Annotated in this window: 762 protein-coding genes, 5 tRNA genes, 3 other RNA genes, 10 pseudogenes and 2 other annotated features (1 of these 782 cut by a window edge); of the genes and pseudogenes, 387 read left to right on the top strand and 393 right to left on the bottom strand. The window is 51.2% G+C overall.

The features are described 5' to 3' along the window. Together OGY09_RS25500 and argS are read right to left on the bottom strand one after the other, a co-directional pair. On the bottom strand, positions 1-125 hold a 125-nt coding region (locus OGY09_RS25500), incomplete at its 3' end, for a hypothetical protein (protein ID WP_502873210.1). A 163-nt stretch (positions 126-288) separates the two neighbouring features. Next, on the bottom strand, positions 289-2022 hold the full coding sequence (gene argS, locus OGY09_RS22325; protein WP_008785061.1) for an arginine--tRNA ligase: 1734 nt from the start codon (positions 2020-2022) through the stop codon (positions 289-291). A 238-nt stretch (positions 2023-2260) separates the two neighbouring features. Between argS and OGY09_RS22320 the strand changes: the two genes are divergently transcribed. Then, positions 2261-2827, top strand: a complete 567-nt coding sequence (locus OGY09_RS22320; protein ID WP_003833855.1) for a VOC family protein — start codon at positions 2261-2263, stop codon at positions 2825-2827. 2 nt (positions 2828-2829) lie between these two features. Then, positions 2830-3576, top strand: a complete 747-nt coding sequence (gene cutC / locus OGY09_RS22315) for a copper homeostasis protein CutC (protein ID WP_032943791.1) — start codon at positions 2830-2832, stop codon at positions 3574-3576. Positions 3577-3810: 234 nt separating this feature from the next. Here cutC and cmoB read toward each other — a convergent pair whose 3' ends face one another. From cmoB to OGY09_RS22290, 5 genes are all read right to left on the bottom strand, one after another. Further along, positions 3811-4779, bottom strand: coding sequence for a tRNA 5-methoxyuridine(34)/uridine 5-oxyacetic acid(34) synthase CmoB (cmoB, locus tag OGY09_RS22310; RefSeq protein WP_003833851.1), 969 nt, complete (start codon positions 4777-4779; stop codon positions 3811-3813). Beyond that, positions 4776-5519 carry a carboxy-S-adenosyl-L-methionine synthase CmoA gene (cmoA, locus tag OGY09_RS22305; RefSeq protein ID WP_003034686.1) on the bottom strand — a complete coding sequence of 248 codons (744 nt, stop codon included), beginning with the start codon at positions 5517-5519 and terminating at the stop codon, positions 4776-4778. The genes cmoB and cmoA overlap by 4 nt, the downstream gene beginning before the upstream one ends. 40 nt (positions 5520-5559) lie before the next feature. Continuing rightward, positions 5560-5955, bottom strand: a complete 396-nt coding sequence (locus tag OGY09_RS22300; RefSeq protein ID WP_003833847.1) for an MAPEG family protein — start codon at positions 5953-5955, stop codon at positions 5560-5562. A 174-nt stretch (positions 5956-6129) separates the two neighbouring features. Then, complete coding sequence (locus OGY09_RS22295) at positions 6130-6948, bottom strand: DUF72 domain-containing protein (protein WP_032943789.1); 819 nt, start codon at positions 6946-6948, stop codon at positions 6130-6132. After that, positions 6945-7511, bottom strand: a complete 567-nt coding sequence (locus OGY09_RS22290) for a hydrolase (protein ID WP_032943788.1) — start codon at positions 7509-7511, stop codon at positions 6945-6947. The genes OGY09_RS22295 and OGY09_RS22290 overlap by 4 nt, the downstream gene beginning before the upstream one ends. A gap of 264 nt (positions 7512-7775) precedes the next feature. On the opposite strand from OGY09_RS22290, the gene aspS reads away from it, so the two are divergent. From aspS to ruvB, 6 genes are all read left to right on the top strand, one after another. After that, entirely contained in the window at positions 7776-9548 is a 1773-nt protein-coding gene (aspS, locus tag OGY09_RS22285; protein ID WP_003833841.1) for an aspartate--tRNA ligase, read from the top strand. A gap of 1 nt (position 9549) precedes the next feature. Beyond that, positions 9550-9993, top strand: coding sequence for a dihydroneopterin triphosphate diphosphatase (nudB, locus tag OGY09_RS22280; RefSeq protein WP_003034863.1), 444 nt, complete (start codon positions 9550-9552; stop codon positions 9991-9993). A gap of 28 nt (positions 9994-10021) precedes the next feature. Then, on the top strand, positions 10022-10765 hold the full coding sequence (locus OGY09_RS22275; RefSeq protein WP_003833836.1) for a YebC/PmpR family DNA-binding transcriptional regulator: 744 nt from the start codon (positions 10022-10024) through the stop codon (positions 10763-10765). A 34-nt stretch (positions 10766-10799) separates the two neighbouring features. Further along, the gene (ruvC, locus tag OGY09_RS22270) at positions 10800-11321 is read left to right on the top strand and encodes a crossover junction endodeoxyribonuclease RuvC (RefSeq protein WP_003034867.1); all 522 of its coding nucleotides are present in this window, start codon (positions 10800-10802) and stop codon (positions 11319-11321) included. Between the two features lie 80 nt (positions 11322-11401). Further along, positions 11402-12013, top strand: coding sequence for a Holliday junction branch migration protein RuvA (gene ruvA / locus OGY09_RS22265; RefSeq protein WP_003034869.1), 612 nt, complete (start codon positions 11402-11404; stop codon positions 12011-12013). A gap of 8 nt (positions 12014-12021) precedes the next feature. Then, on the top strand, positions 12022-13032 hold the full coding sequence (gene ruvB, locus OGY09_RS22260) for a Holliday junction branch migration DNA helicase RuvB (RefSeq protein WP_003034872.1): 1011 nt from the start codon (positions 12022-12024) through the stop codon (positions 13030-13032). 78 nt (positions 13033-13110) lie between these two features. Here ruvB and znuB read toward each other — a convergent pair whose 3' ends face one another. Together znuB and znuC are read right to left on the bottom strand one after the other, a co-directional pair. Next, entirely contained in the window at positions 13111-13896 is a 786-nt protein-coding gene (gene znuB / locus OGY09_RS22255; RefSeq protein WP_032943787.1) for a zinc ABC transporter permease subunit ZnuB, read from the bottom strand. Continuing rightward, the gene (gene znuC / locus OGY09_RS22250; protein WP_032943785.1) at positions 13893-14648 is read right to left on the bottom strand and encodes a zinc ABC transporter ATP-binding protein ZnuC; all 756 of its coding nucleotides are present in this window, start codon (positions 14646-14648) and stop codon (positions 13893-13895) included. Before znuC ends, znuB begins: the two co-directional genes overlap by 4 nt. A 78-nt stretch (positions 14649-14726) precedes the next feature. Between znuC and znuA the strand changes: the two genes are divergently transcribed. The 3 genes from znuA (at position 14727) to lpxM (ending at position 18097) form a co-directional block, all read left to right on the top strand. Then, the gene (gene znuA / locus OGY09_RS22245) at positions 14727-15671 is read left to right on the top strand and encodes a zinc ABC transporter substrate-binding protein ZnuA (RefSeq protein WP_003844151.1); all 945 of its coding nucleotides are present in this window, start codon (positions 14727-14729) and stop codon (positions 15669-15671) included. Positions 15672-15686: 15 nt separating this feature from the next. After that, a complete protein-coding gene (gene mepM / locus OGY09_RS22240) occupies positions 15687-17006 on the top strand; it encodes a murein DD-endopeptidase MepM (protein ID WP_032943784.1) in 1320 nt (439 codons plus the stop codon). Between the two features lie 119 nt (positions 17007-17125). Then, positions 17126-18097 (top strand): lauroyl-Kdo(2)-lipid IV(A) myristoyltransferase, encoded by a 972-nt coding sequence (gene lpxM / locus OGY09_RS22235; protein WP_020996628.1) that lies wholly within the window; start codon positions 17126-17128, stop codon positions 18095-18097. A 46-nt stretch (positions 18098-18143) separates the two neighbouring features. On the opposite strand, the gene pyk is transcribed toward lpxM, so the two are convergent. Both pyk and OGY09_RS22225 read right to left on the bottom strand, forming a co-directional pair. Further along, positions 18144-19586, bottom strand: a complete 1443-nt coding sequence (pyk, locus tag OGY09_RS22230) for a pyruvate kinase (RefSeq protein WP_003034890.1) — start codon at positions 19584-19586, stop codon at positions 18144-18146. A gap of 119 nt (positions 19587-19705) precedes the next feature. Then, a complete protein-coding gene (locus tag OGY09_RS22225; protein WP_032943783.1) occupies positions 19706-20575 on the bottom strand; it encodes a MurR/RpiR family transcriptional regulator in 870 nt (289 codons plus the stop codon). A 364-nt stretch (positions 20576-20939) separates the two neighbouring features. Here OGY09_RS22225 and zwf point away from each other — a divergent pair, with 364 nt between their 5' ends. The 3 genes from zwf (at position 20940) to kdgA (ending at position 25136) form a co-directional block, all read left to right on the top strand. Next, positions 20940-22415, top strand: a complete 1476-nt coding sequence (zwf, locus tag OGY09_RS22220; RefSeq protein ID WP_003833817.1) for a glucose-6-phosphate dehydrogenase — start codon at positions 20940-20942, stop codon at positions 22413-22415. A gap of 233 nt (positions 22416-22648) precedes the next feature. Further along, complete coding sequence (gene edd, locus OGY09_RS22215; protein WP_032943782.1) at positions 22649-24460, top strand: phosphogluconate dehydratase; 1812 nt, start codon at positions 22649-22651, stop codon at positions 24458-24460. 34 nt (positions 24461-24494) lie between these two features. Further along, on the top strand, positions 24495-25136 hold the full coding sequence (gene kdgA / locus OGY09_RS22210; protein ID WP_003034901.1) for a bifunctional 4-hydroxy-2-oxoglutarate aldolase/2-dehydro-3-deoxy-phosphogluconate aldolase: 642 nt from the start codon (positions 24495-24497) through the stop codon (positions 25134-25136). A gap of 67 nt (positions 25137-25203) precedes the next feature. On the opposite strand, the gene purT is transcribed toward kdgA, so the two are convergent. After that, positions 25204-26382 carry a formate-dependent phosphoribosylglycinamide formyltransferase gene (gene purT / locus OGY09_RS22205; RefSeq protein ID WP_032943781.1) on the bottom strand — a complete coding sequence of 393 codons (1179 nt, stop codon included), beginning with the start codon at positions 26380-26382 and terminating at the stop codon, positions 25204-25206. A 132-nt stretch (positions 26383-26514) separates the two neighbouring features. On the opposite strand from purT, the gene yebG reads away from it, so the two are divergent. The 4 genes from yebG (at position 26515) to ptrB (ending at position 30175) form a co-directional block, all read left to right on the top strand. After that, positions 26515-26805: a DNA damage-inducible protein YebG gene (gene yebG / locus OGY09_RS22200; RefSeq protein ID WP_032943780.1), complete on the top strand. Its 291-nt coding sequence runs from the start codon at positions 26515-26517 to the stop codon at positions 26803-26805. A 121-nt stretch (positions 26806-26926) separates the two neighbouring features. Then, the gene (yebF, locus tag OGY09_RS22195) at positions 26927-27280 is read left to right on the top strand and encodes a protein YebF (protein ID WP_020996626.1); all 354 of its coding nucleotides are present in this window, start codon (positions 26927-26929) and stop codon (positions 27278-27280) included. A 94-nt stretch (positions 27281-27374) separates the two neighbouring features. Beyond that, positions 27375-28034 carry a tellurite resistance TerB family protein gene (locus tag OGY09_RS22190; protein ID WP_032943779.1) on the top strand — a complete coding sequence of 220 codons (660 nt, stop codon included), beginning with the start codon at positions 27375-27377 and terminating at the stop codon, positions 28032-28034. 86 nt (positions 28035-28120) lie between these two features. After that, the gene (gene ptrB, locus OGY09_RS22185) at positions 28121-30175 is read left to right on the top strand and encodes an oligopeptidase B (protein WP_122973793.1); all 2055 of its coding nucleotides are present in this window, start codon (positions 28121-28123) and stop codon (positions 30173-30175) included. Here ptrB and exoX read toward each other — a convergent pair. From exoX to OGY09_RS22170, 3 genes are all read right to left on the bottom strand, one after another. Next, entirely contained in the window at positions 30166-30828 is a 663-nt protein-coding gene (exoX, locus tag OGY09_RS22180; protein WP_032943776.1) for an exodeoxyribonuclease X, read from the bottom strand. The two genes, ptrB and exoX, sit on opposite strands and share 10 nt — an antisense overlap. Positions 30829-30851: 23 nt before the next feature. After that, positions 30852-31508: a carbon-nitrogen hydrolase family protein gene (locus OGY09_RS22175; RefSeq protein WP_275399173.1), complete on the bottom strand. Its 657-nt coding sequence runs from the start codon at positions 31506-31508 to the stop codon at positions 30852-30854. Positions 31509-31614: 106 nt separating this feature from the next. Beyond that, positions 31615-31845, bottom strand: coding sequence for a DNA polymerase III subunit theta (locus OGY09_RS22170; RefSeq protein WP_003034925.1), 231 nt, complete (start codon positions 31843-31845; stop codon positions 31615-31617). 143 nt (positions 31846-31988) lie between these two features. On the opposite strand from OGY09_RS22170, the gene yobA reads away from it, so the two are divergent. The 4 genes from yobA to pphA all read left to right on the top strand — a co-directional run bounded on the left by yobA (position 31989) and on the right by pphA (position 34652). Beyond that, positions 31989-32363 (top strand): CopC domain-containing protein YobA, encoded by a 375-nt coding sequence (gene yobA / locus OGY09_RS22165; RefSeq protein ID WP_032943775.1) that lies wholly within the window; start codon positions 31989-31991, stop codon positions 32361-32363. 3 nt (positions 32364-32366) lie between these two features. After that, on the top strand, positions 32367-33239 hold the full coding sequence (copD, locus tag OGY09_RS22160) for a copper homeostasis membrane protein CopD (protein ID WP_032943772.1): 873 nt from the start codon (positions 32367-32369) through the stop codon (positions 33237-33239). Between the two features lie 20 nt (positions 33240-33259). After that, the gene (locus OGY09_RS22155) at positions 33260-33598 is read left to right on the top strand and encodes a YebY family protein (protein WP_032943770.1); all 339 of its coding nucleotides are present in this window, start codon (positions 33260-33262) and stop codon (positions 33596-33598) included. 412 nt (positions 33599-34010) lie between these two features. Then, positions 34011-34652, top strand: a complete 642-nt coding sequence (gene pphA, locus OGY09_RS22150; RefSeq protein WP_032943768.1) for a protein-serine/threonine phosphatase — start codon at positions 34011-34013, stop codon at positions 34650-34652. Here pphA and OGY09_RS22145 read toward each other — a convergent pair whose 3' ends face one another. From OGY09_RS22145 to yebS, 5 genes are all read right to left on the bottom strand, one after another. Further along, on the bottom strand, positions 34653-34844 hold the full coding sequence (locus OGY09_RS22145; protein ID WP_003034941.1) for a YdfD/YebW family protein: 192 nt from the start codon (positions 34842-34844) through the stop codon (positions 34653-34655). 102 nt (positions 34845-34946) lie between these two features. Next, positions 34947-35183 carry a YebV family protein gene (locus OGY09_RS22140; RefSeq protein WP_029139506.1) on the bottom strand — a complete coding sequence of 79 codons (237 nt, stop codon included), beginning with the start codon at positions 35181-35183 and terminating at the stop codon, positions 34947-34949. A gap of 100 nt (positions 35184-35283) precedes the next feature. After that, positions 35284-36705 carry a 16S rRNA (cytosine(1407)-C(5))-methyltransferase RsmF gene (gene rsmF / locus OGY09_RS22135; protein ID WP_071992550.1) on the bottom strand — a complete coding sequence of 474 codons (1422 nt, stop codon included), beginning with the start codon at positions 36703-36705 and terminating at the stop codon, positions 35284-35286. Positions 36706-36787: 82 nt separating this feature from the next. Beyond that, the gene (locus OGY09_RS22130) at positions 36788-39421 is read right to left on the bottom strand and encodes a PqiB family protein (RefSeq protein WP_032943766.1); all 2634 of its coding nucleotides are present in this window, start codon (positions 39419-39421) and stop codon (positions 36788-36790) included. Next, positions 39390-40673 carry a membrane integrity lipid transport subunit YebS gene (gene yebS, locus OGY09_RS22125; protein WP_032943765.1) on the bottom strand — a complete coding sequence of 428 codons (1284 nt, stop codon included), beginning with the start codon at positions 40671-40673 and terminating at the stop codon, positions 39390-39392. Before yebS ends, OGY09_RS22130 begins: the two co-directional genes overlap by 32 nt. Before the next feature lie 128 nt (positions 40674-40801). Between yebS and msrC the strand changes: the two genes are divergently transcribed. The 4 genes from msrC (at position 40802) to htpX (ending at position 45224) form a co-directional block, all read left to right on the top strand. Next, positions 40802-41299: a free L-methionine (R)-S-oxide reductase MsrC gene (gene msrC / locus OGY09_RS22120; RefSeq protein ID WP_003833782.1), complete on the top strand. Its 498-nt coding sequence runs from the start codon at positions 40802-40804 to the stop codon at positions 41297-41299. 96 nt (positions 41300-41395) lie between these two features. Beyond that, positions 41396-42082 (top strand): RNA chaperone ProQ, encoded by a 687-nt coding sequence (gene proQ, locus OGY09_RS22115; RefSeq protein ID WP_003833781.1) that lies wholly within the window; start codon positions 41396-41398, stop codon positions 42080-42082. A gap of 19 nt (positions 42083-42101) precedes the next feature. Continuing rightward, positions 42102-44150: a carboxy terminal-processing peptidase gene (gene prc / locus OGY09_RS22110; protein ID WP_032943764.1), complete on the top strand. Its 2049-nt coding sequence runs from the start codon at positions 42102-42104 to the stop codon at positions 44148-44150. Between the two features lie 192 nt (positions 44151-44342). Further along, positions 44343-45224, top strand: coding sequence for a protease HtpX (gene htpX, locus OGY09_RS22105; protein WP_003034964.1), 882 nt, complete (start codon positions 44343-44345; stop codon positions 45222-45224). A gap of 48 nt (positions 45225-45272) precedes the next feature. Here htpX and OGY09_RS22100 read toward each other — a convergent pair whose 3' ends face one another. Beyond that, entirely contained in the window at positions 45273-46646 is a 1374-nt protein-coding gene (locus OGY09_RS22100; protein ID WP_032943763.1) for an MFS transporter, read from the bottom strand. A gap of 174 nt (positions 46647-46820) precedes the next feature. Here OGY09_RS22100 and kdgR point away from each other — a divergent pair, with 174 nt between their 5' ends. Further along, positions 46821-47612, top strand: a complete 792-nt coding sequence (kdgR, locus tag OGY09_RS22095) for a DNA-binding transcriptional regulator KdgR (RefSeq protein ID WP_003833778.1) — start codon at positions 46821-46823, stop codon at positions 47610-47612. A gap of 114 nt (positions 47613-47726) precedes the next feature. Here the strand turns inward: kdgR and OGY09_RS22090 are convergent, their stop codons facing one another. Then, the gene (locus tag OGY09_RS22090; RefSeq protein ID WP_003034975.1) at positions 47727-47966 is read right to left on the bottom strand and encodes a YobH family protein; all 240 of its coding nucleotides are present in this window, start codon (positions 47964-47966) and stop codon (positions 47727-47729) included. Between the two features lie 164 nt (positions 47967-48130). On the opposite strand from OGY09_RS22090, the gene mgrB reads away from it, so the two are divergent. From mgrB to rlmA, 6 genes are all read left to right on the top strand, one after another. Beyond that, positions 48131-48274 (top strand): PhoP/PhoQ regulatory lipoprotein MgrB, encoded by a 144-nt coding sequence (gene mgrB / locus OGY09_RS22085; RefSeq protein ID WP_003034977.1) that lies wholly within the window; start codon positions 48131-48133, stop codon positions 48272-48274. Between the two features lie 74 nt (positions 48275-48348). Next, complete coding sequence (locus OGY09_RS22080) at positions 48349-48633, top strand: YebO family protein (RefSeq protein WP_003833774.1); 285 nt, start codon at positions 48349-48351, stop codon at positions 48631-48633. Between the two features lie 636 nt (positions 48634-49269). Next, positions 49270-49413 (top strand): DUF2627 domain-containing protein, encoded by a 144-nt coding sequence (locus OGY09_RS22075; RefSeq protein WP_003034983.1) that lies wholly within the window; start codon positions 49270-49272, stop codon positions 49411-49413. Positions 49414-49425: 12 nt separating this feature from the next. Further along, complete coding sequence (gene cspE, locus OGY09_RS22070; RefSeq protein ID WP_001062678.1) at positions 49426-49635, top strand: transcription antiterminator/RNA stability regulator CspE; 210 nt, start codon at positions 49426-49428, stop codon at positions 49633-49635. A 219-nt stretch (positions 49636-49854) separates the two neighbouring features. Continuing rightward, positions 49855-51600 (top strand): peptidoglycan DD-transpeptidase FtsI2/PBP3(PARA), encoded by a 1746-nt coding sequence (gene ftsI2, locus OGY09_RS22065; protein WP_003833773.1) that lies wholly within the window; start codon positions 49855-49857, stop codon positions 51598-51600. Positions 51601-51663: 63 nt separating this feature from the next. Further along, positions 51664-52473, top strand: coding sequence for a 23S rRNA (guanine(745)-N(1))-methyltransferase (gene rlmA, locus OGY09_RS22060; protein ID WP_008785031.1), 810 nt, complete (start codon positions 51664-51666; stop codon positions 52471-52473). Here the strand turns inward: rlmA and mntP are convergent. The 5 genes from mntP to manX form a co-directional block, all read right to left on the bottom strand. Then, on the bottom strand, positions 52470-53036 hold the full coding sequence (gene mntP / locus OGY09_RS22055) for a manganese efflux pump MntP (protein ID WP_020996621.1): 567 nt from the start codon (positions 53034-53036) through the stop codon (positions 52470-52472). The genes rlmA and mntP overlap by 4 nt on opposite strands. A 432-nt stretch (positions 53037-53468) precedes the next feature. After that, positions 53469-53927 carry a DUF986 family protein gene (locus OGY09_RS22050; RefSeq protein ID WP_032943762.1) on the bottom strand — a complete coding sequence of 153 codons (459 nt, stop codon included), beginning with the start codon at positions 53925-53927 and terminating at the stop codon, positions 53469-53471. Between the two features lie 60 nt (positions 53928-53987). Beyond that, complete coding sequence (locus OGY09_RS22045; protein ID WP_003833769.1) at positions 53988-54839, bottom strand: PTS mannose transporter subunit IID; 852 nt, start codon at positions 54837-54839, stop codon at positions 53988-53990. 12 nt (positions 54840-54851) lie between these two features. Further along, positions 54852-55652: a PTS mannose/fructose/sorbose transporter subunit IIC gene (locus tag OGY09_RS22040; protein ID WP_003021004.1), complete on the bottom strand. Its 801-nt coding sequence runs from the start codon at positions 55650-55652 to the stop codon at positions 54852-54854. A gap of 58 nt (positions 55653-55710) precedes the next feature. Further along, positions 55711-56673 carry a PTS mannose transporter subunit IIAB gene (gene manX, locus OGY09_RS22035; protein ID WP_003833768.1) on the bottom strand — a complete coding sequence of 321 codons (963 nt, stop codon included), beginning with the start codon at positions 56671-56673 and terminating at the stop codon, positions 55711-55713. 262 nt (positions 56674-56935) lie between these two features. Here manX and OGY09_RS25495 point away from each other — a divergent pair, with 262 nt between their 5' ends. Together OGY09_RS25495 and yoaE are read left to right on the top strand one after the other, a co-directional pair. Continuing rightward, on the top strand, positions 56936-57145 hold the full coding sequence (locus OGY09_RS25495) for a protein YoaL (RefSeq protein ID WP_008785027.1): 210 nt from the start codon (positions 56936-56938) through the stop codon (positions 57143-57145). Next, positions 57133-58692 carry a CNNM family cation transport protein YoaE gene (gene yoaE, locus OGY09_RS22030; protein WP_008785026.1) on the top strand — a complete coding sequence of 520 codons (1560 nt, stop codon included), beginning with the start codon at positions 57133-57135 and terminating at the stop codon, positions 58690-58692. Before OGY09_RS25495 ends, yoaE begins: the two co-directional genes overlap by 13 nt. A gap of 6 nt (positions 58693-58698) precedes the next feature. Here yoaE and pdeD read toward each other — a convergent pair whose 3' ends face one another. The 4 genes from pdeD to pabB all read right to left on the bottom strand — a co-directional run bounded on the left by pdeD (position 58699) and on the right by pabB (position 63922). Further along, a complete protein-coding gene (gene pdeD, locus OGY09_RS22025) occupies positions 58699-60300 on the bottom strand; it encodes a cyclic di-3',5'-guanosine monophosphate phosphodiesterase PdeD (RefSeq protein ID WP_032943760.1) in 1602 nt (533 codons plus the stop codon). Positions 60301-60430: 130 nt separating this feature from the next. Further along, on the bottom strand, positions 60431-61795 hold the full coding sequence (gene sdaA, locus OGY09_RS22020; protein WP_003833765.1) for an L-serine ammonia-lyase: 1365 nt from the start codon (positions 61793-61795) through the stop codon (positions 60431-60433). 183 nt (positions 61796-61978) lie between these two features. Continuing rightward, entirely contained in the window at positions 61979-62557 is a 579-nt protein-coding gene (locus OGY09_RS22015) for a CoA pyrophosphatase (protein ID WP_003020991.1), read from the bottom strand. Positions 62558-62560: 3 nt separating this feature from the next. After that, on the bottom strand, positions 62561-63922 hold the full coding sequence (gene pabB / locus OGY09_RS22010) for an aminodeoxychorismate synthase component 1 (protein ID WP_032943759.1): 1362 nt from the start codon (positions 63920-63922) through the stop codon (positions 62561-62563). 83 nt (positions 63923-64005) lie between these two features. Here pabB and OGY09_RS22005 point away from each other — a divergent pair, with 83 nt between their 5' ends. After that, positions 64006-64185: a YoaH family protein gene (locus tag OGY09_RS22005; RefSeq protein WP_003020986.1), complete on the top strand. Its 180-nt coding sequence runs from the start codon at positions 64006-64008 to the stop codon at positions 64183-64185. Between the two features lie 6 nt (positions 64186-64191). Here OGY09_RS22005 and OGY09_RS22000 read toward each other — a convergent pair whose 3' ends face one another. Further along, positions 64192-64536 (bottom strand): RidA family protein, encoded by a 345-nt coding sequence (locus tag OGY09_RS22000; protein ID WP_032943758.1) that lies wholly within the window; start codon positions 64534-64536, stop codon positions 64192-64194. Between the two features lie 141 nt (positions 64537-64677). Here OGY09_RS22000 and yoaA point away from each other — a divergent pair, with 141 nt between their 5' ends. The 5 genes from yoaA to rnd all read left to right on the top strand — a co-directional run bounded on the left by yoaA (position 64678) and on the right by rnd (position 71111). Further along, entirely contained in the window at positions 64678-66588 is a 1911-nt protein-coding gene (gene yoaA / locus OGY09_RS21995) for a DNA repair helicase YoaA (RefSeq protein ID WP_032943757.1), read from the top strand. A gap of 58 nt (positions 66589-66646) precedes the next feature. Then, positions 66647-67342 carry a tRNA (adenosine(37)-N6)-threonylcarbamoyltransferase complex dimerization subunit type 1 TsaB gene (tsaB, locus tag OGY09_RS21990; protein ID WP_032943756.1) on the top strand — a complete coding sequence of 232 codons (696 nt, stop codon included), beginning with the start codon at positions 66647-66649 and terminating at the stop codon, positions 67340-67342. A 94-nt stretch (positions 67343-67436) separates the two neighbouring features. Beyond that, complete coding sequence (locus OGY09_RS21985) at positions 67437-68021, top strand: Slp family lipoprotein (RefSeq protein ID WP_003020975.1); 585 nt, start codon at positions 67437-67439, stop codon at positions 68019-68021. A gap of 204 nt (positions 68022-68225) precedes the next feature. Further along, positions 68226-69911, top strand: coding sequence for a long-chain-fatty-acid--CoA ligase FadD (gene fadD, locus OGY09_RS21980; protein WP_122973804.1), 1686 nt, complete (start codon positions 68226-68228; stop codon positions 69909-69911). Between the two features lie 84 nt (positions 69912-69995). After that, positions 69996-71111, top strand: coding sequence for a ribonuclease D (gene rnd, locus OGY09_RS21975; RefSeq protein ID WP_032943754.1), 1116 nt, complete (start codon positions 69996-69998; stop codon positions 71109-71111). Positions 71112-71160: 49 nt separating this feature from the next. Here the strand turns inward: rnd and OGY09_RS21970 are convergent, their stop codons facing one another. The 4 genes from OGY09_RS21970 to OGY09_RS21955 form a co-directional block, all read right to left on the bottom strand. Continuing rightward, positions 71161-72126, bottom strand: a complete 966-nt coding sequence (locus OGY09_RS21970) for a PDR/VanB family oxidoreductase (RefSeq protein ID WP_032943752.1) — start codon at positions 72124-72126, stop codon at positions 71161-71163. Between the two features lie 71 nt (positions 72127-72197). Then, complete coding sequence (gene yeaW, locus OGY09_RS21965) at positions 72198-73322, bottom strand: carnitine monooxygenase, oxygenase subunit YeaW (protein ID WP_003833746.1); 1125 nt, start codon at positions 73320-73322, stop codon at positions 72198-72200. A 44-nt stretch (positions 73323-73366) separates the two neighbouring features. Further along, positions 73367-74968, bottom strand: a complete 1602-nt coding sequence (locus OGY09_RS21960) for a BCCT family transporter (RefSeq protein WP_032943751.1) — start codon at positions 74966-74968, stop codon at positions 73367-73369. A gap of 251 nt (positions 74969-75219) precedes the next feature. After that, positions 75220-76302: a tartrate dehydrogenase gene (locus OGY09_RS21955; RefSeq protein ID WP_032943750.1), complete on the bottom strand. Its 1083-nt coding sequence runs from the start codon at positions 76300-76302 to the stop codon at positions 75220-75222. Between the two features lie 103 nt (positions 76303-76405). Between OGY09_RS21955 and OGY09_RS21950 the strand changes: the two genes are divergently transcribed. Then, a complete protein-coding gene (locus OGY09_RS21950; protein WP_003833741.1) occupies positions 76406-77323 on the top strand; it encodes a LysR family transcriptional regulator in 918 nt (305 codons plus the stop codon). A gap of 86 nt (positions 77324-77409) precedes the next feature. Here OGY09_RS21950 and minE read toward each other — a convergent pair whose 3' ends face one another. The 3 genes from minE to minC are packed head-to-tail and all read right to left on the bottom strand — an operon-like array spanning position 77410 to position 79223. Next, positions 77410-77676 (bottom strand): cell division topological specificity factor MinE, encoded by a 267-nt coding sequence (gene minE, locus OGY09_RS21945; protein ID WP_003833739.1) that lies wholly within the window; start codon positions 77674-77676, stop codon positions 77410-77412. 3 nt (positions 77677-77679) lie between these two features. Continuing rightward, on the bottom strand, positions 77680-78492 hold the full coding sequence (gene minD / locus OGY09_RS21940) for a septum site-determining protein MinD (RefSeq protein WP_003020956.1): 813 nt from the start codon (positions 78490-78492) through the stop codon (positions 77680-77682). A gap of 23 nt (positions 78493-78515) precedes the next feature. After that, positions 78516-79223, bottom strand: coding sequence for a septum site-determining protein MinC (minC, locus tag OGY09_RS21935; RefSeq protein WP_003833736.1), 708 nt, complete (start codon positions 79221-79223; stop codon positions 78516-78518). 126 nt (positions 79224-79349) lie between these two features. On the opposite strand from minC, the gene OGY09_RS21930 reads away from it, so the two are divergent. The 3 genes from OGY09_RS21930 (at position 79350) to ycgN (ending at position 80911) form a co-directional block, all read left to right on the top strand. Further along, positions 79350-79643 carry a YcgL domain-containing protein gene (locus OGY09_RS21930; protein ID WP_003833735.1) on the top strand — a complete coding sequence of 98 codons (294 nt, stop codon included), beginning with the start codon at positions 79350-79352 and terminating at the stop codon, positions 79641-79643. A gap of 69 nt (positions 79644-79712) precedes the next feature. After that, entirely contained in the window at positions 79713-80372 is a 660-nt protein-coding gene (locus OGY09_RS21925) for a fumarylacetoacetate hydrolase family protein (protein WP_003833734.1), read from the top strand. A 92-nt stretch (positions 80373-80464) separates the two neighbouring features. Further along, a complete protein-coding gene (gene ycgN, locus OGY09_RS21920) occupies positions 80465-80911 on the top strand; it encodes a cysteine cluster protein YcgN (protein WP_003020944.1) in 447 nt (148 codons plus the stop codon). A 29-nt stretch (positions 80912-80940) separates the two neighbouring features. Here ycgN and OGY09_RS21915 read toward each other — a convergent pair whose 3' ends face one another. The 3 genes from OGY09_RS21915 to nhaB all read right to left on the bottom strand — a co-directional run bounded on the left by OGY09_RS21915 (position 80941) and on the right by nhaB (position 83609). Further along, positions 80941-81282: a TehB family protein gene (locus OGY09_RS21915; protein WP_003020940.1), complete on the bottom strand. Its 342-nt coding sequence runs from the start codon at positions 81280-81282 to the stop codon at positions 80941-80943. Between the two features lie 110 nt (positions 81283-81392). After that, the gene (gene dsbB / locus OGY09_RS21910) at positions 81393-81923 is read right to left on the bottom strand and encodes a disulfide bond formation protein DsbB (RefSeq protein ID WP_003844060.1); all 531 of its coding nucleotides are present in this window, start codon (positions 81921-81923) and stop codon (positions 81393-81395) included. A 141-nt stretch (positions 81924-82064) separates the two neighbouring features. Continuing rightward, on the bottom strand, positions 82065-83609 hold the full coding sequence (gene nhaB / locus OGY09_RS21905; protein WP_008785014.1) for a Na(+)/H(+) antiporter NhaB: 1545 nt from the start codon (positions 83607-83609) through the stop codon (positions 82065-82067). 236 nt (positions 83610-83845) lie between these two features. On the opposite strand from nhaB, the gene fadR reads away from it, so the two are divergent. Further along, on the top strand, positions 83846-84565 hold the full coding sequence (gene fadR, locus OGY09_RS21900; RefSeq protein WP_003833559.1) for a fatty acid metabolism transcriptional regulator FadR: 720 nt from the start codon (positions 83846-83848) through the stop codon (positions 84563-84565). Positions 84566-84667: 102 nt separating this feature from the next. Here fadR and OGY09_RS21895 read toward each other — a convergent pair whose 3' ends face one another. Then, on the bottom strand, positions 84668-86200 hold the full coding sequence (locus OGY09_RS21895) for a SpoVR family protein (RefSeq protein WP_003833557.1): 1533 nt from the start codon (positions 86198-86200) through the stop codon (positions 84668-84670). Positions 86201-86522: 322 nt separating this feature from the next. Between OGY09_RS21895 and OGY09_RS21890 the strand changes: the two genes are divergently transcribed. From OGY09_RS21890 to OGY09_RS25490, 3 genes and pseudogenes are all read left to right on the top strand, one after another. Further along, entirely contained in the window at positions 86523-87821 is a 1299-nt protein-coding gene (locus tag OGY09_RS21890) for a D-amino acid dehydrogenase (protein ID WP_003833553.1), read from the top strand. Between the two features lie 12 nt (positions 87822-87833). After that, positions 87834-88904, top strand: coding sequence for a catabolic alanine racemase DadX (gene dadX, locus OGY09_RS21885; RefSeq protein WP_003833552.1), 1071 nt, complete (start codon positions 87834-87836; stop codon positions 88902-88904). Next, a pseudogene (locus OGY09_RS25490) lies at positions 88865-89026 on the top strand (hypothetical protein); the annotation flags it as partial. The gene dadX and the pseudogene OGY09_RS25490, both read left to right, overlap by 40 nt. On the opposite strand, the gene OGY09_RS21880 reads toward OGY09_RS25490, so the two are convergent. Beyond that, the gene (locus OGY09_RS21880) at positions 88967-90700 is read right to left on the bottom strand and encodes a potassium/proton antiporter (protein ID WP_032943744.1); all 1734 of its coding nucleotides are present in this window, start codon (positions 90698-90700) and stop codon (positions 88967-88969) included. The pseudogene OGY09_RS25490 and the gene OGY09_RS21880 overlap by 60 nt on opposite strands. A gap of 97 nt (positions 90701-90797) precedes the next feature. Then, positions 90798-91712 carry a muramoyltetrapeptide carboxypeptidase gene (gene ldcA / locus OGY09_RS21875; RefSeq protein ID WP_150388544.1) on the bottom strand — a complete coding sequence of 305 codons (915 nt, stop codon included), beginning with the start codon at positions 91710-91712 and terminating at the stop codon, positions 90798-90800. Between the two features lie 98 nt (positions 91713-91810). Between ldcA and emtA the strand changes: the two genes are divergently transcribed. Beyond that, complete coding sequence (emtA, locus tag OGY09_RS21870) at positions 91811-92422, top strand: membrane-bound lytic murein transglycosylase EmtA (protein WP_016153365.1); 612 nt, start codon at positions 91811-91813, stop codon at positions 92420-92422. Between the two features lie 11 nt (positions 92423-92433). Here the strand turns inward: emtA and ycgR are convergent, their stop codons facing one another. Beyond that, positions 92434-93168 carry a flagellar brake protein YcgR gene (ycgR, locus tag OGY09_RS21865; protein ID WP_008785008.1) on the bottom strand — a complete coding sequence of 245 codons (735 nt, stop codon included), beginning with the start codon at positions 93166-93168 and terminating at the stop codon, positions 92434-92436. A 201-nt stretch (positions 93169-93369) separates the two neighbouring features. On the opposite strand from ycgR, the gene OGY09_RS21860 reads away from it, so the two are divergent. Beyond that, positions 93370-93624, top strand: a complete 255-nt coding sequence (locus tag OGY09_RS21860) for a GlsB/YeaQ/YmgE family stress response membrane protein (protein WP_003020908.1) — start codon at positions 93370-93372, stop codon at positions 93622-93624. Between the two features lie 375 nt (positions 93625-93999). Here OGY09_RS21860 and OGY09_RS21855 read toward each other — a convergent pair whose 3' ends face one another. The 17 genes from OGY09_RS21855 to OGY09_RS21775 form a co-directional block, all read right to left on the bottom strand. Next, positions 94000-95970, bottom strand: a complete 1971-nt coding sequence (locus tag OGY09_RS21855) for a TonB-dependent receptor plug domain-containing protein (protein WP_150388545.1) — start codon at positions 95968-95970, stop codon at positions 94000-94002. A gap of 23 nt (positions 95971-95993) precedes the next feature. Next, a complete protein-coding gene (modD, locus tag OGY09_RS21850) occupies positions 95994-96851 on the bottom strand; it encodes a ModD protein (RefSeq protein WP_032943740.1) in 858 nt (285 codons plus the stop codon). Beyond that, positions 96848-97660, bottom strand: coding sequence for a class I SAM-dependent methyltransferase (locus OGY09_RS21845; RefSeq protein ID WP_032943738.1), 813 nt, complete (start codon positions 97658-97660; stop codon positions 96848-96850). The genes modD and OGY09_RS21845 overlap by 4 nt, the downstream gene beginning before the upstream one ends. A 9-nt stretch (positions 97661-97669) precedes the next feature. Further along, a complete protein-coding gene (locus tag OGY09_RS21840) occupies positions 97670-98431 on the bottom strand; it encodes an ABC transporter ATP-binding protein (RefSeq protein WP_032943736.1) in 762 nt (253 codons plus the stop codon). Further along, positions 98428-99387 carry a FecCD family ABC transporter permease gene (locus OGY09_RS21835; RefSeq protein ID WP_395994441.1) on the bottom strand — a complete coding sequence of 320 codons (960 nt, stop codon included), beginning with the start codon at positions 99385-99387 and terminating at the stop codon, positions 98428-98430. The genes OGY09_RS21840 and OGY09_RS21835 overlap by 4 nt, the downstream gene beginning before the upstream one ends. Positions 99388-99413: 26 nt before the next feature. Next, the gene (locus OGY09_RS21830) at positions 99414-100436 is read right to left on the bottom strand and encodes an ABC transporter substrate-binding protein (RefSeq protein ID WP_032943734.1); all 1023 of its coding nucleotides are present in this window, start codon (positions 100434-100436) and stop codon (positions 99414-99416) included. A gap of 207 nt (positions 100437-100643) precedes the next feature. Continuing rightward, the gene (locus OGY09_RS21825; protein ID WP_032943733.1) at positions 100644-102356 is read right to left on the bottom strand and encodes an alpha,alpha-trehalase; all 1713 of its coding nucleotides are present in this window, start codon (positions 102354-102356) and stop codon (positions 100644-100646) included. A gap of 170 nt (positions 102357-102526) precedes the next feature. Then, positions 102527-103957 carry a dihydroxyacetone kinase phosphoryl donor subunit DhaM gene (gene dhaM / locus OGY09_RS21820; protein ID WP_032943732.1) on the bottom strand — a complete coding sequence of 477 codons (1431 nt, stop codon included), beginning with the start codon at positions 103955-103957 and terminating at the stop codon, positions 102527-102529. 10 nt (positions 103958-103967) lie between these two features. After that, positions 103968-104600, bottom strand: a complete 633-nt coding sequence (gene dhaL / locus OGY09_RS21815) for a dihydroxyacetone kinase subunit DhaL (protein WP_020996617.1) — start codon at positions 104598-104600, stop codon at positions 103968-103970. An 11-nt stretch (positions 104601-104611) separates the two neighbouring features. Then, positions 104612-105682 (bottom strand): dihydroxyacetone kinase subunit DhaK, encoded by a 1071-nt coding sequence (gene dhaK / locus OGY09_RS21810; protein WP_032943731.1) that lies wholly within the window; start codon positions 105680-105682, stop codon positions 104612-104614. A gap of 325 nt (positions 105683-106007) precedes the next feature. Next, positions 106008-107282: a Glu/Leu/Phe/Val family dehydrogenase gene (locus OGY09_RS21805; protein WP_032943729.1), complete on the bottom strand. Its 1275-nt coding sequence runs from the start codon at positions 107280-107282 to the stop codon at positions 106008-106010. Positions 107283-107604: 322 nt separating this feature from the next. Then, a complete protein-coding gene (locus tag OGY09_RS21800; protein ID WP_032943727.1) occupies positions 107605-108573 on the bottom strand; it encodes a Csu type fimbrial protein in 969 nt (322 codons plus the stop codon). A gap of 13 nt (positions 108574-108586) precedes the next feature. Continuing rightward, on the bottom strand, positions 108587-110872 hold the full coding sequence (locus tag OGY09_RS21795; protein WP_032943726.1) for a fimbria/pilus outer membrane usher protein: 2286 nt from the start codon (positions 110870-110872) through the stop codon (positions 108587-108589). Positions 110873-110927: 55 nt separating this feature from the next. Next, the gene (locus OGY09_RS21790) at positions 110928-111650 is read right to left on the bottom strand and encodes a fimbrial biogenesis chaperone (protein ID WP_003833508.1); all 723 of its coding nucleotides are present in this window, start codon (positions 111648-111650) and stop codon (positions 110928-110930) included. 14 nt (positions 111651-111664) lie between these two features. Continuing rightward, on the bottom strand, positions 111665-112195 hold the full coding sequence (locus OGY09_RS21785; protein WP_003833507.1) for a Csu type fimbrial protein: 531 nt from the start codon (positions 112193-112195) through the stop codon (positions 111665-111667). A 309-nt stretch (positions 112196-112504) separates the two neighbouring features. Further along, positions 112505-113236 (bottom strand): MerR family transcriptional regulator, encoded by a 732-nt coding sequence (locus OGY09_RS21780; protein WP_032943724.1) that lies wholly within the window; start codon positions 113234-113236, stop codon positions 112505-112507. Positions 113237-113439: 203 nt separating this feature from the next. Further along, positions 113440-114669 carry a diguanylate phosphodiesterase gene (locus OGY09_RS21775; protein WP_032943723.1) on the bottom strand — a complete coding sequence of 410 codons (1230 nt, stop codon included), beginning with the start codon at positions 114667-114669 and terminating at the stop codon, positions 113440-113442. Positions 114670-114987: 318 nt separating this feature from the next. Between OGY09_RS21775 and ycgZ the strand changes: the two genes are divergently transcribed. The 4 genes from ycgZ (at position 114988) to OGY09_RS21755 (ending at position 116523) form a co-directional block, all read left to right on the top strand. Next, positions 114988-115224 (top strand): regulatory protein YcgZ, encoded by a 237-nt coding sequence (gene ycgZ / locus OGY09_RS21770; protein ID WP_003833500.1) that lies wholly within the window; start codon positions 114988-114990, stop codon positions 115222-115224. 40 nt (positions 115225-115264) lie between these two features. Beyond that, the gene (locus OGY09_RS21765) at positions 115265-115537 is read left to right on the top strand and encodes a hypothetical protein (protein WP_008784991.1); all 273 of its coding nucleotides are present in this window, start codon (positions 115265-115267) and stop codon (positions 115535-115537) included. 34 nt (positions 115538-115571) lie between these two features. Then, positions 115572-115838, top strand: coding sequence for a biofilm development regulator YmgB/AriR family protein (locus OGY09_RS21760; RefSeq protein ID WP_008784990.1), 267 nt, complete (start codon positions 115572-115574; stop codon positions 115836-115838). A 133-nt stretch (positions 115839-115971) separates the two neighbouring features. Further along, positions 115972-116523 carry a LuxR C-terminal-related transcriptional regulator gene (locus OGY09_RS21755; RefSeq protein ID WP_032943721.1) on the top strand — a complete coding sequence of 184 codons (552 nt, stop codon included), beginning with the start codon at positions 115972-115974 and terminating at the stop codon, positions 116521-116523. Between the two features lie 76 nt (positions 116524-116599). Here OGY09_RS21755 and OGY09_RS21750 read toward each other — a convergent pair whose 3' ends face one another. From OGY09_RS21750 to OGY09_RS21740, 3 genes are all read right to left on the bottom strand, one after another. Beyond that, positions 116600-117859 (bottom strand): MFS transporter, encoded by a 1260-nt coding sequence (locus OGY09_RS21750; RefSeq protein ID WP_032943720.1) that lies wholly within the window; start codon positions 117857-117859, stop codon positions 116600-116602. A 62-nt stretch (positions 117860-117921) separates the two neighbouring features. Beyond that, the gene (locus tag OGY09_RS21745; RefSeq protein ID WP_032943719.1) at positions 117922-118872 is read right to left on the bottom strand and encodes a PfkB family carbohydrate kinase; all 951 of its coding nucleotides are present in this window, start codon (positions 118870-118872) and stop codon (positions 117922-117924) included. Between the two features lie 30 nt (positions 118873-118902). Then, positions 118903-120339, bottom strand: coding sequence for a glycoside hydrolase family 32 protein (locus OGY09_RS21740; RefSeq protein ID WP_032943718.1), 1437 nt, complete (start codon positions 120337-120339; stop codon positions 118903-118905). Positions 120340-120513: 174 nt separating this feature from the next. Here OGY09_RS21740 and OGY09_RS21735 point away from each other — a divergent pair, with 174 nt between their 5' ends. After that, the gene (locus OGY09_RS21735) at positions 120514-121509 is read left to right on the top strand and encodes a LacI family DNA-binding transcriptional regulator (RefSeq protein WP_032943717.1); all 996 of its coding nucleotides are present in this window, start codon (positions 120514-120516) and stop codon (positions 121507-121509) included. A 200-nt stretch (positions 121510-121709) separates the two neighbouring features. Here the strand turns inward: OGY09_RS21735 and ychF are convergent, their stop codons facing one another. Next, positions 121710-122804 (bottom strand): redox-regulated ATPase YchF, encoded by a 1095-nt coding sequence (gene ychF / locus OGY09_RS21730; RefSeq protein ID WP_003020818.1) that lies wholly within the window; start codon positions 122802-122804, stop codon positions 121710-121712. Positions 122805-122919: 115 nt separating this feature from the next. Next, positions 122920-123504, bottom strand: coding sequence for an aminoacyl-tRNA hydrolase (pth, locus tag OGY09_RS21725; protein WP_032943716.1), 585 nt, complete (start codon positions 123502-123504; stop codon positions 122920-122922). A gap of 274 nt (positions 123505-123778) precedes the next feature. Here pth and ychH point away from each other — a divergent pair, with 274 nt between their 5' ends. Then, positions 123779-124060: a stress-induced protein YchH gene (ychH, locus tag OGY09_RS21720; RefSeq protein WP_003833480.1), complete on the top strand. Its 282-nt coding sequence runs from the start codon at positions 123779-123781 to the stop codon at positions 124058-124060. Between the two features lie 126 nt (positions 124061-124186). Here ychH and lysC read toward each other — a convergent pair whose 3' ends face one another. Further along, positions 124187-125548 carry a lysine-sensitive aspartokinase 3 gene (gene lysC / locus OGY09_RS21715; RefSeq protein ID WP_032943715.1) on the bottom strand — a complete coding sequence of 454 codons (1362 nt, stop codon included), beginning with the start codon at positions 125546-125548 and terminating at the stop codon, positions 124187-124189. 608 nt (positions 125549-126156) lie between these two features. Between lysC and OGY09_RS21710 the strand changes: the two genes are divergently transcribed. Continuing rightward, positions 126157-127542 carry a diaminobutyrate--2-oxoglutarate transaminase gene (locus tag OGY09_RS21710; protein WP_008784983.1) on the top strand — a complete coding sequence of 462 codons (1386 nt, stop codon included), beginning with the start codon at positions 126157-126159 and terminating at the stop codon, positions 127540-127542. Between the two features lie 15 nt (positions 127543-127557). Next, a complete protein-coding gene (locus OGY09_RS21705) occupies positions 127558-129021 on the top strand; it encodes a pyridoxal phosphate-dependent decarboxylase family protein (RefSeq protein ID WP_032943714.1) in 1464 nt (487 codons plus the stop codon). A gap of 97 nt (positions 129022-129118) precedes the next feature. Here the strand turns inward: OGY09_RS21705 and dauA are convergent, their stop codons facing one another. The 4 genes from dauA to lolB all read right to left on the bottom strand — a co-directional run bounded on the left by dauA (position 129119) and on the right by lolB (position 133614). Beyond that, positions 129119-130801, bottom strand: a complete 1683-nt coding sequence (gene dauA, locus OGY09_RS21700; protein ID WP_071692414.1) for a C4-dicarboxylic acid transporter DauA — start codon at positions 130799-130801, stop codon at positions 129119-129121. Positions 130802-130925: 124 nt separating this feature from the next. Continuing rightward, complete coding sequence (prs, locus tag OGY09_RS21695) at positions 130926-131873, bottom strand: ribose-phosphate diphosphokinase (RefSeq protein ID WP_001518537.1); 948 nt, start codon at positions 131871-131873, stop codon at positions 130926-130928. A gap of 269 nt (positions 131874-132142) precedes the next feature. Continuing rightward, complete coding sequence (gene ispE / locus OGY09_RS21690) at positions 132143-132994, bottom strand: 4-(cytidine 5'-diphospho)-2-C-methyl-D-erythritol kinase (RefSeq protein ID WP_032943712.1); 852 nt, start codon at positions 132992-132994, stop codon at positions 132143-132145. Then, positions 132991-133614 (bottom strand): lipoprotein insertase outer membrane protein LolB, encoded by a 624-nt coding sequence (gene lolB / locus OGY09_RS21685; protein WP_003833422.1) that lies wholly within the window; start codon positions 133612-133614, stop codon positions 132991-132993. The genes ispE and lolB overlap by 4 nt, the downstream gene beginning before the upstream one ends. 211 nt (positions 133615-133825) lie before the next feature. On the opposite strand from lolB, the gene hemA reads away from it, so the two are divergent. The 6 genes from hemA to kdsA are packed head-to-tail and all read left to right on the top strand — an operon-like array spanning position 133826 to position 139129. Beyond that, complete coding sequence (hemA, locus tag OGY09_RS21680; RefSeq protein WP_003833420.1) at positions 133826-135082, top strand: glutamyl-tRNA reductase; 1257 nt, start codon at positions 133826-133828, stop codon at positions 135080-135082. Positions 135083-135122: 40 nt separating this feature from the next. Further along, the gene (gene prfA / locus OGY09_RS21675) at positions 135123-136205 is read left to right on the top strand and encodes a peptide chain release factor 1 (RefSeq protein WP_003020786.1); all 1083 of its coding nucleotides are present in this window, start codon (positions 135123-135125) and stop codon (positions 136203-136205) included. After that, positions 136205-137038, top strand: coding sequence for a peptide chain release factor N(5)-glutamine methyltransferase (gene prmC, locus OGY09_RS21670; protein WP_032943710.1), 834 nt, complete (start codon positions 136205-136207; stop codon positions 137036-137038). The genes prfA and prmC overlap by 1 nt, the downstream gene beginning before the upstream one ends. Beyond that, on the top strand, positions 137035-137427 hold the full coding sequence (sirB2, locus tag OGY09_RS21665; protein ID WP_032943708.1) for an invasion regulator SirB2: 393 nt from the start codon (positions 137035-137037) through the stop codon (positions 137425-137427). Before prmC ends, sirB2 begins: the two co-directional genes overlap by 4 nt. Before the next feature lie 2 nt (positions 137428-137429). Beyond that, entirely contained in the window at positions 137430-138239 is an 810-nt protein-coding gene (gene sirB1, locus OGY09_RS21660; protein ID WP_003020775.1) for an invasion regulator SirB1, read from the top strand. A gap of 35 nt (positions 138240-138274) precedes the next feature. After that, on the top strand, positions 138275-139129 hold the full coding sequence (kdsA, locus tag OGY09_RS21655; protein WP_003020772.1) for a 3-deoxy-8-phosphooctulonate synthase: 855 nt from the start codon (positions 138275-138277) through the stop codon (positions 139127-139129). A gap of 67 nt (positions 139130-139196) precedes the next feature. Here the strand turns inward: kdsA and bdcA are convergent, their stop codons facing one another. Then, positions 139197-139910 (bottom strand): SDR family oxidoreductase, encoded by a 714-nt coding sequence (gene bdcA, locus OGY09_RS21650; protein ID WP_286590956.1) that lies wholly within the window; start codon positions 139908-139910, stop codon positions 139197-139199. 72 nt (positions 139911-139982) lie between these two features. Between bdcA and OGY09_RS21645 the strand changes: the two genes are divergently transcribed. Both OGY09_RS21645 and OGY09_RS21640 read left to right on the top strand, forming a co-directional pair. Beyond that, entirely contained in the window at positions 139983-140576 is a 594-nt protein-coding gene (locus tag OGY09_RS21645) for a TetR/AcrR family transcriptional regulator (RefSeq protein WP_032943704.1), read from the top strand. A 91-nt stretch (positions 140577-140667) separates the two neighbouring features. After that, positions 140668-140955, top strand: coding sequence for an amidohydrolase family protein (locus OGY09_RS21640; protein ID WP_125362637.1), 288 nt, complete (start codon positions 140668-140670; stop codon positions 140953-140955). 92 nt (positions 140956-141047) lie between these two features. On the opposite strand, the gene chaA is transcribed toward OGY09_RS21640, so the two are convergent. After that, on the bottom strand, positions 141048-142148 hold the full coding sequence (chaA, locus tag OGY09_RS21635) for a sodium-potassium/proton antiporter ChaA (protein ID WP_003833407.1): 1101 nt from the start codon (positions 142146-142148) through the stop codon (positions 141048-141050). A gap of 400 nt (positions 142149-142548) precedes the next feature. Between chaA and chaB the strand changes: the two genes are divergently transcribed. Both chaB and OGY09_RS21625 read left to right on the top strand, forming a co-directional pair. Then, complete coding sequence (gene chaB / locus OGY09_RS21630) at positions 142549-142779, top strand: putative cation transport regulator ChaB (protein WP_008784971.1); 231 nt, start codon at positions 142549-142551, stop codon at positions 142777-142779. A gap of 196 nt (positions 142780-142975) precedes the next feature. Further along, positions 142976-143671, top strand: a complete 696-nt coding sequence (locus tag OGY09_RS21625) for a gamma-glutamylcyclotransferase (protein ID WP_016156738.1) — start codon at positions 142976-142978, stop codon at positions 143669-143671. 54 nt (positions 143672-143725) lie between these two features. On the opposite strand, the gene OGY09_RS21620 is transcribed toward OGY09_RS21625, so the two are convergent. Next, a complete protein-coding gene (locus OGY09_RS21620) occupies positions 143726-143971 on the bottom strand; it encodes a DUF1883 domain-containing protein (protein ID WP_003020763.1) in 246 nt (81 codons plus the stop codon). Between the two features lie 262 nt (positions 143972-144233). Continuing rightward, entirely contained in the window at positions 144234-144587 is a 354-nt protein-coding gene (locus OGY09_RS21615) for a DsrE/DsrF/TusD sulfur relay family protein (RefSeq protein ID WP_003833402.1), read from the bottom strand. Between the two features lie 73 nt (positions 144588-144660). On the opposite strand from OGY09_RS21615, the gene nasR reads away from it, so the two are divergent. The 7 genes from nasR to OGY09_RS21580 all read left to right on the top strand — a co-directional run bounded on the left by nasR (position 144661) and on the right by OGY09_RS21580 (position 157159). Beyond that, entirely contained in the window at positions 144661-145842 is a 1182-nt protein-coding gene (nasR, locus tag OGY09_RS21610; protein ID WP_080685923.1) for a nitrate regulatory protein NasR, read from the top strand. 222 nt (positions 145843-146064) lie between these two features. Further along, the gene (locus OGY09_RS21605) at positions 146065-147324 is read left to right on the top strand and encodes a CmpA/NrtA family ABC transporter substrate-binding protein (protein WP_008784967.1); all 1260 of its coding nucleotides are present in this window, start codon (positions 146065-146067) and stop codon (positions 147322-147324) included. 1 nt (position 147325) lies between these two features. Next, entirely contained in the window at positions 147326-148201 is an 876-nt protein-coding gene (ntrB, locus tag OGY09_RS21600) for a nitrate ABC transporter permease (protein ID WP_032943702.1), read from the top strand. A 9-nt stretch (positions 148202-148210) separates the two neighbouring features. Beyond that, entirely contained in the window at positions 148211-148999 is a 789-nt protein-coding gene (locus OGY09_RS21595) for an ABC transporter ATP-binding protein (RefSeq protein ID WP_032943701.1), read from the top strand. Between the two features lie 10 nt (positions 149000-149009). Continuing rightward, complete coding sequence (nirB, locus tag OGY09_RS21590) at positions 149010-153074, top strand: nitrite reductase large subunit NirB (RefSeq protein ID WP_080685922.1); 4065 nt, start codon at positions 149010-149012, stop codon at positions 153072-153074. After that, positions 153071-155671 (top strand): nitrate reductase, encoded by a 2601-nt coding sequence (locus tag OGY09_RS21585; RefSeq protein ID WP_032943699.1) that lies wholly within the window; start codon positions 153071-153073, stop codon positions 155669-155671. The genes nirB and OGY09_RS21585 overlap by 4 nt, the downstream gene beginning before the upstream one ends. A 102-nt stretch (positions 155672-155773) precedes the next feature. Beyond that, complete coding sequence (locus OGY09_RS21580) at positions 155774-157159, top strand: YchO/YchP family invasin (protein ID WP_050592539.1); 1386 nt, start codon at positions 155774-155776, stop codon at positions 157157-157159. A 21-nt stretch (positions 157160-157180) separates the two neighbouring features. Here the strand turns inward: OGY09_RS21580 and narL are convergent, their stop codons facing one another. Both narL and narX read right to left on the bottom strand, forming a co-directional pair. Next, a complete protein-coding gene (narL, locus tag OGY09_RS21575; protein WP_003833392.1) occupies positions 157181-157831 on the bottom strand; it encodes a two-component system response regulator NarL in 651 nt (216 codons plus the stop codon). Then, on the bottom strand, positions 157824-159620 hold the full coding sequence (gene narX / locus OGY09_RS21570; protein ID WP_032943698.1) for a nitrate/nitrite two-component system sensor histidine kinase NarX: 1797 nt from the start codon (positions 159618-159620) through the stop codon (positions 157824-157826). Before narX ends, narL begins: the two co-directional genes overlap by 8 nt. Positions 159621-159960: 340 nt before the next feature. Here narX and OGY09_RS21565 point away from each other — a divergent pair, with 340 nt between their 5' ends. The 5 genes from OGY09_RS21565 (at position 159961) to narI (OGY09_RS21545) (ending at position 168410) form a co-directional block, all read left to right on the top strand. After that, a complete protein-coding gene (locus OGY09_RS21565; RefSeq protein WP_003833390.1) occupies positions 159961-161352 on the top strand; it encodes a NarK family nitrate/nitrite MFS transporter in 1392 nt (463 codons plus the stop codon). Between the two features lie 395 nt (positions 161353-161747). Then, positions 161748-165491, top strand: coding sequence for a nitrate reductase subunit alpha (locus tag OGY09_RS21560; protein ID WP_032943696.1), 3744 nt, complete (start codon positions 161748-161750; stop codon positions 165489-165491). Beyond that, positions 165488-167026 (top strand): nitrate reductase subunit beta, encoded by a 1539-nt coding sequence (narH, locus tag OGY09_RS21555; protein WP_032943692.1) that lies wholly within the window; start codon positions 165488-165490, stop codon positions 167024-167026. The genes OGY09_RS21560 and narH (OGY09_RS21555) overlap by 4 nt, the downstream gene beginning before the upstream one ends. Beyond that, positions 167023-167733, top strand: a complete 711-nt coding sequence (narJ, locus tag OGY09_RS21550; RefSeq protein ID WP_008784959.1) for a nitrate reductase molybdenum cofactor assembly chaperone — start codon at positions 167023-167025, stop codon at positions 167731-167733. Before narH (OGY09_RS21555) ends, narJ begins: the two co-directional genes overlap by 4 nt. After that, a complete protein-coding gene (narI, locus tag OGY09_RS21545; RefSeq protein WP_003833386.1) occupies positions 167733-168410 on the top strand; it encodes a respiratory nitrate reductase subunit gamma in 678 nt (225 codons plus the stop codon). The genes narJ and narI (OGY09_RS21545) overlap by 1 nt, the downstream gene beginning before the upstream one ends. Before the next feature lie 452 nt (positions 168411-168862). Here the strand turns inward: narI (OGY09_RS21545) and OGY09_RS21540 are convergent. The 7 genes from OGY09_RS21540 to OGY09_RS21510 form a co-directional block, all read right to left on the bottom strand. Beyond that, positions 168863-168947: transfer RNA gene (locus OGY09_RS21540), tRNA-Tyr, on the bottom strand. Positions 168948-168981: 34 nt separating this feature from the next. Then, positions 168982-169113, bottom strand: a non-coding RNA gene (locus tag OGY09_RS21535) — RtT sRNA. Between the two features lie 44 nt (positions 169114-169157). Continuing rightward, positions 169158-169242: transfer RNA gene (locus tag OGY09_RS21530), tRNA-Tyr, on the bottom strand. 34 nt (positions 169243-169276) lie between these two features. Next, positions 169277-169408: non-coding RNA, RtT sRNA (locus tag OGY09_RS21525), on the bottom strand. A 44-nt stretch (positions 169409-169452) separates the two neighbouring features. Then, a tRNA-Tyr gene (locus OGY09_RS21520) sits at positions 169453-169537 on the bottom strand. A 156-nt stretch (positions 169538-169693) separates the two neighbouring features. Next, on the bottom strand, positions 169694-170536 hold the full coding sequence (gene purU, locus OGY09_RS21515; RefSeq protein WP_032943691.1) for a formyltetrahydrofolate deformylase: 843 nt from the start codon (positions 170534-170536) through the stop codon (positions 169694-169696). Between the two features lie 55 nt (positions 170537-170591). Further along, a complete protein-coding gene (locus OGY09_RS21510; RefSeq protein ID WP_032943690.1) occupies positions 170592-171047 on the bottom strand; it encodes a YchJ family protein in 456 nt (151 codons plus the stop codon). Positions 171048-171158: 111 nt separating this feature from the next. Between OGY09_RS21510 and rssA the strand changes: the two genes are divergently transcribed. The 3 genes from rssA (at position 171159) to galU (ending at position 174287) form a co-directional block, all read left to right on the top strand. Continuing rightward, positions 171159-172070 carry a patatin-like phospholipase RssA gene (rssA, locus tag OGY09_RS21505; RefSeq protein ID WP_008784956.1) on the top strand — a complete coding sequence of 304 codons (912 nt, stop codon included), beginning with the start codon at positions 171159-171161 and terminating at the stop codon, positions 172068-172070. Positions 172071-172160: 90 nt separating this feature from the next. Further along, entirely contained in the window at positions 172161-173174 is a 1014-nt protein-coding gene (gene rssB, locus OGY09_RS21500) for a two-component system response regulator RssB (RefSeq protein WP_032943688.1), read from the top strand. Between the two features lie 204 nt (positions 173175-173378). After that, positions 173379-174287, top strand: a complete 909-nt coding sequence (gene galU / locus OGY09_RS21495) for a UTP--glucose-1-phosphate uridylyltransferase GalU (protein WP_003020727.1) — start codon at positions 173379-173381, stop codon at positions 174285-174287. Between the two features lie 137 nt (positions 174288-174424). On the opposite strand, the gene hns is transcribed toward galU, so the two are convergent. Further along, positions 174425-174838: a histone-like nucleoid-structuring protein H-NS gene (hns, locus tag OGY09_RS21490; RefSeq protein ID WP_003020723.1), complete on the bottom strand. Its 414-nt coding sequence runs from the start codon at positions 174836-174838 to the stop codon at positions 174425-174427. 610 nt (positions 174839-175448) lie between these two features. On the opposite strand from hns, the gene tdk reads away from it, so the two are divergent. Next, positions 175449-176066 carry a thymidine kinase gene (gene tdk / locus OGY09_RS21485; RefSeq protein WP_008784954.1) on the top strand — a complete coding sequence of 206 codons (618 nt, stop codon included), beginning with the start codon at positions 175449-175451 and terminating at the stop codon, positions 176064-176066. Between the two features lie 236 nt (positions 176067-176302). Here the strand turns inward: tdk and adhE are convergent, their stop codons facing one another. Beyond that, entirely contained in the window at positions 176303-178981 is a 2679-nt protein-coding gene (gene adhE / locus OGY09_RS21480; protein WP_008784953.1) for a bifunctional acetaldehyde-CoA/alcohol dehydrogenase, read from the bottom strand. A gap of 487 nt (positions 178982-179468) precedes the next feature. Here adhE and ychE point away from each other — a divergent pair, with 487 nt between their 5' ends. The 7 genes from ychE (at position 179469) to OGY09_RS21445 (ending at position 187503) form a co-directional block, all read left to right on the top strand. Continuing rightward, on the top strand, positions 179469-180116 hold the full coding sequence (gene ychE / locus OGY09_RS21475) for an NAAT family transporter YchE (RefSeq protein ID WP_003020714.1): 648 nt from the start codon (positions 179469-179471) through the stop codon (positions 180114-180116). A 771-nt stretch (positions 180117-180887) separates the two neighbouring features. Beyond that, a complete protein-coding gene (gene oppA / locus OGY09_RS21470; RefSeq protein WP_048216252.1) occupies positions 180888-182519 on the top strand; it encodes an oligopeptide ABC transporter substrate-binding protein OppA in 1632 nt (543 codons plus the stop codon). A 232-nt stretch (positions 182520-182751) separates the two neighbouring features. Next, positions 182752-183672, top strand: coding sequence for an oligopeptide ABC transporter permease OppB (gene oppB / locus OGY09_RS21465; protein ID WP_003020708.1), 921 nt, complete (start codon positions 182752-182754; stop codon positions 183670-183672). 14 nt (positions 183673-183686) lie between these two features. Continuing rightward, positions 183687-184595, top strand: coding sequence for an oligopeptide ABC transporter permease OppC (oppC, locus tag OGY09_RS21460; RefSeq protein WP_008784950.1), 909 nt, complete (start codon positions 183687-183689; stop codon positions 184593-184595). 11 nt (positions 184596-184606) lie between these two features. Further along, entirely contained in the window at positions 184607-185620 is a 1014-nt protein-coding gene (gene oppD, locus OGY09_RS21455) for a murein tripeptide/oligopeptide ABC transporter ATP-binding protein OppD (protein WP_003833364.1), read from the top strand. Continuing rightward, entirely contained in the window at positions 185617-186621 is a 1005-nt protein-coding gene (oppF, locus tag OGY09_RS21450; RefSeq protein ID WP_008784949.1) for a murein tripeptide/oligopeptide ABC transporter ATP-binding protein OppF, read from the top strand. The genes oppD and oppF overlap by 4 nt, the downstream gene beginning before the upstream one ends. A gap of 45 nt (positions 186622-186666) precedes the next feature. Next, positions 186667-187503 carry an ion transporter gene (locus OGY09_RS21445; protein WP_008784948.1) on the top strand — a complete coding sequence of 279 codons (837 nt, stop codon included), beginning with the start codon at positions 186667-186669 and terminating at the stop codon, positions 187501-187503. A gap of 37 nt (positions 187504-187540) precedes the next feature. On the opposite strand, the gene OGY09_RS21440 is transcribed toward OGY09_RS21445, so the two are convergent. Together OGY09_RS21440 and cls are read right to left on the bottom strand one after the other, a co-directional pair. After that, positions 187541-187870 (bottom strand): HI1450 family dsDNA-mimic protein, encoded by a 330-nt coding sequence (locus OGY09_RS21440; RefSeq protein ID WP_003020691.1) that lies wholly within the window; start codon positions 187868-187870, stop codon positions 187541-187543. Between the two features lie 34 nt (positions 187871-187904). Beyond that, the gene (gene cls, locus OGY09_RS21435) at positions 187905-189365 is read right to left on the bottom strand and encodes a cardiolipin synthase (protein WP_003020687.1); all 1461 of its coding nucleotides are present in this window, start codon (positions 189363-189365) and stop codon (positions 187905-187907) included. Between the two features lie 142 nt (positions 189366-189507). Between cls and OGY09_RS21430 the strand changes: the two genes are divergently transcribed. Further along, a complete protein-coding gene (locus OGY09_RS21430) occupies positions 189508-189681 on the top strand; it encodes a YciY family protein (protein WP_122973790.1) in 174 nt (57 codons plus the stop codon). Positions 189682-189731: 50 nt separating this feature from the next. Here the strand turns inward: OGY09_RS21430 and OGY09_RS21425 are convergent, their stop codons facing one another. Then, on the bottom strand, positions 189732-190028 hold the full coding sequence (locus OGY09_RS21425; RefSeq protein ID WP_032943618.1) for a YciI family protein: 297 nt from the start codon (positions 190026-190028) through the stop codon (positions 189732-189734). 215 nt (positions 190029-190243) lie between these two features. On the opposite strand from OGY09_RS21425, the gene tonB reads away from it, so the two are divergent. Further along, positions 190244-190972, top strand: coding sequence for a TonB system transport protein TonB (tonB, locus tag OGY09_RS21420; protein WP_168150127.1), 729 nt, complete (start codon positions 190244-190246; stop codon positions 190970-190972). 64 nt (positions 190973-191036) lie between these two features. Here the strand turns inward: tonB and yciA are convergent, their stop codons facing one another. The 4 genes and pseudogenes from yciA to OGY09_RS21400 all read right to left on the bottom strand — a co-directional run. Continuing rightward, positions 191037-191438 carry an acyl-CoA thioester hydrolase YciA gene (gene yciA / locus OGY09_RS21415; protein ID WP_008784945.1) on the bottom strand — a complete coding sequence of 134 codons (402 nt, stop codon included), beginning with the start codon at positions 191436-191438 and terminating at the stop codon, positions 191037-191039. A gap of 165 nt (positions 191439-191603) precedes the next feature. Further along, positions 191604-192143, bottom strand: coding sequence for a septation protein A (locus OGY09_RS21410; RefSeq protein WP_003020667.1), 540 nt, complete (start codon positions 192141-192143; stop codon positions 191604-191606). 54 nt (positions 192144-192197) lie between these two features. Continuing rightward, complete coding sequence (locus OGY09_RS21405; protein ID WP_003020663.1) at positions 192198-192941, bottom strand: YciC family protein; 744 nt, start codon at positions 192939-192941, stop codon at positions 192198-192200. A gap of 28 nt (positions 192942-192969) precedes the next feature. After that, positions 192970-193047: pseudogene (locus OGY09_RS21400) on the bottom strand (YkgJ family cysteine cluster protein); the annotation flags it as partial. Positions 193048-193339: 292 nt separating this feature from the next. On the opposite strand from OGY09_RS21400, the gene ompW reads away from it, so the two are divergent. The 4 genes from ompW to OGY09_RS21380 all read left to right on the top strand — a co-directional run bounded on the left by ompW (position 193340) and on the right by OGY09_RS21380 (position 197651). Then, the gene (ompW, locus tag OGY09_RS21395; protein WP_003833354.1) at positions 193340-193978 is read left to right on the top strand and encodes an outer membrane protein OmpW; all 639 of its coding nucleotides are present in this window, start codon (positions 193340-193342) and stop codon (positions 193976-193978) included. 421 nt (positions 193979-194399) lie between these two features. Then, positions 194400-195116 (top strand): YebC/PmpR family DNA-binding transcriptional regulator, encoded by a 717-nt coding sequence (locus tag OGY09_RS21390; RefSeq protein WP_003020658.1) that lies wholly within the window; start codon positions 194400-194402, stop codon positions 195114-195116. Between the two features lie 600 nt (positions 195117-195716). Next, complete coding sequence (locus OGY09_RS21385) at positions 195717-195992, top strand: hypothetical protein (RefSeq protein ID WP_032943616.1); 276 nt, start codon at positions 195717-195719, stop codon at positions 195990-195992. A gap of 186 nt (positions 195993-196178) precedes the next feature. After that, complete coding sequence (locus OGY09_RS21380; protein ID WP_032943615.1) at positions 196179-197651, top strand: GGDEF domain-containing protein; 1473 nt, start codon at positions 196179-196181, stop codon at positions 197649-197651. 32 nt (positions 197652-197683) lie between these two features. Here the strand turns inward: OGY09_RS21380 and trpA are convergent, their stop codons facing one another. The 6 genes from trpA to trpL form a co-directional block, all read right to left on the bottom strand. Further along, positions 197684-198490 (bottom strand): tryptophan synthase subunit alpha, encoded by an 807-nt coding sequence (gene trpA, locus OGY09_RS21375; RefSeq protein ID WP_032943613.1) that lies wholly within the window; start codon positions 198488-198490, stop codon positions 197684-197686. Then, entirely contained in the window at positions 198490-199683 is a 1194-nt protein-coding gene (gene trpB / locus OGY09_RS21370; RefSeq protein ID WP_003020645.1) for a tryptophan synthase subunit beta, read from the bottom strand. The genes trpA and trpB overlap by 1 nt, the downstream gene beginning before the upstream one ends. Positions 199684-199693: 10 nt before the next feature. After that, positions 199694-201052, bottom strand: coding sequence for a bifunctional indole-3-glycerol-phosphate synthase TrpC/phosphoribosylanthranilate isomerase TrpF (trpCF, locus tag OGY09_RS21365; RefSeq protein WP_032944436.1), 1359 nt, complete (start codon positions 201050-201052; stop codon positions 199694-199696). Positions 201053-201055: 3 nt separating this feature from the next. Beyond that, complete coding sequence (gene trpD, locus OGY09_RS21360; protein WP_003020639.1) at positions 201056-202651, bottom strand: bifunctional anthranilate synthase glutamate amidotransferase component TrpG/anthranilate phosphoribosyltransferase TrpD; 1596 nt, start codon at positions 202649-202651, stop codon at positions 201056-201058. After that, the gene (locus OGY09_RS21355; protein ID WP_032943611.1) at positions 202651-204213 is read right to left on the bottom strand and encodes an anthranilate synthase component 1; all 1563 of its coding nucleotides are present in this window, start codon (positions 204211-204213) and stop codon (positions 202651-202653) included. The genes trpD and OGY09_RS21355 overlap by 1 nt, the downstream gene beginning before the upstream one ends. 23 nt (positions 204214-204236) lie before the next feature. Then, positions 204237-204331: a sequence feature (Trp leader region), on the bottom strand. Next, on the bottom strand, positions 204308-204352 hold the full coding sequence (gene trpL / locus OGY09_RS21350) for a trp operon leader peptide (RefSeq protein ID WP_012905981.1): 45 nt from the start codon (positions 204350-204352) through the stop codon (positions 204308-204310). (Overlaps the previous feature by 24 nt.) A gap of 135 nt (positions 204353-204487) precedes the next feature. On the opposite strand from trpL, the gene rnm reads away from it, so the two are divergent. The 3 genes from rnm to rluB all read left to right on the top strand — a co-directional run bounded on the left by rnm (position 204488) and on the right by rluB (position 206959). Further along, positions 204488-205366 (top strand): RNase RNM, encoded by an 879-nt coding sequence (gene rnm / locus OGY09_RS21345; protein ID WP_032943610.1) that lies wholly within the window; start codon positions 204488-204490, stop codon positions 205364-205366. Next, complete coding sequence (locus tag OGY09_RS21340; RefSeq protein WP_003833336.1) at positions 205363-205983, top strand: L-threonylcarbamoyladenylate synthase; 621 nt, start codon at positions 205363-205365, stop codon at positions 205981-205983. The genes rnm and OGY09_RS21340 overlap by 4 nt, the downstream gene beginning before the upstream one ends. A gap of 100 nt (positions 205984-206083) precedes the next feature. Further along, positions 206084-206959: a 23S rRNA pseudouridine(2605) synthase RluB gene (rluB, locus tag OGY09_RS21335; RefSeq protein WP_003020625.1), complete on the top strand. Its 876-nt coding sequence runs from the start codon at positions 206084-206086 to the stop codon at positions 206957-206959. A gap of 83 nt (positions 206960-207042) precedes the next feature. On the opposite strand, the gene cobO is transcribed toward rluB, so the two are convergent. After that, a complete protein-coding gene (gene cobO / locus OGY09_RS21330) occupies positions 207043-207633 on the bottom strand; it encodes a cob(I)yrinic acid a,c-diamide adenosyltransferase (RefSeq protein WP_032943609.1) in 591 nt (196 codons plus the stop codon). Continuing rightward, a complete protein-coding gene (locus OGY09_RS21325; protein WP_032943608.1) occupies positions 207630-208391 on the bottom strand; it encodes a YciK family oxidoreductase in 762 nt (253 codons plus the stop codon). The genes cobO and OGY09_RS21325 overlap by 4 nt, the downstream gene beginning before the upstream one ends. A 221-nt stretch (positions 208392-208612) precedes the next feature. Between OGY09_RS21325 and sohB the strand changes: the two genes are divergently transcribed. Then, positions 208613-209659 (top strand): protease SohB, encoded by a 1047-nt coding sequence (sohB, locus tag OGY09_RS21320; protein ID WP_032943607.1) that lies wholly within the window; start codon positions 208613-208615, stop codon positions 209657-209659. Between the two features lie 108 nt (positions 209660-209767). Here sohB and OGY09_RS21315 read toward each other — a convergent pair whose 3' ends face one another. After that, positions 209768-210019, bottom strand: a complete 252-nt coding sequence (locus OGY09_RS21315) for a YciN family protein (protein WP_003020616.1) — start codon at positions 210017-210019, stop codon at positions 209768-209770. 398 nt (positions 210020-210417) lie between these two features. Here OGY09_RS21315 and topA point away from each other — a divergent pair, with 398 nt between their 5' ends. From topA to acnA, 5 genes are all read left to right on the top strand, one after another. Then, complete coding sequence (gene topA, locus OGY09_RS21310) at positions 210418-213015, top strand: type I DNA topoisomerase (RefSeq protein WP_003833325.1); 2598 nt, start codon at positions 210418-210420, stop codon at positions 213013-213015. Between the two features lie 208 nt (positions 213016-213223). Then, positions 213224-214198: an HTH-type transcriptional regulator CysB gene (gene cysB, locus OGY09_RS21305; RefSeq protein ID WP_003020610.1), complete on the top strand. Its 975-nt coding sequence runs from the start codon at positions 213224-213226 to the stop codon at positions 214196-214198. A gap of 311 nt (positions 214199-214509) precedes the next feature. Further along, positions 214510-214650, top strand: coding sequence for a YmiA family putative membrane protein (locus OGY09_RS21300; protein ID WP_213732144.1), 141 nt, complete (start codon positions 214510-214512; stop codon positions 214648-214650). A 2-nt stretch (positions 214651-214652) separates the two neighbouring features. Further along, positions 214653-214823, top strand: a complete 171-nt coding sequence (locus OGY09_RS21295) for a YciX family protein (protein ID WP_164079415.1) — start codon at positions 214653-214655, stop codon at positions 214821-214823. Positions 214824-215131: 308 nt separating this feature from the next. Then, positions 215132-217807 carry an aconitate hydratase AcnA gene (gene acnA, locus OGY09_RS21290; RefSeq protein WP_150388548.1) on the top strand — a complete coding sequence of 892 codons (2676 nt, stop codon included), beginning with the start codon at positions 215132-215134 and terminating at the stop codon, positions 217805-217807. A gap of 49 nt (positions 217808-217856) precedes the next feature. On the opposite strand, the gene ribA is transcribed toward acnA, so the two are convergent. Then, entirely contained in the window at positions 217857-218447 is a 591-nt protein-coding gene (gene ribA / locus OGY09_RS21285) for a GTP cyclohydrolase II (protein ID WP_003020601.1), read from the bottom strand. A 201-nt stretch (positions 218448-218648) separates the two neighbouring features. On the opposite strand from ribA, the gene pgpB reads away from it, so the two are divergent. The 5 genes from pgpB to yciH all read left to right on the top strand — a co-directional run bounded on the left by pgpB (position 218649) and on the right by yciH (position 222302). Next, entirely contained in the window at positions 218649-219413 is a 765-nt protein-coding gene (pgpB, locus tag OGY09_RS21280; RefSeq protein WP_032943604.1) for a phosphatidylglycerophosphatase B, read from the top strand. A gap of 149 nt (positions 219414-219562) precedes the next feature. Further along, on the top strand, positions 219563-219871 hold the full coding sequence (locus OGY09_RS21275) for a LapA family protein (RefSeq protein WP_003020595.1): 309 nt from the start codon (positions 219563-219565) through the stop codon (positions 219869-219871). Between the two features lie 6 nt (positions 219872-219877). Continuing rightward, the gene (gene lapB, locus OGY09_RS21270; protein WP_008784929.1) at positions 219878-221047 is read left to right on the top strand and encodes a lipopolysaccharide assembly protein LapB; all 1170 of its coding nucleotides are present in this window, start codon (positions 219878-219880) and stop codon (positions 221045-221047) included. 190 nt (positions 221048-221237) lie between these two features. After that, the gene (pyrF, locus tag OGY09_RS21265; RefSeq protein WP_020996371.1) at positions 221238-221975 is read left to right on the top strand and encodes an orotidine-5'-phosphate decarboxylase; all 738 of its coding nucleotides are present in this window, start codon (positions 221238-221240) and stop codon (positions 221973-221975) included. Continuing rightward, entirely contained in the window at positions 221976-222302 is a 327-nt protein-coding gene (yciH, locus tag OGY09_RS21260; protein ID WP_003833315.1) for a stress response translation initiation inhibitor YciH, read from the top strand. It begins immediately after the preceding gene. 91 nt (positions 222303-222393) lie between these two features. On the opposite strand, the gene osmB is transcribed toward yciH, so the two are convergent. The 7 genes from osmB to fabI all read right to left on the bottom strand — a co-directional run bounded on the left by osmB (position 222394) and on the right by fabI (position 230524). Next, positions 222394-222612 (bottom strand): osmotically-inducible lipoprotein OsmB, encoded by a 219-nt coding sequence (gene osmB / locus OGY09_RS21255; RefSeq protein WP_003020583.1) that lies wholly within the window; start codon positions 222610-222612, stop codon positions 222394-222396. A gap of 268 nt (positions 222613-222880) precedes the next feature. Next, complete coding sequence (gene yciT, locus OGY09_RS21250; protein WP_032943602.1) at positions 222881-223633, bottom strand: DNA-binding transcriptional regulator YciT; 753 nt, start codon at positions 223631-223633, stop codon at positions 222881-222883. Between the two features lie 95 nt (positions 223634-223728). Beyond that, entirely contained in the window at positions 223729-223911 is a 183-nt protein-coding gene (locus OGY09_RS21245) for a YciZ family protein (RefSeq protein ID WP_003833313.1), read from the bottom strand. A 183-nt stretch (positions 223912-224094) separates the two neighbouring features. After that, positions 224095-226086: a cyclic di-GMP phosphodiesterase gene (pdeR, locus tag OGY09_RS21240; RefSeq protein WP_008784927.1), complete on the bottom strand. Its 1992-nt coding sequence runs from the start codon at positions 226084-226086 to the stop codon at positions 224095-224097. A gap of 265 nt (positions 226087-226351) precedes the next feature. Further along, positions 226352-228286 (bottom strand): exoribonuclease II, encoded by a 1935-nt coding sequence (locus OGY09_RS21235; RefSeq protein WP_275399004.1) that lies wholly within the window; start codon positions 228284-228286, stop codon positions 226352-226354. 89 nt (positions 228287-228375) lie between these two features. Then, positions 228376-229521 (bottom strand): CMD domain-containing protein, encoded by a 1146-nt coding sequence (locus OGY09_RS21230; RefSeq protein WP_032943598.1) that lies wholly within the window; start codon positions 229519-229521, stop codon positions 228376-228378. A gap of 214 nt (positions 229522-229735) precedes the next feature. Beyond that, positions 229736-230524 (bottom strand): enoyl-ACP reductase FabI, encoded by a 789-nt coding sequence (gene fabI, locus OGY09_RS21225; RefSeq protein WP_032943597.1) that lies wholly within the window; start codon positions 230522-230524, stop codon positions 229736-229738. Between the two features lie 442 nt (positions 230525-230966). Between fabI and OGY09_RS21220 the strand changes: the two genes are divergently transcribed. Next, positions 230967-231659, top strand: a complete 693-nt coding sequence (locus OGY09_RS21220) for an EAL domain-containing protein (protein ID WP_032943595.1) — start codon at positions 230967-230969, stop codon at positions 231657-231659. Positions 231660-231697: 38 nt separating this feature from the next. Here the strand turns inward: OGY09_RS21220 and sapF are convergent, their stop codons facing one another. The 6 genes from sapF to OGY09_RS21190 form a co-directional block, all read right to left on the bottom strand. Next, complete coding sequence (sapF, locus tag OGY09_RS21215; protein WP_003020558.1) at positions 231698-232504, bottom strand: peptide ABC transporter ATP-binding protein SapF; 807 nt, start codon at positions 232502-232504, stop codon at positions 231698-231700. Between the two features lies 1 nt (position 232505). After that, positions 232506-233498, bottom strand: a complete 993-nt coding sequence (gene sapD / locus OGY09_RS21210; protein WP_003020556.1) for a peptide ABC transporter ATP-binding protein SapD — start codon at positions 233496-233498, stop codon at positions 232506-232508. Then, positions 233498-234388, bottom strand: a complete 891-nt coding sequence (gene sapC / locus OGY09_RS21205) for a peptide ABC transporter permease SapC (RefSeq protein ID WP_003833291.1) — start codon at positions 234386-234388, stop codon at positions 233498-233500. The genes sapD and sapC overlap by 1 nt, the downstream gene beginning before the upstream one ends. Next, positions 234375-235340: a peptide ABC transporter permease SapB gene (sapB, locus tag OGY09_RS21200; RefSeq protein WP_003020545.1), complete on the bottom strand. Its 966-nt coding sequence runs from the start codon at positions 235338-235340 to the stop codon at positions 234375-234377. The genes sapC and sapB overlap by 14 nt, the downstream gene beginning before the upstream one ends. Further along, on the bottom strand, positions 235337-236980 hold the full coding sequence (sapA, locus tag OGY09_RS21195; protein WP_032943594.1) for an ABC transporter substrate-binding protein SapA: 1644 nt from the start codon (positions 236978-236980) through the stop codon (positions 235337-235339). Before sapA ends, sapB begins: the two co-directional genes overlap by 4 nt. A gap of 338 nt (positions 236981-237318) precedes the next feature. After that, positions 237319-237711 carry a YdeI family stress tolerance OB fold protein gene (locus OGY09_RS21190; RefSeq protein WP_032943593.1) on the bottom strand — a complete coding sequence of 131 codons (393 nt, stop codon included), beginning with the start codon at positions 237709-237711 and terminating at the stop codon, positions 237319-237321. A 248-nt stretch (positions 237712-237959) separates the two neighbouring features. Here OGY09_RS21190 and OGY09_RS21185 point away from each other — a divergent pair, with 248 nt between their 5' ends. Then, positions 237960-238868: an SDR family oxidoreductase gene (locus tag OGY09_RS21185; RefSeq protein ID WP_008784919.1), complete on the top strand. Its 909-nt coding sequence runs from the start codon at positions 237960-237962 to the stop codon at positions 238866-238868. A 90-nt stretch (positions 238869-238958) separates the two neighbouring features. Here the strand turns inward: OGY09_RS21185 and OGY09_RS21180 are convergent, their stop codons facing one another. Together OGY09_RS21180 and pspF are read right to left on the bottom strand one after the other, a co-directional pair. Then, the gene (locus tag OGY09_RS21180; RefSeq protein WP_032944434.1) at positions 238959-239603 is read right to left on the bottom strand and encodes a quinolone resistance pentapeptide repeat protein QnrB30; all 645 of its coding nucleotides are present in this window, start codon (positions 239601-239603) and stop codon (positions 238959-238961) included. A 94-nt stretch (positions 239604-239697) separates the two neighbouring features. After that, positions 239698-240687, bottom strand: a complete 990-nt coding sequence (pspF, locus tag OGY09_RS21175; RefSeq protein ID WP_162623429.1) for a phage shock protein operon transcriptional activator — start codon at positions 240685-240687, stop codon at positions 239698-239700. Positions 240688-240842: 155 nt separating this feature from the next. Here pspF and pspA point away from each other — a divergent pair, with 155 nt between their 5' ends. Genes pspA through pspD form a run of 4 tightly spaced genes read left to right on the top strand, consistent with a single transcriptional unit; the run spans position 240843 to position 242388 of the window. Next, entirely contained in the window at positions 240843-241511 is a 669-nt protein-coding gene (pspA, locus tag OGY09_RS21170; protein WP_003020532.1) for a phage shock protein PspA, read from the top strand. 54 nt (positions 241512-241565) lie between these two features. After that, positions 241566-241790, top strand: a complete 225-nt coding sequence (pspB, locus tag OGY09_RS21165; protein WP_003020509.1) for an envelope stress response membrane protein PspB — start codon at positions 241566-241568, stop codon at positions 241788-241790. Next, positions 241790-242149, top strand: coding sequence for an envelope stress response membrane protein PspC (pspC, locus tag OGY09_RS21160; protein WP_003020497.1), 360 nt, complete (start codon positions 241790-241792; stop codon positions 242147-242149). Before pspB ends, pspC begins: the two co-directional genes overlap by 1 nt. Positions 242150-242157: 8 nt before the next feature. Then, a complete protein-coding gene (pspD, locus tag OGY09_RS21155) occupies positions 242158-242388 on the top strand; it encodes a phage shock protein PspD (RefSeq protein WP_003833267.1) in 231 nt (76 codons plus the stop codon). A gap of 165 nt (positions 242389-242553) precedes the next feature. Here pspD and OGY09_RS21150 read toward each other — a convergent pair. Beyond that, positions 242554-242679, bottom strand: a pseudogene (locus OGY09_RS21150) (LacI family DNA-binding transcriptional regulator); the annotation flags it as partial. Positions 242680-242834: 155 nt separating this feature from the next. On the opposite strand from OGY09_RS21150, the gene pspE reads away from it, so the two are divergent. The 4 genes from pspE (at position 242835) to tyrR (ending at position 247442) form a co-directional block, all read left to right on the top strand. After that, positions 242835-243152, top strand: a complete 318-nt coding sequence (gene pspE / locus OGY09_RS21145; protein WP_008784913.1) for a thiosulfate sulfurtransferase PspE — start codon at positions 242835-242837, stop codon at positions 243150-243152. 142 nt (positions 243153-243294) lie between these two features. Then, the gene (locus tag OGY09_RS21140) at positions 243295-244692 is read left to right on the top strand and encodes a YcjX family GTP-binding protein (protein WP_032944430.1); all 1398 of its coding nucleotides are present in this window, start codon (positions 243295-243297) and stop codon (positions 244690-244692) included. Then, entirely contained in the window at positions 244689-245750 is a 1062-nt protein-coding gene (locus OGY09_RS21135) for a YcjF family protein (protein WP_032943592.1), read from the top strand. Before OGY09_RS21140 ends, OGY09_RS21135 begins: the two co-directional genes overlap by 4 nt. Positions 245751-245897: 147 nt before the next feature. Beyond that, positions 245898-247442 carry a transcriptional regulator TyrR gene (gene tyrR / locus OGY09_RS21130; RefSeq protein WP_008784910.1) on the top strand — a complete coding sequence of 515 codons (1545 nt, stop codon included), beginning with the start codon at positions 245898-245900 and terminating at the stop codon, positions 247440-247442. Positions 247443-247495: 53 nt separating this feature from the next. On the opposite strand, the gene tpx is transcribed toward tyrR, so the two are convergent. Next, the gene (gene tpx, locus OGY09_RS21125) at positions 247496-248002 is read right to left on the bottom strand and encodes a thiol peroxidase (protein ID WP_003020437.1); all 507 of its coding nucleotides are present in this window, start codon (positions 248000-248002) and stop codon (positions 247496-247498) included. Between the two features lie 115 nt (positions 248003-248117). On the opposite strand from tpx, the gene ycjG reads away from it, so the two are divergent. After that, positions 248118-249083: an L-Ala-D/L-Glu epimerase gene (gene ycjG, locus OGY09_RS21120; RefSeq protein WP_008784909.1), complete on the top strand. Its 966-nt coding sequence runs from the start codon at positions 248118-248120 to the stop codon at positions 249081-249083. Here ycjG and mpaA read toward each other — a convergent pair. Continuing rightward, positions 249058-249786 carry a murein tripeptide amidase MpaA gene (mpaA, locus tag OGY09_RS21115; protein WP_032943589.1) on the bottom strand — a complete coding sequence of 243 codons (729 nt, stop codon included), beginning with the start codon at positions 249784-249786 and terminating at the stop codon, positions 249058-249060. The two genes, ycjG and mpaA, sit on opposite strands and share 26 nt — an antisense overlap. A 184-nt stretch (positions 249787-249970) precedes the next feature. On the opposite strand from mpaA, the gene mppA reads away from it, so the two are divergent. Both mppA and OGY09_RS21105 read left to right on the top strand, forming a co-directional pair. Then, entirely contained in the window at positions 249971-251584 is a 1614-nt protein-coding gene (gene mppA / locus OGY09_RS21110; protein ID WP_150388549.1) for a murein tripeptide ABC transporter substrate-binding protein MppA, read from the top strand. Between the two features lie 194 nt (positions 251585-251778). After that, positions 251779-252354, top strand: coding sequence for a hypothetical protein (locus OGY09_RS21105; protein ID WP_032943587.1), 576 nt, complete (start codon positions 251779-251781; stop codon positions 252352-252354). 530 nt (positions 252355-252884) lie between these two features. Here the strand turns inward: OGY09_RS21105 and OGY09_RS21100 are convergent. Next, positions 252885-253049 (bottom strand): hypothetical protein, encoded by a 165-nt coding sequence (locus OGY09_RS21100; protein ID WP_156183241.1) that lies wholly within the window; start codon positions 253047-253049, stop codon positions 252885-252887. Positions 253050-253129: 80 nt separating this feature from the next. Then, positions 253130-253693, bottom strand: coding sequence for a MarR family winged helix-turn-helix transcriptional regulator (locus OGY09_RS21095; protein WP_032943585.1), 564 nt, complete (start codon positions 253691-253693; stop codon positions 253130-253132). A 114-nt stretch (positions 253694-253807) separates the two neighbouring features. Here OGY09_RS21095 and OGY09_RS21090 point away from each other — a divergent pair, with 114 nt between their 5' ends. Together OGY09_RS21090 and OGY09_RS21085 are read left to right on the top strand one after the other, a co-directional pair. Further along, the gene (locus OGY09_RS21090) at positions 253808-254038 is read left to right on the top strand and encodes a glutaredoxin family protein (protein ID WP_008784905.1); all 231 of its coding nucleotides are present in this window, start codon (positions 253808-253810) and stop codon (positions 254036-254038) included. A 66-nt stretch (positions 254039-254104) separates the two neighbouring features. Continuing rightward, complete coding sequence (locus tag OGY09_RS21085) at positions 254105-254389, top strand: Rho-binding antiterminator (RefSeq protein WP_032943584.1); 285 nt, start codon at positions 254105-254107, stop codon at positions 254387-254389. Here OGY09_RS21085 and OGY09_RS21080 read toward each other — a convergent pair. After that, the gene (locus OGY09_RS21080; protein WP_008784903.1) at positions 254386-255156 is read right to left on the bottom strand and encodes a DeoR/GlpR family DNA-binding transcription regulator; all 771 of its coding nucleotides are present in this window, start codon (positions 255154-255156) and stop codon (positions 254386-254388) included. The genes OGY09_RS21085 and OGY09_RS21080 overlap by 4 nt on opposite strands. Positions 255157-255276: 120 nt before the next feature. Between OGY09_RS21080 and OGY09_RS21075 the strand changes: the two genes are divergently transcribed. The 4 genes and pseudogenes from OGY09_RS21075 (at position 255277) to OGY09_RS21060 (ending at position 257998) form a co-directional block, all read left to right on the top strand. Beyond that, entirely contained in the window at positions 255277-255660 is a 384-nt protein-coding gene (locus OGY09_RS21075; protein WP_032943582.1) for a glyoxalase/bleomycin resistance/extradiol dioxygenase family protein, read from the top strand. Positions 255661-255832: 172 nt separating this feature from the next. Continuing rightward, positions 255833-256462, top strand: coding sequence for a carboxymuconolactone decarboxylase family protein (locus tag OGY09_RS21070; protein ID WP_032943581.1), 630 nt, complete (start codon positions 255833-255835; stop codon positions 256460-256462). Between the two features lie 32 nt (positions 256463-256494). Beyond that, a pseudogene (locus tag OGY09_RS21065) lies at positions 256495-256902 on the top strand (cupin domain-containing protein). A 43-nt stretch (positions 256903-256945) separates the two neighbouring features. Then, a complete protein-coding gene (locus OGY09_RS21060; protein ID WP_032943579.1) occupies positions 256946-257998 on the top strand; it encodes an NAD(P)-dependent alcohol dehydrogenase in 1053 nt (350 codons plus the stop codon). Positions 257999-258036: 38 nt separating this feature from the next. Here OGY09_RS21060 and OGY09_RS21055 read toward each other — a convergent pair whose 3' ends face one another. Continuing rightward, complete coding sequence (locus OGY09_RS21055; RefSeq protein ID WP_032943577.1) at positions 258037-259068, bottom strand: mechanosensitive ion channel family protein; 1032 nt, start codon at positions 259066-259068, stop codon at positions 258037-258039. Positions 259069-259313: 245 nt separating this feature from the next. Between OGY09_RS21055 and OGY09_RS21050 the strand changes: the two genes are divergently transcribed. Continuing rightward, positions 259314-259574 (top strand): DUF2534 family protein, encoded by a 261-nt coding sequence (locus OGY09_RS21050; RefSeq protein WP_003020403.1) that lies wholly within the window; start codon positions 259314-259316, stop codon positions 259572-259574. A 48-nt stretch (positions 259575-259622) separates the two neighbouring features. On the opposite strand, the gene uspE is transcribed toward OGY09_RS21050, so the two are convergent. The 3 genes from uspE to ogt form a co-directional block, all read right to left on the bottom strand. Then, positions 259623-260573, bottom strand: coding sequence for a universal stress protein UspE (gene uspE, locus OGY09_RS21045; RefSeq protein ID WP_003833229.1), 951 nt, complete (start codon positions 260571-260573; stop codon positions 259623-259625). Positions 260574-260724: 151 nt separating this feature from the next. Next, a complete protein-coding gene (gene fnr, locus OGY09_RS21040; RefSeq protein ID WP_003020397.1) occupies positions 260725-261477 on the bottom strand; it encodes a fumarate/nitrate reduction transcriptional regulator Fnr in 753 nt (250 codons plus the stop codon). A gap of 194 nt (positions 261478-261671) precedes the next feature. Then, on the bottom strand, positions 261672-262187 hold the full coding sequence (gene ogt, locus OGY09_RS21035; RefSeq protein ID WP_008784895.1) for a methylated-DNA--[protein]-cysteine S-methyltransferase: 516 nt from the start codon (positions 262185-262187) through the stop codon (positions 261672-261674). Positions 262188-262412: 225 nt separating this feature from the next. Between ogt and smrA the strand changes: the two genes are divergently transcribed. Next, entirely contained in the window at positions 262413-262976 is a 564-nt protein-coding gene (gene smrA / locus OGY09_RS21030; protein ID WP_032943576.1) for a DNA endonuclease SmrA, read from the top strand. 12 nt (positions 262977-262988) lie between these two features. Here smrA and OGY09_RS21025 read toward each other — a convergent pair whose 3' ends face one another. Together OGY09_RS21025 and OGY09_RS21020 are read right to left on the bottom strand one after the other, a co-directional pair. Next, positions 262989-264221: a GGDEF domain-containing protein gene (locus tag OGY09_RS21025; RefSeq protein WP_286590943.1), complete on the bottom strand. Its 1233-nt coding sequence runs from the start codon at positions 264219-264221 to the stop codon at positions 262989-262991. A 67-nt stretch (positions 264222-264288) separates the two neighbouring features. Next, entirely contained in the window at positions 264289-266403 is a 2115-nt protein-coding gene (locus OGY09_RS21020) for a putative bifunctional diguanylate cyclase/phosphodiesterase (protein ID WP_032943574.1), read from the bottom strand. 411 nt (positions 266404-266814) lie between these two features. Between OGY09_RS21020 and OGY09_RS21015 the strand changes: the two genes are divergently transcribed. From OGY09_RS21015 to dbpA, 4 genes are all read left to right on the top strand, one after another. After that, complete coding sequence (locus OGY09_RS21015; RefSeq protein ID WP_032943572.1) at positions 266815-267924, top strand: methyl-accepting chemotaxis protein; 1110 nt, start codon at positions 266815-266817, stop codon at positions 267922-267924. A gap of 154 nt (positions 267925-268078) precedes the next feature. Beyond that, positions 268079-269062 carry a zinc transporter ZntB gene (zntB, locus tag OGY09_RS21010; RefSeq protein ID WP_032943570.1) on the top strand — a complete coding sequence of 328 codons (984 nt, stop codon included), beginning with the start codon at positions 268079-268081 and terminating at the stop codon, positions 269060-269062. Positions 269063-269337: 275 nt separating this feature from the next. Beyond that, positions 269338-269505, top strand: coding sequence for a proline-rich small protein YnaL (gene ynaL / locus OGY09_RS21005; protein WP_095533097.1), 168 nt, complete (start codon positions 269338-269340; stop codon positions 269503-269505). Between the two features lie 28 nt (positions 269506-269533). Then, positions 269534-270907, top strand: coding sequence for an ATP-dependent RNA helicase DbpA (gene dbpA, locus OGY09_RS21000; protein ID WP_032943568.1), 1374 nt, complete (start codon positions 269534-269536; stop codon positions 270905-270907). A gap of 78 nt (positions 270908-270985) precedes the next feature. Here the strand turns inward: dbpA and ttcA are convergent, their stop codons facing one another. The 7 genes and pseudogenes from ttcA to nifJ form a co-directional block, all read right to left on the bottom strand. Then, positions 270986-271921 carry a tRNA 2-thiocytidine(32) synthetase TtcA gene (gene ttcA / locus OGY09_RS20995; RefSeq protein ID WP_032943567.1) on the bottom strand — a complete coding sequence of 312 codons (936 nt, stop codon included), beginning with the start codon at positions 271919-271921 and terminating at the stop codon, positions 270986-270988. Positions 271922-271970: 49 nt separating this feature from the next. Further along, positions 271971-272234 (bottom strand): annotated as a pseudogene (locus tag OGY09_RS20990) (tyrosine-type recombinase/integrase); the annotation flags it as partial. Between the two features lie 319 nt (positions 272235-272553). Next, positions 272554-272796: a DinI family protein gene (locus tag OGY09_RS20985; RefSeq protein ID WP_032943565.1), complete on the bottom strand. Its 243-nt coding sequence runs from the start codon at positions 272794-272796 to the stop codon at positions 272554-272556. A 185-nt stretch (positions 272797-272981) separates the two neighbouring features. Next, positions 272982-273416, bottom strand: coding sequence for a universal stress protein UspF (gene uspF / locus OGY09_RS20980; protein WP_003833207.1), 435 nt, complete (start codon positions 273414-273416; stop codon positions 272982-272984). An 81-nt stretch (positions 273417-273497) separates the two neighbouring features. Next, complete coding sequence (locus OGY09_RS20975; protein WP_003833205.1) at positions 273498-273710, bottom strand: KTSC domain-containing protein; 213 nt, start codon at positions 273708-273710, stop codon at positions 273498-273500. Between the two features lie 147 nt (positions 273711-273857). Then, positions 273858-275012 (bottom strand): porin OmpC, encoded by a 1155-nt coding sequence (ompC, locus tag OGY09_RS20970; RefSeq protein ID WP_032943564.1) that lies wholly within the window; start codon positions 275010-275012, stop codon positions 273858-273860. A 367-nt stretch (positions 275013-275379) separates the two neighbouring features. Beyond that, positions 275380-278904: a pyruvate:ferredoxin (flavodoxin) oxidoreductase gene (nifJ, locus tag OGY09_RS20965; protein WP_032943563.1), complete on the bottom strand. Its 3525-nt coding sequence runs from the start codon at positions 278902-278904 to the stop codon at positions 275380-275382. Positions 278905-279178: 274 nt separating this feature from the next. Here nifJ and OGY09_RS20960 point away from each other — a divergent pair, with 274 nt between their 5' ends. Beyond that, positions 279179-279445, top strand: coding sequence for a putative hemolysin (locus tag OGY09_RS20960; protein WP_008784885.1), 267 nt, complete (start codon positions 279179-279181; stop codon positions 279443-279445). A 13-nt stretch (positions 279446-279458) separates the two neighbouring features. Here OGY09_RS20960 and hslJ read toward each other — a convergent pair whose 3' ends face one another. Together hslJ and OGY09_RS20950 are read right to left on the bottom strand one after the other, a co-directional pair. Continuing rightward, on the bottom strand, positions 279459-279875 hold the full coding sequence (gene hslJ / locus OGY09_RS20955) for a heat shock protein HslJ (RefSeq protein WP_008784884.1): 417 nt from the start codon (positions 279873-279875) through the stop codon (positions 279459-279461). Between the two features lie 112 nt (positions 279876-279987). Continuing rightward, positions 279988-280977 (bottom strand): 2-hydroxyacid dehydrogenase, encoded by a 990-nt coding sequence (locus OGY09_RS20950; protein ID WP_003833196.1) that lies wholly within the window; start codon positions 280975-280977, stop codon positions 279988-279990. Positions 280978-281593: 616 nt separating this feature from the next. On the opposite strand from OGY09_RS20950, the gene OGY09_RS20945 reads away from it, so the two are divergent. The 4 genes from OGY09_RS20945 (at position 281594) to OGY09_RS20930 (ending at position 285071) form a co-directional block, all read left to right on the top strand. Then, positions 281594-284233: a YdbH family protein gene (locus tag OGY09_RS20945; RefSeq protein ID WP_008784883.1), complete on the top strand. Its 2640-nt coding sequence runs from the start codon at positions 281594-281596 to the stop codon at positions 284231-284233. After that, positions 284230-284421, top strand: coding sequence for a YnbE family lipoprotein (locus tag OGY09_RS20940; protein ID WP_008784882.1), 192 nt, complete (start codon positions 284230-284232; stop codon positions 284419-284421). Before OGY09_RS20945 ends, OGY09_RS20940 begins: the two co-directional genes overlap by 4 nt. A 7-nt stretch (positions 284422-284428) precedes the next feature. After that, positions 284429-284755, top strand: coding sequence for a YdbL family probable chaperone protein (locus OGY09_RS20935; RefSeq protein ID WP_032943562.1), 327 nt, complete (start codon positions 284429-284431; stop codon positions 284753-284755). 124 nt (positions 284756-284879) lie between these two features. After that, positions 284880-285071 carry a hypothetical protein gene (locus tag OGY09_RS20930; RefSeq protein ID WP_032943560.1) on the top strand — a complete coding sequence of 64 codons (192 nt, stop codon included), beginning with the start codon at positions 284880-284882 and terminating at the stop codon, positions 285069-285071. Positions 285072-285115: 44 nt separating this feature from the next. Here the strand turns inward: OGY09_RS20930 and azoR are convergent, their stop codons facing one another. Continuing rightward, positions 285116-285721 (bottom strand): FMN-dependent NADH-azoreductase, encoded by a 606-nt coding sequence (gene azoR / locus OGY09_RS20925; protein ID WP_003020341.1) that lies wholly within the window; start codon positions 285719-285721, stop codon positions 285116-285118. A gap of 201 nt (positions 285722-285922) precedes the next feature. Between azoR and hrpA the strand changes: the two genes are divergently transcribed. The 5 genes from hrpA to OGY09_RS20900 all read left to right on the top strand — a co-directional run bounded on the left by hrpA (position 285923) and on the right by OGY09_RS20900 (position 297563). Further along, positions 285923-289825 (top strand): ATP-dependent RNA helicase HrpA, encoded by a 3903-nt coding sequence (hrpA, locus tag OGY09_RS20920; protein ID WP_032943558.1) that lies wholly within the window; start codon positions 285923-285925, stop codon positions 289823-289825. 476 nt (positions 289826-290301) lie between these two features. Continuing rightward, on the top strand, positions 290302-292284 hold the full coding sequence (locus OGY09_RS20915; protein WP_122973787.1) for a type VI secretion system Vgr family protein: 1983 nt from the start codon (positions 290302-290304) through the stop codon (positions 292282-292284). Continuing rightward, positions 292281-292709: a DcrB-related protein gene (locus tag OGY09_RS20910; RefSeq protein WP_032943557.1), complete on the top strand. Its 429-nt coding sequence runs from the start codon at positions 292281-292283 to the stop codon at positions 292707-292709. The genes OGY09_RS20915 and OGY09_RS20910 overlap by 4 nt, the downstream gene beginning before the upstream one ends. A 23-nt stretch (positions 292710-292732) precedes the next feature. Next, entirely contained in the window at positions 292733-297238 is a 4506-nt protein-coding gene (locus OGY09_RS20905) for an RHS repeat-associated core domain-containing protein (RefSeq protein ID WP_050592526.1), read from the top strand. After that, entirely contained in the window at positions 297231-297563 is a 333-nt protein-coding gene (locus OGY09_RS20900; protein ID WP_032943556.1) for a hypothetical protein, read from the top strand. Before OGY09_RS20905 ends, OGY09_RS20900 begins: the two co-directional genes overlap by 8 nt. Before the next feature lie 6 nt (positions 297564-297569). Here OGY09_RS20900 and OGY09_RS20895 read toward each other — a convergent pair whose 3' ends face one another. Further along, entirely contained in the window at positions 297570-297842 is a 273-nt protein-coding gene (locus tag OGY09_RS20895; protein ID WP_080685920.1) for a SymE family type I addiction module toxin, read from the bottom strand. Between OGY09_RS20895 and OGY09_RS20890 the strand changes: the two are divergent. The 3 genes and pseudogenes from OGY09_RS20890 to aldA all read left to right on the top strand — a co-directional run. Then, a pseudogene (locus OGY09_RS20890) lies at positions 297841-297945 on the top strand (hypothetical protein); the annotation flags it as partial. The gene OGY09_RS20895 and the pseudogene OGY09_RS20890 sit on opposite strands and share 2 nt — an antisense overlap. A gap of 140 nt (positions 297946-298085) precedes the next feature. Then, positions 298086-298877 carry a YdcF family protein gene (locus tag OGY09_RS20885; RefSeq protein WP_032943555.1) on the top strand — a complete coding sequence of 264 codons (792 nt, stop codon included), beginning with the start codon at positions 298086-298088 and terminating at the stop codon, positions 298875-298877. Between the two features lie 199 nt (positions 298878-299076). Beyond that, on the top strand, positions 299077-300516 hold the full coding sequence (gene aldA, locus OGY09_RS20880) for an aldehyde dehydrogenase (protein WP_032943553.1): 1440 nt from the start codon (positions 299077-299079) through the stop codon (positions 300514-300516). 41 nt (positions 300517-300557) lie between these two features. On the opposite strand, the gene OGY09_RS20875 is transcribed toward aldA, so the two are convergent. Together OGY09_RS20875 and gap are read right to left on the bottom strand one after the other, a co-directional pair. After that, a complete protein-coding gene (locus OGY09_RS20875; protein WP_032943551.1) occupies positions 300558-301484 on the bottom strand; it encodes an alpha/beta hydrolase in 927 nt (308 codons plus the stop codon). 126 nt (positions 301485-301610) lie between these two features. Beyond that, complete coding sequence (gap, locus tag OGY09_RS20870) at positions 301611-302612, bottom strand: type I glyceraldehyde-3-phosphate dehydrogenase (RefSeq protein ID WP_286590937.1); 1002 nt, start codon at positions 302610-302612, stop codon at positions 301611-301613. A 189-nt stretch (positions 302613-302801) separates the two neighbouring features. Here gap and cybB point away from each other — a divergent pair, with 189 nt between their 5' ends. Continuing rightward, complete coding sequence (gene cybB / locus OGY09_RS20865; RefSeq protein ID WP_008784870.1) at positions 302802-303332, top strand: cytochrome b561; 531 nt, start codon at positions 302802-302804, stop codon at positions 303330-303332. Positions 303333-303370: 38 nt separating this feature from the next. Here cybB and OGY09_RS20860 read toward each other — a convergent pair whose 3' ends face one another. Beyond that, positions 303371-304297 carry a DMT family transporter gene (locus OGY09_RS20860; RefSeq protein WP_032943549.1) on the bottom strand — a complete coding sequence of 309 codons (927 nt, stop codon included), beginning with the start codon at positions 304295-304297 and terminating at the stop codon, positions 303371-303373. A gap of 260 nt (positions 304298-304557) precedes the next feature. Between OGY09_RS20860 and OGY09_RS20855 the strand changes: the two genes are divergently transcribed. The 4 genes from OGY09_RS20855 to OGY09_RS20840 all read left to right on the top strand — a co-directional run bounded on the left by OGY09_RS20855 (position 304558) and on the right by OGY09_RS20840 (position 308419). After that, complete coding sequence (locus tag OGY09_RS20855; protein ID WP_032943548.1) at positions 304558-304977, top strand: translesion error-prone DNA polymerase V autoproteolytic subunit; 420 nt, start codon at positions 304558-304560, stop codon at positions 304975-304977. Between the two features lie 2 nt (positions 304978-304979). Continuing rightward, entirely contained in the window at positions 304980-306248 is a 1269-nt protein-coding gene (locus tag OGY09_RS20850; RefSeq protein WP_150388551.1) for a Y-family DNA polymerase, read from the top strand. 150 nt (positions 306249-306398) lie between these two features. Further along, positions 306399-307445: a porin OmpA gene (gene ompA / locus OGY09_RS20845; RefSeq protein ID WP_032943541.1), complete on the top strand. Its 1047-nt coding sequence runs from the start codon at positions 306399-306401 to the stop codon at positions 307443-307445. Positions 307446-307630: 185 nt separating this feature from the next. Continuing rightward, positions 307631-308419: a hypothetical protein gene (locus OGY09_RS20840; RefSeq protein WP_050592520.1), complete on the top strand. Its 789-nt coding sequence runs from the start codon at positions 307631-307633 to the stop codon at positions 308417-308419. 113 nt (positions 308420-308532) lie between these two features. On the opposite strand, the gene OGY09_RS20835 is transcribed toward OGY09_RS20840, so the two are convergent. After that, positions 308533-308934: an ion channel gene (locus OGY09_RS20835; protein WP_032944417.1), complete on the bottom strand. Its 402-nt coding sequence runs from the start codon at positions 308932-308934 to the stop codon at positions 308533-308535. Between the two features lie 455 nt (positions 308935-309389). On the opposite strand from OGY09_RS20835, the gene OGY09_RS20830 reads away from it, so the two are divergent. The 3 genes from OGY09_RS20830 to OGY09_RS20820 all read left to right on the top strand — a co-directional run bounded on the left by OGY09_RS20830 (position 309390) and on the right by OGY09_RS20820 (position 312674). After that, positions 309390-309665: a metal/formaldehyde-sensitive transcriptional repressor gene (locus OGY09_RS20830; RefSeq protein WP_003833178.1), complete on the top strand. Its 276-nt coding sequence runs from the start codon at positions 309390-309392 to the stop codon at positions 309663-309665. Between the two features lie 32 nt (positions 309666-309697). Next, the gene (locus tag OGY09_RS20825; protein WP_008784862.1) at positions 309698-310816 is read left to right on the top strand and encodes an S-(hydroxymethyl)glutathione dehydrogenase/class III alcohol dehydrogenase; all 1119 of its coding nucleotides are present in this window, start codon (positions 309698-309700) and stop codon (positions 310814-310816) included. A 169-nt stretch (positions 310817-310985) separates the two neighbouring features. After that, the gene (locus tag OGY09_RS20820) at positions 310986-312674 is read left to right on the top strand and encodes a methyl-accepting chemotaxis protein (protein ID WP_032943540.1); all 1689 of its coding nucleotides are present in this window, start codon (positions 310986-310988) and stop codon (positions 312672-312674) included. A gap of 40 nt (positions 312675-312714) precedes the next feature. On the opposite strand, the gene pcaQ is transcribed toward OGY09_RS20820, so the two are convergent. Beyond that, the gene (pcaQ, locus tag OGY09_RS20815) at positions 312715-313638 is read right to left on the bottom strand and encodes a pca operon transcription factor PcaQ (protein ID WP_003020288.1); all 924 of its coding nucleotides are present in this window, start codon (positions 313636-313638) and stop codon (positions 312715-312717) included. 231 nt (positions 313639-313869) lie between these two features. Between pcaQ and OGY09_RS20810 the strand changes: the two genes are divergently transcribed. The 4 genes from OGY09_RS20810 to OGY09_RS20795 all read left to right on the top strand — a co-directional run bounded on the left by OGY09_RS20810 (position 313870) and on the right by OGY09_RS20795 (position 318477). After that, positions 313870-314772 (top strand): manganese-dependent inorganic pyrophosphatase, encoded by a 903-nt coding sequence (locus OGY09_RS20810; RefSeq protein ID WP_008784860.1) that lies wholly within the window; start codon positions 313870-313872, stop codon positions 314770-314772. A 120-nt stretch (positions 314773-314892) separates the two neighbouring features. Beyond that, on the top strand, positions 314893-316236 hold the full coding sequence (hglS, locus tag OGY09_RS20805; RefSeq protein ID WP_003020282.1) for a 2-oxoadipate dioxygenase/decarboxylase HglS: 1344 nt from the start codon (positions 314893-314895) through the stop codon (positions 316234-316236). A 193-nt stretch (positions 316237-316429) separates the two neighbouring features. Then, on the top strand, positions 316430-318085 hold the full coding sequence (locus OGY09_RS20800; protein WP_008784858.1) for a glucan biosynthesis protein D: 1656 nt from the start codon (positions 316430-316432) through the stop codon (positions 318083-318085). Between the two features lie 167 nt (positions 318086-318252). After that, positions 318253-318477: an HP1242/YdcH family protein gene (locus tag OGY09_RS20795; RefSeq protein WP_003833168.1), complete on the top strand. Its 225-nt coding sequence runs from the start codon at positions 318253-318255 to the stop codon at positions 318475-318477. Positions 318478-318543: 66 nt separating this feature from the next. Here the strand turns inward: OGY09_RS20795 and alr are convergent, their stop codons facing one another. Continuing rightward, positions 318544-319770 (bottom strand): alanine racemase, encoded by a 1227-nt coding sequence (alr, locus tag OGY09_RS20790; RefSeq protein WP_003833167.1) that lies wholly within the window; start codon positions 319768-319770, stop codon positions 318544-318546. Between the two features lie 218 nt (positions 319771-319988). Between alr and rimL the strand changes: the two genes are divergently transcribed. Beyond that, the gene (rimL, locus tag OGY09_RS20785) at positions 319989-320534 is read left to right on the top strand and encodes a 50S ribosomal protein L7/L12-serine acetyltransferase (protein WP_032943538.1); all 546 of its coding nucleotides are present in this window, start codon (positions 319989-319991) and stop codon (positions 320532-320534) included. On the opposite strand, the gene ydcK is transcribed toward rimL, so the two are convergent. Beyond that, positions 320526-321506 carry a YdcK family protein gene (ydcK, locus tag OGY09_RS20780; protein ID WP_032943537.1) on the bottom strand — a complete coding sequence of 327 codons (981 nt, stop codon included), beginning with the start codon at positions 321504-321506 and terminating at the stop codon, positions 320526-320528. The genes rimL and ydcK overlap by 9 nt on opposite strands. Positions 321507-321619: 113 nt before the next feature. Here ydcK and tehA point away from each other — a divergent pair, with 113 nt between their 5' ends. From tehA to OGY09_RS20765, 3 genes are all read left to right on the top strand, one after another. Continuing rightward, positions 321620-322621 (top strand): dicarboxylate transporter/tellurite-resistance protein TehA, encoded by a 1002-nt coding sequence (gene tehA, locus OGY09_RS20775; protein ID WP_032943536.1) that lies wholly within the window; start codon positions 321620-321622, stop codon positions 322619-322621. After that, the gene (gene tehB / locus OGY09_RS20770) at positions 322621-323217 is read left to right on the top strand and encodes a tellurite resistance methyltransferase TehB (protein ID WP_032943535.1); all 597 of its coding nucleotides are present in this window, start codon (positions 322621-322623) and stop codon (positions 323215-323217) included. The genes tehA and tehB overlap by 1 nt, the downstream gene beginning before the upstream one ends. A 175-nt stretch (positions 323218-323392) precedes the next feature. Then, a complete protein-coding gene (locus OGY09_RS20765; RefSeq protein WP_003833157.1) occupies positions 323393-324067 on the top strand; it encodes a DUF3313 domain-containing protein in 675 nt (224 codons plus the stop codon). Positions 324068-324104: 37 nt separating this feature from the next. Here OGY09_RS20765 and OGY09_RS20760 read toward each other — a convergent pair whose 3' ends face one another. After that, positions 324105-325013, bottom strand: a complete 909-nt coding sequence (locus OGY09_RS20760) for a DMT family transporter (RefSeq protein ID WP_032943534.1) — start codon at positions 325011-325013, stop codon at positions 324105-324107. 184 nt (positions 325014-325197) lie between these two features. Here OGY09_RS20760 and OGY09_RS20755 point away from each other — a divergent pair, with 184 nt between their 5' ends. Then, entirely contained in the window at positions 325198-326067 is an 870-nt protein-coding gene (locus tag OGY09_RS20755; protein ID WP_032943533.1) for an AraC family transcriptional regulator, read from the top strand. Here the strand turns inward: OGY09_RS20755 and OGY09_RS20750 are convergent. Then, positions 326050-327216, bottom strand: a complete 1167-nt coding sequence (locus OGY09_RS20750) for a benzoate/H(+) symporter BenE family transporter (RefSeq protein WP_032943532.1) — start codon at positions 327214-327216, stop codon at positions 326050-326052. The two genes, OGY09_RS20755 and OGY09_RS20750, sit on opposite strands and share 18 nt — an antisense overlap. Positions 327217-327321: 105 nt before the next feature. Between OGY09_RS20750 and OGY09_RS20745 the strand changes: the two genes are divergently transcribed. Then, positions 327322-327858 carry a helix-turn-helix domain-containing protein gene (locus OGY09_RS20745; RefSeq protein ID WP_032943531.1) on the top strand — a complete coding sequence of 179 codons (537 nt, stop codon included), beginning with the start codon at positions 327322-327324 and terminating at the stop codon, positions 327856-327858. A 79-nt stretch (positions 327859-327937) separates the two neighbouring features. After that, positions 327938-329899 (top strand): 23S rRNA 5-hydroxycytidine C2501 synthase, encoded by a 1962-nt coding sequence (gene rlhA, locus OGY09_RS20740; RefSeq protein ID WP_032943529.1) that lies wholly within the window; start codon positions 327938-327940, stop codon positions 329897-329899. Between the two features lie 3 nt (positions 329900-329902). Here the strand turns inward: rlhA and OGY09_RS20735 are convergent, their stop codons facing one another. From OGY09_RS20735 to OGY09_RS20720, 4 genes are all read right to left on the bottom strand, one after another. Beyond that, a complete protein-coding gene (locus tag OGY09_RS20735) occupies positions 329903-330133 on the bottom strand; it encodes a DUF2554 family protein (RefSeq protein ID WP_003020233.1) in 231 nt (76 codons plus the stop codon). 189 nt (positions 330134-330322) lie between these two features. After that, on the bottom strand, positions 330323-330448 hold the full coding sequence (locus tag OGY09_RS20730; protein ID WP_003020230.1) for a DUF2474 domain-containing protein: 126 nt from the start codon (positions 330446-330448) through the stop codon (positions 330323-330325). Further along, positions 330448-331458, bottom strand: coding sequence for a cytochrome d ubiquinol oxidase subunit II (gene cydB, locus OGY09_RS20725; RefSeq protein ID WP_032943527.1), 1011 nt, complete (start codon positions 331456-331458; stop codon positions 330448-330450). The genes OGY09_RS20730 and cydB overlap by 1 nt, the downstream gene beginning before the upstream one ends. Beyond that, positions 331458-332861 (bottom strand): cytochrome ubiquinol oxidase subunit I, encoded by a 1404-nt coding sequence (locus OGY09_RS20720; protein WP_032943526.1) that lies wholly within the window; start codon positions 332859-332861, stop codon positions 331458-331460. The genes cydB and OGY09_RS20720 overlap by 1 nt, the downstream gene beginning before the upstream one ends. A gap of 310 nt (positions 332862-333171) precedes the next feature. On the opposite strand from OGY09_RS20720, the gene OGY09_RS20715 reads away from it, so the two are divergent. The 6 genes from OGY09_RS20715 (at position 333172) to patD (ending at position 340277) form a co-directional block, all read left to right on the top strand. Continuing rightward, on the top strand, positions 333172-334581 hold the full coding sequence (locus tag OGY09_RS20715) for an aminotransferase-like domain-containing protein (protein ID WP_032943525.1): 1410 nt from the start codon (positions 333172-333174) through the stop codon (positions 334579-334581). A gap of 327 nt (positions 334582-334908) precedes the next feature. Then, entirely contained in the window at positions 334909-336054 is a 1146-nt protein-coding gene (ydcS, locus tag OGY09_RS20710) for a putative ABC transporter substrate-binding protein YdcS (RefSeq protein WP_008784842.1), read from the top strand. Between the two features lie 16 nt (positions 336055-336070). After that, entirely contained in the window at positions 336071-337087 is a 1017-nt protein-coding gene (locus OGY09_RS20705) for an ABC transporter ATP-binding protein (RefSeq protein ID WP_032943523.1), read from the top strand. Continuing rightward, entirely contained in the window at positions 337088-338032 is a 945-nt protein-coding gene (locus tag OGY09_RS20700) for an ABC transporter permease (protein ID WP_008784840.1), read from the top strand. After that, positions 338022-338828: an ABC transporter permease gene (locus OGY09_RS20695; protein ID WP_003020204.1), complete on the top strand. Its 807-nt coding sequence runs from the start codon at positions 338022-338024 to the stop codon at positions 338826-338828. The genes OGY09_RS20700 and OGY09_RS20695 overlap by 11 nt, the downstream gene beginning before the upstream one ends. 21 nt (positions 338829-338849) lie before the next feature. Next, positions 338850-340277, top strand: coding sequence for an aminobutyraldehyde dehydrogenase (gene patD, locus OGY09_RS20690; RefSeq protein WP_003833127.1), 1428 nt, complete (start codon positions 338850-338852; stop codon positions 340275-340277). Positions 340278-340470: 193 nt separating this feature from the next. Here the strand turns inward: patD and OGY09_RS20685 are convergent, their stop codons facing one another. Next, a complete protein-coding gene (locus OGY09_RS20685; protein WP_032943519.1) occupies positions 340471-341598 on the bottom strand; it encodes a multidrug effflux MFS transporter in 1128 nt (375 codons plus the stop codon). Positions 341599-341699: 101 nt separating this feature from the next. Between OGY09_RS20685 and OGY09_RS20680 the strand changes: the two genes are divergently transcribed. Further along, positions 341700-342479: an AraC family transcriptional regulator gene (locus OGY09_RS20680; RefSeq protein ID WP_032943518.1), complete on the top strand. Its 780-nt coding sequence runs from the start codon at positions 341700-341702 to the stop codon at positions 342477-342479. Between the two features lie 119 nt (positions 342480-342598). Here the strand turns inward: OGY09_RS20680 and yncL are convergent, their stop codons facing one another. Beyond that, positions 342599-342694, bottom strand: a complete 96-nt coding sequence (gene yncL, locus OGY09_RS20675) for a stress response membrane protein YncL (RefSeq protein WP_071524268.1) — start codon at positions 342692-342694, stop codon at positions 342599-342601. A gap of 192 nt (positions 342695-342886) precedes the next feature. On the opposite strand from yncL, the gene OGY09_RS20670 reads away from it, so the two are divergent. Further along, complete coding sequence (locus OGY09_RS20670) at positions 342887-343060, top strand: GhoT/OrtT family toxin (RefSeq protein ID WP_003020198.1); 174 nt, start codon at positions 342887-342889, stop codon at positions 343058-343060. Between the two features lie 19 nt (positions 343061-343079). Here the strand turns inward: OGY09_RS20670 and OGY09_RS20665 are convergent, their stop codons facing one another. From OGY09_RS20665 to OGY09_RS20655, 3 genes are read right to left on the bottom strand one after another with little or no spacing between them, the layout of a single operon-like run. Then, complete coding sequence (locus OGY09_RS20665; protein ID WP_032943516.1) at positions 343080-345242, bottom strand: virulence factor SrfC family protein; 2163 nt, start codon at positions 345240-345242, stop codon at positions 343080-343082. Next, positions 345239-348220 (bottom strand): virulence factor SrfB, encoded by a 2982-nt coding sequence (locus OGY09_RS20660; protein WP_032944414.1) that lies wholly within the window; start codon positions 348218-348220, stop codon positions 345239-345241. The genes OGY09_RS20665 and OGY09_RS20660 overlap by 4 nt, the downstream gene beginning before the upstream one ends. Positions 348221-348224: 4 nt before the next feature. Next, a complete protein-coding gene (locus OGY09_RS20655; protein WP_032943515.1) occupies positions 348225-349532 on the bottom strand; it encodes an SrfA family protein in 1308 nt (435 codons plus the stop codon). Positions 349533-349814: 282 nt separating this feature from the next. On the opposite strand from OGY09_RS20655, the gene OGY09_RS20650 reads away from it, so the two are divergent. Together OGY09_RS20650 and OGY09_RS20645 are read left to right on the top strand one after the other, a co-directional pair. After that, positions 349815-351413, top strand: a complete 1599-nt coding sequence (locus OGY09_RS20650; protein ID WP_032943514.1) for an ABC transporter substrate-binding protein — start codon at positions 349815-349817, stop codon at positions 351411-351413. Positions 351414-351430: 17 nt separating this feature from the next. Then, positions 351431-351664: a YdcY family protein gene (locus tag OGY09_RS20645; protein WP_003020183.1), complete on the top strand. Its 234-nt coding sequence runs from the start codon at positions 351431-351433 to the stop codon at positions 351662-351664. 64 nt (positions 351665-351728) lie between these two features. Here OGY09_RS20645 and OGY09_RS20640 read toward each other — a convergent pair whose 3' ends face one another. Both OGY09_RS20640 and OGY09_RS20635 read right to left on the bottom strand, forming a co-directional pair. Next, positions 351729-352178, bottom strand: a complete 450-nt coding sequence (locus OGY09_RS20640; RefSeq protein ID WP_008784831.1) for a DMT family transporter — start codon at positions 352176-352178, stop codon at positions 351729-351731. After that, complete coding sequence (locus tag OGY09_RS20635) at positions 352175-352693, bottom strand: GNAT family N-acetyltransferase (protein ID WP_032943513.1); 519 nt, start codon at positions 352691-352693, stop codon at positions 352175-352177. Before OGY09_RS20635 ends, OGY09_RS20640 begins: the two co-directional genes overlap by 4 nt. 37 nt (positions 352694-352730) lie before the next feature. Between OGY09_RS20635 and OGY09_RS20630 the strand changes: the two genes are divergently transcribed. Both OGY09_RS20630 and curA read left to right on the top strand, forming a co-directional pair. Then, entirely contained in the window at positions 352731-353306 is a 576-nt protein-coding gene (locus OGY09_RS20630; protein ID WP_003833097.1) for a helix-turn-helix domain-containing protein, read from the top strand. A 58-nt stretch (positions 353307-353364) separates the two neighbouring features. Then, the gene (gene curA, locus OGY09_RS20625) at positions 353365-354399 is read left to right on the top strand and encodes an NADPH-dependent curcumin/dihydrocurcumin reductase (RefSeq protein ID WP_032943511.1); all 1035 of its coding nucleotides are present in this window, start codon (positions 353365-353367) and stop codon (positions 354397-354399) included. A gap of 38 nt (positions 354400-354437) precedes the next feature. Here curA and pqqU read toward each other — a convergent pair whose 3' ends face one another. Continuing rightward, entirely contained in the window at positions 354438-356558 is a 2121-nt protein-coding gene (gene pqqU, locus OGY09_RS20620) for a TonB-dependent receptor PqqU (RefSeq protein WP_032943510.1), read from the bottom strand. Between the two features lie 259 nt (positions 356559-356817). Here pqqU and yncE point away from each other — a divergent pair, with 259 nt between their 5' ends. Both yncE and OGY09_RS20610 read left to right on the top strand, forming a co-directional pair. Then, positions 356818-357879: a 7-bladed beta-propeller protein YncE gene (gene yncE, locus OGY09_RS20615; protein WP_032943509.1), complete on the top strand. Its 1062-nt coding sequence runs from the start codon at positions 356818-356820 to the stop codon at positions 357877-357879. 137 nt (positions 357880-358016) lie between these two features. Then, on the top strand, positions 358017-358238 hold the full coding sequence (locus OGY09_RS20610) for a YgdI/YgdR family lipoprotein (protein WP_006684490.1): 222 nt from the start codon (positions 358017-358019) through the stop codon (positions 358236-358238). A gap of 41 nt (positions 358239-358279) precedes the next feature. Here OGY09_RS20610 and ansP read toward each other — a convergent pair whose 3' ends face one another. Together ansP and OGY09_RS20600 are read right to left on the bottom strand one after the other, a co-directional pair. Further along, complete coding sequence (gene ansP / locus OGY09_RS20605; RefSeq protein ID WP_032943507.1) at positions 358280-359722, bottom strand: L-asparagine permease; 1443 nt, start codon at positions 359720-359722, stop codon at positions 358280-358282. A gap of 280 nt (positions 359723-360002) precedes the next feature. Beyond that, positions 360003-361544, bottom strand: coding sequence for a methyl-accepting chemotaxis protein (locus OGY09_RS20600; RefSeq protein WP_008784825.1), 1542 nt, complete (start codon positions 361542-361544; stop codon positions 360003-360005). Between the two features lie 514 nt (positions 361545-362058). Here OGY09_RS20600 and OGY09_RS20595 point away from each other — a divergent pair. Genes OGY09_RS20595 through OGY09_RS20570 form a run of 7 tightly spaced genes read left to right on the top strand, consistent with a single transcriptional unit; the run spans position 362059 to position 368675 of the window. Further along, positions 362059-363057, top strand: a complete 999-nt coding sequence (locus OGY09_RS20595; RefSeq protein WP_032943505.1) for an MsnO8 family LLM class oxidoreductase — start codon at positions 362059-362061, stop codon at positions 363055-363057. Then, positions 363057-364178 (top strand): amidohydrolase, encoded by a 1122-nt coding sequence (locus OGY09_RS20590; protein ID WP_032943504.1) that lies wholly within the window; start codon positions 363057-363059, stop codon positions 364176-364178. Before OGY09_RS20595 ends, OGY09_RS20590 begins: the two co-directional genes overlap by 1 nt. A 25-nt stretch (positions 364179-364203) precedes the next feature. Continuing rightward, a complete protein-coding gene (locus tag OGY09_RS25485; RefSeq protein WP_032943503.1) occupies positions 364204-365517 on the top strand; it encodes an LLM class flavin-dependent oxidoreductase in 1314 nt (437 codons plus the stop codon). Between the two features lie 12 nt (positions 365518-365529). Next, positions 365530-366462, top strand: a complete 933-nt coding sequence (locus OGY09_RS25480) for an ABC transporter substrate-binding protein (RefSeq protein WP_032943502.1) — start codon at positions 365530-365532, stop codon at positions 366460-366462. A 10-nt stretch (positions 366463-366472) separates the two neighbouring features. Further along, positions 366473-366982, top strand: a complete 510-nt coding sequence (locus tag OGY09_RS20580) for a GNAT family N-acetyltransferase (RefSeq protein ID WP_032943501.1) — start codon at positions 366473-366475, stop codon at positions 366980-366982. 9 nt (positions 366983-366991) lie between these two features. Further along, positions 366992-367918 (top strand): amino acid ABC transporter permease, encoded by a 927-nt coding sequence (locus OGY09_RS20575; RefSeq protein WP_008784820.1) that lies wholly within the window; start codon positions 366992-366994, stop codon positions 367916-367918. Then, positions 367902-368675, top strand: coding sequence for an amino acid ABC transporter ATP-binding protein (locus tag OGY09_RS20570; RefSeq protein ID WP_032943499.1), 774 nt, complete (start codon positions 367902-367904; stop codon positions 368673-368675). Before OGY09_RS20575 ends, OGY09_RS20570 begins: the two co-directional genes overlap by 17 nt. 35 nt (positions 368676-368710) lie before the next feature. Here OGY09_RS20570 and OGY09_RS20565 read toward each other — a convergent pair whose 3' ends face one another. Next, on the bottom strand, positions 368711-369700 hold the full coding sequence (locus tag OGY09_RS20565) for a zinc-dependent alcohol dehydrogenase family protein (protein ID WP_032943497.1): 990 nt from the start codon (positions 369698-369700) through the stop codon (positions 368711-368713). 89 nt (positions 369701-369789) lie between these two features. Continuing rightward, positions 369790-370719, bottom strand: a complete 930-nt coding sequence (locus OGY09_RS20560) for a LysR family transcriptional regulator (RefSeq protein ID WP_020996394.1) — start codon at positions 370717-370719, stop codon at positions 369790-369792. A 112-nt stretch (positions 370720-370831) separates the two neighbouring features. Between OGY09_RS20560 and OGY09_RS20555 the strand changes: the two genes are divergently transcribed. Beyond that, on the top strand, positions 370832-371449 hold the full coding sequence (locus tag OGY09_RS20555; RefSeq protein WP_032943495.1) for a glutathione S-transferase family protein: 618 nt from the start codon (positions 370832-370834) through the stop codon (positions 371447-371449). 69 nt (positions 371450-371518) lie between these two features. Here OGY09_RS20555 and OGY09_RS20550 read toward each other — a convergent pair whose 3' ends face one another. After that, entirely contained in the window at positions 371519-372829 is a 1311-nt protein-coding gene (locus tag OGY09_RS20550) for an MFS transporter (RefSeq protein WP_032943494.1), read from the bottom strand. A gap of 73 nt (positions 372830-372902) precedes the next feature. Further along, positions 372903-374099 (bottom strand): L-talarate/galactarate dehydratase, encoded by a 1197-nt coding sequence (locus OGY09_RS20545; RefSeq protein ID WP_032943493.1) that lies wholly within the window; start codon positions 374097-374099, stop codon positions 372903-372905. 319 nt (positions 374100-374418) lie between these two features. On the opposite strand from OGY09_RS20545, the gene OGY09_RS20540 reads away from it, so the two are divergent. Both OGY09_RS20540 and pptA read left to right on the top strand, forming a co-directional pair. Next, the gene (locus OGY09_RS20540; protein WP_164079414.1) at positions 374419-375423 is read left to right on the top strand and encodes a LacI family DNA-binding transcriptional regulator; all 1005 of its coding nucleotides are present in this window, start codon (positions 374419-374421) and stop codon (positions 375421-375423) included. Between the two features lie 34 nt (positions 375424-375457). Further along, complete coding sequence (gene pptA, locus OGY09_RS20535; RefSeq protein WP_032943490.1) at positions 375458-375685, top strand: tautomerase PptA; 228 nt, start codon at positions 375458-375460, stop codon at positions 375683-375685. A gap of 37 nt (positions 375686-375722) precedes the next feature. Here pptA and OGY09_RS20530 read toward each other — a convergent pair whose 3' ends face one another. Together OGY09_RS20530 and OGY09_RS20525 are read right to left on the bottom strand one after the other, a co-directional pair. Then, entirely contained in the window at positions 375723-377699 is a 1977-nt protein-coding gene (locus OGY09_RS20530; RefSeq protein WP_032943483.1) for an alkyl/aryl-sulfatase, read from the bottom strand. Positions 377700-377911: 212 nt separating this feature from the next. Beyond that, positions 377912-378484 (bottom strand): flavin reductase family protein, encoded by a 573-nt coding sequence (locus OGY09_RS20525; protein WP_008784810.1) that lies wholly within the window; start codon positions 378482-378484, stop codon positions 377912-377914. A 157-nt stretch (positions 378485-378641) separates the two neighbouring features. Here OGY09_RS20525 and nhoA point away from each other — a divergent pair, with 157 nt between their 5' ends. After that, positions 378642-379487, top strand: a complete 846-nt coding sequence (gene nhoA, locus OGY09_RS20520; protein ID WP_008784809.1) for an N-hydroxyarylamine O-acetyltransferase — start codon at positions 378642-378644, stop codon at positions 379485-379487. A 58-nt stretch (positions 379488-379545) separates the two neighbouring features. Here the strand turns inward: nhoA and OGY09_RS20515 are convergent, their stop codons facing one another. The 7 genes from OGY09_RS20515 to OGY09_RS20485 form a co-directional block, all read right to left on the bottom strand. Continuing rightward, positions 379546-380439 (bottom strand): PhzF family isomerase, encoded by an 894-nt coding sequence (locus tag OGY09_RS20515; RefSeq protein ID WP_008784808.1) that lies wholly within the window; start codon positions 380437-380439, stop codon positions 379546-379548. A 99-nt stretch (positions 380440-380538) separates the two neighbouring features. Next, positions 380539-381219 carry a respiratory nitrate reductase subunit gamma gene (narI, locus tag OGY09_RS20510; protein WP_003833047.1) on the bottom strand — a complete coding sequence of 227 codons (681 nt, stop codon included), beginning with the start codon at positions 381217-381219 and terminating at the stop codon, positions 380539-380541. After that, positions 381216-381911, bottom strand: a complete 696-nt coding sequence (narW, locus tag OGY09_RS20505; RefSeq protein ID WP_003833045.1) for a nitrate reductase molybdenum cofactor assembly chaperone — start codon at positions 381909-381911, stop codon at positions 381216-381218. Before narW ends, narI (OGY09_RS20510) begins: the two co-directional genes overlap by 4 nt. Beyond that, complete coding sequence (narH, locus tag OGY09_RS20500; protein ID WP_008784807.1) at positions 381911-383455, bottom strand: nitrate reductase subunit beta; 1545 nt, start codon at positions 383453-383455, stop codon at positions 381911-381913. Before narH (OGY09_RS20500) ends, narW begins: the two co-directional genes overlap by 1 nt. Further along, positions 383452-387192: a nitrate reductase subunit alpha gene (locus OGY09_RS20495; RefSeq protein ID WP_032943481.1), complete on the bottom strand. Its 3741-nt coding sequence runs from the start codon at positions 387190-387192 to the stop codon at positions 383452-383454. The genes narH (OGY09_RS20500) and OGY09_RS20495 overlap by 4 nt, the downstream gene beginning before the upstream one ends. 96 nt (positions 387193-387288) lie before the next feature. Further along, complete coding sequence (locus OGY09_RS20490) at positions 387289-388674, bottom strand: NarK family nitrate/nitrite MFS transporter (protein ID WP_008784805.1); 1386 nt, start codon at positions 388672-388674, stop codon at positions 387289-387291. A gap of 212 nt (positions 388675-388886) precedes the next feature. Then, positions 388887-389465 (bottom strand): TetR family transcriptional regulator, encoded by a 579-nt coding sequence (locus tag OGY09_RS20485; protein ID WP_032943480.1) that lies wholly within the window; start codon positions 389463-389465, stop codon positions 388887-388889. Between the two features lie 117 nt (positions 389466-389582). Between OGY09_RS20485 and OGY09_RS20480 the strand changes: the two genes are divergently transcribed. Next, positions 389583-391067: an MFS transporter gene (locus tag OGY09_RS20480; protein ID WP_032943479.1), complete on the top strand. Its 1485-nt coding sequence runs from the start codon at positions 389583-389585 to the stop codon at positions 391065-391067. Between the two features lie 3 nt (positions 391068-391070). Here OGY09_RS20480 and OGY09_RS20475 read toward each other — a convergent pair whose 3' ends face one another. From OGY09_RS20475 to yddG, 3 genes are all read right to left on the bottom strand, one after another. After that, positions 391071-391511, bottom strand: coding sequence for a GFA family protein (locus OGY09_RS20475; RefSeq protein ID WP_008784802.1), 441 nt, complete (start codon positions 391509-391511; stop codon positions 391071-391073). A gap of 83 nt (positions 391512-391594) precedes the next feature. Continuing rightward, positions 391595-392677 carry a porin OmpD gene (ompD, locus tag OGY09_RS20470; RefSeq protein ID WP_008784801.1) on the bottom strand — a complete coding sequence of 361 codons (1083 nt, stop codon included), beginning with the start codon at positions 392675-392677 and terminating at the stop codon, positions 391595-391597. Positions 392678-393137: 460 nt separating this feature from the next. Continuing rightward, positions 393138-394019, bottom strand: a complete 882-nt coding sequence (gene yddG, locus OGY09_RS20465; protein ID WP_008784800.1) for an aromatic amino acid efflux DMT transporter YddG — start codon at positions 394017-394019, stop codon at positions 393138-393140. 288 nt (positions 394020-394307) lie between these two features. Between yddG and fdnG the strand changes: the two genes are divergently transcribed. The 4 genes and pseudogenes from fdnG to OGY09_RS20445 all read left to right on the top strand — a co-directional run. Then, positions 394308-397355 (top strand): formate dehydrogenase-N subunit alpha, encoded by a 3048-nt coding sequence (gene fdnG / locus OGY09_RS20460; protein WP_122973786.1) that lies wholly within the window; start codon positions 394308-394310, stop codon positions 397353-397355. Between the two features lie 13 nt (positions 397356-397368). Beyond that, positions 397369-398253, top strand: a complete 885-nt coding sequence (gene fdnH / locus OGY09_RS20455) for a formate dehydrogenase N subunit beta (protein ID WP_003833024.1) — start codon at positions 397369-397371, stop codon at positions 398251-398253. After that, entirely contained in the window at positions 398246-398902 is a 657-nt protein-coding gene (gene fdnI / locus OGY09_RS20450) for a formate dehydrogenase-N subunit gamma (RefSeq protein ID WP_003020054.1), read from the top strand. Before fdnH ends, fdnI begins: the two co-directional genes overlap by 8 nt. Before the next feature lie 129 nt (positions 398903-399031). Continuing rightward, positions 399032-399632, top strand: a pseudogene (locus OGY09_RS20445) (inorganic diphosphatase); the annotation flags it as partial. Positions 399633-399673: 41 nt separating this feature from the next. Here the strand turns inward: OGY09_RS20445 and OGY09_RS20440 are convergent. The 5 genes from OGY09_RS20440 to sra all read right to left on the bottom strand — a co-directional run bounded on the left by OGY09_RS20440 (position 399674) and on the right by sra (position 404499). Next, a complete protein-coding gene (locus OGY09_RS20440) occupies positions 399674-399958 on the bottom strand; it encodes a HigA family addiction module antitoxin (RefSeq protein ID WP_003833018.1) in 285 nt (94 codons plus the stop codon). Then, a complete protein-coding gene (locus tag OGY09_RS20435) occupies positions 399958-400236 on the bottom strand; it encodes a type II toxin-antitoxin system RelE/ParE family toxin (RefSeq protein ID WP_003833016.1) in 279 nt (92 codons plus the stop codon). The genes OGY09_RS20440 and OGY09_RS20435 overlap by 1 nt, the downstream gene beginning before the upstream one ends. A 220-nt stretch (positions 400237-400456) precedes the next feature. Next, positions 400457-402172 carry an ABC-F family ATP-binding cassette domain-containing protein gene (locus tag OGY09_RS20430; RefSeq protein WP_032943475.1) on the bottom strand — a complete coding sequence of 572 codons (1716 nt, stop codon included), beginning with the start codon at positions 402170-402172 and terminating at the stop codon, positions 400457-400459. Positions 402173-402481: 309 nt separating this feature from the next. Next, complete coding sequence (gene maeA / locus OGY09_RS20425) at positions 402482-404179, bottom strand: malate dehydrogenase (RefSeq protein ID WP_003833011.1); 1698 nt, start codon at positions 404177-404179, stop codon at positions 402482-402484. A gap of 179 nt (positions 404180-404358) precedes the next feature. Next, positions 404359-404499: a stationary-phase-induced ribosome-associated protein gene (gene sra / locus OGY09_RS20420; RefSeq protein WP_003833009.1), complete on the bottom strand. Its 141-nt coding sequence runs from the start codon at positions 404497-404499 to the stop codon at positions 404359-404361. A gap of 227 nt (positions 404500-404726) precedes the next feature. Between sra and OGY09_RS20415 the strand changes: the two genes are divergently transcribed. Next, a complete protein-coding gene (locus OGY09_RS20415; protein ID WP_005126807.1) occupies positions 404727-405158 on the top strand; it encodes an OsmC family protein in 432 nt (143 codons plus the stop codon). 84 nt (positions 405159-405242) lie between these two features. Here the strand turns inward: OGY09_RS20415 and OGY09_RS20410 are convergent, their stop codons facing one another. Genes OGY09_RS20410 through OGY09_RS20385 form a run of 6 tightly spaced genes read right to left on the bottom strand, consistent with a single transcriptional unit; the run spans position 405243 to position 410957 of the window. Continuing rightward, positions 405243-406013 (bottom strand): 3-hydroxybutyrate dehydrogenase, encoded by a 771-nt coding sequence (locus tag OGY09_RS20410; RefSeq protein WP_032943474.1) that lies wholly within the window; start codon positions 406011-406013, stop codon positions 405243-405245. Between the two features lie 11 nt (positions 406014-406024). Then, complete coding sequence (locus OGY09_RS20405) at positions 406025-407419, bottom strand: GntP family permease (protein WP_196776256.1); 1395 nt, start codon at positions 407417-407419, stop codon at positions 406025-406027. A gap of 43 nt (positions 407420-407462) precedes the next feature. Next, on the bottom strand, positions 407463-408386 hold the full coding sequence (locus tag OGY09_RS20400; protein WP_032943473.1) for a 3-hydroxyacyl-CoA dehydrogenase family protein: 924 nt from the start codon (positions 408384-408386) through the stop codon (positions 407463-407465). After that, the gene (locus OGY09_RS20395; protein WP_032943471.1) at positions 408376-409581 is read right to left on the bottom strand and encodes an acetyl-CoA C-acetyltransferase; all 1206 of its coding nucleotides are present in this window, start codon (positions 409579-409581) and stop codon (positions 408376-408378) included. Before OGY09_RS20395 ends, OGY09_RS20400 begins: the two co-directional genes overlap by 11 nt. A gap of 10 nt (positions 409582-409591) precedes the next feature. Continuing rightward, positions 409592-410248 carry a CoA transferase subunit B gene (locus tag OGY09_RS20390; RefSeq protein WP_032943469.1) on the bottom strand — a complete coding sequence of 219 codons (657 nt, stop codon included), beginning with the start codon at positions 410246-410248 and terminating at the stop codon, positions 409592-409594. A gap of 1 nt (position 410249) precedes the next feature. Then, complete coding sequence (locus tag OGY09_RS20385; RefSeq protein WP_003020020.1) at positions 410250-410957, bottom strand: CoA transferase subunit A; 708 nt, start codon at positions 410955-410957, stop codon at positions 410250-410252. A gap of 142 nt (positions 410958-411099) precedes the next feature. Here OGY09_RS20385 and OGY09_RS20380 point away from each other — a divergent pair, with 142 nt between their 5' ends. Further along, complete coding sequence (locus OGY09_RS20380) at positions 411100-411990, top strand: LysR family transcriptional regulator (RefSeq protein WP_003020016.1); 891 nt, start codon at positions 411100-411102, stop codon at positions 411988-411990. 19 nt (positions 411991-412009) lie between these two features. On the opposite strand, the gene OGY09_RS20375 is transcribed toward OGY09_RS20380, so the two are convergent. Genes OGY09_RS20375 through OGY09_RS20345 form a run of 7 tightly spaced genes read right to left on the bottom strand, consistent with a single transcriptional unit; the run spans position 412010 to position 418927 of the window. After that, entirely contained in the window at positions 412010-412945 is a 936-nt protein-coding gene (locus OGY09_RS20375; protein WP_032943466.1) for an ABC transporter ATP-binding protein, read from the bottom strand. Further along, positions 412938-413924, bottom strand: coding sequence for an ABC transporter ATP-binding protein (locus OGY09_RS20370; protein ID WP_032943464.1), 987 nt, complete (start codon positions 413922-413924; stop codon positions 412938-412940). Before OGY09_RS20370 ends, OGY09_RS20375 begins: the two co-directional genes overlap by 8 nt. Then, positions 413921-414817, bottom strand: coding sequence for a D,D-dipeptide ABC transporter permease (ddpC, locus tag OGY09_RS20365; protein ID WP_275399007.1), 897 nt, complete (start codon positions 414815-414817; stop codon positions 413921-413923). Before ddpC ends, OGY09_RS20370 begins: the two co-directional genes overlap by 4 nt. Next, positions 414814-415836, bottom strand: coding sequence for an ABC transporter permease (locus tag OGY09_RS20360; protein WP_032943461.1), 1023 nt, complete (start codon positions 415834-415836; stop codon positions 414814-414816). Before OGY09_RS20360 ends, ddpC begins: the two co-directional genes overlap by 4 nt. A 44-nt stretch (positions 415837-415880) precedes the next feature. After that, entirely contained in the window at positions 415881-417443 is a 1563-nt protein-coding gene (locus OGY09_RS20355; RefSeq protein WP_003832992.1) for an ABC transporter substrate-binding protein, read from the bottom strand. A gap of 15 nt (positions 417444-417458) precedes the next feature. Beyond that, positions 417459-418046, bottom strand: a complete 588-nt coding sequence (ddpX, locus tag OGY09_RS20350) for a D-alanyl-D-alanine dipeptidase (protein ID WP_003832991.1) — start codon at positions 418044-418046, stop codon at positions 417459-417461. A 14-nt stretch (positions 418047-418060) separates the two neighbouring features. Then, complete coding sequence (locus tag OGY09_RS20345; protein ID WP_003832990.1) at positions 418061-418927, bottom strand: MurR/RpiR family transcriptional regulator; 867 nt, start codon at positions 418925-418927, stop codon at positions 418061-418063. Between the two features lie 401 nt (positions 418928-419328). On the opposite strand from OGY09_RS20345, the gene hdeB reads away from it, so the two are divergent. The 4 genes from hdeB (at position 419329) to OGY09_RS20325 (ending at position 423515) form a co-directional block, all read left to right on the top strand. After that, positions 419329-419658 carry an acid-activated periplasmic chaperone HdeB gene (gene hdeB, locus OGY09_RS20340; protein ID WP_003019999.1) on the top strand — a complete coding sequence of 110 codons (330 nt, stop codon included), beginning with the start codon at positions 419329-419331 and terminating at the stop codon, positions 419656-419658. Between the two features lie 155 nt (positions 419659-419813). Continuing rightward, positions 419814-421757 (top strand): methyl-accepting chemotaxis protein, encoded by a 1944-nt coding sequence (locus OGY09_RS20335; RefSeq protein ID WP_032943460.1) that lies wholly within the window; start codon positions 419814-419816, stop codon positions 421755-421757. A gap of 179 nt (positions 421758-421936) precedes the next feature. Further along, on the top strand, positions 421937-422251 hold the full coding sequence (locus tag OGY09_RS20330; protein ID WP_032943458.1) for a helix-turn-helix domain-containing protein: 315 nt from the start codon (positions 421937-421939) through the stop codon (positions 422249-422251). After that, a complete protein-coding gene (locus OGY09_RS20325) occupies positions 422244-423515 on the top strand; it encodes a type II toxin-antitoxin system HipA family toxin (RefSeq protein WP_032943456.1) in 1272 nt (423 codons plus the stop codon). Before OGY09_RS20330 ends, OGY09_RS20325 begins: the two co-directional genes overlap by 8 nt. A 96-nt stretch (positions 423516-423611) precedes the next feature. On the opposite strand, the gene OGY09_RS20320 is transcribed toward OGY09_RS20325, so the two are convergent. The 5 genes from OGY09_RS20320 to OGY09_RS20300 form a co-directional block, all read right to left on the bottom strand. After that, positions 423612-424979: a glycoside hydrolase family 10-like protein gene (locus OGY09_RS20320; RefSeq protein WP_032943455.1), complete on the bottom strand. Its 1368-nt coding sequence runs from the start codon at positions 424977-424979 to the stop codon at positions 423612-423614. A gap of 12 nt (positions 424980-424991) precedes the next feature. Further along, complete coding sequence (locus tag OGY09_RS20315) at positions 424992-425279, bottom strand: VF530 family protein (RefSeq protein WP_032943454.1); 288 nt, start codon at positions 425277-425279, stop codon at positions 424992-424994. Positions 425280-425413: 134 nt separating this feature from the next. Next, positions 425414-426742, bottom strand: a complete 1329-nt coding sequence (locus OGY09_RS20310) for an HlyD family type I secretion periplasmic adaptor subunit (protein ID WP_182424622.1) — start codon at positions 426740-426742, stop codon at positions 425414-425416. Then, positions 426742-428481, bottom strand: a complete 1740-nt coding sequence (locus OGY09_RS20305; protein WP_032943453.1) for a type I secretion system permease/ATPase — start codon at positions 428479-428481, stop codon at positions 426742-426744. Before OGY09_RS20305 ends, OGY09_RS20310 begins: the two co-directional genes overlap by 1 nt. 10 nt (positions 428482-428491) lie before the next feature. Next, positions 428492-433825: a peroxidase family protein gene (locus OGY09_RS20300; protein ID WP_032943452.1), complete on the bottom strand. Its 5334-nt coding sequence runs from the start codon at positions 433823-433825 to the stop codon at positions 428492-428494. Between the two features lie 632 nt (positions 433826-434457). On the opposite strand from OGY09_RS20300, the gene OGY09_RS20295 reads away from it, so the two are divergent. Further along, positions 434458-435645, top strand: a complete 1188-nt coding sequence (locus OGY09_RS20295) for an OmpP1/FadL family transporter (protein ID WP_032943450.1) — start codon at positions 434458-434460, stop codon at positions 435643-435645. A gap of 239 nt (positions 435646-435884) precedes the next feature. Then, a complete protein-coding gene (locus OGY09_RS20290; RefSeq protein WP_008784772.1) occupies positions 435885-436514 on the top strand; it encodes a winged helix-turn-helix transcriptional regulator in 630 nt (209 codons plus the stop codon). 116 nt (positions 436515-436630) lie between these two features. Here OGY09_RS20290 and OGY09_RS20285 read toward each other — a convergent pair whose 3' ends face one another. Continuing rightward, positions 436631-437017, bottom strand: coding sequence for a KPN_03583 family lipoprotein (locus OGY09_RS20285; RefSeq protein ID WP_008784771.1), 387 nt, complete (start codon positions 437015-437017; stop codon positions 436631-436633). 243 nt (positions 437018-437260) lie between these two features. On the opposite strand from OGY09_RS20285, the gene OGY09_RS20280 reads away from it, so the two are divergent. The 3 genes from OGY09_RS20280 (at position 437261) to OGY09_RS20270 (ending at position 440133) form a co-directional block, all read left to right on the top strand. After that, positions 437261-439243 carry an alkyl/aryl-sulfatase gene (locus OGY09_RS20280; protein WP_032943448.1) on the top strand — a complete coding sequence of 661 codons (1983 nt, stop codon included), beginning with the start codon at positions 437261-437263 and terminating at the stop codon, positions 439241-439243. 153 nt (positions 439244-439396) lie between these two features. After that, positions 439397-439663, top strand: coding sequence for a type II toxin-antitoxin system TacA family antitoxin (locus OGY09_RS20275; RefSeq protein ID WP_008784769.1), 267 nt, complete (start codon positions 439397-439399; stop codon positions 439661-439663). Continuing rightward, the gene (locus OGY09_RS20270) at positions 439651-440133 is read left to right on the top strand and encodes a GNAT family N-acetyltransferase (protein ID WP_032943446.1); all 483 of its coding nucleotides are present in this window, start codon (positions 439651-439653) and stop codon (positions 440131-440133) included. The genes OGY09_RS20275 and OGY09_RS20270 overlap by 13 nt, the downstream gene beginning before the upstream one ends. Before the next feature lie 387 nt (positions 440134-440520). Here the strand turns inward: OGY09_RS20270 and OGY09_RS20265 are convergent. The 4 genes and pseudogenes from OGY09_RS20265 to OGY09_RS20250 form a co-directional block, all read right to left on the bottom strand. Then, positions 440521-440631 (bottom strand): annotated as a pseudogene (locus tag OGY09_RS20265) (arsenical resistance protein ArsH); the annotation flags it as partial. Between the two features lie 52 nt (positions 440632-440683). Then, positions 440684-441088, bottom strand: coding sequence for an H-NS family histone-like protein (locus OGY09_RS20260; RefSeq protein ID WP_023303013.1), 405 nt, complete (start codon positions 441086-441088; stop codon positions 440684-440686). A gap of 563 nt (positions 441089-441651) precedes the next feature. Next, the gene (locus OGY09_RS20255; protein WP_042714788.1) at positions 441652-441879 is read right to left on the bottom strand and encodes a hypothetical protein; all 228 of its coding nucleotides are present in this window, start codon (positions 441877-441879) and stop codon (positions 441652-441654) included. Positions 441880-442147: 268 nt separating this feature from the next. Beyond that, on the bottom strand, positions 442148-442366 hold the full coding sequence (locus OGY09_RS20250) for a cold shock domain-containing protein (protein WP_000203924.1): 219 nt from the start codon (positions 442364-442366) through the stop codon (positions 442148-442150). Positions 442367-442644: 278 nt separating this feature from the next. Here OGY09_RS20250 and cspF point away from each other — a divergent pair, with 278 nt between their 5' ends. From cspF to OGY09_RS20235, 3 genes are all read left to right on the top strand, one after another. Then, positions 442645-442857, top strand: a complete 213-nt coding sequence (gene cspF, locus OGY09_RS20245; protein WP_001446195.1) for a cold shock-like protein CspF — start codon at positions 442645-442647, stop codon at positions 442855-442857. Between the two features lie 75 nt (positions 442858-442932). Next, complete coding sequence (locus tag OGY09_RS20240) at positions 442933-443103, top strand: YnfU family zinc-binding protein (RefSeq protein WP_305955329.1); 171 nt, start codon at positions 442933-442935, stop codon at positions 443101-443103. 155 nt (positions 443104-443258) lie between these two features. Next, entirely contained in the window at positions 443259-451841 is an 8583-nt protein-coding gene (locus OGY09_RS20235) for a GH36-type glycosyl hydrolase domain-containing protein (protein ID WP_233003291.1), read from the top strand. A gap of 19 nt (positions 451842-451860) precedes the next feature. On the opposite strand, the gene OGY09_RS20230 is transcribed toward OGY09_RS20235, so the two are convergent. Continuing rightward, entirely contained in the window at positions 451861-452094 is a 234-nt protein-coding gene (locus OGY09_RS20230) for a YnaE/YdfK family cold shock protein (protein ID WP_004132711.1), read from the bottom strand. A gap of 93 nt (positions 452095-452187) precedes the next feature. On the opposite strand from OGY09_RS20230, the gene OGY09_RS25320 reads away from it, so the two are divergent. From OGY09_RS25320 to lpxP, 3 genes are all read left to right on the top strand, one after another. Beyond that, positions 452188-452424, top strand: coding sequence for a YnfU family zinc-binding protein (locus tag OGY09_RS25320; protein WP_350309020.1), 237 nt, complete (start codon positions 452188-452190; stop codon positions 452422-452424). A gap of 79 nt (positions 452425-452503) precedes the next feature. Further along, positions 452504-452776 carry a hypothetical protein gene (locus tag OGY09_RS20225; RefSeq protein WP_016239704.1) on the top strand — a complete coding sequence of 91 codons (273 nt, stop codon included), beginning with the start codon at positions 452504-452506 and terminating at the stop codon, positions 452774-452776. A gap of 202 nt (positions 452777-452978) precedes the next feature. After that, on the top strand, positions 452979-453887 hold the full coding sequence (gene lpxP, locus OGY09_RS20220; RefSeq protein ID WP_023329314.1) for a kdo(2)-lipid IV(A) palmitoleoyltransferase: 909 nt from the start codon (positions 452979-452981) through the stop codon (positions 453885-453887). Between the two features lie 397 nt (positions 453888-454284). Here the strand turns inward: lpxP and OGY09_RS20215 are convergent, their stop codons facing one another. Next, positions 454285-454503 (bottom strand): hypothetical protein, encoded by a 219-nt coding sequence (locus tag OGY09_RS20215; protein ID WP_042718081.1) that lies wholly within the window; start codon positions 454501-454503, stop codon positions 454285-454287. A 435-nt stretch (positions 454504-454938) separates the two neighbouring features. On the opposite strand from OGY09_RS20215, the gene OGY09_RS20210 reads away from it, so the two are divergent. The 5 genes from OGY09_RS20210 (at position 454939) to OGY09_RS20190 (ending at position 458690) form a co-directional block, all read left to right on the top strand. After that, on the top strand, positions 454939-455373 hold the full coding sequence (locus OGY09_RS20210; protein ID WP_174592426.1) for a MarR family winged helix-turn-helix transcriptional regulator: 435 nt from the start codon (positions 454939-454941) through the stop codon (positions 455371-455373). Positions 455374-455403: 30 nt separating this feature from the next. Continuing rightward, on the top strand, positions 455404-456138 hold the full coding sequence (locus OGY09_RS20205; protein WP_049137951.1) for an NADPH-dependent F420 reductase: 735 nt from the start codon (positions 455404-455406) through the stop codon (positions 456136-456138). Between the two features lie 17 nt (positions 456139-456155). Then, on the top strand, positions 456156-456920 hold the full coding sequence (locus OGY09_RS20200; protein ID WP_042718056.1) for an NADPH-dependent F420 reductase: 765 nt from the start codon (positions 456156-456158) through the stop codon (positions 456918-456920). Positions 456921-457030: 110 nt separating this feature from the next. After that, positions 457031-457633: a site-specific integrase gene (locus tag OGY09_RS20195; protein WP_275399008.1), complete on the top strand. Its 603-nt coding sequence runs from the start codon at positions 457031-457033 to the stop codon at positions 457631-457633. 277 nt (positions 457634-457910) lie between these two features. Continuing rightward, positions 457911-458690, top strand: a complete 780-nt coding sequence (locus tag OGY09_RS20190; protein ID WP_202760561.1) for a sugar phosphate isomerase/epimerase family protein — start codon at positions 457911-457913, stop codon at positions 458688-458690. Between the two features lie 106 nt (positions 458691-458796). Here the strand turns inward: OGY09_RS20190 and OGY09_RS20185 are convergent, their stop codons facing one another. Then, positions 458797-459780, bottom strand: a complete 984-nt coding sequence (locus OGY09_RS20185) for a LysR family transcriptional regulator (protein WP_127353584.1) — start codon at positions 459778-459780, stop codon at positions 458797-458799. Between the two features lie 107 nt (positions 459781-459887). On the opposite strand from OGY09_RS20185, the gene OGY09_RS20180 reads away from it, so the two are divergent. From OGY09_RS20180 to OGY09_RS20170, 3 genes are all read left to right on the top strand, one after another. After that, the gene (locus OGY09_RS20180) at positions 459888-461024 is read left to right on the top strand and encodes a metallophosphoesterase (RefSeq protein WP_042718060.1); all 1137 of its coding nucleotides are present in this window, start codon (positions 459888-459890) and stop codon (positions 461022-461024) included. 204 nt (positions 461025-461228) lie between these two features. Further along, the gene (locus OGY09_RS20175) at positions 461229-462437 is read left to right on the top strand and encodes an MFS transporter (protein ID WP_049137808.1); all 1209 of its coding nucleotides are present in this window, start codon (positions 461229-461231) and stop codon (positions 462435-462437) included. Continuing rightward, positions 462427-463266, top strand: coding sequence for an SDR family NAD(P)-dependent oxidoreductase (locus OGY09_RS20170; RefSeq protein ID WP_042718063.1), 840 nt, complete (start codon positions 462427-462429; stop codon positions 463264-463266). Before OGY09_RS20175 ends, OGY09_RS20170 begins: the two co-directional genes overlap by 11 nt. 130 nt (positions 463267-463396) lie before the next feature. Here OGY09_RS20170 and OGY09_RS20165 read toward each other — a convergent pair whose 3' ends face one another. The 4 genes from OGY09_RS20165 to OGY09_RS20150 all read right to left on the bottom strand — a co-directional run bounded on the left by OGY09_RS20165 (position 463397) and on the right by OGY09_RS20150 (position 466653). Beyond that, positions 463397-464200 (bottom strand): SDR family NAD(P)-dependent oxidoreductase, encoded by an 804-nt coding sequence (locus OGY09_RS20165; protein WP_042718064.1) that lies wholly within the window; start codon positions 464198-464200, stop codon positions 463397-463399. Between the two features lie 67 nt (positions 464201-464267). Further along, positions 464268-465152 carry an NAD-dependent epimerase/dehydratase family protein gene (locus OGY09_RS20160; protein ID WP_042718065.1) on the bottom strand — a complete coding sequence of 295 codons (885 nt, stop codon included), beginning with the start codon at positions 465150-465152 and terminating at the stop codon, positions 464268-464270. Between the two features lie 337 nt (positions 465153-465489). Then, complete coding sequence (locus OGY09_RS20155; RefSeq protein ID WP_047668715.1) at positions 465490-465786, bottom strand: helix-turn-helix domain-containing protein; 297 nt, start codon at positions 465784-465786, stop codon at positions 465490-465492. Positions 465787-466092: 306 nt separating this feature from the next. After that, positions 466093-466653: a hypothetical protein gene (locus tag OGY09_RS20150; protein WP_042718066.1), complete on the bottom strand. Its 561-nt coding sequence runs from the start codon at positions 466651-466653 to the stop codon at positions 466093-466095. A 97-nt stretch (positions 466654-466750) separates the two neighbouring features. On the opposite strand from OGY09_RS20150, the gene OGY09_RS20145 reads away from it, so the two are divergent. Next, entirely contained in the window at positions 466751-467083 is a 333-nt protein-coding gene (locus tag OGY09_RS20145) for a helix-turn-helix domain-containing protein (protein WP_042718067.1), read from the top strand. 195 nt (positions 467084-467278) lie between these two features. On the opposite strand, the gene OGY09_RS20140 is transcribed toward OGY09_RS20145, so the two are convergent. From OGY09_RS20140 to OGY09_RS20095, 10 genes are all read right to left on the bottom strand, one after another. Then, on the bottom strand, positions 467279-467722 hold the full coding sequence (locus OGY09_RS20140) for a hypothetical protein (protein ID WP_042718069.1): 444 nt from the start codon (positions 467720-467722) through the stop codon (positions 467279-467281). After that, positions 467722-470085, bottom strand: a complete 2364-nt coding sequence (locus tag OGY09_RS20135; protein WP_042718071.1) for a hypothetical protein — start codon at positions 470083-470085, stop codon at positions 467722-467724. Before OGY09_RS20135 ends, OGY09_RS20140 begins: the two co-directional genes overlap by 1 nt. Beyond that, the gene (locus tag OGY09_RS20130; protein ID WP_042718072.1) at positions 470082-471632 is read right to left on the bottom strand and encodes a site-specific integrase; all 1551 of its coding nucleotides are present in this window, start codon (positions 471630-471632) and stop codon (positions 470082-470084) included. The genes OGY09_RS20135 and OGY09_RS20130 overlap by 4 nt, the downstream gene beginning before the upstream one ends. Continuing rightward, positions 471629-472990 (bottom strand): tyrosine-type recombinase/integrase, encoded by a 1362-nt coding sequence (locus tag OGY09_RS20125; protein WP_059341990.1) that lies wholly within the window; start codon positions 472988-472990, stop codon positions 471629-471631. The genes OGY09_RS20130 and OGY09_RS20125 overlap by 4 nt, the downstream gene beginning before the upstream one ends. 367 nt (positions 472991-473357) lie before the next feature. Beyond that, positions 473358-474545: an OmpP1/FadL family transporter gene (locus OGY09_RS20120; RefSeq protein ID WP_032943443.1), complete on the bottom strand. Its 1188-nt coding sequence runs from the start codon at positions 474543-474545 to the stop codon at positions 473358-473360. A 92-nt stretch (positions 474546-474637) separates the two neighbouring features. After that, positions 474638-475753: a DUF4056 domain-containing protein gene (locus tag OGY09_RS20115; protein WP_032943441.1), complete on the bottom strand. Its 1116-nt coding sequence runs from the start codon at positions 475751-475753 to the stop codon at positions 474638-474640. Then, on the bottom strand, positions 475754-476866 hold the full coding sequence (locus tag OGY09_RS20110) for a BamA/TamA family outer membrane protein (protein WP_223849063.1): 1113 nt from the start codon (positions 476864-476866) through the stop codon (positions 475754-475756). Positions 476867-476883: 17 nt separating this feature from the next. Beyond that, on the bottom strand, positions 476884-477822 hold the full coding sequence (locus OGY09_RS20105) for a hypothetical protein (RefSeq protein ID WP_032943437.1): 939 nt from the start codon (positions 477820-477822) through the stop codon (positions 476884-476886). A 28-nt stretch (positions 477823-477850) separates the two neighbouring features. Beyond that, positions 477851-478966, bottom strand: coding sequence for a BamA/TamA family outer membrane protein (locus OGY09_RS20100; protein ID WP_032943435.1), 1116 nt, complete (start codon positions 478964-478966; stop codon positions 477851-477853). Further along, positions 478966-480579 carry a mechanosensitive ion channel family protein gene (locus OGY09_RS20095; RefSeq protein WP_032943434.1) on the bottom strand — a complete coding sequence of 538 codons (1614 nt, stop codon included), beginning with the start codon at positions 480577-480579 and terminating at the stop codon, positions 478966-478968. The genes OGY09_RS20100 and OGY09_RS20095 overlap by 1 nt, the downstream gene beginning before the upstream one ends. 369 nt (positions 480580-480948) lie before the next feature. Here OGY09_RS20095 and OGY09_RS20090 point away from each other — a divergent pair, with 369 nt between their 5' ends. Both OGY09_RS20090 and OGY09_RS20085 read left to right on the top strand, forming a co-directional pair. After that, positions 480949-481326: a hypothetical protein gene (locus OGY09_RS20090; protein ID WP_032943432.1), complete on the top strand. Its 378-nt coding sequence runs from the start codon at positions 480949-480951 to the stop codon at positions 481324-481326. Positions 481327-481378: 52 nt separating this feature from the next. Further along, positions 481379-482215 (top strand): DMT family transporter, encoded by an 837-nt coding sequence (locus tag OGY09_RS20085; protein WP_032943431.1) that lies wholly within the window; start codon positions 481379-481381, stop codon positions 482213-482215. 9 nt (positions 482216-482224) lie between these two features. On the opposite strand, the gene OGY09_RS20080 is transcribed toward OGY09_RS20085, so the two are convergent. Next, positions 482225-482746 (bottom strand): GNAT family N-acetyltransferase, encoded by a 522-nt coding sequence (locus tag OGY09_RS20080; RefSeq protein ID WP_032943430.1) that lies wholly within the window; start codon positions 482744-482746, stop codon positions 482225-482227. 110 nt (positions 482747-482856) lie between these two features. Here OGY09_RS20080 and tam point away from each other — a divergent pair, with 110 nt between their 5' ends. Together tam and OGY09_RS20070 are read left to right on the top strand one after the other, a co-directional pair. Then, entirely contained in the window at positions 482857-483615 is a 759-nt protein-coding gene (tam, locus tag OGY09_RS20075) for a trans-aconitate 2-methyltransferase (protein ID WP_032943429.1), read from the top strand. Positions 483616-483746: 131 nt separating this feature from the next. Next, positions 483747-484124 carry a GFA family protein gene (locus OGY09_RS20070; protein WP_003832953.1) on the top strand — a complete coding sequence of 126 codons (378 nt, stop codon included), beginning with the start codon at positions 483747-483749 and terminating at the stop codon, positions 484122-484124. On the opposite strand, the gene OGY09_RS20065 is transcribed toward OGY09_RS20070, so the two are convergent. The 7 genes from OGY09_RS20065 to sad all read right to left on the bottom strand — a co-directional run bounded on the left by OGY09_RS20065 (position 484121) and on the right by sad (position 491834). Next, positions 484121-485035 (bottom strand): bestrophin family protein, encoded by a 915-nt coding sequence (locus tag OGY09_RS20065; RefSeq protein WP_032943428.1) that lies wholly within the window; start codon positions 485033-485035, stop codon positions 484121-484123. The genes OGY09_RS20070 and OGY09_RS20065 overlap by 4 nt on opposite strands. 215 nt (positions 485036-485250) lie before the next feature. Next, a complete protein-coding gene (locus tag OGY09_RS20060) occupies positions 485251-486702 on the bottom strand; it encodes a tagaturonate reductase (RefSeq protein ID WP_032943427.1) in 1452 nt (483 codons plus the stop codon). Positions 486703-486808: 106 nt separating this feature from the next. Next, positions 486809-487336 (bottom strand): GNAT family N-acetyltransferase, encoded by a 528-nt coding sequence (locus OGY09_RS20055; protein WP_032943426.1) that lies wholly within the window; start codon positions 487334-487336, stop codon positions 486809-486811. A gap of 80 nt (positions 487337-487416) precedes the next feature. Continuing rightward, positions 487417-487776, bottom strand: a complete 360-nt coding sequence (locus OGY09_RS20050) for a DUF4186 domain-containing protein (protein WP_008784753.1) — start codon at positions 487774-487776, stop codon at positions 487417-487419. Next, entirely contained in the window at positions 487776-488702 is a 927-nt protein-coding gene (glsB, locus tag OGY09_RS20045) for a glutaminase B (protein WP_003832944.1), read from the bottom strand. The genes OGY09_RS20050 and glsB overlap by 1 nt, the downstream gene beginning before the upstream one ends. Before the next feature lie 62 nt (positions 488703-488764). Further along, positions 488765-490342 (bottom strand): methyl-accepting chemotaxis protein, encoded by a 1578-nt coding sequence (locus OGY09_RS20040; protein WP_032943425.1) that lies wholly within the window; start codon positions 490340-490342, stop codon positions 488765-488767. Between the two features lie 103 nt (positions 490343-490445). Beyond that, positions 490446-491834, bottom strand: coding sequence for a succinate-semialdehyde dehydrogenase (gene sad, locus OGY09_RS20035; RefSeq protein ID WP_286590874.1), 1389 nt, complete (start codon positions 491832-491834; stop codon positions 490446-490448). A gap of 102 nt (positions 491835-491936) precedes the next feature. Between sad and ptrR the strand changes: the two genes are divergently transcribed. Then, a complete protein-coding gene (ptrR, locus tag OGY09_RS20030) occupies positions 491937-492812 on the top strand; it encodes a putrescine utilization regulator PtrR (protein WP_008784750.1) in 876 nt (291 codons plus the stop codon). A 222-nt stretch (positions 492813-493034) separates the two neighbouring features. After that, entirely contained in the window at positions 493035-494231 is a 1197-nt protein-coding gene (locus OGY09_RS20025; RefSeq protein WP_032943422.1) for a sugar transporter, read from the top strand. Between the two features lie 43 nt (positions 494232-494274). On the opposite strand, the gene OGY09_RS20020 is transcribed toward OGY09_RS20025, so the two are convergent. Further along, positions 494275-494940, bottom strand: coding sequence for a MarC family NAAT transporter (locus OGY09_RS20020; RefSeq protein WP_003832936.1), 666 nt, complete (start codon positions 494938-494940; stop codon positions 494275-494277). Between the two features lie 257 nt (positions 494941-495197). On the opposite strand from OGY09_RS20020, the gene marR reads away from it, so the two are divergent. From marR to marB, 3 genes are read left to right on the top strand one after another with little or no spacing between them, the layout of a single operon-like run. Further along, a complete protein-coding gene (gene marR / locus OGY09_RS20015; protein WP_003832935.1) occupies positions 495198-495632 on the top strand; it encodes a multiple antibiotic resistance transcriptional regulator MarR in 435 nt (144 codons plus the stop codon). Between the two features lie 18 nt (positions 495633-495650). Continuing rightward, entirely contained in the window at positions 495651-496034 is a 384-nt protein-coding gene (gene marA, locus OGY09_RS20010) for an MDR efflux pump AcrAB transcriptional activator MarA (protein ID WP_003032424.1), read from the top strand. Between the two features lie 30 nt (positions 496035-496064). Continuing rightward, positions 496065-496283 carry a multiple antibiotic resistance protein MarB gene (marB, locus tag OGY09_RS20005; RefSeq protein WP_032943420.1) on the top strand — a complete coding sequence of 73 codons (219 nt, stop codon included), beginning with the start codon at positions 496065-496067 and terminating at the stop codon, positions 496281-496283. Positions 496284-497052: 769 nt separating this feature from the next. Here marB and eamA read toward each other — a convergent pair. Next, a complete protein-coding gene (gene eamA / locus OGY09_RS20000) occupies positions 497053-497952 on the bottom strand; it encodes an O-acetylserine/cysteine exporter (RefSeq protein ID WP_032943417.1) in 900 nt (299 codons plus the stop codon). Between the two features lie 198 nt (positions 497953-498150). Between eamA and ydeE the strand changes: the two genes are divergently transcribed. Beyond that, positions 498151-499338: an efflux MFS transporter YdeE gene (ydeE, locus tag OGY09_RS19995; protein WP_032943415.1), complete on the top strand. Its 1188-nt coding sequence runs from the start codon at positions 498151-498153 to the stop codon at positions 499336-499338. Positions 499339-499378: 40 nt separating this feature from the next. On the opposite strand, the gene urtE is transcribed toward ydeE, so the two are convergent. Genes urtE through urtA form a run of 5 tightly spaced genes read right to left on the bottom strand, consistent with a single transcriptional unit; the run spans position 499379 to position 504846 of the window. Further along, positions 499379-500077, bottom strand: coding sequence for an urea ABC transporter ATP-binding subunit UrtE (gene urtE / locus OGY09_RS19990; protein ID WP_032943410.1), 699 nt, complete (start codon positions 500075-500077; stop codon positions 499379-499381). A 9-nt stretch (positions 500078-500086) separates the two neighbouring features. After that, complete coding sequence (gene urtD / locus OGY09_RS19985) at positions 500087-500884, bottom strand: urea ABC transporter ATP-binding protein UrtD (protein ID WP_032943409.1); 798 nt, start codon at positions 500882-500884, stop codon at positions 500087-500089. After that, the gene (urtC, locus tag OGY09_RS19980) at positions 500884-501957 is read right to left on the bottom strand and encodes an urea ABC transporter permease subunit UrtC (protein ID WP_032943407.1); all 1074 of its coding nucleotides are present in this window, start codon (positions 501955-501957) and stop codon (positions 500884-500886) included. Before urtC ends, urtD begins: the two co-directional genes overlap by 1 nt. Next, positions 501957-503531 carry an urea ABC transporter permease subunit UrtB gene (gene urtB / locus OGY09_RS19975; RefSeq protein ID WP_150388286.1) on the bottom strand — a complete coding sequence of 525 codons (1575 nt, stop codon included), beginning with the start codon at positions 503529-503531 and terminating at the stop codon, positions 501957-501959. The genes urtC and urtB overlap by 1 nt, the downstream gene beginning before the upstream one ends. Before the next feature lie 43 nt (positions 503532-503574). Continuing rightward, on the bottom strand, positions 503575-504846 hold the full coding sequence (gene urtA / locus OGY09_RS19970; protein WP_032943405.1) for an urea ABC transporter substrate-binding protein: 1272 nt from the start codon (positions 504844-504846) through the stop codon (positions 503575-503577). A gap of 486 nt (positions 504847-505332) precedes the next feature. Here urtA and mgtS point away from each other — a divergent pair, with 486 nt between their 5' ends. Next, positions 505333-505428 (top strand): protein MgtS, encoded by a 96-nt coding sequence (gene mgtS / locus OGY09_RS19965; protein WP_003032406.1) that lies wholly within the window; start codon positions 505333-505335, stop codon positions 505426-505428. 285 nt (positions 505429-505713) lie between these two features. On the opposite strand, the gene OGY09_RS19960 is transcribed toward mgtS, so the two are convergent. Together OGY09_RS19960 and dcp are read right to left on the bottom strand one after the other, a co-directional pair. Next, positions 505714-506640 (bottom strand): diguanylate cyclase, encoded by a 927-nt coding sequence (locus OGY09_RS19960; RefSeq protein ID WP_032943404.1) that lies wholly within the window; start codon positions 506638-506640, stop codon positions 505714-505716. Positions 506641-507170: 530 nt separating this feature from the next. Then, a complete protein-coding gene (gene dcp / locus OGY09_RS19955) occupies positions 507171-509216 on the bottom strand; it encodes a peptidyl-dipeptidase Dcp (protein WP_032943403.1) in 2046 nt (681 codons plus the stop codon). 137 nt (positions 509217-509353) lie between these two features. Here dcp and ydfG point away from each other — a divergent pair, with 137 nt between their 5' ends. The 3 genes from ydfG (at position 509354) to ydfZ (ending at position 511268) form a co-directional block, all read left to right on the top strand. After that, a complete protein-coding gene (gene ydfG / locus OGY09_RS19950; RefSeq protein ID WP_032943401.1) occupies positions 509354-510100 on the top strand; it encodes a bifunctional NADP-dependent 3-hydroxy acid dehydrogenase/3-hydroxypropionate dehydrogenase YdfG in 747 nt (248 codons plus the stop codon). An 86-nt stretch (positions 510101-510186) separates the two neighbouring features. Next, positions 510187-510873 (top strand): GntR family transcriptional regulator, encoded by a 687-nt coding sequence (locus OGY09_RS19945; RefSeq protein WP_003032396.1) that lies wholly within the window; start codon positions 510187-510189, stop codon positions 510871-510873. Between the two features lie 191 nt (positions 510874-511064). Next, complete coding sequence (gene ydfZ / locus OGY09_RS19940; protein ID WP_003032393.1) at positions 511065-511268, top strand: putative selenium delivery protein YdfZ; 204 nt, start codon at positions 511065-511067, stop codon at positions 511266-511268. Between the two features lie 74 nt (positions 511269-511342). Here ydfZ and OGY09_RS19935 read toward each other — a convergent pair whose 3' ends face one another. The 4 genes from OGY09_RS19935 to OGY09_RS19920 all read right to left on the bottom strand — a co-directional run bounded on the left by OGY09_RS19935 (position 511343) and on the right by OGY09_RS19920 (position 516013). Next, a complete protein-coding gene (locus OGY09_RS19935) occupies positions 511343-512809 on the bottom strand; it encodes a mannitol dehydrogenase family protein (RefSeq protein ID WP_032943399.1) in 1467 nt (488 codons plus the stop codon). A 160-nt stretch (positions 512810-512969) separates the two neighbouring features. Continuing rightward, positions 512970-514304: an MFS transporter gene (locus OGY09_RS19930; protein ID WP_050592516.1), complete on the bottom strand. Its 1335-nt coding sequence runs from the start codon at positions 514302-514304 to the stop codon at positions 512970-512972. Between the two features lie 60 nt (positions 514305-514364). Further along, positions 514365-515579, bottom strand: a complete 1215-nt coding sequence (rspA, locus tag OGY09_RS19925; protein WP_003832907.1) for a starvation-sensing protein RspA — start codon at positions 515577-515579, stop codon at positions 514365-514367. Between the two features lie 107 nt (positions 515580-515686). Beyond that, complete coding sequence (locus tag OGY09_RS19920) at positions 515687-516013, bottom strand: YnfA family protein (RefSeq protein ID WP_008784733.1); 327 nt, start codon at positions 516011-516013, stop codon at positions 515687-515689. 153 nt (positions 516014-516166) lie between these two features. Between OGY09_RS19920 and OGY09_RS19915 the strand changes: the two genes are divergently transcribed. Further along, a complete protein-coding gene (locus tag OGY09_RS19915; RefSeq protein ID WP_003032382.1) occupies positions 516167-516508 on the top strand; it encodes a DUF1283 family protein in 342 nt (113 codons plus the stop codon). Between the two features lie 35 nt (positions 516509-516543). Beyond that, positions 516544-517104 carry a spermidine N1-acetyltransferase gene (speG, locus tag OGY09_RS19910; protein ID WP_008784731.1) on the top strand — a complete coding sequence of 187 codons (561 nt, stop codon included), beginning with the start codon at positions 516544-516546 and terminating at the stop codon, positions 517102-517104. A 6-nt stretch (positions 517105-517110) separates the two neighbouring features. On the opposite strand, the gene OGY09_RS19905 is transcribed toward speG, so the two are convergent. After that, positions 517111-517821, bottom strand: coding sequence for a YnfC family lipoprotein (locus OGY09_RS19905; protein WP_080685929.1), 711 nt, complete (start codon positions 517819-517821; stop codon positions 517111-517113). 102 nt (positions 517822-517923) lie between these two features. Between OGY09_RS19905 and OGY09_RS19900 the strand changes: the two genes are divergently transcribed. The 6 genes from OGY09_RS19900 to clcB all read left to right on the top strand — a co-directional run bounded on the left by OGY09_RS19900 (position 517924) and on the right by clcB (position 524369). After that, positions 517924-518232 carry a DUF1161 domain-containing protein gene (locus tag OGY09_RS19900; protein ID WP_008784729.1) on the top strand — a complete coding sequence of 103 codons (309 nt, stop codon included), beginning with the start codon at positions 517924-517926 and terminating at the stop codon, positions 518230-518232. A 148-nt stretch (positions 518233-518380) separates the two neighbouring features. Continuing rightward, a complete protein-coding gene (gene ynfE, locus OGY09_RS19895; protein ID WP_032943394.1) occupies positions 518381-520819 on the top strand; it encodes a selenate/tellurate reductase subunit YnfE in 2439 nt (812 codons plus the stop codon). A 10-nt stretch (positions 520820-520829) separates the two neighbouring features. Further along, the gene (dmsB, locus tag OGY09_RS19890) at positions 520830-521447 is read left to right on the top strand and encodes a dimethylsulfoxide reductase iron-sulfur subunit DmsB (RefSeq protein WP_032943391.1); all 618 of its coding nucleotides are present in this window, start codon (positions 520830-520832) and stop codon (positions 521445-521447) included. 1 nt (position 521448) lies between these two features. Then, complete coding sequence (locus tag OGY09_RS19885; protein WP_032943389.1) at positions 521449-522303, top strand: dimethyl sulfoxide reductase anchor subunit family protein; 855 nt, start codon at positions 521449-521451, stop codon at positions 522301-522303. Positions 522304-522345: 42 nt separating this feature from the next. Next, on the top strand, positions 522346-522960 hold the full coding sequence (dmsD, locus tag OGY09_RS19880) for a Tat proofreading chaperone DmsD (protein WP_032943388.1): 615 nt from the start codon (positions 522346-522348) through the stop codon (positions 522958-522960). 119 nt (positions 522961-523079) lie between these two features. Continuing rightward, positions 523080-524369: a voltage-gated ClC-type chloride channel ClcB gene (gene clcB / locus OGY09_RS19875; RefSeq protein ID WP_032944412.1), complete on the top strand. Its 1290-nt coding sequence runs from the start codon at positions 523080-523082 to the stop codon at positions 524367-524369. Here clcB and bioD read toward each other — a convergent pair. The 3 genes from bioD to ynfL all read right to left on the bottom strand — a co-directional run bounded on the left by bioD (position 524325) and on the right by ynfL (position 527394). Then, entirely contained in the window at positions 524325-525020 is a 696-nt protein-coding gene (gene bioD, locus OGY09_RS19870) for a dethiobiotin synthase (RefSeq protein ID WP_020996409.1), read from the bottom strand. The two genes, clcB and bioD, sit on opposite strands and share 45 nt — an antisense overlap. Positions 525021-525145: 125 nt before the next feature. Continuing rightward, the gene (mlc, locus tag OGY09_RS19865) at positions 525146-526366 is read right to left on the bottom strand and encodes a sugar metabolism global transcriptional regulator Mlc (RefSeq protein ID WP_003832888.1); all 1221 of its coding nucleotides are present in this window, start codon (positions 526364-526366) and stop codon (positions 525146-525148) included. Between the two features lie 128 nt (positions 526367-526494). Then, positions 526495-527394, bottom strand: coding sequence for a multidrug efflux transcriptional activator YnfL/SxtR(Kp) (ynfL, locus tag OGY09_RS19860; RefSeq protein WP_032943386.1), 900 nt, complete (start codon positions 527392-527394; stop codon positions 526495-526497). A 107-nt stretch (positions 527395-527501) separates the two neighbouring features. Between ynfL and ynfM the strand changes: the two genes are divergently transcribed. After that, the gene (ynfM, locus tag OGY09_RS19855) at positions 527502-528755 is read left to right on the top strand and encodes a multidrug efflux MFS transporter YnfM/SxtP(Kp) (protein ID WP_032943384.1); all 1254 of its coding nucleotides are present in this window, start codon (positions 527502-527504) and stop codon (positions 528753-528755) included. A gap of 30 nt (positions 528756-528785) precedes the next feature. Here the strand turns inward: ynfM and OGY09_RS19850 are convergent, their stop codons facing one another. The 3 genes from OGY09_RS19850 to OGY09_RS19840 all read right to left on the bottom strand — a co-directional run bounded on the left by OGY09_RS19850 (position 528786) and on the right by OGY09_RS19840 (position 531828). Continuing rightward, positions 528786-529475: a CPBP family intramembrane glutamic endopeptidase gene (locus OGY09_RS19850; protein WP_032943382.1), complete on the bottom strand. Its 690-nt coding sequence runs from the start codon at positions 529473-529475 to the stop codon at positions 528786-528788. Positions 529476-529618: 143 nt separating this feature from the next. After that, complete coding sequence (locus tag OGY09_RS19845; RefSeq protein ID WP_032943380.1) at positions 529619-531109, bottom strand: sensor histidine kinase; 1491 nt, start codon at positions 531107-531109, stop codon at positions 529619-529621. Continuing rightward, positions 531106-531828, bottom strand: a complete 723-nt coding sequence (locus tag OGY09_RS19840) for a winged helix-turn-helix domain-containing protein (protein ID WP_008784719.1) — start codon at positions 531826-531828, stop codon at positions 531106-531108. Before OGY09_RS19840 ends, OGY09_RS19845 begins: the two co-directional genes overlap by 4 nt. 189 nt (positions 531829-532017) lie before the next feature. On the opposite strand from OGY09_RS19840, the gene msrP reads away from it, so the two are divergent. From msrP to OGY09_RS19815, 6 genes are all read left to right on the top strand, one after another. After that, the gene (gene msrP / locus OGY09_RS19835) at positions 532018-533022 is read left to right on the top strand and encodes a protein-methionine-sulfoxide reductase catalytic subunit MsrP (RefSeq protein ID WP_032943379.1); all 1005 of its coding nucleotides are present in this window, start codon (positions 532018-532020) and stop codon (positions 533020-533022) included. After that, on the top strand, positions 533023-533649 hold the full coding sequence (gene msrQ / locus OGY09_RS19830) for a protein-methionine-sulfoxide reductase heme-binding subunit MsrQ (RefSeq protein WP_032943378.1): 627 nt from the start codon (positions 533023-533025) through the stop codon (positions 533647-533649). Positions 533650-533696: 47 nt separating this feature from the next. Beyond that, positions 533697-535184 (top strand): carboxypeptidase M32, encoded by a 1488-nt coding sequence (locus OGY09_RS19825; protein WP_032943377.1) that lies wholly within the window; start codon positions 533697-533699, stop codon positions 535182-535184. A 137-nt stretch (positions 535185-535321) separates the two neighbouring features. Next, complete coding sequence (gene asr / locus OGY09_RS19820) at positions 535322-535738, top strand: acid resistance repetitive basic protein Asr (protein WP_032943374.1); 417 nt, start codon at positions 535322-535324, stop codon at positions 535736-535738. Between the two features lie 86 nt (positions 535739-535824). Then, a complete protein-coding gene (gene ydgU, locus OGY09_RS25475; protein WP_049259791.1) occupies positions 535825-535908 on the top strand; it encodes a small membrane protein YdgU in 84 nt (27 codons plus the stop codon). A gap of 100 nt (positions 535909-536008) precedes the next feature. Continuing rightward, complete coding sequence (locus tag OGY09_RS19815) at positions 536009-536830, top strand: trypsin-like serine peptidase (protein WP_008784714.1); 822 nt, start codon at positions 536009-536011, stop codon at positions 536828-536830. A 34-nt stretch (positions 536831-536864) separates the two neighbouring features. Here OGY09_RS19815 and mdtI read toward each other — a convergent pair whose 3' ends face one another. The 3 genes from mdtI to OGY09_RS25470 all read right to left on the bottom strand — a co-directional run bounded on the left by mdtI (position 536865) and on the right by OGY09_RS25470 (position 537824). Next, positions 536865-537194, bottom strand: coding sequence for a multidrug/spermidine efflux SMR transporter subunit MdtI (gene mdtI, locus OGY09_RS19810; protein WP_008784713.1), 330 nt, complete (start codon positions 537192-537194; stop codon positions 536865-536867). Beyond that, positions 537181-537546 carry a multidrug/spermidine efflux SMR transporter subunit MdtJ gene (mdtJ, locus tag OGY09_RS19805; RefSeq protein ID WP_162623449.1) on the bottom strand — a complete coding sequence of 122 codons (366 nt, stop codon included), beginning with the start codon at positions 537544-537546 and terminating at the stop codon, positions 537181-537183. Before mdtJ ends, mdtI begins: the two co-directional genes overlap by 14 nt. Before the next feature lie 107 nt (positions 537547-537653). Continuing rightward, positions 537654-537824, bottom strand: coding sequence for a protein YdgV (locus tag OGY09_RS25470; RefSeq protein WP_087050578.1), 171 nt, complete (start codon positions 537822-537824; stop codon positions 537654-537656). A 138-nt stretch (positions 537825-537962) separates the two neighbouring features. Here OGY09_RS25470 and OGY09_RS19800 point away from each other — a divergent pair, with 138 nt between their 5' ends. Further along, a complete protein-coding gene (locus OGY09_RS19800) occupies positions 537963-538997 on the top strand; it encodes an AI-2E family transporter (protein WP_003832866.1) in 1035 nt (344 codons plus the stop codon). Between the two features lie 31 nt (positions 538998-539028). Here OGY09_RS19800 and OGY09_RS19795 read toward each other — a convergent pair whose 3' ends face one another. Next, complete coding sequence (locus OGY09_RS19795; RefSeq protein WP_008784710.1) at positions 539029-540225, bottom strand: multidrug effflux MFS transporter; 1197 nt, start codon at positions 540223-540225, stop codon at positions 539029-539031. A gap of 262 nt (positions 540226-540487) precedes the next feature. Here OGY09_RS19795 and OGY09_RS19790 point away from each other — a divergent pair, with 262 nt between their 5' ends. Continuing rightward, a complete protein-coding gene (locus OGY09_RS19790; protein ID WP_032943372.1) occupies positions 540488-541339 on the top strand; it encodes an aldo/keto reductase in 852 nt (283 codons plus the stop codon). Between the two features lie 41 nt (positions 541340-541380). Here the strand turns inward: OGY09_RS19790 and pntB are convergent, their stop codons facing one another. Together pntB and pntA are read right to left on the bottom strand one after the other, a co-directional pair. Next, complete coding sequence (pntB, locus tag OGY09_RS19785; RefSeq protein ID WP_003832859.1) at positions 541381-542769, bottom strand: Re/Si-specific NAD(P)(+) transhydrogenase subunit beta; 1389 nt, start codon at positions 542767-542769, stop codon at positions 541381-541383. A 10-nt stretch (positions 542770-542779) separates the two neighbouring features. After that, entirely contained in the window at positions 542780-544309 is a 1530-nt protein-coding gene (gene pntA / locus OGY09_RS19780) for a Re/Si-specific NAD(P)(+) transhydrogenase subunit alpha (RefSeq protein WP_020996412.1), read from the bottom strand. A 525-nt stretch (positions 544310-544834) separates the two neighbouring features. On the opposite strand from pntA, the gene ydgH reads away from it, so the two are divergent. The 3 genes from ydgH (at position 544835) to folM (ending at position 548166) form a co-directional block, all read left to right on the top strand. Then, the gene (gene ydgH / locus OGY09_RS19775) at positions 544835-545779 is read left to right on the top strand and encodes a DUF1471 family protein YdgH (RefSeq protein ID WP_003832856.1); all 945 of its coding nucleotides are present in this window, start codon (positions 544835-544837) and stop codon (positions 545777-545779) included. Between the two features lie 245 nt (positions 545780-546024). Continuing rightward, positions 546025-547407: an amino acid permease gene (locus tag OGY09_RS19770; protein ID WP_032943370.1), complete on the top strand. Its 1383-nt coding sequence runs from the start codon at positions 546025-546027 to the stop codon at positions 547405-547407. A gap of 36 nt (positions 547408-547443) precedes the next feature. After that, on the top strand, positions 547444-548166 hold the full coding sequence (folM, locus tag OGY09_RS19765) for a dihydromonapterin reductase (RefSeq protein ID WP_020996413.1): 723 nt from the start codon (positions 547444-547446) through the stop codon (positions 548164-548166). Here folM and OGY09_RS19760 read toward each other — a convergent pair. Next, a complete protein-coding gene (locus OGY09_RS19760) occupies positions 548163-548498 on the bottom strand; it encodes a GlpM family protein (protein WP_008784705.1) in 336 nt (111 codons plus the stop codon). The genes folM and OGY09_RS19760 overlap by 4 nt on opposite strands. A gap of 117 nt (positions 548499-548615) precedes the next feature. Between OGY09_RS19760 and rstA the strand changes: the two genes are divergently transcribed. Beyond that, complete coding sequence (rstA, locus tag OGY09_RS19755) at positions 548616-549359, top strand: two-component system response regulator RstA (protein ID WP_032943368.1); 744 nt, start codon at positions 548616-548618, stop codon at positions 549357-549359. A gap of 66 nt (positions 549360-549425) precedes the next feature. Here rstA and OGY09_RS19750 read toward each other — a convergent pair whose 3' ends face one another. Both OGY09_RS19750 and OGY09_RS19745 read right to left on the bottom strand, forming a co-directional pair. Next, a complete protein-coding gene (locus tag OGY09_RS19750; RefSeq protein WP_032943366.1) occupies positions 549426-550454 on the bottom strand; it encodes a HoxN/HupN/NixA family nickel/cobalt transporter in 1029 nt (342 codons plus the stop codon). 120 nt (positions 550455-550574) lie between these two features. Continuing rightward, on the bottom strand, positions 550575-551414 hold the full coding sequence (locus OGY09_RS19745) for an aminoglycoside phosphotransferase family protein (protein ID WP_032943365.1): 840 nt from the start codon (positions 551412-551414) through the stop codon (positions 550575-550577). A 188-nt stretch (positions 551415-551602) separates the two neighbouring features. On the opposite strand from OGY09_RS19745, the gene OGY09_RS19740 reads away from it, so the two are divergent. Beyond that, complete coding sequence (locus OGY09_RS19740; protein WP_032943363.1) at positions 551603-552394, top strand: MBL fold metallo-hydrolase; 792 nt, start codon at positions 551603-551605, stop codon at positions 552392-552394. Positions 552395-552419: 25 nt separating this feature from the next. On the opposite strand, the gene OGY09_RS19735 is transcribed toward OGY09_RS19740, so the two are convergent. After that, positions 552420-552764: a DUF1294 domain-containing protein gene (locus tag OGY09_RS19735; protein ID WP_032944411.1), complete on the bottom strand. Its 345-nt coding sequence runs from the start codon at positions 552762-552764 to the stop codon at positions 552420-552422. Between the two features lie 234 nt (positions 552765-552998). Between OGY09_RS19735 and OGY09_RS25315 the strand changes: the two genes are divergently transcribed. From OGY09_RS25315 to tus, 3 genes are all read left to right on the top strand, one after another. After that, positions 552999-553517: a hypothetical protein gene (locus tag OGY09_RS25315; protein ID WP_032943361.1), complete on the top strand. Its 519-nt coding sequence runs from the start codon at positions 552999-553001 to the stop codon at positions 553515-553517. A 230-nt stretch (positions 553518-553747) separates the two neighbouring features. Next, a complete protein-coding gene (rstB, locus tag OGY09_RS19725; RefSeq protein WP_032943359.1) occupies positions 553748-555049 on the top strand; it encodes a two-component system sensor histidine kinase RstB in 1302 nt (433 codons plus the stop codon). Positions 555050-555122: 73 nt separating this feature from the next. Beyond that, on the top strand, positions 555123-556052 hold the full coding sequence (gene tus / locus OGY09_RS19720; protein ID WP_032943357.1) for a DNA replication terminus site-binding protein: 930 nt from the start codon (positions 555123-555125) through the stop codon (positions 556050-556052). Here the strand turns inward: tus and fumC are convergent. Further along, entirely contained in the window at positions 556049-557452 is a 1404-nt protein-coding gene (gene fumC / locus OGY09_RS19715) for a class II fumarate hydratase (protein WP_032943356.1), read from the bottom strand. The two genes, tus and fumC, sit on opposite strands and share 4 nt — an antisense overlap. A 141-nt stretch (positions 557453-557593) precedes the next feature. Next, positions 557594-559240, bottom strand: a complete 1647-nt coding sequence (fumB, locus tag OGY09_RS19710; RefSeq protein WP_003832822.1) for a class I fumarate hydratase — start codon at positions 559238-559240, stop codon at positions 557594-557596. Between the two features lie 262 nt (positions 559241-559502). Here fumB and manA point away from each other — a divergent pair, with 262 nt between their 5' ends. Both manA and OGY09_RS19700 read left to right on the top strand, forming a co-directional pair. Further along, positions 559503-560678 (top strand): mannose-6-phosphate isomerase, encoded by a 1176-nt coding sequence (gene manA / locus OGY09_RS19705; protein ID WP_032943354.1) that lies wholly within the window; start codon positions 559503-559505, stop codon positions 560676-560678. Positions 560679-560784: 106 nt separating this feature from the next. After that, a complete protein-coding gene (locus tag OGY09_RS19700) occupies positions 560785-562293 on the top strand; it encodes a YdgA family protein (protein WP_032944410.1) in 1509 nt (502 codons plus the stop codon). Positions 562294-562340: 47 nt separating this feature from the next. Here OGY09_RS19700 and OGY09_RS19695 read toward each other — a convergent pair whose 3' ends face one another. Further along, positions 562341-563369 (bottom strand): Mal regulon transcriptional regulator MalI, encoded by a 1029-nt coding sequence (locus tag OGY09_RS19695; RefSeq protein ID WP_032943350.1) that lies wholly within the window; start codon positions 563367-563369, stop codon positions 562341-562343. A gap of 169 nt (positions 563370-563538) precedes the next feature. Between OGY09_RS19695 and malX the strand changes: the two genes are divergently transcribed. The 3 genes from malX to OGY09_RS19680 all read left to right on the top strand — a co-directional run bounded on the left by malX (position 563539) and on the right by OGY09_RS19680 (position 567861). After that, the gene (gene malX / locus OGY09_RS19690) at positions 563539-565131 is read left to right on the top strand and encodes a maltose/glucose-specific PTS transporter subunit IIBC (RefSeq protein WP_032943348.1); all 1593 of its coding nucleotides are present in this window, start codon (positions 563539-563541) and stop codon (positions 565129-565131) included. 10 nt (positions 565132-565141) lie between these two features. After that, positions 565142-566314 (top strand): MalY/PatB family protein, encoded by a 1173-nt coding sequence (locus OGY09_RS19685; protein ID WP_032943345.1) that lies wholly within the window; start codon positions 565142-565144, stop codon positions 566312-566314. A gap of 197 nt (positions 566315-566511) precedes the next feature. Continuing rightward, a complete protein-coding gene (locus OGY09_RS19680) occupies positions 566512-567861 on the top strand; it encodes a sensor domain-containing diguanylate cyclase (RefSeq protein ID WP_150388289.1) in 1350 nt (449 codons plus the stop codon). Positions 567862-567905: 44 nt separating this feature from the next. Here OGY09_RS19680 and OGY09_RS19675 read toward each other — a convergent pair whose 3' ends face one another. Then, the gene (locus tag OGY09_RS19675; RefSeq protein ID WP_048214259.1) at positions 567906-568322 is read right to left on the bottom strand and encodes a hypothetical protein; all 417 of its coding nucleotides are present in this window, start codon (positions 568320-568322) and stop codon (positions 567906-567908) included. Positions 568323-568766: 444 nt separating this feature from the next. Between OGY09_RS19675 and add the strand changes: the two genes are divergently transcribed. Continuing rightward, positions 568767-569768: an adenosine deaminase gene (gene add, locus OGY09_RS19670; protein ID WP_008784687.1), complete on the top strand. Its 1002-nt coding sequence runs from the start codon at positions 568767-568769 to the stop codon at positions 569766-569768. A gap of 104 nt (positions 569769-569872) precedes the next feature. On the opposite strand, the gene OGY09_RS19665 is transcribed toward add, so the two are convergent. Beyond that, positions 569873-570913, bottom strand: coding sequence for an oxidoreductase (locus OGY09_RS19665; protein ID WP_032943343.1), 1041 nt, complete (start codon positions 570911-570913; stop codon positions 569873-569875). Between the two features lie 241 nt (positions 570914-571154). Between OGY09_RS19665 and blr the strand changes: the two genes are divergently transcribed. From blr to gstA, 12 genes are all read left to right on the top strand, one after another. Next, the gene (blr, locus tag OGY09_RS19660) at positions 571155-571280 is read left to right on the top strand and encodes a division septum protein Blr (RefSeq protein WP_003029134.1); all 126 of its coding nucleotides are present in this window, start codon (positions 571155-571157) and stop codon (positions 571278-571280) included. A gap of 291 nt (positions 571281-571571) precedes the next feature. Then, entirely contained in the window at positions 571572-571787 is a 216-nt protein-coding gene (ydgT, locus tag OGY09_RS19655) for a transcription modulator YdgT (protein ID WP_008784684.1), read from the top strand. Between the two features lie 91 nt (positions 571788-571878). Beyond that, entirely contained in the window at positions 571879-572319 is a 441-nt protein-coding gene (locus tag OGY09_RS19650; protein ID WP_003832803.1) for a DUF2569 domain-containing protein, read from the top strand. A 75-nt stretch (positions 572320-572394) separates the two neighbouring features. Then, complete coding sequence (rsxA, locus tag OGY09_RS19645) at positions 572395-572976, top strand: electron transport complex subunit RsxA (RefSeq protein ID WP_003029144.1); 582 nt, start codon at positions 572395-572397, stop codon at positions 572974-572976. Then, a complete protein-coding gene (rsxB, locus tag OGY09_RS19640; protein WP_032943340.1) occupies positions 572976-573554 on the top strand; it encodes an electron transport complex subunit RsxB in 579 nt (192 codons plus the stop codon). The genes rsxA and rsxB overlap by 1 nt, the downstream gene beginning before the upstream one ends. Next, the gene (rsxC, locus tag OGY09_RS19635; RefSeq protein WP_150388290.1) at positions 573547-575664 is read left to right on the top strand and encodes an electron transport complex subunit RsxC; all 2118 of its coding nucleotides are present in this window, start codon (positions 573547-573549) and stop codon (positions 575662-575664) included. The genes rsxB and rsxC overlap by 8 nt, the downstream gene beginning before the upstream one ends. Then, positions 575665-576717 carry an electron transport complex subunit RsxD gene (gene rsxD / locus OGY09_RS19630; protein WP_008784680.1) on the top strand — a complete coding sequence of 351 codons (1053 nt, stop codon included), beginning with the start codon at positions 575665-575667 and terminating at the stop codon, positions 576715-576717. It begins immediately after the preceding gene. 9 nt (positions 576718-576726) lie between these two features. Further along, on the top strand, positions 576727-577347 hold the full coding sequence (gene rsxG, locus OGY09_RS19625) for an electron transport complex subunit RsxG (protein ID WP_032943336.1): 621 nt from the start codon (positions 576727-576729) through the stop codon (positions 577345-577347). A gap of 2 nt (positions 577348-577349) precedes the next feature. Continuing rightward, entirely contained in the window at positions 577350-578042 is a 693-nt protein-coding gene (locus OGY09_RS19620) for an electron transport complex subunit E (protein ID WP_032943332.1), read from the top strand. Then, complete coding sequence (gene nth / locus OGY09_RS19615) at positions 578042-578677, top strand: endonuclease III (RefSeq protein WP_003029161.1); 636 nt, start codon at positions 578042-578044, stop codon at positions 578675-578677. Before OGY09_RS19620 ends, nth begins: the two co-directional genes overlap by 1 nt. A gap of 613 nt (positions 578678-579290) precedes the next feature. Further along, positions 579291-580796, top strand: a complete 1506-nt coding sequence (gene dtpA, locus OGY09_RS19610; RefSeq protein WP_020996425.1) for a dipeptide/tripeptide permease DtpA — start codon at positions 579291-579293, stop codon at positions 580794-580796. A 104-nt stretch (positions 580797-580900) separates the two neighbouring features. Beyond that, positions 580901-581506: a glutathione transferase GstA gene (gene gstA / locus OGY09_RS19605; RefSeq protein ID WP_003832787.1), complete on the top strand. Its 606-nt coding sequence runs from the start codon at positions 580901-580903 to the stop codon at positions 581504-581506. 83 nt (positions 581507-581589) lie between these two features. Here gstA and pdxY read toward each other — a convergent pair whose 3' ends face one another. The 5 genes from pdxY to anmK form a co-directional block, all read right to left on the bottom strand. Then, positions 581590-582450, bottom strand: a complete 861-nt coding sequence (gene pdxY / locus OGY09_RS19600) for a pyridoxal kinase PdxY (RefSeq protein WP_008784675.1) — start codon at positions 582448-582450, stop codon at positions 581590-581592. Between the two features lie 64 nt (positions 582451-582514). Next, complete coding sequence (tyrS, locus tag OGY09_RS19595) at positions 582515-583789, bottom strand: tyrosine--tRNA ligase (RefSeq protein WP_020996426.1); 1275 nt, start codon at positions 583787-583789, stop codon at positions 582515-582517. 126 nt (positions 583790-583915) lie between these two features. Beyond that, positions 583916-584572: a pyridoxamine 5'-phosphate oxidase gene (gene pdxH / locus OGY09_RS19590; RefSeq protein WP_003029169.1), complete on the bottom strand. Its 657-nt coding sequence runs from the start codon at positions 584570-584572 to the stop codon at positions 583916-583918. A 59-nt stretch (positions 584573-584631) separates the two neighbouring features. Then, positions 584632-584961 (bottom strand): C-type lysozyme inhibitor, encoded by a 330-nt coding sequence (gene mliC, locus OGY09_RS19585; protein ID WP_003029170.1) that lies wholly within the window; start codon positions 584959-584961, stop codon positions 584632-584634. Positions 584962-585048: 87 nt separating this feature from the next. Beyond that, a complete protein-coding gene (gene anmK / locus OGY09_RS19580; RefSeq protein ID WP_032943330.1) occupies positions 585049-586170 on the bottom strand; it encodes an anhydro-N-acetylmuramic acid kinase in 1122 nt (373 codons plus the stop codon). Positions 586171-586444: 274 nt separating this feature from the next. Here anmK and slyB point away from each other — a divergent pair, with 274 nt between their 5' ends. Beyond that, positions 586445-586912 carry an outer membrane lipoprotein SlyB gene (slyB, locus tag OGY09_RS19575; protein WP_003029175.1) on the top strand — a complete coding sequence of 156 codons (468 nt, stop codon included), beginning with the start codon at positions 586445-586447 and terminating at the stop codon, positions 586910-586912. 46 nt (positions 586913-586958) lie between these two features. Here the strand turns inward: slyB and slyA are convergent, their stop codons facing one another. Then, positions 586959-587399, bottom strand: a complete 441-nt coding sequence (gene slyA / locus OGY09_RS19570) for a transcriptional regulator SlyA (RefSeq protein ID WP_008784672.1) — start codon at positions 587397-587399, stop codon at positions 586959-586961. Positions 587400-587591: 192 nt separating this feature from the next. Here slyA and OGY09_RS19565 point away from each other — a divergent pair, with 192 nt between their 5' ends. From OGY09_RS19565 to OGY09_RS19555, 3 genes and pseudogenes are all read left to right on the top strand, one after another. Next, positions 587592-587828 carry a DUF1656 domain-containing protein gene (locus tag OGY09_RS19565; protein ID WP_003029180.1) on the top strand — a complete coding sequence of 79 codons (237 nt, stop codon included), beginning with the start codon at positions 587592-587594 and terminating at the stop codon, positions 587826-587828. A 2-nt stretch (positions 587829-587830) separates the two neighbouring features. After that, positions 587831-588694 carry an efflux RND transporter periplasmic adaptor subunit gene (locus OGY09_RS19560; protein ID WP_032943329.1) on the top strand — a complete coding sequence of 288 codons (864 nt, stop codon included), beginning with the start codon at positions 587831-587833 and terminating at the stop codon, positions 588692-588694. Then, positions 588691-590731 (top strand): annotated as a pseudogene (locus OGY09_RS19555) (FUSC family protein). The gene OGY09_RS19560 and the pseudogene OGY09_RS19555 overlap by 4 nt, the downstream one beginning before the upstream one ends. Here OGY09_RS19555 and sodC read toward each other — a convergent pair. From sodC to OGY09_RS19540, 3 genes are all read right to left on the bottom strand, one after another. Further along, positions 590707-591231 (bottom strand): superoxide dismutase [Cu-Zn] SodC, encoded by a 525-nt coding sequence (sodC, locus tag OGY09_RS19550; RefSeq protein WP_032943327.1) that lies wholly within the window; start codon positions 591229-591231, stop codon positions 590707-590709. The pseudogene OGY09_RS19555 and the gene sodC overlap by 25 nt on opposite strands. Positions 591232-591312: 81 nt before the next feature. Then, positions 591313-592209, bottom strand: a complete 897-nt coding sequence (locus tag OGY09_RS19545; protein WP_032943324.1) for an aldo/keto reductase — start codon at positions 592207-592209, stop codon at positions 591313-591315. A 49-nt stretch (positions 592210-592258) separates the two neighbouring features. After that, positions 592259-592498: a DUF1289 domain-containing protein gene (locus OGY09_RS19540; RefSeq protein WP_275399011.1), complete on the bottom strand. Its 240-nt coding sequence runs from the start codon at positions 592496-592498 to the stop codon at positions 592259-592261. A 101-nt stretch (positions 592499-592599) separates the two neighbouring features. On the opposite strand from OGY09_RS19540, the gene OGY09_RS19535 reads away from it, so the two are divergent. The 4 genes from OGY09_RS19535 to rnt all read left to right on the top strand — a co-directional run bounded on the left by OGY09_RS19535 (position 592600) and on the right by rnt (position 595599). Further along, entirely contained in the window at positions 592600-593199 is a 600-nt protein-coding gene (locus OGY09_RS19535; protein WP_032943322.1) for a TetR/AcrR family transcriptional regulator, read from the top strand. A 54-nt stretch (positions 593200-593253) separates the two neighbouring features. After that, positions 593254-594351, top strand: coding sequence for an alkene reductase (locus tag OGY09_RS19530; protein WP_032943320.1), 1098 nt, complete (start codon positions 593254-593256; stop codon positions 594349-594351). Positions 594352-594448: 97 nt separating this feature from the next. Then, positions 594449-594856 carry a lactoylglutathione lyase gene (gloA, locus tag OGY09_RS19525; RefSeq protein ID WP_003832762.1) on the top strand — a complete coding sequence of 136 codons (408 nt, stop codon included), beginning with the start codon at positions 594449-594451 and terminating at the stop codon, positions 594854-594856. A gap of 95 nt (positions 594857-594951) precedes the next feature. Next, positions 594952-595599 (top strand): ribonuclease T, encoded by a 648-nt coding sequence (rnt, locus tag OGY09_RS19520; RefSeq protein WP_032943318.1) that lies wholly within the window; start codon positions 594952-594954, stop codon positions 595597-595599. Between the two features lie 53 nt (positions 595600-595652). Here rnt and grxD read toward each other — a convergent pair whose 3' ends face one another. After that, complete coding sequence (gene grxD / locus OGY09_RS19515; RefSeq protein WP_003832760.1) at positions 595653-596000, bottom strand: monothiol glutaredoxin 4; 348 nt, start codon at positions 595998-596000, stop codon at positions 595653-595655. A gap of 334 nt (positions 596001-596334) precedes the next feature. Between grxD and OGY09_RS19510 the strand changes: the two genes are divergently transcribed. Continuing rightward, positions 596335-597165, top strand: coding sequence for a C40 family peptidase (locus tag OGY09_RS19510; protein WP_003832759.1), 831 nt, complete (start codon positions 596335-596337; stop codon positions 597163-597165). A gap of 127 nt (positions 597166-597292) precedes the next feature. Next, positions 597293-597874: a superoxide dismutase [Fe] gene (gene sodB, locus OGY09_RS19505; protein WP_003029205.1), complete on the top strand. Its 582-nt coding sequence runs from the start codon at positions 597293-597295 to the stop codon at positions 597872-597874. Between the two features lie 39 nt (positions 597875-597913). Here the strand turns inward: sodB and OGY09_RS19500 are convergent, their stop codons facing one another. Both OGY09_RS19500 and cydH read right to left on the bottom strand, forming a co-directional pair. Next, positions 597914-599083, bottom strand: coding sequence for an MFS transporter (locus OGY09_RS19500; protein ID WP_032943316.1), 1170 nt, complete (start codon positions 599081-599083; stop codon positions 597914-597916). 175 nt (positions 599084-599258) lie between these two features. Continuing rightward, positions 599259-599348 carry a cytochrome bd-I accessory subunit CydH gene (gene cydH / locus OGY09_RS19495; protein ID WP_003029209.1) on the bottom strand — a complete coding sequence of 30 codons (90 nt, stop codon included), beginning with the start codon at positions 599346-599348 and terminating at the stop codon, positions 599259-599261. Positions 599349-599645: 297 nt separating this feature from the next. On the opposite strand from cydH, the gene purR reads away from it, so the two are divergent. After that, positions 599646-600671, top strand: a complete 1026-nt coding sequence (gene purR / locus OGY09_RS19490) for an HTH-type transcriptional repressor PurR (protein ID WP_003832757.1) — start codon at positions 599646-599648, stop codon at positions 600669-600671. Here purR and punR read toward each other — a convergent pair. Continuing rightward, entirely contained in the window at positions 600668-601600 is a 933-nt protein-coding gene (gene punR, locus OGY09_RS19485; protein WP_032943315.1) for a DNA-binding transcriptional activator PunR, read from the bottom strand. The genes purR and punR overlap by 4 nt on opposite strands. A gap of 112 nt (positions 601601-601712) precedes the next feature. On the opposite strand from punR, the gene punC reads away from it, so the two are divergent. Continuing rightward, positions 601713-602918, top strand: a complete 1206-nt coding sequence (gene punC / locus OGY09_RS19480; RefSeq protein ID WP_032943314.1) for a purine nucleoside transporter PunC — start codon at positions 601713-601715, stop codon at positions 602916-602918. Between the two features lie 290 nt (positions 602919-603208). After that, on the top strand, positions 603209-604357 hold the full coding sequence (gene cfa, locus OGY09_RS19475) for a cyclopropane fatty acyl phospholipid synthase (protein ID WP_032943312.1): 1149 nt from the start codon (positions 603209-603211) through the stop codon (positions 604355-604357). A 41-nt stretch (positions 604358-604398) separates the two neighbouring features. Here the strand turns inward: cfa and OGY09_RS19470 are convergent, their stop codons facing one another. Further along, positions 604399-605046: a riboflavin synthase gene (locus tag OGY09_RS19470; protein WP_003832752.1), complete on the bottom strand. Its 648-nt coding sequence runs from the start codon at positions 605044-605046 to the stop codon at positions 604399-604401. Between the two features lie 217 nt (positions 605047-605263). Here OGY09_RS19470 and mdtK point away from each other — a divergent pair, with 217 nt between their 5' ends. Beyond that, positions 605264-606637: a multidrug efflux MATE transporter MdtK gene (gene mdtK, locus OGY09_RS19465; RefSeq protein ID WP_032943310.1), complete on the top strand. Its 1374-nt coding sequence runs from the start codon at positions 605264-605266 to the stop codon at positions 606635-606637. A 37-nt stretch (positions 606638-606674) separates the two neighbouring features. On the opposite strand, the gene OGY09_RS19460 is transcribed toward mdtK, so the two are convergent. Continuing rightward, positions 606675-607373, bottom strand: coding sequence for an RluA family pseudouridine synthase (locus OGY09_RS19460; protein WP_032943309.1), 699 nt, complete (start codon positions 607371-607373; stop codon positions 606675-606677). Between the two features lie 129 nt (positions 607374-607502). Between OGY09_RS19460 and OGY09_RS19455 the strand changes: the two genes are divergently transcribed. The 7 genes from OGY09_RS19455 to OGY09_RS19425 all read left to right on the top strand — a co-directional run bounded on the left by OGY09_RS19455 (position 607503) and on the right by OGY09_RS19425 (position 613896). Further along, a complete protein-coding gene (locus tag OGY09_RS19455; protein WP_048235441.1) occupies positions 607503-608294 on the top strand; it encodes a PhzF family phenazine biosynthesis protein in 792 nt (263 codons plus the stop codon). A gap of 36 nt (positions 608295-608330) precedes the next feature. Continuing rightward, entirely contained in the window at positions 608331-608639 is a 309-nt protein-coding gene (locus OGY09_RS19450) for a monooxygenase (protein ID WP_008784658.1), read from the top strand. 245 nt (positions 608640-608884) lie between these two features. Then, entirely contained in the window at positions 608885-609280 is a 396-nt protein-coding gene (locus OGY09_RS19445; protein ID WP_032943308.1) for a RidA family protein, read from the top strand. A 27-nt stretch (positions 609281-609307) separates the two neighbouring features. Further along, positions 609308-610276, top strand: a complete 969-nt coding sequence (locus OGY09_RS19440) for a threo-3-hydroxy-L-aspartate ammonia-lyase (protein ID WP_032943307.1) — start codon at positions 609308-609310, stop codon at positions 610274-610276. A 127-nt stretch (positions 610277-610403) separates the two neighbouring features. Next, positions 610404-611045: a helix-turn-helix transcriptional regulator gene (locus OGY09_RS19435; RefSeq protein WP_286590842.1), complete on the top strand. Its 642-nt coding sequence runs from the start codon at positions 610404-610406 to the stop codon at positions 611043-611045. 410 nt (positions 611046-611455) lie between these two features. Then, the gene (locus OGY09_RS19430; RefSeq protein ID WP_032943305.1) at positions 611456-611950 is read left to right on the top strand and encodes a putative pterin-binding protein; all 495 of its coding nucleotides are present in this window, start codon (positions 611456-611458) and stop codon (positions 611948-611950) included. Between the two features lie 17 nt (positions 611951-611967). Further along, entirely contained in the window at positions 611968-613896 is a 1929-nt protein-coding gene (locus tag OGY09_RS19425; RefSeq protein WP_275399012.1) for a putative bifunctional diguanylate cyclase/phosphodiesterase, read from the top strand. A 12-nt stretch (positions 613897-613908) separates the two neighbouring features. Here OGY09_RS19425 and OGY09_RS19420 read toward each other — a convergent pair whose 3' ends face one another. Beyond that, a complete protein-coding gene (locus tag OGY09_RS19420; RefSeq protein ID WP_048226636.1) occupies positions 613909-614868 on the bottom strand; it encodes a YbgA family protein in 960 nt (319 codons plus the stop codon). Positions 614869-615188: 320 nt separating this feature from the next. On the opposite strand from OGY09_RS19420, the gene OGY09_RS19415 reads away from it, so the two are divergent. From OGY09_RS19415 to trpS, 4 genes are all read left to right on the top strand, one after another. Further along, on the top strand, positions 615189-615554 hold the full coding sequence (locus tag OGY09_RS19415) for a VOC family protein (RefSeq protein ID WP_032943289.1): 366 nt from the start codon (positions 615189-615191) through the stop codon (positions 615552-615554). A gap of 299 nt (positions 615555-615853) precedes the next feature. Beyond that, positions 615854-616963 (top strand): AI-2E family transporter, encoded by a 1110-nt coding sequence (locus OGY09_RS19410; protein ID WP_003832733.1) that lies wholly within the window; start codon positions 615854-615856, stop codon positions 616961-616963. A gap of 119 nt (positions 616964-617082) precedes the next feature. Further along, positions 617083-618867: a diguanylate cyclase gene (locus OGY09_RS19405; RefSeq protein ID WP_032943287.1), complete on the top strand. Its 1785-nt coding sequence runs from the start codon at positions 617083-617085 to the stop codon at positions 618865-618867. Between the two features lie 215 nt (positions 618868-619082). Beyond that, on the top strand, positions 619083-620087 hold the full coding sequence (gene trpS, locus OGY09_RS19400) for a tryptophan--tRNA ligase (protein WP_032943285.1): 1005 nt from the start codon (positions 619083-619085) through the stop codon (positions 620085-620087). Positions 620088-620196: 109 nt separating this feature from the next. On the opposite strand, the gene OGY09_RS19395 is transcribed toward trpS, so the two are convergent. The 4 genes from OGY09_RS19395 to OGY09_RS19380 form a co-directional block, all read right to left on the bottom strand. Further along, on the bottom strand, positions 620197-621240 hold the full coding sequence (locus tag OGY09_RS19395; protein ID WP_032943284.1) for a ParB/Srx family N-terminal domain-containing protein: 1044 nt from the start codon (positions 621238-621240) through the stop codon (positions 620197-620199). Positions 621241-621395: 155 nt separating this feature from the next. Next, positions 621396-623090 carry an NAD-dependent malic enzyme gene (locus OGY09_RS19390; RefSeq protein ID WP_032943283.1) on the bottom strand — a complete coding sequence of 565 codons (1695 nt, stop codon included), beginning with the start codon at positions 623088-623090 and terminating at the stop codon, positions 621396-621398. Positions 623091-623130: 40 nt separating this feature from the next. Beyond that, entirely contained in the window at positions 623131-624513 is a 1383-nt protein-coding gene (gene dcuC / locus OGY09_RS19385) for a C4-dicarboxylate transporter DcuC (protein WP_032943282.1), read from the bottom strand. A gap of 108 nt (positions 624514-624621) precedes the next feature. Continuing rightward, positions 624622-625770: a M20 family metallopeptidase gene (locus OGY09_RS19380; protein ID WP_032943281.1), complete on the bottom strand. Its 1149-nt coding sequence runs from the start codon at positions 625768-625770 to the stop codon at positions 624622-624624. Between the two features lie 114 nt (positions 625771-625884). Between OGY09_RS19380 and OGY09_RS19375 the strand changes: the two genes are divergently transcribed. Further along, the gene (locus tag OGY09_RS19375) at positions 625885-626799 is read left to right on the top strand and encodes a LysR family transcriptional regulator (RefSeq protein ID WP_032943279.1); all 915 of its coding nucleotides are present in this window, start codon (positions 625885-625887) and stop codon (positions 626797-626799) included. A 407-nt stretch (positions 626800-627206) separates the two neighbouring features. Here the strand turns inward: OGY09_RS19375 and OGY09_RS19370 are convergent, their stop codons facing one another. After that, positions 627207-627797, bottom strand: coding sequence for a GNAT family N-acetyltransferase (locus OGY09_RS19370; protein ID WP_275399013.1), 591 nt, complete (start codon positions 627795-627797; stop codon positions 627207-627209). A 213-nt stretch (positions 627798-628010) separates the two neighbouring features. On the opposite strand from OGY09_RS19370, the gene OGY09_RS25310 reads away from it, so the two are divergent. The 9 genes from OGY09_RS25310 to arsA (OGY09_RS19330) all read left to right on the top strand — a co-directional run bounded on the left by OGY09_RS25310 (position 628011) and on the right by arsA (OGY09_RS19330) (position 634114). Next, positions 628011-628193, top strand: a complete 183-nt coding sequence (locus OGY09_RS25310; RefSeq protein ID WP_111465699.1) for a GNAT family N-acetyltransferase — start codon at positions 628011-628013, stop codon at positions 628191-628193. Positions 628194-628354: 161 nt separating this feature from the next. Beyond that, positions 628355-628687 (top strand): EmrE family multidrug efflux SMR transporter, encoded by a 333-nt coding sequence (locus OGY09_RS19365; RefSeq protein WP_071992543.1) that lies wholly within the window; start codon positions 628355-628357, stop codon positions 628685-628687. 32 nt (positions 628688-628719) lie between these two features. After that, a complete protein-coding gene (locus tag OGY09_RS19360) occupies positions 628720-629268 on the top strand; it encodes a GNAT family N-acetyltransferase (protein ID WP_032943276.1) in 549 nt (182 codons plus the stop codon). A 168-nt stretch (positions 629269-629436) separates the two neighbouring features. Next, complete coding sequence (locus OGY09_RS19355) at positions 629437-629919, top strand: glutathione peroxidase (protein WP_032943274.1); 483 nt, start codon at positions 629437-629439, stop codon at positions 629917-629919. A gap of 386 nt (positions 629920-630305) precedes the next feature. Next, positions 630306-630629, top strand: a complete 324-nt coding sequence (locus tag OGY09_RS19350; protein WP_032944406.1) for an ArsR/SmtB family transcription factor — start codon at positions 630306-630308, stop codon at positions 630627-630629. A 1-nt stretch (position 630630) separates the two neighbouring features. Further along, positions 630631-631344 carry an arsenical resistance protein ArsH gene (gene arsH / locus OGY09_RS19345; RefSeq protein WP_032943273.1) on the top strand — a complete coding sequence of 238 codons (714 nt, stop codon included), beginning with the start codon at positions 630631-630633 and terminating at the stop codon, positions 631342-631344. A gap of 8 nt (positions 631345-631352) precedes the next feature. Next, positions 631353-631898 carry a sigma-70 family RNA polymerase sigma factor gene (locus OGY09_RS19340; protein ID WP_032943272.1) on the top strand — a complete coding sequence of 182 codons (546 nt, stop codon included), beginning with the start codon at positions 631353-631355 and terminating at the stop codon, positions 631896-631898. 75 nt (positions 631899-631973) lie between these two features. Beyond that, positions 631974-632336: an arsenic metallochaperone ArsD family protein gene (locus OGY09_RS19335; RefSeq protein ID WP_032943271.1), complete on the top strand. Its 363-nt coding sequence runs from the start codon at positions 631974-631976 to the stop codon at positions 632334-632336. A 20-nt stretch (positions 632337-632356) separates the two neighbouring features. Then, a complete protein-coding gene (arsA, locus tag OGY09_RS19330) occupies positions 632357-634114 on the top strand; it encodes an arsenical pump-driving ATPase (protein ID WP_032943270.1) in 1758 nt (585 codons plus the stop codon). Between the two features lie 30 nt (positions 634115-634144). Here the strand turns inward: arsA (OGY09_RS19330) and arsC are convergent, their stop codons facing one another. The 5 genes from arsC to arsR are packed head-to-tail and all read right to left on the bottom strand — an operon-like array spanning position 634145 to position 638448. Further along, positions 634145-634570 (bottom strand): glutaredoxin-dependent arsenate reductase, encoded by a 426-nt coding sequence (gene arsC / locus OGY09_RS19325; RefSeq protein WP_032943268.1) that lies wholly within the window; start codon positions 634568-634570, stop codon positions 634145-634147. Positions 634571-634582: 12 nt separating this feature from the next. Next, positions 634583-635872: an arsenite efflux transporter membrane subunit ArsB gene (gene arsB / locus OGY09_RS19320; protein ID WP_032943267.1), complete on the bottom strand. Its 1290-nt coding sequence runs from the start codon at positions 635870-635872 to the stop codon at positions 634583-634585. A 46-nt stretch (positions 635873-635918) separates the two neighbouring features. After that, positions 635919-637670, bottom strand: coding sequence for an arsenite efflux transporter ATPase subunit ArsA (arsA, locus tag OGY09_RS19315; protein ID WP_150388291.1), 1752 nt, complete (start codon positions 637668-637670; stop codon positions 635919-635921). Between the two features lie 17 nt (positions 637671-637687). Further along, positions 637688-638050, bottom strand: a complete 363-nt coding sequence (gene arsD / locus OGY09_RS19310) for an arsenite efflux transporter metallochaperone ArsD (protein ID WP_032943264.1) — start codon at positions 638048-638050, stop codon at positions 637688-637690. A gap of 47 nt (positions 638051-638097) precedes the next feature. Further along, complete coding sequence (gene arsR, locus OGY09_RS19305) at positions 638098-638448, bottom strand: As(III)-sensing metalloregulatory transcriptional repressor ArsR (RefSeq protein WP_032943263.1); 351 nt, start codon at positions 638446-638448, stop codon at positions 638098-638100. A 611-nt stretch (positions 638449-639059) separates the two neighbouring features. Here arsR and OGY09_RS19300 point away from each other — a divergent pair. The 3 genes from OGY09_RS19300 (at position 639060) to OGY09_RS19290 (ending at position 640127) form a co-directional block, all read left to right on the top strand. Next, positions 639060-639136: transfer RNA gene (locus tag OGY09_RS19300), tRNA-Val, on the top strand. 4 nt (positions 639137-639140) lie between these two features. Then, positions 639141-639217: transfer RNA gene (locus OGY09_RS19295), tRNA-Val, on the top strand. Positions 639218-639404: 187 nt separating this feature from the next. Next, positions 639405-640127: a substrate-binding domain-containing protein gene (locus OGY09_RS19290; RefSeq protein WP_032943262.1), complete on the top strand. Its 723-nt coding sequence runs from the start codon at positions 639405-639407 to the stop codon at positions 640125-640127. Here the strand turns inward: OGY09_RS19290 and OGY09_RS19285 are convergent. From OGY09_RS19285 to puuE, 6 genes are all read right to left on the bottom strand, one after another. Then, a complete protein-coding gene (locus tag OGY09_RS19285; protein ID WP_032943260.1) occupies positions 640114-640866 on the bottom strand; it encodes an ABC transporter ATP-binding protein in 753 nt (250 codons plus the stop codon). The two genes, OGY09_RS19290 and OGY09_RS19285, sit on opposite strands and share 14 nt — an antisense overlap. Beyond that, entirely contained in the window at positions 640863-641867 is a 1005-nt protein-coding gene (locus OGY09_RS19280) for a FecCD family ABC transporter permease (RefSeq protein WP_003832715.1), read from the bottom strand. The genes OGY09_RS19285 and OGY09_RS19280 overlap by 4 nt, the downstream gene beginning before the upstream one ends. After that, the gene (locus tag OGY09_RS19275) at positions 641854-642909 is read right to left on the bottom strand and encodes an ABC transporter substrate-binding protein (protein WP_032943258.1); all 1056 of its coding nucleotides are present in this window, start codon (positions 642907-642909) and stop codon (positions 641854-641856) included. Before OGY09_RS19275 ends, OGY09_RS19280 begins: the two co-directional genes overlap by 14 nt. A 157-nt stretch (positions 642910-643066) precedes the next feature. Beyond that, complete coding sequence (locus OGY09_RS19270) at positions 643067-644077, bottom strand: ABC transporter substrate-binding protein (RefSeq protein ID WP_150388293.1); 1011 nt, start codon at positions 644075-644077, stop codon at positions 643067-643069. A 9-nt stretch (positions 644078-644086) separates the two neighbouring features. After that, a complete protein-coding gene (locus OGY09_RS19265) occupies positions 644087-646219 on the bottom strand; it encodes a TonB-dependent receptor (protein WP_032943254.1) in 2133 nt (710 codons plus the stop codon). A gap of 213 nt (positions 646220-646432) precedes the next feature. Beyond that, positions 646433-647695, bottom strand: a complete 1263-nt coding sequence (gene puuE, locus OGY09_RS19260) for a 4-aminobutyrate transaminase (RefSeq protein ID WP_003832711.1) — start codon at positions 647693-647695, stop codon at positions 646433-646435. A 106-nt stretch (positions 647696-647801) separates the two neighbouring features. Between puuE and pdxR the strand changes: the two genes are divergently transcribed. Then, positions 647802-649277, top strand: a complete 1476-nt coding sequence (gene pdxR, locus OGY09_RS19255) for a MocR-like pyridoxine biosynthesis transcription factor PdxR (RefSeq protein WP_032943253.1) — start codon at positions 647802-647804, stop codon at positions 649275-649277. Between the two features lie 43 nt (positions 649278-649320). Here pdxR and OGY09_RS19250 read toward each other — a convergent pair whose 3' ends face one another. The 4 genes from OGY09_RS19250 to OGY09_RS19235 all read right to left on the bottom strand — a co-directional run bounded on the left by OGY09_RS19250 (position 649321) and on the right by OGY09_RS19235 (position 654426). Next, positions 649321-650529, bottom strand: coding sequence for a c-type cytochrome (locus OGY09_RS19250; protein WP_008784634.1), 1209 nt, complete (start codon positions 650527-650529; stop codon positions 649321-649323). Positions 650530-650532: 3 nt separating this feature from the next. After that, the gene (locus tag OGY09_RS19245) at positions 650533-652425 is read right to left on the bottom strand and encodes an NAD(P)-binding protein (RefSeq protein WP_032943251.1); all 1893 of its coding nucleotides are present in this window, start codon (positions 652423-652425) and stop codon (positions 650533-650535) included. Positions 652426-652513: 88 nt separating this feature from the next. Further along, a complete protein-coding gene (locus OGY09_RS19240; protein ID WP_032943249.1) occupies positions 652514-652987 on the bottom strand; it encodes an ester cyclase in 474 nt (157 codons plus the stop codon). 11 nt (positions 652988-652998) lie between these two features. After that, the gene (locus OGY09_RS19235) at positions 652999-654426 is read right to left on the bottom strand and encodes a gamma-aminobutyraldehyde dehydrogenase (protein ID WP_032943248.1); all 1428 of its coding nucleotides are present in this window, start codon (positions 654424-654426) and stop codon (positions 652999-653001) included. Between the two features lie 315 nt (positions 654427-654741). On the opposite strand from OGY09_RS19235, the gene OGY09_RS19230 reads away from it, so the two are divergent. Together OGY09_RS19230 and OGY09_RS19225 are read left to right on the top strand one after the other, a co-directional pair. Continuing rightward, positions 654742-655467, top strand: coding sequence for a FadR/GntR family transcriptional regulator (locus OGY09_RS19230; protein ID WP_032943243.1), 726 nt, complete (start codon positions 654742-654744; stop codon positions 655465-655467). A gap of 24 nt (positions 655468-655491) precedes the next feature. Next, a complete protein-coding gene (locus OGY09_RS19225) occupies positions 655492-656190 on the top strand; it encodes a cache domain-containing protein (protein ID WP_032943241.1) in 699 nt (232 codons plus the stop codon). A 21-nt stretch (positions 656191-656211) separates the two neighbouring features. Here the strand turns inward: OGY09_RS19225 and OGY09_RS19220 are convergent, their stop codons facing one another. Beyond that, positions 656212-657693 (bottom strand): APC family permease, encoded by a 1482-nt coding sequence (locus tag OGY09_RS19220; protein WP_286590821.1) that lies wholly within the window; start codon positions 657691-657693, stop codon positions 656212-656214. A gap of 332 nt (positions 657694-658025) precedes the next feature. Here OGY09_RS19220 and OGY09_RS19215 point away from each other — a divergent pair, with 332 nt between their 5' ends. Beyond that, positions 658026-658166, top strand: coding sequence for a hypothetical protein (locus OGY09_RS19215; RefSeq protein ID WP_003832695.1), 141 nt, complete (start codon positions 658026-658028; stop codon positions 658164-658166). Positions 658167-658218: 52 nt separating this feature from the next. Here OGY09_RS19215 and OGY09_RS19210 read toward each other — a convergent pair whose 3' ends face one another. After that, a complete protein-coding gene (locus tag OGY09_RS19210) occupies positions 658219-659112 on the bottom strand; it encodes a LysR family transcriptional regulator (protein ID WP_032943239.1) in 894 nt (297 codons plus the stop codon). Between the two features lie 305 nt (positions 659113-659417). Between OGY09_RS19210 and OGY09_RS19205 the strand changes: the two genes are divergently transcribed. The 4 genes from OGY09_RS19205 to OGY09_RS19190 are packed head-to-tail and all read left to right on the top strand — an operon-like array spanning position 659418 to position 662523. Beyond that, positions 659418-660251 (top strand): ABC transporter substrate-binding protein, encoded by an 834-nt coding sequence (locus OGY09_RS19205; RefSeq protein ID WP_032943237.1) that lies wholly within the window; start codon positions 659418-659420, stop codon positions 660249-660251. Position 660252: 1 nt separating this feature from the next. After that, positions 660253-661071 (top strand): amino acid ABC transporter ATP-binding protein, encoded by an 819-nt coding sequence (locus tag OGY09_RS19200; RefSeq protein WP_032943235.1) that lies wholly within the window; start codon positions 660253-660255, stop codon positions 661069-661071. Then, positions 661071-661856: an amino acid ABC transporter permease gene (locus tag OGY09_RS19195; protein ID WP_032943233.1), complete on the top strand. Its 786-nt coding sequence runs from the start codon at positions 661071-661073 to the stop codon at positions 661854-661856. Before OGY09_RS19200 ends, OGY09_RS19195 begins: the two co-directional genes overlap by 1 nt. Then, entirely contained in the window at positions 661846-662523 is a 678-nt protein-coding gene (locus OGY09_RS19190) for an amino acid ABC transporter permease (RefSeq protein WP_003832686.1), read from the top strand. Before OGY09_RS19195 ends, OGY09_RS19190 begins: the two co-directional genes overlap by 11 nt. Positions 662524-662532: 9 nt before the next feature. Here the strand turns inward: OGY09_RS19190 and ydhT are convergent, their stop codons facing one another. The 9 genes from ydhT to ttrS all read right to left on the bottom strand — a co-directional run bounded on the left by ydhT (position 662533) and on the right by ttrS (position 671477). After that, positions 662533-663297, bottom strand: coding sequence for a protein YdhT (ydhT, locus tag OGY09_RS19185; RefSeq protein WP_420911692.1), 765 nt, complete (start codon positions 663295-663297; stop codon positions 662533-662535). A 51-nt stretch (positions 663298-663348) separates the two neighbouring features. Continuing rightward, on the bottom strand, positions 663349-664134 hold the full coding sequence (gene phsC, locus OGY09_RS19180; RefSeq protein ID WP_032943228.1) for a thiosulfate reductase cytochrome B subunit: 786 nt from the start codon (positions 664132-664134) through the stop codon (positions 663349-663351). Then, positions 664131-664799 (bottom strand): 4Fe-4S dicluster domain-containing protein, encoded by a 669-nt coding sequence (locus OGY09_RS19175; protein WP_020996435.1) that lies wholly within the window; start codon positions 664797-664799, stop codon positions 664131-664133. Before OGY09_RS19175 ends, phsC begins: the two co-directional genes overlap by 4 nt. Before the next feature lie 64 nt (positions 664800-664863). Next, on the bottom strand, positions 664864-665529 hold the full coding sequence (locus OGY09_RS19170; RefSeq protein WP_032943226.1) for a YdhW family putative oxidoreductase system protein: 666 nt from the start codon (positions 665527-665529) through the stop codon (positions 664864-664866). A 10-nt stretch (positions 665530-665539) separates the two neighbouring features. Beyond that, complete coding sequence (locus OGY09_RS19165) at positions 665540-667642, bottom strand: aldehyde ferredoxin oxidoreductase (protein WP_003832676.1); 2103 nt, start codon at positions 667640-667642, stop codon at positions 665540-665542. 119 nt (positions 667643-667761) lie between these two features. After that, positions 667762-668388, bottom strand: a complete 627-nt coding sequence (locus OGY09_RS19160; RefSeq protein ID WP_003029338.1) for a ferredoxin-like protein — start codon at positions 668386-668388, stop codon at positions 667762-667764. 494 nt (positions 668389-668882) lie between these two features. Further along, positions 668883-669092 (bottom strand): fumarate hydratase FumD, encoded by a 210-nt coding sequence (gene fumD, locus OGY09_RS19155; RefSeq protein ID WP_003029345.1) that lies wholly within the window; start codon positions 669090-669092, stop codon positions 668883-668885. Positions 669093-669184: 92 nt separating this feature from the next. Then, positions 669185-669769 carry a tetrathionate respiration response regulator TtrR gene (gene ttrR / locus OGY09_RS19150; protein WP_000974596.1) on the bottom strand — a complete coding sequence of 195 codons (585 nt, stop codon included), beginning with the start codon at positions 669767-669769 and terminating at the stop codon, positions 669185-669187. Next, positions 669744-671477 carry a tetrathionate respiration histidine kinase TtrS gene (gene ttrS / locus OGY09_RS19145; RefSeq protein ID WP_122973803.1) on the bottom strand — a complete coding sequence of 578 codons (1734 nt, stop codon included), beginning with the start codon at positions 671475-671477 and terminating at the stop codon, positions 669744-669746. The genes ttrR and ttrS overlap by 26 nt, the downstream gene beginning before the upstream one ends. Positions 671478-671704: 227 nt before the next feature. Between ttrS and ttrB the strand changes: the two genes are divergently transcribed. Genes ttrB through ttrA form a run of 3 tightly spaced genes read left to right on the top strand, consistent with a single transcriptional unit; the run spans position 671705 to position 676520 of the window. Next, positions 671705-672439 carry a tetrathionate reductase subunit TtrB gene (gene ttrB / locus OGY09_RS19140; protein WP_032943223.1) on the top strand — a complete coding sequence of 245 codons (735 nt, stop codon included), beginning with the start codon at positions 671705-671707 and terminating at the stop codon, positions 672437-672439. Next, a complete protein-coding gene (gene ttrC / locus OGY09_RS19135) occupies positions 672440-673462 on the top strand; it encodes a tetrathionate reductase subunit TtrC (RefSeq protein ID WP_032943219.1) in 1023 nt (340 codons plus the stop codon). Continuing rightward, complete coding sequence (gene ttrA / locus OGY09_RS19130) at positions 673455-676520, top strand: tetrathionate reductase subunit TtrA (RefSeq protein ID WP_032943214.1); 3066 nt, start codon at positions 673455-673457, stop codon at positions 676518-676520. The genes ttrC and ttrA overlap by 8 nt, the downstream gene beginning before the upstream one ends. A gap of 94 nt (positions 676521-676614) precedes the next feature. Here the strand turns inward: ttrA and OGY09_RS19125 are convergent, their stop codons facing one another. The 3 genes from OGY09_RS19125 to OGY09_RS19115 are packed head-to-tail and all read right to left on the bottom strand — an operon-like array spanning position 676615 to position 679132. Further along, entirely contained in the window at positions 676615-677427 is an 813-nt protein-coding gene (locus OGY09_RS19125; protein ID WP_003029358.1) for a MetQ/NlpA family ABC transporter substrate-binding protein, read from the bottom strand. Positions 677428-677448: 21 nt separating this feature from the next. Beyond that, the gene (locus OGY09_RS19120) at positions 677449-678117 is read right to left on the bottom strand and encodes a methionine ABC transporter permease (protein ID WP_003029361.1); all 669 of its coding nucleotides are present in this window, start codon (positions 678115-678117) and stop codon (positions 677449-677451) included. Continuing rightward, positions 678110-679132: a methionine ABC transporter ATP-binding protein gene (locus OGY09_RS19115; RefSeq protein ID WP_032943213.1), complete on the bottom strand. Its 1023-nt coding sequence runs from the start codon at positions 679130-679132 to the stop codon at positions 678110-678112. The genes OGY09_RS19120 and OGY09_RS19115 overlap by 8 nt, the downstream gene beginning before the upstream one ends. Positions 679133-679507: 375 nt before the next feature. Here OGY09_RS19115 and ynhH point away from each other — a divergent pair, with 375 nt between their 5' ends. From ynhH to lpp, 3 genes are all read left to right on the top strand, one after another. Further along, a complete protein-coding gene (gene ynhH / locus OGY09_RS19110; protein ID WP_244293978.1) occupies positions 679508-679702 on the top strand; it encodes a protein YnhH in 195 nt (64 codons plus the stop codon). 7 nt (positions 679703-679709) lie between these two features. Beyond that, positions 679710-681122: a pyruvate kinase PykF gene (gene pykF / locus OGY09_RS19105; RefSeq protein ID WP_003029366.1), complete on the top strand. Its 1413-nt coding sequence runs from the start codon at positions 679710-679712 to the stop codon at positions 681120-681122. Between the two features lie 309 nt (positions 681123-681431). Continuing rightward, positions 681432-681668, top strand: a complete 237-nt coding sequence (lpp, locus tag OGY09_RS19100; protein WP_003029373.1) for a murein lipoprotein Lpp — start codon at positions 681432-681434, stop codon at positions 681666-681668. A 67-nt stretch (positions 681669-681735) separates the two neighbouring features. Here the strand turns inward: lpp and ldtE are convergent, their stop codons facing one another. The 8 genes from ldtE to OGY09_RS19060 all read right to left on the bottom strand — a co-directional run bounded on the left by ldtE (position 681736) and on the right by OGY09_RS19060 (position 689747). Beyond that, the gene (ldtE, locus tag OGY09_RS19095) at positions 681736-682740 is read right to left on the bottom strand and encodes a L,D-transpeptidase LdtE (protein ID WP_032943210.1); all 1005 of its coding nucleotides are present in this window, start codon (positions 682738-682740) and stop codon (positions 681736-681738) included. Between the two features lie 123 nt (positions 682741-682863). Then, positions 682864-683280: a cysteine desulfuration protein SufE gene (gene sufE, locus OGY09_RS19090; protein WP_003832654.1), complete on the bottom strand. Its 417-nt coding sequence runs from the start codon at positions 683278-683280 to the stop codon at positions 682864-682866. A 12-nt stretch (positions 683281-683292) separates the two neighbouring features. Next, positions 683293-684513, bottom strand: a complete 1221-nt coding sequence (sufS, locus tag OGY09_RS19085) for a cysteine desulfurase SufS (RefSeq protein WP_008784609.1) — start codon at positions 684511-684513, stop codon at positions 683293-683295. After that, a complete protein-coding gene (sufD, locus tag OGY09_RS19080; protein WP_032943209.1) occupies positions 684510-685781 on the bottom strand; it encodes a Fe-S cluster assembly protein SufD in 1272 nt (423 codons plus the stop codon). Before sufD ends, sufS begins: the two co-directional genes overlap by 4 nt. After that, the gene (gene sufC / locus OGY09_RS19075; RefSeq protein ID WP_003832649.1) at positions 685756-686502 is read right to left on the bottom strand and encodes a Fe-S cluster assembly ATPase SufC; all 747 of its coding nucleotides are present in this window, start codon (positions 686500-686502) and stop codon (positions 685756-685758) included. The genes sufD and sufC overlap by 26 nt, the downstream gene beginning before the upstream one ends. 16 nt (positions 686503-686518) lie before the next feature. Beyond that, entirely contained in the window at positions 686519-688006 is a 1488-nt protein-coding gene (gene sufB / locus OGY09_RS19070) for a Fe-S cluster assembly protein SufB (RefSeq protein ID WP_020996440.1), read from the bottom strand. Between the two features lie 8 nt (positions 688007-688014). Further along, positions 688015-688383 (bottom strand): Fe-S cluster assembly scaffold SufA, encoded by a 369-nt coding sequence (sufA, locus tag OGY09_RS19065; protein WP_032943201.1) that lies wholly within the window; start codon positions 688381-688383, stop codon positions 688015-688017. Between the two features lie 488 nt (positions 688384-688871). Beyond that, entirely contained in the window at positions 688872-689747 is an 876-nt protein-coding gene (locus tag OGY09_RS19060) for a LysR family transcriptional regulator (RefSeq protein ID WP_020996441.1), read from the bottom strand. A gap of 121 nt (positions 689748-689868) precedes the next feature. Here OGY09_RS19060 and OGY09_RS19055 point away from each other — a divergent pair, with 121 nt between their 5' ends. Next, positions 689869-690720 carry a Vmh family MBL fold metallo-hydrolase gene (locus OGY09_RS19055; protein ID WP_032943195.1) on the top strand — a complete coding sequence of 284 codons (852 nt, stop codon included), beginning with the start codon at positions 689869-689871 and terminating at the stop codon, positions 690718-690720. A gap of 66 nt (positions 690721-690786) precedes the next feature. On the opposite strand, the gene OGY09_RS19050 is transcribed toward OGY09_RS19055, so the two are convergent. The 3 genes from OGY09_RS19050 to ydiJ all read right to left on the bottom strand — a co-directional run bounded on the left by OGY09_RS19050 (position 690787) and on the right by ydiJ (position 694516). Beyond that, positions 690787-690975: a YdiH family protein gene (locus OGY09_RS19050; protein WP_003030540.1), complete on the bottom strand. Its 189-nt coding sequence runs from the start codon at positions 690973-690975 to the stop codon at positions 690787-690789. A 77-nt stretch (positions 690976-691052) separates the two neighbouring features. Next, positions 691053-691463, bottom strand: a complete 411-nt coding sequence (menI, locus tag OGY09_RS19045) for a 1,4-dihydroxy-2-naphthoyl-CoA hydrolase (RefSeq protein WP_008784603.1) — start codon at positions 691461-691463, stop codon at positions 691053-691055. Next, positions 691460-694516: a D-2-hydroxyglutarate dehydrogenase YdiJ gene (gene ydiJ, locus OGY09_RS19040; protein ID WP_032943193.1), complete on the bottom strand. Its 3057-nt coding sequence runs from the start codon at positions 694514-694516 to the stop codon at positions 691460-691462. Before ydiJ ends, menI begins: the two co-directional genes overlap by 4 nt. A gap of 213 nt (positions 694517-694729) precedes the next feature. Here ydiJ and ydiK point away from each other — a divergent pair, with 213 nt between their 5' ends. The 3 genes and pseudogenes from ydiK (at position 694730) to OGY09_RS19025 (ending at position 697517) form a co-directional block, all read left to right on the top strand. Beyond that, positions 694730-695839 (top strand): AI-2E family transporter YdiK, encoded by a 1110-nt coding sequence (gene ydiK / locus OGY09_RS19035; protein ID WP_003832632.1) that lies wholly within the window; start codon positions 694730-694732, stop codon positions 695837-695839. A 183-nt stretch (positions 695840-696022) separates the two neighbouring features. Then, positions 696023-696130: antisense sRNA RprA (gene rprA / locus OGY09_RS19030), an RNA gene on the top strand. Positions 696131-696415: 285 nt separating this feature from the next. Beyond that, a pseudogene (locus tag OGY09_RS19025) lies at positions 696416-697517 on the top strand (IS3 family transposase). 46 nt (positions 697518-697563) lie between these two features. On the opposite strand, the gene OGY09_RS19020 reads toward OGY09_RS19025, so the two are convergent. From OGY09_RS19020 to OGY09_RS18990, 7 genes are all read right to left on the bottom strand, one after another. Beyond that, positions 697564-697956: a hypothetical protein gene (locus tag OGY09_RS19020; protein ID WP_032943190.1), complete on the bottom strand. Its 393-nt coding sequence runs from the start codon at positions 697954-697956 to the stop codon at positions 697564-697566. A gap of 144 nt (positions 697957-698100) precedes the next feature. Further along, positions 698101-698295: a hypothetical protein gene (locus OGY09_RS19015; RefSeq protein ID WP_286590809.1), complete on the bottom strand. Its 195-nt coding sequence runs from the start codon at positions 698293-698295 to the stop codon at positions 698101-698103. Then, entirely contained in the window at positions 698285-698605 is a 321-nt protein-coding gene (locus OGY09_RS19010; protein WP_286590808.1) for a hypothetical protein, read from the bottom strand. The genes OGY09_RS19015 and OGY09_RS19010 overlap by 11 nt, the downstream gene beginning before the upstream one ends. A 124-nt stretch (positions 698606-698729) precedes the next feature. Further along, positions 698730-698921 (bottom strand): putative periplasmic lipoprotein, encoded by a 192-nt coding sequence (locus tag OGY09_RS19005; RefSeq protein ID WP_048226717.1) that lies wholly within the window; start codon positions 698919-698921, stop codon positions 698730-698732. Then, the gene (locus OGY09_RS19000) at positions 698918-699331 is read right to left on the bottom strand and encodes a hypothetical protein (protein WP_032943187.1); all 414 of its coding nucleotides are present in this window, start codon (positions 699329-699331) and stop codon (positions 698918-698920) included. The genes OGY09_RS19005 and OGY09_RS19000 overlap by 4 nt, the downstream gene beginning before the upstream one ends. A gap of 6 nt (positions 699332-699337) precedes the next feature. Then, entirely contained in the window at positions 699338-699667 is a 330-nt protein-coding gene (locus OGY09_RS18995) for a hypothetical protein (RefSeq protein ID WP_032943185.1), read from the bottom strand. A 45-nt stretch (positions 699668-699712) separates the two neighbouring features. Then, positions 699713-700327, bottom strand: coding sequence for a hypothetical protein (locus OGY09_RS18990; protein ID WP_032943183.1), 615 nt, complete (start codon positions 700325-700327; stop codon positions 699713-699715). Positions 700328-701708: 1381 nt separating this feature from the next. On the opposite strand from OGY09_RS18990, the gene OGY09_RS18985 reads away from it, so the two are divergent. The 7 genes from OGY09_RS18985 to OGY09_RS18955 all read left to right on the top strand — a co-directional run bounded on the left by OGY09_RS18985 (position 701709) and on the right by OGY09_RS18955 (position 709409). Beyond that, positions 701709-702065 (top strand): YdiL family protein, encoded by a 357-nt coding sequence (locus OGY09_RS18985; RefSeq protein ID WP_008784601.1) that lies wholly within the window; start codon positions 701709-701711, stop codon positions 702063-702065. Between the two features lie 48 nt (positions 702066-702113). Next, on the top strand, positions 702114-703334 hold the full coding sequence (locus OGY09_RS18980) for an MFS transporter (RefSeq protein ID WP_032943181.1): 1221 nt from the start codon (positions 702114-702116) through the stop codon (positions 703332-703334). A 240-nt stretch (positions 703335-703574) separates the two neighbouring features. Then, the gene (locus OGY09_RS18975; protein ID WP_032943180.1) at positions 703575-704810 is read left to right on the top strand and encodes an MFS transporter; all 1236 of its coding nucleotides are present in this window, start codon (positions 703575-703577) and stop codon (positions 704808-704810) included. Between the two features lie 21 nt (positions 704811-704831). Further along, entirely contained in the window at positions 704832-705698 is an 867-nt protein-coding gene (ydiB, locus tag OGY09_RS18970; RefSeq protein ID WP_003836604.1) for a quinate/shikimate dehydrogenase, read from the top strand. A 36-nt stretch (positions 705699-705734) separates the two neighbouring features. Beyond that, complete coding sequence (gene aroD / locus OGY09_RS18965) at positions 705735-706493, top strand: type I 3-dehydroquinate dehydratase (RefSeq protein WP_032943179.1); 759 nt, start codon at positions 705735-705737, stop codon at positions 706491-706493. A 155-nt stretch (positions 706494-706648) separates the two neighbouring features. Then, positions 706649-708244, top strand: coding sequence for an acyl CoA:acetate/3-ketoacid CoA transferase (locus OGY09_RS18960; RefSeq protein WP_032943178.1), 1596 nt, complete (start codon positions 706649-706651; stop codon positions 708242-708244). Positions 708245-708257: 13 nt separating this feature from the next. Continuing rightward, on the top strand, positions 708258-709409 hold the full coding sequence (locus OGY09_RS18955) for an acyl-CoA dehydrogenase (protein ID WP_032943177.1): 1152 nt from the start codon (positions 708258-708260) through the stop codon (positions 709407-709409). 54 nt (positions 709410-709463) lie between these two features. On the opposite strand, the gene OGY09_RS18950 is transcribed toward OGY09_RS18955, so the two are convergent. Continuing rightward, complete coding sequence (locus OGY09_RS18950; protein WP_032943176.1) at positions 709464-710354, bottom strand: AraC family transcriptional regulator; 891 nt, start codon at positions 710352-710354, stop codon at positions 709464-709466. Between the two features lie 506 nt (positions 710355-710860). On the opposite strand from OGY09_RS18950, the gene OGY09_RS18945 reads away from it, so the two are divergent. From OGY09_RS18945 to fadK, 5 genes are all read left to right on the top strand, one after another. After that, on the top strand, positions 710861-711625 hold the full coding sequence (locus OGY09_RS18945; protein ID WP_020996442.1) for an electron transfer flavoprotein: 765 nt from the start codon (positions 710861-710863) through the stop codon (positions 711623-711625). Positions 711626-711646: 21 nt separating this feature from the next. Beyond that, positions 711647-712582, top strand: coding sequence for an electron transfer flavoprotein subunit alpha (locus OGY09_RS18940; protein ID WP_032943175.1), 936 nt, complete (start codon positions 711647-711649; stop codon positions 712580-712582). Positions 712583-712639: 57 nt separating this feature from the next. Further along, positions 712640-713929, top strand: coding sequence for an FAD-dependent oxidoreductase (locus OGY09_RS18935; protein WP_032943174.1), 1290 nt, complete (start codon positions 712640-712642; stop codon positions 713927-713929). Next, positions 713926-714219 (top strand): ferredoxin family protein, encoded by a 294-nt coding sequence (locus OGY09_RS18930; protein ID WP_003832609.1) that lies wholly within the window; start codon positions 713926-713928, stop codon positions 714217-714219. Before OGY09_RS18935 ends, OGY09_RS18930 begins: the two co-directional genes overlap by 4 nt. Before the next feature lie 82 nt (positions 714220-714301). After that, positions 714302-715939, top strand: a complete 1638-nt coding sequence (gene fadK / locus OGY09_RS18925; protein ID WP_032943173.1) for a medium-chain fatty-acid--CoA ligase — start codon at positions 714302-714304, stop codon at positions 715937-715939. Between the two features lie 67 nt (positions 715940-716006). Here the strand turns inward: fadK and ppsA are convergent, their stop codons facing one another. After that, positions 716007-718385 carry a phosphoenolpyruvate synthase gene (ppsA, locus tag OGY09_RS18920; protein WP_003832604.1) on the bottom strand — a complete coding sequence of 793 codons (2379 nt, stop codon included), beginning with the start codon at positions 718383-718385 and terminating at the stop codon, positions 716007-716009. 328 nt (positions 718386-718713) lie between these two features. Here ppsA and ppsR point away from each other — a divergent pair, with 328 nt between their 5' ends. The 8 genes from ppsR (at position 718714) to OGY09_RS18880 (ending at position 726797) form a co-directional block, all read left to right on the top strand. Continuing rightward, on the top strand, positions 718714-719547 hold the full coding sequence (ppsR, locus tag OGY09_RS18915) for a posphoenolpyruvate synthetase regulatory kinase/phosphorylase PpsR (protein ID WP_003832602.1): 834 nt from the start codon (positions 718714-718716) through the stop codon (positions 719545-719547). Positions 719548-719673: 126 nt separating this feature from the next. Next, complete coding sequence (gene aroH, locus OGY09_RS18910) at positions 719674-720720, top strand: 3-deoxy-7-phosphoheptulonate synthase AroH (protein ID WP_032943172.1); 1047 nt, start codon at positions 719674-719676, stop codon at positions 720718-720720. Positions 720721-720890: 170 nt separating this feature from the next. After that, on the top strand, positions 720891-721079 hold the full coding sequence (gene hemP, locus OGY09_RS18905; protein WP_032943171.1) for a hemin uptake protein HemP: 189 nt from the start codon (positions 720891-720893) through the stop codon (positions 721077-721079). 74 nt (positions 721080-721153) lie between these two features. After that, a complete protein-coding gene (locus OGY09_RS18900; protein ID WP_150388298.1) occupies positions 721154-723136 on the top strand; it encodes a TonB-dependent hemoglobin/transferrin/lactoferrin family receptor in 1983 nt (660 codons plus the stop codon). Between the two features lie 47 nt (positions 723137-723183). After that, positions 723184-724215: a hematinate-forming heme oxygenase ChuS gene (chuS, locus tag OGY09_RS18895; protein WP_032943169.1), complete on the top strand. Its 1032-nt coding sequence runs from the start codon at positions 723184-723186 to the stop codon at positions 724213-724215. Then, the gene (locus tag OGY09_RS18890; RefSeq protein WP_032943168.1) at positions 724212-725033 is read left to right on the top strand and encodes a heme/hemin ABC transporter substrate-binding protein; all 822 of its coding nucleotides are present in this window, start codon (positions 724212-724214) and stop codon (positions 725031-725033) included. The genes chuS and OGY09_RS18890 overlap by 4 nt, the downstream gene beginning before the upstream one ends. Continuing rightward, positions 725033-726025 carry a FecCD family ABC transporter permease gene (locus OGY09_RS18885; RefSeq protein ID WP_003832595.1) on the top strand — a complete coding sequence of 331 codons (993 nt, stop codon included), beginning with the start codon at positions 725033-725035 and terminating at the stop codon, positions 726023-726025. Before OGY09_RS18890 ends, OGY09_RS18885 begins: the two co-directional genes overlap by 1 nt. Beyond that, the gene (locus OGY09_RS18880; protein WP_032943167.1) at positions 726018-726797 is read left to right on the top strand and encodes a heme ABC transporter ATP-binding protein; all 780 of its coding nucleotides are present in this window, start codon (positions 726018-726020) and stop codon (positions 726795-726797) included. Before OGY09_RS18885 ends, OGY09_RS18880 begins: the two co-directional genes overlap by 8 nt. Here OGY09_RS18880 and selO read toward each other — a convergent pair. From selO to thrS, 14 genes are all read right to left on the bottom strand, one after another. Continuing rightward, a complete protein-coding gene (gene selO, locus OGY09_RS18875) occupies positions 726794-728236 on the bottom strand; it encodes a protein adenylyltransferase SelO (protein WP_032943166.1) in 1443 nt (480 codons plus the stop codon). The two genes, OGY09_RS18880 and selO, sit on opposite strands and share 4 nt — an antisense overlap. Before the next feature lie 61 nt (positions 728237-728297). After that, positions 728298-729011: an EAL domain-containing protein gene (locus tag OGY09_RS18870; RefSeq protein WP_032943165.1), complete on the bottom strand. Its 714-nt coding sequence runs from the start codon at positions 729009-729011 to the stop codon at positions 728298-728300. 318 nt (positions 729012-729329) lie between these two features. After that, entirely contained in the window at positions 729330-729794 is a 465-nt protein-coding gene (locus tag OGY09_RS18865) for an NlpC/P60 family protein (protein ID WP_003832591.1), read from the bottom strand. Between the two features lie 77 nt (positions 729795-729871). Then, positions 729872-730621, bottom strand: a complete 750-nt coding sequence (gene btuD, locus OGY09_RS18860; RefSeq protein WP_032943164.1) for a vitamin B12 ABC transporter ATP-binding protein BtuD — start codon at positions 730619-730621, stop codon at positions 729872-729874. Next, entirely contained in the window at positions 730621-731172 is a 552-nt protein-coding gene (locus OGY09_RS18855; RefSeq protein WP_032943163.1) for a glutathione peroxidase, read from the bottom strand. The genes btuD and OGY09_RS18855 overlap by 1 nt, the downstream gene beginning before the upstream one ends. A gap of 60 nt (positions 731173-731232) precedes the next feature. After that, on the bottom strand, positions 731233-732213 hold the full coding sequence (gene btuC / locus OGY09_RS18850; protein WP_003832584.1) for a vitamin B12 ABC transporter permease BtuC: 981 nt from the start codon (positions 732211-732213) through the stop codon (positions 731233-731235). Positions 732214-732334: 121 nt separating this feature from the next. Then, entirely contained in the window at positions 732335-732634 is a 300-nt protein-coding gene (gene ihfA, locus OGY09_RS18845; RefSeq protein WP_003030571.1) for an integration host factor subunit alpha, read from the bottom strand. A 4-nt stretch (positions 732635-732638) separates the two neighbouring features. Continuing rightward, positions 732639-735026: a phenylalanine--tRNA ligase subunit beta gene (gene pheT, locus OGY09_RS18840; protein WP_032943162.1), complete on the bottom strand. Its 2388-nt coding sequence runs from the start codon at positions 735024-735026 to the stop codon at positions 732639-732641. Between the two features lie 15 nt (positions 735027-735041). Further along, positions 735042-736025 (bottom strand): phenylalanine--tRNA ligase subunit alpha, encoded by a 984-nt coding sequence (gene pheS, locus OGY09_RS18835; protein ID WP_003832580.1) that lies wholly within the window; start codon positions 736023-736025, stop codon positions 735042-735044. A gap of 124 nt (positions 736026-736149) precedes the next feature. Next, positions 736150-736274: a sequence feature (Phe leader region), on the bottom strand. Beyond that, positions 736225-736269, bottom strand: coding sequence for a pheST operon leader peptide PheM (gene pheM, locus OGY09_RS18830; RefSeq protein ID WP_001386830.1), 45 nt, complete (start codon positions 736267-736269; stop codon positions 736225-736227). It overlaps the preceding feature by 45 nt. Positions 736275-736394: 120 nt before the next feature. Further along, the gene (gene rplT / locus OGY09_RS18825; RefSeq protein ID WP_003030578.1) at positions 736395-736751 is read right to left on the bottom strand and encodes a 50S ribosomal protein L20; all 357 of its coding nucleotides are present in this window, start codon (positions 736749-736751) and stop codon (positions 736395-736397) included. Positions 736752-736806: 55 nt separating this feature from the next. After that, the gene (gene rpmI, locus OGY09_RS18820) at positions 736807-737004 is read right to left on the bottom strand and encodes a 50S ribosomal protein L35 (RefSeq protein WP_003030583.1); all 198 of its coding nucleotides are present in this window, start codon (positions 737002-737004) and stop codon (positions 736807-736809) included. Between the two features lie 96 nt (positions 737005-737100). Next, a complete protein-coding gene (infC, locus tag OGY09_RS18815; RefSeq protein WP_048997935.1) occupies positions 737101-737643 on the bottom strand; it encodes a translation initiation factor IF-3 in 543 nt (180 codons plus the stop codon). Between the two features lie 3 nt (positions 737644-737646). Further along, positions 737647-739575 (bottom strand): threonine--tRNA ligase, encoded by a 1929-nt coding sequence (gene thrS, locus OGY09_RS18810; protein WP_286590788.1) that lies wholly within the window; start codon positions 739573-739575, stop codon positions 737647-737649. A gap of 304 nt (positions 739576-739879) precedes the next feature. Here thrS and yniD point away from each other — a divergent pair, with 304 nt between their 5' ends. Continuing rightward, on the top strand, positions 739880-739987 hold the full coding sequence (gene yniD / locus OGY09_RS18805) for a small membrane protein YniD (protein ID WP_003030590.1): 108 nt from the start codon (positions 739880-739882) through the stop codon (positions 739985-739987). Positions 739988-740144: 157 nt separating this feature from the next. Here yniD and OGY09_RS18800 read toward each other — a convergent pair whose 3' ends face one another. Beyond that, positions 740145-740903, bottom strand: a complete 759-nt coding sequence (locus OGY09_RS18800; protein WP_003832568.1) for a DUF481 domain-containing protein — start codon at positions 740901-740903, stop codon at positions 740145-740147. Between the two features lie 287 nt (positions 740904-741190). On the opposite strand from OGY09_RS18800, the gene pfkB reads away from it, so the two are divergent. Both pfkB and OGY09_RS18790 read left to right on the top strand, forming a co-directional pair. Then, complete coding sequence (pfkB, locus tag OGY09_RS18795) at positions 741191-742120, top strand: 6-phosphofructokinase II (protein ID WP_032943161.1); 930 nt, start codon at positions 741191-741193, stop codon at positions 742118-742120. A gap of 270 nt (positions 742121-742390) precedes the next feature. Beyond that, the gene (locus tag OGY09_RS18790) at positions 742391-743251 is read left to right on the top strand and encodes a fructosamine kinase family protein (RefSeq protein ID WP_003030598.1); all 861 of its coding nucleotides are present in this window, start codon (positions 742391-742393) and stop codon (positions 743249-743251) included. A gap of 64 nt (positions 743252-743315) precedes the next feature. Here the strand turns inward: OGY09_RS18790 and OGY09_RS18785 are convergent, their stop codons facing one another. Next, a complete protein-coding gene (locus OGY09_RS18785) occupies positions 743316-743852 on the bottom strand; it encodes a YniB family protein (RefSeq protein WP_008784573.1) in 537 nt (178 codons plus the stop codon). 166 nt (positions 743853-744018) lie between these two features. Between OGY09_RS18785 and hxpB the strand changes: the two genes are divergently transcribed. The 4 genes from hxpB to tcyP all read left to right on the top strand — a co-directional run bounded on the left by hxpB (position 744019) and on the right by tcyP (position 747812). Next, on the top strand, positions 744019-744687 hold the full coding sequence (gene hxpB / locus OGY09_RS18780) for a hexitol phosphatase HxpB (RefSeq protein ID WP_032943160.1): 669 nt from the start codon (positions 744019-744021) through the stop codon (positions 744685-744687). 153 nt (positions 744688-744840) lie between these two features. Further along, positions 744841-745602 (top strand): 2-dehydro-3-deoxy-D-gluconate 5-dehydrogenase KduD, encoded by a 762-nt coding sequence (gene kduD / locus OGY09_RS18775; protein ID WP_032943158.1) that lies wholly within the window; start codon positions 744841-744843, stop codon positions 745600-745602. Between the two features lie 83 nt (positions 745603-745685). Beyond that, the gene (locus OGY09_RS18770) at positions 745686-746285 is read left to right on the top strand and encodes a metal-dependent hydrolase (RefSeq protein WP_008784570.1); all 600 of its coding nucleotides are present in this window, start codon (positions 745686-745688) and stop codon (positions 746283-746285) included. A 135-nt stretch (positions 746286-746420) separates the two neighbouring features. Further along, a complete protein-coding gene (tcyP, locus tag OGY09_RS18765) occupies positions 746421-747812 on the top strand; it encodes a cystine/sulfocysteine:cation symporter (protein ID WP_006684833.1) in 1392 nt (463 codons plus the stop codon). Between the two features lie 63 nt (positions 747813-747875). Here the strand turns inward: tcyP and cedA are convergent, their stop codons facing one another. After that, on the bottom strand, positions 747876-748139 hold the full coding sequence (gene cedA / locus OGY09_RS18760) for a cell division activator CedA (protein WP_071992542.1): 264 nt from the start codon (positions 748137-748139) through the stop codon (positions 747876-747878). A 192-nt stretch (positions 748140-748331) separates the two neighbouring features. On the opposite strand from cedA, the gene katE reads away from it, so the two are divergent. Next, the gene (gene katE, locus OGY09_RS18755) at positions 748332-750590 is read left to right on the top strand and encodes a catalase HPII (RefSeq protein ID WP_032943155.1); all 2259 of its coding nucleotides are present in this window, start codon (positions 748332-748334) and stop codon (positions 750588-750590) included. A 38-nt stretch (positions 750591-750628) separates the two neighbouring features. Here katE and chbG read toward each other — a convergent pair whose 3' ends face one another. The 7 genes from chbG to osmE all read right to left on the bottom strand — a co-directional run bounded on the left by chbG (position 750629) and on the right by osmE (position 756541). After that, a complete protein-coding gene (gene chbG, locus OGY09_RS18750; protein WP_032943153.1) occupies positions 750629-751387 on the bottom strand; it encodes a chitin disaccharide deacetylase in 759 nt (252 codons plus the stop codon). A gap of 12 nt (positions 751388-751399) precedes the next feature. Beyond that, on the bottom strand, positions 751400-752755 hold the full coding sequence (locus OGY09_RS18745; protein ID WP_032943151.1) for a 6-phospho-beta-glucosidase: 1356 nt from the start codon (positions 752753-752755) through the stop codon (positions 751400-751402). Positions 752756-752879: 124 nt separating this feature from the next. Then, positions 752880-753722 carry a transcriptional regulator ChbR gene (gene chbR / locus OGY09_RS18740; protein ID WP_085951046.1) on the bottom strand — a complete coding sequence of 281 codons (843 nt, stop codon included), beginning with the start codon at positions 753720-753722 and terminating at the stop codon, positions 752880-752882. Between the two features lie 10 nt (positions 753723-753732). Further along, positions 753733-754080 carry a PTS N,N'-diacetylchitobiose transporter subunit IIA gene (gene chbA / locus OGY09_RS18735; protein WP_003832549.1) on the bottom strand — a complete coding sequence of 116 codons (348 nt, stop codon included), beginning with the start codon at positions 754078-754080 and terminating at the stop codon, positions 753733-753735. A 54-nt stretch (positions 754081-754134) separates the two neighbouring features. Next, positions 754135-755493, bottom strand: coding sequence for a PTS N,N'-diacetylchitobiose transporter subunit IIC (chbC, locus tag OGY09_RS18730; protein ID WP_003030619.1), 1359 nt, complete (start codon positions 755491-755493; stop codon positions 754135-754137). An 87-nt stretch (positions 755494-755580) separates the two neighbouring features. Then, positions 755581-755901 (bottom strand): PTS N,N'-diacetylchitobiose transporter subunit IIB, encoded by a 321-nt coding sequence (gene chbB / locus OGY09_RS18725; RefSeq protein ID WP_003832547.1) that lies wholly within the window; start codon positions 755899-755901, stop codon positions 755581-755583. Between the two features lie 298 nt (positions 755902-756199). After that, a complete protein-coding gene (gene osmE / locus OGY09_RS18720; protein ID WP_003030621.1) occupies positions 756200-756541 on the bottom strand; it encodes an osmotically-inducible lipoprotein OsmE in 342 nt (113 codons plus the stop codon). A 210-nt stretch (positions 756542-756751) separates the two neighbouring features. Here osmE and nadE point away from each other — a divergent pair, with 210 nt between their 5' ends. Both nadE and cho read left to right on the top strand, forming a co-directional pair. Next, the gene (gene nadE, locus OGY09_RS18715; protein ID WP_032943150.1) at positions 756752-757582 is read left to right on the top strand and encodes an NAD(+) synthase; all 831 of its coding nucleotides are present in this window, start codon (positions 756752-756754) and stop codon (positions 757580-757582) included. 131 nt (positions 757583-757713) lie between these two features. Continuing rightward, positions 757714-758601, top strand: a complete 888-nt coding sequence (cho, locus tag OGY09_RS18710) for an excinuclease Cho (protein ID WP_032943148.1) — start codon at positions 757714-757716, stop codon at positions 758599-758601. On the opposite strand, the gene ves is transcribed toward cho, so the two are convergent. From ves to astC, 7 genes are all read right to left on the bottom strand, one after another. Then, a complete protein-coding gene (gene ves / locus OGY09_RS18705; RefSeq protein ID WP_032943147.1) occupies positions 758561-759136 on the bottom strand; it encodes an environmental stress-induced protein Ves in 576 nt (191 codons plus the stop codon). The two genes, cho and ves, sit on opposite strands and share 41 nt — an antisense overlap. Positions 759137-759489: 353 nt before the next feature. Continuing rightward, positions 759490-759975: an ATP-independent periplasmic protein-refolding chaperone Spy gene (spy, locus tag OGY09_RS18700; protein ID WP_032943145.1), complete on the bottom strand. Its 486-nt coding sequence runs from the start codon at positions 759973-759975 to the stop codon at positions 759490-759492. Positions 759976-760324: 349 nt separating this feature from the next. Further along, on the bottom strand, positions 760325-761290 hold the full coding sequence (astE, locus tag OGY09_RS18695) for a succinylglutamate desuccinylase (RefSeq protein WP_032943143.1): 966 nt from the start codon (positions 761288-761290) through the stop codon (positions 760325-760327). Further along, positions 761283-762626, bottom strand: a complete 1344-nt coding sequence (gene astB, locus OGY09_RS18690) for an N-succinylarginine dihydrolase (RefSeq protein ID WP_032943141.1) — start codon at positions 762624-762626, stop codon at positions 761283-761285. Before astB ends, astE begins: the two co-directional genes overlap by 8 nt. Continuing rightward, positions 762623-764101 (bottom strand): succinylglutamate-semialdehyde dehydrogenase, encoded by a 1479-nt coding sequence (gene astD, locus OGY09_RS18685; protein ID WP_032943139.1) that lies wholly within the window; start codon positions 764099-764101, stop codon positions 762623-762625. The genes astB and astD overlap by 4 nt, the downstream gene beginning before the upstream one ends. Further along, positions 764098-765132, bottom strand: coding sequence for an arginine N-succinyltransferase (astA, locus tag OGY09_RS18680; protein ID WP_275399017.1), 1035 nt, complete (start codon positions 765130-765132; stop codon positions 764098-764100). The genes astD and astA overlap by 4 nt, the downstream gene beginning before the upstream one ends. Then, a complete protein-coding gene (astC, locus tag OGY09_RS18675) occupies positions 765129-766349 on the bottom strand; it encodes a succinylornithine/acetylornithine transaminase (protein ID WP_048214345.1) in 1221 nt (406 codons plus the stop codon). The genes astA and astC overlap by 4 nt, the downstream gene beginning before the upstream one ends. 444 nt (positions 766350-766793) lie before the next feature. Between astC and xthA the strand changes: the two genes are divergently transcribed. From xthA to OGY09_RS18640, 7 genes are all read left to right on the top strand, one after another. Beyond that, positions 766794-767600 carry an exodeoxyribonuclease III gene (xthA, locus tag OGY09_RS18670; RefSeq protein WP_003030642.1) on the top strand — a complete coding sequence of 269 codons (807 nt, stop codon included), beginning with the start codon at positions 766794-766796 and terminating at the stop codon, positions 767598-767600. A 223-nt stretch (positions 767601-767823) separates the two neighbouring features. After that, positions 767824-768480 (top strand): TVP38/TMEM64 family protein, encoded by a 657-nt coding sequence (locus tag OGY09_RS18665; RefSeq protein WP_170974252.1) that lies wholly within the window; start codon positions 767824-767826, stop codon positions 768478-768480. Further along, positions 768477-769187 (top strand): TVP38/TMEM64 family protein, encoded by a 711-nt coding sequence (locus tag OGY09_RS18660; RefSeq protein WP_286590781.1) that lies wholly within the window; start codon positions 768477-768479, stop codon positions 769185-769187. The genes OGY09_RS18665 and OGY09_RS18660 overlap by 4 nt, the downstream gene beginning before the upstream one ends. A 32-nt stretch (positions 769188-769219) precedes the next feature. Beyond that, positions 769220-770389 (top strand): ABC transporter substrate-binding protein, encoded by a 1170-nt coding sequence (locus OGY09_RS18655; RefSeq protein WP_186413478.1) that lies wholly within the window; start codon positions 769220-769222, stop codon positions 770387-770389. Continuing rightward, complete coding sequence (locus OGY09_RS18650; RefSeq protein WP_275399019.1) at positions 770362-771897, top strand: ABC transporter permease family protein; 1536 nt, start codon at positions 770362-770364, stop codon at positions 771895-771897. Before OGY09_RS18655 ends, OGY09_RS18650 begins: the two co-directional genes overlap by 28 nt. Further along, positions 771897-772529 (top strand): ATP-binding cassette domain-containing protein, encoded by a 633-nt coding sequence (locus OGY09_RS18645; RefSeq protein ID WP_020996449.1) that lies wholly within the window; start codon positions 771897-771899, stop codon positions 772527-772529. Before OGY09_RS18650 ends, OGY09_RS18645 begins: the two co-directional genes overlap by 1 nt. Before the next feature lie 88 nt (positions 772530-772617). After that, positions 772618-773925: a sulfurtransferase gene (locus tag OGY09_RS18640; protein ID WP_168978345.1), complete on the top strand. Its 1308-nt coding sequence runs from the start codon at positions 772618-772620 to the stop codon at positions 773923-773925. 99 nt (positions 773926-774024) lie between these two features. Here the strand turns inward: OGY09_RS18640 and OGY09_RS18635 are convergent, their stop codons facing one another. Then, the gene (locus OGY09_RS18635) at positions 774025-774648 is read right to left on the bottom strand and encodes a CDP-alcohol phosphatidyltransferase family protein (RefSeq protein ID WP_032943127.1); all 624 of its coding nucleotides are present in this window, start codon (positions 774646-774648) and stop codon (positions 774025-774027) included. Continuing rightward, positions 774641-775210: a carboxymuconolactone decarboxylase family protein gene (locus OGY09_RS18630; RefSeq protein ID WP_275399020.1), complete on the bottom strand. Its 570-nt coding sequence runs from the start codon at positions 775208-775210 to the stop codon at positions 774641-774643. The genes OGY09_RS18635 and OGY09_RS18630 overlap by 8 nt, the downstream gene beginning before the upstream one ends. A 79-nt stretch (positions 775211-775289) precedes the next feature. Here OGY09_RS18630 and OGY09_RS18625 point away from each other — a divergent pair, with 79 nt between their 5' ends. Further along, complete coding sequence (locus OGY09_RS18625) at positions 775290-775703, top strand: pyrimidine (deoxy)nucleoside triphosphate diphosphatase (RefSeq protein ID WP_126956334.1); 414 nt, start codon at positions 775290-775292, stop codon at positions 775701-775703. On the opposite strand, the gene OGY09_RS18620 is transcribed toward OGY09_RS18625, so the two are convergent. After that, a complete protein-coding gene (locus tag OGY09_RS18620) occupies positions 775663-775923 on the bottom strand; it encodes a YnjH family protein (RefSeq protein WP_171846094.1) in 261 nt (86 codons plus the stop codon). The genes OGY09_RS18625 and OGY09_RS18620 overlap by 41 nt on opposite strands. A 252-nt stretch (positions 775924-776175) precedes the next feature. Here OGY09_RS18620 and gdhA point away from each other — a divergent pair, with 252 nt between their 5' ends. Beyond that, positions 776176-777519 carry an NADP-specific glutamate dehydrogenase gene (gene gdhA / locus OGY09_RS18615; protein ID WP_003832501.1) on the top strand — a complete coding sequence of 448 codons (1344 nt, stop codon included), beginning with the start codon at positions 776176-776178 and terminating at the stop codon, positions 777517-777519. A gap of 88 nt (positions 777520-777607) precedes the next feature. Here the strand turns inward: gdhA and topB are convergent, their stop codons facing one another. The 3 genes from topB to OGY09_RS18600 all read right to left on the bottom strand — a co-directional run bounded on the left by topB (position 777608) and on the right by OGY09_RS18600 (position 781270). After that, positions 777608-779554, bottom strand: a complete 1947-nt coding sequence (topB, locus tag OGY09_RS18610; RefSeq protein ID WP_032934436.1) for a DNA topoisomerase III — start codon at positions 779552-779554, stop codon at positions 777608-777610. Positions 779555-779558: 4 nt separating this feature from the next. Continuing rightward, complete coding sequence (selD, locus tag OGY09_RS18605; protein ID WP_275399021.1) at positions 779559-780602, bottom strand: selenide, water dikinase SelD; 1044 nt, start codon at positions 780600-780602, stop codon at positions 779559-779561. A 116-nt stretch (positions 780603-780718) separates the two neighbouring features. After that, on the bottom strand, positions 780719-781270 hold the full coding sequence (locus OGY09_RS18600; RefSeq protein ID WP_275399022.1) for an NAD(P)H nitroreductase: 552 nt from the start codon (positions 781268-781270) through the stop codon (positions 780719-780721). A 175-nt stretch (positions 781271-781445) separates the two neighbouring features. Here OGY09_RS18600 and sppA point away from each other — a divergent pair, with 175 nt between their 5' ends. Continuing rightward, positions 781446-783302 (top strand): signal peptide peptidase SppA, encoded by a 1857-nt coding sequence (sppA, locus tag OGY09_RS18595; RefSeq protein ID WP_008784539.1) that lies wholly within the window; start codon positions 781446-781448, stop codon positions 783300-783302. Positions 783303-783338: 36 nt separating this feature from the next. Here the strand turns inward: sppA and OGY09_RS18590 are convergent, their stop codons facing one another. After that, a complete protein-coding gene (locus tag OGY09_RS18590) occupies positions 783339-784406 on the bottom strand; it encodes a GlxA family transcriptional regulator (protein ID WP_267441576.1) in 1068 nt (355 codons plus the stop codon). A 237-nt stretch (positions 784407-784643) separates the two neighbouring features. Here OGY09_RS18590 and ansA point away from each other — a divergent pair, with 237 nt between their 5' ends. Further along, positions 784644-785660 (top strand): asparaginase, encoded by a 1017-nt coding sequence (gene ansA / locus OGY09_RS18585; protein ID WP_191214787.1) that lies wholly within the window; start codon positions 784644-784646, stop codon positions 785658-785660. Positions 785661-785674: 14 nt separating this feature from the next. Next, positions 785675-786313: a bifunctional nicotinamidase/pyrazinamidase gene (gene pncA / locus OGY09_RS18580; protein ID WP_020996452.1), complete on the top strand. Its 639-nt coding sequence runs from the start codon at positions 785675-785677 to the stop codon at positions 786311-786313. Between the two features lie 37 nt (positions 786314-786350). On the opposite strand, the gene OGY09_RS18575 is transcribed toward pncA, so the two are convergent. The 8 genes from OGY09_RS18575 to OGY09_RS18540 all read right to left on the bottom strand — a co-directional run bounded on the left by OGY09_RS18575 (position 786351) and on the right by OGY09_RS18540 (position 795094). Beyond that, positions 786351-787709 carry an MFS transporter gene (locus tag OGY09_RS18575; protein WP_057068371.1) on the bottom strand — a complete coding sequence of 453 codons (1359 nt, stop codon included), beginning with the start codon at positions 787707-787709 and terminating at the stop codon, positions 786351-786353. A 140-nt stretch (positions 787710-787849) separates the two neighbouring features. Beyond that, entirely contained in the window at positions 787850-788608 is a 759-nt protein-coding gene (locus OGY09_RS18570) for a DeoR/GlpR family DNA-binding transcription regulator (RefSeq protein ID WP_032943120.1), read from the bottom strand. A gap of 136 nt (positions 788609-788744) precedes the next feature. Next, the gene (ydjG, locus tag OGY09_RS18565) at positions 788745-789728 is read right to left on the bottom strand and encodes an NADH-dependent methylglyoxal reductase (RefSeq protein ID WP_275399023.1); all 984 of its coding nucleotides are present in this window, start codon (positions 789726-789728) and stop codon (positions 788745-788747) included. 9 nt (positions 789729-789737) lie between these two features. Then, positions 789738-790685: a sugar kinase gene (locus OGY09_RS18560; protein ID WP_057068373.1), complete on the bottom strand. Its 948-nt coding sequence runs from the start codon at positions 790683-790685 to the stop codon at positions 789738-789740. 4 nt (positions 790686-790689) lie between these two features. After that, positions 790690-791526 (bottom strand): ketose-bisphosphate aldolase, encoded by an 837-nt coding sequence (locus OGY09_RS18555; RefSeq protein ID WP_275399024.1) that lies wholly within the window; start codon positions 791524-791526, stop codon positions 790690-790692. 24 nt (positions 791527-791550) lie between these two features. Then, entirely contained in the window at positions 791551-792594 is a 1044-nt protein-coding gene (locus OGY09_RS18550) for an NAD(P)-dependent alcohol dehydrogenase (RefSeq protein WP_003832485.1), read from the bottom strand. 17 nt (positions 792595-792611) lie between these two features. Further along, positions 792612-793991, bottom strand: a complete 1380-nt coding sequence (locus OGY09_RS18545) for an MFS transporter (RefSeq protein ID WP_032943114.1) — start codon at positions 793989-793991, stop codon at positions 792612-792614. Between the two features lie 26 nt (positions 793992-794017). Then, positions 794018-795094: a zinc-binding dehydrogenase gene (locus tag OGY09_RS18540; protein ID WP_003832481.1), complete on the bottom strand. Its 1077-nt coding sequence runs from the start codon at positions 795092-795094 to the stop codon at positions 794018-794020. A gap of 296 nt (positions 795095-795390) precedes the next feature. Between OGY09_RS18540 and chiD the strand changes: the two genes are divergently transcribed. Together chiD and yajD are read left to right on the top strand one after the other, a co-directional pair. Further along, positions 795391-796644 (top strand): chitinase ChiD, encoded by a 1254-nt coding sequence (gene chiD / locus OGY09_RS18535; RefSeq protein ID WP_020996455.1) that lies wholly within the window; start codon positions 795391-795393, stop codon positions 796642-796644. A gap of 93 nt (positions 796645-796737) precedes the next feature. Next, positions 796738-797082 carry an HNH nuclease YajD gene (yajD, locus tag OGY09_RS18530; protein WP_003832478.1) on the top strand — a complete coding sequence of 115 codons (345 nt, stop codon included), beginning with the start codon at positions 796738-796740 and terminating at the stop codon, positions 797080-797082. Between the two features lie 44 nt (positions 797083-797126). On the opposite strand, the gene OGY09_RS18525 is transcribed toward yajD, so the two are convergent. Continuing rightward, positions 797127-797402, bottom strand: a complete 276-nt coding sequence (locus tag OGY09_RS18525) for a YeaC family protein (RefSeq protein ID WP_003030693.1) — start codon at positions 797400-797402, stop codon at positions 797127-797129. 42 nt (positions 797403-797444) lie between these two features. Further along, positions 797445-797858 carry a peptide-methionine (R)-S-oxide reductase MsrB gene (gene msrB / locus OGY09_RS18520; protein ID WP_032943113.1) on the bottom strand — a complete coding sequence of 138 codons (414 nt, stop codon included), beginning with the start codon at positions 797856-797858 and terminating at the stop codon, positions 797445-797447. A gap of 341 nt (positions 797859-798199) precedes the next feature. On the opposite strand from msrB, the gene gapA reads away from it, so the two are divergent. Both gapA and OGY09_RS18510 read left to right on the top strand, forming a co-directional pair. Beyond that, positions 798200-799195: a glyceraldehyde-3-phosphate dehydrogenase gene (gene gapA / locus OGY09_RS18515; RefSeq protein WP_003030697.1), complete on the top strand. Its 996-nt coding sequence runs from the start codon at positions 798200-798202 to the stop codon at positions 799193-799195. A gap of 72 nt (positions 799196-799267) precedes the next feature. Next, complete coding sequence (locus OGY09_RS18510) at positions 799268-800152, top strand: D-hexose-6-phosphate mutarotase (protein WP_150388301.1); 885 nt, start codon at positions 799268-799270, stop codon at positions 800150-800152. Between the two features lie 474 nt (positions 800153-800626). On the opposite strand, the gene OGY09_RS18505 is transcribed toward OGY09_RS18510, so the two are convergent. The 4 genes from OGY09_RS18505 to OGY09_RS18490 form a co-directional block, all read right to left on the bottom strand. After that, entirely contained in the window at positions 800627-801481 is an 855-nt protein-coding gene (locus tag OGY09_RS18505; protein ID WP_032943111.1) for an aldo/keto reductase, read from the bottom strand. Positions 801482-801660: 179 nt separating this feature from the next. Further along, a complete protein-coding gene (locus OGY09_RS18500; protein ID WP_032943110.1) occupies positions 801661-802011 on the bottom strand; it encodes a hypothetical protein in 351 nt (116 codons plus the stop codon). A gap of 10 nt (positions 802012-802021) precedes the next feature. Continuing rightward, positions 802022-802264, bottom strand: a complete 243-nt coding sequence (locus OGY09_RS18495; RefSeq protein WP_032943109.1) for a hypothetical protein — start codon at positions 802262-802264, stop codon at positions 802022-802024. Between the two features lie 581 nt (positions 802265-802845). Further along, positions 802846-803592 (bottom strand): MipA/OmpV family protein, encoded by a 747-nt coding sequence (locus OGY09_RS18490; RefSeq protein WP_032943108.1) that lies wholly within the window; start codon positions 803590-803592, stop codon positions 802846-802848. Positions 803593-804025: 433 nt separating this feature from the next. Between OGY09_RS18490 and yeaG the strand changes: the two genes are divergently transcribed. Next, positions 804026-805960, top strand: coding sequence for a protein kinase YeaG (gene yeaG / locus OGY09_RS18485; RefSeq protein ID WP_003030707.1), 1935 nt, complete (start codon positions 804026-804028; stop codon positions 805958-805960). A gap of 121 nt (positions 805961-806081) precedes the next feature. After that, positions 806082-807365: a YeaH/YhbH family protein gene (locus tag OGY09_RS18480; protein WP_003832459.1), complete on the top strand. Its 1284-nt coding sequence runs from the start codon at positions 806082-806084 to the stop codon at positions 807363-807365. A gap of 94 nt (positions 807366-807459) precedes the next feature. Here the strand turns inward: OGY09_RS18480 and OGY09_RS18475 are convergent, their stop codons facing one another. Continuing rightward, positions 807460-808230 (bottom strand): class I SAM-dependent methyltransferase, encoded by a 771-nt coding sequence (locus OGY09_RS18475; RefSeq protein ID WP_008784518.1) that lies wholly within the window; start codon positions 808228-808230, stop codon positions 807460-807462. Between the two features lie 164 nt (positions 808231-808394). Here OGY09_RS18475 and dgcJ point away from each other — a divergent pair, with 164 nt between their 5' ends. Further along, on the top strand, positions 808395-808604 hold the beginning of the coding sequence (dgcJ, locus tag OGY09_RS18470) for a diguanylate cyclase DgcJ (protein ID WP_032943106.1). It continues 1281 nt past the right edge of the window; the window shows 210 of its 1491 coding nt (coding positions 1-210); its start codon is at positions 808395-808397; its stop codon lies beyond the right edge, outside the window.

The raw sequence follows: 808604 nt of genomic DNA, 5'->3' as shown, positions 1-808604 counted from the left end.
CCGGGACAGACCGAGCAGGCGATGCCGGTAGGGGCACCAATCATCACGCCCATGGAGCCCTGGACAATCGGGCCGCCGAAGTTCGTCATGTCGCCCATTCGGGCTGCCGGTTTACCACCGCTCATCGCCAAATCCTTTTGTAAAACATCAGGATTTGTACCTTACACCTGTTTGAGAATGTGTTTCAGTGGTATCTGGGGAATAGGGAGAATATTCAGAAATCGTTTAGATCAGAAATTAAAAAGACCTGAGTCCTGATTACAGACTCAGGTCTTATTGTTAGCTAACTTACATACGTTCTACGGTTTCGATACCCAGAGTATCCAGACCCAGCTTCAGGGTTTTCGCCGTCAGCTGTGCCAGTTTCAGTCGGCTGTTACGAATCTCTTCGTTTTCAGCGCTGAGAATAGGGCAGTGCTCGTAGAAGCCGGAGAACAGACCAGCAACGTCGTACAGGTAAGCACACATCACGTGTGGCGTACCTTCACGCGCAACGACGGTCAGCGTTTCTTCAAACTGCAGCAGACGCGCCGCCAGTTGAGCCTCGCGATCTTCGCTGATAACGACCTGCGCATTTGCCAGCGCGCTTTCGTCGATATCTGCTTTACGGAACACGGACAGTACGCGGGTATAAGCGTACTGCATATATGGCGCGGTGTTACCTTCGAACGCCAGCATGTTGTCCCAGTCGAAGATGTAGTCGGTGGTACGGTTTTTGGACAGATCCGCGTATTTCACTGCGCCGATACCGACCGCATTTGCCAGTTTTTCCAGTTCGTCGGCAGGCATGTCCGGGTTCTTCTCCGCGACCAGACGACGTGCGCGCTCCAGCGCTTCATCCAGCAGATCGGCCAGTTTAACCGTGCCGCCCGCACGGGTTTTGAACGGTTTACCGTCTTTGCCCAGCATCATACCGAACATGTGGTGTTCCAGCGGCACTGAATCCGGCACATAACCAGCTTTACGTACGATGGTCCAGGCCTGCATTAAGTGCTGATGCTGGCGAGAGTCGATGTAATAAAGTACGCGATCGGCATGCAGGGTTTCGTAACGATACTTGGCGCAGGCGATGTCGGTTGTGGTGTAGAGATAGCCGCCATCTTTCTTCTGAATGATAACGCCCATCGGTTCGCCTTCCTTGTTCTTATACTCATCAAGGAATACGACGGTAGCGCCTTCGCTTTCAACAGCCAGGCCTTTCGCCTTCAGATCGGCGACGATGCCAGGCAGCATCGGGTTGTACAGGCTCTCGCCCATGACGTCGTCACGGGTCAGGGTAACGTTGAGGCGATCGTAGGTTAACTGGTTCTGCGACATGGTAATGTCGACCAGTTTGCGCCACATCTCGCGGAAGTATTCGTCACCGCCTTGCAGTTTCACGACATAACTACGGGCGCGTTCAGCGAAGGCTTCATCTTCGTCGTAATGTTTTTTCGCATCACGGTAGAAACCTTCCAGGTCAGCCAGCGCCATCTCTCCGGCATTTTCCTGCTGCTGTTTTTCCAGCCATGCGATGAGCATACCGAACTGAGTACCCCAGTCGCCGACGTGGTTAGCGCGAATAACGTTGTGACCGAGGAACTCCAGCGTACGCACCGCCGCGTCACCGATGATGGTGGAACGCAGGTGACCAACGTGCATCTCTTTCGCTACGTTAGGCGCAGAGTAGTCAACCACGACGGTTTGTTTAGCCGGTTGAGTGACGCCCAGACGATCGGAAGCCAGCGCCTGCTGAACGTGCTGCGCCAGAAATACCGGATCGAGAAAAATATTGATAAAGCCCGGGCCTGCAATTTCAACTTTGCTGGCAATCCCGTTGAGATCCAGATGAGTCAGCACCTGCTCAGCCAGTTGTCGCGGCGCCATACCCAGTTTTTTAGCGACAGCCATCATGCCGTTAGCTTGATAGTCGCCGAACTGTACTTTTGCTGACTGACGAACCTGCGGTTCGCAATCTGCAGGCGCGCCTGCAGCAATCATGGCCTGACTGACTTTTTCTGAGAGAAGAGCCTGAATATTCACCGGAATACCTTACATTTATGAAGCGGCCTAAAATTCACCGCACCAGTTTAAGAATTAAGGGCGGGAGTATACTGCAAATGCCCGTTGCCGTCAGCATTGTGTGTACCGCCAGTAGCCTGAAATATAAACAATGCAATGGCGTAAATTTATTCATGATGTGTTCGGAGAAAACAGCGGTTGGATGGCGCAGCGCAACAGAGTAAATTAGCGACTTTGAACATGGATATGAGCTTTTAATATGGCGAACTGGCAAACCGTTGCAGAACTACAGGATATTTCTGCAGATTTACCGCATTTCACGCAGGCATTAACGGAACTTTCTACCCGTCTTGGGCTGGATATCACAGGCCTGGAAGCCGATCACATTTCCTTGCGTTGCCATCAAAATACCACCGCAGAGCGCTGGCGTCGTGGGTTTGAACAGTGCGGTGAATTGTTGTCAGAAAACATCATTAACGGCAGACCTATTTGTCTTTTTAAACTGCATGAGCCGGTTTGTGTGCAACATTGGCAATTTTCCATCGTCGAACTGCCGTGGCCGGGCGAAAAACGCTACCCTCATGAAGGCTGGGAACATATTGAAATTGTTCTGCCGGGAGAGGCGGAAACGCTGAATGCGCGAGCGCTGGCGCTGCTTTCCGATCACGGTCTGAGTCAACCGGGCATTTTTGTGAAAACCAGCTCGCCAAAAGGAGAGCGTGAGCGTTTACCGAATCCGACGCTGGCGGTTAGCGATGGTAGCGTGACGATAAAATTCCATCCGTGGTCGATTGAAACCATTGTGGCAAGCGAACGTCAGGAGTGAGCATGGCTATACTGGAAATCTGCTGTTACAGCATGGAGTGCGCGCGCACGGCGCAGCAAAACGGCGCGGATCGTATTGAACTATGCTCAGCACCCAAAGAAGGGGGCTTAACGCCGTCACTGGGCGTCTTGCGTTCCGTTCGCCAGCACATTTCGACTCCCGTCAATCCCATTATTCGCCCACGTGGAGGCGACTTTTGCTACACCGAAGGTGAATTTGCTGCAATGCTGGATGATATTGCGATGGTCAGGGAACTGGGATTCTCAGGGCTGGTGACCGGCATTTTAGATGTGGATGGCAATGTCGATATGCCGCGCATGGAGAAAATAATGATTGCCGCCGGTTCGCTGCAAGTCACTTTTCATCGGGCCTTTGATATGTGTGCTAACCCACTCAATGCGCTTAAAAAATTAGCTGATTTGGGCATTGCCAGAGTACTTACTTCAGGGCAAAAATCAGATGCGGCGCAAGGTTTAACAAAAATAATGGAACTTATTGCGCAGCCCGGTGCTCCAATCATTATGGCCGGAGCGGGGGTTCGCGCCTCGAATTTGTCCCTGTTCCTTGATGCTGGAGTGCAGGAAGTCCACAGTTCTGCCGGAGTATGGCTGGCTTCACCAATGCGTTATCGCAATTCGGGGTTGTCGATGTCTTCGGATGCGCAGGCGAATGAGTATTCGCGCTATGCGGTAGACGGGACGGCGGTTGCTGAAATGAAAGCAATCATTGCACACCATCAGGCCAGCTGATTTTACCGTTGCATCATGTCGCCCAATATGATGCTTGCTCGTACCAGGCCCCTGCAATTTCAACAGGGGCCTTTTTTTCTCCTTCATATTTCAAGCCCCAGCAGCGTTGGCCGCCTCGCGCACCCCGGTCACGTAGTTATCTACGCTCCCGGGGATTTGCTGCGTTGCCGCCTTGCTGCAACTTGAACTATTTTGGAGAAACGGTGCTATACGTAACGGTCATTCGGCAATCTATTACGGCTTACGCGCAATCAATACTGCACGTAATGGGGCGGGGTAGCCTTCCACCGTTTTGCTGTGGTCGTTCGGGTCGAGGAAGTCGGCCAGCGACTCGGTTACCATCCACTCGGTGCGGCGTTGCTCTTCGGTGGTGGTGACGCAGACATCGGCGATGCGCACATCAACAAAACCGCATTTTTCCAGCCAGTTTTTTAAAGCCAACGCAGATGGAATAAAGTAGACGTTACGCATTTGCGCGTAGCGATCGCCCGGCACCAGAACGGTATTTTCATCACCTTCGACGACCAGCGTTTCCAGCACCAGCTCGCCATCTTTAACCAACTGATCCTTCAACTGCCACAGATGTTCCAGCGGCGATCGGCGGTGATAAAGCACGCCCATGGAGAACACGGTGTCAAAGGCGTTTAGCGCTGGAAGTTGCTCAATACCCAGCGGCAGCAGGTGAGCACGCTGGTCATTGCCCAGCAGTTTACGTACCGCCTCAAACTGGCACAGAAACAGTTGCGTAGGATCGATCCCAACCGCCAGATGCGCTCCAGCGCCAATCATGCGCCACATGTGATAACCACTGCCACAGCCAACATCAAGAATGGTACGGCCGGTGAGATCAGACAAGTGCGGCAGAACGCGATCCCACTTCCAGTCGGAACGCCATTCGGTATCGATGTTGACGCCGTACAGCGAGTACGGTCCTTTACGCCATGGCATCAGGTTACGCATCAGGGTGTCGATACGTTTAAGCTGGCCTTCGCTGAGCGGTTCTTTACTTTCTGCGGTAACGCTGTGCAGTAAGTCCAGACGATGCGGCGTCAGCTCGGGCAGAAACTCGACGGCGTTTGACCATTGTTTAAATAAACCATGCTGATCGCGCTGCCAGGCAGCGATTTGCGCCGGAAGCGTTTCCAGCCAATGGGACAGATGATTTTTGGCAATCAACTGATAAAAGTTACCAAAATCGATCATGCGCTAACCTCAGCTTTCAACGCCACCAGAGAGCCAAAGTTGAAGCACTGGAACCACAATTCGCTGTGCTCAAAGCCGGCCTGATGCAGTCGCGCTTTGTGCGTTTCTACCGAGTCGGTCAGCATCACGTTTTCCAGCATGCTGCGTTTCTGACTAATTTCCAGTTCGCTGTAGCCATTGGCCCGTTTGAAGTCGTGGTGCATGTTGAACAGCAGCTCGCCAACGTTAGCGTCTTCGAAACTGAATTTTTCAGACAGCACCAGCGCGCCGCCGGGATTCAACCCTTGATAAATCTTATCCAACAATGCCTGGCGCTCAGGTGGCTCAAGGAATTGCAGGGTAAAATTCAGCACCACCATCGAGGCGTTTTCGATAGTAATGTTGCGAATATCGCCTTCGACAACCTCAACCGGAGTCGGTGCCTTATAGGCATCAATATGACGACGGCAGCGCTCAACCATCGCCGGGGAGTTATCGACGGCAATAATTTTGCAATTCTCGTGATGAATATTGCGACGCACCGAGAGCGTCGCCGCGCCCAGAGAACAGCCCAGATCGTAGACCTGCGTGTTGGGTTGTACGAAACGTTCGGCCAGCATGCCAATCATAGAAATGATATTGGAATAGCCAGGAACGGAACGCTGGATCATATCCGGGAAGACTTCAGCTACCCGTTCATCAAAGGTCCAGTCACCCAGACTGGCGATAGGCGCAGAAAAAAGCGTGTCGCGGTGAGACATAACGTAAAAATCCGGGAAAAATAAAGTGGCGTATTGTGCGCTAATGCAGGGAGAAAACCAACTCCCAGGGCATATACCAAAGATTCGCCAGCACCATTAGCAACAGCGAACACCAGGTTGCGCTCATGCCTGAACGGCGCCAGCGGAAGAGCCGGTGGTGGAATCCGTAATAATGCATCAGTCGTCCAGCAATCAACATCAGCCCGCAAATATGCACCATCCACGTCTCTGCGCCGTTCATTTCCATAAATAACAGCAGCACTAACGCGACGGGAATATATTCCACCGCATTACCGTGAATACGGATAGCGCTTTGCAGTTCACTAAAACCTCCATCGCCATAGGCAACGCGATATTGCATGCGCAGGCGAACGACGTCAAAGGAGAACTTTATTAACAATAACGCACCCAATACGGCATAAAGCGCGCTTACCATACAAACTCCCTTTACTCGTCATACTTCAAGTTGCATGCGCGGTGGCTGTACTCGCTCCCCTCAGTCACTTACTAATGTAAGCTCCTGAGGATTCTCTCCCTTGCCATCTTCCTGCAACTCGAATTATTTAGAGTACGGTTGGGTTGATGGCACTGACTATGATAGGTGGCATTTTCAGAAAAGAGAAGATTGCTGTGGAATCGAGGGTGCTGATCCGATCTCTGGCAGGGCGCTGCGTAAATCTGCCCATAGCGTATCAACAAGCTCCGGGGCCTGCGCGATGTCCGGCGTATGCAAAAACAGATACGGCGTCGTGGTGCGTTGCCATAGCGACAGCTTGGTCAGCCAGACGGCAAAAAGCTCGCTGTTTTGTGCCATATTATCGCTACCGATAAAGCGTACCATCGGATGGTTTGCCGTCACTACTGCATGCACCGGAACCTTCGGTTTCCTGCGCTGGGCGTCGCGTATTGCTTCAGTATGCGGAATTGCGGCATGTACCGGGCGGCTGTCCAGAATCACCCGGTTTACGCCACGCTCGTGTAAACCGCGATTAAATAGCTGCTCGGCTTCGCCTTTGGCAAAGAAGTCTGGATGGCGAACTTCCACACCGTAGGTAAAGGAATTCGGGAGCTCATCGAGAAACTGCCACAGGGCAGGCAGATCGCGTGGGCCAAAAGTCGCGGGTAATTGCAGCCAGTATTGCCCAATGCGCGCTTCCAGCGGCGACATGCGTGTAAAAAATTCCTGTACCAGGTCATCACAATTACGCAGCGCAGCCTGATGCGAAATGGTCGCCGGAAATTTAAAACAAAATCGAAACGCATCGGTGGTCTGTGCCTGCCAGCGGGCAACAATATCGGATTTAGGCAGCGCATACAGCGTGGTATTGCCCTCCACGCAGTTAAAGTGGCGGGCATACTCTTCAAGGCTGGTGATCCCCAGACGCACCCATTTTGGATGCGACCACTGGGGTAAACCGATATAAATCATAGCGCTTGCAGAATCTCCTCCACGCTGCGAACGCGCGCAATGCGCGGGAAAATGTGGGTCATGCTGGCCTGGTGTTGCTCAGCACTGGCGGCGCTACAGGCATCCTCTGCAATGATAAGACTGAAACCCAGCTCCCACGCATTTCGCGCCGTCGACTCAACGCCAATGTTTGTGGAAATGCCGCACAGGACGATGGTATCAATACCCCGGCGACGCAGCTGCAATTCCACATCGGTACCGTAGAAGGCTCCCCACTGGCGTTTAGTCACTTCGATATCGCTGGCGCATTTCCCCAGAGAAGCCGGGTAATGCCACCAGTTTTCAGGTAACGCTTTTGCCGGAGTCTGAGCATCTACGGGTTGTTTCAGCGCTTCGGCGTAATCGTCAGACCAGCCGACGCGCACCATTACCACCGGGGAACCGTGGGCACGGAATTTTTCCGCCAACTGCGCGGCGCGGGTAACCACATCATGTGCCGTATGAGGGCCGCCAGCGAAAGGCAGGATCCCTTCCTGTAAATCAATTACGACAAGGGCGGTTGTTTTAGCGTTCAATTCCAGCATGGTCACTCCAGTAATAAAAGAATTCCGTTACACCTTAATCGCGAATCAGTGTGAAAGGGGCGACAATTTTTGTTATTTTTTGTGAGATTACGCAATGCCCGTCCAGGAAACAGGCGTACAGTCAGTACCGGACTTATCGTGCGGCAGAATTTCCAGTATAATAGCCGCCTTTTTTCATTCAGTTGTGACATTCAGCTAAAGCTGCGACTTCGTCATCTGCGAGGCAGGTGACAATCCGCCTGCGGCAAAGTTAAGGGATATCTCATGCGTACAGAATATTGCGGACAGCTACGTCTGTCCCACGAGGGGCAGCAGGTGACTCTGTGTGGTTGGGTCAACCGTCGTCGTGATCTTGGTAGCCTGATCTTTATCGATATGCGCGACCGCGAAGGTATCGTGCAGGTATTTTTCGATCCGGACCGTGCGGACGCGTTAAAGCTGGCCTCCGAACTGCGTAATGAGTTCTGCATCCAGGTTACGGGCACCGTGCGTGCGCGTGACGCGAAAAACGTCAACGCCGATATGGCGACGGGCGAAATTGAAGTGCTGGCTTCCGATCTGACTATCATCAACCGTTCAGACTCGCTGCCGTTGGACTCTAACCACGTCAACACCGAAGAAGCGCGACTGAAGTATCGCTATTTAGATCTGCGTCGCCCTGAAATGGCGCAGCGCCTGAAAACGCGTGCCAAAATCACCAGCCTGGTGCGTCGTTTTATGGACGACCACGGCTTCCTCGACATCGAAACACCGATGCTGACCAAAGCGACGCCGGAAGGCGCGCGCGATTACCTGGTACCTTCTCGCGTACATAAAGGTAAATTCTACGCGCTGCCGCAATCACCTCAGTTGTTTAAACAGCTGCTGATGATGTCTGGCTTTGACCGCTACTATCAGATCGTTAAATGCTTCCGTGATGAAGACTTACGTGCTGACCGTCAGCCTGAATTTACCCAGATCGACGTTGAGACTTCCTTCATGACCGCACCGCAGGTGCGTGAAGTGATGGAAGCGCTGGTGCGTAATCTGTGGCTGGAAGTGAAAGGTGTCGATCTGGGTGATTTCCCGATCATGACCTTTGCCGAAGCTGAGCGTCGTTACGGTTCCGATAAACCAGACCTGCGTAACCCGATGGAGCTGGTTGACGTTGCCGATCTGGTGAAAGACGTTGAGTTCGCAGTGTTCTCTGGTCCGGCAAACGATGCGAAAGGCCGCGTAGCTGCTCTGCGTGTACCGGGTGGTGCTGCACTGAGCCGTAAGCAGATCGACGATTACGGTAACTTTATCAAGATTTACGGCGCGAAAGGCCTGGCTTACATCAAAGTCACCGAACGTGCGAAAGGTCTGGAAGGTATTACCAGCCCAGTTGCTAAGTTCCTGAACGCAGAAATTGTGGAAGCGATTCTGGCACGTACCGGTGCGCAAGACGGCGACATGATTTTCTTCGGTGCCGACAACAAGAAAGTGGTTGCCGACGCGATGGGCGCGCTGCGTCTGAAACTGGGTAAAGACCTGAACATCACCGACGAAGCCAAATGGGCACCGCTGTGGGTTATCGACTTCCCAATGTTCGAAGACGATGGTGAAGGCGGCCTGACCGCAATGCACCACCCGTTCACCGCGCCGAAAGATATGACGGCCGCTGAGCTGAAAGCAGCGCCGGAAGACGCGGTTGCCAACGCGTACGATATGGTCATCAACGGCTACGAAGTAGGCGGCGGTTCCGTGCGTATTCACAACGGCGACATGCAGCAAACCGTATTCGGTATTCTGGGCATTAATGAGCAAGAACAGCGTGAGAAATTCGGCTTCCTGCTGGATGCGCTAAAATATGGTACACCGCCGCATGCGGGCCTGGCGTTTGGTCTGGACCGTCTGACTATGCTGTTGACCGGTACTGACAACATTCGTGACGTTATTGCTTTCCCGAAAACCACGGCTGCAGCGTGTCTGATGACTGAAGCGCCAAGCTTTGCCAACGCAGCTGCGCTGGCGGAACTGAGCATTCAGGTTGTTAAGAAGGCCGAGAATAACTGATATGACATATAAACAGCCTGTCTCGGTGTTAGTCGTGATTTATGCAAAGGACACCGGGAGAGTGCTGATGTTACAGCGACGCGACGATCCTGATTTCTGGCAGTCGGTCACCGGCAGCCTTGAAGAAGGTGAAACCGCGTCGCAAGCCGCTATGCGCGAAGTAAAGGAAGAGGTCGCCATTGATGTTGCATCTGAGCAACTGACCTTAATTGACTGTCAGCGCACGGTGGAGTTTGAGATTTTTAGCCATTTACGTCATCGCTATGCACCGGGAATTGAACGTAATACTGAATCCTGGTTTTGCCTGGCACTTCCCTCAGAACGAGAGATCGTGTTCACCGAACATCTGACCTATCGTTGGGTTAATGCGGTTGAAGCCGCCCAATTAACCAAGTCGTGGAGTAACCGGCAGGCGATTGAAGAGTTTGTAATTAACGTCGCCTGAAAAGGCGCGCTTTTTGGAGATATTATTTATGGCAGGTCATAGTAAATGGGCCAACACCAGACACCGTAAAGCAGCGCAGGATGCTAAACGCGGTAAAATTTTCACCAAAATAATTCGTGAGCTGGTGACGGCGGCTAAACTGGGCGGCGGCGATCCGGATGCTAACCCGCGTCTGCGTGCAGCGGTTGATAAGGCGCTGGCTAATAACATGACCCGTGACACCCTGAACCGTGCAATCGCGCGCGGTGTGGGTGGTGATGAAGATTCCAACATGGAAACCATCATCTATGAAGGTTACGGTCCTGGCGGTACAGCCGTTATGATTGAATGTCTGTCTGACAACCGTAACCGTACCGTTGCGGAAGTGCGTCATGCGTTCACGAAAACGGGTGGTAACCTCGGTACCGACGGTTCCGTGGCTTATCTGTTCAGCAAAAAAGGCGTTATCTCCTTTGAACAGGGCGACGAAGACGCCATCATGGAAGCGGCGCTGGAAGCAGGTGCTGAAGACGTTGTGACCTTCGACGACGGCGCAATTGACGTTTACACCGCGTGGGAAGAGATGGGCAAAGTGCGTGACGCGCTGGAAGCGGCTGGTCTGAAAGCGGACGCAGCTGAAGTGTCTATGATCCCATCCACCAAAGCGGATATGGATGCAGAAACGGCGCCGAAGCTGATGCGTCTGATCGATATGCTGGAAGACTGCGACGACGTGCAGGAAGTTTACCACAACGGTGAAATCTCCGATGAGGTTGCTGCCACCTTAGAATGATGTGGTTAAGCCATAAAATAACAGGAGATGCGTGATGTCTATTATTCTCGGCATTGACCCGGGGTCTCGCATCACCGGTTATGGCGTTATTCGTCAGGTCGGCAGGCAGCTGACCTACCTCGGCAGCGGCTGCATTCGCACCAAAGTCGACGATCTCCCGTCACGTCTGAAGTTGATTTACGCGGGCGTGACGGAAATAATCACCCAGTTTCAGCCGGACTATTTTGCCATTGAGCAGGTTTTTATGGCGAAGAACGCCGACTCGGCGCTAAAGCTGGGACAGGCTCGCGGCGTGGCAATCGTTGCGGCGACCAATCAGGATCTACCGGTCTTTGAATACGCGGCCCGCCAGGTAAAACAGACCGTGGTGGGGATCGGTAGCGCGGAAAAAAGCCAGGTCCAGCATATGGTACGCACGCTGCTAAAACTCCCGGCGAATCCGCAAGCAGATGCCGCGGATGCACTAGCGATTGCCATTACCCACTGCCATGTCAGTCAGAACGCCATGCAAATGAGCGAGTCGAGGCTGAATTTGGCGCGAGGTCGGTTACGTTAGTGACAAATGAGGCTGGATATCTATCCAGCCTTTTTTTATGATAGCGCATTACCTTTTAGCCCTTAACGCAGGAGCGTCACGTGATAGGCAGACTCAGAGGCATCATTATTGAAAAACAACCCCCGTTGGTCCTTCTGGAAACGGGCGGGGTAGGCTATGAAGTGCATATGCCGATGACCTGTTTCTACGAGTTGCCGGAAGCCGGGCAAGAAGCGATTATTTTCACCCATTTTGTGGTGCGAGAAGATGCTCAGCTATTGTATGGCTTTAACAACAAGCAAGAGCGCACGCTGTTTAAAGAGTTAATCAAAACCAATGGCGTGGGGCCGAAGCTGGCGCTGGCGATCCTCTCCGGTATGTCTGCTCAGCAGTTCGTTAATGCCGTAGAGCGCGAAGAGCTGGGCGCGCTGGTGAAATTACCGGGTATTGGTAAGAAAACCGCAGAACGCCTGATTGTAGAAATGAAAGACCGCTTTAAAGGTTTGCATGGTGATCTCTTTACACCAGCAGCGGATCTGGTCCTGACGTCTCCGGCAAGCCCGACAACGGACGACGCCGAGCAGGAAGCGGTTGCTGCGCTGGTGGCGTTGGGCTATAAACCACAGGAAGCCAGCCGCATGGTGAGCAAAATTGCCCGCCCTGATGCCAGCAGTGAAACCCTGATTCGTGAAGCGCTTCGCGCGGCATTGTGAGGTAACGGATGATTGAAGCAGATCGCCTGATTTCGGCTGTCAGCACTACCCCTGAAGATCTGGTGGATCGTGCGATTCGCCCAAAATTGCTGGAAGAGTATATTGGCCAGCCTCAGGTTCGTTCGCAAATGGAGATTTTTATCCAGGCGGCGAAGCTGCGCGGTGATGCTCTCGATCACCTGCTGATTTTCGGTCCTCCTGGTCTTGGTAAAACTACGCTTGCTAATATTGTCGCCAATGAAATGGGCGTTAATCTGCGCACCACGTCTGGTCCGGTACTGGAAAAAGCGGGTGATCTGGCGGCAATGCTTACCAACCTTGAACCCCACGATGTGCTGTTTATCGATGAAATTCATCGTCTGTCACCGGTGGTGGAAGAGGTGCTGTATCCGGCGATGGAAGATTATCAGCTGGATATCATGATTGGTGAAGGACCGGCTGCCCGTTCGATTAAGATCGATCTGCCGCCGTTCACGCTAATCGGGGCGACGACACGCGCCGGGTCGTTAACCTCTCCGCTGCGTGACCGTTTTGGTATTGTGCAGCGCCTGGAGTTCTATCAGGTGGCAGACCTGCAGCACATTGTTGGGCGTAGCGCACGCTTTATGGGCCTGGAAATGAGCGATGAAGGCGCGCTGGAAGTGGCACGCCGCGCCCGCGGTACGCCGCGTATCGCCAACCGTTTATTACGCCGGGTACGCGATTTCGCTGAAGTGAAGCATGACGGCACGATTTCGGCTGATATTGCCGCCCAGGCGCTGGATATGCTCAATGTGGATGCGGAAGGATTCGATTATATGGACCGTAAGCTGCTACTGGCGGTTATCGATAAATTCTTTGGCGGGCCGGTAGGACTGGATAACCTGGCAGCAGCGATTGGGGAAGAGCGTGAAACCATTGAGGACGTGCTGGAGCCGTATCTGATTCAGCAAGGTTTTCTACAACGTACGCCGCGTGGACGTATGGCAACCGTGCGCGCCTGGAACCATTTTGGCATTACACCGCCACAGATGCCTTAATGCCTGATGTCGCGACGCTCATCAGGCCTGGGCGATTTTGTAGGCCCGGTAAGCGCAGCGCCACCGGGCAACGCATGCTTAGCTCGCTTGCTTTTTCATCATGCTGAAAATAAACAGCAGCGCGGCGCACAGCACCACGGAAGGACCTGCCGGGGTGTCATAGAAGGCCGAGAAGGTCAGCCCGCCTGTAACAGCTATTATTCCCACTCCAACGGCAACCCCTGCCATCTGCTCCGGCGTACGGGCAAAGCGACGGGCGGTCGCCGCAGGGATGATAAGCAGTGAGGTGATAATCAGCGCCCCGACAAACTTCATCGCCACGCCAATCGTTAACGCCGTAACCAGCATCAGCAGCAGCTTCACGCGTTGCAGCTTCACGCCATCGACAAATGCCAGATCCGGACTGATGGTCATCGACAGCAGGTTACGCCACTGCCAGAACAGAATCGCCAGAACAATAACCACGCCAATGGCGATAGTGATAAGATCTTCTGGCGTCACGGCGAGCAAATCACCAAACAGGTAAGCCATCAGATCCACACGGATGTTGGACATCAGGCTGACAACAACCAGCCCCAATGACAATGCGCTGTGCGCCATAATACCCAGCAAGGTATCGATCGCAAGGTGAGGGCGCTTCTCCAGCCATACCAGACCGCCAGCCAGCAACAGGGTGACGGCGATAACCGCATAGAAAGGGTTTACATCCAGCAGCAGGCCAAAGGCGACCCCCAGCAGCGAAGCGTGGGCCAGCGTATCACCGAAATAAGACATTCGACGCCAGACTACAAACGAGCCGAGTGGGCCAGCGGCACAGGCCAGCATGATCCCGGCTAACCAACCGGGTAATAACAATTCAATCATGGGTGACCATTTCCCCGGCGTAAGACGATACGACCCTGTAAATCGTGGCGGTGATTGTGATTATGACGGTAAATTCCGAGTTGTTCGGCGCCGCGTTGCCCGAACATTGAGATGAATTCCGGGTGCATAGAAACCACTTCCGGCGCACCGGAACAGCAAATATGATGGTTCAGGCACAGTACCTCATCGGTTTTGGCCATCACCAGATGCAGGTCATGGGAAACCATCAGTACGGCGCAATCCAGTTCACGTCGCAACTGGTCGATAAGGTCGTACAGTGCGACCTGCCCATTGACATCCACGCCCTGGGTTGGTTCATCGAGCACCAGTAGCTGAGGTTTATTCAATAAAGCACGGGCCAACAGGACGCGTTGCGTTTCCCCGCCAGAGAGCTTTTGCATCGGCGCATCCATCAGATGCCCGGCCTGAACGCGCTTCAGTGCCGGAAGGATATCCTCTTTTTTGGTGCCGGGACGTAAGCGCATAAACCGACTTACCGTCAGTGGCAGCGTAGTATCGAGGTAAAGTTTTTGCGGTACATAGCCAATCCGCAATTGACCATTACGCTTGATTACTCCCTCATCAGCCGCTACCAGCCCTAATACAACGCGCACCAGCGTAGACTTCCCGGCGCCATTTGGGCCGAGAAGCGTTAAAATTTTACCGGGTCGAAGTTCAAGCGATACGTCAGACAGGACGCGGCGTTGACCATAAGAGACCGAGACATTTTCCAGTGAAACCAAAGTCGTCATATCAATTTTAGTCTTGCAGAAGTTATAGAATGTTATAATATCACATTTCTTACATTCATTACGATGATTGGTCGCATTATGTTACATAAAAATACGCTTCTTTTCGCAGCATTATCCGCTGCTCTTTGGGGTAGTGCAACACAGGCAGCAAATGCCGCTGTGGTGGCCTCGCTCAAGCCGCTGGGGTTTATTGCTTCAGCCATTGCAGACGGGGTAACAGACACTGAGGTTCTCCTGCCTGACGGGGCTTCCGAACACGATTACTCATTGCGTCCATCAGACGTAAAACGCTTACAGGGCGCGGACTTAGTCGTTTGGATCGGACCTGAGATGGAAGCGTTTATGGAAAAGTCAGTCAAGAATATTCCTAACGCGAAACAGGTAACGATTGCGCAGCTCAATGACGTGAAACCGTTACTCATGAAAGGTGCTGATGACGACGATGACGATCATGGACACAATGATGCTGGCAGTGAAAAAAGTGACGAGCATCACCATCATGGCGATTACAACATGCATCTTTGGCTTTCCCCAGAGATAGCGCGGGCCTCAGCGGTTGCAATCCATGAAAAATTAGTGGAACTTATGCCGCAAAGTCGAGCCAAACTTGACGCCAACCTGAAGGATTTTGAGGCACAATTAGCCGCAACCGATAAGCAGGTAGGTAACGAGCTCGCACCGCTCAAGGGAAAAGGTTATTTCGTTTTTCATGACGCCTATGGCTACTACGAAAAACACTACGGACTAACACCGCTTGGTCACTTTACCGTGAACCCTGAGATTCAACCTGGTGCGCAGCGTTTACATGAAATAAGAACACAGTTGGTTGAGCAAAAAGCAACCTGCGTTTTTGCTGAGCCACAGTTCAGGCCAGCGGTCGTTGAAGCCGTCGCGAGAGGGACATCCGTTCGAATGGGAACGTTGGATCCGCTCGGAACGAATATCAAACTGGGTAAAACAAGCTATTCAGCGTTTTTGAACCAATTAGCCAACCAGTATGCGAGCTGCCTGAAAGGAGATTAATGAGGAAGTGAATACGTGCAACAGATAGCCCGCTCTGTCGCTCTGGCATTTAATAATCTGCCGCGACCCCATCGCGTTATGCTGGGGTCGCTTACCGTACTGACATTGGCCGTCGCCGTCTGGCGGCCTTATGTTTACCATCCCGATTCCGCACCTATCGTTAAAACTATCGAGCTGGAAAAAAGCGAGATTCGTTCACTGTTGCCTGAGGCCAGTGAACCTATCGATCAGGCCGCGCAGGAAGACGAAGCCATTCCACAGGATGAACTGGATGACAAAACGTCTGGTGAAGCCGGCGTGCATGAGTATGTCGTCTCTACAGGCGATACGCTGAGCAGTATTCTTAATCAGTACGGCATCGATATGGGTGACATCAGTCAGCTCGCTGCTTCCGATAAAGAACTGCGCAATCTGAAAATTGGTCAGCAGTTATCATGGACCTTAAGCGCGGAAGGTGACCTGCAGCGCCTGACCTGGGAAGTGTCCCGCCGTGAAACCCGCACTTACGATCGTACTGCGACAGGTTTCAAAATGAGCAGCGAAATGCAGCAGGGCGATTGGGTTAACAGCCGTATCAAAGGCACTGTGGGCGGAAGCTTCGTCGGCAGCGCCAAAGAGGCCGGACTGACCAGCTCTGAAATCAGCGCAGTGATTAAGGCCATGCAGTGGCAGATGGATTTCCGCAAACTGAAAAAAGGCGATGAGTTCTCTGTGCTGATGTCTCGCGAAATGCTGGACGGTAAGCGCGAGCAAAGCCAGCTGCTGGGCGTGCGTTTACGTTCTGAAGGCAAAGACTATTACGCCATCCGTGCTGAAGACGGTAAGTTCTATGACCGTAACGGTACCGGGCTGGCGAAAGGCTTCATGCGTTTCCCGACGGCGAAACAGTTCCGCATCTCCTCGAACTTTAACCCGCGTCGCCTGAATCCGGTGACTGGACGCGTAGCGCCGCACAAAGGTGTCGACTTTGCGATGCCGCAGGGGACGCCAGTACTGTCGGTAGGCGATGGTGAAGTGGTCGTAGCGAAGCGTAGCGGCGCTGCCGGATACTATGTTGCGGTTCGTCATGGTCGTACCTACACCACCCGTTATATGCACCTGCGTAAGCTGTTGGTGAAACCAGGTCAAAAAGTGAAACGTGGCGATCGTATCGCGCTGTCAGGTAACACCGGGCGTTCAACAGGTCCGCATCTGCACTACGAAGTGTGGATCAACCAGCAGGCCGTGAACCCTCTGACGGCGAAACTGCCGCGTACAGAAGGTCTGACCGGCTCGGATCGCACCGATTATCTGGCGCAGGTGAAAGAAGTTATGCCTCAGCTACGTTTTGATTAATTAGCACACTGATAAAGCCGGTACGCGATGCGTGCCGGCTTTTTTATTTTGTACGGCGCATCGTGCGCCGCTACACTATCAGCAGATCTACTTTTTGCCGCACCAGACACTGGAAGAGCATGGAAACGAAAAAAAAGAATATTGAGTATATCCCTGAGTTTGATAAATCATTTCGCTATCCGCGCTACTGGGGCGCCTGGCTGGGTGTAGCGGCGATAGCTGGGATTGCGTTAACGCCGGCGTCATTTCGCGATCCTATTCTGGCAAAGCTCGGACGGATGGTTGGACGCTTGGGAAAAAGCTCACGTCGCAGAGCGCTGATCAATTTATCCCTTTGTTTTCCTGAACGCAGCGAAGCTGAGCGCGAAGCCATTGTTGATGAGATGTTCGCGACCGCCCCTCAGGCGATGGTCATGATGGCGGAACTCGCCCTGCGAGGGCCGGAGAAAATTCAGAATCGGGTTGACTGGCAGGGCCTTGAAATCATCGAAGAGATGCGCCGCAACGATGAAAAAGTGATTTTTCTCGTTCCTCATGGCTGGGGCGTAGATATCCCGGCGATGCTGATGGCTTCCCAGGGACAGAAAATGGCAGCAATGTTCCACAATCAGGGAAACCCGGTATTTGATTACGTCTGGAACACGGTACGCCGTCGTTTCGGAGGTCGATTACATGCGCGTAATGATGGCATCAAACCGTTTATTCAGTCTGTACGTCAGGGATATTGGGGATATTACTTGCCGGATCAGGACCATGGGCCTGAGCACAGTGAGTTTGTCGATTTTTTTGCTACCTATAAAGCAACGTTACCGGCAATTGGTCGCTTGATGAAGGTTTGCCACGCGCGTGTAGTGCCGCTGTTTCCGGTGTATGACGGTAAAACTCACCGCCTGACGATTAAGGTCCGTCCTCCGATGGATGACATCCTGACAGCGGATGACCACACCATTGCCAGACGAATGAACGAAGAGGTGGAAATTTTTGTCACGCCTCATGTCGAACAATATACCTGGATACTGAAACTGCTTAAGACGCGTAAACCCGGCGAGATTGAGCCCTATAAGCGCAAAGATCTTTATCCGAAGAAATAAAAAAAAGCCTCTCAAACGAGAGGCTTTTTTACATCAAACGCTGGCGTTACTCGACGGTCAGGATACGCGTGGTGTTAGTTGAGCCAATAGTGCTCATCACATCGCCCTGTGTCACGATCACCAGATCGCCGGAAACCAGATAGCCTTTATCACGCAGCAGGTTCACTGCTTCATTGGCGGCAACGACGCCATCTGTTTCGCTGTCAAAGTGAACCGGGGTGACACCGCGATACAGAGAGGTCAGATTCAGCGTACGTTCATGACGAGACATCGCGAAAATTGGCAGACCGGAACTGATACGAGAAGTCATCAGCGCAGTACGACCGGACTCCGTCATAGCAATGATAGCAGTGACCCCTTTAAGGTGGTTAGCAGCGTACATCGCTGACATCGCAATCGCTTCTTCAACGTTATCAAACTGCACGTCCAGGCGGTGTTTAGAGACGTTGATGCTTGGGATCTTCTCTGCACCCAGGCAAACGCGCGCCATTGCCGCGACGGTTTCCGCCGGGTACTGACCTGCTGCTGTTTCGGCAGAGAGCATCACGGCATCGGTGCCGTCGAGGACGGCGTTAGCCACGTCCATCACTTCCGCACGAGTCGGCATTGGGTTGGTGATCATCGACTCCATCATCTGTGTGGCGGTGATGACCGCACGGTTCAGCTGACGCGCACGACGAATCAACGCTTTCTGAATACCTACCAGCTCAGGGTCACCGATTTCAACACCCAGGTCGCCACGGGCTACCATCACTACGTCAGAAGCGAGGATGATGTCATCCATCGCATTCTGGTCGCAGACGGCTTCTGCACGTTCTACCTTGGCGACAATTTTCGCATCGCAACCGGCGTCGCGCGCCAGACGGCGGGCATAGTTTAGATCTTCGCCGCAACGCGGGAAGGAGACAGCCAAATAGTCAACGCTGATTTGCGCTGCGGTAATGATGTCGGCTTTGTCTTTTTCGGTCAGGGCTTCAGCAGAGAGACCGCCGCCCAGTTTGTTGATGCCCTTGTTATTGGACAGCGGGCCACCGACAGTGACTTCGGTGAAGACTTTCATGCCCTGAACTTCCAGCACTTTAAGCTGTACGCGCCCGTCGTCGAGCAGCAGGATATCGCCAGGCACGACGTCTGCAGGAAGTCCCTTATAATCAATGCCGACTTTTTCTTTGTCGCCTTCGCCTTTACCGAGGTTGGCGTCTAACAGGAACTTGTCGCCAACATTAAGAAAAACTTTACCTTCTTTAAAGGTAGATACGCGGATTTTAGGTCCCTGCAGGTCACCCAAAATAGCTACATGACGTCCCAGTTTTGCGGCAATTTCACGGACCTTATCCGCCCGCAGTTTGTGATCTTCTGGAGAGCCGTGGGAAAAGTTCATACGTACGACGTTCGCACCCGCGGCGATAATCTTCTCAAGGTTGTTATCGCGGTCAGTTGCCGGGCCTAACGTGGTAACGATTTTGGTTCTGCGAAGCCTTCTGGACATGTAATACTCCGTTGACTGAAACAACTAGGTGTTGCGTGAACATTAATCCGGCCGTTCTCAAACATTAACGGTAAAATGAACGACCCGGATGATAAAAGGGTAGAACATTGTTATTGCTTTTAGCTGTCATCACTCTTGATGAGTAATTCTTTATCAAAACGCGATTCCTTGAGCGCTTCCTTGACACGCTTCAAGTTATCTCTAAATTTTGCCCCTCGGCGCAAAGTAAATCCTGTAGCCAGCACATCTATCACGGTCAGTTGAGCAAGTCGAGAGACCATGGGCATATAAATGTCAGTATCTTCCGGTACATCGAGGGTAATAGCCAGCGTGGCTTCACGCGCCAGTGGCGTGCCGGGAGAGGTGAGGGCGATAACCATAGCGTCGTTTTCCCTTGCTAACTGCGCCAGTTCAACCAGACTTTTGGTTCTTCCGGTATGAGAAATAAGCACAATGACGTCGTCGTCGCTACAATTCATACAACTCATCCGTTGCAGGACAATGTCGTCGGAATAGATTACCGGTACGTTAAAGCGGAAAAATTTGTTCATCGCGTCGTGTGCGACCGCGGCGGAAGAACCTAAACCAAAGAAGGCGATTTTCTTCGCCTGGGTTAACAAATCTACCGCCCGGTTTACCGCCGCGTTATCCAGCGACTGACGAACGTGGTCAAGGCTTGCCATCGCCGATTCGAAGATTTTCCCCGTATAAGATTCTACGCTGTCATCCTCATCCACATTGCGATTAACATAAGGGGTACCATTTGCCAGACTTTGTGCCAGATGCAGTTTAAAATCAGGGAAGCCGCGCGTATCCATGCTACGACAGAAACGGTTCACCGTCGGTTCGCTGACGCTGGCTTCTACAGCAAGCGCAGCGATGCTTGAGTGAATTGACTGCTCGGGAGAGGCAAGAATAATGTCGGCGACTTTACGCTCTGACTTGCTCAAATGTTCCAGTTTTAACTGGATTTTTTCCAGCATATTCATGATGTAGGTAGACTCATGGGTCATGGGCAAAAACGATTTCAACGATAAGGGGAAATCGAGTGGTAACTCTGGTAGATAGTACCCCTGCTAGTGCAGCAACGGGGCAAAATGGACAAAATAGTTGTTGTTTTTTTTCATTACATGATCGGAGTCGGATTTTCATACTTCTTCATGGGTACGAAAAAGACGACTTTTTTATCCATTTTGATGGGTTATACGCCAATAAAGCGGCTGTTCGCGGTAACAGCACGGCTGGATAAGCGTTTACGGTTTCCGGATTCACGTAAAAGCAGTACAGTGCACTGTAATAAAATTACAACCAGTGTCTGGCAAAAGCACCAGGCACTTAATTGAGGAGAATGACATGGCGGTAACGCAAACAGCCCAGGCATGTGATCTGGTCATTTTCGGCGCGAAGGGCGACCTGGCGCGGCGGAAATTGCTGCCTTCCCTGTATCAACTGGAAAAGGCCGGCCAGATTAACCCGGATACCCGCATCATTGGGGTTGGGCGTGCCGACTGGGACAAAGCAGCCTATACCAAGGTTGTGCGCGAAGCGCTCGAAACCTTCATGAAAGAAAAAATTGATGAAAGTTTGTGGGAAACCCTCAGCGGTCGTCTTGAGTTTTGTAACCTGGACGTCAACGACACCGCCGCGTTTAAGCGTCTGGGCAAAATGCTGGATCAAAAATCGCGTACCACCATCAACTATTTCGCAATGCCGCCGAGCACCTTTGGCGCGATCTGCAAAGGTCTGGGTGAAGCAAAGCTGAATGCTAAGCCTGCCCGCGTGGTGATGGAAAAACCGCTGGGTACATCACTGGCAACATCCCGTGAAATCAACGATCAGGTTGGCGAGTATTTCGAAGAGTGCCAGGTTTACCGCATCGACCACTATCTCGGCAAAGAGACGGTACTGAACCTGTTGGCACTGCGTTTTGCCAACTCCCTGTTTGTGAATAACTGGGATAACCGCACTATCGACCACGTAGAAATTACCGTGGCGGAAGAAGTGGGCATTGAAGGGCGCTGGGGCTACTTTGACCAGGCCGGTCAAATGCGCGACATGATCCAGAACCACCTGCTGCAGATCCTGTGCATGATCGCGATGTCTCCGCCGTCCGATCTGAGCGCAGACAGCATCCGTGATGAAAAAGTGAAAGTACTGAAATCACTGCGTCGTATCGATCGTTCGAACGTACGTGAAAAGACAGTTCGTGGTCAGTACACCGCCGGTTTTGCCCAGGGCAAAAAAGTTCCGGGATACCTGGAAGAAGAAGGCGCGAACAAGAGCAGCAACACGGAAACGTTTGTGGCGATCCGTGTGGATATCGATAACTGGCGCTGGGCGGGCGTACCGTTCTACCTGCGTACCGGTAAGCGTTTACCGACCAAGTGCTCTGAAGTGGTGGTTTACTTCAAAACGCCTGAGCTGAATCTGTTCAGAGAGTCCTGGCAGGATCTACCGCAGAACAAGCTGACCATCCGTTTGCAGCCTGATGAAGGTGTCGATATCCAGGTACTGAACAAAGTGCCGGGTCTGGATCACAAGCATAATCTGCAAATTACCAAGCTTGATCTGAGCTATTCAGAAACCTTCAACCAGACGCACCTTGCCGACGCCTACGAGCGCCTGCTGCTTGAAACGATGCGCGGCATTCAGGCGCTGTTTGTGCGCCGTGATGAAGTTGAAGAAGCATGGAAGTGGGTCGACTCCATTACCGAAGCCTGGGCAATGGACAACGACGCGCCGAAGCCGTATCAGGCAGGCACCTGGGGACCGGTTGCTTCTGTGGCCATGATCACCCGTGATGGTCGTTCCTGGAACGAATTCGAGTAAAATATCATCTAGCCCATAGGTGTTATTTTACCGGTAACATGATCTAACACAGATTGTAGAATAATTTTTGCACTTTTAAGCTCCGCGTGGATTCACCCGCGGGGCTTTTTTTATTACACTGCCTGAAACGATTTTGCCCCTGAGCTACGGCTAACAAGCGATTCAGCTGCTTTTAACCCAACTGAAACACATTGTTGATCCAACGCTCTGACAGATAAATTTTAGGAGCCTCTATGAATCCGAATTTGTTACGCGTAACAAAGCGTATTGTCGAACGTTCTCGCGACACGCGTTCCGCCTACCTTGCCCGTATTGAACAAGCGAAATCGACTACCGTTCATCGTTCACAGCTGGCGTGCGGTAACCTGGCGCATGGTTTTGCTGCCTGCCAGCCGGATGACAAGGCCTCGCTGAAAAGCATGCTGCGTAACAATATCGCGATCATTACCTCCTATAACGACATGCTTTCCGCGCATCAGCCGTACGAACATTATCCGGACATCATTCGTAAAGCGCTGCATGAAGCCAATGCGGTAGGCCAGGTCGCTGGCGGTGTTCCTGCGATGTGCGACGGTGTGACCCAGGGACAGGATGGGATGGAGCTTTCGTTGCTGAGTCGCGAAGTGATTGCGATGTCGGCTGCTGTCGGCCTCTCACACAATATGTTCGACGGCGCGTTATTCCTTGGCGTGTGCGACAAAATTGTCCCGGGTCTGGTGATGGCGGCACTGTCATTTGGTCATCTGCCTTCGATCTTTATTCCCTCCGGCCCGATGGCGAGCGGTCTGGCGAACAAAGAAAAAGTGCGTATCCGTCAGCTGTATGCTGAAGGCAAAGTCGATCGCATGGCGCTGCTTGAATCCGAAGCGGCGTCTTATCACGCACCGGGGACCTGTACGTTCTATGGCACCGCAAACACCAACCAGATGGTGGTGGAGTTTATGGGGATGCAACTGCCAGGGTCCTCATTCGTACACCCGGATGCCCCGCTGCGCGAAGCGTTGACCGCCGCGGCTGCTCGTCAGGTAACGCGTCTGACCGGCAACGGCAATGAATGGATGCCGATCGGTAAAATGATCGATGAAAAAGTAGTGGTGAACGGTATTGTCGCGCTGCTGGCGACCGGGGGGTCAACCAACCATACAATGCACCTGGTTGCGATGGCGCGTGCAGCCGGGATTCTGATTAACTGGGACGACTTCTCCGATCTGTCCGATATCGTGCCGTTGATGGCGCGTCTGTATCCGAATGGTCCGGCAGATATTAACCACTTCCAGGCAGCGGGTGGCGTGCCGGTGTTAATGCGCGAACTGCTGAACGCGGGTCTGCTGCATGAAGATGTGAACACCGTTGCCGGGTTTGGTTTGTCGCGTTACACCATGGAACCCTGGCTCAACGATGGTGAGCTGGACTGGCGCGAAGGGGCAGCGAAGTCTCTGGACAGCAATGTGATTGCTACCATCGATAAGCCATTCTCCCACCACGGCGGTACCAAAGTGCTGAGCGGTAACCTCGGGCGTGCTGTGATGAAAACGTCGGCGGTTCCGGTAGAAAATCAGGTAATTGAAGCGCCCGCGGTTGTTTTTGAAAGTCAGCATGATGTATTGCCGGCCTTCGATGCGGGACTGCTCGACCGTGATTGCGTAGTCGTTGTGCGCCATCAGGGACCAAAAGCAAACGGAATGCCAGAATTACATAAACTCATGCCGCCACTTGGTGTATTATTGGACCGTTGTTTCAAAATTGCGTTAGTTACCGATGGACGACTTTCAGGTGCTTCAGGTAAAGTGCCTTCAGCAATCCATGTAACCCCAGAAGCCTACGATGGCGGGCTGCTGGCAAAAGTACGCGATGGCGACATCATTCGTGTGAATGGACAGACAGGTGAATTGACGCTGCTGGTTGATGAAGAGGAACTTGCTTCTCGTCAGCCTCACATTCCTGACCTCAGCGCATCGCGCGTGGGCACAGGCCGTGAAATGTTCAGCGCGTTGCGTGAAAAGCTGTCCGGTGCGGAACAGGGCGCAACCTGTATCACTTTTTAAGACTTATTTTGTAATCAGGCGAGAGAAAACTCTGATGAAAAACTGGAAGACAAGTGCAGAAGCAATCCTGACCACTGGCCCGGTTGTACCGGTTATCGTGGTTAATAAACTGGAACACGCAGTGCCGATGGCAAAAGCGCTGGTTGCAGGCGGCGTGCGCGTTCTGGAAGTGACCTTACGTACCGCATGTGCGATGGATGCCATTCGCGCGATCGCAAAAGAAGTTCCGGACGCTATCGTTGGTGCAGGTACTGTACTGAATCCACAACAGCTGGCTGAAGTGACCGAAGCCGGTGCACAGTTTGCTATCAGCCCGGGTCTGACCGAGCCGCTGCTGAAAGCCGCAACGGAAGGCACTATTCCGCTGATCCCTGGTATCAGCACCGTGTCTGAACTGATGCTGGGTATGGACTACGGTTTGAAAGAGTTCAAATTCTTCCCTGCTGAAGCAAATGGTGGTACCAAAGCGCTGCAGGCAATTGCGGGTCCGTTCTCTCAGGTGCGTTTCTGCCCAACCGGCGGTATCTCTCCGGCGAACTACCGTGACTACCTGGCACTGAAAAGCGTGCTGTGCATCGGTGGTTCCTGGCTGGTTCCGGCGGATGCGCTGGAAGCGGGGGATTACGATCGCATTACTAAGCTGGCTCGTGAAGCAGTAGAAGGCGCGAAGCAGTAATCCGTTAATGCGTAAACCGTAGGTCGGATACGGCATCAATGCTTTATCCGGCCTACGGGTCTGGTTTTTATCCTGCGACTTTCACCTGTGCGGCTGCGTCTTTCGCGCGTATCACCGCATCTTCAATGCTCTGTGCTGTGGCCAGCACAACGCCCAGACGACGGCTCCCGTCGATTTCCGGCTTGCCAAAAAAACGCACTTGCATACCCGCACCTACAGCGGCTTGCACGTTTTCAAACGTGATATTCTGGCTGGTAAGATGCGGCAGAATAACGGCGGAAGCAGAAGGTCCATACTGGCGGATTTCGCCAACGGGCAGACCGAGAAATGCACGTACGTGCAGGGCAAACTCAGACAGATCCTGCGAAATTAAGGTCACCATACCCGTGTCGTGAGGGCGAGGGGAGACTTCGCTGAAAATCACCTCATCACCACAGACAAACAGCTCCACGCCAAACAGTCCGTGACCGCCCAGCGCCAGTACCACCTTGCGGGCAATCTCCTGCGCGCGCGCCAGCGCCAGGTCACTCATCTGCTGCGGTTGCCAGGACTCGCGATAATCGCCATCTTCCTGGCGATGACCTACCGGCGCGCAGAAATGCACACCATCAACGGCGCTGACGGTTAGCAGGGTGATTTCAAAATCAAAATTCACTACGCCTTCGACGATAACGCGTCCGGCGCCTGCCCGGCCTCCCTGTTGAGCATAGTTCCACGCCTCGGTGAGCTGATCGGCTGAACGGATAAAGCTCTGCCCCTTGCCGGAAGAACTCATTACCGGCTTCACAATGCAGGGATAGCCGATTTCGGCAACGGCCTCACGAAATCGTGTTTCGGTGTCTGCAAAACGGAAAGATGATGTGGGTAAAGACAATTCTTCGGCGGCGAGGCGACGGATTCCTTCCCGGTTCATGGTCAGTTGGGTCGCTCGTGCGCAAGGCACAACGTGTTGACCTTCCTGTTCCAGTTTGATCAGCATATCCGTGGCAATCGCCTCTATTTCCGGCACGATGTAATGTGGTTTTTCACGCTCGACAAGCTGGCGTAATGCCTCGCCATCCAGCATGTTAATTACGTAGGAGCGATGGGCAACGTGCATGGCTGGCGCGTCGGGGTAACGATCCACGGCAATGACTTCCACACCCAGGCGTTGGCATTCAATCGCCACTTCTTTACCCAGTTCACCTGAACCTAATAACATCACTCGCGTTGCTGCGGGACGCAGCGCTGTGCCTAATAACGTCATAAATTAATCCCCTGTTTTATCTGGGCGCAGTATATACGAAAACGTTTGCGTCTGTCTTTATTACCAGGTTGATTTCAGGGCTTAAAAAGAATATACTGTACATAAATACAGGTAATTTAAGAGGCTGCAAAAATGGCGGTTGAAGTTAAATACGTAGTCATTCGGGAAGGTGAGGAAAAAATGTCGTTTACCAGCAAAAAGGAAGCCGATGCGTATGACAAAATGCTGGATACAGCAGATCTGCTCGACACATGGCTGGAGCAATCGCCGGTAGCGCTCGAAGACGAGCAGCGTGAAGCTCTTTCCCTGTGGCTGGCTGAGCAAAAAGATGTGCTGAGCGCCATTCTGAAAAACGGCAAGCTGCCTTCGCCACAGGCTGTCGAAAACGATGCACACACTGAGGATGATACTCAGGCTGCCTGAAACGACTTGCGCTCCTGACGTTTTGTACCATGCTTTTCCCTGAATCATTGTGCAATCTCTGACGTTATTTCACGTTGCCGCAGGCAACCTGAAGGACGAAGGGGAGATTAAGGAGAAAAGAATGTATAAAAAAAGAGCGTTATTGAGCCTGCTGTTATTGTCTGCCAGCGTATCGGTATTTGCGGCAAATATGGAAAGCAAGAATGTTCAGTTCCCCAAGTGCGAAGGACTGGATGCTGACGGTATTGCGGCAAGCGTGAAACGTGACTATCAGCAAAATCGCATCGCGCGCTGGGCTGACGATCAAAAACTCGTCGGGCAAGCCGACCCTGTCGCCTGGGTCAACACGCCCGATATTACGGGCAAAGACGGGAAATGGTCAGTTCCCCTGACGGTTCGCGGTAAAAGCGCGGATATTCACTATCAGGTAAAAGTCGACTGCAAAGCCGGAACAGCGGAGTATCAGCCGCAGTAACGCAGGTATTTGCACATCTTTTGATGACCTGAACACTTCCTGACATCCCCTCGGGTACGCTTTGATGATTATTCGTCTGTACTTGAGGGGCAAAATGGCTAATTGGCTGAATCAACTACAATCTCTTCTTGGGCAAAAAGGATCCTCCACGTCATCTTCTGGCGAGCAAGGGCTGAGTAAACTTCTGGTTCCAGGCGCGTTAGGCGGTCTGGCAGGATTACTGGTTGCCAACAAATCTTCACGTAAATTACTGAGTAAATACGGCACCAGCGCGCTTCTGGTGGGCGGCGGCGCGGTTGCCGGTACCGTGTTATGGAACAAATACAAAGATAAAGTTCGCGCTGCGCATCAGGATGAGCCGCAGTTTGGCGCACAAAGCTCACCGCTGGATGAGCGAACTGAACGTCTGATCCTGGCGCTGGTTTTTGCGGCGAAAAGCGACGGTCATATTGATGCTAAAGAACGAGCGGCCATTGAGCAGCAGCTTCGTGAAGCGGGCGTGGAAGAGCAGGGCCGCGTTCTGATTGAACGAGCCATTGAACAACCGTTAGATCCCCAGCGCCTGGCGCAAGGGATCCGCAACGAAGAAGAAGCGCTAGAAATTTACTTCCTGAGCTGTGCGGCGATTGATATCGACCACTTTATGGAGCGTAGCTATCTCAATGCGCTGGGCGATGCGTTGAAGATCCCGCAGGATGTTCGTGAAGGTATTGAACAGGATCTCAAAGAACAAAAACAGGCTTTACCGGGTTAATTACTTACCGCTAAGGTGCATGTTTCGCTTGCATCATTGCTGTCTTTTGCCACCCTTATAGGATGTTTAAGCAAAAGAACAATGACATGCTACCAAAAGCTTCTCGTATTCCCCACGCCATGACGCAGCATGGCGATACTCGTGTTGATAATTATTACTGGCTGCGAGATGACACTCGCTCGCAGCCAGAAGTGCTGGATTATCTGCAACAAGAAAATGCGTATGGCCGTCAGGTTATGGCCTCGCAGCAGGCTTTGCAGGATCGCGTCCTGAAAGAAATTATCGACCGTATCCCGCCTCAGGATGCTTCCGCCCCCTATGTGAAGAATGGTTATCGCTACCGGCATATTTATGAACCGGGGTGCGAATATGCTATTTATCAGCGTCAGTCTGCCCTCAGTGAAGAGTGGGATGATTGGGATACTCTGTTGGATGGGAACCAGCGCGCGGCACACAGCGAGTTTTATACGCTGGGAGGACTGGCGATATCTCCGGATAACACCATCATGGCGCTGGCGGAAGATTATCTCTCTCGCCGGCAATATGGCGTGCGTTTTCGCAACCTGCAAAGCGGCAACTGGTATCCGGAAGTGCTGGAAAACGTCGAAGCGGATCTGGTCTGGGCGAATGATTCTCAGACTTTCTATTACGTGCGCAAGCACGAAACAACGTTATTGCCGTATCAGGTGTGGCGACATACGGTCGGCTCGCCATCGTCACTGGATGAGCTGGTGTATGAAGAAGCCGATGATATGTTTTATGTCAGCCTGCATAAAACCACCTCGCTACACTATGTGGTTATTCATATCGCCAGCGCGACCACCAGTGAGGTTTTACTGCTTGACGCAGAACTGGCGGATGCCGAACCGTTGGTCTTTTTAGCGCGACGCAAAGACCATGAATACAGTCTCGATCACTATCAACACAATTTTTATCTGCGATCCAACCGTCAGGGGAAAAATTTCGGCCTGTATCGTACCCGCGTTCGTGATGAGCAAGCCTGGGAGACGCTGATCCCTGCGCGCGACAACGTGATGCTGGAGGGCTTTACGCTATTCACTGACTGGCTGGTGGTAGAAGAGCGTCAGCGCGGCTTAACCAGCCTACGACAGATTAATCGTAAAACGCGCGAAGTGGTCGGGATCGCCTTTGACGATCCGGCTTATGTGACCTGGCTTGCCTATAATCCAGAGCCGGAGACATCGCGCCTGCGCTATGGTTATTCCTCCATGACCACCCCGGACACGCTGTTTGAACTGGATATGGACACCGGGGAACGTCGTGTGCTTAAGCAGACGGAGGTCACCGGATTTGATGCGGCGAATTACCGTAGCGAACACCTATGGATAACTGCGCGTGATGGCACCGAGGTTCCGGTTTCGCTGGTTTATCATCAAAAGTATTTTCTGAAAGGAAAAAATCCGTTACTGGTTTATGGCTATGGATCATATGGCGCCAGCATGGATGCCGATTTCAGCAGCAGCCGTTTGAGCTTACTGGATCGTGGCTTTGTTTATGCTATTGCCCATGTGCGTGGTGGTGGTGAATTAGGACAACAGTGGTACGAGGACGGTAAGTTTCTGCACAAGAAAAATACTTTTAATGATTACCTCGACGTCTGTGATGCGTTGCTAAAAATGGGCTATGGCGCGCCTGAGTTATGTTATGGCATGGGCGGAAGCGCCGGAGGCATGTTAATGGGCGTCGCCATTAATGAGCGCCCGGAACGCTTCCATGGTGTTATTGCTCAGGTGCCGTTTGTCGATGTGGTAACCACAATGCTCGATGAATCAATTCCCCTGACGACCGGTGAGTTTGAAGAGTGGGGTAATCCGCAGGACGAAGAGTATTACACCTATATGAAAAGCTACAGCCCGTATGACAATGTAACCGCGCAGGCATACCCACATCTGCTGGTCACGACGGGATTACACGATTCCCAGGTGCAATACTGGGAGCCAGCAAAATGGGTGGCAAAACTGCGTGAGCTGAAAACGGACGATCGTTTGCTGCTACTTTGCACGGATATGGATTCCGGACACGGCGGTAAATCCGGGCGTTTTAAATCTTACGAAGGCGTGGCCCTTGAGTACGCTTTTTTGATTGGACTGGCGCAGGGAACGCTGCCTACTCAGGGGTGATCCAAATAGTGTTTTAGCGTTAATCGCAGTTCCGGGCTCATATTGTCAAGGTTATTAAATAACCAGCGCAGATAGCCCGGATCGCGTTCAGCTACTTCTGATACCGGTTTTCCGCGGTACTTACCAAAAGTGAAAGTAGTGAGTAACGCGGGACGGCCGGTAATATCGACCATTTGATCGGCTGTCCAGCCTGACGTCTGCATGATGTCGATCAGCAGTGCCGCAGTAATGTAGCAATCGTACAGGGCGCGGTGATGGTGGAGACCTGCTGGCGTCTGGACGCTCAGCTTGCGCGATTTATACAGCGCCATGTTGCTGTATTTGATCCCCGGCCACAACCGACGGGAGAGCTTCATGGTGCAAATCCATTCCCCGGGCATATCGGGCAATACGCGGCGGTCAAAGCTGGCATTGTGCGCAACGTACCATTCGCTGCCGTAATACTGCGGGATGACGTCTTCAATCCATGGCTTATCGGCCACCATTGCTTCAGTAATGCGATGGATAGCCATCGCCTGTGGGCTGATGGGGCGGTCGGGGCGTACCAGGTGGCTCATGGGGTTGACTATTTTTCCATCAACCACGTCGACAGAAGCAATTTCAACAATGCCTCCCTGTAGACCACAGGTTTCTGTATCTATTATGCGCAACATGCCATGCTCCTGACCCAAAACGACTAGCGTAATGGAATGATATCACCTTGCCAACCCCGTGGCGTGCGTTGGCCGGTTAACAGCAACGAACCGCTGTCTGCGCGAACAATCAATCGACCTCGTTCATCCCATAACGCACTGCTACCCCGCGCATTGGCCATTAATACCGCGATGGCGAATTTATGTGAGAAACTTTGTAGGAGAGATGTAGAGGAGAGCAGTTCCGGTTCACTGACTGACTGGCAGCTGGTGAACAGCGAATAGGCCGGGTCGATATCAATGCCTTCCGGTTGGCTATCTACAACGCTGATGGCATTTCGCTGTCTGGCAATACAGGCCCCGTGGCTCTGATGGAAGGTTAGTGGCGAAGTCATCCAGGGAGAGAAAAGTGCAATGCCTTTCACGAACCGGTTGTTATGTTCTACCGGTAGTCCCGCAATTATCGTCATACGATAAGTCGCGGCGGCATGTGCGAGAGGTTCTAACAGCGCTTCATCGGGTGGGGCAGGAAGCGCGTCATTCTCATCAACACAACCCAGCAATGAGAGGGAAGGGAAGACCAGCAATTCACATTGGCATTGAGCTGCCGCATGAATGAATTGCAGGTGATGCGCGACATGTTCGGTAACTGAGGTGTGAAGAGGTTCGTATTGTGCTGCTGCGATTTTCCAGTATGACATAATGATTTCCTTTTCATAGTGTCTACAACCATCCTTAATGTGTGGATTAAGAATATGCTTATACTGTAGCAGGCGTCATGTAAGGAATCGTAACGTAATATAAGTTTTATTTAACTTTAGGCTCGTATGGTAAACGTGAAAGCGAAACGGATGCCAGGCGGTGCGCGATGAGTCTTTCGCGGAACCAGTCGCGTAAATGCTCTGGCTGTTCGCGTTCAACAACTTCTGCAACAACGGGCATATTGTATCGCTCCTTAAATGCCACTCCAGCCGCAGCCAGATCGACATTGACCTTATCCATTTCCGCTTGCTCAAGTTTGGCCAGATTGATGTTCATGGGCTTCTCCTTTTCTCTGTCTTTCGGCGCGCAAAGTTACTAAGAGTGTGCGTTAATGGCAAGACAGAAATGATGATTCTCGACTCGACCATTGTAGAAGGTTATTCTCTACAGGTTAGACATAACAAAAAGGAATAGTTGAAATGGCTTCATCTGCATCTATGCTTCGCAACGCGCTCATCGTACTCGCCAGCGTCCTGGCAACACCTGCGGCATTCGCGCATGCCCACCTCACAAAACAAAGTCCGGCGGCTAACGCTGAAGTTGCGGCATCTCCTCAGGCGTTGACGCTGAATTTTTCTGAAGGCGTAGAGCCGGGATTCAGCGGTGCAACGCTGACCGGTCCTAACAAAGAACAGATCAAAACGGGCAAGGCATCGCGCAGTGAGCAGGACAAAACGCAGCTGATTGTTCCGCTTGATCAAACGCTTGAAGCAGGAAAATATACGGTCGACTGGCACGTTGTCTCCGTGGATGGTCACAAGACGAAGGGGCAATATACCTTTAGCGTGAAATAACCAATGCTGGCATTTACCTGGGTTGCACTACGGTTTATCCATTTTACCGCTTTGATGCTGGTGTTTGGCTGTGCGCTTTACGGCGCATGGCTGGCCCCCGTTTCGGTTCGTCGTTTAATGATGCGTCGTTTTTTACGTCTGCAACGGCATGCTGCAACGTGGAGCTTTATCAGCGCGACGCTGATGCTGGCGATTCAGGGTGGGTTAATGGGCTCAGGCTGGAGGGATGTTGTCTCTCCAGATGTTTGGCTCGCCGTGTTGCAAACGCAATTTGGCGGCGTCTGGTTATGGCAGATTATCCTCGCGTTGGTCACACTGGTGGTGACCATCATGGTGCCGCGCAGTATGCCGCGACTGCTGTTAATGCTGACAATTGCGCAGTTTATTTTGCTGGCTGGCGTCGGACATGCGACGCTGCACAGCGGTATCCCTGGCGCAATCCAGCAGGTTAACCACGCCTTACATTTGGTATGCGCTGCCGCCTGGTTCGGCGGTTTGCTGCCCGTACTTTACTGTATGCGAATGGCGCAAGGTCGCTGGCGGGAACAGGCCATCAGTACCATGATGCGCTTCTCACGCTATGGGCATCTTTTCGTTATCGGTGTTTTACTAACCGGTATTATGAATGCGCTGTTTATTGTCGGTTTTTCTGTTCCCTGGCACATGGCTTACGGGCGACTGCTTTTGTTAAAAGGTGCCCTGGTCATGTTAATGGTGGCGATTGCGCTGGTGAATCGGTATGTTCTGGTACCACGCATGCGGCAGGATAACCGCGGCATGACTCTCTATTTTATTTGGATGACCAAGCTGGAATGGGGTATAGGAGCCGTTGTGCTGGCGATTGTCAGCCTGTTTGCAACCCTTGAACCTTTCTGATTGATGGACTGGCGAAACGCATGAAAAAAATCATTATCTCTTTATTACTCCTGGCAAGCTCCGGAGCCGCGCTGGCTGCGCCGCAGGTCATTACCGTCAGCCGTTTTGAGGTTGGCAAAGATAAGTGGGCGTTTAATCGGGAAGAGGTGATGCTGACCTGCCGTCCAGGTAACGCGCTGTATGTCATCAATCCCAGTACGCTGGTGCAATACCCGTTGAATGATGTCGCCAGACAGCAGGTGGAGAGCGGAAAAGTCACGGCAAAGCCGATCGAGATTATCCAGATCGATGATCCTGCGAAACCGGGCGAAAAAATGAGCCTGGCACCGTTTGTAGAGCGTGCAGAAAAGCTCTGCTAATTGCCAGATGTAGCGCTCTGATTTCCAATAAAAAACCGCAAGGATCTCGCAGGAGAACTTGCGGTTTTCGCGTTTGGATGCGTAACAGACGTCCTTTTTTTCCGGCCACTTTAGTCGCGGACTGGAAAACCTGGCGCTGTCATCTATTCTTAAATGGCAGGGTAACTTAGCCTGCATTAATGCCAACTTTTAGCGCACGGCTCTCTCCCAAGAGCCATTTCCCTGGACCGAATACAGGAATCGTATTCGGTCTCTTTTTATGTGGCGAATGCGATGCCATCCAGGGCAAAACACGGCGTATCGCATGCTGCATTCTCCATAAACCATACCATACTCCTGCCCACGATCGTCCAGGCTTTTTTGCCATCATTGCTAAAATTATAACCAGGTACCCTTGTACTCTGGAGGCGACATGGGACGACTTGGCAATATCTATCAACGAATCGACGGTACGCAGTGGCGCCACGTTTGGGTGGTTGGGGATATCCACGGATGCTTCTCGATGCTGATGGCTAAACTTCGCCAGTACCGTTTTGATCCCTGGCAGGATTTGCTGGTTTCAATGGGGGATGTTATCGACCGTGGACCAGACAGTTTGCGTTGTCTGAAACTACTGCGTAAACGCTGGATTGTCGCGGTCAGGGGGAACCATGAACAGATGGCGCTGGACGCGCTGGCGACGGGGGATCAATTCATGTGGTTTATGAATGGAGGCTCGTGGTTCGAGCAGGCGGAGCAACCGGCAGCGAAATTTGCTCTTGAAGCGTGTTGGCAGTTACCCTGGATTCTGGAGCTGCATTGTCAGAACGGTATACACGTTATTGCTCATGCCGATTACCCGGATGATGATTATCAGTGGCTAAAAGAGATCGATTTACAGCGCGTGCTGTGGGACCGCTCGAGGCTGATGCGCAATGGTTGTGGGATTCACGGCGCGGATCACTTCTGGTTTGGCCACACGCCGTTGCGCCATCGGCTGGATCGCGAGAATCTACACTATATTGATACCGGTGCTGTATTCGGCGGCGAGTTAACGCTGGTACAACTGCAATAATCAAAAATCGCTGTATTCCTGGGCCGGATGCCAGAAACTGTCGATGTAGTCGTCCGCAGGTAAACATCCGCCGTTACGAATACGTTGATCGTCCATCGATATCAGGCACTGCTGCTCAGTTTTGTAGACATCAACCACGATATCTTCACAACCGCCATCCAGATAGCACACAAAAAGAACCAGCGTGAACATTCCATCCTCAAATGGTAAAGCCATACCTGTAGTGTAGAAGATGTTGATAGATGAGGGAAATTAACCAAGAAATAACCCGTCTGGCGACGGGTTCTTTTTGAATCAGGCAAGGCGCATGATCCAGGCATCTGACTTACGATCGTAGTGTTCGCGAAATAGTACTGAATGTTCTCCGTTCAACAGGGCCGGGACGCTGGTGTCGGCATCCCAGGCATCCAGTTGCATACATAAATCCGGATCGGATTTACACGGAATGGTTAACGTTCGGTCCCCCGGCGATTCGCCATGTAACTCGGCGTCGTCGATTTCAAAAGCGCCAATGCGCACACTGGTTTTCATCATCGTGCTCTCCGTTAATTTGCTGGTTGTGGTACGACCAGTTAGGCCGTCCATTTTTCAGCGTAGTCAACGTTAGCAAAAGCGCCAGTAAAAACGTGCGTTATCCCGTAAAGAGTTTGCCATCCCGGACAAGATCGCGCGGGTAACTATTCTTCAGTCGCGATCCAATGCGTTTTGCCAGACCGATCGGCTGATGCTGGAACGTAACCAGTACGTCGTCACTCGTCGGTGCGGTTTGCGGGTAAACATCTCTACCGCGATACCACTCTTCCGCTTCGGCAAGGGTCAGTTCGAATGCATGGCTGTGGTTCGGGTCGGCGAGGGCGATAACGGCCTCATGCTGCCAGCGATACCCTTTATTGTGGGTTTCAGCCAGTTTGATCCCGAGTCGAGAAAAGCGAACCTTGCCAATCAGAGGTTCAATTTCAGTCGGGAACAGCCAGATCTCTTTATCGCGCTGCCACAGGCGCAAATTATCTTCCCACTGCAGTCCACAAGCGCTCGCGGCTTGCGTGACAAGCGCAGATTCGCGTCCTTTAAGCGGGCTAAACGGGAAGTTACCGACTTTATACTTCGGCGCAGGTAGTGCAGGGATTGCAGCTGTTTTGCGTAAACGCGCAACGAAGAAACCTTCGCAATCGTAAATCTGCGGGAATACATGCAGGAATCCTTCCGGCGTCAGGGCGCGTTCGGCCTGCGGAAATAAATCGCCCAGAGGTAAAAACTCGACGGCATCAGGGTAGGTCTCAATCAACCACTGCATGATATTTTCATTTTCGTCACGATTAAGCGTACAGGTCGAGTAAACCAATGTGCCACCGGGACGCAGGGCGTGGAAGGCGCTGTCGAGCAGTTCGCGCTGGGTTGCGGCAATTTCCAGATTACTTTCTACAGACCAGTTTTTTAGCGCATCGGGGTCTTTACGCACCACGCCTTCACCGGAACACGGTGCGTCGAGCAATATGGCATCAAATGATTCCGGCAACGCAGCGCCAAATACGCGTCCGTCAAAATGGGTCAGGGCGACGTTGGCTATCCCGCAACGGCTGATATTGGCATGCAGGACTTTGACGCGACTGGCAGAAAACTCATTCGCCAGAATGGCGCCTCGATTATTCATTTTTGCGGCAATTTGCGTGGTTTTGGAGCCGGGGGCTGCCGCAACATCCATTACGCGTTCCGGGGTATTGCCTTCGGCGAACAGTGCTGCGACTGGCAGCATTGAACTGGCTTCCTGAATATAAAACAGGCCGCTTAAATGTTCTGCGGTGCTGCCGAGCGGCACTGACTCTTCATCATCGCGCTCGATCCAAAAGCCTTCAGCACACCAGGGAACCGGAGTGAGAGACCAGTTGTAAGGTGCTGTCAGCGCGAGGAAATCGGCAACGGAGATTTTCAGCGTATTGACGCGAATGCTGCGGCGCAACGGGCGCTGACAGGCAGCGAGAAATTCATCGAATGAGAGCGTGGAAGGCATTGCTTCACGCATTTGAGTCAGAAAGGCGTCGGGAAAATAAGCCACTTGGTACCACCGGCAAAAAAACAGGTGCGCAGTGTAGCATAACTGCTCCGGCGTACGTACTCGCGCCGGAGCAGTGGATACATTAACGTGGCAGGGCGGTTCCCCATTCACGCCACTCTTTTGGTTCGCTTTCCAGCAACAGGAAGTGTTTACCGGCCTGTGCTTTCGGAGCCAGCGGTGTACCTGGTGGAGTCGCGAAGGCGATGCCGCCGCGGATGAACTGATTGAAGGTACCGGTCTTCACGACACCGCCGGTCAGGCCGAAGTCGAGATTGTAGCCGGATGCCAGCCAGAACACGGAGTTGTTGCGTACCAGATGCTGATAGCGTTGGCTAATGCGCATGGCAACCATCACACGATCGGAAAGCGAGCCCAGCGTCAGCCCGGTGACGGTCCCCACTTCAATACCTCTGAACAACACCGGGGTTCCGATATTCAGCGAACCTGCTTCTGGTGCTTCAACCACAATACTCAGACCATCGAGGTAACGAGAGTCGGTAATGGTGGCTTCCTGCAGCTCAAAATCACGGCGCGGATTACCGCGTCCTGGTTCAACGTTGATATACGGCTGCAGGATTGTATCCAGATGCTCCACGCCCGCCGCCGAAATTTGCGGGGTGATTACGGAGAAACGGGTACCGCTTCGCGCAAAGGTTTGTACGTATTCCGGGTACAGAACCGCTTTTGCCTGAACTTCGTTACGGGCGGTGATCAGCTCAAGCGTCTGGATCTGTCCGATATCGATTCCCAGGTAGCGAATTGGCATGCCAGCAGCGAGTTTACCGGCATCGAACGCATGCAGCGTTATCTGGCCGCCGACCGCACGCGCGGCGGTTTCCGAAGCATACAGAATACGCTTGTCGCCTTTACGTTGACTGGCGCTGGCACCGCTTAAATTATCGAAGCTAATCGCCCCTTTAAGCGCGCGTGAAAGGGGAGATGCCTGTACGGTTAATCCGCTGCCGTTAAGCTGAACTTTTGCTCCGCCTTCGGCCCAGAACACGCTGTTGCTGGTCAACAGGTTGCGATATTCCGGTTTGATATGCAGATCGATATCAAATGCATCGGCGCGAGGACGAACGCTAATCACTTCACCGACCTCGAATTTGCGGTAAAGCACCACCGAGCCGGCCTGCACATCAGGCAGCGTTTCGGCGCTCAGGCTGACCGTGGTGGTTGGCAGATCGCTCAGACTGTTTTCAATCGCTTTCTCCAGGTTAGCGTAAAGCGGGTAGCTTTTTTTCATTTCACCCTTAGTACCGGGCAAAATACGAATGCCGCCGCTGAGCCACTCACTGGCGCTTGCGCCAAGGAACTCCACGCCATCAAGTCCGACTTTGACATCCACGCGGCTGTTCACCACGAACTTACTGTCACCCTGCACCAGGTCACGATGCTGTGGTTCAACAGCAACGGTAAATGAGACGCCTTTGCTGGAAAGCGTACGCTCAATCACCTGACCGACCTGTACGCCGTGAAGAATTAGCGGCTGGCCAGCATCAATACCGTAACTCTCCGGCGCGGTCAGCGTAAACGTCATGACGCCTGGGTCGTGTAACAACGACTTCTCAGCGGGGATAACGACAAACTGGTTACGCGGCTCGCCTTCGCCAGGTACCAGCTCGAAAGTTTTACCTGTCAGCAGCGAACTGAGATTCACATCGCTTAACGATAATTTAGGGCTGTGTAACTCAATGCGTGTGTTGTCACGCAGCAGCGTTACGACGCTGGGATCGACCGTCATTTCGCCGGTGACTTTACCGCCTGGGTTTAAATCCAGTTTTGTGAGCTGACCGACTTCTAATCCTTGATACATCAGCGATGTTGAGCCTGCTTTGAGTCCATCTCCGCTGGGTAAATCAAGCTTGACGATTACTCCACGCTGGCTGTGCGCGAGATCCTGATATAGACCAAACGTGTCGTCTGCCGCAGCAGGTTTTGAGTCTTCGGGTGAATCAAAAGCAATGGCACCGTTGACCAGCGCCGCCAGACTCTCCAGTTTTACCTTCGCACCGCTAAGGCTGACATCCGCATTTACACCGGAGACGTTCCAGAAGCGGCTGCCTTTTTTCACCAGATTGGTGAAGCGACGTTCAATCAATACATCGATGGTTACGCCCTGATGGTTCGGGTTGATGGTGTAGTCATAGACCCTGCCCACCGGAATCTTACGGAAATAAACCAGTGAACCGCTATTAAGCGATCCGAGATCAGGGGCGCGCAGATGCAACATTAAATCGCCATTATCCAGACGATACTTGGGCTGGGTGTCGAGGGCGACGAAATGATCCTCGGCCTCGCCAGTACCGGGCATCATGCCGATATAGTTGCCGCCAACCAACGCATCCAGACCAGAAACCCCAGCCAGCGACGCCTTCGGCGTGACCAGCCAGAACTGGGTATCTTTGCGCAGAGCATCTTTCATGCTCGATTTGATGCTGACGCGGACTTCAATTTTGCGTAGATCTTCGCTGAGGTTGATATCCTGTACCGTGCCCACTTCAACGCCCTGATAGCGAACGGGAGTACGGCCTGGCACAATGCCGTCCGCAGACATAAAGTCAATGGTCACGGTATTGCCGCGATCTTCATAGCTTCCCCAGATAAGCCATCCTGCGATCATCAGCGCGATGAACGGCAGCAGCCAGAACGGGGAGATACGGCGTTTTGTTTTAATCTGCGCTTCAGTCTGCGAAGCGGGCGTTTCCTGACTCATGTGCATCCCAAAGTAAGCGGCTGTCCAGCCATTCCACAGCAAGAATAGTCAATATTACCGCTGCGCCGAAATAAAACGCAGCCGGTCCCATAGTAAAAGCAAGTATCTGATCGCGATTTATCAGCGACATGGTTAACGCGATAACAAAGAGATCGAGCATTGACCAGCGGCCAATCCAGGTCACCATACGCAGTAGTTTTATACGGGTGCGCAACCCTTGTTCACAATTAAAGTGGATGCTGAATAGCAACGTAAACATCACAATCACTTTGGTGAATGGCACTAATATACTGGCGATAAACACGATCGCCGCTACGCCGACATTACTGTTTGCCAAAGAGATTATGCCTGACAGAATTGTGTCTTCCTGTCGGCCGCCGTTGACATAAATTATCGAGATGGGCAGCAGGTTAGCGGGCAAAAGCAGGACAATCGAGGCCAGCAGTGCCGCCCAACACTTTTGGATACTTTGATTTCTGCGCCAGCGCAACGGGATATGGCAGCGAGGGCAGCGACCGCGGGCATCCGGATAACCTGTAAAATGGCAGCCGAGGCAGACGCGGAGCTTTTCATCGGGCCGACGAGCCGGTCTTTGCGGGTAGAAACGGTCCCAAAGCTGCTCAACGTTAAGATGTGACAGCGTCAAAATACTGAGGATCACCAGCGCAATAAAAGCAAACAGCCCCACGCCAGGCTGCAAAAAAGCATAGTCCTGAACCTTGATTGATGCGACGCCGATACCCACCAGGTAAATATCGAGCATCACCCACTCTTTGAGCCTTTCCAGCATCAGCAGCACCGGGCGCAGGTTCATCCCGAGAATATTACCAAACCACAGATAAGCGATTGAGGTCACGAGAATTAGTGGCGCACCAGCGACGCAAAAAAGCACGAAGGAGGCGGTGAGGGGATCACCTTGTCGGGTCATTTGCCAGATGCCTTGCATCACATTGGCATCAATGCGCACACCTAATAAATAGATGTGCAGGAGTGGCTCTCCCCAGGCAAAGGGCATCAGCAGCAACATGGTGAAAGCCATTGCCGCCAGTCGCGTTAACGACCAGTCGCGTCCGTCACGAATTTTTGCCTGGCAGCGTGGGCAAAAGGCACTTTGGTGCGAACGCATTTTAGGCAAGCTAAATATCAGGTCACATTCAGGGCAGCGATGATAATGTGCACGAGGTAGTGCCTCACCGATGGACCTGATGGCTATTTTTTTAGTTGGCGTGATGCGTGGTGTCGTTAAGGCCATGTATCGCGAATCAAATTGTTGAAGTAATGTTATCTTAACTCATGACGGGAATGATCTTGAGCATTAACGCATTTAATGTTTATTTTAGTAGGCTGCAGTTTTAAGTAAGACAACTAAGTGATTATATAATGAACAAAATAGAGCTATACACGGATCTGAACCGTGATTTTCAGGCATTGATGGCAGGTGAAACCAGTTTTCTGGCAACGCTGGCGAATACCAGCGCATTGTTGTACGAGCGTCTTGCAGAAGTGAATTGGGCCGGTTTTTACCTGCTTGAGGACGATACGCTGGTGCTTGGTCCCTTCCAGGGCAAAATTGCCTGCGTGCGGATCCCGGTAGGGCGCGGTGTGTGCGGTACCGCAGTGGCGCAGAACCAGGTTCAGCGTATTGAGGACGTACATGCTTTTGATGGGCACATCGCCTGTGATGCCGCCAGCAACGCTGAAATCGTCCTGCCGATCGCGGTCGACAATCAGATAATCGGCGTGCTGGATATTGATAGCACGGCATTTGGCCGCTTTACTGAAGAAGATGAACAAGGTCTGCGTACGCTTGTGGCACAGCTTGAAACCGTGCTTGCAACGACGGATTACAAAAAATTCTTTGCGCGCGTCGCAGGATAATCAACGGATAACGTAGCAATTACTGATGACGTCATTATAATGTCGCCTGTTCATGCCTGCGCTTGTTGGCTACGTCCGTTGTAATCAGGAAATTTCATGGAAAATCAACCTAAGTTGAATAGCAGTAAAGAAGTCATCGCGTTTCTGGCCGAACGCTTCCCGCAGTGTTTTAGTGCGGAAGGCGAAGCGCGCCCACTGAAAATTGGCATTTTTCAGGATCTGGTAGAGCGTGTTGAGGGTGAAATGAACCTCAGCAAGACGCAGCTCCGTTCTGCCTTACGTCTCTATACTTCAAGCTGGCGCTATCTGTATGGCGTTAAATTGGGCGCAACGCGTGTTGATCTCGACGGCAACCCTTGTGGTGAGCTGGATGAACAACATGTTGAACATGCTCGCAAACAGCTGGAAGAAGCTAAAGCCCGTGTTCAGGCGCAACGCGCAGAGCAACAGGCGAAAAAACGCGAAGCGGCCGCTGCCGCCGGTGAAAAAGAAGACGCCCCGCGTCGCGAGCGTAAGCCGCGTCCTGCACCGCGTCGTAAAGAAGGTGCTGAGCGTAAACCTCGCGCTGAAAAACCAGCAGCAAAAGCACCGCGTGCTCCTCGCGAAGAACAGCATACCCCGGTATCTGATATTTCAGTACTGACGGTAGGGCAGTCTCTGAAGGTGAAAGCAGGAAATAATGCGATGGATGCCACCGTATTAGAAATCACCAAAGATGGCGTCCGTGTACAGCTGAATTCGGGTATGTCTTTGATTGTACGCGCAGAACACCTGGTGTTCTGAAACGGAGGCCAGGCCTGGCATGAACACTTTTTTTAGGCTTACTGCGTTAGCTGGTCTGCTTGCATTAGCAGGCCAGGCACTTGCTGTGGAAGACATCACGCGTGCCGATCAAATCCCCGTTTTAAAGGAAGAAACCCAGCATGCGACGGTAAGCGAACGTGTGACGTCGCGTTTTACGCGATCACACTATCGCCAGTTCGATCTGGATCAGGCGTTTTCGGCAAAAATTTTTGACCGCTATTTGAATTTGCTCGACTACAGCCACAACGTGCTGCTGGCGAGCGATATCGAACAGTATGCAAAAAAGAAAACGGTCCTCGGCGATGAACTGCGCACCGGCAAGCTGGATGTCTTTTACGATCTCTATAATCTGGCGCAAAAACGCCGATTTGAACGTTATCAGTACGCATTAAGCGTACTGGCACGTCCAATGGATTTCACCGGTAACGATACCTTTAACCTCGACCGAAGCAAAGCGCCGTGGCCGAAGAGCGAAGCAGAGCTTAATGCGCTGTGGGACGGCAAGGTTAAATTTGACGAACTCAGCCTGAAGCTGACCGGTAAAACCGATGCGGAAATCCGCGAAACGCTGACGCGCCGCTACAAATTTGCGATTCGCCGTCTGGCGCAGACCAACAGCGAAGATGTGTTCTCACTGGCGATGACAGCGTTCGCCCGTGAAATCGACCCGCATACTAACTATCTCTCTCCGCGCAATACCGAGCAGTTCAATACTGAAATGAGCTTGTCTTTGGAAGGTATTGGCGCGGTTCTGCAGATGGATGATGACTACACCGTCATTAACTCCATGGTGGCAGGTGGTCCGGCAGCCAAGAGCAAAGCGATCAGCGTTGGCGATCGTATTGTCGGCGTCGGGCAGACGGGCAAGGGCATGGTCGATGTGATTGGCTGGCGTCTGGATGATGTCGTAGCACTGATCAAAGGACCTAAAGGCAGCAAGGTGCGCCTTGAAATTCTGCCTGCCGGTAAAGGTACCAAGACGCGCACCGTGACGCTAACGCGTGAACGTATCCGTCTCGAAGACCGAGCCGTTAAAATGTCCGTGAAAACCGTTGGCAAAGAAAAAGTCGGCGTACTGGATATTCCTGGTTTCTATGTTGGCCTGACTGATGATGTCAAAGTCCAGTTGCAGAAACTGGAAAAACAGAACGTCAGCAGCATCATCATCGATCTGCGTACCAACGGCGGTGGAGCACTGACTGAAGCGGTTTCGCTTTCCGGTCTGTTCATTCCATCCGGCCCGGTGGTTCAGGTTCGTGACAATAACGGTAAAGTGCGTGAAGACAGCGATACCGACGGCGTTGTGTACTACAAAGGCCCGCTGGTGGTATTGGTCGATCGCTTCAGCGCCTCAGCATCAGAGATTTTCGCTGCGGCAATGCAGGATTATGGCCGAGCGCTGATCGTTGGTGAACCAACCTTCGGTAAAGGCACCGTTCAGCAGTATCGCTCCCTGAACCGTATTTACGATCAAATGCTGCGTCCGGAATGGCCAGCGCTGGGTTCTGTTCAGTACACGATCCAGAAATTCTACCGCGTAAACGGTGGCAGCACGCAGCGTAAGGGTGTTACGCCAGATATCATCATGCCGACAGGTAATGAAGAAACTGAAACCGGCGAGAAGTTTGAAGATAACGCGCTGCCGTGGGACAGCATTGATGCGGCGACCTACACCAAGTCAGATAATCTGACGCCGTTCGGACCTGAATTGCTGAAAGAGCACAATGCACGTATTGCGAACGATCCTGAGTTCCAGTACATCATGAAGGACATTGCGCGTTTCAATGCGATGAAGGATAAGCGCAACATCGCTTCTCTGAATTACGCTCAGCGTGAAAAAGAGAATAACGAAGATGACGCAATGCGTCTGGCGCGTATTAACGATCGGTTCAAGCGAGAAGGCAAACCGTTGCTGAAGAAACTGGACGATCTGCCGAAGGATTACCAGGAGCCGGATCCGTATCTGGATGAAACGGTAAAAATCGCGCTCGACCTGGCGCATCTTGAAAAAGAAAAGCCAGCGGAACAGCCCGCGAACAGTCAATAACCTCAAACAGGCACAAGAAATTGTGCCTGTTTTTTTAACAAGCGCATGAAGACGTCAGTCTGATACGATAAAATGTAAAGTTGTGTCTTTCTGGTGACTTAGCACCCATGGATGCTTGAAAATAGCCATAAGACCCATACGATATGGGTAATCGCATAGTGCGTTTTGTTAAATTGAGGTTAAAAGAAAATTATGATGCGAATCGCGCTCTTCCTGCTGACGAACCTGGCTGTGATGGTCGTTTTCGGGCTGGTATTGAGCCTGACAGGGATTCAGTCAAGCAGCGTTCAAGGCTTGTTGATCATGGCACTGCTGTTTGGTTTTGGTGGTTCCTTCATTTCGCTGCTGATGTCCAAATGGATGGCGTTAAAGTCCGTTGGCGGGGAAGTGATCGAACAGCCTCGCAATGAAAGAGAACGCTGGCTGATGAATACAGTCGCGAACCAGGCCCGCCAGGCCGGGATCGCTATGCCGCAGGTTGCAATCTACCATGCGCCAGATATTAACGCGTTTGCTACCGGTGCACGCCGGGATGCTTCGCTGGTGGCTGTAAGTACTGGCCTGTTGCAAAACATGAGTCCGGATGAAGCCGAAGCGGTTATCGCGCATGAGATCAGCCACATTGCTAATGGCGATATGGTTACCATGACGTTAATTCAGGGTGTGGTGAACACTTTCGTTATCTTTATCTCACGTATTCTGGCGCAGATTGCCGCTGGGTTTATGGGCGGCAACCGCGATGAGGGAGAGGGTAGCAACGGTAACCCATTAATCTACTTTGCGGTAGCGACGGTACTGGAGCTGGTATTTGGTATTCTGGCGAGCATTATTACGATGTGGTTCTCACGTCATCGTGAATTCCATGCGGATGCAGGCTCAGCGAAACTGGTGGGTCGTGAAAAAATGATCGCCGCGCTACAGCGCCTGAAAACCAGCTATGAGCCGCAGGAAGCGACCAGCATGATGGCGTTCTGCATCAACGGTAAATCCAAATCGTTGAGTGAGCTGTTTATGACTCACCCGCCGTTGGACAAACGTATTGAAGCGCTGCGCAGCGGTGAATACCTGAAATAATTGGCAGCAGACTTAAAATAAAAAGCGCGTCGACAGACACGCTTTTTTTTATGCCTGAACTCGCGGTTGTGTGATACGTAAGCCACTCACGATTGCGGCTAGCGAAGCCAGAATACCCGCTGTTATCAGCGAAACGTGTGTTCCGCTGTCGCCAAACTGATTTAGCATCAGCGCAACCAGTGCGGCCCCGGTACTCTGGCCCAGTAAACGCGCCGTTCCAAGCATACCGCTCGCGCCTCCGCTACGATCACGCGGTGCGGAGGTGATGATGGTGTGATTATTCGGTGACTGGAACAAGCCAAAACCCGCACCGCACAAAATCATTGGCCAGATGATATTAAAATCAGAAGGTGATGCGGGCAGCAACACCAGAGAAAACAGCCCACACGCCATTACTGCCATGCCCAGCGCGCCCAGCAGACCCGCATGAACACGTTCAATCAAATATCCCGCCAGTGGGGCCATCACCATGGTTGCCAGCGGCCACGGCGTCAGCAGCAGGCCCGTTTCAACCTCGCTGCGCCCGAGAACCGTTTGCATGAAAAAGGGCAGGGAAACCATTGCCAGCATTTGCGCGCTGAATGAACAGATTGAGGTACAAATAGAGAGTGAAAACAGCGGAATGCGTAGCAGATCAACCGGTAATAACGGCACTGGCAATGCGAGTTGGCGGCGGATAAAGAAAAACCCTACCACAAGAAGACCCACAAGTTCAGCACCAATCAGTTTTAGCGACTGTCCCTGTGCAAATCCGCTGAGTGCCGTGATTAACAAACCGAATGTTAAGGCGTTCATCACTGCGCTGGGCAGATCGAAGCGCGGTTTATTGCCACGTGATGAATTGGGTGGCAAAAAACGCATAGCCAGTAGCAGGGCGATGATCCCCAGTGGAACGTTAATCAGGAATAGCCATTTCCACGAGGCAATAGAAAGAATAGCCGCCGCAATAGTCGGACCCGCTGCCGAGGATACAGCCACGATAAAGGAGTTAATACCCATTCCGCGGCCAAGCTGGCGCTGAGGATAAATGAGTCGGATCAATGCCGTATTAACGCTCATCAGCGCCGCGCCGCCAAACCCCTGAGCCACGCGCGCTAACGTCAGCATATGCAGCGAGTCTGACAAGGCACATAATAGCGACGCCAACAGAAACACGACCAGACCACACTTATAAATGCGTCGGTAGCCAAACATATCACCTAAAAAAGAGAGCGATAACAGCGAAACAACGATCGCAATTTGGTAGGCGTTCACAATCCAGATTGAGCTGGCGGGTGAGGCCTGAAGATCGGTGGCGATAGTCGGGAGGGCAACGTTCGCTATTGCGCCGTCGAGTACTGCCATAGAGATGCCAATAACAATGGTTAAAATTGCGCCATATCGCTGGGGCAATGGCAGACCATCGGTCTGAGTTTTTTCCATAGGAAGTCAATATTGTCGGAATTTATGATGAGAATAATAATTTTAGCATTGATATTCAGGCGTTAGGTCGCAGATTTGTAACTAAGTAAGCAAAGAGCGATTGCGAGGGCTGATACGTGAAATTATAATAAAAACCGGTTCTGATTTTTATAAAACACTCGAAAGGGGTGATAAATGGCAATCGCAGATCTGGATAAACAACCCGATTCTGTATCTTCCGTGCTGAAGGTTTTTGGCATCCTGCAGGCGCTGGGTGAAGAGCGCGAAATTGGTATTACCGAGTTGTCGCAACGCGTCATGATGTCGAAAAGCACCGTTTATCGCTTTTTGCAGACCATGAAAACGCTGGGCTATGTGGCACAAGAAGGGGAGTCTGAGAAATACTCACTGACCCTGAAACTATTCGAGCTGGGTGCTCGCGCGTTACAAAACGTCGATCTTATCCGTAGCGCTGATATTCAGATGCGCGAACTTTCGCGCCTGACCAAAGAGACAGTACACCTTGGCGCATTGGATGAAGACAGCATCGTCTACATTCATAAAATCGACTCCATGTACAATCTGCGCATGTATTCTCGCGTAGGTCGCCGTAATCCACTGTACAGCACGGCTATCGGTAAAGTTCTGCTGGCATGGCGTGACCGCGATGAAGTGAAGCAAATTCTGGATGGTATTGAGTACAAACGCAGTACCGACCGTACTATTACCAATACTGATGAATTGCTGGTACTGCTGGATAAAGTCCGTGAGCAGGGCTACGGTGAAGACAACGAAGAACAGGAAGAAGGTCTGCGCTGCATCGGTGTGCCGGTGTTTGACCGTTTCGGTGTGGTGATTGCAGGCTTGAGTATTTCATTCCCGACGCTGCGTTTCTCAGAGGAACGTTTGCACGAGTATGTGGCGATGCTGCATACGGCTGCGCGTAAAATATCAGAACAAATGGGTTATAACGATTATCCGTTCTAATCTGGCGTAATAGCGTCAACTTAAAAACCCCAGATATTTTTGTATCTGGGGTTTTTTATGAACAGTCATAACGTTAGTTGGTGCAAATAACGTAGCGTATGTATTGTTGCTATATTAACCGTTATCAATAATGACCGTACTTTTTCTTAACAAAGGGCAATCCGACAGGCCAATGATACCGCTGTTTGTGTGGACGTATTGTGCGGTGCTGGTTCCGCGGGCGGTCAGATATTGGCATTGCAAGCCCAGACCCGCTGCATTCTCCTTACTTCCAATCAAAATTCCGTAGCCGCTCAGTAATAAACCGATCCAAACCAGAGCTAACAACACAATAGCGCGGATTATCAGACGCATTACAACCTCTTATCTTTTCTCGTTATTATTAGATTAGCCTGTACATGGGATGAAACAAGTGAATCATTCCTAAAAAGATTGAATGCCGATACAGTTAACGCTGGGTTTAGGTAACGCATGATAATTTATAGACATAAGATGTAGATTCGAAGAGTGGAGCTGGAGTGAAAAAAATTCGCTGGGTAGTGCTGATAGTTGTCGTGCTGGTATGCATACTGATGTGGGCGCAAGTGTTCAACATCATGTGCGATCAGGATGTACAATTTTTCAGCGGTATTTGTGCCATCAATAAATTTATTCCCTGGTAAGCGCATTTTTGCCACAGTTGATTACCTTCTTGTGCGGCAGTGGTAAACTACGCTGTCTACATTGAGGTGGTGAAATGAACGAAGTTTTGAATTCTGGCGCGTTGAGTTTGGCGTCTTTGGCTGTATCGGTGGTGATTCTGGTTGTCGGGCTTGTACTGTGGTTTTTCGTCAATCGGGCAAGTTCGCGTACTAATGAGCAGATTGAGCTGCTTGAAGCATTGTTAGATCAGCAAAAAAGACAGAACGCATTGCTCCGTCGCCTTTGCGAAGCTAACGAACCTGAAAAAGCAGCAGAGCCTGCTGCGGTCACAGCGAAGGATGAAGATGATGACATCATCCGCCTGGTAGCTGAGCGGTAAAAACGGTATGACAGGGTGAGGATCTGTTGCTTTTGTTCTCAGATGTTTCATCCTGTCACCAACGTGCCAGATTATTTTCTTCTGTATATGTCGTGTAATTAGCACTCTGATACGCGTGTAAACTCAGTATTTTCAGATGCTCCAACCAATTAATATCTTATCCCCAGTCTGATATAAATATAATTTCCCATACGATAAAAATATGATTATGTCATTTTTGTGATAGCGATCGTTTTATTAACAGCGAAACGTTTCTCTTACTTTTTTTGTGCATTGTCATCATTCTTTCATTATTTTGGTGCAAAAGCAGAAGGCGGATCTCATTTTTACGCTTGTGACATTTTATGCATTACTAAGCATAAAAAATGATATCCGGCACACCCTGTAACAGCTAATCTGGAACAACCGAAGCTATTGAGCTATGGTAGAAATGTCCCGGCTATGGTGCAAGCCAGGCGGGGGATGGGGCGAGCGGCGGGAATGTAACACTACTCGGTGTGGCGCATAACTGTGCAGTTGCTGTTTGATGAACGACGGGATTTGTGCGACCGATCGAGACACGTTTAAAAATGGCTTGCCATTATTAACGTTGTATGTGATAACACGTTTTGGGTTAAACGAGGTACAGTTCTGTTTATGTGTGGCATTTTCAGTAAAGAAGTCCTGAGTAAACACGTTGACGTTGAATACCGCTTCTCTGCCGAACCTTATATTAGTGCCTCAAGCAGTAATGTCTCAGTTTTATCTATGTTATGCCTGCGGGCGAAGAAAATACTCTAAGGAATTTTGCAAATGGCAAAGATTAAAGGTCAAGTTAAGTGGTTCAACGAGTCTAAAGGTTTTGGTTTCATTACTCCGGCTGATGGCAGCAAAGACGTGTTCGTACACTTCTCCGCTATCCAGGGTAACGGCTTCAAAACTCTGGCTGAAGGCCAGAACGTTGAGTTCGAAATTCAGGACGGCCAGAAAGGTCCGGCTGCTGTTAACGTAACAGCTATCTGATCGACACCACTGATTTGAAGCGCATATGCGCAACCATCTCAGATATAAAGCCTCGCCTATGCGGGGCTTTTTAATTCAAAATACGTCTAAATATTTCTAAATGCCCTTCCATTAGCGCTTTGTTGCAAAGGCGTGATGTTCGTAGCATAGTTTTCCCCGCTTTCTTACGACATTTCTCGTTAAATCAGACACCTGAAAAACTATCTTGCTGGAGACCAGGTGAAAAAGAAAAACGACGGCGACGCGCGCAATTTTACTCCCGTACGTTTTGCCCTGCTTTGTGTGGCAATATTATTGAGTCTGGGATTGCTGCTGGGTCGGGTTGCGTGGCTGCAAATTGTCACGCCGACGAGTCTGGTGAAACAGGAAGACATGCGTTCGTTACGTGAGGTAACTATTGCCTCGCCGCGCGGGATGATTACCGACAGAGAAGGGCGACCGCTGGCGGTAAGTGTTCCGGTTAACGCCGTATGGGCCGATCCTAAGACCATCATCAGCAAGGGAGGCGTGGGTTACAACGAACGCTGGCAGGCTCTGGCAAGGACTCTGCATTTGTCACTGAGTACGCTGGCGGAACGCGTTAACAGTAATCCTGGCGGACGTTTTATTTATCTGGCACGACAAATTTCCCCTCAGCAGGCTGAGTGGGTCGATGATCTTAATCTCCCGGGCATCAACCTGCGCGAGGAATCCCGCCGGTTCTATCCCGCAGGCCACGTAGCGGCGAATCTCATTGGTTTTACCAACATTGATGGACAAGGCATTGAAGGGCTGGAAAAGAGCTTTAATAACCAACTGATGGGTAAACCTGGCTCCCGTCTGGTACGTAAAGACAAATTTGGCCATGTCATCGAAAATATCACCGAAGTTACGCCTGTACCTGCACACGAATTACAGCTCAGCATCGACGAGCGTCTGCAGACAGTCACCGAAGATGCGTTGGACAATGCCGTTACGTGGAATAAAGCAGAATCAGGAGCCGCAGTGCTGGTCAACATTGCTACCGGTGAAATACTGTCCATGGCGAGCTTTCCTGACTTCAACCCCAATAATCGTGATGGCGCGGTACTGGATGATTTTCGTAACCGTGCAATTAGCGATACGTTTGAACCCGGTTCAACCGTTAAACCGCTGGTGATTATGACTGCACTCCAGCAGGGGATAGTACAACCCGACAGCGTGATTGATACCCATCCTTTTTACCTTGATGGACATCGCATTCGCGACGTCGGATTTTACCCGGAACTGTCGCTGACCGGGATTTTACAGAAATCGAGCGATACCGGCGTGTCGCACCTTTCATTGGCTATGCCTGTCCAAAAATTGCTGGATACCTATAAAAGCTTTGGTTTTGGCGATCCAACCGGACTGGGATTAACCGGTGAAAGCAGCGGTTTGATGCCTCAGCGCCGCTACTGGAGCGATTTGGATCGCGCGACCTTTGCATTTGGTTATGGGTTAATGGTAACGCCGCTGCAGTTGGCGCACGTATATGCAACCATTGGTAGTTTTGGTATCTATCGGCCCCTTTCGATTACCCGTATTGACCCGCCGGTAATCGGTACCAGAGTGATGCCGGAGGCGCTGGTTCACCAGGTTGAACATATGATGGAAAGCGTTGCGTTACCCGGTGGTGGGGGAACTAAAGCCGCGGTCAGGGATTATCGCGTGGCGGTTAAAACAGGAACGGCAAAGAAAATTGGTGATGACGGTAAGTATGTCGATAAATACGTGGCCTACACGGCAGGCGTTGCACCAGCGAGCGACCCGAAATTTGCACTGGTGGTCGTCATCAATAATCCGCAAAACGGTGCTTATTATGGTGGGGCTGTCTCTGCGCCTGTCTTCAGCCAGATAATGGGTGATGTCCTGCGTCTGGAGAACGTTAAACCGGATGGTATGCCTGCTGACTCCGATCATCTGCTGGTGATGCACGGCAGCAACGTATCCTCGCCGTCGTTGTAAGTTATTTTCCCAGGGCGCAATTCGCGTTACACTTGCGCCCTTAAGTCACCTGCCGGAGTTGTCATGTCGTTTTCCTGTCCTCTTTGCCACCAGCCTCTTACTCAAGCGAATAACAGTTTTGTCTGCCCCGGGCGGCACCAGTTTGACGTGGCGAAAGAAGGGTATGTCAACTTACTGCCGGTTCAGCATAAACGATCGCGCGATCCGGGTGACAGCGCTGAGATGATGCAGGCGCGACGGGCATTTCTTGATGCCGGGCACTATCAACCGTTGCGTGATGCGATTGTGAATGTGCTGAAAGAGAAGTCGACTTCAGAAGATGCAGCGATCCTGGATATTGGCTGTGGGGAAGGGTATTACACCCATGCGTTTGCCGACGCGCTGACGGGTTGTACAACCTTTGGTCTTGACGTCTCCAAAGTGGCAATTAAAGCTGCAGCCAGACGCTATCCGCAGGTGACCTTTTGCGTTGCCTCCAGCCATCGTCTGCCGTTCGCAGATGAGTCAATGGATGCCATCATCAGGATCTACGCGCCCTGTAAAGCGCAAGAGCTGGCACGCGTGGTTAAACCGGGGGGATGGGTTATCACCGCCACGCCGGGACCGCGTCATTTAATGGAACTGAAAGGGCTTATTTATGATGAGGTGCGTTTGCATGCGCCGCACACAGAGCAACTGGACGGTTTTGTTCTGCAACAGAGTATTGCGCTGGGGTATCAGATGCAGCTTCAGGGCAGCGAGGCCGTTGCGTTACTGCAAATGACGCCGTTCGCCTGGCGGGCAAAGCCGGAGGTGTGGGAAACGTTAGCGGAGAAAAAGACGTTTGACTGCCAGACCGACTTTAGTATTCATGTCTGGCAGCGTCTGAATTAACCGTGGAAGTGTGCCCAGAGGATCTGGGCACCGATACCAATCAGCACCACTCCACCCAAAATTTCTGCTCGTTTGCCCAGCATCGGGCCAATGAAACGACCAATCATCATGCCGAGCGTGGACATAATCAATGTGGCGCAGCCGATGGCCAGCGCAGTGGCAATAATATTGACCTGCAGGAAAGCCAGACCTACCCCGACGGCCATTGCGTCGAGACTGGTGGCAATGGCGGTGGTAACCAGCAGCCAGAAACCATGACGGCGCTGCGGTTCTTCATCCTCATCACCGTTATCGCGAAAACCTTCGATTATCATTCGCCCGCCTAAAAAGATCAGCAGAATGAAGGCGATCCAGTGGTTCCACTCCAGCACGAATTTGCTGGCCAACATACCCATGCCCCAACCAATCAGCGGCGTAAGCGTTTCAACTGCGCCGAATATCAGACCTGTGCGCAATGCTTCAGAAAATTTGGGTTTATGCAGGGTGGCACCTTTGCCAATTGATGCAGCGAAAGCATCCATCGACATGCCAAAAGCGAGAAGAACGGTAGCGGTGAGATTCATAACAGCGTCCTGACCGGGGTATCCATAAAACACATCACTGCCCCCAGTAACCATGCATACAGGCCGGAATCACTGTAAATACAGCGCCATTCAGATATGCATTGCAGTTGATGTGCCTATGGTCTCGCCTGACTGAACCTGTAAATTCAGTCCGTACGCGCCACGTTTTTCAACGAGTATGTTGACACGTACATTTCCGGAGTCTGGAAATCGGCTACTCCCCAACGACGGGCGCAACCTTAACATATTTTGAGAATATAAAACAAGAAACGCAGAAATAATATTTGACTTCTAATTGAAAACGATTTTCATTTAGATTTATTTATAAATAAAACGTTAAAATAAATAACATTGTGGACAGTTAAATATAGCCTTGGCTATGTTGGTTTTATACTGATATATAAAAAACATAGTTCAGGCTATATTTATAAACTATTGATTTGAAATTAAAAGTTTATATATCTTCTCAAGATCGTCTATATTTCGTACGCGGATCAACAATCTTCGATGTTCTAATTGCATCACTAATACACCGTCTTCAGATAAATTCATCTCTTTAATGCGGTTATATTCAATCCAGACGTTGGCGAAGAAAAAACCTTTCTGCTTGAAGATGATTTTTGGCGTACGGATCCAGAACAGATACAACCCCATCAATACCAGTGCACATAATAACCATGTGGTAAATTGCGCGCCGTGGCTGGTGATGTTGTTGTAGATAAGAATAGCTACCAAGCCAAGGAAGATAACGCTGTCAACTCTGCTGCGGGGAAGCAGGGAGACAGTAAGCAGAGTAGGGCCATTACGGCGGGGCATGATGAACTGATCGTAAATGGCATACGCCAGCAGCGAAAAGATAAATAGAACCAGCACCAGGTCCGTGATAGTCATGAATCCTCAACCCTCTAAATAGAAAAACCGGGGGCAAGCCCCCGGTGATGTACAACAGTCTTACAGGCCGAGCAGTCCGACAGCGTAGCCCGCGATACCGATGACGAAGAAGCCAACGATGATCCACAGCGGGTTCACTTTCTTACGCAGCAGCCACATACAGGCGAATGTCAGCAGCAGAGGAACCAGACCCGGCATCAGCTGGTCAAGGATAGTCTGCACGGTGGTAACACGAGTCTGGCCATCCTGACCGGTGATAGTGGAAACCACCAGCGGGATGTTTACGTGCGTCCACTTGTTAACCAATGCCCCCATGACAAACAGGCCGAGGATTGACGCCCCCTCGGTCAGTTTCTGCAGGAAGCCGCCGCCCATATCTTTAACGATATCGACACCTTTACGGTAGCCATATGCCACACCGTAATAACGGGTTGCCAGACGAACCAGGTTAAACAGGATGAAGAACAGCAGTGGCCCCAGCAGGCTGCCGCTCATCGCGATACCTGCGCCGAGTGCGGCGAAGACCGGACGTACGGTACCCCAGAAGATCGGGTCACCGACGCCTGCCAGCGGACCCATCAGACCAACTTTGATACCGTTGATGGCACCATCGTCAATCTCTGCGCCGTTTGCACGCTGTTCTTCCATTGCCAGCGTAACGCCCAGTACTGGAGCCGCTACGTACGGATGGGTGTTAAAGAATTCCAGGTGACGCTTAATCGCTTGCTTACGTGCATCGTTGTTTTCCGGGTACAAGCGGCGGATAGCCGGTACCATGGAGAAACAGAAACCCAGCGCCTGCATACGTTCGAAGTTCCATGAACCCTGAAACAGGTTAGAACGAATGAACACGCCACGAATGTCACTCGGAGTGAGTTTTTTCTCGGTGGTAGTTTTAGTCATATCAACCATTTCGCTCACCTGCTAGTCCAGTTCGTTATCGAGATCGTTATTGCCAGCCGCCGCAGCAGGTGCACCGGCTACGCGGTTATATTTCGGGCTCAGCTGAATGTAGAGGATGGCCATGACTGCGCCAATCACACCCAGAGCAACCAGGTTGAAGTTAGTAAATGCCGCGGTGACGAAGCCGAGGTAGAAGAATGGCATCAGATAGCCTGCGCGCATCATGTTGATGACCATCGCATAACCAACCACTACGATCATACCGCCTGCGATGTTCAGACCACCGGTTACGACTTCCGGAATGGCGTTAAGCATGCTCTGAACTTCACTGGTACCAACAGAAATCGCTACGATTACCGCCGGGATAGCGATACGCATAGCCTGCAGGAACAGCGAGGATACGTGCAGCCAGGAGAGCGCAGTCAGGTTACCGTTTTCGGCTGCCTTATCCGCTGCGTGCTGGAATGCTACGGTGATTGTACGAACGATAATGGTCAGTACCTGGCCTGCTGCTGCCAGTGGGATAGCCAGCGCGATACCGGCACCAATGCTTTGATGACCCGCGATAACCAGAACGGTAGAGATAATTGAGGCCAGTGCGGCATCTGGTGCAACCGCAGCACCGATGTTCATCCAGCCCAGGGCGATCATTTCCAGGGTACCACCGATGATAATACCGGTTTTCATATCCCCAAGAACGGCACCAATCAGCGTACAGGCCACCAACGGACGGTGGAACTGAAATTCATCGAGTACCGACTCCATACCCGCGATACATGCGACGATGAACACCAGCACAATCTGAAGAGTGGTAATCTCCATTGTACTTCTCCTATTGCTATACAGACTTAAGTGTGAAAACTAAGTAAATGCCAGGGAATTATTTCACCTTGGCAATCAAATCCATCATTTTCAGTTTCTGATCGGTAGAAACCTTACGGGCCTCAAGCTCAATACCGCGTTCGTTGAGTTTCTTGAAGGCTTCGATGTCTTTGTCATCGACAGAAATTGCGTTGTTTACCTGCGTTTTACCCTGACGGAAAGCCATACCGCCAATGTTCACGGAGGTAATTTTCACACCACCTTCAACGATACGTTCTACGTCGGTTGGGTTGGTGAACAACAGCATCACACGCTCACCTGCATATTTCGGGTTGTTGTAGACGCGGATCATTTTCGCGACATCAACCACATGCGCCGTCACACCCGGAGGTGCTACCTGAGTCAGCAGCGTTTTACGCACGGTATCGGCGGCAACTTCATCACTGACGACGATAATGCGCGTTACGTTGGTTTCTTTGGTCCAGCGAGTTGCCACCTGACCATGGATTAAGCGGTCATCAATACGCGCCAGGCCGATCTGCATATAATCGTTCGGACCCATCGGTTTCGCGGGGGTTGCTGCTTTCGGTGCCGCGACGGGGGCAGGAGCGGCTTTTTCCACCGGTTTTGCTTTCAGCGCTTTCACGCCTTCGCTACCGGTTTCAACGGCCAGTGCCACTAACTCATCAAAGCTTGGGTTGTCATCACGCGCCATGAAGGTCTCAACCAGCATGGGAATGTTCACACCGGCGATTACTTCGTAATGCTCTTTATCGACGACAATGCGGCTCGCAGCGTTAAACGGGCTGCCTCCCCATGTGTCAACGAGAAACAGCACGCCTTTACTGGTATCGAGTTTTGCCAACTGAGCGTTGTACTTTTCGATCAGCGTTTCAGCATTTTCGCCTGGAACGAAATCGATCCAGCCGACGTTTTCCTGCTCGCCTAACAGCATCTCTGCCGTCTTAAGTAACTGCTCTGCAGCCCAACCATGTGTGCCTATTACAATAGCAATGGTCACTTGCTACCTCCTTTATTATCGTTAACACATCAACGTGAAGATGTATTTGAATCGTCGTCCGCAATCGAATCGATTCAGATAAGGGTTACAAAGAAAAACCTATGATTTTCGTGAATTATTTTAGATATCGAAAAAAATATTTTATGTGATGAAGATCCGTAATTTAACTTCCGATAAAAAGAAATTTCGAAGGGTAAAATATCTCCGAAACAACTTATTGCAAAGGAAGGTAAATCTTTGCTAAAAACAGCTTCTCTCTGTTATGTTTAGCATCTGTTTAATTACTCAGGAGTATAGGGCAGTAGCCCACCATATGGATCGTCACCGACGTCATTTCACCTTCAGGCCGTATCAAGCCTGTCAGATTGGCACTTTTTGCCACAAATTTTCTCTGCATATCGCTTTAACGCCTGAGATCCTCAGCGCGCAGTTTGGTCATTCCTTAAGCAGGAGCTTGTCATGGAATTATTAATGGACCCGCAGATTTGGGTGGGTTTGCTCACGCTTGTCGTTCTCGAAATTGTTCTGGGTATTGATAACCTGGTCTTCATTGCGATCCTGGCTGATAAGCTGCCGCCGAAACAGCGTGATAAAGCGCGTTTAATCGGTTTGTCACTGGCACTGATTATGCGTCTGGGCTTGTTGTCCGTGATTTCGTGGATGGTGACGCTGACAAAGCCGCTGTTCACGGTAATGGACTATGCGTTCTCGGGGCGCGATCTGATTATGCTGCTGGGGGGTATCTTCCTCTTGTTCAAGGCTACGACAGAGCTGCATGAGCGACTGGAAAACCGTGAACATGATACCGGGCAGACGAAAGGGTATGCGAGCTTTTGGGTTGTCGTAACGCAGATTGTCATCCTCGATGCGGTGTTCTCGCTGGATGCCGTGATTACGGCGGTCGGCATGGTCAACCATCTGCCTGTGATGATGGCGGCAGTAGTGATTGCCATGGCCGTGATGCTGCTGGCCTCTAAGCCGCTGACACGATTTGTGAACCAACACCCGACGGTGGTGGTGCTGTGTTTGAGCTTCCTGTTGATGATTGGTCTGAGCCTGGTTGCCGAAGGGTTTGGCTTCCATATTCCGAAAGGTTATCTGTATGCGGCGATTGGTTTCTCGATCATCATCGAGTTGTTTAACCAGATTGCCCGTCGTAACTTTATTCGTCACCAGTCGACGCTGCCGCTGCGTGCACGTACTGCCGATGCAATCCTGCGTCTGATGGGCGGTAAACGTCAGGCCAGCGTGCAGATGGAATCCGATAACCCGGTGCCGGTTCCTGTCCCGGAAGGCGCGTTTGTGGAAGAAGAACGCTATATGATCAACGGCGTCCTCTCCCTGGCGTCGCGTTCGTTACGTGGCATTATGACGCCTCGTGGTGAAATCAGCTGGGTTGATGCCGACCTGAGCGTGGCAGAAATTCGCGAGCAGTTGCTCTCATCACCTCACAGCCTGTTCCCGGTGTGTCGTGGGGAACTGGATGAAATCATCGGTATCGTGCGTGCTAAAGAGCTGCTGGTGGCGCTGGAAGACGGTGTGGATGTGGCGGCGATTGCCTCTGCTTCTCCGGCTATTGTTGTTCCGGAGACGCTGGACCCGATCAATCTGTTAGGCGTACTGCGTCGTGCCCGCGGTAGCTTCGTTATCGTCACTAACGAGTTTGGCGTAGTACAGGGTCTGGTCACGCCGCTGGACGTATTAGAAGCCATTGCCGGTGAATTCCCGGATGCCGATGAAACACCTGAAATTATTGCTGATGCAGGTGGTTGGTTGGTCAAAGGCGGTACCGATCTGCATGCGTTGCAACAGGCGCTGGACGTGGATACGTTAGTGAATGAAGACGAAGATATCGCCACGGTGGCAGGTTTAGTCATTGCGGCTAACGGCCATATTCCACGCGTAGGTGATGTTATCGAGGTTGCACCGCTGAGCATTACGATTGTCGAAGCGAATGACTATCGTGTGGATTTAGTTCGCATTGTTAAAGAACAACCCGCTCACGACGAAGACGAGTAATCGGGTTTAGCGAAACGGCATGACGGGCATACTGTGTCGCCCGTTATGTCGGGTGGGCGGCGGTGTGCTGCCCGCCAGCCATTTTGGGAAATCACGCAGCGGCATTGGCTTTGCGTACAAAAAACCTTGCAACAAATGTACGCCGTGTCGGCGCAAATGCTGAGCCTGCGCCTGGGTTTCAACGCCTTCCGCCACCAGTTCTATATTCAATTTTTTCCCCAAAGCGATAATGATGTCTGTGACGGTTGAGTTCACGGCGTCTGTTCCTATTGCCGAAGTAAATGATTTATCGATCTTCAGCACATCCGGGCGGAGTTTTTCCAGCCAGGAGAGCGAGCTGTTACCGGTACCGAAATCATCAATTGCCAGTTTTACGCCAAGACGATTTAATTCGCGTACGACCCGATAATCCACATCCAGTAACGCATCGCGTTCGGTCAGTTCGATAACCAACTGCTGGATTGGGTGCTGGCTGAACCAGTACTGATTAAGATCTTTTAGCAGCGTGCCGTTACGAAAATGGCTGGCGGCGACATTAATCCCAATATGAAACTGACTGCTCATCGGGAAAACGTGTCTTTGCTGAATGGTTTCTGCGATGACATGACGGGTTAGCGGCACAATCAGGTTGTGCTCCTCAGCGATGGGAATAAACACTTCCGGAGAGATCCAACCCTGGCGTGGGTTATTCCAGCGTAGAAGAATCTCCACGCCCATGCATTGCTGGGTTTGCGAATTAAGCAGCGGCTGGCAAAACAGCTCGAATTCCCGAGCAGCAAGGGCCAGATTAATCTCCCAGGAAAAACTCATTCTGCTGGCAGTCGCCAGCCATGCCAGGTAACCCACTAATAAACTTAGGATCACCGCCAGCGGCAGCTGTGTTGGCAGATGTTTAATCGCCAGTTCACTGGGACCGGGGCCGGTGACGCTAATGGTAAACGGGAAATGTTGAGATGACAGCTGGTAGCGTTTTTCATCATTTAGCTTAGGCAGAGTATCGACCACACCTTGATCATACAGTAGATGCCGATTACCAACGGTTAAGCTGGCATCGGTGATCTGCGGCGGCTGGGGTTCAAGCAACATAGACGACAATAAATCGATATTGACGATTTCCAGCACGCCATCTTCACCATCGGCAGAGGATGGATACCATTGCGTCAGAATCGGGCTGCCTTTTATCAGCGAATGGTCAGTAGACAGCAGCAGTTGCGGTTCCCGGCTGGGTAATTCGGACTGTAGTTGACGAATGGGGACATTGCGATACCCAAAAATGCTGGAGCAGTAGAGGATCCCGCGTTGAATCAGATTAATAGAACGCACCGTTTGCAGTCTTGCGGCATGTTTGCTTAAGGGTAAACGCGCTACTGAGCAGGGGAGGCCAATTAACGGCAGCAATACATCACGTCCGGTCTGCAAGGGTAAAAGCACGTCATCCAGTTCTTCAACAGCATGGTTGGCAAAGGTGACGATATTTCGGTGATTTAAATTACGCTCCGAAATAAATCGGACAGTTAATGTGAGGATGAGCGTCAGTAGTGCACATACTGTGCAGACGATTAAGCGATTCCGGCGATAATTTTTAATGATCCGTTGTGCTGTTTGCATGCGGGCCGCCCGATAAGCCGTTGGTCACAGAAGCCAACAGCAACAGAGCAAGTGTAGTGGGGAAAATTACAGTAGACGAGGGAGAGGGGGCAAATTCGCCCATCCGTCGCAGATGGGCGAAAATTAAGTATTAGTCACATTGAACTTTGATTGCCAGGCCACCGCGTGACGTTTCGCGGTATTTGGCGTTCATGTCTTTACCTGTTTCGTACATGGTCTCAATGACTTTATCCAGCGAGACGCGCGGCGCGCTGGTACGGCGCATTGCCATACGCGCAGCGTTGATCGCCTTCACTGAAGCAATGGCGTTACGCTCAATGCACGGAACCTGTACCTGACCGGCAACCGGATCGCAGGTTAAGCCGAGGTTATGTTCCATGCCGATTTCGGCAGCAACACACACCTGCTCAGGGCTCGCGCCCAACAGTTCAGCCAGACCCGCGGCAGCCATGGAGCAGGCTACGCCCACTTCACCCTGACAACCTACTTCTGCACCAGAGATTGAGGCGTTCATTTTGTACAACGCGCCAATCGCACCAGCCGCCAGGAAATAGCGGGTATAGATATCCGGGCTGACGGACTCGATGAAATGATCGTAATAGGCCAGTACCGCAGGCACGATACCGCAGGCACCGTTGGTTGGCGCTGTCACTACGCGACCGCCCGCGGCGTTTTCTTCGTTAACGGCCAGCGCGAACATGTTCACCCAGTCGATCACGTTCATCGGATCGTTGGACAGCTTATCGCTGGAAACCAGCATACGACGCAGAGCTGAAGCACGACGAGGAACGCGCAGCGGACCCGGCAACACACCTTCGGTGTTCATGCCACGATCGATACAGGCCTGCATGGTTTGCCAGACGTGGCCAAAGTACTCTTCAATCTCTTTTTTGCTGTGCAGAGCAAGTTCGTTCTGCATCGCCATGCCAGAGAGAGACAGGCCGGTGCTGTTGCAGTACTCCAGCATTTCAGTCGCGGATTTGAACGGATAAGGCACGCTGACCTCGCCCGCGGCATCCTGACCAAAATGTTCTTCATCAACGATGAATCCACCGCCGATTGAGTAGTAGGTTTTGCTATAAATGACGGTTTCGCCATTGTACGCATGGATCTGCATTCCGTTTTCATGCAGCGGCAGGTTGCCGTTGTGAAAACGCATCCCGTCATTCTGCGGGAAATCCACTTCGTGCTGACCTTGCGCAAGCAGCAGGCGTCCACGCGTTTCTACGTCGCGGATAAATCCGGGGATGCTATCAATATCCACGGTAGCAGGCTCATTGCCCGCCAGACCCATAATAATGGCGATATCGGTGTGGTGACCTTTACCCGTGAGCGACAGTGAACCATACACGTCGACGGCGACACGAGTAACGCTGTCCAGTAATCCTTTTTCGACCAGGTCATCGACGAACTGTTTACCCGCCTTCATAGGCCCTACGGTATGGGAAGATGAGGGACCAATCCCCACCTTAAACATGTCGAATAGACTAATCACGATAATACTCCTACAGGGCGACTGGGCTTTCCAGTAACGATGTTATAACTGCGCATAGTGTAAGAGGGAACGCGGCGATCGGCTTAACTATTCACATGAATTAAACTAATAGATAACCGCGGTTTTACTAATGTTGTGACCTGAGTTTCAAGTTGTCTATGGCGCGCGTAAAGATAAGTATAGTCAGGGCTTGACGCCAATTTGCAGCGCCAGCTCACGAATTATTCCGGCAGTCATTCCCCAGACGAAATATTGCTCATACCAGGAAAGCCATACGCGATGTGAATCGCCACGACGGTAAATATCCAACGGGTGGTAACGACCTAAATGCAGGGCCTGGGCCAGCGGCATTTCGAACACGGCTGAAACTTCATCTTCACTGGCACGATACGGCAGATTAGGCGGGATAATGCCTACCACTGGGGTGACCTGGAAACCGGTCACGCTGTCGACTGGCGGCAGAACGCCGATCACTTCTACGCATGAAGGTGGGATCGCCACCTCCTCCTGTGCCTCGCGAAGGGCGGCGGCAATTAACGAGGCATCACTGCTATCCACCGCCCCACCGGGAAAGGCGACCTGTCCGGCGTGCTTGCGCAGATGAACGGATCGCTGGGTTAACAACAATCCCGGCTGTGGACGACGCACGACGGGGATCAGTACGGCGGCCTGGCGCTGGTTTAACGCGGCATGATTGACCTGCGGGCGCAGGAGTTGAAAGCGCGATAAAAAATCATCAAGCGTCAGGCTGCTGTATTCCACGTCTCAGTTCTCCAGTTGGTGCAAAATACGATTCACTTTATCAAATGTTTCCTGATACTCAGCGTCTTCCTGACTGTCCGCCACTATGCCGCCGCCAGCGGAACAATAAATTTGTCCGTTTGTGGCTGTCAGCGTGCGAATGGTGATGCTGGTATCCATATTGCCGCAGAAACTCAGATAACCGATGCTGCCACACCAGGCATTACGTCTTTGTGGCTCCAGTTCGTCAATAATTTCCATCGCCCGCACTTTCGGCGCACCGGTAATAGAGCCGCCGGGGAAGGCTGCGCGTAGCAGATCGGTGGCGTGTAATGACTCTGGCAGACGTGCGGTAATGGTGCTGACCAAATGATGAACGGCAGGGAACGGTTCGACGACAAACAGCTCCGGAACCTGTACTGACCCCGGTACGGCAACGCGGCCAATATCATTACGCATCAAATCGACGATCATCAGGTTCTCCGCACGATCCTTCGGCGAATTCGCCAGCCGCCGGGCCTGCTCACGATCGGCATCGGCATCTTCAAGCCTGGGCAACGTACCTTTAATAGGACGCGTCTGGATATGCTGGTTCTCCAGCAGAATAAAACGTTCCGGCGAAAGACTGAGGATAACGCCTTCCTCAAGACGAATAAACGCGCTGAACGGGGCGCGGTTAGCGTGATTGAGTTTGACAAATGCCTGCCACTCATCCCCCTCGTAATGCGCTTGAAAACGCTGCGCGAGGTTGACCTGGTAACAATCGCCGCTGTGCAGATAGCCCTGTACCTGGCGGAATTTTTCGCCATACCGGGCGCGGCTCATATTGGACTGCCACGCCGAGGTCAATGTAAACGGCTCACGCGTTGGCGGTTGTTGCGCGTCGAGCCATTTCAGGCGAGCCTCGACATCGGTATGGCTGAGCAGCGATACGGTCTGCAACTTGTGGTCAACAATCAGCGCCCAGTCGTAAATGCCAACGGCCATATCCGGTAGCGTAATATCGCGCTCAGCAATAGTGGGCAGAGATTCAAAGCGTCGGCCAAGGTCGTAGCCAAACAGACCTAACGCGCCGCCCTGAAACGGCAGATCCGGGTGATACTCGGGGTGAATCTTGTGTGCAGCTAGCGCGGAATGTAATACCGTCATTGGATCATCAAGCGAGCGCGTGATTGCGTGCCCGTCCTGCACTACGGTCTCTTCAGCACGTGTAACCAACGTGGTGACGGGATCCGCCACCAGAATATCAAAGCGGTTATGCGGATGGTCGGCTTGACCCGAATGCAGCAGCATCGCCCAGGGCAGATGGCTTAATGTCGAAAAATAGCGTTCAGCGGCGTCCTGACGCCAGGGTAATGTGATTACTGCGGGAGATAACGTCTTCATCAGTCCTGACTCGTTGCTACTCTACTGGCTAACTGCCCGGTAGCATGAAATAATTAGCGCAGACAATTTAGCAGGAGTTAACAATGTTTGCAGGTTTACCTTCACTCAGTCATGAGCAGCAGCAAAAAGCGGTAGAGCGTATTCAGGAGCTGATGTCGCAGGGGATGAGCAGCGGACAAGCCATTGCTCTGGTTGCTGAAGAGTTACGCGCCAGTCATACCGGCGAGCGGATCGTGGCGCGTTTTGAAGATGAAGACGAATAACGCCGCTTAAACTGCAGCGATTATCTTAATCTCAACTTTGTATTTCGTGTTCATCAATCCGGCCTGAACGGTACAACGTACCGGCGCGTGGCCAGCAACGACCCACGCGTCCCAGGCTTTGTTCATGGCGGCAAAATCGTTTTTGTCTGCCAAAAATAGGGTGGCATCAAGAATACGTGACTTGTTGCTGCCTTGTTTTTCCAGCACCGCATCAATTTGCGCCAGCGTATTTGCCGTCTGCTCAAAGGCGTCTGCATCCAGATTTTCCGGCACGCCGGTGTAATACAGCGTGTTGTTGTGGATTACCACGTCGGACCAACGCGCTTCGGCATCAATGCGCACAATCGTCATAAATCATTCCTCGTTTACGTTTTTTCATAATAGCTTTGGGTTGCGCCAAGACTGCCATAATGTTGTGCCCACGTCACCTCTTCAACTGGCGAAAGACCCGCTGGCCTGACATAATCCCTGTTCAAATGAACAGGGGGCAGTGTGACGGACGATTTTGCAGCAGACGGTCAGTTGGCTAAAGCGATACCGGGTTTTAAACCGCGAGAACCACAGCGGCAGATGGCCATCGCCGTCAGTCATGCCATCGAAAAATCACAACCGCTGGTGGTAGAAGCCGGAACCGGAACGGGTAAAACCTACGCTTATCTTGCCCCAGCGCTGCGTGCCGGAAAGAAGGTCATTGTCTCCACTGGCTCGAAGGCGTTACAGGATCAGCTATACAGCCGCGACCTCCCGACCGTCGCTAAGGCACTGAAGTTCACCGGTAAACTGGCGCTGCTGAAAGGGCGTTCAAACTATCTGTGCCTTGAGCGTCTTGAACAGCAGGCGCTGGCGGGTGGCGACTTGCCGGTACAAACGTTAAGCGACGTCATTCTGCTGCGCTCCTGGTCAAATCAAACCCTTGATGGGGACATCAGCACCTGCGTCAGCGTGGCGGAAGACTCTCAGGCCTGGCCGCTGGTGACCAGCACTAATGACAACTGTCTGGGCAGCGACTGCCCGCTGTATAAAGAGTGTTTTGTCGTTAAAGCGCGTAAAAAAGCGATGGATGCGGATGTCGTCGTGGTTAACCATCATCTGTTTCTCGCCGATATGGTGGTAAAAGAGAGCGGGTTTGGCGAACTGATCCCGGAAGCTGATGTGATGATCTTCGATGAAGCGCATCAGTTACCGGATATCGCCAGCCAGTACTTTGGTCAATCGCTCTCCAGTCGCCAGCTGTTAGACCTGGCGAAAGACATCACCATTGCCTATCGGACCGAGCTGAAAGACACTCAGCAGCTGCAAAAGTGCGCCGATCGCCTTGCACAAAGCGCTCAGGACTTCCGCTTGCAGCTTGGTGAGCCGGGCTATCGCGGAAACCTGCGGGAACTGCTGGTCGACCAGCGCGTACAGCGCGCGTTTTTGCTGCTCGATGACACGCTGGAGCTGTGTTATGACGTGGCGAAGCTGTCTCTTGGGCGTTCGGCATTGCTGGATGCCGCGTTTGAGCGCGCCACGCTTTATCGTGCGCGTCTGAAGCGCCTGAAAGAGATCAACCAGCCAGGCTTCAGCTACTGGTATGAATGCACCTCCCGCCATTTCACCCTCGCGCTGACGCCGCTTACGGTGGCGGATAAATTCAAAGAAGTGATGGAACAAAAGCCGGGCTGCTGGATTTTTACTTCCGCGACGCTGTCGGTAAACGATGACCTTCATCATTTCACTGCACGACTGGGTATTGAAGATGCCGAGTCGATGCTGCTGCCAAGCCCATTTGATTACACGCGCCAGGCGCTGCTGTGCGTGCCGCGTAATCTCCCGCAAACCAATCAGCCGGGGGCTGCACGCCAGTTAGCATCCATGCTGCGACCTATTATCGAGGCGAACAACGGTCGCTGTTTTATGCTGTGCACTTCGCACGCGATGATGCGCGATCTGGCGGAACAATTCCGCGCTACTATGACACTTCCCGTACTGCTGCAGGGCGAAACCAGCAAAGGACAACTGCTACAGCAGTTTGTCAGCGCAGGTAATGCGCTACTGGTTGCCACCAGCAGCTTCTGGGAGGGCGTGGACGTGCGCGGCGATACGCTGTCGCTGGTGATAATCGATAAACTGCCGTTTACCTCGCCGGACGACCCGTTGTTAAAAGCCCGAATGGAGGATTGTCGACTGCGCGGCGGCGATCCGTTTGAAGACGTCCAGTTGCCGGATGCGGTAATCACCCTGAAGCAGGGTGTAGGGCGTCTGATACGTGATGCTGACGATCGCGGCGTGCTGGTGATTTGCGACAATCGTCTGGTTATGCGGCCATACGGCGCCACCTTCCTGGCGAGTCTTCCTCCTGCGCCGCGGACGCGTGACATCGCTCGCGCGGTTCGCTTTCTTGCCATACCAACGACTGAGTAATTTGTTACGGAGTGTGGTAAGATGCGCGCCAAATTTATTGATCTGATCACAAACACCCATGCGAATTCTGGCTATCGATACCGCCACAGAGGCGTGCTCTGTTGCCCTGTGGAATGACGGTACTATCAAGGCTCACTTTGAGCTTTGCCCACGAGAACACACCCAACGAATTTTACCGATGGTTCAGGAAATCCTGGCCGCTGGCGATCTCACGTTAACCGATATCGACGCCCTGGCGTTTGGTCGCGGTCCCGGCAGTTTCACCGGCGTGCGTATCGGTATTGGCATTGCTCAGGGGCTGGCGTTAGGCGCAAACTTACCGATGATCGGCGTCTCCACCCTGGCGACCATGGCGCAGGGCGCCTGGCGTAAGTCGGGCGCGACTCGCGTGCTGGCGGCGATTGACGCGCGAATGGGCGAAGTCTACTGGGCCGAATACCAGCGTGATGACAACGGTAACTGGCACGGTGAAGAAACCGAAGCGGTGTTAACCCCCGAGCAGGTACATGAGCGTTTATTGCAGCTGTCTGGCGACTGGGTGACGGTCGGGACGGGCTGGCCGGCATGGCCTGAGCTTGGTAAAGACAGCGGGCTGACGCTCAGCGATGGTGACGTGCTGCTTCCAGCGGCTGAAGACATGCTGCCCGTCGCCACGCAAATGCTGGCTGCGGGTGAGACCGTAGCGGTCGAACACGCTGAACCGGTTTATTTACGTAACACCGTGGCGTGGAAGAAACTTCCCGGTAAAGAATGAATCTTAGTAGTAGAACCCCGGCTAAGACGTACAGTCGTCAGTGCACGGCATTGTGAACAGGCTGGGGCAGAAGCTAAGAAAAGGGAGTCACAATATGGCGGTGCAAAAGCAGTTATTGAAAGGTGTGTTGGCGGGGGCCTTAGCGTTAATGCTTAGCGGCTGCGTCACCATCCCGGATGCGATTAAAGGTTCGAGCCCGATGCCGCAGCAGGATCTGGTGCGGGTGATGAATGCGCCGCAGCTGTATGTCGGACAGGAAGCGCGTTTCGGCGGCAAAGTGGTGGATATTCAGAACCAGCAGGGAAAATCCCGTCTGGAAATTGCCACCGTTCCGCTCGATAGCGGTGCACGCCCCGTGCTGGGTGAAGCCTCTCGTGGGCGGATATATGCTGATGTAAATGGCTTCCTTGACCCGGTGGACTTTCGCGGGCAACTGGTCACCGTCGTCGGCCCGATAAGCGGTACAGTGGACGGAAAAATCGGTAATACGCCGTATAAATTCATGCTGATGCAGGTAACTGGTTATAAACGCTGGCATATTACTCAGCAGATTGTCATGCCGCCTCAGCCTATCGACCCCTGGTTCTACGGTGCGCGTGGCTGGCCTTACGGTGGCTACGGCGGATGGGGCTGGTACAATCCCGGCCCGGCACAGGTTCAGACCATAGTAACAGAGTAACTCTTTGTTTTATTGGTAAAAGAAACAGCGGCTCGTCCGCTGTTTCTGCATTAACGTGGATATAAGAAAAATAAATAGTGACGTGCTTCGCAACCTTGTCGTTGTGTAATAAACAAACTGGTACGCTGAGTTAATATTATGTTAACAGTTTGTTTATTGCCTGGGGTTGTGATGACGACGAATACGCATTTTAGAGGTGATGTATTGAAAAAGGTTTGGCTTAACCGTTATCCCGCTGGTGTTCCTGCGGAGATCAATCCTGACCGTTATCAATCCCTGGTGGAACTCTTTGAACACTCAGTAAGACGGTATGCCGATCAGCCCGCGTTTGTAAACATGGGGGAGGTGATGACCTTCCGCAAGCTTGAAGAGCGTAGCCGTGCGTTTGCCGCATATTTGCAACAGGGGCTCGGGCTGAAAAAGGGCGATCGCGTCGCGCTGATGATGCCGAATCTGCTGCAATATCCGGTCGCACTGTTTGGGATTTTACGTGCCGGCATGATCGTCGTGAACGTGAACCCGTTGTATACGCCTCGCGAGCTGGAACATCAGCTCAACGATAGCGGCGCGTCGGCGATTGTCATCGTGTCCAACTTTGCCCATACGCTGGAAAAAGTGGTCGACAAAACGTCGGTGCAACACGTGATCCTGACGCGTATGGGCGATCAGCTGTCGACCGCCAAAGGAACGCTGGTTAACTTCGTCGTCAAGTATATCAAGCGCCTGGTGCCGAAATATCACCTGCCGGATGCCATCTCGTTTCGCAGTGCGCTGCAAAACGGCTATCGCATGCAGTATGTGAAACCCGAAGTGGTGTCGGAAGATCTGGCGTTCCTGCAATATACCGGCGGGACAACCGGTGTGGCGAAAGGCGCGATGCTCACGCACCGCAACATGCTGGCTAACCTGGAGCAGGTTAACGCCACCTACGGCCCGTTGCTGCATCCGGGCAAAGAACTGGTGGTAACGGCTCTACCGCTGTATCACATTTTTGCGCTGACGATGAACTGCCTGCTGTTTATTGAGCTGGGTGGTCAAAACCTGCTGATTACTAACCCGCGTGATATCCCAGGACTGGTCAAAGAACTGGCGAAGTATCCGTTTACCGCGATGACCGGCGTAAATACGCTGTTTAACGCACTGCTGAATAACAAAGAGTTTCAGCAACTGGACTTCTCGTCACTGCACCTTTCAGCAGGTGGCGGAATGCCGGTTCAACAGGCAGTGGCTGAGCGCTGGGTGAAGCTGACAGGGCAGTATCTTCTGGAAGGTTATGGCCTGACGGAGTGTGCGCCGCTGGTGAGTGTTAACCCTCACGATATTGACTACCACAGCGGAAGTATCGGTTTACCGGTTCCCTCCACTGAGGTCAAGCTGGTGGACGACGACGACAACGAAGTGCCGCCGGGAGAACCGGGTGAGCTGTGTGTGAAAGGTCCACAGGTGATGCTGGGCTACTGGCAGCGACCAGACGCCACTGACGAAATCATCAAAGACGGCTGGCTGCACACCGGCGATATTGCGGTGATGGATGATGAAGGCTTCCTGCGTATTGTCGATCGTAAGAAAGATATGATCCTGGTGTCCGGCTTTAACGTCTACCCTAATGAAATTGAAGACGTGGTTATGCAACACCCTGGCGTGCAGGAAGTGGCTGCGGTTGGGGTTCCGTCCGGCAGCAGCGGTGAAGCGGTGAAAATTTTCGTAGTGAAGAAAGATGCCTCGTTAACCGATGAAGCGCTGGTCACTTTCTGTCGTCGTCACCTGACGGGCTATAAAGTACCAAAGCTGGTGGAGTTTCGCGATGAGTTGCCGAAATCTAACGTTGGTAAAATTTTGCGACGAGAATTACGTGACGAAGCGCGTGCCAAAGTGGACAATAAAGGCTGAGCGTTAAGTCAGCCAGTAGAAAACGCCGGGAAATCCGGCGTTTTTTTTGGCGCAAACCTAAGAGAGCACGATTTGAATTATCAAATGATCACCACGGACGACGCGTTGGCCACGCTGTGCGAAGCCGTCCGTGAATTTCCGGCGATAGCCCTGGATACAGAATTTGTTCGCACGCGTACCTATTATCCGCAGTTGGGGCTGATCCAGCTGTTTGATGGCAAACACGTTGCTCTGATTGATCCGCAGGGGATCACCGACTGGTCGCCGCTGCGCGATATTCTGCGTGATACTGCCATCACCAAATTCCTGCATGCAGGTAGCGAAGATCTGGAAGTGTTTCTCAACGCTTTTGGCGAACTGCCGCAGCCGTTGATTGATACACAAATTCTGGCTGCTTTTTGCGGTCGTCCGATGTCGTGGGGGTTTGCCGCGATGGTGGAAGAGTTTACGGGGGTGGCACTGGACAAAAGCGAATCCCGCACCGACTGGCTGGCCAGACCGCTGACCGAGCGTCAGTGTGAGTACGCGGCGGCTGATGTCTGGTATCTATTACCGATCACCACAAAACTGATGGTTGAAACTGAAGCCAGCGGCTGGCTGCCAGCCGCACTGGACGAATGTCGCTTAATGCAGCAGCGTCGCCAGGAGGTTCTGGCGCCTGAAGACGCATGGCGCGATATCACTAACGCCTGGCAGTTGCGTACTCGTCAGTTGGCCTGCCTGCAACTGCTTGCCGACTGGCGACTGCGTAAAGCGCGTGAGCGCGATCTGGCGGTGAACTTTGTGGTGCGTGAAGAACACCTGTGGGCGGTCGCTCGTTATATGCCAGGGAGTCTGGGTGAACTGGACAGCCTCGGCCTTTCCGGTAGTGAAATTCGCTTCCACGGCAAAACGCTGATTTCTCTGGTAGAAAAAGCGCAGGCTTTACCGGAAGAATCACTGCCACAGCCGCTGCTGAATTTGATGGATATGCCTGGATACCGCAAAGCGTTTAAAGCTATTAAGGCGCTGGTTGCCGAGGTAAGTACTGAGCATAATCTTAGCGTCGAACTGCTGGCTTCACGCCGTCAAATCAACCAGCTACTCAACTGGCACTGGAAATTAAAGCCGCAGCAGACCCTGCCGGAGTTGGTTTCCGGTTGGCGTGGCGAACTGATGTCCGATCGTCTCAACGCGCTGCTGCAGGAATATCCGCAGTAAGTCACCAGGCTCGCCGGGTTGCGCCATTGCTAACCCGGCCTGCGCAACGCTACAAATCAAGCACCAGGCGCTTACCTTTGGCGCGTGAGCAGCAAATAAGCATGCTTTGCTGGCTGGCTTTTTCGTCGTCGCTGAAATACTGATCGCGGTGATCCGCTTCCCCTTCAAGAATCGTCGTTTCACAGGTGCCGCAAACACCTTCCCGGCACAGGCACTCAACGCGCGCGGCTTTGTTATTTTCGATAACCTGCAAAATGGTCATCTCTTCCGGGACCACAAACTCGCGTCCGGAACGCGCCAGAATCAGGGTAAAGGCATCACCGCTTTTATCTTCCAGCGCAAATTGTTCGAAATGTAGCGTATTGCTGTCCAGTCTATGGAGGGAAGCCGCTTCTCTGACGGCATCGTTGAGCACTGCTGGACCGCAGGTGTAAATATGTGTTCCGGGTTCGACATCGGCCAGCAGGCGAGATAAATCAAGGCGGGTCCCTGCGCTTGACAGATGCAGATGAATACGATCGACGCTGGGGTGTTGCAGAAGTTCGTCATAAAACGCGCAGTTGTCCTGACTGGGAGAGCAATAATGCAGTTGCCATTGCGCCTTAGAGTGTTCCAGTTCCGGGATATGCGATAAAAACGGTGTGATGCCGATACCTCCGGCAATCAACAGATGTTGTTGTGCCTGAGGGGCGAGGGCGAACAGATTGTTTGGTGTGGAGATCGTGAGCGTGTCGCCGGGTTTCACGTTTTGATGCAGATATCGTGAGCCGCCTTTGGATGCTTCCTCTAGTCGTACGGCGATTTGCCAGGCGCTCGTATCAAAGGGGGAACTCATCAGCGAGTAAGCATTGCTGTACAGATTCTCGCCATCGCGCATCTGCACGATAATATGGCTGCCACCCTGAAACGCGGGCAACGGCTCGCCTGATGTCGCCGTTAAAGTAAAGCGTTTTACCTGCGCGGTAATCGTCTCAATCCGGCTGACCCGGACTTCTTGCATTTGATAATCAGACATTGCGGCACTCCCTAAAAAATCTGTCCGGCGCGGCTTAACGATGCGCCGGAACCTGTCGTTACAGCCTCTGGTTATTCCTGAAACACCTGCGCGACCAGATTATGGAAATGGGCAATGCCATGTTCGGAGATACCGCTGCCGCTGGTGTCGGCCATAATGCGGCCCTGACCGCGATACCCGCGCGATTTCAACCCTTTTTGGACGCTTTCAACCAGTCGTAAATCTTCAGGGCGGAAGACGTTGCGATACCATTCGATCAGTTGTTTCTGCTCTTCGGTCAGTTCTTCGTTGGTGAAGTAGATGTCATAGTTTTGCAGCGTAGTTTCTGCATCCACTGGAAATTCGTAGATAACGGTCATCATGCCTTTGATTGGCGTAACGTTGAGCATGGTGCACGGCCACAGCCAGAAACCGTGGAAGGCGGCATCAACACCCTCTTCGAACTTAAATGACTGCTCTGACGGTTTGGCGAAACCGTATTGTAGCGTCCAGTTGCCGTGCATAGTATGCCAGTAACGATCAACCTGAACCGAGTCGGAAAAACCAGGGTGAGCCGGGCCGCAGTGGTAGCACTCCAGATAGTTATCGACAATATTCTTCCAGTTGGCTGGAGTTCGGGTCGTAAAGCGCGCCGCCAGCTTCAGGTCATGCACATCAGGGCAGGCTTCGATAACTTTGTCTGCAAGACCTGGGAGTTGTTCTTCTACGCTGCCCGCGTTCGGATCCATGTTGATAAACACGAATCCGGCATATTCTTCCAGCCGTACCGGGGTGAGATGTGCTTTCTCACTGTCGAAGTTGGCAACGTTTTCGCAGTTACGTGCATGCGCCAGGTTACCGTCAAGCTTGAATGCCCAGGCGTGGTAAGGGCAGGTAATCACATTTTTCGCTTTCCCTTCGCCGCTCAACAGTTGATGACCACGATGCGGGCAAACGTTGTAGAACGCGCGCAACACGTTATCGCGACCACGTACCAGCACGATGTTCTCGCCAATCACTTCCCGGGTTACATAATCATTGGGTTTCGCCAGTTCGCTACTGTGGGCTACACAAATCCAGCTCTTAGCGAACACTTTCTCCTGCTCGTGCTCGAAGGCCTGATGGTCGGTATAGAACCGGGCAGGAATAGTCCAGGCGTCCTGCGGGTTGGCACAGAAATTTTGCGGCAGAATAAACTCAGGGCTCAGATTGCTCATTGGAATACCTTTAATTTGTGAGTAAGAGGATTTTTTACTGGCGCTTAATTGTCGCCTTTGAGTAATGTCCCGGCCGGTGGTGCGACGGGGACGTCCACTGGCGTTTCGGGGAGATGACCTTCAATTTGATGTGCAGGAACGTGGGCATAGTCCTGCCGTACCCAGCGAAGAAAACCGCCAACCTTCACCAACAGAATGGCGAGGAAGGGAAGTGCGGTCAGAACCACCGTGGTCTTCATGGTTTCCAGGGACGCGCCGGTGAACAAAATCGATAATGGGATCAGGGTGATGACCACGCACCAGAACAGACGTAAGCTACGCTGCGGATCTTCCCCTTCCTGCAGGTTACGCATGCTGGTGGCCGCCATGGTGTAGGCGACGGCATCCATATGCGAGGCGAGAAAAATAATCATGATCGCCAGATACGCCACCAGGAACAGTTTCCCGGCAGGCAACGACATCAACACTTGCTGTACGGCTGTTTCGCCGCCTAACGTGGCCATAACCTGCGGTACGTCGATCACACCGTTCACAAATTGGTGAATGGAGTAGCTTTCCATCACGCCAAAGAAGAACCAGCAGCCAACGGTACTACCCAGGATTAACGCCCAGATAACCTCTTTGATTTTGCGACCACGGGATACGCGAGTGACAAACATTGCCACGCCAGGGGTGTAGGAGATCCACCACAGCCAATAGAACACCGTCCAGTTGCGGGTGAACTCACCGTTGCCGAGCGGGTCGGTGAACAGACTCATCTGCAAAAAGTTTTGTGTCGTCAGACCGATGGCGTTAATGATGTTGTTGGTGATGAACTCGGTCGGGCCGACAATCAGCACCAGCAGCGGCAGTAAAAACGCCCCCCAGCCGACCATTTTGCTCAGACGTTGCAAGCCGTTGTTGATGCCAATCCAGGAGCTCAGACAGAAAATGCCGCCAGAGAACAGGATAACAAACGCCTGTACTGTGAAGTTATCCGGTAAACCCGTGAGAGCAGATAAACCACGGGTAAAGGTGGCGGCGGTGACAACCAGAGAGATGGTTAACGCGCCAACTGTGGCGATCAGGAACATCAAATCAACCAGCCGGCCCCAGACGCCCTGCGGATGCACGCCGGTGATAGCGGCGATTATTCCGGACAGGCTCAGCCCTTTGTTTTTCCGCACATGAAAGTGGTAGGCCATGGTTAATGAAGCCAGCGTATAGGTCGCCCAGGCGCTGATTCCCCAATGGAAAAAAGAGTAGGGTAAGCTGTATTCCAGCGCTTTTTGCGAGTGCGGAGCGATATTCAGACCTGGGGTCTGGTAATAATAGGCCCACTCAGCAACGCCCCAATAGAGCGTGGAGGAACCTAGTCCGGCACAAATAAACATAAACAGCCAGGACAGCGTGCTGTATTCCGCTTTTCCTTCTCCCAGACGAATGTTGCCGTATTTGCTGGTGGCCAGCCAGACGACCAGACCCATCGCCATCAGAACGAGGATCTGCACGGCGGAACCCAGCATCCGGGTAACGCCGTTAAAAAGGGTATTTGCGACTTGTGCAGACTGCTGAGGGAAGAGACTAAGTGTGGCGGCGATGAAAAGAATAGCCACCAGACTGATGGCTATCAGCGGCATGTCTTTTTTCTTAACGTTGCTCAACATGGGATCTCCTGGGCACAGTTGCCCGCGTATGGCATTAGCCTGTCGTTGTTATCATGCTGTAGGGAATCAGTGATCTTGTATTTAACAATTTTATTATTTGTTCTTTACATGAATTAAACAATTGCTCGATGCGTGAAGCAATAAAACACAGAACGGAAATAATAAAAGGTGAATTGGCGCAGGTTATTGGTGCCATAAAAAGCATAAAAAAGCCGCGTCAGTGACGCGGCTCATATTCCGTGGTTTGACCTCTAACGCAATGCCCGAGAGATGGCCTCACCAACCTGTTGCGTGGTGGCAGTGCCTTTCATATCCGGTGTTTTCGGGCCGCTGGCAATAACCTGCTCAATTGCCGCCAGAATACCGTCGTGGGCGGCTTTATAGTTAGCATCACCGTTGCCAAGGAAATCGAGCATCATGGCGCCAGCCCAGATAGTCGCTATAGGGTTGGCGATGTTCTTGCCGTAGATATCGGGGGCCGAACCGTGTACTGGCTCGAACAGAGACGGGAAGGTGCGTTCCGGGTTTAAGTTGGCTGAAGGCGCAATGCCAATCGTTCCGGTACAGGCTGGACCGAGATCGGAAAGGATGTCGCCAAACAGGTTGGAGGCAACCACCACGTCAAAACGCTCCGGCTGCATCACAAAGCGGGCGCAGAGTATATCAATATGCTGTTTATCCCAACGGATCTCGGGATAGTGAGCCGCCATTGCTTCCACGCGCTCGTCCCAGTACGGCATGCTGATGGCAAGTCCATTGGATTTGGTCGCCGAGGTCAGGGTTTTGCGCGGGCGGTTTTGCGCCAGCTCGAAAGCGTAACGCAAAATTCGATCCACACCGCGACGGGTGAAGACCGACTCCTGGATAACCACTTCGTGTTCTGTACCTTCGCTTACGCGTCCGCCGAGTGAAGAGTATTCTCCCTCGGTGTTCTCGCGCACCACGTAGAAATCGATGTCACCTGGCTGCTTGCCTGCCAGCGGGCAAGGTACGCCTGGAAACAGGCGTACCGGGCGCAGGTTGACATACTGGTCGAATTCGCGGCGAAACTTAAGCAGTGAACCCCATAATGAGATGTGGTCCGGTACGGTTTCCGGCCAGCCAACGGCACCAAAATAGATAGCATCGAAGGATTGTAACTGCTTATGCCAGTCATCCGGCATCATCTTTCCGTGATGGGCGTAGTACTCGCAGCTGGCCCATTCCATTTGCTCAAAGCTGAGTGACAACCCCCAACGCTCGGCGGCTGCCTGCAACACCTGAATGCCTTCAGGCAGGACTTCTTTACCAATGCCATCTCCGGGGATAGCGGCAATACGACAGGTTTTCTTCATAGCAGCTCTCACTTGTACGCCATCAAAATTGACTTTCCCCGTATCCTATAATTGACTGATTAATAGTTAATCCCCCTAACTGGTGAAACATAAAACACAGATCATGAATAATCTGCCGCTGCTAAATGATTTACGCGTCTTTATGCTGGTTGCCCGTCGTGCGGGATTTGCCGCCGTTGCCGAAGAGCTGGGCGTATCTCCGGCTTTTATCAGTAAGCGCGTTGCCCTGTTGGAGCAAACGCTGAACGTGGTGCTGTTGCACCGAACAACGCGGCGCGTAACCATCACGGAAGAGGGGGAGCGGATCTACGAATGGGCACAGCGGATCCTGCAGGATGTCGATCAGATGATGGACGAGCTGTCCGATGCCAGGCAGATCCCGCAGGGGATGCTACGAATTATCAGTAGCTTTGGTTTTGGCCGCCGGGTGGTCGCTCCGGCGCTGTCTGCGCTGGCAAAAGAGTACCCGCAGTTAGAACTGAGGTTCGATGTTGAAGACCGTCTGGTAGATATGGTCAATGAGGGCGTCGATCTCGATATTCGTATCGGGGATGATATCGCGCCGAACCTGATTGCCCGCAAGCTGGCGACTAACTATCGTATTCTGTGCGCCTCGCCGGAGTTTGTGGCGCAGCATGGAGTGCCGAAACAACTGAACGATCTTTCTACTTTTCCCTGCCTGGTTATTAAAGAACGCGACCATCCGTTTGGTATCTGGCAAATGCGTAATAAAGAGGGCGCACACTCAATAAAGGTTACGGGGCCGCTGTCGTCTAACCATGGCGAAGTGGTACATCAATGGTGTCTGGATGGGCAGGGAATTGCTTTGCGTTCGTGGTGGGACGTTTGCGACAACATTGCCAGCGGACATCTGGTGCATATATTGCCTGAGTATTATCAACCCGCCAATATATGGGCTGTTTATGTCTCCCGGCTGGCGACGTCGGCAAAAATCCGTATTACGGTTGAGTATTTGCGCCGCTATTTTGCCGAAAACTACCCAAAGTTTACTTTGGAATAAATGCTCGATAGGTTAGTCAGAGACAGAAAATAAAAAAGGCAGAATAATCTGCCTTTTTCGTAACCATGATTTAGCGACAAAAGAGCTTATTTAGACTCTTCTGCTTCAGGTAATGTCACGTTAAGTTCGAGGATCGAAATATCGCCGTCTTTTTGTTCAAGTTGTACCGTGACCATTTCGGGATCAATTTGTACATACTTACAGATAACGTCGAGAATATCCTTACGCAGCTGCGGTAAATAATGTGGCTCGGCGTCACTACGACGACGTTCCGCAACAATAATCTGCAGTCGCTCTTTAGCGATGTTCGCTGTGCTCTTTTTCCGCGAGAGAAAAAAATCCAGTAATGCCATAACTTATCCTCCGAACAGGCGTTTGAGGAAACCTTTCTTCTCTTCTTCAATGAAGCGGAAAGGACGTTCTTCTCCCAACAGACGGTCTACGGTATCAGCATAGGCTTTACCGGCATCAGCATTGATGTCGAGAATAACCGGCTCACCCTGGTTAGACGCGCGTAGGACTGACTGATCTTCAGGAATCACGCCAACCAGCTTGATTCGCAGAATTTCCAGTACGTCTTCCATGCTCAGCATGTCACCTTTATTAACGCGGCCAGGGTTGTAGCGCGTCAGCAACAAATGCTCTTTAATTGGATCTTCACCGTTTTCCGCGCGACGAGATTTCGACGCCAGAATACCCAGTATACGGTCAGAGTCACGTACAGAGGAGACTTCCGGGTTGGTGGTAATAATCGCTTCATCGGCAAAATACAGGGCCATCAGCGCACCGGTTTCAATACCCGCCGGAGAGTCGCAGACGATGAAGTCGAATTCCATCGTTTTCAGATCGTCCAGAACTTTCGCGACGCCTTCACGCGTCAGCGCGTCTTTATCGCGAGTTTGTGAGGCCGGAAGAATAAAGAGATTTTCGGTACGCTTATCTTTGATTAGCGCCTGATTTAACGACGCATCGCCCTGAATAACGTTGACGAAGTCGTAAACGACGCGGCGTTCACAACCCATAATCAGATCGAGATTACGCAGGCCGATATCAAAATCAATAACGACAGTTTTCTTTCCCTTCTGGGCCAAACCTGTAGCGATGGCCGCGCTGGAGGTGGTTTTGCCAACGCCCCCTTTACCCGAAGTAACAACAATAATGCGTGCCATAGAAATTCCTTGTTAAAAAGGGATCAATTCAACGGTTGAACTGTCAAAGCGTTCTCTGCTAATTGCAGACGTGCCGCTTTGCCATAAAATTCTGCTGGGATTTTATCACTCAGCCAATAAACACCTGCGATAGACACCAGTTCTGCCGTCAGATGGGTACAAAAAATTTGCGCTTCCCGGTCACCGCTTGCGCCTGCCAACGCACGGCCTCTCATCATTCCATAAACATGAATATTGCCATCAGCGATAAGCTCTGCGCCTGCACTGACGTGGCTTGTAACAATCAGATCACATTGTGGTGCATAAATGCGCTGACCGGAACGAACCGGCACATTTATTAATCGTGTTTTTGTGATGGGAGTAACGTTTTGTGGCGGAGCGACGGGAGCCGGGGCCTCAACGGGCGCAGGACGAATAGCTTTTTCTTTACCTTCAGTCAGTAAAGGAAGACCCATTTCGTCGATTTCTGCCTTGAGTCTGGCATCTTTGCATCCGCTAACGCCGATAATGCGCAATCCGGTAGACGCGACAACCTTCTGCAGCGCTGACCAGTTTACCGGGCTTTCAAGACCACTCACGTTAACCACTACGGGAGCATGTTTTAAAAAAGCAGGTGCCTGCGCGATTTTGTCTTCCAACGCCTGACGAATAACCTCGGGTTCTGCTTCATGTAAATGAACCACTGATAAGGTGAAGCTACTGCCTTTAAGCTCGATTGGCGTGTTTGACATCCTGGCCTTACTCAATTTGCTATTTATCATCCCCAGCGCGGGGTGATATTCCGAAGACTATAAGGCATGTTATAGTCAGTATTATATTGAGGCAAGCCACCATTCCGTGAATTCAGAGTAAAAGATATGTTTTGTGTGATCTACCGAAGCAGTAAACGTGACCAGACCTATTTATATGTCGAAAAAAAAGACGATTTCTCGCGAGTTCCTGAAGAACTGATGAAAGGATTTGGTCAGCCGACGCTGGCAATGATGTTGCCGCTTGATGGCCGTAAAAAGCTGGTTAATGCCGATCTGGAAAAAGTAAAACAGGCACTCACCGAGCAGGGCTATTATTTACAAATACCACCGCCGCCAGAAGATTTACTTAAACAGCATCTGGCCGCGACGAAACAAAATACACCAGACGATAAACGTTAAACTGCATCCGGCAGCAGCACGCCCCATCGATGCAGTACCTGAAATTGATAACTACGTTAGGGGAAAGTAATGTATCAACATCATAACTGGCATGGTGCTCTGCTGGATTATCCGGTGAGTAAGGTGGTTTGCGTAGGGAGTAACTATGCCAACCATATTAAAGAGATGGGTGGAACGCCTCCGGAAGAACCGGTGCTGTTTATTAAACCGGAAACCGCGCTGTGCGATTTACGCCAGCCGCTGGTGATCCCATCTGATATGGGTTCGGTTCACCATGAAGTTGAGCTGGCTGTTTTGATTGGCGCGACCCTACGTCAGGCGACGGAAGAACATGTGCGCAAAGCCATTGCGGGCTATGGCGTCGCGTTGGATCTGACCCTGCGTGATATTCAGGGCAAAATGAAGAAGGCGGGGCAACCGTGGGAAAAAGCGAAGGGCTTTGATAACTCTTGCCCGCTGTCAGGGTTTATTCCGGTGGCGGAATTTAATGGTGATCCTCAGGATACGATGCTCGGGTTAACGGTTAACGGTGAGCAGCGCCAGCACGGCACCACGGCGGATATGATCCATCAAATCGTGCCTTTGATTGCCTATATGAGTCGTTTCTTTACCCTCAAAGCGGGCGATGTTGTGTTGACGGGGACGCCAGCAGGAGTTGGGCCGTTAAACAGCGGTGATGAACTGGCTATCAGTTTTCATGGTCAAACGCTGACGACACGCGTGCTGTAATCTCTTCTTGCCGCCTTTTCGGGCGGCAAAACTTGCATCAGCGTGCCAGACTGGTTATAAGGTGCAGCTTTATTGCAATAGCGGATACCCTGATGAGCGACATACCTTTCTGGCAAAGTAAAACCCTGGATGAAATGACCGATGCCGAGTGGGAGTCATTATGTGACGGGTGTGGTCAATGCTGCCTGCATAAGCTGATGGATGAAGACACCGACGAAATCTATTTTACTAACGTCGCGTGTAAGCAGCTCAATATCAAAACCTGTCAGTGCCGTAATTACGAACGCCGATTCGAGTACGAGCCTGACTGTATCAAACTGACGCGCGATAATCTGCCCACCTTTGAATGGCTGCCGATGACCTGTGCGTATCGTCTGCTAGCGGAAGGTAAAGGGCTGCCGGAGTGGCATCCACTGCTGACGGGATCAAAAGCGGCGATGCACGGTGAACGTATTTCAGTACGTCATATTGCAGTGAAAGAATCGGAAGTGCGTGACTGGCAGGATCATATTTTGAACAAACCTTCATGGGCGGACTAAGCCGCCCATCGATTAGCAGGCGTTAAGGCTTAAGACTTTTTCGCCTGATACATCTCATCGCCATGGTTGTCATCTTCAACCCAGAAATTGATGTTGAATTGGGCGTCGTCGCTTAATTCAACGCGATGCCAGTACTGCGGCGGACTGGTCGCAAACTGACCGGCATTAATCACCACTTTTACTTCAGGCTCTTTTGCGTCTTCATTGGCAAAGCCGTAATACGTTACCGTACCTTCCATCACGCAAAGCTGGCCAAAAACGCCTGCTGCAGTGTTATGGTGAGAAAGCAGTGCTGCCGGGACGTTGTCTTTCGTGAAGAAGGGAGTAGAGCGTTTAACTTTCCAGTTTGCCGGGATGCGTAAATGGGACATAAGACATCTCCTTGGTGTGGCATCTATAAGATGTATTTAATATACATCTTATAGATGCCAGCAGGCAATGAATTTAAGGCAAAAAAAACGCTCCCGAAGGAGCGTCTCTGTTAGCGACCGAAGAGGTCACGTTTTTTCGGTTTGAACGGCTGTGCTATCACTACCAGCACGGCGACCACCAGGTAGGCGGCGAAGATCCCCAACAGCCACTGCGGCATTTCCAGGGTTAAAAAAGACCACTGGCGCTCAGCACAGTCACCGGACGCTAAAAACACCTGCGGCAGCCATTTGTCCAGTGGCAGCCAGCTTGGGAAGCGTGCGGCAAAATCACAGGTCATAAACGGGGATGGGTGCAGCTGAATCATGGTGTGCTCATACGCTAACTGAAGTCCGCGCCAGGCACTGTAAATCCAGATTATCATCGCCACATAGCGCAGTGGTGTTTTTGGCGCGATAGCACCCACCAGCCCTGCACCCATCACGCCAAATAATGCGCTACGTTCGTAAATACACAACACGCAAGGTTTTAGCAGCATGACGTGCTGGAACCACAGCGCGACGAGCTCCAGCGCAAAGGCGGTTAACGCCAACAATAACCATGCTCCACGACCTCGGGAGCACTGGTTTAAAAATCGCAACATAATCATTTCCCTGCAACATGCGTAGAGACCGCAGTTTAAACCAATTCACTTTATGCGCCACTAGCGGGAATTGAAAATTTGCGTAATCGGATATTTATCATGCAAAAAGTCAAACCGGGCAGTGATTTGCCCGGTTAATTGTTATGAAAGTGTAGCTAACCAGCCCGTTTGGGTCATCCACTCGGTCACCGGAACTAGCGTGAACTCGACGCAAAGCAGGCCGACGAGCGTCAGGACGAGAGTATAAGGCAGGGCCATCCACACCATGCGACCATAAGAGAGGCGAATCAACGGCGCCAGTGCAGAGGTCAGCAGGAACAGGAATGCAGCCTGGCCGTTTGGCGTGGCCACCGAAGGCAGGTTGGTCCCGGTATTGATCGCCACCGCCAACAGCTCAAATTGGTTAAGGCTGATGGTCCCATGTTCCATCGCGGCTTTGGCTTCATTGATATAAATCGTACCAACAAAAACGTTATCAGAGATCGAAGACAGCAGGCCGTTGAAGAGATAAAACAGCGTCAGTTGTGCATGTTCAGACGACTGCAACACAAACTGAATAATCGGTGAAAAGAGTTGTTGATCGATAATCACCGCGACAATAGAGAAGAACACGGTCAGCAGCGCGGTGAAGGGTAGCGACTCGGTAAAGGCCTTACCTATCGCATGTTCGTCGGTTACGCCGGTCAACGAGGTTGCCAGAATGATGACCGACAAACCGATCAATCCGACTTCTGCCAGATGCAGGGCCAAAGCAACGACCAGCCAGACGCCAATAATCGCCTGGACAATCAGTTTGATTTTGTCCTGGCGGGTACGTTGTTGGCGGCTCTGATCGTCAAACTGTTGCAGGACATCACGGACGGTCTCCGGCAGCGTTTCGCCATAGCCAAACCAGCGCAATTTCTCGACCAGTACACAGGTTAACAGGCCGCAAATCAGTACCGGGACGGTAACTGGCGACATGCGCAGGAAGAAGTCGCCAAAATGCCAGCCAGCCGCTTTGGCAATAATCAGGTTTTGTGGCTCGCCCACCATGGTCATCACGCCGCCTAACGCCGTACCGACACCCGCGTGCATCATCAGGCTACGCAGAAAACCGCGGAACTGCTCAAGTACGACTTTATTGTGCTGATCGATATGGCTGTCATCAAGCATGTTGTTGTCTTCCGCGCGAGAAGAAGCAACGCGATGGTAGATACCATAAAACCCGACCGCAACGCTGATTACCACGGCAACGACGGTCAACGCATCGAGGAACGCAGAGAGGAAAGCGGCTGCAACACAAAAAGACAGTGACAGCAGCGTCTTGGAGCGAATAGTGAGCAGCAGACGCGTGAAAATAAACAGTAGTAACTGCTTCATAAAGTAGATGCCTGCCACCATAAACATCAGCAGCAATAACACCTCAAGGTTTGCGGCAACCTCTTCACGCACATGCGTGGCGCTGGTCATACCAATAATGACAGCTTCGATAGCCAACAGCCCGCCTGGCAGCAGTGGGTAGCATTTTAACGCCATCGCCAGCGTGAAAATGAACTCGGCCACCAGCAACCAGCCGGCGATAAAAGGGTTGATGAAAAAAATAATCGGGTTAACGACTAAGAAGACAAGCAGTGCAAGTTTGTACCAGTCTGGTGATTGACCTAAAAAATTGCGCCACATAGCGCGGCCCCATGATAGCTCCATGGTGATTTCCCTACCTTTAAAAATGAAATCATGTTTTTATGTTTGACCGCAAAGCTTAGCGGGAGGAGGGAGTACAGGCAAGCTATTCACGAGACTGGCAAGGTTGGCTGTGCTGTAGCGTTATTTGGAAAATGAAGCCTTGATCCACTTTTTCTTCATTGCGTCAGCTATCAGCTAAGATACCCATCTGGTATGATGTGTGTAACTATGTTTTGCTGTGTAATGGAATTTTTACTATGGTCATTAAGGCGCAAAGCCCGGCTGGGTTCGCGGAAGAGTACATCATTGAAAGTATCTGGAATAACCGCTTCCCACCTGGCACTATTTTGCCCGCTGAACGTGAACTCTCCGAACTTATTGGGGTGACACGTACCACGCTACGCGAAGTATTGCAGCGGTTGGCGCGAGATGGCTGGTTGACCATTCAACACGGCAAACCGACGAAGGTGAATAACTTCTGGGAAACCTCCGGGCTGAATATTCTTGAAACGCTGGCGCGTCTCGATCACGAGAGTGTCCCGCAGTTGATTGATAATCTGCTGTCCGTGCGTACCAATATTTCGACGATCTTTGTTCGCACTGCGTTTCGCCAGCATCCTGATAAAGCACAGGAGGTTTTGGCGACGGCAAATCAGGTGGCCGACCACGCTGACGCATTTGCCGATCTGGACTATAACATTTTCCGCGGCCTGGCATTTGCCTCCGGCAATCCGATTTACGGTTTGATCCTCAACGGTATGAAAGGATTATATACCCGCATTGGTCGTCATTATTTTGCCAATCCGGAAGCGCGCGCGCTGGCGCTGAGCTTCTACCGTAAACTGTCAGAACTCTGCGAGCAGGGCGCTCATGAGCAGGTGTATGAAACGGTGCGCCGCTATGGTCACGACAGCGGCGAAATTTGGCATCGTATGCAGAAGAGCCTGCCGGGCGACTTAGCTATTCAGGGCCGTTAATCGCTCCATGCCGGATGGCGACGCCAAAGCGTCTTATCCGGCCTACAATACGTGCACTTCGTAGGCCGGATATGGTGTTTACACCGCCTCCGGTAATAAGATTTACAGACCGTTCATCCTTGGCGGGCAACGCTCCAACAGCTCCACGCTGCCATCTTCATTCTGTTGCTCCAGCATCACGTCAAAACCCCAAAGCCGGTGTACGTGCTTGAGCACTTCTTTGCGTCCTTTATCTAGCGGCGCGCGGTTATGCGGAATGTAGCGTAAGGTGAGCGAACGGTCGCCACGCAGATCGACGTTCCAGATTTGAATATTCGGCTCCAGGTTGCTGAGGTTGTATTGCGACGACAACCTGTTGCGGATCTCACGATATCCTTCCTCATTATGAATCGCAGATATCTCCAGGTAGTTGTGACGATCGTCATCCAGCACGGTGAACAGACGGAAATCACGCATCACCTTTGGTGACAGGAACTGGCTGATAAAGCTCTCATCTTTGAAATCGCGCATCGCGAAATGCAGGGTTTCCAGCCAGTCAGAACCCGCTATGTCCGGGAACCAGTATTTGTCCTCCTCGGTCGGCGACTGACAAATACGTTTGATATCCTGGAACATGGCAAACCCCAGGGCATAAGGGTTTATCCCGCTATACCACGGGCTGTTGTAGGGCGGCTGAAATACCACATTGGTATGGCTATGCAGAAACTCCAGCATAAACCGTTCGGTGACTTTACCCTCATCATAAAGGTGGTTCAGGATGGTGTAATGCCAGAAAGTGGCCCAGCCTTCGTTCATCACCTGCGTCTGTTTCTGCGGATAAAAATACTGGCTGACCTTGCGTACAATGCGCAACACCTCGCGTTGCCAGGACTCCAGCAGCGGGGCATTCTTCTCCATGAAGTACAGCAGGTTCTCCTGTGGCTCAGAGGGATAACGGCGGGCTTCCGCCACGGTTTTCTCTTCCTCTTTCTTCGGCAGTGTGCGCCACAACATATTCACCTGGCTTTGCAGATACTCTTCACGGCTTTTCTGACGGGCTTTCTCTTCCTGTAGGGAGATTTTTTGCGGGCGTTTGTAACGGTCAACGCCGTAGTTCATCAGCGCATGGCAGGAGTCGAGCAGCTTTTCGACTTCATCCACGCCGTAACGCTCTTCACACTGGGTTATATAGTTTCGCGCGAAGATCAGGTAATCGACAATGGAACTGGCATCCGTCCAGCTTCGGAACAGGTAGTTGTTTTTGAAGAAGGAGTTGTGTCCGTAGCAGGCATGCGCCATCACCAGCGCCTGCATGGTGATGGTGTTCTCCTCCATCAGATACGCGATACACGGATTGGAGTTGATAACAATCTCATAGGCCAGTCCCTGCTGACCATGCTTATACAAGCGCTCGGTTTCAATAAACTTTTTACCAAACGACCAGTGAGGATAGTTGATCGGCATCCCGACGCTGGAGTAAGCGTCCATCATCTGTTCGGAAGTGATCACCTCGATTTGGTGCGGGTAGGTGTCCAGTCTGTAGAGTTTCGCCACGCGGTCTATCTCTGCCAGATAGACATCCAGCAGATCAAACGTCCAGTCGGGTCCATCGCTTAACCGTGTGCTGTCCTTGTTCATGGAATCAATCGTAGCCATTCGCGCACCCTCATTGTTGGCGGCACTCTCTGTCTGGAGTACCTCATGTCAAGCATAGATCATGGTGTTAAAAAACGTGCTGCGGCAGAAATTTTTTCTTTGCGATTTCACGTTAGCGAGGCGTCGAAAAATGGCATGGCCGCAAAATTTTATGCTGGATAAAAATAACGCACAGCAGGAGATGCCAAAGCGGAGAGTCCCCAGCCATCACCGTTATATGTGAGGTAAGTCACCATAAAAAAGCCATATGTTGAATAATATTTTCAACTGAGTTATCAAGATGTAATTAGATGATTGTTCTTTTACTGTTAACGGAGTGGCTATGCGAGTTGTCATACTGGGAAGTGGTGTCGTTGGCGTGACCAGCGCCTGGTACTTAAGTCAGGCTGGACACGATGTCACCGTCATTGATCGTGAGCCCGGTCCGGCACTGGAAACCAGTGCGGCGAACGCGGGGCAAATCTCTCCAGGTTATGCAGCACCATGGGCGGCACCAGGCGTACCGCTAAAAGCAATTAAGTGGATGTTTCAGCGCCACGCTCCGCTGGCCGTCCGTCTTGACGGAACCCAGTTCCAGTTGAAATGGATGTGGCAGATGCTGCGCAACTGCGACACCAGCCACTATATGGAAAATAAAGGACGCATGGTGCGGCTGGCGGAATACAGCCGTGATTGCCTGAAAGCGCTGCGCGCCTCTACCGGTATCGAGTACGAAGGACGTCAGGGCGGAACCCTGCAACTTTTCCGTACTGCCCAACAGTATGAGAACGCCACTCGCGACATCGCCGTGCTCGAAGACGCTGGCGTGCCATATCAACTGCTGGAAGCAAACCGTCTGGCGGAAGTCGAACCCGCACTGGCAGAAGTGGCGCACAAACTGACCGGTGGTCTGCGCTTACCGAATGATGAAACCGGCGACTGCCAGCTGTTTACCCAGCGTCTGGCGCAGATGGCGGAGCAGGCAGGCGTTAAGTTTCGCTTTAATACCCCGGTCGATAAGCTGCTGAGCGATGGTGAGCAGATTTATGGCGTCCAGTGCGGCGAAGAGATAGTTAAAGCCGATGCCTATGTGATGGCGTTTGGTTCGTACTCCACGGCAATGCTGAAAGGGATCGTTGATATCCCGGTCTATCCGCTCAAAGGCTATTCGTTGACCATTCCGGTGGCGCAAGATGACGGTGCGCCGGTTTCTACTATCCTTGATGAAACCTACAAAATCGCTATTACCCGCTTTGACAATCGTATTCGCGTAGGCGGTATGGCGGAGATTGTCGGCTTTAATACAGAACTGCTACAACCTCGTCGTGAAACGCTGGAAATGGTCGTACGCGATCTCTTCCCGCGCGGCGGTCATGTGGAGCAGGCAACCTTCTGGACCGGACTGCGTCCGATGACGCCGGACGGAACGCCGGTGGTGGGGCGCACCCGCTTTAAGAATCTGCTGCTCAATACCGGCCACGGCACGCTGGGTTGGACCATGGCCTGCGGCTCCGGTCAGCTGCTGAGCGATATCCTTTCTGGCCGCACGCCAGCCATACCTTATGACGATCTGAGCGTGGCGCGTTACAGTCCGGGGTTTACCCCCTCTCGTCCACGGCATTTACATGGCGCACATAACTGATAAGGACGTGAGATGACCCGCCCGATACTGGCCAGCATTGACCTGCAGGCGTTGAAACAAAATCTGACCATTACCCGCCAGGCCGCGCCGGACGCCCGCGTCTGGTCGGTGGTAAAAGCCAATGCGTATGGACACGGTATTGAACGCGTCTGGAATGCGTTGGGCACAACCGATGGTTTTGCCATGCTCAATCTTGAAGAGGCGATAACCCTACGCGAGCGTGGATGGAAAGGCCCGATACTCATGCTGGAGGGTTTTTTCCACGCTGAAGACCTGACTGTATATGACAATTATCGACTAACCACCTGTGTACACAGTAACTGGCAGCTAAAAGCATTGCAGAATGCGCGCCTGAAGGCGCCGCTCGATGTTTACCTGAAGGTGAACAGTGGTATGAACCGGCTTGGGTTTTTACCGGAAAGAGTTCCCACGGTCTGGCAACAGCTGCGGGCGATGCCCAACGTCGGTGAAATGACGCTGATGTCGCATTTTGCCGATGCAGAGCACCCGGAAGGTATTCAGGAAGCTATGGCGCGTATTGCGCAGGCAACTGAAGGGCTGGAGTGCAGACGATCGCTGTCGAATTCGGCCGCCACGCTGTGGCACCCTGAAGCGCATTATGACTGGGTTCGTCCGGGCATTATTTTGTATGGCGCATCGCCTTCGGGACAATGGCGAGACATCGCTAACACCGGCCTGAAGCCAGTGATGACTTTGAGCAGCGAGATAATCGGCATACAAACGCTGAAAGCTGGCGATCGGGTGGGCTACGGTGGACGTTACACTGCCAGCGGCGAGCAGCGCATTGGCATTGTAGCGACCGGCTATGCAGACGGTTATCCACGCCATGCGCCAAGCGGAACGCCTGTGCTGGTGGATGGTGTACGTACCGGGACGGTGGGGACAGTCTCAATGGATATGTTGGCGGTAGATCTGACACCGTGCCCGCAGGCAGGGATCGGGACGCCGGTAGAGCTGTGGGGCAAAGAGATTAAAATTGACGATGTGGCCACCGCCGCAGGTACAGTAGGCTACGAGTTAATGTGTTCTCTGGCGCTGCGCGTGCCAGTTGTGACGGTGTAACTTTATTTAGTGCATTTTGTAGGCCGGGTAAGGCGCAGCCGCCACCCGGCAAAACATCCGCTTTACTCATCCTCATCTTCAGCAACGCGAACACCGACCTTCAGCACCGCATTATCTTCCTTCTCGGCTACGGTCCAGATCATGCCAGCGAATTCCACCTGGTCACCGACGACCGGCGCGGCACCAAGCAGATGCTGGACAATTTCGCCCAACGTTTGCTGCTTATCACGATACTCGGTGCCATCTTCCAGGCCATAAATCAGCGCCACATCGGCATATTTTGCGCTGGCTTCAAGAATAAAATCACCGAAGAAGCGCTGGTCTAACGACACAGGTGGCGACTGGCTGAACAGCTTGCCAAGAGCCGGGAGATCGCGCTCGCGGCCAATAACACACAATACGTCGCCTTCGCGCAGACGTGTGCTGCCGGAGGGGTGAAACAGCACGTTGTCACGAAACAGGGCGGCTATTCGCGTTTCTTCCGGCATATGCAGGTCGCGCAGTGCGGCGCCCACACACCACTTATCCGCGCTGAGCTGATAAACAAACTGCTCCCACGGGTTATCCGGATGAATATCCAGACCAATGCGCGACACGGGCCAGCCGACGGGAGGGACCACCACTTTGGCTTTTTTAGCAGCCCATGAAAGCGACGTTCCCTGAAACAGCAACGAGATAAGTACCACGAAGAAGGCGACGTTAAAGAACAGGCGCGCGTTCTCCAGACCCGCCATCATTGGGAAGACGGCGAGGATGATGGGTACCGCACCGCGCAGACCCACCCAACTGATGAAAATGCGCTCGCGCAGATTAAAGCCACGAAACGGCAGCAGTCCCGCGAAGACCGAAAGCGGGCGGGCAATGAATATCATCCACGCAGACAAAATCAGTGCCGGGATTGCGATAGGCAGCAGGTCGGATGGCGTAACCAGCAGTCCGAGCACCAGGAACATGGCGATTTGCGCCAGCCAGGCCAGACCGTCGAAGTTTTGCAGAATGCCAAACCGGTTGCGAATAGGGCGATTACCCAGCAGGAAGCCACACAGATAAACCGCCAGAATACCGCTGCCTTCCAGCGCAGTGGTCAGGGCAAAAATCAGGATCCCACCGCTTAACGCCAATAGCGGATACAGTCCGGCAGGCAGCGAAATGCGGTTAATCATCTGCTGGAGCATATATCCACCGCCAAGACCGATAATGATGCCTAAGCCAAACTGCTGGATAATGTGCACCGCGAACATCCAGCTTAAACCGGTCTCGTGGTTTTGGATCATGGCGATGAGCGTGATGGTCAAAAACACGGCCATCGGGTCATTACTGCCGGATTCAATTTCCAGCGTAGAGCCAACGCGTTCGTTAAGCCCCTTACCGCCAAGCAGGGAAAAGACCGCCGCGGCGTCGGTTGAACCAACAATCGCGCCAATCAGGAGTCCTTCGATAAGATCCAGATGAAACAGCCACGCGGCCATCATGCCGGTGAGTCCGGAAGTAATCAGCACACCGACCGTCGCCAACGATAGCGCCGGGCCTAACGCAACGCGAAAAGAGCTGGCCTGGGTGCGCATCCCGCCGTCGAGCAGGATAACCGCCAGTGCCAGGTTACTCACCATGTAGGCGAATGGATAGTTATCGAAAGGTATGCCGCCTATACCATCCACGCCCGCTAACATACCGATAGCGAGAAATATCACCAGAATTGGGATACCGAGACGTGATGAGAATGAACTGAGTAAGATACTGCAGGTGACGAGAACGGAACCCAAAATAAAAAGGCTAATAATTGCTGCGGCATCCAACGTTCGGTTACTCCTGAATTACGCTGTTTCGTATTAATAAACCCTACCATAATAACGACAGAAACAGCGTTTTACTTAGCCCTATTAGCCGCTTTTTTTACGATTTTAGTACCGGATGCCCACTTAAGGTGAGCTGAGTGCCGTTTTTATCATTTTTCAGCACCGCATTGGCTCCCAAAGGCAAGGTGACAGTGCGTTGTTCATGGCCAAAATCGAGGCCGCAGATCAACGGTACTGATAATCTGGCGCGCAGAAAATCACAAACTGAATCAAGATTGTAACCGGCATCGTAATCATTGGGTGCGCTACCGCTAAAACTGCCAAGAATAATGGCGTTTTGCTGGGCCAGTATTCCGGCGTGGTACAGCTGCAGCAGCATACGCTCGACACGGAATGGATGCTCGTTAATGTCTTCCAGCACCAAAATGCCGTTTTTGATAGCCGGCATCCACGGTGTACCCATCAGCGAAATGATCATCGCCAGATTTCCGCCCCACAGTGTACCTTCAGTTGCGCACTGCGGACCCTCACCCTGCCATTCGAGGGTAAATTGGGCATTACGCAAAGCCTGCCAGAAATGGTGCTCGGTGAATGCGTTCATTTCTTCGGCGCCGAAGTTCGCCGCCAGCATCGGGCCGCTGAAGCTAATCACATTCCCCTGTGCCAGCAGACCACACTGGATCGCCGTAAAATCGCTGTGTCCGCACAGCAGCAGCGGATCTTGTTGCTGGCGGGCTGCCAGCCCCTGCCAGTCAATTTCTTCCAGTAAACGGCTCGCGCCATAGCCGCCGCGTACCGCCATCACAATGGTATCGGGGGTTTTCAGATTAACGAGCGAGTTCACATCAGCAAGCCTTTCTGCCTCTGTCCCCGCAAAACGCTGGCAGCGGCGTGCAATGACCGCTGAATTGTCGACCTGATGACCGGCCTCAGTAAGACGCGCAAGCCCACGTAAGGCAGCCTGCTGATTGATACAGTAGCCCGATGGGGCAATTAAGTGAAACCGGGACATGGCATTTCCTTGCTACAACTAAAACCAAATGTATATCATGCCGCGTAGGTATGTCGTTGTCACCTCAGCGACAGGTTCCGGCTATAAGGATAGATGACGTGAAATTGAGATGGTTTGCTTTTTTGGTTGTATTACTTGCGGGCTGTAGTTCAAAACAGGATTACAAAAACCCGCCGTGGAATGCTGAAGTTCCGGTTAAACGCGCAATGCAATGGATGCCGATCAGTGAAAAAGCCGGTGCGGCCTGGGGTGTCAGTCCACAATTGATTACCGCTATTATCGCCATTGAATCAGGCGGAAATCCGAATGCGGTCAGTAAGTCCAATGCGATTGGTCTGATGCAGTTGAAAGCCTCAACTTCAGGACGCGATGTTTATCGCCGCATGGGCTGGAGCGGAGAGCCGTCGACCAGTGAGTTGAAAAACCCCGAGCGCAATATCTCGATGGGGGCCGCATACCTGAGTATTCTCGAAACCGGACCGCTGGCCGGGATTGAAGATCCGCAGGTGATGCAGTACGCGCTGGTAGTATCGTACGCCAACGGTGCGGGCGCACTGTTACGCACGTTCTCATCCGACAGGAAAAAAGCGATCAATAAAATCAACGACCTCAGCCCGGATGAATTTATTGAACATGTTGCGGACAATCATCCGGCGCCGCAGGCCCCGCGCTATATCTGGAAGCTTCAACAAGCGCTGGATGTGATGTAGTTCGTGTGAGTTTACTCGCGCACCTTATTCGATTTTTCCCGGGCCTCGCGTTCAAGGGAAAAAATAATCCGCTGTAAGTTCCGCTCCACCGCCGGGCCGACGTTGAGAAAACGAAAGCTCAGGCGGGGAGTGGTAATCGTTTCGTTTTTCCCATCGATAACCTTGCGCTCACTAATGGAAATAAGCTGGGCGTCAACGTGATACACCCCCCATTGCTCCATATTTAGTTCAACCTGCGAGAAGCGCATACCTTCTGCCAACCCCTCTGGTTTTGCCACTTCTAACAGCCCGCCCATGCCACCGAGAGACAGATCGAATAAGCGAAAATGCAGAATGCTGTTGTCTGGCATTTTTGCCGTGCAGCGATAGGGAGGATGCAGCGGAGCGCCGATGCGGAAATATTCCCGACGCTGCACAAACCACAGAGAAGGCGGCAAGGATGAAATAAAGGCCGGCAGTTGCTGATACTCGCCTTTTTTCAGCTGTGGCAGGGTGAATTCTACTTTGGCTCCCTGCGTTTCGGCGATAATTGAGATCTGGCTGGCCCGCTGTACGGCCTGGTTTTCATATTCCTGGCTGCCAAAATCCATGATCAGTTCATCGGGACTGACGGTCAGAATTTTGCTGATGAACTGGCCGCCTGACCAGGAGATACGCAGTGGAACCTGCTGCGACTTCAAGTCCCGAAGTACACCTAACACCGCTAACGGATTTTGCTTCAGGAACTGCTCATTGTAGTTACTCACACCTAATGACTCCTGGATGCCTGGTTTGTCGTTGGGTTATCGGCATTAATCTACGGAACTTAATACAAATGGATGAAATTTTTTACCAAACCCAATGAATTAAGTCTGAGTGATAAAAGCATGTCGCGATGGCTTGCCTATACTTTAAGTGCTGGCGCAGGAATGTCTTGCGCGTGCGTTCACTGGAAAGAGGGCCTGAAAATGGGAATTATTGCCTGGATTATTTTTGGTCTGATTGCGGGGGTTATCGCCAAACTGATTATGCCGGGGCGCGATGGCGGGGGATTTATCCTGACCTGTATTCTGGGTGTCGTCGGTGCTGTGGTCGGTGGATGGCTGGCAACGATGTTTGGTATTGGCGGCGATGTCAGCGGATTTAATCTCCATAGCTTCCTGGTGGCCGTGGTCGGCGCGATTGTTGTGCTGGGTGTCTTCCGGCTTGTACGACGAGATTAATCGAACGGCCCCTGTGCGGTAATGCCGTTCAGTTAAGCATGTAAGGTGAACATGTGATTCTTGTTCAGGGTTCCGTTCACCTCAACGGTGTCATTTCTCTGAAGCGCAGATACCCGTGAACGTGCAAGGGAGGCTTGCCGCCGCCTCCCTTGCAACCCAGGCTCCCGGCGGGATTGTAAAGGGCGTGGCGAAGAACGCCCTTTACACGTTCACAGGAATCGGCGTTTCAGAGAAACTATGAACATGAGGTAAACGGAACCCTTTTTCTGAGAGTGCATATTCAAAACTTCTACCCACACCGGCGATACTTTCTGAAACTAAGGCGTTAACTGAAGAGCATTACTCCGAGTGGGGCCGTTTCTTTGCATCGTTAAATCAGAACTGATACTCAATCCCAGCCCAGTAATTACGGCCTTCTTCGATAAATCCTTCGCTGTACACGTATCGTGTATCGAACAGGTTATTGACCGAAGCGTTGACGCTGAACCCGTGACCGATGGCGTAGTCTGCGCGTAAATGGGTAATGGCGAAACCTGCGGCTTTCTGCGAGCCGTCGCTATTGCTATAGCTCGATGAGCGGGCCTCTTCAGACAGCGTAATGCTCAGCGGATCCCACGGTTTCAGCGTCATCCATGCGGTGAGGGTTTGCGTCGGCAAATCGGTTATTTTGCCGATGTCGCTGCGTTTGACGTCCGCATGAATCAGGCCATAGCTCAGCCCAACATCCAGCATATCAAAGACTTTACCTTTAACGCCTGCATCCAGACCGGTGTAATCCACCCGGCCGCTGTTCTGATTCTGGATGGTATCGGCATCAATATTGTGTGAAAGAATGGCATCGCTGATGCGGTTGTAATAGACGCTGGCTTCGAATCCCCAGTCTTTGCCAAGTGAACCATTCCAGGTCAGATCCACGCTGCGGGCGCGTTCCGGTTTAAGCTGCGGATTGACCAGCGCCACCTGGTTATAGGCCGGTTTCGAGGTGGTGTAGCGCTCTTTCAACGTCGGGAAACGTGTTCTGTCAGAGTAGGACAGCGCTAATGTGTCTGAATTTTCAAAGTGATATTTGGTCATCATCTGCCAGTTGAAAGCTGACTGATTGTTGTCATCATAGTGGGTGACGCTGCCATTTTTCTCGTGCTTCATGCCTTCCAGACTGTCGCGCCAGTCATAGCTTATTCCCGCCACGACATCGACGTTATCCGCCGCTGCCCACTGGTATTCGCTGGCAACGGACCAGGTGCGGTCTTCGTAGCGATCGTAAGCCGCATTCGGAGCGCCTTTCTCGCGGTGAACATCATCTTTCCAGTTCACGGCGAAAGAGAGCAAGTCGTTTTCACGCATATCCGCAGCGAGCTGTAGACCAGCGCCATCGCTATAGTCTGAATAATGACTGTAGTTGCCTTTCTTGTTTTTCAGATCGGCAAGTGAGTTGTACATCATCAGCGTATTTTCAAAGGTATCGCGATACAGACGGCTTTTCAGGGTGAAACGATCGCCCAGATGGGTGGTGCCCTGATAGTAATAGCTCTCTTTATCGTACTGTGGCCATTGCCAGTAGCGTGATTTCTGACTGCTGGTTCCAGCGTACGGCGGGTTATCTTTTTCACCGTCCTGATTAATATAGGTCAGCACATATTCGTCATTTCCACGTGGGGTAAAGCCCAGCTTCACGATGCCGCGTTTGTCATCAGCGGAGGAGTTAATCATCTTGCCGTTGCTGCCCGCAATAGGGTTGTCCACGCCGTGCGGTAAGCCAAGGAAATCCTGCTTCAACTGACTGCCGCTGAGCTGGATGTAGCCGAGATCGTTGCTGGCGCCAAATGAAGCGTGCATATCGTGGGCATTGTCTTTGCTACGACTCCAGCCCTGGCGATAGCCAATGCTGCCTTCAATCGGTTTGGTGGGCTTTTGGGTGGTGATATTGATGGCGCCGCCCATCTGGTTCGGCCCTTGTAACAGCGACGAGTAGCCTTTGGAGACTTCAACCGAAGCGATATCGGAGGTCAGAAAACGGCCTAAATCGAGGTTGCCATCATAGGGGATGTATACCGGCACGCCGTCAAAATAGACGGGAACCTGACGGCTGTCAAAACCGCGGACTTTCACCTGCTGTTCATTGCGGTTGCCTGACTTTTGCAGCACGACGCCGGGGACAACGCTCAGTGCCTGCGCCACGTTTTGCTTATCCAGTTGCTGCATCGTTTCCTGGCCGAGAACCGTAGTGGTTGCGGCGGAGGCCGGACTTGACCAGACGGTCATGGTTTCGCTTTCCTGCCCAGCAAAAGCACTGTGCGCGAAAGCAAACGACAGGGCTGTGTAAAGACAACTTTTGTTGAAATTCATTATTTTTAGTCCATTTATTAATGTTATATGCCACGTGCGTCCGGGCTCAGGCTAACTTTGATATCCGCGGGCGGAGCGTAGTAAGGCGCGGAAGTGATGAAAAGTCTGATGCCACAGTCGAGATAACTCGCCAGCGAGGCGAGGGTAATGCCGCCAGTCAGCGCCAGCGTGCAATGGGGGGCCAGAGAAGGGGCCTGGCGGACAATATCTGTTGCTTGCTTAGGGGTAAATTTGTCGAGTTGCAGGACATCGGGCGCGGCGCGTAGCGCGGCTAATGCTTCATCTGGCGTATCTGCTTCAACCACGATCTTTTTTTCTGGCGCATGGCTGCGTAAGCGCGCAATCGCACCTGACCAGTCGTTTGGATTGGTAAGAAAATGGCGGTGATTAGCAAACAGCAGTACCGTTTCGGCGCATCCTCCGCGATGGATAATGCCTCCCGCGGCGAGTATTGCCTGAGTCGCCAACAAACGCGTGCCAGGAATGGCTTTGCGGGTACAGGCAATCTGCCCATCAGGATAGCGTTGGCGCAGTTGGCTCAACATGATCTCAAGATAGCCCGAAACCCCGCAGCTCCATTCCAGGACATTTTGTACCGCTTTCCAGCCCTGGTGCAGCGCCGCCGCATTCCCATGTGCGCAAATCAATCGCTGTCCTGCACTTACCTGTTCACCATCGGCCACCATGTCGCTGACGGTCAGCCCTAATGAGGTGAGCATTTGTCTGGCAACGGCGGTGCCACTAACGCATCCGCCCTGGCGATGGTAAAACGCCATAACGCCCGGCTGTGCGCCGATCCCCAACGCGCGGGTAGTCAGATCGCCGCCCTGAATATCTTCCAGCAGCAGCGCGTCGGTTTGCGCCTGCGAAAAGTAGATCATCGCAGCGCCTCCCGCGGCACGCTGTCCCACCAGATAAGTGCCCAGTCACGGCTGGCGGGGGCAATCGTGCGTGGATCCTGCTGTTGATACCAGGTTTCCAGACGTTCGACCTCGTCGGCGCTCAGTTCACCCATACTCCAGCGCACGTTTTCCAGAAAACGCGTCCAGGTGCTGTTGTCCTGCTGGCAGTTGGGTCCGCGGATAAAATCAACATGCGCGTGGATCCCCATCTGATACAGGACATTAAGCGCATAGATATAGTTGGGAAGTTCAATCACTTCGCGGCCCAGTGCACGCTGAATGGTGGGGGAAACGAAAGATGAACTGACGAGATGAGTGGTGTAAACCCGCAGTCGGGCCTGATTATTCAGTTTGGTCATCGCCTGGCGCATATCGGCAACCAGCGTAGAGCGCGAGGCGACGGCGATATCGCACTGGGGTAAATCATCCCAGTGTTCCTCCCAGGCCCGCTGCACCCACTGCACGTGACGGGCGTTCATTTGCGCAGCGCGGCGGGCAGCTACGCTAAGCATGCCCTGGCTGTAATCTACGCCGTAAATTATTGGCATCTTTTTAGCCAGCGCCAGCGAGACGGTACCGGGACCGCAACCCATGTCAAACAGCGACTCCGCCCCTTTCAGGTCGATTTTCCCCAGCAGTTGCAGCAGATAGCTGTCGGTTAATGAGGCGCAATTTTCCGCCATTTTTTCCGCACGTTTATCCCAGTGCTCCGGCTTTTTCTCGGTTCTGTTCGCCAGCTGTAACTGTTTACGGTAAAGATCGGCAAAATCAATGTCGTCAATGAGCATTATTATTCCTTAGTTGTGTGTGCCAAAGAGATGGTGAGTGATTTGTGACGGTGTAACGCGATACAGCGCTGCCAGACGATCGGTGGCGAGCTGCTGTTCAGGAAGCCCCTGCGACACTGCACCGTTCGGTTCAACGCGTACCACGCTGTCGGCGATTGCCCGGGCGTGCAACGGATGATGCGTCGACATTAGCAGGGCCATACCTGAATTTTTCAGCGTCACCAGCGTATCGAGCAGACGGATCTGATGCCCAAAATCCAGACTGGAAGCGGGTTCATCCAGCAACAAAAGGCGTGGACGCTGCGCCAGCGCGCGGGCAATTAACACCAGTTGCCGCTCTCCGCCGCTCAGAGTGTTCCAGCGCCGGGGCGCCAGGTGAGAGATTCTCAGCATCGCCAGCTGTTGATGGGCAATTTCGCGCTCTTTTGCGCCGGGAACCGCAAATGCCGCCAGTTGCGGGGCCAGCCCCATCATCACCATGTCCAGCGCAGTGAAGGCAAACGCGCCGTCATGTGCCTGAGGAACCCAGGCGATAGCGGCGGCGCGTTGCCGATCGCTGAGATGATTTATAGCGACGCCATCAAGCAGAATGTCACCGTGAAGCGGCGAAAGAACGCCGAGAATGGTGCGCATCAGGGTGGTTTTTCCACTGCCGTTGGCCCCAATCAGACAACAGACGGAGCCGGGCGAAACCTGAAATGAGACATCGCGTAACACGGGCTGGTGACTGTGGTATCCCAACGACGCATGGCGAACGGTCAGAAGCGTCATGGGCGATTTCCCCGTAGCAAAAGCAGCAAAAAGAACGGTGCGCCAATAAATGCCGTCAGGATCCCCAGCGGGATTTCTGTGCTGCTCAGCGTGCGGGCAAGAGTATCGGTGAGCAGCAGCAAAATGGCGCCGATCCCCATGGAAACTGGCAGCAACTGCTGGTGGTTATTGCCACTGAGGAGTCTGCCGATGTGCGGTACAACCAGCCCAATCCAGCCGATAATGCCCGCGATGGCAACGGTACAGGCGGTGATTAACGTTGCGCAGACGATCAGTCCCAGTCGCAATCGGGAGACGTTGATCCCAAGCGATCGTGCTTCATCATCCGACAGGGTGAGCAGGTTCATGCGCCAGCGCAGCAGCAATAGCGGGACCAGTCCTGCGAAGATCAGCGGTGCCGAGAACCACAGATCGTGCGGCGTGATCGTCGATAAACCGCCAAGCAGCCAGAAAGTGATAGAGGGGAGTTGGGTATACGGGTCGGCCAGCGTTTTGATGAGTGAAATTCCCGCGCCGCATACCGTGCCCAGCGCAATCCCGACCAGCACCAGCGTTAACACCGGGTCGTGACGCTTGACTCGCCGGGTAATCAACCAGACACCGGCGACCACGAATAAACCGCCCATGAACGCATACAGCTGAATGAACAGGATCGGTAAACCTAACAGGATTGCTAAACAGGCACCTAAACCCGCACCCGCCGCCACGCCGAGAATATCCGGCGAGACCAGCGGGTTGCGGAACATGCCCTGATAGGTGGTTCCTGCGCCCGCCAGCGCCGCGCCGAGCAGCAATGCAGCCAGTATGCGTGGCAGGCGGATTTGCCAGAAGACGATTTTGTCCTGCATTGGAACGCCATCTGCACCGGCCACGAGATTCAAAACCTGTTGTGCATCCAGGCGATACGCGCCTGATACCGCGGCGACGCTCGCGCAAAGCACCACCGCAGCAATCATCAGAAAACCGAGGGTTGATGTTTTCATCAGACTGCCACCAACCTTTGATACTGTGCGTCGCTTAGCGTGGTGTGCCAGAACAATTCACTGTAGTTCTGCATATCGGTTTTAAAGCTCGCTTCAACCTGTGGATCAAGCCAGGCATGAAGGCGGCGTAACCCCAGTAAACGGTTGATGCCAGGAGGTGCATCCAGCCAGCCAAACGGCAGACCGCTGAGAAACAGAATGCGCCGGTCAGCAACCGCTTTGACTCCTTGCCAGACCGGATCTTCTCGTAGGAACTGCGCTGTCACCGCATCCTGCACCAGGATAATATCCGGCTGCCAGCTGAGCAGATTTTCCATTGAGACCTGTGTGAGCCCCTGTCGTCCGGGGATGTGCGCCACATTGTGCAACCCCAGTAGTTCTGCTGCTTCGGTATGCAGAGAACCTTGTAAACCAGTCTCCAGTCCTCTGGCACCGCGCGCGGCATAAAAACGCAGATTCGCCGCGGGTGAATGCGAGAAAGCTATTGCATCATCGATAAATCGACGGGCCAGCGCGGCCTGCATTGCGGTTCGCGAGACGACGCCCAATACTTCACCGACTGCGCGCAGCTGTTCTGGGGTATGGCGCAATTCGCCGTTAATCAGCAGCCAGGGAATCTGTGTTTGTGTGCTCACTTGTCTGGCCTGAGAAAGCCAGGTTTCATCGGCATTACCGCAGTCAATAACCAGGTCAGGTTTAAGCGCCAGGAGTGCTTCAAGCGACAGTGTGCTGGCGCGCCCCGCCAGCCTGCCGAGTTTCGGCAAAGTCCGAATGTTATCGTTAAACGGGATGGCGGTCTGGCGAGAGAAATCAAAGGAGGAAAGTCCCACCAGTTTTTCCGGTGCGACGGCCAGCAGCAGCATGTCAGCAGGCGCGCCAGCACTGACCACACGTTGGGTCGTTGCTGGCTTCGGAGAGTCTCCAATGGCCACAGTCAGCGAGGTTTGAGCAAACGCGGGAAGATGGCGTAGCAGCAGTGCAGATGCCACGAGTTGGGCAAACATCCGTCTTGTCAGTGGCATTATCGGTATCCTGAAGGTTACAAAATCGCTATATATTTACATATACAGCGAATAAAAACATGTTCAGAATCAATTTCTCACGGATGAAAACCCCGGATACCCCATAAGGGCTAGAGGCCATAGAGACAGCTGGAAGGGGGAAATATAAGAAAGAAAAATCCGCGACGAAGCGCGGATTCAGGAAGTAAAACGGCTCGGGCTATGATGTTATGGCGTCGGTTGAGTCTGTTTTTTAGACTCGACTGGCGCTGTACTTGCCGGGGTAGGTCGTGATGCGGGTACGTTGTCACAGGGCTTTTCTTTGGCGCAAATCAGGTCGAGCATTTTCAGCGTTACGCCGTTGGTCCAGCCGAAACCATCCTGCAACGGATACTCACCGCCGCCACCGCCGGTTCCAGTGGTGCTCACGTCATACTTCTCAACCAGCTTTTTCTCGCGATCGTAGGTGTGTTGAACATTGGTGAGGAATCGCCAGGTCACGTCCATGGCGACAGTATCCTGACCGTAATTCTGTAACCCGGATGCTGCTACCCACTGGAGCGGGGCCCAGCCATTGGGGGCATCCCATTGCTGGCCGCTTTTCACCGACGTGGTAGCAAGGCCGCCCGGTTGCAGCAGATGTGCCTGGGTGGCCGTGGCGACTTTAATGGCGCGATCTTTTGCCGCAGCATTGACATACAGCGGGAACAGGGCGGCAGCCGTGAGCTGGTTGCGTACTTTGTGGCTTTTCAGATCGTAGTCGGCATACCAGCCTTCTTTGTCGTTCCACAGGTACTTCTCGATCCCTTTTTGTCGGGCATTAGCGAAGCCATCGTACTGCGCCGCTTTGGCATCATCACCAGCAGCCTTGCTGGCGAGGGCGATCATTTTTTCCATTTTGTACATCAGCGCATTGAGATCGACCGGAACGATGCTGGTGGTGCGCAGAGTGCCCAGCTGATTAGGATTGTCCATCCAGCGGGAACTAAAATCCCAGCCGGACGCGGCAGCTGAACGCAGGTCGCGGTAGATTTCTGTGGCCGGGCGGTTTGGGTTGCTTTTAGCGGTGGCGATATCCTCTACCCACGACTCTGGCCGAGGCGAATCGCGCTCATCCCAGTAGCGGTTCAAAATGGTGCCGTCGTCCAGTTTAACTACGCGCTTATTTTGCTGACCGGGCTGGAGTGTTTCGACGCCCTCCATCCAGTAGCTGTACTCTTTGAGCATCTGCGGGAGGTATTTTTTCAGCGCGTCATTTCCGTCGTGCTGCGCCAGCAGTTCAACCATAAAGGCAAAGAACGGCGGTTGCGAACGGCTCAGGTAGTAGGTCCGGTTGCCGTTAGGAATGTGTCCCCAGGAATCAATCTCGTAAGCGAAGTTTGCCACCATGTCCGAGACCTTATCCCAGTGATTACTCTCGGCAAGCCCCAGCATGGTGAAATAGCTGTCCCAATAATATATTTCGCGAAAACGCCCGCCAGGTACCACATACGGTTCCGGGAGCGGCAGCAGCGAATCCCATTTTTCAGCGTCGGTTGTCGAACGGGTGAGTACCGGCCACAGGCCATCGATATGTTCGCGTAATGATTGCCCGGCCGGGGGCACGTATTTTTCGCCGTCTTTCGGCAAGGTGAAATTCACTTGCACAAAATGGCGTAAGTCGAATCCGGACTGGTTTTTCTGCATCCGATAATCGGCAAGGATCATTAATGGATCGCTGTTTGGCACCGCGTCCGCAAAGGTTTTCTGGTCAGGAAACAGTTTGGCTGTTTGTACATCGTTAAACAGGGGGCCAAGCAGAATATCAGGCGGCGCAGGCGTAGCGGCTGGTGCGTCCTCGGCGTTGACGGTAAAAGAGGAAAGGGCAAAAAAGGTGCTTGCGAGCGTCAGTTTTATTGCAACAGAGAGCAGGCCAGGATGGCGAGTTGCTGGCGTTATCATCGGTTAATCTCCTTAGCGGCGTGCCGAAGTAGCGGCATTTACCATGAGAAAACCTTAGTTCAGGAATGACCGTTGCGCGTGATCGGCTCCCCATTTTGCGAATAAACAGACATTTCCCGGCGTGAATAGAGAAGAAGCACACCCTTTGTTGGAAAGGGTGTGCTTCGGAATCAGTTTGCGCGGGTTATCCGCTGTGTGACACAGTCAATGGTCAGAGTATCGCCCATCTTGATGCTATCGAGAGCCGCGCCTTGCTGACACATCCAGCACAGACCCATTTCACGAGCGATAATCGCCGGATGCGAGGCTTTGCTGCCGTCCCGCAGGCAGATACCTTTGATGGTCTTCGGATCGAGTTGCAGTACCGTAGACGGATAAATGACATCAGCGACCAGGATAGTGGGGCGCAAGAACGCGGGAATTTGTGCGCTCTCTCCCGTCAAATGCTGCAGTGAACGGGACAGCAAATCTTCAATATCAATGTATCGCGCCTGCAGATAAGGATCATCGAGCTGTAAATACTGCTGGCTGAGATCGCTCAGCACCTGATGCCAGGCCCAGGCGGCGCTGCACTGCTTTTCGCGCATTACATCGCAGGCCATTTCAAACAGTTCAGGATCGTCCAACAGCGTATGGTGACCGGAGAAGATGGCGGCGATATCTGCGGAATATCGTTCTTCAGCAAGTGCGGTGAGTTCGCTCAGATCGTTCAGCGTACTTTGGATGGCGGTCTGTAATCGCTGCTGCTCAGCCTGGAGTGATGTGGCTGGCTGCGGGTTTACCTCGGGTGAGAATGGCGTGTAACAGAATGCCGTCCCCGTGACTTTTGAGGGAGCCTGAGTTGCCTTGTTATCAGCATTAGCGGACTCGAGCGATTCACCAAAATTCTCTGCTGCCAGCTGTTTAAATGCGGCCAGCGCATCCTCTGCCTGTTCGCCTTTGGCAATCAGGCGCAGCGTGTCATTACAGCGTACCTGCAGCAGAGCTATCTGATTCAGGCTATCAGGAACCACACACTTGCCGTTTTTCTCCAGCCACATGTCGGCGTTAAAACCAGACAACGCGGAAACAAGCTGCGAAGCCGGGCGAACGTGGATGCCGTTAGGGTTTTTCACCACAATGGCAACAGAACGGGCATCTGCATCGGGAGACTGTACAGCAGATGCGGGTTTCGCTGCGGATGGCGAAGGTAAACCCAGTTGCTCACATTTGGCGTCGAGGGCGTTCATGGCATCACGGATGACCCGATCGATATCAGCACCCGCGGCGGCGCTAACCGTCGCGGCCAGTGTGCCTTCAACCAGTGGTGCTGCGCACAAACGCACTTTGGCGGCAATGCCAGGGTCGAGCAGTTCCAGCGCGGTTTCCGCACTCAGTAATGCACTACCGATATCCATCATCACCAGCACGTGGTCCGTATCGGCCACGGACTCGATGGCTTCCATCACCTTGATCGGATCGGTGCCAATCGGATTCTCAGGATCATCAATGCCTGCGGCAATGGCGATTTTGCAATCACCGCCCATTAACATCTGCCGGGCCAGCGCACCGACGCCTTCGCCCAGTTGGGCGCTGTGAGAAACAATAACCAGGTTTACCATCGCTTTATCCTTACTCTCTGGACGCCTGAGCTAGCATTTGCATCATAAACATGACCGACGTTGCGCCGGGATCCTGATGCCCAATACTGCGCTCACCAAGATAGCTGGCACGGCCTTTGCGAGCCTGCATGGTGATGGTGCTTTGTGCTGCGGCTTCCGCTTGCTGGCTTGCCGCTTCCAGCGCTGCCTGTACGCTTAACTTTTGCTCGCAGGACTGACGTAAGGATTCGACAACCGGTAGCCAGACGTCGCACATGGTTTTGTCGCCAGGTTCAGCCTTACCGCGGCTAATCACACCTTCTGCGCCATCACGCATCATTTGATACAACTCTTCAAGCGTCAGGCTTTGATGAGCCTGAGTCACCTGGGCGGCGCGAATAAAAAAGGTGCCAAACAGCGGTCCACTGGCCCCGCCGACGCTTGAGAGCAGCACCATACCGGTGTTTTTCAAAATAAAGCCGATGTCTTTGTCTGCGATGGACGGCAGCTTTTCAACGACTTTGCTGAAACCACGATGCATGTTCAGACCGTGGTCGGCATCGCCGATCTCCCGGTCAAGTCCGGTGAGAAAATCACTTTCTGTGGTGAAGATCTCGCCGCAACGATAGAGCCAGTTAACAATTTGCGTTCTGTTGAGGGACATCATGAATCTCCTTATTTACCCCAGTTGAGGGCAGGGGTGTGAACCGGTGCATCCCATAAGCTCAGCGTTTCGTCATCTACATGTAACAGGGTGATCGAGAAACCGGTCATATCCAGAGAGGTACAGTAAGAACCGATCAGGTTGCGCTCAATGACGATGCCTGCATCCTGACAACGGCTTTCCAGGCGGTTATACACGCCGAAGAGTTCAGACAACGGCGTCGCGCCGAGATTATTGACCAGCGCAATAACGCGATCGCCACTTTGTAACGCACGCTTGCTTTCTTTACCTTCCTGCCACTCGCCCTGGACGTTGTCCCAGTGGCGGAGTGTACGGCTGTAGTTACCGTTTTCCAGCAGGGTATCGAACATTTCATCAACGGTCTGATCGAGAGAGGTGAAGGGGCGACGGTCAATGCCGGGTTCCCCGTGGATACCTACGCCAAACTCCATTTCGTTATCCTGCAGCGTGAACGACGGTTGTCCGGCGGCTGGAACGGTACAGGCGCCAATGGCTATGCCAATGGAGTGGCCCTGGTTATTCAGCTTACGGCCCAACGCCGCACAGGCTTCCAGCGAATCACCGCGTTCGGCGGCCGCACCGACCAGTTTTTCGATCAATACGGTATTCGCCACGCCACGTCGACCGGCGGTATACAAACTGTCTTTCACCGCCACGTCGTCATCCACCACCATGGTGGTGACTTTGACACCGCTTTCATGCAGCAGCTCGGTGGCGGTTTCGAAATTAAGAATGTCGCCGGTGTAATTTTTGATTATCAGCAGCACGCCTTCGCCACCGTCAATTTGCATGGCGCATTCGAACATTTTATCCGGCGTGGGTGAGGTAAAAATCTCACCTGGACAGGCGCCAGAGAGCATGCCCTGACCAATGTAGCCGCAGTGCATAGGTTCGTGTCCGCTGCCGCCACCGGAAAGCAGAGCCACTTTGCCCATCACCGGCGCATCTGCGCGGGTGACATATACCGGATCCTGATGCAGTGCCAGGGAAGGATACGCTTTCGCCAGTCCGGCGAGTTGTTCATTCAGTACGTCTTCAACACGGTTGATCAATTTTTTCATTATTTATGCTCCGCAGACAGTCCTGGATGGCTGCCAAATTCGGGCAGGCATCTGATGTAGGGTATCGGTTGGTTCAACGTCACGGCGACCGCTCGCTGCCGATAAGGTAATTTTGCACACGGGTACGCAAAAGAAAATTGCTGTGAAGGGCGTTTCAATACGGAACGCCATCATTTTATAACGTTCCATATTGAAACGTAGTGGTGCATAAAACAGCGAAAATGAGAGATCGGGCAGTATTTAATGGGGAAAGACTACGTGCAGGATTTTGCTAAAAAAAACCACCTGCCAGGCAGGTGGTTTATGCGAGGGAAAATTATCGGTATTAGCCCGGATAAATTCCGCGATCTTTACGTGCCAGCAGAATGCGTTCGCAGGCAACAATGTAGGCTGCTGTACGCAGGGAGCAGGATTTCTCAGCTGCTTTTTCCCATACGTGCACCATCGCATCAGTCATGATTTTGTCCATGCGATTGTTGATCTCTTCTTCACTCCAGAAGAAGCTTGCCATGTCCTGGACCCATTCGAAGTAGCTGACGGTTACGCCGCCTGCGTTACATACGACGTCAGGTACCACGATGATACCGCGGCTTGCCAGCATATCATCGGCATCCGGGTAAGTCGGGCCGTTAGCGCCCTCAAGTACCAGTTTGCAGGTCAGTATTTCTGCACGCTGACGGGTAATCTGTCCTTCCAGCGCGGCAGGGATCAGGATATCCATCTCCACGCTCCAGAAGGCTTCGCTGGCGATGGTTTCAGCGCCTGGGAAACCGGCAATCTGTTTGTGCTCCAACTGCCAGGCAGACAGCGCGGTCATGTCGATACCCGTGGAGTTAAACAGCGTTGCGGTGTGATCCTGAATAGCGACGACACGCGCACCCGCTGCGGCGAACAGGCGGGCGGCTTCGCTGCCGACGTTACCGAAACCTTGTACCGCCACGCGAGCGCCTTCAACTTCAATGTTCGCACGACGCGCGACTTCCAGACCACTGACGAAAACGCCGCGACCGGTGGCTTTATCACGGCCTAACGAGCCGCCGAGGTGAATAGGTTTACCGGTGACCACACTGGTCACGGTGGTGCCGTGGTTCATGGAGTAGGTATCCATCATCCAGGCCATGACTTTTCCGTTCGTACCTACATCCGGCGCAGGAATGTCTTTCTGCGGCCCAATGATAATGCCGATTTCGCTGGTATAACGGCGGGTTAAACGCTCCAGTTCACCTTCAGAAAGTGAGAACGGATCGACGCGCACACCGCCTTTGGCTCCGCCGTACGGCAGGTTCAACGCTGCGCATTTGATGGTCATCCATGCAGACAGGGCCATCACTTCATTAAGATCAACATCAGGATGATAACGCACACCGCCTTTGCCCGGACCGCGGGAGAGGTTATGTTGCACGCGATACCCTTCAAAATGACGGATAGTGCCGTCATCCATCTGCACCGGGATATCGACAATCAGCGCGCGTTTTGGGTGGCGCAGGGTATCCACCCAATGGGAAAGTTCGCCCAGGTAAGGGGCCACACGCTCGATTTGTTGCAGGTAGGTATTCCAGGCAGATGTGCTGCTATCTGAAGCGTAAGATAACTTATCCATGATAAACCTTAGTTATAAAAGTAATATGTTCTTAATTTGGCCGTGGTATACAGTGAATCTCACCATATAAACCTAAATTTAACATTTTTTTCATAGAACAGCCTGCCTGGCTAACACGGATTATCGGTATGAGTAGTGTGGGTTTTGGCTTGGTAGTGAATAGTTATTCTTTATTTTGGCTGTCATCGCGGTTGTTTTGCGGTTTATGTAGTTTAATATGCATAACTTGTAAAAATCGCAATTTGTCAGATTTATGACGCACCTCTAAAAGTAAATAATATGATAATAAAATGTGTTTGCTTTATTGCTGTTAAGCTGGGCGTCAGTAGGTCACGGCGATGGTGACAGTATCGGCATAGTTGTCTGGCGTGTAGTTCGCGCTGGGAACGGTGGCGTAAACCGGGTAGGTAGTCGTTGTCCCCGTGCCGTTGCCTGCAACGGTATTAAGCGCAGTATTGCCCCAGATCGTACCGGAAGGACCTGGCGTCGAACTAAGCTGGTAGGGGACTTTATCCGTATTTGACCCCGTGCCTGCCATCACGCCGCTGCCTGCCGTATTGCCGTTGGAGGGTTGAAGTCCGATGGTGTAAGGGGTGTTATTAGAGCATGCTACGCCAACGGTGTTTGACGCCGTGAGATTACGACCCGTTCCGCTGGTGGGGGCAAAGCTGATGTTAGTCGCGGAGGTGATATTACACTGTTTGCTGACAGCAGCTGTGACGGTGAAAGGAAACCTGGCGGCAACGGTATCACCACAGGTGGTCGGCGGGAAAAGCAATCCAGGATTAAGGGTGACAAGGGCTGTTGCCGTCGTATAGCTATCCTGATAATTTCCGGGGACGGCTGCCGTTTGTGGCGTGACGATCTGCGCCGATACCGTGAGTGAACCGGTCACTGGCGTCAGATTCAGCAGGTTAAGCTGTACCATCGGAAAAGTGGTTCCCGACTGATACTGGCTGCCCCAGACTTTGGTGCGCCCGCTATCCTGGTAAAGCTGGTATGCCAGCGTTCTGGCGGGGTTTCCGCTTAACGACATATTTCGCGGTGTCACCTGGCCACTGACGGCCGAGGCGCCAATATTAAAACAGAGATTGATCCCTGCCAGCACGTCACCAAGCTCTTTGGTGCAAGTGTAACTGAACGTCATTGATGACGTTGCGCCTGTCGCAGACAGTGGATTGACCGAACCTAAATTTATGGCTTGCACATTGCTCACCGAACAGGTTACCGCATGGCTAATTGCCGGACAAAAAAGTACGGCAGCGATGAGTAGCAGATGTCTTAACCTCATGAGCGCACTCCTGTTAGTGTGGGCGACAAACCAGTGGGCCTATTTGCACAATCCCCTTTGCTGACGCGGGATAGTCAAATTGCACGCGACAACTACCGGTGTCCGTCTCAACGCGCAGCGTGTTGTGCTGCTCCAGGGTGTCGAACCATGTCATTCCATCAAAGCCAACGACAGACGATTGTCCTTTTCCGTTGATGGCGTAAGCCATGCTGCCTTCAGGAATTGGCTTACCCTGATTATCGACGAGGATAATCTGCGCAGCGCGGACGGGGGTGATGCCAAAGCTAACCAAAGTACCGGAACGATCGGCTGGCGTGGCATTCGTCTCAACGCGTGCGATCCGCATATTGGCAGGGAGATCCATCGGGTCAATACTGATCAGGTTTTTTTGATAACTGTTAAGCGGTGTGACCAGCAGTAGTCCCTGGTCATCGCTGCGACCAATCAGGTTATTTTGCAATTTGACCGGAACATCAGGCACGCCGTCAGTTGAGACGACGGCAAAACCATTATTGATTTCTCTTGCTGCAAACAGGCCGCCTCCCATAGTCACCAGCGATCCGGTTGCGCCTGCATAACCGTAATGATTATCCGGTAAACGGCTGAATCCCGCGTACGCTTTACCATAACGTCCCAGATATCCCACTTCTCCCTGGCCACTTTGCCGGGAAGCCTGCTGACTGGCAGCCAGATTCCAGCCCCAGCCGCCGTCAGCAGGGGGCGTCAGGCTGGCGTTGAGCTGGTAACCGGTTTCGTCGTTGGTACGTTGTAGGGTGCTGCTGGCGCTCAGATTGTTGTCGGTCGTGATGGTTACCATCAGATAGAGGCTACGATCGCGGTTGTCGTCAATGTTCTGGTTGAATCCGGCATTCAGTGAGATGTTGTCGGTGAGAGATTTAAACCAACTGGCATTGGCGTAGCGCACCGCATTTTCGTGTGGATATCGAAACTGCAAATAGCTCAGGCTGACATTTCCAGCTGCTTCCAGCGAATAACCAATAACCGTGTTGCTGTTAAGCGTGGGGGGCGGCTCACCGTAATGGGTGGCGACATCGCGATAATCGCCGGAAGTTGCCGTGGTACTGGTACTGAAATTAAACCGTTCGCCGGACCAACGGTAACCAAAACTGTACAAAAAACCGTTCTTTCCTGAGTCGGTACTTGCGGCAAGTGAGGTCGAAAACGTGCCGCTGCGGGTTCCTGGGATCCAGTCGTTACTGAAGCCCGCGTTAATCAGTCCATCGCTGGTTTCCGCGTGAGTCCCGGCGGTGAACGTATTGCTAAACCCGCGACGCCACGTAGCGCTCAATACTGGTGCGCTGGCATAATCAAAAGAGGAGTAACCATAATTTTCGCGTACCGTGCCTAATTCTGCCGACCAGGCGGTTAATCCTTCCCGCAGGAGTTGCTGATCGTTGTAGAACGAGAAATTTTGTACGCTCGTTCTGCCCAACGCATCTGTCATCATCACCTGACCCGTTCCCGCGCCGCTGATGTTAGGCATTGTGTTGATCTGAAAGCTACCTGCGGGGACTTCTCCGTTGTAGTACCTGACGCCGTCGACGTACAGCTCAACGTTTGACGGTAACGTCGCGGATCCCAGATATGCTGGAAGCGGGGTGGTTGGCATATAGGGCTGTAACCCAAAATCGGTGCCTATCTGAATGCCGCCGATTCGCGTCGGTCGGGACCAGATGAGTGAACTAGTCAGGGTATCGCCCACGGTTAACGCCAACATCGAATCAGGAAATGACGTACGCCAGCTGGTGTCGAGGCGCTCAACGCTGTTATCGGCATATTCCTCGGTAGAGTACTGCGTCAACTGAGTGGTGCTGAGCACGCCGGTCGCATTGAAGGCGCGAATTTCGCTGAAGGTATTGATTGCGCTTTCATCCCCCTGTTGCGTATAGATATCATAATTGAGCAGCGCCCCGCGTGATGTTGTTGCCGTTGGCGCGGTTTCGGTGGGCGAGTTAAGCTGCGTGGTCGCAAGATCGAGTGAACTGAGCGGCGCAGTAAGCGAGAGCGTTTGCAACTGAACGTTGTAGTCAATGGTTAGCTGGGGGATATCGTTCAGGCAGACGGCGTTAGTGGCGTCTGGAGCAAAGCGAAAGCCCATTTTACGCAGAGTATCTGCTCCTGCATAAAGCTTTCCATTATCGTAGCCAAAATGTACCAGCCCAACGGGATTCCCATTTAAGGTGACGTCGAGATACAAATCGACTCCCGTAATCTGTGAGGCGCTATTAATAACATTATTTTCGTTCTGGTTATTATTCAGCGTTTGTGCGCAAACCATTCCCGATATTAATACTCCATTGAGAAAGCAATATTTCACCAGAAGCCAGGATCTGTTACAGATCTTGTACTGTTTTTTGGCCATTGATTGTGACTTCAACTTTCCCGCCGTAATGATTATTCCTGGCTGACGGGGAAACTATCCAGCGCATTGTTGATCCGGGTAAAACGTAGCCTAATAGTCCGGGTGTAATGACTTTTTTAGTACCGTCAGGGCTTATAAATGTTGCAGCAGATAACTGTGCATGCCCATTTCCCTGATTACTGACTTCAATAAATTTTTTGCCATCCAGCTGCTGTAATTTCCATTGCAGTTTTGCCTGCGTTTGTGCCGCTGATGTTGGTTGAATGAAAACGGGAACAGAATAATGCAGCACAAACTGAAGCTTGTTTTTTTCTACTTTTGCAGGCGGTAACTCATCTATCGACAAACGATAAGCGTCTTCGGCATGTGCCGAGGGAGGGCTTGTACGAATAACGCGTATCAGCTGTCGTTCTCCAGGGGCCAATGCCAACATCGGCGGGCTAATCACCAGCCCCTGAGAGGGGGAGAGTTTGTCGTCATAAGCGCTTTGACTCCAGCGAAAAACCCGAACCTGGGCATTGAGCACATTTTCACCCGCGTTACTCAGCCAGATACCATCGGCATTTTGCGTCGCTTGCAACGTTAACGTGACCGGGGCTATTTGCAGTCCGCTGGCGGTGGCAAGATTGACGCTCGCAACCATCCCTAGCAGGCATGCGCAGGCACACTGCTTTACAGGCAGTTTTACTCTCATATGGCTTCCTGAAGTTAGTAGTTAACGTTAACCGTTACCGTGTCGGCATAGTCGTCAGGAGTGAAGTTGGCGCTCGGTGCGGTGGCATAAACAGTATACGTTTGCGCCAGACCTGTACCCGTCGCCGCTACCCCATTTCCAGGTGCGGTGTCGGTGGCGGTATTCCCCCACACCGGACCTGTTGCTGATGTACGATTTAGCTGATAGGGCACTTTGTCGGTATTGGTGGCAGCGTTAGCTACGGAGGACATGGCGCCAGATCCTGTTGTCGTCCCTCCATTGGCAGCCGACGGTGCCAGACCGATAAAATAGGGCGTGGTTTTTGAGCAATTAATTGAAATAGTGTTGCTTGCACTGGTATTTGTCGCCGTGGTATTCACCGGACCAAGTGTAATATTTGAAGCCGAACCGGCAGTTACGGTACAGGCCTTTTGAATCGTCATCAGCACCTGAAATGTTCCGTTAACGGTTGCTGCATTTGCCACAGAAATAATGGAAAAGGCGCAGCAACAAAGAATTAAGCGTTTGTCTAAGACTAGAGCCATATCCTTTACCTTTTTCAAATAACCACATTTATTACTTTAGAAAAACAATAATGTGGCACAAGAAGACATAATTTAACCCTAGAATAAGTATTAGACGTACGCCAGTTGATCTAATGAATTTTACTTAGGAAAAAGGTGATGTCGTCTGCAAAAAAATAATACCAATGGGTTAGTATATTGTTTTATTTTTATGCTATGACCGGGGTTAAGTCAGGAGGATAGAGGGCAACATATTCCTTGGGGGGTACTCATAATAACCAGCCAAAAAATGAGAGTTGTATGATTTATCTTACACGTATTACGTGTAGGTTACGGGCTGTGGAAAATGACCTTATAACCTTGTTCATTCCAGTGTTGGAGCAGTTCATTTTGTCTGCGGGTTGGCGTAATACCGGTCCAGACAAAAAGGGTTTGCCCAGGGAAAAGTTCAGGTCTTGGCGATTCAATGGGTTCAGCCAGAACGGCAATATGCCAACCAGATAGCGATAAGCGCCAGGCTTCGAGCCACAGACGGGTTCTGTCTTCAACATCCCAGGCCATCAGGAGGGCATCCTTTCCTGACTTGCGCCGCGTTTCAGACAGCAGTGTGGCAACATATTCAATCAATGCGCCATCAAGCATGCTGTTCATTATGCGGGATGTATTATGGTCAAGTATCAGCCGTTGACGTACGGGAAGATAAACGTGATCGATCAGCGCATCTACGGGGTGAACGCGACCGAGTGCGGTAATTTTGGCTCGCAGCTTCGGTGGATGCGCCATGCGAAGAATGCTCATCATCTCTTCTTGTAATTGATTCCAGTCGTCGTCAGCTTGACGGGTACTGGTTTCCAGCAATGCCTTAACTTTCCCAACAGGTATGCCATTGCTAATCCAACGTTTTATTTCTTCAATACGCTGAATATCTTCTTCATCAAAGAGTCGGTGGCCACCTTCACTGCGTTGAGGTTTGAGTAAACCGTAACGTCGTTGCCATGCCCGAAGGGTAACAGGATTTATCCCGCAACGTTCTGCGACATCCCCAATGCTGTAATAAGCCATAGTTCCCCCGGACACTCCTGATTCTCCGTCACCGATATGCGGTTCCTGTTACTTTGTACAACATGCATCAAATTGTACAAAACATACAGAGGATTCTAGCAAAATTAAGATTTACTTTACTATCACGCAGGGAGTAAATGCTGAATTTTTATGTTCAGCATGAGGGCGGTTGTGGTGATTGTTTATTTATAACAATGCGTTAGTTATTTTGACGCTGAGAAATCATTTTTCTCTGGCCATGCAACAGACGGAATACCATTCAGGCAGGCTTGTGCAAAAAGGTTACCCTGGAAGATTTCAATACCTGCGGACTCAAGCCACATCCACTCTTCAGGTTTTTCAACGCCGACTGCGGAAATCATGATTTCCAGAGAAGCGCAGCATTTGATAATTGCCTGAATGATGGCCTGTCTTGGTCCACTTTTATGCACATCCGTGATCAGCTCGCGGCTTATCTTAATTCGGTCGGGTTGAAAACGAGACAGAAGCTGAAGCCCGGCAAAACCTGCCCCAAAATGATCTATCGCCACACAGATCCCCGCAGCCTTGAGTGACTTTACGGCCTGCGCGAACGTATCAAAGCGCGATATAACTTCGCTTTCGGTAAACTCTACAATGATTTGTTCAGGCACCAGTCCGTGCGCCGCGATTTCGTTTATCAGAAAGCTGACTGCATCGGGTTTGTTTACCAGGGTCATGGGGAGCAGATTGACTGACAGCATTTTGTCGTTAAGTCCCAGCGCGCTTGCCATTGCAAAAGCAGTCTTTTTGCTCTGCAGATCCGCGGTATACAGTTCTTCAGGATTTAAGTTGCCAAAATAAGTTGCGGGCGTTTCACCGTCTCTACCACGAATAAGTGCTTCCAGAGCAATGACGCGCTGCGACATAGGATCGATAATGGGTTGAAAAGCAAAGCTGAAATCGATATTGGACGGGAGTGTGCTTTCATCCAGGAGATTACAAGAGTTGTCGGCAATAAAGCTCCAGTAATCAGGCGCAGGTATTTCAAAATAACTCGATTTTTCCGTCGCAAGGACAAATGTGCGGAAAAACTGTAATGCCCGGTCATCATAGGTGAGCTGAAATTTTGATGTTCCCTTGTTAAGTACCGCTTGCAGGACGTCATTGCGTTCATGTTTTTGTAAATCAAATAACTCCATTCCCACCTTTCCGAATCTTCTCGCAGGCGCGTAATCACACATCAGCTCAACGATATTGTGGTGCCGTGGGTCGTTACATATACAACGATAAATCTCTTTTACCTGCTCCTCAGGTCCTTCAAGCAGTTGGAAAAAGTGGCGGCCATTAAAGAGTAAAATCCCCGTAACATCGGATCGCCGGTTTTTTAGATTTGCGGCTGTCACCATATCCTCAAGCGCTCTGAGGGGGGCGTCATCACGTAGATGGCTACGGTAAATAATGGTCGTGAGCATGGACAGTCCGGGATCAAGGGAAGGGAAGAGATATGGACAATATCAAACAAACCAGCTTATGTCCTGATTTTAATACATTATTATAACTTTATTTTTACAAACAAAGGCCCTTAAAAAGATCGAATTCATTCGTTAAACGAAGTGGATTGTACAACTGAATTTGATTTTATGTAGTTTGATATTTATCTAAATTACTGGTTGTATTGATTTAGCACTTTTTGATAAAAATTGATGGTTCGCTTTGTACACATTTTTGGTACAACTTTGCTACTGTTATAAAACTTAATATTCACCAGCATTTTGTTACAGGAGCATGACATGCAGCAGCATACCGTTCGCACTGATACTGCAAGCGCGATTTCTCGTTACTTTGCGAAGGCGCATCTGCCAACTCAACAGGAAACATTGGGAGAAATCGTCACTGAGATACTCAAGGATGGACGAAATCTGAACCGCAAATCACTTTGCACCAAGCTTCTGTGTCGTCTTGAAAAAGCATCCGGGGAGAAAGAACAGAAACATTACAATGCGTTAATTGGCCTGCTTTTTGAATAAAATAAACCCCTTACTTATAGGGGTAAGTAGTGAAGGAGTTATGAAGAAAACTGATAGTGAACGCCTGAAACATGAAATTACAGGTTTGGCTGTGCTAGAAATTTTGCGAATGCATACAGACGTTTCGTTAGCTGCAGTGATTAAGCAATTGCGACTTATGCAGGCCAGTGAAATAGATGGCACACGCAAGCAATTAATTGACAGCGTTATCAATGATTTTACAAACATTAATCCGGGGAAGATAAGTAGAAAACCGGATAAAACCAGAGATGAGAGTGCTTTCAGTGCCAGCAAAAACCCTAAATTACATTAAAGATAATCTTCCAGACTATACAAGCGAGGTTACCATGCTTCATGAAATTAATGTCCACAGTGTAATGACGGATAAAGCTTTATCAAGTTACTTCCATAATGCAGGTGAGCTATTAGCAGATGAGTCTGTGGTATTGGGTCAGGCGGTAACCAATGTAATTCTGGCAGGTGATAATGTTAATAATAAAAACATCATTTTAAGCCTGATTAGTTCTCTGGAATCAACAGTTGACGTTGTCCAGGCAGATGTTATCAGAAAAACCCTGGAAATAGTGCTGCGCTACACAGCTGACGACGTCTAAAAAGTCTTCATGTTAATATAATATGTACAGTACCTTTGTTATATGCTGAAAGCACTCATGCTGAGCATTTTTTTGATTAAGACTATACATAGCACCCTCTCTAGAACAATTGTGATTTTTCATTGAGGCCATAATGATGAACATCGTTCAGGAACACACTGGAAACGCAGAGTTATGGATTGATGATATTTTTATCAGGCAAGGGCTAAAGAATATTCTTGCAGATATTGTTTTCGAAGATGATAAGACGCATCTGGTTTTTTTCACCGCCAATCACTTTGAGGCGGTAAAAAGGCAAAATTACGATCTGAAAACGCATCGTCTGGTACTGCTGATTGATGGTCATCTGTACAGATATCTCAATGATTTATCACTTTACAGACTGCCAATAGATGTTAGCGTTGCCACATTCAAACAATTTATTATTGATATTACTCATTCTGGCGGTATACACGACAATCAGTCGGAACTAAATATTTCTCTGACTGCGCGAGATAAATATATTTTAACGCAGTTAGGGGAGGGGCGAACTATTTTTGAGATATCCGCCTTGTTAAATCTACATTTAAAAACGATTTACCAGGCCAGGCAGAATCTGATCAAGAAACTTGGTTGTTCTGGGCTGATTGATTTTCAGGGAATACTGCGAGCGAAAATATTCCGCAACTGGCTGGAACATGCCTGAGTAAATCGACAGTTCGTACTTACTGTTGGGGGATACGACAGGGCCAATGGCCCTGTCCGATATATTTTAAACTTCGCTACTCTGTCACCAGTTCATTTCCCATCTTCTGCTGATGATGCTTTTTGCTCAACGAGAAATAGCCAAATATTAGTGTTATTATCACAATGCTGGCCATAATCAGGAAGATTTCCTGATAGCCCACTTTATCAAACAACTTACCGACAGGCAGTGACAGCACGATAATGCCAATGGAACTGGCGATATTGAAGCCAATGAGATATATCGTTGATGACAGGCGTTTATCAAAATTCGCTACGCTGAATTTAAACACTGAAATAACAAACAGTGGAACTTCCAGCGCATGAAGCATTTTAATCAAGGAGATAATATAGATATCGGTGAACAGTGCTGAACCCAGGATTCGACAGGTCATGATTGTGCCACCCAGCAGCAATGCGGATTTAGGCCCGATGCGGTTAATCAGGAATGGAACCAGCGCCATACCGACGGCTTCCATAAAGACCTGTACCGAGTTGAGATAGCCGTATACGCGTGGTGCCAGTTCGGGATCGTCAAATAAGCTGGCGTAAAACACCGGGAACATCTGCTGATCGTAGATGCTATAGAACGACCAGGTGCCGACGACAAAGATAACGAAAAACCAGAACTGCGTATCTTTAAAGATAGTGAGAAAATCCTTTCGGGTCAGCGCGTCAGGTTCAGGAGAACGCGTTTTTACAGAAGATGGGGCGGGTGAGTTGGTTTTGAACAACACGTTAATCAACAGGAATAACACCCCCATTACCGATACGCACCAGAAGTTAATGTGTGGGTTGATGCTGAAGAAGATACCGCCAACAAATGTCCCTGCGGCGTAGCCAAGCGATCCCCACAAGCGGGCGGTGCCGAATTCAAAGTTGAATTTGCGGCTCACTTTTTCGACGAAGCTTTCTACCAGACCACAACCAGCGAGGTAGCCAAGGCCAAAGAAAATGGCTCCCAGCGCCATACCAAGTTTGAAGTTGGAGGTCAGCAGCGGTTCGTAAACATAAATCAGGAACGGGCCGCTGAGCGTGATGACTATCCCCATCAGCCAGATAAGGTGTTTACGGGTGCCGAGCTTATCCTGCAGAAAACCGTAGACCAGCATAAACAGCATGCTAAAGAACTGGTTTACGGCATACAGCATTCCCAGCTCCGTTCCGGACAGGCCAAGTTTATTTTTTAGCCATATCGCATAAAAAGACCACCACAACGACCAGGCGGCAAAGAAAAAAAGCAGATACCCGGACGAGTACCGATATTTGTCATTACTGAACGGCATATTTATCTTCATGATTTTTCCAATCCAGATCAGGTCATTGTAAGGTCTTTCTGATACGACGTAACGAGTGCGCTTTATTTCGGGGTAATCGTTCTCCGTAGCGACGGTTGTGACTGAATAAAGCTGCTCAGGTGTTGGCTGTCGGGAAACGCGCTTAGCGCGCCACGCCGGGTGGTCGCCAGAGCACCACAAGCGCTGGCCTGCTCGATAAGTGGAAGTAGCGTTGACGTCGATTTGGGCCAGCCTTCCTCGGCGAGTGCCGCCAGCAGCCCGGCCATAAAGGCGTCACCGGCGCCGGTGGTATCGATACTTTCGACGTTATAGCCGCTTAAAGTTAGCCTGCTGTTTTGCCAGAAAGCGATAGCGCCGTCGGCACCGCGGGTGACGATTTTCAGGCGTGCAGGAAAATCAACCAGACGTTCGCAGGCGCTACTGAGACAGTTGGTCTGCGTTAGCCACAGCAGTTCTTCTTCCGACATCTTCAGAATGTCGCTCTGCCGGGCAAACTCGTTGACAAGGTCAAACATCTGCATCTCGTTGCTCCACATCTGCGGACGCAGATTGATGTCAAAGCTCAGAGTGCCGCCGGTCTGTCGCAATGAGGCCATAGCCTGGGTGAGGGTGGCGCGGCAGTCAGGGGCAACCAGCGCCAGCGAGCAGAAGTGCAGAATATCGGCGCCAAAGTCGGGCAGGCTCGCCGGGCTGAGAAATTGATCGGCAGATGGATTGACCAAAAACTCAAACTGCCGCTCGCCGTTGGGAGCCAGTGAAACCAGTACGGTACTGGTGTGCTGATGTGCATCAAACTCCAGACTTCCTGTATCCACCTGCGCTGTTTCCAGCGTCTGATGCAGAAATCGACCAAAAGTGTCATTGCCCACACGGCCAATAAAACCGCTGGCGCGGCCAAGGCGAGCCACGCCGATTGCCACATTGAAGGGAGCGCCTCCCGCGCAGGCTTCAAACTGCATATTGTCGCGCGGCAATAAATCCACCACAGCGTCTCCGAGCGTCCAGATAGTCATTATTTTTCTCCAAAGCAGTAGGACGGGTGTTTATTTGGCGCTGAGCGGCCAGGCATGCCCTTGATTAAAAATGGCGTGTCCGTTCAGGCTGAATAAGGTCAGTTGGCGATCGTCCGGTTCAGGATAAATACGACTGCTAAGGGTATATTCACCGTGATTGACAAATACCTCTACCGAGGAGCTGTCGATAAATAAGCGCAGATCCAGCCGGTCACCAACTGGCAGCGGCACGCTGCGATAACCAGAGAGACCATGCTGCGGGTAGCGACGATCCAGCACCAGACGCTGTGCCTGAGCATCGACGTAGACCCGTAGTCCGCCACCCAGCGCGATACCATATTCTTCAGCACTGCTGCGGGCGATATCGATGCTCAGTTCGACTTCAATAGCGTGCGCCTGCTCCTCTACCATCAGGGTGCGATTGTGCAGTTCGCTGACCGGCCAGACATGAAGCTCACCGCGTAATAATTCCAGCTCTTTCACCGGGTTCATACGCAGCCGCTGATCGGTATCGAGCGTCACCTCGCGGGGGAGGGTAAGCATGCCCGCCCAGCCGTCGGCTTGTTCTGGCATTGGCGATTCCCACATCGACAGCCAGCCAATCACGATGCGGCGCCCATCCGGGGTGGTAAATGACTGGGGGGCGTAAAAATCATGCCCGTGATCCATCTCCTGGAAGGCGTGGGTGACGTGAAAATGGAGATTATCCTGCCATTCGCCGACCATATAGCCGCTCTGGAACAGGTTACGGCAATCGTATCCGTCTGCGGCGATGCCCTGAGGCGAGAACATGAAGACGAGCTTATCGTTGAGTGGGAAGAGGTCTGGGCACTCCCACATGTAGCCCATGCCGTCATCGGCCCTGCCGAGCGTGCTGGCAAACTGCCAGTGCTGTAGATCTTGCGAGCGATAGAGCTGCACTTCGCCCACGTCATCGACCCGGGCGCCCACCACCATGTACCAGTTGTCTCCCTCTTGCCAGACTTTCGGATCGCGAAAATGGTGTACGCCTCGCGGGGTATCCAGAATCATGCCCTGGCGTTCAAAGTGAATCCCGTCGGTGCTGGTGGCCAGGCACTGTACCTGATACAGGTTTTCCTCTTTCGCCTCGCCGTCAAACTTGTGTCCGGTGTAGATCAGGGCCAGCTTATTACCTTCAACCACCGCTGAACCGGAAAAACAGCCGTCTTTATCTTCCGGCCCTTCTGGTGCCAGTGCGATGGGTAAGTGCTCCCAGTTCACCATATCGCGGCTGCGCGCATGGCCCCAGTGCATTGGTCCCCAGACCGGCTGCCACGGATAGTGCTGATAGAACGCATGGTAGTAACCATCGAACCAGGACAGACCGTTGGGATCATTCATCCAACCCGCCGGTGGCGCCAGGTGATAGCGTGGATACCAGCGCGGGTTTATAAGGTCTTTCTGCTGGCTTAAGGCTTCGTTGGCTTTGGAAAGTAGTGACGTCATTTGCTTGTCCCTGTAAGTGAATTGTCCAAAAGATAACGTTAACATTCTCGGTTTTCTCGCAGATTTGATGGTAATATCGATGTTAATCACAAAAGTTAACGTTAACATTTTGCAGGTGTTATCGAGATCGCATTTTTAGACCCCGGCAAAGTGAACACCGGCGAAGGAGAGGGTATGGCATCTTTAAAGGATGTGGCGCAGCGGGCTAACGTCTCGTTAATGACCGTATCGCGGGCGATTAACGAGCCCGAACGGCTACGGCCTGAAACCTATAAAAAGGTGATGGAAGCGGTAGATGCGCTGGGGTATGTCTCCGATCTCTCCGCTAAAAAAATTCGTGGTGCGAAAACCACAGCTAACACGATTGGGGTGCTGGCGTTGGACACCATGACTACGCCATTTTCCGTGGAGATAACGCTCTCTATCGAGGAGACCGCGCGGGCACACGGTTGGAATAGCTTTGTGGTGAATATGTTCAGCAATGACAAGCCAGAGAAAATGGTTGATCTGCTGTTGGCGCATCGCCCGGACGGTATTATCTACACCGCGATGGGACTGCGCCAGGTACCGGTACCGGAAAAGCTGCATAAGTATCGCTGCGTGCTGGCGAACTGTGAAAGCACAAGCGGCCCTTTTCCCACCTATATTCCGGATGATGAACAAGGGCAATATCTTGGTGTGAAAGCGCTGTTGGCCGCAGGCTATCGCCGACTGCTGTGCATCCACCTGCCGAAAGGAATTGTGGCGACCGATCGCCGTCGGGCGGGAATGGAAAGGGCTTGTCGTGAAGCTGGTGTCGACCCTGATGCAATGTTCCACCACTATCTTCCGCCGGGCGAGCGCCACCATATTGATGCGGCGGAGATTGCAGGGCATTACCTGAGCGCCGCGCGCCCGATGTTCGATGCGGTGGTGTGTGGTAACGACCGCGTGGCTTTTGTTATCTACCAGCTCTTGCTGGGGCGAGGGCTGCGCATTCCGCAGGACGTCGCTGTGCTGGGCTATGACAATATGGTGGGCACCGGCGAGCTTTTTTTGCCGCCGCTATCAACGGTACAGCTGCCGCACTATGAAATCGGTCGTCTTAGCGCGCTGCATCTTATCCAGGGGCTCGATCACCGGGATACCGTGCGGGTAGACAGCCCCTGGCTTCCGCGCGCCTCAATATGAGTACGCTCACGTGGCTACTGCTGCTTTGCCAAAATAGCTCAGCCTTTTTGGTCATCGTGTTTGTTGCCAACTTTCAGATGCGCAGCAGCGGGATCCTCTGAGATGCTACGAAATGAAAAATCCACGCAATTGCGTGGATTTTATAGGGTTTATTCATTGTTATGAGATTCAATGAAACCTCATAAGACAACAAATTTTATTTAGACGTTGAACAGGAAGTTCATGATATCGCCATCTTTGACGATATAGTCCTTACCTTCGGCACGCATTTTCCCAGCTTCTTTCGCACCTTGCTCACCTTTATAGGTGATGAAATCTTCAAACGCGATGGTTTGTGCGCGGATAAAGCCTTTCTCGAAGTCGGTATGGATTTTACCGGCTGCCTGCGGAGCCGTGGCACCGACAGGAATGGTCCATGCACGGACTTCTTTCACGCCAGCAGTGAAGTAGGTCTGCAGGTTCAGCAATTCGTAGCCAGCACGGATAACGCGGTTCAGGCCCGGCTCTTCCAGACCCATTTCAGCCATGAATTCTTCACGGTCAGCATCATCGAGTTCTGCGATGTCAGCTTCAACGGCTGCGCAAACGGCAACCACAACAGAACCTTCGGCAGCCGCGATTTCGCGCACTTTATCGAGGTACGGGTTATTTTCAAAACCGTCTTCGTTGACATTGGCGATGTACATTGTTGGCTTCAGCGTCAGGAAACTCAGGTATTTGATAGCCGCTTTGTCTTCGTCAGTCAGCGTTTTCAGCGCGCGCAGCATGCCAGCGTTTTCCAGCTGTGGCAGGCATTTTTCCAGCGCAGCCAGTTCTGCTTTAGCGTCTTTGTCGCCGCCTTTGGCCTTCTTCTGCACGCGATGGATAGCGCGCTCACAGGTGTCGAGGTCGGACAACGCCAGCTCGGTATTGATAACTTCAATGTCATCAGCCGGATCCACTTTGTTATTAACGTGGATGATGTTGTCGTTTTCAAAGCAACGCACCACGTGGCCGATAGCTTCGGTTTCACGGATGTTGGTCAGGAACTGGTTACCCAGGCCTTCACCTTTGGACGCACCTTTTACCAGACCGGCGATGTCGACGAATTCCATCGTTGTTGGCAGGATACGCTGCGGTTTGACGATTTCGGCCAGCTGATCCAGACGCGGATCGGGCATCGGGACAACACCGGTGTTCGGCTCGATAGTACAGAACGGGAAGTTTGCCGCTTCAATACCCGCTTTTGTGAGCGCGTTGAACAGGGTGGATTTGCCTACGTTTGGCAAACCGACGATACCGCATTTGAATCCCATGTTTAAATCACCTTAATCTTTTGATATTCAACCTGTTATGGAAAACAGATTGTAGAAATGTAAATAACTTTGCCTATTATACACAGCACGCGAGAAAAATGCCGCACATCGCTGCTTATTGCGCTTTAAAGGTGTGTAACCGGCTCGTCGCTTTGGTCAGGCCGTCTTTGAACAAAATCTCGGTACAACGTGCCGCTTCGTCAATTGCTTCATCAATTAACTTCTGTTCTGAAACAGGCGGTTTGCCTAAAACAAATCCGACAACTTTGTTTTTATCGCCCGGATGGCCAATTCCAACGCGTAAACGATGAAAGTTGGGGTTATTACCTAACTTACTAATGATGTCTTTCAGGCCATTATGTCCGCCATGACCGCCGCCAAGCTTAAATTTGGCCACGCCAGGGGGCAGGTCTAACTCATCGTGTGCGACCAAAATTTCATCGGGGTTAATACGATAAAAACTGGCCATCGCACCGACAGCCTTGCCGCTCAGATTCATAAATGTGGTTGGCACCAGCAGACGGACGTCTTCACCTTCAAGCGTAACTCTGGAGGAGTAGCCGAAGAATTTCGGCTCATCGCGCAGGGGAGCGCGTAATCTTTCTGCCAGCAGATCGACATACCATGCGCCTGCATTGTGTCGCGTTGCCGCATACTCTGCGCCGGGGTTCGCCAGGCCGACAATCAATTTAATCGCCACGTGTTTTGTCCTGAGTGTTTCGATAAACGACGTGTAGTTTACTGTCTGACGCTGCTGTTGACAAAAAACTGCGTGCTTATCGCCAAAAGCTGAATAATTGCACAAATGGACTATTAGAAAATGAGTATGTTCAGTAGCTTATTTGTAAAGTTTTGTTGCATGAGTGTTTGTAATTGTGATCGCTCCCGCACTTGCGAACGGCAGTGTTGTCTATACTTTACACATAAGGATTAGGGGTATTCCCTGTAACAACCCAAAGTTCCGGAGGTGACACATGAAACGCAAAAACGCTTCGTTACTCGGTAACGTGCTCATGGCTTTAGGGTTGGTGGTGATGGTGGGTGGTGTTGGTTACTCTATTTTAAACCAACTGCCGCAATTTAATCTGCCACAGTTTTTCGCACATGGTGCCGTGCTCAGTATTTTTGTTGGTGGTGTCCTCTGGTTGGCGGGTGCCAGAGTGGGGGGGCACGAACAAATCAGCGATCGTTACTGGTGGGTGCGCCACTATGACAAACGCTGCCGTCGCGGTGATACCAATCACCGGCATAACTAAATAGCTCTCCCAACTCGGAGTGCAGTTGTTTGAACACAAAGTCCTGGTTTAAAAACCAGGGCTCTGCTTGTTCGTCAGTACTGGATTAAACGACTTCTACCCTTGGTGGCATACTACAAAGAAGCGTTATTCGAATAACTGATAATGTAACGCTTTGATCGCGCTGTCTGCATTGTCAGCCGGCAACAGGATACTCAGGTTGTCGTTTGACGCCCCATGGCAAATCATTCGTACCGTATGTTCTTCAAGCCAGGCAAAAACGTCTTTGCAAACTCCCGCAGCCTGTGTGAGTTGATTCCCCACCAAAGTGACCAGCGCCAGCCCGGTTTCCACTTCCACACGACAGTGGGAGGACAAGGCGGTAAACAATGCGGTGGTCAACACATGGTCTTCACCTGAGGTTGCATGAGTGGCGTCCAGCGCCAGCGCAATACTATTCTCTGAGGTTGTAACCAAATCCACCGTGACCGCATGGCGAGCTAAAATGGCGAAGGACTGCGCCAGGAAAGAACAGGAAGGTTGCGCCTCCAGGCTGTGTAACCGCAACAGCGTCTGTTTACGACGCACGGCGAGCGCGCGATAGCGAGGTGGATTATCGGTGGTGTTGTGCACCAGCGTACCTCCGGCGGCAGTATCCTTACTTGAGCCAACAAAGACCGGAATGCTTTTACGCATTGCCGGGAGCAGTGTCGCCGGGTGGAGGACCTTCGCACCGTAGGCGGCCATATCGCTGGCCTCGGAAAATGAGATATGGTCGATTCGTTTGGCCCGCGGCGCAATGCGTGGGTCGGTGGTGTAGATCCCTGCGACGTCGGTCCAGATGTCAACGCGTGTGGCGTGAAGCGCCTCACCGAGAAGCGTAGCCGTGTAATCACTACCGCCGCGTCCAAGCGTTGTGGTGTGCCCTGCGGCATCACGCCCGATAAATCCCTGAGTCACCATAATCGCTTGCTCAAGACGAGGGCGCAGGTGAGTCTCCACCTGGTGGTGCAGTGTGCCAAGCTCGGGTTCGGCACAGCCGAAGTTCGAGTTAGTACGCATCACGCTACGGGCGTCAAACCACCCGGCCTCAGCATGCCGTTCACGTAAGACTTCAGTAAACAGTAGCGAGGACATCAGCTCGCCATGGCTGACTAATTCATCGCTTAACGCATCAGACGGCGAAACCATCGCCGTTTGTGCAAGACGACGGATATTGTTTAGAAGATTATCGATTTCCGTGCTGATAACGGACGGCTGCTTCAGGCGGGAAATAATGTTGTATTGGATGGCGCGTAAAGTCTCAATCTTATCTAATTGTTGATGTGTTTCCAGACCTTCAGAAAGCTCAACCAGTAAGTTTGTCACGCCTGCTGAAGCAGACAAAACGACTAAACGGACATCTTGATCAGCAAGGACAATGCTGGCGCTGCGGTTCATCGCATCAAAATCAGCGACGCTGGTGCCGCCAAATTTGGCAACGACGGATGGTGGATAAATGCGAGTCATAACAATCTCATATCAGGGCGCCATAAAAGTATGGCTAGAAAATTTTCATTCTCGGCATAAGGGAACGAAGTTCGCCTTACGAAATGTCCGCCCGCGAACATTTCTGCTGACAACCCAGGGAATACCTGTTGTCGATAACGCGTGTCGCCTGTACGCGTTATCGGGTGCTGCGCATTAATTTTATCTACATAGCCTGCAAATAAGCGCGCCATACTAAGTGATTTATATTTAGGGATCGACTTTTTTATTCGATTTATCGACAAATAAGTGAAAAATCATGGCATCACAAGATATCGCGAGCATCATTAATGGTAAAAACGTGTAAAAAAATAATAAAAACACGAAAATTCCATGGTTTTTATTAGATTGTCTGCGTTGCAATTAGCTACAACATTGTTAATTAAATAGATATATTTCTTTAGGATTTAGTAATGGTAAATAGTTGTTACGCTTTGAATTTAAAGGGAAAAGTTGTTATTTTCAATGCCGAAAAATAAATGATTGAGTCCTAAGCTAAAACAACATATATTAGCCGCGCTTTTTTACAGGTAATCCTTATAACCATTTATTCAATCAGGCGTTAATCTACACCTGGTTGTAGGAGTGATATGATGACGGATAAAGTCCGTATTGATACTTTAAGTGCTAATTCATTACCACAGAGCAATGATACCTTTTTAGCAAGACAGGCTGAGTTTGAATCTAATGTCCGCAGCTATCCACGTAAACTGCCATTAGCGATCGCTAAAGCGCAGGGCGTCTGGATTACTGATGTAGAAAATAATCAATATCTTGATTGCCTGGCAGGTGCCGGAACCCTGGCGCTTGGTCATAACCATCCTGAAGTGCTGCAGAGCATTCAAAGTGTCATCACAAGCGGCTTACCGTTACATACGCTTGACCTTACCACGCCGTTAAAAGATGAATTCTCATCATATTTACTTTCTTTATTACCGGGTCAGGGCAAAGAATATTGCCTGCAGTTCACCGGTCCGTCCGGCGCTGATGCTGTTGAAGCGGCGCTGAAGCTGGCGAAGAAAGTCACCGGCCGTTCCAGCATCATCAGTTTCTCCGGTGGCTACCACGGGATGACCCACGGTGCGCTGTCCGTGACCGGCAACCTGTCGCCGAAAGAAGCGGTCAGCAACATGATGGCGGAAGTGCAGTTTATGCCGTATCCGCATCAATACCGTTGTCCGCTGGGTATCGGCGGCGACGCTGGCGTTAAAGCATTAACCTACTACTTCGAAAACCTGATCAACGACGTTGAAAGCGGCGTGCGTAAACCGGCTGCCGTGATCCTCGAAGCGGTGCAGGGTGAAGGTGGCGTGAATCCGGCTCCGGTCGAGTGGCTGCAACGCATTCGTAAAGTGACGCAGGAACATGGCATTCTGCTGATCATCGATGAAGTTCAGGCGGGCTTTGCACGTACCGGTAAACTGTTCGCCTTCGAACATGCCGGTATTGAGCCAGATATCATCGTGATGTCCAAAGCGGTTGGCGGCGGTCTGCCACTGGCGGTGCTGGGCATTAAAAAGCAGTTCGATGCGTGGGCTCCGGGCCACCACACTGGTACTTTCCGCGGCAACCAGTTGGCGATGGCGACCGGTCTGACAACGCTGAAGATCCTCAAAGATGACAAGATTGCCGATAAAGTTGCTGCCCAGGGCGAGTGGCTGAAAGGCAAACTGGCTGACCTGCAGAAACGCTACCCGGTTATTGGCCAGGTGCGCGGTCTGGGTCTGATGATCGGCCTGGAAATCGTGAAGCCGAACGAAGCACAGGATCACATGGGCTGCTACCCGGCCGATGGCGAGCTGTCCGCGTTGCTGCAGAAAAAATGCTTCGAAAATGGGCTGATTCTGGAGCGTGGTGGCCGCAACGGGTGCGTGCTGCGCCTGCTGCCGTCACTGCTGATCACCAACGCTGAGCTGGAAATCTTCCTCGATAAATTCGAAAACGCCCTGCTGGGCGCTGGCGTGAAGCCGGTTTAAACGGAGTTGGATCGAATGTCAGACGTAAACCCGATTCTGTCCGGCTCGGCGCAAAGCATTGCAGCTTATCAGGACGCTATCGAGCAGAGTACGCAAGCGGTCGTTGAATGGTTGAAGCAGCCTGAGATGTATCAGGGTAAAACCGTTGAGCAACTGCGTGAACGTATCAACCTGAATTTTACGTCTCAGGGCCTGGGCAACCAGGCCGCTATTGAGCGTGCGGTTGAATACTTTCTCAAAGACAGCTTGTTGGTTCACCATGCGCAGTGCGTGGCGCATCTGCACTGCCCGAGCCTGGTAATTAGCCAGGCGGCGGAAGTGCTGATCAACGCCACCAACCAGAGTATGGACTCCTGGGACCAGAGCCCGTCGGCCACCATCATTGAGATCAAGCTGATCGAGTGGTTGCGTGAGCAGGTTGGATACCCGACAGGCGATGCGGGCGTATTCACCAGCGGCGGTACGCAGAGTAACCTGATGGGCCTGATGCTGGCGCGTGATGCTTTCTTCGCTCGCCAGGGGCACTCCATTCAGCAGGATGGTCTGACCGGTGATCTGAGTAAAATCAAAGTGTTCTGCTCTGAAAGCGCGCACTTCTCCGTGCAGAAGAACATGGCGCTGATGGGGCTGGGCTACCGTTCCGTCACCCAGGTGAAGACCGATGCGTTTTCACGCATGGATCTGGCTGACCTGAAAGACAAGCTGGCCCAGGCGAAAGCCAACGGTGAGCAGGTGATGGCAATCGTCGCCACTGCCGGTACTACCGATGCGGGCGCAATCGATCCGTTAGCGGATATTGCAGCGCTGGCTGCAGAACATCAGATCTGGATGCACGTGGATGCGGCATGGGGCGGGGCGTTACTGCTTTCTGATAAGTACCGTGACTTCCTGAACGGCCTTGAACTGGCAGATTCCGTGACGCTGGATTTCCACAAGCAGTTCTTCCAGACCATCAGTTGCGGTGCGTTCCTGTTAAAAGATGCGCGCCACTACGAGCTGATGCGTTACCAGGCGGCGTACCTGAACTCTGATTTCGATGAAGAGGCTGGCGTACCAAACCTGGTATCGAAGTCGCTGCAGACCACGCGTCGTTTCGATGCGCTGAAGCTGTGGATGGGCCTCGAAGCGCTGGGCAAAAAGCAGTATGCCGAGATCATTGATAACGGTGTGACGCTGGCGCGTGATGTTGCTGAGTTTGTCAAAACCCAGCCGCATCTTGAACTGGTGATGGAGCCGCAGCTGGCAAGCGTGCTGTTCCGCTTCCGCCCACAAAGTGACGACGTGGCATTTGTCGCGCTGCTGAACCAGCGTATTGGTGACGTTCTGCTGGCTTCTGGTAGCGCCAACGTCGGCGTGACCGAAGCAGATGGAGTCACCTGCCTGAAGCTAACGCTGCTCAATCCGACGGTATGTCTGGAGGATGTTAAAGTCCTGCTGGCAAGCGTGAAGGCAACGGCTGAGCAACTGCTGAACGCGTAAGCAATAAGCTTGTTATAAAAATGGCTCCCAGGTAAGGGAGCCATTTTTTTGTCTGTCATTTGCAATCCGGCGGCGTTTCGCCTGGCCGGGCTACACGTCAGCGGATATCTGCTAGCGCAGCATCTTTATTCGGGAAGAACGTCAGGCGCCCGGCAATCGGCTGAATACCCGCGCGCGCCATGGTTCGTAGCGGCTGGAATTCCAGATTACTGATGCGTAATTCACAACCTTCCGGCAGACGTTTTACAAAGCGCTGGAAAGCGTCCAGACCACCGGCATCCAGTACCGGGACCGCGTCCCACTTCAAGACTACGATGCGTTTACCTTCAATACGCGACTCAAGATCGGTAAATAATCCTTCCGCCGCGGCAAAGAACAGCGGACCAATAACGCGCAGCACCAGCACATCGTCCGGTACGTCTACGTTGACCGGCGCCAGGCGAGTCATGCGCGCAATACGGCGCATAAACAGCAGAGAGGCGAGAACGATACCGACGCTGATGGCAATAACCATGTCGAACAGTACCGTCAGCGACATACACATCAGCATGACAATGATGTCGTCTTTCGGTGCATGGCGCAGCAAATCCACCACTTTATGCGCTTCACTCATGTTCCATGCCACCATCAGCAGCAGGGCGGCCATGGCGGAAAGCGGTAACCAGGAAAGCAGCGGTGCAAGTACCAGCAGGGCAAGGATCACCAGAATCGCGTGGATAACCGCAGAGATTGGCGAGGTCGCCCCGGCGCGGACGTTTGCCGCAGAGCGGGCAATTGCCGCTGTGGCGGTGATACCGCCAAAGAATGGTGCCACGATGTTACCCAGCCCCTGGCCAATCAACTCGCTGTTAGCTTTATGCTTGGTGCCGGTCATCCCATCGAGTACGACGGCGCACAGCAGAGATTCAATCGCCCCCAGCATCGCCATCGAGAAGGCTGCCGGTAACAGCGCCTGTAACGAGCTCCAGCTTAGGGTAAAGTTTGATTCCGGCATATTCCACGGCAGGACCAGCTGCGGCAGCAACTGCGGGATACCATTACCCTGTGAGCCGTCAGCCAGAATGTAGTGGAACTGAGAACCAATGGTGGCGACATGGCCGCCGGTCAGGTTCACGATACCCATTACCGCACAGCCTGCCAGCAGTGCGGGAAGGTGACCCGGCAGTCGGATCCCCAGGCGCGGCCAGAAAATCAGGATCCCCAGCGTCACTACGCCAATGGCGGCATCGCCGAAATTGATGGTCGGCAAGGCCATAAACAGCGCGCCAACCTTCTGCAGATAGTGCTCCGGGACATGGGCCATCTGCAGGCCAAGAAAATCTTTAATCTGCATGGTACCGATGGTGATACCAATACCCGATGTAAAACCTAACGTTACCGACACGGGGATATATTCGATCAGGCGGCCAAAACGAGCGAGGCCGAAAAGGATCAGGAATATCCCGGACATGAGCGTGGCAACCAGCAGGCCTGCCAGCCCAAACTGTTGCGACACCGGATACAGAATCACCACGAAGGCGGCGGTTGGGCCAGATACGCTAAAGCGCGATCCCCCGGTAAGGGCGATAACAATCCCAGCGACGGCTGAGGTATACAGGCCGTACTGCGGCGCAACGCCACTGCCTATTGCCAGGGCCATTGCCAGCGGAATGGCGATGATCCCAACGGTTATCCCGGCGATCAGGTCACGGGTAAAGCGAGAGGCAGTATATTTTTCTTTCCAACAAGCGTCGATGAGGGCGCGGAAAGGCATCACATGTGAGGAAAATAATCTGTTCACAATAATGTTTCATCCATGAGCGCATCATCTGTCAACTAAATGGCAGGTGAAGGAGGCATAAGTCATACAAATAAGTATTGCAGATAAAAAAACCCGCCGCAGCGGGTTTTTGAGCCGGGCTCGATTAATGCTCGAACATAGCAGAGATGGATTCTTCGTTGCTGATACGACGAATCGCTTCGGCCAGCATACCCGACAGGGTCAATGTACGCACGTTTGGCAGCGCTTTGATTTCGTCAGTCAGTGGAATAGTGTCACAGACAACGACTTCATCAATCACTGAGTTGCGCAGGTTGTTTGCCGCATTACCTGAGAAGATCGGGTGAGTGGCGTAAGCAAATACGCGTTTAGCACCACGTTCTTTCAGTGCTTCTGCTGCTTTGCACAGCGTACCGCCGGTATCGATCATGTCATCAACCAGAACACAGTCACGACCTGCAACGTCACCAATAATGTGCATCACCTGAGAAACGTTCGCACGCGGGCGACGTTTGTCGATGATAGCCATGTCGGTATCGTTCAGCAGTTTAGCGATAGCGCGGGCACGCACGACGCCACCGATATCCGGAGAAACCACAATCGGGTTGTCCAGGTTCAGCTGCAGCATGTCTTCTAACAGGATCGGGCTACCGAATACGTTATCAACCGGTACGTCAAAGAAGCCCTGGATCTGTTCAGCATGCAGGTCAACGGTGAGGACGCGGTCAACGCCAACGCTGGACAGGAAATCAGCGACGACTTTAGCGGTAATCGGTACACGAGCGGAACGTACGCGACGATCCTGACGTGCATAGCCGAAGTAAGGAATAACGGCGGTGATACGGCCTGCGGAAGCACGGCGCAGCGCATCAACCATAACGACCAATTCCATCAGGTTGTCGTTAGTAGGGGCACAAGTGGACTGGATGATGAAAATATCACCACCGCGTACATTTTCATTAATTTGTACGCTGACTTCGCCGTCGCTAAAGCGACCTACAGCGGCGTCGCCGAGTGAAGTGTACAGGCGGTTGGCAATACGTTGTGCTAGTTCCGGGGTGGCGTTACCAGCAAAAAGCTTCATATCAGGCACGAGAAGAACCTCAGGCATGCGTCCATTGGTGGAAAGAATCTGCCGAAAACTGTGCGGGCCAGGCAGTATCCTCTCCATGCGGTGTATTAAAGAGCGCGATGCAACGTCTGGAACAGGGTGACGTTGTCACCGCAACTCAGCTTGCCCGGCTTACTCGTTGTCCTTCGCGTTTCATTTGCGCTGGCATCAATTCCTCACACCAGTTACATACTGAAGTTGTATGCACCTGGCGATTCGTCATTTCGCCATCTTCCTGAAATCCGAAGGATTTAGAGTAACGCTCTGTGCAATGGGGAGAGGTTGACGCCTTTCGCCACAAAGCCTTTGAGCCATTCCGGGGCTTGCTCAAGCACCTGGCGAGCACGAGACTCAGTGTCAAATTCAGCAAAGACACAAGCCCCTGTACCAGTCAGGCGCGACGGCGCGTATTCTAACAGCCAGGAAAGCGCCGCATCAACCTCGCGAAAACGTTTTCTTGCGATAACCTCGCAATCATTGCCGAATTCACATTTTAGTAACGTTTTTATTGACCTTTTTGGCGTGTTGCGCGGGAGGTCGGGATCGTTAAAAATCACCGGTGTCGGAATACTGACTCCCGGATGAGCAACCAGATACCACTTTTCCTCAGGCTCGACCGGCGTCAGAATTTCGCCTACGCCTTCGGCAAAAGCCGCATGGCCGCGCACGAATACGGGAACATCCGCCCCCAGCGTTAAGCCGAGTGCCGCCAGTTCATCAACTGAAAGTCCGCACTGCCAGAGATGGTTCAGCGCCACCAGAACGGTTGCCGCATTAGACGAACCTCCGCCAAGACCGCCGCCCATCGGCAGGCGTTTGTCGATACTGATGTCCGCACCGCTCCCTTTGGGAAGGCGATTGCTTTCAGATGCCGCTTTCATCAGCAAACGTGCCGCACGGACGATCAGATTGTCTTCATGCGCAACGCCTTCCACTGGGGTTAACAGGTGAATTTCGCCGTCGCTACGCGGTGCAATATCTATCGTGTCGCCATAATCAAGAAACTGAAATAAGGTCTGCAGCGTGTGGTAACCGTCCGCACGCTGTCCGGTGATGTATAAAAACAAATTCAGTTTTGCCGGAGAGGGCCAATGGGTCATCATTTCACAATCCAGTTATCCATTTTCAGCTTAATACGCTGGGAGCCGTCGGACAGCTCCATGTTTGCTGGCATCGCTGGCTGGGTTTTGCTGTCGTAGGCGCTATAGACCACTTTCCAGTTTTTACCGTCTTTGCTGTAGTTCACTTCACTCAGACGATATTGGTCGTCGAGCTTATAATCGGTGGCGTCACCTGGCAGTCCAAGGATCCACTGGCGCAGGCTGTTTAATGGGATAGGCATGCCGGTCAGTTTGCCGATCATCTCTTCAGCGTCGTCGGCGGTGTAATGTTTGCCTTTGTTATCGACCAGTTCGACGTTGCCAGGCTGCGCATTAAGTTCCAGTTCCGTGCTGCCCAGTGGGTTGGTCAGCAGGAGACGATAGCGATCCTGACCGGTTTGCTGCCAGAAAAAGCGGGCATACACTTTCTGTTGATCGGAAATATAGGCAAACGCACCACGCGTCTGATACTGGTTCAGGGCGCGAACTTCCTGTTGGTGCTGGCGCCACTGCGGAGAATCGGGGCTTTTACCGGGACCTTTAGGCGCGTTGAGCGTACAGGCAGTAAGAACCAGGGCCGCCAGCGGCAGCAGGCGAATCAGGCGAAAATCAGGCAGGGTCATAATGATGACAAATCCTTGAGATACGTTGCAGTTATAACTCTTAATGCTAGCGCCGCCATCAGACATCGTCTACGTTCAAGTTATCTTAAATCGCTTAAATTTGTGCACTAAGCTATTACTCCAAAAGGGGTCAGTCTCTTTTATTGACCGCACGCATCCTGTATGATGCACCCAGTCTAACCTTATCAACGCTGGTACTATTCCCGCACACATGACCCTTTTAGCGCTTGGTATTAACCATAAAACGGCACCTGTATCGCTGCGAGAACGCGTAACGTTTTCGCCGGATACGCTCGATCAGGCGCTGGACAGCCTGCTCGCGCAGCCGATGGTGCAGGGCGGGGTAGTGCTGTCGACGTGTAACCGCACGGAGCTGTATCTCAGCGTTGAAGAGCAGGATAACCTGCAAGAAGCGCTGGTTCGCTGGCTGTGTGAATACCATAACCTCAATGAAGAAGATCTGCGCAACAGCTTGTACTGGCACCAGGACAACGACGCGGTCAGCCATTTGATGCGTGTTGCCAGCGGTCTGGATTCACTGGTGCTCGGTGAACCGCAAATTCTGGGGCAGGTGAAAAAAGCGTTTGCGGATTCGCAAAAAGGTCACCTGAACGCCAGTGCGCTGGAACGCATGTTCCAGAAATCATTTTCTGTCGCAAAACGTGTACGTACAGAAACTGACATCGGCGCCAGCGCCGTGTCGGTGGCGTTTGCCGCCTGTACCCTGGCGCGGCAGATATTTGAATCGCTCTCCACGGTAACCGTGCTGTTAGTCGGTGCGGGCGAAACCATTGAGCTGGTAGCGCGACATCTGCGCGAGCACAAAGTGAAGAAAATGATCATCGCCAACCGCACTCGCGAGCGTGCGCAGGTGCTGGCGGATGAAGTCGGCGCCGAGGTGATTTCACTGAGTGATATAGACGCGCGTTTACAGGATGCCGATATCATTATCAGTTCTACCGCCAGTCCGCTGCCGATTATCGGCAAAGGAATGGTGGAACGTGCGCTTAAAAACCGCCGCAATCAGCCTATGTTGCTGGTGGATATCGCCGTACCGCGCGATGTCGAGCCGGAAGTGGGTAAATTGTCTAACGCCTATCTGTACAGCGTTGATGACCTGCAAAGCATCATTTCGCATAACCTGGCCCAGCGCAAAGCGGCGGCGGTGGAAGCCGAAACGATAGTGGAGCAGGAAGCCAGCGAGTTTATGGCCTGGCTACGCGCCCAGGGCGCAAGCGACACTATCCGCGAGTATCGCAGTCAGTCAGAACAGATCCGTGATGAACTGACCGCCAAAGCGTTGGCCGCTCTTCAACAGGGCGGTGATGCGCAAGCCATTATGCAGGATCTGGCCTGGAAACTGACCAATCGCCTGATTCATGCACCAACCAAATCACTTCAACAGGCCGCCCGTGACGGGGATAGTGAACGCCTGAATATTCTGCGCGACAGCCTCGGGCTGGAGTAGCAGCACACCAATCTTATTTTTACAGGGTGCATTTACGCCTATGAAGCCTTCTATCGTTGCCAAACTGGAAGCCCTGCATGAACGCCATGAAGAAGTTCAGGCGCTGCTCGGTGATGCGGGTACTATCGCAGACCAGGATCGCTTTCGTGCGCTGTCGCGCGAATATGCGCAATTAAGCGATGTATCTCGCTGTTTTACGGACTGGCAACAGGTTCAGGAAGATATCGAGACGGCTCAGATGATGCTCGACGATCCTGAAATGCGTGAAATGGCGCAGGATGAACTGCGCGAAGCAAAAGAGAAATGTGAGCAGCTGGAACAGCATCTGCAGGTCCTGCTATTACCTAAAGATCCCGATGACGAACGTAACGCCTTCCTCGAAGTGCGCGCGGGAACTGGTGGTGATGAAGCGGCGCTGTTTGCCGGCGATCTGTTCCGCATGTACAGCCGTTACGCTGAATCGCGTCGCTGGCGGGTTGAGATCATGAGCGCCAGCGAAGGCGAGCATGGCGGGTTTAAAGAAGTCATTGCCAAGATTAGCGGCGAAGGCGTTTACGGGCGACTGAAGTTTGAGTCTGGCGGCCATCGCGTGCAGCGCGTACCTGCGACGGAATCGCAGGGGCGTATTCATACCTCTGCCTGTACGGTCGCGGTTATGCCGGAACTGCCGGATGCCGAACTGCCGGACATCAACCCGGCCGATCTGCGTATTGACACCTTCCGTTCATCAGGCGCGGGCGGTCAGCACGTTAACACCACCGACTCCGCAATCCGTATTACCCACTTACCGACCGGTATCGTAGTGGAATGCCAGGACGAACGTTCACAGCATAAAAACAAAGCCAAAGCGATGTCGGTGCTGGGGGCGCGAATTCGTGCGGCCGAAGTGGCAAGACGTCAACAGGCGGAAGCCTCTGAGCGTCGCAACCTGTTGGGCAGTGGCGATCGCAGCGATCGTAACCGTACCTATAACTTCCCGCAGGGTCGTGTGACCGATCACCGCATTAACCTGACGCTCTACCGTCTGGATGAAGCGATGGAAGGCAAACTGGATATGCTCATTGAGCCGATTGTCCAGGAATACCAGGCCGACCAACTGGCGGCGTTGTCCGAGCAGGATTAATGGATTATCAGCACTGGCTGCGTGAGGCGATTAGCCAATTACAGGCAAGCGAAAGCCCGCGCCGTGACGCCGAGATTTTACTCGAGTTCGTTACTGGCAAAGGGCGCACCTTTATTCTGGCTTTCGGCGAAACGGAGTTAACCGAGGCGCAGCGTCAACAGCTTGATACGCTACTGGAGCGGCGTCAGCGGGGAGAGCCGGTGGCACACTTAACCGGTGTGCGCGAGTTCTGGTCGTTGCCGCTGTTTGTGTCTCCAGCTACGCTTATTCCGCGTCCGGATACCGAGTGTCTGGTGGAGCAGGCGCTGGCTCGCCTGCCGGCCTCAGCGTGTCGTATTCTTGATTTAGGAACCGGCACGGGTGCCATTGCGCTGGCGCTGGCGACCGAGCGTCCGGATTGTGCGGTGACTGCCGTAGACCGCATGCCCGATGCCGTGGCACTGGCCATTCGCAACAAGCAGCAACTGGGCATCGACAATGTTTGTGTGCTGCAAAGTAACTGGTTCAGTGCATTGCAGGGACAGCAGTTTGACATGATTGTCAGCAATCCGCCGTATATCGACGAACAGGATCCGCACCTGGCGCAAGGCGACGTTCGCTTTGAACCGCTGTCGGCGCTGGTGGCGGGCGATCAGGGGCTGGCGGATATCGTGCATATCATCGACCAGTCTCAGCGCATGTTAACGCCCGGCGGCTATCTGTTGCTGGAACATGGTTGGCAGCAGGGCGAGGTCGTCCGTGATGCCTTTACTCGTGCGGGTTACGTGGCAGTTGAAACCTGTCGTGACTATGGCGGCAACGAGCGAATTACGCTTGGACGCATCCCATCATGAGTACCTTCGGTGTGTTACTCAACGTCCATCTCATCAGCATTGCGCTTTCGGTTGGTTTGCTGACGCTGCGATTTTGGTGGCGTTACACCGACTCGCGCCTTGCCTGCGCGCGCTGGACGCGCATCGTGCCGCCGGTTGTCGATACCGTTTTATTACTCAGCGGCGTAGCGTTAATGGTTAAAGCGCACATCCTGCCATTCACTGAGCACGGGACATGGCTGACTGAAAAGCTGTTTGGGGTTATCATTTACATCGTTTTGGGTTTTATTGCGCTCGATTATCGTCGGGCGCGCAGTCAGCAGGCGCGATTAATCGCTTTTCCGCTGGCGTTGGTGGTGCTGTACATCATCATTAAACTCGCCACCACAAAAATACCGTTACTGGGGTAAGCATGAGGTCGTTAGCTGATTTCGAATTTAATAAAGCGCCATTGTGTGATGGGATGATCCTGGCGTCGGAGTCTATCCGTCTGGATTTTCCAACACAAACTGTCTATGACGAACTGGAACGTCTGGTCAGTCTGGCGCAAGAAGAAATTAGCCAGCTCCTGTCTCAGGATGAGCAACTGGAAAAACTGCTGGCACTTTTTTACGGCGAATGGGGGTTTACGGATACCCACGGCGTCTATCGTCTTTCTGATGCACTATGGCTTGATCAGGTACTGAAAAATCGTCAGGGCAGCGCCGTATCCCTGGGTGCGATCTTATTGTGGATTGCCAACCGACTGGAGCTGCCACTGGTGCCGGTGATTTTCCCGACACAACTCATCCTGCGTATTGAATCGCTCGATGGCGAAATGTGGCTAATCAATCCGTTCAATGGCGAAACGTTAAATGAGCACACGCTGGAAGTGTGGCTGAAGGGGAATATCAGCCCGGTCGCGGAGCTGTTTAATGAAGACCTGGATGAGGCGGATAATGCAGAAGTAATTCGTAAGCTGCTCGACACGCTGAAATCATCGCTGATGGAAGAGCGGCAAATGGAGCTGGCGCTGCGTGCCAGCGAAGCATTATTACAGTTTAATCCTGAAGATCCGTATGAAATACGCGATCGTGGATTAATTTACGCGCAACTGGAGTGTGAACATGTTGCGCTGACCGATTTAAGTTATTTCGTTGAACAGTGTCCGGAAGACCCGATCAGCGAAATGATTCGTGCGCAGATTAATACTATTTCGCACAAGCAAATTGTATTGCATTGATTAATGACACTTTACCTACCGTTTAAGGCGATCCTATGAAACAAAAAGTGGTTAGCATTGGCGACATCAACGTGGCAAATGACCTGCCGTTCGTGCTGTTTGGCGGAATGAACGTGCTGGAATCCCGCGATCTGGCGATGCGCATTTGTGAGCACTACGTAACCGTTACTCAAAAGCTGGGTATCCCTTACGTGTTCAAAGCCTCCTTTGATAAAGCCAACCGTTCTTCCATCCACTCTTACCGTGGACCGGGCCTTGAAGAAGGGATGAAAATCTTCCAGGAACTGAAGCAGACTTTTGGCGTAAAAGTGATCACCGACGTTCACGAAGCCAGCCAGGCTCAGCCTGTTGCTGACGTGGTGGATGTGATTCAGCTGCCGGCCTTCCTCGCTCGTCAGACCGATCTGGTGGAAGCGATGGCGAAAACCGGTGCCGTTATCAACGTGAAAAAACCGCAGTTCGTAAGCCCGGGCCAGATGGGCAATATCGTGGATAAATTCCATGAAGGCGGCAACGACAAAGTAATTCTGTGCGACCGTGGCGCGAACTTTGGTTATGACAACCTGGTTGTGGATATGCTGGGCTTCAGCGTGATGAAGAAAGTTTCTGGCAACTCGCCGGTGATTTTTGACGTTACCCATGCGCTGCAATGCCGTGACCCGTTTGGCGCAGCAAGCGGCGGTCGTCGTGCGCAGGTTACCGAACTGGCGCGCGCAGGTATGGCGGTAGGTCTGGCCGGTCTGTTTATTGAAGCGCATCCGGATCCAGCCAATGCGAAATGCGACGGTCCATCCGCGCTGCCGCTAGCGAAACTGGAACAGTTCCTGACTCAGATTAAAGCGATTGATGACCTGGTTAAAAGCTTCGACGAGCTGGATACCGAGAACTAAGAAAGTATTGCAGTCCGGAGAGATATCTCTTCGGACTGCTGTTTGAGAAAAGTGTTAAGGGTGGCCGTCAGGCGCCAAACGCACCGTCAATTGTATGCATTGCCCCCGTCACAAACCCAGCCTCAGGGCCTGCAAGCCAGGCAACCATTCCCGCAACTTCCTCTGGACGGCCATGTCGTTTTAGCGCCATAAAACTGTGCATCACCTCTTTCAGTGGGCCATTTTCCGGGTTGGCATCGGTATCAATAGGACCCGGTTGAACCACGTTTACCGTAATGCCCCGCGATCCAAGATCACGTGCCAGCCCCCGGGCCAGCCCTTGCAGTGCTGATTTGCTCACCGCATAAGAGGCCAGGCCAGCAAGAGGCATACGGTCGCCATTCACAGAACCAATAATGATAATGCGTCCGCCGTCAGGCATCTGTCGTGCCGCTTCCACGGCCGCATAGTATGGGGAGTGAATGTTAATCCGGAACAGGCGCTCCACGTCATCCGGATCCTGCTCCAGCGCATCACCAAACAGAATAATGCCTGCATTAACTACCAGCACGTCCAGCGGGCCGCTTTCGCGTACCCGGTTGATGACGGCGTTACGATCGGCGCTATCGGTTTGCGCTGTCTGGGTACCCGTCTCATCAGCAAGCGCTTTGGCAGCGTCAGGGGAGCCTGAATAGGTAAAGGTAACCGATGCGCCATCCGCGGCAAAACGGCGCACGATAGCCGCGCCAATCCCACGACTGCCGCCAAGAACCAGAACTGACTTGCCGTTAAAAGAAGACATGAGGTACTCCTTGAACAATTATGTAGTGATCGATATATAATAGGTGCACAGTTTTCTGTCAATGGATTTGTAATGAGCACTACAAAATGCACTCGTGCACCTGGACGCCCACGTAATTTTGATCCAGAAATGGCCGTTGCCAAAGTACAACCCTTGTTTCACGCACATGGCTATGACGCGGTTAGCGTGGCGGATGTCACCGCGGCGTTGTCGATCAAGCCCCCCAGTTTCTATGCTGCTTTTGGGAACAAAATCGGTCTTTATAAACGTGTTCTTGACCGCTACGTACAAACTGAGGCGATCCCTTTTGATGACATTCTTCGCCCCGACAAACCCGTTTCTGCATGTCTTACCGATCTGCTTGAAGAGGCGGCGCGACGTTATGCCGCAGATCCGCATACGCCGGGATGTTTGGTCCTGGAGGGCACGCACAGTAACGATTCGCAGGCGCGGAAGGTCGCGCGGAATTTCTACTCGGCTGCCGAACATAAAATTCACGACTTTATTGCACAGCGGCATCCTAAAGAGGCTGACAGCCTGACTGATTACGTCAGTACCACAATGCTTGGCCTGTCGGGAAAAGCGCGTTGCGGGCATTCGTTCGAACGTCTGCTAGCCAGCGCGCGAATCGCCAGCGTAGCGGTGCGGCATCAGCTTTCCAGATGATCATCACAAGATTAGGTAGATAAATATGATGGGGAAAATGGGAACTTAATCAGGCGGTGCCTCATATCAACCCGCATTAGAGCAGGGGGTTATCGTTGTAGGTGGTACGGATGCGACGCGGATTGGTGTTGCAGGAGTATGGCATGCCATTGAATATCATGTAACAGGTAAAGCACTCGACGGCACGGTACGCCATGATGCGCGCCAGTTAAGCCGAGAAGATGCTTTAAAAATGTATACCCTCAATGCCGCCTGGATAGCTTTTGCAGAACAGCAGAGGGGAAGTTTGCAGGCAGGTAAGCTTGCCGTTTTGCGGTGCTTAATCAGGATATTATGGCTATTCCGGCAGACAAATTGCACCAAACGGAGTCGTTATTAACGTTTGTCGATGGTCAACAGGTTTATCCGGAGCTGTGAGCGGTAAAAGAAAACGGCCCTGAGAAGGGCCGTGGGTTCTATCAGAAAGACTAATCAGGCAAATATCGTCATCAGATAGGCGATAAACAGCGCCAGATGCGCCGCACCGTTAAGCACGTTGGTGCGTCCGGTGGAGAAAGAGATGTGACACAGTACCAGTGATGAAACCATCACAATCATCTCTGGTGCGCCCAGCGCAAAGACCAAATCATTCCCGGTTGCCCATGCGATCAGGGTCACTACCGGAACGGTCAGTGAAATGGTGGCTAATACTGAACCGAAGAACAAATTCATCGCCCGCTGTACCTGATTACTCAGAACCGCTTTCAGCGCACCTAGCCCTTCAGGGGAGAGGATCAGCAATGCGACCAGGAAACCGGTAAAGGCGACCGGCGCATTCAGTTCAGTCAGCAATGTTTCCAGCGGGCTGGCGTTCATTTTGGTCACGGCAATAACAGCGATCAGATGAATGATAAGCCAAGCGGCATGCCACATATTGCTGTGGGCTGACGGTTTACCGTGATGCGGATCGTCGTCGTCACCCTCGTCTTCATGCTCATAAATGAACAGGCTCTGATGCGTTTTAGTTTGTATCAGCAAAAATACGCCGTACATCGCCGCAGAAATTAATGCCACTAATAGCGCCTGGGCGGTAGTGAAATTTGCACCCGGTAAAGCCATCGGGAACACCAGTACAATAATGGCCAGCGGAAACAGGGCGATTAAATACTGCTTAATACCAAACAGATTCATATACTGAGTGGCAAATTTACGGCCACCTAACAGTAATGAAAAACCGACCAGGCCGCCGGTTACGATCATGATGATTGAATATAGCGTATCGCGCATGAGCGTAGGCGCTGCATCGCCGGTCGCCATTAATGCGGAGATTAAACTGACTTCAAGAATAACAACGGACAGGCTGAGGATCAGCGACCCGTAGGGTTCGCCAAGTCGATGTGCTAATACATCAGCATGACGGACAACGCTGAATGCGCTGCTTAATATACCAATAAGGGCCAGCGCATTAATACCGATGACCACTGGTAGTGACTGACTGCTCCCCCAGAAGAACAGTACTACCAGCGCCAAAATCGGGAAGACGAGAGAGGTCTCCTTGTGGCGGGTTTTTACCGCCTCATGTACGTGTGTCATTGAATTAATTCTCCGTCTCTGCAGGTATTTATACCCGTCATACTTCAAGTTGCTTATGCGTTGGCTACGTTCGCTCACTCCAGTCACATAGTTATCTATGCTCCTGGGGATTCACTCCCTTGCCGCCTTTAAGCAACTCGAATTATTTAGGGTATATAATTATAAAAAGTATTAAAGAATGTAAAAAATAACAGAAAACCTGGTTTTGTAGGTGACATTTTACGAAATTTTACTACATCGCTTATTTTTCCTCTCAAAGCGGTCAAAAACAAAATTATTGTTTATAGACTGTTTAATTAACAGAAGGTTAGATGAAGAAATTTTCTATAAATGTCCATTATTGGCGCATCGCCGCATTGTTAACCACACTTAAGGTTTAGCCTAAAAAGAGGAGTTCACAATGCCATATAAATCCAAAAGCGATCTGCCTGAAAGCGTGCAGCATGTTCTGCCAGCCCATGCTCAGGACATCTACAAAGAAGCTTTCAACAGCGCCTGGGAACAGTATAAAGATAAATCTGACCGTCGTGATGATGCTACCCGTGAAGAGACAGCACACAAGGTGGCGTGGGCCGCGGTCAAAAATGATTATCAAAAAGGTGATGATGATAAATGGCATAAAAAGGCGTAACAGTATCAATTATAATGCCTTTATGAACTAGCCAGCATCAGGCGTTAGCGAATCGTGCTACGCCGCGCCGTTGCTGGCTTGCAAGCGAGCGGTGAATTGCCTATTGTCCAGCTATTGGTTTCAAAATGAGCAGCAAAAAAGCCCGGAAGGCGTCAAAAAAGTTGTCGCAGGGAAGCAGCAGTGGCGGAGGTGTAAGGTGTTAACGCGTGATTTTTTATTGAATGCCGACTGTAAGACGGCATTTGGTGCTATTGAAGAATCACTACTCTGGTCAGCGGAACAACGTGCAGCCTCACTGGCTGCCACGCTTGCATGCCGACCAGATGATGGACCGGTGTGGATCTTCGGTTATGGATCATTGATGTGGAACCCGGCCTTAGAATTTGAAGAGTCCTGTACCGGGACGTTAGTCGGCTGGCACCGTGCCTTTTGCCTGCGTCTGACGGCGGGGCGAGGAACGGCGTGTCAGCCAGGACGTATGCTGGCCCTGAAAGAGGGCGGACGCACCACCGGTGTGGCCTACCGTTTGCCGGACGCGTCCTTGGAACAAGAGCTTTCACTGCTGTGGAAGCGAGAAATGATCACCGGCTGTTATCTGCCGACCTGGTGTCAGTTGGCGCTTGATGACGGCAGGACGGTGAACGCACTGGTCTTTATTATGGATCCGCGTCATCCGCTGTTTGAGTCAGACACGCGCGCGCAGGTGATTGCGCCGCTTATCGCCGCGGCGAGCGGACCTTTAGGTACCAACGCCCAGTATCTGTTCTCACTGGAACAAGAGCTGGTCAAGTTGGGGATGCAGGATGATTGTCTTAACGATCTGGTGATCACGGTTAAACGATTGTTGGGAGAGAACCTGCCGGAAGGCGTTATGCGGCCTGGGTTTGCCTGAACCCAGCCTGGAACTGAATGCCCGAAAGCCAGGCGCTTTTCGGGCAATTAACGCTTAGGCTGCAATATAACTTATTGAATGCTCTAGCGACTGGCTGTGGCTGTCAATCAGCACATTCCAGATGCCGGTATAGGGCACGGTCAACCATGCGTTATCACGATCCTGCACGCTTAAGATGTCGGACTGCGTGTCTTTGACGTGATTTTTCTCGCTCATCAGATGGATGTGACAACGCTCGGAACAGCGCACAACCACCGTATCGCCACCAAATAACTTTAAACTCGCCTTCACTAATGCCATTTTTCACCCCGTTCTTGAAAACAACGTACTTTCTGTCGAAAGTGCTGCGTGATGTTGTTCACATTTCACTCATTGCATAACACCAAAGGGGGAGCAACGGGATGCTGATTTTGATCAAAAAATGGCATAACGATTAAACAAAAGTGACAAAATTCCTTAAAAGGGTTGAAAGGGCGTGCTAACGTTCAACGAAACCGCGCCCATCTACGATTAAATCCGGAAATTATCGACACTTTCAGTGTGCTTGCCTGAAAACGGTGTATCAGAAGGTCAGCACTTTATCTGCAGCCAGCGTCCATTGAGCCAGTTCAACCAGCGTGCCGACGGCCACTCCGTCAATTAACGGCAGCGTCGTGATCCCACGGCCATCGGTGCAGGTTTTGCACAGTTTGACCGGCACATTTTGCGCCGTCAGGATCTCCAGCATTTGCTGAATATTGTATCCTTCTGCAGGTTTCTGACCTCGTAATCCCGCGGTTACCGCGTCCGACATTAAAAACAGACGCAGGTCGAGATCCGCTTCCTGTTCGCGCAGGGCGATTGCCAGACGCAGGCTGTTAAATAACGATTCGCTTCCATAGGCCGCACCGTTCGCGACGATCACTATCTTTTGCATTTTTACTCCTGTTGTCAGGGGGGCATGGATATTGCTTATCCTCAGGGATAACCCGTTATCGGTGAGGGCAGAGATGATGACAAATGCACAAAATTCCGGCGCGACGCAATGGTTTCGCCATGCCCGCCAGCTTGAGAACACCCAGCTTCGCCAACTGGCACAGTCCGGTAAGTTGGTAATGCGTATTAGCCATCTGGTGCATATGCTACAGTGCGAACGCGGTGCATCCAATATCTGGTTGTGTTCTCAAGGTACGCTTTATGAGCGGGATGTCCGTGCCAGTCGGGCGCTGGTGGATGAAGAGTGTCGTCAACTGCATATCCTTTTCCAGCACATTATGCCGGTGGCGGGCAGTGCGTTGTGCCACCGCATTGCTGGCACCGTCTGGTGCCTCGATCAGTTAACGACGCTGCGTGAGTCTGTCAGCGGGCAGACTATCGATGCTCAGCAGGCGATGGAGCAGTACAGCCGGACGTTACGCCATCTGCTGGGTATTGTGCCGCAGCTTAACGACAGCATCGATTATCCCCATGTCGCAGGTGGGCTGGTGGCGCTATACAGTTTTATGCAGGGTAAAGAGCTGGTAGGACAAGAGCGGGCGTTAGGGGCCATTGGCTTTACCCAGGGCGAGTTTAACCCTCAAATGCGCCAGGAGCTGGTGGACAGAATAGACGGGCAGCAGCCGTGCTTTGATACCTTTATCTCCCTGGCTTCGCCTGTACTGGTGCAGCATTTTCGTCAGCAATGCGAGGCATCGGGCGCCATCGAACAACTGCGGCGCCAGGCCTGTACGAGACAACCTCAACTCGATAACGGTGAACACGCGCTACGCTGGTTTACCCTACAGACGCAGCGCCTTGAACAATTACGCCATCTCGAAGAGATGTTGATTACCGAATTGCTGAACGCCGTGGCGCGTCGGCTGGCGGAAGAAACCTACGCCTTGCCGCTCGACAACTGGCTTGACGACCGTGCTGACGAACCCCTCTCACTGCGCCGGGATAAACAATTATTGTGGGTTGTTCGCCAGCAGGCTCGCCAGCTGGAGCAAATGAGCGCCCAACTTGCCTCATTGCAGGATGCCTTAGAGGAGCGCAAGGTGATTGATAAAGCAAAAAGCATCCTGATGAATTACCAGCAGGTCAGCGAAGAACAGGCGTGGCAGCTATTGCGAAAAATGGCGATGGATAAAAACCAACGGATGGTCGATATCGCCCGGGCATTGCTTACCGTTAAATCCCTGATGCAGGGATAGCGACTGCACAACAGGCGGGCAGTGTCTGCCATATTTGGGTGCACCGCGGCGTCTGGTACGCGTCGAACCCGCTAAAACCGCCAGTGTAATTCTGGCATCTGAATTGCATTAACTCATACAGACAATTTAGCAGCAGGCCAACGGCGGTCTGACTGTTTTGAGGATAAAGGCGTCCCGCAATGCTTCGGCATTGTTGGACGCCTTTTTTTATGGGGAGCATGTATGGGTGACAGAACAGTTTCGTTAACGCGGCGGCGGTTTTTACAGGCAAGTGCCGTGATGGGGGTCAGCTCGCTGATTCCAGGACTGATGTCTTCGGTCTGGGCGGCGGGGTCTGATGCGCCGGAGATGACTACCGTTCGGGTCGGTTTTATTCCGCTAACCGACTGCGCGCCGCTGGTTATCGCCACGTTGAAAGGTTTTGATAAAAAATACGGCATTACGCTGGTGCCGACCAAAGAGGCCAGTTGGGCTGCAGTGCGTGACAAACTGGTCTCTGGAGAGCTGGATGCGGCTCATGTTCTGTACGGCCTGTTGTATGGCCTGGAACTGGGTATTGCCAGTAAAGCGCAGCCCATGGCCAATCTGATGACGCTCAATCAGAACGGGCAAGCGATCACGCTCTCCGCAACGCTGCTGGAGCAGGGGATTACCGATGCGTCTGCGCTGAAGAAACTGATCGTCTCGCAGGCGCCTGGAACCTATACCTTCGCGCACACCTTTCCCACTGGCACACATGCCATGTGGCTCTATTACTGGCTGGCCAGCGCTGACATCAATCCTTTCACCGATGTTCGCACCGTTGTGGTACCGCCTCCGCAAATGGTGATGAACATGCGCATTGGCAATATGAGTGGCTTCTGCGTCGGCGAACCGTGGAATGCGCGGGCGATCAATGACCGCATCGGTTTTACCGCGGCGACGTCCCAGGATATCTGGCCCGACCATCCGGAAAAAGTACTCGGTACGCGCCGGGAGTGGGTAGAAAAATATCCACATACTGCCCGGGCACTGGTTAGCGCGCTGCTTGAGGCATCGCGCTGGATAGACGCCAGTGAAGCCAATAAACGCGAAACAGCACAAATTCTGGCGCGCCGGGCCTGGCTCAATACCAAAGAAGGCTATCTGACGGCGAGAATGCTGGGCGAGTACGACAACGGTGCCGGTCGTCGCTGGCAGGATCCGCATGCCATCCGCTTTTTTCGCGACGGCGAGGTGAGTTTCCCCTGGCATTCCGATGGCATGTGGTTTCTGACCCAGTTCCGCCGTTGGGGATTGTTGAAGCAGCAACCGGATTATGCAGCCATTGCCGCGCGCATCAACCGGACCGACATCTGGCGCGATGCGGCAGCGGCGGTTGGAGGGATAACACCTCCTGCGAAATTGCTACGAACCAGTACGCTGATGGACGGTTCCGTATGGGATGGCCGCAATCCAGAAGCCTATGCCAACAGTTTTACCCTCCACCGTACAGGAGCCTGAGATGAAACAAAATACGCAGCTTAAATCCCCTGAGCCGGTAGTCGGTGAGGTCATCACGCTATCAACGATGAAGGTCAGAAAGCGCAAAATGCCATGGTCAATGAGGCTTAGTACATGGCTAAGACGCGCCGTACCCGCTCTGTTGGGGATTGCCTTGCTGGTGGTGTGCTGGCAACTGGCCGCCATCAACAGCAAAGGCTTTCCGACGCCGCTGAGCACCCTGGATTCAGCCCTGACGTTGTTTGCCGATCCGTTCTATAACGGCGGGCCGAATGATATGGGTATCGGCTGGAACGTGCTGGCGTCGTTGCAACGGGTCGCGATCGGTTTCGGATTAGCGGCGCTGGTGGGGATCCCGCTGGGCTTTCTGATTGGGCGTTTCACCTTCTTTTCGCACATGTTTTCGCCGCTGATTGCGCTGTTGCGCCCGGTCAGTCCGCTGGCCTGGCTGCCGATTGGACTGCTGTTGTTTCAAAAAGCGGAACCCGCATCGAGCTGGACCATCTTTATCTGCTCTATATGGCCGATGGTGATCAACACCGCCGAAGGGGTGCGGAGAATCCCTGACGATTACCTCAACGTTGCTCGCGTACTGCAACTCTCTGAGTGGACGGTGATGCGGCGGATACTTTTCCCCGCCGTGCTGCCGGCGATCCTCACTGGCGTACGCCTGTCGATCGGCATCGCCTGGTTGGTGATTGTGGCAGCAGAAATGCTCACCGGCGGGTTGGGGATTGGTTTTTGGATCTGGAATGAGTGGAACAACCTTAATGTCGAAAACATTCTCATCGCTATCGTCATCATCGGCGTTGTCGGTCTGCTGCTTGAGCAGGGGCTAATGCTGGTGGCGCGTCGTTATAGCTGGCAGGAAAAATAAGGAGACAACATGAAACCCATTATTCAGGTCCAGGCGGTCAGCCAACGTTTTTCGACCGCCAGCGGTGAGTTCCTCGCGCTACACAATGTTTCTTTTGATATCCATGAAGGGGAGACCGTGAGTTTGATTGGTCACTCCGGTTGCGGAAAGTCGACGCTTTTGAATCTGATTGCCGGCATTACGCTGCCTACTGAAGGTGGCCTGATTTGCGATAACCGCGAAATCGCCGGGCCGGGGCCTGAGCGGGCGGTCGTTTTCCAAAACCATTCGCTGCTGCCGTGGCTGACCTGTTTCGACAACGTAGCCCTGGCCGTCGATCAGGTCTTTCGCCACACCATGAGTAAAGCCGAGCGACGTGAGTGGATCGAACACAACCTGCACCGCGTCCAGATGGGCCACGCGATGCACAAACACCCCGGTGAAGTCTCTGGTGGGATGAAGCAACGCGTGGGCATTGCCCGGGCGCTGGCGATGAAACCCAAAGTCCTGCTTATGGATGAACCGTTTGGCGCACTGGATGCGCTCACCAGGGCGCATTTGCAGGATACGGTGATGCACATCCAGCAGTCGCTGAATACCACCATTGTGCTGATCACTCACGACGTTGATGAAGCGGTGCTGCTTTCCGACCGGGTTCTGATGATGACCAACGGGCCAGCGGCGACGGTGGGCGAGATCATGACGGTTGATTTACCGCGCCCACGCAATCGGGTCCAGCTTGCCGATGACAGCCGATACCACCACCTGCGACAACGCATTCTCCATTTTCTGTATGAGAAACAGCCGAAGGCGGCGTAAGGAGGGGAAGATGACGCGACTGGTCATTGTGGGTCATGGCATGGCGGCAACTCGTCTGATTGAGGCGCTTGTTATGTACAAAAACGGCGGCATTTCCGTCACCGTTATTGGTGAAGAGCCGCAGCTTGCCTACAACCGGATCCAACTTTCCCCGGTGCTGGGGGGAGAAAAGCCCTTTGCGCAAACTTTGCTTCATCCGGCGCAGTGGTATCTCGATCACGGCGTGACGGTTCTGAGCGATGAAGCTGTGTTGGCCGTTGATGCCACCAGCCGCAGCCTGACCACCACAAAACGGCTTTTGTTCTGGGATGAGCTGGTATTTGCCACCGGATCGTATCCGTTTATTCCGCCCATTCCCGGCGTCCAACAACCGCATGTTCATGCTTTTCGCACGATGCAGGATGTCGAGGCGATTCTCCAACGGTCTGGGCCAAAGGTGGTGTTGGGTGGTGGCGTTCTCGGCGTGGAGGCCGCGGCAGCCTTACGTCTTCACGGTGACGATGTCACGTTGATTCATCGCGCGGGAAGGCTGATGGAACAACAGCTTGATCAACAGGCCAGCGATCTGTTGCAGGCACAACTAACAGGACGCGGTATTCGCTGCGAGCTTAGTTCCGGGCTCGTCAGTATCGAAGCCGACTGCGTAACGTTGCTCGATGGCCAGCGTATTGCGGCGAATGGCGTGGTGATTGCCACGGGGGTCAAACCCAATATCACCCTGGCGCAGGCGTGCGGTGTTGTTTGTCAGCAGGGGATCGTGGTGGATGAACAGCTTCGCACCTCAATGCCCGGCATTAGCGCCGTTGGGGAATGCTGCGAGATTAACGGCCAGACGTGGGGACTGGTTGCGCCGTGCCTGAAACAGGCTGAGGTGTTGGCTGCGCGACTGGCGGGTTTTACCGGTGCCGGATTTGGCTGGCAGGCGAGCGGAACGCGCCTCAAGGTGACGGGAATTGATCTGTTTAGTGCAGGCGTAACGGACACGACGGCGACGGATGCCACCCTGAGCACATACGATCCGCTCAGCGGGCACTATCGCCGCTTGCTGACGCGTGATGGAAAACTCCATGGTGTGCTGCTGATGGGCGATTGCCATAGCGCAGCGCCATTAACCGATTTGCTGGCCCAGGGGGCGACAGCCCACTCCGACTGGCTCTTCGACCGCTTTGATACGCAGCCATCGGCTGCAGGACAGATGACGATGACAAAACCGACGCTGGCTGTTGTGGGACACGGTATGGTTGGCCACCATTTTCTTGAGCAATGCGTAAGCCGTAATCTGCATTTGCATTATCACATTGTGGTGTTTGGCGAAGAACGTTATGCCGCCTATGACCGGGTGCATCTGTCAGAGTATTTCGCCGGGCGCAGCGCGCAATCACTTTCGCTTGTCGCTGATGATTTCTTTGCCCGTAGTGGCATAGAGCTACGTTTGGGGCAATGCGTGACCGAGATCGATCGTGAGATGCGCGTCATCCGCAACGCCGACGGACATGAAACCCACTGGGATTCGCTGGTGCTTGCCACCGGATCGTATCCGTTTGTCCCCCCTGTGAAAGGTGGGGACTCACCCGCCTGCTTTGTTTATCGTACGTTGGACGATTTGGATGCCATTGCAGCGAAAGCGAAAAGTGCGCGCCGCGGGGTGGTGATCGGCGGTGGCCTGCTTGGTCTGGAGGCTGCGAACGCGCTGCGTCAGCTTGGGCTGGAAACGCATGTTGTTGAGTTTGCCGCTAATCTGATGGCGGTGCAGCTGGATAACGCCGGTGCCGCGATGTTACGAGAAAAGATAGAGGCGCTCGGCGTTGGCGTCCACACCGCAAAATCGACCACGGAAATTGAAAGCACCACTGACGGACTGGTACTGCACTTTGCCGACGGCGAAAAGCTGGAAACCGAAATGGTGGTTTTTTCTGCGGGTATTCGTCCGCAGGATGCGCTGGCGCGTCGCAGTGGTTTAGATATTGGCGAACGCGGTGGGATTTGTATCGATAGCCACTGTCGCACGTCAGATGACGCCATTTTTGCGATCGGCGAATGTGCGCTGTGGGAAGGGCGAGTCTTTGGCCTTGTCGCGCCGGGATATCAAATGGCGCGGGTAGTCGCCGCACAGCTGGCCGGAGAAGATGTCAGTTTTAGCGGTGCGGATATGAGCACCAAGCTCAAGCTGCTGGGCGTTGATGTCGCTTCTTTTGGCGATGCGCATGCCCGTACGCCGGGCGCGAAAAGCTATCAATGGACGCATGGTCCCGAGCAGATCTACAAAAAGATCGTCGTCAGCGCAGAGGGCAAAACGCTGTTGGGCGGAGTGCTGGTTGGCGATGCTGGCGATTACGCCACGCTATTGCAAATGATGTTGAATGGGATGCCGCTTCCTGGTCAGCCGGAATCGCTGATCCTGCCCGCGCTGGCGGGCGGTGCGCCAAAAGCGCTTGGGGTTGCGGCATTGCCCGATACAGCGCAAATCTGCTCTTGTCATAACGTCAGTAAGGCCGATATATGCCGGGCGGTAAGTGCTGGTGCGACGGACATTGGCGCCATCAAACAGTGCACTAAAGCGGCGACCGGTTGTGGCGGATGCAGCGCGCTGGTGAAACAGGTGATGGAGCACCAACTTGCGGCCCAGGGCGTTGAGGTCAAAAAGGATATCTGTGAACATTTTCCCTGGTCGCGCCAGGAGATTTATCACCTTGTACGGGTGAACCATATCCATACTTTCGAACAGTTGATTAGCCGTTACGGCCAGGGTCACGGCTGCGAAATCTGTAAACCTCTGGTGGGGTCAGTGCTGGCGTCCTGCTGGAATGAGTATCTGCTTAAACCAGCGCACTTACCGCTGCAGGACACGAACGATCGCTATTTTGCCAATATTCAAAAAGACGGTTCCTATTCTGTGGTCCCGCGTATGCCTGCGGGAGAGGTCACACCGGACGGCCTGATCGCCATAGGACAGATTGCGAAACGTTATCAGCTGTACAGCAAAATCACCGGCGGGCAACGGGTGGATCTTTTCGGCGCGCGTCTGGAACAGTTACCCGATATCTGGCGCGAACTGGTGGCTGCGGGATTTGAAACAGGACATGCGTACGGGAAGTCGTTGCGAACGGTGAAGTCCTGCGTTGGATCGACCTGGTGTCGCTACGGCGTACAGGATTCAACGGCAATGGCGGTGATGCTTGAAAATCGCTACAAAGGGTTGCGTGCACCACACAAAATTAAAATGGCGGTGTCCGGTTGTACCCGGGAATGTGCCGAGGCACAGAGTAAGGATGTGGGCGTCATTGCGACGGATAAAGGCTGGAATCTCTATCTGTGCGGCAATGGAGGAATGAAACCACGCCATGCCGATTTGTTTGCCAGTGATTTAGATGATACCGCGCTGATGCGCACTATCGACCGTTTCCTGATGTTCTACATTCGCACCGCGGATCGTCTGCAACGTACCAGCACCTGGATGGATAACCTGGAAGGGGGCATTGCGTATTTGCGTGAAGTGATCCTCGACGACAGTTTAGGGATTGCCAGTGAACTGGAACAAGAGATGGCGCGGGTTGTGGAAAGCTACCAGTGCGAATGGCAAACCACGCTCAGTAGCCCGCAGCGTCTGGCGCTGTTTCGTTCATATATCAATAGTGATGAGGCGGATGAGACGGTTGCCCGTGCGCCTTTACGCGGGCAACCGCAGTTGGCTAAACCTGCATCCAGGGGCCGTGAGTCATTACCGACAAAACCCTGGCAGGAGATATGCGCCCTTGATGCTATCCCTGAGCAGGCGGGTATTGGCGCACGTCTGGGAGATGTGCAAATTGCATTATTCCGCTTTGGGCAGACGATTTATGCCCTTGATAACCTTGAACCCGGTAGCGCTGCGCAGGTGTTATCGCGCGGTATTCTGGGGGATGTGCAGGGTGAGCCGATTGTTATCTCGCCGCTGTATAAACAACGTATTCGTCTGCGCGATGGCCGCCAGTATGACAGCGGAGAACAGGCGGTACGCGCCTGGCCGGTGAAAGTGGAGGCGGGCAAAGTGTGGGTGGGAACTCAGGCGTTGATCCTGCGGGCGGAGGCATCATGAGTGAGACTCGTACAACGTGCCCGTACTGTGGCGTTGGCTGCGGCGTGATTGCGCAGGTAGACGATAATGGCGTCACCGTCAGAGGCGACCCCGAACATCCGGCAAACTTTGGCCGCTTGTGCGTCAAAGGCGCGGCGCTGGCTGAAACCACAGGACTTAGCGGCAGGTTGTTGCAACCGATGGTGGATGGCGAAACGGCGAGTTGGTCGCAGGCGCTGGACACCGCCGGTGAACGTCTGCGCGCTATCATCGCTCAGCATGGACCGCATGCCGTGGCCTTTTATGCCTCTGGGCAACTGCTGACGGAGGATTACTATGCGGCGAATAAGCTGATGAAAGGCTTCATTGGCGCGGCCAATATTGATACCAATTCGCGGCTTTGTATGTCGTCTGCGGTGACCGGATACAAGCGGGCGCTGGGAGCGGATGTCGTGCCCTGCAGTTATGAGGACATCGAACGCAGTGATTTGGTGGTATTGGTGGGATCGAATGCAGCATGGACGCATCCGGTGCTGTATCAGCGTCTGGTGCAGGCGCGTAATGCTAATCCGTCGATGAAAGTCGTGGTTATCGATCCTCGTCGCACCGCAACCTGTGATATCGCCGATCTGCATCTTTCCCTGCTGCCCGGTAGCGATGCTGGGCTGTTTGTCGGCTTACTGAACACGATTGTGGCTGAGGGGAATGCGCAAAGTGAATTTGATGACGCTGTAGAAACGTTTGCTATCGCGCACGACTGGAGCCTCGCGCGTGTGGCGCAGTTTTGCGGGCTGGATGTTGCCGATGTTGTCACCTTCTATGACTGGTTTATGCGCGCGCCAACAGCCATCACGTTATACACCATGGGCATTAACCAGTCTGCCAGCGGTAGCGATAAGTGTAATGCGATTATTAACGTGCATTTGGCCAGCGGTAAGTTTGGTCGACAGGGGTGCGGTCCATTTTCGCTGACCGGGCAACCCAATGCGATGGGCGGCCGGGAAGTTGGCGGGTTGGCGACGCAGCTGGCGGCGCATATGAATTTTGAACCCCAGGATCTTGCCCGCCTTTCCCGCTTCTGGGGGACTGAAAGGTTGGCGCAGACGCCTGGTTTGATGGCCGTGGATTTGTTTGAGGCGATCGGTAAAGGCGACGTTAAAGCGGTATGGATCATGGGGACAAACCCGGCGGTGTCATTACCGGACAGCCATGCCGTGTGCCAGGCGTTGGCAGCCTGTCCACTGGTGATCGTCTCTGAAGTCGTGGCAGACACGGATACCAGCCGCTACGCGCATATTCGGTTTCCGGCGCAGGCCTGGGGCGAAAAAAACGGTACGGTGACGAACTCAGAACGACGGATCTCGCGCCAGCGTGCATTTTTACCTGCGCCGGGTGAGACGAGGGCGGACTGGTGGATCGTTGCGCAAATGGCGAAACAGTTGGGTTTTGCCCATGCGTTTGGCTGGCAAAGCGCATGGGAGGTATTTTGTGAACATGCGGCGCTTTCCGGTTATGAAAACAGGGGGGAACGTGCATTTGATATCGGCGCGTTAGCGGAGCTGACGCATCAACAGTGGGATGAGATGACGCCGGTTCGCTGGCCAGTGAGTACCGGCTCATCAACGCTAAATTTTTGGCAGGGGTGGCGTGGTAACCAACGTTTACGCCTGGTATCTGTTACACCACAGGGGATGAAAACGGCCTGTGATGCCCTCTATCCATTGGTGCTAAACAGTGGTCGCATTCGCGATCAGTGGCACACTATGACGCGGACGGGGACGATTTCACGCCTGATGCAGCACATCAATGAACCGCTGGTAGAAATTGCACCAGAGGATGCCTATCGCTTCAAGCTGAATGAAGGTGCGCTATGCCGGGTTAACTCCCCGCTCGGCGTAATGGTTGGTAGGGTGACCATTTACCGTGGACAGCGGCCAGGGAGCGTCTTCACTTCAATGCATTGGAATAATCATTTTGCCCGTCAAGGGCGGGTAAATGCATTGGTGGCGCCGATTTGTGATCCTGACTCTGGACAGCCGGAAAGCAAACAGACAGCGGTGCGCATTATGGCATGGCAGCCCCGGTGGCTGGGAGAGCTGTTTTGTCGCTCCGCGCTGACGTTTCCGGGGTTCGTTCACTGGTGGCGCAAAAGTGCTGACAATGCCTTGCGTTATACGCTGGCGGGCGACAGCGATATTTCTACGTGGCTGCAACAATATTGTGTGACGCAAAGCTGGCAACTTCAGCAGGCGAAATGGGAGCAGGGACTGAATCTGTTGGCCTGGCATGAAGGAAAGCTGATGCTTGGGCTCTGGTCAGCGGCAACGCTGCCGCAGATTGATGATGCGGCGATCCTCAGCGCATTCGTGCAAACGCCGGAAAATGCTCAGACTCGTCACGCACTGTTGGGCGGGAAACCCGGTGGTATTACGGCTGATAAGGGCGCGACTATTTGTAGTTGTTTTAACGTAGGAGAAAAAGCCATTACCCAGGCTATCGCTAACGGTTGTGATACGGTTCAGGCATTGGGAAAAGCGTTACGTTGCGGGAGTAATTGCGGATCGTGTATTCCGGAACTGAAGACATTACTGGCACAAAAAATCACACTCAATGATTAAGGATATTCCTGAAAATTTGAGAAAAAGCTGCAAAGGGGACGTCGGACAGGTAGGATTTACGCTGTGGTCCCCAAATTCAATGATATAAAAGCCAGTAACGATTTGAGCCGTTTTGTTTGCTGCAGATTTTCTCTTCTCCTACTCTTGCCGCTGGCAGGCGGTATTGCCAGCGCGCAGCCATCTTTTGTGCACCAGGCTGAAAACCCTTTCGATAACAATAGTGATGGCTTGCCCGATCTCGGTATGGCGCCGGAGTCGCGGGCAGGCGAAAAGCACTTTGCCGAAATGGTCAAAGCGTTTGGTGAAGCCAGCATGACCGATAACGGGCTTGATACGGGTGAACAGGCGAGGCAGTTCGCGTTTGGTCAGGTGCGTGACACGGTCAGCGAACAGGTTAATCAGCAACTGGAATCCTGGCTCTCTCCCTGGGGAAACGCCAGCGTTGGATTGCAGGTGGATAACGAAGGCAGCTTTACCGGAAGTCGGGGAAGTTGGTTTATCCCATGGCAGGACAATCAACGATATTTAACCTGGAGCCAGTTGGGGCTGACGCAACAAGACGAAGGTTTAGTCAGCAATGCGGGGATTGGGCAGCGCTGGGTACGCGACGGCTGGTTTCTGGGTTACAACACCTTTTATGACAACCTGTTGGATGAAAATCTGCCCCGGGGAGGCCTTGGCGCCGAGGCGTGGGGCGAATACTTGCGCTTATCCGCTAACTATTACCAACCGTTGTCCTCCTGGCAGGAGCGTTCCGCAACCCAGGAACAACGGATGGCCCGCGGCTACGACCTGACTGCGCAAATGCGCATGCCGTTCTATCAACACCTCAATACCAGCGTCAGCGTGGAACAGTATTTTGGCGACCGGGTGGATTTGTTTCATTCCGGAACCGGGTACCACAATCCTGTGGCGGTGAATCTGGGATTGAGCTATACGCCGGTGCCATTGATTACCGTGACGGCACAACATAAGCAGGGCGAAAGCGGAGTCAGCCAGAATAACCTTGGCTTAACGCTGAATTACCGCTTTGGCGTGCCGCTAAAAAAACAACTGATGGTCAGCGAGGTGGCAAACAGCCGATCGCTGCGCGGCAGTCGTTATGACGATCCGCAGCGTAACAATCTGCCGACGCTGGAATATCGCCAGCGTAAAACATTGTCGGTATTTTTGGCCACGCCGCCCTGGGATCTCAAGTCTGGTGAGACGGTGGCGCTGAAGCTGCAGGTGCGTAGTTTGCATGGGATCCGCCATTTGACCTGGCAGGGTGATACCCAGGCGTTGAGTTTAACGGCGGGTAGCGATAACCGAAGCGCGCAAGGCTGGACGATTATTATGCCGAAGTGGGACAGCAGCGAAGGCGCGACAAACCGCTGGCGGTTGTCTGTGGTGGTAGAAGATGAGCAGGGTCAGCGTGTCTCTTCCAATGAGATCACGCTATCACTGACCGAACCGTTTATTACCGTTTCGGAAAATGATCCTCGTTAGCAATGAAGCATCAACGCGTTATCAGAAAATGCGTTCCTGATGTACCCATACCGCGGCTTCGACGCGTGATTTGAGCTTCATTTTCTTCAACATATGCTTCACATGGACTTTTACCGTACTTTCAGTGATGTCCAGACGACGGGCGATCATCTTGTTCGGCAGTCCCTGGGCAATGAGCTTGAGAATGTCGCGCTCACGCGGTGTCAGTTGGGTGACATCACGGTCCGACGTTGCACGATTAGCACGCAGGCTGGCGGCCAGAACCGGCGTTAAGGCTTCACTCAGCACCATTTCACCGGCCGCTGACTGTTGTAAGGCTTTGAGTAAATCTTCAGGCTCCATATCTTTCAGCAGATAACCGTCAGCGCCGCGTTTCAGTGCGGTAACTACGTCTTCTTCATGATTGGATACGCTAAACACAACGATACGGCCCGACAGTGACTTTTCACGCAGTTTATCGAGAGTTTCCAGACCGTTCATGCCGGGCATGTTGAGATCAAGCAGGATCAGATCGGGATCAAGGGATTCAGCCAGCTCGATACCCTGCTCACCATTGCTGGCTTCGCCGACAACGGTAATATCGGGCGCCATGCTGACAAGCTGTTTTACACCGGTTCGCAGCATCGGATGATCGTCGATCAACAGGATGGTTGCCGGTTCCAGATTACTCATGGGTATCTCCTTGGACTTCTGTGAAGTTTGTTTCGGGAATAAAAGTGACAGCAACTTCAGTACCGCCCGTCTCGCGACGGCGTACGCGGCAATCGCCGCGCAAGCTCTGCGCACGATCGCGCATTATAATCATGCCGTAGTGGTTACTGCGTTCGGCGTTTTCCGGTACGCCGCAGCCGTTATCTTGCACTGTTAGTTTGACCTGCTTGCCATTTTGCACCACCGTCACGACCACTTCATTGGCCTGAGAGTGTTTAAGTGCATTACTCAGGGCTTCGCGCGCAATTTGTAGCAGGTGAATCGCCTGATGCGAAGGGACCAGGCGTGGCGGTAGCTGATAATCCAGCTTAACCGTAAATCCAAAACGGGCGCTGTACTCCTGACAGCTGGCTTCCAGCGCCGGCCGTAATCCAGGTTCCGTGAGCTGTAAACGGAAGGTGGTTAACAGCTCACGCAGTTGTGCCCATGAAGCATTCAGCTCGTTACGAATCTGGCTGAGCAACTCGCGACAGTTATCTGAAAGCGCATCGCCCTGCATCTGCAAACAGCTAACCTGCATCTTCATACAAGAGAGCGATTGTGCAATAGAATCATGAAGTTCGCGTGCAATGGTGGCACGCTCTTCCATCACGATCAACTGCTGCTGACGCTCCTGATGTCTGTCGAGCGCGAGCGTTGCGGTCAGTTGCTCAACCAGGGTATCAACCAGCTGTTGCTGATCGTGGCTGAGATGGCGTCCGTTCGGCAAGGTAGCGAGCAGAATACCATACTGGGTATGCGCATCGGTCAGCCGCCATTTCAATGTGATCCCGCCGTCAATCGCGGGCAGCGTTCCGCGAGGACACAGATGGCAACCTTTTTCATCACAGCTGGCATTGGACTGACAGGTAAATTCCTGATGATTGTCTTCATCTTCCAGGTCGTAAACCCGGAGTTCAATATCATGTAGCAAGGTCAAATTTTGCAGACCGTTCAGCACCGGAGAGAGGCGTTCGCACAACGGCACCTGAGAGTGCAGGCGGCGGTTGGCTTGCCACAGAAAAGAAAGGATCTGATTTTTGTGCTCCAGTCCCGCCGTTTTTTCCTGCACCCGCTGTTCCAGCACGGCATAACTTTCGGCCAGTTCTTCCGACATATTATTCAGTGCCGAGCCCAGAGCGGCCATCTCATTACGCCCGCTGATACGCGCGCGTTGGGTAAAATCACGTTGGCTGACGGCTCGCGCCATCGCCAGCAGCTGCTTCCACGGCTCTAACAGGCGCACGCGCAGCCAGATAATGGTGAAAACCAGCAGCAATGCCATAAATATGGCCATCAGGCGATGCAGCAGGACGACGCGTTCAATGCGTAATTCGGTGGTATGGTCAAAGGCGGTAACCAGCTTATCCAGACCGCCTACAAAGCGCGTCACATCCTGCGCTACCGCATCAGGCGTTTGCGCATGCGCAAGCCCCGGCGCCAGTTCAGTGTGCCAGTAATCCTGTAGTGCTTTTAACTGCGCCTGTTGTCCGTCTCGCTTTGCGGCACGCGTCAACTCCGGGCTAAATGCCGTTTTATCCAATTCATCCAGAAGCGGTTGATCGCTAGTGTCCAGCGGTACGGCTGCCAGCAGGCGATAACTCTGCATGCGCAGCGATCCCGCTTTGTTGATTGCATGGGCGCTACCCTGAACGCCCTGAACCAGCCAGCCGGAGACAGCCATACCCGCCACGCCGATGGCTGTGGACAATAAAACAATCAGCGCCACCTGGTTGACCAGCGTAAGCGGGGAGAGACAACGTTTAAACATGGTGACTTGTTCCTTCGGGTTTTCGTCGAACAGAAAACCTTATTGAATGACGATTCTGCTGCAGGCAGTGGCGTTATTCTCGGCGATACACTGGAGTATACCCATACCTCAAACGGGCTACCTCTTAATTGCCAGTGGAGGGAGAGATCCTGGGCGAGGGGGAGTAGGGGGCGACAGAAGCGTGAAAAACCACATCTTTTTTACCGAAGTTATGTACTCATTTAGGGTAATGATAAATTTTAGGCATGAATAATGACACCTTTTCCTTTGATTTATATCAACTTACCTCCAGCTGTAAACCCTAATGTTGCAGGCATCGAAACAAGTATCAGAGGTGTCTATGAGTCACTCATCTGCCCCGGAAAGGGCATCTGGAGCTGTAATTACCGAATGGCGGCCGGAAGATCCCGCCTTCTGGCAGCAGCGTGGTCAACGAATCGCCAGCCGTAACCTGTGGATTTCCGTCCCTTGCTTGCTGCTGGCGTTTTGCGTGTGGATGTTATTTAGCGCCGTGGCGGTGAACTTACCGAAAGTCGGATTTGATTTCACCACTGAACAGCTGTTCATGCTGACGGCATTACCTTCGGTGTCCGGCGCGCTGCTGCGTGTACCGTACTCCTTTATGGTTCCCCTGTTTGGTGGACGTCGCTGGACAGCGTTTAGCACCGGTATCCTGATCATTCCTTGCGTATGGTTAGGTTTTGCGGTGCAGGATACCTCCACGCCGTTTAGTACCTTTATTATTATCTCTCTGTTGTGCGGTTTCGCCGGTGCGAACTTTGCGTCCAGCATGGCAAACATCAGTTTCTTCTTTCCAAAACAGAAACAGGGTGGTGCGCTGGGTCTGAACGGTGGCCTGGGCAACATGGGCGTCAGCGTGATGCAGTTGGTTGCGCCGCTGGTGGTTTCACTGTCAATCTTTGCCGCATTTGGTAGCCACGGGGTTGAACAACCGGATGGTACGCAGCTGTATCTGGCAAACGCCGCATGGATTTGGGTACCGTTCCTTGCGGTGTTAACGCTGGCTGCATGGTTTGGTATGAATGAACTGGCAACCTCAAAAGCGTCGCTGAAAGAGCAATTGCCGGTGCTGAAACGTGGGCATCTGTGGATTATGAGCCTGCTGTATCTGGCAACCTTCGGTTCATTCATCGGTTTCTCTGCCGGTTTTGCCATGTTGTCAAAAACGCAGTTTCCTGAGGTACAGATCCTGCATTACGCCTTCTTTGGACCGTTGATTGGCGCGCTGGCTCGTTCAGCGGGTGGCGCAATCTCTGACCGTCTGGGTGGAACCCGTGTAACGCTGGTGAACTTTGTGCTGATGGCTATTTTCAGTGCCTTACTGTTCCTGACGCTGCCATCAAACGGCGTTGGCGGCAACTTTATCGCCTTCTTCGCGGTGTTCCTGGCATTGTTCCTGACGGCTGGTCTGGGGAGTGGTTCAACCTTCCAGATGATCTCCGTTATCTTCCGCAAGCTGACGATGGACAGAGTGAAAGCTGAAGGTGGTTCAGAAGAGAAAGCAATGCGCGAAGCAGCAACCGACACCGCGGCAGCGTTGGGCTTTATCTCAGCCATTGGTGCGATTGGCGGCTTCTTTATCCCGAAAGCATTTGGTACCTCCCTGGCGTTAACCGGTTCGCCGGTCGATGCGATGAAAGTCTTTCTGATCTTCTATGTCGCTTGTGTGGTCATCACCTGGGCGGTATACGGACGGCATTCTAAAAAGTAAAAAAGTAGTAGCAGTTGATTATCCATTGCGCGGTGTTAGACCGCGCTTTTTTTTGCTCTAAATTAGTTACAACATACTTATATGTGAGCTCATGACGAAAGTCTGCAAAAACGGTGCTGGTAATATGCCTGCCAGGGGGGATACCCCTTAATACCCACTTATAAAGAATTTAACATTTGTATGATAAGTGAATTATTTAAAATCCTTTAAATTCAGAATATTACGTTAAAAAACAATATCCCACTTTGGGGGTATGTAAAAACCAACCTTCATTTTTCATCCCTGCATGCCTTGATCGTTATCAATTCTCACGCCCTTTCAGAGCGTTACCTTCGCTCTCAATCAAGCAATGTCGATTTATCAGAGAGCCGTCAGGCTCCTACAGGAGAAAACCGATGAGTAAATTCCTGGACCGGTTTCGCTACTTCAAGCAGAAGGGTGAAACCTTTGCCGATGGGCATGGCCAGCTTCTCAATACCAACAGGGACTGGGAGGACGGATACCGCCAGCGTTGGCAGCATGACAAAATCGTGCGTTCAACCCACGGGGTAAACTGCACGGGCTCATGCAGCTGGAAAATCTATGTGAAAAATGGTCTGGTGACCTGGGAGACCCAGCAAACTGACTACCCACGCACGCGTCCAGATATGCCTAACCACGAGCCTCGCGGCTGCCCACGTGGTGCAAGCTATTCCTGGTATCTCTACAGCGCTAACCGTCTGAAATACCCGCTGATGCGCAAACGTCTGATGAAGATGTGGCGTGAAGCAAAAAGACTGCACAGCGATCCGGTAGACGCATGGGCATCCATCATCGAAGACGCCGACAAAGCAAAAAGCTTCAAACAAGCGCGTGGTCGTGGTGGGTTTGTTCGTTCTTCCTGGCAGGAAGTGAATGAACTGATTGCTGCATCTAACGTTTACACCATCAAAACCTATGGCCCTGACCGCGTTGCAGGCTTCTCTCCGATCCCGGCGATGTCGATGGTTTCTTATGCTTCCGGTGCACGCTATATGTCGCTGATTGGCGGTACCTGCCTGAGCTTCTACGACTGGTACTGTGACCTACCGCCGGCTTCCCCGCAAACCTGGGGCGAGCAAACCGACGTACCGGAATCTGCCGACTGGTATAACTCCAGCTACATTCTTGCATGGGGCTCTAACGTACCGCAGACCCGTACTCCGGATGCACACTTCTTTACTGAGGTTCGTTATAAAGGCACCAAAACGGTAGCGATTACTCCGGACTACGCAGAAATTGCCAAACTTTGCGACCTGTGGCTGGCACCGAAGCAGGGAACCGATGCGGCGATGGCAATGGCGATGGGCCATGTCATGTTGCGCGAGTTCCACCTCGATAACCCGAGCCAGTACTTCACCGACTACGTTCGTCGTTATACCGACATGCCAATGCTGGTGATGCTCGAAGAGCGTGACGGCTACTATGCTGCTGGTCGTATGCTGCGTGCGGCGGACCTGGTCGACTCTCTGGGCCAGGAAAATAACCCGGAATGGAAAACCGTCGCTATCAACAACAACGGCGAAATGGTTGCGCCAAACGGTTCAATTGGTTTCCGTTGGGGCGAAAAGGGCAAATGGAACCTTGAGCAACGCGACGGTACGTCCGGTGATGAAACCGAACTGCAACTCAGCCTGCTGGGTAGCCAGGACGATATCGCTGAAGTGGGCTTCCCGTACTTTGGCGGCGAAGGTACCGAGCACTTCAGTAAAGTAGAGCTGGAAAATATTCTGCTGCACAAACTGCCGGTTAAACGCCTGCAGTTGGCCGATGGCTCTACCGCGCTGGTGACCACCGTTTACGACCTGACCATGGCTAACTATGGCCTGGAACGTGGTCTGAACGACGAAAACTGCGCGACCAGCTACGATGACGTGAAAGCGTACACGCCGGCATGGGCAGAAAAAATCACTGGCGTATCACGTTCTCAGATCGTGCGCATTGCCCGTGAATTTGCGGATAACGCCGATAAAACACACGGTCGTTCGATGATCATCGTCGGTGCGGGCCTGAACCACTGGTACCACCTCGATATGAACTATCGTGGCCTGATCAATATGCTGGTGTTCTGCGGTTGTATCGGTCAGAGCGGCGGCGGTTGGGCCCACTACGTCGGCCAGGAAAAACTGCGTCCGCAAACCGGCTGGCAGCCGCTGGCGTTTGCTCTTGACTGGCAGCGTCCGCCTCGTCATATGAACAGCACTTCCTACTTCTATAACCACTCCAGCCAATGGCGCTATGAGACGGTTACTGCGCAGGAACTGCTTTCCCCGATGGCAGACAAATCCCGCTACAGCGGTCATTTGATTGATTTTAACGTTCGCGCTGAACGTATGGGCTGGTTGCCATCTGCGCCGCAGTTAGGGACTAACCCACTGCGTATCGCCGAAGAAGCGCAGAAAGCAGGTATGACGCCGGTGGATTACACCGTTAAATCCCTGAAAGAAGGTTCTATTCGTTTTGCGGCAGAGCAGCCGGAAAACGGTAAAAACCATCCGCGCAACCTGTTTATCTGGCGTTCTAACCTGCTCGGTTCTTCCGGTAAAGGCCACGAGTACATGCTGAAGTATCTGCTGGGTACTGAACATGGTATTCAGGGCAAAGATCTCGGCCAGCAGAGCGGCGTGAAGCCTGAAGAAGTGGAATGGCAGGATAACGGCCTGGACGGCAAACTGGATCTGGTTGTCACGCTGGACTTCCGTCTGTCGAGCACCTGTCTGTATTCCGACATCGTGCTGCCGACCGCAACCTGGTATGAAAAAGACGATATGAATACCTCGGACATGCATCCGTTTATTCATCCTCTGTCTGCGGCGGTTGACCCGGCCTGGGAATCGAAGAGTGACTGGGAAATCTACAAAGCCATCGCCAAGAAATTCTCTGAAGTTTGCGTGGGTCATCTCGGTAAAGAAACCGACGTCGTTACGCTGCCAATTCAGCACGACTCTGCCGCAGAACTGGCACAACCGCTGGACGTGAAGGACTGGAAAAAAGGTGAATGTGACCTGATTCCTGGTGTTACCGCACCGCACATCATGACCGTTGAGCGTGATTATCCGGCAACCTACGAGCGTTTCACCTCCATCGGCCCGCTGATGGAAAAAATCGGTAACGGTGGTAAAGGGATTGCCTGGAATACCCAGAGCGAAATGGATCTGCTGCGTAAGCTCAATTACACCAAGGCTGAAGGTCCGGCAAAAGGCCAGCCTTGGCTTAATACCGCAATTGATGCAGCCGAGATGATCCTGACGCTGGCACCGGAAACTAACGGTCAGGTAGCCGTTAAAGCCTGGGCTGCGCTGAGTGAATTTACCGGCCGTGACCATACGCATCTGGCGCTGAATAAAGAAGACGAAAAAATTCGCTTCCGCGATATTCAGGCGCAGCCGCGCAAAATTATCTCCAGCCCGACCTGGTCAGGACTGGAAGATGAACACGTGTCTTATAACGCCGGCTATACCAACGTTCACGAGCTGATCCCATGGCGTACGCTGTCTGGTCGCCAGCAGTTGTATCAGGATCATCAGTGGATGCGTGACTTTGGTGAAAGCCTGCTGGTTTACCGTCCGCCAATCGACACCCGTTCGGTGAAAGCGGTGATCGGCGAGAAATCTAACGGTAACCCGGAAAAAGCGCTCAACTTCCTGACGCCGCACCAGAAATGGGGTATCCACTCCACTTACAGCGACAACTTGCTGATGCTGACGCTGTCACGCGGTGGCCCGATTGTGTGGATGAGCGAAGTCGATGCGAAGGATCTGGGAATCGAAGATAACGACTGGATCGAAGTCTTCAACAGTAACGGTGCGCTGACGGCACGTGCAGTTGTCAGCCAGCGTGTACCGGCCGGGATGACCATGATGTACCACGCGCAGGAACGTATCGTTAACCTGCCGGGTTCAGAAATCACCCAGCAGCGCGGTGGGATCCACAACTCGGTGACCCGTATTACACCGAAACCGACCCATATGATCGGCGGCTATGCGCAGTTGGCCTACGGCTTTAACTACTACGGCACCGTCGGTTCAAACCGTGATGAGTTCGTAGTTGTACGTAAGATGAAGAACATTAACTGGTTGGATGGCGAAGGCAATGACCAGGTACAGGAGAGCGTAAAATGAAAATTCGTTCACAAGTCGGCATGGTGCTGAATCTCGATAAGTGCATCGGCTGCCACACCTGTTCAGTGACCTGTAAAAACGTCTGGACCAGCCGTGAAGGTATGGAGTACGCCTGGTTCAACAACGTCGAAAGTAAGCCTGGCGTTGGCTTCCCGAACGACTGGGAAAACCAGGAAAAATGGAAGGGCGGTTGGATCCGTAAAATCAACGGCAAACTGCAGCCGCGCATGGGTAACAAAGCGCTGCTGTTGGGTAAAATCTTTGCTAACCCGCATCTGCCGGGCATGGATGATTACTACGAGCCGTTTGATTTTGACTACCAGACGTTGCATAACGCCCCGGCAGACAGCAAAGCGCAGCCGATTGCTCGTCCACGCTCGCTCATCACCGGTCAGCGAATGGACAAAATCACCAGCGGTCCGAACTGGGAAGAAATTCTCGGCGGCGAGTTTGAAAAACGCGCCAAAGACCAGAACTTCGAAAGCATGCAGAAGGCGATGTACGGTCAGTTCGAAAACACCTTCATGATGTACCTGCCGCGTCTGTGTGAGCACTGCCTTAATCCGGCGTGTGTGGCGACCTGTCCGAGCGGCGCTATCTACAAGCGTGAAGAAGATGGCATCGTGCTGATCGACCAGGACAAGTGCCGCGGCTGGCGTATGTGTATCACCGGCTGCCCGTACAAGAAGATCTACTTCAACTGGAAGAGCGGGAAATCTGAGAAGTGCATTTTCTGCTACCCGCGTATCGAAGCTGGTCAGCCGACCGTTTGCTCCGAAACCTGTGTAGGTCGTATCCGTTACCTCGGCGTACTGCTGTATGACGCAGATGCGATCGAAAGTGCAGCAAGCACCGAGCACGAGAAAGATCTGTACCAACGTCAGCTGGACGTGTTCCTCGATCCTAACGATCCGGCTGTTATTGAACAGGCGCTGAAAGATGGTATTCCGCTGAGCGTCATTGATGCCGCACAGCAGTCTCCGGTTTACAAAATGGCGATGGACTGGAAGCTGGCGCTGCCGCTGCATCCGGAATACCGCACACTGCCGATGGTCTGGTACGTGCCGCCATTGTCACCGATTCAGTCAGCTGCTGATGCGGGCGAGCTGGGCAGCAACGGTATTCTGCCGGATGTTGACAGCCTGCGTATTCCGGTTCAGTACCTGGCGAACCTGCTGACTGCAGGTGACACCCAGCCGGTACTGTTGGCGCTGAAACGTATGCTGGCGATGCGTCACTACAAACGTGCGGAAACTGTTGACGGCAAAGTTGATACCCGTGCGCTGGAAGAGGTGGGCTTAAGCGAAGCGCAGGCACAGGAAATGTATCGTTACCTGGCGATCGCAAACTACGAAGATCGTTTCGTGGTACCGAGCAGCCATCGTGAACTGGCACGTGACGCGTTCCCGGAGAAAAGCGGTTGTGGCTTTACCTTCGGCGACGGTTGCCACGGTTCTGATACTAAATTCAATCTGTTCAACAGCCGCCGCATCGACGCTGTCGATGTGACCAGCAAAACGGAGCCGCACCAATGATTGAACTCGTCATTGTTTCGCGTCTGCTCGAGTACCCGGATGCTGCCTTGTGGCAGCATCAGCAGGAACTTTTCGATGCACTCGCGTCATCTGAGAACCTGGATAAAGAGGATGCCCAGACTCTGGGCGTTTTCCTGCGCGATCTAACTGCGCAGGACATGCTGGATGTGCAGGCCGCCTACAGCGAACTGTTTGACCGTGGCCGCGCGACATCGCTGCTGCTGTTTGAACATGTTCACGGTGAATCCCGCGATCGCGGTCAGGCTATGGTTGACCTGATGGCACAGTATGAGCAGCACGGTTTACAGCTCGACAGCCGCGAACTTCCCGATCATCTGCCGCTGTATCTGGAATACCTTGCGCAACTGCCGAAAAGCGAAGCGCTAGGTGGCTTACAGGATATTGCGCCGATTCTGGCACTGCTTAGCGCTCGTTTGCAACAGCGTGAAAGCCGTTATGCGGTGCTGTTCGATCTGCTGTTAAAACTGGCGAATACCGTTATCGACAGCGATAAAGTGGCTGAAAAAATTGCGGATGAAGCCCGTGACGATACTCCACAAGCGCTGGATGCGGTCTGGGAAGAAGAGCAGGTGAAATTCTTCGCCGATCAGGGGTGTGGCGAGTCGGAAATCTCCGCTCACCAGCGTCGTTTTGCCGGGGCCGTTGCGCCGCAGTATCTGAATATCACCACCGGAGGACAGCAATAATGCACTTCCTGAATACGTTCTTCTTTGACATCTATCCGTACATCGCGGGTTCTGTCTTTCTGATCGGCAGCTGGCTGCGTTATGACTATGGGCAATATACATGGCGTGCGGCTTCCAGTCAGATGCTGGATCGCAAAGGGATGAACCTGGCGTCAAACCTGTTTCACATCGGGATCCTGGGTATCTTTGCTGGGCACTTCCTTGGCATGTTGACGCCGCACTGGATGTATGAAGCCTGGCTACCGCTTGAAGTGAAACAAAAGATGGCAATGTTTGCGGGCGGTGCCAGTGGCCTGATGTGTCTGATTGGTGGTGTACTGCTGCTGAAACGTCGTCTGTTCAGCCCGCGCGTGCGGGCCACCACCACCGGGGCGGATATTCTGATCCTCTCACTGCTGGTGATCCAGTGTGCGCTGGGCCTGCTGACCATTCCGTTTTCCGCCCAGCATATGGACGGTAGCGAGATGATGAAGCTGGTGAACTGGGCGCAGACAGTGGTGACCTTCCAGGGCGGAGCGTCTCAATATCTCGATGGTGTTGCGTTCATTTTCCGTATGCACCTGGTGCTGGGTATGACGCTATTCCTGTTGTTCCCATTCTCTCGTCTGGTACACATCTGGAGCGTCCCGGTCGAATATCTGACACGCAAATACCAGATTGTTCGCGCGCGTCACTAATCGTATATTTGAGAATGACAAAACCCTGCTTCGGCGGGGTTTTTTTATGCCTGTTTGCCGGATGGCGGCGCAAGCGCCTTATCCGGCCTACGAAGGTATCAGCGAGCGCTGTAGGCCTGATAAGTGCAGCGCATCAGACAAATAGCGGGCACGTATCGAGTTCGTAGGCCAGATAAGTGCAGCGCATCAGACGAATAGCGGGCACGTATCGAGTTCGTAGGCCTGATAAGCGCAGCGCATCAGGCAAATTGCGGGCACGTGACGAGTTCGTAGGCCTGATAAGCGCAGCGCAGCAGACAAATTGCGGGCACATGTCGAGTTTGTAGGCCTGATAAGCGCAGCGCAGCAGACAAATTACGGGCACATGTCGAGTTAGTAGGCCTGATAAGCATAGCGCATCAGGCAAATAAAAGGCATTGCTGAGGAATTGAGTGTGTTGCTTTATGAAGTGATGGTGGTGGGGGAAGGATTCGAACCTTCGAAGTCGATGACGGCAGATTTACAGTCTGCTCCCTTTGGCCGCTCGGGAACCCCACCAGGGGTAATTCAAATTGTAGGCAGTGCTAGAAGATGGTGGTGGGGGAAGGATTATTCGTCGCTTCGCTCCTCACCCTTCGGGTCGTTGCCGTTGGCAACGTTCTCTCGCTTTCGCTCGAGTCGAACCTTAATCGAAGGCTCTCACCCTTCCCCGACAAGTGCAAACTTCTGTATTGCTCACCGGGATAACTACATCGCTGTAGTGAATAATGGTGGTGGGGGAAGGATTCGAACCTTCGAAGTCGATGACGGCAGATTTACAGTCTGCTCCCTTTGGCCGCTCGGGAACCCCACCAGGGGTAATTCAAATTGTAGGCAGTGCTAGAAGATGGTGGTGGGGGAAGGATTATTCGTCGCTTCGCTCCTCACCCTTCGGGTCGTTGCCGTTGGCAACGTTCTCTCGCTTTCGCTCGAGTCGAACCTTAATCGAAGGCTCTCACCCTTCCCCGACAAGTGCAAACTTCTGTATTGCTCACCGGGATAACTACATCGCTGTAGTGAATAATGGTGGTGGGGGAAGGATTCGAACCTTCGAAGTCGATGACGGCAGATTTACAGTCTGCTCCCTTTGGCCGCTCGGGAACCCCACCACGGGGTAATGCTAATTACTGGCCTGCTTCCGTTGGAAGCGGGGCGCATCATATCAAATGATGCGCCCCTGTAAAGCATTCCGTTGATAAAAAAGAACTGGTTGCCTGATTTTTACACGTAAAGATGTAAAGGTAACCAATTAACTTATCAATCGATTACAGAATAATCGTTCGGTTACCGTAAACAAAGACGCGTTGAGCCAGAACCTGATACAGCGCACGGCTTAATACATTTTTTTCAACGTCGCGACCCGCGCGCATCATATCTTCGGCGGTGTAGGTGTGATCAACATGGATCACGTCCTGCATAATGATTGGGCCTTCATCGAGGTTATCATTCACGTAGTGGGCCGTCGCACCGATGATCTTCACGCCGCGTTCATAAGCTTGATGGTACGGACGAGCACCAATGAATGCTGGCAGGAATGAATGGTGAATATTGATAATCTTATTCGGGAAGCGTGAAACAAATGTCGGGGTCAGAACGCGCATGTATTTAGCCAGCACGACATAATCCGGCTGGTGGGCGTCGATAGCATCAGCCATTTTCTGATCATGTTCTTCACGTGTTAAACCTTCATGGCTCACCAGCTCAAACGGAATATAAAACCGTTCAACCAGAGGACGCAAGGTCTCGTGATTGCCGATCACCGCGGCGATTTCAACATCCAGCCCGCCATAATTGGCCTTCATTAATAAATCGCCCAGGCAATGCGCTTCCTTGGTGACCAAAATGACGATGCGGCGGCGGCCTGCTGGGGTTAATTCACGAATCGAGCCTTCAGGTAAGGCGCTGTCCAGATCGGCAAGCAGCGTGATGTCGTTAAATATGCCCTCCAGTTCGGTACGCATAAAAAAGCGTCCGGTACGGTGGTCCACAAACTCATTGTTCTGCACGATGTTCAGTTCATGCTTGTAACAGATATTTGTAATGCGCGCGATCAGACCTTTTTGGTCCGGGCAAATAGTACGCAGCACTTTTCGTTGTAATGAATGCATTTGCAGCGGTGATCCTGTTGAGAATGTTTGCAAAATTGATACTGTCGGGCGTTGATTAGCCGCAGCACTTTTTAAATTTTTTACCTGAGCCACAAGGGCAGGTATCGTTTCGTCCAATTTGAGGGCGTGTACCGTCTATATAGTACCACTGACCGTTTTCTTTTAAAAAACGAGAGCGCTCGATAATTGCACCTGTTTTACCTTGTTCAGAAAACCGTGCGACAAAACTGACATAGCCGATATTTTCTGTGTCTGCCGTCTCTTGTTCAAAAACGGTCAGCCCGAGCCATTCGGTGTGCGCAAATCCTGCGATAATGTCGTCGCGAAACGCGGCGGCATGACAGTCCGGATGCCAGGTTCTGATAAGGTAATCTGCGTCTTTCATCACAAAAGCACAGTAACGAGAACGCATGAGATGTGACGGCGTAGGTGCTACTTGCGCGCCGGACACATAACGGTAGCAACATAGGCTATACTCGACAGCGCTACCACAGGGACAAAGCTGAGACACAAAGTACTCCCTGGAATATAAAAACGGCGTAAAAACGCCAGAGTGGCACTATGTTAACTGAGCGGTAGCGATGTTGCTACGTCTGCAAGCCAGGGGAAGTTTGTACGTATAATGAGAAAAATAAAAATTGGGCTGGCGCTAGGTTCCGGCGCGGCGCGAGGTTGGTCGCATATTGGCGTTATTAAAGCCCTTAAGCATATGGGCATTGATGTTGATATCGTGGCAGGGTGCTCCATCGGTTCGTTGGTTGGCGCTGCCTACGCCTGCAATAAGCTGCCTGCTCTCGAAAAGTGGGTCTGTTCTTTCAGCTATTGGGATGTTTTACGGTTGATGGATCTCTCGTGGCGCAGGGGAGGTTTACTGCGCGGTGAACGGGTATTCAATCAGTACCGTAATGTGATGCCGGTAGAAGCAATTGAGCAATGTACTCGCCGTTTCGCAACAGTGGCTACCAATCTGAGTACGGGTCGGGAACTTTGGTTCACCGAAGGTGATTTACATCTGGCTGTCCGGGCCTCCTGCAGTATTCCTGGCTTGATGTCACCTGTGGCGCACAATGGTTACTGGCTGGTCGATGGTGCGGTGGTGAATCCTGTCCCTGTCTCCCTGACTCGCGCGTTGGGGGCCGATATTGTTATAGCGGTCGACCTGCAACACGATGCGCATCTCATGCAACAAGATTTACTCTCCTTCAACGTCAATAGCGATGCCGAATCGGGTGATGATGCTGACGAACTCTCATGGCATGCCCGTCTGAAAGAACGCTTGAGCAACATTACGGCCAGGCGTGCAGTAACTGCGCCCACGGCGATGGAGATCATGACGACGTCTATTCAGGTTCTGGAAAACCGACTGAAACGTAACCGCATGGCCGGTGACCCTCCAGACATTCTGATTCAGCCGTTTTGTCCACAAATATCCACGCTGGATTTTCACCGCGCCAGTGCGGCAATTGCTGCCGGGCAGTTAGCGGTCGAGAAGAAAATGGATGAGCTTCTACCCCTGGTGAAAACCAACGTCTAACGCATTTTTTATCAACACTTAAGCTAATTCTGACAGGCGTGAGTGGCAATAGCATGCCACTATTTATTAAAGCCAGTCAGGGGGGAGAATATGACGCAGCCATTGGTCGGAAAACAGATTCTTATCGTTGAGGATGAGCCGGTATTTCGCTCACTCATGGACTCATGGTTTTCCTCTTTGGGAGCGACAACGGCGGTAGCTGGTGACGGACTTGAAGCACTGGACTTGCTTGGGCATTTTAAACCCGACCTGATGATCTGCGACCTGGCTATGCCAAGAATGAACGGTCTCAAACTGGTTGAGTATTTACGTAATCGTGGCGATCAGACCCCGATACTGGTGATTTCTGCGACGGAAAACATGTCCGACATAGCCAAAGCGTTACGACTCGGTGTGGATGACGTCCTGTTGAAGCCGGTGAAAGACCTTAATCGCTTGCGAGAAACCGTCTTTGCATGTCTTTATCCCAACATGTTTAATTCACGCGTGGAAGAAGAAGAGCGGCTATTTCGCGACTGGGATGCGATGGTGGACGATCCTGCCGCCGCCGCGAAGCTGCTAAAAGAATTACAGCCTCCAGTGTCGCAAGTGATTTCGCACTGTCGCATTAACTATCGACAATTGGTGGCAGCCGACCAACCGGGTCTGGTGCTGGATATTGCGCCGCTGTCGGATCATGACCTTGCATTCTATTGCCTTGATGTGACGCGTGCAGGGGATAATGGCGTGCTGGCTGCATTATTACTGCGGGCGCTATTTAATGGTTTACTGCAGGAGCAACTGACACAACAAAATCAACGGTTGCCGGAGTTGGGTACGTTATTGAAACAGGTAAATCATTTGTTGCGGCAAGCCAATTTACCAGGGCAGTTTCCCTTGCTGGTGGGGTATTACCACAGCGGATTAAAAAATCTGATTCTGGTATCGGCAGGGCTGAATGCGACATTAAATACAGGTTCCCACCAAGTGCAAATCAGCAATGGCGTTCCGCTGGGTACCTTAGGTAATACGTATCTTAATCAGCTGAGCCAACATTGTGAGTCATGGCAATGCCAAATTTGGGGGGCGGGAGGTCGCCTGCGCTTGATGTTGTCTGCGGAATGAACAATTGAGTGGCGTGCAAATGAAATTGGTTCACCCTCCCCATGTTGCGAGTGCTACTATCGGCGCCAGTTTTATTCGTATTTATCTTAATTATACCGACGCGCGTCCTTTTCAGACCAGAAGCTTGTCGCTGTACTGATATACTCGGATGCGATACAGAATGATGAACACGTTCAATACATGAACAGTCCAGGAGAGTTTTAAATGGCTGCCCTTAATTCAAAAGTCAAAAAAGCCGTTATCCCGGTTGCGGGATTAGGAACCAGGATGTTACCGGCTACGAAAGCAATCCCGAAAGAGATGCTACCGTTGGTTGATAAGCCATTAATTCAGTACGTCGTAAACGAATGTATTGCTGCGGGCATCACTGAAATTGTACTTGTAACTCACTCGTCTAAAAATTCCATTGAAAACCACTTTGATACCAGCTTTGAACTTGAAGCGATGCTGGAAAAACGTGTAAAACGTCAGCTTCTGGAAGAAGTGCAATCTATTTGCCCGCCACATGTGACTATTATGCAGGTGCGTCAGGGGCTGGCTAAAGGTCTGGGCCACGCGGTATTGTGCGCGCACCCTGTGGTTGGCGATGAACCGGTAGCTGTAATCCTGCCGGACGTAATTCTTGATGAATACGAATCTGATTTATCCCGCGACAACCTTGCCGAAATGATTCATCGTTTTGATGAAACAGGTAGCAGCCAGATTATGGTTGAACCGGTAGAAGATGTTACGGCTTATGGCGTTGTGGATTGTAAAGGCGTTGAATTATCCCCGGGCGAAAGCGTCCCGATGGTTGGCGTGGTTGAAAAACCAAAAGCTGATGTTGCGCCTTCTAATCTGGCCGTTGTGGGTCGTTACGTTCTTAGTGCCGATATCTGGCCTCTGCTGGCTAAAACCCCTCCGGGAGCGGGTGATGAAATTCAGCTGACAGATGCTATCGATATGCTGATTGAAAAAGAGACGGTTGAAGCTTATCACATGAAGGGCAAAAGCCATGACTGTGGTAATAAACTGGGCTATATGCAGGCGTTCGTTGAATATGGTATTCGCCATAATACTCTCGGCGCCGAATTTAAAGCCTGGCTGGAAGACGAGATGGGTATTAAGAAGTAACCTTCTGGTATTATCTGGTCAGAACGGCGCTGTATTAACAGCGCCGTTTTTTTTATACCTAATCCGGGTAGGGTTGAGCGAAGTACCGGTAAAAAAAATCCCGCCAGTGGCGGGATTTTAAGCAAACTATTTCTGAATTATTCCTTGATCAGGAAATCGTCCAGTTGTTTACCTTGTTCTTCCATCGCTTTTTTGATCACTGCCGGTGTACGGCCCTGGCCAGTCCAGGTTTTAGTTTCACCGTTTTCGTCAACATAGCTATATTTAGCCGGACGTGCAGCGCGTTTAGCTTTGGTGCCAGATTTAACAGCAGCCATGCTATTCAGCAATTCGTTCGGATCAATGCCGTCAGCGATCAGCATTTCACGATATTGTTGCAGTTTACGAGTACGTTCTTCAACTTCAGCAGCAGCAGCGCTTTCTTCTTCGCGACGCTCGCTAACTACAACTTCTAATTTTTCCAGCATTTCTTCAAGCGTTTCCAGAGTGCATTCTCTTGCCTGCGCACGAAGAGTACGGATGTTGTTCAGAATTTTAAGTGCTTCGCTCATTGTAGTAATCTCAAACTTATATTGGGGTGGTTTGTTGAGCTAATAATAGAGCGATAAATTCAGTTGTGCAATAGCCAGGAATGTAAGGAATTCAAAATTGCGCTTTATTTAGTATCAGAATTAATTCTCCTGTCTTAAATTTCCCATGATGTTGGGCATAAAAAAGGCTTATTGACGAGGGGGCTTCTCAGCGGCTGAGAGTAAAAATTCAAGATTCAGGTCACATTTTATGGTGTACAAATAGTATCTCTTTGCAGTGATTTCAACCTTTTGTATTAGTTTTGCTTACGTGAATTCGCTAATACACGGCGACAGTGGGTAGATTCAATAACAATATGGGAAGGGTTTCTTTATTGCCGTATGATGATAAGTGACATTGATAAATTTCATGAGCACTATTTGTGAAAGAGTGTGTATATACGCGTCCGAGTTCAGGCTGTTTGGTCGATGGTTGTATGCTCTCTCACTATCCGTTACTTAAATTCAGGCGGCACTGTGCGAGCTTGCCCGCTCATTTATACGCCTTTGTGGCCAACGCTACACCGACATGTTCGTGAAATATGATACAATCCAGCCCATATTTATTTCCCCTGGTGAGGGCCTTCGGTCAATGGCACAACTATATTTTTACTATTCTGCAATGAACGCAGGTAAGTCGACTGCATTGTTGCAATCTTCGTACAATTATCAGGAACGTGGGATGCGTGCCGTTGTATATACAGCGGAAATTGATGACCGTTTTGGTGCTGGAAAAGTAAGTTCACGTATAGGTCTGTCGTCACCTGCAAAATTGTTTAACCAAAATTCATCATTGTTCGAAGAGATTCGCGCCGAGAATGCGCAGCAAAGAATTCACTGTGTACTGGTCGATGAGTCTCAGTTTCTGACCCGACAACAGGTTTATGAATTATCTGAAGTTGTCGATCAACTGGATATTCCTGTTTTGTGTTACGGCTTACGCACTGATTTTCGTGGTGAGTTATTTGGTGGCAGCGAATACCTGCTTGCCTGGTCAGATAAACTGGTTGAATTAAAGACCATTTGTTTCTGTGGCCGTAAGGCCAGCATGGTATTACGCCTTGATCAGGCTGGAAGACCTTATAACGAGGGCGAGCAGGTGGTTATCGGCGGGAATGAACGCTATGTGTCGGTATGTCGTAAACACTACAAACAAGCGCAGTCTGAGGGCTCTCTGACGGCGATACAAGAACGACACAGCCACGATTAACCCTGTACGCTTCTGAGCGCTTATAAACACAGGGTAGGCCGGAACCTTCGTCAATGTTCTCTACCCTGTCAGACTCTTTTCTGACGGCTGGTCTCACATCTTCCTGAATACATCTCTTACACTGCCATTCTATTCACATGGTTAAATTGTGTATTCCCCGATTTTCATAACACAAGACGAAAAAAACGGCCCCAATTGGGACCGTTTATGATGAAGCTAAAACTTATCTGAGCAAATTAAGCGGATTTCTTCGCTTTCTTTTCTGCTTTCGGTGCAGCTACTGCTTCAGTCTTAGCGGCGGTCTGACCTTCGCTATACTCACGACCGTAGTAGGTATCCAGCAGGATCTGTTTCAGTTCAGAAATCAGCGGGTAACGTGGGTTAGCACCAGTACACTGGTCGTCAAACGCATCTTCAGACAGTTTGTCCACGTGTGCCAGGAAGTCAGCTTCCTGAACGCCAGCTTCACGGATAGACTTAGGAATACCCAGTTCAGCCTTGATTTCTTCCAGCCAGCCCAGCAGTTTCTGGATTTTCGCGGCAGTACGGTCACCCGGTGCGCTCAGACCCAGATGGTCTGCGATTTCAGCGTAGCGACGGCGTGCCTGCGGACGGTCGTACTGGCTGAATGCAGTCTGTTTAGTCGGGTTGTCGTTCGCGTTATAACGAATAACGTTGCTGATCAGCAGGGCGTTCGCCAGACCGTGAGGAATGTGGAACTGAGAACCCAGTTTGTGCGCCATTGAGTGACATACACCCAGGAAGGCGTTAGCAAACGCGATACCGGCGATAGTTGCTGCACTGTGTACACGCTCACGCGCTACCGGGTTCTTAGAACCTTCATGGTAAGACGCTGGCAGGTTTTCTTTCAGCAATTTCAACGCTTGCAGAGCCTGACCGTCAGAGAACTCAGAAGCCAGTACTGAAACGTAAGCTTCCAGAGCGTGGGTGACGGCATCCAGACCACCGAACGCACACAGTGACTTCGGCATATCCATAACCAGGTTGGCGTCAACAATCGCCATATCCGGAGTCAGCGCATAGTCTGCCAGCGGGTATTTCTGCCCAGTTGCATCGTCGGTAACGACCGCAAACGGAGTCACTTCAGAACCGGTACCGGAAGTGGTGGTAACTGCAACCATCTTCGCTTTTACGCCCATTTTCGGGAACTTGTAGATACGTTTACGGATGTCCATAAAGCGCAGTGCCAGTTCTTCGAAGTGAGTTTCCGGGTGCTCGTACATAACCCACATGATTTTCGCGGCGTCCATCGGGGAACCACCACCCAGTGCGATGATTACGTCTGGTTTGAAGGAGTTAGCCAGCTCAGCACCTTTGCGAACAACGGTCAGAGTCGGGTCAGCTTCAACTTCAAAGAACACTTCGGTTTCAACGCCAGCAGCTTTCAGAACGGAGGTGATCTGGTCTGCATAACCGTTGTTGAACAGGAAGCGGTCGGTCACGATCAGCGCACGTTTGTGACCATCGGTAATCACTTCATCCAGTGCGATTGGCAGAGAGCCACGACGGAAGTAGATAGATTTCGGAAGTTTGTGCCACAACATGTTTTCAGCTCGCTTAGCAACGGTTTTCTTGTTGATCAGGTGCTTAGGACCAACGTTTTCAGAGATGGAGTTACCACCCCAGGAACCACAACCCAGTGTCAGGGAAGGTGCGAGTTTGAAGTTGTACAGGTCACCGATACCACCCTGAGAAGCCGGGGTGTTGATCAGGATACGTGCGGTTTTCATCATCTGGCCGAAGTAGGCAACACGCTCTGGCTGGTTGTCCTGGTCAGTGTACAGGCAAGAGGTATGACCGATACCGCCCATCGCAACCAGTTTTTCAGCTTTGATGACTGCGTCTTCGAAGTCCTTCGCACGGTACATTGCCAGCGTCGGAGACAGTTTCTCGTGAGCAAACGGTTCGCTTTCGTCAACAACCTTCACTTCACCGATCAGAATCTTAGTGGTTTCTGGTACGGAGAAGCCTGCCAGTTCAGCAATCTTGTATGCCGGCTGACCAACGATAGCTGCGTTCAGCGCGCCATTTTTCAGGATAACGTCCTGGACTGCTTTCAGCTCTTTGCCCTGCAGCATGTAGCCGCCGTGAGTCGCAAAACGCTCACGTACTGCATCATATACGGAGTCAACCACGACGACAGACTGCTCAGAAGCACAGATTACGCCGTTATCAAAGGTTTTAGACATCAGAACAGATGCAACAGCACGTTTGATATCAGCGGTTTCGTCGATAACCACAGGGGTGTTACCTGCGCCTACGCCGATAGCCGGTTTACCGGAGCTGTATGCCGCTTTAACCATGCCTGGACCACCGGTCGCAAGGATCAGGTTGATGTCCGGGTGGTGCATCAGCGCGTTAGACAGTTCAACGGAAGGTTGATCGATCCAGCCGATCAGATCTTTCGGTGCGCCAGCAGCGATTGCTGCTTGCAGAACGATGTCAGCTGCTTTGTTAGTTGCATCTTTTGCGCGCGGATGCGGAGAGAAGATGATGGCGTTACGGGTCTTCAGGCTGATCAGTGATTTGAAGATTGCAGTAGAAGTCGGGTTAGTGGTTGGAACGATACCGCAGATAATACCAATCGGTTCAGCAATGGTAATGGTACCAAAAGTGTCGTCTTCAGACAGCACACCACAGGTTTTTTCATCTTTGTAAGCGTTGTAAATGTATTCAGAAGCGAAGTGGTTTTTAATCACTTTATCTTCGACAATACCCATGCCGGATTCGGCAACGGCCATTTTCGCGAGAGGAATTCGAGCGTCTGCGGCAGCCAGAGCGGCGGCACGGAAGATTTTGTCAACCTGTTCTTGAGTGAAACTGGCATATTCACGCTGGGCTTTTTTTACGCGCTCTACAAGTGCGTTAAGTTCAGCGACATTAGTAACAGCCATGATGCTCTCCTGATAATGTTAAACTTTTTTAGTAAATCATCTGCTCGATACGAGAGTATAGACAGACCGACGAAAATTTGTGTAATGGTTTGAAAATCAAACGGTTAATTAACGTCCACTTTACTTTGATTTACTAAAAGAGCTTATACGCTAGCGTCTGTTAACTCTAACGCGTTACCTCCAGGTGGCGTAAGCAAGATTACTCACTTCTGAGTAGTAATTGCGTGATCTGGATCAAAAATTCGCAAAGCTGACACCTTTCAGCAGGCCCTTTTAGCGTTTCTCGTTAAGTGTTAATAAATTGGCGTAATGAATGCTAATAACATTAGCATATTTAATACATATTAATAACACTGAGTATTGGTAGCGTATTTACATTGATATACGCAGATAGAAGGTGAAGTATGCTGACAAAAGGCGTATCTTCAGCGCGGATTTTATCAATTTTTATGACTCATTTTATCCGGCTAACGCTTCGGAGCTAACCGTGATCCAAACGCTATTTGATTTTCCTGTCTATTTTAAATTTTTCATTGGGTTATTTGCGTTGGTCAACCCGGTAGGGATCATCCCCGTCTTTATCAGTATGACCAGCTATCAAACTGCCGCAGCACGAAACAAAACCAACCTCACGGCAAACCTATCGGTCGCAATTATCCTGTGGACTTCGCTGTTTCTTGGTGATGGTATTCTGCAACTCTTCGGCATCTCAATTGACTCGTTCAGGATCGCTGGCGGCATTCTGGTTGTGACTATCGCGATGTCAATGATTAGTGGAAAACTAGGGGAAGATAAACAAAACAAACAGGAAAAATCAGAAACCGCAATCCGTGAAAGTATCGGCGTTGTGCCGTTGGCATTGCCGTTGATGGCGGGGCCGGGGGCGATAAGCTCAACTATTGTTTGGGGTACGCGATATCATAGCGCGATTAACCTGTTTGGCTTTTTTGTAGCGATTGCGTTGTTTGCCCTGTGCTGCTGGGGGCTGTTCCGCATGGCACCATGGTTAGTGCGCCTGTTGGGCCAAACCGGTATCAACGTCATTACGCGTATTATGGGGCTGCTGTTAATGGCTTTGGGTATCGAATTTATCGTTACAGGCATCAAATCCATTTTCCCTGGTTTGCTGGCCTGAAACCTCTCTTCTGTGCAAACGGAGTCGTGTCCGGCTCCGTTTCCTTTCATTATCAGTAAAACTTCTCACTAAAGTTGAAAATCAGCAGAGCAATAATAAAAAATGCTGATGATTAACTCTCCTGTTAGCCATTGATTATAAAGATATAACACGTCCCAGTACGCCCGGCGAAGACCGATACTGCTGTTATTTTATTAACATCATACTCTGGGGCTTGCTGAAGGATTATCGAAATGTTATTAGTTATTTCAGCCTTTATTTCAGATGAATGTGCTAATTAATAACCAATTGTTAAATTTATGTGCATTTTGACATGGCGTTGACTTCGGACAGGATGGTTAACACCATAGTCGACATAATGCATTGATTTTTGTGAGCTTTCCATAATAAATCTTCATTCGTAAGACTTTTTAAGTGAGATTTATTTCCAATAAAAGAGAATTGGTTAACAAATTTGTAAAATGTATTGGCGGTTAAGAAACGCATTTGATACTTTCCGGCCAAGTATTATGCGGAAGAATTCACGTTGATGAGAATCATTTGCAGTTATTTTCTCTCAACAGGGTAATAGCGTGTTTCCGGCAGGGGAGGCACGTAGAGAATCGACGCAAGGCGGTCATACGAATCGCCAGAATAAATAAAGTCGGTGATAGCAAGCAGTAAAACAATAAACCACCTGACGGCAGAAAATCTCCGGTGCCGTACAGGGATCCTGACAGGATTAACAGTCTGGTTAAAAAACCAGCCATAATAATGAGGGAGTACAACACAATGACTAACATCACTAAAAAAAGTTTAGTAGCTGCGGGGATCTTAACTGCGCTAGTCGCTGGAAATGTTGCCACGGCGGCAGTAGTGCCAGCGGGTGTGCAGCTTGCTGAAAAGCAGACTCTGGTGCGTAATAACGGTTCGGAAGTGCAATCACTCGATCCCCACAAAATCGAAGGTGTACCTGAATCCAACATTAACCGTGACCTGTTTGAAGGTTTATTAATCAGTGATGTCGATGGCAAACCATCGCCTGGCGTGGCTGAAAAATGGGAAAATAAAGATTTTAAAGTCTGGACATTCCATCTGCGTAAAGATGCTAAGTGGTCTGACGGCACGCCTGTTACCGCGCAAGATTTCGTGTATAGCTGGCAACGTTTGGCTAATCCAAATACTGCATCACCGTATGCCAGTTATTTGCAGTACGGTCATATTGTCAACATTGATGATATTATCGCCGGTAAAAAGCCGGTCACCGATCTGGGCGTAAAAGCTCTCGACGATCATACTTTTGAAGTTACCCTCAGCGAACCAGTTCCTTATTTCTACAAACTGCTAGTGCACTCTTCCGTTTCACCGGTTCCCAGAGCGGCTGTTGAAAAATTCGGCGAGAAGTGGACCCAGCCCGCTAACATCGTTACTAACGGTGCGTATAAACTGAAAGACTGGGTTGTGAACGAGCGCATTGTGCTTGAGCGTAATACCAACTATTGGGACAACGCCAAAACGGTTATTAACCAGGTAACTTACCTGCCTATTTCTTCTGAAGTGACTGACGTTAACCGCTATCGCAGCGGTGAAATTGACATGACCTATAACAACATGCCGATTGAGTTATTCCAGAAACTGAAAAAAGAGATCCCGAACGAAGTCCACGTTGACCCGTATCTGTGCACCTATTATTACGAAATCAACAACCAGAAAGCACCATTCAACGATGTTCGTGTTCGTACCGCCCTGAAGCTGGCGTTGGATCGTGACATAATCGTCAATAAAGTGAAAAACCAGGGTGACCTGCCAGCATATAGCTTTACTCCTCCATACACCGATGGTGCGAAACTGGTTGAGCCAGAGTGGTTCAAGTGGTCTCAGGAAAAACGTAATGAAGAAGCGAAGAAACTGCTGGCTGAGGCCGGATATACCGCTGAGAAACCGCTGACCTTTGATCTGCTGTATAACACCTCAGACCTGCATAAGAAGCTGGCTATTGCCGCGGCATCTATCTGGAAGAAAAATCTGGGTGCTAATGTGAAGCTGGAAAATCAGGAATGGAAAACGTTCCTCGATACGCGCCATCAGGGCAACTATGATGTTTCACGTGCGGGCTGGTGTGCGGACTATAACGAACCTACCTCCTTCCTGAATATGGTGCTGTCCGACAGCTCCAATAATACCGTCCACTATAAGAGCCCGGCATTTGATAAGCTGATTGCGGATACGCTGAAAGTGACGGATGAAGCGCAGCGCAGCGAACTGTATTCGAAAGCGGAACAGCAGCTGGATAAAGATTCTGCGATTGTACCGGTTTATTACTACGTTAACGCCCGCCTGGTGAAACCATGGGTTGGCGGATACTCCGGTAAAGACCCGATGGATAATATCCACGTTAAAGACTTGTATATTATCAAGCATTAATGGCAAGACGTGGGGCAATCATGTTGCCCCACAGTGTCTTTTTCTTCGAACTATAAATACCTCTTTAGACAAAGAGAGGTATACCCTAAATAATTCACGTTGCAGGAAGGCGGCAACGCAGCGAATCGCCAGGAGCTTACTTAAGTAAGTGACTGGCGTGAGCGAGCAAAGCCAACGCACTTGCAGCTTGAAGTATGACGGGTATAAAGGCACACGCCAGAAGGTACGGGCAATGTTAAAATTTATATTACGTCGCTGTCTGGAAGCGATTCCGACGCTGTTTATTCTTATTACGATTTCATTCTTTATGATGCGCCTTGCGCCCGGAAGCCCATTCACCGGGGAACGCGCGTTACCGCCAGAGGTGCTGGCGAATATTGAAGCGAAATATCACCTTAACGATCCCATCTCGACACAGTATTTCAGCTATCTGAAACAGCTGGCGCACGGCGATTTTGGACCATCCTTTAAATATAAAGACTACACGGTTAACGACCTCGTTGCCTCGAGCTTCCCGGTTTCTGCGAAGCTGGGTGCGGCAGCCTTTATTCTGGCGGTGCTCGTCGGTGTTAGCGCCGGAGTGATAGCCGCGTTGAAGCAAAATACACGTTGGGACTATACGGTGATGGGGGTGGCAATGACCGGGGTGGTTATCCCCAGTTTCGTGGTCGCTCCCTTATTGGTCATGATATTTGCCATAACCTTGAAATGGCTACCCGGCGGGGGCTGGAACGGCGGGGCGCTGAAATTTATGATCCTGCCGATGGTGGCCTTGTCACTGGCCTACATCGCCAGTATCGCCCGTATTACTCGCGGTTCGATGATTGAAGTACTGCACTCTAACTTTATTCGTACCGCGCGCGCTAAAGGGCTGCCGATGCGGCGGATTATTTTCCGCCATGCGTTGAAACCTGCGCTGTTGCCAGTGTTGTCCTATATGGGACCGGCATTTGTCGGCATTATCACCGGTTCGATGGTTATTGAAACCATTTATGGTTTGCCGGGTATTGGCCAGTTGTTCGTCAATGGGGCGTTAAACCGCGACTATTCGCTGGTTCTTAGCCTGACCATACTGGTGGGTACGCTGACCATCGTGTTTAACGCGATTGTCGATGTGCTGTATGCCGTTATCGACCCGAAAATTCGTTACTGATACTGGAGCTCGCTATGATGTTAAGTAAGAAAAACAGCGAGGCACTGGAGAATTTCAGTGAAAAGCTGGAGGTCGAAGGCCGCAGCCTGTGGCAGGACGCGCGTCGACGCTTTATGCATAACCGCGCGGCGGTAGCAAGCCTGGTGGTGCTGGTAATTATTGCGCTGTTCGTGACGCTGGCACCGATGCTGTCGCAGTTTACCTACTTTGATACCGACTGGGGAATGATGTCCAGCGCGCCGGATATGGAGTCCGGGCACTATTTCGGTACTGACTCGTCGGGACGCGACCTGTTGGTGCGCGTGGCGATTGGCGGGCGCATTTCGCTGATGGTCGGCATTGCGGCGGCGCTGGTGGCGGTAGTTGTCGGTACGCTGTACGGTTCTCTGTCGGGCTACCTTGGCGGAAAAATTGACTCGGTGATGATGCGTCTGCTGGAAATCCTCAACTCCTTCCCGTTCATGTTCTTCGTGATCCTGCTGGTCACCTTCTTTGGGCAAAATATCCTGCTGATTTTTGTCGCTATCGGAATGGTCTCCTGGCTCGATATGGCGCGTATCGTGCGTGGACAAACGCTGAGTCTCAAGCGCAAAGAGTTCATTGAAGCAGCACAAGTGGGTGGGGTATCTACCGTACGTATCGTTATCCGTCATATCGTGCCGAACGTGCTGGGCGTAGTGGTGGTATACGCTTCATTGCTGGTGCCGAGCATGATTCTGTTTGAATCCTTCCTGAGCTTTTTGGGATTAGGTACGCAAGAACCGTTAAGTAGTTGGGGTGCGCTGCTCAGTGATGGTGCCAACTCGATGGAAGTCTCACCATGGCTGCTGCTGTTCCCGGCAGGTTTCCTGGTGGTCACTTTGTTCTGTTTTAACTTTATTGGCGATGGCCTGCGTGATGCCCTCGACCCGAAAGACCGTTAAGGAGTGCAGCCATGAGCGTAATTGAAACCTCAACCGCGCCGCTCGCGCAACAACAGGCTAACGCACTGCTAAACGTAAAAGATTTGCGTGTGACGTTTGCGACCCCTGACGGCGATGTAACTGCGGTCAACGATTTAAACTTTTCTCTGCGAGCCGGAGAAACGTTGGGTATTGTCGGTGAATCCGGTTCGGGTAAATCGCAAACGGCCTTTGCCCTGATGGGGCTGCTGGCGGCGAATGGTCGTATCGGGGGCTCCGCAACGTTCAACGGGCGTGAAATTCTGAATTTACCGGAACGTGAACTGAACAAACTGCGCGCCGAGCAAATCTCGATGATTTTCCAGGACCCGATGACGTCCCTCAATCCATACATGCGGGTCGGGGAGCAGTTGATGGAAGTTCTGATGCTGCATAAAGGCATGAGCAAAGCGGAAGCTTTTGAAGAGTCGGTCAGAATGCTGGATGCGGTGAAGATGCCGGAAGCGCGTAAGCGTATGAAAATGTATCCGCATGAATTCTCCGGTGGTATGCGTCAGCGCGTAATGATCGCCATGGCGCTGCTGTGCAGGCCCAAATTACTGATTGCCGATGAACCAACCACTGCGCTCGATGTGACGGTACAGGCGCAAATTATGACGCTGCTGAATGAACTGAAAAGTGAATTCAACACCGCGATTATCATGATCACCCACGATCTGGGGGTTGTTGCCGGTATTTGCGATAAAGTCCTGGTGATGTACGCCGGACGTACTATGGAATACGGCAGTGCGCGGGATGTTTTTTATAAACCCGTTCATCCGTATTCGATTGGTTTGCTAAATGCCGTACCTCGTCTGGATGCCGAAGGGGAAGAGATGCTCACTATCCCTGGCAACCCACCGAACTTACTGCGTCTACCAAAAGGTTGTCCATTCCAGCCGCGTTGCCCGCATGCGATGGAAATCTGTAGCAGTGCTCCGCCACTGGAGGAATTTAGCCCAGGCCGTCTGCGTGCCTGCTTTAAGCCGGTGGAGGAACTGGTATGAATACGGTGACCGAACAACGTAAAGTGCTCCTTGAGATTGCCGACCTTAAAGTCCATTTCGATATTAAAGATGGCAAACAGTGGTTCTGGCAACCGTCTAAAACCCTGAAGGCGGTTGATGGCGTAACCCTGCGACTGTATGAGGGCGAAACTCTGGGCGTGGTCGGTGAATCAGGCTGCGGGAAATCGACCTTTGCCCGTGCGATTATCGGCCTGGTGAAGGCCACCGATGGAAAGGTTGCCTGGCTGGGTAAAGATTTACTGGGTATGAAACCCGATGAGTGGCGGGAAGTGCGCAGCGATATCCAGATGATTTTCCAGGATCCGCTGGCATCGTTAAACCCGCGCATGACCATTGGTGAAATCATTGCCGAACCGCTGCGAACTTATCATCCGAATCTTCCTGGTCAGGAAGTCCGCGATCGTGTGAAGGCGATGATGATGAAGGTTGGATTACTGCCCAACCTGATTAACCGCTACCCACATGAGTTTTCCGGTGGCCAGTGTCAGCGTATCGGTATTGCCCGCGCGCTGATCCTTGAACCAAAGTTGATTATCTGCGATGAACCGGTTTCGGCGCTGGATGTATCAATCCAGGCCCAGGTAGTTAATCTGCTGCAACAGCTTCAGCGCGAAATGGGATTATCGTTAATCTTCATTGCTCACGACCTCGCGGTGGTTAAACACATCTCCGACCGTGTGCTGGTTATGTATCTCGGACATGCGGTGGAATTAGGGACTTATGACGAGGTGTACCATAACCCGCTGCATCCTTATACCAAAGCGCTGATGTCTGCGGTGCCGATCCCCGATCCGGATCAGGAAAGGAACAAGGTTATCCAGTTGCTGGAAGGCGAGTTACCGTCCCCGATTAATCCTCCTTCCGGTTGCGTGTTCCGTACGCGCTGTCCGATTGCTGGACCGGAATGCGCAAAAACGCGCCCGGTTCTGGAAGGAAGTTTCCGACATGCAGTTTCCTGCCTGAAAGTAGACCCGCTATAATCCTGAGGGCTGACAAAGGTCAGCCCTTTTTTTGGTGAGGTATCTGTGCCTGGTTTAGTCTCTTCTGTCCGCCGCGCGCTCTATCGCAAATTATTTGATTTAAATACCCGTTCAGGGCGTCGCTTTGAAGGTATGTGTGCGCTATTTGCCTTGCTCAGCGTTATCGTTATCTTCATTGAGTCCGGAGTAGGGACGCAATACCATTTAACCTTTGAGGAATGGCGCGTTTTTGTCTGGCTGGAGATCTTTATTACTCTGGTCTTCACCCTCGAATATCTTCTGCGCTTATGTTGCTGGGCCAACCCCGCTAAATATGTGTTCAGCTTCTGGGGGATAATTGACCTTGCCACCATTCTGCCGCTGTATGTGATGTGGCTATGGCCGGAAATCAGTCTGAGCTATGTTTTCGCCTGGCGAGCGATGCGTGTCCTGCGCGTCCTGCGTATCCTCAAGCTGCTGCGCTTTATGCCTTCTCTGCGGGTGTTCTGGAATGCGTTAAAAAGCGCCCGACATCAGCTGATGCTGTTCTATTCCTTTATTGCCATTCTGATGGTGGTTTTTGGCGCGATGATGTATCTGATTGAAGGGCCAAAATATGGGTTTACTACGCTGAATGCGTCGGTGTATTGGGCGATTGTTACTGTAACCACCGTCGGCTATGGCGATATCACGCCACACACACCATTGGGGCGCATGGTGGCGTCTGTGCTTATCCTGATTGGTTACTCGGTGATTGCGATACCGACGGGATTGATTACCACGCACATGAGCAGTGCGTTCCAGCAGCGCGGGCACCAACGAAAATGTCCCCAGTGCCAGCAGGCGCAGCACGAAAATAGTGCGCAATTTTGTAACCGCTGTGGAAGTAAACTGCCGGGTTAAAAATGAAAAAAGCTGCGAGAGCAGCTTTTTTGTTTGATTATTCGCGCCAGAGAATATGGCAGAGCTTATGATCTTTTTCGCGACATAATAAAACGCGCGCGAAAATATCGTTAATCTCGCCGTCTTCTGTATCTGCCAGACCAATCACCACCTCGGCAAAGAAGTCAGGGTTCAGGTCAAAATCAACATGCTCCTGCCAGTCTTCCGCCGGATCGAACAACTCGGCACCGCCACGCTCTTCAAACTGCAAATTGAACAGAATGATGTCGGCTGGATCCAGATTGTCCGCAGCCAGTTCGAGAAAAATGTCATAAGCCTGCTCAAGCGTTTCGTCTTCGGTCAGGCGATTGTTCAAATCCATATCCATAATGACTACCTGTTTACTGTCTGATGGGCACGTTTTACAGCAATGGACTAAAGAAGTAAAACAGTCGCTCTGCTATCCGCTGCCAGAGTGGTCGTTTTACCCACAAACGGGCATCAAGCAGGCGGGAACGCGAAATATAATCATCCTGCACTGCCGCGAGATCGCCACCGAATCCGGCATCATCAATGACCAGCGTGATTTCAAAATTGAGCCACAGACTGCGCATATCCAGGTTAACCGTACCGACCAGGCTCAGCTCGCCATCGACCAGTACGCTCTTGGTGTGCAGCAAGCCACCTTCGAACTGATAAATTTTAACGCCAGCCGCCAGCAGCTCGGTGAAAAAGGCCCGGCTTGCCCAGCCAACCAGCAGGGAGTCATTTTTACGTGGAAGAATGATACTGACGTCAACCCCACGCTGCGCTGCCGTGCAGATCGCGTGCAACAGGTCGTCGCTGGGGACGAAGTAGGGGGTGGTCATAATTAAATATTCACGCGCTGAATAAGCAGCGGTTAGCAGCGCCTGATGAATCAAATCTTCAGGGAAACCAGGACCCGAGGCGATAGTGTGAATGGTGTGGCCGCTGGCCTGCTCAAACGGCATGATATTGACGTCTGGTGGCGGGGGCAAAATACGCTTTCCGGTCTCAATTTCCCAGTCGCAGGAATAGACAATGCCCATAGCAGTGGCGACAGGACCTTCCATTCTCGCCATTAAATCAACCCATTGCCCGACACCCGCATCTTGTTTGAAGAAACGCGGGTCGACCATGTTCATGCTGCCGGTATAAGCAATGTAGTTATCGATCATGATCATTTTGCGGTGCTGACGCAGGTCCATACGGCGTAAAAATACACGCATCAGGTTCACCTTCAGCGCTTCTACAACCTCGATACCTGCGTTACGCATCATCGCCGCCCAAGGACTGCGGAAGAACGCTACGCTGCCGGCGGAGTCCAGCATCAGGCGACAGTGAATGCCACGTCTCGCAGCAGCCATTAACGACTCGGCTACCTGATCGGCCATACCGCCTGGCTGCCATATGTAGAACACCATTTCGATGTTGTGGCGCGCCAGCTGAATATCACGGATCAGCGCCTGCATCACGTCATCTGAACTGGTGAGCAACTGCAGCTGGTTTCCCTTTACGCCGGCTATTCCCTGACGACGCTCGCACAGTTTAAATAACGAAGAGGCGACGCTGCTATTTTCCTGGGCAAAAATATGCTTGCAGGCCTTGAGGTCGTTCAGCCATTTGGCGGTTGAAGGCCACATCGCCCGGGCGCGTTCGGCACGTCGCTTGCCCAGGTGAAGTTCACCAAAAGACAGATAAGCAATGATTCCTACCAATGGCAGAATGTAGATGATCAACAGCCAGGCCATTGCGGAGGGCACTGCGCGTCGCTTCATCAGAATGCGTAACGTTACGCCAGCAATGAGTACCCAGTAACCCAGAATGACCAGCCAACTCACCACGGTGTAGAAGGTTGTCATAAATTTAAAAATCCTTTTGAAAGCGTATTGTTAAGAGTTTACGCATCAGGATTAATCTGGCAAATAAAAACACGGGAAAACCACTGGCCTGCATTCGGTCTGGCGTTATAATGGCCGCTCAGTGACTGGAAGAGTAGTTAACATGAAGCGTAGTAGAACGGAAGTGGGACGCTGGCGGATGCAGCGTCAGGCTAGCCGCCGTAAATCACGTTGGCTTGAAGGACAATCGCGTCGTAATATGCGTATCCACACTATCAGAAAGTGCATTCTCAACCATCAACGCAACTCGTTGCTGTTTGCAATCCACAGTATCTGATCTAAAAGGGCACCGCTGGCGGTGCCCAATGTCTGCGTTTGTTCTGTTTTTTAAAATACTTTCTTGTAAGGTTTTACTGAAACCTGCGCATAAACGCCCGCCGCAGCATACGGATCGGCATCTGCCCACGCCTGTGCCGCCTCCAAAGATTCAAATTCGGCAATCACCGTCGAGCCGGTAAAACCCGCCGCACCGGGATCGTTACTGTCGACCGCTGGCATGGGGCCCGCCGTGAGCAAACGACCTTCGTCATGAAGGAGTTGCAGGCGAGCCAGATGAGCAGGGCGCACGGAAAGACGTTTTTCGAGAGAGTCTGCGATATCTTGAGCGTAAATAACATACAGCACGGGTAGAGCTCCTTGAACGGTAAAAGTCGTTAATAACGTTATTGGAAAGGCCTAACAACTGCAACGGAAAGATAACTGATATGTTAAGGCCATACTCTGAAAGTGGTTTTTTATCATAAAATCGCGTTTTAAATGTCAGTTAGCACCACGGGCTTATTGAATATGATTGCTATTTGCATTTAAAATCAGGGCCTGGTTTTTTTACTGAAACGATTATGACTTCAATGACCCTTGATTTACCTCGTCGCTTTCCCTGGCCAACGTTACTGTCTGTCGGCATTCATGGTGCCGTAGTGGCTGGTTTGCTGTATACCTCGGTACATCAGGTTATTGAACTACCTGCGCCAGCGCAGCCGATCTCTGTCACGATGGTCGCGCCTGCCGATCTCGAACCGCCTCAGGCCGTTCAGCCGCCGCCGGAACCCGTTGTCGAGCCTGAACCGGAACCTGAACCGATTCCAGAGCCACCAAAAGAGGCGCCGGTGGTGATTGAAAAACCGAAGCCCAAGCCTAAACCGAAGCCAAAACCGGTGAAAAAGGTGGAAGAGCAACCGAAACGCGATGTTAAACCAGCAGAACCGCGCCCGGCCTCCCCACTGGAAAATACGGCACCTACTCGCACAATGACCAATACCGCGCCGGCAACTACCAGCAAACCGGTGGTCAGTGCGCCATCGGGTCCACGTGCTTTAAGCCGTAATCAGCCTCAGTATCCGGCGCGAGCTCAGGCGCTGCGCATTGAAGGCCGGGTAAAGGTCAAATTTAACGTAACGCCGGATGGCCGGGTTGAAAATGTGGAGATCCTGTCGGCACAGCCTGCCAATATGTTTGAACGTGAAGTGAAAAACGCGATGCGTAGATGGCGTTATGAAGCAGGTAAACCCGGTTCCGGACTTGTGGTGAATATTGTTTTCAAATTAAACGGCACAACGCAGATCGAGTAAGCATCAGGCCGTCCGGCAATGATCAAGAGTGATGATTGCCGGATAGCAGTACTGACGTGTGCTATCAGACCAACGTGGGAATTGGACGTGGTTTCCCGTCTTTATCAACAGCAACGTAGATAAACAGAGCTTCGGTAGCCTTATAGCGCTGTCCAATTGGTTCAGAAGCAACTTTCTTCACCCAAACTTCAATATTGATGCTGATCGAGGTTGTCCCGCGTTTCACACAGCGCGCATAGCAACACACTACATCACCTACGGCGACCGGGCGCAAAAAGCTCATTCCTTCTACCCGCACCGTTACCACACGACCATGTGCGATCTCTTTGGCCTGAATCGCGCCACCTATATCCATTTGTGACATCAGCCAGCCGCCAAAAATATCACCGTTTGCGTTGGTATCGGCAGGCATGGCCAGAGTGCGTAAAACCAGTTCGCCCTGGGGAGTGTTATTCGTTGTTGTCATTGTAGAACCGACTATAGAGAAAGATTACAGGCGCGATGCTACTAGAATTTATGCGTTGAGAACAGAGGGGATGCGGCGTGCGGAGCAGATGTAAGTCAGGTTGTCAGCTCTATGGAACTCGAAGGGATAAAAATTCGCCAGATCCGGGGATCTGGCGAGCATGTATTACGATTTATCTTCTTGCGGCAGATGACGGTAAATATAGACCCCACTAAGCAGCGTAAAGAATAAAGTCAGGGCGGTCAGGCCGAACACCTTGAAGTTGACCCAAATGTTCTGCGGTAGCCAAAATGCAATATAGATATTCGCCAGACCACACAGGATGAAAAAGACGGCCCAGGCTAAATTAAGTTTCGACCACACCGGCTGCGGTAGGGTCAGCTCTTTACCTAACATGCGTTGAATCAGCGGCTTTTTCATCACCCACTGGCTAACCAGCAGAGCCCCAGCAAACAGCCCGTAAATCACCGTTACTTTCCACTTAATGAATTCATCGTTGTGGAAAAAAATAGTCAAACCACCAAATACGGCCACCAGGACAAAGGTGATTAACGCCATCTTCTCGACCTTGCGATAGCGAACCCAACTGTAAATCAACACTACAGCCGTCGCGACAATCAGCGCCGAGGTCGCCGCATAGATGTCGTAAAGCTTATAAAAAGCAAAAAAGACAACCAGCGGTAAAAAATCAAGAAACTGCTTCATTCTTCGATTCCGTCATCAAAAGCACCGGGAACAAGCCCGGAATGCGTTCAGGGTTTATTGGCGAATCAGCATATACAGGCGGAACAAATAGATCAGCAACACGGCGGAGATCATATTGCTCAGCGTATTCGCCAATACCGCGCCTACATTCGGCGTAAGTACTGCAAAACTTGGCGCAAAAAGCAACAGCAGCGTTTTTGCCAGCAACCAACCGATCACTGCCGGCGCAACCAGTCGCATATTCGACCACGCCAGACGCATACTGTTGCGCATCGCGGCAAAGACACCCATTTTGTCCTGTACCAACATCACCGGTGCGAGTGCCAGCAGGATCGCCAGCAGAATACCGGGAACAACAACCAGCATAATACCGATTTGCACTAGCAGAGTAGTCAAAAAAATCAGAATAAACAGCTTCGGCAACACTGGCGCACTGGCGCCGATAGCACGTAACGCACTGACCCGATGACCTGCTGAAATCAGCTGAATCATCAGGATGACCCCCCCGGCGAGGATGGCATTACCAATCAGACCGGAAAACGTCGACGCTGCGGATGCGCGTAGCAAAATTTGCTGTTGCTCCGGGGTCATGTTTTGCACCAGATCGAACAGCCCCACGCTGCTGGTTAACTGATCGCCTTCACTGAGTTGCGCAATTTGTGCGTCAGTGGGGGAAAAGGCATGCCCTAACACCACTGTGATAAACGCGCACAACAACGATACCAGCAAGATGGTAATGAATTGATTACGGAAAAAGTTTCCCGTGTCACGGTAAACGGATTTCGCCGTGATAGACATGCACTCTCCTTGAGTTTTGCAGGTGTTCATTTGCGGGCAATTGTACCCTGGATAACTCTACAGTGGCAGCATCGCGCGATGTATGGAAAAGCATATCTTTGTAAAGCTGCAGTAATTTTTGGCTATGACTTCAGCGTCGTGCATGAACGCTGTTTGTTATCTGCGCATCACGCGCAGATATCCATCACCCATCAGCAATGAGCTGGAGGTACTTGCACATTGAAAATATATCAAAATTGATCTGAATTAATTTAACCAGGATTTTGAATGCAAGTTCTAACTTAATCTGGATCAATAAATGTTAAATTATCAAAGTCAATGTGATCCATGTTAGATCACTTATTACTCCAATGTGGGTATATTCGTTCCGCTTTTATAACCATAACGATGGAGCGGACATGAAAAAATTAACAGTTGCAGCATTGGCTTTAACAACTCTTCTCTCTGGTAACGCATTTGCGCATGAAGCTGGAGAGTTCTTTATTCGTGCAGGTTCAGCCACCGTCAGGCCGACGGAAGGTGCAGGTGGTACGCTGGGCAGCTTAGGTGGCTTTGATGTCAGCAATAACACGCAGCTGGGTCTGACATTTACCTACATGGCAACCGACAATATCGGTGTTGAATTACTGGCAGCTACGCCGTTCCGCCATAAAATCGGCACTGCTGCAACGGGGGATATTGCCACCGTACATCATTTACCGCCGACGTTAATGGCGCAGTGGTACTTCGGTGACTCCAGCAGTAAACTGCGTCCGTACGTAGGTGTTGGGGTGAACTACACGACCTTCTTCGATGAAGGCTTTAACGATAACGGTAAAGAAACAGGGTTATCGGACCTGAGTCTGAAAGATTCCTGGGGGGCAGCAGGGCAAGTCGGTATGGACTATCTGATTAACCGCGACTGGCTGATTAACATGTCGGTCTGGTACATGGATATCGATACCACCGCAAGCTATAAAATGGGTGGCGTCCAGCAGCGAGACAGTGTACGCCTCGATCCGTGGGTGTTTATGTTCTCTGCGGGTTATCGTTTTTAAGTTCTTCTGCAAAACCCCTGCAAAACTGGTCATCAAGTGACCAGTTTTTTTTCATTCTTTTCCACGCGTGTCGTTGTCTTGAACGGCCATTATTTTGCTCCTCTGGCCTGACAAAATTTGTGTGTCGAAACCTCGCTATAAGCAGTGCAGCAGCAACTTTAATAGTAGAAGTGTTTGTCTGGAATATCACTTTTGTTTCTCTTCACTTATGCATTATTGCTGCGGACCATTTATTAAGAACAAAAAAGAACCAGAGGATAATTTATCAATAATGTTAACTATTGATAAAATTAAAGTAACATGTCGTAAAATTATAATATTTTTATTTTTAATAGACGAGGATTTATACGTCATGATATAATGTAATGCTAGGTTATTTACCTGTCGGCTATGTAAATGAATTTTTGAGGAGATCATTCCAGTGGGACGTAAGTGGGCAAATATTGTTGCTAAAAAAACAGCTAAAGACGGTGCAACGTCTAATGTATATGCAAAATTTGGTGTCGAAATTTATGCTGCTGCTAAACAAGGCGAACCAGACCCAGAATTAAATACATCTTTAAAATTCGTTATTGAACGTGCTAAACAAGCGCAGGTTCCAAAACACGTTATTGATAAAGCCATTGATAAAGCCAAAGGCGGCAGCGATGAAACGTTCGTGCAAGGGCGTTATGAAGGTTTTGGTCCCAGTGGCTCACTGATTATCGCTGAAACATTGACTTCAAATGTTAACCGTACGATTGCTAATGTCCGCTCAATTTTTAATAAAAAAGGCGGGAATATAGGAGCGGCTGGTTCTGTCAGCTATATGTTTGATAATACCGGAGTGATTGTATTTGAAGGGACAGATCCTGACCACATTTTTGAAATTTTGCTTAATGCTGAAGTAGATGTTCGTGATGTAACCGAAGAAGAAGGAAACATCGTTATTTATACAGAATCTACAGATCTTCACAAAGGCATTGCAGCTTTAAAAGCCGCAGGGATTACTGAATTCTCTACCACAGAATTAGAGATGATTGCTCAATCAGAAATTGAACTTTCACCAGAAGATTTAGAAGTCTTTGCAGGGCTTGTTGATGCCCTTGAAGATGACGATGATGTTCAAAAAGTATATCATAACGTTGCTAATCTCTAATGATAGATTAAAAGAATCTGTCATTATGGCAGATTTTTTTAACTCATAAAGTTGTTATGAATAAGAATGTCTAGCCAGGTATGGCAATTCTAAAAAACAGATAAAAACCACTATCTTAAAAATGTAATAATTAAAACCTATGGTCTTAGCTTCTTAGGTACGCGATAAACGTTATACGTCCAATATGCCCCGCGATATCCTGCATCCACTCAGCGCCGCTATGAACAATTGAGATGTTAACTCCATCATTCCAGATAATCCTGGTGTAAGTACAACGTGAGTTTCTCACTCATCACTGTCCCGACATTATCAGTGAAGCATTACATCAGATATTATGGTCCGCTTCACGCTCAGATTAGTCTAACGATTGACAGGCTCAGGCAGTATGGAAACAATGAGTGTACTATTATTACAAACTCGGATATTTTCCATCGTCACCAACTAAATTATCTGATCTTCGCCAGAGATTAGCACGGAGTGTCTGTTACCGTTTTCAGACAATATCCTTACCTCGACCCATCGTTTAAACAATCCCATCCTACCTTTCTCCCTTTGATGTAGTGCTACTCTTTAAGCAAAACAACTTTGAGGGTATTGCTGATGATGTTGACCCGCCATCTGCTACAGCAAAAAATCACACTTCTGGAACCGTTCTCCGAAGATCAAACGGCAGCGTTTGCCGTGAGTGCTGCACGTGAGTTATTGCTTTGCATGGATAAAATTGAGGCGCTGGAGAAACTTATTGCGACTCCGGTTACACTACCTTATTGCAGCGCCAGTCCGGTTTGTGAGATTGAGGCGGGCTATGCCGCAGGCGTAAACGACTGCCGCGAGGCCATTCGACGGGCAGGGTATCCTATTGAAGGTGATGATTAGTTTGCGCTTATGTTAACAAATATGTGCTTTTGTTGTATAAAACTGTAACCTAAGCGCGCGACTGCGGGCTGCATCAACTTACCTGCTTCGGGGTGGCGAACATTCTCTATCAACGTACAACGCTGTTATGCAACAACATAAACGGGTAACCGATTTGGCAATACTGTTAACTATCAGGGTGGACTCGTGAAGATTGTGCAGGATAAGCTCAGAAACAGGCAGGCACTGCTGGTATCAGGGCTCATTACGTTGGTATTTACGTCGTTGTTTCTGTTTATTATTTATGAACAGCGAATGGCCGCTGCCAGCGAAGGTGTCAACCGCCTGCAAGCGCGCATGATGGACATTTTTAACGATAATGAGCTGATCGCTGATGCGATTGGTGAGCGCTATCACCACATCAAAAATGGCGAGCAATGTGGCGATATGTCTCGATTTGTTCCTCGGAATGATCAGGAATGGGGAATTAACGCCGACCCAAAGCGGCTGCATTCGGCGACCGGGACAATGGTTGCCCAGCAAACCAGCCACAATGCGCTGTGTATGTATACAGCGGCTGAATTTATTCGTGGTATGGTCAATGAGCTAAACCCGGGCAGTTTTGATGCACATCGTTATATTATCGCCAAAAACTCAGATTATTTTTACTGGTTTATGGCTTCCGATTCCCGCAATTTCAGTTTCTCTAATTCTGAAATGGCACGGGATATCACCAACTTTTTCTATCCTCCGGTCGATTTCTATACTCGATTACTGCAAAAAAACGTCAAAAACAAAGCCCTTAGTTCGACGAATTTTTATACCGATAAAATTACCGGTGAAAAAGCTTATAGCGTGGTGAGTTATATCTACGATCTGTCTGGCAAAGAGATATCAGACCAAATCGTAGCCTATCTGGTCTATGACCATTCAAAGCCCGAATTGCAGGAAGCGTTAGCCCAGGCATTTGACAACCAAATTCCACCGGAGCTGAATGTGGAGTTGGTGAATTTAACAAACCATGAGAGTCTCTGTTTATCCGGTAAATGTACCGGTCAATCCCGCTTTATGGTGCGCAATTTTTCAGAGAAATATGCGCTGCACTATTCGTTATCATTAGGTCGTTTTATGACGCGCGACACGCATGCAGGTATCGTGATTCTGCTGGCGCCGTTTTTCTTCATCATGATCAGCTTCTCGTTAAAATCATGGCTGAACGAAAGTGACCTCAAGGTTTATATTGATACCCTGACCGGTTGTTTTAACCGCCGAATTCTCGACATCATCAAGCGTCGGGATTTATCACACTGCTCGGTGGTGCTACTTGACTGTAATAAGTTCAAGGCCGTCAATGACACCTGGGGCCACGCGGCAGGCGATCGTGCGCTGCAAATTATCGCCAACAGAATGCTGTCAAACACCCGCACCAGTCACGATATTGTGATTCGTACCGGCGGGGATGAATTTATGATCCTGCTGTTTCGATCGCAGGCAACTGACGCTATAGCAATCGCGCAACGTATTAGTGGGCAGGTGACCAGCCATGTGTTTGTGGTGGATGGCCATACCGTGCCATTGTCAGTATCGTGGGGGATTGCAGAGGTGAATGGTGAACTTGATGTGGCCATTCAGAATGCGGATAGCGCTATGTATAGAATGAAGCACACGAAAGAAGGATAAAACCGCCAGAAATTTCTGGCGGTTGATTTAGCTTATTGGTGGGTGGCGGCTTTCATCGCGCTGACAAACGCTTTCAGCTCAGCCAGCATCTGTTCCGGTGCCGCAACATTTTTCTCAATGATTTTCACAATTGCCGAGCCGGAAATTGCACCGGAAGCACCGGCTTCAATAGCACCGGCTACCTGTTCAGGCGCAGAAATACCAAAGCCCTGTAAAGAAGGTGGAGCATCATATTGTTTCAGCTTTTCAACCAGATGATGCAGCGGTAATGCCGCACGATTTTCGGCACCGGTCACGCCTGCACGTGAAAGCAGATAAGTGTAGCCACGACCATAAGAGGCAATCTGGCGTAGCAGTTCTTCATCAGCGTTCGGCGGGCAGATGAAAATTGGTGCAATATTGTGACGGAGCGCTGCAGTTCTGAATGGTGCAGACTCTTCAACGGGAACATCGGCCACTAATACAGAATCCACACCCACTTTTTCGCACTGGGCGTAAAACTCGTCAATGCCCTTGCTGAAGACCAGGTTGGCATACATCAGCAACCCAATGGGAATCGTCGGATGCTTCTGGCGAATCAGCGCCAGCATTTCAAAGCATTGCGACGGTGTAACGCCGGCGGCAAACGCACGCAGGGTGGCTTCCTGAATAGTTGGGCCATCTGCCAGCGGATCGGAGAACGGAATGCCGAGCTCAAGCGCGTCGGCACCGGCTTCAATCAGCGTATCAATGATTTTCAGTGACTGTTCAACAGACGGATCGCCCAGGGTTACGAAGGGGACAAAAGCGCCTTCTTTGCGGTCCTTCAACTGTGCAAACAGGTTTTCGTAACGTTCCATCAGATTTCCCCTCGCGCTTTCAAAATATCGTGTACGGTGAAAATGTCTTTGTCGCCGCGACCGGAGAGATTAACCACCAGCAACTGCTCTTTTTCTGGATTCTCACGCATCATTTTCAACGCGTGCGCCAGGGCATGGGAGGACTCCAGTGCCGGGATAATTCCCTCGTGCAGACACAGCGTTTTGAAGGCTTCCAGTGCTTCATCATCGGTGATTGAAACATAATCGGCGCGACCAATGCTGTTCAGGTATGCATGCTGTGGCCCGACCGATGGGAAGTCCAGCCCTGCAGAAATAGAGTAAGACTCTTCAATCTGTCCTTCTTCAGTCTGCATCATTGGGGACTTCATGCCGAAGTATATCCCGACACGACCATGCTTCAACGGCGCGCCGTGTTCTCCAGACTCAATCCCGTGACCGCCTGGCTCTACGCCAATCAGACCTACGCTGGTTTCATTAATAAAATCGGCGAACATCCCGATGGCGTTAGAACCGCCGCCCACGCAGGCGATAACGGCGTCCGGCAGACGGCCTTCTTTTTCCAGAATCTGCGCCTTGGTTTCTTCACCGATCATGCGCTGGAACTCACGCACAATGGTCGGGAAGGGGTGCGGACCAGCCGCCGTACCGAGCATGTAGTGCGCGGTATCGTAGCTGCCAGACCAGTCGCGAAGCGCTTCGTTACAGGCATCTTTCAGCGTTGCGGAACCGCTGTGAACGGGGATAACTTCAGCGCCCATCAAACGCATACGGAAAACGTTAGGCGACTGACGTTCAACATCTTTCGCGCCCATATAAATACGGCATTTCAACCCCAGCAGCGCGCTGGCGAGAGCAGATGCAACACCGTGCTGACCCGCGCCTGTTTCGGCGATGATTTCCGTTTTACCCATGCGCTTCGCCAGTAACGCCTGACCCAGCACCTGGTTGGTTTTGTGCGCGCCGCCGTGCAGTAAGTCTTCACGCTTGAGATACAGCGTCGTGTTGGTGCCTTGAGTAATGTTCTGGCACTTGGTCAGTGCGGTTGGGCGACCCGCATAGTTTTTCAGCAGATCTGTAAACTGCGCCTGAAATTCAGGATCCTTTTGTGCGCTGACAAAAGCTTCTTCCAGCTGGCGCAGGGCAGGCATCAGAATCTGTGGCACATACATACCGCCAAATTCACCAAAGTACGGATTGAGTAATGTTGTCATGTCCTTTTCCTTAATATGCGCGCAGCGTCTGAAAGACCGAAGCCAGAAGACGTGCATCTTTGATGCCCGGCTGTGACTCTACGCCAGAATTGAAATCGAGACCGGCACAGCCGGTTTTTGCCGCGTCAACGCAGTTATCTGCGCCGAGTCCGCCAGCCAGTAAAACGTTATCCAGCGATTGTCCGCCTAAAAGTGACCAGTCGAAGCGTTGACCGCTGCCGCCCTGGCCGTTGTCGAAGACGTATTTATCGACATGCTGATAATCACGGGCTGGCAACGTCTCGCTGACGCTGAGTGCCTTCCAGATTTGCACCTGTGCGGGCAGTAAGTCGCGCAGGGCGTCAACATAGGACTGGTCTTCGTTACCGTGCAGTTGCACGGCAGTTAGTCCCAGCTCCGCCGCTGTTGCGCTCACGTCGGTAATATCTGAGTTGCGAAACACCCCGACGTATTGCAGCGGCGCGCCGGTCATGACCTCTCGCGCTTGTTCAACGTTGACCGCGCGCGGTGATGTGGGGACAAAAATCAAGCCGCCGTAAATGGCACCCGCTTCGTATGCCGCATTTGCATCCTGAGCCCGGGTTAAACCGCAGACTTTATTCTCGCCGAGCAGTACGCGACGCACGGCGACGTGCAGATCAGCATGCGACATCAGCGCGGAGCCAATCAGAAAACCGTTGGCGAAGTGGCTGAGCTCGCGCACCTGACCGTAAGTATTGATGCCGGACTCACTGATGACGGTCACACCGTGCCCTAGTCGCGGCGCCAGTTGACGGGTGCGATTCAGATCAATCGACAGATCGCGTAAGTCACGGTTGTTGATACCAACGACTTTGGCGCCCAGTGCGATAGCACGCTCCAGCTCTTCTTCGTTACTGACTTCGGTCAGTACGCCCATTTTCAGGCTGTGGGCGACGGCGGCGAGTTGACGATATTGCTCATCATCGAGCACCGACAGCATCAGCAAACAGGCGTCCGCCTGGTAGAAACGCGCCAGGTAAATCTGGTAAGGATCGATAATAAAGTCCTTACACAGAATCGGCTGCGGTGCGATGCGGCTGACAATAGGCAGGAAATCAAAGCTCCCCTGGAAATACTTCTCATCGGTCAGTACGGAGATCGCGGAAGCATAATGTTTATAGATGCTCGCAATCTGTGCCGGGTCGAAGTCATCACGGATCACGCCTTTTGATGGAGATGCTTTTTTGCATTCCAGAATAAAGGCGGTGCGTGCACCTTGCAGCGCATCGTAGAAATCACGTGAGCCAGGCTGAACATCATTTTGAAAGCTGGCCAGCGGTTGTTGCTGTTTGCGGGCTTCTACCCAAATCGCCTTGTCTGCGACAATTTTCGCTAAAACGGTTTGCATCATTTACCCTCTTGCTGCCAGTGCAGTGACGCGGTCATAGGCCGCACCGCTACGCAGTACATTAATCACGGTTTGCGCATTGGCTTTTAAATCTTCTTCACCGTGCAGGCGCATTAACATGGCGACATTCGCGGCAACAGCAGCTTCATGAGCGGCTTCACCTTTACCTTGTAACAAGCGACTAAGAATGTCACGGTTTTCTTCCGGCGTGCCGCCAGCCAGCTGTTCCTGGTGGTAAGGCGTCAAACCAAAGTCTTCTGCCGTCAGTTGATAACTCTTGATTTCCCCATCGTGCAGCTCTGCCACAATGGTCGGCGCATGCAGCGAAACTTCGTCCATGCCACCACTGTGCACCACGGCTGCTCGTTGATATCCCAGCACGCGCAGCGTTTCAGCAATCGGTAGCACCAGTTCCGGGCTGTAAACGCCGATCAGCGCCAGCGGCGGATGCGCCGGGTTAATCAACGGGCCGAGCACGTTAAACAGCGTGCGGGTTTTCAACTGCTGGCGTACCGGCATGGCATGGCGAAAACCGGTGTGATATTTCGGCGCAAACAGGAAGCACACCCCGAGGTCGTCTAGAGCCTGACGGGATTTATCAGCGTTCATATCCAGATTGATGCCAAATGCCGCTAACAGATCCGAAGAGCCAGACTTGCTGGAGACACTGCGGTTGCCGTGTTTGGCAACTTTCAGTCCGCAAGCCGCCGCAACAAAGGCGCTGGCGGTAGAAATATTGATGCTGTTGCTGCCGTCGCCGCCGGTACCGACAATATCGGCAAACAGATAATCAGGGCGCGGGAACGGTGCGGCGTTTTCCAGCAGCGCGGTTGCCGCACCGGCAATTTCATTCGGGTGTTCGCCACGAATTTTCATGCTCACCAGCGCCGCAGCCAGTTGTTCCGGCTTCAGTTCACCGCGAACGACTGCGGAAAACAGCTGGTGACTTTCCTGCTGGGACAGCGTCTGGGCCTGATACAGTTTCTCCAGAATGGGTTGCAGCGTATTGGTTTGTTCAAGCTTCTGTTGCGCCCAGGCCAGCGTTTGTTCCAGCAAACGCGCGCCCTGGGTGGTCAGAATTGATTCTGGATGGAACTGGAAGCCGCAGACGCGATCGGTATCGTGACGTACCGCCATCACCATGCCGTTAAAGTGGGCGTTAATGGTCAACCCAGCAGGTACGTTGCTGCCAACCAGTGAATGATAGCGTGCCACCGGCAGCGGATTCGCCAGACCAGCAAACATCGCCTGACCGTCGTGTTCAATGCTGGACGCTTTGCCGTGCAGGATCTCTCCGGCCTGACCCACATATCCACCATAGGCTTCAACAATGGCCTGGTGTCCCAGACAAATACCGATGATTGGCAGCTTGCCGCGCAAACGGGTTAACAGCTCCGGCATGCAACCTGCCTCGCTTGGCGCGCCTGGTCCTGGTGAGAGCATCAGCACCGGATTTTTCATGGTTGCTAAGCGGTCAATCAACGTCTGGGCCGGAATATGGTTGCGGTAAATCACCACGTTGTGACCATTAGTACGCAGCTGATCCGCCAGGTTATAGGTAAAAGAATCGATGTTATCAAGCAGCAGAATGTCAGCCATTAGAAGGTCTCCTGTGCGTGGTGCGCGGTAGCGATAGCACGCAGAACCGCGCGCGCTTTATTACGGGTTTCATCGGCTTCAGACTGCGGTACAGAATCCAGAACAATCCCGGCACCGGCTTGTACGGTGGCAATACCGTCTTCCACGAGGGCGGAGCGAATGACAATACAGGTATCCAGATCGCCATGCGCCGTGAAGTAACCTACCGCACCGCCGTAGCTGCCACGGCGACGACCCTCGGCCTCGGCGATAAGCTGCATGGCGCGAACTTTTGGCGCTCCGCTTAACGTGCCCATATTCATACAGGCGCGGTAAGCGTGCAGCACATCCAGATCGCTACGCAGCTCGCCGACCACGCGCGAAACCAGGTGCATAACGAAGGAGTAGCGATCGACTTTTGTGAGGTCAGCAACATAGCGGCTGCCAGGCGTACAGATGCGCGCCAGGTCGTTACGCGCAAGGTCAACCAGCATCAGGTGCTCAGAAAGCTCTTTATGGTCGGTACGCATCTCCAGCTCGATACGGCTGTCGAGATCGCGATCAAGCGAACCGTCCGCACGACGACCGCGCGGGCGAGTACCAGCAATCGGGTAGATCTCTATCTGGCGGCTGGTGGCATCATATTTCAGCGAGCTTTCCGGGGAGGCGCCAAACAGCGTGAAATCGTTGTCCTGCATGAAAAACATGTATGGGCTGGGGTTACTTTTCTTCAGCACATAGTAGGCCGCCAGCGGAGATGGGCAGGGCAGCGAGAAACGGCGGGATGGCACCACCTGGAAAATTTCGCCCGCGCGAATCGCTTTTTGCATGCCACGAACTACGGCGCCAAACTCTTCATCGCTCTGATTGCACTCGCAGCGCATCTGCGGGACTTCAGTGACCGGCAACGGCGGCGCAGGCTCGGTAAGCTGCTGGCTCAATTGCGCCAGACGAGCATTAAGACGCTGTTTTTCCGCATCATTGGGGGTAAAAATACTGGCCTGAATACGGGTGCTTTTTGTCTGGTGGTCGATAACCATCAGCGTTTCTGCCAGATAGAAGCAGTAGTCAGGGCAACGGTTGCCCGCTTCAAGCTGAGGTAAATCTTCAAAACCGGCAACCAGATCGTAAGAAAACAGACCGCCGAAGAACATCGCTTCACGTTCTTGCGCTGGAACATTAACCAGCTCCTGCAATAAACGGAATGCATCAAATACGGACAGGGAGCATAAGCGGGCGTCTTCATCGAGCAGAGGGCTGACGGCAGGGAATCGCAGATGACGACCATTCGGCTGTTGTTCGTTCTCAACGCCAGCGGGCAGGGCAACATCCAGCAGCGACAGCAGCGATGCGCCGTTTGCGGACAATGCCTGAATAGTGACAGTGTCACCGAGAGCGGTAATGCGTAATGCGCTGTCGACCAGCAGCAGGCTCTTCAGATCGTCTTTGCTGTCGATATCTGCAGATTCCAGCAGCAGTGTTGCTGGACGTGCGCCACACACTTGATGAAACAGCGCCGTCGGATTCTCACGGTAGGCGGCATCGCAGGCAAGCAGTTCGAGTGTCGGTTTTTGAGTTTGCATCGTTATTCTCATTAATTTTGTTCAAAAAAAAGCCCGCTCATTTGGCGGGCCGGGTATCTGGTTGCATATTGCAGACGTAAGACACTGCCCGAAATCAGGAAGTGCGCCACCAACCGTGCAGAACAAATGTTGCTTTCATCTCAGATACCTTCTTCATGTGAACTTGCGTACTAGTTAACTAGTTCGATGGAATAAAGTCAACACCTGATTTCAGTATATTTGTCGAAACCGCTATGATGGGCGTGATACGACATTTATTGAAACGGGAGCCGCCTTGAGCGACACGAATTACGCAGTGATTTATGACCTGCACAGTCATACTACAGCCTCCGATGGGCGATTAACGCCAGAAGCCTTAGTACACCGTGCGGTAGAGATGCGAGTCGGTACACTGGCGATCACCGATCATGACACCACGGCCGGCATTGCGGCGGCAAGAGAAGAAATTTCACGTTCAGGTTTAGCCTTAAATTTGATCCCTGGCGTCGAGATATCAACGGTCTGGGAAAACCATGAGATCCATATAGTGGGTCTGAACATTGATATCGCCCATCCCATGATGTGTGAGTTTCTGGCGCAACAAACGGAACGTCGTCAGCAGCGTGCACGCCTGATTGCCGAACGACTCGACAAAGCGCATATCCCCGGCGCTTGGGAAGGGGCGTTACGCCTGGCCGATGGCGGGGCGGTTACGCGGGGCCATTTTGCGCGTTTCCTGATGGAATGTGGAAAAGCCACAACCATGGCGGATGTCTTTAAAAAATATCTTGCCCGTGGGAAAACCGGTTACGTTCCGCCACAGTGGTGTACAATAGAACAAGCTATTGATGTCATTCATCATTCTGGCGGTAAGGCTGTTCTGGCTCATCCTGGGCGGTACGATCTTAGCGCTAAGTGGCTGAAAAGACTGGTTGCATATTTTGCTGAACATCGCGGCGACGCGATGGAAGTAGCACAGTGCCAGCAGTCTCCCAATGAACGCACCCATCTGGCGACGCTTGCGCGTTCGCATCAACTGTGGGCATCGCAAGGGTCTGATTTTCATCTACCCTGCCCATGGATTGAGTTGGGCCGTAAACTTTGGTTGCCCGCAGGCGTAGAAGGCGTCTGGCAACTTTGGGAGCAGCCCGCGATCACAGAGAGGAAAGTATGAGTCAGTTTTTTTATATTCATCCCGAAAACCCGCAGCAGCGACTGATCAATCAGGCCGTTGAAATCGTGCGTAAAGGTGGGGTGATCGTCTATCCAACCGATTCCGGCTATGCGTTGGGCTGCAAAATTGAAGATAAAGGCGCCATGGAGCGCATTTGCCGCATCCGTCATCTGCCGGACGGGCACAACTTTACGCTGATGTGTCGTGACCTGTCCGAACTGTCGACCTATTCTTTTGTCGACAACGTGGCATTCCGTTTAATTAAAAACAACACGCCGGGTAACTACACCTTCATCCTGAAAGGGACGAAAGAAGTTCCGCGCCGTTTGTTGCAGGAAAAACGTAAGACCATCGGCCTGCGTGTGCCATCGAATCCGATTGCGCTGGCGCTGCTGGAAGCACTGGGCGAGCCGATGCTCTCTACATCGCTGATGCTGCCGGGCAGTGAATTTACTGAGTCAGACCCGGAAGAGATTAAAGACCGTCTGGAAAAACTGGTGGATTTGATTATCCACGGTGGCTATCTCGGTCAGCAGCCGACCACGGTCATCGATTTAACCGACGATTCCCCGGTGGTGTTGCGTGAAGGCGTCGGCGACGTTAAACCTTTCTTATAAGGGCGCGAACCGCTATACTACGCGGCCTTAAAATGGCGCTGACTGGCGCCGTTGATTCTCCTGTTCGACGCCTGTGAAGGCGACATCTAAAGGAAGCTCTATGAGCGAAAAGTTACAAAAAGTGCTGGCGCGCGCTGGCCACGGTTCTCGCCGTGAAATCGAATCTATTATTGCCGCGGGTCGCGTGAGCGTTGATGGCAAAATTGCCACGCTCGGCGATCGCGTTGAAGTCACTCCGGGTCTGAAAATCCGTATCGACGGTCATCTGATTTCGGTTAAAGAGTCTGCAGAGCAAATCTGCCGCGTTCTGGCCTATTACAAGCCAGAAGGTGAACTGTGTACCCGCAACGACCCGGAAGGTCGTCCGACCGTGTTCGATCGTTTGCCAAAACTGCGTGATGCGCGCTGGATTGCCGTAGGGCGTCTGGACGTGAATACCTGCGGTTTACTGCTGTTTACCACCGATGGTGAACTGGCTAACCGTCTGATGCACCCAAGCCGTGAAGTCGAACGTGAATATGCGGTACGTGTGTTTGGTCAGGTTGATGATGCAAAACTGCGCGATCTGAGTCGTGGCGTACAGCTGGAAGATGGTCCGGCGGCATTTAAAACGATCAAGTTTAGCGGTGGTGAAGGGATCAACCAGTGGTATAACGTCACGCTGACCGAAGGGCGTAACCGTGAAGTCCGTCGCCTGTGGGAAGCTGTAGGTGTACAGGTAAGCCGTCTTATTCGTGTTCGTTACGGTGATATCCCGCTGCCGAAAGGCCTGCCGCGTGGTGGCTGGACAGAGCTTGACCTCGCGCAAACCAACTATCTGCGTGAACTGGTGGAACTGAAGCCGGAAACGACATCTAAAGTTGCCGTCGAGAAAGATCGTCGTCGCATGAAGGCAAATCAGATCCGTCGTGCGGTGAAGCGGCACTCACAGGTCGGTAGCAGCCGTCGTCCGGGTGGTCGTAGCAACAACGGTTAATTATGAGTGGGCCTGATAAGCAAAGCGCCATCAGGCCTTAGCGTGGAGCCGGATGCGGCGCAAGCGCCTTATCCGGCCTACTGTCAGTAATCAATCCCTATCTGGGCCTTCACGCCCGCTTCAAACGCATGCTTGACCGGGCGCAACTCGCTGACCGTATCCGCTAACTCCAGAATATCGCGATGACATCCACGGCCGGTGATAATCACCGTTTGATGGGCAGGGCGCGCGTTTAGGGCAGTGATGACCTCTTCAAGCGGCAGATAGTCGTATGCCACCATATAGGTCAGCTCGTCCAGCACCACCATATCCAGTTTATCGTCGGCCAGCATCCGCTTACCGTGTTCCCACACGGCCATACAGGCCGCGGTGTCGGACTCACGGTTTTGCGTTTCCCAGGTAAATCCTGTCGCCATAACCTGAAACTCTACGCCGTGGGGTTCAAGTAAGTTACGTTCTCCGTTTGGCCACGTACCTTTAATAAATTGTACGACGCCGACTTTTTTACCGTGGCCCACCGCGCGCGTGGCGGTACCGAATGCGGCGGTGGTTTTACCCTTACCATTTCCAGTGAATACGATGATGATCCCGCGCTCGTCCGTAGCGGCGGCAACGCGTGCGTCAACCCGATCTTTTACGCGCTGTTGACGTTGTTGATAGCGTTCTTCACTCATTGGGCAATTCCTGGTTTACGGCCCGGCTGGGCGTCAAAAGTCATACCGGTTTTACGGCGGCTGTCATCGCCCATCAGCCACAGGTAGAGCGGCATAATATCGGCGGGAGTTTTCAATTTTTGTGGATCTTCCGTGGGGAATGCGCTGGCTCGCATGCCAGTTCGTGTTCCACCAGGATTGATACAGTTTACGCGCAGATGACGGTTTTGATACTCATCAGCCAGAACCTGCATCATCCCTTCGGTAGCAAATTTTGAGGTGGCATATGCTCCCCAATTGGCGCGTCCCTGGCGGCCGACGCTGGAAGAGGTAAAGACCAGCGATCCGGCATCGGATTTGAGTAACAACGGCAGCAATGCCTGAGTCAGCATAAAAGTGGCATTCACATTTACCTGCATCACATCCTGCCAGACCTGCGGGTTTTGTTCACTCATTGGGCAAATATCGCCGAGTAATCCGGCGTTATGCAGTACGCCATCCAGACGTGAGAAATGTGCGGCAATGCGCTGTGCAAGCTGGTGACATTCTTCAGAGGTACAGGTCAGTAAATCCAGTGTAAACCACTGTGGTTGTGTTCCGTTTTCATCGGCGATAGTGCGGGCAACCCGACGCAGTTTTTCTTCGTTACGCCCAAGCAGGATAACGGTCGCGCCATAGCGTGCATAGGTCTGCGCGGCTTCGCGTCCGATACCATCGCTGGCACCGGTGACAAGAATAATGCGGCCCTGTAAAAGGTCTTGTTTAGGTTGGTAATGCACGGCTACTCCTCGGCGACGCCCTGGCCATCTCGTTCGCAATAACTTTTGGGCTTTATGCCTTAAACCCTGTTCTTTTTCAATCAGCCAAAGGCAATAACACCGCAAAATGAACGTTTTGTCATGCTTTTTACTGATTCAGCACTGGATGTATGAAGCAAGACGAGGTGACACGCCTGTTGTACACTGAGCGGAAGTCGCGTTGTTTAACCAAGGTGGGTCTCGTGGAATTGTTGTCTGAATATGGGCTGTTTTTGGCAAAAATTGTCACTGTCGTGGTGGCTATTGCAGTGGTGGTGATGCTGATCGTAAACGCGACACAACGCAAACGTCAGCGTGGGGAATTGCGGGTTATTAACCTCAGCGATCAATATAAAGAGATGAAGGAAGACCTGTCGCTGGCCTTATTGGATGGGCATCAGCAAAAATTCTGGCATAAGGCGCAGAAAAAGAAACAGAAGCTGGAGGCGAAGGCCGCCAAGGCAAAAGCGAAACTGGGTGACAGTACGTCATCAGATAAACCCCGTGTATGGGTGCTTGATTTTAAAGGCAGTATGGATGCCCACGAAGTCAGCGCATTACGCGAAGAGGTGACGGCGGTGCTGGCGGTTGTTAAACCTCAGGATCAGGTGGTGGTTCGTCTGGAAAGCCCGGGCGGTGTGGTACATGGTTATGGCCTGGCTGCGTCCCAGTTACAACGCCTGCGCGATAAGCAGATCCCACTGACCGTCACGGTAGATAAAGTCGCTGCGAGCGGCGGATATATGATGGCCTGCGTGGCAGATAAAATTGTTTCGGCGCCGTTTGCTATCGTCGGCTCAATTGGCGTGGTGGCGCAGATCCCGAACTTTAACCGCTTCCTGAAAGGGAAAGATATTGATATCGAACTGCACACCGCCGGACAGTACAAGCGTACGCTGACGCTGCTTGGCGAGAACACGGAAGAAGGGCGGCAGAAATTCCGTGAAGATCTGAACGAAACACATCATTTGTTTAAAGATTTTGTCCATCGTATGCGCCCGACTCTGGACATTGAGCAGGTTGCCACGGGTGAACACTGGTTTGGTCAACAGGCGCTGGCAAATGGGCTGGTGGATGAGATCAACACCAGCGATGAGGTGATCCTCGGGCTGATGGAAGGTCGTGAAGTGTTGAACGTTCGCTATCTGCAGCGTAAAAAGCTGATGGATCGTTTTACCGGTAGTGCGGCTGAGAGCGCCGATCGTTTGCTGATGCGCTGGTGGCTGCGGGGGCAGAAGCCACTGATGTAAAATTGTCATTGCCGGATAGCGATGCTCACACATCCTATCCGGCCTACAAATAGGCATCAATGTAGGCTGGATAAGGTGTTGCCGCCATCCGGCAAATTATTTCTCGAGTTAATCGATCAAGTGATACTTTTCAGAAAGTACGTGCGCCAGGTGTTTAAACATATTAAACACAGCCGTACTTTTGGGCGTTGGTAGCCCTTGCTCGTCTAAAAAGTAATCTCCGCTGAAAACCAGCACGCCGTTTCGCTGCGTAACGCCGGTGGCGACAATCCCCGCCAGCGTGTCCTCATGCTCACGAATGATTTTGTTGGCTTCAATCAGCAGTGTTTCGCGATCGATGGGTTGAGTGTCTTTATGCATGATTTACTCCTTAAACAAGGACATTAGTCTACGCTGAGCCCGCCTTATGGGCAAATATTCCCTGACATAAATGAAGGTTTTACGACAGTGTTACAACTGGCGAGATTTGTTTTTGCATGCTAATAAAGTTGCGTAACGCATTTTATCAGGTACAGTGTGACGCTTTCGTCAATCTGGCAACAGATTTGCTTGACATTCGACCAATACTTCGTCGTGCTAGAGCGTTTGTGAGAAAAAAAGCCTGTTAACTCAGTTACATGAGAGTTACATTACAAGCGCGAAACAGTTTAAGGGGTTGATATCCGCCGACGCAGAGACCATATCGATGTCTCGTCGCCAGTGGAAGGTGAATCAACGTGCGACGCATTCTGGAAGAATCAAATTAGGTAAAGGTGAATATGGGTAAAGCTCTTGTCATCGTTGAGTCCCCGGCAAAAGCCAAAACGATCAACAAGTATCTGGGTAATGACTACGTGGTGAAATCCAGCGTCGGTCATATCCGTGATTTGCCGACCAGTGGCTCAGCAACTAAAAAGAGCGCCGACTCAACCTCCACCAAAACGGCTAAAAAGCCCAAAAAGGATGAACGTGGCGCTCTCGTCAACCGTATGGGTGTTGACCCGTGGCACAACTGGGATGCGCGCTATGAAGTGCTGCCTGGTAAAGAGAAAGTTGTTTCTGAACTGAAGCAACTGGCTGAAAAAGCCGACCACATCTATCTCGCAACCGACCTTGACCGCGAAGGGGAAGCCATTGCATGGCACCTGCGGGAAGTCATCGGTGGCGACGATACCCGCTACAGCCGCGTGGTGTTTAACGAAATTACCAAAAATGCTATTCGCCAGGCGTTTGAAAAACCGGGCGAGTTGAACATCGATCGTGTTAATGCGCAACAGGCGCGCCGCTTTATGGACCGTGTTGTGGGCTATATGGTGTCGCCACTGCTGTGGAAAAAAATTGCGCGTGGTCTGTCTGCCGGTCGCGTACAGTCTGTGGCTGTGCGTTTGGTGGTTGAGCGTGAACGCGAAATCAAAGCATTTGTTCCAGAAGAGTTCTGGGAAATTGATGCTAATACGACCACGCCGGGCGGCGACGCGTTGCCGCTTGAGGTGACGCATCAAAATGATAAACCGTTCCGTCCCGTAAATCGGGAACAAACGCTTGCCGCGGTTAGCCTGTTGGAAAAAGCGCGCTATAGCGTCCTGGAACGTGAAGATAAACCGACCAGCAGCAAGCCGAGCGCACCGTTCATTACCTCCACGCTACAGCAGGCTGCGAGCACGCGTCTGGGCTTTGGTGTGAAGAAAACCATGATGATGGCGCAGCGCTTGTATGAAGCGGGTTACATCACTTACATGCGTACTGACTCAACCAATCTGAGCCAGGATGCTGTCACCATGGTTCGCGATTACATCAGTGATAATTTTGGCAAAAAATATTTGCCGGAGAGCGCGAACCAGTACGCCAGCAAAGAGAACTCGCAGGAAGCACACGAAGCTATCCGTCCTTCCGATGTCGCCGTACTGGCGGAGTCGCTGAAAGATATGGAAGCCGATGCGCAAAAACTGTATCAGCTGATCTGGCGCCAGTTTGTTGCTTGTCAGATGACGCCAGCGAAATATGACTCTACCACCCTGACCGTGGGTGCGGGTGATTTCCGTCTGAAAGCGCGTGGTCGTATTCTGCGCTTCGATGGTTGGACCAAAGTGATGCCAGCGCTGCGTAAGGGCGATGAAGATCGCATCTTACCGGCGGTGGACAAAGGCGATACCTTGACGCTTATCGAGCTGACACCTGCGCAGCATTTCACCAAGCCGCCTGCGCGCTTCAGTGAAGCTTCGCTGGTTAAAGAGCTTGAAAAGCGTGGCATTGGTCGTCCATCCACCTATGCGTCGATCATCTCTACGATTCAGGATCGCGGTTATGTTCGCGTTGAAAACCGTCGCTTCTACGCTGAAAAAATGGGTGAAATCGTCACCGATCGTCTGGAAGAAAACTTCCGCGAGCTGATGAACTACGATTTTACCGCGCAGATGGAAGACAGCCTCGACCAGGTGGCGAATCACGAAGCCGAATGGAAGGGCGTACTCGACAACTTCTTCACTGATTTTACTCAGCAGTTAGATAAAGCTGAGAAAGATCCTGAAGAAGGCGGTATGCGTCCGAACCAGATGGTGCTGACCAGCATTGATTGCCCGACCTGCGGACGCAAGATGGGTATTCGTACCGCCAGTACCGGCGTTTTCCTTGGTTGCTCCGGCTACGCACTTTCCCCGAAAGAGCGTTGCAAAACCACCATTAACCTGGTGCCGGAAAACGAAGTATTGAACGTGCTGGAAGGCGATGACGCGGAAACTAACGCATTGCGTGCCAAACGCCGCTGCCAGAAATGCGGTACAGCAATGGACAGTTATCTCATCGATCCTAAGCGTAAATTGCATGTGTGTGGTAATAACCCAACCTGCGACGGCTACGAGATCGAAGAGGGTGAATTCCGTATCAAGGGTTATGACGGTCCTATCGTAGAGTGCGAAAAATGTGGTTCTGAAATGCACCTGAAAATGGGACGTTTCGGCAAGTACATGGCGTGTACTAACGACGAGTGTAAAAACACCCGTAAGATCCTGCGTAACGGTGAGGTTGCTCCGCCGAAAGAAGATCCGGTTCCGCTGCCGGAACTGCCGTGTGAAAAATCTGACGCGTATTTCGTGTTACGTGATGGTGCTGCAGGTATCTTCCTGGCGGCCAATACGTTCCCGAAATCACGTGAGACTCGTGCGCCGTTGGTGGAAGAGTTGTACCGCTTCCGCGATCGCCTGCCGGAAAAACTGCGTTATCTGGCAGATGCGCCGCAAACAGACCCGGATGGTAACAAGTCTATGGTTCGTTTCAGCCGTAAAACCAAGCAGCAATACGTTGCCGCTGAGAAAGACGGTAAGGCGACAGGCTGGTCCGCGTTCTTCGTTGACGGTAAATGGGTAGAAGGGAAGAAATAACAGCGTTTCGGCTGAATTTCTCCTCAAAGGGTCGCGAAAGCGGCCCTTTTTGTTTCTGGCATATTATTTTTTGTCATACCTATACAGCGGACATATAAATGATATAGTGGTTATAGTTAACAGTCTTTTTATTATTAAATCGTATTAGCAGCGCCCACGAGCCTGCACTGAAACGATGATTTGATGGCGCGAATCGGGATGGCATAACATGAAATTACAGCAGCTTCGCTACATTGTTGAGGTGGTGAACCACAACCTTAATGTCTCCTCAACGGCGGAAGGGCTTTATACCTCACAGCCCGGTATCAGTAAGCAAGTTCGTATGCTGGAAGATGAACTTGGCATCCAGATTTTCGCCCGTAGTGGTAAGCATCTGACCCAGGTTACGCCAGCGGGGCAGGAAGTCATCCGTATTGCGCGCGAAGTACTGTCTAAGGTAGATGCTATTAAGTCCGTTGCTGGCGAACATACCTGGCCGGATAAAGGCTCGCTATATATCGCCACCACGCACACCCAGGCACGTTACGCTTTGCCGAACGTGATTAAGGGTTTTATTGAGCGATATCCTCGTGTTTCATTGCATATGCATCAGGGATCGCCGACGCAAATTGCCGAAGCCGTCTCGAAAGGGAATGCGGATTTTGCCATCGCGACGGAAGCCCTGCATCTGTATGACGATCTGGTGATGTTACCTTGCTACCACTGGAACCGTTCGATTGTCGTCACGCCGGATCATCCGCTGGCGGGAAAATCCTCGGTTTCTATTGAGGAACTGGCACAGTATCCACTGGTGACCTACACCTTTGGATTTACCGGGCGTTCGGAGCTGGACACCGCGTTTAACCGTGCGGGTCTGGAGCCGCGTATTGTTTTTACCGCGACCGATGCCGATGTTATTAAAACCTATGTCCGTCTGGGTCTCGGCGTGGGTGTAATTGCCAGTATGGCGGTTGATCCTGTTTCCGATCCTGACCTGGTACGTGTGGATGCGCACGATATCTTCAGCCATAGCACCACCAAAATTGGTTTTCGTCGCAGCACCTTCTTACGTAGTTACATGTATGATTTCATTCAACGTTTCGCGCCGCATCTGACGCGTGATGTGGTGGACACGGCGGTGGCGCTGCGTTCCAACGATGATATTGAAGCCATGTTTAAAGATATTAAATTGCCTGAGAAATAATAACGGTTGTTACCTCGTCGGTATCTGTAAGCATAAAGTGATACCGACGGGGGAGTCTGAATTCATTATTTCTCCTCCTATATATTAACCATATATTATTTATGGAAAAAGTTCTCTAAAGTAGTTTCAAATTAGTCAGCTTGCCAAAAATCACTCTCAAATATTCATAATTGATCAAACAATTGATTTATTTATCAGATCGAATCCGAAAATTAACTGGCTTTTTTTCGCCTTTTTTATTAGGATTCCTCCTATCTGATGATTAATTGTACCAATTGTTTGGTGCCTAAATGATAAGTGATTTCGATAGTATGAGGTTAGCGATGCCTTCAGGAAACCAGCCTGCACGCCGGGATCCCGCGATGAAACGTAAAGCCTGGTTCGCCGTGTTTCTTGGCTCTGCGATATTCTGGATTATTGTCGCACTCGTGGCCTGGAACGTGTGGGGGTAATTATGTCCGCACCGGAGCAGCACTCTACCGTGACGCCAGCGTCTCATGACCATGAGCAAGAGAGCAAAACCGCAGCCGAGAAAGATCCAAAGATACCCGAATCCTGGAATCTTTCTCCTGAACAACGGGCGTTTATTGATCTGTTAACCGATGATGATAAACAGAAACAATAATTCGTACGTATTTTATAATAATAACGATTACCTCGTGGCCTTAAATATCGAATCGTTTATCCCATGTATTCACCATCAGCCACCTAATCAACGTATTATCGATTGCGCTATTGCCTGCTGAATATTCATCCTATTCATCTACACGGCTAGACCTTACTCCCTACCATTGACCTCACTTCGCGCTTTTGTATCGCGCGCTACTTTTATCAATTTGAGTTGTTATCAAAGCGTTACATTTTGTTTGTGTTATCTTTAATACTAACCCTGAGGAAATCAGGGGATCCAACCCTGTCATTTAAGGAGGAGCTATGTCGTCGACCCTACGAGAAGCCAGTAAGGACACATTGCAGGTTAAAGATAAAACCTACCGCTACTACAGTTTACCTCTGGCCGCTAAATCACTGGGTGATATCACCCGACTACCCAAATCGCTGAAAGTGTTACTGGAAAACCTGCTTCGTTGGCAGGATGGTAATTCCGTAACCGAAGATGATATTCATGCGCTCGCGCATTGGCTGAAGACTGCCCATGCCGATCGTGAAATTGCCTATCGACCCGCTCGTGTTCTGATGCAGGATTTTACCGGCGTGCCGGCGGTGGTCGATCTGGCCGCTATGCGCGAAGCGGTGAAACGTCTGGGTGGGGATACGGCAAAAGTGAATCCGCTTTCGCCAGTGGACCTTGTCATTGACCACTCGGTAACGGTGGACCGTTTTGGTGATGATGATGCTTTCGAAGAAAACGTTCGCCTGGAAATGGAACGTAACCATGAGCGTTACGTGTTCCTGAAATGGGGACAGCAGGCATTTAGTCGCTTCAGCGTTGTACCACCAGGAACGGGGATTTGCCACCAGGTTAACCTTGAATACCTCGGCAAAGCCGTCTGGAGCGAGTTACAGGACGGTGAGTGGGTGGCTTACCCTGACACGTTGGTCGGCACCGATTCCCATACGACAATGATTAATGGTCTCGGTGTGCTGGGATGGGGCGTTGGAGGCATTGAGGCCGAAGCAGCAATGCTGGGTCAACCGGTCTCTATGCTTATCCCGGATGTTGTGGGCTTCAAACTGGTGGGCAAACTGCGGGAAGGCATCACCGCTACTGACCTGGTTTTAACCGTCACCCAGATGTTGCGTAAGCACGGCGTGGTCGGTAAATTCGTTGAATTCTACGGCGATGGGCTGGACACCTTACCGCTGGCCGATCGGGCAACCATTGCGAACATGTCACCGGAATACGGCGCAACCTGCGGTTTCTTCCCGATAGATAGCATCACTCTTGAATATATGCGTCTGAGTGGGCGCAGTGAGGAGCAGGTTGAGCTGGTCAGCGCCTATGCCAAAGCGCAGGGAATGTGGCGTAATCCTGGGGATGAACCCGTATTTACCAGTTCACTGGAGCTGGATATGGGCAGTGTAGAAGCTAGCCTTGCCGGACCGAAGCGTCCGCAGGATCGGGTGGCACTGGCTGATGTCCCGAAAGCGTTTTCGGCGAGTAATGAACTCGAAGTGAACAGCTCGCTGAAAGATCGCCAGCCAGTGGACTATACAATGAACGGTCACCAGTACCAGCTGCCGGATGGTGCTGTGGTTATTGCAGCGATCACTTCCTGTACCAACACCTCTAACCCAAGCGTATTGATGGCGGCGGGGCTGCTGGCGAAAAAAGCTGTGACGCTTGGTCTGAAACGTCAGCCGTGGGTGAAAGCCTCGCTGGCTCCAGGATCGAAGGTGGTGTCTGATTATCTGGCGCAGGCAGGGTTCACGCCATACCTTGATGAGCTGGGATTTAACCTTGTAGGTTATGGCTGTACCACCTGTATCGGTAACTCGGGTCCGTTACCCGATCCTATCGAGACAGCTATCAAAAAAGGCGACCTCACCGTTGGTGCTGTGCTTTCCGGCAACCGAAACTTTGAGGGGCGTATCCATCCGCTCGTGAAGACCAACTGGTTGGCGTCTCCGCCGCTGGTGGTGGCCTATGCGCTGGCGGGGAATATGAATATCAATCTGACGAAAGATCCGTTAGGGCATGACAGAAAGGGCGATCCCGTATATCTGAAAGATATCTGGCCGACGGCTCAGGAAATTGCCCGTGCCGTGGAGCAGGTCTCTACCGCCATGTTCCATAAAGAGTATGCTGAAGTGTTTGAAGGCACGCCGGAATGGAAAGCAATCCAGGTAGATCGGGCTGATACCTATGGCTGGCAGTCTGACTCAACCTATATCCGCTTGTCGCCGTTCTTCGATGGTATGCAGGCGACGCCGGATCCGGTCCAGGACATTCACGGCGCGCGTATCCTTGCAATGCTTGGAGATTCCGTCACCACTGACCATATTTCTCCTGCAGGTAGTATTAAGCCGGACAGCCCGGCGGGGCGTTATCTGCAAAGCCACGGCGTAGAGCGTAAAGATTTTAACTCCTACGGTTCGCGGCGCGGGAATCATGAAGTCATGATGCGCGGTACCTTTGCCAATATTCGTATTCGCAATGAGATGGTACCTGGCGTGGAAGGTGGGATGACGCGTCATTTGCCGGGAACTGAGGTAGTGGCTATCTATGATGCGGCTATGCAATATCAACAGGAGAATATTCCCCTGGCGGTTATTGCCGGGAAAGAGTATGGCTCTGGCTCCAGTCGCGACTGGGCGGCAAAAGGCCCGCGCTTGCTGGGGGTTCGCGTGGTTATCGCTGAATCCTTTGAGCGAATTCACCGTTCTAACCTGATTGGTATGGGGATTTTGCCGCTGGAATTCCCACAGGGCGTCACGCGTAAAACGCTGGGACTAACCGGTGAGGAAACGATCGATATTACGGATCTGCAAAACATCAAACCGGGTGCAACAGTGCCGGTGAGTATGGTTCGCTCAGATGGACGTAAAGAAGTTGTTTTATGCCGCTGCCGTATCGATACCGCGACGGAGCTAACGTACTACCAAAACGATGGCATTCTGCACTACGTGATTCGTAATATGTTGAGCTAGAATGTAAAAAGCCTGCGAGAGCAGGCTTTTTTATCGACGGTAACAACTATTACTTGCCCAGCAAATGTCCCATCTTGGCGGCTTTGGTGTCCAGGTAATGTTCATTGTTCGGGTTACGACCCACAATCAGCGGCACGCGTTCAACAATGTTGATTCCCGCTTCGGTCAGAATTTCCACTTTTTTCGGGTTATTGGTCAGCAAACGAACTTCGTCCACACCAAGCAGCTTGAACATATCCGCACACAGCGTGAAATCACGCTCATCTGCCGCAAAGCCCAACTGATGGTTAGCTTCAACGGTATCATAACCCTGGTCCTGCAACGCGTAGGCGCGGATTTTATTGAGCAGGCCGATATTGCGTCCTTCCTGACGATGATAAAGCAGGATACCGCGCCCTTCTTCAGCAATATGGGTGAGAGCCGCTTCGAGCTGGAAACCGCAATCGCAACGCAGGCTAAACAATGCATCGCCAGTCAGACATTCTGAGTGGACACGGGCCAGGACAGGCGTTTGGCCTGTGATATCGCCAAAAACCAGTGCGACGTGATCGTGTCCGGTTGCCAGTTCTTCAAATCCCACCATCAGGAAATCACCCCAGGGGGTTGGCAGTTTGGCTTCTGCCACACGTTTAAGCTGCATGTAATTCTCCAGATTATGCTGGCACTGTCGTGCCGTCGCCTGTTGGCTTCTGTTCTATATTGCACTATTTTGCCATAAGGCAACGATGTTCACCTAATCGCGACAACGGATTCGCTTTTGGAATGGCACAAAATTGTCAATTTCCCCGGCATGCGCTTTTTTCAGTTATGATTGTGAGACTTATCGACGAAAGGAGAGGCAATGCTGTCAATTGCAAAGCGCACTGCGGTCGGGGCCGGGCTGCTACTTATTATGCCGGTTGCCGTATGGGTATCGGGCTGGAGCTGGCAGCCGGGACATAACGTTTGGTGGCTAAAATCTCTGTACTGGATAACGGAAACGGTGACGCAGCCGTGGGGCATTATCACTCACGTTGTTCTCTGTGCATGGTTTCTGTGGTGTCTGCGTTTTCGTCTGAAAGCTGCGGTAATGCTGTTTGCGATCCTGGCTGCGGCCATTTTAGTCGGTCAGGGCGTGAAGTCCTGGGTTAAAGACAGGGTGCAGGAACCTCGGCCCTTTGTCGTGTGGCTGGAAAAAACGCACCATATTCCGGTTGATGAGTTCTACACTTTAAAACGTAAAGAACGTGGTCACTTAGTTAAAGAGCAATTGGCCGAACAACAGGATATTCCGACGTTTCTACGTAAGCACTGGCAAAAAGAAACAGGGTTTGCCTTTCCGTCAGGGCATACGATGTTTGCCGCCAGTTGGGCTTTACTGGCAGTAGGGCTGTTATGGCCACGCCGACGTACGCTGACAATTGTGTTTTTACTTATCTGGGCTACGGGCGTTATGGGCAGTCGCTTGCTATTAGGCATGCACTGGCCCCGTGATTTGGTTGTTGCAACGCTGATTTCATGGTTGCTGGTAACGCTGGCGACATGGCTTGCGCAGCGGGTATGCGGACCCTTAACGCCGCCAGTGCAGGAGGAAAAAGAAATCGCTCAGCGTGAACAAGAAAGTTAGCCATGATTGATTTTTCGAATTTTGCCCTTAAATCAGAAAGGGGAAAGCGCTTTTCCGTTTCGCACTCGTTGTGAAAATGGTAATTTAAAGGGCTCAACGCGGTAAGTTGTACACGATTTATTCGCTCAAACCACATAACGGGAAGTAATGTGAAATATTTACTCATTTTCTTACTGGTGTTGGCGATTTTTGTTATTTCGGTGACATTAGGTGCGCAAAACGATCAACAGGTTACGTTTAATTACCTGCTGGCTCAGGGTGAGTATCGTATCTCTACGCTGCTTGCTGTATTGTTTGCCGCAGGTTTTGCGATTGGTTGGTTAATTTGCGGCCTTTTCTGGCTGAAGGTTCGTGTGTCTCTTGCGCGTGCCGAACGTAAAATCAAACGACTGGAAAACCAGCTTACGCCTGCGACCGACGTTGCGGTTTCTGCCGATTCGTCGGTTGTGAAGGAATAATTATTTATGTTGGAGTTGTTGTTTCTGCTTTTGCCTGTAGCCGCTGCCTATGGGTGGTATATGGGTCGCAGAAGTGCGCAACAAACCAAGCAGGATGAAGCTAACCGTCTTTCCCGTGACTATGTCGCCGGGGTTAACTTCCTCCTGAGCAACCAACAAGACAAAGCGGTGGATCTGTTCCTCGATATGCTAAAAGAGGATACGGGCACCGTTGAGGCTCATCTCACCCTCGGAAACCTGTTTCGCTCGCGCGGTGAAGTCGACCGTGCAATCCGCATCCATCAAACGTTAATGGAAAGTGCTTCGCTAACCTACGAGCAGCGTTTGTTGGCCGTACAACAGCTGGGGCGCGACTACATGGCCGCAGGTCTGTACGACCGCGCGGAAGACATGTTTAATCAGCTTACCGATGAAACAGATTTTCGCGTCGGTGCATTACAGCAACTGCTGCAAATTTATCAGGCGACCAGCGAATGGCAGAAAGCGATTGATGTTGCAGAACGCCTGGTGAAGCTCGGTAAAGATAAACAACGTATCGAGATAGCTCACTTTTACTGCGAACTGGCCTTACAGCAGATGGGCAGCGACGATATGGATCGCGCCATGACGCTGTTGAAAAAAGGGGCTGCGGCAGACAAAAACAGTGCACGTGTTTCCATCATGATGGGCCGTGTGTACATGGTAAAAGGTGATTACGCGAAGGCCGTTGAAAGTCTGCAACGCGTGATTTCTCAGGATAAAGAACTGGTCAGCGAAACGCTGGAAATGCTGCAAAGCTGCTACCAGCATCTGGGGAAAAACGATGAGTGGGCCGAGTTTTTACGTCGGGCCGTTGAGGAGAATACTGGCGCCGCCGCAGAGCTGATGCTGGCCGATATTCTTGAAGCGCGTGAGGGGACTGATACCGCTCAGGTTTATATTACCCGCCAGCTACAACGCCATCCTACGATGCGCGTGTTCCACAAGTTGATGGATTACCATCTTAACGAAGCAGAAGAAGGGCGCGCGAAAGAGAGCCTGATGGTTCTGCGCGATATGGTTGGGGAGCAGGTGCGCAGCAAGCCGCGCTATCGTTGCCAGAAGTGCGGATTTACCGCATATACACTGTACTGGCACTGCCCATCCTGTCGCTCATGGTCAACCATTAAGCCTATTCGCGGACTTGATGGGCTGTAATTTTTAAAAAAACTTTACTTTAGTTACAACATACTAATGATGTGTAACCAATCCATCCTCAACCTCCGTTGCCAAATTCGCCTGGTAGAAATGTAATCGCGCCTGTTAATTTTCTATTGCCGCAGGTAGAATGCACGCCGTTTACCCATTTTGCGCCGCCGATGGCGCCCATCCTCAGGAAGGTCTGGTCATGACGTTTACTGCTTCATCTTCTTCTCGTGCTGTTACTGATTCTCCTGTCGTTGTCGCTCTCGATTATTCCAATCGTGATAAAGCATTAGCTTTTGTCGACAGAATTGATCCTCGTGATTGCCGTTTAAAAGTGGGCAAAGAGATGTTCACGCTTTTTGGACCTCAGTTGGTTCGCGATTTACAACAGCGTGGCTTTGACGTTTTTCTTGATTTGAAATTTCATGATATTCCCAACACTACCGCACATGCCGTTGCGGCAGCTGCCGAGCTTGGCGTGTGGATGGTTAACGTTCATGCTTCAGGTGGGGCGCGTATGATGACCGCCGCACGTGAAGCCCTGGCGCCTTTTGGCAAGGATGCGCCGCTGCTGATTGCAGTAACAGTTCTGACCAGTATGGAAGCCAGCGATCTTGCCGACCTAGGCGTGACGTTGTCACCTGCGGAGCATGCGGAAAGGCTGGCGCGCTTAACCCAACATTGTGGTTTGGATGGCGTCGTATGCTCCGCGCAGGAAGCAGTGCGATTCAAGCAGGCATTTGGCCAGGCATTTAAACTGGTTACGCCGGGTATTCGCCCTGAAGGTAGCGAGGCAGGCGACCAGCGTCGCATTATGACGCCGGAACAGGCACAGTCAGCTGGCGTGGATTATATGGTTATTGGTCGTCCGGTCACACAGTCGGCAGATCCGGCTCAGACGCTGAAGATGATCAATGCCTCCCTGAAACGAGGTGCGTAAATGAACGACTCAAATTCTCGTCTGGTCTACTCAACTGACACCGGGCGTATTGATGAACCGAAAGCCGTCCCAGAGCGTCCCAAAGGCGACGGCATTGTCCGTATCCAGCGACAGACCAGTGGCCGCAAAGGTAAGGGCGTGTGCCTGATTACTGGAATAGATCAGGACGATGCTGAACTGACCAAATTAGCTGCGGAACTGAAGAAAAAATGTGGTTGCGGCGGGGCAGTGAAGGATGGCGTGATTGAGATACAGGGTGATAAACGCGACCTGATTAAATCGCTGCTGGAAGCCAAAGGAATGAAAGTTAAATTGGCTGGCGGTTAATAAAAAAAGCCACGGAATTTTTCCGTGGCTTTTTAATAATACAGACCTGAAAAAGTAAACGTATTATTATATCGAGCCGTTTAACCGTAAATTATTTACCCACCTGGTGGCCAATAATACCACCTACTGCAGCACCACCCAGCGTGCCTAGCGTGCTGCCGTCAGTCAGGACTGCACCACCGATTGCACCAGCACCAGCACCAATTGCGGTGTTACGGTCACGTTTGGACCAGTTAGAGCAGGCACTCAGCGACATTGCCAGAGTAATCGCCAAAATGGCAGCGGTCATTTTTTTGCTCGTTACTAACATAATACTTTCTCCTGAATTATTGATTCACGGAATCCAGTGTTCTTTAAGAATAGCGCTAAATTTAGGCTAACGAAGATATTTCCGTGAAACCGTTTAGCGAAGGCATGACAAACACTATCCTGAGATTGGAGGTTCGTTCCTGTTATATCGCTAACATTAATTTTACGACTTAATCCTGTTAACGACAGGTAAAAAGTCTTAATTGGACTGTCAGATAACTCTCAGAGAGGAGATGATTTGCCGACTGACAAATCATCTGCTGAAGATTTTATGCGTTCGCATCAATGATATTGACGGTTAATCCTGAATGCTCAAGCTGCATTTGTACGCTGGCGCTGAGTCTGGAATCCGTGACTACGCGGCTGAATCGCTCTAATGGACCTAGTGTGTAAGGGTGAATGGCTTCGAATTTTGAGCTGTCAGTAAGCACAATAACTTCTGCACCTTTTTCCAGCACCGCGTTAACCACATCAGAACGCATCATGTCGCGTCCGGTGAAGCCGGTGTCAGCCTGCCAGCCATCAATGCCGATAAAGGCCTTGCTGAAGTGTACCTGCTGGATAAACTGGCGAGTTAAGGGCCCCACCATGCTTTCGCTTTTTTTCTGATAGATGCCGCCAAGGAGAATCACTTCGCAGGGGGTTTCTTTCAGCAGATGGGCTATATAACTGCTGACGGTAATGATGGTGACATCTTTTTGCTCCGCCAGCGTTCTGGCCAAGAGCGCATTGCTGCTGCCGTTTTCAATGAATACGGACTCGCCAGGGCTTACCAAAGATGCGGCAAATTCGGCCAGTTCACGCTTCAGCGTAAAATTAGTCATCATGCGCGTTTCCACATCATCACTGTTCAATGAAACGGCAAAACCGTGCGCACGGCGTAAATAACTCTGTTTTTCCAGTGTGTTCAGATCCTGTCGAATCGTCACTTCTGAGACACCGGTGATTTTTGCCAGTTCGGCAACGCTCATCTGACCTTTATCAGTCACCATCTGCAAAATAGATTGTTGTCGGGAATTCATAATATTAATTTTATTGCGATATCGTATCGGAAATTAAACGGAAACTGCTTCATATGCAGTTTGCTTATAGCAGCGACATTAAAGGGTTAATGTCATCAGATCTCCCAGGGAGCCTTGTGCTTTTTGGGCAAAGACTCGGCATCTTCTTTGGCCGTGTCTAGCAGCTCAGCCTTCAGAATTTCGAGATTGTGGATGGCTGAGTGGTAATCACCTGCAACGAGGATATCCAGCACGGTATCAATGCGTTCGGCCAGACGCTGAGCGTCGATATCAGACATGGTTATCATCCTAATGGCAATCGAGTTTGAATTTCATGATGCAGAATTTCATGGCAAAAGAGAAGGGAAAAATAGTATTAACTATCAATGATAGAAGAATATTATATATTCCGTGATTACATGCAGATAGGATCGTTACGTTATGTCCATTTATGGCTATTAACGACGTTTGATCCCACTGCGTTAGCGCGTTTTTTTATTCAGATGTCGTCGATACCAACGTTCAAATGCAGCCGCTGGCATTGGTTTGGCAAACAAAAAACCCTGACGTTCGTTGACGCCATTTTTGGTTAAAAAGGCATCCTCTTTCGCGCTTTCAACACCTTCGGCGATGACCTGCAGATTGAGTGCTTGTGCGACCGCAACAATGGCACGTACCAGCGACTGCGAAATAGGTTGTTTGTGTACATCCCTGACAAAGGTTTGATCCAATTTAATTGCATCAAGCGGGAAGCGGGCCAGTTGAGACAGTGACGAATATCCAGTACCAAAATCATCCAAATGGATTTGCGCCCCCAACTGGCTAAACTGCTGAATGACGGACAGTGCCAACTGCTCATTTTCAATCAAACTGCTTTCCGTTAACTCGACATCAATGGGGCAATATTCAAAGTCGAGTTCATGAAGCACCTGTTTGAGATCGGTAAATAGCGTCTGATCGGCGAGCTGGCGGGCAGAAACGTTTACCGCCACGCGCAGATTGATTCCCTTGGCGCGCCATTTTGCGACCTGACGCACAACGTCCAGAATAACCCAGCGACCCAGCGGAACAATAAGCCCTGATTCTTCGGCGTAGGAGATAAATTCCAGTGGTGGAATGAGGCCGCGTTCCGGAGACTGCCAGCGTACCAGCGCCTCCAGGCTGCGCACTTCGCCTCGCCAGGTTATCTTTGGCTGATAATGGATAACCAGTTGATCGTTTTCCAGCGCCTTGCGCAGGTTAGTATCCAGCCACAGGTATTCAAATACCCGCTGATTCATTTCCGGAGAGAAAACACAAAACTGTCCGCGGCCGCCTTCTTTCGCGGTGTACATGGCCGTATCGGCGTTACGAATGACGCTCTCGCAGTCCTGACCATGCTGTGGAGCGAGGGAAATACCAATAGAGCAGCCGGTATAGACTTCAATCAGGCCAATGCGAAAGGGTTGACGCAGGCGTGTCAGAATGCGCGATGCGGTAGCTTCCAGAGTGCTCTGGGACGTTTCGGTGGCAAGGACGATAAATTCATCACCGCCAAACCGAGCCAATAGCTGGTTGTCGTCAAGACAACTGAGAATTGCCAGCGACACGCTCTGCAACAGCTGATCGCCAAACATGTGCCCGTAGGCATCGTTCACCTTTTTGAAGTTATCCAGATCGAGATATACAATCCCAACCTGAGTATCACCTGCGTTCTCAATCGCGTCGCTTATCAGCTCATGAATGGCGTTACGGTTCGGTAATCCGGTGATGGAGTCGGTATTAGCCAACATACGCAGGCGTTCCTGCGCGCGGCGTTCTTCAGTGATATCGGTGCCGGAACAGATCAGAAATATTTCGTTCTTGCCGCTACCGTTATGTACAAACTTATTGCGAAAAAGAAACAGGCGCTGACCTTTGCAGGTCTTCACCCAACGTTCGACTTCATATGAGTTGCCTTCGCGAAAAAAGACCTCGATGTTGCGTCTGGAGGCTGCGGCTTCACGTCGACTCATAAACAGTGTGAATACGCTTTGGCCAATGACTTCACGTTCTCTGAGTCCGGTGTACTCTTCGCACAGACGGTTAAAACGCTGAATGTTGCCCATGCGGTCAAGAATGACAATAACGGAATTGGCTTCTGAAACCACCTGTTCGGCAAAAGAGAGACCTTGAGCCAGATCGCGTGCGACGGAAGGGGTGTCATCCCAGGCTGATGCGCTGCCGGCCCATTCGCGCTTATTGATTTTCCGCCCGACCAAATGTACCGGAATATCGTCATCTTCAATGGGTAACGTCATCAACAGGCTTGACGTAATTACCGTCATCTCGCGAATGCGGTCGGCCTGCTCGGGTGATAATTCGATGGTCTGCTCAGCGTCTGCTGTTTCGTCAATAGAGAAATGCAGGATGTTGCAATCCTCTGACAAACGCCAGTAGGGGTTATGAGTGCCCACATAGCTATACAACGTAACCAGCTCCCGGACGTCTTTCATGATGTGTACTATCCCGTTTAAAGCGCATAAAGCCTCAAAAGTAAGGGTAGCCATGATTCATTCAGGGTGATTATGGCTGAACGTATTGTTTTATTTATATATTTATATGTAATCCAGAATCCATAAAAAGCAAAGCCAGCGGAACTGAAAAATAGTAAAAAAAAATTTTGACTGGATAAGAGAAGTGTAGTGTGTGGTTGAAATTTGGCCGCTAAAAAAAGAAAACGACCTTTCAAAAAAGAGAAAGGTCGTTGGATTTGTCAGTTTACGCTGCTGGACGCGCGATAACGCTACGGGTTTCCATGCGAACTTCGGCGATAGTTACGTCAATCACATCAGTGACTTTGTAAACTACTTCACCTTTGATTTGTACGGTCCCACTTTCCTGGCTGCAGACCAGTTCATCACGCACGGCGTGCAGGAAGGGGGCAGGAATAAAGGCAACAGCGCCATTATCAACCAAACGTACGCGCATGCCGCCGCGGCTGACGTCGATGATCTCGGCCGCAAAGCGGGTGTCGGTTCCGGCTTTATCACTCAGGAAACGGGCGTATAGCCAGTCACCCACGTCACGCTCAGCCATCCGGTTCAGGCGACGACGTTCTGCCATTTGCACGGTGGTATCATCCTGAGGTCGAGCGACGGTTTCGCCTTTGATGACCGTCTTAAGCAGACGGTGGTTGATCATATCGCCGTACTTACGGATTGGGGAAGTCCAGGTGGCATATGCCTCCAGACCCAGCCCAAAGTGTGGACCTGGCTCAATACTAATTTCAGCGTAAGACTGGAAGCGGCGAATTCGGCTGTCGAGGAAACCGGATGGCTGTGCATCCAGTTCGCGGCGCAGTTTGCAGAAACCTTCCAGTGTTAGAACTTCTTCGGCATCGACGTGCATACCGTGGGTTTTCAGCAGCGAGGCCAGAGCGTCGGCGTTGGCAGGGTCGAATCCCATATGGACGTTATAAATACCGAAGCCCAGCTTGTCGCGAAGCACACGGGCGGCGCAAATATTTGCCGCAATCATGGATTCTTCCACGATACGGTTTGCGATGCGGCGTGGCTCAGCGACGATGTCCAGTACTTCACCTTTTTCACCGAGAACGAAACGGTAATCCGGGCGATCTTTAAAGACCAGCGCGTGGTTATGACGCCACTCTCCTCGGCTCAGGCAAATACGATGCAGCAGACGGATTTGTTCCGCAATCGCGTCGTTTTCTGGTTGCCACTCGCCAGTACCTTCCAGCCAGTCGGAAACATTGTCATAGGCCAGCTTCGCTTTAGACTCGATGGTTGCGGCGAAGAAGGTGATGTTGTCTTCAATCGTGCCATCGGCGGTAATGCTCATACGACAAGCTAAAACCGGGCGCACTTCGTTCGCGCGCAGAGAGCAGAGATCGTCAGACAATTCACGTGGTAACATCGGGATATTGAACCCCGGTAAATAATTGGTGAACGCGCGAATTTTAGCCGTTTTATCCAGCTTGCTGCCTTCTGCAATCCAGGCTGTTGGGTCGGCAATGGCGACGGTTAATTGTAGCGTGCCGTCAGCTTGTTCTTCAGCATACAGCGCATCGTCCATATCTTCGGTGCTGGCGCTGTCGATGGTGACGAAATTGAGGGCGGTTAAATCTTCACGAACCAGGCCTTCGTCCAGCATTTCGGTTGCTACACCGTCTGGTGCTTCTTTTTCCAGATTATGGCGTGCCAGTGTGACCCACCACGGGACAAAGTGGTCATCAGCAAAAGTGATAAATTGGGTTAACTCGGCGTAGAAGGTGCGATCGCCTTTCAGCGGATGGCGGCGCATTTCTGCAACAGCCCAGTCGCCTTCTTTAAATTCATGTTCAACGCCGCGGGCTGCACGACAAGGAATAGCATCTTTCAGTAACGGATGATCCGGCACAATGGACAGACGGTCATTTTTGCCCTGAACTTTACCCACGAAGCGCGTCAGGAAGGGTTCGATCAGTTCTTCCGGCTCAGCAGACTCACGGTCTTTTTCTGTATGGATAACCGCAACAATACGGTCGCCATGCATCACTTTTTTCATCTGCGGCGGTGGAATGAAATAGCTTTTTTGTGCATCGACTTCCAGGAAGCCAAAGCCTTTTTCCGTGGCTTTTACCACCCCTTCAGCACGTGGCGTCTGGGAATGTAGTTGCTGTTTAAGCTGCGCTAGCAGCGGGTTGTCCTGAAGCATAATTGTCTATTTTCGTGGCTAAAAGAGCGGCTGACAGTTTTACGCGATTCTGCCAGTTGCAGCAAGCGCTCTTTCAGTAAGTGGATCGGTTAATCAGTGTCGCCCAGCGCGATTTTCAAGCGATTCAACCATCCGCACAATCCACTCCAGGCTAGCAGGTTAATGGCCTGCTCTGAAGAGATTCCCTGATCGAACAAAGGCGTTAACAGTGCGGTGCTAAAGCGGTCGGGCGCCCGGGTCAGCCATTGTACCGCCTGTAGGGTGACGCGCTCAACCGGATGTCGTTGTTCCCACCGTTGTAATTCACGTTCATCCTGACGAAGAACGGTAATGGCCTCGGTTAATTCATGAGCTGAATACGCATGTTCATTAAAACAGGCCACGCTGCCATTAATCCGCGAAGTCATCAGCGCCGCCAATGAAAATGCCCGTACCGGTATCCCGCTACGTTGCGTGCTGGAAATGAGCGACCCGAGTAAATCCAAAATGACGGGGGAATGTATCAGTAATGGCAGTAACGCTTGCAGTTCCTCGGGATAACGTCTGTCTATCGACTCATCATGATTAAGATGTTTTTCAATCGGAAATGGCGAAGCGTGCCAGGTAGCGTTTGCTGCACTAAATGGTGAAGCGTGAGCGAATTGTTGTATATCGAGACCCGGAATTCGGCGCACCGGATGTCCACACCAGGCCTGAAACAGGGCCACGATACGGGCCTGAAAACCGACGAATCCGATAATTTGATTCATCAGAATGCTATCGCTGGTGGTCAGCCCGACTGCATCCAGATGATGGCGATCGCGCGCGCCTATCACGGCAGGAGAGCTGGCAAGTTGACGAGCATATTGGGTGATTTGCGCCAGTCGATGGTTACTTTCCCGCGAGGAGTCCGGCCCAGGAAGCGGTGTTAGACGCGCGGCATAGTGATTACATAATCGCTGGACGCCATATACCTGAGCGACGGTTAACGCCGTACTCATCCGTTCATAGGCGCTGAATGTGTGCATCTGACTCAGGTTTACGTGGGTCGGGAAGAGGATCTGTGCAAGTTTACGGGCAGGGATTAACCAGGATTGAAAAGGTAAAAGGGCGTCATCAGATATCGCCAGATCCAGTAAAAAGCAGTCGTCGACATGAGCGGCTTCCGGCACCAGCGGCAGAACATCTTGTGGATACATGCTGGATTGCGTCTCATGATACCAGTGGCTTTTGCCTTCAATTCGGCGTTGTTCCATGGGCGGTCCTTGGTCTAAAAAGTGGCGACCCGGACACGTCGTCACACCACTACGCCGGATCGTTTGCGCTGCAATATCCTGACGTAAGCAGAAGAGGGGATGAAAGATTGTTACGTGATAATAAATATCAGAAAAGCATATATGGGACTGGGTAGAGGGGAATTAAAAACGAGCATCACGGGCGACGGTGGGCCGCCCGGAGAAGAGTGGAAGATTATTTCAGCTCCAGTTCGTTCATTGCAGCGATGCTGAAACCACCGTCAACGTGTACAACTTCACCTGAGATACCGGCAGAAAGATCGGAACACAGGAATGCCGCAGAGTTGCCCACATCTTCAATGGTAACAGTGCGACGAATCGGCGTAACGGCTTCGCAATGGGCCAGCATTTTACGGAAATCTTTGATACCGGAAGCAGCGAGGGTGCGGATTGGACCTGCGGAAATTGCGTTTACGCGTACGCCTTCAGGCCCCATTGCGTTAGCCATATAACGGACGTTTGCTTCCAATGAGGCTTTCGCCAGGCCCATCACGTTATAGTTAGGGATTGCACGCTCTGCGCCCAGATAGGACAACGTCAGTAGCGCAGAGCCAGGGTTTAGCATGGAACGACATGCTTTTGCCATCGCAACAAAGCTATAAGCGCTAATGTCATGCGCAATTTTAAATCCTTCGCGGGTAACTGCGTTCACATAATCGCCTTCCAGTTGGTCAGCAGGTGCGAAGCCGATGGAGTGTACGAAACCGTCGAATTTCGGCCAGGCTTTGCTCAGTTCAGCAAACATGGCGTCAATGCTGGCATCTTCAGCTACATCACACTGCAAAACAATGTTGGAGCCTAATTGCGCTGCAAATTCTTCCACACGACCTTTCAGCTTGTCGTTCTGGTAGGTGAACGCCAGTTCGGCACCTTCGCGATGCATCGCCTGAGCGATTCCCCATGCGATAGACAATTTACTGGCAAGGCCTGTCACCAGAATGCGCTTACCTGATAAAAAACCCATGGCTTTAATCCTTTTGGTTAACACTTATCTTTTATCAATCAATGAGTTATGATTGACGCATCAAACACACTCGAAATTGGCCTGAAATTATATCCCACGCTTTTTCCCTTGAGAATGGTTATCCGCCTCACGTGACCTGTCACGTTATTACATGTGAGGAGTATATCATCCCCCTCCGCTTATGCTTCGTTCAGGCATCTAACGTCGGTGAATCAGAGAAAATACGAGGTTTCAAAGGCATTGAAATGGTATTATTTCATTGCTAGCTGATGTTAATAAACATAGCAAGGTAGGAACTTTCTTAAAACATAAAACATGACAATATTCAGCTTGTTATTATATATTGTTTTTATCGATCAATATCGATTCATTGATCGATATTATTGATTGATTGTGATTAGAAGTGCATTATCAGGATGTTATGATCAATTGGAGTGGTCTTATGCACTATCATTTCATCGCGGAACCGATGAGAGACACAACAGATAAATTACTGGGTGTAGAGATTAACGCCCGGTTTACTTCAGATACGGTTCACCCGTTGCATCCAGATTTCATCATTTCAGCGTGGGATAGCGAACAAAAGCGTAATTTCATGCTCGAGCAAATTCGACTAATTGCCGAAAAGCGTGACTGGTTTGAGCGCAACAGCCTTATTTGCACCCTGAACCTCATTGACGAAATGGCACTGCTGGCGATTGGTGATCCAGCCATCAAGTCGGCCTTACATGCTCTACCATTTATTGCACTGGAACTTTCAGAACGTTTTCTGTCGAATACCGTGTGCCTGAATAATCTGCTGATTAATTCACTTCGCGACGGCCCAAACGCATTGTGGTTGGGCGATCTTGGCTCCGGCAGCGTAGGGGCCAGTCCGCTGGTTTGCGGTCATTTTGACGTTGTGAAACTGGATCGCGGTTTCTTCCTGGAACAGGTAGAAAAACCGATGTTCCCGGTGCTGATCAAAAATATCAGGGAATATTGCGACCGTGTTGTGGTGAAGGGAGTAGAAACAGTACGACTTATCGACGAGGCCAGTACCGCAGGTGTCTGGGCAATGCAGGGTGGTGCCCTTTACCCGTCAGTCGCGTTTACTGAAGTTGATACGCTGCTCTTACCCACGTTGTGTCACTGATGACAGATTGCCCCCCGGTTGAGGAGGGCAGCCGTTTGCTAACGATCTTTTCGCCAGGCATCAGCGGTAAGCGCTTCGCCGAAATGACCTGCAATCAGGCGGCGGGTAAGCTCATGAAGCGGGGACGCCAGAACATCCGCTGTACTGCCGCGTTCTACCACTTCGCCCTGGTGCATGACTAATACCTGATCGCTGATGTGCTTCATCATGCCAATATGTTGGGTCACATAGATATACGAAATCCCCTGTTTTTCCTGCAATTCCAGCATCAGATTGATGAGCTGCGAACGCATCGACATGTCCAGAGAGGCCAGGGCTTCGTCGGCGATAATGACTTTGGGGCGTAAAATGAGCGCACGGGCAAGGCCCAGACGCTGTTTTTGCCCTGGGGCCAACATATGTGGGTAATAGCTTACGTGATCGGGCAGCAGCCCGACCATGCGCATGGTCTCCACGATCTGTTTACGACGCTGCTCAGGCTCGAGGTCGGTATTCAGACGTAGCGGAAAATCGAGGATTTGCGAGATACGTTGCCGCGGATTAAGCGATGTTGACGGATCCTGGAAAATCATACGGATCCGCTGACTACGAAATGAATAATCGCCATATTTTAACGGATGATCGTCAATCAGCAGTTCACCGCTGGTGGGTTCAATCATACCCGCCAACATTTTTGCCAGCGTAGATTTCCCCGAACCGTTTTCACCAATGACGGCGAGCGTCTGACGTTCACGCAGGGTGAAACTCAGGGGCTTGACGGCCTCAACGGTCTGGCGGCGAAATAAACCTGTCCGGTAGCGAAAGGTTTTGCTCAGATTACGAACTTCGAGCAGGGTTTCTACCATCTCACTCTCTCTCCATGTTCAGCGGGAAATGACAGGCGTAGAGATGATTCTTTGCTCCGGTCAGTCTTGGGGTTTCAATACATTCGCGTTGTGCATAAGGGCAGCGTGGCCCCAGACGACAGCCGATGGGTAATTGTTCCAGCAATGGAATAGCTCCTGGCATGGTATTCAGGCGGCTTTTGTGCGGCATTGCGCTACCAAAATCAGGAATAGCGCGAATCAACGCTTGAGTATAAGGATGATGAGGAATGGTCACCAAATCTTTACTTGGCGCGGTTTCGACCGTTTGCCCGCAGTACATCACGTTGATTTTGTCAGCCCACTGGCTGAGCATTTGCAGGTCATGGCTTATCAACAAAATGGTGGTATTGCTGTTTTGATTCAGACGGGTTAGCAGACGGAAAATTTGCGCCTGGGTGGTTGGCTCCATCGCGTTCGTCGGTTCATCGGCAATCAGCAAACGCGGCTGATTCGCTAATGCGATAGCGATCATGACCTTCTGACATTCACCGTCGGTTAGTTCATATGGGAAGCTGCGCATGGCGTCTTTATGGTCTTTTATCCCGACGCGGTGCAAGAGTTCAATCGCACGGCGCTTGCGCCAACCGATGCGCTGCCACCAGCGACCTTTGTAGGTCCATGCCGGAATATTTTGCATCAGTTGACGTCCGATACGCTCGGACGGATCGAGACATGACTGCGGCTCCTGAAAGATCATGGAGACGTTATGACCGACCAGTTTGCGTCGTTCACGCGCGGAAAGGCGTAGCAGATCGATATCATCAAAACGCATACGGTCTGCGGTTACGCGCCAGTTATCTTTAGCGACGCCGCAAATGGCCTTAGCGATCAGACTTTTGCCGGAGCCAGATTCGCCGACCAGCCCGCGGATTTCACCCTCATTCAAGGTCATGCTGACACGATCAACAGCCTTTACCCAGTCGTCACCGGTCCTGAATTCAATGGTCAGGTTGCGGATATCCAGTAATGGCATTACTCCACCCCCGCAATAATTGCGCGGCGCACGCCGTCACCCAATAGGTTAACCAGCAACACGCTTATCATAATTGCCGCGCCTGGCAGCATCACCGTCCACGGTGCGACATAAATCAGCTCCAGCGCGTCGCCGAGCATGGCTCCCCATTCCGGGGACGGCAGCTGTGCGCCAAGATCGAGAAAACCCAGCGCGGCGATATCCAGAATCGCCATCGACAGTGCGCGGGTGATTTCAGTAATAAGGCCAGCGGTAATATTGGGCAGAACGGCGAACCACAGAATATTCAGTGTGGTTGCACCGTCCAGGCGAGCAGCAATGACGTACTCTTTCTCCAGCTCGTCATGCACCATGCTGTAAACGGAGCGCACCATGCGCGGCAGCAGTGCCAGCCAGACGGCAAACATGGCGTGTGTCAGATGAGGCCCGGCAAAGGCCACCACAATAATCGCCAGCAGCAGAGAAGGGATCGACAGCAGGGTGTCCAGAATGTGGTTCAGCACCGCAGAGCGCAAGCCGTGCGTCGCACCGGCAACTACGCCCAATACCAGGCCACACAGCGTGGCGGCAAGAGTGACGACAAACGCGCCGCCAACGGTCGGGGCCGCGCCGCTGAGCAGACGGCTTAAAACGTCACGTCCCAGATCGTCAGTCCCGAGGAAGAATGAGACTTCGCCATAGCGCGACCATGACGGCGGTAAAAGCTGATAGCCGAGAAATTGCTGATCGATGCCGTAAGGGGCAAACCAACCACCAAAAATACACAGAATAGCCAGTCCCGCACAGCCGTACAGGCCGATCATCGCAGTCGCATCGCCATAGAAATTGCGCCATGCGGTGCGCAACGTACCTGGCGGGCGTTTTTCGCTGTAGACGCTATCGTAAGGCATACCATTCCTTATGTTTCAGAGGGTTAGCCATAGCACCCAAAATATCAGAGATGACGTTAACGATAATAACCAGTGAGCCAATCACCATCACGCCCGCTGAAATCGCCGCGTAATCCTGCTGGCGAATCGCGTTAATCAGCCAACGACCAAGACCGGGCCAGCTAAAGACCATCTCGGTGATCATCGCCAGCGTCAGCATGGTGGAAAACTGTAATCCCAGACGCGGGATCACTGGCGGAAGGGCATTGTGCAGGACGTGACGACGCAGAATCGTTAATCGTGACAGACCGCGCGTGGCCGCCGCTTTGACGTAGTTCTGGTCAAAGACCTCAATGGTGCTGATACGCATCAGGCGGATAACTTCTGTGGTGGGCGCAACGGAGAGCGTCAGCACCGGGAGCACCATATGACGGATAGCGCTGACCAGCATTTCATCGCGCCAGGGCGAGTCGGAGATCCACGCATCAATAATGGCAAAACCGGTAACAGGTTTCACCTCGTAGAGAAGATCAAAACGCCCGGAAACGGGTAACCAGCCGAGGGTCAGCGAGAAGAGCAATGTCAGCAGCAGCGCCAGCCAAAAAACGGGGATAGAAAACCCCATCAGAGCCAATGCGCTGATGCAGCGATCCTGCCATTTGTTCCGCGTGATACCGGCCAGCATACCAACGGGGATCCCAACCATTAGTGCAAAACCAAAGGCAAGAATGCACAGCTCCATTGTGGCCGGGAACACCTCTTTCAGCTGCTCTGAGATCAACTGGCCGTTGATACTGGATACGCCGAAATCCCAGTGAATGAGACCATTGAACCAGAATACCCATGCGTTCCACAGCGATGCACCCTGTAACGGCGCATGAGGCGTGAAGTAGCTCAGGCTGAAGCCAATAAAGGTCAGGAAGAACAGGGTTACCAGTAGCAATAAAAATCGACGCAAGGTGAAGATAATCATGGTTTTTTCACCTCATCTTTCTTTTCCCTGGACACGCCGGCAAAAGAGGCATTACCGAATGGACTGAGCACCAACCCTTTGATGTCGTAGCGGTAAGCCTGTAGACGCAGTGAAGAGGCCAGTGGCAGGATCGGTAACTCTTGGGCAAGAATATTTTGCGCTTCGTCATAGGCATCAATTCGCGATGAAAGCTGCTGCGAAGAGAGAGCCTTGCGCAGAATGCTGTCAAACTGCGGATTACACCAGTGGGCAAAGTTGGTCTGTGAATTGATGGCGGCACAGCTGAGCAACGGCCGGAAAAAACTGTCAGGATCGTTACTGTCCGTCGCCCAGCCAGATAACGTCAGATCATGGTTCATATCCATTAATCTCGCCTCCTGAAAACGACCTTCTACCGGGATGATCTTCACTTTTACACCCACCTGAGCCATATCTGCCTGAATCAGCTCGGCGGTTTTCAGCGGACTGGGGTTCCAGGCCTGAGAGCTGGTAGGGACCCAAAGTTGTAACGTCAGATTCTCCAGCCCCAGCGCTTTTAGCTGCTCGCGCGATTTTGCCGGGTTGTATTCTGTAATTTTAGCTTCGTTATCATAAGCCCACGAGGCGCGAGGCAAAATAGATGCCGCGGTTTCTGCCGTCCCGTAGTAGATAGACTGCATTAAGCGCTGGTTGTTGATCGCTAGCGCCAGCGCATGCCGCACGGCAGGGTTATTCAACGGCGGTTTATTGGTGTTGAACGCCAGATAGGCAATGTTCATTCCCGGGCGCAGCGTCAAACGCAGGCGAGGGTCATCACGCAATATGCTGAGCTGGCTGGCGGCAGGCCAGGCCAGGACGTCGCACTCGCCAGTGAGTAATTTCGATAAGCGTCCGGTTCCACCAGAGCCGAGATCCACTACGACCTGCGGCATCAGAGGAGTGCCACGCCAGAATTTTTCATGTCGCTGCAACCGAATATATTGGCCGGCACGATTCTCCGAAAGCTGGTACGGGCCTGTGCCGACGGGTTGTCTGTCGAGCAACTCCTGGCGATCCTGTTTTGCCAGATTAGCGGCATATTCCGCCGACATTACGGAGGCATAGTGTGTGGCAAGGTGCCACATAAAGGAGGCATCCGGTTGCGTTAAGCGGAATTCAACGGTGTTGTTGTCCAGTTTGCGCACGCTTTGGACGTTATCGGCAAACTGCAGGCTGTCGAAGTAGGGGAAACTGCTGCCGTTCACATTGTGCCACGGATGGTGGCGATCAAAGATGCGCTGGAAGGTAAACACCACATCGTCTGCATTTAGTTTGCGGGTGGGGGTGAACCAGGCAGTCTTCTGAAACTGAACGTCACGACGCAGATGGAAGCGGTAGGTTGCGCCGTTATCCAGCACCTCCCAGCTTTCAGCCAGCTCAGGCACCAGCCGATAGGTGTAGGGATCTACATCAAGCAGTCGGTCATACAATTGGGCCGCTAACGTGTCGACGATGAGACCGCTGCTCGTTTTTTGTGGGTTGAACGTATTGACTTGCCCGCTGACGCAATAGACAAACCCACTGTCACGGATATCAGCGTGCGGAGCTTGCTCAGGCGCAGCAGCAGCCTGACCACTCAGAAATCCAGCCATCACGATCAGAGATGATAAAACCAGGCGCATAATTTTAATGGATTATATAAAGAGGCTATCTTACTAATACTTAATGACATTTGCCATTACCGTTTGTTTTTGGGAGTAACAGGCTCGATAAGCTCGAGTTCAACACCGCGACATGGTCAAAATTCATACCTGCTATCCACTTTGAATCTACTCTGTTAACTATCTTAGCATTTTCATGGCCCATCTGACTTGCTATAAACGCGTGATTCGCGGGTAGAAAGAAAAATGTGAGGGGAAAGAGGGAGGAAATGACCATGACGGGCAGAAGAGAGCATTCGCAAAATCGTGGGAATAAAGAAAATCGACCGGGAAGAGCGGCTTTCTTCCCGGTTATTGCGTTACTTCTGGATCTTATTTACGCGTACTACTGGTGGTTGCATTTTAGCGTTGAGGCTACCGTTAATACTGATCATTTGATCGGGTTTAACCGTTCGACCATCGAAAACCGCGTGTGGAATTAAAGTCAGGATACTGCCGGTTTTATCACGAAAGACAAATTTGTCTCCGTCTTGATCCTCGATGAGATTACCTCGCAGAGAAATGGTCGCACCGTCATGCATCGTTTTGGCCTGTTCGACAGTCATGATTCTTGCATCTTCAGTCCCACGATAACCTTCATCCAGAGCGTGGGCTGGCGGTGGAGCTGTATCATTTTTCAACCCGCCGTTATCATCAGCAAGCGCTGGCGACAATAAAAAACAACATAATAATGGCGTTATGGATAATTTCATACGTTCTCCTTTTGCCAAGGTTGAAATGTTAAGTGTGGTTGCTATTTATTAACACTGCGAACTGGATAAGTCTCAAATAATATTGTTTAAATTAAATCTAACGTTGGTGGGGATATAAGCGCAACGGTAGAGGAAAGTAGGGGGGGTAATATTCCGAGAAAATTAAGTGTAGCTGGATAATATAGGTCATGCCATTCATTTTGGTCTACGCTTATTAGTCTTTGTGATAAATAATGAGAGGTAATTGAATGGCTGGCTTAAACAAGGAAAAAAAGACCATCAATAAAACCAATTCTGCGCGTTTTCCGGCGCCGCCTTTTCAACAGCAGCAGCAGCCCTTTCCCGGGCTGGCGGGGAAAATGCAACCGCGCCCCGATCATGGAGAAGACAGCTATCAGGGAAGCGGTCGCCTGAATGGGCGCAAGGTATTAATTACCGGTGGGGATTCAGGGATTGGTCGTGCTGTTGCTATTGCCTATGCTCGTGAAGGCGCTGATGTTGCGATTAACTATTTACCTGAAGAAGAAGATGATGCGCGTGAAGTGGTCGACCTGATAAAAAAAGCAGGCAGAAATGTTTTGGCCATCCCCGGAGATATCCGTGATGAAACTTTTTGCGGCCATCTGGTAAAACAGGCGGTAAAAGGGCTGGGAGGGTTGGATATCCTCGTCAATAATGCAGGTCGTCAGCAATTTTGTGAGTCAATTGAGGAACTCACCACAGAAGATTTCGACGCAACATTCAAAACCAATGTTTACGCTATGTTTTGGATCACCAAAGCGGCCATACCCCATCTTTCACCAGACAGCGTGATAATTAATACCTCCTCCGTACAGGCTTATGAGCCAAGTGAAATCTTGCTTGATTATGCTCAGACTAAAGCAGCTATCGTGGCATTTACTAAATCGCTGGCGAAACAGCTGGCCCCGAAAGGGATCCGTGTCAATGCCGTCGCGCCGGGTCCATACTGGACTGTACTGCAGTGCTGTGGTGGTCAACCGCAGGAAAAGGTGGAGAAATTTGGGGCAAATGCGCCGCTGGGACGCCCTGGTCAACCGGTGGAAATCGCGCCGCTTTATGTCACCCTGGCCGCTGGGGAGAACAGCTATACGTCTGGTCAGGTTTGGTGTTCTGATGGGGGGACCGGAACCCTCTAACGTTTATGCTCTGTGCGTCGAAAGTGACTTTAAGGCAAGAGCGGACACTATTGTATAAGGGCGGGAGCGGTACTTACCGCTCCGTGAATGCTAACCAATCACCGCGATGCCAAGACGTTCCATGAGCAACGATGCCTGGTAGTTGTCCAACTTAACGCCTTGTAAATCAACGCCCCGAATATCTAAGTCCCCCAACTCCGAATTGGTCAGATCGCAATGTGTGAAGTTTGCTGCTCGCCAGTCGAAAGTCGAAAACTCGCCGCCGGAGAGATCTGAACCACTGAACGTCGCGCCCAGTACCTGGGCACCCATCCAACGGTTTTCCCACAGCTCACACTTTTCCAGCACGACTTTCGAAAAATTGGCGTAGCTTAGATTTGTGTTAGTGATATATGCACTACAAAACCAGGTGCGAGTAGTGATCATATTCATAAAACTTGCGCCGCGGAAATCTGCGCCTTGTGCGCGGCAGTGGCGAATTTCAATGCCCAGCGCACTGGCATTGCGAAAATCCGCCATGGATAAATCACTGCTTTTAAAAATGGCATCTTTCAGCATCGCACGACTAAAATTGCACCCTTTCTGGCTTTCACGATCATAGAACTGACAGCCGATAAATTCAGTGCCGCTCAGGTCGGCACCTGAAAAATCACAGTTAAAAAATGTACTATTTTCAATTTTCTCACCGGTGAAGCGGTTTCTGTCAATTTTTTCGCCAACGAGTGCCAGTGCCATATTTGTACCTGTTTTTTTATACAGTAATGGCGTCATGGTAAACCCTGATGAGGTTATGCGTCAAATCCGCCAATATGACATCTGCAAATGTGCGTTAAATCTGGTGTTTTTTCAGCAAAGCGCGAAGCTGATGGTAAGTCAGACCCAATAATTCAGCGGCTTTTTTCTGGTTAAATTTTGCCTGCTGTAAGCTGGTTTGTAGAAAGTCTTTCTCTTGCTGCTGCTGGAATTCACGCAGATCCAGCGGTAAACCTACAGACATCGGTTTAGTTTCCGGCGCCTGCGGCTGAGTAGTGTGGCGGAGGAAGGGGTCAATGATTATCTCATCCAGCGGGTAATCACTGGTTCCATGCCGGTAAACGGATCGCTCCACGACGTTTTTCAGTTCACGAATATTGCCCGGCCAACGGTAGTGGAGGAGCGTTTCTCTGGCCTCGGCACTAAAACCCGGAAACAGAGGTAATCCGATCTCGCGGCACATCTGAATGGCAAAATGTTCGGCCATTAACATAATGTCACTTTGACGCTCGCGTAACGGTGGGAGTTGCACCACGTCAAAGGCCAGGCGATCCAGCAGGTCAGCGCGGAAAGTGCCTTCGCTGACCATGCGAGGTAAGTCGGCATTGGTCGCACAAACAAGTCGTACGTTAACCTGCAACGGCTGGCTGCCGCCAACGCGCTCCAGCTCGCCATATTCAATAACCCGCAGTAATTTTTCCTGTACCAACATCGGGGCGGTTGCCAGTTCATCGAGAAACAGCGTACCGCCGTCGGCGCGTTCGAAACGTCCCGGATGGCGTTTTTGCGCGCCGGTAAAGGCACCCGCTTCGTGACCAAACAGTTCGGAATCAAGCAAATTTTCGTTTAGAGCCGCGCAGTTAAGCGAAATAAACGGGCCTTGCCAGCGGGTGGAGAGGTAGTGCAGGCGGTTGGCAATAAGTTCTTTCCCGGTCCCGCGCTCACCTATAACCAGTACAGGTTTATCCAGCGGTGCCAGATGAGAAACCTGCTCCAGCACTTCAATAAAGCTGTTCGCTTCACCCAGAAGATTATCTTTGTATCCAGCCATGATGAAATTCACCATTTGTTAGTGTTATTCACCAATTTACGCTAATTAGCCTGGCAGGTAAAATTATATAATTACATTAAAATCAATTATATAAAAAGTTGGCACGCCAAGTGCATAACGAAAACAGCAGGGCATAGCCCGATATCAGAACAGTAAGTGAGGATTACATTATGGGTATTTTTTCTCGTTTTGCCGACATCGTGAACGCCAACATTAATGCGTTGCTGGAAAAGGCTGAAGATCCGCAGAAACTGGTGCGGTTGATGATCCAGGAAATGGAAGACACGCTGGTTGAGGTACGTTCTAACTCAGCGCGTGCGCTGGCAGAAAAGAAACAATTATCTCGCCGTATCGAACAGGCCAGTGCCCAACAGGCAGAGTGGCAAGAAAAAGCAGAACTTGCGCTGCGTAAAGAGAAAGAAGATTTGGCGCGTTCTGCGTTAATTGAAAAGCAGAAACTGACCGATTTAATTGCCTCTCTGGAGCATGAGGTGACGCTGGTTGACGATACGCTGGCGCGTATGAAAAAAGAGATCGGTGAGCTGGAAAATAAACTCAGTGAAACCCGTGCTCGTCAGCAGGCGTTGATGCTGCGTCATCAGGCAGCGAGTTCTTCGCGTGATGTTCGTCGTCAACTGGACAGCGGTAAACTTGATGAAGCGATGGCGCGCTTTGAATCTTTCGAGCGTCGTATCGATCAGATGGAAGCCGAGGCTGAAAGCCATAACTTCGGTAAACAGAAGTCTCTGGATCAGCAATTTGCTGACCTGAAAGCAGATGATGAAATCAGCGAGCAGCTGGCGCAACTTAAAGCCAAAATGCAGCAAGACAAGCAATAATAACATCTGGCGGCGCCCGAACGCGCCGCCGCTCATCACCTGTAAGGAGTACTCATGAGCGCGCTATTTCTGGCCATCCCGTTAACCATCTTTGTGTTGTTCGTTTTACCGATTTGGCTCTGGCTGCATTACAGCAACCGTTCCAGCCGTGGCGAACTGTCGCAAAGTGAACAGCAACGCCTGGTTGAACTCAACGATGACGCACAGCGGATGCGCGAGCGCATTCAGGCGCTGGAAGACATTCTTGATGCTGAACATCCAAACTGGAGGGACCGCTAATGGGAGGCGTTAATCTGAACAAAAAACTGTGGCGTATTCCGCAGCAGGGCATGGTGAAGGGGGTTTGCGCTGGGATTGCGCATTATCTCGATGTGCCTGTGAAGCTGGTACGGATCCTGGTGGTGTTGTCAGTCTTTTTTGGCCTGGCCTTTTTCACCTTCGTCGCCTACATCGTGCTGACCTTTGTGTTGGATCCGATGCCGGATAATGTGGTTTCCGGCGAGCAGCAGCCATCAAGCGGTGAGCTGTTGGATGCCGTCGATCGCGAGCTGGCGGCTAGTGAAAAGCGTTTACGTGAAATGGAGCGTTATGTGACGTCCGATACTTTTTCCTTACGTAGTCGCTTCCGTCAATTGTGAGGGCAGAAATGAACAATCGCTGGCAACGTGCCGGGCAAAGGGTTAAGCCGGGCTTTAAAATAGCAGGTAAGCTGGTGCTTCTGACCGCGCTGCGCTACGGCCCGGCGGGTGTAGCAGGGTGGGCGGTGAAGTCCGTCGCCCGACGCCCGCTAAAAATGCTGCTGGCGTTGGTTCTGGAACCGGTGTTGAGTCGGGCTGCGGCAAAATTGTCGAAACGCTATTCAGGTAATCAACCCTGATATTTGAATCAGCAAAAGCAAGCAACAATTAATCAACATTCCCTCAGTTAATTTGCGGCAGCTTACAAATATAATTTGGGGGCTGTCAAAATTCTTTTGGGTTGTTACCACGGGTATTGAAGGTGAACTAAAAAATCTATTTCGCAGGGCATTAATACCCAGGTTTTATATCAGGAAGTCGGTCAGCAATATTTGTGTTCCTATCGTGATATTCTGTAATCCTTTCTCACCTGCAATCAGATTAAATAATAAATTACAGCTTTGCTCACCTAATTGTTGGGTAGGAACATCAAATGCGGGTAGAAAAATCAACAGGCTAACTGCAGCATGGGTAATCTGAGGAACAATCGTCCGCGCCTGCAGACGGTGATAATGCGGTCGCAATATTTTCTTAAGAACTGGCGTATAGTGTAGAGGTAAATCCAACTATCAGTCAGGAAGATATTATGTTGAAAAAAGGTGTATTAGCATTGGCTCTGGTCATCGGCATGCCGGTTTACGCAGCCGAACACTGGATCGATGTTCGCGTTCCTGAACAGTACCAACAGCAGCATATTCAGGGGGCCGTCAATATTCCGTTAAAAGAAATGAAGGCACGTATTGCAGCTGAAGTTCCTGATAAGAACGACACTGTGAAGCTGTACTGCAACTCCGGGCGTCAATCGGGACAAGCGAAGGATATGTTGACTGAAATGGGCTATACGCAGGTGACGAATGAAGGTGGCATCAACCAGATCTCGCTTCCTAAAGTAGAGAATAAATAAGCCGTACGCAGTTCTTCTGCTCCTGGCGGTAAGAATAATGCCGCCAGGTACCGCCCAGGTAGTTGATAAGTAAGAATTGACCCCTATCTTTACTTCCTGTTTGTTATAATTTCTTCGGTTCCTTCAGCAAAACGGGATGGCGATGAAGCGACTTAAAAATGAACTCAATTCGCTGGTTAATCGCGGGGTAGACCGGCATTTACGCCTGGCTGTTACCGGACTTAGCCGCAGCGGTAAGACGGCGTTTATCACCGCGATGGTAAACCAGTTACTCAATATTCATGCCGGTGCGCGTCTGCCGTTGCTCAGCTGCGTGCGCGAAGAGCGTTTGCTCGGCGTGAAACGGGTTCCTCAACGCGATTTTGGCATTCCGCGCTTTACCTATGATGAGGGACTGGCGCAACTGTACGGCTCTCCGCCAACCTGGCCGACCCCTACGCGCGGCGTGAGTGAAATACGTCTGGCGTTGCGCTATAAATCCAATGACTCTTTACTGCGCCACTTTAAAGACACCTCCACGCTGTACCTGGAGATCGTCGATTATCCGGGGGAGTGGCTGCTCGATTTACCGATGCTTGCCCAGGATTATCTGAGCTGGTCGCGGCAAATGACCGGATTATTGCAGGGGCAGCGGGGCGAATGGTCGGCAAAATGGCGGCAGTTATGCCAGGGGCTGGATCCGTTGGCGCCTGCTGATGAAAACCGTCTGGCGGAAATTGCTGCCGCCTGGACGGAGTATCTGCATCAGTGTAAACAGCAGGGCCTGCATTTTATTCAACCGGGCCGTTTTGTCCTGCCCGGAGATATGGCGGGCGCGCCTGCGCTGCAATTCTTCCCGTGGCCGGATGTCGATGCCTGGGGGGAATCAAAGCTGGCGCAGGCAGACAAACACACCAACGCGGGCATGTTGCGCGAAAGATTCAATTATTACTGCGAAAAGGTCGTCAAAGGGTTTTATAAGAATCACTTCCTGCGCTTTGACCGCCAGATTGTGCTGGTCGATTGCCTGCAGCCGCTCAACAGCGGGCCACAGGCGTTCAACGACATGCGCCTGGCGCTTACCCAGTTGATGCAAAGCTTCCATTACGGGCAGCGTACGCTGTTTCGTCGGCTATTTTCTCCAGTGATCGACAAGCTGCTGTTTGCCGCCACCAAAGCCGACCACGTCACGGTCGATCAGCACGCCAATATGGTGTCGTTATTGCAGCAGCTGATCCAGGACGCATGGCAAAACGCGGCGTTCGAAGGTATCAGCATGGATTGTCTGGGGCTGGCATCGGTGCAGGCAACCACCAGCGGCTTGATCGATGTGAAAGGTGAAAAGATCCCGGCGCTGCGAGGTAATCGTCTGAGCGATGGCGAACCGCTGACAGTTTATCCGGGCGAGGTTCCCGCGCGACTGCCCGGACAGGCATTTTGGGACCGCCAGGGCTTTCAGTTTGAGGCGTTTCGCCCGCAGGTTATGGATGTCGATAAACCCTTACCGCATATCCGCCTTGATGCCGCGCTGGAGTTTTTAATAGGAGATAAATTGCGATGAGCGAGCCGTTAAAACCGCGTATCGATTTCTCAGGTCCGCTGGACGTGGAACAAAACACGGCGTTTAAAGCGCAGCAAATGTTCAACGAAACGGAGGCGCAGACTTTTTCTCCGGCGAAAGTGGATGAACCCCTGGAAGACGAAGGTCAGGCGGAGGCCGTCATTGATGCGGCCTTACGCCCCAAACGCAGTCTGTGGCGCAAGATGGTGATGGGCGGGCTGGCGCTGTTTGGCGTAAGCGTTGTTGCTCAGGGTGTGCAGTGGACCATGAACGCCTGGCAGACTCAGGACTGGGTCGCGCTGGGAGGATGTGCCGCAGGCGCATTGATTATCGGCGCAGGTGTCGGATCGGTGGCGACCGAGTGGCGCAGATTGTGGCGATTGCGTCAGCGCGCGCACGAACGTGATGAAGCGCGAGACTTGCTCCACAGCCATGGAACCGGAAAAGGTCGTGCATTTTGTGAAAAACTGGCGCAGCAGGCGGGTATCGATCAGTCTCATCCAGCATTGCAGCGTTGGTATGCCTCAATTCATGAAACACAGAACGATCGCGAAGTGGTCAGCCTGTATGCCCATCTGGTGCAGCCGGTGCTGGATGCGCAAGCCCGGCGTGAGATCAGTCGTTCAGCAGCAGAGTCCACGCTGATGATTGCCGTCAGTCCGTTGGCGCTGGTGGATATGGCGTTTATCGCCTGGCGAAATCTGCGGCTGATTAATCGCATTGCATCGCTGTATGGCATTGAACTTGGTTATTACAGCCGTCTGCGCCTGTTCCGCCTGGTGTTGTTGAATATCGCTTTTGCCGGGGCCAGTGAGCTGGTGCGGGAAGTAGGGATGGACTGGATGTCGCAGGATTTAGCCGCCCGCTTATCAACGCGTGCCGCACAGGGCATTGGCGCGGGGTTATTAACGGCGCGTCTGGGCATTAAAGCTATGGAGCTTTGCCGACCGCTGCCGTGGATCGATGATGATAAGCCACGACTGGGCGATTTTCGCCGTCAACTGATTGGTCAGGTGAAAGAGACCTTACAAAAGAACAAATCTCCGCGCGAAAGTTAGCTAAAAAACAGGCGCCGATCGTATAACTTTACGCCCCGGCGCCCAATTTTCCAGCGCGCTGTCAATATTTGTTGACAGAGTTCTTCCTGCGAACCAAATACTGTCTTATCATTTACTACATAATCCCTTGTCCTGATGAAGGTTCCTATGCGTTTGGAAGTCTTTTGTGAAGACCGTCTTGGTCTGACCCGCGAATTACTCGATTTACTGGTGCTGAGAAGCATTGATTTACGCGGTATCGAGATTGACCCCATCGGGCGGATTTACCTTAATTTTGCGGAGCTGGAGTTCACCAACTTCAGCAGCCTGATGGCTGAAATTCGCCGTATTTCAGGGGTTACGGATGTGCGCACCGTGCCCTGGATGCCTTCTGAACGTGAACATCTGGCGCTAAGTGCGCTTCTTGAAGCGTTGCCTGAGCCGGTCCTTTCTCTTGATATGAAAAGCAAAGTTGAGATGGCGAACCCTGCGAGCTGTCAACTTTTTGCGCACACCCAGGAACGGATGCGCAACCATACCGCAGCCCAGTTAATCAATGGGTTTAACTTCCAGCGCTGGCTGGAAAGCAATCCGCAGGATTCCCATAGCGAACATGTCGTGATTAACGGGCAGAATTTCCTGATGGAAATTACGCCTGTCCATTTGCAGGGCGAAAATCAGGAGCAGATGCTGACCGGCGCGGTGGTGATGTTGCGCTCCACCATCCGAATGGGACGTCAGCTGCAAAATATGACAACGCAGGATCTCAGCGCGTTTAGCCAGATTATTGCCGTCAGCGCCAAAATGAAACACGTCGTAGAACAAGCGCGCAAGCTGGCGACGCTGAGCGCACCGCTGCTGATTACTGGTAATACCGGCACCGGCAAAGATCTTTTTGCTCATGCATGTCATCTGGCAAGCCCGCGTGCGTCGAAACCGTATCTGGCGCTGAACTGTGCGTCAATCCCTGAAGATGCGGTTGAAAGCGAGCTGTTTGGCCATGCGCCGGAAGGCAAAAAAGGGTTCTTTGAGCAGGCGAATGGCGGTTCGGTTCTGTTAGATGAAATTGGCGAAATGTCGCCGCGTATGCAGACCAAATTGCTGCGTTTTCTCAATGACGGTACGTTCCGTCGCGTGGGAGAAGATCACGAAGTTCATGTTGATGTCCGTGTGATTTGCGCGACGCAAAAGAACCTTGTGGAGCTGGTGCAGAAAGGACTTTTCCGTGAAGACCTCTATTATCGTCTGAATGTACTGACGTTAAACCTGCCGCCGCTGCGCGATTGCCCACAAGATATTATGCCGCTTACCGAACTGTTTGTGGCGCGTTTTGCCGATGAGCAGGGCGTGCCGCGTCCGAAGCTGTCCGCCGATCTCAGCACGGTGTTAACCCGTTACGGTTGGCCAGGCAACGTGCGTCAGCTTAAAAACGCTATCTACCGGGCGCTGACCCAGCTTGAAGGCTATGAGCTGCGGCCACAGGATATTTTGCTGCCGGATTATGATGCGGCAACGGTTGCGGTCGGAGAAGAGGTGATGGAAGGGTCGCTGGATGAAATTACCAGCCGCTTTGAACGCTCCGTGCTGACGCAGCTGTATATGAATTATCCCAGCACGCGCAAGCTGGCCAAGCGCCTCGGCGTTTCGCATACCGCGATTGCCAATAAATTGCGCGAGTACGGCCTGAGCCAACAGAAAAAAAGCGAAGAGTAATGCCGTAAATGAAAATGCCTCCATCCGGAGGCATTTTTGTATGCAAACGCAGCTTACGCTTTCAGAACGTCCAGCGCCGCTGTGTAGTCTGGTTCGTTGGTGATTTCATTGACCAGTTGGCTGAAAACAACATTGTCATTTTCATCGATAACAACTACGGCACGTGCGGCCAGACCTTTCAGCGGGCCTTCAGCGATTTCAACACCGTAGTTTTTCAGGAATTCTGCGTTGCGCAGGGTGGACAGCGTGATAACGTTGCTCAGACCTTCCGCGCCGCAAAAACGAGAGTGGGCGAATGGCAGGTCGGCCGAAATACACAGTACGACGGTATTGTCGATTTCTGTCGCCAGTTGGTTAAACTTACGTACCGATGCCGCGCAAACGCCAGTATCGATGCTTGGGAAAATATTCAGCACTTTGCGCTTGCCTGCAAACTGGCCCAGCGTAACGTCAGACAGGTCTTTAGCCACAAGGGTAAAAGCCTGAGCTTTGCTTCCAGCCTGAGGAATGGAGCCGGCAACTGCAACCGGGTTGCCCTGGAAATGAACGGTTTGTGACATGGTTATCTTCCTGTTTACATATAGTTAACGTCGAGGCTAGTTTATGCCATCAACAGTTAACACGGCAAACGCTATTTGCGGATATCCGCTTCAGGGACTGCATTAAGGAAAACAAATGAGAACAGTTAAGGTATATGAGGAAGCCTGGCCGCTGCACACTCCCTTTGTCATAGCCCGTGGGAGCAGGACCGAAGCGCATGTGGTTGTCGTCGAATTGACAGAAAATGGCGTCACAGGTATTGGCGAGTGCACACCGTACCCACGCTACGGTGAAAGCGATGCCTCTGTTCTGGCGCAAATTATGAGCATTGCGCCACAGCTGGAAAACGGACTTACGCGTGAAGAGCTGCAAAAGCTGCTGCCAGCAGGGGCTGCGCGAAATGCCGTAGACTGCGCGTTGTGGGATCTAAGTGCGCGTCAACAGCAGAAGTCGCTGGCGGAATTGGTGGGAAGTGAACTGGCGGAAGTGGTGACGACGGCGCAAACAGTGGTGATTGGCTCGCCGGAACAAATGGCTGCGAGCGCGGCTGCGCTGTGGGGAAATGGCGCAAAACTGCTGAAAGTTAAACTGGATGCTCGCTTGATTAGTGAGCGGATGGTTGCCATTCGTGCGGCTGTTCCTGACGCTACGATTATTGTCGACGCCAATGAATCCTGGCGGGCAGAAGGCCTTGCGGCACGCTGTCAGCTGTTGGCTGATTTAGGGGTGGCAATGCTGGAGCAGCCGCTGCCGGCTCAGGATGATGCCGCGCTGGAGAATTTTGTGCATCCGCTGCCCATCTGCGCAGATGAAAGTTGCCACACTCGCAGCAGCCTGAAAGCGCTGCACGGACGCTATGAAATGGTCAATATCAAACTGGACAAAACAGGCGGTCTGACGGAAGCACTGGCGCTGGCAACGGAAGCCCGCGAGCAGGGATTTGCGCTGATGCTGGGCTGCATGCTGTGTACCTCCCGGGCTATCGGTGCGGCGTTACCGCTTACGCCGCAGGTTAACTTTGCCGATCTTGATGGCCCTACCTGGCTTGCCAGCGATGCGGAGCCAGCCCTGCATTTTACGACCGGGCAGCTCCATCTCTAGGGTGCCAGCGCAGCAGATTGGACATGGCCAGCAGGTATTTTTCGCTCGCTTCATCCGATGAAATGGGCGGAAATTCGGCGGTTATGCAGTGTAAATTCAGGTCTGCGCACCAGCTCCCAAAAGAGCCGGGCGTTTCATAACCTACGCTGGTGACCAGAGGCAATTCAAACGACTGTGCCAGCCACGCACCCAGCTCGCTGCTTCTGGGATCTTCAATACAGGCCAGTGGATCGTGAAAAGAGACTACCCAGGCGGGATGAATTCGGTGAATAAGCTGACACAACGCCTGGGTTTCTGGTTCCGAACCCGGACTTTCTCCGGTCAACAACACCACATCACGCTCTTCTGCGCTACTGTTCCAGCGATACACCGTTTCGCCCGCTCTCCAGTTTGCGGCGGGAAAATTACGGTTCAGATCGACGCCGTTCGCATTTGCGCGCAGCCCAAGCTGGCAACCGTCAGGGTTTACGGCCAGCACCACATGGTGGCGACGCAGGGAAGGGTTAAGCGTACGCAATGCGCAGGAAAGGGTAACGATCGAGGAGTTTTCGTCGCCGTGCGTTCCCGCCAGTATCAGGCCGCTTTCACGATCGGCTGCCAGTGCAGGAAACCAGATTAGCGGTGCGCCTAACAATGAACGTCCGTAATGTTCGGTTCCAGGTGGGAATGCGCCGCGCTCGGCACGGGGACGGGTAACGGTCATAGTCATCTCTGAATGCTTGGATTGTTACTCGCAGTGTTGTGCAAAATGTATGGATAATCAAATCGTTTTCACACACTTATCTTTTCAGGTGTAATATCACTTTCTTGTCGGAAGTTAATTGCATTTCCTGCTGGCGATACAAATAATTACACATTCACTTAGTAGCCGGAATTGAGGGTATCTTATGCAGCATTCTGTTTCAGTAACCTGTTGTGCGTTGTTGGTTAGCAGCATTTCTTTATCCTGGGCTGCTGATGTTCCCAGCGGAACGGTACTGGCAGAGAAACAAGAACTGGTGCGTCATATAAAAGACGAACCGGCGTCGCTTGATCCGGCAAAAGCTGTAGGGCTGCCTGAAATACAGGTTATTCGTGATCTATTTGAAGGGCTGGTCAACCAGAATGAGAAGGGTGAGATCGTGCCTGGCGTCGCTACCCAGTGGAAGAGTAACGATAACCGCATCTGGACGTTTACGCTGCGTGACAATGCGCAATGGGCCGATGGTACGCCGGTAACGGCGCAGGATTTTGTCTATAGCTGGCAGCGTCTGGTTGATCCAAAAACGCTGTCGCCGTTTGCCTGGTTTGCGGCGCTGGCGGGAATTAATAATGCTCAGGCTATTATCGATGGCAAAGTCACGCCTGATAAACTTGGCGTTAGTGCTGTCGATGCACGGACATTGAAAGTTCAACTGGATAAACCGCTGCCCTGGTTTGCCAATCTGACAGCGAGTTTTGCATTCTATCCGGTACAAAAAGCTAACGTTGAGAGCGGCAAAGAGTGGACCAAACCAGGCAATCTTATTGGTAACGGCGCCTATGTGCTCAAAGATCGCGTCGTGAACGAAAAACTGGAAGTGGTGCCGAACACGCATTATTGGGACAACGCCAAAACGGTGTTGCAAAAAGTCACCTTCCTGCCGATCAACCAGGAGTCAGCTGCCACCAAGCGCTATCTTGCGGGTGATATTGATATCACGGAATCCTTCCCGAAAAATATGTACCAGAAACTGTTGAAGGATATCCCGGGTCAGGTTTACACCCCGCCGCAACTTGGTACTTATTATTATGCTTTCAATACCCAGAAGGGACCGACCGCCGATTCGCGCGTGCGTCTGGCGCTCAGCATGACTATCGATCGTCGTCTGATGGCAGAGAAAGTTTTGGGTACCGGTGAGAAACCGGCATGGCATTTTACGCCGGATGTAACGGCAGGATTTGTGCCGGAACCTTCACCGTTTGAGCAAATGAGTCAGGAAGAATTAAATGCGCAGGCAAAAACGCTGCTGCGTGCGGCGGGCTATGGCCCACAGAAACCGCTTAAACTGACGCTGCTGTACAACACCTCAGAAAATCATCAGAAGATTGCTATCGCAGTGGCTTCTATGTGGAAGAAGAACCTCGGTGTTGACGTAAAACTGCAGAATCAGGAATGGAAAACGTATATCGACAGCCGTAATACCGGTAATTTTGATGTGATCCGCGCCTCATGGGTGGGTGACTACAATGAGCCTTCTACGTTCTTGTCGCTATTAACATCGACCCATACGGGCAATATCTCCCGATTTAATGATCCGGCGTACGACAAAGTGTTGACCCAGGCAACTCTGGAGAATACAGAGAAAGCGCGCAATGCCGATTATAACGCCGCGGAGAAAATTCTGATGGAACAGGCACCTATTGCACCGATTTATCAGTATACCAACGGGCGTTTAATTAAACCGTGGCTGAAAGGGTATCCGATTACTAACCCTGAAGATGTGGCCTATAGCCGCACAATGTATATCGTTAAGCACTAGTTGAATACACTCTCCTGATAACCTTCGTTAACCTCATCTAAAACCAGAGCTGGCGCGGATTTCAGCGCCAGCACCTCTCGTATAATCGTAGTGGATGATGGCTTCTTTGAAACAGAGCGACGGGAAGAGGGTCATTGGATGCCACTACCAGCAGCACCGCAACTGGACTGGGATAATCAGGTGAAGATTACTCTATGGGCGTATTCGCAAGGAAGATGAGAAAAATATTAATGATAATAAGGTTGCCAACAAAGATAGAGCTGATTTCATTCTGCTGTGCGGTCATTTGGGTTATTTGGTGTGCATGGGCAGACAAAATCACTCACGACACGTACCTTTTTGATGAGGGGCTTTATAAGTCAGTAATTGTTGGGACTTCCTTCCTAATAGGAATGTTCATTGCTTGGCGTGTGTACTTAAAGAATAAGTTCGCTGCAGGTATGGTTAAGAGACTTTTTGGCGTTTGCCTCACCGTTATGATGTACCTGACTTTTATCTTTTGGAACGTTCCAGAGTTAATAATGATCTCATCAGCTAATAAGCATGTGAGTGACAATTACCGATTCAAGATGAGATACCCAACACAATCTGGAGGAAAAACCAGGTCATGTAAGGCTCATGTTATCTACTATGACACATATCTGAAGCGTGAAATCGCACTCTGTCACTGGGATGATGCTCCATCTTTTTTCTATACGGATTATATTCGCGTAGATAAGTTGATTTCAGGTATGGGCGGACAGATTATTTATCACGAAGCAGTTCATTGAGAAAATCCTATTCAAAGTTTAGCCGTCGCCATATGTCGGTCTTTTCTACTTCAGACTCACGGGAATCAACCACTATGTGCTTTGTTGATAAATCCAGCCGGTGAAGCCTGATCCTCTACACACAGAATAACTATGTCTGAGCCAATCATAATTGCCAGTGGGGTGACCTCCGCTACGGTAGGGATCACTTTCGCCACTATGTTCTTGGATTTAAGGGATTGATCCTTAATCTGATTGCAATGTAACTCAGACTCGAAGTCTGTATCTCGCAGGACCAGTATGTCGTAGCTATCAGCGTAAGCCCCCCATTTAAAACGGGTTAAATGTTTAGACTCACCATTAGGGTCGGTTAAATATAGGACACCATCCACCATCCCTGCGTCGTACTTGTATAGCGTTTTTAACGCCAGCACGGGTGATCATCAGGGGCATATCCTGACCACGTTCATCATAGCTCGCACAGCCAGTATTGATTCACCACTCCCGTTGGCGTTAGTACAATTCCAGGCATTCAGTACAGAATTGAAGCCTTATGCGATGATGTTATGTTGTTCTTTAGCCGCTTGAGTTTGAGCACTGCGGGCCAGCGCTTTCTCTTCATCGTAGTGAGAGCCATAGCCAGCAAGAATAGTCGTCGCGGCAAACAACAACATTAATTGACGATATTGGTTGTCTGTATTCGTAATTTTATCCATTTAGAACAATGAAATACCATGTTCATTTATAATCAAACACTAACAGAGATAATGGCTGGTGTGATTTTGCACCAACCATTTTATGTTTCCGGCGGCTGATGCTCCCGGCAAATCAGCAATGAATCTTCTTCACTCAATCTCTCTTTCGTCAGATTACAAAATCCCTGACCATCAATTTTTTGGTGGAACCGACAGCTATGGCAAAGACCAAAGCCAGGCACATTGTTGGTCCTCTGGATCCCGCGTAACAGTTCTAACAGCAGCTCTCTGAGCACGATCGCCCGTTCACCCATTGCCGATTCACTCTCCACTAAAAACGTGGGGGGCAGCAGGGCTTCCAGTAAGTTATTGGCCGACTCACTTAAGTGTAGATGGACGCTACGTTTATCACGGTGATCCGGCTTACGAACAATCAACCCTTTGTTTTCCAAAAGCTTCAGCGATTGTGACACGGTACCTTTGGTGAGACCGAGGTAGTCTGTCACGCCAAGCGGCGTATTGGAATAACGGTTGCAACGGGCCAGATACATTAACGCGCTAAGTTGCACTGGCTGGAGATCCGCCAGTAAAGGATGCTGGCGAAACCACATCCTTGTCAGGCTGGAAAGCCGGTCAAGTACGTCGAAAAGTGACATGTCGGGCATAACAAATCCTCCTCGGCATATAGTATCGATTAAAAACTATATTGACAAAGGATAAAAGCAGCGTAGCATGAATTATAGTATCGAATCGATACTATAATTTAAAGGAGATGTATCATGACTAAAGCTCGTTTCTATCATGCAGGTTGCCCGGTTTGTGTTTCCGCAGAACAGACACTTCTGCAGCATTTGTCTGCAGATGTTGAAATCGATGTGGTTCATCTGGGAGAGCAACCTGATCGGGTTGCTGAGGCTGAAGTGGCTGGCGTGAAATCTGTTCCGGCGCTGGTGATTGACGGCAATGTGCTGCATATTAATTTCGGCGCTCCCATTGAAGCGTTGAAATAGCTAGATAGTTCGGGAAGTTGCGTTGGCGATTTCCCGAATATACAAGACGTTGGGGAAGGTAGCATGATGAAAACGACCGAAGAGTATCACCCGATAGATTGCGATCTTCATGATTATCTGGAAATCGCCTGCATGTACCACTATTGGTTGCGCATTGAACTAACGGATGGCACATGTTTTGATGCTAAAGCGCTGACGACGTGTACCACCGTGGAAAAAGAAGAATTTCTGGTCGTGGGGCAATCTGAAAACCAGCAAAAAATCCGTCTGGATTATCTGTCAGCGATCACCGCGCTGACGCCAGGAGCGACGTTTAGCACAGTAAATTTTCAGCGAGTCTACCGCGGTTAGACGGTATAAATTCGAATGTCGTGCGCCTGGAACGCTGTGGCGTACTCTTTGCTGATGTTGTCCTCTACAACAATCACATCGATATTGCTGCTTTCGGTAACGACATATCGGGCGACGGCTGGGATTTTTTCAGCCGTTAGCGCGACGATAGTTTCATTACATTGTTTAATCACCGCTTTTTTGAACTCACAATCCGCATAATCAAATCCCGTTAAGCCGGATTCAGGCGACATCGCGCAGCCGCCAATAAATCCCTGATCGAATAAAATGTCCTGCACTTGTGCGATGGCGGAAGCTCCCACGCACCCACCTGAAGATCTCTGCACCACGCCACCCAGCATAATGACTTCAAACAGCGGTTTTTTTAGCAAAACGGCGGCAATCTCCGGTGAATTTGTCACCACGGTTAACGCCAGTTCGGCGGGCAGAGCTTCTGCCATCGCCAGATTGGTGCTACCCGTGTCGATAAAAATACAGCTTCCAGATTTGACCAGTCGGGCACATCTCTGCGCGATGTTGCTCTTTTTGGCTACATTAATACTCTTGCGCACGTCGATGTCTTCGGATTCAGGGAGTGTAATGACCGCGCCACCATAGACTTTTTTACACACGCCATCTTTGCTCAATTCATGCAAATCACGACGAATTGTGTGTTCAGAAACACCTAATCGGTTAGCAAGTTCAGAACAAATGACTCTGCCGTTTTCTTGCAGGATCTGAAAGATAAGCGCCTGGCGCTGTTCCGGGAATGCGGCGTAATCGAGCATAGATACTCCAGGTGAAATAAACATCGAGCAATAGAGTGCATGATCGTGCATTATGATTAACGATGTCAACATCCCTTACAGGGGCCGTACTATTCTGGATACAACGGGAAGAGGTTCGCTATGAAGATTGCGCATATGGCGTTATGGACACAGGATCTCGAGCAGCAAGCTCGCTTCTGGGTCTCGTTTTTTGACAGCAAGATCAACGAGAAATACCGCAGTAAAACCAATCCTGGGTTTGAATCTTATTTTGTCAAAATTGGCGAGGAAATTGCGATTGAGTTAATGACCAAACCGGGTCTTATCGGGCAGCAACCTGACAATAATCGTTGCGGATGGGTACACCTCGCCATTGCTGTTGGCGGCAATGAAAATGTTGATGCCATTGCAATGCAAGCGCAGGAACAGGGGATATTAGTCTCAGGTCCGCGCACTACTGGCGATGGTTATTACGAAGCGGTGATAAAAGATCCTGACGGCAATTTAATCGAGATTGTGGCGTAAGTCTTCAATCAGTTACCTGCAAATAAAGAGTACCTGCTGCTCATTATTGATGAGCACAGCTCATAAGTTTGTCCTTCTTTTCCTCTCTAATCACCGACACGTCGAGTCTCTATAATTTTACTGTTTTCAGCCCCCGGTGGTGCAATGTTGCCACCGTTTTGGAGAGTCGAATATGCAATACCAACTGGATGCCAGACAACAGGCAATCATCCCCATTGCGGCATTCACTGCCACAGGACAGATGGAAAAGCTGGACGTCGCGCTCAACGCCGGACTGGATGCAGGACTCACGCTCAGTGAAGTAAAAGAGATCCTGCTACAGCTCTACGCATACTGCGGTTTCCCTCGCAGCCTGAACGGTCTGTCCTGCTTTATGTCGGTGGTGAAAAGTCGAAGCGAGAAAGGGCTTTCAGACGACGAAGGTAGAACGACCACGCCGCCACCTGCAGACTGGAACAGTGTTCAGGCTGGGAGCCTAACTCAGACGCAACTGGTTGGACAGCCTGTAAGCGGTCCGCTGTTTGACTTTGCACCCGCTATTGATGTCTGGCTTAAAGCACATCTGTTTGGCGATATTTTTCAGCGAGATGTACTTGACTGGCAGGACCGTGAATGGGTGACCGTTTCGGCGCTGGCCGTTCTGGGCGGCGTTAACAGCCAGTTGAAAAGCCATTTTGCGATATGCCTTAACATCGGGATCCTCCCTGAGCAACTCAGTGAGTTTATTACGATACTCGAACAGCACTGTGGAGCCGGGATTGGGGAAAATGCCCGTACGGTTCTTGATGAATGTCTGGTATGAACACCGCGGACATTATCCATACTGGAGTCACTATGAACGAACAATTTGATGGTAACAGCGTCTTTCCACGTGGATAGAAAAATGAAGCGTATGCGAAGTATTTCACTGGCGACAGCTATCTGACCATGCTCTCCATGGAAGGCGTGGTAATTGGCAATGTCGCATTTGAACCGGGTTGTCGTAACTTCTGGCATGTTCATCATGAGGGTGGACAAATATTGCTGGTGACCGGTGGCAGAGGCTGGTATCAGGAGTGGAATAAACCGGCACGTGAGCTGAAAACCGGCGATGTCGTGCACATTCCGGCGGGAATGAAACACTGGCACGGTGCCGCGCGTGATAGTTGGTTTGCCCATATCGCCGTGGAAATCCCGGCCCCTGGCGCGTCGAACGAATGGCTGGAACCGGTTAGCGACGCTGAGTACAACCTGCTGCCCTGAACTATGCTGGTTCTGGTAACACCTAATCCCTGAGGAGATCTCAATGGTCATGAATGTGAAGGGTTATGCTGCTCTGGCGGTGAAAGAAGATTTAGTCCCCCATAATTTTGTTCGTCGCGATCCGCGTGAAGATGATGTGGTTATCGATATTTTATACAGCGGTGTATGCCACTCGGATATTCACAACGCCTACAACGATTGGGGCGGTGCTAAATATCCGATGGTACCAGGGCATGAGATCATTGGCCGCGTGGTGCATGTTGGTAAGTCGGTAACAAAATTCAAAGTGGGCGATCTCGCAGGGGTCGGCTGCATGGTTGATTCGTGTCAACACTGTAGCGCCTGCGAGCAGGGGCTAGAGCAGTATTGCGAAGAAGGTAACACGCTAACGTATAACGATATCGACCGTCATGACGGCCTGCCTACTTTCGGCGGCTATTCTGACAAAATTGTCGTTACCGAAAAGTTTGTGGTGAAGGTCCCTGAAGGGATCGATTTACGCGGTGCGGCGCCGCTGCTTTGCGCCGGGATCACAACATGGTCGCCTCTGCGCCACTGGCAGGTAGGCGAGGGCAGTAAAGTCGCGGTTGTCGGTCTGGGTGGACTAGGGCATATGGCAATCAAACTTGCTAATGCGCTGGGCGCGGAAGTTACGCTGTTTACGCGTTCACCGGGCAAAGAAGCTGATGCCAGACGTTTGGGTGCCAGTCACGTTGTGCTTTCCACTGACAGTGAACAGATGAAAGCGACAGCGAATCAGTTTGATCTGATTATCGATACTGTGCCCTACGTTCATGACCTGAACCCTTATATCCCAACCCTGGCGCTAAGCGGTACGCTGGTGCTGGTCGGTTATCTTGGTGCGTTGGATCCGTTTCTGAATACGGTTCCCCTGATCCTTGGGCGTAGGTCTGTGGCGGGTTCAGTTATCGGCGGCATTGCTGAAACGCAGGAGATGATGGATTTTTGCGGTCAGCATGGTATTACCGCCGATGTCGAAGTGATCGATATTCAGGATATTAATCGTGCCTGGCAGCGGATGTTGAAAAGCGATGTGAAATACCGCTTTGTAATTGATATTTCCTCATTGAAATAAGTACAAAAAAGACGCGGATTTCCGCGTCTTTTCTTTTGTTAGTGTGTCAATGGCGATGCTTCAGGATTATCCATATACAGCGTCTGGCTGGGGAATGCAAAGTCGGCGCCGTTTGCCTGGACTATCGTGATAATCTTTAAATAAACGTCTTGCTGTACCGCGAGCCATTCCTTCCAGACGGTGGTTTTCGTGAAGCAATACACCATGATATTCAACGATGAATCGGCAAATTCATTAAAATAGACCAACAGAGTTTGTTTCTGGTCTATTCCAGGATGGTTTTGCAGCATTTCTCTGACCGACTCGACAACGGCACCGACTTTATCGGCATCCTCATATCGTAACCCGATCACCGTTTTAATTCGCCGGTTGGTCATGCGCCCTGGGTTTTCTACGCTGATGGAGGAGAAAATCGAGTTTGGCACATACAATGGACGATGGTCGAAGGTGTTTATTTTAGTCATTCGCCAGCCAATTTCTGCCACCGTGCCTTCAATATTGCGGTCCGGGGAGCGGATCCAATCGCCTATGCTAAACGGTCTGTCGAAATAGAGCATAATGCCTGAGAAAAAGTTGCTCAGAATATCTTTCCCCGCCATACCCACTGCTATACCGCCAATACCGCCAAAGGTTAACAGGCCGGATAAGCTCATACCGAAGTGTTCGCCATAAAGTAAAATGATGGCAACCACGATGGTAATCTTGATGATACGCGACAGGATCCTCGCGCTGGTGATATCTCTGCCTTTATTAATCTGCGTCTTTTCAAACTGATTAATCACCAGAAAAAGTTTGATGGTCAGGATCAACGCAATCAACGAGGTGCAGATAAAGTCGACCACGCTGGGGGAGATAAATTTCAGGCTGTAACTTTCGATAACGTTATTAGCAATGCTGCCAAACGTCCCAATGATAATGGCATAGACAAAAAATTGTGCGGCATGAAATATGAATCCTTTGCAGCGACGCTCTCCACGATGATACCAGATACTCATCAGGACCAGCGCGGCACAGCAGCTAAGAATTACCGTCAAATTAAACGCATTATTCATAAACAGTTCAGCGATCATGATTCTTCCTGGCAACTCCGTGTTAGCTAAATATCATCTGACATCCTAATCCCCAGATATTTTACTCAGTTAAGGCGGTCAGATCATTAATCAAAAGGAGAGATAAATAATGCAATCAGCGCTATTTTCAGCGAAATAACGTTGACGTCAACCCTGTATGCGGTTTATGTAGCAGACAGTCAGTTGATGTCATGGTATTGTTGGCGCAAAGTAACAAGGTTTTTCATTTGCAAAAGGATAGTACTATGATCATGGCTAAGCTGAAAACAGCGAAGGGACGGAAGTTTCTGTTGTGCCTGCTTGGAGTGTTTATTATCGCAGCCTCGGTCGTGACGCGAGCGACGATCGGTGGCGTTATTGAACAATATGACATTCCGCTATCCGACTGGACCGCTTCAATGTACGCCATTCAATCTGCAATGATTTGTGTCTACAGCATGGTGTTTACGATTCTGTTGGCTATCCCGCTTGGTATCTATTTCCTCGGCGGTGAGGAGCAACACTAGGCGTTTAAAATGCCGGATGATATCGCCATCCGGCATTTCATTGTGTGGTTAATCGTCTTCTTCGTCGTCCAGTTCAACTGGCGTCTGATATTCATCCGGCTTGATGACCAGCAGGTCACAGCGTAGATGATCGATAACCTGTTCCGCGGTATTACCAAGAAACGCAGCAGAAATACCGGTACGTCCGACGGTCCCCAATACCACAATACCCGCCTGCAAGTGCTCGGCTAAATCAGGAATGACCTCTTCAGGTAAGCCTTTTTCAACGTGCGTCACTTTCTCATCAATGCTGAATTTCTGGCGTAGCGCCTTCATGGCCAGCAGATGCTGTCCACGGATTGCGTCGTTATAAACGCTGGGATCAAATTCAGGCAGTTCAATCGCGATGTTGATTGGTGTGACAGGGTAGGCGCCTACCAGATGCACTTCGGTATGGTTAACCTGTTCTGCAAGCTGTAGCGTCTCTTTGACCAGTTTTTCATTGAGCGCGTTGTGATAAGCCTCTTCACTGGCGAGGTTTACGGCAACCAGTGCTTTACCCCCTTCAGGCCATGGCTGGTCTTTCACCATCCATACCGGACTTGGACATTTACGCAATAAATGCCAGTCGGTTGGCGTAAATATTACGGCTTCGAGGCGGTCGTGTTGGTGCGCCATCTTGAGGACCAGGTCATGCCTGGCGCTGATGACTTCCTGGATGATGGCTTCAAAGGGTCGGTTATGCCAGACCACTTTAATCTCCAGAGGGATCCCTGCTTCGATATAGTATTTCGCTTGTTCACGTATCCATGCAGTTCGCTGGCTGATGACTCCCTGACGCATTGCCGTACGCTCATCAGGCGACAGCAGGGTAGTCATCTCATAGGAAAAGTCATAGATCGGCAAAAAGGCTTTAATTTTGCCACCAATCCGTTGATGCAAATAAACAGCTCGCCGTAATGCTGGTTGATCGTCCTGGTTAGGGTCGATGACGACCAGCATATTTTTATACATAGCCATACAGGGTCTCCTTACAACTGTCATCGCAGTTTGTAACTAAAAGAGTAACCCAATAATGTAGATTGAAACAGGGAATAACCTCCTGCCAGATCAATAAATCGGGAAAATTTAGCGATTTGACAGAAGGATAACAGAGAGGCTTGCGGAAAGATTACGCAACGTTACGCGTGTGGCCGGCAAGAACTGCCAGCGCGTCGCTGTTCTCAATAGTGATATATTTGCCTTTCACCGCCAGCATGCCGCTTTTCTGGAAACGACCCAGCAGGCGGCTGATGGTTTCAACCGTCAGACCGAGGTAGTTACCAATGTCGCCACGGGTCATGGTCAGGCGGAATTCACGAGGCGAGAACCCACGCTGGGCGAAGCGACGAGACAGATTGTAGATAAAGGCCGCCAGGCGCTCTTCAGCGTTTTTCTTCGACAGCAACAGGATCATATCCTGGTCGCCTTTGATTTCGCCACTCATCAGACGCATCATCTGCTGACGCAGGTTCGGCATCTTACCGGACAGGTCATCAAGGGTTTCGAAAGGAATTTCGCATACCATTGAGGTTTCCAACGCCTGAGCAAAGCTCGGGTGATGGCCGCTGCCTATGGCGTCAAAACCTACCAGGTCACCCGCCAGATGGAAACCGGTAATTTGCTCATCGCCTTGTTCGGTAATGGTATAGCTTTTTATCGTTCCGGAGCGGATAGCGTAGAGCGATTTAAGCTCATCACCTGCTTTAAAGAGCGTCTGCCCTTTTTGGATAGGCTTTTTGCGCTCGATGATGTTATCGAGCTGGTCAAGCTCATGCTCGTTAAGTGTGAACGGGATGCAAAGCTGGCTGATGCTGCAATCCTGGCAATGGATAGCACAACCGCCAGACTGAATGCGCCGTATAATTCGCTTTTCCGGGATCATAGGTCTGCTCAAGCCGTAATTGATATTTGTCAATTTTAACATCTTTTTGGTGAGCACGTAAGCCTGAGCTACTCCCAATAGAGAATAATTCAGGCATAACTGGAGCGAATGTTTGTATCTACTTGATTAACCACACTTAATTTGGGGTCGCATTATGCGGAAGTGTGATGAATAAGGCATTAATTGCCTGGAATCTAGAGTAGCAAATAACCTTCGTGGCGCAATAACCACTCTTTTCGTTGTACACCGCCGGCATATCCGGTCATGGTGCCGTTACGTCCAATGACGCGATGACAGGGAACCACAATGCTTACTGGATTGGAGCCATTAGCTGCGCCGACCGCTCTTGCAGCGCCGGGGCGCCCCAACTGTTCGGCCAACTGACCATAATGCATGACCTGCCCGCAGGGGATAGTGCGTAATGCTTGCCAGACTTCACGCTGGAAAGGCGTCCCAGCGGTTGCCGTTTCCAGCGTGTCAATGATGCTGAGGTTTCCGGCAAAATACTCAGAGAGTTTGTCGCTTAATCCACCAGGATTTTTGGCGGTAATGCGCTGATAACCTTCTGTACGGTAATGAATATCAAGCAATTGTTCCATGCGATCGCTGTGCTGATCCCATTCCACTGCGCGCAGGCGAAATTGCTCATCACAAATAACCCACAGCGGGCCCAGCGGCGTGTCGATGGTGTCTTCCAGTAAGTTAAGCATCCGTTTCTCTCATTACAGCATTCAGGCGAGCCTACACATTATCACGCCAGTGACCGTCGCAGCTATACCCCTAAAAACGGATATCAACTTGTCGTGAGTAGATCGGTTCAGCGCGGAGGATCCGGTTAATTATTGGAAATAATCGTAAACCGTTACCAGTACAGTTGTCGGTATAATAGTGCGCGGTTATGATAATGCCTGTCGCAATACGCTGGAGGATGAAACATGAACCTTGATGATGCATCGCTGTTTCTTGACGCAATGGGGGATGTTCAACCGCTGAAAAACCATGCCGATGTGCACTGGCAGCCCATGCGTAATCTTCGCACTCCGGCGCGTATCGATACGCTACAACTGGATAATTTTCTCTCGACGGGATTTCTCGATATTGTCCCGTTGAATGTGCCGCTCGAGTTTCGTCGCGAAGGTTTACAGAACGGCGTGACCGACAAGCTGCGAAACGGAAAATACCCGCAGCAGGCGAGCCTTAATCTTATTCGCCAACCTGTTGAAACATGTCGCCAGATGCTCTTTAGCTTTATTCTGCAGGCGCAGCAGGAAGGGTTGCGTAACGTGCTGGTGATACACGGCAAGGGACGTGACGATAACTCCCATGCCAATATTGTTCGCAGCTACGTGGCGCGCTGGTTGACGGAATTTGACGACGTGCAAGCATACTGCGCCGCACTGCCGCATCATGGCGGCAGCGGGGCATGTTATGTGGCATTGCGTAAAACCGCACAGGCAAAACAGGACAACTGGGAGCGTCACGCTAAACGCAGTCGCTGAACGACGTAAACATCAGGCGGCCAGCACTCTGTTCCTGCCTTCGTTCTTGGCTTTGTACAACGCGTCGTCAACGCGTTTGAATAACTCATCGATGCTTTCATTTGTTTCGTGCCGAGCTACGCCAATGCTGACGGTAAAGCGGGGAAGGCCAGGGAGAGTCACTTTGGCCACCGTCGCCCGTATCACTTCTGCGAGATTGAGGGCAATATCTAACGAGGTTCGCGGCAGCAGCAGCACAAATTCTTCACCTCCCCAGCGAAAAATCAGATCATCCTTTCTTGCACAGGATTCAAGTGTGCGGGCCAGAGCGCAAAGTACCTCATCACCTTTTAAATGACCAAAAAGTTCGTTAATGCTTTTAAAGCGATCGGTGTCGATCAACATCAGGCTGTAATCCTGTGTCAATGACATCGCGTGGGTCTGTTCCGGCTCGGTTACCTGATAAAAATGTCGGCGGTTAAGCAATCCCGTTAAGGCGTCACGCAGGGCCGCACGCTCAAGCTCCTGTTCCAGCCGTTTTTGCTCGGTAATATCATGAATAATGCACAGCATGAGCTTATTACCGTAGATTTCAATTGGCCCGGCGTAGGTTTGTACGTGACGGGATGTGCCGTCTGCCAGTTTATGCACAAAATGCAAAGGTTTATGGCCACCGGGAAGATGGGCGATTTCATGCATCACCGGGAGTATATGACGGCCCAGCGTATTGATTTCCCATGTATGTTTCTGGCACATCGTATCATGGCTATAGCCATAAAAATTTAGCGCACTGAGATTTGCATCAACGATAAGCCCATCACGGGACGGATCGATAAGCAACATTGGGGCCGAGTTAGTCTGGAAAAAACGCGCGTAAAATCCCTGTTTTTTTCGCTGATAATTCACTGAACGGCTCGCTTTCAGACCTTGTGAAGTCGGTGTTTCAATGCCTTCGAAAAGAATAACGTCACCTGATTCCGGCAGAGAGCGGATGGACAGGCGGCTGGCCATCGCGACGTCTTCACCTTCGCGGCAAACCGTTAGGATTTCTACAATGTTGTGATGATTTCTCAAATCGCTGAGATACATGGTTAAATCATTTTGGGCATGAGTTGAAAATATGCCCTTGCGGAGTAGAGAAAAGCAGGGGGCCTGCATCAGTTCCCGTGCAACGGTATTAGCGAACACCAGTTCTTCGGTATGCGGCGAAACAATCCACACCGGCAGGGTTAATAAATCCAGTGAATGCAGCTCGGTTGTGCTCATCGATAATCCCGTTATCTTTATCTGCTGTGTTGCCCGTTTAATGGCATCTGTTTTTTATATTACAGTCTCATAATGTTATTGATTGTTGAGGAGACAAAGACTGTACGATTCGCTGCTGCTTAATGTTACTTTCCGTTGGAATCAATTCATGGATCTGATGCGCAGGCAACGGTTTTGCAAACAAGAAACCTTGCAGCACGCCACATCCCATCTGGGTCAGGAGCATTTCCTGCTCCTGGGTCTCTATTCCTTCAGCCACTACTTGCATATTCATGGAGTGGGCTATGTCAATAATAGTAGACACAATCTTTGTATTTTTGCTGTTCTCGCTGATGTCTTTGACAAATACTCTGTCAATTTTTAATTCCTGTGCCGGAAGAGACTTCAACATCAATATATTTGAATAACCGGTACCGAAATCATCAATTGAAACGGTGATCCCTAAAGCTGAAAATGCATTTAAGACTTCAGCGCTACGTTTTAAATTTTTAAGTGCTGCACTTTCAGTCAATTCCAGCGTGAGATATGCAGGTGATAGTTGATATTGTGCAAGGGCGCTGCAAACCACATCAACGATGTCATGTTGTTCAAACTGGCAAAGGGAAAGATTAACGGCGAGGGTCCATTCCGCATGGCCCTGTAACTTCCATTGATGTAACTGCTGGCATGCCTGCTGGATAACCCATTTCCCGACCGGAATGATAAGGCCTGTTTCTTCCAGCGCAGGCAGAAACTCTGTGGGTAACAGCATGCCGCGTTCCGGGTGATGCCAGCGTAATAACGCTTCAAAACCGGTCAGGGAATGATCCCCGGCGGTGTATTTGGGTTGGTACCAAAGCTCAAATTGATCGTGTTCCAGTGCTTGTGACAGTTCCTGTAAAAATGTCGGCGGTGTATCGGCGATAGCTTCCATTTCCGGGCTATAAATAGCCCAACCGTTTCTGCCAGCCTGTTTGACATGATACATCGCCATATCAGCCTTTACTTTTAACTCATGCAACGTGGAACCATGTTCAGGATAAATACTGCTTCCCGCACTTAACGAAACCCGAATGGTGTACCCAAACAGCGTGAAAGGATCACCAATCGCAGCCGCAATCCGGGTCAGCAGAGCGGTGATATCCTCTTTATTACAGTCAGGAACCAGAAGAATAAACTCATCTCCCCCCAGCCTCGCCAGCGTCATGGTGTCATCAAGGCAGCTGTAGATTCGCTGCGTACTGGCGATCAGCAACTGATCGCCGATGTGATGTCCCCAGGTATCGTTAACGACTTTGAAGCGATCGAGGTCGATGAATACCAGAGCAAATTGATGCTGATGCAGTTTGGAATGCTGCAGACAGGCCTGTAAGCAGGCATCTATCTGTGTGCGATTGGCAAGTCCGGTCAGTGCGTCGAAGTGGACCTGATGCTCAAGCTGGCAATTAAGTTGATGTAAGTTGTCTGCCAGCCGGGAGGTACGCAGTTGCGAATCCACCATCGACACCACCAGCATGATACCCAAAATAACCAGCGTGACGGCGCAGACCCAGACAGAGAGTTCCAGTGTGCTGAGCCCATTGTGTACAGTGTGTCCAAAATGGGTGAATGTTGCCGCTCCCATCCCGGTGTAATGCATAGAGGCAATCGCCAGCGCCATAATAAGGGCGGCGACAAGCCGATTGATCAGGGCTCGACGGGTATTTTGGCGCAAATGAAACGCCAGCCACAAACCTACACCAGATGCAACGATGGCAATCATCACTGAGAGCAGTATCAGCGAATGACTCCATAGGATGGCAACATGCTCAATGATGGCATACATGCCAACGTAGTGCATGGTGACGACACCGGCGCTTAATATTCCAGTGGCTACGACTAATCGTTTTGTTGAAAGCGTATTACCGGAAATGGCGATATTAATGGCGAGAGTTGCAGAAATGAGCGCAATAAAGAAAGAAAATGCCGTGAGCGAAAAATGGTAATTGATCGGCATACTCATTTTCATGGCCAGCATACCGATAAAATGCATTGACCATATCCCCATCCCTAGCGTAGCCCCGCCAGACAGGCGCCAGAAGGTTGATTCACGTCGATTGGAGATTGCCACCTTGCCCGCACTATCGAGAGCAATAAAAGAGGCAATAAACGCGACAACAAAGGAAATCCCAATCAATACAGGGTCCCACGACACGTTCAACATCATACTACCTATCGAAAAAAAACCGTGGTAATAAATCTAGCAGGTTTTGTCCAGTTAACATGATAAAACCGGGAATGTTCTTATGTTTTTACACTGGTATTAGATGAAACAGGGAGATAGCGACAATAACGAGCCATTACTTATATAAACATTCACCAAATTTATAGTTCTGTATGTTTTGTGCTCTCCATGTGCTTGTCATCACAATAACCTGATGACTGGCGCCATCACAGCCATTTGATGGAATAAAACACTGAACTAACGGGAATAAAAGGTGTAATTTCTTGCCTTAAGTAAAAGGATTGCAGGCTCTCATTGAAAGTTCAGCTTTCGTCGCAGAGCAATGGCATTCTGCATTGCAGGTGCTATAAAAAATAATATCTACATAATTTCTTAGTGCACAGGACTAAAATGTTAAATGATATTAGCGTCAGAACCTTTATTATTTTATTTCTGCTCATTTCGGCAGTTGCTCTCAATATTGTTGAGATGATTTTCTCGGCCGCGCCGGAAATTATAATTGGTACAAATGTGGTAAGCGTTATTTCTATATTATGCTTATGGTGGTATATGACGAAATACCTGGTCATGCCGATCAATACGGTAAAAAGGAGCATTGAGGAAGTGACGTCTGGGAATCTGGCGATCAGTATCCCTGAGTTTGGTAATAATTGTGCGGGTAGACTAATACCGGGCATCAATAGTTTATCGAGTAATATTTCAACACTCGTTAATGAGATCAGAACATCCTCACAAACGGCGATGGCGCTCTCTGAACAGCTTGCGGAACGCAGCGCCGAGCTTTCAGTGAAAACGGAACAACAATCCGGAGCATTGATGCAGACGGCTGCTAATATGGATGAAATAGCCGTTAATACGCGAAATAATGCTGACAACACGCAGATCGCCAGCGTCCAGGCAACAGTTGCCACGCAATGTGCCATTCAGGGTGGCGAATTAATGGTGCAGGTTGCGACAAATATGCGTTCAATCACCGAATGTGCACAGCAGATGACGGAAATTATTACGCTAATTGATGGTATCGCATTCCAGACAAATATTCTGGCATTGAATGCTGCCGTGGAAGCGGCGAGGGCCGGTGAACATGGCAAAGGTTTTTCCGTGGTGGCCGGTGAGGTCAGAATGCTTGCACACCGAAGTGCGGATGCTGCTAAGAATATTAAGCAGCTGATTGCGCAAACCCATCAAAATGTTCAGCAAGGTGCAGCTATTGTGCGTGAAGCAGAAAAAAATATGCATGATATTGTCGGTGGTGCCGGTCAATTAAACCAACTGATGGGCGAGATATTAACCACTACACAGGAGCAGGAGAAAGGAATTATCAGAATTACTCATGCACTGGCCGAACTGGAGAATGTAACCCAAAGTAATGCCATTATGGTTGATGAGCTTTCTGATTCCTCAGGTATCCTGAAAAACCAGGTGATTGATCTCCAGTCGCGAACACATAAATTTCGCTTAAGTAACGCTCTTGAGTCAGCGAGATGGCAGCGGGCTTAACCGGACATCTCGATGCAAGCGTCGCAATCGTCGGCGCTTTTTGTATTATCAGATATTTTTATGAATCATTTCAGCACAATGGGACAATGAGATATTGCTTAACATATTCTGACAGCTAGACTAACGAAAAAAGCTGAATGTTTGTGGAGGCGCTGTGGAAGCCATTAAGGGAACGGATGTTAATGTGCCGGATGCCGTGTTTGCCTGGCTGTTGGATGGCCGGGGTGGGGTGAAACCCTTGGAAGATAACGATGTTATCGATAGTCAGCATCCCTGCTGGCTACATCTTAATTATACCCATCCTGAAAGCGCCCAATGGTTGGCGACAACACCTCTTCTTCCCAACAATGTGCGTGATGCGCTGGCAGGCGAAAGTACACGCCCACGCGTCAGTAGAGTCGGGGAAGGTACGCTGATTACACTGCGCTGTATTAACGGCAGCACCGACGAGCGTCCTGACCAACTTGTAGCGATGCGTTTATATATGGATGAACGTCTGATTGTCTCAACCCGCCAGCGCAAAGTGCTGGCGCTGGATGATGTGGTCAGCGATCTCCAGGAAGGGACGGGACCGGCTGATTGTGGCAGTTGGCTGGTGGATGTTTGTGATGCGCTAACCGACCATGCCAGCGAATTTATCGAACAGCTGCACGACAAGATTATCGATCTGGAAGATAACCTGCTCGATCAGCAGATCCCACCGCGTGGTTTTTTGGCTTTACTGCGTAAGCAGCTAATTGTGATGCGACGTTATATGGCTCCTCAGAGAGATGTTTATGCGCGTCTGGCGAGTGAACGTTTACCCTGGATGACCGACGACCATCGGAGACGGATGCAGGATATCGCTGACAGGCTGGGGAGAGGGCTGGATGAAATAGACGCCTGTATTGCCCGGACCGGTATTATGGCGGATGAAATTGCGCAGGTGATGCAGGAGTCTCTGGCTCGCCGAACGTATACAATGTCATTGATGGCAATGGTTTTTCTTCCCAGCACATTTTTAACCGGGCTTTTCGGCGTTAACCTCGGCGGTATCCCCGGCGGTGGTTGGCAGTTTGGTTTCTCACTTTTTTGTATTCTGTTAGTGGTCCTGATTGGTGGTGTTACTTTATGGTTGCATCGTAGTAAATGGTTGTAACAACAACGTTTTTTAGTGGCTTTTGCGCATGAAAACGTCCTGATTTTTGAGCGAAGTCAATAAACCATCTACCTATTCGGGGCAATATCTCTCTCGCAGGTGAATGCAACGTCAAGCGATGGGCGTTGCGCTCCATATTGTCTTACTTCCTTTTTTGAATTACTGCATAGCACAATTGATTCGTACGACGCCGACTTAGATTAGTCGGCTTTTTTTTGCCTGCAGGAAATCAGCGTCTACCCTAAAAGAGTCAACCTGAATGACTGGAGGGGTATATGACCTGTCTGATTGCAACGTCGAACACTGATTCGCTACCGACCGATCCGGTTCCCATTCCCGATCCCATACCTCGTCCGCAGCCCATGCCGGATCCGCCGCCGGATGAAGAACCGATTAAATTGTCGCATCACGGGCACAGATCTGCGAGGATACGCGCCTGCTGAATGTGAGTTTTTATCGCGAGATTAAATTGTGACCGCTTTTTCAACCCTGAATGTTTTACCTGCTGCTCAACTCGAGAATCTTAACGAGCTGGGCTATCTTGAAATGACGCCTGTTCAGGCTGCTGCGTTACCGGCAATCCTGGCGGGTAAAGATGTTCGCGTGCAGGCTAAAACCGGCAGTGGCAAAACGGCTGCTTTTGGTCTTGGGCTATTACAGCATATTGATGCCGCGCTGTTTCAGACGCAGTCTCTGGTACTGTGCCCAACGCGCGAGCTTGCCGACCAGGTGGCGGGTGAGCTGCGTCGTTTAGCGCGCTTCCTGCCAAACACCAAGATCTTAGCGCTGTGCGGTGGGCAACCTTTTGGCGCACAGCGTGACTCCCTGCAACATGCACCACATATTATTGTTGCCACACCGGGTCGTTTACTTGACCACCTGCAAAAAGGCACCGTTTCTCTGGATGCCCTGAATACGCTGGTTATGGATGAAGCCGACCGCATGCTGGATATGGGCTTTAGCGATGCGATTGATGATGTCATTCGCTTTGCGCCTGCGTCACGTCAGACTTTGCTGTTTTCCGCAACCTGGCCGGAAGCCATTGCTGCTATCAGTGGCCGGGTACAGCAAAATCCATTAACGATTGAAATTGATACGGTCGATGCGTTACCGGCGATTGAACAGCAGTTTTTCGAAACCTCCAGCCACGGAAAAATTCCGCTGCTGCAAAAGCTACTCAGCCAGCATCAACCCGCATCGTGCGTGGTTTTTTGTAACACCAAAAAAGATTGTCAGGCCGTTTGCGATGCACTGAATGCGGCAGGGCAAAGCGCACTGTCATTACATGGCGACCTGGAACAGCGCGATCGCGATCAGACGCTGGTTCGTTTTGCCAACGGTAGCGCGCGCGTCCTGGTCGCAACCGATGTGGCCGCACGTGGCCTGGATATCAAATCACTTGAGCTGGTAGTTAACTTCGAACTGGCGTGGGATCCGGAAGTCCACGTCCATCGTATCGGACGTACCGCGCGTGCCGGCAACAGCGGTCTGGCGATTAGCTTCTGTGCGCCGGAAGAAGCGCAGCGTGCCAACATTCTTTCTGAAATGCTGCAACTGAAGCTGAACTGGCTAACTGCGCCAGCTAACGGCTCAATCCTGCCGCTGGAAGCAGAGATGGCGACGTTATGCATTGATGGTGGTAAAAAAGCGAAAATGCGTCCTGGTGATGTTCTGGGGGCTCTGACCGGTGATATTGGTCTGGATGGCGCTGATATTGGCAAAATTGCCGTTCATCCGGCACACGTCTATGTCGCCGTTCGCCAGAACATAGCGCACAAGGCGTGGAAACAATTGCAAAACGGTAAGATCAAAGGCAAGACTTGCCGGGTCCGGTTATTGAAATAACTACCCGTTGGGGCGCCTGATGGCGCTCCGCTTATCAGGCCTACAGGCGCTTATGCACGTTGTAGGCCTGACAGACGCTTACTTCACTTCCACCACGTTCAGGCGTAACTCATCCAGTTGAGCATCATCTTCTTCTGGCTGCCAGCCCGCAGGCTGCAGCGGGATCTCTTCACGATCGAACGCTAAATCCCCGCCGTCCACAACCTCTGAACCGTGCTTAATGCCTTTAAAATCGAACAGATTGATATCGCTCAGATGTGAAGGTACAACGTTTTGCATCGCACTGAACATGGTTTCAATGCGGCCTGGATAGCGTTTGTCCCAGTCACGCAACATATCAGCAATGACCTGACGCTGCAGGTTAGGCTGTGAGCCGCACAGATTGCACGGAATAATCGGGAAACCTTTCGCTTCGGAGAAACGCTCGATATCTTTCTCACGGCAGTAAGCCAGCGGGCGGATCACGATGTGCTTACCGTCATCACTCATCAGCTTCGGCGGCATGCCTTTCATTTTCCCGCCGTAGAACATGTTTAAAAACAGCGTTTGCAGGATGTCGTCGCGATGGTGGCCGAGCGCAATCTTGGTGGCACCTAACTCGGTTGCCGTACGGTACAGAATGCCGCGACGCAGGCGAGAGCAGAGCGAGCAGGTCGTTTTGCCTTCTGGGATTTTGTCTTTGACGATCCCGTAAGTGTTTTCTTCGACAATCTTGTACTCAACGCCCAGCTGTTCCAGATACTCTGGCAGAATGTGCTCCGGGAAACCGGGTTGTTTTTGATCGAGGTTAACCGCAACTAAGGAAAAACTGATCGGGGCGCTTTGCTGCAAATTACGCAGGATCTCCAGCATGGTATAGCTGTCTTTCCCGCCGGAAAGGCACACCATAATGCGATCGCCGTCTTCGATCATATTGAAATCGGCAATGGCTTCGCCCACGTTACGACGCAGACGTTTTTGCAGTTTGTTCAGGTTGTATTGTTCTTTCTTTGTAACTTGTTGATTATCTTGCATTCTTACCGTTCTCAAAAACCAAAAGGGGCATATAATGGGCAAACTTCAATCACAGGGCTAGTTGGCTATTCAACATTGCAACCCGATCGTCATTCATTTCTTCAATCCATGTACTGTAGACGTCGTATACCATTTGCGCGTTTTCATGCCCCATCTGATCAGCTATAAATGATGGATTCGCTCCAGCCGATAACAGCCAGCAGGCAAAAGTATGCCGCGTATGGTACGGATTACGGCGACGAATACCAGCACGTTTTACAGCTGAGTTCTATCTGGCACCGATGCTACTCATAGAGTAGTAAGATTTTTGCTCTTCGTGACCAGACCAGAATAAACTGTGAACCGAACGATTGAATAAAGGTACATGGTCCTGGACAGGAAGAAATTAATCAGCTGAAAGCAGATATTGAAGCGCTGAAGAAAATTGTGGAGCAGTTCACCGCCAGATAATTCAGTTCTGAACTATCAACGAGCAATGTCAGGGAGCGAAACGCAGGGTGTGGCAAACTGCCGCAACCATGCCGTATGCAAGAGCATGGCTGCGGCCGACCGGCAAACGTCCGATAGTGCGAGTATAGAATGATTGCCAGTCACAGCGGATGGTACTTAAGCAATATGACGATTCAAGGTGCTTAATCTGAAACCAGCCACATATCAGCCTCTTCAAACATTTCTTGAACCGTTCGGCTTATCTGTTCTTTTTCATGCTTGCTGGCGTCAGTGTTGATCGCCGGAAGTGTCATCATCGGTTTAACCCGAACTTCAGCATCGGGGAAGATCCGATGAACCCTCTTGGTCAATTCGCCGAGAATAATATCTTTTGCGCCGGGCAGACCATCAAAATTCCTTTTGTCATAAACGAGTTCCACGAACATTGCTTATCGCTCTTTTGCTGGATGTATATACAGTATTTATACTCTGTTTTTATCCGGGTTTCAAGAGAGGGCGTAATGATGTCACGACATAGCGATACTGAAATGGCCTTGTATGCTTCGATCAGGAATCGTGGGGAAAATGAGGGAGAAACAAAAAGCCCGCAGCGATGTGCGGGCCAGACAGCTTAGCGGACTACCAGTACCGAACACTCCGCGTGACGCACTACAGCCGCGGCGTTAGAGCCCAGCAGGTAGGTGGTGATGTCAGGTCGGTGTGAGGCAATAATGACCATATCGGCCGGTAATTTTTTGGCGATCTCCAGAATCTTATCTTTCGGCGCACCTTCTGCGACATGAACGTGCACTCTGTCCGTTGGGATATTGAACTTCTTGATAATCTCTTCCAGTTGAGATTTCGCTTCGGCTTTCAGATCGTCCATGGCCGGTAACTCTGCCGAGTAGGCCAGTCCCAGGGAAGCGTAATAGGGCAAGGACGGAATAACGGTCAAAAAATGAACCTGCGCATCGTCGATCTTTGCTTCTGCTTCAACATGGGCAATAACGCGTTGAGTTAATTCTGAGTCTGAAATATCGATGGGTACAAGAATCGTTCTGTTCATAAAACCTCCTGTTTAAGTATCCACGTAAAGCTTACCGCGTAATGGCACTTTATGTACAATGACAACGATCACATTTTGGCATCACTTTATTTTGATTTCAGGAAATTTTCCTTTTATTACCCCATCGTAAAATCGGCCTTTAGAGACCACGATCAGGAAATCACGAAAAATACGGGCAGGGACCTGCTGATATTGCAGGGTAGCCAACTGGTGAAAGCGAATTTCTAGCGTACAAGAGGATTCGTCATAGCCGACGGATGCAATACGGGATGATTTTACAGGATGATGATTCAATGCAGGTATCCTCTACTACAGACCTTAATGCAAGATATCATCTATCAGAGATGTGTTTTAACGCAACAGATATAATGTTTCGAATGAGATAAAACAGAGTTACACAGAAAATAAGGATAGCCCGCCGTTGCCAGCGGGCTTACGAATTTAGAACTGGTAAACCATACCCAGTGCTACAGTGTCATCGGTAGAGATGTCATTGCGAGTGTAGAAGCTGTCGTCTTCGTCCAGCAGGTTGATTTTGTAATCAACATAGGTGGAGAAGTTTTTGTTGAAGTAGTAAGTAGCGCCTACGGAAGCATATTTAACCAGATCTTTGTCGCCGCTTGTTCCTGCTGGGCTTGCAGCAGTACCAGGCATAGTCAAATCCTTACCTTTAGACATCAGGAAAGAAACTTCCGGACGCAGACCGAAGTCGAACTGGTATTGTGCAGTCACTTCAAAGTTCTGCGTTTTGTTGGCAATAGTATTATCGCTACCGTCTGAACCACCATACGGGGTCATATTGCGGGTTTCGGAGTACATGGTTGCCAGGTAGATATTGTTGGCGTCGTATTTCAGGCCGGCAGTCCATGCGTCAGCCTTATCGCCACCAGCGGTAGAATCGTTAACCTGCTCATTAGTACGGTCAGAAGAGGTGTACGCTGCACCGAAGCTTACGCCCATACCCAAATCATAGGTAGAGGAGATACCGAAGCCGTCACCGTTGGAGTTCTTCATGTTACGATCGGCGCCACCGTTATTGGTGCCTTCCTGCTCTGGTGACTGATTTTCGTTCGCGCCCTGGTACTGCAGCGCAACGTTCAGACCGTCAACCAAACCAAAGAAGTCAGTATTACGGTAGGTTGCAACACCGTTTGCACGACCGGTCATGAAGTTGTCAGCTTTGGTGTAAGAGTCGCCACCGAATTCTGGCAGCATATCGGTCCAGCCTTCAACGTCGTACATTACGCCGTAGTTACGGCCGTAGTCGAATGAACCGTAGTCGCCGACTTTAATACCTGCGAATGCCAGACGAGTCCAGGAGTCGCCTTTATCACCTTCGGTGCCGTTGGCCTGAACCTGATATTCCCACTGGCCATAACCGGTGATCATATCATTAACCTGTGTTTCGCCTTTGAAGCCCATACGCATATAAGTCTGATCGCCATCGCTGTTAGCGTCGTCAGAGAAATAATGCAGGCCGTCTACTTTGCCATAGAGATCTAATTTGTTGCCGTCTTTATTATAAACTTCAGCAGCGTGAGCTGCGCCTGCAGCCAGCAGGGCAGGAATTACGAGAGCCAGTACTTTTCTGTTCATTGAAATAATCCTTTAGTTTTTTTATTAACCTGTGACCACCCATGTAGGGAGTAAAAGCATGCTAAAGGAGAAGTTCCGTAAAGAGATAAATATGAATTGTTACGTCTTAAGTAAAACCTTAAACAAATAATTCTACGGAAATAGTGATAGTTGACATGAATGAGTTAATGAAAATATATATAAAATAAAAATTATACAATTGAATTTTGTTGGGCTATTCTGCGCGTGTTATATGCCTTTATTGTCACGTTTTATTTTTTGTTGGTATATTGATGTCACTTATTAATTAGCCAGCGAATAAATTGACAAGCCCGAACAACTGTTCGGGCTTTTTTTTTGGTTCCGGGCTAATACTGAGAAAAACGTATTATTCGGTACCGCTCTTTTCCGCTTTGCCTGCCAGTTGGGCCAGGAAGTCGTAGCGTTTTTGCAAATCAGCCGTCGCATCCTTCCACAGCTGTTCTGCAACTTCTGGCTGCTGGGCGTTCAGGCGGCGGAAACGCTGCTCGTTAAGCAATGTTTCGGCCAGCGCATCTGACGGTGGGCGCGAGTCGAGCGCCAGCGGCAGCTTACCTTCGTCTGCTCGGCGTGGGTCAAAGCGGTACAGCGGCCAGAATCCGGTAGCCGTGAGTTGACGCATCTGATCGTGGCTTAGCGCGAGGTCATAGCCATGCTCCTCACATGGGCTATACGCGATAATCAGCGACGGGCCGGGGTAGGATTCAGCTTCCTGGATAGCTTTGACCGTCTGATTCAACTGGGCGCCCAGAGAAATCTGTGCGACATAAACATGTCCGTACATCATCATGCTGACGCCAAGATCTTTGCGAGCCTTGCGCTTGCCATGCTCACCAAACTTGGTAACCGCCCCAAGCGGCGTGGCTTTCGACGCTTGTCCACCCGTGTTGGAGTAACACTGGGTATCCAGTACCAGAATATTGACGTTCTCGGTGAGACTCAGGACGTGATCCAACCCGCCAAAACCAATATCGTAAGCCCAGCCGTCGCCGCCAATCAGCCAGATGGACTTCTCGACCAGCGCGTCGGCATCGGTTAACAGTTGCTGTGCACCTTCGACATCTTTCAGATGCTGGCGCAGCACAGCAACTTGCTCACGGCGTACTTCTGGCGTCGCTTCAGCATGCAGGGCGTCATTCAGTTCAGCCGGAATATTATCCGCAAACTGCTCCAGCAAACGCATGACGCGCACACGGTGTTGATCCACCGTCAGGCGGAAGCCCAGACCAAACTCAGCGTTATCTTCGAACAGAGAGTTTGCCCACGCAGGTCCACGACCATTGGCATCGGTCGTATACGGCGTTGAGGGGAGGTTACCGCCATAAATCGATGAACAGCCGGTCGCGTTAGCGATCAGCATGCGGTCGCCATACAGCTGCGTAAGCAGTTTGATATACGGCGTTTCACCACAACCAGAACAGGCGCCGGAATATTCAAACAGCGGAGTGATTAACTGCGAGGTACGGATATCAATGCGTTCAAGCTTGCTGCGGTCGATCTCCGGCAGATTGAGGAAGAAGTCATAGTTAACTTTTTCTTCTTCAACATGCTCAAGGCGCGACATCATATTGATGGCCTTGATTTCCGGGTTTTGGCGATCTTTTGCCGGGCAAACTTCGACACACAGATTACAGCCAGTGCAATCCTCTGGTGCAACCTGCAGGACATACTTCTGACCGCGCATATCGCGTGATTTCACATCCAAAGAATGCAGACTGGCAGGGGCGTTTTCCATCGCTTCAGGTGAAACCACTTTGGCGCGGATTGCCGAGTGCGGGCACGCGGCAACGCAGTGGTTACACTGGGTACACAATTCTTCCTTCCAGATGGGGATCTCTTCGGCGATATTACGTTTTTCCCAACGCGTGGTGCCCATTGGCCAGGTGCCGTCTGGCGGCAACGCTGATACGGGGAGGGCATCACCCAGCCCGGCGAGCATTGCCGCGGTGACGGTTTTCACGAAATCAGGTGCGGCATCAGAAACCACCGGTGGTCGGTTTGCGCTGTGCGGATCAACCGGCTGGAGTGCTACTTCGGCGACGGATTCGCGCGCCAGGGCCAGAGCCTGCCAGTTACGTTCAACAAGGTCCTGTCCTTTACTGCTGTAACTTTTCGCAATCGCCCCCTGCAATTCAGCCAATGCGCTGTCGCCGGGTAAGATTTGCGTCAAATGGAAGAAGGCCATTTGCATAACGGTGTTAATTCGCGCTGCCAGACCGCATTCGCGGGCGATTTTGGCCGCATTAATCACGTAGAAACGGGCTTTCTTCTGATTCAGTACCGCCTGAACTTCCTGTGGCAGACGACCCCAGACTTCATCCACACTGTATGGCGTATTAAGCAGGAAGATACCGCCTGGTTTCAGGCGCTCGGCCATCTGATACTTATCGATAAATTGCAGCTGGTGACAGCCAACAAAATCGGCTTGTGAAACCAGATACGCTGATCGAATAGGCTGCTCGCTAACGCGCAGGTGGGAAACCGTCAGACCGCCTGCTTTTTTCGAGTCGTAGACGAAATAACCCTGCGCATACCATGGCGTCGAGTTACCAATAATTTTGATATTGTTTTTGGTGGCTGACACGCTACCGTCGCTGCCCAGCCCGTAAAACAGCGCTTCGAGCTTAGCCGTACCGGGCAGGGTGTTTTCCGGTAACGGTAGCGACAAGTTGGTGACATCATCATAGATACCGACCGTAAAGCGAGGTTTCGGCTTCGCGCTGCTCAGCTCATTAAAGACAGCCATCACGCAGTCTGGACCAAACTCTTTGGAAGAAAGGCCATAACGTCCGCCAATCACGCGCGGCAGCGTTTCTCGCTCGCCACAGTTGAAGGCTTCTGCTAACGCGGTCATCACGTCCAGATACAACGGTTCTGCCTGTGCGCCAGGCTCTTTGGTGCGATCCAGGACGGCGATGCTGCGTACGGTTTCCGGCAGCGCGCGCAGTAAATGTCTGGCAGAGAATGGACGGAACAGACGCACTTTCAGAACGCCGACTTTCTCGCCATGCGCCAGCAGTTCTTCAACGACTTCTTCGCAGGTTCCAATCGCCGAGCCCATTAAGATAATGACGCGCTCAGCCTGAGGATGGCCGTAATATTCAAATGGCTGGTACTGGCGACCTGTCGCTGCGGCGAAATCGTTCATCGCCTGCTCTACATGATCGTAAACCGCGTTGTACCACGGGTTTGTTGCCTCGCGTGACTGGAAATAGGTGTCCGGATTCGCAGACGTACCGCGAATAACCGGATGCTCAGGATTAAGCGCCCGAGCGCGATGAGCATCGATTTCCGCCTGCGGCATCAGTCCGAGGATCGTGTCGTCGGCCAGTGGCACAATTTTATTGATTTCATGGGATGTACGGAAACCATCAAAGAAATGAATAAACGGAACCCGGCTTTTCAGGGTGGCTATTTGCGAAATCAGCGCAAAGTCCTGTGCCTCCTGAACGCTGCTGGCACACAGCATTGCACATCCTGTCTGGCGCACCGCCATCACGTCGGAATGATCGCCAAAGATTGATAATGCGTGAGTAGCAATTGTGCGAGCCGCAACGTGCAGTACAAACGGGGTCAACTGACCGGCCAGTTTGTACAGCGTTGGGATCATCAGCAACAGGCCCTGCGATGAGGTAAACGACGTAGAGAGCGCACCGGTCTGCAACGCGCCATGAACGGTTGCGATCGCGCCGCCTTCTGACTGCATTTCTACGACGCGAGGGGTATCCCCCCACACGTTCTTAAGCCCGTTCCCGGCCCAGGCATCTGCCTGTTCAGCCATCGTCGAACTGGGCGTAATCGGGTAGATGGCGATAACCTCGCTGGTACGAAATGCGACTGAAGCAACCGCACCATTACCGTCAATTGTGATCATACTGACACCCTTACATTGCGCAAAAAGAGGGACACGCGTAACAGCGGCGAGTCCTGTAGTTATCTTTCTATTTTAGCAAAAGCGCTAAAGACAGATTTTCGCTTTTGTGTCCCTGGAATAAACAGAATGAATGGTTTGATCAAAGGAGCAGGCAAAAAATTGCCAGAAAATGTAAACAGTACGCATAAATGCGTATTTTGCCTCTCGACGGCGGTGTTTCCGCTGCCTATTATTTATGGCTGTGTCGTTTGGTTAATATTCAGAGGGGAGTAAGATGCGCGCAGCGTTTTGGGTAGGATGTGTCGCGTTATTATTATCGGCTTGTAGCAGCGAACCTGTTCAGCAGGCAACCGCCGCGCATGTCGCACCGGGCATGAAGGCAGCAATGTCCAGTTCAGGAGAAGCTAATTGCGCCATGATTGGCGGTTCGCTCTCTGTTGCTCGTCAACTGGATGGTTCTGCTATCGGGATGTGTGCGCTACCCAACGGCAAACGCTGTAGTGAGCAGTCGCTTGCCGCCGGAAGTTGTGGGAGCTATTAAGCCACCACGTTTCCTACATTAAATCCGCGAGTTTATACGTCAGCGTTTGTTCTGCTGTCGCCAGCGTTAACTGGTCAGCAGTCAGATCGACCTGTGCGCCTTGCTTAAACATTTCGCTGACGATCCCGTCGAGCGCGTTAAGCTGTGGATCGGCGCACATCATACGTGTCATCGCCATATCTTTTACCTTCAACTCACCGTCGGACAGCTTGCCCTGACCGTGGAATTGATTACACATCTTTCCTGATACCGTCATGTTTTCGCCAAAACTTAACTCAGGTGGGTTGGTGGCGGTGACGGCTTTACCATTCACGCTTTGCAAAACGAAGCGGTGATGCTGCAACTGTTCGCGATTGACGGAAACTTTTCCATTGCTCACACAGCCAGCCATCAGCATGCTGAGCGCAATCAACGTGACAACGTTCTTCATTAAATTTCTCTACGTTTGTGACGGGAATACATTCAATATAATAATGATACTGAATGATTTATCATCGGTGATTGTCTGAAAATGCTCCCCTGACGCCAGGGGAGCACAGGAATTAGAAGAGGGCGTTTGGACAGGTCTCGCCTTTGGAGATTTGGGCCAGATTCTGTAGCGTAGTCTCAGAAATACTGGTCAACGCCTCAGCTGTCAGGAATGCCTGATGTCCGGTGAACAACACGTTATGACAGGCTGAGAGACGACGGAATACATCATCCTGAATGACGTCATTAGATTTATCTTCAAAGAACAGGTCGCGTTCGTTCTCATACACGTCCATACCCAGAGAACCAATTTTCTGGTTTTTCAGCGCATCGATAGCGGCTTGTGAGTCGATCAATGCACCACGACTGGTATTAATGACCATCACGCCGTTTTTCATTTGCTCAAAGGCTTCGTGATTGAGCAGATGATAATTCTCCGGTGTTAACGGGCAGTGCAGAGAGATGACATCTGACTCGGCAAACAGCGTTTTAAGATCGACATATTCAACGCCTAGCTCCAGCGCAGCAGCGCTCGGGTAAGGATCGAACGCCAGCAGACGCATACCAAAACCTTTCAGGATCCGCAGTGCAGCAATACCGATTTTACCGGTACCGATCACCCCAGCGGTTTTGCCATACATAGTAAAACCGGTCAGCCCCTCAAGAGAGAAATTGGCATCACGGGTACGCTGGTAGGCGCGGTGAATTCGGCGATTCAGCGTCATCATCATGCCAATCGCATGCTCAGCGACGGCCTCTGGTGAATAAGCTGGAACACGAACCACCTGCAGACCCAGCTCTTTTGCTGCGTCGAGATCGACGTTATTGAACCCGGCACAACGCAGCGCAATGTATTTCACGCCATGCTTTTTCAGTTCTTCCAGAACGGGGCGGCTGCCATCGTCGTTGACGAAAATGCACACAGCTTCACAGCCATGGGCGGTTTTCGCTGTTTTTTCCGTCAACAGAAAGTCAAAGAATTCAAGTTCAAAACCAAAAGCCTCGTTAACCTGCTGCAGATACTTCTTGTCGTACTGTTTTGTACTATAGATGGCGAGTTTCATAAGACTTTCTCCAGTGATTTTGACGTCACATTAATCCAATTCAAATTATTTTACAAAATCTAAAAAGTTATTGATAGTCATAGGCGTAATGAATAATTTCAGCGTATCTGTTGTTAGTGTGGGCAGGTTACACAATTTCAACAACTGGATATTTTTCTATCCAACTCAACACCCGAATATCGCGGCAGGTAAAAAGCCAGCCGAATCACATCCGGACAGCTACGCTTATACAGGTAGCAATTATCGGGAGGGGTTATGCTGACTCACTCTGAAGCAAAACGATGGGCCACCCTAATGCTCAAGGCGGCATTATGCGATGGTATGAAACCTGATGAGATTTCCCGGCAGGTACATCTGGTCTGCGATCATCATGGTAGGGAGTGCCTCGAAGAACTCATTGAGGAAATTCTGATAGAAGCAGGTCGTATCGGACCTAAACATAGCGATGGACAACTGAGGCCTCATTGAGTCTGAATCTTAATATCCCCGACGGCACGTGTAACAGCGTGCCTATAAATCGGTTATCTATCCTTAATGTGGGCATATCCAGTTAAACATGCCACAATACAGGCCTAAACCGGCTTAAATTTTTGCTAAATCAGGATATTAACTACCCATGAAGGGTAAATATAAAGCCGCTCTGGCACTCCTCTTATTATTGATTCTCGTGCCGCTGACGCTAGTGATGACGCTTGGCCTGTGGGTGCCTACGTTGGTGGGTATCTGGTTACCCGTTGGAACACGCATCGCGCTGGATGAGAGCCCGCGGCTGACACGGCATGGGTTGCATATACCTGAACTCCGCTATCTGGTTGAAGATTGCCCGCTAGCACGCATCACTCAGGCGGATCTGTCTCACCCCAGCCGCTGGGCGCTGAATGTCGGGACCATTGAGTTGGATTCAGCTTGCCTGGCCAAATTGCCGCAGGCAGAGCCGTCGCCAGCAGCGCCTAAAACGCTGGCTGAATGGCAGTCAATGCTGCCCAATACCTGGATTAACATCGACAAACTTATTCTTTCTCCATGGCAGGAATGGCAGGGAAAACTGTCACTCTCGCTCACTCCCACCACTCAACAACTGCGTTACCAGGGTGAAAAAGTTAAATTCCAGGGGCGTTTGCACGGGCAAAACCTCACGGTAACTGAGCTGGATGTTGCGGCATTTGAAGGCCAGCCGCCGGTAAAATTGGTCGGTGAATTTACTATGCCACTGGTGCCCGATGGACTACCGGTAAGCGGTCATGCGGTTGCGACGTTAAGTCTGCCGCAAGAGCCCACGCTTGTGGACGCCGAACTGGAGTGGCAAGAAAACAGCGGACAACTGATCGTCATGGCGCGTGATAATGCCGATCCGCTGCTTGACCTTCCGTGGGAAATAACACGCCAGCAACTGACCATCAGCGACGGACGCTGGAACTGGCCTTATCAGGGATTCCCCTTAAGCGGGCGGTTGGGCATAAAAGTTGAAAACTGGCAGGCCGGACTGGAAAACGCGGTGGTGAGCGGGCGTCTGAACGTTCTGACGCATGGCGACGCCGGTAAAGGAAATGCCGTATTAACGCTGGGGCCGGGTAAGCTTGGCATGGATAGTAGCGAGATGCCGCTACAGTTGACCGGTGAAGCGAAACAGGGCGATCTGATCTTCTACGCGAAATTGCCCGCCAGACTTAGCGGAAGTCTGAACGATCCACAATTGGCTTTTGAGCCAGGAGCGCTGCTGCGCTCACGTGGGAGGGTGATTGATTCGCTGGATATTGACGAGATTCGCTGGCCGCTGGCAGGCGTAAAAGTCACGCAACGTGGTGTGGATGGGCGTCTGCAGGCTATTTTACGTGCGCATGAAAACCAGATGGGGGGCTTTGAACTGCATCTGGATGGCCTGGCAAATGATTTTCTTCCTGATGCCGGTCGTTGGCAGTGGCGATATTGGGGGGAAGGCAGCTTTACGCCGATGCATGCCCGTTGGGACGTAGCGGGTAAGGGAGAATGGCATGACAACACCCTGAAGCTATTTGATCTTTCTACCGGATTTGATCATCTGCAATACGGCACGATGAAGGTGGAAAATCCGCGTCTGGTGATGGACGAACCGATAGTTTGGGTGCGGGATGCAACCAAACCGAGATTTAGCGGCGCGCTGTCGCTGGACGCAGGGAACACCACCTTCACCGGGGGAAGCGTGTTACCACCATCGACGCTGAAGTTCAGCGTGGAAGGTAGCGATCCGACAATTTTCCAGTTCAAAGGCCAGCTTCACGCGGGGGCGATTGGGCCCGTACAGCTGAATGGTCGTTGGGACGGTATCCGTCTGCGCGGACAGGCATGGTGGCCAAAACAATCGCTCACCGTATTCCAACCTCTGGTTCCACCTGACTGGAAAATGAAGCTACGTGAAGGTGATCTGTATGCGCAGGTCGCATTTTCGGCAGCCCCGGAGCAGGGCTTTGAAGCAGGCGGTCATGGGGTGTTAAAAGGCGGTAGCGCCTGGATGCCCGATAACCAAATCAACGGTGTCGATTTTGTATTGCCTTTCCGGTTCAGTGAAGGCGCTTGGCAACTGGGTACGCGTGGACCTATTTCACTGCGTATTGCGGAAGTGGTGAATCAGGTGACGGTGAAGAATATCGCCGCCGATTTGCAGGGGGCGTACCCCTGGAGTGAAAACAACCCGTTACTGTTGAGCGATGTCAGTGCCGACCTGCTGGGTGGCAAAATCATCATGCAGCAACTGCGGATGCCGCAGCACGACCCGGCCTTATTGCGGGTGCAGAATATCTCTTCCAGCGAGCTTATCAGTGCGGTTAACCCCAAACAGTTCGCCATGTCTGGCCCGGTCAGTGGCGCGTTGCCATTATGGCTGGATAACGAAAAATGGATCATAAAAGACGGCTGGTTGACTAATCCAGGGCCGATGACGTTGCGTATTGATAAGGACACAGCGGATGCGGTCGTCAAAGATAACATGGCGGCGGGGGCGGCCATTAACTGGCTGCGTTATATGGAAATAAGCCATTCGTGGACGAAAATAAATCTGGATAACCTCGGTGTTTTAACCATGCAGTCAACCGTGACTGGCAATAGTCGGGTAGATGGCAAAGTAGGTACGGTTAATTTGAATTATACCCACGAGGAAAACGTCTTTACGCTATGGCGCAGTTTGCGTTTTGGCGACAATTTACAGGCATGGCTTGAACAAAATGCAGCGCTGCCGGAAACCCATTGCCCGGAAGGCAAGGAATGTGAGGAACAACAATGAAAACGATAGCTGCCATGCTGGGTCTGCTGACTTCATCTCTGCTGGTAGGGTGTACTCCCAGAATCGAAGTGGCTGCGCCAAAAGAGCCCATCACCATTAATATGAACGTCAAAATCGAGCATGAGATCCATATCAAAGTTGATAAAGACGTCGAAAGTTTATTGAAATCGCGCAGCGATTTGTTCTGAGGTCATGATGAGAAAACAGTTTGCAGTGGCGCTGGTCGTCCTAAGTTTACTCAGCAGCAATACGTGGGCATTGACCCTGAATGAAGCCAGAACTCAGGGGCGAGTAGGGGAAACGCTCAATGGCTATCTGGTCGCATTGCAAACCGATGCCGAAACGCAGGCGCTGGTGAGTGAGATTAATAAAGCGCGCAACGCCAGCTATCAGCAACTGGCAGAGAGCAATAATATTCCGCCAGATGAAGTGGCAAAAATGGCCGGGCAAAAGCTGGTTGCTCGCGCTAAACCGGGAGAGTATGTGCAGGGTATAAATGGTAAGTGGTTGAGAAAAGAGTAAATCGCTTTTTCACCCTGCCAGAGGGACACGACGCTGGATTATTCATCGACATCGCAATAGTTGCCACACGGCATAAAATGGATGCTGGTATAGTCCAACACCGGTCGCGTCGTAGGGTGAAATCATGTGGCTTCTCAAGTGGTACGTCTGGAATCGTTGGGTATTCAAGCTGTTAAGCCGGGATGTCGCGGAGCCTGAACAGTTTTTGCTTCATTGTTGGGAAGAGAATCTGGCGAAATGCAGGGATTATGCACCTATCTGGCGTGATATTAATCGCATTCACGGCAAACAGATACAGATGCAGGGAAAGAAGTAAGTGTCGGAGAAACCCTCCCACCGGATGGTGAGAGGGGGGAATTATCAGGCAGCTACCACGCTGTCGATAGCGGCTTTCGCGTCGGACTGTGCTTTAGACGCCACTTCCGGGCCGTAAGCAATACCTTCAGCAAAGACAACATTCACGTCGGTGATGCCGATAAAGCCCAGGAATACGTTCAGGTACGGCGTGATCAGGTCGGTTGGTGTGTCTTTATGAATACCACCACGGCTGGTCAGCACCACCGCGCGTTTACCTGTCACCAGACCTTCCGGGCCTTTCTCGGTATAACGGAAAGTCACACCTGCACGGGCAATCAGGTCAAAGTAGTTTTTCAGCTGCGTTGGGATGTTGAAGTTGTACATCGGCGCGGCGATAACAATCACATCATGCGCTTTCAGCTCAGCAATCAGCTCATCGGACAGCGCCAACGCTTCTTGCTGACGCGGCGTCAGCGGTGTATCGCTCGGGCGCATCGCACCCACCAGTTCGCCATCCAGTACCGGTACAGGATTTGCAGCCAGGTCACGGACAGTGATTTCATCAGCAGAGTGCTTTTCACGCCACTGTTCAACAAAATAATCAGACAACTGACCAGACTGAGAGTACCCTGCCAGAATACTGGATTTAAGAACTAATACCTTGCTCATGGGTGTTTCCTTTTATGTGTTTGAAGGGGTAGTGCCCCGTTGCTTGTTGACACTTTATTCACAATCCTGTCGCAGTGATAGCGCAATATATCGAATCCTATGTTCGAAATTATTGAACAACACATGAAAAGCGCCGATGTGGTACTCTATACCCATCATCTAAAAGAGATTTAACCCGGCAGAGCACTGCCTTTTAACGCTATGACAGAACAACAAAAATTAACCTTCAACATGTTGCAGCAACAGCTGGACTCACTGATGCTGCGTGACAGACAGCGTTTTGCCCGCCGCCTGCACGGTGTGAAGAAGGTTAAAAATCCTGATGCACAACAGGCCATTTACCAGGAGATGGCGAAAGAGATTGAGCTGGCAGCCGGTAAAGTTGTGCTGCGTGAAGCTGCGCGTCCGGAAATCCGCTACCCGGAAAACCTGCCCGTCAGCCAGAAAAAACAGGATATTCTGGAGGCTATTCGCGACCATCAGGTGGTGATTGTCGCCGGTGAGACCGGTTCGGGGAAAACCACCCAGTTACCCAAAATATGTATGGAACTGGGGCGCGGGGTAAAAGGGCTGATAGGCCATACCCAGCCGCGTCGTCTGGCGGCGCGCACCGTGGCGAACCGTATTGCGGAAGAGCTGCAGACCGAGCCGGGCGGCTGTATCGGTTATAAGGTACGTTTCAGCGATCATGTCAGTGATAACACCATGGTCAAGCTGATGACGGACGGTATCCTGCTGGCAGAAATCCAACAGGATCGGCTGCTAATGCAGTACGACACCATCATCATCGATGAAGCGCATGAACGCAGTCTGAATATCGATTTTCTGCTCGGCTATCTGAAAGAACTTCTGCCGCGTCGTCCGGATCTAAAGATTATCATCACTTCGGCGACCATTGACCCGGAACGCTTTTCTAAGCATTTCAACAATGCGCCGATTATCGAAGTCTCCGGCCGAACGTATCCGGTGGAAGTGCGCTATCGTCCAATTGTTGAAGATGCAGATGACACTGAGCGTGACCAGCTGCAGGCAATTTTTGATGCCGTAGATGAACTGGGGCGTGAAGGGCCAGGCGACATTCTGATCTTCATGAGCGGCGAACGTGAAATTCGCGATACCGCCGATGCGCTGAATAAGCTGGATTTGCGCCATACCGAAGTGCTACCGCTGTATGCGCGTCTTTCAAACAGCGAACAGAACCGCGTGTTCCAGTCGCACAGCGGTCGCCGTATCGTGCTGGCGACCAACGTGGCGGAAACGTCGCTGACCGTTCCGGGAATCAAATACGTAATTGACCCGGGCACCGCGCGTATCAGCCGTTACAGTTACCGCACCAAAGTTCAGCGCTTGCCGATTGAACCGGTGTCGCAGGCCTCTGCTAACCAGCGTAAAGGTCGCTGCGGTCGTGTTTCAGAGGGGATCTGTATTCGTCTGTATTCTGAGGACGATTTCCTGTCGCGCCCGGAGTTTACCGATCCGGAGATCCTGCGTACCAACCTGGCATCCGTTATTTTGCAGATGACCGCGCTGGGGTTGGGGGATATCGCGGCGTTCCCGTTTGTTGAAGCGCCGGATAAACGCAATATTCAGGACGGGGTGCGCCTGCTCGAAGAGCTGGGGGCGATAACCACCGACGAACAGGCAACCGCTTATAAGTTAACGCCGTTGGGCCGTCAGCTGTCGCAACTTCCGGTGGACCCACGGCTGGCGCGAATGGTGCTGGAAGCACAAAAACATGGTTGTGTGCGCGAAGCGATGATCATTACCTCAGCGCTGTCCATTCAGGATCCGCGCGAGCGTCCAATGGACAAGCAGCAGGCATCCGATGAGAAGCATCGCCGTTTCCACGACAAAGAGTCTGATTTTCTTGCATTTGTGAACCTGTGGAACTATCTCGGCGAGCAGCAAAAAGCGCTGTCGTCAAACCAGTTCCGTCGCCAGTGCAAACTTGATTTTCTGAACTACCTGCGCGTGCGTGAGTGGCAGGATATCTACACGCAACTGCGCCAGGTGGTGAAAGAGTTGGGTATTCCGGTCAACAGCGAACCCGCTGAATATCGGGAGATCCACGTCGCGTTGCTGACCGGTTTACTGTCGCACATCGGGATGAAAGATACCGATAAACAGGAGTTTACCGGGGCGCGTAACGCTCGCTTCTCGATCTTCCCGGGTTCAGGTTTATTCAAAAAACCGCCGAAGTGGACGATGGTCGCCGAGCTGGTGGAAACCAGCCGCCTGTGGGGACGTATTGCCGCGCGTATCGATCCCGAATGGGTGGAACCGGTAGCCCAGCATCTGATCAAACGTTCATACAGTGAACCGCACTGGGAACGCGCGCAGGGTGCTGTGATGGCGACAGAAAAAGTCACTGTCTACGGCTTACCGATTGTTGCGGCCCGTAAGGTAAATTACAGCCAGATCGATCCCGCGTTGTCGCGTGAACTGTTCATTCGTCATGCGCTGGTGGAAGGTGACTGGCAAACGCGCCATGCGTTTTTCCGTGACAATCTGAAGTTACGGGCTGAAGTGGAAGAGTTAGAGCACAAATCACGCCGTCGCGACATTCTGGTCGATGATGAGACGCTGTTTGAGTTTTACGACCAACGCATCAGCCATGACGTGGTTTCTGCTCGTCACTTTGATAGCTGGTGGAAAAAGGTCAGCCGTGAAACACCGGATCTGCTCAACTTTGAAAAGAGCATGCTCATCAAAGAGGGTGCGGAGAAAATCAGTAAGCTGGATTATCCGAACTTCTGGCATCAGGGTAACCTTAAGCTGCGCCTGAGCTACCAGTTCGAACCTGGAGCCGATGCGGACGGTGTGACCGTACATATTCCACTCCCGCTGCTTAATCAGATCGAAGAGAGCGGTTTTGAATGGCAAATCCCGGGGCTGCGCCGCGAATTGGTGATCGCCCTGATTAAGTCGTTGCCAAAACCGGTACGACGCAACTTTGTGCCCGCGCCGAACTATGCGGAAGCGTTTTTAGGCCGCGTCACACCGCTGGAACTGCCGCTGCTGGACTCGCTGGAGCGTGAACTGCGCCGCATGACCGGCGTTACCGTTGACCGTGAAGACTGGCACTGGGATCAGGTGCCCGATCACCTAAAAATCACCTTCCGGGTGGTGGATGATAAAAATAAGAAGCTACAGGAAGGGCGTTCGCTGCAAGATTTGAAGGATGCGCTGAAGGGTAAAGTTCAGGAAACATTGTCTGCGGTGGCCGATGACGGCATCGAACAGAGTGGGTTGCACATTTGGAGCTTCGGTCAACTTCCGGAAAGTTACGAACAAAAACGCGGTAACTATAAGGTGAAAGCGTGGCCGGCGCTGGTCGATGAGCGTGACAGCGTTGCCATCAAACTGTTTGATAATCCGTTGGAACAACAGCAGGCGATGTGGTGCGGTTTACGCCGCCTGTTGCTGCTGAATATTCCTTCGCCAATCAAATATTTGCACGAGAAGCTGCCCAATAAAGCCAAGCTGGGGCTGTACTTTAACCCATACGGTAAAGTTCTGGATTTGATTGACGACTGTATCTCCTGCGGTGTGGATCAGTTAATTGACGCCAACGGTGGCCCGGTGTGGACTGAAGAAGGCTTTACCGCGCTGCATGAAAAAGTGCGGGCTGAACTGAACGATACGGTGGTGGAGATTGCGAAGCAGGTCGAACAGATCCTGACCGCAGTGTTTAATATCAATAAACGTCTGAAAGGGCGCGTGGATATGACCATGGCGCTGGGTCTCGCGGATATCAAATCGCAAATGGGCGGACTGGTGTATCGCGGGTTTGTTACCGGCAATGGTTTCAAACGCTTGGGCGATACGTTGCGTTATTTGCAGGCTATTGAAAAACGTCTGGAAAAACTGGCTATCGACCCGCACCGTGACCGTGCACAGATGCTGAAAGTGGACAGTGTGCAGCAGGCCTGGCAGCAGTGGTTCAATAAACTGCCTCCCGCACGCCGTCAAGATGCCGATGTCAAAGAGATCCGCTGGATGATAGAAGAGCTGCGCGTCAGCTATTTTGCCCAGCAGCTTGGTACGCCGTATCCGATCTCCGATAAACGTATTCTGCAGGCGATGGAGCAGATTAGCGGCTGACTACGTTATACATTTTCTTGCTCTTTAATAAACCCGGTTAGCATAAGCGCCGGGTTTATTTATGAATTCTGAAAATAATACGAAGTATGTTGAATAAAATATAATAAGAGTATGCTGCCAGGGTGCAGATAGATAATCATGGTGTGGCGGTAGCATTGTATATATAGATGGCATTTATTCATATACTTAATATTGTTTCCTTTTGTTCTGTGAATCCGATTTTTAAAAGTCTGTATTGCAATGATTCCATTGATTTAGTGAATGAAAAGATTGTGTTTTTATAATTATGCTCAACGTCATTATATAACGTAATCTATATGTTTTTTAATGATTCATTAAGTTGTTTTTTAAATATTCTCATGATGAATTTATTCGGCTTGCATATAAAAAGGTTAACACTCGAAATAGTAAATAAAAATCACTCACAATAGCTTTCGATATGAGTGTGTTTACTGCTTTATCCCAGGAGTTTTTTTATGTCAACAGGATTACGTTTCACACTGGAGGTGGACGGCCTGCCACCGGATGCGCTGGCCGTGACATCCTTTCACCTGGAGCAGTCCCTTTCCTCGTTGTTCACCCTCAATATTTCGCTGGTCAGCCAGCAGTTTCTCAGCATTGATTTCTCTCAGGTTCTGGAAAAAACAGCCCATCTTAAAATCTGGCTGGGCACGGAGATACAGCGCCGGGTGAACGGTATTGTGACCTGGTTTGAGCAGGGGGAAAACGATGGACATCAGATGCTGTACAGCATGATTGTCCGGCCACCGGTGTGGCGTGCCTCCCTGCGGCAGAACTCCCGTATTTTTCAGAATGAGGACATTAAAAGCATTCTGGGGACGATATTGCAGGAAAACGGGGTGACGGACTGGAGTCCGCTGTTCAGTGAGGCGCATCCGGCGCGGGAATTCTGCGTGCAGTACGGTGAAACGGATTATGACTTTCTGGCGCGGATGGCGGCGGAGGAAGGACTGTTCTTCTACGAAGAGCACTCGCCTGACAGCGACGACCAGAGTCTGGTGCTGTGTGACACGGTGCGCTTTCTGCCGGAGGCGTTTGACATCCCGTGGAACCCGAATACCCGGACCGAAGTGAGCACGCCGTGCATCAGCCAGTTCCGCCACAGCGCACAGATACGCCCCTCTTCTGTCATTGGCAAGGACTACACCTTCAAACGTCCTGGCTGGGCGGGCCGCTTTGAGCAGCAGGGGCAGAACCAGGATTATCAGCGTACACAGTATGAAGTGTTTGATTATCCGGGGCGCTTCAAGGACGGCCACGGGCAGAACTTCGCCCGCTGGCAGGTGGAGGGCTGGCGCAATAATGCCGAAGAGGCGCAGGGGAAAAGTCGTTCTCCGGCAATATGGCCGGGGCGGCGTATTCAACTGACGGAACATCCGCAGGCGGGCCTGAACCGGGAATGGCAGGTGGTGAGCAGCGATTTGCAGGGGAAACAGCCGCAGGCGGTGGCGGGGCGTTCCGGTTCAGGGACCACCCTTGAGAATGATTTTACGGTGATACCGGCGGACAGGACGTGGCGGCCCCGGCCAATGGAAAAGCCGTCAGTGGACGGCCCGCAGTCAGCCACTGTTACCGGCCCGGAGGGGGAGGAAATCTTCTGTGACGAACATGGCCGGGTGCGGGTGAAGTTTAACTGGGACCGGTATAACCCGGCGAACCAGGACAGCTCGTGCTGGATACGGGTGGTGCAGGCGTGGGCGGGACCGGGGTTCGGCAACCTGGCGATACCGCGGGTGGGCCAGGAGGTGATAGTGGACTTCCTGAACGGGGACCCTGACCAGCCGATAATCATGGGGCGGACGTACCATGCGGATAACCCGCCGCCTGGCGGTCTGCCGGGGACGAAGACGCAGATGACGATACGGTCGAAGACGTACAAGGGCAGCGGGTATAACGAGCTGATGTTCGAGGATAAAACAGGTCAGGAACTGTTGTCGATGCATGCGCAGAAGGACATGAAGACGACGGTACTCAACGATCAGGGTACGGCGATCATTCGTAACCAGAGTCTGGTAGTGGGCAATAACCGGCTGAAAGTCGTGACCGCCAACGAAGATGTCAAAATTGACGGGCACCAGCTGCTCAATATTCGGCAGTTTCAGGAAGTGAATGTCAAAACCGATGTGACCTGTTTTAACGGCGGCGACAGGATAATGCAAAGCGCGGGAAATGTGGTCATCGGCTCAGGTTCCATGATCCGGCTGGAATGTGGGGAGAGTGCACTGGAGTTGCATGCCGGGGGCGTGATTAACCTTAAGGGCAAGGCGTTTAACATCGTGGCTGAGGGTAACAGTCTCATTACGACAGGCACAGCTATGCTGGGCCTGAATCCGGAAGAGCCTGCCCCGGCTATTGGCGTTGTCGGTGACAGCCATAAAAAAGACTTAACCAGCATTATACAGGGATTATTCCCCGAAGAGACGGGGGACGGAAAATGAACGCCATTTACCGCATGAATGAAGGACATCTGGCGCTGAGCGGAGAAGACTGGCTTGACTGCACGATGCAGGTTATCCGCAATACCCGCACCCACACCTCACTGGTGATCACCCGCGCAGTTATTGCCGGGGACAGGTCGTTTGATGACGAACTGGTATTCCAGTGGGCACAGGTGGCTGCACAGATCGATAACTATCAACAGACGCCACCCGTCACATTAACGTTGCCTTTATTGCCTGACTGTCCCGCCCGGGAAACGACGGCTACATATCTTCGTGAACCTTATTTTTGTTGCCAGCGCCAGCTGGCCGTACTGATGCCAGAACGGTGGCTGCTGATGCTGACCTGCACCGCACTGAATACCTTTAGCGAAGAGGACGAACGGTTCTGGCTGCAGGTTAAAAATACGCTGGACAGGGACTGAGATCAGACAGAGGACGTTTTGCCATGAGCAATCCGAACGCCGCCCGTCTGGGCGACGACATCATTCATACCAGTATTCTGGCCGATATACTGGGGGGAGCTTTTGAAGCGGCTATTTGCGTTGCTGTTGGGGTCGTCGTGGTTGCTGCTGCAGCCCCTCTTGCCGCCGCGGCGGCAACTGCTGCAGGCGTGTCAGCTGCGACGGTTGCGGCAGCGTCAGCCGCCGCAACAACCTGTACAGCCGCGGGCATTGTCGGAGGGCTGACAGTTTCGTTATCGGGCGCTGCTGAGGTTGTCGGCGATATTGCTCAGGGCGCGGCAAACTTTATCTCCCCCCCGTCACCGCAGGGGAAAATTGCGACAGGCTCTTTAAATGTGCAGACCAATGGTCTGCCTGCCGCCAGAGCTGCGGGGCGTCTGATGACCGCAGCCGAAAATGCCGCGCGGGAAAAAATGGAGGCGGAAGAGAAGACGCGGCGGGAAGAAGAGGACGCCCGGATGTCCACAGGGATAAAAGTGCTGAACGGGGTGTCTGCGCTGTTCAGCTATGGCAGCGAACTGCTGGGAGAGTTGATTAACCCTGTCGTGGCCGGGCCGTCAGGCGGAGTAGTGGAAGCTGAGCACGATGTGGTGCTATGCGAAAAACACCCACCGAATCCCATACAGTTTATGGCCGAAGGCTCTTCTCAGGTCAGTATCAATGGTCTGCCTGCTGTCCGCACCGGAGACCGGACAACCTGCGGCGGCACCGTTTCTACGGTGGTCTCTCCCAACGTCATCATCGGGGGGAAACCGGTTGTGGTTCGCCCTATTCATAGCGGCAAATCACCCGGCGTGGAAACCGCGCTGCTCGCGCTTTCCGTCCTGACGTGCCGCCCCACTAAGCTACTGAAACAGCTTCCCTGCATGATAATGGGGATGGCGGCGGCAATGCTTGCCAGTAAGATTGGCGAATCTGTGCGGGCACTGTGGAATCCGGTACATGCCGCGACGGGCGCGAAGGTTCTGAGCGGGGAAGAGGACTGTGATTTTGAGCTCCCGGCCCGTTTCCCTCTCATCTGGCAGCGCATCTACAACAGCCGTAACCCGCATGAAGGGCTCTTTGGTCGCGGCTGGCGCACCGCATTTGAAACCCGCGTGGTCAGGGAGGAGGAATACACCTGCTTCCATGATGAAGGGGGGCGCGAACTCCGTTTTGTCTGTCCCCCGCCGGGTGAGGCAGGATTCAGTCCCGATGAAGGACTGTTATTTGCGCAGAGCGAACAGGGCATGGTGGTGATTGGTGATCTGGACGGCGCCACCTGGCGGCTCTATCTTCCGCACCCGCTAGCGCCCTCGCAGCTGCGCCTGCACCTGCTGTCGGATAATTATGGCAATGGCTTGCGGCTCCATTATGACGAACAGGATCGCCTGCAGGCGATTACCGATACCCAGGAAAGCCTGCGGGTGGTGCTGCATTATCAGGACTTACACTCCCCGCAGCGTCCGACCCGGATCACTGAGCACATGCTCACCCCGGCCCCCCCCGGTGGCGAGCCGGTTCATCGGCTACTGATGTCCTACGACTACACCCCGCAGGGGGAACTGTACCGTGTGACCGATGCGGATGATGTCTGCCTGCGTGAATTTGATTACACCCCGGACGCCCTGATGGCAGGGCACCGGATGCCCGGCGGGGCCCGTCACCGCTATCAGTGGAAAAAGTTCAGCGACGGCTGGCGGGTGGTGGCCTATGAGTCCAGCGGAGGTGACAGCGCCACGATTGGTTATGACCTGACACAGGGCGTGACCATCGTCACCCATGGCGGTGGCGAAACGCACCGGCATGAATGGGATCGTCGCTATCTGGTGGAGAAGTACACCGATGAATCCGGGCAGGTATGGGGCTATGAGTGGAACGAGGACGGGCAGCTTTCGCGTACCGTCGACCCGTTGGGTGCCAGCAGAGCATATCACTATGATAATGCGGGAAACATGATTCTGGAGACCGACCCGCTGGGCCGGGCCGTTTGTACACGCTGGCTTGAAGACCGGGCGCTGCCTGTTCAGGCCTGCGGGCCGGAGGGAAGCGTACACCAGTATTTTTATGATGCGAACTTTGGTCTGCGTGCAGAAATCAATGCACTCGGGCTGTGCTGTTATTACCGTCGTGATGAATGGGGCCAGGTCGTCGAATTCACAGATGAAAAGGGCGGCGTACAACGCTTTAGCTGTAATGAGCGTGGGCAGCTTATCAGCGTTCAGGACTGTTCCGGGAAAACAACGCAGTACCGGTACGATGCGGCTTACCGGCTGGCCGAAGAGGTGGATGCGGCCGGGGAGAGTACCCGCTATGTTTACAGCCCGGCAGGCAGGCTAAAAACGGTTTCCGGTGCCGAGGACTGGACGGCCAGCCTGTCCTGGACGGCACAGGGGCTGCCGGAAAGCTACCGGGTGGGACACAATAATCCGGTGCGCTGGCAGTATGATGCCTGTGGTCGGGTGAGCGTGGTGACTGACCCGCTGGGCCATACCGTGCGGCGTGAATATGACGCGCGCAACCGGCTGACGCGTTTGTATAACGAAAGTGGTGAGCTGTACCGGTTTATCCACGGCATAAATGGGCATCTGACGGAAGAGCGGGGTCTGGATGGTGTTATCACCCGCTACGAATACGATGTCTGTGACCGGGTGGTCAGTAAAACCTGGGCGGCCGGCACGCCGGATGCGCTGACGCACCGCTGGCAGTATAACGCAGCCGGGGAAGTGACCGATAAGCAAACGCCGGACGGGCACACGGTCTACCGGTACACGACGGGAGGGACTCTGCAGGCGGCGCTGTTTTATCCGCCGGGAGCAGAGAGTCCTGCACAGCGCGTGCTGCTGGAGCATGACCGGCTCGGCCGGCTGACGGCGGAGGAGAACGACTCTGGCCGGGTGAGCTACAGCCTGGATGAACTGGGTAACCGGACATCCGTTCAGCTGCCGGATGGTCGCAGCCTGAAGACGCTGTATTACGGCAGCGGTCATGCGCTGAGTATCAGCCTGGATGAGCGGCTGATTACGGAATTTACCCGTGACAACCTGCACCGGGAAATCAGTCGAACGCAGGGCGGCCTGACGACACGTACGCGTTATGATCGACTGGGGCGGCAGGCGCGCCGGGAAATCTACCGCACAGAGAACGGGATGCGGCCGGTGGAGGCGTGGCACTGGCAGTACGACAGCCGTCACAACCTGCTGAGTGAAACGCAAATCAGCGACTACCGCTATCAGGGCTACCATTACGATGACGGTGACCACGTCTGTCGCCACGACACCAGTTTTCGTGGGGTGACGCATCATACGTACGATGTGGCGGGTAACCTGCTGACGGCGTCGCAGGCAGGGCTGTCGCTGAAGTATAACCGGCAGCCTCAGTGCGGGAATAACGCGTGCAGGTATGATGTTTACGGCCGGATGGTGCAGAAACCGGGCCCGGGAGGGATGTGGCGCTACGGTTATGACAGTGAACACCGGATGACGGAAGCGGTGCTGGACACGCCGGACGCAACCGGGGCCGGAAATACGCGACACCGGGTGATGTTTACCTACGACCCGTTTGGGCGGCGAACAGAAAAGCGCAGCGAGGTGACGGTATCTGCGCCGGATGGCGGGCGTGTCACCGGGGCGCAGGAGGTGACAACCTTTGTGTGGGAAGGGTTCCGGCTACTGGCGGAGACCCGCAACGGACAGTCGCTGGTGTACGTGTACGAAGGGGCGGGGAGTTACACGCCGCTGGCGAGGATTTACGGTACCGGCGACAAACAGCGTGTGGACTACTACCGCTGCAGCCATAACGGTATGCCGCAGGCGCTGACGGATGAGGACGGGAAACTGCACTGGCGTCAGGATGTGGATACGTGGGGAGAAACGCGGTCGGAATACGCGGATGAAGAGGGAAGCAGGTGGCGGAAGATATGGGGTGGTGCGCCGGAAGAAAACCTGCGGTTCGCGGGTCAGTATCTGGACAGGGAAACGGGGCTTCACTACAATACGTTCAGGTATTATGCGCCGGATATGGGGCGGTTTATTACGCCGGACCCGATAGGGCTAAGAGGCGGGTTAAACCTGTATGCTTATGCGCCTAATCCGTTAAGTTGGATCGATCCGTTAGGGTTAAGTGGCGAAGATATCTTTATCCATTATACGGATAAGGCCGGTTTTGACCGTATAATGAATACTGGCGTCATTGAAGCGAACTCAAAAGGAAAAGTTTATATTACGGATATATTGATGTCGCCTCAGGATGCGATGAGAGATATTTTTATAAATGATCCTATACATACAGGACGTGGAGATTATTCTATCATATTTAAGGCTGACTCAACGCAAATGGGTAATATATTTCAAAGTTCCGAATTGGAATATATTCACTCAGGACGATTAAAGCCAGGAGAAATACTTCACGCTGGTAAGAACCCGTATGATGTTGTATCTCATTTATCATATGAGCAACGGCTGAATATGACTCAGGAACAAATAAAGTCAAGAGGGGGTAAATGTGGTTGATAAAAAAGATAAATCATTGGTTTTGAATCAAGGTGAGATAGCTGCTTTGAAAAAAGCGATTATGTATCTGAAATTTTCTTGTGAGGAAACGGAGTCTTTATTATATGCAGGAAGCCCTCTGATTAACTCCATTTTTTCTAAATTAGCAGCTATTGATGATTTGGAGCAGCAGTCTATAGAGTTTTATAACAAAAGACATGTTGAGAATGAGCGGTTTATTTTATCGAAATTAGATAAGATGGAACTTGAAAATGGTCGAGCACTTGATGAAAAAATAAAGGAGAGTTCTTTCAGAGAGTGTCTTTATCCATTTTCAAGCGAATAAAAATTTTCATAAAAAGCCGGGAAAGAAATTAACTCTTCCCGGCTTTTTTATTATATAACCTTCGTTCAGCCCACTAAACAAGCACATCTTTAATCCCCCTAACCACCTAGCCTGATAAAGCTGCTCGCGCAGCTCCTGCACCTCGTTACAGTCTGCCATCAGCACAATACACCCGTCCGAGATCTTCACCGTCACGCCGCGCCCGGTCTCAAATCCCGCCTCTTTCAGCCAGTCGCCCTTAAGGTGCAGGCTGGGGTGTTGTGAGTAATATGTGGTCATATTTTCTGGTATAAGACATATTGCGGTAAATATTTTGACAGAAAATAAGGAATTCAAAGCAGGGCTGAGAAGAAAGATGAGAAGAGCGACGATGGACAGATAGTACCTCGCGTCAGTCCTTGCGGGGCGCGGGGTTTCGTAATCTTGCCCTACTTGGCTCCCTTTTCGTCTTTCAGCGCTCTCACCTGGCCATTGTGATAGAGTGCCGTATTCTGCGACGAATAAACACCAGGAGTCATCAATATGAGTCAGTTTCTGACACTTTCCGCAACCACCCTTGCGGCTATCAATACCGTAGGGCGATGGCTGGCGCAGAATGATTTTACGGGGAATATCACCGTTCAGTCAGATTGCGTGATTCTGGCAGGAAACGCGGTTATTCCTACCATCGACGCCGCCTGTCGGATCGCGAAAGAGCAACAGGTTCCCTTGCTGATTAGCGGTGGTATCGGTCATTCCACGCGCTTTCTGTATGATGCGATTGCCCAGCATCCGCGTTATAGCATCATTCGTACTACCGGACGCGCGGAAGCGGCGATCCTTGCCGATATTGCTCACCAGTTCTGGCAAATTCCGGGTGAGAAAATTTGGGTGGAAGATCAGTCGACAAACTGCGGTGAGAATGCCCGGTTTAGCTGTGCATTACTGAATCAGGCGGCAGAAAGTATTCATACCGTCATTGTGGTGCAGGATCCCACTATGCAACGCCGCACAATGGCCACGTTTCAGCGCGTCACCCGCGATGAACCGCATGCGCCGCGCTGGTTGAGTTTCCCTGGTTTCATCCCTGAACTGGCCCAACAGCACAACGGCGTGGATTTTGTGCCCGCCGCAGAAGGTCTGTGGTCGGTAGAACGCTATCTTTCTCTCATTACCGGTGAACTTCCGCGCCTGCGTGATGATGCAACCGGCTACGGGCCCTGTGGACACGATTTTATCGTACATGTCGATATTTCTCAGGACGTCGAGCAAGCCTGGCAGCAGCTAAAAAATGATACCGCGCTGACCGACTTACTGGAGAGCCGTTCTCTGTAATTCTTGCTGCCCGTTTGTCGGCGTTTTACGGCAAACGGGCAGAAAGTCCACCCGTTTTTTCTCTTCATCATCACTTTTCCAGACGCTTTTATGAAGCAGTTCACAGAACCGCCACTCCAGCGATAATGCGTCATGCATGATTGATATTAATTAACAATAGTTTTACTTGTTAAAAACAAATCAATCACAGGAGAGCCGCATGTCAGTACCCGTACAACATCCTATGTATATCGATGGGCAGTTTGTGACCTGGCACGATGACGCCTGGATTGATGTTGTCAATCCGGCCACGGAAGAGATTATCTCGCGTATTCCCGATGGGCGTGCCGAAGATGCGCGTAAAGCGATCGATGCCGCGGATCGCGCTCAGCCGCAATGGGAAGCGTTGCCTGCCATTGAACGGGCAAACTGGTTACGCAAAATTTCTGCAGGTATCCGCCAGCGAGCCGATGAAATCAGCGCGTTGATTGTGGCGGAAGGTGGAAAAATTCAACAACTGGCTGACGTTGAAGTCGCGTTTACCGCCGACTATATCGATTACATGGCGGAGTGGGCGCGTCGCTATGAAGGCGAGATCCTGCAAAGCGATCGCCCTGGTGAGAATATCCTGCTGTTTAAGCGTGCACTGGGCGTGACGACGGGCATTCTGCCGTGGAACTTCCCGTTTTTCCTGATTGCCCGCAAACTGGCTCCCGCCTTGCTGACGGGCAATTCCATCGTCGTTAAGCCGAGTGAATTCACACCGAATAACGCCATCGCCTTTGCCAAAATTGTTGATGACATTGGTTTACCGCGCGGAGTCTTTAACCTGGTGCTGGGACGCGGTGAAACGGTCGGGCAGGAGCTGGCCGGAAACCCGAAGGTCGCCATGGTGAGCATGACCGGTAGCGTCGGTGCGGGTGAGAAAATTATGGCCGCAGCGGCCAAAAACATCACCAAAGTTTGTCTGGAGTTGGGTGGCAAGGCCCCGGCTATCGTGATGGACGATGCTGACCTTGAGCTGGCGGTGAAGGCTATTGTTGACTCGCGGGTGATCAATACCGGACAGGTATGCAACTGTGCCGAGCGCGTATACGTTCAGAAAGGTATCTATGACCAGTTCGTTAATCGTCTGGGTGAGGCGATGAAAGCCGTGCAGTTTGGCAATCCGGCCGAACGCAATGACATTGCGATGGGGCCGCTGATTAATGCCGCTGCGCTGGCGCGTGTAGAGCAAAAAGTCGAGCGAGCGGTTCAGGAAGGCGCCCGTGTGGTGCTGGGTGGTAAAGCCGTTGCCGGTAAAGGTTATTACTATCCGCCGACGTTACTGTTAGACGTGCGCCAGGATATGGCGATTATGCACGAGGAGACGTTTGGTCCGGTGCTGCCGGTGGTGGCATTTGATACGCTGGAACAGGCGCTGACGATGGCCAATGACAGCGACTACGGACTGACCTCATCGATCTATACGCAGAATCTGAATACGGCAATGAAGGCGATTAAGGGGCTGAAGTTTGGCGAAACCTATATTAATCGCGAAAACTTCGAGGCGATGCAGGGCTTCCACGCTGGCTGGCGCAAGTCCGGGATTGGCGGGGCAGATGGTAAACACGGTCTGAATGAATACCTGCAAACACAGGTAGTGTATTTGCAGTCTTAAGTTTTTCGCCGGGTGAACCTGTACGCCACCCGGCGCAATTCTCACACTTTGGTGGCGATCCAGTTCATCATCATTTCCGGCCAGATGGCCAGCGGTAACCCTTGCGCATCGCGAATACCAAACCCGTGCTTACCGCGTTCAAACAGATGCATTTCGACCGGAACGCCCAGCCCACGTAGCGCATTAAAGAAAACCAGGCTGTTTTCTACTTTCACCGCCGGATCGTCGATGGCGTGTAGCAGGAATGTCGGCGGTGTCGTGTTATCCACTCGCTCTTCCAGAGAATAGTGGCGCAGATCTTCCTTTTCTGGCGTAGCGCCAACCAGCTCAAGACGAGATCCCGGGTGACCGATGTCTTCGCGCAGAGTAATCACCGGGTAGACCAACGCCATGAACGCAGGACGCGCAGGTTGCTCGTCTATGCTATCAATCGGTGTATAAACCGGTTCGGCAAACCGGGTTCCCAGACTGGCGGCTACGTGACCACCGGAAGAGAAGCCCAACACACCGATACGATCAGGGTTAATTTTCCATTCATGGGCGTTGGCGCGAATGTAGCGCATGGCGCGCTGGGCATCGGCCAGCGGCGCGTTTGCACCTTCCTCATGGCCATCACCCGGCATGCGGTAGGTCATCACAAACAGGGTATAACCGCGGGCGTTAAAGAATGGTGCCAGTACGCTGCCTTCTTTATCCATCACCACGCGACGGTAAGAACCTCCCGGTGTAACAAGGATCCCTACGCCGTTAGGTTTTTCGGGGGCATAAACGGTAATTTCCGGGGCACGAATACCGGTGACCGCACGATCATACTGAGATGTTCCTGTATGTCGGGGTTCAGGCGTAAACACCGCATCGCTGTTTTTTGCTCCGGGGGCTTCACTCTGCGGCCAGAATGAGACGGTGGTTGCGTGGGCAACGGCTTGCTCCATCATGTTTTCTAACGTTTCACGACTCAGTGCTTCCATTACTATGCTCCCTCAGTGGCAAAGGTTAGCTATAGCACAGTCAGTGAATCGAAAACGGGGAGAGACTCACAACGTATTGAATTCGCGGGAAATGAAAGAGGGCGGAGGCAGGCCTCCGCCAGAACATTAGAGCTTGATAAATTTATCCAGCGTACGAATAAGCTGGGTGACAAAACCGTATTCGTTATCGTACCAGGCGACGGTTTTTACCAGCTGCAGATCGCCAACTTCGGTAATCTCGGTTTGTGTTGAATCAAATACCGAACCGAAATGCGAGCCAATGACATCGGACGAGACAATTTCCTCGTCGGTATAACCAAACGACTCATTATTTTGCGTGGCTTTTTTCAGCGCGTTGTTGACCTCTTCAGCAGTGACTTTTTTCCCCAATATCGATACCAGTTCCGTGACAGATCCTGTTTTCACCGGAACACGCTGGGCATGGCCTTTTAATTTTCCGCTCAACGCCGGAATAACCAGACCAATGGCCTTGGCGGCACCAGTGGTATGGGGAATGATGTTCTCTGCTGCTGCCCGCGAGGCGCGCAGATCTTTCCCGCATGGACCATCAACCAGCGACTGCGTTCCCGTGTAGGCGTGGATGGTGGTCATAGTGCCAAGCTGAATACCGAAGCTATCGTGCAGCGCTTTCGCCATCGGTGCCAGGCAGTTGGTGGTGCACGATGCGACCGAGATAATCCGATCGTTCGCATCCATTGTGTCGTCGTTGACGTTAAAGACAATGGTCTTCATGTCGCCAGCCGGGGCGGATATCAGCACTTTTTTGGCCCCTGCATCCAGGTGTGCGTTGGCTTTTTCTGTCGAGGTATAAAAACCGGTGCATTCGATGATTATCTCAGCGCCAGTGGTTTTCCACGGGATATTTTTGGCCTCTTTTTCTGCGTAGACTGCGATTTTTTTACCGTCGACAATCAGCGCGTCTTCGGTAAAGTCGATGCTCCAGGGAAACGGGCCGTAGTTTGAATCGTGCTTTAACAGATAGGCGAGAATTTTGGGCGAGGTGAGGTCATTAATGGCCACAACCTCCACGTTGCTTTTGACTTCCAGTAGCCGACGCAATACCAGACGACCGATACGACCAAAACCGTTAATGCCAATTTTACTCATGGTTTTCTCCTGTCAGGATGAGGCGGTACGACATATTTTCCTTACCAGGCTTAGTCCAGACAGGCATCCTCGGCAATAGCGGTTCTTGCTGTTAAGCGTAAGCGACTGAAAATGGGTGAACAAAAGTTAATGAATTTTTAACAAAAGCCCGTTATGTTGACGCATTATTGTTTTTATTCAGGAAGTGTTATGGGGAATAAGTATTCTGGCCTGCAAATCGGTATTCACTGGCTGGTCTTTTTGTTAGTTATTGTGGCCTATAGCGCCATGGAGTTTCGCGGATTTTTCCCGCGCAGCTATCGTCCCTTATTCAACATGGTGCACGTATCCTGTGGTATCACGATATTAACGCTGATGGTGGCGCGTCTGCTGGTCAGGCTGAAATATCCGGCACCGCCGATTGTGCCAAAACCAAAGCCAATGATGACCGGCATGGCGCATCTGGGGCATCTGGTTATCTATCTGTTGTTTATTGTGCTGCCTATTATTGGGCTGGTGATGATGTACAACCGGGGTAATCCGTGGATTGCATTCGGCATCGTTATGCCGCATGCGGCAGAGGCTAACTTTGATTTAGTGGATATGCTGAAGTCCTGGCACGTGACGCTGGCAAACCTGGGTTATTTTGTTATTGGTCTGCATGCCGTTGCCGCCCTGATGCATCACTATTTCTGGAAGGATAATACGCTGTTGCGCATGATGCCGCGTAAACGCTCCTGAGGTAACGCCCCGCAAATGCGGGGCATTTTTTTAGCCGATTAATTTTCGCAGGGTGGTGCTTTTCGTACGCTTTGAACCTGGGAGACGCGTTTTTTCAGGCTGACGATAGCCAGCGCAACAACAATCAGCACAATACCGCAACCTTCAACAACGCCAGGCTCTTCACCCAGCAACCACCAGGAAAACAGAACGCCACAGACAGGTACCGCCAGCGTACTTAAGCTGGCAATACTGGCTGGTAAGTTACGCAACACAAACAGCCATAAACTCCATGCCAGCGCCGTCGCCAGCACGGCGCTATAAGCTAATGCCCAGAAAACGACAGGTTGCCAGTCTGGAGCTCGCTGTGGAACCAGCCAGGCCACCAGGCTCATCACCAGCGCGGCATACAGCATCTGCCATGCGGTCAACGCTAACAGATCGATATTCGGATGGCGGGTATACATTCGCTTGGCGACAATCGCGCTGGCCCCCCAACTGATCCCAGAAAGGATCGCCAGTAGCGCGCTCTGCATTGAGGCAAAGTTCAGTTGCCATGGCTGTAAAACCAGCAATAATCCCGCAGCTGCCACGGCAATGGCGAAATACTGTAAACGCCGCATGCGTTCACCGAGGAAAATGGCGGCCATAATCACCACCCAGAATGGCATGGTATAACTCAGTATGGCTACTTTACCTGCGCCGCCGCTGACTAGCGCCCATTGTGATAATCCAACCATGCCGCATGTTTGTAGTAAGGCGATCGCTAACGTATAGCCGAAAGGTGTCGGGCGCATTCCTCGGCCACGCAGTAACAGAACGATGAATAACAATAATGCGCCAAAAGAACAGCGTAGTGCGGTGAAGTCGAACGCGCCGATGTAGTGCGTGACCTGTTTCATCGCGATCCAGCTGTAGCTCCAGATGAGCGTTAAGGTGATGAGGCCGCCAATGGCCAGCGGATGACTTTTCCCTGCGGTGGTCATAATGTGTCCGTTTTAATGATTTTAGTACGCCACTATACGCGCTTTCAGGGCGCCGTAGTCGTTATCATTCCGGCTGAGTACATGTCGCGAAAATTTGTACTTTCTTCTGTGGAATAAAACCGAAAATTATTTTTCCAGATAGCATAAACGCTTACCGGCAAGATGATTAAACAACGCTCAGTTCGCCACGTCTGTCACTTGATCACTGTCCTCATTAAAACTACTGTATATAAATACAGTTATATGAGAGGCAGATTATTATGTTGTTTTTCCAGCCAGTAGAACATCGCGAAATCAAACAATTCCCGCTATTTAGCGATCTCGTGCCCTGCGGTTTTCCTTCTCCGGCGCAGGATTACGTTGAGAAACGTATCGATCTTAACGACCTGTTGGTGCAGCATCCCAGCGCAACCTATTTTGTTAAATCGTCTGGCGACTCCATGATGGGGGCAGGGATCGGTGCTGGCGACTTGCTGGTAGTCGACAGTGCCAGAAAAGCGGCCCACGGAGACATTGTGATTGCTGCTATTGAAGGCGAATTCACCGTTAAGCGCCTGCAATTGCATCCGGTGGTGATGCTGAAGCCAGAGAACAGCGCCTACGCGCCGATCATGATCGGCAGCGAGGACACACTGGATATATTTGGTGTGGTGACATTTATCATTAAATCCGCGGGCTGATTATGTTTGCGCTGGTGGATGTTAATTCGTTTTATGCCAGTTGTGAATCGGCATTCCGACCGGACCTGAAAGGTAAACCCGTTGTTGTTCTTTCAAATAATGATGGTTGTGTCATTGCCAGCAGCGCGGAAGCGAAGGCGCTTGGCATCAATATGGGAGCACCATACTTCAAACAGAAAGATCTGTTCAGGCGCTGCGGCGTGTTCTGCTTTAGTTCGAACTACGAGCTGTATGCGGATATGAGCAGCAGGGTAATGTCGATTCTGGAGGAGCTGTCTCCGCGCGTGGAAATGTACAGTATCGATGAAGCCTTTTGTGATTTAACCGGCGTGCGAAACTGCAGGGATCTTACAGATTTTGGTCGTGAAATCAGAGAAACCATTTTACAGAAAACACGCCTCACGGCTGGGGTCGGTATCGCCCAGACCAAAACCCTGGCCAAGCTGGCGAACCATGCTGCCAAAAAGTGGCAGGAACAGACTGGCGGGGTGGTGGATCTCTCGAATATTGAGCGTCAGCGTAAGCTGATGGCTGCGCTCCCGGTTGATGAAGTCTGGGGTGTCGGACGCCGTATCAGTAAAAAACTGGACGCCATGGGTATTAAAACGGTCTGCGACCTGGCGGATACCGATATTCGCTTTATCCGCAAACATTTCAACGTTGTGCTTGAGCGCACTGTGCGGGAATTGCGCGGTGAACCGTGCCTGGCGTTGGAAGAGTTTGCGCCAGTTAAGCAGGAGATCATTTGTTCAAGATCGTTTGGTGAAAAACTCACGGATTACAATGCGATGAGAGAGGCTATTTGTACCTATGCTGCACGTGCTGCGGAAAAATTACGCAGAGAGCACCAGTTCTGCCGGTTTATCTCTACGTTTATCAAAACCAGCCCATTTTCCCTGAATGAACCGTATTACGGTAACAGCGCATCGATAAAACTGCTGACACCAACCCAGGATAGTCGGGAAATTATAAGGGCGGCCACACGTAGCCTGGACGCAATATGGCGGGAGGGGCTGCGTTATCAAAAAGCAGGGGTCATGCTGGGCGATTTTTTTAGTTCTGGCGTTGCGCAGTTGAATCTGTTTGATGACAACGCCCCACGGCATAACAGCGATAAGCTGATGGCCGTTCTGGATACACTCAATGCTGAAAAGGGTAAAGGAACACTCTATTTTGCCGGACAAGGTATACAACAACCGTGGGCAATGAAGCGAGATATGCTTTCACCGCGTTATACAACGAGATATAGCGATTTACTGCGGGTGGGATAGCCATTGTTATCGTAAATAAGCGTCCAGAGCGACTCTAAAACTGTCCAGAAATAAATAAAAAAACGATTATCAGCCTTCATTAAAAATCTTATTGTAGCGCCGACTAACAGATAACTAACTGACAAACGGCAAGTCTATAATAGGAAATTTATGAAAAAGACGCTTATTACACTCATTATTGCAAATGCGCTGACCGCGACTACGGCATTTGCCGCAGCGGATGCGGGAACCTGGTATGCTGGTGGGAAATTTGGTTGGTCACATTACTTTGATACCAGCGCAAGCCAGCAAACGGGGGCCAATGGTAATAAATATGGTGATGTTGGTTTTGATAGCGATAACGTCGGTGGCGGGGTATTTACAGGCTACCAGATTACTCCATGGCTGGCAGTTGAAGGCGGCTATGATTATTTAGGTAATATGCAATTCAACGGTAAAAATGGTTCTTCTGGTTCTCAAATGAAAAGCCAGGGTCTGCAATTATCGCTGAAAGCAAGTTATGGTTTGACTGATGATTGGGATCTCTACGGTCGTGCAGGGGCAATGGGATATCGCGCGGAGTCAGATATTAAAGGCAATAACCGCTTTGATACTGGTGTGCGTCCGGTTGTGGCTGTTGGTACGGAATATGCCTTTAACAAGAACTGGGCTGGTCGCGTGGAATATCAATGGGTGAGCAATGTGGGTAATGAAAACCAGATTGGCGTATCAAGTGATGTTAGTTCCGTTACCGCTGGGTTGTCATATCGTTTTGGCCAGCATGACGACGCGGAGGTTACGCCTGCACCGGCAGTTGCCGCAACTCCTGCGCCTGAACCTCAGCGTTTTAACTTAAAATCTGATGTGATGTTTGGTTATGATTCAGCAGCATTAACCCCAGAAGGGAAAGCGGCGATTGCGCAGTTATACCGAAATCCCGGTCTGCAACCGGCCAAAGACAAAGCGACCGTTGTTATTGGCTATAGCGATCGCACCGGAGCCGCAGATTATAACCAGCAACTGTCAGCCCAGCGCGCGCAGGCTGTTGCCGATGAATTAGTCGCGTTAGGCATGCCAGCTGCAAATATTACTGCACAAGGACATGGTTCGAGTGATTCTGTCACGGGATCCAGTTGTGATGGGCAGACCGGACAGCAGCTGATTAATTGCCTTGCTCCAGATCGCCATGTCGTTGTTGAGATCACTGATAAGTACTAAATCGGTGTACAAAAGCCCTCCACATTATCGAATGGGGAGGGCTTTTTTATTCGCACAGTGGACTATCATTAACTGTGACAAATTAAAGATGTTAGAGCGTAATTATGTTCATAGAATCCTTAGTTTCGAGAGCTAAAGGTAGATTATGGCGTTATTTTCTGCCACGGTTTACTCTGAAAAATCATGTGGATGATCAAGTATATAATTACTATGGTGTTTATTTTTCGGATGTAAAACAAGAAAAATATCAGCTTGTGAGCCTAAGAGGCAAAAATGTTGTGCTTGAAAAATGGCATGCTGATCAGCACGCCTATATGGAGAAAATAAACCTTCCACTCAATGATATTGAAAAAATGAATGTTGAGATTATTCATTGGAGAAAGCAAGGTCCATTAAGGTTTGATTCGATTTTTCTTTTTGCAATAAATTATTTTACACGTATTGCTTATGCAAAAAATGCTCTGACGAGAGCAAAAAGCAATCTCTTTTCTTCATTCGCCAGTAACAAGGCGTTGAGTGGACTTGATCGTATAATGTTGCTACAGATGCTGGTGAACGAATATGTACATCAATCGCCAGAGAAAACTCACACTGGAGTAACATGTGATGAGGTTATTGATCTATTGTACGGGACGCTTTGGTATAAACATATCAAGAATGAAGATTTCAGGAGGAAGGTCTTTCTGCTGCTCCAGTCACTTGTAATTACAGAAGATGTCAGATTTAGTGATAAAAAATATTATATACAAGGCAAGGCTATTTCAACAATTGTCACATGGGAATCTGAGGAGAGAAGGGACAAGCAACATTTCAGGATCCAACGAAACATTAACCGCTTAATGCTTGTAATTACTGCATCCACATTGATGATCACGATAGCAATATTAGCTCAGGCAGGTCTTATTAATTTACATAATCTTTGGGAGCATCTTACACAATTAAAACCTATCCGTGTGTTGTTCAAACTAATATGATAATAATCATCAATAGTCGTTTTGTTTCTGGCGATCCGACAGGGGCTTCACGAGATGCTACGCCACCGTGTTTCTGTCAGATCGCCGAACCGCACATTCAAATTGTCACTTTATTATTTTTTAAACATGAATTTTAATTGCTGAAGAAATACTACCAGTACGGCTACGGACCAGCCTACCATGAGGGCACCGACAAGCCCTTCAGCTGCGCCAATCAATCGCCATTCTGCCGGTAATGTCACATCACCATAGCCAAGAGTTGCATAGCTTACGAGAGAGAAGTAACTGGCCGACTCCCAGTTTTCCAGCGCACCAGAAATTATGTAAAAAATTGCAAAAACGCCTGCTTCTGCGAGGTGTGCCATAAGAGCAGTTGCAACAACAATTACATTTCTGAATATGAAGTGAAATGTTGACGTTTTGTTTATACGTAGTTTTTCCATTACCCATAACATCCAAAACGTATGAATTATAACGGTAATAGTTAATAGTGCGAAAACAAATAAAATTATCATGCTGGCTCTTTGGGCGGTTAAGGGTATAGGGTTGAGCTGGTATTTCTGGAATGTACACGGAAGGAAATATAAAGCCAAATACTATTCATGCAGACAATTATTAATGAATATTGTTATTTAATTATTTAATGTATAAAAAATTAAATTGGCTAGTTAAACATGTTAAGAATCTGATGGTGATACTTTCATTGCAGAAAAAATAAAGCAATGCCATTTTTAAATCCTGTCTCGTCTTGCACATAAGTTGGTATCGGCTTTGAAAATGCTGGAATAAAAAGAGCATTGTATTCATCGAGCAGCACCCTTGAGGGCACGTATGGGGCACCGAAAGGCTGCATATGTTCACACATGGCTGAAAGTGACTTAACCTAATCTACTGATATTAAATAAGTCTTCTATTTTACAATGAAATAACAAATCTGATAGTATACCCCCCTATAGTATCTGGAGGGCGTATGCCGCATTCACCTGAAGACAAGAAACGCATTCTTACCCGTGTACGCCGTATTCGCGGTCAAGTTGATGCGCTTGAGCGTGCACTGGAATCTGGCGAACCGTGTCTGGCAATCCTGCAGCAAATTGCCGCCGTGCGCGGTGCATCCAATGGCCTGATGGGCGAAATGGTTGAGATCCATCTGAAAGACGAGCTGGTCAGCGGAGAAACAACGCCAGACCAGCGTGCCGTGCGCATGGCTGAAATCGGCCATCTTCTGCGTGCTTATCTAAAATAACATCATCACCTCGCAATAATGGGAAGAGACAAATGAAATCACGTGCAGCAGTTGCATTCGGCCCCGGCCAACCGTTAAAAATTGTCGAAATCGACGTCGCACCGCCAAAGAAAGGTGAAGTGCTGGTTAAAATTACCCATACCGGCGTGTGCCACACCGACGCCTTTACGCTCTCTGGCGACGATCCGGAAGGCGTATTCCCGGCGGTACTTGGCCATGAAGGTGGCGGCATTGTGGTTGAAGTAGGCGAAGGCGTCACCAGTCTGAAGCCGGGCGATCATGTGATCCCGCTGTACACCGCAGAGTGCGGCGAGTGTAAGTTCTGTAAATCGGGTAAAACCAACTTGTGTCAGGCCGTACGTGCGACCCAGGGCAAAGGTCTGATGCCGGATGGCACAACGCGCTTCTCGTATAACGGTGAGCCGATTTATCACTATATGGGCACCAGCACCTTCAGCGAATACACCGTTTGCGCGGAGATCTCTCTGGCGAAGGTTAACCCGCAGGCCCCGCTGGACAAAGTGTGTCTGCTGGGTTGTGGCGTGACCACCGGTATCGGAGCAGTCCATAACACCGCAAAAGTGAAAGAAGGCGACACCGTCGCCGTATTTGGTCTGGGCGGTATTGGTCTGGCGGTAATTCAGGGCGCGGTGCAGGCGAAAGCCGGGCGTATTCTGGCCGTTGATACCAATCCGGAAAAATTTAAGCTGGCAGGTGAAATGGGCGCGACTGATTTCATCAACCCGAAGGATTACGACAAACCGATTCAGGATGTGATCGTTGAACTGACCGACGGCGGCGTGGATTTTAGCTTTGAATGTATCGGCAACGTTAACGTGATGCGCGCGGCACTGGAATGTTGCCATAAAGGATGGGGCGAAAGCATCATCATTGGCGTGGCAGGAGCAGGGCAAGAGATCAAAACGCGTCCGTTCCAGCTGGTTACCGGGCGCGTCTGGCGCGGTTCCGCGTTTGGCGGCGTGAAAGGGCGTACTCAACTTCCTGGCATGGTTGAAGAAGCAATGAGTGGGAAAATTCAGTTGGATCCCTTTATTACCCACCGTTTACCGCTGGAGCAGATTAACGAAGCGTTCGATTTAATGCATCAGGGTAAGTCCATCCGTACCGTTATCCACTTTGGCGATAACTGATTCATTGGCCAGCGGATTTAACCGCTGGCACTTTCCTGAATTTTTTAGAATTATGTTGTGAAAGTGTGACGAATCCGGCGCTTTTCACGGTAAGTAAACTTCCCGGATTGCCGATGACTATCTAACGGGCGTGTTTTCACGCATAAACCCTACAAGAGAGTCGACGGTCATGGACAACACTACATCGATGCAAGCCCAGCATAAACTGGGCTTTCTGCATCAAATCCGGCTGGTTCCGCTGTTTTCCTCCATTCTCGGTGGCATCCTTCTGCTGTTCGCCTTAAGTTCCGGACTGGCAAGCTATTTTCTTATGCAGGCCGATCGCGATCAGCGCGACGTGACCGATGAGATTCAGGTCAGGATGGGGTTATCTAACAGCTCTAACCACTTACGCACCGCGCGTATCAATATGATCCACGCCGGCGCGGCGAGCCGTATTGCCGAAATGGATGACATGAAGGCCAATATTGCCGAGGCAGAAAAACGCATCAAGCAGTCGCAGGACGGTTTTAACGCTTATATGTCGCGTGCGGTAAAAACGTCTGCTGATGAAGCGCTAGATGCTGAACTGAGCGCCAGCTTCAAAGCCTATACCGACGGTTTACAGCCCATGCTGAAGTACGCTAAAAACGGCATGTTTGAAGCGATCATCAACCATGAAAATGAACAGGCCCGACCGCTGGACTCTGCTTACAATAAGGTATTGTTAAAAGCGATCGACATTCGTACCGCAAGGGCGAACCAGTTAAGCGAACAGGCGCATCAGCGTACACAACTCGGCATGGCTTTTATGCTGGGTGCATTCGTTCTTGCGCTGGTGCTAACCGTGATGACGTTCATTGTTCTGCGTCGTACCGTCATTCACCCTCTGCTACGCGCGGCCCAGCGTATTGAGCGAATTTCATCAGGCGATCTGACGATGCACGATGAACCGACCGGGCGTAGCGAAATTGGCCGTCTGAGCCGTCACCTACAGACAATGCAACGATCGTTGGGGAAAACGGTGGGCACGGTACGTCAGGGCGCGGAAGAAATCTACCGCGGTACCAGCGAGATTTCGGCGGGTAATACCGATCTGTCTTCACGTACTGAACAACAGGCCGCAGCGATTGAACAAACGGCAGCCAGCATGGAAGAGCTGACCGCCACGGTGAAGCAAAACGCCGACAATGCGCATCACGCAAGCAAACTGGCGGAAGATGCGTCCGGTAAGGCCAGTCGGGGCGGTCAGATGGTTTCTGGCGTGGTGAAAACCATGGGTAATATCTCAACGAGTTCGAAGAAAATCTCCGAAATCACAGCCGTGATTAATAGCATTGCTTTCCAGACCAATATCCTGGCACTGAACGCTGCGGTTGAGGCGGCGCGGGCAGGAGAGCAGGGGCGTGGATTTGCCGTGGTCGCCAGTGAAGTCCGTACGTTGGCAAGCCGCAGCGCTCAGGCGGCAAAAGAGATTGAAGGATTGATCAGCGAATCGGTCCGACTGATTGACCAGGGCTCCGGAGAAGTCGTCGCGGCGGGCAATACGATGACGGATATTGTCGATGCGGTAAAACGCGTCACCGATATCATGCTGGAAATCGCGGCGGCCTCTGATGAGCAGAGCCGGGGTATCGTACAGGTGAGCCAGGCTATATCAGAAATGGATAAGGTTACGCAGCAAAATGCCTCGTTGGTTGAAGAAGCATCGGCTGCGGCGGCCTCTCTCGAAGAGCAGGCGGCGCGCTTAACGGAAGCCGTAGGTACATTTCGCTTAACGGGAACGAGTGCAATTAAACGCCCTCCCGTAAGCACTACGCCTGACCAATCGCGTCCGCAGACGGCAACGGCCAGTGGCGATAACTGGGAAACGTTTTAACAATAAATTAAGGGACATGATGGTCCCTTAATATTTGGCATCAAAACGGTACGGTTTTGCGTATTGCGGCGATAAGGATCTGCGCGGCCTGAGAGAGTTGCACATCGACACGGGTAAGAATACCGATGGGTTCACCCGCACCGTGGGTAGGTATCGGCAACGACACCAGCGTCGCCTGGCGTAAATCCTCTCTAACCGCGCCTGAAGGGACAAACCACACATAGTCGTAATCAACCGTCAGCTGGCGGGAAAGCGATGCTGACAGCGTTTCAATGCAGCCTGGCGGCATTTTACAACCCTGACTTTGCAACAATGCTTCTGCGTGCTGGCGAGGCGCGGTTCCTTTTGGCGAAACCACCACCGGCCACTCCATTACCCGACTTAACGTGATGGTTTCCTGCAACAGCGGATGGTTAGGGCGCACGACCAGTTTAAGTGATTCCAGAAACAACAATTCATAGTTCAGACCGACCATTAATTCCGGATCGGCCATGCGACCAATGCCAAGATCGATTTCCCCGGATTTTAAACCTGCCAGAATCATCGGATTGCTCATGGTGGCGACCTGTAGCGTGGTCTCCATTTGCTGCTTGTGGAAAGGACCAATTACCGCAGGCAGAATGCCCAGTGCCGCGGTGGGTAAGGCCCCGATCCGTACGACATCAGTCTGCGATTCTTCGCGCTGATTTAACGCTTGTCCGGCGGTGTTGAGCGCATCCAGCACTCTTACCGCGTGGGTAAGAAACTGTTCTCCGGGCAGCGTTAACTGCGCGCCAAGGCGGCCACGCTCAAAGAGACGGGTACCGGTCAGTTGCTCCAGTTCATTTAGCGTTTTGGAGAGAGCCGGTTGGCTCAGGTTAAGGGTCTCAGCCGCGCGCCCCAACGTTCCCTGCTGTGCAACGGCGACAAAAGTATGAAGGTGGCGCAAGCGAATGCGCTGATTGAACAGAACATTTTTTTCCATAAGCGATGTTAAAAACAGAGCCGTATCGGTGACAAGTAAAGTTGTTTGTTTTTGATAACCTGATAGCAAAATATTATTAACATTTATCATGTTTTACTTACAACTGATTTATTTTGCTTATGTTTTGTACAGCATTGCTGGGTGGTGGGATCATGGAAGGGAGTGTGCCCAGTCGTTATACTTTGGTGATTGTTTACTTTTGAACGATTTCTCTTCACAAGGCACTGATGAATGATACATGTAATAGGGCACCTTAATCCCGATAGCGATGCCATCTGCACCGCCGCAATGACGGCGCGTTGGCTTAGTTTACGTGGCCAGCAGGCGACGGCATGGCGTTTGGGCGAGCCTAATCGCGAAACGCAGTTTATCTTTGAGCATGCGGGGCTGACGATGCCTGAACGGTTGACGTTTGAACTGACCGATCGTGATGTCTGGCTGGTCGATTTCACCGAGCCGGCCCAGGGACCGGAATCGTTAACAGAAAGTAACGTGGTGGGAATTATCGATCATCACCGACTTGGTGGGTTAGTCACCCGTCTGCCACCGGAAGTGTGGGTGAAGCCTGTCGGCAGTAGCGCAACCCTGCTGTGGCAACTGATGACGGAGGATGAACGCAATCAATTATCTTCAGCTGAGGCTGTTTTACTGCTCGGCGCCGTATTGAGTGACACTGTCACGCTTCGTTCACCAACGACGACCACTGACGATCGCCTGGCGGTTGATGCGCTGGCCCAAAAAACCGGAGTGGATCTTGACGCTTTCAGTCGCGACCTGCTGTCAGCTAAAACAAGTGTGGAAGGGATGAGTGCCCGGGAACTTTTGCAGAAAGACATTAAAACCTTCACCATCCATGGACATTCAGTCTGTGTAGCGCAGCTCGAACTCTATGCGCTGCAACAGGTTGATACAGCGCTGGACGATCTCCGTCAGGAAATGGCGCGCTATGCAGAAGAAAAGAACGCTGCGTTAGTCGTGCTGATGCTCACTGACATCAATCTGGGTGACACCAGCCTATGGTTTGCTGGATCAGAACTTTCAGACATCCCGCAGCCTTGCAAGGTAGAAGGTATGCTTAGCCGTAAAAAACAGATGCTGCCCTGGCTGGAAAGTCATTTGAAACCACGCCAGTAGGTACTGTTCATCTTTTGTATGGGTGGGAAGTTTACGCGGGGTCACACTTTGTAAATTCTTCCCACCGGAGTCAGCGGCGTTTTCTACACTCCAGGTAATATTCACTGGAGGCATGACATTATGGCGAACACCATCACGGCAGATGAGATTCGGGAACAATTTTCGCAGGCAATGTCAGCAATGTACCAGCAGGAAGTCCCGCAGTACGGCACGTTGCTGGAACTTGTCGCTGATGTGAATCTGGCGGTACTGGAAAATAATCCGACGCTGCATGAAAAACTGGCGAATGCGGATGAACTGGCCCGGCTAAACGTTGAGCGTCATGGTGCCATTCGAGTGGGTACCGCGCAGGAGCTTTCTACGCTGCGCCGGATGTTTGCCGTTATGGGCATGTATCCGGTGAGTTATTACGATCTCTCCCAGGCGGGCGTCCCTGTACATTCCACAGCCTTTCGTCCCATCGACGATGCCTCGCTATCGCGCAACCCGTTTCGGGTATTCACCTCGTTATTACGGCTCGAACTAATCGAAAACGCCGCGCTGCGGCAAAAAGCCGCTGAGATCCTCGCGAAACGCGATATTTTCACTCGCCGTTGCCACGAACTACTGGATGAATTTGATGCACAGGGCAGTTTTACATCTGAACAGGCGCAAGAATTTGTGCATGAAGCGCTGGAAACATTCCGCTGGCATCAGCACGCCACGGTCGATGAAGAGACCTATCACGCATTACATAACGAACACCGGCTGATTGCTGATGTAGTGTGCTTCCCCGGTTGTCATATCAACCATCTGACACCGCGAACGCTGGATATTGACCGGGTGCAGTCGATGATGCCGGAATGCGGCATTGAGCCCAAAATACTGATTGAAGGGCCGCCGCGCCGCGAGGTGCCGATTTTATTACGTCAGACCAGTTTCAAAGCGCTGGAAGAGCCGGTGTTGTTTGCCGGTGAAATGCGTGGCACTCACACGGCGCGTTTTGGTGAAATCGAACAGCGCGGCGTGGCCCTGACACCGAAAGGCAGAGCGTTGTACGACGAATTGCTGAATAAAGCGGGAACGGGGAAAGACAATCTGACGCACCAGCTACATCTTCAGGAGGTGTTTAAAGCCTTCCCGGACAGCGAATTCCTGCTGCGCCAGCAGGGGCTAGCCTGGTTCCGCTATCGTCTGACGCCATCGGGTGAAGCGCATCGGCAGGCGATTCGCCCGGATGACGATCCGCAGCCGCTTATTGAACGGGGCTGGCTGGTTGCGCAACCCATCACCTACGAAGATTTTTTACCGGTGAGTGCCGCAGGAATTTTCCAGTCCAATTTGGGTAATGAAACACAAGCTCGCAGCCACGGAAATTCCAGCCGCGACGCGTTTGAACAGGCGCTGGGTTGCGCGGTTTATGATGAGTTTGCGCTGTATCAGGAGGCTCAAGAGCGAAGTAAACGTCGGTGTGGTTTACTTTAACGGAATTTACATGGGATTCGGTCTGTTCCCATCGACATAAAATATTTTCGATTTTGTACAGATAATCGGCGACCAACAATTGGATTATTAATGAATTTTGTCTAGAGTGAGCGGTCAGAAATGTGCACTCTCTTGCCGCTGATTTTGACCGGCGCGGGACCATTTACACGACCAGAAGGACTCACTTTCAGGCATGAATCGCAGACGATTTATTAAAGGTTCAATGGCAATGGCCGCCGTGTGCGGAACCAGTGGTATTGCATCACTCTTTTCCCGCGCCGCCTTTGCGGCAGAGTCTGACATTGCAGACGGAAAAACCGTACGTTTTGATTTTTCCGTTCTGCAATCGATGGCCCATGACTTAGCACAGAAACCCTGGGGCGGTGCACCACGCGCGTTACCGGACACGCTGGCGAAACTGACGCCGCAGGCCTACAACAGCATTCAATATGACGCAGAGCAGTCTCTGTGGAACAATGTTGAAAATCGTCAGCTTGATGCGCAGTTCTTCCACGTGGGAATGGGCTTCCGTCGTCGTGTACGCATGTTCTCGGTTGATGGTAGTACGCATATGGCGCGTGAAATTCACTTCCGTCCGGAGCTGTTTAAATACAACGACGCGGGTGTGGATACCAAACAATTGGAAGGGCAGACTGACCTCGGATTCGCTGGATTCCGCGTGTTTAAGGCGCCAGAACTGGCCCGCCGCGATGTCGTTTCTTTCCTGGGCGCCAGCTATTTCCGCGCCGTGGATGACACCTATCAGTACGGTTTATCGGCCCGTGGTCTGGCGATAGATACCTACACCGACAGTAAAGAAGAATTTCCTGATTTCACCTCTTTCTGGTTCGAAACGGTTAAACCGGGCGCAACCTCCTTTACCGTGTATGCGCTTCTCGACAGCCCAAGCGTAACCGGCGCATTCAAGTTCGTGATCCACTGCGAGAAAACGCAGGTGATTATGGATGTACAAAACCACATCTATGCGCGCAAAGACATCAAGCAGCTCGGCATTGCGCCGATGACCAGCATGTTCAGCTGCGGCAACAATGAGCGTCGGATGTGCGACACTATTCACCCGCAAATCCATGACTCCGATCGTCTGGCGATGTGGCGGGGCAATGGCGAGTGGATCTGCCGTCCGCTGAATAACCCGCAAAAGCTGCAGTTCAACGCCTATACCGATAACAACCCGAAAGGGTTTGGCTTACTGCAACTCGATCGCGACTTCTCCCATTATCAGGACATCATGGGCTGGTATAACAAGCGTCCAAGCCTGTGGGTCGAACCGCGCAACCAGTGGGGCAAGGGGACCATCGGTCTGATGGAGATCCCGACGACCGGCGAAACGCTGGATAACGTTGTCTGCTTCTGGCAGCCGGACAAGAAGATCAAAGCTGGCGATGAGCTGGAATTCAAATATCGCCTGTACTGGAGCGCTCAGCCGCCGGTGCGTTCACCGCTGGCTCGCGTGATGGCGACCCGGACAGGCATGGGCGGTTTCCCGGAAGGATGGGCACCGGGCGAGCATTACCCAGAAAAATGGGCGCGTCGTTTTGCCGTTGACTTCGTTGGTGGCGATCTAAAAGCGGCTGCGCCGAAAGGCATTGAACCGGTGATTACGCTCTCCAGCGGTGAAGCGAAACAGATTGAGATCCTCTACGTGGAGCCTATCGACGGTTATCGCATTCAGTTTGACTGGTATCCGACTTCTGACTCAACCGATCCGGTAGATATGCGTATGTTCCTGCGTTGTCAGGGTGACGCCATCAGCGAAACCTGGCTGTATCAGTACTTCCCGCCAGCGCCGGATAAACGTCAGTACGTTGACGACCGCGAGATGCGTTAATCACGCCCTTTACGGCTCTCCTGATGGGGAGCCGTATCTGCATTCATCCTCATAACGACTCTGTACACTATTTACTCGATCCTGTTCGCATTTTTCTGTATGGCAAATGGGTACTCTGTGGGTGTGTATTTCTTATACACGTTCTTGTCCACTAACAGGGAGAAAGTATGTTTCCAGAATACAGAGACCTTATTTCCCGACTGAAATCCGAGAACCCTCGCTTTCTGTCCTTATTCGAAAAACACAACAGCCTTGATCATGAGATCTCCAGACTGGAAGGTTCGGATGGTCGGGGGTATAGTTTGGACATTGTTCGTCTTAAGAAACAGAAACTCCACCTGAAGGAAGATCTGCTCAAAATATTGCAAAAAGAGAGTGTCAGTGAGAGCTAAGTAGAACGGCGCTTGCTGTGTAAAAGGGCTTCCTGCGAGAAACGGAAGCCCTTCCTGTTTTAGGTGTTAATCGACCATCACGCGTTTGTTCGTCGCCCCCCAGAGGATCGACATTTCAGTGAACAACGCGCCGCTAATTTCTTCGACTTCTTCTGCACTAACCTGCGCATTTCCCTGTTTACCGAACAGCACCACTTCATCACCGGATGCAACCTGCGGCAAATCGGTTACATCGACGATCACGGTATTCATGGATGTTTTACCCAGTACCGGAACCCGCTGGCCGCGGATCAGCACGTGTCCCGCGTTACTGAACACACGGCGATAACCATCGGCATAACCTGTCGGGATATTGGCCAGAACGGAATCACGTTTAAGGGTATAGGTTCTGTCATATCCGACGGTGTTTCCTTTGGGGTAATGGTTTACCGACGCGATGGCAGATTTAAACGTCATGACGCGTTTGTATTCGGTGCTGGCGATGGTATCGCCATAGAAAATACCGCCAACACGCACCATGTCGAGCCAGGATTCTGGAACGGTCAGGGTAGCGAACGTATTCGCGACATGCAGGGTGACATCTTCGCGCTTAAGCCCGGTAATTTTCAGTACCTGGGCTGATTGCGTATTGAAACGGGCCAGATCGCGTTTTACCACTGCCGCATCTTCTTCCGGGAAATGCGACATGATGCCGACAATTTTCAGGCCGGGTAATGCGGAAATAGCGCGTGCTTCTTCCAGACCTGCAGCGGTACTGACTTCCAGACCGTTACGCGACATACCGCCAGAGTTCAGCGCCAGATGGATACGAATAGTTTTACCTTTCTCTTGAGCGATTGCACTTAGACGCTTAGCCATATCCAGATTACCAATAAGCTCTTCGGTATCGAAATCCGCCGCCTGGCGCATCTCTTTTTCCGTCGCGTTACGCACGCGCATGAGCTGCGATGTATAGCCTGACTGGCGAACGGTACTAATCTCCTCGTTGCTGGCGATGCCAATACATTGCACGCCGTTTTGCATCATCACCGGTGTTACCAGTGAGAGATCGTGCCCATACGCGTCGCCTTTAAGAATAGCGCACATCCGGGTTTTATCTCCCAGCAGTTGCTGAACTTTATGAATGTTATATTCCAGCGCGCTACGGGAAATTTCCAGCGTGGTATTATCCACGACCTGTTGCTTATTGACGGCAAAGGGAACGGGGCCCGCTTGCGTGGTGGAAACAGGTTGGTGACAGGCGGTAATCAGTAAAAGCGGAATAAGTGCTAAACGCCCCAAAGGTGCTGCCATGCTTGCTCCTTAGCAATAGAATGAAAGTGTTATTGTCATCATTACGGTCTATCCATGAGGGGATACCCGGATCACCAGAGTAACGGGTTCCACGCCAGAGATTCTTTCTAAGTGATTGCTGTTACAGCATAAAAATAAGACATCCTCGGTGCTAAACAGAGTAATATCGGCTACTGCCAGTCAGAAATGCCCCGTTTACGATCGCAAAGGAGATAAACATGTCAGAAATAATTATCGTTAGTGACGCGCTGGAACTGCGGGCGGTAGAAGAACAACACGTCACCCCTCTGCATCAGTTGGTGCTTAAAAATAAAACCTGGCTCCAACAGTCACTGAACTGGCCGCAGTTTGTCGAATCTGAGGACGACACGCGTAAGAACGTGCAGGGGAATATGATGTTGCACCAGCGCGGCTACGCCAAAATGTTCCTTATTTTCGAACAAGGGGAGGTGGCTGGCGTTATCTCGTTTAACCAGATAGAGCCGCTGAACAAAGCCGCTTATATTGGTTATTGGCTGGATGAAGAGCACCAGGGCAAAGGTATTCTGTCTCAGGCGTTACAGGCAATGATTCATCATTATGCGCAGCGCCAGGAGATTCGCCGCTTCGTGATTAAATGTCGTGTAGATAACGTCAAGAGCAACCAGGTTGCACTGCGCAATGGCTTCCGACTGGAAGGATGTATGCAACAGGCGGAGTTCCTTAATGGCGATTACCATGACGTGAATCTCTACGCCCGCATCATTGATGGCTCTTCAGAATAAACCGGCGATAGGGGTGCGCGTGATACGTTGTTCACCGTTGATCACTTTTGGCCCGCGCAGATGGATCGCATCGCCATCAAAGGCTTCAACTTGGGCCTGATCGGTTATCTCAATATGATGCTCGATCAGCACTTCACCCAGAATACAGGCATAGCCTTCAATCAGGATGTGACCGTCAAGCTGGAGCGGTCCGCCACGTAATTGCGCATGCCCCCCAACCAGCACGTGGTGTTTCAGCACGCAGTTACCTTCAACCACCGCGTGTTCCGCCACCTGCGAGCTGTAGCGCAGGGTAGGAATGGCGTCTTCATCCGTTCCGGCGATGACGCGTGCATGCCCATAGACTTTGGCGCAATCGCAGATCCAGACATTATTCTCTTCGTTGCCTTCTATCCGTGCAAAATCAAAAACTTCAGCCCGATGTTCTATAAAGGCATAATTGATCATCGCATCGCCATAGATTTGCGCCTGATGCACCACGCGTGAATTGCTGACTGCCGCCCGCTCGTAAATTTGCAGGAGCTGGTCGCTTTCACGGGTTAACCCTCTGGCTGCAATGATTTCAGAGTCACACACAATGCGTGCATCACCGCAGATGAGGCACTCACCGCGAACAACAGAATCCTGAATGGTGACGTTGTCACGTATTTGCGCGTTATGGCTGATTTCTGCTCGGTCAATCCAGACGGCATCACCAATCTGCGCTCCATCTCTGACCACGCTTGCCTGTGTAATACGGGCGTCTCCGGTTATCGTCGCGCCGCAAAACGCGAGCGCATTCTCATCGTATATCCAGCAATTACCGCTTTGCGACAGAACGCTTTCATCATCAATCCAGCCACCGAGCGTACCGGATCTAACATCATTAAAATCAATGAGTGCGATGATTTGGCGTAGTAATACACTTTTTTTATTGCCATTATCCAGGTAACTAAAGGAGCGAGATTCATCGCTTAGACGGTATTTGGTCATAGCTCATTTCCATGTTGCGCACCTTAGTTAAACGTAGCAAAGTTTTCTGTACTGGCTAAACCGGCAGATATTCCATAAAATGCATTTCAAATATACTTTAAAAAATAAACAAAATGAGTAAGAACAAACAGAGTGAACGGGTCCTCAATCTTCCGGCCGGTTATTTTGGCATGGTACTGGGTACAATTGGGATGGGATTTGCGTGGCGTTACGCCAGCCAGGTGTGGCCGGTGAGCCACTGGATTGGTGATGGCTTAGTCATCCTTGCGATGGTCATCTGGGGATTGCTGACGCTGGCATTTGTGAATCGCTTACTACGTTTTCCGCACAGCGTACTGGCGGAAATTCGTCATCCGGTGATGAGCAGTTTTGTCAGTCTGTTTCCAGCAACAACGATGCTGGTCGCGATTGGTTTTGTACCGTGGTATCGACCGCTGGCGTTAGGATTGTTCAGCATTGGTGTGGTGATACAGCTCTCATACGCCGCCTGGCAAACGGCAGGGCTGTGGCGTGGGGAGCATCCGGAAGAGGCCACCACGCCGGGTCTGTATCTGCCGACCGTTGCCAATAACTTTATCAGCGCCATGGCCTGTGGTGCACTTGGGTTCAACGATGCCGGGTTGGTGTTTTTAGGCGCCGGGGTATTTTCCTGGCTCAGCCTGGAGCCGGTGATTCTGCAGCGTTTACGTAGCTGCGGTGAACTACCGACGGTTTTACGGACTTCACTTGGTATACAGTTGGCACCCGCGCTGGTGGCCTGTAGTGCCTGGCTTAGCGTCAACGGTGGCGAGGGGGATACGTTAGCCAAAATGTTGTTCGGCTATGGTTTGCTGCAACTTCTGTTCATGCTACGCCTTATGCCGTGGTATTTGTCACAGCCATTTAATGCGTCTTTCTGGAGCTTCTCGTTTGGCGTGTCTGCGTTGGCGACAACGGGATTGCATCTTGGACACGGCAGTGAGTCAGGATTTTTTCATACTCTGTCTATCCCACTGTTTATTTTTACCAATTTTATCATTGCATTATTACTGATACGTACGTTTGCATTGCTGATGCAGGGGAAACTGCTCATCCGCACGGAGCGTGCTGCATTACTGAAATCTGAGGATAAATAATGACCCTTTGCGACGAAAACTACTTTACTGAAAAATATGATTTAACCCGTACGCATTCCGATGTCGTTGAAGCGGCAAAAGTGGTTGCACCAGGTAAAACGTTAGATCTGGGCTGCGGTAACGGCCGAAACAGCCTGTACCTGGCGGCAAACGGCTATGACGTTACCGCATGGGATAAAAACCCCATGAGCATCGCTAACCTTGAGCGCATCAAATCGGCTGAGGGGCTGACCAACCTGAACGCGAAGGTCGCTGACCTTAATGCGTTGCGTTTTGAGGGTGAATACGATTTTATTCTTTCTACCGTTGTACTGATGTTCCTTGAAGCCAAAACGATCCCTGGCCTTATTGAGAATATGCAACGTTGTACTAAACCGGGTGGATATAACTTAATCGTCGCAGCGATGGATACTGATGATTTTCCGTGCACAGTTGGTTTTCCGTTCGCGTTTAAAACCGGAGAATTACGCAACTATTACAGTGGGTGGGAGCTGCTGAAATATAACGAAGACGTAGGTGAACTTCATCGTACAGATGAAAACGGTAATCGAATTAAACTGCGCTTTGCCACAATGCTGGCACGTAAAACTGTTTGATTCTCCCGTCTGGGTTAACTCTTTCTACGTTCAGCGTTTTTTCGTGCTGAACGTAGAAATAAAAATGTGCGTTACTTTCCAATTTTAATGTATCTGAACATTTTTAGTGCATCCAAAATGATTCTGTTTTGCTATTCTTTTTTTGCATCATTGCGAAAACTAAAGGGATCGTTTCATGCGTACTCAAACTTTATTTAAAGTTGCAGTGCTTACTGGCTTGTTGGCATTATCCGGCTGTGCGTCAAAAGTGACCGAGCCGGATAAATATTCTGGGTTTTTAAAAAATTACTCTGATCTGAAGGAAACAAAATCAGCATCGGGACAAACAGTACTCCGTTGGGTTGATCCGAGCTACAACGAATCCAAATATGACAACATCGTGTATAACCCGGTAACGTATTATCCGGTTCCTAAACCTACTACACAGGTAGGGCAGCAGGTTCTTGATCAATTACTGACCTATACCAATACGAAGTTGAAAACGGCGATCGGTCAGCGTAAACCTCTGGTTACAACCCCAGGGCCACGTAGCCTGATTTTCCGCGGAGCGATTACCGGTGTTGCGACCAGCAAAGAAGGACTGCAGTTCTATGAAGTGGTCCCGGTTGCACTGCTGGTTGCAGGAACGCAAATGGCGACGGGTCACCGTACCATGGATACCAACCTCTATTTCGAGGGTGAGTTGATTGATGCAGCGACCAATAAACCGGTGATTAAAGTTGTACGTAAGGGTGAAGGTAAAGACCTGAACAACGAAAGCACGCCGATGGCGTTTGAAACGTTGAAGAAAGTTGTTGATGACATGGCGACCGATGCCTCCATGTTTGATGTGAACAAAAAACCACAATAAAAATGATGAACGCACCATCTCAGGATGGTGCGTTTTTTTATGCCACACGACGACGATAGAGTAGTTTACCCATCAGCGCTTCCGGTCGGGCAAACATCACCAGATTTCCCAGTAAGATCAACACCAATCCGGCAATCGCATTAACTTGCCAGATGTATCCTTCATACAATGTTGACAGCGTCAGCGCCACCAGCGGGAACAGCAGCGTGCTGTATGCCGCCTTACTGGGACCAATGCGACCTACCAGCGTGAAATAAGCGCCAAAGGCAATCACTGAGCCGAAAATAGCCAGATATAACAGCGCGCTAAGATAGCTGAATGTCCACTGTGGCGTGAAGTTGTCGCCGCGCACCAGCGCAATGGCCGCGATCAGCAATGTGCCGTACAGCATGGCCCAGCTGTTGGTCGTTAACACTTCTAACCCTTTTTTCTGGTGACGCAGACTGATCATATTTCCCAGTGAGAAGCCGAAGGTTCCCAGAGCGCTCAAACCGATGCCCAGTAACAGTGAATGATTAAACCCGCTGTTGAGCAAATCCTGCCAGAACAGAGTCACGATGCCCGTCAGTCCCAAACCCGCTGCAATATAGAAGCGCAGCGGTGGTTTTTGCCCAAAAAAGATGAAGCTATTGACTGCATTGAACAGGACGGCCATCGAGAAAATCACCGACTCCAGGCCGGTATTAATCCACGCCGCAGCCGTATAAAAACACCAGAAGTTAAAGCAAAAAACGCATCCGCCCTGTAACAGACAAAACAGATGATCGCGGCCAGACAGTTTGCGTAATTTACCGCTTAGCAACAGGATCACTATCATCACTGAGCTGGCAACGGCGAAGCGCCAAAAGATAGAAACCGGCGCAGAAACCGGACCTTGCTGCAAATAAATCGCAATCCATGTCGTTCCCCAAATAACCACCACCAGGCAGTACAACAGTGCGTTCATACGACTCTCTCTTTATTCATTCAGACTTACACTGTGTCACGACGGAATGCAGGAGGCTTTCATCGGCTTGCGGTGGACTTGCAAAATCTTGCGCTTTTTTTAGCGTAATAGTGAAAAGGCAGCTGTTAACGATATGTAGCTGATATAGACTGAAAGCCTGCTAACTTATTTTGAATGTGATGGTATGTCTCAGCCTTACGGTGCCTTTGAAAACTTGCGCAAACATAATGCCGTGTTGCATGAATCGGTTGCGTTACATTCAGGGATCCAACTGGCGGCCTGGTCGAACAAACGCGATACCATCACCCAATATTGCGATCACCATACGCTCAGTTTATACATCGCAGATGGTTACGAGAGTTACCACAAGACGGCGGGAGGCTGGAAGAATGGCGGGGGACCAGACCGTTTTTGCCTGATGCCGAAAGAGAGTGAGTCCAGTTGGGATATTCGTGACGATCTTTCCTTTGTTCATCTCTATTGTACGGACGCGCATTTGCGCGAAGTGGGTGAAAAAGTCTGGGACAAAAGCCCCTATAGCTTCACGCTGGACGAGCATACGTTTGGCAGTGACCCGGGGATCACGGCGGTTTACCGTCAGTTTTTGCTTGGTAATGACTGGCAGCAACCGGCCAATCACCTCACGCTTAGCGCGGCATCTTCACTACTGTTAACGCATCTGATCCAGCAGTACAGCAATGTGCAATGGCGACTTCCCGTCGTCACCGGAGGGCTTGCGCCTGCCACATTGCGCAACGTGCTGGCCTATATTGAAGCACATCTGGCGTATCCCATAACGTTGAGCGATCTGGCAGGTGAAGCAGCGCTAAGTGAATTCCATTTTGCCAGAATGTTTCGCCAGTCGATGAATATGGCGCCTCATCAGTACGTCATGCAACGCCGTATGGCGCTGGCGCAGCAACTGGTCTGTTATTCATCACGCAGCCTGTCGGATATTGCAATGGCCTGTGGGTTCAGTTCGGCGAGCCATTTCAGTAACCGGTTTAAACAAGTGACGGGTAAAACGCCAACGCAGCTACGCGCGGCGAAATAACGTCAACACTGAGTAGCAGATACCGCCGACGATCAGCCCCCAGAATGCAGACCCAACACCTAATACCGTCAGACCACTGGCCGTAACCAGAAAAGTCACGATAGCCGCATCGCGTTCTGCTTCATTATGTAAGGCTTGATATAAACTACCGCTAATCGTGCCAAGCAATGCCAGACCAGCAAGCATCTGGATCCAGCTTACGGGCAGGGCTGCCATCAGTCCTGTGACCGAACCGCCAAACACCCCAGCCAGAATGTAAAAGACACCCGCTGCCGCTGCGGCGAGCCAGCGTCGATTTGCATCTGGATGGGCTTCGGGGCTTTGGCAAATTGCTGCGGTTATGGCGGCGATGCAGATGGAATAGACGCCAAACGGCGAAAATAGCAGTGCCAGCAGACCCGTAAAAACAATCAAGGGTGAAACGGGTAACGAATATCCAGATGCTTTCATGGTCGCAATACCGGGGGCATTTTGCGAAGCCATAGTGACCAGAAACAGCGGTAGCGCAATACTGATACTGTGAGCTAATGAAAAGTGTGGGGCAATAAACGCTGGCAACACCGGTGACAGATTAACATCATCGGTGACAATGTCACCTTTAACCAGGGCGATGGCTATACCTACCAACATTGCGGCGATTACGGCATACCGTGGGGCAATCACTTTTAGTACTAACCACGCCAGCAGCATGCTGCCGCACAAGATAAGCTCACTGTTCAGGCTATTGAACGCCTGCAAACCAAAACGCAGCAAGATTCCGGCCAGCATGGCTGATGCCAGCGAGTGGGGAATAATTTTCATCAGGCGGGCAAACAGCCCGGTTATACCGCACAGCACAATCAATGCATTAGCCACGATAAAAACACCGATAGCATCCTGAATCGATACCCCTTGCAGGCCCGTCACCAGCAGCGCGGCACCGGGCGTTGACCATGCGGTGAGTACAGGGGCGCGATACCACAATGTCAGCGCCAGCGTACTGACCCCCATTGCTAGCCCCAGTGCGGTCATCCAGCCTGCGATTTGTCCGGTCGTCGCACCTGCGGCGAGCGCCGCTTGCCAGATAATGGCCGCTGAACTGGCGTAGCCGACCAGGACAGCCACAAAACCCGACAAAACTGTAGGCAAGGGGATGGAAAATGTGCGCATAGCAACTCCGCGTGCGTTATAACGGTCAGTTACTGTAGCACTGTGCGTTATAGCGTACAAGTGCTAAGCTGTAGCCCCGAGAAAGGAGAGCGACGAAGGAGAAAAATGGACAACTTAACCCACTATCTGGCCACAACGCTCAAGACGCTACGTCACCAGCGTGAATGGAGCCTTTCGCGTCTGGCGGAGGAAACTGGCGTCTCAAAAGCGATGCTGGGGCAGATTGAGCGCAACGAATCCAGTCCAACGGTGGCGACATTGTGGAAAATTGCCACTGGACTGAACGTCCCGTTTTCAACGTTTATTTCACCACCAGAGTCAGAAGGCACGCTAACATTCGATCCCCAGCAGCAGGCGATGGTCGTCACGCCGTTGTTCCCGTGGGATCCGCAACTGTGCTTCGATCATTTTTCGATACTGCTGGCACCCGGCGCGCTCAGTGAATCTACTCCGCATGAAACCGGCGTAATTGAGCACGTGGTGGTGATTAGTGGTCTGCTGGATATGTGTATTGAGGGGCAGTGGCGCACCCTTAAATCCGGTGAAGGTGTCCGTTTCGCCGGAGATACGGCACATAGCTACCGTAACAGTAGCGAGCAAACGGTTCATTTTCACTCGCTGATCCATTACCCACGCGGTTAATCGGGAAAACTATTTCGAAACACCGCGCTTGTGACTACAATAACCGCCATTTTTACCGCTTGTGGATGGTAACAACTGTATGCGCCAGCAGCCTCATCACCTTGAATTGTTAAGCCCGGCTCGGGATACCGCCATTGCGCGCGAAGCCATTTTGCACGGCGCAGACGCCGTTTACATTGGTGGACCAGGTTTTGGCGCGCGTCATAACGCCAGTAATAGCCTGAAAGATATTGCCGAATTAGTGCCTTTTGCCCATCGTTACGGGGCAAAAATCTTTGTGACGCTAAACACGATCTTGCATGATGATGAGCTGGAGCCCGCACAACGGTTAATTACCGATCTGTATCAGACCGGCGTTGATGCCCTGATCGTGCAGGATATGGGGATTCTTGAACTGGATATTCCCCCGATTGAACTGCACGCCAGCACCCAGTGCGATATTCGCAGCGTTGAGAAGGCGAAATTTCTATCCGATGTGGGATTCACCCAGATTGTGCTGGCGCGCGAACTGAGCCTTGAGCAGATTAACGCTATCCATCAGGCTACTGATGCGACCATTGAGTTTTTCATTCACGGTGCGCTGTGCGTTGCCTATTCAGGGCAGTGTTATATTTCACATGCGCAAACCGGACGCAGCGCTAACCGCGGCGACTGTTCCCAGGCTTGCCGTCTGCCGTATACCCTGAAAGACGATCAGGGACGCGTGGTGTCCTATGAAAAACATCTGTTGTCGATGAAAGATAACGATCAGACCGCCAACCTGGGCGCGTTGATTGACGCAGGTGTGCGTTCCTTCAAAATTGAAGGGCGCTATAAGGACATGAGTTATGTGAAGAATATTACCGCGCATTATCGCCAGATGCTCGACGCCATCATTGAAGAACGCGGCGATCTGGCCCGTTCATCAGCGGGACGTACCGAACATTTCTTTACCCCATCCACAGAGAAAACCTTCCATCGCGGCAGCACCGATTATTTTGTGAATGCCCGTAAAGGGGATATCGGCGCATTCGACTCACCAAAGTTTATCGGTTTGCCGGTCGGCGAAGTCCTGAAGGTGGCGAAAGATCATCTCGATGTTGAGGTGACTGAACCGCTGGCAAACGGGGATGGCCTGAACGTGTTAATCAAACGTGAGGTTGTTGGATTTCGCGCCAACACCGTGGAAAAAACGGGGAACAATCGTTATCGGGTATGGCCGAATGAAATGCCCGCCGACCTGCACAAAGTGCGTCCGCATCATCCGCTGAATCGCAACCTCGATCATAACTGGCAGCAAGCGTTAACAAAAACTTCCAGCGAACGCCGTGTTGCGATCGATATTGAGCTCGGCGGCTGGCAGGAGCAGTTGATTCTGACGCTCACCAGTGAAGAGGGCGTGAGTATCACCCATACGTTGGACGGCCAGTTTGAGGAAGCGAACAATGCGGAAAAAGCGTTGAGTAACCTACAGGACGGACTGGCAAAACTTGGTCAGACGATGTACTACGCCCGCAATATTCAGGTGAATCTGCCGGGCGCGCTGTTCGTGCCAAACGGTCAACTAAATCAGTTCCGGCGTGAAGCCGTTGATATGCTGGATGCAGCGCGCTTGCAAAGCTATCAGCGCGGTAGCCGCAAACCGGTATCTCAGCCAGCGCCGGTTTATCCACAAACGCACTTGAGTTTCCTGGCTAACGTCTACAACCAAAAAGCGCGTGAGTTTTATCACCGTTATGGCGTTCAGTTGATTGATGCAGCCTATGAAGCTCATGAAGAAAAGGGCGAAGTGCCGGTGATGATCACTAAACATTGCCTGCGTTTCGCCTTTAACCTGTGTCCGAAACAGGCGAAAGGTAACATCAAAAGCTGGAAAGCAACACCGATGCAACTGGTTAACGGCGATGAAGTCCTGACGCTGAAATTTGATTGCCGACCGTGCGAAATGCACGTAATCGGCAAGATGAAGCATCACATTCTGAAGATGCCGTTGCCGGGCAGCGTCGTGGCTTCGGTCAGTCCAGAAGAACTGATGAAGACACTGCCGAAGCGCAAAGGTTAATCGTTAGCTCAGATGTGTATCGGGTTTGCGTGATTTTTGCCAGTGATGGTGTTCACGAAGATCGGCGGCGGATTCTTCCGCCGTCACTCGAAGTTCATCGCTGTCGGCCGTGTGTCGTAGTAAATGATCGGCATCCTGCACCTGAAGATATTCATGTCCCTGATTAGTAGCGAAAAGTTGACCGGAAAAAAGCGCGCTGGCCAGCAATAACACTGTTAACCCTTTCTTAAACATCATGCACCCTCTGGTACGTTAGCTGCGGAATTGGCGATAATTTCGCCAGGTGACTATTCAATATTTTAATCGGGTTAATGACAATCTCTGTTTTGCCATTTCGATGTTTTTTACATATTTGTTTAGCCAGTGTTGGGATTTGTCACAACCGGGCAATACAGTGCTGCCCGGTTGTTTGCAAGGAGAGTATCAGGACTTGAATCCGGCGGCTGTCATCAGGAGACGAAAGAACATACCAACGGCGGCGAGGGCCAGCACGCTGCCGCCCCAGAGGATCACCAGCCACATCAGGCGTTTCCAGATTGTTTGTTGCATCAATGATACCCCTCACCATGTTGAACTTTGCCGCGGAAAACGTAATAGCTCCAGAAGGTGTACATCAGGATTATCGGGATAATCAGCAGTGCGCCAACCAACATAAAGCCCTGACTTTGTGCCGGAGCCGCCGCCTGCCAGAGCGTAATAGACGGTGGAATGATATGTGGCCAGATACTGATCCCCAGCCCGCTAAACCCGAGAAAAATCAGCCCCAGTGTCAATACAAAAGGCAGCGTATGGCAGTTATGTTGCCCCAGAGAACGCCACAGCCAGAGACTGATAAGTGCAACCAGCAGCGGAACAGGCATCAGGAACCACAGGTTGGGCAGGCTAAACCAACGCTCGGCAATCGCGCTATGTGCCAGTGGTGTCCACGGGCTGATAATGGCAATCACGACTAACATTGCCAGCAGCAGTTTTTTGGCCACACTGCGCATTTTATCCTGCAACGGATTTTCGCTTTTCATCACCAGCCATGTCGCCCCCAGCAGGGCGTAAGCCACGACCAGACCAACGCCGCAGAATAACGTGAACGGGGTCAACCAGTCGAAAGGACCGCCGCTGTAGCTGCGTCCGGTAACGGAAAATCCGTTGATTACGGCACCCACCACGACACCTTGCGTGAATGTCGCGAGGATTGAACCGCCGATAAAGGCTTTATCCCAGAATGGTCGGTGAGCCGGTGTGGCTTTGAAGCGAAACTCGAACGCGACGCCGCGAAAAATTAGGCCGATTAGCATCAGGGTCAACGGGATCGTCAGCGCATCGACGATCACCGCATAGGCCAGGGGGAAAGCGCCGAATAATCCTGCGCCGCCCAATACCAGCCAGGTTTCATTGCCGTCCCATACCGGGGCTACGCTGTTGACCATAACATCGCGGTCGTCAGCGTCCTGAATCGCTGGGAATAAAATGCCAATCCCGAGATCAAAACCGTCCATCACGATATACATCAGCGTGGCGAAGACGATAATTACAAACCAGATAACTGATAAATCGATACCCATTAGCGATGTGCCTCCGGTTGAGAATCGAGGACGGCGGCTGAAAGCGGCCGGGCAGGCGTGCCTGTTGGCGGAATAGTCGGGTCATCTTCCTGTGGCCCTTTACGGATCAGGCGGATCATGTAGCTGTAACCCACGCCAAACACTGAGCTGTACACCACAAAGAAGGACAGCAGGCTGATGCTCATATGTAAATCGCCATGTGCAGAAACCGCATCCGCCGTACGTTGCAGACCGTAAACCACCCACGGCTGACGGCCAACTTCAGTGGTCACCCAACCGGCAAGGATGGCAATCAGACCGGAAGGACCCATCCATAAGGCAAAGCGCAGAAAAGGGCGCGAGGTGTATAAACGCTGCTTATAGCGCAGCCACAGGGCAAACGCGCCCAACAGGATCATCAGCATGCCTAGCCCGACCATTATGCGAAACGACCAGAACACCATGGTGGAGTTGGGCCTGTCTTCTTTAGGAAACTCTTTTAGGGCCGGGACCTGTTTGTCCAGACTATGGGTCAGGATCAGACTGCCTAGCGCCGGGATTTCCAGCCCATAGCGGGTGCGTTCCTGCTCCATATCCGGCCAGCCGAACAGCAGCAGCGGAGTCGGTTCACCGGGGCGATTTTCCCAGTGTCCTTCAATCGCAGCAATTTTTGCCGGCTGATGCTTCAGCGTATTCAAACCGTGCATATCGCCAATCAAGGCCTGCAGTGGAGCGACGATTAATGTCATCCACAGCGCCATCGAAAACATCGCTCGAATTGCTGGTGTGTTATTCCCGCGCAGCAAATGCCATGCCCCCGAGGCAGCAACAAACAACGCGCTACTCAGGAAGGCGGCAACCGACATATGCAGCAGACGATAGGGGAATGAAGGATTGAAAATAACGGCGAACCAGTCGACGGGAACGACCTGGCCGTTAACTATTTCATAGCCTTGCGGTGTCTGCATCCAGCTGTTGGAGGCGAGGATCCAGAAGGTTGAAATAATGGTACCCAGTGCGACCATGCAGGTGGCAAAGAAATGAAGTCCTGGACCAACCCGATTCCAGCCAAACAACATCACCCCAAGGAAACCAGCTTCGAGGAAGAAGGCGGTTAATACTTCATAGGTCAGTAACGGCCCAGTGATACTCCCGGCGAACTCGGAAAAACCACTCCAGTTGGTGCCGAACTGATAAGCCATCACCAGCCCGGAAACTACACCCATACCAAAATTTACGGCGAATATTTTCGACCAGAAATGGTAAAGCGATCGCCAGGTGGGATTTTTCGTTTTTAGCCATAGCCCTTCCAGCACAGCCAGATAACTGGCGAGCCCGATAGTAATAGCCGGAAAAATGATGTGAAAGGATACCGTAAACGCGAACTGGATCCTTGCCAGGTGAAACGCGTCAAGACCGAACATGCTTAACTCCGCAGGCAAAATTGATTTAGCGCAATTCTAAGTCTGAGGAACAATGGAAGGCAGAAACAGAACAGTTCTTTTTAACCATAACAGTTGCAGCGCTGTTATAAGTTGCACTCGCTGATATGAAATCTGGAAGCTTGATTCCTGTTATTGAATAGCGTTCTCTTCTTGAAATACGCGCCGTAGGCAAAGAACTGTCATTAACGATGTTGTAAAACTGTTAACTATAACAGTTAAATAAAATACCCTGATTATGTAAACTGATATACACAGTGGTTGTCACCGACACCGGTAATCAGGACGAAAAATGAAAAAGTACCAGCGACTGGCAGAGCAAATTCGCGATCAAATTGCGTCTGGCGTATGGCAGCCAGGCGATCGCTTGCCATCCTTGCGTGAGCAGGTGGTCAGCAGCGGAATGAGTTTTATGACCGTCGGACACGCATACCAGTTGCTGGAAAGCCAGGGGCGGATTATTGCCCGACCGCAGTCTGGCTATTATGTCGCCGCGCGCCCCGAACGTGAACTTGCTGCACCGCAGGTGCAGGTTATGCGCGATGAAGCGGTGGATATCAATACCTACATTTTTGATATGTTGCAGGCCAGCCGGGATGCGTCAGTGATGCCCTTTGCCTCCGCATTCCCCGACCCGCGTCTGTTTCCACTTCAGCAGTTGAACCGCTCGTTGGCGCAGGTGAGTAAAACTGCCACCGCCATGAGCGTGATTGAAAACCTGCCGCCGGGGAATGCTGAGCTGCGTCATGCCATTGCCCGTCGCTATGCTCAACAGGGGATGACCATTTCACCGGACGAAATCGTCATCACCACCGGCGCGATGGAAGCACTCAACCTGAGCCTGCAAGCAGTCACCGAACCGGGTGATTGGGTAATTGTCGAAAACCCCTGTTTTTACGGGGCGTTGCAGGCCCTGGAGCGATTACGTCTGAAGGCGCTTTCGATTGCCACCGACGTAAAAGAGGGGATCGATCTCACCGCGCTGGAGCAGGCGTTGCAGGAGTACCCGGTAAAAGCTTGCTGGCTAATGACAAACAGCCAAAATCCACTGGGTTTTACGCTCAGCGCAGAGAAAAAGGCGCGTCTGGTCGCCTTGCTGGAAAAATACCACGTAATACTGATTGAAGATGATGTTTACAGCGAACTGTACTTTGGCCGCGAAAAACCGTTGCCCGCCAAAGCCTGGGATCGCGCCGACAGCGTTCTGCATTGTTCGTCCTTCTCGAAGTGTCTGGTACCAGGATTTCGTATTGGCTGGGTGGCAGCAGGGAAACATGCCCGGCGTATTCAGCGACTCCAGCTAATGAGCACCTTATCTACCAGTTCGCCCATGCAGCTTGCCCTTGTTGATTATCTTTCAACCCGGCGCTATGACGCGCATCTGCGGCGCTTGCGTCGGCAACTGGCGGAACGTAAACAACAGGCCTGGCAAACGCTGCTGCGTCATCTTCCGGCGGAGGTCAAAATTCACCACAACGACAGCGGTTATTTTCTGTGGCTGGAGCTGCCGGAACCGCTTGATGCCGGTGTGCTCAGTACCCATGCGCTGGCACACCACATCAGTATTGCGCCGGGGAAAATGTTCTCGACCTCGGGAAGCTGGACACGTTTTTTTCGTTTTAATACGGCATGGCACTGGGGAGATCGCGAAGAGCAGGCCGTAAAACAGCTTGGTAAATTAATTCGTGAAATGATGAAATAAACCATAACGCGCTATTCAATATAAATGAATAGCGTGTTCTTATTTTCGAAATAGTGAATGCTGAACCACGGTATTATTTATATCGGGTGCGTCCATACAAAATATCAATAGTTAATACTATTGCCACCTCTGCGTCTAACTCCTTGTCTATACTCCAGAAGATTACCCCCAGGTCAGAGTCTGTAGCGTAATGAGCGTTAGCTCACAACCTGATTAAATTTCCTTGCGCCAACAGGAACGCTTACAACACCCCGACTATTTTTAGAAAAGGACATATATTTACGGCAAGGCTGCCGCTCAATATTTTTTAGACAGGAGTAAGACGTTATGAGCAAGCAGTTTGCCCTCAGTAGCCTGTGCGCACTCAGTATGACGCTGATGACTGCGCAGGCAGCCGAACCCCCCACATCATTAGATAAACCGGAAGGCCGCCTGGATATTATTGCCTGGCCGGGTTATATCGAACGTGGGCAAACCGATAAACAATATGACTGGGTCTCACAGTTTGAGAAAGATACCGGCTGCGCGGTTAATGTAAAAACGGCAGCCACATCTGATGAAATGGTCAGCCTGATGGCAAAAGGCGGCTACGACCTGGTTACCGCTTCTGGTGATGCCTCACTGCGCCTGATTATGGGAAAACGCGTTCAGCCAATTAATACCGCGCTGATCCCTAACTGGAAAACCATCGATCCACGCGTGGTAAAAGGCGAATGGTTTAACGTTGGCGGAAAAGTTTACGGCACACCGTACCAGTGGGGACCAAACCTGCTGATGTATAACACCAAAATTTTCCCAACGCCGCCGGATAGCTGGAGCGTGGTGTTTGTTGAGCAAAAACTTGAGGATGGGAAAAGCAATAAAGGGCGCGTTCAGGCCTACGATGGCCCGATCTATATTGCCGATGCCGCGTTATTCGTTAAAGCCACTCAGCCGCAGTTGGGTATTACCGATCCCTATCAGCTCACTGAAAAACAGTATCAGGCGGTGATCAAAGTCTTGAGCGATCAGCACGCGCTGATCCATCGCTATTGGCACGATACCACCGTGCAAATGAGCGATTTCAAAAACGAAGGCGTGGTGGCGTCAAGCGCCTGGCCTTATCAGGCTAACGCCTTGAAAGGCGAAGGTCAGCCAATTGCCACGGTTTTCCCAAAAGAAGGGGTTACCGGATGGGCTGATACCACTATGCTGCACAGTGAAGCGAAACACCCGGTTTGTGCTTACAAATGGATGAACTGGTCATTAACCCCGAAAGTACAGGGTGACGTAGCGGCCTGGTTTGGTTCTCTGCCAGTGGTACCTGAAGGTTGTAAAGCCAGCCCTCTGTTGGGTGAAAAGGGTTGTGAAACCAACGGCTATAGCTACTTTGACAAAATTGCCTTCTGGAAAACGCCGATTGCCGAAGGTGGAAAATTCGTTCCTTACAGTCGCTGGACGCAGGATTACATCGCCATTATGGGCGGTCGTTAATTCCGCTGGGGGTTTTATGACGTACGCAGTGGAGTTTCATAACGTCTCGCGTTTGTATGGGGATGTTCGTGCAGTTGATGGGGTAAGTATTGCGATTAACGACGGTGAGTTTTTCTCTATGCTGGGGCCATCCGGCTCCGGCAAGACCACTTGTCTGCGCCTGATTGCCGGGTTTGAGCAGCTGTCAGGCGGCGCAATTACCATTTTTGGTAAGCAGGCCAGCGAATTGCCGCCCTGGGAACGGGACGTCAATACGGTATTTCAGGATTACGCGTTGTTCCCGCACATGTCGATTCTCGACAACGTCGCCTACGGGCTGATGGTCAAAGGCATCGATAAAAAACAGCGCCACGCGAAAGCACGTGAAGCGCTGGATAAGGTTGCACTTGGTTTTGTGCATGAGCGTAAACCGTCGCAGCTTTCCGGTGGGCAACGTCAGCGCGTGGCGATTGCCCGGGCGCTGGTCAATGAGCCGCGCGTCCTGCTGTTGGATGAGCCGCTCGGGGCATTGGATCTTAAATTGCGTGAACAGATGCAGCTGGAACTGAAAAAATTACAGCAATCTCTTGGCATCACGTTCATTTTTGTTACCCACGATCAGGGGGAAGCCCTGTCGATGTCCGATCGTGTGGCGGTGTTTAATAACGGTCGCATTGAACAGGTAGATTCTCCGCGTGAACTGTATATGCGTCCACGTACGCCGTTTGTGGCAAGTTTCGTCGGGACGTCCAATGTCTTCGATGCGACGATGTCGGCGAACGTTTGCGGGTTACAGGGGATGTTCTCCCTGCGCCCGGAACATATTCGTTTGAATGATGCCGGGGGAGAAGTCCAGGCTACGGGAGTTATCCAGGCGGTGCAGTACCAGGGCGCGGCGACGCGGTTTGAGCTAAAACTCGCCGGAGGGGAAAAATTGCTGGTTAGCCAGGCGAACCTGACGGGAGAAATGCTACCGTCAACGTTGTCGCCAGGTCAGCAGGTGATAGCATCCTGGTCACGCGACGTGATGGTACCGCTGGTTGAGGAGAGGTGAATGGCTATGAACGTCTTACATTCGCCTCCACAGTCGACAAGCCTGAACCGGATCTCAGGTTACTTCTGGCGTAATCCGGGGCTGGGGTTGTTTTTGCTGCTCCTCGGACCGCTGATGTGGTTTGGCATCGTCTACTTTGGCTCATTACTGACGCTGTTGTGGCAAGGTTTTTATACCTTCGACGATTTCACCATGTCGGTCACACCAGACCTGACGCTGGCGAATTTGCAGGCGCTGTTTAATCCCGCTAACTACGACATCATTTTGCGCACTCTGACGATGGCGGTAGCAGTCACCATCGCCAGCGCGATTCTGGCGTTTCCGATGGCGTGGTATATGGCTCGCTATACCAGCGGCAAAATGAAGGCTTTTTTTTACATTGCCGTAATGTTGCCAATGTGGGCCAGTTACATCGTTAAAGCCTATGCGTGGACGCTGCTGTTGGCTAAAGACGGCGTGGCGCAGTGGTTTTTAACCCACCTTGGGCTGGAGCCGTTGCTGCTTTCGTTCCTGACATTGCCTGCGGTAGGCGGCAATACGCTGTCAACTTCAGGGTTAGGGCGTTTCCTGGTGTTCGTCTATATCTGGCTGCCGTTTATGATTCTGCCGGTACAGGCCGCCCTGGAGAGACTTCCGCCGTCGCTGTTACAGGCTTCTGCTGATTTGGGCGCGCGTCCGCGTCAAACCTTCCGCTATGTGGTGCTTCCATTGGCGATACCGGGTATTGCAGCGGGTTCGATCTTTACCTTCTCTCTGACGTTGGGTGACTTTATTGTGCCGCAACTGGTGGGACCGCCGGGCTATTTCATCGGCAACATGGTGTATTCGCAACAAGGGGCGATCGGCAATATGCCGATGGCGGCGGCATTTACTCTGGTGCCGATTGTGTTAATCGCACTGTATCTGGCGTTCGTGAAGCGTCTGGGAGCTTTCGATGCACTCTGAACGCGCACCCTGGCTACTCAAACTGGCGGCATGGGGCGGGGTTATTTTCCTGCACTTTCCCATCCTCATCATCGCCACCTATGCTTTTAATACTGAGGAGGCTGCTTTTAGTTTTCCACCCCAGGGATTAACGCTGAAGTGGTTTAGCGTTGCTGCGCAGCGTAGCGATATTCTGGAGTCTGTGACGTTGTCACTTAAAATCGCTGCGTTGTCGACAGCTATTGCCCTTGTTCTGGGGACGCTGGCCGCGGCCGCGCTGTGGCGTAGGGACTTTTTTGGCAAAAGTGCAATATCGCTGTTGCTACTATTGCCGATCGCGCTGCCAGGCATTATTACCGGCCTTGCGCTGTTGACCGCGTTTAAAACCATCAACCTGGAACCGGGTTTTCTCACGATCGTGGTGGGCCATGCGACATTTTGCGTGGTGGTGGTGTTTAACAACGTTGTGGCGCGTTTTCGCCGTACCTCATGGAGTCTGGTCGAAGCGTCTATGGATCTTGGCGCCAATGGCTGGCAAACCTTTCGTTATGTCGTGCTGCCAAACCTGGCATCGGCACTTCTGGCGGGGGGGATGCTGGCGTTTGCCTTGTCGTTTGATGAAATCATCGTGACAACGTTCACCGCCGGACATGAAAGAACACTTCCTCTGTGGCTGCTCAATCAATTGGGCCGTCCACGGGATGTGCCTGTCACCAACGTTGTGGCATTGCTGGTAATGCTGGTGACAACACTGCCAATTTTAGGGGCCTGGTGGCTAACGCGTGAAGGCGACACTCTCGCCGGAAACGGTAAATAAACGACGATATGGGAAATTGCTATGCAACATCAATTACTGATTAATGGCGAGCTGGTCAACGGTGAAGGTGAAAAGCAGCCAGTCTATAACCCTGCCACTGGTGAACTCATTCTGGAGATTGCTGAGGCGTCAGCCATGCAGGTTGATGCCGCTGTACGTGCGGCAGACGCCGCGTTTGCCACCTGGGGGCAAACCACGCCGAAAGTCCGCTCTGAACTGCTGCTGAAACTGGCGGATGCTATTGCTGATAACGCGCAAACCTTCGCTGAGCTGGAATCACTTAACTGCGGTAAACCGCTGCACTGTGTTCTCAACGATGAAATTCCCGCTATTGTCGATGTTTTCCGCTTCTTTGCCGGTGCGGCGCGTACCCTGCAAGGACAGGCGGCCGGTGAATATCTGGAAGGGCATACCTCGATGATTCGCCGTGATCCGCTGGGTGTGGTGGCTTCTATTGCGCCGTGGAACTATCCGCTGATGATGGCTGCGTGGAAGCTGGCTCCAGCGTTGGCGGCGGGGAACTGCGTGGTGATTAAACCGTCAGAAATTACTCCGCTGACAGCGCTTAAATTAGCCGAATTCGCCAAAGACATTTATCCGGCTGGCGTGATTAACGTGCTGTTTGGTCGCGGTAAAACGGTGGGCGATCCGCTGACCGGTCATGAAAAAGTGCGTATGGTTTCGCTGACCGGCTCCATTGCAACCGGTGAACACATTATTCAGCACACCGCGCCGTCAATTAAGCGTACGCATATGGAACTGGGCGGAAAAGCTCCGGTGATCATTTTTGATGATGCCGATCTGGATGCAGTGGTGAGCGGCGTGCGGACCTTTGGTTATTACAACGCCGGGCAAGACTGTACCGCCGCTTGCCGAATTTATGCCCAGAAAGGCATTTATGATGCACTGGTCGAAAAACTTGGCGCCGCCGTTGCCAGCCTGAAAATCGGTCCGCCGAATGATGAATCGACCGAGCTGGGACCAGTGAGCTCGCAGGCACATCTCGATCGCGTGACTAAAGCGGTCGATGAGGCTAAAGCGTTGGGCCATATTAAGGTCATCACCGGCGGTAAAAAAGTGGATGGTTCAGGCTACTATTTTGCCCCGACGCTGCTTGCTGGGGCGAAGCAGGACGATGCCATCGTGCAGCGGGAAGTTTTCGGTCCGGTGGTCAGCGTGACCGTATTTGATGATGAAGATCAGGTGCTGGCATGGGCCAACGATTCGAAATACGGCCTGGCATCCTCCGTCTGGACCCGGGATGTTGGGCGAGCGCATCGCTTTAGCGCTCGCCTGCAATATGGTTGTACCTGGGTCAATACCCATTTCACGCTGGTTAGCGAGATGCCGCACGGTGGGCAAAAACAGTCCGGCTATGGCAAGGATATGTCGGTTTATGGGCTGGAGGATTACACGGTTATTCGCCATGTTATGATCAAGCATGAGTAATATCTTAAGCGCGATCGGCGAATGGGGCACGGATAGCTAAATATTGGCATACGTGTGTCTATACTATTCGCGCCACTGGCCTCGTCGCCATCGGACGGCGGTAAGTTGGAAATATCCGCGAGGTCAGGCTAATTGATACAACAAAGCCCCAGCATATAGCCGGGGCTTTGTGCTTTCAGGATCGCCATCGGGTTTATCTGCGGCCCAGGCTGCAAAGCCAGGCGAGTAGGGCACAGATGCTCAGAACCAGCCCCAGTTGCTGCACCATGCCTGCTAAACCCAGCATCATCCCAAGTAACAGGTAATAGCTTAATCCGAACAAAGCACCTGCGGCACCGGCCTGTTCACGGTAGTGACGCAGCGCCTGACTCAGCACATTGGGAATGGCGATACCATAGGCAATCACCACGCCGAACACCGGAATCAGGATCCACGCAGAGTGCTGTAAACACCACGCGACGAGACCTGACAACGCTGCCAGCACACAGGCATAACGTACAAGTCGCTCCGGCGTCAGACCTGTCGTTAACAGTCCTCGGTTCAGCAGGCTACCTGACAGAGAAGCAAACGCAAGTAGCAACCCCGTCCAGCCAAAGGCTCTGGAGCTCCATCCTAATTGCCCAAAAAGAAACGGCGCCAGGCTGTAATAGCTAAACAACATGGTGTTCAGCAGGGCAACCAGCAAGGCGTTTTTCCGCAACTCACTGTCCCGCATCATGCGGGAAAACAGCGCGACAAGCCTCGGGCTGAGCGTATGTTCGGGCCGGGTTTCTGGCAGCATAGTCGCTGTCAGTATTAGCAGTAGCAACGCCAACAGCACAAGGGCAACAAAGACACCGGTATGGCCATACAGACTCACTAACCAACCTCCGCTTAGCAGGCCAAAAACTGGACTCAATGCCAGCGCGGCCCCCATCACGGAAAAGACGCGGGATAGCGCAGTTGATTCATAACTGTCCCTTAGCATGGTCTGTACTACGACCGACCCCGCAGCCGCACCGACGGCGGAGATCATCCGCGCCAGCAGCAAAACGCTGAAGTCGGTGGCAACAACGGCCAATGCGCAACCTGTTCCATAGCAGATAAGCCCTGCCAGCATCGCCCAACGTCGTCCGATGCAGTCACTTAGCCAACCCCACATCGCTACGCCGACGGCAAAGGCAACAAAATAAACGGAGAGTGTTTGAGCCGCGCGCTCACTGCTTACGTGAAAAGAGGTAGCGATACCCGGCAATGCCGGGCTGTAAATGGTTTCCACCAGTTGTGGAAACATAATCAGTAGCGTAAGAAGCCACAGCGGTGGGCGACGAAGTGTGTTCATAGCAATATCCAGAGAGACAGAAAACAGGCGGGCATTATTGCTGAAAGGAATATGTCGTATTACCATTATCAGGACTTTAAATATCAAATATCAGACAGATAATGAAAATTGCCCCTGATGATGCTTTTGATGCGGATAGTTTTGATAAACCGGTAATCGGTATTGCTGCCGATATGGGCGTACATGATTCCGGGCGGCATAGTCATCTTCGTCATCAGCTACTTTTTTCGGCAGCGGGAAGTATTACGATTGAACTGGAGCAGGCCCTGTGTCTGCTACCGCCACGCCGTGCGGTTTGGATCCCGGCAGGCACGGTACATCGCGCCATAATGCGTGGTGTGATGGCTTATCGCTCTTTGTACTTTTCTACCGCATTGCCGTTATCTGAGTTACCGCTGCAGATAGTCGAAGTTAATCCGCTTTTTTATGAAGTGATAGAACGTATGGCCTTCTGGCCATGGGAAATGCCTGCCGCACAGCAGTCCAGCCTCATTACCGTTTTTTGTGAGGAAATGCGTGCCGCCCGCAGTGAAAACTGGACATTGCAGTATCCCTCAGATCCGCGGCTTTACGTGTGGCTCAAGGGATTACGCATGGGGGAATTGCCACCACGACTGAATCAATTGTCCCGACAGGTTGGGGCATGCGAGAGGACGATCAGCCGAATATTTATCAGGGATACCGGGATGAATTATCAGGACTGGCGGCAGCAATTTAGGTTGTTAAAAGCCATGGAAATGTTGGCTGATGGATGCCATATCAGCCAGGTCGCGCAATATCTGGAGTTTGTCAGCGACAGTGCTTTTATTGCTTTCTTCCATCAACATACCGGCACAACACCAGGCCGTTATTCGGGCAATATAATGCCGCAGAAGGATTAGGGGTATTACATATTAAGGATAATTTACCCAGTGATAGCAGAGTGGGAAGATCGTTTACTGATGGCAGAGAGAAGATCCTCTCTGCCAGCGGACGCTGCAATTAATCAAGAAGCGTTACATCAAGCAAACCAGCCGAACCTTGCGGATATCAGACTGAAAAGTCCTACAGCAGCAAATATATTTATCAGCACCACAGTTTTACTGGAAACATTCATTTTTGCCACCTTTCGTTTTAACCCTTATGGGTATAGTACGGCTTATAACTATCCGCAATAGTACGAATTCTGAACATAATGAAAATGGGTTGTTTTACAGCCGTTTTTCTTAAATTAATTAATAAAACTTGATGTGAGTCATGAAAAAGAGCATATTGCGCGCGATTTTCCCTTCTGGCCAGGATGCCTTAAATGTCCCTATACCAAAAAATGTTGGTTTTTTATGCGGTGATGGCCGTCATCACGGCAATCATCACCTGGTTTCTTTCCCGCGATAAAAAGCGGATCCGCTTTCTTAGCGCGGTATTAGTCGGGGCGACCTGGCCGATGAGTTTTCCCGTTGCGCTGATGTTTTCTCTTTTCTGATGACGGCGTATTCGCCGTTTCAGGAGAAAAGCAGGGCATCTAATCGTTTTTTGTCGGTTTCAGAGACATCCTGTGGGTGCTGATATCCCGCATTCTCATTCGCACGGGTGTACAAGGCAACCAGCCAGTCGTAAACGTAACGGCTTGCACCATGCGAGGGTTGTTCATCCAGCTTCGTCAGGCGTAACATCGGCGATTGCTTCGGCGCGCTAAAAATAGCCGATCCTTTTTGGATCCTGCTGGCAGGGCGCTGTTCCTCAGCAACGTCGGCAAATCCAAGCCAGGTAATAAAATCACCAATATCGGCGTGTAACTGCGCGGCACAGACATTTTCGCGCTGCATAATGCGCTGTAAGCGTTGTGGCATCTCCAGGCGATAGCTGGTGGTGACGAGAATGTCGGCAACCTGCCTTAACGTACGGGAATCGAGTCGTAAACGGCGGGCATTATTTTCATCGCGACACCACTGGCGCACGTGGTTAATCCACATTTTGTGTGCCTGATATCCGGTCTCCTGACTTTCCGGCGAGTGTAGTGTGTCACGCACTTCGGCAAACAGGTCAATCTCTTCATTAAATAAACCGCTTACCTGCTCCTCGCGTGGTTGCTGAATACGCAGCAGCGACTCAAAAATGCGCATCGGCGGGAGCAAACCATCCAGCAGTTCGCCATGTTTTGCCGCTTGCGCCTGTAACTGGCGGATCACCGACTCGTGGCTATCCGATTCAGCTTGAGCGGGATTAATCCAGCTTATCAGCGTTTCGCGGATGCGCTGTTGATGCTGCTCGCGTAGAGAAGTCAACCTGGCCTGGCGCTGCTGTGGTGAGGTTGCCTGAGTCAGCCATTCGACAAGACGTTGTAAGCTATGTTTATCCAGCGCCTGCAACGTACCCCAATGCAGCCCGGGCTTGCCCATCAATTGCTGCACGGATTCATCAAGGTTTTGCTGGGTACTAAAACGCGCATCCTGCGGGGTAATGGCCCAAACCACGCCCGGTAATGCGGCATCATGAACAGGTTGGGTATCGTTGACCCAGCCCAACAGCTTGCGGGTGATGGCGGGCGTCTGGGCGCGGGCAGAGACCGCGTTGCAGATTAAGAGCACATCCGGTTGCAGGTGCTGGCGATAATGTTCCAGCATCCAGCCTAATTTTGCCTGCCACAGTGGGTTAGGATGAGCATCCGGGGCGAGGGGAATATCGAGCAGATCGACATTCTCCAGCACCGAGTCTTCAACCGTCAGGACCAGCTCGCGCGTGAGCAGCGCCAGTGACGACAAAGAAAGACTGACCGCATTGAGCAACTGATGATTTTCAATCGGATGAACCACCACATCGCTTTGCGTCTCATTATTGCTGGTCAATGCCACCTGGGTCAGGAAACTTTCGGCAGGTAAACCAAAATGATCAACCAGCAGGCTCAGCGGGGCCGCTAATTCTTGCGCGTGTCCGGTTTGTTGCAACGTGTGCGCCAGCGCCAGCCACTGCTGCGTCAGCTCTGGTTGTTCTCCCCACAGTAACGCCCAGGCGTTTGCCCGGGTAGTCAGGTCCAGTGCGGGCAGCAACGTGGCAAACTGATACCATAGTGCATCGTCAATTTGCTGCTGGTTTGCCGGTACGCAGGAGCGCCAGAAACGACCAATTGCCGCAACATCATGTGTGGTAATGCCCGGCACCGGGTGACGCTGACGCAGCGTTTGCCATTTTTCCAGGCGCGCCTCAATAATCGATTTCTCGACCTGTCGGTTGCCCGGGAGCGCGCTGAACTGGGCGATAAATAGCTGTACCAGTTCGGCTTCACTGAGTAATCGCAGACGCAACGGCCATTCGCTATCATGCGGATTTTCATCGCGCGTAAAGCGGATCGCCATATTGGTTGGTGCATGGCCCGGATTAATATGCGAGAAATAATCAAAGCTGCGATCCGGGGTAACAATATTCACTTTGCCAGTGGCATTGCAGCACAATGCCGCCAGCAGATGTGCTTTTGCCGATTGTGAGTGTCCGTATAACCCTATACATCCTTGCGATGAAAAGGTCTCCTTCAACGCAGATTCACTCACTGCGGCTAGCGTAAGCTGTGCCAGCAGGGCATCCGCTTCATCATCAAGACGCGCCGCACGTTGACGGGTATCTACCACCCACTCGATGGCGGCCTGCGCGGTATTTAACATCTTACTCATTTCAGGTACACGCTCCCGCTATCAATCCAGTAATGGCTTCCGCTATGGCGACGGTCTGCCAGCGTATTCAGTTTTAACGTTAAGGCATTGGCGGCAACGGGGGTGCCATCCTGTAACCAGGCATCACTCAGGATGAAGAATTCCGGGCCACTTTCTTTGCTGCCGCCGCGTAGCTGCAGCCGAACATTCAACACGCCATCTCCGGCGATAGTTTTTGCCAGTTCGGCAGAGTTTATGCTGAGCGTATACAGCGGCGTGGCAGGCCAGCGGCTGTTTGCCAGTTGCCGAAATCCTAACGTCACGTTGCCACGTAACGGGAAATGCAACCGGGCATCCAGCTTCGCCCCAGGTTTATCCAGATCAATATCGTGATACCAGATGTTCTCATCGCGCAGGGTATTGACCGTATTATCCAGTACACCGAGAAAGCGTACGGTCGAGTAAGCGCCGATATCGGCAGCTTTAAAGTTAAAACGTGGCAAACGCAAATCCAGCGCCAGGCTGCACAGCATAGCGCCTACAGCAGCGGTGGATTTAGGGTTACCAATCCGCCCCTGTTGGCTGAACGGATACCACTCATGCACGCGGTAGTTATCCATCCAGATCATACGGTTAACCGGAACAGGTTGCAGATGGCGGATCAACGCCTGTACACCCGGTAAACAGGCGGGCCTGCCGGTCACTAATAAGATATCGCAGCGATAATGTGAAATGGCCTCACAAACCGCGTGCAGTGGGGAAGTCAGGGTAAATTGCCCCGTCAATAGTGCTTCTTGTAACTGCCTGAACTGTACCTGTAACGGCACGCTCAGAACATCAAACGCTGGCGACCCTGCTGGCAACGCATGATCGATAGCCTGTTGGATGTAGTTCATCACGTTGCGCGTGGGTTGTTGACTCAGGAGTTCCCCAAAGGTGGCATGTAGTCCGGCGACCGGATCGTTAATATCGCTTTGTTCCCAGGCAGAGAGGACCGCATGACCAAGCGGCATAAAGAGCTGCAATGCCGTTTGTTGACGCAGAATTGCTTGAGTATCGATGCGACCAGAATCGCCAAATAGCGTGGCCAGCAATGCGGCGGCGTCGGTCACGCCAGCCTGTTGTAAGCGGGTTTGCAGTGCAGGCAACACGCAGCGCTGAATCACGTCCAGCAGCATGTCATCGCCCGCAACTTTAAAACCTTCACGGAACAGCAGATGCGGGGTAATTTTGACGTTCGCGCCAACGCCGTCATCAAGTTGGTAATGAACGACGGCCATGTCCGTTGTCCCGCCGCCAATGTCGATCGATGCCACGCGCAGTGCACGGCCTTTCGTCTCACCAGGCTCTGGCAAACGGTCCGGGCGGGCAAGGGCGTTAAAGAACGATTCGGTGTGGCCATCGTAGTGAGAGATAGCCTCGTTATACAGCCACACCAGTTGCCCGCAACTGGCTTCATCCCATTCCATCTGAATTTCAGGTACGGGAACCACACTTTTTTCCTGCTGCTTACGGGTGGTGAAGTCTTCATCCTGCGGGTGCCAGCCCATCGCTTTCCAGACCAGGGCAATAGCTTCAAACATGCGCAGGCGGAAAATCTCGCGCTCCTGTTTGGGCATCGCCGACGGTAGGGTCAGGATCAGCGTCCGCAACTGACGAGGAGACGCCGGGAATCCGAGGCGCAAACGCGTTGCTACGCTGTTAATTTGCCCCAGCGCCTGGGCCAGTATTTCGCACAGCATATGCGTCATCAGCGTGCTGCGGCTGTATTGTGGTGAGAACACTGGCAGACGATCGTCCTGCGGCAGGCTGAACAGCGGCTGCCCGTCATCGTTCATCAGGTTCATCAGCGGGAAGGCGGTAGCCAGCGGTTCGCGCTGGGTTTTGCCATTCATCTGGCTAAAGCGCCAGTCATGTAACACCGGCGTTTCATCCCACAGATAGCGGCGCGGGCTTGAGATCCCACTGTTGCCCTCGGTGCCCATACGCTGCATCGCCAGCTTACGGGCTTCATCACCCACACGCACAATCGACGGCCAGATAAAGGCGTCATCACGTCCGCTCTCAACGGAAAAGTGCTGCTTACCAAAGCGCGCTTCGGAAAACTCCAGCCGACTGGTGAATAGCGGATCGTTGAGGAACTGCGGCTCGCTTAACGAACGGACCTGCAATTCAGCGGTCTGACGCAGCCCGTCATTGGCATCCCCGTGATCTTCAATCAGGACACCACAGGTATGGGTATTACCGATATCCAAAATAAGATCGACGGGAATGGCGGGTGTGCTAAGGGTGTGCGTAACCAGTTTCACTTCCGGGACGGAAAGCTGCTCACCTAACAGGGTCAGCACATTCAGCCAGTGCGCCTGGTATTCAAAGTTACGCAGAGCCTGCTGGATCTCTTGTTCTGAGCGGTTCTCATGTTGGGTGACATGGTGCATAAAAGATTCGCGCAACCAGCCGTCAATCCAGGTCTGGTCAAGGAAATCAGCAATTTCGTTGTCATGCCAGGCCAGCCCAAACCGTGTACCGTTAAGCAGATCATTTTCGTTGGGGGTTAACGCCGCAGGGGCATTTTCAGTAAGCTGGCTGTCCAGCGCTACGGTAACACGGTGGGTGTTGCCTGCGCTGTCCGGCTGCGGTAGCTTTCGCACCTGCACGCGTGCCCAGTTATCCGGACCTTCAACAAACGTACGCGGCGGGTTAAAGCGCAAAAACGGCAGCGGCAGCCAGACGCCGTCGAGCACGTCCAGCGAATAGTGCAGCGTCTGAGTACTTTCCGGCTTCACCACTTCGGGTTGCGCGCCGGTGCTGCCCGGTAGGGTATAGCGTCCTGACGTCAGATCGAAGTCTAGTCTCAGTAGCGGACCGTTTGCCGTTTTGCGCACAAAGCGTCCATGGTGCGCAGATTCCTGCGGCGTGAGGCCGAAATCCAGAAATTGCACACCGCTATTGGCGATGAGCGTCACGCTCTGTTTGTAATCACACAGATTCACCAACATAAAATCAGGCACCTATCTTTTTGATCGTCAGAGGGATTTCCGCGTGATCGTCATAACGCGCGGTACAGGCGGCGACGTCATTGGTTCCCGCTTTGCAGGTAATTTCAGGCATCGGATAACGTGAACCGTCGGTACAACGGGCATTGCCGCGACTCTTAATCATTAATTCACCCGACTGGTGCAAACCAGAGAAAATCTCGGCACGACAAACAATGTTGTCACCATGAACCACGCGCGCAGTGCCTTTATTGGCCTGGATCTGATAGCGCAGAGACGGCGCTTTGCCGCTCACCGGATCTTTAACATCGACCATGACGCGCCAGTTACCGTTGAGAAAACGCGTCGTTCCTGCCTTCATCTGGTTGGCATCCATCACCAGCGCATCTTTTGGAATCGCGGCGATCACCACCGGTCCTTCGACAGGTTTCTCTTTCTTCGGAGCTGGAGTCACTTCAGCACGATGCAGGGGCAGTACAGATGTCAGTGCTGGCAGCGGTGCCATATCAACCTTAGCGACTTCAATAGCGGCTACTGCGGGTACGGGCTGGGTGGTCTGTTGCTTCCACAGCCGCGGCCCAACGATGGCTGCAATAATCACTGCGGCAACGGGGAGGCTCCACAGCGGTATGCGGCGTATGGGCTTTTCATGTACCGGCGGGGCAGTGACTTCAGGTTCGTTAACAATAACCGGGGGGTGAGGTTCAGGTTCAACCGGTTTTGGCAGATCAACGACCGGCGTCAGTAAGGGGACATCGGCCTCGGCAAAGGTAATTTCCGGTGCGATTTCTTCTTCCTGTTCTGGCTCTGCTACGGTAACCACAGGAGGCACATCGGCAATGCGCAGGCAGTCGAGCACATCGTCGCGGGGATTTTCATTCAGATTGACGAAGCCCCAGAACGTAATAACGGGTTTGCCATCAACCAGAAACACGTGATTTTCACCGGGAAATTGGATGGCTTTTTCGAGCAGTGAGCCAAACAGCTGTAGGGAAGTTTTCCCCGATTGCAGGCTTTTACGGCTCAGGGTCGCCGCATTTTCCAGCGTGCTCCCCAGATAGCGCAGCGCACGAAAACGTGCTTCTTCATCAGCGGCTTTCCACGCCACGGCTTTCCCTTCTATCGGGGAATACCAGTCAACCCGATCGCCGTTGTCGTTAATTTGTGGGATCGCCAGACAATCCACCATCGCCTGCTGTTTACGCAGACGAAGCGTTTCACGAATTTGCAATGCTGAATCAAACACGGCCTGACCACCGCCGCCCACGGCCTGATAGTCATCCAAATTGCCGCTGCGCAAGAGAGTTTTTGCCACGTTGTTACCCCTTAGACTTCTTCACGTATCTACTTTACGTTTTATAAAAACGAGCAAACGGCGAAAGAGAGGCAAAAAGGGGCTAATTTTCATGGCATAGAGTGCCGGGAAAAATCTTGACGTTTTGAAAAAGACTTAAGGGAAATTAATTCGCTTGGAGTGATGAATTATTCAGCGAAATACACCGGATTAGAATAACCTGATAGTGATTTGTTATTGGTCAGTTTTTGTCAGCTATGCTCTGATATCCCTGTTAATAATAAAATAAGAAGGCTTATAACCATGATTGCAAGGAAAACGTTACTCGCGCTGGCTCTCAGCGCCGTCTTACCGTCAGGCGCTGCGTTCGCGGCCAATACTGACACCATCATCTATTGCTCTGAAGCATCTCCGGAGTCATTTAACCCGCAAATCGCCAGTTCAGGTCCTTCATTTGTGGCCAGTTCACAGGTGCTCTACAACCGACTCATCAACTTTGATCCAGTAAAGAATACCCCGATACCGTCTCTGGCAACGGACTGGACGATTTCCCCGGACGGTAAGACTTATACGTTTACCCTGCGTCAGGGCGTGAAATTCAACAGTAATAAATTCTTTAAACCGACCCGCGACTTCAACGCAGATGACGTGATTTTCTCGGTATTACGGCAGAAAGATGCCGATCATCCGTATCACAAGGTTTCTCAGGGAAGCTACGAATACTTTAACGATGTTGGTCTGGATAAACTGATTAAAGAAGTGAAGAAGGTCGATGATTATCATGTTCAGTTTGTCCTCAATGAACCTAATGCTGCGTTTCTTGCCGACTGGGGTATGGATTTTGCCTCTATCCTTTCTGCGGAATATGCCGACGCGATGCTGAAAAAAGGCACCCCGGAAAACGTCGATAACTGGCCGATTGGCACCGGGCCTTACGTGTTGCAACAGTACAAGCAGGACTCGCAAATCCGCTATCTTGCCAACCCGAACTACTGGGATGGCGCCGTTCCAACGAAGCACCTGATCTTCTCAATCACTCCAAACGTCCAGACGCGGCTGGCAAAACTGCAAACCAATGAGTGCCAGATAATCCCGGCACCAGCCCCCGTACAGTTTGACGAAATTAAAAAGAATAAAGATTTGACGCTGCATGCGGTTGAAGCGCTGAACGTCGGATATCTGGCGTTTAATACCGAGAAAAAACCGTTTGATAACGTACTGGTGCGTCAGGCGCTAAACTACGCGACCGATAAAAAGGCCATTATTAACGCCGTCTTTTTAGGTTCCGGTACGGTGGCAAAATCGCCGATTCCGCCGAATATGATGGGCTTCAATAAAGATCTGCAGGATTACGCTTACGACCCGCAAAAGGCAAAAGATCTGCTGAAGCAGGCGGGGCTGGAAAACGGCTTTGAAGCGACGCTGTGGTCAATGCCGGTTCAGCGCCCTTACAACCCGAACTCCCGACGGATTGCTGAGATGATCCAGAGCGACTGGGCAAAGGTGGGCGTGAAGGCGAAAATTGTGTCGTACGAGTGGGGGGAATATCTCTCCGGAATGCGTAAAGGTGAGCATGACACCGCATTGTTTGGCTGGATGTCAGACAACGGCGATCCGGATAACTTCGCCGATGTGCTGCTGGGCTGCGACAGCATAAAAACCGGATCTAACGCCGCGCGCTGGTGCGATAAAGAGTATAATTCGTTGGTTCAAAAGGCGAAGCTGGTGAGTAAACCGGAAGAGCGCGCCGCGCTTTACCAGCAATCGCAAGAGATTTTCTACCAGCAGGCTCCGTGGATAGCTCTGGCAAACGGTAAAACGTTCTACGCTACGCGCAGCAACGTCAGCGGATACAGCGTCAGCCTGATGGGCAGTGATTTTTCAAAAGCAAAATTAAATTAATGAGTTAAGGAGAGGTTATGTCGCATCTGGATGAGGTCAGCGCACGTGTTGATGCCGCCATTGAAGAGAGCGTCATTACGCATATGAATGAATTGCTGATTGAGCTCAGCGATGATGTCGCGTTGAGCCGGGAAGATCGCTATACCCAGCAACAGCGTTTGCGTACGGCTATCGCACATCATGGCCGTCAGCATAAAGAAGATATGGAAGCCCGTCGCGAACAATTGACCAAAGGCGGCACAATCCTCTGATATTTCACTTATCCGACCTACAGGCACGCTCTGTAGGTCTGATAAGCGAAGCGCCATCAGGCAATTAAAATGAACGTCTCGCCACCAGCCACGCCCCGATGACCAACAGCACCGCGCCACAGACCGGGCCTACCAGCGCCCGCAGCGGCACGCCGTGACTACGTAGAATATCCAGCACCAGCCCGCCGATTAACTGGCTAGCCACCAGTACCGCAATCGTCGTGGCGGCGCCTACATTTTGGTATCCACTAATACTGGCGAAAACAAAGAACGATCCCAACAAGCCGGGGATGAGCGTCCACCAGCGCACGCTGGATACCAGTTCACCAAACCCTGCCAAACCTTGCTTAAACCACAATATGCTGACAAACAGCACGATCCCAACCAGCGAGTTAAGCAACATGGCGATGAGGATCGTCGAGGATGTCTGGGTGATGCGTACCATCAAGGTATTTTGCACCACCAGACCAATACCCGCGGCAATCAGAAAGGAGAGGGTCAGCGTCTGGTTCATCTAAGGGCATCCGGTTCGCGGCGATCGTCTAACTGTAACTGCATGAAGGTCAGATCCAGCCACCGCCCAAATTTAGTGCCAACCTGCGGCATTTGCGCGGTGGTTTTAAAGCCCAGCAAGCTGTGCAGATGCAGTGATGCCTGATTTTGAGACTCAATACCTGCCACCATTACATGCTTGCCGCATGCGCGGGCTTCGTCTATCAGTCTGCTGAGCAGTTCCCGTCCGAGCCCCTTTCCCTGATGTTCAGGATGAACATACACCGAATGTTCAACGGTATGACGGAAGCCATCAAAGTTACGCCAGTCGCCAAAGGAGGCGTATCCCGTAACCACGCCATTCTCTTCACTCACCAGCACCGGATACCCCATCAATTGGCGGGCTTCATACCAGGAAATACGGTTTTCGGCATCGACCGTTTGATCGTTCCAGATAGCCGCCGTATGCAGTACCGCATGGTTGTAGATTTCTGCAATGGCGGCGCAGTCTTCTTTGCTGGCAAATCGAATTGACATGTTGAACCTCAGGGCTTGTTCACTATAGTATTACAATATGAATACTATTGAAGACAGCATAAATCAACGGATCAGTGCAAGAATTCGCATTGAGCGGGAATCTCGCGGTTGGTCACTCACGGAACTTGCCGAGCGCGCGGGTGTGTCGCGGGCCATGATCCATAAAATAGAGCGCGGCGAGAGTAGTCCAACGGCTACGTTGCTGGGCAGGCTTTCCGGCGCGTTTGGCATCAGCATGTCTACCCTGATTGCACGAGCTGAAATGCAGGAGGGCAAGCTCCTACGCTTCGTCGATCAGCCTGTTTGGCACGATCCACAAAGTCACTATCTGCGCCGCCATGTTTCACCGCGCAGCGATCTGCCTATCGATCTGGTGCAGATCGAATTACCCGCCGGAAGTGATATCCCGATGCCAGCCTCTTCCTATGTGCAGGCCAGACAACTTATCTGGTTACAGCAGGGGGAATTAGTCTTTGTGGAAGGGGACGTACGCCATGAAATGCAGGCAGGTGATTGCCTGGAACTTGGCCCGCCGAATGACTGTCGGTTTATCAATGAAACCGCGCAACCTTGCGTTTACCTGGTTGTGCGGTTAAATCACGTCGTCAGCTAAATAGCAGGAACGGGCTGCTACTATTGATGGATTCATGCCAAAAGCAGAGGAGCACATCATGGGTCAACAGATTAATCGTAACCGTCGTTGGGTACTGGCTTCCCGTCCACATGGCGCGCCAGTCCCAGAGAACTTCCGTCTTGAAGAAGATGAAGTCGCAACACCGGGCGAAGGCCAGATGTTGTTGCGCACAGTTTATCTTTCCCTCGATCCCTACATGCGTGGCCGCATGAGCGATGAGCCATCTTACTCACCACCAGTAGATATTGGTGGTGTCATGGTTGGGGGTACCGTAAGTCGCGTGGTGTCATCCCACCATCCGGACTACCAGCCAGGCGAATGGGTATTGAGCTACAGCGGTTGGCAGGACTATGACATCTCCGACGGTAACGGGCTGGTGAAGCTTGGCGATCATCCCGAGCATCCCTCCTGGGCGCTGGGTGTTATGGGTATGCCGGGGTTTACCGCTTATATGGGCCTGCTGGATATCGGTCAGCCAAAAGCGGGGGAAACGCTGGTGGTAGCTGCCGCAACCGGGCCGGTTGGCGCAACGGTCGGGCAGATCGGTAAGCTTAAGGGTTGTCGGGTGATCGGTGTGGCGGGTGGGGCAGAGAAATGCCGACATGCCACCGAGGTATTGGGTTTTGATGTTTGTCTCGATCACCACGCACAAGATTTTGCGCAACAACTGGCAAAAGCCTGCCAGCAGGGTATTGATATTTATTACGAAAACGTCGGTGGAAAAGTATTTGATGCCGTTCTGCCATTGCTCAATACCTCAGCGCGGATTCCGCTTTGTGGCCTGGTCAGCGGTTATAACGCAACGTCGCTTCCGGCCGGACCTGACAGATTACCGCTGTTAATGGCAACGCTGCTGAAAAAGCGTATCCGCATGCAGGGTTTTATCATTGGTCAGGATTATGGACACCGTATTCATGAGTTTCAGCGGGAGATGGGGCGCTGGGTTAAAGAGGGCAAAATCCACTACCGCGAGCAGGTGACCGACGGTCTGGAAAATGCGCCACAAACCTTTATCGGTCTGCTGACTGGCAAAAACTTCGGCAAGGTAGTGATTCGTCTTGCTGAGGAGTGATGCGTAAAAACTGATGGCGGGAGTCATTCCCGCCAGTGTTACTCAAAACGCCAGGCCAGATTAATACCTACGCCATAGTTTCGTCCTGGCGCCGGTTCGTAGTATCTGCCATTTGACTCATTCACAATCACCGAGCCGACATATGTTTTATCGAACAGATTATCCACCCGTCCGAACAGGTCTACCATGAGATTGCTGTAATAAAATTTATAACCGGTATTCAAGCCAACAACGGAATATGACGGGGCTTTCGCCGTATTTTCATCATTGGCCATAATGTCGCCCATATAACGCACATCTGCTCCCGCATACCAACCTTCATCAGGAACGTAGCCCAGTGACGCAAATCCCATGTTTTGCGCTATGCCGGGCAGTCGGTTGCCGTTGCAGTTTTGATCCCCACAGACGTTGCTGCGGTAGGTTGCATCCAGCCAGGTCCATGATGCTTTTGCGCGCCAGTTTGCGGCAAAGCGTTGATCCCAGGATAATTCCCCTCCCTGACGGCGAGTTTTTCCGGCGTTTTTATAAGTTGTCCGTCCGCCGTTGCTGCTGTCAACGACGATTTCGTCGTCTGTGTTAGTCTGGAACAAGGCCACGGTAAACAACCCATCGCCAACACGTGTTTTGCTACCGATTTCAACGGTGTCATTTGTGGACGGCTGTAAACCAAAATTCATGCCGCTTTGGCCGTCGGAACGGTAGGACAGTTCGTTAATGGTGGGTGTTTCGAAACCGCGACCCGCGGCCAGATAGACGTTCCAGGCATCGGTGATGGCATATTTTAACGATCCGGCTGGCAGCCATTGGTGATAGCTGGCGTCACCGCTGTCATCTCCGTTACCGGGCGTAATATAGCGATCGTTAGAATCAAACCACACCGAACTGTAACGAACGCCAGCATCCAGTGAGAGTTTCTGCGTTAATTGCCACTGTGTTTGCAGATAGGGGTCGACATTCCACATCAGGTTACGTTCGTTACGTCGTAAGTCGCCTTTCTGCCCATACTCCGGCACGCCATCATCAAGACGGAAGTTGTTGTAGCCTTTACGGTTTTCGCTCATGTTTTCATAATTCAGACCGGTGGTGAAGGTCACGGGGATGCCCAACTCACCCCGATGAGTCCAGCGGTTGTCTATCCCCTGATAATGACGTTGCAGGGTAATGACGCCTCCGGCATGAGACGGTTTTAACTGTGGTGCCATCGGGATCGACTGATACTGAGTAGTTTCACGTTCTCCTGCATAGGTCATGATACTGATATCATCCTGCTCGCTAAGCTGGCGTTCATAGCGCAATCCCGCCTGGGTCTGCTTGATGGTTTTTCGCGTATTGAATTGCTCAGCACGGGGTGATTGCTGTGGATCAACCAGCCATTCCGACTCGGTAAGACCGCCGGGATCGGCGGCTTTACTGTCAACACTATTGAAAATCAGAGTTAGTTTGCTCGCATCGTCTATGCGCACGCCAAGTTTGGCATTGGCCAGATTTTTTTGCGCGCTACTGTGATCGCGATAACCGTGGGTGGTAAACCGGGTTGTCGAAACGGTGTAATCCACATCGCCTTGCTGAGTACCATCTCCCAGAGCTCCCGTTGCTTTTAACCCGTAGCGCCAGGTGCCAAAACTGCCGTAATAACTGCTGGCCTCAATGGTTGGCGGCTCATGTCCTGTCTCAGTACTGACATTCATTACCCCGCCGGACGCATTGCCATACAGAGCAGAGAAGGGGCCGCGTAAAACCTCAATGTTTTGTACGCTGCTAATGTCAATATTGGATGTTTGACCTTGTCCATCCGGCATGGTTGCTGGAATACCATCGACGTACAAACGAATACCGCGGATACCATAAGTGGTTCGCGAACCAAATCCACGAATCGATAGCTGGAGGTCCTGGGCGTAATTTTGTCTGTTTTGTACCTGTAACCCCGGGACGCTGGTTAAGGATTCAGACAAGTTAATGCGCGGCGTTGCCAGACGCATATCCTCTCCGTCAACAACGCTGACGGCAGCAGGGGTGTCTAGCTCAGAAACGGACTGTGGCGTCGCACTCACGATCAGCGTTTGATCGTTTATCTCACTTTCTGCCAGGGCAAAAGGCGAGAAGAAGGCAGGCAATAAAGAAACAGGAACAACGGTATAGCGGGCTGAAAAAATCGTCATGAACAAGGCCAGTTAGGATGCTTGCGTCGAAAAATGAACGGTAAGCATGTGAATTTTATTTATAAAAAATGAATTTTAGCGCTGCGTAATTGCGGTAATTTTTCGGGCAATGAAAACGATTGTAGTCAATATGTGAAGAAGTGCTCCACTTTGAGATGAATAATGATTACTATTCTCATTCCTAAAAAGGCAAAACCATGATTTTGCTCATTGAAGCTATGTGAAGCAGTAACAAACGAATTTATCAAAGGGAGTCGTCATGTCTTTACGTCATCTGTTTTCGCCGCGTCTGCGTGGTTCTTTACTGTTAGGTTCACTGCTCGTTGCATCATCTTTTACTACGCAGGCTGCAGAAGAACTGCTGCGCAAAGCCGTCGGCAAAGGTGCCTATGAAATGGCGTACAGCCAGCAAGAGAACGCGTTGTGGCTGGCGACCTCACAGAGCCGCAAACTGGATACCGGCGGGGTGGTTTATCGTCTTGACCCGGTCACCCTCGAAGTGACCCAGGTGATTCATAACGATCTCAAACCGTTTGGTGCCACCATCAACAACGCCACGCAAACGCTGTGGTTCGGCAATACGGTAAACAGCGCGGTAACGGCGATGGATGCCAAAACGGGTGCGGTGAAAGGACGTCTGGTGCTGGATGCGCGTAAACGTTCTGAAGACGTTCGCCCGCTGCAGCCGCGTGAGCTGGTCGCCGATGATGCTACCAACACGGTATACATTAGCGGTATTGGTAAAGAGAGCGTGGTTTGGGTGGTGGACGGTGAGACGATCAAGCTGAAGGACACCATCCAGAATACCGGCAAAATGAGCACTGCTCTGGCTGTCGACAGCAAGGCTAAACGCCTGTACACCGCCAATGCGGACGGTGAATTCATTACCATTGACACCGCCACTAACAAAATTCTCAGCCGCAAAAAACTGCTGGATGACGGGAAAGAGCATTTCTTTATCAACCTGAGCCTGGACACAGCGGGCAACCGCGCATTTGTCACCGACTCTAAAGCGGCGGAAGTGCTGGTAATCGATACCCGTAATGGCAATGTACTGGCAAAAGTAGCCGCGCCGGAATCCCTGGCCGTGTTGTTCAACCCAACGCGTAATGAAGCCTACGTGACTCATCGCCAGGCCGGTAAAGTGAGTGTGATCGACGCGAAAAGCTATAAAGTCGTCAAAACATTCGAGACCCCAACGTTCCCGAATAGCCTGGCGCTCTCCGCCGATGGTAAAACCCTGTATGTCAGCGTGAAACAGAAATCTACCCGCGAGCAGGAAGCCACCCAGCCGGACGATGTTATTCGTATTGCGCTATAAAACATCCGGAGGGGGAAACCCCTCCTGTCATTTCTCTAAACCCCACGATACGCCTCGTTACACCCCGCCAGTAGCCCGAGCCACTTCAGGGACTTACACTACGCCCTCAACGGCTAACTGAATAACACGGGAATACCATGAAAAAGCCATTTATCTGTCTTTGTGCAGGCGTAATGCTGTTTACCCTTGCAGGATGTACCACCGATTACGTCATGACGACCAAAAGCGGACAAACCATCACCACCCAGGGTAAGCCAAAACTGGATAAAGATACGGGAATGACCAGCTATACCGATCAGGATGGAAATGCGCGGGAAATTAACAGCAACGATGTAGCGCAGTTGATTGAAGCGGACTAAAAATGAAGGCCTGAAGGGTTAACCAGTCAGGCCTTCAGCCATTACGGCGCGGTGCGGTGGATTTCCGCGACGCGTTTACGCACGCCGAACCACCCTGCAACCAGCAGGATGGCAATCAACGGTAATGACGCGATGGTGTAGGTGCCGTTTGGATAGTCAAACGCCATCAGCACTAGCACGCTCAGCAGGAACAGTAGGGTTAGCCACGAGGTAAACGGAGCGCCCGGCAGTTTAAAGCTGACGTCTGCCGTTTTACCTTCTTTTATGGCCCGGCGCAGACGCATCTGACAGACCATGATAAAGCCCCACGACGCAATAATGCCCAACGACGCGAAGTTCAACACGATCTCAAACACCTGCGACGGTACCAGATAGTTCAGAAATACCCCGACGACATAGACGACCAACGTGGCGAGGATCCCAGCCCAGGGTACTTGTTGACGGCTCATTTTAGCCATGAATTTAGGCGCCGATCCGCCCATCGACATGGAACGTAAAATACGCCCGGTGCAATACAGCCCAGAGTTAAGGCTGGAAAGCGCCGCGGTGAGCACCACAATATTCATGATACTGCCGATATACGGCACGCCCAGTTTGGAGAAGAAGGTAACAAACGGGCTTTGCCCCGCCTGATAGGCATTCCACGGCAGTAATAGAACCAGCAGAACGACAGAACCCACATAGAACAGACCAATACGCCAGATAACGCTATTGATCGCTTTTGGCACCATGGTTTGCGGATCTTTGCATTCTCCAGCAGCGGTGCCCACCAGTTCAATGGAGGCAAACGCAAAAACTACCCCCTGAACCAGTACCAGCGCTGGAAGCAGACCATGTGGGAAGAATCCACCGTTGTCGGTGATTAGGTGAAAACCGGTGGCGTTACCATCCAGCGGCTTTCCAGTGCCTAAAAAGACGGTACCCACCACCAGGAAAATCACAATCGCCAGCACTTTGACCAGCGCAAACCAAAACTCCATCTCCGCGAACCACTTCACGCCGATCATGTTCATGGTGCCGACAATGGCCAGCGCGCCGAGGGCGAACACCCACTGCGGTACATCACCAAATGTGCCCCAGTAATGCATATACAACGCCACCGCGGTGATATCGACAATGCCGGTCATCGCCCAGTTGATGAAGTACATCCAGCCAGCCACATAGGCGGCTTTCTCACCTAAAAATTCGCGAGCATAGGAGACAAAGCTGCCGCTGGAAGGGCGATGTAAAACCAGTTCACCAAGCGCACGCAGTATAAAGAACGAAAAAATACCGCACACCAGATAAACCAGCGCCAAAGCAGGACCCGCCATTTGCAAGCGTGCGCCAGCCCCTAAAAACAACCCGGTACCGATTGCGCCGCCAATGGCGATCATTTGTACCTGTCGATTACCCATCGCTTTGTGATACCCCTCTTCGTGGGCATTCAACCAGCGTCGTTTCGCCGCATGTTGTTCCGCGGCTTGCGTGTTGTTTGTGTTCATTACTTTTCCTGTTGACCTGACAAAAATACAAAATCCTTTTTGCCGCACCTGCTGCGGCGAAAACAGCCTTACCCTTCATTGTGTTACGGGGGAAAACTGCCGGCCGAGCATCCTACATTCAATTGTTCGGTTCCGCAAAGCCCCGATAACAAGAATTCAGCATTTTTGTACAGCCAGCACTGGCGCGGTGTGGCCTCGATTCAGCCAATAAAAGAGAAGGGCGTAAATACGTGGAGAGGTGTGCGCTTATCGAGACATTCACCCGATAAGCGCCGTAAGGTTATGCTGAGACGCCAAAGACCTGAACGGCCTGCTGTAAGCGCGATGAACGCTGAGTCAGATCGGCGGTAGCATCGGTGACACGCTCCACCATCTCGGCGTTATTGTGTGTCATGGTGCCAACGCGTGAAATCGAATCGTTAATCAGATCCAGCGCCTGGGTTTGCTCACGCGTCGCCAGACTAATATCTTTGATCATCATCGACATCTGCAGGACATCGCCAATCATCCCAGTGAGATGCGTTTCCGTTTGCTCCACCATTTTGACGCCGCTATTGACGTTGGCGACGTTCTTCTCAATCAGCTGTTTGATCTCTTTTGCTGCAGACGCCGAGTGCTGCGCCAGATTACGGACCTCTGCCGCCACAACGGCAAAACCACGCCCGGACTCCCCGGCCCGCGCGGCTTCAACCGCGGCATTGAGCGCCAGAATATTAGTCTGGAAAGCAATACTGTCGATAACGCCGATGATGTCGACTATCTGCCCGTTGTCACGCGATATCGCCTGCATCATGGCGATAGTTTGTTTCATAATATCGCCGCCTTCTGCCGCATTGGCGCTGGTTTTATCGGCCATGGTCATAGTATGAGCCGCAGTCTCAGCAGTTTGCTGTACCGCGCTACCAATTTCTTCAATGGCGGCAGCGGTTTGTTGCAGGTCGGCGGAGGTTTCTTCTGAACGCTTGTGCAGCGCCGTACCTTCTTTTGATACCCGCTGACTGATGGCGCGAATACCGGATATTTGCGTACTGACATCATCGACCAGGGAATTCAGATTAAGCCCGGACTGATTAACCAGACGCATCAGCATTCCGATCTCATCCACCCGATTTAAATGACAGTTATCAGGTTTTCTCCCGGATACCACTTTCTTCATTTGCGTCAGTAGCGTATTAACTGGCTGACAAATTTGATACTTAAGGTAAATAGCAAGCATCAGAAATAAAAACAATAACCCTCCCGCCTGAATAAATGGATTAACAGGAGCGAAGAGAAATAGCACAGCGAGCAGGGCGATTACCCCTAAAGAATAATTGACGCGCTGGCTAATGCTCAGCCATTTAAACATTGATGCCCATGACAATATTCCGCGACGAATGATAATGCCTTTAAAAAGACGAAACCCTTTAAGCTGCTGATTATTAATTTTTTGATATAAGCTTTCGCTTTGAGTTATTTCATCGCGCGAAGGAACGGTACGCACCGAGATGTAGCCGGTGAGTTTTTCATTGTGCCAGACTGGCGTAACGTTGGCGCGAACCCAGTAATGGTCGCCATTCTGCCGACGGTTTTTCACCATCCCCGTCCAGCTGTCTCCCTGCTGTAGCGTGTACCACATATCGGCGAACGCCGCGGGAGGCATATCGGGATGGCGAATAATATTATGTGGTTCGCCCATTAACTGGTGTTCGTTAAATCCGCTGGCATCAATAAACGCGGAGTTGGCGTAGGTAATATGACTTTCTTTATCCGTCGTAGAAAGCAGCGTCGCTTTATCGTTAAGTGCGTGCTCAATTTGTGTAACGGGTATGTTACTTTTCATAGAGGTCCCATGGTGCTATGTATAATCCATACAAAAATCCCCGCAATAAAATCGGGGGATATTAAAATCTGTTTTAAACCGTTTTAATAAGAACGTTGCATTCTCTACTAATCATCAATTCTGTGGAAGTAGTTAAAATAAAAATTCCTATGTAAATCATTCATCCTGTGTCATAAAAGTGAAACAATTAATACAAGCGCATAACGTGACAAGTCGTTTAAACTGACTTAACGTAAATCGCGTTAAAAAACCTTTTCGTAAAAAGAAAACTGGCATGAAATGATTTTGATGTTATTACCGTGATGCCAACGACCCTATTATATTTTGTAGGCTATTAATTGCGGGTGTTTTTCTGTTTAGCGTTACAACCTGTACTGGGCGATCCAAATTTTAACCCTGGCAGCGACAGGGGTTGTTATCTACTTTTTAGCTGAGCAAATGTGAATTAAATGTTTCAGTATGGCTATTTGATAAATTAATAATAAAGACATGTTAACAAACATAGGCTCGTAACATGTCATATCGCCTGAGTATTCTGGATAAAAGCCCCATCGGGGAAGGTGAAACTGCCGCGACCGCGCTTTCCCGTACGTTGCGCCTGGCGCAACTGGCAGAAGAGTGGGGGTACCATCGTTTCTGGATCGCGGAACACCATAATACGGCACAGCTGGCCAGCCCATCGCCGGAGCTGGTGATCGCCTGGATCCTCGGGCAAACCCAGCATATCCGCGTAGGTTCCGGCGGCGTAATGCTGCAACATTACAGCCCGTACAAAGTGGCGGAAAACTTCAATCTTCTGGCATCGCTGGCTCCTGGACGTGTTGATCTCGGCGTAGGGAAAGCCCCTGGCGGCTTACCGCTGTCGACCCAGGCGTTACAGCATGGGCTGCATCAGGAAGAAAAAGGCAGTTTTGCCGACCAGCTTTCTTTGCTTAACGATTGGCTGGCGCTGAGCGGAACGGAAAGCGGGGAAACGGTATTCCCGACGCCAATTCCACCGATACCACCGGAAAAGTTTGTACTGGGAGCCAGTGTGCAAAGCGCGCAGTTAGCAGCGCAATCCGACTGGAATTTCATCTTCGCAGCGCACCTCAATGGTGACAAAGCGTTATTGCATGACGTTTTGTCCTTCTGGCAGACCCACAGTGCACGCCCGACGATAGTCGCCGTCCAGGTGATTGTGGCTGACAGTTACGACACCGCTGCGCAACTGGCGGAAAACGTACAAATCTGGGGCGTGGAGCTGGAAGATGGTCAACGTGTCACGGTAGCCAGCGAAGAACAGGCGCTGGCGTTTGCCGCTCAGTCTGGCAGCCCACCACGCAAAATCGCGCGTCGTGAGCAGGCGTTGCTACACGGCACCGCTCAGGAGGTGATGGCAAAGCTGAATGCTCTGCATACGCAATTTGGCATTGACGAGTTCATTATCGACACGCCAGTGGCGCAAGGGCATGCGCGTCTGACATCGCTGCGTTTGTTAGCGCAAGCCCATAACGCCGTGGAGGTGCTCTGATGACTCTCGGCTCAACGCTTATCGACTGGCGTCGTGAACTACATCAGCATCCGGAGCTTTCCCTGCAGGAGGAAGCAACCACGGCGCGCATTCACGCCTGGTTGCACGCTGCGGACGTCGACATTCTGCCGTTCGAGCTGAAAACCGGTCTGGTCGTGGAAATTGGTCAGGGAGAAGATGTCATCGCGCTGCGGGCGGATATCGACGCGCTACCGATAGAAGAAAGCGCCGATGTTCCGTTTCGTTCACTCACGCCGGGCGTGATGCATGCCTGCGGGCATGACGTCCATACCAGCGTCATGCTTGGTGCAGCACTGCTGCTAAAACAGCAGGAAATAACCTTACCGGGGCGAGTACGTATTTTGTTTCAGCCAGCTGAAGAGAGTTTCGGCGGCGCAAAAACGTTGATCCGCGCCGGTGCGCTGCAAAACGTAGCGGCTATTTTCGGTATGCACAATGAGCCCGGTTTGCCGGTGGGCGAATTTGCCACACGCGGCGGCGCATTTTATGCCAATGTCGATCGCTTCGTGCTACGCATTAATGGCAAGGGCGCACATGCGGCGCGTCCGCATGAAGGTAAGGATGCCATCCTGCTCGCCAGCCAGTTGGTAACGGTGCTGCAAAGCGTTGCCAGCCGCGACATAAACACGCTGGATTCGGTGGTGCTCAGCGTGACCCGTATTCAGGGGGGAAACACATGGAACGTACTGCCGGAGTCCGTTGAGCTGGAAGGGACACTCAGAACGCACCGAACCCAGGTGCAGCAGCAGGTTAAGGCCCGGGTTAATGACATTGCCGCCGGATTTGCCCACGCCTTTGGCGCACAAATCGACGTAATCTGGCATGCGGGACCAACCGCATTGGTAAATGATGATCGTTGGGCCGATATTGCCACCGCGGTGGCGAAACAGTCAGGCTATACCACCCACCATGCCGACCTGCATATGGGCGGGGAGGATTTTGCCGTCTACCTGCAAAATACACCTGGCGCATTTGTCAGTATTGGCAGCGCCAGTGAATACGGATTACATCACCCGGGATTTAATCCGGACGAGCGTTTAATTGAACCTGCCGCGCACTACTTTGCGCAGTTAGCAAAAACGGCATTCGCACACCTTTAAGTTTACCTGTTGGGTAGGGGTTATTATGGCTGAAAATCGGCAACTACGGCTCGGCACTATTCTGCATGGCGCATCGGGAAATATGTCCGCATGGCGCCATCCGGCGGCTCAGGCTGATGCCAGTATTAATTTTGATTTTGTCAAAGAGACGGCGCTTATTGCGGAAAAAGGGAAGCTGGATTTTATTTTTGTCGCCGATGGTCTGTATATTAATGAAAAATCAATCCCGCACTTTTTAAATCGTTTTGAGCCGCTGACAGTATTATCCGCTTTGGCCAGTATCACCCAGAATCTGGGGCTGGTTGGCACGGTGTCCACATCATACAGCGAGCCGTTTACGACCGCACGGCAGTTCGCTAGCCTGGACCATCTCAGCCAGGGGCGCGCCGGATGGAACGTGGTTACGTCGCCTCTGGAAGGATCGGCAAAAAACTACTCTCGCGCTCAGCATCCAGAGCATGCCCAGCGTTATCGTATTGCTGATGAATATTTACAGGTAGTGAAAGGACTGTGGGATTCCTGGGAAGAAGATGCTTTCACCCGTAATAAAACAAGTGGAGAATTTTTTAATCCGCAAAAGCTGCATACGCTTAACCATCATGGAGATTATTTCCAGGTCGCTGGGCCATTAAATATTGGGCGTACACCACAAGGCCGTCCGATTATATTTCAGGCGGGAGCTTCAGCAGATGGCAAGAAATTAGCGGCGCAGCACGCTGATGCCATTTTTACCCATCAGGAGTCGCTGGCAGAGGCTAAAGCGTTCTATCAGGATGTAAAAAGCCAGCTGGAAGTCGCCGGACGACATCCCGATCAACTGCATATATTCCAGGGCGTCAGCGTTATTGTTGGCGACAGCGCAGAGGACGTTGAGCAGCAGTATCAGACTACCGCTGCGCTGGTCTCCGTTACTGACGCGCTGAACTATCTTGGCCGCTACTTTGAACATCATGATTTTGCCCAATATCCGCTGGACGCACCATTCCCGGATCTGGGCTCTCTCGGACAAAACAGCTTTCGCAGTACGACTGATGAGATCAAACGCAACGCACGCGAGCGAGGTTTAACACTTCGTCAGGTTGCTCTGGAAGCGGCCAGTCCACGTCCGCGTTTCAGCGGCACGCCACAACAGGTTGCCGACGGCTTGCAGCAGTGGTTCGACGAAAAAGCCGCAGACGGTTTTATCATCCAGGGCGGAACGCCGGATACCTTCCCGCGTTTTGTCGAACAGGTTGTCCCCGTGCTTCAGGCGCGCGGCCTGTTCCGCCATGAATATCCCGGTACGACCCTGCGCGCAAGCCTGGGATTAGCGACACCTGCAAATCAATTCACACAATAAGAGAAAAACGCTATGCAGAAAAAATCAGTATTTCTCGCGCTGTCACTGGCTTTCAGCGCGACCGTTTGGGCAAATGAGGTGACGATTAACGGCACCGGCGTAAGCCTGGAAGCCAATAAAGCGCCAATCAATACAGCAAAAAACCCGCAGGCGATCGCGCAGTTGCCCGCAAACCTGCACCTGGCCGTACCGGGCAAATTCACCGTGGCGATCGCCGGGCTCAGCCAGCCACCGCTGACCGTTTTTGCCGATGACAATAAGACGTTGATCGGCAGCGAGGCGGACATCGCGCGTCTGGTGGCTGACAGTCTGGGACTGGAACTCAACGTTGTACCTACGTCATGGGAAGACTGGCCGCTGGGCGTCACTTCCGGCAAATACGATGCCGCGATCAGCAATATTACCGTCACCAAAGCACGCAAAGAAAAATTCGATTTCGCGACGTATCGGAAGGACTCTCTTGGCTTTTATGTCAAAACCGGTAGCAAGCTGAAGAAAATCGAGCAGGCGGAAGATATCGCAGGACTACGCATTATTGTCGGTTCGGGGACTAACCAGGAAGCCATTCTGTTGGCCTGGAACGATGAGAACGTGAAGAAAGGGTTACAGCCGTTTACGCCGGTGTATACCAAAGATGATGCCGCGCAAACCCTGGCCCTACAGTCGGGCCGCGCCGATGCCTACTTCGGTCCTAATGTAATCGGCGCGTGGAAAGCTGCACTCAACGGTAAAACGCAATTAGTGGGTAGCGTTGATGGCGGTTGGCCAAAAGCGGCACATATCGCTGTGACGCTGAAAAAAGACAGCGGTCTGGTTCTGCCGGTACAAACCGCCCTCAACGGCGTGATTGGCAACGGCGACTATGACAAGGTGCTGAATCGCTGGGGAGAAGGGGTGGAACGCATTCCACAATCTGAAATCAACCCGGCCGGTTTAGGCGACTAAGGAGGTCATCGTGAGCGATCAATTTCGCGTGCTCTCACCGGAAGCCAGCGAGCTGCAGCCCATTTTGAACGGTCTGTTCGGTGAATATGCCGCCCGCTATGGCGATTACTTTTCTCGCGACGCTGAAGTGGAACTGACCGAATGGTATCTGGCGCCGCAGGGACTTTTTGTGGTACTGGAGCGCCGCGGCGAAATTATCGCCACCGGGGCTTACAAACCTTACGACAAGGACACCGCCGAGATTAAGCGTATCTGGACAAAAAGCAGCCTGCGCCAGCAGGGGCTGGCGGCGCGCGTGGTGCAGGAACTGGAACGTAGAGCGCTGCTCGCAGGCTACAGCCGGATTTATCTGACCACGGGATTTCGCCAGCCGGAGGCCGTCAGACTTTATTTAAGCCAGGGCTACGATCCGCAATTTGATACGACGCGCGATCCCGAAGAGTACAGCCTGCCGCCGTTTGATGGACGGCTGCGCTTTACCAAACTGCTGACTATTACCGGTCAGGCCAGAATCGCCTGAGGAGAGAAAATGAAAACGACAGATAGCATTAGAGTCGTACCGGCACGTTATCCCATGCGTACCGTAGGCGCGGTCATTGCCTTATTTGCCCTTGCGGTAATTCTCCAGTCCGTGGCGTTTAATCCGCGCTGGGAATGGAGCGTGTTTGCCCGCTGGTTCTTTGATCCGGTTATCTTGTCCGGCCTCGGGCAAACGCTGTTACTGACGCTGATCGGGACGCTGTTGAGTATTGTCATCGGCGGTCTGCTGGCGTTGGCGCGGCTTTCATCTTCCTGGCTGTTGAACGGTCTGGCATGGGGGTACATCTGGCTGTTTCGTTCGTTACCGCTGATTGTGGTGCTGATCGTTTTGTACAACTTCTCCTATCTGTACGACACGTTGACGATTGGTATTCCGTTTACTCCCATTCAGTGGGGAAGTTTTGAGACCATCAATGTACTCGGTCAGTTTTCCACTGCGGTGGTTGGCCTGACGCTGGTGCAAAGCGCCTATACCGCTGAAATTATTCGGGGTGGATTTTTAGGGGTCGATCACGGTCAGTACGAGGCAGCGGCAGCACTGGGCTTACCAGCAGGGCGACGTACGCTGCGGATTATTCTGCCGCAGGCGCTGCGCACCATTTTGCCTGCTGGATTCAATGAAATCATCAGCCTGGCGAAAGGGACGGCGATGGTATATGTGCTGGCAATGCCGGAGCTGTTCTACACCATCCAGATGATATATAACCGCACGCAGGAAGTGATCCCGCTGCTGATGGTGGGTGCGGTGTGGTATCTGGTGATCACCAGCGTCCTGTCGTTAATTCAGCACCTGGTTGAACGTGCGTTGGCACGCAGCGAACGACGTTCAGCGATCAACACAGCCCGGGTGAGTCGTGCAGAAAAACGCAGTCGTCAACGTCCACAGCAGGAGGCCGTCCATGTCCCGCTCGCCTGAAGGCCATATTTCTATTACCGGCGTTAGCAAATACTTTGGTCGCCACAAAGCGCTGGATAATGTGTCGCTGGAGATCCCTCCCGGTACGGTAACGGTTATTCTTGGCCCGTCCGGTTCAGGGAAATCCACACTCCTGCGGGCCATCAACCATCTGGAACGCGTCGATGAGGGGTTTATTCAAATCGATGGCGATTACATTGGCTATCGTCGGCAGGGAGACAAGCTGTATGAGCTGAAAGAGGCGGAAATTTTGCGCCAGCGCGTTAACGTCGGCTATGTGTTCCAGAACTTTAATCTGTTCCCGCACTTAACGGTTCTGGAGAATCTGATTGAAGCGCCCATTGCGCACGGACTGGCAACGCGTAAAACCGCCACCGAGCGGGCATTAACTCTGCTTGATGCAGTAGGGTTACGGAATAAAGCCGATGCCTGGTCGCGTCACTTATCCGGAGGTCAGCAGCAGCGTATCGCTATTGCCCGTGCGCTGGCGTTAAATCCGCGCGTCATGCTGTTTGATGAGCCTACATCTGCACTGGATCCTGAACTGGTCGGTGAAGTACTGGATGTCATTAAAGCGCTGGCGAAGTCGGGAACCACGCTGGTTGTGGTAACGCATGAGATTGGCTTCGCCCGGGAAGTGGCTGATCAGGTGGTGTTTATGGTCGATGGCAAAATCATCGAGCAGGGCAGCAGCGAGCAAGTGCTGAATCATCCACGCCACACGCGCACTCAGCAGTTTTTGTCGAAAGTGCTTTGAGACACATTGCGGCACAAGGCTGTGCCGCACAGAGGTTACAGAGTGACGACGATTTTGCCTACCTGGCCATTGGCTTCCATGTATTGATGTGCCTCGACGATATCATCAAAGGCAAAGGTTTTATCAATCAGCGGCTTGAGCTGGCCAGACTGCAATCCTTCAAAGATAAACCGTTTCGCCCGCGCAAGTTTTTCTGCGTCCGTGGTGATTTCGAAAATCTCATAGCCGCGGAAGGTCAGATGGCGACCGAGTATCTCAATGACCGGGATAGAAAGGTCACGTGAATCAAGCGAACCATACTGGAAAAATAGCCCACCGGCTGGCATCACTTGGGCAATTCTTGCCACCGCTGGGCCACCGACCGGATCAAACACCACGCGGGTTCCTTTACCCTCAGTAATCCGCTGAATCTCGGCCACCAGATCCTGCTCCTGGCTTGCAATAACCTCTGCCGCGCCCAGTTGCAGCAGCTGATCACGTTTCTCACTGGTCCGTGTCATCGCAATCGGTTTTGCTCCCCGCATGTTAGCAATCTGAATTGCTGCCAGTCCGACGCTGCTGGAAGCAGCATTGATCAGCACGTTATCACCGGGCTTAATATCCGCATATTCAACCAGCGCACCGAAAGCGGTCACATACATCATCCAACTGGCAGCAGCCTCGATAAAGCTCAGGTTTTGTGGATGCTTTACGACCGCGTGAGCGGGGGCATTAACGACTTCACCATACATTCCATATTGATGAAAGCTGAATGCCGGGATGACGCTAACGTAATCGCCAGGTGCAAACTCACGTACGTTGTCTCCCACTGATTCAATGACTCCGGCAGCTTCATAACCCAGTCGCGCCGGGAAATTAGGTTGGTAAATATACTGTCCGGTGCGGTACATAACTTCCGCACGGTTGATACCAATAGCCCGCACGCGGATCTGAACCTCATTTGCATCAGGCGCGGGAACCTGCATCTCCTGAATCTTCAGGACTTCAGCGCCACCAATTTGATTAAAAACTACGACCTTAGACATAGCAGACCTCAGTAAATTGTTCTGTATTGGGTCTGCACAATTTAACGACTCAGATGAGAGTGAAAAACCGTTGTTGCGGAACTTCACTATTACTTATTTTGTAATAATCCCTGAAGCCGCGGTTTTTGTTGACTAAAAAGTTCGCATAACCAGTCAATGAATACCCGAACCCGAGGGGCGAGATGACGTCTGTCCGGGTAAAGCACCGAAACTGGTTTTGATTCTCCGGTATAATCGGCCAGCACCTCAACAAGCTGGCCTGACTGAAGATAGGGCGCAAGGACAGCATGAACGCCACGTATAATGCCGAGTCCAGATAAGCAGCCGGTCAACAGAATATCGGAGTTATCAACGCTTATCCGCCCTGCGGGGGTGAACGATTCGGTTTTACCTCTATTGACGAAGGTCCATTCCAGCGCTTCGCGATGACGCTCGCTAAAAAAGTTAAGCGCCTGGTGTCGGGATAAATCCTCTGGTACCTGCGGCACCCCCTGTTTTTGCAGATAATCCGGTGAAGCACAGGTTACCATTTTGACCTCACCAAGCCGCCTGGAGATCAAGGTCGAATCTTGTAGCTCGCCAATACGGATCATGCAGTCGATGCCTTCGGCAAGCATATCGATTCTACGGTCGGTGGAGGTGAGTACCATCTCGATGTCAGGATATCGCGACTGGAAATCTTTCAGCGCAGGAACTAACACGGAGTGCGCCAGCGACAGAGGGGCATTAACCCTGAGTTTTCCGCGCGGTGGGCGGGCAGGTGAAAAAGAAGCCATGATGTCATCAACGTCACTGAGCAGGATTTTTGTGCGTTGGTAAAAGGCATCACCTTCTTCTGTCAGACTCACTTTACGAGTCGTGCGGTTAAGCAACTTTGCCCCCAGATCGTCTTCAAGATGTTGGATAGCTTTGGTCACCGCAGGGCGGTGCAGGTGTAACACATCTGCGGCTCTGGCAAATCCACCTTGCTCAACAACCTGTACAAAAATGTTCATGTATTCAAACATACTGGAACGCATTGCTTATTCTCTCCCGGTATTCGACCATTGTTATTATGCAAGTAATAATCATGTCTGCATAGGTTGCCGAATGCTGCTCTACACTTAGGGTTTTAATGTTGAGGGTTGCAGCATGATTAAGGTCTATGGGGTACCGGGCTGGGGATCGGCCATCAGTGAAGTGATGCTCACACTGGCGGAGATCCCTTACAGCTTTATTGATGTGGACGGTTTTGACAGCGATGGTCCTTCGCGGGAGTTGCTTAAAACAATGAATCCACTATGCCAGGTGCCCACGCTGGTACTGGAAAATGGCAGCGTGTTGACGGAAACGGCGGCGATCGCGCTGATGATCCTCGATCGTTGCCCAGCACTTTCGCCACCCGTTGGGCACGCCGAACGCCAGCAGTTTCAGCGTCTGCTGATATGGTTGGTGGCAAATGTCTATCCCACGTTTACCTATGCCGATTATCCTGACCGATGGGTACCGGACGCCCCGGCGCAGTTGAAAAAGAACTGCATTGAGTACCGTAAATCCCTCTATATGTGGCTGAACAACCAGCTAAGCGCCGAGCCGTACGCATTCGGGGATCAGCTAACACTGCTGGACATTTACATTGCCGTTATGCGTACCTGGGGACCAGGGCATGACTGGTTTCAGGACAACACGCCGAATATTAGCGCTATCGCCGATGCGGTTTGTCAGCACCCACGGCTGCGTACTGTACTGAAAAACAATAAGATTATTTGATTAAAAAAACGCTGTTCCGCAGGAGTGCAATTCCCGGAACAGCGGGCGAACTATCGCCATAAGTTTAAATTACGCAACAGAAGGGGTGAGCGTAATACGATCCAACGGACCCACGATAAACAGATAGGAAACCAGGCCGATCAGCCCCATCGAGCCGACATACAGGATGGCGTAATCAAAGGACTGGGTATTCGCCAGAATGACGCCGATCACCAGTGGTGTGATGATACTGGCCATATTGCCGCACATATTGAATACGCCTCCTGCAATGCCAAGCACTTCTTTTGGTGAGGTATCGCTGAGAACGCACCATCCCAGATTGCCAAAGCCTTTGGCGAAGAACGCCAGACTCATCGCGGCGATAACCACAAATTCTGACGATGTGTAATTCGCGATAACGATGACGCAGGAAAGCAGCATTCCGCAGATAACCGGCAGCTTACGGGCAATCGTCAGGCTGTAGCCGCGCTTTAAAAGCCAGTCGGAGAAAACACCGCCTAATAATCCACCGATAAAACCGGCAATGGCAGGGATACTGGCGACAAACCCCACTTTGAGGATCGACATGCCTTTCGCCTGATACAGATAAGTAGGGAACCAGGTCAGGAAGAACCAGGTAATTGATGTCACGCAGAACTGTCCGATATATACGCCAATCATCATGCGGTTGACGCAGACGCTTTTAATTTGCGCAAAGGTAACCTTCTGTGGCTCTTTTTTATTACCCAGCGACGGTTCACCACCGCCTTCCCGAATATAGTCAATTTCCTGCTGGTTCACCTTTGGATGATGCATAGGGTCTCTGACTTTGACCAACCAGAAGATGCCAAGAATAACGCCTATTGCCCCAATGTAATAAAACACAAAGTGCCAACTGAGATTATGCAAAATAATCGTCATTAGCGGCGTAATAATCCCTAACGAGATATATTGCGCGGCCTGATAGACAGAGGTAACAAAGCCCCGTTCGTTATTAGGAAACCACTGCACGCTTAATCGGCTGTTGGCTGGAAAGGCTGGAGCTTCAATCGCACCCATCAGTAATCGTAAGATAATCAATACGACAAGCGGGCTGGCGTACAGATAAATGGTGCCCTGAAACATCGTTACCAGCGACCAGCCAATCAGTGCGCAGCCGTATACCAGACGAGAACCATAGCGATCCAGGAGCCAGCCGCCGGGCAGTTGCATAATGACATAAGAAATACCGAAGGCAGAAAAGGCCAGCCCCATTGCTTCAGGATCAAAACCTAATTCTTTGCTCATAATCGGAGCCACGACGGATAATGTCGCGCGATCGGCGTAATTAAATACGGTAGCAAGAAACAGAAATATCAGAATGCCGTAACGCACTTTTGTACGCTTTATTATTGTGTTCATCACCCACTCCTTTCATAAGGTTGAGAGCGTTTCTGTAGGGAAGAGGGCGGGTATTACTTACCCGCCAAATTAATTAAGGACGTTTGCCAAACTCGCAGGTTAATTGCGTCCAGCGGCGCGCCTGCTCGCTGATGCTGAAGCCCAGACCGTGACGATCGGAAACCCACATCCGGCCATCGCGCAGCTCAAGTTGTTCGTTAAATAACGGGTTCAGCCATTCAAAATGCTCCAGCCATGGCTCAAGCGGATAAGCGGCGGACAGATGCAGGTGAACTTCCATAGCGAAGTGTGGAGCCAACTTGCGACCATGTTTAGCCGCCAGGTCCATAATTTTCAGGAACGGTGAAATCCCTCCCACACGCGGTGCATCGGGCTGCACAAAATCGCTGGCATTGCCGAGGATCAGCTGTTCATGCTCGCGGAAGCTGGTCAGCATTTCACCGGTGGCAATCGGGGTATCAAGCGCGGCGGCCAGTTGGGCGTGGCCTTCAACATCGTAGGCGTCCAGCGGCTCTTCAATCCAGATTAGATTGAACTGCTCCATTTTACGTCCCATACGGATGGCGGTTTCCCGATCCCACTGCTGATTGGCATCGACCATTAGCGGGAAGTCATCCCCCAGCGCTTCACGCACCGCGGTTAAGCGGCGAATATCCTCGGCGCAGTTTGGCTGACCAACCTTGAGTTTGATACCACCAATGCCGTTTTCACGGGAAATAACCACGTTTTTTAGCACCTGATCCAGCGGCGTATGCAGGAATCCGCCGGAGGTGTTGTAGCACTGCACGGAGTCCCGATGCGCGCCAAGCAGTTTTGCCAGCGGCAATCCTGCACGCTTGGCTTTCATATCCCATAATGCGATATCGATAGGGGAGATGGCTTGTACCGCCATGCCGCTGCGCCCCACGGAAGCGCCAGCCCACAGCAGCTTGGTGTAGATCTTGTCAATGTCGTTTGGATCTTCGCCTAACAGGTTATCGGCAATTTCTTTGGCATGCGCATATATTCCCTGGCCGCCAGCCCGCTTGGAGTAACTAAATCCCACGCCTTCAAACCCGTCGCGGCTGCGGATCTCGGCGATGATTATGGCGACTTCAGTTAGCGGTTTCTGGCGACCGGTGAGCACTTTGGCATCGCTCACGGGTGTTGCCAGAGGAAGGAAAGCCAGAGACAGTTTTACCCATTCAATACGGTCACCGGTTTCTGCTGCGGTTTTAGCGTTAGCCGATTTGGCATAGGTCACGGCATCGGAATTGGCACTTAAAGACATATTGTTCTCTCCTGGTGATAACAAATGATTGCGCTATCATTTTTAATGTTAGCGCAATCACTGTGCCAGCGAATTGACTGCGATTTGAACAATTGCTCACAAATTCAGAGAGAGAAGGGTGGTAAATTATAAACGACGTCACATTCCAGTACTTTATGGAGAAATGCACAAATCATTGTGATTGCGCTATCATTTTGAGTGGCGATAATTAACTAAGCTGCTGTTTTCCCTGCGTTATCACTGAGCAACGCTGGCAATAGCCAAAATCATGATGAATAATGCCAGGATAAATCAGCGATTTTTGACAAGGGCATCGACAGTGAAAAATCCCAAACCACCGCGCGCTCCCACGCTGGAAGATGTTGCCCGTACCGCGGGATTGTCACCCATGACGGTGAGCAGGGCGTTGAATACCCCGCAGCTGGTGCGCCCGAAAACGGTTGAAAAAGTGATGCAGGCGGTGCGCGCCACCGGCTATATTCCCAACGCACTGGCTGGGGGACTGGCGTCGCGTCGCAGCAAGCTTATCGCCGTGGTTATTCCGCAAATTAACAACAATATGTTTGTCGATACCATCCAGTCATTAAGTGATGAACTGGCAGAACGCGGATACCACATTTTGCTTTGCGTGTCGGGTTATACACCGCAAACTGAGGCAGAGCTGGTGGCGACGCTGCTTTCTCGTCGCCCGGATGGTGTAGTACTCACCGGTATTCATCATACCTCCGAGCTTAAAAAAGTGATTCTTAATGCGGCCATCCCGGTCGTGGAAATCTGGGATTTAACCCCAACACCCATCGATATGCTGGTCGGTTTTTCGCATGAAAAGGTCGGGCAAGCGGTGGCAGACTATCTGCTGAATAAAGGCTATCGACGTCCGGGGTTGTTATGGACTGCCGATCGCCGGGCAGGCCAGCGTAAACAAGGACTGTGCGATGCGTTGAGTCGTCATGGTATTGCTGCTGACGCACAGGTGGACGTCCCACTTCCGGCCTCTCTGGCATTGGGACGCTCTGGATTAACGCAGCTATTGGCTGAAGGCGCGTTTGATGTCATTGTCTGTAGCTCAGATACGCTAGCCCAGGGGGCGATCATGGAGGCTGAAAGTCGCGGTATACGCGTGCCGCAAGAGTTGGCGGTAATCGGTTTTGGCGATCTGGATTTTGCTGCCAGCAATCGGCCCGCCATCACCACCGTCAGCGTCGACAGACGGGCCATCGGGCAACGTGCTGCCTCACTGCTTGCCGATCGTATCGAACAAATTCCGCGTGAAGACGATATTATTGATGTCGGTTTTCATCTGGTAGAACGAGAGTCCGCATAAGTTACCTGCAACCCAAAACAATAAGGAATCTGCTATGCCGCACGTTGATATTAAATGTTTTCCTCGCTCTCTTACCGACGAACAGAAAACCGCCCTGGCGGCGGATATTACCGAGGTTATTATTCGTCATTTGCAAAGCAAAGACAGTTCAGTCAGCGTGGCGCTCAATGAAGTTGAGCCAGAGGCGTGGCAGGCCGTGTGGGATAAGGAAATTGTGCCGCAGATGGCGAGATTAATTAAAAAACCTGGCTACAGTATGTAAGAAAAAACGGGCGGATTTCCGCCCGTTTTCGTTGTGCTTATGGCGTAACGATGTTGAACCAGAATTCGAATTTATCCATATAGCCGAGCATGGCATCAAGCTTGGCGCCGTCACCGGTTATCTTCACGTCACCGCTGTCTTGTGCCTGTTTCAGCGTCACTTCCTTGAGGATGATTTTGTTCAGCGTATCGCGATTAAGCGTGATCGTAGCATCGGCATCTTTCGCTTCGGCATTGGCGGTATGGTTCAGGACGCCATTCTCCAGCTCAAGCTTATATTTACCGCCATCACTGCCAAGATCGATGTTAAACACCGACTTCGCATCACCCGCTTTTTGTCCGTTAATATGCACTGCCAGATAATCGAAGAACATTTCCGGCGTCATAGCACGAACGGTATCCGGGCTGGCGGTATTCGGGGTTGGGCCTTTGACCACGCCGTTACGCAGCTCTTGCGCGCCGGTCAGGTAGAAGTTACGCCACGGGCCGGATTCAGCCTGATAACCCAGTTGCTCAAGCGCATCTGCTTCCAGATTACGTGCGGCCTGGTTATTTGGATCGGCAAACACGACTTTGCTTACCACCTGTGCCACCCAGCGGTAGTTGCCCTGGTCATAGTCTGCTTTTGCTTTCTGCAAAATGGCGTCCGCACCACCCATGTAGTCGACAAATTTCTTCGCAGACTCTTCCGGCGGCAGCTCATCCAGCGTTGCCGGGTTGCCGTCAAACCAGCCGAGATAGAGCACATAGGTCGCTTTTACGTCATGGCTCACTGAGCCATAGTAACCGCGGTTAGCCCAGGTATGTGCCAGTGAGTCCGGCAGCTTAAAGTTGGCAGCGATTTCATCGCGGGTCAGACCTTCGTTAGCCATGCGTAGCGTCTGGTCGTTGATGTAACGATACAGATCGCGCTGACTTTTCAGCAGGCTGACCACCTTGTCATTACCCCAGGTTGGCCAGTGGTGCTGCGCCATCAGCACCTCGGCTTTATCACCCCAGCGCACAATCGCTTCGTTGATGTATTTGGACCACGGCAGCGGCTCACGAATTTTGGCTCCGCGCAGGGAGTAGGTGTTGTGCAGGGTGTGGGTAACATCTTCTGCGGATTCAATCAGTTTCTTCTCTTCGATGTACCACAGCATTTCCGATGGAGCTTCGGAACCCGGAGCCAGCATGAAGTCATAGGTCAGGCCGTCGATGACCTCTTTTTGTCCATCTTTCTCAATGATATTTGTTGGCGCAATCAGGGTAACGGTTCCCGCGGAGGTCGTGGTTCCCAGTCCCGCGCCGACCTGGCCTTTGGCATCAGGTTTTAACAGGTTGCCATACATGTAGCTCGCGCGGCGGCTCATGACGTTACCGGCCATGATATTCTCAGCGACCGCGGCTTCCATAAAGCCGGCTGGCGCATAAACTTTCACTTTGCCCGCTTTAACGTCGGCTTCATCGACAACGCCGCGTACGCCGCCGTAATGGTCAACGTGGCTGTGGGTATAAATCACCGCAATAACTGGTTTTTGACCGCGGTTTTTAAAGTAAAGATCCATCCCGACTTTGGCCGTTTCTGCCGAGACCAGCGGGTCAACAACGGTGATGCCTTCTTTACCTTCAATAATGGTCATGTTTGACAGATCGAGGTTACGAATCTGGTAAACGCCATCCGTTACTTCAAACAGCCCGCTGATGTTGATCAACTGAGATTGACGCCACAGGCTCGGGTTTACCGTATCCGGGGCTTTATCGCCTTCTTTGATGAACGCGTACTGCTGCGGATTCCAGATAACATTTCCCTGCTCGCCCTTGATCACGTCCTGCGGGAGTGGGGCGATAAAGCCTTTGTGGGCGTCGGTAAAGTCGGTGTTATCGGAGAAGGGCAGTTGATTGTAAAGCGCGTTGTTGGCTTGTTGCGTGGCGGCTGTAGCGTCTTTGGGGGCTTCAGCGGCCATAAGGGGAACAGAAAACGATGTGAGTAACCCAGCAAGTATAAAACTTTGTGCGATTCTATTAAGTTGCATCGTAAAACCTCTCTGACACTTCAAAGTACAGTTGGGGATGCTGCTTTGACGGATAGCGTTTTGATTAGGTATTTGAGTTAGTGCAAGATTAACTATAATTCACATTAATGATTAGGCAAGGAAGGCAGAGTAATTTATCTAACTGGTTTTTCAGAAGTTTTAAGAAAACAGTTGCGGATGACAGAGCAGAACTGCCATCCGTTAGCATACTATCATTCACCTGCGATAATGCGTTTCCCGCTGGAGATAAACGTTCCGGCCCCAAGGTGATGCAGAGTATTGAGCTTGCCATCATCAAACTGCCAGCGTCCTTCCACGAAGGCTCGCTCATCAGCAGCAGCGGAGACTACTTCCCCAAACAGAGTGTCATATTTTTCCTGTGCCGCCGTGGCTGGCAACAGGCGACACTCCATCCAGGCCAGACATTTCGCTTCTATCAGCGGTAAACCTAGCACGGGTCCTTGCACCACGGGAATGCCGTAACAGTTGAATTTATCTTCCACGCGACCGGAAACGCTGCCTACGGCCCAGGTCCAGTTGACGGCGGCGATACCCGGAATAACGATGCCGAATTTACCGCTACGTTCAATGAGATCTCGCGACCAGGCGGTCTTATCAACAACAATTGCTACCCGCGGCGGCTCAAATTCCACGGGCATTGACCATGCCGCAGCCATCACATTTCGCCGCTCGGTATGCTCATCCTGGCTGGTTATCAATATCGTTGGGCCATGATTGAGTAGCCGGCTGGCATGTTTTAATTCGATCGGACGAAAATGGCTCATGGATGCTCCTTGGCTGAGAGATAACACACCACAATAAACATAGATATTAACGGTATTAGCGATTTTGTCGCCTCACAGGAATTAACAACGCACAAAATCGACAGCGTAAAACGAAAAATACGTTATAAGTACTGCATTAATCGAACAGGAACTCCGTATGACGCCTTTTTTAACCGCTTATTTTGCCCGTATTGGCTGGTCAGGTTCGGCCAACGTCAACCTTGAAACCTTGCAAGCGCTACATCTACTGCACAACAGCGCAATTCCATTTGAAAACCTGGACGTATTATTGCCAAGAGAGATGCAGCTTGACGATTTGTCGCTGGAAGAGAAGCTGGTAACGGCGCGTCGTGGCGGTTATTGCTTTGAACAGAACGGCGTGTTTGAGCGCGCGTTACGCGAAATCGGTTTTAACGTACGTAGCCTTCTCGGTCGCGTGGTACTGGCAAATCCGTCAAGTCTGCCGCCGCGCACGCATCGTTTGTTGCTGGTTGAATTGCAGGGAGAGCAGTGGATCGCCGATGTTGGCTTCGGCGGGCAAACGCTGACAGCACCAATTCGTCTGCAGGCTAACTCTGAGCAGAAGACGCCACACGGCGAATATCGGCTGATTCAGGAAGGTGAAGATTGGATCCTCCAGTTCCGTCATCACGAACACTGGCAGTCAATGTATCGTTTCGATCTGGTCGTGCAGCATCAGAGCGATTATCTGATGGGCAACTTCTGGTCCGCACACTGGCCGCAATCACATTTTCGCCATCATCTGCTGATGTGCCGTCATCTGCCCGACGGCGGGAAATTAACGTTAACCAATTTTCACTTTACCCATTATCAGGATGGACATGCGGTAGAGCAGATTAATTTGCCTGACGTCGCCAGTTTGTATGCATTGTTGCAAGAACGATTTGGACTGGGTGTGGATGACGTGAAGCATGGATTTACCGAAGATGAGCTGGCGACGGTCATGGCGGCGTTTGATACGCATCCGGAGGCGGGGAAATAGGGGCATCGGAATTAATGCCGGATGCGGCGTCATCGCCTTATCCGGCCTACGGGAACAATTAAAAATCTATCGCCCATTCTGCGTGAAACAGGATCACCGCCGAACCGGTAATGGTGACTTTTTCCGGCTGGTTTTCACGGATAGTCACCGTCACATCAACAATCCCGTCGCGTCCGAGCGCACGGCCCTGATGCCCCTGAACACGTAACGTTTTGCCATCATGCGCCATCAGCCCATGGTGGACCAGCCACGCGCCCATTGGACCGTTGGCATTGCCGGTAACCGGGTCTTCCACAATACCAATAGCAGGTGAAAACATGCGGCCATCAGTGGCGTTTTCGCCCTCGCGGATTTGAAAAGGGAAAAAGCCGTTACAGCCAATTTGCTGGCTGATGGCGGTCAAAGCCGGTAAATCAGGGGAAAGGGCGTCAAGGTCCACCTCGGGTTTCAGTGGAATCATCACTTTCGAATGTCCGGTCGTGGCAACCTGAATGGGTAAGCCTGCCAGCATATCGTCTTCGCTCAGGTGCAGCGCATCGAGAATCGCAGTACGAACAGCGCCCTCCAGCGGAGGTTCAAAACCCGGTTCACCTTGCTCAAGGCTAATGCGATAGTCATTCCCGGTAGCGTCAATATCCACCCGATGACGTCCGGCCAGCGAGGTTTGCCAGACCATGCAGTTGCCCAGACCCAGCGCCCTGGCCCGCACGTAATGCGCGGCGACGGTAGCATGCCCACAGATAGGAACTTCGACCGTCGGGGTGAAATAGCGGATGCGAACATCGCTGTCGTCACTGGTCAGCAGAAATGCGGTTTCTGAATGACGCAGCTCGCGAGCGATGAGCTGCATCTGCGCGTCACTCAGCCCATCAGCATGTAAAACCACACCTGCTGAGTTGCCGCGAAAAGGGACCGGGGTAAAGGCATCGACGTGGTAAACCTGTGGTTTCATTAGCGTTCTCCCTGAAATGGAGAAGCATCATAACGTACAAAAGGCGGGATAGCGATGCAGGCCCGGTAAGCGCAAGCGCTACCGGGCATCAGAGTTCAATTATCGGCGGGAACGAACTATTTGATAGCGGCGAGTGAAGTACTCAAACGGCGCACTCCATACGTGGACCAGACGGGTGAACGGGAATAGCAGGAAGATAGTCATCCCCAGAACCAGGTGCACACGGAAAATCAACGCCACGCCATCCAGATGTGCAGATGCGCCGCCCTGGAAGGTCACCACTGACTGCGCCCAACCAACCAGTTTCAGCATTTCACTGCCGTCAGGATGCTGTGCGGAGAACGGGATGGTGGTTAAGCCGAGGATACACTGAATCAGCAGAACGCAAAGGATCAGAATATCAGCGGTGGAAGACGTTGCACGAATGCGCGGGTTGGTCAGACGCCGCACCAGCAAACCTGCGCCACCAACCAGCGTCAGTACGCCACAAAGCCCACCGGCAATCATCGCCATCTGTTGTTTCACCGCAATCGGCAGGAACCAGGCATACATCCAGTGCGGCGTTAGCATGCCGAACAGGTGACCGAAAAAGATCCCCAGAATGCCGATGTGGAACAGGTTTGACCACAGCACCATGCCGCGTTTGTCCAGCATCTGGCTGGAAGAGGCGCGCCAGGTGTATTGCCCGTAGTCATAGCGTAGCCAACTGCCGAGGATAAACACCGTACCGCACAGGTACGGGTAGATATCGTAAAAAAAGACGTTCAGGTACTGTATCATTTCGGGCCTCCCGCGCTGACGTCGACATACTGCGGCGCAACGTCCTGGCTAAAGCGTCGTTGATAGTTTTGTAACGGTGAACTGTCGCAGGCGGTGGCGTTATCCTCGATAAACTTCACCTGTTCCTCTTCCCACACCGCATCCAGCGCCTGACGAGTATCATCGCGGGTTTCAGCACCAACCTGTTTAGTGACACTGTCACTTGATAGAGGACTTCCGGCAAGCAGCAGCAGGGCGTCAAACAGTTGATACCATGGCGTATCGCGCTGTTTTAAGCGCCCGCCCAGCAGAGCCAGAATCGGTGCAACGTTCTGCAGTCCTTCTTTGGCCTGGTCCTCCGGCAACACGCTCAAATACTCCAGATACAGCGGCAGATGATCCGGCAGTTCGCGGCAGTCGAGCTGTAGCCCGACCTTTTCGTACTGCGCCAACAGATCAACCATCGCCTGACCACGGTCACGGGACTCGGCGTGCACATGCTCAAACAGCAGCAGAGAGGTGGCCCGGCCCCGGTCAAAGATTTCGCACCATTCCGCTTGTTTATCCAGCAGTGGCGCATTGAGCAATCCCTGGCTAAATTCGGTAAGCATGGGGGCATCGCTGGCCACAAGCGCCAGCGCGTCGTCTTTACACTCCCACAGCAGTTCGTCGGGATATTCCATCAGCAGGCCGATAACCTTCAGGATTTGCATTATTCACCCTCCGCTTTATCGCGCACTTCGGTGATGTCGATGGCATCAATACGGCTACTGTTAAACAGGTTGAATTTGGTATCTGAACCATGGCAGCCGTCACCGAAAGTAAATCCGCAGCCGTTTTTCTCCGGGAAGGCATCGCGCGCCATTTCACGGTGGCTGGTCGGGATCACAAAGCGGTCCTCATAGTTGGCGATGGCCAGATAGCGATACATCTCTTCAACCTGCTCAACGGTCAAACCTACTTCCTCAATCGCGCGGGTGTCCGTCACGCCTTCCACTGTTTGCGCACGCATATAGTGGCGCATGGCCATCATACGTTTCAGCGCGCGCAGCACCGGACCGGTATCACCCGCACTGAGCATGTTGGCGAGGTACTGAACCGGAATTCGCAGCGACTCAACCGCAGGCAAAATGTTGCCATTGTGCGGCAGTCCGCCCGCGTCGGCGACCGACTGAATCGGTGACAATGGCGGTACATACCAGACCATCGGCAGGGTGCGATATTCCGGGTGCAGCGGCAGCGCCAGTTTCCAGTCCATCGCCATTTTGTAGACTGGCGAACGTTGGGCCGCTTCGATGACGTTGTGCGGAATACCTTGTTTTAACGCCTCTTCAATGACCGCCGGATCGTGCGGATTGAGGAATACATCGCACTGACGCTCATAGAGATCGGTCTCATGCTCGGTGCTGGCCGCTTCTTCGATGCGGTCGGCGTCGTACAGCAATACGCCGAGATAACGGATACGTCCAACGCAGGTTTCCGAACATACCGTCGGCTGGCCAGACTCAATACGCGGATAGCAGAAAATGCACTTCTCTGACTTACCGCTCTTCCAGTTAAAATAGATTTTCTTGTACGGACAGCCGCTGATACACAAGCGCCAGCCGCGACATTTGTCCTGGTCGATCAGCACAATGCCGTCTTCTTCACGCTTATAGATAGCACCGCTTGGGCAGGTGGCGACACAGCTTGGGTTCAGGCAGTGTTCACAAAGTCGCGGTAAATACATCATGAAAGTGTTTTCGAACTGGCCGTACATCTCCTTTTGCATCTTCTCGAAGTTACGGTCGCGGGCACGTTTTGAAAATTCGCCGCCAAGCAGTTCTTCCCAGTTTGGACCCCAGATAATCTTGTCCATCCGCTTACCATCGATCAGCGAACGCGGACGCGCGGTGGGCTGATTCTTGCTTTCCGGCGCGCTATGCAGATGCTGATAATCGTAGGTAAACGGCTCATAGTAATCATCGATTTGCGGGATCACCGGGTTGGCGAAAATTTTGGTGATCACGCCCATCTTACCGCCCAGACGCGGTCTTATCTTGCCGTTAACATCGCGAACCCAGCCGCCTTGCCACTCTTCCTGATCTTCCCAGTTCTTTGGATAGCCAATCCCCGGTTTAGTCTCGACGTTGTTAAACCACGCATATTCCATCCCTTCACGCCCGGTCCAGACGTTTTTACAGGTGACGGAGCAGGTGTGGCAGCCGATGCACTTATCCAGATTAAGAACCATGCCTACCTGTGAGCGTATTTTCATTTTTTCGCCTCCTGTACCTGATCGCGACCTTCATCATCCAGCCAGTTAATATTTTTCATTTTTCTAATCATGATGAACTCATCGCGGTTAGAGCCGACCGTACCGTAATAGTTGAAGCTGTATGCCAGCTGCGCATAGCCACCTATCATGTGCGTGGGTTTCGGGCAGACGCGGGTCACCGAGTTATGGATCCCGCCGCGCATCCCGGTCACCTCTGAGCCAGGGATATTCATGATTCGCTCCTGAGCGTGATACATCATGGTCATTCCCGGTGGCACGCGTTGACTCACCACTGCACGCGCGGTGAGCGCACCGTTGGCGTTGAAGGCTTCAATCCAGTCGTTATCCTCAATGCCCAGCTCTTTGGCATCGGTTTCACTGATCCAGACAATCGGTCCGCCGCGCGACAGCGTCAGCATCAGCAGGTTTTCGCTATAGGTGGAATGGATCCCCCATTTCTGGTGCGGCGTCAGGAAGTTGAGCGCTTTTTCCGGGAAGCCGTTAGGCGGAACCTCGCGCATTTCACTGACGCTGCGGGTATCGATAGGTGGACGATACGCCACCAGACTTTCACCAAACGCTCGCATCCACGCATGATCCTGATACAGCTGCTGGCGACCGGACAGGGTACGCCATGGGATCAGCTCGTGGACGTTGGTATAGCCTGCGTTATAGGAAACATGTTCACTTTCCAACCCGGACCAGGTGGGGCTGGAGATGATTTTGCGCGGCTGCGCCTGGATATCGCGAAAACGGATCTTCTCGTCTTCTTTGTTCAACGCCAGATGCGTATGGTCGCGTCCGGTCATCGCCCCCAGCGCTTCCCAGGCTTTCACCGCCACCTGACCGTTTGTTTCCGGTGCCAGGGCGAGGATCACCTCAGAGGCATCCAGCGCGGTGTCAATCAGCGGTCGGCCTTTTGCCGGGCCTTCGCGCTTGGTGTAGTTCAGCTTGCCGAGGAAATCGACTTCCGCCTGGGTATTCCACGCAATGCCTTTCCCGCCGTTACCGAGTTTGTCCATGAGCGGGCCAAGTGAAGTAAAGCGTTCGTAGGTGGCGGGGTAGTCACGCTCCACAACGGCGATATTCGGTGCCGTTTTGCCCGGGAGGAGATCGCATTCGCCTTTGCGCCAGTCCTGAATGTCAAACGGCTGCGCCAGCTCTGCCGGAGAGTCGTGTTGCAGCGGTTGCAATACCACATCCGTTTCTTGTCCAAGGTGTCCGACGCAAACCTCAGAAAATACTTTGGCGATGCCTTTATAAATTTCCCAGTCGCTCTTCGATTCCCATGCCGGGTCGACCGCCGCAGACAACGGGTGAATAAACGGATGCATATCCGAGGTATTCATATCGTCTTTTTCATACCAGGTAGCGGTTGGCAGAACGATATCGGAGAACAAACAGGTGCTCGACATACGGAAATCGAGCGTGACCAGCAGATCGAGCTTGCCCTCTATCGCCGCCGACTGCCATTCAACCTCTTCAGGTTTGATACCCTCGCTTGAGCCAAGCGCTTCCCCCTGGATCCCGCTTTCGGTACCCAGTAAATACTTGAGCATGTATTCATGCCCTTTACCGGAGGAGCCGAGCAGGTTAGAGCGCCAGACGAAGAGGTTGCGCGGATGGTTTTTGCCGTTATCTGGCTGTTCGCAGGCAAAACGAATATCACCTGACTTCAGCGCCTGTGCGGTGTATTGCGCAGGAGATAGCCCTGCTTGTTCAGCTTTTGCTTTAACGGTCAAAGGGTTGAGGTTAAGCTGCGGCGCAGACGGCAGCCAGCCCATCCTTTCTGCACGTACGTTAAAGTCAATCAAATGTCCGCTAAACTTCGACGCATCGGCCAGCGGAGAGAGGAGTTCCTGCGCGGTGAGTTTTTCATAACGCCACTGGCTGGAGTGGTTATAGAAAAACGAAGTGCTGTTCATCTGACGCGGTGGTCGGTTCCAGTCCAGCGCAAAGGCCAGCGGCAACCAACCGGTTTGCGGACGCAGTTTCTCCTGACCCACATAGTGCGCCCAGCCGCCGCCGCTTTGTCCCACGCAGCCACAGAACACGAGGATGTTAATCATGCCACGGTAGTTCATATCCATGTGATACCAGTGGTTGACGCCAGCCCCGAGAATGATCATCGAACGGCCATGCGTTTTGTGCGCAGTATCGGCAAACTCACGGGCGATCTGTTCGATATGACGGCGTGGCACCCCCGTAATTTGCTCGCCCCAGGCCGGGGTGTAGGCTTTCACTTCGCTGTAATCTTGCGCGCTATGAACGTCATCCAGACCACGATCGAGGCCATAATTCGCCAGCACCAGATCATAGACGCTCACCACCGGGCAACGGCTACCGTCAGCGAGGGTAAGATGTTTTACCGGCAGTTGACGGATCAGCACCGGTTCTTGTTTTACACTGCGAAAATGTGGGTTTTCGTTGCCGCCAAAATAGGGGAATGCCACGCCGGTCACTTCATCATGCTGACCAAGCAGCGAAAGAGAAAGTTCAGTTTCAGCGCCAGCCGCCAGTGGTTCCAGGTTCCATTTGCCTTTTTCCCCCCAGCGAAAACCGATAGATCCGTTCGGGACAACCAGTTCGCCAGCGCTGTTAAAGGCTACCGTTTTCCACTCTGGATTGTTGCTTTCGCCCAGACCATCGACAAGGTCTGAAGCACGCATCATGCGTCCAGGCACGTAGTTGCCATCTTCGCGGGCATCCAGTAAAACCAGCATCGGCATGTCGGTATAGCGACGACAGTAATTGAGAAAATAATCGCTGGGATTGTCGAGGTGGAACTCTTTCAGGATGACGTGGCCCATCGCCATTGCCAGCGCGCTGTCTGTCCCTTGTTTGGGTGCCAGCCACTGATCGCACAGTTTGGCGACTTCCGAGTAATCCGGCGTAATGGCAATCGTCTTGGTGCCTTTGTAGCGTACTTCTGTGAAAAAGTGCGCATCCGGGGTACGGGTCTGCGGCACGTTAGAACCCCAGGCGATGATATAGCTGGAGTTATACCAGTCGGCGGATTCAGGAACGTCGGTCTGCTCGCCCCAGGTCATCGGTGACGCGGGCGGTAAGTCGCAGTACCAGTCATAGAAACTCAGACAGGTTCCGCCGATTAGCGAGAGATAGCGTGTGCCGGCGGCATAGGAAACCATCGACATCGCCGGGATCGGGGAGAAGCCGACCACGCGATCCGGGCCGTAGGTTTTCACCGTCCAGACGTTGGCGGCAGCAATCAGCTGATTAAGCTCTTTCCAGTTCGAACGGATAAATCCACCGCGCCCGCGTACCTGCTTGTAGCTCTGGCATTTTTGCGGGTCGTTCATAATGGATTCCCAGGCCAGCACCGGATCGGGCTGGCGGGAGAGGGCGTCGCGCCACAATTCGATTAAGCGTTTACGCACCAGCGGATATTTCAGGCGGTTAGCGCTATAGAGATACCACGAGTAACTGGCGCCGCGTGGGCAGCCACGGGGCTCATGATTTGGCAGGTCAGGACGGGTACGCGGGTAGTCGGTTTGCTGCGTTTCCCAGGTCACCAGCCCGTTTTTAACGTAGATCTTCCAGCTGCATGAGCCGGTACAGTTAACGCCGTGGGTAGAACGCACAATTTTGTCGAACTGCCAGCGCTGACGATAGCTGTCTTCCCAGTCCCGGTTGGTGTGCATCACTTGCCCATGCCCCTCGGCAAACGTATCGCCCTTTTGTTTAAAGTAGCGAAAGCGGTCTAACAGTTTACTCATGACATAACTCCTGCTTCGATAATATTGCCGACGGTGAATCGAACTCCAGGCCTGATCCGACCTACCTGAATGTCCGATCCTGCGGTATCCATTTTGTTATTTTTTTTGTGATTTACGGCCATAGACCAACCAGGTCACCAGCACGCAGACGATGTAAAACACGAGGAATATTTTCATGGCACCCACCGGAGAGCCGGTCAACGCCAGCGATGAGCCAAACGCTTTAGGAATGAAGAAGCCCCCCACTGCGCCAATAGCGGAGATAAACCCCAGGGCGGCTGCGGTATCGGTTACCGCTTCCCGCTGAGCTTGCTCTTCAGTGCCACCATGCAGCTTCACCCGATAAATTGTGATTTTGCGAAAGATCACCGCAATCATCTGGAAGGTTGAACCGCTGCCCAGACCCGCGGTCAGGAACAAGCCCATAAACACCAGGTAAAACGCGATAAAGCTACCTTCGCCCGAGCCGGGCAAAGTGAGAAACAGCAGGGCGCTGAACAGTGCCATAAAGATGAAGTTAATTAAGGTGACACGCACACCACCAAACTTGTCAGAGATAACACCACCCGCCGATCGTGCAAGCGCGCCGATGAAGGGGCCGAAGAACGCCAGTTGCAGGATATTCACGTCGGGGAACTGGGTTTTCGCCAGCATGGCAAAGCCTGCCGAAAAACCGATAAATGAACCGAAGGTGGCGAGATACAGCAGGCTTAATAACCACAGATGAAAACGCTTGAGTACCGGTAACTGGGAGGCAATTGAGGCCTTCGAGCTGGCAATGTCGTTCATTCCCATGCCCGCTGCCACGGTGGCTATCAGCAGTAACGGCACCCATATCCATGCTGCATTGGCCAGCGACAATAACGAGCCGTCAGCTTGCGGTACGCCCTGTACGCCCAAAAAGGTAAATATGGGCAGAAAGATCACCAGTGGCGCGATCAACTGCATCACGCTGACGCCGAGGTTGCCGAGACCACCGTTAACGCCTAACGCGCTGCCTTGCTTCGCTTTGGGGAAGAAAAAGCTGATATTGCCCATGCTGGAGGCAAAGTTAGCGCCAGCAAAACCACACATCAGCGCAATGATAATAAATACACCGAACGGAGTAGCGGTATTTTGCACGGCAAATCCGAGCCAGACGCAGGGAATAACCAGAATAATCGTGCTAAAAATGGTCCAACGACGCCCACCAAATATAGGTACCATAAAGGAGTAGGGAACGCGCAATATTGCACCAGAAAGAGAAGGCAGTGCCGTTAATAAAAACAGTTGGTCGGTGGTGAAATTAAAGCCAATTTTATTCAGATTGACGGCAACGGCGCTGAACAACATCCAGACGCAGAACGCAAGCAGCAAGCAACTCACTGATATCCAGAGGTTTCTGCGCGCAATGTGCTTGCCTTTATTTTCCCAAAAGCCGGGGTTCTCTGGTTTCCAGTCAGTTAAAAGATAACGATTATTTTTCTCATTTGATGATGACATATTATTCTCCATGCACATGCCGTTCATGAAAAAGAAATAAACGCATGCAGCGCCGCGCGGCTTCTTTTTAGAAACTATTGAAAAGTTTTAGGAATATTGACTGAAAGAATAGATAAAAAAGCGCAATAACGCGGCGTGATGGGAGAATTACACGTTGCTTAAGTGTTACTAATTGTAAACATAAAAGATGTATTGTTAATCCATCTATTACATCAAATAAATAACTCCTGCGTTATCATACGATCAAGGTGACGATCGAATGCAGGATCGGCCATTTCCTCAATACCCAATATGTACATACCATCCAGGCCGCAGACTAATGCGATTAAGCGCCATGCGACGTCGGCGGCATCAGGCGCGGATGAGAACTCACCGGCTTTCTGTCCTTGTGTAATGATGTTGGAGGTTTCTTCGTGCCACATTCGCATGGTCAACAGGTAGGCGCTTTTAATTTCCGGATCTTTACCCGCAACAACCTGTGCTTCACGCCATAGCTTAATATAGGGTTCCAGACCACCATCTTCACTGCCTAGCATCGCATGCAGTCGCTCACGGAAACTGGCGTCTTCGCTGACCAGTTCGGCATCAAGTAGGGTGCGGATAAGGCGCACAAATGCCTGGGATTTGAGTTCGCCGGCAGAGGCGAAATGGTGATGTACCTGGCCCGTCGCGACGTGAGCTTCTGCAGCAATGCGTCGAACCGTCATGGCGGAAAATCCTTCTTCAAGTGCGACATGCATTGCTGCTTGCAGAATCACTTCCCGACGTTCATCCCGATTTAGATAGCTCATCATTCCTCCTGTACCCGTATAGATCGCAGTCTAACAAAAAGTTGGACATATGTTCAATTTTCCGTAGGATCGCTAAAGCTGGACATGTGTCCAGTTTTGGTTTCGTTAGGGAGTTTTATGTTTCGTCAGTGGTTAACGTTAGTCATTATTGTGCTGGTCTACATCCCTGTTGCGATTGATGCAACGGTGCTGCACGTTGCCGCGCCCACGCTGAGTATGACGCTGGGTGCCAGTGGCAACGAGCTGCTGTGGATCATTGATATTTATTCCCTGGTAATGGCCGGTATGGTATTGCCAATGGGTGCGCTGGGCGATCGCATCGGCTTTAAACGTCTGCTGCTGTTAGGCGGTGGATTATTTGGTCTCGCATCGCTGGCGGCCGCTTTTGCTCATAGCGCAAGCTGGCTGATTGCCACCCGGGCGGTATTGGCGATTGGCGCGGCGATGATTGTTCCGGCAACGCTGGCGGGTATTCGCGCCACGTTCTCTGAGCAACGGCATCGAAATATGGCGCTCGGCGTCTGGGCAGCGGTCGGTTCCGGCGGTGCGGCGTTTGGCCCATTGGTTGGCGGGATGCTGCTGGAGCACTTCTACTGGGGGTCCGTATTCTTAATTAATGTGCCAATTGTCCTGGTGGTAATGGCCTTAACCGCACGCTTAGTGCCACGCCAGGCCGGACGTCGCGATCAATCGTTAAATTTTGGTCATGCGATCATGCTGATTGTTGCCATTCTGCTGTTGGTTTACAGCGCTAAAACTGCGCTGAAAGGGCATACGGCGACCGTTGCCATCGCCCTGACGCTGTTAACCGGCGCTTTACTGTTGTGGCAGTTTGTCCGTATCCAGCTTGCGGCAGCTCGCCCGATGATTGATATGCGTCTGTTCACGCATCGCATTATCTTGAGCGGTGTAGTGATGGCGATGACCGCGATGATAACGCTGGTGGGTTTTGAGTTGCTGATGGCTCAGGAACTACAGTTTGTTCACGGTTTAACACCATATCAGGCTGGATTGTTCATGCTGCCTGTGATGCTGGCAAGTGGTTTCAGCGGACCGATTGCCGGTATGTTGGTTTCACGCCTGGGATTACGTTGTGTGGCAACGGCGGGCATGGCGCTGAGCGCCGTCAGTTTTTACGGCCTGGCGATGACGGATTTCAGTAGCCAACAGATACAAGCCTGGATTTTGATGGCTTTGCTCGGCTTCAGCGCCGCCAGTGCGCTCCTGGCTTCAACGGCGGCTATCATGGCAGCAGCGCCGGCGGAAAAAGCCGCGGCCGCTGGCGCCATCGAGACAATGGCTTATGAACTGGGGGCAGGACTTGGGATCGCTATCTTTGGCTTACTGCTGAGCCGTAGCTTTTCTGCATCGATTCTGCCGCCAGCCGGACTTAATGCGCAGGAAATGGAACGTGCCTCATCGTCAATGGGGGAGGCGGTACAACTGGCGCACTCGCTCCCGTCGTCACTGAGTGAAGCATTGCTGACGGCTGCCAGAGAAGCGTTCACCTGGTCACATAGCGTGGCCTTAAGCAGCGCCGGCAGCATGCTTATCGTATTAGCGATAGGAATGTGGTTCAGTCTGGCAAAGGTACAACGTTAATAACTAGTGAGCTAAATGACAGGGGTAATCCATCTCTTCGACTTCTTTCCCACTCAGTCGAGCGTATTGCCCCGTCAATCTCCAGAACGCAGGCTGTGTTTCCGTATAGATTTCTGCCGCTAATATCAGGCGGCGGCGATCTACCTCATTAAGTTCCAGAAGTGTCCACGGAATAAAGTAGCGATCGCTGTCCGTCAACGTAAACCACAGTGGGCATCCGCAGCCGGAACAGAAGAACCGTTCACCACGATTTGAAGAAGGAAAGTGCGAAGGTTCTGCCGATTCTGGCGACATCAGCGGGTGAGTGCTGGCTTCCAGATACATGGCGATGCCGCCTGACCATTTCTGACACAGCGTACAGTGGCAGGCATAGACATCCAGCATTTCGACGTCAACGGTAAAATGACTCTGTCCGCAAAGACAACGACCAGTGAATGTCTGCACGGCATACTCCTTATGACCGAGTCTACATTAAGAGAAAAAGCCAGCCCTTGAAGGACTGGCTTTGTATTCAGACTACAACAAAATTAGAACTGGTAGTTCAGACCAACAGCCACGATGTTGTCAGTGCTGATCTGCGCAACATTTTTAGTGAAGTTAGTGTCATCCAGCAGGTTGATTTTGTAATCAACGAAGGTGGACATGTTTTTGTTGAAGTAGTAGGTAGCACCCAAGTCTACGTATTCAACCAGATCCTGGTCGCCGTATGCACCCAGATCTTTACCTTTGGATTTCAGGTAAGCGATGGACGGACGCAGGCCGAAGTCGAACTGGTACTGTGCAACAGCTTCAAAGTTCTGAGTTTTGTTAGCAATACCGTCGATTTTACCGAATGTGGTCATATTGCGGGTTTCGGAGTAGGTGGTCGCCAGGTAGATGTTGTTCGCATCATACTTCAGACCAGCAGCCCACACTTCCGCATTCTGACCTGAAGCGTAAAGACCGTTGGTGCCGTTGCGCACTTGACGATCGGTACGGTCAGATTTCGCATAGGTAGCACCAACGCCGAAACCTTCGTATTCATAGGTAGTAGACAGACCGAAACCATCACCGTTCGCTTCAACTTCATCGGTACGATCGTTTTTGCCCTGGTACTGAGCGGCAAAGTTCAGACCTTCAACCAGACCGAAGAAATCGGTGTTGCGGTAGGTAGCAACGCCGGTAGCACGCTGGGTCATGAATACGTCGGTCTGGGTCCAGGTATCACCACCGAACTCAGGCAGGACGTCGGTCCATGCGCCGATGTCGTAAGCTACGCCGTAGTTACGACCGTAGTCGAAAGAACCGTATTCAGCGAATTTCAGGCCAGCGAATGCCAGACGGGTTTTGTCTGCTTCGGAACCCTGGCTTTCGGAACGGTTGCCTTTGAATTCGTATTCCCACTGACCAAAACCAACCAGCTGGTCATTGATCTGAGTTTCGCCTTTGAAGCCCAGACGCGCGTAGGTTTTGTCGCCATCGCTGCTGGTGTCGTCAGAGAAGTAATGCTGAGCGTGAACTTTACCGTAGATATCCAGTTTGTTTGCGTCTTTGTTATATACCTCAGCTGCGTTTACCGCACCTGCCGCCAACAGGCTAGTCACTGCCACTGCAACTAATTTAAGTTTCATTCTAAATAATCCTTATAATTTTTTCTTGGTGTGTTTCCTAAACCATTGCTAAACGAAGGGGTTCGTCAATGGCAAACTATTTTTAAATGACGCAGTGGTATAAGTTCAATAATAAGTTTCATAATATTGCGAAATATTTGAATTTGTGTGATCCAGATCTACATAATATAGCTGATTGTATTAATCTTTATATGTGACAAATCTGAATGGGTATATTTACGTATGGGACTATTGTGCCGTCTATGGTTTAAATGGCGTTAGTCACGCAGGTATAATATATACATGCTGAGGAATATAGATAAGCATGCAATATTTTCGGGAGTTAATTAACTACCAATTATTTAACATTAAATTAAACAAAAATAAACATAAACCACAAGTGGAATGAACATTTATTATTCATTAATTTGATTACAGTGTAGCCGGGTTTTAGATTTGCGCGATAAAACCCGGATTTTTTTCAGGCGCGGCGTGTTGCCAACCAGCAAAGTAGCGAACCCGCACAAACCATCAATGCACCCTGCCAGAAAGATAGCGACAACGGGGCGCTGAGTAACACAGCAGCCAGAGCAGAGGATAGCACTGGGGTAAAATAGGAACCTACGGCCATGATGGTCACGTTGCCATGCAAAATGCCAATATTCCACGCCGCATAGGCAAATCCTAACGTTAATGCCGCTGAGAACATTTTAATAGTCACCGAAGTGCTGAAATTCATTTCTGGTTGCGGAGTCATAAAATAGTAAACCCACAAACTTGCAGCCGTTAGTAAAACGAATACGGTAATACCGTTAAAGCCTTTTGCGTATTTATTGGTCACCGTGCAATACGTTGCCCAGATAAATGCGCCAAGAAAGGCGAGGAAATAGCTCAGCGGGCTGCTGGCAACGTTGTTTATAATTTCACCAGGATTAAGGCCATTTTCGCCACCCAATACCCAACAAACCCCGGTCAATGCGATAATTAATCCTGGGATTACCAGCCAGGTTGTTTTTTGACCATTAAATAAAATAGCAAACAATATCGTCAGACTCGGCCAGAGATAATTAACCATACCGACTTCAATAGCCTGGTGACGAGTAGCCGCATAACCGAGAGCCAGCGCTAAACATATTTCATAGGTAACAAAAAGCACGCTACCCGCGATTAAATAACGCACAGGAATTTTTCTGATATTCGGAAAGCCGACGGTAAAAATCAGCAACAGGCCACTTAACGAAAAAATCATTGCTGCGCCACCTGCAGGACCCAGTCCTTCACTTACCCCACGCATTAGCCCGACCATCGTGCTCCAGAGCACGATGGCAATGAGCCCAATTAACGTCGCTTTATGTTTTGTCATTCTGATTGTCTGTCCATGGTGCTGGTAAAAATTTAAGCTGAAATTTATAGCACTTTTACACCGTAGCGCGCTAACTAATTACCTTTTATCTACCCCCTTATAGGTACAAAGGTTAAACAAAGTGCACTATTTAGTAGCGGAACCGTTTCGTTATTGATTTGACGCAAAAAAAATATGGATATAGCTGATAGTTTCGTCGCGAAGTTGTACATGTCATCTTTCAATTATGCCGCGCTGGCGCGATTTGAGAGATGTCCTGTACGAATCCCTGCAAAAAAGAGGAAAGCAATGGACGTCAGCCGCAGACAATTTTTTAAAATCTGCGCGGGCGGTATGGCGGGAACAACAGTAGCTGCTCTGGGTTTTGCACCCAAAATGGCACTGGCTCAGGCGCGAAACTATAAGCTTTTACGCGCCAAAGAGATCCGAAACACCTGCACATACTGTTCCGTAGGTTGCGGGCTATTAATGTATAGCCTGGGAGATGGAGCAAAAAACGCCAAAGAGTCGATTTACCATATTGAAGGGGATCCGGATCATCCGGTGAGCCGTGGGGCATTATGTCCTAAGGGCGCAGGATTACTGGATTACGTGCACAGTGAAAACCGTCTGCGTTACCCGGAATACCGTGCACCAGGTTCCGACAAATGGCAGCGTATCAGCTGGGATGAAGCATTCACCCGTATCGCGAAGCTGATGAAAACTGACCGTGACGCCAACTTTATTGAGAAGAATGAGCAGGGCGTAACGGTAAACCGCTGGCTTTCAACCGGGATGCTGTGTGCATCTGCGGCAAGTAATGAAACCGGCATGCTGACGCAAAAATTTGTGCGCTCACTCGGCATGCTGGCAGTAGACAACCAGGCGCGCGTCTGACACGGACCAACGGTAGCAAGTCTTGCTCCAACATTTGGTCGCGGTGCGATGACCAACCACTGGGTTGATATTAAAAACGCTAACGTCGTGATGGTGATGGGCGGTAACGCCGCTGAAGCACATCCGGTGGGATTCCGCTGGGCGATGGAAGCTAAAAACAACAATGATGCCACGCTGATTGTTGTTGACCCTCGTTTTACACGTACAGCTTCGGTGGCGGATATCTATGCGCCAATTCGTTCCGGCACGGACATTACGTTCCTGTCCGGAGTCTTGCTGTACCTGATTGAAAACAACAAAATTAACGCTGAATACGTTAAGCATTACACCAACGCCAGCCTGCTGGTGCGGGATGACTATGCTTTTGAAGACGGTCTGTTCAGCGGGTATGACGCGAAAAAACGCCAATACGATAAATCGTCCTGGAACTACCAGTTCGATGAAAACGGCTACGCGAAACGCGATGAAACGTTAAGCCATCCTCGCTGTGTCTGGAACCTGCTAAAACAGCACGTTTCCCGCTACACGCCGGATGTGGTGGAAAACATTTGTGGTACGCCGAAAGAAGACTTCCTGAAAGTCTGCGAAGTGCTGGCTTCCACCAGTGCAGCCGATCGCACCACCACGTTCCTGTACGCGCTGGGTTGGACTCAACATACCGTCGGGGCACAGAACATCCGCACCATGGCGATGATCCAGTTGCTGCTCGGCAACATGGGGATGGCAGGTGGCGGTGTCAACGCCTTGCGCGGCCACTCCAACATTCAAGGGTTAACCGACTTAGGTCTGCTCTCTACCAGCCTGCCGGGCTACCTGACGCTGCCGTCAGAGAAACAGACAGACCTGCAAACCTATCTGGCCGCAAACACGCCAAAAGCGACATTGGCCGATCAGGTTAACTACTGGGGCAACTATCCGAAGTTCTTCGTCAGCCTGATGAAATCTTTCTACGGCAATGCAGCGCAGAAAGAAAATGACTGGGGCTTTGAGTGGCTGCCGAAGTGGGATCAGTCCTACGACGTCATTAAATACTTCAACATGATGGATAGCGGGAAAGTCACCGGCTACATCTGTCAGGGCTTTAACCCTGTTGCGTCCTTCCCGGACAAAAACAAAGTGGTGCAGAGCCTCAGCAAACTGAAGTATCTGGTGGTTATCGATCCGCTGGTGACCGAAACCTCAACGTTCTGGCAGAACCACGGTGAATCAAACGACGTTGACCCGGCGTCGATTCAGACCGAAGTTTTCCGTTTGCCTTCTACCTGCTTTGCAGAAGAAGACGGTTCCATCGCCAACTCCGGCCGCTGGCTGCAGTGGCACTGGAAAGGTCAGGACGCACCGGGTGAAGCCCGCAACGACGGCGAAATCCTTGCCGGTATTTACCACCGTCTGCGTAACATGTATCGCACTGAAGGCGGTAAAGCTGTAGAACCCGTTCTGAAAATGAGCTGGAACTATAAGCAGCCGGACGAACCGCACTCCGAAGAAGTGGCGAAAGAGAACAACGGCTATGCGCTGGAAGATCTCTATGATGCCAACGGCGTGCTGGTTGCGAAGAAAGGTCAGTTGCTCAACAGCTTTGCGCTGCTGCGCGATGATGGTTCTACGTCATCATCCTGCTGGATTTATACCGGTAGCTGGACCGAGCAGGGCAACCAGATGGCCAATCGCGATAACGCTGACCCGTCAGGTCTCGGTAATACGCTGGGCTGGGCCTGGGCATGGCCGCTGAACCGTCGCGTGCTGTATAACCGCGCTTCGGCGGATCCGCAGGGTAAACCGTGGGATCCAAAACGCATGCTTATCCAGTGGAACGGTACGAAGTGGACAGGGAACGATATCCCGGACTTCAATACCGCAGCACCGGGCAGTGGCACCAATCCGTTTATCATGCAGCCGGAAGGGCTGGGGCGTCTGTTTGCTATCGATAAGATGGCGGAAGGTCCGTTCCCGGAACACTACGAGCCGATGGAAACGCCGCTGGGCACTAACCCGCTGCACCCGAATGTGATCTCCAACCCGGCAGCGCGTCTGTACGAGGCGGATAAACTTCGTATGGGCACGAAACAGGACTTCCCGTACGTCGGGACGACCTATCGTCTGACCGAACATTTCCATACCTGGACCAAGCACGCATTGTTGAATGCGATTGCCCAGCCAGAGCAGTTTGTGGAAATCAGCGAAACGCTGGCGGCAGCGAAGGGGATCAACAACGGCGATCACGTGAAAGTCAGCAGCAAACGTGGATTTATTCGCGCAGTTGCCGTGGTCACTCGTCGTCTGCGTACCCTGAACGTCAACGGTCAGCAGGTAGAAACGGTTGGGATCCCAATCCACTGGGGCTTTGAAGGAGTCGCGCGTAAAGGCTTTATCGCCAACACCCTGACGCCGAACGTCGGTGATGCAAACTCGCAAACGCCGGAATACAAAGCGTTTTTAGTTAACATCGAGAAGGCGTAAGGGAGGCGAACATATGTCTATGGAAACGCAGGACATCATCAAACGGTCCGCAACAAACTCCATCACGCCGCCGCCTCAGGCTCGTGATTACAAAGCAGAGGTCGCGAAGCTGATCGACGTTTCCACCTGCATAGGCTGTAAAGCCTGTCAGGTGGCATGCTCAGAGTGGAACGATATCCGCGATGAGGTAGGCCACTGCGTCGGGGTTTATGACAACCCCGCCGATCTCAGCGCCAAGTCCTGGACGGTGATGCGATTTACCGAAACCGAACAGAACGGCAAGCTGGAGTGGTTGATTCGTAAAGACGGCTGTATGCACTGTGAAGATCCGGGCTGCCTGAAGGCGTGCCCGTCTGCCGGGGCCATCATCCAGTACGCCAACGGGATTGTCGATTTCCAGTCAGAGCACTGCATTGGCTGCGGCTACTGTATTGCCGGGTGTCCATTTAATATTCCGCGCCTCAATAAAGAGGATAACCGCGTGTATAAATGTACGCTGTGTGTGGACCGTGTCAGCGTCGGGCAGGAACCTGCCTGCGTGAAAACGTGTCCGACCGGGGCAATACATTTCGGCACCAAGCAGGAAATGCTGGAAATGGGTGAACAGCGTGTGGCCAAACTGAAGGCACGCGGTTTTGAACATGCCGGTCTTTACAACCCGGAAGGTGTGGGCGGCACGCACGTCATGTACGTTCTGCATCATGCCAACCAGCCTGAACTGTATCACGGCCTGCCAAAAGACCCGCAGATAGATACCTCTATCAATCTGTGGAAAGGAGCGCTGAAGCCGCTGGCCGCTGCCGGATTTATCGCCACCTTCGCCGGACTGATTTACCACTACATTGGTATTGGTCCGAATAAGGAAGTGGACGACGACGAGGAGGATCATCATGAGTAAGTCGAAAATGATTGTGCGCACGAAATTTATCGACCGCGCCTGTCACTGGACGGTGGTGATCTGCTTCTTCCTGGTAGCGCTGTCGGGGATTTCATTTTTCTTCCCGACTCTGCAATGGCTGACGCAAACCTTCGGTACGCCGCAGATGGGACGCATTTTGCACCCGTTCTTCGGCATACTGATCTTCGTGGCGCTGATGTTCATGTTTGTACGCTTTGTGCACCACAACATCCCGGATAAGAAAGATATTCCGTGGCTGAAAAACATTGTGGAAGTACTGAAAGGCAATGAACACAAAGTGGCGGATGTGGGCAAATACAACGCTGGGCAGAAAATGATGTTCTGGTCGATTATGAGCATGATTTTCGTGCTGCTGATTACCGGTATCATTATCTGGCGTCCGTACTTCGCGCAGTTCTTCCCGATGCAGGTCGTGCGCTATAGCCTGCTGATCCATGCGGCGGCGGGGATTATCCTGATGCACGCCATCCTCATCCATATGTATATGGCATTCTGGGTGAAAGGATCGATTAAAGGCATGGTCGAAGGGAAAGTGAGCCGTCGCTGGGCGAAGAAACATCACCCACGTTGGTATCGCGAAGTTGAAAGACAAGAAGCGAAAAAAGAGAGCGAGGAGGGGGTTAACTAATCCCTGATGTTCCCTCTACGCAATGGCGCTACATCGGTAGCGCCATTTTTTTGCCAAAAAAACGTCATGTTTCTGTCATCTGCTGAACGTAAGGTGTTGTCTTTCCGATAATAGAAGAGTTAAAAGACAATGCATTTGGTGAAAAAATTACTCGCAGTCAGCGTGTTTCTTTGTACTTCAGCTCAGGCACAGAACATCCTCGAATTTCCTCAGCCGGAGAACAACCCGGAAGAGTTTTATGCCGTAACCGAAATTCCTGCAGGTGGAATGATTAAATATGAAACCGACGCCAAAACCGGTTTTATCGTTGCCGATCGCTTCCAGTCAATGCCGGTTGCCTATCCCGCCAACTACGGTTCACTCACCCAGTCTTTAGCCGGTGACGGTGACCCGCTGGACGTCATTTTTTATACCCGTGCGCCGCTTGCTCCGGGAACGTTGATTAAGCTGCGCGCTATTGGCGTACTGAAGATGATCGACGGCGGTGAAAAGGACAACAAAATTGTCGCCGTTCCGGCCAGTAAAATTGACCCCACTTATGACGACATCAAAGAGTTGAGCGATCTGCCCAAGATTGAAGTTCAACGTCTGGAATCTTTCTTCCGCGTGTACAAAGATCTGCCGGAAGGGCGCAAGAAGGTCGAATTAAACGGTTTCAATGACGCCGCTACGGCAAAGCAAGAGATCAAACAGGCCTGGGATGCCTGGAAAGAGAAAAAACCGCAGCAATAAATGGTATGCCGGATGACAAAAGTATATCCGGCATTTATATCACTGTACCGCCAGCTTACGCAGACGTGAAATATCCACGCTTTTTTGGGCCTCTGCCAGACTCCAGGTATTTTGCAGGTTTAACCACATTTCGGGTGAACTGCCAATCACTACGGAGAGTTTAATCGCCATCTCAGGCGTCAGAGCCGCTTTCCCGGTTAATAGTCGACTTGCCGTTGACGGTGCAATCTCCATAGCTCTGGCAAACTCGCGCAGGCTGACATTGAGTTCTTCCAGCGCTTCCTGAATGATATCCCCAGGACGGGGATGATTTGCCATCTTCATCAATGATAGTCCTCGTAATCCAGTATGTACGCGTCGCCATTGACGAATTCAAACGTAATACGCCAGTTACCTGAAACAGAAATTGCCCATATGCCGTCGCGTTCACCCACCAGAGGATGTAGCTTATAACCGGGCATATTGATATCTGTAACCTTGCTTGCCGCATCAATAACGGCAAGTCTGTGTCGTAATCGTCGGACATGTTTCGCCATAACGCCTGATGTTCGTCCATGAAGAAACAAATCGCGCAATCCCTTGTGCCTGAAGTTCATGATCATCCGTATCATCCTTGTTCCTTCAAGAGGAACACTACCATCAATGTTCCGTTAAACGCAACACCAAGATTGCGATATTTAAAATTGTGCGGCGAATGTGCAAAAAGAAAAAGGGAGAAGGGGAATAACTGGAAAGCGTCACGCAAGAATTGCCGGATGACTGGCCTACACGCGCATTTTGCTGATGTAGGCCGGATAAGCTTGCGCCATCCGGCAATAAAGGTTACTCCAGTTGTGCGTTCAGACGTTCAATCTCTTTACGCCATTGCGCCTGTAACAACGGTTTTTGATGTTTCGGCTTGCGGGCGAGATCGTCGGCCAGACGCTGCTCAAGATCGAGAAGTTGTTCCAGCAATCTATCGCTGTCACCGCTTATTTCAGTTTTCGCTTCGACCGCCGTTTTGGGAACGGTTATCTCCGCGGACGTTTCCCGAATACGCGCATTGACCGCATCCAGATCGTGCCATTCACTGAGTTCGCCATTGTCGATTAACCAGAACCGGTTGCAGCTTTGGCTGATAAGCTGCCGGTCGTGACTGACCAGCAACACGCCGCCGTTATAGCTTTGTAGCGTTTCTGCCAGCGCCTCTTTGCCTTCCATATCCAGATGGTTGGTTGGTTCATCGAGCATCAGCAGACTGTAGCGCGCAAGCGTCAGCCCAACAAATAGTAACCGGGAGCGCTCACCGCCGCTTAACGTGCTGACTCGCTGCGCATGACGAACCCACGGAAATCCCGCGCTAATCAACGCCATCTTGCGAATATCAGGCTGCGGGGCAAACGCTTCCAGCGCGTCAAACAATGAATCGTTATCGGCAAGCTGATGCAGCGTCTGGTCGTAATAACCCAGGGTAACGCGCGGGTGTAACACCAGTGAAGGTGATGCCAGCTGTGACTGAAACTGTTGCCAGATAAGCCTTAACAGCGATGATTTCCCGCAACCGTTACGCCCGACAATCGCCACGCGATCGCCGCTTTTTAACCGGATACCGGCAATGGAAAACAGTGTATCTGAACCGGGAGCAGGGGCTACAGACAGATTGGTCATCTCCAGCAAACGATCTGCACGCAGGGCATCACCCTGCAATGTTAGTGTCCACTGACTTCCTGACGTTAGTTCTGTTTGCACCTCTTTCAGGCGCTGTACCTGTTTTTCCATCTGCTTGGCCTTGCGGGAGAGATCTTCGTTGTCGTAGACCTGCCCCCAGGTTGCCAGCCGTTTGGCGCTGGCAGTCACCCGGTCTATCTCTTTTTGCTCAGCCTTGTGGCGCAGAGCATCACTGACATCTCTTTCTGCCAGAGCCTGACGCGCCGCGCTACAGGGTAGATCAAACGCATGGAGAGTGCGATCGCGCAAGATCCAGGTTCCATGAGTCACCGCGTCCAGCAGTTGCGGGTCGTGGGAGACCACCACAAAACTGCCAGACCAGTTCTGTAAGAACTGCTCAAGCCACAGTAATGTAGGCAAATCCAGGTGGTTACCCGGTTCATCCAGCAGCAGCAGGTCAGGATTACGCATCAGTGCCCGCGCTAATAGCAAGCGCGTGTGCTGGCCACCGCTCAATGTTTGCGCAGTCAGAGATAAATTCTCTGGCGTAAAACCCATTTCGGCAAGCAGTGCTTCAACCCGCCACTGCTGAGCTGCGCGTTCATGCTCGGGAAGTTGAGCGAGAACGGCTTCCTGCAGCTTAAGCGGCAGTATATCGTCAGGTAGATGTTGTTCTACACGCGCGAGATGGCAGTGATTCGCCTGCGCGATTGCCCCACTGGTGGGCGAGATCGTGCCATCGAGCAGTTTTAACAGTGTGCTTTTGCCGCAGCCGTTGTAACCGATAAGCCCGATGCGATCGCCTTTTTTCAGGGTAAAGGAAAGATCGTCGAATAGCGTGCCGAATGCCGTATCAACGTGTAAGGATTGTGCGGTTAGTAATGTGCTCATTGTTGCTTACTCAAGAGTTACAGGCGTGAAAACGCCTCGTCAAACATCGCTGACGATAACCCGGTAAGCCCGAGAGAAGGGGATTTAGAAGTTAGCTTCGCTCAAGCAGAAGTTATCGCAGCACGATACCGATAACGCTTGAGCACTGGCGATCGCCAAAAGCATGTGAAACGATAAAACGTTCACAGTACAGCATAAGTATCCTCCTTTTATTTTTCAGAATGTTAATCGGTGGTGAAAGTGTAATCGTAAGTTACGCAAAAGCGCAAGTGTTGAACGCCCGACAGCAGTGTGCCGCCGGGCAAACCGTCAAATAGAGGTACGACGGTAGTCGCGATATTCTGCCTGCCAGAAATTATCGTCAATTGCCTGTTGCAGCGCTTCGGCGGAGGTTTTCACTGCCACACCTTGCTGCTGAGCCATTTTACCGACGGCAAAGGCAATGGCGCGAGAAACGGTCTGAATATCTTTCAGTTCCGGTAGCACCAGACCTTCACCGTTGAGCACCAGCGGTGAATACTGCGCCAGCGTTTCACTCGCCGACATCAGCATTTCATCAGTGATGCGCGACGCGCCAGACGCAATCACACCCAGGCCGATACCCGGGAAGATATAGGCGTTGTTACACTGGGCGATTGGGTAAATTTTATCTTTCCACAGTACCGGTGCGAATGGACTACCGGTCGCAACCAGCGCGTTACCTTCGGTCCAGGCAATAATATCCTGTGGTGTAGCTTCAACACGGGAAGTGGGGTTAGACAACGGCATGACGATCGGACGCGGACAATGCTTGTGCATTTCGCGGATGATCTCTTCGGTAAACAGGCCGGTTTGTCCGGAAACGCCAATCAGGATATCCGGCTTAACGTTGCGGACCACATCGAGCAATGACAGCACATCTTCTTGGGTATCCCAATGCTGGAGATTTTCGCGTTTTTGCACCAGTTTGGTCTGGAAGGAGAGCAGGTTCGGCATTTTGTCTGTTAACAGGCCGAAGCGGTCGACCATGAATACACGTTGACGCGCCGCTTCTTCGCTTAAACCTTCACGCTGGATCTGCGCAATGATCTGCTCGGCGATCCCGCAACCGGCGGAACCTGCGCCGAGGAAGACGATGTTCTGTTCACTCAACTGGCTACCGGCCGCGCGGCTTGCCGCAATCAGCGTACCGACGGTAACCGCCGCGGTGCCCTGAATATCGTCGTTAAACGAGCAAATTTCATCACGATAACGGGTCAGCAGTGGCATAGCGTTTTTCTGGGCGAAATCTTCAAACTGCAACAGCACGTCCGGCCAGCGATGCTTCACGGCCTGGATGAATTCATCAACGAATTCGTAGTATTCATCATCAGTGATACGCGGATTGCGCCAGCCCATATACAGCGGATCGTTCAGCAGTTGCTGGTTGTTGGTCCCCACATCCAGTACCACCGGAAGAGTATAGGCCGGGCTAATTCCGCCACATGCGGTATACAGCGACAGTTTACCGATTGGAATACCCATCCCGCCGATCCCCTGATCGCCAAGACCTAAAATACGTTCGCCATCGGTGACAACGATGACCTTGATATTGTGGTTAGGGACGTTTTGCAGGATATCGTCCATATTGTGGCGGTTCTGATATGAGATAAACACGCCGCGCGCACGACGATAAATCTCAGAGAAACGCTCACAGGCCGCGCCGACCGTTGGGGTATAGATAACTGGCATCATCTCATCCAGGTGATTATGCACCAGTCGGTAAAACAGGGTTTCGTTGGTGTCCTGGATGTTGCGCAGGTAAATATGTTTGTCGATTTCGGTTTTGAATCCCTGATATTGGATCCAGGCGCGTTCAGCCTGTTCCTCAATCGTCTCGACCACTTCCGGCAGTAACCCCAGCAGGTTGAAGTTACGGCGTTCTTCCACACTGAAGGCGCTCCCTTTATTCAGTAAAGGGAATTCCAGCAGTACCGGGCCAGCGTAGGGGATGTAAAGGGAACGCAGTTTTTTGGTTTCGTTTTCCATGTCACTCACTCTTTTTTGAATAACCGTCCCTGGCGCTCTTTATGATCGTATGTGGCCTGTCCGCCAGGGAAACGGGCGAAGTATAAAGCATTGTGAATGGGTTAAGGGGTTTTATAAGCAAAAACACCACTGCGGTTGCAATGGTGTTTATCTCGTTACTCAGTCAGACGTGCGAAAGGCTACTTGCCGTCAGTGCGGCGCTTTCTTCCAGTAGGATTATTGACCACGTTGGTTTTGTCACCTTCGGTCACGATTTTACGTTGATTTGAGATTTTGTGGTCCAGTCCGAGAATATGACGGGCCTGACGGTTCGATTTCATTCTAACTCCTTAATCCTGTTACTGGTTTCAAGGGCGAGCCCGTATGAGAACGGACGAAATACAACCTGATATAAAGCCGATGTTCAACATAACGGCTTACTGGATGGTCGGTCATTTTATCTGAAAGGTCAATGCTTAAGCGGCAAATGAGAACTATCCCGTATGTAACATGCTTTTTCTCAGCCGTCCTATACTAGTAACTCCGACGACAACACAGGAGAGCGGTAATGACTATCCATAAGAAAGGTCAGGCACACTGGGAAGGCGACATTAAGCGCGGCAAAGGCACTGTGTCGACCGAAAGTGGCGTGTTGAATCAGCAACCGTATGGGTTTAATACACGATTTGAAGGTGTGAAAGGCACCAATCCTGAAGAATTGATTGGCGCGGCCCATGCAGCCTGCTTCTCGATGGCACTTTCGCTGATGCTGGGCGAAGCAGGGTTTACACCAGATGCCATTGATACCACTGCCGATGTTTCTCTGGATAAAGTAGATGCCGGGTTTGCGATCACTAAAGTCGCGTTGCATAGCCAGGTGAGCGTGCCGGGGATAGACGCCGCCACGTTTGACGGCATCATCCAGAAAGCAAAAGCCGGATGCCCGGTATCGCAGGTACTGAACGCGGAAATTACGCTGGATTATCAGCTGAAGTCTTAATCGTGGCGTGCCGGATGCGACTGCGTCTTATCCGGCCTACGACTGTGCCGGATGTAAGTCAGTCTTATCCGGCACCTGATGATGTTATTGCGCTACCCAACCGCCATCCATATTCCACGCCACGCCGCGCACCTGCGCCGCACCGTCTGAACACAGAAATAGTGCCAGCTCACCTAACTGTTCCGGCGTGACGAATTCACGCGACGGCTGCTTTTCCGATAGCAGGGCGTCACGCGCAGCCTCAGGCTCTGCGCCTTCGGCAATACGCTTATCGATCTGCTGCTGGACCAACGGTGTGAGCACCCAACCGGGACACAGCGCATTGCAGGTGACACCCGTCTGCGCGGTTTCCAGTGCGATGGTCTTGGTGAATCCCACCACGCCGTGCTTCGCCGCTACGTAGGCGGATTTCTCTTTTGAAGCCACCAGGCCGTGAACAGAAGCGATATTAATGATGCGCCCCCAGTTTCGCGCGCGCATACCAGGAAGTGCCAGACGCGTGGTGTGAAAAACGGAAGAGAGATTAATGGCGATAATCGCGTTCCATTTATCAACCGGGAAGGTTTCCACCGGGGATACATGCTGGATCCCCGCGTTGTTGACCAGAATATCAACACCGCCGAATTCGCTCTCGGCATAGCGCATCATGTCGGCAATTTGCGCTTCATTGCTCAGATCCGCACCATGATAACCTGGCGTTTTGCCATATTGGGCAACAGCGTCTTTGGCGGCATCCACATCACCAAACCCGTTGAGGATCAGGGTGGCGCCCGATTGCGCCAGCACCTGTGCGATACCTAATCCGATACCGCTGGTCGAGCCGGTAACCAGGGCGGTTTTTCCCGTTAAGTTCATGATGATTCTCCTTAAACAATTCCGGTGGTGTAGAACACGCCGATGACAAACAGTACGGCCAGACTTTTAATGACGGTAATAGCAAAAATTCCGCCATACGCCTGACGATGGCTGAGACCGGTGATAGCTAATAAGGTAATGACTGCGCCGTTATGCGGCAGGGTGTCCATACCGCCGCTGGCCATAGACGCCACGCGGTGAAAGACTTCAAGTGGGATATTGGCAGCGTGAGCGGCCGCGATAAAGGTGTCAGACATGGCGGCAAGGGCAATACTCATTCCTCCAGACGCCGAACCGGTGATCCCGGCGAGCGTAGTGATACTGATAGCTTCATTGAGCAGCGGGTCAGGAATAGCCGCCAGTGCTTTTGACAGTACAAGGAAACCTGGCAGGGCGGCGATCACTGCGCCAAAACCGTACTCTGACGCGGTGTTCATCGCCGCGAGGATCGCGCCGCCAACCGCCGTTCTGCTGCCTTCCGCCAGGCGACCTTTAATGTTGCGATAGCCGAAGAGCACCACCAACAGGATCCCAGAAATCAGCGCCGCTTCCACTGCCCAGATAGCAGTGATTTTACCGACTTCGGTGGTAATCGGTTTGGCGAGACCCGGAAGCTCCAGTTGATGCGTGGCGCCATACCATTGCGGGATCCAGCGGGTAAACAGCAGGTTAAATACCCCAACCAGGATCAGCGGAGAGATCGCGATGATCGGGTTCGGCAGATTAATGTTATCCGGCGTTTCCGGCTCGTTTAACAGTTCAGTCCCATAGCCTTCATTCTTTGCCTGCGCTTTACGACGCTGACGTTCGAGATAAACCAGACCAACAACGATGATAAATACGGAACCTATCAAACCCAGCCACGGCGCGGCCCAGGCGTTGGTACCGAAGAAACTGGTCGGAATAATGTTCTGGATCTGCGGTGTGCCTGGCAGGGCATCCATGGTGAAGGAGAAGGCACCCAGCGCAACGGTTGCCGGGATCAGCCGCTTCGGGATATTGCTCTGACGGAACAGTTCGGCCGCGAACGGATACACCGCAAACGCCACGACGAACAGCGATACGCCGCCGTAGGTCAACAGCGCACATACCAGCACAATAACCGGAATGGCATGGCGACGGCCGAGAATGTTGATAGCGGCGGCAACAATGGAACGTGAAAACCCAGATAACTCGATTAACTTGCCAAACACTGCCCCCAGCAAGAACACCGGGAAGTAAAGCTTCACAAAACCGACCATTTTTTCCATAAACAGGCCGGTGAAAGCAGGGCCGACGGCGCTGGGTTCGGTAAGCAATACAGCACCTAATGCCGCGATGGGGGCAAACAGGATAACGCTATATCCGCGATAGGCTGCCAGCATCAGCAGGCCCAACGCTGCCAGGGCGATTAATACACTCATCATGACTCCTCAATATCATTGTTATAGTGGGGTACAGAAAGAGAAGTTACGGTTTCAGGGCAAAGCGCAGTTGATGCTCCCTGCGTTGCTGGATGTATTCCTTGCGCGAATCATCCCAGCGATAAAATCCCTGGCCGCTGCGCAACCCGGTATCACCGTTGGCAACCTTGTCAGCGACCAGCGTCATCATGTCGCTGCCGGTTGCCAGTTCCGGGAGCAGATGCCGACAAATGTCCTGCACCGTAGAAAGTCCGGTCATATCAGCAGCCTCCAGCGGACCGACCATTGCATAGCGACGTCCGAGCGAGGCGCGCATCACCTGATCAACCACTTCTGCGCTGGCGATGCCGCTTTTAACGATATGTAGCGCTTCACGCAGCAGAGCAAACTGCAGTCGATTGCCAACAAACCCTGGAGCGGCGCGGTCGAGCACCACGGCCTCAAGTTGCATCGCGATCAGTTGTTGTTGCAATTCATGGAGATACTCTGGCTTCGTTGTGGTGCCAGGTACAATTTCGACCAGCGGAATAAAATGTGGCGGGTGCCAGAAATGGGCGATCAGCAACCGTTCGGGATGGGCGAGTTTTTCTGCCAGCGCATCCGGCGGCAGGCCGCTGGTATTACTGGCAATAACGGCCTCCGGCGCGATCAGCTCTTCCAGTTGCGCATACAGTGCGTGTTTGAGTTCGAGCCGCTCCGGGATCGCTTCAATCAGTAACCGGCATGCGGCAATATCCTGTAGCGAGGTTGTGCCGTGCAGGCGAGCCACGACCGTCGCTTTTTCACCAATTGCAAATTGATCGGTGACAATCAGCTCATCCAGGATACCGCCAGCAACTCCGCTTATTTCTGCAATTCGGCTGCTATCGGTATCGTATAACCAGACATCGTAACCAAAACGGGCGAAGTGGGTAGCAATGCCGACACCCATTAACCCCGCGCCCAGAATGCAGATAGGCTTACTTTGCATGAGCTACCCCCTGCGGACGTTCTACCGCCAGCGCCACCCCATGACCACCACCTACGCACAGCGTGGCCAATCCTTTGGCTGCGTTGCTACGCGCCATTTCATGCAGCAGCGTCACCAGAATTCGGCAACCTGATGTGCCTATCGGGTGTCCAAGCGCAATCGCACCGCCGTTCACGTTTACCCGGTTGCTGTCCCAGTTCAGGGATTCACCAACCGCCAGCGCTTGCGCGGCAAAGGCTTCGTTGGCTTCGATAAGATCCACGTCATTTAGCGTCCAGCCAGCACGCTTCAGGCACTGGAGTGACGCTTCTACCGGCCCAATGCCCATAATGGCGGGATCGACGCCAGAAACTGCGTAGCCCGCCACCTGGGCAAGCACTGGCAGATTGAGTTCCGCCGCTTTGGCGGCGCTCATCAACATCACCGCGGCGGCACCATCATTGATGGATGATGCATTTCCGGCGGTCACCGTGCCGTTACCCGGACGAAACGCCGGTTTAAGTTGCGCCAGCTTGTCGGCCTGAGTATCCGGGCGAGGTTGTTCGTCACGGTCCACCACACGTGGCGGCTTTTTGCCCTGTGGGACGCTGACCGGCGTGATTTCCGCGTTAAAACGACCCGCTTCAATGGCGGCGGCAGCTTTTTGCTGGGAGTGCAGGGCAAAAGCGTCCTGCTGCTCACGACTGATTACGAACTTATCCGCCAGATTTTCGGCAGTAATACCCATGTGATAGTCGTTGAACGCATCCCACAGGCCGTCATGCACCACGCTGTCTTTCATACTGGCATGACCCAACCGCAGACCGCCCCGCGCGCCGTCGAGATAATAGGGCGCATTGCTCATACTCTCCTGGCCCCCGGCAATCACGATTTGCGCATCGCCACAGCGAATCGCCTGTACCGCCTGATGCACCGCCTTCAGACCCGAACCACACACCAAGTTGATGGTTAACGCGGGAGTGGTGACCGGCAGTCCTGCCCGTAACGCCGTTTGTCTGGCCGGATTCTGACCGCAGCCCGCAGTCAGAACCTGACCTAAAATCACCTCATCAATTTGCTCAGGCGCCACAGCCGTTTTTTCCAGCAGCGAACGGATCACCACTGAACCAAGCTCAACCGCGGAAAGTGGTGCCAGCGCGCCATGAAAACTGCCAATCGGGGTGCGCGTCGCCGCGACAATGACAACATCCTGCATGGTCAGCTCCTCAGCTAAAGTGCATTTCGGGGACAGTTTCGGGAACGATCAGCTTGCCGGCGGTTCTGGCGACAATCTCATCCACGCTAATGCCCGGTGCGCGTTCACGCAGAATGAACGCACCGTCGGCAATTTCCAGCAGAGCCAGGTCGGTAAGCACACGTTTGATGCAGGCCACGCCGGTCAGCGGCAGGGTGCAGGCGGGAAGCAGTTTGGACTCACCGCTTTTGGAAGCATGGGTCATTACCACAATGATATTGTCAGCTCCGGCAACCAGGTCCATCGCGCCGCCCATGCCTTTCACCATTTTTCCGGGGATCATCCATGAGGCGATATTGCCGTTAACATCGACTTCAAACGCACCGAGCACCGTCAGATCAACGTGGCCGCCGCGGATCATGGCGAAGGATTGCGCCGAGTCGAAAATCGCCGCGCCTTTACGCGCCGTCACAGTCTGTTTCCCGGCGTTGATCATGTCGGCATCAATTTCGTCTTCTGTGGGAAACGGGCCCATACCCAGCAAACCGTTTTCTGATTGCAGCATCACATCCATGCCATCAGGGATGTAATTTGCCACCAGCGTGGGAATACCGATCCCAAGGTTGACGTAATAACCGTCGCGCAGCTCGCGGGCGACGCGCATCGCCATTTGTTCACGCGTTAACATGTCAGGCTCCTTTCTGGCGCAGGGTGCGTTGTTCAATACGTTTTTCAAACTGCCCCTGAATAATGCGGTTAACGAAAATTCCGGGAGTGTGAATCGCAGCAGGGTCCAGTTCTCCGGGAGGGACAATTTCTTCGACTTCCACGACGGTAATGCGCCCGGCGGCGGCCATCAGCGGATTAAAATTCTGTGCGGTGTGGCGATAGATGACGTTGCCGTACCAGTCGGCTTTCCAGCCTTTAACCAACGCAAAATCACCGGTTATCGCCTGCTCAAGGATGTAAGGGCGTCCGGCAAACTCGCGAACCTCTTTCCCTTCCGCCACGGGGGTTCCATATCCGGTCGCGGTAAAAAATGCCGGGATCCCCGCGCCGCCCGCGCGCAACTGCTCTGCCAGCGTACCCTGTGGCGTCAGGATGGCTTCCAGCTCGCCGCTAAGCACCTGTTTCTCAAACAGGGCGTTTTCCCCCACATAGGACGCGACCACTTTGCGCACCTGACGCGTTTCCAGCAGCACGCCAAGGCCAAAGCCATCCACGCCGCAGTTGTTTGATACAACGGTAAGTCCCTGAACCTCCCGACGGCGTACTTCGGTAATCAGGTTTTCAGGGATCCCACATAGACCAAAACCACCTGCCAGCAGCGTCATGTTGTCGGTCAGTCCTTCCAGCGCCTCTTGATAAGTGGCAACACGTTTATCCAGTCCAGCCATACACTTGCCTCCCCAGTTGTCCTTGCCGACATCATTGGGGGTGAAAAATGATTTGTTAATTTTAAATTTGTGACTCACTCATTGGGTTTTTTTATCAATTTAATGTTAATTAAAGGTATTCAACAAGTTAAAGGAATGCGAAATGGGAATGAGCATCAAACAGTTACGCGCATTTTTAGCGGTAGCTCACACTCTGAATTTTGCTCATGCCAGCGAAAGACTGAATATGTCGCAACCCGCGTTAAGCCTGGCGATTAAAGGACTGGAAGATTCGCTGGGCGGGGCGTTACTGTTAAGAACGACCCGCAAAGTGACCCTGACGCAGGAGGGAGAAACGCTGCTGAATATGGGGCGACAGCTGCTGGCGGACTGGGAGAATACGGAAGAAGCCATGCGCCAGCGCTTTACGCTGCAGCGCGGTAAAATATCGATCGCCGCCATGCCCTCATTTGCCGCTAACGTCCTGCCATCGGTACTGAAAACATTTCGTGATTCTTATTCCGGTATCAACGTAACGGTTCACGATGTAATTAATGAACACGTGATTGAAATGGTCAGTGAAGGGCGGGTCGAGATGGGCATAGCCTTCGAGCCGGACTATTCGGGACATCTGCATTTCACGCCGCTCGGCGTGGATCGTTTTATCGCGATTGTGCCGCCAACCTGTCGACTGGCAGACAGGGATCGTATTGCGTGGCGCGAACTGCTGACGCTGGATTTTATCACCCTGCAACGCCCGTCCGCCGTGCGGCTGATGCTGGAAGAACAACTGGTGCAAAGCGGACATACGCTGGAAGTAGCGCTGGAGAGCCATCAGCTGGTAACCGTTGGCCGTCTGGTGGCTAACGGTCTGGGCGGTAGCGCCGTACCCGCACTATGCCGCACGCAAATGACAGAGTTAGGCGCAACCTGTATCGATCTGGATACGCCGGTGATTCAGCGTCGGATCGGGGTTTTGCGTTCGGCGCATCATAAATTATCTACCGCTTCCGAGGTGCTGGTGGACTCACTGAAAAAGGCGTATCGCACCTGACTTTTCTCAACGGCTCAGGTCATGTAACCGCCCGCCAGCAGCGAACGTCACAGCCGGTATCACTCTTCAGCAATGCCTGTTTCTTCTCACAACCGTGGGTTGCCAATGGACATCTGTCACGGAAAAAGCAGCCCTGAGGCAACGTTCGGTTTCCCGGTAGCTCAGTCTTACGTAACACCAAATCTTCCGCCAGCGGTGCGCCCGTTTTAGGTACCGAGTCCAGTAATAATCGTGTGTACGGATGGGCGGGATGAGTGAGAACCTGTTGGGCATCACCCAGCTCAACAATTTGCCCGAGGTACATTACCGCCACACGGTCGCTCATATGGCGGACCACCGACACGTTATGCGATATCAATACGTAGGTCAGGTTTCTGCGCGCCTGTAGCGACACCAGCAGGTTGAGAATTTGCGCCTGCACGGAGATATCCAGCGCTGAAGTGGGCTCATCGAGGACGATAACATCCGGCTCTGACGATAGCGCCCGGGCAATAGCAATACGTTGGCGCTGTCCACCGGAAAACGCGTGCGGCAATCGGTCGAGATATTCAGGACGAATGCCTACCTGCCGTGCCAAATCCTCGGCAAGCATGCGTCGTTCACGCTCCGGGCTCCGTTTTTGGATCCACACCGGTTCGGTAATTATCCGCCACACCGGTAAGCGCGGGTCCAGTGATGAAAGAGGGTCCTGAAAGACCATTTGCATACCGTTATGCTGCTTATCACCACGGCGAGAATAGCTTCCCTGACTGGGTTTCAACATGCCCATCAACAGTTGCGCCAGCGTACTTTTTCCACAGCCGGATTCGCCAACAATCCCCAGCGTTTCACCCTGGCGAATCTGTAAATCCAGACCGTTGAGCGCATGCACCCGTTCCGTAACCTTGCCAAGCCAGTTTTTACGCGCAGGAAAGTTGACATGAACATCCTGCAGCGCCAGTAAAAAATCAGACATGTGTTGTCTCCAGTTGCGGATACCAGCAGGCAGATTGTTGATCTGCACCTCCCTGACTACTTAACGCCGGCGTTTCTTCACAACGAGGACCAGCGGCAAAGCAGCGGTCGCGAAACGCGCATCCGGCAGGTAAGCAGGTTAGGTTCGGCACGGTGCCGGGAATGGCGGGCAGCAATGTGCGCGGTTCGCCGTGTTCCGGCGCACATTTCAGCAAGCCGATGGAATAGGGGTGCGTCGGGCGTTGAATAACGGTTTGCGTCGGGCCACTCTCAATCACGCTCCCGGCATACATGACGTACAACCGGTCGCATAACTGTGAAACCACCGCCATATCATGGCTGATAAATAACACGGCTGTTCCACTGGCGCGCGCTTTTAACTTCAGCAAACGCAGCACCTGCAGTTGCACCGTGACGTCCAGAGCAGTGGTCGGTTCATCGGCAATGATAAGCTCCGGCTCGCACGAAAAGGCCAGCGCAATCATCACGCGTTGGCGCATACCGCCGGAAAGCTCAAACGGAAATCGTTTCATGACCTCCGGCGCGTCCGGGATTTGCATCTCTTCCAGTAGAGCGACGGCTTTCTGGCGGGCATCCGTGCGGCTTAACGCCTGATGATGGCGGATCACCTCCACCATTTGCTGGCCGATACGGCGGGTCGGATTCAGTGCCGTCATGGGCTCCTGAAAGATCATTGCGACACGTGCGCCGCGCCATTGGCGCATTTGTTTCTCACTGGCGTTGAGCACATCTTCACCCAGCAGCGAAACGTGTCCCTGGTGAATACGATAGCTCCCCTCCGGTAGCAGACGCATGGTGAGCATGGCGGTCACGGACTTACCGGAACCGGATTCACCCACCACACCAACGATTTCTCCGCGGTTGATGTGCAGTGATACATGGTTCAGCGCATGCACGTCAGCTTTATAGCCGGGGAAACTCAGATGCAAATCTTCGATTTCCAGTACGGGTTGTGTCATGACTGTTTTCCTCCGGCGTTCGGATCCAGCAGATCGCGAATACCATCGCCAAAGAGATTAAAGCCCACGGCGGTAATCAGAATGGCGGCGCCGGGAAAAGCACAATACCACCACTGATCAAGCACGTAATTGCGGCCAATTGCGACCATCGCCCCCCATTCAGCGCTGGGCTGCTGGGCGCCCAGACCGATAAACCCGAGCGTGGCGGCCATCAGGATCGCGCTGCCGATATCCAGTGATGCCTGCACAATGAGCGGCGGCAGAGAATTGCGTAAAATGTGCCAGCTAATCAGATGCCAGCGTGAAGCGCCGTAGGTCCGGGCAGCCTGTACAAAAGTAAACTGGCGTACCACTAACGTCTGACCACGGGCGAGGCGTACATAGAAAGGGATACGGACGATTGCAATCGCCAGCATGGCGTTAAACAGGCTGGGGCCCAGCGCGGCGGCTAACGCCATCGTCAACACCAGCGAAGGAATGGACAGCATAATGTCCATCATCCGCATAATTATCGCGTCGGCACGCCCACCCATGACACCCGACAAGCAACCCAGCAGTGAGCCCAATCCCCCGGCGATACCCACTACCACCAGACCCGCAACGACAGATTGCTGACTTCCTACCAGAACGCGGCTGAACAGATCGCGACCGACTTCATCGGTTCCAAACCAGTGAGCGGCTGACGGGGGCAGCAGGCGCGCACTCAAATTGATGGCATTCGGATCGTGGGGTGTTATCCACGGCGACAGCACCATCAGCAGCAGTATCAATACGATGATGACCCCGCCAACCAGCGTCAGCGGGCTACTTTTCATCATCCAGAACAGTTTGGCCCAGTCCGTGCGGCGACGTGCTGTCTGAGGGGGGGTCGGTGTTTCTTGTGTGAGCATCATTCAGCACCTCCACGTCCAATTCGAGGGTCTACCCACAGATAAAGTAAATCCACCACCAGGTTGACCAGCACATAGGCGAACGAGACCACCACTGCAAAGCCCATTACCGCCGGGAAGTCGAGAGCCTGAATTGAGGTCACCACCCAGGCGCCCATGCCAGGCCAGGCAAAGACCGTTTCGGTCAATACCGCACCGTAGAGCAGATCGCCCAGCGCCAGGCCGAGGACGGTGATTGATGGGATAAGCGCATTCGGCAACGCGTAACACAACACGATGTACCAGCCCGGCAGCCCGCTGGCGCGGGCGGTACGTATGTAATCTTCACTCAGTTGCTCCAGCATGGCGGAACGAATCTGACGGGCAACGATCCCAAGATGTACAAAAGCCAATGTCAGCGATGGCAAAATCAGGTGCTGAAGCGCATTGAAAAAGACTTCGCCGTTGCCTTCCAGCAGAGCATCAATCAGGTAGAAACCGGTGACGTGAGCTGGTGGATCCAGCCAGTCGTCTAAACGCCCACCGCCGGGTAAAATTTGCAGATGACCGTAAAACAGCACGATAACCCCCAGCCCCAGCCAGAATGCAGGCGTGGAGATACCGGTAATTGCCATTAGCCGAACAAGGTGATCAAGCCAGCGGTTACGCCAGACCGCAGACAAAATACCCAGCGGGATACCTATCACCAACGCCAGCAACAAAGAGCAGAAAGCCAATTCAAGGGTCGCGGGGAAGAAAATGCGCAGCTCATCCAGGACCGGACGCCCGGTGCGAATGGATATGCCTAAATCGCCGTGAAAAATATCGCTGACATAGCGGAAAAACTGGATATATAGCGGCTGATTCAGCCCCAGCTGTTGGCGAATATTTTCGACAATTTCATCGCTGGCACGGTCACCCGCCAGCAGCCGCGCGGGGTCGCCAGGTATCAGGTGTGAAATAATAAAGGTGATTACGCAAACACCGATAACCACCAGAATAAGTCCCCAGCATCGCTGGCGTAAAATACTCCAGAACGTCATTAGCTTCCCCTTGCGGAGCCAGAGCGGCTCCGCATAAACGTGGCTTATTTACTCATGGTGGAGATATTGAAGACCTGTTCCAGCATGGGGTTGAATACAAATCCTTTGACGTCTTTGTTCATCGCCAGCTGATAGTTTTTCTGGAATAAATAGACGTAGGCCGCTTCATCAATCACGATGGTTTGCGCCTGCTGGTAGTCATTGGTTCTGGCCACCTGATCGGTTGTGGCCAGCGCGCTGCGCAGCAGTTTATCGACCTCACCGTTTTCATAGAACGAACGGTTACCCGGCAAGCCTTTCTTATCTGACTCAAACCAGTAGTTCATAAACATGTACGGGTCGGCAAAATCCGGACTCCAGTTGCCAATGGCAATGTCGTAATCACCTTTGCCCACGCGGTCGCGCATGGTGGCGTTTGCCAGTTTTTCCAGTTTCACCTTAATGCCCAGTTTGCCAAGGCTTGCCTGGGTGGCGAGCGCGATAGGTTCCCAGTTAGGGTCATTATCGGAGTACAGGAAGCTCAGGCTTTCAGGTTTGGTGGCAACTTTGTCCCACGCTGCTTTGGCTTTGGCTTCATCAAAGCTGTACTGCATGGCCTTGTCGTCAAAACCCCACATGCCTTCAGGGATCGGGCCACGCATTTGCTTCCCGTTGCCGCTCAGGATCCCGTTGACCATGCCTTTATAATCGGTGGCCCACGAGATGGCGCGGCGTAAATCCACCTGATTGAGCGGCGCTTTACTGTTGTTGAGATACAGATAGGTCACGCGCAATGAGGGATAATCCGCCACGTTCACTTTGCCTTCCTGTTTTAAAGCGGCAAGCTGGTCAACAGGAAGCGCATCGGCAATGTCGATATCACCACGTGACAGTTGCAGGCGACGGGAGGCGCTTTCACCAATTATTTTGACTGAGACACGCTTAAATGTCGGTTTCGCCCCGGCATAATGCGGGTTCGGCACCAGCACCAGTTGTTGTCCCTTTTGCCAGCTCTTCAGCATGAAGGGACCAGATCCTGCCGTGTTCTGCGCGAGGAATCCGCGGGCATCGTCTGCGGCATGCTCTTTTAAGATGGCCGGGTTAATGATTGAGGCACCGTCATTTGCCAGCGTATACAGAAACGGGGCAAACGGCTGGCTGAGGGTAAATTTCACCGTGTTGTTATCAATGACGTCGACCTTCAGATCTTTTGGGAAAGCTTCCGCAGGTCCCTGACCAATTTTGAGCAAACGTTCAAAGGATTGCTTTACCGCATCTGCCGTTACCGGCGTTCCGTCGGCGAATTTGGCATCGTTTTTCAGGGTAAACGTCCACTCTTTCTGATCGTCAGAGGCTTTCCAGCCGCTGGCTAAATCACCTTCAACTTCCGTGGATCCTTTACCTCCGTCGGTTTTGTATTGAACCAACCGCTGGTAAGAGGGATAGGTAACCGTCCAGTCATTGTTATCGATGGTCACGGCGGGGTCGAGCGTCTGCGGATCGGCGGCTTTACCAATCACCAACATATCTTTGGGAACGGCAGCCTGTGCGGCGGGCAGGGCAAATGCTAACGCAACGGCTATCAGAGCGGGGCGGAAAAACGCGTTTAACGCAGGTGTAGTCTTCATAACCAGGCTCCAGAATTAAAGGGGATGTTGTGTTGTTATAGGCGTGACAGTGTAACAATCTATTTGATCGTCAAGCAGCGGATAGCGAGCGGCATCAGGTAATTCAAAATGCCACCATTCACTGTTAATACCGACAAAACCACCGCCAAACATAATGGCATTGAGCAGCAGGCGGTTACGCTGCGCTGCCGGAGGTACAGACGGGTGCCAGGCATGGGAACGGTCATGCATTTCATCAAAACCGGCCCCCATATCAAGGAGATGGCCGCGATCGTCCATCAACGTAACGTCAATGGCCGTTCCGCGACTGTGATTGGAACCAATTGCGACATCAACAACATACTGCGGGTCGGGACAGGCATTCCACAGTATCGCCTGCGCCTGCTGGGGGCGATACGCGTCGTACACCACAAGCTGCAGGCCGGCCAGTTGCGCAATGCTGATGCTTTTAGCCAGCGCGGTTACCGCCTCAGTGTGCAACAGACAACGCGCTTCCCGGTAGATAGGTGCGCCGGTAATGTTGTCGGCAGTAGCGTATTTAAGATCGATATGCAGCGACGGAAATATCACCGACAGATCGACCAGTTCTGGGAGTTCTGACATAGCACGTTTCCTGTTTATTGTTCGAATTGACCAAATTGTTGTTGTAACTGGCGATTGGTTTGCAGGCGTCCTGCGAGGGCGTCACCCAGTTGCGCCACCACCGCAGAAAGTAATAAGTTGAACAGACAGCTCACCGGTGCCAGTGAGTCCCAGAAATGCCCGGTGTCAGTTTTTACCTGAAGTAAATCAATGGAATAATCCCTGGCCCATGGGCACCACACATCGGTAATGAGCGCCAGCGGAATACAGCGTTCTGTGGCGACGCGGCAATATTGTCGCGAAATAGCGGAGTAGGCGCGCATATCGGTAATAACCACGTAAGGCTGGCTGAATCCCGAGTTCAGCGACTCTACCCAACTGCCGGACAGGCCTTCGGAGTAGCTGACTTTAGGTCGCAGGTATTCCAGGTGACTAAAAAAGGCGTTGGCGATCCCGCGGGTGGACTGGATCCCGAGGATGTACACGGCTTCCGCATGCGCCAGCTGCTGCGCAATGCGTTGAAACGTCTCACCCTGGGCAAGTTGATAGACGTGGGTAATGGCGTCGATCTCCAGTAACAGCGACTGCTGTGCCCGATCCGGCAGGCTTTGTTGCTGGTGCCAGGAATCCAGTCGTTCATTCATTCCCCAAGGCTGATACGGAACAACGGGCAGCTCACGCAGACTGGCTTTTGCATCCTCCAGGTTACGAAAACCCAGTTTACGCAGATAACGTCCGACGGTAATGCCGCTGGTTCCGGTTGCTTTGGCGATGCCATCTGCGGTTTCAAATGGGATCTGCACAGCATGGGCTAACAGCCACCCGGCCACGCGCTTTTCGCTGGGCGTCAGCTGGCTAAAGGTTTGCTCTATGCGGGTAAATAACTCTGGTTTGGCTGTCATTACCTTCTCGCTGTTAGTTGCCTGTCAGATACCGTATTTCTGTTAGCGAATTAACAATGCAGGACGCGTGCCATGTGCGTAACAGCGGCACGCCGGCTGTTTTTGTTAAAAACCAACCGATATTCATTAACCAATGATCAACATTTGTGCAGCGTAGTTCAGTTTTGGTGCAACGGTAGAGGAAGAGGGGTATGAATCTGCTGATTTCGTCGGAACGATCACATTGTGGGCAACATTTATCCCTCAGACATAAGAATCAGTAATAGGAAATATAAATTTCAGCCATATCAATAACAGCAATCTTTATTCTTATGACGGTAGGGGTATTATTTTTCGCGAGCTACATTAACGGTGTTAAGCGCAAGTGTAGATATTATTTATATTATAAATGGAGTACTACAATGAATAAATTCTCCCTTTCTACAGCAGGTATTCTGGTCGCAGCGCTGTTAACCAGTGTCAGCGTCAATGCAGCAACAGATAACGCTAAAACTGAAGTGACTCCGAAAGGTATGAACTGCCAGGAGTTTATTGATTTGAACCCACAAACTATGGCTCCGGTGGCCTTCTGGGTGCTCAATGAAGACGAAGACTTCAAAGGTGGTGACTACGTCGACTATAACGAAACCGTTACGACTGCAGTTCCTCTGACCGTTGAACTTTGTAAGAAACATCCGCAGAGTGAATTAAGTAAAATAAAAGACGAAATCAAAAAAGAATTATCTAAATAAGATTAAGACGTTATTAAAACCCAGCCAAAGTGCTGGGTTTTGCTATTTGTGACACTGTCACTTATTTGTTTTGCAATACTTAAGAAAACTTTATAAAGATATAAACGCCTGTGCCGATACTGGATAAAAGTTAGCCTTTTGCAGAAGGAGTTTGTATGGCCTGGTATCCTACTCGTATTTCAACGCGTTTAACCATCGGCGGCATTCTGCTGCTTGCAGTAACGACCCTTGTTATCGTGGTGATTATGCTCTGGCGCGGTCAGCCGCGCGTCGTTGAAATCAACACCGCCCTGATCGAAGAAACAGGGCAAGGTTTAACCCGTCAGTTGAGTACCGTATTGTCCCGAATTGAAGGTGAGACCGTCAGCCTGTCGCGACTGGCTGAAGTGTTGCCTAACGATGAATCTCTGTACCAAAGCGTTGTTCCGCATCTTATTGGTGAAGGTAAAGACTCGATTATAACCGGCGGCGGCATCTGGCCAGAACCAGACGCCTTCACCGCAGGTGTGGAGAAAAGAAGCTTTTTCTGGGCGCGGAATGCTGAAGGAAAGCTGGTGTATTCCAATGATTATAACGTCGAAGGATCGAGTGGATACCACAATGAAAGCTGGTATCAACTGGCCAAAGGCCATTCACAAAACAGCTGTTTATGGTCTGACGTTTACCAGGATGCCAGTTCAGGCGTCAACATGGTGACATGCAGCGTGCCTTATCAACAGGCGGGCAAGTTTGCCGGTGTCGCTACCACTGATATTCGTCTGGATAACGTCGCTACCTTCATGCAGCAGCAGGGAAACAGCACCGGTGGTTACGCATTTGTGGTAGACAAGCAGGGACAAATTCTCTATTTCCCGCAGGCCGACCTGGCAAAATATAAAACCATTAACGATTTGGCGCAAAGCGCGCAGTGGCTTATCCCGGTGCAAAACGGTCTGAAATCTTTGCGCCCGACAGATGGGGTGAAGACTATCACGCTGGCAAACGACAACGTCCTGAATACAGCGTCACAGGTAATGCTGTTCCCGATGCCAGATACCGGCTGGGTCGTAGGACTTGCAACCCCGGAATCTCGTATTGTCGGTCTTGCCAAAGTGATGATGCAGGACGTTCTGGAAGTATTGATCCCTATCATGACGCTGTTGCTGGTGGGATCATGGCTGGTGGTTCGTCGACTGATTTCACGTCTCGATGATACTCGTCAGGCACTTGATGACATCGCGCAGGGAGAAGGCGATCTTACCCGTCGTCTGGATGTTCGTGGCAAAGACGAGATTTCGGCTATCGCCGAGGCGTTTAACCTGTTCGTCGATAAAATCTCGGCCATCCTGATCACCGTCAGAAGCAGTAGCACAGTGGTAGCGAATAACGCCGTTAGCCTGGCTGACAGTAATATGGAGCTTTCATCTCGCGTAACGCAGCAGGCCGCTGCGCTGGAAGAGAGTTCGGCGGCCATGGAGCAGTTAAATGCGACCGTTCATCAAAACGCCAGTAATACACAACTGGCGGATGAGCTATCCGATAGCACCGCGCAAACGGCCAACCGCTGCGGCGATGTGATGCAGGGCGTGATCTCAACAATGGATAACGTCAGCGCCTCATCCGGCAGAATGGTGGAAATTGTCGCGGTCATCGACAGCATTGCGTTCCAGACCAATATTCTCGCCCTGAATGCCGCGGTTGAAGCCGCCAGAGCGGGCGATGCTGGCAGAGGGTTTGCCGTCGTGGCCTCCGAAGTGCGCACGCTGGCTCAGCGCAGTGCCACCGCCGCGCAGGAAATTAAAACGTTGATTGATGAATCCGTTTCTCATGTTGGTAGCGGAAGTCAGCAAATTCACAATGCCGGTGAGCGTCTGGGAGAACTGGTCAACAATGTGCGTCAGGTGCGCCAGTTGATGGGGGAAATACGCGTTGCGGGTGAAGAACAACGTAAGGGCGTTTCCGAAGTTACGCTGGCCGTTACCGAGATGGACAGCACCGTTCAGCAAAACGCCTCATTAATTGATGATGCCGCAGCACGGACGCAGGCGCTGAAAGAGGAGGCGGAACAACTGGCAATGCTGGTTTCGTCATTCAGACTACCTGAGCCTTCCGTTGCCTGATAACGGCATCATTTCCGGGTGCAGACCTTGTGCCCGGATAACTCCAGTATAATGTCCCTTAAGCAAGATTTTCCGGTTTAACTCCTTTTTATTGTGTCTTATAAGACTTTGAATCATTCCCAACTTAACTCTATAATATTGGGTGTAAAGTCGTTTTTATCCCAATAAGAGCCAATATTATGGATTTAACGCTAAATACTGCAGCTGATATCGTCAAACTGCTTTGCGACAGATTACGTAAAGAACGACTCGCCCGGCAAATGACGCAGGCTGATGTTGCCGCGCGTTCAGGGGTCGGTGTGAATACCGTGTCGAATCTGGAAGCGGGGAAAAATGTAGGATTTGAGAATCTGGTCAAAGTCGCGATGGTGTTAGGCTATGGCGATGCGCTGGAGGGGTTATTCAAACCCAGGATTGATAGTCTCGATGATATTTTGCGTTACGAAAAGAGCGCGGCACGTCAGCGGATCAAAAGGAAAAATTCTGATGCCTGAGCAAGTCGATGTCTTCTATGAAGGCTGGGGTGAGAAATGGCTGTGGGGCAAACTGGTGTCTTCCACAGCCCTGACCGGACGTCCGTTGATCGCCTTTGAATACAGTGAAGAGGCCTTACGTAAGGGGCTGGAACTGTCCCGACTGATGTTACCGCTGAACGGTCCCCGTTTACGCAGGGATTTCCCGGCTCATCAGCTGGGATTACCTGGGCCAGTCTATGATTCGCTACCTGACGGCTGGGGTATGCTGTTGATGGACCGACTATTTAAACGCCGCGGGCTCAACGCAGCACGCATTGGTCCATTGGAGCGCTTAACCTGGGTCGGCAACAACGCGATGGGCGCCATGACATTCCAGCCCGTTCAGTCAGATGTCGAGACGCTGTCAAAAGAGGATGTTCCTCTCGCACAACTGGCCGCTGAGGTTCAGGAAGTCCTGAGCGGCGAAGGCGGGGAATTCTTGCAAAAACTACTCCAGATGGGCGGTTCGCCACAGGGAGCAAGGCCTAAGGCGTTACTTTATCGTGACACTGTCACGTCTAAATTCACCACGGCGCCGCTACCCGGGAGCGAAAGCTGGCTGATTAAATTTCCCGCCAGGCATGAGCATGCTGAGGTATGTGCCATCGAAGCAGTTTATGCTGAATGCTTGCGCCAATGTGGGATCACCACGCCCGATACTGCGTATTTCAATCTGCCCGGCGGACAGACGGCATTTGCCACTCGCCGTTTCGACCGTGACCAGTCGATACGTATTCCTATGCAGAGCCTGGCGGCACTTACCGGGGCAAATTACCAGATACCCGGTGCTTTAGACTACCGGGATTTTCTGCGCGCCACGCAGATTTGTACCAATGATGTCAGAGAAAAGGCAAAAGCGTTCGAACGCGTGGTTTTCAACGTGGCTTTTAACAACCGCGACGATCATCCGAAGAATTTTGCCTATTTAATGTCAGCCGATGGAAACTGGACTCTGGCTCCGGCTTACGATGTCACCTGGTGCGAAGGGCCTGGCGGGTATCACCAAATGGACGTGCTGGGAGAGGCGCTGGATATCGAAAGAAAGCACCTTCAGTCGCTTGGCGTTCAGGAAGCTGAGTTATCTGCTGACCATGTGAACGGCATAATCGAAAAAGTCTGTCACTTTGCCACGGCATTGAGCGCCATCGCCAGGGACAAATACCCCGATCAGATAACGCAATCCACGCTGAAGACGATTCAGAAACAAATTGATGATAATGTCCGTCGGTTAATGTCCCGGTGACGCAGATACGGCCGCTACACTTACCGAAGAATTAAAGCTGAGCGGGGCAATGTTTCCCCGCTACATTTCCTCGCTAAACTGACCAGAGGACAACTATTAACGTCCCCAACGATTACGAATATAGGTCACTGCTTCCTGCGTTTGCGGTTGATTAAGATAATCTTCGCGAAACAGGATCGTGCCGTTGATGTACGGTTCGGATTCGTTTAAATCGAGCTGCTTTTTCAGTTCCGGCACACCGCCTTTTACCGTCCAGTCCGGCTCTTTTCTCGATGGTTCACCAACTTTATACAGCGCTACACCAATGTAGAGGCGGGTGTTGGTTGATTTCACGACATCTGCCCACCATTTTGCCAGTACATCGTAACGCGCTGCGTCGCGGGCAAAAGGCCAGTAGAGTTGCGGTGCAATGTAATCCAGCAAACCTAGTTGCACCCAACGGCGGGTGTCTGCATACGACTCATCATACGCTGCCGCGCCGCGCGTGTCGGAGCCCGCTGGATCGTGCGAACGGTTGCGCCACACGCCCGCAGGACTGACGCCGAATTCAACCTCAGGCTTGAGTTTCTTGATGGTCCGCGAAACCTGGGCAATCAGCCGTTGCGTGTTATCGCGACGCCAGTCAGCCTTGGAAGCGAATCCCTGGCCGTATCTTCTGAAGGTCTGGCTGTCATTGAGCGCAGAGCCGGGAGATTCGGTATAGAAGTAATCATCAAACTGCACGCCGTCAACCGGGTAATTCTCAACCACTTCCGCCACGATGCTGGTGATCCAGTCGCGCACGTCGGGAATACCGGGGTCTAACACAAAACGCTCGCCCGCAGTGCGGATCCAGTCCCGATGCAGGACGTATACGCTGGACGGTGTCTGTGACAGCGTGCTGTTTAACTCAGTGACCGTCGAAGGTTTGGTGTTTACGGACACGCGGTAGGGGTTAAGCCAGGCATGAACTTTCATTCCGCGTTTATGCGCTTCATCGAGCATAAACTGCAGCGGATCGTAACCCGGATCCTGGCCAATCGTACCGGTCAGGGTATCTGACCACGGTAGGATCTTTGACTTCCACAATGCGGTCCCATCGGGCTTAACCTGGAAAAAAACGGTGTTAATACCAAGCCGTTTCAGGTTGTCCAGCTTATCCGTCAGCGCTTTTTGCTGCAGGCTGATGCGTACGGCAGGCGAACTGATGTTCACGGATGAAATCGGCGGCCAGTCAAGACGTGAAACCGTCGCCAGCCAGATCCCGCGCACTGGCTCCTTGCTCTGCTGTGGTTTGCTCACCGGAGGTAGCGGAGTGGTTTTGGGGCCGGGCGGTTGTGAAGAACAGCTGCCAAGTAACAACATACTGCCCACAAGTACAGCAAACCATTTCATGTTGGTCAGCGGTAGTCTGGCACGAGAACGGGCGAGAATCTTCGCCAGTTTTTTCTGATAATTTCCTGAAAAGAAACCGGATGCTGCCATCTGATTTTGCTCTTATTTCTTTTTATTGCGGCTGTTAGCCCAGGGATCGAAGGCCGGTTCGGGGGTGTTGTTTGAGGCCAGGTCATGCAGCGAATCAAGGTACAGCGCTTCAACTTCTGCCCGCGCCCACGGCGTACGGCGCAGAAACTTCAGACTGGATTTAACGCTCGGTTCATTTTTAAAGCAGTTGATATTAATGCGTTGCGCCAGTTCAGCCCAACCATAACGTTCAACCAGGGCATTGACCTGCATTTCAAGCGTTACGCCATGTAAAGGGTCTTTAGAAATATGAGCATTCATATGAAGTCCAGTTCAGTGGTTCCAGATTTTGTCAGTAGTGTGACGGGAAGAAGGTTACAAGAAAGCAAAGCTGCCAGCAACGGCAGAAAGCGGTATGGCGCGACAAGCCGTACGCCATACCGGCAATGGATGGTTCAATACTCTTTAAAAGCCAGTTCCAGACGGGCAATCAACGGTTTAAACAGGTAACTCATCAGGGTTCGTTCACCGGTCTTGATCGTCACGCTGGCGGGCATTCCCGCTTTAATTTTGTAATCGCCCAGCAAACGCGCGCCCTCTGCTGAAACCTGTACTTCCGCAAGGTAGTAAGGCTGCTGAGTGGCTTCATCAATTAAGCGGTCCGCCGAGATAGTCAGAACCCGGGCCGGAACCGACGGCAACAGGGCATGGTTAAGGGCAGGGAAAAGTACATCAACGGTTAAGCCGGGGACCAGTTTATCAATGGCATGCACGGGTATTTTGGCATCAATTTGCATGGGTTGTCCGGCGGCGACAATATCCATAAGATGTTCGCCGGGTTGAATGACGCCGCCCACGGTACTGACTTTAACATCCAGCACGATACCGTTAATCGGTGAGCGGATCTCGGTGTTATCCAGCTCGTGACGGGTGGACACCAGTTCATCCTCCAGCATCGCCACTTCTTTTTGGTTTTCCGTCAGTTCAGACTCAACTTCACGTAAATATTGATGACGCACCTGGTAGGCTTTAATTTTTAATTCGTTTTGCTGCGATTTCAGTTTGGCAATGTTAAGAATATCTTCTGAAACGCTGCCAGATATTTCAGCCGCCTCGCGCTCCAGCACCAGTAATTGCGCTTTGGGGTAATAATTCTTTTCGCTCAGCGCGCGAATAGCCCCCAACTCCCGGTTAATCAGAGAAAACTGGTGGTCGCGATAGCCTTTTATTTTATTGAGATTATCCGTTTGCCCAACCAGACCATCGAGCGTCTCCTCAATCATCGACAGTTCGTCCTGAATCGTTTTGCGACGCGTATCGAAAAGCTTGGCCTGCAGATTTCTGACTTCTGTCAGCCGTTTATTGCCAGAGAATTGCTGCGTCAGCGTCGTATTAAAGACGATCGCTTCCAGGCCATCGCGTTCTGCCAACAGGCGATCTTCGATACTTTTTGCAGAAATATACTGGGCATTTAACGCGCTGAAACGCATTTCGAGCTGCATTTTATCCAACCGGACGAGAACCTGATTTTTCTTCACGAAGTCGCCTTCTTTGATAAAGATATCCGTTACCCGACCGCCGCTCAGATGCTGAATAGTTTTGCGGTTACTCGATACGGTTACCGTACCATCAGCGACCACGCCCGCATCTAATGGAGCTTGCACTGCCCAGAATATAAAACTACCGACACCAAGCACAATGACGATCACGCCCCGGATAATCGGCGACCAGATATTGGTATCTACGCCAGCAGATGCCGTGTTGTGGGGATTCTTTTTCATCATCAGGCCTCACGTTGCTGTTCAGTCGTGGATGGAGAAGGCGTAGCCACCGGTTTCAGTACGTTGGCCTGACGCAAATGGGCGAAAACCTGATCGCGGGTACCAAACTCCTGTATGGCGCCATCGTTAAGCAGCAAAACCTTATTGACCACGCCGAGCAGCGTCGGGCGGTGTGAGATAATGACGGTAGTTTGTCCCTGTGTACGCAGGGTATTGATGGCTTTAACGAGTGCAAATTCGCCCGCGTCGTCAAGATTGGCATTCGGTTCATCAAGCACGATGAACGCAGGATTGTTATACACGGCGCGTGCCAGCCCGATACGCTGCCGCTGCCCGCCGGAGAGCTGGTATCCGCCTGCGCCCAACAGCGTGTCATAACCTTGCGGCAAGCGCAGGATCATCTCATGAACGCCTGCCAGTAATGCGGCGGCGACAATAAGCTCACTGTCATTCTGCGCGAAGCGGGCAATGTTTTGCGCGATGGTACCGTCAAACAGTTCCACATCCTGCGGCAGATAGCCAATAGACGGGCCCAGCAGCGCTTTATCCCACTGACAAATATCTGCGCCGTCTAATCTGACTTTCCCTGATAGCGGTTTCCAGACACCAACCAGAACCTTTGCCAGCGAGGTTTTCCCTGAGGCTGAGGGGCCGATAATCCCCAGAACTTCACCTTGCTCCAGCTGGAATGCGATATTACGCAGTAGCGGGGAAGGCTGGCCGGGAGCTGCGGCGAAGACGCTTTCGACGCTGATGTTGCCGTTCGGACGCGGCAGGGTCAGTACCTCTTTCGGTGCCGGATACTCCTTCAGCAAGGTTGAGAGCTGATGCCACGCGCTACGAAACTGCACGAACTGCTTCCAGCTGCCAATAACTTGTTCTACCGGGTTGAGGACGCGGCCAAGAATGATCGAGGCGGCGATCATCAAGCCCGGAGTAATATGGCCACCGATCACCAGTAAAGCCCCGGCACCCAGCGCAATAGATTGCAGCAACACCCGCACAAAGCGGCTGAGGCTGCTCAACCCGGCCGTTTTGTCAGCAATCTGCGTTTGTAGCGCCAGCACTTTGTTATGTTGCTCCTGCCAGTTGGACTTCAGGGTCGAGAGCATACCCATCGCCTCAATGGCATCAGCGTTTTGCAGCTGTTTATTCAGTTTGCTGGCATTGTTAATGGTTAAGGCGTGCGCTTGCTGAATCGGGCGTTTGGTAGAGATTTCAGATACCAGCGTCAGAATAAATAATAACGTTATTCCGCCGAGAGAAAGGTATCCCAGCAGGGGATGGACCAAAAAAGCGATGAACAGATATATTGGCGTCCAGGGAATATCCAGTAAGGCGAACAGACTATTCCCGGAAAGAAACTGACGAACCTGATCCAGTTCGGCTAAAGATTGCGCCGGGTTGTTATCGCCGGTAACCATCTTTCTTTTAAAGGCTGCGTTAAAGACCAACTGGCTTAGCTTTATATCAAGCCGGTTGCCAAGTCTGATCATAACCTGCGCGCGGGCAGATTCAATCATGGCAATAACGATGTACAAGCCGACAATCAATAAGGTCAACATTAACAGCGTGGTGGTATTTTTACTGACCAGCACACGGTCGTAAACCTGTAGCATATAAATTGCCGGCGCCAGCATAAGCATATTAATCACACAACTAAAAAACAACAGCATCAGAAAAGTGGGCTTCGTTCCCTTTAATGCATCATTCAGTTCTGTTGGCGTATGCTGGCGCGACATAGTCTTCTCCTTATACGATCAATGAACTATTGCCGTTGTTACTGGCAAGGGTAGTGGGCATTTCCAGATAAAAGTCACCAATATTCACGGTGGTTGAGTTGACGCCCACCAATGTGATGGTATCTGTACCGATAGTCACAATGGTGTTGCCATTGTTTCCGGTGATAGACACGCTGCTGGCAAAATTACCCGCGTTGATACCTAACAAGACGAGATCAAGGAAGTCCTGCCCGCCGTTGGGGTTACTGTCAAAACCGGTAATTCGGTCCTGCCCAAAGTTGGCGCCAAAGGCAAAGATATCGCTACCGGCACCACCGTCCAGAATGTCGTTACCTTCCTGACCATTAAGAATATCGTCCCCGCTACCGCCGGAAAGGGTATCCGCGCCCGCACCGCCAATCATGACGTCGTTACCAACTCCGCCTTGCAGGTTATCAGCGCCATCTCCGCCATCGAGGAAGTCATTCCCGATACCACCAAACAACTGGTCGTTACCGCCCATGCCGAACAGATAGTCGTTACCGGTCCCTCCCGTAATGGTGTTCGCAATGGCATTACCGGTACCGATAAAACTACCACTGCCGGTAAATACCAGTTCTTCCACGTTATCGGTGAGGTCGTAGCTGCTGAGGTTGGTTCGGACAACGTCCGTGCCACCATTCACACCTTCGATAACTACATCACCGAAATCATCAACGATGTAGGTATCATCGCCCGTGCCGCCGGTCATACTGTCGGCACCAAGCCCGCCATCAAGCGTGTCATTACCGGCATCACCTTGCAGAATATCTTGCCCCGCCTGACCAGAGAGGTTGTCGTTTCCCGCACCGCCAATGAGCAGATCGTCACCTGCACCGCCGAGTAAGGTGTCATTACCGCCTTCACCGCGTAGGATATCGCTCCAGGCAGTACCGACGAGGGTGTTAGCCCCGTTGGTACCCACAATCAGATCGCCCACGGGCTGGGTGGTGGTCGACGTCAGGACAACAGGGGGGTTGCCTTCATCGTCGACGACGGTAACGACCACCTGCAACGTTCTGCCAACCATAGCCTGACCCGGCGTATAGGTGGCGGAAGTCGCACCGTTAATGTTGACGAATCCGGTTGGCGAACTCATTCTCCATTGATAAGTGAAATTACCGCCGCTCAGACCATCGGCGTCAGCAATGCCTGAAACCACCGCGGTCAGCGTCAGACTTTCAGTTGGGGTGAGGTCGTTAATTACCGGCACACCGGTCGTGGCCTGATTTCGCGGTAGGATCGCCTGAGTTTGTGCCGACACCAGGGTTTCAGCGTCACCCATGCGGTCGTTAAAGCTGGCTACCACACGCAGCGGTGCGCCCTGAATAGTGCCAGGCACTCTGAACTCAACGCCGGTTGCCTGATCTCGCCATTGGCCGTTGACGAATGCCTGCCAGGTCATGGTGATGGCCACATCCGCCGCAAGGCCGTTACCATCCAGCAAGTTCGCCACGTTGACGCGCAGCAGGTCGCCCACCGAAGGGTTAGGGTTACTGATGGTAAGATCGCCCGTCGCTTGTTGCCCCGTCACCCACAGCTGCTTCCCATCGCCAAACTCGAGCTTTTCGATGTTCAACAGGCGATCGATGCCATCATTCAGGTTCAGCGCGGCATCCGGCGTGGCGTGATCGACGCGCAGGCTACCGTCCGCCATACGGGTAAAGACATAGTTGCTGCTGACATCACGGTACACCGCGACGTCAGTTTCCGTGCCGTTACCTTCATGCAGGATTTCTCGCACAATCGACAGCTGATTCGGTTTCAGCGTGCCGGCCAGCATGTACGATTTCAGTTCAGCCATACCTTCGGCGCTGGTGAGTCCTGCCATACCCGTAACGGCAATACGCACGTTGAGCCATGCATCACCATCAATGATATCGTTACCGGCTTTACCCATAATGCGGTCGCTACCGCCACCGCCGAGTAAAATATCGCTACCATCATCAGGATTCAGGAGCACCGCGTCCGGATTTGTAGAACGCTCTACGCCGAGAATAGCCTGTAAACCGGTGATCCGATCCGCACCTTCCTGGGTCAGGTTGTTAGAGAGGGGAACGCCCTGAACAGGCGCAGTACCTATCGGCTGTTCTGTCCCGGTCAGGATATCGTCGTATTTCCAGCCCGACAGCCCTTCAACAAGATCAAAACGGTCGCGTAGAATAAACTCCTGCTGGTTGACGAAAATAGGGATCCCAAGGTCAGAGTTAGCGCCATTTGGGTCGCCTTTATGGATTGCCCAGTCGAAACCGGCCATGCCATTATTGCGCTGGATCCCCGCGCCCTGAACCATGATGTCATCACCGGCTTCGCCATCGTAGTCGGTGTCGTTACCCTGACCGTTGAGGACATCGTGACCGATAATGGTACTGTTGAAGAACAACTCGGAGTTGTCACCCGCCAGCGTGTCAAACCCGTCGCCGCCTTCCAGCCAGTCATCGCCTTCGTTGCCCATCAGGAAATCACCACCCGAGCCGCCAAGCGCAAAGTCGTTATCCTGACCCGAGAAGACCTCCTGCGCATCTTCGCCGACCACCACGAAGTCGCTACCGCTGCCACCAAAGACCAGATCGTTTCCGTTACCGGAGAAGATAACGTCATGTCCGGCATCACCGTGCAGGAAGTCCGCATCACCAACAGGCGTACCGGTATCGGTAATAATGTCATCACCGTCACCGCCATGGACCACGTCTGCTTCGTCGCCGCCGTCCAGTCGGTCATCTCCGCCATCACCCCACAGACTGTCGATCCCTTTACCGCCGATTAACGTATCATTGCCTGCCGTCCCTCCAAGCACCACATGCCCATCGCCGGTATATTTCAGATACCCGCCATCGGCAAAACTATCGCCGTCAACATCCACACCTGGGTCGCGACGCACCAACAACGGCGAGAGCAGATCCTTCAGCGGATTACCCCATTTCGGGTCGATTTCCGTTTGCAGCACGCGGTTCACTTCAAAAATATGGTCCGGTGTCTGGAACAGATTTGCGGGCAGGTGGGAGGATCCCTCATCGCCAAGATCGCTGTTACGCATTACCAGCGCGGAAAACGAGTTGGCCTCCAGTTCATTGAGTAAGTTCAACCCCTGAACGCGGCTCAGATAGTAGAAACGATCGCCGTCCTGAAGCATTTCCATTTGTGTTTCAAAGACGAAGTTGAAGGTTGAGCCGAGCATGCCGCCAAATTCATTTTTGCGCTCTGCCAGCCCGCCAATCCAGAAATCGACCATATTCAGGCCGGACTCTTTGGTTGCCCACGCTCCGGTACTGTTAAAGAAATCCATCGCATCCGCAGGCGGGGCATTGTTAGCATCACCAAACAACAGGAAGTTTACCGCTGCACGCTTACCTTCAAGGCTGGTGGCATTGAGGATCAGCTCATGCTGACCATAGGCGGCCATAAAGTTAATGATTGAAGCGGGATTTTTCAGGTAGGTAGTGAAGTCAGCCCAACTGGTATAAGGCTTCAGTTGACTATCACCGCTTAATGCAAAAAACTGCTCGCGGGCCTGGTTCAGCGTCGGCATTGCGGTGTCACGGCCACGGGCTATATTAAGCGCGCCTAAATCGAGGGGCAGGCCGATGAGATTATTACGCAGAGCATCGGTAATAAATTCATCAATTTCGTTACCCACCTGACGCGTCATACCACGCACAATTGCGCCAATAGCCTGATCGTCCGTGACGGTGGCCCCGTTGATTTGATTAAATGCTACCGGATTCAGGAATGCTGAAATCAGGTCAATATCGCCGCTTTGCATATCAATGTCGGTGCGCGCCACGGTTTCTGTCAGCATTGAATGCCCGAAACGGTAAACCACATGCGCAAACTCGGCAAAGATCATCGGGTTTATATCCGCCGTGTTGGAGAAAACAAACGGATCGACGGCGGGTTGTACGGTACGGGCAAACTCCTCGAATACGAGGTGCTGATATTGCATTTCCGTGGAGAAACGACCTGCCTGGAATAGGTACTCACCGTTCCATACCAGCGTACTGGTATCGGCAGGTAATTCCGTGATTTGATGATTGGGCATCAACCACTGATTAATGAGGTCGATATCACCGGTTTCCAGCAGTGTTGTTTTATATTGCTCAACCAGACGGTTATGCTCGCTGTGAAAAACGGCGTGCACCGCGGTTAAACCTATATTTTCGTTCCCACGCCCGTCACCGGTAATAAAGTGACGATCGAGCAGTTCGTTATCATAGGTTCCTGCCGGTTGCGCTCCTTCGCCTCCAATCGCAGTGTCATCATCTGCCAGCAGACCCGCTTTTGGCGCGGCAGTATGCGCAATATCATCAAGAAACGCATGGCCGGTGCGGAATGTTCCCTCAGGCAACAGACCGCCGTTGGCTTCAACGAGTCCCCCGGTGGTAACAATCTGTACCTTTCCATTTTCACTTAAAATCAAATTACCATAGCGATCCGTAGCCAGCAGGGGAACATTAAACACATCCTGATCGGTGAGTTTAATGCCAAGCAGAGTTTCAGCCTGGTTTTTAACGTCGGCCCAGGTCGCCAGTCCACCGTTCGCACCGCCTAATAAATTCCCGGTAGGCTCAGGTTTCCCATCAATAATGACGTATTCGCGGATGAAAATCTGATGTGAAGGATGGGAGGTGTAGGTTTGGTTTTGGTCGATGAAGGGGGTAGTCAGGTTTACTGTCTCTCGGTTTTCATCCACCGTTGCCCGGGTTAATAGCATAAAGTTTGTCGACGACCCTTCAACATATAAAGGGTCATCCGGCTGTAGCGGAATGAAAACGATACCGTTGCCTCCTTTGGGAATCAAATCCAGACCGTGGTCAAAAAACTGGCCAAAGAAGGTCATCCAGCCGTTAAAAGCAGGGGAGAGACCGATATCGGGAGACTGGTTAGGAATGGATAACGTTTCTCCGTCTCCTGTAATAGTCCCTCCGCCGGGAGCATCTTTTAACGCGTTAAATACCTCCAGTGCGGCTGGGTTAGATGCCGTTTGATCGGAAATTAAGTTACTAATAATACGTGGGTCGGCATCAATAACGGTGCCACCAATTTGGATATAACTGGTCATTTGGTCCGCATCTTGCCAGTTTAACGCGGTTAATCTCGGCATTGTCTGGTCGGCAGAGCCATATAACTCCTGACCCGGTAGAAGATTATTCCATGAACCATCTACCGTGCGAAGTCCATAAGGTAATAGCGGGCTGGAAACTAATTCTCTAAGCAATTCAGCATTAACGCTACCATCTGGGTTAGTTGCCGCTTCGGATATTTTGATCTGCTTAAGAATAAAAGCAAGATCGTGCAGGGTGACAGTAAAGTCATATTGTGAGGCCATAAGTAATTACCCCTATCTTTACCTGTATTAGCTATCATCACTCTTTTCTTCCGCTTACAAAAAATGACAGAAGAATGAGTCGTATCAGATACCTGATTGTTATTGCATGATTAAAAGTCCATATTTTAAAAATGCTGTATCCATGACCAGATTAGCGTTATTCTCCTGAGGATTAGTTAGCACAATAAGATATTCACCTCACTTATATATTAGGTTTTAGAGGTTAATGATCATCGTGTCCCATTGAAATCAAAGACATATTTGAGACACGAAGTTTTGAGAAGACAAGGTCTCCTCAAGGCTGTAAAGGTTTTACTTTTTAAAACGCATATTACAGTTATGTGATGATCATAACTATGGTTTTTCCGTTGGCGACTTCACTCATACTTTTTTATGAAAAGATTAAATTTTCATTTCTTTACATTAGAATTTATGTCAAATCACTTATTAAGAAGAGTTCTCATTAAGTCGACTTTTAAGATGTCGTTGTGTTGAATTATAAAATTTAATATTGGATGAAATTTAACACGACATCATTCCTGATGCCTGATTATGCTATTAGCATAAATCAATACCGTGTGATAGCTGACCTTACGTTTAGTAAAGAACGACCTCTCCAAACAGGTAATACAATGAAAAAAAATATAATTTTTCTCTCCGGGATGATCTTTTCATCGGTCGGTCACGCCAGTGCGCTCTATTTCTATGAAATCGGAACGGAGGATACCGCACTGGCTGGTGCAGGGCAGGCCGCTCGTGCTCAGGATGCCTCTACGCTGTTAACTAACCCTGCGGGGATGACTCGTTTACCTGACCATATGGTCACCGGAGGATTACAGGCGATGGGCGGAGATATACCCTATACGCTGAATAATACGACAGATGGCAGACAAAGCCCCGGTAATGTAATGACGCTTTTCCCAAATGCCAGCATGTTTTATACGCAACGGCTGAGTGATACCGTTTCTGCCGGTTTGGGTTTGTACGGCAACTATGGGTTAGGTATCGACTTCGGCAACTGGGCAGGGGCTCGGTTAATTAAACAAAGTACCATGGTTGCGATGACGCTGAGTCCCGCCGTTGCATGGAAACTAAGTGATAAGGTGTCGGTTGGCGCAGCTGCAGGGCTAAACTATGGTTTTCTGTCGCTAAGCAGAGATGTCGATGGCCACGATGAGAAACAAAGCGATCATGACTGGGCGATGAATTACCACCTTGGGTTATTAATGGACATAACTGACAATACTCGGACGGGTGTAACCTGGACCAGCAAGACTGATTATCATTTTAATATAGACGGGACAGCGCGTTTTCCCAATATACCTAATATTGGATATGATCTGCCGATCTCCACACAGGTCCGTGCTCCGCAGCAGGTGATGTTTAGTCTGGTTCACGATATCAACTGTCAATGGTCAGTGATGGGCGATCTTGGCTGGCAGGACTGGAGTCAGTTTGGCAGCCCGCAGATTACAATAAATGGTCAGCAAAGCGATCGTGATAATCGTCTGAAAGATACATGGCATACAGCGTTGGGCGTGCAATATCATCCCGATGAGCAGTGGCGCATTAATGCCGGTATTGCGTATGACAGTTCACCGTACAAATCGCAAAGTGATGTAGCGCTTTCGATGCCAACCGGCGATGAATGGCGACTTGCCACCGGTGCACAGTACCAGATTACGCCAGCCAGCAATATTGGCGTTGCCGTTGAGTATTTGCACATGCAGTCGTCCAACGTCAAATCTGATATCTTTGCAGGCCAGTATAAGAACCCGTGGTTATGGTTTGCCAGTGTCAACTACAGCTATCAATTCTAGCGCCGTTATTCCCGATTAAATATCTCACGCATTGTTAATAGTCACCATAGCGGATTATCTATCCGACAGTGTCTGGTAACCGTCTGCTGGTGGTCGTATCACACACGCTCGTTTAAATAAAAACAAATTTGTACTTTTATTATTGAGCTATTTATGGTTTTAATATGAATCTGTACTACCTTCATGGAATATAGGTAAAAGCATATTGTTTTCTCGATCAAAATAATACAGGTTTGATTATGCAAATTTCACCTCCGGTACGCCCAGAACAAAGCATACAACGTTTAATGCAAGCACTTGAACCGATTGCAGAAAAGATGAAGGTTGTGCCGCGGCGGCGTATCATGTGGAAATACAAGAATAAGCCTCAACTCTACCTTTTTTTGCAAGGGGAGCTGTCCATTTTACGTTCTTCTGATGGTCTGTTAATCGTGACCGTCTATGAACCCCATCTGTTCGGTATTGCCGAAATGATCCAACCGGTACACGGCCATTTATTGCGCGCTGAAGCTGAATCAACCTTATTACGCGTCGATGCCGATAAAGCACGAGAACTCTTTCATCAACAAGGCTTGTGGGAAGATGCGGCGGCAGTGCTTTCATATCATACGGGTTATCTCTTTTATCGTGATGATTTAGTCGTACAGCAGCGTACTTATTCAGTGATACGTAACCACCTCGAAGAGATGATTTTGTTGCCGGAAGAGACGCGCAAGCGAGTTTCTATTTTGGATTATATTCAGGATCGGACCCACTTATCGCGCAGCAGTGTTTTAAATGTTGTATCTGCGTTAAAAAAAGGAGGGTATATTGATTTTGAGCGCGGAGGGTATCTTACTTCCATCAATAAATTACCTGAGCGCTTTTAAATAAACCCACAAACAAGTTACAAATCGATTTTCTAAATTTAATATTCTATTGTAGTGGCATGCTATATATCAATCGCAATAAATCCTCCTCATCATTCTCTGAGGAGGATTTTTTGTTATTCAATAAGAGAGTTCACGGACTGATTAATGCTTAACAGTCCTGTTTGATTATGCTCCTTATAATAAAAATTGTTCATTTGCTGCATTTGTTCGAGCTTGGTTAAAGAAGCATAAACCTGGTATGCCTGGCTATGAACGTCAAACATCTCTCTTGGCTTAACCTCATGAAGATATTCATTTTTTAACGAACTCACGACGTTTTCAATTTGCTGTTTATTATCCTGGTATAAGGACAGGGATGCCGAGTCACTACTTGATTTTGACTCGGGTTGTGCCTGAACAACAGGGATCACCATTTTATTAATTTTAACAACTTTCTCTGGGGGAGAAGTATTACAGCCAGAAAGTATCCCAGTGATGAGAAGTAGATAGAGAGTGCGCATATATAGTGTTCTAAAGACAATGGATGCCAGCCATTATCTTTTTATACAGTCAGGTGTCTACAGCTATTTTGTTTAAATAAAAACAAAAGGAAATTTAAAAATAAATGTCATTGCATTACATTGTTTCATAAGACCATGTTAGTCTACGAGCATTAGATCATAGAAACCTGATAAACACAGTATTACGGAAGCTTCTCAACAATCAGAGCAGCAGGGTTTCTAATATATTATTAGTGAGGATTTATGAAACTTAATAAACTAGTGAGTTATCTGGCATTAACTGGCGTGTGTTCAACATCATTAATATCACTACCTGTATTGGCACAGGAAGGGGCAAAAGATGCGACTGCTCAGACCAAAAGTGCGAATGACGCCTTATATGGTCAATTGCCATTCACTGATAAAACCGATTTTATGAACGCTCATAAAGGTTTTATTGCTCCGCTTCCCAGTGAATTGATTAAAGGTAAGCAGGGAAATGTTGTTTGGGACCCTCAGCAATATGCCTTTATCAAAGAGGGCGAAAAAGCCCCCGACACGGTTAATCCAAGCCTGTGGCGGCAGTCGCAGTTGATCAATATTGGCGGTTTGTTCCAGGTCACTGATGGCGTGTATCAAATCCGTAATCTTGATCTCTCGAATATGACAATTATGGAAGGGAAAGAGGGTATTACGGTCATTGATCCGCTGGTATCGGCAGAAACCGCGAAAGTAGGAATGGACCTTTATTATAAGAATCGCGGTAAAAGACCCGTTGTTGCCGTCATTTATACGCACAGCCATGTTGATCACTACGGTGGCGTCCGCGGCGTGATTGATGACGCTGATGTGAAATCCGGGAAAGTGAAGGTATATGCACCGGCTGGTTTTATGAAGGAAGCTGTATCTGAAAATATTATGGCAGGTAACGCCATGAGTCGCCGAGCCAGTTACATGTACGGCAATCTGCTGAAACCGGATGCAAAAGGTCAGGTCGGTGCGGGTCTGGGGACGACAACCTCCGCCGGTACGGTGACGCTGATTGAACCCACTAACTATATTACCCACACCGGGCAGAAAGAAGTTATCGACGGTCTAACCTATGACTTCATGATGGCACCGGGATCGGAAGCACCTTCTGAAATGCTGTGGTATGTAGAAGAGAAGGGAATGATCGAAGCTGCAGAGGATGTCACCCATACGCTACATAACACTTATTCATTACGTGGCGCGAAGATCCGCGATCCGCTGGCATGGTCAAAATATATCAATGACGTTATTGGCCGCTGGGGTGGAAAGGCAAACATTATTATTGCTCAGCATCACTGGCCGACCTGGGGTAATGAAAATGTGGTGAAGTTAATGAAAAGTCAGCGTGATATGTACCGTTACATCAACGATCAGACGCTGCGTATGGCTAACCAGGGGCTGACCCGTGACGAAATCGCCGCTAACTTCAAACTGCCGTCTGGTCTGGAAAAATCATGGGCCAGCCGTGGATACTATGGTTCTGTCAGCCATGATGTGAAAGCAACGTATGTCTTTTACCTCGGCTGGTTCAACGGTAATCCGGCAACACTGAATGAATTACCGCCCGTTGATGCCGCGAAGAAATATGTCGATTATATGGGCGGCGCTGATGCAATCATGCAAAAAGCGAAAACGGATTACGCCCAGGGCAATTACCGTTGGGTGGCGCAAGTCACTAACAATATCGTCTTTGCTGATCCGAGCAATAAAGAAGCCCGTAATCTGGAAGCCGATGCCCTTGAACAAATGGGTTACCAGGCTGAGTCCGGTCCATGGCGTAATTTTTATCTGACAGGTGCACAAGAATTACGCAACGGTGTGGTAAAAGGCGCGACGCCAAATACCGCCAGCCCGGATACCGTTAAGGCCATGTCGCCGGAGATGTTCTTTGATTATCTCGCGGTACATATTAACGGAGAAAAAGCGGCAAATGCGCAGGCAGTCTTCAACGTCGATTTAGGTGCTGACGGCGGTAAATACAAACTGGAACTGGAAAACGGTGTTCTTAACCATAGCGCTGATGCACAGGCCAGCAACGCTGATGCCTCCATTACACTTAACCGTGCAACATTGAACAAAATCATTCTCAAGGAAGAATCGCTGAAACAGGCAGAAGAGAAGGGTGATGTACAAATTTCCGGCAATCATGCCAAGCTTGATGAGTTCCTCGGGTATTTAGATAGCTTTGATTTCTGGTTTAACATGGTAACGCCTTAACTTCAGAGACAAACTATGCCATAACCCGCCAGCACTGGCGGTTTTTTTATTGTTGCTTATCAGAGTATTGAGTTGTACGAGACTGTATAGCAGTTGCTATACATAAGCTTTATGATATGCTTGTAAAGCAATTGCTATACAAGAGGCTTAATAATGAAATCAGATGTCCAGCTCAACCTTAGAGCTAAAGAATCCCAACGCGCGCTTATTGATGCGGCCGCAGAGATTCTACATAAATCGCGTACAGACTTTATTCTGGAAATGGCCTGCCAGGCGGCAGAGAACGTCATTCTCGATCGCCGAGTGTTTAATTTTAATGATGAACAATACGCTGAGTTTATCGAGATGCTTGATGCTCCGGTTGCCGAAGATCCCGCTATCAGGAAGCTACTGGCAAGGAAACCACAGTGGGATTTGTAACCGCACCAGAGCCACTAACTCACATTCATCAATTGGCGGAATTTGTCAGCGGAGAAATTGTTCTCGATGATTGGTTAAAGCAAAAAGGACTAAAAAATCAGTCTCTTGGCGCAGCCAGGACGTTTGTTGTCTGCAAAACAGACACGCGACAAGTCGCTGGCTTTTATTCACTGGCCACTGGTAGCGTCAACCACACAGAAGCAACAGGCAATCTTCGGCGTAACATGCCAGATCCAATCCCCGTAATTATCCTTGCCAGATTGGCCGTAGATCTTTCTGTTCGTGGAAAAGGGTTAGGGGCCGATCTGCTTCACGATGCGGTACTGCGGTGTTACAAAGTGGCAGAAAATATTGGCGTGCGTGCCGTTATGGTGCATGTGCTCACAGACGAAGCTAAACGTTTTTATCTTCACCACGGATTCAAAGCATCTCAACTGCAGGAACGAACTCTGTTTCTCAGGCTTTCATGATTGTAATGAGCAGAGGAGGTCAATGGCCAAACGTGGGCCACATGGGGACTTAACTGAGTACGTATCAAATTGCATTTAACTTATGTTGATCACAAATGTTGTTCATAGAGAGCATATTTTATAATGCATTGTTTTTGTATGATATTTATCAGCCTTGTCCATTTTGCCAAAAAATTTACTTCATGAACCAATCCCGAATAGCAGCATTGCGACTGTTTTGATGAATTTCGATTCACCGTACTTCGTCTCGGACCAAGCGAACTTGCTCTACGTCCACTTAGTGCCAATGGCATACGTTGTTAAGCTCATGCAGTATGGATTCACGAAGAACATACGTTATTTTTTGTCCTGATTGACTCGGAATGAAAGCTCCTGATGGCTCTCTTTTCACTCGCTGTAGCGATCTGCAAGATAACCGGTTTGTCCCTTAAGCAGCACTGTGATTTTAAACAGCGCCTCGGCTACATCGACGGAACTAAATGTTTCTCGACTATTCTCTAAGGCAACTTGCGGCATTTACAAAAAAGAGCCGGGTTTTACCCGGCTCTTTTTAGCTGATTTCAAAATCTTTTAATTCCCCACCTTCAGCAATCAGATTTGAGATCCGCTTCGGCATTCGCCCCTGACCTGACCATGTTTTTGACTCTCCAGTTTCGTTAGTATATCGATACTTCGCGGGGCGGGGGGAGCGCGTCCTTTTAGCCTTACCCGGAGAGCCAATAGCAGCTAAAAGTTCGGAGGGGTCGATACCCTCATCAAGCATCATCTGACGAAGTGTTTCCAGTTTATCGCGGCGCTGACTTTCATTTGCAAGACGTAATGTCTCTTCTTCTCGTCGTTCTATAAGAATAATTTTAAACTTTTCCAGAACATCTTCCAGTACATCTAATGACATTTCACGAGTCTGAGAACGTAAGGTACGGATATTGTTTAACTGTGTTAGAGCATCTGACATAAAGAGACCGTTTAAAGTTTTTTTGTTGTTCAGCAAATACCAATGTCGACGGTTGCTCATCGACCCGATTTTTCTTACTGAGCATTTTAATGCGATTGGGACATATTGTTATTAACGAGGTTTAGACTACTTATATAAATCTCTTGTCGCAAGAGAAAATTAAGAAGAATGTGCAAGAACTAAATTACAACTCCTACGAAATGTCCATGCATTTTTGAAGGTACTTAAAACTATGATGCCAGGAGTCATCCGGAGAGCCTTTTTATATCCTCATAACTTATTGCTTCAGTCACACCTGATGAGATTTAAAATGAGGAGAGACAGCGCCGCCACTTAGCAAGGTTTTTCACAAATGGCAAGATGGCACGCAGGGGAGAGACACCTGCATTTTGTCAGAAGGTAGCGAATTACTCTCTCTTTATAGAGGTGTTTCTAAAAAAGTGTAATGTAAAAAAAAGCCTGCTGTTAGCAGGCCATAAATGTTTTCAACTCATTTTTTGTTCGATTCTGATAAATAGGGTAAGCATGCAATTAAACGTGGAGCAGAGAGCATGACAAAAATGCTATAAATATTTCCTGGCCGCATCAAGTATCTCCTGTGACGTTAACTCCCTGTCAGTAGCCACGTAAACAATACCATGATCGCCAGTTAAGGAAGGAAAACCTGCAGACATAATCCGAAGATGTGTTTCTTCACCGTTTGGATATTCCTGCCTGATAGAGGATATACCTTCCAGAACGGTCATGACTTTACAGGATTCAGCATTAAAGAAAACAAGGACTTTAGTCATATTCTATTACCCTGTTCTCTCGTGGATATTAACTGGCAGATGCCATTAAGGTCAAAGCCATTACGCACTTCTTATTTAACATGTGGTTAGTTTGTGCTTTGAGACTTTTTATGCAGTAGTACTGCACTTCATCACATCGGTTGGCATACTCATAATTTTGAAAAATATGCTGATCAGATATTATGAATAAACGACTTTCATCTGATTTAAGTTATGGATCTGTCTACTCAGGAATAATCCTTCATCGTTATCGCAGACCCACAATGATTTATTTATCGCAAAGTGTTACGTTTGCAGCAGCAGGACCCTTGTCTCCGCGGTGAATGGCGAATTCAACTTTCTGACCTTCAAATAAAGTTTTAAAGTTGTCGCCATCAAGTGCAGATAAATGGACAAAGATATCTTTGCTGCCATCAAGAGGAGAGATGAAGCCAAAACCTTTGTCTTCGTTAAACCATTTAACCAGGCCCATAATTCTAGAGGTCATACTGACTCCGTTATACATGATTGTATTGATAGTAAACGTATAGGATTAAACATATGGACTCAAAAGAGGGGATATCAACGATAGCGCCTGGTAATGAGAACTGCCCGGAAAATTTCTAACTTTCATTAGTACATCGAACTGATGGGATTCATTAAGGCACAGTGAATCGATATAAGCAAATTATCTTTTAGCCGTCCAGAGGTCCTGTAGGGAAAATAAAAGTGGCTGAATGCCATTTTCAATGTATAGTCTTTACGTGTTTTCAATAAGGAATTGACTTGTCCCATAAAATGACAGGAATTGTCAAAAGCTTTGATATTCTTAGTGGTAAAGGCCTCATCATCCCATCTGATGGACGAAAAGACGTTCTGCTTCACATTTCAGCCGTTAACTCTCGCGAATCAGAATTACTCATCCCTGGAAGCCGCATAGAGTTTTGCCGGATAAACGGTCTCAGGGGGCCTGTGGCTGCGAACATTTATCTTTCCTGATTTTCAGTGTGTCAAAATAGATAGATTAAAACTTAACCACATGTGGTACGGTGAAGCTCATTCATTGAAAGGTTAATGGTTATGTCTGTTATCAATTACGCAATGAAATTCTTCAGCAGTGCGTCTACTGCCACTGCTGCCTGTCCTGTTTGTGGCTTAAAATCAGTACAACCGTTGTCAAAAATCCGGCTCAACCAGACCATGCTTTGCCCCGGATGTAAGGCTCTGTTTATCTCCCGACGCTAGCTCGACCAAAACCGCAGAACAGAGCTCATGTCCTATACTTATGTTAGATTCCGGCAGCTGTTAAATCCCTGATGCCTGACGCCCATCCTGAGAGAACGTTTCTGAACTGATTTCGCAACTGCTCCTGCGCGCTAACGTCGCATCAGAGCAATGCTATGAAAATGATCCCCAGAGCGTGGTTTAACCGCTCCCGTATTCTGATGAATGCTGCCGAAAACATAACGTTTTCGGCGAACGATCCTGCCGGTGAAAGCTCGCCGCGGTCGGAACTCTTTTCGACCGTCCAGATGGAACGCTACGGCCAGAAGCTGGCGCGGACTCATAAAGTATCACCGGATAGGCATCCTTATTATCTTCTGAAACGGCTTGGCGACAATGAGGCCGTCATTACCCAAAACTGCTATGAGCTTAACGCGGGTAAAAAGACCAGTATCATGCCCGCCGGTGAATGGCTGCTGGACAATTATTATCTGATTGAGGAACAAATCCGCACTGTCCGCCAGCATCTGCCGAAAAGCTTTGGCAAAGGTCTTCCGTCGCTTGTATCGCCGTTGAATTGCCCACGAATTTATCATATTGCATCAGAGGCCATTGCTCACGGCGATGGCCGCTGGGATGCCGCCAGCCTGACCAGCTATCTCACTGCCTATCAACAGGTGACGCCGCTGACGCTGGGTGAAGTCTGGGCGTTACCGGGAATGCTGCGCCTTGCGCTGATTGAAAATCTTCGTCGTATCAGTATGGAAGTGATAAAAGCGCAGCAGGACAGAAACCTTGCTGATACGTGGATAACAAGGATTGTCGAATGCGCAGAGAGTGCGCCTGGTGATTTAATCATGGTGGTTGCCGATATGGCGCGCTCCCGACCTCCGTTAACCAGTGCGTTTGTCGCAGAGCTGGTGCGGCGCCTGCAGGGGCATGGCAACGCGCTGTCGTTACCTCTGACCTGGGTTGATCAGTGCCTTCGGGAACAGGGGATCACCACTGACGTTCTCATACATAGTTTCAATCAGCAGCTTGCCGCCAGCCAGCTGTCCGTCAGTAACAGCATCGCGGGCCTGCGTTTATTGAGTGAAACGGACTGGGCTGATTTCGCCGAAACGATAAGCGTTGTCGAACAGGCATTACGCAATGATCCTGCCGGCATCTATCCCCGGATGCACTTCAATACCCGGGATCATTACCGGCACGTAGTTGAGGTTCTGGCCAGGGACAGCGGTCTCAGCGAGCCTGAGGTTGCTGAGAAGGTGCTGGCGCTTTCAGAGGAAAAAGCGCCCGATACACCGGAACATCATGTTGGTTATTATCTTGCGGGCGAAGGTCGACAGGCGCTGGATATTCATCTCCTGGCAGACGCCTCAAGGCTCATACGCTTGCGGCACAGTTTCAACAGAATAACCCTGCTGTCATGGCTTGGAAGCCTGGCGTTGCTGACAACCGCAGCGACCGCAGCAATATTGCACGAAACCGCCATGCAGGGCGCAGACTGGCTATTGATCGCGGTGATATTACCTCTGATTATCGCATTAACTCAGTTAATGAGCGATTTGCTCAGTGATGCAACCACCCGTTTTCGCGTTCCTCGACCCTTGCCGGGGATGGATTTTTCAGCCGGTATTCCCGCTGACAGTGCCACCATGTTAGTCATTCCCTGCATGTTGACCAGCCACGAAAGTTTCAGCCAGCTCCTCACCAGTCTTGAAGTCTGCTGGTTGGGGAATGAAAACGAAAATCTCAGGTTCGCGCTGCTCACTGATTTTGCTGATTCTGAAAATGAACCCTCGCCGGAAAGTCACGCGCTGCTCAGACAGGCTATCGCCGATACGCAGGCGCTTAATCGCCGCTACCCCTCCGGCCGACCACGTTTTTATCTGTTACATCGCCAGCCTGAATGGAACCCCTCGGAAGGAGCGTGGATGGGCTATGAACGCAAGCGGGGAAAACTGGCGTTACTGAACAGCTGGTTGCGCCATCCCGGAACGCAATTCGTCAGCGTTGCAGAGATGCCTACCCACCTTTTACCGGGTCACATAAAATACGTCATTACCCTGGACAGCGATACGGTGCTCCCGCGCGATACGGCACACAAACTCATCGCGACGATGGCGCATCCGCTGAATACGCCTGAGTATGATCCGGTACGCCAGAGGGTTGTCAAAGGATTCGGTATTTTACAGCCCGGTCTTGCGGAGGAGATACCACGCAACGGTCAGGGGCGTTACGCAGCCCTGCGCAGCAGCGTACCGGGCAATAACCCTTATTCGATGATGTCTTCGGATATTTATCAGGATCTCTTTGGGGAAGGCTCGTTTGTGGGCAAAGGGATTTACGATGTTGATATTTTTATGCAGGCCACTACCAACATCTGCCCGGAAAATCTGGTACTCAGCCACGATCTGCTTGAAGGATGCTATGCACGTTCGGGTCTGCTGAGCGAGGTGTTACTGTACGAACAGTACCCTAATAATTATCTGTCGGATGTTGCACGACGTTCACGCTGGATCCGGGGTGACTGGCAACTGCTTAACTGGCTAAAACCACGCGTCAGAAAAGCCGATGGAACCCGGGTCAGGAATCCGCTGACCGCGCTTTCTTACTGGAAATTACTCGATAATCTACGTCGCAGTCTGGTCGCCCCCTCCTTACTGATATTGCTGTTCTTCGCTCTGCTTTGGGTACCCAACCCGGTTTACTGGCTGGGCATACTGTTGCTGATATGGCTGTTGCCAGCCATCCTCTGCATCAGCCACGACCTTCTGCATAAACCTCTGCGTCGCCGCGTGAAGCCGCATCTGTTAATGGTGGGGGCGGGCGCGCTAAAGCGTCTGTCAGGTATCAGCCTTAATTTTGCGATACTGCCGCACGAAGCCGGATATTCGCTGAAAGCGATCGCCGTGACGCTATGGCGACTGGGGATAAGCAGGCGTCACCTCAGCCAGTGGGTCAGCCACAGCCAGGACAGCAGTCAGGCCAGACCCACTGTTGCACGTTTTTATCAGGCGATGTGGCTGAACGTTGCCGGTGGCGTGGCGCTGACAATACTGACCGGACAATTTGCCCCGCAGCTGCTGGGGATTGCGTTACCGATCGGTTTGGTATGGTGTGTGGCACCGCTGCTGATGAGCTGGCTGAGTCGCCAGCCCGTGCGTAAGGTTTTTTCGCCTAATCAGGAACAAAAACAGCTGTTACGCCAGACAAGCCGTGAAATCTGGGCTTTTTTTGAAACATTTGCCACAGCAAAAGAGAACTGGCTTCCGCCTGATAATTATCAGGAAATACCACAACCGACGGTGGCACACCGAACTTCTCCTACCAATATTGGTCTTTCACTTATGGCTAACCTGACGGCATGGGACTTTGGCTACCTGCCTGGCGGAGAGGTGCTCCGGCGCGTGTCGCTCACGCTCGACACGATGGATAAAATGGAGCACTACCGGGGCCATCTCTACAACTGGTATGACACCCGTACGCTGGCCCCCCTAAGTCCACGCTATATCTCCAGCGTCGACAGCGGCAATATGGCCGGGCATTTATTGACCCTTCGTGCAGGCCTGTCCGCCATGCGTCATCAGCCTGTTTTAAGCAACCAACAGATACTGGCAGGACTGAACGATACGCTGGATATTCTGGAAAAACAGTGGGGTAAGAACCCACCTGACAGCCTGAGACTGCTGCGCAAGCATTGCCTGAACGCGGTGTCGCTCTCTCCGCAGGCGCTTTTCAGCGAACTGAAAAGCATGCGCACCCAGTGCAACCATCTGACCAGCGCATGTCATCAGGGATCTCCTCTTCAGATGCGCTGGGCTGGACATCTGGAGCATCAACTGGTTCAGCTTTGCCATGAGTGGTCTCTGTTGCTTGGCTGGTTGCCTGCATCCTGGAATGAACAGACGCTGCCGACGCTGAGCGAGCTTGCCCGTCCGACATTAACCGGTACAGGAACGCCTCCGGCGTCAGTGGCGGAGCAGGCCCGAATGCGACTCAATATTATCACCGAGCTGGAACAGCGGCTGGATGAGCATGCCCGGATGGATTTCGCCTTTCTGTACAGTGAAGCAACCAGTCTGCTCAGCGTCGGTTATAACTGTGACACCAATATGCCTGACAAAAGCCACTACGATCTCCTGCCATCTGAAATCCGCCTGACCAGTTTTCTTGCCATTGCGACTAATCAGCTGCCTCTTAAAAGCTGGTACGCGCTGGGTCGATTGTTTACCACGATTGATAATGAAACTGCCCTGATGTCATGGAGCGGATCCATGTTTGAATATCTGATGCCGAATCTGGTGATGCCCACCTGGCCCGGCAGCCTGCTCGATGAAATGAGTCAGTCGGCGGTTATGCGCCAGATTAACTGGGGGAAAGAACGCGGGGTACCATGGGGTGTTTCAGAGTCTGGCTATCATGCTTTTGATGTTCAGCATAATTATCAGTATCAGGCATTTGGCGTACCGGGTCTCGGTCTGCGCAGGGGGCTTGCCGATGACATGGTTGTTGCTCCTTACGCCACGCTGCTGGCGCTGATGGTTTCCCCACAGAGAGCCTGTGAGAACCTGTTCAGGCTGCAAAAAAATGGTGCACGCGGAGAATACGGTTTTTATGAAGCGCTGGACTATACCCCCTCACGTCTTGCAACCGGTCAGCTCTATGCGGTGGTACAGTCCTGGATGGCGCATCACCAGGGTATGGCATTTCAGGCGCTGGCTCATGTGCTGCTTGACGCCCCCATGACTGAACGCTTTATGTCCAGCACGGTATTCCGGTCAGCGAGTCTGCTGTTACAGGAGCGCGTGCCGGATGCGGTCGATCTGTACAGTCCGCGCCGTCATTTTGAATCTCATGAGGGCAGGGTCAAACCCGTCCGCTATGAACCCCGTATTTTCTATAGCGTGGATACCCCCACCCCGGATATTCAACTGCTGTCCAACGGCCATTATCATCTGATGTTGACCGCGGGGGGCGGTGGTTACAGTCGCTGGAATGATATTGCACTAACCCGCTGGCGCAGTGATACCACCCGTGATAACTGGGGAGCATTTTGCTACTTCCGCGATACCCAGACGGGAGATGTGTGGAGCAATACCTGGCAACCGACAGGCTACACCAGCGGACAAGACGAGGAAGTGTTATTCACCGATGCGGGGGCAGAATTCAGACGCAGCTTCGGGGGACTCAGCGTCAAAACTCAGGTGGTGATCTCTCCGGAGGATGATGTTGAATTGCGACGGCTCACACTGATTCATCGTGGTCGCAAACCTCGCTCTCTGGAGCTGACAACCTATGCTGAAGTGGTACTGGCACCTGATTTCAGCGATCTGGCACACCCGGCATTCAGCAATTTGTTTATTCAGACTGAGCTGGCTCCTGAGCGTGACGCTATTCTTTGCCACCGGCGCCCGCGCTCACCGGATGAACCGGGCCCTTGCCTGTTTCACATGATGGTGGTGCACGGCGATAACCGACATAACGTGTCGTTTGAAACGGACAGGGCAAGCTTTATTGGACGTGGCAGAAACCCTGCGAATGCCCTGGCAATAGAGGCGGGAGGGACGCTAAGCAACACGTCGGGCTCGGTGCTGGATCCGATACTGGCAATTCGCCACGCCATCATTCTGCAGCCGGGGCAGCCGGTTACGATTGATATCATTTATGGCATCAGCGAGACCCGTCAGCAGAGCCTGGCGTTGCTGGAGAAATATCGCGATTACCCTATCGCCGATCGCGTCTTTGAACTGGCCTGGTCTCACAGTCTGGTGGTATTGCGCCAGATGAACGCCAGTGAAGATGATGCCACGTTGTTCAATAGTCTCGCCAGCGCTGTGCTTTATCCTGTCCAGGAGCTGCGAGCCGAAGGCCAGGCGATCGGCCGCAACCGGCGTGGCCAGTCCGGACTGTGGGGCTGGGCAATTTCAGGGGATCTGCCGATAGTGCTGCTGAGTATAACCAGCGAGGAAAGTATCACCTCAGTGACCACACTGATTCAGGCACACCGTTACTGGAGACAGAAAGGGCTGGATGTTGATTTGGTTATCCTGAATAACAGCCCCGGCGGCTACCAGCAGGGATTACAAAATCAGATTATGGAGTTAATTTATGCCGGGTCTGAAGCCAGTCTGCTGGATAAAAAGGGCGGGCTTTTTGTCCGGAACGGTGAGCATCTCTCCGCTGAGGATAAGTTGCTCTTGATGAGCGTGGCCTGTCTTTATCTTGATGACCGCGCAGGGGGTATTAATGAGCAGCTTAACCAGCGTATTCATACCCTGAAATCGCCGGCAAGGGCATTCATTCCGCGTGCTGTGCGCGACCGTAATCAACATACGGACTGGAGCCCTGATACCAGTCAGTTATGCCATTTCAATGGGTACGGTGGATTTTCTCAGGATGGGCGGGAGTATCAGATCGTCCTTCGGGAAAATGCGCTTACACCGGCTCCCTGGTCGAACATACTGGCAAATTCTCGTTTTGGCTGTGTGATCTCAGAGGCAGGGCAGGCCTATACCTGGTATGAGAATGCCCATGAATACCGGTTGACGCCGTGGGAGAACGATCCGGTGAGCGATCGCAGCGGCGAGGCATTTTACCTGCGCGATGAAGAGAGCGGGGAGTGCTGGTCGCCGACAGCTTTACCTGTTCGCGGACACGGTGATTACCTGACCCGCCATGGTTTTGGCTACAGCGTTTTTGCCCATCGTGAGAGTGGTATAGACAGCGAGTTGACGGTCCTGGTTGCTGAAGAAGATCCGGTTAAACTGGTGCTCCTGACGCTCAGCAACTCTTCGGGACGGACACGTCAACTTTCCGTCACAGGCTATGTAGAGTGGACGCTCGGAGAAACACGAACGCGCTCAGCCCCTCACATTGTGACACATGTGGCCAGAACGCCCGGCGGCTGCGGGGTGCTTGCGAATAACTTTTATGGTGATAATGGTGGCGGCCGAACTGCATTTTTTGCCGTCAGCGGTAATGACTGTTCTCTGACAGGGGATCGCCGGGAGTTTATTGGCCGTAATGGTTCCCTTCACGCCCCTTCGGCCATGAAACTGCAAAAGCTTTCTGGTAAGACGGGGGCCGGTCTGGATCCCTGCGGAGCGGTGCAATCGGCGGTTACATTAATTGACGGGGACCAGAGGACGTTTATTTTTATCCTCGGCGCAGAGGAGAATGATGTCTGTGCTCAGGAGACGCTGGCCCGCTACATGAACGAGGATACGGTCCGCCAGGAGCTGAACCGGATTCATAATCACTGGCACAATGTTCTCGATAAAATCGTAGTTAACACCCCCGACACGTCCGTAAATTTACTGGTTAATGGCTGGCTGTTGTATCAGACGGTCGCCTGCCGTCTTATGGCCCGGAGTGGCTACTATCAGTCTGGCGGTGCATTTGGTTTTCGCGATCAGCTGCAGGATACGCTGGCTCTGAGCCACGCTGCTCCGGACCGGATGCGTGAACAGATAATACTCTGTGCATCACGGCAGTTTATCGAAGGGGATGTGCAGCACTGGTGGCACCCGCCACACGGCAACGGTGTGCGTACCCGCTGTTCCGATGACTATCTTTGGCTGCCGCTTGCTGCTTGCCACTATGTTGAAACGACGGGGGATATGGATGCACTGGAAATACGCATTCCTTATCTGGAGGGACGCTCGCTTCAGCCTGGTGAAGAGTCTGTCTATGACACGCCGGTCATCAGCGGCACCGAAGAGACACTCTGGTTACACTGCGTCAAAGCTATTCACTATGGACTTCGCTTCGGGGAGCATGGCCTGCCGCTGATGGGGGCTGGTGACTGGAATGACGGGATGAACCGGGTGGGTATCGAAGGCAAAGGTGAAAGCGTCTGGCTGGGCTTCTTCCTGTACGACATTTTGCAGCGGTTTGCAGCGCTGGCGGAGCGCAGGCTGGATGAAAGCGTCGCCGCGATGTGCCGTTCACAGGCTCTGCGCCTGCAAAGTAATCTCGAAGCCCACGCCTGGGATGGGGAATGGTACCGGCGCGGGTATTTTGACGATGGTACTCCCCTGGGATCGAAAACCTCACAGGACTGCCGGATTGATGCGATTGCGCAGAGCTGGTCTGTATTGTCCGGCGCCGCGAGCCCGGGACGGTGCGCAAAGGCCATGCAGGCGCTGGATAAGCACCTTGTGGATAACGAAGGAGGGCTGATCAAACTGTTAACGCCTCCTTTCGACGGACACGGTCCAAATCCGGGCTACATACAGGGGTACCTGCCCGGCGTGCGGGAAAACGGAGGGCAGTATACGCATGGCGCCATCTGGGCAGTGATGGCCTTTGCCCGAATGGGGAATGCCGAACGAGCCTGGCAACTCTGGTCAATGCTCAGCCCTGTAAATCATACCCTGAATGCGGACTCTGTCGGGATTTATAAAGCTGAGCCTTATGTCATGAGTGCTGATGTCTACAGCGTCGCTCCCCATACCGGACGTGCAGGGTGGAGCTGGTATACCGGTTCCGCAGGCTGGGCCTGGCGTTTACTTACCGAGGAATTACTGGGGATAAAACGTTCCGGCACTGACTTTAGTGTTCATGCCAGGTTACCGGATGAGTGGTCGTCTTTTTCTATGGCATATCAATATGGTGAAAGCCATTATCAGATTAGTGTTTCACGCGGCGATGCAGAATATTGCGTGACGCTGGATGGTGTTCTCCTCCCTGATGACAGAATACCGCTGAAGGATGATGGACAAAACCATACGGTTGAGATCATTCAGAACTGACACTGATCCCGGAGGTGCATTAACGTCTGCCGTTAATGCGCTGATTATCCCTGAGAACATCAATCGCAGTCTGCATGGCGATTTTGTCATCCCGCCTTTTTTGTTTGTCCTGCATGACCTGAAGGTATTCCAGCAAGGTGCGGGTATTAATCGGTCGGCCCTGTTTACCCACAGCCAGCACGGCTTCGCCAAGAATAATTTTCACAGGCGGTAGTTGTGCCGGATACCAGTCAAGGGTGTCTTCTGATTTCATCTTAAATTTCTCACGGAAGGGTAGTGTACCATAAATCAGACGTTCAATTTTCAATATCTGATAACCTCATTCAGACACAACTTAACATAACTTATGCCAGTTATTTTTATATTAAAGCGTATAATAATTACTATATTTCTCAGAGAATTATTTATGTCTTATACAAATGGGCTCAGGTATTTTAAAGAAAGACCGGTTCATGTTGCCTGCCCGGTATGCGCATACAGAGCCGATCAGAAAGCAGGTAAACTAAGAAAAGATGCGGTTCTTGAGTGCCCTGCCTGCGGACTGTTGTTCAGACCTTCAGAATGCTGGTGTATCGGCGGCTGAACGGCTTCTGCCACGTAACGTCAGTGATGTCGGAAAATGACAACGTTCCTCCTGTACTGCAGTTGTCGAGGGTATGATAATGAAATCTAAAAAATCTGTTTTTATTGAAGGACATATCCTGTCGAACAGCTGTCACGGGCAGGCTGGCCAACCTTTCTGTATTCACCGGGTCAGGTTTAGTAATGGTAAATATGCGATTATTCGGGTGGCATCCGGGATATGTTTCAAACCAGGCGAAATTATTCAACGAAACGATTGTGAGTGGTTTTATAAACTTACCAAAATTCGGCTTCTTTCTTTTGAGTACCTTGATGATGATGAATCAAGAAGACAATTTCTTGAGTATCAATGATAAAACATGGATTTATAACAAAATAACTTTGCTGGCTTATAATTCATTACTGACTCTTTAAATTCTTTACCAGTCATTGCAAAGTTATTTTTTTCTGAATTTAGATGACTTTAAATTGTCTAAAACAAAATGTACCGCTAAAGACAAATTGCTTCATTGTTTTCCTTTTGCGTTATAACCTTCATTAGCATTAAGGAAATTTATGGCACAGACTTTTACTCATAATTTACTTCATCCTCGCCACTGGCTTACCTGGTCTGGTTTGGGTCTGCTGTGGCTTCTCGTTCAACTTCCTTACCCAGTTTTACATACTCTGGGCTCTGGCCTTGGAAAAATATCCAGACCCTTTCTGAAACGCCGGGAAGGAATTGCGATTAGAAATATCGAACTGTGCTTTCCCGAGATGACACCGTTTGCCCGGAGCCAGATGGTCAATAAAAACTTTGTTTCTCTCGGGCTGGGACTGATGGAAACAGGAATGGCCTGGTTCTGGAGCGATGCGAGAGTCAAAAAATGGTTTGATGTCGAAGGGCTTGAAAACCTGACCGGCGCGACAAAAGGAGTAATGGTTGTCGGGATTCATTTTATGTCCCTTGAGTTGTGTGGAAGAGTAATGGGGTTATGCCATCCTATGATGGCAACGTATCGCCCACACAATGATCCATTAATGGAATGGGTACAGACAAAAGGGCGTATGCGTTCAAATAAGGCTATGATTAATCGACGTAATTTATCAGGTTTTGTTCATGCGCTAAAAGCAGGTGAAGCCGTTTGGTTTGCACCAGACCAGGATTATGGGTCTAAGGGAAGCGTTTTTGCACCTTTTTTCTCGGTAAAAAAAGCAGCCACGACGAACGGAACGTATGCTCTGTCAAAACTCGCTGGTGCACACTTGATCACACTTAGCATGGTTCGACGTAGCGATAAAAAAGGTTATCACATGTATATCAGCAATCCGTTGGCAGGTTATCCAGGGGAAGATAAGGTCGCCGCAGCGGCTTATATGAACAAGATCATCGAGCGTGAAATTCTCCGTGCTCCTGAGCAATACCTGTGGATGCATCGCAGGTTCAAAACGCGTCCTGAAGGCGAAGTTTCTTTATACAAATGAACAACTCAACTTGTCATGAGCCAGAATCTATCTTTCTTGCCACTGCGTATTTGTAAAAATGCGATAAGGAATTTTCGATCGGATTCATGTTAACGATGGCTTGACTGACAGCCAAGGTTAATCAATTGAACCGGTTCGGATTTGAAGGTCCGTTTTTCGCTCATAGTGGACAGTTTAATCCCTATGAGCTCCCATCACTCTTCATTGGCTCATATGTGGCTTTCGAGAGCTCCGCTGCTGTCGGCCTGTCAGCGATACCTGCGCAGCAAACACGCCGCGCATATACGGTTTGGGCTTAACTTTTATCAAACGCTTAGACTACTTTTCACCTGCCGAATTTTTTGGATAAAAGCCATCATTGCCAAAGCAACATCGAAAAACGCTTAATTAAAAGTGCTCACGCCTGCATCCCCTTACCCCGTGCCAGGTTAATCCTGTCAACGCATTCCCTAAACGCTTTGACTTGCTCTGGAGAGAGCTCAGATTCATCAATGTTGGCCAGAAGAGCATTGAGGGAGCGCTCAATATCATTTTTTGCTAATCGTAAACAGATAACCTTAACCCAACGTGGCGAGAACTTGCTGAGGCCGATTGCTCTTGTGATTCGTAATTTCATGCCATGCCTCTCAACCACCAGTGTGGAGGTTTTCATACTCGCTTATAACACGCATTGGATAGGCCTTCTGTTATTATTTCACCTGCAAGCTGACAATAGGCATTGCGCCTGGGACCAACCAGCTTTCAGCGAACATCAAATTTGGTTGTCCAGCCTGATGCGCAAGCGCTACGTCATACCAGAGAGTTACTAGCTTAACTTATGGCAATTTTAATGATCTGATACAGGTTGGGATGTCAGCTTTGTGCCTGAAGCGGACCTGTTTGAATAGCCTGGAACGATAGTACCCGTCAGTCTGGAGACTTCTCAGCCTGCTTTGTTGTCATTGTCATACCGCACGAATTACTCATTCATCACTCTTTAACTGATTAAAAGTTTGTTATATGGTTTTATCTAGTGCACTATATAATCATCTACAAGATAACGGATTGGCATATGAGCATGCAGTCACGACAGGAAATAGGGACACAACTTTCGTTTGCCCTCTATGGTGCGGCGAGCCGCATGAACCGGTTACATAAGCCGTTGCTGGACCCGCTGGGGCTAACCTTTCCCCAGTATCTGGTCATGCTGGAGTTGTTTAACGGAACCCCACGCACCGTGGGTGATATCGGGAATAAGCTCGGCATGGATACCGGCACCATTACCCCCCTTCTCAAACGGCTTGAGGCTGCCGGACGCATAGTTCGCATGCGGGATCGCGCTGACGAAAGGCGAGTCCTCATTACTCTTACGGATGACGGGCTCGCTTTGCAAAGCGAGCTGTGGCACGTAACCGAAAAAATCAAATCAGCCTGTCAGTTATCGGATGCGAAGCTCGAGGAGTTACGAGATACCCTCAATAACTTTGCCCATCCCGCTGATAACTGATCATCCTCCACTCAGACAAAAGGTACTGGTATGAAAATAGGCATTATTGGCGCTGGAAACATTGGTGCGACTCTGGCACATAAGCTCTCTGTGCAGGGCCATGAGGTCAAACTGGCTAACTCAAGGGGACCGGAAACAATTGCAGAGATTGCGCGAAGAGCTGGGGCACTGGCGGTTGAGCGTCAGGAAGCCGTACGAGATGTGGATGTCATCATCCTCTCTACGCCCTTTGATAAGCATGCTGAACTGGCTGAACTCTTGCGTGATGTTCCGGAGAGCGTGATCGTCATTGATACGTCTAACTACTATCCCTTCCGCGACGGGGACATTGAAGAGATCCGTGAAGGCAAACCTGAAAGCGTGTATGCCAGTGAAATAGTCAAACGCCCTCTTGTCAAAGCCTGGAACGCTGTTCTGGCCGAGACGCTTAAAGATAAAGGGCTGGTTGCCGGTTCACCCTCACGTATCGCTATTCCGGTTGCCGGCGACAGTACGGTAGCAAAATCTGTTGCACTAGAACTGGTCAGTCAGACCGGTTTCGATGCAGTTGATGCCGGTACGCTTAGCGAATCATGGCGGCAACAGCCCGGCACGCCAGCCTACTGTACTGAGCTAAAAACCGGAGAGCTTGAAGCAGCCCTTAAGGCAGCGGATAAAACTCGCGCTCCACTAAACAGAGATGCGTTGATCAAGGAGTTTATGTCTGCAGGCGAACAACTCACTCATGATGCCATCGTTAAACGTAACCGTGCAGTAACGGCCTGAGCCAAAAAGGGGATGTTATGATTAATTATGAAAAGTACCGGATTGCTGTTCTGGGAACCGGCCATATCGGTAAAACGCTTGCTCGCAGTCTCGCCTCTGCCGGTCACTCCGTTAAGGTTGCAAATTCACGTGGGCCTGAAACGATAGCCCCCGACGTGCTTGAAACGGGCGCTGAAGCAGCCGATGCAGCCAGTGCAGTACAGGATGCACAGGTTGTCATCCTGTCCATACCTATGGCAAAGGTTGCGGATATCGCGCCTCTGATCCGGACATTACCCAGTCATGTTATCGTTGCTGACACGTCGAACTATTACCCACATCGCGACGGAATCATCGATGGGTTCTCAGATGGTCAGGTCGAAAGCGCGTGGGTAGCGCATCTCCTGAACCGTCCACTGGTGAAGGCCTGGAATGCAATAGGTTCAGATTCTCTCGCTACAAAAGGTAAAGCAGAGGGTACAGCAGGACGTATTTCAATTCCGGTGGCAGGGAATATCGTAGAGCACAAAAAATTGATTATGCGTCTTGTCAGTGATACGGGGTTTGACGCCTTCGATGCAGGTACAGTTGAGGAGTCATGGCGTCAACAACCGGGTGCACCTTGCTACTGTACTGACCTCACATTTGATGAAATGAAGTCAGCGATCGCCGCAACGGAAAAAACACGGCTGCCTGCGCGTCGGGATATTGCTGTTCAGGCAATTCAGGAGCGAATGGGCGATAAGCAATCCAATCCGACTGCAGATTATATTGTTCGATTACACCGGGCTCTTTTTATGTAATCCGTAAGCCATATTTCATTTATCGATGTATGAGCGAAAATGCAAACATCTGCTCTTCGCTCATAAGAGACAACCATACTCAAATCTCCCACATTGCAGGAGATTTGAGTATGAACACGTCACCGTGGAATAAAGACCGTATCATAGGCCAAAAAAGACCACTTCAGATATCTCATATCTGGGGGATCCGAATCCGGCTTGAACTGGAAGGTAAAACGCGTGATTTAGCTCTGTTCAATATGGCCTTAGACAGTAAGCTACGAGGCTGCGATCTGGTGAACCTCAAAGTATCTGATGTTGCATATGGTAGCTCGGTTTCAAGCAGAGCAACGGTGCTGCAACAGAAAACCGGTAGCCCTGTGCAATTTGAGATAACCAAAGGGACAAGAGAAGCTGTTGCTGCATTGATAAAGCTTGGCAATTTGCACAGTAAAGACTTCTTGTTTCGGTCTCGGATCGGAACTAACCGGCACATATCAACCCGACAATACAGCCGAATTTTTCATGGGTGGGTAGAAAAGCTTGGTCTCGATGCTTCGCTTTACAGCACACATTCCATGAGAAGAACAAAACCTTACCTGATATACAAGAAAACCAAGAATCTTCGGGTGATCCAACTTCTGTTGGGCCATAAGAAACTGGAAAGCACTGTCCGTTATCTAGGCATCGAAGTCAATGATGCGTTAGAGATCTCTGAATCGATTGAAGTCTAAGGTTGTCAGGGCTGCAACAGCAGCCCTGTGCCATAAACGGACGTTAAGCACGAACTCTAATGGTTAATGTCGACACGTATATTCAGCGACCTCTGTAATGGAGTTGGATTACTGCTGTGGATTGATTTTTAACAAAAATGTCAAATGAATTAACTTATATTGCTTATTAGGGAAAATTACTTTCAGTGATTTAGTTCACATTTTTATGGATGCTTGTTGTATTAAAAATCTGCCGAATTATATTTTGTAATCGATTACTTTTTTAATGAGAACGATAATGATTAAAAACTCGATTTTTTGTGGAGTCCTTATGATGGCAAGCATGGTGGGGTATGCCCGCACCGAAGCGCAGGACGATATTGCTATTCAGATGTACACGCTTAGAAATGTTGGTAATACCGATGCACAGTTTGCCATGGCTAAAAAAGCGGGATTTTCACATGTAGAACTTGTCGGTGATCATCACATGGATTTACCGACAATGAAGGAAACGTTGAAAAAATATCAGCTTAACGTTATTTCATCGCATGTACAGCTATCTGCTCTTGAGAGCGAGCGCGGAAAAATTGTTGCTTTTAACAAAGGCATAGGAAACTTTCACCTCGTTGTCCCATGGATTGAGGTTAATGAACGACCTACGACAAAACAGGGATGGATAGATTACGCCAGGAGGCTTGATCGTATGGGGGAGGCGTTAAGAAATGAAGGAATGTCGTTGTCTTACCATAATCATAATTTTGAGATGAAGAAGTATGATGATGTGACAGCCCTGGATTTGATTATGAAGCATACCCACAAGAATAATCTTAGCCTTGAACTCGATGTGGCATGGGCTGCACGTGGAGGACAGGATCCTGCGTCAATAATTGCAAGATATTCAGGACGCGTCTATGCGATTCATGCAAAAGATAACGCTGCTATCGGGATTCGTGATGACGAAATGAATTTCACTCCGGCAGGTGAAGGTTTGCTGGAATGGCGCTCAATCATCAGTGCGGGGAGAAGCAGTGGGGTTGAGTGGTATATTGTTGAGCATGACGCGCCAAAAGATCCCTAGACTATCATAACGACCTCACGTCATAACCTTAAGGAAATGCTTCAAAAACATCCGTAACAGGTTATGAAATTCAGGCTCAGGTGATTTGCGAATCCCTGAGCCTGATTCAGGCTGAAACTGCATGTGTTAGTTCTATTTCTTCTCTCAGAGTTTCGATAAGTTCCTTTAATCCCTGGGGAACTTGTCTGTGACCTGGATAGTACAGATACATCGGCTCTTCCAGAGGAGCCCATTCAGGAAGGACAATCCTGAGCCTGCCGTCACGAATATAATCACTCACCCGGTCTTCGAGGCAGTAAGCAATACCGACGCCGGACAGCGCCAGCTCAATTGCCAGCGCCGTTTCGCTCACACAGAGCTGCCCCCTGACGTCAACTACGCGATAGTCTTCTCCTTTACGGAATTCCCATTTGTAGATGACGCCTTGCCCGGTGCGCAGTTGAATGCAGTTATGCAGGCGCAGATCCTCAGGCACGGCAGGGGGAGTATGTTGATAAAGATAGCGTGGCGATGCCACCGCTACCCATCTGAGTTCTCCCCCCAGGCGGACTGCAACGAGATCTTCAGGAACGGTTCCGCCAAAGCGGATCCCGGCATCAAATCCTTCCTGGACGATATCGACCATTCTGTCATCAACGCTGATTTCGAGTTCCACTTCAGGATATTTGCTGATAAAGCGTGGAAGATGTCGCGCCATGATGAGGCGTGCTCCGTCACTCAGCACATTAAGCCTGAGCTTTCCAACGGGCCGATCGCGCATGCGGTTAATTTCCTCAAGCGCGTCGCCTATTTCTTTAAAGCCTGTTTCAAGACGCAGAGCAAGGCTTGCGCCCGCTTCGGTCGGAGAGACCGTACGGCTTGTTCTGTTCAACAACCTGACACCCAGGCGCGTCTCGAGATTGCGTATGGTATGGCTCAGCGCAGAGGTGGTGATCCCCAGTTCTATGGCGGCCTTAGTAAAACTGCGCCTTTTCTCAGTGATAAGAAATGCGTTGAGCTCAGCAAGATCGCTTCGGGTGAGCGTGGTAGACAGTCTGGAGGACATGGCGTTAAACCGTTGATTAAAATTCAATGCAATGTCAAATGACATTGCATTAAATCGTTCCTGAAGGATGGTAAGTTTAGATTCATTCAACAAAACGTTGCAACCCGCTGCCACGGCAAACTAACAGTTTTTAATTCCCGGGAGATTTCCGCGTGTTTCATATCTGGACCCTCATTCCAGCGCTTTACGTGCTGTTTCGTTTTATCAGGCCGCTTCCCGCCCCGGTTTCGGTAAAAATAGCCGTCGCAGGCGCAATGATTGTGGCCTGCGAGTTTCATCTGATCACGAAATTATTTACGGGGAATATGTTTTCTCCTGAGATACCAAAACCGTTGCTGCTGCTTACTACCGGGTTTTTCGGTATGACCGTCTTTATGGCAGTCCTGTTAGTACTGCGTGACCTGTTCTGGATATTGCACCGACTGGTATCAGGACGCCGGATGAAATGGCATACAGCTTTCTGGTTTATCCTGCCTGTTCTGGCGGCCATGCTCACAGCGCTGGCCCTGAAAAATGGTACAGCGGTTCCTGAAGTGAAAAAGATAGACGTCACGCTCAGGAGCCTGTCCCCCCGTTTTGATGGTTACCGGATAGTTCAACTGACGGATTTGCACGCCAGCAGACTGCTGCCGCGAAGCTGGATACAGGATGTTGTTACCCGCACCCGTGAGCTCGATGCGAATATGATTGTGGTTACCGGGGATATGATTGATGGCTGGCCAGAAGCGCGTTTCTCCGACATTGAGCCGCTTGGACAGCTGCGGGCTGAGGACGGCGTTTTTGCCGTAACGGGCAATCATGAATATTACTTCGGCGCTGAAAACTGGATCCAGACCTTTGAAAAACTGGGCCTGCATTTTCTTAATAATGCCGGTTACCGTATAAGCCGTGGCAGCGACTCGCTGTATCTGTCGGGCGTGACGGATGTCGTTGCGCCATCATACGGCCTGCCGGGTCCTGATCTGTCCCTGGCCCTGAAGTTTTCCCGCCCGGGTGAAACCGTCATCCTTCTTGACCACAGGCCTGAAAATGCTGACGAGGCCGCAGAAAGCGGAGTTAGCCTTCAGCTTTCCGGACATACTCACGGCGGTATGATTGCCGGTCTCGACAGGCTGGTCGCATCGGCTAATAACGGTTTTGTGTCCGGGCTGTATGAAGCAGGGCCCCTGAAGCTTTACGTCAGCAACGGTTCCGGCATCTGGAACGGTTTTCCCTTCCGGCTTGGAAAACCTGCCGAAATAACGCTTATCACCCTGCATGGCGAAACCAGCAACAGAATTGTTGAATAATACTCATCGTTACTGACTATCTGATTCATCAATAACCGAAAGGAGACGTTTATAGTTTATTTCAGTTCAATATACCACTGCCTGTTGCCGTTCTTTCCTGAACGTTGTGACTCATAAGTTGCACATAGCTGAGAGCCCTTACCCGACTGGTAGCGGTTCTTCTTTTTTGCACCCGGCAGTGAACGGGATCAGGAGTCATAGTCAATGTCTGAACAAACGCTTTCACGGCAGGATGAACGTATTCATCCACCTGTGGGTCTTTTTCCGGCCATGCTTGCGCTGGGCGCGGGCGGATTATGCATCGGAACGGGCGAGTTTGCGCCCATGAGCCTCCTGCCGGATCTTGCGCGGGGAACCGGCGTTTCAATCCCTGCCGCGGGAGGCTATATCAGCGCCTATGCTGCAGGCGTGGTGGTCGGTGCCCCTGCGATCGCGGTGCTTGGCGCGCGCCGGGCCCGTAAAAACCTTCTGCTGATATTGTTAATTATTACACTTGCAGGCTATGCCCTGAGCGCTCTGGCCATGGGCTATAATTCCATGTTCGCAGCACGCTTTATTGCTGGTATGCCTCATGGCGCCTGGTACGGCGTTTCCGCGCTCGTGGCGGCTTCAATGGTCTCGCCACAGCACAAAGCCCGGTATATCGGTTACGTTATGCTGGGACTGGCCGTAGCGAACGTTGCCGGCGTTCCGCTTGTCACATGGGCGGGCCAGACGCTGGGCTGGAGAATCTCTTTCTGGATGGTGGCAGCGGGCCTGGTGCTGACGTCCATAATGGTTATGCTTTTTGTCCCATCCGTGGCGGCCGACAGGTCCGCTTCACCGCTCAAGGAACTTGGCGCGCTGAAGAGCCCACAGATCCTAATGACGTTTGCCGTCGCTTCAGTCAGCTTTGCGGGCATGTTTGCCGTATACAGCTTTATCACCCCGGCGCTGACGAAAGCTGCCGGGTTTTCAACCTCAGCCGTGCCATGGATCCTGGTTCTCTGGGGGGCGGGCATGGTTGCTGGCAACATTATCGGTGGCAGGCTGGCGGACATTGCGCTGATCCCATCCATATTTGGCATCATCGCCTGGAACATCGTCTTTCTGGGCCTGTTTTCCCTTACGGGCACACTGCAGACCCCGGTTCTCATCGTGCTGTTTATGCTCGGGTGCGGATTTTCGCTCGTGCCAGCGCTTCAGGCCCATATGATGAACATTGCCGGTGAGGCACAGACTCTGGCGTCATCCCTGACACACAGCGCGTTTAATATTTCCAATGCGCTTGGCGCAGCTGCAGGCGGTTTCGTTATCGCTTCGAGAGGAAGCTGGCTCTCTACGGGGTGGGTTGGGGCTGCTTTTTCCCTGTTAGCACTTCTTCTTATGTTCTTATCGGTACGCATTACTGACGGGAGAAATCATGAACGATAAAGTCATCAGTACAGGTAACGTTGCCGTAATAACCGGCGCGGCGAGAGGTATTGGCGCTGCGGCGGCAAGGGAGCTGGCACGAAAGGGCATGAAGCTTTGTCTTTTTGACCGGAACAGACAGGCGCTCGAGCAGCTGGCCGGCGAACTGGAGGTTGAAACGCTGCTGGTCACTGGCGACATTACCCGTGATGAAGATCTCCAACAGCTCAAGGACACCGTTTACAGCGCCTGGGGGAAAGTAAATCTGCTGTTTAACAATGCCGGCGTGAAAATAGCTGCCGGAGCCTGTGATTCCCCAACTCTCTGGCGACAGCAGATGGAGGTAAACCTGCTGTCCATGGTTGCCACACAGCATATTTTTCTGCCGGAAATGTTAAAAATGGATGAGAACGGTGCGATCGTTAACCTGGGCTCGAAGGAGGGTATTACGACCCCACCAGGGTTCGCAGCCTATAACGCCTCAAAGGCAGCCGTAAAGGTGCTGACGGAGCAGCTGTCTCATCAGCTTGTGAAGGAAACCGGCATCAGGCTCACCGCTCATCTTCTGGTGCCAGGCTATACCTGGACCGATATGAACGATCCTGGCATGAACGAGCGCAGCGGTAACAAGCCAGATGAAGCGTGGATGGCTGCGCAGGTTATTGACTATTTCCTCCCGCGCTTTGAGCGGGGTGACTTCTATATCATCTGCCCTGATAACGCTGTGACCAGCGAGATGGATGCTAAGCGTATCCTCTGGGCCGCCCAGGATATGCTGGACAACCGCCCGGCCCTGTCGCGCTGGCATCCTGACTGGAAGACGGCTTTTGAACGCTGGATGAAAAACTGATGTGTCATCGGTAGCCCGCTCCGGGGCTGGTTGCCTAAAAGATGAAATGAGGTCGTCAGCAACCATGCTTTTGGCATTGTATTTATGCTGATGAAAGAGGCGCCGGGCTGATGCCCGGCGCCGTGCGGATTTACTTTTTTGTGGCAGAGTCGGGTTCAGAAATGATTCGGTGACGCTGAGCCTTATGTGACTCACTCATCATTCTGTTCATCACCTCGCCCTCATATTCGGCATATTCACTGCCATAGACAAATTCATGTCCTGTCATCAGGGCATACCAGGCACGTTTTGCCACTTCTTTCGGATCGTCCTTTTTCATCGAACCTACGGTCGTGCTGGCCTGTCCTGCATTTTTGAAGAAATTGGTCTCCGTTGCCCCAGGCATCAGAAGCGTCATTGATAAACCGCTCCCCATCAGCTCGTTACGTATGGCGTAAAAAAAGGAGTTTACGAAAGCCTTTGACGCCCCGTAAACCGCTTCGAAAGGTATTGGCGCCGAGCCGGAAAGCGACGATGTGATAAGAACGTGCCCGTTATCCTGCTCAACGAGCCGCGGGATAAATATTTTAGAAAGATGTACCACAGCATCAACGTTGAGCCGGATTAATCTAAGCTCTTTTTCAAGATCGGTACCGTCGATAAACGCGCCGCCGAGTCCCTGGCCGGCGTTGATGATCAGTGCATTAGGGGCTAAACCGGCATCATCCATTCTGGCCTGCAGGTCTGTTATCTGGTCATACTCACTCAGGTCAGCACTGAACGCGTGTACGTTAACTGAAAAACGTTTTTGCAGGTTTTCACCCGTGGCTGAAAGTTTTTTTTCATCCCTGGCGACGATGACAAGATCGTATCCGTTAGCTGCAAATTCTTCAGCAAGTGCAAGGCCGATACCGTTGCTCGAGCCAGTAATAAGAGCCAGTTTTTTCTCACTCATATGATTCTCCGGTTAAAGGGGTTAACCGGCCATGTGCAGGCCGGTAGCAAAGGAGGGCGCGTGAGCATCACACGCTATCGGTCCAGCGGTGCGCTGGGCGATATCCCAGGACGCGCATTGCCTTTTCGCTGCTGAGTGCTGACTCATTACCTACAAAATTTTTACGCTGTTCAACGCCTGGATAGTAGCGGTCCAGAAGTTCCTGTGTGGGGGTTCGCATGCAGGTCACATCGCTGGTAATAAAGAACTCATCTTTACCCCTGACATCATATTCGACAGCTTTCTCAATCGCCTGGGCTACATCCCGGACGTCAACATAAGTCCACATATTCCATTGCCTTACGGCAGGATCGTTCTGCCAGCTTTCAAACTGCGCGTACTCTTCCGGCGCCATAACATTAGAAAGCCGCAGACAGGTAATGCGCATGTCAGCGTTATTAAGGCAGAACTGACGGGCCATCTCTTCACCCAGCACTTTAGTCAGCGCATAAATGCTGATCCCCCGGGCCGGGTAGTGCTCATCCACCGGAACATAGGGGGCATCCCACTGGTCGTAAGGCACGCCGGTAGGGACTTCGCTCGATGACCAGATGATATTTTTTATTCCCAGCCGCCTGGATGCCTCAAATACGTTGAAGGTAACCAGCATATTATTTCTGAACTCGTCAGAATCAGGGATCATTCGGGGGTGAGGAATACTGGCAAGGTGAACCACGGCATCAAAGGCTGCAGGTTCAGGTCGTGAATAAACGTCTTCCCCGACGGAGGAAAGTGCGTCGAGCGTTGCACCAAAATCCTCTAAATCCGCGATCATCGCTGGATGGGCATCGGTTACGGGCTCTTTTTTATCGATGAGAAACAGGTCATAACCGGCTTTCTCAAGCCATTCTACTGTCACCCTGCCAATTTTCCCTGAAGCACCGGTAATGGCTATACGTTTTTTATCTGACATACTTCGTCCTTATGGTTGAGGTGCAAATCAACCCTAAGTTTTGTCGACAAAAAACAATATGTGATGAGACAGACTAAAAGCTTCTATTAATTCAATTCATCAATCGAAGTTTGTTTGTAGAACAGGCAGAATCCGTGAACTGATAAGAGGGCTTACACTGAAGCTCCAAAAATGAATGTCCGCTTATCGCTCACAGCGGACATTTAAACTGGTCAATTTATCCGCACCGAGCCAGAATCGGGCGTGGCTAAACAGTCTGAGTTGATCAATGGGGAAACAGATCAAATGCTTAGAGGCGGTGCCTGATGTCCAGACCTATCAAATAGGCTTGCTCCTATCACCATTCCTCACGCCTTGCCGGTGAATCAAACTCCTTTTCTACAAAATTCGTAGGCTTTGTATAAGTTGAAAGAGGTGCAGAACTGAGCGAAATCTCCACCCCTAAAATATTTAACACTTTGTATAGACGCTCAAAACTTGCTTTTGAAGGATTTGCTTCAAGGCGAGCATAAGTCTGCTGAGTTACACCCAACATGGCAGATAATTCTCTTTGAGTTAATCCTTTTGATTTACGAAAACCAATTAAAAGTGGACGTAACTGGCTTAGAAGTCTAACGGGAAAAATAGTATCCATAAGTACGTGGCCATATCGATTTCTTCATAATAAATTCAATCCTCGTAAAAAACAGCCTGTAAGGTGTTTTATTACTTTACAGTTTAAAAGGTGTAAGGATGAACTCGTTGTTTAACTAGTACTGCTTGAATTTTAAAGGTTGCATTTCGCTCTGGCTGGGATTATATTTATTAAGGACTAGCATATAGTGGTGTACGCTGTTAACCTCATTGTAATGAGGCTGATCAGGGTATGAAGGGAGAGGGCGGACTCTGCTTCGCCCTCTCTCTTTCATGAACTTATTTAACTTTAAATATTTTTTAAAAGTCATTGCTTTATTGCAATGGTTTTATTAAAAATCCCAATCAATGTGTTTATTTTTTCATTTATCTTAATTTGCTTTTTCTCTTGTTCGAGAGAAAGTTTCCTGAATTCATTTTCCCTGCTCGGCACGGCAATTATCAATTCTTCATAAATCTCCTTTGCTCCTGATACTTTTTCCAACTCGCTGCTGTATTTTTCAATAAGAGTTCTTATTTGAATGTTTACATTGCTATGTTCATGACTGGTAGCACTTGAAATAAATTGACAGGGGCTTTTTTTGGGTGCCTCAATTAACTCTACATTTTCCTTTACGACATTGAATTCAGATGTAGCTGAGTATAAATATTGATACGCACCTAGTTTTCTTACTTTATTTAACAATCCCTTTCTAACCAGACCTTGAATTTGGTTATAAGCAAAAGCTTTTGCTTTTAAATAATTTTTCGGAAGTGAAAATCGCTCGATAAGAATTTTCGCTACTTCGTTACTGGTGAAGTTATCTTTGCCAATATAGATGATTGCAGAAAATATGTACGACTCAGGGTTGGTTACTCTACTATTCATATCACTAAAAAAAGGCTGTTAACTTAGGATTGCTAAGTATACAACAATGACAGATACTTAGACAATCTAAGCATCCGAGGCCGATGAAGATGATTCAGTGTCAGAAAAAAACCCGATACCAGAACGACTTAAAGAAGCGAGATGCAGGGCGGGACTATCACAGCGCTCTCTGGGGCTACTTATTGGCTTTGATCCCGCATCGGCTAGTAGTCGTATGAATCACTATGAGAAAGGGCGCCATGTCCCCGACATTGATACGCTTCGACGGATGGCGGCAGAGTTAAACGTGCCGTTGAACTACTTTTTTTGTGATGATCAGACGACAGCAGAACTTGCATTACTCATATCCCGAATGACAGAGGAAGAGCGAAGTAAACTTATCGAAGCACTCAAAACGTCTTCAGGTGACAACACTGCTGACAAAAAATGATGTTGTACAAACGCCTGCTAAACTTTGAAGGTAACAAAAGTGCAGTGCAATAAACCAAGCAGGGCATTACAGTAGTAGACGCCCTCTGAGAAAATGGGCTCTAATGAGTGGGCGTTGAAAGTTGCAATGCTCATCTTTCGAATAGAGCAAGGTGTTTATTCATGAGTTCGTAGTGCGAATATACCGCTATATCTATCATTGATCTTTTTTCCTTTTGTGTAATTCCATGATCAAATGCGGAGCAAGAAGGCTTTCTACCGGTATAACCGTATTGACTTTTACCGCTTTGACAATTTCAATCAATGACAAGGTATTCTGAGCTAGTTGTTCGCGAAGCTCTTTATTCTCTTCCTGTAACTGCTGATTACGACCAAGCAAGGCCTGCCGAGTCTTACGGTTCACATACTGCTGTTTTTCTTTGGGACGAAGATTCAGAGGCGATAGTTGTTGATCGACATAGGCTGCAATAAGACGCCTTCGTTCAATGTTACTTAATGTACTTAAGCCACCATTAATGATTCCTTTTGATTTAAGTCTGGCATGTAAGTTTTTAGCTGAAATAGGCGATTTATCAAACCCTTCAATCAACATCAACTGGAGTTCATGCTCTATCTGAGTATCCAATTCTTTACCACGCATTAGTTTTCTTCCTCTTTGTTTTTATGGTGCTCGAGGGCAAATAATTGAGCTAAAGTACGAATTTCACCTTCCACTTTTATCTCTCCAGACAGAATCTCTTGAGCAGAGAGAACTTGTAACAAGTTTGAGCGCCTGCGTAATTGCTCGCTTAAGGCATCCAGGTGAGTTAGATTTTCTTCGATATTGCCTTGTATTAACTGGTTGTCTGGAAGGGCCGCGATATACTGTTCAAAAGCGAGCGAAGCCTCGTTTAATGCCCGACCTTTTACTGCAATAGTTGAGTATTCATCAATACGACCTGTCAACGTGAAATGCTCACAGGGTTTCAATGCTTGGCACTTCATTCGATAAGGGCATCCCCACAAGTTAACGTCTCTCATGCAGGAGCCCAGTTTTAATGGATGCAATACCGCATGCCTTTGTACCATCTCAGACGCTTGTAATGGCCCTTCATTTTTACTGATTTCCTCGAAAGCAGCGGCTATGTCTTCGAATAATCCATCCCCTGACGACGCTTCAATGAAACCAGCAACATCGTTACGATCATCAAAGGTATGCAGGTTTGCCTTTATGTTGGTTTCCAGAGTTTGGGTACTATTAAACGTCATTAAACCGCTTTGCTTTACCATATCGAGAGGTGAATCAACGTCAACAGCAGTAAATGCTGACTGCTCCGGTACGGTTGGAACTAAAGGGGTTAGAGAAGCTGCTTTTCGCCGTTCCTTGAGAGCCAGGTGCTGATAATGCTGATTTTGAGTAATATCAACACGCCCCATCAACATCGCTTGTAAGTGGTCTGAGATCTCTGCAATTGCGAGAAAAGTATTAATGTTGTGTCGAGGGATATGCGTTCGGAGCTGAGTAGGGCGGCCGTCATCTTCAAGCAACCTGTATTTGCTGAAAACAGATACATAGCCAGCAACGTTACCTAGAAATTTGTTTAGGCCGTTATTATTTAGTGGTAGTGGCGTGGCTTTTAGTTGCAACACTCTCTTGAGAGTCAGTGATCCTTTGGGGAAAAGGAACAATAGCTCTTCATATTTAATCTCATATCTTTTGCCATTTTCTGCCCATGCATGAGTACAGGGAGTATTTGCACTGCTATCACCGAATTCACTTTTAAGAAAATGACTAAGATCAGACTTTGTAAAATATTTTTCTTTTTCATTACCTGATTTAAGGATGACTTTTGCCGGTATAAAGCCACGTTTCTCTAATGCTTTCGAAGCTTTATCACGTAAGCCTGCACGCCCCCGAAGCTCTGATGAGGACTGGACCATGTGTTTTACAATATCATCAAGCTCAACGAGTTCACTGGTAATATCACTGATTGGCTTTGGTAAATAATCAGAAAATTTTTTTGATCGTAAATATTCGATATGTTTGCGAAACTCAGTTGTTAGTAACTTCACCGACTTAAATATATTTTCGACCAGAGGTACAGCTAAAGGCTCGACCCAATGCGTTCGTTCGCCAGCCCCCTTAACACCAACATAGCGTATGCCAAGAAAATAATCTGGCAATCCTTTATTCCGCAGACGTTTGCTGAGATCAGAGTTATCTATATGTCGTTTGACCAAGGCATCCTGTCTGAGATTGAATGCCTCAACAGAACGGAATCCAGTGACGATCAGTAACAGAAGACAATTGAGGGCTATCTTTTCAGTACTGCTTTCAATTCGCTGGATTAACGACACGATATTGAGGAAACCTTTAATGGTAATCAGTGTATCTTCACCATCAGTGGAAGTATCATCCAGCTTGTCTTTTTCTTTTAGTGAGATTGTTTCCCGGGCTTTCCGGGTCAAATTAGTCTGATTGGTATAACAATCATCGGAAACATATTGCAATGTTACTAATGTGAAGGCGTGATGGTTTACTAATTTCTGAATCTTAACACAACGCCCCTTGTAGTTGGCTAGGTTGGTATCACCTGGCCGGGAAGCTGCACTCAGAGTATCCATTGCGCTACGTACGACATCTGTAGTCAGATAGATGGGATGTGTTTGCCCAGTTAACTTAATGAGAGCGCAGTACCATCGTTTCAAAATAATCAGCGTTGCGACAGCAACCGCAGAGGAAATACTGCGATTTCTCCCTCGATAGACGAGTACGAGCATCGCTTTCATGAACAACTGATAAGGCTCGGATACTGTATGGCGATCATCGATCCCTTTGAGCCGGTTAACCTCATCAAAACGTAATAAATTAGCCCCATTGCCACGTAACCAGCCGGAGCCTTTGATCCCACATATCCAGACAAAGCTATCCCATGATTCTGCAAAATCTGCTGCCAGATTCTCTTCGAACCAAGCTTTCTGTTCTATGATAAAAGTCTCAAAGTTCGCTATATTTTTTTTCATTTCCCACAACCTCTGACGTTATGCAAATGACAACGGGCAATCACTGACTTGATTTCTATTTGCGTCGTCTCGTGGATAGAAATTAGTGGATTGAGAGCATTACCAACACTATCTGATACTGCTATCAGCTCATCGACTTCTTTAGAGACGCTATTCAATACGCCCTGGTGATGGCCATCAAGGAAAGGGCGGTAATATAAGCAACCATAGCAGCAACGAACTTCACAGAAGGGGCATTCATCATCGGTTCTCGCACAGCCACCGATCTCATAGTGTAATCGATCACCAACCATACCAACCACTCGTCGACCTTCCCATTCTTTTGAAGGAACTAGTTTCCCAGTAAGCATCATAGCCACCATGTTTTGCCACACAGGGTTAGAACCGAGTGCTTTAGCGCGGATCAATGCCAAGGCTGGGGTCGCACGGATGTAGTGCTTTGCTACAACCAGAGATGAATGGCCGAGAATGTGAGCAATTTCCTCTGCACTAGCGCCCTGCATTGCAAGTGAGTGACCAACGTTGTGGCGCAAATCAGTTGATGTTATTGAAGGTAGGGCGGCTTCACCGCACGATACGGCAAACTGGTAATCTTGTGGGCTAAAGGATAGAATCGTTTGGCTAATCGACTGAGAAACAAATTTAGGTGCTGATCCCCCCATATTAAACATTTTATCGGTAGGTAATAATCTGGCTTCATCTATATAATGCTTAACCAGTGCACCGATTTCTGGCGGGAGCGCCAGAATCAACCGATCAGTAGTGACGTGTCTTTGTTTAGCATAAGGTAAAAGAACGCTATAACGAACCAACCCTGTTGTCGTATTGCAAGTATCGATTCGAAAGTCACCAGCAGCCAATTTAGCTAACTGAACCGGACGACTACCTGTGACATAACTTAGCCCCAGAACAGTGGCATTGCGAAGGTCCACCAGATTGTATTTTCTGCCTCGTGAGATAGCGGCAGCCATTTCAAAAAGACCTTTGCTGATCATGTTCTTTTCAAATGGGTCAAGAATATTATCTATGTTTTGATATACATTCCAATCATTTGAATTAGGGCGAGGGATCAATTCAAGGTCTTCGTAGTCATCTAAAGTAAAACCCGGAAATTCATCTACACAAAGAATTTTCAGACCAAAAACAATACAAAAAAAATAAGTCGGCAATAAGTTTTCCTTTTCAAGGAAAGAACTTAACAATTTAAAGTTAAACACTCCTTGCTTCGAAGCATATTCAATTGCGTCTAGCCATGCGCGATGCACACGATAAATAGTCCCAGGAGATTTTGATGATGCATAACGGTATAATATATACTTAATTAGTTTAGTCGTGTAATCATCCGTTTTGAAATTAATGTGTGACTGGCTACCTGAGTAATGGAACACCCAATCATTAGTCTCTGCAAATATATTCTTGTCATCAAAAACATCAGCTGACCTTAAGTGGATTTTTGAAGGGATGTAGAGACTTTTTATTTGTATCATTTGTTCACGTGAAAAAAAGACATGCTTATCTTCGCTTTCTATTGCTGGGATTTTATTCATTTGATAACCTCCCTAAACGCTTGATGTATCAATGAAAAAAATTCATCCTCTGAGGAGTCAGCGGCAATACGTCTGACATTGGAAAAATTAGCTCGCTCAGAAAGAAAACGCCGGGCATAGAATTCTGGCATGCGGCTATTATGACTCCATCCACCTAAAAGACGAAGCTCATCTTTAGCTTCACTCATCAGACCTGCAATAGCGAAATCAACTCCGGCAAGCTTGCAATTTCTCATAACAGACTGATATTTAGCAGCATAAATTCTCTTTAAGATCAAATAAGCCCATGTATGGCGAGTTACGTGTGGGGTTATGCTAACTACAGAATCAATACTTTTTTCATCACTAAATTGCGGGTACTCTTTTTTAAATACACAATCAATTTTTGAGAAAATATCATATATAGAGTGATATGATAGAGGAGGCAAGTTACTTTTTGTTGATGTGAATATGAAGTTATGAGAGGTATTTTTACTTATTTTATCAATGTATATTTTCAAGTGGTTGTAATCATTTATGTCTAACGCTAAAACTCGATGCGCCCATGAGTTTTTTAATGACGGCAATCGTTTTCTTGGATCTCTGACATCATCATCTACAGAGGTCACTATGATACTGAATTGTCCGCCTTGGATGTTAGGTTTAATTGAGTGTTTTTCTAACAGGAGCAATTCACTTACTCGCAAACCATAATTCAAAAGAAGACGACAGATTAAATAATTTCTGAATTGAACTTCTCCAGCAGGGAAGGGATTAAGAGGATTTGGCTTGAAAGACGATTCTGGTCTAATAATCTCATAAAATCTCCTGACCATGTCTGCTGTAAGGCTATTAAAATGTTTGTGTGAATGCTTTTGCTTGCTGGGTCGAAAATCAGAACGATAGGTCGACAAACGCTTGGATAATTGTAAAGCATAACGAGAAAGCTCTTTTGGGGTGCCATCCATATAACGAGGAGAAACGTAAGTATTGATCAGATAGTTTATAAAACGGCAGACTGCATGTACATGATTTATATTAGTATTGTGCTTGCTAATTACTGCATATCCGAGTGTAGGCAACATAAGCTTTCCTGATTCAAGATAATGAAGAAATGCTTCAAGCTCACTAACCGCAATCGAAGGATTGTATCCAGACAATTGGAAGCTCAAGCAGAAAGTGACATCATGTTTTTGATACCAGTACTCATAAAAAAACTTTAGAGCTTGTAGCGTAGATGACTGCGTGGATTCGGAACGTGAAGCTAAGCGATCAATGAGAAAGAGAAGTGGAAACAGAAGCGGTAAGTTAGTAGTGGTGTCAACCAATGTCCAAAGTCGCCGGTTAGGAGCAACGCTCAACTGGTCAAGTACATACATCTGAGACATCCTCAGAGAGGTTCGTGGATATGAAGAAAATAGCTCTTAAACATAACGCCAGCAAACTAAAGATTAAGAGGGGGCTTAACCCTATGATTTTATGCGAGCCATCTAAGTTCATGAAGTAAGTTAACAATCAACATGATTTAACATAATATACATTATGCGCACTAACGTAGATAAAGGCTGAATCTGATGCTTTATGGTCATCCTTGTGCTGCTCAATAATGACGCCTCAAAACCCTTTCAAGCACAGTTTCCTCAACAGCGCTAACAGTTCTGGATGATGGCTCTCGACTACAGCTGGTTATGCAAATAGCTGTTTATGTCTTCTACAATTCCACCGCGACTCTCACTTCACTGAACATTAAAACTGATAACTGTAGTTCACACTGGCAAACCACAGATACGGATTATCGTAACTCCCCTGATAAATTGATGGTGACTGTACGTGGGACGACTGCATATGCAGATACGACACGGCAGCACCGATATTGCTTTGTGGTGTAATTTGATATTGCGCTCCGGTAGCAAATCGCCATTCATCACCGGTCGGCAACGTCAGCGCCACATCGCTTTGCGAATTATAGACAGTACTATCAAAAGCTACGCCCGCATTCAAACGCCATTGTTCCGTAGGTCGAAATTGCACACCTAAAGCCGTATGCCACGAATCCTTAAGACGACTGGACTTATCAACTTCTTGCCCGACCACCGTTATTTGCGGCGCGCCGAACTGACTCCAGTCCTGCCAGCCAAGATCGCCCATCACTGACCACTGTTTATGAATGTCATGAACCAGACTTAACATAATCTGCTGTGGAGCACGTACCTGTGCAGAAATAGGCAAATCGTATTCCACGTTCGGTAAGTTCGGGAAACGCGCTTTGCCGTCAATATCAAAATCGTACTCAGTTTTGCTGGTCCAGGCGATACCGGCGCGGGTTTGATCGGTCAGTTCCATCAATAATCCCAGACGATAGCTCATCGCCCAGTCATGATCCTTTTCTTTTTCATCGTTGCCATCAACATTTCGAGTGAGTGACAGAAAACCGTAATTGACGTTAACAGAGCCCCCAACGGAAACCCTGTCACTAAGCTTATAAGCCAGCGATGGACTGAGCGTCATCGCAACCATGGTGCTTTTCTTAATCAGCCGGTCGCCGGACCAATTGCCAAAATCGATCCCCAGACCGTAATTTCCGTATAGCCCAATACCAGCATAAAGATCGTCATTCACCTTCTGGGCATAGAATGCGCTGGCATTTGGAAAGAAGCGCATGATGTCACCGGGGCTTTTACGCCCCGTCTCGTCTTCAAGGGTGTAGGACACATCACCATCCATTGCCTGTAATCCACCGGTGAACATATGATCCGGAAGTCGAGTCATTCCTGCAGGGTTAGTCACGATGGTGGAGGCATCCTGCGCACGCGCTGCCTGCCCCGCCCCTGCCAAAGCCGTATCTTCGGTGCCTATTTCATAAAAATAGAGTGCGCTAGCTTGTGCTAACGGCGAGCAAAAAAGACTAAGATAAATCAAGGTCAATTTTTTCATAGGCCACCTGCAGAATTTCTTCATTATTGAAGTAGTTAGCGTCTGTAAAAGCGTAGCTCGCAGCATTTAAATTGTCAGGCAAAAGCACCGGATTAAAAGCGCGACTTGTGCATACGTTCGAGCTGGATTTTGTCTGCTTCACTCGCTGTGTCAGCCAGGGACTGAAAACTATCTAGTGCGTAATAAGTTTTCGGTCGCGGAAGCGATTGCATGGAAGTGCCCGGGTAAATTTGTAACTCGCCCAGGCGCGCAAGCCGATATCCTTCGATCACGGCGGGATAAGTCAGTTGCAGTGGCGTGGCGTTCTCGTACGAAACTGGGGTTGGTAACCGGTTATGCTCAAGATTATAGTTACGCTTTAACACTAGAAATTTATCTGGAACCCTACGTTTACTGTTCCACCAGTCACCGTCCAATTCGCGAAACTTACGCTCAGTTTCAGTCCGGGTTGCGACGCCAAGTTGCAGTAAAACCCGCTGCAGTTCGCGATCCACCGCCGCGTTGTAGGCCGCAATGGATTCCACCCTGCCCTGTAAAATCACGTTGATGGCGATACGAGCACCCAGTAGATTTGAATAGAGATCTTCCGGGGAAAATGCAGAAATCTGCTCAGAAAAACCGGGAACAGACTCGAATCCATACCACTGTGCAATTTCGTGCCATTGAGCCAGTTCAAAGGCCAGATTCCCCGCCAACCAGGCGGCCAATGTGTAACGCTGCGCCATTGCCGCAGGAGGTGTGAAACCGTGTAGCTGTATCCGTCTGACGCCCAATTCTTCGCTGTAAAAAAAACGCCACTGTTGACCAAGTTTTGGATAAATACGAGAAAAGAGGTAAAAGGTGTTATCCGCCGTATCGCGAACGTGCGCTATGTCGATAAAACCCCCACGGTGGGTATAAAGCAGTCCGTTTTTTTCCTCACTCAGTCCAACGATATTTTTCACGGCCCCCAACGCACTATCGTTATAGTGATGACGCCCCAGTGAATCTAACGTTAATACATTGCCAATCTGGTAGACAGGGATCGGCACACCTATCGCCCTGACATGAAGATCATAGCCAAACGCGCAGCATGGGCGTAGTGACTCCGGCGGTGCTAAATGGCCGACAACGGGATATGCCTTATGCGCTTGTTTAAGAGTGAGGCCAGGAACTTCCGCGCAGGCAAATCCGGCTACCAGCAGTAAAAACAGAAATCCTTTAGCCATTCAGAATGCCTCCGCAATTTGAAAATAGAATCCTGCACTCTCTCTCCCAAAACCTAAATCCAGGCGGATATTCATGGCGGGCTTCACTTCAAAGCGATAACCGACACCCGCATTAGGTAAGATCGGATGATGTACCATATCGTCAATGTTTCTGCCTAAAGCTCCTGCGCCCAACCACAACACGTAACCATGTCGCCAGTTGAGTTTTTTTCGATATTCCACCTGCCCACTTACCACATCCTTATCCCGATAACGCCCCTGGTAATACCCCCGCAGACGGCGGTCATCTCCGGCCATTGATAAACGATCCCACGGCACGTCTCCACGAGTGAAACGTCCCCATAAATCGAACGCCAGCACAGTCCTGTCATCAAGTAAAAGGTAACGATCGTATTGAACCTGTGCTGCCGTAAAATGAGTATCTGAACCAAAAGACGGATCAAACCAGGTGTACTCCAGCTTAAAATAGTGTCCATGCTGTGGCCGCGTGACAACGTCACGCGTGTCGTAACTCAGACTTACACTGGGTCCAGACGATAACGGCGATGTCTGCGCATTATTTAGGCTGAACACGTCCCCCTGATGCGGATCGTCAACGTCCGCCTGCATAGAAGAAAAATCCCAACCCGCGCCGAGATAAACGCGTTCAGCGATTTCTCGCATCAATACAGGATGCAAACTCACGGAGTTGTTGGTGTAATCCTGTTCATTACCCTGGGCTGCGTCGTAGCCAATGCCCCAAAAACCCGTTGGCACTTTGTTCACTGAGCCGTCCACAAACAATCGCCAACGGTCGTCGGTAAAAAAGGTATAACTGCTGATCCCCATTCCCAACGCCCCGCTGGCGCTGACATAACCCGTCAAGGAAACAGAAGAGTTCTGAGTTGTTTTATCTGCCGCATCCACCCGGTAGATCCCCGCCACCGCCATGCCAAGACCCAGCTTCAGCTCTGGAGTGTAAAATGGCCCCGGCAACACGCTCCAGTTCACCCCTTTTGCCGGATCGTACTGGTTATCCGCACCCAGCTTCCCGAGGAAAGCGTCAATTGAGGGTTGATCCAATGTTAACGCCTCCGCAGACCAGGTCGTCAGAGCCAATAGCGATGTCAACATGACGCGATAACCGTTCATCAGAAGCGATATTCACCGGCAATAAAGAAGCTATTGCGTTCGTTAAATCCAAACTCCGTCAGGACGTTAAATTGTGGTGTCATTTCAAACTGAGTCCCCAGCAGCATGTTCCACGGAGAGGTCAGATTCTGTTTAACATCAAATCGCCCGTTGCCATCCTGGTTTACGGCCTGGATCAGTGGCTGAAGCTCAGCGGGCATATGCAGATCGGAGAGGCTACCCCTGAACTCCTGCTGCACATTCTGGTACATACTCCCCACCCAGACGCTCAGATGCGATTCGCCCACCGGCCCCTGAAATTTAAAGCGATATCCAACACGGGGAGACACGGTAAGGGCTGAAATTTTGCCATCCAGAATGTCAAAATCAGTACGGGTATAGTTGGTATCCACCAAGGCAAACCAGTTTTCGTATCCTCCTGCCAAAGTAATACCGGTTCCCCAGGTTGTGCCTTTAAAATCGAGAACAAAATCAATATCCTGTAGCTCACCGCTCTGATAAAGCTGATGCACAGATGATGCGATAATGCGGTCAACACCGGTGTAGCGCGAAGGGTCTGCATCTACTGAAACATTCGAGACCGACGATCCGCGTGTGTGCCCTACCAGCCCGTAAATGTTCAAAAACGGGAAGACCCACATGTCCAGACGCAGGTTTTCAGTTTTGCTCTGTTCACGCGTATGGCCGGCATCAATATTGAACATATCGACAGGAATCGGGTGATTGCCAAGCGCCAGTCCGGAAAAACTGATGCTATCGACATCAATATTTTGCCGCATGTTCATATAGCTCAGGTTGATGCCAAACGGTAGCGGAATGGCATATCCCCGCGCCCTGGCCTCCTCGCCCCAAATCGGAAACATGCTGGCATCAGTTTCAGCTGCGCTGGCCACGCCGGAAACCCACAGCAACGGAACAACCGCGTGGAACCATTTCATTATTTGTCCTCATTCATTCCGCTCATCCCTACAGGCCAGAGCCAACATTAAAATAAACTGCTTGTTCGTTATCGCTAAAAGCGACATCTACACCGGTACGCAGTCCGTATTCGCGCGCAATCAAATATCGAATACCACTGCCCCAGGCCACTTCTGCGCTACGGTAAAGCTCTGATGTACTGTCTGCCACACTTCCAGCACCGACAAAACCCAAAACAATCCAACGCGACGACATTTGCCAGGCTAACTGCGTCTGAACGGTACTCACGTCATCCCCCTGGTAGCGATAGCGAGAGATACCACGAAGTTCGATATAAGGGCGCGCCATTGGTGGCAGATGTTTATCCTGCTGCGACAGCGTTTGATAGTCCCCTGCAAGTGAAAGCGTCCAGTCGGCGTTCAGTGGCAGGAAAAACTTGCCTTCGAGCGTCAGCAGGTCGTAGCGATAGTCGCCCCCAAGATAGTGGCCGTAGAATTGATACTCGCCGCTAAGAGAAAGCCCGCGTCCGGGCCAAAAGAAGTTATCAGTTGTGTCGTATTCCGCTACCAGCCCCAATGCAGAGGTGATGCTGCTTTCACCCAATAGCTGCCGCCATACCTGGTTGACGAGCGGATTATTGCGGGCGGAGATATTCATCTTTGCCCAGAACTGTGATGCTCCCAGAAAAACGGGAGAATCCCCTGCGCGAAAGAGAAGCTTTTGCATACCGCCATAACCGCGAGTTTCGGTTTCCACGGCCCGGTTATTGCCAAAGCCCAATACGTCACCGGAATATATATCCAGATTGACATCGGCATAGCCTCCTGCAACCAGATAGCGAATGTGGTCATCCTGCCAGGTGTGGCGATGCCCCCCACCTACAAACCAGGTACCGTTTTGCGTTCCGCCACCGCCAAACGCGCTCATGGCCGGAGGAATAAACTGCCCATCAACCTGTCGTCCCTTGCCATGCAGAAACAGACCGAACAGGCCGCCGCCATAACCAACGGCCGGTTCGGTAATAACCAGCGGAATCGGTAGAAAACCGTACGGGTTTTCTTGTAAATAACGGCTCATGTCCACCATGCCGTCTTCAGGATCAATAAGCCCTGTCGCCATAGCGCGCCAGCACAGCAGAGGAATTAGCAGAAAAAGCCAACGCATTATTTCCCGCCTTCTGGCGGTGTTGCGGGTGCGGTATACCAATTCTCTTTGGCCACCATCACGCTGTTTTCTGGCTGTAGCACAAAATTCGGAGACATAATCTGCACGTTAAATTCGTTGAAGACGTCCTGAATATTGCTATGCAGTTCATTACGGGCATCGGCCAGAGATACATCCGGCAGCAGGCGCACCTGCAATTCATAGGAAATATACCAGTCCATCAGACTCAGCTGACGCACCAACGGCGGCTGTGAAAGATCGATTCCTTTGGCCCGCTTGGCTGCCAACTCCAGCATTGCGTGGACCTGGCGCCAGGGCGTATCGTAGCCAATGGTAACGCCGACCGTCAGGTTGACGCCGCCGTTGGTGCTTTGCGCGCTAAGGTTAGTAATTTTTCCACTAACCACTACCGCATTTGGCACTGTGACCACGTAATTTTCACGAGTAATAATTTTGGTCGCGAGCATACCAATTTCGCTTACCAATCCCTCGTTGTCCGCTACCCGAATCATGTCGCCTTTGCGCAGCGCGCGCGAATAGATCAAAACCAGTCCACTCATTGCGTGGTTCATCACCCCGGCCGACCCCAGCGTGAGCATCAGGCCAAAGAAAACGCTGATACCTTTAAACGCCAGTGAATTGGCACCGGGCAAAAAGGGATAGGCTGCAGATAGCGCAAAGAGCCACACCACCACAGAGATCAACTTCCGGGTTGCGCCCACGGTTTCAGGATGAATTCCAGGCAACTGCAAACGCCCTGCCTCCACCTGGTTGAGAACCACCTTAAGCAGCTTCAGTATGAACGCAGTGATGAGAAAAATGATCAGGACGATCATCAAGCCAGGTAACGCTGAGACAATCGACAATGCAATATCACGCACTACGCGTACAGACCAGTCACCAAGGGACTCTCCCCAGACGCGCGTCCAGGGAAACAGGCTAAAGACCCAACTCAGCCAAACGTAAAGTGCAACGATACCCAGCAGGATCATCAACAGTGCATACAGGCGTGTCTCGATAGCGCCGATAAAACGCCGCCAACTCTGGGGGATCCAGCTTTTGTTCTCAAAAATGCGACGACGATAAACGCGTCTGACCCAACGCCAGGAACGGTATGCACCGAACCAAAACAGCACCAGTCCCACCAAACCAGCCACCGTTTTCACCGCCGACAGCGCCAGCCAGCCGCTGTTATACTGATCGCTCAATGCAGACCGCTGCGCCTCCATGCGCGCCAGTACGCGCTGAGCCGCCTGGTCGAGCGTAAGATCGTCTCCTTCGTCGAGATCGCCTTGTGTCAGCAACATCACTGGTTTACCGTTCATCACGATAAGCCTTCCCGGCTGGTTATAACGCGTGACCGACACAACCTGTAGCGGTTCGCGAACATCGGCTTCAGTGAAATTTCGTAGCGTATTGCGGATGCGCAGCACCCGTTCTTCTGGCGTGGTAAGGCCGAATTTCGCCTGGAGCATGACAATCGGTTGATGAAAAATATAAACCGTTCGCGCGCGTTCCTTTTCGGTGGGCTCCTGACGAGGTTCCGCCGCATATGTGTTAACAACCAAAGAGGAAAGAAAGCACATTAAAAAAGCGATCACAATCCTGTTCATATTCGCCACCGAAAACACGAGAATTATCGTTATTATTCAAAAAGCCAACGCAAATTTGATTGCTTTTTTTAGCATAGACCAGCCTTTCACTTACGCAATGTTAGTCAGAATGAGATCTTCATTTGATGTGAACTCTGGGAAGGCTCTTATCTTTATCGTCGCTAATTTGAAACGCATACCTCTGAGCAAAAGTACATAGTCTCAATTATTACGTCATGAGATTCTGGCTTTGGTAGCTTTCATTTAAAAATATAAAGCCGCACATTTTTGATTTTTAAGCAATGGTATGTAATCGTTCGTTATATACTGAACCAGGTGACTTCACTTACTTTCAGAAATACGATAATAAAATTGAGTACATATCGGACAATGCGAAACAAAAAAAGCAAAACCATCCTACGCTTCATGCTCTTGCTACTATTTACCTCTACGCTGTCGAGCTGCACATTAACCCGTGTTTCCGACAGCACACATGCCAAAGAGGTCGATGAGCTGAATGTTATTGGTCTGAGCCTGGAGGCAGCAAGGCAAAGAGCAACTGAAAAAGGTTTTGTGTGCAGCGAATACGGAAACGTGAACACGGTTGTAACCGAACAGGGTGAGCATCGATGGCTACAAACTGAGTGCAGCAAGAAAAGTGCAGAGCTGTTCTGCCCGCAAATGCGTTTTGTCGTTCTTAATGTCAATCCCAACACGAATAGAGTCGTTGATGTTGGCAATTATGTTAATCAACACACCTGTTTTTAAAGACAACACCTGCATCTTGCGCTAATTATCGTATCGACTAAAGGACGTTATCTTGCTCATCAGAATCATCATCGCAATGGTCGCATTTGCCGGCAACTCCGTACTTTGCCGACTCGCGTTGAAGGGGATGCATGCTGATGCTATTTCATTCAGCAGTCTCCGGTTGATAAGTGGCGCAATTGCCCTTTTTTTATTTATTACGATAACATCTGACAGCAGAAAATTTGAGTTCAAGTGGTTAAATGCCCTGCTACTTTGCATCTATGTTTTTTCATTCTCCATTGCCTATGTTTCTCTCAGCACCGGCGCTGGTGCCCTGCTGCTCTTTGGTACCGTTCAGCTCGTCATGACAGTATGGGGGATAGCTCAGGGAGAAAAGCTCGTAATTTTAAAAATAACAGGAATACTCGGAGCATTGGCTGGAATAGCCATATTGCTGCTTCCTGGTGCAGAACGCCCTTCCTTGTATGCTGCATTAATGATGGTTATTGCTGGGTTAGCCTGGGCTTTCTACAGTATCACAGGGAAAAAAATCACGGATGCGGCTGCCTCAACCGGGGGGAATTTCATCCTGGCAATCCCGGTCGCATTGATTATCCCTCTGTTCTTCCGCTCACATCTTCATATTGATATATATGGATTAGTTCTGGGCGTGCTTTCTGGTGCAATTACATCGGGAGGTGCATATCTGCTGTGGTATTCATTGCTCCCCTTACTCAGGTCCACAACGGCCAGTACTATTCAACTCAGCGTACCTTGTCTGGCCACTCTCGGTGGGATCATATTTTTGGGCGAAACGCTCACCGTCAGAATCCTTCTCGCAAGCGTCATTATTTTGGCTGGAATTGGCTTAGTTATTTTCTCTGATATGAGAAAAGGATCAAAATAGACTGATTAATTATCGGCAAAGACGATACAGAACATGTTGTGCCAATCGATGATCTGGCGGCAACGCGGGATGCGTAAACTCTTCTGTTTTATTCATACCAAGTCGTATCATCAGATTCTCTGACGGTTTATTCAGCACGGAAGTAAATGAAACGACTTCATTTAGCGCCAGTACGTCAAAAGCAAATGCAAGACTCGCTTGTGCGGCTTCTAACGCCAGACCCTGGTGCCAGTATGCTTTAGCAAGGCGCCAGCCAATTTCGGTACAGGGTGAAAAATGAAATTTATCAGGTTGTGGATGCAACCCCACACAGCCCACAAACTGGTGTGTTTCTTTTAGCTCTACGGCCCAAAATCCCCAGCCGCGTTCTGCAATACCTTCACTAAATCTATCGGCCAGGTTATCGCTTTCAGCTTTCTGTAGTGGCGCGGGGAAAAAATGCATCACGTCAGAATCGGCATTGAGTGCAGCAAAAGGGGCTCGGTCTTTAGCCTCCCACTGTCGTAATATCAACCTTGATGTTTCCAGCATATTCCTGCCCTTATCATTCATTTTCATATAATCTTCTAAAATAAGTGGCTCATCGGCAAGGTCTTATACCGTCCTTTTCCGACTTTTCCTCTCATACTGGAGATTTATACATGGCCGACTGGAACCCTTCGCTTTATCTGCAATATGCAACTGAACGTTCAAGACCCGCAGCAGAATTACTCAGCCGTGTGGCGTTAGAAAATGTCCGCTCAGTTGTTGATCTTGGTTGTGGTCCGGGAAACAGTACGGCATTGCTGCATCAGCGCTGGCCCACGGCAAAGACAACAGGTGTCGATTCTTCACCTGCTATGCTGAATGAAGCGCGCAACGCATTACCTGACTGCCATTTTATCGAAGCGGATATTAGCCAGTTTCAGCCCGAGCATCCCGTGGATCTGCTTTATGCAAATGCGTCGTTACAGTGGGTGCCCGATCACTATGAATTATTCCCACATTTGGTCTCACAACTGAGTCACAACGGTGTTCTGGCCGTGCAAATGCCGGATAACTGGCTGGAGCCCACGCATGTACTGATGCGCGAAGTGGCTTATGAACAAGATTACCCCGACCGGGGGCGTGCTCCGCTTCCTGGCGTTCACGCCTACTATGATATTTTGACCGAAGCGGGTTGTGATGTAGATATCTGGCGTACAACGTATTATCACATTATGGATTCGCATCAGGCGATTATCGACTGGGTAAGCTCAACGGGACTACGCCCCTGGTTGCAGGATTTGAGCGAAAGCGAGCAGCGTCATTACCTGGCTCGCTACCATGAACTGCTTCAGGATCAATATCCGTTGCAGGAAAACGGCAATATTTTGCTGGCATTTCCGCGGTTGTTTATTGTTGCCAGACGCAATAGTTAAGCGTTTATCATCAGACAGATCACAGGACTGGGCTACCGAGTATGCGCGCCCTCGCCTTTTTATCATAAGGATCTAGTGGCTATGTCTGGCATCTGCTAGTGTCTTGCCACATGTTTCTGACGGGAGTTGTTATGTCTAAAGTCTACATTGGTGGGTGTCTGTGTGGCTCGATCCGCTTCACTGCCAGCAGTCCTAATAATTCCCATACCTGCTCATGCGATATATGCCGGAAACATACGGGGGCCCCGACCGTCGTCTGGATTGAGTTTGATGCAGAAAATGTAGAATGGACGGGAAAAGCCGGAAAACCGACAACCTGGCGCTCATCTGAAACCACCAGTCGGGCTTTTTGCCCTCAGTGCGGTAGTTCCGTGGGCGCCATCGATGACGCTCCGGTCATTGCGCTTTTAGCCGGTGCTTTTGACGATCCTAATGATGAAGATCTGGCGCCGGAGTTTCATTCGTTTTCTGATATGCGACCAGCATGGTGGGAAACAGAACGAAACTAAGTTAGTTGGTAATGTTTATCCGGCATATGTTTTGCTGGCACATTGGTTTCATCGTTCATTTGCAGTAAATCGATTTCGATTGCATTGCAAATCGCATCCAGCGGCAGGTCATTGTTCTCAGTACCAAACGGATCTTCAAGCTCTTCCGCAAGCGCATCAAGCGAGATAAAAGTATAGGAAATCAGCACTGAAATAAACGGCGTCATGTAGTGAAGATCCACCACCAACGCGAATGGCAGCATGATACAAAACAGATAAACAGTGCGATGAAGGATCAAAGTATAAGCAAACGGAACGGGTGTATTCGCGATTCGCTCACAACCTGCCAGTACTGCCGACATATCATTTAATCTGTTGTTTAAACTATGAAATAATATATCGGACAGCTGCCCATCACGTCTGCGCACGGCCAACCACTCCCCCATCAGCAACAAAATGCGGTTTGCTGGCGATTGTGCGGCAAATACCGTCTGCAGATCTTTCTCGCTGAGATATTTCGCCAACGGCTCTGCCTGTGGGTTTCGACGTAATGTCATGCGTAAACAGTGGGCAAATGCGATTTGCAGACGAACAAACTGCCCCAGTTCGGCGTCATCCGGTAAGGTGGTTTTCACCTCGCGAAGTAGTGACCGGGAAGCAATCATCAACTGCCCCCACAGGTGTCGGGCTTCGACATAACGTGAATAGCAGGCGTTATTGCGAAAACCTAAAAAGATAGCAATCGCCACGCCCAGAATACTGAACGGTGCCAGGGTAAATTTGATACCCAACATCGTATACCAGGGCAACATGATGATAACGGCGATGGAGAGCAGGAAGTTCAGCAGCAGTCGTGAAAAAATTTTAGATAATACGGAACCATGCCAGACGAATATCAGGCGCAGCCAGTGTTGTTGGGGACGAACGATCATGGTTATCTTCGGGAAAATGTGAAATCCGTCACATTAGACGCGATAGCGATCAATGTTGCAAGTTAATCGCAACATTATCCCAACAACTTTGGCCCTGCTTAAAATGAAGCCGCACCTAGGTCACAGACCGGGTTTATGATATAAACCACATAGTATGTTGTAACTAATGTATATCCAGAAAAAACCCGGCCTGAGCCGGGTTATCGGTAGTCGTCTTAGCACAGTGGCTTAACGGCTTCACGCATACCTTTTGCCAGAATGGTATCCAGATCGGCAGAGACCTGTTCCACCAGTCCAGAAACCTGCGTCAGATCTTGTTCCCAGTGTTCTTTGACACCCAGTACAGATTTGACCAACGCTTCGGTACTTATCTGGCGATCGCGATGCTGGGACCACAGCTGTTGAAAACGTTCTATCCAGTGCGCATCATCCTGAACCGGATAAGACTCACCGTTGCGCTCTCCACGATAAAAAGCAATTAACGCGGCAAGTGCAAACGTCAAACGCGCCGGCAGCTTACCGCTGGCCTGTTGCCCTGCCAGCAGTTGCGGCAATATACGGGTGCGGAACTTGGTCATGCCATTCAGGGCAATCGACAGCAGCTGATGTTTTATATACGGGTTGCAGAATCGACCGGTTACCGCGCTGGCGAAAGAAGCTAACTCATCACGTGGTAAATCCAGTACCGGAATGATCTCTTCATAGATCGCTTTCTCCACGAAAGCACAAATCTCAGCGTCATTCATCGCCTCGCCCACGGTGTCCAACCCTGCCTGCCAGGCAACAGGGACCAGCGCGGTGTGAGCACCGTTGAGAATCGCCACTTTGCGCTCTTTGTACGGTTTGATGTCATCCACGATCAGGACATTCAGCGGATACTTATCCAGACGTAGTTCTGCGGCTAATGACTTCGGCCCCTGAATGACAAACAGATAGAAGTGTTCAGCCGTATCCAGGAATGCATCATGATAGCCAAGCTCAGCTTCAAGTTGCGCTACTTCGTCACGCGGATAACCGGTAACAATGCGGTCCACCAGCGTGGAACAAAATGCGTTGGCTTGATCCAACCACTGAATAAACGCTTCCGGCAGCGCCCATTCCTGAGCATAGCGCAGAACCAGTTCACGCAGTGCATCACCGTTATAATCAATCAGTTCGCAAGGGATGATAATCCAGCCTTTATCCAATGCGCCGTTAAAATAGCTGAAGCGTTCGAACAGCAGACGCGTCAGTTTAGCCGGATAACTAACCGCTGGCGCGTCGTCAAACTTATCGCCCGCGTGGTAACTGATACCTGCTTCCGTGGTGTTAGAGAACACAAAACGCATATCAGGATTATGCGCCAGCTTCAGGAACTCATCGTATTCGCTATAGACGCTGATTTCACGGTTAACTGAACGAATTAGACGGGCATCACTGACGGCCTCGCCCTTCTCATTCAAACCACGAATGATAGTGGTATAGAGGCCATCCTGCGTACTCAGCGATGGCGGGAAGGAACTTTCGATAGGACGAACAATGACCACACCAGCGTTCAGATCGGTATGTTCGTTCAGCAGATCTACCTGCCAGTCTACAAAGGCGCGCAGGAAGTTTCCTTCACCAAACTGAATAATACGTTCAGGATACTGAGCACCGGGGAAATCGCGACGATTTAGTGTTTGCACAATGGGTTCCCTTTATGATTAGTCATACAACCTGATTGAATTGGTCCAATAGGTTAGCAAACTTTAATACATTGAAACCCTGTTTTGATCAATCCCCGGCGACAAATTAGAGCGTTTTATAGAAAAGTGTGGTTCCGGTCAGCATCCCATCGGGCATTTGGGCATAGTCAGGTATCACCCCTACCTTTTTCCACCCACAATTGTGGTAGAACAACTCCGCACCACTGCCCGTCGCCGTATCAAGCACCAGCAGCGTTTTACCTTGTTGACGCGCGCAACTTTCCAGTTCGTTCATCAATTCACGGGCCAGACCACCGCGTCGCGCTGAGGGGTGAACCAGCAGTTTGGCGACATCAGCACGATGAGGTTGATTTTCGGGTTGATCGATAATGAGTTGGACGGTACCGACAAGCACCCCCAGCGCATTCTGCGTACCAAGAACGATCCGTTCTCCGCGAGAAACACTTTGCGCGACCTTCATCCAGAAAGGCTCTGATTTTTCGCGATTAAAGGGCAGCATAAAACTGATGGAGGCGCCGTCATTGACGCACTGTTCAAGAACATCGCTGAGCTCGTCGATTCGCGACAGAATCTGTGCCGCGCTCAGCACAAAGCAGGGTTTGCCGGAAGCCATGGTTTCTCCTTAGATTGACCCCTTCATACTGCTTTTAACAATTACACAACACAAGGGGGGATATCATAGGATAATGTTATCTATGGCTTGTTCATTTGGAGCACTAACCAGTGGTAAATAACCGTGACAACGTAACGTTGCTGTTCATCGTTTAGCGCTACACCCTGAGGTATATCATGCCATTTCGCCAGACACCCTCGACAGCACGTCGCCGTAGCATGTTGAGCAATAAATACCGGGTGACCACGCATAGGAGTCTGTTTTCCATCATTGGCGGGAAACGCAGGTGCCAGTCGTTTAGCTATAAAATCCGCAGCATGTTGTTCGATAACTGGCGCCCCTTTATCCAGACAATACTGCCTTTCTTTCTGACCAAGACGAAACCGCGAGCGAAACGTTGATTTCGCCAGCCGGGCAAAAAGAGGATCGAGCGTTTTCATCAGTAAACCGAGCGCCCCAGCTGTTGTGTTAATTGCTCCAGCACGGCGATACCGGCCAGTGAATTTCCCGCCGGATCCAGTTCCGGACTCCAGACAGCAATCGCCATCTCGTGTGGCACGATCGCCACGATGCCGCCACCCACACCTGATTTCGCCGGAAGCCCGACCCGCCAGGCAAATTCCCCTGCGTTCTGATACATGCCGCTGGTCGCCATCAGCGCATTGATCTGCCGGGCCTGCATAGGAGTGACCACAGGCTCAGCAAGATGAAAGGCATGCCCTTGATTTGCCAAAAAGACAAAAGTCCGCGCCAGTTCCACACAGCTCATTTTCAGCGCGCAGTAGTGAAAATAGTTCTGCAAAACGGTGGGCACGTCATGGTGAAAATTGCCGAAGGATTTCATCAACCATGCAATAGCGGCGTTACGCGCCGAGTGCTCAAACTCCGATCGCGCGACCGTCGCATCATAGGCGATATCCGAAACGCCGCTTAATGCCCGCACCACTTCCAGCATCCGTTGACGCGGTGCGCTTAGACGCCCTTGCAGCATATCGCAAACCACCAGCGCCCCGGCATTAATAAAGGGATTGCGAGGGATACCCTGCTCCATTTCCAGCTGCACCAGGGAGTTAAAAGGATGACCGGAAGGATCTTTGCCGACACGCTGCCAGATCTCCTCTTCCTGATAGTGACGCATCGCCACGACCAGACTGAGCACCTTTGAAATCGACTGAATAGAAAAACGTTCTTGCGCATCTCCCGCCTGATAGTGCTGTCCATCAACGGTACAGATAGCAATACCCAGTTTTGAACCGTCGACGGAGGCTAATGCCGGAATGTAATCAGCGACTTTACCCTGACCAATCAGCGGACGAACCTGCTGCACAATGGTCTCTAAAATTGAATTGTCCATGGCCCTGGCCACAACATGCTCCTTGCTCGCAGGTATGAAAGGCCTGCGAGTATAACAGAGCTGAATACGCAGCGTCAGGCCGGAAGGCGGAATCTGGCCACGGCCTGCATAAGCTGGTTAGATTCATGGTGAAGCTGTAAGGAAGAATCAGATGCAGCATTCACCAGATCACTGGTTTGTCGGGCTTCGCCGTTCAGGACATGGAGCTGACGGGTTAACTGGTGAATACTGTTCCCCTGATTTAACGTTGCAGTCGAAATGTCGTTCAGTAACGCGCCGAGGTTTTCCACCAGTGCGATAACCTGCTGCAAATTCTTATCCAGTCCGTTAACCGCGTGAAAGCCCTCTTCAATGCCCTGTAACGAGTGTTTAATCAGTGTCTGAATGTTTTGCGTAGACTGACCGCTTTTTCGCGCCAGCAGCCCAACTTCTTTCGCAACCACGGCAAACCCGCGCCCTTGCTCCCCGGCATGTGCTGCCTCGATTGCGGCGTTGAGAGCCAGGATATTTGTCTGAAATGCAATGTTGTCGATAAGCGTTGTAATCCCTCGCATTTCAGACGAGCGAGTCACAATCGCCTGCATTGACGCATTTACCGTCGCCATCATTCGGTCTCCACCTGCCGCAATATCACGCGCCTGCACTGCGCGTTGATTCGCCAGTTCAGCAAAGCCACTGTTATCCTCAACATGCGTTTCCAGAACCGAAATATGCGATGTCACAGTGCTCAACTCTTCACTTTGTTTTGCCGACTGCTGGTATAGCTGTTTATTGTTCTGCGCAAGTTCGTTGATATTTCCTACCATTGCGGTGGTGGCATCATTCACCTGCCGCACCAGCGCGCAGAGCCCCAGCTGCATTGCAGCAATACGCGAACTTAATTGCGTCACTTCCCGATTAAACTGACTCACCTGCGGGGCTGGCCGAGAAAGATCACCCGCCGCTAAAATATCGATATGATCGATCAGCCGTCGCAGCGGCATAATCACCCAACGGAACATACTACGCCAGACCAGAAAGGCGATAACCACCAGCACAAGAGGAATAAACAAAAATAGATTCTGTAAACGCTCAAGACTGGTCAACAGCTGCTGACGCCCAGCTTCCGCATGTCGCCCACTGTCCTGCTGAAAGCGCGCGTAATTAGCGTTAAAGTCTGTCTGAAAGGCCTGCACGGGTACGGCAAAAAACGCATCAATGGAACCTGACTGCATCAGCCCATCCGCCTGCTCCTGAATACCGCTATAAAAACGCTGATAGCTCTCCGTTAGATCCGGGTCCGACTGCGGCTTCATATCCCGCCAGGCATCCCATGCACTTTTTGACTGCGCCAGCGCCCGATACGCCTCTTCCATTAACGGACGCCAACTCCCGTCCGAACCGGTGGCGGCATCCTGCATAAAATAAATTCCCGCACGGTTAAGTAAATCGCTGGCAGATAATAACGCCACCCGCGCTTCATCGACCTTTGCCTGCTGCAAAAGCGCGAGTTGATTACGCCCTTCATTATGCTGTGCGTCGCTGACTGAGGCCGAGAGCATCAAGGAGGACACGACCTGCAAAACAGAGAACAGCGCAATAATGCAAAAAATGCCGGTTAACAGACCGAACTGACGGGGTATTAGACGATGGAAAATTTGCGTTATGTTCATATTACTCTTCTGTATCAAAGCGTTAGCCGCGAGTGTACGGAGAGTAAATGACAGAAAAATTGCAGAAATAAGACAGGTGCCCCCAGCGGAGGCACCCACACCATCAAAGGCGGTTTTTCCAGACGGTCTGCACGTTACAAAACTCATGCAGGCCAAAGTGAGAAAGTTCGCGGCCAAAGCCACTTTTCTTCACACCACCAAACGCAACGCGGGCATCGCTGGCGCTGTAACCATTGATAAATACGCCACCACACTCCAGGCGTGACGCCATCTTCTGCGCCAGCGCTTCATCCGCAGTAAAGACCGTGGCGGATAAGCCGAAATCACTGTCATTCGCCAGCGCTAAGGCATGTTCAGCATTCTTCGCCACGGTAATTGCCGCAACTGGACCAAACAGCTCCTGGCGGAACGCCGTCATCTCTGGAGTGACATCGCCCAGTACCGTCACGGCATAGTAATTGCCCTGACCCGCAATTTTTTCCCCGCCGAGAAGTAACCGTGCCCCTTCGGCAAGGGTGGCTTCTACCTGCTGGTGCAGCTCATCACGCAGATCAAATCGCGCCATCGGCCCCAGATCGTTTTCTTCGTTCAGCGGATCACCCATTTTGAGCGCGCTCGCAGCGGTCACAAAGCGTGAAGTAAACTCTGCCGCAATCCCTTCTTCGATAATAAAGCGCTTGGCTGCCGCACAAACCTGCCCGGTGTTCTGATAACGCCCAGCGACTGCCGCCTTAACGGCCAGATCGAGGTCAGCATCATTGAGGACAATAAACGGATCGGAGCCGCCCAGTTCAAGCACACATTTTTTCAGCGCGGCCCCAGCCTGAGCGCCAATCGCCGCACCGGCACGTACACTGCCTGTCACCGTTACCGCCGTAATACGCGGGTCATTGATCATCTGACTGACCCCGGCGTTATCGGCATTCACCCAACCGTAAACCCCCGCGGGTACACCCGCATCAGCGAAAACCTGCGCAATAATTGCAGCACAGCCGGTTACGTTAGGCGCATGCTTTAACAGGTAACCATTTCCGGCAAACAGAATCGGGACGGCACCTCGCATTACCTGCCAGAGCGGGAAGTTCCACGGCATGATCGCCAGAATGGTTCCTACCGGACGATATTCAATCACCGCCTGATTATTCTCCACCAGCGTAGGTTCCGGATTGAGCATCGCCGGTCCATGCTCGGCGTACCAGTCACACAATGCAGCTGACTTGGCGACTTCAGCACACGCCTGCTTAATGGGTTTACCCATTTCACGTGAGATACACTGCGCCATCTCTTCCGCACGATGGCGCAGAGATTGCCCGATCTGGCGCAGCGTTTGCGCACGGTGCTCAACGGAAGTATGTTTCCATTCGCTATAGCCATTCGCGGCAAGGTTCAGCGCATGATCAATCTCTTCCGCGCTGGCCCACGGCGTCGCCGCCAGCCTTTCACCGCTGGCAGGGTCAATGGAAATCGCATGTGTTGCTGCTGTGATAGTCATAAGTGCCTCTCTTTATCGCAGGGTATGGTTATATCATGAGCATATTTACTCTTTCTGAAAAATGAATAATATTAACCATACCATTCACGAATAGAGAAGATTATGGATCTGACGCAGCTGGAAATGTTCAATGCCGTCGCGGAGACTGGCAGTATTACGCAGGCCGCCGCGAAGGTGCATCGCGTGCCATCCAATCTCACCACCCGTATACGTCAGCTTGAAGCCGACCTGGGCGTTGATCTGTTTATTCGTGAAAACCAGCGCCTGCGGCTTTCCCCATCCGGGCACAACTTTTTGCGCTACAGCCAGCGGATCCTGGCACTGGTTGAGGAAGCCAGGATGGTCGTCGCCGGGGATGAGCCACAAGGACTCTTCTCTCTCGGCTCGCTTGAAAGTACAGCAGCAGTTCGCATCCCCGCTACGCTGGCTGAATATAATCAGCGTTACCCCAAAATTCAGTTCGCGCTGGCGACAGGTCCTTCAGGCACAATGCTGGACGGCGTACTCGACGGTACATTGAACGCGGCCTTTGTCGATGGCCCAATTACCCATCCGGGACTTGAAGGAATGCCGGTCTACCGTGAAGAGATGATGATCGTGACGCCGCACGGCCATCCCCCCATTCAGCGGGCCAGCGACGTCAACGGTTGCAGTATTTACGCCTTTCGCGCCAACTGTTCCTATCGCCGCCATTTTGAAAGCTGGTTTCATGCCGATCGCGCCATGCCCGGCACCATTCATGAAATGGAGTCATATCATGGCATGCTGGCCTGCGTCATTGCCGGCGCGGGTATCGCACTGATCCCGCGATCGATGCTGGAGAGCATGCCAGGGCATCATCAGGTCAACGCCTGGCCGCTAAGCGAGAACTGGCGCTGGCTGAATACATGGCTGGTCTGGCGCAGAGGTGCAATGACACGTCAACTGGAAGCGTTTATTGAGGTGTTGAACCCTCAGTTATCACACGACCCGGAGTAACTGGCGATCCTCAAAGAACATGAATACCTGTAAATCCGGGTGAAGTCATACGCCCGGAATTTCATTATTATTGAAATACTTAAAAATACGAGGAATGTTCGGCAGCACATTGTAGCGCCCTGCCAATGAAATGAGATCCACATCACAAAATGATTGTATTTTCGCCAGCAAACGTTTTAAGATCGTGGCCTTACCTTTTCGCAGCTAATCCTCTTATTTGATATGACAACAGACACTGTTTCCCGCAAGGTCGCGTGGCTACGGGTAGTTACGCTTGCCATTGCCGGTTTTATTTTCAATACCACCGAGTTTGTCCCTGTCGGCTTGCTGTCCGACATCGCACAAAGCTTCAATATGCAGACCGCTCAGGTCGGGATCATGCTGACGATCTACGCCTGGGTTGTCGCCCTGATGTCGCTCCCTTTTATGTTACTTACCAGTCAGGTGGAGCGCCGAAAACTGCTGATCTGTCTGTTTGTTGTGTTTATCGCCAGCCATGTGCTCTCTTTCCTGGCATGGAATTTTACCGTGCTGGTAATTAGCCGTATTGGTATTGCTTTTGCGCACGCTATTTTCTGGTCGATTACCGCATCGCTGGCGATCCGCCTGGCCCCTGCCGGTAAACGTGCACAGGCTCTCAGCCTGATTGCCACCGGCACCGCGCTGGCGATGGTGCTTGGCCTGCCAATCGGACGTATCGTCGGTCAGTATTTTGGCTGGCGCACAACCTTCTTCGCCATCGGTATGGGGGCGTTAGTTACCTTGCTTTGCCTGATAAAGCTCCTGCCCAAACTACCCAGTGAGCACTCCGGCTCTTTAAAAAGCCTGCCGGTGTTATTCCATCGTCCGGCATTGATGAGTCTGTATCTACTGACGGTGATTGTGGTCACCGCACATTACACGGCCTACAGCTATATCGAGCCGTTTGTGCAGACCGTCGCGGGTCTGAGCGCAAACTTTGCTACCGTGCTGTTGCTGGTTCTGGGTGGCGCGGGAATTGTCGGTAGCGTCATTTTCGGTAAGCTGGGGAATCTGCATGCGTCAGTGCTGATTAGCAGTGCCATTGCCCTGTTGACGGTATGCCTGGTGCTGTTACTTCCCGCTGCTGACAGCGAAATGCACCTTGCTGTCCTGAGTATTTTCTGGGGCGTCGCCATCATGCTGATAGGTCTGGGTATGCAGGTGAAAGTGCTGGCGCTTGCTCCGGATGCGACTGACGTCGCAATGGCACTGTTCTCAGGTATCTTTAACATCGGTATTGGCGCTGGTGCGCTGGTAGGCAATCAGGTGAGTTTGCACTGGTCGATGTCTACGATTGGTTACGTCGGCGCAGTGCCTGCCGTTGCCGCGTTGATATGGTCGGTGATTATCTTTCGTAAATGGCCGGTATCGTTGGAAGAACAGCCTCAGCATTCGTGAAAAATGTGCCCGGTAGACATTAACGATTACCGGGCACAGCGTTCTAAGCGTAGGTTTTAATAATTTCCAGCACGCCGTTAATAATAAACTGCACGCCCATACACACCAGTAAGAAGCCCATCAAACGAGAAATCGCTTCGATACCACCTTTGCCGACGAGGCGCATGATCCCCCCGGAACTGCGCAAACAGCCCCACAGGATAATCCCAACAACCGCAAAAATAATCGGCGGTGCAACCATGATCACCCAGTCCGGAAATTCGGAACCATGACGCACGGTTGACGCGGAACTGATGATCATCGCAATCGTTCCCGGACCGGCAGTGCTTGGCATAGCCAGCGGTACAAAGGCGATATTGGCAGTCGGCTCGTCTTCCAGCTCTTCTGACTTGCTTCTCGCTTCCGGAGAATCATGCGCCTTCTGCTGCGGAAACAGCATCCGGAAGCCGATAAACGCAACGATTAACCCACCCGCAATACGTAGTCCGGGAATCGAAATCCCGAAGGTATTCATCACAAGTTGCCCGGCATAGTACGCCACCATCATGATGGCAAACACGTAAACGGACGCCATGAGTGACTGACGGTTACGCTCTGCGCTGTTCATATTGCCGGCAAGGCCAAGGAACAACGCTACGGTGGTTAACGGGTTTGCCAACGGTAACAGGACTACCAGCCCAAGTCCTATCGCTTTAAACAAGTCCATCATAATGTCATCTTTCCTGTGCGTTAATCGTCAACGGCAAGTATACGGTGAAATCCGCGAGATAAGCCATTTTCGCGATGTAAGGATTCATTTTTCATCAGCACGTATAAACCATAATTATCAAACCGTTAAAATTCCACTCGCCAGGTATTAAGTCTGATGATTTAGCAAAACGTGGCATTTGCCGATCCATTCGTTTGACTTATATTTGCCTAAGCAATAATATCAGCCGTGACTAACTACTTGCCAGGGCAATCATTGTGAAAAACACCAGTGATCTGTTTAACGAAATCATCCCACTGGGTCGTTTGATCTATATGGTTAATCAGAAAAAAGATCGTTTGTTAAACGACTATCTGTCACCGCTGGATATCACGGCATCGCAGTTCAAGGTGCTCTGCTCCATCCGTTGCGCGGTGTGCATCACCCCTGTCGAATTGAAAAAAGTGCTGTCTGTCGACCTTGGCGCCCTGACGCGGATGCTGGACAGACTGGCCTGTAAAGGCTGGATCGAAAGGCTTCCGAATCCACATGACAAGCGTGGCGTGCTGGTGAAACTCACTGAGCATGGCGCAGCAATTTGCGAGCAGTGTCATCAATTAGTAGGGCAAGACCTGCACCAGGAACTAACAAAAAACTTAACGGCGGATGAAGTAGCCACACTTGAGCACTTGCTTAAGAGAATCCTGCCGTAAACAGAAAGAGGTATGACGATGTCCAGACGCAATACTGACACAATCACTATTCATAGCATTTTGGACTGGATCGAAAATAACCTTGAATCGCCGCTCTCGCTGGAAAAAGTGTCTGAGCGTTCAGGTTACTCCAAATGGCACCTGCAACGGATGTTTAAAAAAGAAACCGGTCATTCACTGGGTCAATACATTCGCAGCCGTAAAATGACTGAAATAGCGCAAAAATTAAAAGAGAGTAACGAGCCCATTCTTTATCTGGCAGAGCGTTACGGTTTTGAGTCTCAGCAGACGCTGACCCGGACATTCAAAAACTATTTTGATGTTCCGCCGCATAAGTACCGTATGACGAATATGCACGGCGAATCACGCTATTTGCTTCCACTCAATCAATGTAATTGCTAATCGCCAGTTAACGACGTAACCGAGGAAATCATGAAACTTCTGTCTTATGCAATGCTGGCCCTGATGTTTATTATTTCGGGCCAGAGCATGGCGGAACAGACCGCGCAACCTGCCACCCAGAACAGTCGCGACGCGATGATTATGCCCCCTGCGCACGATCAGTCCCCGTTCGATTTTAATCATATGGGTGCAGGCAGCGACAAGTCCGACGAATTAGGTGTGCCTTATTACAATATGCGCAACCTGTAATTATATTGCCCCGCCACTGCGGTAATGCCTGTCAGTTAGCGCCTCAGTTTCAGTAAGCATCAACCTGTGCTGGCGGAGGTATATAACATGCTATCTCGGAGAAAGAGTTCCGTTCACCTCATGTGCATTGCTTCTCTAAAACACTGACTCCTGTGAACGTGTAAAGGGCGTTCTCCGCCACGCCCTTTACAATCCCGGCTCCCGGCAGGAAAATTGTTGCTGCGCAATACCCTCCGCTTATTCCTCCAGGCTACCGGGCCGGGCGCGAGGAAGCGTCCTTGCAAAGCGCGCCCTGAGCCAGCATCCATGCTGGCTCTCCCGGCCTTACGGAAACACGTCGGCAATTTTCAGCCGGACCAGTCCACACCTCACCACCTACGCTTTTATTTGAATATCTCTGAACAGCAATACGGATATAACTGGAAGTCAGTGCGTTGAAGCGATGACCCCGGTCCGGCTGAAAATCGATGAGTGTTGACGGCTGACCGGGTCTGTCCGCAGGGATGCGGACAGAGGGGACGGCCCGCAGGGACGCAGGCTCGGCCCCGACCCGACAGGCAGACGACATAAGACGAATAACTCGCGCAGCGACGATTTTCCCGCCGGGAGCCTGGGATGCAAGGGAGACGGCGGTGAGTCTCCCTTGCACGTTCACGGGTATCTACGCTTCAGAGAAATGACACCGCTGAGGTGAACGGAACCATGAGCAATAATCACATGTTCACCATACATGCTTAACTGACGAGCATTACTCCACTGCGGGGCTTTTTTAGCCCCTCACCGACGCAACCTTACGCAACCGAAAGCCAAACACATTGATATACAACCCTGCCATAATCAGTAGCGCACCGAGCAGTTGCAATCCGGTCAGCGTTTCATCCAGCAGCACGGCGGCGCTTGCCAGTCCAACGACCGGCACCAACAGCGACAACGGCGCGACACGCCAGGTTTCATAGCGTCCGAGTAACGAACCCCAGATACCGTAACCCACAATGGTCGCCACAAACGCCAGATAAACCAGTGAAAGAATGGTGGTCATATCTATCTCCACCAGACTGTGGATCATTTGCGTTGGACCATCGAGAATTAATGAAGCAAGGAAGAACGGAGCAATAGGGATTAACGCGCTCCATACCACCAACGACATAACGGCTGGGCGCGAGGTATGCTGCATGATTTTTTTGTTAAAGATATTGCCGCAGGCCCAGCTTAGCGCCGCCGCTAGCGTCAGCATAAAACCGAGCATGCCAACATGCTGACCGTTCAGACTGGCCTCAATCAGTACCAGCACGCCAAATACCGCCAGCGCAATCCCTACCAATTGTTTACCCTGCAGGCGCTCACCGAAAGCAAATGCGCCCAGAACAATGGTAAAAAACGCCTGAGCCTGCAATACCAGAGAAGCTAACCCTGCAGGCATACCGAATTTGATAGCGCTAAAGAGAAATGCGAACTGCCCAAAACTGATGGTCAGGCCATAGCCGAGCAACAGCGAAAGTGGGATTTTCGGCCTGGCAACAAAGAGTATTGCCGGAAACGCAACCAGTAAAAAACGTAATCCCGCCAACATTAGCGGTGGCATATTGTGCAGACCCACTTTAATAACGACAAAGTTCAGTCCCCAAACCACGACAACCAGTAACGCTAACAACCCGTCTTTACGCGACATACCACCGCCCCTGCAAATATTAAATTTTTGTAAACAAGTTAAAGTAACGGAAATCGTTGTGCCGTAACAGATCATTATTTCAGGTAGGCCACGCAAGGCATTTTCGGACAACTTATTGAGTGTACATCACAGTTTTGACATGCTATTTGTTTCTTATATCTAAAAAAAACATAACAACATGCATTGTCGGGCAGGCAAATGAATATCTCCTTGAGAAGGTCCACTCTCGCGTTACTCGCGTCATCTTTGTTATTAACAATTGGCCGTGGCGCCACTCTGCCATTTATGACGATTTACCTCAGTCGGCAGTATCATCTGAGCGTTGACCTGATCGGCTATGCGATGACGGTCGCGCTGACCATTGGCGTGGTGTTCAGCCTTGGCTTTGGTATTCTGGCCGACAAGTTCGATAAAAAACGCTATATGCTGCTGGCAATTTGTGGCTTTGCTTCCGGCTTTATTGCAATCCCACTGGTGCATAACGTGGTGGTAGTGGTTTTGCTTTTTGCCCTGATCAACTGTGCCTACTCCGTCTTCGCCACGGTGCTGAAGGCCTGGTTTGCCGATAATCTGTCTGCCACCAACAAGACTAAAATTTTCTCGCTCAACTATACCGTGCTGAATATTGGCTGGACCGTTGGCCCACCGCTGGGCACGCTGCTAGTGATGCAAAGCATTAACCTGCCTTTCTGGCTGGCTGCCGCCTGTTCAGCATTACCACTGGTGTTTATCCAGACCTGGGTAAAACGTTCGACTGCACCATCAGAAGGTTTAAACGCCGCGGTATGGTCCCCTTCGGTACTCCTGCGCGACCGGGCATTATTTTGGTTTACGTTATCGGCCTTTCTGGCATCGTTTGTTGGCGGTGCTTTTGCGTCCTGTATTTCGCAATACGTTATGGTGGTCGCCGATGGCGATTTTGCCGAGAAAGTGGTAGCAGTCGTCTTGCCCGTTAACGCCGCCATCGTAGTATCACTGCAATACGCACTTGGCCGCAGGCTCACCGCCACGAATATCCGCCCGTTGATGACAGTGGGTACAGTCTTCTTTGTCGTTGGCCTGGTCGGTTTCGCTTTCTCCGGCAACAGTCTGTTGTTATGGGGAATTTCTGCTGCCTTTTTCACTATCGGCGAAGTCATTTACGCGCCGGGTGAATACATGCTTATCGACAACATCGCGCCAGCAGGCATGAAAGCCAGCTATTTTTCCGCCCAGTCGTTGGGCTGGCTTGGCGCAGCGGTTAACCCATTAGTCAGCGGCGTCATTTTAACCACATTGCCGCCATGGTCGCTGTTTGTCGCGCTGATAGTGGCGATCGTTCTTGCCTGGGCGCTCATGATAAAAGGCATGCGCGCCAAGCCCTGGGGGCAGACGGTGGTCTGCTGATGAGTATAGCGACAGAGCCGAAGCCGCTCTGTCGCATACCTCAGATTGCAACCAGTCCCCGAACGCCCTCGGCCTCCATATTTTTACCATCGCCGCTTTGAATAATGCTGCCCCGCGACATGAGCAGGTATTTGTCGGCCAGCTGCTGCGCAAAATCGTAGAATTGCTCCACCAGCAATATAGCCATATCCCCCCGGTGCGCCAGTTGAGAAATCACCTGACCAATCTCTTTAATCACCGACGGCTGGATCCCTTCCGTTGGCTCATCAAGAATCAACAACTGTGGGCGACTTGCCAGCGCTCGTCCAATGGCCAGTTGCTGCTGTTGCCCGCCGGACAAATCTCCGCCACGCCGATGCTTCATCTCCTGTAAAACCGGAAAGAGCGCATAAATATCATCAGGCACATACCGGGCCTCCGGTGCTGAAAAACGGGAAAGACCGAGCAGCAGATTCTCTTCGACCGTCAAACGCGGAAAAATATCACGCCCCTGTGGGACATACGCCACACCGGCCCTGACCCGCTGATGCGGCTTCCAGTGAGTGACATTTTTATCCTGCCAGAGCACGCTTCCGCTACGGGCCGGAATAAGCCCCATCAGACACTTTAGTAGTGTTGTTTTCCCCACGCCGTTACGCCCCAGCAGGCATGTCACCTCACCGATACGCGCTTCAAAGCTCACCCCGCGCAGAATATGGCTGCCACCATAATATTGATTCAGTTCTTTCACCTGCAGCATGTAAACTCCTTAACGCCCGAGATAAACTTCAATAACCTGCTCGTTGGCCTGCACATCGCGAAGACTCCCCTGAGCGAGGACACGTCCCTGATGTAATACTGTGACGCGATCGGCAATGGTTTCAACAAATCCCATATCGTGCTCAACAACCATCAGAGAGTGCTTACCGGCAAGCTGGCGAAACAGCTCCGCCGTGTATTCCGTTTCCGCATCCGTCATCCCCGCCGCGGGTTCATCCAGTAGCAGTAAATGCGGCTCCTGCACCAGCAGCATGCCAATTTCGAGAAACTGTTTTTGCCCATGCGAAAGCAGACCGGCGCGGCGGACCCGCTCATTACCCAGCCGCAACAGCGCCAATACTTCATCAATACGATCCCGTTGTTCGCCTGAGAGTCGTGCCCGTAGAGCCCCCCAGACAGATTTATCATTTTTCAGCGCCAGCTCCAGGTTCTCTTCCACCGTTAATGCTTCAAATACCGTGGGCTTTTGAAATTTCCGTCCAATCCCCTGACGCGCGATGGCAATGGGATCCAGCGTTGTTAAATCGGTCGACTGATCGTATATCGCACGACCACTTTGCGGTCTGGTTTTACCAGTTATGACATCCATTAACGTCGTCTTCCCGGCGCCGTTGGGGCCAATAATACAGCGCAGCTCCCCGACGCCAATATTGAGCGAGAGATCCGTTAACGCCTGGAATCCGTCGAAATTAACGTTAATTTTTTCCAGTTGGAGTACCGGGTCCGTTTGTTCGCGAAACCGATCGCCCGGCATCTGGCGAGTAAAAAGTCCTTCATCCGGCTGCATTATTTGTCTCCTTTGCGAAACAGGCCAATCACACCACGGGGTAAAAAAAGCGTAACGCCAATAAAGATCAGGCCAAGAAACAGCTGCCAGTATTCCGGCATAATGACGGTAAACAGGCTTTTAGCACCGTTCACCAGTACAGCGCCAAATACCGGGCCGATCAGGGTTCCACGTCCGCCGAGAGCAACCCAAATCGCCGCTTCAATCGAGTTGGTCGGCGACATTTCGCTGGGGTTGATAATCCCTACCTGCGGGACATAAAGCGCCCCGGCCAGGCCGCACAGCACAGCGGAAAGCGTCCACACCAGTAGCTTGAAACCTTTCGGATCGTAACCACAGAACATCAAACGGTTCTCGGCGTCGCGCACGGCGGTCAGAATACGACCAAACTTACTGCGGGCCAGCGCAAGTCCCAGCCATATTGCCAGCACCAGCAGCATAACCGTCGCCAGAAACAGCGCGATCCTGGTGGACGTCGCGGTCACCGGAAACCCCAGAATGGTGGTAAAACCGGTAAAACCGTTATTTCCACCAAAGCCGGTTTCATTGCGGAAAAACAGCAGCATTCCGGCGAAAGTCAGGGCCTGGGTCATGATGGAGAAATAGACACCTTTGATTTTTGAACGGAAGGCAAACCAACCAAATACCAGCGCCAGCAGGCCCGGCACCAGAACAACCAGCAGCATCGCCCAGAGAAAATGTTGCGTCCCCCACCAAAACCAGGGCAGCTCGCTCCACGACAGGAACGACATAAAGGCCGGTAATCCTTCGCCGGAAGCCTGGCGCATCAGGTACATTCCCATCGCATAGCCCCCCAGCGCGAAGAAGATACCGTGTCCCAGCGAGAGCATTCCGGCATAGCCCCACACCAGATCCAGCGCAACGGCCACAATGGCATAGCAGAGAATCTTCCCGGCCAGCGTCAACGTCCACACCGATATGGCCAGCGGATGCTCCGCAGGTAACAGCGCAAGAAACGGCAGAATAATCAACGTCAGCAGTAAGCCCAGACCCAGCACGCGTGTTGTACGCGGCGCTTTACGCGCCAGCGTTATTGTCATTGGCATCGTCATCAGTCAATAACCCTCCCTTTCAGCGCGAACAGTCCCTGAGGTCGTTTCTGAATAAACAGAATGATCAACACCAGGATCATGATTTTGCCGAGAACCGCTCCCACCTGAGGCTCCAGAATTTTATTGAAGATCCCCAGCCCAAATGCCGCAGCCACGCTCCCGGCAAGCTGTCCAACGCCGCCCAGTACCACCACCAAAAACGAATCGATAATGTAGCTTTGCCCCAGCTCCGGCCCTACGTTACCTAGTTGCGAGAGCGCCACGCCTCCCAGTCCGGCAATTCCTGAACCAAGGCCAAAGGCCAGCATATCGACTCGTCCGGTAGGTACGCCGCAGCAGGCCGCCATATTGCGATTTTGCGTCACGGCACGCACGCGCAGCCCGAGGCGCGTTTTATTCAACAGCAGCCAGGTGAAGAACAGCACCAGCATGGCAAAGCCAAGCACCACAATTCGGTTCCACGGCAATATCAGATTGGCATAAACCTGAATGCCGCCGGAAAGCCATGCGGGATTGGCGACTTCCAGGTTTTGCGCACCGAAAGTCATACGCACCAACTGGATGAGCATCAGGCTGATACCCCAGGTCGCCAGTAGCGTTTCAAGCGGACGGCCATATAAATGGCGTATCACCCCACGCTCGAGCAGCATTCCCACCGCCGCAGTCAGCAAAAAGGCGACCGGAAGTGCAATAACCGGATACCAGGCTAACCCGTGCGGGAAAAACTGCCCCATCAACTGTTGCACCATCCAGGTACAGTACGCCCCGAGCATCAACATCTCGCCATGCGCCATATTGATGACGCCGAGTAATCCATAGGTTATCGCCAGACCCAATGCCGCAAGCAGCAAAATAGAACCCAGTGACAGTCCCATGAAAGCCTGCCCAAGAAGATCCCCAACCTTCATGCGATGCGAGATGGAATTCAGACTTTCGTCAGCGGCAGCACGCACTCGGGCATCGGGTTCATGTTCAGCCCTGGTGAATGGCTGCAGGCGCGCCTGAGTTTCAGGATCATTTGACGCCCCTAATAGTTCGATTGCCTGAAGCCTGACCTCCGGCGAGGTGCTGCTCAGTTGCAGATTTGCCAGTGCAATAGCGAGTGCGGATTTCACATCACCATCTGACTCCTGAGCCAGTCGTTGCTGTAAAAACGGCAGCATGCCCGGCTGCGCCTCACGCTGTAATGTACGAGCTGCCTTTAGCCTTACCGTGACACTGTCACTTAAAAGCTGATGGACAGCCAACGCTCCGGCTACCAGATTACGCAGGCGGTTAGTCAGGCGAATTTTTTTTAGCTCGCCGTTTGGGGCTGTCGCTGTTCCTAACGGCTGTACGTGCGAGCCGTTCATGATAAAGGCATTTTTCGTGTTATCGGTTAGCAGGTTCTCATCTCGCAGTGCGCTGAGCAGCGGGATGCGCTGAACGTCAGGATTCACCGCCCATAGTTCAAGCAAGGCGCCCTGCTGAGCACGGTTGGCGGCGGTAAAGGTATCAGCATCTGCGGCCTGGGCTATCCACGGCAAAAACCACATCAGCAACAACACACCACGAATAAAGCGCATAGCTTTCATGAGCGTTCTCCAAAGCATTACCCTCCCGCAGGAGGGCGTTAGATCAGTTGCTGGCGGTTTTCACAGGCTGTTCAGATTTTTTATCATTACCAGCGATGTACGGACTCCACGGCTGGGCGCGGACCGGCTCGTCGGTTTGCCACACCACGTTAAACTGGCCGTAGCCTTCAATCTCGCCAATCATGACGGGTTTATGCAGGTGATGGTTGGTCGCATCCATGGTCAGGGTAAAACCTGATGGCGCAGCGAAGGATTGCCCCGCCATAGCAGCACGAACTTTATCCACATCGGTAGTTCCGGCTTTTTCTACCGCCTGCGCCCACATATGCAGGCCAACATATGTGGCTTCCATTGGGTCGTTCGTCACCACCGAATCAGCATTCGGTAATTTGTGCGCTTTGGCATACGCCCGGTAATCAGCGACAAACTTTTTGTTGGCCGCATTATCGACGGACTCAAAGTAGTTCCAGGCGGCAAGGTTGCCCACCAGCGGTTTGGTATCAATACCGCGTAGCTCCTCCTCACCCACGGAAAAAGCCACCACCGGCACATCGGTGGCTTTCAGCCCCTGATTCGCTAATTCTTTATAGAACGGTACGTTAGAATCCCCATTGATGGTTGATACCACCGCCGTTTTTCCCCCTGCGGCGAATTTTTTAATACTGGCGACAATGGTCTGGTAATCGCTGTGTCCGAATGGGGTGTACACCTCTTCGATGTCTTTATCGGCGACCCCTTTTGAGTGCAAAAAGGCGCGTAAAATTTTGTTGGTCGTGCGTGGATAAACATAATCCGTGCCCAGCAGGAAGAAGCGTTTCGCGCTACCGCCGTCCTCACTCATCAGATACTCAACCGCAGGGATCGCCTGCTGATTGGGGGCTGCGCCGGTATAGAAGACGTTAGGCGACATCTCCTCTCCTTCATATTGCACCGGGTAAAACAGCAGACCGTTTAACTCTTCAAATACCGGTAGAACCGATTTACGCGAAACCGATGTCCAGCAGCCGAAAACTGCCGCCACCTTGTCCTGACTCAGCAGTTGTCTTGCTTTTTCAGCAAATAACGGCCAGTTCGAGGCCGGGTCAACCACCACCGGTTCCAGCTTTTTACCCAACACACCGCCCTGAGCATTTATTTCATCGATGGTCATCAACGCCACATCTTTTAGCGGCGTTTCGGATATGGCCATCGTGCCGGATAACGAATGCATGATGCCAACCTTAATGGTGTCGGCTGCCTGAACGCTAAAACTCACGCCCATTGCGACAACAGAGGCAGAAAGTGCAAAAGCTTTTAAAAATGTACGACGCTGCATAGTTTCACTCCTGAAATTAGACTTGCTGAAAGCTCCGGTGCAGCCGGGCAGACAAAACGGTGCAAATTAAGGGTGTTCAGAAGTGATAAGGCAAAAACGATGCCAGATATTAAAACCTCATATAAAATCAATAAATTAGCATCTCACGCACATAAATCAGTATTACATTTTCCCGCCAAAAGGATTAATCAAACGAAAAATTGAACCACCATGAGACAACTCTGCATTATAAACGTGCAACAATCTGTATCAGCAGCACACCGTCATAACAGCGTCTCAGGGTTTAAAAACAGGGTTATTTGTGCGCAGATAAATGTGTCTCGTCACTATTATTTATTTTATTCGACGTGATCATGTCAAAAATTTACTTTTCAGTCGAAATAATCACACAGTTCAGCCTTTGTTTAAGATTGAATTGCTACTATAGTCATAAGCGAGGTGAACTTAAGGTAAGAGAGGAAACTCACAGATAAAGGAGCATTTACTATGCTGGGTAATATGAATATTTTTATGGCTGTTCTGGGAATTATTTTATTTTCCGGTTTCCTGGCCGCGTATTTTAGCCACAGATGGGATGATTGATGAACGGAGATAGTCCTGCACCGACCCGGCCCCTTGTAGCGTAACTGCACAAGGGGCCATTTTTTTTACCTGAATCGCACTCGCTGTGCCTTTTTCCTGATTTACAGATAAAAAAAACCGCCGGATAAACCAGCGGTAAATGCTTGCATGGATAGATTTGTGTTTTGCTTTTATACGCTATCTGGCAATTCCCTGCGAAGATAACGGATAGTCAGCTAACCTATCACCGACAACCCCAATGAAAGTTAAACGAAACGCAACTACCTCAAAGCGTTTTTCGAAAACTCACGCACTGAGGGGATACGAGGTTCCGTCATTGGTGTCCACCAACGCAATTTGCTCATTTTCATCTATAAACATGCAGCGATTCCTGCCGGTCTGTTTCCCCTGATACATCGCCCTGTCGGCCCGACCAAGCACGGTATCCAGCGTTTCACCCTGTTGAACCCGGGTTATGCCTGCCGTCACCGTGATACCGATCTCTCCCTCAGCGTAGGGAATTTTTTTCTGACCAATCAGACGACAAAGTCGCAAACCCGCCTGGCATGCCTGCTCGTCCGTTTTTGTTCTGATGATGATAATGAACTCTTCTCCACCGTAACGGTACGCCGCCTCATCATATCGCGTCCATGACAATAAATTTGATGCCAGAGCCCGCAATACCACGTCACCCACCAAATGGCCGTAGGTATCGTTAACGTATTTAAAACGATCGATATCTAACAACAATATATAAAGATTAAGCGGTTCGGCGTCGAGCAACTGCCGATCAAAAGACTCATCGAGCATTCTTCTGCCAGGTAAACCTGTTAATGCGTCGATATTACTGCGGATACTCAATAAATATATTTTGTAGTCCATTACAGATGAGGTAAATGCCAGCAGCGCATCCTGGAAGCTGTCGAAATGCCATGAATGACTACGATTCTCCACGATAGCCATTAGCAATTTCTTGCCTGATAAATGCATCTTTTCGTGGGTGGCGCTTATCTTGCTTACGTAACTACAATCATCCTCATTGTACCGTGATTGATTATTAAGCCACTGTCCAAATCGACAAACAAAATGCGAGTTTTCACCCATAATATCCGGCAGTGTAACATCTGAAGACACCACGCAGCGGAACATTGTCACTAACCATTTGTAGTGGGCATCAATGGACTTGTTCAACTCAATCAAAATTGCATCTATTTCCTTCGTATTTCTCATCATCACGTTCTCCCTCCCTGTTCGAGCGTTTCTGATGGAATTATCTTAACGATAAAAAAGAAAATTTATGTAAATTTTTTAATAGTAATTAATAAGCCGCGATTAACAATAGCATTGCGCTATGCCACTGGTCGCCGCATAGCGTACATCACTCAGTTCATACCAGACTCAAATTGAACACGGCCATTGAGCTTTTTATTTTCGCGGATAGATAAAAACCGCTAAGAAAGCTGATGTGTATGCTTTAAGCTTTTTATAGCTATCTTTTCCGGTTAGAGACCTAAATTGCAAGGTTATTTCTTAGGTAATATAAAAACCGGGCGTTACACCCGGTTGGGGATGCACGAAAAGATAGTGAGCAGTAGGCCGGATAAGGCGTTTACGCCGCCATCCGGCAATCTGTTACAAGCAGCCGGATGGCGCTTCGCTTATCCGGCCTACAGCGTAATTTCCTTTTCAGCACAATGATGAATTTATCGGCGTCATTATGTTTAGCTAAGCTGAATTGAGGACTTTCCCCCTCTGAACAAACCTTACGCGCTCAAACCACGATGTTCCAGCATCGGCTCCATTTTTGGATCGCGCCCACTCCACTGGCGGTAAAGTTCAGTTAAATCAGTACTGTTACCGCGGGACAAAATAGCTTCACGGAACTTTTGCCCGTTTTCACGAGTTAATCCGCCCTGCTCTACAAACCACTGATAGCCGTCATCGGCCAGCATTTGCGTCCACAAATAGGCGTAATAACCTGCTGCATAACCGCCGCCGAAGATATGGGCAAAATAGCTGCTGCGATAACGAGGCGGCACGGCCTTGAGATCCAAACCTTCAGCCGCCAGCGCCTGCTGTTCAAATTGATCGACCGAAAGAGATAACGCGCTCTTTTCCAGACTGTGCCAACGCATATCCAACAATGCGGCACTGAGCAGTTCGGTCATGTCGTAACCTTTGTTAAACAGGCTGGCCCGCTGCATCTTATCCCGCAACGCCTGTGGCATTTGCTCCCCGGTATCAACATGACGAGCAAAACGAGCAAAGACCTGCGGATGACTCGCCCAGTGTTCGTTGATCTGCGAAGGAAACTCAACAAAATCACGCGGAGTGTTGGTCCCTGAAAGCGTGGCATAACGCTGAGTGGCGAACAGGCCGTGCAACGTGTGCCCAAACTCATGAAATAACGTAATAACATCATCCCACAATAACAATGCAGGCTGACCCTTTGCTGGTTTTTGATAATTACACACGTTGTAAATAACCGGCCGGGTTTCATTGAGTTGCGATTGCTCAACAAAATTGCCCATCCAGGCACCACCGCTTTTCGATTCCCGGGCAAAGAAATCGCCGTAAAATAACGCCAGCCCTACGCCATCGTGATCGAATATTTCCCATACCCTAACATCCGGGTGATAAACAGGAATGTCGAACCGTTCTATAAATTTTATGCCAAAGAGTTGATTAGCTGTCCAGAAAACGCCCTCGTTCAGCACCGTATCAAGGGCAAAGTAAGGTTTGAGCTGCGCCTCATCAAGTGCATATTTCTCACGACGAACCTGCTCGGCATAAAATGCCCAGTCCCAGGCCTCGACGTTAAATTTCCCCTGTTCGTGATTGATAACATTCTGGATTTCGGCCTGTTCATCCAATGCCCTGGCTCGCGCAGCGGGAACAATCGCCCGCATGAAATTGAGTGCCGCTTCCGGTGTTTTTGCCATCTGATCGGCAATTTTCCATGCAGCGTAATTGGCAAAACCGAGTAGTTTCGCCTGCTGCATCCGGATCTCGACCAGTCGCTGAATAATCGCCCGAGTATCGTTAGCGTCATTGTTTTCTGCTCTCGTCCATGCGCGGTTGAACAGATTCTCACGGGTCTGGCGATCGCGTAACGCCGCAAGCGCCGGTTGCTGAGTCGTGTTCAAGAGCGGGATAACCCAACGCGCTTCAAGCCCTTTCTCCTTTGCAGCTTCGGCGGCAACAGCAATTTCCTCTGCGCTGAGTCCGTCCAGGTAACGTGCATCATCCACCACCAGAGCACCGGACTTGTTCCCCGCCAGCAGACGTTGATTAAACTGGCTGGTCAACGTGGCGGACTCTGTATTGAGCGCTTTAAGGTTCGCTTTATCGACCTCATTTAAACGCGCGCCGGCTAATACAAAACGCTGGTGGATGACTTCCAGCAAGCGTAATGATTCGCTATCCAGCCCCAGCGAACCTCGCTGTTGCCAGACCGCTTCAACGCGCGAAAAAAGCGCGCCATTGAGATAAATATCATTGGCAAGGCTCGCCAGTTCTGCGGAAAACTCTTCGTCAAGGCGCTGTAGTTCATCGTTTGTGTGCGCCGCCGTCATCGCGAAGAAAACGCTGGTTACGCGTGTCAGCAAAGCGCCGCTTTGTTCAAGCGCCAGCAACGTATTGGCAAAATCAGGGGCCTGCGGGTTTTGCACAATCGCCTCGATCTCTGCACGTTTTTGCCGCACGCCTTCATCGAACGCTGGGCGATAGTGCTGCACCTCTATCTGATCAAACTGCGGTGCCTGGTACGGCAACGTGCTGTGACGTAAAAAAGGATTCGTTAACGACATCTTTCACTCCTGAAAACGATTTGTTTACCAGAGTAGACTTCCCAGGAATCAACCGCAATCGCGTTACGCAGGAATAGCTCTGAACGGAAATGACGTGCTATGGTAGTACGACATAAAAAGCGTTGAGGAACAGTGAGATGATCGTTTTAGTAACCGGAGCAACCGCAGGTTTTGGTGAGTGCATTACGCGTCGTTTTATTGAGAATGGGCATAAAGTTATTGCCACCGGACGCCGCCAGGAGCGCCTACAGGAACTGAAAGAGGAATTGGGTGACCGCCTCTATACCGCGCAACTGGACGTACGTAATCGTGCATCGATTGAAGAGATGATGGACGCCCTTCCTGCTGAATGGCGCAATATTGATGTTCTGGTCAACAACGCGGGTCTGGCGCTGGGCCTTGAGCCTGCTCACAAGGCCAGCATTGAAGACTGGGAAAATATGATCGACACCAACAACAAGGGGCTGGTTTATATGACTCGTGCCGTTCTGCCTGGCATGGTTGAACGCAACCGCGGTCATATTATCAATATCGGTTCTACCGCGGGCAGTTGGCCATACGCTGGCGGTAACGTCTACGGTGCGACCAAAGCGTTTGTTCGCCAGTTTAGCCTGAATTTACGTACTGATTTACACGGCACTGCAATTCGCGTTACCGACATCGAGCCGGGTCTGGTTGGCGGTACGGAGTTCTCTAATGTCCGTTTTAAAGGTGATGACGCCAAAGCTGAAAAAGCCTACGAAAATACCACGGCGCTGACTCCGCAAGATGTTACAGAAGCGGTATGGTGGGTGGCTTCTTTACCGGCTCATGTCAATATCAACACCCTTGAAATGATGCCTGTCACACAGTCTTTTGCCGGGCTGAGTATTCATCGTGGCTAATTTCTCTGCCCGGCCTTGTGCCGGGTATAGATAGCCTGAAAGAAGTGATAAAATATCCGGGTTAACTCTCTAAAAAGTAAGAATGAATGACCGTAGAAACGCAGCTCAACCCTACACAACCAGTAAATCAACAGATTTACCGTATTCTTCGCCGTGATATCGTGCATTGTCTGATCGCACCCGGTACACCGCTGTCGGAGAAAGAGGTTTCTGTACGCTTTAATGTGTCACGCCAGCCGGTACGAGAAGCATTCATCAAACTGGCTGAGAACGGTCTGATTCAGATCCGCCCGCAGCGTGGCAGCTACGTGAATAAAATTTCGCTGTCGCAGGTGCAAAACGGCTGTTTTGTTCGCCAGGCAATTGAATGTGCTGTGGTACGTCGTGCCGCATCGCTGATCAACGATCAACAGTGCTATCAGCTTGAACAGAATTTGCATCAGCAGCGCATCGCAATTGACCGAAAACAGATTAATGATTTCTTCCAGCTTGATGATGAGTTTCATCAGAAACTGGCTTTAATCGCCGAGTGCCAACTCGCCTGGGATACCGTTGAGAATATAAAGGCTACAATTGACCGCGTTCGTTATATGAGCCTGGATCATATTTCCCCGCCTGAAATGCTGCTACGCCAGCATCACGATATCTTTGCCGCCCTTGAGAAGCATGATGGCGATGCGGTCGAGCGCGCAATGATGCTCCATCTTCAGGAAATTGGTGAGTCCGTTCAGCTTATTCGTCAGGAAAATAGCGACTGGTTCAGCGAAGATTAATACTACGCTCACCTCACTCCGGGGTGAGTTTCTCCTGCGTTTTCCCCGCGCCCGCATAACTGCATAAAAAAAGCTGTGATTTTGATCGAAAACAAAAAAAATCATTAACGAGAAGCGTATTTATATTGCGCCCGTTACGTGGGACTAAAAGCCCACGGGCTTTGACGGTAAGTTGGAAAGGAGAAAACACCATGAAAACATACGATCGTAACCGTAACGCAATCACCACTGGCAGCCGCGTCATGATCAGCGACACCGGACTCACAGGCCGCATTACAGCAATAGATACCGATGGCCTGACCGCTGAGCAGATTCGCCGCGGGAAAACAGTGGAAATCGAAGGATGTGAAGGCAAATACGCCCCCCTCGAGCTGATTCGTTTAGGCATGAACTAATTGGTGTGAATGCCAGAAAACACAGCGCCATCTGGCCGTTGCAAGCCAGATGGCGGCATAAAGCATAATCTTCGTTACTTCAGTTTTGCTGCATACTTCGCAACCGTCGCCTTCGCCCCTTCAGCCAGTAAAGTAAGATACGCTTGTGTGACCTGACGGTTGAACAGTTCAACCTGTGGCAGTTCACGACCAAAAATAGCATCGATTGCCAGCAGCGCCTGAACGCGCTCTTCGCCCTCGTTGCTGCTACGCACCGCATTCTGGATGACCGGCAACAGTGGATCGCTAATTTCAATCGCCTGGCCCTGTTCATCCACACCACCGACGTAACGCATCCAACCAGCGACACCGAGTGCCAGCAGCGCAAAGTCACTACCGTGCACAATGTGCCAACGAATGGAATCAAGCATACGCTGCGGCAGTTTTTGGCTACCGTCCATGGCGATCTGCCAGGTACGATGACGCAGCGCCGGATTGCTGTAGCGTTCAATTAACAGATCGGCGTAGCGCTGTAGGTCAACACCTTTTACTTTCAGCGTAGGTGCTTGTTCCTGCAACATCAGCGCACGTGCAGCAAGACGATAGTTTTCATCGCCCATGCAATCGTTAATATGTTGATATCCCGCCAGATACCCAAGATACGCAAGGAAAGAGTGGCTGCCGTTGAGCATACGCAGTTTCATCTCTTCAAACGGAATGACATCAGCTACCAGTTCCGCCCCGGCCTTTTCCCATTCAGGACGGCCGGCAACAAAGTTATCTTCAATTACCCACTGGCGGAACGGTTCGCATGCCACGCCTGCCGGGTCGCGTACACCGGTGATATGTTCAATTTTGTCCAGCGTCTCCTGCGTAACCGCTGGGACAATGCGGTCAACCATTGTTGATGGGAAGGTCACATGTTGTTCGATCCACGCGGCCAGTTCCATATCCACCGCTCGGGCATATGCAGTGACAACATTGCGCATCACATGACCGTTTTCTGGCATGTTATCGCAGGACATCACGGTAAAGGCGGCTAAACCCGCAGCTTTGCGACGCGCCAGGGCTTCAACCACCACGCCCGGCGCAGTTTTTGGTTGTTTAGGGTTTTGCAGATCGGCTGCAATCATCGGGTTGTCTAACATCAGTTGGCCGGTCGCCGGAGAATGGCAGTATCCTTTCTCGGTAATGGTCAGGGAAACGATCGCGACCTGCGGTTCACACATCGCTGCCAGTACGCTTTCCAGACCATCAACCTGCGCATGCAATGCATTTTTCACCACGCCCACGACTCTCGCAGTCCAGGCATCAGCAGACATCTCTGCAACGGTATACAGATTATCTTGCTGTTTCAGATCGAAAATCTGCTGCTCGCCGCCAATCAGGTTCACTTCGCAGTAGCCCCAGTCACTGCCGTGATCGGCGGCCAGAATGTCAGCGTAAACACCCTGATGTGCGCGGTGAAACGCGCCAAACCCCAGATGAACAATACGCGGAACCAGTTTTGTACGATCGTAGTCAGGAAGTGCAGCCTTTGCCGCTAAGAGCTTGTTTTGCATGGTATGGCCTACTTATAAATGAAATCAGGACTGTTCCAGAGTAACGCCTGTATGGTTGTATGTTTTGATTTGCATTAAGCTTTTATGATTGGTATGACATCATTTGTTGAGTTATATACCAAAGTCAGTGAATTTGGCGGCATACTGCCGCCAAAGGATATTAATGTTTCTGCCACTGCTGATATTCACGCTTAAGTCTTTGCGGAGCGGTTTCCGGCATCATCAACAAACCAATAATTGAGATAACTCCAAGTACAATCACATAGGTTGCAAGTCCATAGTAATGTCCACCTGTTACTTGCAGAATTTTTACTGCTACCAGTCCAAGAATACCACTGCCTATTAGCGACCCCAGTTGCCAAATTAAAGCTATTCCGCTACAGCGAATATGAGTTGGGAAAAGCTCCGGAAAATAAGAAGCCTGAGGTGCATAACACATACTATGCCCAACACTCAGTACCAGGATCATTACTATTTGTGTAAGCCAAAAACTATCCTGATTAATCGCAAGAAAGAAAGGAATAATCATAACGACCTGCAGCAGCGCACCGATAATATAGACTGGTTTACGTCCAATTTTATCGCATAGCGACCCCATCAACGGTATTGCAATTACTTCTATTATGACCGCAACGATCATTGTCTCCATCAAAATATTAGCATCAAGATTGTTTGCCTTGCCGTAAGCCAAAACAATCACTGTGAACATTGCAAATGTGCAAGCTTCAATCAGTTTCGCGCAGACCCCCTTGACAACAATGCCAGGAAAATCGCGGATAACTTCAACTAATGGACGTGATTCTTCTGCTTTTGTCTCCCTAATCTGAGCAAAGACAGGTGATTCATCAATTTTTAAGCGGATAAACAGTCCAACAATAACCAGCAACAGACTCAACAGAAACGGTATACGCCACCCGTAATCCATCATTGCCTCTGGAGAAAGTGTGGCATTTAACAGCGCAAAGAGCGCTAACGGCAGGAGGAAACCAACCGGCGCACCGATTTGAACCCAACTGGAAAAAAATCCACGATGTTTGGGTTCAGAATATTCAGCCGTCATCAGTACTGCACCAGCTTGCTCACCTCCAACGCCAAATCCCTGTAATACACGAATAAAAATAAGTAAAGCTGGAGCCCAGACACCTATTTTCTCATATGTAGGTAATAACCCTATACAGAACGTCCCCAAACCAACAATTAATATAGTAATAACCAGTGCTTTTTTACGCCCAACCTTATCGCCAATATGCCCAAAGACGATTCCTCCTAATGGTCTTGCAAGGAAACCAACAGCATAGGTTGCAAAAGCAGCGAGAGTACTTATTAACGGATCGTCACTCGGGAAAAATAGATGACCAAAAAAGAGTACAGCTGCAGTCCCGTATGCAAAAAAATCATAATACTCAGCAGCAGTACCAATTGCGGATGCTGAAGCCACTCGACGAATAATAGGCTTATTATCTACGTTATTTTTAATATCGACTGAACTAACCATAAGTTTAACCTTCTGTAGGGTATTGGGTTAATCAACATCTTTCGTACGTAAAATTTATATTTACCAGTTCCACAGCGTGCCATCTTCCAGGCGAGCAACGGGCAGATATGCAGGGTCATACGGATATTTCGCCGCCAGTTTTTCGTCAAACTCGATCCCAAGACCAGGTTTGTCTCCTGGGTGCATATAGCCGTTATCAAAGGTCCAGTTATGTGGGAACACCTCCAGCATCTGCTCGGAATAGCCCATATATTCCTGTACGCCGAAGTTCGGCACCCACAGATCAAAATGCAGCGCGGCGGCCATGCACACAGGCGACAGATCGGAAGGTCCATGTGAACCGGTACGAACCTGATACAGCGACGCGAAATCAGCAATCCGGCGCATACCGGTGATACCACCCGCATGGGTGATGGTGGTGCGGATATAGTCGATCAGTTGTTCTTCAATAAGCTGTTTACAGTCCCAGATACTGTTGAACACTTCCCCTACCGCAATCGGCGTGACCGTATGCTGGCGGATCAGGCGGAAGCACTCCTGGTTTTCAGCTGGCGTTGGGTCTTCCATCCAGAACAAACGGTACTGTTCAATGCTTTTGCCAAAACGGGCCGCTTCAATTGGCGTCAGACGGTGGTGCATGTCGTGCAGGAGATGTTCGTTAAAACCAAACTTGTCACGCACGGCAGCAAACAATTTTGGTGTGAAATCCAGGTATTTCTCCGTTGACCACAACTGCTCTTCCGGCCATTGCCCTTTGGTGGCGGGTTCGTAGGCCAGTCCTTTGCCTTTAGACATACCGTAAGTGGTTTTCATACCCGGCACGCCGCACTGTACGCGAATCGCTTTAAAGCCCATTTCTTTATGACGCGCATAATCTTCGAGTACGTCATCAACGGTATGGCCTGTGGTGTGGCAGTAGACCATAACCCCTTCACGAGAAGCACCGCCGAGCAACTGGTACAACGGCATATTCGCCGCTTTCGCTTTGATATCCCAGAGAGCCATATCCACCGCAGAAATCGCCGACATGGTGACCGGACCACGACGCCAGTACGCGCCTTTGTAGAAAAACTGCCAGATGTCCTCAATACGATGCGCATCGCGACCAATAAGCTGCGGACACACGTGATCTTTCAGATAGGACGCCACGGACAGCTCGCGTCCATTTAACGTGGCATCTCCCAGCCCGGTGATCCCATCTTCTGTCGTAATTTTCAACGTTACAAAATTACGCCCAGGACAGGTGACAAACACTTCAGCCCCAACAATCTTCATTTCTTATTCCCTACATCTGTTCTTGTGATGCAGGAAATTTACTCAACTGAGCTACTACCATACAAGTATGAAGATCAAAAAAGCGCTGTTTGATCACAAAAAAGGCGCTATGCGCGCCCCCATCCAGCCACAATGATCAGCATGCCGCACAACGCCACCAGCGCGCCAGACCAGTCATATAAACTGAGTTTTACACCATCGACAATACGTAGCCATAGCAGCGCGGTCACCACGTAAACACCGCCATAGGCTGCGTATACACGCCCGCTGGCTGCCGGATGCAGTGTCAGCAACCAGACGAATAAAGCCAGTGACACCCCGGCGGGTATCAGCAACCAGGCTGTAGCTCCTCGCTTAAGCCAAAGCCAGGGTAAAAAGCAGCCAATGATTTCGCATAACGCGGTGATGAAAAAAAGAAATGTGGTCTTAAGCATTGATGTTATTCAGTTACCTTCGGTTTAACCATGATACGACAGAATCTCGTTAGCGTATCCATATCCACCGGGTGGGTATGCCCGCAAACTGGAATAGTGTAGAATTTAACCCTGTTTTATCGTTTTTACCCTTTCCCATAAAAGGAATTCACCATGAAAATTACACTGACCAAACGCCTGTGCCTGACGGCTATGCTGACGCTGGCTGCGGCTGTGTACACCTCTTCCGCATTTGCTGAAACCAGTAAACTGGTCATTGAATCCGGAGATAGTGCGCAAAGTCGTCAACAAGCCGCAATGGAAAAGGAACAATGGAACGATACGCGTCAGCTTCGCCAGAAAGTCAATAAACGTGCAGAGAAAGAGTGGGACAAAGCCGATACGGCCTTTGATAGCCGTGATAAGTGCGAGCAGAGCGCTAATATTAATGCGTACTGGGAACCTAACACCCTGCGCTGCCTCGACCGCCGTACTGGCCGCACCGTTGCCCCATAATCATTGCACTTTGAAGGATATTGAAAGGATACGATATGACTAGCGCCCTCAGTGTTAAGTTGCGCCCGCTGGAGCGTGAAGATTTACGATTCGTCCATCAGCTTGATAATAATGCCAGCGTAATGCGTTACTGGTTCGAAGAGCCTTACGAAGCGTTTGTTGAGCTGTCAGACCTGTATGACAAACACATCCACGACCAAAGCGAACGCCGCTTCGTGGTGGAGTGCGACGGTGAAAAAGCCGGGCTGGTGGAATTGGTTGAAATTAACCATGTACACCGCCGGGCCGAATTCCAGATTATTATTTCGCCGGAATATCAGGGGAAGGGTCTGGCCTCACGGGCAGCAAAGCTGGCAATGGACTATGGCTTTACCGTACTTAACCTCTATAAACTGTATTTGATCGTTGATAAAGAGAACGAAAAAGCCATCCACATCTACCGTAAACTCGGTTTTATGGTGGAAGGCGAGCTGATTCATGAATTTTTCATTAACGGCCAGTACCGCAACACGATTCGTATGTGTATCTTCCAGCAGCAGTATCTGGCAGAGCACAAAACGGCAGGCCCTAATCTGCTGCCGCCTACCGCTCAGTAAACACGACTAGTAGTAGTCGATCGTGTTTTCAATCGAGTAATGATGTTCAACTGCCGGCTTCACGCTCTCATCAACGATAACAAGCTGGCAGTTGACCGGATTTGCGTATTCATCGTATTTGCACGTTTGTTTGACATTGCCTAACGGATGATTGTTGAGCATACTCACCGCGGTGTAATCTAACTTCTTCAATGGATCAACCGACGGTTTAGCATCAACCTGCAAAGTGCTGTCCTTGCTGACGGTTGTTTTGCCCAGCGGGTAGCCTTCGGCATCATATCGATACTGCACCTTCATCTCTTTCCCCGTGGCGGAAACGACAAAACCGTTATCGTCGGTATCCCACACCACACCTGCAGCAGGCAGTTCCGCCAGTTGGCATTTGCCCTGTAAACGGATCCGTTTTTCCAGCGTTTCGGCATCCCGATAGTAGTTAGCATCCAGGACCAGCGCCATACCGGTATTGTTTTCGATATCGTGCAGTTCAAGTGTATCGAAACACCCTTCCTGTGACAGGGTACCAGCGACGCGCTTGGTGACCTCACCTTTGTCGTTGAGCAGCGTCTGACTGAAATCTTTCACCGGCCCGCGCAGCGGATCGAAATCAAACTCATTGGAAAAACTGGCCATTTCCGGCGTAAAGGAAACCAGCCCTTTGGCGTTATCACACCCAACCAGCACGACACACAGGAAACCTAACAGGGTCTGTTTCTTCACATTTTTCACCGGGATAAGAAGATAATTCTCAATCATATTAGCAAATACAGTTATTTACACCAGAAATGCTAATCTTAGTCTATGTCGATCATAAAGGAGCTGATGATGAAATACGTAACAGGAATTGCCGCGATCTTACTGGCAGTTGCATCCCCACAGGTTCTGGCCGCACCTGCGTCATGTGAACGCGTGAAAAGCGATATCGAGCAGCGCATCATCAATAATGGCGTCGCAGAGTCCAGTTTTACGCTGAACATTGTCCCCAACGATCAGGCCGATCAACCTGATTCACTGGTGGTAGGACATTGTGCAAACGATACGCACAAAATTCTCTACACCCGAACTAACAGTGGAAACGCCCCTGCCAACAGCTCGCCTGCACAGGACGGGCACGTCGCCGAACCGCAATAAATCATACCCTCCGTACGCGGAGGGTTACTCCAGTTTGATATGCATTAAGATGCCATACTCATAAATGGGTAAACTCACTCTATTATTAGCATGCTATTAATTTCGCTGTAGAGATTAATATATAGCGATAACTATAATGGAGTGAGTTATGTCTGATACTGAGCAATATGGAGGCATTAGCCGCAGGATGTTAGTGAAATCCTCGGCTATAGGTTCGTTGGCGCTTGCCGCTGGCGGGTTATCGTTACCTTTTGGGATGCGCACCGCAGCTGCTGCGGTACAACAGGCGATACAACCGGCTGAAGAGAAAGTGGTTTGGGGCGCTTGTTCTGTGAACTGCGGCAGTCGTTGTGCCCTGCAACTCCACGTCAAAGATGACGAGGTCGTGTGGGTGGAGTCTGATACGACCGGAGACGATATTTATGGTCAGCACCAGGTGCGTGCCTGTTTGCGTGGACGCTCAATCCGTCGACGGATCAATCATCCGGATCGTCTCAATTATCCTATGAAGCGCGTGGGCAAACGCGGTGAGGGTAAATTCGAACGCATAACCTGGCAGGAAGCGCTGGATACCATCAGCACCAGTTTAAAAAATACCGTACAAAAATACGGTAATGAGGCCGTGTATATCAACTACACCTCTGGCATTGTCGGCGGCAATATTACTCGCTCCTCCCCTTATGCCTCGCTGGTCGCTCGATTGATGAACTGCTATGGCGGATTCCTGAGCCATTACGGCACATACAGTACCGCACAAATCGCGGCGGCAATGCCTTACACCTACGGCTCAAATGACGGCAACAGTACCTCCGACATTGAAAACACGAAGCTGGTGGTGATGTTCGGCAATAACCCTGCCGAAACGCGCATGAGCGGCGGTGGCATAACATACTTCCTTGAGCAGGCCCGGGAGCGTTCTAACGCCCGCATGATCGTCATCGACCCGCGTTATACCGATACCGCTGCGGGTCGTGAAGATGAGTGGATCCCTATCCGTCCGGGAACCGATGCCGCACTGGTGGCGGGAATCGCCTGGGTCCTGATTAACGAAGATCTCGTCGACCAGGCATTCCTTGACACATATTGCGTCGGTTATGACGAGAAAACCCTACCCGCTGACGCCCCCGCTAACGGACATTACAAGGCCTATATACTTGGCAATGGCGATGACGGTGTCGCTAAAACGCCCCAATGGGCCTCGCATGTCACAGGGATCCCGGCCGAGCGCATCATTAAACTGGCACGGGAAATCGGTAGTACAAAACCGGCGTATATTTGTCAGGGTTGGGGTCCACAACGTCAAGCTAACGGCGAACTGACTTCGCGCGCGATCGCGATGCTGCCAATCCTGACCGGCAACGTTGGCATCAACGGCGGCAATAGCGGTGCACGAGAATCAACCTACACCATCACGATTGAACGCATGCCGCTGCCGGATAATCCCATCAAGACCCAGATATCCTGCTTTAGCTGGACCGACGCCATCGCCCGGGGTCCGGAAATGACCGCAACCCGCGATGGCGTGCGCGGTAAAGATAAGCTCGATGTACCGATTAAATTTATCTGGAACTACGCGGGCAACACCATTACTAATCAGCACTCAGATATCAATAAAACGCATGAGATCCTTCAGGATGATACGAAATGCGAAATGATAGTGGTCATCGAAAACTTCATGACCTCCTCGGCGAAATATGCCGATATCCTGCTGCCGGACCTAATGACCGTCGAACAGGAAGACATCATTCCTAACGACTATGCGGGGAACATGGGATACCTCATTTTTATTCAACCCGCGACGTCACCGAAGTTCGAACGCAAACCGATCTACTGGATAATGAGCGAAATCGCCAAACGCCTTGGCAATGATATCTATCAACGGTTTACGGAAGGCCGTACTCAGGAACAGTGGCTCCAGTATCTGTATGCAAAAATGCTGGCCAAGGACCCCGCGCTCCCTTCTTATGACGAGCTGAAAAAAATGGGGATCTATAAACGCAAAGATCCTAACGGGCATTTTGTCGCTTATAAAAAATTCCGCGACAATCCGCAGGCCAATCCGCTCAAAACACCGTCTGGAAAGATTGAAATTTACTCCAGCCGGCTGGCGAAAATTGCCAACACATGGGAGTTGCAGAAGGATGAAGTAATTAGCCCACTTCCCGTCTACGCCTCCACGTTTGAAGGGTGGGACGATCCCAAACGCAGCGCATTTCCGCTGCAGTTGTTTGGCTTCCATTACAAATCCCGTACGCACTCCAGCTACGGCAATATCGATGTTCTGCAGGCGTCCTGTCGTCAGGAAGTGTGGATCAATCCCGTCGATGCCCAAAAACGTGGTATTGCAAATGGCGATATGGTGCGGGTCTTTAACGACCGCGGGGAAGTACGTATTCCGGCCAAAGTGACGCCACGGATCCTGCCTGGCGTCAGCGCAATGGGCCAGGGTGCATGGCACGATGCTGATATGGCCGGCGACAAAATTGACCATGGCGCCTGCGTCAATACGCTGACAACACAGCGCCCTTCACCGCTGGCAAAAGGCAACCCACAGCACACTAATCTGGTCGAGATCGAGAAGGTTTAAGGACTAACCCATGACAACTCAGTATGGATTTTTTATTGATTCCAGTCGTTGCACCGGGTGCAAAACCTGCGAACTGGCCTGCAAAGACTACAAAGACCTCACTCCTGACGTCAGTTTCCGGCGGATTTACGAATATGCAGGTGGTGACTGGCAGGAAGACAACGGCGTCTGGCACCAGAACGTTTTTGCCTACTATCTCTCCATCTCCTGTAACCACTGCGAGGATCCGGCCTGCACCAAGGTTTGTCCAAGTGGTGCGATGCATAAGCGTGAGGATGGTTTTGTGGTGGTCGATGAAGACGTATGCATTGGCTGTCGCTACTGTCATATGGCCTGCCCGTACGGTGCGCCACAGTACAATGCTGCGAAAGGACATATGACCAAGTGTGATGGCTGCCATGATCGTGTGGTAGACGGCAAAAAGCCCATCTGCGTCGAGTCCTGTCCGCTGCGTGCGCTGGATTTTGGCCCCATCGACGAACTGCGCAAAAAACATGGTGAACTGGCTGCCGTCGCCCCGCTGCCGGGTGCGCACTTCACCAAACCAAATATTGTGATCAAACCAAACGCCAATTGCCGCCCGACCGGGGATACCACGGGTTTTCTGGCTAATCCAAAGGAGGTGTAAAATGGGAAATGGATGGCATGAATGGCCGCTGGTACTGTTCACGGTGCTGGGCCAGTGCGTAGCCGGGGCGCTGATCGTCAGTGGTTACCGCTGGCTGACCGCTAAAGACGAGCTGGTAAAACAACGTATCGTTCGCAGTATGTTTTTTCTCTGGCTGGTAATGGGCATCGCCTTTCTCGCCTCGGTTATGCATTTAGGTTCGCCGCTGCGCGCGTTTAACTCGCTGAACAGAATTGGCGCATCGGCGCTAAGTAACGAAATCGCCAGCGGTTCGCTGTTTTTCGCCGTCGGTGGCCTGTGGTGGCTGGTGGCGTTTCTCGGTAAAATGCCCGCAGCGTTAGGTAAAATCTGGATGCTATTGAGCATGTTGCTGGGCCTGGTATTTGTCTTTGCGATGACCAACGTCTACCAGATAGACACCGTCCCAACCTGGTATAACGGCTATACTACACTGGCGTTTTTCATGACGATGCTGCTCAGTGGACCGCTATTTGCCGCTCTGCTGCTGCGTGCTGCAGGTGTTTCTTTTAACGTCGTCAGATTCGCCGGTATCAGCGTATTGGCTCTGCTGGTTACGGTGGCCGTTATTGTGCTGCAGGGACTGTCACTCGGCGAGATCCACAGTTCGGTACAATCCGCCAGCGCGCTGGTTCCCGACTACGGCAGTTTACAGGTCTGGCGTGTGCTGCTGTTGGCTGCGGGTCTGGGTTGCTGGATATGTCCGTTGATCCGTCGCAAACGACCGTCCGTTGGTGGGTTGGCGCTCGGGTTAATTCTGGTGCTTGTCGGTGAAATCATTGGCCGCGGATTGTTTTACGGTTTACATATGACAGTCGGAATGGCTGTTGCAGGTTAACTTTCGGGTGCGGGGCAACCCGCACTGTTCAGGATTGTTTGCATGACCCATTTTTCACAACGAGACAACTTTTCTACTGCAGCGCGTGTGCTCGGCGCGCTGTTTTATTATGCCCCAGACAGTGCGGAAGCTTCGGCACTGGTCAGTGCATTAAGAACCGATGGCTGGCAGGCGCAGTGGCCGCTTGAAAAGACAACGCTTTCGCCGTTAGTCGATCAGTTTCAGGCTGATGCCGATGAGTCTCTCCCGCAGGCCTGGCAACGTCTGTTTGTTGGGCCTTATGCGCTCCCTTCTCCGCCATGGGGATCCGTCTGGCTGGATCGTGAAAACGTGTTGTTTGGCGACTCCACGCTGGCATTACGCCAGTGGATGCGGGACAACGGCATCCAGTTTGCCATGCAGCAAAATGAGCCAGAAGATCACTTTGGTTCGCTGCTGTTGCTGACGGCCTGGCTTGCCGAGAACGAACGCCACACCGAGTGCGAGCAACTGCTGGCCTGGCATCTGTTCCCATGGTCATCACGCTTTCTTAATGTGTTTATCGAAAAAGCCGATCACCCGTTCTACCAGGCGCTTGGTGAGCTGGCGCGCCTGACGCTGGCACAGTGGCAATCACAGTTACTGATCCCGGTAGCCGATAAGCCTTTGTTCCGTTAATTTCGTCACAGGCAGGAATTGTCCTGCCTGTGGTGCATCCTGTTGCGCACGCTGAGCTTTTGCTTCTGTTGCCTAATAGCCGCAAAATAGAGCGTCTGAATTTTCCAGTCTGGCCACTCATGCATCATTTACATGCTTACCCTGACCTGCGTGCCATGTTCCGCCGCCTGCTGATCGCCGCGTTGATTGGCGTCCTTGCTGCGCTGGCCGTCGCAGGATTTCGTCATGCCATGCTGCTTCTCGAATGGTTGTTTCTGAGCAACAACACGGGAAGTCTGGTCAACGCAGCGACAAACCTTTCGCCTTTAAGGCGTATGCTGACACCTGCACTCGGCGGTCTGGCGGCTGGATTACTACTGTGGGGCTGGCAAAAATTTAACCGTTTACGTCCGCAGGCTCCCACTGATTATATGGAAGCCCTGCAAACCGACGGACAATTTGACGTCAGTGCAAGCCTGGTGAAATCGCTGGCATCGTTACTGGTCGTCGCCAGCGGGAGCGCCATCGGACGTGAAGGTGCCATGATTTTACTGGCGGCGCTGGCGGCCTCCTGCTTTGCTCAACGCTTTACCCCGCGTACAGAATGGAAGTTATGGATTGCCTGCGGCGCCGCTGCAGGTATGGCTGGAGCCTATCATGCCCCGCTAGCGGGCAGTTTATTTATTGCCGAAGTATTGTTTGGCACGCTGATCCTCGCCTCACTGGGGCCGGTAGTGGTGTCCGCCGTAGTCGCATTACTCACCACCAATCTGCTTAGCGGCAGCAATGCGCTGCTGTATACCGTGCACCTGTCGCGGGAATTACATGCTCTGGAATACGTTATGATTGTCAGCACCGGTCTGGCTGCTGGCATCTGCGGACCGCTCTTCATGTGGTTGATGACCGCCAGCCATAATGTATTTTTGCGCTTAAAACTCTCGCCACCGTGGCAACTGGCGCTTGGCGGGTTGATCGTTGGCCTGCTTTCATTGCTCACGCCTACGGTCTGGGGTAATGGCTACAGCGTGGTGCAGTCATATTTACTTTCACCACCGCTGCTGGCCGTGGTTAGCGGGATTTTTATCTGCAAATTACTGGCGGTGCTTGCCAGCAGTGGATCCGGTGCTCCGGGTGGCGTGTTTACGCCAACGCTGTTTGTCGGCTTGTCGGTGGGCATGTTGCTGGGTCAGGTATGGGGATTATGGCTTCCGGGCTCGGATGAAATTGCCATTTTGCTGGGATTAACGGGGATGGCCACGCTGCTGGCGGCTACCACGCATGCACCAATAATGTCGACGTTGATGGTTTGTGAAATGACCGGGGAGTATCGCCTGCTCCCCGGATTACTGATCGCCTGTGTCCTGGCGTCGGTACTGTCGCGTACGTTACGCCACGACTCTATCTACCGACAGCACGCTGCCGAGCATTGAAAGGCGGATGTACTGCGACAACTCACGTTGCTCTGCACGAGGCAGATAAGGCAGTTCACCGATCAGCGGTGCAGGTAATTTTTTACCCAGCACATCAATGATTTCCGCATAATGCGCCAGCCCAGGGTTAATGCGATTCGCAACCCAGCCAATCAACGGCAGTCCGTCGCTGGCTATCGCCTGCGCGGTGAGGATCGCATGATTAATACAGCCTTCCTGGATACCCACTACCATCAGCACCGGCAGTTGTTCCTGCACCACCCACTCCGATAACGGACGCAGATCGTTCATCAAGCTCCGCCAGCCTCCGGTGCCTTCCACGACAACGTGATCGACTTTTTCGCTGAGGCTTGCGAGACCGTTGGATAACAGGGTGTAATTGACCGGACCACTATGCGCCACGCTACTTTCATCTTCGCTCAACGCAATTGGGTTAATCGCCTCATAAGGCAGCTCGATAGATGACACACTTTGCAGTACCAGTGCATCTTTGTTGCGCAGACCTTCGGGCGTCTCTTTGCTGCCTTTGGCTACAGGTTTGTAACCCGCAACGCTTTTACCCCCTGACGCTAACGCTTGTAGTAATGCGCGGGAAACCACGGTCTTCCCAACAGAAGTGTCTGTACCTGTAATAAAGAAACGCTTCAGCATCACTAACTCCACCGTTATGCTTTGAAAATATAAGTCAGGAAAATAAAACAGTGGAGAAAGTCTAAGGTATGACGACCAGGATCAGCTTGAGATAGCGCAATTTTTCGTACAACAGTTAAAAAATGTTAACCCTGTAATAGACGAATCAACAAAGAACCGTTATACATCGCGTCCTTCACGAGCGCCGCCCCCGCCATCGTCCCCTGATTGGTAAACTGGGTACTTTCAACGACTATATGCTGACTGTATGCCGGAAGCGCCTGCTGACGAATGCTGTCCGCAATGGTAGGGAACAAGATATCTGCCGCTTTACTGAGCGGAGAGCCAATCAATATCTTTTGCGGGTTGAACAAATTCACCATGATGGCAAGAATTCGACCGACGTGGGTCCCAACGCCGCTAATGATATCTTTCGCCAATAAATCACCCTGCATGGCCGCCAGACACAGCGCATCTACCGTTAACGGTTGTCCATGTAGGGAAGAACTCATTGACTGCTTCAGGCGCACCTGCGCCAATTCGAGCACGCTGTCGACGCTGGCGATTGTTTCCAGACAACCATGGTTGCCGCAATAGCAGCGTTTACCGTAGGGATCGACCTGCGTATGACCAATCTCCACCAGGCTACTGCTGCCTGCATGCAGCAAATGGCCGTCAGTGATCACCCCTGCACCCACGTTATGATCGATCACCACCTGAATGACGTCGCGCGCACCGCGCGATGCGCCAAAAAGCGCCTCGGCCATCGTCCAGGCGCTGATATCGTGCTGAATATACACCGGCACGCCGGTATGGTTCTCAAGCGCTTCGCCCAACGGCATCTCTTTGACATCTTCGTAAAATGGCATGCGATGAACGATACCGTTTTCAGTATCGATAATACCGGGTAAGGTGATGGCGATGGAGGTTAAGCGCTCCAGCTTTTGCTGGTGGCGGATGAAAAACTGATCGACCTGGGTTATCACGCGATCCAGCAACGGTGTTTCGCTGACCAGCGCCATTTCAAGACAATCTTCAACCACCAGCTTGCTGCTCAGATCGCGTAGCGCCAGAAAAATCTCGCCACGACTGATACGAATGGATAAGTAGTGCCAGGCCTCCGTTTCGACAACCAGCCCAACGGCCGGACGTCCACGGCTACCCGCTTCCTTGATTTCCAGCTCTTGCACCAGATGCGCTTCGAGCATTTCGCGGACAATTTTGGTAATGCTGGCAGGCGCCAATTGTGCCAGGCGGGAGAGATCAATACGCGATACCGGACCCAGCTGATCAATCAGGCGATAAACCGCACCCGCATTGGTCTGCTTAATTTGATCGATATGCCCAGGCTGACTATCAGCAACCACCACTTACTCCCTTTATTTTCGCGCTCCGAAATAATCTGCGGGCTATGGTGAAGCACTTCAATGGCTTCCGTCAACTTTTTACTTAGCCTTGTGATTTACTGCACATTTTCGCCCATTTTTAAACTAAATTAACCGCTCTGAACGGCCGCCAGAAGCTGCTCGCGAAAGCGTTGCGCGGCGTGACTTTGCTCATGATGCTTTGGCCACACTAACCACATTTCCGAGACAGCATCTTCTTCCGCTATCGGGATCCAACACATTTCATACAGCTGCACCCGTTTAAAAGAAGCAGGAAGTATAGAAACCCCTAATCCTGCGGCCACCAGCCCAATGATAGTCATCGCCTCGCCAACCTCCTGCGCAATCGTCGGCTTCAGTCCATAGCGACGCATCAGGCCCAGAATATCGTCATACAACCCTGTCCCCACATGGGGGTCAAAAAAGACAAATGGCTCATTCGCCAGTTCGGCCAACGTGACCACGGGTTTTTGCGCCAACGGATGCGCACGTGGGATCATTGCCATCAGTGGTTCATGCAGAATGATTTCACGCTCCAGCGTTTCCGGAAGCTGCGTATTGCGCAGAAGCCCCAAATCCAGCGTTCCTTCATTGAGCGGAGCAATTTGCTCACGCGTGTTCATTTCGCGGGTTTGCATATGCACTGCCGGGTAGCTTTGGCGAAACAGAGATAACGTATCTGAAACCGCTTTGATAAACGGCGCGGACGACGTAAAGCCGATACGCAATTCCCCTGCTTCTCCCAGATGCAAACGCTCAGCCCTGGCGGCGGCTTCATTAACCAGCCCGAGGATCTGCCGACTGTCCGCCAGAAACTGCTTTCCGGCAGAGGTCAGCGCCACGCTACGGTTAGTTCGGGCAAGTAACCGGGCGCCGACCTGCTGTTCAAGGATCTGGATCTGCTGACTTAGCGGCGGTTGCGAAATGTTTAACCGCGCCGCCGCCCGACCAAAATGCAACTCTTCGGCAACGGCCACAAAGTAACGTAAATGACGCAGTTCGATATTCATATTTTTAAAATATCATTTGAGATTATTAATATATTAGACAGAATATTGTGATTTTCATACTCTTAAGGCTGGTCCTGTAGACGTAATTGAATGAGCAAGGATTTCAAGTGAGCCGTACAACAACTGTCGATACCGCGCCAACAAGCGATGTTGATGAACAGATAGTTACCCCGCCGGATGGATTTATCAAACGCGGAACATCCCCATTTATGCGCGTCACGCTGGCGCTGTTTTCCGCCGGACTGGCGACTTTTGCCCTCCTCTATTGCGTACAACCCATACTGCCAGTGCTCTCGCACGAGTTTGGGGTCTCTCCCGCAAGCAGCAGTATCTCGCTTTCCATCTCGACGGCGATGCTGGCGATAGGGTTACTGTTTACCGGCCCACTTTCAGATGCTATTGGCCGCAAGCCGGTGATGGTTACCGCGCTGCTGCTCGCCTCTTGTTGTACGCTGCTTTCAACAATGATGACCAGCTGGCACGGTATTTTAATCATGCGTGCTCTAATAGGACTTTCACTGAGCGGCGTCGCGGCGGTAGGGATGACCTATCTGAGTGAAGAAATTCATCCCAGTTTCGTCGCCTTCTCAATGGGCCTGTATATCAGCGGTAACTCAATTGGCGGAATGAGTGGTCGCTTGATCAGCGGCGTGTTTACCGACTTTTTTAACTGGCGTATCGCGCTGGCGGCGATCGGCTGTTTTGCCCTTGCCTCTGCGCTGATGTTCTGGAAAATCTTACCGGAATCCCGTCATTTCAGACCCACATCGCTGCGCCCGAAAACGTTGTTTATCAACTTCCGTTTGCACTGGCGCGACAAAGGTTTGCCGCTGCTGTTTGCGGAAGGTTTTTTGTTGATGGGGTCGTTTGTCACGCTGTTTAATTACATCGGCTACCGCCTGATGCTCTCCCCGTGGGAGCTCAGCCAGGCGGTTGTAGGTTTGTTATCTGTGGCGTATCTGACCGGGACATGGAGTTCGCCAAAGGCGGGTTCTATGACCGCTCGTTATGGCCGTGGCCCGGTAATGCTCTTTTCAACAGGCGTGATGCTGGTTGGACTTTTGATGACCCTGTTCACATCGCTATGGCTGATCTTCGCCGGGATGCTGCTCTTTTCAGCCGGTTTTTTTGCCGCGCACTCCGTAGCAAGCAGCTGGATTGGACCACGGGCAAAACGCGCTAAAGGCCAGGCTTCTTCCCTGTATCTGTTCAGCTATTATCTGGGTTCCAGCATTGCCGGTACGCTGGGCGGTGTGTTCTGGCACAGCTACGGCTGGAACGGCGTGGGTGGATTTATCGCCCTGATGCTGGTGCTGGCGTTGCTGGTCGGTGCACGTTTGCACCATCGTCTGCACGTATAATCCCCGATGCCCGGATTCCGGGCATCACCTTTATGAATCAGGCAGTAACGTCTGGGCTCCCATTTGCAGAGCAATAACCGTCCCGTTCATCACTATATGCAGCATAATTGGCATCAACAGACCGTTGCTTTTCAGTCTGGCCAGGATCAACACCTGCGACACAAGAAACAACATCAGCAACGTGCGTAGATCCACATACTGCGTATGCATGATGGCAAAAATGACCGATACCACCACTGACGACAGCCAGGTTTTATTATTGAACCAGTACTGGAACGCGTTGAATAAACAGCCTCTGAAAACAATTTCTTCATAAACTGGCGCGATAAATATCAGGGTCAACGTAGATAACCACAACGCATAACTACTTAAGGATATTTGGCTGGTCACCCACGCTTCAGTTTGTCTAAGCCCCAAAATCAATGGCAGGATAAGCTGAATAAACAGCAGCGCCGCGAACAAAATGGCAAACCACCTGGCGTTGAAAATGCCTTTGCCCAGCCCCTCTCTTTTTCTAAAGAAGAAATAATACAGCGGAACCAGCACAACAAATTCCAGCGCAAACAGCAGCGGAAAAAGTAACCCTTTGGCAAGCAGGTCCTGACTCGCGGGGAAAAACAACGGGGTAAACGTGAGGCCAAACATCAGTAAAAACATTGAAAAGCAGCCAGCAACTGCTTTGGTCCTGGCGATATACAGGTTGTCGGCATCCTGTGACATACAATCTCCTTGCGCTCATCGAAGATAAGCTGATGAATTATCGATATATGATAAAAATTCTCATTATCACTGACAACCTACCAACTTTTACGCAATGCCCATGTGGACAATGCCAAAACCCTATTTACTCTGAAACATCACCGTCAACTACTCAGGGGAGAATCCGCCAGCGGCAACGAAAAACGGAAGCAGGCCCCTGCCGTTGAGCTAACCAGGCTGATATCCCCTCCATGCAGTTCGAGCATTCTACGCACGATCAGTAAGCCCAGGCCGCCGCGCTCGGCCCGCTGCTCACGGGGAATTAACGCGGTCGGGCGCTGAAACAATACTTCTCGCACAGCGTCTTCTACCCCTGGCCCACTGTCCTGCACTTCGGCGAATAAACGGTCTTCATCACGCCAGACTTTTAGCCACACTTCGCCTCCGTCAGGCGTATGACGGATAGCGTTATCCAGCAAATTCGTCACGACTCTTTCTATCATCGATAAATCGGCATTCACCAGCGGTAACGGCCCCGTTACGTCAAGGTGCAACTGCAAATGACGCGTGGCAACAGGGAGATCAAATTTCTGTGCCACATCCTGGATCAATTCACCAATAGCAAAACGTTCACGCTGCGGTTTTATACCGCCATGCTCCAGCCTTGCCAGCTCAAACAGCTGTTGTGACAGATGGCGAACTTTATGCCCCTGGCGCAGCGCGATGCTAAGATAATGCCGGTTTTCCTCCGGCGTCATCGTATCGGCTTTCAGCGACAGCATTTCCAGATATCCCAACAGTGAAGTCAACGGCGTGCGTAAATCGTGCGAAATATTGGCAATAAACTCTCTGCGCTGACGATCGCTGTCTGCTAATAAATCCCACTGCTGGGCAATTTTCTGCGCTAACTCGATAAACGCATTGTTCAGCAGCGCTATTTCATTCTCCGGTACCGGTTCGGGATTTTTTTGTGCCAATTGCTTGATGACGGTAATACTGTCCTTCTCCAGTTTTACCACCTGTCCGGTTAGCCTTTTCACTGGATTCGTCACCCATCGCCACACCAGAAAACCTGCAATTCCACCGGCGAATAAAACCAGTATTAACGTCCAGGCCACGGTATTCCAGAGCGTTTTTTGCCAGGCGGTATTCGCCAGCATATTCAGATCTTCGCCCTGCAGAATAATGTACAAATAGCCATGTAGCTCACCGTTATATAAAACCGGCGCGGCGCTGAATACCTTTTGCTGGCTGCTACGCGGATCGTTGCCATAGACGGGCAACGCATCTGAATTAAGGAAATCCTGTATCGGCTGTACGCTAATTTTCTGCCGATGGATATGCCCCGGCGGTGCGGCATCAGCAAGTATGTCACCTGACGGTGAAATCAGATACAGCTCCACGCTGGGGTTAAGCGTCATCAGGTGATTAAACAATCCTTTTAAGGTCTGGCGATTAACCTGCCCGCTGGTATCAATAAGCGACTCACTTTTGACAATCTTGCTCGCCAGCTCCAGCGAGAGCCTTTGCACCATGGCGTCGCCATACTGTTTACTGCTGCGGATCTGGACAACACTGACGGTAACCGCACAAATCAGCATAATGGCGGTAAAGACGAGGGTCAGACGCTGGCTCAGCGACAGGCGATAAATCATGGCTGATGCTCCGCGTTAACCGCAGCAAGCTTATAGCCTCGTCCCCAAACCGTGAGAATAATTTCCGGCTCGGCAGCATCCTTTTCAATTTTGGTCCGCAGGCGATTAATATGACTGTTCACCGTATGCTCATAACCTTCATGCTGGTAGCCCCACACCTGATCTAACAGCGCCTGACGCGAAAAGACCTCGCCTGGATGACGGGCGAAAAAATAGAGCAGATCGAATTCGCGCGGCGTTAAATCGAGGGATTTACCATGCAGCCGGACTTCCCGGGCTAATGGGTCAATCTCTACGCCATGAACGGTGATAATCCCCGCCTCCATACGTAGGTTCTGACTCATCGCTTCCTGACGACGAAACAATGCCTTTACCCGGGCCATCAACTCCAGCACCGAGAAAGGTTTGGCCAGATAATCATCGGCACCCATCTCCAGCCCCAATACACGGTGCGTTTCGCTGGTGCGGGCGCTGATGATAATGACGGGCAAATAAAAACTCATTTGGCGAATGCGACGACAGATCTCCAGCCCGTCGACACCCGGCAGCATCAGATCGAGGATAACGGCATCCCAGACGTGTTTCTCCAGTTGTTCAAGCGCACGAGCTCCGTCTGCCTCATGAACAATCTCGTAACCCTCATCCTTCAGGCTAAGCTGCAAAAGTGAGGCAATATCGCTGTCATCTTCAACCAAAAATATCTTTTTCGCGCCTGCCATCAGTGTCATCCCCCTCTCGTCGTGCTGAAAGCTTACCTCAGGCAAGGGGCGGAAGTTATCACAAAATTTTTAACTTTTCGTGAGGATCCAGGGATACGCATGCGAGCAGTATGTCGTTACAGACACGTCAGACATCAACAGGGAAACGTCGCTTTGTTTTCCTTAACATGAAAATAAGAAGGAAAAGTCATGCTAAAAAAACGTCCACTTCGGGAAGCAGATGTTACAGCCGAGTCAGTATTTTTTATGCAACGACGACAGATCCTCAAAGCTCTAGGGATAGGTGCGGCTGCGGCCACGCTGTCCTCCCCTACACAGGCTAATTTGCTGGATTGGTTTAAAGGCAACGATCGTCCACCCGCACCCGCAGGCAAAGCGCTTGAGTTCACAAAGCCCGAACGCTGGCAAAACAGCCTGTCACTGACGCCAGAAGACAAGGTGACGGGCTACAACAATTTCTACGAATTTGGTCTGGATAAAGCCGATCCTGCCGCCAATGCCGGTAGCCTGAAAACCGATCCCTGGACGTTAACCATCAGCGGTGAGGTCAACAAACCTTTAACCTTGGATCATGATGCGCTGACCACACGCTTTCCATTAGAAGAACGTATTTATCGGATGCGTTGCGTTGAGGCCTGGTCGATGGTTGTGCCGTGGGTGGGTTTTCCGTTGCATAAATTACTGGCGCTGGTTGAGCCAACTAGTCACGCCAGATACGTCGCTTTTGAAACACGCTACGCCCCTGATGAAATGCCGGGTCAGAAAGACCGCTTTATTGGCGGTGGGTTGAAATATCCCTATGTCGAAGGTCTTCGTTTGGATGAGGCTATGCACCCGCTCACACTTCTCACCGTAGGCGTATATGGCAAAGCATTGCCGCCGCAAAACGGGGCGCCGATACGCCTGACCGTACCCTGGAAATACGGCTTCAAGGGCATTAAATCGATAGTCAGTATCAAGCTGACGCGTGAACAGCCACCGACGACCTGGAATATGTCAGCACCGAATGAATACGGATTTTACGCCAACGTAAATCCGCAGGTGGATCACCCTCGCTGGTCTCAGGCTACTGAGCGTTTTATCGGTTCGGGTGGCATTCTCGATGTACAGCGACAGCCCACGTTACCTTTTAATGGTTATGCCGATGAGGTGGCATCGTTATATCAGGGCATGGATCTTCGGGAGTATTTTTAAGTGAGGTTGACTGCAAAACAGATAACCGGTCTGAAAGTGCTGCTGCATCTCGCCGGTTTTATACCCCTGCTATGGCTCTTCTGGGCCGCGCAGCATGGCGGGTTGGGTGCCGACCCGGGAAAAGATATCCAGCACTTTACGGGCATTACCGCGCTGAAGTTTTTGCTGGCTACCCTGCTGGTATCGCCGCTTGCGCGCTATGCAAAGCAGCCTTTGTTGTTTCGTACCCGGCGGTTGTTAGGTTTATGGTGCTTTGCCTGGGCCACACTGCATATAACCAGCTATGCTCTGCTGGAACTGGGTATACAAAACCTGGGATTGTTGGGTCGTGAACTGGTTTCACGCCCATGGCTAATGCTGGGTATGGCCGGTTGGATTATCTTATTCCTGTTGGCGTTGACCTCGACACAAGCCGCTCAGCGTAAAATGGGCAAACGCTGGCAAACATTGCACAACTACGTCTACCTGGCCGCCATTTTGCTACCGCTGCATTATCTGTGGTCGGTAAAAGTGTTATCACCGCTCCCTATTATCTACGCCATCTGTTTTGTGGTTCTGCTGGCTTTTCGCTATAAAAAGCTGTTGCGGAAAACCGGGTACAAAGGTGTGTTTATGAAAAGTGAGTGAATCACGGTAAACTTCTTAACCACACCTAAACAGAACGAGAACAAAAAATGAGTAACAATGATAATTACCATCAGCTCACCCGCACGTTCCAGCGGCTCTCTCGCTTCTCCCACCTCTCGGCAATCGCCAGTTGGGATATGTTTACCATGATGCCGCCAGGAGGCAGTAAAGCCCGAGGCGAAGCGCTGGCCGAGCTGAGTGTGCTTGAGCACCAACTGTTAACCGATCCGAAAGTGGCAATGTGGATCGCCGCAGCGCAACAGGAAGATCTCAACGATGTAGAACAGGCGAACCTGCGCGAAATGTCGCGATTGCATCACCAGGCATCCTTGTTGCCCGAATCGTTGGTAGAAGCAAAATCTCTTGCGGGAAGCCGCTGTGAGCATGCCTGGCGTAGCCAGCGACCAGCTAATGACTGGGAAGGATTTTCCGATAACCTGAAAGAAGTTGTGAAGTACAGCCGCGAAGAAGCCCTACTGCGCGCAGAAGCTAAAGGTTGTTCGCCGTATGACGCGCTACTGGACATCTTTGAACCAGGAATGACCAGCGCTCAGTTGGATGTCCTTTTCGCAGACGTTAAAAGCTGGCTGCCCGATCTGCTAAACAAGGTGGTGGCAAAGCAGTCTCAGCAATCGCTCATCGCCCCGGTAGGTCCCTTCCCAACAGCTGTACAGCGAGAGCTGGGTCTTGAAACAATGGCACAGCTAGGTTTCGACTTTACCGCTGGTCGGCTGGATATCAGTGCACATCCTTTCTGTGGCGGCGTACCAGAAGATGTTCGCATTACCACCCGCTATGATGAAAACGAATTACTCAGCGCGCTGTTTGGCGTGATCCATGAAACCGGTCATGCGCGCTATGAGCAAAACCTGCCACGCAGCTGGTCTGGCCAACCTATTGCTCTGGCACGCTCAACCGCCATTCATGAGTCCCAGAGTCTGTTCTTTGAGATGCAACTGGGACGCAGTAAAGCCTTTCTGATGCGGTTGATTCCGGCTGTAACGCGCCACTTTGGCGATCAGGCAGCGTTTGAAGAAAGCAATTTCATCGCCTGGAACCAGCAGGTCAAACCCGGGTTTATCCGTGTTGATGCCGACGAGGTAAGCTATCCCGCTCACGTGATCCTGCGTTATGAAATCGAACGTGCGCTTATTAATGGCGATATTGAAGTGGATGATATCCCGGCATTGTGGAACGAGAAAATGCAGGCCTGGCTGGGGCTGTCAACGATCGGAAACTACCGTAACGGTTGTATGCAGGATATTCACTGGACTGACGGCGGCTTTGGCTACTTCCCTTCCTATACCTTAGGCGCCATGTATGCAGCGCAGTTGTTCAGTGCCGCTAACCGCGCATTGCCTGATTTGAATCAGTCTATTGCCCAAGGTGAGTTTGGTGCCCTGTTTGACTGGTTACGTCAGAACATCTGGCAGCATGGCAGCCGCTTTACTACTGAACAGCTTATTACCCAGGCGACCGGAGAGCCGCTCAGCAGCCGTTATTTCCGTTCTCATCTGGAAGCCCGCTATTTGTAATCTCATACCGTGAGTCATTGTACATATCGTTACACGCCGAAACCAATGACTCACGGAAGCCCTGTGTTTACAGCGATATAGTTATTTCAACGGCCCCGCAGTGGGGTTGAATGAAAAACCAAATCGAGGGTATGAGAATGAAAAAAGTATTAGCTCTGGTTGTTGCCGCTGCTATGGGTCTGTCTTCTGCTGCTTTTGCTGCTGAAACAACTGCTACTACCGCTCCGACTGCTGCTGCAACCACCAAAGCAGCGCCGGCAAAAACCACGCATCACAAAAAACATCACGCTAAAAAATCCACCGCTAAACCAGCGGCAGAACAGAAAGCGCAAGCTGCCAAAAAACACACCAAAAAAGCAGCGACCAAACCGGCTGTAGAACAAAAAGCGCCAGAGCAGAAAGCTCAGGCTGCTAAAAAACACACCAAAAAAGCAGCAACCAAGCCAGCAGCAGAACAAAAAGCACCAGAGCAGAAAGCTCAGGCCGCTAAAAAACACACCAAAAAAGCCGTAAAACACGACACCGCTAAACCAGCAGCTCAACCTGCAGCATAACGCATTTGTAGTCACTATGGCGTCCCCCACGCCAAAGCATACGGCGCTAGATCAACCTGATGTAGCGCCGCCTTTCGGAGGGTAAAATGGTGTCACATTACCGCTTTGAGTTCATTCTTATTACTCTGATAATTTGCGCCCTTATTGCCATGCATTTTTATCTTTCCTGAGTGTAGTTATCTGATTTTACTCCCACTTTCTCGCCGTCCCGTCTATAGTATTAACTGAGGGTTTGCTGTTTATAATCATAATTCCCCACCAGAGTGTGATATGCATAAAACCATTGCTGTATTACTGGGCTCAATTTGTTTTTTTCCTGTTGTTGCGCATGCGGATCAGCCAGCAACGACCACCGCTGAAGCAGAAAGCATAAAAACGCTGTTTTTTGGTCATGACGATCGCACGAAAGTAACGGACCCAACGCAATCACCGTGGGACGCTATCGGACAACTGGAAACCGCCAGTGGTAATCTGTGTACCGCCACGCTCATTTCACCGCATCTGGCCCTGACTGCCGGACACTGCTTGCTCGCTCCACCGAAAGGCAAACCGGATAAAGCCGTCGCGTTACGCTTTGTGTCGAAAAAGGGTGTCTGGCGCTATGAAATCCATGGAATCGAAGGACGGGTTGATCCCTCACTAGGTAAGCGTTTGAAAGCCGATGGCGATGGCTGGATCGTGCCGCCATCAGCAGCCCCGTGGGATTTTGGTCTGGTGGTGCTGCGTTACCCGCCTTCCGGAATCACGCCCCTACCATTATTTGAAGGTGATAAAGCGGCGTTAACCGCGGCGTTGAAAACCGCCGATCGCAAAGTCACACAGTCGGGCTATCCGGAAGATCATCTGGACGATTTGTACACCCATCAGGATTGCGTGGTGACCGGCTGGGCGCAGAATACCGTCTTGTCGCACCAGTGCGACACGCTCCCGGGCGACAGCGGTTCACCGTTGATGCTGAAGACAGATTCAGGCTGGCAGTTGATTGGCGTACAAAGCTCCGCTCCGGCGGCGAAAGATCGCTGGCGAGCCGATAATCGCGCCATATCCGTGACCGGTTTTCGCGATAAGCTGGAAGAGTTGGCGCAGGAGTAACATATGCTGCCCGCATTAACGGGCAGCACGGATATCAGGCAAGTTTAATCATCACCATTCCGGCCAGCAGCAGCGCCACGCCGATCCAGCCTTTATTATTCAGGCGCTGACCAAACAACACCCAACCAGCCGCTAACGTCGCGGCAATCCCAAACCCGCCCCACAAAGCGTAGGCAACAGAAAGGTCAATACCTTTTACCGCCTGCGACAGCGCGCTAAAGGCCGCTAACACGGCAGCCAGCGACAGCACGCCATAAACCTTGCGGCGAAATCCATCAGAAAATTTCAAAAAGACGTTAGCGACTATTTCCAGCACGATGGCCATGCCAAGCCAGGCACCATGAACCCACTCAAACTGCTGCATGGGTCACCTCTTTGCTCGTTTTGGCAGGTTTTCGAGTACCAGACTTGATCAGCACAATGCCTAATACCAGCGAGACCAGTCCAGCCACTTTCATCGTGGACAAGGTTTCGTCAAATAACAACACACTAAACAGCGTAATAAATAAAATACCGATACCTTCCCACAAGGCATAGGCCACACCAAGGGCAATTTTTTTAACAGCGAAACTAAGAAAAATATATGATAAGGCGATCATTACCAGCATTAAAATAAAGCCTGAATTACCATGGCCAACGCTTGCCCATTTCATTGACAGCGTACCAGTAATTTCAGCCGCGATGGCCAGACCTAATAATATCCAGTAAAACATGATGCTTCTCCTGCTTGAGAATATAGTCCTTTAGGCCTACTGCATGCAGTAAACCAAAAAATAAAATTAGTTAGCTCAGCGCACAGCGCCAGCTCAGGCAGAAGAAGGGACTAAAGCGCGTTGCGCCAGTGTTGCTCACCCGCAAGCAAGAAAGTGGAGGAGGTACGAAGAAGTGTAGGTAAACGCAAAAACATCCTGAACATATTGTCCATAATATTACAATTATCCGCAGTGTTGCTTCTCATCATCGCGGATGATAATTGTCCTCGGTAGTTAAACACAGATGATTTGTATCATAGCTTCAAGACGAACTCAAAGTCTTTTCACTTCTTTACCTGCCCCGTTTGATTTTTGTTATAACGGCTCGACGCAAATCACATTATTATGCAGATTCAAAAATGAAAAATGCGGGAATACACATGGCGAAACCGATCATCACGCTTAACGGTCTAAAAATAGTCATTATGCTGGGCATGCTGGTTATCATCCTGAGCGGTATTCGCTTTGCCGCAGATATCATCGTCCCCTTTATTCTGGCGTTATTTATAGCCGTTGTGCTCAATCCCGTGGTGCAGCGGATGGTCAAGCTTCGCATACCGCGCGTAATTGCGGTGTCATTGCTTATCGTTATTATTGTAATGTTAATGGTGCTGCTGTTGGCGTATTTAGGTACATCCTTAAATGAACTTGCGCGAACGCTACCGCAATATCGCTCTTCACTGGTTATCCCACTGAAAAATCTTGAACCATGGTTACAACGCGCAGGGATCGGCGTTTCCGTGGACGAGCTCGTCAAATATATCGATCCGAACGCGGCAATGACGCTGGTGACCAATTTACTGGCGCAGCTTTCAAATGCTATGTCATCGATATTTTTACTGCTACTGACGGTAGTTTTTATGCTGCTGGAAGTACCGCAACTGCCCAACAAACTCAAACAAATGATGAGTCGCCCCATTGAAGGTATGGCGGCGATTCAACGCGCCATCGACAGCGTCTCCCACTATCTGGTGCTTAAAACGGCAATCAGCATTGTGACCGGGTTGGTCGCCTGGGGCATGCTTGCTGCATTGGATGTGCGCTTTGCCTTTGTCTGGGGGTTACTGGCCTTCGCCCTGAACTACATCCCTAATATCGGTTCTGTATTGGCGGCCATTCCCCCTATCGCTCAGGTGCTGGCATTCAGCGGTCTTTATGATGCGCTGGTGGTTCTGGCAGGCTATCTGGTCATCAACCTGGTATTCGGGAATATCCTCGAGCCGCGGATCATGGGCCGCGGGCTGGGGCTGTCTACGCTGGTGGTATTTCTGTCGTTAATCTTCTGGGGCTGGTTGCTCGGTCCCGTGGGGATGCTGCTTTCTGTGCCGCTGACCATCATCGTGAAAATCGCTCTTGAGCAAACCAATGGCGGTCAAAGCATTGCCGTGCTGCTTAGCGATCTGAACAAAGAATGAGTTTTCGCCCCGCCATTACGGGGCATTTCCTTTATCCTTTCACGCGGAAAGCCAAAACGGCGCTTAACAGCGTAAATAGCGCTATTATCCACGCCATGGTCCAGGGCGTGCCATCACTGAAGGCGGCCAGCAGCAACGATGAGATAATACCGCTGCCATATTGCAACGCGCCAATCAGCGCCGAAGCTGAACCCGCAATGTTCGGTACCGCGTCCAACGCCGCAGCAGTCGACGTCGCGGCAATAATGCCATTCATCGAGAACAGCAGAAAAATGGAAACGATAATGGCAACAATTCCGCCTGACTCCAGCTTAACCAGCAGTGCAAGCGCCACTGCGGCCAGCGCCGCCAGCATCGTCGCATATTTCAGCAGTTGTTCCAGAGCATGTCGTTGAACCAGACGACGGTTAACCACGCTCATCGCCATAACACCGATAATGTTTAGCGCAAACAACCAGCCGTAATGCTGTGGATCAACATGGTAATAGCTAATATAAACAAACGGTGACCCGGTAATAAACGCGTACGCACCGACGTAATAAAACGTCAGGCTCAGGGTATAGCGCATAAAACGCCCATTCGTTAACAACGAGCGGTAATTACGAAATGCGCCAGCCAAAGAGGCTTTCACCCGTTTATCTTCCGGCAATGTTTCGGGCAGCCAGTTTAGGGAGATAAACATCAGCGCACCAATCACTACCAGTAGCCAAAAAATAGAGTGCCAAGTGCTCAGGCGAATAATTTGCCCGCCAATCAACGGTCCGGCGATTGGCGCAATCGCCATAACCAACACCAGGGTCGAGAGCATTTGCGCCGCACGAGTACGTGCAAAGAGATCGCGGATCATCGCTCGCGCCAGCATAGGTCCGGTACAGGCTCCAAGCGCCTGAAATACCCGCCAGAAAACAATTTGCGTGATACTTGTAGACAGCGCACACCCTGCGGAACCAATGATAAATAGCACCATGCCGATAAACAGCGGCTTGCGCCGCCCCATATGATCGCTAATCGGCCCCCAAATCAACTGTGCGATAGTAAAACCAATTAAGAAACCAGTAATCGTCAGCTCAACATTGCCATGTAAATCCTCGGCCATCGTCGGCATTGCTGGAAGATAAATATCGGTAGAAAGCGATGTAAAGGCCATCAGGCCACTGAGGATCAGAATAAAAGTAAGACCGGTCTGGCTTGCGGTAGTTACCGGTGAGGCATGTTCACGTGTACGCATAGTGCCCTGTCATGTTCTAAAAAGTCAGGTCGCAGTATATAGACAACGTATTGCCGTGATTAGACGGTTAAAACCGCATGAGTTTATGAACTGAAATCATGAATGGTGAAATCATAGGCGTCATATTTTGTGACTGACTTCCAATAATTACCTTTCAGAAATGAATTCTACTCATAGGTCCATGCGAATTCCACAGACTAATCGTATCAACACAGATTTGCTAATCTGCAGCCAATGCAACGATGATGCTCAGGAGAACCCAATGAATACAACAGTTCTGAATAACGGAGTTGAGATGCCCCTGCTCGGATTTGGCGTTTATCAAATGACTGATGCCAGCGAATGTGAGCAAGCCGTACGGGATGCCATCGATACAGGATATCGCCTGATTGATACCGCAGCCTCCTACCAGAATGAAACTCAGGTCGGCAATGCACTTAAGCAAAGCGGAGTCCCCCGCGAGGCGCTTTTTGTGACTACCAAACTGTGGTTACAGGATACCAACTATGCAGGTGCAAAGGCGCAATTCGCACGTTCTCTGCAACGGCTTCAACTGGATTATATTGACCTTTATTTGATTCATCAGCCCTATGGCGATGTGCACGGTGCCTGGCGCGCGATGGAAGAATTATATGAAGAAGGGAAAATCCGCGCGATTGGCGTGAGTAACTTTCATCCGGATCGTCTGGCGGATTTAATCGCTTTCAACCGCATTATTCCAGCCGTTAACCAGATTGAGGTGAATCCTTTTCATCAGCAACCGCATGCCGTAGCCTGGATGCAGAGCCGGAATATTCAACCGCAAGCCTGGGCGCCGTTCGCTGAAGGACGCAATGACCTGTTTCAGAACCCGGTCTTAGCGGCTATTGGTGAAAAATATGGCAAAAGCGTTGGTCAAGTCGTGCTGCGTTGGATTTATCAACGTGGGATTATTTCGCTGGCGAAAACCGTGCGTAAAACGCGGATGGCCGAGAATATTCAGGTGCTGGACTTTGCCCTAACGGCGGAAGAGATGACGCAAATTGCCGCGATGGACAGCGGAACCAGCGCGTTCTTCTCGCATCGCGATCCGGCTCGTGTGGAATGGATCACCCAACGTAAACTGGATGTTTAAAAAAACGGCCTCCGCAGAGGCCGTCTTACTTTTACTGGCAATTACAGCGCTTTCAGGATCGCATCCACGCTGGCTTTGGCATCGCCAAACAGCATATGGGTGTTATCTTTAAAGAACAGCGGGTTCTGCACACCTGCATAGCCGGTGTTCATTGAACGTTTGAACACAATTACGTTCTGTGCTTTCCACACTTCCAGCACCGGCATGCCGGCGATCGGGCTGCGCGGGTCATCCTGCGCCGCCGGGTTTACCGTGTCGTTGGCACCAATGACCAGCACGGTATCGGTATCGGCGAAATCATCGTTGATCTCATCCATTTCCAGCACGATGTCATAAGGTACTTTGGCTTCCGCCAGCAGCACGTTCATATGACCTGGCAAGCGCCCTGCTACCGGGTGAATACCAAAACGCACTTTGATGCCGCGCGCGCGAAGTTTCTCAGTAATTTCCGCGACCGGATACTGTGCCTGAGCCACTGCCATGCCGTAGCCCGGGGTGATGATCACGGAGTGCGAGTTCTTCAGCATTTCTGCTGTGTCTTCCGCAGTAATCTCACGATGTTCACCCACTTCTTCATCAGATCCGGTAGAAGAACCGTCAGAACCAAAGCCGCCCGCAATAACGCTGAAAAATGAACGGTTCATCGCCTTACACATAATGTAAGACAGGATTGCACCAGAAGAACCGACCAGCGCACCGGTAACGATCAGCAGATCGTTGCTCAGCATAAAGCCCGCCGCCGCCGCCGCCCATCCTGAATAGGAGTTAAGCATTGAAACAACAACCGGCATATCCGCACCGCCAATGGACGCCACCAGATGCCAGCCAAAAGCCAGTGCAATAATGGTCATCACCAGCAGCGCCAGAACCTGCAGGCCCACGCTTTCGGTACGAACAAACACCACCAGCAGCAGGAAAGAAACAACCAGCGCCGCCAGGTTCATTTTGTGACGATTCGGCAGCATCAGCGGTTTAGAGGAGATCTTGCCGCGCAGTTTGCCAAAGGCCACCACAGAACCGGTAAAGGTCACCGCACCGATGAAGATACCCAGGAACACTTCCGTCAGGTGAATGTTCACCAGAATCGGCTCCAGGCCCGTATCGTGATACAGGTAGCTGTTGAACCCCACCAGTACCGCAGCCAGACCGACGAAGCTGTGCAGAATCGCCACCAACTCCGGCATCTCGGTCATTTCGACTTTCTTCGCCAGACGAATACCAATCGCGCCGCCGATGATCATCGCTACCAGGATCCACGCAACGTTGCCGGTATCCGGGCCAAAAATCGTAGCAATCAGCGCAATCGCCATCCCGGCGATGCCGTAGTTGTTACCCTGCTGAGAGGTTTCGTGTTTCGAAAGCCCCGCCAGACTAAAAATAAACAGGATCGCGGCAACAATGTATGCAGCTGTAACTAATCCTCCAGACATATGTTACCCCTTAGTTTTTCCGGAACATTTTCAGCATGCGCTGAGTCACGGTGAAGCCACCGAAAATATTAATGCTGGCAATAAGCACCGCGATAAAGCTCAGGAAACTCACCCAGCCACCCTGGCCAATTTGCAATAACGCCCCAACCACGATAATCCCCGAGATGGCGTTAGTCACAGACATCAGCGGAGTATGCAACGCATGTGACACATTCCAGACCACGTAGTAACCCACCACGCAGGAAAGCGCGAACACCGTAAAGTGACCAAGGAACTCTTTCGGCGCGACGTCGGCGAGCCAGCCAAACAAAATCACTACCAGCGCCATCAGCGCATATTTGCGCCACGGAGAGACAGGTTTTTTCTCTTCTTTCGGCGCAGGTGCGGCTTTTGGCGCTGCCTGCGGCTGAGCAGAAACCTGGATCGGCGGCGCAGGCCAGGTGATTTCACCATCACGAACCACCGTGACACCACGCACAACCACGTCGTCAAAATCGACAGTGATATTGCCGTCTTTCTCTTTACACAACAGTTTGAGCAGGTTGACGAGGTTCGTGCCGTACAGCTGGGAAGATTGCGTTGGCAAACGGCCAGGCAGATCGGTATAGCCGATAACCTTCACCCCGTTCTCGGTGGTGGTCACCTGATTAGGCACGGTATATTCGCAGTTACCGCCGTTTTGCGCGGCAAGATCGACAATTACGCTGCCCGCTTTCATCGAATCGACCATTTCACGGGTGATCAGTTTCGGGGCCGGTTTGCCCGGAATCAGCGCTGTGGTAACGATAATGTCGACGTCTTTCGCCTGCGCAGCGAAGAGTTCCATTTCAGCTTTGATGAACGCTTCGGACATCACTTTGGCATAGCCATCGCCGCTGCCCGCTTCTTCTTTAAAGTCCAGTTCAAGGAACTCTGCGCCCATACTCTGCACTTGTTCCTTCACTTCCGGACGGGTATCAAAAGCGCGCACGATAGCGCCCAGGCTGTTTGCCGCACCGATCGCCGCAAGACCTGCCACACCCGCACCAATCACCATGACCTTGGCAGGTGGAACCTTGCCTGCGGCGGTGATCTGGCCGGTGAAGAAGCGACCGAATTCATGTGCAGCTTCAACAATAGCGCGATACCCGGCGATGTTCGCCATCGAGCTTAAGGCATCCAGCGACTGCGCGCGCGAAATACGCGGCACGGAGTCCATCGCCATGACCGTCACGTTGCGCTCTGCAAGTTTTTGCAGCAGCTCAGGGTTTTGCGCGGGCCAAAGAAAACTCACCAGCGTCGTGCCCGGATTGAGTAACGGAATTTCCGCCTCCTCCGGCGCATTGACCTTCAGGATGATCTCTGACTGCCAGACTGCATTTCCATCAACAATTTCTGCGCCTGCTTGTACAAACGCCTTATCGTCAAAACTCGCCAGTTGACCTGCACCGCTTTCAACCGCGACGCTGAAACCCAGTTTAAGCAGCTGCTCAACCGTCTTCGGCGTGGCTGCAACGCGGGTTTCATTGGTTAACCGTTCTCTTGGTATGCCAATTCGCATAATGTTCCCTTCCATCTGTAATTATGATGATGGTTTATCAATGTTCGCACGAGGCATGCGCGCACTCTCGAAAGAGGTCAGTGTTACCTCAATAAAATAAAACAGTAACAAACTCTGTATAACCTACTGAAAATGACGCCTGTGATCTAGCGCCAAAAAACAGTATTTATTATGAAATTCGCGAAATAGAGATGAATCGAACCTCAGACAGATAAAATGCCCTAAAAATAGCCCACAAAGGCTGATAATTCGCTCAAGCGAAGCGGCAAAACATGATTACCTACCTGCCAAAAACAATTAATTAACATTAAATTAACTTATGAAATTCAACTGCTTTATCAGTTTTGGTCACCAAACGCCGAAATTTTCGGCATATCACAAAATGTTATCGCTGTTGTTACCTAACGTGACACGATGAGTGAAAAATGACGCAGACACTGACACAATTTAAATGCAATAATCAGCGACGTTTCTAGTCAATAACAATACCAGTACCTGGTTTGCGCAAGGCGAAGGATTATTTTTATGAAGCTTAAGAACACTCTCCTGGCGTCCGCACTAATTTCTGCGACTGCTTTTTCTGTAAATGCAGCGACAGAATTGACGCCGGAGCAAGCGGCTGCCCTGAAACCCTATGACCGCATTGTGGTCACCGGTCGTTTTAATGCTATCGGTGATGCGGTTGCTGCCGTTTCGCGCCGTGCAGATAAAGACGGTGCAGCCTCCTTTTATGTTGTTGATACCTCAGATTTTGGCAGCGGCGGTAACTGGCGCGTTGTTGCCGACGTCTATAAAGCCGACGCTGAAAAAGCGGAAGCGTCAAAAAACCGTGTCATTAACGGTGTTATGGAATTGCCAAAAGATCAGGCCGTTCTGATAGAACCTTACGACACCGTTACAGTGCAAGGTTTCTACCGTAGCCAGCCTGAAGTAAACGATGCCATCACCAAAGCAGCGAAAGAGAAAGGTGCTTACTCCTTCTATATCGTGCGTCAGGTCGATGCTAACCAGGGCGGCAACCAGCGTATTACTGCATTCATCTATAAAGCTGATGCGAAAAAACGCATTGTACAAAGCCCTGATGCGATCCCAGCAGATTCAGATGCTGGTCGTGCCGCATTAGCAGCAGGTGGCGAAGCCGCGAAGAAAGTTGAGATCCCGGGCGTAGCAACTACCGCTTCTCCGAGTGCTGAAGTCGGCCGCTTCTTCGAAACGCAATCGACCAAAGGCGGACGTTACACTGTCACGCTACCGGATGGAACCAAAGTTGAAGAACTGAACAAAGCGACAGCCGCCATGATGGTACCGTTCGACAGCATCAAGTTCACGGGTAACTACGGCAACATGACGGAAGTCTCTTATCAGGTAGCAAAACGCGCAGCGAAGAAAGGCGCGAAGTACTATCACATTACCCGCCAGTGGTCAGAACGTGGTAACAACGTGACGATCAGCGCCGATCTGTATAAGTAATACCCAATGCCTTATCAGGTCTACAGTCCTTGTAGACCTGATAATTTCGCGCAGTTCTGTTTCCAGACAAAACAAAAACAGCAGTATTAAGAAAACTTTTCACACTATTAGTCACAAATCTCTCTATCCCCATTGCATGCGTTCTCTTCTCTCCGTAAAATCCCGCGCCTTAGTGGCTTTCACCATTTTTATGCGGTTTGCCAAAATAATTATTCTCTCACTCTCGTTTTTGTAACTGGATACAAATGGAAAAGAAATTGGGTCTGAGCGCATTGACCGCGCTGGTTTTAAGCTCAATGCTCGGCGCTGGCGTTTTCAGCCTGCCACAAAATATGGCAGCAGTAGCCAGCCCGGCCGCATTATTGATTGGTTGGGCGATTACCGGTGCGGGTATTCTTTTGCTCGCCTTTGCCATGCTGATCCTGACGCGTATCCGTCCTGAACTGGACGGCGGTATCTTCACCTATGCACGTGAAGGTTTCGGCGAGTTGATTGGCTTCTGCTCTGCGTGGGGATACTGGCTGTGCGCTGTTATCGCTAACGTTTCGTATCTGGTCATCGTCTTCTCTGCGCTCAGTTTCTTTACCGACACACCGGAATTACGTCTGTTCGGCGACGGTAATACCTGGCAGTCGATTGCCGGCGCATCGGTACTGTTATGGATAGTCCATTTTCTGGTGTTGCGGGGAGTACAAACCGCGGCCAGCATTAACCTGGCCGCTACTCTGGCAAAACTATTGCCGCTAGGCCTCTTTATCGTGCTGGCATTCATGCTGTTTAAGCTCGACACCTTTACTCTCGATTTTACCGGCGTCGCGTTGGGCGTGCCTGTCTGGGAGCAGGTCAAAAACACCATGCTCATCACCCTGTGGGTTTTCATTGGTGTGGAAGGCGCGGTGGTGGTATCTGCCCGCGCCAGAAATAAACGCGATGTTGGTCGCGCCACGCTGTTAGCTGTACTCGCCGCACTGGGCGTTTACCTGTTAGTCACCCTGCTATCCCTCGGCGTTGTCGCGCGGCCAGAACTGGCAGAGATCCGCAATCCATCAATGGCCGGTCTGATGGTTAAAATGATGGGGCCATGGGGCGAAATTATTATTGCCGCGGGTCTGATTGTTTCCGTGTGTGGTGCCTATTTAAGCTGGACGATTATGGCGGCTGAAGTGCCGTTCCTCGCCTCCACGCACAAAGCGTTTCCGCGTATTTTTGCGCGACAGAATGCACAGGGTGCGCCATCGGCATCGCTGTGGCTAACCAACATCTGCGTACAAATCTGCCTTGTGCTAATCTGGCTCACAGGCTCCGACTACAATACGTTACTGACAATCGCCTCAGAGATGATTCTGGTGCCCTATTTGCTGGTCGGCGCATTTCTGTTAAAAATTGCCACCCGTCCGATTCATAAGGCTGTCGGTATCGGCGCGAGTATTTATGGCATATGGTTATTGTATGCGTCAGGTCCGATGCACCTACTGCTGTCTGTAGTGTTGTATGCGCCAGGGCTGTTGGTTTTCCTTTATGCCCGTAAAACGCACACGCATGAAAACGTATTAAAACGCCAGGAGATGGCGCTGATCGGCCTGTTGCTTGTTGCTGCTGTGCCGGCTACCTGGATGCTGATGGGATAACGTTATACCCATCGTTCGCGACATATGGAGATTACGATGGGTAAAAAAAACCCTTTGCCAATTCTTATCACCGGAGGTGGTCGTCGTATCGGCCTCGCCGTCGCATGGCACTTTCTGAACCAAAAACAGCCAGTTATCGTCAGCTACCGAACTCACTATCCTGCCATTGACGGCCTGCGAGAAGCGGGCGCGATTTGTATCCCGGCTGACTTTTCCACGGATGAAGGCGTACTGGCCTTTGCTGATGAGGTCAAAGCGCAGACGGATGGCTTGCGCGCCATTGTGCACAATGCCAGCGCCTGGGTCGCCGAAAAACCCGGCACACCGCTTAGCGAAGTACTTTCACGCATGATGCAGATCCACGTCAATACGCCCTACCTGCTCAACCACGCGCTGGAAGGATTGCTACGTGGTCATGGGCACGCAGCCAGCGACATCATCCATTTTACGGATTATGTTGTGGAGCGTGGAAGCGACAAGCATATTGCTTATGCTGCCAGCAAAGCGGCGCTGGATAATATGACCCGTTCGTTCGCGCGCAAACTGGCACCGGAAGTGAAAGTGAACGCGATTGCCCCCTCACTTATCCTGTTTAACGAGGGTGACGATGCAGAGTATCGCCAGCAGGCACTAAACAAATCACTGATGAAAACCGCGCCTGGTGAAAAAGAGGTCATTGATTTAATTGACTACCTACTAACCAGTTGTTTTGTCACCGGACGTAGTTTTGCCCTTGATGGCGGGCGTCATCTACGTTAGTGCAGTTTGATCCAACAAAAGATCAGTAACCACGCGCTCAGGCTCCAGCACACTACTGCACCGCCGAGCGCGATGGGTAAGCGCATAAACCCGGTGAAATACCACAGTGAAACAAGGTAGACAAAATAGGGAATAATCGACCACATACTGAATACAATGGTTGTACGTAACGCCTCGATCCCACGCTCACTGGCCACGATGTAGTGGGCAATCAACGCAAACGTCGGGAACAGTGGAATTAATCCAGCAATATAGTAATTCTTTGTTTTCGCCAGCAAACCAATCAACACCACCACCAGCGCACCGAGCGCCGCTTTTATAACGAGTCCCATCTCTCTGCCTTAACACATCAATAACATCAGCCTCTAGCATAACGGAAGCGTTCTTGTTTAGAAAAGATTAATGGAAGGAAAAACCGGGGCGGTGTATGTTGGCGTTTTATATTCAAAATGAATGATATGAACACCATCGTATTTGTTGAAGATGATCCCGAAGTTGGCTCACTGATTGCAGCCTATCTGGCCCGGCATGATATTGAGGTTATCCTTGAATCTCGTGGTGATTTGGCCGAGGAGAAAATCCTGCACGTTCAACCCGATCTGGTGTTATTAGATATCATGCTGCCGGGCAAAGACGGGATGACTATCTGCCGCGATTTACGCGGACGCTGGCAAGGCCCGATTGTTCTGCTCACCTCGCTGGACAGCGACATGAACCATATCCTGGCGCTGGAAATGGGTGCCTGTGACTACATCCTGAAAACAACGCCACCAGCTGTGCTGCTGGCTCGCCTGCGCCTGCACCTGCGCCAGAATGAACACTCCGCACAGTCTAAAGGCATTCAAGCGGCAACCATCACACCGCACACAACGCTGCGCTTTGGCACACTCACTATCGATCCCACCAACCGCTCCGTGCTGCTCGGCGGCGAGCAAATCTCTCTTTCCACCGCTGATTTTGAATTACTGTGGGAGTTGGCAACCCATGCCGGGCAGATTATGGACCGTGATGCGTTGCTAAAAAACCTGCGTGGCGTAAGTTATGACGGCATGGATCGCAGCGTCGATGTCGCGATTTCCCGCTTACGCAAAAAACTGCTCGATAACGCGACTGAACCCTATCGAATCAAAACGGTACGCAACAAAGGTTATCTGTTCGCACCGCACGCCTGGGACGACGCGCCGCAGAAGTAATCCAACTGGGCCGGTCACTTTGATCGGCCCTCTTAATTACCTGGCGTTACACTGTCACATTGATAGCTAACTAAACGTCAGTCCGTCGTATTTTTTCCAACGGTAGTTTACGGCGGAGATAATCCAGCAGCCGATAAAGACGCCAATAATCGCAAAACCGACATTCCCCATATGGTCACTCAAATTGCTGACGGTATCCCACAACCCCCCCTGAAGCGAAAACGCGTCAGAGAGAAGTCCCAGCGCCTCCAGCCCGCCAATAAATAGCGCAACAATCACGGAAGTCCCGGTAATGGTCATATTGTAATAGAGCTTACGTTGCGGCTTATTGAACGCCCATCCATAGGCCTCAACCATCAGAATACTGTCGAGACAATCAATTAACGCCATACCGCAGGTAAACAGCGCCGGGAACACGAGAATTGACCAAATCGACATGCCACTGGACGCGCTTGAAGCAGAAATTCCCAGCAGAGAAATTTCAGTGGCGGTATCAAAACCCAGACCAAACAGAAAGCCGACAAAATACATATGCCAGTCTTTACCTACCAGCCGAAACGCTGAGCGGAAAAGCCAGTTCAGAGGGCCTGAAACTGTAATGTCTTCCGTAGTGCCATCGTAAGTACCGGTGCGTTTAAGATGGCGGAATGCCTTCCAGACCTGGCAGAAAATAATGAGATTGATGGTAGCCAGAATCAGCAAAAATACGGCAGAAACCGTAGTTCCGATCAGACCACCGACATTCTGAAACCATGCCATATGTTGCTTAAACACGCTGGTAGTTAGCGCAATGCCAATGCTGGCTAGCACCACAATGGTAGAGTGTCCCAGAGAAAACCAGGCCCCCGTTGTCAGGGCACGTTTTTTCTGCTGCATGAGTTTACGCGTCGCGCTGTCTATCGCGGCGATATGATCGGCATCAACGGCATGGCGCAAACCATAGCACCACGCAATCAGACTCAGTGCCAATAAGGAAGTATTGTTGCTAAACGCGGTGAAAGCCCACAGCCACGCTACGATGTTTGCCCCGATGAGTAAGACCATCAACAAAAGAATATTCGGGCGTTTTTTTAATAATGAAAACAATGCGTTCATTGTTTCCGGCCTGTCAAATTTTCGCTCAACAACACACCACACCGCCGTTCATTAATTGATTAATACAACGTTTACCAGGATAATGATAACTCTTAAGAATTACTAACCCTGTGTCGTAGATCAAAATTGATTACCACCTGAAGCAAGTTCTGCCATCGCTAGCTCCGCAATATGCAGAGGTACCGTTGCGCTGTCACCCTCTTGCAGAAACCAGACGGACGACAACCCACACCAGGCAACAATCCACATCAGTAAACGCTGCCGTTCAATTCTGGCGATTTCAGACACAATGTTGACTCGTTGCGTGAATATTTCCGGCTCAATGGCGACAGGTCTGGTAGGTTCGGCAAGATCGGGGTTAGTAAAGATATTGGCATAATCAAAGCCACGCTCGCCCACCAGCCCTTTGGGATCGATAGCCAGCCATCCTCTCGTTCCGAAATCAAGAATATTGCCGTGGTGTAGATCGCCATGTAATACGACTTCATCATGGGGTGAAGATAGCAGTACGTTTGCCACCGCAGCACAACGCGTCAGGATACCGCCATGCTTTTTCGCGGCTGGAGCCAGATCGCGAAACCAATGGTGCAGAGGTGTTAACGCAGGCGTAGACGCATTTCGGGAGAGATGGAGTCTACTGGCAGCATGGCAAATAATGCGACAGGCCTGCGCATCGTTGCCAGTCCAGGACATGTCCGCTAAAGACCCTGTCCCTGTCGCACGATCCAGCAGAATCGCCCCTGCAGCATGAGCAAGTACTTTCGCTGCGCCATTTCCGTTCCACCAGACCATGAGTTCACAGCCGATCCGTTCACTGTCATCATCGGTGATCTTTAGTATGGCTTTCTGCCCGTCCTTGACCACCACAGGCAAAAGCTGCGATGTGTGCGTTTCAAACGGTTCACCATCTGGAGTGAGCCCCCAACGGTTAAGCCAGGTGTTGAACAGACGATTTTCCAAACAATATCCTCATTTTTCTCTGGAAGATGGTAATCAAAAGATCCGTGTCGGCATTATTCCTGTTTTCTTTTAGTTGAGCCACAACCCCCACTTCCATCATCACTGACTTATCGGGTAGAGCACTAACAGGCACATCCTTGTGTATCTGTGTGCCATGCTGACTGTGTTCGGTATATGAGGAGGACACGATGATCACGTTATGCAAAACCTGTGGAACATCCTATGAGGTAACTGGCGCCCATCCGGAACATTGCGATATCTGCCTGGATGAACGTCAATATGTCCCCACAAGCGGGCAGAAATGGATCGATTTTGACACCCTGTGTGCATCGCATACAAATAAGTGGAAGCAACACGACAGTACCCTCCTCAGCATCCGCACCGTTCCTGATTTTGCAATTGATCAGCGCGCGTTTCTTGTGCGTACCCCAGAAGGAAATATTCTGTGGGACTGCATTGCCACGCTCGACGATGCCACAAAAACGCTAATAACGTCCCTTGGCGGCCTTAAGGCTATCGCGATTTCGCATCCTCATTACTACACCACCATGCAGGACTGGGCTGCGGAATTTAACGCGCCGATTTACCTTCATGCCAGCGACAGAAGGTGGGTAATGCGTGACAGCCCGTGGATTAGATTCTGGGATGGCGACACCATTGAGTTAACCCGTGACGTCACGATGATACGTCTCGGCGGGCACTTTGCTGGCGGCTGCGTCCTGCACTGGGCACGTGACGAAGGCGTGGTGCTTTCTGGCGACATCGTTCAAGTTACACCAGGTGCCCATGCAGTCTCTTTTATGTGGAGCTACCCCAATATGCTACCGTTGCCAGCCGCCACCGTCAGCGACATCATCCAACGCCTGAGAACAGTGAAATTTAAGCAACTTTACGGCGCATTTGAAGGAAAAGATATTACGCAAAATGCCGATGAAATTGTGCGCCGTTCAGGTGAAAAATATATTTCCTGCCTCAAATAAACCGCAGTTTATTCACCAACCATGCTCAGGAAGGTAAAAATGGATAGAACTTATAAATCACGCCCATCACAGAAACACTCACTATCACACTGATAATGAAGTAGGTTTTGAAAGGCTGCTTTTGTGTTTTATGGCGAAAGATTTGTTGACCCGCTATCGCGCCGCCCCATCCGCCCACAACGCCAAACACCAGCAATGTGGATTCCGGCACTCTGCGCCAGTCCTTGCGTGCCGCCATTTTGTCCACGCCGTATAACAGCAGCGTCAGAACGTTGGCGAGTAGAAACCATATAACAAGAGGATAAGCGGTGAAAATGCAGCCGACCGCTGCGAAAATGAGTAGCGAATAACAACAGCGATTGAGATTCATATTTTCAGTCACAGCACTTTTCAGGAAGTATCGGCACGCATTATACGCAAGGTCAGTCATCCCTGCCACGGGTGAGAATATCCCTTTTATTATTATGCCTATATCCCCAAAGATAGCGCAAATTCTCTGGTCTGCGGGGTACCTAACAATTCAAACAAGAGATTCGTTTTCATTATTCAAAACAAATGATAATTTATTAAACCCAAATGGAGAAATTGTTCTGGAGTCACAAGGATGAGAAAATACTCATATCCATATTTGTTTTTTATTACCGTCTCATCTCTCGGCGCAATTTTTCTCTTTTACTGGTGGAAGGTAACGGTATACAGAGCGACATTTCTCTACCCGCTCACATCCAAATACCTCATGCTTATTTCTCTGGCAGTGTCATTGTTAATTACCTTATTTCTGGTAGGTAATGGGATAATGAAAAAAAGTCCCTTCCAAACCTATCTGAAATTATTTGGTGGCATCAGCATTGCCATGGTGCTGTTTTCAGTGATCATGGTTATGGCGATAACCTGGTTCATTCCGGGTGTCCCCTCGTCCTATACCGCCACATACGTCTATGCTACAGGAAGTTCTAAAAGTTGTTCGGGGGCTGATGTTGACGATCCGGATCTCGGGACTAACATCAGAATTTGCTATCCCGAAGGTAACTACGAATATAACAACACCATCTACGTTGAGAAACGAAGTAACCTTTTAGGTGCGGTCGTGACATACGCCAGAACAACCCCACCCCGATTTTGATTAACTTACAGCGTAGAAAGCAATGCGTGATCCAGCGAAAGGTCATTCCGCGCCCGTAGGAGCCATAAGAATGCAGAAAAGAGATATACAGTGTACTCTGCGTGGACAAGCACGCCGGATGGTGATCGGAGAACCTTTCTGAACCCACGCATCGGCGGATACCGCTGTGCCCACTTTTCCCCTGAGGGACACGTGCACTCGCTAACTTATTGAGCGTTCGGTGATTTTTTATGAAGAAACTGTTTGTGCAGTTTTACCTCCTGCTGTTTGTCTGCTTTTTGGTGATGACCCTGTTGGTCGGTCTGGTATACAAATTCACCGCAGAACGCGCAGGCAGACAGTCGCTCGACGATTTGATGAAAAGCTCGTTGTACCTGATGCGCAGTGAACTACGCGAAATCCCGCCACGCGACTGGGGTAAGACGCTGAAGGAGATGGATTTAAACCTCTCATTTGACCTGCGCGTTGAACCGCTGAATAAGTACACACTGGATGCCCCAACCATGCAGCGTTTGCGCGAAGGCGATATTGTGGCACTTGACGATCAATACACCTTCATTCAACGCATTCCTCGCAGCCATTATGTGCTGGCCGTCGGTCCGGTTCCCTACCTCTATTTTCTCCATCAAATGCGCTTGCTGGACATCGCGCTGATGGCGTTTATTGCTATCTCACTGGCCTTCCCGGTACTGATCTGGATGCGCCCGCACTGGCAGGAAATGCTCAGACTCGAATCCGCCGCACAACGTTTTGGTGAAGGACATCTGAGTGAACGCCTTCATTTTGACAGCGGTTCCAGCTTTGAGCGCCTGGGCGTAGCGTTTAACCAAATGGCCGACAATATCAATGCGCTGATCGCCAGTAAAAAACAGCTCATCGATGGTATTGCCCATGAGCTTCGTACCCCGCTGGTACGTTTACGTTACCGGCTGGAAATGAGTGATAACCTCACCGAGCAGGAATCTCAGGCGCTGAATCGTGATATCGGCCAACTGGAAGCGTTGATAGAAGAGTTACTGACCTACGCCCGCCTGGATCGCCCGCAAAATGAACTGAAGCTCAGTGTACCGGACTTGCCTGCTTGGTTAACCACCCATCTGGAGGATGTGCAAAGCGTGAATCCTGACCGTGAGGTGCACTTACGTCATCTCGAAACTGGCGACTACGGCGCGTTGGATATGCGCCTGATGGAGCGAGTCCTGGATAATTTGCTGAATAATGCTCTGCGCTATTGCCAGTCTACAGTGCAAGCCAGTCTGCTGCTGAACGGCAATCAAGCCACGCTGGTAGTGGAAGACGACGGCCCCGGCATTGCACCAGACGCTCGCGAACAGATTTTTGAACCGTTTGTACGCCTTGATCCCAGCCGTGATCGGGCGACCGGGGGTTGTGGGCTTGGGTTAGCCATCGTCCACTCAATAGCGTTGGCTATGGGAGGGACGGTCGTCTGTGATAAAAGTGAACTTGGCGGCGCCCGGTTTACTTTCCGTTGGCCCGTCTGGCATAACATTCCTGAAATTTCGGCTGCCTGACCTATTCTGCTCGGTGGCCAGGCGGTGGATGTTGTGCTATAAAAAAGTATGTTGTAACTAAAATGGTAAATCTATGGCCCGTTACGATCTCGTTGACCGCCTGAACGGCACCTTTCGCCAGATGGAACAAGAACTGGCGCTTCTGAACGAAAACCTGTTGCAGCAGACGCTGCTTATTGCCCGCGTGTTCTCGTTACCGGAAGTGGTCAAAGAGGCAGAGCATGCCCCTCTACAGAGCATTGATGTTAAGCAGCATTTAGGCAAAGAGGCTGAAGCGCTGGCACTGCGCCATTACCGTCACCTGTTTATTCAGCAGCAGTCCGAAAACCGCAGCAGCAAAGCGGCCGTCCGCCTACCGGGTGTATTGTGCTACCAGGTTGATAATGCGGGGCAATGTGCTCTGGAAGAACAAATCCAGCGTATAAACCAGTTGAAAACCACCTTCGAGCGCATTGTTACAGTAGAATCAGGGCTGGCGCCGGCAGCACGTTTCGAATGGGTGCATCGCCACCTGCCGGGGCTGATTACACTGAATGCCTATCGCACGCTCACCGTTGTCAGAGATCCTGCCACCCTGCGATTCGGCTGGGCTAACAAGCACATTATTAAAAACCTGAAACGTGATGAAGTACTGCAGCAACTGGAAAAAAGCCTGACCTCACCGCGCAGCGTACATCCCTGGACACGTGAAGAATGGCAGGCGAAGCTTGAACGCGAATATCAGGATATCGCTGACTTACCGCAGCAGGCCCGCCTGAAAATTAAAAGGCCGGTAAAAGTGCAGCCTATTGCCCGAGTCTGGTACAAAGGAGAGCAAAAACAGGTGCAATATGCCTGCCCGACGCCACTAATTGCACTGCTTAATGACGACAACGGTATGACCGTACCGGATATCGGCGAGTTACTGAATTACGATGCCGATAACGTTCAGCATCGCTTTAAACCTCAGGCGCAGCCGTTGAGATTGATTATTCCCCGGCTGCACCTGTACGTTGCGGATTAACTGCCTGGCCGCATGCTGCCAACCATCAGCTCCGGACGTACCCAGCTGTCGAACTCCGCTTCGGTTAGATATCCCAGCGCCAGAGCGGAGGCTTTTAGCGTCAGCCCTTCTTTATGCGCTTTTTTGGCAATTTCAGCCGCTTTATCGTAACCGATATGGGTGTTGAGCGCGGTCACCAGCATCAGCGACTCATTGAGCAGCTGATCTATTCGTTCACGGTTGGGCTCGATTCCCGTCGCGCAATGTTCATTGAAGCTTTCCATACCGTCCGCCAGCAGGCGTACCGACTGCAGGAAGTTGTGGATGACCATCGGTCGATAGACGTTGAGCTCAAAGTTACCTGACGCCCCGCCCATATTGATGGCGACATCGTTACCCATCACCTGGCAGCACAACATGGTCAGCGCTTCACACTGGGTAGGATTGACTTTACCCGGCATGATCGAGCTGCCCGGTTCGTTTTCCGGAATTGAAATTTCGCCAATACCACAGCGCGGGCCAGATGCCAGCCAGCGTACATCGTTGGCGATTTTCATCAGCGACGCTGCCAGCCCTTTTAGCGCTCCGTGGGCATGAACCAGGGCATCGCAGGTGGCCAGCGCTTCAAATTTATTCGGAGCGGTAACGAACGGCGCGCAGGTAATGACCCGCAGTTCGTCCGCGACCCGGCGGGCGTATTCGGGATGAGTGTTCAGTCCGGTACCTACCGCGGTTCCCCCCAACGCCAGTTCTGCCACATGCGGTAAACTGTTTTCAATGTGTCTGAGGTTATGTTCAAGCATTGCTACCCAGCCGGAAATCTCCTGGCCAAGCGTAAGTGGAGTTGCATCTTGCAGATGTGTACGACCAATTTTAACGATATCGGCGAAAGCGTGGGACTTATCACTGAGCGTTTTGGTCAACACATTTAATTGTGGGATCAAAGATTTACGCAGCGCCAGCAGTGCGGCAACGTGCATTGCGGTCGGGAAGACATCGTTCGAGCTTTGGCTTTTATTGACATCATCGTTGGGGTGTACTTTTCGCTCCATCCCCCGCACGCCGCCCAGCAATTCGCTGGCCCGGTTTGCCAGCACCTCGTTCATGTTCATATTGCTTTGCGTGCCTGAGCCGGTTTGCCAGATGGCCAGCGGAAACTCATCGCGGTGTTTATCTGCCAACACCTCATCTGCAGCCCGCATAATAGCCCTGGCTTTATCCTCCGCTAGCAGCCCCAGATCCTGGTTAACCTTTGCCGCGGCGCGTTTCGTCAGCGCCAGCGCATGGATCAGCGAGACCGGCATTTTCTCCGTAGAGATACGAAAATGCTCCAGCGAACGTTGGGTTTGCGCGCCCCAAAGCTTATCGGCAGGAACATCAATCGCCCCCATTGAATCATTCTCGCGGCGTACCGTTACCATTACCTGCTCCTTACATTAACAGTTGATTAGGTTATGTTTCGACATTGCCCATTTGCATTGGTCTTATGAGTATTAACGAGGATAAAGCTGTCGTTTGGTGGTTCGTGCGGTAAAAAAAACCGCCCCGAAGGGCGGCTGACGTTACTTAACGCAGCGTGCGCACTGCGACGTCTGAATTTGCTTGAAGAAATCGTTGCCTTTGTCATCTACCAGGATAAATGCCGGGAAATCTTCTACTTCAATTTTCCAGATGGCTTCCATCCCGAGTTCCGGGTATTCCACGCACTCCAGGCTCTTAATACTGCCCTGAGCCAGCACCGCGGCGGGGCCGCCAATACTGCCCAAATAGAAGCCGCCATGTTTATGGCAAGCATCGGTCACCTGCTGGCTGCGATTGCCTTTCGCCAGCATAATCATGCTCCCACCAGCGGCCTGAAGCTGGTCAACATACGAGTCCATACGTCCGGCAGTGGTTGGCCCCAGCGAACCAGAGGCATAGCCTTCCGGCGTTTTTGCCGGACCTGCGTAATAGATCGGGTGATCTTTAACATACTGCGGCAAACTTTCGCCGTTATCCAGACGTTCTTTCAGTTTCGCATGCGCAATATCACGGCCAACGATAATTGTACCGTTGAGCGACAGACGCGTGGAAACCGGATACTGGGAAAGCTGAGCCAGAATCTCTTTCATCGGACGATTGAGGTCAACGCGCACCGCTTCGCCCTCTCCCGCCTGGCGCAGCTCTTCCGGTATAAATTTGCCAGGATTATGTTCCAGTTTTTCGATCCAGATACCTTCACGGTTGATCTTGGCTTTGATATTTCGATCGGCTGAGCAAGAAACGCCCATTCCAACCGGACACGACGCGCCGTGACGCGGCAGGCGGATCACGCGGATATCATGCGCGAAGTACTTCCCGCCAAACTGCGCGCCAAGCCCCAAATTCTGCGCCTCAATCAGCAGCTCTTTTTCCAGCTCTACATCGCGGAATGCCTGACCATGTTCGTTACCTTCTGTCGGCAATTCGTCGTAGTATTTTGCAGAAGCCAGTTTGACCGTTTTCAGCGTGGCTTCTGCCGATGTTCCACCGATTACGAACGCGATATGATACGGCGGACAAGCCGCAGTGCCCAACGTACGCATTTTCTCAACCAGGTAATTTTTTAATTTGCCCGGCGTTAGCAGCGCTTTGGTTTCCTGGTACAGATAGGTTTTGTTCGCTGAACCACCACCTTTGGCAATACACAGGAATTTGTATTCATCTCCGTCGACGGTATACAAATCGATTTGTGCTGGCAGGTTGGTACCGGTGTTCACCTCTTTATACATATCCAGCGCTGCGTTTTGTGAATAGCGCAGGTTGTCTTCGATGTAGGTGTTATAGACGCCTCGTGCCAGCGCCTCCTCATCGCCCCCACCGGTCCAGACACGCTGACCTTTTTTACCCACGATAATCGCAGTTCCGGTGTCCTGACAGGTCGGCAAAATGCCTTTTGCCGCGATGTCAGAGTTACGCAGGAATTGCAGGGCCACATATTTGTCGTTTTCGCTGGCCTCCGGGTCGCGCAGAATATCAGCTACCTGCTGTTGATGTGCGGGACGCAGCATAAACGACGCATCATGAAAGGCCTGACGAGCCAGCAGGGTTAAGGCTTGCGGTGCAACTTTAACAATCTCCTGCCCTTCAAATTCGGCAACAGAGACATAGTCGCTGGTCAGCAGATAGTATTCGGTATCATCCTTTTTGAGGGGGAAAGGATGCTGATAATGAAAGGGTTTGTTTGACATTGTGCTCTCACTTACTGCTCGGTCTGGTTATTCTCTGGGCAGATGTTCCATTGCCCTGCTTCCCTGCCGCAGATCCGGTTGTAGAAGGAAGAGCTTTCTGCAACCGGAATTACTCAGGGTATTAAAAGCGAGTCACCATATCCTACACATTTTTTTAACAAAAACTGAGACAAGTACGACTTTTTACATGTGCAGGTTACTTCCCTCAGGGTTTCTTGGTTTAATAGCCGTAGAAAATTCAACATTGAAACAGGGCTTGATAATGCAAAAACTCATCAACTCAGTGCAGAACTACGCCTGGGGAAGTAAAACGGCGTTAACGGAACTCTATGGCATTGCCAACCCCACTCAGCAACCGATGGCTGAGTTGTGGATGGGCGCGCATCCGAAAAGCAGTTCGCAGGTTCTGGGCGCTGACGGTCAGACGGTTGCTCTGCGCGACGTTATCGAGCACGATAAATCCGCACTGCTAGGCGATGCTGTTGCGCAACGTTTTGGTGAACTGCCCTTCCTGTTTAAAGTACTCTGCGCTGCTCAACCACTTTCGATTCAGGTTCATCCTAACAAGCACAATTCTGAAATTGGATTTGCCAAAGAAAACGCCGCGGGGATCCCGATGGATGCCGCCGAGCGCAACTACAAAGATCCTAACCACAAACCAGAACTGGTATTTGCTTTGACGCCTTTCCTGGCGATGAACGCATTCCGCGAGTTCTCTGACATTGTTGCATTGTTACAACCCGTTTCCGCCGCACATCCGGCTATTGCACATTTCCTGGAAGAGCCGAGTGCGGAACGTCTGAGCTATCTTTTCGCCAGCTTGCTGAATATGCAGGATGAGGAGAAATCCCATGCGTTGGCGATCCTGAAATCAGCGCTGAACAGCCAGCAGGGTGAACCCTGGCAAACCATCCGTCTGATCGCTGACGTCTACCCGAACGACAGTGGGCTTTTCTCACCGCTGCTGCTCAATGTGGTGAAACTCAATCCAGGCGAGGCTATGTTCTTATTTGCCGAAACCCCGCACGCTTACCTGCAAGGTGTGGCGCTTGAGGTGATGGCTAACTCGGACAACGTGCTGCGTGCCGGACTGACGCCAAAATATATTGATATCCCGGAACTGGTCGCCAACGTGAAGTTTGTCGCCAAGCCAGCAAACCAGTTACTGACCACGCCGGTTGAATCTGATGGTGAACTGGACTTCCCAATCCCGGTTGACGATTTTGCGTTCTCCCTGCATGACCTTACTACTAATGGCGCAGATATCAGCCAGCAAAGTGCAGCCATTTTGTTCTGCATAGAGGGTGAAGCCGTGCTGAGCAAAGGCGAGCAACGTCTGGTTCTGCGACCGGGTGAATCGGCCTTTATTGGCGCGAATGAATCGCCGGTTAACATCAGTGGCGCAGGTCGTTTAGCCCGGGTTTATAACAAGCTATAGCAAGATACTGATATTTTTGACAACTCTTGCTAAGCTGTAGTGAGTTAAAGACATGTCACTCCTCCAGGCGTCTTCAAACGCCTGGTTTTATTTTATGGATATCGAAATGAAAAAATCGCTGGTAGCTGCGGGTGTGGTGGTTGCGCTGGGTATCGTCTGGACGGGCGGCGCCTGGTACACAGGTAAGAAACTTGAAACGCATCTCGCCGAGATGGTGACACAGGCAAACGATCAGTTAAAACGTTTCTCCCCTGAGGCGGGCATTGAACTGAGTTATCAAAACTACCAGCGCGGGGTGTTCAATAGCCAACTGCAATTGGTGGTGAAACCAATCGCCGGGGAGGCAGATTCCTGGCTAAAACCGGGGCAAAGTATCGTCCTGAATGAAACCGTCGATCACGGTCCATTCCCGCTGGCGCAACTGAAGTCATTGAATCTGGTCCCGGCTATGGCCTCCGTGAAAACGACGCTGGTCAATAACGACGTTACCAAACCGCTGTTTGATATTGCCAAAGGTGAGTCGCCATTTGTCATTAACTCCCGTATCAGCTACAGCGGCGATACCCGTTCCGATCTCTCCCTCAAACCACTGAACTATGAGAAAGGCGACGAAAAAGTAGCCTTCAGCGGCGGGGAATTCCAGTTTACAGCAGACAAAGAAGGTAATGCTGTCTCGCTGACAGGCAATGCGCAAAGCGGTGTGGTCAATGCGGTCAACGAGTATGACCAGAAAGTACAAATGACTTTCAATAACCTGAAAACTGAGGGTTCCAGCAGTATTGCCAGCTTTGGTGAGCGCATCGGCGACCAGAAATTGTCACTCGATAAACTGTCGATTTCCGTCGAAGGTAAAGAGTTGGCGGTTCTGGAAGGCATGGGTATTGATGGTAAATCCGATCTGATCAACGACGGTAAAACTGTCAACAGCCAGCTGGATTACACGCTGAACAGTCTGAAATTGCAGGGTCAGGATATGGGTAGCGGTAAACTGACGCTGAAAGTTGGCCAGATTGACGGTGAAGCACTACACCAGTTCAGTCAGCAATATAGTGCCCAAACCAAGGCACTGATGGCGCAGATTGATGTGGTACAAAATCCTGAGCTTTATCAGCAAAAAGTCACTGAAGCCTTCTTCAATGCGCTGCCGATTCTGATGAAAGGCGAGCCGGTTATCACCATTGCCCCGCTGAGCTGGAAAAATGCAAAAGGTGAAACTGCATTTAATCTGTCACTGCTGCTAAAAGATCCGACAGCAAATACTGAAGAACCACAAACGCTGGCTCAGGAAGTGGATCGTTCGGTCAAATCACTGGATGCTAAGCTGACGATTCCGGTTGATATGGCGACTGAGTTCATGACGCAGATTGCCAAAATTGAAGGCTATCAGCAGGAGCAAGCGGCCGATCTGGCGAAGCAACAGGTGAATGGCCTGGCGGCAATGGGTCAGATGTTCCGGATTACAACGATGCAGGACAACGTCATCGGCTCCAGCCTGCAATATGCAAACGGCCAGGTTACGTTAAACGGACAAAAAATGTCGCTGGATGAGTTTGTTGGTATGTTCGGTATGCCTTCTCTCGGCGAACCGGATGCCCCGGCTATTCCGCAACAGTAAATACACGTGACAACAGGCCCGATAACCGTGTGTTTATCGGGCCTTTTTTATTTTGCCACCACCAGACGGGCGGAAAGCGTTAAGTTACGCGAATGACCATCATCGTGCCCAATACGCTGTAGCATGCGCTCAGCAAGGGTATAACCCATGTCACGCGCGGGCGTGCAGGCCCAAATAATGGGGATATCGTCCAGTGCATTTTCCGCTACATCGGCAAATCCGGCTAACGAGATCTGCTGTTCGAAGTAGCGGTCTACGCCAATTTCACCACTCTGACGCCCTGCTCTCATCAGGCCAAACCAGGCGCCAACGGCTATGGTTTCGTTGTAGCACACCACTGCGCTGATCGTTGGGTTACGACGTAACAGCGCGGTCACCTCCTCTGCGGCCTGCTTTTGGCTGGATGAGCACTCCAGCACCCAGTCGCTATGAAACGGTAAACCATACTTTAGCAACGTCGTACAATAGCCGCCGACACGCTCTGCGCGGGTCAATGAAGAACTCTGCCCCCCCAACCACGCGATGCGCTGATGCCCATGGCGTATCAGATGTTCAACCAGCAATTGCGCTGCCTGCATGTTGTCAGGTCTGACGGTGTCAACGTCATCCAGGTAGCTGGCCCGAGACGCAAACACTACCGGAATCCCTTTCTCCGCGGCCAGTTGTTGTAGGTCGTCGCTACTGCCGGCAGCCCCGGCGATCACCACACCATCAACCCCTTGATTAAGCAGCATAGCGAAACGCTGTGCCAGCTGTTCGCCATCTCTGCCACCATGTAATAAAAAGACCATGCGCCCCTGCGCTTCTAAAGCTTCCGTCAGACCCGCCGTCAACTCGGCGTAAAACGGGGTGGAAAGGTCGCGCACGATCAAACCAATTACCCCGCTCTGCCCGCCACGCAGCGCTGATGCCTGGCGATTACGCACAAACCCCAGTTGCTCAATAGCGGCATTCACCCGTTCGCCGGTCGCGGATGAAATACGGCCTTTTCCACTGAGCACCAATGATACGGTACTAACCGAAACGCCCGCGGCCAGCGCAACATCATGGATGGTTATTTTTTTGGCTATAGCCATAAAAACGGAAAACTCCCTGATAACGTGACGGATAAAACGTTTTATCAATCACATATATTTATACGCCCTATTATCGTTCGATAATGTGATTTATACCGCACTAAAATTAGGTAAAACGTTTTATCTTCTCGCCATCATTAGTCAGCTAGCTTTTACGAGGAGTCGTTTGATGACGACGAGAACCACACCAAAAATTACGTTATGGGAATTTTTCCAGCAGTTGGGCAAAACCTTTATGCTGCCCGTGGCTCTGCTCTCATTCTGCGGGATCATGTTAGGGATCGGCAGCTCGTTAAGTAGTCATGATGTCTTAACGCTGATTCCGGCATTGGGTAATCCGGTACTGCAGGCTATTTTTACCTGGATGAGCAAAGTAGGCTCATTTGCGTTTAGCTTCTTACCGGTGATGTTCTGTATTGCCATACCTCTCGGCCTGGCCCGCGAGAACAAAGGCGTAGCGGCATTTGCCGGTTTTGTTGGTTATGCGGTGATGAACCTTGCCGTCAACTTCTGGTTAACCGCGAAAGGTATCTTGCCTACCACGGATGCCACGATCCTGAAGGCTAACAACGTACAGAATATCCTGGGGATCCAGTCGATCGACACCGGGATCCTCGGCGCTGTTATTGCCGGGATCATCGTCTGGATGCTGCATGAACGTTTCCACAACATTCGCCTGCCGGATGCACTGGCCTTCTTCGGCGGTACCCGTTTTGTACCAATTATCTCTTCGGTGGTGATGGGACTGGTCGGCCTGGTCATTCCCCTGGTTTGGCCGGTTTTCGCCATGGGCATTAATGGGCTCGGCCACATCATCAACAGCGCGGGCGAATTTGGTCCAATGCTGTTTGGTACCGGTGAACGTCTGCTGCTACCGTTTGGTCTGCATCATATTCTGGTGGCGCTCATTCGCTTCACCGAAGCTGGCGGCACGCAGGAAGTCTGCGGTCACAGCGTGAGCGGCGCACTAACTATTTTCCAGGCTCAACTGAGCTGCCCGACAACACAAGGTTTCTCTGAAAGCGCAACCCGCTTCCTGTCGCAGGGTAAAATGCCGGCGTTCCTCGGTGGTTTGCCGGGGGCAGCGCTCGCTATGTACCACTGTGCTCGCCCTGAAAATCGTCATAAAATTAAAGGGCTGTTAATTTCTGGTCTCATTGCCTGCGTGATCGGCGGTACAACCGAACCACTCGAGTTCTTATTCCTGTTCGTTGCCCCTGTTTTGTATGTAATCCACGCCCTGCTGACCGGTCTTGGTTTCACCGTGATGGCGGTGTTAGGCGTCACCATCGGCAACACGGACGGTAACCTGATTGACTTTGTGGTATTCGGCATCCTGCACGGACTCTCTACCAAGTGGTATTTGGTCCCTGTCGTGGCTGCGATCTGGTTCGCGGTGTACTACGTGATCTTCCGTTTCGCCATCACACGCTTCAATCTGAAGACCCCGGGTCGGGACGTCGAAATTGCCAGCAATATCGATAAAGTCATGGCGGGAGCACCGGGTAAATCCGGTTACAACGTCCCTGCCATTCTGGCGGCGCTGGGCGGTGCGGAAAACATTGTCAGCCTTGATAACTGCATTACCCGTCTGCGCTTGTCAGTAAAGGATATGTCGCTTGTGAACGTACAGGCACTGAAGGACAATCGCGCCATTGGCGTAGTGCAACTCAATCAGCATAATCTTCAGGTTGTTATTGGTCCGCAGGTCCAGTCAGTGAAAGATGAGATCGCAGTTCTGATGAACACCGTACAGGCTTAAGGACAACAATATGTTTGATTTTTCAAAGGTTGTGGACAGGCATGGTACCTGGTGTACTCAGTGGGATTACGTTGCCGACCGTTTTGGTTCAGCCGACCTTCTGCCGTTCACCATCTCCGATATGGATTTTGCCACCGCCCCCTGCATTCTGGAGGCGCTGACTCAGCGCCTGTCACATGGCGTGTTGGGTTACAGTCGCTGGAAAAATGATGAATTTCTGGCGGCGATTAGCCACTGGTTTCTATCGCGTCATAATACCCAAATCGATCCTGAGTCGCTGGTTTATGGCCCCTCGGTCATCTATATGGTATCGGAGCTAATCCGCCAGTGGTCTTCTGCGGGTGATGCGGTGGTTATTCATACGCCGGCTTACGACGCGTTTTACAAAGCGATTGAAGGTAATCAGCGCCAGGTATGCGCTGTCGGACTTGAAAAACGCGCTGACGGCTGGTTTTGCGACATGGTTGCACTAGAGAAAGCCCTGTCCCGGCCTGAAAGCAAAATTCTCCTGCTTTGCAGCCCGCACAACCCAACCGGTAAGGTGTGGACGCGCGATGAACTGGAAACCATGGCGGAGCTGTGTCAGCGCCACGGTGTAAAAGTCATCTCTGATGAGATCCATATGGATATGGTATGGGCAGACCAGCCACACATCCCGTGGAGTAACGTCGCGCGTGACAGTTGGGCGCTGTTCACTTCCGGTTCAAAGAGCTTCAATATTCCGGCATTAACCGGGGCTTACGGGATTATTGAGGATGAGCAGAGTCGCAACGATTACCTCAGTGCGTTAAAGGGTCGGGATGGTCTTTCCTCACCTGCAGTGCTCGCGCTTAGCGCACATATCGCAGCCTACCAACAGGGCGCTAGCTGGCTTGATGCGCTGCGGGATTATCTTGCCAGTAACCTGCATTACATCGCGCACGAGCTGAATAACGCATTCCCCGAACTGAACTGGCAGGTTCCGCAATCCACCTATCTGGCATGGATTGACTTGCGTCCACTCAACCTTGATGACCACGCACTGCAGGATGCACTCATCCATCAGCAGAAAGTCGCCATCATGCCCGGATACACATACGGAGAAGAAGGACGCGGTTTTGTGCGCCTCAATGCCGGATGTCCACGTTCCAAGCTTGAAAAAGGCGTTCAGGGGTTGATTAACGCCATCCGCACAATACGTTAAATAGTCTTGCGCAATGAAGAACTCATTGCGCAACTCCTTATATAAAAAAACAAATCTGTTTCTTATCGTTTTTTTAATACCAATTCCTCCCTGACTTTTCCTGCCAGTAAAAATCAACAGCAATAAAAATCAAAAAGACAAAATACAAAGCTGAGAAGATAGCCGAAATATAGCGCTGTTTTATATACATAAAAATCATGAATACAATACAAATAAACATTCACAAAAAGAATTTAACTTTTTTTTTACTCCTGTCCCTAACGACATTCATTTTTCTTTGGTATATCCCTTTTAGTAATCAGCGTTATAGCCTCTCTTTTTACCCGGTTATTGCAACCTTTGCTGGTGTATTGCACATTCAGACCGGGTGCTTTATGACGATGAATTACATGAGTTATCGGCGCAAAAAATATCTTTTACCCCTGGCCTGCGCGTTTTATTTCTCGGGGGTTTTCTTATTTCTTGCGCTCTATATTTATTTTTATAAAAACGGCCTTCCTGGTGTCATCTACAATGACATTGCTGTTTTATACTTTATGAGGAACATGTTAATTACGGGGTTGTTTTTTGCAACATACTATTTATATACGTTTAAAAATAAAAAAGAAAAACATGGTAAAACAGTTATTTACGCCACTTATTTATGGTGCATGTTGCATCTGGTAATGGCTATCCTCTACTCCATCCGTATTACGCCAATATCGTTTCAGTTGGTTGACACAGAAACGTTTGAATGGCTTAGACCCTGGCGTGGTAGCTTTATTTATGTCCTCATTATCTTGTGGACCTGTATCGTTTTATTAGGGGCAAAATTAACCCGGCTAAAAACACAGTTTTGGGTAAGTATGTCACTGGTTGCCCTGAGCAATCTGTTAAGTGTCATCATTATGCTGAAGTACACGCATATAGACTCCGCTGGATGGTATCTCGCCAGAGGCCTGGAGTGCCTTAGCGCAATGGCCGTGATGATCGTGCTCATGTCTGATATTTTCAAGCGCTACAAAGCCTCACGTCAGGCCTATGAATTATCCTATGAAAATTCAGTCCGCGACCCGATGACCCGACTTTTCAACCGTGGCTATTTTTATAACGCACTCAGCAATGAGATTAAAATGACAGCGACCCATAAACCCCTGAGCATTGTCTTTTGCGACATTGATTTCTTTAAGTCGGTCAATGACACCTGGGGACATTTGCAGGGTGACAGAGTGATCATTAAACTGTCAGAAATTATGCAGCGACTGAGTCGGCGTAACGACATCGTGGCGCGTATTGGCGGAGAAGAGTTTGCTATTTTGCTACCTGAAACTAACGCTGATGCAGCATTTAACATCGCAGAGCGAATCAGAAAACACGTAGAACAACAAACTCAGGCCACGACTAAAGGTGATTTTCCACGCATCATCACCATCAGCCTGGGTATCGTAACCTCGGTTGATAACCGTTCAGCCCCCGAACAACTTGCTGATTGCGCAGACCGCGCCCTGTATATGGCAAAAAACCGAGGCCGTAATTGCGTTGTGGCTTATTCTGGCGAAGAAGTTTAATAGCAAAGGAAAAGATCACCACCTGGGCGATCTTTTCCTCATGATCAGTTGGTAATTTTCATGTGCAGCTGGAATGCGTTGGTTTTCCCCTCATCCTTCGCCGCGCCTTTTTGATATATTCTGATGGTATACTTACCGCTGGCAGGCAGCGTATTTTTATAAGTATCACCACTCATCATGCCATCAAAAATGAATTGTTCGCCCGGTGCAATAATACTCATGAAAGGATGAGGCCAGGCGCTTTTCAGAACTGCTTGCATGGTCTGCCCTTTTTTGGCGACAAACGTATAATCTTTTGTTTTATCACCCGTAATTGTCCCCTTGATATCTGCACCACTTGTACCTTTCTTAAACTGGATTACATGCGTTTCATCCGCTTTATACGCCGCATGCGCAGGCGCAGTTGCCAGCAGCAAACTTCCACAGAACATTGTACTGACAATTAGCTTTACACTTTTCACTTTATTAATACCCTCAGTCGTTATTGTGTTTTTATAACATACTTCGCAGCACATTCATAAACTGGAAAGTGTCCATTTTTCGCTATTAGCAATGTTACTCAATAAATATCTGAATAAAATAATACTGACAGGTAGTAATTAAATAAAAACGAGGTAAATAATCTTAAAAAATGAAATCCTCTTATTACACACATGCTGCAGGAAATGCGTTATTGCTTACTTTACGCCCGTCTTACCACCGCAAGGCAAAAGCATCGTGATATGGTCTCAAGGATCAGGGAGTCGGAACACCACTCTGTTGGTACGCTAACAGCATGGTCAACAATTTGGCGATGCTTGCTTCCCCATAACCCCGAACTCTGCACTGCTTTTTTTATAGTTTTTAGAGGAACATTTTTCTGTTGTATAATGGACTGCACTTTACCTAAATACACGAGTGCGACCATGATTGATACTTCCCTCCCCCTGACCGACGTCCATCGCCACCTTGATGGTAACATCCGTGCACAAACGATCCTGGATCTGGGCCGTCAGTTCAACTTAACGCTTCCGGCACAAACGTTGGAAACGCTGATCCCTCATGTGCAAGTCACATCAACTGAGCCAGATTTAGTGAGTTTTTTATCCAAGCTCGACTGGGGCGTGAAGGTACTGGCCTCGCTGGATGCGTGTCGTCGCGTGGCATTTGAAAATATTGAGGACGCAGCACGTAACGGCCTGCACTATGTTGAACTGCGTTTTTCCCCAGGCTACATGGCGATGGCGCATCAGCTCCCGGTTGCAGGTGTAGTTGAAGCCGTCATCGCAGGCGTACGCGAGGGCTGCAAGACCTTTGGCGTCGAAGCTCGCTTAATTGGCATTATGAGCCGTACTTTCGGCGAAGCCGCCTGTCTGCAGGAACTGGATGCGCTGTTAGCCCACCGAGACCATATTACGGCGCTGGATCTGGCCGGTGACGAACTGGGGTTCCCGGGCAGCCTGTTCCTGTCTCACTTCAACCAGGCACGCGATGCCGGCTGGCATATCACCGTACATGCGGGCGAAGCCGCGGGACCAGAAAGCATCTGGCAGGCCATTAAAGAGCTAGGCGCTGAGCGTATTGGTCACGGCGTTAAAGCCGTTGAAGATCGTGCGTTGATGGATTACCTCGCCGAGCACCGTATCGGCATCGAATCCTGCCTGACATCAAACATTCAGACCAGCACCGTTGCCTCACTAGCGAACCATCCGCTGAAAACGTTCCTTGAGCATGGCGTTATCGCCAGTTTGAATACGGACGACCCGGCTGTTCAGGGTGTGGATATTATTCACGAGTACACCATTGCCGCACCAGCTGCAGGCCTAACGCCCGAACAGATCCGCCAGGCGCAAATCAACGGTCTGGAAATGGCATTCCTGAGTAACGAGGAAAAACGAGCCTTGCGCGAGAAAGTCGCCGCAGCGTAACAGGTAAAGTGCCGGATGGCGCTAACGCTTATCCGGCCTACGTTGGTTTTCATTGTAGGCCGGATACGATGCCAGGAAGGTACCGCCTTGCGCCATTTACCTAATCAGGCAAGGCACAGCGTCGAACGATGTTTCGCTGATTCTATACCCAGCTCAATCAGCTCCATAATTTGGATAGCCTGTCTCGCCGGTACCGGGTTTTCACCGTTGCCGTTTAGCGCATCCCGAATGCCAGCATAGTACGCCGGATAGTTGCCCGGTACGGTCAGCCAGGTTTCTTCAACCTGCTCTTCGCCTTCGACTCGCGTCAATACGCCATCGCGCATATCATAACCCCAGTCTTCCTGTGGCAGTCGCTCGCCATTTTTCAGGCGCTCTTCCTGCGGGTCAAGACCATACTTCACATAGCTGCCACGCGATCCGTGCACAATATAACGGGCCGATTCTGCAGCAGCAAGCATGGTGCCATGCAGGATCACACGACGCTGCGGATACGTCAGGATGGCATGGAAGTAATCCGTCGCCTGCGCGCCCGGACGCAGCTGGGCCAGGTCTACCGTCAGGCTGACGGGCAAACCAAACAGATTAATCGCCTGATCCAAAAGATGCGGTGCTAAATCGTACCAGATACCGCTTCCCGGACCGCCCTGTTCACGCCAACGGTCACGAACCTGTGGGCGGAAACGATCGAAATGGGATTCGAAATACGCCACCTCTCCCAAAACACCATCCGCCAGCAGAGCTTTCAGCGTCAGAAAATCACTGTCCCAGCGACGGTTATGGAATACAGACAACACACGCCCCAGGCTACGTGCCAGCGCATCCAACTCACGTGCTTGTGACAGTGTCACGGTAAAGGGCTTATCAACAACCACATGTTTGCCCGCTTCCAACGCTGCTTTCGCTAACGGGAAGTGCGTGTCGTTTGGCGTGGGGATCACAATCAGGTCGATATTTGGATCGTTAAAAAGATGCTTAGGCTCAGCAACAACCGTTACCGTAGGCCAGTCTGCCTTCACTTTTGCTTCATCACTACTGGACACTGCAGCCAGTTCCAGACCCGGCGAGCCCACAATCAGTGGGGCATGGAAGGTTTTGCTGGCATAACCATAGCCAATTAGCCCAACGCGGATGTTGTCACTCATGTTATTGCCTCTCAATTCAGGACTGACCTATTTCACACCATACCTTGCAACGTCTCAATAGTTTAATAACCTTTGCGCTACAAAGGTTGTTTTTTAACTTAAGTCAAACATATGCCACTTATGCTTAACTTGCAGCGAAAAAGAGGTAGAAATCGTTCCCAATCATCTTGCTGTATTAATGAGAGATTAGTAACATTTGCAGCCTGTGTTTATGGATAAATCAAAGCAAATGTCATCAGTAATGAATCGTCTTATTGAATTAACAGGTTGGATTGTTCTCGCCGTCTCCGTGATCCTGCTGGGTGTTGCCAATCATATTGACAATTACCAGCCACCAGAGCCCGTTGCGGCAGTGCAGAAGAAATAAGCATCCGCAGCCTTTTATTGCCCGGCAATTAACATTGGTAGTTGCAGGGGCTGCCGGCAAAAGATCGCTTTCTGTCAAAAAAAGCGAATTATGCCGCGTCCCGCTCCGCTGCATATTGCCAGCGATCGCTAAGCGCGTTACCCTTGCTCAAGACGCGCATAGCGCCTGATTTTTCACAGGTATGAACACTCTTCTTACATTTGCACGTAAATGCGCTTTTACCTGTGCTCGTTGTTTATTTTTATATTTTCTACTCCGTTGGTATTATTTTATTAATATGGATCTGCATTTATGACCGTTCAGGATTACTTATTAAAATTCCGCAAAATCAGTTCGCTCGAAAGTCTGGAAAAACTGTTCGACCATCTTAACTACACGCTCACCGATGATAACGACATTATCAATATGTACCGTGCCGCAGACCATCGCCGTGCGGAGCTTATCTCCGGAGGTCGTCTGTTTGATGTTGGTCAGGTACCTAAATCAGTCTGGCATTACGTGCAATAAAGAAGAAAGTAGCGCTCAACGTTAAAAGCTTTATAATAATTGCCCCAAAATGAATGGCATGATTGATTGCGCGCGTAAACCTGGAGAAGAGATGACTACGACACCGGCACAACGTATCGGAGGCTGGCTACTTGGGCCACTGGCCTGGCTGTTAGTCGCGTTGTTGAGCGCTTCGCTGGCGTTATTACTTTATGTCACTGCGCTGGCTACACCACAAACCTTCAAAACGCTGGGTGAGCAAAGTACGGCCAATTTGCTGTTATGGGGTGTCTCCTTTGTTACCGCGATCGCCATGTGGTATTACACACTGTGGCTGACGATTGCGTTTTTCAAACGCAGAGCCTGTGTACCTAAGCATTATATTCTGTGGCTGCTGATCTCCGTGTTGCTGGCGATTAAAGCGTTTGCGTTTTCACCCGTCCCAGACGCTTTTGCCGTGCGCCAACTGCTGTTCCCATTACTGGCTGCAGCACTGTTGGTGCCCTACTTCAAACGATCGCAGCGCGTTAAATCGACGTTTGTGAACCCGTAATAACCCTACAGTTAACCTGTTGTCGCCTGTTGAAGATTGTCAGATAATAGGCGGCTTTTTATTTCAGGCCGAAAAATGACTGATTACCTGCTGCTGTTTGTCGGAACTGTACTGGTCAATAACTTTGTACTGGTGAAGTTTCTGGGCCTTTGCCCGTTTATGGGCGTTTCCAAAAAACTGGAAACCGCAATGGGTATGGGCCTTGCCACGACGTTTGTCATGACACTGGCATCCATCTGCGCTTGGCTGATTGATACCTGGATCCTAATTCCGCTCAATCTCATCTATCTGCGCACGCTGGCTTTTATTCTGGTTATCGCCGTCGTCGTGCAGTTTACCGAAATGGTTGTGCGCAAAACCAGCCCTGCGCTGTACCGCCTGCTGGGGATCTTTTTACCGCTGATCACCACTAACTGCGCAGTGTTAGGTGTGGCGCTACTGAACATCAACCTCGGCCATAACTTTTTACAGTCGGCGCTATACGGTTTTTCCGCCGCCGTCGGCTTCTCGCTGGTGATGGTACTGTTCGCCGCGATCCGCGAACGCCTCGCCGTGGCGGACGTCCCAGCGCCGTTTCGCGGCAATGCGATTGCGCTGATTACCGCTGGTTTAATGTCATTGGCCTTTATGGGCTTTAGTGGTTTGGTGAAGTTGTAATGAATGCTATCTGGATTGCCGTTGCCGCAGTGAGTCTACTGGGTCTGGCGTTCGGCGCTATTTTGGGGTACGCCTCACGACGTTTTGCCGTTGAAGATGATCCGGTCGTGGAGAAAATTGATGAAATTCTCCCGCAAAGCCAGTGTGGCCAGTGCGGCTATCCGGGCTGTCATCCTTATGCTGAAGCGATCGGGTCTCAGGGTGAAAAAATTAACCGTTGCGCCCCCGGCGGCGAAGCGGTGATGTTAAAAATTGCCGCCCTGCTGAATGTCGATCCGCAGCCTATTGATGGCGATGAACAAGACGTTACGCCGGTGCGAATGCTGGCGGTCATTGATGAAAATAACTGTATTGGGTGCACTAAGTGTATTCAGGCCTGCCCGGTCGATGCCATCGTGGGCGCGACCCGCGCCATGCACACGGTAATGAGCGATCTCTGCACCGGGTGCAACCTGTGCGTTGACCCGTGCCCGACGCAATGTATTGAATTACGCCCGGTAGCCGAGACACCCGATAGCTGGAAATGGGATTTAAACACCATCCCTGTGCGCATCATTCCCGTGGAACAACATGTTTAAGTTATTCTCTGCATTCAGAAAAAATAAAATCTGGGACTTTGATGGCGGCATTCATCCACCAGAAATGAAAACCCAGTCAAACGGAACGCCGTTGCGACAGGTTCCGCTGGCGCCGCGTTTCGTTATTCCGCTGAAACAACATATTGGTGCGGAGGGTGAACTGTGCGTAAACGTGGGTGACACCGTGCTGCGTGGTCAGCCCTTAACCCGCGGACGAGGCAAAATGCTTCCAGTCCATGCGCCAACATCAGGCACCGTTGTTGCCATTGCCCCGCACTCCACCGCGCATCCTTCGGCACTGGCTGAGTTGAGCGTCATCATAGACGCCGATGGCGAAGATCGCTGGATTGAGCGAGACGGCTGGACCGATTATCGCTCCCACAGCCGGGAAGAGCTGATTGCGCGTATTCATCAGTACGGCGTCGCCGGGCTGGGTGGCGCAGGTTTTCCCACCGGCGTTAAACTGCAGGGCGGCGGAGATAAAATTGAAACGCTGATCATTAACGCCGCCGAATGCGAGCCGTACATTACGGCAGATGACCGCCTGATGCAGGACTGTGCCGCTCAGGTCGTCGAAGGTATCCGCATCCTGGCGCACATTCTTCAGCCACGCGAGATCCTCCTTGGTATCGAAGATAACAAACCGCAGGCAATATCTATGCTGCGCGCGGTGCTGGCTGATTCACACGACATTAGCCTACGCGTGATCCCCACCAAGTACCCGTCCGGCGGGGCCAAGCAGTTAACACAAATCCTGACCGGCAAGCAGGTTCCCCACGGTGGACGCTCCTCTGATATCGGCGTATTGATGCAAAACGTCGGAACCGCCTATGCAATTAAACGTGCAGTAATCGACGGAGAGCCGATCACCGAACGTGTCGTGACGCTAACCGGAGAAGCAGTCAGTCGTCCGGGCAACGTCTGGGCGCGTTTAGGTACGCCGGTTCGTCATCTGCTCAACGACGCGGGTTTCTGCCCTTCCGCCGACCAGATGGTGATTATGGGCGGGCCGCTGATGGGCTTTACGCTGCCGTGGCTGGATGTCCCAGTGGTGAAGATAACCAACTGTCTTCTGGCCCCCTCTGCCAGTGAAATGGGTGAAACGCCAGAAGAGAAAGGCTGCATTCGCTGTAGCGCATGCGCCGATGCCTGTCCGGCCGATCTCCTGCCACAACAGCTTTACTGGTTCAGTAAAGGGCAACAGCACGACAAAGCGACGGCCCACAATATCGCCGACTGTATTGAATGCGGTGCCTGCGCCTGGGTATGCCCAAGCAATATTCCACTGGTACAGTATTTCCGTCAGGAAAAAGCCGAGATTTACGCCATTAGTCAGGAAGAAAAGCGCGCCGCAGAAGCAAAAGCTCGGTTTGAAGCCCGACAGGCGCGCCTTGAACGTGAAAAAGCAGCACGTCTTGAACGCCATAAGAGCGCCGCTGCTCAGCCGGCGGCCAAAGATCATGATGCCATTGCCGCCGCGCTGGCTCGCGTAAAAGAAAAGCAGGCTCAGGCACTGCAACCGGTGGTCATTCAGGCAGGTGAAAAACCTGACAATAGCGCCGTGATTGCCGCACGCGAGGCGCGTAAGGCGCAAGCTCGTGCTTCCCGTAAGGAAAATCCGCCGCAAAGTGAAGGCAGCAGCACGGGTACAGACCCGCGTAAAGCTGCCGTGGAAGCGGCAATTGCCCGCGCCAAAGCCCGCAAGCTTGAGCAAGAAGCGGTAACAGAAACGGCCGAGCCGGTTGACCCACGTAAAGCCGCCGTCGAAGCAGCAATCGCTCGCGCCAAAGCCCGCAAGCTTGAGCAAGCAGCGGTAACAGAAACAGTCGAACCGGTTGATCCGCGTAAAGCTGCCGTGGAAGCGGCAATCGCCCGCGCCAAAGCTCGCAAGCTCGAGCAGCAGGCGGTAACAGAAACAACCGAACCGGTTGATCCGCGTAAAGCTGCCGTGGAAGCGGCAATCGCCCGCGCCAAAGCCCGCAAGCTTGAACAAGAAGCGGTAACAGAAACAGCCGAGCCGGTTGATCCACGTAAAGCCGCCGTCGCGGCCGCCATCGCACGCGCTCAGGCAAAGAAAGCCGCACAGCAGCAGGTTGTAAACGAGGAATAAATGGTATTCAGAATAGCAAGCTCCCCTTATACCCATAACCAGCGCCAGACATCGCGTATCATGATGCTGGTGTTACTTGCTGCATTGCCGGGGATCGCCGCTCAGCTGTGGTTCTTCGGCTGGGGCACGTTGTTCCAGATCGTTCTCGCTGCCATCAGCGCTATTGCTGCCGAAGCGGGTGTGCTTAAACTGCGTAAACAACCCATTGTGGCAATTTTAAAAGACAACTCTGCGCTACTCACTGGGTTGCTTTTGGCCGTCAGTATTCCGCCCCTCGCGCCATGGTGGATGGTGGTATTAGGCACGGTATTTGCGGTTATCATTGCGAAACAGCTGTATGGCGGGCTCGGGCAGAACCCGTTTAACCCTGCCATGATTGGTTATGTCGTGCTGCTCATCTCATTTCCGGTACAGATGACCAGTTGGCTGCCGCCGCATGAAATTGCGGCCACGGTGCCTGGTTTCTTTGACGCCCTGAACGTTATCTTTAACGGGCATACCGCCAGCGGCGGGGATATGAATTCGCTGCGTATGGGTATCGATGGTATCAGTCAGGCAACACCTCTTGATACTTTTAAGACATCCCTGCATGCCGGACGTACCGTTGAGCAGGTGATGCAATACCCGATCTACAGCGGCATGCTGGCAGGCGCTGGCTGGCAGTGGGTGAACCTTGCGTGGCTTGTTGGTGGTATTGTGCTGTTATGGCAAAAAGCGATTCGCTGGCATATTCCGGTTAGCTTCCTGCTGTCGCTCGCTGTTTGCGCCACTTTAGGTTGGATTTTTTCGCCAGACTCACTGGCATCGCCTCAGTTGCACTTGCTTTCCGGCGCGACGATGTTAGGTGCGTTCTTTATTCTTACCGATCCCGTTACAGCATCAACAACCAACCGTGGTCGTCTGATTTTTGGCGCGCTTGCGGGCCTGTTAGTGTGGTTGATACGCAGTTTTGGTGGTTATCCTGATGGCGTGGCTTTTGCCGTGTTGCTGGCAAATATCACGGTTCCCCTGATTGATTATTACACCCGCCCTCGCGTGTACGGACATCGCTAAGGACTAGATATGCTGAAAACGATTCGTAAACACGGTATTACACTGGCGCTGTTTGCTGCGGGCTCAACGGGGTTAACCGCAGCAATCAATCAATTAACCAAGTCAACCATTGATGAACAGGCCGCGATACAGCAAAAAACGCTGTTCGATCAGGTTCTGCCTGGCGATCGCTACAATAATAACTTGTCTGAAAGTTGTTATCTGGTCAATGCGCCAGCGTTAGGCAAAGGTACGCACCGTGTATATATTGCCCGTCAGGACGATCGTCCTGTTGCTGCGATTCTTGAAGCTACGGCGCCAGATGGTTATTCCGGGGCGATTCAACTGCTGGTGGGTGTCGATTTCACGGGTACCGTGTTGGGTACGCGGGTTACCGAACACCATGAAACGCCTGGGCTGGGCGATAAAATCGAACTGCGACTGTCCGACTGGATCACCCATTTTAGCGGTAAAACAATTTCTGCGGATAACACCTCTCACTGGGCAGTGAAAAAAGATGGCGGCGACTTTGACCAGTTTACTGGCGCAACCATTACACCACGTGCGGTGGTTAACGCGGTTAAACGTGCCGGCCTGTATGCGCAGACGCTGCCTGCGCAACTCCCTCAACTTAGCGCCTGTGGAGAATAACCATGAGCGAAATTAAAGACGTGATTGTCCAGGGGTTATGGAAAAATAACTCCGCGCTTGTGCAACTACTCGGGATGTGTCCGCTGTTGGCCGTCACTTCTACCGCAACTAACGCGCTGGGTCTTGGACTTGCGACTACGCTCGTCCTGACGCTGACCAACCTGACGATTTCAGCCCTTCGCCGCTGGACACCGCCAGAAATTCGTATTCCGATTTATGTCATGATTATCGCCTCCGTGGTGAGTGCGGTACAGATGTTGATCAATGCCTACGCCTTCGGCCTGTATCAGTCTCTGGGCATCTTCATCCCGCTGATTGTAACCAACTGCATTGTTGTTGGCCGTGCAGAAGCCTTCGCCGCCAAAAAGGGCCCTGCGTTATCCGCACTTGATGGTTTCTCCATCGGCATGGGCGCAACAGGTGCCATGTTTGTTCTGGGCTCGCTGCGTGAAATAATTGGTAACGGTACACTGTTTGATGGTGCAGACGGTTTGTTGGGTAGCTGGGCCAAAGTCTTGCGCATTGAGATCTTCCATACTGATACGCCGTTTCTGCTGGCCATGCTGCCACCGGGCGCGTTTATTGGCCTGGGTCTGATGCTGGCAGTGAAGTATCTGATTGATGAGAAAATGAAGAAACGTCGTGCCGAGGCGGCTGTCGTGGACAGTCCCGCGGGTGAAACAGGGAATGCGTAATGAACAAAGCAAAACGTCTGGAAATACTGACGCGTCTGCGGGATAACAACCCGCATCCGACAACCGAGCTCAATTTTACATCGCCGTTTGAACTGTTGATTTCGGTCTTGCTCTCCGCACAAGCGACCGATGTCAGCGTCAATAAAGCGACAGCTAAGCTATACCCCGTCGCCAATACGCCGGCTGCGATGCTGGAGCTCGGTGTTGAAGGTGTTAAGTCCTACATCAAGACAATCGGTTTGTTTAACAGCAAAGCAGAAAACGTAATTAAAACCTGCCGCATTCTGCTGGAACAACATAATGGTGAAGTGCCAGAAGACCGTGCGGCGTTAGAAGCTCTCCCCGGCGTTGGGCGAAAGACGGCTAATGTGGTGTTAAATACCGCCTTTGGCTGGCCCACTATCGCTGTAGATACCCACATTTTTCGCGTCTGTAATCGCACGCAATTCGCCCCGGGTAAAAACGTCGAGCAGGTTGAAGAGAAGCTGCTGAAAGTCGTACCCAGTGAATTTAAAGTCGATTGCCATCACTGGTTAATTCTTCATGGTCGCTACACCTGCATCGCCAGAAAGCCGCGCTGTGGTTCCTGTATTATTGAAGATCTCTGCGAATTCAAAGAGAAAGTCGATATCTAATGCTGCCGGGGCATCCTCCTCGCCCCTTACATACATAACGATTAGTTATGCACTCCCCTGCGTTTATTTTCCCGACAATGATGCCATTCAATTGCTCATATCTAATGCAATATTCTTGTTAATTAACACCTGAGCAGGTTAATCGTTTTTTTAGCAAAAGAAATTTCTATCTATACGTGATCCAGATCATCCAGCTAACACAATGTTAATAAATTTTTATTTTTTAGTTAAGGTGACAATTAGATGACCTAACTGCACAGTTTCTAAACAAAACATTACACTGCCTATTTTTCAGATAATGGCCTATATCACTGGATTCAACCTTAAATAGCAGAACATATCGCCACATTGCGGTTATGGCGGTGATTAAACAGTGTAAAAATCTGCCTTTTTAGAAATGAAGAAATTTAACGCTAGATAACATTTCACAGCCCCGACGATTTCACCAGTCATGATATATGTAACAGATTATTACAAACCACTTGTCTGAATGGTCAAGATAGTGAACATTACTTGCCGTTTCCCCTCCCACTATAACAATCGGACGGATGAACTTGACTCATCACGTACCTGAACACCCCCGTTGATATGGGATGTAAAAAAAGAGGTAAAAGTGTCTACTGCAAACAATAAACCAACAGAAAGCGTAAGTTTAAACGCCTTCAAACAACCAAAAGCGTTCTATCTCATTTTCTCTATTGAGCTGTGGGAACGTTTTGGTTATTACGGCCTGCAAGGGATTATGGCCGTCTACCTAGTTAAACAGCTGGGTATGTCAGAAGCGGATTCCATCACCCTTTTCTCGTCCTTTAGCGCCCTGGTGTACGGTCTGGTTGCCATTGGCGGCTGGTTAGGTGACAAAGTTCTGGGAACAAAACGTGTCATTATGCTGGGTGCCGTTGTGCTGGCCATCGGTTATGCGTTGGTAGCATGGTCCGGTCACGATGCGGGTATCGTTTATATGGGCATGGCGGCCATCGCGGTCGGTAACGGCCTGTTTAAAGCAAACCCATCCTCCCTGCTCTCTACCTGCTATGCCAAAGATGACCCGCGTCTTGATGGTGCATTTACCATGTACTACATGTCCGTCAACATCGGTTCATTCTTCTCTATGCTGGCAACACCGTGGTTGGCTGCGCGCTACGGCTGGAGCACCGCGTTCGCTCTGAGCGTCGTGGGTATGCTGATTACCGTTGTTAACTTCGCATTCTGTCAGCGCTGGGTTAAACAGTACGGTTCTAAACCTGACTTTGAACCGATCAACTTCCGTAACCTGCTGCTGACCATTGCTGGCGTTGTGGTACTGATCGCGATTGCAACCTGGTTGCTGCACAACCAGCAGATCGCACGTATGGTTCTGGGTGTCATTGCGCTGGGTATCGTCTTCATCTTCGGTAAAGAAGCCTTCACCATGCACGGTGCTGCGCGTCGCAAAATGATCGTCGCCTTCATCCTGATGCTGGAAGCGATTATCTTCTTCGTGCTGTACAGCCAGATGCCGACCTCACTGAACTTCTTTGCGATTCGTAACGTTGAGCACTCTATTCTTGGCATTGCTTTCGAACCTGAACAGTACCAGGCACTGAACCCGTTCTGGATCATCATTGGTAGCCCAATCCTCGCTGCTATCTATAACAAGATGGGCGATACCCTGCCAATGCCGACCAAGTTTGCGATTGGTATGGTGCTGTGTTCCGGTGCGTTCCTGATCCTGCCACTGGGCGCGAAATTCGCTACCGATGCGGGCATCGTTTCCGTTAACTGGCTGATTATCTGCTACGGTCTGCAAAGTATCGGTGAGCTGATGATCTCCGGTCTGGGTCTGGCAATGGTGGCACAGTTGGTTCCGCAACGCCTGATGGGCTTCATCATGGGTAGCTGGTTCCTGACCACTGCCGGTGCAAACATCATCGGTGGCTACGTAGCTAACATGATGGCTGTACCAGAGAACGTGACTGACCCGCTGATGTCCCTTGAAGTCTACGGTCGTGTGTTCCTGCAGATTGGTGTCGCAACGGCTGTTATCGCTGTTCTGATGCTGCTGACGGCTCCGAAACTGAACCGTATGACTCAGGACGATGACGTCAATGAGAAAGCCTCTAAGGCCGCGACAGCGTAATTCTCAGGGAAACTCATTTTCAGGCCGCTAACTGTTGTTAGCGGCTTTTTTTTTGCCTGAGGTAGCACTACCATACGATATACCTCAGCCAAAAGGAGTTACCGATGAAACTGTTCTACAAACCGGGCGCTTGTTCTCTCGCTTCCCACATCACACTTCGTGAGAGCGGTAAAGATTTCACGCTGGATGGTGTTGATCTGATGAAGAAACGTCTGGAAAATGGCGATGATTTTTTCGCGGTAAACCCAAAAGGGCAAGTTCCCGCACTGTTGCTGGATGACGGTACGCTACTTACCGAAGGTGTCGCCATCATGCAATACCTGGCGGACAGCGTGCCAGACCGCCAGCTCCTTGCCCCTACCAGCAGCCTCTCCCGTTACAAAACCATCGAATGGCTTAACTACATTGCGACTGAACTGCATAAAGGCTTTACGCCACTGTTCCGTCCCGATACGCCGGAAGACTTTAAGCCAACCGTTCGTGCGCTGCTGGAGAAAAAAATGCAGTATGTGAACGACTCGCTGAAAGATAACCAATGGATCTGCGGCCCGCGCTTCAGCATCGCCGATGCCTATCTGTTTACCGTACTGCGTTGGGCCTATGCGGTTAAGCTGAATATGGCAGGATTAAGTAATATTGACGCCTATATGGCGCGAATGGCTGAACGCCCGGCGGTTGCCGCTGCGCTGAAAGCAGAAGGCTTAAATTAATTGTTGTTGCCGGGTGGCACTTGCACATACCCGGCCTACAGCTAAAAATATGCCCGATAAGCGTGAGCGCCATCGGGCATCGATTACAGCTGCGTTGCGCTAAAGTAGTGTTCAGGCTTGGCGATACGGTCCTGCGCGGCCACGACCTGCAGCTCATACTCGTGCATCTCTTTGGTAGTGATCATCACTTCGTACACCGCCGCAGTCACATGCTCAAGCGCCTGTTGTAAAGATGCGCCCTGCAGCAGTTTCACCAGCAACAAGCCACTCGTCACATCACCCACACCAACCGGTTGACGTGCGCCAAAATCGACTAACGGACGACTGATATGCCACGCCTGTTCAGCGGTGACCAGCAGCATTTCGAAACGGTCGGTGCTGATACCTGCGCGTGCCAGATGCTTCACCAGTACAATTTCAGGTCCCTGAGCGATCAGTTCACGCGCTGCTGCAACGGCCTCGTCGACATTGTTCACCGCATGCTCGCACAGAATTTCGAGTTCAACCAGATTCGGGGCAATAATGTCACTGGCCGGGAGCGCATGGCGTACATGAAATTCCGCCACTCCGGGTGCGACAATACACCCCTTTTCAGGGTGTCCCATCACCGGATCGCAAAAGTATTTTGCCTGCGGGTTTGCCGCTTTTACCTTGCGAACAATACCCAGAATATGCTCGCCCTGTTCTGCTGAACCAAGATAGCCGCTCAGTACTGCGTCACAGGTCTGGAGTTTATCAATATCAGCAATGCCCTGAACAATTTCAGTCAGGTGGCTCGGCGGCATAACGCAACCGGTCCATTTGCCATACTGCGTGTGGTTTGAAAACTGAACGGTATTCAGCGGCCAGACATTTGCGCCAAGACGACGCATCGGAAATTCTGCTGCACTGTTGCCCGCATGACCAAAAACAACGTGGGACTGGATGGCGAGGATATTCTTCATTTTACTTACCACAACCCTGAAAAAATAAAGGGGCGTAGTTTCCCACGCCCCTGCTAACTCAATCTTACTTCCAGCAAATCAGACAATAGTTCTTCTTGCCACGACGCAGTAAGGTATAGCGCCCGAACAGGATATCACTATCCTGGAAGAAATATTCCGGATCGGACTGCTTCTCACCGTTGATGGTTACCGCGTTTGACGCAATGGTCTTACGTGCCTGACCGCGAGAAGGTTGCAGCTCGGAGTCCACCAGCGCCTGCATCAAATCGGCACCTTTGTCCATCTCGATCATCGGCACGCCATCCTGCGCCAGCTGTTCGAAATCTGCTTCACTCAAATCGCTGAGATTGCCGTTGAACAAGCTTTCGGTAATGCGTTTTGCCGCGACCAGACCTTCTTCACCGTGAACCAGACGCGTAACCTGTTCGGCCAGAACATACTGGGCACGCGGCGCTTTACCGCTGTTTTTATCTTCTTCTTCCAGCGCATTGATCTCTTCAATGTCCATGAAAGTAAAGAATTTCAGGAAGCGATAAACGTCCGCATCGGCGGTGTTGATCCAGAACTGGTAGAATTTGTACGGACTGGTTTTCTTCGGATCCAGCCACACTGCGCCGCCTTCCGTCTTACCGAATTTGGTGCCATCAGCTTTAGTGATCAGCGGAACAGTCAGACCAAACACCTGATTCTGGTGCAAACGACGGGTTAAATCGATACCCGAAGTAATGTTACCCCACTGGTCAGAACCACCAATCTGCAGTGCCACGCCGTGCAGTTTGTTCAGGCAGGCAAAGTCATAACCCTGCAGCAGGTTGTAAGAAAACTCGGTAAAGGAGATCCCCTGATCGTCACGGTTCAGACGCTGCTTAACCGCTTCTTTGTTGATCATCTGGTTAACGGAGAAGTGTTTGCCGATATCACGCAGGAAAGTCAGTACGTTCATACCGCCAAACCAGTCGTAGTTGTTCGCAGCAATCGCCGAGTTGTCGCCACAGTCGAAATCGAGGAACGGTGCAACCTGTTTGCGGATTTTATCCACCCACTCCTGCACGGTGTCTTCGGTATTCAGTTTACGCTCGGCGGCTTTAAAGCTCGGGTCACCAATCAGACCGGTTGCGCCACCTACCAGTGCAACAGGCTTATGGCCTGCCTGCTGGAAGCGTTTCAGGCATAACAATGGAACCAGATGCCCCAAATGCAAGCTGTCAGCGGTAGGATCGAAGCCGCAATAGAGCGCGATCGGGCCTTGCGCCAGTCGCTCTGCTAACGCTTCCTCGTCCGTCACCTGGGCCACCAGCCCCCGCTCTTGCAATTGTTTAATCAAGTTACTGCTTGCCATCAAAATCTCCATGTATAAAACGACTGCACCTTTGCCGGTACACGACTTTTCGCCTGATGCGAAAGAAACATAGAATAAAGCGCCGGATTGATCAGCACCAGCGCTTAAAACAAGAAATTTGCATCTTTAGGGGGCCAGACGATCAATTTTCCACGCGTTATCTTCGCGTTGGTATAAAAAACGATCGTGCAGACGGTTTTCACCGCCCTGCCAGAACTCCATTTGTTCAATACTCACGCGAAAGCCGCCCCAGAAACTGGGCAGAGGAACTTCCCCTTGCTGAAACTTCTGCTTCAGTTCGAGGAATTTGCTTTCGAGAATACCGCGCGCGGAGATCCGACTGGATTGTTTTGAGACCCAGGCGCCAATCTGACTGTCGCGTGGGCGACTGTGGAAGTATTTCACCACTTCGAGTGTGGAAAGACGCTCTGCCTTGCCGATCACCATCACCTGCCGTTCCAGCGTATGCCAGGGAAATAAAAGGCTGATGCGTGGATTTTTCTCGATCTGATGCGCCTTACGGCTACCAAGGTTGGTATAGAACACCAGCCCTTTGTCATCATAATGCTTGAGTAACACGATGCGCTGATACGGCTGACCATTTTCATCGACGGTCGCAACGACCATTGCGGTGGGATCGGCCAGTTTGGCATCACAGGCTTGCCCCAGCCAGCGCTCAAACAGCGCAAGGGGTTCGGCGGGAAGATCGCGGCGGCGAAGACCGCCTTTCGTGTATTCACGGCGCAGATGCGCGATTTGCTGCAATTCGTCGTTATCAGACATGATGTTGGGCTACGGATTGTCAGTGGGTGACGCTATTGTGCGCCGCCCAGGTGAAAATCTCAACGCTTCGGGTTCTGTAACTGACAGTTATTTAGCACAATTCTGTCTCGTTTATAGACCGTTGCCTCGTCGCCTTTAGACCAAAATACGTAGATACCATCGGTATAACGAGCACCTGATGCCGACACGCCCTGTTTGAGGTTCAATAGCTGATTATCATAAACAAAGCTTGCCGTCTGGCGGGTATTGTTCAGCTTCACGGTCAGCGGTTTTTCGTCGCAGCGGTATTCAAGCGTATCCGTTTGCATACGCTCGACAAATTGGTTGTACACACTACAACCGCTAAGCAGTACGGGCAGACACACTAACAACAGTTTTTTCATAGCCATATCCTGAAGACTTTCCTGGTCCTGGAGGGTAATGGCACCCTCCCTAATATCCTTAGTTTACCGGCATACCGCGCTGAATAATTTCAGTTAACTCTGAGTTCGCGGATTGGCAGGATAAATTGCCCCTAAAACACTCGGCTCTGACGCCCCCGTCACAGAAGGTAAATTTCCCGGTAATCCGGCCAGCGTTCGCCACGCCAGCCAGGCAAAGGCTAACGCTTCCATATCATCACCGCTGATCCCGGCTTCATCAGTAGAGGTAACCTCTGTACCCGGTAATAATGCCGCCAGACGCATCATCAGCAGTGGATTACGACTGCCACCACCACATACCATGAGTCGATCACAGCCGCCGCTTAACAAGACCTGCTCTGAAATGGTTACTGCCGTCAGTTCGGCAAGCGTCGCCTGTACATCTCGTGGGCTAATTCCCGGAAACTGCGCCAGATGACGCTCTATCCAGCCGTAATTAAAATACTCACGGCCGGTACTTTTCGGCGCAGGCGCGGAAAAATAAGGGTCGTTAAGCATATTCTGCAGCAACGGCAGGATCACCGTTCCTGAAATGGCCCACTGCGCATCTTTGTCGTAGGGCTGGCCACATTGCCGCCAGATCCATGCATCCATCAGCATATTGCCCGGCCCGGTGTCGTATCCGCGAACGGGTTGTTGCGGAATAAGCAGAGACAGATTGGCAATCCCGCCGATGTTTAACACCATTCGCCGTTCCGTTGGATGTGCCAGCAGTGCCTGATGAAACGCAGGAACGAGCGGTGCACCCTGCCCGCCGAGGGCGATATCACGTCGACGAAAATCGCCGACTACGGTTATCCCGGTACGCGCGACAATCTGGTTGTTATCACCAATTTGCAGCGTGTGTGGCGCAGCACCGTTCGGTTCATGCCACACGGTTTGCCCGTGGCAACCAATCGCAATGATATCCTGCGGTTTCAATTTTTCTTGCGCCAACAGCGCATTCACCGCCTCAGCAAATAGATAACCGAGCTGTGCATCTAACTGACCAAACTGAGAAAGTGTAAGCTGCTGCCCCTGGCAGATATCCAGAATCGCTTGTTTAACATGAATGGGGATGGGCCAGGTCAGACTCGCCTGCTGTGCAACCATCGTTTCATCTATTGTCGCCAGCACAACATCGACGCCATCAAGGCTGGTTCCAGACATTACACCGATAAAACGGCCCGATTTCATAGGTCATCCTTTTAAGCAAATTAGCCTTGACACTCAACCATAAAGTGTCGACTAATGCCATGCTTCCTTAATGATTTTTGGTGGCTAATCATTACAATGATCGTTTAATTACATCAATTACATGAATGATTCGTTTATACTCGGTTGATCCGATTTCGGTTAAGATTTTCATATTGTTCCAGTAGAACATGTGACCTTAGGCTCACAAATGCCATATAATTTAGCCATGAAGGGTGCTTTATTAGCGTTTCGTGGTGACAAAGGAGATTTGTAAATGATTAAACGTGTGCTGATTGTTTCATTAATGGGCGTATCTTTAGCGGGTTGCGTTAACAATGACAGCCTTTCAGGCGACGTATATACCGCATCCGAAGCGAAACAAGTTCAGAACGTTACCTACGGTACGATTGTTCATGTTCGTCCGGTGCAAATCCAGGGTGGCGATGACGCAAACGTGATTGGTGCTATTGGTGGTGCGGTACTCGGCGGGTTCCTTGGTAACACCGTCGGCGGCGGTACGGGTCGTTCATTAGCGACGGCTGCAGGTGCAGTTGCCGGTGGCGTAGCGGGTCAAGGCGTACAAGGTGCGATGAATAAAACCCAGGGTGTGGAACTGGAAATCCGTAAGGATGATGGTAATACCATCATGGTGGTTCAGAAACAGGGTGCGACCAAGTTTTCAGCCGGCCAGCGCGTTGTTATGGCTAACAACGGCAGCCAGGTTACCGTGTCGCCACGCTAATCGAATTCACGTGTGGTCAGGCTCTGGCCACACGTAACTTATCGTTTCAACCTTGTGACTGCAGTTCAATAATATTGTGTTCGAGTTTGGCAACCAGCTTAATCAGCAGATCAATTTCCTCAGCTGAAATCCCTTCCAGAATTTCTCCACGTGTTTTGTTGATCACCGCTTCCATATCAGCGATCAGCGGCTCAGCCTTCTCTGTCAGTTTAATTCTCTTAGCTCGACGATCGCTGGCGCAAGTCTGTCGTGAAATGAGTCCCTTTTCTTCCAACTGGTCAAGCGTACGTACCAACGAAGGCTGCTCGATGCCAATCGCTTTAGCCAACTGAATCTGCGATTGATCCGGCGGCAACTGATGAATGTTGTGCAGCGTAACCCAATGCGTCTGCGTCAACTCCAGAGGTTTCAGGCGATGGTCAATCAGAGCACGCCAAATGCGCACCAACCGTGCCAGATCAGAACCTAATGGCGATTCCAATTTCATCTCCTTATAATTAGCTTGCTAAGTTATTGTGCTGATTTTAGAATAGTGTGCAGCATTTGTATTCCCAAAACAAATGTATTGCCAAATTTGCTTACCGGCTGACATTTTTTCAGACATTATGCGTTACGGAGACTCATTGTCTCTTTTTTGCTAAACCTATAGCAATGCTCTCTTCCGTCAAGGATTTTGCCCGTGAAGTTTATGTTTAATGCAACAGGATTGCCCCTACAAGATTTAATGATCGGCGCATCTGTCTACTTTCCTCCTGTTTTCAAGGCGATTGTAGCAGGATTTATTCTCTGGCTGGTTGTTCATCGCCTGCTGCGCGACTGGATTTACTCCGGCGAAATCTGGCATCCCCTGCTAATGGATCTGTCACTCTTTACGCTTTGCGTATGTCTGGCCTTTGTTATGCTGATAGCGTGGTGATTATGTCGCTTAAAACCATTAAATACTTCTCAACTATTATAGTCGCTGCAATCGCAGTTTTCGCCGGATGGTGGATGTGGAATTACTATATGCAATCGCCCTGGACACGTGATGGCAAAGTACGTGCTGAGCAGGTCAGCATCACGCCGCAGGTGTCAGGCAGCATTAGCGAACTCTATATAAAAGATAACCAGTTTGTGAATAAAGGCGATGTCCTTTTTATTATCGACAAGACGCCATTTCACATTGCTGAACTGAATGCGCAAGCGCAACTGGCAAAAGCGCAGTCTGACCTGGCGAAAGCCAATAACGAAGCCAACCGCCGCCGTCATTTATCGCAAAATTACATCTCAGCCGAGGATCTGGATACCGCAAATCTCAACGTGAAAGCCATGCAGGCAAGCGTTGAAGCGGCTGAGGCCAGTTTGCGCCAGGCCCAGTGGCAGCTGACGCAAACGGTGGTCAAAGCCCCCGTAGCGGGTTGGGTCACCAATCTTTCAACCCGTAGCGGAGACTACGCCTCAACCGGTAAGCCCCTGTTTGCCCTTGTCGACAGTCACTCTTTTTATGTGATGGGATATTTTGAAGAAACCAAATTGCGCCATATTCGAGAAGGCGCACCTGCGACGATTACACTCTACAGCGGCAATGTAAAGTTACAGGGTCACGTTTCCAGTATTGGCCGTGCCATCTACGATCAAAGTGTGGAAAGTGATTCCGGCCTGATTCCCGACATCAAACCCAACGTGCCGTGGGTGCGTCTGGCGCAGCGTGTCCCGGTACGCATCGAATTCGACGCCCTGCCGCGGGAGGTCACGCTGGTGTCAGGTACAACCTGCAGCGTATCCATCGGCCAGCGTAAATGAAACTGCCCCGCCTGACACCAGGCAATTTGCCGTGGTTTAAAGCCACGGCGGCACAGTGGCGTTATGCGCTGCGTAACACCATTGCGATGTGCCTGGCGTTAACTTTTGCTTATTATCTGAATCTGGATGAGCCCTACTGGGCGATGACCTCTGCGGCGGTGGTTAGTTTTCCCACCGTTGGCGGGGTTATCAGCAAAAGTCTGGGTCGCGTGGCGGGTAGCCTACTGGGAGCCACCGCCGCACTGATTATTGCCGGTCATACTCTCAATGAGCCGTGGCTGTTTTTGCTGAGCATGTCAGTGTGGATCGGTTTTTGTACCTGGGCATGCGCGCACTTCACCAATAACGTTGCCTACGCCTTTCAACTGGCGGGTTATACGGCGGCGATCATTGCGTTTCCCATGGTCAATACCGTGGAAATTACGCAGTTATGGGATATCGCGCAGGCACGCGTGTGTGAAGTCATCGTCGGTATCCTGTGTGGCGGCGTGATGATGATGATCCTGCCCAGCACCTCCGATGGCACCACGTTACTGGCTGCATTGAAAAACATGCATTCACGTTTACTGGAACATGCCAGCCTACTCTGGCAACCAGAAACCACGGATGCCATTCGCACAGCCCATGAAGGTGTTATCGGGCAGATTCTGACCATGAACCTGCTGCGTATTCAGGCTTTCTGGAGTCATTACCGCTTTCGTCGCCAGAATGCTTTGCTCAATTCGCTGTTGCACCAGCAGTTACGGATGACCAGCGTGATTTCCAGTCTGCGCAGGATGCTGCTGAACTGGCCTAATCCGCCGTCCAACACCCGGGAAATCATTGAGCAGTTGCTCAGTGAACTAATAAAATCAAATGCGAATAGCTACACCGTCGCACGTATAATTGCCCCACTGCGGCCCGTCGATGCCCGCGACTATCGACACGTCGCCTTCTGGCAACGACTGCGTTATTTTTGTCGGCTCTACCTGCGCAGCAGTCATTATCTGCATTTACTGGAAAATGGTGTTACCGCCGAGCGTATTAATATCGCCCGCACGCCGGGACTTGCCCGTCATACCGATAATGCGGAAGCTATCTGGAGCGGGTTGCGTACGTTCTGCACTTTGATGCTTATCGGCGCATGGAGCATTGGTGCACAATGGGAATCAGGCTCTGGCGCACTCACGCTCGCCGCGATCAGCAGTGTGCTGTATTCCGCCGTTGCCACACCGTTCAAGTCGCTTTCTTTGCTGATGCGTACGCTGGTTCTACTGTCGCTATTTAGCTTTGTGGTTAAGTTTGGCCTGATGGTGCAAATTTCCGACCTCTGGCAGTTTATTCTCTTTCTCTTCCCACTACTCACCACCATGCAACTGTTGAAACTACAAATGCCTGCCCTGGCAGGTCTTTGGGGGCAGCTGATTGTATTTATGGGTTCGTTTATCGCGGTAACCAATCCGCCGGTTTATGATTTTGCTGATTTCCTGAATGACAATATGGCGAAAATCACCGGCGTGGCGCTGTCATGGCTGGCCTTCGCCATTCTGCGCCCCGGATCGGATGCACGGAAAAGTCGCCGCCATATTCGCGCCCTGCGCCGGGATTTTGTCGATCAGCTCAGCCGACATCCATCGCTCAGTGAAAACGAATTTGAATCGCTGACCTATCATCACGTCAGCCAGCTCAGCAACAGTCAGGATGCGCTGGCGCGACGCTGGTTATTACGTTGGGGGGTCGTTTTACTGAACTGCTCGCACGTAGTGTGGCAACTGCGCACCTGGGAGGCGCGTTCCGATCCACTGGCTCGCGTCAGGGACGTGTGTATCTCGCTGCTGCGCGATGTAATGAGCGAACGTGGCGTCCAGCAACGACCACTGAATGCCACGCTGAATGAGCTACAGCGCATCTGCGATACGCTTGCCCACCATCATCAACCCGCTGCGCAGGAACTGTCGGCACTGGTCTGGCGGCTACACTGCTCGCTTTCACAACTCGAACAGGCGCCGCCGCCGGGTACTCTCAGTCGTTGATTATTTGATAACACCACAGGCGTAGCGCGCTCCGCCACCGCCAAGCGGTTTCGGTTGATCGGACATATTATCGCCGCCCACATGGATCATCAGCGCTTTGCCTTTAACCTCATCGATCGTTTTCAGCCGCGGCGCAACGACCGGCGTTGTGGCGTTACCTTCGTTATTCACCACCAATAGCGGCAGGTCGCCCATATGACCTGCGCCTTCCGGGCCTTCATGTTTACCGGTTTGATGCGGATCGTAATGGCCACCAGCCGATTCTGCGGCTGACGCTTTCCCTTCTTTAATCGCGGGTTGGCAGCTGCCGTTCATATGCACATGGAAGCCATGTTCACCTGGCGGCAACGCTTTCAGATCGGGCGTAAACTCCAGCCCCTTTGCGGTTTCAGAAATAGTGACCGTACCAATCGCCTGGCCGACGCCTTGCGACGTGACCAGATTCATCGTCACTTTTTCTTCACTGGCAGCCTGCGCACCTGCACAGGCGAGTAGAGTGATGATGGCCAAACTCAAACGCTTCATAAGACCTCCGTCCAAAAGGTGTCTGATTGTTAAGTGTAAACCAGTGACACAAATTTGAACGGAGATGCGCCAAAAACGCGATTAGGGTACGTCGTAACCCAGCGCCGCTTTACGAATGCGGAACCATTGCTGGCGAGACATGTTCAGCGACTCAGACTCAATGGCAGCACGTACACGCTCTATTTTTCCTGAGCCAATAATCGGCAGCGGCTGAGACGGCAGACGTAAAATCCAGGCGTATACCACCTGCTCAATAGATTGCGCATTCAACTCTTCAGCGATCACAGCAAGCTCATTACGTAAAGGCTGGAAAGCATCATCATTAAACAGGCGACCACCGCCGAGACAGGACCAGGCCATCGGGCGAATGCGCAGCTGTTGCAGTTGATCTAAAGTACCATCCAACAGGAGCGGCTGATGTACTGGTGAAATTTCTACCTGGTTGGTCGCCAGAGTAAACGGCAGACGCGATTGCAGCAATGAGAACTGTGCCGGGGTGAAGTTGGAGACGCCAAAGTGACGCACTTTGCCACTATGGTGCAATTTTTTAAAAGCGTCGGCGACATCGTCAGCATCCATAAGCGGATCGGGACGGTGGATCAGCAGCAGATCAATATGATCGGTCGCCAGCAGCTTCAGCGACTCTTCCGCACTGGCAATAATATGTGCACTGTCGGTGATGTAGTGGCCCAGCGCATTTTCCGCGCGCGCCGTCGTCGCGATCCCGCATTTGGTCACAATCTGCATTTTTTCACGCAAATGCGGAGCCAGTTTCATTGCCTCACCAAACGCCGCTTCACACTGGTATCCACCGTAAATATCGGCGTGATCGACGGTGGTCACGCCAAGATCCAGATGCTCTTCAATAAAGCTGACTAGCTGGCACGCGGACATATTCCAGTCCATCAGGCGCCAGTACCCCATCACAAAGCGAGAAAATTCCGGGCCTTGCGGCGCAATAGTAATACGCTGAACCATAGCAGCTTCCTTTTAAGTGAATGTGCCTCGAGTATACGCAATTACGCTTTTAAAAGAGTGAAGGTTGTTGCGGTTCTTCCGAAGGGTTGGCTTTGTTTGCACGTAATTTACGCATCAGGCGCTGACGACAAAGCCGCAGCACTTCCTGCTTTTGGGTATCGCTCATCTTTTGCCAGTTAAAACGCTCATCCCGACTGCGAAAACAGGCACGGCAAAAGCCGCGTTCGTCAGACTGACATATTCCACGGCATGGGCTCTGGACGGGGAAAAACTCCAGCTGTTCGGCCACATCCCCTCCTTTAATAAGATTGATATACCTATTGAAGACGTTAACTGAATTTCTCGCAAGCGCTATTGCATTAGACCGACTGGTCTATTACACTCCTTCCCATGAACAAAATCACTGAACACGATACACGCGAACATCTGCTGGCGACTGGCGAACTGCTGTGTATGCAGCGCGGCTTCACCGGCATGGGGTTAAGCGAACTACTGAAAACCGCTGAAGTACCCAAAGGTTCGTTTTATCATTACTTTCGCTCTAAAGAAGCGTTCGGTGTCTCGATGCTGGAACGCCACTATGCGGCCTATCATCGGCGACTGGCTACGCACTTTGATACGGGAGCGGGAAACTACCGCGATCGCATTCTGGCCTACTATCAGGAAACCCTGAACCAGTTTAGCCAGCACGGCATTATTAGCGGCTGTTTAACTGTAAAACTGTCTGCCGAAGTGTGCGATCTGTCAGAAGATATGCGCACAGCGATGGATAAAGGCGCGCGGCACATTATTGTGCTGTTAGCGCAGGCGCTGGAGAAAGGTCAGGCCAGCCATTGTCTGTCTTTTGTTGGCGAGCCGTTACAGCAGGCGCAGGTACTGTATGCGCTGTGGCTTGGCGCCAACCTGCAGGCCAAGATTTCTCGTAGCGCCACTCCGCTGGAAAATGCGCTGGCGCACGTTAAAAACATCATCACAGCGCCTGCCGTTTAACAGGCGTTTTTATTTTCTTCATTACTAGACGACCGGTCTATTCAGGAGTGCCACATGTCATCTGAAAAACTGTTTTCCCCACTGAAAGTGGGTGCCATTACGGCAGCAAACCGCGTATTTATGGCGCCACTGACGCGTCTGCGCAGTATTGAGCCTGGCGACATCCCTACTCCGCTGATGGCCGAGTATTACCGTCAACGCGCCAGCGCGGGTCTTATCATCAGCGAAGCGACGCAGATTTCCGCACAGGCGAAAGGCTATGCCGGAGCACCCGGCTTACACAGCGAAGCGCAAATTGCCGCATGGAAGAAAATCACTGCTGCCGTACACGCTGAGCAAGGTCATATTGCTGTCCAGTTGTGGCACACTGGACGCATCTCTCACGCCAGTCTGCAGCCAAACGGTCAAGCTCCAGTTGCACCTTCCGCGATTAGCGCTGGAACCCGCACCTCGCTGCGCGATGAAAACGGCCTGGCAACGCGTGCCGATACCTCAATGCCGCGTGCGCTGGAAACCGAAGAGATTCCGGGCATCGTTAATGACTTCCGTCAGGCGATAGCCAATGCGCGCGAAGCGGGTTTCGATATGGTTGAACTGCACTCTGCCCACGGCTACCTGCTGCACCAGTTCCTGTCGCCAACGTCTAACCAGCGTACTGATCAATACGGTGGCAGCGTCGAAAATCGTGCGCGTCTGGTACTGGAAGTGGTTGATGCCGGAATTAAAGAATGGGGTGCCGATCGCATTGGTATTCGCGTCTCCCCGATTGGCACTTTCCAGAACGTAGACAATGGTCCAAACGAAGAAGCCGATGCGCTGTATCTGATTGAACAATTGGGCAAGCGTGGAATCGCTTACCTGCACATGTCTGAGCCGGACTGGGCCGGTGGCGAGCCGTATTCCGATGCGTTCCGCGAAAAAGTGCGCGCGCGCTTCCACGGCCCTATCATTGGTGCTGGTGCTTACACCCCAGAAAAAGCAGAAGCGCTGATCGAGAAAGGTCTGATCGACGCCGTTGCTTTTGGTCGCGCCTATATTGCTAACCCGGATCTGGTGGCGCGTCTGCAACGCAAAGCAGAACTGAATCCGCAACGTGCCGAGAGCTTCTACGGCGGCGGCGCGGAAGGTTACACCGACTATCCTACCCTCTAACGTCACAATCTCCGTTCTGCCATTGATAGCGGCGTAACAACGCCGCTATACTAAAACAACATTTTGAATGTATTAGCCATTTTCGAAGGGGAAAAAGATGCGTTTACTCCATACCATGCTGCGCGTGGGTGACCTGCAGCGTTCCATCGAGTTTTATACCAACGTGCTGGGCATGAAGCTGCTGCGTACCAGCGAAAACCCTGAATACAAGTACTCTCTGGCTTTTGTCGGCTACGGTCCTGAAACCAGTGAAGCAGTAATCGAACTGACCTATAACTGGGGTGTCGACAAGTATGATCTGGGTACTGCCTATGGCCATATCGCCCTGAGCGTAGACAACGCGGCTGAAGCCTGTGAACGTATTCGCCAGAATGGCGGTAACGTAACGCGTGAAGCAGGTCCAGTAAAAGGCGGCACCACAGTGATTGCGTTCGTTGAAGATCCGGACGGCTACAAAATTGAGCTGATCGAAGAGAAAGACGCCGGGCGCGGCCTGGGCGATTAATCACCCCCTCGGGCGCAGATCGTCTGTGCCCATAGTTTTATACTCATCATTTTGCCATAATACGCGCTGCAATTTTCCCGTATTAAGAGACCCAGATGTCCGATAACGCTCAACTTTCCGGTCTGTGTGACCGTTTTCGTGGTTTTTATCCTGTCGTCATTGATGTCGAAACCGCAGGGTTCAATGCCAAAACCGATGCGCTGCTTGAGATTGCCGCCATCACACTGAAAATGGATGAACAAGGCTGGCTGATGCCGGACACGACGTTACATTTCCACGTAGAGCCGTTTGAAGGTGCCAATTTGCAACCGGAAGCGCTCGCCTTTAACGGTATTGACCCTAACAATCCGCTACGCGGTGCGGTCAACGAATATGATGCTCTGCATGCCATCTTCAAAATGGTGCGTAAAGGCATTAAAGATAGCGGCTGCAATCGGGCAATCATGGTGGCGCATAACGCTACGTTCGACCACAGTTTCATGATGGCTGCAGCAGAACGCGCCTCGCTCAAACGTAATCCGTTCCACCCATTTGTAACCTTTGATACAGCGGCATTAAGCGGTCTGTCTCTGGGGCAGACGGTGTTGTCAAAAGCGTGCCTGGCGGCGGGAATGGAGTTTGACGGGAATCAGGCGCACTCGGCGCTGTATGACACCGAACGCACGGCCGTGCTGTTTTGCGAAATCGTTAACCGCTGGAAACGTCTCGGCGGTTGGCCTCTTCCCGTGCCTGAAGAAGCGTAACGGCGACATAAAAAAAGCGACCATTTCAGGTCGCTTTTTTACTTCTGCTGGTATTACTCAGCGTCCGGCTCTTCGGTTTTGTATTTCGCTGCTGTTTCTTTAATCAGCTGCTGCAACTCACCGCGCTGGTACATTTCGATCAGAATGTCACAACCGCCAACCAGCTCACCATCAACCCACAGCTGTGGGAAAGTTGGCCAGTTTGCGTATTTCGGCAGTTCGGCGCGAATATCCGGGTTCTGCAGAATATCAACATAAGCAAAGCGTTCACCACAGGCTGACAGCGCCTGCACAGCCTGTGCGGAGAAACCGCAGCTTGGCAGTTTAGGGGAACCTTTCATGTACAGGAGAATCGGGTTTTCAGCGATCTGGCGCTGGATTTTTTCGATAGTGGTGCTCATTATCTTGCTTCCTTAAACTTCTTTTACGGCAGTAGTCTGACATTGTAACGGGTCAGACAGGCAACGGAAAATAACATTTTCATTACGCGTTATTATTTTATCCCCTGACGCTAAAAGTTGCATTCACAATCTCACTTATCCCCTTCAAACATGTGGATTTGATTATCTGTTCACCAATTCTATCTCTATTTGCTGTTTTTTTTTGCGGTCGGTTACGAAACGCAGTTTTAAACTAAAAAAGCTATTAACTTTCCCTCTTTCTATAGATTAGAATCGTCAAGTTTTGAAAATCACACGCAGGCACGATAGACCTGCCTTACCAGAGGACTGCTCAGTGGCGCGGATAAACCGAATCTCGATCACGCTCTGTGCTTTACTTTTTACTACACTGCCCTTTACGCCTATGGCTCATGCTTCCAAGCAGGCCAGGACGACACCTACCAATTCTCACACCATCAAAACGGTAGATAAAAAGAAAAGCGCAACAACCAGCCAAAAAACAACAAAGACCAGTAAGAAAACGGCGACAAAAACCACCAGCAAAACCAGCACCAAAACCGCTTCCTCTTCTAAAAAACGCACTGCCACTCCGGCAAAGTCGACTAAAACTGCAAATCGCCGTGGTAAAACTGCCGCAGCACAAACCGCAGCCGTTACCTGGACGGAAAAATGCACACCGCGCAAAGGTCATAAACCACGCTGCGTGAAGGTGAAAACCACTGCACCGACTACGCTTGCTGATGCACATAAAGTGAAAGTGCAGAAAGCGACTAAAACCGCTATGTCCACCTTGATGAACCAAATCGGCAAACCTTATCGTTGGGGCGGCTCCTCGCCAAGAACCGGGTTTGACTGCAGCGGTCTGGTTTATTACGCCTATAAAGATCTGGTGAAGTTCCGCATTCCGCGTACCGCGAATGAAATGTACCATCTGCGTGATGCCGCACCAATTGAACGTGGCGAACTGAAAAATGGTGATCTGGTATTCTTTCGTACCCAGGGTCGCGGAACAGCCGATCACGTCGGCGTCTACGTCGGCAACGGTAAGTTTATTCAGTCACCGCGCAGCGGGCAGGAAATTCAAATCACCTCTCTGAGCGAAGATTACTGGCAGCGCCACTATGTGGGCGCTCGTCGGGTAATGACGCCAAAAACAATTCGCTAAAAACTTACCCTACAGAACATGCTGTAGGGTAAGTTCTTCTTTTGCATAACCTTTCAATTTGCTACCCTATCCTTACTCACAATGAGGCTATTGTGTGTACTCAATATAAATAATAAGGAGAGAAGCAATGTCGTTTGAATTACCTGCATTACCGTATGCCAAAGATGCTCTGGCACCGCACATTTCTGCCGAAACGCTGGAATATCACTATGGCAAACACCATCAAACCTACGTGACCAATCTGAACAATCTGATTAAAGGCACGGCGTTTGAAGGCAAATCACTGGAAGAGATCGTTCGTAGCTCTGAAGGCGGTGTATTCAATAACGCAGCACAAGTATGGAACCACACGTTCTACTGGAACTGCCTGGCACCGAACGCCGGTGGCGAACCAACCGGTAAACTGGCTGATGCAATTGCCGCCTCCTTTGGCAGCTTTGCAGATTTCAAAGCGCAATTCACCGATGCCGCTATCAAAAACTTCGGTTCTGGCTGGACCTGGCTGGTTAAAGGAACGGATGGCAAACTGGCAATCGTCTCCACCTCCAACGCAGGTACTCCGCTGACCACCGACGCGACGCCGCTGATGACCGTTGACGTATGGGAACACGCCTACTACATCGATTATCGCAATGCCCGTCCTGGCTACCTGGAACATTTCTGGGCGCTGGTGAACTGGGAATTTGTTGCGAAGAACTTCGCAGCATAAAAAAGATAACGCAGAAGGACTTCCTTCTGCGTTTTTGCATTAATTCGCGGTAGTGAAAGCCTCTTCAGGCTGTCTTCTTGCGGAAATGAACACCAGCAGCAGCGCAAGACCCGCCACAATCGCCCCCATTACCGGTACAAAACTGTAGCCCAGGCCGCCAGATATTACCGCCCCACCGGCCGCAGCCCCCAGAGCGTTCCCCAGATTAAACGCGCCAATATTGACTGACGATGATAATCCAGGTGCTTCGCTGGCAACGCGCATCACACGCATCTGCAACGGTGGAACGACCGCAAACGTCGCCGCGCCCCAGACCACCATACTGACCGCCGCTCCCAGCTCATTACGCGCAAGGAAAGGAATGGCCAGCATAATAACCATCAGCAGCAGTAAAAAGCCTTTCAGCGTACCGTTGACTGAACGGTCAGCCAGTTTGCCGCCAAAATAGTTACCGATCGAGAAGCCAACGCCTATCAACACCAGCATGCCGGTAACAAATGCCGGTGTAGCATGAGTGATAGTATGCAGAACCGGCGAGATGTAGGTATAAAGCGTGAACATCGCCCCAGCACCCAGTACGGTAGTCAGTAACGCCGACAGCACCTGTGGGCGCATAAGTACCGACAGTTCGCTACGGACATCCGGGCGCTCTCCTGCTCCACCCTTGGGTAATGAGAAGAACAGGCTGACCATCGCAATGACACCCAGCCCCGCAGTGGCCATAAACGACATGCGCCAGCCGATGGTTTCACCAAGCCAGGTCGCCGCCGGAACGCCGCCAATATTGGCGATGGTTAACCCCATAAACATCGTTGCCACAGCGCTGGCCTGCTTATGTTTGGGTACCACACTGGCTGCAACCACAGAACCGAGACCAAAAAAGGCCCCATGGTTAAGACTGGTCAAAATACGCGATAGCATCAGCGTGGTGTAATCCGGTGAGATAGCCGAAAGCACATTACCCAGCGTGAAAATCGCCATCAGGAATATCAAAGCATTACGTCGCGCACGATGAGACAGCAGCAATGTCATCAGCGGTGCACCTACCATCACACCTACCGCATAAGCGCTGATCAGCATGCCAGCCGCCGGAATCGAGACGTCCACACCTTTGGCAATGACGGGCAACAACCCCATTGGCGAAAACTCGGTGGTGCCAATACCAAACGCCCCGATTGCCAGCGCCAGTAAAGGGTAATTGATTTTCATATTTCGACTCCGTATCGTCGAGCCGTGGCACGACATAAAATAAGAGTCAAAAGCATGACATTGATCGCAAAATTAATAAAGTTAACAAAACTGCAAAAGACTTTTGCTTATTCGCAAACAATAGAGGGGAAAAACGAATCGAAGGGATGAGGGAGAGCTAACTCCCTCGGGGAAATCAATGCAGCGCTGCGGTCAGGCCACCCGCGACGATCAATCCCAGAACAATTATGGTAGTCACTAACGAAAATTTCAGATCGGTGCTCATCAAGTTTTCTCCTTTTTATTCCCACACAAAAAGTGATATTGCGCATTTTTACACACTTGAAAGCAAAAATCTCTCACGATTTATATTGATAACTGCTTTTAACTCTTCCCCTTTTCGTTAAGATCAGACAAAATTCCACGCTTACTTGATTAGCGTACCGGCCATTGACCCCTTCCTGACGTTCCGTGTCGTTTTCCCGGCGTGCCGCAACCCTTACGTTGCGATAAGGGTGTGTAAAGGCAAACGTTTACCTGGAGTATTCTCAGGAGCTTAGGATATGGTCTGGAGTGAGATGTAATGGCAACAATTAAAGATGTAGCGAAGCGAGCAAACGTTTCCACTACAACCGTATCACACGTAATTAACAAGACGCGCTTTGTCGCGGAAGAAACACGTAATGCTGTCTGGGCAGCAATCAAAGAACTGCACTATTCTCCGAGCGCAGTTGCCCGCAGCCTGAAGGTAAATCACACCAAGTCTATCGGCTTGCTGGCGACCAGCAGCGAAGCGGCCTATTTCGCCGAAATTATCGAAGCCGTTGAGAAAAACTGTTTCCAGAAAGGCTATACCCTGATCCTGGGTAACGCATGGAACAGTCTCGAAAAACAGCAGGCTTATCTGTCGATGATGGCGCAAAAGCGCGTTGATGGTCTGCTGGTGATGTGTTCTGAGTATCCGGAGTCGCTGCTTTCGATGCTCGAAGAGTATCGCCATATCCCGATGGTCGTCATGGACTGGGGCGAAGCAAAAGCCGACTTTACCGACACAGTCATTGATAACGCCTTCGAAGGCGGTTACATGGCGGGCCGGTATCTGGTAGAACGCGGTCATCGTGAGATTGGCGTGATCCCTGGCCCAATGGAACGTAACACCGGGGCTGGGCGTCTGGCTGGCTTTATGAAAGCGATGGAAGAAGCGCTGATTAAAGTGCCTGAAAACTGGATTGTTCAGGGCGATTTCGAGCCTGAATCCGGCTATCGCGCCATGCAGCAAATTCTGTCGCAGTCTCATCGTCCGACCGCGGTATTCTGCGGTGGCGATATTATGGCAATGGGTGCGCTGTGCGCCGCTGACGAAATGGGACTGCGCGTACCGCAGGATGTCTCACTCATCGGCTACGACAACGTGCGCAACGCCCGCTTCTTCACGCCGGCCTTGACGACCATTCACCAGCCGAAGGATTCACTGGGTGAAACGGCCTTCAACATGCTGTTAGACCGTATCGTGAATAAACGTGAAGAGTCACAGTCTATCGAGGTGCATCCGCGCCTGGTTGAGCGTCGCTCCGTTGCCGACGGTCCGTTCCGCGATTACCGCCGTTAAGCCTGTTGTGCGGGAGTCTCATCTGGCTCCCGCAGCCATTCCTTGTTCAACGTTTCACTATCCCCTAAATAGTCCAGCAGCCAACTCAATGCCGGTGACGTATCGTTCTGCTGCCATGTCAGACAACATGCGGCATCAGGAAAGGGGTTCTCCAGTTGCAACGCAACCCATTTACCACTATCGATCCACGGCTTGGCAAAATGCGTCGGTACCATGCCCACGCACAATCCCGCGGACAAACAGGTCGCAGAAGATTCCCAGTCCGGCACGACGATGCGCTTTTGGTTGTCCAGCAGCCAGGTAATACGCTTCGGCAATGTTCGGGAGGTATCTTCGCGCACCAGTGACGGCCAGTTGCGCAACGTGTCATCACTTAACGGTCCAGGCATTGACGCCAGTGGGTGATGACTGGCTACCACGCAGCTCCAGCTCAGCATTCCCATATCGCGGAAGGTATAGCGCCCCCCGACCGGAATGGCCTGTGTGGCCCCGATGGCCAGCTCCACACGCCCATCAGACAGTGCGTCCCACACGCCGTTAAACACTTCCTGAAAAACTAACAACTCCACATCATCAAAGTGACGGTAGAAATCCACGATCATCTGTCGGGTACGATCCGGGCGGACAATGTTATCGACGGCGATCGCCAGCTGTCCGCGCCAGCCGTTGGCAATTTGCTGACATTGCTGGCGCGTGATCTGCATTTTTTTGATAACAGAGCGGCCTTCTTTTAAAAACCATGCCCCGGCAGGCGTTAATTCCACATCCCGATGGCGTCGCTCAAAAAGTGGCACCGCTAGCCATTCTTCCAGCTGGCGCACGGTGTAGCTTACCGCCGAAGGTACACGGTGCAGCTCCTGCGCGGCCGAACTAAAACTGCCGTTACGCGCAACCGCATCAACCACTTCAAGTGAATATTCCGACCACATATTCTGCCTGCAAAAAATTTGAAATCAGTAAGCAAATATTAGCGTTTCACAGCGAGAATTACACTCACTACACTCAGCGGCATTGTTCTACTGCTAAAAAAGAGAAATGATGATGCAACCTGGGAAAGGGTTTTTAGTCTGGCTGGCAGGTCTTAGCGTGCTCGGTTTTCTGGCAACGGATATGTATCTACCCGCCTTTGCTGCTATTCAGTCCGATCTGCAAACACCTGCATCTGCCGTCAGCGCCAGCCTGAGCTTGTTCTTAGCGGGGTTTGCCGTCGCGCAACTGCTGTGGGGGCCGCTTTCTGACCACTATGGTCGCAAGCCTATTTTGCTGCTGGGTTTATCTATCTTCGCACTGGGCAGTCTGGGCATGCTATGGGTTGAAAACGCCACTGGTCTGCTGGTACTGCGATTTGTTCAGGCCGTTGGCGTCTGTGCGGCATCGGTTATCTGGCAAGCGCTGGTTACCGATTATTATCCTTCACAAAAAGTAAACCGCATCTTTGCCACTATTATGCCGCTGGTCGGGTTATCTCCTGCACTCGCCCCGCTTTTAGGCAGTTGGATCCTGGTACATTTTTCCTGGCAGGCCATTTTTGCCACTCTGTTTGCCATTACTCTGATTCTGATGCTTCCGGCTCTGCGTCTAAAGCCAACGGCTAAAGCGCGCGATGACAGCCAGGATAAACTGACTTTCGCCACCTTGCTGCGCTCGAAAACTTACCGTGGAAACGTGCTGATTTATGCCGCCTGTTCCGCGAGCTTTTTCGCATGGCTGACGGGTTCCCCGTTCATCCTCAGCGAAATGGGTTATAGCCCAGCGGTAATTGGTCTGAGCTATGTTCCGCAAACTATCGCCTTCTTAATTGGTGGTTACGGCTGTCGTGCAGCGCTGCAAAAATGGCAGGGTCGTCAGCTGCTACCCTGGTTACTCATTCTGTATGCCTTCAGCGTTGTAGGCACCTGGGCGACCGGCTTTATTCATCATGTTGCATTGGCTGAAATCCTGATCCCATTCTGCGTTATGGCGATTGCGAACGGCGCAATCTACCCTATCGTTGTCGCGCAGGCATTACGCCCTTTCCCACAGGCCACTGGACGCGCAGCCGCATTGCAGAATACGCTGCAACTGGGTTTATGCTTCCTGGCAAGCCTTGTCGTTTCCTGGTTGATTGCCACCCCACTGCTCACCACCACCAGCGTTATGCTGACAACAGTATTGCTGGCTGCTGTGGGTTACAAAATGCAGTCGCAGAAAACTGACGCCCCGCAAACAGATGATCGTGCGCAAGTTGCCCACGGAGAGTCGCACTAATAATGGTTGCGGGCATTTAGTTAGCCCGCTAACAATTATTGGTTGAATCGTCAAAAATTCAGGCATATACTGATTTTCAGTTGTTAAAAAAACGATAATTTTAATGCGTTAACGGGGACAAGAACGTTCCCGTTTTACCACGGATGGCCTTTTCGGCAAGGGTTTCTCCCTTCCTCTGTTCTACGTCGGATTATAGATTCGCGGATTAATTCCGTGAGATTTCTCACAAAGCCCAAAAAAGCGTCTACGCTGTTTTAAGGTTCTGATCACCGACCAGTGATGGAGAAGCTATGAGTTCATCATGTATAGAAGACGTCAACGTACCGGATGATGACTGGTACCGCATTACTAATGAATTATTGAGCCGTGCAGGCATTGCCATTAATGGCAATGCACCGGCTGATATTCGAGTAAAAAACCCCGATTTTTTCAAACGCGTATTGCAGGAAGGATCGTTAGGGTTGGGTGAAAGTTATATGGATGGCTGGTGGGAATGCGACCGGCTGGACATGTTTTTTAGTAAAGTCTTGCGCGCCGGTCTTGAAAACCAACTCCCCCGCCACTTTAAAGATACGCTACGTATCGCCACGGCTCGCCTGTTCAATTTACAGACCAAAAAACGTGCGTGGATGGTCGGCAAAGAACATTACGATTTGGGCAACGATCTCTTTACCCGCATGCTTGACCCCTATATGCAGTATTCCTGCGCCTACTGGAAAGATGCCAACACTCTGGAATCTGCCCAGCAGGCGAAGCTCAAAATGATTGCTGAAAAATTGCAACTGAAGCCAGGAATGCGGGTGCTTGATATTGGCTGTGGCTGGGGTGGTTTATCCCAGTTTATGGCATCGCAATATGGCGTGAGCGTGGTGGGTGTGACCATTTCGGCAGAACAGCAGAAAATGGCACAGGAACGTTGCGCTGGGCTGGATGTCACCATTTTGCTGCAGGATTATCGCGACCTGAACGACAAATTCGACCGCATTGTCTCCGTCGGCATGTTTGAACATGTTGGACCGAAGAACTACGCCACCTATTTTGAGGTGGTCGATCGTAATTTAAAACCGGATGGTCTCTTTTTACTGCATAGCATCGGCTCCAAAAAGACCGACAATAACGTTGATCCGTGGATCAATAAGTATATCTTCCCAAACGGGTGTTTGCCGTCAGTTCGCCAGATTGCCAACGCCAGCGAACCGCATTTTGTGATGGAGGACTGGCATAATTTTGGCGCGGATTACGACACGACGCTGATGGCATGGCACGAGCGTTTCATGAGCTCCTGGCCTGAAATCGCCGATAACTATACCGAACGTTTCAAGCGGATGTTCAGCTATTATCTGAACGCCTGCGCCGGGGCATTTCGTGCTCGAGATATTCAGCTATGGCAGGTGGTATTTTCCCGCGGTGTTGAACACGGTCTGCGCGTTCCCCGCTAATCGTTTTCGCCCCCGTAGCAACGGGGGCTTTACTCTCAGGCTTAGGCTCCCGCTTCGCCCGTTATGTTGCTGATGGCGCTTTCACGCGCCGCCAGGACACGCTCAACGGTATCAACCACCGCCTGCGTTTGGGGATCGATTTCGATATTAACCCGTGCGCCCAGCTTTTTCTTGCCAAGCGTCGTACGCTCCAGCGTTTCCGGAATCAAATGCACACAGAAACGCGTCGGCGTCACTTCACCGACCGTTAGACTGATACCGTCAATACCAATAAATCCTTTGTACAGGATATATTTCATCAGCGACGGATCCTGGACTTTAAACCACACCTGACGGTTATTCTCCGAGGTCAGAATTTTCGACACTTCGGCAGTGGTCATAATATGGCCCGACATTAAATGTCCGCCAATCTCATCACTGAATTTTGCCGCACGTTCAACGTTAACCAAATCTCCGACCTTCAGATCCCCCAGGTTGGTGATACGCAGCGTTTCTTTCATCAGGTCGAAGCTTATCTGGTTACCGTTAATTTCGGTGACCGTCAGGCAGCATCCATTGTGGGCAACCGATGCGCCGGTCTCCAGCGCATCCAGCATATATTCAGGCAACTCCACAACATGCGTACGAAAATTTGGTTTTTCATCAATGGACACCAATTTTGCGGTGCCCTGCACAATACCCGTAAACATACTTCCTACTCCTGAACTCAATTAAGACATCTCTGCACAGCACAATAGCAGGTGGAAATTCAGGTTGCCAGCAATGCGCCACCAGCGCCTGTTTTTTCACTGGAGAATTACGTATTCCTCGCTACAATAGACTGAAATTTCCCCTGCTTTTTCTCCTTGCTGCCATATAAGGCGGCTTTTTTAGTCTCTCAAATAACAACAATATAGTGGTGTACACGTGCAAAAGTATGTAAGTGAAGCGCGTCAGTTATTAGCTCTGGCAATTCCGGTGATTCTTGCGCAAATCGCTCAAACCGCAATGGGATTCGTTGATACCGTCATGGCGGGCGGATACAGCGCGACAGATATGGCGGCAGTCGCCATTGGTACGTCCATCTGGCTACCGGCCATTCTGTTTGGTCACGGACTACTGCTGGCGTTGACGCCGGTAATTGCGCAACTCAATGGTTCCGGACGCCGCGACCGTATCGCCCATCAAATACGTCAGGGATTCTGGCTGGCGGGCAGCGTCTCCGTGCTGATTATGGTTGTGCTATGGAATGCGGGGTACATTATTCGCTCCATGCATAACATCGACCCGGCGCTGGCGGATAAAGCCGTTGGTTACCTGCGTGCCCTGCTGTGGGGCGCACCGGGTTATCTGTTCTTCCAGGTAGCCCGTAACCAGTGCGAAGGATTAGCCAAGACTAAACCGGCGATGGTGATGGGTTTTCTCGGCCTGCTGGTGAACATTCCGGTTAACTATGTTTTCATCTATGGGCATTTAGGCATGCCGGAACTGGGCGGCGTGGGTTGTGGTGTGGCAACAGCAGCGGTTTACTGGGTGATGTTTATCGCCATGCTCTCATACATCAAACGTGCGCGTTCAATGCGCGATATCCGTAATGCGCGTGGTTTCCAGAAACCTGACACCGCAGTAATGAAGCGTCTGGTACAGCTGGGTTTACCTATCGCGCTGGCGTTATTTTTCGAAGTGACGTTGTTTGCGGTGGTCGCGCTGCTGGTTTCTCCACTGGGGATTGTCGACGTAGCCGGACACCAGATCGCACTGAACTTCAGCTCGTTAATGTTCGTCCTGCCGATGTCTCTGGCTGCCGCCGTCACCATTCGTGTCGGTTATCGTCTGGGCCAGGGTTCCACGCTGGATGCCCAAACCGCAGCCAGAACGGGTCTGGGTGTTGGTGTGTGCATGGCGGTCGTAACAGCGATTTTCACCGTGACATTCCGCGAGCATATTGCCCTGCTCTATAACAATAACCCGGAAGTTGTCGCCCTGGCGGCTCAGCTCATGTTACTGGCCGCGGTGTATCAAATTTCGGACTCTATCCAGGTTATTGGCAGCGGGATCCTGCGTGGTTATAAAGATACGCGTTCCATTTTCTTTATTACCTTTACGGCATACTGGGTGCTGGGCCTGCCGAGCGGTTATATTCTGGCGCTTACCGATCTGGTAGTTGACCGGATGGGACCGGCGGGATTCTGGATGGGCTTTATTATCGGCCTGACCTCTGCGGCGATACTGATGATGCTGCGGATGCGGTTTCTACAACGCCAGCCGTCAGCGGTTATTTTACAACGCGCTGCGCGATAACCTCATAAAAGCCGCCACCAGGCGGCTTTTTTTCGCCTCAAAACGGGCTGGCGTTTTTGGCGTTCATCCACGCTTCACTAATGGGATGCCTGAAATGCAGTTCACTGGCATGTAGCATCAGCCGTGACGTTTGTTCAGTACCCGGCAGCAGACGTCCACCGTACAGATCGCACCCCAAAATAGGATGTCCCAACTGCTGACAATGGATCCGTAGTTGATGGGTGCGCCCGGTTTCAGGCGTCAATTGCACCCGCGTCAAGGGGAGCAACGTCCCCTCTTCCTGACGATGATAAAAACGCTCGACAACCTGATAGCGCGAGCGCGCGGGTTTGCCGTTGAGAGCACAAATCGACATCAATGGAAACAGCGCCGGGTCTTTGGCAATTGCGGCGTCGATAACCCCTTCGTCGTTTTCCAGATGCCCGCATAACAGCGCACTGTACACCTTAGTGACCGTCCGCTGGCTGAACTGCTGGCAAAGCGCGGCGTTAATAGCCTTGTTACGAGCGACCACCATCAGCCCAGAAGTGCCGAAATCAAGCCGATGTACCAGCGTGCAGCCAGGGTAAATCTGTACCAGCCGGTGATGTACCGAATCGAGATTCTGCGGATTTTTGCCCGACAGGCTAAGCAACCCGCTGGGTTTATTGATGAGCACCAGATGCTCGTCCTGATAGAGGGTCTCTATCTCGTCATGGCAAGGCGGGGCAATAAAGGTATCGAGGATCGTAGACATCAGGCGGCCAGAATGAGGTGTGGGAACGGATGATAACGAATTTTCACCACACTGGCGAATCTGAGCATTGACCCAATGGCTGGCATGGTAGAGTGTGATTTATCCTGAGTGCGATGAGAGGGTTACTCTGTGCAACAAATCGATTTTTACATGGTGGATGCCTTTACCACCACGACATTTGGCGGTAATGCCGCAGCAGTCTGTCCGCTCACGGACTGGTTGCCCGATGAAACATTATTAAAGATGGCGCAGCAGCATAACCAGTCAGAAACCGCTTTTTTTGTCGCCAATGAGAATGGCTTTGAGCTGCGTTGGTTTACCACTCAGGGTGAAATTAATCTGTGTGGGCATGCCACGCTTGCCGCCGCGCATGTCATCTTTGAACATCTGGATTACCCGGATACCAAAATCCAATTTGCTACCCGCTTTGTGGGACCGCTGACGGTCACGCGCTGCGGTGAATGGCTGACGCTTGATTTTCCGGCCTGGCAAAGCGAATCTGCCGTGCCGCCCGCTTTACTGCTGGAAACATTAGGCATCACCGAATACAAAGAGGTGCGTGTGGCACGCGATTACATGGTGGTGCTGGAAAATCAACAGCAGGTTGAGGCTGTTCGCCCCAACATCCACGCCATGATTCCGCTGGGGAAAATGGTATGCATCACCGCGCCGGGTGACGGGGAATACGATTTTGTCAGCCGTTTCTTCTGCCCGGGTGAAGCCGTCGCGGAAGACCCGGTCACAGGCTCGGCACATAGCATGCTGATCCCTTACTGGGCTGGAAAACTGAATAAAACACAGATGCTGGCACGCCAGGTCTCTGAACGCGGCGGGGATTTACGCTGTCAGTTAGCAGGAACGCGTGTATATATCAGTGGGCAGGCGATAACTTATCTGACCGGTAAAGTGCTGTTGCGCTAGCAGCCTTACCCAAAATAACCAATCCATGGAGGATTTATGTCGAACAAACTCGTGCAGATACACTTTGATTTTCATGGTCCGTTTGGGGCTGAGATGTCGAATCAGCTCGTTGAACTGGCAGAATCAATCAACCAGGAGCCGGGGTTCATCTGGAAAATCTGGACCGAGAACGAAGCAAATCACGAAGCGGGAGGCATCTACCTGTTCCAGGACGAAGACACCGCTCAGACCTATATCAAAAAGCACACCGCCCGCCTGAAGCACCTGGGTGTGGAGGAAGTAACGTTCAAAATCTTCGATATCAATGAACCGCTAAGTAAAATTAACCACGGTCATATCAGCTAAACTTTTGCCTTAGACGCCCCCTCCCGGGGCGTTTCTTCATTTCCCCCTGCTTTCCCCTTTCAACAGCGATATCCCCGTCACCGCTCCAGGACAGTGATTTAGCCTGGGCCACGTTTGCAGTAGTTCACAAAATCAGCGTTAGCGAAAACTATCGCTGGCCGAACGAACTATGAAGGAGTATAAAATAATACAAACAGTATTATTTTATACAAAATGAATCACAAACTGCGACTGGAGATTCTCATATGACCGCGGACATTACACTGAACTCATCTGCTGGAAGCTTCCCGCCAGCAGGTCATTACTCGCACAGTACAACGGCTGGCGGATTCGTCTTCATTTCCGGGCAGTTGCCGGTCACTTTCGACGGCGAGAAAAAAGCGGATGCCTCTTTTGAAGATCAAACCCGGCTGGTACTCAAGAATATTGATGCTTGTCTGGCTGGTGCTGGGGCATCACGTCAGCGTCTGGTGTCTGTTCGCGTCTATGTGACGGATATGAACCAGTGGCCGACGTTTAACAAAATCTATGGAGAGTGGATCGGCGATTTCCGTCCATCCCGTGCAGTAGCAGGTGTTGCGGAACTTCATTATGGTTTTGCGCTGGAAGTTGAAGCTATTGCGTTGGCCCCGCAAGCGTGACGTTTAACAACATACAGGTGAACAACAATGACTGAAATGACACTGCCTGATTATAACGATGTTGCCGCTGCGGCAGAGCGCATCGCAGATTATGCCAACAAAACGCCGGTGATGACCTCCCGAACGGTAAATGAAGAATTTGGCGCGGAAGTCTTCTTTAAGTGCGAAAACTTCCAGAGAATGGGCGCCTTCAAATTTCGCGGCGCTATGAATGCGCTACGCCAGTTCACGCCACAACAACGCGCTGCGGGCGTCGTGACGTTTTCTTCTGGCAACCATGCACAAGCCATTGCCCTGTCGGCAAAGTTGTTGGGTATTCCAGCAACAATTATCATGCCGCATGATGCCCCAGCGGCCAAAGTGGCGGCGACGAAAGGCTATGGCGGAAAAGTGATAACTTACGATCGCTATACTGAAGATCGTGAAAAAATTGGTCGGGACCTGGCAGAGAAACAGGGGTTAACGCTAATCCCCCCTTACGACCATCCGCACGTGATAGCAGGCCAGGGCACCGCCACAAAAGAGCTAATTGAAGAAGTGGGTCAGTTAGACGCTCTTTTCGTGTGTCTGGGCGGTGGCGGCCTGCTCTCAGGATCCGCCCTGGCGGCCAGACATCTGTCTCCTGACTGCATCATCTATGGTGTCGAACCTGAGGCGGGTAACGATGGTCAACAGTCGTTCCGAAGTGGAAAAATAGTTCATATCAATACGCCCAAAACTATTGCTGACGGTGCTCAGACTCAACATCTCGGGAACTATACATTTCAGATTATCCAGCAAAACGTGAACGATATTCTGAATGTTTCAGACGCTGAGTTAGTTGCCTCAATGAAATTTATCGCTGAACGCATGAAAATCGTCGTAGAGCCGACCGGGTGTCTGGGTTTTGCTGCCGCCAGAGCGCGTAAAGCTGAGCTTCGCGGCAAGAAAATCGGCATTATCATCAGCGGCGGAAATGTGGATATCAGTCGCTACAGTGAATTTCTGGCCGGATGATAAACAGGGTATCTGCCATGCAGATACCCTACTTTTACTGTCTGTACACTCCCGTCTGGAAAAACGCTCCCAGGTCACTGTAAACTGCTCGCAATCATGGCAACAGACATCACCGCAGGAGACTGGCATGCCAAAAACCGACAATAACTCGCTTCTCAGCCAAATTGATACTATCGCCAGGGGATTGAGTGAGACCTTCTCTCCGTTTTGCGAAGTGGTGGTTCATGACCTCAAAAATCCAGAACATGCCATTTTGTCCATCCATAATAATCTTTCCGGACGTCAACCTGGCCAGCCAGCAACCGAGCTTGGCCTGGCGAGAATCACATCACCTGACTTTCCCAGCATCATTGCGAACTACAGTAATCAGTTTGCCGATGGCCGCCCGGTGAAAAGTACTTCCATTGGCATCAAGGACGAAGACGGCAAATACGTAGCAGCACTTTGCCTGAATGTCGATATGACGCTGTTCCGTGGTATGCAGAGTGCTCTTGCGCGTTTTACTGAAACTGAAAATTCCCCCATTAAGGAACATATCGATCCCGGCAGTAATGAAGTCATCCGCCAGCGTATTGATGACTTTGCCGCTAAACGCGCGACGACGGCCCGAGCCCTTAAACCTCAAGACCGTAAGCTGCTGATTCAACAATTACGCCAGGACGGTTTGCTGAACGTACGCAAATCTATGGATACGGTTGCACAGCATCTGGGCGTATCGAGGGCCACCGCCTATCTGTATGCCCGCAAGTCAGCTCAGGCGGGTGAATAAACGGGTTCAGATAGACCACACTTGCCACGTAGAGAATTTCTGTCCTTGATTACCGACACGAAGCGCTCCCGCTCCACTAAAGGCGGCTTCGTGCCCGATATAGTTACCCACCAGTAAACAACCAAATCCAGCTGCAGTGAAAAAAATTAACCTTTATTTTCGTGCGCATTTATTGGCACTGAGTAAATAGATGATTTATTTTTGTACATACATAGTGAAATTTAGCTTTACTCAAATAACACACTAGCATTTTAATGCACCACAGCAGAACAGGTAACAGCTAACTCACTGATTTAAAAGAGTTAAAAAACTATTGAAGTTATTACACCAATAATACCCATGCAATATATATAAATAGCGTGATATCTAAATTATAATTCTTTAACATCCGGCTGATTGGTGAGGTAATAATGCGATTAATGGTCATGTTGGTAAGCTTTGTACTCTCCACCCAGCTATGGGCAGGTGAACTTTCCAGGCCCACCGGTAAAGTGCTTTTAACGCTGTCGGGTAATATTGAAAATACAAATGCAGACGGGAAAGCCATTTTTGATACCGCCAGCCTTGAGAAGCTGGGCATGGTCAGTTTCCAGACCACTTCCCCCTGGTATAATGGACGCACTACCTTTACGGGTATTCCGCTACAAAAGCTCATGGATTATGTCGGGGCGAACGGCTCTGTTGTTAAGGTCACTGCGCTCAATGACTACACCACCGTTATCCCTCTTAGTGATTTCAAAAAATACAATGCTATCCTTGCGTTAAAAATCAACGGAAAATATATGCGCATCCGTGACAAAGGCCCGTTATTCATTGTGTACCCCTATGACAGCATGCCAGAACTGAATAATCAGATATATTATTCAAGGTCTGCATGGCAGGTCAGTAGTATGGATATTGAGTAAGCGTTCAGAGGAACATCATGAACAGAATACTGGCTGGCATCATCTTTTTTCTTTTTATATCTACCGGGTATATCTCTTTCCTCGTGCATGAACGGCAACAAGAGTTACAGAAACTGACTCACTACACCGATTCCTGGTCTGCTGCTCAGCTGGTATCACAATATTACCGATTTGAATCGTTGCTTGGTCTTTACACTATCGATGATACGATGAATCTCGATGATGTACGCATGCGCCTCGACATTATGCTTAGCCAGAGTGATTTGATAAAAGAAGGTGACCTGGGGCGCTACATCGAAAGCAATATAGCCCACCGCGAGCTGGCGGTAAAACTTGAAAATACCCTTAGTTTTCTGGATGTTAATCTAGAAAAAATGAACCGTTCAGCACTCCAGGCTTATCTGAAAAAAATGCATACTCTGGATGCGCCACTGGGTCGTCTTTCATCTGGTGCGTTAAACAAAGATGTTAACTCGATCAATAACGCCAACCAAAAAATTCAGACGCTGTACTATATTTATTCTGCAACCTCTGTGCTGCTGATAATACTGAGTGCGATTCTGGGCGTGCTCATTTTCTATCAAAACAGAAATATTCTGCGGGCGCACCTGCAGGTCAAGAGTCTTGCCGAAGAACTGCAGAAATCTAAAGAAAAACTGCAAATGCAGAATGCTAAACTAGAATATGACGTCTACCATGACTCTCTTACCGAGATGAATAACCGTCAGCTATTCTGGAGCGATTTAAATAAAACAATTGAGAGAGCAGAAAAAAATCACGATTCTGTGACTGTGATGTTGTTTGATTTAGATCGATTCAAAGAGGTAAATGATACGTATGGTCATGATGCCGGTGATATGTTGCTACGCCAGATATCAGACCGACTGGTTTCGATGAGCCTTACCTCGGATACGCTGTATCGCCTGGGTGGAGATGAATTTGCGTTTCTCTCAAGCGGCCTGACAGAAAGCCACGCCGTTTCGCGCGCCCAGAAAATATGTGAATTTATCAGCCAGCCCTACACTATTTATAACACGATTATCAACATAACCACCTGTGTTGGCATTGTTATCTCAGACACTGAACGTCGTTCCGACTATCTTTATAAATTTGCCGATCTGGCCCTTTATGAAGCCAAAGGTGAAGGCTCTGGTAAGATAAAAGTCTTCCGACAACGAATGTTAGAAAAGCTACAAGAAAGCAGAACGCTTGAGCATGATATGGCATTGGCAATAGTGAACAAAGAATTCGTGGTTTATTATCAGCCCATTGTTGACTCCTTCAGCCAGGAAATTTATAGCTATGAAGCCCTAATTCGTTGGCTCCATCCTCTAAAGGGCCTCCTGTCGCCGGATAACTTTATTCCTGTTGCTGAAAAAACCGGAATGATTAATGAGGTGGGGAAAGCTGTGCTTGAAATTGCCTGCCGGGAAGCGGCTTGTTGGGCGGTTCCGGCTAAAATTTCAGTGAATGTCTCTCCTGTCCAGCTAAGCAGCAAAGCCTTTGTCGGTATCGTACTGTCTATTCTGAAAGAAACTGGACTCCCAGCCGATCGTCTTGAACTGGAAGTAACAGAATCCTCTCTCTTCACTGAGAGTACGACGCCGATGAATACACTTAATAAACTCAGAGCCATGGGTGTAAAAATCTCCATCGATGATTTTGGTACCGGATATTCTTCCCTTTCGCGCCTGAGCAGGCTTGCCTTCGATAAAATTAAAATAGACAAGTCGTTTGTCCATTCAATATCCACACAGGAAGATGCGCTTAATATCATCAAACTGATCACCGGCATGGCGAAATCCCTCAATATGAAGGCTGTTGCTGAAGGTGTTGAAACGCAGGAACAACTAAAAAGCCTTCAGGCGCTGGGCTGCGATTTCGCCCAAGGATATCTGTTTGGTAAACCTCAGCCTTGTATCGATGAGAAAATCAGAAACGGTTGAATCGCTCTCAGACTATTTGATCATCAACCGTAGCGCTAAATCATTCGGATAAGGATCAAAATAGTTCTGGGTAAGCAGATAGCTGTCTGGGTATTCAGCCAGATAGTGCTTGAGTAGCGTCAGAGGCGCCAATATTGGCAGCAGCCCACCGCTATAGTTGAGGATAACGTCACGTAACTCTCCGCGCTGGCGGGTGTTCAACTGTTCGCGGAAGTAGCCCTGGATATGCATCAGTACGTTGGTGTGATTTTTCCGTGAGGCGGGCTTTTTTAGGATCGTCATGAGCTTTTCACGATAGACAACAAAAAAAGCGTCCAAATCATCCCACTGGTGAAGCGAGGCAACGAATGGGCCGATTTCCCGGTAACCGGCCTGGTGATGAGCCAGAAGCTGTAGCTTATAGCGACTGTGAAAGTTGAGTAAGCCATGGCGAGTAAGACCATTGGCCCGCAGCCTGTTAAGCTCATGCAATGCGAACACGCGTTCGACAAAGTTCTCCCTCAGCACTGGATCGTGCAAGCGGCCATCTTCTTCGACTGGCAACCACGGGTAGGTTTCCATTAACGCGCCAGTAAACAGACCAGTCCCTTCTTTTCGCCCACGATTTCCCTTCTCGTCATACAATCTCACTCTTTCCATACCGCAACTCGGTGATTTAGCACAGACGATAAAACCCGAGAGGCCACCAAGTCCCTGAAGATATGAGTTGGTGAAATCGGACATTTTATCGGTTACATCTTCACCAGGCGCATGGCTAAAACAGATGCGGACATTCCCTTGGGCGGTTTGAACCAGACGCAACGCGGGACGTGGTACAGGCAAACCGATGGACATCTCTGGGCAGACAGGTTTGAAAGTCACCCACTGAGCCAGTTCGTCCATCACAAACCCCATCCGTTTATGCCCACCGTCGAATCGCACGGCTGAACCAGTTAAACATCCACTAATCCCGATGACAGGCTGAGTGTTCATAGCGACCCCCTCGTTAATTGACGACCCTTTTCGGGAAAAAATGACGGTTTCACTATTAAATCATAGCGTAAGTTATCTGCTGTGAGTTGAACTGATAGATGCAAGTGTAAGTATCCCCCATAATCGTGCCATTCCTAATGAATATTTAGGCGGGATACAAACCAGGCAATCAAAGAATCCAATTAAAACAGCAAAGGCAGGTACTGTAGATATATAGATCTCTAAATTGATGTTCATCACATTGACAGGTTCTTACGTGAATGCGACTTCAATCTCTTTATATACTCTTTATTTGTTCATATCTTCATGAGGAATAAAGAATGTTCGATCATGTGAAAATCGGTGTAAGTGATTACGAAAAAAGTAAAATTTTCTTTCTCAACGCGCTTCAGCCGCTTGGCGTAGAACTCATCAATGAAGGCACACCAAGCTACGGTGTTGAAATGGGTTCCGATAATGTTTCACTTTGTCTGTTCCACACGAATGACAAACCGGCTCCTCTCCATCTGGCGTTTGTCGCAAAAACCCGGCAGCAAGTTGATGAATTTTACAATGCTGCTTTGCGCACAGGAGCCCAGGATAACGGAGAACCTGGCTTACGTTCCTATAGCGAAAACTACTATGCCGCATTTGTCATTGCACCTGATGGCCATAATATTGAGGCTGTCTGCCATGCGCCGGACTGATTAAGGTGCAGTTTGGATATCGAAAAATTATTCGATGTTGATTTTGAATCTGCCTGAAGAGCTGTAATAACGCTGCTTATTTGAACTCATAGCATAAGAGTATCGTTGAAAAGAAGGAATTCGTATATGTCTAAGATTAAGTTTGAACTGAGGCGAGGATAGCTCTCCCGCCAGTGAAGCAAGGACAATAAGAATGTAGCCTTAGTGCAACATCTTTATTCTAAATATCTGCAGCTAAAGTTGGTAAATCCCCTGAACGGTTCTATAGTCGGGACTGCTTCTCATTACAGGGTTCACTAATGCGATTTAACGGACTGACTAAAGGTTTCTTCATTTTCATACTTGCCCTCGTGACCTGGGCGTTCTTCGATGTATTGTCCCCCTACTTTTCCGCCATTTTGTGGGCCGCGATATTAACGACTATCTTTAACCCGGTAAAAAACAGACTTCGTAGCGCGCTTGGCGAACGCAACGGGCTGGCATCGTTAATTACCATCGTCATTATCTGTCTGATTGTCTTTATCCCGCTGATGGTAATCCTGTCATCGCTGGCCATTGAACTGAACGTGGTGTACACCAAACTGCAACAGAATGACACGCAGTTCCCGGAAGTCGTCACTTCTATTCTTTCGTACCTTCCTGATTGGGCCAGAGGATTTCTGGCAGAACACAATCTGGATGATGTCGCGCAGATCCAGAAAAAACTGTCCGATGTCGTGCTGCAAGGCGGGCAGTACCTTGCTGGCAGTGCATTTCTGATTGGGAAAGGGACATTCGGCTTTGCTATCAGTTTTGGCATCATGCTGTATCTGCTGTTCTTCTTACTGAAGGATGGACCGTATCTGGTGCGCCAGATTCTGGACTCATTACCCCTTTCTGATTTTGCCAAACAGCACCTGTTTGCCAAATTCGTCGGCGTGACGCGGGCAACCGTCAAGGGCACGGCGGTCGTCGCTTTGGTTCAGGGTATTCTTGGCGGCATCGCGTTTGCAATTGTGGATATCGACGGCAGCGTTCTGTGGGGGGCGTTGATGGCGTTTCTCTCGCTCGTGCCTGCCGTGGGCTCAGCGATCGTCTGGGTACCTGCAGCAATATTCCTGTTCGCCACCCACCAGCTATGGCAAGGGCTGTTTATCGTTGGCTTCTTCGTGATTATCGTTGGGCTGGTGGACAATATCCTACGCCCGCTGCTGGTAGGTAAAGACACCAAAATGCCGGACTATCTGATTTTGATTACCACTCTCGGCGGCATGGAGATCTACGGCATTAACGGCTTTGTGATTGGCCCCCTGATTGCTGCACTATTCATAACCTGCTGGAACCTGTTTTCCGGGCGTGACCATGAAGGTAACGTGGAAGGAATCGACGAAGCCTTTATGGAAGAAGGAAAAAATCCTCCAGATTTATGATTGCAGGACGATAACAGAAGGCGGTTTCGGGACCGCCTTTTTTATTTTCACGCAAAATCATGCGTTTCCTATAATTGCAATCATGCGTATTCATTAATCGTCGCAGAAGGAACTAATCAGTGCGAATTGCCACAATCACCAACTGGGCCTATAGCGCGACGGTATGCCTGACCATCGCTTCAGGCGTTGTCATGCTGATGGCATCCAGCGCCGATAACACAGAACGCCAGGTGGTAGAACAGCGTTATCAGTTCGATCAACTTACCGAAGAAGTCGAACTCGATGCCTGGTCGCTGTCCGACCTGGCGCGCGACTATGTTATTGCAAAAGATCCTCAGGTGCTTGACGCCTACCGTCAGAAAGAAGCATCGCTAAAAGCGGTGGAACAGCGGTTGTCGAAGCTAAAAGACATCGGGGCAACGGATGAAGAGCTGGCGCTATTGCACGAAGGGCTACAGATTGTTGATGCCCTGCAGGACGAGCAAGCTGCGGCGCTTGCCAGCGTCGCGCGCGCAGAAGAGTCGCAGGCTATTGCCCTGCTCTATGGGAAAAGCTATGAACAGGAACTGGAACGCGCCCAGGACCGGATAGATCATTTCCGCCAACTGCTCGATAACCGCGTACGCAATACAATTGAATATGCAACCCAGTCATCCCGCATGCTGCGGACAGCCTCTGAAGTGATGGTCGGTCTGACAGCGCTGCTGTTTTTATTCGTTCTCGGTTTCATTTTAAAGCGTCGCGTCCTGCGCCCCGTTGTACGGCTGAGCGATGTGGTTAACCGTCTGGCGTCGCAGGATTACGCCGTGGAAACGCCCAGCTTTAACCAGATAGATGAAATAGGTGATATGGCGCAGGCGATCCGGATATTTCGCGAGAACGGTCTGGCGCGTCAGAGACTGGAGAAAGAGCGAGATGCCGACTGGGCAATCCGCGATCTGCTGGCGCGTATGACGCAGCGCCTGCAAGGCTGCGAGAGTTTTGCCGATGTCATCAATGTGGCAGAGCTGTTTGCACCGAATATTGCTCCAGGTATTGCCGGGCGGCTTTACATACTGGACCAGGAACCCTGGCAAATGCGCTGCGTTGCACAATGGCTTTCTCCGCAGGGTAAAGCGGATGCGTTCCACCCGGACGAATGCTGGGCTGTGCGCCGCGGCCAGAGCCATCCTCCGGTACAAGGTGAACCCGATATCGCCTGCTACCATCTGCCAGAGTCATGCCAGCACCACACTCTGTGCGTTCCGCTGATTGCCCAGGGCGAAGCCATCGGTCTGCTCTCATTCCAGAACCTTAGCGATGATTCCGCCCCCTCCCGTGCATATCTGGAGCTGATGGCAGAAGCACTCGGCCTCGCATTAGCCAACCAGCGTCTGCGTGACGCCCTACTGGAGAAAGCGCTCTATGACCCGCTAACCGGACTGCGCAACCGTCATCATCTTGAAGATACACTGCGTACCCAGATGAGCCAGGCAGTGCGTAACAAAGAACCAATCAGTTGCCTGATGATCGATATCGATCATTTTAAAAGTATTAATGACCGCTTTGGCCATGAGGCTGGCGATAGCGTGATTAAAAGTATCGCTGCGACTATTCAGCGCGTTGTCCACAACAGCGGCATGGCCTTCCGCTACGGCGGTGAAGAGTTTCTGGTACTGCTGGCCAATACGGATGAACAGGCCGCTAACCGCTTTGCTACGGAAATCTACAACGGCGTACGCGAACTGTCGCTGCGCTTTGGCGTTTCCGATATTGGACACGTGGATGTCTCTATAGGCGTCGCCAGTTACCCGCAGCACGCCCAGAGCGACAACCTGTTACGCGCCGCAGATGTTGCACTGTACCGTGCGAAAGAGTTAGGTCGTTCGCGCATTGTGAGCTTTGGCATGCTGGAAGCGAGCTGATATGCGCCAGCACTTCGGGCATTGCTTTACCTCTACGCCAGGTGGTATGTTAATTGGATGAACACAAAACACGATATCAACGGTTTTAATCTCAACCTGTGGTGGCTGCCTTCTTAAAGGCGGTCAGAATGTGTTTTCCTCATTTTAAATAACCGCCGAAAGGCGGTTATTTGCATTTAGAGACCCCTTTCGGTTTTATGACTAAGGAGTCTGACATGAACAATAAAACTATCATCCTCACAGGCGATCGTCCCACCGGCCCGCTGCATCTTGGCCATTATGTGGGGTCATTGCGCCAGCGCGCCACGCTGCAACACGATTATCAGCAGTTTATATTGGTGGCTGACCTACAAGGGTTAACTGATAACGGCAGCACACCGCAAAAGATCCGCAACAATATTCCCGAAGTACTTGCCGACTATCTTGCCGCAGGAATAGACCCGTCACTTACTACCATCTGTCTGCAATCTGCACTGCCTGCTCTCGCAGAGTTAACCGCGCTTTATATGAACATCGTCACCGTGGCTCGCGTGGAGCGTAATCCTACGGTCAAAAACGAAATTGCGCAGAAAGGGTTCGCCCGCTCGTTACCGGTTGGTTTTCTGGTTTATCCCATCAGTCAGGCGGCAGATATTACGGCCTTCAAAGCCGAAGTCGTTCCCGTCGGCGACGATCAGTTGCCAATGATTGAACAGACTAATGAGATAGTGCATAAGATGAATAGCCTGTTACCGGCCCCCGTCCTATCGCACTGCAAAGCGCTGCTGAGTGAAACCAGCCGCCTTCCAGGGATCGACGGAAATGCCAAAATGTCAAAATCGCTTGGTAACACATTGCTCCTGTCAGCCAGCGAAGAAACCATTCACCGCGCGGTCAGCGCAATGTACACCGACCCTAATCATCTGAAAGTGTCCGACCCAGGGCAAATAGACGGCAATATGGTATTCACTTACCTCGATGCTTTTCATCCGGATAAAGCAAAAGTGGCGGAAATGAAAGCGCATTACCAACGGGGTGGACTGGGTGACCGGACATGCAAAAACGAGCTGGAAGTGTGCTTGCAAGAACTCATCGCGCCAATGCGCGAGCGGCGTGCAACCTACATTCAGGATAAAGGCATGCTGATGGCGATGCTCAAAAAAGGAAGCGAGCAGGCGCACGAGATTACGCAGCAGACATTAAGAGAAGTGAAGCAAGGACTGGGTTTGCCGGTGTTCTGATATCGAGTTGCAACAGGAGCGATAAGTAACGATGACTCCCGTCTGAATGCCACCGCCGGGAGTTATCAGAAGCTGGCTCGCGTTATATCGACAAAATGTAGGGTAAAAATCAATCTCCCTTAACCCGCTGAAAAATCTTGTCCCGATACGCATCAAGATGATGTTTTTGCAGATAACGTTCCACCTCCGTAGCCCATTGGGTTCCCTCACCGAGAGTAGCGCGGCTATGCGTTGACGCGTAAAGATATCGTCTGTCATAGAGACTAATCAGCGTCTGATTTACCGCATTGACACTGTAATTGGAGTTGTTAGCCAGCTGCTTTTCCAGCGACTGAACGATACGCGCCTGGTGGGCAGCATCGGCAGGATATTCCCTTTCATTAAGCTCGCTCAGCACCAGAAATAAAGGGGGGATCTGCTCTTCGATCGCCGCCTGTAATCGATAATGCCCATCAAGGATCACATAAGATCCTAATCCGGCGATATACCAGACCAGTATCGGCGGCAACGCCCCCTCTCGGCATTTTTTACGCCACCATTTTACTCTCCCCGTATTGGGTTGAATGGCATAACGCCCCCGCAGCAAATAACCGCCCCACCACCAGTCAATCAATCTGACGTTTTCCGGCTGCGTCAGATCAGGGAAATCTTCACCGTACAGCGTCCACTGGCAGTTAATATTTTCAGTGCTTTCTGGCGCTGAGAAACGCCAGTTTTCTAACGCAACGGGTTGGGGACTGGAATAGCGCGATGAACATTGAATCGGTAACATCGGTCTTATCAACCAACGCTGCGGTGAGAGTAATGGTGTTGGCGCATTCATTAACTGACGAACAAAATACCGGCACCATTCGCCGATCCGCACCTGCTCGCCTTTGGCTTTTATCCGTCCAATATCTTCAGAAGTTACCGCAGGTAATATCTCCTGGCTCAGTGGATGATCTGCATTAAAAACCAACCAAACGCCGGAATGATCTTCAAGCATTGAAGCCCAGAATAACGGCTCTCCGGCGAGCTGCAATGCCATACGCCCAAAATGGCCACTGAGCATTTCCATCGCTGGCTCAGTTCTTTGATTTTCTTTGACGGTCAGTTCCAACCCTTGCCACTGGTTATTACGATCAACCAGGTCTTTCCACCAATAATCTGTCATTGCCGCCTTCCCTGAGTTACGGGTTAATATCCCATGACCTTCGCCATCGGTCAGCAAGGGTGTCTTGCGTTGAGAATAAGATGCATTGTGCCAAAATCCAACCTCCCTATCGATGAGTGGCGTCAATCCCCCTCCAGAGAGGGGGTTGATTAGCGTCAGTATGAGGTCCGTCTGTATTGACGATACTGCGGATGCCAAAAAATCTCGTCAATTTTGCCGAGTAATGATTCCTCCGGTATACGAATGGCTACGCCATCGCGTTGCGCTGCAATACCAACACTAAAGGCAATAGCTTTTGTTACTTCCTGAATATTATTTATATCCGGTAATAATGGAGAATCTTTATTGCTTTTCATTGGCGAAAAAGAGGCTAACGTTCGGCTTGCCGTTATTAACATATTTTCTGTAATTCGTGTGGCGCGGCTTGCCAGACACCCTAGACCAATACCAGGGAAGATGTAAACATTATTACATTGTGCAACGGGATACTCCTTTCCTTTGTATATTACGGGATTAAATGGACTTCCCGTTGCAACAATGGCGTTTCCCTCTGTCCATTCAATAATATCTTCCGGCCTCGCCTCGACCCGTGAAGTTGGGTTGGATAACGGCATGATTATTGGGAGCTTACAGTACTTGTACATTCCCCTAATAATAGCTTCGCTAAACAAGCCTGGTTGGCCGGTAACACCTATCAACACCGTAGGATGCGCGTGACAAACAACATCCATCAGCGTCATTTTTTCGCTTTCCACACCCCAGCTTTCGACGATCGTTCGAGGCTGTGACAGTTGTCGCTGAAAAGGTGGAAGGTTTGCCTGGTCATCAGTCAACAATCCGAACCGATCCACCATAAAAATTCTGGCGCGAGCTTCCACTTCAGACAAGCCTTCAGCGACCATCTGTTGAACAATATGCTCAGCAATACCGCAACCAGCCGATCCGGCCCCCAGAAAAACGACTGTTTGCTCGCATAATGAACGACCAGAGACTGAGCTTGCCGCCATTAAACATCCTAGCGCGACGGCAGCAGTTCCCTGGATGTCGTCATTAAAACAGCACATCTCATCTCTGTATCGCTCCAGAAGAGGAAGTGCCGTTTGCTGAGCAAAATCCTCGAATTGCAGTAGGACCTCAGGCCATCGACGTTTAACCGCGTTTATGAACATATCCACAAACTCAAAATATTCCTCCCCGGTAATTCTTGGGTGACGCCATCCCATATAAAGAGGATCATTTAGCAGTTGAGAATTATTGGTTCCAACATCCAGCAGAATGGGTAATGTATTTGCCGGATTTATACCACCGCAGACGGTATACAAAGACAGTTTGCCGATTGGAATCCCCATGCCGCCAATACCTTGATCCCCAAGTCCCAAGATCCGTTCACCATCGGTGACGACGATGACACGAATATGCTGTTTCGTGGCATTGTGCAATATATCATCGATTTTATGGCGATCCGGCCATGCGATAAATAACCCTCTGGCCCTACGGTAAATATCAGAAAAATGTTCGCATGCATGGCCAACAACAGGTGTATAAATAATAGGTAACATTTCTGCTAAATGTTTATTCACCAGATAATAGAATAGTGTTTCGTTAGTGTCCTGAATGTTCCTAAGGTAGATATGCTGTGCAATAGCAGACTTAAAATCGCTAAACTGGCGATATGCTCGATGGGATTGCTCCTCAATTGTTTCAACTGCATTGGGTAGTAATCCTTCCAGATTGAATATCACTCGTTCCTCTTCGCTAAAAGCACTTCCTTTATTAAGAAGAGGAGATTCGAGTAGAACAGAACCTGAGTAAGGAATATAGAGTAAATTATCTACATTTTCATTTAACATAGTGTTCATCCAGATAAAAACCTTCCGTATTCAGTTACTATTACATACTGGAAATTAGCGTATTAGCGATTAGCATAGTTATGATTCCACCAAGTGCCGGAATGACCGTTCTGCGCACGATCATAAATGGGGAACACTCACCCGATTTACTGACGGCAATAATAATACCGGCTACGGGCGACATTGCGCGCCCCATCCCAGCCATCAGTTGCATCGGCAGAAGCATATGTACGGCGTTCATACCAAACTTTGTTGCAATAGACTGCGCCATACCGGCAAATGAAAAGAAGGCTGCAACCCCCGATCCTGTCAGTACAGCCGTTACCCCGACCAAACATGCCATTACAATCGTCATGCTGGTGAAACCAAAGCCAGCGTTATGTGTCGCATCGAGTAAATAATCCACTGCACCAATTTTTTGTAATCCCTGTGCGAAAATTTCGGCGCATACCAGTAATGAAACGATACTGGTAAACATACTCCCCATACCTTTAAAGAAGACTTGTACTCCCTTGCAGCACTCTTTAAAGTTTCGTTTTACACATAGCTCAAAAATAAAGGCGACAATAGTTCCGATAACCATTGCAGTCACGACATCGACTTTAATGGTATCAACAACCAACGGACTGAACACCAATACCAGAACGACAGGAAAAATGGGCAATAACCCGTAAAACTTAGGTGCTGACGCGTCATCTTTTTCAGCAATCTCGGGAGGCACAGCACGTTGTGACGCAACAACATGTCCATCTTTTTTGTCAAAATATTTCGCCGTAAAATAGATTAATATAGAAACGACAACCATCACCGCCGCAGCTACCGGCATCTGATAATGAGCAAAATACAGTGCTGTTTCCATGCCAGCATATTCAGCAGCTAAGTTCGCGGTGCCAACGGCCGGCCCAAGATCCATAAAGGCACACATGCCAATCATAGCCGCGGCAGCAGCCTTACTTACCCCAAGTCGAACCAAGACCGGGAAAAATGTCACCAGTAATAACATTGCAAGGCCCGCAGCACTGGAGATGGCAACATGGAGCAATTGCGCAAAAATGTAGCCGATGGCAAGGATCAGGTAAGGTGCTTTTAAAGCCTCCAGCGGCCGAATGCAGACATCAACCATGGCCTTTGAAGCTTTAATATGATCCATATAGCTGGCGAAACCACCGGCCGCCATAATAATCAAACCGATCCCTGCTACCTGCGTTGATAATGAACCTTTTACAAAAGCAAATATATCAATCCAGACAGACCCTGTGGATTTTGCATTTCCATATAAGATACTTTTTTCAGGGTAGAAAATGGCTGTAATTGTTAACAAGGAAAGCCCCGCTAACAGCAAAATAGTTTGCGGCTGGTAATTCTTGATAATTAACCAAGCCGCAACGACAGTAATAACTATCGCAATAATAAAAGCACTCATGGATATGTCCTGTTATTTATTCGTCAAGATATTAATAATCCATATAGCCACAGTGGTTACATGAGGATAACAAACAATAATGTCGTTGAGTGTGCATGATGTAATTAGCTAAAATTTTGCCCCATCATCAGAATTAATATCGTTAAGCATCATTCCAGCAACCAGTGCGGTTCTGGTAACGATATTTTCGGGTAATATATGCTCATGGAGCGCATGGATACCGGCTCCTGTCGCACCAAGTCCATCTAATGTAGGAATACCTAACGCCGCGGTGAAGTTTCCATCACTACCACCTCCAGCCGATTTCGCGGTAATCGTAATGCCCAGTTTTTCCGCAATCTTTTGCGCTTTTTCAAATAGCTGTTCGGAAGCTGAAGAACGTTCCATCGGTGGGCGAGTTTGCCCTCCTTCAATCCTGAGTTGGCTACCTTGCAAATGAGGTGTCAAACGGGTGATAGCATCATGGATCCGTGCAGCTTCTGACTGATTTTCCACTCTGGTATCAATTTCTAATTCGGCATAATCCGCGACGACATTAACCCTACTGCCACCCCGTACAATACCAACGTTAACGGTGGTACCGCGCTCAGGATCATTCAACTCTCGCAATTTGAGGATCTGAAAAGCCATTTCCTCAATAGCACTAACCCCCTCACCAGGATTATTGCCTGCATGCGCAGCAAGACCTGTGATAGCAATGCGGTAGCGGCCAGTGCCTTTACGGGCAATTTTTAAATCACCATGAGTTGTCGCCGGTTCAACAACCAATACTTGCTCAGATCCTGTAGCATTACGGATAATCCATTCCTTCGAACTTGGACTTCCGAGTTCTTCATCACTATTGCACAGGAAAACAATGCGCTTACCGCCTAGTTGCCCGCTCTCTTTTAACGCACGAACCGCCCAGATAGACTGAATCATCCCGGCTTTCATATCGAGGATCCCCGGGCCATACCATTTCCCCTCTTCTTCGCGAAGTGAGAGTACCCCTTTATCCCAGACCGTATCAAAATGCCCCAAAATTGTAGTTTGCGGGCCCTCTTTTCCCAGAACAAATTTTAACTGGTTACCGTAATGTGTCTGTTTTTCAGTTTCAGCCTGTATACCCAGACGCTTTTCGAAAATAGCTTTTAAAACGTCACCACAGTGGTCAACAGCAGCTTTATCCGTTGAAGGAGACTCAGCCAGTACCAAATCGCTGATATCTTCCATGATAAGGTCAGTATGTTTCTGTAAGTAATTAACAACGCTCTTCATTGCCACACTCTCCGTATAGGTATTTAGCATTAGTATGTAATGAATCCCGGTTGAAAAAGAATCAGGCTCCTATGCTATTATTGTTGCCTTCAGGTCAACAATAATGGCAAAAACATGACATTGAGCACCTATCCAGAAAAAGCGATCCGTTATTTATATATGGTCGGATTGTACGGTGGGATCCGCAGAGCCGCCGACATCCTTGGCTTTAACCCTTCGGTTGTCAGTCGCCAAATCTCTCTTCTGGAAAGAACAATACAGCTGCCATTGTTGGAGAAAAGAGGACGTAACGTTGTCCTCACCGAGGCGGGAAGATTACTGGCTGATGACTACGCCATTACTCAACAAAAACGCAATGAACTTGAGCGGCAACTCAGCGATATGCGCCATATGCGTGGAGGGACAGTTACGCTGCGCGTTGGACAAGGGATGGTCCAGGAAATCATTACCCACGTCGTGAGCGATTTTGCCCAAATCTACCCGAATGTGTTTGTCGATATCACCTCTGGCAACATGGAAACATCGATGGAACTCATTGCAAGAGGTGAAGTGGATATGGCCGTAGGATTTGGTCCCGTTGGGCAACCGGCACTTAAACGATATAGCTATAACCGGGGAGCCATTTGTGCCATTGTCAGGAAGGATCATGTTATTTCTGGTTTAAAGAAAGTAACGCTTCAGGAACTTTCCCGGCATCGCCTGATTGCTATGCATGACAATTTTGGGCTTCAGCGATATCTCACTGCGATGTTTCGCGATGAAGCGATTATGTTCAGGCCATCCTACTGCTGTAATTTGTTTACCAGCGCAATAGCCCTGTGCCGTGCGGGACTGGGGATTGCTTTTATGACAGAACAAACCGCTAATGCAAATTCTTATCCTGGGGAATTGACGGCAATACCGATTGATCATCATATTGCCAGAGAGTGTCAGTGGCATGTATTGCGTAGCTCCGATCATCGTTTTACACCGGCTGCTCATTACTTATGGAAGTTGCTGTGTAATTATTTAAGTGACTCCAGCACGTAGAAATGTAAAAACATCACGCAGTTTAACAATCAGGTGTGACTCGCCCGACGCACAGCCTGAGTAAATAGCATTCTGCAAAATTAACAAAATACAATCATTTCAAAACTCAAAAAAAAAACATATAAATCATTACGATAAACAATTACTGGGACAGTTAATAGCGGGTTATAGCAGCTATTAATGTGTCCCTTTTTATGTCCCTGCTCCAAAAGATGCCCCCAAAATCACGCTTCAAGTGGGGTAAAACCACTCCAAAACCACACAGGTTATTCAAGCCTCTCATCATCAGTACTTGAACCTGATTCAAGTTATATACCAATTTGAAGTGCTACATTAATGAAAATCCGCTGGTGTCGGTAACGACCGCTGTTCGCTCACAGCAGACCTTCTGTCCGCAAAACCTCGAGTTATTTCTCTTTCCTGTAACTGGAAAGGCGGTGCTCAAGGTTGGTCCGAACCTGCGGCCACTCATCATCAATTATGCTGTACCGTATGGAAGTACGTTTTCGACCATCAGGCATAATTCGTTCATTTCTGATGATGCTTTCCTGGATCGCACCAATACGGAGAATGGCAGCCTGCGAGCGCTCATTCAATACATCAGTCGTAAACTGAACGCGAAAACACTTCAGTTGCTCAAAGGCGTACCGCAGCAATAACAGTTTACTCTCGGTATTTGCAGCTGTTTTTTGCCAGCTTTGTGAATACCAGGTATGACCAATTTCGAGCTTTCGGTTTTCTCTATCAATCTTCCAGAAACGTGTTGATCCAATGACACGTTGATCGGACGAAAGCGTTACAGCAAACGGCATGACTGTGCCTTCGATCTGCCCCTTGAGGGCTTTCTGAATGTAAGAATCTGCGGTGTCAGCAGACGGAACCACCGTAAATGGCAGGGACCAGAGTTCCCCATCCGCTGCCGCATCAATCAATAGCTGAGCATCTGTCTCAAGCAGAGGACGGAGCGTGACAAGAGATCCTTGCAATGTAGGCGTCATATTTGTGACCTCACAATTATTTTGTGTCGATTGATTGAGCTACATAATCCTGTACTGAATGAATTACTATGCCCCGTTTGCATTGAATAATCGACTCATCAAGAGGCGATTATCTACTCACTGCTCATGTTGGTAACTTGTCCACTCCGTGCCAGTAATGGACTTCCCTCTTTTGTTAAACAACGATGTTGAAACGAAACCGTTTCATGATAAATCTATAAATGTAATGAGGCGATTAAAAGAGGGCTGAAACAGTTAACCTTGACCTCAACACCAAACGCGCAAACTTTCTACGAAAAGCATGGTTTTATGTTTATCAAGGAAACGATATCCCCATCAAGACTTGCCCAAACAGATCTGCGTTGTATGGATATGTCCATCGCATTATCAGCCTGAGTTTTCTTTTGCTCTTAGCAGGAGAACTCACCAACGGAAATCTAATCGCTATGAGTTCAGTACGGCAGCTTCGAGGTCTTGGGCGGATAACTCCTGTGTTCAAACTCCCCCCCCCCTTTGTGATACGATATTTGCTTTAGATTGTCACATGGGATCAGATTTTGAATTCATACATTTTCCTTGCCGGGGCCATCTTAGCTGAAGTCATAGGTACAACCCTGATGAAGTTCTCTGACGGATTCACACGCCTATGGCCATCTGTAGCAACTATTGTGTGCTACTGCACAGCCTTTTATCTTCTCTCCCAAACTCTGTCGACCATTCCAACGGGTATTGCATACGCAATTTGGTCAGGTGCTGGAATCGTATTAATCAGTCTTTTGGGCTGGTTGGTAAGTGGGCAAAAGCTAGATTTTCCGGCGATCGCAGGTATGCTTCTTATTTGTGCTGGGGTTCTGGTTATTAATATTTTTTCAAAATCCTCCCCACATTGATCCTCTTATCTTGCTCGAGTAGGAAAGTGCATATGAAAATACCAATACTCCATACGGAACGCTTGCTGTTAAAACCATTACAAGCCGAAGATGCCTCGCAGATTCAGGTGCTTTATCCCCGCTGGGAGATAGTTCGCTATATGGTCTCCTCAGTACCCTGGCCCTATCCTGATAACGGTGCGGAGAATTACGTCAATAACGTTGCCCTGCCTGATGTGGATAAAGGGATTGCGTGGATCTGGACTATCAGATTCCGTGAGGCCCCTGACGATCTCATAGGTTTAATATGCCTTTATGACGTTGAGGATAATAACCGTGGATTTTGGTTAGCTCCGGAATATCAGGGGCAGGGTTTTATGCGTGAAGCCAGTAATGTCGCTACGGATTACTGGTTTAATACGTTAAATAAGACTGTATTGCGTGCGCCGAAAGCCTCTCTTAATGTCCGTTCCAAACGTATTTCAGACAGTAGCGGCATGCGGCTTATCAAAACGGAAAAGAAAGAGTATGTCAGCGGTTTGCTGGATTCTGAACTTTGGGAAATCACGCGCGACGAATGGAACGCTCGTCAGGTTGGTTAAAATAAATTATGGAATGTCCATAACCGAACCGCAGAGAATTTCTATTTTTGCCCTGCACCAATGGCAAGTTTATTAATCCTGCAGTTGCGATCATAATAAATAGATACGCAGCGAAGCCCGTCACTCGCGGGCAACATGAGTAATACTATCTTATTTGAGGATTCTGGCATGGCCCCCTTTCATCAACTGACTGCCACCAGTTTGCATGGCCAGCCCATCTGTATGGCCGACTACGCTGGCAAACTGGTTCTGGTGGTTAATACCGCCAGCCATTGTGGTTTCACTCCACAATATGCAGGCCTCGAAGCGCTCTACAAGAAGTACGCCGCGCAGGGTCTGGTGGTGCTTGGTTTTCCCTGCAACCAGTTCGGTAACCAGGAGCCCGGTGGAGCCGACGAAATCGCGCAAACCTGTCACATCAACTACGGTGTGAGCTTCCCGATGTTTGAGAAAGTGGAAGTCAACGGTGCCGCTACGCATCCGGTATTTCGTTACCTGAAAGACGAATTACCCGGCGTGCTGGGTGGGCGGATCAAGTGGAATTTTACTAAGTTCCTGATCGGGCGTGACGGCAAGCCGCTTAAGCGATTTGCCCCCTTCACTACCCCAGAGAAAATAGAAACCACTATCCTTACAGCGCTTAAAGTCTGAGCGCCTCTGTAATTCGAACCAACCCTGGTATGCCCCAGTTCGCTGCCTGAATAAAAAACACGCTGCAAACTCAAATATATACATATAAATCAGTAAGATAAAAACTTCCGGAACAGTTAATAGCGGGTTATAGCAGCTATTAATGTGTCCCTTTTTATGTCCCGGCCCATAAAATGCCCCCCCTCTTACGACTGCTTAGTGCCAGAACGGACATCTGGAAGATAAAAAACTTAGCCTATTCAAAATACTGTACCTAAAAACTTGCCAGGTGACTGTAATTACTTAGAAATTCTTAACTGCGTTCCCAACCAAACCGATTGAATATTGAAAGTAAATAATATTTCCATTATTCTAGAAGTATGGAATTATTGATTATGAGACCGAGTATGGAACTCAACTTAGCAGCGACGATGTTGAAAGAACTTGGGCATGTAACAAGGCTCGGGATTTACAAAATGCTGATCAAAGCAGGAGCTCAGGGCATGGCTGTGGGCGAACTACAGAAGCAACTCGAAATCCCAGCATCGACATTAAGTCACCATCTTTCATCCCTGATATCTGTAACTCTCGTTCGCCAGGAACGTCAGGGAAGAACGCTGTACTGCCACGCTTGCTATGAAAATCTTGGTGCGTTGATTGCTTTTCTGACAGAAGAGTGCTGCACAGAGGCAGATGGGCTACACGATACCAATAACGACGTCAGAGAATAATATGTCCACTGAGTTAAAGAATGTTGACGCAAGCCAGTTCGACACCTCAATCACTGAGGCCAGATTCGGTGTTCCTGCCGTACCTCATCCGCCGCGAATCCTCATGCTATACGGCTCTGTACGTGAACGTTCCTACAGCCGACTGGCTACGGAAGAAGCGGCAAGGTTACTGACCGCCATGGGCGCCGAAGTGCGGATCTTCAATCCTTCAGGTTTGCCCCTTCCTGATGATGCGCCAGATTCGCATCCCAAAGTCATGGAGTTGCGTGAGCTGGTACGTTGGTCCGAAGGCATGGTGTGGTGTTCACCTGAACGTCATGGTGCGATGACCGGCATCATGAAAGCCCAGATTGACTGGATACCACTTTCGGAAGGCGCTGTTCGCGCTTCTCAGGGGAAGACGCTGGCCGTAATGCAGGTCTGCGGTGGCTCTCAGTCTTTCAATGCCGTAAACCAGATGCGAATTCTTGGCCGCTGGATGCGGATGATCACCATCCCGAATCAGTCCTCCGTGGCAAAAGCCTGGCAGGAATTTGATGAAGATGGACGAATGAAACCGTCGTCTTATTACGACAGGATCGTGGATGTGATGGAAGAACTGGTGAAATTTACTCTGCTGACCCGAGGTAACTCAGCCTATCTCGTTGATCGCTACAGCGAACGAAAAGAGTCTGCAGAAGAACTTTCACGGCGGGTTAATCAGAGCAAAATTTGAGGGCTGGTATGAGTGATGTAACGGCATTCAACAACTGCATGAGCGTGTTCTGGCGGCAACATGAAGCCGAACTCTCTCGCTTTCTGACATCGAAGACAGGTGATAGCGAAAAAGCAGCAGACCTTCTGCAAGAGCTATTCCTGCGTGCCCGCGCTCATTCAGACAGTTTCTGCGAAATGGAGAATCCGCGAGCCTGGCTGTATCGGGCGGCGAGGAATCTGCTGATTGATGAGTACCGCACCACCAGGGAATTCATTGAGCTGGAAGATGATGCCCCATTAACTGATGCATCCCCTGATGCAATCTCAACGCTGGATATTTGCCTGCCTGAAACATTGCAGGCATTACCTGAAGATGAGCGGTGGTTGATTGAAGAATCCGACCTTAACCGGCGCCCCCAGCAGTCCCTGGCCGATGAACTGGGAATCACGCTTACGGCGTTTAAATCCCGACTACTACGGGCCAGAAAGCACCTGAAAGAAACGATGACAGAACTTTGTCAGATTGAGGCGGATGACACGTCTCCCGTCTGCTGCCACAAAAAAATGAATTAATCGCGCATCTTTTCCCCACCACCTTCGTTTACCTCAGTGTAAAGCCAAATGACTAAACACTGAGGTAAACAGTCCATGTCAAAAATTGAGATCTTTGAAGCAGCAGGCTGCTGTGCAACCAGCAGCGTTGTAGTCAGTGACGAAGCCGTCAAATGGAACGCCAGCGCCGAATGGGCGAAAAAGAATGGCGTTGATATACAGCGCTACAGCCTTGCGAAGAACCCGCAACAGTTCCTGAATTCGCCGGTCATTAAAGAGTTTCTGAACACATCAGGGATGGAGTCCCTCCCTGTCACCTTGCTCGACGGCAAACTCGTGATGGCAGGCAAACTGCCGACTCGTGAAGATATCGCCCGTTGGGCAGGTATTCCGCTTACTCAGGACTGGAGTAAAGACAGCGCACAACCACGCTGCTGCAGCATTCCACGTATGCCTTAATTCCAGAGGAGCAATCACTGATGAATATGCCATTTTTAAAAGACATTCCCCCGTTCATCTTCTTCACCGGTAAAGGTGGCGTGGGTAAAACATCCCTCGCTTGTGCTACTGCGGTGTGGCTGGCCGATCAGGGTAAGAGAACGCTTCTGGTGAGTACCGATCCGGCTTCCAATGTCGGTCAGGTATTTAGCCAGACTATCGGCCACCGAATAACAGATATCAGTACCGTCCAAAATCTTGCGGCGATGGAAGTTGACCCGATGGCTGCAGCACAAGCCTATCGTGACCGAGTGCTCGACCCTGTTCGCGGGCTGATGCCTGCCGATGTAGTCAGCAGTATTGAAGAGCAACTCTCCGGTTCTTGTACTACGGAAATCGCGGCATTTGATGAGTTTACTGGTCTTCTTACCAACCATGAGTTGCGGGAAAAGTATGACCATATCGTATTTGATACCGCGCCAACCGGTCACACTATCCGCATGCTTGAGTTGCCGGGGGCCTGGAGCGGTTATCTCGAAGCGAACCCTGATGCCGCCGCTAACCTCGGGCCGCTGGTGGGGCTGGAGAAACAACAGCACCAGTACTCAGACGCGGTTAAGGCTCTCTCTGATGCTGCACTCACGCGTCTGGTTCTGGTTGCCCGTGCCCAGGTTTCGACACTAAAAGAGGTTTCCCATACGCATGATGAGCTGTCTGCTATCGGTTTGCAGCATCAACACCTTGCCATTAATGGTGTCTTGCCACCATTTGTGGGTGAGAATGATCCGCTGGCGCAAAGTATTTTGGCTCGGGAGGGAAAAGCACTACTTGCTATGCCAGAGAATCTGGCGAACCTTCCCCGCTCGCAGCTGTTTCTGAAGCCATTTAATCTGGTCGGTCTCGAAGCCTTGCGTGAGTTATTTACAGAGAGCGAAGCCTCGATGTCTCTCCCAACTACCACGCTAAATACTCTGGATTTACCGAAACTTGCCTCATTGGTGGATGAACTCAGCCTGACAGGTAAAGGTCTGGTAATGACGATGGGTAAAGGCGGTGTGGGCAAAACGACTGTTGCGGCATCGGTGGCGGTATCTCTGGCAAAACGCGGCCATAAAGTCCATCTGACGACGTCCGATCCGGCAGCACATCTGTCTTATACGCTGGATGGCTCGCTACCAAACCTTCAGGTCAGCCGTATTGACCCGAAAGTAGAGACAGAACGCTATCGTCGCTTTGTTCTGGAAAATCAGGGGAAAGGGTTAGATGCAGAAGGGCTGGCGGTGCTGGAGGAAGATCTCCGCTCACCATGTACTGAAGAGATCGCCGTCTTCCAGGCATTCTCGCGGATCATCAAAGAGGCAGACGATCATTTTGTTATTATGGACACAGCGCCAACGGGCCACACGCTTCTGCTAATTGATGCAACAGGAGCCTATCACCGGGAAATGGTGCGCCAGATGGGGCAAACACATGACCATGTGATGACGCCAATGATGCAATTGCAGCACCCGGAGAAGACGAAGGTGATTATCGTGACGCTTGCCGAAACGACACCGGTACTGGAAGCGGCGAACCTACAGCAGGATTTACGTCGCGCTGGCATCGAGCCATGGGCATGGGTTGTGAATAACAGCCTGGCGGCAGCTGAACCATCGTCACCTTTCCTGAAGACCAGGGCTAGCCGCGAGCTGCCTCTCATCTCTGATGTGGGAGAGCAGTATGCAAAGCGTATTGCATTAACAGCGCTACAAAGCCAAGAGCCGGTTGGTATTAACCTGCTGGAAGAAATGGCGAAGTAACAACGAAGGGGGCAACTGCCCCCTTCATCTTTATTTCAGTCTTTTACCTGCATCATCAACCACTTTTTCACCATCTTCTTTGGCGAAAGCCCCTTTCTGAGATTCTGGCAGGATATCCAGAACGACTTCAGAAGGACGGCAAAGTTTAGTTCCCAGTGGCGTCACTACAATCGGACGGTTAATCAGGATCGGATGTTGCAACATAAAATCTATTAATTGCTCGTCAGTAAATTTATCTTCTGCAAGACCCAGTTCCTCATACGGCTCGACGTTCTTACGCAGCAAAGCCCGGACGGAAATACCCATATCAGCAATGAGTTTGACCAGCTCATCACGTGAAGGTGGAGTTTCGAGGTAAAGAATCACGGTCGGCTCATTACCGCTGTTGCGGATCATCTCCAGCGTGTTACGCGACGTGCCGCAGGCTGGATTGTGATAAATGGTGATGTTGCTCATATCAGTATCTCATTACAAAGTGAAAGAGAGACGTAGCGCCAGCGCTGCCAGCGTTACAAACAGCACAGGCAGAGTCATGATAATCCCGGTGCGGAAATAGTATCCCCACGTGATGGTCATTTTCTTCTGTGAAAGTACATGTAGCCAGAGCAGCGTTGCCAGGCTACCAATAGGTGTGATTTTCGGCCCCAGATCGCAGCCAATCACGTTGGCATAAATCATCGCCTCTTTGATGACGCCGGTTGCGGTACTGCCATCAATAGAAAGAGCGCCAACCAGCACGGTAGGCATGTTGTTCATGATGGAAGACAGGAAAGCCGTCAGGAAGCCAGTACCCAGCGTCGCGGCCCAGAGTCCTTTATCAGCCAGCACGTTCAGAACACCTGAAAGATATTCGGTTAGCCCTGCGTTGCGCAGACCGTAAACCACCAGGTACATCCCCAATGAGAAGATGACGATCTGCCAGGGTGCACCATGTAGCACTTTACCAGTGTTAATGGCATGGCCTCGTTTCGCCACTGCAAACAGAATTATCGCCCCAACCGCTGCAATCGCACTAACGGGAATACCGAGCGGCTCGAGGACGAAGAAACCAACAAGCAGGAGAATCAGAACTATCCAACCAGTGCGGAATGTAGCCGGATCTTTTATTGCTTCTGCTGGTTTCTTTAGGAGGGCCAGATCGTAAGTTGGCGGGATGTCCTTGCGGAAAAACAGATGCAGCATAATTAGTGTGGCAATAATGGCGGCGATATCGACCGGTACCATCACCGATGCATATTCGGTGAATCCCAGACCAAAGAAGTCCGCAGAAACAATATTCACCAGGTTCGACACGATAAGCGGCAGGCTGGCAGTATCGGCAATAAACCCGGCGGCCATGACAAATGCCAGCGTGGTACCTTTGCTGAACCCTAATGCCAGCAGCATGGCGATAACTATCGGCGTCAGAATAAGTGCCGCACCATCGTTGGCAAACAGTGCCGCCACCGCTGCACCTAGCAGAACGATATACGTAAAGAGCAAACGGCCACGACCGTTACCCCAACGCGAAACATGCAATGCCGCCCATTCGAAAAAGCCTGATTCATCAAGCAGCAGGCTGATAATAATTACGGCAATAAAGGTCGCCGTCGCGTTCCAGACGATATTCCACACCACCGGAATGTCGTCCACATGCACAACGCCAGATATCAGAGCCAGTCCCGCGCCCAGCATTGCACTCCAGCCGATCCCTAATCCCTTTGGTTGCCAGATAACCAAAACAATGGTCAGGACAAAAATAGCGCCTGCCAGTAACATAAAACCTCCTGACAGGGCGGATCTGCCGCCCTGTATAAACAAAAAATTAACCCGCCAACTCTTTGAGTTTTTCAATACCTGTTGGCTCAGAAGCCAGTACCGGAACGAGCGCTATATGGTCAGCGTGCTGATTCTTAACAGCCTCAATCTGAGGCTGTTCCTGCTGAGCGCGCTGGCAAAGCAACGGAGAACGCGTATCCGCGATGGAAAGGCTGTTATTGATAATCCAGCCCCATGGATGAATCCCCGCTCTTTCAAGGTCAGCCTGTAGGCTTGCCGCTTCCAGTACCGGTGTGGTTTCAGGAAGCGTAACCAGTAGAACTTTGGTTCGTTCCGGGTCCTGAAGCTGCATCATTGGGGTAGTAAAATGACCTTTATCCCCCATTTTTTTGGCAATCTCTCGGTGGTAAGCCCCGGTAGCATCCAGCAACAACAGCGTGTGCCCAGTGGGAGCTGTATCCATGACAACAAACCGCTTACCTGCTTCACGAATCACTCGGGAAAAAGCCTGGAACACGGCAATTTCTTCAGTACAGGGAGAACGTAAATCTTCTTCCAATAGCCGTTTCCCTGCTTCGTCCAGATCTTTTCCCTTCGTCTCAAGAACATGCTGGCGATAGCGTTCGGTTTCATCGTGAGGGTTGATGCGGCTGACCTGCAGGTTTTTGAGGCTGCCGTTCAGCGTTGTACTCAGGTGCGCAGCGGGATCAGAGGTGGTGAGATGCACGTCATATCCCATGTCTGCCAGCCTTACGGCGATGGCAGCAGCCATCGTGGTTTTCCCTACGCCACCTTTGCCCATCAACATAATCAGGCCATGTTCACTGCGGGCGATATCATCGACCAGGTCAGAGAGCGATAAGTTTTCAGGCGTGTACAGGACGTTCGTTACCGGGAGCGGTAATGCATCAGAACGGGAATCCAGCAGCCCCTTCAACGCAGACACACCAACCATATTTACTGGCTGGAGTAATAAGGTATCTCTCGGTAGCTCAGATAAACCAGCAGGAAGATTTGCCAGTGCTTCCTGCTCCCGTTGCCATATCGCAGCCGCGAGCGCGTCATGTTCAGCTTCGGCTTTAGGCAGCACACCATTAATAACCAGGTACTGGTTTTTCAGGCCAATTGCGGCCAGTTCTTCATGGGTGCGGGCTACTTCCTGCAGCGTAGATTTTTGCAGTCGTGCAACCAGAACCAGGCGGGTACGTTCAGGATCGGACAACGCCTCTACCGCATGAGCATACTGCTCACGCTGCTTTTCCAGCCCGGCCATTGGGCCAAGACAGGAAGCACCATCCGGATTACTTTCAATGAAACTACTCCAGGCACCGGGTAGCTGGAGAAGGCGAATCGTGTGGCCCGTCGGCGCTGTATCAAAAATGATGTGATCGAAGCGGGTCAGCAGGGAAGCGTCTGTCAATAAGCCGGTGAACTCATCGAACGCCGCAATCTCAGTCGTACAGGCTCCTGAAAGCTGCTCGCTGATACTGTTAACAACGTCTTCAGGCAGAAGACCTTTGATAGGATCAACGATTCTGGAGCGGTATTGTTGGGCGGCTTCCTGAGGGTCAATCTCCAGAGCGGAAAGTCCAGGAACTGCTGCCACAGAGCGAATGGTGTTACCGATAGCCTGGTCGAATACCTGGCCGACATTGGAGGCCGGATCTGTACTGACCAGCAAAACCCGCTTACCTAGTTCGGCAAGGCGGATTGCCGTCGCGCAGGAAATGGACGTTTTTCCTACGCCTCCCTTGCCAGTAAAAAACAGGAAAGGCGGGATGTTCTGTAAGAATTTCATATGTCCTCCTGACATATTCAACAACAGGAAGTATTACCACCACAGCAGCTGGTGGGAGCTAACCCTACCTTCTCCAGCGGAATACCGAACCAGCGAGCCAGCTCAGCACGTTTTGGGTATCGCCCTGCTATCACCGTTTCACCGTCCAACAGCAGTAGCGGAAGCCCTTCTGCTCCAGATGCTTCGAGGAATGCTTTCGCTTTCTCATTCTGAACAAAGCTCATGGGCTGCTGCGCCAGGTTGTAACGTTCAATCTGTACGCCACGTCCTTTCAGCCACTGCACATCAGCAGAGAAATCAACCAGAACCTGATCGACATCTGAGCCACATACGCCGGTACTGCAGCACATTGCCGGGTCAAACACCGTTAACGTTTTCATTCCAAACACCTCACATTCGAAAAATCATATATGTTTAGGCAAATTTTTTAGATACAAACATCCTTACCGCTACCAGAGCAGTTTGCCGATGCCAGCTTACGGGCGATGGCCTGTACGTCATCCTGTTGGCTTAACCAGGCCTGCTCAATCACCTGAGCAGCCCAGGAAGGAATATGTGGAGATAGACGGTAGTGAACCCACTTGCCCTGTTTGCGATCCAGTAATAGTTCACTTTCCCGGAGCATTGCCAGATGACGGGAAATCTTAGGCTGTGACTGGTCCAGCGCTGTACAGAGATCACACACACACAGCTCTCCCATCTCTCTGAGCAGCATGACAATGCCCAGACGGGTTTCGTCGGAGAGGTTTTTGAAGAGTTGTAGTGTTGTTAGTTGCATCATGTCTCCTTTTCATTTGGTATCAGGATACGCTCTGGGATTATAAATACAATAATATATGCGAAAAAACATATATATTAGGTGCCGCAATGATCAGAGCAAGTGCACAAGCCGCAGCTGTGAGATGGTAATAGCTTTGTGCTCAAGTGTTCTATAGGGCAGGATCGTCTACCGGGGTGGGGTCAACCCACTTGACGGGCTGAATCCAAAGGCTTGGGCAACCAGTTCAAAATTGGTAAAGTCATCAGCCGGTACAGTTTCCTCTCCGGAGGACGTGATTATACCTCGAGTGGCTTCAGCATAGGTCTTCACCAGATTTTTCACCGCTGCCGGTGTTACTGTCTGAATCCCCCCAACCCGTCACCTTTTGCCATTTTGTCGTAACCACTGGCAAAATGAAGGCCGATCCCCCGATCGTTGGGCCCGACATTTGCTCCATAATGCCCCCAGCGCACAGTCTGAATAAAAAACACGCTGCAAAATCAACAAAATATAATCAACTTGCTTAATTACTCTGCAATCGCGTGAGATCAGGAAGAAAAATGCTATTTCCCTCTTGCCTCATTCGGTCTGTGCCGCTAATATTCGTCCCCGTTGTCACCTACAACGTTGCGTTCATAGCTCAGTTGGTTAGAGCACCACCTTGACATGGTGGGGGTCGTTGGTTCGAGTCCAATTGAACGCACCATTTTGCGTCCGTAGCTCAGTTGGTTAGAGCACCACCTTGACATGGTGGGGGTCGGTGGTTCGAGTCCACTCGGACGCACCAAATCATATCCCTTTGATTTGGTGCTATTTCACTTCAAAACTATTTTTTTTATCTTCAGTTTGTATCCGTCAGTTTTATCATTTCCTTTGATGATTCAATAGCACTGCGCTAAATCATTCTAAATTCCATGCTCAACGCGTATCATTCACCTTCTTCGCATAATGTCATTCGCCAGAGATCGGATACCATGCCCTCTTCCATCTTCCTGTTAGCCGCAGGCAGTTTGCGCCCTGCATTTACGCCACTGATAAGCCAGTTCACGCGCATGAGTGGAATAGACGTCAAGGTTGAATATGGTCCGGCCGGTTTATTGCGTGAGCGTATTGAAGCGGGAGAACCGTGTGCGCTCTTTGCCTCGGCCAACCGGGAACATCCGCAAAACCTGTTAGCACGTAATATAGCCGTCTCTACGCACACTTTTTGCTGGAACAAACTGAGCCTGGTCAGCAACCGAACCGGTGTCTGGCTGGATTTACTCCGCGACCCAACGCTGCGACCAGGTACATCAACGCCCGGCTGCGACCCTTCCGGAGACTATACCTGGGCATTTTTCGACAATATGGATGTACTGGAACCAGGGCTCGGGCAGCAGCTTCGGACGCGCGCAATCCCGCTGGTGGGTGGTCGTGATACGGTAAAAATCCCGCAAGGAGAACTGGCGAGCGCCTGGATCGTGCGCCAGGGACTGGCCGATCTGTTTATCGGTTACGCGCATTACGCACACGCGCTGCGCGCGATGCCCGACGTACATTACGTGGCTATTCCCGATGAGCACAATATTCGCTGCGAATACCAACTGGCGGTGCTTGATGCATCCAATGAAGTCATGGCACTGGTTGAATTCATACTCTCCCGCGGCGGGCAGGAATTTCTTAGCGCCGCAGGATTCTTAACGCTTAACGGCGAATAGAAAACAACGGTGCGATAAACGGCGTCTGGTAGTTCTCCACGCTGAGTTTTCTCAGCGTTAAGCCATAGGCCAGGAATAAATTCTCCTCCGTCACAATGCTGTTCGTGGGCCCTGCCCGCCATTTTCCTTCAGGGAGTAGCAGCAAAGTATGGGAAGCAACCTGTAACGCATGAAGCGGATCGTGAGTCGAAAAGAGAATACTGCATCCCTGTTGATGGGCCAGATCGCTAATGAGCTGCAGCACCACCTGCTGATTGGCGAGATCCAGCGCGGAACACGGTTCATCCAGTAACAGCGTTTGACACTCCGTCACCAGAGCCCGGGCAATCATCACCAACTGTTGCTGCCCGCCGGAAAGTGAGCCAAATGAGCTGGAGGCGAGATGCGCGATATTCAACTGCTCTAACGCCTGCATTGCTCTTTTTAGATCCTGCGGACTGGGTTGCGCAAACAGCTTCACGTGCTGTGCTCGCCCCATCAGCACCACGTCGCTGACCGTGTACGGAAACGGCAGATGGCTATGCTGTGCCACAATCCCTATCCCACCGTTATTTTCAATACTCCCGCCTAAAGCAGGCAGCGTGCCGGTTAATGTATCGAGCAGTGTACTTTTACCCAAGCCGTTGCGTCCCAGCACGGCCCAGATCTCACCTTTCTGGCAACAGAACGTTAGCGGCTCAAATAGCGGCGTACGATACCCATAAGTAAGCTGATTTACACGCAGTGCGGCAGGTATCATGATTTCTCCCGACGGCTGGTACGAATGAGTAAGAAAGCAAACAACGGCGCGCCGAACAATGCGGTAATAATCCCCAACGGTATCTCCGCGTGCATCAGGGTGCGAGCAATATCGTCCACCACAATCATAAATCCGCCCCCCAACCAGAAGGCGCACGGTAGTAAACGACGATGATCAACCCCCACCAGCAAACGCGCCAGATGCGGAATCACTAATCCAACCCAGGCAATACTGCCGCTGACCGCCACCTGAGCAGCGACCAAAAATGCGCAGCACACCAAAACGCTGCGTCGCAGAGGAACCACCGCTACACCCAGTGCTCTGGCATCTTTGTCATTGAGCGACAACAGGTTTATCCGCCAGCGTAGCTGGTACAAAACCGTCGCAGCGATACCGACCGGGACCGCCAACAGCAGCACTTTATGCCAGTTGGCCGTCGCAAAGCTGCCAAGCAACCAGAACACAATATTAGGTAACGTCTCTTCGGTATCAGCCTGATACTGGATCAGGCTCACCAGCGCGGCAAAAAAACCGCTCAAAATGATACCCGACAGGATCAATACCAGCGTATTCTCCAGCCCCTGTAACGCAGCAATGGCATACACCAGGATCAACGCTGTCAGACCAAAGAAAAACGTTGATCCCATCATCAGCCAGGGCGAAAGACCGAGCAGGATGGCCAGTGTTCCACCAAAGGCCGCCCCCGACGTCACGCCGATAATATGCGGGTCGACCAGAGGGTTATGAAATACCCCTTGCAGCGTCGCGCCGCATAACCCAAGCGCCCCCCCCGCCAGCAGTGCCATCAGAATACGCGGCAGCCTGACCGTCCAGATAACCTGGCTGCCTATTCCTTCAGCGTCGCTATAGTGCGTCAGGTGGTAAAACACTTCGCTTAACGACAGCGGATACTGTCCGAGGCATAGCGAACTGACGCCCAGCAACAGGACCACAACGATTAAGAGCGGTTGCTGGGGCAAAATACGATTACTTAGCTGCATCAGACTGCCAGTTCACACGATAAAAACGTTGATAGTAGTCCTTGGCCTGCGCATCAACGTCTACGTTTTTATAGGCATCCGGATACAGTTTTTTGGCCATCCAAAGTTCACCGATCGCCAACGCTTCCGGCATCGGATAGCCCCAGGCTTTGGCATATTCAGGCATCAACCAGACGCGATGATTTTTCACCGCATCAATCCCCTGCCAGTTCGGATCGTTTTGGATCTCAGTTACCACCTGCGGATAGCGATCCTGGACAAAAATCACCTGCGGGTTCCACGCTAATACCTGCTCCAGCGCAACCTGACGGGCACCTTTCACACTGGCAGCCGCCACATTTAATCCCCCCGCGTGCTGCATCATCAATCCCGTGTACTTCCCGGAGCCGTAAGTCATCAGATCGGGGTTAGCCATATAAATACGGACTTTTTGCGCATCCGGGATTTTTGCAACCGGCGCATTGAATTTTGCCCGCGCGGCAAAAACGTAGTCGATTAACGTTTCGGCCTGCGGTTTGCGCCCAACCACGTCAGCCATCAGGCGAATACCCTGCTTCAACCCCTCATTGTAGACCTGCTCTTCATCGGCCATGGTCGGGTTCATTTTATTCTGTTGCCCGGTGGCATCCTTGCGTAACGAGATAGCCACGACCGGAATACCGGCGTTCTGAATCTGCTGGATCATCTCCGCGGGCGCATAGTTGGCGACAAAAACCACCTGCGGATGAATCGCCAACAGGCTTTCGATGTTCACGCTGGTGAGATCGCCCGGCGTCGGCAATGTAGTAATCGTCGGCATAAAGCGCGCAAATTCAGGCCCGAGCTGCTTTTTCCAGCTCGACATCACACCAACAATGTCCTGCTGGGCATTGAGCTGGACCAGAATATTCAACGTCTGGTGTTGCAGCACGACCACTTTGTCCACGTGGTCAGGAATCGTGACCTGTCGACCAAGCTGATCGGTGATCGTTCGGTCGGCCTGAGCAGAAAACGCAAACAACATGCTGGCGCAAACCAGCACAAAAGAGCGGAAAGTTAACATGGGATACCATCTGAATAGAGGAGTAAAAACGATATGCATTAAATTATATAACGAGAGGCCTGGCAAACCATTTTCATCATGAGCGCACCAAACCCCACATTTCAGAGGGGTAAAAATGGCGTGCAATCCTTATCACGCCTGTCTTTATACGTGAGCGCTACTCCTGTGGGGGTAACGCGTTTAAAACTCGCATCGCCTGCTCCTGAGTGAGCGAATAATCGAAGAACTGGCGATAAAAATCTCGCGTTACGCTGACCATATCCAGGCCGCTAAACAATGCCGGATGCAGTTTCGATGCAGCCCACTGTAGCTGCAACGCGCTTTCAGTGCCGTAGCGATCCCAGGGGAACACGCCCGCCGGATTGCGCCAGACGTTACCCTGTTTCACTGCGTTAAGTTCTTTGAACAATGCTGCGTATGGCGAACTGGCGATATCACCACACCCCGCACCGAGAATAATGACCTGCGGTTGCCAGTAGAGCACCCTCTCGGGCGACACCTCTTTCATGTTGCCGTCAACTTCACCTGCCGCATTCCGTCCACCCGCCAGCGTAATCCAGGTATCGATCAACGTGTTCCTGCCGTCGACTTTAAGCGGATTTAGCGATTGAATATGAAGTACCCGAGGGCGCTGATTTTCCGCCAGCTCCGCAGTTTTAACCTGCACATCCGCGAGTACACGGTTGAGATACTGATTGTAAGCCGTTGCACGGACGCGAGCCTGCTCGGTACCCAGAACCTCTGCGGTCGTAGTGACCGATTTTTCCATCGAAGCATAGTCAGTAAATGCCATTTCAAGGGCCGGAATACCCGCCTGACTGTAGCTTTGAGCATCCCCTTTTCCTTTTGCCACAAACACCACGTCGACGTGCCGGGCCAACAAATCCTCACTATTAAATGATGTTCCTCGTATCTGTAAGGCTTGTCTCAGAGAAGGATTGATTTTGAACATCCATGGCTGGTTTTCCTCATGGTTGACCGTCGCAACAATGTTACGACCAGCACCCAGCGTCATCAGCACCGAATGATGGGCAAACCAGCCATCCGCGATACGTTCAACATGCGCGGGAACGGTAACTGTGTGACCAGCATCATCCACAACCTGGCGTGTTGCCAGGGCAGGAAACGCCAGCCACACACAAAGCAGCCATGTGTGGCACGTTTTCATAAGCAACCCCTAAAAATCAACCTGAACAGAAAACTGAGCCTGGCGCGGTGCGCCAAGTTGAGCGCTGGCAGCCCCTGCGCCCGTGTAACCAGTCAATGCGCCCGGAACAATATTGGTCCAATAGTGACGGTCGGTGAGATTGGTGATATCAAACCGGAAAGTGGTTGGTGTGTTCCACAGTCTAGTGGCATAACGCGTACCGATGTCCACCGTGGTGTAACTCCCGACCCAGCTGTCGTTGGCATTATCGGTAGCCCGACGTCCGACGTAATGCACGTTCGTGTCGATATCCAGTCCAGGAACCCGTTCGATGGTGTAGATTGCGAGGATATTCGAGGCGAAGCGCGGCAAACCAACAACTTGCTTACCATCCGCATTGCTGGCCGCGGTATTATGAAGCGTTGGATCAAGCCAGGCTCCGCCGCCTAACACGCGCAAATTACGGGTGATATGCCCATCAGCCATCAGTTCCATCCCACGGTTTTTCTGCGTACCATCCTGAGCAAAATCGCCATTGTCGTTGGTATAGGCAAAGGGGCGTTTGGCTTCAAAAAGCGCAGCGGTAAGCAGCAGATCTTTTACTGGCGCATATTTTGCGCCCACCTCCAGTTGATGGCTACGGTAGGGATCTAACACCTGCCCGGCATTGCGCGCCCCGGCGGGCGCGGTATCGCCCTGCTGCAAACTGTCCGCCCAGGTGGTATACAGCGTGACGTTCTCCACCGGTTTATACATCAGGCTGGTAGAACCGCTCATGCCATTGTCCTGCTGACGGCTGCTTTCATGTCCAGCTTTGTTGTAGTTACTGACGGTAAACAGGTTCTCACTGCCGGAAAGCAGCAAACTCCACTGCGGGGAAAAATGCAGCGTATCGCTGAGCAAAAATGCATGTTGAGTGGTGGTCGCTGAATGATAGCGATCGTTAAAATCTGGATACGGTGGTCGTGGATAGTCGGGATGTTGATCGAGGGAAGAATGCCCCAGAGTGAAAGTGCCGCCGTTTCTTGGATTATAGTTTTTCCACACAAATCCACGCATTCCGGTAGCAATATCCTGCGTCAGCCAGCCGGTATCAATGCTACCGGTCAGGTTCGCTAAATAACTGTTGATGGTAAACCGACTGGCCGCCGAATTAGAGGTTGTAGTGGTGTAATCGCCCCGGTTATCCGTCAGGGTGTTGGTCACGGCCGTCGACTCGCGGTCTGCAACCTGGTGCAGCGCCCCCAGGTCCAGCATCCAGTTGCCGTCAAAATCATGCTTAATATGCATATCGACGGTAGTCGTTTCGTCATCATGACCCGCATAAGATTGACCATATTTACTGTCCGTAGGATCAAATGCCGCGGGAAAGTGAACGCCTTTCGCCAGGGCAAAGCTACCCGGCATGCCTTTTTCGTAATAATGGTAATAGCTGAAATTACTCTCCAGCACCGTTTGATCTGTCAGTTGAAAGTCCAGCCCCAAGCCAGCGTACTGTCGACGGACATGGCTATCGGTGGTGTAGCTATGGCCCTCATCGTTCAGCAAGTTGAGGCGATATTTCACCCGGTCTCCCGCATCGATTGGGCCGCTGAAATCCATCGATGCCAACGTTCCCGACCCTGTACCTTGCCCTACTGTGACGCGATGCAACGGTGTATCGACAGGTCGTTTAGACACCAAATTAAACATCCCTGCTGGATTAGCAGGGCCATACAGCGATCCAGCGATGCCGCTCAACACCTCAATGTTCTGGAACTGTTCGGTCGAATATTCCGTCGTGGAGACGGCGTTCAGGCCATCAATCATATGGTTTTGTACCACGCTCCCCTGCATGCCGCGGGTTTGTGGGCGGACGCCGTCACCCTGAACGGACGGTAGGTAGCGATAGGCGTCTTTCACATCTTTGATTTGTTGCTGATCCAGCACTTTTTTCGACAACGTCTGCACCGACCAGGGAACGTCTATCAACTCTCGCTCGCCGAGGCTACCTAACGTGACTTTTTTTTCGCTCGCCGGAGGTTCATGTTCCGATAACGAGGATTGTGACGTGGCTGGCGCCGAAACGATGACGGTATCTTCAGCATGAGCCGTGACGGCGGTGGAAAAACAGGCAAAGGTTAACAACCCAGAGGCCACTGGGGTAAATTTGTTATTTAACATTCGTTAATTCAATTCGTTAGATAGAAAGACTGGAGGCCGCTAACGCAAGCGCCTTCTCTTGAAGAGTACAGTTATTATATTTGTATGATGAATAGAATAGATCCAATCGATATATATGTAAATATATAACGGCATGTGGTTGGTAAATCCACGGCAACAAAAAAGCCGACGGTGATGACGACCGTCGGCTTTGGGTAAATGACAACTAACGAATTACTTGGTTGCTGCTTTGATAATATCGAGCGCTTTGGCGAACTGATCCTGCGGAATTGTCAGCGGGTAAAGAAAACGAATAACGTTGCCATACTGACCGCAGGTCAGCAGCAGTAATCCTTGCTCAAGGGCTTTCTTCTGCACGCGTTGTGCGGCGGCAGCGTTGGGTTCTCCTGTCGCTGCATCACAGAATTCAGCGGCGATCATAGAGCCTAAACCTCGCACTTCGGCCAGTTCAGGACACCCTGCTTGCGCGTCTGTCAGAGCGGCGCGCAGCTGTTCGCCGAGAGCCGCCGCACGCTGGCATAGCTGCTCATCACGAATGATATCCAGCACCGCATGGGCCGCTGCAATCGACAGCGGGTTTCCGGCGTAGGTTCCCCCCAGACCACCCGGCGCAGGCGCATCCATAATTTCGGCTTTGCCCACGACGCCTGACAACGGCATGCCGCCCGCAAGGCTTTTCGCCATGGTCATCAGGTCCGCTTTATCGGCGTAATGATCCATCGCAAACAACTGACCCGTACGGGCAAACCCGCTTTGTACTTCATCAGCGATCATCACGATGCCATGCTCGTCGCAAATACGGCGGATGGCAGCCACAAATTCTGGCGGTGCCACCACGAAGCCCCCTTCGCCCTGGACGGGTTCGAAAATAATCGCCGCAACCTGGGTTGGATCGATATCGGCTTTAAACAGACGCTCAATCGCTTTTAGGGAATCCGCCGTGGAAATGCCCTGCAATTCAGAAGGATATGGCGCATGGTAAACAGAGCCTGGGAACGGGCCGAAACCTTTTTTATAGGGTGCCACCTTGCCGGTTAACGCCATCGTCATGTAAGTACGCCCATGAAAACCACCGCCAAATGCGATAACGCCAGGACGGCCGGTATGCGCGCGCGCAATTTTCACCGCGTTTTCTACCGCTTCAGCCCCGGTAGTGAAGAATGTGGTTTTACGCTTGCCGTCGATTGGCGCAACGGCGTTGATTTTCTCAGCCAAAGACACATAGCTTTCGTACGGGACAATCTGATAAGCCGTATGGGTAAAAGCCTGAAGTTGCGCTTCGACTGCCTGCACCAGGCGAGGATGGCGGTGTCCGGTGTTCAGCACGGCAATCCCGGCGGCAAAATCGATGTACTGATTGCCTTCGATATCGGTAATTGTGCTGTTTTCTGCCGACTGAGCATAAAAATCACACATCACACCCACGCCACGCGGGGTGGCATCCAGACGACGTTGTTGCAGGTTTTTATTGTTCATTCTCTACACCTTGTCCATTAATACATTTCGGTTGAATTACCCTTTAAATTTAGACGCCGTCTGGTACTTTAATCGAGAGCCAAATCGTTTTATTTAAAGGATCCAAATGCGTTCACTTGCCGGAGATGTGATCAAGCATGCATTTAATCAGCAGACTGACGAAAAACTACATCGCCGCCTGTATGCCGCCATTTGTAGTTGCATCCTCGAAGGTAGCCTGAAACCGGCCACCCGAATGCCTCCGTCGCGTGACCTGGCAGGAGAGCTGACGCTATCGCGCAATACCGTCCTGCGGGTGTACGAACAGTTGCAAGCTGAAGGGTATATTTCCGCGCGCACCAGCAGCGGCACATTTGTGACCGACAGCGTGCTGGACAATCTCGACCTGCGTCCTGACAAAGAGCCTGTTGCTGCCGCTCTGGAAGATCACACCCGCTTATCCGACCGCTGCCTTGAGCTGCTGGGTCATGCCAGCGCCAGTCCCCGTCAGTGGGGGGCATTTATTCCAGGCGTACCTGATGTAGAGCATTTCCCGCACCGGGTGCTCAAGAAAATTCAGGACAGGCTGGCAAGACGACTGCGCCCAGAGTATCTCACTTACGATGCCACAGGCGGCGTGAATGAGCTAAAAGAAGCACTGGCAGACTATCTGCGCACCGCTCGCGGCGTACGGTGCTCACCGGAGCAAATTCTGATTACTGAAGGTATTCACCAGGCCCTGGATCTGGTGACCCGGACTTTATGCAACCCTGGCGATCACGCCTGGATTGAGGAACCGGGCTACTGGGGAATCAAAAATATTCTGCGCATCAATGCCGTTAATTTTTCGGCTATCCCGGTTGATGAACAAGGCATGGTCCCGCCGGATGCAGCTGAAACACCGCCAAAACTTATTTTTGTGACACCGTCACATCAATACCCGCTCGGTTCGGTAATGAGTCTGAGCCGCCGCCGGCAACTTCTCTTTCGCGCACGTGAAACGCGAAGTTGGATAGTGGAAGATGATTACGACAGTGAGTTCCGCTTTTCCGGCCAGCCGATTCCCTCTTTGCAGGGGCTGGAAGAAGAGACACCGGTCATTTACCTCGGGACATTCAGTAAGACCCTCTATCCCGCACTGCGACTCGGGTATGTCGTGCTACCTAAATCGTTAGCCGCTCCGCTGAAAAAGGTTCATAACGACCTCTATCGTGGTGGGCATCTGTTGATTCAGGCCGCACTGGCGGAGTTTATTCGCGAGGGTTATTACGCGGCACACATTCGGAAAATGCGTCAGCTATACAGTCGTCGTCGCCAGATGCTGGTAGAGCTTATCAGCCGCCAACTTGGTGAACATTTTCTTGGTTCTTTCAGCAGCAACGCCGGGCTGCATATGATCTTACAGTTACCCTCCGAGAGCGATGATGCGGTCATTGCCCAACAGGCGAATGCGCAAGGGTTGTTGGTGCGCCCACTGTCACGCTACTACGTGAATGAAGAGAAACGCAGCGGCCTGTTGCTGGGATTTGCCAGTATAGAAGAAAATGAAATGACGTCGGCGTTTACCCGACTCGCGGATATTATCAGGGTAAACACCGTGTAAGCACTGCCGGATAACGGTGCAAGCACCTTCTCCGGCAAACTGTTTAATGTGACGCTTTTTTAACGCCAGCCAGGTCTTCCTGGCTTACTTCGCCATTCCCTTCACCCCAGCTTTTACGCACGTAGTTGATCACGTCGCGCATTTCGTTGTCGCTTAACAAGCCACCGTAGGCAGGCATCTTAAAGGAGACGCTGCCACGCGTTGTCGGTGTTTCTGCGCCGTGGGCAATCACTCTGAACAGCGGTGTCGGGTCATCAACCATCACCAGTGGATTGTTAACTAAAGAAGGCGCGTTATCATCCGTACCTTTCCCTTCCAGACCGTGACAAGTTGAACAGTAGCGGTTATAGGTAACTTTGCCCGCCTCAGGTGAATTCGACCAGGATGCTGTAGTCGCCGCAGCACGTACCGTTTCAGGCTTCGCACTTTTCAGGCTCAACAGATATTGGGCGATCGCCGTGGCATCTTCGTCGGTCAGATACTGTGTACTCTGCGTGACGACTTCAGCCATCGAACCTGAAACCGCGGCATGCTTGCTTTTACCGGTCAGCAACAGCGATTTTAACTCCTGCTCAGACATACCGGTGCCGCGCAGCGACGGTGCATACCAGCCGTCAATCATCGCGCCGCTCAGGTATTCGGCATCAGCATTAGTATACGCTTTTTCGTTCATCGCCATGCCTCTCGGGGTATGGCATGAACCGCAGTGTCCGGGGCCTTCCACCAGATAAGCACCCCGTTTTACCAGGGCAGCATTATCATCCGTTTTCGCGCCCTCTACAGCCGTCACTGGCGCGTCGGTAAACAGCCAGTTCCAGATATGCAGCGGCCAGCGGGCGGAGAGTAGCCACGGAATGGCATTCTCTTTATTGGGCTGTGCTGACGGCGTGACGTCATGCATAAAATAGCTATACAGCGCCTTAACATCCTCGTCAGAAAGTTTCGCATAGGAGGGATAAGGCATAGCCGGATAGAGCGGATGACCATCTTTGGCGATCCCCTGCCGTACGGCCTTTTCAAAATCCTCGTAAGAATAATTTCCAATACCCTGCGTTTTGTCCGGGGTAATGTTGGTCGAATAAATATCCCCCACCGGAGTAGGAAACTTTTTGCCCCCCGCCATCGCCGCACCACCTTCAGCTGTGTGACAGGCGACGCAGTCTGAAATTCGCGCGATGTATTCACCGTTAGATTCAGCAGCGGAAACCGAAGCGGTAAATAAACAGGCGGCGAGAATGGTTACATTACGCATAGATCACCCCATATCCTTGAGTTCATTAACCGCACGCCATGCCTGATCGATTGCCGTGTGGGCATAAGCACTCCAGTCAGAATCGGAGTTAGCGATGGCAATGCGACCGACTGGCTTACGCGCCCGTTCGATAATTTCTGGCATCTTATCCATATCATCGAACAGCGAGTTGGCGTAGTACGCATAGCCATGCGCCCAGCGGTTAACCGTAATGGCGGCAATATCGCGTTGATTATCAAATCCAGTTGAGCCAAACATCTCCTGCAACTGGGAGCGAATCATCTCCTCATGCGCGGCAAAAGTGGTCCCCAGCAAATAGGCTCGTCCCAGACGGAACTGCTCTCTGGCCGACAAGTTACTGCCCGGATAGGTCGGCACATAGACCATATGAATGACCATCGGATCGTCCGGGGAGGCCGGATGTTGATACCCACCAATACTGACCGGATAGTCGAGCTTGACCCTGCTATAAGGTGCCGCCGGAGAATAAAACTCATGTACGCCAAGCTGTTTGAACGCCTGCCAGTTTTTGACCACCACGTTGGTGTACACCAGCGGTGCCTTCACGTTCAGTTTAAGATCCGCCTGCTGCTGTTCCGGCATCTCAGGCACCAGATACGGGATCATCATGTTATAGCCTGCCATGATGGTGTTCTTACCGCGCACACGGTGCATTTTACCGTCACGCAGATAGGTCACCGCCACGCCATCCTGCACGTTGGCCGCATTAATCACCGTGCTGTTCAGGCGAAGGCGCGTGGTGTTTTCCGGCAGATCCAGCTTTTCGTAATGTAGTCTGGCGAGGACAGAGTCTTCCATCGTGTTGCCCGGTAGCGCATCCGGCAGCATATATCTGACTAACAGGCGGGCTAACCCGGCGTTACCGTCCGGGAAGTGGTAAACATACGGCTCTTCGAGGTCGGCCAGCGACTCTCCGTCCAGCGGCGGTAACCCCATCCCTTCCATGCCGGGTAAGGCGCACGCACGGGCATCGCTACAGGAAATACCTTCAATACCAATAGCAAAGAAGTCGTTGGAACGCTGCTGGAAATAGAGCAGCGCCATTTTGCTCAAACCAACTTTTGTTGCCAAAAATTCACTGTAGCTGTGGGTATCCAGCCATTCCATTTTCTCATCGACCGTCATCCCCGGCAGGTAATCACCGGGCCGGACGTGCAGGTCGGTCAGCGCTTTTCTGTCGTTCTCACTTAGCGGAAAATCATTGATAAAGTCTTCAATTTTACGCCCATTGAGCCTGTCCGGCGGAATATCATCAGATACAGCGCGACCCGGATCGCCGCTGACGATTTTTGTTTCGCCAAAATTTTTCTTGTCGAAGAAAACGCCGCGACTGAGCTGCCAGTCGGGGTAGAAGTTTACGTCAAAACTCTCTTTTAACCGCGTGACGCTGACGCCCACGGTTTCCATCAACTTTTGTACTTCAGGGCTGAAATTATGCGCAGGTGACTGGAATGCTTCGCTGCCACCATAACCGAGTAATTTCTTACCCGAGCTGGTAAATTCATTACGTTTGGCGTGTCCACCAAAGTCGTCATGGTTATCGAGGATCAGGATCCGGCTATTTTGCCCGGCAACTTGACGCCAAAAACAACCGGCAGCTAACCCGCTAATCCCGCCACCCACAATCACCAGATCGTACTCTTCCTCAACGGGCAGAGCGTTTAAATCAAAATGTTTATGCTCGCGGCCTAGCGCATGCGCCATTTCAAACGATCCAGGATGATTACCCCGCAGCCCCGTCAGCGCAGGAGGATAATAATTTCCATCTATAAATGCGTTTCCCTTTCCTGCCGCCCTGACCCACTCCAGCGGGGTAAGTCCCGCCGCAATAGTCACCGCGACGCCGTTGAGAAAATCACGTCTGGTAATTGCCATTAACTTTTTTCCTTATTGCTACACACTGCCTTTAATACGACACAAATAAGAGAGATACCCCTTCTTATTTATAAAGGGGTACAACCGACTACTTCACTGGTTTTAACTCTTCATCCAGTTTTTTAGAATCATAATAATCACCCTGCCAGGTGATTTTTCCTGCTTTAACATGAATATAGCTGACGCCTTCAAATTTGATCGGATTATTTGTCGGCGGACTCCCTGCCCATTCACCACTATTTTTGCCTGAAAATTCCCAACGAAAGGCCACGGTATCTTCGTCGTAGACGGGTTTTCCAACCATTTTCCAGCTAAGATCTGGAACCGCCTTAATAAAAGCGCCGATAACCTCTTTTTCTGCTTTTTCCCTGCCGTTTATCGGTTCTCCTGCGGCGGCATCATAATAGACCGCATCATCAGCAAGAAATTGAGCGGCTCGCGAAGCATCATGCGCATTCCACGCCGCCATATACTCTTTTACGGTATTCAGCGATGTACTTTCTGCCAGGCTATAGCCCGAGAACATCACTAATGAAAGCACCGCGATTTTTAATGTTTTCATCGTAATCCTCTCTATTCAGAAATGTCGCACATGATATGTTTCACCCGAGTGTATTCCTCGAGTGAATAAGATGAGAGATCTTTGCCGTACCCCGATTTTTTGAACCCGCCGTGCGGCATCTCGGCACACAGAGGAATGTGATTGTTAATCCACACCGTGCCAAAATCGAGGTCAATGCTGAAGCGTTGGGCGCGACCATGGTTACTGGTCCAGACGCTGGCGGCAAGACCATACTCCACATCATTCGCTTTGTGTAGTACCTCTTCGTCAGTAGAAAACGACTGAATAGTCATTACCGGGCCAAATACTTCATGCTGAATAGCTTCATCATTTTGATGCAAACCGGAGACGATCGTCGGCTCAAAATAGAAGCCTGGACCAGATCCTGCGCGCCCACCGGTTTCAATTTTTGCATGTGCCGGTAAACGCTCAATAAAGCCTTTCACCTGCTCCAGTTGATTCCGGCTATTCAATGCGCCGTACAGTGCATTTTGATCTTCTGGCGGCCCATATTTGATACTTTTTGTTTTCTGGATCAGTTTTTCCAGAAACTCAGCGTAGATAGATTGCTCTACCAGAATCCGCGTTGCCGCTGTGCAATCCTGCCCGGCATTGAAAAAGCCTGCTGTGGTAATCGTCGCAATCGCCTTGTCCATATCCGCATCGGCGAACACGATTGCGGGCGCTTTCCCGCCCAATTCCAGGTGTGCTCGGGTCAGATTTGCCGCCGCCGAAGCCGCAACCTGCAAACCCGCACGGACCGAACCGGTAATCGAGACCAGTGAGGCTTTCGGGTTTGAAACCACCAGCGAACCAGTGCTGGCTTTGCCCAACACAACGTTAAACGCCCCTCTCGGGAACAACGGTGCGGCCAGTTCAGCCAACAGCAGCGTACTAACTGGCGTGGTGTCGCTTGGTTTTAACACCACCGTGTTGCCTGCCGCCAGCGCTGGTGCAATCTTCCACACCGCCATCATGAACGGGTAGTTCCACGGCGTCACTTGCCCAACAATACCCAGCGGTTCACGACGAATGGTTGAAGTAAATCCTGCGGAATATTCTCCGGCCGCCTTTCCTTCAAGACAGCGCGCCGCACCGGCAAAAAAGCGGATGGCATCGCAAGATGCTGCGATCTCCTCTTTCTCAATAAAATGGCGAAGCTGACCGGTTTCCTGGCTCTGCGCGGTTACCAGTCGCTCAACGTTACGTTCAATCTCATCGGCCAGCCGCAATAACGCCTTTTGCCGCTGTGCCGGCGTCGATTTTCTCCAGATGCTAAACGCCGCCTCCGCTGCTGAGTAAGCCTGCTCTACCTCCGCCTCGTTAGCGTTGGGAGATATTGCGTACGTTTCACCGTCAACCGGACTCACCAGTTCGAAGCTATCTTCGCTACTGCCTGCTACATAGTGCCCATTAATAAAATGCTTCAGGGTTTTCATGTTTGTCTCCTGCCAATTAATACATAAAGAATCTTATGTAATATATATATTGTAAATTTTTTTCAAATGCGCAACATTGACACTATGATAAGCCTCGCATTTTTAACTTAATTTTCACATTTGCAAGATGAGGCTTTATATTGCCAGCTGACGCGTTACGCCCAGCTCATCATAAGGTTATCGGGACACACATCCGCTTGTGCAGTGACGTTGCGCCCAGGCATGTAAAATAACTCGGCCATTCTTACCTTCCTTGCCCGACGGGCATGTGTTAAAAATGGTCGTTGTTTCAGGGAATTGAGTACAGAAAAGATTATGATTACTCACGCGGTCATATTTGCGCCTATCGGGCAGGTCAGTCGTTCAGACCAGATAGTCCAACGCCTTTCAAATGCCATTATCACGGGGTTGCTGGAGCCAAAAGAACAGCTCCCCAACGAAACTGATCTGGCAAAGATGATGGGTGTCTCACATATCACTATCAGAGAAGCGCTAAACACGCTTCGGGCTAATAATCTTATCCATACGGTTCGTGGTCGTAATGGCGGGAGTTTCGTTTGCGAAAATATTGATGGCAAAAATAGCGCCCTGCATCCGTTCAAGGCGATCAGTACGGATTATCTGTCTGATCTGGGTGAAATGCATTGCGCCATTATTAGCCATAGCGCGAGGCTGGCTTCCCGACGGATGACCGGTGCGGATATCGCCAAATTTCGCGAGTTTGTCGAGGTGCTCAGAAAGGCAAACTCACCTGAGCTGATGACCCAGGCCGATATGCGTTGTCTGCTGGCGATTGCCGCCAGTTCGCATTCAGCGCGACTGGCCAATCAGGAGCTGCAGGTTCAGGCTGAATGGGCATCGCTGGTGGCGATACTTTATCGCACAGACAGTATTCATGCAGAAATTATCGCGCTTTATTCGGCGCTGGCCGATGCGCTGGCTGCTCACAGCGAGGCAGAGTCAGTACAGTTTGCCACGCGGATCATCGACACGTTTACCTACTACCTTATTGAAAAAAAGCTGAAATATAACTCGAACTGACAATCAGTGAAGGCAGGACAGACAATGAGCTCTTCGACATCCCTAAGCGCATTAATTCGTAAAATTGATGACATTACTGTTTCTACCGTAGATTCTACCGTTGCGCTGGCGAGGAGCATCCATGAGGCGATTTCAGGGGTACAAAAGGCCTCAGCCGAGGTCGTTCTCGACCCCTCAGTCAGATCCACCGTTCAACAGCACATCAAGCGCACGCTCAATAACAACCATTACTGCTCAGGGGCGGGATTCGCCAGCCATATTGAGAGTACCGCAACCACAAAAGAGTACTGGTTGCTGGAGTGGTGGTATAAGAAAGATAATGGTTTGAGCCAGGCGCATCTGGATTTGGATCAGGCCACGCAACAACGACTGGATTTCAGAACCTTTGAGTGGTTTAAGCATTCTCCTCCGGCAGGCAAAGCCTATATCCACGGTCCCTACGTCGACTATATTTGCAATATCTCCTATACCCTAACGTCAGCCGTCCCGGTCTACTACAACGACCAGTTTCTCGGTGTTGCCGCGGTCGATCTGCTGGTCAGTCAGATAGAAGCCGAACTGCTTTCCTGTGCCCATCCTGACTATGTGATTCTGACCAATCTGGAAAACAGGATCATTTTCTCCAGTTGGCCACGTTTTCGCGTGGGTGAATTGCTATCACCTGCAAACAGTACCGTGGTGTATCGGAGCGACTACTTTATCCTTTATCACTATCAAAACTAAGGGCCCGAAGGCCCTTAGTTTTTAGTTATCCTGCCCCATATTGAGCTTATTGGCGTAGGCAATGGCGTCGTTTTCCGGCGCCGCTGAACGACCAAACGGACGGGTCAGGAACATATAAATAAGCCCCGAGCCAACAACAATCGCCAGGCCGAACAGGACCGTCCAATGGTCGATGAAGTCGCTGCTGTCTGCCGGTTGCGCCAGTAACCAGATCCCGCACAATCCGTAAGCTAACGCCAGCACATTCACGATTACGCCCCAACCGCCAATGGTCCACTCCCCCGCCGGTTTCCAGCCTTTCAGACGCTGACGCAGCGCGGCCAGCACAACCATCTGGAACGAGATGTAAATCCCGATAACAGCAAACGCGGTGATACGCGACAGGTTATCTGGCTGGAAATAAACCCAAACGCAGATGATCACTGGCAGCAGGCAACTGACGACCATGGCATTATCCGGAACACCATTTTTAGAGATTTTGGCCATCCATTCACTTCCCGGCAGCATTCTGTCGCGGGAGAAAGAAAAGATAAGACGGCTTAACGCAGCCTGCAGAGACAAAATGCACGACAACATGGCGATAATTGCAACCACGATAAAGACAGTCGCGCCAGTTTCGCCCAGAGCTTCATTAAGGATTGCCGGGATCGGATCGGACGTTTTGCCATTCACGATGCTGACCAGATTCGGTGAAGCCAGCAAATAACCCATAACAGAAATAATGGCGGAAATCGCGCCGAATACGATGCTTAAAATCATCGCCACCGGGATCTTTTTACTCGGATTCTGCACCTCTTCCGCAACGTTACCGCAGGCCTCAAAGCCAAAGAACATAAACAGCCCCATCAGCGCAGCAGACATAAATGCGGTGGAGTAGCTGCCGTCATGAGCCAGCACGCCCATCGAGTCAAAAATCACAGAGAACGGCTGCGAACGGTGGAAAATCAGCAGATAAATCCCCAGCGCAATCACGCTGACAATTTCACACCAGAAACCAATTTTCGCCACCCGGGCCAGATTTTTAGTCCCGGACATATTAACGGCCATCATCAACAGCAGCAGCAGGACAGAAGTCACCAACATTGTGGCCGGCGTCTGACCATAGTGGAAGAGTGATTCAACAAACGTTGATGTATATTCCGCGATCGACGTAATGGTGACCACCAGCGCCCACAGGTAGATCCAGGCGGCGATCCACGCATACTTCTTGCCCCACAACCTTCTGGCCCAGGGGTAAAGCCCGCCGGTTATCGGATACTGGGAAGCGACCTCACCAAACACCAATGCCACCAAAAGTTGCCCACATGCGACGATTAAAATCCACCATACTGCGGGCGGCCCCGCCAGCGTTACGGCCAGTGCAAACAGCGAATAGACGGCAGTAAGCGGCGACAGGTAGGTAAAACCCAACGCAAAGTTTGAAATAAGACCGATCGAGCGATTGAACTGTTCTTTGCCATCTTTTTGAAAATTATCATTTTTCTTATCAGGTGTCTGTTCCATATTGCTTTCTCTTTTGTGGAATAGTCGCAGGGTTGAACAATTAATGTATAAAAGATATTAAGTTATATGTATAGTGATTTTGTCGCAGATTTGTTAAAAATGATCGCGCATCACGTTAATGAAAAAGTGGAGATAAAACGGTAGAGAGAGCGAGGATTTTGCGGTATTTACAACCAACGATTCTTTAGCAATTGCGAACCATAGGCTATTTTGGCGGATAAATACGCACAGCGGATTGCGTTCGATGCTAAGTAGCAAGAATCGCTGCTGTTAAGCAACATTTTTGCAATATAATAACGTGATGTTAAACGCTGAACCTGAGCAGGTGAATGATGGAAATTGATCTCGATAATCTGGTCTTTGATGGACTGGAAGAAGCGCAAGAGCGTAACGCTGAACGTCTGGAAGATGCAGACAAGAAAGCGCAGGAAATTATTGCTGATAATGACTGCGGCGACGCCTGCAAAATCTGATTTCCAAACCGGCGCAATGCCGGTTTTTTGTTGCCTGTTAACCCCACCCACTTCAGCCCGTATACCGTAAGGCCTCAATCAGTTGGGCAAAGGCGGCGGTATGCTGTTTTCGGCTGGGATAGTACAAATAATAGCCAGGAAAAGGTTCGCACCAGTCCTCCAACACTTTTTCCAATGCCCCCTCTGCAACAGCCTGCTCGACGGTGTCTTCCGGCACAAAAGCCAGCCCCATTCCCGCCATCGCTGCGCTAATTCGCGGGGGTAGATTGTTAAAAATAAGCTGCCCTTCCACCCGTACGCGCAAATCTTGCCCGTCTTTAGCAAACTCCCAGGCGTATAATCCGCCCAACGTCGGCATGCGCATGTTAATACAGCTGTGATTTTGCAGGTCGTGAGGGGTTTGCGGTTTGCCATGACGAGCAAAATACGCCGGTGACCCCACCACTACCATGCGCCAGTCCGGGCCAATTCTGACGGCTACCATGTCTTTTGCCACCTGCTCACCGAGCCGAATACCCGCGTCATAACGGCCAGTCACAATATCCGTCAGACTATTGTCGATGGTCATTTCCACATTAACATCAGGGTAAGCCTGCAAAAACGGCTCCAGCGCGGGCCAGACGGTAGATTGCAATGCATGTTCGCCCAGCGTCAGGCGGATGTTACCGGCCACGCGCTGACGGACATCGGTTAATGCCAGCAGCTCTGTTTCAATGTCATCAAAACGCGGGCTGATACTGTTGATAAGCCGTTCTCCGGCTTCGGTCGGCGCAACGCTGCGCGTGGTGCGGGTCAGAAGCCGTACATCCAGCCGCTCTTCGAGTCCACGTATCGCATGGCTTAACGCTGACTGCGAGACCCCGAGCTTTGCCGCAGCCCGCGTAAAACTCCGCTCGCGGGCAACGATAATGAGATAATAGAGATCGTTAAAATTATCACGCAGCATGCTTATCCCCACTCCAGACCTGTTGTGACATATGGTACAGGTCCGGAGGGTATTCCAGTAGCATTTCTGGACATTAGCACAGCTCAATCTTATTCAAGCGTGCTCTCACACAAAAACAAAATTCGAATTATTACCAGGCTTATGCACGATTTTACCTTTCACTCATGCATTATTTTCACCCGCTATTAACACATCCTTCACTAATAACATTTTGTATATAGATAAGAATTTTTTCTTATTTTGTCCCAACCGTAAGTTATGGGAGCGTAAAAAGCACTAACCAAAAACTACAGGGATTTCATACAATGATGGCAACGAAAACTAACCGCGCTAAAAAAACACTGCTGGCATTGGGCGTGCTGCTGGCCTCAGGACTTACCGTCTCGCAGGTTCAGGCTGACCAACTGGCCGATATCAAAGCCGCAGGCGTCGTAAAAGTCGCGACATTTGACGCGAATCCTCCGTTTGGCTCCGTCGATGCCAAAACCCATAAGATTGTCGGCTACGACGTTGATTTTGCCGAAGCGCTGGCCAAATCCCTTGGTGTAAAACTGGAACTGGTAGCGACCAATCCGGCAAACCGCATTCCGTTATTACAATCTGGTAAAGCTGATTTAATCGTCGCGGATATCACGATTACACCTGAACGGGCGCAGGTAATAGATTTCTCCGTCCCTTATTTTGTTACCGGCCAGCAGTTCCTTGTGCCAGCAAAATCTCCGGATAAGCTCGATGAATACAGCAAAGCACGCATCGGCGCGGTAAAAGGCACTACTGGTGAACAGGCACTGCATCAGCGCTTCCCGCAGTCGCGCGTACTGGCCTACGACGATATCCCGCTGGCATTAACCGCATTACGCAACGGTAATGTGCAGGCCATCACCCAGGACAGTACAATCCTGGCGGGCTTGTTAAGCGGTGCGCCGGATAAAGCGGATTTCAAAATTTTGCCGGACCTGCTGAGCAAAGAAGAGATCGGCGTGGGGGTAAAAAAAGGCGAACCCGCGCTGTTAAAAGCCGTCAACGATGAACTTTTGAAGCTGGAGTCTACCGGTCAGGCAGCAAAAATTTATGATGTGTGGTTCGGCCCTGAAACCAAAAATCCGCAGCCCCGCGCCTTTAAAATAGAAGCCCAGTAATATGCTCTCAGCTCTTTTTCATCGTTCCGCAGCTTCGGCTGCGGATTCTACCCAATTGGGTCAGGCAAGCGTCAAACTGCACAATGTGTTTAAACAGTATGACGCTCATACCGTCCTTAACGGCGTCAGCCTGGCAGTTGAACCTGGTGAAGTGGTGACCATTCTGGGGCCTTCCGGCTCAGGAAAATCCACTCTTATACGTCTTATCAACCAGCTTGAGTCGCTCAGCGGTGGCGAAATTTTCATTGATGGTAAACCGATTAGCCAGTTGCGCGGGGCGGCGTTACGCCAGCTACGTAGCCGTATTGGTTTCGTATTTCAGCAATTCAATCTCTATTCGCACCTGACTGCGCTGCAGAACATCGCACTGGCGCTGGAATATGTTCACGGCTGGAACAAGACGGAAGCGGATCGTCGGGCACTTGAGTTGCTGGAAAAAGTGGGACTGGCGGAAAAAGCCAACGCCTATGCCGCTCAGTTGTCCGGTGGGCAGCAGCAGCGCGTGGCCATCGCCCGCGCACTGGCTTCGTCTCCACAAATTATTCTGTTTGATGAGCCCACTTCCGCGCTGGATCCGGAAATGATCGGCGAGGTATTACAGGTAATGAAAAATTTGGCCCACAGCGGTATCACCATGATCGTCGTGACCCACGAAATGCATTTTGCCCGCGAAATTGCCGATCGGGTGGTTTTCATCGATGGTGGCGATATTCTGGAAGTGGCCGCGCCGGAGGATTTTTTCGTCCGACCACAGCACCCGAGAACCCAGCGTTTCCTGAAAAAAGTGCTCGACCCGTTACACCAGGAGTCATCGTCATAATGCATGCAATGGACTGGCAGGGGGTGCTGAGCGGGCAACCCCTGCAATGGATAATTTCCGGTTTTCTCACCACGCTCTGGGTGACGCTGGCAGGTATTGTGCTCGCCACGCTCATTGCCATCTCACTGCTCGGCCTGCGCCTGACGGGCAATCGTCTCGCTAAAGCGATGGTCGGGGTGTGGGTCTCGGTGTTTCGCAACACGCCTTTACTGGTGCAACTGATGTTCTGGTATTTTGCCGCCTGGAACTGGCTACCCCGTAATGTCATTAGCTTTATCAATGCCGATCATCCATGGTCAATTTTGCCGGGTGATGTCTGGTGGTTAACGCCGGAATTTATCTGTTCAGCATGGGGGTTGGGGGTATTTACCTCAGCATTTTTGGTTGAAGAGATCGCTTCGGGTTTACAGGCTGTTTCTGCCGGACAACGCGAGGCTGCCGTGGCGCAGGGGTTTTCATCCTGGGCGATATTTCGTCAAATTCTGCTGCCTCAGGGGCTGGCAAACGCCTGGCAACCGATTGTTGGGCAATATCTCAACCTGATGAAGCTTTCCTCGCTTGCCAGCGGTATTGGATTTGCTGAGCTCACCTACCAGGTACGGCAAATTGAGAGCTACAACGCGCACGCGCTGGAAGCCTTTGCCGTTGGCACCGCACTCTATCTGTTTACCGGCATCGTTCTGGGTATGCTGCTTACGCGTCTTGGCCCGCAGTCTGCGTCGGGTAAATCGTCAAAGATAAGAATGCGCATCTTCAGCGTCAGGAGCATACTGCATGATCGCTAATGTTTCGGTCATTACCGACAATCTTGACTATCTCCTGTGGGGACGTGTAGCTGAGGGGCAACCCGGCGGTGTACTGCTCACTTTGCTGATGGCTATCGGTGCGGCATTGCTGGCGCTGCCTGGCGGGATCGTTCTTGCCTGTTGCGCCTGGCGATTTCCGGGCGCGGTTCGCAACGGATTGTTTATCTGGGCGGAATTTATTCGCGGCATTCCGCTCATCTTTGTGATTTTCTGGATGTGGTATTTGCTACCCATGCTGACCGGAAGCGATCTGCCCGGTGCCGTTACCGTGACGCTGGCGCTGGCATGGTTCACCGCCGCCTCGGTGATGCACTCGGTGTATGCTGGAATTAGCGCACTGCCTGGCGGGCAGTATGAAGCGGCAGTTGTTCAGGGTTTTCGCCCGGATCAGGCCCTGTGGCTTATCTTGCTGCCGCAGGTGCTGCGTAACGTACTGCCGTCGCTGACGGGGATTTTTATTGGGCTACTGAAGGACACGTCACTGGCGTTTATCGTTAACGTGCCGGAACTCACGACGGTTGCCGGTCAGGTTAACAGCCGGGTGCAAATATACCCCGCAGCCATTTTTATCTTTACCGGGCTGGTTTATTACCTGCTGTGCTTTAGTCTTGAAAAAATCACCCAGCGCCGATTCGCACTAAAATGACCTCTCGGCTCAACATTCCACGAACTGATGGTCTCCGTTGAGCCGATATTTCACGCCCGCCCGAATGTTATTTTCCCCTTCAACGGCAAGCGCAAAACGCATTCTTTCGCCATCATGATAAGCCAGCGCCGCACATCCGCCGGGACCAAGAATTATCGAGTCGACAGCACCGGTACTGGCAACAACGGCGTTCTCTCCGCTGGCAATAATGTGGATATTGTCCGCGCAGTTAGCGATTTTCGCCTCTGCGCCAAAACAGGCCAGTTGGGTTAAATCACCGCTACTGGCAATCCGATTTCGGTCGCCGAGCGAACTGATACGTACGCGCATGCCGGTACTGGCAATACGTGTTCCATCGCCCACACTGCTGATACGCGCCGAGTTTCCCGCAATCGCTATTCGCCCGCGTTCGCCTGAACTGCCGATATGCGTGTTATAGCCTACACAGCCAATCCGTGCGCTGTAACCGGCACAGGCGATCTGCGCAGCGTACCCGGCGCTGGCAATTTTAACGTTGTCACCCGCACTGCTAAATCGGGCATAATCTTCCGCACTCGCCAACGGACGACTAGTTTCCCCCGCGGCTTGCTCACAGGAAATATTCCCCATTGCGTCAATATCCTGCTGAGCAAAACTCGCCTCTTCCCGCCATTTTGACCAGCCGTATTCCACCAGGCTATTTGCCCAATCGGTATACCCTTCCCGCTGGAGCGCACGATGAACATCGGCATAGCTTCCTCCTGCGGGAAACGCACGTAGAAACCAGCGGTACATGACGGGCCCAACACGCCAGGCCCGTAAGTCACTTCGCGTAATCATCATCGCTTAATGCCGGTGGTAGCCATCCACCATACACTTAAAGGTTTCGCCCGGCGTGCGCCCCGTAGTGCAGAGATAAAGATGCCCAAAAATGAAAAACAGACTGACTATTGCCAGCGCAAAATGCGCCTGAAGCAGCCAGTAACGCACCCCGGGGAACAGATCGCCGACGACCGTCGGGTAAAGCGATAACAATCCAGTGATCAGTAGCAGTGGCAACAAACCATACATCACGCCAACATAGGCCGCCTGCTGTAACGGATTAAATTTAGAGCGAGGTGAGGCCGGAAATGGGTGTGACTCGCCCTGCATAATGCCAAACAGGTAAAAACGCGTTTGTCTTTGCGCACGTGCGATCCAGCCCTGACGTTGAATAATATAGTGATGTCCGTTGCCGCCAATCAGGTTGATCAGCACAAAACCAATCCAGCAGGCAAGTAGCAAAAAGCCACAAACCTCATGAACGGTGAGCAGGCTTTTCATTACCGGTGCGCTAACGGCAGAGAAGTGATTGACCAGGCCACTAACCAGAAGCAACAGAAATAACAGCGCATTCGACCAGTGCCACAGGCGGACAGCCTTCGAATATAAATAGACCTTCTCACCATGCCCTGCCGACGCTTTATGCGCCGCCCGAAAGCGCAGCATGGCATGAAGCGCCAGCACCAGCCACATTCCCACCAGCATTAACCCGGCAACGACTAACCACACAGGCCAGTAGTCCGGTGAAAACAGGGGGACATACTGTGCAAGTTGGGCGTGAAACTGTTCGGCATTCTGCGACGCGTTCATACATTTTCCTTTTTAATCAAATGTTGACCGAACCGACGATACAGATGGGGCTTCCCGGCGCCTGCAAGTTGATATTCGTAATACTTGTTTTCTCGCAACCAGGTCTGAATTTCCGGGCTATCTTCACGACCGAAAATCAGCGCATGTTCCGGGCAAGCGTTAACACAGATCGGAGGGAAACCTTTCGCCAGCCGAGATTCAGCGCAGAAGTCGCATTTATCCGCCACTTTGGTTTGCGGGTTGAGATAGCGCACCTGATAAGGACACGCGCCAATACAGTAACTGCAACCAATACAGCAAGACGTATCTACTCGCACAATACCGTTCTCATCTCGCCAGGAGGCACCGGTTGGACACACCTCAATACAAGGTGCATCATCACAATGCTGGCAGGACTGACGGAAGTAGTGATACAGCGTTTCGTTGTCGTTATCGGTTACAGGAATATGAGCGATCGACAAACGGCTGCCCTGGTCAGGTACATGGTTGGTTTTCCGGCATGCACGAGCGCAAATATTGCATCCGTTACACAGTGATTCGTCGTGAATCATGACGTAACGAACGGCTTTAGGGCTCCTGGTACTCGCTAACAGATTTTGGCCTGGGCCGGTAAAAAAAATCACCGTCCCCATGCCAATGACAAATTTTCGTCGGGTGAAGGACATCGGGTTATCCTCTAATGCTGTGACAGTGGTCGTCCACACATTCCATGACATCAACCTGAATATTTCAGGGGTTCTGATACTGCTCAACCTCAAGCCATTCACACAGGCCGTACGCTTTGCCATAACTCATAAAACGTTCGCTGAACAAATAAGGCTCCGCATTTGACGATTCCACAGTACGTATATCTGCGTAATCAGGGTGCGTTTCCATGGCCGTTAGCGCCGCTGAAATCTGCTGAGACTCAAAGCTGTACGGCGGTTGCGTCAACATGGCGACCTTATAGGGGCGAGGATACGTACGACCGTCGAAGCGTACCGCCTCGGCAATCGCACGGCAGATGTCGTTTTCCACCACCTGCACGCACATGTCGGCGTAGTTTGCCGTCATGGTTTGCGTTGAGTAGAAATAGATATCTTCCGCACCCTGCACACGGGTGATATCCGCGTCATTCGCGTCCTGGCACAGCGTATCCAGCAGCGCGCTAAGATCGGTTTCAGGGACCGAATAAGGTGGCTGCAGAAACACGCTGCGCGCCACCAGGTGCCCCGATGCCGAATGCTGGCGGATAAAATCTGCCACAATCGACTCCGGGCTGGCGGCTCCCTGAACCTGCGGCGCAGTCACCCGCTCGACCGGCGGGTGAAACGCCTGTAGCCAGTGTCTCTTTTGGCTATCAACCTCGTCAGGAAGCGCCTCAATGGGTGCCTGAACGTTGCTCACGTTAGTCATCTCGCGTTCCTTACGCTGGCAACAGATCCTGCGCAGCCAAATCGGCTGCCACGTCTTCAAGTCCGAGTCGATTCAGGGTTTCACGCGTTGGGCAACCCAACTCGGGATCCCAGCCCATTTCCTGATAGAACATCGTCAGTGACTGGCGCATATCCTCCCTGTCCATCTTGTCGGTGCCTTCGGTGAAGACCGGAATTTTCGGATCTTTATCAAACACCCAGGAGCAGATGAGATCGTGTTCATTACGCATATCTTTGGTTTGCATCAGTTTGACCGTATAGGCACGATGCAGGGTAAAGATGCGTTCAGCGGCCAGGTCCAGACTCGCCTGCGTGGTTTCATCACCGGTGACTGCCTGGAAGAATTTCGCTTCCAGATCCAAATCTCCGCGATAGTTGCGGCTCTTAAGGGGTGAAACCGTCATCGGCCAAACCCAGTTACACAGCGTAACCGCGTTATGCAGGCAGACTTTCAGCAGCGTCCATTTGGCATATTTGATCTTGGCGGCATTGATTGGGGTATAGTTTTTGGTCTCGTCGTAGGCGTCCTGCGACCCAAATAACTCGCCCGCCACTTCGCGCTGTAATTTCAGCGGCAAACCGGAACCGATGAAGTTGATATGGGTGTGCGCCATACAGTCACGGTTAAACATACAGTTGGTGATCGCCCCCACCTGCGCCGAGGCTTCGTTTGCATGATGGACCGGAAAACCAAACGGCGACCACAGTTTATTTTTGGCATAACCCCAGTACTCTTCGCCCAAATCCCAGCGTTCAGCAATGGCATACGAGCCGTCCGCAAGATGACTGAGTTCCCCCACGCGATGCGCCAGTCGATAGTAGAAATCTTTGATAAAGTTAGGATCGCCCGCCTCCAGTTGATCCCAACGGATCTCCGCGTACTCTTCGGCTGGCAGCACGCGTTTAAAGACGCCTTTCGAATAGCAGTAGGTAAAGTCACGGTGCAGCTGGCCGTAGTTACACCAGATACCGTAATCGTCAAACAGGTTCAGTCCGATCAGGTTCCCTACGACTCGCCCATCGTCTTTATCGTCAAAATCTTTCGGGCCATTGGGGAAAATGGTGGTGTGAACAAAGTTCGCCACGCAGGTGTTGCCGCCGGTACTCGGCACGCCAAAATCCTTCACCCGCGGGACATTGAGCTGCGACATACAACGAATAGGGCATGAATGGCAGCCGCTCATTTTGACCGTGTATTTTTCTGCGGCTGGACCCAGATCGAACACCGATTTATAGGTACGGAAACCCACCGTATTTTGGTTTCCCGGCGGGATTTCACCGGTTTCGATTGGCCCCCCTTCTGCCGCGCCCCAGAAAAGTCCCTTACGGGCTGTCCAGCGCGAGTTTGGCGAAGAGTATTCTGCCCAGGCCTGCGGGGTGCTTGGCACGACGTGGTTGTTGTTGGCGCCGATAAGCTCGGTCATCATGTAGTCATTGAGACGCTTCATCTCTTTACGATCGGCAATGTTGACGCCTTTAGTCCCTTCTACCGCAATGGCCTTCAGGTTTTTCGAACCCATCACCGCACCCGTACCGGCACCGCCGCTGTGGTTGCGGCTGTTGATCATGCAGGACAGTGGCACCAGATTCTCACCCGCCTGCCCAATAGCGGCAACGCAGGTTTCCGGGCTGGTAATCCGGCAAATCTCTTCGGTTGTGGCGCGAGTCCCCTTGCCCCACAAGAAATCGGCTTTTTCGATGCTGACTTTATCGTCTTTGATGTTGATCCAGACCGGTGATGCGGACTTGCCTTCAATAATAATGGCGTCATAACCGGCGAATTTCATTTGTGCAGCAAAGAAACCGCCCATATGGGCATCTACGACTAAGTTACCTTTGGTAAACGTCGATAAGGAGGTGATATTGACGCGGGAGCTACAGGGAGCGCCAGACCCCGTCAATGGTCCGGTGGCAAAAACTAGCTTATTACCTTCATCAAAAGGCATGGTGCCTGGCGGGACTTCGTCGTACATAATTTTATAACCAAAGCCCATCCCACCGACAAATTTTTTAAATTTACTGGAATCTTCAAGGGTGATATTACCCGTGGTGAGATTGACCCGTAAAATATTACCTGTCCAACCATTAGCCATCATGTTTTCCTTTGCAAGAAGGTTTAATAGATATACCCGCCATTCTTCAGGCAGTTTTTTATCCAAAACTGCAGTATTTTTGGCAATTAATGGCGCGAATCAGGTATGCCTGTCATCTATCAAACAGTAATATCTTTCCACTCGATAATTTTTAATGCTCCAGTCGGGCAAGCATTGGCGCATTCCCCGCATAACACACATTTTGAGGACTTTTTCGTTTCGGTATTTACGGTCGCCATCATCCACGGGCAGGCTGTGGTACACGCGCTACAGCCAATACAGCGTTTGTGGTCCACCGCAATACAACCGTCTTCCTGTTTCCAGGTAATTGCACCAATTGGGCAGACCTTCATGCACTGAGGATCTTTGCATTGCCGGCAGGTATCAGCGGTATAGTTTAAATCGCCATACAGCCCACCACCGGACCCGACGCCATCATCGCCAAAGAAGAAATTGCGATGGATTTTTATCCGGGAAAAGAAGGTCCCTACGGCACCATCGTTATAATTGGTACAGGATATTTCACAGCGGTGACAGCCTGTACAGCGGGCTCGCTGGGTCACCAGAACCCCTTTCGGCGTATTGATAAGCCCCACGGTCCCACTATCGACATCTTCCTGCTTACAACCAAATAGGGATAACAGCGCGGGGGCAATCGTTAATCCCGCCAGTCCTTTCCCTGATATCCGCAGGAATTCTAGTCGCGTTAAACCACAATCTAAAAATGGACGATCAACCTGGTTCATTTATTTCGCATCCTCTTCGCAAATGCTGTGGTAGCAACACATCCAGGCTAATTTAAACCAGCGCAGCTCAAGCCATATCGGGCGGTTAATGTTGCCAACAACACGTAAATTTTTGCCCTAACCTGATCGCGTAAATGACGGTGGTTAAACTGAATGAATCTAATCCTTTAGGGTTAGGCGCAGAAATAATGTGGTTATTCAGCATACATAGTCTTGATCGTCATCAATTAAAAAACGGAAGGGATATAATTAATGCGGAGTGAGATTTATTATCATTAAGAAATGGAGTGAAATAGCAGCCCATTTAAATTACAAATATTTGTGAACCCTCTCCCAAATATAATATTGCACGGCTACCGATATATAAATAAATACATATCGCTTTATAGTTCTCTACAACCAATTATTAACGGAGATAAATTATATAGATTGATAGATTAACGTATCGAGAATAAGAGGACGGCAAAAAATTTCTGCGGTCCTCTTTTTATGAATTAACCGGCCAATGCTTTAATTACGGTCTCAATAGCCTGTTTTTCTAACTCACTGCGCTTCACGCGCTGGTTAGCAAGGGTGGTTCTCAGCACTCCCGCAATGACGATATGCTTAGGTTCTTGTCCCAGATCGCGCATTTCCAGCACTACTTTACCGACTACTCTGCACATTTCACGGTACAACTCGTCGTCTTTCGTCTGATTTCCCATTTTTGCCCGCTCGTCATTAACTCAAACCAACAGCATATATCACTCTGACGATTTAGACAAAATTCAATGAAAATCAAATAAATGTCATCATTCTACTGAATTCTCTGAAGTCGATTAACGAGCTCAGCAAGACTTCCTGCCTGCATTTTTTCCATCACCCGCGCCCGGTGTACTTCAACCGTACGCACGGCAATATTCATGGCATCAGCAATTTCCCGATTCATTAACCCTTTTGCTACCAGATGCGCCAGTTCCCGTTCTTTTGGCGTAAGTTGTTGGTAGCATGAGATGATCTCTTGTCGCGAGAACGCCGCTGCCGAGACCTGCAAGGCATGTTCTAATGCTGCCTGCAGCGGCACGGCTGACACCGGTTTTTGCAAAAAATCGACCGCGCCACGTTTCATTTGCTCAACCGCCATCGGCACGTCGCCGTGCCCGGTGAGAAAGACCACCGCCAGCGTACTTGCTTTCTGACGCATGATTTCATGCACAGCGTGCCCATCCAGTACCGGCATACGCATATCCAGCAGTAGTACGCCCACCTGGTGCAGATTTGCCTCGGCGAGGAATTTCTCGCCTTGCTCCCAGCAAGACACCTCATATCCCAGACTTTCCAATAAAAACGCACAGGCCTGGGTGACGGCAATGTCGTCATCCAGCAGATGAATTATCGCCACTACGGCCTCCTTCCTGATTTGGTTTAAAATACAATGTCACTCTCGCCCCCGCTTTACCGTCCGGGGCCTGCTGATTTTTGATCTCAATATCTCCGTTTGCGTAGCGCACCAGTCGCTGACAAATGGCCAGTCCAAGTCCCATACCTTCTTTGCGGGTGGTCATAAACGGCTGAAACGCCTGATACAACTGAGCCTCGTCAATGCCTCCGGCATTATCCTGCACCTGAATACGCACGCCACCATCCTTGTGCAGGGCGCTAAACCATACTGTCGTAGCGCCTGCCTGGGCGGCATTGAGTACCAGATTAGCCAGCACCTGCTCAAGAAGAACGCTTGGCAGCATCAACGTTAACGCCTTGCTAACCTGCGTGTGCAGCGTTACCGCCGGGAATTGCTGGGGCATGCGCAGTAATTGCCAGACGTGATGGATAGCATCGTGAACGTTGATGGCTTGCCAGCCATCGGTGAGTACCGGATTGCCCTGTGCCTGGCTGACCCACTGTCGGAGATTGCGCAGCGTATCGGCTCCTCGTTGTGCCTGGGCGTCTATGTGCTCAAGCGCGGGCAGCAACGGATGCTGCTCATCCTGACCACGCAGGCGAATTAGACAGCCTTGGGCATAATGACGGATAGCAGACAACGGCTGATTGAGTTCATGGGCAAAACCGGAGGTCATCTCCCCCAGCACGCTCATTTGGCGGGCAGTCTCCAGCGCCTGTTCCTGTTTGTGCAACAACACGTTGTTCCGCTCTAACTGCCTGCCGCGTCGGCGAACCAACAGCATCACCCAGATGTAATTGAGCGTAAGCAACAGCAACACGATGACCACGCCCCCCATCGCCAGTCGGTGTTGAATAAACCAGCTTTTGACATCCAGCCACAGCTGACGCTGCTGCGGATGCTGGCGGACGTCGCGCAGCAACGCTTCTACTTCACGGGTCGAGGCGGGCGCGCCCCAGCGAAACGCCGCGTTTTGCGGTGCATTGAACAGTACCCGCGTGACGCGATCGGCCAGCTCGTCACTCACTTCAGGTAGTGCGGCAAATGACCAGTCCGGATAGAGCGGCGTACTGGTTAAACAGGGAATTGAAGTCGGATGATTCAACACGGTCATAAAATCGGTTTTACGGATGAGGCCTTCTTCATCCATTTTTTCCAGCAGGCACACCGGCACGATCACCGCCTGCACGGCTTTTTCACGTAATAAATAGAGTAAGGCATCGGCGGGAAATCCGGTAAACGTCAGACGTAAATCACGTTCAGGGCGCAGACCGGCATCACTGAGCGCTTTATATCCCAGCAAATAGCCGCCAAACGCCTGAGCATCAATGGCACCAACCGTTTTGCCGATCAGATCGTGTGCGGAGGTTATCCCGCTGTCGCGCCTGACGAGAATGGCGCTGCCAATCACGTTACTGGTGGCTTTCCCACCACGGGTGGAGCGTAACGACGCCAGCCAGCGTAGCGCCGAGCGGCTGTTAAGCTGGACAAACTGCGCCGGATTGGTGACCACAAAGTGTACCGTTCCACGATTCACCGCCTCCTGCATCTGCCGCAGGTCCAGCGGTTGAATATGAAACTGCTCACCGGGGATTTGCTGATTCAACAAGGTTTCCAGCGGCTGCCAGTGATTACGTGTAGAAACCTCCCCGCGCATCGCCAAAACGCCAATGTTCCATGTCTGCGCCCTGACCGCGCCGCTTAGCATCCACAGCGACGCCAGCACCGTCAGACATCTTACTACGTTGCGTCCCACTCAATTATCCCTGTCAATTATGTTGTTTTAGATCAACAACAAGCCGGGTATGTGGTTAACCACAATAGAGTATACCCCGTCACGATTTTTACACTGTAAATCATTGAGATTCTTTATTCATCACACGCAAATCAACGGCGTGACCAATGTTTCGTTGTTGCATCGTGACGGGAGAAAATATGGACAGCAGTAAACGGCAGTTTCTCCAGCAACTGGGCGTCCTGACCGCTGGCGCATCACTGGTTCCGCTGGCTCAGGCGCAATTTCCCTTTTCGCCTGAACGCCACGAAGGCTCACAACAGCATCGCTACGCCATGCTGGTTGACCTGCGACGCTGTATCGGCTGCCAGGCCTGTACCGTCAGTTGCGCCATTGAAAACCAGACGCCACTGGGCGAATTTCGTACCCTCGTCAACCAGTATCAAGTACAGATTGAAGGCCAGCAAAGCGTTACCAACGTCCTGCTGCCGCGACTGTGCAACCATTGTGATAATCCCCCTTGCGTGCCCGTTTGCCCGGTACAAGCCACTTTCCAACGAGAAGACGGCATTGTGGTGGTCGACAACACACGCTGCGTGGGCTGCGCCTATTGCGTGCAGGCCTGCCCTTATGATGCGCGATTCATCAACCATGAAACGCAAACCGCCGATAAATGTACCTTTTGCGTTCACCGCCTAGAAGCGGGGCTGCTCCCGGCCTGTGTGGAATCCTGCGTCGGCGGCGCGCGCATCATTGGCGATATTAAAGATCCGCACAGCCGCATTTCACAAATGCTGCATGAACACCATGACGCCATCAAAGTCCTGAAGCCGGAAAGCGGTACGTCTCCTCACGTGTTCTATCTGGGACTGGATGAGGCGTTTGTCACCCCATTGATGGGACGAGCTCAACCCGCTCTCTGGCAGGAGGTTTAAATGAACCATTCACTGATTATCGACGAGGTTCTGGCCCATCCCCAGGACGTAAGCTGGTTACCCTGGGCCGTACAGTACTTCTTTTTCATCGGCATTGCCGCCTGCGCCGCGCTGTTCGCCTGCGTTCTTCACTGGCGCAAAAAAGAAACGGCAGACCTGGAGAATCTGACGCTGTTAATCGCCCTGACCTGCGCGATTACCGCGCCGCTGGCGCTGACCGCTGATCTACACCAAACAGCCCGAGTCTGGCACTTCTATGCGTATCCGACGCCATGGTCCTGGATGCCGTGGGGCGCGCTGTTTTTACCGCTGTTTACCGGTTTTTTAGGTCTGTGGTTTCTGGCGCAGCATGTGAAACGGCTAACGCTAAAAAGTTACAGCGTCACAAAATGGTTGGCACTTGGTAGCGCGCTGTCCGCCATCGGATTGCTGGTTTACACCGGCCGTGAAGTGTCGGTGGTACAGGCACGTCCCATTTGGTTCAGTTACGCCTTTCCGGTTGCGATGTTCCTCAGCGCGCTGCAAACATTTCTTGCCCTGCTTATTGCCACGACAAATAGCAAGGACGAACTACCGCGTAAGCTAGCGTGGGGGCAAATGGTCACGTTGATCGCGCTGGCTATCGTGGTGGCGATCTGGGCGAGTGGTAATACGCTTTCCGGTTCGGCTATCCGTCAGTGGCTGGATGTTGCCTCTTCAGCACAACACTACGCTATCGGTTGGGTTGCGCTATGGCTTGTTTCGCTTGCTCTTTGCGGGTTGGTTGTACGATACCCCTTGTCGCTACCGCTGCGCATATTACTCGCTTTTAGCGCTATGGCGCTGTGCTGGCTAATGCGCTGGACGTTACTCATCCAGGTGCAGACCGTACCAAAATTTAACGCGCAGTTTAATCCCTATACCCTGCCCGGCGGCACCGATGGCTGGCTGGCTATTGTGGGTACCTTCGGCCTGTGGATAGCACTGATTATTATTGTTCGTGAAGCCCTGAACGCGATCGCAAGGAGAATGCAACATGGCTAATTTAACCCGTCGTCAGTGGCTTAAAGTGGGCCTTGCCGTAGGTGGCATGGTGACTTTTGGCCTGAGTTATCGGGATGTGGCAAAGCGCGCGATAGACGGTTTGTTGGACGGAACCTCGGGCAAAATTACCCGTGACCGCATTTTTGCCAACGCGCTCATCCCAGAAGCCAACGCCCGGCCTCACTGGCAGCAAAACCCGCAGCAGGTGATCTCGATGACGCAGTGCTTTGGTTGCTGGACGCAGTGTGGTGTACGGGTTCGCGTTGACACTGAGCAAGGCAAAGTGCTGCGCATTGCGGGCAACCCTTATCATCCGTTGTCGCACGAGCACCATATAGACGCCTCCGTCCCCTTTGCCACGGCAATGGAACAACTGGCCGGGGAGTCAGGTCTTGACGCACGTTCTACCGCCTGCGCCCGTGGCGCAACCTTACTCGAAGGTCTGTACAGCCCGCTACGAATTCTGGAGCCTATGAAGCGCGTCGGTAAACGCGGTGAAGGAAAATGGCAGCGCATCAGCTTCGAACAGCTGATCAAAGAGGTGGTGGAAGGTGGCGATTTGTTTGGTGAAGGCCACGTTGATGGTCTGAGAGCCATCCACGATCCCACTACACCGCTTGATGCGAAACATCCCGGCTTTGGCCCAAAATCCAATCAACTGCTGGTCACCAATACCAGCGATGAAGGACGTGATACCTTTTTACGTCGCTTCGCACTGAACAGTTTCGGCAGTAAAAACTTCGGTGCTCATGGCGCTTACTGCGGCCTGGCCTATCGGGCCGGTTCCGGCGCGTTAATGGGCGATCTGGATAAAAATACCCACGTGAAACCCGACTGGGATAACGTCGAATTCGCGCTGTTTATGGGCACCTCTCCGGCGCAATCCGGCAACCCGTTTAAGCGCCAGGCCCGCCAATTGGCCAGCGCCCGTTTACGTGACGACTTCCGCTATGTTGTGGTGGCGCCAGCCCTGCCATTAACCACGGTGCTGGCTGACGATCGCGGTCACTGGCAGCCCGTACGACCGGGAAGCGACTCCGCGCTGGCTATGGGGATGATAAGCTGGATTATCGATAAACAACGCTATAACGCTGATTATCTCGCCATTCCCGGCGTGCTGGCCATGCAGCAGGCTGGAGAAAAAAGCTGGACTAACGCTACGCATCTGGTGATTACCGATGAAATTCCAACGCTTGCCGGACAACACCTGACCCTCGCCCATCTGAGTGCAAACGCAGCCCAGGAGCCGGTGGTCGTCAACGAGGCCGGTGAGATTGTCGCCGCCAGCAGTTGCCCGCGCGCTCAGCTGTTTGTTACCCGTGAAGTGACGCTGGCCGACGGGCAGACAGTAACGGTAAAAAGCAGCTTCCAGTGTCTGCGTGAGTCCGCAAAGAAACTGTCGCTAACGCAGTACAGCCAGCAGTGTGGGGTGTCAGAAGCAGACATTGCCGCTCTGGCCGACGCATTCACCCGCCACGGGCGTAAAGCGGCAGTGATCACGCACGGCGGTATGATGGCAGGTAATGGATTTTATAACGCCTGGTCGGTGATGATGCTCAATGCGCTGATTGGCAACCTTAGTCTTGAAGGCGGCGTGTTCGTCGGCGGCGGCAAATTTAATGGCGCCACCGACGGTCCGCGCTACAACATGGACAGCTTCGCCGGGAAGGTAAAACCGAAAGGGTTAAGCATCGCGCGCAGTAAAACCGCTTATGAGTCTTCGGAAGAGTACCGCAATAAGGTGGCTGCCGGGCAATCGCCCTTCCCGGCTAAAGCGCCGTGGTATCCGTTTGTCGCCGGTCAGCTTACCGAACTCCTCGTCTCGGCGCTTGAAGGTTACCCTTATCCGCTGAAAGCCTGGATCTCCAACATGACCAACCCGTTTTACGGCATTGCGGGGTTACGCGGCGTGGCGGAAGAAAAGCTCAAGGATCCTGCTCGTCTGCCGCTGTTTATTGCCATTGACGCCTTTATGAACGAAACCACGGCGCTGGCAGATTACATCGTGCCGGATACCCACAACTTCGAAAGCTGGGGATTCAGCGCTCCGTGGGCGGGCGTGGCCAGCAAAGCCACCACCGCGCGTTGGCCAGTTGTCAGATCGGCGACCAGCCTCACGGCTGACGGTCAACCGGCCTCAATGGAGTCTTTCTGTATCGCAGTGGCAAAGCGCATCGGGCTACCTGGATTCGGCGACAATGCAATTACCGATCCGCAAGGTAATCACTATCCGTTGAACCGTGCGGAAGATTACTACCTGCGACTCGCCGCTAATATTGCGTTTATGGGCAAAGCGCCGGTCGCCGAAGTACAGCCGGAAGACATTGCGCTGACCGGGGTCCAGCGGATCATGCCTGTGATGACCCAAACGCTGAAAGCCGATGAAATCAGCCGGGTGGCATTTATCTACTCCCGGGGCGGACGCTTTGCGCCGGACAACAGCGGGCGAGTTGATAACCGCGTCGGCAATGCCTGGGATAAACCGCTCCAAATCTGGAATGCGAACGTCGCCGCGCACCGCCATGCGATTACCGGCGAGCGCTTCAGCGGCTGCCCGGCCTGGTATCCATCACGTCTGTCAGATGGACGTGCGGTCGAGGAGTTGTTCCCGGAACAAGAGTGGCCGTTGAAACTGATTTCCTTTAAATCCAATACCATGTCCAGCGCCACGGCGGTTATCCCACGCCTTCATCATCTGAAGCCGGTTAATCTGGTGGCGCTCAATCCACAGGATGGTCAGCGGTATGGTTTAGCACACGGCGATATCGTGCGTATCACCACCCCCGGTGGTCAGGCGCAAGCGCAGATAAGCCTGCTGCATGGCGTCATGCCGGGTGTTATCGCCATCGAGCATGGTTACGGGCATAAAGAAATGGGCGCGGCACGGCATACCCTCGACGGTGAGCCGATGGCGTTTGATGAGCAGATTAAGTCGGGGATTAATCTCAACGAGTTGGGTTTTGCGGACCCAACCCGACAGGTAACCAATACCTGGCTTGACTGGGTGTCGGGTGCGTCGGTGCGTCAGGGGTTGCCAGCGAGAATTGAGCGAGTGTAGCTCTGGTGCCGTATGGCATAGCGAACGCGTTTTACCCGGCCTACAGGACGTCGTAGGCCGGATAAAGCACTGCCGCCACCCGGCAAAAAGCAGATTAGTTGTTTACCGGGATAACCGCACCTTTATATTTAGTACGGATCCAGTCCTGGATCTCTTTTGAATGCAGGACATCAACCAGCGCTACGATATCCTTTTTCTTCTCGTCGCCACGATGCACGGTAATGATGTTGGCATACGGGTTGTTTTCACCACTTTCAACAGCAATAGGATCTTTCACTGGATCCAGCCCGGCGTCGATGGCGTAGTTGGCGTTAATCACCACCGCATCGCCTTCGTCGTTGTTATACATCTGCGGTAACAGCGCGGCTTCCACGTTTGGCAGGAACTTCAGCTTTTTCGGGTTTTCGACGATATCGCTAATGCGCGCAGTTACTTTATCCACGCCCGGCTTCAGCTTGATCACCCCCTCTTTTTCGAAAATCGACAGAATACGGCCTTCCTCAGATACCGCGTCACGCATGATGACTTTGCCGCCTTCCGGCAGATCTTTAAGTGATTTCACTTTTTTCGAATAGATACCAATCGGCTCAATGTGAATCGCTCCGGCGCTGACGAAGTCATACGTTTTATCGCCTGCATGGTCTTTAATCACGCTGTTCAGGTACGGAATATGCTGGAAGTAGTTGGCGTCAATCTCACGGCCAGCCAGCGCAGTGTTCGGCAGAATGTAATCCTGGAACGGTTTAATCTCCAGATCGATCCCCTGCTTCGCCAGAATCGGTTTGGCCTGTTCAAGGATCTCCGCATGCGGCACGTTAGACGCGCCAACGGTCAGAGTATCAGCCCAGGAGGCAAAGCTCAGGGCGCTTAAGGTTGCTGCGGCGAGTAACGTCAGTGATTTTTTCATGATTATGGTTTCCGTATTTTATTAGCGTTTATCTAACAGAGAGGTGATCACATCGCCGCAAAGCTGGATGATGAAGACAATGAGCAAAATCGTCACCGTCGCCACCAGCGTGACGTCGCTGTGGTTGCGCTGGAATCCTTCCAGATAGGCCAAATTCCCTAAACCACCGGCACCAATTACCCCTGCCATCGCGCTGTAGCTCACCAGCGCAATTAGCGTCACGGTGATCCCGGACACCAGAGCAGGAGATGATTCCGGCAGTAAAACTCGAAAAATAAGTGTGCTCAGTCGTGCGCCCATTGAACGCGTCGCTTCAATAACGCCTTTATCCACTTCACGCAGAGCGATTTCGACCAGACGCGCATAAAACGGCGCTGCCCCCACGATCAGCGCAGGCAACGCGGCATTGGCGCCGAGAATGGTGCCTACCATCGCTTTGGTAAACGGGATCAGCAGCACGATCAAAATGATGAATGGGATCGAACGAAAGATATTCACCACCAGCGAAATAGCGCTATATACCGCGCGATTAGGGAACAATCCGCCGCGCGCGGTCAGGAACAATGCCAGACCAAGCGCGATGCCCAGAATAAAGGTCGCCGCCCCCGAAAGAGCTGTCATATACAGCGTTTCCTGGGTTGCCGCTAACAATTGCTCCCACTTCAGATGGGGAAACAGTTCTTCAGCCATGTTGAATCACCTCGCCTTCAATGTCGCTCTGGCGCAGGTCGGCCAAAATATTGTTCAATTGTTCCTCAGAGGCCACCACGTGCACCCAGAGTTGACCAAACACGCCGTGTGCGGTTTGCGTCATTTTGCCGTGCAAGATGTTGAACGGCAGGCCATAGCGCAGGGTCAATTCCCCAACCACAGGTCGATGGGTACGTTGCCCGGTAAAGGTTAATTTGATAACCACCCCACCCAACTCGCTTGCCAGCTGCGGATTAAACTCGTCTTCTTCGGTGTACTGGCTAACCTGACGAACAAACTGTCGGGTAATAGGCTGCTGAGGATGGGTAAAGACGCTGAGCACATCACCTTCCTCAACGACCTTGCCGTTTTCCATTACCGCGACGCGATCGCAGATTTTGCGTACCACGTGCATTTCATGAGTGATCAGCACAATGGTCAATTTGAAGCGACGGTTTATATCGAGGAGTAAATCGAGGATCTGATCGGTAGTTTGCGGATCCAGCGCCGAGGTGGCTTCGTCACACAGCAGGACATCTGGATTGTTCGCCAGCGCGCGAGCAATTCCTACACGCTGTTTTTGCCCACCGCTGAGCTGGGAAGGATACGCATTTTCACGACCGCTCAGCCCAACCAGCGTAATCAGTTCAGCAACCCGCGTTTTGATGGACGCTTTGGACGCACCGGCGATTTGCATAGAGAACGCGATGTTTTCGCTAACAGTCCGCGACCACAGCAAATTGAAGTGTTGAAACACCATGCTGATTTTCAGTCGCGCCTGGCGTAACGATTCCCCACTGGCGGCCGAGATATCGTGGCCGTTAATCGTCACGCTGCCGGAGGTTGGTTTTTCGAGACCATTGAGCAAACGAATTAAGGTGCTTTTACCTGCCCCGCTGTAACCAATAATGCCGTAAATCTGCCCCTGTTCAACCGTCAGGTTGACGTTATCGACAGCGGTGATGGCAAGCCTGCCTGGCGTAAACACTTTCGAAATATTTTTCAGGACAATCATGTCGTTTGGGTATCCGCTGCTGCTTATTGTTCTTCTGCTAGCGCTTTTAGCTGTTTAGCAGTATGGATGTCCAAACGAGTGTAATCAGTGGAATTGGCTTTTAAAATGAATTAAAACGCATTTGATATAACTTTTAGAAATATAGTACTACATCGACGTCAACGGCATAAAACGTAGTCATCGAGATGTTAAATGCACTTTGTTGCGCAACAAATCGCAACGCCCGATAACCTCTTTATCCATACCGATGAACAAATTAATGAATAATTTTTGTAAAACTGCACAGAAGTGTTTTGAAACGCTGTTTCCATTTTCCTTTTTGATAATTTTCAGCGTATAATGCGCGCCAATTGTCTCTTGAATGGTTTCAGCACATTGACCTGTAAAACTCAACGACTACAGAACTCACCATCCCGTTGGGCTGAAACACAAGCACACATTCCTCTGCACGCTTTTTCGATGTCACCTATCCTTAGAGCGAGGCATCACAACTTTCGTAACTCAGGTTTAGCTTCCCATCCGTGCGCGATGGGAGCCAGATTTCCATATCCTTCTCAACTTAAAGACTAAGACTGTCATGAAAAAGACGAAAATTGTTTGCACCATCGGTCCGAAAACCGAATCCGAAGAGATGTTAACCAAAATGCTGGACGCGGGCATGAACGTCATGCGTCTGAACTTCTCCCACGGCGACTACGCAGAACACGGTCAGCGCATCAAGAACTTGCGCAACGTCATGAGCAAAACCGGCAAGAAAGCCGCAATCCTGCTCGACACCAAAGGTCCTGAAATCCGTACCATCAAACTGGAAGGCGGTAATGACGTTTCCCTGAAAGCGGGCCAGACCTTCACCTTCACCACCGACAAATCTGTCGTAGGCAACAACGAAATCGTTGCTGTAACTTACGAAGGCTTCACTAAAGATCTGTCTGTCGGCAACACCGTTCTGGTTGACGATGGTCTGATCGGCATGGAAGTTACCGCCATCGAAGGTAACAAAGTTATCTGTAAAGTGCTGAACAACGGCGACCTGGGCGAAAACAAAGGCGTTAACCTGCCGGGCGTTTCCATCGCGCTGCCAGCACTGGCTGAAAAAGACAAACAAGACCTGATCTTCGGTTGCGAGCAAGGCGTTGACTTCGTTGCAGCGTCCTTTATCCGTAAACGTTCTGACGTCGTTGAAATCCGTGAGCACCTGAAAGCGCACGGCGGCGAAAACATCCAGATCATCTCCAAAATCGAAAACCAGGAAGGCCTGAACAACTTCGACGAAATCCTCGAAGCGTCTGACGGCATCATGGTTGCGCGTGGCGATATGGGCGTTGAGATCCCGGTTGAAGAAGTTATCTTCGCGCAGAAGATGATCATCGAAAAATGTATCCGTGCACGTAAAGTCGTTATCACTGCGACCCAGATGCTGGACTCCATGATCAAAAACCCGCGTCCGACCCGCGCTGAAGCCGGTGACGTAGCGAACGCCATCCTCGACGGTACCGACGCAGTAATGCTGTCTGGCGAGTCTGCAAAAGGTAAATACCCGCTGGAAGCCGTTACCATCATGGCGACCATCTGTGAGCGTACTGACCGTGTGATGACCAGCCGTCTGGACTTCAACAACGACAGCCGCAAACTGCGCATCACCGAAGCCGTTTGCCGTGGCGCGGTTGAAACTGCTGAAAAACTGGACGCGCCGCTGATCGTCGTCGCAACCCAGGGTGGTAAATCCGCTCGCGCAGTACGTAAATACTTCCCGGATGCCACCATCCTGGCGCTGACCACCAACGAAACTACCGCGCGTCAGCTGGTGCTGAGCAAAGGCGTTGTTGCACAGGTGGTTAAAGAAATCAGCTCTACCGATGATTTCTATCGTCTGGGTAAAGAAGTCGCTCTGGAAAGCGGTCTGGCTCAAAAAGGTGACGTTGTGGTTATGGTTTCTGGTGCACTGGTTCCGAGCGGCACCACCAACACCGCATCCGTTCACGTGCTGTAATAATTCCATCGCGAATTAATTTGCTAAAAAAAGCGCCCTGGTGGCGCTTTTTTTATTTTATCGATAGCCACAATTAATAAAAAATCAAATCGGATTTCACTATCTAATCCGTGATTATCTAAGATGAATCCGATGGAAGCTTTCTGTTTTCACTCGGGTTTTTAGCCGTTTTTGCACAATTCGATGCTTCTTTGAGCGAACGATCAAAAATAAGTGCATTCCCATCAAAAAAATATTCTCAACATAAAAAAGTTTGTGTAATACTTGTAACGCTACATGGAGATTAACTCAATCTAGAGGGTATTAATAATGAATCGTACTAAACTGGTACTGGGCGCGGTAATCCTGGGTTCTACTCTGCTGGCAGGTTGCTCCAGCAACGCTAAAATCGATCAGCTGTCTTCTGACGTTCAGACTCTGAACGCTAAAGTTGACCAGCTGAGCAACGACGTGAACGCAATGCGTTCCGACGTTCAGGCTGCTAAAGATGACGCAGCTCGCGCTAACCAGCGTCTGGACAACGCAGCTACTAAATACCGCAAGTAATAGTATCTGTGTAATAAAAATGGCGCACATTGTGCGCCATTTTTTTGCTCTGAATTCCCCTTCCCTGTTATTGCGTAGCGCGCACCTCAGCATCTCCTCCCGGCACGCCATTTTGCGCAGACTTCACTTCTGGCCCATTGCTCGCGACCGATGCTTGCCCGGCAGTGACGGTGACTGGATAACCTGCGCGACGATACAACGCCCTTTCCACCAGACTGTTATCCACCGCTTTATTATCTTTAAACTGGGTAAAACCGGCTGGCAGCACATACGGCATGGTCTGGACGTTTTGTTCCTCTTCCGGCGACAGCGGTCGATGCACTTCGACATACCTCATGCCGTTCGGCTCAATCGAATATTTTATCGGCTCATTAATCACCCTGACCGGCGTGCCTGTGCGGACCTGAGCAAACAGTGCTTTAATGTCCGGCGCGTTCATGCGAATACAACCAGAACTCACACGCAGGCCCACGCTGTCCGGCGCACTGGTGCCATGGATCAGATACTCACCGTTTCCATGCGCCAGACGCAGTGCAAAGCGTCCTAACGGGTTATTTGGCCCGGCAGGTACAACAGGCGGTAATGTGATGCCGCGCTCCAGAGAGCGTTTACGGATGCCTGGTGTAGGGGTCCAGGTAGGATTCGGGATTTTCTGCCCAACCCGGGTTTCCATTACCGGCGTTTCCAGCCCCTGCAAACCGATACCAATTGGGAATACCTGAACAATATTCTCTCCTGGCGGGAAGTAATACAGACGCAGTTCCGCCAGATTCACAATAATGCCTTCGCGTGGTGCATCCGGCAGCAGTAATTGTGAGGGAATAGTAATCAGGGTTCCGGGTTTAGGTACGGGGGCAATAGTATTGTTGGCTTCAAGGATCAGCATGGCAGCGGTATCAAACTTACGGGCTATCGCCTGTAGGTTTTTATCGCCTTCCTGCACGGTGTAGGTTTGGTTTTGCCCAACAAGGCGGCTGTTCGCCTGGGGCAAAGGATAATCGACCGCCCATGCGGCCTGAATAGCGCTGTAAGCGCCGATTAGCATTAACGTAATAACAGACGCGCGTTTCATACTCACTCACCCCCCTGGCGTTCTTGCCGGACGGCGGCGAGCGCCCAATCCGGCTTACGAGTCACTGCGTTGCCTTACACGAACGCTTTCAAGTCGGTCTGAAAGTTAACGTGTTTTATCAGTTTAGCTAAGAGTTGCGGCTTTGGCGCGAATAGCCCGAATCATCGCCTCCAGCCCTTGTGAACGAGACGGTGTGAGGTGCTGTGCGAGCGCCATTTTTTCAAACCACGGACGCACATCAAAATTCACAATATCCTGGGCCGTCATGCGATCATACAAAATGAATACCACGGCAATAAGTCCTTTCACAATTGCCGCATCACTGTCGCCCTGTAATTCAATAATCCCTTCGCCATTCTGGTTCATAACAATCCATACCTGACTTTGACATCCCTGGATGCTATTTTCCGGGCAGCGTAAGTCGTCGTTTAATTCCGGCAAACGCTGACCCAGTTCAATAATGTACAGGTATTTCTCTTCCCAATTAGCGCAACGCAGAAAATTACGCAACAACTTTTCTTTATCCGGTAGCGCAGCCATAACGCCTCCCTGTTAGCCCAGTAAATGATGAATACGCTTGAGGCCCGTTACCAGGCGATCCACTTCTTCATGGGTGTTGTACATTGCAATCGACGCCCGACACATAGCAGGAACGTTATAGTAGGCCATCAGCGGCATAGCGCAGTGATGCCCCGTCCGCACGGCTATTCCATAGTTATCAAGAAAACTGCCGACGTCAAAGGCGTGATGTTTACCAAGGTTAAATGCAATCACACCCAGGCGGTTATCCGGTCCGTAGAGTGTCAAATCCGGCACATCCGCCAGCTGCTCCAACGCATAGCGCATCATGAACTGTTCATATTCGCTGATTTCAGTAAGCCCCAGTGCTGAAACATACTCAATAGCCGCGCCGAGTCCGATAATACCTCCGGTGTTTGGCGTTCCGGCTTCAAAACGCCAGGGGGCTTTAGCCCACGTTGTCCCCTGACTCAAACTCACCGTCGCAATCATTGAACCACCGCCTTCCCAGGGTGGCATCTCCTGCAACAGCGACTCTCTGGCATACAGAACGCCAATACCGGTTGGTCCATAAAGTTTATGCCCGGAGAAAACATAAAAATCGCAATCCAGTGCCTGGACATCCACCTGATGATGCATCACCGCCTGCGCGCCATCCACCAACACTTTTGCGCCGTATTGATGCGCCAGCTCAATCATTTCCGATAACGGGTTCTCGGTACCCAACACGTTAGAAACGTGGGTAATCGCCAGCAGTTGCGTACGATCGTCAAACAGCGTCGGCAGCGTCTCCAGCTGCAACGTACCATCGGCATTGAGCGGAATAACGCGCAGCTCTGCCCCTACGCGGGCACACAGCATCTGCCAGGGCACAATATTGGCGTGGTGCTCCATTTCGCTGATGATAATGTTATCGCCCGCTCGCACATTGCTGCTGCCCCAGCTGTTCGCCACCAGATTGATGCCTTCCGTCGTACCACGAACAAACACCAGCTCTTCCGCTGAGCGGGCGTTAATAAACAACGAGGCAAGCTTGCGCACATTTTCCATTTTTTCCGTGGCCTGGGCGCTCAGCGTATGAATACCGCGGTGGACCGCCGCATAGCCGTGACGATAAAACTCGGCCTCGGCATCAATCACCTGATTGGGTTTTTGCGCGCTGGCAGCGCTGTCCAGATACGCCAACGGTAAACCGTTCACTTCACGCGTCAGGACCGGAAAGTCAGCCCGTACTTTTTCAATGGGAAATGTCATGCTGCGCCTCCCGGCAAGCGTTGGGCGATCCGCGCCAGTACCTGTTGTTTCAGCGTTTCATCGCCCAGGGCTTCCGTCAGCTCAGCGGCAAACGCATAGAGAATCATGTGTTGAGCATCCTGCTGGCCGATCCCTCGCGAACGCAGATAGAACATCTGCTCGTCGTCGATCCGTCCTACCGTCGCCCCGTGGCTGCATTTCACATCGTCGGCGTAAATTTCGAGCTGTGGCTTGGTATCCACCTCCGCCAGCTTTCCGAGCAACAAATTATTGTTGGTCATCTGACCGTCGGTTTTGATGGCGTGCTGGGCGACGTTGATCAGACCATTGAAGACCGCTCGTCCCTTATCGCTGACAATCGTTTTATGCAGCTGGCGACTGTTGCAATACCCTTTGTTGTGCTCAAGCCAGGTCCGTGTATCACAGACTTCATTTTTCACCGGCATCGCCAGACTGTTCAGCCGAAGCGTGGTGTTTTCACCGTTAAGCTGCGTACTGGTGTTATGGCGCAATACCGCATCACCAAGCAAGAAGCTGTGGCTAACGGCAGTAGCATCCGCGCCCAATTGAATGTCATTATGCGCGAAATGGTGACTAAACGGATTTTCGAACGCCAGTTTGATATGGCGCAAATGGGCGTTTGCCGCGACGTTCATCGTTAAGCGTGCGCCGGTGAAATGGCGACGCTCGCTGAGGCTGGCATAGTGTTCAATAACGGTGGCTTCTGCGCCTTCCGCTAGCTCCAGATGGTGGCGATAGTGCGCCGTATTCACCTCATCGCCCGCCAGCCCCTGGGTTATGTGCAGCAGCAGCAGCGGTTTCGCGGGGCGCTGGTTACGCTTCACCTGAATGTGCGTTACGCTACGGGACAGGCTTTCGGTAAGGTGCAAAAACACTTCCGGTTGGATAGCCGCTGGCAGCGCCTGGCGCGCATCGTCAATGGTAATGTCAAAACCGCTACCGTCTGTACTGTCGCTGAGCGTCGGAGAGAATTGCCCGTCAACAAACACCAGTCGTACAGCATCAATTGTCGGCGACAACGCTGCACATTGGGCTGACGTTATCTCAGCGACATGACTGACAAACTGGCTGTTGGTTAATCCCTCCAGCGGCGTGTATTTCCAGTCCTCATGCTTCCGCGTTGGCAGCCCCAGACGCAGCATCTGTTGCAAGTGCTGCTGCGCATGGTGTGAGCGTGTCTCCCCTTGCGTCTCAAACAGATGGTGCCACTGTTGCAGCACGTTACTGCTGTTCGCTAAGCCAGCCATAACCTTGCTCCTCCAGTTGTTTGACCAGCGTAAAATCGCCGGACTTCACAATTCGCCCCTGGTAGAGAACGTGAACAAAATCGGGTTTGATATAGTCCAGGATGCGCTGATAGTGAGTGACGATAATGAATGAGCGTTTCCCGTCACGCAGCGAGTTCACGCCATCCGCAACGATTTTCAGCGCATCAATATCCAGCCCGGAGTCTGACTCATCAAGAATGCACAACTGAGGCTCCAGCACGGCCATTTGCAGAATGTCATTACGTTTTTTCTCACCGCCGGAGAAACCGACGTTTACCGAGCGCGTGAGCAAATCTTCCGGCATCTTCAGCAGCGCTATTTTCTCTTCCATCAGATCCTGGAAGTCGAATCGATCCAGCGACTCTTCGCCACGGTAACTTCGCACCGCATTCAGCGCCGTTTGCAGGAAAAACTGGTTACTGACGCCAGGGATTTCCACCGGATACTGGAATGCCATGAAGATCCCTTCACCGGCCCGGTCTTCCGGCGACAGTTCCAGTAAATCTTTGCCGTTGAACTCTACCGTCCCGCCAGTGACGTCGTAGTCTTCCCGCCCAGCAAGAGTTGCAGAAAGCGTACTTTTCCCCGAACCGTTTGGTCCCATAATGGCGTGAACTTCTCCGGGGCGAACCTCAAGGCTCAACCCACGCAGGATCGCCTTATCTTCCACACTGACCTGTAAATCTTTGATGCTTAACATGTGCTTTCCTTAAAATTTAACCGACGCTGTGCTCAAGACTTATGGCGAGAAGTTTTTGCGCTTCCACGGCAAACTCCAGCGGCAGTTCAGAGAACACGTCTTTACAGAAACCATTCACGATCATCGAAATGGCATCCTCTTCACTGATGCCGCGCTGCAGACAGTAAAACAACTGGTCTTCACCAATACGCGACGTGGTGGCTTCATGTTCAAGCTGGGCGCTATTGTTACGACACTCCACATACGGGAAGGTGTGTGCCCCACAATCCGCACCGATCAACATCGAGTCGCATTGGGTATAGTTGCGGGCATTAGTAGCGGTCGGCATGATTTTCACTAAGCCGCGATAACTGTTCTGACTGTGTCCGGCGGAGATCCCTTTCGAGATAATGGTCGATTTGGTGTTTTTGCCAATGTGGATCATTTTGGTGCCGGTATCGGCCTGCTGATGTCCACTGGTCAGCGCGACGGAGTAGAATTCGCCGATCGAGTTGTCGCCACGCAAAATGCAGCTTGGGTATTTCCAGGTAATGGCCGAGCCGGTTTCCGACTGCGTCCACGACATTTTGCTGTTTTCGCCTTCGCAGAGTGCGCGCTTGGTGACGAAATTCAAAATACCGCCCGTATTGCCATCGCCGGGAAACCAGTTTTGCACCGTGGAGTATTTCACTTCGGCATCTTTGTGGATAATGACTTCCACCACCGCCGCGTGTAGTTGGTAACTGTCGCGCACCGGGGCTGAACAGCCTTCGATATAGCTGACGTAGCTGCCCTCATCCGCAACCAGAATGGTGCGTTCAAACTGCCCGGTTTTTTCCGCATTGATACGGAAATAGGTCGACAGCTCCATTGGGCAACGTACGCCTTTCGGTACATAAATAAACGTGCCGTCAGATGCCACCGCCGCATTCAGCGCGGCAAAGAAATTGTCATTGCCGGGGACAACCGTGCCCAGGTACTGTTTTACCAGCTCAGGATGATCGTGAATGGCCTCACCGAACGAACAGAAAATAATGCCCTGTTCCGCCAGTTTGTCGCGATAGGTGGTCGCTACCGATACCGAGTCGAAAATGGCATCAACCGCAACTTCTTTGCCTTCACGTACCGGCACGCCAAGCTGTTCAAATGCGTCCTCAACCTCTTTGCTTAAAAATGCATTCGCGCCCGTTTGCTGTACCGCTCCCGGTTCAGACGCACAGGTTTCATCGCAGTTACCGCAGGAAGGTGCGGAGTAATAGCTGTACTCCTGATAATTCAGTTTGTCGTAATGCGCTTTAAGCCAGTGTGGTTCTTCCATGGTCAGCCACGCTTTAAAGGCATTCAGGCGAAATTCCAGCATCCAGTCGGGTTCATTTCGTTTTGCCGAAATCGCGCGCACGACATCTTCATTGATCCCTTTTGCCAGCTCATCGGTTTGCAGTTGGGTGAAGAAGCCCTCTTTGTAATTAAGGTGCCCGCCAGCCCAGGTGTTGACATCGTCAGTTGCTTCAGTATTACGAGACATAGTACCGCCTATACCCCAAAACTTTCGCCACAGCCGCATTCGTTCTGGGCTTTCGGGTTATGAAATTTAAATAACTGGTTTAATCCTTCGCGAACGAAATCGACTTCTGTGCCGTCAATGAACGGCATCGCCTGCAACGGCACATAAAGTCTGGCGCCCTCCGTTTCAAACAGCAGATCGTCTTTTTCGGGTTGGCGGACGGTATCCAGCACGTAACCGAATCCCGCGCACCCTGTTTGCTTCACACCTAAACGCACACCCAACATGTCAGGTTGCTTTGCCACCAGTTCACGGATATGCGCCGCAGCCGCTGGCGTTAACGTCAGTCCACGCCAGGCAAAATCTTCCGGGTTAAATGTTCCTGAATGCAATTCCATAGAGTTACCTCGAGTCACTAGCTTTTAAGCTATAACACCATGTTAGTGATAATGATTATCACTTCAACCCCTCAACAGCAGGGGCATTCGGGTTAATCGCCCTTTCTGACTACTTTTACTAAGCATAGACCCTGCAGCGAGGGTTTACAGGGATGGATTATTTTGTTCAATGCATTGATTAATAATGGATTATGAAAATCCAATCGTTCAGTCAGGTCAAATGACAAAAGATGTATAGAAAATGTCTATTTAAAGGATAGGTGGGGATGAAGGTAGGGAAAAACAATTCAAATAATAAACAAACAACGAAAAACCCTTAAGTCTGCTTGCTGGCAGGCTTAAGGGTTCCGGCCCCATCCGGCGCTTATCTCCGGCACTCATATTGGCTTAGCTCTTGAAGGGGCGATAAGAAGAATCTCATACACCGATTAGTTTTTTTTAACACTAATTGCGGTTTGACTATTTTATAAACGCGTTCAATCACATATTTAACGCTGTGCCTCACTGAGCGTGTCCAGCAGCAGGCGTAGCCCTGCGGGTTGATGTTCACGTGAAAGGTATAAACCATAAATCGGCAGGCATTTAGGTTGAAGTTCTGGCAGTAATCGAATTAGCTTTCCCTGCTCCAGCCCTTCCTGCGCCTCCAGCTCTGGCACCAACGCGATCCCCATTCCGGCCACCGCCGACTCGCAGAGCAGCGAAGAGATCCCTGCACTCAAATTCCCTTTGATTGCAACGGAGACAGGCTGCCCCTGAGGATCCAAAAAGTGCCAGGATTGTCCGGCAAAACCGCTGTAGTACAGGCAATTGTGCCGTGTGAGATCGTCGATTGTCTCAGGCGTGCCATGTTGATGCAGATAATCTGCAGACGCGCAAAGCACCGATTTACAGTCGCCCAACCGACGGGCAATAGTCCCTGGCTCTGGATTATCCGTTATGCGGATCGCCACATCGATGCGTTCCCCCACAAGGCTTACCGGTTGATTATTGATCTCCACCTCAATACGTAATTGCGGATATTGCGCCATAAACGTCGGCAGAACCGGAGCAAGAATATGCATCGCGGTAAAATGGGCGCAGGCTACACGTAGCGTGCCGGAGGGAATTTGCGCGGCACTGGCGGCACCAATATCCAGCGAAAGTTGCGCCAGAGAACGTGTTTTCACTAATGCATCTTCACCCGCTGGCGTGATCGTCAAGCGACGCGATGAGCGATGGATAAGCCTTGCGCCTGCCCATTTTTCCATCTCGTCGAGATAACGACTGACCATCGGACGGGAAAGCCCCAACGCACGCGCGGCTGCGCTCAGGCTACCCAAATCACAGATATGGTTGAATACCGTTGCCGCCATCACTCTGTCCATTGTTCCCATCCGATCGTTTTATGAAACTCAGCATGTCCTAATGAGGGAATTCTAACAGATCCGAATATCCTTAAAATACGGGAACTATCAAAAGACAATTTCCTGCACAAGGTTACCTGGTATGAAAGTTAAAACTCTGGCCCTGCTGTTACCTCTGTTTGCGTCTTCAGCTTTCGCCGCTCCGCTACAGCTGGACGTCTATAATCCACAGGATAAGGCTATTTTCCCGGTTTCTTCGACGCTGGTGTCTGGCCCAAAAGAGGCGATTTTGTTTGACGCCCAGTTCAGTACCAAAGATGGCGAACAACTGGTGCAAATGATTCGAGCCAGCGGTAAAACGCTGAAGGCTATTGTGATCACCTCCGGCGATCCGGATTTCTATTTTGGTTTGCAGCCCATCGTTGAGGCCTTCCCACAGGTAAAAGTCCTGGCAACGCCGCAGGTGGTAGACCATATCCGCGCCACCAAAGAGGCCAAGCTGCAGTTCTGGGGCCCGCAAATGAAGGACGGCGCACCAACATCGCTCACCGTTCCGCAGGCGACTACGCAAACGCAGTTCACGGTTGATGACGAAACGCTGGAACTGCGTCACGCCAACGATTATGCAGCGTATATCTGGATCCCGGCGAATCGAGCCATTATTGGCGGCACAGGCGTGGCTTCAGGTATTCACGTCTGGACGGCGGACACACAGTCTGAACAACAACGTAGTGCATGGCGTAGCGTACTGAGCGAAATGCAGAGCTTACAGCCCACTCAGGTGGTACCGGGTCATTACATTGGCGACCGCCCAACCGGTGATAAAGCTATTCGCTTCACCCAGGACTATTTGCAGTCGTTTGAGCAGGCGCTAGGGGCGAAAAAAGGATCGGGTTATGTGATTAAAACCATGACGGCAGCATGGCCAGGCCTTGCAGACGTAAGCTCGCTGGAACTAAGTGCAAAAGTTAACAGCGGCGAGATGAAGTGGTAATGAAGATTTAAGGCAAAAATAACCCCGAACGCGTGTCGGGGTTTCGTTACGATAAGCATACCGGAATCAATGAACGCCCATGCGCCAGGCAAAATAGATCTCTTCTTTCAGTTCAGTGGAAGAGAGCGCTAACAGATCTGCAAACTCCAGCTCAAGCTGTTTCAGCCTTTTCAGGTACTGAGCCGGTGAAAGATCGGTTTTATCACGACGTAAAAATTCTATTGCCAGTTGGGCAGGGTCTAATTGGGTAGACATATCATCTTCGCTTGTGTTCAAAACCTGCACAGTATAACACCATTCCCTGTGCAGATAATGACCAAAAGCAATATGCATCACAAAATTGCGGTCGTCAGACGCGACGTGCAGCACAATCGACCCTGCTCATCGAAGATTTCTATTTGCCACACCTGGTGACGAGAACCTGTATGTAACGCGCGACATACGCCCCTGACGAGCCCTTCCCGTGCAGAACGGATATGGTTGGCGTTGATCTCCAGGCCCACCACTTTCTGCTCACCCTGAGTACACAAGTAGCCAGCTACCGAACCAATGCTTTCCGCCAGCACCACGGATGCGCCGCCGTGTAACAACCCAAAGGGTTGTTTGGTGCGATGGTCCACCGGCATCGTAGCTTCCAGCGTATCGTCGCCAATGTGCACAAAACGAATATCGAGCAACCCAACCATATTTCCTTCACCCATGGCATTGAGCGCCTCGAGTGTGACTTCACGTTTCCAGATCATCCTATAATCTCCAGCAGTGCCTGTAATGGGTGGCGAACGCCCGTACCTTCAACGCGTTTAACCTGGCTGCGACAGGAGTACCCTGTAGCCAGACAACGGTTACGTGGCAATCGTTGCATTGCCTGGTGCCATGATAACTCATAGATACCCAATGAGTTTTGGTGATTCTTCACTTCGTGACCGTAAGTGCCAGCCATACCACAGCACCCCACGCTGACGTTCTCCAGCTTTGCGCCAAAGCGAGCAAAAATAGCCGCCCATTGTGCAGGCGCGCCCGGTAAAGCCGTCACTTCGGTACAGTGGCCAAAGAAGTACCACGGTTCACCGCCAACAGCGACTGACTGCTGTGTTTCCACAGTTTTTGATAACCATTCGTTGGCCAGCAGCACATGGAAATCACCCCGCTGTTCTCCCAGCACCAGCTTATATTCATCGCGATAACAAAGCACCAGCGCCGGATCAACACCCACCATCGGAATATTCAGCTTCGCTACCCGGTTAAGAAACTCGGATGTCTTTTTCGCCGTTTTGGCAAAACGGTTTAAAAAGCCTTTAATGTGCTGCGCCTTGCCGTTTGGCGAAAACGGCAGCAGTACCGGCTGCATACCCAGTTTTTCTACCAGACGTATAAAATCAGCCACCACCTGCGCATCGTAATAGCTGGTGAACGGATCCTGTACCACCAGCACCGTGCGGGCTTTTTGCTCGAGGCTGAGTAATTCGAGCTGTTCCAGCGTCATATTGGCAGAACGATGCCCCACCAGTTGGCGTTGCAGCGACGGCGCAGACAACAGCGGTAAATCAACCATTCCAATGTGCTTTTTAGCCAGATTTCGCACCAGCGGCTGATTGATGAAGAAGTTAAACGTTTTAGGCGCCCGCGCCATTAGCGGTGCATAGCTCTCAACGGTCGCCACCATATGATCGCGCAACGGGCGCAGATAACGCGTGTGGTACAGTTGCAGGAAGCGTGAGCGGAACTCCGGCACATCAATTTTAATCGGACACTGTGTGGAACAGGCTTTACACGCCAGGCAACCTGACATCGCCTCTTTTACTTCGTGCGAGAAATCGTATTCGCCCTTGCGTGCATGCCAGCTGTTGCGGGTACGGGTAATCAGCGTGCGTAAACTGGCGCGTTTCTCCGGTAGCTCTTTTTCCAGTTGCACAGGATCGATCCCGCGATCGGCCAACAGACGCAGCCATTCACGTACCAGCGTAGCTCGCCCTTTCGGAGAATGGATACGGTTAAGGCTGATTTTCATCGACGGACACATGGGGCTTTTCGCATCGAAGTTAAAGCATAACCCGTTGCCATTACACTCCATTGCCCCACGCCACTCCTGGCGTACGGCCAGCGGGATTTGACGGTCATACGTTCCGCGTTTCACCGCGTCCACTTTCATCATCGGCGCATCAACGTCCTCCGGTGGACAGATTTTGCCGGGGTTGAGCCGGTTTTGCGGATCAAACACCGATTTCACTTTGCGCAGTTCACGATACAGTTCATCACCGAAAAACGCCGGACTGTATTCCGCACGAAAACCTTTCCCGTGCTCACCCCACAACAAACCGCCATATTTTGCCGTCAGCGCGACGACATCATCAGAAATGCGTTTCATCAGCACTTCCTGCTGCGGGTCGCACATATCTAAAGCCGGCCTGACGTGCAGCACGCCAGCATCCACGTGGCCGAACATACCGTAACTCAGACCATGGCTGTCGAGCAGCGCGCGAAACTCGGCAATATAGTCAGCCAGATGCTCCGGAGGAACGCAGGTATCCTCGGCGAACGGAATGGGCTTCGCGGAACCTTTTGCATTGCCCAGCAGACCGACAGCCTTTTTGCGCATGGCGTAAATTCGTTCGACGCCCGCCAGTTCGGTACATAGCTGCCAGCCAATAACGCCCGCTTCCTGGCGAGCGATTAACCCATCCAGGCGTTCGCAGAGTGCGCTGACTTGCGAATTAATCAAGGTTTCGTCGTCACCGGCAAACTCGACAATATTCAGGCCCAGCATCTCTTTATCCGCGACATCGGTAATCAGTTCGCTTACCGAGTGCCAGACGATGTCTTCACGCGCCAGATTGAGTACTTTGGAGTCGACGGTTTCTACCGACAATGCGCGCGCTTCCACCATCACCGGCGCGTTACGCAACGCCGAATCAAACGAATCGTACTTAACGTTAACCAACTGTCTGACTTTGGGCAGTGGCGTGATATCAAGGCGGGCTTCGGTGATAAACGCCAGCGTACCTTCAGAGCCGGTAAGAATGCGGGTTAAATCAAATTCGGTCATCTCATCGTTAAAGACGTGCCGCAGATCGTAACCCGTCAGGAAGCGATTAAGTTTCGGGAATTTATCCATGATCAGCTGTCGGTTATCACGACAACGCTCATAAACGGTCTTATAGATACGGCCAATGGTGGTATTGCTGTTACCCAACGTTTGGGCAAGCTCGACCGGCATGGGCTGGGTATCCAGAATATCACCGCCCATCAGCACTGCACGGATACCCAACACATGGTCGGAAGTTTTACCGTAAACCAACGATCCTTGCCCGGACGCATCGGTGTTGATCATCCCGCCGAGCGTTGCCCGGTTACTGGTGGATAATTCCGGGGCAAAGAAATAGCCATATGGCTTCAGAAACTGGTTGAGCTGGTCTTTTATCACGCCGGCTTCTACCCGCACCCAACCTTCTTGCGGGTTGATTTCAATAATGCGGCTCATATAGCGGGACATATCAACAATAATGCCCTGGTTCAGCGCCTGACCGTTAGTCCCGGTGCCGCCGCCGCGCGGGGTAAAAATCAACGACGAGAATAGCGGTTCTGCCGCCAGACGGGCGATTAGCGCCACATCTGCGGTTGAACGAGGGAAAACGACAGCATCAGGAAGCAGCTGATAAATACTGTTATCCGTCGACATTGTCAGACGATCGGCATAGCTCGTTGCCGTATCACCCGTGAATCCTTGCTGCTCCAGCGCCTGCAAAAAATTGAGCACCAGCTGAACGACACCTGGCGCCTGAGAAATTTGTGGAATCATTATAGTGACCCTTTCCTGCGGTCTGTGTTGTGAATTTAATCGTTTGCGTGTTGCTTTGTTTGTTGTATCACATTTTTTTCTAATACGCTCAGCAGATTTACAGGCAGAATCCGCCTGTTCAAAACCGCTGAAATTGCTCATCATTATAGAGTGTGATTAACGTGTTCACGTCGCGTCAACGTTCTGGCGCAAAGACAAAGGTGAAAAGTATTTATGGTAAATTTCCGTCAGCCCAGGGATATTGCACAAGTGCTGCTATCGGTGCTGTTTTTAGCCATCCTGATTGTGGCCTGTCTCTGGATTGTTCAGCCCTTTATCCTCGGTTTTGCCTGGGCAGGCACGATTGTCATTGCGACCTGGCCTATCCTGCTACGCTTACAAAAATTGCTCTGGGGACGTCGTTCACTTGCCGTACTGGTGATGACACTGTTGTTAGTGCTGTTGTTCATCATCCCTATCGCGCTGCTGGTTAACAGTATCGTCGATGGCAGCGGGCCGCTGATCCATGCCGTAACCGCAGGTGATATGACGCTACCGGATCTGGCTTGGTTGAACAGCATTCCACTGGTGGGTGCCAAAATGTATGGCGCATGGCACAGTTTACTGGATATGGGCGGTTCGGCCATTATGGCCAAGGTTCGTCCTTATATCGGTACCACCACCACCTGGTTTGTCGGTCAGGCCGCGCATATCGGCCGCTTTATGATGCACTGTGGTCTGATGCTGCTGTTCAGCGCCCTGTTGTACTGGCGCGGTGAACAGGTCGCATTAGGTATTCGTCACTTCGCTTGCCGTCTTGCCTCAAAACGTGGCGATGCTGCCATTCTGCTGGCCGCGCAAGCCATTCGCGCCGTCGCATTGGGCGTTGTGGTCACCGCTCTGGTGCAGGCAGTGCTCGGGGGTATTGGTCTGGCGGTAACCGGCGTGCCTTACGCCACGCTGCTGGCGGTATTGATGATCCTGTCTTGTCTGGTGCAACTGGGGCCGTTGCCAGTGCTGATTCCGGCCATTATCTGGCTATACTGGACGGGGGATTCCACCTGGGGCACAGTGCTGCTGGTGTGGAGCGGCGTGGTCGGAACACTGGATAACGTAATTCGACCAATGCTGATTCGTATGGGGGCTGATTTGCCACTGATCCTGATTCTCTCCGGGGTCATCGGCGGACTGATTGCCTTCGGCATGATTGGTCTGTTTATCGGTCCAGTAGTGCTGGCCGTTTCCTGGCGTCTGTTCTCCGCCTGGGTAAACGAAGCCCCTGCGCCAGGTACCAATCCAGATGAAATCCTCGAAGAAATTGCTGAAATCGAACGCAATAAGTAATCCAACATCAGGCGGCAGCGCCGCCTGATTGTTTAACAATACTAATCAATCCTCCCTCTTGCGGGATTAGACCCAACCTCGTCCTTCTTAAAATAATCATTTGTGTCGCAAATTCTTTACAGTTTTTAAACTATTGAGATGAATCTGATCGACGTAAAAAATCACTATGCCTACTATTAGCCCATGGCTTTAGATCAACACATTGATTTATAAGCATGGAAATCCCCTGAGTGAAACAACGAATTGCTGTGTGTAGTCTTTGCCCATCTCCCACGATGGGCTTTTTTTTGTCCTGATTTTGGCACCAGAACCAGCAATGGCGGCGTTTAAGGGATGTAGCACGTTGAGGGTATGCGATTACCTGTGTGCCGTTTGTGTACCATTTGTGTGCTACCAGCGTAAATCAGGTGAGTGTTACAGTAATTTTCCAAAGCACTCACATGTTCATTTTTTAACCAAAAACAAAACTAACTTTAATCATAAATCACTTCACGGGGTGATCTTCTCCCTGAAAACAGTGCCAGGCTAAACTGAAGTCTTCGGTCTTTCTTCCATCTCACTGAGAGGCGCATTGCCATGAAAAAGACCCGTTATACCGAAGAACAGATTGCGTTTGCACTGAAACAGGCCGAAACCGGCACCCGCGTCGGGGAAGTCTGCAGAAAGATGGGTATTTCTGAGGCCACTTTTTTATAACTGGAAGAAAAAATTTGCCGGTCTGGGCGTGACCGAGCTGCGGCGTCTGCGGCAGTTGGAGGATGAAAATCAGCGGCTGAAGAAACTGGTGGCTGATCTGAGTCTGGACAAGGAGATGCTGCAGGAGGTACTGAAGCAAAAGTTCTGAGGCCGGCTCAGAAGCGCCAGGCGGTACATTTCCTGCGAGAGGCATACCGTATCAGCGTCCGTCGGGGATGCGGATTGCTGATGCAGAGCAGAACTGTCTACCACTGGCAGAGTCGGCGTGACGATCGGGCAATAACGCTGCGCATCAAGGAAATTGCGGAAACACGAATACGCTACGGTTGTCCGCGCATTCACGTTCTGCTGCAACGAGAAGGTTGGCTAATTAACTATAAGAAAACACACCGGATTTATTGTCTGGAAGGCCTGAATTTGCGCAGGAAACGTCCCCGCAGGCATAATCAGTGTGGCACACCGTCAGCAGCGTCCGTCCCTGACGTACATCGATCAGTGCTGGAGTATGGATTTCGTGTCGGATAGTCTGTTTAATGGACGGCGCTTCCGGGCGCTGACTGTAGTGGATAATTTTAGTCGGGAATGCCTGGCGATCCATGCAGGAAAATCATTGAAGGGTGAAGATGTGGTCCGGGTAATGGAAGCACTGCGGGTGCTGGATAATCGCCTGCCGGTACGTATTCAAACAGATAACGGTAGCGAGTTTATCTCGAAAAGTCTGGATAAATGGGCGTATGAACACGGTGTGACGATGGACTTCTCCCGCCCCGGAAAACCGACAGATAACCCGTTTATTGAATCGTTTAACGGAAGCCTGCGGGATGAATGCCTGAATATTCACTGGTTCCTGTCGCTGGAAGATGCGCAGGATAAACTCGAGAAGTGGCGCAGAGAATATAATCATGAGAGGACACATTCATCATTAAATGACATGACTCCGGCTGAATTTATCCGGAGCCTGCAAAAAGACGAAGATCTCTGATTTAGCACTGCATTGATTTTGGGCCAGGGTCAGCCGTTCATGTTAATCAACGTTTAGTAGCTTTCAATTGTTCTAACCAAAAGTTAGCCTTATATGCTACATCCATATAAACCCCCTGTCTCTTAGCTTCAGGATAGTGCTTGCTCCACTTATCAGAGATAGTAGCATCTAACCCTAATGATTGTGCTGTCTCCCTGCATTCCTCTAATAGAATCATTGCATCCTTTTCAGCACCTATGAATTTAGGCGTCATAGACTGACTTTTTAATACAGGTTCAGGTGGTAAAGCAGCTAGCCTTTCCTCTTCAAATAGGAGAGATAGTAACCGGCGTTCTTTTGCTAGCTCGTGTTCTATTACCTTTATCCTGTCTCTACATCTTTCTATTCTTTGTTCAACGGGTAAACGCCGTGGCTGATATTTTATTTCAGGATTAAACATTTAATAGTTCCCATTATCATAAGAACACCAACCCCCTCTATGGTGGCTACCGTAACCGCCGTGGGGGTGTTCACCTTTAGGACAAGCAAAAGCTGAACCTGACAGACATACTAATAACACTGCTAATAGAATTTTCAATTTAAATTACTTTGGTGAAATAGTTGATATGTTGCATTGAGCTACTACTTGCGTTACGCCATTTGAAGTAGTCTGAATAACACCTTTATCTACCGCATTATCCGGCTCGTTATAGAGAAATTCATAAACAAGAGCATAAGATGCATTATTTGCATTATTTGCATTATTTGCATTATTTGCATTATTTGCATTATTCATCATTATTTGCATTATTTGCATTATTTGCATTATTTGCATTATTTGCATTATTTGCATTATTCATCATTATTACTTCTTGAAGATGTTTAACACCATCCAATTCAGTTACAGAAGAAGAAATATCAAATCCTTCTTTATGGACTATTGCCTTATTGTTATGAATTATCACTATCTTCTCTTGTTCATTAGCTATATTCTCAGAGTAGATAGCGGAATAGCCATTATCACAATCTGCTTTAGTTATATATGTCAGGTCAGCAGCATTAGCACCAAAAGCAGACAACAGTAAAACACCTAATATCAACTTCTTCACATTGCCCCCCATCAGGTAGTCACTAGCAGCGTTTTAATCACAATCACTAGCTAGCAGAGGGTGAACAGCTTCACAGGCTCTACGGGCATCTTCTATTTGTTCCCGTTCCCCTGCTTTACGTTCCTCATTCGCTGTAGCGGCTTGTGCGGCTTCCTGCTGCATCTTCTCTCGTTCCTCTGGTGTTAAGTGTTAAGTTGGCGTGTGCCTGTTCGCTTGCCACGAGGCTCTGTACTTGCTCTGGTGTAGCTGCTGCTATTCCACTGGTGCAGCCTGAGAGCAGAGCACAGGCGATAGCCGCTATTAATACCTTTTTCATTTGCTCACCTGTTCACAGTCCATCTGATATAAAGTGCTATTAGCTGAATTACTGATATCAGTGCTCTGCACCATTGCAGTTATATTACCACCCTTATCAAAAGTCAGATTGTAATCTAGCGAAACAGAATCAACCATTTTTTCATATTGCAAATACACATTCTGTCTATCAGGTGAATTTATTAAATCATCACGAGCGTTAGCCCAATCTAAAGAAAGATGCACCCCGTTATTATCCAGAGCATGAGCACCACTATCATAGATGGTTAATACTCGCTTCTGAGTTATATCAGATTCTTTTTTAGCGCCTTTAGTCCAGCAGACATAGACACCTGTAAAATCTTTTTTATTCTCTGAGTGACAGCCAGCCAATATAGAGCAAGCCATAACAGCTAATAAAATCTTTTTCATTATTAATCACTTTTCTCTAACAGATTGCATCAATAACTTTTCATGTCTCTTTAAAACATATAAAGTTTGGTTATAGTTCTTTAATGCCTTTCCAGCCATCACATATGAACCTTCAGCTTGCCTGAGGTCAAATAACAAATCTTTATATATCTTATTAAGGCTTTTAATGTTCTTTTGGTTAGCGCCTCTGATAGCTTGCTTAACAGCCCTCAACTTTGCATAGTAAGCAAAGTAATACACTTTCTTAGCCATTGTCACAATATAAGCATCATCCCTCTTCATCTGGATGAGGTTAATAGATTCCTTACTGTAGTATTGAATTTTAGCACTAGGCATACAATCACCTTAAAAGAAAGCCTCTATCAAAGAGGCTCTATATTATTATCGTACTGGTTCAAGTTCTTTTGCTACAGCATGATGGTTATGAATAGCAACGAACAAACCACCTAATGGCATTAACACCCACCAAGGGGCGTAATCTCGGACGTTAGCATCATGTGATTCCATATCGTTATGTTTAGTCACAGCCACATTATCTAACGTCAGCATGTTTTCAAAGTGTGATAGACACTTATTATCTACAGTGCCTACTAAGTCTGCTGATACTACTTTATTACTTGTGTTATCAATGGCTGCTGAGTATGCACAAACGTGAGTTGTAACATCACCTGTACTATCACCTACAGTGTAACTACTACCAATAGCAGCGGAATCAACCTCACCACCATAGTTATATTGAGACTCACCATAAGCACCACCAATAGAGTTACTCTGAGAGTGGCCTACAGATGAGCTACCTTGATTACTGTCCCACTGATAGGTGGTGATATGTTCATCTACTTTCATTGTTCTGCTAGGGATACCAAGCTTTGCTACCAACTCTGCTTTAGTCATATTGGAACCATTAACAGTAGAGTGGTCATACTTACTAGGAATGTCATTAACACAACCAGCTAGTAAACCCGCAATAATAGCCGTGAGTAAAAAACGCTTCATTCTGAATGCCTTTATTATCTATATAACACAAACACCACTACAAAATAGTGATGGGAAACAGGCCAAATCTAAAGCCTATGAAATGGGCTGCAATTAAACTCCTAATGTATATTCATGTAAACCAACAGGCACAGATTCAGCACAAATACATTAAGAATTTATTAAGTTACTAATCCCTTCACACCTTCTAATCAGAGTCCATTTCTTAATTCACCGTATACAATTACACGGAAGTTATAACGGATATAACATGTGTGAAATATGTTTATTAATGTTTCTTTTTACCAGGTAGTTATTACCACTTACGCGATAGAGAAGCAGCCTGTAGACGTGTGTTAGCTCTGCTAACTAGCTGAAAGATAACAGACAAGGCATACGGTAGATATGTGGGCATCGCGTAGTTATTTACAGACAAATCACACACTTATAGCCTTATTTCTGCCTTTGGCAGGCACTGAAAAGAGAAAAGATGGTGTTACAGACTAAGCCAATCCTTATAAACCATCCATTAATTGCAGCCGGGAAAGCCCTATAAATTCCCTCATAAGTCTTATAAATCTCCTTATTACTCTTACAAGCCTCCCTATAAGTTCTAAGCCCCCTCGTAGCTTCAGGCCGCCTGTAAGGCCAACACGGAAACAATAGAACAGAAAGAATACAAAGCTGATGGTGGTAGCACACAGCAAGCACACAAGATGAGCCCAAGACCTTGATACATAAGGGATATAGAAATTCTACCAGAATTATCATATAGCACAGGCAATGGTGAGGCCTGAACAGGCTTAACATACAACAGTAATACAATCTCAAGACGGAGAGAAGGCTAACACATTGATATGTATAGATGATTGTAGATTACCATAAACTACACATCCGAACCGACAAGCCCTGTTCTTGCTATGATTTTCTGTAAGAGATTCTAAGGAGTATAAAAACAAAGGGTAGAATTGGGTGGGTTATTGATAGACACGCTTAGGGTGCAGTTGAAGGAAGCGGATTGTTAACATTGCACAACGTGCTGTTGCCTTCTCAGGCTCTGTCGTTTGAAAGGCAATCTCTATCGTGTTTTTGCCGTGCCGCTGACGCCACAAGTATCCTTTCTTTACGGAGTGCTGCAAGTGTGCAATTTTTGTGTTCATAGCTAAGCTTCATGATCTCTAGATTTTCACTGTAAGCCTCGTTATCTCTGGTTACCCATCTCCCACGATGGGCTTTTTTTGTCCTTCACACAGCCAATCCTCCAGCCTTTCCGGGCAACATGCCTCCTCTTCCTTCGGCGTACAACAAATAATATTGCACAAAATACTGTGACTCTCTTCAAGCAGAAATATCCACAGCAATGTTATTACTATTCCACCGTCTTTTATGAAGTGACCAAATAATGAACGCATTAGAACTACAGGCGATCCGCCATATTTTTGCTATGACGGTGGAAGAAAGCGCCAGGTATATCGCGCGCGATAACAATGTTGCCGCCTGGCAGCAATGGGAAAAGGGTGAAAGAGAAATTCCAGAAGACATCATCCGCATTTGTTCAGAAATGAAAGCAAGGAGGAAGTTAAGAATTAATGCAATTATCGACAAAATAAATAATCGTATCGGTAATAACACCATGCGTTTTTTCCCCGATCTGAACGCTTTTCAGGCGGTTTATCACCACGATGGTTTTCTCGACTGGAAAATCTATCAGTCGGCTGCTGTTGAACTCTATGCTCACGATCTCGAGCGTATGTGTTAAGAGATTGCAACGCCATACCTATTTAGCCTCTTCGCTGAGTAACACATTATGAAAAACACCTATTTCTCCACTGCGATAGGGCTGTACCTAAATTACCTTGTGCACGGTATGGGGGTCATTCTGATGAGCCTCAATATGTCTTCGCTGGAACAACAGTGGCAAACCAATGCTGCGGGCGTCTCGATTGTTATTTCCTCACTCGGTATCGGCCGCTTAAGCGTTTTATTAGTGGCAGGGATGCTTTCCGATCGCTACGGTCGCAGACCATTCATTATCCTTGGTATGACCTGCTACCTGATTTTCTTTATTGGCATCATCAATACTCACAGTATTTTTCTTGCCTATGCCTTTGGCTTTTTAGCAGGGATGGCAAACAGTTTTCTCGATGCCGGAACCTATCCCAGCCTGATGGAGGCATTCCCCCGCTCCCCCAGCACGGCCAATATTTTGATAAAAGCCTTCGTCTCCAGCGGTCAGTTCCTGCTGCCAATGATCATCAGCCTGCTGGTGTGGAGCGAACTTTGGTTTGGCTGGTCCTTCCTGCTGGCGGCTGCCGTTATGATACTCAACGGCGTGTTTTTGTTTCGCTGTCGGTTTCCGCCACACCCCGGGCCTCATACCGTCATCCGGGCACAACCTGCTGAACGAGAAACCGCACAACCTGAACATCGTTGCTCCCTGCTCGACCTTGCCAGTTACACCCTGTACGGCTACATCGCAATGGCAACATTTTACCTGGTAAGCCAGTGGCTGGCGCAATACGGACAGTTTGTCGCAGGAATGTCCTATACGTTATCTATCAAACTGTTAAGCATTTATACCTGCGGCTCTCTACTGTGCGTGCTGATCACCGCCCCGCTGGCGCGAAAAGCAGAACGCGCGACATCGATGCTGATGCTGTATACGTTTATCTCATTTGTCGCATTGCTGATGGTTTGTCTGCATCCGACACCCTACGTGGTCATTATCTTTGCGTTTGTCATCGGTTTTTCTTCCGCTGGGGGCGTTGTGCAAATCGGTTTAACGCTCATGGCCGCACGCTTTCCGCATGCGAAGGGTAAAGCGACCGGGATTTACTATAGCGCGGGCAGCATTGCGACCTTCACCATTCCATTGATAACAGCAAAACTCTCAGAAACCAGTATTGCTCACATCATGTGGTTTGATACTGGCATAGCTGCTGTTGGGTTCCTGTTGGCGTTATTTATTGGTTATCGCAGCCACATCGCGTCAAAGCATCAGCTAAAAATGATACAAGCCGTAGAATAGCGTGGATGCAATATTGTTCCCCCCTTCTGCAAAATAATTGGCATATGTTTTAAAACATCAACAAAACACCGGCTGGCAGAGTTCAATTTCACAGTGTGTTATGCAATATACCTGGTAACTTAAACGCCATGCTATGTAGGTTCTGTGGCTGCCGCCCGGTATATTAATTACAAGGTCGCCGCAATTTAAACAATATCGACGAGCACAGAACAATTTTAAAATCCGCAAGGAGTTGTGAAAATGTCTCAAAGCAAGACCTTTAATACGCCATTTCTTTTGGCGATAACCTGTATTTATTTAAGTTATTTCCTACACGGCATTAGCGTCATTACACTGGCGCAAAATATGACCTCTCTTGCAGAAAAGTTTTCCACCGACAATGCAGGAATTGCCTATTTAATTTCAGGCATTGGTCTGGGACGACTGGTGAGCATCTTATTCTTTGGCGTGCTCTCAGATAAATTTGGTCGTCGGGCTATCATTCTGTTAGGGGCTATTCTTTATATACTGTTCTTCTTCGGTATTCCCGCCAGCCCTAATCTGATGATTGCCTTTATTCTGGCCGTTTGCGTTGGCGTGGCAAACTCGGCACTGGATACCGGTGGGTACCCGGCGTTAATGGAATGCTTCCCTAAAGCCTCTGGCTCAGCCGTTATCCTGGTGAAAGCTATGGTCTCGTTTGGGCAGATGATCTACCCCATCGTCGTCAGCACCATGCTGCTCAACCATATCTGGTACGGTTATGCGGTCATTATCCCAGGTGCGTTGTTTGTAGTCATTACCCTGATGCTGCTAAAAAGTCGTTTCCCCAGCCAGATGGTGGATGCCGGCATCGCAAAAGATCTGCCACAGATGAACAGTAAACCGTTGGTCTGGCTGGAAGGTGTGGCATCCGTCATGTTTGGTGTTGCTGCCTTTTCGACTTTTTACGTTATCGTGGTCTGGATGCCGAAATATGCGATGGCCTTTGCCGGTATGGCAGAATCCGACGCACTGAAAACAATCTCTTACTACAGTATGGGGTCGTTGGTCTGCGTATTTATCTTTGCCGCATTGTTGAAAAAATGGGTACGACCTATTTGGGCAAACGTATTTAACGCCGGACTGGCAACCATCACCGCAGCCGTGATCTATTTATACCCATCTCCGCTGGTATGTAACGCCGGTTCATTTCTCATTGGATTCTCTGCCGCTGGCGGTATTTTACAGCTCGGTGTATCGGTGATGTCAGAGTTCTTTCCCAAGAGCAAGGCCAAAGTCACCAGTATTTATATGATGATGGGTGGCGTAGCCAACTTTATTATCCCATTAATCACCGGATACCTCTCTAACATTGGTCTGCAATACATTATTTTGCTGGACCTTGCATTTGCTCTGTTGGCTTTTGTCACCGCCATCATCGTCTTTATTCGTTACTACCGCGTATTTGATATCCCCAAAAATGATGTGCGGTTGGGCGAGCGTTATTTTCAATAAATTGTTTAGAAGGAGTATCAAATGGACGTAACTGCTAAATATGAACTGATTGGTTTGATGGCTTACCCTATCAGACACAGTCTGTCGCCTGAAATGCAAAATAAGGCATTAGAAAAAGCGGGATTGCCATTCACTTATATGGCATTTGAAGTTGATAACTCAACGTTTGCTAATGCAATTGCCGGGCTGAAGGCCTTAAAGATGCGGGGTACCGGGGTCTCAATGCCCAACAAGCAGCTGGCATGTGAGTATGTTGATGAATTAACACCCGCAGCCAAGCTGGTCGGCGCAATTAACACTATCGTCAATGATGATGGTTACCTGCGCGGTTACAATACCGATGGCACGGGCCATATTCGTGCAATTAAGGAAAGTGGTTTCGATATCAAAGGTAAAACCATGGTACTGTTGGGCGCAGGCGGTGCGTCGACGGCTATTGGTGCACAGGCAGCGATTGAAGGCATCAAAGAAATTAAACTCTTTAACCGCCAGGATGAGTTTTTTGCCAAAGCGCAGGAGTTTGCCAAACGCGTCAATGAAAACACCGACTGCGTGGTCACCGTTATCGATCTCGCCGATCGCCAGGCTTTTGCTGACGCACTTGCCAGCGCAGATATTTTGACCAACGGCACTAAAGTCGGCATGAAGCCGCTGGAAAATGAGTCTCTCGTGACCGACGCGTCCCTGCTGCGTCCGGAACTGCTGGTAACCGAATGCGTCTACAACCCGCATATGACCAAATTATTGCAGCAGGCACAAAGTGCTGGTTGCAAAACAATCGATGGTTACGGCATGTTGTTGTGGCAAGGGGCTGAACAGTTCAAGCTCTGGACCGGGAAAGATTTCCCACTGGAGTATGTGAAACAGGTTATGGGTTTTGCCGCCTGACGGGCAAGCATTTGTACAATAGTTAAAGGGTAATCAATGAAAACCGTAACCGTAAAAAACCTCGTTATTGGCGAGGGTGCGCCGAAGATCATTGTCTCGCTGATGGGTAAAGACATCGCAACGGTAAAAAGCGAAGCGCTGGCCTATCGCGAAGCGGATTTCGACATTCTGGAATGGCGCGTAGACCATTTCGCCGATGTCTCTTCCATTGAGGCAGTGCTGGAAGCTGCGCGCACCATCCGCGATGTGATGGCTGACAAACCACTGCTTTTCACCTTCCGTAGCGCCAAAGAAGGCGGTGAACAGGCTCTGTCTGTCGAGCACTATATTGCACTTAACCGCGCGGCGGTAGACAGCAATCTGGTGGATATGATCGATCTGGAACTGTTTACCGGTGACGAACTGGTCAAAGCGACCGTCGAGCATGCGCATGCGAAAAATGTCTTTGTGATTATGTCCAATCACGATTTTCATAAGACACCAGCCGCGGAAGAGATTGTCCAGCGCCTGCGTAAAATGCAGGAGCTGGGCGCAGATATTCCGAAGATTGCCTTGATGCCGCAAAATAAAACGGATGTTCTGACGCTGCTTAGTGCCACGCTGGAAATGCAAGAACGCTATGCCGATCGCCCGATAATCACCATGTCGATGGCTAAAACAGGGGTGATTTCACGTCTGTCTGGTGAGGTTTTTGGTTCAGCGGCAACCTTTGGGGCAGTAAAAAAAGCCTCCGCACCAGGACAAATTTCGGTCACCGACCTGCGTACTGTATTGACAATATTGCATCAGGCTTAATTACAGATATATCCATATAAATATCAGTAATGCCCCACCCCAGATATTCGTCTAACCACGGATATCTGGCCGGTAATCAAGCGTCATTAAATAACTCACAATATTATTGTCGAATATAGCGACAGGTAGTCGCACGCATATAATCTGGAGTTCACATGAAATTTTCAAGGCCAAATCGTATAGATGGTCGGGTACCCGTATTATCCGCTGCAGATGCAGTCAATTATATTCCTGATGAAGCAACGCTTTGTGTATTAGGTGCTGGAGGGGGTATTCTCGAAGCAACAACATTAATTAATGCACTGGCTGAAAAATATAAAAACTCTCAGTCACCGCGAAATTTAGCATTGATTAGTCCTACAGGTTTGGGTGACCGTGCCGACCGGGGAATTAGCCCACTGGCACAGGAAGGTTTAGTCAAATGGGCATTATGCGGACACTGGGGACAATCACCGCGAATCTCCGATCTGGCTGAACAAAGTAAAATTGCCGCCTATAACTATCCTCAGGGCGTATTAACCCAAACCCTGCGTGCATCGGCGGCTCATCAGCCGGGGATCCTTAGTGATATCGGCATTGGTACATTTGTTGACCCTCGCCAACAGGGCGGTAAGCTGAATGAAGTGACCACCGAAGATCTGATCAAATTGGTGGAAATTGATAACAAAGAGTATCTGTATTACAAGGCCATTGCGCCAAACATCGCCTTTATTCGCGCCACCACTTGCGACAGTGAAGGCTACGCCACCTTTGAAGATGAAGTGATGTATCTTGATGCGCTGGTGATTGCCCAGGCCGTACACAATAACGGTGGCATCGTTATGATGCAGGTGCAAAAGATGGTGAAGAAAGCCACGTTGCATCCGAAATCGGTGCGTATTCCCGGCTATCTGGTCGATATTGTGGTCATCGACCCCGACCAAACGCAACTGTATGGTGGCGCGCCGGTTAACCGCTTTATCTCTGGCGATTTTGTTCTCGATGACAGCCAACAGACTGCCCTGCCGCTCAATCAGCGTAAACTGGTGGCCAGACGCGCCCTGTTTGAAATGCGCAAAGGTGCGGTCGGCAACGTTGGCGTAGGCATTGCCGATGGCATTGGCCTCGTCGCGCGCGAAGAAGGCTGTGCTGACGATTTTATTCTGACAGTCGAAACGGGTCCGATTGGCGGCATCACCTCTCAAGGTATTGCTTTCGGCGCCAACGTCAACACCCGCGCCATTCTGGATATGACCTCCCAGTTTGACTTCTATCACGGTGGTGGACTGGACGTGTGCTATTTAAGTTTTGCCGAAGTCGATCGCCACGGCAACGTCGGCGTACACAAATTCAATGGCAAAATCATGGGTACCGGCGGTTTTATCGATATTAGCGCCACCTCCAAAAAAATTATTTTCTGCGGCACGTTAACTGCCGGAAGTCTGAAAACGGAAGTTGCCGATGGCAAGTTAAATATTGTGCAGGAAGGTCGGGTGAAAAAATTCGTCAACGAATTACCTGAAGTGACTTTCAGCGGAAAAATTGCTCTCGAACGTGGACTTGATGTGCGTTACATCACTGAACGCGCTGTATTTACGTTAAAAGCAGATGGTCTTCATTTAATCGAAATTGCACCGGGAGTCTCTTTACAGGAAGACATCCTGGACAAGATGGATTTCACGCCAATTATTTCGCCAAATCTGAAGCTGATGGACGAAAGATTATTTATCGATGCCTCGATGGGGTTTGTATTACCCGACGCCGCCAATTAAAAGGAGTACCCTGATGGACTTTTCTTTAACTGAAGAACAAGAACTGCTGCTTGCCAGTATTCGAGAACTGATTACCAGCAATTTCCCGGAAGAATATTTCCGTACCTGCGATCAGACGGCGACCTACCCGAAAGAGTTTATGCGTGCCCTGGCGGACAACGGTATTTCGATGCTGGGCGTTCCGGAAGAGTTTGGTGGCATCCCGGCGGATTACGTCACACAGATGCTGGCGCTGATGGAAGTTTCAAAATGCGGCGCACCCGCTTTTTTGATCACTAACGGTCAGTGCATTCACAGTATGCGTCGTTTTGGATCCGCTGAACAGTTGCGTAAGACCGCAGAAAGCACCATGGAAACGGGCGATCCAGCGTATGCGCTGGCATTAACCGAACCGGGAGCTGGCTCCGACAACAACAGCGCGACCACCAGCTACACTCGCAAAAACGGTAAGGTCTATCTCAACGGGCAGAAAACCTTTATCACCGGCGCGAAAGAGTATCCATATATGCTGGTACTGGCCCGCGATCCGGAGCCAAAAGATCCGAAAAAAGCTTTTACGCTATGGTGGGTCGATTCGAAGAAACCCGGCATTAAGGTTAATCCGCTGCACAAAATCGGCTGGCATATGCTCAGCACCTGCGAAGTTTATCTTGATGACGTTGAAGTGGATGAAAGCGATATGGTCGGAGAGGAAGGCATGGGTTTCCTCAACGTCATGTACAACTTCGAAATGGAACGTTTGATCAACGCTGCACGCAGTACCGGTTTTGCTGAATGCGCCTTCGAAGATGCCGCCCGTTACGCCAACCAGCGCATCGCATTCGGTAAGCCAATTGGTCACAATCAGATGATCCAGGAAAAACTGGCGCTGATGGCGATTAAAATCGATAACATGCGCAATATGGTGTTAAAAGTCGCCTGGCAGGCCAATCAGGAACAGTCTCTGCGCACCAGTGCAGCGCTGGCAAAACTGTATTGTGCACGTACTGCAATGGAAGTGATTGATGACGCCATTCAGATTATGGGTGGACTGGGTTACACCGACGAAGCACGCGTTTCCCGCTTCTGGCGTGATGTCCGCTGTGAACGCATTGGCGGTGGTACAGATGAAATCATGATTTACGTCGCGGGTCGCCAAATCCTGAAAGATTATCAGAATAAGTAAACAGTAATGCTTGCCGGATAGCGCAAATGCGTTATCCGGCACATGCCAGGTTAATCATATTTCTGGCATCAAACATTCCTGTTCTACAAGGTTATTTTTAAACTGCTTACGATAATCGCTGGGGGTACAACCCACATGCCGCTGAAAGAGTTTGGCAAAGTGATCGACATTTTCATACCCTACCCGCCAGGAAATTTCTGCCAACGAGGACTCCGTATTCGTCAGGGCAAATTTTGCCTCTGTCATTCGCCGCTGAATCACATAATTAATCGGCGAAATACGATACTCCTTAGTAAACTCATGACAGATATAGCTCACGCTGGCACGAAATTTCTTAGACAACTGTTCCAGCGTAATTTTCTCTCGAAAGTTGTTATTTAAATAAACCAACACATCTTTAATTAAGATATCTTTTTTAATATATCCCTGCTCAGAACGATAAGCATTTTTAAAGTTTTCGTAATATAAAACAGTTAATGCATAAGCGAAGGCGTCATAAGCGGAAGACGTCAGGTTATTCTTGCTCTGCGGGATCATAACACTCAGTTCATTAAAGATACTTTTAATAACCTCTTTGCCCTGGCTGACGCTAATAACCGGACACGAGTGCATCTGCAAGAGTTGGTTCTCCTGCCAGTCGTTGAAACGAAAGCCGTAGAGCGCACAGGTGTAAGTGGTTGCAGGTGCACTGCTATCGGAAGCAACCGCATGTAACCGCCCTTGTTCTATCACCACGATGTCACCTGCATGTGCGACATACAGCGAAGAGTCGATAATTAGTCTTGCGACACCCTTTTTTACATAGATAAGCTCTGTTTCATTGTCATGAACATGATGACCCGACTCCCAGTTAGGATCATCACTGATGACAAATCGCGAAAATCTCGGGGTTTTTCCCTGTTCAAAAAGGGTCTCCATGGCATTATCAAAACAGCGTTGATACATGACAACCTCCACCGAAAGGCAGTAATTTTGCGGATAATTAATATCGAAAAGTAAAAACGATGAAGACGTTATACAACGTTATTCTGTCCAGGCGAAACAAAATTATTTGCGTCGTCTGCAAGATGACACCTCCAACTTCAGCACGCTGCTCGCACAAATTGTTTTTATTTTAAAATAACAGGAAAGTGTAAATGTTATTAAGTCAGCAATAATAATTTACACACCAGAAACAAAGTGCATGCAGAAACGGATAAAAATATGATCCATTTCTCAAAAAAACGTCTCGATTTTATTTCCATATTTATCACTTTAACACCCGACGTCGTCTTTACGTTCATAAACTCAGCATTCCTAAAGTCCTTTTTTTTGCAAGATTGTTGGGAATGAAAACAGATTGCCCCGTCGAAAACAGTCTCCCTCTGCCGCACACTATTTTCAGTCAATTTTCCCTACTGTTGATGATGGCACTCCCCGTCATCATCAACACGAGAATCACTGGAGATGCCATGAAACTAATAACCTGCTTTAAGTTGGTGCCTGAAGAACAGGACATTGTTGTTACCCCAGAACGTTCGCTTAACTTTGACCGGGCCGATGCCAAAATCAGTCAGTTTGATTTGAATGCAATAGAGGCCGCGACGCAACTTAGTGCGGAAGGTGATGAAATTGTCGCCTTAACGGTTGGCGGCTCGCTACTGCAAAACTCCAAAGTGCGTAAAGACGTACTGTCCCGCGGGCCGGACAGTTTGTTTATGGTGCAGGATCCCCAACTGGAGCATTCATTACCGCGAGACACGGCTCAGGCGCTGGCCTGCGCGGCCAAAAACATTGAATTCGACCTGATGCTGTTCGGCGAAGGGTCTGGAGACATCTACGCCCAGCAGGTTGGCTTACTGGTTGGCGAACTCTTACAACTTCCGGTGATTAACGCCGTCAGCAACATCCAACGTAACGGCGATCGCATTGTGGTTGAACGTACGCTGGAAGACGAAGTTGAAGTGATTGAACTGTCGCTCCCCGCCGTGCTGTGCGTAACCTCGGATATCAATACGCCGCGTATTCCCTCGATGAAAGCCATTCTGGGCGCAGGTAAAAAACCAGTCACACCGTGGCAAGCCAGCGATATTGGCTGGACACCTGCCTCACCGTTAGCAGAACTGGTGAGCCTCACCGTTCCGCCACAAACAGAACGTAAGCACATCATTCTGGAAAATGACTCAGCAGAAGCCATCGCCGAGCTGGCTGAGCATCTGAAAAAAGCCCTGAACTAAGCCCAACGGAGAGAAATTATCATGAGTAAATTAGCTAACGTATGGGTGTTCAGCGATAACGTAGAACGCTATGCAGAATTAATGGCCGGCGCACGCCTGTGGGGTGAACAGGTACACCTTATTGTACAAGGCAACGAACAGGCCAATCAGGTTAAACCTCTGGGTGCCGATGAGATTGTCGTGCTTGAAACAACGTCTGGTTTACAGCGTGTTGAAAATTTTGCCGAGACCATCGCCGCCCTGATACAAGAACATACCGGGCTATTGCTGATGCCAGCTACAAAACGCGCTAAATCCCTTGGTGCGCGGTTAAGTATTCAGCTCAATGCAGCGATGGTAAATGACGCCACGTCGGTAACGCTTGATGATGGCTCACTGTTCGCAGAACACCGTATGTACGGTGGCCTGGCATTCGGCAAAGAAAAAATCAAAACAACTCAGGCAATTATCACCCTTGCCCCAGGCGTACTTGAACCGGTAGAGGCTAATGCTTCACATACCTGCCCTGTTGTCTCTGCACCTTACATCGCACCACACCATGAAATTATGTGCCAGGAACGTCGCGCCAAATCCGTGAGCAGCGTGGATCTCAGCAAAGCCAAACGTGTGGTGGGTGTGGGCCGCGGCCTGGTTGCGCAAAACGATCTGGAGATGGTGCGCCAGTTGGCATCTGTACTGGGTGCAGAAGTGGGTTGTTCACGACCGATTGCCGAAGGCGAAAACTGGATGGAACGCGAACGCTACATCGGCGTTTCTGGCGTGTTACTGAAATCGGACCTTTACCTCACCCTCGGCATTTCAGGACAAATTCAGCATATGGTTGGCGGTAACGGCGCGAAAGTCATTGTTGCCATCAACAAAGATAAGAAAGCCCCTATTTTCAATTACGCCGATTACGGACTGGTCGGCGACATCTACAAAGTCGTTCCGGCTCTTATCGAGCATCTCAGCCGCTAACCCCCACATTTAACGCACATATCCCGCTGCCCTCGCAGCGGGAAGGGAGCATAAAGCATGTCAGATGAAAAATTTGATGCCATTGTGGTCGGTGCTGGCGTGGCGGGTACGGTTGCAGGCTACGTGATGGCTCAGGCCGGACTGGACGTACTGGTCATCGAGCGCGGTAACAGTGCTGGTAGTAAAAATATGACCGGCGGAAGACTCTATGCACATAGTCTTGAGCGCATCATGCCGGGGTTCGCGCAGGAAGCGCCGCTCGAGCGTAAAGTCACCCGCGAAAAAATCTCCTTTCTGACCGAAGAAAGCGCCGTCACTCTCGATTTCCATCGTGAAAAAGCTGACGCACCAACGCAGGATTCGTATACCGTTTTGCGCAACAGACTTGACCCATGGCTAATGGATAAGGCGGAACAAGCTGGCGTGCAGTTCATCCCCGGCGTGCGCGTCGATGCCCTGATCCGCGAAGGTAATAAGGTTACCGGAGTTCAGGCCGGTGACGATATCCTGGAAGCCAATATTGTCATCCTTGCCGATGGCGTCAACTCTATGCTGGGGCGTTCTCTGGGGATGGTTCCGCCCTCTTCTGCACATCACTATGCCGTTGGCGTAAAAGAGCTGATCGGCTTACCTCCAGCGGTCATTGCAGATCGCTTCAATCTTTCAGGTAATGAAGGCGCGGCCTGGCTGTTTGCAGGCTCACCGTCTGATGGGTTGATGGGAGGCGGATTTTTGTATACCAACCAGGACTCCATCTCTCTGGGTCTGGTGTGTGGTCTGGGGGATATTGCCCATGCCACAAAAAGCATTCCACAAATGCTGGAAGACTTTAAGCAACATCCAACTATTCGGCCATTGATTGCCGGTGGAGAACTACTGGAATATTCCGCGCATATGGTGCCGGAAGGCGGCCTGGCAATGGTTCCAAAGCTGGTCGATGACGGTGTGATGATCGTGGGAGATGCCGCCGGTTTCTGTTTGAACCTGGGTTTCACGGTGCGAGGTATGGATTTGGCCATCGCTTCCGCAGAAGCCGCTGCCCAAACAGCTATTGCAGCAAAAGAACGCCAGGATTTCTCTGCCAGCAGCCTGATGGACTACAAGCGCGCGCTCGAACAGGGCTGTGTGATGCGTGATTTACAGCATTTTCGCAAGATCCCGGCGTTAATGGAAAACCCACGGCTGTTCACCCAGTATCCGCGTATGGTGGCCGACATCATGAGCGATATGTTCACCGTTGACGGACGTCCAAATCAACCGGTTCGCAAGATGATTATGTCCCACGCAAAACAAATCGGGCTGATGAACTTACTGAAAGACGGTATCAAGGGGGCAACTGCACTATGAATCAGGACAATACCGTTAACGTTGACGTCAAACTGGGCGTCAATAAATTCAATGTCGATGAAGGCCACCCGCACATTATCCTGGCCGAACATCCAGACCTTAATGAATTTCGCAAGCTGCTGAAAGCCTGCCCCGCCGGGCTGTATAAGCAGGATGAGAGTGGAAACATTCATTTTGATTCTGCTGGTTGCCTGGAGTGCGGAACGTGTCGAGTACTGTGCGGCGACACGATCCTCGACCAATGGGAATATCCGGTCGGAACATTTGGCGTTGATTTTCGCTACGGCTAATGGATTTTGCCTGTAGTACACCGGATCGGCCACGCCGGCCATCCGGTCAGATGTATGCCGAAATCATCCTGGGAATAACTTCATGAGTATCACACTAACGTTTAACGCCGAACGCCGCGAAGTCTGGCGGCAACAGGGTTTATGGGGAGATGCTTCGCTTGGCGATTACTGGAACCAAACTGCCAGAGCCATGCCAGATAAAATCGCCGTGGTTGATAACCATGGCGCTTCATACACCTATGCTGCACTCGACAGCGCGGCCAGCAGTCTGGCAACCTGGTTTTTAGCCTGCGGTATTCAACCCGGCGATCGCATTGCCTTCCAGTTACCGGGCTGGTGCGAGTTTACGATTATCTACCTGGCCTGCCTGAAAACCGGGGCCGTTTCCGTACCTCTGCTGCCAGCGTGGCGTGAAGCAGAGCTGATATGGGTGCTAAATAAGTGTAAAGCGAAGATTTTTTTCGCACCTACGCTGTTTAAACAGACCCGACCGGTCGATCTGATCCTCCCCTTACAAAACCAGTTGCCGCATCTGCAACAGATCGTTGCCGTGGATAAACTAGCTCCGGCAACGACCTCGCTGGCGCTCAGTCAACTGCTTTTAGCTCCGCCTTTAACCCAGACGATTAATGTTCACGCCGATGAACTGGCGGCAGTGTTGTTTACCTCCGGTACCGAGGGAATGCCAAAAGGCGTAATGCTGACCCACAACAACATCCTTGCCAGCGAGCGCGCCTACTGTGCCCGCCTCAATCTCACCTGGCAGGATGTGTTTTTGATGCCCGCACCACTGGGACACGCTACCGGTTTTCTGCATGGCGTTACTGCACCGTTTTTAATCGGCGCACGCAGCGTATTGTTAGATATTTTCACCCCAACCGCCTGTCTTGAACTGCTGGAGCAACAACGCTGTACCTGTGTGCTCGGCGCAACGCCCTTCGTCTACGACATGTTGTGTAGCATGGAAAAACGACCACGCGATCTCTCATCGCTACGCTTTTTCTTATGTGGGGGCACAACCATTCCACAGAAGATTGCCCGTGACTGCCAGCAGCTCGGCATAAAATTATTAAGCATTTATGGCTCGACAGAGAGTTCACCGCATGCGCTGGTCAATCTCGATGATTCGCTTTCTCGCATGATGAATACCGACGGATATGCTGCTGCAGGCGTCGAAATTAAAGTGGTCGACGAAGCACGCAATACGTTGCCCGCGGGGGTAGAAGGTGAAGAAGCTTCGCGTGGTCCCAATGTGTTTATGGGCTACCTCGATGAACCCGAACTCACCGCCCGCGCGCTGGATCAAGACGGCTGGTATTACAGTGGCGACTTATGCCGAATGGACGATGCGGGGTACATCAAAATCACCGGACGGAAAAAAGATATCATTGTCCGCGGTGGAGAAAACATCAGCAGCCGCGAAGTTGAGGATATTTTATTGCAGCATCCTCGCATTCACGATGCCTGTGTTGTCGCGATGCCGGACGAACGGTTAGGTGAAAGGTCGTGTGCTTACGTGGTTCTAAAACCTCCGCATCATTCGCTGTCGCTGGAATCAGTGGTGGCATTTTTTAGCCGCAAGCGGGTGGCAAAGTACAAATACCCTGAGCACATTGTGATCGTGGAGAAATTACCGCGCACGGCGTCAGGTAAAGTACAAAAATACCAGCTTCGTCAGGATATTATTCAGCGTTTGAGCGTGGAGAGTATTACAGGATAAAGCGCCGGATGGCGATGCTCACGCATCTTATCCGGCCTACGTTGAATAGGCCGGATAAGGCATGATATTACTTGTTCAGTTCAGCCAGACTCAGCCAGGTTTGTACGACGGTGTCCGGGTTCAGCGACAGGCTGTCGATCCCCTCTTCCATCAGCCAGGCTGCGAAGTCTTCGTGGTCAGAAGGTCCCTGGCCGCAAATACCCACGTATTTACCCTGTTTCTTGGCTGCACGAATCGCCATCGACAGCAGTGCTTTCACCGCGTCGTTACGTTCATCAAACAGTTCAGAAACCACACCAGAGTCACGATCCAGACCCAGCGCCAGCTGCGTCATGTCGTTTGAGCCGATGGAGAAGCCGTCGAAGTATTCGAGGAACTGCTCGGCCAGCAAGGCGTTAGACGGGATCTCACACATCATGATGATCTTCAGTCCGTTCTCGCCGCGTTTCAGCCCCTGGCGTGCCAGCTCTTCCACCACCGCTTTCGCCTGGGCAACGGTACGTACAAACGGTACCATCACTTCAACGTTAGTCAGGCCCATGTCGTTACGGACACGTTTTACCGCGTCGCATTCCAGCGCGAAGCAGTCGCGGAAGCTGTCGGCAACATAACGGCCCGCCCCACGGAAGCCCAGCATCGGATTCTCTTCATGCGGTTCATAACGCTCACCGCCGACCAGGTTGGCATATTCGTTGGACTTAAAGTCCGACATACGCACGATGACGCGTTTTGGATAAAACGCCGCACCCAGCGTTGCGATCCCTTCCGTCAGACGACCGACATAGAATTCACGCGGAGAATCGAAACCTTTCATCATGGCGCGGATTTCATTTTGCAGTTCAGGCGTCTGGTCATCGAACTCCAGCAGCGCACGCGGGTGTACGCCAATCATGCGGTTGATGATAAATTCCAGACGCGCCAGGCCGACGCCTTCGTTTGGCAGACAGGCAAAGTCGAAAGCCCGGTCCGGGTTACCGACGTTCATCATCACCTTCAACGGCAGATCCGGCATGGTCTCTACGCTGGAACTCTTCACGCTAAAGTCGAGCATGTCAGCGTAAACATAACCGGTATCGCCTTCGGCACAGGAGACGGTTACCTTCTCACCATCTTTCATGCGCTCGGTCGCATCGCCACAGCCCACCACGGCCGGGATCCCCAGTTCACGGGCAATGATTGCCGCGTGACAGGTACGACCGCCACGGTTAGTGACAATTGCTGCCGCTTTCTTCATGATCGGTTCCCAGTCCGGGTCGGTCATGTCGGTAACCAGTACGTCGCCTGGTTCGATGCGGTTCATTTCGCTGATGTCATGAATGACTTTGACCGGACCCGCGCCAATGCGGTGGCCGATGGCGCGACCTTCAGCAATAATTTTACCCTGAGCATGCAGCGTATAACGCTCCATCACCTGACCGCGAGAGCGCACGGTTTCTGGACGAGCCTGAACAATGAACAGCTTGCCGGTATGGCCGTCTTTCGCCCATTCGATGTCCATTGGACGACCGTAGTGCTTCTCGATCTGCACCGCTTGCTTGGCCAGTTCCTGCACTTCTTCGTTAGTCAGGGAGAAAATGTCGCGTTGTTCCTGCGGGACATCTTCAATGGTCACCTGCTTACCGTGTTCCTGGGTCGGCGCGTAAATCATGCGGATTTTTTTCGATCCCATTGTGCGACGGACGATCGCCGGACGGTTAGCCGCCAGGGTCGGTTTGTGCACGTAGAATTCATCCGGGTTAACGGCGCCCTGCACGACCATTTCGCCCAAGCCCCAGGCGGACGTGATAAAGACAACCTGGTCGAAACCGGATTCGGTATCGATGGAGAACATTACGCCTGAGGACGCGAGGTCAGAACGCACCATCCGCTGAACGCCAGCAGAAAGTGCGACGCCACGGTGGTCATAGCCCTGGTGAACACGATAAGAGATCGCGCGGTCGTTAAACAGCGAGGCAAATACGTGTTTGATGGCAACCAGTACGGCATCAAATCCCTGGACGTTGAGGAAGGTTTCCTGCTGACCGGCAAATGACGCATCTGGCATATCTTCTGCGGTAGCGGAAGAACGCACGGCAAAAGAGGCATTGGCATCGTCCGCTGACAGCTGCGCGTAGGCATCGCGGACGGCATTTTCCAGTTCGGGCTGGAAAGGAGTGTCGATAATCCACTGGCGGATCTGTGCCCCGGCTTTCGCAAGCTCAGTGACATCGTCGATATCCGTTTTATCCAGCAGCTCATAAATGCGCTGGTTTACACCGCTCTGGTCCAGAAACTGGTTAAACGCATCGGCGGTCGTTGCAAAACCATTCGGTACGGAAACACCCATACCTGAAAGGTTAGTAATCATTTCACCCAGGGAGGCATTTTTGCCTCCAACTCTGTCTACATCATTCATGCCGAGTTGGTTATACCAAAGCACCAGCGGTGACGAGCCATTGTTGGACATCGAACAATCCTTATATATGAACGAGGTTAGGAAACTCAATTTTGCGTAATTATCTTGGCATATTTACTCCGGCGAAAAAAACGGTGAATCGTTCAAGCAACTTTATTTTTTATTTTTTCAGATTGTTTCCGCATTTGCGCAAACCCGCGAGCCACACGGGATCACCACAAAAATGACCGGTATAAACATTTGTTCCGAAAAATGAAATGTACTTTTCATTAAATATAAAAATACCGTTTCATTTTATAAAATAGATGCCGCAATATTCGCTTCTGGCGAATTTTAATTTATGCTTTCAGAGAATTATATCTGCCCCAGGATGAGCAAAATGGATAATGCTGTTGATCGTCACGTATTTTATATTTCTGATGGTACGGCCATCACCGCCGAGGTATTGGGTCACGCGGTGATGTCGCAATTTCCGGTCACGATCAGCAGTATTACGCTGCCGTTTGTGGAAAATGAGAGTCGTGCGCGCGCGGTTAAAGACCAGATTGACGCTATCTACCAACAAACTGGCGTGCGCCCTTTAGTGTTTTACTCCATCGTCCTGCCGGAAATTCGCTCGATCATTCTGCAAAGCGAAGGGTTTTGTCAGGATATCGTGCAGGCGTTGGTTGCCCCACTGCAGCACGAGATGAAACTCGACCCTACGCCTATCGCCCACCGCACGCACGGTCTGAATCCCGGTAACCTCAACAAGTACGACGCGCGCATCGCTGCCATTGACTACACCCTCGCCCACGACGACGGTATTTCGTTGCGCAACCTCGATCAGGCGCAGGTGATCCTGCTCGGCGTTTCCCGTTGCGGCAAAACCCCGACCAGTTTGTATCTGGCCATGCAGTTTGGTATCCGCGCGGCCAACTACCCCTTTATTGCCGATGATATGGATAATCTGGTGCTGCCCACTTCCCTGAAGCCGTTGCAGCATAAGCTGTTCGGTCTGACTATCGACCCTGAGCGCCTGGCGGCCATCCGCGAAGAACGCCGTGAGAACAGCCGTTACGCCTCGCTGCGTCAGTGCCGTATGGAAGTTGCTGAGGTGGAAGCGCTTTATCGGAAAAACCAGATCCCCTGGCTGAACAGTACCAATTATTCGGTAGAAGAGATTGCTACCAAGATCCTCGATATCATGGGATTGAATCGCCGCATGTACTAGAATGCTAGTGCATTGGTTCGATTTTTTGTTATTATGCTCGCCACCAGGCAGGATGAGTGTGATATTGTGATGTACATCACTTCCCGGTAGTCCTGCCGTTGAAGCAACAAATTTCTGAGACAAGTAATGAACAGAACCGATGAACTCCGTACTGCGCGTATTGACAACCTGGTCACTCCAGCAGAGCTTGCGCAACGGCATCCTGTTTCGTCCTCCGTCGCCCGTCATGTTACGGACTCCCGACGTCGGATAGAAAAAATTTTAAATGGTGAAGACCCCCGTTTACTGGTGATCGTAGGTCCCTGCTCGATTCACGATCTTGATGCCGCGATGGAATACGCGACACGGTTACAGGCGCTGCGCGCTAAGCACCAGGCGCGTCTGGAAATCGTGATGCGTACCTATTTTGAAAAACCACGCACCGTCGTAGGCTGGAAAGGCCTGATTTCCGACCCGGATTTGAATGGCAGTTATCGTGTGAACCACGGTATTGAACTGGCGCGAAAACTGCTGTTGCAGGTCAACGAACTGGGCGTCCCCACGGCGACTGAATTCCTCGACATGGTGACCGGCCAGTTTATTGCTGATTTAATCAGTTGGGGAGCTATTGGCGCGCGCACCACCGAAAGTCAGATCCATCGTGAAATGGCCTCCGCGCTCTCCTGCCCGGTCGGCTTTAAGAACGGAACGGATGGCAACACGCGCATCGCCGTCGATGCGATTCGCGCCTCCCGCGCCAGTCACATGTTCCTCTCGCCGGATAAAACCGGTCAGATGACCATTTACCAGACCAGCGGTAACCCTTACGGGCATATCATCATGCGTGGCGGTAAAAAGCCGAATTATTATGCTGAAGATATTGCTGCCGCCTGCGATACCCTGCACGAATTTTCCCTGCCTGAGCATCTGGTGGTCGATTTTAGCCACGGCAATTGCCAGAAGCAGCATCGCCGTCAGTTGGACGTTTGTGATGATGTATGCCAGCAAATTCGCAATGGTTCGACGGCGATTTCCGGGATTATGGCGGAGAGTTTCTTGCGTGAAGGTACGCAAAAAATCGTTAGCGGCCAGCCGCTGGTTTACGGTCAGTCCATTACCGACCCGTGCCTGAACTGGGAAGATACTGAACTGTTGGTTGAAAAACTCGCCTCTGCGGTTGATAGCCGTTTTTAATGCTGTTCGCCGGGCAATATCACCTTGCCCGGCGCTAATCCCTTGTTTTCCCCTTGCTTATTGCGCAAAAAACGTTCTCGTCACAATTATTTCACAAAAACGCTTGCCGCAAATTTGTAGTTTGATGATAATGATTATCATTGTTACATTGATTGTTATTTTTAAACACTATGTCACGTATGGATAACACAACGGCAACGCCTGCAAAAGACAAAACACCGCCTTCCGTCGCGCCAAACGAGCGACGAATTGACAGTAAAACCCTGCTTGGTAACGAAGGACGCGTGATCATAGAACATGATGGTCAGCACTACCTGCTGCGCCAGACACAAGCCGGAAAACTCATTCTGACTAAATAAACAACACATTTCGCCAGCCACCCAGGTCATACCCAGGCAGCCAGCGCTTTTCGATTTCCTAATGGAGAGTTGCTATGCCTTACCTGCACACCGCTTCCCTGCGCCCATCGCTGTTGGCGCTGGCGATTATCAGTAACCTGCCCGCCGTCGCCTGGGCGGCGGTCGAGGATATGACCGTTACCGCCACCGGCAATGCCCGTAGCGCCTTTGAAGCGCCAATGATGGTTAGCGTCATTGACGCCACCGCCCCAGAAAACCAAACCGCCAGCTCAGCTGCCGACCTGTTACGTAAGGTTCCAGGCCTGACCCTTGACGGTACGGGCCGTACCAACGGCCAGGACGTGAATCTGCGCGGCTACGATCGACGCGGCGTTCTGGTACTGGTTGACGGTGTTCGTCAGGGAACCGACACCGGACACCTGAACAGTACCTTCCTCGACCCGGCGCTTATCAAACGCATCGAAGTCGTGCGTGGCCCTTCCGCACTACTGTACGGTAGCGGCGCGCTAGGCGGCGTGATCGCCTATGACACTGCAGATGCCAAAGATCTACTGGACGTCGGGCAAAACAGCGGTTATCGCGTGTTCGGTACCGCGGCGACCGGCGATCACAGTCTCGGCATGGGTGCCAGCACGTATGGCCGTACCGATACGCTGGACGGACTGCTTGCCTGGTCCAGCCGCGATCGCGGTGATTTACGCCAGAGTGACGGTACTACTGCGCCGAATGACGAAGCAATTAACAATATGCTGGCGAAAGGTAGCTGGAAAATTGACAGCGCCCAGACGCTGGCCGGTTCGCTGCGTTACTACAATAATGACGCCCGGGAACCTAAAAACCCGCAGACCAGCGCGGCGGATGCCAGCAACCCGATGACCAACCGTTCAACGATCCAGCGTGATGCGCAACTGACCTACTCGCTCGCTCCGGCGGACAATGACTGGCTGAACGCTGACGCCCGTATCTACTGGTCCGAAGCGCGCATTAATGCTCAGAACGCAGATAACACTGGCGAATTTCGCAAGCAAACCACCAAAGGCGGGAAGATCGACAACCGCAGCCGCCTGTTTACCGACTCTTTTGCATCTCACCTGTTGACCTACGGCGGTGAATACTATCGTCAGGAACAACAACCGGGAGGAGCAACAACTGGCTTCCCGGAGGCTAAGATCGATTTCAGCTCCGGCTGGCTACAGGATGAAATCACCCTGCGCGACCTGCCGGTTACGCTGCTGGGCGGTACCCGTTATGACTCTTATCGCGGCAGCAGCGACGGTTATGAAGATGTCGATGCCGATAAATGGTCGTCCCGCGCCGGATTAACGGTTGCGCCAACTGACTGGCTGATGCTGTTCGGTTCATACGCTCAGGCTTTCCGTGCCCCGACTATGGGCGAGATGTATAACGATGCGAAACACTTCTCGATTGGTCGTTTTTACACCAACTACTGGGTGCCGAACCCTAACCTGCGCCCGGAAACCAACGAAACACAGGAATACGGATTTGGCCTGCGCTTTGACGATCTTCTGATGGCGAGCGACGCGCTCGAATTTAAAGCCAGCTATTTCGACACCAAAGCGAAAGATTACATCTCCACCAGCGTCGATTTCGCCGCTGCAACAACCATGTCCTATAACGTACCCAACGCCAAAATCTGGGGCTGGGATGTGATGGCGAAATATTCCACCGATCTGTTCAGCCTCGACATGGCCTATAACCGCACACGCGGAAAAGATACTGACACCGGCGAATACATTTCAAGCATTAACCCGGACACCGTCACCAGCAAACTGAATGTGCCAGTTGCGCACAGCGGTTTCTCTGTCGGCTGGATAGGGACATTTGCTGACCGTTCAACGCATATCAGCAGCACCTACGCTAAACAGCCCGGCTATGCGGTAAACGATTTCTACGTCAGCTATCAGGGCCAACAAGCGCTGAAAGGCATGACCACCACGCTGGTACTAGGCAACGCCTTCGACAAAGAGTACTGGTCGCCGCAAGGCATTCCGCAGGATGGTCGTAATGGCAAAATTTTCGTGAGTTATCAGTGGTAATCACTTTTCCCCGGTTCGCCGGGGACGCAATCTGGAAGGAAGAGACAATGAATCATTACACACGCTGGCTGGAACTGAAGAAAGAAAATCCTGGCAAATACGCACGTGATATTGCGGGGTTGATGAATATTAGCGAAGCCGAACTGACCTTTGCACGCGTCGGTCACGATGCCTGGCGCTTACGTGGCGAAGTGCGTGAAATTCTCAGCGCACTGGAAGCAGTTGGCGAAACCAAATGTATTTGCCGCAATGAATACGCAGTACATGAGCAGGTGGGTGCTTTTACCAATCAGCACCTCAACGGTCATGCCGGACTGGTTCTCAATCCGCGCGCCCTCGATCTGCGTCTTTTCCTGAATCAGTGGGCCAGCACCTTTCATATCAGCGAAACAACCGCCCATGGTGAGCGTCAGAGCATTCAGTTCTTCGACCATCAGGGAGATGCGCTGCTGAAGGTCTATACCACGCAAAATACCCTCGTTGAGGAATGGGCAGCGTTGCTGACCCGTTTCATCTTTGCAGAAAACCCGCCGCTGGCACTGCAACCCGCCAACAATTCTGCGCCTGCCGCCGTCACGGTCGATGCGCAGACCGTCGATCAAGAGTGGCGAGCGATGACCGATGTCCACCAGTTCTTCGGTCTGCTGAAACGCCATGAACTCACCCGCCAACAGGCATTTAATCTGGTGGGCGACGATCTGGCCTGTAAGGTTTCTAATAGTGCACTGGCGCAGTTACTCGACACCGCGCGTCAGGATGGCAACGAAATTATGGTTTTTGTGGGTAATCGCGGCTGTGTACAGATTTTTACCGGCGTGATTGAAAAACTGGTACCGATGAAAGGCTGGCTAAACATCTTCAACCCAACCTTTACCCTGCATCTGCTGGAAGAGAGCGTGGCCGAAACGTGGGTGACGCGCAAACTGACCGCCGATGGTCACGTCACCAGTCTGGAACTGTTTGCTGCCGACGGTACGCAAATCGCACAACTGTATGGTCAACGTACGGAAGGCGAGCCGGAGCAGACGCAATGGCGCGCACAGATTGACGCACTGACGCCGAAAGGACTGGCCGCATGAAAAAACTGCTGGCCCTGATCGCGCTGCTGCCCTTCGCCACACTGGCTGCGCCCGAGGAACGAGTTGTTGCCCTCGGTGGCGATGTCACCGAGATCGTATACGCACTGGGAGCACAACCCTCCCTTGTGGCGAGAGACAGCACCAGCCAATGGCCTGCTGCGGCAACCGCGTTACCTGATGTTGGTTATTTGCGCCAGCTCAACGCCGAAGGGATCCTTGCCACACGCCCTACGCTGGTCCTTGCCAGCGCGCAGGCGCAGCCTTCTCTGGTGTTAAAACAGCTCGAGCAGAGCAACGTCAGGGTTGTCACGATCCCAGCAAGCAACGATCTTAACGCGATTGATGAAAAAGTTCGGGTTATCGCCGAGGCTACTCATCGGGAGGCCGACGGCGAAACGCTGCGCGCAACGTTACGTCAGGAACTGGCGACACTCCCGTCATCTGAACTTAATAAACGTGTGCTGTTTATTCTCAATCATGGCGGGATGACCGCGATGGCGGCGGGCCAGCAAACCGGAGCCGATGCGGCGATTCGTGCCGCAGGTCTACGCAACGCGATGCAGGGCGTTAATCGCTATCAGCCGCTGTCACAAGAAGGCGTCATTGCCAGCCAGCCCGATCTGGTAGTGATTTCACAAGAAGGTGTTAAGGCGATGGGTGGCGAGGCAAACCTGTGGGCGCTACCGGGACTTGCGCAAACACCTGCCGGAAGGAATAAACAGGTATTGCAGGTTGACGATATGGCGCTGTTGGGCTTCAGCGTTCGGACGCCACAGGCTATTTTGCAGCTTCGTGCTAAAGCGGAGCAATTGCCCTGATGTCCCGGCGGATCACCTGTTCGTTGTGGATGTTGGCATTGATGCTGGTTGTAATGACGGTTCTGGCTACCGGTTTTGGCGCGTTGCGCCTGCCGGTAAGTCTGCTCTGGCGTGATGGCGATGAGGCACTGCGTCAAATCTGGCTCACGATTCGTCTGCCCCGCGTCCTGCTGGCGCTAGTGATTGGCGGCTCTCTGGCGCTCGCGGGCTGCGTGATGCAGGGGCTGTTTCGCAATCCACTTGCAGACCCTGGATTACTGGGAATAAGCAGCGGCGCCGCCTGCGCTGTGGCCCTGTGGGTGGTGCTGCCTGTCTCCTTGCCCGCGCTGCTGATGTTGTATGCTCCAATGCTGGCCGCTTTTTTCGGCGCGCTGGCGGCAACCGTAGTGATTTTTATCCTTAGCCAACAGCGCGACGGTTCACTCTCACGCCTGCTGCTGGTCGGCATTGCCATTAACGCGCTCTGTGGGGCGGCGGTTGGCGTTTTGTCGTGGGTCAGTAATGATGCGCAACTGCGCCAGCTGTCGCTATGGGGAATGGGAAGTCTGGGGGCCGCGCAGTGGTCCACACTGTTGGCTGTCACTTCACTGACAATCCCGACAGTGCTGATCATCTGGCGACTTGCTCCGGCGCTGAATCTTCTGCAACTGGGTGAGGAAGAGGCGCATTATCTCGGCGTTGATGTGCGTACAATCCAGCGTATTTTGCTGCTTTGTAGCGCACTACTGGTTGCCTCAGCCGTGGCGGTAAGCGGCGTGATTGGCTTTATCGGGTTGGTCATCCCACATTTAATACGTATGTGGCTCGGCTCAGACCATCGGGCCGTTATTCCGGGTTCCGTGCTGGCGGGCGCATTTTTATTGCTGATTGCCGACACACTGGCCCGTACGGCGGTTGCGCCTGCGGAGATGCCGGTCGGTCTGTTAACCAGTCTTCTCGGCGCACCGTGGTTTTTATGGCTTATTTTTCGTCAGCGAGGACCGCATGGCTGAACATTTCATCGCCGAAAGGCTTCACTATCACGTAGCTGGCAGAGCGGTGATCGACGACGTATCGCTCGCCCTTACAAAAGGTGAACTGGTGGCGCTCATCGGCCCAAACGGTGCGGGGAAATCCACTCTGCTACGCTTGCTGACCGGTTTTCTGAAACCGGCTACCGGGCGCTGCGTGCTGGCGGGCAAACCGCTGGAGGAGTGGCCTACCCAAATGCTGTCGCGACACCGGGCGGTAATGCGTCAGCAAACGCAACTGGGATTTGACTGGCAGGTAGAGGCCGTCATCGCGATGGGTCGCGCGCCCTGGACCCAACGACCGGAACCTGGGCTTATTGCACAGGTAATGGAGATGACCGGATGTACGCCTCTGGCAGGCCGGCAATACGCCGCGCTTTCCGGCGGCGAGCAACAGCGAGTGCAGTTAGCCCGTGCGTTGGCACAACTCTGGTGCGACGGTGCGCCTCGCGGTTGGTTATTCCTTGATGAACCGACCTCCGCGCTGGATCTTTACCACCAGCAGCATCTGTTGCGCATGCTAAAAACGCTAACCGCTTCGGGTGAGCTGCATGTGTGCATTGTGCTTCACGATCTGAACCTCGCCGCACTGTGGGCAGACAGAATAGTGCTGCTGCACAACGGCAGGCTGGTGTCGCAGGGAACACCGGAAACTGTGTTACAGGCCGATGATCTGAAGCGCTGGTACGGTGCTCAGGTACACGTTGGCCAGCATCCGGCCAACGCTTCCCCGCAGGTATTTCTGGCCCCTTAGCTTGAACAACTCACTTCCAGCCGTTTGCCCCAGTCAGGTGGACGGCTGGCATAGTCGTCATCGCGATCGGCAAACGGGGTACGCAACGCCTGGTGCAACCGATGCAGTTCGGCGTAATCCCCCTGCTCTGCCTGACTAATCGCCCGTTGCGCCAGCCAGTTACGTAATACCATCGCCGGATTTGCCGCCTTCATCTGTGTTTGTCTGACTGCATCGGCAATATTGTCCTGCTGAAGGCGCGAGCGATACCGCGTGAACCAGTCGTCAAATGCTGCGCGGTCGATAAACTCATCGCGCAACGGAGATTGCGCACTGTGCTGCTCCGTTTCGCTGAGCATGCGAAACGTTCGCGTATAGTCGCTTCTTTCTCGCGCCATCAGGCTAAACAGTTCGCTAAGCAGTTCGTTATCGTCTTTCTGCTCGCTAAAGAAGCCGAGCTTTTGCCGCATCCGCTGACCATAGCGAGTTAACAGCGCCAGCTGGTAACTGTCCAGCGCATCATTTAGCGCCTCGACCTGGATAAACGGCGACAGGGTTTGCGCCAGACGTTGCAGGTTCCACAACGCAGCAGCCGGTTGGTTATCGAAACTGTATCGCCCCTGGTTGTCAGAGTGGTTGCAGATATAATCAGGCACGTAATCATCAAGAAAACCGAATGGACCGTAATCCATCGTCAGACCCAGAATCGACATGTTGTCCGTGTTCATAACACCATGTGCAAATCCTACCGCCTGCCAGTCAGCGATTAACGTCGCAGTACGCGTGACAACATCGTTAAACCACAGCTGATACTTATCGGCTTCTTCCTGCCATTGCGGCCAGTAATGGCGAATCGCAAAGTCAGCCAACTCGCGCACTTTTTCCGGCTCTCGGCGATAGTAAAAATGCTCAAAATGGCCAAACCGCATATGGCTTTGCGCCACGCGAATGAGCATCGCCCCTGCTTCGACCGTTTCGCGATAAACCGGCGAGTCACTGGTGACAATCGACAATGCCCGCGTGGTCGGTATTCCCAGGTAGTACATCGCTTCACTGGCCAGGCTTTCACGAATGGTCGAGCGCAGCACGGCACGCCCATCACCCATGCGGGAATACGGCGTGAGTCCGGCGCCTTTCAGGTGCCAGTCAAACGTTGAACCATCCACGAGCTGTTGTTCGCCCAGCAGGATCCCACGTCCATCGCCAAGCTGACCAGCCCAGACGCCGAACTGATGCCCACTATAAACCTGGGCTAAAGGCGACATCCCGGGAAGCAACGATTCGCCGCCCCAAACGCCTGCACCAGTCGGAATATCAAATAGCGCCGCAGGAATTGCTAATTGCTCCGCCAGCGCATCGTTATGCCAGATAAGGCGCGCGTTTTTCAGAGGGGTGGGTGAAAGCGCGGTATAGGTTGCTGGTAGTTCATCACGCCAGCGAGTGGTAAAAGACAGGGTCATAGGGCCTCCTGCCTCTAGTGTAGACTGTTAATAGGCTGTTAAACACCAGCAAATAAAAGGGTTATATCTTAGCGAGCGAAATTATCTGCGCAGGAGGCACCGCAGGCCACAACCCTCCCTGCATGGCACTAAATCCCACAGGCAAGACGCGCTCCAGCATCTCTTGTGTATCAATTCCGCTAATGATTATTGACTCACAGCTGGGCGATAGTTGCGCCAGAATAGCCCGCATAAACGGTTCAAACGAAATATGTGCAATCCTTTGTTGAACAAAGTTTTTATCCAGCACGACGCGTTTGAACAGGCCGTCAAAAATTGCCCGGGTTGATATACCGCCAGAACCATAGTTTGTCAGGACTAATGGAAATCGCGCAGCAAGTGCGGCCAATATTGGATTATCTTTACCTTTGTTTAACTCCGGATAGCTTTCATTAATAGTCAGCTCCAGAAATGAAAATCGTTCAACTTGTGAAGCAAGTTCAGTATCTGATAATAAAGTATTAGCAACTGCTGGCGTTAAATTAATCCAGGCGGATACTTTTCGCTGAATAAAAAAATGTTGGCACGTTTCGATTAATTCTAGTTTTTCTACAAATAAACGACATTGTTCGTCGTCTGACATCCGAGGTAGGACCAGCTCGGTGGGTATACACACATCCCCATGCGCACTGGCGAAACTGGTGATGATATCGACGAATTCAAGATCGCCTTTTTCGCTTCTCGCAGGAAGAAAAGAGAACTCAGAATGGTAAAGATTATCCAGTGAAACAATCATCGTGCCAGCCCCGCTGCATGGGTGTTATCCGGCATCCTGTAGCAAAGGATGGAGAAATACGTTACTGCTGATGCAAGTAGAGGCCCTTTCATTTTTCCCTTTTTAGCCGGTAAATCGAATCCTTTTTTTTAGCTTATCCTGATTATAAGCGAATATCCAGCTTTGCACTTTTTAATATCTCGGAATAAATCATATTTTTAGCAAGATACGCTCTTAATGTTCAGGGGGATTGTCTAACCAAAAGCAGAAATAAAAGTTAACTTTCAAATGGTGATGTTGAGGCTGCGCACTCGATGGCAGCCTCGGGGTTGCGGGGGATTAAATACGTCGTGCCTGCCAAAAGTTTTTACGCCAGTAAACGTTATCCAGAGACGAGCGCATCACGCCACGACTGGTTGAAGCATGAATAAATTGATTATTGGTATCGTAAATACCAACATGCAGACCGCTTTCCCCAGACCCGGTTTTAAAGAAAACCAGATCGCCGGGCAGCAAATCGTCTTTATCAATTTCGGTACCAATCTTTGATTGCGTACGCGTATCGCGCGGGAGTTGCAGGTCGAATTTATCGCGCATCGTCATCAAAACAAATCCAGAACAATCCACCCCACTACGGCTCATGCCGCCATAACGATAGGGTGTGCCATGCCAGGTTTGTAGCTGATCATTAAGACCGGCGATAACGGCAATAGAATCCGACAAGCGGGCATTTGGCGCAGGTGCACGATGGCTGCTGCAACCCGCCAAAAACAATGCTGTGATGAAAAGGAGCCAAAAGCGCATTCAGTACGAATCCTCTGAATTTTATTTTTATGCCAATTTAGCGTGGAAATTATATGATTTTCAAGAACCCATTTCACTTAAGTGGTTGATATGAGCATTCTGTGCCCTTCAATATCCAAACGTCGGAAGTTGACGCCATAGGCCGCAGACAGATTGGCCGGCGTCAGTACCGCATCTCGTGAACCACTGGCAAGCAGTTTCCCGCGTTTGAGTAGCCAGGCTTTATGCGCATGGCGTAAGGTGTGATTAAGGTCGTGGCTACTCATCACAATCGCTATGCCCTGCAAACACAGCTGACTCAACAAGCGGTCCAGTGCGTTTTGTTGCGCGACATCCAGACTGTTCATCGGCTCATCCAGCAGTAAAAGCTGACCTAATGGATTCGCTTGTGGGCAAATCTGCAGGATAACCGCAGCCAGGCGCACACGCTGCCACTCACCGCCGGAAAGTTGGTTCACGCCGCGCCCCAGTTTATCTCCCAGGCCGAGCGCATCGGCGATCTCCTGTAACAGATCGGTGCGTGCTTTGTCGGGTTGATGCAGCGTCAGAAAATGCCAGACCGGCATGGCAAACGGCGGATTTTGCTGTTGCGCAAGATAGGCTCGATATTGCGCCAGCCTGGCGGCCGGCCATTCCTCCAACGGCATATCACCAAAAGTGATACTGCCCTCTCCGTTTGTCAGACCCGCCATACGCGCCAACAGCGTACTTTTTCCGGCACCGTTTGGTCCCACTAAATGCAAGATCTCTCCTGCTTTTATCTCACCAGAAAGCGGACCGAGACGGGTCGATTCCGCGACGCCCTGTAGCTGCATCAATCGAGACATTAGTTTGCCAGCGCCTGCTTGATGGTTTGCACCAGGATGGGATCCTCAGGCGTCATATCCGGTGAGAATCGTTGCAGCACTTTTCCATCGCGACCCACTAAAAACTTCTCGAAATTCCACAGGATATCGTCCGGGTAGAGCGGCGCACGACCTTTGCTCGCCATTCGCTCGTAGAACCCACTGTCCGCAGGCGCAACGGCCCTTGGTGCGGCATCAATCAGCTTCTGATACAGCGGATGGCGTCCCTCGCCGTTGACGTCAATTTTGCTGAACATCGGGAAAGTTACGCCCCATGTGGTGCTGCAGTACGTTTTTATTTCCTCTTCGCTGCCCGGCTCCTGGCCCAGAAACTGATTGCAAGGGAAACCAAGAACGCTGAAGCCCTGTTGGTGCCAGGCTTTCTGCAGATTTTCCAGTTGCTCGTACTGCGGCGTCAGTCCACATTTTGAAGCAACGTTGACGATTAACAGCACATTCCCGGAATACGGCTGCAGTGAGGTAACCTCGCCGTCGATGGTCGTCACTTCTGTATCGAGGATAGTGTTTTGCATAGCATCTCCAGAACAACAGGTGGATTTTCAGTTTTTAATCATAGACCGAACCAACGCGTTCTAGCGCGCGGCTTTTAACAATAGCCAGATAAATACCGGTGCACCCATGGTGGCCGTTACCACGCCGATAGGTAACTCAGCCGAGGCCAGCACCAAACGCGCGACAACATCAGCAAACAATAATGCTATTGCGCCAGCCAACGCACAACCTGGCAGTAAAACACGGTGATCGGTGAGGCCGCACAGTCGCAAAATATGCGGGATCACAAGCCCAATAAAACCAATCGCCCCTGCCAGAGCCACGCTCACGCCAACCATCCAGCCTGTGGCAACCACCAGCAGGTTGCGCCAGAACCATAATGGCAGTCCTAGCTGACGCGCAGAAGTCTCTCCTAACGCCAGCATATTCATCGGCTGCGACTGACAGCAGATCCACACCAGCACCGGAATCAATGCCACCATGAGCCAGGCCTGATGCCAGTCTACGCCACCGAAGCCCCCCATCATCCAGTACATCAGCTGACGTAAATCAAACGAGGTAGAGAAGTAGATAGCCCATGTCATCAGCGCGCTGCAGATAATCCCCAGCGCCACTCCCGCCAGCAGCAGGCGGCTGGTAGACAGATGTCGACGGGCGAAACGTAGCAGAATAAGCGTGATAATCAGCGCCCCGGCAATGGCGCAAAGGCCCAACGCCCAGCCGGGGAGTTGCCCCTGCCCCAGCAGCACCGCCGCGATAAGCCCGACTCCCGCGCCGTTAGATACGCCCAGTAATCCAGGCTCTGCGAGCGGGTTTTCAAACAGAGCTTGCATCACTGCGCCAGATAAGGCCAATGCAGCGCCTACCAGCAAAACGGCAAGGGTACGGGGAAGTCGAATTTGCCAGACGAACAGATCGCCGCGGGCGCTGAACCAGTCGCCGGGAGCGATCCATTGTTCTCCTGCGCACAAGCTTAGAATCGTTGCCAGTAGCATCAGTACTGACAGTGACAGTATCCAGCGCACATTTCGGCGCTGTTGTTGATGGGCGAAAGTCAGCATGTTTTCCATTCTGCTGAAAAGAGATGGAGGTGATTCTACGGTGCTGATTCGGTAGTGAAAAGGAAAAAGGCCGCATAGCGGCCTTTTTAGTTATACGCGTCATACTCTGCGTATCGTTAAATCACTCTTCTTTGGGCGTTGCGTTTTCAACCCGGCTTTTTAACTTCTGTCCGGGTCTGAAGGTCACCACGCGCCGTGCTGTAATGGGAATATCTTCGCCCGTTTTCGGGTTACGGCCCGGACGTTGATTCTTATCACGCAGATCGAAGTTACCAAAACCAGAGAGTTTTACCTGCTCACCATTTTCCAGAGCACGACGGATCTCTTCGAAAAACAGCTCGACCAGTTCTTTGGCATCCCGCTTGCTAAGCCCAAGCTTATCAAACAGATATTCTGACATTTCAGCTTTTGTAAGCGCCATAGGTTCAATCCCTCAATGATGCCTGGAATCGCTCTTTTAATGCCTCTACACATTTGGCGACGGTAGCGGCAATCTCCTCTTCTTCAAGTGTACGGCTGGTATCCTGAAGGATCAGGCTGATAGCGAGGCTCTTATAGCCCTCCGCAACACCCTTACCGCGGTACACGTCAAATAAGTTTACGCCAACTACCTGATTTACGCCAACTTTCTTACACTCGGATAAAATATCCGCAGCGGGAACGTTTTCTGCGACAACGACTGCGATATCGCGACGGTTCGCTGGGAAGCGAGAAACTTCACGCGCCTGAGGCACCACGCGGTCTGCGAGCTTATTCCACTCCAGTTCAAACACCAGAGTGCGACCGTTCAGATCCAGTTTACGTTCCAGTTCAGGATGAACAACCCCAATGAAACCAATACGTTCACCTTTCAGATAAATCGCCGCAGACTGACCCGGATGCAGTGCTGGATTCGCTTCAGCTTTGAACTGAATGTCTGCCAGTTTGCCTGTCAGGTCGAGAACCGCTTCCAGATCGCCTTTCAGATCATAGAAATCAACGGTCTCTTTTGCCAGATTCCAGTGTTCATCATGACGGTTACCGCAGATCACGCCAGCCAGCATCAGATCCTGACGGATCCCGAGGTTGGCCTGCGTATCTGGCACGAAACGTAAACCCGTTTCGAAAATACGTACGCGGTTCTGCTGACGATTCTGGTTATACACTACCGTAGACAGCAAGCCGGTCCACAGGGACAAACGCATTGCCGACATATCAATAGAGATTGGGCTTGGCAGCAGCAACGCTTCTTCACCCGGGTGCAGCAGTGACTGGACTTTCGGGTCGACGAAGCTATAGGTAATGACTTCCTGGTAGCCTTTGTCATTCAGCATGGTTTTTACACGTTTCAGCGACAAATCCGCTTCACGATGCGTACCCATGATAAGACCCGCCTGAATCGGCGTGTTCGGGATATTGTCATAACCGTATACGCGGGCGACTTCTTCGACCAGGTCTTCTTCGATTTCCATATCGAAACGCCAGCTCGGCGCGACCGCTTTCCACTCATCCTGCCCTTCCGTCACGTCACAACCCAGACGACGCAGAATGTCGCTCACCTGCTCATCGGCAATATGGTGTCCGATCAGACGATCCAGTTTGCTACGACGAAGCGTAATGGTTGCGCGTTTTGGCAGCGTGGCTTCGTTCGTCACATCAATGACTGGGCCCGCTTCACCGCCGCAGATATCAATCAGCAGGCGCGTTGCACGTTCCATGGCCTTATGTTGCAGCGCAGGATCGACACCACGTTCATAGCGGTGAGATGCATCGGTGTGCAGACCGTGACGGCGCGCGCGACCGGTAATAGACAGCGGGCTGAAGAATGCACATTCCAGCAGGACGTTTTGTGTTTCATCGTTCACGCCGGAATGTTCGCCACCAAAGATGCCGCCCATCGCCAGCGCTTTGTTGTGGTCCGCAATCACCAGCGTATCTGCATTCAGCTTCGCTTCGCTGCCGTCCAGCAATACCAGGGTCTCACCCTCTTTTGCCATACGGACAACAATTCCGCCTTCAATGCGGTCTTTGTCGAATGCGTGCATCGGCTGGCCCAGTTCGAGCAGCACATAGTTAGTCACGTCAACCACGGCATCGATAGAACGAATACCGCAACGACGCAGTTTTTCTTTCATCCACAGCGGGGTCGGCGCTTTAACATTGATGCCTTTCACCACGCGGCCCAGATAGCGTGGGCAGGCTTCCACGGCTTCGACCTGAATCGGCAGGACGTCGCTAATGGTCGCGGCTACTGGCGCGATTTCCGGCTCAACCAGCGGGGCTTTGTTCAGTACAGCAACATCACGCGCCACACCGATGATGCCTAAGCAGTCGGCGCGGTTCGGCGTGACGCTGATTTCGATGGTGTTGTCGTCAAGCTTCAGGTATTCACGGATATCGGTGCCAATTGGCGCATCGGCAGGCAGTTCGATAATCCCGTTATGATCGTCGGAAATACCCAGCTCGGAGAACGAGCACAGCATGCCTTCAGATGGTTCACCGCGCAGTTTCGCGGCTTTAATTTTGAAATCGCCCGGCAGAACGGCACCAACGGTTGCCACAGCCACTTTCAACCCCTGACGGCAGTTTGGCGCGCCGCAGACGATATCCAGCAGGCGGTCGCCGCCTACATTCACTTTGGTGACGCGCAGTTTGTCAGCGTTAGGGTGTTGGCCGCATTCAACCACTTCACCTACCACAACGCCATTGAACGCGCCGGAAACAGGTTCCACACCGTCAACTTCAAGACCCGCCATCGTGATTTGGTTTGACAGCGCATCGCTATCAATCGCCGGATTTACCCATTCGCGTAACCACAGTTCACTGAATTTCATTGTTTTATCCTGCCTTTATTTAAACTGTTTGAGGAAACGCAGATCGTTTTCGAAGAAAGAACGCAGATCGGTAACGCCGTAACGCAACATAGTAAGACGCTCCATACCCATACCGAATGCAAAGCCGGAATAGATTTCCGGATCGATGCCAACATTACGCAACACGTTCGGGTGAACCATCCCGCAGCCCAGCACTTCCAGCCATTTGCCGTTTTTGCCCATCACGTCAACTTCCGCAGATGGTTCAGTGAACGGGAAGTAGGAAGGACGAAAACGAACCTGCAGGTCTTCTTCAAAGAAGTTGCGCAGGAAATCGTGCAGCGTGCCTTTCAGGTTGGTGAAGTTGATGTTGGTATCAACAATCAGCCCTTCCATCTGGTGGAACATTGGGGTGTGAGTCTGATCGTAATCGTTACGATATACGCGGCCCGGGGCGATAATACGGATCGGCGGCTGTTTTTCTTTCATGGTGCGGATCTGCACGCCGGAAGTCTGTGTGCGCAGCAGACGCGTCGCGTCAAACCAGAAAGTGTCGTGGTCAGCGCGCGCCGGGTGATGGCCAGGAATGTTGAGCGCATCGAAGTTATGATAGTCATCTTCGATTTCCGGACCGGTCGCCACGGTAAAGCCCAGCTCACCGAAGAAACTTTCAATCCTGTCGATTGTACGCGTTACCGGGTGCAGACCGCCGTTTTCGATACGACGCCCAGGAAGGGAAATATCGATCGTTTCTTCAGCCAGACGAGCATTCAGCGCAGCACTTTCTAATTCGGCCTTACGCGCGTTCAGCGCTTGCTGTACCTGCTCTTTGGCTTCGTTAATCACCGCACCTGCTGCCGGGCGCTCTTCTGGCGGCAGTTCGCGCAGGGTTGTCATCTGAAGGGTCAGGTGCCCTTTCTTGCCCAAATATTCGACGCGGACATTGTCTAACGCGGCAACATCTGAAGCCTGGTTAATGGCGGCCGTTGCACTAGCAACCAGCTCTGCGAGATGTGACATGGTTTTCCTCGTTATGTTGCGATATTCACTAGTCGCTCGTATATACGCAAAATCATTCAAGTTGTATCAACGCGGCCAAAGAGCGAATGCAGCCAATACAGAGACAACTTGAAGGATGACGCGTATAAAAAAAGCCTCCACCAGGGAGGCTTTTAGGCGCTGTTTTCCGTTTCTTCTTTCACGCGCAAGCCTCCTGAGTTCAGGTGCTAAAGTAAAAGAAGAAGCGGAAAATAGCAGCATTCATGCTTGCGTTACCTTGTGTGGTAAAAACCGGACAACCTTTATTGAAAAGGCTTACGGATAAATTGTCAACTAATTGATTGCACTACAAATAAAAGAGAGGGAGCCAGGCTCCCTCTTTTCACCGGCTTATGCCAGAGCTGCTTTCGCTTTTTCGACCAGAGCGGTGAACGCTACTTTGTCGAATACTGCGATGTCAGCCAGGATCTTACGGTCGATTTCAACAGAGGCTTTTTTCAGGCCGTTGATGAATTTGCTGTAAGAAATACCGTTCTGACGTGCTGCTGCGTTGATACGCGCAATCCACAGTTGACGGAACTGACGCTTTTTCTGACGACGGTCACGATAAGCGTACTGACCAGCTTTGATAACAGCCTGGAAGGCAACGCGGTATACGCGAGAACGCGCACCGTAGTAGCCTTTAGCTTGTTTCAAAATTTTCTTGTGACGTGCACGGGCAACTACACCACGTTTTACGCGAGCCATATGTGCTCTCCTGTATCTATATTCTTAGTAAAAAAATGAATTAAACGTTAACGGCTTATGCGTACGGCAGGCACGCGATAACCAGACCCAGATCGCCTTTAGACACGAGGCCTTTTGGACGCAGGTGACGTTTACGCTTAGTAGATTTTTTGGTCAGAATATGACGCAGGTTTGCGTGCTTACGCTTAAATCCACCACCACCGGTTTTTTTGAAACGCTTAGCAGCACCGCGTACGGTCTTAATTTTTGGCATTTTAATAACTTCCACTTCGCATTGTTAATAAACGAAACGTAGGCGAACAACGGCTGTGGAACCCGTAGGCTCCACAGACATTGCTACTTGAAGGCCTTACTGTTTCTTCTTAGGAGCGAGCACCATGATCATCTGGCGGCCTTCGATCTTCGTAGGGAAGGATTCGACTACTGCCAGTTCACTCAGATCGTCACGGACGCGGTTGAGCACTTCCATACCGATCTGTTGGTGGGCCATCTCACGACCGCGAAAACGCAGCGTGATCTTAGCCTTATCGCCATCTTCCAGAAAGCGTACCAGGCTGCGGAGTTTTACCTGGTAATCGCCATCGTCGGTGCCAGGACGGAATTTAATTTCCTTAACCTGGATAACTTTTTGCTTTTTCTTCTGTTCCTTAGAAGACTTACTCTTTTCATAAAGGAACTTGCCGTAGTCCATAATACGACAAACTGGCGGTTCGGCGTTAGGGCTGATTTCAACTAAATCTACTCCAGCTTCTTCAGCTTTTTCGATCGCTTCTCTCAGACTCACAATACCCAAAGCTTCGCCTTCCAGACCTGTTAAGCGAACTTCCAGGGCGCGAATCTCGCCATTGATACGATTCGGACGTGCCGTTTGAACTCGTTTTCCGCCTTTAATACCTTATTCCTCCAGTTGTTGAAGACTGCGGCTGCGAATCTCTTGTTGCAGCTTCTCAATCACTTCATTTACGTCCAGGCAGCCCAAGTCTTTGCCACGACGGGTGCGCACGGCAACTTTGCCTGCTTCTACCTCTTTGTCGCCACAGACCAACATGTAAGGGACACGACGTAAAGTGTGCTCGCGGATTTTAAAGCCAATCTTCTCATTTCTCAAGTCTGCTTTTACACGAATACCCGCATTTTGTAGTTTCTGCGTTAATTCGTTAACGTATTCAGACTGAGAATCGGTGATGTTCATGACCACAACCTGAACTGGTGCGAGCCAGGTCGGGAAGAAGCCAGCGAACTCTTCGGTCAGGATACCGATGAAACGTTCCATCGACCCAAGAATTGCACGGTGAATCATAACCGGAACCTGACGCTCGTTGTTTTCGCCAACGTAAGAGGCGCTTAAACGGGACGGCAGGGAGAAGTCCAGCTGTACAGTACCGCACTGCCATGCACGATCGAGGCAGTCATACAGGGTAAATTCAATTTTCGGACCGTAGAACGCGCCCTCACCCAGTTGGAACTCAAACGGGATGTTGTTTTCTTCCAGCGCAACGGCCAGGTCAGCTTCAGCACGGTCCCACATTTCATCGCTACCGATACGTTTTTCGGGGCGAGTGGACAGTTTGACGACGATTTTCTCGAAGCCAAAGGTGCTGTACATATCGTAGACCATACGAATGCACGCGTTAACTTCATCACGAATCTGCTCTTCAGTACAGAAGATATGTGCATCATCTTGAGTGAAGCCACGAACACGCATCAGGCCATGCAGCGCACCTGACGGTTCATTACGGTGGCAGCTACCAAACTCAGCCATACGCAGCGGCAGATCGCGATAGGATTTCAGACCCTGATTAAAGATCTGCACGTGGCCTGGGCAGTTCATTGGCTTAATGCAGTATTCACGGTTCTCAGAAGAGGTGGTGAACATCGCATCTTTGTAGTTATCCCAGTGACCTGTTTTTTCCCAAAGCACGCGGTCCATCATGAACGGGCCTTTCACTTCCTGATACTGGTATTCTTTCAGTTTTGAACGAACGAATACTTCCAGTTCACGGAAGATAGTCCAGCCATCGTTGTGCCAGAACACCATACCCGGTGCTTCTTCCTGCATATGATACAGGTCAAGCTGTTTACCGATTTTACGGTGATCGCGTTTGGCCGCTTCTTCCAGACGTTGCAGGTAGGCATTCAGGGCTTTTTTATCTGCCCATGCAGTACCATAAATACGCTGCAGCATCTTGTTATTGCTGTCGCCACGCCAGTATGCCCCTGCGGTCTTCATCAGTTTGAAGTGATGGCAGAAACGCATGTTCGGCACGTGCGGGCCACGGCACATATCGACATATTCTTCATGATGGTACAAGCCAGGCTTGTCATCATGGGCAATGTTTTCATCAAGAATGGAGACTTTATAGGTCTCGCCACGCTTCACGAAGGTTTCACGCGCTTCGTACCAGCTGACTTTCTTCTTAATGACATCGTAGTTTTTCTCAGCGAGCTCGTGCATCCGCTTCTCGAGCGCGTCGACGTCTTCCTGGGTTAACGTACGGTCAAGATCGATATCGTAGTAAAAACCGTTATCAACAACCGGTCCGATCGCCATTTTGGTGTGCGGCCAGAGTTGTTTGATCGCGTGCCCTAACAGGTGCGCACAGGAGTGACGAATGATCTCCAGACCTTCTTCATCCTTCGCGGTGATGATGGAGAGCTTCGCATCATGCTCAATCAGATCGGAAGCATCTACCAGCTCACCGTCAACACGGCCAGCAATAGTGGCTTTCGCCAGACCTGGACCGATGTCCAGCGCAACATCCATGGGGCTTACAGCGTGGTCGTAATGGCGTTGGCTGCCATCAGGAAGAGTAATAACAGGCATGTTATATCCTTATTTGCAGTGGTGCCCCACACGTAAGAGCACATACAAAGATTCAATATTTAAAATTATCAAAAAGGTCTGGGCTGATTCCCGCTTCACTCTGCGAAATATGTCACTGGTCGCCTTAGAGACCACACTGGACCTACACCCGCTTTTTGATAACACCGTTTGACAGTGTACACGGCATTACGGGTCGATCAAAGCAACAATCAACGCGCGCTCTATGATGTAAATCAATTCACTGGCACCCAACCGTCTTTGTTACACTTGCACAAAGTCATCTAACCTGAGCAGGAAAAAAACAATGCCCACAAATCGCTTTGCGAAGAAACACTGGAAGATGGTTGTGATTCTGCTCGTTATTTGTGCGGCCATGTTGATGCTGCGCTGGGCTGCGATGATCTGGGGCTAAATGACGCTCACCCACTGTTCCGCTTTCGTTTATTTATCGATTAATCGAATTTGTCTGAAAATAGCGCGTTATGACCAGATAAAAAAATAAAACGCAAATTAAATAAACTTAACTTTAACTTAGAAAAGCCAGGTCATTTATTTGACCCGGCTTGTCATTACATCCGATAGCCGAGGGAAACTGTCGTACGGCGATCGGTATGCTCCGGCGCTGTTGCCGGCGGTTCAGAGTTCCAGGTCACGTTGTAAGCCACCTTTAACCCAAAGTGCTCGTTGATGGCAACGTTCAGGGCAGTTTCAGAGTTGAGCGTGGTATCGTCAGCGCCGAATACCGACACACCCTGAGTAAACTTGGTATTGTCCGTCATCTGCCATGCATAAGCCCCGGACGCATAGCCCAACGGCTGCGTTTCGGTGGTGCCATCCGTGTGCTCGTCATAGCGCACGCCAGGACCGAATTCGAAACGGAAGCTGTGCACAGGTCCGTTGAGGAACTGACGACCGTAACCTGCGGTCAGTACGTCACGCTCGCGATAACCGTTGTAACGGTCGGTCAACCAGCTTGCCTGCCCAAAGAGATAGTCATAGTCGGTCATGTTATAACGACTACGGCCACCTACGGCATATTTCTCCGATGAACGCTCATCATTTGAGGAGGTATTGCTGGCATTTCCCCACAGAGACCATGCGGTCGTTTGGCCGTACCAGGTCATGGTGGTATCTGCGGTTAAAGAAGAACTTTTTGTGTTGCCTGACTGGGCGAGATATCCCGCGTTCAGGTTACCTTCAAAGGGTTTTTTCGCGCTGGAAGGGTCATCCATGACAGTAAAAACGGAATCATCGGCTACAGCATGCATTGACGCAAGCAGGCCTCCCGTCAGCAGTAATGCTGCGGGCACTGTCTTCAAAAGCTTCATTTATTAAGAGTCCGTACAACAAAAAAAGAGACCATTACGGTCTCGGAAACTTTCATATGGATCAATGACAAAAGACCCTTGAAAGGTAACAAATTATAAAAAGACTCGAATAACATAGCAATAAATTCTTATTTCATTTTTTGAATAAGAGCGTTCCTAAACCTTTATTTTATTTATATATCTTTATGGCGATAATTTTAAATAAAGATATGAAAAATCATGTTGTTAATTACTTCACTTTCGAGAGGTTAAGTGCCAGACTGAGTTCAGCCTAACAGGAGTTAAAGATGGTACGTATCTATACGTTAACACTTGCGCCCTCTCTCGATAGCGCAACAATCACCCCGCAAATTTACCCGGAAGGTAAGCTTCGTTGTACCTCGCCGGTTTTTGAACCCGGCGGCGGCGGTATCAACGTCGCTCGCGCAATTGCCCATCTTGGCGGAACCGCAACGGCGATTTTCCCCGCGGGGGGAGCAACCGGAGAGCATCTTGTTGCATTGCTCGCCGACGAAAATGTTCCCGTATTTACCGTCGAAGCCAAAGACTGGACCCGACAAAATCTTCATGTCCACGTGGAGTCCAGCGGCGAACAGTATCGTTTTGTCATGCCGGGCGCTGCGCTGACCGATGACGAGTTCTACCAACTTCAGGATCAGGTGCTGGAAATTGAGTCTGGTGCGCTGCTGGTCATCAGCGGCAGTTTGCCGCCCGGCGTACAGCTTGAGAAGTTGACCCGACTCATTACCACCGCACAAAAACAGGGGATCCGCTGTATTGTCGACAGTTCAGGCGAAGCACTGACGGCGGCGTTAGCCATCGGCAATATCGAACTGGTCAAACCCAACCTCAAAGAACTGAGTGCGCTGGTAAACCGCGAACTCACTCAACCCGATGATGTGCGCAAGGCCGCGCAGGAAATCGTGCAAAGCGGAAAAGCGCACCGCGTTGTGGTATCGCTTGGGCCGCAAGGGGCGCTGGGTGTAGATCGCGATACCTGCGTTCAGGTGGTTCCGCCACCGGTGAAAAGTCAAAGTACCGTAGGTGCAGGCGACAGTATGGTCGGGGCCATGACGCTTAAACTGGCAGAGAACGCGCCTTTTGAGGATATTGTCCGTTACGGTGTCGCCGCGGGCAGCGCAGCAACGCTGAATCAGGGTACTCGCCTGTGCTCTTTGGACGACACGCAAAAAATATATTCGTATCTCGCTCAGTAACGACACCGTCCCTCTTTTGAAGAAAAAGGGGGATTCTCACGTAAAACTGTCAGCATGGGTGTTATGCGACTATGATAAAAAATCACGTGATTACAAAGAAGTGAATCATGTGCAGTCAGACGTCTCCACAGCGGTACGGGGTGAAGAAGAACGACAAACATTAAGTGCCTTTCCAGCGATGACGCGTCCGTGGTGTGCGTCAGTTCGTGTTTTTTAACCGCATTCTTGCGCTAACCTTATGATCTGGCAGACAACATGGGGAGAGACATCATGTGGCAGGCTATCAGTCGTCTTTTAAGCGAGCAATTAGGTGAAGGCGAAATCGAACTGCGTAATGAACTGCCCGGCGGAGAGATCCACGCCGCATGGCATTTACGCTATGCGGGGCGAGATTTTTTCGTCAAATGCGATGAAAGAGAGCTGTTAACCGGCTTTACGGCAGAAGCCGATCAGCTGGAGCTACTTTCCCGCAGTCAAACTGTATCTGTACCGAAAGTCTGGGCAGTAGGCGCAGACAGAGATTACAGCTTTCTGGTGATGGATTTCCTCCCTCCCCGTCCGCTTGATGCGCATAACGCGTTTATCCTCGGCCAACAGCTTGCGCATTTGCACGAATGGAGCGACCAGCCTCAGTTTGGTCTCGACTTCGATAACGCGCTCTCTACCACGCCGCAGCCAAATACCTGGCAACGTCGCTGGTCAACCTTTTTCGCCGAGCAGCGTATAGGCTGGCAGCTGGAACTCGCCGCTGAAAAAGGCATAGCGTTTGGCAATATTGACGCCATCGTCGAACACGTTCAGCAACGTCTCTCTTCTCATCAGCCGCAGCCGTCTCTCCTGCACGGTGATTTGTGGTCCGGGAACTGCGCCCTCGGTCCTAACGGTCCGTATATCTTTGACCCTGCCTGCTACTGGGGGGACAGAGAGTGTGACCTGGCAATGCTGCCGTTACATACCGATCAGCCGCCGCAAATTTATGACGGTTACCAGTCTGTCTCGCCACTGCCGCTGGACTTTCTCGACAGGCAGCCAATCTACCAGCTCTATACGCTGCTGAATCGGGCAATTCTGTTCGGGGGACAGCATTTGGTTGTGGCGCAGAAAGCGCTGGATAGATTACTGGCGGCCTAACGACGTACCGTGTTGCTTATCAGGCCTGCCGTTTCGCAACGTGGCAGGCCCGATAGAGTGGCACTTACAAAAAGCCCAGCAATGAGAAGAAAAAGTAGCCGATCACGATAACGATCACCGGCAGAATATAAAGCGGGAAAATTTGTAAGAAGATCGTATGGTGCGGTACCACAATTCGCGACTCAAGTTGCTCGCGGGATAATCCTTCACTGCCCTTTGCCTGTTCCAGAATTAGCTGATCCTCAACGCCTTCGCGTAAGAAACGCGCCTGGCGGCTCATTCTGGCGCCTGAGTCCTGCAACGCCAGGCCGATAAAAATCAGGATGAATATCAGCCAAAAAACGAGATTCAGTCCACTTTGAAAATCGGGCGTTGGCGAGTTATACCAGAACACGTTAAGAAAAGGTGTGTTCACCCGCATCATGTCGATCATCACATGGGCAAAATCGAGCATGACCGCGTTAATCCCTTCCTGCTTTTCGCTGTGCGCGTACATAAACTTCAGTACTGAAACCAGCGTTGAAATCAGCGCGGGAATGAAAACCACCCATCCCACCAGCCTTTTCAAGATGGCAATGCGTCCAGCTTGTTGATACGTCATGAGTTCCCCTTGATTAAGACGTGTCATTTTGGCCTAAGTTTACCCGTTGATTACCGTTTTCGCCTGATCTTTAAAGGCGGTATACTTCTGAATTAGCCATAATGAACGCTCAGAGTCCGTCCAGGCTGGCTCTAATCCCTTTTATCACCGTAAAGGAGAGGTTGTAATGTCAACCCCGCGTCAAATTCTTGCTGCAATTTTCGATATGGATGGGTTACTGGTCGATTCTGAACCGCTTTGGGATCAGGCTGAACTGGATGTGATAGCAAGTTTAGGCGTTGATATCTCCCGCCGCCATGAACTTCCCGATACCCTTGGCTTACGCATCGACATGGTGGTTGATTTGTGGTTTGCGCAGCAACCCTGGAACGGCCCCTCACGTCAGGAAGTCACCGAGCGCATCATTACCCGGGCCATTGCGTTGGTTGAAGAGACAAAACCGCTGCTGCCAGGCGTTCGTGAAGCTGTGGCACTGTGCAAATCTCAGGGAATCAAAGTAGGACTGGCATCCGCCTCGCCGCTACATATGCTGGAAAAAGTGCTGACCATGTTTGATCTGCGCGATGACTTCGACGCGCTGGCTTCTGCAGAAAAACTGCCTTACAGCAAACCGCACCCACAAGTTTACCTCGATTGTGCGGCGAAACTGGGCATTGCCCCGTTAAACTGCGTAGCACTGGAAGACTCAGTGAACGGCATGATTGCCTCGAAAGCTGCCCGTATGCGTTCCATCGTCGTACCAGCGCATGAGAATCAGGACGATCCTCGCTTCGTTCTTGCCGACGTCAAACTAACCTCGCTCACCGAACTCACAGCCGCTCATCTGCGCGGCTAATCCTGTAACGGGCAATGATCGTATTGCCCGCTTTTTCATTTTTCATCTTTGAATTTTTAAAACACCGTTTCATTTTAAATTGTATTTCTGTTTAACCTCTCCTATCCTTGCCCTATAGCGCAAGCGTTAATGACATAAATAGTTGAGGTAAACATGATTCAGGAAGCTTTTCGTCTCGAGGGTAAAGTCGCCATCGTCACTGGATGTGACACCGGCCTCGGGCAGGGTATGGCAGTGGCGCTGGCTGAAGCGGGCTGCGATGTAGTCGGCGTGAATCGTAAAATACCGCATGAAACCGCAGAGAAAATTAACGCCCTCGGTCGACGCTTTATGGCCATTCAGGCCGACCTCAGTCAACAAGATGCTCTCACCAGCATCGTGACACAAACGGTGTCGTCGTTTGGCCGGGTCGATATTCTGGTCAACAATGCAGGAACTATACGCCGTCAGGATGCGCTGGACTTCAGTGAAAAAGATTGGGATGACGTGATGAATCTGAATCTCAAATCCGTTTTCTTTCTGTCGCAGGCCGTGGCGCGCCAGTTTGTGGCGCAGGGCAATGGTGGAAAAATCATTAACATTGCCTCGATGCTCTCTTTTCAGGGGGGTATCCGTGTACCTTCCTATACCGCATCAAAAAGCGGCGTTCTGGGCATCACTCGCCTGCTCGCCAATGAATGGGCGGCCAAAGGAATTAATGTCAACGCCATCGCGCCCGGCTATATGGCGACCAACAACACTCAGCAACTGCGCGCAGACAGCGAGCGCAATCAGGAGATTATCGATCGTATTCCCGCAGGGCGCTGGGGAACGCCGGATGATCTAAAAGGCCCGGTTGTTTTCCTTGCAAGTCCCGCCTCTGACTATATTCATGGTTATACGCTGGCGGTGGATGGCGGTTGGCTGGCGCGGTAAAGGCGCACTTGTGACATAGGGTTACAACGTCACCTCTTCCGCCTACTGTATAAAACCCCTATACTGTATGAATCGACAGTTTATTGGGTTTTATCATGACGGCGGAAGGCCACCTTCTTTTTTCTATTGCCTGTGCGGTATTTGCCAAGAATGCCGAGCTAACGCCCGTTCTTGCGCAGGGTGACTGGTGGCATATTGTTCCTTCAGCCATTTTAACGTGCCTGCTGCCGGATATTGATCATCCCAAGTCTCTGCTGGGGCAGCGTCTGAAGTGGATATCAAAACCCATTGCCCGGGCATTTGGTCATCGCGGGTTTACACATAGCCTGCTGGCGGTTTTTGCCCTGCTGGCCACGTTCTACCTGAAAGTCCCGGATACCTGGATAATACCTGCCGATGCCTTACAAGGTATGGTACTCGGCTATCTTAGTCACATTCTGGCCGACATGCTGACCCCAGCAGGCGTTCCCCTGCTTTGGCCCTGCCGCTGGCGTTTTCGTCTGCCCATCCTCGTGCCGCAAAAAGGCAATCAACTGGAGCGGTTTCTGTGCATGGCACTGTTCGCGTGGGCAATCTGGATGCCGCAAACCGTACAAGAGAACAGCGCGGTACGCTGGTCTTCGCAGATGATTAATACGCTACAAATGCAGTTCAATCGTTTCATAACGCATCAGATTGACTAATAAATCAGCCAAAAAATCATTTTAGGTATAAACAATTCCATTTGAATATAAGAGGCAAGTCACAGTTCTGCTAATCTTGCGCCAACAGAATCACCTTTAAACGGTGATACGCATAATAAGATCAGGAGAACGGGGATGAACTTTCCATTAATCGCGAACATTATCGTGTTCGTAGTGCTGCTGTTCGTGCTGGCGCAAGCCCGTCACAAACAGTGGAGTCTGGCCAAAAAAGTACTGGTCGGTCTGGTCATGGGTGTCGTGTTCGGCCTTGCCCTGCACACCATTTATGGCTCCGACAGCCAGGTTCTTAAGGACTCAGTACAGTGGTTCAACATTGTCGGCAACGGCTATGTCCAACTACTGCAGATGATTGTTATGCCGCTGGTATTTGCGTCTATTCTCAGCGCCGTTGCACGTCTGCATAACGCCTCTCAGTTAGGTAAAATCAGCTTCCTGACCATCGGAACGCTGCTGTTTACCACGCTGATTGCCGCGCTGGTAGGGGTTCTGGTGACCAACCTGTTCGGCCTGACCGCCGAAGGTCTGGTGCAAGGTGGTGCCGAAACCGCGCGTCTGAACGCGATTGAAACCAACTATGTTGGCAAAGTGGCTGACCTCAGCGTTCCGCAACTGGTGCTGTCGTTTATTCCGAAAAACCCGTTTGCCGATCTGACTGGCGCGAACCCGACGTCGATTATCAGCGTGGTTATCTTCGCGGCATTCCTGGGTGTAGCCGCACTGAAACTGCTGAAAGATGATGCACCAAAAGGCGAGCGCGTTCTGGTCGCTATCGATACCCTGCAAAGCTGGGTGATGAAACTGGTTCGTCTGGTGATGCAGTTGACGCCGTACGGTGTTCTGGCGCTGATGACCAAAGTGGTTGCGGGTTCCAACCTGCAGGACATCATCAAGCTGGGTAGCTTCGTCGTGGCCTCTTATCTCGGTCTGGGCATTATGTTCGTGGTACACGGGATCCTGCTGGGTGTGAACGGCGTTAGCCCGTTAAAATACTTCCGCAAGGTATGGCCAGTGCTGACGTTCGCATTCACCAGCCGTTCCAGCGCAGCCTCAATTCCGCTGAACGTTGAAGCGCAGACCCGTCGTCTGGGCGTGCCTGAATCCATCGCCTCATTTGCCGCCTCGTTTGGTGCCACGATTGGTCAGAACGGTTGTGCGGGCCTGTACCCGGCAATGCTGGCAGTAATGGTTGCACCGACCGTCGGTATCAACCCACTGGACCCAATGTGGATTGCCACGCTGGTTGGTATCGTGACCGTGAGCTCCGCAGGGGTTGCGGGTGTGGGTGGCGGTGCAACATTTGCCGCGCTGATCGTCCTGCCCGCTATGGGTCTGCCGGTCACGCTGGTTGCGCTGCTGATCTCCGTTGAGCCGCTGATCGATATGGGTCGTACCGCGCTGAACGTAAGCGGTTCCATGACTGCCGGTACGCTGACCAGCCAATGGCTCAAGCAGACTGATAAAACGATTCTGGACAGCGACGATAACGCCGAACTGGCGCATCGCTAAGTCTGTCAGCTAAAAAACAAAAAACCGCCGGAGTGTCATGCTCCTGCGGTTTTTTTATATCCATTAATCGCTTAGTTCATTTTCCTGGCGAATCTGATTAGCCCAGCGCTGTGCTGATTCCGGGACCGTAAATGCAGGCGAACGTTGAAACGCCTCCCCCATTAAGACAAAAGCGACATATTTTCCGCGTAGTATCCATACGTCACGAAACGCATCCATTTTAATCGCATGCTCTGGTGGCGCGGGCTCCACGCGAGGAACATAGCTGATAACCGGACGATTTTGTTGGCGAAGAGGTTTCATAATCAGTTGCTTCACTAAAGACAAATTCTAAAAATCAGAAAACCGCTATCTTAGCCGATTTTGCCGCCTTGCGTCCTGCCTTGCGTGCGCTGTTTGCCTGGTTCATCGCGCTTTACGTCATCGACCTGTACCTGCGCCACTGAGTGAGTGGTCTATAGTTAAAGCTTTTGACAGCAACAACGACCCTTTCAGCAATGAAACCAGGAGACGAGTTTAATGTCACAGAATGATAAGCATCCACTCCATCACTCAGCGCCGGTTCATGATGCCAGCGAATCCCAGCCAGGACTTGACTCACTGGCACCCACAGACGGTTCACATCGGTCAACACCTGAACCCACGCCGCCAGGTATGCAGCCCACTACGTCCGGCAGTTTAAAAGCGCCGGATATCAAAAGTGACAAACTCAATGCACTGGACAGTTTTCGTAAAGGAAGCGAAGATTTTGCTCTGACAACTAATCAGGGCGTGCGCATCGCGGACGATCAAAACTCTCTGCGCGCGGGTAATCGCGGGCCAACCCTACTGGAAGACTTTATCCTGCGGGAAAAGATTACCCATTTTGATCATGAACGCATCCCGGAGCGGATTGTACATGCCCGAGGTTCTGCCGCTCATGGTTACTTTCAGTCCTATGTCAACCTGAGTGCGACGACGAAAGCGGACTTTCTAAGTGATGAAAATAAAATCACCCCGGTTTTTGTCCGATTCTCTACCGTTCAGGGCGGCGCAGGCTCTGCGGATACGGTCAGAGATATACGGGGATTTGCGACCAAGTTTTACACTGAAGAGGGCATTTTCGACTTGGTGGGAAACAATACTCCCATCTTCTTTATTCAGGATGCCCATAAATTCCCGGATTTCGTCCATGCGGTTAAACCGGAGCCGCATTGGGCTATCCCGCAGGGCCAAAGCGCCCATGACACCTTCTGGGATTATGTCTCATTACAGCCTGAAACGTTGCACAACGTCATATGGGCAATGTCCGATCGGGGTATTCCGCGCAGCTATCGCACGATGGAAGGCTTCGGTATTCACACATTTCGGTTGATTAATGCGCAAGGGAAAGCCACCTTTGTCCGTTTCCACTGGAAACCGCTGGCAGGCAAAGCCTCGCTGGTATGGGATGAAGCGCAAAAACTTACCGGTCGGGATCCCGACTTTCATCGCCGCGATCTGTGGGAAGCTATCGAAGCGGGCGATTATCCGGAATATGAACTGGGACTACAGCTGATTCCCGAAGAAGATGAATTTAAGTTCGATTTTGACCTGCTCGACCCGACCAAGCTGATCCCGGAAGAGCTGGTTCCGGTGCAACGCGTCGGTAAAATGGTGCTGAACCGCAATCCTGATAATTTCTTCGCCGAAAATGAACAAGTCGCTTTTCATCCCGGACATATCGTCCCTGGCATCGATTTTACTAACGATCCCCTGCTGCAGGGTCGCTTGTTCTCCTATACCGATACCCAAATCAGTCGCCTGGGCGGGCCCAATTTCCATGAAATCCCGATTAATCGCCCGACCTGTCCGTACCATAATTTCCAGCGTGACGGCATGCATCGTATGGACATCGATACCAATCCAGCCAACTATGAACCGAATTCCATCAATGATAACTGGCCGCGTGAAACGCCGCCGGGGCCAAAACGCGGTGGATTTGAGTCGTATCAGGAACGGATTGAAGGAAACAAAATCCGCGAACGTAGCCCCTCTTTTGGCGAATACTATGCGCACCCTCGCCTGTTCTGGCTAAGTCAGACGCCAATTGAACAGCAGCATATCATCGGCGGATTCAGTTTCGAACTTAGTAAGGTTACGCGCCCCTATATTCGGGAAAGAGTGGTCGAACAGTTAGCTCATGTTGATACTGCCCTCGCCGAGGCGGTTGCCGATAATCTCGGTTTTGAGCTAACCAAGGAACAGGCCAGCATTGCGCCACCGCCCAACGTCAACGGTTTGAAAAATGCACCGTCACTCAGTTTATATGCAGGTGCGCAAGGTGAGATTAAGGGCCGCGTGGTCGCCATCCTACTTAATGACCAGGTGAAATCGAGCGACCTGCTCGCCATCATGCAAGCCCTACAGGCCAAAGGCGTTCATGCCAAATTGCTCTATTCCCGAATGGGTAAGGTAGTTGCCGATGATGGATCTGCTCTGACGATCGCCGGTACTTTTGCGGGTTCGCCATCCCTGACGGTCGATGCGGTTATCGTTCCATGCGGTAATCTCGCGGACATCGTTAAGAACGGTGATGCCCGATATTATTTACTCGAAGCGTATAAGCACTTAAAACCTATCGCCCTGGCCGGTGATGCTCGTCAGTTTAAAGCAACGTTGAATATCAAAAATGAAGGAGAAGAAGGCGTGGTGGAAGCGGACTATGCAGACGCACAGTTTATGGATACCCTGTTGACGCTGATGACCGCGCACCGCGTCTGGTCACGTGCCGGAAAAATAGAAACGATTCCCGCCTAAAAAAAATGCGGCGCACGATTGCGCCGCAAACTCAGGAATTACACGTTCAGAAAACTGCCAAGACGATAACCGCGCTCCGCAATTGCATATTTCAGTGACGAAGACGTCAGCACGTCGAGCTCAGTTAAGCGGGGGTAACAGTAGGCACTTTGACGAATAATGTCATCGATAAAGGCCGGATGACACATCACTTCCAGCGAAGACTCTCCCCGGTCGGCTGACGCATCCAGCGTCTGTAAAAACAGAGCCTCGGAAATCGCTTCGCCGTAAAACTCGCTGCTGAATCCCTGGGAGGTACGTAACGTTTCCGGAAAATCAGACGCCTGAAACACGGTCTGACGATCGATACGCAATGCAATCCCCTTCTCGGCAGCAAACCCGGCTACGATAGGGAAAATTTGCGGGAACATATGCACATGGTGATGGCTATCCAGATGCGTCGGCTCCCGCCCGAACAGGTCAATAAAACGCTGATACTGCGCGGCCAGCTCCTGAGAAATTTCATCCAGCGGCAAAGTGTCCTCCTCTGCCATCTGCCAGATCCATTTCCCCAGTAATCCGTCACGGGTAAGGCCCGGCATTGCCGTCAACGGCCTACCCAGCGTCAGAACAAAATGCATCCCGACGGCAAGTGCAGGTATGTCGCGACTCAGCTGTACCGCATGGTCAATCGCCGCACCGTTAACCAGTGCCGTTGTCGAGGTGACAACGCCATTACGACAGGCTTCAACAATGCCGTAGTTTTGTCCTTTACTCAGGCCAAAATCATCCGCATTCACTATCAGTACGCGTTCCATAGCCGACCTCAGTTAGTGTTGTTCGCTTTTGAGTTTCTCAATGCACCCGGCGAAGTTTGGCAACCATTTTTCATGCGCCAGGATTAGCTCACGCGCCAGAATCTCGGCATCGCTGTCAGAATGCACCAGCGGACTCAGGTTTAACGCCAGCAGCACATCATTCAGCTCGCCGCTCAATGCCGCATTGCTCGCCGCAACCTCAAAGCCTTTGATGGTGTAGATAAGGCCGAGCACTTTCTCATCAAAATGGGTAATACGTGGGTGCGGCGTAGCACCGTTACGTCCGAGCGTGCAGGTCATCTCAACCGCCCAGTCCGCAGGGATGTTATCAACATGTCCATGATGTGGAATGTTGACGTAGTGCTCGGTCTGTTTGTCGTTGTAGATGGCGTTGATCACTTCACAGGCCGCATCGGAGTAATACGCGCCACCGCGCTGCTCCAGCTCTTTCGGCTTAACGTTTAGCTCAGGATTTTTGTAGAGATCAAACAGTTGTTTTTCTACTTTTTGTACTACCTGGGCACGTGCGCCGCCCTTATAGTACTCGCCCATTTCGATCGCCAGCATCTCTTTTGGCTTGAAGTAGTACAGCAAATACGAGCACGGCAGCAGCTTCAGCGAACGAATCAACCCTTCGCTGAACGGCAGGTCGAAAATGTTCTTCACGGTGGAAGCTTTCAGTTGTCCAGAAGCCACGCCGTCCAGCAGTTCATCAAAGCGCGATGTACCGTTCACCAGCACGTCTTTAATAAAGACCATGTGGTTCAGACCGAACAGATCGATGGATAAATCATCGCTCTCTTTCAGCGCCAGCACATCGCTAATAAACATTTTCATGCCGACAGGAATATTACACACGCCGATGAATTTCTTAAAATTCGTGTGGCGATAGACCGCTTCAGTCACCATCCCTGCCGGGTTAGTAAAGTTAATCACCCAGGCATTCGGGCACAGTTCTTCCACATCTTTAATAATATCAAAGATAACCGGAATGGTACGCAGACCTTTGAACAGCCCACCCGCACCGTTGGTTTCCTGTCCCAGATAACCGTGGCTCAGCGGAATGCGTTCATCCTTTTCACGGGCTTTCAGTTGCCCTACGCGCAGTTGGGTGGTAACGAAATCAGCATCTTTCAGTGCTTCACGGCGGTCCAGTGTTTTAAACAACTTCATCGGCACACCCGCTTTGTCGATCATGCGCTGGCAAAGGTCAAAAATAATGTCCAGCTTCTCTTTTCCACCGTCGACATCAACCAGCCACAACTCAGAAACCGGTAATTCATGATAGCGCTTAATAAAGCCTTCAAGTAATTCAGGGGTGTAGCTGCTCCCGCCACCGATAGTGACGACTTTTAATTTCTGGCTCATACTTTCTCCCTTCAGTGTCAAAACACTGACGTGTATTATGCTCAACCCGTTTGTCAGGTATAGCGTGGCTGTCCCGACACTATTTTGGGCAAGCTATAAAAAATGGGTTATTGGCAAATAATATCTACTGATTAAATTCAGTTAATTTCTTACGGTAGCTATTCGGTGTAAACGACGTCAGCTTTTTAAACGTTTTAATAAACAGGCTTGGACTACTGTAGCCAGACTCGTAAGCAATATCCGTTACAGAATAGTTCGTCATTTCCAGCTGTTTTTTAGCAAAGTTAATGCGGATTTCATTAATAATCTGCATCGGCGTTTTGCTGTAATAACGCTGGGTAGCGCGGGTCAGATACTCCTGGGATTTCGCGGACAGGTGTACCATATTTTCCAGCGCATTCTCGCTAAACTGCCGTTTGTCGTGCATGGTCTCGACGGTGGTTTTAAGCCACTGCGGAATATCATCCAGCACCTGCTCTTCGCGATGATGGCGTAACCGATTTATAATATAGAAGGTGACCACTTCTACAAATTCATCTAGCCCGCTCTCACGAAAGTTCAGTGATGCAATAACCGTTTCAATGTAGGTAAGAAACGAGTTATTCGCCCGGTAGACCTGCGATGCAACGAAACAAAATGGCAGCAGCGGGTGATAGTGCTGTTCAAAAAAACGTTTACTGATGCCGACGTTAAGGATCCTTGTCGCACCAAAATCATAAAAACTCTGGTGGTGCGAGCCCAACGGGATAAAGACAAAATCTCCACGTTCTAGCAGTACGCGTTTACCGTTGATTTCCTGATAATAGCGCCCGGTTAAAACCAGGGTAAACTCATAGTAGTCATGCTGATGCAGCCCGCTGATGCTCTCAGTTTTGTTATAGATGAACACATGGAAATTTTTGCCATTAAACAGCTGCTGTTCATAAACGGTTTTGATTTCCGGTGCGTTAATCTGTAGCTGCATTATGCACTCCTCGCTATTTCAGCTTTTCGTGAAGCTCAATCAGTTCAGTCACCAGCTCACGTGCCAGCATTGATGTCATCAGGTGGTCCTGCGCGTGGACCAGCACCAGGCTAACTTTCATTTTACCTTCGCCCTGATCGCCTTCAATCAATTTCGTTTGCACGAGGTGCGCTTCGTTCAGCGCCAGACGAGACTGGTCCATCATGGTCTTAGCTGACTCGAAATCACCCTGCTTGGCCATTTTGAGTGCGCCGTACGCCAGGCTACGCGCCTGACCGGAGTTGATGATGAGGCCCATCACCACTTCTTCAAGTTCTTCTGCTTCTGACTGCGTGTCGACGATGTTCTCGATATCCAACATACTTTTTTCCTCTGGTTCAGTCCGGCATGACCGTAAAGCCATGCCGGATTAAATTTAGAATTTTAATGCGTTAGCGATATCTTCTTCGCTTTCTTCTTGGTCAATAACGTTCTGCGCTTTGTTGGCTACCACCACGAACGGCAGGTAAACCAGCGTTGCGATACCGAGGTTGAACAGCGCGACCAGCAGAGCAGCGACGCTACCGTTGGTGTTAAAGAACGCGCCCAAACCGGTTGGCATAGTCCACGGTGCAATGTTGGTAATCGGTGGAATAATGCCTGAGTAGTAAGCTGCCAGCGTAATCGCCGCCAGAATCGGTTGCACCAGAATGAACGGGATAAACATCACCGGGTTCATGATGATCGGCAGACCGAACAGGATAGGTTCGTTAATCTGGAACAGACCTGACGGCAGTGCCAGCTTAGCAACCTGACGATAGTCAGGACGACGCGATGCCAGGAAGATAGCGATAATCAGACCCAGCGTTGCCCCGCTACCCCCAAGGAAAATATAGGAGTCGAGCATCGGTTTCGCCCAGACGTGGAACGTCTTACCGGCTTCCAGCGCGGCATCTACGGAACCAAACTGTTGGTAGATAGAGATGTTTTCCAGCGCCCATGGCGTCATGATACCGCTGTCCAGCGCAGTCAGCGCCAGTGAACCGTGAATACCGAAGAACCACAGCAGCGGAACAAAAATCACGTAGGCCCAGCCCACCACGCTGCCCAACGACGCCAGCGGAGTTGAAATGGAATCCATAATGATTTGGTGGAAGTTCGTACCCCAGGTGTTCAGTGCCCAGGCGATGATCCCCATAATGGAGAGGATAAGGAAGCCAGGAATCAGCGCAGAGAAAGAGCGCGATACGGATGTCGGTACGCTATCAGGTAATTTAATGACCCAATTGCGACGAACCACAAAGGTGAACATTTCCGCGACCGCAAGGCCGATAATAATACCGGAAATAATATTGGCACCGCCGAGCCAGTTCGCGCCAACGGCATAGGCTTCACCCACGCTATAAGGCGTTACGGTCATAAACGCGGCGACGGATAACAGCCCGGCAGCCAGTGAGTCGACTTTACGTTCTTCTGCCAGCGCCATGCCGATAAAGAACGGTGCCATCAATGACATGATACCCAGCGTACCGTTATAGACGTTTCCACCAATGCCTTTCAAGCTATTCAAAGTTTCAATAGTTGAAGCATCAAGTCGAATGCCCATTGAATAAAAAAACGACCCCTCCCCAAAGCTCAGGAAAACGTTATTGATTAATACAAACATGGCCCCTGCGAGGGTTAACGGCATTAAACGAATAAAGCCGTTCTTGATTGCATTAACGTGTGGCTGCTTTCCAATTTTTACAGCAAAAGGAAGGAGTACCTTTTCAAGTGAAGCAATAGCGTTACTCATAGAAAAATACCCTTAAATACCGCAATTAATAATTGCGGTGAATGTTAATGAAATAACTCTTTGACGGGAAAAATTAAAATAAAATAATTAATTTGCTGCGGCTTTTTTAATTGCTGCAACAGCAGCCTTAAGCACGCCTAAACCATCGACTTTGCCATACAGCAGCGAGTCAATCACTTCCACAGGCTTGTTGGGTAACAAACGCTGAATTTCGGGCAACATATAAGCAATTTGTGGACCTAATAACACGACATCGGCGACAGGACCTTTTTCTCCGGCCAGCGTTTCAGGAAATGCTTCAATAATAACCGGTACTTCGTATTTTTCGGCCTGAGCACGCATCTTCGAAACCAACAATGAAGTCGACATGCCCGCAGAACAAAACAGATAAATGTGTTTCTTTTCCATTAAAACGATCCTCATGTGCGATTATCTGTCAACCAGACACTCCGCAAGCCATAACCTGCATCCATGCTCTGGGTAACTTGCGTCAGCTAAATTACTTTTTTAGGTGGCTGAAATGAGTATACGGGATTGCACCGGCGGATGGTATTTCCTTGACCAACTAAATTGTCTCTCCTTGACCTGTCGTTATGACCCCCCTCACATTTCAGGCAAATAATTCGCGGCAATAAATAAGATCGTTCGGCACAAAAAAACCGGCGCGAAGGCCGGTTCTTCTGAATGCTCAGGCAATAAGCAGTTGTTACTTCTTCGCCGCCTGCGGGTCAGTGTCGTACTCGGCGCAGGTCTGGTAACCGGAGTTAATCACATGTCCGGTGTCGTCTAAAGCAACAAAATAGGTTTCAGCTTTACCATCTCGTTGACCCAGGATGTAGGTCTGGCATGTCCCGCGCGCATGAATCATACTGACTTCAGAAGAAGGTTTACCGGCAATCTGCGCCACCTGCGCCCTGCTCATCCCTTTCTTCACATCTTTCACCACGGGCTGAACAAATTGGTCTTTGGTGCGATCGTAGGCCGTACATCCTGCCAGCATAGTCAAAACAGCCGCTGCGCTTAGAATTCCTGTTAGGTTCTTGTTCATATTCCGTCCTCTTGTATTTCAGCGTGTTATATAAGCCTGGAGCACAACAACACATTTTTCAAGCAATCAGATGATACTTAGGTCGTTTCGGAAAATTCTATTAAAACAAAATGATGTTAGATCAGGCCTGCATCCCTTGTCGTTTGGGTCCCAACGCGTTAGCTTTAACACATCATTTTTTTGATCATTTCATTTTTCGGAGGGGGTTAAATGACTCTGCAGCAAGAGATAATCCAGGCGCTTGGCGCAAAACCGCAAATTAATGCAGAAGAGGAAATTCGCCGCAGCGTGGATTTCTTGAAATCCTACCTGCAAACGTACCCTTTTCTGAAATCACTGGTATTAGGGATAAGCGGCGGACAGGACTCAACGCTCGCGGGAAAACTTTGCCAGATGGCTATTTCCGAGCTTCGCGAAGAAACGGGGAATGACGCGCTGCAGTTTATTGCCGTACGTCTGCCGTATGGCGTTCAGGCTGATGAACAGGACTGTCAGGATGCCATCGCCTTTATCCAACCGGACCGCGTGCTCACAGTAAATATTAAGGGTGCGGTACTGGCCAGTGAACAGGCCCTGCGTGAAGCGGGTATTGAACTGAGCGATTTTGTCCGTGGCAATGAAAAAGCCCGTGAACGTATGAAGGCCCAGTACAGTATCGCCGGAATGACCAGCGGTGTTGTCGTGGGTACCGATCATGCAGCAGAAGCCATCACCGGATTTTTCACCAAATACGGCGATGGCGGTACTGACATTAACCCTATTTTCCGCCTGAACAAGCGTCAGGGTAAGCAGCTGCTTGCCGCGCTGGGTTGCCCTGAACATTTATATAAGAAAGCGCCAACCGCCGACCTCGAAGACGATCGACCTTCTCTGCCGGATGAAGCCGCATTAGGCGTCACCTATGACAACATCGACGATTATCTGGAAGGAAAAACGCTGGCTGCCGACATCGCGAAAAAAATTGAAGGCTGGTATCTGAAGACCGAGCACAAACGTCGCACACCGATCACGGTGTTTGATGACTTCTGGAAAAAAGCGTAATTTTTTTAATCACATATCGCCGGATAGCACTGGGATCACCGCTGTCCGGCCCCTCTTCCTGGTCTGATGCCGCTTTTTTAATCGGTTTCAAACTGCTACACTGGATGAATAACCAGCATCCGGAGTGAGAAGTGGTACGGCGTCAATCAGCCCCACGCCTGACATTTGAGGCAGCGGCAATCTATGAATATCCTGAGCACCTGCGTCCATTTTTGAGTGCGCTTCCCGCCGCGCCAGGTGTCTATCTGTTTCACAGTGAAAGCGACACTATGCCGCTCTATATTGGTAAAAGCGTCAATATTCGCAGCCGCGTGCTGGCGCACCTGCGTACCGCAGACGAAGCGGCAATGCTGCGTCAGGCCAAACGCATTAGCTGGATTTGTACGGCGGGAGAAATTGGTGCCCTGTTGCTGGAAGCGCGGTTGATCAAAGAACAACAGCCGTTGTTTAATAAACGACTGCGGCGCAATCGTCAGCTTTGCGCCTTGCAGCTCACAGACCGAACTGTTCAGGTTGTCTACGCACGAGATATTGATTTCTCCCATGCACCCAATCTGTTTGGCCTGTTTGCCCATCGTCGCGCAGCGCTACAAGCGTTGCAAAACCTCGCGGATGAACAGCAGCTGTGCTACGGCCTGTTGGGGCTGGAACCCCTGAGTCGCGGGCGTGCCTGTTTTCGCTCCGCGCTTAAACGCTGCGCCGGGGCGTGCTGCGGGAAAGAGAGTCATGAAGCGCATCACTCGCGCCTGCTAGAGGCGCTGGAAAGAGTGAGAGTGATTTGCTGGCCATGGAGCAATGCCATTGCCTTGCAAGAAACCGGTGCCGAAATGACACAGTACCATATCATCAACAACTGGCTGTGGCTGGGAGCCGTTTCAACGCTGGATGAAGCGACTACCCTGGCGCGTATGCCAGCAGGCTTTGACCATGATGGCTACAAAATTCTCTGCCGGCCTGTTCTGTCTGGTCAATATGACATTATTGAACTGCATCCGGAGAATGCCCCGGCATCCAGTTAATCTCGCTGAACAGCAATTTTCCCTCACGCTCCAGCAGTCGTAATGTGTGTTTGCCGTCATGCCAGCTCGCACCCTGGTCGGCCGTCAGCAGTTTATCACCCAGTTGCCATGCACCACTGATAACAAACACCACGCCGCCGCGTGAACCAAAGGTCGTAAAGGTGCGATCGGCCACTCTGACTTTTGCCTGGCAAACATCTCGTCGGGTCATGATATTAAAATCCATCGACATCTGCCCTTCCGTCAGCTTTGCTTTTACCACCTTGTCACCGGCAAAGGTAAAAGGTTGATGCTGTTTCAGGGTATGCGTAAAGATGTTCGCTTCTTCCAGAGTGACTTCCCCTCCCTCCAGCAGCGTAATCACGCGCTCTACACCCGGGAAAAGTGAAAATTCACCGTTTGCTGCAATGGAGGCGATACTCGCCCGCCAGTGAAAATCTCGTGTTGCTGGCGGAAAACAGCAAATCTCACGCGTTTCTCCCGCACCATTCCGCCAGAGATTAACCGGCATTTTGCGGATATCAAAGTATTCCATCATCCCTCCAGAAAGGAGCAGCATGGCAGCCTGCCGTAAACAGACAGCCATAAATCATCATTATTATGTTCACCCTGCAGATTATTGTTATCGGCAGCAGAGTTGATTTGCCTTAGCGATGAACCCGGCATTTTGCAAAAAAGAATAACGCGCTGATCCAGGTAGAATTTTCGCGGGCTTCAGGAGAATAGCGTGTCGTGCGTCCGGTGCAATAGGCAGAAATGAAAAAACCGCCGATCCTGCCCACATCGTTATACGTGTTGTGGACAAGAGCGGCGGTCTTGAGTTTGGTTTCACACTGTGCGGCAATCAGCGCGACACAGTGTGAATGATTTAGTGTAGACGCTGATCGATTACTCGGCAGCTTCTGGCATTTTACCTTTCTGCGCTGCACGTTCTGTCAGACGCTTCTCAAAATTGGCATTAAACTGCTTTTTCTGTTCCGGGGTAAGAATGTTGTAAATTTTGTTCTGGGTTTCCATATGCGCCAGCATGTTGGCTTTGCGCTGTTCTTCCATCTTCGCAATCTGCGCTTCGGCTTTCGCTTTATCGAAGCTATCGCTGGCGATGATATCGTGCATTGCACGGCGTTCTTCCAGCGGCGGACGTTTCATCTGATCGCGCTGGCCTTTCATGATTTCGCGAATCTGCTGTTTCTGCGCGTCGGTCAGGTTCAGGTCTTTGAACATCATGTCGTGATGCGGGGCGAACTTGCCGTTGTGGTGCATCATCGGTTTGGCATCCACTGGTGCAGCTGTTGTAGTGTCAGCAGCATGAGCCAGGTTCGCAGCACCCAGCGCCAGAGTAGAGGCAACAAACAGAGCAGTCAGTTTACGCATAATTTCTATCCTTTCTTTCAGTTATTTTTACGACACTCATGCGACTCTTATGCAATGTGATGTCGTGTTGACGAGATTAACTTTACCGGCTTAAGCGTCAATTAATCAGAGCAACGGTAAAACAGTGAAAGTGTAAAAAACAAACTTTCATCAATTATGAAGAAAAAAAGAATAAATTGCGCAGAGTTGCAATAAAAAATTACAACAGGATGATTTTGAAAGGATTATGGAGAACTATACCTGAACCCTGTTTATTAAGAAAGCAACTCACCAGGAATAATCCGTAATAAATAAAAACAGCACGCAAAAATAAGCCCTAAAGGATAATCCTGCAGGGCGAATATATTGATCACAACTTTTCGAGCATCAATCCGGCACGTAAACCGCAGGCCACGTTAGGGTTGGGAAAAAGAACGTATTCAACATCATGGGTGACGATAAAACGTTCATCTCCGTCCTGCGCCAGCAAGGTGCCTTCTTTAAAGGGGGTAAAGTTTAGCGTCTGGTTATCCATGTGGAGAATGAAATCGTCGCTACGACGCGTGATTTGCGACACCACGCGATAACGCAGCGGGGATATTTCTCTCGTCGACACCCGCTCGCCCTGCAGCAATTTCTCCAGTGCGTCTGCCGTTTGTGCAAACTGGGTAAGATCGTTTTGCCCGAACGGCAGCGCTTTACCCAGTTCCAACGTACAGGCCAACGCACCAAAATGTTCCCCGCTAAAATGGGTGAACGTGCCGCCAGGCGTCTGATGGAAAACCAGCGCTTCCAGTCCCGCATCTCCCAGCCATTCAAGAAAATCCTCGTCCCAGGCAACGTTGCGTTGTGGCAATACGCCAAAGCGCAGATGCTGTGAACCGCGGATCGCGGTGTGCAGATCCAAATGCCAGCGCACAGGCTCCTTTGCGCGCGAATAAAAATCTTCAAGACACAGCTCAAGCTCGTGGGCTCGGTGCGTTTCTTCACTCGCGGTAAAAATCTGCCACCGGCCGCCAAACATACGATTCAGGTCGCTATGACAATATCGTTTTCCCGCTGCCAGCGCCTGCGGGTTTCCCAGAATCACCAGCAGCCGCCATGTCAGTGTCAGCTCGCCGCTAAACAGACTGGAAAGCAATGAATCGAGTATCTCTACCGGCGCGGTTTCATTGCCATGGATCCCCGCAGACAGCACCAGTGAATGTTCAACGGGTGCAAGCGGCGTCAGTTCCAGAATTCCGTGACCGATCCACTGCCAGTCAAAACCATGAGTGGTTCCTTGCGTTTTCTCTGGAGTGGCGCCTGCGAGCGTGATCGCCAGAAAGTTATCCATGGCGCATCCCCTCCTGCTGGAAAGGATACACTGAGCCGAGGTTGAGCAATTGCGTCAGCGTATCCAGCGCTTCACGCCCCTCGCGCAACAGCTGTGGGTCGGCAAGGTCGGCAGCGGTAAGACGATCGCGATAGTAACGGTCAACCCAGTTATTCAACGTGTTAAACAGCGTGTCGTTCATGATAACCGCCGGATTCACCGCCTGCTGTTCCTGCGGGGTGAGCACCACTCTCAGGCGCAAGCATGCCGGACCACCGCCGTTGGACATACTTTCACGCAGATCGAATACCCGCAGGTCATCGATCGGATTGTCTTCCTCGAGAAGCCAGTTCAAATACCGCCACACGCCAGCATGCTCCCGACACTCCTGCGGCAGGACCAGCATCATCGAACCGTCACTACGACTCAGTAACTGACTGTTAAACAGATAAGTGGTCACGGCATCCTGCACCGACACTTCCGCTGTCGGGACTTCCAGCGGGGTAAAACCTGCCACCTGACTGCGCAAATGCTCTAACAATGCCTGCTGTCTGACAAACGCCTGCTGATGACAAAACAGCACCTGGCGATTCGATACCGCAATCACATCGTTATGGAACACGCCAAGATCGATAACGTCCGGGTTTTGCTGGGCAAAAATGCGCTGAAGTGGGTTGACCTGATTCAGTCGCGCGACCGCTTCGCTGGCCTCACGGGATTGCCTTGCCGGATAGCGCTTCGGTTGGGATGCATTGCCTTCTTCACGACCGTAAACAAACAGCTGTACGCCGGGGTCACCGTAATCGCCACCCAGGCGGTTATGGTTTGCCGCCCCTTCATCGCCAAATAGCGCAACCTGGGGTAACGCACCGTGGACCGCAAAGCTATTCTCATCACGGAAAATCGCCCGTAACAATGCTTCGGTAGTAGGCGCTTCCAGTGAACGGTGGAACTTATTATTCAGATTCGCCACCGTCAGATGCACTTTCCCGTCCAGCGAGTCTGCCGAAGGGCAAACCGTTGCCGCATTCGCTACCCACATAGGCGATGCGGAGCTGGCACTGGAGAGCCAGTGAGGCGCCTGACGCGACACTTTATCCAGCACCTGTTCGTCACTGCCGCTAAAACCCAACTGACGCAGAACCGGAATATAAGGCCGCTCGTGGGGCGGGATCACCGCCTGAGGAAATCCTGCATCCGCCAGTGCTTTCATCTTTAGCAGACCTTGCTTTGCCGCCAGACGCGGGTTCGACACCTGAAATCGATGTTTGGTTGAGGCCTCATTACCAAATGACAATCCAGCATAGTGGTGAGTTAGCCCCACCAGACCATCAAAATTTACCTCACGGGCTTTCATAGCTTATCCTCGCGAGAAAAATCCAGTCCGGGGCTAAGCGCCGTTGGCAGCGTTAGGGCCGGGGATTCCAGACTTGCCATCGGCCAGGCGCAATAATCTGCGGCATACCACGCGCTGGCGCGATGGTTCCCGGAAGCGCCTACACCGCCAAACGGTGCGGTACTCGCAGCGCCGGTTAACGGCTTATTCCAGTTGACGATCCCTGCCCGCGCCTCCAACAGTAGCTGTTCAAACTGGCCGCGATCGGGCGAAACTAACCCACACGACAATCCAAAGCGGGTGTTGTTCGCCATACGAATCGCATCATCAAAGCTGTCATAACGCCAGACGCCGAGCAGCGGACCGAAAACCTCTTCATCAGGTACGTTCCCCGCCCCGGTCAGTTCGATGATTCCAGGGGTCAACAGTGACGTTCCGGCATTTAACAGACGTGGCGCTAACAGCGTACGGCCGCCCAACGACGCCAGACGCTGCCAGGCATCATAGACGTGTTGCGCTGCCTGTTCGGAAATTAGTCCACCCATAAATGGCTGCGGTTGTGCATCCCAGTTGCCGGGCATTAAACGCTGACTAACCTCCACCAGACGCTTCAGGAACGCATCACCCTGCGCGCCTTTTTTTACGAGCAGGCGGCGGGCACAGGTACAGCGCTGTCCGGCGGTGACAAATGCGGACTGAATGGTCAGATGCACTGCGGCATCAATATCTTCCGGATTCTCAATAATCAGCGGGTTGTTGCCCCCCATCTCCAGGGCAAGGATTTTTTCCGGCTGGCCGGATAACTGCTTATGCAGCTGATAACCGGTATTCGCACTGCCGGTAAACAGCAGGCCATCAAGGTCTTCCAGCGCACTCAGCGCCTGTCCCGTTTCACGTCCGCCCTGCACCAGATTCAGCACGCCCGGCGGCAACCCCGCCTGCTCCCACAGTTTTGTTACTGCTTCACCGGTCCACGGCGTCAACTCGCTGGGTTTGAAAATCAACGTATTGCCTGCCAGCAATGCCGGAACAATATGACCATTGGGTAAATGACCGGGGAAGTTATACGGACCAAAAACCGCCAGCACGCCGTGTGGGCGATGGCGCAACGTTGCCGCACCATCCGGTAGTTCGCTGTGCTGCTCACCGGTACGGGCATGATAAGCTTTGACGGAGATGGCGATTTTATTGATCATCGCCGTCAGTTCAGTCGCGGCTTCCCAATGAGGTTTTCCGGTTTCCTTGGCGATAATCTGAGTTAGCTCGGCTTTATTGCTTTCCAGTAATAAAGCAAACTTTTCAACAATAGTCTGGCGTGCGCTGAAAGGCTGTTTAGCCCAACCGGCAAAGGCTGCGCGTGCGGCCTGGCACGCTTGCGTCACCTGCATTGCATCTGCATCATTACCGTGCCACAGCACATCACCGCTTACCGGGTTGGTTTTCACCCGACGCTCGCCCAGCCCCGTCACCCAGTCACCGTTTATCCATAGTGTCATGCTGTTTTCTCCTCTGCACAAAGACGTACAAAACGTACATGGTCGCCCGCGTGGCATTTCAGGGCATCCAGTTGCGCCGCCGTCAGTACCAGACGTTGGGTATCCGGGTCTGCGCGAACCAGCATGACGCGGAAGTTTTGATAGTTTTCATTGGCAACCAGACAGGCCGGATAATCACCGGTTGCTGGCTGACCTTCCGCCACTTCCACCAGTCGGCTTTTACGGATAGCCCGCACCCGGTCAATATCACATTCCAGGGTCGGCCCGCCGTCGAAAATATCGACATAGTTACGGTAGCGAAACCCTTCTTTCTCCAGCACTGCCCGAGCAGGAGCCGTTTGCGGATGTACCTGACCAATCACGCTTTGCGCTTCATCAGACAAGAAATGGGTATAAATCGGATGCTTAGGCATCAGTTCAGCAATAAAGGCTTTCTGTCCTGTCCCGCAGAGAAAATCCGCCCGGCTGAACTCCATTGAGAAAAAGCGTTTACCAAGGCTTTGCCAAAACGGCGAGTAACCGTGCTTATCAATCACGCCGCGCATTTCGGCCACGACTTTCTCATTAAATCGGTCGCGAAAGGCCGCCATAAACATAAAGCGCGATTTTGACAGCAAATAGCCGTTGCCTTCTTTTCGCCAGTCCGGATCGAGAAACAGCGTGCAAAGCTCGCTGCTACCTGTGTGATCGTTACTCAGAAACAGCGTCGGCAGTGCGTTATAGACATTCAGTTCTTTCGAGGCGTGGACCAGGGTACCAACCCGGTAGTTGTACCAGGGATCGTTAAGCCCTACCGCTACCTCAATGGCGCAAATCCCGGCCACGGTTCCGCTGGTACTGTCTTCAAGCACAAACACATATCCCTGCTCACTTTTTGGCAACTCACCGCGCCAGGTTTGGAGTGAACGTTCGATACGCGCCATCAGCGTAGCTTCATTCGCCGGTAGCGAGGTCAACCCGCCGCCGGTCTTACTGGCAAGCTGCATCAACGCGGTGATATCCGCGCGTTCAATGGGACGAATCACCATCATGATGAACCTCCTGCTTTAATGCGTTCGCAGGCCAGCGCAAAGCGATCCAGTCCGGTGGCGACTTCTTCTTCGCTGACGTTGAGCGCTGGCGCAAAACGCACCACGTTAGCGCCAGCGATCAGTACCATCACCCCGGCAACAGCCGCTTCTTGCGAGATGAGTTTCGCTTTCCCGGCAAATTCCGCGTTCAGCACGCAGCCGATCAGCAGTCCGAGTCCACGAATTTCACTAAACAGTCCAAAACGTTCGTTAATGGCGTTTATACGCTCCACAAACCAGTCGTGGCGCTGTTTTACTCCGTTGAGCACTTCCGGTGTATTCACAATTTCCAGCAATTTACCTGCCACCGCCGTCGCCAGCGGGTTTCCGCCGTACGTTGTACCGTGTGTACCAACCGTCATCACACTGGCGCAACGCTCTGTCGCCAACAGTGCGCCGATGGGGAAACCACCGCCCAGCGCTTTTGCTGTCGTCAGCAGATCCGGCGTCACGCCGTAGTGCATATAGGCATACAGTTCCCCGGTACGGCCAACGCCGGTCTGAACTTCATCAAAAATCAGCAGCGCATTATGGCGATCGCATAACTCACGTAGCCCCTGCAAAAAGGCTTTTGTTGCCGGTACCACACCGCCTTCACCCTGCACAGGCTCCACGATAACCGCACAGGTGGTGTCATCAATCAGTTGGCTGGCAGAATCGAGATCGTTGTATACGGCATGACGGATATCCGGCGGCAGCGGCGCGAAATCCTGTGAGTAGGCAGGCTGTCCTCCGGCGCTGACGGTAAACAGCGTGCGTCCATGGAAAGCATTTTTAAACGCTACAATCCCGCTCTTCTGACTGCCAAAACGATCGTGGGCATATTTACGCGCCAGTTTTAGTGCCGCTTCGTTGGCTTCCGCACCGGAGTTACAGAAGAAAATGCGCTCGGCGAAGGTGGCGTCAATCAGCTTTTTCGCCAGACGCAGTACCGGCTCGTTGGTGTAGCCATTTCCCGTATGCCAGAATTTGCTCGCCTGGTCGTTTAATGCCTCGCGCAATGCCGGGTGGGCGTGACCCAGCGCGTTAACCGCAATGCCTCCCGCGAAATCGATATACTCTTTACCCTGCTGATCCCACAGGCGTGAACCTTCACCCCGCACCGGAATAAAAGGGGCCGGAGCATATACGGGCATCATCCATTCATCAAAATTTTCACGCGTAATTGACAGAGACATAGCGACCTCAACGGTAAATAAAAGGTTATTTATATGTTAATAAATATAGTGTTTGCGGTGTAAATGTAGATTGCAGGGTTCGTGCCAGCCAGCGAAAAAAGTGCATAAACGGAGGTCGATGACGAAATATCAACAGGTTACAACGTGGCGATATTCACTACATGTGCATATAAAGTGAATATGTTTGCGCATCAGGCGACTAAACAGAGGAAAAAACGCAGTTTTATTCAGTCGCCAAATATAATTCTGGAATTGTGATCGTATACGAAATTTTTCGGAAATTATTGCTCCATTCCGACGCGCTTCGCGCCAAAACGGTGCAGTTTTTGCTCCATCGTTAACACCATTAGCAATCATTGTTGGAATCAGGTGACAAGAAGCAGTCAGCCTGCAGAAATTCTGCTACCATCCTTGCACTATTCATCTTGCAAAGTGGCAGCGACTATGAAATTTGTCTCTTTTAATATCAACGGCCTGCGTGCCCGTCCCCATCAACTGGCAGCCATTGTCGAAAAACACCAACCGGATGTTATTGGCTTACAGGAGACAAAAGTCCACGACGATATGTTCCCTCTCGAAGAGGTAGCAAAGCTCGGTTACAACGTCTTTTATCACGGCCAGAAAGGTCATTACGGCGTGGCGTTGTTAACGAAAGAAACGCCAATTGCGGTACGTCGTGGCTTCCCGGGCGATGACGAAGAAGCGCAGCGTCGGATCATCATGGCAGAAATTCCGTCCCCTCTGGGCAGCATCACGGTGATCAACGGCTACTTCCCGCAAGGAGAAAGCCGTGACCATGAAACCAAATTCCCGGCCAAAGCCGCGTTTTATCAGAACCTGCAAAACTATCTGGAGACTGAACTGAAGCGCGACAATCCGGTATTGATTATGGGCGATATGAATATCAGCCCAACCGATCTCGATATCGGCATTGGCGAAGAAAACCGTAAACGCTGGCTGCGTACCGGTAAATGTTCCTTCCTGCCGGAGGAGCGTGAGTGGATGGAACGCCTGCTGGGCTGGGGTCTGGTGGATACCTACCGTCACGCAAATCCTGAAAAGAATGATCAGTTCTCGTGGTTTGATTATCGCTCAAAAGGCTTTGACGATAACCGTGGTCTGCGTATCGACCTGCTGCTGGCGAGCAACCCATTGGCGGAACGCTGCGAAGAAACCGGCATCGACTATGAAATTCGCAGCATGGAAAAACCGTCCGACCATGCGCCTGTATGGGCTAAATTCCGCGTCTGACCTTCTGCGCCTTTTTACTCTCCGGGCCCGGCCTGGAGAGTCTGTTTATTCTGTGCAAAATCAATAAAGTGACGGTAATACATTGTTACGGCCGGGAATTTATTATATCTTCGCGCGCGCTTTTCGCTGACGAAAATGCTCCATTGCACTCGGTTTTACAGGAGAACCCCCATGAAAAAGAAGTTCGCATAAAGCAGAATACCGGCTGCTGATTGTCGCGGTCCTGTTCTGCGTTCTGGCGGGAGTTTTCCATCATTATGGTCTGACCGACCTGATAACCAATTTCCATCATTTACAAGACGTCATCCGCCAAAGCGGTATGTTCGGCTATACGCTTTATATCCTGCTGTTTATTGTTGCTGCGCTGTGTCTGATCCCAGGCAGCATCCTGGTGATCGTCGGCGGTGTGCTGTTTGGCCCCGTGGCTGGGACGCTTATCTCGTTAGTGGCAGCAACCGTGGCCTCGGCGCTGTCGTTTTTGCTGGCTCGCTGGCTTGGACGGGATCTACTACTGAAATACGTTGGGCACACGGCAACGTTTCAGGCTATCGAAAAAGGCATTGCCCATAGCGGAGTAGACTTTCTAATCCTGACCCGGCTCGTACCGCTGTTCCCCTATAATATTCAAAATTACGCCTATGGGCTGACGGCCATTCCGTTCTGGTCATTTACCGTAATATCGGCACTTACCACCTTACCCGGCATCTTTATCTATACGCTGATGTCGCATGAACTCGCCAGCGAAGGCATTACCCTGGTATTCATCGGTAAGCTCAGCGTGGCAGGGCTGGCGTTATTCGCCCTCGTTCAGGCAGCCAAAGCCTGGGCCCGATATAAGCATATCGATCCGTCAGCCAACCATGAGTGTACAGGTAAATGATAAAACGGAATAAAGCGCGGCTGGCTCGCTATTACCGGGTGGGTTTGATTGCTCTGCTACTGCTCGGGCTAATGGCATGGGCATGGATACCTGGCGTGAGTGATTTTCTCCACGGCAGCCTGGCAGCATTTACCACACTCGATCAGCATGCTCTTGAGAACTTTATTCGTTCTTATGGAACCCAGGCGGCGGTGGTGTCGTTCTTCCTGATGATCTTACAGGCCATCGTTGCACCGCTTCCTGCGTTTGTGATCACGTTTGCCAATGCCTCGCTGTTTGGCGCATTTTGGGGCGGCGTACTATCCTGGAGCAGCGCAATGGCAGGTGCGGCGCTGTGCTTTTTTATCGCCCGCACTTTAGGTCGCGGTGCGGTAGAAAAGCTGACCGGAAAAACGGTGCTGAACAATATGGACGCTTTTTTCGAGCGCTATGGTAAGCACACTATTCTGGTCTGCCGCCTGTTACCTTTTGTGCCGTTCGACCCGGTAAGCTACGCGGCTGGCCTGACCTCAATTCGTTTTCGCCATTTTTTCATCGCCACCGGCATCGGACAGTTACCCGCCACTATCGTCTACTCATGGGCGGGAAGCCTGTTAACCGGCGACACATTTTGGTTTGTGACGGGTCTGTTTGTCCTGTTTGCCCTAAGCGTGGTGATATCGGTGGCGAGAAGCCTTTATCTTGAGCGCCAACGGAAAAAAAGCTGAGACCTTCCCCCATTTTTAGCCATGGAGATATTATGCGTTACTGCTTATTGTGTCTGAGTTTGTTGCTCTGCCCGCTGGCGACGTTTGCCCAGGACGCCAGCTGGCAGCAAATCAAAAATGACGCCCGTGGTCAAACGGTGTGGTTCAACGCCTGGGGTGGTGACAATGCAGTTAACCAGTATCTCGACTGGGTTAGCGGCGAGATGAAAACGCACTACGACATTAACCTGAAAATCGTGCGCCTGGCAGACGCCGCCGATGCCGTAAAACGCATCCAGACGGAAGCGGCATCCGGGCGAAAAACCGGCGGCTCTGTCGATTTACTGTGGGTTAACGGCGAAAACTTCCGTACGCTAAAAGAAGCCGGGCTGCTGCAAACCCAGTGGGCACAATCGCTGCCTAACTGGCGCTATGTTGATACACAAAAACCGGTGACCGAAGATTTCTCCGTTCCAACAGAGGGGGCTGAATCACCGTGGGGCGGTGCCCAACTCACCTTTATTGCCCGGCGCGATCTCACCGCGCAGCCGCCGTTATCTCCGCAGGCACTTCTTGAATTTGCGCAGGCGCACCCTGGCACGGTGACCTATCCACGCCCGCCAGACTTTACCGGAACTGCTTTTCTTGAGCAGTTGCTAATTTCGCTCACCACCAAACCACAGGCATTGAAAGTTGCGCCAGATGCAGCGACATTCGCCGAAGTTACCGCGCCATTGTGGCAGTATCTTGATACCTTGCATCCTGTACTTTGGCGTGAAGGCAAAGATTTTCCGCCCACGCCAGCACGAATGGATTCACTTCTCAATAGCGGTACCCTGCGTTTATCATTGACCTTTAACCCTGCCCACGCGCAGCAAAAAGTAGCCAGCGGCGAGTTGCCTAAAAGCAGCTACAGTTTTGGTTTCTCACAGGGCATGCTCGGCAACGTGCACTTTGTTGCCATTCCGGCGAATACCCACGCCAGTGCCGGAGCAAAAGTCGTGGCAAACTTCCTGCTTTCTCCTGAAGCACAACTGCGCAAAGCTGACCCGGCTGTCTGGGGAGATCCTTCGGTGCTTGATCCACAAAAATTGCCTGACGAACAGCGTGATGCGCTGCTGGCGCGGATCCCACAGGGGCTCCCTGCCGTGTTGCCAGAACCGCATGCAGCCTGGGTAAACGCTCTGGAACAAGAATGGCTACGCCGCTACGGTACGCATTAATTCTGCTACTCTGGGCCATCATGGCGGCAGTTTATCTGCCGTTGGCGCCAGCGGCATGGTCTCTGATAACACCGGCGCTTAGTACCACACACTGGCTGGCGCTCTTTGCCGATCCTCAACTCCCGCAGGCGTTACTGGCAACGCTGGTTTCCGTCGGCCTCGCGGCTGGGGGCGCGCTGATTATCGCGCTGCTGGCGATCCTCGCCTTGTGGCCCGGCGCAGGCTGGGTACGTCTGTATACGCGTCTTCCGTGGCTGCTGGCAATTCCGCACGTTGCCTTCGCCACGAGCGTGCTGTTGGTTTTTGCTGAAGGCGGCCTGCTCTGGCAATGGCTCCCGTTCCTCAGCCCACAGCCGGACCGCTACGGCATTGGACTTGGCGTAACGCTGGCGGTGAAAGAGAGCGCTTTTTTGTTATGGATTCTCTCGGCCCTGCTGAGTGAAAAACAACTTTCTCAGCAGGTTATCGTATTGGATTCGCTGGGTTACAGCCGACTGCAATGCCTGAACTGGCTGGTTCTGCCCGCTATCGGCCCGGCATTAGGTAAAGCTATGCTGGCGATTGTTGCCTGGTCACTCTCCGTTGTTGATGTGGCAATCGTTCTTGGTCCCGGCAATCCGCCAACGCTTGCCGTATTGAGCTGGCAGTGGCTCAGTCAGGGCGACGTCGAACAGCAGGCGAAAGGCGCACTTGCCAGTCTGTTGCTGGTGCTGTTGCTCCTAGTTATCGCGCTGGTGGGTTATCTGCTCTGGCGTGCCTGGCGACATACTATTCCGGCAGTAAACGGTGAACGCCAGCATTTTTCATCTATGACAATCGTACGCCCGCTGGTACAGATTTTGCCCGTCAGCGGTGTGGTATGCGCGCTGGTACTGGCGCTTATCGCCAGCTATTCCTCGCTAAACAACGAGGCGCTCAGCAATAGCCTGCAACTGGGGCTCCTTTCCAGCGTGCTGGCGCTTCTGATACTTTTTGCCTGGCTGGAATGGGGTCCACAAACCGGACACCGCTGGGTCTGGCTACCGCTCATTTTGCCTGCGCTACCGCTGGTAACCGGACAATATCTGCTGGCGTTATATGCCGAACAAGATGGACTGATGACGACCATTATCTGGGGCCACCTGCTGTGGGTGATGCCCTGGATGCTATTTGTGCTTAAACCGGCGTGGCAGCGCATTGACCCACGATTAATTTTGATTGCGCAAACCCTGGGCTGGACGCGGGGGCGGATATTCTGGCTGGTGAAATGCCCGCAGCTGGCGCGCCCGGCATTGATTGCCTTCGCGGTTGGCTTCTCGGTTAGTATCGCCCAGTATATGCCAACGCTGTGGCTAGGTGCCGGACGCTATCCCACGTTAACCACCGAAGCGGTGGCATTAAGCAGCGGCGGTAGCAGTGCGATTCTGGCAACACAAGCGTTGTGGCAGCTGCTTTTACCACTGCTCGTTTTCGCACTTGCAGCCTTTCTCGCCGCGTGGATCGGCCGCTTTCGACAAGGACTCCGCTAATGCTTACCATACGAGGCGTTTCGTTGTACCAGGGCGCGAAAGCGCTGGTGAAAGACGTTAATTTTCAGGTTAACAAAAGTGACATTGTCACAATTATGGGACCTTCCGGCAGCGGGAAATCTTCGCTGTTTTCATGGATGATCGGGGCGTTATCTCCCCAGTTCCAGTCCTCAGGCGAACTTTGGCTTAATGAACGACGCATCGATACGTTACCTACCACGCAGCGCCAGATTGGCATTTTGTTCCAGGATGCGCTGCTGTTTGACCATTTCAGCGTTGGGCAGAATTTACTGCTAGCCTTACCCGCCAGACTGCAAGGTCCTGCCAGGCGTCATGAGGTAGAAAGCGCCCTCGCACGCGCGGACCTGGCAGGATTTTATTCACGCGATCCGGCTTCGCTCTCCGGTGGGCAGCGTTCGCGGGTCGCCCTGCTCCGCGCGCTGCTGGCGCAGCCCCAGGCGCTGTTACTTGATGAACCCTTTAGCAGGCTGGATGCGTCGCTACGCGATAACTTTCGCCAATGGGTCTTCACCGAGGTGTGTAAATTGGGGATCCCGGTGGTACAGGTGACACATGACGCGCAGGACGTACCGCCTGCAGGCCGCGTATTTCAGATGGAAAACTGGGCGTGAATGTGGCGATATGCTGCGTTAACGCAAGGTTTTTACGTAACTGGCGGCACAGAATGTCGTCTTCTTTTTTTCAACGTCGGGCTATTCGATGAAACGTGTTTCTCAAATGACCGCGCTGGCACTGGCTTTAGGGCTCGCTTGCGCTTCTTCCTGGGCTGCTGAAACAGCACAGACGCTCACCCTCAACCAGTTACAGCAAAAGCAAGGCGCGGCGATCGATACCCGTCAGAGCGCTTTTTACAACGGCTGGCCACAATCGCTCAATGGTCCTTCAGGACACGAACCTTCCGCACTGAACCTGTCTGCCGCCTGGCTCGACAAGATGAATGATGAACAACTCAGCGCCTGGGTTAAGTCACATCAACTTAAGACCGACGCTCCGGTGGCGCTGTATGGCAGTGATAACGACATGCAGGCCGTTAAATCCCGTCTGCAAAAAGTTGGCTTTAACCAGATTTCAACCCTCAGCGATGCGCTGACAGATCCTGCGCGTCTGCAACGTCTGCCGCACTTCGAACAGTTGGTCTACCCACAGTGGCTGCACAATCTTCAGCAGGGTAAAGACGTGACTGCCAAACCGGCGGGTGACTGGAAAGTGATTGAAGCCGCCTGGGGCGCGCCGAAGTTGTATCTGCTCAGCCACATCCCCGGCGCGGGCTACATTGATACCAATGAAGTTGAAAGCGAACCGCTGTGGAATAAAGTTTCCGATGAGCAGCTTAAAGCGATGCTGGCGAAACACGGTATCCGCCACGACACCACGGTAATTTTATACGGCCGCGATGTCTATGCCGCCGCACGCGTGGCACAAATTATGTTGTACGCAGGCGTGAAAGACGTTCGTCTGCTCGACGGCGGTTGGCAAACCTGGTCCGACTCAGGTTTACCGGTCGAACGCGGCACTCCGCCAACGGTGAAACCAGAACCTGATTTCGGCGTAAAAATCCCTGCCCAGCCGCAGCTGATGCTCGATACGGAACAGGCTCGCGGTCTGCTGCATCGCCAGGATGCGTCTTTGGTAAGCATTCGTTCATGGCCAGAATTTGTCGGTACTACCAGCGGCTACAGCTACATTAAGCCAAAAGGCGAGATCGCAGGCGCGCGTTGGGGCCACGCGGGCAGCGACTCTACCCATATGGAAGATTTCCATAACCCGGATGGCACCATGCGCAGCGCGGATGACATCGCCGCCATGTGGAAGCAATGGAATATCCTGCCGAATCAACAGGTCTCTTTCTATTGCGGTACCGGCTGGCGTGCTTCAGAAACGTTTATGTATGCCCGCGCGATGGGCTGGAAAAACGTCTCTGTTTACGATGGTGGCTGGTACGAGTGGAGCAGCAATCCGAAAAACCCGGTCGCCAGCGGTGAACGGGGTCCGGACGCCAGCAAGTAAGACAGGCATTATTGCCGGATGCGGCGAGAACGCTTTACCCAGCTACCTATATCATTGTTGTAGGCCGGATAAGCGAAGCGCATCCGGCAACGCATTACCTTACATCTGACGCTGAACGGTTTTCAGCGTCAGATATCCGCTCCAGATCCGGGTGAACGTTGTCATCCAGCACAACGCGCCAAAGATCCACGCCAGCACGGCAAAATAGTCCGGGAACAGACACCCCAACACAAACAGCAAAATTGTCTCAGTTCCTTCGGTCAGCCCGCCAAGATAATAAAACGATTTATGCGCGTAACCGGGGTTATCAATCTGATGTTTCGCTGCCAGTGCGGCGAAGGCCAGAAAGCTGCTACCGGTGCCAATAAACGCGAACAACAGCCAACTGCCTGCCAGCGCATTTTGCGCCGGAGCGGCAAGAATAAAGCCAAACGGCACAAGGGCGTAAAACAGAAAATCGAGCGATATATCGAGAAATCCGCCGGCGTCGGATAACCCTCTGCGCCGTGCCAGCGCCCCATCCAGTCCGTCAAACAACCGATTGAGCACAATGGCCACCAGCGCCGCCAGATACCAGCCTAACGCCAGAAATGGCAACGCCAGCACGCCAATGGCAAATCCGACCAGCGTAAGTCCGTCCGGGGTAATCGCCGGTTTATCGATAATACCTACGCACCGATGCAACAGCGGTTTTAATCGTGGATGAAGATGGCGGTCAAGCATGCGGGCGTCCTTTAAAACTGTCGCACAGTCCCTGCGAGGGAATATCGAGAGCGGCATTAAAACGCGCCGAGAGATTTTGAAACGCAATCAGCGCGGTCATTTCAGCAATCGCGGTATCGGTAAAATACTGCTTCATCTGCACTTTCAGCGCATCGTCAACCTGTGGAGGCGTTGCGGTAACCGCATCGGCATAGGCCAGCGCTACGCGCTCTTCTGCACTGAACAGCGTCGAATCTTGCCAGGTGGCAACCTGCATGACTTTATCCAGCGCGCCACAGCGTTCTGCCAGCCGTAAACTATTCGCATCAACACAGAAAGCACAGTGGCAGACCTGAGAAACGCGGGTCATCAACAACGCGCGCATCACCGGCGTTAAGCGCGCCTTTTTACGCTCCAGAAACCCGACAAACAGCGCCACCAGCCAGAACAGAAACGGCATCCGCCCCCACCAGCGCGTGGGATGCAGCACATCGCCATAATGTTTTTTCTGCGTGGCAACGAGCGGTTTTAAACTGGAAGGGATACGCGTTAACGGCTTTACCCACGACTGAGGTTCGTTCAACGGTGGCTCCTGAATACTTTAGATAAAACAAAGATAACGATAGTATGTCATTTTCTGCTGTTAGATCTTGATGAATATGATGAAAACCCTCGACGTGGTCGCCGCTATCATTGAACGTGATGGCAAAATTTTACTGGCTCAGCGTCCGCTACATGCGGATCAGTCAGGCATGTGGGAGTTTGCCGGGGGTAAGGTTGAGCCGGGAGAAAGTCAGCCCGAGGCGCTGATCCGCGAACTGCGTGAAGAGTTGGGCATTGAGGCGGTCGTGGGGCGCTACATTGCCAGTCATCAACGCGAGGTTTCAGGCCGATTGATTCACCTACACGCCTGGCATGTACCGTCTTTTCAGGGGGAATTGAGAGCGTTTGAACATCAGGATATCGTCTGGTGCTCACCCGAAGAGGCGCTGCGTTATCCACTGGCACCCGCCGATATCCCGCTGTTAGAGGCGTTTATCCTTTTACGCGCCGCCAGACCAGCGGATTCGTGCTGATCGTTTTATCATCGCGCTGGCACTGCAACAGAACGCCATCGGCTTTAATCACCGCCCCTTCTGAGTAGTTTTGATCCTGATAAATACAGCACTGGCTACAGGGCTGTGCCCGCTGACCGCTGGAACTGAACACTTCCGGCGGTACATTCACCTGCACGTCCGGGCGATAAAGCTGATTTGCCAGCGTCGCGCAGGACACCAGTACCAACGCTCCTGCCATGATTAAACGGCGCATTGTCTTTCCTTTTTAACTGACATTTATGCTCAGTATAACGGTATAAATCGGCAGAAACTTTAGTCCCTTCCATCATCGCTTTTGGTTATGACCCACGGCGCAATATTAATTTACTTAGCGGGGTTAATTTTTTCTTGCGTCCCGTCACACTGCTGATGGTATAGTCAAAAACTGCACAACACATAACATAATTATCAAAAATATAACCATATCAATACATAAGAGGTTCTTATATCTATGGATCAGACATGTTCTCTGGAGTCATTTCTCAACCATGTGCAAAAGCGCGACCCGAATCAAACCGAGTTCGCGCAAGCCGTTCGTGAGGTAATGACGACGCTGTGGCCCTTTCTTGAGCAGAACCCGCGTTATCGTCAGATGTCGTTGCTGGAACGTCTGGTTGAACCGGAGCGCGTGATCCAGTTCCGCGTAGTTTGGCTGGACGATCGCAATCAGGTGCAGGTCAACCGCGCGTGGCGCGTACAGTTTAGCTCTGCCATTGGCCCGTACAAAGGCGGTATGCGTTTCCACCCTTCCGTGAACCTGTCGATCCTGAAATTCCTGGGTTTCGAGCAGACCTTTAAGAACGCCCTCACCACGCTGCCAATGGGCGGTGGTAAAGGCGGGAGCGATTTCGATCCGAAAGGTAAAAGCGAAGGCGAAATCATGCGTTTCTGCCAGGCACTGATGACCGAACTGTTCCGCCATTTAGGTCCTGATACCGACGTCCCGGCGGGCGATATCGGCGTGGGTGGTCGTGAAGTCGGCTTTATGGCCGGGATGATGAAAAAACTGTCCAACAACAGCGCCTGCGTCTTTACCGGTAAAGGTCTCTCTTTTGGCGGCAGCCTGATCCGCCCGGAAGCCACCGGCTACGGTCTGGTGTACTTCACCGAAGCAATGCTCAAACGCCATGGTCTGGGCTTTGAAGGCATGCGCGTGGCGGTTTCTGGCTCCGGCAACGTAGCGCAATTCGCCATAGAGAAAGCCATGGAGTTTGGCGCGCGAGTAGTTACCGCCTCCGATTCCAGCGGTACCGTAGTTGACGAAAGCGGATTTACCAAAGAAAAACTGGCGCGTCTGTGCGCGATCAAAGACAGCCGTGACGGTCGCGTGGCGGATTACGCCCGTGAGTTTGGCCTGACCTATCTGGAAGGCAAACAGCCGTGGTCGGTTCCGGTCGATATCGCCCTGCCGTGCGCCACTCAGAATGAACTGGATGTCGATGCAGCGCGCGTACTGATCGCCAACGGCGTGAAAGCTGTCGCCGAAGGGGCAAACATGCCGACCACTATCGAGGCCACCGATCTGTTCCTCGAAGCGGGCGTACTGTTCGCACCGGGTAAAGCCGCCAACGCCGGTGGCGTAGCGACATCCGGTCTGGAAATGGCGCAAAACGCCGCTCGTCTGGGCTGGAAAGCGGAGAAAGTGGATGCGCGCCTGCACCACATCATGCTGGATATTCACCATGCCTGCGTTGAATACGGCGGCGAAAGCAAGCAGACCAACTACGTACGTGGCGCCAACATCGCGGGCTTCGTGAAGGTTGCCGACGCGATGCTGGGTCAGGGCGTGATTTAATATTGTCTCTGCAGGCCAGTAGGCCGGATTAGGCACGGGTGCCGCATCCGGCTAAGCCTGATGCGCTATGCTTATCAGGCCTGCAAACTTACAGACCCGCCTCTTCAGATGGCGGGCTTTTTTTCGCCGGACGTTTACGCGGCGCGCTTTTTTTCTTATCGCTACCACTACCGCCAGGTGCAGCAATTCCACGAAAGCGTCGTACCGGTGTGCTGCGCGCCTGATCGATAAGCTGATACAGCGTTCCCACCAGCGGCTGCATGAAATCCTGATAGCGACACTGCTTTTCGCTGATTTGGGTCAGGATAGATTCCCAGTGCGCCGTCATGTCCGGGCGCGTCGCCATTTCTGGCAGCGAGTGGAACAGCGCTTTTCCCGCGTCAGTCGAATGGATATAACGTCCTTTTTTCACCAGGAACCCGCGCTTAAACAGCAGCTCGATAATTCCGGCGCGCGTCGCTTCCGTACCTAAACCATCCGTTGCGCGCAGGATCTTTTTCAGATCTTTATCCTGCACGAATCGCGCAATCCCGGTCATCGCTGACAGCAGAGTTGCATCAGTAAAGTGCCGCGGGGGCTGGGTCTGACGTTCAACTACTTCGCCTTTTTCGCACAGCAGTTCGTCATCTTTTGCCACCACCGGCAGCGGCGTCCCGTCATTATCTTCGTCGCGCTCTTTGTTGCCGAGCAGCGTGCGCCATCCGGCTTCCGCCAGAAAACGGGCTTTAGCGACAAACTTGCCTTTGGCGATGTCCAGCTCAATAACGCACTTCCTGAATACCGCATCTGCGCAAAATTGCATCAGATACTGACGGGCAATCAGGTTGTAAATTTTCGCTTCGTTGTCATTCAGGTTGATGGACGAACTGCGCGCGGTAGGAATGATGGCGTGGTGCGCATCCACTTTTTTGTCGTCCCAACAGCGATTTCGCGTATCGGGATTGACCGCCGGCTGCGGGAGCAGATCCGGCGCATGGACGCTAATCGCGTTCAGTACCGCGTGACGTCCGGCAAAGTGTTCTTCCGGCAGATAACGGCTATCCGAACGCGGATAGGTAATCAACTTATGGGTTTCATACAGCTTCTGGCAGATATCCAGAACGTTTTGCGCACTTAAACCGAAGCGCTTCGCCGCTTCAATCTGCAACGCCGACAGCGAGAACGGCAACGGCGCGGATTCTGATTCCCGTTTATCGTTATAGCTGGTGACTATCGCCGGTTGACCGTTAATGCGGTTCACCACGTGTTCAGCCAGCGTGCGGTTCAGCAAGCGCCCTTCTTCATCCTGATACGGCTCACACGCTTCGCTCGGCTGCCAGATAGCGGTAAACCGCTCATCGGCGGGCGTTACGATATGCGCTTTCACTTCGAAGAAGTCTTTGGCGACGAAGTTCTCTATCTCTTCATCGCGACGCACAACCAGCCCAAGCACCGGCGTTTGTACGCGCCCGACCGAAAGTACGCCCTGATAGCCCGCGTTACGTCCAAGAATGGTGTAAGCGCGCGTCATATTGATACCGTACAACCAGTCCGCACGCGCTCGCGCCAGTGCCGACACGCACAGCGGGATAAACTCACTGTTGGCGCGCAACCGCTCAATAGCCCGCTCAACGGCCTGCGGGTTGAGGTCGTTAATCAGGCAACGCTGCACCTTCTGGCGCTTTTCAGGTGCCAGTTGCAGGTAATCCAGCACTTCATCCACCAGCAGTTGCCCTTCACGATCGGGGTCACCGGCGTGAATAACTTCGCTGGCTTCATGCAAAAAGCGCTTAATGACGTTGAGCTGTTTGGTCACCGAGGGGCGCGGTTGCAGTTGCCACTTTTCAGGGACAATCGGCAGATCGACCAGACTCCAGCGAGCATAACGACTGTCGTAGGCATCCGGCTGCGCCTGTTCAAGCAGGTGACCAATACACCAGGTCACCACTTGTCCATTTCCGCATTCGATAAAACCATCGCCTTTGCGATGCGGCTTCGGCAGCACATCGGCGATAGCACGCGCCAGACTTGGTTTTTCGGCAATAAACAACCGCATCGAGTTAACGAATCTCAACCATGGCGCGACCGCCACGAGCTTCCACTAACTCACCAATGGCGGTGAGATCGATACCGAACTGCGCCGCTGCCGCTTTCACTTCGGCTTCAGCTTCCGGCGTTACCGCCAGCAGTAGACCACCTGAAGTTTGCGGATCGCACAGCAGATCGCGTACCGATTGCGGCATTTCACCCATCAGGTGTCCGTAGCTGGCAAAGTTACGTTGGGTACCACCCGGCACCGCGCCCTGCGCGATGTATTCTTCAACGCCAGGCAGCTTAGGAATATCCTGGTAGACGATCTGTGCCTGAACGCCTGCGCCCTGGCACATCTCACTCAGATGCCCCAGCAGACCAAAACCGGTAACATCGGTCATGGCTTTCACGCCGTCAATATCGGCGAATGCCGCACCGGCAATGTTCATCCGGCACATCACTTCTGTCGCCAGTCCTTTGTGTTCTTCCTTCAGCAGTGATTTTTTCTCTGCAGTTGTCAGAACGCCAATACCCAGAGGCTTGGTCAGGAACAACTTACCCCCTGCCTCAGCGGTGCTGTTTTTCTTCACGCGTTCGGTCGGCACAACGCCGGTTACCGCAAGGCCGAAGATAGGCTCTGGGGCATCGATAGAGTGGCCGCCCGCCAACGCAATACCCGCCTGACGGCAGGCAAAGCGTCCGCCTTCGGTGACTTCGCGGGCGATTTCCGGCGCCAGCTTATCCAGCGGCCAGCCCAGAATAGCAATTGCCATAATCGGTTTGCCGCCCATGGCGAAAATATCGCTGATGGCGTTAGTCGCGGCGATGCGTCCAAAATCAAACGGATTATCGACAATCGGCATAAAGAAATCGGTGGTGCTGATAACGCTGGTGCCGTTTCCCAGATCGTATACGGCCGCGTCGTCGCGGGTTTCATTACCCACCAGTAAGTTCGGATCAACAAACTTCGCCTGCTCGCTGTGCAGGATGGTTTCCAGCACTTTTGGGGAAATTTTACAACCGCAACCGGCTCCGTGGCTGTATTGCGTTAAACGAATAGCTTGCTCGCTCATGGACATCTCCTGTCATTGCAATCCGGATATGGTAGCGCTCATTCCATGATGTGGTAAGAGTGACTGTCTGAATTCGGGTGTCTTTGCTCAGAATCCAGACAGTTTTGCCGTTGATATCAGAAATAACGGACGAATGCGCTCGGTTCGGCAAGGTTAATCGTCGTGGATGCTTTTAGCTGCGGTGTGCCCAGATAGAGAAAACCGACGATTTTATCTTGCGGGCGACAGTCGAATGCTTCGCGAACGACCGCACTTTCGGTTAATGCACCACTGCGCCAGATACCGCCAAAGCCCTGGGCAATTGCGGCCATCTGCATAGCCATCACCGCACAACCGGCAGACATTTCTTGTTCCCACAGAGGAACCTTGTCGTTTTCTTCACATTTCGCCACCACGGTAATAATCAACGGCGCGCGAAACGGTGCGCTGCGCGCTTTTTCCTGGGCTTTCTCGTCACTGCCTGCGGCAATCGCCCCTTTTTCAAGCACCGCGCTAAAACGCTCACGCCCTTCGCCCTCAATGACAAAGAATTGCCACGGTTGCAGCGTTTTGTGGTCTGGCGCGCGCATTCCCGCACGCAGAATGTTTTGCAGCTGCTCTCCTGTCGGGGCTGGCTCGACGAGACGAGAGGCGCTACGACGGGTAATCAGTAATTCGAGTGCATCCATTTGCTTAACTCCAACAATGAGATTTGTTCACAAAATTAACACGTGAGCGGATTTTGTTACAGCACAGGCGGTGATTCCTGCTGACAAGTGCCTGTCGGGTCATTACGATAGCCTCATCTTATCGCCTTTCTCCGGAATTTCGGGATGGCGTGTTGTTAATCGGTAGGGAGAATACATGCGAACCCTGTGGCGATTTATTGCCGGATTTTTTAAATGGACATGGCGATTACTGAATTTCGTCCGTGAATTTGTGCTTAACCTGTTCTTCATCTTCTTGGTGCTGGTGGGCGTGGGCATCTGGATGCAGGTCAGCAGCAGCAATACCAGTGAACACGCTGAGCGAGGCGCACTGCTGCTGGATATCTCGGGGGTGATTGTCGATAAGCCTTCGAGCACCAGTCGCTTAAGCGTTATTGGTCGTCAGCTGTTTGGCGCCAGTTCCGATCGTCTGCAGGAAAACTCCCTGTTCGATATCGTGAATACTATTCGCCAGGCAAAAGATGATCGCAACATCACCGGCATTGTGATGGATCTGAAAAATTTTGCCGGGGCCGACCAGCCTTCCATGCAGTATATCGGTAAAGCGCTGCGGGAATTCCGCGACAGCGGCAAACCGGTCTTTGCCGTGGGCGATAACTTCAGCCAGGGGCAGTACTACCTCGCCAGTTTCGCCAATAAAATTTATCTCTCTCCGCAGGGTTCCGTTGATCTGCACGGCTTTGCCACCAACGGTTTGTACTACAAGTCCCTGCTCGACAAGCTGAAAGTTTCCACGCACGTGTTCCGTGTCGGGACTTATAAGTCTGCCGTAGAACCGTTCATTCGTGATGATATGTCTCCTGCCGCGCGCGAGGCCGACAGCCGCTGGATCGGCGAGCTGTGGCAGAACTATCTCGACACGGTCGCTGCCAACCGCCAGATCCCTGCTCAGCAGGTGTTCCCGGGCGCACAGGCCATGCTGGACGGTTTGACAAAAGTCGATGGTGATACCGCGAAATATGCGCTCGACAACAAACTGGTGGATGCACTGGCCTCCAGCGCCGAAGTCGAAAAAATGCTGACCAAACAGTTTGGCTGGAGCAAAGCGGATAAAAATTATCGCGCCGTCAGCTATTACGATTACTCGCTGAAAACGCCAGCGGATACTGGGGACAGCATTGGCGTCGTCTTCGCGAATGGCGCAATTATGGACGGTGAAGAAACCCCTGGGAATGTGGGCGGTGACACGACTGCCGCGCAGATCCGCGAAGCGCGTCTTGATCCGAAAGTGAAAGCAATTGTGCTGCGCGTGAACAGCCCTGGCGGCAGCGTCAGCGCTTCCGAAGTCATTCGCGCTGAGCTGGCTGCGGCAAAAGCGGCAGGCAAGCCGGTTGTCGTGTCCATGGGGGGCATGGCGGCATCCGGCGGGTACTGGATCTCCACCCCAGCAAGCTACATTGTGGCGAACCCCAGCACGCTGACCGGTTCAATCGGGATCTTTGGCGTGATCAACACTGTGGAAAACAGTCTGGATTCCATTGGTGTACACACCGACGGCGTGGCGACATCCCCACTGGCGGATATCTCCATCACCAAAGCGTTACCACCTGAAGTGCAGCAAATGATGCAACTGAGCATCGAGAACGGCTATAAGCGCTTTATCACGCTGGTCGCAGATGCGCGTAAGACAACGCCTGAGCAGATTGACAAAATCGCGCAGGGCCACGTCTGGACCGGCCAGGATGCGAAAGCCAACGGTCTGGTAGACAGTCTGGGTGATTTTGATGACGCTGTGGCGAAAGCGGCTGAGCTGGCCAAACTGAAGCAATGGCACATTGAGTATTATCAGGACGAACCGACATTCGTTGATATGGTGATGGACAGCATGTCCGGTTCCGTTCGTGCCATGCTGCCTGAAGCGATCCAGGCGATGCTCCCGGCGCCGCTCGCTTCTGCGGCGAGTACGGTTAAAGCGGAGAGCGATAAGCTGGCCGCGTTTAACGATCCGCAAAACCGCTATGCGTTTTGCCTGACCTGCGCCAACGTTCGCTAATCAGCCAATGCTGCCCCAAGTCGGGGCAGCATTTTTTTACACATTCTGATGTCGCGTACTGCGACAATCTCCAGGCGTACAGCCAAACTCCCGACTAAACAAACGAATAAAGTGCGCACAGTCGCTAAATCCCAGACGCAGCGCAATCTCCGTGACACTCTCTCCAGAATTCATCAGCAGCCAGTGGGCATAACGCAAACGCGCTCGTCGGATAAACTCTCCTGGCGACTGGGCGAACTCGGCGTTAAACAACCGGGTAAGTTGTCGAGGGCTCAGGTTGACTTCTGCGGCCAGCCAGCGGGTCGATATGGGCTTTACCAGCCCTTGCTCAATTAAAAAGACCGCTTTGCGTAACCGACTGTCGCTCACGTGGGTAAAACCTATCGCTCTGGAGACCGCCACTGACGTGCTGTCTATGCGGTTGGGGACGGACATCTGGAAGATGGCTTTTGTCGCCCTGTCGGGACCACAGTGGCGGCGAATAAGCTCTGTTGCCAGCCCTATCGTCGAAATGCCCCCCGGACATGTCAGAATCCCTTTTTCCTCAACAAAATCGACCCCGCTACGGGCAGCCAGCTGAGGAAATTGCGTTTTAAAATCATTCAGATGCCAGGGATGAATCGCCGCCATCAGCCCATTGAGGAAACCTTCTTGCGCCAGAACAAAGCTGCCCGTGCAGATACCTACCAGCGGAATGTTGAGCTGATGCGCAAGATGCAGGTAACGTCGCGCGGCCCGATCGGCTTTCGCCATACTGCGCAGCAAGCCGCCAATCACCACCACATAATCAAATTGTTCCGGTGCAACGAATGCGCTATCCGGCATCATCGCCATTCCTGAACTGCTTAGAACTGGTCGGTCTGGTGTAGCGCTCATCAGACGCCAGGAGCAGCGAATTTTCTGGCTATCATCCCCCATATCCGCCGCATGACGTAACGCATCGGTTAACCCCGCCAGCGCCAGCAGAGGAAATTCCGGCCACAGAAGAATGCCGACATTCAACTGTGGTCTGCGCGGTGTCTCTGTCTGACTCGCATCGATAGCCGTAATGATGTCTCCATCCGCCCACTCGCCTGGCTGATAAATTCTCAGGTCTTTCTTCACTTCAGGCTCCATGCGTATTGTCATTACGACGAAACATGATAACGGCAATCGCTATATCCAAAAAGCAAGGCTGCTACTGTAGGGCCGAGGGAGCAAAACCACACTGAACAAACGGGACAAGGCACTGAACATAAATGACATATTGATCGGATGGCAGGTATGCGTCATTTGCACTGTATTTTTTCGGGGGGAACTTTATACTGCGCCTGTTTATGCACAACTTAACCTGTGACGCCCATGCAAAAGAAATCGATTTACGTTGCCTATACCGGCGGTACCATTGGTATGCAGCGCTCAGAACAGGGTTATATTCCTGTTTCCGGTCATCTCCAGCGTCAGTTGGCACTGATGCCTGAATTCCACCGCCCGGAGATGCCAGACTTCACCATCCACGAATACGTCCCGCTGATGGATTCCTCCGATATGACGCCAGAAGACTGGCAGCATATTGCTGAAGACATTAAGACGCACTACGACGATTACGATGGTTTTGTCATTCTGCACGGCACTGACACCATGGCGTTTACGGCTTCGGCGCTCTCATTTATGCTGGAGAATCTGGGCAAGCCAGTCATTGTGACAGGGTCACAAATCCCATTAGCAGAGCTACGTTCTGACGGACAAATCAATTTGCTGAATGCGTTGTACGTTGCAGCAAATTATCCGATCAATGAAGTGACCCTGTTTTTCAACAACCGACTGTTTCGCGGTAACCGGACCACTAAAGCGCATGCTGATGGTTTTGACGCGTTTGCCTCACCCAACCTTGCACCACTGCTGGAAGCCGGGATCCACATTCGTCGGCTGGGAACACCGCCCGCACCTCACGGCACAGGTGAGTTGATTGTCCATCCTATCACTCCACAACCGATTGGCGTGGTCACTATTTATCCTGGGATCTCCGCTGATGTAGTACGCAACTTCCTGCGCCAGCCGGTAAAAGCATTAATTTTGCGCTCCTACGGCGTGGGCAATGCGCCGCAGAATAAAGAGTTCCTGAAAGAACTTGAAGATGCGAGCTCGCGTGGCATTGTGGTGGTGAACCTTACGCAGTGTATGTCCGGCAAGGTGAACATGGGGGGCTACGCGACAGGGAATGCGCTGGCGCATGCTGGCGTGATTGGCGGCGCGGATATGACCGTCGAAGCCACACTCACCAAACTGCACTATTTGCTGAGTCAGGGACTGGATACGCAGACAATTCGTGAAGCAATGACGCAAAATCTGCGTGGTGAGCTCACGCCTGACGATTAAAGGAGTCTATGCCCATGGCCCGAGCCTTACTGTTGGTCGATTTACAAAATGACTTTTGTGCCGGTGGTGCCCTCGCGGTCCCACAAGGTGACAGCACAATCGATATCGCCAACCGCCTGATTGACTGGTGTGCCATACGCGGCGACACGGTCGTTGCCAGTCTGGACTGGCACCCGGCTAATCACGGTAGTTTTGCCAGCCAGCATCAGGTCGAGCCCTACAGCCAGGGACAACTCGATGGCCTGGCGCAGACGTTCTGGCCCGATCATTGCGTACAAAACAGCGAAGGTGCTGCCCTGCATCCGCTGCTGAACCAGCGTGCGATAACCCAAACGTTCACTAAAGGTGAGAACCCGCTGGTCGACAGCTACAGTGCTTTTTTTGATAACGGTCGTCGTCAGGCAACCGCGCTAAATGCATGGCTACTCGAACACCGCATTGCCGAGCTCATCATCATGGGTCTGGCTACCGACTATTGCGTCAAATTCACCGTACTGGATGCGCTCGATCTTGGCTACACCGTCAGCGTTATAACCGACGGCTGCCGTGGCGTTAATATTCATCCCCAGGACAGTGCAAACGCCTTTATGGAAATGGCAGCTGCGGGCGCAACGCTGTATACGTTGGACGACTGGCTGGAAACCCAGCCGTAAGCGATGCCGACCGGGTCACTCCTGTCGGCGCGTTATCTCAGGCCAGCGCTGAAATCTCTTCCAGCGATACTTTGCGTGTTTCGATGCCAAAACAAAAAAGAATCAAAGCGCATAGCACCAACATTGCTCCTAGCACGATAAAGACCGTAACCGAGCCATAGCGGGTCAACAAAATAGCGACGCCATAAGGCGTAAACACAGCGACAATCCTCCCCACCGCATTCACAAAACCCGATCCTCTCAATCTAAGATGCGTGGGCCATAGTTCCGGGACATAAACTGCAGAGGCAAAGCAGACATACATATACAGAAAAAAAATCATCACCAGTCCGTAGCTCAGAATTGCCCACTCTTCAGTTTGAAGCGAATAGAAATACCCAAGCAAGGCGATAATAATCAACAAGAATGAGCCAAACAATCGCCGAGGAAAGCGATCGATAATTAACGCGGCAATAAATATCCCGACCGGCGCGCCAATCATAATTATCGCGGTCATAAATATGGATTTCGTTACATCGATTCCCGAATTAACAAATATCGTCGGAATCCATACCGTAATGGTATAGAGCGAAATATTCATTGCAATAAGCACCGTGATCGCCACCAGTGTACAGCGCAACATTGGCCCCTTAAACAAGAGCCAAAATGAACCACTTATCGTGCTTAAATCCGCCGACGAGCATTCGTTCCGGCAGGATGGTAAAGTGATGTTTTTTTCTTTCTCAATTTGCGATTCCACCTGCATAAGATGTTTTTCAGCTTCGCTTCTCTGCCCTTTGCCAGCCAGCCAACGCGGGGATTCAATATAGTATTTTCCCGACAGATACCAGGCCAACAGCATTGCCATGCCGCCGAGCAGAAACATCACCCGCCAGCTTAAAAGTGCAATAATCACGACGCCAATTGCCGCAGATAGCATTGGTGCCCAGTTGCCGACAAATGACAGACGGGCAGACCATTTCCCACGAACCGCGGGTGGAATGAATTCTGTAAATGAGGCATAGCCCACCATAATTAGCGCCCCCATTCCTATCCCCATCAGACAGCGGAAGAAAATAAGCCAGTACATGTTGGGCACAAACGTTGCAGCGCAGGCTGAGACCCCGACGATTAACAAATTGACGCGGAACGCTTTGCGTCGACCGAGATAATCACCAATAAAACCACCGACTAGCGAACCGATAAAGTAACCGAACATCAGCGCTGAGGTAAACGCGGCATTGAGATAATTGTTTGACCAGCCTGTGCTGACTAGTTTTGCTAATACCACATTCCCGGAATAGCTGAGAAAACCAGTTATTAACAAACTAACACTAATAATTCCAAAAATACGAAAATGAAATCGAGATAAAGGTAAGCGATCTAATCTTGCGCCTATAGGGTCACATTGTTCCATCTGGATGCCTCAAATTCAGCTAAATAGAAAGTATGGCGATCGCGGCAGAAAAATTTTGCCGCGCCATCCATCATCATTAGATTCTTATGGCATTTACCAAGTGCAAACTTAAAATAATATCGACACAACCCTCATTATAGCTAATAAACGAGTTGAATATTATTCTCTTTGCAAAATGCAATCCACTCTGCACCCGGTGCCTTATTGGTTATTAGGTAATTAATATGGCTAAAGTCCACGAGCTGAACGAAAGCTTTACGGTCAAACTTTGAGTGATCAACTAACAGGGCCACCTCAGTCGCCTGGCGGATCATGGTTTTTTTGATTTCCGCTTCCGCTTCATTAGAATCAAGCGCCCCACTCTGCATATCCAAACCTTTGCAGCTCATCACCATGATATCAACATGATAACGGCTGATAATCTCCTTGGTGATTCTTCCCTGCAGCGACAGCGTATTCTTATTCAACTCACCGCCGGTAGAAACCACGTTAATTTCTGACTGCGCCAACTCATGAAATGCTTCAGCCGAATTGGTTAGCAACGTCAGATCGTTTCTTTCCTTCAACAGCTTTAATAATTCCATCGCGGTACTGCTGGAGTCGGCAGCCATTGTGGTCTTATTTTTAATAAACGGTAATGCATTACGGGCAATAATCTGCTTTTCTTCGAAGAAAGATTTTGCACGCTTATAAAAATGAATATTGTCGGACAACGCGGTGGTATTGAGCACTGCACCGCCATATGTTCGGGTCAAAAAACCTTCATCTTCCAGTTTTTCAAGATCGCGGCGAATCGTTTCCTCAGTCACCTGAAAGATTGAACTTAAATTAGATACCGCCACTTTCTTATCGTTAGCCACCATTTGCTTAATGGCTTGAATCCTGTCTTTTGCCGCCACGATGACACCTCTGTTTCCTGCAAAGTAATAATAAGACCCTAGTATCTCACAGGCTATGTTTATTTTCAAAAGAACATGTCTGAATCACAGATTTCAATACTTTTTTACGCAGAAACAGAGGTCAATTCTATCCGACTTAATTTATATCCAACGCTTCCGCCATTCGCCTCATCAATGATGAATCATCATCTGTCAGGGGAATGGTTAACGCCTCGACGTTCTCGCGAACCTGTTCAGGTGCGGTTGCACCACTCAGTAAGGTGATCAAATCGCTTTGCTTTAAAATCCACGCCAGAGCTAATGCGGGGATTGTGCAGCGGTATTTTTCACACAGTGGCTGCCACTGCTCTAGCATATCAATCACCCGCAGCATATTTTCCCGCTGAAACCAAACCTTGTTAGCCCGTGCGCCGCCAGGAACATAATCTCGGGCGATAGTACCAGTCAATAACCCCTGCTCAAGCGGTGAATATACCTGCACGATGATGCCATTCTGCTGGCATAGCGGCAGCAGATCAGCTTCCAGCGCCCGGTCAAGAATGCTGTACTTGGCCTGGATGATATCCAGCTCACCGTGTTTGAGATACTCCCTTATATGCCCGGCATCGACGTTCGCCGCACCAATCGAACGGATTTTTCCCTCTTTTTTCAGTGTGTTCAGCGTGTCTACGGTTTCAGCAATCGGCGTAAAACAGGGTTCAACCGACTGCCAGTGGGTCATATAAATATCAATACTGTCGATACCCAATCTTTGCAGGCTGGCATCAACCTCCTCACGAATCGACTCAGGCGTGAGGTTTTTATACAGCTGGCGATCGCCCACTTTGTTAAACAGGCTGCCTGTTCGCTCCCAGACGATGCCGCATTTGGTTTCAACCACTACCTCGCTGCGCGGCAGCTTTTTCAGCGCCTGACCGACTATCACTTCACTGTTGCCAAAGTTGTATCCTGGCGCGGTATCAATCAGATTAATACCGCAGCGATGCGCCTCAACAATGGTATCAATACAAATCTGCAAATCGAGATCGCCATTCCATGCCGGACCGCCGCCAATGGCCCATGTACCTAATCCCATGCGGGAAAGCGTAATATCCGTACTGCCTAAAGGAATCATTTTCATCTGCCGCTATTACCCTTCGTATTCGTCAAGAAGTTGTTCAACCAGCTTTCTGTTCTTCACACCCGTTGTCGCACCCACGCTCAGTACCGATATTGCCGCCGTTGCATTAGCAAACAGCGCGCAGTCGCGAAGCGGCTTACCTTCAAGCAGCGCGGAGATAAATCCTGAAGCAAAGTTATCCCCCGCGCCGATGGTGTCGATGGCGGTAATCCCCGACACGGCCGGGACTACCATTTTCATATCGACACGTTTGATAAAGCAGCCTCTTTTACCGGTCTTAATCACGACGGTTTTCACACCACAGTTCAGGAAACTGTCAGCAATCTCATCCAGCGTATCTTTCCCGGTGAGCAGTTTTGCCTCTTCAAAATTGGGAAACAGATAATCCACGTAGCTCAGCGCTTCACGGATGTCGTCCAGCGTTTCGTTAAGCCGTGGCTTAATCATGTCGGCGCAGATAATTAATCCATGCACTTTGGCCTGAGTGAAAATATCCGTTAACGCCTGGCCATCAAGCAGCGGACTATTAAAAATACTCGCCAGCGACAGCAGCTTTGCCTGCGAGAATCGGTCAAAATCAACATCGTTTATATTCAGTTTCCATAAACTGCCGTTACGGTTAGTCACAAAGGTGCGTTCACCATCAGCGGTGACTAAACCCACGTTAATGGAAGTATCAATATCAACATCCTGCTTCAGGCTTTTAATATCAATATTCTCCCGATGGCAGTGGTCGACAATAAAATAACCGGCTGCATCATTACCTATCCGACTCATTAACGCCGTGCGATGGCCAAGGCGAGAAATAATCGTCGCCTCATTAATAGCGTCACCTCCCGTGGTCATTGCTATTCGTTCTAATGGATAAGAGTCAACATCAAAGATATTTTTACTCACTGGTTGCAAGGGAATATCAACAATTGCCGCCCCTATACAAATAACCTCGATATTATCCATATTGTCATTCCGCTTTACCGTCAGAGCCAAACAGTTTGATTTTCTCCAGCGCGCGCTCTTTTACCGCTTTGCGAACTTCACGCTCAACGTGCAGGAACGGCTGGTTCTGGTTCTCCTGCATCGCCGCCATTGCCGCCTGGCACAGTTCGGTATGAATATTGATTTTCGAAATACCTAATGAAATGGCTTTTTTGATATCCGCATCGCTAATGCCGGACGCGCCGTGCAGCACCAGCGGAACGGATACCGCCTCGCGCACCCGTTTGACCACATCGAAATTCAGTTTCGGCTCAGAGGTATAAACGCCGTGCTGGTTACCAATCGCCACCGCCAGAGAATCGCAGCCGGTACGCTCGACAAATTCCGCCGCCTGGCTCGGGTCAGTATAGTGATAGCCCGCCAGCGCTTCTTCATAAACCGTTTCATTCCCCACGTGGCCCAGCTCCGCCTCAACCGGAATACCCAACGGATGGAAGAAGTCCACCGCCTCTTTAGTCAGGCGAATATTCTCTTCGAAATCAAAAGCGGAGGCATCGCGCATCAGTGAATTCATGCCGTGAGTCCAGGCGTTATGGATAATTTCCATACTGCGCCCGTGGTCCCAATGGGTAATAACCGGCACTAAGGCTTTTTTCGCCATCGAAACCATCATATGCGAAAAATCTTCAAAAGATGTATTACCCACAAAGCCGGTGCCGAATGAAATAATTACCGGCGATTTAGACTCTTCCGCCGCATCCATCACCCCCATTAACATTTCCGCATTCCACACGTTAAAGTGGGCAATCGCATAATGTTTATTCTGGGCATCATTTTCCCAATATTTAATATCTGCCAGCATAGTTGTTTCTCCCTTTTCAATAAATTAATGGTTAACTTTAATAACGCCTTTGATAATTTCGCGTTTGTTGTTGACTGACTCATCAAACGCGCGCTGAACATCTTCATAATCATAAATATGCGTCACCATCGACTTGACATCGAAACGCCCGGAGGAAATGGCTTCAATAGTGACCGGATAGCGGTTGGCGTAGCGGAAAACAGTCTGAATGGAGACTTCGCGGTTAATTTTGAGGAAATTAATCGCCGAATCACCGGGAACTGTCCCAACGATCATGATTTTCCCGCCGCGCATCACCAGGTACGGAGCCTGCTTAACGGTGATCGCCGAGCCGGCAGTTTCAAAAACAATGTCAGCCCCCATATCGCCGGAGAACTGCTGACAGCGGGCAACGGTGTCCTCTTTCGCCCCGTTGATCACAGTCGTCGCGCCAAGCTGCTCGGCCATGGCCAGACGCTTTTCCAGGACATCAACAACGGCGATGTCGGTAGCACCCAAACATTTACAGGCTTGCAGGGTCATTAAACCAATACAGCCCGCCCCCAAAATGACGATTTTCTTGCCCGGTTTAACGTCCGCCAGCATTGCGGCATGCATCCCTACCGCCGCAGGCTCTACCAGCGCGCCTTCCATGGTGTCCATATTATCGGGCAACTTGTAAGTGAAGCTCTCCGGATGGCACAGATAGTGGGTTAGCGCGCCGCGATAATTAGGCTGCGTGGCCATAAAGTCGACATCAGGACAGATGTTGTATTTGCCCTCCAGACAGTAGCGGCAGTGACCGCACGGCACGCCGGGTTCAATGTTCACCCGGTCGCCCGGTTTAAATTTACTGACGCGATTTCCTACCGCCACCACCGTACCGGCACATTCATGTCCGAGGCCAATTTCCTGGTTCGGGTCTTTTGGCGGAATAAAGGGACCTGATTCGAAACCGTGAACATCTGAACCGCAAATACCTACGTATTCAATTTTGATCAGTACTTCATGCTCTTTGGGTACCGGGATATCGGCGGCAATAATTTTCATCGTGCCCGGCGTTTTTAATATCGCTTTTGAATTTTTCATTTTATTTCCCATCAATATTATTTGCTGGTAACTGCATCAATACCGAGGCTTTCGACAGAGACGCCTTTGGTTTCAATTCCAATGGTAGCAATGGCGACAGCGACAATAATGGAGACCGCACCCAGCAGTACAAATACACCCGTCACTCCATAACCGTTAAGCAATACCGCGACTGCATAAGGCGCGGCGATACCGCTGATACGCCCTACCGCATTCGCCAGACCAGAACCGCGAAGTTTCGCTTCGGTCGGCCATATTTCCGGAACATAGACTGCCGAGGCGTAGCAAACGTACATATAGACAAAAGTAATCAGGAAGAAACCAATTAGCGTAATCAGTAGCATGCTGGTTTGCAGTGAATAGATATATCCCAGCACGGCAATTAACACTAATAATCCCACACCCATTGTCTTTCTGGGAATTTTATCCATTACCAGCATGGCTATAAAAATTCCAAACGGCGCGCCGAACATACTCATGGTATTTAAGACAATGGAGTCTTTCAGATTAATGCCCTGAGTCATAAATATTGTCGGTAGCCAATTAATTAAGGTGTACTGGACGACGTTCATGGCAATCAGGACAAAGGAACCTAAAATAACGCGCTTCAGTAACACACCCGTTAATAAGGCCGAGTAAGGAACCGTGCGCGGGGCTTTGCCGTCATCTTCAAATACCACAGGCGGCAGTGGCTTGCCGGTCTGCTGAACAACCCCTTCTTCAATGGCCCGCATCACCTTTTCAGCTTCGGCGTAGCGTCCGCGGGATTCCAGCCAACGAGGCGACTCCGGGAAACTACGCCAGGCAATAACGGTCGCCACCAGCGACAGTACGGCCGGGATCATCAACTGCACGCGCCAGTTCCATTCGGCGCTGATCAACGGCGTCAATCCCATCGCGATCAGCGAACAGAGCGGATAAGACCAGTTACCGATAAACGAGACCCGGCTTGACCAGGTGCCGCGATTCCTGCCTGGCATATATTCGGTGAACCCGGCAAACAGAGTCACCAACAGCGCGCCTAATCCAACTCCCATTACAAAACGGCAGGCGATCAGGAAAGTCATATTTGGTGAAAACGCGCCAACGATCATAGAAATAATATGAATCGCTTCATATAAAATAAATGCGTTTTTACGTCCGGTTTTATCGCCGATAATTCCCCCACCGAGCGCGCCGAGAAACATTCCCGCTGTCGTAATGGCTGAAAACGTGGCGGTGGTGGAATTATCGGTCCAACCAAGCTCTTTTAACTGCGCGAGAATTAATCCGCCAACGGCATTACTCCAACAAACCAGTAATCCAAAAGCAACCATCGCAAACATCGATGTGTGCCAACGGCAGTCAGGTAGCCTGTCCAGCCTGGCGCCGCAGTGCGGTTTTGCTATTTGTTCCATGCGATAACGTCCTTTTAATAGACATGTTATTCATCAAAGTCGTAAGTCATGATGACTTTAATCGCGGTTTTATCGACCATGGCGTCAAACCCTTCGCGCCATTGCGACAGGCCGATACGGTGAGTGATCATCGGTTTAACGTTGATTGCGCCGCTGGCCAGCAGGCGTATGGCGTTGCGCCAGGATGTGGAATCGTAGGCCATATGGCCAATGATGCTTTTATTCCACGCGGTGATGTCGTTGATGGAGAAATCGAGAGGTTTAAAGCCCATACCGACGCGAACGACTTCACCATTCGGGCGCAGCATTTCGATTGATTGTTTAAGGGCGATATTCGCACCAGAGCATTCGATGACCAGCCCCAAATTGTCTTTACCGCAGATTTCCTGGCAGCGTGCAACCACATCTTCGGTCGAACCGTTAACGACAGCTGTCGCGCCCAGCTCTTTGGCGATCGGGAAGCGTACGGCAACATCCTCTTCCAGCCCGACCATCACAATATTAACGGCCCCCATAATGCGCGCCATTTGAACAGAAAAGAGTCCTAACGGACCGGTACCAAAGACCACCACATCCTGGCCTGGAAGAAATTTGGATTGCTGAGCGATAGATTTGTAGGCATTGCAGATAGGATCCAGTACAGCCGCCTCTTCATAATCTACCCCTGCCGGGATTTCCCACAGAGCATGGCGGTGAATTTTGAGGATTTCCCCAGGGACCAGACAATATTTAGAAAACCCACCGCCCCAGGTATTGTTGTCCAGACCTAAATTCACCTTTTCTGTACAACAAAGAAAATCGCCCTGTTCACAGGCCGGACAAACGCCGCAAACGTGCCCGCTGTTGTCAGACACAACTCGCTGTCCCACCTTCCAGTCCTTAACCTTGTCGCCAACCTGCACAATTTGACCCGCAAATTCATGACCACGAATCGAATTAAACTGCTCGGATCCACTGTCGACATTGTAGTGTTTCATGTCAGCGCCGCAGATAGCAGCAGCCTTAATTTCAATCACAACGTCATCCGGACCACATACCGGTTCCGGAACATCAATCATCTTGTAGCCGCCAAAGGCCTTGCCAAATCTCGCCAGTGCTTTCATGGAATTTTCCTTTGTGTTTAGTTTTGCATCAGTGACCATCATACTTATCCATATAATTTTTGAGGTCAACACTAAATCTTTAAAACACAGATTTTGATCTGTATTTCACAACCAAGATCACAAATAAATGCAAAGATGAACTGAAACCCAAGTGAACGTGGCTGCCGCTTCGCTAAAATGGCGTGAACCCCTTCGCATTTTTCCTGTTATGAAACTGTTAACCTGCGGGTGCTGTTTTTTTCGCCACGCCATTTCCGTGGCGTGTTTGCTTGTTTAAATGTCAAAGAGGAACACCGATGAAACTATTGCCTTTGTTGGCAGCATTACCCCTGCTCTGCGCCAGCGTTGTTTCCGCCAGTTCACTGATGTCAGTTGGCTACTTTAATGGTGGCGGCGACGTCACTGCCGGTCCCGGTGGCGACATCAATAAACTGGATGTTCGCCAGATAACCCATCTCAACTATTCGTTTGGCCTTGTCTACAACAACGAAAAAGACGAGACCAATGACGCCTTAAAAGACGCCAGCAAACTGCATCAGATTTGGCTTTCACAGAAAGTGCAGGATGATTTGCTGAAAATTCCACAGCTGCGTAAACAAAATCCAAACCTGAAAGTTTTGCTTTCCGTCGGCGGCTGGGGAGCGCGTGGATTCTCTGGCGCGGCAGCAACGAAGGAAACACGCGCAGTGTTTATTCAGTCTGCACAGGAGATAATTGCGAAATATGGTCTGGATGGCATCGACCTCGACTGGGAATATCCAGTTAACGGCGCCTGGGGACTGGTCGAAAGCCAACCGGCTGACCGCGCTAACTTCACCGCGCTGTTAACAGAGCTGCGTGCCGCATTGGGGCATAAAAAACTGCTGACCATCGCCGTGGGCGCGAATGCGGAAAGTCCGAAAAGCTGGGTGGATGTAAAAGCCATTGCACCATCGCTCGACTACATCAACCTGATGACCTATGACATGGCTTACGGCACCCAGTATTTCAACTCGAACCTGTATGATTCGACGCAATGGCCGACGGTCGCCGCGGCGGATAAGTACAGCGCCGATTTTGTGGTCAATAACTATCTCGCCGCCGGTCTGAAACCGAGTCAAATGAATCTGGGCATTGGCTTTTATGGACGCGTACCAAAACGCGCCGTTGAGCCAGGTATTGACTGGAGCAAACCTGACGCGCAGAAAAACCCGGCTACCCAGCCCTATTTCGAGTCAGCTCAAATTGAGTTGTTCAAATCACTGGGCGTCGACCTGAGCAAAGACACCTACGTGAAGTACAACGATATCGTGGCGAAGTTGATCAACGATCCGCAAAAACGCTTTAGTCAACATTGGGATGATGAAGCGAAAGTGCCGTGGCTGTCGGTACAGTCTGCGGATGGAAAAAAACTCTTTGCCCTCTCCTATGAAAACCCGCGTTCGGTGGCGATCAAAGCCGACTACATCAAAAGCAAAGGGTTGGCAGGCGCCATGTTCTGGGAGTACGGCGCAGATGACAATAATCAGTTGGCGAAGCAGTTGGCCGATTCGTTAGGCATCAAACACTGATCCCAACGCCTGACACAATAGGTTATGATTAGCGCATTCTGCTGCGCCAGCTTTTGGCGCAGCTCTTCATTTTCTACTGGAGGCATGAGCTTTATGGCTTTTATCCCTAAAAATTACGCCCGTCTGGAAGTCGGTTACCGGGAAAAGGCGCTTAAACTCTTCCCCTGGGTCTGCGGACGCTGTTCCCGTGAGTTCGTGTATTCAAATTTGCGCGAGTTGACGGTACACCATATCGATCACGATCACTCGAATAACCCGGAAGATGGTAGCAACTGGGAAATGTTGTGCCTGTACTGCCACGATCACGAGCATTCCAAATATACGGAAGCGGACCAGTATGGTTCAACGGTGGTTGCAGGAGAAGATGCGCAAAAGGCCGTGGGCGAAGCGAAATACAACCCGTTCGCCGATCTGAAGGCGATGATGAACAAGAAATAACATCAACTGCAGGCCCGACACAGATGTTTGCCGGGCCTGGGTAATCAGGATTTAAACGTCGCAATAGGTTCTGGCGTAATACCAAACTCCACCTTCAACTGCTGCTTGCTCTTCATCACCATCTCACCGTTGGTATCAATCGTCATATGCTGCGCGTCAATATTGTTTCGCGCCTGCCATAACATCACCAGCTGTAAGCTATTCTCTTTTTGTTCTGCCGTTAGCGCTACGCCATCCGGCCATTTTCCGAGTTCAACGGCAGTCGATAAGCGCTGATAAACTTCCGGCGTCATGCTGTTGATCATCTCATCAAGATTCATGTTAAATCCACTCTCCGTAGAATAATTTGCTGAATCGTTTCTTCAACCCTTGGTTTGCTCACCGTTATCACCATCGGTGAAGTTCAAAGACGCTGAGTTAACGCAGTACCGTTCACCGGTAGGTTTCGGACCATCCGGGAAGACGTGTCCCAGGTGCGCATCACAGTTTCCGCAGCGGATTTCAATGCGCTGCATGCCGTGTGACGTATCTTTTATGTAACGGATAGCCTCATCGCTGACAGGCTCGTAAAAGCTGGGCCAACCGCAGCCAGAGTCATATTTTGTCTCGGAACGAAATAGCGGATTGTCGCAGATCAAACAGTGGTAGATGCCGTCACGTTTGTTATGTAGCAAACGTCCGGTAAATGGCGGTTCTGTCCCGTGATTCTGCGTCACATAGAACTGCATTTCGGTTAAATTTTTTTTCAGTTCTTCTGGAGAAGGTTGATTAGCCATTTGCTCACATCTCGCTTTATCTAAACTCACATCGCGAGACAGATTCTAACAAAACATTAACACCGGAGTGCGAACTTTTGTTCTAAACTTGATCCTTGCGAAATGGCAGCCTGCAATTCGTGATCAGAATCACGTTTTTATCTTGATTGCCCTTTAAAATTCGGGCCGCCGACCCCATGTGGTTTCAAGCCCAAAGGAAGAGTGAGGCGAGTCAGTTGCGCAAAGCTTAGGCAGCAGATTGATTTGTCGCAATGATTGACACGATTCCGCTTGACGCTGCGTAAGGTTTTTGTAATTTTACAGGCAACCTTTTATTCACTAACAAATAGCTGGTGGAATATATGACTATCAAAGTAGGTATCAACGGTTTTGGCCGTATCGGTCGCATTGTTTTCCGTGCTGCTCAAGAACGCTCTGACATCGAGATCGTTGCAATCAACGACCTGTTAGACGCTGACTACATGGCTTACATGCTGAAATATGACTCCACTCACGGCCGTTTCAACGGTACCGTTGAAGTGAAAGACGGTCATCTGATCGTAAACGGTAAAAAAATCCGTGTTACCGCTGAACGTGATCCGGCTAACCTGAAATGGGACGAAGTTGGTGTTGACGTAGTAGCTGAAGCTACTGGCCTGTTCCTGACAGATGAAACCGCTCGTAAGCACATCACTGCTGGCGCGAAAAAAGTGGTTCTGACTGGTCCGTCCAAAGATAACACTCCGATGTTTGTTAAAGGCGCTAACTTTGACAAATACGAAGGTCAGGACATCGTTTCTAACGCTTCCTGCACCACTAACTGCCTGGCTCCGCTGGCTAAAGTTATCAACGACAACTTCGGCATCATCGAAGGTCTGATGACTACTGTTCACGCGACCACCGCTACTCAGAAAACCGTTGATGGCCCGTCTCACAAAGACTGGCGCGGCGGCCGCGGCGCATCCCAGAACATCATCCCGTCCTCTACCGGTGCAGCTAAAGCTGTAGGTAAAGTACTGCCAGAACTGAACGGCAAACTGACTGGTATGGCGTTCCGCGTTCCTACCCCGAACGTATCCGTTGTTGACCTGACCGTTCGTCTGGAAAAAGCTGCTTCTTACGAAGAAATTAAGAAAGCAATCAAAGCTGCTTCCGAAGGCCCGATGAAAGGCGTTCTGGGTTACACCGAAGACGACGTAGTATCTACCGATTTCAACGGTGAAGTTTGCACTTCCGTGTTCGATGCTAAAGCAGGTATCGCACTGAACGACAACTTCGTGAAACTGGTATCCTGGTACGACAACGAAACCGGCTACTCCAACAAAGTTCTGGACCTGATTGCTCACATCTCCAAATAAGTTGAGATGAAACAGTAATCTGTAAGAGCGACTCAGGTCGCTCTTTTTTTTGCCTGAAGAAAGGATTGCGTAATGATTAATAAAATTTTTGCACTTCCGGTAATCGAACAAATTACCCCTGTCCTCTCCCGCCGTCAGCTTGATGAGCTTGAGGTTCTTGTTGTCGATCACCCACAGGTTAAAGCTTCTTTCGCACTGCAGGGCGCACATCTTCTTTCCTGGAAACCAAATGGTGAAGAGGAAGTCCTGTGGTTAAGTAATAATACCCCGTTTAAAACCGGCGTAGCGCTGCGTGGCGGCGTACCAATTTGCTGGCCGTGGTTTGGTCCGGCGGCTCAGCAGGGCCTGCCTTCGCATGGTTTTGCCCGCAACCTGCCATGGACGCTGAAAGCGCATAACGAAGACGAGAATGGTGTAGTTCTGACGTTCGAACTGCAAAGTAGCACTGAAACGCGTCAGCTTTGGCCGCACGAGTTCTGTCTGCTGGCCCGGTTCAAAGTGGGCGCCACCTGCGAGATGGAGCTGGAAGCGCACGGTGAGTTTGAAACCACCTCCGCGCTGCATACCTATTTCAACGTTGGTGATATTGCGGCAGTGAAAGTCAGCGGTCTTGGCGATCGTCTGATCGATAAAGTGAATGATGCCAAAGAAGACGTACTGGCTGATGGTATCCAGACCTTCCCGGACCGTACCGATCGTGTCTATCTGAATCCGGAAGCATGCAGCGTGATTCATGATGATGCGTTGAATCGCAATATAGATGTTGTCCACCACCACCATCTGAATGTCGTGGGCTGGAACCCTGGCCCGGCGCTGTCCGTCAGCATGGGCGACATGCCGGATGATGGCTACAAAACGTTTGTTTGTGTAGAAACGGCTTACGCGACCGCTCCGCAGAAAACCACCGAAGAAAAACCATCTCGCCTCGCGCAGACTATTCGTGTAGCTAAACGCTAACACAGCTCTGCGCACCATGCCGGATGCGGCTAACGCCTTATCCGGCCTACAAACTACACGCAGCCGCAGGCCTGATAAGCACAGCGCCATCAGGCAGTTACACGTCCCCATGCCGAATGCGGCTAATGCCTTATCCGGCCTACAAACTACATACAGCCGCAGGTCTGATAAGTGCAGCGCCATCAGGCAGTTCCGCGCATCATGCCGGATGCGGCTGACGCCTTATCCGGCCTACAAACTACACGCAGCCGCAGGTCTGATAAGCACAGCGCCCTCAGGCAGTTCCACGCACCATGCCGGATGCGGCTAACGCCTTATCCGGCCGACAAACTACATACAGCCGTAGGCCTGATAAGTGCAGCGCCATCAGACCGCTCTGCGCAACGTGCCGGATGCGGCTAACGCGTTATCCGGCCTACAAACTACATACAGCCGTAGGCCTCATAAGCTGTGGGAACATCGGCATTTGGCAAATCAGGCCATATCCAGCGCGGTTTTACCGTTTGGCGCCGGATACGCCTTATCTAACTGCTTCAACTCATCTACAGAGAGCGTTATCCCCAGCGCGGCGGCATTTTGTTCGACATGCGCTACGCTTGCGGCTTTCGGGATGGCTATTACACCCGACTGACGAATCACCCATGCCAGCAAAATCTGCGCAGCGCTAACATTGTGCGCACGCGCGATGTCATTCACCACAGAGTTAGAAAGCAAATCGCCACGCAGTCGTCCCGCCTGAGCCAGCGGACTGTATGCCATGACCGGCATCTGCTGCTGCTGGCACCACGGCAGTAAATCATATTCAATACCGCGCGAGGCTAAATGATAAAGCACCTGGTTAGTTGCACACTCTCGTCCACCGGGTACCTGCCATAACGCCTGCATATCATCATAATCGAGATTTGAGACGCCCCAACGGCGGATTTTCCCCTGCGCAATCAGTGTTTCCATGGCATCGATGGTCTCTGCAAATGAAAAATCGCCCATCCAGTGCAGCAAATAGAGATCCAGATAATCAGTTTTCAGTCGACGCAGACTCGCTTCGCAGGCGGCAATGGCTTTCTGTCCACCGGCATTCCATGGGTAAACTTTCGAGACTAAAAAAGCGCTATCACGCCGTCCCGTTAATGCTTCACCCACCACCTCTTCCGCTGCACCATCAGCGTACATTTCTGCGGTATCAATCAATCGCAGGCCGAGATCCAGTCCGGCCTGCAGCGCAGACACTTCATCCCGGCGTCGGCTTGGATCCTCGCCCATGTACCATGTTCCCTGCCCAATAGCAGGAAGCGATACCTGGTTTGTAAACGTCACCTGTTTCGCTGTCATCGCACCCTCCTGTGTTAATGCACCACAGTAAAGCAAAACAACGTGCATGTGTCCTGTTAGGGTGCACAAATTGCACCATCATGGATTGGAAACCGATTGTTAAGGCGAGCGCAATAAAAAGCCCGGGAACAGCAGATGTTCCCGGGCCGAAAAAATACAAAATCTTATCTACGAAGTGGTTATTTCAACCGACCTAAATATTTCCCCTCTTTCATAGCGTTGATTTTTCCGTTTTTATAGACGATAACGGAAATCAAACCTGCGCTATAAGACTGAGCTTCAGCACTATTCTCATCATTTGCCGCAGGTTTGCCATTAATATAAGCAATGCCATCAGCACCACGTTTAAAGTCCACTCCAAGTTTATTCACATGCACGGGCGTGATTTTACTGGCGTGTACCGGGGCATTCGTGTCACTGACCATGGTTTTATGTTCATGCTGTAACTGTTGACGATAAGCCTCACTGATGGCATACGCAGGCGCAGCAGAGGAAGCCACCAGAGCAGCGATAATAATTAATTTCTTCATTAGTTAAACCTTAATATTTATCGTGTTTGTGGTGGTGACTGGAATTTGTATCATTTGTGCCATACAAGTTTTGCGCATTTTCCATAGCCTGTTTTTCAGCGGCAGCATTGATTGTCGCCTGACGGTTTTGCTCCGCAACATAACAGGCATCACGGCTCACACCCTTGCTTTCGCAAGCATTCATGCGTGAAGCCTCGGAGGAACAACCAACCAGAATCCCGCCCATCACAGCTATCATGATTAACTTTTTCATTATATATACCAGGTTTATTCTCAAAAAATCCACATGGCGAATTATATTTAATGCCATGAATAGTTGCTGTCGATACTTTAAAGTTTAATTAATATCTGCAATGGGATATTTAATGTCAATTTTATTTTTTTCAGATAAATACCTAAAGATGTAAAATTAAAATCAATCGATTAATTTTTGTTTTTTTCACATGAAAGTTAACTTTCGCCATGAGATAAACATGCTAAAAGAGTTATCAATAATTTTCATTGTGCTTAACAATAAGAAAATAACGCTTACCTCGATCATAAACCCTAGTATTATCAACGCATTGTATAGCTACAAACCATTACCTCATGACAATGACTTGCTAAACCTTCACGACTATATTTCATTCAAAAATGAATAGATAACAGGCTAATAAAATAGCAGGTTTATTTTTAGTAACAGCGACAGGAATAATACGTTAAAAATTCGTTGTCGCCTGACAGAATGCCAAAACAGCACAAAAAATCAAATCTCATGTTTTAGATCAATATTCATCTCCGTCACGCACAAAAAAGCCCGCACTGATGCGGGCTAGTGCTTGACGCGCAGTAGCATCAGAACTTGTAAGTTACACCCACCGAGAAGATGCCAGACCAGGACTTATCGACCATCGGACTGTCCTTCACTTCATCACTCAAGCGCACATAACGGCCAGTTCCGTATACGTTCCAGTTTCCAATGAAGTTATAGCTCGCGGTCAACTCCAGGTACGGATCCCATCCATCGTCAGCGTTGTAGCTTTTCAGACCACTGCGGCGAGACTCGTGATTGGACACGCCATAATAATAGTCGTTGTAGTTTTCGCTGCTGTACTGCACACCGATACCCGGCGTCAGAGTCAGCCCACCATTAGTGTAACGGTAGAGCCAGGCCAGATCCCAGATAAAGCCGTTGCTGTTATCCAGAGTATCACCCGCCAGTGCAGTACGCAGGAAACCATACTGGGTGTTATGTACATACGAAAGGCCAGCCATCATGCTGCTTTTACGCTTGTCGAGTTGGCGCAAAGCATGGCTATCGCTATCACCTGGCTTGAAATGCGTCGGATCATAGTACGCCATGATGGAAAGCTTATCTGTCGTATCATTCCACAAATAGTAACCGCCACCCAAGCCGTGGAACCAGACATTATCGCCTTCATAGGTGACAACCGGAACAGGGTAAACATCGCGGTCATACTGTTTGTACGGGCTGTTAATCACGCCGACACCCGCGCCAACAGTCCACTGACTTTCCGCCTGTGCGGTGCTAACTGCGGTTGCGGCAAGGACGCCAAGTGCCAGAAGTTTGAGTTTGGTCACAATCCATAATTCCTTATTCAAATGTGTAGCGGTCAAAGTGTAACCGCCAATACGCTTCAGCCCAACTATTTTACGTATTCGCCCCAGAATGTAACCCCCTAATTTCTCAGCGAGTGATGACATTTTGCTTGCAGGACGGTGAACACCGCATGAATCCCGCTCCAATTCTTTACATAAGATGTGCTTTTTTTGCTGATGAGTTATTGATATGCCATTGAAATTCATTTGCGCACACAGGCAAGTTTTGCAAATGCCATCTACGCTTAATTTTAGAAGGTGTATCACCGAATACGTTGATCTCCTGACCACTAAAATGGCATGAGAGTTGCTTATTTCTTCAGCAACGACGTCGTTCAGTTTACCTCTTCAGGGGCCTCTACTATTCATATGAACGGCTCTTAACATGTGCTAAAAAACGAAAGGACGGCATACCATGAATATATTCGATCACTATCGCCAGCGTTATGAAGCTGCCAAGGACGAAGAGTTCACGCTGCAGGAGTTTCTTACCACTTGTCGGCAAGATCGCAGTGCTTATGCCAACGCGGCAGAGCGGCTATTAATGGCTATTGGTGAGCCTGTCATGGTCGACACTGCCCACGAACCTCGACTTTCTCGACTCTTTTCGAATCGGGTAATTGCACGCTATCCCGCCTTTGAAGAGTTTTACGGCATGGAAGACGCCATTGAGCAAATTGTTTCTTATTTGAAACATGCGGCTCAGGGTCTGGAAGAGAAGAAGCAGATTCTGTATCTGCTGGGGCCTGTGGGAGGGGGGAAATCATCTCTTGCTGAGCGACTGAAGTCGCTGATGCAGAGAGTACCGATTTATGTCCTGAGTGCCAATGGCGAACGTAGCCCGGTCAACGATCATCCGTTATGCCTGTTTAATCCGCAGGAAGACGCGCAGATCCTGGAAAAAGAGTATGGGATCCCGCGTCGCTATCTCGGTACGATCATGTCGCCCTGGGCTGCGAAACGTCTGCACGATTTCGGCGGGGACATCACAAAATTCCGCGTCGTCAAAGTCTGGCCGTCTATTCTGGAGCAGATCGCAATCGCCAAAACGGAGCCTGGTGATGAAAACAACCAGGATATTTCTGCGCTGGTCGGGAAAGTGGATATTCGTAAACTCGAACACCACGCCCAGAACGATCCTGATGCCTACGGTTATTCGGGTGCACTGTGTCGTTCAAACCAGGGGATTATGGAATTCGTTGAGATGTTTAAAGCACCGATTAAAGTGCTGCATCCTCTGCTGACCGCAACCCAGGAAGGAAACTACAACGGGACAGAAGGTATCTCCGCCCTGCCGTTTAACGGGATTATTCTTGCCCACTCGAACGAATCCGAATGGGTAACGTTCCGTAATAACAAAAACAATGAGGCGTTCCTTGACCGTGTTTACATCGTCAAAGTGCCTTATTGCCTGCGTATCTCTGAAGAGATCAAAATTTACGAAAAACTGCTTAACCACAGTGAGCTGACCCATGCGCCTTGCGCACCGGGCACACTGGAAACGCTCTCTCGCTTTACCATTCTTTCTCGCCTGAAAGAACCTGAGAACTCGAGCATTTACTCGAAGATGCGCGTTTACGATGGCGAAAGCCTGAAAGATACAGATCCGAAAGCGAAATCCTATCAGGAGTATCGGGATTACGCCGGGGTTGATGAGGGAATGAACGGTCTTTCCACGCGTTTCGCGTTTAAGATCCTCTCTCGCGTCTTTAACTTTGACCATGCCGAAGTGGCAGCTAACCCGGTACATCTGTTTTACGTACTGGAGCAGCAAATCGAACGTGAACAGTTCCCGCAGGAGCAAGCTGAGCGTTATCTTGAGTTCCTGAAAGGCTATTTGATCCCGAAATATGCTGAATTCATCGGCAAAGAGATCCAGACGGCTTATCTCGAATCCTATTCCGAGTACGGACAGAACATTTTCGACCGTTATGTCACTTATGCGGATTTCTGGATTCAGGATCAGGAGTATCGCGACCCGGATACCGGTCAGCTGTTTGACCGCGAGTCACTGAACTCAGAACTGGAGAAAATTGAGAAGCCGGCGGGTATCAGTAACCCGAAAGATTTTCGTAACGAGATCGTCAACTTTGTTCTGCGTGCCAGAGCGAATAACAGCGGTCGCAATCCAAACTGGACCAGTTACGAAAAACTGCGCACGGTTATTGAGAAGAAAATGTTCTCCAATACCGAGGAGCTGCTGCCGGTCATTTCGTTCAATGCTAAAACCTCGACTGACGAGCAGAAAAAACACGACGATTTTGTCGACCGTATGATGGAAAAAGGCTACACGCGTAAACAGGTGCGTTTACTGTGCGAATGGTATTTGCGCGTACGTAAATCGTCTTAACATAAGTGCCCGGTGGCGCATGCGCTTACCGGGCTTGCAAAACAATGTTCCGTAGGCCGGATAGCGCCAGCGCCATCCGGCACTTACAGGCATGGCGAACAGTTGGCAGTACGGGGGGCTTATGACCTGGTTTATTGACCGGCGTCTTAACGGCAAAAACAAGAGCACGGTAAACCGCCAGCGCTTCTTACGCCGTTATAAATCGCAAATTAAACAGTCGATCTCCGAGGCCATTAACAAGCGTTCGGTGACTGATGTGGATAGCGGCGAATCTGTCTCTATTCCGACTGATGATATTAGCGAACCAATGTTTCATCAGGGACGTGGTGGCCTGCGCCATCGCGTGCATCCGGGTAACGACCATTTTGTGCAGAATGACCGCATTGAACGCCCACAGGGCGGCGGTGGCGGTTCAGGAAGCGGACAAGGCCAGGCCAGCCAGGATGGTGAGGGTCAGGATGAGTTCGTCTTTCAGATCTCTAAAGATGAATATCTCGATCTGTTGTTCGAAGATTTAGCACTTCCTAACCTGAAGCAGAATCAGCAGCGTCAGCTAACGGAGTACAAAACGCACCGGGCAGGTTTTACCTCTAACGGTGTGCCTGCCAACATCAGCGTGGTGCGATCCCTGCAAAACTCACTGGCGCGCCGCACGGCGATGACAGCGGGTAAGCGTCGCGAACTGCATGCTCTCGAAGCGGATCTGGAAACCATCGCGAAAAGCGAACCAGCACAGTTGCTGGAAGAGGAACGGTTACGCAAAGAGATTGCCGAACTACGGGCAAAAATCGAACGCGTGCCATTTATCGACACCTTTGATTTACGCTACAAGAATTATGAAAAACGCCCCGACCCTTCCAGCCAGGCGGTGATGTTCTGCCTGATGGACGTTTCTGGTTCAATGGATCAGTCGACCAAAGATATGGCTAAACGTTTTTATATCCTGCTGTATCTGTTCTTAAGCCGGACCTATAAGAACGTGGAGGTGGTTTATATTCGCCACCATACCCAAGCGAAAGAAGTGGATGAGCATGAGTTCTTCTACTCTCAGGAAACCGGGGGAACCATTGTCTCCAGTGCGCTGAAGTTAATGGATGAAGTGGTGAAAGATCGCTACAACCCTGCCCAGTGGAACATCTATGCTGCACAGGCATCGGACGGTGATAACTGGGCGGATGACTCACCACTGTGTCATGAGATTTTGGCGAAAAAGCTGCTGCCAGTGGTCCGCTATTACAGCTATATCGAAATCACTCGCCGCGCTCACCAAACCTTATGGCGTGAATACGAACATCTGCAATCAACCTTTGATAACTTTGCGATGCAGCATATCCGCGACCAGGATGATATTTACCCGGTATTCCGCGAACTGTTTCATAAACAAAGTACGACCAGCAATAGTTAACCACCTAAACAAATCAGCCAGAGGTTATCTTCTCTGGCTGATTTTTTACGGGTGCTGTTTTTTCATCTTATCAATATTCATCCGTTTATCCTTTTTATTTTCCCTTTACAGAGCAGCAGGCAATGTAATTGAGTTGATGACGTTGCGAACGGAAGAAGCGAAACATTTTCAGGAAACGACGACGATTTTCGCTCGTGCGTAAGCCGTTAAACACAATTTTTACCGCCCCCGTAAGCCCTTCATCACGAACTAATCCGCGCGGCGACATCAGCGACATGTTGCCATTCTGCTGCAGGACCTGTTCGAACCCGCAGTTAAGAAACAAATCACGCCAGCCTTGTCTGGTCATTGGGCTAACGTTTGATTTCACCACATCGACAAGCTGGCCCTGATCGCCCGCGCCCAGTTTCTGGGCGGTGAACATAATGTCGTGGGTGAGCAGACGCCCACCGGGCTTCAACACGCGATAATATTCGGCAATTAACTTCGCCTTCGCTTTATCGGCATACATTGTCAGCATGGCTTCGTTAATCACAACATCGAAACTGTTATCCGCAAAAGGAAGAGTGTTGGCGTTAGCAGCCATCACATGAATATGATTTTCCAGACCATTTGCCGCTACGTTATTCCTTGCATTTGACAGTGCGGTTTTATCCATATCAATGGCGTATACGGTACAGCCATAGCGTTGAACTAACTCTATCGCCGTCGTGGCCATGTTGCACGCCACTTCAAGTACCTGGCTGCCGGGCGTCAGCTGTGACTGGCTAAACAACCATTCTGTTGCTTCAACGCCGCCCGGACGCAGACGGGTTTTGCCCAGGCTGGCTAAAAATGTATGACCCGCTTTTTCAGTCGCGCTCATTGGCCTGTCTCCTTTCTATAAGTTGCATTATAAATACAACATTAAGAGTTAAAGGTGAAGTACGCGAATGATTTTTATTTCAAAATGTCCTTTCCCGTAGCGTTAGAGCGGATGTATGCCGTGTGATAGACTGAAGTATCAGACTTACAGGGCTGTAAATCATTATGAAATTGCATCATAAAGCGCTCAGGATCTTTATCTCCGTCAGCGTAATTGTTTTGACATCTTCTTTTTTGGTTTATGAGCTCATTGCTAGTGATAAAGCAATGAATGCGTACATGCGCTATATCAATGAGAAAGCCGACTCCTCGTTTCTCTATGATAAGTACACAAATCAGAGCATCGCAGCCCATCTGATGCGCACATTTTCATCC

The organism is Citrobacter sp. Cpo071 (assembly GCF_030332765.1).
GTDB classification, from domain to species: Bacteria; Pseudomonadota; Gammaproteobacteria; order Enterobacterales; family Enterobacteriaceae; genus Citrobacter; species Citrobacter portucalensis.
Note: the sequence above shows the minus strand (reverse complement) of the source record. Positions and strands in the feature narration are given on the sequence as shown.

Bases quoted from the DNA above. Each gene is read 5' to 3' on its own strand.
- rlmA (WP_008785031.1), top strand. From the start codon at position 51,664: ATGTCGTTTTCCTGTCCTCTTTGCCACCAGCCTCTTACTCAAGCGAAT.
- OGY09_RS18885 (WP_003832595.1), top strand. From the start codon at position 725,033: ATGTCCCGGCGGATCACCTGTTCGTTGTGGATGTTGGCATTGATGCTG.
- OGY09_RS19275 (WP_032943258.1), bottom strand. From the start codon at position 642,909: ATGTTAACTTTCCGCTCTTTTGTGCTGGTTTGCGCCAGCATGTTGTTT.
- sapF (WP_003020558.1), bottom strand. From the start codon at position 232,504: ATGGTAGAAACCCTGCTCGAAGTTCGTAATCTGAGCAAAACCTTTCGC.
- minD (WP_003020956.1), bottom strand. From the start codon at position 78,492: ATGGCACGCATTATTGTTGTTACTTCGGGTAAAGGGGGCGTTGGCAAA.
- OGY09_RS20370 (WP_032943464.1), bottom strand. From the start codon at position 413,924: ATGACACAACCCGTACTGGAAATCGAAGATTTGCATCTGAGTTTCCCC.
- OGY09_RS19815 (WP_008784714.1), top strand. From the start codon at position 536,009: ATGCATAAAACCATTGCTGTATTACTGGGCTCAATTTGTTTTTTTCCT.
- prc (WP_032943764.1), top strand. From the start codon at position 42,102: ATGAACACTTTTTTTAGGCTTACTGCGTTAGCTGGTCTGCTTGCATTA.
- OGY09_RS20860 (WP_032943549.1), bottom strand. From the start codon at position 304,297: ATGACCACCGCAGGGAAAAGTCATCCGCTGGCCATTGGCGGCCTCATC.
- fadR (WP_003833559.1), top strand. From the start codon at position 83,846: ATGGTCATTAAGGCGCAAAGCCCGGCTGGGTTCGCGGAAGAGTACATC.
- OGY09_RS22170 (WP_003034925.1), bottom strand. From the start codon at position 31,845: ATGAACATCAATCTGGCCAAACTTGAGCAAGCGGAAATGGATAAGGTC.
- tyrR (WP_008784910.1), top strand. From the start codon at position 245,898: ATGCGTTTGGAAGTCTTTTGTGAAGACCGTCTTGGTCTGACCCGCGAA.
- OGY09_RS19735 (WP_032944411.1), bottom strand. From the start codon at position 552,764: ATGAATCTCAATCGCTGTTGTTATTCGCTACTCATTTTCGCAGCGGTC.
- OGY09_RS21315 (WP_003020616.1), bottom strand. From the start codon at position 210,019: ATGCATAAAGACACTCAACCCATCGATCGCGAAACACTGCTGATTGAA.
- OGY09_RS21620 (WP_003020763.1), bottom strand. From the start codon at position 143,971: ATGGCATTAGTGAAGGCGAGTTTAAAGTTATTTGGTGGCGATACGGTG.
- OGY09_RS19420 (WP_048226636.1), bottom strand. From the start codon at position 614,868: ATGAACACTCAGCCTGTCATCGGGATTAGTGGATGTTTAACTGGTTCA.
- OGY09_RS19000 (WP_032943187.1), bottom strand. From the start codon at position 699,331: ATGAAAAAGATTTTATTAGCTGTTATGGCTTGCTCTATATTGGCTGGC.
- OGY09_RS20885 (WP_032943555.1), top strand. From the start codon at position 298,086: ATGAGTCAGTTTCTGACACTTTCCGCAACCACCCTTGCGGCTATCAAT.
- nhoA (WP_008784809.1), top strand. From the start codon at position 378,642: ATGACGCCTTTTTTAACCGCTTATTTTGCCCGTATTGGCTGGTCAGGT.
- rlhA (WP_032943529.1), top strand. From the start codon at position 327,938: ATGCGCCAGCAGCCTCATCACCTTGAATTGTTAAGCCCGGCTCGGGAT.
- OGY09_RS20855 (WP_032943548.1), top strand. From the start codon at position 304,558: ATGTTGTTTTTCCAGCCAGTAGAACATCGCGAAATCAAACAATTCCCG.
- urtC (WP_032943407.1), bottom strand. From the start codon at position 501,957: ATGACGATGCCAATGACAATAACGCTGGCGCGTAAAGCGCCGCGTACA.
- OGY09_RS20300 (WP_032943452.1), bottom strand. From the start codon at position 433,825: ATGGCCTCACAATATGACTTTACTGTCACCCTGCACGATCTTGCTTTT.
- OGY09_RS20985 (WP_032943565.1), bottom strand. From the start codon at position 272,796: ATGTTCGTGGAACTCGTTTATGACAAAAGGAATTTTGATGGTCTGCCC.
- aspS (WP_003833841.1), top strand. From the start codon at position 7,776: ATGCGTACAGAATATTGCGGACAGCTACGTCTGTCCCACGAGGGGCAG.
- narI (WP_003833386.1), top strand. From the start codon at position 167,733: ATGCACTTCCTGAATACGTTCTTCTTTGACATCTATCCGTACATCGCG.
- ldcA (WP_150388544.1), bottom strand. From the start codon at position 91,712: ATGTCCCGGTTTCACTTAATTGCCCCATCGGGCTACTGTATCAATCAG.
- pncA (WP_020996452.1), top strand. From the start codon at position 785,675: ATGGCCCGAGCCTTACTGTTGGTCGATTTACAAAATGACTTTTGTGCC.
- OGY09_RS21085 (WP_032943584.1), top strand. From the start codon at position 254,105: ATGAAAACGACCGAAGAGTATCACCCGATAGATTGCGATCTTCATGAT.
- OGY09_RS20645 (WP_003020183.1), top strand. From the start codon at position 351,431: ATGTCGCATCTGGATGAGGTCAGCGCACGTGTTGATGCCGCCATTGAA.
- pgpB (WP_032943604.1), top strand. From the start codon at position 218,649: ATGCTGTCAATTGCAAAGCGCACTGCGGTCGGGGCCGGGCTGCTACTT.
- OGY09_RS25315 (WP_032943361.1), top strand. From the start codon at position 552,999: ATGAGAAAATACTCATATCCATATTTGTTTTTTATTACCGTCTCATCT.
- OGY09_RS20525 (WP_008784810.1), bottom strand. From the start codon at position 378,484: ATGAGCCATTTTCGTCCGATCGAATTAAAACATGCCAGCCGGCTACTC.
- OGY09_RS22320 (WP_003833855.1), top strand. From the start codon at position 2,261: ATGGCGAACTGGCAAACCGTTGCAGAACTACAGGATATTTCTGCAGAT.
- fabI (WP_032943597.1), bottom strand. From the start codon at position 230,524: ATGGGTTTTTTATCAGGTAAGCGCATTCTGGTGACAGGCCTTGCCAGT.
- OGY09_RS20140 (WP_042718069.1), bottom strand. From the start codon at position 467,722: ATGCGTGGTAAAGAATTGGATACTCAGATAGAGCATGAACTCCAGTTG.
- OGY09_RS21405 (WP_003020663.1), bottom strand. From the start codon at position 192,941: ATGTCTATCACGGCGAAATCCGTTTACCGTGACACGGGAAACTTTTTC.
- OGY09_RS21220 (WP_032943595.1), top strand. From the start codon at position 230,967: ATGCACTATCATTTCATCGCGGAACCGATGAGAGACACAACAGATAAA.
- OGY09_RS19195 (WP_032943233.1), top strand. From the start codon at position 661,071: ATGCATGCAATGGACTGGCAGGGGGTGCTGAGCGGGCAACCCCTGCAA.
- OGY09_RS21855 (WP_150388545.1), bottom strand. From the start codon at position 95,970: ATGAATTTCAACAAAAGTTGTCTTTACACAGCCCTGTCGTTTGCTTTC.
- purR (WP_003832757.1), top strand. From the start codon at position 599,646: ATGGCAACAATTAAAGATGTAGCGAAGCGAGCAAACGTTTCCACTACA.
- ychH (WP_003833480.1), top strand. From the start codon at position 123,779: ATGAAACGCAAAAACGCTTCGTTACTCGGTAACGTGCTCATGGCTTTA.
- hslJ (WP_008784884.1), bottom strand. From the start codon at position 279,875: ATGAAGAACGTTGTCACGTTGATTGCGCTCAGCATGCTGATGGCTGGC.
- OGY09_RS21860 (WP_003020908.1), top strand. From the start codon at position 93,370: ATGGGAATTATTGCCTGGATTATTTTTGGTCTGATTGCGGGGGTTATC.
- hns (WP_003020723.1), bottom strand. From the start codon at position 174,838: ATGAGCGAAGCACTTAAAATTCTGAACAACATCCGTACTCTTCGTGCG.
- yeaW (WP_003833746.1), bottom strand. From the start codon at position 73,322: ATGAGCAATCTGAGCCCTGAGTTTATTCTGCCGCAAAATTTCTGTGCC.
- OGY09_RS20130 (WP_042718072.1), bottom strand. From the start codon at position 471,632: ATGAATAAAATCCCAGCAATAGAAAGCGAAGATAAGCATGTCTTTTTT.
- OGY09_RS18990 (WP_032943183.1), bottom strand. From the start codon at position 700,327: ATGAAGCGTTTTTTACTCACGGCTATTATTGCGGGTTTACTAGCTGGT.
- OGY09_RS21585 (WP_032943699.1), top strand. From the start codon at position 153,071: ATGAGTGAGACTCGTACAACGTGCCCGTACTGTGGCGTTGGCTGCGGC.
- ntrB (WP_032943702.1), top strand. From the start codon at position 147,326: ATGAAACAAAATACGCAGCTTAAATCCCCTGAGCCGGTAGTCGGTGAG.
- OGY09_RS19770 (WP_032943370.1), top strand. From the start codon at position 546,025: ATGGAAAAGAAATTGGGTCTGAGCGCATTGACCGCGCTGGTTTTAAGC.
- pdxY (WP_008784675.1), bottom strand. From the start codon at position 582,450: ATGAAGAATATCCTCGCCATCCAGTCCCACGTTGTTTTTGGTCATGCG.
- OGY09_RS22275 (WP_003833836.1), top strand. From the start codon at position 10,022: ATGGCAGGTCATAGTAAATGGGCCAACACCAGACACCGTAAAGCAGCG.
- rnd (WP_032943754.1), top strand. From the start codon at position 69,996: ATGATCACCACGGACGACGCGTTGGCCACGCTGTGCGAAGCCGTCCGT.
- anmK (WP_032943330.1), bottom strand. From the start codon at position 586,170: ATGAAATCGGGCCGTTTTATCGGTGTAATGTCTGGAACCAGCCTTGAT.
- OGY09_RS20760 (WP_032943534.1), bottom strand. From the start codon at position 325,013: ATGAACGCACTGTTGTACTGCCTGGTGGTGGTTATTTGGGGAACGACA.
- yncL (WP_071524268.1), bottom strand. From the start codon at position 342,694: ATGAATGTTTCCAGTAAAACTGTGGTGCTGATAAATATATTTGCTGCT.
- OGY09_RS20410 (WP_032943474.1), bottom strand. From the start codon at position 406,013: ATGAACTTAACGGGAAAAACCGCCCTGGTTACCGGCTCGACCAGCGGT.
- OGY09_RS20100 (WP_032943435.1), bottom strand. From the start codon at position 478,966: ATGCGTTGGCTTTTTCTGCTAATTCCTCTGCTGTGCTGGCGCGCTATG.
- urtB (WP_150388286.1), bottom strand. From the start codon at position 503,531: ATGAAAGCTATGCGCTTTATTCGTGGTGTGTTGTTGCTGATGTGGTTT.
- OGY09_RS20850 (WP_150388551.1), top strand. From the start codon at position 304,980: ATGTTTGCGCTGGTGGATGTTAATTCGTTTTATGCCAGTTGTGAATCG.
- dhaK (WP_032943731.1), bottom strand. From the start codon at position 105,682: ATGAAAAAATTGATCAACCGTGTTGAAGACGTACTGAATGAACAACTC.
- OGY09_RS21795 (WP_032943726.1), bottom strand. From the start codon at position 110,872: ATGGTTTGCGCACAAACGCTGAATAATAACCAGAACGAAAATAATGTT.
- sapD (WP_003020556.1), bottom strand. From the start codon at position 233,498: ATGCCATTACTGGATATCCGCAACCTGACCATTGAATTCAGGACCGGT.
- rplT (WP_003030578.1), bottom strand. From the start codon at position 736,751: ATGGCTCGCGTAAAACGTGGTGTAGTTGCCCGTGCACGTCACAAGAAA.
- cfa (WP_032943312.1), top strand. From the start codon at position 603,209: ATGAGTTCATCATGTATAGAAGACGTCAACGTACCGGATGATGACTGG.
- ispE (WP_032943712.1), bottom strand. From the start codon at position 132,994: ATGATGACCCATTGGCCCTCTCCGGCAAAACTGAATTTGTTTTTATAC.
- OGY09_RS20490 (WP_008784805.1), bottom strand. From the start codon at position 388,674: ATGTCATCATCAAATGAGAAAAATAATCGTTATCTTTTAACTGACTGG.
- OGY09_RS19380 (WP_032943281.1), bottom strand. From the start codon at position 625,770: ATGAAGAGCGTTGTTAATTACTTACAGAAACATACTGACCTTATCATG.
- manA (WP_032943354.1), top strand. From the start codon at position 559,503: ATGCAAAAACTCATCAACTCAGTGCAGAACTACGCCTGGGGAAGTAAA.
- OGY09_RS18510 (WP_150388301.1), top strand. From the start codon at position 799,268: ATGATTAATAAAATTTTTGCACTTCCGGTAATCGAACAAATTACCCCT.
- OGY09_RS21185 (WP_008784919.1), top strand. From the start codon at position 237,960: ATGGCTGGCTTAAACAAGGAAAAAAAGACCATCAATAAAACCAATTCT.
- OGY09_RS19375 (WP_032943279.1), top strand. From the start codon at position 625,885: ATGACATTGAGCACCTATCCAGAAAAAGCGATCCGTTATTTATATATG.
- OGY09_RS20835 (WP_032944417.1), bottom strand. From the start codon at position 308,934: ATGATAATTTTATTTGTTTTCGCACTATTAACTATTACCGTTATAATT.
- sapA (WP_032943594.1), bottom strand. From the start codon at position 236,980: ATGCGCCTGGTTTTATCATCTCTGATCGTGATGGCTGGATTTCTGAGT.
- OGY09_RS20820 (WP_032943540.1), top strand. From the start codon at position 310,986: ATGGACAACACTACATCGATGCAAGCCCAGCATAAACTGGGCTTTCTG.
- OGY09_RS20390 (WP_032943469.1), bottom strand. From the start codon at position 410,248: ATGTTAACGCGTGAACAAATGGCGATGCGCGTCGCCCGCGAGCTGCGC.
- kdgA (WP_003034901.1), top strand. From the start codon at position 24,495: ATGAAAAACTGGAAGACAAGTGCAGAAGCAATCCTGACCACTGGCCCG.
- OGY09_RS20120 (WP_032943443.1), bottom strand. From the start codon at position 474,545: ATGAAAAAATTGACCTTGATTTATCTTAGTCTTTTTTGCTCGCCGTTA.
- cmoA (WP_003034686.1), bottom strand. From the start codon at position 5,519: ATGTCTCACCGCGACACGCTTTTTTCTGCGCCTATCGCCAGTCTGGGT.
- pcaQ (WP_003020288.1), bottom strand. From the start codon at position 313,638: ATGGAAAAAAATGTTCTGTTCAATCAGCGCATTCGCTTGCGCCACCTT.
- OGY09_RS20225 (WP_016239704.1), top strand. From the start codon at position 452,504: ATGAAATCTAAAAAATCTGTTTTTATTGAAGGACATATCCTGTCGAAC.
- modD (WP_032943740.1), bottom strand. From the start codon at position 96,851: ATGATCTACTTTTCGCAGGCGCAAACCGACGCGCTGCTGCTGGAAGAT.
- OGY09_RS20825 (WP_008784862.1), top strand. From the start codon at position 309,698: ATGAAATCACGTGCAGCAGTTGCATTCGGCCCCGGCCAACCGTTAAAA.
- thrS (WP_286590788.1), bottom strand. From the start codon at position 739,575: ATGCCTGTTATTACTCTTCCTGATGGCAGCCAACGCCATTACGACCAC.
- urtE (WP_032943410.1), bottom strand. From the start codon at position 500,077: ATGCTGCAGGTGAAAGAACTGAATCAATATTATGGTGGCAGCCATATT.
- OGY09_RS18855 (WP_032943163.1), bottom strand. From the start codon at position 731,172: ATGCAAAACACTATCCTCGATACAGAAGTGACGACCATCGACGGCGAG.
- tcyP (WP_006684833.1), top strand. From the start codon at position 746,421: ATGAACTTTCCATTAATCGCGAACATTATCGTGTTCGTAGTGCTGCTG.
- ddpX (WP_003832991.1), bottom strand. From the start codon at position 418,046: ATGTCAGAACTCCCAGAACTGGTCGATCTGTCGGTGATATTTCCGTCG.
- azoR (WP_003020341.1), bottom strand. From the start codon at position 285,721: ATGAGCAAGGTATTAGTTCTTAAATCCAGTATTCTGGCAGGGTACTCT.
- gdhA (WP_003832501.1), top strand. From the start codon at position 776,176: ATGGATCAGACATGTTCTCTGGAGTCATTTCTCAACCATGTGCAAAAG.
- OGY09_RS20435 (WP_003833016.1), bottom strand. From the start codon at position 400,236: ATGATCATGAACTTCAGGCACAAGGGATTGCGCGATTTGTTTCTTCAT.
- znuB (WP_032943787.1), bottom strand. From the start codon at position 13,896: ATGATTGAATTGTTATTACCCGGTTGGTTAGCCGGGATCATGCTGGCC.
- ompA (WP_032943541.1), top strand. From the start codon at position 306,399: ATGAAAAAGACGCTTATTACACTCATTATTGCAAATGCGCTGACCGCG.
- lolB (WP_003833422.1), bottom strand. From the start codon at position 133,614: ATGACCCTGCCTGATTTTCGCCTGATTCGCCTGCTGCCGCTGGCGGCC.
- OGY09_RS20305 (WP_032943453.1), bottom strand. From the start codon at position 428,481: ATGTCGCGCCAGCATACGCCAACAGAACTGAATGATGCATTAAAGGGA.
- OGY09_RS19410 (WP_003832733.1), top strand. From the start codon at position 615,854: ATGCGATTTAACGGACTGACTAAAGGTTTCTTCATTTTCATACTTGCC.
- trpA (WP_032943613.1), bottom strand. From the start codon at position 198,490: ATGGAACGTTACGAAAACCTGTTTGCACAGTTGAAGGACCGCAAAGAA.
- oppB (WP_003020708.1), top strand. From the start codon at position 182,752: ATGTTAAAATTTATATTACGTCGCTGTCTGGAAGCGATTCCGACGCTG.
- uspF (WP_003833207.1), bottom strand. From the start codon at position 273,416: ATGAACAGAACGATTCTTGTACCCATCGATATTTCAGACTCAGAATTA.
- OGY09_RS21070 (WP_032943581.1), top strand. From the start codon at position 255,833: ATGCAATACCAACTGGATGCCAGACAACAGGCAATCATCCCCATTGCG.
- OGY09_RS20750 (WP_032943532.1), bottom strand. From the start codon at position 327,216: ATGCGCACATTTTCCATCCCCTTGCCTACAGTTTTGTCGGGTTTTGTG.
- ihfA (WP_003030571.1), bottom strand. From the start codon at position 732,634: ATGGCGCTTACAAAAGCTGAAATGTCAGAATATCTGTTTGATAAGCTT.
- ribA (WP_003020601.1), bottom strand. From the start codon at position 218,447: ATGCAGCTTAAACGTGTGGCAGAAGCCAAACTGCCAACCCCCTGGGGT.
- OGY09_RS21190 (WP_032943593.1), bottom strand. From the start codon at position 237,711: ATGAAATTATCCATAACGCCATTATTATGTTGTTTTTTATTGTCGCCA.
- lpp (WP_003029373.1), top strand. From the start codon at position 681,432: ATGAATCGTACTAAACTGGTACTGGGCGCGGTAATCCTGGGTTCTACT.
- OGY09_RS20640 (WP_008784831.1), bottom strand. From the start codon at position 352,178: ATGAACCAGACGCTGACCCTCTCCTTTCTGATTGCCGCGGGTATTGGT.
- OGY09_RS21775 (WP_032943723.1), bottom strand. From the start codon at position 114,669: ATGCTCACGACCATTATTTACCGTAGCCATCTACGTGATGACGCCCCC.
- OGY09_RS20360 (WP_032943461.1), bottom strand. From the start codon at position 415,836: ATGACGTTCTGGAGTATTTTACGCCAGCGATGCTGGGGACTTATTCTG.
- OGY09_RS19350 (WP_032944406.1), top strand. From the start codon at position 630,306: ATGGAACTCAACTTAGCAGCGACGATGTTGAAAGAACTTGGGCATGTA.
- OGY09_RS20330 (WP_032943458.1), top strand. From the start codon at position 421,937: ATGGATTTAACGCTAAATACTGCAGCTGATATCGTCAAACTGCTTTGC.
- rssA (WP_008784956.1), top strand. From the start codon at position 171,159: ATGAGAAAAATAAAAATTGGGCTGGCGCTAGGTTCCGGCGCGGCGCGA.
- pspA (WP_003020532.1), top strand. From the start codon at position 240,843: ATGGGTATTTTTTCTCGTTTTGCCGACATCGTGAACGCCAACATTAAT.
- OGY09_RS21955 (WP_032943750.1), bottom strand. From the start codon at position 76,302: ATGAAGAAAACCTGTCGTATTGCCGCTATCCCCGGAGATGGCATTGGT.
- OGY09_RS20915 (WP_122973787.1), top strand. From the start codon at position 290,302: ATGTCAACAGGATTACGTTTCACACTGGAGGTGGACGGCCTGCCACCG.
- OGY09_RS21595 (WP_032943701.1), top strand. From the start codon at position 148,211: ATGAAACCCATTATTCAGGTCCAGGCGGTCAGCCAACGTTTTTCGACC.
- OGY09_RS19245 (WP_032943251.1), bottom strand. From the start codon at position 652,425: ATGGCAATTACCAGACGTGATTTTCTCAACGGCGTCGCGGTGACTATT.
- OGY09_RS20570 (WP_032943499.1), top strand. From the start codon at position 367,902: ATGTCCCGCTCGCCTGAAGGCCATATTTCTATTACCGGCGTTAGCAAA.
- rssB (WP_032943688.1), top strand. From the start codon at position 172,161: ATGACGCAGCCATTGGTCGGAAAACAGATTCTTATCGTTGAGGATGAG.
- OGY09_RS21105 (WP_032943587.1), top strand. From the start codon at position 251,779: ATGGGCGTATTCGCAAGGAAGATGAGAAAAATATTAATGATAATAAGG.
- arsA (WP_032943270.1), top strand. From the start codon at position 632,357: ATGAATATGCCATTTTTAAAAGACATTCCCCCGTTCATCTTCTTCACC.
- OGY09_RS20950 (WP_003833196.1), bottom strand. From the start codon at position 280,977: ATGAAACTCGCCATCTATAGTACAAAACAGTACGACAAGAAGTATCTG.
- OGY09_RS22190 (WP_032943779.1), top strand. From the start codon at position 27,375: ATGGCTAATTGGCTGAATCAACTACAATCTCTTCTTGGGCAAAAAGGA.
- prmC (WP_032943710.1), top strand. From the start codon at position 136,205: ATGGATTATCAGCACTGGCTGCGTGAGGCGATTAGCCAATTACAGGCA.
- puuE (WP_003832711.1), bottom strand. From the start codon at position 647,695: ATGAACAATAAAAACCTGCAACAACGTCGTCTGGATGCCACCCCGCGT.
- OGY09_RS21735 (WP_032943717.1), top strand. From the start codon at position 120,514: ATGGCATCTTTAAAGGATGTGGCGCAGCGGGCTAACGTCTCGTTAATG.
- slyB (WP_003029175.1), top strand. From the start codon at position 586,445: ATGATTAAACGTGTGCTGATTGTTTCATTAATGGGCGTATCTTTAGCG.
- chaB (WP_008784971.1), top strand. From the start codon at position 142,549: ATGCCATATAAATCCAAAAGCGATCTGCCTGAAAGCGTGCAGCATGTT.
- nth (WP_003029161.1), top strand. From the start codon at position 578,042: ATGAACAAAGCAAAACGTCTGGAAATACTGACGCGTCTGCGGGATAAC.
- sufA (WP_032943201.1), bottom strand. From the start codon at position 688,383: ATGGAATTGCATTCAGGAACATTTAACCCGGAAGATTTTGCCTGGCGT.
- OGY09_RS18500 (WP_032943110.1), bottom strand. From the start codon at position 802,011: ATGAAGAAATTAATTATTATCGCTGCTCTGGTGGCTTCCTCTGCTGCG.
- OGY09_RS19020 (WP_032943190.1), bottom strand. From the start codon at position 697,956: ATGTTTAATCCTGAAATAAAATATCAGCCACGGCGTTTACCCGTTGAA.
- OGY09_RS20765 (WP_003833157.1), top strand. From the start codon at position 323,393: ATGCGTACTCAAACTTTATTTAAAGTTGCAGTGCTTACTGGCTTGTTG.
- add (WP_008784687.1), top strand. From the start codon at position 568,767: ATGATTGATACTTCCCTCCCCCTGACCGACGTCCATCGCCACCTTGAT.
- OGY09_RS18495 (WP_032943109.1), bottom strand. From the start codon at position 802,264: ATGAAAAAGTTAATCATGATAGCTGTGATGGGCGGGATTCTGGTTGGT.
- ompD (WP_008784801.1), bottom strand. From the start codon at position 392,677: ATGAAACTTAAATTAGTTGCAGTGGCAGTGACTAGCCTGTTGGCGGCA.
- astD (WP_032943139.1), bottom strand. From the start codon at position 764,101: ATGACACTATGGATAAACGGTGACTGGGTGACGGGGCTGGGCGAGCGT.
- OGY09_RS22140 (WP_029139506.1), bottom strand. From the start codon at position 35,183: ATGAAAACCAGTGTGCGCATTGGCGCTTTTGAAATCGACGACGCCGAG.
- OGY09_RS20080 (WP_032943430.1), bottom strand. From the start codon at position 482,746: ATGCTGGAAACATCAAGGTTGATATTACGACAGTGGGAGGCTAAAGAC.
- ydeE (WP_032943415.1), top strand. From the start codon at position 498,151: ATGAATATCTCCTTGAGAAGGTCCACTCTCGCGTTACTCGCGTCATCT.
- yobA (WP_032943775.1), top strand. From the start codon at position 31,989: ATGGCTTCATCTGCATCTATGCTTCGCAACGCGCTCATCGTACTCGCC.
- OGY09_RS18480 (WP_003832459.1), top strand. From the start codon at position 806,082: ATGACCTGGTTTATTGACCGGCGTCTTAACGGCAAAAACAAGAGCACG.
- OGY09_RS20485 (WP_032943480.1), bottom strand. From the start codon at position 389,465: ATGAGCTATCTAAATCGGGATGAACGTCGGGAAGTGATTCTGCAAGCA.
- OGY09_RS18940 (WP_032943175.1), top strand. From the start codon at position 711,647: ATGAGTAAATTAGCTAACGTATGGGTGTTCAGCGATAACGTAGAACGC.
- tpx (WP_003020437.1), bottom strand. From the start codon at position 248,002: ATGTCACAAACCGTTCATTTCCAGGGCAACCCGGTTGCAGTTGCCGGC.
- OGY09_RS19445 (WP_032943308.1), top strand. From the start codon at position 608,885: ATGACCGCGGACATTACACTGAACTCATCTGCTGGAAGCTTCCCGCCA.
- OGY09_RS21925 (WP_003833734.1), top strand. From the start codon at position 79,713: ATGTATCAACATCATAACTGGCATGGTGCTCTGCTGGATTATCCGGTG.
- OGY09_RS19200 (WP_032943235.1), top strand. From the start codon at position 660,253: ATGCTCTCAGCTCTTTTTCATCGTTCCGCAGCTTCGGCTGCGGATTCT.
- osmE (WP_003030621.1), bottom strand. From the start codon at position 756,541: ATGAACAAGAACCTAACAGGAATTCTAAGCGCAGCGGCTGTTTTGACT.
- OGY09_RS20155 (WP_047668715.1), bottom strand. From the start codon at position 465,786: ATGGATACTATTTTTCCCGTTAGACTTCTAAGCCAGTTACGTCCACTT.
- OGY09_RS18800 (WP_003832568.1), bottom strand. From the start codon at position 740,903: ATGAAGCTTTTGAAGACAGTGCCCGCAGCATTACTGCTGACGGGAGGC.
- OGY09_RS21440 (WP_003020691.1), bottom strand. From the start codon at position 187,870: ATGGATATGGATTTGAACAATCGCCTGACCGAAGACGAAACGCTTGAG.
- phsC (WP_032943228.1), bottom strand. From the start codon at position 664,134: ATGAACGCGTCGCAGAATGCCGAACAGTTTCACGCCCAACTTGCACAG.
- dcuC (WP_032943282.1), bottom strand. From the start codon at position 624,513: ATGAGTGCTTTTATTATTGCGATAGTTATTACTGTCGTTGCGGCTTGG.
- OGY09_RS20910 (WP_032943557.1), top strand. From the start codon at position 292,281: ATGAACGCCATTTACCGCATGAATGAAGGACATCTGGCGCTGAGCGGA.
- OGY09_RS20400 (WP_032943473.1), bottom strand. From the start codon at position 408,386: ATGCAAAGTAAGCCTATCTGCATTCTGGGCGCGGGGTTAATGGGTGTC.
- OGY09_RS19920 (WP_008784733.1), bottom strand. From the start codon at position 516,013: ATGCTTAAGACCACATTTCTTTTTTTCATCACCGCGTTATGCGAAATC.
- pspB (WP_003020509.1), top strand. From the start codon at position 241,566: ATGAGCGCGCTATTTCTGGCCATCCCGTTAACCATCTTTGTGTTGTTC.
- nasR (WP_080685923.1), top strand. From the start codon at position 144,661: ATGATGACAAATGCACAAAATTCCGGCGCGACGCAATGGTTTCGCCAT.
- OGY09_RS20125 (WP_059341990.1), bottom strand. From the start codon at position 472,990: ATGTATGTACTTGACCAGTTGAGCGTTGCTCCTAACCGGCGACTTTGG.
- OGY09_RS21840 (WP_032943736.1), bottom strand. From the start codon at position 98,431: ATGACGCTTCTGACCGTTCGCCATGCGTCGTTGGGATACCACAGTCAC.
- OGY09_RS19960 (WP_032943404.1), bottom strand. From the start codon at position 506,640: ATGATGAGAAATACGAAGGAAATAGATGCAATTTTGATTGAGTTGAAC.
- tus (WP_032943357.1), top strand. From the start codon at position 555,123: ATGGCCCGTTACGATCTCGTTGACCGCCTGAACGGCACCTTTCGCCAG.
- OGY09_RS21890 (WP_003833553.1), top strand. From the start codon at position 86,523: ATGCGAGTTGTCATACTGGGAAGTGGTGTCGTTGGCGTGACCAGCGCC.
- narJ (WP_008784959.1), top strand. From the start codon at position 167,023: ATGATTGAACTCGTCATTGTTTCGCGTCTGCTCGAGTACCCGGATGCT.
- OGY09_RS22005 (WP_003020986.1), top strand. From the start codon at position 64,006: ATGTTTGCAGGTTTACCTTCACTCAGTCATGAGCAGCAGCAAAAAGCG.
- OGY09_RS20150 (WP_042718066.1), bottom strand. From the start codon at position 466,653: ATGAATAGTAGAGTAACCAACCCTGAGTCGTACATATTTTCTGCAATC.
- OGY09_RS20530 (WP_032943483.1), bottom strand. From the start codon at position 377,699: ATGCAACTTAATAGAATCGCACAAAGTTTTATACTTGCTGGGTTACTC.
- chbC (WP_003030619.1), bottom strand. From the start codon at position 755,493: ATGAGTAACGCTATTGCTTCACTTGAAAAGGTACTCCTTCCTTTTGCT.
- OGY09_RS21985 (WP_003020975.1), top strand. From the start codon at position 67,437: ATGGCGGTGCAAAAGCAGTTATTGAAAGGTGTGTTGGCGGGGGCCTTA.
- sra (WP_003833009.1), bottom strand. From the start codon at position 404,499: ATGAAATCGAACCGTCAGGCCCGTCATATTCTCGGACTGGACCACAAA.
- OGY09_RS25495 (WP_008785027.1), top strand. From the start codon at position 56,936: ATGTTTAGCATCTGTTTAATTACTCAGGAGTATAGGGCAGTAGCCCAC.
- maeA (WP_003833011.1), bottom strand. From the start codon at position 404,179: ATGGAAAACGAAACCAAAAAACTGCGTTCCCTTTACATCCCCTACGCT.
- OGY09_RS20105 (WP_032943437.1), bottom strand. From the start codon at position 477,822: ATGAAATGGTTCCACGCGGTTGTTCCGTTGCTGTGGGTTTCCGGCGTG.
- arsB (WP_032943267.1), bottom strand. From the start codon at position 635,872: ATGTTACTGGCAGGCGCTATTTTTGTCCTGACCATTGTTTTGGTTATC.
- pdeD (WP_032943760.1), bottom strand. From the start codon at position 60,300: ATGCAAACAGCACAACGGATCATTAAAAATTATCGCCGGAATCGCTTA.
- pqqU (WP_032943510.1), bottom strand. From the start codon at position 356,558: ATGACGATTTTTTCAGCCCGCTATACCGTTGTTCCTGTTTCTTTATTG.
- rsxG (WP_032943336.1), top strand. From the start codon at position 576,727: ATGCTGAAAACGATTCGTAAACACGGTATTACACTGGCGCTGTTTGCT.
- OGY09_RS21845 (WP_032943738.1), bottom strand. From the start codon at position 97,660: ATGCTCATTGACGACATTGATTTTGCCGATCTTTACCGTAAACAGTTA.
- OGY09_RS20170 (WP_042718063.1), top strand. From the start codon at position 462,427: ATGAACGATAAAGTCATCAGTACAGGTAACGTTGCCGTAATAACCGGC.
- gloA (WP_003832762.1), top strand. From the start codon at position 594,449: ATGCGTTTACTCCATACCATGCTGCGCGTGGGTGACCTGCAGCGTTCC.
- yciT (WP_032943602.1), bottom strand. From the start codon at position 223,633: ATGAATTCCCGACAACAATCTATTTTGCAGATGGTGACTGATAAAGGT.
- OGY09_RS19250 (WP_008784634.1), bottom strand. From the start codon at position 650,529: ATGCGTAATGTAACCATTCTCGCCGCCTGTTTATTTACCGCTTCGGTT.
- zwf (WP_003833817.1), top strand. From the start codon at position 20,940: ATGGCGGTAACGCAAACAGCCCAGGCATGTGATCTGGTCATTTTCGGC.
- OGY09_RS19685 (WP_032943345.1), top strand. From the start codon at position 565,142: ATGTTTGATTTTTCAAAGGTTGTGGACAGGCATGGTACCTGGTGTACT.
- OGY09_RS20810 (WP_008784860.1), top strand. From the start codon at position 313,870: ATGATACATGTAATAGGGCACCTTAATCCCGATAGCGATGCCATCTGC.
- tyrS (WP_020996426.1), bottom strand. From the start codon at position 583,789: ATGGCAAGCAGTAACTTGATTAAACAATTGCAAGAGCGGGGGCTGGTG.
- OGY09_RS22090 (WP_003034975.1), bottom strand. From the start codon at position 47,966: ATGCGTCTGATAATCCGCGCTATTGTGTTGTTAGCTCTGGTTTGGATC.
- dhaL (WP_020996617.1), bottom strand. From the start codon at position 104,600: ATGTCCCTCAACAGAACGCAAATTGTTAACTGGCTCTATCGTTGCGGC.
- OGY09_RS21785 (WP_003833507.1), bottom strand. From the start codon at position 112,195: ATGGCTCTAGTCTTAGACAAACGCTTAATTCTTTGTTGCTGCGCCTTT.
- cydH (WP_003029209.1), bottom strand. From the start codon at position 599,348: ATGAGCACCGATCTGAAATTTTCGTTAGTGACTACCATAATTGTTCTG.
- OGY09_RS20830 (WP_003833178.1), top strand. From the start codon at position 309,390: ATGCCGCATTCACCTGAAGACAAGAAACGCATTCTTACCCGTGTACGC.
- OGY09_RS19390 (WP_032943283.1), bottom strand. From the start codon at position 623,090: ATGTTAAATGAAAATGTAGATAATTTACTCTATATTCCTTACTCAGGT.
- OGY09_RS18555 (WP_275399024.1), bottom strand. From the start codon at position 791,526: ATGCTGGCAGATATTAAATATTGGGAAAATGATGCCCAGAATAAACAT.
- yajD (WP_003832478.1), top strand. From the start codon at position 796,738: ATGGCTTTTATCCCTAAAAATTACGCCCGTCTGGAAGTCGGTTACCGG.
- OGY09_RS20335 (WP_032943460.1), top strand. From the start codon at position 419,814: ATGGCCTGGTATCCTACTCGTATTTCAACGCGTTTAACCATCGGCGGC.
- OGY09_RS21090 (WP_008784905.1), top strand. From the start codon at position 253,808: ATGACTAAAGCTCGTTTCTATCATGCAGGTTGCCCGGTTTGTGTTTCC.
- OGY09_RS20720 (WP_032943526.1), bottom strand. From the start codon at position 332,861: ATGTTCGGTCTTGACGCGTTTCACCTGGCAAGGATCCAGTTCGCGTTT.
- pyrF (WP_020996371.1), top strand. From the start codon at position 221,238: ATGACGTTTACTGCTTCATCTTCTTCTCGTGCTGTTACTGATTCTCCT.
- OGY09_RS19290 (WP_032943262.1), top strand. From the start codon at position 639,405: ATGCCCTCTTCCATCTTCCTGTTAGCCGCAGGCAGTTTGCGCCCTGCA.
- OGY09_RS20930 (WP_032943560.1), top strand. From the start codon at position 284,880: ATGTGGCTTCTCAAGTGGTACGTCTGGAATCGTTGGGTATTCAAGCTG.
- mntP (WP_020996621.1), bottom strand. From the start codon at position 53,036: ATGAATCTCACCGCTACCGTTCTTCTCGCTTTTGGCATGTCGATGGAT.
- kduD (WP_032943158.1), top strand. From the start codon at position 744,841: ATGATTCAGGAAGCTTTTCGTCTCGAGGGTAAAGTCGCCATCGTCACT.
- OGY09_RS20415 (WP_005126807.1), top strand. From the start codon at position 404,727: ATGACTATCCATAAGAAAGGTCAGGCACACTGGGAAGGCGACATTAAG.
- OGY09_RS18650 (WP_275399019.1), top strand. From the start codon at position 770,362: ATGGCTACGCCGCTACGGTACGCATTAATTCTGCTACTCTGGGCCATC.
- OGY09_RS21745 (WP_032943719.1), bottom strand. From the start codon at position 118,872: ATGACTATCTGGACGCTCGGAGACGCTGTGGTGGATTTATTGCCGCGC.
- gstA (WP_003832787.1), top strand. From the start codon at position 580,901: ATGAAACTGTTCTACAAACCGGGCGCTTGTTCTCTCGCTTCCCACATC.
- OGY09_RS20700 (WP_008784840.1), top strand. From the start codon at position 337,088: ATGGCTATGAACGTCTTACATTCGCCTCCACAGTCGACAAGCCTGAAC.
- hemA (WP_003833420.1), top strand. From the start codon at position 133,826: ATGACCCTTTTAGCGCTTGGTATTAACCATAAAACGGCACCTGTATCG.
- OGY09_RS19125 (WP_003029358.1), bottom strand. From the start codon at position 677,427: ATGAAAAAATCACTGACGTTACTCGCCGCAGCAACCTTAAGCGCCCTG.
- OGY09_RS20315 (WP_032943454.1), bottom strand. From the start codon at position 425,279: ATGAATGCTCATATTTCTAAAGACCCTTTACATGGCGTAACGCTTGAA.
- OGY09_RS19280 (WP_003832715.1), bottom strand. From the start codon at position 641,867: ATGCAGCTAAGTAATCGTATTTTGCCCCAGCAACCGCTCTTAATCGTT.
- yebF (WP_020996626.1), top strand. From the start codon at position 26,927: ATGTATAAAAAAAGAGCGTTATTGAGCCTGCTGTTATTGTCTGCCAGC.
- yniD (WP_003030590.1), top strand. From the start codon at position 739,880: ATGCCCACAAATCGCTTTGCGAAGAAACACTGGAAGATGGTTGTGATT.
- OGY09_RS20715 (WP_032943525.1), top strand. From the start codon at position 333,172: ATGAAAAAGTACCAGCGACTGGCAGAGCAAATTCGCGATCAAATTGCG.
- ptrR (WP_008784750.1), top strand. From the start codon at position 491,937: ATGGATCTGACGCAGCTGGAAATGTTCAATGCCGTCGCGGAGACTGGC.
- OGY09_RS21340 (WP_003833336.1), top strand. From the start codon at position 205,363: ATGAGTCAGTTTTTTTATATTCATCCCGAAAACCCGCAGCAGCGACTG.
- rnt (WP_032943318.1), top strand. From the start codon at position 594,952: ATGTCCGATAACGCTCAACTTTCCGGTCTGTGTGACCGTTTTCGTGGT.
- ldtE (WP_032943210.1), bottom strand. From the start codon at position 682,740: ATGAAACGCGCGTCTGTTATTACGTTAATGCTAATCGGCGCTTACAGC.
- pspE (WP_008784913.1), top strand. From the start codon at position 242,835: ATGTTGAAAAAAGGTGTATTAGCATTGGCTCTGGTCATCGGCATGCCG.
- OGY09_RS21230 (WP_032943598.1), bottom strand. From the start codon at position 229,521: ATGGAACAACGCCGAATTGAAGGCAAAAGCCACTGGTATCATGAGACG.
- OGY09_RS20095 (WP_032943434.1), bottom strand. From the start codon at position 480,579: ATGAACAGGATTGTGATCGCTTTTTTAATGTGCTTTCTTTCCTCTTTG.
- nifJ (WP_032943563.1), bottom strand. From the start codon at position 278,904: ATGATCACAATTGACGGTAATGGTGCGGTTGCTTCAGTCGCATTTCGT.
- OGY09_RS21015 (WP_032943572.1), top strand. From the start codon at position 266,815: ATGTTAAATGATATTAGCGTCAGAACCTTTATTATTTTATTTCTGCTC.
- arsD (WP_032943264.1), bottom strand. From the start codon at position 638,050: ATGAAAACGTTAACGGTGTTTGACCCGGCAATGTGCTGCAGTACCGGC.
- OGY09_RS18945 (WP_020996442.1), top strand. From the start codon at position 710,861: ATGAAACTAATAACCTGCTTTAAGTTGGTGCCTGAAGAACAGGACATT.
- htpX (WP_003034964.1), top strand. From the start codon at position 44,343: ATGATGCGAATCGCGCTCTTCCTGCTGACGAACCTGGCTGTGATGGTC.
- lpxP (WP_023329314.1), top strand. From the start codon at position 452,979: ATGGCACAGACTTTTACTCATAATTTACTTCATCCTCGCCACTGGCTT.
- OGY09_RS22145 (WP_003034941.1), bottom strand. From the start codon at position 34,844: ATGTTCACGCTGGTTCTTTTTGTGTGCTATCTGGATGGCGGTTGTGAA.
- OGY09_RS20735 (WP_003020233.1), bottom strand. From the start codon at position 330,133: ATGTTTAAGAAAGGGTTAACAGTGTTATTGCTGGCCAGCGCGCTTTTT.
- prfA (WP_003020786.1), top strand. From the start codon at position 135,123: ATGAAGCCTTCTATCGTTGCCAAACTGGAAGCCCTGCATGAACGCCAT.
- ycjG (WP_008784909.1), top strand. From the start codon at position 248,118: ATGAGAACAGTTAAGGTATATGAGGAAGCCTGGCCGCTGCACACTCCC.
- chbA (WP_003832549.1), bottom strand. From the start codon at position 754,080: ATGTTGGATATCGAGAACATCGTCGACACGCAGTCAGAAGCAGAAGAA.
- OGY09_RS20895 (WP_080685920.1), bottom strand. From the start codon at position 297,842: ATGACCACATATTACTCACAACACCCCAGCCTGCACCTTAAGGGCGAC.
- pdeR (WP_008784927.1), bottom strand. From the start codon at position 226,086: ATGAAAGACGTCCGGGAGCTGGTTACGTTGTATAGCTATGTGGGCACT.
- ttrC (WP_032943219.1), top strand. From the start codon at position 672,440: ATGAACCATTCACTGATTATCGACGAGGTTCTGGCCCATCCCCAGGAC.
- OGY09_RS20195 (WP_275399008.1), top strand. From the start codon at position 457,031: ATGAACACGTCACCGTGGAATAAAGACCGTATCATAGGCCAAAAAAGA.
- OGY09_RS19440 (WP_032943307.1), top strand. From the start codon at position 609,308: ATGACTGAAATGACACTGCCTGATTATAACGATGTTGCCGCTGCGGCA.
- OGY09_RS20480 (WP_032943479.1), top strand. From the start codon at position 389,583: ATGTTTCGTCAGTGGTTAACGTTAGTCATTATTGTGCTGGTCTACATC.
- OGY09_RS21560 (WP_032943696.1), top strand. From the start codon at position 161,748: ATGAGTAAATTCCTGGACCGGTTTCGCTACTTCAAGCAGAAGGGTGAA.
- OGY09_RS22130 (WP_032943766.1), bottom strand. From the start codon at position 39,421: ATGAGTCAGGAAACGCCCGCTTCGCAGACTGAAGCGCAGATTAAAACA.
- astE (WP_032943143.1), bottom strand. From the start codon at position 761,290: ATGGATAACTTTCTGGCGATCACGCTCGCAGGCGCCACTCCAGAGAAA.
- OGY09_RS19285 (WP_032943260.1), bottom strand. From the start codon at position 640,866: ATGATACCTGCCGCACTGCGTGTAAATCAGCTTACTTATGGGTATCGT.
- narW (WP_003833045.1), bottom strand. From the start codon at position 381,911: ATGCAAATCCTGAAGGTTATCGGCCTGCTGATGGAATATCCCGACGAA.
- arsA (WP_150388291.1), bottom strand. From the start codon at position 637,670: ATGAAATTCTTACAGAACATCCCGCCTTTCCTGTTTTTTACTGGCAAG.
- pfkB (WP_032943161.1), top strand. From the start codon at position 741,191: ATGGTACGTATCTATACGTTAACACTTGCGCCCTCTCTCGATAGCGCA.
- chiD (WP_020996455.1), top strand. From the start codon at position 795,391: ATGAAACTATTGCCTTTGTTGGCAGCATTACCCCTGCTCTGCGCCAGC.
- OGY09_RS21915 (WP_003020940.1), bottom strand. From the start codon at position 81,282: ATGTCCCATTTACGCATCCCGGCAAACTGGAAAGTTAAACGCTCTACT.
- yciA (WP_008784945.1), bottom strand. From the start codon at position 191,438: ATGACAACAACGAATAACACTCCCCAGGGCGAACTGGTTTTACGCACT.
- OGY09_RS19205 (WP_032943237.1), top strand. From the start codon at position 659,418: ATGATGGCAACGAAAACTAACCGCGCTAAAAAAACACTGCTGGCATTG.
- OGY09_RS25480 (WP_032943502.1), top strand. From the start codon at position 365,530: ATGCAGAAAAAATCAGTATTTCTCGCGCTGTCACTGGCTTTCAGCGCG.
- OGY09_RS21565 (WP_003833390.1), top strand. From the start codon at position 159,961: ATGAGTCACTCATCTGCCCCGGAAAGGGCATCTGGAGCTGTAATTACC.
- OGY09_RS20405 (WP_196776256.1), bottom strand. From the start codon at position 407,419: ATGATGAGTGTATTAATCGCCCTGGCAGCGTTGGGCCTGCTGATGCTG.
- OGY09_RS18505 (WP_032943111.1), bottom strand. From the start codon at position 801,481: ATGACAGCGAAACAGGTGACGTTTACAAACCAGGTATCGCTTCCTGCT.
- pdxH (WP_003029169.1), bottom strand. From the start codon at position 584,572: ATGTCTGATAACGACGAATTGCAGCAAATCGCGCATCTGCGCCGTGAA.
- OGY09_RS19545 (WP_032943324.1), bottom strand. From the start codon at position 592,209: ATGGTTCAGCGTATTACTATTGCGCCGCAAGGCCCGGAATTTTCTCGC.
- OGY09_RS20375 (WP_032943466.1), bottom strand. From the start codon at position 412,945: ATGTCTGATTTTTTACTGGCGCTGCAGGATGTTCATGTCAACTTTCCT.
- mppA (WP_150388549.1), top strand. From the start codon at position 249,971: ATGCAGCATTCTGTTTCAGTAACCTGTTGTGCGTTGTTGGTTAGCAGC.
- OGY09_RS20665 (WP_032943516.1), bottom strand. From the start codon at position 345,242: ATGAGTAAGATGTTAAATACCGCGCAGGCCGCCATCGAGTGGGTGGTA.
- pyk (WP_003034890.1), bottom strand. From the start codon at position 19,586: ATGTCCAGAAGGCTTCGCAGAACCAAAATCGTTACCACGTTAGGCCCG.
- ruvB (WP_003034872.1), top strand. From the start codon at position 12,022: ATGATTGAAGCAGATCGCCTGATTTCGGCTGTCAGCACTACCCCTGAA.
- OGY09_RS21295 (WP_164079415.1), top strand. From the start codon at position 214,653: ATGTCCGCACCGGAGCAGCACTCTACCGTGACGCCAGCGTCTCATGAC.
- OGY09_RS19790 (WP_032943372.1), top strand. From the start codon at position 540,488: ATGAATACAACAGTTCTGAATAACGGAGTTGAGATGCCCCTGCTCGGA.
- uspE (WP_003833229.1), bottom strand. From the start codon at position 260,573: ATGGCTATGTATAAAAATATGCTGGTCGTCATCGACCCTAACCAGGAC.
- ttrB (WP_032943223.1), top strand. From the start codon at position 671,705: ATGGACAGCAGTAAACGGCAGTTTCTCCAGCAACTGGGCGTCCTGACC.
- OGY09_RS18950 (WP_032943176.1), bottom strand. From the start codon at position 710,354: ATGTATCAACGCTGTTTTGATAATGCCATGGAGACCCTTTTTGAACAG.
- lapB (WP_008784929.1), top strand. From the start codon at position 219,878: ATGTTGGAGTTGTTGTTTCTGCTTTTGCCTGTAGCCGCTGCCTATGGG.
- OGY09_RS19160 (WP_003029338.1), bottom strand. From the start codon at position 668,388: ATGAACCAGGTTGATCGTCCATTTTTAGATTGTGGTTTAACGCGACTA.
- OGY09_RS21790 (WP_003833508.1), bottom strand. From the start codon at position 111,650: ATGAGAGTAAAACTGCCTGTAAAGCAGTGTGCCTGCGCATGCCTGCTA.
- rstB (WP_032943359.1), top strand. From the start codon at position 553,748: ATGAAGAAACTGTTTGTGCAGTTTTACCTCCTGCTGTTTGTCTGCTTT.
- urtD (WP_032943409.1), bottom strand. From the start codon at position 500,884: ATGCAGCCGGATGAAGGACTTTTTACTCGCCAGATGCCGGGCGATCGG.
- OGY09_RS22225 (WP_032943783.1), bottom strand. From the start codon at position 20,575: ATGAATATGCTGGAAAAAATCCAGTTAAAACTGGAACATTTGAGCAAG.
- OGY09_RS19500 (WP_032943316.1), bottom strand. From the start codon at position 599,083: ATGAAAATCAATTACCCTTTACTGGCGCTGGCAATCGGGGCGTTTGGT.
- OGY09_RS18870 (WP_032943165.1), bottom strand. From the start codon at position 729,011: ATGATTGTTTCACTGGATAATCTTTACCATTCTGAGTTCTCTTTTCTT.
- OGY09_RS20550 (WP_032943494.1), bottom strand. From the start codon at position 372,829: ATGAACACAATAATAAAGCGTACAAAAGTGCGTTACGGCATTCTGATA.
- OGY09_RS20165 (WP_042718064.1), bottom strand. From the start codon at position 464,200: ATGAGTGAGAAAAAACTGGCTCTTATTACTGGCTCGAGCAACGGTATC.
- ydcS (WP_008784842.1), top strand. From the start codon at position 334,909: ATGAGCAAGCAGTTTGCCCTCAGTAGCCTGTGCGCACTCAGTATGACG.
- OGY09_RS22295 (WP_032943789.1), bottom strand. From the start codon at position 6,948: ATGATTTATATCGGTTTACCCCAGTGGTCGCATCCAAAATGGGTGCGT.
- proQ (WP_003833781.1), top strand. From the start codon at position 41,396: ATGGAAAATCAACCTAAGTTGAATAGCAGTAAAGAAGTCATCGCGTTT.
- OGY09_RS20325 (WP_032943456.1), top strand. From the start codon at position 422,244: ATGCCTGAGCAAGTCGATGTCTTCTATGAAGGCTGGGGTGAGAAATGG.
- chbB (WP_003832547.1), bottom strand. From the start codon at position 755,901: ATGGAAAAGAAACACATTTATCTGTTTTGTTCTGCGGGCATGTCGACT.
- OGY09_RS22075 (WP_003034983.1), top strand. From the start codon at position 49,270: ATGTGTGGCATTTTCAGTAAAGAAGTCCTGAGTAAACACGTTGACGTT.
- OGY09_RS20280 (WP_032943448.1), top strand. From the start codon at position 437,261: ATGAAACTTAATAAACTAGTGAGTTATCTGGCATTAACTGGCGTGTGT.
- ppsR (WP_003832602.1), top strand. From the start codon at position 718,714: ATGGATAATGCTGTTGATCGTCACGTATTTTATATTTCTGATGGTACG.
- ydfG (WP_032943401.1), top strand. From the start codon at position 509,354: ATGATCGTTTTAGTAACCGGAGCAACCGCAGGTTTTGGTGAGTGCATT.
- btuC (WP_003832584.1), bottom strand. From the start codon at position 732,213: ATGCTGACTTTCGCCCATCAACAACAGCGCCGAAATGTGCGCTGGATA.
- OGY09_RS19900 (WP_008784729.1), top strand. From the start codon at position 517,924: ATGATGAAATACGTAACAGGAATTGCCGCGATCTTACTGGCAGTTGCA.
- OGY09_RS18545 (WP_032943114.1), bottom strand. From the start codon at position 793,991: ATGGAACAAATAGCAAAACCGCACTGCGGCGCCAGGCTGGACAGGCTA.
- sodC (WP_032943327.1), bottom strand. From the start codon at position 591,231: ATGAAGCGTTTGAGTTTGGCCATCATCACTCTACTCGCCTGTGCAGGT.
- kdsA (WP_003020772.1), top strand. From the start codon at position 138,275: ATGAAACAAAAAGTGGTTAGCATTGGCGACATCAACGTGGCAAATGAC.
- OGY09_RS20745 (WP_032943531.1), top strand. From the start codon at position 327,322: ATGGACAACTTAACCCACTATCTGGCCACAACGCTCAAGACGCTACGT.
- OGY09_RS19885 (WP_032943389.1), top strand. From the start codon at position 521,449: ATGGGAAATGGATGGCATGAATGGCCGCTGGTACTGTTCACGGTGCTG.
- dadX (WP_003833552.1), top strand. From the start codon at position 87,834: ATGACCCGCCCGATACTGGCCAGCATTGACCTGCAGGCGTTGAAACAA.
- OGY09_RS19060 (WP_020996441.1), bottom strand. From the start codon at position 689,747: ATGGACAGAGTGATGGCGGCAACGGTATTCAACCATATCTGTGATTTG.
- OGY09_RS20685 (WP_032943519.1), bottom strand. From the start codon at position 341,598: ATGAACACACTTCGTCGCCCACCGCTGTGGCTTCTTACGCTACTGATT.
- tehB (WP_032943535.1), top strand. From the start codon at position 322,621: ATGACCCTTTGCGACGAAAACTACTTTACTGAAAAATATGATTTAACC.
- OGY09_RS19120 (WP_003029361.1), bottom strand. From the start codon at position 678,117: ATGGCTGAAGAACTGTTTCCCCATCTGAAGTGGGAGCAATTGTTAGCG.
- aldA (WP_032943553.1), top strand. From the start codon at position 299,077: ATGTCAGTACCCGTACAACATCCTATGTATATCGATGGGCAGTTTGTG.
- OGY09_RS20345 (WP_003832990.1), bottom strand. From the start codon at position 418,927: ATGACAGCCAAACCAGAGTTATTTACCCGCATAGAGCAAACCTTTAGC.
- OGY09_RS21800 (WP_032943727.1), bottom strand. From the start codon at position 108,573: ATGAGGTTAAGACATCTGCTACTCATCGCTGCCGTACTTTTTTGTCCG.
- OGY09_RS21830 (WP_032943734.1), bottom strand. From the start codon at position 100,436: ATGCCACTGACAAGACGGATGTTTGCCCAACTCGTGGCATCTGCACTG.
- rimL (WP_032943538.1), top strand. From the start codon at position 319,989: ATGTCAGAAATAATTATCGTTAGTGACGCGCTGGAACTGCGGGCGGTA.
- oppC (WP_008784950.1), top strand. From the start codon at position 183,687: ATGATGTTAAGTAAGAAAAACAGCGAGGCACTGGAGAATTTCAGTGAA.
- OGY09_RS19760 (WP_008784705.1), bottom strand. From the start codon at position 548,498: ATGGGACTCGTTATAAAAGCGGCGCTCGGTGCGCTGGTGGTGGTGTTG.
- OGY09_RS20230 (WP_004132711.1), bottom strand. From the start codon at position 452,094: ATGAAATCAGAAGACACCCTTGACTGGTATCCGGCACAACTACCGCCT.
- OGY09_RS19170 (WP_032943226.1), bottom strand. From the start codon at position 665,529: ATGACTAACGTGAGCAACGTTCAGGCACCCATTGAGGCGCTTCCTGAC.
- selO (WP_032943166.1), bottom strand. From the start codon at position 728,236: ATGACCCTGTCTTTTACCACTCGCTGGCGTGATGAACTACCAGCAACC.
- OGY09_RS19115 (WP_032943213.1), bottom strand. From the start codon at position 679,132: ATGATTGTCCTGAAAAATATTTCGAAAGTGTTTACGCCAGGCAGGCTT.
- OGY09_RS20680 (WP_032943518.1), top strand. From the start codon at position 341,700: ATGAAAATTGCCCCTGATGATGCTTTTGATGCGGATAGTTTTGATAAA.
- yeaG (WP_003030707.1), top strand. From the start codon at position 804,026: ATGAATATATTCGATCACTATCGCCAGCGTTATGAAGCTGCCAAGGAC.
- narI (WP_003833047.1), bottom strand. From the start codon at position 381,219: ATGATACAGTACCTGAACGTCTTTTTTTACGATATCTACCCGTACCTG.
- OGY09_RS20440 (WP_003833018.1), bottom strand. From the start codon at position 399,958: ATGAAGATGGCAAATCATCCCCGTCCTGGGGATATCATTCAGGAAGCG.
- mliC (WP_003029170.1), bottom strand. From the start codon at position 584,961: ATGGCTATGAAAAAACTGTTGTTAGTGTGTCTGCCCGTACTGCTTAGC.
- cydB (WP_032943527.1), bottom strand. From the start codon at position 331,458: ATGGGTATCGATTTATCAGTTATCTGGTTTGTAATTATCGTCTTCGCC.
- katE (WP_032943155.1), top strand. From the start codon at position 748,332: ATGTCACAGAATGATAAGCATCCACTCCATCACTCAGCGCCGGTTCAT.
- OGY09_RS18560 (WP_057068373.1), bottom strand. From the start codon at position 790,685: ATGGATAATATCGAGGTTATTTGTATAGGGGCGGCAATTGTTGATATT.
- OGY09_RS20235 (WP_233003291.1), top strand. From the start codon at position 443,259: ATGAAAATGATCCCCAGAGCGTGGTTTAACCGCTCCCGTATTCTGATG.
- patD (WP_003833127.1), top strand. From the start codon at position 338,850: ATGCAACATCAATTACTGATTAATGGCGAGCTGGTCAACGGTGAAGGT.
- OGY09_RS21135 (WP_032943592.1), top strand. From the start codon at position 244,689: ATGAGCGAGCCGTTAAAACCGCGTATCGATTTCTCAGGTCCGCTGGAC.
- ydiJ (WP_032943193.1), bottom strand. From the start codon at position 694,516: ATGATTCCACAAATTTCTCAGGCGCCAGGTGTCGTTCAGCTGGTGCTC.
- chbG (WP_032943153.1), bottom strand. From the start codon at position 751,387: ATGGAACGCGTACTGATAGTGAATGCGGATGATTTTGGCCTGAGTAAA.
- OGY09_RS20555 (WP_032943495.1), top strand. From the start codon at position 370,832: ATGATTAAGGTCTATGGGGTACCGGGCTGGGGATCGGCCATCAGTGAA.
- cobO (WP_032943609.1), bottom strand. From the start codon at position 207,633: ATGAGTGAAGAACGCTATCAACAACGTCAACAGCGCGTAAAAGATCGG.
- ttrA (WP_032943214.1), top strand. From the start codon at position 673,455: ATGGCTAATTTAACCCGTCGTCAGTGGCTTAAAGTGGGCCTTGCCGTA.
- OGY09_RS22000 (WP_032943758.1), bottom strand. From the start codon at position 64,536: ATGACGATTGTGCGCATTGATGCCGAAGCGCGTTGGTCCGACGTGGTA.
- oppF (WP_008784949.1), top strand. From the start codon at position 185,617: ATGAATACGGTGACCGAACAACGTAAAGTGCTCCTTGAGATTGCCGAC.
- sufD (WP_032943209.1), bottom strand. From the start codon at position 685,781: ATGGCTGGCTTAGCGAACAGCAGTAACGTGCTGCAACAGTGGCACCAT.
- OGY09_RS20395 (WP_032943471.1), bottom strand. From the start codon at position 409,581: ATGCAGGATGTTGTCATTGTCGCGGCGACGCGCACCCCGATTGGCAGT.
- OGY09_RS21180 (WP_032944434.1), bottom strand. From the start codon at position 239,603: ATGGCACTGGCACTCGTTGGCGAAAAAATTGACAGAAACCGCTTCACC.
- OGY09_RS20730 (WP_003020230.1), bottom strand. From the start codon at position 330,448: ATGCAACAAACAATCTGGAAACGCCTGATGTGGCTGGTGATCCTCTGG.
- OGY09_RS20175 (WP_049137808.1), top strand. From the start codon at position 461,229: ATGTCTGAACAAACGCTTTCACGGCAGGATGAACGTATTCATCCACCT.
- OGY09_RS20945 (WP_008784883.1), top strand. From the start codon at position 281,594: ATGAAGGGTAAATATAAAGCCGCTCTGGCACTCCTCTTATTATTGATT.
- OGY09_RS21050 (WP_003020403.1), top strand. From the start codon at position 259,314: ATGATCATGGCTAAGCTGAAAACAGCGAAGGGACGGAAGTTTCTGTTG.
- edd (WP_032943782.1), top strand. From the start codon at position 22,649: ATGAATCCGAATTTGTTACGCGTAACAAAGCGTATTGTCGAACGTTCT.
- bdcA (WP_286590956.1), bottom strand. From the start codon at position 139,910: ATGTCTTCTTTTAACGGCAAGTCAGTTCTGGTTCTTGGCGGCAGTCGT.
- OGY09_RS19415 (WP_032943289.1), top strand. From the start codon at position 615,189: ATGTTCGATCATGTGAAAATCGGTGTAAGTGATTACGAAAAAAGTAAA.
- purU (WP_032943691.1), bottom strand. From the start codon at position 170,536: ATGCATTCATTACAACGAAAAGTGCTGCGTACTATTTGCCCGGACCAA.
- OGY09_RS20310 (WP_182424622.1), bottom strand. From the start codon at position 426,742: ATGATGAAAAAGAATCCCCACAACACGGCATCTGCTGGCGTAGATACC.
- OGY09_RS20295 (WP_032943450.1), top strand. From the start codon at position 434,458: ATGAAAAAAAATATAATTTTTCTCTCCGGGATGATCTTTTCATCGGTC.
- OGY09_RS20185 (WP_127353584.1), bottom strand. From the start codon at position 459,780: ATGTCATTTGACATTGCATTGAATTTTAATCAACGGTTTAACGCCATG.
- znuA (WP_003844151.1), top strand. From the start codon at position 14,727: ATGTTACATAAAAATACGCTTCTTTTCGCAGCATTATCCGCTGCTCTT.
- OGY09_RS21710 (WP_008784983.1), top strand. From the start codon at position 126,157: ATGATGACGGATAAAGTCCGTATTGATACTTTAAGTGCTAATTCATTA.
- minC (WP_003833736.1), bottom strand. From the start codon at position 79,223: ATGTCAAACACGCCAATCGAGCTTAAAGGCAGTAGCTTCACCTTATCA.
- OGY09_RS18985 (WP_008784601.1), top strand. From the start codon at position 701,709: ATGAACGCATTAGAACTACAGGCGATCCGCCATATTTTTGCTATGACG.
- OGY09_RS18935 (WP_032943174.1), top strand. From the start codon at position 712,640: ATGTCAGATGAAAAATTTGATGCCATTGTGGTCGGTGCTGGCGTGGCG.
- smrA (WP_032943576.1), top strand. From the start codon at position 262,413: ATGAACCTTGATGATGCATCGCTGTTTCTTGACGCAATGGGGGATGTT.
- ynaL (WP_095533097.1), top strand. From the start codon at position 269,338: ATGACCTGTCTGATTGCAACGTCGAACACTGATTCGCTACCGACCGAT.
- OGY09_RS25320 (WP_350309020.1), top strand. From the start codon at position 452,188: ATGCCAGTTATTTTTATATTAAAGCGTATAATAATTACTATATTTCTC.
- ompC (WP_032943564.1), bottom strand. From the start codon at position 275,012: ATGAACAGAAAAGTACTGGCTCTCGTAATTCCTGCCCTGCTGGCTGCA.
- OGY09_RS21245 (WP_003833313.1), bottom strand. From the start codon at position 223,911: ATGTCTGATATCGACGCTCAGCGTCTGGCCGAACGCATTGATACCGTG.
- OGY09_RS19535 (WP_032943322.1), top strand. From the start codon at position 592,600: ATGAACAAAATCACTGAACACGATACACGCGAACATCTGCTGGCGACT.
- OGY09_RS19620 (WP_032943332.1), top strand. From the start codon at position 577,350: ATGAGCGAAATTAAAGACGTGATTGTCCAGGGGTTATGGAAAAATAAC.
- ttrS (WP_122973803.1), bottom strand. From the start codon at position 671,477: ATGCTAAGCGGCGCGGTCAGGGCGCAGACATGGAACATTGGCGTTTTG.
- OGY09_RS19335 (WP_032943271.1), top strand. From the start codon at position 631,974: ATGTCAAAAATTGAGATCTTTGAAGCAGCAGGCTGCTGTGCAACCAGC.
- OGY09_RS20635 (WP_032943513.1), bottom strand. From the start codon at position 352,693: ATGTCAATTCGATTTGCCAGCAAAGAAGACTGCGCCGCCATTGCAGAA.
- yciH (WP_003833315.1), top strand. From the start codon at position 221,976: ATGAACGACTCAAATTCTCGTCTGGTCTACTCAACTGACACCGGGCGT.
- sapC (WP_003833291.1), bottom strand. From the start codon at position 234,388: ATGCCTTACGATAGCGTCTACAGCGAAAAACGCCCGCCAGGTACGTTG.
- aroH (WP_032943172.1), top strand. From the start codon at position 719,674: ATGAACAGAACCGATGAACTCCGTACTGCGCGTATTGACAACCTGGTC.
- ddpC (WP_275399007.1), bottom strand. From the start codon at position 414,817: ATGATGCTCACACAAGAAACACCGACCCCCCCTCAGACAGCACGTCGC.
- hdeB (WP_003019999.1), top strand. From the start codon at position 419,329: ATGAATAAATTCTCCCTTTCTACAGCAGGTATTCTGGTCGCAGCGCTG.
- OGY09_RS18880 (WP_032943167.1), top strand. From the start codon at position 726,018: ATGGCTGAACATTTCATCGCCGAAAGGCTTCACTATCACGTAGCTGGC.
- dmsD (WP_032943388.1), top strand. From the start codon at position 522,346: ATGACCCATTTTTCACAACGAGACAACTTTTCTACTGCAGCGCGTGTG.
- OGY09_RS21645 (WP_032943704.1), top strand. From the start codon at position 139,983: ATGAGCACTACAAAATGCACTCGTGCACCTGGACGCCCACGTAATTTT.
- hrpA (WP_032943558.1), top strand. From the start codon at position 285,923: ATGACAGAACAACAAAAATTAACCTTCAACATGTTGCAGCAACAGCTG.
- OGY09_RS19935 (WP_032943399.1), bottom strand. From the start codon at position 512,809: ATGCAAAACAAGCTCTTAGCGGCAAAGGCTGCACTTCCTGACTACGAT.
- fumB (WP_003832822.1), bottom strand. From the start codon at position 559,240: ATGTCAAACAAACCCTTTCATTATCAGCATCCTTTCCCCCTCAAAAAG.
- OGY09_RS21100 (WP_156183241.1), bottom strand. From the start codon at position 253,049: ATGGATAAAATTACGAATACAGACAACCAATATCGTCAATTAATGTTG.
- ves (WP_032943147.1), bottom strand. From the start codon at position 759,136: ATGGAATACTTTGATATCCGCAAAATGCCGGTTAATCTCTGGCGGAAT.
- OGY09_RS20110 (WP_223849063.1), bottom strand. From the start codon at position 476,866: ATGTTGACATCGCTATTGGCTCTGACGACCTGGTCTGCGGAGGCGTTA.
- OGY09_RS21095 (WP_032943585.1), bottom strand. From the start codon at position 253,693: ATGCCCGACATGTCACTTTTCGACGTACTTGACCGGCTTTCCAGCCTG.
- spy (WP_032943145.1), bottom strand. From the start codon at position 759,975: ATGCGTAAACTGACTGCTCTGTTTGTTGCCTCTACTCTGGCGCTGGGT.
- OGY09_RS20515 (WP_008784808.1), bottom strand. From the start codon at position 380,439: ATGAAACCACAGGTTTACCACGTCGATGCCTTTACCCCGGTCCCTTTT.
- sirB2 (WP_032943708.1), top strand. From the start codon at position 137,035: ATGAGTACCTTCGGTGTGTTACTCAACGTCCATCTCATCAGCATTGCG.
- OGY09_RS18620 (WP_171846094.1), bottom strand. From the start codon at position 775,923: ATGGCAGGAGCGTTGGTACTGGTGTCCTGCGCGACGCTGGCAAATCAG.
- OGY09_RS20380 (WP_003020016.1), top strand. From the start codon at position 411,100: ATGGGAATGAGCATCAAACAGTTACGCGCATTTTTAGCGGTAGCTCAC.
- galU (WP_003020727.1), top strand. From the start codon at position 173,379: ATGGCTGCCCTTAATTCAAAAGTCAAAAAAGCCGTTATCCCGGTTGCG.
- arsC (WP_032943268.1), bottom strand. From the start codon at position 634,570: ATGAGCAACATCACCATTTATCACAATCCAGCCTGCGGCACGTCGCGT.
- btuD (WP_032943164.1), bottom strand. From the start codon at position 730,621: ATGTCTCGATTGATGCAGCTACAGGGCGTCGCGGAATCGACCCGTCTC.
- xthA (WP_003030642.1), top strand. From the start codon at position 766,794: ATGAAATTTGTCTCTTTTAATATCAACGGCCTGCGTGCCCGTCCCCAT.
- OGY09_RS20755 (WP_032943533.1), top strand. From the start codon at position 325,198: ATGTCTCAGCCTTACGGTGCCTTTGAAAACTTGCGCAAACATAATGCC.
- OGY09_RS20320 (WP_032943455.1), bottom strand. From the start codon at position 424,979: ATGGCAGCATCCGGTTTCTTTTCAGGAAATTATCAGAAAAAACTGGCG.
- ansP (WP_032943507.1), bottom strand. From the start codon at position 359,722: ATGAACACAAACAACACGCAAGCCGCGGAACAACATGCGGCGAAACGA.
- yoaE (WP_008785026.1), top strand. From the start codon at position 57,133: ATGGAATTATTAATGGACCCGCAGATTTGGGTGGGTTTGCTCACGCTT.
- lysC (WP_032943715.1), bottom strand. From the start codon at position 125,548: ATGACTCGCATTTATCCACCATCCGTCGTTGCCAAATTTGGCGGCACC.
- sufB (WP_020996440.1), bottom strand. From the start codon at position 688,006: ATGTCTCGTAATACTGAAGCAACTGACGATGTCAACACCTGGGCTGGC.
- OGY09_RS21835 (WP_395994441.1), bottom strand. From the start codon at position 99,387: ATGATTGCTGCGGTGGTGCTTTGCGCGAGCGTCGCCGCGGTATCAGGC.
- arsH (WP_032943273.1), top strand. From the start codon at position 630,631: ATGTCCACTGAGTTAAAGAATGTTGACGCAAGCCAGTTCGACACCTCA.
- nhaB (WP_008785014.1), bottom strand. From the start codon at position 83,609: ATGGAGCTATCATGGGGCCGCGCTATGTGGCGCAATTTTTTAGGTCAA.
- oppA (WP_048216252.1), top strand. From the start codon at position 180,888: ATGACTAACATCACTAAAAAAAGTTTAGTAGCTGCGGGGATCTTAACT.
- OGY09_RS22050 (WP_032943762.1), bottom strand. From the start codon at position 53,927: ATGACTATCACGGACCTGGTGCTGGTTCTATTTATCTTTTCGCTGCTG.
- ynfE (WP_032943394.1), top strand. From the start codon at position 518,381: ATGTCTGATACTGAGCAATATGGAGGCATTAGCCGCAGGATGTTAGTG.
- OGY09_RS21805 (WP_032943729.1), bottom strand. From the start codon at position 107,282: ATGGATAAGTTATCTTACGCTTCAGATAGCAGCACATCTGCCTGGAAT.
- OGY09_RS20240 (WP_305955329.1), top strand. From the start codon at position 442,933: ATGGTTATGTCTGTTATCAATTACGCAATGAAATTCTTCAGCAGTGCG.
- oppD (WP_003833364.1), top strand. From the start codon at position 184,607: ATGAGCGTAATTGAAACCTCAACCGCGCCGCTCGCGCAACAACAGGCT.
- OGY09_RS21140 (WP_032944430.1), top strand. From the start codon at position 243,295: ATGAAGCGACTTAAAAATGAACTCAATTCGCTGGTTAATCGCGGGGTA.
- OGY09_RS19235 (WP_032943248.1), bottom strand. From the start codon at position 654,426: ATGAAAACCCTGAAGCATTTTATTAATGGGCACTATGTAGCAGGCAGT.
- OGY09_RS18975 (WP_032943180.1), top strand. From the start codon at position 703,575: ATGTCTCAAAGCAAGACCTTTAATACGCCATTTCTTTTGGCGATAACC.
- sodB (WP_003029205.1), top strand. From the start codon at position 597,293: ATGTCGTTTGAATTACCTGCATTACCGTATGCCAAAGATGCTCTGGCA.
- aroD (WP_032943179.1), top strand. From the start codon at position 705,735: ATGAAAACCGTAACCGTAAAAAACCTCGTTATTGGCGAGGGTGCGCCG.
- OGY09_RS19425 (WP_275399012.1), top strand. From the start codon at position 611,968: ATGAACAGAATACTGGCTGGCATCATCTTTTTTCTTTTTATATCTACC.
- OGY09_RS21960 (WP_032943751.1), bottom strand. From the start codon at position 74,968: ATGTTGAGCAACGTTAAGAAAAAAGACATGCCGCTGATAGCCATCAGT.
- OGY09_RS18645 (WP_020996449.1), top strand. From the start codon at position 771,897: ATGCTTACCATACGAGGCGTTTCGTTGTACCAGGGCGCGAAAGCGCTG.
- OGY09_RS22175 (WP_275399173.1), bottom strand. From the start codon at position 31,508: ATGTCATACTGGAAAATCGCAGCAGCACAATACGAACCTCTTCACACC.
- marB (WP_032943420.1), top strand. From the start codon at position 496,065: ATGAAACTTCTGTCTTATGCAATGCTGGCCCTGATGTTTATTATTTCG.
- OGY09_RS20200 (WP_042718056.1), top strand. From the start codon at position 456,156: ATGATTAATTATGAAAAGTACCGGATTGCTGTTCTGGGAACCGGCCAT.
- OGY09_RS21300 (WP_213732144.1), top strand. From the start codon at position 214,510: ATGAGGTTAGCGATGCCTTCAGGAAACCAGCCTGCACGCCGGGATCCC.
- OGY09_RS22300 (WP_003833847.1), bottom strand. From the start codon at position 5,955: ATGGTAAGCGCGCTTTATGCCGTATTGGGTGCGTTATTGTTAATAAAG.
- mdtI (WP_008784713.1), bottom strand. From the start codon at position 537,194: ATGCAGCAGTTTGAGTGGGTTCATGGTGCCTGGCTTGGCATGGCCATC.
- yncE (WP_032943509.1), top strand. From the start codon at position 356,818: ATGTCTTTACGTCATCTGTTTTCGCCGCGTCTGCGTGGTTCTTTACTG.
- topB (WP_032934436.1), bottom strand. From the start codon at position 779,554: ATGCGGTTGTTTATTGCCGAAAAACCAAGTCTGGCGCGTGCTATCGCC.
- OGY09_RS20025 (WP_032943422.1), top strand. From the start codon at position 493,035: ATGACAACAGACACTGTTTCCCGCAAGGTCGCGTGGCTACGGGTAGTT.
- OGY09_RS20795 (WP_003833168.1), top strand. From the start codon at position 318,253: ATGTTTCCAGAATACAGAGACCTTATTTCCCGACTGAAATCCGAGAAC.
- OGY09_RS22040 (WP_003021004.1), bottom strand. From the start codon at position 55,652: ATGGAGATTACCACTCTTCAGATTGTGCTGGTGTTCATCGTCGCATGT.
- OGY09_RS19740 (WP_032943363.1), top strand. From the start codon at position 551,603: ATGATCACGTTATGCAAAACCTGTGGAACATCCTATGAGGTAACTGGC.
- trpD (WP_003020639.1), bottom strand. From the start codon at position 202,651: ATGGCTGACATTCTGCTGCTTGATAACATCGATTCTTTTACCTATAAC.
- OGY09_RS19210 (WP_032943239.1), bottom strand. From the start codon at position 659,112: ATGCTGCGTGATAATTTTAACGATCTCTATTATCTCATTATCGTTGCC.
- fdnI (WP_003020054.1), top strand. From the start codon at position 398,246: ATGAGTAAGTCGAAAATGATTGTGCGCACGAAATTTATCGACCGCGCC.
- pptA (WP_032943490.1), top strand. From the start codon at position 375,458: ATGCCGCACGTTGATATTAAATGTTTTCCTCGCTCTCTTACCGACGAA.
- ydcK (WP_032943537.1), bottom strand. From the start codon at position 321,506: ATGACCAAATACCGTCTAAGCGATGAATCTCGCTCCTTTAGTTACCTG.
- asr (WP_032943374.1), top strand. From the start codon at position 535,322: ATGAAAAAAGTATTAGCTCTGGTTGTTGCCGCTGCTATGGGTCTGTCT.
- OGY09_RS20595 (WP_032943505.1), top strand. From the start codon at position 362,059: ATGTCATATCGCCTGAGTATTCTGGATAAAAGCCCCATCGGGGAAGGT.
- blr (WP_003029134.1), top strand. From the start codon at position 571,155: ATGAATCGTCTTATTGAATTAACAGGTTGGATTGTTCTCGCCGTCTCC.
- znuC (WP_032943785.1), bottom strand. From the start codon at position 14,648: ATGACGACTTTGGTTTCACTGGAAAATGTCTCGGTCTCTTATGGTCAA.
- ruvC (WP_003034867.1), top strand. From the start codon at position 10,800: ATGTCTATTATTCTCGGCATTGACCCGGGGTCTCGCATCACCGGTTAT.
- arsR (WP_032943263.1), bottom strand. From the start codon at position 638,448: ATGCAACTAACAACACTACAACTCTTCAAAAACCTCTCCGACGAAACC.
- dhaM (WP_032943732.1), bottom strand. From the start codon at position 103,957: ATGGTAAACCTGGTTATTGTTTCTCACAGCGCCCAACTGGGCGAAGGC.
- OGY09_RS19190 (WP_003832686.1), top strand. From the start codon at position 661,846: ATGATCGCTAATGTTTCGGTCATTACCGACAATCTTGACTATCTCCTG.
- OGY09_RS18865 (WP_003832591.1), bottom strand. From the start codon at position 729,794: ATGCGCTTTTGGCTCCTTTTCATCACAGCATTGTTTTTGGCGGGTTGC.
- menI (WP_008784603.1), bottom strand. From the start codon at position 691,463: ATGATCTGGAAACGTGAAGTCACACTCGAGGCGCTCAATGCCATGGGT.
- OGY09_RS19005 (WP_048226717.1), bottom strand. From the start codon at position 698,921: ATGAAAAAGGTATTAATAGCGGCTATCGCCTGTGCTCTGCTCTCAGGC.
- urtA (WP_032943405.1), bottom strand. From the start codon at position 504,846: ATGCAGCGTCGTACATTTTTAAAAGCTTTTGCACTTTCTGCCTCTGTT.
- malX (WP_032943348.1), top strand. From the start codon at position 563,539: ATGACGACGAGAACCACACCAAAAATTACGTTATGGGAATTTTTCCAG.
- ptrB (WP_122973793.1), top strand. From the start codon at position 28,121: ATGCTACCAAAAGCTTCTCGTATTCCCCACGCCATGACGCAGCATGGC.
- OGY09_RS20875 (WP_032943551.1), bottom strand. From the start codon at position 301,484: ATGGAAGCACTGAGTCGTGAAACGTTAGAAAACATGATGGAGCAAGCC.
- OGY09_RS20600 (WP_008784825.1), bottom strand. From the start codon at position 361,544: ATGAAAAGTAACATACCCGTTACACAAATTGAGCACGCACTTAACGAT.
- msrB (WP_032943113.1), bottom strand. From the start codon at position 797,858: ATGGCTAATCAACCTTCTCCAGAAGAACTGAAAAAAAATTTAACCGAA.
- fdnH (WP_003833024.1), top strand. From the start codon at position 397,369: ATGTCTATGGAAACGCAGGACATCATCAAACGGTCCGCAACAAACTCC.
- OGY09_RS20560 (WP_020996394.1), bottom strand. From the start codon at position 370,719: ATGCGTTCCAGTATGTTTGAATACATGAACATTTTTGTACAGGTTGTT.
- OGY09_RS20055 (WP_032943426.1), bottom strand. From the start codon at position 487,336: ATGGCTTCCGGCAAACCCTGCTTTGTGCTGAGCGCGGCACAGATTCTG.
- OGY09_RS21430 (WP_122973790.1), top strand. From the start codon at position 189,508: ATGAAGCGTAGTAGAACGGAAGTGGGACGCTGGCGGATGCAGCGTCAG.
- OGY09_RS20430 (WP_032943475.1), bottom strand. From the start codon at position 402,172: ATGAGCACATTACTAACCGCACAATCCTTACACGTTGATACGGCATTC.
- OGY09_RS18635 (WP_032943127.1), bottom strand. From the start codon at position 774,648: ATGCTTGACCGCCATCTTCATCCACGATTAAAACCGCTGTTGCATCGG.
- yddG (WP_008784800.1), bottom strand. From the start codon at position 394,019: ATGACAAAACATAAAGCGACGTTAATTGGGCTCATTGCCATCGTGCTC.
- OGY09_RS21605 (WP_008784967.1), top strand. From the start codon at position 146,065: ATGGGTGACAGAACAGTTTCGTTAACGCGGCGGCGGTTTTTACAGGCA.
- pheT (WP_032943162.1), bottom strand. From the start codon at position 735,026: ATGAAATTCAGTGAACTGTGGTTACGCGAATGGGTAAATCCGGCGATT.
- hemP (WP_032943171.1), top strand. From the start codon at position 720,891: ATGTCACGTATGGATAACACAACGGCAACGCCTGCAAAAGACAAAACA.
- minE (WP_003833739.1), bottom strand. From the start codon at position 77,676: ATGGCATTACTGGATTTTTTTCTCTCGCGGAAAAAGAGCACAGCGAAC.
- ydgH (WP_003832856.1), top strand. From the start codon at position 544,835: ATGAAGCTTAAGAACACTCTCCTGGCGTCCGCACTAATTTCTGCGACT.
- OGY09_RS19215 (WP_003832695.1), top strand. From the start codon at position 658,026: ATGGAAATTGATCTCGATAATCTGGTCTTTGATGGACTGGAAGAAGCG.
- OGY09_RS19530 (WP_032943320.1), top strand. From the start codon at position 593,254: ATGTCATCTGAAAAACTGTTTTCCCCACTGAAAGTGGGTGCCATTACG.
- dsbB (WP_003844060.1), bottom strand. From the start codon at position 81,923: ATGTTGCGATTTTTAAACCAGTGCTCCCGAGGTCGTGGAGCATGGTTA.
- OGY09_RS18890 (WP_032943168.1), top strand. From the start codon at position 724,212: ATGAAAAAACTGCTGGCCCTGATCGCGCTGCTGCCCTTCGCCACACTG.
- OGY09_RS18600 (WP_275399022.1), bottom strand. From the start codon at position 781,270: ATGGATGCACTCGAATTACTGATTACCCGTCGTAGCGCCTCTCGTCTC.
- OGY09_RS20290 (WP_008784772.1), top strand. From the start codon at position 435,885: ATGCAAATTTCACCTCCGGTACGCCCAGAACAAAGCATACAACGTTTA.
- tonB (WP_168150127.1), top strand. From the start codon at position 190,244: ATGACTTCAATGACCCTTGATTTACCTCGTCGCTTTCCCTGGCCAACG.
- OGY09_RS19825 (WP_032943377.1), top strand. From the start codon at position 533,697: ATGAGTAACAATGATAATTACCATCAGCTCACCCGCACGTTCCAGCGG.
- OGY09_RS19795 (WP_008784710.1), bottom strand. From the start codon at position 540,225: ATGCGTACACGTGAACATGCCTCACCGGTAACTACCGCAAGCCAGACC.
- OGY09_RS21080 (WP_008784903.1), bottom strand. From the start codon at position 255,156: ATGCTCGATTACGCCGCATTCCCGGAACAGCGCCAGGCGCTTATCTTT.
- OGY09_RS20040 (WP_032943425.1), bottom strand. From the start codon at position 490,342: ATGAACATAACGCAAATTTTCCATCGTCTAATACCCCGTCAGTTCGGT.
- OGY09_RS21615 (WP_003833402.1), bottom strand. From the start codon at position 144,587: ATGCAAAAGATAGTGATCGTCGCGAACGGTGCGGCCTATGGAAGCGAA.
- msrP (WP_032943379.1), top strand. From the start codon at position 532,018: ATGCTAAAAAAACGTCCACTTCGGGAAGCAGATGTTACAGCCGAGTCA.
- OGY09_RS18660 (WP_286590781.1), top strand. From the start codon at position 768,477: ATGATAAAACGGAATAAAGCGCGGCTGGCTCGCTATTACCGGGTGGGT.
- OGY09_RS19695 (WP_032943350.1), bottom strand. From the start codon at position 563,369: ATGGCTATAGCCAAAAAAATAACCATCCATGATGTTGCGCTGGCCGCG.
- eamA (WP_032943417.1), bottom strand. From the start codon at position 497,952: ATGTCGCGTAAAGACGGGTTGTTAGCGTTACTGGTTGTCGTGGTTTGG.
- OGY09_RS18900 (WP_150388298.1), top strand. From the start codon at position 721,154: ATGCCTTACCTGCACACCGCTTCCCTGCGCCCATCGCTGTTGGCGCTG.
- OGY09_RS20940 (WP_008784882.1), top strand. From the start codon at position 284,230: ATGAAAACGATAGCTGCCATGCTGGGTCTGCTGACTTCATCTCTGCTG.
- trpS (WP_032943285.1), top strand. From the start codon at position 619,083: ATGAACAATAAAACTATCATCCTCACAGGCGATCGTCCCACCGGCCCG.
- ydjG (WP_275399023.1), bottom strand. From the start codon at position 789,728: ATGAAAATGATTCCTTTAGGCAGTACGGATATTACGCTTTCCCGCATG.
- OGY09_RS21930 (WP_003833735.1), top strand. From the start codon at position 79,350: ATGTTTTGTGTGATCTACCGAAGCAGTAAACGTGACCAGACCTATTTA.
- alr (WP_003833167.1), bottom strand. From the start codon at position 319,770: ATGGCAGCACCTTTGGGGCGTTTAGCACTTATTCCGCTTTTACTGATT.
- OGY09_RS21025 (WP_286590943.1), bottom strand. From the start codon at position 264,221: ATGAGCACAACCGAGCTGCATTCACTGGATTTATTAACCCTGCCGGTG.
- mpaA (WP_032943589.1), bottom strand. From the start codon at position 249,786: ATGACCGTTACCCGTCCCCGTGCCGAGCGCGGCGCATTCCCACCTGGA.
- OGY09_RS21020 (WP_032943574.1), bottom strand. From the start codon at position 266,403: ATGTTGAACGTGTCGTGGGACCCTGTATTGATTGGGATTTCCTTTGTT.
- narH (WP_032943692.1), top strand. From the start codon at position 165,488: ATGAAAATTCGTTCACAAGTCGGCATGGTGCTGAATCTCGATAAGTGC.
- OGY09_RS19460 (WP_032943309.1), bottom strand. From the start codon at position 607,373: ATGTCTACGATCCTCGATACCTTTATTGCCCCGCCTTGCCATGACGAG.
- OGY09_RS19360 (WP_032943276.1), top strand. From the start codon at position 628,720: ATGAAAATACCAATACTCCATACGGAACGCTTGCTGTTAAAACCATTA.
- OGY09_RS19430 (WP_032943305.1), top strand. From the start codon at position 611,456: ATGCGATTAATGGTCATGTTGGTAAGCTTTGTACTCTCCACCCAGCTA.
- OGY09_RS21765 (WP_008784991.1), top strand. From the start codon at position 115,265: ATGAAGAAAACTGATAGTGAACGCCTGAAACATGAAATTACAGGTTTG.
- astC (WP_048214345.1), bottom strand. From the start codon at position 766,349: ATGTCTCTGTCAATTACGCGTGAAAATTTTGATGAATGGATGATGCCC.
- ynfL (WP_032943386.1), bottom strand. From the start codon at position 527,394: ATGAATATCGAACTGCGTCATTTACGTTACTTTGTGGCCGTTGCCGAA.
- nadE (WP_032943150.1), top strand. From the start codon at position 756,752: ATGACTCTGCAGCAAGAGATAATCCAGGCGCTTGGCGCAAAACCGCAA.
- dmsB (WP_032943391.1), top strand. From the start codon at position 520,830: ATGACAACTCAGTATGGATTTTTTATTGATTCCAGTCGTTGCACCGGG.
- OGY09_RS18960 (WP_032943178.1), top strand. From the start codon at position 706,649: ATGAAATTTTCAAGGCCAAATCGTATAGATGGTCGGGTACCCGTATTA.
- hglS (WP_003020282.1), top strand. From the start codon at position 314,893: ATGGCGAACACCATCACGGCAGATGAGATTCGGGAACAATTTTCGCAG.
- OGY09_RS20355 (WP_003832992.1), bottom strand. From the start codon at position 417,443: ATGAAGACTACACCTGCGTTAAACGCGTTTTTCCGCCCCGCTCTGATA.
- OGY09_RS18655 (WP_186413478.1), top strand. From the start codon at position 769,220: ATGCGTTACTGCTTATTGTGTCTGAGTTTGTTGCTCTGCCCGCTGGCG.
- ogt (WP_008784895.1), bottom strand. From the start codon at position 262,187: ATGCTTAACTTACTGGAAGACACCATCGACACGCCGCTGGGCCCGCTG.
- OGY09_RS20255 (WP_042714788.1), bottom strand. From the start codon at position 441,879: ATGACTAAAGTCCTTGTTTTCTTTAATGCTGAATCCTGTAAAGTCATG.
- OGY09_RS18995 (WP_032943185.1), bottom strand. From the start codon at position 699,667: ATGCCTAGTGCTAAAATTCAATACTACAGTAAGGAATCTATTAACCTC.
- nudB (WP_003034863.1), top strand. From the start codon at position 9,550: ATGACATATAAACAGCCTGTCTCGGTGTTAGTCGTGATTTATGCAAAG.
- dcp (WP_032943403.1), bottom strand. From the start codon at position 509,216: ATGTCGTTAACGAATCCTTTTTTACGTCACAGCACGTTGCCGTACCAG.
- pspF (WP_162623429.1), bottom strand. From the start codon at position 240,687: ATGGTGAATTTCATCATGGCTGGATACAAAGATAATCTTCTGGGTGAA.
- ydhT (WP_420911692.1), bottom strand. From the start codon at position 663,297: ATGTACCGCTGGTTTCTACGTGCGTTTCCCGCAGGAGGAAGCTATGCC.
- OGY09_RS20960 (WP_008784885.1), top strand. From the start codon at position 279,179: ATGCGCGCAGCGTTTTGGGTAGGATGTGTCGCGTTATTATTATCGGCT.
- OGY09_RS22290 (WP_032943788.1), bottom strand. From the start codon at position 7,511: ATGCTGGAATTGAACGCTAAAACAACCGCCCTTGTCGTAATTGATTTA.
- curA (WP_032943511.1), top strand. From the start codon at position 353,365: ATGGGTCAACAGATTAATCGTAACCGTCGTTGGGTACTGGCTTCCCGT.
- OGY09_RS21895 (WP_003833557.1), bottom strand. From the start codon at position 86,200: ATGGCTACGATTGATTCCATGAACAAGGACAGCACACGGTTAAGCGAT.
- OGY09_RS20160 (WP_042718065.1), bottom strand. From the start codon at position 465,152: ATGTCAGATAAAAAACGTATAGCCATTACCGGTGCTTCAGGGAAAATT.
- OGY09_RS21075 (WP_032943582.1), top strand. From the start codon at position 255,277: ATGAAGATTGCGCATATGGCGTTATGGACACAGGATCTCGAGCAGCAA.
- OGY09_RS20575 (WP_008784820.1), top strand. From the start codon at position 366,992: ATGAAAACGACAGATAGCATTAGAGTCGTACCGGCACGTTATCCCATG.
- gap (WP_286590937.1), bottom strand. From the start codon at position 302,612: ATGAGTAAAATTGGCATTAACGGTTTTGGTCGTATCGGTCGTCTGGTA.
- cspE (WP_001062678.1), top strand. From the start codon at position 49,426: ATGGCAAAGATTAAAGGTCAAGTTAAGTGGTTCAACGAGTCTAAAGGT.
- OGY09_RS20695 (WP_003020204.1), top strand. From the start codon at position 338,022: ATGCACTCTGAACGCGCACCCTGGCTACTCAAACTGGCGGCATGGGGC.
- mgtS (WP_003032406.1), top strand. From the start codon at position 505,333: ATGCTGGGTAATATGAATATTTTTATGGCTGTTCTGGGAATTATTTTA.
- OGY09_RS19395 (WP_032943284.1), bottom strand. From the start codon at position 621,240: ATGACAGATTATTGGTGGAAAGACCTGGTTGATCGTAATAACCAGTGG.
- marA (WP_003032424.1), top strand. From the start codon at position 495,651: ATGTCCAGACGCAATACTGACACAATCACTATTCATAGCATTTTGGAC.
- msrC (WP_003833782.1), top strand. From the start codon at position 40,802: ATGAACAAAATAGAGCTATACACGGATCTGAACCGTGATTTTCAGGCA.
- OGY09_RS21235 (WP_275399004.1), bottom strand. From the start codon at position 228,286: ATGCTTCAGGACAACCCGCTGCTAGCGCAGCTTAAACAGCAACTACAT.
- OGY09_RS20545 (WP_032943493.1), bottom strand. From the start codon at position 374,099: ATGTCTTTAAGTGCCAATTCCGATGCCGTGACCTATGCCAAATCGGCT.
- ycgZ (WP_003833500.1), top strand. From the start codon at position 114,988: ATGCAGCAGCATACCGTTCGCACTGATACTGCAAGCGCGATTTCTCGT.
- OGY09_RS19230 (WP_032943243.1), top strand. From the start codon at position 654,742: ATGATTACTCACGCGGTCATATTTGCGCCTATCGGGCAGGTCAGTCGT.
- sufE (WP_003832654.1), bottom strand. From the start codon at position 683,280: ATGGCTGCGCTACCGGATAAAGAAAAGTTGTTGCGTAATTTTCTGCGT.
- folM (WP_020996413.1), top strand. From the start codon at position 547,444: ATGGGTAAAAAAAACCCTTTGCCAATTCTTATCACCGGAGGTGGTCGT.
- trpB (WP_003020645.1), bottom strand. From the start codon at position 199,683: ATGACAACATTACTCAATCCGTACTTTGGTGAATTTGGCGGTATGTAT.
- cutC (WP_032943791.1), top strand. From the start codon at position 2,830: ATGGCTATACTGGAAATCTGCTGTTACAGCATGGAGTGCGCGCGCACG.
- OGY09_RS22100 (WP_032943763.1), bottom strand. From the start codon at position 46,646: ATGGAAAAAACTCAGACCGATGGTCTGCCATTGCCCCAGCGATATGGC.
- fnr (WP_003020397.1), bottom strand. From the start codon at position 261,477: ATGATCCCGGAAAAGCGAATTATACGGCGCATTCAGTCTGGCGGTTGT.
- OGY09_RS19055 (WP_032943195.1), top strand. From the start codon at position 689,869: ATGAAAGTTAAAACTCTGGCCCTGCTGTTACCTCTGTTTGCGTCTTCA.
- trpCF (WP_032944436.1), bottom strand. From the start codon at position 201,052: ATGCAAACCGTTTTAGCGAAAATTGTCGCAGACAAGGCGATTTGGGTA.
- OGY09_RS20800 (WP_008784858.1), top strand. From the start codon at position 316,430: ATGAATCGCAGACGATTTATTAAAGGTTCAATGGCAATGGCCGCCGTG.
- ydgU (WP_049259791.1), top strand. From the start codon at position 535,825: ATGGTGTCACATTACCGCTTTGAGTTCATTCTTATTACTCTGATAATT.
- OGY09_RS18955 (WP_032943177.1), top strand. From the start codon at position 708,258: ATGGACTTTTCTTTAACTGAAGAACAAGAACTGCTGCTTGCCAGTATT.
- yebS (WP_032943765.1), bottom strand. From the start codon at position 40,673: ATGGCCTTAACGACACCACGCATCACGCCAACTAAAAAAATAGCCATC.
- OGY09_RS19945 (WP_003032396.1), top strand. From the start codon at position 510,187: ATGACCGTAGAAACGCAGCTCAACCCTACACAACCAGTAAATCAACAG.
- OGY09_RS18790 (WP_003030598.1), top strand. From the start codon at position 742,391: ATGTGGCAGGCTATCAGTCGTCTTTTAAGCGAGCAATTAGGTGAAGGC.
- hxpB (WP_032943160.1), top strand. From the start codon at position 744,019: ATGTCAACCCCGCGTCAAATTCTTGCTGCAATTTTCGATATGGATGGG.
- ydiB (WP_003836604.1), top strand. From the start codon at position 704,832: ATGGACGTAACTGCTAAATATGAACTGATTGGTTTGATGGCTTACCCT.
- nirB (WP_080685922.1), top strand. From the start codon at position 149,010: ATGACGCGACTGGTCATTGTGGGTCATGGCATGGCGGCAACTCGTCTG.
- pntB (WP_003832859.1), bottom strand. From the start codon at position 542,769: ATGTCTGGAGGATTAGTTACAGCTGCATACATTGTTGCCGCGATCCTG.
- OGY09_RS20565 (WP_032943497.1), bottom strand. From the start codon at position 369,700: ATGTCTAAGGTCGTAGTTTTTAATCAAATTGGTGGCGCTGAAGTCCTG.
- OGY09_RS18930 (WP_003832609.1), top strand. From the start codon at position 713,926: ATGAATCAGGACAATACCGTTAACGTTGACGTCAAACTGGGCGTCAAT.
- rpmI (WP_003030583.1), bottom strand. From the start codon at position 737,004: ATGCCAAAAATTAAGACCGTACGCGGTGCTGCTAAGCGTTTCAAAAAA.
- rsxC (WP_150388290.1), top strand. From the start codon at position 573,547: ATGTTTAAGTTATTCTCTGCATTCAGAAAAAATAAAATCTGGGACTTT.
- OGY09_RS19050 (WP_003030540.1), bottom strand. From the start codon at position 690,975: ATGTCTACCCAATTAGACCCTGCCCAACTGGCAATAGAATTTTTACGT.
- OGY09_RS22080 (WP_003833774.1), top strand. From the start codon at position 48,349: ATGAACGAAGTTTTGAATTCTGGCGCGTTGAGTTTGGCGTCTTTGGCT.
- cysB (WP_003020610.1), top strand. From the start codon at position 213,224: ATGAAATTACAGCAGCTTCGCTACATTGTTGAGGTGGTGAACCACAAC.
- astB (WP_032943141.1), bottom strand. From the start codon at position 762,626: ATGAAAGCCCGTGAGGTAAATTTTGATGGTCTGGTGGGGCTAACTCAC.
- OGY09_RS20905 (WP_050592526.1), top strand. From the start codon at position 292,733: ATGAGCAATCCGAACGCCGCCCGTCTGGGCGACGACATCATTCATACC.
- OGY09_RS20205 (WP_049137951.1), top strand. From the start codon at position 455,404: ATGAAAATAGGCATTATTGGCGCTGGAAACATTGGTGCGACTCTGGCA.
- rstA (WP_032943368.1), top strand. From the start codon at position 548,616: ATGAATGATATGAACACCATCGTATTTGTTGAAGATGATCCCGAAGTT.
- OGY09_RS20495 (WP_032943481.1), bottom strand. From the start codon at position 387,192: ATGAGTAAACTGTTAGACCGCTTTCGCTACTTTAAACAAAAGGGCGAT.
- OGY09_RS19450 (WP_008784658.1), top strand. From the start codon at position 608,331: ATGTCGAACAAACTCGTGCAGATACACTTTGATTTTCATGGTCCGTTT.
- ansA (WP_191214787.1), top strand. From the start codon at position 784,644: ATGCAAAAGAAATCGATTTACGTTGCCTATACCGGCGGTACCATTGGT.
- acnA (WP_150388548.1), top strand. From the start codon at position 215,132: ATGTCGTCGACCCTACGAGAAGCCAGTAAGGACACATTGCAGGTTAAA.
- cls (WP_003020687.1), bottom strand. From the start codon at position 189,365: ATGACAACCTTCTACACCGTGGTGAGTTGGCTGGTCATTCTGGGTTAC.
- sufS (WP_008784609.1), bottom strand. From the start codon at position 684,513: ATGACATTTCCCATTGAAAAAGTACGGGCTGACTTTCCGGTCCTGACG.
- fumC (WP_032943356.1), bottom strand. From the start codon at position 557,452: ATGGTAACGGTACGCCGCGAGAATGATTCAATGGGGGCGATTGATGTT.
- OGY09_RS21385 (WP_032943616.1), top strand. From the start codon at position 195,717: ATGATGTTGACCCGCCATCTGCTACAGCAAAAAATCACACTTCTGGAA.
- OGY09_RS19840 (WP_008784719.1), bottom strand. From the start codon at position 531,828: ATGGCAGGCGCGAAAAAGATATTTTTGGTTGAAGATGACAGCGATATT.
- OGY09_RS19800 (WP_003832866.1), top strand. From the start codon at position 537,963: ATGGCGAAACCGATCATCACGCTTAACGGTCTAAAAATAGTCATTATG.
- OGY09_RS19700 (WP_032944410.1), top strand. From the start codon at position 560,785: ATGAAAAAATCGCTGGTAGCTGCGGGTGTGGTGGTTGCGCTGGGTATC.
- OGY09_RS20705 (WP_032943523.1), top strand. From the start codon at position 336,071: ATGACGTACGCAGTGGAGTTTCATAACGTCTCGCGTTTGTATGGGGAT.
- OGY09_RS20650 (WP_032943514.1), top strand. From the start codon at position 349,815: ATGATTGCAAGGAAAACGTTACTCGCGCTGGCTCTCAGCGCCGTCTTA.
- grxD (WP_003832760.1), bottom strand. From the start codon at position 596,000: ATGAGCACCACTATCGAAAAAATCCAGCGCCAGATCGCTGAAAACCCG.
- OGY09_RS21950 (WP_003833741.1), top strand. From the start codon at position 76,406: ATGAATAATCTGCCGCTGCTAAATGATTTACGCGTCTTTATGCTGGTT.
- kdgR (WP_003833778.1), top strand. From the start codon at position 46,821: ATGGCAATCGCAGATCTGGATAAACAACCCGATTCTGTATCTTCCGTG.
- rsxA (WP_003029144.1), top strand. From the start codon at position 572,395: ATGACTGATTACCTGCTGCTGTTTGTCGGAACTGTACTGGTCAATAAC.
- OGY09_RS21060 (WP_032943579.1), top strand. From the start codon at position 256,946: ATGGTCATGAATGTGAAGGGTTATGCTGCTCTGGCGGTGAAAGAAGAT.
- OGY09_RS20070 (WP_003832953.1), top strand. From the start codon at position 483,747: ATGTCTAAAGTCTACATTGGTGGGTGTCTGTGTGGCTCGATCCGCTTC.
- OGY09_RS18980 (WP_032943181.1), top strand. From the start codon at position 702,114: ATGAAAAACACCTATTTCTCCACTGCGATAGGGCTGTACCTAAATTAC.
- OGY09_RS19165 (WP_003832676.1), bottom strand. From the start codon at position 667,642: ATGGCTAATGGTTGGACAGGTAATATTTTACGGGTCAATCTCACCACG.
- ppsA (WP_003832604.1), bottom strand. From the start codon at position 718,385: ATGTCCAACAATGGCTCGTCACCGCTGGTGCTTTGGTATAACCAACTC.
- OGY09_RS21755 (WP_032943721.1), top strand. From the start codon at position 115,972: ATGATGAACATCGTTCAGGAACACACTGGAAACGCAGAGTTATGGATT.
- OGY09_RS20090 (WP_032943432.1), top strand. From the start codon at position 480,949: ATGCGAAACAAAAAAAGCAAAACCATCCTACGCTTCATGCTCTTGCTA.
- clcB (WP_032944412.1), top strand. From the start codon at position 523,080: ATGCATCATTTACATGCTTACCCTGACCTGCGTGCCATGTTCCGCCGC.
- OGY09_RS20935 (WP_032943562.1), top strand. From the start codon at position 284,429: ATGAGAAAACAGTTTGCAGTGGCGCTGGTCGTCCTAAGTTTACTCAGC.
- tsaB (WP_032943756.1), top strand. From the start codon at position 66,647: ATGCGAATTCTGGCTATCGATACCGCCACAGAGGCGTGCTCTGTTGCC.
- gapA (WP_003030697.1), top strand. From the start codon at position 798,200: ATGACTATCAAAGTAGGTATCAACGGTTTTGGCCGTATCGGTCGCATT.
- rsxD (WP_008784680.1), top strand. From the start codon at position 575,665: ATGGTATTCAGAATAGCAAGCTCCCCTTATACCCATAACCAGCGCCAG.
- OGY09_RS21355 (WP_032943611.1), bottom strand. From the start codon at position 204,213: ATGCAAACTCAAAAACCGACACTCGAACTGCTTGCCTGCGATGCCGCC.
- OGY09_RS20285 (WP_008784771.1), bottom strand. From the start codon at position 437,017: ATGCGCACTCTCTATCTACTTCTCATCACTGGGATACTTTCTGGCTGT.
- OGY09_RS18640 (WP_168978345.1), top strand. From the start codon at position 772,618: ATGAAACGTGTTTCTCAAATGACCGCGCTGGCACTGGCTTTAGGGCTC.
- OGY09_RS20250 (WP_000203924.1), bottom strand. From the start codon at position 442,366: ATGACCTCTAGAATTATGGGCCTGGTTAAATGGTTTAACGAAGACAAA.
- OGY09_RS19650 (WP_003832803.1), top strand. From the start codon at position 571,879: ATGACTACGACACCGGCACAACGTATCGGAGGCTGGCTACTTGGGCCA.
- sufC (WP_003832649.1), bottom strand. From the start codon at position 686,502: ATGTTAAGCATCAAAGATTTACAGGTCAGTGTGGAAGATAAGGCGATC.
- OGY09_RS19370 (WP_275399013.1), bottom strand. From the start codon at position 627,797: ATGACGCCTACATTGCAAGGATCTCTTGTCACGCTCCGTCCTCTGCTT.
- chuS (WP_032943169.1), top strand. From the start codon at position 723,184: ATGAATCATTACACACGCTGGCTGGAACTGAAGAAAGAAAATCCTGGC.
- pdxR (WP_032943253.1), top strand. From the start codon at position 647,802: ATGCGTTCACTTGCCGGAGATGTGATCAAGCATGCATTTAATCAGCAG.
- copD (WP_032943772.1), top strand. From the start codon at position 32,367: ATGCTGGCATTTACCTGGGTTGCACTACGGTTTATCCATTTTACCGCT.
- sad (WP_286590874.1), bottom strand. From the start codon at position 491,834: ATGACTATCACAGCAGCAACACATGCGATTTCCATTGACCCTGCCAGC.
- tam (WP_032943429.1), top strand. From the start codon at position 482,857: ATGGCCGACTGGAACCCTTCGCTTTATCTGCAATATGCAACTGAACGT.
- OGY09_RS20630 (WP_003833097.1), top strand. From the start codon at position 352,731: ATGAATACTATTGAAGACAGCATAAATCAACGGATCAGTGCAAGAATT.
- OGY09_RS18785 (WP_008784573.1), bottom strand. From the start codon at position 743,852: ATGACGTATCAACAAGCTGGACGCATTGCCATCTTGAAAAGGCTGGTG.
- ttcA (WP_032943567.1), bottom strand. From the start codon at position 271,921: ATGCAAGATAATCAACAAGTTACAAAGAAAGAACAATACAACCTGAAC.
- sirB1 (WP_003020775.1), top strand. From the start codon at position 137,430: ATGAGGTCGTTAGCTGATTTCGAATTTAATAAAGCGCCATTGTGTGAT.
- tdk (WP_008784954.1), top strand. From the start codon at position 175,449: ATGGCACAACTATATTTTTACTATTCTGCAATGAACGCAGGTAAGTCG.
- OGY09_RS21705 (WP_032943714.1), top strand. From the start codon at position 127,558: ATGTCAGACGTAAACCCGATTCTGTCCGGCTCGGCGCAAAGCATTGCA.
- ompW (WP_003833354.1), top strand. From the start codon at position 193,340: ATGAAAAAATTAACAGTTGCAGCATTGGCTTTAACAACTCTTCTCTCT.
- OGY09_RS20590 (WP_032943504.1), top strand. From the start codon at position 363,057: ATGACTCTCGGCTCAACGCTTATCGACTGGCGTCGTGAACTACATCAG.
- OGY09_RS20670 (WP_003020198.1), top strand. From the start codon at position 342,887: ATGTCCCTATACCAAAAAATGTTGGTTTTTTATGCGGTGATGGCCGTC.
- narL (WP_003833392.1), bottom strand. From the start codon at position 157,831: ATGAGTAATCTGGAACCGGCAACCATCCTGTTGATCGACGATCATCCG.
- sppA (WP_008784539.1), top strand. From the start codon at position 781,446: ATGCGAACCCTGTGGCGATTTATTGCCGGATTTTTTAAATGGACATGG.
- astA (WP_275399017.1), bottom strand. From the start codon at position 765,132: ATGATGGTGATTCGTCCCATTGAACGCGCGGATATCACCGCGTTGATG.
- OGY09_RS20610 (WP_006684490.1), top strand. From the start codon at position 358,017: ATGAAAAAGCCATTTATCTGTCTTTGTGCAGGCGTAATGCTGTTTACC.
- topA (WP_003833325.1), top strand. From the start codon at position 210,418: ATGGGTAAAGCTCTTGTCATCGTTGAGTCCCCGGCAAAAGCCAAAACG.
- OGY09_RS21750 (WP_032943720.1), bottom strand. From the start codon at position 117,859: ATGAAGATAAATATGCCGTTCAGTAATGACAAATATCGGTACTCGTCC.
- OGY09_RS18625 (WP_126956334.1), top strand. From the start codon at position 775,290: ATGAAAACCCTCGACGTGGTCGCCGCTATCATTGAACGTGATGGCAAA.
- OGY09_RS19270 (WP_150388293.1), bottom strand. From the start codon at position 644,077: ATGAAAACGTGCCACACATGGCTGCTTTGTGTGTGGCTGGCGTTTCCT.
- exoX (WP_032943776.1), bottom strand. From the start codon at position 30,828: ATGTTGCGCATAATAGATACAGAAACCTGTGGTCTACAGGGAGGCATT.
- OGY09_RS20210 (WP_174592426.1), top strand. From the start codon at position 454,939: ATGAGCATGCAGTCACGACAGGAAATAGGGACACAACTTTCGTTTGCC.
- speG (WP_008784731.1), top strand. From the start codon at position 516,544: ATGACTAGCGCCCTCAGTGTTAAGTTGCGCCCGCTGGAGCGTGAAGAT.
- punR (WP_032943315.1), bottom strand. From the start codon at position 601,600: ATGTGGTCGGAATATTCACTTGAAGTGGTTGATGCGGTTGCGCGTAAC.
- rsxB (WP_032943340.1), top strand. From the start codon at position 572,976: ATGAATGCTATCTGGATTGCCGTTGCCGCAGTGAGTCTACTGGGTCTG.
- OGY09_RS25485 (WP_032943503.1), top strand. From the start codon at position 364,204: ATGGCTGAAAATCGGCAACTACGGCTCGGCACTATTCTGCATGGCGCA.
- OGY09_RS19560 (WP_032943329.1), top strand. From the start codon at position 587,831: ATGTCGCTTAAAACCATTAAATACTTCTCAACTATTATAGTCGCTGCA.
- pntA (WP_020996412.1), bottom strand. From the start codon at position 544,309: ATGCGAATTGGCATACCAAGAGAACGGTTAACCAATGAAACCCGCGTT.
- punC (WP_032943314.1), top strand. From the start codon at position 601,713: ATGCAACCTGGGAAAGGGTTTTTAGTCTGGCTGGCAGGTCTTAGCGTG.
- OGY09_RS19175 (WP_020996435.1), bottom strand. From the start codon at position 664,799: ATGTCCTTCACCCGACGAAAATTTGTCATTGGCATGGGGACGGTGATT.
- lpxM (WP_020996628.1), top strand. From the start codon at position 17,126: ATGGAAACGAAAAAAAAGAATATTGAGTATATCCCTGAGTTTGATAAA.
- narX (WP_032943698.1), bottom strand. From the start codon at position 159,620: ATGTTTAAACGTTGTCTCTCCCCGCTTACGCTGGTCAACCAGGTGGCG.
- OGY09_RS20275 (WP_008784769.1), top strand. From the start codon at position 439,397: ATGAAATCAGATGTCCAGCTCAACCTTAGAGCTAAAGAATCCCAACGC.
- pykF (WP_003029366.1), top strand. From the start codon at position 679,710: ATGAAAAAGACGAAAATTGTTTGCACCATCGGTCCGAAAACCGAATCC.
- slyA (WP_008784672.1), bottom strand. From the start codon at position 587,399: ATGAAATTGGAATCGCCATTAGGTTCTGATCTGGCACGGTTGGTGCGC.
- OGY09_RS18525 (WP_003030693.1), bottom strand. From the start codon at position 797,402: ATGAATCTTGATGAGATGATCAACAGCATGACGCCGGAAGTTTATCAG.
- OGY09_RS18575 (WP_057068371.1), bottom strand. From the start codon at position 787,709: ATGGAACAATGTGACCCTATAGGCGCAAGATTAGATCGCTTACCTTTA.
- adhE (WP_008784953.1), bottom strand. From the start codon at position 178,981: ATGGCTGTTACTAATGTCGCTGAACTTAACGCACTTGTAGAGCGCGTA.
- OGY09_RS19845 (WP_032943380.1), bottom strand. From the start codon at position 531,109: ATGATTTATCGCCTGTCGCTGAGCCAGCGTCTGACCCTCGTCTTTACC.
- OGY09_RS19850 (WP_032943382.1), bottom strand. From the start codon at position 529,475: ATGTCACAGGATGCCGACAACCTGTATATCGCCAGGACCAAAGCAGTT.
- OGY09_RS19930 (WP_050592516.1), bottom strand. From the start codon at position 514,304: ATGGTTAGTTCAGTCGATATTAAAAATAACGTAGATAATAAGCCTATT.
- bioD (WP_020996409.1), bottom strand. From the start codon at position 525,020: ATGCTGAAGCGTTTCTTTATTACAGGTACAGACACTTCTGTTGGGAAG.
- OGY09_RS20260 (WP_023303013.1), bottom strand. From the start codon at position 441,088: ATGTCAGATGCTCTAACACAGTTAAACAATATCCGTACCTTACGTTCT.
- pheS (WP_003832580.1), bottom strand. From the start codon at position 736,025: ATGTCACATCTCGCAGAGCTGGTTGCTAGTGCAACGGCCGCCATTAAC.
- OGY09_RS19225 (WP_032943241.1), top strand. From the start codon at position 655,492: ATGAGCTCTTCGACATCCCTAAGCGCATTAATTCGTAAAATTGATGAC.
- OGY09_RS20190 (WP_202760561.1), top strand. From the start codon at position 457,911: ATGATTAAAAACTCGATTTTTTGTGGAGTCCTTATGATGGCAAGCATG.
- OGY09_RS19665 (WP_032943343.1), bottom strand. From the start codon at position 570,913: ATGAGTGACAACATCCGCGTTGGGCTAATTGGCTATGGTTATGCCAGC.
- OGY09_RS21825 (WP_032943733.1), bottom strand. From the start codon at position 102,356: ATGATAACGCCAGCAACTCGCCATCCTGGCCTGCTCTCTGTTGCAATA.
- fadK (WP_032943173.1), top strand. From the start codon at position 714,302: ATGAGTATCACACTAACGTTTAACGCCGAACGCCGCGAAGTCTGGCGG.
- OGY09_RS19015 (WP_286590809.1), bottom strand. From the start codon at position 698,295: ATGATGAATAATGCAAATAATGCAAATAATGCAAATAATGCAAATAAT.
- OGY09_RS20215 (WP_042718081.1), bottom strand. From the start codon at position 454,503: ATGAAATTACGAATCACAAGAGCAATCGGCCTCAGCAAGTTCTCGCCA.
- cybB (WP_008784870.1), top strand. From the start codon at position 302,802: ATGGGGAATAAGTATTCTGGCCTGCAAATCGGTATTCACTGGCTGGTC.
- OGY09_RS21740 (WP_032943718.1), bottom strand. From the start codon at position 120,339: ATGACGTCACTACTTTCCAAAGCCAACGAAGCCTTAAGCCAGCAGAAA.
- pspD (WP_003833267.1), top strand. From the start codon at position 242,158: ATGAACAATCGCTGGCAACGTGCCGGGCAAAGGGTTAAGCCGGGCTTT.
- OGY09_RS18550 (WP_003832485.1), bottom strand. From the start codon at position 792,594: ATGAAAAATTCAAAAGCGATATTAAAAACGCCGGGCACGATGAAAATT.
- ydfZ (WP_003032393.1), top strand. From the start codon at position 511,065: ATGAAAACATACGATCGTAACCGTAACGCAATCACCACTGGCAGCCGC.
- OGY09_RS18540 (WP_003832481.1), bottom strand. From the start codon at position 795,094: ATGAAAGCACTGGCGAGATTTGGCAAGGCCTTTGGCGGCTACAAGATG.
- OGY09_RS19470 (WP_003832752.1), bottom strand. From the start codon at position 605,046: ATGTTTACGGGTATTGTGCAGGGCACCGCAAAATTGGTGTCCATTGAT.
- OGY09_RS20660 (WP_032944414.1), bottom strand. From the start codon at position 348,220: ATGTTGGTGAATCTGTGTGATTACAAACAGAGCGTGACGCTCATCGCC.
- fumD (WP_003029345.1), bottom strand. From the start codon at position 669,092: ATGGGAAATCAGACGAAAGACGACGAGTTGTACCGTGAAATGTGCAGA.
- OGY09_RS20135 (WP_042718071.1), bottom strand. From the start codon at position 470,085: ATGAAAAAAAATATAGCGAACTTTGAGACTTTTATCATAGAACAGAAA.
- yebG (WP_032943780.1), top strand. From the start codon at position 26,515: ATGGCGGTTGAAGTTAAATACGTAGTCATTCGGGAAGGTGAGGAAAAA.
- rluB (WP_003020625.1), top strand. From the start codon at position 206,084: ATGAGCGAAAAGTTACAAAAAGTGCTGGCGCGCGCTGGCCACGGTTCT.
- rspA (WP_003832907.1), bottom strand. From the start codon at position 515,579: ATGAAGATTGTTGGGGCTGAAGTGTTTGTCACCTGTCCTGGGCGTAAT.
- ydgT (WP_008784684.1), top strand. From the start codon at position 571,572: ATGACCGTTCAGGATTACTTATTAAAATTCCGCAAAATCAGTTCGCTC.
- OGY09_RS19680 (WP_150388289.1), top strand. From the start codon at position 566,512: ATGAATACAATACAAATAAACATTCACAAAAAGAATTTAACTTTTTTT.
- OGY09_RS18475 (WP_008784518.1), bottom strand. From the start codon at position 808,230: ATGAGCGCGACTGAAAAAGCGGGTCATACATTTTTAGCCAGCCTGGGC.
- OGY09_RS19220 (WP_286590821.1), bottom strand. From the start codon at position 657,693: ATGGAACAGACACCTGATAAGAAAAATGATAATTTTCAAAAAGATGGC.
- ychF (WP_003020818.1), bottom strand. From the start codon at position 122,804: ATGGGATTCAAATGCGGTATCGTCGGTTTGCCAAACGTAGGCAAATCC.
- pphA (WP_032943768.1), top strand. From the start codon at position 34,011: ATGGGACGACTTGGCAATATCTATCAACGAATCGACGGTACGCAGTGG.
- OGY09_RS21780 (WP_032943724.1), bottom strand. From the start codon at position 113,236: ATGGCTTATTACAGCATTGGGGATGTCGCAGAACGTTGCGGGATAAAT.
- cmoB (WP_003833851.1), bottom strand. From the start codon at position 4,779: ATGATCGATTTTGGTAACTTTTATCAGTTGATTGCCAAAAATCATCTG.
- OGY09_RS20385 (WP_003020020.1), bottom strand. From the start codon at position 410,957: ATGGCTGGACTGGATAAACGTGTTGCCACTTATCAAGAGGCGCTGGAA.
- OGY09_RS20050 (WP_008784753.1), bottom strand. From the start codon at position 487,776: ATGAAAACGCTCGATCCTCTTTTTGCCCGGCTGGCGAAATCAACGTTT.
- OGY09_RS19435 (WP_286590842.1), top strand. From the start codon at position 610,404: ATGCCAAAAACCGACAATAACTCGCTTCTCAGCCAAATTGATACTATC.
- ydiK (WP_003832632.1), top strand. From the start codon at position 694,730: ATGGTAAATTTCCGTCAGCCCAGGGATATTGCACAAGTGCTGCTATCG.
- OGY09_RS20065 (WP_032943428.1), bottom strand. From the start codon at position 485,035: ATGATCGTTCGTCCCCAACAACACTGGCTGCGCCTGATATTCGTCTGG.
- tehA (WP_032943536.1), top strand. From the start codon at position 321,620: ATGAGTAAGAACAAACAGAGTGAACGGGTCCTCAATCTTCCGGCCGGT.
- OGY09_RS19750 (WP_032943366.1), bottom strand. From the start codon at position 550,454: ATGAACGCATTGTTTTCATTATTAAAAAAACGCCCGAATATTCTTTTG.
- pabB (WP_032943759.1), bottom strand. From the start codon at position 63,922: ATGAAGACGTTATCTCCCGCAGTAATCACATTACCCTGGCGTCAGGAC.
- OGY09_RS18745 (WP_032943151.1), bottom strand. From the start codon at position 752,755: ATGAGCCAGAAATTAAAAGTCGTCACTATCGGTGGCGGGAGCAGCTAC.
- OGY09_RS21410 (WP_003020667.1), bottom strand. From the start codon at position 192,143: ATGAAGCAGTTTCTTGATTTTTTACCGCTGGTTGTCTTTTTTGCTTTT.
- OGY09_RS21970 (WP_032943752.1), bottom strand. From the start codon at position 72,126: ATGTCTGATTATCAAATGCAAGAAGTCCGGGTCAGCCGGATTGAGACG.
- OGY09_RS19915 (WP_003032382.1), top strand. From the start codon at position 516,167: ATGAAAATTACACTGACCAAACGCCTGTGCCTGACGGCTATGCTGACG.
- chaA (WP_003833407.1), bottom strand. From the start codon at position 142,148: ATGACACACGTACATGAGGCGGTAAAAACCCGCCACAAGGAGACCTCT.
- OGY09_RS21760 (WP_008784990.1), top strand. From the start codon at position 115,572: ATGCTTCATGAAATTAATGTCCACAGTGTAATGACGGATAAAGCTTTA.
- OGY09_RS20020 (WP_003832936.1), bottom strand. From the start codon at position 494,940: ATGATGGACTTGTTTAAAGCGATAGGACTTGGGCTGGTAGTCCTGTTA.
- osmB (WP_003020583.1), bottom strand. From the start codon at position 222,612: ATGTTAGTAACGAGCAAAAAAATGACCGCTGCCATTTTGGCGATTACT.
- OGY09_RS21055 (WP_032943577.1), bottom strand. From the start codon at position 259,068: ATGATCGCTGAACTGTTTATGAATAATGCGTTTAATTTGACGGTAATT.
- pspC (WP_003020497.1), top strand. From the start codon at position 241,790: ATGGGAGGCGTTAATCTGAACAAAAAACTGTGGCGTATTCCGCAGCAG.
- sapB (WP_003020545.1), bottom strand. From the start codon at position 235,340: ATGATTATCTTCACCTTGCGTCGATTTTTATTGCTACTGGTAACCCTG.
- narH (WP_008784807.1), bottom strand. From the start codon at position 383,455: ATGAAAATACGCTCACAGGTAGGCATGGTTCTTAATCTGGATAAGTGC.
- selD (WP_275399021.1), bottom strand. From the start codon at position 780,602: ATGAGCGAGCAAGCTATTCGTTTAACGCAATACAGCCACGGAGCCGGT.
- OGY09_RS19355 (WP_032943274.1), top strand. From the start codon at position 629,437: ATGGCCCCCTTTCATCAACTGACTGCCACCAGTTTGCATGGCCAGCCC.
- OGY09_RS19340 (WP_032943272.1), top strand. From the start codon at position 631,353: ATGAGTGATGTAACGGCATTCAACAACTGCATGAGCGTGTTCTGGCGG.
- OGY09_RS19240 (WP_032943249.1), bottom strand. From the start codon at position 652,987: ATGAAAACATTAAAAATCGCGGTGCTTTCATTAGTGATGTTCTCGGGC.
- OGY09_RS20115 (WP_032943441.1), bottom strand. From the start codon at position 475,753: ATGGCTAAAGGATTTCTGTTTTTACTGCTGGTAGCCGGATTTGCCTGC.
- OGY09_RS19265 (WP_032943254.1), bottom strand. From the start codon at position 646,219: ATGTTAAATAACAAATTTACCCCAGTGGCCTCTGGGTTGTTAACCTTT.
- OGY09_RS22045 (WP_003833769.1), bottom strand. From the start codon at position 54,839: ATGGTTGATATGACTAAAACTACCACCGAGAAAAAACTCACTCCGAGT.
- OGY09_RS22155 (WP_032943770.1), top strand. From the start codon at position 33,260: ATGAAAAAAATCATTATCTCTTTATTACTCCTGGCAAGCTCCGGAGCC.
- ycgN (WP_003020944.1), top strand. From the start codon at position 80,465: ATGAGCGACATACCTTTCTGGCAAAGTAAAACCCTGGATGAAATGACC.
- purT (WP_032943781.1), bottom strand. From the start codon at position 26,382: ATGACGTTATTAGGCACAGCGCTGCGTCCCGCAGCAACGCGAGTGATG.